769 protein-coding genes, 2 tRNA genes and 16 pseudogenes (2 of these 787 cut by a window edge) are annotated in these 922,746 nt (G+C 70.7%); 352 read left to right on the top strand and 435 right to left on the bottom strand.

Features of this window, described 5'->3' with window-relative positions; translation table 11 throughout:
- Positions 1 to 613, top strand: partial view of a PucR family transcriptional regulator gene (locus tag OG598_RS05570; protein ID WP_328653345.1) — the 3' portion only. Its footprint begins 617 nt before the window's first position; only the last 613 of its 1,230 coding nucleotides appear in the window; its start codon lies off the left edge, out of view; the stop codon is at positions 611 to 613.
- 51 nt (positions 614 to 664) lie between these two features.
- Here OG598_RS05570 and OG598_RS05565 read toward each other — a convergent pair whose 3' ends face one another.
- Complete coding sequence (locus OG598_RS05565; RefSeq protein WP_328653344.1) at positions 665 to 1,750, bottom strand: branched-chain amino acid aminotransferase; 1,086 nt, start codon at positions 1,748 to 1,750, stop codon at positions 665 to 667.
- An 82-nt stretch (positions 1,751 to 1,832) separates the two neighbouring features.
- Here OG598_RS05565 and acpS point away from each other — a divergent pair, with 82 nt between their 5' ends.
- The 18 genes from acpS to OG598_RS05475 all read left to right on the top strand — a co-directional run bounded on the left by acpS (position 1,833) and on the right by OG598_RS05475 (position 23,990).
- On the top strand, positions 1,833 to 2,348 hold the full coding sequence (gene acpS, locus OG598_RS05560; RefSeq protein ID WP_328653343.1) for a holo-ACP synthase: 516 nt from the start codon (positions 1,833 to 1,835) through the stop codon (positions 2,346 to 2,348).
- A gap of 349 nt (positions 2,349 to 2,697) precedes the next feature.
- Positions 2,698 to 3,903, top strand: coding sequence for a DUF6421 family protein (locus OG598_RS05555; protein ID WP_328653342.1), 1,206 nt, complete (start codon positions 2,698 to 2,700; stop codon positions 3,901 to 3,903).
- Positions 3,896 to 5,014: a branched-chain amino acid aminotransferase gene (locus tag OG598_RS05550; RefSeq protein ID WP_328653341.1), complete on the top strand. Its 1,119-nt coding sequence runs from the start codon at positions 3,896 to 3,898 to the stop codon at positions 5,012 to 5,014. Before OG598_RS05555 ends, OG598_RS05550 begins: the two co-directional genes overlap by 8 nt.
- 12 nt (positions 5,015 to 5,026) lie before the next feature.
- Positions 5,027 to 5,602, top strand: coding sequence for a hypothetical protein (locus OG598_RS05545; RefSeq protein WP_328653340.1), 576 nt, complete (start codon positions 5,027 to 5,029; stop codon positions 5,600 to 5,602).
- Positions 5,596 to 6,819, top strand: a complete 1,224-nt coding sequence (locus tag OG598_RS05540) for an ATP-grasp domain-containing protein (RefSeq protein WP_328653339.1) — start codon at positions 5,596 to 5,598, stop codon at positions 6,817 to 6,819. Before OG598_RS05545 ends, OG598_RS05540 begins: the two co-directional genes overlap by 7 nt.
- A complete protein-coding gene (locus OG598_RS05535; RefSeq protein WP_328653338.1) occupies positions 6,816 to 7,910 on the top strand; it encodes an aminotransferase class IV in 1,095 nt (364 codons plus the stop codon). The genes OG598_RS05540 and OG598_RS05535 overlap by 4 nt, the downstream gene beginning before the upstream one ends.
- A gap of 33 nt (positions 7,911 to 7,943) precedes the next feature.
- Complete coding sequence (locus OG598_RS05530; RefSeq protein ID WP_328653337.1) at positions 7,944 to 8,234, top strand: 4Fe-4S dicluster domain-containing protein; 291 nt, start codon at positions 7,944 to 7,946, stop codon at positions 8,232 to 8,234.
- 18 nt (positions 8,235 to 8,252) lie between these two features.
- Positions 8,253 to 9,773, top strand: coding sequence for a coproporphyrinogen-III oxidase family protein (locus tag OG598_RS05525; RefSeq protein WP_328653336.1), 1,521 nt, complete (start codon positions 8,253 to 8,255; stop codon positions 9,771 to 9,773).
- A 1-nt stretch (position 9,774) separates the two neighbouring features.
- The gene (locus OG598_RS05520; protein WP_091404973.1) at positions 9,775 to 10,059 is read left to right on the top strand and encodes an acyl carrier protein; all 285 of its coding nucleotides are present in this window, start codon (positions 9,775 to 9,777) and stop codon (positions 10,057 to 10,059) included.
- Positions 10,052 to 10,624: an RBBP9/YdeN family alpha/beta hydrolase gene (locus tag OG598_RS05515; RefSeq protein ID WP_091404969.1), complete on the top strand. Its 573-nt coding sequence runs from the start codon at positions 10,052 to 10,054 to the stop codon at positions 10,622 to 10,624. Before OG598_RS05520 ends, OG598_RS05515 begins: the two co-directional genes overlap by 8 nt.
- Complete coding sequence (locus OG598_RS05510) at positions 10,621 to 12,162, top strand: amino acid adenylation domain-containing protein (protein WP_328653335.1); 1,542 nt, start codon at positions 10,621 to 10,623, stop codon at positions 12,160 to 12,162. The genes OG598_RS05515 and OG598_RS05510 overlap by 4 nt, the downstream gene beginning before the upstream one ends.
- A complete protein-coding gene (locus OG598_RS05505; protein ID WP_328653334.1) occupies positions 12,152 to 13,576 on the top strand; it encodes a S8 family serine peptidase in 1,425 nt (474 codons plus the stop codon). Before OG598_RS05510 ends, OG598_RS05505 begins: the two co-directional genes overlap by 11 nt.
- A 62-nt stretch (positions 13,577 to 13,638) precedes the next feature.
- A complete protein-coding gene (locus OG598_RS05500) occupies positions 13,639 to 14,856 on the top strand; it encodes an MFS transporter (protein WP_328653333.1) in 1,218 nt (405 codons plus the stop codon).
- Positions 14,822 to 16,045 carry an ATP-grasp domain-containing protein gene (locus OG598_RS05495; protein WP_328653332.1) on the top strand — a complete coding sequence of 408 codons (1,224 nt, stop codon included), beginning with the start codon at positions 14,822 to 14,824 and terminating at the stop codon, positions 16,043 to 16,045. The genes OG598_RS05500 and OG598_RS05495 overlap by 35 nt, the downstream gene beginning before the upstream one ends.
- On the top strand, positions 16,038 to 17,225 hold the full coding sequence (locus OG598_RS05490) for an ATP-grasp domain-containing protein (protein WP_328653331.1): 1,188 nt from the start codon (positions 16,038 to 16,040) through the stop codon (positions 17,223 to 17,225). Before OG598_RS05495 ends, OG598_RS05490 begins: the two co-directional genes overlap by 8 nt.
- A 249-nt stretch (positions 17,226 to 17,474) precedes the next feature.
- Positions 17,475 to 18,455, top strand: coding sequence for a helix-turn-helix transcriptional regulator (locus OG598_RS05485; protein ID WP_328653330.1), 981 nt, complete (start codon positions 17,475 to 17,477; stop codon positions 18,453 to 18,455).
- 283 nt (positions 18,456 to 18,738) lie between these two features.
- Entirely contained in the window at positions 18,739 to 22,653 is a 3,915-nt protein-coding gene (locus OG598_RS05480) for a Pls/PosA family non-ribosomal peptide synthetase (RefSeq protein ID WP_328653329.1), read from the top strand.
- Positions 22,650 to 23,990, top strand: coding sequence for a M1 family metallopeptidase (locus tag OG598_RS05475; RefSeq protein WP_328655280.1), 1,341 nt, complete (start codon positions 22,650 to 22,652; stop codon positions 23,988 to 23,990). The genes OG598_RS05480 and OG598_RS05475 overlap by 4 nt, the downstream gene beginning before the upstream one ends.
- 102 nt (positions 23,991 to 24,092) lie before the next feature.
- Here OG598_RS05475 and OG598_RS05470 read toward each other — a convergent pair whose 3' ends face one another.
- From OG598_RS05470 to OG598_RS05460, 3 genes are all read right to left on the bottom strand, one after another.
- Positions 24,093 to 25,364 (bottom strand): CehA/McbA family metallohydrolase, encoded by a 1,272-nt coding sequence (locus OG598_RS05470; RefSeq protein ID WP_328653328.1) that lies wholly within the window; start codon positions 25,362 to 25,364, stop codon positions 24,093 to 24,095.
- A gap of 82 nt (positions 25,365 to 25,446) precedes the next feature.
- On the bottom strand, positions 25,447 to 25,911 hold the full coding sequence (locus tag OG598_RS05465; RefSeq protein WP_328653327.1) for a response regulator transcription factor: 465 nt from the start codon (positions 25,909 to 25,911) through the stop codon (positions 25,447 to 25,449).
- A gap of 92 nt (positions 25,912 to 26,003) precedes the next feature.
- Positions 26,004 to 28,961: an AfsR/SARP family transcriptional regulator gene (locus OG598_RS05460; protein WP_328653326.1), complete on the bottom strand. Its 2,958-nt coding sequence runs from the start codon at positions 28,959 to 28,961 to the stop codon at positions 26,004 to 26,006.
- Positions 28,962 to 29,086: 125 nt separating this feature from the next.
- Between OG598_RS05460 and OG598_RS05455 the strand changes: the two genes are divergently transcribed.
- Complete coding sequence (locus OG598_RS05455) at positions 29,087 to 29,920, top strand: alpha/beta fold hydrolase (RefSeq protein ID WP_328653325.1); 834 nt, start codon at positions 29,087 to 29,089, stop codon at positions 29,918 to 29,920.
- Positions 29,921 to 29,936: 16 nt separating this feature from the next.
- Positions 29,937 to 30,788, top strand: coding sequence for an alpha/beta fold hydrolase (locus OG598_RS05450; RefSeq protein ID WP_328653324.1), 852 nt, complete (start codon positions 29,937 to 29,939; stop codon positions 30,786 to 30,788).
- A gap of 81 nt (positions 30,789 to 30,869) precedes the next feature.
- On the opposite strand, the gene OG598_RS05445 is transcribed toward OG598_RS05450, so the two are convergent.
- Positions 30,870 to 31,736: an alpha/beta fold hydrolase gene (locus OG598_RS05445; protein WP_238680893.1), complete on the bottom strand. Its 867-nt coding sequence runs from the start codon at positions 31,734 to 31,736 to the stop codon at positions 30,870 to 30,872.
- 435 nt (positions 31,737 to 32,171) lie between these two features.
- On the opposite strand from OG598_RS05445, the gene OG598_RS05440 reads away from it, so the two are divergent.
- From OG598_RS05440 to OG598_RS05410, 7 genes are all read left to right on the top strand, one after another.
- On the top strand, positions 32,172 to 33,512 hold the full coding sequence (locus OG598_RS05440; RefSeq protein ID WP_328653323.1) for a carbohydrate-binding protein: 1,341 nt from the start codon (positions 32,172 to 32,174) through the stop codon (positions 33,510 to 33,512).
- Positions 33,513 to 33,676: 164 nt separating this feature from the next.
- Positions 33,677 to 34,219: an RNA polymerase sigma factor gene (locus tag OG598_RS05435; protein ID WP_238680895.1), complete on the top strand. Its 543-nt coding sequence runs from the start codon at positions 33,677 to 33,679 to the stop codon at positions 34,217 to 34,219.
- Entirely contained in the window at positions 34,216 to 35,043 is an 828-nt protein-coding gene (locus OG598_RS05430; RefSeq protein WP_328653322.1) for a hypothetical protein, read from the top strand. The genes OG598_RS05435 and OG598_RS05430 overlap by 4 nt, the downstream gene beginning before the upstream one ends.
- Complete coding sequence (locus OG598_RS05425; protein WP_328653321.1) at positions 35,040 to 35,912, top strand: ABC transporter ATP-binding protein; 873 nt, start codon at positions 35,040 to 35,042, stop codon at positions 35,910 to 35,912. The genes OG598_RS05430 and OG598_RS05425 overlap by 4 nt, the downstream gene beginning before the upstream one ends.
- Positions 35,909 to 37,519 (top strand): hypothetical protein, encoded by a 1,611-nt coding sequence (locus tag OG598_RS05420; RefSeq protein WP_328653320.1) that lies wholly within the window; start codon positions 35,909 to 35,911, stop codon positions 37,517 to 37,519. The genes OG598_RS05425 and OG598_RS05420 overlap by 4 nt, the downstream gene beginning before the upstream one ends.
- Positions 37,516 to 38,220 carry a hypothetical protein gene (locus OG598_RS05415; RefSeq protein WP_328653319.1) on the top strand — a complete coding sequence of 235 codons (705 nt, stop codon included), beginning with the start codon at positions 37,516 to 37,518 and terminating at the stop codon, positions 38,218 to 38,220. The genes OG598_RS05420 and OG598_RS05415 overlap by 4 nt, the downstream gene beginning before the upstream one ends.
- 139 nt (positions 38,221 to 38,359) lie before the next feature.
- A complete protein-coding gene (locus OG598_RS05410; protein WP_328653318.1) occupies positions 38,360 to 39,571 on the top strand; it encodes an esterase-like activity of phytase family protein in 1,212 nt (403 codons plus the stop codon).
- A 50-nt stretch (positions 39,572 to 39,621) separates the two neighbouring features.
- Here the strand turns inward: OG598_RS05410 and OG598_RS05405 are convergent, their stop codons facing one another.
- Complete coding sequence (locus OG598_RS05405) at positions 39,622 to 39,891, bottom strand: hypothetical protein (protein WP_112734824.1); 270 nt, start codon at positions 39,889 to 39,891, stop codon at positions 39,622 to 39,624.
- Positions 39,892 to 39,924: 33 nt separating this feature from the next.
- Between OG598_RS05405 and OG598_RS05400 the strand changes: the two genes are divergently transcribed.
- Both OG598_RS05400 and OG598_RS05395 read left to right on the top strand, forming a co-directional pair.
- Positions 39,925 to 40,428 (top strand): GNAT family N-acetyltransferase, encoded by a 504-nt coding sequence (locus OG598_RS05400; protein WP_328653317.1) that lies wholly within the window; start codon positions 39,925 to 39,927, stop codon positions 40,426 to 40,428.
- Between the two features lie 361 nt (positions 40,429 to 40,789).
- Entirely contained in the window at positions 40,790 to 41,917 is a 1,128-nt protein-coding gene (locus OG598_RS05395; RefSeq protein ID WP_328653316.1) for a hypothetical protein, read from the top strand.
- 23 nt (positions 41,918 to 41,940) lie between these two features.
- Here the strand turns inward: OG598_RS05395 and OG598_RS05390 are convergent, their stop codons facing one another.
- Together OG598_RS05390 and OG598_RS05385 are read right to left on the bottom strand one after the other, a co-directional pair.
- A complete protein-coding gene (locus OG598_RS05390; protein ID WP_328653315.1) occupies positions 41,941 to 42,951 on the bottom strand; it encodes a mechanosensitive ion channel family protein in 1,011 nt (336 codons plus the stop codon).
- A gap of 245 nt (positions 42,952 to 43,196) precedes the next feature.
- Positions 43,197 to 44,114, bottom strand: coding sequence for an NADP-dependent oxidoreductase (locus tag OG598_RS05385; RefSeq protein ID WP_328653314.1), 918 nt, complete (start codon positions 44,112 to 44,114; stop codon positions 43,197 to 43,199).
- Between the two features lie 384 nt (positions 44,115 to 44,498).
- Here OG598_RS05385 and msrA point away from each other — a divergent pair, with 384 nt between their 5' ends.
- Together msrA and OG598_RS05375 are read left to right on the top strand one after the other, a co-directional pair.
- Positions 44,499 to 45,005, top strand: coding sequence for a peptide-methionine (S)-S-oxide reductase MsrA (gene msrA, locus OG598_RS05380; protein WP_328653313.1), 507 nt, complete (start codon positions 44,499 to 44,501; stop codon positions 45,003 to 45,005).
- A 221-nt stretch (positions 45,006 to 45,226) separates the two neighbouring features.
- Entirely contained in the window at positions 45,227 to 45,883 is a 657-nt protein-coding gene (locus OG598_RS05375) for a TetR/AcrR family transcriptional regulator (protein ID WP_328653312.1), read from the top strand.
- A 62-nt stretch (positions 45,884 to 45,945) separates the two neighbouring features.
- On the opposite strand, the gene OG598_RS05370 is transcribed toward OG598_RS05375, so the two are convergent.
- Together OG598_RS05370 and OG598_RS05365 are read right to left on the bottom strand one after the other, a co-directional pair.
- On the bottom strand, positions 45,946 to 49,131 hold the full coding sequence (locus OG598_RS05370) for a penicillin acylase family protein (protein WP_328653311.1): 3,186 nt from the start codon (positions 49,129 to 49,131) through the stop codon (positions 45,946 to 45,948).
- Between the two features lie 272 nt (positions 49,132 to 49,403).
- Positions 49,404 to 50,108 carry a hypothetical protein gene (locus OG598_RS05365; RefSeq protein ID WP_328653310.1) on the bottom strand — a complete coding sequence of 235 codons (705 nt, stop codon included), beginning with the start codon at positions 50,106 to 50,108 and terminating at the stop codon, positions 49,404 to 49,406.
- Positions 50,109 to 50,565: 457 nt separating this feature from the next.
- Between OG598_RS05365 and OG598_RS05360 the strand changes: the two genes are divergently transcribed.
- From OG598_RS05360 to OG598_RS05350, 3 genes are read left to right on the top strand one after another with little or no spacing between them, the layout of a single operon-like run.
- Entirely contained in the window at positions 50,566 to 51,714 is a 1,149-nt protein-coding gene (locus OG598_RS05360) for an amidase domain-containing protein (protein ID WP_328653309.1), read from the top strand.
- Positions 51,711 to 52,130: a hypothetical protein gene (locus tag OG598_RS05355; RefSeq protein ID WP_328653308.1), complete on the top strand. Its 420-nt coding sequence runs from the start codon at positions 51,711 to 51,713 to the stop codon at positions 52,128 to 52,130. Before OG598_RS05360 ends, OG598_RS05355 begins: the two co-directional genes overlap by 4 nt.
- A gap of 20 nt (positions 52,131 to 52,150) precedes the next feature.
- Entirely contained in the window at positions 52,151 to 52,693 is a 543-nt protein-coding gene (locus OG598_RS05350) for a hypothetical protein (protein WP_328653307.1), read from the top strand.
- A gap of 167 nt (positions 52,694 to 52,860) precedes the next feature.
- Here the strand turns inward: OG598_RS05350 and OG598_RS05345 are convergent, their stop codons facing one another.
- On the bottom strand, positions 52,861 to 53,352 hold the full coding sequence (locus OG598_RS05345; protein WP_328653306.1) for a MarR family transcriptional regulator: 492 nt from the start codon (positions 53,350 to 53,352) through the stop codon (positions 52,861 to 52,863).
- A gap of 8 nt (positions 53,353 to 53,360) precedes the next feature.
- Positions 53,361 to 54,608, bottom strand: coding sequence for an FAD-dependent oxidoreductase (locus tag OG598_RS05340; protein WP_328653305.1), 1,248 nt, complete (start codon positions 54,606 to 54,608; stop codon positions 53,361 to 53,363).
- 90 nt (positions 54,609 to 54,698) lie between these two features.
- On the opposite strand from OG598_RS05340, the gene OG598_RS05335 reads away from it, so the two are divergent.
- From OG598_RS05335 to OG598_RS05325, 3 genes are all read left to right on the top strand, one after another.
- Positions 54,699 to 55,358 (top strand): MSMEG_1061 family FMN-dependent PPOX-type flavoprotein, encoded by a 660-nt coding sequence (locus tag OG598_RS05335; RefSeq protein WP_328653304.1) that lies wholly within the window; start codon positions 54,699 to 54,701, stop codon positions 55,356 to 55,358.
- A gap of 212 nt (positions 55,359 to 55,570) precedes the next feature.
- Positions 55,571 to 56,725, top strand: a complete 1,155-nt coding sequence (locus OG598_RS05330; protein WP_328653303.1) for a serpin family protein — start codon at positions 55,571 to 55,573, stop codon at positions 56,723 to 56,725.
- Between the two features lie 182 nt (positions 56,726 to 56,907).
- Entirely contained in the window at positions 56,908 to 57,423 is a 516-nt protein-coding gene (locus OG598_RS05325) for a hypothetical protein (protein WP_328653302.1), read from the top strand.
- A 68-nt stretch (positions 57,424 to 57,491) separates the two neighbouring features.
- Here OG598_RS05325 and OG598_RS05320 read toward each other — a convergent pair whose 3' ends face one another.
- On the bottom strand, positions 57,492 to 57,887 hold the full coding sequence (locus OG598_RS05320) for a VOC family protein (RefSeq protein WP_328653301.1): 396 nt from the start codon (positions 57,885 to 57,887) through the stop codon (positions 57,492 to 57,494).
- A gap of 97 nt (positions 57,888 to 57,984) precedes the next feature.
- On the opposite strand from OG598_RS05320, the gene OG598_RS05315 reads away from it, so the two are divergent.
- Together OG598_RS05315 and OG598_RS05310 are read left to right on the top strand one after the other, a co-directional pair.
- The gene (locus OG598_RS05315; RefSeq protein WP_328653300.1) at positions 57,985 to 58,236 is read left to right on the top strand and encodes a DUF7003 family protein; all 252 of its coding nucleotides are present in this window, start codon (positions 57,985 to 57,987) and stop codon (positions 58,234 to 58,236) included.
- Between the two features lie 305 nt (positions 58,237 to 58,541).
- The gene (locus OG598_RS05310; RefSeq protein WP_328653299.1) at positions 58,542 to 59,024 is read left to right on the top strand and encodes a GNAT family N-acetyltransferase; all 483 of its coding nucleotides are present in this window, start codon (positions 58,542 to 58,544) and stop codon (positions 59,022 to 59,024) included.
- A gap of 99 nt (positions 59,025 to 59,123) precedes the next feature.
- Here the strand turns inward: OG598_RS05310 and OG598_RS05305 are convergent, their stop codons facing one another.
- The 7 genes from OG598_RS05305 to OG598_RS05275 all read right to left on the bottom strand — a co-directional run bounded on the left by OG598_RS05305 (position 59,124) and on the right by OG598_RS05275 (position 80,482).
- Complete coding sequence (locus OG598_RS05305) at positions 59,124 to 59,705, bottom strand: dihydrofolate reductase family protein (protein ID WP_328653298.1); 582 nt, start codon at positions 59,703 to 59,705, stop codon at positions 59,124 to 59,126.
- Positions 59,706 to 59,772: 67 nt separating this feature from the next.
- Complete coding sequence (locus tag OG598_RS05300; protein WP_328653297.1) at positions 59,773 to 60,612, bottom strand: helix-turn-helix domain-containing protein; 840 nt, start codon at positions 60,610 to 60,612, stop codon at positions 59,773 to 59,775.
- 38 nt (positions 60,613 to 60,650) lie between these two features.
- Positions 60,651 to 68,309 carry a SpvB/TcaC N-terminal domain-containing protein gene (locus tag OG598_RS05295; protein WP_328653296.1) on the bottom strand — a complete coding sequence of 2,553 codons (7,659 nt, stop codon included), beginning with the start codon at positions 68,307 to 68,309 and terminating at the stop codon, positions 60,651 to 60,653.
- Positions 68,310 to 68,318: 9 nt separating this feature from the next.
- The gene (locus tag OG598_RS05290; protein WP_328653295.1) at positions 68,319 to 77,723 is read right to left on the bottom strand and encodes a neuraminidase-like domain-containing protein; all 9,405 of its coding nucleotides are present in this window, start codon (positions 77,721 to 77,723) and stop codon (positions 68,319 to 68,321) included.
- A 303-nt stretch (positions 77,724 to 78,026) separates the two neighbouring features.
- Positions 78,027 to 78,254, bottom strand: a complete 228-nt coding sequence (locus OG598_RS05285; RefSeq protein ID WP_328653294.1) for a ferredoxin — start codon at positions 78,252 to 78,254, stop codon at positions 78,027 to 78,029.
- Positions 78,251 to 79,480 carry a cytochrome P450 gene (locus OG598_RS05280; RefSeq protein ID WP_328653293.1) on the bottom strand — a complete coding sequence of 410 codons (1,230 nt, stop codon included), beginning with the start codon at positions 79,478 to 79,480 and terminating at the stop codon, positions 78,251 to 78,253. The genes OG598_RS05285 and OG598_RS05280 overlap by 4 nt, the downstream gene beginning before the upstream one ends.
- A gap of 228 nt (positions 79,481 to 79,708) precedes the next feature.
- Complete coding sequence (locus OG598_RS05275) at positions 79,709 to 80,482, bottom strand: hypothetical protein (protein ID WP_328653292.1); 774 nt, start codon at positions 80,480 to 80,482, stop codon at positions 79,709 to 79,711.
- 303 nt (positions 80,483 to 80,785) lie between these two features.
- Between OG598_RS05275 and OG598_RS05270 the strand changes: the two genes are divergently transcribed.
- On the top strand, positions 80,786 to 83,056 hold the full coding sequence (locus OG598_RS05270) for a glycoside hydrolase family 44 protein (protein WP_328653291.1): 2,271 nt from the start codon (positions 80,786 to 80,788) through the stop codon (positions 83,054 to 83,056).
- 106 nt (positions 83,057 to 83,162) lie between these two features.
- On the opposite strand, the gene OG598_RS05265 is transcribed toward OG598_RS05270, so the two are convergent.
- Positions 83,163 to 83,507: a DUF1801 domain-containing protein gene (locus OG598_RS05265; RefSeq protein ID WP_328653290.1), complete on the bottom strand. Its 345-nt coding sequence runs from the start codon at positions 83,505 to 83,507 to the stop codon at positions 83,163 to 83,165.
- Between the two features lie 246 nt (positions 83,508 to 83,753).
- Here OG598_RS05265 and OG598_RS05260 point away from each other — a divergent pair, with 246 nt between their 5' ends.
- Entirely contained in the window at positions 83,754 to 86,516 is a 2,763-nt protein-coding gene (locus OG598_RS05260) for an ATP-binding protein (protein ID WP_328653289.1), read from the top strand.
- A 74-nt stretch (positions 86,517 to 86,590) separates the two neighbouring features.
- On the opposite strand, the gene OG598_RS05255 is transcribed toward OG598_RS05260, so the two are convergent.
- Both OG598_RS05255 and pdxR read right to left on the bottom strand, forming a co-directional pair.
- Entirely contained in the window at positions 86,591 to 87,238 is a 648-nt protein-coding gene (locus OG598_RS05255; protein ID WP_328653288.1) for a hypothetical protein, read from the bottom strand.
- A gap of 62 nt (positions 87,239 to 87,300) precedes the next feature.
- Entirely contained in the window at positions 87,301 to 88,725 is a 1,425-nt protein-coding gene (gene pdxR, locus OG598_RS05250; RefSeq protein WP_328653287.1) for a MocR-like pyridoxine biosynthesis transcription factor PdxR, read from the bottom strand.
- Between the two features lie 47 nt (positions 88,726 to 88,772).
- On the opposite strand from pdxR, the gene OG598_RS05245 reads away from it, so the two are divergent.
- A complete protein-coding gene (locus tag OG598_RS05245) occupies positions 88,773 to 90,125 on the top strand; it encodes an FAD-binding oxidoreductase (protein ID WP_328653286.1) in 1,353 nt (450 codons plus the stop codon).
- 90 nt (positions 90,126 to 90,215) lie between these two features.
- Here the strand turns inward: OG598_RS05245 and OG598_RS05240 are convergent, their stop codons facing one another.
- Positions 90,216 to 90,731 (bottom strand): LURP-one-related/scramblase family protein, encoded by a 516-nt coding sequence (locus OG598_RS05240; RefSeq protein WP_328653285.1) that lies wholly within the window; start codon positions 90,729 to 90,731, stop codon positions 90,216 to 90,218.
- 223 nt (positions 90,732 to 90,954) lie between these two features.
- On the opposite strand from OG598_RS05240, the gene OG598_RS05235 reads away from it, so the two are divergent.
- Complete coding sequence (locus tag OG598_RS05235; RefSeq protein WP_328655279.1) at positions 90,955 to 92,454, top strand: serine/threonine-protein kinase; 1,500 nt, start codon at positions 90,955 to 90,957, stop codon at positions 92,452 to 92,454.
- A 22-nt stretch (positions 92,455 to 92,476) separates the two neighbouring features.
- On the opposite strand, the gene OG598_RS05230 is transcribed toward OG598_RS05235, so the two are convergent.
- From OG598_RS05230 to OG598_RS05220, 3 genes are all read right to left on the bottom strand, one after another.
- Complete coding sequence (locus tag OG598_RS05230; RefSeq protein WP_328653284.1) at positions 92,477 to 92,974, bottom strand: hypothetical protein; 498 nt, start codon at positions 92,972 to 92,974, stop codon at positions 92,477 to 92,479.
- Positions 92,974 to 93,492, bottom strand: a complete 519-nt coding sequence (locus OG598_RS05225) for a SigE family RNA polymerase sigma factor (protein WP_328653283.1) — start codon at positions 93,490 to 93,492, stop codon at positions 92,974 to 92,976. The genes OG598_RS05230 and OG598_RS05225 overlap by 1 nt, the downstream gene beginning before the upstream one ends.
- A gap of 122 nt (positions 93,493 to 93,614) precedes the next feature.
- Positions 93,615 to 94,157 (bottom strand): hypothetical protein, encoded by a 543-nt coding sequence (locus tag OG598_RS05220; protein ID WP_328653282.1) that lies wholly within the window; start codon positions 94,155 to 94,157, stop codon positions 93,615 to 93,617.
- A gap of 464 nt (positions 94,158 to 94,621) precedes the next feature.
- On the opposite strand from OG598_RS05220, the gene OG598_RS05215 reads away from it, so the two are divergent.
- The 9 genes from OG598_RS05215 (at position 94,622) to OG598_RS05175 (ending at position 102,850) form a co-directional block, all read left to right on the top strand.
- On the top strand, positions 94,622 to 95,869 hold the full coding sequence (locus OG598_RS05215; protein WP_328653281.1) for a S1 family peptidase: 1,248 nt from the start codon (positions 94,622 to 94,624) through the stop codon (positions 95,867 to 95,869).
- Positions 95,870 to 95,897: 28 nt separating this feature from the next.
- Positions 95,898 to 96,458 (top strand): hypothetical protein, encoded by a 561-nt coding sequence (locus tag OG598_RS05210; protein WP_328653280.1) that lies wholly within the window; start codon positions 95,898 to 95,900, stop codon positions 96,456 to 96,458.
- 354 nt (positions 96,459 to 96,812) lie between these two features.
- Positions 96,813 to 97,016 carry a transcription antiterminator/RNA stability regulator CspE gene (gene cspE, locus OG598_RS05205; protein WP_013283833.1) on the top strand — a complete coding sequence of 68 codons (204 nt, stop codon included), beginning with the start codon at positions 96,813 to 96,815 and terminating at the stop codon, positions 97,014 to 97,016.
- A gap of 390 nt (positions 97,017 to 97,406) precedes the next feature.
- The gene (locus tag OG598_RS05200) at positions 97,407 to 98,243 is read left to right on the top strand and encodes a CPBP family intramembrane glutamic endopeptidase (protein WP_328653279.1); all 837 of its coding nucleotides are present in this window, start codon (positions 97,407 to 97,409) and stop codon (positions 98,241 to 98,243) included.
- Positions 98,240 to 99,400, top strand: a complete 1,161-nt coding sequence (locus OG598_RS05195) for a sensor histidine kinase (RefSeq protein WP_328653278.1) — start codon at positions 98,240 to 98,242, stop codon at positions 99,398 to 99,400. Before OG598_RS05200 ends, OG598_RS05195 begins: the two co-directional genes overlap by 4 nt.
- Positions 99,397 to 100,056 (top strand): response regulator transcription factor, encoded by a 660-nt coding sequence (locus tag OG598_RS05190; protein ID WP_328653277.1) that lies wholly within the window; start codon positions 99,397 to 99,399, stop codon positions 100,054 to 100,056. The genes OG598_RS05195 and OG598_RS05190 overlap by 4 nt, the downstream gene beginning before the upstream one ends.
- A 59-nt stretch (positions 100,057 to 100,115) precedes the next feature.
- Positions 100,116 to 100,472 (top strand): PadR family transcriptional regulator, encoded by a 357-nt coding sequence (locus OG598_RS05185; RefSeq protein ID WP_328653276.1) that lies wholly within the window; start codon positions 100,116 to 100,118, stop codon positions 100,470 to 100,472.
- Positions 100,469 to 101,413: a hypothetical protein gene (locus tag OG598_RS05180; protein ID WP_328653275.1), complete on the top strand. Its 945-nt coding sequence runs from the start codon at positions 100,469 to 100,471 to the stop codon at positions 101,411 to 101,413. The genes OG598_RS05185 and OG598_RS05180 overlap by 4 nt, the downstream gene beginning before the upstream one ends.
- Before the next feature lie 393 nt (positions 101,414 to 101,806).
- A complete protein-coding gene (locus OG598_RS05175) occupies positions 101,807 to 102,850 on the top strand; it encodes an NAD(P)-dependent alcohol dehydrogenase (RefSeq protein WP_328655278.1) in 1,044 nt (347 codons plus the stop codon).
- Between the two features lie 183 nt (positions 102,851 to 103,033).
- Here OG598_RS05175 and OG598_RS05170 read toward each other — a convergent pair whose 3' ends face one another.
- Positions 103,034 to 104,266 carry a trypsin-like serine peptidase gene (locus OG598_RS05170; RefSeq protein ID WP_328653274.1) on the bottom strand — a complete coding sequence of 411 codons (1,233 nt, stop codon included), beginning with the start codon at positions 104,264 to 104,266 and terminating at the stop codon, positions 103,034 to 103,036.
- A 204-nt stretch (positions 104,267 to 104,470) separates the two neighbouring features.
- Between OG598_RS05170 and OG598_RS05165 the strand changes: the two genes are divergently transcribed.
- The 4 genes from OG598_RS05165 (at position 104,471) to OG598_RS05150 (ending at position 110,413) form a co-directional block, all read left to right on the top strand.
- Positions 104,471 to 105,064, top strand: coding sequence for a DUF4240 domain-containing protein (locus OG598_RS05165; protein ID WP_328653273.1), 594 nt, complete (start codon positions 104,471 to 104,473; stop codon positions 105,062 to 105,064).
- Between the two features lie 156 nt (positions 105,065 to 105,220).
- The gene (locus OG598_RS05160) at positions 105,221 to 108,319 is read left to right on the top strand and encodes a hypothetical protein (protein WP_328653272.1); all 3,099 of its coding nucleotides are present in this window, start codon (positions 105,221 to 105,223) and stop codon (positions 108,317 to 108,319) included.
- 105 nt (positions 108,320 to 108,424) lie between these two features.
- On the top strand, positions 108,425 to 109,144 hold the full coding sequence (locus tag OG598_RS05155) for a VOC family protein (protein ID WP_328653271.1): 720 nt from the start codon (positions 108,425 to 108,427) through the stop codon (positions 109,142 to 109,144).
- A gap of 387 nt (positions 109,145 to 109,531) precedes the next feature.
- Entirely contained in the window at positions 109,532 to 110,413 is an 882-nt protein-coding gene (locus OG598_RS05150; RefSeq protein WP_328653270.1) for a hypothetical protein, read from the top strand.
- 226 nt (positions 110,414 to 110,639) lie between these two features.
- Here OG598_RS05150 and OG598_RS05145 read toward each other — a convergent pair whose 3' ends face one another.
- The gene (locus OG598_RS05145; RefSeq protein ID WP_328653269.1) at positions 110,640 to 111,290 is read right to left on the bottom strand and encodes a TetR/AcrR family transcriptional regulator; all 651 of its coding nucleotides are present in this window, start codon (positions 111,288 to 111,290) and stop codon (positions 110,640 to 110,642) included.
- Positions 111,291 to 111,379: 89 nt separating this feature from the next.
- Between OG598_RS05145 and OG598_RS05140 the strand changes: the two genes are divergently transcribed.
- Entirely contained in the window at positions 111,380 to 112,270 is an 891-nt protein-coding gene (locus tag OG598_RS05140) for an alpha/beta fold hydrolase (RefSeq protein ID WP_328653268.1), read from the top strand.
- Between the two features lie 236 nt (positions 112,271 to 112,506).
- On the opposite strand, the gene OG598_RS05135 is transcribed toward OG598_RS05140, so the two are convergent.
- From OG598_RS05135 to OG598_RS05125, 3 genes are all read right to left on the bottom strand, one after another.
- Positions 112,507 to 113,019, bottom strand: a complete 513-nt coding sequence (locus OG598_RS05135; protein ID WP_328653267.1) for a hypothetical protein — start codon at positions 113,017 to 113,019, stop codon at positions 112,507 to 112,509.
- A complete protein-coding gene (locus OG598_RS05130) occupies positions 113,009 to 114,808 on the bottom strand; it encodes a RyR domain-containing protein (RefSeq protein WP_328653266.1) in 1,800 nt (599 codons plus the stop codon). The genes OG598_RS05135 and OG598_RS05130 overlap by 11 nt, the downstream gene beginning before the upstream one ends.
- 76 nt (positions 114,809 to 114,884) lie before the next feature.
- A complete protein-coding gene (locus OG598_RS05125; protein ID WP_328653265.1) occupies positions 114,885 to 119,099 on the bottom strand; it encodes a HEAT repeat domain-containing protein in 4,215 nt (1,404 codons plus the stop codon).
- Between the two features lie 297 nt (positions 119,100 to 119,396).
- Between OG598_RS05125 and OG598_RS05120 the strand changes: the two genes are divergently transcribed.
- A complete protein-coding gene (locus OG598_RS05120; RefSeq protein ID WP_328653264.1) occupies positions 119,397 to 120,353 on the top strand; it encodes an SCO2521 family protein in 957 nt (318 codons plus the stop codon).
- A gap of 6 nt (positions 120,354 to 120,359) precedes the next feature.
- Here the strand turns inward: OG598_RS05120 and OG598_RS05115 are convergent, their stop codons facing one another.
- The 4 genes from OG598_RS05115 to OG598_RS05100 form a co-directional block, all read right to left on the bottom strand.
- Positions 120,360 to 121,316, bottom strand: a complete 957-nt coding sequence (locus OG598_RS05115) for an SCO2522 family protein (protein WP_328655277.1) — start codon at positions 121,314 to 121,316, stop codon at positions 120,360 to 120,362.
- Positions 121,317 to 121,321: 5 nt separating this feature from the next.
- Positions 121,322 to 122,251: an SCO2523 family variant P-loop protein gene (locus OG598_RS05110; RefSeq protein WP_328653263.1), complete on the bottom strand. Its 930-nt coding sequence runs from the start codon at positions 122,249 to 122,251 to the stop codon at positions 121,322 to 121,324.
- Positions 122,252 to 124,093 carry an SCO2524 family protein gene (locus tag OG598_RS05105; protein WP_328653262.1) on the bottom strand — a complete coding sequence of 614 codons (1,842 nt, stop codon included), beginning with the start codon at positions 124,091 to 124,093 and terminating at the stop codon, positions 122,252 to 122,254.
- Positions 124,094 to 124,256: 163 nt separating this feature from the next.
- Positions 124,257 to 125,048 carry an SCO2525 family SAM-dependent methyltransferase gene (locus tag OG598_RS05100; protein ID WP_328653261.1) on the bottom strand — a complete coding sequence of 264 codons (792 nt, stop codon included), beginning with the start codon at positions 125,046 to 125,048 and terminating at the stop codon, positions 124,257 to 124,259.
- 326 nt (positions 125,049 to 125,374) lie between these two features.
- Here OG598_RS05100 and OG598_RS05095 point away from each other — a divergent pair, with 326 nt between their 5' ends.
- Together OG598_RS05095 and OG598_RS05090 are read left to right on the top strand one after the other, a co-directional pair.
- Positions 125,375 to 125,866, top strand: a complete 492-nt coding sequence (locus OG598_RS05095) for a hypothetical protein (protein ID WP_328653260.1) — start codon at positions 125,375 to 125,377, stop codon at positions 125,864 to 125,866.
- A gap of 191 nt (positions 125,867 to 126,057) precedes the next feature.
- Positions 126,058 to 126,780, top strand: a complete 723-nt coding sequence (locus OG598_RS05090) for an ElyC/SanA/YdcF family protein (RefSeq protein WP_328653259.1) — start codon at positions 126,058 to 126,060, stop codon at positions 126,778 to 126,780.
- Positions 126,781 to 126,873: 93 nt separating this feature from the next.
- On the opposite strand, the gene OG598_RS05085 is transcribed toward OG598_RS05090, so the two are convergent.
- The 12 genes from OG598_RS05085 to OG598_RS05030 form a co-directional block, all read right to left on the bottom strand.
- The gene (locus OG598_RS05085) at positions 126,874 to 127,524 is read right to left on the bottom strand and encodes a CGNR zinc finger domain-containing protein (RefSeq protein WP_328653258.1); all 651 of its coding nucleotides are present in this window, start codon (positions 127,522 to 127,524) and stop codon (positions 126,874 to 126,876) included.
- 73 nt (positions 127,525 to 127,597) lie between these two features.
- On the bottom strand, positions 127,598 to 128,605 hold the full coding sequence (locus OG598_RS05080) for an aldo/keto reductase (RefSeq protein WP_328653257.1): 1,008 nt from the start codon (positions 128,603 to 128,605) through the stop codon (positions 127,598 to 127,600).
- Between the two features lie 397 nt (positions 128,606 to 129,002).
- A complete protein-coding gene (locus OG598_RS05075; RefSeq protein WP_328653256.1) occupies positions 129,003 to 130,328 on the bottom strand; it encodes a UDP-glucose dehydrogenase family protein in 1,326 nt (441 codons plus the stop codon).
- A gap of 8 nt (positions 130,329 to 130,336) precedes the next feature.
- Complete coding sequence (locus tag OG598_RS05070) at positions 130,337 to 131,296, bottom strand: GDP-mannose 4,6-dehydratase (protein ID WP_328653255.1); 960 nt, start codon at positions 131,294 to 131,296, stop codon at positions 130,337 to 130,339.
- A 160-nt stretch (positions 131,297 to 131,456) separates the two neighbouring features.
- Positions 131,457 to 134,435, bottom strand: a complete 2,979-nt coding sequence (locus OG598_RS05065; protein WP_328653254.1) for an AfsR/SARP family transcriptional regulator — start codon at positions 134,433 to 134,435, stop codon at positions 131,457 to 131,459.
- A gap of 744 nt (positions 134,436 to 135,179) precedes the next feature.
- A complete protein-coding gene (locus OG598_RS05060; protein WP_328653253.1) occupies positions 135,180 to 135,512 on the bottom strand; it encodes a hydroxyisourate hydrolase in 333 nt (110 codons plus the stop codon).
- A 315-nt stretch (positions 135,513 to 135,827) separates the two neighbouring features.
- Complete coding sequence (locus OG598_RS05055) at positions 135,828 to 136,175, bottom strand: type II toxin-antitoxin system RatA family toxin (RefSeq protein WP_328653252.1); 348 nt, start codon at positions 136,173 to 136,175, stop codon at positions 135,828 to 135,830.
- Positions 136,172 to 137,725, bottom strand: coding sequence for an aldehyde dehydrogenase family protein (locus OG598_RS05050; protein WP_328653251.1), 1,554 nt, complete (start codon positions 137,723 to 137,725; stop codon positions 136,172 to 136,174). The genes OG598_RS05055 and OG598_RS05050 overlap by 4 nt, the downstream gene beginning before the upstream one ends.
- Positions 137,722 to 138,873 (bottom strand): acyl-CoA dehydrogenase family protein, encoded by a 1,152-nt coding sequence (locus OG598_RS05045; protein ID WP_328653250.1) that lies wholly within the window; start codon positions 138,871 to 138,873, stop codon positions 137,722 to 137,724. Before OG598_RS05045 ends, OG598_RS05050 begins: the two co-directional genes overlap by 4 nt.
- A complete protein-coding gene (locus OG598_RS05040) occupies positions 138,873 to 140,507 on the bottom strand; it encodes an AMP-binding protein (RefSeq protein WP_328653249.1) in 1,635 nt (544 codons plus the stop codon). The genes OG598_RS05045 and OG598_RS05040 overlap by 1 nt, the downstream gene beginning before the upstream one ends.
- A gap of 21 nt (positions 140,508 to 140,528) precedes the next feature.
- Positions 140,529 to 141,728: a glycosyltransferase gene (locus OG598_RS05035; protein ID WP_328653248.1), complete on the bottom strand. Its 1,200-nt coding sequence runs from the start codon at positions 141,726 to 141,728 to the stop codon at positions 140,529 to 140,531.
- 117 nt (positions 141,729 to 141,845) lie between these two features.
- The gene (locus OG598_RS05030) at positions 141,846 to 142,154 is read right to left on the bottom strand and encodes a hypothetical protein (protein ID WP_328655515.1); all 309 of its coding nucleotides are present in this window, start codon (positions 142,152 to 142,154) and stop codon (positions 141,846 to 141,848) included.
- On the opposite strand from OG598_RS05030, the gene OG598_RS05025 reads away from it, so the two are divergent.
- Positions 142,050 to 144,602 carry a LuxR C-terminal-related transcriptional regulator gene (locus OG598_RS05025; RefSeq protein ID WP_328653247.1) on the top strand — a complete coding sequence of 851 codons (2,553 nt, stop codon included), beginning with the start codon at positions 142,050 to 142,052 and terminating at the stop codon, positions 144,600 to 144,602. The two genes, OG598_RS05030 and OG598_RS05025, sit on opposite strands and share 105 nt — an antisense overlap.
- Before the next feature lie 104 nt (positions 144,603 to 144,706).
- Here the strand turns inward: OG598_RS05025 and OG598_RS05020 are convergent, their stop codons facing one another.
- The 12 genes from OG598_RS05020 to OG598_RS04965 are packed head-to-tail and all read right to left on the bottom strand — an operon-like array spanning position 144,707 to position 155,719.
- Positions 144,707 to 145,948 carry a sulfate adenylyltransferase subunit 1 gene (locus tag OG598_RS05020; protein WP_328653246.1) on the bottom strand — a complete coding sequence of 414 codons (1,242 nt, stop codon included), beginning with the start codon at positions 145,946 to 145,948 and terminating at the stop codon, positions 144,707 to 144,709.
- 2 nt (positions 145,949 to 145,950) lie between these two features.
- Positions 145,951 to 146,841, bottom strand: coding sequence for a sulfate adenylyltransferase subunit CysD (cysD, locus tag OG598_RS05015; RefSeq protein ID WP_328653245.1), 891 nt, complete (start codon positions 146,839 to 146,841; stop codon positions 145,951 to 145,953).
- A complete protein-coding gene (locus OG598_RS05010) occupies positions 146,838 to 147,620 on the bottom strand; it encodes an SDR family oxidoreductase (protein ID WP_328653244.1) in 783 nt (260 codons plus the stop codon). The genes cysD and OG598_RS05010 overlap by 4 nt, the downstream gene beginning before the upstream one ends.
- A complete protein-coding gene (locus tag OG598_RS05005) occupies positions 147,620 to 148,522 on the bottom strand; it encodes a sulfotransferase (RefSeq protein ID WP_328653243.1) in 903 nt (300 codons plus the stop codon). The genes OG598_RS05010 and OG598_RS05005 overlap by 1 nt, the downstream gene beginning before the upstream one ends.
- Positions 148,519 to 149,400: a family 3 encapsulin nanocompartment shell protein gene (locus OG598_RS05000; RefSeq protein WP_328653242.1), complete on the bottom strand. Its 882-nt coding sequence runs from the start codon at positions 149,398 to 149,400 to the stop codon at positions 148,519 to 148,521. The genes OG598_RS05005 and OG598_RS05000 overlap by 4 nt, the downstream gene beginning before the upstream one ends.
- The gene (locus OG598_RS04995) at positions 149,397 to 150,305 is read right to left on the bottom strand and encodes a transketolase (protein WP_328653241.1); all 909 of its coding nucleotides are present in this window, start codon (positions 150,303 to 150,305) and stop codon (positions 149,397 to 149,399) included. Before OG598_RS04995 ends, OG598_RS05000 begins: the two co-directional genes overlap by 4 nt.
- Entirely contained in the window at positions 150,305 to 151,078 is a 774-nt protein-coding gene (locus OG598_RS04990) for a 1-deoxy-D-xylulose-5-phosphate synthase N-terminal domain-containing protein (RefSeq protein ID WP_328653240.1), read from the bottom strand. Before OG598_RS04990 ends, OG598_RS04995 begins: the two co-directional genes overlap by 1 nt.
- The gene (locus tag OG598_RS04985; protein ID WP_328653239.1) at positions 151,078 to 152,925 is read right to left on the bottom strand and encodes a M20/M25/M40 family metallo-hydrolase; all 1,848 of its coding nucleotides are present in this window, start codon (positions 152,923 to 152,925) and stop codon (positions 151,078 to 151,080) included. The genes OG598_RS04990 and OG598_RS04985 overlap by 1 nt, the downstream gene beginning before the upstream one ends.
- On the bottom strand, positions 152,916 to 153,944 hold the full coding sequence (gene argC, locus OG598_RS04980; protein WP_328653238.1) for an N-acetyl-gamma-glutamyl-phosphate reductase: 1,029 nt from the start codon (positions 153,942 to 153,944) through the stop codon (positions 152,916 to 152,918). The genes OG598_RS04985 and argC overlap by 10 nt, the downstream gene beginning before the upstream one ends.
- On the bottom strand, positions 153,941 to 154,819 hold the full coding sequence (locus OG598_RS04975) for an ATP-grasp domain-containing protein (protein ID WP_328653237.1): 879 nt from the start codon (positions 154,817 to 154,819) through the stop codon (positions 153,941 to 153,943). The genes argC and OG598_RS04975 overlap by 4 nt, the downstream gene beginning before the upstream one ends.
- Entirely contained in the window at positions 154,812 to 154,997 is a 186-nt protein-coding gene (locus OG598_RS04970; protein WP_328653236.1) for a lysine biosynthesis protein LysW, read from the bottom strand. Before OG598_RS04970 ends, OG598_RS04975 begins: the two co-directional genes overlap by 8 nt.
- Positions 154,998 to 155,014: 17 nt before the next feature.
- The gene (locus tag OG598_RS04965; protein ID WP_328653235.1) at positions 155,015 to 155,719 is read right to left on the bottom strand and encodes a 2OG-Fe dioxygenase family protein; all 705 of its coding nucleotides are present in this window, start codon (positions 155,717 to 155,719) and stop codon (positions 155,015 to 155,017) included.
- A gap of 666 nt (positions 155,720 to 156,385) precedes the next feature.
- On the opposite strand from OG598_RS04965, the gene OG598_RS04960 reads away from it, so the two are divergent.
- From OG598_RS04960 to OG598_RS04940, 5 genes are all read left to right on the top strand, one after another.
- The gene (locus OG598_RS04960; RefSeq protein WP_328653234.1) at positions 156,386 to 157,606 is read left to right on the top strand and encodes an MFS transporter; all 1,221 of its coding nucleotides are present in this window, start codon (positions 156,386 to 156,388) and stop codon (positions 157,604 to 157,606) included.
- A complete protein-coding gene (locus OG598_RS04955; protein ID WP_328653233.1) occupies positions 157,545 to 158,408 on the top strand; it encodes a glycosyltransferase in 864 nt (287 codons plus the stop codon). The genes OG598_RS04960 and OG598_RS04955 overlap by 62 nt, the downstream gene beginning before the upstream one ends.
- Positions 158,409 to 159,406: 998 nt before the next feature.
- Positions 159,407 to 160,666, top strand: a complete 1,260-nt coding sequence (locus OG598_RS04950) for a nucleotide sugar dehydrogenase (RefSeq protein ID WP_328653232.1) — start codon at positions 159,407 to 159,409, stop codon at positions 160,664 to 160,666.
- A gap of 49 nt (positions 160,667 to 160,715) precedes the next feature.
- A complete protein-coding gene (locus OG598_RS04945) occupies positions 160,716 to 161,429 on the top strand; it encodes a PIG-L deacetylase family protein (RefSeq protein WP_328653231.1) in 714 nt (237 codons plus the stop codon).
- Between the two features lie 56 nt (positions 161,430 to 161,485).
- Complete coding sequence (locus OG598_RS04940; protein WP_328653230.1) at positions 161,486 to 162,475, top strand: NAD-dependent epimerase/dehydratase family protein; 990 nt, start codon at positions 161,486 to 161,488, stop codon at positions 162,473 to 162,475.
- A 225-nt stretch (positions 162,476 to 162,700) separates the two neighbouring features.
- On the opposite strand, the gene OG598_RS04935 is transcribed toward OG598_RS04940, so the two are convergent.
- Positions 162,701 to 163,084, bottom strand: coding sequence for a VOC family protein (locus tag OG598_RS04935; RefSeq protein ID WP_328653229.1), 384 nt, complete (start codon positions 163,082 to 163,084; stop codon positions 162,701 to 162,703).
- Positions 163,085 to 164,016: 932 nt separating this feature from the next.
- On the opposite strand from OG598_RS04935, the gene OG598_RS04930 reads away from it, so the two are divergent.
- The 7 genes from OG598_RS04930 to OG598_RS04900 are packed head-to-tail and all read left to right on the top strand — an operon-like array spanning position 164,017 to position 171,826.
- Entirely contained in the window at positions 164,017 to 165,366 is a 1,350-nt protein-coding gene (locus tag OG598_RS04930) for an aminotransferase class I/II-fold pyridoxal phosphate-dependent enzyme (protein ID WP_328653228.1), read from the top strand.
- Positions 165,363 to 166,349, top strand: coding sequence for a UbiA prenyltransferase family protein (locus OG598_RS04925; RefSeq protein WP_328653227.1), 987 nt, complete (start codon positions 165,363 to 165,365; stop codon positions 166,347 to 166,349). Before OG598_RS04930 ends, OG598_RS04925 begins: the two co-directional genes overlap by 4 nt.
- Before the next feature lie 58 nt (positions 166,350 to 166,407).
- Positions 166,408 to 167,400, top strand: coding sequence for a thiamine-phosphate kinase (locus tag OG598_RS04920; protein ID WP_328653226.1), 993 nt, complete (start codon positions 166,408 to 166,410; stop codon positions 167,398 to 167,400).
- Positions 167,400 to 168,395 (top strand): NAD-dependent epimerase/dehydratase family protein, encoded by a 996-nt coding sequence (locus OG598_RS04915; RefSeq protein WP_328653225.1) that lies wholly within the window; start codon positions 167,400 to 167,402, stop codon positions 168,393 to 168,395. The genes OG598_RS04920 and OG598_RS04915 overlap by 1 nt, the downstream gene beginning before the upstream one ends.
- Entirely contained in the window at positions 168,382 to 169,302 is a 921-nt protein-coding gene (locus OG598_RS04910) for a diacylglycerol/lipid kinase family protein (protein ID WP_328653224.1), read from the top strand. Before OG598_RS04915 ends, OG598_RS04910 begins: the two co-directional genes overlap by 14 nt.
- Positions 169,303 to 169,322: 20 nt before the next feature.
- Positions 169,323 to 170,639, top strand: coding sequence for a glycosyltransferase (locus OG598_RS04905; protein ID WP_328653223.1), 1,317 nt, complete (start codon positions 169,323 to 169,325; stop codon positions 170,637 to 170,639).
- Positions 170,636 to 171,826, top strand: coding sequence for an acyltransferase family protein (locus tag OG598_RS04900; RefSeq protein WP_328653222.1), 1,191 nt, complete (start codon positions 170,636 to 170,638; stop codon positions 171,824 to 171,826). The genes OG598_RS04905 and OG598_RS04900 overlap by 4 nt, the downstream gene beginning before the upstream one ends.
- Before the next feature lie 68 nt (positions 171,827 to 171,894).
- Here OG598_RS04900 and OG598_RS04895 read toward each other — a convergent pair whose 3' ends face one another.
- The 4 genes from OG598_RS04895 to OG598_RS04880 form a co-directional block, all read right to left on the bottom strand.
- On the bottom strand, positions 171,895 to 173,235 hold the full coding sequence (locus OG598_RS04895; RefSeq protein WP_328653221.1) for a cytochrome P450: 1,341 nt from the start codon (positions 173,233 to 173,235) through the stop codon (positions 171,895 to 171,897).
- A gap of 253 nt (positions 173,236 to 173,488) precedes the next feature.
- A complete protein-coding gene (locus OG598_RS04890; RefSeq protein WP_328653220.1) occupies positions 173,489 to 175,144 on the bottom strand; it encodes a glycoside hydrolase family 43 protein in 1,656 nt (551 codons plus the stop codon).
- Between the two features lie 480 nt (positions 175,145 to 175,624).
- Entirely contained in the window at positions 175,625 to 176,824 is a 1,200-nt protein-coding gene (locus tag OG598_RS04885; RefSeq protein ID WP_328653219.1) for a low temperature requirement protein A, read from the bottom strand.
- Between the two features lie 305 nt (positions 176,825 to 177,129).
- A complete protein-coding gene (locus tag OG598_RS04880) occupies positions 177,130 to 178,047 on the bottom strand; it encodes an NAD(P)-dependent oxidoreductase (protein ID WP_328653218.1) in 918 nt (305 codons plus the stop codon).
- A gap of 84 nt (positions 178,048 to 178,131) precedes the next feature.
- Between OG598_RS04880 and OG598_RS04875 the strand changes: the two genes are divergently transcribed.
- From OG598_RS04875 to OG598_RS04855, 5 genes are all read left to right on the top strand, one after another.
- Complete coding sequence (locus OG598_RS04875; RefSeq protein WP_328653217.1) at positions 178,132 to 178,512, top strand: winged helix-turn-helix transcriptional regulator; 381 nt, start codon at positions 178,132 to 178,134, stop codon at positions 178,510 to 178,512.
- 97 nt (positions 178,513 to 178,609) lie between these two features.
- Positions 178,610 to 179,533, top strand: coding sequence for an AEC family transporter (locus tag OG598_RS04870; protein ID WP_328653216.1), 924 nt, complete (start codon positions 178,610 to 178,612; stop codon positions 179,531 to 179,533).
- Between the two features lie 166 nt (positions 179,534 to 179,699).
- Positions 179,700 to 180,614 (top strand): NADP-dependent oxidoreductase, encoded by a 915-nt coding sequence (locus OG598_RS04865; protein WP_328653215.1) that lies wholly within the window; start codon positions 179,700 to 179,702, stop codon positions 180,612 to 180,614.
- Positions 180,615 to 180,619: 5 nt separating this feature from the next.
- Complete coding sequence (locus OG598_RS04860; protein WP_328653214.1) at positions 180,620 to 180,910, top strand: DsbA family protein; 291 nt, start codon at positions 180,620 to 180,622, stop codon at positions 180,908 to 180,910.
- Positions 180,911 to 180,993: 83 nt separating this feature from the next.
- Positions 180,994 to 181,536, top strand: coding sequence for a hypothetical protein (locus OG598_RS04855; protein ID WP_328653213.1), 543 nt, complete (start codon positions 180,994 to 180,996; stop codon positions 181,534 to 181,536).
- 293 nt (positions 181,537 to 181,829) lie between these two features.
- On the opposite strand, the gene OG598_RS04850 is transcribed toward OG598_RS04855, so the two are convergent.
- The 3 genes from OG598_RS04850 to OG598_RS04840 all read right to left on the bottom strand — a co-directional run bounded on the left by OG598_RS04850 (position 181,830) and on the right by OG598_RS04840 (position 184,843).
- The gene (locus OG598_RS04850; RefSeq protein WP_328653212.1) at positions 181,830 to 182,693 is read right to left on the bottom strand and encodes an alpha/beta fold hydrolase; all 864 of its coding nucleotides are present in this window, start codon (positions 182,691 to 182,693) and stop codon (positions 181,830 to 181,832) included.
- Between the two features lie 532 nt (positions 182,694 to 183,225).
- Positions 183,226 to 183,588 (bottom strand): hypothetical protein, encoded by a 363-nt coding sequence (locus tag OG598_RS04845; RefSeq protein ID WP_328653211.1) that lies wholly within the window; start codon positions 183,586 to 183,588, stop codon positions 183,226 to 183,228.
- Between the two features lie 616 nt (positions 183,589 to 184,204).
- Positions 184,205 to 184,843, bottom strand: a complete 639-nt coding sequence (locus tag OG598_RS04840; RefSeq protein WP_328653210.1) for a TetR/AcrR family transcriptional regulator — start codon at positions 184,841 to 184,843, stop codon at positions 184,205 to 184,207.
- 22 nt (positions 184,844 to 184,865) lie between these two features.
- Here OG598_RS04840 and OG598_RS04835 point away from each other — a divergent pair, with 22 nt between their 5' ends.
- The 3 genes from OG598_RS04835 to OG598_RS04825 all read left to right on the top strand — a co-directional run bounded on the left by OG598_RS04835 (position 184,866) and on the right by OG598_RS04825 (position 188,095).
- Positions 184,866 to 185,573, top strand: a complete 708-nt coding sequence (locus OG598_RS04835) for a class I SAM-dependent methyltransferase (RefSeq protein WP_328653209.1) — start codon at positions 184,866 to 184,868, stop codon at positions 185,571 to 185,573.
- 192 nt (positions 185,574 to 185,765) lie between these two features.
- Positions 185,766 to 187,139, top strand: coding sequence for a serine hydrolase domain-containing protein (locus OG598_RS04830; protein WP_328653208.1), 1,374 nt, complete (start codon positions 185,766 to 185,768; stop codon positions 187,137 to 187,139).
- Between the two features lie 128 nt (positions 187,140 to 187,267).
- On the top strand, positions 187,268 to 188,095 hold the full coding sequence (locus tag OG598_RS04825; RefSeq protein ID WP_328653207.1) for a phosphotransferase family protein: 828 nt from the start codon (positions 187,268 to 187,270) through the stop codon (positions 188,093 to 188,095).
- 219 nt (positions 188,096 to 188,314) lie between these two features.
- On the opposite strand, the gene OG598_RS04820 is transcribed toward OG598_RS04825, so the two are convergent.
- A complete protein-coding gene (locus tag OG598_RS04820; protein WP_328653206.1) occupies positions 188,315 to 188,893 on the bottom strand; it encodes a TetR/AcrR family transcriptional regulator in 579 nt (192 codons plus the stop codon).
- Between the two features lie 105 nt (positions 188,894 to 188,998).
- On the opposite strand from OG598_RS04820, the gene OG598_RS04815 reads away from it, so the two are divergent.
- The 9 genes and pseudogenes from OG598_RS04815 to OG598_RS04775 all read left to right on the top strand — a co-directional run bounded on the left by OG598_RS04815 (position 188,999) and on the right by OG598_RS04775 (position 201,116).
- Positions 188,999 to 189,631, top strand: a complete 633-nt coding sequence (locus OG598_RS04815; RefSeq protein ID WP_442931457.1) for a CatB-related O-acetyltransferase — start codon at positions 188,999 to 189,001, stop codon at positions 189,629 to 189,631.
- On the top strand, positions 189,628 to 189,888 hold the full coding sequence (locus tag OG598_RS04810; protein WP_328653205.1) for an FAD-dependent monooxygenase: 261 nt from the start codon (positions 189,628 to 189,630) through the stop codon (positions 189,886 to 189,888). Before OG598_RS04815 ends, OG598_RS04810 begins: the two co-directional genes overlap by 4 nt.
- Positions 189,878 to 190,501 (top strand): FAD-dependent monooxygenase, encoded by a 624-nt coding sequence (locus OG598_RS04805; protein WP_328653204.1) that lies wholly within the window; start codon positions 189,878 to 189,880, stop codon positions 190,499 to 190,501. Before OG598_RS04810 ends, OG598_RS04805 begins: the two co-directional genes overlap by 11 nt.
- Before the next feature lie 790 nt (positions 190,502 to 191,291).
- Positions 191,292 to 194,177 carry a glycosyl hydrolase family 95 catalytic domain-containing protein gene (locus OG598_RS04800; RefSeq protein WP_328653203.1) on the top strand — a complete coding sequence of 962 codons (2,886 nt, stop codon included), beginning with the start codon at positions 191,292 to 191,294 and terminating at the stop codon, positions 194,175 to 194,177.
- Between the two features lie 492 nt (positions 194,178 to 194,669).
- Positions 194,670 to 197,528 (top strand): glycosyl hydrolase family 95 catalytic domain-containing protein, encoded by a 2,859-nt coding sequence (locus OG598_RS04795; RefSeq protein WP_328653202.1) that lies wholly within the window; start codon positions 194,670 to 194,672, stop codon positions 197,526 to 197,528.
- Between the two features lie 615 nt (positions 197,529 to 198,143).
- Positions 198,144 to 198,632, top strand: coding sequence for a hypothetical protein (locus OG598_RS04790; protein ID WP_328653201.1), 489 nt, complete (start codon positions 198,144 to 198,146; stop codon positions 198,630 to 198,632).
- Positions 198,633 to 199,132: 500 nt separating this feature from the next.
- The gene (locus OG598_RS04785) at positions 199,133 to 199,579 is read left to right on the top strand and encodes a PH domain-containing protein (RefSeq protein ID WP_328653200.1); all 447 of its coding nucleotides are present in this window, start codon (positions 199,133 to 199,135) and stop codon (positions 199,577 to 199,579) included.
- A gap of 99 nt (positions 199,580 to 199,678) precedes the next feature.
- A pseudogene (locus OG598_RS04780) lies at positions 199,679 to 200,401 on the top strand (hypothetical protein); the annotation flags it as partial.
- A gap of 193 nt (positions 200,402 to 200,594) precedes the next feature.
- Positions 200,595 to 201,116 (top strand): GNAT family N-acetyltransferase, encoded by a 522-nt coding sequence (locus OG598_RS04775; protein ID WP_328653199.1) that lies wholly within the window; start codon positions 200,595 to 200,597, stop codon positions 201,114 to 201,116.
- Positions 201,117 to 201,386: 270 nt separating this feature from the next.
- On the opposite strand, the gene OG598_RS04770 is transcribed toward OG598_RS04775, so the two are convergent.
- The 3 genes from OG598_RS04770 to OG598_RS04760 form a co-directional block, all read right to left on the bottom strand.
- On the bottom strand, positions 201,387 to 202,097 hold the full coding sequence (locus tag OG598_RS04770; protein WP_328653198.1) for an SDR family oxidoreductase: 711 nt from the start codon (positions 202,095 to 202,097) through the stop codon (positions 201,387 to 201,389).
- Positions 202,098 to 202,255: 158 nt separating this feature from the next.
- On the bottom strand, positions 202,256 to 202,429 hold the full coding sequence (locus tag OG598_RS04765; protein WP_167457586.1) for a hypothetical protein: 174 nt from the start codon (positions 202,427 to 202,429) through the stop codon (positions 202,256 to 202,258).
- Positions 202,430 to 202,494: 65 nt separating this feature from the next.
- Positions 202,495 to 203,715, bottom strand: coding sequence for an MFS transporter (locus OG598_RS04760; protein ID WP_328653197.1), 1,221 nt, complete (start codon positions 203,713 to 203,715; stop codon positions 202,495 to 202,497).
- An 18-nt stretch (positions 203,716 to 203,733) separates the two neighbouring features.
- Between OG598_RS04760 and OG598_RS04755 the strand changes: the two genes are divergently transcribed.
- The 4 genes from OG598_RS04755 to OG598_RS04740 all read left to right on the top strand — a co-directional run bounded on the left by OG598_RS04755 (position 203,734) and on the right by OG598_RS04740 (position 206,387).
- Complete coding sequence (locus OG598_RS04755) at positions 203,734 to 203,919, top strand: multicopper oxidase domain-containing protein (protein WP_328655275.1); 186 nt, start codon at positions 203,734 to 203,736, stop codon at positions 203,917 to 203,919.
- Positions 203,920 to 204,000: 81 nt separating this feature from the next.
- Positions 204,001 to 204,447, top strand: a complete 447-nt coding sequence (locus OG598_RS04750; protein WP_328653196.1) for a class I SAM-dependent methyltransferase — start codon at positions 204,001 to 204,003, stop codon at positions 204,445 to 204,447.
- A 213-nt stretch (positions 204,448 to 204,660) separates the two neighbouring features.
- Entirely contained in the window at positions 204,661 to 205,185 is a 525-nt protein-coding gene (locus OG598_RS04745) for a SigE family RNA polymerase sigma factor (RefSeq protein ID WP_328653195.1), read from the top strand.
- Positions 205,182 to 206,387: a WD40 repeat domain-containing protein gene (locus OG598_RS04740; protein ID WP_328653194.1), complete on the top strand. Its 1,206-nt coding sequence runs from the start codon at positions 205,182 to 205,184 to the stop codon at positions 206,385 to 206,387. The genes OG598_RS04745 and OG598_RS04740 overlap by 4 nt, the downstream gene beginning before the upstream one ends.
- 462 nt (positions 206,388 to 206,849) lie before the next feature.
- On the opposite strand, the gene OG598_RS04735 is transcribed toward OG598_RS04740, so the two are convergent.
- Both OG598_RS04735 and OG598_RS04730 read right to left on the bottom strand, forming a co-directional pair.
- Positions 206,850 to 207,296 carry a GNAT family N-acetyltransferase gene (locus OG598_RS04735; RefSeq protein WP_328653193.1) on the bottom strand — a complete coding sequence of 149 codons (447 nt, stop codon included), beginning with the start codon at positions 207,294 to 207,296 and terminating at the stop codon, positions 206,850 to 206,852.
- 233 nt (positions 207,297 to 207,529) lie between these two features.
- Positions 207,530 to 208,504 (bottom strand): right-handed parallel beta-helix repeat-containing protein, encoded by a 975-nt coding sequence (locus OG598_RS04730; protein ID WP_328653192.1) that lies wholly within the window; start codon positions 208,502 to 208,504, stop codon positions 207,530 to 207,532.
- Positions 208,505 to 208,883: 379 nt separating this feature from the next.
- Here OG598_RS04730 and OG598_RS04725 point away from each other — a divergent pair, with 379 nt between their 5' ends.
- Together OG598_RS04725 and OG598_RS04720 are read left to right on the top strand one after the other, a co-directional pair.
- Positions 208,884 to 209,615 (top strand): response regulator transcription factor, encoded by a 732-nt coding sequence (locus OG598_RS04725; RefSeq protein WP_442931456.1) that lies wholly within the window; start codon positions 208,884 to 208,886, stop codon positions 209,613 to 209,615.
- The gene (locus tag OG598_RS04720; protein WP_328653190.1) at positions 209,612 to 211,063 is read left to right on the top strand and encodes a HAMP domain-containing sensor histidine kinase; all 1,452 of its coding nucleotides are present in this window, start codon (positions 209,612 to 209,614) and stop codon (positions 211,061 to 211,063) included. Before OG598_RS04725 ends, OG598_RS04720 begins: the two co-directional genes overlap by 4 nt.
- Positions 211,064 to 211,225: 162 nt before the next feature.
- On the opposite strand, the gene OG598_RS04715 is transcribed toward OG598_RS04720, so the two are convergent.
- The 6 genes and pseudogenes from OG598_RS04715 to OG598_RS04690 form a co-directional block, all read right to left on the bottom strand.
- A complete protein-coding gene (locus OG598_RS04715; RefSeq protein ID WP_328653189.1) occupies positions 211,226 to 213,298 on the bottom strand; it encodes an MMPL family transporter in 2,073 nt (690 codons plus the stop codon).
- 459 nt (positions 213,299 to 213,757) lie between these two features.
- Positions 213,758 to 214,090: pseudogene (locus tag OG598_RS33525) on the bottom strand (transposase); the annotation flags it as partial.
- Between the two features lie 24 nt (positions 214,091 to 214,114).
- A complete protein-coding gene (locus OG598_RS04705) occupies positions 214,115 to 215,455 on the bottom strand; it encodes an OmpA family protein (RefSeq protein ID WP_328653188.1) in 1,341 nt (446 codons plus the stop codon).
- A gap of 429 nt (positions 215,456 to 215,884) precedes the next feature.
- The gene (locus tag OG598_RS04700) at positions 215,885 to 217,054 is read right to left on the bottom strand and encodes a hypothetical protein (protein WP_328653187.1); all 1,170 of its coding nucleotides are present in this window, start codon (positions 217,052 to 217,054) and stop codon (positions 215,885 to 215,887) included.
- 251 nt (positions 217,055 to 217,305) lie between these two features.
- Positions 217,306 to 218,109: a CPBP family intramembrane glutamic endopeptidase gene (locus OG598_RS04695; protein WP_328653186.1), complete on the bottom strand. Its 804-nt coding sequence runs from the start codon at positions 218,107 to 218,109 to the stop codon at positions 217,306 to 217,308.
- A gap of 250 nt (positions 218,110 to 218,359) precedes the next feature.
- Positions 218,360 to 219,322, bottom strand: coding sequence for a GntR family transcriptional regulator (locus OG598_RS04690; protein ID WP_328653185.1), 963 nt, complete (start codon positions 219,320 to 219,322; stop codon positions 218,360 to 218,362).
- Between the two features lie 136 nt (positions 219,323 to 219,458).
- On the opposite strand from OG598_RS04690, the gene OG598_RS04685 reads away from it, so the two are divergent.
- The 3 genes from OG598_RS04685 to OG598_RS04675 all read left to right on the top strand — a co-directional run bounded on the left by OG598_RS04685 (position 219,459) and on the right by OG598_RS04675 (position 222,775).
- Positions 219,459 to 220,067: a GNAT family N-acetyltransferase gene (locus tag OG598_RS04685; protein ID WP_328653184.1), complete on the top strand. Its 609-nt coding sequence runs from the start codon at positions 219,459 to 219,461 to the stop codon at positions 220,065 to 220,067.
- A gap of 41 nt (positions 220,068 to 220,108) precedes the next feature.
- Entirely contained in the window at positions 220,109 to 220,987 is an 879-nt protein-coding gene (locus OG598_RS04680; RefSeq protein WP_328653183.1) for an alpha/beta fold hydrolase, read from the top strand.
- Between the two features lie 150 nt (positions 220,988 to 221,137).
- Positions 221,138 to 222,775 (top strand): MFS transporter, encoded by a 1,638-nt coding sequence (locus OG598_RS04675; protein WP_328653182.1) that lies wholly within the window; start codon positions 221,138 to 221,140, stop codon positions 222,773 to 222,775.
- A 75-nt stretch (positions 222,776 to 222,850) separates the two neighbouring features.
- Here the strand turns inward: OG598_RS04675 and OG598_RS04670 are convergent, their stop codons facing one another.
- The 8 genes from OG598_RS04670 to OG598_RS04635 all read right to left on the bottom strand — a co-directional run bounded on the left by OG598_RS04670 (position 222,851) and on the right by OG598_RS04635 (position 233,951).
- Positions 222,851 to 223,021 (bottom strand): DUF7002 family protein, encoded by a 171-nt coding sequence (locus OG598_RS04670; protein WP_328653181.1) that lies wholly within the window; start codon positions 223,019 to 223,021, stop codon positions 222,851 to 222,853.
- A gap of 296 nt (positions 223,022 to 223,317) precedes the next feature.
- Positions 223,318 to 224,472 (bottom strand): hypothetical protein, encoded by a 1,155-nt coding sequence (locus OG598_RS04665; RefSeq protein ID WP_328653180.1) that lies wholly within the window; start codon positions 224,470 to 224,472, stop codon positions 223,318 to 223,320.
- Between the two features lie 288 nt (positions 224,473 to 224,760).
- Positions 224,761 to 225,870: a hypothetical protein gene (locus tag OG598_RS04660; protein ID WP_328653179.1), complete on the bottom strand. Its 1,110-nt coding sequence runs from the start codon at positions 225,868 to 225,870 to the stop codon at positions 224,761 to 224,763.
- Positions 225,871 to 227,026: 1,156 nt separating this feature from the next.
- A complete protein-coding gene (locus tag OG598_RS04655) occupies positions 227,027 to 230,068 on the bottom strand; it encodes an AfsR/SARP family transcriptional regulator (RefSeq protein ID WP_328653178.1) in 3,042 nt (1,013 codons plus the stop codon).
- A 165-nt stretch (positions 230,069 to 230,233) separates the two neighbouring features.
- Positions 230,234 to 230,653 (bottom strand): DoxX family protein, encoded by a 420-nt coding sequence (locus OG598_RS04650; RefSeq protein WP_328653177.1) that lies wholly within the window; start codon positions 230,651 to 230,653, stop codon positions 230,234 to 230,236.
- 75 nt (positions 230,654 to 230,728) lie between these two features.
- Positions 230,729 to 232,393, bottom strand: coding sequence for an FAD-dependent oxidoreductase (locus OG598_RS04645; protein ID WP_328653176.1), 1,665 nt, complete (start codon positions 232,391 to 232,393; stop codon positions 230,729 to 230,731).
- Positions 232,394 to 232,507: 114 nt separating this feature from the next.
- Positions 232,508 to 233,047, bottom strand: a complete 540-nt coding sequence (locus OG598_RS04640; protein WP_328653175.1) for a TetR/AcrR family transcriptional regulator — start codon at positions 233,045 to 233,047, stop codon at positions 232,508 to 232,510.
- Entirely contained in the window at positions 233,034 to 233,951 is a 918-nt protein-coding gene (locus OG598_RS04635) for a sigma-70 family RNA polymerase sigma factor (RefSeq protein WP_328653174.1), read from the bottom strand. Before OG598_RS04635 ends, OG598_RS04640 begins: the two co-directional genes overlap by 14 nt.
- Positions 233,952 to 234,071: 120 nt before the next feature.
- On the opposite strand from OG598_RS04635, the gene OG598_RS04630 reads away from it, so the two are divergent.
- Complete coding sequence (locus OG598_RS04630) at positions 234,072 to 234,440, top strand: DoxX family protein (protein WP_328653173.1); 369 nt, start codon at positions 234,072 to 234,074, stop codon at positions 234,438 to 234,440.
- 280 nt (positions 234,441 to 234,720) lie between these two features.
- Here OG598_RS04630 and OG598_RS04625 read toward each other — a convergent pair whose 3' ends face one another.
- Positions 234,721 to 235,782, bottom strand: coding sequence for an amidohydrolase family protein (locus OG598_RS04625; RefSeq protein ID WP_328653172.1), 1,062 nt, complete (start codon positions 235,780 to 235,782; stop codon positions 234,721 to 234,723).
- An 80-nt stretch (positions 235,783 to 235,862) separates the two neighbouring features.
- Positions 235,863 to 236,510 carry a TetR/AcrR family transcriptional regulator gene (locus OG598_RS04620; RefSeq protein WP_328653171.1) on the bottom strand — a complete coding sequence of 216 codons (648 nt, stop codon included), beginning with the start codon at positions 236,508 to 236,510 and terminating at the stop codon, positions 235,863 to 235,865.
- A gap of 197 nt (positions 236,511 to 236,707) precedes the next feature.
- Between OG598_RS04620 and OG598_RS04615 the strand changes: the two genes are divergently transcribed.
- A complete protein-coding gene (locus OG598_RS04615) occupies positions 236,708 to 238,252 on the top strand; it encodes an OmpA family protein (protein ID WP_328653170.1) in 1,545 nt (514 codons plus the stop codon).
- 151 nt (positions 238,253 to 238,403) lie between these two features.
- Here the strand turns inward: OG598_RS04615 and OG598_RS04610 are convergent, their stop codons facing one another.
- Both OG598_RS04610 and OG598_RS04605 read right to left on the bottom strand, forming a co-directional pair.
- Positions 238,404 to 239,525 (bottom strand): NAD(P)/FAD-dependent oxidoreductase, encoded by a 1,122-nt coding sequence (locus tag OG598_RS04610; RefSeq protein WP_328653169.1) that lies wholly within the window; start codon positions 239,523 to 239,525, stop codon positions 238,404 to 238,406.
- Between the two features lie 207 nt (positions 239,526 to 239,732).
- Entirely contained in the window at positions 239,733 to 240,395 is a 663-nt protein-coding gene (locus OG598_RS04605) for a DoxX family protein (RefSeq protein WP_328653168.1), read from the bottom strand.
- 329 nt (positions 240,396 to 240,724) lie between these two features.
- Here OG598_RS04605 and sigJ point away from each other — a divergent pair, with 329 nt between their 5' ends.
- A complete protein-coding gene (sigJ, locus tag OG598_RS04600; RefSeq protein WP_328653167.1) occupies positions 240,725 to 241,666 on the top strand; it encodes an RNA polymerase sigma factor SigJ in 942 nt (313 codons plus the stop codon).
- 104 nt (positions 241,667 to 241,770) lie between these two features.
- The gene (locus OG598_RS04595; protein WP_328653166.1) at positions 241,771 to 243,852 is read left to right on the top strand and encodes an MMPL family transporter; all 2,082 of its coding nucleotides are present in this window, start codon (positions 241,771 to 241,773) and stop codon (positions 243,850 to 243,852) included.
- Positions 243,853 to 243,962: 110 nt separating this feature from the next.
- On the opposite strand, the gene OG598_RS04590 is transcribed toward OG598_RS04595, so the two are convergent.
- Both OG598_RS04590 and OG598_RS04585 read right to left on the bottom strand, forming a co-directional pair.
- A complete protein-coding gene (locus OG598_RS04590; protein WP_328653165.1) occupies positions 243,963 to 246,515 on the bottom strand; it encodes an excinuclease ABC subunit UvrA in 2,553 nt (850 codons plus the stop codon).
- A 201-nt stretch (positions 246,516 to 246,716) separates the two neighbouring features.
- Complete coding sequence (locus tag OG598_RS04585; RefSeq protein ID WP_328653164.1) at positions 246,717 to 247,142, bottom strand: pyridoxamine 5'-phosphate oxidase family protein; 426 nt, start codon at positions 247,140 to 247,142, stop codon at positions 246,717 to 246,719.
- On the opposite strand from OG598_RS04585, the gene OG598_RS04580 reads away from it, so the two are divergent.
- Together OG598_RS04580 and OG598_RS04575 are read left to right on the top strand one after the other, a co-directional pair.
- Positions 247,119 to 247,385: a hypothetical protein gene (locus OG598_RS04580; protein ID WP_328653163.1), complete on the top strand. Its 267-nt coding sequence runs from the start codon at positions 247,119 to 247,121 to the stop codon at positions 247,383 to 247,385. The genes OG598_RS04585 and OG598_RS04580 overlap by 24 nt on opposite strands.
- A 490-nt stretch (positions 247,386 to 247,875) precedes the next feature.
- Complete coding sequence (locus tag OG598_RS04575; RefSeq protein ID WP_328653162.1) at positions 247,876 to 248,331, top strand: hypothetical protein; 456 nt, start codon at positions 247,876 to 247,878, stop codon at positions 248,329 to 248,331.
- 134 nt (positions 248,332 to 248,465) lie between these two features.
- Here OG598_RS04575 and OG598_RS04570 read toward each other — a convergent pair whose 3' ends face one another.
- A complete protein-coding gene (locus OG598_RS04570) occupies positions 248,466 to 248,924 on the bottom strand; it encodes a hypothetical protein (RefSeq protein WP_328653161.1) in 459 nt (152 codons plus the stop codon).
- A 566-nt stretch (positions 248,925 to 249,490) separates the two neighbouring features.
- On the opposite strand from OG598_RS04570, the gene OG598_RS04565 reads away from it, so the two are divergent.
- Both OG598_RS04565 and OG598_RS04560 read left to right on the top strand, forming a co-directional pair.
- Entirely contained in the window at positions 249,491 to 250,987 is a 1,497-nt protein-coding gene (locus tag OG598_RS04565; protein ID WP_328653160.1) for a sulfatase family protein, read from the top strand.
- A gap of 513 nt (positions 250,988 to 251,500) precedes the next feature.
- Entirely contained in the window at positions 251,501 to 252,217 is a 717-nt protein-coding gene (locus OG598_RS04560; RefSeq protein ID WP_328653159.1) for a DedA family protein, read from the top strand.
- Positions 252,218 to 253,074: 857 nt separating this feature from the next.
- Here the strand turns inward: OG598_RS04560 and OG598_RS04555 are convergent.
- Positions 253,075 to 253,959 (bottom strand): hypothetical protein, encoded by an 885-nt coding sequence (locus OG598_RS04555; RefSeq protein WP_328653158.1) that lies wholly within the window; start codon positions 253,957 to 253,959, stop codon positions 253,075 to 253,077.
- Between the two features lie 760 nt (positions 253,960 to 254,719).
- Complete coding sequence (locus OG598_RS04550; RefSeq protein WP_328653157.1) at positions 254,720 to 256,825, bottom strand: hypothetical protein; 2,106 nt, start codon at positions 256,823 to 256,825, stop codon at positions 254,720 to 254,722.
- Between the two features lie 1,078 nt (positions 256,826 to 257,903).
- Between OG598_RS04550 and OG598_RS04545 the strand changes: the two genes are divergently transcribed.
- The 5 genes from OG598_RS04545 to OG598_RS04525 all read left to right on the top strand — a co-directional run bounded on the left by OG598_RS04545 (position 257,904) and on the right by OG598_RS04525 (position 261,891).
- The gene (locus tag OG598_RS04545; RefSeq protein ID WP_328653156.1) at positions 257,904 to 258,104 is read left to right on the top strand and encodes a hypothetical protein; all 201 of its coding nucleotides are present in this window, start codon (positions 257,904 to 257,906) and stop codon (positions 258,102 to 258,104) included.
- A gap of 86 nt (positions 258,105 to 258,190) precedes the next feature.
- A complete protein-coding gene (locus OG598_RS04540; protein WP_328653155.1) occupies positions 258,191 to 258,757 on the top strand; it encodes a MauE/DoxX family redox-associated membrane protein in 567 nt (188 codons plus the stop codon).
- Between the two features lie 16 nt (positions 258,758 to 258,773).
- A complete protein-coding gene (locus OG598_RS04535) occupies positions 258,774 to 259,319 on the top strand; it encodes a hypothetical protein (RefSeq protein WP_328653154.1) in 546 nt (181 codons plus the stop codon).
- A gap of 47 nt (positions 259,320 to 259,366) precedes the next feature.
- Positions 259,367 to 261,283, top strand: coding sequence for an ABC transporter ATP-binding protein (locus OG598_RS04530; RefSeq protein WP_328653153.1), 1,917 nt, complete (start codon positions 259,367 to 259,369; stop codon positions 261,281 to 261,283).
- Between the two features lie 80 nt (positions 261,284 to 261,363).
- Positions 261,364 to 261,891 (top strand): S26 family signal peptidase, encoded by a 528-nt coding sequence (locus tag OG598_RS04525; RefSeq protein WP_328653152.1) that lies wholly within the window; start codon positions 261,364 to 261,366, stop codon positions 261,889 to 261,891.
- 136 nt (positions 261,892 to 262,027) lie between these two features.
- Here the strand turns inward: OG598_RS04525 and OG598_RS04520 are convergent.
- Positions 262,028 to 262,190, bottom strand: a pseudogene (locus tag OG598_RS04520) (IS3 family transposase); the annotation flags it as partial.
- Positions 262,191 to 262,472: 282 nt separating this feature from the next.
- Positions 262,473 to 262,946: a MarR family winged helix-turn-helix transcriptional regulator gene (locus tag OG598_RS04515; protein ID WP_328653151.1), complete on the bottom strand. Its 474-nt coding sequence runs from the start codon at positions 262,944 to 262,946 to the stop codon at positions 262,473 to 262,475.
- 222 nt (positions 262,947 to 263,168) lie between these two features.
- Here OG598_RS04515 and OG598_RS04510 point away from each other — a divergent pair, with 222 nt between their 5' ends.
- From OG598_RS04510 to OG598_RS04500, 3 genes are all read left to right on the top strand, one after another.
- Positions 263,169 to 264,101: an NADP-dependent oxidoreductase gene (locus OG598_RS04510; protein ID WP_328653150.1), complete on the top strand. Its 933-nt coding sequence runs from the start codon at positions 263,169 to 263,171 to the stop codon at positions 264,099 to 264,101.
- Between the two features lie 530 nt (positions 264,102 to 264,631).
- Positions 264,632 to 265,369: a carboxymuconolactone decarboxylase family protein gene (locus tag OG598_RS04505; protein WP_442931455.1), complete on the top strand. Its 738-nt coding sequence runs from the start codon at positions 264,632 to 264,634 to the stop codon at positions 265,367 to 265,369.
- A 180-nt stretch (positions 265,370 to 265,549) separates the two neighbouring features.
- Positions 265,550 to 266,305 carry a hypothetical protein gene (locus tag OG598_RS04500; RefSeq protein ID WP_328653149.1) on the top strand — a complete coding sequence of 252 codons (756 nt, stop codon included), beginning with the start codon at positions 265,550 to 265,552 and terminating at the stop codon, positions 266,303 to 266,305.
- A gap of 690 nt (positions 266,306 to 266,995) precedes the next feature.
- Here the strand turns inward: OG598_RS04500 and OG598_RS04495 are convergent.
- The 12 genes and pseudogenes from OG598_RS04495 to OG598_RS04445 form a co-directional block, all read right to left on the bottom strand.
- Positions 266,996 to 267,772, bottom strand: a complete 777-nt coding sequence (locus OG598_RS04495; RefSeq protein WP_442931493.1) for a substrate-binding domain-containing protein — start codon at positions 267,770 to 267,772, stop codon at positions 266,996 to 266,998.
- A 189-nt stretch (positions 267,773 to 267,961) separates the two neighbouring features.
- Positions 267,962 to 268,036: pseudogene (locus OG598_RS33520) on the bottom strand (LacI family DNA-binding transcriptional regulator); the annotation flags it as partial.
- A gap of 260 nt (positions 268,037 to 268,296) precedes the next feature.
- On the bottom strand, positions 268,297 to 269,619 hold the full coding sequence (locus OG598_RS04490; RefSeq protein ID WP_328653148.1) for an RICIN domain-containing protein: 1,323 nt from the start codon (positions 269,617 to 269,619) through the stop codon (positions 268,297 to 268,299).
- Between the two features lie 93 nt (positions 269,620 to 269,712).
- Entirely contained in the window at positions 269,713 to 271,293 is a 1,581-nt protein-coding gene (locus OG598_RS04485) for a ricin-type beta-trefoil lectin domain protein (protein WP_328653147.1), read from the bottom strand.
- A 187-nt stretch (positions 271,294 to 271,480) separates the two neighbouring features.
- A complete protein-coding gene (locus OG598_RS04480) occupies positions 271,481 to 272,950 on the bottom strand; it encodes a family 43 glycosylhydrolase (RefSeq protein ID WP_328653146.1) in 1,470 nt (489 codons plus the stop codon).
- 19 nt (positions 272,951 to 272,969) lie between these two features.
- Positions 272,970 to 274,025: an arabinan endo-1,5-alpha-L-arabinosidase gene (locus OG598_RS04475; RefSeq protein ID WP_328653145.1), complete on the bottom strand. Its 1,056-nt coding sequence runs from the start codon at positions 274,023 to 274,025 to the stop codon at positions 272,970 to 272,972.
- 165 nt (positions 274,026 to 274,190) lie between these two features.
- Entirely contained in the window at positions 274,191 to 275,819 is a 1,629-nt protein-coding gene (locus OG598_RS04470; protein WP_328653144.1) for a glycoside hydrolase family 27 protein, read from the bottom strand.
- A 32-nt stretch (positions 275,820 to 275,851) separates the two neighbouring features.
- The gene (locus OG598_RS04465) at positions 275,852 to 277,243 is read right to left on the bottom strand and encodes a glycoside hydrolase family 43 protein (RefSeq protein WP_328653143.1); all 1,392 of its coding nucleotides are present in this window, start codon (positions 277,241 to 277,243) and stop codon (positions 275,852 to 275,854) included.
- Positions 277,244 to 277,451: 208 nt separating this feature from the next.
- A complete protein-coding gene (arfA, locus tag OG598_RS04460; protein ID WP_328653142.1) occupies positions 277,452 to 278,981 on the bottom strand; it encodes an arabinosylfuranosidase ArfA in 1,530 nt (509 codons plus the stop codon).
- Between the two features lie 23 nt (positions 278,982 to 279,004).
- On the bottom strand, positions 279,005 to 279,865 hold the full coding sequence (locus OG598_RS04455) for a carbohydrate ABC transporter permease (RefSeq protein WP_328653141.1): 861 nt from the start codon (positions 279,863 to 279,865) through the stop codon (positions 279,005 to 279,007).
- Positions 279,862 to 280,821, bottom strand: coding sequence for a carbohydrate ABC transporter permease (locus tag OG598_RS04450; RefSeq protein WP_328653140.1), 960 nt, complete (start codon positions 280,819 to 280,821; stop codon positions 279,862 to 279,864). Before OG598_RS04450 ends, OG598_RS04455 begins: the two co-directional genes overlap by 4 nt.
- A gap of 70 nt (positions 280,822 to 280,891) precedes the next feature.
- Positions 280,892 to 282,253, bottom strand: a complete 1,362-nt coding sequence (locus OG598_RS04445; RefSeq protein WP_328653139.1) for an ABC transporter substrate-binding protein — start codon at positions 282,251 to 282,253, stop codon at positions 280,892 to 280,894.
- Between the two features lie 294 nt (positions 282,254 to 282,547).
- On the opposite strand from OG598_RS04445, the gene OG598_RS04440 reads away from it, so the two are divergent.
- Positions 282,548 to 283,579 (top strand): LacI family DNA-binding transcriptional regulator, encoded by a 1,032-nt coding sequence (locus OG598_RS04440; RefSeq protein WP_328653138.1) that lies wholly within the window; start codon positions 282,548 to 282,550, stop codon positions 283,577 to 283,579.
- On the opposite strand, the gene OG598_RS04435 is transcribed toward OG598_RS04440, so the two are convergent.
- Positions 283,569 to 285,773 (bottom strand): alpha-galactosidase, encoded by a 2,205-nt coding sequence (locus OG598_RS04435; protein ID WP_328653137.1) that lies wholly within the window; start codon positions 285,771 to 285,773, stop codon positions 283,569 to 283,571. The genes OG598_RS04440 and OG598_RS04435 overlap by 11 nt on opposite strands.
- Positions 285,774 to 285,903: 130 nt before the next feature.
- Here OG598_RS04435 and OG598_RS04430 point away from each other — a divergent pair, with 130 nt between their 5' ends.
- From OG598_RS04430 to OG598_RS04405, 6 genes are all read left to right on the top strand, one after another.
- Entirely contained in the window at positions 285,904 to 287,010 is a 1,107-nt protein-coding gene (locus OG598_RS04430; protein ID WP_328653136.1) for an ROK family transcriptional regulator, read from the top strand.
- Between the two features lie 548 nt (positions 287,011 to 287,558).
- Positions 287,559 to 288,938 carry a glycosyl hydrolase gene (locus OG598_RS04425; RefSeq protein WP_328653135.1) on the top strand — a complete coding sequence of 460 codons (1,380 nt, stop codon included), beginning with the start codon at positions 287,559 to 287,561 and terminating at the stop codon, positions 288,936 to 288,938.
- 50 nt (positions 288,939 to 288,988) lie between these two features.
- Complete coding sequence (locus tag OG598_RS04420; RefSeq protein WP_328653134.1) at positions 288,989 to 290,458, top strand: lectin; 1,470 nt, start codon at positions 288,989 to 288,991, stop codon at positions 290,456 to 290,458.
- A gap of 516 nt (positions 290,459 to 290,974) precedes the next feature.
- The gene (locus OG598_RS04415; RefSeq protein ID WP_328653133.1) at positions 290,975 to 292,207 is read left to right on the top strand and encodes a poly(ethylene terephthalate) hydrolase family protein; all 1,233 of its coding nucleotides are present in this window, start codon (positions 290,975 to 290,977) and stop codon (positions 292,205 to 292,207) included.
- 95 nt (positions 292,208 to 292,302) lie between these two features.
- Positions 292,303 to 293,421, top strand: a complete 1,119-nt coding sequence (locus OG598_RS04410) for a ricin-type beta-trefoil lectin domain protein (protein WP_328653132.1) — start codon at positions 292,303 to 292,305, stop codon at positions 293,419 to 293,421.
- Between the two features lie 24 nt (positions 293,422 to 293,445).
- Complete coding sequence (locus OG598_RS04405; protein WP_328653131.1) at positions 293,446 to 294,897, top strand: ricin-type beta-trefoil lectin domain protein; 1,452 nt, start codon at positions 293,446 to 293,448, stop codon at positions 294,895 to 294,897.
- A gap of 153 nt (positions 294,898 to 295,050) precedes the next feature.
- Here OG598_RS04405 and OG598_RS04400 read toward each other — a convergent pair whose 3' ends face one another.
- Both OG598_RS04400 and OG598_RS04395 read right to left on the bottom strand, forming a co-directional pair.
- On the bottom strand, positions 295,051 to 297,132 hold the full coding sequence (locus OG598_RS04400; protein WP_328653130.1) for a beta-galactosidase: 2,082 nt from the start codon (positions 297,130 to 297,132) through the stop codon (positions 295,051 to 295,053).
- Positions 297,133 to 297,306: 174 nt separating this feature from the next.
- Positions 297,307 to 298,794 carry a cellulase family glycosylhydrolase gene (locus OG598_RS04395; protein WP_328653129.1) on the bottom strand — a complete coding sequence of 496 codons (1,488 nt, stop codon included), beginning with the start codon at positions 298,792 to 298,794 and terminating at the stop codon, positions 297,307 to 297,309.
- A 180-nt stretch (positions 298,795 to 298,974) separates the two neighbouring features.
- Between OG598_RS04395 and OG598_RS04390 the strand changes: the two genes are divergently transcribed.
- Positions 298,975 to 300,234, top strand: a complete 1,260-nt coding sequence (locus tag OG598_RS04390) for an ROK family transcriptional regulator (RefSeq protein WP_328653128.1) — start codon at positions 298,975 to 298,977, stop codon at positions 300,232 to 300,234.
- Between the two features lie 129 nt (positions 300,235 to 300,363).
- Positions 300,364 to 302,826 (top strand): glycoside hydrolase family 2 protein, encoded by a 2,463-nt coding sequence (locus tag OG598_RS04385; protein ID WP_328653127.1) that lies wholly within the window; start codon positions 300,364 to 300,366, stop codon positions 302,824 to 302,826.
- Position 302,827: 1 nt separating this feature from the next.
- On the opposite strand, the gene OG598_RS04380 is transcribed toward OG598_RS04385, so the two are convergent.
- From OG598_RS04380 to OG598_RS04345, 8 genes are read right to left on the bottom strand one after another with little or no spacing between them, the layout of a single operon-like run.
- Positions 302,828 to 304,969 carry an alpha-galactosidase gene (locus OG598_RS04380; protein WP_328653126.1) on the bottom strand — a complete coding sequence of 714 codons (2,142 nt, stop codon included), beginning with the start codon at positions 304,967 to 304,969 and terminating at the stop codon, positions 302,828 to 302,830.
- A 40-nt stretch (positions 304,970 to 305,009) separates the two neighbouring features.
- Complete coding sequence (locus tag OG598_RS04375; RefSeq protein WP_328653125.1) at positions 305,010 to 306,332, bottom strand: AGE family epimerase/isomerase; 1,323 nt, start codon at positions 306,330 to 306,332, stop codon at positions 305,010 to 305,012.
- Positions 306,329 to 308,911 carry a glycoside hydrolase family 2 protein gene (locus tag OG598_RS04370; RefSeq protein ID WP_328653124.1) on the bottom strand — a complete coding sequence of 861 codons (2,583 nt, stop codon included), beginning with the start codon at positions 308,909 to 308,911 and terminating at the stop codon, positions 306,329 to 306,331. The genes OG598_RS04375 and OG598_RS04370 overlap by 4 nt, the downstream gene beginning before the upstream one ends.
- Positions 308,912 to 308,968: 57 nt before the next feature.
- Complete coding sequence (locus OG598_RS04365) at positions 308,969 to 309,880, bottom strand: ABC transporter ATP-binding protein (RefSeq protein WP_328653123.1); 912 nt, start codon at positions 309,878 to 309,880, stop codon at positions 308,969 to 308,971.
- Positions 309,877 to 310,797, bottom strand: a complete 921-nt coding sequence (locus OG598_RS04360) for an ABC transporter ATP-binding protein (RefSeq protein ID WP_328653122.1) — start codon at positions 310,795 to 310,797, stop codon at positions 309,877 to 309,879. The genes OG598_RS04365 and OG598_RS04360 overlap by 4 nt, the downstream gene beginning before the upstream one ends.
- A complete protein-coding gene (locus OG598_RS04355; protein ID WP_328653121.1) occupies positions 310,794 to 311,840 on the bottom strand; it encodes an ABC transporter permease in 1,047 nt (348 codons plus the stop codon). Before OG598_RS04355 ends, OG598_RS04360 begins: the two co-directional genes overlap by 4 nt.
- Positions 311,841 to 311,853: 13 nt before the next feature.
- Entirely contained in the window at positions 311,854 to 312,843 is a 990-nt protein-coding gene (locus tag OG598_RS04350; protein WP_328653120.1) for an ABC transporter permease, read from the bottom strand.
- Between the two features lie 37 nt (positions 312,844 to 312,880).
- Positions 312,881 to 314,557, bottom strand: coding sequence for an ABC transporter substrate-binding protein (locus OG598_RS04345; protein ID WP_328653119.1), 1,677 nt, complete (start codon positions 314,555 to 314,557; stop codon positions 312,881 to 312,883).
- Between the two features lie 453 nt (positions 314,558 to 315,010).
- On the opposite strand from OG598_RS04345, the gene OG598_RS04340 reads away from it, so the two are divergent.
- The 3 genes from OG598_RS04340 to OG598_RS04330 are packed head-to-tail and all read left to right on the top strand — an operon-like array spanning position 315,011 to position 319,271.
- Positions 315,011 to 316,222: an ROK family transcriptional regulator gene (locus OG598_RS04340; RefSeq protein ID WP_328653118.1), complete on the top strand. Its 1,212-nt coding sequence runs from the start codon at positions 315,011 to 315,013 to the stop codon at positions 316,220 to 316,222.
- 53 nt (positions 316,223 to 316,275) lie between these two features.
- Positions 316,276 to 318,432 (top strand): alpha-galactosidase, encoded by a 2,157-nt coding sequence (locus tag OG598_RS04335; protein WP_328653117.1) that lies wholly within the window; start codon positions 316,276 to 316,278, stop codon positions 318,430 to 318,432.
- A gap of 14 nt (positions 318,433 to 318,446) precedes the next feature.
- Positions 318,447 to 319,271, top strand: a complete 825-nt coding sequence (locus tag OG598_RS04330) for a class I SAM-dependent methyltransferase (protein ID WP_328653116.1) — start codon at positions 318,447 to 318,449, stop codon at positions 319,269 to 319,271.
- A 3-nt stretch (positions 319,272 to 319,274) separates the two neighbouring features.
- On the opposite strand, the gene OG598_RS04325 is transcribed toward OG598_RS04330, so the two are convergent.
- Positions 319,275 to 320,162, bottom strand: a complete 888-nt coding sequence (locus OG598_RS04325) for a lantibiotic dehydratase (RefSeq protein WP_328653115.1) — start codon at positions 320,160 to 320,162, stop codon at positions 319,275 to 319,277.
- A gap of 851 nt (positions 320,163 to 321,013) precedes the next feature.
- Here OG598_RS04325 and OG598_RS04320 point away from each other — a divergent pair.
- The 3 genes from OG598_RS04320 to OG598_RS04310 all read left to right on the top strand — a co-directional run bounded on the left by OG598_RS04320 (position 321,014) and on the right by OG598_RS04310 (position 323,412).
- Positions 321,014 to 322,000, top strand: coding sequence for a serine hydrolase domain-containing protein (locus OG598_RS04320; protein ID WP_328653114.1), 987 nt, complete (start codon positions 321,014 to 321,016; stop codon positions 321,998 to 322,000).
- Between the two features lie 195 nt (positions 322,001 to 322,195).
- Positions 322,196 to 322,603: a hypothetical protein gene (locus OG598_RS04315; RefSeq protein ID WP_328653113.1), complete on the top strand. Its 408-nt coding sequence runs from the start codon at positions 322,196 to 322,198 to the stop codon at positions 322,601 to 322,603.
- A gap of 110 nt (positions 322,604 to 322,713) precedes the next feature.
- Positions 322,714 to 323,412 (top strand): hypothetical protein, encoded by a 699-nt coding sequence (locus OG598_RS04310; protein ID WP_328653112.1) that lies wholly within the window; start codon positions 322,714 to 322,716, stop codon positions 323,410 to 323,412.
- A 491-nt stretch (positions 323,413 to 323,903) separates the two neighbouring features.
- Here the strand turns inward: OG598_RS04310 and chrA are convergent, their stop codons facing one another.
- The 5 genes from chrA to OG598_RS04285 are packed head-to-tail and all read right to left on the bottom strand — an operon-like array spanning position 323,904 to position 328,022.
- Complete coding sequence (gene chrA / locus OG598_RS04305) at positions 323,904 to 325,079, bottom strand: chromate efflux transporter (protein ID WP_328653111.1); 1,176 nt, start codon at positions 325,077 to 325,079, stop codon at positions 323,904 to 323,906.
- Positions 325,080 to 325,472, bottom strand: a complete 393-nt coding sequence (locus OG598_RS04300) for a VOC family protein (RefSeq protein ID WP_328653110.1) — start codon at positions 325,470 to 325,472, stop codon at positions 325,080 to 325,082.
- Positions 325,469 to 326,218 carry a metalloregulator ArsR/SmtB family transcription factor gene (locus OG598_RS04295; RefSeq protein WP_328653109.1) on the bottom strand — a complete coding sequence of 250 codons (750 nt, stop codon included), beginning with the start codon at positions 326,216 to 326,218 and terminating at the stop codon, positions 325,469 to 325,471. Before OG598_RS04295 ends, OG598_RS04300 begins: the two co-directional genes overlap by 4 nt.
- A gap of 20 nt (positions 326,219 to 326,238) precedes the next feature.
- Positions 326,239 to 326,913 carry a response regulator transcription factor gene (locus OG598_RS04290; RefSeq protein ID WP_328653108.1) on the bottom strand — a complete coding sequence of 225 codons (675 nt, stop codon included), beginning with the start codon at positions 326,911 to 326,913 and terminating at the stop codon, positions 326,239 to 326,241.
- Complete coding sequence (locus tag OG598_RS04285; protein ID WP_328653107.1) at positions 326,910 to 328,022, bottom strand: sensor histidine kinase; 1,113 nt, start codon at positions 328,020 to 328,022, stop codon at positions 326,910 to 326,912. The genes OG598_RS04290 and OG598_RS04285 overlap by 4 nt, the downstream gene beginning before the upstream one ends.
- Before the next feature lie 218 nt (positions 328,023 to 328,240).
- On the opposite strand from OG598_RS04285, the gene OG598_RS04280 reads away from it, so the two are divergent.
- Positions 328,241 to 328,582: a DUF6223 family protein gene (locus OG598_RS04280; protein WP_328653106.1), complete on the top strand. Its 342-nt coding sequence runs from the start codon at positions 328,241 to 328,243 to the stop codon at positions 328,580 to 328,582.
- Between the two features lie 174 nt (positions 328,583 to 328,756).
- On the opposite strand, the gene OG598_RS04275 is transcribed toward OG598_RS04280, so the two are convergent.
- From OG598_RS04275 to OG598_RS04235, 9 genes are all read right to left on the bottom strand, one after another.
- Positions 328,757 to 329,464 carry a DedA family protein gene (locus OG598_RS04275; protein ID WP_328653105.1) on the bottom strand — a complete coding sequence of 236 codons (708 nt, stop codon included), beginning with the start codon at positions 329,462 to 329,464 and terminating at the stop codon, positions 328,757 to 328,759.
- A 58-nt stretch (positions 329,465 to 329,522) separates the two neighbouring features.
- Positions 329,523 to 330,077: a phosphatase PAP2 family protein gene (locus OG598_RS04270; RefSeq protein WP_328653104.1), complete on the bottom strand. Its 555-nt coding sequence runs from the start codon at positions 330,075 to 330,077 to the stop codon at positions 329,523 to 329,525.
- 119 nt (positions 330,078 to 330,196) lie between these two features.
- Positions 330,197 to 331,612, bottom strand: a complete 1,416-nt coding sequence (locus tag OG598_RS04265; protein WP_328653103.1) for a sensor histidine kinase — start codon at positions 331,610 to 331,612, stop codon at positions 330,197 to 330,199.
- An 81-nt stretch (positions 331,613 to 331,693) separates the two neighbouring features.
- The gene (locus OG598_RS04260; protein ID WP_328653102.1) at positions 331,694 to 332,371 is read right to left on the bottom strand and encodes a hypothetical protein; all 678 of its coding nucleotides are present in this window, start codon (positions 332,369 to 332,371) and stop codon (positions 331,694 to 331,696) included.
- Positions 332,368 to 333,825, bottom strand: a complete 1,458-nt coding sequence (locus OG598_RS04255; protein ID WP_328653101.1) for a hypothetical protein — start codon at positions 333,823 to 333,825, stop codon at positions 332,368 to 332,370. The genes OG598_RS04260 and OG598_RS04255 overlap by 4 nt, the downstream gene beginning before the upstream one ends.
- Positions 333,822 to 334,568, bottom strand: coding sequence for an ATP-binding cassette domain-containing protein (locus OG598_RS04250; RefSeq protein ID WP_328653100.1), 747 nt, complete (start codon positions 334,566 to 334,568; stop codon positions 333,822 to 333,824). Before OG598_RS04250 ends, OG598_RS04255 begins: the two co-directional genes overlap by 4 nt.
- Positions 334,565 to 335,302 (bottom strand): hypothetical protein, encoded by a 738-nt coding sequence (locus OG598_RS04245; RefSeq protein ID WP_328653099.1) that lies wholly within the window; start codon positions 335,300 to 335,302, stop codon positions 334,565 to 334,567. Before OG598_RS04245 ends, OG598_RS04250 begins: the two co-directional genes overlap by 4 nt.
- Complete coding sequence (locus OG598_RS04240) at positions 335,299 to 335,853, bottom strand: RNA polymerase sigma factor (RefSeq protein ID WP_328653098.1); 555 nt, start codon at positions 335,851 to 335,853, stop codon at positions 335,299 to 335,301. The genes OG598_RS04245 and OG598_RS04240 overlap by 4 nt, the downstream gene beginning before the upstream one ends.
- 88 nt (positions 335,854 to 335,941) lie before the next feature.
- Positions 335,942 to 336,619, bottom strand: a complete 678-nt coding sequence (locus OG598_RS04235; RefSeq protein WP_328653097.1) for a response regulator transcription factor — start codon at positions 336,617 to 336,619, stop codon at positions 335,942 to 335,944.
- Between the two features lie 158 nt (positions 336,620 to 336,777).
- On the opposite strand from OG598_RS04235, the gene OG598_RS04230 reads away from it, so the two are divergent.
- Complete coding sequence (locus OG598_RS04230; protein WP_328653096.1) at positions 336,778 to 336,996, top strand: hypothetical protein; 219 nt, start codon at positions 336,778 to 336,780, stop codon at positions 336,994 to 336,996.
- Here OG598_RS04230 and OG598_RS04225 read toward each other — a convergent pair.
- The 3 genes from OG598_RS04225 to OG598_RS04215 form a co-directional block, all read right to left on the bottom strand.
- Entirely contained in the window at positions 336,964 to 337,305 is a 342-nt protein-coding gene (locus tag OG598_RS04225; protein ID WP_328653095.1) for a hypothetical protein, read from the bottom strand. The genes OG598_RS04230 and OG598_RS04225 overlap by 33 nt on opposite strands.
- Before the next feature lie 204 nt (positions 337,306 to 337,509).
- Positions 337,510 to 338,280 carry an ABC transporter permease gene (locus OG598_RS04220; RefSeq protein ID WP_328653094.1) on the bottom strand — a complete coding sequence of 257 codons (771 nt, stop codon included), beginning with the start codon at positions 338,278 to 338,280 and terminating at the stop codon, positions 337,510 to 337,512.
- 240 nt (positions 338,281 to 338,520) lie between these two features.
- Positions 338,521 to 338,991 (bottom strand): energy-coupling factor ABC transporter ATP-binding protein, encoded by a 471-nt coding sequence (locus OG598_RS04215; RefSeq protein WP_328653093.1) that lies wholly within the window; start codon positions 338,989 to 338,991, stop codon positions 338,521 to 338,523.
- Positions 338,992 to 339,235: 244 nt separating this feature from the next.
- Here OG598_RS04215 and OG598_RS04210 point away from each other — a divergent pair, with 244 nt between their 5' ends.
- Positions 339,236 to 339,904 (top strand): ABC transporter ATP-binding protein, encoded by a 669-nt coding sequence (locus OG598_RS04210; RefSeq protein ID WP_328653092.1) that lies wholly within the window; start codon positions 339,236 to 339,238, stop codon positions 339,902 to 339,904.
- Positions 339,905 to 340,098: 194 nt separating this feature from the next.
- On the opposite strand, the gene OG598_RS04205 is transcribed toward OG598_RS04210, so the two are convergent.
- Positions 340,099 to 340,359, bottom strand: a complete 261-nt coding sequence (locus OG598_RS04205) for a superoxide dismutase (RefSeq protein WP_328653091.1) — start codon at positions 340,357 to 340,359, stop codon at positions 340,099 to 340,101.
- A gap of 6 nt (positions 340,360 to 340,365) precedes the next feature.
- Positions 340,366 to 340,671 (bottom strand): annotated as a pseudogene (locus OG598_RS04200) (superoxide dismutase); the annotation flags it as partial.
- A gap of 38 nt (positions 340,672 to 340,709) precedes the next feature.
- Between OG598_RS04200 and OG598_RS04195 the strand changes: the two are divergent.
- A pseudogene (locus OG598_RS04195) lies at positions 340,710 to 340,829 on the top strand (transposase); the annotation flags it as partial.
- A gap of 134 nt (positions 340,830 to 340,963) precedes the next feature.
- Here OG598_RS04195 and OG598_RS04190 read toward each other — a convergent pair.
- Positions 340,964 to 342,211 (bottom strand): hypothetical protein, encoded by a 1,248-nt coding sequence (locus OG598_RS04190; RefSeq protein ID WP_328653090.1) that lies wholly within the window; start codon positions 342,209 to 342,211, stop codon positions 340,964 to 340,966.
- Between the two features lie 904 nt (positions 342,212 to 343,115).
- Here OG598_RS04190 and OG598_RS04185 point away from each other — a divergent pair.
- Both OG598_RS04185 and OG598_RS04180 read left to right on the top strand, forming a co-directional pair.
- Positions 343,116 to 343,601, top strand: a complete 486-nt coding sequence (locus tag OG598_RS04185) for an SRPBCC family protein (RefSeq protein WP_328653089.1) — start codon at positions 343,116 to 343,118, stop codon at positions 343,599 to 343,601.
- Entirely contained in the window at positions 343,598 to 344,233 is a 636-nt protein-coding gene (locus OG598_RS04180) for an SRPBCC family protein (protein ID WP_328653088.1), read from the top strand. Before OG598_RS04185 ends, OG598_RS04180 begins: the two co-directional genes overlap by 4 nt.
- A gap of 67 nt (positions 344,234 to 344,300) precedes the next feature.
- Here the strand turns inward: OG598_RS04180 and OG598_RS04175 are convergent, their stop codons facing one another.
- Both OG598_RS04175 and OG598_RS04170 read right to left on the bottom strand, forming a co-directional pair.
- The gene (locus OG598_RS04175; protein ID WP_328653087.1) at positions 344,301 to 346,997 is read right to left on the bottom strand and encodes an AAA family ATPase; all 2,697 of its coding nucleotides are present in this window, start codon (positions 346,995 to 346,997) and stop codon (positions 344,301 to 344,303) included.
- Between the two features lie 154 nt (positions 346,998 to 347,151).
- Positions 347,152 to 347,628, bottom strand: a complete 477-nt coding sequence (locus tag OG598_RS04170; RefSeq protein ID WP_328653086.1) for a VOC family protein — start codon at positions 347,626 to 347,628, stop codon at positions 347,152 to 347,154.
- Positions 347,629 to 347,713: 85 nt separating this feature from the next.
- On the opposite strand from OG598_RS04170, the gene OG598_RS04165 reads away from it, so the two are divergent.
- Together OG598_RS04165 and OG598_RS04160 are read left to right on the top strand one after the other, a co-directional pair.
- Entirely contained in the window at positions 347,714 to 348,514 is an 801-nt protein-coding gene (locus tag OG598_RS04165; RefSeq protein WP_328653085.1) for a helix-turn-helix transcriptional regulator, read from the top strand.
- 18 nt (positions 348,515 to 348,532) lie between these two features.
- Entirely contained in the window at positions 348,533 to 348,931 is a 399-nt protein-coding gene (locus OG598_RS04160) for a Fic family protein (protein WP_328655272.1), read from the top strand.
- Between the two features lie 78 nt (positions 348,932 to 349,009).
- Here the strand turns inward: OG598_RS04160 and OG598_RS04155 are convergent, their stop codons facing one another.
- Both OG598_RS04155 and OG598_RS04150 read right to left on the bottom strand, forming a co-directional pair.
- Entirely contained in the window at positions 349,010 to 350,356 is a 1,347-nt protein-coding gene (locus OG598_RS04155; RefSeq protein WP_328653084.1) for a PP2C family protein-serine/threonine phosphatase, read from the bottom strand.
- A complete protein-coding gene (locus OG598_RS04150; protein ID WP_328653083.1) occupies positions 350,353 to 350,685 on the bottom strand; it encodes a type II toxin-antitoxin system Phd/YefM family antitoxin in 333 nt (110 codons plus the stop codon). The genes OG598_RS04155 and OG598_RS04150 overlap by 4 nt, the downstream gene beginning before the upstream one ends.
- A 238-nt stretch (positions 350,686 to 350,923) precedes the next feature.
- Between OG598_RS04150 and OG598_RS04145 the strand changes: the two genes are divergently transcribed.
- On the top strand, positions 350,924 to 351,736 hold the full coding sequence (locus OG598_RS04145; RefSeq protein ID WP_442931454.1) for a SigB/SigF/SigG family RNA polymerase sigma factor: 813 nt from the start codon (positions 350,924 to 350,926) through the stop codon (positions 351,734 to 351,736).
- 379 nt (positions 351,737 to 352,115) lie between these two features.
- On the opposite strand, the gene OG598_RS04140 is transcribed toward OG598_RS04145, so the two are convergent.
- The 3 genes and pseudogenes from OG598_RS04140 to OG598_RS04130 form a co-directional block, all read right to left on the bottom strand.
- Complete coding sequence (locus OG598_RS04140; protein ID WP_328653082.1) at positions 352,116 to 352,808, bottom strand: class I SAM-dependent methyltransferase; 693 nt, start codon at positions 352,806 to 352,808, stop codon at positions 352,116 to 352,118.
- Between the two features lie 161 nt (positions 352,809 to 352,969).
- Positions 352,970 to 353,617, bottom strand: a pseudogene (locus OG598_RS04135) (TIGR04282 family arsenosugar biosynthesis glycosyltransferase); the annotation flags it as partial.
- The gene (locus OG598_RS04130) at positions 353,614 to 354,288 is read right to left on the bottom strand and encodes a glycosyltransferase family 2 protein (protein WP_328653081.1); all 675 of its coding nucleotides are present in this window, start codon (positions 354,286 to 354,288) and stop codon (positions 353,614 to 353,616) included. The gene OG598_RS04130 and the pseudogene OG598_RS04135, both read right to left, overlap by 4 nt.
- Positions 354,289 to 354,433: 145 nt before the next feature.
- On the opposite strand from OG598_RS04130, the gene OG598_RS04125 reads away from it, so the two are divergent.
- Positions 354,434 to 355,846, top strand: coding sequence for a hypothetical protein (locus tag OG598_RS04125; RefSeq protein ID WP_328653080.1), 1,413 nt, complete (start codon positions 354,434 to 354,436; stop codon positions 355,844 to 355,846).
- A 25-nt stretch (positions 355,847 to 355,871) separates the two neighbouring features.
- On the opposite strand, the gene OG598_RS04120 is transcribed toward OG598_RS04125, so the two are convergent.
- A complete protein-coding gene (locus OG598_RS04120) occupies positions 355,872 to 356,933 on the bottom strand; it encodes an NAD-dependent epimerase/dehydratase family protein (protein WP_328653079.1) in 1,062 nt (353 codons plus the stop codon).
- 115 nt (positions 356,934 to 357,048) lie between these two features.
- On the opposite strand from OG598_RS04120, the gene OG598_RS04115 reads away from it, so the two are divergent.
- The 3 genes from OG598_RS04115 to OG598_RS04105 are packed head-to-tail and all read left to right on the top strand — an operon-like array spanning position 357,049 to position 359,816.
- Positions 357,049 to 358,416: a molybdopterin-dependent oxidoreductase gene (locus OG598_RS04115; RefSeq protein WP_328653078.1), complete on the top strand. Its 1,368-nt coding sequence runs from the start codon at positions 357,049 to 357,051 to the stop codon at positions 358,414 to 358,416.
- Entirely contained in the window at positions 358,409 to 358,957 is a 549-nt protein-coding gene (locus OG598_RS04110) for a hypothetical protein (protein WP_328653077.1), read from the top strand. The genes OG598_RS04115 and OG598_RS04110 overlap by 8 nt, the downstream gene beginning before the upstream one ends.
- Before the next feature lie 40 nt (positions 358,958 to 358,997).
- Positions 358,998 to 359,816, top strand: a complete 819-nt coding sequence (locus OG598_RS04105) for an S-methyl-5'-thioadenosine phosphorylase (RefSeq protein ID WP_328653076.1) — start codon at positions 358,998 to 359,000, stop codon at positions 359,814 to 359,816.
- Positions 359,817 to 360,240: 424 nt separating this feature from the next.
- Here OG598_RS04105 and OG598_RS04100 read toward each other — a convergent pair whose 3' ends face one another.
- The 4 genes from OG598_RS04100 to OG598_RS04085 form a co-directional block, all read right to left on the bottom strand.
- Positions 360,241 to 361,398, bottom strand: coding sequence for a cellulose binding domain-containing protein (locus tag OG598_RS04100; protein WP_328653075.1), 1,158 nt, complete (start codon positions 361,396 to 361,398; stop codon positions 360,241 to 360,243).
- A 627-nt stretch (positions 361,399 to 362,025) separates the two neighbouring features.
- Positions 362,026 to 365,964: a Z1 domain-containing protein gene (locus tag OG598_RS04095; protein ID WP_328653074.1), complete on the bottom strand. Its 3,939-nt coding sequence runs from the start codon at positions 365,962 to 365,964 to the stop codon at positions 362,026 to 362,028.
- 558 nt (positions 365,965 to 366,522) lie between these two features.
- On the bottom strand, positions 366,523 to 370,092 hold the full coding sequence (locus OG598_RS04090; protein ID WP_328653073.1) for an nSTAND1 domain-containing NTPase: 3,570 nt from the start codon (positions 370,090 to 370,092) through the stop codon (positions 366,523 to 366,525).
- A gap of 203 nt (positions 370,093 to 370,295) precedes the next feature.
- Positions 370,296 to 371,366, bottom strand: coding sequence for a hypothetical protein (locus tag OG598_RS04085; RefSeq protein ID WP_328653072.1), 1,071 nt, complete (start codon positions 371,364 to 371,366; stop codon positions 370,296 to 370,298).
- Positions 371,367 to 372,252: 886 nt separating this feature from the next.
- Between OG598_RS04085 and OG598_RS04080 the strand changes: the two genes are divergently transcribed.
- Positions 372,253 to 373,200 carry a recombinase family protein gene (locus OG598_RS04080; RefSeq protein ID WP_328653071.1) on the top strand — a complete coding sequence of 316 codons (948 nt, stop codon included), beginning with the start codon at positions 372,253 to 372,255 and terminating at the stop codon, positions 373,198 to 373,200.
- On the opposite strand, the gene OG598_RS04075 is transcribed toward OG598_RS04080, so the two are convergent.
- Positions 373,182 to 373,265, bottom strand: a tRNA-Leu gene (locus tag OG598_RS04075). The two genes, OG598_RS04080 and OG598_RS04075, sit on opposite strands and share 19 nt — an antisense overlap.
- Before the next feature lie 232 nt (positions 373,266 to 373,497).
- Between OG598_RS04075 and OG598_RS33515 the strand changes: the two are divergent.
- The 7 genes and pseudogenes from OG598_RS33515 to OG598_RS04045 form a co-directional block, all read left to right on the top strand.
- Positions 373,498 to 373,671, top strand: a pseudogene (locus tag OG598_RS33515) (hypothetical protein); the annotation flags it as partial.
- Between the two features lie 2,085 nt (positions 373,672 to 375,756).
- Positions 375,757 to 376,272: pseudogene (locus OG598_RS33510) on the top strand (fibronectin type III domain-containing protein); the annotation flags it as partial.
- 194 nt (positions 376,273 to 376,466) lie between these two features.
- Positions 376,467 to 379,091: a fibronectin type III domain-containing protein gene (locus OG598_RS04065; protein ID WP_328653069.1), complete on the top strand. Its 2,625-nt coding sequence runs from the start codon at positions 376,467 to 376,469 to the stop codon at positions 379,089 to 379,091.
- A 28-nt stretch (positions 379,092 to 379,119) separates the two neighbouring features.
- The gene (locus OG598_RS04060) at positions 379,120 to 380,115 is read left to right on the top strand and encodes an AAA family ATPase (RefSeq protein WP_328653068.1); all 996 of its coding nucleotides are present in this window, start codon (positions 379,120 to 379,122) and stop codon (positions 380,113 to 380,115) included.
- Positions 380,116 to 380,129: 14 nt separating this feature from the next.
- Positions 380,130 to 381,329, top strand: coding sequence for a DUF58 domain-containing protein (locus tag OG598_RS04055; RefSeq protein WP_328653067.1), 1,200 nt, complete (start codon positions 380,130 to 380,132; stop codon positions 381,327 to 381,329).
- Positions 381,323 to 383,680, top strand: a complete 2,358-nt coding sequence (locus tag OG598_RS04050) for a transglutaminaseTgpA domain-containing protein (protein WP_328653066.1) — start codon at positions 381,323 to 381,325, stop codon at positions 383,678 to 383,680. Before OG598_RS04055 ends, OG598_RS04050 begins: the two co-directional genes overlap by 7 nt.
- 162 nt (positions 383,681 to 383,842) lie before the next feature.
- Positions 383,843 to 384,646 carry a class I SAM-dependent methyltransferase gene (locus tag OG598_RS04045; protein WP_328653065.1) on the top strand — a complete coding sequence of 268 codons (804 nt, stop codon included), beginning with the start codon at positions 383,843 to 383,845 and terminating at the stop codon, positions 384,644 to 384,646.
- A 4-nt stretch (positions 384,647 to 384,650) separates the two neighbouring features.
- Here OG598_RS04045 and OG598_RS04040 read toward each other — a convergent pair whose 3' ends face one another.
- On the bottom strand, positions 384,651 to 385,442 hold the full coding sequence (locus OG598_RS04040; RefSeq protein WP_328653064.1) for an SDR family oxidoreductase: 792 nt from the start codon (positions 385,440 to 385,442) through the stop codon (positions 384,651 to 384,653).
- A complete protein-coding gene (locus tag OG598_RS04035) occupies positions 385,439 to 386,422 on the bottom strand; it encodes an LLM class F420-dependent oxidoreductase (RefSeq protein WP_328655270.1) in 984 nt (327 codons plus the stop codon). The genes OG598_RS04040 and OG598_RS04035 overlap by 4 nt, the downstream gene beginning before the upstream one ends.
- A 154-nt stretch (positions 386,423 to 386,576) precedes the next feature.
- Here OG598_RS04035 and OG598_RS04030 point away from each other — a divergent pair, with 154 nt between their 5' ends.
- Positions 386,577 to 387,797, top strand: coding sequence for a low temperature requirement protein A (locus OG598_RS04030; protein ID WP_328653063.1), 1,221 nt, complete (start codon positions 386,577 to 386,579; stop codon positions 387,795 to 387,797).
- Positions 387,798 to 387,844: 47 nt separating this feature from the next.
- Complete coding sequence (locus tag OG598_RS04025) at positions 387,845 to 388,708, top strand: DUF1028 domain-containing protein (RefSeq protein ID WP_328653062.1); 864 nt, start codon at positions 387,845 to 387,847, stop codon at positions 388,706 to 388,708.
- 39 nt (positions 388,709 to 388,747) lie between these two features.
- Here OG598_RS04025 and OG598_RS04020 read toward each other — a convergent pair whose 3' ends face one another.
- The gene (locus OG598_RS04020; RefSeq protein ID WP_328653061.1) at positions 388,748 to 389,635 is read right to left on the bottom strand and encodes a phosphatase PAP2 family protein; all 888 of its coding nucleotides are present in this window, start codon (positions 389,633 to 389,635) and stop codon (positions 388,748 to 388,750) included.
- Positions 389,636 to 389,805: 170 nt separating this feature from the next.
- Between OG598_RS04020 and OG598_RS04015 the strand changes: the two genes are divergently transcribed.
- Positions 389,806 to 390,474, top strand: a complete 669-nt coding sequence (locus OG598_RS04015) for a DUF3159 domain-containing protein (protein WP_328655269.1) — start codon at positions 389,806 to 389,808, stop codon at positions 390,472 to 390,474.
- Between the two features lie 363 nt (positions 390,475 to 390,837).
- Here OG598_RS04015 and OG598_RS04010 read toward each other — a convergent pair whose 3' ends face one another.
- Positions 390,838 to 393,744, bottom strand: a complete 2,907-nt coding sequence (locus tag OG598_RS04010) for a glycoside hydrolase family 48 protein (RefSeq protein WP_328653060.1) — start codon at positions 393,742 to 393,744, stop codon at positions 390,838 to 390,840.
- A gap of 847 nt (positions 393,745 to 394,591) precedes the next feature.
- Between OG598_RS04010 and OG598_RS04005 the strand changes: the two genes are divergently transcribed.
- Positions 394,592 to 395,935, top strand: a complete 1,344-nt coding sequence (locus tag OG598_RS04005; RefSeq protein WP_328653059.1) for a GH1 family beta-glucosidase — start codon at positions 394,592 to 394,594, stop codon at positions 395,933 to 395,935.
- A 79-nt stretch (positions 395,936 to 396,014) separates the two neighbouring features.
- Here the strand turns inward: OG598_RS04005 and OG598_RS04000 are convergent, their stop codons facing one another.
- The 3 genes from OG598_RS04000 to OG598_RS03990 all read right to left on the bottom strand — a co-directional run bounded on the left by OG598_RS04000 (position 396,015) and on the right by OG598_RS03990 (position 400,483).
- Positions 396,015 to 396,437, bottom strand: coding sequence for a roadblock/LC7 domain-containing protein (locus OG598_RS04000; protein WP_088988684.1), 423 nt, complete (start codon positions 396,435 to 396,437; stop codon positions 396,015 to 396,017).
- Positions 396,434 to 398,971 (bottom strand): sensor histidine kinase, encoded by a 2,538-nt coding sequence (locus OG598_RS03995; protein WP_328653058.1) that lies wholly within the window; start codon positions 398,969 to 398,971, stop codon positions 396,434 to 396,436. Before OG598_RS03995 ends, OG598_RS04000 begins: the two co-directional genes overlap by 4 nt.
- A 99-nt stretch (positions 398,972 to 399,070) precedes the next feature.
- Complete coding sequence (locus tag OG598_RS03990) at positions 399,071 to 400,483, bottom strand: FGGY family carbohydrate kinase (RefSeq protein ID WP_328653057.1); 1,413 nt, start codon at positions 400,481 to 400,483, stop codon at positions 399,071 to 399,073.
- A 205-nt stretch (positions 400,484 to 400,688) separates the two neighbouring features.
- Here OG598_RS03990 and OG598_RS03985 point away from each other — a divergent pair, with 205 nt between their 5' ends.
- Positions 400,689 to 402,611: an anthranilate synthase family protein gene (locus OG598_RS03985; protein WP_328653056.1), complete on the top strand. Its 1,923-nt coding sequence runs from the start codon at positions 400,689 to 400,691 to the stop codon at positions 402,609 to 402,611.
- Positions 402,612 to 402,698: 87 nt separating this feature from the next.
- On the opposite strand, the gene wrbA is transcribed toward OG598_RS03985, so the two are convergent.
- The 4 genes from wrbA to OG598_RS03965 all read right to left on the bottom strand — a co-directional run bounded on the left by wrbA (position 402,699) and on the right by OG598_RS03965 (position 405,188).
- The gene (gene wrbA / locus OG598_RS03980) at positions 402,699 to 403,316 is read right to left on the bottom strand and encodes an NAD(P)H:quinone oxidoreductase (protein WP_238686701.1); all 618 of its coding nucleotides are present in this window, start codon (positions 403,314 to 403,316) and stop codon (positions 402,699 to 402,701) included.
- Positions 403,317 to 403,607: 291 nt separating this feature from the next.
- Positions 403,608 to 403,976: a DUF3037 domain-containing protein gene (locus OG598_RS03975; RefSeq protein ID WP_130402437.1), complete on the bottom strand. Its 369-nt coding sequence runs from the start codon at positions 403,974 to 403,976 to the stop codon at positions 403,608 to 403,610.
- On the bottom strand, positions 403,973 to 404,731 hold the full coding sequence (locus OG598_RS03970; protein WP_328653055.1) for a HipA family kinase: 759 nt from the start codon (positions 404,729 to 404,731) through the stop codon (positions 403,973 to 403,975). The genes OG598_RS03975 and OG598_RS03970 overlap by 4 nt, the downstream gene beginning before the upstream one ends.
- 64 nt (positions 404,732 to 404,795) lie before the next feature.
- The gene (locus OG598_RS03965) at positions 404,796 to 405,188 is read right to left on the bottom strand and encodes a hypothetical protein (protein WP_328653054.1); all 393 of its coding nucleotides are present in this window, start codon (positions 405,186 to 405,188) and stop codon (positions 404,796 to 404,798) included.
- Between the two features lie 138 nt (positions 405,189 to 405,326).
- Here OG598_RS03965 and OG598_RS03960 point away from each other — a divergent pair, with 138 nt between their 5' ends.
- Positions 405,327 to 406,436, top strand: coding sequence for a winged helix DNA-binding domain-containing protein (locus tag OG598_RS03960; RefSeq protein WP_328653053.1), 1,110 nt, complete (start codon positions 405,327 to 405,329; stop codon positions 406,434 to 406,436).
- Between the two features lie 11 nt (positions 406,437 to 406,447).
- On the opposite strand, the gene malQ is transcribed toward OG598_RS03960, so the two are convergent.
- The 5 genes from malQ to OG598_RS03935 all read right to left on the bottom strand — a co-directional run bounded on the left by malQ (position 406,448) and on the right by OG598_RS03935 (position 412,997).
- Positions 406,448 to 408,448 carry a 4-alpha-glucanotransferase gene (malQ, locus tag OG598_RS03955; RefSeq protein ID WP_328653052.1) on the bottom strand — a complete coding sequence of 667 codons (2,001 nt, stop codon included), beginning with the start codon at positions 408,446 to 408,448 and terminating at the stop codon, positions 406,448 to 406,450.
- 225 nt (positions 408,449 to 408,673) lie between these two features.
- Positions 408,674 to 409,882 (bottom strand): ABC transporter ATP-binding protein, encoded by a 1,209-nt coding sequence (locus tag OG598_RS03950; protein ID WP_124858596.1) that lies wholly within the window; start codon positions 409,880 to 409,882, stop codon positions 408,674 to 408,676.
- Positions 409,883 to 409,892: 10 nt separating this feature from the next.
- Positions 409,893 to 410,729, bottom strand: a complete 837-nt coding sequence (locus OG598_RS03945) for a carbohydrate ABC transporter permease (RefSeq protein ID WP_124816208.1) — start codon at positions 410,727 to 410,729, stop codon at positions 409,893 to 409,895.
- Position 410,730: 1 nt separating this feature from the next.
- On the bottom strand, positions 410,731 to 411,714 hold the full coding sequence (locus OG598_RS03940; RefSeq protein WP_328653051.1) for a carbohydrate ABC transporter permease: 984 nt from the start codon (positions 411,712 to 411,714) through the stop codon (positions 410,731 to 410,733).
- The gene (locus OG598_RS03935; RefSeq protein ID WP_328653050.1) at positions 411,711 to 412,997 is read right to left on the bottom strand and encodes an ABC transporter substrate-binding protein; all 1,287 of its coding nucleotides are present in this window, start codon (positions 412,995 to 412,997) and stop codon (positions 411,711 to 411,713) included. Before OG598_RS03935 ends, OG598_RS03940 begins: the two co-directional genes overlap by 4 nt.
- A 213-nt stretch (positions 412,998 to 413,210) precedes the next feature.
- On the opposite strand from OG598_RS03935, the gene OG598_RS03930 reads away from it, so the two are divergent.
- The 4 genes from OG598_RS03930 to OG598_RS03915 all read left to right on the top strand — a co-directional run bounded on the left by OG598_RS03930 (position 413,211) and on the right by OG598_RS03915 (position 415,054).
- Positions 413,211 to 413,588, top strand: a complete 378-nt coding sequence (locus tag OG598_RS03930; RefSeq protein WP_328653049.1) for a PadR family transcriptional regulator — start codon at positions 413,211 to 413,213, stop codon at positions 413,586 to 413,588.
- Between the two features lie 3 nt (positions 413,589 to 413,591).
- Positions 413,592 to 414,287 (top strand): hypothetical protein, encoded by a 696-nt coding sequence (locus tag OG598_RS03925; RefSeq protein ID WP_328653048.1) that lies wholly within the window; start codon positions 413,592 to 413,594, stop codon positions 414,285 to 414,287.
- Positions 414,288 to 414,335: 48 nt separating this feature from the next.
- Entirely contained in the window at positions 414,336 to 414,659 is a 324-nt protein-coding gene (locus OG598_RS03920; RefSeq protein ID WP_328653047.1) for a hypothetical protein, read from the top strand.
- Positions 414,660 to 414,796: 137 nt separating this feature from the next.
- A complete protein-coding gene (locus OG598_RS03915) occupies positions 414,797 to 415,054 on the top strand; it encodes a hypothetical protein (protein WP_328653046.1) in 258 nt (85 codons plus the stop codon).
- Between the two features lie 18 nt (positions 415,055 to 415,072).
- Here the strand turns inward: OG598_RS03915 and OG598_RS03910 are convergent, their stop codons facing one another.
- A complete protein-coding gene (locus tag OG598_RS03910) occupies positions 415,073 to 415,327 on the bottom strand; it encodes a flavin reductase (RefSeq protein ID WP_328653045.1) in 255 nt (84 codons plus the stop codon).
- Positions 415,328 to 415,607: 280 nt separating this feature from the next.
- Between OG598_RS03910 and OG598_RS03905 the strand changes: the two genes are divergently transcribed.
- Both OG598_RS03905 and OG598_RS03900 read left to right on the top strand, forming a co-directional pair.
- Positions 415,608 to 416,408: a helix-turn-helix domain-containing protein gene (locus OG598_RS03905; RefSeq protein ID WP_328653044.1), complete on the top strand. Its 801-nt coding sequence runs from the start codon at positions 415,608 to 415,610 to the stop codon at positions 416,406 to 416,408.
- Positions 416,402 to 416,584, top strand: coding sequence for a DUF397 domain-containing protein (locus OG598_RS03900; RefSeq protein ID WP_112583309.1), 183 nt, complete (start codon positions 416,402 to 416,404; stop codon positions 416,582 to 416,584). Before OG598_RS03905 ends, OG598_RS03900 begins: the two co-directional genes overlap by 7 nt.
- A 158-nt stretch (positions 416,585 to 416,742) precedes the next feature.
- Here OG598_RS03900 and OG598_RS03895 read toward each other — a convergent pair whose 3' ends face one another.
- Both OG598_RS03895 and OG598_RS03890 read right to left on the bottom strand, forming a co-directional pair.
- The gene (locus OG598_RS03895) at positions 416,743 to 417,816 is read right to left on the bottom strand and encodes a hypothetical protein (RefSeq protein WP_328653043.1); all 1,074 of its coding nucleotides are present in this window, start codon (positions 417,814 to 417,816) and stop codon (positions 416,743 to 416,745) included.
- Positions 417,813 to 418,154 carry a PadR family transcriptional regulator gene (locus tag OG598_RS03890; RefSeq protein WP_328653042.1) on the bottom strand — a complete coding sequence of 114 codons (342 nt, stop codon included), beginning with the start codon at positions 418,152 to 418,154 and terminating at the stop codon, positions 417,813 to 417,815. Before OG598_RS03890 ends, OG598_RS03895 begins: the two co-directional genes overlap by 4 nt.
- Before the next feature lie 110 nt (positions 418,155 to 418,264).
- Here OG598_RS03890 and OG598_RS03885 point away from each other — a divergent pair, with 110 nt between their 5' ends.
- The 3 genes from OG598_RS03885 to OG598_RS03875 all read left to right on the top strand — a co-directional run bounded on the left by OG598_RS03885 (position 418,265) and on the right by OG598_RS03875 (position 419,909).
- Positions 418,265 to 418,969, top strand: coding sequence for a VOC family protein (locus OG598_RS03885; RefSeq protein WP_328653041.1), 705 nt, complete (start codon positions 418,265 to 418,267; stop codon positions 418,967 to 418,969).
- Between the two features lie 185 nt (positions 418,970 to 419,154).
- Entirely contained in the window at positions 419,155 to 419,586 is a 432-nt protein-coding gene (locus OG598_RS03880) for a hypothetical protein (protein ID WP_124816226.1), read from the top strand.
- 47 nt (positions 419,587 to 419,633) lie between these two features.
- Positions 419,634 to 419,909, top strand: a complete 276-nt coding sequence (locus OG598_RS03875; RefSeq protein WP_112674526.1) for a hypothetical protein — start codon at positions 419,634 to 419,636, stop codon at positions 419,907 to 419,909.
- A 13-nt stretch (positions 419,910 to 419,922) separates the two neighbouring features.
- Here the strand turns inward: OG598_RS03875 and OG598_RS03870 are convergent, their stop codons facing one another.
- Together OG598_RS03870 and OG598_RS03865 are read right to left on the bottom strand one after the other, a co-directional pair.
- Positions 419,923 to 420,708, bottom strand: coding sequence for a L,D-transpeptidase family protein (locus tag OG598_RS03870; RefSeq protein ID WP_328653040.1), 786 nt, complete (start codon positions 420,706 to 420,708; stop codon positions 419,923 to 419,925).
- A 409-nt stretch (positions 420,709 to 421,117) separates the two neighbouring features.
- The gene (locus OG598_RS03865) at positions 421,118 to 421,828 is read right to left on the bottom strand and encodes an HAD family hydrolase (RefSeq protein ID WP_328653039.1); all 711 of its coding nucleotides are present in this window, start codon (positions 421,826 to 421,828) and stop codon (positions 421,118 to 421,120) included.
- Positions 421,829 to 421,999: 171 nt separating this feature from the next.
- Between OG598_RS03865 and OG598_RS03860 the strand changes: the two genes are divergently transcribed.
- A complete protein-coding gene (locus tag OG598_RS03860; protein WP_328653038.1) occupies positions 422,000 to 422,644 on the top strand; it encodes a hypothetical protein in 645 nt (214 codons plus the stop codon).
- 29 nt (positions 422,645 to 422,673) lie between these two features.
- On the opposite strand, the gene OG598_RS03855 is transcribed toward OG598_RS03860, so the two are convergent.
- Complete coding sequence (locus OG598_RS03855) at positions 422,674 to 423,252, bottom strand: TetR/AcrR family transcriptional regulator (RefSeq protein WP_112602341.1); 579 nt, start codon at positions 423,250 to 423,252, stop codon at positions 422,674 to 422,676.
- A gap of 178 nt (positions 423,253 to 423,430) precedes the next feature.
- Here OG598_RS03855 and OG598_RS03850 point away from each other — a divergent pair, with 178 nt between their 5' ends.
- Positions 423,431 to 424,633: a low temperature requirement protein A gene (locus OG598_RS03850; protein ID WP_328653037.1), complete on the top strand. Its 1,203-nt coding sequence runs from the start codon at positions 423,431 to 423,433 to the stop codon at positions 424,631 to 424,633.
- 20 nt (positions 424,634 to 424,653) lie between these two features.
- Here OG598_RS03850 and OG598_RS03845 read toward each other — a convergent pair whose 3' ends face one another.
- Positions 424,654 to 425,772 carry a serine hydrolase domain-containing protein gene (locus tag OG598_RS03845; protein WP_328653036.1) on the bottom strand — a complete coding sequence of 373 codons (1,119 nt, stop codon included), beginning with the start codon at positions 425,770 to 425,772 and terminating at the stop codon, positions 424,654 to 424,656.
- Between the two features lie 105 nt (positions 425,773 to 425,877).
- Positions 425,878 to 426,792, bottom strand: coding sequence for an RNA polymerase sigma-70 factor (locus OG598_RS03840; RefSeq protein ID WP_328653035.1), 915 nt, complete (start codon positions 426,790 to 426,792; stop codon positions 425,878 to 425,880).
- Positions 426,793 to 426,950: 158 nt separating this feature from the next.
- Here OG598_RS03840 and OG598_RS03835 point away from each other — a divergent pair, with 158 nt between their 5' ends.
- Both OG598_RS03835 and OG598_RS03830 read left to right on the top strand, forming a co-directional pair.
- Positions 426,951 to 427,334 carry a DoxX family protein gene (locus OG598_RS03835; RefSeq protein ID WP_328653034.1) on the top strand — a complete coding sequence of 128 codons (384 nt, stop codon included), beginning with the start codon at positions 426,951 to 426,953 and terminating at the stop codon, positions 427,332 to 427,334.
- 53 nt (positions 427,335 to 427,387) lie between these two features.
- Positions 427,388 to 427,777 (top strand): hypothetical protein, encoded by a 390-nt coding sequence (locus OG598_RS03830; protein ID WP_328653033.1) that lies wholly within the window; start codon positions 427,388 to 427,390, stop codon positions 427,775 to 427,777.
- A gap of 58 nt (positions 427,778 to 427,835) precedes the next feature.
- On the opposite strand, the gene OG598_RS03825 is transcribed toward OG598_RS03830, so the two are convergent.
- Positions 427,836 to 428,435, bottom strand: coding sequence for a TetR/AcrR family transcriptional regulator (locus OG598_RS03825; RefSeq protein WP_328653032.1), 600 nt, complete (start codon positions 428,433 to 428,435; stop codon positions 427,836 to 427,838).
- 103 nt (positions 428,436 to 428,538) lie between these two features.
- On the opposite strand from OG598_RS03825, the gene OG598_RS03820 reads away from it, so the two are divergent.
- Positions 428,539 to 429,696 carry an FAD-dependent oxidoreductase gene (locus OG598_RS03820; RefSeq protein WP_328653031.1) on the top strand — a complete coding sequence of 386 codons (1,158 nt, stop codon included), beginning with the start codon at positions 428,539 to 428,541 and terminating at the stop codon, positions 429,694 to 429,696.
- A gap of 192 nt (positions 429,697 to 429,888) precedes the next feature.
- Here the strand turns inward: OG598_RS03820 and OG598_RS03815 are convergent, their stop codons facing one another.
- Both OG598_RS03815 and OG598_RS03810 read right to left on the bottom strand, forming a co-directional pair.
- Positions 429,889 to 430,359, bottom strand: coding sequence for a hypothetical protein (locus OG598_RS03815; RefSeq protein ID WP_328653030.1), 471 nt, complete (start codon positions 430,357 to 430,359; stop codon positions 429,889 to 429,891).
- Positions 430,360 to 430,507: 148 nt separating this feature from the next.
- Positions 430,508 to 433,216: an MGH1-like glycoside hydrolase domain-containing protein gene (locus OG598_RS03810; RefSeq protein WP_328653029.1), complete on the bottom strand. Its 2,709-nt coding sequence runs from the start codon at positions 433,214 to 433,216 to the stop codon at positions 430,508 to 430,510.
- 42 nt (positions 433,217 to 433,258) lie between these two features.
- Between OG598_RS03810 and OG598_RS03805 the strand changes: the two genes are divergently transcribed.
- From OG598_RS03805 to OG598_RS03750, 12 genes are all read left to right on the top strand, one after another.
- Complete coding sequence (locus OG598_RS03805) at positions 433,259 to 435,202, top strand: amylo-alpha-1,6-glucosidase (protein ID WP_328653028.1); 1,944 nt, start codon at positions 433,259 to 433,261, stop codon at positions 435,200 to 435,202.
- A 136-nt stretch (positions 435,203 to 435,338) separates the two neighbouring features.
- A complete protein-coding gene (locus OG598_RS03800; RefSeq protein WP_328653027.1) occupies positions 435,339 to 436,676 on the top strand; it encodes a glycosyltransferase family 4 protein in 1,338 nt (445 codons plus the stop codon).
- Between the two features lie 83 nt (positions 436,677 to 436,759).
- On the top strand, positions 436,760 to 438,460 hold the full coding sequence (locus tag OG598_RS03795; protein ID WP_328653026.1) for a serine/threonine-protein kinase: 1,701 nt from the start codon (positions 436,760 to 436,762) through the stop codon (positions 438,458 to 438,460).
- 99 nt (positions 438,461 to 438,559) lie between these two features.
- On the top strand, positions 438,560 to 440,212 hold the full coding sequence (locus tag OG598_RS03790) for a serine/threonine-protein kinase (RefSeq protein WP_328653025.1): 1,653 nt from the start codon (positions 438,560 to 438,562) through the stop codon (positions 440,210 to 440,212).
- Between the two features lie 103 nt (positions 440,213 to 440,315).
- Positions 440,316 to 441,125, top strand: a complete 810-nt coding sequence (locus OG598_RS03785) for a metal-dependent hydrolase (RefSeq protein WP_328653024.1) — start codon at positions 440,316 to 440,318, stop codon at positions 441,123 to 441,125.
- The gene (locus tag OG598_RS03780; protein ID WP_328653023.1) at positions 441,122 to 442,030 is read left to right on the top strand and encodes an amidohydrolase family protein; all 909 of its coding nucleotides are present in this window, start codon (positions 441,122 to 441,124) and stop codon (positions 442,028 to 442,030) included. Before OG598_RS03785 ends, OG598_RS03780 begins: the two co-directional genes overlap by 4 nt.
- 275 nt (positions 442,031 to 442,305) lie before the next feature.
- Positions 442,306 to 443,346 carry a LacI family DNA-binding transcriptional regulator gene (locus OG598_RS03775; RefSeq protein WP_328653022.1) on the top strand — a complete coding sequence of 347 codons (1,041 nt, stop codon included), beginning with the start codon at positions 442,306 to 442,308 and terminating at the stop codon, positions 443,344 to 443,346.
- Between the two features lie 76 nt (positions 443,347 to 443,422).
- Entirely contained in the window at positions 443,423 to 444,727 is a 1,305-nt protein-coding gene (locus OG598_RS03770) for an ABC transporter substrate-binding protein (protein WP_328653021.1), read from the top strand.
- A 67-nt stretch (positions 444,728 to 444,794) separates the two neighbouring features.
- Entirely contained in the window at positions 444,795 to 445,763 is a 969-nt protein-coding gene (locus OG598_RS03765) for a carbohydrate ABC transporter permease (RefSeq protein WP_112583000.1), read from the top strand.
- 1 nt (position 445,764) lies between these two features.
- The gene (locus OG598_RS03760) at positions 445,765 to 446,652 is read left to right on the top strand and encodes a carbohydrate ABC transporter permease (RefSeq protein ID WP_328653020.1); all 888 of its coding nucleotides are present in this window, start codon (positions 445,765 to 445,767) and stop codon (positions 446,650 to 446,652) included.
- Positions 446,649 to 448,880 (top strand): alpha-xylosidase, encoded by a 2,232-nt coding sequence (yicI, locus tag OG598_RS03755; RefSeq protein WP_328653019.1) that lies wholly within the window; start codon positions 446,649 to 446,651, stop codon positions 448,878 to 448,880. Before OG598_RS03760 ends, yicI begins: the two co-directional genes overlap by 4 nt.
- A complete protein-coding gene (locus tag OG598_RS03750) occupies positions 448,877 to 450,286 on the top strand; it encodes a GH1 family beta-glucosidase (protein ID WP_328653018.1) in 1,410 nt (469 codons plus the stop codon). Before yicI ends, OG598_RS03750 begins: the two co-directional genes overlap by 4 nt.
- Positions 450,287 to 450,419: 133 nt before the next feature.
- Here the strand turns inward: OG598_RS03750 and OG598_RS03745 are convergent, their stop codons facing one another.
- Positions 450,420 to 451,013 (bottom strand): nucleotidyltransferase family protein, encoded by a 594-nt coding sequence (locus tag OG598_RS03745; RefSeq protein WP_238687087.1) that lies wholly within the window; start codon positions 451,011 to 451,013, stop codon positions 450,420 to 450,422.
- A 171-nt stretch (positions 451,014 to 451,184) separates the two neighbouring features.
- Positions 451,185 to 452,864: a bifunctional 3'-5' exonuclease/DNA polymerase gene (locus OG598_RS03740; RefSeq protein ID WP_442931453.1), complete on the bottom strand. Its 1,680-nt coding sequence runs from the start codon at positions 452,862 to 452,864 to the stop codon at positions 451,185 to 451,187.
- A 150-nt stretch (positions 452,865 to 453,014) separates the two neighbouring features.
- On the opposite strand from OG598_RS03740, the gene OG598_RS03735 reads away from it, so the two are divergent.
- Both OG598_RS03735 and OG598_RS03730 read left to right on the top strand, forming a co-directional pair.
- The gene (locus OG598_RS03735) at positions 453,015 to 454,721 is read left to right on the top strand and encodes an ABC transporter ATP-binding protein (RefSeq protein WP_328655267.1); all 1,707 of its coding nucleotides are present in this window, start codon (positions 453,015 to 453,017) and stop codon (positions 454,719 to 454,721) included.
- A 50-nt stretch (positions 454,722 to 454,771) separates the two neighbouring features.
- On the top strand, positions 454,772 to 456,463 hold the full coding sequence (locus OG598_RS03730; RefSeq protein ID WP_328655266.1) for an ABC transporter ATP-binding protein: 1,692 nt from the start codon (positions 454,772 to 454,774) through the stop codon (positions 456,461 to 456,463).
- A 6-nt stretch (positions 456,464 to 456,469) separates the two neighbouring features.
- Here the strand turns inward: OG598_RS03730 and OG598_RS03725 are convergent, their stop codons facing one another.
- Genes OG598_RS03725 through OG598_RS03705 form a run of 5 tightly spaced genes read right to left on the bottom strand, consistent with a single transcriptional unit; the run spans position 456,470 to position 461,488 of the window.
- Positions 456,470 to 457,399 (bottom strand): carbohydrate ABC transporter permease, encoded by a 930-nt coding sequence (locus OG598_RS03725; protein WP_328653017.1) that lies wholly within the window; start codon positions 457,397 to 457,399, stop codon positions 456,470 to 456,472.
- A complete protein-coding gene (locus OG598_RS03720) occupies positions 457,399 to 458,307 on the bottom strand; it encodes a carbohydrate ABC transporter permease (protein WP_124858631.1) in 909 nt (302 codons plus the stop codon). The genes OG598_RS03725 and OG598_RS03720 overlap by 1 nt, the downstream gene beginning before the upstream one ends.
- 18 nt (positions 458,308 to 458,325) lie before the next feature.
- A complete protein-coding gene (gene ngcE, locus OG598_RS03715) occupies positions 458,326 to 459,762 on the bottom strand; it encodes an N-acetylglucosamine/diacetylchitobiose ABC transporter substrate-binding protein (RefSeq protein ID WP_328653016.1) in 1,437 nt (478 codons plus the stop codon).
- Positions 459,763 to 459,788: 26 nt separating this feature from the next.
- On the bottom strand, positions 459,789 to 460,538 hold the full coding sequence (locus tag OG598_RS03710; RefSeq protein WP_091403970.1) for a sugar isomerase domain-containing protein: 750 nt from the start codon (positions 460,536 to 460,538) through the stop codon (positions 459,789 to 459,791).
- On the bottom strand, positions 460,535 to 461,488 hold the full coding sequence (locus OG598_RS03705) for a MurR/RpiR family transcriptional regulator (RefSeq protein WP_328653015.1): 954 nt from the start codon (positions 461,486 to 461,488) through the stop codon (positions 460,535 to 460,537). The genes OG598_RS03710 and OG598_RS03705 overlap by 4 nt, the downstream gene beginning before the upstream one ends.
- A gap of 206 nt (positions 461,489 to 461,694) precedes the next feature.
- On the opposite strand from OG598_RS03705, the gene OG598_RS03700 reads away from it, so the two are divergent.
- Positions 461,695 to 462,681: an N-acetylglucosamine kinase gene (locus OG598_RS03700; RefSeq protein WP_328653014.1), complete on the top strand. Its 987-nt coding sequence runs from the start codon at positions 461,695 to 461,697 to the stop codon at positions 462,679 to 462,681.
- Positions 462,682 to 463,148: 467 nt separating this feature from the next.
- On the opposite strand, the gene OG598_RS03695 is transcribed toward OG598_RS03700, so the two are convergent.
- From OG598_RS03695 to ngcE (OG598_RS03685), 3 genes are all read right to left on the bottom strand, one after another.
- On the bottom strand, positions 463,149 to 464,048 hold the full coding sequence (locus tag OG598_RS03695) for a carbohydrate ABC transporter permease (RefSeq protein ID WP_238687074.1): 900 nt from the start codon (positions 464,046 to 464,048) through the stop codon (positions 463,149 to 463,151).
- Positions 464,045 to 464,953, bottom strand: coding sequence for a carbohydrate ABC transporter permease (locus OG598_RS03690; RefSeq protein WP_124858478.1), 909 nt, complete (start codon positions 464,951 to 464,953; stop codon positions 464,045 to 464,047). Before OG598_RS03690 ends, OG598_RS03695 begins: the two co-directional genes overlap by 4 nt.
- Before the next feature lie 64 nt (positions 464,954 to 465,017).
- A complete protein-coding gene (gene ngcE, locus OG598_RS03685) occupies positions 465,018 to 466,433 on the bottom strand; it encodes an N-acetylglucosamine/diacetylchitobiose ABC transporter substrate-binding protein (RefSeq protein WP_328653013.1) in 1,416 nt (471 codons plus the stop codon).
- A gap of 193 nt (positions 466,434 to 466,626) precedes the next feature.
- Here ngcE (OG598_RS03685) and OG598_RS03680 point away from each other — a divergent pair.
- Positions 466,627 to 466,940, top strand: a pseudogene (locus OG598_RS03680) (acyltransferase family protein); the annotation flags it as partial.
- 98 nt (positions 466,941 to 467,038) lie between these two features.
- Here the strand turns inward: OG598_RS03680 and OG598_RS03675 are convergent.
- Both OG598_RS03675 and OG598_RS03670 read right to left on the bottom strand, forming a co-directional pair.
- Positions 467,039 to 468,526, bottom strand: coding sequence for a CoA-acylating methylmalonate-semialdehyde dehydrogenase (locus OG598_RS03675; protein ID WP_328653012.1), 1,488 nt, complete (start codon positions 468,524 to 468,526; stop codon positions 467,039 to 467,041).
- Entirely contained in the window at positions 468,523 to 469,821 is a 1,299-nt protein-coding gene (locus OG598_RS03670; RefSeq protein ID WP_328653011.1) for an aspartate aminotransferase family protein, read from the bottom strand. The genes OG598_RS03675 and OG598_RS03670 overlap by 4 nt, the downstream gene beginning before the upstream one ends.
- A 239-nt stretch (positions 469,822 to 470,060) precedes the next feature.
- Between OG598_RS03670 and OG598_RS03665 the strand changes: the two genes are divergently transcribed.
- Entirely contained in the window at positions 470,061 to 470,957 is an 897-nt protein-coding gene (locus OG598_RS03665; protein ID WP_328653010.1) for a glutamate cyclase domain-containing protein, read from the top strand.
- Here OG598_RS03665 and OG598_RS03660 read toward each other — a convergent pair.
- The gene (locus tag OG598_RS03660) at positions 470,941 to 471,765 is read right to left on the bottom strand and encodes a hypothetical protein (RefSeq protein ID WP_328653009.1); all 825 of its coding nucleotides are present in this window, start codon (positions 471,763 to 471,765) and stop codon (positions 470,941 to 470,943) included. The two genes, OG598_RS03665 and OG598_RS03660, sit on opposite strands and share 17 nt — an antisense overlap.
- A 31-nt stretch (positions 471,766 to 471,796) precedes the next feature.
- The gene (locus tag OG598_RS03655) at positions 471,797 to 472,669 is read right to left on the bottom strand and encodes a hypothetical protein (protein WP_210781998.1); all 873 of its coding nucleotides are present in this window, start codon (positions 472,667 to 472,669) and stop codon (positions 471,797 to 471,799) included.
- Between the two features lie 86 nt (positions 472,670 to 472,755).
- On the opposite strand from OG598_RS03655, the gene OG598_RS03650 reads away from it, so the two are divergent.
- Positions 472,756 to 473,724: a hypothetical protein gene (locus OG598_RS03650; RefSeq protein WP_328653008.1), complete on the top strand. Its 969-nt coding sequence runs from the start codon at positions 472,756 to 472,758 to the stop codon at positions 473,722 to 473,724.
- A gap of 60 nt (positions 473,725 to 473,784) precedes the next feature.
- On the opposite strand, the gene murD is transcribed toward OG598_RS03650, so the two are convergent.
- The gene (gene murD / locus OG598_RS03645; protein WP_328653007.1) at positions 473,785 to 475,131 is read right to left on the bottom strand and encodes a UDP-N-acetylmuramoyl-L-alanine--D-glutamate ligase; all 1,347 of its coding nucleotides are present in this window, start codon (positions 475,129 to 475,131) and stop codon (positions 473,785 to 473,787) included.
- Positions 475,132 to 475,213: 82 nt separating this feature from the next.
- Between murD and OG598_RS03640 the strand changes: the two genes are divergently transcribed.
- Positions 475,214 to 476,563: a hypothetical protein gene (locus OG598_RS03640; protein ID WP_328653006.1), complete on the top strand. Its 1,350-nt coding sequence runs from the start codon at positions 475,214 to 475,216 to the stop codon at positions 476,561 to 476,563.
- Between the two features lie 482 nt (positions 476,564 to 477,045).
- On the opposite strand, the gene OG598_RS03635 is transcribed toward OG598_RS03640, so the two are convergent.
- From OG598_RS03635 to OG598_RS03625, 3 genes are read right to left on the bottom strand one after another with little or no spacing between them, the layout of a single operon-like run.
- Positions 477,046 to 478,917, bottom strand: a complete 1,872-nt coding sequence (locus OG598_RS03635; protein ID WP_328653005.1) for a PucR family transcriptional regulator — start codon at positions 478,915 to 478,917, stop codon at positions 477,046 to 477,048.
- 56 nt (positions 478,918 to 478,973) lie between these two features.
- Positions 478,974 to 480,425 (bottom strand): argininosuccinate synthase, encoded by a 1,452-nt coding sequence (gene argG, locus OG598_RS03630; protein WP_328653004.1) that lies wholly within the window; start codon positions 480,423 to 480,425, stop codon positions 478,974 to 478,976.
- A 47-nt stretch (positions 480,426 to 480,472) separates the two neighbouring features.
- Positions 480,473 to 481,321, bottom strand: coding sequence for a TrmH family RNA methyltransferase (locus tag OG598_RS03625; RefSeq protein WP_328655265.1), 849 nt, complete (start codon positions 481,319 to 481,321; stop codon positions 480,473 to 480,475).
- A gap of 63 nt (positions 481,322 to 481,384) precedes the next feature.
- Between OG598_RS03625 and OG598_RS03620 the strand changes: the two genes are divergently transcribed.
- Positions 481,385 to 483,259 (top strand): thiamine pyrophosphate-requiring protein, encoded by a 1,875-nt coding sequence (locus OG598_RS03620; protein WP_442931452.1) that lies wholly within the window; start codon positions 481,385 to 481,387, stop codon positions 483,257 to 483,259.
- A gap of 5 nt (positions 483,260 to 483,264) precedes the next feature.
- Here OG598_RS03620 and OG598_RS03615 read toward each other — a convergent pair whose 3' ends face one another.
- From OG598_RS03615 to OG598_RS03600, 4 genes are all read right to left on the bottom strand, one after another.
- Entirely contained in the window at positions 483,265 to 485,466 is a 2,202-nt protein-coding gene (locus OG598_RS03615) for a transglycosylase domain-containing protein (RefSeq protein WP_328653002.1), read from the bottom strand.
- A 288-nt stretch (positions 485,467 to 485,754) separates the two neighbouring features.
- Positions 485,755 to 486,522 carry a hypothetical protein gene (locus OG598_RS03610; protein WP_328653001.1) on the bottom strand — a complete coding sequence of 256 codons (768 nt, stop codon included), beginning with the start codon at positions 486,520 to 486,522 and terminating at the stop codon, positions 485,755 to 485,757.
- 156 nt (positions 486,523 to 486,678) lie between these two features.
- A complete protein-coding gene (locus OG598_RS03605) occupies positions 486,679 to 487,785 on the bottom strand; it encodes an SPFH domain-containing protein (protein WP_328653000.1) in 1,107 nt (368 codons plus the stop codon).
- A gap of 5 nt (positions 487,786 to 487,790) precedes the next feature.
- Complete coding sequence (locus OG598_RS03600; protein ID WP_328652999.1) at positions 487,791 to 488,264, bottom strand: NfeD family protein; 474 nt, start codon at positions 488,262 to 488,264, stop codon at positions 487,791 to 487,793.
- Between the two features lie 121 nt (positions 488,265 to 488,385).
- On the opposite strand from OG598_RS03600, the gene OG598_RS03595 reads away from it, so the two are divergent.
- Positions 488,386 to 489,687, top strand: coding sequence for a serine hydrolase domain-containing protein (locus OG598_RS03595; RefSeq protein ID WP_328652998.1), 1,302 nt, complete (start codon positions 488,386 to 488,388; stop codon positions 489,685 to 489,687).
- A 32-nt stretch (positions 489,688 to 489,719) separates the two neighbouring features.
- Here the strand turns inward: OG598_RS03595 and OG598_RS03590 are convergent, their stop codons facing one another.
- Positions 489,720 to 490,532: a DUF3097 domain-containing protein gene (locus OG598_RS03590; protein ID WP_328652997.1), complete on the bottom strand. Its 813-nt coding sequence runs from the start codon at positions 490,530 to 490,532 to the stop codon at positions 489,720 to 489,722.
- A 173-nt stretch (positions 490,533 to 490,705) separates the two neighbouring features.
- On the opposite strand from OG598_RS03590, the gene OG598_RS03585 reads away from it, so the two are divergent.
- On the top strand, positions 490,706 to 491,500 hold the full coding sequence (locus tag OG598_RS03585) for a hypothetical protein (RefSeq protein WP_238682150.1): 795 nt from the start codon (positions 490,706 to 490,708) through the stop codon (positions 491,498 to 491,500).
- A 31-nt stretch (positions 491,501 to 491,531) separates the two neighbouring features.
- Here OG598_RS03585 and OG598_RS03580 read toward each other — a convergent pair whose 3' ends face one another.
- From OG598_RS03580 to fabG, 4 genes are all read right to left on the bottom strand, one after another.
- Positions 491,532 to 492,311: an HAD-IIA family hydrolase gene (locus OG598_RS03580; protein WP_091403868.1), complete on the bottom strand. Its 780-nt coding sequence runs from the start codon at positions 492,309 to 492,311 to the stop codon at positions 491,532 to 491,534.
- A gap of 15 nt (positions 492,312 to 492,326) precedes the next feature.
- A complete protein-coding gene (locus tag OG598_RS03575; protein ID WP_328652996.1) occupies positions 492,327 to 493,355 on the bottom strand; it encodes a ferrochelatase in 1,029 nt (342 codons plus the stop codon).
- A 100-nt stretch (positions 493,356 to 493,455) separates the two neighbouring features.
- Positions 493,456 to 494,223 (bottom strand): enoyl-ACP reductase FabI, encoded by a 768-nt coding sequence (fabI, locus tag OG598_RS03570; protein ID WP_124770855.1) that lies wholly within the window; start codon positions 494,221 to 494,223, stop codon positions 493,456 to 493,458.
- A gap of 27 nt (positions 494,224 to 494,250) precedes the next feature.
- Positions 494,251 to 494,955 carry a 3-oxoacyl-ACP reductase FabG gene (gene fabG, locus OG598_RS03565; protein WP_091403857.1) on the bottom strand — a complete coding sequence of 235 codons (705 nt, stop codon included), beginning with the start codon at positions 494,953 to 494,955 and terminating at the stop codon, positions 494,251 to 494,253.
- A 155-nt stretch (positions 494,956 to 495,110) separates the two neighbouring features.
- Between fabG and OG598_RS03560 the strand changes: the two genes are divergently transcribed.
- The 5 genes from OG598_RS03560 (at position 495,111) to OG598_RS03540 (ending at position 499,544) form a co-directional block, all read left to right on the top strand.
- Positions 495,111 to 496,340 carry a sensor histidine kinase gene (locus tag OG598_RS03560; protein WP_328652995.1) on the top strand — a complete coding sequence of 410 codons (1,230 nt, stop codon included), beginning with the start codon at positions 495,111 to 495,113 and terminating at the stop codon, positions 496,338 to 496,340.
- Complete coding sequence (locus tag OG598_RS03555) at positions 496,337 to 496,999, top strand: response regulator (RefSeq protein ID WP_091403852.1); 663 nt, start codon at positions 496,337 to 496,339, stop codon at positions 496,997 to 496,999. Before OG598_RS03560 ends, OG598_RS03555 begins: the two co-directional genes overlap by 4 nt.
- A gap of 99 nt (positions 497,000 to 497,098) precedes the next feature.
- A complete protein-coding gene (locus OG598_RS03550; protein WP_328652994.1) occupies positions 497,099 to 498,004 on the top strand; it encodes an alpha/beta hydrolase in 906 nt (301 codons plus the stop codon).
- A complete protein-coding gene (locus OG598_RS03545) occupies positions 498,001 to 499,266 on the top strand; it encodes an acyltransferase family protein (RefSeq protein ID WP_328652993.1) in 1,266 nt (421 codons plus the stop codon). Before OG598_RS03550 ends, OG598_RS03545 begins: the two co-directional genes overlap by 4 nt.
- A 62-nt stretch (positions 499,267 to 499,328) precedes the next feature.
- Positions 499,329 to 499,544 carry a hypothetical protein gene (locus tag OG598_RS03540; RefSeq protein WP_196925116.1) on the top strand — a complete coding sequence of 72 codons (216 nt, stop codon included), beginning with the start codon at positions 499,329 to 499,331 and terminating at the stop codon, positions 499,542 to 499,544.
- Positions 499,545 to 499,618: 74 nt separating this feature from the next.
- On the opposite strand, the gene OG598_RS03535 is transcribed toward OG598_RS03540, so the two are convergent.
- The 3 genes from OG598_RS03535 to OG598_RS03525 are packed head-to-tail and all read right to left on the bottom strand — an operon-like array spanning position 499,619 to position 502,643.
- Positions 499,619 to 500,569, bottom strand: coding sequence for a VWA domain-containing protein (locus tag OG598_RS03535; RefSeq protein WP_328652992.1), 951 nt, complete (start codon positions 500,567 to 500,569; stop codon positions 499,619 to 499,621).
- Positions 500,566 to 501,567, bottom strand: coding sequence for a DUF58 domain-containing protein (locus OG598_RS03530; protein ID WP_328655264.1), 1,002 nt, complete (start codon positions 501,565 to 501,567; stop codon positions 500,566 to 500,568). The genes OG598_RS03535 and OG598_RS03530 overlap by 4 nt, the downstream gene beginning before the upstream one ends.
- Positions 501,546 to 502,643: an AAA family ATPase gene (locus OG598_RS03525; protein WP_196924350.1), complete on the bottom strand. Its 1,098-nt coding sequence runs from the start codon at positions 502,641 to 502,643 to the stop codon at positions 501,546 to 501,548. Before OG598_RS03525 ends, OG598_RS03530 begins: the two co-directional genes overlap by 22 nt.
- Positions 502,644 to 502,884: 241 nt before the next feature.
- On the opposite strand from OG598_RS03525, the gene OG598_RS03520 reads away from it, so the two are divergent.
- From OG598_RS03520 to OG598_RS03510, 3 genes are all read left to right on the top strand, one after another.
- Positions 502,885 to 503,115 (top strand): hypothetical protein, encoded by a 231-nt coding sequence (locus OG598_RS03520; protein WP_328652991.1) that lies wholly within the window; start codon positions 502,885 to 502,887, stop codon positions 503,113 to 503,115.
- Between the two features lie 242 nt (positions 503,116 to 503,357).
- Positions 503,358 to 503,891 carry a PH domain-containing protein gene (locus OG598_RS03515; protein WP_328655263.1) on the top strand — a complete coding sequence of 178 codons (534 nt, stop codon included), beginning with the start codon at positions 503,358 to 503,360 and terminating at the stop codon, positions 503,889 to 503,891.
- Between the two features lie 43 nt (positions 503,892 to 503,934).
- Positions 503,935 to 505,416 (top strand): PH domain-containing protein, encoded by a 1,482-nt coding sequence (locus OG598_RS03510; RefSeq protein ID WP_442931451.1) that lies wholly within the window; start codon positions 503,935 to 503,937, stop codon positions 505,414 to 505,416.
- Positions 505,417 to 505,563: 147 nt separating this feature from the next.
- Here the strand turns inward: OG598_RS03510 and OG598_RS03505 are convergent, their stop codons facing one another.
- Complete coding sequence (locus tag OG598_RS03505) at positions 505,564 to 506,649, bottom strand: phosphatase PAP2 family protein (RefSeq protein ID WP_328652990.1); 1,086 nt, start codon at positions 506,647 to 506,649, stop codon at positions 505,564 to 505,566.
- Between the two features lie 127 nt (positions 506,650 to 506,776).
- Here OG598_RS03505 and OG598_RS03500 point away from each other — a divergent pair, with 127 nt between their 5' ends.
- Together OG598_RS03500 and OG598_RS03495 are read left to right on the top strand one after the other, a co-directional pair.
- Positions 506,777 to 507,181, top strand: a complete 405-nt coding sequence (locus OG598_RS03500; RefSeq protein ID WP_328652989.1) for a thioesterase family protein — start codon at positions 506,777 to 506,779, stop codon at positions 507,179 to 507,181.
- On the top strand, positions 507,178 to 508,008 hold the full coding sequence (locus OG598_RS03495; protein ID WP_328652988.1) for an MBL fold metallo-hydrolase: 831 nt from the start codon (positions 507,178 to 507,180) through the stop codon (positions 508,006 to 508,008). The genes OG598_RS03500 and OG598_RS03495 overlap by 4 nt, the downstream gene beginning before the upstream one ends.
- Positions 508,009 to 508,022: 14 nt before the next feature.
- Here OG598_RS03495 and OG598_RS03490 read toward each other — a convergent pair whose 3' ends face one another.
- From OG598_RS03490 to OG598_RS03480, 3 genes are all read right to left on the bottom strand, one after another.
- Entirely contained in the window at positions 508,023 to 509,849 is a 1,827-nt protein-coding gene (locus OG598_RS03490) for an alpha-galactosidase (RefSeq protein ID WP_328652987.1), read from the bottom strand.
- Between the two features lie 227 nt (positions 509,850 to 510,076).
- Positions 510,077 to 511,012: a carbohydrate kinase family protein gene (locus tag OG598_RS03485; protein WP_328652986.1), complete on the bottom strand. Its 936-nt coding sequence runs from the start codon at positions 511,010 to 511,012 to the stop codon at positions 510,077 to 510,079.
- Between the two features lie 114 nt (positions 511,013 to 511,126).
- Positions 511,127 to 512,296, bottom strand: a complete 1,170-nt coding sequence (locus tag OG598_RS03480) for an XdhC family protein (protein ID WP_328652985.1) — start codon at positions 512,294 to 512,296, stop codon at positions 511,127 to 511,129.
- A gap of 368 nt (positions 512,297 to 512,664) precedes the next feature.
- Here OG598_RS03480 and OG598_RS03475 point away from each other — a divergent pair, with 368 nt between their 5' ends.
- Complete coding sequence (locus tag OG598_RS03475; RefSeq protein ID WP_328655261.1) at positions 512,665 to 513,753, top strand: lytic polysaccharide monooxygenase; 1,089 nt, start codon at positions 512,665 to 512,667, stop codon at positions 513,751 to 513,753.
- Positions 513,754 to 513,851: 98 nt separating this feature from the next.
- On the opposite strand, the gene asnB is transcribed toward OG598_RS03475, so the two are convergent.
- Positions 513,852 to 515,813: an asparagine synthase (glutamine-hydrolyzing) gene (gene asnB, locus OG598_RS03470; protein ID WP_091405235.1), complete on the bottom strand. Its 1,962-nt coding sequence runs from the start codon at positions 515,811 to 515,813 to the stop codon at positions 513,852 to 513,854.
- A gap of 132 nt (positions 515,814 to 515,945) precedes the next feature.
- Between asnB and OG598_RS03465 the strand changes: the two genes are divergently transcribed.
- The 3 genes from OG598_RS03465 to OG598_RS03455 all read left to right on the top strand — a co-directional run bounded on the left by OG598_RS03465 (position 515,946) and on the right by OG598_RS03455 (position 521,525).
- Entirely contained in the window at positions 515,946 to 517,427 is a 1,482-nt protein-coding gene (locus OG598_RS03465) for an aminopeptidase P family protein (RefSeq protein ID WP_328652984.1), read from the top strand.
- A gap of 339 nt (positions 517,428 to 517,766) precedes the next feature.
- The gene (locus OG598_RS03460; protein WP_328652983.1) at positions 517,767 to 519,569 is read left to right on the top strand and encodes a right-handed parallel beta-helix repeat-containing protein; all 1,803 of its coding nucleotides are present in this window, start codon (positions 517,767 to 517,769) and stop codon (positions 519,567 to 519,569) included.
- A gap of 294 nt (positions 519,570 to 519,863) precedes the next feature.
- Positions 519,864 to 521,525, top strand: coding sequence for a hypothetical protein (locus OG598_RS03455; protein WP_328652982.1), 1,662 nt, complete (start codon positions 519,864 to 519,866; stop codon positions 521,523 to 521,525).
- Between the two features lie 109 nt (positions 521,526 to 521,634).
- Here the strand turns inward: OG598_RS03455 and pulA are convergent, their stop codons facing one another.
- From pulA to OG598_RS03430, 5 genes are all read right to left on the bottom strand, one after another.
- Positions 521,635 to 527,130 carry a pullulanase-type alpha-1,6-glucosidase gene (pulA, locus tag OG598_RS03450; protein ID WP_328652981.1) on the bottom strand — a complete coding sequence of 1,832 codons (5,496 nt, stop codon included), beginning with the start codon at positions 527,128 to 527,130 and terminating at the stop codon, positions 521,635 to 521,637.
- A gap of 110 nt (positions 527,131 to 527,240) precedes the next feature.
- Complete coding sequence (locus tag OG598_RS03445) at positions 527,241 to 527,933, bottom strand: cellulose binding domain-containing protein (protein WP_328652980.1); 693 nt, start codon at positions 527,931 to 527,933, stop codon at positions 527,241 to 527,243.
- A gap of 215 nt (positions 527,934 to 528,148) precedes the next feature.
- Positions 528,149 to 528,823: a hypothetical protein gene (locus OG598_RS03440; protein WP_328652979.1), complete on the bottom strand. Its 675-nt coding sequence runs from the start codon at positions 528,821 to 528,823 to the stop codon at positions 528,149 to 528,151.
- A gap of 97 nt (positions 528,824 to 528,920) precedes the next feature.
- A complete protein-coding gene (locus tag OG598_RS03435; RefSeq protein WP_112675108.1) occupies positions 528,921 to 529,310 on the bottom strand; it encodes a hypothetical protein in 390 nt (129 codons plus the stop codon).
- A gap of 37 nt (positions 529,311 to 529,347) precedes the next feature.
- Positions 529,348 to 530,172, bottom strand: a complete 825-nt coding sequence (locus tag OG598_RS03430) for a hypothetical protein (protein ID WP_328652978.1) — start codon at positions 530,170 to 530,172, stop codon at positions 529,348 to 529,350.
- 19 nt (positions 530,173 to 530,191) lie between these two features.
- Between OG598_RS03430 and OG598_RS03425 the strand changes: the two genes are divergently transcribed.
- The 3 genes from OG598_RS03425 to OG598_RS03415 all read left to right on the top strand — a co-directional run bounded on the left by OG598_RS03425 (position 530,192) and on the right by OG598_RS03415 (position 533,103).
- Entirely contained in the window at positions 530,192 to 530,380 is a 189-nt protein-coding gene (locus tag OG598_RS03425) for a hypothetical protein (RefSeq protein ID WP_238671532.1), read from the top strand.
- Between the two features lie 65 nt (positions 530,381 to 530,445).
- Positions 530,446 to 531,168 (top strand): alpha/beta hydrolase, encoded by a 723-nt coding sequence (locus OG598_RS03420; protein WP_328652977.1) that lies wholly within the window; start codon positions 530,446 to 530,448, stop codon positions 531,166 to 531,168.
- Positions 531,169 to 532,440: 1,272 nt separating this feature from the next.
- Positions 532,441 to 533,103: a C39 family peptidase gene (locus OG598_RS03415; RefSeq protein WP_328652976.1), complete on the top strand. Its 663-nt coding sequence runs from the start codon at positions 532,441 to 532,443 to the stop codon at positions 533,101 to 533,103.
- Between the two features lie 73 nt (positions 533,104 to 533,176).
- Here the strand turns inward: OG598_RS03415 and OG598_RS03410 are convergent, their stop codons facing one another.
- The gene (locus OG598_RS03410) at positions 533,177 to 533,938 is read right to left on the bottom strand and encodes a DedA family protein (protein WP_328652975.1); all 762 of its coding nucleotides are present in this window, start codon (positions 533,936 to 533,938) and stop codon (positions 533,177 to 533,179) included.
- A 213-nt stretch (positions 533,939 to 534,151) separates the two neighbouring features.
- On the opposite strand from OG598_RS03410, the gene OG598_RS03405 reads away from it, so the two are divergent.
- A complete protein-coding gene (locus OG598_RS03405; RefSeq protein ID WP_328652974.1) occupies positions 534,152 to 537,004 on the top strand; it encodes an aconitate hydratase in 2,853 nt (950 codons plus the stop codon).
- A 74-nt stretch (positions 537,005 to 537,078) separates the two neighbouring features.
- Here the strand turns inward: OG598_RS03405 and OG598_RS03400 are convergent, their stop codons facing one another.
- Entirely contained in the window at positions 537,079 to 537,552 is a 474-nt protein-coding gene (locus OG598_RS03400) for a hypothetical protein (protein WP_328652973.1), read from the bottom strand.
- A gap of 397 nt (positions 537,553 to 537,949) precedes the next feature.
- Here OG598_RS03400 and OG598_RS03395 point away from each other — a divergent pair, with 397 nt between their 5' ends.
- On the top strand, positions 537,950 to 538,147 hold the full coding sequence (locus OG598_RS03395; RefSeq protein ID WP_328652972.1) for a DUF397 domain-containing protein: 198 nt from the start codon (positions 537,950 to 537,952) through the stop codon (positions 538,145 to 538,147).
- A gap of 184 nt (positions 538,148 to 538,331) precedes the next feature.
- Here OG598_RS03395 and OG598_RS03390 read toward each other — a convergent pair whose 3' ends face one another.
- From OG598_RS03390 to OG598_RS03350, 9 genes are all read right to left on the bottom strand, one after another.
- Entirely contained in the window at positions 538,332 to 539,591 is a 1,260-nt protein-coding gene (locus tag OG598_RS03390) for an RNA polymerase sigma factor (RefSeq protein WP_328652971.1), read from the bottom strand.
- Positions 539,592 to 539,596: 5 nt separating this feature from the next.
- Entirely contained in the window at positions 539,597 to 539,923 is a 327-nt protein-coding gene (locus tag OG598_RS03385; RefSeq protein WP_442931491.1) for a YciI family protein, read from the bottom strand.
- Between the two features lie 94 nt (positions 539,924 to 540,017).
- Entirely contained in the window at positions 540,018 to 540,629 is a 612-nt protein-coding gene (locus tag OG598_RS03380; RefSeq protein ID WP_030491535.1) for a GTP-binding protein, read from the bottom strand.
- Entirely contained in the window at positions 540,610 to 540,996 is a 387-nt protein-coding gene (locus tag OG598_RS03375) for a DUF742 domain-containing protein (RefSeq protein ID WP_030337267.1), read from the bottom strand. Before OG598_RS03375 ends, OG598_RS03380 begins: the two co-directional genes overlap by 20 nt.
- Before the next feature lie 5 nt (positions 540,997 to 541,001).
- Positions 541,002 to 541,424 carry a roadblock/LC7 domain-containing protein gene (locus tag OG598_RS03370; RefSeq protein WP_091403761.1) on the bottom strand — a complete coding sequence of 141 codons (423 nt, stop codon included), beginning with the start codon at positions 541,422 to 541,424 and terminating at the stop codon, positions 541,002 to 541,004.
- A 91-nt stretch (positions 541,425 to 541,515) separates the two neighbouring features.
- Positions 541,516 to 544,068: a sensor histidine kinase gene (locus OG598_RS03365; protein ID WP_328652969.1), complete on the bottom strand. Its 2,553-nt coding sequence runs from the start codon at positions 544,066 to 544,068 to the stop codon at positions 541,516 to 541,518.
- Between the two features lie 124 nt (positions 544,069 to 544,192).
- Positions 544,193 to 545,827 (bottom strand): prenyltransferase/squalene oxidase repeat-containing protein, encoded by a 1,635-nt coding sequence (locus OG598_RS03360; RefSeq protein ID WP_328652968.1) that lies wholly within the window; start codon positions 545,825 to 545,827, stop codon positions 544,193 to 544,195.
- Positions 545,820 to 546,734 carry a terpene synthase family protein gene (locus OG598_RS03355; protein ID WP_328652967.1) on the bottom strand — a complete coding sequence of 305 codons (915 nt, stop codon included), beginning with the start codon at positions 546,732 to 546,734 and terminating at the stop codon, positions 545,820 to 545,822. Before OG598_RS03355 ends, OG598_RS03360 begins: the two co-directional genes overlap by 8 nt.
- Entirely contained in the window at positions 546,734 to 548,071 is a 1,338-nt protein-coding gene (locus tag OG598_RS03350; protein ID WP_328655260.1) for a cytochrome P450, read from the bottom strand. Before OG598_RS03350 ends, OG598_RS03355 begins: the two co-directional genes overlap by 1 nt.
- 445 nt (positions 548,072 to 548,516) lie before the next feature.
- Between OG598_RS03350 and OG598_RS03345 the strand changes: the two genes are divergently transcribed.
- Complete coding sequence (locus OG598_RS03345; protein ID WP_124821979.1) at positions 548,517 to 548,765, top strand: DUF2630 family protein; 249 nt, start codon at positions 548,517 to 548,519, stop codon at positions 548,763 to 548,765.
- A 44-nt stretch (positions 548,766 to 548,809) separates the two neighbouring features.
- Here OG598_RS03345 and OG598_RS03340 read toward each other — a convergent pair whose 3' ends face one another.
- The 3 genes from OG598_RS03340 to OG598_RS03330 form a co-directional block, all read right to left on the bottom strand.
- Complete coding sequence (locus OG598_RS03340; RefSeq protein WP_328652966.1) at positions 548,810 to 549,739, bottom strand: serine protein kinase RIO; 930 nt, start codon at positions 549,737 to 549,739, stop codon at positions 548,810 to 548,812.
- A gap of 211 nt (positions 549,740 to 549,950) precedes the next feature.
- The gene (locus OG598_RS03335) at positions 549,951 to 550,595 is read right to left on the bottom strand and encodes an HAD family hydrolase (protein ID WP_091403736.1); all 645 of its coding nucleotides are present in this window, start codon (positions 550,593 to 550,595) and stop codon (positions 549,951 to 549,953) included.
- A gap of 65 nt (positions 550,596 to 550,660) precedes the next feature.
- Positions 550,661 to 551,521, bottom strand: a complete 861-nt coding sequence (locus OG598_RS03330; RefSeq protein WP_328652965.1) for a carbon-nitrogen hydrolase family protein — start codon at positions 551,519 to 551,521, stop codon at positions 550,661 to 550,663.
- 77 nt (positions 551,522 to 551,598) lie between these two features.
- On the opposite strand from OG598_RS03330, the gene OG598_RS03325 reads away from it, so the two are divergent.
- From OG598_RS03325 to mug, 6 genes are all read left to right on the top strand, one after another.
- Positions 551,599 to 552,171: a TetR/AcrR family transcriptional regulator gene (locus OG598_RS03325; RefSeq protein WP_091403732.1), complete on the top strand. Its 573-nt coding sequence runs from the start codon at positions 551,599 to 551,601 to the stop codon at positions 552,169 to 552,171.
- Between the two features lie 81 nt (positions 552,172 to 552,252).
- Complete coding sequence (locus OG598_RS03320) at positions 552,253 to 553,185, top strand: TIGR04222 domain-containing membrane protein (RefSeq protein WP_328652964.1); 933 nt, start codon at positions 552,253 to 552,255, stop codon at positions 553,183 to 553,185.
- Positions 553,182 to 554,000 carry a DUF692 domain-containing protein gene (locus OG598_RS03315; protein WP_328652963.1) on the top strand — a complete coding sequence of 273 codons (819 nt, stop codon included), beginning with the start codon at positions 553,182 to 553,184 and terminating at the stop codon, positions 553,998 to 554,000. The genes OG598_RS03320 and OG598_RS03315 overlap by 4 nt, the downstream gene beginning before the upstream one ends.
- A complete protein-coding gene (locus OG598_RS03310; protein WP_328652962.1) occupies positions 553,997 to 554,542 on the top strand; it encodes a hypothetical protein in 546 nt (181 codons plus the stop codon). Before OG598_RS03315 ends, OG598_RS03310 begins: the two co-directional genes overlap by 4 nt.
- Positions 554,527 to 555,288, top strand: a complete 762-nt coding sequence (locus OG598_RS03305) for an SDR family oxidoreductase (protein ID WP_328652961.1) — start codon at positions 554,527 to 554,529, stop codon at positions 555,286 to 555,288. Before OG598_RS03310 ends, OG598_RS03305 begins: the two co-directional genes overlap by 16 nt.
- Before the next feature lie 158 nt (positions 555,289 to 555,446).
- Positions 555,447 to 556,073, top strand: a complete 627-nt coding sequence (gene mug / locus OG598_RS03300; RefSeq protein WP_328655259.1) for a G/U mismatch-specific DNA glycosylase — start codon at positions 555,447 to 555,449, stop codon at positions 556,071 to 556,073.
- Positions 556,074 to 556,161: 88 nt separating this feature from the next.
- Here mug and OG598_RS03295 read toward each other — a convergent pair whose 3' ends face one another.
- From OG598_RS03295 to OG598_RS03285, 3 genes are all read right to left on the bottom strand, one after another.
- Positions 556,162 to 558,138 carry an ABC transporter ATP-binding protein gene (locus tag OG598_RS03295; protein ID WP_328655258.1) on the bottom strand — a complete coding sequence of 659 codons (1,977 nt, stop codon included), beginning with the start codon at positions 558,136 to 558,138 and terminating at the stop codon, positions 556,162 to 556,164.
- A 113-nt stretch (positions 558,139 to 558,251) separates the two neighbouring features.
- A complete protein-coding gene (locus OG598_RS03290; protein ID WP_328652960.1) occupies positions 558,252 to 559,019 on the bottom strand; it encodes an enoyl-CoA hydratase/isomerase family protein in 768 nt (255 codons plus the stop codon).
- Positions 559,020 to 559,065: 46 nt separating this feature from the next.
- On the bottom strand, positions 559,066 to 559,293 hold the full coding sequence (locus OG598_RS03285) for a helix-turn-helix domain-containing protein (RefSeq protein ID WP_007462679.1): 228 nt from the start codon (positions 559,291 to 559,293) through the stop codon (positions 559,066 to 559,068).
- A gap of 216 nt (positions 559,294 to 559,509) precedes the next feature.
- Here OG598_RS03285 and OG598_RS03280 point away from each other — a divergent pair, with 216 nt between their 5' ends.
- Positions 559,510 to 560,109 carry a cadmium resistance transporter gene (locus OG598_RS03280; protein WP_328652959.1) on the top strand — a complete coding sequence of 200 codons (600 nt, stop codon included), beginning with the start codon at positions 559,510 to 559,512 and terminating at the stop codon, positions 560,107 to 560,109.
- Between the two features lie 17 nt (positions 560,110 to 560,126).
- On the opposite strand, the gene OG598_RS03275 is transcribed toward OG598_RS03280, so the two are convergent.
- Positions 560,127 to 561,731, bottom strand: coding sequence for an ABC-F family ATP-binding cassette domain-containing protein (locus OG598_RS03275; protein WP_238642940.1), 1,605 nt, complete (start codon positions 561,729 to 561,731; stop codon positions 560,127 to 560,129).
- A gap of 263 nt (positions 561,732 to 561,994) precedes the next feature.
- Here OG598_RS03275 and ypfJ point away from each other — a divergent pair, with 263 nt between their 5' ends.
- The gene (ypfJ, locus tag OG598_RS03270) at positions 561,995 to 562,918 is read left to right on the top strand and encodes a KPN_02809 family neutral zinc metallopeptidase (protein ID WP_328652958.1); all 924 of its coding nucleotides are present in this window, start codon (positions 561,995 to 561,997) and stop codon (positions 562,916 to 562,918) included.
- A 70-nt stretch (positions 562,919 to 562,988) separates the two neighbouring features.
- Here ypfJ and OG598_RS03265 read toward each other — a convergent pair whose 3' ends face one another.
- From OG598_RS03265 to OG598_RS03205, 13 genes are all read right to left on the bottom strand, one after another.
- Positions 562,989 to 563,348: a YybH family protein gene (locus OG598_RS03265; protein ID WP_328652957.1), complete on the bottom strand. Its 360-nt coding sequence runs from the start codon at positions 563,346 to 563,348 to the stop codon at positions 562,989 to 562,991.
- A gap of 65 nt (positions 563,349 to 563,413) precedes the next feature.
- Entirely contained in the window at positions 563,414 to 563,713 is a 300-nt protein-coding gene (locus tag OG598_RS03260; RefSeq protein WP_091405207.1) for a muconolactone Delta-isomerase family protein, read from the bottom strand.
- Positions 563,714 to 563,820: 107 nt separating this feature from the next.
- Complete coding sequence (locus OG598_RS03255) at positions 563,821 to 564,468, bottom strand: acVLRF1 family peptidyl-tRNA hydrolase (RefSeq protein ID WP_328652956.1); 648 nt, start codon at positions 564,466 to 564,468, stop codon at positions 563,821 to 563,823.
- 78 nt (positions 564,469 to 564,546) lie between these two features.
- Complete coding sequence (locus OG598_RS03250; RefSeq protein WP_328652955.1) at positions 564,547 to 565,179, bottom strand: LysE family transporter; 633 nt, start codon at positions 565,177 to 565,179, stop codon at positions 564,547 to 564,549.
- A 424-nt stretch (positions 565,180 to 565,603) separates the two neighbouring features.
- Positions 565,604 to 566,194 carry a TIGR03086 family metal-binding protein gene (locus OG598_RS03245; RefSeq protein WP_328652954.1) on the bottom strand — a complete coding sequence of 197 codons (591 nt, stop codon included), beginning with the start codon at positions 566,192 to 566,194 and terminating at the stop codon, positions 565,604 to 565,606.
- 185 nt (positions 566,195 to 566,379) lie between these two features.
- Positions 566,380 to 566,826: a metal-sulfur cluster assembly factor gene (locus OG598_RS03240; RefSeq protein ID WP_328652953.1), complete on the bottom strand. Its 447-nt coding sequence runs from the start codon at positions 566,824 to 566,826 to the stop codon at positions 566,380 to 566,382.
- A 147-nt stretch (positions 566,827 to 566,973) separates the two neighbouring features.
- Positions 566,974 to 567,447 carry a Fe-S cluster assembly sulfur transfer protein SufU gene (gene sufU / locus OG598_RS03235; protein WP_328652952.1) on the bottom strand — a complete coding sequence of 158 codons (474 nt, stop codon included), beginning with the start codon at positions 567,445 to 567,447 and terminating at the stop codon, positions 566,974 to 566,976.
- Positions 567,447 to 568,751, bottom strand: a complete 1,305-nt coding sequence (locus OG598_RS03230; RefSeq protein WP_238680024.1) for a cysteine desulfurase — start codon at positions 568,749 to 568,751, stop codon at positions 567,447 to 567,449. Before OG598_RS03230 ends, sufU begins: the two co-directional genes overlap by 1 nt.
- Before the next feature lie 20 nt (positions 568,752 to 568,771).
- Positions 568,772 to 569,545, bottom strand: a complete 774-nt coding sequence (gene sufC / locus OG598_RS03225; RefSeq protein ID WP_112639149.1) for a Fe-S cluster assembly ATPase SufC — start codon at positions 569,543 to 569,545, stop codon at positions 568,772 to 568,774.
- Complete coding sequence (locus tag OG598_RS03220) at positions 569,545 to 569,871, bottom strand: non-heme iron oxygenase ferredoxin subunit (RefSeq protein ID WP_091403693.1); 327 nt, start codon at positions 569,869 to 569,871, stop codon at positions 569,545 to 569,547. The genes sufC and OG598_RS03220 overlap by 1 nt, the downstream gene beginning before the upstream one ends.
- On the bottom strand, positions 569,871 to 571,016 hold the full coding sequence (gene sufD, locus OG598_RS03215) for a Fe-S cluster assembly protein SufD (protein ID WP_328652951.1): 1,146 nt from the start codon (positions 571,014 to 571,016) through the stop codon (positions 569,871 to 569,873). Before sufD ends, OG598_RS03220 begins: the two co-directional genes overlap by 1 nt.
- Positions 571,017 to 571,073: 57 nt before the next feature.
- Positions 571,074 to 572,504 carry a Fe-S cluster assembly protein SufB gene (gene sufB / locus OG598_RS03210; RefSeq protein WP_091403689.1) on the bottom strand — a complete coding sequence of 477 codons (1,431 nt, stop codon included), beginning with the start codon at positions 572,502 to 572,504 and terminating at the stop codon, positions 571,074 to 571,076.
- A complete protein-coding gene (locus tag OG598_RS03205) occupies positions 572,501 to 573,301 on the bottom strand; it encodes a helix-turn-helix transcriptional regulator (RefSeq protein WP_442931450.1) in 801 nt (266 codons plus the stop codon). The genes sufB and OG598_RS03205 overlap by 4 nt, the downstream gene beginning before the upstream one ends.
- A gap of 98 nt (positions 573,302 to 573,399) precedes the next feature.
- Between OG598_RS03205 and OG598_RS03200 the strand changes: the two genes are divergently transcribed.
- The gene (locus OG598_RS03200; RefSeq protein WP_328652950.1) at positions 573,400 to 574,365 is read left to right on the top strand and encodes a COX15/CtaA family protein; all 966 of its coding nucleotides are present in this window, start codon (positions 573,400 to 573,402) and stop codon (positions 574,363 to 574,365) included.
- A gap of 575 nt (positions 574,366 to 574,940) precedes the next feature.
- Here OG598_RS03200 and OG598_RS03195 read toward each other — a convergent pair.
- The 3 genes from OG598_RS03195 to OG598_RS03185 all read right to left on the bottom strand — a co-directional run bounded on the left by OG598_RS03195 (position 574,941) and on the right by OG598_RS03185 (position 577,584).
- A complete protein-coding gene (locus OG598_RS03195) occupies positions 574,941 to 575,861 on the bottom strand; it encodes an ATP-grasp domain-containing protein (protein WP_328652949.1) in 921 nt (306 codons plus the stop codon).
- A gap of 14 nt (positions 575,862 to 575,875) precedes the next feature.
- The gene (locus OG598_RS03190; protein ID WP_091403682.1) at positions 575,876 to 576,211 is read right to left on the bottom strand and encodes a hypothetical protein; all 336 of its coding nucleotides are present in this window, start codon (positions 576,209 to 576,211) and stop codon (positions 575,876 to 575,878) included.
- Between the two features lie 419 nt (positions 576,212 to 576,630).
- Positions 576,631 to 577,584 (bottom strand): heme o synthase, encoded by a 954-nt coding sequence (locus tag OG598_RS03185; protein ID WP_328652948.1) that lies wholly within the window; start codon positions 577,582 to 577,584, stop codon positions 576,631 to 576,633.
- Positions 577,585 to 577,850: 266 nt separating this feature from the next.
- On the opposite strand from OG598_RS03185, the gene tkt reads away from it, so the two are divergent.
- The 6 genes from tkt (at position 577,851) to pgl (ending at position 586,309) form a co-directional block, all read left to right on the top strand.
- Positions 577,851 to 579,989, top strand: a complete 2,139-nt coding sequence (gene tkt / locus OG598_RS03180) for a transketolase (protein WP_328652947.1) — start codon at positions 577,851 to 577,853, stop codon at positions 579,987 to 579,989.
- A 15-nt stretch (positions 579,990 to 580,004) separates the two neighbouring features.
- Positions 580,005 to 581,180: a transaldolase gene (gene tal, locus OG598_RS03175; protein ID WP_328652946.1), complete on the top strand. Its 1,176-nt coding sequence runs from the start codon at positions 580,005 to 580,007 to the stop codon at positions 581,178 to 581,180.
- A complete protein-coding gene (locus OG598_RS03170) occupies positions 581,177 to 582,826 on the top strand; it encodes a glucose-6-phosphate isomerase (protein WP_328652945.1) in 1,650 nt (549 codons plus the stop codon). The genes tal and OG598_RS03170 overlap by 4 nt, the downstream gene beginning before the upstream one ends.
- Before the next feature lie 2 nt (positions 582,827 to 582,828).
- Positions 582,829 to 584,382 (top strand): glucose-6-phosphate dehydrogenase, encoded by a 1,554-nt coding sequence (zwf, locus tag OG598_RS03165; RefSeq protein ID WP_196924420.1) that lies wholly within the window; start codon positions 582,829 to 582,831, stop codon positions 584,380 to 584,382.
- The gene (locus tag OG598_RS03160; RefSeq protein WP_328652944.1) at positions 584,379 to 585,395 is read left to right on the top strand and encodes a glucose-6-phosphate dehydrogenase assembly protein OpcA; all 1,017 of its coding nucleotides are present in this window, start codon (positions 584,379 to 584,381) and stop codon (positions 585,393 to 585,395) included. Before zwf ends, OG598_RS03160 begins: the two co-directional genes overlap by 4 nt.
- 143 nt (positions 585,396 to 585,538) lie before the next feature.
- A complete protein-coding gene (gene pgl / locus OG598_RS03155) occupies positions 585,539 to 586,309 on the top strand; it encodes a 6-phosphogluconolactonase (protein WP_328652943.1) in 771 nt (256 codons plus the stop codon).
- Between the two features lie 17 nt (positions 586,310 to 586,326).
- Here the strand turns inward: pgl and OG598_RS03150 are convergent, their stop codons facing one another.
- The 8 genes from OG598_RS03150 to rapZ form a co-directional block, all read right to left on the bottom strand.
- The gene (locus OG598_RS03150; protein ID WP_196924423.1) at positions 586,327 to 586,668 is read right to left on the bottom strand and encodes an RNA polymerase-binding protein RbpA; all 342 of its coding nucleotides are present in this window, start codon (positions 586,666 to 586,668) and stop codon (positions 586,327 to 586,329) included.
- A gap of 140 nt (positions 586,669 to 586,808) precedes the next feature.
- Positions 586,809 to 587,069, bottom strand: coding sequence for a preprotein translocase subunit SecG (gene secG, locus OG598_RS03145; RefSeq protein WP_121653040.1), 261 nt, complete (start codon positions 587,067 to 587,069; stop codon positions 586,809 to 586,811).
- A gap of 96 nt (positions 587,070 to 587,165) precedes the next feature.
- Positions 587,166 to 587,957 (bottom strand): triose-phosphate isomerase, encoded by a 792-nt coding sequence (gene tpiA / locus OG598_RS03140; protein ID WP_328652942.1) that lies wholly within the window; start codon positions 587,955 to 587,957, stop codon positions 587,166 to 587,168.
- On the bottom strand, positions 587,958 to 589,157 hold the full coding sequence (locus OG598_RS03135) for a phosphoglycerate kinase (protein WP_328652941.1): 1,200 nt from the start codon (positions 589,155 to 589,157) through the stop codon (positions 587,958 to 587,960).
- Positions 589,154 to 590,158 (bottom strand): type I glyceraldehyde-3-phosphate dehydrogenase, encoded by a 1,005-nt coding sequence (gap, locus tag OG598_RS03130; protein WP_238649250.1) that lies wholly within the window; start codon positions 590,156 to 590,158, stop codon positions 589,154 to 589,156. The genes OG598_RS03135 and gap overlap by 4 nt, the downstream gene beginning before the upstream one ends.
- Before the next feature lie 267 nt (positions 590,159 to 590,425).
- Positions 590,426 to 591,406: a DNA-binding protein WhiA gene (gene whiA, locus OG598_RS03125; protein WP_210785006.1), complete on the bottom strand. Its 981-nt coding sequence runs from the start codon at positions 591,404 to 591,406 to the stop codon at positions 590,426 to 590,428.
- A gap of 54 nt (positions 591,407 to 591,460) precedes the next feature.
- Positions 591,461 to 592,528 carry a gluconeogenesis factor YvcK family protein gene (locus OG598_RS03120; RefSeq protein WP_328652940.1) on the bottom strand — a complete coding sequence of 356 codons (1,068 nt, stop codon included), beginning with the start codon at positions 592,526 to 592,528 and terminating at the stop codon, positions 591,461 to 591,463.
- Positions 592,525 to 593,397, bottom strand: a complete 873-nt coding sequence (gene rapZ, locus OG598_RS03115; RefSeq protein ID WP_328655256.1) for an RNase adapter RapZ — start codon at positions 593,395 to 593,397, stop codon at positions 592,525 to 592,527. The genes OG598_RS03120 and rapZ overlap by 4 nt, the downstream gene beginning before the upstream one ends.
- A 282-nt stretch (positions 593,398 to 593,679) precedes the next feature.
- On the opposite strand from rapZ, the gene OG598_RS03110 reads away from it, so the two are divergent.
- A complete protein-coding gene (locus OG598_RS03110; RefSeq protein ID WP_091403656.1) occupies positions 593,680 to 594,024 on the top strand; it encodes a hypothetical protein in 345 nt (114 codons plus the stop codon).
- 76 nt (positions 594,025 to 594,100) lie between these two features.
- Positions 594,101 to 595,945, top strand: a complete 1,845-nt coding sequence (recQ, locus tag OG598_RS03105) for a DNA helicase RecQ (RefSeq protein WP_328652939.1) — start codon at positions 594,101 to 594,103, stop codon at positions 595,943 to 595,945.
- Positions 595,946 to 596,017: 72 nt separating this feature from the next.
- Here the strand turns inward: recQ and OG598_RS03100 are convergent, their stop codons facing one another.
- From OG598_RS03100 to rsgA, 5 genes are all read right to left on the bottom strand, one after another.
- Positions 596,018 to 596,680: a C39 family peptidase gene (locus OG598_RS03100; RefSeq protein WP_328652938.1), complete on the bottom strand. Its 663-nt coding sequence runs from the start codon at positions 596,678 to 596,680 to the stop codon at positions 596,018 to 596,020.
- A 1,052-nt stretch (positions 596,681 to 597,732) separates the two neighbouring features.
- Positions 597,733 to 599,733, bottom strand: a complete 2,001-nt coding sequence (uvrC, locus tag OG598_RS03095) for an excinuclease ABC subunit UvrC (protein WP_328652937.1) — start codon at positions 599,731 to 599,733, stop codon at positions 597,733 to 597,735.
- Positions 599,734 to 599,916: 183 nt separating this feature from the next.
- A complete protein-coding gene (locus OG598_RS03090) occupies positions 599,917 to 600,402 on the bottom strand; it encodes a Rieske (2Fe-2S) protein (protein WP_328652936.1) in 486 nt (161 codons plus the stop codon).
- A gap of 161 nt (positions 600,403 to 600,563) precedes the next feature.
- On the bottom strand, positions 600,564 to 603,509 hold the full coding sequence (uvrA, locus tag OG598_RS03085; protein ID WP_328652935.1) for an excinuclease ABC subunit UvrA: 2,946 nt from the start codon (positions 603,507 to 603,509) through the stop codon (positions 600,564 to 600,566).
- Between the two features lie 231 nt (positions 603,510 to 603,740).
- On the bottom strand, positions 603,741 to 604,811 hold the full coding sequence (rsgA, locus tag OG598_RS03080; protein WP_328652934.1) for a ribosome small subunit-dependent GTPase A: 1,071 nt from the start codon (positions 604,809 to 604,811) through the stop codon (positions 603,741 to 603,743).
- 178 nt (positions 604,812 to 604,989) lie between these two features.
- On the opposite strand from rsgA, the gene OG598_RS03075 reads away from it, so the two are divergent.
- Both OG598_RS03075 and OG598_RS03070 read left to right on the top strand, forming a co-directional pair.
- The gene (locus OG598_RS03075; RefSeq protein ID WP_328652933.1) at positions 604,990 to 605,706 is read left to right on the top strand and encodes a maleylpyruvate isomerase family mycothiol-dependent enzyme; all 717 of its coding nucleotides are present in this window, start codon (positions 604,990 to 604,992) and stop codon (positions 605,704 to 605,706) included.
- A 7-nt stretch (positions 605,707 to 605,713) separates the two neighbouring features.
- Positions 605,714 to 606,367 carry an MBL fold metallo-hydrolase gene (locus OG598_RS03070; protein WP_328652932.1) on the top strand — a complete coding sequence of 218 codons (654 nt, stop codon included), beginning with the start codon at positions 605,714 to 605,716 and terminating at the stop codon, positions 606,365 to 606,367.
- Between the two features lie 291 nt (positions 606,368 to 606,658).
- Here the strand turns inward: OG598_RS03070 and OG598_RS03065 are convergent, their stop codons facing one another.
- Positions 606,659 to 607,267 carry a DedA family protein gene (locus OG598_RS03065; protein ID WP_328652931.1) on the bottom strand — a complete coding sequence of 203 codons (609 nt, stop codon included), beginning with the start codon at positions 607,265 to 607,267 and terminating at the stop codon, positions 606,659 to 606,661.
- Positions 607,268 to 607,367: 100 nt separating this feature from the next.
- Entirely contained in the window at positions 607,368 to 608,051 is a 684-nt protein-coding gene (locus OG598_RS03060) for a class I SAM-dependent methyltransferase (protein ID WP_328652930.1), read from the bottom strand.
- Between the two features lie 193 nt (positions 608,052 to 608,244).
- On the opposite strand from OG598_RS03060, the gene OG598_RS03055 reads away from it, so the two are divergent.
- Positions 608,245 to 608,448 (top strand): cold-shock protein, encoded by a 204-nt coding sequence (locus OG598_RS03055; RefSeq protein WP_007462771.1) that lies wholly within the window; start codon positions 608,245 to 608,247, stop codon positions 608,446 to 608,448.
- Between the two features lie 48 nt (positions 608,449 to 608,496).
- On the opposite strand, the gene OG598_RS03050 is transcribed toward OG598_RS03055, so the two are convergent.
- The 5 genes from OG598_RS03050 to OG598_RS03030 all read right to left on the bottom strand — a co-directional run bounded on the left by OG598_RS03050 (position 608,497) and on the right by OG598_RS03030 (position 613,685).
- Positions 608,497 to 609,777, bottom strand: coding sequence for an MFS transporter (locus OG598_RS03050; protein ID WP_328652929.1), 1,281 nt, complete (start codon positions 609,775 to 609,777; stop codon positions 608,497 to 608,499).
- Complete coding sequence (locus OG598_RS03045; protein ID WP_328652928.1) at positions 609,774 to 610,349, bottom strand: ArsR/SmtB family transcription factor; 576 nt, start codon at positions 610,347 to 610,349, stop codon at positions 609,774 to 609,776. The genes OG598_RS03050 and OG598_RS03045 overlap by 4 nt, the downstream gene beginning before the upstream one ends.
- A gap of 106 nt (positions 610,350 to 610,455) precedes the next feature.
- Positions 610,456 to 611,331 (bottom strand): hypothetical protein, encoded by an 876-nt coding sequence (locus tag OG598_RS03040; RefSeq protein ID WP_328652927.1) that lies wholly within the window; start codon positions 611,329 to 611,331, stop codon positions 610,456 to 610,458.
- Between the two features lie 158 nt (positions 611,332 to 611,489).
- Complete coding sequence (locus tag OG598_RS03035; RefSeq protein ID WP_328652926.1) at positions 611,490 to 613,166, bottom strand: CocE/NonD family hydrolase; 1,677 nt, start codon at positions 613,164 to 613,166, stop codon at positions 611,490 to 611,492.
- A gap of 3 nt (positions 613,167 to 613,169) precedes the next feature.
- Positions 613,170 to 613,685, bottom strand: coding sequence for a MarR family winged helix-turn-helix transcriptional regulator (locus OG598_RS03030; protein ID WP_091407987.1), 516 nt, complete (start codon positions 613,683 to 613,685; stop codon positions 613,170 to 613,172).
- A gap of 123 nt (positions 613,686 to 613,808) precedes the next feature.
- On the opposite strand from OG598_RS03030, the gene OG598_RS03025 reads away from it, so the two are divergent.
- The gene (locus tag OG598_RS03025) at positions 613,809 to 615,935 is read left to right on the top strand and encodes an MMPL family transporter (RefSeq protein ID WP_328652925.1); all 2,127 of its coding nucleotides are present in this window, start codon (positions 613,809 to 613,811) and stop codon (positions 615,933 to 615,935) included.
- Positions 615,936 to 615,982: 47 nt separating this feature from the next.
- Here the strand turns inward: OG598_RS03025 and OG598_RS03020 are convergent, their stop codons facing one another.
- Together OG598_RS03020 and OG598_RS03015 are read right to left on the bottom strand one after the other, a co-directional pair.
- Positions 615,983 to 616,858, bottom strand: coding sequence for a lytic transglycosylase domain-containing protein (locus tag OG598_RS03020; RefSeq protein ID WP_328652924.1), 876 nt, complete (start codon positions 616,856 to 616,858; stop codon positions 615,983 to 615,985).
- A gap of 34 nt (positions 616,859 to 616,892) precedes the next feature.
- Positions 616,893 to 618,314 carry a DedA family protein gene (locus OG598_RS03015; protein WP_328652923.1) on the bottom strand — a complete coding sequence of 474 codons (1,422 nt, stop codon included), beginning with the start codon at positions 618,312 to 618,314 and terminating at the stop codon, positions 616,893 to 616,895.
- A gap of 133 nt (positions 618,315 to 618,447) precedes the next feature.
- Between OG598_RS03015 and typA the strand changes: the two genes are divergently transcribed.
- From typA to OG598_RS03000, 3 genes are all read left to right on the top strand, one after another.
- Positions 618,448 to 620,316: a translational GTPase TypA gene (gene typA / locus OG598_RS03010; RefSeq protein ID WP_091407975.1), complete on the top strand. Its 1,869-nt coding sequence runs from the start codon at positions 618,448 to 618,450 to the stop codon at positions 620,314 to 620,316.
- A 112-nt stretch (positions 620,317 to 620,428) separates the two neighbouring features.
- Positions 620,429 to 621,280, top strand: coding sequence for a serine hydrolase (locus tag OG598_RS03005; RefSeq protein WP_328652922.1), 852 nt, complete (start codon positions 620,429 to 620,431; stop codon positions 621,278 to 621,280).
- A 75-nt stretch (positions 621,281 to 621,355) separates the two neighbouring features.
- Positions 621,356 to 622,057, top strand: a complete 702-nt coding sequence (locus OG598_RS03000; RefSeq protein ID WP_328652921.1) for a lysoplasmalogenase — start codon at positions 621,356 to 621,358, stop codon at positions 622,055 to 622,057.
- On the opposite strand, the gene OG598_RS02995 is transcribed toward OG598_RS03000, so the two are convergent.
- On the bottom strand, positions 622,026 to 622,823 hold the full coding sequence (locus tag OG598_RS02995; RefSeq protein ID WP_328652920.1) for a tyrosine-protein phosphatase: 798 nt from the start codon (positions 622,821 to 622,823) through the stop codon (positions 622,026 to 622,028). The two genes, OG598_RS03000 and OG598_RS02995, sit on opposite strands and share 32 nt — an antisense overlap.
- A gap of 44 nt (positions 622,824 to 622,867) precedes the next feature.
- Between OG598_RS02995 and OG598_RS02990 the strand changes: the two genes are divergently transcribed.
- Both OG598_RS02990 and OG598_RS02985 read left to right on the top strand, forming a co-directional pair.
- Positions 622,868 to 623,965, top strand: a complete 1,098-nt coding sequence (locus tag OG598_RS02990; protein ID WP_328652919.1) for a mandelate racemase/muconate lactonizing enzyme family protein — start codon at positions 622,868 to 622,870, stop codon at positions 623,963 to 623,965.
- Positions 623,965 to 624,948, top strand: a complete 984-nt coding sequence (locus tag OG598_RS02985; RefSeq protein WP_328652918.1) for a C40 family peptidase — start codon at positions 623,965 to 623,967, stop codon at positions 624,946 to 624,948. Before OG598_RS02990 ends, OG598_RS02985 begins: the two co-directional genes overlap by 1 nt.
- A 44-nt stretch (positions 624,949 to 624,992) precedes the next feature.
- Here the strand turns inward: OG598_RS02985 and OG598_RS02980 are convergent, their stop codons facing one another.
- The 3 genes from OG598_RS02980 to pnuC form a co-directional block, all read right to left on the bottom strand.
- Positions 624,993 to 625,991 (bottom strand): TerC family protein, encoded by a 999-nt coding sequence (locus OG598_RS02980; RefSeq protein WP_328652917.1) that lies wholly within the window; start codon positions 625,989 to 625,991, stop codon positions 624,993 to 624,995.
- 312 nt (positions 625,992 to 626,303) lie between these two features.
- Positions 626,304 to 627,428 carry an AAA family ATPase gene (locus tag OG598_RS02975; RefSeq protein ID WP_328652916.1) on the bottom strand — a complete coding sequence of 375 codons (1,125 nt, stop codon included), beginning with the start codon at positions 627,426 to 627,428 and terminating at the stop codon, positions 626,304 to 626,306.
- On the bottom strand, positions 627,425 to 628,081 hold the full coding sequence (pnuC, locus tag OG598_RS02970) for a nicotinamide riboside transporter PnuC (protein WP_328652915.1): 657 nt from the start codon (positions 628,079 to 628,081) through the stop codon (positions 627,425 to 627,427). The genes OG598_RS02975 and pnuC overlap by 4 nt, the downstream gene beginning before the upstream one ends.
- A gap of 117 nt (positions 628,082 to 628,198) precedes the next feature.
- Here pnuC and OG598_RS02965 point away from each other — a divergent pair, with 117 nt between their 5' ends.
- The gene (locus OG598_RS02965) at positions 628,199 to 628,492 is read left to right on the top strand and encodes an antibiotic biosynthesis monooxygenase family protein (RefSeq protein ID WP_328652914.1); all 294 of its coding nucleotides are present in this window, start codon (positions 628,199 to 628,201) and stop codon (positions 628,490 to 628,492) included.
- A gap of 122 nt (positions 628,493 to 628,614) precedes the next feature.
- Here OG598_RS02965 and OG598_RS02960 read toward each other — a convergent pair whose 3' ends face one another.
- The 4 genes from OG598_RS02960 to uvrB all read right to left on the bottom strand — a co-directional run bounded on the left by OG598_RS02960 (position 628,615) and on the right by uvrB (position 633,126).
- Positions 628,615 to 629,472: a helix-turn-helix domain-containing protein gene (locus OG598_RS02960; protein ID WP_328652913.1), complete on the bottom strand. Its 858-nt coding sequence runs from the start codon at positions 629,470 to 629,472 to the stop codon at positions 628,615 to 628,617.
- Positions 629,473 to 629,667: 195 nt separating this feature from the next.
- Positions 629,668 to 630,036, bottom strand: coding sequence for a VOC family protein (locus OG598_RS02955; RefSeq protein WP_328652912.1), 369 nt, complete (start codon positions 630,034 to 630,036; stop codon positions 629,668 to 629,670).
- A gap of 89 nt (positions 630,037 to 630,125) precedes the next feature.
- A complete protein-coding gene (locus OG598_RS02950) occupies positions 630,126 to 630,935 on the bottom strand; it encodes a helix-turn-helix domain-containing protein (RefSeq protein WP_328655255.1) in 810 nt (269 codons plus the stop codon).
- Between the two features lie 82 nt (positions 630,936 to 631,017).
- Entirely contained in the window at positions 631,018 to 633,126 is a 2,109-nt protein-coding gene (gene uvrB / locus OG598_RS02945) for an excinuclease ABC subunit UvrB (protein WP_210785907.1), read from the bottom strand.
- Between the two features lie 206 nt (positions 633,127 to 633,332).
- Between uvrB and OG598_RS02940 the strand changes: the two genes are divergently transcribed.
- Positions 633,333 to 635,381 carry a hypothetical protein gene (locus tag OG598_RS02940; protein WP_328652911.1) on the top strand — a complete coding sequence of 683 codons (2,049 nt, stop codon included), beginning with the start codon at positions 633,333 to 633,335 and terminating at the stop codon, positions 635,379 to 635,381.
- 8 nt (positions 635,382 to 635,389) lie between these two features.
- On the opposite strand, the gene coaE is transcribed toward OG598_RS02940, so the two are convergent.
- Both coaE and rpsA read right to left on the bottom strand, forming a co-directional pair.
- Positions 635,390 to 636,571, bottom strand: coding sequence for a dephospho-CoA kinase (gene coaE / locus OG598_RS02935; protein ID WP_328652910.1), 1,182 nt, complete (start codon positions 636,569 to 636,571; stop codon positions 635,390 to 635,392).
- A 373-nt stretch (positions 636,572 to 636,944) separates the two neighbouring features.
- Positions 636,945 to 638,456 (bottom strand): 30S ribosomal protein S1, encoded by a 1,512-nt coding sequence (gene rpsA / locus OG598_RS02930; RefSeq protein WP_091407939.1) that lies wholly within the window; start codon positions 638,454 to 638,456, stop codon positions 636,945 to 636,947.
- A gap of 476 nt (positions 638,457 to 638,932) precedes the next feature.
- Between rpsA and OG598_RS02925 the strand changes: the two genes are divergently transcribed.
- From OG598_RS02925 to OG598_RS02910, 4 genes and pseudogenes are all read left to right on the top strand, one after another.
- The gene (locus OG598_RS02925; RefSeq protein WP_328652909.1) at positions 638,933 to 639,739 is read left to right on the top strand and encodes a class I SAM-dependent methyltransferase; all 807 of its coding nucleotides are present in this window, start codon (positions 638,933 to 638,935) and stop codon (positions 639,737 to 639,739) included.
- Between the two features lie 57 nt (positions 639,740 to 639,796).
- Positions 639,797 to 640,399, top strand: a complete 603-nt coding sequence (locus OG598_RS02920; protein ID WP_328652908.1) for a Uma2 family endonuclease — start codon at positions 639,797 to 639,799, stop codon at positions 640,397 to 640,399.
- 36 nt (positions 640,400 to 640,435) lie between these two features.
- The gene (locus OG598_RS02915; RefSeq protein ID WP_328652907.1) at positions 640,436 to 640,654 is read left to right on the top strand and encodes a DUF2945 domain-containing protein; all 219 of its coding nucleotides are present in this window, start codon (positions 640,436 to 640,438) and stop codon (positions 640,652 to 640,654) included.
- Positions 640,641 to 640,985 (top strand): annotated as a pseudogene (locus tag OG598_RS02910) (DUF3140 domain-containing protein); the annotation flags it as partial. The gene OG598_RS02915 and the pseudogene OG598_RS02910, both read left to right, overlap by 14 nt.
- Positions 640,986 to 641,160: 175 nt before the next feature.
- Here the strand turns inward: OG598_RS02910 and polA are convergent.
- The 11 genes from polA to OG598_RS02855 all read right to left on the bottom strand — a co-directional run bounded on the left by polA (position 641,161) and on the right by OG598_RS02855 (position 653,610).
- Positions 641,161 to 643,860 (bottom strand): DNA polymerase I, encoded by a 2,700-nt coding sequence (gene polA / locus OG598_RS02905; protein WP_328652905.1) that lies wholly within the window; start codon positions 643,858 to 643,860, stop codon positions 641,161 to 641,163.
- An 88-nt stretch (positions 643,861 to 643,948) separates the two neighbouring features.
- Complete coding sequence (locus OG598_RS02900; RefSeq protein WP_328652904.1) at positions 643,949 to 644,755, bottom strand: amino acid ABC transporter ATP-binding protein; 807 nt, start codon at positions 644,753 to 644,755, stop codon at positions 643,949 to 643,951.
- Complete coding sequence (locus tag OG598_RS02895; RefSeq protein WP_328652903.1) at positions 644,755 to 645,732, bottom strand: amino acid ABC transporter permease; 978 nt, start codon at positions 645,730 to 645,732, stop codon at positions 644,755 to 644,757. The genes OG598_RS02900 and OG598_RS02895 overlap by 1 nt, the downstream gene beginning before the upstream one ends.
- A gap of 3 nt (positions 645,733 to 645,735) precedes the next feature.
- Complete coding sequence (locus OG598_RS02890; RefSeq protein ID WP_328652902.1) at positions 645,736 to 646,647, bottom strand: ABC transporter substrate-binding protein; 912 nt, start codon at positions 646,645 to 646,647, stop codon at positions 645,736 to 645,738.
- A gap of 37 nt (positions 646,648 to 646,684) precedes the next feature.
- Positions 646,685 to 647,395 (bottom strand): ABC transporter ATP-binding protein, encoded by a 711-nt coding sequence (locus OG598_RS02885; protein WP_238686059.1) that lies wholly within the window; start codon positions 647,393 to 647,395, stop codon positions 646,685 to 646,687.
- On the bottom strand, positions 647,385 to 648,176 hold the full coding sequence (locus tag OG598_RS02880; protein WP_167493670.1) for an ABC transporter ATP-binding protein: 792 nt from the start codon (positions 648,174 to 648,176) through the stop codon (positions 647,385 to 647,387). Before OG598_RS02880 ends, OG598_RS02885 begins: the two co-directional genes overlap by 11 nt.
- A 46-nt stretch (positions 648,177 to 648,222) precedes the next feature.
- Positions 648,223 to 649,332: a branched-chain amino acid ABC transporter permease gene (locus OG598_RS02875; protein WP_091407909.1), complete on the bottom strand. Its 1,110-nt coding sequence runs from the start codon at positions 649,330 to 649,332 to the stop codon at positions 648,223 to 648,225.
- Positions 649,329 to 650,279, bottom strand: a complete 951-nt coding sequence (locus OG598_RS02870) for a branched-chain amino acid ABC transporter permease (RefSeq protein ID WP_124853572.1) — start codon at positions 650,277 to 650,279, stop codon at positions 649,329 to 649,331. The genes OG598_RS02875 and OG598_RS02870 overlap by 4 nt, the downstream gene beginning before the upstream one ends.
- A gap of 109 nt (positions 650,280 to 650,388) precedes the next feature.
- Entirely contained in the window at positions 650,389 to 651,549 is a 1,161-nt protein-coding gene (locus OG598_RS02865) for a branched-chain amino acid ABC transporter substrate-binding protein (RefSeq protein WP_328652901.1), read from the bottom strand.
- Positions 651,550 to 651,806: 257 nt separating this feature from the next.
- Positions 651,807 to 652,976 carry a hypothetical protein gene (locus OG598_RS02860; RefSeq protein ID WP_328652900.1) on the bottom strand — a complete coding sequence of 390 codons (1,170 nt, stop codon included), beginning with the start codon at positions 652,974 to 652,976 and terminating at the stop codon, positions 651,807 to 651,809.
- 13 nt (positions 652,977 to 652,989) lie between these two features.
- Entirely contained in the window at positions 652,990 to 653,610 is a 621-nt protein-coding gene (locus OG598_RS02855; RefSeq protein ID WP_091408093.1) for an ANTAR domain-containing response regulator, read from the bottom strand.
- Positions 653,611 to 653,715: 105 nt separating this feature from the next.
- Here OG598_RS02855 and OG598_RS02850 point away from each other — a divergent pair.
- A tRNA-Leu gene (locus OG598_RS02850) sits at positions 653,716 to 653,792 on the top strand.
- A 518-nt stretch (positions 653,793 to 654,310) separates the two neighbouring features.
- Complete coding sequence (locus tag OG598_RS02845) at positions 654,311 to 654,574, top strand: hypothetical protein (protein WP_328652899.1); 264 nt, start codon at positions 654,311 to 654,313, stop codon at positions 654,572 to 654,574.
- Between the two features lie 8 nt (positions 654,575 to 654,582).
- Here the strand turns inward: OG598_RS02845 and OG598_RS02840 are convergent, their stop codons facing one another.
- Positions 654,583 to 655,434, bottom strand: a complete 852-nt coding sequence (locus OG598_RS02840; RefSeq protein WP_328652898.1) for an alpha/beta fold hydrolase — start codon at positions 655,432 to 655,434, stop codon at positions 654,583 to 654,585.
- 125 nt (positions 655,435 to 655,559) lie between these two features.
- Here OG598_RS02840 and OG598_RS02835 point away from each other — a divergent pair, with 125 nt between their 5' ends.
- Positions 655,560 to 656,210, top strand: coding sequence for an NAD-dependent epimerase/dehydratase family protein (locus OG598_RS02835; RefSeq protein ID WP_328652897.1), 651 nt, complete (start codon positions 655,560 to 655,562; stop codon positions 656,208 to 656,210).
- Positions 656,211 to 656,213: 3 nt separating this feature from the next.
- Here OG598_RS02835 and OG598_RS02830 read toward each other — a convergent pair whose 3' ends face one another.
- Positions 656,214 to 657,392 (bottom strand): trans-sulfuration enzyme family protein, encoded by a 1,179-nt coding sequence (locus OG598_RS02830; protein ID WP_328652896.1) that lies wholly within the window; start codon positions 657,390 to 657,392, stop codon positions 656,214 to 656,216.
- Between the two features lie 83 nt (positions 657,393 to 657,475).
- On the opposite strand from OG598_RS02830, the gene OG598_RS02825 reads away from it, so the two are divergent.
- Both OG598_RS02825 and OG598_RS02820 read left to right on the top strand, forming a co-directional pair.
- Positions 657,476 to 657,955 carry an Lrp/AsnC family transcriptional regulator gene (locus OG598_RS02825; protein ID WP_238686052.1) on the top strand — a complete coding sequence of 160 codons (480 nt, stop codon included), beginning with the start codon at positions 657,476 to 657,478 and terminating at the stop codon, positions 657,953 to 657,955.
- Positions 657,956 to 658,042: 87 nt separating this feature from the next.
- Positions 658,043 to 659,038 (top strand): LLM class flavin-dependent oxidoreductase, encoded by a 996-nt coding sequence (locus OG598_RS02820; RefSeq protein WP_328652895.1) that lies wholly within the window; start codon positions 658,043 to 658,045, stop codon positions 659,036 to 659,038.
- A 200-nt stretch (positions 659,039 to 659,238) separates the two neighbouring features.
- On the opposite strand, the gene OG598_RS02815 is transcribed toward OG598_RS02820, so the two are convergent.
- Positions 659,239 to 661,500, bottom strand: a complete 2,262-nt coding sequence (locus OG598_RS02815; RefSeq protein WP_328652894.1) for a rhamnogalacturonan lyase family protein — start codon at positions 661,498 to 661,500, stop codon at positions 659,239 to 659,241.
- Between the two features lie 269 nt (positions 661,501 to 661,769).
- Here OG598_RS02815 and OG598_RS02810 point away from each other — a divergent pair, with 269 nt between their 5' ends.
- Positions 661,770 to 663,209 (top strand): pyridoxal-dependent decarboxylase, encoded by a 1,440-nt coding sequence (locus tag OG598_RS02810; protein WP_328652893.1) that lies wholly within the window; start codon positions 661,770 to 661,772, stop codon positions 663,207 to 663,209.
- A 363-nt stretch (positions 663,210 to 663,572) separates the two neighbouring features.
- Here OG598_RS02810 and OG598_RS02805 read toward each other — a convergent pair whose 3' ends face one another.
- Both OG598_RS02805 and OG598_RS02800 read right to left on the bottom strand, forming a co-directional pair.
- The gene (locus OG598_RS02805; protein ID WP_328655254.1) at positions 663,573 to 664,559 is read right to left on the bottom strand and encodes a sulfite exporter TauE/SafE family protein; all 987 of its coding nucleotides are present in this window, start codon (positions 664,557 to 664,559) and stop codon (positions 663,573 to 663,575) included.
- Between the two features lie 213 nt (positions 664,560 to 664,772).
- The gene (locus tag OG598_RS02800) at positions 664,773 to 665,237 is read right to left on the bottom strand and encodes an RrF2 family transcriptional regulator (protein ID WP_091407884.1); all 465 of its coding nucleotides are present in this window, start codon (positions 665,235 to 665,237) and stop codon (positions 664,773 to 664,775) included.
- Positions 665,238 to 665,515: 278 nt separating this feature from the next.
- On the opposite strand from OG598_RS02800, the gene OG598_RS02795 reads away from it, so the two are divergent.
- Positions 665,516 to 666,184, top strand: a complete 669-nt coding sequence (locus OG598_RS02795; protein WP_328652892.1) for a YceI family protein — start codon at positions 665,516 to 665,518, stop codon at positions 666,182 to 666,184.
- 93 nt (positions 666,185 to 666,277) lie between these two features.
- Here OG598_RS02795 and OG598_RS02790 read toward each other — a convergent pair whose 3' ends face one another.
- The 4 genes from OG598_RS02790 to OG598_RS02775 form a co-directional block, all read right to left on the bottom strand.
- Positions 666,278 to 667,162 carry an acyl-CoA thioesterase gene (locus tag OG598_RS02790; RefSeq protein WP_091407879.1) on the bottom strand — a complete coding sequence of 295 codons (885 nt, stop codon included), beginning with the start codon at positions 667,160 to 667,162 and terminating at the stop codon, positions 666,278 to 666,280.
- Positions 667,159 to 668,607, bottom strand: a complete 1,449-nt coding sequence (pyk, locus tag OG598_RS02785; protein WP_238680212.1) for a pyruvate kinase — start codon at positions 668,605 to 668,607, stop codon at positions 667,159 to 667,161. The genes OG598_RS02790 and pyk overlap by 4 nt, the downstream gene beginning before the upstream one ends.
- A 234-nt stretch (positions 668,608 to 668,841) precedes the next feature.
- Positions 668,842 to 670,224, bottom strand: coding sequence for an FAD-binding oxidoreductase (locus OG598_RS02780; protein ID WP_328652891.1), 1,383 nt, complete (start codon positions 670,222 to 670,224; stop codon positions 668,842 to 668,844).
- Positions 670,225 to 670,356: 132 nt separating this feature from the next.
- The gene (locus OG598_RS02775) at positions 670,357 to 670,719 is read right to left on the bottom strand and encodes a YciI family protein (protein ID WP_328652890.1); all 363 of its coding nucleotides are present in this window, start codon (positions 670,717 to 670,719) and stop codon (positions 670,357 to 670,359) included.
- Between the two features lie 242 nt (positions 670,720 to 670,961).
- On the opposite strand from OG598_RS02775, the gene OG598_RS02770 reads away from it, so the two are divergent.
- Positions 670,962 to 671,834, top strand: coding sequence for an aldo/keto reductase (locus OG598_RS02770; protein ID WP_328652889.1), 873 nt, complete (start codon positions 670,962 to 670,964; stop codon positions 671,832 to 671,834).
- Positions 671,835 to 671,857: 23 nt separating this feature from the next.
- On the opposite strand, the gene OG598_RS02765 is transcribed toward OG598_RS02770, so the two are convergent.
- From OG598_RS02765 to OG598_RS02755, 3 genes are all read right to left on the bottom strand, one after another.
- Entirely contained in the window at positions 671,858 to 672,274 is a 417-nt protein-coding gene (locus tag OG598_RS02765) for an effector-associated constant component EACC1 (RefSeq protein ID WP_328652888.1), read from the bottom strand.
- Positions 672,275 to 672,288: 14 nt separating this feature from the next.
- Positions 672,289 to 674,493 (bottom strand): M48 family metalloprotease, encoded by a 2,205-nt coding sequence (locus OG598_RS02760; protein WP_328652887.1) that lies wholly within the window; start codon positions 674,491 to 674,493, stop codon positions 672,289 to 672,291.
- A 174-nt stretch (positions 674,494 to 674,667) separates the two neighbouring features.
- Complete coding sequence (locus OG598_RS02755; RefSeq protein ID WP_328652886.1) at positions 674,668 to 675,465, bottom strand: esterase/lipase family protein; 798 nt, start codon at positions 675,463 to 675,465, stop codon at positions 674,668 to 674,670.
- Positions 675,466 to 675,669: 204 nt separating this feature from the next.
- On the opposite strand from OG598_RS02755, the gene OG598_RS02750 reads away from it, so the two are divergent.
- Positions 675,670 to 677,028, top strand: a complete 1,359-nt coding sequence (locus OG598_RS02750; protein WP_328652885.1) for a pentapeptide repeat-containing protein — start codon at positions 675,670 to 675,672, stop codon at positions 677,026 to 677,028.
- Between the two features lie 13 nt (positions 677,029 to 677,041).
- On the opposite strand, the gene OG598_RS02745 is transcribed toward OG598_RS02750, so the two are convergent.
- A complete protein-coding gene (locus tag OG598_RS02745; protein WP_328655253.1) occupies positions 677,042 to 677,623 on the bottom strand; it encodes a TetR/AcrR family transcriptional regulator in 582 nt (193 codons plus the stop codon).
- Between the two features lie 220 nt (positions 677,624 to 677,843).
- On the opposite strand from OG598_RS02745, the gene OG598_RS02740 reads away from it, so the two are divergent.
- From OG598_RS02740 to OG598_RS02725, 4 genes are all read left to right on the top strand, one after another.
- Positions 677,844 to 679,310, top strand: a complete 1,467-nt coding sequence (locus tag OG598_RS02740; protein WP_328652884.1) for an MFS transporter — start codon at positions 677,844 to 677,846, stop codon at positions 679,308 to 679,310.
- A gap of 106 nt (positions 679,311 to 679,416) precedes the next feature.
- Positions 679,417 to 680,403, top strand: a complete 987-nt coding sequence (locus tag OG598_RS02735) for an SEC-C domain-containing protein (RefSeq protein WP_328652883.1) — start codon at positions 679,417 to 679,419, stop codon at positions 680,401 to 680,403.
- Between the two features lie 218 nt (positions 680,404 to 680,621).
- Positions 680,622 to 681,065, top strand: coding sequence for a nitroreductase family deazaflavin-dependent oxidoreductase (locus tag OG598_RS02730; protein ID WP_328652882.1), 444 nt, complete (start codon positions 680,622 to 680,624; stop codon positions 681,063 to 681,065).
- Between the two features lie 69 nt (positions 681,066 to 681,134).
- The gene (locus OG598_RS02725; protein ID WP_328652881.1) at positions 681,135 to 681,542 is read left to right on the top strand and encodes a hypothetical protein; all 408 of its coding nucleotides are present in this window, start codon (positions 681,135 to 681,137) and stop codon (positions 681,540 to 681,542) included.
- 64 nt (positions 681,543 to 681,606) lie between these two features.
- On the opposite strand, the gene OG598_RS02720 is transcribed toward OG598_RS02725, so the two are convergent.
- Positions 681,607 to 681,924, bottom strand: a complete 318-nt coding sequence (locus tag OG598_RS02720; RefSeq protein WP_328652880.1) for a DUF6244 family protein — start codon at positions 681,922 to 681,924, stop codon at positions 681,607 to 681,609.
- 387 nt (positions 681,925 to 682,311) lie between these two features.
- The gene (locus OG598_RS02715; RefSeq protein WP_328652879.1) at positions 682,312 to 682,956 is read right to left on the bottom strand and encodes a hypothetical protein; all 645 of its coding nucleotides are present in this window, start codon (positions 682,954 to 682,956) and stop codon (positions 682,312 to 682,314) included.
- Between the two features lie 305 nt (positions 682,957 to 683,261).
- Between OG598_RS02715 and OG598_RS02710 the strand changes: the two genes are divergently transcribed.
- Positions 683,262 to 683,819 (top strand): hypothetical protein, encoded by a 558-nt coding sequence (locus OG598_RS02710; protein ID WP_328652878.1) that lies wholly within the window; start codon positions 683,262 to 683,264, stop codon positions 683,817 to 683,819.
- Between the two features lie 31 nt (positions 683,820 to 683,850).
- Here OG598_RS02710 and OG598_RS02705 read toward each other — a convergent pair whose 3' ends face one another.
- The 3 genes from OG598_RS02705 to OG598_RS02695 form a co-directional block, all read right to left on the bottom strand.
- Positions 683,851 to 684,768, bottom strand: a complete 918-nt coding sequence (locus OG598_RS02705) for a hypothetical protein (protein ID WP_328652877.1) — start codon at positions 684,766 to 684,768, stop codon at positions 683,851 to 683,853.
- On the bottom strand, positions 684,765 to 687,311 hold the full coding sequence (locus OG598_RS02700) for an FtsK/SpoIIIE domain-containing protein (RefSeq protein ID WP_328652876.1): 2,547 nt from the start codon (positions 687,309 to 687,311) through the stop codon (positions 684,765 to 684,767). The genes OG598_RS02705 and OG598_RS02700 overlap by 4 nt, the downstream gene beginning before the upstream one ends.
- Positions 687,312 to 687,408: 97 nt before the next feature.
- Complete coding sequence (locus tag OG598_RS02695; protein ID WP_328652875.1) at positions 687,409 to 690,105, bottom strand: hypothetical protein; 2,697 nt, start codon at positions 690,103 to 690,105, stop codon at positions 687,409 to 687,411.
- Between the two features lie 144 nt (positions 690,106 to 690,249).
- Between OG598_RS02695 and OG598_RS02690 the strand changes: the two genes are divergently transcribed.
- Positions 690,250 to 691,782: a M1 family metallopeptidase gene (locus OG598_RS02690; RefSeq protein WP_328652874.1), complete on the top strand. Its 1,533-nt coding sequence runs from the start codon at positions 690,250 to 690,252 to the stop codon at positions 691,780 to 691,782.
- A gap of 105 nt (positions 691,783 to 691,887) precedes the next feature.
- Here the strand turns inward: OG598_RS02690 and OG598_RS02685 are convergent, their stop codons facing one another.
- The 4 genes from OG598_RS02685 to gltB form a co-directional block, all read right to left on the bottom strand.
- Positions 691,888 to 692,382 carry a hypothetical protein gene (locus OG598_RS02685; RefSeq protein ID WP_328652873.1) on the bottom strand — a complete coding sequence of 165 codons (495 nt, stop codon included), beginning with the start codon at positions 692,380 to 692,382 and terminating at the stop codon, positions 691,888 to 691,890.
- 69 nt (positions 692,383 to 692,451) lie between these two features.
- Complete coding sequence (locus tag OG598_RS02680; RefSeq protein ID WP_328652872.1) at positions 692,452 to 693,849, bottom strand: MFS transporter; 1,398 nt, start codon at positions 693,847 to 693,849, stop codon at positions 692,452 to 692,454.
- 174 nt (positions 693,850 to 694,023) lie between these two features.
- Positions 694,024 to 695,559 carry a glutamate synthase subunit beta gene (locus OG598_RS02675; protein ID WP_328652871.1) on the bottom strand — a complete coding sequence of 512 codons (1,536 nt, stop codon included), beginning with the start codon at positions 695,557 to 695,559 and terminating at the stop codon, positions 694,024 to 694,026.
- On the bottom strand, positions 695,552 to 700,264 hold the full coding sequence (gltB, locus tag OG598_RS02670; protein WP_328652870.1) for a glutamate synthase large subunit: 4,713 nt from the start codon (positions 700,262 to 700,264) through the stop codon (positions 695,552 to 695,554). Before gltB ends, OG598_RS02675 begins: the two co-directional genes overlap by 8 nt.
- Positions 700,265 to 700,408: 144 nt before the next feature.
- On the opposite strand from gltB, the gene OG598_RS02665 reads away from it, so the two are divergent.
- Positions 700,409 to 701,254 carry a GNAT family N-acetyltransferase gene (locus OG598_RS02665; RefSeq protein ID WP_328652869.1) on the top strand — a complete coding sequence of 282 codons (846 nt, stop codon included), beginning with the start codon at positions 700,409 to 700,411 and terminating at the stop codon, positions 701,252 to 701,254.
- Positions 701,255 to 701,290: 36 nt separating this feature from the next.
- Here OG598_RS02665 and OG598_RS02660 read toward each other — a convergent pair whose 3' ends face one another.
- Both OG598_RS02660 and lgt read right to left on the bottom strand, forming a co-directional pair.
- Positions 701,291 to 702,478 carry an FAD-dependent oxidoreductase gene (locus tag OG598_RS02660; RefSeq protein WP_328652868.1) on the bottom strand — a complete coding sequence of 396 codons (1,188 nt, stop codon included), beginning with the start codon at positions 702,476 to 702,478 and terminating at the stop codon, positions 701,291 to 701,293.
- Positions 702,479 to 702,487: 9 nt separating this feature from the next.
- Positions 702,488 to 703,669: a prolipoprotein diacylglyceryl transferase gene (gene lgt, locus OG598_RS02655; RefSeq protein WP_328652867.1), complete on the bottom strand. Its 1,182-nt coding sequence runs from the start codon at positions 703,667 to 703,669 to the stop codon at positions 702,488 to 702,490.
- A gap of 102 nt (positions 703,670 to 703,771) precedes the next feature.
- Between lgt and OG598_RS02650 the strand changes: the two genes are divergently transcribed.
- Positions 703,772 to 704,302, top strand: a complete 531-nt coding sequence (locus tag OG598_RS02650) for an NUDIX hydrolase (RefSeq protein ID WP_328652866.1) — start codon at positions 703,772 to 703,774, stop codon at positions 704,300 to 704,302.
- A 205-nt stretch (positions 704,303 to 704,507) separates the two neighbouring features.
- On the opposite strand, the gene trpA is transcribed toward OG598_RS02650, so the two are convergent.
- The 3 genes from trpA to trpC are packed head-to-tail and all read right to left on the bottom strand — an operon-like array spanning position 704,508 to position 707,393.
- Positions 704,508 to 705,311 (bottom strand): tryptophan synthase subunit alpha, encoded by an 804-nt coding sequence (trpA, locus tag OG598_RS02645; protein WP_091407799.1) that lies wholly within the window; start codon positions 705,309 to 705,311, stop codon positions 704,508 to 704,510.
- A gap of 1 nt (position 705,312) precedes the next feature.
- Positions 705,313 to 706,551: a tryptophan synthase subunit beta gene (gene trpB, locus OG598_RS02640; protein WP_210786627.1), complete on the bottom strand. Its 1,239-nt coding sequence runs from the start codon at positions 706,549 to 706,551 to the stop codon at positions 705,313 to 705,315.
- Positions 706,552 to 706,589: 38 nt separating this feature from the next.
- Positions 706,590 to 707,393, bottom strand: coding sequence for an indole-3-glycerol phosphate synthase TrpC (trpC, locus tag OG598_RS02635; RefSeq protein WP_030334428.1), 804 nt, complete (start codon positions 707,391 to 707,393; stop codon positions 706,590 to 706,592).
- 487 nt (positions 707,394 to 707,880) lie between these two features.
- On the opposite strand from trpC, the gene OG598_RS02630 reads away from it, so the two are divergent.
- Entirely contained in the window at positions 707,881 to 708,150 is a 270-nt protein-coding gene (locus OG598_RS02630) for a hypothetical protein (protein ID WP_238667484.1), read from the top strand.
- A gap of 76 nt (positions 708,151 to 708,226) precedes the next feature.
- Here the strand turns inward: OG598_RS02630 and OG598_RS02625 are convergent, their stop codons facing one another.
- The 4 genes and pseudogenes from OG598_RS02625 to OG598_RS02610 all read right to left on the bottom strand — a co-directional run.
- On the bottom strand, positions 708,227 to 708,817 hold the full coding sequence (locus OG598_RS02625; RefSeq protein ID WP_328652865.1) for a Trp biosynthesis-associated membrane protein: 591 nt from the start codon (positions 708,815 to 708,817) through the stop codon (positions 708,227 to 708,229).
- A gap of 114 nt (positions 708,818 to 708,931) precedes the next feature.
- Positions 708,932 to 710,485 (bottom strand): anthranilate synthase component I, encoded by a 1,554-nt coding sequence (locus tag OG598_RS02620; protein WP_328652864.1) that lies wholly within the window; start codon positions 710,483 to 710,485, stop codon positions 708,932 to 708,934.
- 58 nt (positions 710,486 to 710,543) lie between these two features.
- Positions 710,544 to 710,975, bottom strand: a complete 432-nt coding sequence (gene hisI, locus OG598_RS02615) for a phosphoribosyl-AMP cyclohydrolase (protein WP_328655252.1) — start codon at positions 710,973 to 710,975, stop codon at positions 710,544 to 710,546.
- A gap of 261 nt (positions 710,976 to 711,236) precedes the next feature.
- Positions 711,237 to 711,521: pseudogene (locus tag OG598_RS02610) on the bottom strand (phosphoribosyl-AMP cyclohydrolase); the annotation flags it as partial.
- Between the two features lie 597 nt (positions 711,522 to 712,118).
- Here OG598_RS02610 and OG598_RS02605 point away from each other — a divergent pair.
- The 3 genes from OG598_RS02605 (at position 712,119) to OG598_RS02595 (ending at position 714,319) form a co-directional block, all read left to right on the top strand.
- Complete coding sequence (locus OG598_RS02605) at positions 712,119 to 712,874, top strand: ABC transporter ATP-binding protein (protein ID WP_328652863.1); 756 nt, start codon at positions 712,119 to 712,121, stop codon at positions 712,872 to 712,874.
- The gene (locus tag OG598_RS02600) at positions 712,871 to 713,626 is read left to right on the top strand and encodes an ABC transporter permease (protein ID WP_238686021.1); all 756 of its coding nucleotides are present in this window, start codon (positions 712,871 to 712,873) and stop codon (positions 713,624 to 713,626) included. The genes OG598_RS02605 and OG598_RS02600 overlap by 4 nt, the downstream gene beginning before the upstream one ends.
- A 96-nt stretch (positions 713,627 to 713,722) precedes the next feature.
- A complete protein-coding gene (locus OG598_RS02595; RefSeq protein WP_238686020.1) occupies positions 713,723 to 714,319 on the top strand; it encodes a TetR/AcrR family transcriptional regulator in 597 nt (198 codons plus the stop codon).
- A 19-nt stretch (positions 714,320 to 714,338) separates the two neighbouring features.
- Here OG598_RS02595 and OG598_RS02590 read toward each other — a convergent pair whose 3' ends face one another.
- The 3 genes from OG598_RS02590 to OG598_RS02580 all read right to left on the bottom strand — a co-directional run bounded on the left by OG598_RS02590 (position 714,339) and on the right by OG598_RS02580 (position 718,843).
- Positions 714,339 to 715,088: a DUF2470 domain-containing protein gene (locus OG598_RS02590; protein ID WP_328652862.1), complete on the bottom strand. Its 750-nt coding sequence runs from the start codon at positions 715,086 to 715,088 to the stop codon at positions 714,339 to 714,341.
- An 84-nt stretch (positions 715,089 to 715,172) separates the two neighbouring features.
- On the bottom strand, positions 715,173 to 716,963 hold the full coding sequence (locus OG598_RS02585; protein ID WP_328652861.1) for an ABC transporter ATP-binding protein: 1,791 nt from the start codon (positions 716,961 to 716,963) through the stop codon (positions 715,173 to 715,175).
- The gene (locus OG598_RS02580; protein WP_328652860.1) at positions 716,960 to 718,843 is read right to left on the bottom strand and encodes an ABC transporter ATP-binding protein; all 1,884 of its coding nucleotides are present in this window, start codon (positions 718,841 to 718,843) and stop codon (positions 716,960 to 716,962) included. The genes OG598_RS02585 and OG598_RS02580 overlap by 4 nt, the downstream gene beginning before the upstream one ends.
- Before the next feature lie 172 nt (positions 718,844 to 719,015).
- On the opposite strand from OG598_RS02580, the gene OG598_RS02575 reads away from it, so the two are divergent.
- From OG598_RS02575 to OG598_RS02565, 3 genes are all read left to right on the top strand, one after another.
- Positions 719,016 to 719,645, top strand: coding sequence for a TIGR03085 family metal-binding protein (locus tag OG598_RS02575; protein ID WP_328652859.1), 630 nt, complete (start codon positions 719,016 to 719,018; stop codon positions 719,643 to 719,645).
- A 127-nt stretch (positions 719,646 to 719,772) separates the two neighbouring features.
- A complete protein-coding gene (locus OG598_RS02570; protein WP_328652858.1) occupies positions 719,773 to 720,720 on the top strand; it encodes a terpene synthase family protein in 948 nt (315 codons plus the stop codon).
- 137 nt (positions 720,721 to 720,857) lie between these two features.
- The gene (locus tag OG598_RS02565) at positions 720,858 to 722,684 is read left to right on the top strand and encodes an AMP-dependent synthetase/ligase (RefSeq protein ID WP_328652857.1); all 1,827 of its coding nucleotides are present in this window, start codon (positions 720,858 to 720,860) and stop codon (positions 722,682 to 722,684) included.
- Positions 722,685 to 722,729: 45 nt separating this feature from the next.
- Here the strand turns inward: OG598_RS02565 and OG598_RS02560 are convergent, their stop codons facing one another.
- Both OG598_RS02560 and yczR read right to left on the bottom strand, forming a co-directional pair.
- Entirely contained in the window at positions 722,730 to 724,034 is a 1,305-nt protein-coding gene (locus OG598_RS02560) for a low temperature requirement protein A (RefSeq protein WP_328652856.1), read from the bottom strand.
- Between the two features lie 88 nt (positions 724,035 to 724,122).
- The gene (yczR, locus tag OG598_RS02555; protein ID WP_328652855.1) at positions 724,123 to 725,577 is read right to left on the bottom strand and encodes a MocR-like transcription factor YczR; all 1,455 of its coding nucleotides are present in this window, start codon (positions 725,575 to 725,577) and stop codon (positions 724,123 to 724,125) included.
- 59 nt (positions 725,578 to 725,636) lie between these two features.
- On the opposite strand from yczR, the gene yczE reads away from it, so the two are divergent.
- Positions 725,637 to 726,308: a membrane protein YczE gene (gene yczE / locus OG598_RS02550; protein ID WP_328652854.1), complete on the top strand. Its 672-nt coding sequence runs from the start codon at positions 725,637 to 725,639 to the stop codon at positions 726,306 to 726,308.
- 101 nt (positions 726,309 to 726,409) lie between these two features.
- Entirely contained in the window at positions 726,410 to 726,871 is a 462-nt protein-coding gene (locus tag OG598_RS02545; protein ID WP_196924558.1) for a hypothetical protein, read from the top strand.
- Between the two features lie 5 nt (positions 726,872 to 726,876).
- On the opposite strand, the gene hisF is transcribed toward OG598_RS02545, so the two are convergent.
- From hisF to hisD, 12 genes are all read right to left on the bottom strand, one after another.
- The gene (gene hisF / locus OG598_RS02540) at positions 726,877 to 727,644 is read right to left on the bottom strand and encodes an imidazole glycerol phosphate synthase subunit HisF (RefSeq protein WP_210786192.1); all 768 of its coding nucleotides are present in this window, start codon (positions 727,642 to 727,644) and stop codon (positions 726,877 to 726,879) included.
- Positions 727,645 to 727,717: 73 nt separating this feature from the next.
- Complete coding sequence (locus tag OG598_RS02535; protein WP_328652853.1) at positions 727,718 to 728,713, bottom strand: NADP-dependent oxidoreductase; 996 nt, start codon at positions 728,711 to 728,713, stop codon at positions 727,718 to 727,720.
- A gap of 47 nt (positions 728,714 to 728,760) precedes the next feature.
- Positions 728,761 to 729,192, bottom strand: a complete 432-nt coding sequence (locus OG598_RS02530) for an organic hydroperoxide resistance protein (protein ID WP_328655251.1) — start codon at positions 729,190 to 729,192, stop codon at positions 728,761 to 728,763.
- A gap of 5 nt (positions 729,193 to 729,197) precedes the next feature.
- Positions 729,198 to 729,644, bottom strand: coding sequence for a MarR family winged helix-turn-helix transcriptional regulator (locus OG598_RS02525; protein WP_328652852.1), 447 nt, complete (start codon positions 729,642 to 729,644; stop codon positions 729,198 to 729,200).
- A gap of 81 nt (positions 729,645 to 729,725) precedes the next feature.
- Entirely contained in the window at positions 729,726 to 730,115 is a 390-nt protein-coding gene (locus OG598_RS02520; protein ID WP_328652851.1) for a RidA family protein, read from the bottom strand.
- Positions 730,112 to 730,837 carry a bifunctional 1-(5-phosphoribosyl)-5-((5-phosphoribosylamino)methylideneamino)imidazole-4-carboxamide isomerase/phosphoribosylanthranilate isomerase PriA gene (gene priA, locus OG598_RS02515; protein ID WP_091407754.1) on the bottom strand — a complete coding sequence of 242 codons (726 nt, stop codon included), beginning with the start codon at positions 730,835 to 730,837 and terminating at the stop codon, positions 730,112 to 730,114. The genes OG598_RS02520 and priA overlap by 4 nt, the downstream gene beginning before the upstream one ends.
- A gap of 14 nt (positions 730,838 to 730,851) precedes the next feature.
- Positions 730,852 to 731,175 carry a hypothetical protein gene (locus OG598_RS02510; RefSeq protein WP_328652850.1) on the bottom strand — a complete coding sequence of 108 codons (324 nt, stop codon included), beginning with the start codon at positions 731,173 to 731,175 and terminating at the stop codon, positions 730,852 to 730,854.
- 36 nt (positions 731,176 to 731,211) lie between these two features.
- Positions 731,212 to 731,844 (bottom strand): imidazole glycerol phosphate synthase subunit HisH, encoded by a 633-nt coding sequence (gene hisH / locus OG598_RS02505; protein ID WP_328652849.1) that lies wholly within the window; start codon positions 731,842 to 731,844, stop codon positions 731,212 to 731,214.
- A gap of 13 nt (positions 731,845 to 731,857) precedes the next feature.
- A complete protein-coding gene (locus OG598_RS02500) occupies positions 731,858 to 732,028 on the bottom strand; it encodes a hypothetical protein (protein ID WP_198041444.1) in 171 nt (56 codons plus the stop codon).
- Positions 732,029 to 732,086: 58 nt separating this feature from the next.
- Complete coding sequence (gene hisB, locus OG598_RS02495) at positions 732,087 to 732,698, bottom strand: imidazoleglycerol-phosphate dehydratase HisB (RefSeq protein ID WP_328652848.1); 612 nt, start codon at positions 732,696 to 732,698, stop codon at positions 732,087 to 732,089.
- Positions 732,695 to 733,768 (bottom strand): histidinol-phosphate transaminase, encoded by a 1,074-nt coding sequence (locus OG598_RS02490; protein WP_328652847.1) that lies wholly within the window; start codon positions 733,766 to 733,768, stop codon positions 732,695 to 732,697. The genes hisB and OG598_RS02490 overlap by 4 nt, the downstream gene beginning before the upstream one ends.
- Positions 733,765 to 735,090, bottom strand: a complete 1,326-nt coding sequence (gene hisD, locus OG598_RS02485) for a histidinol dehydrogenase (protein ID WP_328652846.1) — start codon at positions 735,088 to 735,090, stop codon at positions 733,765 to 733,767. Before hisD ends, OG598_RS02490 begins: the two co-directional genes overlap by 4 nt.
- A gap of 106 nt (positions 735,091 to 735,196) precedes the next feature.
- Here hisD and OG598_RS02480 point away from each other — a divergent pair, with 106 nt between their 5' ends.
- Positions 735,197 to 735,904, top strand: a complete 708-nt coding sequence (locus OG598_RS02480) for an LON peptidase substrate-binding domain-containing protein (protein ID WP_328652845.1) — start codon at positions 735,197 to 735,199, stop codon at positions 735,902 to 735,904.
- Here OG598_RS02480 and OG598_RS02475 read toward each other — a convergent pair.
- From OG598_RS02475 to mraZ, 25 genes and pseudogenes are all read right to left on the bottom strand, one after another.
- Positions 735,819 to 736,649, bottom strand: coding sequence for a DUF2567 domain-containing protein (locus OG598_RS02475; RefSeq protein ID WP_328652844.1), 831 nt, complete (start codon positions 736,647 to 736,649; stop codon positions 735,819 to 735,821). The genes OG598_RS02480 and OG598_RS02475 overlap by 86 nt on opposite strands.
- 56 nt (positions 736,650 to 736,705) lie before the next feature.
- Complete coding sequence (locus OG598_RS02470; RefSeq protein WP_442931449.1) at positions 736,706 to 738,397, bottom strand: AAA family ATPase; 1,692 nt, start codon at positions 738,395 to 738,397, stop codon at positions 736,706 to 736,708.
- A gap of 95 nt (positions 738,398 to 738,492) precedes the next feature.
- Positions 738,493 to 739,524: a hypothetical protein gene (locus OG598_RS02465; RefSeq protein ID WP_328652842.1), complete on the bottom strand. Its 1,032-nt coding sequence runs from the start codon at positions 739,522 to 739,524 to the stop codon at positions 738,493 to 738,495.
- A gap of 42 nt (positions 739,525 to 739,566) precedes the next feature.
- Positions 739,567 to 740,511 (bottom strand): RluA family pseudouridine synthase, encoded by a 945-nt coding sequence (locus OG598_RS02460; RefSeq protein WP_328652841.1) that lies wholly within the window; start codon positions 740,509 to 740,511, stop codon positions 739,567 to 739,569.
- Positions 740,508 to 741,125, bottom strand: coding sequence for a signal peptidase II (lspA, locus tag OG598_RS02455; RefSeq protein WP_238667374.1), 618 nt, complete (start codon positions 741,123 to 741,125; stop codon positions 740,508 to 740,510). The genes OG598_RS02460 and lspA overlap by 4 nt, the downstream gene beginning before the upstream one ends.
- Before the next feature lie 64 nt (positions 741,126 to 741,189).
- Positions 741,190 to 741,609 (bottom strand): TraR/DksA family transcriptional regulator, encoded by a 420-nt coding sequence (locus tag OG598_RS02450; RefSeq protein WP_124854350.1) that lies wholly within the window; start codon positions 741,607 to 741,609, stop codon positions 741,190 to 741,192.
- A gap of 224 nt (positions 741,610 to 741,833) precedes the next feature.
- Positions 741,834 to 743,333: a potassium/proton antiporter gene (locus tag OG598_RS02445; protein ID WP_328652840.1), complete on the bottom strand. Its 1,500-nt coding sequence runs from the start codon at positions 743,331 to 743,333 to the stop codon at positions 741,834 to 741,836.
- A 22-nt stretch (positions 743,334 to 743,355) separates the two neighbouring features.
- Positions 743,356 to 743,667 carry a DUF167 domain-containing protein gene (locus OG598_RS02440; protein WP_442931448.1) on the bottom strand — a complete coding sequence of 104 codons (312 nt, stop codon included), beginning with the start codon at positions 743,665 to 743,667 and terminating at the stop codon, positions 743,356 to 743,358.
- A gap of 4 nt (positions 743,668 to 743,671) precedes the next feature.
- Positions 743,672 to 744,376, bottom strand: coding sequence for a hypothetical protein (locus tag OG598_RS02435; RefSeq protein WP_442931490.1), 705 nt, complete (start codon positions 744,374 to 744,376; stop codon positions 743,672 to 743,674).
- 125 nt (positions 744,377 to 744,501) lie between these two features.
- On the bottom strand, positions 744,502 to 745,311 hold the full coding sequence (locus tag OG598_RS02430; protein WP_145795168.1) for a DivIVA domain-containing protein: 810 nt from the start codon (positions 745,309 to 745,311) through the stop codon (positions 744,502 to 744,504).
- 44 nt (positions 745,312 to 745,355) lie between these two features.
- On the bottom strand, positions 745,356 to 745,661 hold the full coding sequence (locus OG598_RS02425; protein ID WP_030334503.1) for a YggT family protein: 306 nt from the start codon (positions 745,659 to 745,661) through the stop codon (positions 745,356 to 745,358).
- Between the two features lie 30 nt (positions 745,662 to 745,691).
- The gene (locus OG598_RS02420) at positions 745,692 to 746,384 is read right to left on the bottom strand and encodes a cell division protein SepF (RefSeq protein ID WP_327034639.1); all 693 of its coding nucleotides are present in this window, start codon (positions 746,382 to 746,384) and stop codon (positions 745,692 to 745,694) included.
- Between the two features lie 192 nt (positions 746,385 to 746,576).
- The gene (locus tag OG598_RS02415) at positions 746,577 to 747,320 is read right to left on the bottom strand and encodes a YggS family pyridoxal phosphate-dependent enzyme (RefSeq protein WP_328652837.1); all 744 of its coding nucleotides are present in this window, start codon (positions 747,318 to 747,320) and stop codon (positions 746,577 to 746,579) included.
- 9 nt (positions 747,321 to 747,329) lie between these two features.
- Positions 747,330 to 748,445: a cell division protein FtsZ gene (ftsZ, locus tag OG598_RS02410; RefSeq protein ID WP_238685996.1), complete on the bottom strand. Its 1,116-nt coding sequence runs from the start codon at positions 748,443 to 748,445 to the stop codon at positions 747,330 to 747,332.
- A gap of 245 nt (positions 748,446 to 748,690) precedes the next feature.
- The gene (locus OG598_RS02405; RefSeq protein WP_328652836.1) at positions 748,691 to 749,509 is read right to left on the bottom strand and encodes a cell division protein FtsQ/DivIB; all 819 of its coding nucleotides are present in this window, start codon (positions 749,507 to 749,509) and stop codon (positions 748,691 to 748,693) included.
- Complete coding sequence (gene murC, locus OG598_RS02400; RefSeq protein ID WP_328652835.1) at positions 749,506 to 751,071, bottom strand: UDP-N-acetylmuramate--L-alanine ligase; 1,566 nt, start codon at positions 751,069 to 751,071, stop codon at positions 749,506 to 749,508. The genes OG598_RS02405 and murC overlap by 4 nt, the downstream gene beginning before the upstream one ends.
- Positions 751,068 to 752,174, bottom strand: coding sequence for an undecaprenyldiphospho-muramoylpentapeptide beta-N-acetylglucosaminyltransferase (murG, locus tag OG598_RS02395; RefSeq protein WP_328652834.1), 1,107 nt, complete (start codon positions 752,172 to 752,174; stop codon positions 751,068 to 751,070). Before murG ends, murC begins: the two co-directional genes overlap by 4 nt.
- Entirely contained in the window at positions 752,174 to 753,628 is a 1,455-nt protein-coding gene (locus OG598_RS02390) for an FtsW/RodA/SpoVE family cell cycle protein (protein WP_328655250.1), read from the bottom strand. Before OG598_RS02390 ends, murG begins: the two co-directional genes overlap by 1 nt.
- Before the next feature lie 247 nt (positions 753,629 to 753,875).
- Positions 753,876 to 755,000 carry a phospho-N-acetylmuramoyl-pentapeptide-transferase gene (mraY, locus tag OG598_RS02385; RefSeq protein ID WP_030334519.1) on the bottom strand — a complete coding sequence of 375 codons (1,125 nt, stop codon included), beginning with the start codon at positions 754,998 to 755,000 and terminating at the stop codon, positions 753,876 to 753,878.
- A complete protein-coding gene (locus OG598_RS02380; RefSeq protein WP_328652833.1) occupies positions 754,997 to 756,394 on the bottom strand; it encodes a UDP-N-acetylmuramoyl-tripeptide--D-alanyl-D-alanine ligase in 1,398 nt (465 codons plus the stop codon). The genes mraY and OG598_RS02380 overlap by 4 nt, the downstream gene beginning before the upstream one ends.
- The gene (locus tag OG598_RS02375) at positions 756,391 to 757,953 is read right to left on the bottom strand and encodes a UDP-N-acetylmuramoyl-L-alanyl-D-glutamate--2,6-diaminopimelate ligase (RefSeq protein ID WP_328652832.1); all 1,563 of its coding nucleotides are present in this window, start codon (positions 757,951 to 757,953) and stop codon (positions 756,391 to 756,393) included. Before OG598_RS02375 ends, OG598_RS02380 begins: the two co-directional genes overlap by 4 nt.
- Before the next feature lie 52 nt (positions 757,954 to 758,005).
- Positions 758,006 to 760,213, bottom strand: a complete 2,208-nt coding sequence (locus OG598_RS02370) for a peptidoglycan D,D-transpeptidase FtsI family protein (RefSeq protein WP_328652831.1) — start codon at positions 760,211 to 760,213, stop codon at positions 758,006 to 758,008.
- A gap of 3 nt (positions 760,214 to 760,216) precedes the next feature.
- Complete coding sequence (locus OG598_RS02365) at positions 760,217 to 760,822, bottom strand: hypothetical protein (protein ID WP_328652830.1); 606 nt, start codon at positions 760,820 to 760,822, stop codon at positions 760,217 to 760,219.
- A gap of 63 nt (positions 760,823 to 760,885) precedes the next feature.
- Positions 760,886 to 761,923 (bottom strand): annotated as a pseudogene (rsmH, locus tag OG598_RS02360) (16S rRNA (cytosine(1402)-N(4))-methyltransferase RsmH); the annotation flags it as partial.
- 206 nt (positions 761,924 to 762,129) lie between these two features.
- Positions 762,130 to 762,561: a division/cell wall cluster transcriptional repressor MraZ gene (gene mraZ, locus OG598_RS02355; protein ID WP_030488958.1), complete on the bottom strand. Its 432-nt coding sequence runs from the start codon at positions 762,559 to 762,561 to the stop codon at positions 762,130 to 762,132.
- Between the two features lie 355 nt (positions 762,562 to 762,916).
- Between mraZ and OG598_RS02350 the strand changes: the two genes are divergently transcribed.
- From OG598_RS02350 to OG598_RS02335, 4 genes are all read left to right on the top strand, one after another.
- A complete protein-coding gene (locus OG598_RS02350) occupies positions 762,917 to 764,164 on the top strand; it encodes a MurT ligase domain-containing protein (RefSeq protein ID WP_091407686.1) in 1,248 nt (415 codons plus the stop codon).
- Entirely contained in the window at positions 764,154 to 764,873 is a 720-nt protein-coding gene (locus tag OG598_RS02345) for a type 1 glutamine amidotransferase (protein ID WP_091407683.1), read from the top strand. The genes OG598_RS02350 and OG598_RS02345 overlap by 11 nt, the downstream gene beginning before the upstream one ends.
- Complete coding sequence (locus OG598_RS02340) at positions 764,870 to 765,553, top strand: TVP38/TMEM64 family protein (RefSeq protein WP_238682867.1); 684 nt, start codon at positions 764,870 to 764,872, stop codon at positions 765,551 to 765,553. Before OG598_RS02345 ends, OG598_RS02340 begins: the two co-directional genes overlap by 4 nt.
- Before the next feature lie 125 nt (positions 765,554 to 765,678).
- On the top strand, positions 765,679 to 766,893 hold the full coding sequence (locus OG598_RS02335) for a hypothetical protein (RefSeq protein ID WP_328652829.1): 1,215 nt from the start codon (positions 765,679 to 765,681) through the stop codon (positions 766,891 to 766,893).
- A 185-nt stretch (positions 766,894 to 767,078) separates the two neighbouring features.
- On the opposite strand, the gene leuS is transcribed toward OG598_RS02335, so the two are convergent.
- The gene (gene leuS, locus OG598_RS02330) at positions 767,079 to 769,919 is read right to left on the bottom strand and encodes a leucine--tRNA ligase (RefSeq protein WP_328652828.1); all 2,841 of its coding nucleotides are present in this window, start codon (positions 769,917 to 769,919) and stop codon (positions 767,079 to 767,081) included.
- A gap of 403 nt (positions 769,920 to 770,322) precedes the next feature.
- Here leuS and OG598_RS02325 point away from each other — a divergent pair, with 403 nt between their 5' ends.
- Genes OG598_RS02325 through OG598_RS02315 form a run of 3 tightly spaced genes read left to right on the top strand, consistent with a single transcriptional unit; the run spans position 770,323 to position 775,166 of the window.
- Positions 770,323 to 771,378 (top strand): AAA family ATPase, encoded by a 1,056-nt coding sequence (locus tag OG598_RS02325; protein ID WP_091407670.1) that lies wholly within the window; start codon positions 770,323 to 770,325, stop codon positions 771,376 to 771,378.
- 1 nt (position 771,379) lies between these two features.
- A complete protein-coding gene (locus OG598_RS02320) occupies positions 771,380 to 772,678 on the top strand; it encodes a DUF58 domain-containing protein (protein WP_210785716.1) in 1,299 nt (432 codons plus the stop codon).
- Between the two features lie 16 nt (positions 772,679 to 772,694).
- Positions 772,695 to 775,166 carry a transglutaminase TgpA family protein gene (locus tag OG598_RS02315; RefSeq protein WP_328652827.1) on the top strand — a complete coding sequence of 824 codons (2,472 nt, stop codon included), beginning with the start codon at positions 772,695 to 772,697 and terminating at the stop codon, positions 775,164 to 775,166.
- Positions 775,167 to 775,470: 304 nt separating this feature from the next.
- Here OG598_RS02315 and OG598_RS02310 read toward each other — a convergent pair whose 3' ends face one another.
- From OG598_RS02310 to OG598_RS02270, 9 genes are all read right to left on the bottom strand, one after another.
- Positions 775,471 to 775,869, bottom strand: a complete 399-nt coding sequence (locus OG598_RS02310; RefSeq protein ID WP_030334542.1) for a DUF3040 domain-containing protein — start codon at positions 775,867 to 775,869, stop codon at positions 775,471 to 775,473.
- A gap of 116 nt (positions 775,870 to 775,985) precedes the next feature.
- Positions 775,986 to 777,245: a DNA polymerase IV gene (locus OG598_RS02305; RefSeq protein WP_328652826.1), complete on the bottom strand. Its 1,260-nt coding sequence runs from the start codon at positions 777,243 to 777,245 to the stop codon at positions 775,986 to 775,988.
- 63 nt (positions 777,246 to 777,308) lie between these two features.
- The gene (locus OG598_RS02300; RefSeq protein ID WP_328652825.1) at positions 777,309 to 778,481 is read right to left on the bottom strand and encodes an alkaline phosphatase family protein; all 1,173 of its coding nucleotides are present in this window, start codon (positions 778,479 to 778,481) and stop codon (positions 777,309 to 777,311) included.
- Positions 778,478 to 779,245: a methyltransferase domain-containing protein gene (locus OG598_RS02295; RefSeq protein ID WP_328652824.1), complete on the bottom strand. Its 768-nt coding sequence runs from the start codon at positions 779,243 to 779,245 to the stop codon at positions 778,478 to 778,480. The genes OG598_RS02300 and OG598_RS02295 overlap by 4 nt, the downstream gene beginning before the upstream one ends.
- Before the next feature lie 74 nt (positions 779,246 to 779,319).
- On the bottom strand, positions 779,320 to 779,496 hold the full coding sequence (locus OG598_RS02290) for a hypothetical protein (protein ID WP_167492956.1): 177 nt from the start codon (positions 779,494 to 779,496) through the stop codon (positions 779,320 to 779,322).
- 93 nt (positions 779,497 to 779,589) lie between these two features.
- Positions 779,590 to 782,976, bottom strand: coding sequence for an error-prone DNA polymerase (locus tag OG598_RS02285; protein WP_328652823.1), 3,387 nt, complete (start codon positions 782,974 to 782,976; stop codon positions 779,590 to 779,592).
- 33 nt (positions 782,977 to 783,009) lie between these two features.
- Positions 783,010 to 784,623, bottom strand: coding sequence for a DNA polymerase Y family protein (locus OG598_RS02280; RefSeq protein ID WP_328652822.1), 1,614 nt, complete (start codon positions 784,621 to 784,623; stop codon positions 783,010 to 783,012).
- On the bottom strand, positions 784,620 to 785,345 hold the full coding sequence (locus tag OG598_RS02275) for a hypothetical protein (protein ID WP_328652821.1): 726 nt from the start codon (positions 785,343 to 785,345) through the stop codon (positions 784,620 to 784,622). The genes OG598_RS02280 and OG598_RS02275 overlap by 4 nt, the downstream gene beginning before the upstream one ends.
- 102 nt (positions 785,346 to 785,447) lie before the next feature.
- The gene (locus OG598_RS02270) at positions 785,448 to 785,897 is read right to left on the bottom strand and encodes an SAV_6107 family HEPN domain-containing protein (RefSeq protein ID WP_007463070.1); all 450 of its coding nucleotides are present in this window, start codon (positions 785,895 to 785,897) and stop codon (positions 785,448 to 785,450) included.
- A 444-nt stretch (positions 785,898 to 786,341) separates the two neighbouring features.
- Between OG598_RS02270 and OG598_RS02265 the strand changes: the two genes are divergently transcribed.
- From OG598_RS02265 to OG598_RS02240, 6 genes are read left to right on the top strand one after another with little or no spacing between them, the layout of a single operon-like run.
- Positions 786,342 to 786,830: a YbaK/EbsC family protein gene (locus tag OG598_RS02265; protein WP_328652820.1), complete on the top strand. Its 489-nt coding sequence runs from the start codon at positions 786,342 to 786,344 to the stop codon at positions 786,828 to 786,830.
- Positions 786,827 to 787,597, top strand: a complete 771-nt coding sequence (locus tag OG598_RS02260) for a monooxygenase (RefSeq protein ID WP_328652819.1) — start codon at positions 786,827 to 786,829, stop codon at positions 787,595 to 787,597. The genes OG598_RS02265 and OG598_RS02260 overlap by 4 nt, the downstream gene beginning before the upstream one ends.
- Entirely contained in the window at positions 787,594 to 788,145 is a 552-nt protein-coding gene (locus tag OG598_RS02255; protein ID WP_091407634.1) for a GNAT family N-acetyltransferase, read from the top strand. The genes OG598_RS02260 and OG598_RS02255 overlap by 4 nt, the downstream gene beginning before the upstream one ends.
- Entirely contained in the window at positions 788,142 to 789,020 is an 879-nt protein-coding gene (locus tag OG598_RS02250; protein WP_328652818.1) for a carotenoid biosynthesis protein, read from the top strand. Before OG598_RS02255 ends, OG598_RS02250 begins: the two co-directional genes overlap by 4 nt.
- Positions 789,017 to 790,144 carry a glycosyltransferase gene (locus OG598_RS02245; RefSeq protein ID WP_328652817.1) on the top strand — a complete coding sequence of 376 codons (1,128 nt, stop codon included), beginning with the start codon at positions 789,017 to 789,019 and terminating at the stop codon, positions 790,142 to 790,144. Before OG598_RS02250 ends, OG598_RS02245 begins: the two co-directional genes overlap by 4 nt.
- Before the next feature lie 11 nt (positions 790,145 to 790,155).
- Positions 790,156 to 791,643 carry a phytoene desaturase family protein gene (locus OG598_RS02240; protein WP_328652816.1) on the top strand — a complete coding sequence of 496 codons (1,488 nt, stop codon included), beginning with the start codon at positions 790,156 to 790,158 and terminating at the stop codon, positions 791,641 to 791,643.
- Positions 791,644 to 791,743: 100 nt separating this feature from the next.
- On the opposite strand, the gene OG598_RS02235 is transcribed toward OG598_RS02240, so the two are convergent.
- Positions 791,744 to 792,433, bottom strand: a complete 690-nt coding sequence (locus OG598_RS02235) for a CDP-alcohol phosphatidyltransferase family protein (RefSeq protein WP_112582773.1) — start codon at positions 792,431 to 792,433, stop codon at positions 791,744 to 791,746.
- A gap of 44 nt (positions 792,434 to 792,477) precedes the next feature.
- The gene (gene metF, locus OG598_RS02230; protein ID WP_328652815.1) at positions 792,478 to 793,395 is read right to left on the bottom strand and encodes a methylenetetrahydrofolate reductase [NAD(P)H]; all 918 of its coding nucleotides are present in this window, start codon (positions 793,393 to 793,395) and stop codon (positions 792,478 to 792,480) included.
- A gap of 396 nt (positions 793,396 to 793,791) precedes the next feature.
- Here metF and OG598_RS02225 point away from each other — a divergent pair, with 396 nt between their 5' ends.
- Both OG598_RS02225 and OG598_RS02220 read left to right on the top strand, forming a co-directional pair.
- Positions 793,792 to 794,181, top strand: a complete 390-nt coding sequence (locus OG598_RS02225) for a helix-turn-helix domain-containing protein (RefSeq protein ID WP_328652814.1) — start codon at positions 793,792 to 793,794, stop codon at positions 794,179 to 794,181.
- Positions 794,182 to 794,190: 9 nt separating this feature from the next.
- Entirely contained in the window at positions 794,191 to 795,273 is a 1,083-nt protein-coding gene (locus OG598_RS02220; protein WP_328652813.1) for a polyprenyl synthetase family protein, read from the top strand.
- Positions 795,274 to 795,391: 118 nt separating this feature from the next.
- Here OG598_RS02220 and OG598_RS02215 read toward each other — a convergent pair whose 3' ends face one another.
- Entirely contained in the window at positions 795,392 to 795,781 is a 390-nt protein-coding gene (locus OG598_RS02215; RefSeq protein ID WP_328652812.1) for an Rv2175c family DNA-binding protein, read from the bottom strand.
- Between the two features lie 187 nt (positions 795,782 to 795,968).
- On the opposite strand from OG598_RS02215, the gene pknB reads away from it, so the two are divergent.
- Both pknB and OG598_RS02205 read left to right on the top strand, forming a co-directional pair.
- Entirely contained in the window at positions 795,969 to 797,957 is a 1,989-nt protein-coding gene (pknB, locus tag OG598_RS02210) for a Stk1 family PASTA domain-containing Ser/Thr kinase (protein ID WP_328652811.1), read from the top strand.
- Positions 797,957 to 798,826 (top strand): deoxyribonuclease IV, encoded by an 870-nt coding sequence (locus tag OG598_RS02205; protein ID WP_328652810.1) that lies wholly within the window; start codon positions 797,957 to 797,959, stop codon positions 798,824 to 798,826. The genes pknB and OG598_RS02205 overlap by 1 nt, the downstream gene beginning before the upstream one ends.
- Before the next feature lie 86 nt (positions 798,827 to 798,912).
- On the opposite strand, the gene OG598_RS02200 is transcribed toward OG598_RS02205, so the two are convergent.
- From OG598_RS02200 to OG598_RS02185, 4 genes are all read right to left on the bottom strand, one after another.
- Positions 798,913 to 799,953, bottom strand: a complete 1,041-nt coding sequence (locus tag OG598_RS02200) for a threonine aldolase family protein (protein ID WP_442931447.1) — start codon at positions 799,951 to 799,953, stop codon at positions 798,913 to 798,915.
- 89 nt (positions 799,954 to 800,042) lie between these two features.
- Positions 800,043 to 801,449: a class II 3-deoxy-7-phosphoheptulonate synthase gene (locus OG598_RS02195; protein ID WP_091407607.1), complete on the bottom strand. Its 1,407-nt coding sequence runs from the start codon at positions 801,447 to 801,449 to the stop codon at positions 800,043 to 800,045.
- A gap of 68 nt (positions 801,450 to 801,517) precedes the next feature.
- On the bottom strand, positions 801,518 to 802,054 hold the full coding sequence (locus OG598_RS02190; protein ID WP_328652808.1) for a hypothetical protein: 537 nt from the start codon (positions 802,052 to 802,054) through the stop codon (positions 801,518 to 801,520).
- Between the two features lie 181 nt (positions 802,055 to 802,235).
- A complete protein-coding gene (locus tag OG598_RS02185; protein WP_328652807.1) occupies positions 802,236 to 803,861 on the bottom strand; it encodes a glycosyl hydrolase family 18 protein in 1,626 nt (541 codons plus the stop codon).
- A 167-nt stretch (positions 803,862 to 804,028) separates the two neighbouring features.
- On the opposite strand from OG598_RS02185, the gene OG598_RS02180 reads away from it, so the two are divergent.
- On the top strand, positions 804,029 to 804,520 hold the full coding sequence (locus tag OG598_RS02180) for a glutathione peroxidase (RefSeq protein ID WP_328652806.1): 492 nt from the start codon (positions 804,029 to 804,031) through the stop codon (positions 804,518 to 804,520).
- A gap of 397 nt (positions 804,521 to 804,917) precedes the next feature.
- On the top strand, positions 804,918 to 805,592 hold the full coding sequence (locus OG598_RS02175; protein WP_328652805.1) for an NADPH-dependent F420 reductase: 675 nt from the start codon (positions 804,918 to 804,920) through the stop codon (positions 805,590 to 805,592).
- A 32-nt stretch (positions 805,593 to 805,624) separates the two neighbouring features.
- Here the strand turns inward: OG598_RS02175 and OG598_RS02170 are convergent, their stop codons facing one another.
- Together OG598_RS02170 and OG598_RS02165 are read right to left on the bottom strand one after the other, a co-directional pair.
- Positions 805,625 to 807,226 (bottom strand): glycosyltransferase 87 family protein, encoded by a 1,602-nt coding sequence (locus tag OG598_RS02170; protein WP_328652804.1) that lies wholly within the window; start codon positions 807,224 to 807,226, stop codon positions 805,625 to 805,627.
- Between the two features lie 69 nt (positions 807,227 to 807,295).
- A complete protein-coding gene (locus OG598_RS02165) occupies positions 807,296 to 807,841 on the bottom strand; it encodes a hypothetical protein (protein ID WP_328652803.1) in 546 nt (181 codons plus the stop codon).
- A 113-nt stretch (positions 807,842 to 807,954) separates the two neighbouring features.
- Between OG598_RS02165 and OG598_RS02160 the strand changes: the two are divergent.
- From OG598_RS02160 to OG598_RS02150, 3 genes and pseudogenes are all read left to right on the top strand, one after another.
- Positions 807,955 to 808,299 (top strand): annotated as a pseudogene (locus OG598_RS02160) (class I SAM-dependent methyltransferase); the annotation flags it as partial.
- 439 nt (positions 808,300 to 808,738) lie between these two features.
- Positions 808,739 to 809,608 (top strand): DUF4397 domain-containing protein, encoded by an 870-nt coding sequence (locus tag OG598_RS02155; RefSeq protein WP_328652802.1) that lies wholly within the window; start codon positions 808,739 to 808,741, stop codon positions 809,606 to 809,608.
- Positions 809,605 to 810,282 (top strand): class F sortase, encoded by a 678-nt coding sequence (locus OG598_RS02150; RefSeq protein ID WP_328655249.1) that lies wholly within the window; start codon positions 809,605 to 809,607, stop codon positions 810,280 to 810,282. Before OG598_RS02155 ends, OG598_RS02150 begins: the two co-directional genes overlap by 4 nt.
- 182 nt (positions 810,283 to 810,464) lie before the next feature.
- On the opposite strand, the gene OG598_RS02145 is transcribed toward OG598_RS02150, so the two are convergent.
- The 5 genes from OG598_RS02145 to OG598_RS02125 form a co-directional block, all read right to left on the bottom strand.
- Complete coding sequence (locus tag OG598_RS02145; protein ID WP_036412622.1) at positions 810,465 to 810,815, bottom strand: DUF2203 domain-containing protein; 351 nt, start codon at positions 810,813 to 810,815, stop codon at positions 810,465 to 810,467.
- A gap of 46 nt (positions 810,816 to 810,861) precedes the next feature.
- Positions 810,862 to 811,680: a pyrroline-5-carboxylate reductase gene (gene proC / locus OG598_RS02140; protein ID WP_328652801.1), complete on the bottom strand. Its 819-nt coding sequence runs from the start codon at positions 811,678 to 811,680 to the stop codon at positions 810,862 to 810,864.
- A gap of 72 nt (positions 811,681 to 811,752) precedes the next feature.
- Positions 811,753 to 812,781, bottom strand: coding sequence for a 6-phosphofructokinase (locus tag OG598_RS02135; protein WP_091408060.1), 1,029 nt, complete (start codon positions 812,779 to 812,781; stop codon positions 811,753 to 811,755).
- A 162-nt stretch (positions 812,782 to 812,943) separates the two neighbouring features.
- Positions 812,944 to 813,447 carry a pyridoxamine 5'-phosphate oxidase family protein gene (locus OG598_RS02130; protein WP_328652800.1) on the bottom strand — a complete coding sequence of 168 codons (504 nt, stop codon included), beginning with the start codon at positions 813,445 to 813,447 and terminating at the stop codon, positions 812,944 to 812,946.
- Between the two features lie 78 nt (positions 813,448 to 813,525).
- Entirely contained in the window at positions 813,526 to 814,023 is a 498-nt protein-coding gene (locus OG598_RS02125; protein ID WP_091407578.1) for a polyadenylate-specific 3'-exoribonuclease AS, read from the bottom strand.
- 270 nt (positions 814,024 to 814,293) lie between these two features.
- Here OG598_RS02125 and OG598_RS02120 point away from each other — a divergent pair, with 270 nt between their 5' ends.
- Positions 814,294 to 814,986 (top strand): Crp/Fnr family transcriptional regulator, encoded by a 693-nt coding sequence (locus OG598_RS02120; protein WP_091407574.1) that lies wholly within the window; start codon positions 814,294 to 814,296, stop codon positions 814,984 to 814,986.
- Between the two features lie 151 nt (positions 814,987 to 815,137).
- Here the strand turns inward: OG598_RS02120 and OG598_RS02115 are convergent, their stop codons facing one another.
- Positions 815,138 to 815,287, bottom strand: a complete 150-nt coding sequence (locus OG598_RS02115; RefSeq protein ID WP_328652799.1) for a hypothetical protein — start codon at positions 815,285 to 815,287, stop codon at positions 815,138 to 815,140.
- Positions 815,288 to 815,499: 212 nt separating this feature from the next.
- Between OG598_RS02115 and OG598_RS02110 the strand changes: the two genes are divergently transcribed.
- Positions 815,500 to 816,720, top strand: a complete 1,221-nt coding sequence (locus tag OG598_RS02110) for an MFS transporter (protein ID WP_328652798.1) — start codon at positions 815,500 to 815,502, stop codon at positions 816,718 to 816,720.
- Between the two features lie 56 nt (positions 816,721 to 816,776).
- Here OG598_RS02110 and OG598_RS02105 read toward each other — a convergent pair whose 3' ends face one another.
- Complete coding sequence (locus tag OG598_RS02105; protein WP_196918950.1) at positions 816,777 to 817,034, bottom strand: hypothetical protein; 258 nt, start codon at positions 817,032 to 817,034, stop codon at positions 816,777 to 816,779.
- 131 nt (positions 817,035 to 817,165) lie between these two features.
- Here OG598_RS02105 and OG598_RS02100 point away from each other — a divergent pair, with 131 nt between their 5' ends.
- Positions 817,166 to 820,663 carry an adenylate/guanylate cyclase domain-containing protein gene (locus OG598_RS02100; protein WP_328655248.1) on the top strand — a complete coding sequence of 1,166 codons (3,498 nt, stop codon included), beginning with the start codon at positions 817,166 to 817,168 and terminating at the stop codon, positions 820,661 to 820,663.
- 28 nt (positions 820,664 to 820,691) lie between these two features.
- On the opposite strand, the gene OG598_RS02095 is transcribed toward OG598_RS02100, so the two are convergent.
- Positions 820,692 to 821,384, bottom strand: coding sequence for a lysophospholipid acyltransferase family protein (locus tag OG598_RS02095; protein WP_112582788.1), 693 nt, complete (start codon positions 821,382 to 821,384; stop codon positions 820,692 to 820,694).
- A 322-nt stretch (positions 821,385 to 821,706) separates the two neighbouring features.
- Between OG598_RS02095 and OG598_RS02090 the strand changes: the two genes are divergently transcribed.
- Together OG598_RS02090 and OG598_RS02085 are read left to right on the top strand one after the other, a co-directional pair.
- On the top strand, positions 821,707 to 822,558 hold the full coding sequence (locus tag OG598_RS02090) for a DUF308 domain-containing protein (RefSeq protein WP_328652797.1): 852 nt from the start codon (positions 821,707 to 821,709) through the stop codon (positions 822,556 to 822,558).
- A 159-nt stretch (positions 822,559 to 822,717) separates the two neighbouring features.
- On the top strand, positions 822,718 to 824,214 hold the full coding sequence (locus OG598_RS02085) for an alpha,alpha-trehalose-phosphate synthase (UDP-forming) (protein ID WP_328655247.1): 1,497 nt from the start codon (positions 822,718 to 822,720) through the stop codon (positions 824,212 to 824,214).
- A gap of 19 nt (positions 824,215 to 824,233) precedes the next feature.
- Here the strand turns inward: OG598_RS02085 and OG598_RS02080 are convergent, their stop codons facing one another.
- The 6 genes from OG598_RS02080 to OG598_RS02055 form a co-directional block, all read right to left on the bottom strand.
- Positions 824,234 to 825,028: an alpha/beta hydrolase gene (locus tag OG598_RS02080; protein WP_328655246.1), complete on the bottom strand. Its 795-nt coding sequence runs from the start codon at positions 825,026 to 825,028 to the stop codon at positions 824,234 to 824,236.
- A gap of 79 nt (positions 825,029 to 825,107) precedes the next feature.
- The gene (locus tag OG598_RS02075; RefSeq protein ID WP_328652796.1) at positions 825,108 to 826,514 is read right to left on the bottom strand and encodes a flavin-containing monooxygenase; all 1,407 of its coding nucleotides are present in this window, start codon (positions 826,512 to 826,514) and stop codon (positions 825,108 to 825,110) included.
- A 115-nt stretch (positions 826,515 to 826,629) separates the two neighbouring features.
- Complete coding sequence (locus tag OG598_RS02070; RefSeq protein ID WP_328652795.1) at positions 826,630 to 827,322, bottom strand: endonuclease/exonuclease/phosphatase family protein; 693 nt, start codon at positions 827,320 to 827,322, stop codon at positions 826,630 to 826,632.
- A gap of 12 nt (positions 827,323 to 827,334) precedes the next feature.
- Positions 827,335 to 828,282 carry an ROK family glucokinase gene (locus OG598_RS02065; protein ID WP_091407561.1) on the bottom strand — a complete coding sequence of 316 codons (948 nt, stop codon included), beginning with the start codon at positions 828,280 to 828,282 and terminating at the stop codon, positions 827,335 to 827,337.
- Between the two features lie 76 nt (positions 828,283 to 828,358).
- Positions 828,359 to 829,063 (bottom strand): hypothetical protein, encoded by a 705-nt coding sequence (locus OG598_RS02060; RefSeq protein ID WP_328652794.1) that lies wholly within the window; start codon positions 829,061 to 829,063, stop codon positions 828,359 to 828,361.
- A gap of 31 nt (positions 829,064 to 829,094) precedes the next feature.
- Entirely contained in the window at positions 829,095 to 829,550 is a 456-nt protein-coding gene (locus OG598_RS02055) for an SRPBCC family protein (RefSeq protein WP_328652793.1), read from the bottom strand.
- Between the two features lie 118 nt (positions 829,551 to 829,668).
- Here OG598_RS02055 and OG598_RS02050 point away from each other — a divergent pair, with 118 nt between their 5' ends.
- The 7 genes from OG598_RS02050 (at position 829,669) to OG598_RS02020 (ending at position 838,171) form a co-directional block, all read left to right on the top strand.
- The gene (locus tag OG598_RS02050) at positions 829,669 to 831,483 is read left to right on the top strand and encodes an AMP-dependent synthetase/ligase (protein WP_328652792.1); all 1,815 of its coding nucleotides are present in this window, start codon (positions 829,669 to 829,671) and stop codon (positions 831,481 to 831,483) included.
- 14 nt (positions 831,484 to 831,497) lie between these two features.
- On the top strand, positions 831,498 to 833,189 hold the full coding sequence (locus tag OG598_RS02045; protein WP_328652791.1) for a sensor histidine kinase: 1,692 nt from the start codon (positions 831,498 to 831,500) through the stop codon (positions 833,187 to 833,189).
- Between the two features lie 7 nt (positions 833,190 to 833,196).
- Positions 833,197 to 833,865, top strand: a complete 669-nt coding sequence (locus tag OG598_RS02040; protein ID WP_030337723.1) for a response regulator transcription factor — start codon at positions 833,197 to 833,199, stop codon at positions 833,863 to 833,865.
- A gap of 188 nt (positions 833,866 to 834,053) precedes the next feature.
- Positions 834,054 to 834,863, top strand: a complete 810-nt coding sequence (locus OG598_RS02035; RefSeq protein WP_091407552.1) for an SAM-dependent methyltransferase — start codon at positions 834,054 to 834,056, stop codon at positions 834,861 to 834,863.
- 79 nt (positions 834,864 to 834,942) lie between these two features.
- Entirely contained in the window at positions 834,943 to 836,601 is a 1,659-nt protein-coding gene (locus OG598_RS02030) for a putative bifunctional diguanylate cyclase/phosphodiesterase (RefSeq protein WP_328655245.1), read from the top strand.
- A gap of 302 nt (positions 836,602 to 836,903) precedes the next feature.
- Positions 836,904 to 837,488, top strand: coding sequence for a TetR/AcrR family transcriptional regulator (locus OG598_RS02025; RefSeq protein WP_328652790.1), 585 nt, complete (start codon positions 836,904 to 836,906; stop codon positions 837,486 to 837,488).
- Positions 837,489 to 837,508: 20 nt separating this feature from the next.
- Positions 837,509 to 838,171, top strand: a complete 663-nt coding sequence (locus OG598_RS02020; RefSeq protein ID WP_328652789.1) for a lysophospholipid acyltransferase family protein — start codon at positions 837,509 to 837,511, stop codon at positions 838,169 to 838,171.
- Positions 838,172 to 838,185: 14 nt separating this feature from the next.
- Here OG598_RS02020 and OG598_RS02015 read toward each other — a convergent pair whose 3' ends face one another.
- The 3 genes from OG598_RS02015 to OG598_RS02005 all read right to left on the bottom strand — a co-directional run bounded on the left by OG598_RS02015 (position 838,186) and on the right by OG598_RS02005 (position 840,887).
- Positions 838,186 to 839,310, bottom strand: a complete 1,125-nt coding sequence (locus OG598_RS02015; RefSeq protein WP_328652788.1) for a glycosyltransferase family 4 protein — start codon at positions 839,308 to 839,310, stop codon at positions 838,186 to 838,188.
- Entirely contained in the window at positions 839,307 to 840,566 is a 1,260-nt protein-coding gene (locus OG598_RS02010) for a M48 family metalloprotease (RefSeq protein WP_328652787.1), read from the bottom strand. Before OG598_RS02010 ends, OG598_RS02015 begins: the two co-directional genes overlap by 4 nt.
- A gap of 102 nt (positions 840,567 to 840,668) precedes the next feature.
- The gene (locus tag OG598_RS02005) at positions 840,669 to 840,887 is read right to left on the bottom strand and encodes a hypothetical protein (protein WP_196918964.1); all 219 of its coding nucleotides are present in this window, start codon (positions 840,885 to 840,887) and stop codon (positions 840,669 to 840,671) included.
- Between the two features lie 316 nt (positions 840,888 to 841,203).
- Here OG598_RS02005 and OG598_RS02000 point away from each other — a divergent pair, with 316 nt between their 5' ends.
- Positions 841,204 to 841,638: a hypothetical protein gene (locus tag OG598_RS02000; RefSeq protein WP_328652786.1), complete on the top strand. Its 435-nt coding sequence runs from the start codon at positions 841,204 to 841,206 to the stop codon at positions 841,636 to 841,638.
- A gap of 75 nt (positions 841,639 to 841,713) precedes the next feature.
- Here OG598_RS02000 and OG598_RS01995 read toward each other — a convergent pair whose 3' ends face one another.
- Positions 841,714 to 842,433, bottom strand: a complete 720-nt coding sequence (locus OG598_RS01995; RefSeq protein WP_328652785.1) for a DinB family protein — start codon at positions 842,431 to 842,433, stop codon at positions 841,714 to 841,716.
- Between the two features lie 142 nt (positions 842,434 to 842,575).
- Entirely contained in the window at positions 842,576 to 844,027 is a 1,452-nt protein-coding gene (locus OG598_RS01990; RefSeq protein ID WP_328652784.1) for an NYN domain-containing protein, read from the bottom strand.
- Positions 844,028 to 844,154: 127 nt separating this feature from the next.
- Between OG598_RS01990 and OG598_RS01985 the strand changes: the two genes are divergently transcribed.
- The 5 genes from OG598_RS01985 (at position 844,155) to OG598_RS01965 (ending at position 849,658) form a co-directional block, all read left to right on the top strand.
- The gene (locus tag OG598_RS01985; protein WP_328652783.1) at positions 844,155 to 845,909 is read left to right on the top strand and encodes a DEDD exonuclease domain-containing protein; all 1,755 of its coding nucleotides are present in this window, start codon (positions 844,155 to 844,157) and stop codon (positions 845,907 to 845,909) included.
- Positions 845,910 to 846,035: 126 nt separating this feature from the next.
- Positions 846,036 to 847,829 carry a RelA/SpoT family protein gene (locus OG598_RS01980; RefSeq protein ID WP_328655244.1) on the top strand — a complete coding sequence of 598 codons (1,794 nt, stop codon included), beginning with the start codon at positions 846,036 to 846,038 and terminating at the stop codon, positions 847,827 to 847,829.
- A gap of 53 nt (positions 847,830 to 847,882) precedes the next feature.
- Positions 847,883 to 848,425, top strand: a complete 543-nt coding sequence (locus OG598_RS01975; RefSeq protein WP_238682819.1) for an NUDIX hydrolase — start codon at positions 847,883 to 847,885, stop codon at positions 848,423 to 848,425.
- Entirely contained in the window at positions 848,422 to 849,291 is an 870-nt protein-coding gene (locus OG598_RS01970) for a nucleotidyltransferase family protein (RefSeq protein WP_328652782.1), read from the top strand. The genes OG598_RS01975 and OG598_RS01970 overlap by 4 nt, the downstream gene beginning before the upstream one ends.
- 79 nt (positions 849,292 to 849,370) lie before the next feature.
- Positions 849,371 to 849,658 carry an Lrp/AsnC family transcriptional regulator gene (locus tag OG598_RS01965; protein WP_328652781.1) on the top strand — a complete coding sequence of 96 codons (288 nt, stop codon included), beginning with the start codon at positions 849,371 to 849,373 and terminating at the stop codon, positions 849,656 to 849,658.
- A gap of 106 nt (positions 849,659 to 849,764) precedes the next feature.
- Here the strand turns inward: OG598_RS01965 and OG598_RS01960 are convergent, their stop codons facing one another.
- The 5 genes from OG598_RS01960 to ctaE all read right to left on the bottom strand — a co-directional run bounded on the left by OG598_RS01960 (position 849,765) and on the right by ctaE (position 854,938).
- A complete protein-coding gene (locus OG598_RS01960) occupies positions 849,765 to 850,457 on the bottom strand; it encodes a DUF4142 domain-containing protein (RefSeq protein WP_238680080.1) in 693 nt (230 codons plus the stop codon).
- 193 nt (positions 850,458 to 850,650) lie between these two features.
- The gene (gene qcrB, locus OG598_RS01955; protein ID WP_328652780.1) at positions 850,651 to 852,282 is read right to left on the bottom strand and encodes a cytochrome bc1 complex cytochrome b subunit; all 1,632 of its coding nucleotides are present in this window, start codon (positions 852,280 to 852,282) and stop codon (positions 850,651 to 850,653) included.
- Entirely contained in the window at positions 852,279 to 853,367 is a 1,089-nt protein-coding gene (gene qcrA, locus OG598_RS01950; protein ID WP_328652779.1) for a cytochrome bc1 complex Rieske iron-sulfur subunit, read from the bottom strand. The genes qcrB and qcrA overlap by 4 nt, the downstream gene beginning before the upstream one ends.
- A gap of 64 nt (positions 853,368 to 853,431) precedes the next feature.
- Positions 853,432 to 854,268 carry a cytochrome bc1 complex diheme cytochrome c subunit gene (gene qcrC / locus OG598_RS01945; protein ID WP_238680077.1) on the bottom strand — a complete coding sequence of 279 codons (837 nt, stop codon included), beginning with the start codon at positions 854,266 to 854,268 and terminating at the stop codon, positions 853,432 to 853,434.
- Between the two features lie 70 nt (positions 854,269 to 854,338).
- A complete protein-coding gene (gene ctaE, locus OG598_RS01940) occupies positions 854,339 to 854,938 on the bottom strand; it encodes an aa3-type cytochrome oxidase subunit III (protein ID WP_091408043.1) in 600 nt (199 codons plus the stop codon).
- Positions 854,939 to 855,046: 108 nt separating this feature from the next.
- On the opposite strand from ctaE, the gene OG598_RS01935 reads away from it, so the two are divergent.
- From OG598_RS01935 to OG598_RS01920, 4 genes are all read left to right on the top strand, one after another.
- Positions 855,047 to 855,967: a cytochrome c oxidase assembly protein gene (locus OG598_RS01935; protein WP_442931446.1), complete on the top strand. Its 921-nt coding sequence runs from the start codon at positions 855,047 to 855,049 to the stop codon at positions 855,965 to 855,967.
- A gap of 103 nt (positions 855,968 to 856,070) precedes the next feature.
- Positions 856,071 to 856,466, top strand: coding sequence for a hypothetical protein (locus tag OG598_RS01930; protein WP_091407513.1), 396 nt, complete (start codon positions 856,071 to 856,073; stop codon positions 856,464 to 856,466).
- Positions 856,467 to 856,557: 91 nt separating this feature from the next.
- Positions 856,558 to 857,604 carry an anthranilate phosphoribosyltransferase gene (gene trpD / locus OG598_RS01925; protein ID WP_328652778.1) on the top strand — a complete coding sequence of 349 codons (1,047 nt, stop codon included), beginning with the start codon at positions 856,558 to 856,560 and terminating at the stop codon, positions 857,602 to 857,604.
- 294 nt (positions 857,605 to 857,898) lie between these two features.
- Positions 857,899 to 858,099: a hypothetical protein gene (locus tag OG598_RS01920; protein ID WP_328652777.1), complete on the top strand. Its 201-nt coding sequence runs from the start codon at positions 857,899 to 857,901 to the stop codon at positions 858,097 to 858,099.
- Between the two features lie 113 nt (positions 858,100 to 858,212).
- Here OG598_RS01920 and OG598_RS01915 read toward each other — a convergent pair whose 3' ends face one another.
- Positions 858,213 to 858,638: a cytochrome c oxidase subunit 4 gene (locus OG598_RS01915; RefSeq protein ID WP_196918976.1), complete on the bottom strand. Its 426-nt coding sequence runs from the start codon at positions 858,636 to 858,638 to the stop codon at positions 858,213 to 858,215.
- Between the two features lie 9 nt (positions 858,639 to 858,647).
- The gene (gene ctaC / locus OG598_RS01910; protein WP_328652776.1) at positions 858,648 to 859,619 is read right to left on the bottom strand and encodes an aa3-type cytochrome oxidase subunit II; all 972 of its coding nucleotides are present in this window, start codon (positions 859,617 to 859,619) and stop codon (positions 858,648 to 858,650) included.
- A 171-nt stretch (positions 859,620 to 859,790) separates the two neighbouring features.
- Between ctaC and OG598_RS01905 the strand changes: the two genes are divergently transcribed.
- Entirely contained in the window at positions 859,791 to 860,942 is a 1,152-nt protein-coding gene (locus tag OG598_RS01905; RefSeq protein ID WP_328652775.1) for a cysteine desulfurase family protein, read from the top strand.
- Positions 860,939 to 861,172 (top strand): sulfurtransferase TusA family protein, encoded by a 234-nt coding sequence (locus OG598_RS01900; RefSeq protein ID WP_328652774.1) that lies wholly within the window; start codon positions 860,939 to 860,941, stop codon positions 861,170 to 861,172. Before OG598_RS01905 ends, OG598_RS01900 begins: the two co-directional genes overlap by 4 nt.
- Before the next feature lie 102 nt (positions 861,173 to 861,274).
- Here the strand turns inward: OG598_RS01900 and OG598_RS01895 are convergent, their stop codons facing one another.
- The 3 genes from OG598_RS01895 to OG598_RS01885 all read right to left on the bottom strand — a co-directional run bounded on the left by OG598_RS01895 (position 861,275) and on the right by OG598_RS01885 (position 864,142).
- Complete coding sequence (locus OG598_RS01895; RefSeq protein WP_328652773.1) at positions 861,275 to 862,255, bottom strand: carbohydrate kinase family protein; 981 nt, start codon at positions 862,253 to 862,255, stop codon at positions 861,275 to 861,277.
- A gap of 198 nt (positions 862,256 to 862,453) precedes the next feature.
- On the bottom strand, positions 862,454 to 862,822 hold the full coding sequence (gene erpA, locus OG598_RS01890) for an iron-sulfur cluster insertion protein ErpA (protein WP_091407494.1): 369 nt from the start codon (positions 862,820 to 862,822) through the stop codon (positions 862,454 to 862,456).
- A 180-nt stretch (positions 862,823 to 863,002) separates the two neighbouring features.
- Positions 863,003 to 864,142: a glycerate kinase family protein gene (locus OG598_RS01885; RefSeq protein ID WP_328655242.1), complete on the bottom strand. Its 1,140-nt coding sequence runs from the start codon at positions 864,140 to 864,142 to the stop codon at positions 863,003 to 863,005.
- Positions 864,143 to 864,210: 68 nt separating this feature from the next.
- Here OG598_RS01885 and nadA point away from each other — a divergent pair, with 68 nt between their 5' ends.
- From nadA to OG598_RS01855, 6 genes are all read left to right on the top strand, one after another.
- Complete coding sequence (nadA, locus tag OG598_RS01880) at positions 864,211 to 865,410, top strand: quinolinate synthase NadA (RefSeq protein ID WP_328652772.1); 1,200 nt, start codon at positions 864,211 to 864,213, stop codon at positions 865,408 to 865,410.
- A 200-nt stretch (positions 865,411 to 865,610) separates the two neighbouring features.
- Positions 865,611 to 866,978: a UDP-N-acetylglucosamine 1-carboxyvinyltransferase gene (gene murA, locus OG598_RS01875; RefSeq protein WP_247669761.1), complete on the top strand. Its 1,368-nt coding sequence runs from the start codon at positions 865,611 to 865,613 to the stop codon at positions 866,976 to 866,978.
- A 113-nt stretch (positions 866,979 to 867,091) separates the two neighbouring features.
- Positions 867,092 to 867,685: a DUF3043 domain-containing protein gene (locus OG598_RS01870; protein ID WP_112676699.1), complete on the top strand. Its 594-nt coding sequence runs from the start codon at positions 867,092 to 867,094 to the stop codon at positions 867,683 to 867,685.
- Positions 867,686 to 867,859: 174 nt separating this feature from the next.
- Positions 867,860 to 868,420 (top strand): helix-turn-helix domain-containing protein, encoded by a 561-nt coding sequence (locus OG598_RS01865; protein WP_328652771.1) that lies wholly within the window; start codon positions 867,860 to 867,862, stop codon positions 868,418 to 868,420.
- A 383-nt stretch (positions 868,421 to 868,803) separates the two neighbouring features.
- Entirely contained in the window at positions 868,804 to 873,777 is a 4,974-nt protein-coding gene (locus OG598_RS01860; protein ID WP_328652770.1) for a WG repeat-containing protein, read from the top strand.
- Positions 873,778 to 873,821: 44 nt separating this feature from the next.
- Entirely contained in the window at positions 873,822 to 874,820 is a 999-nt protein-coding gene (locus tag OG598_RS01855; RefSeq protein ID WP_328652769.1) for an aldo/keto reductase family protein, read from the top strand.
- Between the two features lie 129 nt (positions 874,821 to 874,949).
- Here OG598_RS01855 and OG598_RS01850 read toward each other — a convergent pair whose 3' ends face one another.
- Both OG598_RS01850 and OG598_RS01845 read right to left on the bottom strand, forming a co-directional pair.
- The gene (locus OG598_RS01850) at positions 874,950 to 875,744 is read right to left on the bottom strand and encodes a site-2 protease family protein (RefSeq protein WP_328652768.1); all 795 of its coding nucleotides are present in this window, start codon (positions 875,742 to 875,744) and stop codon (positions 874,950 to 874,952) included.
- Positions 875,744 to 875,944, bottom strand: coding sequence for a hypothetical protein (locus OG598_RS01845; RefSeq protein WP_030337978.1), 201 nt, complete (start codon positions 875,942 to 875,944; stop codon positions 875,744 to 875,746). The genes OG598_RS01850 and OG598_RS01845 overlap by 1 nt, the downstream gene beginning before the upstream one ends.
- Positions 875,945 to 876,088: 144 nt before the next feature.
- Between OG598_RS01845 and OG598_RS01840 the strand changes: the two genes are divergently transcribed.
- The 4 genes from OG598_RS01840 to OG598_RS01825 all read left to right on the top strand — a co-directional run bounded on the left by OG598_RS01840 (position 876,089) and on the right by OG598_RS01825 (position 882,019).
- A complete protein-coding gene (locus tag OG598_RS01840) occupies positions 876,089 to 877,915 on the top strand; it encodes a serine/threonine-protein kinase (RefSeq protein WP_328652767.1) in 1,827 nt (608 codons plus the stop codon).
- Between the two features lie 49 nt (positions 877,916 to 877,964).
- Positions 877,965 to 879,893 carry a bifunctional adenosylcobinamide kinase/adenosylcobinamide-phosphate guanylyltransferase gene (cobU, locus tag OG598_RS01835; RefSeq protein ID WP_328652766.1) on the top strand — a complete coding sequence of 643 codons (1,929 nt, stop codon included), beginning with the start codon at positions 877,965 to 877,967 and terminating at the stop codon, positions 879,891 to 879,893.
- Entirely contained in the window at positions 879,883 to 880,656 is a 774-nt protein-coding gene (locus OG598_RS01830; protein WP_328652765.1) for an adenosylcobinamide-GDP ribazoletransferase, read from the top strand. Before cobU ends, OG598_RS01830 begins: the two co-directional genes overlap by 11 nt.
- 67 nt (positions 880,657 to 880,723) lie before the next feature.
- A complete protein-coding gene (locus OG598_RS01825) occupies positions 880,724 to 882,019 on the top strand; it encodes a DUF2314 domain-containing protein (protein ID WP_328652764.1) in 1,296 nt (431 codons plus the stop codon).
- A gap of 130 nt (positions 882,020 to 882,149) precedes the next feature.
- Here the strand turns inward: OG598_RS01825 and gcvT are convergent, their stop codons facing one another.
- Positions 882,150 to 883,280 carry a glycine cleavage system aminomethyltransferase GcvT gene (gene gcvT / locus OG598_RS01820; protein ID WP_328652763.1) on the bottom strand — a complete coding sequence of 377 codons (1,131 nt, stop codon included), beginning with the start codon at positions 883,278 to 883,280 and terminating at the stop codon, positions 882,150 to 882,152.
- A 162-nt stretch (positions 883,281 to 883,442) separates the two neighbouring features.
- On the opposite strand from gcvT, the gene OG598_RS01815 reads away from it, so the two are divergent.
- Positions 883,443 to 885,017 (top strand): leucyl aminopeptidase, encoded by a 1,575-nt coding sequence (locus OG598_RS01815; RefSeq protein WP_328652762.1) that lies wholly within the window; start codon positions 883,443 to 883,445, stop codon positions 885,015 to 885,017.
- Positions 885,018 to 885,065: 48 nt separating this feature from the next.
- Here OG598_RS01815 and OG598_RS01810 read toward each other — a convergent pair whose 3' ends face one another.
- On the bottom strand, positions 885,066 to 885,395 hold the full coding sequence (locus OG598_RS01810) for a hypothetical protein (RefSeq protein ID WP_328652761.1): 330 nt from the start codon (positions 885,393 to 885,395) through the stop codon (positions 885,066 to 885,068).
- Between the two features lie 178 nt (positions 885,396 to 885,573).
- Here OG598_RS01810 and lpdA point away from each other — a divergent pair, with 178 nt between their 5' ends.
- Together lpdA and sucB are read left to right on the top strand one after the other, a co-directional pair.
- Positions 885,574 to 886,965, top strand: coding sequence for a dihydrolipoyl dehydrogenase (gene lpdA / locus OG598_RS01805; RefSeq protein WP_328652760.1), 1,392 nt, complete (start codon positions 885,574 to 885,576; stop codon positions 886,963 to 886,965).
- A 67-nt stretch (positions 886,966 to 887,032) separates the two neighbouring features.
- Positions 887,033 to 888,871 (top strand): 2-oxoglutarate dehydrogenase, E2 component, dihydrolipoamide succinyltransferase, encoded by a 1,839-nt coding sequence (gene sucB / locus OG598_RS01800; protein WP_328652759.1) that lies wholly within the window; start codon positions 887,033 to 887,035, stop codon positions 888,869 to 888,871.
- Between the two features lie 63 nt (positions 888,872 to 888,934).
- On the opposite strand, the gene OG598_RS01795 is transcribed toward sucB, so the two are convergent.
- Positions 888,935 to 889,819: an SDR family NAD(P)-dependent oxidoreductase gene (locus OG598_RS01795; RefSeq protein WP_442931488.1), complete on the bottom strand. Its 885-nt coding sequence runs from the start codon at positions 889,817 to 889,819 to the stop codon at positions 888,935 to 888,937.
- Positions 889,820 to 890,021: 202 nt separating this feature from the next.
- Here OG598_RS01795 and OG598_RS01790 point away from each other — a divergent pair, with 202 nt between their 5' ends.
- On the top strand, positions 890,022 to 891,359 hold the full coding sequence (locus OG598_RS01790) for a low temperature requirement protein A (RefSeq protein ID WP_328652757.1): 1,338 nt from the start codon (positions 890,022 to 890,024) through the stop codon (positions 891,357 to 891,359).
- An 80-nt stretch (positions 891,360 to 891,439) separates the two neighbouring features.
- Positions 891,440 to 891,934: a hemerythrin domain-containing protein gene (locus OG598_RS01785; protein WP_328652756.1), complete on the top strand. Its 495-nt coding sequence runs from the start codon at positions 891,440 to 891,442 to the stop codon at positions 891,932 to 891,934.
- On the opposite strand, the gene OG598_RS01780 is transcribed toward OG598_RS01785, so the two are convergent.
- Entirely contained in the window at positions 891,931 to 892,317 is a 387-nt protein-coding gene (locus OG598_RS01780; protein ID WP_328652755.1) for a MerR family transcriptional regulator, read from the bottom strand. The two genes, OG598_RS01785 and OG598_RS01780, sit on opposite strands and share 4 nt — an antisense overlap.
- A gap of 56 nt (positions 892,318 to 892,373) precedes the next feature.
- On the opposite strand from OG598_RS01780, the gene OG598_RS01775 reads away from it, so the two are divergent.
- Positions 892,374 to 893,372 carry an aldo/keto reductase gene (locus OG598_RS01775; RefSeq protein WP_328652754.1) on the top strand — a complete coding sequence of 333 codons (999 nt, stop codon included), beginning with the start codon at positions 892,374 to 892,376 and terminating at the stop codon, positions 893,370 to 893,372.
- A gap of 30 nt (positions 893,373 to 893,402) precedes the next feature.
- Here the strand turns inward: OG598_RS01775 and OG598_RS01770 are convergent, their stop codons facing one another.
- Positions 893,403 to 894,254 (bottom strand): NmrA family NAD(P)-binding protein, encoded by an 852-nt coding sequence (locus tag OG598_RS01770; RefSeq protein WP_328652753.1) that lies wholly within the window; start codon positions 894,252 to 894,254, stop codon positions 893,403 to 893,405.
- 311 nt (positions 894,255 to 894,565) lie between these two features.
- Here OG598_RS01770 and OG598_RS01765 point away from each other — a divergent pair, with 311 nt between their 5' ends.
- Together OG598_RS01765 and OG598_RS01760 are read left to right on the top strand one after the other, a co-directional pair.
- Positions 894,566 to 895,468 (top strand): TIGR01777 family oxidoreductase, encoded by a 903-nt coding sequence (locus OG598_RS01765; RefSeq protein ID WP_328652752.1) that lies wholly within the window; start codon positions 894,566 to 894,568, stop codon positions 895,466 to 895,468.
- Between the two features lie 98 nt (positions 895,469 to 895,566).
- Positions 895,567 to 896,481 (top strand): LLM class flavin-dependent oxidoreductase, encoded by a 915-nt coding sequence (locus OG598_RS01760; protein ID WP_328652751.1) that lies wholly within the window; start codon positions 895,567 to 895,569, stop codon positions 896,479 to 896,481.
- Between the two features lie 99 nt (positions 896,482 to 896,580).
- On the opposite strand, the gene OG598_RS01755 is transcribed toward OG598_RS01760, so the two are convergent.
- A complete protein-coding gene (locus OG598_RS01755) occupies positions 896,581 to 897,804 on the bottom strand; it encodes an extracellular catalytic domain type 1 short-chain-length polyhydroxyalkanoate depolymerase (RefSeq protein ID WP_328652750.1) in 1,224 nt (407 codons plus the stop codon).
- A gap of 217 nt (positions 897,805 to 898,021) precedes the next feature.
- Between OG598_RS01755 and OG598_RS01750 the strand changes: the two genes are divergently transcribed.
- The 6 genes from OG598_RS01750 to OG598_RS01725 all read left to right on the top strand — a co-directional run bounded on the left by OG598_RS01750 (position 898,022) and on the right by OG598_RS01725 (position 904,905).
- Entirely contained in the window at positions 898,022 to 899,854 is a 1,833-nt protein-coding gene (locus OG598_RS01750) for a DUF2079 domain-containing protein (protein ID WP_328652749.1), read from the top strand.
- A 57-nt stretch (positions 899,855 to 899,911) separates the two neighbouring features.
- The gene (locus OG598_RS01745; RefSeq protein WP_328652748.1) at positions 899,912 to 901,198 is read left to right on the top strand and encodes a hypothetical protein; all 1,287 of its coding nucleotides are present in this window, start codon (positions 899,912 to 899,914) and stop codon (positions 901,196 to 901,198) included.
- A 97-nt stretch (positions 901,199 to 901,295) separates the two neighbouring features.
- Positions 901,296 to 901,937, top strand: coding sequence for a lipoyl(octanoyl) transferase LipB (gene lipB / locus OG598_RS01740; RefSeq protein WP_328652747.1), 642 nt, complete (start codon positions 901,296 to 901,298; stop codon positions 901,935 to 901,937).
- 58 nt (positions 901,938 to 901,995) lie between these two features.
- Complete coding sequence (locus OG598_RS01735; protein WP_328652746.1) at positions 901,996 to 903,102, top strand: threonine synthase; 1,107 nt, start codon at positions 901,996 to 901,998, stop codon at positions 903,100 to 903,102.
- A 200-nt stretch (positions 903,103 to 903,302) separates the two neighbouring features.
- Positions 903,303 to 903,647 (top strand): YciI family protein, encoded by a 345-nt coding sequence (locus OG598_RS01730; RefSeq protein ID WP_328652745.1) that lies wholly within the window; start codon positions 903,303 to 903,305, stop codon positions 903,645 to 903,647.
- A gap of 4 nt (positions 903,648 to 903,651) precedes the next feature.
- Entirely contained in the window at positions 903,652 to 904,905 is a 1,254-nt protein-coding gene (locus OG598_RS01725; RefSeq protein WP_328652744.1) for an RNA polymerase sigma factor, read from the top strand.
- Here the strand turns inward: OG598_RS01725 and aspS are convergent.
- A complete protein-coding gene (aspS, locus tag OG598_RS01720) occupies positions 904,895 to 906,181 on the bottom strand; it encodes an aspartate--tRNA(Asn) ligase (protein ID WP_328652743.1) in 1,287 nt (428 codons plus the stop codon). The genes OG598_RS01725 and aspS overlap by 11 nt on opposite strands.
- Positions 906,182 to 906,634: 453 nt before the next feature.
- Here aspS and lipA point away from each other — a divergent pair, with 453 nt between their 5' ends.
- Positions 906,635 to 907,630, top strand: a complete 996-nt coding sequence (gene lipA / locus OG598_RS01715) for a lipoyl synthase (RefSeq protein ID WP_112589194.1) — start codon at positions 906,635 to 906,637, stop codon at positions 907,628 to 907,630.
- Positions 907,631 to 907,683: 53 nt separating this feature from the next.
- A complete protein-coding gene (locus OG598_RS01710; protein ID WP_328652742.1) occupies positions 907,684 to 909,402 on the top strand; it encodes a hypothetical protein in 1,719 nt (572 codons plus the stop codon).
- Between the two features lie 93 nt (positions 909,403 to 909,495).
- Here the strand turns inward: OG598_RS01710 and OG598_RS01705 are convergent, their stop codons facing one another.
- Complete coding sequence (locus OG598_RS01705) at positions 909,496 to 912,387, bottom strand: helix-turn-helix transcriptional regulator (protein WP_328652741.1); 2,892 nt, start codon at positions 912,385 to 912,387, stop codon at positions 909,496 to 909,498.
- A 203-nt stretch (positions 912,388 to 912,590) separates the two neighbouring features.
- Positions 912,591 to 912,761 carry a hypothetical protein gene (locus tag OG598_RS01700; RefSeq protein WP_167362519.1) on the bottom strand — a complete coding sequence of 57 codons (171 nt, stop codon included), beginning with the start codon at positions 912,759 to 912,761 and terminating at the stop codon, positions 912,591 to 912,593.
- 207 nt (positions 912,762 to 912,968) lie between these two features.
- On the opposite strand from OG598_RS01700, the gene OG598_RS01695 reads away from it, so the two are divergent.
- Positions 912,969 to 913,655, top strand: a complete 687-nt coding sequence (locus OG598_RS01695; protein WP_091407420.1) for a DUF4191 domain-containing protein — start codon at positions 912,969 to 912,971, stop codon at positions 913,653 to 913,655.
- Between the two features lie 158 nt (positions 913,656 to 913,813).
- Here the strand turns inward: OG598_RS01695 and OG598_RS01690 are convergent, their stop codons facing one another.
- On the bottom strand, positions 913,814 to 914,212 hold the full coding sequence (locus OG598_RS01690; protein ID WP_328652740.1) for an RDD family protein: 399 nt from the start codon (positions 914,210 to 914,212) through the stop codon (positions 913,814 to 913,816).
- Between the two features lie 262 nt (positions 914,213 to 914,474).
- On the opposite strand from OG598_RS01690, the gene glnA reads away from it, so the two are divergent.
- From glnA to OG598_RS01675, 3 genes are all read left to right on the top strand, one after another.
- Positions 914,475 to 915,899, top strand: coding sequence for a type I glutamate--ammonia ligase (glnA, locus tag OG598_RS01685; RefSeq protein ID WP_124822537.1), 1,425 nt, complete (start codon positions 914,475 to 914,477; stop codon positions 915,897 to 915,899).
- A 128-nt stretch (positions 915,900 to 916,027) separates the two neighbouring features.
- On the top strand, positions 916,028 to 916,393 hold the full coding sequence (locus OG598_RS01680) for a PadR family transcriptional regulator (RefSeq protein ID WP_328652739.1): 366 nt from the start codon (positions 916,028 to 916,030) through the stop codon (positions 916,391 to 916,393).
- Positions 916,390 to 917,373, top strand: coding sequence for a hypothetical protein (locus OG598_RS01675; protein ID WP_328652738.1), 984 nt, complete (start codon positions 916,390 to 916,392; stop codon positions 917,371 to 917,373). Before OG598_RS01680 ends, OG598_RS01675 begins: the two co-directional genes overlap by 4 nt.
- Positions 917,374 to 917,579: 206 nt before the next feature.
- On the opposite strand, the gene mptB (OG598_RS01670) is transcribed toward OG598_RS01675, so the two are convergent.
- Both mptB (OG598_RS01670) and mptB (OG598_RS01665) read right to left on the bottom strand, forming a co-directional pair.
- The gene (gene mptB / locus OG598_RS01670) at positions 917,580 to 919,196 is read right to left on the bottom strand and encodes a polyprenol phosphomannose-dependent alpha 1,6 mannosyltransferase MptB (protein ID WP_328652737.1); all 1,617 of its coding nucleotides are present in this window, start codon (positions 919,194 to 919,196) and stop codon (positions 917,580 to 917,582) included.
- A 14-nt stretch (positions 919,197 to 919,210) separates the two neighbouring features.
- Positions 919,211 to 920,611, bottom strand: coding sequence for a polyprenol phosphomannose-dependent alpha 1,6 mannosyltransferase MptB (gene mptB / locus OG598_RS01665; RefSeq protein ID WP_328652736.1), 1,401 nt, complete (start codon positions 920,609 to 920,611; stop codon positions 919,211 to 919,213).
- 44 nt (positions 920,612 to 920,655) lie between these two features.
- On the opposite strand from mptB (OG598_RS01665), the pseudogene OG598_RS33505 reads away from it, so the two are divergent.
- From OG598_RS33505 to OG598_RS01655, 3 genes and pseudogenes are all read left to right on the top strand, one after another.
- Positions 920,656 to 921,520 (top strand): annotated as a pseudogene (locus OG598_RS33505) (hypothetical protein); the annotation flags it as partial.
- A gap of 101 nt (positions 921,521 to 921,621) precedes the next feature.
- Positions 921,622 to 922,296: pseudogene (locus OG598_RS33500) on the top strand (hypothetical protein); the annotation flags it as partial.
- Positions 922,297 to 922,730: 434 nt separating this feature from the next.
- Positions 922,731 to 922,746, top strand: the 5' end (the start) of a protein-coding gene (locus OG598_RS01655; protein WP_328652734.1) for a peptidase inhibitor family I36 protein. The gene runs 371 nt beyond the window's last position; only the first 16 of its 387 coding nucleotides appear in the window; its start codon is at positions 922,731 to 922,733; its stop codon lies off the right edge, out of view.

The following is a 922,746-nucleotide window of genomic DNA, read 5'->3' as shown; positions in this document are numbered from 1 at the left end:
CCGTCGGTGGATCGGCGTGCGGGAGACGCTGCACCTGGTCTGGCACGACCACGGCGTGCTGCTGGTCTGCGGCGACCGGGTCGCCGGCCGTCCCTCGCCGGAAGTCTCCGCCGGGCACCTCAACGAGGCGCTGGGCACCGCGACCCGCGGCCTGGCCTCGGTGGGTCGGACGGTGACCGGAATCGGCCAGCCTCGGGGAGGGCTGTCCAGCGCCGTGGAGTCCTACCAGGAGGCCGCGCAGGCCGCCCGGGTCGGCATGCAACTGCCCGCGCTGGGCGGGGTGGTCTCCTGGGCCGGCCTGGGCATCTACCGGGTGTTGTCTCAACTGGACAGCCAGCAGCTCGACGTCGCGGGCGTCCATCCCGGGCTGGAGCGGCTGCTGCGCGACGATGCCCACCAGGTGCTGCTGGAGACCCTGGAGGCCTACCTTGACCTGGCGGGCAACGCGCACGCGACCGCCGAGAAGCTCCGACTGCACCGGACGACCCTCTACTACCGGCTGCAACGGGTGGAACAGCTCGCCGGGACCGACCTCAAGGACGGCAACGAACGGCTGTGCCTGCACCTGGCCATGAAGCTCGGTCGGCTCACCGGCCATTACCGCACGCCGTGACGCCGCCCGCCCGCCCCTGGTGTTACCGGGGACGGTCCCGGGCGGTCCTCGTCAGACGAGGCGGGTCATCCAGCCGTACGGGTCGGCGGCCCGGCCGTACTGGATGTCGAGCAGGTGGCGGCGCAGCCGCATGGTCACCGAGTCCTCGGCGCCGGCCTTCGGGGCCGTCACCTCGCCGCCCTCCCAGACCAGGCGCCCGACCGGCGTGACCACGGCGCCGGTGCCACACGCGAAGACCTCGGTGATCGCGCCGGAGGCCACGCCCTCCTGCCATTCCCTGATCTCCACCGGGCGCTCCTCGACCTCCAGGCCCAGGTCCTTGGCAAGGATGAGGATCGACCCCCTGGTGACGCCCTCGAGGATCGTGCCGAGTTCCGGGGTGATGATCCGGCCGTCGGACGTGATGAAGTAGAGGTTCATGCCGCCGAGCTCCTCCACGTAGCGGCCCTCGGCGGCGTCCAGGAAACAGACCTGCTCACAGCCGTGCTCGGCGGCCTCGACCATCGGCGCCAGGCTGGAGGCGTAGTTGCCGCCGCACTTCGCCTCGCCCGTGCCGCCCCGCGCCGCCCGGGTGTACTCGGTGGAGAGCCAGATGGAGACCGGCTTGACGCCACCGGAGAAGTACGCGCCGACCGGGCAGGCGATCACCATGTAGGTGATCTCCTTCGCCGGGCGAACACCCAGGAACGGCTCGGAGGCGAACATGAACGGCCGCAGGTAGACGCTGTATTCGTTCTCGTCCGGCACCCACACCTGATCGGCACGGACCAGGCCCTCGACCGAGGCCATGAAGTCCGGCACCGGCAGTTCGGGCAGGGCCAGCCGCCGGGCTGACCGGGCGAAGCGCTCGCCGTTGGCTTGCGGCCGGAACGACCAGATCGAGCCGTCACGGTGCCGGTACGCCTTCATCCCCTCGAAGATCTCCTGGGCGTAGTGCAGTACGGCGGCCGCCGGGTGCATGAGGATCGGACCGAAGGGGATGATCTCGGAGTCCTGCCAGCCGCCGTCCGGCCTCCACACCGCCCGTGCCATGTGGTCGGTGAAGTACGTGCCGAACCCCGGATTCGCCATGATCTCGGCTCGCCGCTGCGCGCTCGCCGGGCTCGGATTCTGGTGCAAAGGGAACGACAGGCTCATCGCCGGGTCCTCTCAATGGCCGTCTCCCTGGGCGCTCAGGTCACCGAGGACGAACACGCAGGGGAAGATTGTCGGATGACAGGTGCAGAATACCGACCGTATTGTCGCCGATCGTAGACAGACCGCGGCGACTCGGAGGGGCGGTGCGGCGGTGAGTCGGGGTGACGAATGGATAGCCGCGGCCGCCGACAGCGTCGCCGGCCAGGTGGTGGGCCGGGTGGTCGTTTGTGCGGGCACCGACCTCGTCGACGTCGATGACATCCGGGCTCTGCTGGCCCGGCAGCCCCGGTTCGCGGATCGGCATTTCACACCGGGAGAGCGCGCCTACTGCCTGCTCGAACGCGACCCGGCGGAGCGCTTCGCCGTCCGTTTCGCCGCCAAGGAGGCGGTGTTGAAGGCCCTCGGGACCGGCCTGACCGGTGTGGCCCTGCGGGAGATCGAGGTGGTCCGCCGTCACTCCGGTCAACCGGCACTGGCCCTGGCCGGGCGTGCGGCGGCGCTCGCCGCGGCGGCCGGTGTCCATTCGTGGATGATCACCCTGACGCATAGCCGACATTTGGCTTATGCCTTCGTCGCGGGTGTCGGTCAACCATCCTGAGCGCCATCCCATTTATCCGACGATCCAAGGTGGACATACAGCTCATATCATTTGATTGACGGTCCGATGCCGCATTGTTGGCTTTTAGCGGAGCGGCGTCGGGATTCGGCGCTGAGCGTCAGCAGATATTTGCAGCACAATCGGACAAAACCAGGGGCAAGGAAGATCATCGATTCCACCTAGGCACTGGCGTCTATATCCCAAATAGCGAGAGCTGTTTGACGGAGCCGGAGCAGCGCCGCAGGATTCCGATCAAGGGGTTCCTCGGGGGATGGGCTACTTTCGTGCATACTTCGAGGTGCATCAGGGGTGGGATGCCGAACGGCGTCGATGCTGCCGAGAGGATAATGTGGAGCCACGCACGCTCTCTCAGGTCCTGGAATTCGAGCGTCGTATAGTGCCGGTCGCCGGCCTGATCCGCGCGGCCCAGATCCGCGGCGACGGCGACCAGGCGACAGCGCAGCTCGACCGGCTCTGCCGCGACGTCGAGCAGCTCGACCCGCTGATGCCAGCGAGCCAGATCGAGGCCACCGTTCACGACTTGCGGGCCTGGTCAGATGCCGGATTCCTGGAGAAGCCCGCCTTCGACGCGACCCGTGACACCGTCCCCGCACCGGAGGACGGAGAGGCCGCCGCCTTCGTCGGACCGGTCACCCTTCCGAACGGCGACGGCTCCCGCGGCGCCTTCCTCGAGGCCTTCACCGTCGTTCGCCAGGACCCGGACTGCACCGCCGAGTTGCAGTCCCGTTATCCGCACGACAAAGCGGTGTTTCAGTCGACGCGGCTCCTCTCCGCCTCTCCTGGATTACGCGACGGGAACTGCGTCGTCTTCTTCCCGGAAAACATTCCGACAGCTACACCGACAGTGAACCAGTCTTTTGCCTGGTTCTTCTTCAACCGGCATACGACCATCTACGCGCACACGCTGGAAATCGCGGCTCGGCTCTGTGGCGTCGGCTCTCCGTTCGCCGACACGACAGTGCTGGCGTCCGCCGAGGTCGACCCGGAAGACGTCTATCAGGCTCGCTGCGTCTGGGGCTACCTGCACGACTACTACCACCACACGGGGCCCCGCCCACTGGATCAGCACCTGGCACTGAAGACGAAATGGCGCACCGGCCTCTCCGAGGAGCTCAAGGTCGACCTGAAGTCGGCGATCGCCTGCTACGAGGAATCCGTGCCGTACGGCGACGTCATCTTCGAGTACATCATCCTGGAACGGCTCTTCCGCTACCCGGCCGAGCCGCGCCCGTTGCGCAACTTCGACTCCGGCACCGGCTTCGCCCTCGGCACGTGGCTTGCCGAGCACGGCCTGTTCACGATCGGCGACGACGGCCGGCGCAGGCTTGCCAGCAAGGCGGAGATCGTGGCGTCGGCCAAGGAACTCGTCCGGACGATCGAGGAATTCGAGGCGATCACCGACGACGAGACCTATCGCGAGAAGATCACCGATTTCCTGTACGAGAGATTGCTCCTGGAGCCCGAAAGCAAGACGGACAGGTACGGCGGCCCCCGGGCATCCCTGAGCCTCTGGGGCAGTGAGGTCCATGTCTGACGGAACCCTGACCATCACCGACCGTGCCGCTGCCCTTCGCGATCCCGGTTTCTGCCGTTTCCACACCGACAACACGGCCGTCGTCGAATGGTCGGCCGACCACGGCTGGTCCGACTGTTCGCTCGAGGCGTACGCCCCGATGACCATGGACCCCGGCACCCTCGTGCTGCATTACGGACAGAGCGTTTTCGAGGGGCTGAAGGCGTTCCGCCAGCCCGACGGCTCGGCTGCGTTGTTCCGCCCCGCGGCCCACGCCCGCAGGCTGGCCCGATCGGCACGACGGCTGGCGATGGCCGAGATGCCAGTCTCCCTGTTCCTGGACGCCTGCGCCGACCTCGTCTCCGCCGACGACAGCTGGATTCCCGAGGAGCCCGGCCAGGGTCTCTATCTGCGCCCGTTGATGATCGCGACCGAGTCCGCGCTCGGGCTGCGCGACTCCCGGCGCTACCGGTGCACCTTCCTGGCGTATCCGGCCGACCCGTGTTTCGGCCGGGCTTTCACACCGATCTCCGTGCTGACCTCCGCAGACACGGTACGCGCGGTGCGCGGCGGCATGGGCGAGGCGAAGTGTTCCGGCAACTACGCCGCCAGCCTGTTGACCCGCAAGCAGGCCCACGCGCGCGGCTACGACGAGGTGCTGTGGCTCGACGGCCTCGAGTTTCGCTGGGTCGAGGAGCTCAGCGGCATGAACGTGTTCTTCGTCTGGCGCGACGACGACGAGCGTCACGGCGTGCGGCTGACCACCCCACCGTGCCAGGGAACGATCATGCGGGGCGTGACCCGCGACTGCGTCATCACCCTGGCCGGTGATCTCGGTATTCCGGTCGCTGAGGAGCCGACCTCGATCGACGCCGTCATGACCGGCGCCCGGTCCGGACGTCTCGTCGAGATGTTCGCGTGCGGGACGGCCGCCGTGGTCGTGCCGGTCGGCCGGATCGCCGACGGCGACGACGACACGGTGATCGGCGACGGACAGGAAGGCGCGGTGACCGCCCGGGTGCGGCACACGCTCATGGAGATCCAGCACGGCACCCGTCCAGACACCCATGGATGGCTGCGGAGCGTACGCAAAGACCTTGCATCCGTTCACAGCTCGACCGACCGACAGTAAGGGAGATGGCGGATGCCTGACGCCACCGGCCGTTCCACAGCAGGTTCCGGCACCACCGCACTGCCGCACGTCACCACCATCCACACGCTCGGCCCGACCGGAACGAACCTGGAGAAGGCCGCTCACCGCTGGTTCGCCGACCGACAGCGCCCGGGCCGGGTGGTCCTGCACGCCGAGGTCGAGGATGGGCTCGACGCCATGACGTTCGACGGCACCGAGGCGATTCTCGCCTGTGCCGTCTACCCGCGCCTGCACGACCTGGTGTTCGGCAACCTGCATCGGCTCACGATGGCCGACAGCTTCATCCTGGACACGTACGACATGGTGCTCGCCGCACGTCCGGGCCAGGAGTCCGTCAGCACCATCGTCACCCATCCCGCCCCCAGCTGCCTGGTCACGAATCGGGGCACGATCTCGTACGCCAGCAGCAACTCCGTGGCCGCCGCCGTCTGCGCCGCCGGGGACTACGACGCCTGCGTGACCACCGACCGGGCGGCGCGGGCCGAAGGGCTGCGGACGCTCGAGAACTTCGGTCCGGTGCCGATGGTGTTCACCCTGCACGTGGGGAAGGCCGGCCCCGCGTGTTGATAATCGTCCAGCCGCTGTCGGCCGGGATCGCGCTGGCGAGCCGGCTGGTGGCCGCCGGCGTCCCGTGCCTGATCCCGACGCAGTTCCCCGACCTGCTGCCGGCGGAGGTCCACTCCGGTGCGCGCGTCGTCGACTGGCATCCGGACCACGGCGTGCCCGCTCTGCTGAACCTCGTCGACCGCCTGGGGGTGACACCGACCGGTGTCATCGCCGGCTTCGAGTACGCCGTCGGCGCGGCGGCCGAGCTGGCCCGTGCCCTCGGGTTGCCGGCGCTGAGCCAGGACACGGCCGAGGCCGTCCGGCAGAAGGACGTGATGCGGGAACGCTGCGTCAAGCATGGCATCGCCGTCCCGGCATCGATCACGGTCCCGGCCGACGAGGTGGGCGAATGCCCCTTCGCGTTCCCGGCGGTCGTCAAGCCGGCCGACTGGGGCGGAAGCCTGGGGGTGCGCCTCGTCCGGGACGCCGACGAGTACCAGCGCGCCTGCGCGGAGATCCACCGGTACGGCGAGGTCAAGTTCCACCACGATCCGCGGCGGGTCGCCCTGGTGGAGGAGTACGTCGAGGGCCCCGAGTTCTCCCTCGAGGGCTGGGTGGACACGGCCGGGCTGCACATCGTCAGCATCACCACGAAACTCCTCAGCGCGCCGCCGCAGTTCTTCGAGATGGGCCACGTCGCCACACCGCCGCAGCGCTCGCCGCACGGACGGCTGCTGCACGACTTCGCCGCGCAGGTGGTCGCCGCCTTCGACATCACCGTCGGGCCGTTCCACATCGAGACCCGCATCGCCGCGGACGGCCACCCGGTGCTGATCGAGGTGGGCGCCCGGCTGGCCGGCGACTGCATTCCCGAACTGGTCATGGCGGGGCCCGGGGTGGACCTCTACCTGGCGGCGGCCGAGGCGGCTCGCGGCGGCCGTCACGTGGACCAGCCCGTGTCGTCGGTGAGCGCCGGGCTGGCCTTCGTCACCACCGATCGGCCGGGCGTCTTCGCCGGCAGCCTGTCGGGCATCGAGCCGTTCCTCGATGCCGACGAGTTCGTCCGGATCGTCGTCGAGGCCGAGCGCGGCGCGGCGCTCGATCCCGACGACATCTTCCACAACCGGGTGGCCCAGGTCCATTTCGTCGGCGATCCGGGCCGGGTCGAGGACCTGGTCGGCGCCGTGCTCCGCGACGTGCGGGTTGATGTATCCGACAAGGAAGGCAATCGATCGTGAGCAAGGACAACGATCTGGTCGTCGAGGCGACGACAGCACCTCGCTCCAAGCCGGAGGCCGACGCGCCGACGCGCCCGGGCAGCGCCCTCACCGATCACGCGTACTCGATGCGGTGGAGCAAGCGGCGGTCCTGGCAGGGCATGACCATTGCCGACCGCGACGCACTGCCGTCGGTGCGGCCCACGTCCTCGGCGCTGAACTACGGGCAGGCGGTGTTCGACGACCTCGCGGCCTACCGGATGACCGACGGGTCGGTCGCGGTGTACCGCCCGGACAGCCACGTCAAGCGGTTCAACAACGGGGCCCGGCGGATGGCACTCCCGCAACTCGACTTCGATCGCGTCTGGCTCGCGATCCGCCGGCTCGTGGATCTGGACTCGGCGTGGATCCCGGCGGAGCCCGGGTCGGCGCTGCTGCTGCACTCCGTCCTGGCCGGCAACGGCCCGACGCTCGAGGTCGCCCCTGCCGAGGAGTGCCTCTTCACGATCGTCGCGAGCCCGCTGGCGCGGCCGGCTCCCGCCGAGCTGCCGGTACGGGCGATGGTGGTGAACGACTACGTCCGGGCGTGGCCGGGCGGCACCGGCGACATCAACGCCGTCGGGAACTACGGGCCGGGGCTGGTCCCACGGGAGATCGCCGCCAACTACGACTACCACCACGTGCTGTGGGTCGGCGGGGATCCGGAGCGAAGGGTCCAGCAGGTCGGCGCGATGAACGCGTTCTTCGTCATCGACGGCGTCCTGACCACGCCGTCCCTGGACGGCACCGTACGGCCCGGGATCACCCGCGACTCGATCATCAAGCTGGCGCGTGACGCGGGGACCACTGTCGACGAACGTCCGGTTCCGTTGGCGGAGGTGCTGCGGGGCATCGCCGACGGCCGGATCACCGAGTGCTTCGGCACCGGCACTGTCGAGGGCGTCGTCTCCATCAACGGCCTCGGCTACCAGGGGGAGGAATACCGGCTGCCCGGCGCCGTCGCCGTGGCGTCGCACCTCCGGGAGGTGCTCGAGGGCATCCACCGCGGCGACGTGATCGACCGGTTCGGCTGGATGCGACGGCTCACCGAAGTTTCGACAGTCCACGCCTGACCACGGCAGCCAACCCATCAGGAGATCCAGATCATGGCCTACGTCGTCACCGATGCTTGCATCGGCTGCAAGTACACCGACTGCGTGGACGTCTGCCCCGTCAGTTGCTTCCACGAGGGCCCGGAGATGCTCTACATCAATCCGGAGGAGTGCATCGACTGCAACGCCTGCGTTGCCGAATGCCCGCCGGAGGCGATCTGGGCCGACGTCGAACTGCCCGAGGACAAGTTCGAGTGGATCCAGATCAACGGTGAGATGAGCCAGCAGTACCCGGTCATCTACCAGAGCGACGCCAATTCCGTCAGCAAGAAGTCCGCCTCATAAGGGATGGGATCGACAGACATGACCACCACCGAGAACTCGTTCATGCTCGGTCTCGACTCGAACTTCTACCTCAAGGACGACTTCGAGAGCCCGGAGAAGCGCACCAACGTCACCTGGTTCTACCCGAAGATCTGCGGCTTCCAGGACGCGCTGCGCACCGAGCAGGAGAAGGCGGAGTACTTCTCCTTCCTGGACCGTCAGACGCACCCTCAGCAGACGGACATCCTGCTGTACTTCCACATCCCCTTCTGCGAGGCGTTCTGCAACTTCTGTGCCTGCTTCAAGGAGTCCTCGGCGAGGTACCAGGGCGAGCAGCGGGTGCGGTTCGTCAAGGCCATGGTGAAGGAGATCGAGCGCAACGCCCGCTCGGCGTACTTCCAGGGCACGAAGATCAAGTACGTCCAGTTCGGCGGGGGCACGCCGTCGGCGCTCGACCAGGAGTCGATGGCGACCATCATCCAGGCCGTGCACCGCGAGTTCGACCTGAGCGAGGTCGACGGGATCTCGCTGGAGGGCAGCCCGCTCGGCCTGTCCACTGACGGCTACATCGAGATGCTCAAGTCCCTGGGTATCACCCGCATCTCGTTCGGCGTGCAGACGCTCAACGAGGAGATCCGGCGCAAGCTGACGATCAAGGCCACCGTCGAGCAGGTGTACCAGACGGCGGAGAACATCCGCAAAGCCGGGATCAGGACGTTCGCCCTGGACCTCATGTACAACCTCGCCGGTCAGACCGACGAGATCCTCGCCTCCGACATCCACGGCATCTGCGCCGAACTGCGCCCCAGCTTCGTGCAGACGTACCGGTTCAACCAGTGGGAGGGCACCCGGCTCGACAAGCAGATCCGGGCCGGCAAGGTGAGCGACGTGCTGCCGTCCGGCAGCATCGAGCGGGTGCAGTACCGCCAGATCAAGGAGAGCCTTGCCGACTACGGGTACGACAAGCAACTCCTGATCAACTTCTTCACCCACCTCGACGAGACCGGCCCGATCGGGCTGGACCACGCCTGCGGAGGCAACGGATACCGGGCCAGTTACACACTGGGCATCGGTCCGGCCGCCGAGAACTACATGGGTGAGCGGAGCTACCGCAACCACACAAACGTGGACCGCTGGATCAAGGATGTCGAGGACGGCATCATCCCCATCGAGCAGGGCCGGATCTGCAGTGAGGACGAGGTCGAGAACCGCGTCATGGTGTTCTTCCCGGTCTTCGGCACCGTCCGCAAGGCCGATGTCGCCAACCTGGAGAAGTACCGCCGGGAAATCGACTGGATGGTCGACAGCGGGTACGCGATCGAGACCGACGAGGACATCACCCTCACCGAGGTCGGCCGGGAGAACGCCGGCAACATCGCCTTCCTGTTCTACTCCGACGAGGAGAAGGCGCGGGCGCGTCGCACCATGTACCTCTCGCTGAAGAACAAGCGCAACCCGTTCCACCAGGACGAGATGAACATCCCCCGGACCCCGGTCTTCCTGCAGTCCAAGCTGGCGACCCGCCCGGCCGACTCCAGCACCGGGCCGAAGGCGGGCTGACGTGACGAGCGCCGACCGGAAGACCCGCGCCGACATCGAGGATGACCTGCGGAAGATCGCGGCCGAGGTCTTCCCGAACCACGACGTCGAGCTGACCTCGAACACACCCCTGTTCAACGGCGGGCTCTCCCTGAACTCCACCCAGATGATCGAGCTGACGCTGGCCTTCGAGTCGTACTACGACATCGAACTCGAACCGGAGCTGCTGACGGTGGAGCACTTCGCCACCCTCGGCTCGCTCGCGACGATGCTCGAGGACCAGCTCAACGACGACTCCTATGTCTGATGCGGTCCGGGTCGTCCTGGTGCACGGCAACGCCGGCGCAACCATCGACGGCATCTGGTTCCCGTACCTCAAACGGGAGCTGGAGGCTCGTGGCCACAACGTGGTGGCACAGACCTTCCCCGACCCGATCAAGGGCCGGATGCGGTACTGGCTGCCCTACCTGACCGACGTCATCCGGCCGGACGACCAGACGGTCATCGTCGGGCATTCGTCAGGGGCCCTGACCGCACTGCGGTACGCGGAGTCGGCGCCGCTGCTGGGCACCTTCGTGGTGGCCGGGCACCACACCGACTGCGGCTTCGAACTCGAACGGCGCAGTGGGTTCTTCGACAGACCATGGGACTGGGCGGCGATCAAGCGGAATCAGCGCTTCATCGTCCAGTTCCACTCGACGGACGATCCGTGGGTCCCGGTCGATGTGGCCCGGGAGCTGCATCGGCTGACCGGCAGCCGCCTGACCCTGATGGAGGGGATGGGCCACTTCGGGTCCTACGACCAGAAGTTGGATACCTTCCCGGAACTGCTGGAGGCGGTGTGCCAGCAACTCGCGACTGTCGACCGGTGACCGGTGGGCCGCTCCGCTTCGCCGACGAGGTCCTCGATCGCCGCCACGACGACGACGCCGTGGCGGTGGTCGACCTGGCCACCGACGAACAGGTGTCCTATCGGACGCTGGCCCGGCGCATCCAGGCGCTGACCGACCTGCTGGCTCCTCTCGTCGGGCGGCACGACACCGTCGCCATGGTGATGGACAAGTCGATCGACTCCGTGGTCTGCATGGTGGCGGCGCTCCGGCTCGGCACGCGGTACGTCCCCGTCGACGAGTCGTTGCCGCCGGCCCGGACGGCAGTGCTGTTCGCCAGGTGCCGCCCGACGGTGACGGTGGCGCACCCGCAGCATCTCGGGCTGGTCGCCGAGGCGGCGACCGGCACCCTGGTGGTCACGGGTGACTCCTGGGACGTGCGGGCCGAGGCCGACTACCGGCCGTCGGCGTACGGGGACAGGACGCCGGACGACCAGGCGTACGTCATCTTCACGTCGGGATCGACCGGCGGCCCGAAGGGCGTCATGATCAGCCACCGCAGCCTGTGCGCGCTCCTCGAAGGCGTACAGGAGGTGGTCGGTTTCCCGGAACGGATGCGATACCTCAACGTGGCGCCGTTGTTCTTCGACGCGTCGGTGGTCGATCTGTACTCCACCTTCCTGGTCGGCGGCAGCGTGCACCTGCTCCCCCGGCTGTCGATGGCCGGCCAGGTCACGCAGGCGTGCGAGCGGTGGCGTATCACCGACGTGTTGCTGGTGCCCTCGGTCATCCGGATGCTCCTCGGACGGTTCAGCGACATCGACCGCCGCGACCTGAGTTCGTTGCGGCGCCTGTGGTTCGGCGGCGAGTCGTGCCCGACCTCGCTTCTGCGGGCTTTGGACAAGAAGCTTCCGGGTCTGACCTATGTGCATGGTTACGGTCCGACCGAGACCACGCACAGCGCCACCCTCTACCTGACCGACGACATCGCCGGCCACGACGACGAGTATCTGCCGATCGGGACCCCGCTGCCCGCCGTCGACGTCCTGATCGTCGACGACGACCTGCGACCGGTGCCCGACGGCGATACGGGTGAGCTGCTCATCGGCGGCCCGCAGGTCATGCTGGGCTACTGCGAGGAGCCGGCGAAGACCGAGCAGGTGCTCATCACCCGGGGCTCCCCGGAGATCCGGTACTACCGGTCGGGGGACTTCGTTCGGCGTGACGGGGACGGTCAGCTCGTCTTCGTCGGCCGCCGCGACGATGCTGTGAAGATCGCCGGGAACCTCGTGCACACCTCCGAGGTCGAAGCCGCCGCGCTCGCCGTGGACTGGGTGGTCGACTGTTGCGCTGTGGTGACCCAGCACCGCGTCGCCGGCCGTGCCATCACCCTCTTCGTCCTCGGCGCCGACCGGGCCGGCGCCGAGACGGAACTGGGCAGCGTGCTCGCCCGGGTGTTGCCGCCGTACATGGTCCCGGCCGAGATCGTCCTGATCGACGAGGGCGACGTCGGCCTGACGCCGACCGGAAAACTCGACAGGGGCCGCCTGCGCGAACTGGTGGCGTCCGATGATCGATGACGAGATCGCGGCGTTCACTCGGCGGGGTGTGCTGACAGTGGTCCCACGGGCGGCGTCCGGGCGCACCCTCGCCGACGACCCCGCCGAGCTGCTCCGCCACAGTGTCGAGGAGTTCCTTCCCGCGCCGGCCACCGTCGACCGGGTCGCCGAGGCGCTCACCCGGGAGGGTCTGGCGATCGAGGCGCGCACCGACGTGGGCCTGACGGTCAGTGGTGAGCAGAGCCTGCTCCGGGACGTCTTCGGCAGCGGCGTCGACGTGGTACGCAACAAGTACATCCGCGATTCCCCACGGTACGAACTCGTGGCGCAGGGCCCGCTCCGCTCCCGGGTGTGCACCGACCTCATCGGTGCCGTCTCGGCGCCACGATCCGGATTCGAGCTGACCGCTACCGCGTCGCCGCCGGCGGTGCGCGGAACCGGGCACCACCTCAGCCTTCCCCGCGACGCGGTCCGAGTGGCCGCAGCCGAAGAACTCCACGCCGCCGGCGTCCGCGGTGACGGCGTCCGGGTCGTCATGGTCGACACCGGCCTCTACGACCATCCGCACCACCGGCAGCACGGCTACCGGACCTCGGTCGTCGCCGCGCTGCCGCAGCTCGACCCCGCTGTCGACGAACGCGGTCACGGCACCGCGATGTCGGCGTTGCTCCTGGCGGTGGCGCCCGACGTGTCCCTCACGATGGTCAAGATGGCCACCGAGGGCTTCTCGTTTCCGGTCGCCGCGTTCCAGCGCGCGGTGCAGCTGGAACCTGACGTCATCTCCTGCAGCTGGGGCACCCTGCGCTCGGAACCCCATCTGCATCTCGAGGTCGCCAACGCGATCCGGCGGGGCTGCACGGTGCTGTTCGCCGCGGGTAACGGCTCGACCGACCGGCCGACAGCGATGTTCCAGTCCGTCGCCACCCCGGGCGCCATCACCGTCGGCGGGGTGTACATCGACGCCGACGGCGCGCTGTGGGCCGCCGATCTCGCCTCCAGCTACCGGTCGGCGGTCTTCCCCGGCCGGGCCGTGCCGGACGTGTCCGGCCCGTGCGGCATGTTGCCCAACGGCAACTACATAGTGTTCCCGACCCAGCCCGGTTGCCTGTTCGACCGCCGCAACAGCAAATACGACGGCACGGGGGCGGACGACGGCTGGCTCGTTTCGAGCGGCACGTCGGGTGCTACTGCATACGCCGCCGGAGTGGTGGCATTGGCGATTCAGCAGGGCCGGGCGAGCACCGCGGAATCGCTTGCCGGTGACTGTGTGCCGGTCACGCAGGGCCGTTCCATCACCGGGGACGAGTGCGGCGGAGCGAGCCCGAACCCGGCCACCGGCCACGGTCTGCTCACCGCGCACCGATTGGACGGGGCTGTCGCCGCTGATCGCCCGCTGTTACGCTCCTCGATGGACAGACGGGGGATCTCTGCGTGAATGGACCATTGCGTGCCGCAGCCAGAGAGCCCCAGACAGCAGACATCCGGCCGCATCAGATAGTGCGCTTCGTCGGTGGCCGCGGGGTCGCGGCGCTGGCCGACCAGTTCCTGTTGTTCGCCATCCCGCTGCTGGTCTTCAAGACCACCGGCAGTGTCGCCGCGAGCGGGCTCGTCTTCCTGGTCGAGTGGCTTCCGCGGGTCATCTTCGTCCCCGTCGCCGGGGTGCTCGCCGACCGGGTCGACGGCTACCGGCTCTACCTGATCGCCGACAGCGTCCGGGCGCTCCTCGCCGCAGCCGCCTTCGTCGCCGTTCTGGCCTGGCCGGACGCGACTGTGGTGACGCTGAGCGTTCTTGCCGCATCCATGTCCCTGGCCAGTGCCCAGGCGTACATCGCGATGGAGACCACCCTCCCCCGGTTCGTGCCCGCCGAGCACATGGTGCGGGCCCAGTCCGTCATTCAGGGCACCGAGCAGGCGAGCACTGTGCTCGGGCCGGCCCTCGCGGTCCTGCTGGCCACCCTGTTGGGGACGACCGATCTCCTGCTGGTGACCGGTGCGCTGTTCGCGCTCACCGCACTCAACGTCCTGACGCTGCGCGGCAGCCTGAGCAGCGCGGTCACCAACGACGAGCCCACGACGGTACGCGGCGTGCTGGCCTCGGTGGCCGAGGGCGCGCGGACCCTGTTCAAGCTCCCCCCGATGGTGGGCCTGGTCGGGCTGACGATGATGGTGAACCTCATGGTCGGTGTCGGCATGGCGACCAGCGCCGCCATCACCACCGGCACCTTCGGCAAGCCCGACCGCTACTTCGGCGTTCTGTCCTTCGCCGAAGGCGTGCTCTCCCTGTTGATCTTCTTCATCATCCCGCGGCTGTCCCGGCGTATCAGCCCTCTGGTCGCCATCCTGGGCACGTTCGTGATCATCTGCCTGGGCGGGCTCGCGATCAGCCAAGCGACCACGTTCACCCAGTTCGCCATCGGTTACACGATGCTGATCGGCACTGTCGGCATCCTGAACGTCTTCATCCGCGCCGAACGGGTCCGCCGCATTCCCCGCGAACACCTCGGCAAGACGATCGGTCTCATCGTCCTGTTGAACCAGGTCTCCCTGCCGATCTCGGGTTTCGTCGTCGCCGTCTTCGCCACCGCGCACGGCGCGCAGGCAGTGCTACTCGGCGCGGTGCTCGGCTCCGTTCTCATCGCCGTTCTGTTGCTCCCACTGGTCCTTCAACTGAGGTATCCCCATGCGCATCCTGATCCTGCACCGAATCACCGATGACATCATCCGCTACGCGGAGGGCCTCGACTTCGATGCCCACGAGGTGACGTTCATCGGTACCGCCGAGCGCATGGCGACACTGCCCGCACGGTTGCCCGGCACACGGATCGAACGGCCCGGGACCGGCGCCACGGAGACCGAGGTGGTGACGGCGCTCGCCGGCCAACCGCGACCCGACCTGGTCATCGCCCAGTCCGAGTTCGACCTGATCGCCGCGGCGCGCATCCGGGAGGCGCTGGGCGTGCCCGGCCCCCGCGAGGCCGACGTGCTTCCGGTACGCGACAAGGTCATGATGAAGGCCGCCGCTTCCCGAGCGGGTCTGCGGGTGCCGCGCTACCTCCCGCTGATCTCGGCCCTCGCCGGAGCCGCCATCGGGTGGTCGGGCAGGACGGTCCTGAAGCCGCTCGACGGCGCTTCCAGCCAGGACGTACGCGTATTCGACACCGCCGAAGCAGCCCTCGAGGCGGTGCGCCGCGACGGCCTGCCCTCCGACGCGGACCCGAGCGGCTTCGAGATCGAGGAGTTCGTCGACGGCCCGATCATCCACGTCGACGGGCTGGCCGTCGACGGCACACCTGTCACACTCCAGGCCAGCCGCTACGTCGGCACCTGCCTCGGGTACGCCGAGGGCAGCCCGCTCGGCTCGGTGCAGACTGACACCCCGCCTGCCGTCGTGGAGTGGACCACCGCCTGCCTACGGGCCGTCGGCATCACCACGAGCCTGTTCCACCTCGAAGGCATCGAAACGCCCGACGGTCTGGTCTTCCTCGAGGTGGCCAGCAGGTTTGGCGGGGCCGGGGTGGCCGACACCTTCGAACTGGCGACCGCCGTGCACATGCCGTCGGTGCAACTGCGGGCCCTCTCGACGCCCGGCGCCTCCGCCCCCGAGGCTCGCGACGCCGGCCCGGACGCCCGGTACGGCTGGTTCATCTTCCCCGGTCACACGGTGGGTGCGACGTTCTGCACGATCACGGGCGCCGACGAGTTCCGGCACAGCCCGCTGACCTGGCGCTGGGTGCAGCGCACCGAGGACGAGCCGGTCAGCCAGGCCCTCAGCTACGCCGAGTACGACGTACCCATCGCCGGTATCGTCGGCCCGGCACCCACAGCCGTGCTCGAACAGTTCCTGCGGGACATGTTCGCCTCCATCAAGGTCACCGCCGCCGACAAGGCGGACAGCCATGTCTGAGCTGCTGCTGGTCGGCGTCGGATTCATGGGCAGGCCCTACCTCACCGCCGCGCGACGGCTGGGTCTGCGGGTGGCAGCCGTGGAGGGCGCGGCCCGGGCCGCCGACACGGCAGGGCTCGTCGACCACATCCGGGTGGCCCCCGGCAACCACGACGAGCAGTGGGCCCAGGGAACCTGGGCCGCCGCGGCTGACCGCAAGCCGGCGGGAGTGGTGGCGTTCACCGAGAACAACGTGCTCGGTGCGGCCCTGTTGCAGGACCGGCTCGGTCTTCCCGGCCCGTCCCTGCACGCCGCGACCCTCTCCCGCAACAAGGCCCTGCAGAGGGGCCTGTTCGCGGCGGCGGGCATCCGCCAACCCGAGTACCTGATGACCGACGATCTGGAATCGGCGCGCGACTGGGCCAGGGCCCGTCTGCCGGTTGTCGTGAAGCCACTGTCCTCCGCGGGAAGCGAGGGAGTGGAACTGGTGAAGGACCTGGACGCCTTCCAGGACGCCGTGGCACGCCGGAACGACGATGGCCCGCTCCTGGTGGAGACGGCTGTGGACGGCCCGGAATACAGCTGGGAGGCCCTGCTCAGCGACGGGAAGGTGTGGTTGGCCAACCTCACCGCCAAAGAGACCGCCGAGCCGCCCCACTTCGTCGAGATCGCGCATCGCACCGGCATCCACCTCGACCACGAGGCCGCCGCCGAGGTGACGGAATTCTGCACCGCTGTGGTGGCCGCGCTCGGCATGCGCACCGGCATCGTGCACCTCGAGTTCCGGCTCGCCGCCGACGGGCCGACCCTGATGGAGATCGCCGTCCGGACCCCCGGCGACTACCTCATGGACCTGCTCAGCCTCACCTACGGGCTGGACTGGTTCGAGATGGTCGTCCGGCTCGCCATGGCGATGCCCCTGCCCGAACCACCGCCGCGCCCTGTCGCGTACGCGGCGAGCTACCTCCCCATCGCGCCGCCCGGCATCCTTGTCGAGATGCGGGGCATGGCCGAGATCGAAGCACACCCGGCCTTCGTCAGGTGCGGCTGGTGGAAGAACCCCGGCGACGTCGTGTCGGCGACCACCTGGAGCGCGCAACGCGCCGGCTACCTCATCGTCTCGGCCGAAACTCCGGCGCTCCGCGACGAAGCACTGGAATTCGTTCGCAAGACGCTGACCATCGTCACTCGTCCCGCCTGATTCGCTGAGGCGCCGGACCCGAGGCCGTGACCACCTCGACTGGTGGGACACGGCTGCCCTTGCCCGACTGCTTGACCGAGGGCACCCGCCGGATCACCCTGGCAACGGCCCGAGCGGCGATCTACCTGCTGTCTATCCGCGGCCACGGCCCTACCGCCAGCGGGACGGACGGAGCGCTACGCCTGGCGCGAAGTCGGTGCGTATCGTGGATGAACGGTCGCCCGGTTCCTGGGCAGGAGGGGTGGAGGAATGCTGGACGGCACCGTCTACTCCGGCTCGCACTGGCAGCGCTACGCCACCGCCGAGACCGACGAGGCGCACGACTACATCCGGCGAGCCTTCTTCGACGTCAAGGTGCGATTCGCCGGCGAGAGCCGCGACGGAGCCGGCCTGCGCACCATCACCACCAGGCTCGCCGACATCGACCTGACCCGGCTGCACTACTCGGCGCGCACCCAGCTCCAGACCGCACCGGACGGGGACCTGAACATCACCCACATGATGAGTGGCCGCTTCACCATCGCCAGGAACAAGGACGAGTACCGCTTACGGCACGGCGACGTGGCGCTGATGCTGCCGGATCAGTCCCAGGAGGCCGATTTCGACGACATCGACGCGTTCATCACCCGCCTTCCCCGCGCCCTGCTGGAGGAGGTCGCCCATCAGCAGACCGGCATCAGCGGCGCGGATCTGCGCTTCGACAGCTCCCGGCCGATCTCGGCGGCGCTGGGTCGCCACTGGACCCAGACCGTCTCCCACCTGACCCGCAGCGTGCTGTTCGACCCCGCGCTCATGGCCAACCCGCTGGTCGCCGGGAACACCCGCCACCTGCTCGCGGCGACGGCCCTTGCCGTGTTCCCCAACACCGCCCACGACCGGGCCCTGCGGGCCACCGGCGAGGTCACCCCGCAGGCGTTACGCCGAGCCGTGACCTACGTCGACGACCACGCGGACCAACCGATCACGCTCGACCAGATCGCCGCCGCGGCCGGCGTACGCCCCCGCGCTCTGCAACTCGCGTTCCGCCGTCACCACGACACCACCCCGATGCGGTACGTCCGCCAGGTCCGCCTGGAACGGGCGCACCGCGACCTGCGCGCCGCCAGCCCGACCAACGGTGTCACCGTCGGCATGATCGCCACGCGTTGGGGCTTCACCCACCTCGGACGCTTCAGCACCGACTACCGCGCCGCCTACGGCTGCAGCCCCAGCCACACTCTGCGCATCTGACGTCCGCCTCATCGTGATGAACTGGGTACAAGCGGGCGTGCGCCGGCTCCCGCTCCGATTCGCTGACTGCGACACGTATCGGCAGAACGACTGCTGCACGGGGTTCTGTCGGTCGGCGAGGGCTGCCGGCGAGGAAATGCATCGGTGTGGTGGTGGACACGAAGCCGATGCTTCGCCGTCATCGTCGGCCGGTGCGACGTAGCGTTGAGGGCTGCCCGGGGCGGGTTCGCTTGCCGCACGCCTGGTCGACGCTGATCCGCGAGCTGAAGATGGTGAACGCCCGGTGCCCGTAACGAGTGATCCTCAGGTGGTCGCGCTACCGCCGACAGCTGCCGCACCGGTGAACCCGGCGGTGTTCCGATCCTCCACGGCCCCGGCCCGCCGCACGCTTGTCGACATTCTCGACGACTCCGTGCGCAAGCATCCCGAAGCTCTTGCTCTCGACAACGGTGCTACGGCGCTGACGTACCGCGACCTGGCCGATGAGGTCGAGGCCGTACGGAGGTCGCTCTCCGGGCACGGAATCGGTGTCGGCGATCGGGTGGGCGTCCGGATCTCCTCCGGTACGGCGGAGCTGTACCTGGCGATCCTCGGCGTTCTCGCGGCGGGTGCGGCCTACGTGCCGGTCGACGCGGACGATCCCGAGGAACGCGCCGAGCTCGTCCTCGCCGAGGCGGGGGTCGTGGCGGTCCTCGGTGACGGGCTGGCGGTGTCGCTGCGGCGTACCCCCGCGGGTCGGACCGGCCGGCCCGGCCCGGACCACGACGCCTGGATCATCTTCACCTCCGGTTCGACGGGCACCCCGAAGGGTGTGGCGGTCAGCCACGGCGCGGCGGCGGCTTTCGTCGACGCCGAGGCGCAGTTGTTCCTCGCCGAGGAGGCCAGTGAGCCGGTCGGTCCGCAGGATCGGGTCCTGGCCGGGCTGTCGGTGGCGTTCGACGCGTCCTGCGAGGAGATGTGGCTGGCGTGGCGGAACGGCGCGTGTCTCGTGCCGGCCGCGCGGTCACTCGTCCGCAGTGGCGTCGACCTTGGTCCGTGGTTGGCCGAACAGCGCATCTCGGTGGTGTCGACGGTGCCGACGCTCGCCGCGCTGTGGCCGGTCGAGGCGCTGGAGGAGGTCCGGCTGCTGATCTTCGGTGGGGAGGCCTGCCCGCCGGAGCTGGCGCAGCGGCTGGCCGTCGAGGGTCGCGAGGTCTGGAACACCTACGGACCGACCGAGGCGACCGTGGTCGCCTGCGCCGCGCGGATGACCGGCGAGGGACCGGTACGCATCGGGCTGCCGCTGGCCGGCTGGGAGCTCGCCGTGGTCGACGGCTTCGGTGTTCCGGTCGAGATGGGTGAGACCGGTGAGCTGGTGATCGGCGGGGTGGGCCTCGCCCGCTACCTGGACGAGGGCAAGGACGCCGAGAAGTTCGCGACGCTGCCCGCGCTCGGCTGGCAGCGGGCGTACCGCAGTGGGGACATCGTCCGGGCGGAGCCCGAGGGTCTCCTGTTCGTCGGTCGCGGTGACGAGCAGGTGAAGCTCGGCGGACGTCGGATCGAGCTGGGTGAGATCGACGCCGCACTGCAGGCGCTGCCCACCGTCGCCGGTGCGGCAGCGGCGGTGCAGCGCACCGCCGCGGGCAATCAACTGCTGGTGGGGTACGTCGTTCCGCACGACGGCGTCGCCTTCGATGCCGCGACGGCGGCGCTGCGGATCCGTGAGCAGCTGCCGGCCGCGCTGGTGCCGCTGCTGGCCGTGGTGGACGCGCTGCCGACCCGGACCTCCGGCAAGGTGGATCGGGCCGCACTGCCCTGGCCGCTGGCCACCCCGGCCGACACGCTGGCTGAGCTGACCGCGACGGAGCAATGGCTCGCCGGCGGTTGGGCGGAGATCCTGGGCGTACGCCCCACCGAGGCGGACGCGGACTTCTTCACCCATGGCGGCGGCAGCCTGAACGCGGCGCAACTGGTGGCGTGGATCCGGCACCGGCACCCGCGCGTCTCGGTGGCCGACATCTACCTTCACCCGAAACTGTCGCGGCTCGCGGCCGTGCTCGACGCGCTCGACAGCTCGGCGGTGACGCGCCGGGAGGTCCGGCCGGTGCCGAGGCGCGCCGGGCTGATCCAGGCCGCGATGATGGTGCCGATGCTCGCGCTGGTCGGGTTTCGCTGGCTGACCGTTCTGGCCGCCCTCGGCAACGTCCTCGCACTGTTCGCTCCCGCACCGTGGGCGCCGGCCGTCTCCTGGTGGTGGGTGGCGCTGGGCTGGCTGGTGCTGTTCAGCCCGCCGGGTCGGATAGTCCTGGCCGCCGCGGGAGCGCGACTGCTGCTTCGTAAGGTCCGCCCCGGCAGCTATCCACGCGGCGGCGGTGTGCACCTGCGGCTGTGGGCCGCCGAACGCCTCGCCGAGCTGAGCGGCGCCACCAGCGTCGCCGGAGCATCCTGGATGATCACTTACGCCAGGGCCCTCGGCGCGCAGATCGGGGCCGACGTGGACCTGCACTCCGCGCCGCCGGTGACCGGCCTGCTGAAGCTCGGCCGGGGCGCGGCGATCGAGCCGGAGGTCGACCTGTCCGGCCACTGGGTCGACGGGGATGTCGTCCGCATCGGCAGGGTTCGCGTCGGTGCCGACGCACGGGTCGGATCCCGCAGCACCCTGATGCCGGGCGCTCGGGTCGGCAAGGGTGCCCGGGTCGCCGCGGGCTCGACGGTGGCCGGCGCCGTACCGGCGAACCACCATTGGGCCGGCTCACCGGCAGCCGCCGCCGGCAAGGATTCGAACGGGTGGCCCGGGCGGCGTCCCCCTCGATCGCGGATGGGTGCACGCCTCTGGCCGCTCGCGTACGGGATGACCGCCCAGGTGCTGGGCCTTGTTCCGGTAGTGGCCGCCCTGCCGGCGCTCGCCCTGCTCGGCTGGACGCTCGCCGTCCGACCGACGGTCGGCGCCGTGCTGGGCGCCGTCGCGGTGGCGACCGTCGCCTACGTCGTGGGCTACGCGCTACTGGTGCTCGGGGCCGTCCGGGCGCTCAGCATCGGCCTGCGCGCCGGGTATCACCGGGTGCAGGGGCGGGTGGCGTGGCAGGTCTGGACGACCGAGCGGCTGATGGGGATGGCCCGGGTCGGGCTGTTTCCGCTCTACGCCAGCCTTTTCACACCGGTGTGGTTGCGGCTGCTGGGCGCGAAGGTGGGGCGCGGGGTGGAGGCATCCACAGTGCTCGCGCTGCCGGCGATGACCACGGTCGCCGACGGGGCCTTCCTAGCCGACGACACGATGGTCGCGACCTACGAGCTGAGCCACGGGTGGTTGCGGGTGGCTCCGGCCCGCATCGGTAAGCAGGCGTTCCTCGGCAATTCAGGAATGGCGGCGCCGGGGCGTTCGGTGCCCAAGCGTGGGCTTGTCGGCGTGTTGTCGTCGGCGCCGTTCAAGGCGAAGAAGGGCTCGTCGTGGCTCGGCGCACCGCCGATGCCGCTGCGCCGGACGGTGGAGGCGGCCGACACCAGCCGCACCTTCGACCCGCCGGTCCGGTTGAAGCTGGCCCGGGCTGCGATCGAGCTGTGCCGGATCGTTCCGGTGATGTGCGCCGGCGCTCTGGCGATCGGCGTGCTGGCCGTACTCGCGCTCGTGTGGCGCGCTGCCGGGTGGTGGGCGGCCGCGCTCGCGGCCGGGCCGGTGCTGCTGGGTGCGGCGATCGTCGCCGCCGCCATCGCGACGGCCGCGAAGTGGTTGCTGGTCGGGCGTTTCCGGGTGGCCGAGCGTGCGCTGTGGACCTCCTTCGTGTGGCGCAACGAGCTCGCCGACACGTTCGTCGAGGTTCTCGCCGCGCCGTGGTTGGTCCGCTTCGCGACCGGCACGCCACTGCTCGCGGCGTGGCTGCGCACGCTCGGTGCGAAGATCGGCCGGGGTGTCTGGCTGGAAACCTACTGGCTGCCCGAGTACGACCTGGTGCGGCTGGGCGACGGCGCGACGGTGAACCGCGGTTGTGTGGTGCAGACCCACCTGTTCCATGATCGTGTGATGAGCATGGACGAGGTGACACTGGGCGCGGGAGCCGCGCTGGGCCCACACGGCATCGTCCTGCCGGGCGCGAGCATCGGGGCGCGGAGCACCGTCGGGCCCGGTTCGCTGGTGACCCGCGGTGACGCCGTGCCGAGCGACAGCCGGTGGTTGGGCAACCCGATCACCACCTGGTCGGCGCCAGCGGCACGGTCGGCATGAGCCCGAAGGCGTCGGCGTCGAGCGGCGCAACGCCCGGCGCCGGTCGCTCCGGCGACTCCTACCTGCCCGAGCACGGCAACGGCGGCTACCGGGTGCTGCACTACGACCTCGACCTCGACTACCGGGTCGTGTCGAACCGGCTCGGCGGCCGGGCGGACATCAGCGCGGTGGCCGAGCAGTCGTTGTCGCGGTTCACTCTCGATCTCGGTCGGCTCCGCGTCCAGGACGTCCGGGTGGACGGGCGCCCGGCGAAGTACCTGCACCGGCCGGACAAACTGCAGATCAAACCCGAGCGGCCGATCGGCGCCGGGGACACCTTCCGGGTGGACGTCCGGTACGCGGGAAAGCCGGTGCCCATCTCCGGCCGGTGGGGCGAGCTCGGGTGGGAGGAGCTCACCGACGGGGCGCTCGTGGCCAGCCAGCCGAACGGATCACCGTCCTGGTTTCCGTGTGACGACCAGCCGGGCGCCAAGGCCACCTTCCGGGTGGCGGTCACGACCTCCTCCGCGTACACGGTGCTGGTGACCGGTGATCCGGTGCTCCAACGCCGGGGCGCGGGCAGCACGACCTGGGTGTACGAGCGGCGCGAGCCCACCTCGCCGTACCTGATGAGCGTGCAGATCGGACGCTACGAGGTGGTGGACCTGACAGTGGGCGAGGTGGTGCAGCGTGCCGCGATCCCGCCGGCGCTGCGCAGGAACGTCGCCCACGACTTCGGCCGGCACGGCGAGATCATGTCGGCGCTGCAGCGGCTCTTCGGGCCTTACCCGTTCCGCGAGTACGTCGTCGTGGTCGCCGACGACGACCTCGACGATCCCGTCGAGGCGCAGGGCATGGCCGTCTTCGGACGCAACCACGTCGACGGGCGGCGCACACACGAGCGGCTTCTGGTGCATGAGCTGGCCCACCAGTGGTTCGGCAACAGTCTGACGGTGGCGGACTGGCGGCACATCTGGCTCAACGAGGGCTTCGCCACGTACGCCGAGTGGTTGTGGTCCGGGGTCTGCGGCGACCTGTCCACTGACGCCTTGGCCGCACGGTGGTACGGGTGGGTAGCGGATCGTCCGCGGGAGGTCGTCGTCGCGGATCCCGGTGTCGACCGGATGTTCGACCCGCTGGTCTACAAGCGTGGCGCGCTCGCGGTGCACGCTCTGCGGAAGAGGGTCGGTGACGACTCGTTCTTCGCGCTCCTGCGAGCCTGGGTCGACGAGCATCAGCACGCGACGGTGACGACAGCGCAATTCCGGCTGCACGCCCAGCGCTTCGCCCGCGAGCCGCTGGGCGATCTGTTCGCCGCCTGGCTCGACAGCCCGACGCTGCCACCGTTTCCTCGCTGACCACGCCGAGACGCGACCACCTCGCGAAGCCGGATGCCGGTCCCGGAAGGCCGACGCAGCCGCGCGCGGCTGGCCGGCATGCCGGGACCGGCACCTCGACGGTCACTGCCGGAGCCACCAGGGGCTGGTGTAGGCCACGCCGAAGTCGTTACACGGGTGGCCGGCTGGGCCGGGGGTGCCGTTGGGCACTGACGGGTCGGAGATCCGGAGCACCACCCAGTCGCCGTCGGTGACGTCGAGCGGCACTGTGAAGTCGGTGACCTGACCGTTGACGGTGTCGATGACGTCGACGACGGTCGGCGCCGAGGTGCCGGGGCGGAGGACCTGGATCCGCAAGGGCTTGCCGTCCCAGGCCGTGCCGCGATCCAGGTCCAGCAGGAACCGGATGTCGCCGGAGGTCACGTTCAGCACGCCACCCATGCGTACGCCGTTGGCGGTGGCGTCCACCCGTAGGCCCGAGACGCGGGTGGCGAAGGAGCGGCGGGCGGCCATCGCCTCGAACACCGCCGCGCGGGTGTTCTCGGCGACCCACAGACCGCTGCGGCCCTTGCCCTCGTGGAAGCCCCACGTGGAGCCGTGCTCGTCGGTGACACCGGTCAGAGCGGGCCGCCAACCGGCGTTCAGGCAGGCCACCAGCGGCGACGCCACACCCGACGACCAGCCCTCGAAGAGGAAGTCGTCGGTCCGGTTGAACATCTCCAGCCCCACGAGCTGATCGCGGACCGAGGCGTTGAAGGAGAAGTTGTTGAACCGACCCGCCTCCCGGCCGGGGTGGTTGAAGCTCGCCAGACCCCCGGGTCGTCCGGCCAGCCAGTTGTACAGGCTGCCGGGGCTGCCGGCCCGCAACAGGTCGGCGAAGTCGGAGGTGTTCCAGACGTTGATGTGCCCCTGCAACGGATGCGACCACTCGAACCCGCGGATCGCTGTGAACCGGCCCGGGTCGTTGGCCGCGTTGGCCAGGTCACCGGTGGTCCGCCACTCGGACGAGCTGAGCCCGTCGATGGCGAAGAGGGTGGCGTGATCGGTCAGCGCGGCGACGTCCAGACCGGCCTCGCGCATCGAGGCGAACGCGGCCTCGGCGCTGCCGTCACCATCCGACATGACAGTGTGGTTGTGCATGTCGGCGTGGACCAGCATCGTGCCCTGGGTGATCCGGGATGACCGGCCGGCGCCGACCGCTGCGGTCGGGGCGCCGGCCGTCGTCGTGTTGGCCGCCCTGGCGGCGGTCGGTAGCGCGGCCAGCATCAGCGTTCCGCCGGCACCGGCCAGCAGCGCCCGTCGGCCGAGGCCCGCGGGGATCTCCACCTGGCCGTACGGCACGTCGTCGTCGGATCCGTGGTCGTGATGGCAGTGGTGTGGGTGATGTGCGGTCATGGCTATATGGATGTGGATAGATCTGACCGAGACGTCAAGCCGAGTCGTCGGTCAGGCGAACACTGCGGTACGCCTGGTGTTGCTAGCTGAGGGCTGGTCGCCGGACCAGGTCGGGCGCGGCACGTGCGTCCCGCCTCGCCAGTTCTCTGCGCGAGGTGATGCCGAGCTTGCGGAAGATCTTGCGTAGGTGATAGTCCACAGTGCTCGGACTGATGAACAGCTGTGCCGCCACCTCGCGGTTGGAGGCGCCGTTCGAGACCCGCCGCGCGATGTCCCGCTCCTGACTGGTCAGGCAGCAGCTCTGGGCGAAGTGGTTGGTCGTGTCGTGGCCGGCCAGCCTGCTGCGCAGTTCGCGGCGGGATGCGACGCCCAGCCGGTGGAACACTCCGCGGAGGTGATGTTTGACGGTGTGGGTGCTGATGACCAGGTTCGTCGCGACCTCGACGTTTGTGGAGCCGGCCGCCACCAGCAGGGCGATCTGTTCCTGCCGTGGGGTCAGTACCGCACGGGGAAGGGCTCGGGCAGGCTCGGCTACGACGCAGCGCATGGTGCTCCTCGGGCGAGGGTTCGGGGTCTCGACGACCATCCGATCGCACCGTGGTGCACGACGAGTGCAGACTGAGTGCTCGCCCTATCCGCTCACGACGCGCCCCTCATCAAGCTCAAGCGGGCCCGCACATACGCGACCATTGTCCGGTATGTCTCGGCCTGCTCCATGCCGGAGAACTCGATCAGGTCCCGGAAGCCGTTGTCGGCGATCAGGCTCTCGAACTGCTGGCACCCCCGTTCCGCGCGCACCAAATCGCCCAGATCGAAGGCGGCCCGCGCGAGGATCGCCGCGACGGCACACCGGGGACCGTCCGACTCACAGACGCCTTCGGTCAATCCCCACTCCGACACCTTCACCGCTCGTTCGAGCCGGCCGAGTTTCCAGGAGGACTCGGCGATGAGCTGCGCGTAGTAGATCTTCAGGTGATCGAGGTGCTGCGCCACGGCAATGGCGAGCCCTTCGTCCGCGAACCGTGTGCCGGTCTCGAACCGATCGGAGGCCAGGAGCGCTCTCGTGAGTGTCAGCAGCGAAACGGCGAGCAGTTCCTGGTGCCCCGTCTGCCGGGCGAGACCCACCGAGCGCTCGCCGTACGCGTTGGCGGCGTCGTGGTCTCCACGCGACAACGACAGCACGGCGAGGTTTCGCAGGACGTTCGCCTGTCCGGCCAGCTCACCGGCGCCTTCGAAGATGGACAGGGCTCGACGGAGATGGTCGTCGGCCTGCGGCAGCGGGGCGAAGACCTCACCGACGGTACGCAGAAGTTCGGCCTCCATCAGCGGCTCGCCGAGCACGCCGACCAGATCGAGGATCGCGAGGACCGTCCGGGTCCGGCCCGGGGGTATGGAGTTGCTGCCCGGCGCCGAGGCGGCGAGGACCATGGCCGCCGCGTCCCGCCCCAGGCCATGCGCGAGGGCCAGATCGATTGTCGCCCACAGCGCGGCCCGTTCCCGTGCGTACCAGGCGGCAGCCTGTGGCACGGTGCCGAACGATTCAGGCGTCACCTCTGACGGCGGTTCGCTAACGGCGCCGACCGGCTGCCGGTGGTGCCTCGCGTACGCGGCGCGGGCCGAGTGCAGGTAATGCATGATGAGACGCCGCTCGTACTCCGGTCGTTCTTGATCCTCGTCGAGGAGCTCGCCCGCGTAGGCCCGCAACAGGTCGTGCAACACGTACCGCCCTGCCTGCGACTCGTCGAGCAGATTCGCTGTCACCAGTTCCATCAGCAGTGCGCGCGCCTGTGCGCGACCGACTCCGGCGACACTGGCCGCCGACTCCAGCGGGATGCCTGGCCCCGGGTGGACGGCGAGGGTACGAAACGCCTGCGCCGTTGCTGGATGGAGAGCCTGGTACGACCACGAGAACACCGATCGGACGTCGTCGGTCGAGTCCGCGCTGGACAACGCGTCGAGTCTGGCGGACGGCGCCGAGACGTCGCTGACGGCAGCGCTCAACGGCAGGGCCGGATTGAGAGCCACGCGTGCCGCGACGATCGCCAGTGCGAGCGGCAGCCCGGCGCAGAGCGTGATGACGTTGTCCAACGCCTCCGGGTTCGCTGTGGCGCGACGGGCACCGAGGCGGTTGATCAGAAGCTGGCGGGACTCGGCCCCGGTCAGCCGATCGACGTGCAGGTAACGTGCGCCCTCCCGGGTGACCAGGCTCGTCATCCGGTTGCGGCTCGTCACGATGACCAGACAGCCCCGGGAGGCTGGCAGCAGCGGGCGGATCTGCTCGGAGTCGCGCGCGTTGTCCAGGAGGATCAGCAGTCGACGACCGAAGAGGCGACTGCGGTAACGAGCGGCCTGCGCGTCGACGGTCTCCTGCGGTGACGAGACCGCCGGCTCGCCCAGTGACGCGAGCAACGTGGCGAGCGCCTCCTCCGGTGACATGACGCGTCCGTCCGGATCGAGACCCCTGAGGTTCAGGAACAACTGGCCATCGGGGAACTCGCTGGCGATCTGGTGGGCCCAGTGCACGGCGAGCGCGGTCTTGCCGATGCCACCCATGCCGCCGAGCACGGTGATCACGATGGTGCCATCGCTGAAGGCGTCAGACAGTTGGTCGTCGAGCACGGCGGCCACGTCGTTTCGGCGGACGAAGCCCGCGACCTGCGGCGGCAGCTGTGCGGGCCGGGGTGCCTCCGGCGGGCGCAGTTCCTCCTGCAGGGTCCAGCCGCTGGCGAGCAGTTCCCGATACGCCTCACGCAGCTCCGGCCCCGGGTCCACCCCCAGTTCCTCGGCGAGGCGTTGACGGGTCCGCTCGAAGACCCGCACCCCTTCCGCCCGGTGACCGGTGGCCACGTACGCGCGCATCAGGCACGCCTGTAGCGCCTCGTCCAACGGCACCGCGGCGGCCACGCTCAGCAGTGGGGTCAACACGGTGTCGGCCATGCCGTGGGCGATCGCTACCTCGCTGGCCGCGAGCGCCACCGCGACGCGCTCCCGTTCGATGGCGACGAACTCCGGCGAACTCAACGCACTCGTTGGAAGGTCTGTGAACGCGGGGCTGCGGCCAAGCTCCAGAGCAGTCAGGTACGCCCGAACACCGGCCATGACGTCCCCGCCGGCGAGCGCCTCGCGGGCCCGCCGCACCAACTCGCGATACATGGCCAGATCGGAGGCCTCGGTCGCGAGGACCAGCCGGTAGCCCGTACCGGCCGGTAGGAGGTACCGGCCGGTTTCGCGAACGTCCAGGTCCGGTTCGAGGATCCGCCGGAGGTTCCCGACGTGGCGGTGGATCTGGTTGGCGGCGCTGGCCGGCGGTTGTTCGTCCCACAGGCTGTCGATGATTGTGTCGAGGCCTACCGCGTCACCACCGGCGGCAAGGAGCTTGGCCAGGATGATCCGCTGGCGCACCGGGCCAAGGTCGACGTCCGAGCCGTCCCGCCGGCAGCCGAGACCGCCGAAGACCTTGAACTCGCAGTGGGACAGCGGCCCGTCCGGCAGCCTGCGGTCGGGCGTCGTCACGATTGACATCCTAGGGATGGAAGGGCAGCGGCTTCGCTTTTCGGCCCAGCCTGCGGTTTGCTCCGGGTCCCCCGCATCGCCCACTTCTCGTTGTCCGTCGGGTCGGTCGCCAATAACGGGGACTACGTGGTTCGGGTGATTCGCGAAAGGGTGTCATCTCCGTACCTTCGGCATGGTTCCACCGCGGAACGCAAGCCCAAGGAGTGCGCATGCCCCATGTCACAGTTGGCTCAGAGGGAGCCGACCCGATCGAGATCTATTACGAGGACCACGGCACCGGTACGCCTGTGGTACTCAGCCACGGCTACCCGCTGAGCGGGCAGGCCTGGGAAAAGCAGGTCTCCGCACTGCTCGCAGCCGGTTACCGGGTCATCACGTATGACCGGCGGGGTTGGGGCAATTCCAGCCAGCCCGACAGTGGATACGACTTCGACACGTTCGCCGACGACGTGAACGTGCTGCTCACGAAACTGGACGTACGCGACGCCATCCTCGTGGGTCACTCGATGGGAACCGGCGACGTTGCCCGGTACCTGGGCCGTTACGGCACCGAGCGGGTCGCGAAGGCCGTGCTGATGTCGCCGATCCCGCCGTTCCTCCTGCGGACTGACGACAACCCCGAGGGCGCACCGCAGTCGTTGTTCGACGGGTTCATCCAGGCCGCGCGGGCGGACCGGAACGGGTGGTTCAAGCAGTTCCTGGAGAACTTCTACAACGTAGACGTCTACGGCGGCTCGCTGGTCAGCGACGAGGCGTTCCAGGCAAGTGTGAACGTGGCAGTGGCCGGTTCTCCCGTCGCCGCGGTGGCCTGTATCCCGACCTGGCTCACCGACTTCCGTGCCGACCTGTCCACGATTGACGTGCCGGTACTCGTGATTCAGGGCGACCAGGACCGAGTCCTACCCATCGGGGTTACCGGCCAACGGCTGGCCGCCTTCATCGGGGATTCACGCTTCCTCGTCATCGAGGGCGGACCGCACGCCATTGCCTGGACCCACAGCGATCAGGTCAACGCCGCCCTGCTCGACTTCTTTGCGAATTGACATGAAAGGAAACACAGTGACATTGTCCTTCCGGCGGCGCCTCATCTCCGTAGGCGTGGTCATCGGTGCCCTCACCCTGGGTGGTGCCGGTATCGGCACCGCGCAGGCCTCGACGAGTCACACCCAGCTTTCGCGTCCCGCAACCGCCAAGCCGACAGTCGTGCTCGTGCACGGGGCGTGGGCGGACGGGTCGAGCTGGGACAAGGTGGCGGCCAAGCTCCAGCACGACGGCTACCGGGTGGTCACGCCGCCGAATCTGCTGTCCGGCGTGAAGAACGACGCCGACAATCTGCGCGCGTACCTGGACACCATCACCGGACCGATCGTCCTCGTCGGGCACTCGTACGGCGGCATGGTCATCACGAACGCCGCTCTGGGCGACAAGCAGGTCAAGGCCCTGGTGTACGTCGACGCGTACCTCCCGGACCAGCACGACACAGTGCTGTCGCTGACCTCGGCCATGCCGGGCTCGGTCTTCGCGGCCGAAGCGTCAACCGTCTTCGACCAGGTCGCGATCCCCGGTGACGACCCGCACAACGTCAACCTCTACGTGAAGCCGTCGATCTTCGGCACGGCGTTCGCCGACAAGAGCATTCCGGCCAAGGACGTGGCGGTGCTGGCGGCCCGGCAGCGTCCGCTGGCCTTCAACGCCCTGGTCGAGGAGTCCGGCGAGCCGGCCTGGCGCACCATTCCCTCATGGTCGGTGATCGGCAAGCAGGACGCCGTCATCCCTGCCGCCCAGCAGATCGCCATGTCCAAGAGGGCCAAGGCACACACGATCGAGATCAACGCGCCCCACCTGTCCATGGTCACCGACGCGGGCGCGGTCACCAACCAGATCGAGGCCGCTGCCAAGGCGACCGACTGACACGACGACCGGCCGTGGCATCGCTCACCGCGATGCCACGGCCGGCCTCTTCGCCGTTGCTGCAAGAGGGTCAGGCGACCGTCAGGCGGTCGTCCGGGCCGCCTCCAGGATGACCTCGGTGACCTCACCGGGATGCGAGATCAGGCCCAGGTGACCGGCGTCGATCCGGGTGATGTCGGCCCCCGCCCGCTTCATCATTTCCTCCTGGCGGGCCGGCGGGATGACCCGGTCCTCGGTGCCGATCACCGCCCATACGGGGATCGTCTTCCAGGCCGGCTCGGTGGCCGGCTCACCCAGGGCGTTCGTGGCCAGGGCGCTCTGGGACACGGCGAGCACCTCCGCCTGCCGCCGAGGCAGGCCGTTGGCGAAGCCGGTGATGAAGATCTTCGGCAGGACGTACGCGTCGACAGCGCCTTCCGGGGCGCCAGGGAACGGCACGAGCTTGAAGACGCTCGCGGGGTCGGTCAGGGCCGGCTCGAGCACCGAGCCGGAGCCGGCGGTGAGCTCCTCCACTGTCTCCCCCTTGTCCGGGGCGAAGGCGTCGACGAACACGAGTGCCTTGACGTTCTTGTTGCCGGTCAAGGCGTCGCTCGCCACGAAACCGCCATAGGAGTGGGCCGCGACCACGATGGGACCCTCGATGGTGGACAGGAAGTCCTTCAGGTAGCCGCTGTCGATCGACGGCCCCCGGTTGGGTTGCGGCGCGACCTGGACATCGAAACCGCGTGCCTGGAGTCTGCGGACCTCCCCACTCCAGCTCGAGCCGTCGGCCCAGGCGCCATGCACCAGGACGATCGTTGGTTTGGTGCGATGCCCCTCGTCCGGCGTTGGTCGCCCACCGCCGTCCGCGGACACGCCTGGGGCGGCTGAGCCGAGCACAGTCACCAGCGTTGCGGCGGCGAGCGTTGCGGCGATGGTCTTCGGCCGACGTAGCGAGATACCGAGCATGTCTCTTCTCCCTCGTTGGTCAGTGGTTTCCGAACGCGGGCAGATGCACACGGCCGCCAACGCGAGCGGGCCCACGCCGCGACCGGTCGGCAGCACCGCCGAGCAGCGCGCGTACCGATGGCGGCCGGCCTCCGCTGCCGCGATGACGTGCCTGATCGCCCGACCTCACCGTATTCGCGCCGAGCGCTAATCCGGGACAGAAGAGGAAAATAACTCAAGTTTCACCTTGCAGGATGACACGCCACGAACGGGTCACTCGACGGACCGGTGGACGCGACGCGCGGGCCGCGGCGGGAGTTCGCCGCAGGCAGCTTCGTGGCCACGAGGGTCGGCCGCTCCCCCGACTTCCCGTTATCTGTAAACAACCCTTGATATTAACTCTCGCGAACGTCAATATGTGGAGGTCGCGGGTCATCGAAGCCTGGGGAGTGAGCCATGAGAAGCCGTCGAATATTCGCAGTGGTAGCCGGGGCGGCGATGACCGTCACGGCCGCCGTCGCCTTCGTCCCCAGCAGCATGGCGGCCGTGCCCTCGGCCAACGCCGTCCCGATGGTCGCCTGCACCGCCCCCACCTGGGCCGAAGGCCCCACCTACCAGGCGGGCGCCCAGGTCACCTACGGCGGCCGGCTCTACCAGGCGCTGGTCACCCACACCGCGCACCCCGGCGCCGGCTGGAACCCCGCCTCGACCCCATCGCTCTGGCGTGACCTCGGCGCGTGCACGGGGACCACCCCGCCGCCCACCACGCCACCACCGACGACCCCGCCACCCACCACACCGCCACCCACCACACCTCCCCCCACTACACCGCCGCCGACCGGTGGGACCTGCGCGGTGAAGTCGCGGCCCACCGGCAAGGTGTTGCAGGGCTACTGGGAGAACTGGGACGGGGCCTCGAACGGCGTACACCCCGGCCTCGGCTGGATCCCGATCACCGACAGCCGGCTCAACCAGCACGGCTACAACGTGATCAACGCGGCGTTCCCGGTGATCCGCTCGGACGGCACGGTTCTCTGGGAGAACGGCATGGACGCCGGCGTGAAGGTGGCCACCCCGACCGAGATGTGCCAGGCCAAAGCGGCCGGCGCCACCATCCTGATGTCGATCGGTGGAGCCGCAGCGGGCATCGACCTGAGCTCCGCCGCCGTCGCCGACCGGTTCATCGCGACGATCGTGCCGATCCTGACCACCTACCACTTCGACGGCATCGACATCGACATCGAGACCGGCCTGACCGGCAGCGGCAACATCAACGCCCTGTCCACGTCGCAGGCCAACCTGATCCGGATCATCGACGGCGTGCTGGCCCGGATGCCGTCGAACTTCGGCCTGACCATGGCACCGGAGACGGCCTACGTCACCGGCGGCAGCGTGGTCTACGGCTCGATCTGGGGCTCGTACCTGCCGATCATCAAGAAGTACGTGGACAACGGCCGGCTCTGGTGGCTGAACATGCAGTACTACAACGGCAGCATGTACGGCTGCGCCGGCGACTCGTACCCGGCGGGCACCGTGCAGGGCTTCACAGTGCAGACGCAGTGCCTGAACAACGGGCTCACGATCCAGGGCACCACCATCCGGGTGCCGTACGACAAGCAGGTCCCGGGCCTGCCGGCGCAGACCGGTGCGGGCGGCGGCTACCTGTCGACGTCGCTTGTCACGCAGGCCTGGAACTCCGTGCCCGGCCTGAAGGGCCTGATGACCTGGTCGGCGAACTGGGACGGGTCGAAGGGCTGGACCTTCGGCGACAACGTGAAGCGCCTGCAGGGCCGCTGACGGGTGACGGCGCCGGGCCCACCGCCAGCCGGTCCTTCCGGCGGGCGGTAGGCCCGGCGCTTCGCATGGCTGACACCGCACTCGGTCGTCCGACGTGCCGACCGGGGACGAGAAGTCGTGCCACCATTGCGAACCAACGTTCGGTCCCGCTGCGATAGGTAGGCATGACCGTCCAGGACGACGTCGGCCTCCTGGCCCTGATCGCAGGCGGCGACCGGAACGCGTTCGAGGCGTTCTACCGTCGGCACGCGCCGTGGCTACGCCTGCGCCTGTGCTACCGGTGCGCCGACGACGCCCTCATCGACGACGTCGTGCAGGAGACCTTCCTCGCCGTGTGGACCGGCGCCGCGGCCTCGTTCCGGCCCCGCGACACCGACGCCGCTGCCTGGCTGTGGCGAATCGGGTCGCGCCGGCTCATCGACGCGCTGCGTCGCCGCACGTCCCGCGACCGGCTCGGCCGACTGCTGGCCCGCCTGCGCGGCCGCGACGAGTCGTCCGCCGAGGAGCAGGTACTGATCGGTCTCGAGCACGGCGACCTCGGCGGCGCCCTCGCCCGCCTCTCCCCGGAGCTACGCGCGGTCATCCGCGCCACCGTCCTCGACGGCCTCTCCACCGCCGAGGCCGCCGTCCTGCTCGGCATCCCCGCCGGCACCGTCAAGACCCGGGCGATGCGCGCCCGCCGGCAGCTGCGAGAGGAGTTGACATGACCTGGCATCTGCTCGACGAGGACCTACGCGCCTACGCCACCCGTACCCTCACCGCCCCTGGTCTGTGGTCCATGGAGGCGCACCTGGCCGCGTGCGGTGAGTGCCGCGAACGCCTCGCCGCCGCCGCGACCGACGACCTCCGGTGGGCGATCGACGCAGGCTGGGCCCGCCTCGACGCCGCCCTGGACGCGCCGCGCCCGGGGCCTGTCGAACGGTTGATGATTGCGGTGGGCGTGCCCGACCACACCGCGCGGCTGCTCGCGGCGACGCCGGCGCTGCGGCTGTCGTGGCTGGTGGCGATCGCGGTCACGGCCACGTTGACGGCGACGGTCGCCGTGTTCACCGACCCGGTCGTGTTCCTCGCGGTAGCCCCGCTGTTGCCGCTGGTCGCTGTCGCGATGTCCTTCGCGCCCGGCATCGACCCCACCTACGAGATCGCGGTGGTCGCTCCGATCCGCTCGTTCCGGTTACTGCTGCTGCGGTGCCTCGCGGTCCTGTCCGCGACCACCGCGCTGTCCGCCGTGGCCAGCCTCTTCATCTCCGAGTACGGGCTGCGCGCGACCGGTTGGTTCCTGCCGTCGCTCGCCCTGACAGTGCTGTCGCTGCTGCTCTCGCCTCGGCTCGGCGCGGGGCCGGCCGCGGTCGTCGTCGGCGTCGGCTGGGCGGCAGTGGTCGCCGCCACCTTCGGCGACCGGCTCGTCTTCACAGTGGCCGGGCAGGTCGGCGTCGTGATCGTCGGCGGGATCGCCGCGGTGGCGCTGTCCCGTCAGCGCGGCACCTACGACCGCTACCACGTCCCCGACCTGATGAGGAGGGTTTGGTGACTGCCGTTCAGGCAACCGGTCTGGCGCTGCGGTACGGGCGCACCACAGCGCTCGCGGACGTGTCGTTCACGTTGCGCACCGGGGTGACCGGCTTGCTCGGCCCGAACGGCGCGGGCAAGACGACGCTGCTGCGGATCGTCGCGACCGCCCTGCCGGCCGACGGCGGAACGCTGCGGGTCTTCGGCCACGACCCGAGCACACCACCCGGGCGGCTCGCCGTCCGACGTCTGCTGGGCTACCTCCCGCAGGACCCGGGCTTCCACCCGTCGTTCACCGTGTTCGAGTTCGTCGACTACGTCGCGATTCTCAAGGAACTCACCCACCGGACGACGCGGCACACCGAGGTCGCCCGGGTGCTCTCCGCCGTCGGCCTCGACGACCGACGGCGATCCCGGATCCGGACCCTGTCCGGCGGCATGAAGCAACGGCTCGCGCTGGCGGCCGCCCTGGTCGGCGACCCGGACCTGGTCATCCTCGACGAACCGACGGTCGGCCTCGACCCGGAGCAGCGGCTGCGGTTCCGGGAGCTGATCGCGGACCTCGGCGAGCGCAAGACGGTGCTGCTGTCCACCCATCAGACCGAGGACGTCATGTCGCTGTGCCAGGAGGTCGTGGTCCTCGACCGGGGCCGAGTGCGGTTCGATGGCAGCCCGGCAGAGCTGGCCGGGCTGGCCGCCGGCCGGGTGTGGACGAGCGCGGCGCGGCAGGCGGGGGCGTTGGCGTCGTGGCGGACGGGCACGGGGCTGCACCGCCACGTCGGCGACCCGCCACCCGGGGCCGCGCTGGTGCAGCCGTCGATCGAAGACGGTTACCTGACGCTGGTCGGCGCCGCCACCGAGGCGTCGGCGGTCGCGGGCGGCGCGCGATGACCGCGACCCTGACGGTGGCCGCGTCGGCCCGTCCCACGCCGTCGTCCACGCACGGGCGTCGGCGAGCGCTGCTCGCACTCGCCCGGTTCGAGTCGGTCCGGATGCTGCGACACCCGCTCACCATCGCGGCCGCGCTGCTGTTCCTCGGCCCGTGGCTGTGGGGCTCGTTGTCCGGCTCGGCCAACCGATATCCGGTGCTCCCCGACGAGCTGATCACCATCCAGCTGCTCGCATTGCCGATCCTCGGCGGGTCGGCGCTGATCGTGGCGAACCTCGTCACGCTACGGGCGCACCGACACCACGTCGACGCGTCCTACGACGTGCTGGTGCTGCCGCCAGCCTGGCGGGTCGGCGGGTTCCTCCTGGCACTGCTACCGCTGGCCGGCCTCAGCCTCCTGCTCGTCGGCGTCCGGGTCGGGGTCTCCGCGGCGCTGCCGGGCGCTGCCGGGTCGGTCGACGTCGCCGCGATGCTGACCCCGTCGGCGTTGACGCTGCTCCTCGGCGCCGTCGGGGTGCTCGCCGGGGTGCTGATCCGCTCCGTGCTGGTCGCCCCCCTGCTCGTCCTGCTCGTCCTCGTGCTGGAGTACGCGGCGATCATGGTGACCACACTGATGCTCATCGGGACCGGCTGGCGCTTCCTGTTTCCGGTCTACATCAGTGAGTTCCCGGCTCCGGTGCCCGCCGGTGTCTCCGACCGGCCCGCGGCCCGGCACCTGGTCTACCTGGTCGGGATCACCGTGCTGCTCGTCGCGGCCGCCGTGGCTCGGGCCCACGCACGGCGGTCGGTCGTCGCGGCCGGGCTCGCCGTCGGGCTGATCCTCACCGTCGGCGGCGGCCTGGCCCAGTCGCGACCCGACCCCGACATCGCGGTGGCCCGCGCGACCGTCAAGGACCGGCCGGCGAGCATCCAGTCGTGCGTCCCGCGAGGCGACGTCACCTACTGCTACTTCGAAGGGTTCGACGGGTTCGTTCCCGGGTGGGAGTCGGTGGTCACCGCCGTACGCGCGGTCGTGCCGGACAGCGCCGCCTCGTCCGGGCCACCGCTCGCGGTGCGGCAGCGGGCCCTCGCCGAGGAGATCTCGGCCGGGGGTTCCGGGTCCGTCGCCGAGGCCATGCAGGCGGTGGCCGCTTGGAAGGTCGAGGACGCGGCGGCGGGCACCCCGGAGGCGGTCCGGGTCGACACCGCGTGGGGCGACGATCGGGCAGCCGCCGCCCTGGCCGCCGAGGTTGCCTACCGGCTGATGGCCGCGAAGGCGTTCGACGGGGGGAACTTCCTGTGCGGGGCGCGGGCGGCGCTCCTGGTGTGGCTGGTCGGGCGGGCGTCGCCGACCACCCTGGCCGGGATGCGTTCGCTGGACGAGACGAGCACCGGTGCGCTCGTCTTCAGCGACGTATCGGGCTTGTACGGCATCTTGGCACCCGACCGTGCGGCGGCACCGGCGTTGGAGTTGCTGGAACGGCAGTCCGACGAGGTGCCACCACTCGTCGAGCGGCACTGGGCCGAGCTGACCGCGCCGGACACACCGCTGGAGCGTTTCGGCGCCATCTTCGGGGTGCCGATCCAGCCGCTCGCGCCGGACGCCGACGCGCCGCCGTGCGTCCCGTGAGCGACGTGCCCGCCGTCGGCGCGTCGGGGCAGGCCGCTGGCGGGCCCGTGCCGAGGCGGGGTGGGCGACTGCGGACGGTGACGGCGCTGCTCTGGCCAACGTCGCGGGCGACGCGGATCTTGCCGCTGCTGGCGGCCGGGGTCGTCGGTGTGGCGATCGTGACCCCACCGGCCGTGACCGGGTCGTTCCTGCCTCCGGACGAGCACATCACGTTGCTGCGGTTGGTGATGGCCTGCGTCGGCCTCGGCGTCACGTTCGCGCTCGACGACCCCGCGAAGCCGACCGCGGAGACCCTGCCGGTTCCGGCCTGGCTCGGCGCGCTGGTACGAGCAGCCCTCGCCACTGTCGTCGGCGGTGCGTGCTGGGCGGCGGCGCTGATGGTGACACGGTCCGGGCCGGAGACCGCGTCGCTGCCGTACGCGGACCTGACCCGTGAGGCCGCGACCGTCGCGGCGGTCGCGTTCCTCGCGTCGACAGTCGGCTGGCGACGTTCGCCGCGCGGGATCGGCAGTCCGCTCGCCGCACCGATGCTGCTGCTCGGGATGGCTGTGGTGGCGCTGCTGCCGACCCCGGTGGCGCTGCTCGTCGGCGTGGATGACGGCTGGGGCGCGGCTCACGACCGCTGGACGTACCTGTTGGCCGGGACGCTGTTGGCGACCGCCGGGGTGCTCGCCGTCCGCCGGTGCCCCCGGCACGGCTGACAGCCGTGCGGCATCCGCCGGCAATGTGACAGCACGGTTTGGGCGTGCATTCCCCTGTGGCCAGTTCGAGTTCATCGTGTCGCTCTACGGTGCCAGCGGACCGAGAACGCCCTGCTCGTACCTGGAGAGATGAGGATTGATGGCAGTAAGCAAGCGGGTGGGCCTGACTGCTGCGGTGGTCGCCCTGACCCTGACGCTGCCGGGCGCCGCGACAGCGGCCGCGGCCGAGCGGAACACGTGGGGCCAGGCCGAGTTGTTGACGTTCGCCGCGCTGCCAGCAGGGACCTTCGTTCCCGGCAGCGAACCGTCCGGCTCGTCGCTCGGCAGTGCCCCCATCAACGGGTTCATCCCGCCGTTCGCCGACCAACCGATCCAGGGGTTCAGCGGCGTCCTGCGCAACACCGACGGCACCTTCGACGTGCTGTCCGACAACGGCTTCGGCAACAAGGCAAACAGTGCCGACTTCGTGCTGCGTGTTCAGCGGGTCGCGCCCGACTTCGGCAGCGGCGCCGTGGACGTGCTCGGTGGCATCAACCTGACCGACCCGCATGGCAAGGTGCCATTCCCGCTCACTCGTGCCGACCGCGTGCTCACCGGAGCCGACTTCGACGTCGAGTCGATCACCCGGACGGCGGACGGCACGTACTGGGTCGGTGACGAGTTCGGTCCGTACCTGCTGCACTTCGACCGGGCGGGCCGCTTGCTACAGGCGCCGGTGCCACTGCCGGGGGTGTTCGCCCCCGAGAACCCGGGCCGCGGCGCGACCCCGGCCAATCTCGCCAGCAGCAAGGGCTTCGAGGGCATGGCCCAGTCGCCAGACGGTCGCACGCTCTACCCGCTGATCGAGGGCACGACCACTGGGGACCCGGCCGGCACCCTTCGGCTGAACGAGTTCGACACCCGGACCAATACCTACACCGGCCGGCGCTGGGCCTACGCGCTCGACTCTCCCGCTCACGCGATCGGTGACGCCATCATGGTCGACCGCGACCGCTTCCTGATCATCGAGCGGGACAACGGCCAGGGCGACACGGCAAAGGTCAAGAAGATCTATCTCGCCGACAAGCGTGACCGGAACCGCGACGGCCTGCTCGACAAGACGCTGGTCGCCGACCTGATGGCAATCGCCAACCCTCGGCACGTCGGCGGGTTCGGTGACCCGTTCACGTTCCCGTTCCAGACGATCGAGGACGTGGTGATCCTCGACGACCGCACGCTCGCCGTCCTCAACGACAACAACTTCCCGTCATCGGCGGGCCGGACGGCCGGCCAGGCGGACAACAACGAGTTCATCGTGATCAAACTCGACCGCCACCTGGACGCGGACAAGCGCATCCTGCGTCGCTACTGACCCGATGCCAGGGGTGGGCAGACCGACCGGCTGCCCACCCCTGCCGTGGGTCATCCCTCGGCAGTGGGTCGGCTGTGCACCACCAACTCGTCGATCTCCAACCGGCCGACGCGCAACTCCCGCACCACCGCCCGACGGATCGCCAGACGCCCGATGACCAGCGCCCCGACGGCCACAGCCCCGATCGCCAGCGCCCCCACGGCGAGGGCGCCGATCGACGCCGCCCCCGCGGCCCGCGCCCCGGTAGCCGCCGCGCCCGTCGCCACCGCGCCGTTGGCGCGCGTACCGGTCAACCGCATCAGGCTCACGTCTCGCTTCATCGCCCCATTGTCCGGGTACCGCTGGCCGCCGCGATGGCGGCGGTCGACAATCCACCCATGAACCCGAGCACGCTGACCATCACGTCGATTACCACCGCGGAGGAGGCCCAGGCTTTCCGGACGCTGAACGAGGAATGGATCTCCCACTTCTTCGCCATCGAAGAATCGGACCGCAAAACCCTGGGCGACCCGTTCGCGGCCATCGTCGACCCGGGCGGCGACGTGCTGATCGTCCGTGACGATGGGAAGATCGTCGGGTGTGTCGCCTTGGTCCGCAGCTCGGACGACGTCTTCGAACTGTCGAAGATGGCAGTGACCCCGACGGTCCGTGGCAAGGGCATCGGCCGGCAGCTGATTCAGGCGGCGATCGACCGGGCCCGCAGGCTCGGCGCGACCACCCTGTTCCTGGGTAGCAGCACCAAGCTCCCGAACGCGGTACGCCTCTACGAATCCGCCGGCTTCACGCATGTCAGCCCGGAACAGATTCCACTGCCGCCGTACGCCCGCGCCAACGTCTTCATGCGGATGGCGCTCTGACCGCTCGCACGTGTGGGGGTCTCCCAAGGACTACTGGTCTCCCCCGCCGGCCTCAGGCCGCGGGTGGCCCATGGCCTTGGCCAGGCGCATCAGTTCGGCGAGTGAGGCGGGTGGTGGTGGCGGCGGGCTCCTTCCACTGAATCCGCTGCACCGATCGGGGTGGTCTCTTAGGCTGCGTGGGCGGGGCGCCCGGTTCGACGAGTGTGGTTCGCGGTGGCGCTGTACGGGCTGGTCGGGGTGCTCCTCTCGGCGGCCTGGCTGTACCGCTACCTCAATCGGCACGGGAGCTGCCGCACCGGCGCCTGAGGCCCCGGTTTGTTCGCCGTCGGCGGCCGAGCCCGGCTACCGGTGAGGAGCACCGATGACGCAGAGTGAACAGGACCGCCCGGAGATCGTCGTCGGACTGGTGGCAACCCCGCCGGACCACCCGGCTCGGGTGGCCGCGCGGCTCACCGCCGAGCTGACCAGCGGGCTCGCCGAGCGGGTGAACGCCGACGTGCGGTGGATCGTCCGCGAAGGTTGGGGCGACGTGGCGCCGCGCCGCGACGGCGGCGTTGAGGCGCTACTCGATGATCTCGCCCAACGGCGTGCCGACGACCAGTGGGACGTCGCCATCTGCCTGACCGATCTGCCGCTGCATGCCGATCGGGTGCCGCTGGTCGCGCAGACCTCCGCTCGGCGTCGAGTCGCTGTCGTGTCCCTGCCCGCGCTGGGACTGCACCAGCTGCGAGCGACCCGCGCAGCCGTTCCGGATCTGGTGAACCGGCTACTGAACGAGGCTTCCGACCAGCGGTTGCCGCCGGCCGGCCGGGCACCGGCCGAAATGGCAAACCGGGTTCCCGCCGTCCACCGGGTGGTCGCCGAGGCCGACCCCGGTGAGCGGCGCTACGTCGCCTCGCGGTTGATCGGCCGGTTACGGCTGTTGATCGGCATGGTTCGCGCCAACCGTCCGGGGCGTACCCTGCTGGGCCTGTCGAAGCTGTTGGTCGGCGCGTTCGGCACTGCCGCGTTCGCGCTCACCACGGACACCATCTGGCAGATGGGTGCTGCGCTCGGCGGACTCCGGCTCACCGTGATCATGCTGCTCGGGCTGACGGCGTTGGTGGCCTGGTTGATCGTCGCGCACGACCTGTGGGAGAAACCGAGCCCCGAGACGCCGACCGAGCTGGCACGGCTGTTCAACCTGGGTACGATCCTCACCCTCACTCTGGCCACGGCGCTGTCCTACGTGGTGTTGTTCGTGGGAACGGTGCTCGTCGCGGCGCTGCTGATCGACACCTCAGTGCTGGAACAGACCTTGCAGCGGCCGGTCGACTTCACCGACTATCTGACGCTCGCTTGGATCACCAGCTCGCTGGCCACCGTCGGCGGCGCGATCGGCTCCGGGCTGGAAAACGAGGAAACGGTACGGGCAGCCGCTTACGGCTACCATCCCCGACCCGATGGCTGGCGGGACGAGAAGAGCGGGCAGTCCCACAGCGGGAGGTAGGCGGGCCGTCGGGCCCGCCCGATTCAAGGCTGATACTGACTGCGGGTGCGGGGCAACCACTGCGGATGATGGTCGCGCAGGTAGCGAACCAGTCCCTCGCGCAGGTCGCAGCGCAGGTCCCAGGCGCTGGCGCCGTCGGCGGCCGAGGCCTGCACCTGGATGACCGCTGTCTGGGGAGTGGAGTCGACCATCTGGAGCACCCACTGGTGGCGATCCCACAGCGGTGAGGACTCGACCAGCCGGCGCGTTTCCCGGCGTAGGTCGTCCAGGTCGGCCGTGTGGTCGACATGAATCTGGATCTTGCCGACCACCCGAGATTCGTTCCGGGTCCAGTTCTGAAACGGCCGCTCGGTGAAGTAGGTGGTCGGCAGGATGAGCATCCGCTCGTCCCAGAGCCGGATCACCACGTTGGTCAGCTTCACCTCCTCAACTCGGCCCCATTCGCCGTCCACCACCAGCACGTCGCCGACGTGCAGGCCGTCGGCGAAGGCGACCTGGACACCTGCGAATGCGTTGCCGAGCGCGGTACGGGCCGACAGGCCGATCAACGCGCCGACCACCCCCGCCGACGTCAACACGGAGACGCCGAAGAGGCGTACCGGCCGGAAGGTGATCAGGATCAGGCCGATCGCGACGATGGTGATCACGGCGACGGTGAGCCGCCGCACGGGGCGAATCTGCGTCCGGGCCCGCCGGACCCGCCGGCTGGCGACCGCGTCACCAGGCAGTCGACTGAACGCGACCACCTCGGCCACGTGCAACGCCTTGTTCACCAACCATGCCCCGGATATCACCAACGCCACCCAGGCGACGTGCCGCAGATGAGGCTGCCACTCGGCCGGACCCAACGGCAGCGCGTAGTACAGCGCCCCGGCCAGCAGCAGCGCCGCCGCCGGGCGGCGGCAGGCATGCCGCAGCGGCTCCAGCAGCCACCGGTAACGGCCACGGGCTACGCGCCGAACGACCATGCCAGAGATCAGGTCCACGACCACCGCCGTCGCCAGCGCGGCCACGACGATCAACGCGGTACGCATCAGAGGCCGCTCACCGTAGTCCCGATGCCAGCTTCCCCCGGCTCACTGCCCAGTCCACGTGCTCAGGGTGCCACCCCGACCAGTGGCAGGCGGCCAACACCGGCGAACAACCGCTGACCACACCTGCGTCAGCCGCCCGACTGTCGCTTCCCCGGAGCAGTTGCACTCGTACGGCCGGGGGGCCCGCTCGCCAGGCAAGCGGAGTGGTGGCGAGGCGCTGACCGCGACTGTCGCTGTCCTTGAACCTAGGAGCGAGCGCGGATGATCGTCTTTCCGGTGATCCGCTCGGTCGGGTTGAGAGCGGCGACGGCGTCGTCGAGGTCTGCGACGTTGCCGATGTTCGTCCGTAGTCGCCCGTCCCGTACCCGCTGGACGATTTCACCCAGTTGGGTGCGATCAGGCATCACGACGAAATCTATCGCGAGGCCGTCCGCGGGCCGCGCCTCGGACGGCCCGACAACGGACACCAGTGTGCCTCCGGCTCGAATGAGGCCTGCCGACCGCTTTCCGATGTCACCGCCGATGACGTCGAAAACCAGATCGACTCCGCCGACGTCTTCCACTGCCTCGTTGCCGAGGTCGACGAACTCGTGTGCGCCGAAGTCGAGCGCCCTTCGACGGTCGGCAGCGCGCCCGGTGCCGATGACATGAGCGCCGAACTCTTTTGCGAGCTGCGTCACCATCGACCCGACTGCGCCGGCCGCGCCGTGCACGAGGACGCTCTGCCCCGCCTGAAGGCGGCCGTGCTCGAACAGCCCCTGCCAGGCGGTCAGGCCAGAGATCGGCAGGCTCGCGCCCACAGTGAAGTCGACGTCGCCGGGCAGCGGCGCGAGGTTACGCGCCTCGACGGCCACGTACTCCGCCAGAGTGCCGTCGCGGGTCCAGTCCGTGAGGCCGAACACCCGCTGTCCCACCGACAGTCCCGTCGTGCCATACCCGAGGGCGCTGACCACTCCGGCCAGCTCGTGCCCGGGTATCGACGGAGTCCGGTCACGGCCGAGGCGATCGGTCCAGGTCGAGGGCCACGCCATCTCGGTCGGGACGAACCCCGACGCATGAATCTGAACGACGACGTCGTTGAGGGCCGGTTCCGGCTCAGGCCGCTCCACCAGCGTCATCCCGGCCGTTCCCGCAGCCTGGTCCGTCACCACGATCGCCTTCATCAGATATCTCCTTGTGTCCAGCCCTCGTCTGTACTGGCACGAGGAGCGCACTTGCGTTTCCCCGCATTGACGGCGCCAAGCCTCGGCGCCGACGGGCAAGTCGGGCGTCTCGTCGCTACCGGAGCCACCCCGTCGGACGTGCCGAACCTAGCTACGGTAAAACTGGTCTGTCAAGTCCAGTATTGGGTCACGTGGTTACTGCTGTGACTGGAAGGAAGTGCAAGCTCAGCCGCATTATCGACGCAGCCGTTGCCTCGGCCAGCCGCGCAGCACCTGGACCCTGAAGTCCATGTAAGGTGGGGGCTGCGGGAATACAGCCGACCCGGAGAGTGTCTGTACTTGCGTGTCCAGGTGGGCTGGCACGACGACAGGCAAGGAGACGACGTGAACACCGAAAAGGCAATCCTCGCCGGCGGCTGCTTCTGGGGCATGGAGGAGTTGTTCCGCCGCCAGCCCGGCATCGTGTCCACGCGCGTCGGCTACAGCGGCGGCGACGTCCCGAACGCCACCTACCGCAACCACGGCACCCACGCGGAGTCCATCGAGGTCGTCTACGACACCGACAAGACCGACTTCCGCGCGCTGCTCGAGTTCTTCTTCCAGATCCACGACCCGTCGACGAAGAACCGCCAAGGTAACGACATCGGCATGAGCTACCGCTCGGCGATCTTCTACACCAGCGACGAGCAGAAGCGGGTCGCCGAGGACACCATCGCCGACGTCGACGCCTCGGGTCTGTGGCCCGGCACTGTCGTCACCGAGGTCACCGCGGCCGGCGACTTCTGGGAAGCCGAGCCTGAGCACCAGAACTACCTGCAGACCTACCCCAACGGATACACCTGCCACTTCCCCCGGCCCGGGTGGAAGCTTCCGAAGCGGGCGACGGCCTGACACCTCCGGCGCGCGGACCCCGGGTCCGCGCGCCGGTCCGGGCCGAGGTGGCCCCTCCGAGCAATCTTTTGCGGACCAGATTTTGCGGACCAGATCGTCCAGGAAAACTCGTGCCACGACGATCCAGCAATAATGGGTACGCCGTCCACCTAGCCGTCGGGACATGGACTCCGGGGTCCTATTCTCTCTAGATCATCTGGCCCGCTGGATACACTTGGCAGATGAGCGACGAGCAGGTGGCTGCGCCGACGAATAGGCGGCGGATCAGTCAACGGGGCATCGCGACGCGAGAGCGGATCCTCGAGGCAGCGAACCGGCTGATGCTCGTGCGCGGAGTGAACGCGACGACCCTTGACGACGTCCGCGAGGCAAGCCAGACGAGCAAGTCTCAGCTCTACCACCACTTCGCCGACAAGCAGGAACTCGTGCGCGCCTTGGTCAAGTACCGAGGCGCGCTCGTGCTTCAGCGTGAACGCGCAGGGCTCGAACGACTCAGATCGTTCTCCGGGTTGGTCCGGTGGCGTAACGCGCTGATCCAGGCCAACTCGCTGAACAACGGCAAATACGGGTGTGGCCTCGGGTCGATGACCCTCGAGCTGTCCGATCAAGATGAGCAGGCTCGATCGTCGCTGTCGGAGACGTTCGCGGCATGGGAAAGACTGATCAGTGATGGTCTGCACCGGATGCGCGACAGCGGCCTCCTGCGCCAGGACGCCGACCCGGAGAAGTTGGCCACGGGATTGATGGCCGCGTTGCAGGGCGGCTACCTGTTGGCGAACGCCGCGCACGACGTCGCACCCATGGAAGTCGCTCTGGACATGGCACTGGAACACATCAGATCGTTCCTCGTGCAGCCGTCCGGAGAGCCGACCCGTTAATTGGCCCCCGCTGTGCACCGGAGGGGCTGGCGAGTGATTCCCGCCGACCCCTCCGGGCACTGTCACTTCCCGTACAGCTCGAATTCGTAGAGCGAGAACCCGTACGAGGTGGCCCGCTGGACCCCGTACACCCGCACGTAACGGGCGGTGACCGGGGCGAAGGTGGCGTTGTCGACGCCGCCGTTGCCGGCGGTGGTGGCGAACACCGGCGTCCAGGAGTTGCCGTCGCCGGAGACCTCGATCCGGTACGAGGTGGCGTGAGCGGACTCCCACCGCAGCACCGCCCGGCTGACGCTGCGGGCCGCGCCGAGGTCGACCCGGAGCCACTGGTTGTCGTTGTAGCTGCTGGCCCACCGGCTGCCGAGGCTGCCGTCGACCGCCTTGGCCGGCGTGTGGCCGGTCAGGAACTGAGTGCTCGACGCGGTGGCCGGGCGGCCCTGCGCCAGGTTGGTGACGTCGTCGCCCCGGCGCGCCGGGAACGAGACGACCTGCTGGTAGGTGGGGCGGTTCTGCCAGGCGATCACCGGGTGGGTGATGCCGCCGAGCCCGGACTGGGCGATCGAGTCGGCGCACCACTGGTCGCCGGCACCGCAGGACTTGTCACCCGGGTAGACAGTGGTGGCCGGCACCACGGCGGCCTGGCCGAGCGCGTCGAGCAGTGCCTGCCGGCATGCGCCGAGGTTGCCGTTGCCGCAGTACGCGCGGCCCAGCCCACCGGCCACCGGGTCGCCGAGCACGGCGCGCAGGTCCTTGTCGACGTAGCCCCACCAGCCGTGCTGGAACGACGAGCCCTTGTGCGCCTGGCCCTGCAACGCCCAGCTCGCGGCACCGTCGCGTCCCCCGTTCTGGCCGCCCGACGGCGCCTCGTTAACCTCGATGGTGTCGACCAGCGCGGCGTAGACATCCGGCCCCAGGCCGGGGCGGAACTGCGCCGAGGCCAGCAGCGGCCACCAGGCGTCGAAGATCCGGATGGCGTCGGCGTGCTGGTAGACCTTCGAGCCGGGAGACGTCTCCACCCGGCGGGCCCCGGCCTGCTGCCAGGCGCGCAGCTTGCCCACCGCGTCGGCCAGCGCCGGATCGGTGACGGGTGTGCTGTCCAGCACCCGCAGCAGGTCCCCGAGGACCTGCTGGCCGCGCAGGTCGGTCACCGCCGCGTCCGCCATGATCTTCACGACGTCGGCGCGGCCGAGCTTGCGCTGGGCGATCGCCGCGCGCACCGGGCCGTCGAGCAACTGCGCCCGGTGTACCGAGCCGAAGCTGAAGTTGCCGTCCGCCGCCCCGAAGTCCCGCGCCTGCTTGTTGTTCCAGCTGACGTAGTAGTCCTGGTCGACCGACTGCGGATGCGCCGACGCCGGGGTGTAGGTGGCGTCGTTGGTGTCCGGGTTCCAGCCGGCCCACTCGTACGCCGGTTCGGCCCTGGTGGGCAGGTTCGGGTCGGCGGTGGCCGGACGGACCGGGTTCGAGCCTGAGTTGTAGTACGCCGCCTCGGTCGAGTTGACGTAGAACCAGTTGAACGCGTACCCGACATCGGCCGCGGACGCCTGGAAGGCCGCCGCGCTGCCCATCGCCGACGGGTCGTTGAAGGCCTGGAAGCCGATCGCCGAGTCAGCCTCGTGCCGGTAGGTCGAGCGCAGTTTGGTGAACGCCGTCGGCTGCCCGTTCACCAGGCCCCGGTGGGCCACCAGCCCGTACCTGGTGCGCAGCGCGCGCAGTGTGTACGAGCCGGCCGGGGTGGAGTCGGCAAGCGTCGGGGACCAGGAGTTGCGCTGCTCCAGCGCCTCCATGGCGAGGCACTGCCCGTGGTAGAGGTAGCGGTTGGTGCGCAGCGTCGGGGCGCTGCCGTCGGTGGTGCACAGCGGCACCGCGTACGTGTCGGTGAGGTCCTGGGAGGCGGAGGTCGCGCTCCACGCGTAGTCCTGGCCCCGGCCGAGCAGCACGTAGAGGTTGAGCCCGGCGAACGCGGCGCCGCGAGCACTGATGCCGGGCCCCTGCAACTCCTGGAGCATCAGCAACTGCGGCGCGAAGTAGCCGGTCTGCGGCCCGAACACGGCCACCGGGTTTCCGGTGGTGGTGTGCCGCCCGGAGACCACTACCGCGTTGGACATGCCGTGCGCGCGCAGGTTGGCCAGGCCGCCGAGCAGTTCCTTGGTGGCGGTGCTGGCGCCGGTGCGGGCGGCGGCCCCGCCGGTGGCGTCGTAGGCAAGGGGTTCCGCGACCACCGAGCCGGCGTCGGGGAGCACCGCGCTGGTCGCGCCCGGCGGCGTCGCCCCGTACGGGAAGCTCTGCCCGTCGTGCAGGGTGAGCACGGTCTCCGGGTCGTTCTGCGAGCGGAACGCCGCCCACACCCGGTCGCCCTCGGTCGCGCCGTACTTGGCGCGGGCGGCCACCCGGACCAGCGCAGACTGGATCTCGCTGCCGCCGCCCCCGCCGAAGAGTCCGCCGATCACGCCGGCGGTGGCGATCAGATCGGTCATGGTGAAGTGCTTCGGCTTGCCGGCGCCGGCGAGCACGTACTCACCCGGGTAGTTGTCCTCGGCGATCGACCTGTCGATGTAGGCGTTGATGCCGGCGATGTAGTCGACCACGTCGGTGTAGAGCTGCTGGCCCCGGGGGCCCTTGGTGCGCAGCGCGTCCACCTGGGCCTGGAGGTCCGCCTCGGTGTACGGCGAGTTGGCCCAGACGCTCTGCTCCAGCTCCCGGTTGCCGGGCGCGCCGCCGGCGAACGAGGTGACGTTGCCGCGGCCGACGTGCCGCAGCAGGTCCATCACCCAGAGCCGGTCCTGGGCCCCGGCGTAGCCGGCGCCGAACATGGTGCCGGCGCGGGTGGTGCCGGTGACGTGCGGGACGCCGGTGGCCTTGTCCCGCACGATGGTGACGTCCGCGCGCGGCGAGACCGTGCTCTCGACCTGCGCGGCCGGGACGCCGAACGAGGCGTCGTTGTAGAAGTGGGCGATCTGCTCGTCGGTCAGCCCGGCGTAGTTGTAGACCAGGTTCGCGTACTCGTCGAGCTGGTCGCTGGAGTGCGCCGGGCGGGTGCCGAGCGCCTGGTGCGCCAGGATGGCGACCAGCGTGGCGTTGCCGTTCTGCCCGGGGGGCAGGATGTCGGCGCACTGGCCGAGGCAGTAGTCGTTGGCAGCGAACGTCGTGGCGGCGAGCGCCGGTGACGGCGGGGTCACCGTCAGGACGCTCGCGGTCAGGACGGCGGCGGTGAACGCCGCGAGCCGATTACGGAGAACGGGACGGGGCATGGCGATCCTCCGGGGACGCGGAGTCGGGCCGTTCGGTCACGCCCGGCTTCCGGTGCCGACGTCTCGTCCTCCGCGCCCGGGCGTTCCGCCAGGAGGTGAGAGTGACTCATATCTATCCTCGGGCAATGATCGACGTAGGACCGCCACCCGGGATACCCGTCGTTCACCACGCGCCAATGCCGACGTTTCACCGCCTTTCGCCAGCGGCAACGGGTCGGGAGCCTGCGGCGGGTCGCGTGCAGGACCTTGACGGCATCAGAGCCGGTGGTGGGTCAGCGTGCGCGCCTGTTCCTGCCCAGGGATTCCGTACGGCTCATCGGCGCAGCCTGCACCGGCCGACCGCCGACCCGCTGTGACACCAGGTCAGGCTGGACGGGGTCGACCGATCCTCGGGACCAACGACTGTCGTACGAGCCGGGCGTCACCATGCCGCCTGCGGTGGCGGCCGCCACGATGGCCTCCTTCTTCCAGCCCTGCCCGCGCTTGTAAGTTGGGACATCGCCCCTGCCGACCCGCAACTTCGTGACGAGGTAGTCGACCTGCGCGTCGACCGCTCGCGGGGTGAGCGGCATGTCGAGGCGTGTCAGACGCCGGGCGACCTCGGACGACGTCGGTAGCGGGACGTTATGTCCGTACCGCAGGCGTGGCTCGCAGAGGGCGAGCAGCACGGCAAAGTAGACGGTGCTGGTCACCATCGGCCGCATGTCGGTGGTCCAATGCGGGCAGGCGAGAGACTCCCATGACCTGACCGGTCGTGGCCCGGAGACGGCGAATAAGGGCCCGCGGTCGGCGTCGGTCGCGATGTCAGCCAGCTCGAACTCGATGACGGCCCGGACCTGACCTGGCCGGACGACGACGAGGTCAGCGGGTGAACCCCGATCAGACACGATCAAGGTGCAGTTGTCGCTCAGGTTGCCGAGTCGCCAATGATCGTCATACGCCTCCACCCTCCCGACGACCGGAACCTTCGAATTCATGATCCGGATGTCGAAGGGACATTCTTCGCATAGACAGTGGCCGAAGACAGCAGCGTGGTTCGGCTCTAGTCCGATTCGACCGGTCTGTAGGTGAATCTGGACGTGTGTATCTCCCCCATGCATCTCAGTCAACCCCCCGTATGGCTCGGTTCACCGTAGGCGAATCGAGGCAGTAGTAACATCGTCCCTTCGTACGAACGAGCATTCGCTATGACGTGTTTGCGACACAGCTAGTGAGGGCCGGCCTGACGGAAGGCCACGTCGCTCATATCGACCAGAACCACTCGCCGAGAACGATCAACGCATTACCTTGGTGCATATCAGGGAAATATTCCTGACGCAACCCTGCGACGTCTCGGATTGCCCTTCGCTTGTTTGTCCGCGACCTTCTATCAAGAAGTTCGGCAGGCGAGTTGCGGCCTGCCGATCCGTCCAGCTATCGGGGGAGCGCGTGTCGATGAAACGTAGATCTGTATTGGGCGCCGGAGCGCTGGGAGCGGTCGGGCTGGTCCTGCCGGGCGCGGCAGCCGCGGTCGCGGCGCCGGCCGGGGCGGCAGCGGTGAGCGGGGAGATCGAAGCCGTTCTTCAGGCGTACTTTGGCGAACGCGCCTCCTGGGTGACGGCGGCGCCGGCGAAGAGCGCCGGGCGGACGGCGATCGGCGCGCTGCGACAGTCGGCCGAGGCGACCGCCGACCGGCTCGCCGGTGTCCGCGCCCGGCTCGATTCGCTGCACGGCGGATACCGGCGCGCCACCGCAGCTGTCCACGTCTCCGACCTGGTCGTAGAGGGCGGTCGAGCGACGGCGACGGTGACCGAGCAGACCGACCTGGTGTTCAACGTGCCGGGGAGCTCCGACCGCCAGACCTACTGGGCGGACCATCGGGTGGAACTGCACACGTCGGGTGGCCAGTGGTACGTCGCGGAGGCGGCCTACCAGTGGAGGAACGTCTTCTCCGTGCCGGTCACCCAGTTCGAGGACGAGCTCGATCTGGCGTTCCAGACGGAGAAGGCGAGGTATGCCGAAAAGGCTGCCCGGGGAGGCTCGCCCGCCGCAAACCGCCAACCTTCGTCGACCGCCGTCACGTCGACGTTGCCGCGCGAGCGCTCGTCGGACGCCGTCGCGCTGGCCTACAACTACACCGCGATGGTCAACTACGCCAGGAGTTGGGCGCAGGGCCGCAACCCTGCCTATCCCAGCTATTCCGACGACTGCACGAGCTTCATCTCGCAGTCCATGAAGGCGGGCGGTTGGGCGACGGTCGGTTCGTACCCGCTGAGCAGCCGGAGCAGCAATTCGAACTGGTGGAACGGATCGTATTCCAGCACCTCCAGCTACACCTGGGGAGGAGCCGAAAACTGGTACTGGTTCGCGCGGAATTCCGGCCGCGCCAGGAGCATCGGCGTCTATCAGATGCTGGGCGGCGATGTCCTCCAGTACGATTTCGACTTCGACAACAACATCAGTCATACGCAGATCTGCACCGGCACAAATTCCGCTGGCCCGCTCATGACGCAGCACGGGTCCGACTACCGAGACAAGCCGTTGAATGAAATTCTTTCCAATCCGACCAACGCCAACGCCTGGAAGTATGCTCATCGGACATGAGACGGAAAACGTGGATCATTGTGGGTGGCGTCGTCGCGGCATGCCTCGTGATCGGGACGGTTCTACTCCTTGGTCTCGCCGCTCCGGGTGGCGCAGCCTCGCCTGAGGCGGCCGTGGCTGACTACGTCACCGCACTCCACGACCGCAATCGCGAAAAGCTCGCCGACATCGCCGATCCTGATACTGACTCGTCCGCTGAAATCAGCCGGCGGATCACCGAACTCGGTGGCGGTCGTCTCGTCGTGTCGGACCGCCGGTTCGACACGACGGCGTCCGATGCCGAGGTTCGCGCGACCCTCTCAGGACAGTTGAACGGGTCGCCGTACTCCGACGTCATCTGGCTGCGTCGCATCGACGATGCCTGGTTCGTCGCACTGGGACCCCACCAGAACTCGACTCCGAAAGGCGCGTCATGAGAGGGATAAAGTGTGCACTCGTGGCCGGGACGATGGTCGCATGGCTGCTCGCAGTGCCCGGGCTGGCCCAGGCGGCCCCCGTTGACGAACCCGCGGCACCGGCCCTGACTGTGGAACAGACTCCGGTCACGGTCCGGACCGTGGTTTCCACACCAGAATCGATCACGGTTGAGGAGTTCCTGAAGCGCCGAGCCGCCTCGGCGCGGGCGCTTCCGATCGCGGACCCACTCGCCCTGGCCGCATCGAGCTGCAGCAGTTACAGCGTCACCCGGCTAGCCGAAAACGCGTTCGGCGGTGACCTCTACAAGCTCACGCTACGGGTCGACTGGTGCTACAACGGTTCCTCGGTCTGGGGAGCCAGCGGTGGCTGGAGCTACGCCACCGGTTACGGCTGGTCGTTTGACAAGTGGACCAACTCCCCCAATACCTACTATGTCGGCAACACCGAGGCGCACACGGTGGGTCAAGCGAAGTTCTGTATCAGTTGGTGCGCCGGCACCGGCCACCTCGGTCACGATGTCTACGGTAACCGGAGCGGAGGCACCGGCTACCGCAACATTTGAGTTCAGGCCCTGATCCCCCCGGGACACGAGTTCCGGGGGGACGGCCGTTTGCAGCCGCCGCCCGCTGCCAACGCCGAGCCGACCCCCTCGCACCAGGGTCGGTGTCGGACGCGATTGACGACAACCTGGACGAGGTCTCTTTGTCAGACAGCGGACCGGGAGCGCTGTCAGTCACGCGAGGCGGCTTCCGACAGACCACTGCGGAGGCTTTCCAACTCGGCGAGGTACATCGCCTGCATGCGGTCGTAGTGCCGGACCAGCAGCGTGACCTCCTCGACGCTGTAGCCCTCGATGAGTTGCTCCGCCCGCTCGGCGAACCGCTCGTACGGTCGCTCCAGCTCGGCCGTCCGCTCCGGCCGCAGGGCGACGATCAACCGCCGCCGGTCCGCCGGATCGCGCTCGGCCGTCACGTAGCCCGCCTGCTGGAGCCGGCGGAGCATGCTGGTCACCGCCCCGGTGGTGAGGTTGGTCCGCTCGGCGACCTGCCCCGCGCTGGCGGACCCGACGTCCGCCAGGTAGTCCAGGCACTCCAGGTCGCTCACTGTGAGACCCAGCCGCTCCGCGATGGCGTACCGGAACACCATGGACAGCCGCGACGTCTCCCGTCCGGCGCGCATGAGGTCGTCGATCGCTGACGCACGGGCCGGCTGGTGGGACATGCCCGCAATCATCCCTCCGGGACGGTGACCCGGTGCAACCGAGGTAGCACGCGGGTCAGCACCCAGTGGGGTGCGGCCGCTCCCCCGGTGAGGCGGCGCATCAGCCTGGCGGCGGTGTCGACGGCGCGGAAGGCGTAGGGCACCATCTCGTCCTGGTAGCTGGCGATCGCCTCCTCCACCGGCGTGCCGCTGGCCCGGGCCTCGACCAGCCTGTGGCCGAGCAGGGCAGCGTCGCGCAGCGCGGTGTTGCCGCCGTGAGCGCCGAACGGCGGCATGACGTGCACGGCGTCACCCATCATCGTCGCCCGGGGCACCGCCCACCGGCGCGGACGCCGGCCGGTGGCGAAGAGGTTGAGCACCGTCGCGTCCAACTCGGCCGTGCCGACCAGCCGCCGGATGACCGGGTGGAAGTCCATGCTCATCCCGGAGGCCAGTCTCCACAGCGCCAGCAGGTCGCCCCGGATGCCCATGGGCACCTCCTCCTGCCGAAGCAGCAGTCCCCACATGACGTAGTCCTCACCGGTGGGCGCATAACTGCCCGGGGCCAGGCGCGCGAACGCCTCCGGCGGGCTCTCGCCGAACCGCATGGAGGTGAAGAAGAAGGCGCGGCCCGGCCGGTCGGCGATGGCCAGGACCCCGCTGGTGCGCAGCGCGTCCGGAATGACACTTTCGCCGTTGCGCCGCAGGGGTGACCGGCCGTAGATGCCCGCCATCGGGGTGTTCGCCGGGTCCGCGTCCGGCATGATCTGCGCGCGCAGCGCCGAGCCGACGCCGTCCGCGCCCACGACGACGGTTGCCGCGGCGACCCCGCCGTCGGAGAACCGCAGCCGCGGCCGTGTCGGGTCGCCGCTGTCCACCGCGACGGCGTGCTTGCCGTAGTGGATGCGCCCGTTCAGCCCGGACTGAAGGATCGACCGCAGGGTCAGCCGGTCGACCTGGCGGGTCGCGTGCGGCTCGTCCTTGAAGGTGATGGCGAACGCGTCCCGCAGCCGGCTGTCGGTGAAGCGTAGGTGCCCACCGGGTTCGTCGCCGGTGGTCAGCGCCAGGTTGTACAGCGAGCGCGGCAGGCTCTCGCGCAGCGCCTCGATGCCGTACCGGTCGAGAATGATCCGGTAGCCCTGCCGCCGGACGAAGGGGCCCGGGTCCCGCTCGTAGACGTGCACGTCGATGCCGGCGCGCGTCAGGTACTGGGCGAGGCAGAGACCGGAGAGACCGGCGCCGGCGATCGCCACCGAGAAGTCCATCGATGTGTCCACGGGATTATCTTAATGACTAAGATGATTTGGGCAAGACCGCCAGCCGTGACGATGGCTGAACCGGCCAGGTTGGTCGATTAGTGTCGATGCATGACGCCAGTCCTTGCCGCCAGCGCCTTCGACTCGCTGCGCCTCGACGCCGTGCCCGACCAGGAGGCGCTGCGCCGGGCCTACGAACTCCCCAGCGACGCGGCCGTGCGGAAGCAGATGACCGAACTCACCGAGCAGACCCGGCGGTTGATCGGCTGTTCGTCGCTGGTCCTGGTCGCCACAGTGGACGCCACTGGCAACTGCGACGTCTCCCCGCGCGGCGGCCCGGCCGGCTTCGTCGCCGTCCTGGACGCACGAACGGTGGCAATACCGGACGCCACCGGCAACAAGCGTCTGGACAGCCTGCAGAACGTCGTCGCCACCGGGCGGGCCGGGCTGCTGTTCATCGTCCCAGGGCGTACCACGACGCTCAGGGTGAACGGCCGGGCCTGCGTCTCCACTCGCCCCGAGCTGCTGTCGCAGCTGACCGCCGTGGGCAAGCCACCGGCCAGTGCCCTGGTGCTGGGAATCGATGAGGTCTACCCGCACTGCCCCAAGGCGCTGCTGCGCAGCGGTGCCTGGAAGCCCGAGCAGTGGCTGCCGGCGGACGCCCAGCCGACCTCGGCCGAGGTGACGCTGGCCCAGCTACGAATGCCCGAGCTGACGATCGCCGACATCGAGAAGGCCGAGGCAGATTCGCTGAAGTACCGATACGAGTGACAGACATTGCTGAGTTTCGATGAGTTTGGGTCTGTGTCTGGTGGGTTTCCGTGGGACTGCTCTAACCTCAGGACATGGTCTCGCGTCGATCTCTTTTGCGGGCGGTCCCGCTTGCGGCCGCTGCCCTCACCGCCGCCCCAGGTGATCTCCGTTGGCCCGGCACGCCGTCCACCGCGACGAATGCGACCCGCGTACCAGCCGACCCGGCCACGATGCAGGCCGCCGCTACCGCCGTTAGCAGCTTCACGGCCGACCTCTACCGCACGGTGGCGGCGACCCGGGCAGGCGGCAATGTGGTGTGCGCGCCGTACTCGGTCGGGCTCGCTCTCGCGATGACCAGGGCGGGCGCCGGCTCGACCACGGCGGACGAGATGGACACGGTGCTCCACGCGCCGCATCCGCGCCCCCGCGCGCTGGACAGCGGGCTCAACACCGTCGAGCAGACGCTCGCCGGCCGGTACCAGGACGGCGACGGGGTCAAGCGGCCTCGGCTGACCACTGCCAACGCGCTGTGGACACGACTCGATCTGTGTCTGCGACCCCGGTTCCGGCACGTCCTGGCGGGCTACTACGGCGCCACGCCGCGACCTGTCGACTTCCGCGGCGCGCCGGAGGCGGCCCGTCAGGAGATCAACACCTGGGTGTCCGATCGGACCAACGCGAAGATCCCGGAGCTGTTGCAGTCCGACGCCGTGAGCCCCGCCACCAGCCTGATTCTGACCAACGCGATCTACCTCAAGGCGGCCTGGAAGTACCCGTTCACCCTGGCGGCCACGACGGTGGGACCGTTCACAAGGGATGACGGGACCGTTGTCGACGTCCCGATCATGCGCGGACCGTTCGACAGGATGGGCTACCTCGAGGGCGACGGTTGGCGCGCCGTCGACGTGCCGTACGCGGGCGACGGGCTCGCCATGGCCATCGTCATGCCCACCCGGGACGATCTCGCCGCGGTCGAGGCGAGCCTCGATGCGGCCTGGCTGGGCGCGTTGCTGACCGGGTTCCAGATCACCGATGTCGAACTGCGTCTGCCCCGGTGGACGTTCCGCCTGCCGGCCGAGCTGGGTGCCGCGCTGAGCAGCCTCGGCATGCCCACGGCGTTCACGTCACAGGCCGACTTCGCCGGCATGAGCACCGAACCGGTCCTGTGTATCGACGACGTGGTGCACGAGACGTTCATCGCCGTGGACGAGAAGGGCACCGAGGCCGCAGCCGCGTCGGCCGTCATCGTCCGACCGCCGTCGATCCCGCAAGGGCCGCAATTCTTCGTCAACCGGCCATTCCTGTACGTCATCCATGACCGGCTCACCGGGGTACCGCTGTTCCTCGGCCGGGTCCACGACCCGCTGGTCACCGGCCCAGCCTGACCGGACGGGACCAGGCGACAGCATCGGCCGATTCGGACCACGAGCCGGGTATGAGCGTGCCCGCTCGACGACAGCCGACGCCCCAGATTCGGAGTACGTCAGGATGCAGGTCCAGCGCTGCATGGCGGGGACGTCCACCTGAACGGCGGACGGTTGGGGTTCCGGGTGGGGAGACTGGACCAGTGGGTATTGCGTGGCGTGAGTCGCCGGAGAAACTGGCCGGGCTGCTACGCCGTCACGGCCTGGCTCCGGATCGGGTGGACAACGTCGACGCGGCGTGGAAGGCGTTCCGCGAGTTTCTTGCCCAGCCGGTCGACGGTCTGGAGCCAGGGCTCGACAGCGACGCCGACGGCTTCATCGTCGAGTGGGGCCGGTACAGCTGGCACGACCGCCTTCCCAGCCTGAGCTTCACCCGACAGTTCGCCGTCGACGTGCGGGGGACCTGGGCCCAGACCGACTGGTACCAACCGGAAATCTGGCAGGTGAGCCTGGACCTGGTCTTCCCGAACGCACCCGCGCTCGCCGATCTCGACCGGCTCAACGTCCAGGGCACCGGGTTCGACTTCAGTCCGCCGGGACCGGAGCGAGACCACGCGATCGGCGAAGCGGAGTGGAAGGTGCGGCACCACCCCACATTGCAGGCACTGTGGGCGAGCATCCCCACGCACAGCGCCCTCACGCTGGACCGCGCCGACTGAGCACCCGAACACCCCAGAGGCACCCGGACAACGGGCGCGGGTGGAACACAGCTGACAGGTGCGCGACGTCAAGTGGCCCCGAGCAAGTCCCACCGGTTGCCGGCGATGTCGAGGAAGACCGCGACCCGGCCATAGGGCTCGGTCCGCGGCTCCCGGACGAAGGTGACATCGGACTCGACCATCCGTCGATAAGCGGCGTCGAAGTCATCGACGCGGAAGAAGAAGCCGACTCGGCCGGCTACCTGGTCGCCGATTGCGGCGCGTTGGTGTTCCCCGTCGGCGCGAGCGAGCAGGATCCCGGTCTGGGCGCCCGGCGGCCGAACAACCACCCACCGCTTGACTCGACCATCGTTGGTCAGTGATGGGGAGTCCTCGATGAGGTCGAAACCGAGTACGTCGGTGAAGAACGCGATCGCGGGGTCGTACTCGTCGACAATCAGGGCAACTAAGTCGATCTGCACCACGGCAGCGTACCGGGGACCGGGTCCTGCTGGCCTACTCCCCGGTCCTGGGTCCGCACCGTTCCACCTTCGGATCGTCGGCTACTCCATCAACGCCCGCTTGAAGGCAGCCGGGCCTTGGCCGATCACGGTCGCCGCTGAGCGCGGCGAGGAACTGGTCGACGTGCTTCGCCGGCTCGTCCCGGACCACCGGGAGTTGCTGCTGGCCGACGAAGTCGAGCTACGGCGGCGCATCCCGGCCGACATTCCGGAGATCATTCGCCTGGATCAGTGGCCTGCCGGTCGCAACCACCCCACTCCCCGCCGGGTACGACCGATGGGCCGATCTGAGGGCCGTCGGGAGCACTGCTGATTCCGACGGCCTCTGGTGGCCCCGCCGCGACGGCCCATTGTGGCCCGACCGCGGGCGCATTCAGTTCCGTGCCAGGTCGCGCAATGTGAGGGCGGCTGCCCTCTGAGATCTCGTCCCCGCAGCCTTGGCGGACGCTCTGTGTCACGAATGCGGTTGCAGCCCCCCGTAAGATTCCGCTCATGAGTTGCTTCGCCGCTTGGCGTACCCGCCACTGAGGGTCGGCTCGCCGCCGTTCCGGCCGCCGGCTGGCCATCTGATGCCCGATGTGTTGGCTGTCAGAACCTCAGCTCGAGAGGCACACTCACATGCGTATCCGCTCGTTTCTTCAGCATGACCTGGCCCCGCTCACCGAACTGACCATCGAGACGTTCGGACCGTTCTACGAAGACTCCTTCCGCCCTCTCGTGGGCGAGGTCGTCTTCGCCAACCAGCACGGCAGGTGGCGCGACGACTACGTCAAGCAGGTTGCCGAACTCCACGATCCCGCCGAGCACCGGTACGTCGCGGTCGCCGAGATCAATGGCGCCATCGCCGGCTACGTGGCCTGGGTAGTAGAACCCGAGCACCGAAATGCCAGCGTCACCATCCTCGCCGTGTCCGCGGAGCACCGCCGGCTCGGCGCGGGCACCGTGCTGTGCGAGCATGCGTTCGCCGCGATGCGGGAACTCGGTGCCGAGGTCGTCACGATCGGCACGGGCGGGGACGGATTCCACGCGCCCGCCCGAGCCCTGTACGAAGCACTGGGCTGTACGCCGCTGCCGGTCGCCGTCTACTACCGGCAACTCTGATCAGATCCGGGGCGGGCTGCGGCGACGCAGCCCGCCCCGGTCACAGCGTCTTCCATTCGGACAGCGCCTGCCCAACACCGGCCAGCCCGCCCAGATCGGTCAACGCCGCACCCGATAGCGCAGGTGAAGCACCCGGTTGCCCTGAACCACCACGTCAGGATCCTCCAACAGGTGCTGCGCGTGCACCGACCCGAAGTAGCGCTTGCCGGACCCGAACACCACGGGTACGACGTCCATGCGCACCTCGTCGACCAGGCCCGCGGCAAGCACCTGGCCGCCGACGTCGCCAGCGGCGACCTCGACGATGCGGTCACCAGCGAGTTCCTGCGCCTTGGCCACTGCTGCCTTGACGCCGTCGACGAAGTGAAACGGCGCCTCGGGGTCCCAGCCCTCGGGCTTCGGCCGGTGCGTCACGACGACCACGTGGTCGATCCCGCTCGGCGGCTTCCCGTCCCAGCCGTCCGTCAGGTCGAAGACGCGGCGGCCGGCGATCGTCACCCCGATCTGGTCCCAGTACGGCCGGGTGTGGTCGTAGGACGCTTGTGACACCTTCAACACGCCACTGTCGTCCAGCGGGACGTCACCGCTGGTCAACCAGTCGAACAGCGGGCCGGGCTGGTCGTTCTCGTCCGCGATGAAGCCGTCCAGCGACACCGAGCCGTACAGGACTACTTCGCCCATGGGCGCGCTCCTCTGCTTGGGGATGCCCTCAGGTTAGAGTTTCGCGGGCTGTCGCTCTTGTAAGGAATCAATCGGTCGGTAGCGGCCAGCCGTCCAGCACGTGGCCGGGGTGTTCGCGCAGGAACCGCCGCCTGACCTCGACGTACCGGGTCGGTGTGAGCCCGGTGAAGGCCCGGAACTCGTGGCCGAAGTGGGCCTGGTCGAAGTAGCCGGCACCACCGGCGAGGTCGGCCCAGTCGATCGGTTCGGCCGGGTTGATCGAGAGCACGGTGGCGGCGAAGCGGTAGGTGCGGGCAAACCGCTTCGGCGTGACGCCGATGAGTTCCTTGAACCGCTGTGCCAGGTGGGTGCTGCTGACACCGGCGGAAACCCTCAGGTCGTCGATCGCCACCGCCCCGCTGGTGGCGGCGATGATGCGGCTCGTGTGGCGGACCAACCCCAGGCCAGCCGCCTCGCCCAGCCGTCGCGTCAGCTCCTCCTCGAGCAGCGTCAGCATCTCGTGAGGTCCCTCGGCCGTGGCCAGCCGGTCTCGCAGCTCAGCAGTGGCGGGCCGGCCCCACACCTGCTCAATCGTCGCCGGCCGGTCACACAGCTCCGCTGCGGGCATCGGCAGGAACGGTGCCATCCCCCACGGCTTGAAGTGCACGCCCACGGACCGGGTCCGGAGTGGGTAGCCGAACTCGAACGCGCGGGTGGGCGTGGTGACCACGCAGCCGTCGACGAACTCGGCCGTCTCGATGTCGGAGCCGGCACGAATGCGAAACGGTGCCCCGAGGTTGACGACGAGGAACGCCGCCGGACTTGCCGGCAGCGTCAGCCGGGCGTACGGCGGCGCACCCTCCAGGTAGTAAAGGTCGTCGATCAGCCCGTCCAGCGGCGGTCGCGGCAGTCTGGACACGTACTCCACGCCGACAGTATCGCCGACGTGCCCCCGGGAAACCTGGGTCACCACCAGTCGAAGTAGCGGCCTGCGTGGAAGATCCCCACGCCGATGGCGGCGACGATGCCGACCACGAGCACGACCGGAGCGATCACCACGCTGCCGGCCGCGATGCCGATGGCACCCGCGGCGATGGCCAGACCTGCCCCGATGCCGACGCCGCCGGCCACCACCCCGGGCGTGTCGCCGGCCTCGGCGGCCCGGTTCATGCTGACGTACGAGACGGCGGCCAGACCGATGCCACCGATCACCAGTCCGGCGGTCATCGCGCTGACGGTGGCGACAGTGGCACCGGGCACGGCGATGGCGTACAGCTCGAGGCCACCGCCGACCGCGCCGAGCGCGTCACCGACGCCCATCTCCCAGTCGCCGTGCTGGTAGTCGCCCCACAGGGCGAACGCCGACAGGCCGAAGCCGGCGATACCGAGCCCCTTGCCGAGCATGCCGGTCCGGCCGGGTAGTCCGCGCACGTGCTCCGGCGCCGTGGCACTGGCCGGAATGTCCCGCCCGCGTCCCGGGTTGGTCGCCGTGCGGATCGCGTTTCCGGCGCTGGCCGGCGCGTCGGTCTCGGTGATGATGACGGCCTGGGATCGCTTGCCGGCCATGGTGCCGGTCGGGTTGGCCTGGATCGCGGCGTCGGCGTCCCGGGTCGCCTCCCGGGCGATGTCACCGGCCTTGCCGTACCGGTCGGTCGTCTTGATCTGCTTGACCGTGGTGCTGGTTTCCAGGTCGTACTTCGCTGTGTTGTCGCGCCACGGCATGCCGTACAGCCATTCGAGGATGTTGCCGCGGAACGTTCCCCGGCCGCCCTTGAACTTGAAGTTCCAGATGAACTTCTCGGCGGCGGGCGCGGTGTGCGCGGCGGCCCCGCCGACGGCGCCGGGTGCGGCCGGCGCCTTGCCGGCGGAGTCGGCCGGCGGCGCGGCTGGCGGCGGTTCGGGTGGCGGGGCCGGCGCGGGTGGCGGCGGCTCGGCCGGTGGCGGCTCCGGTGGCGGCGGAGGCGGCGCCGGTTTCGGCTTGGGTGGTGCCGGAGGCGGCAGTACGGCGTGCAGCACCCAGGTGCCGCCCGGGTGCTCGGACCAGTTGCCTCCCTCCAGGTTGAGGGTGACGTTGGCCTGGTAGTAGATGACCGAGTTCTTGTTGTTGATCCGTGGGTCGAGTGTCGCGCCGTGGCTGCTGAGATAGCGGCGGAAGTCCTCCACCGTGGGGTTCTCGGACCCGGTGAAGTGGGACTCCGTGATGGAGATGTCGTGGGTTTCCGGCCCCTTGACGGTGGTGGGCTTGAACCCGGACGGGTCGACCATTCCCACCGGATTGTTGCGGCAGTACCGGAACAGGTTGCCCCCGTCGGCGAAGCCGCCCGGGTCGCTGCTCGCCCACCTGCCCAGCCACGGCACGTAGTACCGGGCCCCGGCGTAGCAGAAGCCGGTCTCGTCGTCCACCTCGTGGCCGCCGAAGCGGTACCGCTTCAGGCTGAGGTCGGCGCCCGGCCGGCCGTACCGGTACGCGGTAGTGCCGTACGGGTGGTACTCCTCGTAGGAGATCAGCACCCCGGTCGCGTCGGTCTCCAGCATGGCCGAGCCGACGTGGTTGGTGAGCTGGTAACGGATCAGCGGAACGCCGAGCGGGTTGGCCGGGTCGAAGCCGCCGACGTCGACGGTCTTGACGTCCACCTGGGCGACCGGGCCGGTGTCGTCGGCGATCGTGGTGCTCCACCGTTCGTGCTGGAGGGTGCCGGTGACCCGGTTGCGCCGCCGGAACACGGTGACCGCGCCCAGGAAGATCCATTCAAGTTGGACGCTGCCCGGCCGGTCCACGACCTTGCGCAGCCGCTGCCCGCTCGCGGCGTAGACGAATCGGGCTTCGCCACCGCCGCCGAGGTCGACCCGGCGGAGTTGGTCGTGGACGTTCCACTCCAGGGTCGGCAGGTGCGGCATGACGGTCAGGTTGCCGACGGCGTCGTGCGCGTACAGGGCCGAGTAGGGGCCGCCGTCGGCGTCGCCGGGAAGGCTCGTGGCGGCCAGCCGGTTCGTGGCGTCGGCCGGGTCGTCCTGGTACGCGTACCGGTGGTGCCGGGTCCAGCCGGCACCCACCCCGGCCTGCGTCCGGAACCGGTGCCGGAGCACTGTGAGGTTGCCCAGCGGGTCGTACTCGTACTCCTCGGTGTAGGCACGTACCGCGCCGGGATCGGTGAGGCTTCCGGCCGGCGGCACGTCGGTCCGGTCGCGGATCGCGTCGTTCGGCGCCCCGGCCAGTTCCCGCCCACTCGCCCGGACCAACTGGTAGAGCGGGTCGTACGCGTAGTCGCTGGCGGCCGGCACCGCCGCGTTGCCGAAGAAGGTGGGCGCGCCCGGCTCGGCCACCCGGGTGAGGTTGCCCACCGGGTCGTAGGTGTAGCGCAGGTCGCGCACCCCGGCGGTGAGCAGACGTTCCAACCGGAACGTCGTCGGGTCGTAGAAGTACTCGGTGACCAGCCCGTTGCCGTGCCGGGCGAACCGCCGCCGGCCCAGCGCGTCGTAGTCCTGCTCGGACAGGAACTCCACCTCAGCGCCCTGGCCGCGCAGCCGGGCGGTGAGCCGGCCCAGCATGCCGCCCTCGAGGTAGGTCGGTCGTAGCTCGGTGGCGTCGGGCAGGGTGACCACTGTCGGGCGGTTCACCGCGTCGTACTCGGCGGCGGTGCCGAAGACCTCGCTCTCCAGCAGTGGCGCCGCGGCGGCCAGCAGCGCCGCGTGGTCGGGCGCGGCGGCCACCGGCGACCAGTCCGGGCCGTCGACGTGGTCGGTGGCGAGTCTCCGTTCGGCGCGGCGCGGGTTGCCCTTGAAGTCCACCTCGGGCACCCGCACCTGGCCCGCCGGGTCGAACACCAGGTACGGCACGCCGTGCAGGCCCAGCGTCGCCGCGTCCGGATGGCGGTCGCCGAAGACCACGTACTGCACGCAGCGCTCCGCGCCGGCGGACTCGCTGACGTAGAGGCCGACGGGCCGGTGCAGGGCGTCGTACGTGGTGCGGAAGGTTCGGCCGTGTTCGTCCCAGATCCGGCGCACCCCGCCGAGAACGTCCTGGAACACCCACCGCTCGCCCTTCTCCGCGCTCCACGAGCGCACCCCCGCGCCGTGCATGGCGGTGGTCGCGTTGGCGATGTGCCGGCCCAGCGCGTCGTACCCGTCCGAGGACCGGCCGGTGAGGTCTCCCCTGGTGCGTACACCGAACCGCTGGCCGGCGCCCCGGTCGGCCACCGTGTAGACGGCCCGGCCGAGGCTGTCGAAGTGGATCACGGAGGGCGTGTCGGCGTGCGTGGCGGCGAGCCACGCGGCGCGGGTGGCCGGGTCGGCCGGTTCCGGATCGGACACGGCAGGGCTGCCCCGCTCGGCGTACCACTGGCTGTCGAGCACCGTGTCGTTGGCGTCGAACAACCGGTGCGACCAGGCAGTGGACTCGACCCGACTGAGGGTGCCGTCCGGATACCGGGTCAGCACGGCCCGGCCCAGCGGGTCGTAGTACCGAATCGCGGTGGCGCCGATCTCGCGCAGCGCCGCCGCGTCCTCGTACTCGTGGGTGGTGCTGAAGTAGGGCTGGTACCGCTTCACCGGGTTGCCCTTGTTGTTGACCACCGTGCGCCCGGTGCCGACCCAGCGCGGGTCGGCGTCGACCTCGACGGCCACCCCGTCCTCACCCACCTCCAGGGCCCTGCCCGGATGCACCCGCGACTTGGTGATCGCCACACCACCGGTGCCGGTGCTGTACTCGTAGCTCTCCAGCCAGCGCGTGTTGGTCGGGCCGTGCCGTTCCCGGTGCCGGCCCCGGCTGTACGCGGGCTGGCCGTTGACCACCCAGTTGAACGGGTCGTAGGTGAACGTCAACGTCGGATCGTCGAGCGTGTCGCCGTCCCCGGCGCCGGGCCGGCCGAGCAGCGCCGAGGCCACCACCCTGCCCAACTCGTCGTAACGCACCGCGCGGCGCTGCCCGTTCGGGTCGGTGACGAGGCTCGGGCCGAGCACCCGGTAGTCGTTGACCGCCGTGGTGACCGACCAGGCCGCCTGGTCGATGGTCACCCGCTCGGTGAGCAGGTGGTAGTCGTCGAAGGTGACCGCCGTCGCCATCCCCAGCGCGTCCCGGGCCCCGTTGGACACGTAGAAGTGGGCGGCCGGATCGGCTGGATAGCGCAGCTCGCCGGAGGGGATCCACCAGTCCGGGCCGCCGTCGAGGTGCACGTAGCCGGCGGCGGCCAGGTCCGCGTCGGTCACCGCAGTGCCGTAGCCGGCGGCCAACACGGCCGGGGTGAAGGCAAGGTGGTACGTCTGGTGCCCCAGCCCCAGGCTGTCCCACTGACCGGCCGGCAGCGGCGTCAGCGCGTTGTCCCGGAACCGCACCTGCGACCGGGACAGCAACCGCCGCTGCGCGCTGACCTCGTCGGCCACCACCTCGTACCCGATCGGGGTGGCCGCGGCGAACCCGGCGAGCAGTTCGGCGCGGGTGAACAGCGGGCCGGCCGGGGCCAGCCCGGTCAGTTCGTGCCCGAGGGCCTCGTACGCGGCGCGGATCCGGTACGCCGGCACCGGCAGCGTCTCGTCGATGTCCGGGGTGTACCACTGCTCGCCGTACGTGACGTGACGGCGCCGCTGTTCGGCGGTCACCTCGGCGGGCAGCTCCGGATCGGGTGTGGTGCGGCCGTAGACCACCGCGGCGGCCTGGACGACGGTGCCGTACGGGCCGAGGACCAGGTTGAGCCGGTGGCTGATCCGGGGCTCGTCCGGCTGCCGGTCGTAGGAGAGGCTGACCGCCTCCCGCTCGACGGCGACGAACACCCGCGCGTCCAGCCGCTGCACCTGGTACGTCTGCTCGACCACCCCGTACGGGTGCTCCTGCGCGGCGCTGCCGTCGTACGAGTACACCTCCTGCCGAAGCGGCAGGCCGCGCAACGCCCGCCGGCTCTCTCGCAGCTCGGTGGCGGAGACTCCGGCCGGCAGCTCCGCGGTGGGCAGGTGCCGGCCGGCGTACCACTCGGCGGAAAGGTCGACAGGCGCGCCGGTGTGGTACCAGGTCTTCGTGGTGACCGGTGGCTGGAACAGCTCGGGCGAGGTGTCCTGGTTCCCGTCGACCGCCTCGACGCCCAACACGTGGTCCACGAACGACTCGCCGTCGATCTGCTCGACCATGCCGAAACCGGCGAACTCCCGCTCGACGCCGTCGTAGTGCCCGTGGTGGTAGCGGTAGCCGGTGACCAGCCGGGTCCCGGTGATCCGGTCCACCTGTTCCACCCGCTCGACGACCTGCACCGGAAACGGCAGCCCGGTAGCCCACGGCTGGCCGGCTCGCCGGTCGGCGAGCTGGAAGGCGGTGGAAGCGGCGTACCGGATGGTGGTCTCGCCGCCCAGGTTGTTCACCACCCGGGTGAGCAGGTGCGGCTTGCCGTCGGCGGCCAGGTTCAGGTAGCGCACCGGGCCGGCGGCGTCGCCGGGCAGCGGCGACGACCACACCAGGCAGCCGGTGCCCGTGCCCAGCAGGTCGGTCACTGTCACAGTCGAATCGGGTGTGACATGCGGCAGGTCGGGCAGCTCGGCGGGGGCCGACCAGCCGTTGCCGGACTGGTTGTACCAGAGCCGGATCTCGCGCCGGCCCAGGTAGCACAGGTCCATCGCCCCGGTGCCGTCCACGTCGGTGAGGAGCACCCGGGCCGGGTCGAACTCGTCCAGCCCGGTGAACCACGGCGCGTCGTCCATCTCGACAGTGGCGCCGAATCGTCCGTAGCCGACGTTGGGCCAGTAGCAGACGGAACCGTCGCGGACCCGGACCAGGTCGGTGAGCCCGTCGCCGGACATGTCGGCGAGGAAGATGCTCTGCCGGTCGTCGGAGCGCAGCAGCCGCGGCCCACGGTCCTCGTCGGCGGGCCAGAGCACGGGCCGCGCCGGGCCGTACCCCGCCTCGGCCAGCGACTCGTGCCAGGCCAGCACTGTGTCACCGGCGATCAGCAGGTCGGCACGGCCGTCTCCGGTGAGGTCCAGCAGCAGCAGGTCGGGGCTGGCCCAGTCGAGGGCGGGCAGCTCGCTGAACGGCTGGAAGCCGGACCAGCCGCCGTCGTCGGTGCGGCGGACGAAACCGGCCGGTACGGTGCCGAGCTGGACCAGCTCGATCCGCCCGTCACCGTTCACGTCGACCAGTTGTTGGCGTCCGCCGGCCAGGTCGGTCAGGGACGGCACTGTGGGCAGCGCGGCGACCGGGCCGATCCGGCCGGCACCGAGGTTCGGCCGGTAGTAGAGGGCACCCTCGTGCCCGGTCAGCACCCCGGCGAGCCCTTCCCCGTCCAGGTCCACCCACAGCTCGGTCCGCCCGTCCACGCCGGCCGGCAGGTTCTCCAGGCTGCCGCGCTCCAGTTCCCGGGTCGTCGCTGCGATGGTTGCCGGTGTGTATTCGAAGGTCACCGGGGGCAGTGCGGCGCTGGTGTGCCCGCCGCCGGCGGCCGGGGCGTAGCCGCGCTGGGTCGCCTCGACCAGTGTCGACAGCACCGGCCCGGTGGCGTATTCCAGCTCCACCGCGCGAACCAGGCAGTTCGCGCCCACCTCCGGCTCGTCCGGGAAGTGATGGAACATCAGGATCCGGCGGCACAGCCGGTACGTGCGGACCTCGAATCCCGCGCGGTAGGTGGAGAACGGGTCCGGCCGGCAGGTCCAGTCTCCGGTGTCAACAGGAAGCGGGGTGTCCGGGTGGTGCTCGCCGTAGTCGAGCACCACCTCGAACAGCCAGCCGGCGTCGGCGATCTGGGTCGGCGTCAGGTCCACCGGGCGTCGGCCGTCGGGGTCGAGCAGCGGCACCGTGTTGCCGTACCGCACCGACTTCAGGTAGCGGTTGACGTTCCGGTCGGCGCGGTGCCGCTCGTGCGGCCGGTCCAGGTCCAGGCCGGCGGTGTCCTCGGCCTTGTACGTGTAGCTGACCGCGTTGCCCCGATCGTCGCGGGTCTCGCAGAGCAGCCAGGTGTGCACCCGCCCGCCCAGCCCGATGCGGGAGCCGCCGTCGCGGCCATACACGGCCAGCAGGTTCGACCCGGACAGGGTGCGCCAATGCACGTCACCATCGGAGTCCCGGGTCCACCGCTCGATGCGGGCGAACGCCCCCTCGGTCCGTGGCCGGAACCGCTGCACCGTGTGCCCGGCGACCGGAGTGCCGCCAGGCACCGGGATCAGGTCGTCCTCCCCGGACAGCAGGAAGGTGTCGGTGTCGTCGTAGCGGGGCAGACCGCGGTCGGTGCGCCGGCTGATCGCCGGCACGGGCATCTGCCAGCCGAGGCCGAACGGGCCGTTCCCGGCACCCGAGTCGTAGCTGAGTGTCAGGTCGGGTTGGAACCCGGACCGGCCGCCGCTGACCGGGATGGGAACGGACATGCCGCCGGTCCCGGTGACCGGGTGGGCGGCGAACGTCTCGCCGATGGCCCGGATCGCGCCGCCGCCGGTGGGCAGGCTGATCGCCGGTCCGCCGAGTCCCGGCCCGGTCGCGCCCCGACCGGCCGGCGGCGAACCGGCGCCGGTCGCGTCGGTCGGCGGCCCGCCCGGTCCGAATGCCCCACCCGCTCCCCCGGAAGCGCCGGCGCCGGTCGGATCGGCGGAGCCGCGCCACCGGGAGCCGGGCGCCGGCCCCCACGATCCGCCGCCGACCGGGTAGCTGGTCGTCACCGCGCCCCCTCAGCCGTCGAGCCGGTAGTGCAGCAGGACGACCAGGTCGGTCAGGCCGTCCGGGTCGGCCGCCAGCGTGACCGGGGTGCCGAGAACAAGCGGATCGGACTGCCCCACGCACTGCCGCAGGTCGGCGTCCCGGTTCAACGTCACCGGATCACCGGCCACCGTGAGGTCGTACGTCCCGGGATCACCGTCCACCCGGGCGTACCAGGTCACCTGGTCCACCACCGGCTGGTGGTCACGGGCGAGGTACGGCAGGTGCTCCGGGCCGATGGTCAGCGCGGTGCTCTGCTGCTGGGTGAGCTGCCACCACTCGTCCGGGAAGTGGTGGCGCAGGCTGTATGCCTGGTACAACCCCGTCCGGCCGGCGTCGACAAGCATCTCGTTGAGCGCCTCCCGCAGGGAGTCCTCGACCAGGCCGCGCAGCGTCGAGCCGCCGTCGCGGGCCGTGTACCGCAGGTGCAGGATGATGTCGCTGATGCTGTCGTAGTCGAACTGGCGGACTGCCGTCGGCAGTTCCAGGCGCCAGGTGCCGATCGCGCCCTTGCCCTCGAACGGCAGGTAGCGGTCGTCGGCGAAGTTCAGCTCGAACATGCCGCTGTCACTGAGGCCGCTGCTGGTCGCTATCGACTCGATCCCGCCCACGTTGTACGCGAACCGCTCGTCGCCGGGCACCTCGGTGTACTTGTCCTTGGCGCTGGTGGCGCCCTGCCGGGCCGCGGTGGCGGTCCGGTACCGGTTGCCGATCAGGGAGAGCTTCGCGGTGACCGGCGTGTACGGGCCGGCCACGCACGGGATGGACAGGCTGACAGTGCGCAGCCGGCGGAAGTAGTGCCCGGGGTGGTCCAGGTCGAACAGCGCCTCCGGCACGTTGACCACGCAACTGCCGGTGGCCCGCAGCTCGATCAACGCCGCCGGGTCGAGCTGTGCCAGCGAGACGTGCCGGGTCAGCTCGCGCTCGCGGCTGTGCCGGTCGAGGTAGGCCACCTCCATCCGCTTCAGGTCGTGGCGCAGCGCGTCGGCCACCGTCAGCCCCTTGCGCAGGCTGTCCCAGTAGCCGGGTTGCAGGAACGTGGCCTCGCTGCCCAGCTCGTGGGCGAAGCACCGCTCGGCCTTCTTCGCCACGTCGAAGGCGAGCTGGTACGCACCGAAGTAGACGGAGCTGGCCCGGCTCACCATCCACTGGTACAGCTCGGTGTTCGTGTACTTGCCGCGCAGGTACTCCTCGGTGGCCCGGGCGTTGTCGGCTTCCCGGTCGTGCGCCGCCAGCTCGTCGGTGAGCATGGCCACGTGCAGCCGCCCGGTGAGGAGTTGCTGGTCGAGCTGGGTCAGTTCGAGACCGGCCAGCGCCGCCTGGTGCTCCCAGTCGTCCATCCGGCGGCGGTAGCCGCCCTGGTTGGCGGCCATCCCGGCGGCCTTGTCCAGGGCCCGGGCGATCGCCTCCAGGGTCATCACCGCCGAGTCGGCGGCGGCACCGACCTTGTCCCCGCCGAGGGTGAGGGTCACAGTGGGTGAGCCACCGAAGCCGGCCCCGCCGGCGGTGAAGTTGGGAATCAGCTTCAGCCCCCCGGACAGGATGTAGCCCACCATGATCGCGGTCTCGCCGAGCAGCGACACCCCGGACAACGCGGTGGCGGTGATCTCCCAGGCGTTCATGTACGGCCGGCCGGCGTAGTAGCGTTGCCGCTCCTCCACCACCTTGCGGCTCAGTTCCAGCGCCGCGACGTTGCCCTCGGCCTCCGCGATGGTGGCGAGCTTGACCGCCCGTACCGCGTCGAGCAGGGCGATCTCCTGGCCGGCGCGCAGCCGGACGAGGTGCTCGGCGTCCCGCTTCTCCATGGCCGCGAGCAGCCCGCCGCCCAGCTCACCGACGTACCCGACGAGTTCGGTGGCCTTCTGGGCCAGCACCCGGAACCGGTAGTTCGGCAGCGGTGCGCCGAGCCCGGCCAGGAACGACGAGACGGACATGCCGGCGGCGGCGGCCCGGACCAGCGCCCCCGGGTCGATCGGCGGCGAGAACAGGGCGAGCATGCTCTCCACCCCGTCGATGTTCTGGCAGTTTCGGATCTTGAACAGCCGGTCGGCGATCAGGTCCCACAGCCGGAGCATCTCCTCGTTGGGCGGTATGCAGAAGTACAGCGCCGAGTAGCTCAGCGGGCTGGGCAGTTCCGCCCCGCCGTGCGGCAGCAGGTCCAGGTCGGGAATCAGGTTCTCCAGGTCCAGCAGCGCGTTGCCGAACAGGTCGACCTTGGCCTGGAGCTGGTTGACGGTGGCCGGAGCCGGGCTCACCAGCGGCGGCACCACGCTCGGCTTCGGCCCGAGCAGTTTGTCGGCCAGGATGTAGAGCTGGGTGGCCTGGGTGACGGACTCCCGGGTGAACTGCCGGAACAACTGGTCACCCCAGTCGACCAGGTTCTTGATGTAGCTGACCACCACGGCGAGCTGGTAGGCGACCGGCCGGCTGCGGGCCACCACGTGCGGGTTGAACGGCTTCCCCCGCCACTGCTCCACAGCGAACTTCAGGTCGGTGATGCTGGCCCCCGACGGGTCGGCTGCGATCGCCGTGAGGATGTCGCCGATCCGCTGGTCGAGCAGCTCGGGCACTCCGGTCTGGAAGAACGGCTTGGTGACCCAGTACTTCTGCGGGGCGGCGGCGCCGTCGGCGGTGCCGACCGGGTTGAAGATGTGGTGGAACCAGTTCCGTGCCTCGGCGAACCGCTGGTCCCGGTTGAGTCGCAGCGCGATGTCGAACGGGAGATGGTAGAACAGCTCCCAGTTGTAGCCCGCGTACGCGCCGTCGGAGGCGAAGTCCAGGTCCTCCACCGGGTACGGCGACACGACCACCGGCTCCGGCTGATAGGTGGCAGCGAAGTCGAAGCCCGTGTTGGTGAGCTGGGTGGTCCGACTCAGCATCGCCGGCACGCCCGACCGGTAGACGGTGGCCCGTAGGAAACACAGCAGCGGGTGGTAGAAGTTCGCGAACCTCACCCCGTACGACAGGGTGCCGTAGACCTCGAACTCGGCGATCAGCCGGTGGTACTCCGCGTCCTCGGTCATCGCCTGCACGGCGGCCGCGAGGTCGTGCGCCGGGTCCTCGGCGTATCGGCGCAGGTACTCGGTGAGCAGCGCCAACACGTCGCTGGCGAACTCGTCCACGTCGCTGTACGTCTTCTCGATCCGGTCCGCCGGGTCCTCGGCACGCCGGTCGTAGAAGCCCGGGATGATCACGTAACCACGGTCGTAATCGCCGTAGAAGTACGGCATCAGGGTGCCCAGTGGCAGTACCGGCCGGCGGTCGTGGGTGCCTCGGACGCTCTGCGCCATCCCCAGCAGCATGATGATCCAGTCGAGCAAGGACATCTGCATGGGGTACGTCACCCGGAACCGGCCGGGCGTCTGCGCCACCAGCGTCTGGAACGCGCCCATCAGCGGGGTGCTGATCGCCAGGTCGTTCTGTTCCCGGAAGACCAGTTCGGTGAACCGTTCGGCCAGCAGCTCGGTGTCCTTGAACACCGGCGACAGCAGCAGGTTGCCGGAACCGCCGCCCGGCACCGGCTCCGGATAGCCTCGGCAGCCGGTCAACGCGAACGAGCCGACGAACTCGGTGCCGGTGAGCACGCTGATCGCCTGGCCGGCCGCTCCGGCCGCGTACGCGAAACAGGTGAACTCGTCCGCCGCGGGGAGGTCCTCCCGGTAGCCGCTGGCCGGGTAGTACAGCGCGTCCTTGGAGATCTTCTTCGGCTGCCAACGGTCCTGCGTCCGCTCGCCGATGGCCAGCTGGATCCGCCACCGCCGGCGCGGCCGCTCCGTCTCCGTGCCGCCCGGCGGGATGCCGTCCGGGTCCGGAATCTGTGAGGTCTGCGCCGTGTCCGTCTCCTGCGTGAAGACCGGCCAGGCCAGTGTGAGCCGGCTGTTGCGGTCGAAGGCGAGCAGGTGGTCACCCGCGATGTCCAGCGGCACCCGCCGCCACGGCGTCCAGTACCGCTCCCGCTCGAACTGTCGGTGGTAGTACACCGTCGGGTCGCCGCCCCGGGTGCGGGCGAACACGTGCATGAGATACCTGTCGTGCTGGTAGTAGCAGGCCATGACGTCCAGGTGCGCCAGGTCGTCCAGCTTCTCCAGGTACGCGATGGTGGCGTTCTCCACCGCCAGGTCGGTCAGCTCGTCCTGCTGCAACTGGTCGTCCAGCTCGGTGAAGAGCTCCGACTTGTCGTCCCGCAACTCCGGCAGGATCCAGTTCTCCGGATACAGGAAAATCTTCCGGTTGGCCTCCCACACCCGGTAGTTGGCCATCCAGTTCCACTGGTCCCAACCCGGATCCTCGGTGACCGCCGCGACGCTGTCCGGCTCCAGGCCCAGCAGGCAGCGCTGCACGAACAACTGAACTGTGGCGTGGGCCTGCACGATGCGCGACGTCGCCATGCAGGCGCCCATCTCGACATCGATGAGGAAGTGGTCGTACAGGTCGTTGGTGTCGCGCAGCCCCGGGTTCTCGGCCAACAGGTACGCGACCAGCGCGTCCCGTTTGGCCACCCGCAGCCGGTCCTGCACCCCTTGGAGCACCCCGAACCACTCGGCCTCGGCGTAGCGCGCCTTCAGGGCCTGCCGCATGGTGGCCGCCCCCGCCGCCGTGGTGACGGGCTGGCCCAGCGGCACCGCCGCCGCCACCGGTAGGCCCAGCCGGCGCAGCACTGTGAGCGCCTGGGCCAGCCGCTGGATCGTCGCCGGCGACCGGTACGCAGTGAGGTTCACCGCCGACAGTTCGAGGTGAGCGTCCAAGTCAGCTAGCACTGTGGCGTCCCAGCCGCCGAGCTGCGCCAAATGGGTGTGGACCTGCGCGGCGGTGGTGCCGGCCGCCAGGACCAGGTCGAACAGCCCGTACACCGTCCACGGCGCGGTCGCGTCCAGCGGGTTCGCCACCGGCGGGTAGGTGCGGGCCAGCTCGACCCCGGCGGCCAACCGGATCCAGTCGGCCAACGGGACCGGCGGCCGGCCGGTCTGGTAGGGCACCTGGTCCGGGGCCAGCCAGCCGAGCGACCCGGCGTTCGTCAGCAGCCAGCCGAGGTCCGCGTCGGGCACCGTCAGGTGCTCGACGAGCCGGCTCAGCACGTGCAGCAGGCGCAGTGCCCGGTACTGCTCGTCGAACCCGGCCGGGGTGACCGCCGGCGGCGCGGGCGGCTCGTTCGCCAGGTCCACCAGCGCGTCGTCGGTGAGCACCGCGAGCAGCGGCCGGGTCAGCTCCGCGCCGGCCAGCACTGTCGCTGCGGCGTCCGCCGAGAACCCGAAGGTGTCGGCCACCGCCGCCACCGCCAACTCCCGCTTGGTACGGGTGTACGCGTAGCTGGACAGGGCAGTGGTGATGGCCAGCAGCAGCGTGGTCTGCTGGGCCTCGGTGGGGTTGGCCACGATCGCCGCTGTTATCGGTGTGGTGTCCACCAGGGCGGCGAGCTTCGCGTCGACGAACTGCGCCGGGGTGGTCACCGCATCGGTCCAACCACCGTCCATGATCGAGGCGAAGCCGGCCAGGTCCGCCTCGGTCATCCCGGGCACTGTGGCCAACAGGGCACGCATGCCCGGCAGGTTCTCCTCGGGGGGCGCCGCCGGGTCGACAGCGGGTCGGGTCGCCGCGTACCCGCTCTGGTAGCCGGCCTGCAATCCGGTGAGCACCGCGGTCAGCGTCTCGTCCGGCAGGTCCCGCGCGGCCAGGTCGTCGGCAACGTGTCGGAGCAGGTAGCGCAGGTCCGCCGGGCGGATGCCGGTGCCGGCCCGGGCGGCGTCGAACAGTTCGACGAAGTCCAGCGCGGCGGCCGGTGCGGTGAGCGGATCCGACCCGATCAGATCCTTCATGATCAGGTACTCGGTGGTGGTGAGCCCGAGCGCCCGGGCCAGCAGCGTCCCGGCGTACACCGCGTGCAGGCCGACGTTGCTGACGATCGCCGGGGCCGGAAGGTCGGCCACCAGCAGCGCGGTGTCCGCCGTCGTGGCACCCAGGCAGGTCGCCAGGTACGCCTCGTGCGCCGACAGCGGAGCGCCCGAGCCGGGTGTGGTCAGCTCCGCCTGCTCGTTGGCGAGCACGTTGGCCGGCTCGAACGCTTCGAGGACCGGGCCGTTCGCCGTGTTGCGGAACACCTCGGCGTACCGCGCCTCGTCCAGCGGCGCGAACAGGTCGACCACCTCGGGCAACGGCAGCCCGAGCCGCGCCGCCAGCCGGTGCAGCGCCGCCACCGCGACCAGGAGGTCGTCGTCCAGGGCACCCCCGCCCAGCGCGTCGGCCCGGATCGCCCGGTCCAACAGCGGCGGCGTCCACCCGGTGCAGGCCGGCGCGCGCAGCAGGCGCAGGAACCGGTGGATCCGGTCCAGGCGCGCGTCGGTGAGCTGCTGGATCCGCTTCGCGCTGAGGTCGGACCCGGTGTCCAGGTGCTTGACGAACATGGCGTTCCCGGGATTGACCCAGGCCAGCGCCAACAGCTCGGTCAACTCCCGATAGTCCAGGCGCGCCCGAGCGAGGAAGTTGTCCACCCGGGCGATGCCGCCCAGCGCGCCGAGTGGCGCCGTGTTCCAGATGTCGTCCTGAGCGGCCGGGTCGGCGGTGACCACCAACTGCCGCTGCGCGTCGCTGATCCCCAGCTCCTCGGCCGCGATGGCCTCGTCGCTCGGGCCCGCCGACCGGCGCAGCGCCCGCATCACGTCGGCCCGGGCGATGTCGAACTGGGCGAAGTAGCTGCGGGTCTCCTCGTGCGCCAGGTCGAACGGCAGGGCGAACGCGTACCGGCTGCCCGCCAACAGGGCGTAGGCGGCGGCATTCACGTACTGCGGCGCGGCCGCCAACTCCAGCGCGGTGCCGGTGGTCTGACGCAGTCGGCGCACGAACCACCCGCCGGCCCCGTCCGGGGTCGCCTTGGCCACCACGCCGACGTCCCGTACGACGCGGGCCCCGGCCAGGTCCGGCTCGTACACGAGCGATCGGTCGGTGAACGGCCATCCCTGGCCCTGCAACAGGCTCAGCAACCCGGCCGACGGCGCCTCCACCGGATCGACGCCACCGCTCAGCGGACCCCCGAACGCCAGGCCCGCGTCCGGCGCCACCGCCTCCTCCAGCAGCTCGCACACCAGATCCAGGTAGGGCAACGGAAGGTCGGTGTTCTCGCAGCTCAGATCCAGGTCGCCGAGGTCCGGCCGGCGACCGTACAGGACGTCCCGGGCGACCTTGGTGGCCGGACCGGGCGTGTCGGCGTCGGTGACCAGCCGGTTGCCGAGGAACTGAAGAACGTCCACCAGGTACGCGGCGGCGCTGTGCACGCTGCGGCACGGCTCGCAGTAGCTCGAGTCGGCGAGCTGGAACAGGCTGCTCAGGTTGGGAAAGTCGGCGCTGACAGGGGTGAGGTCCGGGGCCGCCGAGCCGCCCAGGGCCCGGACCGGCAGCGCCCGCGCCGCGCTCTGGAGTTCGCCGGCCAGCAACCCGCTCGCCACGTGCACGTCCACGGCCCGGCGATACACCGACCGGGCCTGCTCGTCGGTGAACCGGCCGGTGTTCACGGCGGTGGCCACGAACCGCGTCTCGCCGAGGGCGTGGATCCGGGCCGCCGACGGCACTTCGGCCGCCAGCAACGCCGTCGTCTGCCGATAGGTCGGCGCCAGCTTGAAGATCCGCTGCGCGGCCTTGAGCGCCGGCCGCCCGGTCCGCAGCCGCTCCGGGTGGTCCCGCAGCAGCCGCTCCACGTTGCCCGTCGCGAGGTCGAAGTCCGGATTCGCGGTGAGCAGTTCGAGCACCGCGTCCCGGTGCCCACCGAAGGCGCGCTCGGCGGCGCTGGCCCGCTCGTCGGTGCCGGGCTGTTCGGTCTTGCCGGCCTGCTCGTCGGGGTCGGCCCGTCGACCGGGCCCCGGCCGATCGCCGCTGCCGTCGGATCGTTCGGCGTCGTCTGCGTCTGCGTCTGCGGTGCCGACCACGGTGCCCGCGTCGCGTTCGAGCTGCGCGGTGAAGGCCGTGGTGGGATAGCGCCTCTCCAGCTTGCGGGCCAACGCGCCGGCGTGCAGGTCGATCAGCTCCGGCCGGACCGGCTGACCGGCGACCCGGACATCAGTGGTGCTGTCCCGCAACACCCGCCGCCAGTCCGCCGGGGCCAGCCGGGCCAGCCGGCGTACGTCGGCCGCCCCCTCGATCCCCTCGTGGTCGCGGACCCGGTCGACAATCGTCTCGTCGTAGCCCAGCACGTCGGCCAGCACGCTCGCCGCGCCGGCCGCCTCGGCGGCCGACCGGTCGGGAAACGCCGCAGCCTCGGCCAGCCGGGCGATCAGCCCGGGCAGGTCACCGGCGGCGTCGGCGGCGAGGAGACTCTGCACCCGCTCGTGCGCGCCGTCGGCGAGGAACCGCTCCACCCGCCCGTACAACACCTTCGGTCGTTCCTGCGCCACGTACTCCTTGGCCTCCGGCCGTACCCGGGCCAGCATGGCGAGGATCCGGTCCAGCTCGCCGAGCAGGTCCTCGGGAACGAACCGATGGCGCACGGCGTCGGCGACGGCGTTCCGGACGGTGTGCTCGTCGAGCAGGGCGATGTCGTAGTACAGCGGCCGCAGCTCGGTGTTCAGATCGACGTCGAACCGCGCGAGTGCGGCGCCGGTGCGGCTCGTGGTCAACAGCGTCCGCTCGGCGAACAGCGCGTAGCCGAACACCGCCGGCAGCTTGTAGGACGCGGCCAGTTTCTGCGCCACACCGAAGTGCGCCAGCGCCGTCGCGGGCAGTCCGGTCTCGGCGGCCAGGAACGTCACGTCCTCGGCCTCGTCGTCCTGCCGCAGCTCGTACAGCGGGACCTGGCCGAGCAGCGGAACGATCGTGGCGAGGATCCGCTCGTACTCACTGCGTTCCCGGTCCCCGCCACCGGACAGATCCACTGTGAGCACGGCCAGCTCGGGGGCGTTGAACAGCACCGCGCTCAGCGGCGGATCGGACAGGAGGCGATCACCAGCGGACACCCTGACGAACAGGTCAGCGGACTGCTTCTCCGAGCGGGTGAACCGGTCCCGCGAATAGTCGACGCGATACAGCCCGTCGTCCCCCGTGGTCGCCTCGCCGAGCTGCTCGGCGTCTCGCAGGTCCCGGTCGAACGCGCCGACCGTCAGAGCGTTCGCCGGCTGCCCGTCGACCCAACGCACCCGACCCACCACGACGAACCGGGACGGCGGCTCGGCAAGCACCATCTGCACCGCGTCCCGGGTCGCCCCGTCCACAGTGCCGGTCACCGGCAGCTTGTGCGCCCGTTGGAACTCAGCCACCCCACGCCGGGTGGTCGGCCCGTACCGGGCGTCGACCAGTTCGTCGGTGGCGATGTCGACGGGCATCCGCAGCAGCGCGGTGTGCAGCCGCCGGACGTCGTCGCTGGGGCGGTGCCGGCGCGAGCCCATCGGGGTGGTCATGAGCATCTCCGATCGTCCAACAGCCGGCGACGGCGGCTGTCTGACGCCGGTGCGACCGGGAGCTACCTGGCATCCTGCGGATCGGAGGTGCCCGCCAGCATCGCACTGTCCAAGATCCGCCTTCCCGTCTGGCTGATCGGCAGCGGGCACTGCCGGTACGGCCGGTGGCGGAGCCGCCGGGGCGCAACGGCCGGTACGCGGTGATGGTCTGCCTCAGTGGCAGAGCGAGCGCCCCGTCGCTGATCTGCCGAACTTCCACACCTGCCCAGCTCGTGGGCGCAGACGGCCGGGCTGGATCTCGGGTTACTCCTGCGGCGCGATCAGCCGGTCGTCGGTGACGTCGTGGACCGTGATCGCCTCCACCGGGCACGAGTCGGCGGCGTCGAGGACGACGTCGGCCGGGGCGACGACGTCGGCCAGCGGCGCGGACAGACCGTCGACCAGGCGGAAGTGCTCGGGCGCGGTACCGGCGCAGATGCTCGTGCCGATGCACCGGCTCGAGTCCACCCCGATTCGCCAGGCGGTGCTCACCAGGCCACCGGCATGCCGAGCAGGCCCCGCACCAACATGCCCCGCTTCCACTCCAGCTCGGCTTCCGGTACGGCGAGACGCAATCCGGGCAGGCGTGTCACGAGGGTGGAGACGGCGACCTGCAACTCCATGCGGGCCAGCTGCGCGCCGACGCAGTGGTGGACGCCGTGCCCGAAGCCCAGGTGTGGGTTCTGCTCACGCTCGAAATCCAGCCGGTCCGGGTCGGCGAAGACGGTAGCGTCGCGGTTCGCCGATGACAGTGAGCCGAGAACCGGCTCACCTGCCCGGACCAGCACCCCGCCGACCTCGACGTCCTCCTTGGCGTACCGGGCGAAGGATGAGCCGACGCCGAGCGGCACGTACCGCAACAGTTCCTCGACCGCGGCCGGCACCAGCGACGGGTCGGCCCGCAGCCGAGCGAGCTGCTCCGGGTTGTGCAGCAGGACGTAGACGAAGTTGGGGATCTGGGTCACAGTGGTCTCGTGGCCGGCCGCGAGCAGCCCTCCAGCCAGCTCCACCAGCTCGGTTTCGCTGAGCCGATCCTGATTTTCGTCGCGGGCCCGCACCAACGCGCCGAGCAGGTCGTCGATTCCCGGCTCGCGGCGGCGCTCGGCGACCAGATCACCGATGTAGCCCCAGAGGTTGTTCAGGTACTCCTGGATCGTTTCCATGGGCAGGGAAGTGGTCGAGACGATCGTCTCGGACCAGATGTGGAAGCGGTCGCGGTCGGCGTACGGGACCCCGAGCAGCTCGCAGATCACCTGGATCGGCAGCGGCGTGGCGACGTGCTCCACCAGGTCGGCCGGAGGACCGAGCCGGACCATGTCGTCGACCAGTGCGTTGGCGATCTCCTGGGTTCGGGGTCGCAGCGCCTCTACCCGACGTGCCGTGAACGCCTTCGCCACCAGGCGGCGCAGCCGGGTGTGATCGGGCGGGTCCAGGGTCAGCATGCCGCTGTACTGCTGGCGCGGGGTGAGCCGGGGCTCGTCGCGCTGGACGGCCGGGGCGCGGCCGAACCGCACGTCGCCGAGGACAGTGCGGACGTCCTCGTACCGGGTGGCGAGCCACGCCTCCTCGCCGTAGGGGAGCTTCACCCGGGTCATCGGCTCGTTCTCGCGCAGCTCGCCGTAGGTCGGGTCGACGACGAGGCGGTCGGGCACACTGAACGGGTACGACCGGGCCGGCGGAACGGTTCGGCTATCGGTGGTCTGCGCGCTCTCCGTCATCCGGGTTCCCTTCGTCGAGACGGCGTGATCCTCGGGCCGGCACCAGGTTCGTGCGGCGCCGGACTGCCAACGTCCAGGACGTGCGGACAGCGCACATCGACGCTCAGTAGTCTGTCGATGTCGGATCGTAGCGGCAGATATCGATGATCGCCATGGAGGCCGGCCCCCGCCGGGGTGCGGCAACAAAGCCACACCCCGGCGGTGACGTTCATCGGGACTGGTCCCGGATCAGCAGCCGAGCCGCTTGCTCGAAAGGGCGATGTCGTCGATCCAGAGGTCGAACTCGCCCGGCGTCGTGCCGCCCTGGTAGAGCTGCCAGCCGATCTTCACCGTGTCGACGGTCGGCAGGACGAAGGGAACATCGTTGCCACCGTGGTCGCTCGTGGAGGCTGTCAGCTCCGGGTTCGCCACGCCGTCGATCCACACCGCGACGCGGTTGTCCGCCGCGTCGAACTTCCACTCGAAGCACTGCCAGGTGTCCTCGACGACCGGGGCGGACTCCCGCCAGTTGGTCCAGTCACCGGTCGGACCCCCGTCGGCGCCGACTCCCCAGAAGGTTCCGGGGACCGTGGGCGCGTACTGCCCGCCGACCGGGCGGACGACCTCAGCGCTGCCGGTGCCGGTCGCCTCCACCAGCGTGAAGTGCGCCCAGTCCGGGGCCGTGGGGAAGGCGTCGACGCGCAGACGCATCCGGCCGTAGAAGCGGTTGCCCGGGGCGGTGAAGTCGTCGACGCGCAGGAAGGCGCGTCCGTTGTCGACGGTCTGGATGTGCAACACCTGGTTGCCACGACGGGCACGTTCGACGGTGAGCGTGCCGTGGCGGGTGTCGACGCCCCAGTTCAACGTGCTCGGCCCTCCGAGAGGCAGTCGCTCGAAGTCCTCACAGAAGAGCAGGCCACGGGGGCACGAGGGCGGGGAGGCCCCCGCTGCGCCGGCCGGAACGCTGCCGACCGCGGTGCCGAGGATCAAGGCGGCGCTGAACACCGCCAGAAAACTGCGCATTGTCATCCTCCAAGATGGCTGGTCCCCGACCACAGGGGCCGGGCCAGCAGGAACTGTCCGGCCGTGCGACGCTGGGTGCTCCCGCCTGCCCCGTTGCGGCGCGGTTGCCTCCGCGCTGCGGCGATCCGAGCTATTCCGGCACGCCGCATCAGCTACAGCCACATTGATGGACGTCATCATATGTGAAGGGCCTGGCTTCGGTCGGCCGGCAGTGGACCGCCCTGTGGCGTTGACTCCGAGGCAGGAAAGCGTAACGCTGTGGAAGCGCTCCCATCGTCGAGCTCCTATGCGAAAGGAATGCTCGTGCGTCCCACCACCGCTCTACTCCCGGTCGTGCTCGCCACGGCCCTCGGCGGTCTGGCCCTGCCGGAGCCCGCCCTGGCCGCGGCCGGCCCGGCGCTGGCCGTGAACACCACCGCCGCCCGGCACCAGATCAGCCCGTACGTCTACGGCATGAACTTCGCCGACCAGGCCCTCGCCCGCGACCTGCGGCTGCCGGTGCACCGCTACGGCGGCAACGCCACCACCCGCTACAACTTCCGTGTCGACACCACCAACCGCGCGTCGGACTGGTACTTCGAGAACATCCCCAACGACAACCCGAGCCCGGCCGACCTCCCGAAGGGCTCCGAGAGCGACCGGTTCGTGCAGCAGAACAAAGCCACCGGAGCCGCCACTGTCATGACGATGCCGATGCTCGGCTGGGTCGCCAAGGACCGGTCGCGGGCGTGTGGCTTCAGCGTCGCCAAGTACGGCCCGCAGGAGTCCACCGACACGTGGGCACCGGACTGCGGCAACGGCAAGAAGCCGGACGGCTCACCGGTCACCGGCAACGATCCGGAGGACACCAGCGTCGCCGTCGGTCCGGAGTACGCCACCGACTTCGTCAACCACCTCAAGGGGCAGTTCGGCGCCGCCGCCGACGGCGGGGTCCAGTTCTACAACCTGGACAACGAGCCGGACCTGTGGCACTCCACCCACCGTGACGTCCGTCCGACCGGGCTGGGCTACGACGAGCTGCGCGACCGCACCTACGAGTACGCCGCGGCGATCAAGGCAGCCGACCCCGGCGCGAAGACGCTCGGTCCCGTCGGCTGGGGCCTGAACTCGATCCTCTATTCGGGCCTCGACCAGGACACCTGCTCGCGCACCGGCTGCTGGTCGAACCCGCCGGACAAGGCCGCGCACGGCGGCCAGGACCTCGGCCCGTGGTATCTGGACCGGATGCGCGAGTACGAGCAGCAGCACGGCACACGCATCCTGGACTACTTCGACGTCCACCTCTACCCGCAGCAGTCCGGCGTACTGGGCGAGGCGGCCGGCGACGCCGACACCCAGGCGCTGCGACTGCGCTCGACCCGCCAACTCTGGGACCCGACCTACGTGGACGAGAGCTGGATCAACAGTCCGGTCCGGTACATCCCGCGCCTACGCGAGCTGGTCGACCAGCACTACCCGGGCACGAAGATCGCAATGACCGAGTACAACTGGGGCGCCCACGGGTCGCTCAACGGCGCGCTCGCCCAGGCCGACGTCCTCGGCATCTTCGGCCGCGAAGGGCTCGACCTGGCCGCCCTCTGGACCGCACCCACGGCCGACCAGCCGGTGGCCAACGCCTTCCGCGTCTTCCGCAACTACGACGGCAAGGGCGGCGCGTTCGGCGAAACCTCCGTCCAGGCGACAAGCGCCGACCAGGGCAAGCTCGCCGTGTACGCCGCCGAGCGCAGCGCCGACAAGGCTCTCACAGTGGTCGTGGTCAACAAGACCGGCGACGACCTGACCAGTCCGGTCGCCCTCACCGGCGCCTCCGCCAGCACCGCTCAGGTCTACCGCTACAGCGGGGCGAACCTCGCCGGCGTCGTCCGGGAGGCCGACCAGCCGGTGACCGCAGGCGGCCTCACGACCACCTTCCCGGCCAACTCGATCACCCACCTGGTGCTGCCGCGCGCCACCACGCCCGCCGACACCCAGGCGCCGACCGCCCCGGGCAAGCCGACCGCCGGCACGATCACCGGCGACAGCGTCACGCTGGCCTGGACGCCGTCCACCGACGACACCGCTGTCACCGGCTACGACGTGCACCGGGTCGACACCACCGGCACGGTGAAGGTGGGCAACGCCACCGGCACCACGTACACAGTGACCGGCCTGACGCCGGACACCCCGTACACCTTCGTGGTGACCGCCCGCGACGCGGCGGGCAACGTCTCGGCGGCCTCGCCCGGCCTGACCGTGCGGACCGCGCCCACCGCCCCGACCGCCGCCTGCACGGTCGGCTACACGGCCAACAGTTGGCCGGGCGGCTTCACCGCGACCGTGACGATCAAGAACACCGGCACCACCGCGATCGACGGTTGGAAACTCGCCTTCGACTTCCCCACCACCGGCCAGAAGGTCGGCCAGGGCTGGTCGGCCACCTGGAAACAGAACGGGGCGAGCGTCACCGCGGACAGCATGAGTTGGAACGGCACACTCGCCCCCGGCGCGTCCACCAGCGCTGGCTTCAACGGCACGTGGAGCGGCACCAATCCGGCGCCAACCGCCTTCACCCTCAACGGTCAACGCTGCGGGTGATCTGAGAAACCCCTACTCCGTACCGACGACGTAGGCCGGAGGGGTCCGGGGCGCAGCGGCACCCGGCCCCCTCGCTTCCGAGCGAGGGGGCCGGGCCATGCTGCGCCTACAAGGCCCCCGTGGTCTTGCTCAGGAAACTGGCGAGTTGGCCATAGTCGACGTCTTGCCCTTCCGTGATGTCGACGGTCTTGCGTTCACCGTTTCCCATCGACCGCAGGAATCCCTTCACCTCGGGGATGTCCGTCGCGTTGAAGACCATGAACGAGACCTTGGACTTGGCTACCGCGATGACGGCAGCGTGATGGCCGTTCTTGAAGTAGTGCGGCTTGCCGTACTGAAGCCGCTCCTCGACCCCTGGAACAGTCTCGTCGATCATCGCACGCAGTTTTTCGCATACGTCGATCTGCCACGGCTGGGTCTTGTTGATGTACTCGGTGACGTCGTCGTTCACGGTCATCCCCTTCGTGGCGCTCATTGAATGTCGCGTGTGTGGTGGACGAGGGTGCGGCGCCGCTGCGCTCTCATCCTTCACCGCTTGGGACCCCGGGCTCCTGCCCCCACCCGGCGAGCTCCTCCCCGGCCGGAGCGTAGGGATTGAGCCTGTTGCACGGGAGACGGGCGGGCATCGGTGGCGACCACGCATTCCACCACTCACCGGACCACACAGCACTGACGCAGCGTCGGCCATGATGGTGCGATGGCCGTCACGCATCACGCCCGAGCGTCGAAGCGCGAACTCGAGGTGCTGGTCATGCTCGGCGCGCACCGGTCAAACGCCGACATCGCCGCCATGTTGCACATCTCCGTACGGACCGTGGAGAACCATGTCTCCTCGCTGCTGCGAAAGTACGGCGTGGCCGACCGAAGGGCGCTCGGTGAGCTCGCCGTCCAGGTGCAGGCGGGGGCGCCGGCACCTGGGAGGCTGGCCGGTCTGCCACCGGCGCTCACCACCTTCGTCGGCAGGAGCGCCGAGCGCGAGCACCTGGTGGAGACGCTGCGCGACGCCCGACTCGTGACCCTCGTCGGACCCGGCGGGATGGGGAAGACCCGGCTGGTGGGCCAGATCGCCGAGGCGGCGGGACCCTTCTTCCCCTCCGGCGGCGCTTTCGTGGAACTCGCCGCGGCCCGTGACGGGTACGTCGCACAAGCAGTGGCCGCCGCGCTCGGCGTGACTGAGCGACCCCAACAGGCGCTCGAGGACGCTGTGGTTGAGCGGCTCGGAGAGAGTCGATCGCTGCTGGTGCTCGACAACTGCGAGCACGTGATCGACGCCGTGGCGCGGTTCGCCGAGCGGGTGCTGGCCGGCTGTCCAGGCACCCACATCCTGTCCACCAGCAGGGAACGCCTCGGCATATCAGGGGAACGTGCCGTGCCGCTGGGCCCGCTGCCGCTGGAGTCCGACGCCGAGCGACTCTTCATCGACCGCGCCACCGCCGCGGACCCCGGGTTCGCGGCCGACCCCGCAGTGATCGCCAAGCTCTGCGCGCGACTGGACGGCATGCCGCTGGCGATCGAGTTGGCAGCCGCGCGCAGTGCCAGCCTGGGTGAGACCGGGTTGCTGGCGGCGCTCGACGACCACCTGCGGCTGGTGGCCGGCGGCAGGGGCAGAAACGAGCGGCACCGCTCGCTGCGCGCGGTCATCGGCTGGAGCCACGATCTGCTCGATGACGAGGAACAGGCACTGTTCAGACGGCTCGCCGTCTTCGCCGGCGCGTTCAACCTCGACGCCGCCGCCGCGGTGAGCTCCGTCGGGAACCCCTGCGGCGCCATCGCCGACGTGCTGGGCAGGCTGGCGGACAAAAGCCTGGTCACTGTGCACCACCGAGGCGCCGCAGCTCGGTGGCGAATGCTGCAGACGGTGCGCGCGTTCGCCATCGATCGGCTGGACGCGTCGGGAGAGCGGCCGGAGATCCAGGCCCGGCACCTGCGCTGGGCGGCGGGCATAGCCACCGAGCTCGAGACGAAGCTGGACGGCGACGACTGGTACGAAGAGTTCGACCGCCTCGCCGACGATCTGAGAGAGGCCCTCGCCGTCGCCCCCGAAGGCCCGGGTGAGCTGCCCCACCAACTGGCCCGGGCACTGGCACATCTCGCCTACACACGACGGTTCTTGATGGAATCGCTCGGCCACTACCGCACCGCCGCCGAACGGGCACCCGCCCCGGGCGAAGCCGCAGCAGACCTGCACGCGGCCGCCGCCGTCACCCATGCCATCGGTGACGACGGTCAGCGGCCCTTCGACCTGCTGATCGCCGCAGCGAACCTGGCCCAGTCCGCCGGAGACCGTGGAGCCACGGCGACCGCGCTGGCGCAGGCGGTCACCACTGCGAAGCGGCACCCGGCGGGGTTCGCCGCCGAGGTCCCGCACGAGCGCCTGTGTGAACTCCTCGACGCGGCGAGGTCGGCAGCCGACGGGTCGGGCAACGCCGTGGTGGCAGCCCGCCTCGCCGAGGCAACGGCCTGGGCCGCGGCCTCCTCGCGATCCATCGGTGCGACCTCTGGCCGACACCAGGCCGACCCGACACTCGCCGAGGCGGCCGTGGCGGCCGCCCGGGCCACCGGTGATCCGGTGCTGATCAGCGCGGCTCTGGACGCGGTGGCCACCGCCGACCTCGTGGCCGGGCGGACCGCTGACCTTCGCCGGATCATGGACGAACGGTTGACTCTGCTGCCCGCGATGCCCCGGCACGACCCGAGCGCCGCACAGGAAATCATCGACACCTACCGGATGGCCCACCTGGCCGCCCTCGGCGGCGGCGACCTGCCGGCCGCTCTGTCCATCGGCCAGCAGACCATGGACGACGACCTCGCCGGCAGTTCCTATCATTCGGCCGCGCTCCTGCTCACGCCGCTGGTGCTCAGCGGACGCTTCGACGAGGCACTACGGATGGCGGGCACCGCGTGGGAAGGCTGGCGGCGGGCCAGCCGGCCACGCACCGGCACGATGTCGCCGCCGATGGCCGCTGTCGCCCTCGTCCACGGGCTGCGTGGCGACGACGAGGGGTACGCGCTGTGGCGCTCCCGAGCGATCGACGTCATCGGCGAGCTACCCCCGCACCCCACGTTCCTGACGATGGTCGACGCACGGCTCGCCCTGCACGCCGGCCGCCTCGAGGACGCCGCCGCGCTCGTTCGTCTGGCATTCAACGGCACCCGCAGCTGGTCTCCGCCCTACGCACAGGCGGTTGGCGCCGAACTGGCCGTCGTCGCCGGGCTTTCGGACGCTCGAGCCCTGCTGTCAGCCGCCGAGCGGCACGACAACGCGTGGGTCTCCGCCTGCACCGCACGGGCCCGAGGCCGCCTTGACGGCGACGCCACAGCTCTCGCCGACGCCGTCGCGGGGTGGGAGCGCATCGGTGCCAGGTTCGAGCGAGCCTGCACGCTCCTGTTGTTGCCCGATCGTTTCGCCGAGGGCCAGCGAGACCTCGCCGCCCTGGGTGTCAGGGTTCCGGTTCACTGAGGCGGGATGCTGGCTCGCGACCCTCGACACTCCGGCCGGCCGCTGTCCGACCAACCGGGCGCGCGTCCAGAAGATCAGGAACGATTGTTCTTGACTGGTCGTTCCCGAGCGAGTGCCCCTGCGTCGGATGTCCGACGAGCGATCAGCACGGCGGCGACCGCAGCCGCGGCCCAGACACTCAACCGCACCGGCCAGGCCATCGCGCTCTCCGGCGGCGGGGGCAACAGCACCATCTGCAGCGCCGCACCGGCGGGAACAAGTAGGACAGCGAGCGTTCCGACCGGACCAGAACGCCGGATCAGCGCCCCGACAGCCCCGAGCAGAGGGCCGAGACACACGCTGGCGATCAGCCAGTACCGGGTCGCTGTGTCCCACCATGTGTCGCCGTCGAAAATCACGTCCACGCCGTAGTACGCAATGGTGGCGGAGATCAGCGTGCATCCGCCCGCCAAGGCGCCGCGCAGCACCCCCGCCGCCAGTCGTACGGTCCGACTCACCAGCCAGCCCACCAGCACGGCCACCGCCGCCCAGGCCCATCCGGCGTCGAGGATGAGACTGGCGAACTCCGCGGCCTGTGACCAGCCGCCCCGCTCAGCACGCGCGGTGCCGACCTCGCCCAGCAGCACCGGCACGTGATTGACGATCGAGTCGACGGCACCCAGCACCACACCGGCCGCCGGACCGACCACCACCCACCACAGCCCACCACGCCACGAGATCATCGCAGTCATTGTGCCGGGACCAACCCTTCTCGTCGGCCCGACCACAGTTCGCCCGGGCACCATCAGCGGCAGACTTGCGCGCGGGCCTCTGCGACAGCGTCGGCAAGGGCTTGCACCCCGTCGGTGAGGGAGCGTTCGGTGAGGGTCGCGTAGCCGAAGATCAGCCCGCCGGGTTCGGCAGGGGTCAGTCGGTACCGGGAGACGCCTTGCACGACCAGTCCGCGCCTGGCGGCGGCAGCTACGACCAGGGCCTCGTCGAGGTCCTGCGGGAGCCAGGTGACGACGTGTTGGCCCGCCGCGACACCGACCGGTTCCAGTTCGGGCAGGCGTGCGCGCAGCGCGGCCAGGAGTGCGTCGCGGCGGCGGCGGTAGACCGGGCGCATGCGCCGTAGGTGCCTGTCGAATTCGCCACGGGTGAGGAAGTCGGCGAAGGTCAGTTGGTCGATGACGGGCGAACCGCGATCGGCCCGTACCTTGGCCGCCGTGATGTCGTCGACCAGGTGTGACGGCGCAAGCAGCCACCCTAGACGCAGCCCTGGCGCCAAGGTCTTGCTCGCCGTGCCGCAGTAGACGACGGAGTCGGGTGCCAGCCCCTGCATGGCGCCGATGGGCGAGCGGTCGTAGCGGTACTCCGCGTCGTAGTCGTCCTCGATCACCACGGCGCCGCGACGCTGCGCCCAGCCGATGACCCGGGCCCGTGCGGTGGCCGACAGGACGCCGCCGGTGGGCCACTGGTGCGAGGGCGTCAGCACGACGACGTCCGCGTCGGTCCGTTCGAGCTTCTCGACGAGAATGCCGTCCGGCCCGACCGGGACGCCGATCACGTCCAGGCCGAGGGCGGCCGCGACGAGGCGGGCGTCGTCGTCCGCGGAGGGGTCCTCGACGGCCACCCTGCGGGCGCCGCGCGCCGCGAGCACCTGGAGTGTCAGCGCGACGCCTTGACCGTAGCCACTGCAGATCACGACGTTTTCCGGGCGTGCCGATGTGCCGCGAACCCGGCTGAGGTAGTCGATCAGGGCTGCGTGCAGTTCGGGTACGCCACGCCCGTCGAGGTAGGCGAAGCGTTCGTTCGGCGTGGTGGTGAGGACCGTTCGCACCGAACGCAGCCAGGCGGCCCGGGGGAACGACGCCACGTCGGTGCGGCCGTACCCGAAGTCGATCCGGGCCGCCGGCCGATCCCCGCCGCGCCGACCCGACGACGGCGGAACCGGCTCGACCGCGACCTGGGTGTAGCCGCCCGCCCGACTGGTGAGGTAGCCCTCGGCGACGAGTTGCTGGTAGGCCTCGACCACGACGCCGCGTGAGACTCCCAGATCGGCTGCGATGGTGCGGGTGGGCGGCAGGGACGTCCCGAGACGCAAGCGGCCGGCCCGGATGCCGCCCCGGATCGCGGCGGCTATCTGCCGGTGCAGCGGTTCGGCCGCGGACCGGTCGACGTGGATGAGCAGGTCCTCCGCCGTGCTCGAATTGGTCCTGATACGGCCCATGGAATCGGACCTTACCGGCTGTACCGATTTCGGTCAGGCTCAGACGTATGCCGACAACGACCAGTCCCCGCTTCGACGGCCGCCTCCTCACCCCGGGTGATCCGGGTTACGACGCGGCCCGCACCGTCTGGAACGCCATGATCGACCGGCGCCCGCGGATGATCGTGCAGGCCGCGAGCGTCGCCGACGTGGTGGCCGCGGTACGCCTGGCCCGCGAACTCGACCTGGAGATCGGGGTGCGCTGCGGCGGGCACAACGTGGCCGGCCTCGCCGTCCCCGCGAACGGCCTGATGATCGACCTGACCCGGTTGAGCGGCGTTCGGGTCGACCCGATCCGGCGACGCGCCCGCGTCCAGGGCGGCGCGCTGCTCGGCGCACTCGACCGGGCGTCGCAGCCATACGGCCTCGCCACGACCGCCGGCAACGTCTCGCACACCGGGGTCGCCGGCTTGACCCTCGGCGGCGGCATGGGCTGGCTCGCCCGCCAACACGGGTTGGCCTGCGACAACGTCGTCTCCTACACGATGGTCACCGCGGACGGGGAGGTGGTGACCGCGAGCCGAACCGAGAACCCCGACCTCTACTGGGGCCTGCGCGGCGGGGGCGGCAACTTCGGCATCGTCACCGACTTCGAATTCCACCTGCACCACACCGGAACGCGGACCCTGGTCGCCGAGTTCGACTTCCGCGCCGAGGACGCCGTACCGGTGCTCGAAGGCTGGCGGGACCTCAACGCCGCCGCGCCGCGGCAGGCGACCTTCACCGCCGACGTCCATAGCACGGCCAGGGGCCCTGTCGCCACCGTCGGCTTCGTGTGGGTCGGCGACCCGGCACAGGGTCACCGGTTGCTGCCGGCGCTGCGCGCGCTCGGCCGCCCGGTCGCCGAGCGGGTCACCACCCCTTCATACCTGGAACTGCAGCAACGCGACGACAGCGTCGGCGGCCACGCCTACCGCCGGTACTCCAGCGCGCACTACCTGCGGCAGTTTCCCACCGCCGCGATCGAGGCGTTCCTGCTGCGCGGCGCGTCGGACCTGCACAGCGAAGCCCACCTCGCCAACGTCGGCCTGCAGGCGCACGGCGGTGCCATCGCCGACGTCGCGGACGCCGAGGCGGCGTTCAGCCACCGCGGCACCGCGTTCGAGTACGGTGCCGGCTCGCGCTGGACCGCGCCATCCGAAGACGACATCCGAATGGCAGCGGCTCGCGGTGCCGCAGCCGCGCTCGACCCGTACGCCGACGGCGTCTACGTCAACTCGCTCGCCGCCGACGAGGGGCAACGCGGGGTACGCCGCGCATACCCGGCCGACAAGCTCGCCAGGCTCACCGCACTCAAGACGATCTGGGACCCGCACAACGTGTTCCACCTCAACCACAACATCCGGCCTCACAACCAGTGACACAGCCGGCTGCTCCTGACCAGCCTGGTTACGGGCTGCGTCAGAGCGTCCCGGCCACGAGCCCGAGCGTTGCCACTGCCGCCCAGGCGGTCAGTCGTCGTCGTCCTTCTTCTTGTCGCGGTTCATGGCCAGGTCGAGGGCGAGGACGCTGCCGATGATGAGCAGAGGGTCGACGCCGGCGGTGACCTGCACGGCGTAGGTGTCCCGGATCGTCAGCCACCGCTTGGAGACCGAGGCCACCTCGGTGCCGCCGCGTTCGATCACGTACTCGTGGTCGAGCAGGTCACCCTTCATCTCCAGGTCGTCGGGCCCCGGCACGTCGATGGTGAACTTGTCGCGGAACGGCGTGAGCAGCTTCTTGCGGACCTCTGCGGCCTTCTCGCCGCCGATCCGGATCTCGTACGTGGGACGCAGCGCCACCAGATGCCGGTGCAGCGTGGCGACCTCGTGGCCGGAAGCGTCCTCGATGACGACCTTGTTGCGGACGCTGAGCACCTTGCCGTCGACATGGAAGACCTTGGTGCCGTGCTCGTCGAGCACGTCGAAGTCGTCGCCGATCGAGAAGAACCGCTCCTTGATGACAAACATGATTCGATTCTCCCCCACCGCGCACGGAAGTGCCGGCCGAGCACGGCCGGGCCTTCCCGCCACTCCAGCCGCTGCCGCCGCAGTTGCAGCCCGGCCGGCGGGCCATGACGAGAGGGCTGGTGACGCGGTCAGTCAGGTGCGCTGGGCGATGACGCGGGTAAAGCCGAGGGGACGGCCGCTGACCAGCGTCGGATGAGATCGTCATGCCGCCGGGAGTCCACTCTGGCAAGCTGTCCCAGTGATGGTCGGTGATCTATTGGACGACAGGTATCAGGTCGAGAGCCGTCTCGGCACTGGTGGCATGTCGGCCGTCTGGCGGGCGTGGGACCGCGTCCTCGAACGCGCGGTGGCCGTCAAGGTCCTGGCCGGCGCGCAGGCTACCGCTCGAGGCGCACGACAACGCATCCAGGCAGAGGCCAGGGCCGCAGCGGGCCTCTGGCACCCGCACGTGACGAGTGTGTACGACTTTGGCGAGCACACCGATGCCGCCGGCCGCCAGGTCTCGTACGTGGTGATGGAACTGCTGCCCGGCCAGACCCTGTCCCAGCGACTTGCCGCCGGTCCGCTGCCGCCGGCCGTCGCGATGCGGACGTGCGCGCAGGTCGCCGAAGCGCTCGCCGCCGCGCACGAACGTAAGCTGGTGCACCGGGACATCAAGCCGTCCAACGTGATGCTGACACCGGCCGGTGTGAAGGTGGTCGATTTCGGTATCGCCACCACCGTCGGTCGGCCGGAGCTGGAGGCGGACGGACGGCTGTTGGGCACCGCCGCCTACCTCGCGCCCGAACGGCTCGCCGCTGGCACTGTTCTGCCTGCCTCCGACGTCTACGCGCTCGGACTGTTGCTGTACCGAACGCTGACCAATGAGCTGCCCTGGTCGGCGGAGACCCCCACGCAGATGTTGACCGCTCACGTGTACGTCGATCCGGCACCGCTGCCCGATATCGAGGGAGTGTCACCGGAGGTTCACCGCCTCCTCGACCGTTGCCTCGCCAGGGATCCGGCGGATCGGCCGGACGCCGCGGAGGTGGCCGAGGCCCTGCACGATCTGACCGATGACGCCGAACGGCGGGCGAAACAGGCGGCGCAGCCGGCATCCGTCTCGCCCGTGTCGGCTCCGACCACCGCCGGTCCCCCTCCCGGTCGGCGTCGCCGCATCCCCAACGCCGTGTTGATCCCCGTTCTCGTGGTGACGGCAGGGACCATTTCGCTCCTGCTCCCCCAGTTCATACCCGCCGATGGCAGATCGGGCGGGGTCGCCACCCGTGACGGTGCCACCCCGCCTGACGCCGCCTTCGACGTGTCCGCCACGGAGGCACCTGCTCCCCGGCAGACGTCCCCGGAGCCCGCACCGGTCTCACGACCAAGCCGCACGGCGACCGCTCCGGTTGGGCCGGCTGAACCGACCGCCAGAGCCGGTTCCACGGCCGGCCCTGGCCCTACGACGTCACCCAGTGCCGGACAGCTGACGGGGCCGCCCAGTGTCGCGCCGGCGCCGGCCTCCCCGAAGCCAGGTACACCCATTCGGGCACTCGGTGGCGTGGTGACTGTGCTCTGCACCGGCGATCAGGCTCGCGTCGTCGACGTCGCTCCTGCCCCCGGCTACCGCCTCAAGGATTACAACGCCGGGCCCGTCAAGGAGATCCAGGTGGTGTTGCTGTCCGCTGGCAACAGGAGCGAGATCAAGGCGCGGTGCGAGGGCGGCACACCGTTGCCGAAGGTGAAGGAGAGCCGTCAGTGAGCGGGATTTCCCAGGCAGGCGGTCAGGACGTACAGAACGACGCCGGCGCGGTCAGGCCGAGGTCCTTGCAGTCCCATCCGGTGCCCTGATCCTGGAATCGCCAGCCCGTGCCGGCCGTGTAATGGAACAGGTAGATGACGCCGCCGCCATCGGGACGCTGCACGTCGGCCGCCGCCCAGGTCTCGACGCACTCCACTCCCCTGGAAGCGAAAGACCAGCCCGTCGGCAGCTCGACCAGGGTCCCGAGGGTCTGCGTCGACGGACAGGTGGGATTTTGGAGTCCGTCGCTGGTGGGGGTGGATGCGGGTGGCGTCGGAGGGTCGGGCCGGTGGCGGGTGGCGAAGGCGACCGTACCGCCGATGGCGAACACCACCGCCGCGGCCGCGGCGCCGGTGGTGAGTGCTGTCCGCCGTTGTGACTGCCGCGATCTGCGCAGGGCGCGCTCGTACATGTCGGCGGTGCCGCCGTGCTCGCTGAGATCGGACATGGCCTGACGCAGGGGCCCGAGGTTGTCGGTCATCAGGCCTCCTCCATCACTGCCGAGAGCAGCTCGGGCGCTATCTCCCGCATGCGGGCCAGCGCCTTGCTGGTCTGACTCTTGATCGTGCCCACCGAGCATTGCAGCAGATCCGCGGTCTCGGCCTCGCTGCGGTCCTCGAAGAACCGTGCCACCAGCACGGCCCGTTGCCGCTGGGTGAGTTGGGCGAGAGCCTGGTGCAGGGCAAGCTTGAGATCGGTACGGCGAGCATGGTCGCTGCCGGGCTGAACCACGTCGGCCAGTTCGCCGGGTAGGGACTCGGCCACCTTGCGGCGCCGCCACCAGCTCACATGCTGGTGGTACATGGCGGTGCGGGTGTACGCCTCGAAGTGCCCGGGATCAGTGAGCCGGCGCCGGCCCCGATGCGTGCGGGCCAGCGCATCCTGCACCAGGTCCTCGGCGAGGTGCCGGTCGCCGGTCAGCAGGAACGCCGTCCGCAGCAACGCCGGGGAGCGGGTCCGTACGAACTCACAGAAAAGATCGTCTATGGAGTCCGCCATGCCGCGCTCGTCCCCCCACGTACCCCAAAGTCCTTCAGGCAGCGGCGGCGTCGATGCGGCCGGTTGACTGTGGCGCACACCATAGCTGGTGTGCGCCACAGCAAGTGACAGCGGTCAACCCGTCAGGAGATGCAGAACGGCGCCGGCTCGGTGAGGCCGAGGTCCTTGCAGTCATATCCGCTGCCGTCGCCGTAGTACTTCCAGCCCGTGCCGGTCACGAAGTGGAACAGGTAGACGCCGTCACCGGCCTTCGGGCCCTGCGGATCAGCTCCAGCCCAGTCCTTGACGCACTCGACACCGCCGAACGTCCAGCCCTTCGGAAGCTCGACAAGGGCCTCCAGAGTCTTCGCCGAGGGGCACTTGGCACTCGTGGCGGCGCTGTTCACCGGCGTGGTCGTCGTCACCGGGTCCGAGATGCAGAACGGCGCCGACTCGGTGAGGCCGAGATCCTTGCAGTCCCATCCGCTGCCCTGGTCGTAGTACTTCCAACCCGTGCCGGTCACGAAGCGGAACAGGTAGACGCCGTCACCGGCGGTCGGGCCCTGCGGATCGGCCGCCGCCCAGTCCTTGAAGCACTTCACCGTGGCAAGAGACGAGCCCTTCGGCAGCTCGACCAGCGTCTGGAGGGTCGTCGCCGTGGGACAGTCGGCCGCCGTGGTAGCCACAGCGGGCGACGCACTGGGGGCGCCAGTGGCCGCAGCCGACGTCGGTGCAGATGCGGTTGGGCTAGGACCAGCTGCCGGCGTGGAGCTACAGGCGGACAGTGACATTCCGAGAAGGACGGTGGCAACGGGCAGCAGCAGGAGAGGACGTGCAGACATTTCCGGGCCCCTATGGATCGTGGCGATCGTCGCTTACATCCGGGTACATGCGATCCACCGCCCGCAGGTTGCCGTCAACCAGAAAGAATTTCCCTCGGCTACGCCGCCGACGGCCTCGTCGAGATCTCGCTGGAGCGCCACGATTCCTAGCCGCCGCCAGGCGGACCGATCGGAGCCAGGTGTCCAGCCGTGTCCAGCCGTGTCCAACATTCCACTCGCGGCCCCCTCCCGATTGCGAGGATTGCCGTCCGGTCCGGGCCGTCCGGCTCCTGACCTGGCCGACCAGTCCCTCGTGATGGGAGCGGTGAATGTCAGAACCTGTTGTCAGCCACCCGCGTACGAAAAGACCGAGCCGTAGGTCCCTGCTCGCGATGGCGCTCGCCGTCGTGGCGTCGGTGGCCTTCGTCCCGACGGCCGCAGCGGCTGGGCCGGTCGACCGACCGGCCCAACCCGGGGGCGCGGCGGATCCGGTCCGCACCGATGGCCGGGCAGCGTTGGCTTCCGTCGGCGGCGTGGCCAGGGACCGGGCGGGCGGGGCGGCGGACACGGCCGAGGCGATCGCCGCGCAGCGGGGCATCAGCCGCGATGCCGCCGAGAAGCTGCTCAGCGCCGAGAACGCCAACGTGCGACTCGCCAACCAGTTGACCACCGAGCTGGGTGCCAGCTCGGGCGGCGCGTACCTGGCCGATGGCGACCTCGTCGTCACGGTCACCGACGCCGGGGCTGCCGCGAAGGTGACCGCCGCTGGCGCGAAGGCGCGCCTCGTCGCTCGTGGCGAACGGCAACTCCAGACCATCCAGCGGGCACTGGAGGCCGCGGCGAGTGAGCCGAACACGACCTGGGGGGTGGATCCGGCGACCAACCAGGTGGTGGTGAGCCTGCCGGCGTCGGGGGCGAAGAACGCCGTGCAACGCTCGATGGCGCGCAAGTTCGGCGCGGCGGTGCGGTTCGAGACCAGCGCCGGCCAGATCCAGCCGAACGTCGGGATCTCCAGCGGGGACTCGTTGGGCGGCTGCTCCGTCGGCTTCACCGCCACCGACTACACCTTCAACTACATCATCACGGCCGGCCACTGCACTCAGGGCTACCCGCACTGGACACTGCCCAACGGGCAGGACGTCGGGCCGTCGCTGGAGAGCAACTATCCGGAGAACGACTACGGCCTCATCTGGATGAACGGTTCATCGGTCTGGGCGACCGGCGTCATCAACCTGTGGAACAACACAAGCCGCAGCATCCACGGTTGGGCGACGGCCGTGAGCGGGCTGTCGGTCTGCAACTCGGGCAAAACCACCGGATTCAGGTGTGGCTCCGTGCTCAAGACCAACGTGACGGTCAACGGCGCGGGCGGCACCGTACGGCAGATGGTCGAGACCAACATCTGCACCCTCGGCGGCGACAGCGGTGGGCCGCTATTCGCCAACAACACCGCGTACGGGCTGAACTCGCACGCCAACCGGAACGGCAGCCAGTGCAACTCCACGCCGCGCACCTGGCATCAGCCGGTGGGAGAGGCGATCAACGCGTACCAGGTCGTCATCTACGGCGCGCCGTGACGAGCGGCGACGAGCGAAGGAGACAGGGATGAGAACCGCATTCACCAGAGCCGTACGCCTCACCGCCGCCGCGGTCACGGCGACGGCGGTGGCCCTGACCGTGGCCGTCGGCCCCGCCCAGGCGGACCTCTGGCAGCACACCGACGGGTTCGAGGGGAATCCGGCAGCGGTGTGGGAGTTCCATCGCTCCGGGGCCGGGAGCGGAGCCTTCGAACTGGGCACGGGAACGGCCCGGTCCGGTTCGAACAACGCCATTCTCACGACCTCGACCGGTGGCTGGTCCGGGGTGGGCAAGCTGCTCACGGTGGGGCCGCGTACCGCCGGGCACTCCACCACCTGCGGCGGCGGGTTCTTCGTCCGGGCGGTTAGCGGGCCGGCGGTGCTCAACGTCGAGGTGATCGATCCGGCGAGCTGGACCTATCTTGCGCTGCGCACCGTCCGGATCACCGACACCACGTGGCGGCGGCATGACGTGGCCAGCTACGCGAACGGTCCAAACCAGGTGTTCGTCCGGGTCTCCCTGCTCGGTGGCAGCGGTGCCGTGCGGGTGGACGACTTCGCCTTCCAGTGCACCTTCTTCCGCTCCTGAACAGGTAGACCACGGCGGGGCCGGCGCTCTTGGCGTCGGCCCCGCAACGCCCGCCCGCCGGACCGTCGTCGTGCCCGCGACGGCCGGTCGACGTTCGCTTCACGGGTGTGCCAGGGCGGCAACGATGATGCAGACACGTGAGCAGGTCCCGCCACCCAAACTGGATGGACGACGGATCTTCTGCTACGGTAGCCGCGTTGCAGTTTTGATTTCCGTAGACGTTTTTCAGCGCCTGATGGGTCATCTGAACCCACCAGGCGCTTTTTCGTTTTCGTGTCGTTTCGACGCGGGTGATCAACGCGGCGGCGTAAGGGTCCGCACAGTGCGGTCTCTAACAGCCTGCGAGGAGCAGACATGACTACAGGTACCGTGAAGTGGTTCAACGCCGACAAGGGCTTCGGCTTCATCAGCCCGGACGACGGCGGCGCCGACGTCTTCGCCCACTTCTCCGCGATCTCGGCGAGCGGCTTCCGCAGCCTCGACGAGAACCAGAAGGTGGAGTTCGACATCACCCAGGGCCAGAAGGGCCCGCAGGCGGAGAACATCCGCCCGCTCTGATCCACACTTTTCGAACGGCGGCCCGACTGATTCAGCGGGCCGCCGTTCGGCGTTTCATGCGCTCACCACGGCCTCGCCGGACGGCGATGGTGACGAGCGCATCGGGTGCGGTCGGCCGCTACCCGATCCGTCTCGCCGGATGAACGGCAACCCGGTTGACCCCTGCCGGTCTCTTCTTCACTGAGGCCGGCCCGCACTCTGCGCCCCACCCGGCAGCGTCGGCGAGGTCCCACCAGCTCAACGACGCCATGATGTCTGGACTCCGCAGGCCCTTGTCCCCCGTGCGAGCTACCCGCAAGTGTCCACCGCACGGTGACGATTACAGGGGCGGAAAACCATAGGTTTCTCCGTGTCCGCTGCGCTCCGGCTGCGGTCTACAAAGGAGTCGCTATGCGATTCGTCAAACAGCTTCTCGCCGTCGCCGTCGTCGCCCTCGTCGGCTCGCAGAGCGTCGCCGCCGTCGAGGGCAGCTTCTTCCTCACCCTGGTGATCGGCGCTTTGGCGGCAGTGCTGGGCGTGGTCGTCTACCGGTGGGTCGTGCGACGCACCGAGCGCCGTGAGCCGACCGAGCTCGGCCTGGACGGCCGGGGCGGGAAACTGGGCCGCGGGACGCTCATCGGCTTCGCCATGTTCGCGGCCGTCATCGCCACCATCGCATTCCTCGGCGGTTACGACGTCGAGGGCTGGGGTTCGCCGACGGGAGCGCTGGGGCTGTTCGGGTTCATGGCGGCCGCCGCCGTCGCCGAGGAGCTGCTGTTCCGGGGGGTGCTGTTCCGCATCATCGAGGAGCGTACGGGCACCTGGATCGCTCTCGCCCTGACCGGCGTGGTGTTCGGCGCGATCCACCTGGCGAACCCGGACGCCACAGTGTGGGGGGCGACCGCCATCGCCATCGAGGCCGGGTTCATGCTGGCCGCCTGCTACGCCGCCACCCGGAACCTGTGGGTCCCGATCGGCCTGCACTTCGGCTGGAACTTCGCCGCCGGCGGCATCTTCAGCGTCGTGGTCTCGGGCAACGGCGAGCCGAAGGGGCTGATCGAGGCCTCGACGTCGGGGCCGGTCGCGCTGAGCGGTGGCGCCTTCGGGCCGGAGGGCAGCCTGTACGCGGTGCTGGCCGGCGTGGTGCTGACCGTGGTGTTCCTGTGGCTGGCCAAGCGCCGCGGGCACATCGTCCCGCGCCGCCACCGCACGGCGCAGACCCCGGCAACCGCTACAGTCACCCGGTGATCGAGCTCCGGAGGCTTCCGGATCTGTGGCGGCAGTGGCCGATCACGGTCCGGGATCTCCCGATCGCCCTGGCCCTCGCCCTCGCGACGGTGGTCCCGGCCCTGGATCGGCAGGGTACGCAGCTCGGCGACCTCCCGAACCGCCCGTACGACGCGCTGACCATCGGTGTCGTCGCCCTGGAATGCCTGCCGCTGGCCGTGCGGCGTCGGTGGCCGGCCGTCTGCCTCACGCTGGTGTCGCTCGGCTTCGCGATCGACCAGCTCCGCGGCTACCACACCATCGCGGGTACGGGACTGGCCATCGCGCTCATCAGCGCTGGCGCCCACCTGGAACGGCGTCGCTGGGCCGTCGCGGGTCTCGCCTCGACGGCGTACGTGCCCCTGGCGGTCTCCCTCGACCGGCTCGGCTCCGGTGAGGGCGTCGCGGGGTTCACCACCTTCTACCTGCTGCTGGCGCTCGCCTGGGGCATCGGGGCGTGGCTGCGCCAGAACCGCGCCACCGAGGCGGAACGCCGCCGCCATGTCGAGGAGGCCACCCGTACTGCGGAGCGCACGCGTATCGCGCGGGAGCTGCACGACGTCGTCACCCACCACGTGACGGCGATGGTCGTGCAGGCCGAGGCGGCGCGCTACCTGACGGGCGCCCCGGACAAGCTGGACCAGACCCTGACCGCGATCACCGGGACCGGCCGCCGGGCCGTCGGCGACCTGCGGCAGCTGCTCGACCTGCTCAACCCGGATCACACCAGCACAGGCGATCCGCGTACGCCCTCCGTCGGCGACCTGGACGCCCTCGTCGACCATTCCCGGCAGGCCGGGCAGCCGGTCGAGTTCGTCCGGGAGGGCACGCCGGCGGTGGCCACCGGCGGCGCTGAGGTGGCGGCGTACCGGGTGGTGCAGGAGGCGCTGACGAACGCGCTGAAGTACGCGCACGGCAGCCGGACCAGGGTTCGCGTTCACCACGGGGATGGGGAGACGACCGTGGAGATCAGCACCGACGGCTCCGGATGTGACAGCGCGTCCACGGGCGGCAGCGGACGCGGCCTCGCCGGGCTCCGCGAGCGGGTCACCGTCCTCGGTGGCGACTTCAGCGCGGGTGCGCAGGCCGACGGCGGCTTCCTCGTGCGGGCCTGGATCCCGACTGGGAACCCGTCGTGACCGCGCCGGTCCGGGTGCTCGTCTGCGACGATCAGGAGCTGATCCGCGCCGGATTCGCGACGATCATCGACGCCCAGCCCGATATGGAGATCGTCGGCGAGTGCGGCGACGGGCGCGCGGCAGTCGACCTGGCCCTTCAGCTCCGGCCGGACGTGGTGGTGATGGACATCCGGATGCCGGTGCTCGACGGCATCGAGGCGACCCGCCTGTTGGCCGGCGCCGGGGTCCCCGTGCCGGTGAAGGTCCTCGTGGTGACGACGTTCAACCTCGACGAGTACGTCTACGAGGCGCTGCGTGCGGGTGCCAGCGGCTTCCTGCTCAAGGACGCCCCACCGGCGCAGCTGCTCCACGGCATCCGCACGGTAGCGACAGGCGTCGCGCTGCTGGCCCCGGAGGTGACCCGGCAGCTGGTGGGCAGGTATGCGGCCCGCATCCGCCCGGCCGAGGGTGACCCGGGCGGCGGCGCGCTGACCCCGCGCGAGCTGGAGGTGCTCCGGCTCATGGCGGAGGGCCTTTCCAACAGCGAGATCGCCGCGGCCCTGGTGATCAGCCAGGAGACGGTCAAGACGTACGTGTCCCGCATCCTCACCAAGCTCGACCTGCGCGATCGAGTGCAGGCCGTGGTGTACGCGTACCGCCGGGGCCTGGTGACCTGAGCGGCCCGTGGAGGATTCGGGCTTGACCTATAGGTTGTTGATCTGCTTATGTTGATGACATGCCTAAGCCCTCCGCGTCGATGCGTGAACCCACCTACTTCATCCTCGCCGCGTTGCAGGACGAACCGTTGCACGGCTACGCCATCGTCAAGCGCGTGCAGGACCTGTCCGACGGGCGGGTGCGGTTGACGACTGGCACGCTGTACGCCGCGTTGGACCGGCTCACCGGCGAGGAGATGGTGCGACTTTGCGAGGAGACGGTGGTAAACGGCCGTGCCCGCCGCACCTATGAGCTGACCGAGCACGGGTTGTCCTCACTACAGGAGGAGGCGGCGCGGTTGGCCGCTGCGGCTCGGATCGTTCAAGACCGTTCCGCGCCATCGACGGCTGCCACGGTGCGGACGGTGCCGGCATGACCGGGCTGGAGCGCCGCTACCGGTGGCTGCTGCGCGCCTACCCTCGTGCCTACCGCCAGTACCGCGCCGACGAGATGATGGAAACGCTGCTGGGCGGAGGTGAGGTGGACCGGAGGCACCTGAGCCTTCGGGAGTCCGTGGCACTCGTGGTGGCAGGTCTGCGGGTCCGTACCGGCGTGGACCGGCTCGGCTCCCGGTCCGCATTGCTGCACTCCGCGCTGCGATTGACCGCGCTATCTCTGCTCGTGTGTGCCATCGCTCTTGCGGCCAAGCCCGCCGTGGTGCAGTTGTTGCTGCCTGGGATCCCTTTCGACTTATCCGCCTTCGCAGGAAGCCTGGCGACACCTGGCTTATTGCTCCTCGCGTTGGCCGCTGCGGCATGGGCTCGCTACCGACTCGCGTTCGCCATGACCGTCGGCGCCCTCGGTGCGAAAGTTTGGCATTCCGGGTGGTACGCAACAGAGCTGGAGTTGGGGCGCGAGGCACACCCGTTGGGGCTCCAGGCAGTTCTCCACCTGGCCGTGCAACTTCCGACGTGGGCATGCTTGTTGGCCGTGCTGACGATGGTGCCGCTGCTTCGAGCGCGCCAACCACGGGGCACGCGACCATGGACCTGTCTTGTCGGCGCGGCGATGATCGCGGCGATCATGACGCCTAATCCGTTCAACGGATGGGAGGACCCGTTCACGCTGCCGGTCATCGTGACCGGCGGGCTGGTGGCGGCCCTCGTGGGCGCGGCGTTGGATGTGCGGATGTCGATAGCGGCCAGCGTGCTTCTCCTCGTGCCAATCCTGGCTACGCTGCCCTACCAACCAGCGGACTGGCAGCGCGAGTATTGGGAACTGAGCCCCCGAACCGTCCTCCTGGGAGCCTTGGCCGGGATCTTCGTCATCAACGTCACGATCAGCAGGATGGCCGCCCGCCAGCAAGTCGCCCTCTAGGCGGCGTGGTCGACCCACCTAGATCTCTGACGAAGCAGAGCAGGGCGACCTGTTGCCAGGACTTCTCAGCGGCCCTGCGCGTTCTCTGCGTGCGGGCAGGGGTCACCGTCACGTCGACGGTGCGGCGCGCGGCGGTGAGGTGGGATGTACTGCTGGCACACCCATGGTCAGGGACCTTTCGGGCGCGGCGTGCGAGATGTGCTTCATGCATGACCGACCTGCCAGCAGGTGTTGCCCGAATAGTGGGCGCAGCGAAGAAGTAGCCTGGTCGGCCGGAGCGACACTCGGCGCTCCCGAGGGGTACTAGCAGTAGGCGCCTTGACAGAGACTCGCAGCGCCGCCACGGCTGTGGTGACCTGCAGGCAGGTCAGCGTCACGTCACCGGAGGACATCATCTTCACCGTCAACGCCATCGCCGCGCCTTCCGCCACCGAACCGCTCGTGCGTACCACGATCGAGCGGCGGGGCCTGGGCCCGCACGATGTTCTCATCGAAATCCGCTACGCCGGCATCTGCCACTCCGACATCCACACCGTGCGCGGCGACTGGGGCAGCGTTCCCTACCCGCTCACCGTTGGCCACGAGATCGTCGGCCGGATCACCGAGGTCGGCGCCGACGTCACCCGCCACGCGGTCGGCGACCGCGCTGGTGTTGGTTGCATGGTCAACTCGTGTCGCGAGTGCGAGAACTGCCGCACCGGGAACGAGCAGTACTGCCTCGAGGGCAACACCCAGACGTACGCGAGCGTCGACCGGGACGGCACCGTGACCCAGGGCGGGTACTCGACCCACGTCGTCGTGAACGAGGACTTCGTGCTGCGGGTGCCGGAAAGCATCCCGTACGAGGCGGCCGCGCCGATGCTGTGCGCGGGCATCACCACGTACTCGCCGTTGGCGCACTGGAACGCCGGTCCGGGCAAGAAGGTCGCCGTGGTGGGCCTGGGCGGTCTGGGCCACATGGCTGTCAAGATCGCCGCGGCGATGGGCGCCGAGGTGACAGTGCTGTCACAGACGCTGGGCAAGAAGGACGACGGCCTGCACTTCGGAGCCGAGCACTACTACGCCACCAAGGACCCGGCGACGTTCGAGGCGCTCAAGAACAGCTTCGACCTGATCATCAACACGGTCAGCGCACCGATCGACATGGCCAGCTACCTCGGTCTGCTGCGTCTGGACGGCACGCTCGTCAGCGTGGGTGCCCCGCCGGAGCCGCTGCCGGTGCCCGTCTTCGCGTTGTTCGGCAATCGGCGTTCGTTCGCCGGCTCCAGCATCGGCAGCATCGCCGAGACGCAGGAGATGCTGGACTTCTGCGCCGAGCGCGGCATCGCTCCCGAGGTCGAAGTCATCGGCGCCGACGCGGTCAACGACGCGTACGAGCGGGTGCTCGCCTCGGACGTGCGGTACCGGTTCGTCATCGACATCGACACCCTGCGCTGACCTTCTCCCCGGTGCCAGGGTCCGCCGAACGGCGGGCCCTGGCGCACAGCCGGGCCGGAGCGACCGGTGGCCCACGGTGATCCGCGCGGCTCGTCCGGCGACGCCGTCGCCGTCGCCGAGGTCGAGCGGCGAGGATGCCGATGGGCCGCCGAGGCGCAGAGCGCGCATCGGCGGCCCACCCTCTCAGCCGTTGTTGTCGATCAGGCTGGCGATCTCGTTGTAGATCAGGTGCGCCTTCGCGCCCTGGTTCGACGGACAACCGCCGAGGTGGTGCAGGGCGATCACACGGTGGCTGGCGTTCAGCACTGGTGAACCCGAGTTGCCGCCGGAGGTGTCACAGCTGTAACTGATGTTCCAGGTGTTGTAGTTCGCGTTCCGGACGGCGCAGGTCGCGCCGTTCTGGGTGTCCTCGTAGATCGACAGCCGCTTCGCGGTGCCGTCGCCGTGCCCGGGGACATAGATCCGGGTGCCGTTGCTGGTGGCGGTAGTTGCCAGGTACAGCGTGCCGAATCCCTGGATGGCGGCGAAGTTGTTGACCGAGAACAGTGTGTAGTCCAGCTGGTTGGAGCCGCCGCTGCTCACCCGGTAGAGGGTGGCACCGCTGACCTTGGTGCCGGCGCCGGGATTCGCGCCGCCGCAGGTCGCGCACTGGTAGTTGAACTGCATCTCGCTGCCGCTCACGGCGGACTGCGTCGAGAAGCAGTGCTTGTTCGTCAACATCCGGTTGGTGTTGCCGACCCGCCAGGTGGTGCACAGTCCACCGCCGCTGATCAGCAGCCGCGCCACCGCCCTGCCGCGGGCGTACTCGGTGGGGTGGCTGTTCTGGTAGCAGACCACGTCCCGGCGGGCGTCGGTGCTGCACACGGACTGGGTGGAGAAGTTGTGCGCGGCGATTTCCGTGCGGTCGTATCCGCGCCAGAACCGGTCAATGGTTGCGGTGCTGCCACGTGACGGGCGGCTGCGGTGCAGTGTCACCACTGCGGTGTCGCCCTCCACCGACATCGCCCAGAAACCCGGCTGTCCGTCGGTGGTGTAGTCCGAACCGGTCGCCCGGTTCAGGTGGCGGTCGTACCGGTAGCTCTCCTTGCCGTCGCGGTTCGCCACTGTGACGTAGTCGCCTTGGGCCAGTCGCAGCGAGCTGAAGTGCACCTTGACGTAGGTGGCACCGGGGTGCTGAATGATCTGTGTCCCGCCGTTGGGGGCATGGGACACAGAACTGTCGACGGTGCGGAGTTCGCCGATCGTGGTCACACCCTCTGCCGAGAACTGGTTCGATTCCGGTGCCCGCTCGGATTGCGGCGCGAGAGGGGCAACCGAGTACGCCTCGGCGGCGGGTACCGACAGTAGGCTCAGCCCAAGTGAGCAGGCAGCGAGCGCGACCGCCCCCGTTCGTAGGCGGCGCAGGGCTTGTTTCATCTGTCGCTCCTTCTCAGGAATCAGCACCGAGACGTGCCTTCGGCCTTCATACCTGAGTTCACGCTAGACATGTAATCCCATCTATGTCATAACTGCCTGCCGCCTCACCTCACTGCCCCTCGCCGCGCCGGAAACCTTTGAGCGGCTGGTGTTTGGGTCGACAGGCATGAGTGGTGTCGGTGGGCCGTGGGAGACTCTCGCGCCGTGGACGTTGACGAGTTTTGGGCGGTAGTGGAGTCGGCCGGGGCGAGTCTCGACGGGCGGACCGGCGACGACGGTGAGGCAGTTGCCGCGGCGCTGGTGACGCGTCTGGCCGCAACATCACCGCAGGGCATCCTCGAGTTCCAGGAGTTGTTCGATCAGCTCCATGTCGCCCTCTATCGCTGGGACGTGTGGGCGGCTGCGTACCTGATCGGCGGGGGATGCTCGGACGACAGCTTCATCGATTTCCGGGCGGGGGTCATCGCGCTCGGACGCGAGTGGTACGAACGTGTCCTGGCCTCGCCCGACGGACTGGCCGACCATCCCGTGGTACGACAGGCGGCGACCGAGGCAGACGACGGCACGCTGTTCGCCGAGTCGGTGAACTACGTGGCCGGCGAGGCCTACGAGCAGGTCACGGGTGGTGACGACGATGCCTTCTACGAGGCGATGAAGGCCCGCCAGCACGTTGCGGTCGGCGTCGACGGGGCCCGCGAGCCCGACATGGGTGAGGACTTCGACTTCGACGACGATGACGAGATGCGGCGTCGCCTGCCCCGGCTGGCCGAGCTGTTCCTCGATCCCGGCGAGGCTTGATCTCGGCGACTGGGGCCCTGACGCTTGGCGACGGCGCGGCCGAGCCAGGACACGATCCTTCGTGAGCAGCCGTCGGAGTTCCCGGTAGCCGATGGCGCTCGCTGCCTGCTTCCGCACGTCGAGGACGGGGGCCGGTGCGCCCATTACCATGCGAGCGTGGCTCACGTTGCCCAGGTCCGCAGGCCGTACCCGCTGCTCGTCGCCGCGGCGGTGCTGTTGGCGCTCGGCGCGGCCACGGCCTGGGGAGTCGGCGACACGCTGGGGCTGAGCCACTCCCCCGCCGCCGTGCCGCGCGAGGACGCTGTCGCCGCGCCGGCGCGGACGCCCGCACCGGTCCCGCCGTTGACATCCCTCGTCGTGCCCGACCAGCCGCGCGTCAGGAAGGCGGCAGCCGCCGTCGCCGACGCGGTCGTCTTCCGCGGCCTGCCCCGGCCGGTGCTCGTCCCGGGCGCGTCGAGCCCGGCCAGGTCCGCGACGGCCGCACCGGGCACCGGCACGGCGCGCCCCTCGGCTCCGGACCTGTCGGCGGTGAGCACGTTACGGGCGGGCGTGCTGACCACCCTCAGTGGGACGCCCGAGTCGTACCGGCTCGACGTGCGCGGCACCGAGCTGGCCGTCGAGGGCGGCGACGTCGCGGGCGTGGCAGCCGGGATGTACCGGCTGGCCGACCGGATCCGCTCCGGCGCCGAGGCGCTCCCCACCGCAGACGCGGGTCGGGTGGTCCTCCCCCGGCTCGGCCTGCGGCTGACCGACGCGGGCTCGGTGGGGCGCGAGCCCGACCCGGCCGCCTTCGCCGCCGGCGACGACTATGGCCTGAACACCGACGTGGTCGGGTCGGCGGTGCTACCTCGCGCGCCGTGGGTGGACGCTGGCGCGGTGGCCCGCATCGACGCACAGTTCCGGCAGTTCGTCGACCATTCGGTGGCACAGGGATTCAACGGAGTCGTCGTGCCCGGCTTCCTCGAGTACGTCACGTTCGCGAAGGTCGGCGACGGGCGCGCGGTCTACCCGCCCGGCGACCCGCACGTCGACCGCGCGCGGGCGATGGTCGCGGCGTTCGGCCCCGTCTTCCGGTACGCCGAGGACATGGGCGTGCGGGTCTTCCTGCTGACCGACATGCTCGCGGTGTCGCCCCCGCTGGAGGCATACCTGACGCGGACCGTCGGCGGCCTCGACGTGGCCGACCCTCGGCTGTGGGCGGTTTACCAGGCCGGTCTGGCCGAGCTGTTCGAGAGCATGCCGTTCGTCGACGGCCTGATGGTCCGCGTCGGCGAGGGCGGCGAGGTGTACGCCGGAACCGGCTGGGACTACTCGTCACGGCTCGCGGTCACCACGGGAACGTCGGTGCGCGCGATGCTGCGGGCGCTGCTGGACACCGCAGGCCCGGCCGGGAAGGAGATCATCTTCCGCACGTGGACCGTGGGCGTCGGCGCCGTCGGCGACCTGCACACCAACCCGGCGTCGTACGCGCAGGTCCTCGGAGGGCTCGACGATCCGCATCTGATCGTGTCCACCAAGTACACCCTTGGCGATTTCTACAGCCACCTACCGCTGAACACCACGGTGCTGGGCGGCGGGCACCGCCGCATCGTGGAGTTCCAGGCCCGGCGCGAGTTCGAGGCGTTCGGCTCGCTGCCCAACGACCTCGGCCCGCTGCACCGCCAGGCGCTGCGCGCATTCCTTGCCGCCAACCCGAACGTCGAGGGTGTCTGGAACTGGACCCAGGACGGCGGTCCGTTGCGCGCCGGGCCCATGTCGCTGTACCTGCGCGCCGGGTTCTGGCAGCTCTACGACCTCAACACGTACGCCGTCGGCCGCCTGGCCTGGGATCCGCACACCGACCCGGCGCAGGTCACAGCGGACTGGGCGTACCGCACGTTCTCCGGTGACCCGGGCACCGTCGCCGCGATCGGGCGGGCCATGGCGCTGTCCCGGCAGGCGGTCACCAAAGGCCTCTACATCGGTCCGTACGCCGACCGGTCGGTGCGGGCGCTCGGGCTGGAACCGCCGCCCATGATGTGGATCTTCGAGTGGGACATCCCGACCGGCGACTCCGCCGCCCTGGACAGCATCTACGCGGTGACCGGCGGCCGCGTCGACGAGGCGATCGAAGAGGGCACGCAGGCCGTCGTACTGGCCCGGCGCATGCGCGACCTGATCGCTGCGACCGAACCGGCGACCTGGCGGGACGCCGAACTGCGCGGGCGCTTCACAGCGACTCTCGACTATCAGGTCGACCTGTTCGAGACGCTGAGCGCGTACCGGACGATGGTGCTGCGGCACGCGCAGTGGCTGGACACGGGTGCCCCAGCCGCCCGCCATGACTGGCGGCTGGCCGCGGCGGCGTACCAGGAGGCGCGCGACGCGCACCGGCAGCGCTACGGCGCCGACCTGGACCTGCCCGCGTACAACTTCACCGCCGCCGACCTCGGGGCGCGGCGCGCCGACCGGGACCCGGCGATGGCCTGGGCGGCCCGGACGATGCTCGGGTCGATCCTGCTGGTGGTGCTGCTCGGCCGGTACGGGCGCGGGTTCGGCGCAGCCGCCGCGCGCGGGTTGCTGCTCGGCGCGCTCCGCCCGTGGCGGGTCGCCGCGCTGCCGACGCCCGTGACGCGGGCGGACCGGGTGTTGGTGTGGCTGGTCCCGGCCGTGGTGCTGGTGGCGAGCCGGCTCGTGATGACCTGGTTCGCCGCGCCGGCGCACCTGCTGGTCACCCTCGGTGGGTGGGCGCTGTTCGCCCTCGTCGTACGCCTCGTCGTCGGTCGCCGGGACCCGTTCCACCTGTGGGCCGTGGTCGGCGGCGTCGCGCTGCTGCGCAGCGTGCTGCTGCTGGCGGCGCTCGCCGTGCGCGGACCGGGCGGTTACTGGTTCGCCTTCTGGACCGCGCCGACTCTGCGCGCGGCGTACGTCACCGTCGCGTTCGCGGCGTTCTGCTGGCCGTTCGTGGTCGTCGCCGTGGTCCTGCGGGACCGGTACGGCCTGCGCCGCCGAAGCGCCGTTGGGCTGACCCTCACCGCCGCAGGTGTGCCCCTCGGCGTGCTGTCCGCCCTGGTCTCGGCAGTGGGCCTGGAACGTGCGCTGACGGTGTGGAACGACCAGCTCGCGCTGCTGCCCTGGGGCCTGTCCCGCATCCTCGGCATCACCGTCCACCTCGGCGTCCCCGCCGAACTCCCCGCATACACCGCCGCCGCTGGAATCGCCGTGGCCGCCGCCGGCCTGCTCCTGTCGCTCGGTCGCCACCGGCAATCCGCCTGACCGCCCAACCCCGACGCTTTGGGTCATCAGCCGAACGGATGACCAACGGCGATGATCGGCTATTTCCATGTGCGACGGGCACCCTGCGACGCCTAGGAAGGAGGCATGACCAACGAGCGGACCGTTCCCCTGCTGCCGTGCGCATCCATCGACGACATCGAAACCTTCTACTGGGTTCTCGGTTTTCGCACCACGTACAAGCAACGCAAGCCGAACGCATGTGTGGGGGTGCAGCGGGAGGACCTGCATCTGCAGTTCTTCGAGATCGCCGGATTCGACCCGGAGCAGTCCTACGGCTCCTGTCTCGTCATCACCGAGGACATCGAGGGACTGCATCGGGCATTCGCGGCCGGCATGCGCGCCGCGTACGGCAAGGTACTGGTGTCCGGAACGCCACGGATGACCCGACCCAGGGCGCGGAAGAACGCCGACGGGCTGGGCGGATTCAGCGTCATCGACCCGGGCGGCAACTGGATCCGCATCTTCCGGGACGCCGCCACCGCGCCCATGCCGGCCGCCACGCCCGCCGGGCGGCTGGCCAAGGCCCTGGCGAATGCTGTCGTGCAGGCCGACTCCAGGGGAAGCGTCGGGCAGGCCGTTCGGATCCTCGACAGCGCGTTGGCCCGCCCGCAAGCCGACGACGACCCTGTCGAGCAGGTAGAGGTCCTGGTCTACCGCGCCGAACTCGCGCTGGTGCTGCACGATCCACAGACTGCGGCCGAGATGCTGGCCCGCGCCCGGTCCGTCACGCTGGCGGAAGACGAATCCGTTAGGGCGGCACCCGCGTTCGACAACGCCGCCGAACTCACCGCGGCACTGCGGTGACTCACCATACGAGCGCCTCCCTCATCTCGGCAGATTCGCCCACACTCGCCGGCAGGAGGGCGTCGAGCCAGCGGGTGGAACCGCAGACCACTCCGCGGCGAAACAGGACGCTCCACCGACTCTGACCTGCGGCAAGGTGGGAGCCGCAGACAGGGGCGGGTGCAGTTGAGGACCGTTCGACGCCGTGGACACAGTTCAAGGCCGTTCAGGACGTCCTGCTGCTCCCAATCTGCTCCCCCGGTCTGGCCCTCGGCACCGGCCGTTGATGGGCCACAGGCAGCACCAGGTACAGATCCTCCTTGCTGCGCGGCTGGCGACCGCGTCCCATGGCCGAGGTCGCCCGTCAACCAATCCCGAGGTAAATCGCCCGGGGTTATCGTGTCCGACGTGAACCTCGCGGACCTGGTGACCGACGCGGCCAACAAGGGCTTCAGTGGCTTGGACGCATCTCTGCTGCCGGAGTTACGCGCGATCCGCCGCGAGGGTCCCGCGCGGGCCCGGCGGCCCGCGCTGCTCGCTTTGCTGCACCTCGGCGGCGAAAGGGCGCTCGACCCCGCTGACCTGGCCGTGCTGCGGCGGCTCATCGAGATGAGGCTTCCCTACGACCGGCCCCACACGATTGATGGCTGCTTCAACGCGTGGCTAACTGTGCGTGGCGGTGATCAGCGGGAGATCATGCAGGTGCTTGGGTTGACCAGGTCCGCGCCCGCCACATACGGCCTCGGCGAGGCGCTCGTCGCTCACCTCGGCCACGGCGGGCCCGATGGTTCGCGTACGTGGCGGCACGTATTCATCTCACCGTGGCTCAACGGGTGGACCGTGGTTTCCGGCCCGAGTTGCGATCCCAACGACGAGCCCCGAGTCGAAGAGTGGGTCCGAGAGCTGAGTTCCCGGTACGGCGACGCGCAGGCCTACTTCTACGGCAGCCAGGGCGACGGCGACGCGTGGCTGGTCGGCTCGCGCGGGCAGATCGTCCGCCGCTTCAGCAGTGAGAAGCCGGAAACGTCGGCGGGTGAGCCACTGCCAATCGAGCAGCGCACCTTGGCGCGTCTCGGTCTCACCAGTCCGCCGGAATGGCTTGACGGCGGCGAGCTGTGGGACTTTGTCGGCGAATGCGGGGCGCCGCAGGTCGCGGCCAATATGAGCATCGACCCGGTATCCACCGGCTGGCCCGATGACCTCCACATTCACGGTCAGCCGCTGGTCGCCTGGCCCGAGTCAGACGACGACGTCAGCATCCTCCGTGACTGCTACGTCTTCCGCATCTGATTGGTCAGCGATGCTCTGCACAGGTAGCAGCGGCAGCGCGACCAGAACGTCGAAAGCGCCGCCGACTGATCATGACCGAAGACCTGAATTCGGCACAGAGCATCCAGCGGCCATCTTCCGGACGCCATGAAGGCGGCGAGGATGTATGGGGGTGCCGGTCGAAATTCTTGCGGGCTCGGTCGTAGCGCATGGTGGTACGACGGGCATCCTGCGTGCCTCCGGCTGATCACTCCGTCAGCAAGCCGACGAGAACCCGCGACATCATGTCGTCGAAACGTGGCGCGGGCACCAGCGGACCATCGGTCAGCGCCGCCGTCAGGTGGGCGTGCCGGCCCGCCGCGATCACGTGGGCCAGGTACGCACCCTGCCTCTGCCGAGCGCTAGAGCTCCCGTTGAGTTCGTTGAGGACGAACGCAGCGGTGAGAGTGTTCATCACGGCGAACGCCTCCAGCTTGCGGCCGACATCCGCCGGGTGCCCGGCGAGGACCGCCAGCACGTGCTCCAGCAGATCGGCACCGTGCGGGCCGAGCGCCGAACGCGTGAGCAACAGTTCCGGTAGCCAGCCGTGCCGCCGCATCAGCTCGCGTCCCTGCCGGCACACCTCCAGCAGGCCCGGCAGCCAGGGACCACCCGGCGCCGGCAGCTGATACGCGGCCGCCACCTCGTCGGTCATCAGGTCGAGCAGGTCGTCCCGGCTGTCGACATAGCGGTAGAGCGACGCCGCCCCGGTGCCCAACTCGGCGGCGATGCGGCGCATCGAGACCGCGGCCAGCCCTTGTCGGTCGGCCAGCGCGATCGCCGCAGCGGTCACCTCCGTCCGGGACCGCTCGGCGGGCCGGCCCACTCCCGCGCGCCGTTCCCGAAGCCATATCGGCATCGCCTCCATGCCACCCCTCTCGATTGCGTCCATCCTACCTATTGGCGTACGATGTTCGCGAACGCCGTTCCCGAATAAGTGAGGCAGAGATGACCACGACCCCGTACATCGCGCGCAATGGCGACGTGCGCCTCGCGGCCGACGACCTCGGCGGCGCTGGCGGCGAGCCGCTGCTGCTGCTCATGGGACTCGGCGTGTCCCGTTTCTACTGGCCCGACGGGCTGGTCGCCGCGCTGATCGACGCCGGCTTCCACGTGGCCTCGTTCGACGGCCGCGACTCCGGCGGCTCCACCCACTTCGACGACACACCGTTTGGTAACCCGCTGACCGCGTTGTTCCGCCGGCGGCCGCCCGCCTACACCGCCGAGGACATGGCCGACGACGCCGTCGCCGTGCTCGACGCGCTCGGATGGCGGCACGCCCACTTCTTCGGCATCTCCCAGGGCGGCCTGGTCGCTCAGCGCACTGCGCTACGCCACCCGGAGCGGGTGCGCACCGTGACCTCCTTCGCCGCCGTACCCAGCGACATTCGTGGTGCCGCCGTCCTGCGCTATGTGCGCCTGCCGTTCCTGGCGCGCCTGGCGCGCATGCGCCAGCCCGTCGGCCGCGACGGCGACGTGGCGGCAGGCCTGGCCCTGTTGCGGGCGGTCGCCTCTCCCGGCTACCCGTTCGACGAGCATGACGCTCGCCTCCGCGTGGAGCGCGAACTCGACGCCGGGCTGCCCAGCAGTGTCCGGGACAGCGGTGCCCAGGCCCGGCAGACCAGCGCCACCTGGCACGGCCCGCGCCTGCGCGAGCTCCGCGTGCCCACCCTGGTGTTACACGGCGAGCAGGACCCACTGATCCGCCCCGCCGCCGGCCGCCGCATTGCCGCGTCGGTGCCAGATGCCCGCTACGTCGAACTGCGCGGCACCGGTCACGACCTGCCCCAGGAAATCTGGCCCACCGTGGTCCACGAGATCCGCACCCGGGTCACCTGAGGCGCACCGTCAGCGCATGTGTCGGGCTCCCGAGGCTGGTACGGGTCGGTTCGTGCGGCCAGCCTCGGCCCAGTTGATCAACATGTCGTGAACTGTGGTCGTGCGCGACTGACCTCGCGCTGACGATGCGCGGTTGACCTGGCCGGACTGCTCCCGCCGAACGAGGGAATCAGCCGACCGACGACGCCATCAGGCGCCTTGGCCGGTGCTTCGCCGCCAACAGCAGGACCGGCCCGTCAGCCCTCGGTGGGCGTTCGGCGGGCACCGACGGGCCAGAGGATCGTGGTCGGGACGCCGTGGTGCCGTGCCCAGTCGATGGTCTGGTCCGTCGACGCGGAGTGACGGCCAGGTTTGCCGTCCCACACCGCCACGAGTCGCTGCACCCGTCGGACCAGCTCCCGGTTGGCAGCCACGTAGGCGGCGGTGTCCGAGCGGTCGTAGCCGGTGTGGACGACAGCTGCCGCCCGGTCGAGCAGCTCGTCGAAGGCCGGACGATTCTCCGGGCTGATCACCGCGACCCGGTAGTCGCGGGCCGGCAGGATCACCTCGTAGGTGCCGCCCAGATCGAGGATCGTGCGCGCGAAGACCTGATCCGCGCCGGCCGCCAGACAGGTCACGCCGTGCACGGGTCGGTCGCTGATCCGGCCCAACTCGACGCGGAGAGCGTCGGCGACGAGCAGCTCGGTGTCGCGGGTCAGGTTGATGTGCCCGGTCACGCCGACGCGGACCGGGCCGAGGTCAGGCGGCATCCCTCGGGCCTCTCCGCTGCGCGGGCACCGGGGGTGCCAGCCGGATCAACTCGAACCCGCTGTCGGACAGCACGTCGGGCAGTGCCCGGATCCCCTCGCGATTCTGCTCCTGCACGTCGGACGGCAGCTCCTCCCACGGCCGCAGGGCGGGGTGCCGCCGCTGGACGTCATCACGTGGGTCGCCGTACGTCCAGCCGTCCCCGCGCCGTTCCCGGCACCACCGGTCGTGCTCCAGGTGGGCGAGTTCCTCGATCCGGTCGTCGATGGCCTGCCCGGCCGCCGAGGCGTCACCGGTGCCACCGTGGCGGGGCGCCACGACGCAACCGAGATCCAACAGCTTGGCAGCGATGTCCTGCACGTGGGCCCGGTTGGCCCGCCGCAACGACTCGGGTAGTCGTGACCAGTCCACCATCGCCGGGGCATCGCCGAGTCGCACCCCGGCGCGCTGCTGGGCCTGGACGTACCGCTCGTGGATCAACCGCGCCAGCCGCTCGGTGAGGTCCTCGGCGATCAGCCCGGCGTCGCAGGCGTGGGTGAGCACCGGATAGAGACGGAGCTTGCCGTGCACCTCGTCGAGCAGGTCGTGACGGGAGTCGCCGTGGAAGGCCGCAGCGAGCGCCGCCTGCCGGTAGACCGGCACGAACACGGCACTCTCGGCGCCCTGCCACAGGGCGGGCGTGTCCAGCACGAACTGCAGGCCGCTGATCTCGTCCGGTGCGCAGACGTAGATGCGGTCGTAACGGTAGCGGCCGAGACCGACGACACCGTCGAGATCCAGGTCGTACGCGGTCAACTGGCAGACGGTGGCCAGGAACGGGTAACGCGACGACGCCAGAGCGATCTCGGTGCCGGCATCCGGTGCCACGACGTCCACCCGCAGGGGTGGCACGGCGTTGCCCCCGGGGGTGTCGGCTCGCGATGCGCGCCAGTGCCGGGCGGTCTCCACCAGGAGAGCCCGGCGGAAGGTGCCGGTGCCCGCGATGAGGATCCTGGTTGGTCGGTCTCCCCCGCTGGGCAGCGGGTGGTGCCGGTGCAGTGCACGCGCGGCGACGTCGTCGACGTGGAAGTAGTCCAGCCGCAGCCGGCTGGACCCGGCGGCACCGAGTCGTCGGGCCTGCAGGGACAGACACATCTCCGAGTCGTGAACCAGGATGTAGACCCGCGGTGGTTGCCGTCGGTCCTGGATGAGCCGGTTGGCGGTGTTGGCGATCGCGTGGTTGCGGTCGTCGTCCTCGCTGCACGCGTAGATGGTGTGGGCTCTGGGCAGGCCGGCGCCGCGCAACACCTCGGGGCTGGTCGGGTCGCCGACCACACCGAGGTACCGGCGCCACCGGTACTCCAGCGGCCCGAACGGTTCGGAGCGCACCACCACCACACGTTCACCGTCGGCGAAGAGCCGGTCGGCGAGCATGTGGGCGAACTGGGAGTCGCCGCAGACCAGGACGTGACCACGTGCCCGCCGGGCGCGCAGGCGACGAGTCTCGGCGGCCAGCAGCAGCCGGCTGGCCTCGGCCACGGCGAGGAGCGTGAACAGCGGGGCGGCGAACCGGGCGACCTGCAACTGCCACGGGTAGGGGCCGGCGTCCTGGAAGGGTTCGGCGCCGAAGACGAAGAGTTGCAGGTCGTAGTAGAGCACGTCGTACGGATCGTGGGCGACGTCCGGCCGGGACTGGAGCAGGCGGTCGAAGCCGACATAGCCGAGGACGAGAGCGGTCAGCCCGATCACTCCGAAGAGGACTCGCAGACTCCAGCCGGCCGGGCGGGACGAGCCGGCGACCGGATCCGTCATGAGCTCATGGTATTTGACGAGGTCGATCGGATCGTCGCTCGACGCGCACGCGCATGCACCTACGGCTCCCGATCGATCACGGAAAGTCGTCGGGTCGGGTGTCGGGCAGCGTGGCCAGCAGTTGCCCGGCCAGTCGCCGCACCGCGCCGTCATCCTCCTGATGCGCGAGCCGCACGAGCACCCCCCGGGTCCAGGTGTCCCTGTCGTAGTGACGGGTCAACGCGAGCAGCGCGGTCCGGCGGATCTCCCAGTCATCGTCGTCAGCCAGCCGTAGCAGCAGGTCCCGTACCCCCGTTCGTCCGGCCAGGCTGGCGCCGAGCTGCTCCACGGCCCGGCGGCGAACCTCCAGGGCCGGATCGTCGCGGACCAGCCCGACCAGCAGCACCTGAACCTCCGGGTCGGCGCCGAAGTGCTCGCCGAGCGCGGCGGCGATGCGGGCGCGGATCGCCGGGTCCTGGTCCGACAGGCGGCGCATGAGCCGCAGCGTCACCGCCATGGACGCCGCGCCCTGCTCGGTGAGACAGCGCACGGCCGCATCGAACACTGTCGGGTCGGTGTCGGACTCGACGCATTCCAGCAGCACGTCGGTCACCAGTTCCGGGCTCCCGTAGGCGCAGAGGGTCTGTACGGCGGCCAACCGGATGCCGACGTAGCTGTCTCGGCGGGCCCGCCGACACAGTGTCTCCATCAGGCCGGGGGCCTCGCCGTGGCGGGCGAGCGCCTGGGCGGCGGCGCACAGCACGTTCGGGTCGGGGTCCCGACTGACCTGCTCGGCAAGGCACTCCCGCACCTCTTGGTCCGGTGGGTCGGCGAGACGGGCCAGGCTACGGGTGACCCGCAGCCGGACGATCGGGTCCCGTTCCTGGGAGGCGCGGCTGATGAGCAGATCTCGGGTCGCGTGGCCGAACAGCGGTCGCCCGGTGAGCAGGTCGACAGCGGCGAGCCGGACGCTCGCGGTCGGATCGCGTCGAGCGCTCTCCAGCAGCAGTTCCCCGGTGCGATGGTCGGGGTAGGCCTCGGCCAGCGCGCGCACTGCGGCGAGGCGTACCGTCGCGTCCTCGTCGACGTGAGCCGCGCGGGCCACCACTGTCCACCCGGTGTCGTCGGCGCGGTCCCGGTCGATCAGAGCGGTGACCGCGGCGGCCCGTACGGAGGACTCCTCGTCCTGCTCGATCTGATCGATCAGCCGGGCCCGGCAGCGCCCTTCCGGGTCGGGTACGAGCGCCAACCGCTGCACGGCGACCGCGCGGACCCGTGCGGACGTGTCCGAGCAGGCCAGCTTCAGCAACAGCTCGGTGCTCTCCGGGCTGGATCGTTCGGGCAGCAGCTCGATCAGAATGCAGCGTCGGACCTCGTCCGGGGAGTCGCCGGTGACCCGCTGCAACGCCGTCGTTCGGGCGGTCTCGGCGTACTCCGGCAGAACCAGCAGACCCTTCAGCACGCACTGCACCACACCGGGGTCGGTGTCGGTGGCCAGCAGTCGCTGCATCGTCTCGGGTGCGTCCGGCAGGTCGGCGCAACGCGCGGTGAGCACTCCGGCGGCGGCCCGCCGCACCGCGACGGCGGTGTCCCCGGTTGCCCTGGCCAACACCTGACGGACGTCGTCGGAGAGTTCGGACCGGGTGCCGAGGGACTGCACGGCCAGCGCCCGCACCGCGAGATCCGGGGAGTTGGCGAGGTCGCGCAGCACGTCCACGAGGTCGAGGTCGGCGCCGAAGTGGGCGACCAGTGCGCGTACGGCGGCCTGCCGCACCGCGGTGGAGACCTCGGCCTGCGCCTGGGCGAGCAGGATGTCCCGGCATCGGCGACTGCTGCCGCCGGTGGCCTGGAGGCGGCCGGCAGCCTCGGCCAGCCCGGCGACCAGGGTGAGGTGGGCCTGCCGCTCGCGGCCCTGCCCCAGCTCCCGGACGAGCAGGTCCTCCATCTGCTCCTCGGCGGTGGACAGCACCGCCGCGATCCGGGTGGCGAAGGGAGAGCCGGATCGCCAACTGGTCCGGACCCCACGGCGGCGGTACCAGTGCAGGAAAACCTCCCGGCCGGGCCAACTCGGGCCGAGCGCCCGGATCGAGGACAGCAACTCCTGCTCGGTGAGATCCACCAGGTTCGGGTCGTCGGCGGAGATGCCATGCTCGATGAGCCGCACGACCTGGCGCAGCACGGCGTCGCCCGCGCCGGCCAGCTCGGCGGGCTGCGGCGCCTCGGCCACACACTGCGCCGCCAGCACCAGGTTCCACGGCGGCCCGGTCAGGTTCAGCGGCGGCCACGGTTGAGTGGCCTCGGTGGCGAGCAGGGTGACCAGCTCGTCGACGGTCTGGGCGGGCAGGGCGCTGGCGACCAGTCGAAGCACCTCCCGCCACGACGGATCGGCCCAGTGCTCGCGAAACAGCGAACGCAGACGATCGAGGCCCCAGGTGGTCGGATCGTGCTCGCATCTGTCCACGATTTCCTCGGCACAGAAGAACTCCAGGAACGCGCGGTGCACGAACCCGAACAGTCGCAGTCCGTACCGTTCCAGGATGAAGCTCCGCTGCCGCAATTTATCGATCATCGAGTAGGCCATGGCGAGTGCCCGCTCATTCTCAAAACCGTAGAACGCGACGAGGTGGTCCCGGAAGATGCGCGCGAGTTCGTCGGACTCAATGTAGTTTCCGGCGGGGCCGGACTCGCGGAACTGCATCCAATACGCCAGGTGACGCAGCAGTCGACGCTTCGCCTGCAGGTCCAGCGACGGCACGTCGCCGTGGCTCTCGCGCAGTTGCTTGGTCACATCCCACTCGGAGATCAGCACGTCGGTCACGTGCGCGTAGAGCCGGCGTCGGTTGCGGGGCAGCGGGTGACCCCGGCCGACGATCGCCATGAGCATCAGCAGCAGGGGGTTGCCGGCGATCTCGCGCATCGCTCGAGAACTGCCCACCACGTCGAGGATCTGCCGCCGCTGCCGCTCCGCCTCCGCAGCCGGCGTGGGCATCACGTAGCGGTACCAGTTGCCGAGGAACCTCGCGATCTGCTCGTCGTCGAGATCCTCCAGTGTGAAGTGGTCGAAGCCTGCGTTGGCAAAGGTGTGCCGCTGGTAGCCGGCCGCCCGCGAGGTGACCACGGTCAGCACCCCCGGGTACTCGTTGGCGAACGTGGCGATCTGCGCGGCCACCTCTTCCCGCTGCGCCGGGTCGAACACCTCGTCCAAGCCGTCGAACAGGAACAACGCCTGGCCGCCCTGGCGCAGGTACGCCTCCAGCACGTTCTGGTCGATACCGGCCAGCCCCTGCTGGTGGCGGTGGCCGACGTAGTCGAGCAAGCCGTCGCACCGGCCGTCCCCGTGATGGGTGGCGTAGGAGCGCAGCTCGATCAGGACGGGTAGGTACCGGTCCAGCGCACTCAGTCGAGGCTCGACGCAGATCTCGGCCAGCGTCAGCGCCAGGTACCGCGCGGCCGCGGACTTGCCGGAGCCGGGGTCGCCGAGCAACACGATCGTACGCCGGCCCGGGTCGGACACCACGTCGAACAACGACAGTTCGTCCTTGGCCGCGTACTCCTCCCAGAGCCGCTCCACCTCCTCCGGGTTGACCACCCCGGGCAGCCCGCCGACGTCGTCGCCCGGCGTGGACCCGGCCCAACGCCACCACGCCAGCGGCATCTCCGGTCGCGCGTCCTCGTGCACGCGGGGCTCCACGAACACCTTGGGCAGCCCGACGGTGAGGTAGCCGATGGTGGGACGCGGTGAGACCGCGTCCACCGAGACGGCCTGGTATCTCAGCGACAACTGCTTGTAGTACTGGTTGCGGACGGCCGTCGGCAGGTGGGTGTCCGGGTCGGCGGGCTCACGCGCCGGGGACCTGCCACTGCGGACGTCGGCCAGTGCGGCGGTCACCTTGGCGGTGAGGTCGTCCACGCCGGAGAAGAAGGCGCAGAGGTGGCGCTCCTTGAGCTCACGGCGCAACGCGACGATCTGCTGCCAGTCGGCATCCCGGTCGATCATGTCGACCGGCCAGGGCGTGTCCTCCGCGAGCAGGAAGACCAGGCAGGGCTTTCCCGCCGCGAGCGCTTCCCGGTATTCCAACTCGGTGATGGAGGACTCCTGGCCGGGCGGCCGGAACCCGTACCGCCAGGCGAACAGCCCCACGTAGAGGTCGCACCGGCGCACGTCGGCGAGGCAGCGTTCCAGCGGCGGCCGGATGTCGGCGCCGTACGCCTCCATGGCCACGTCGTCGATCTCGAGACGGCGAGCCACGGCGTGCACGGCAGCGCGGTATTCCAGCAGGTCCTTTTGTGTGGCCGAAATGTAGACCTTCATGAACGGCAAACTCCAGGGGGTGGCTGGCGACCGCACCATTGAAAATATCAGCCGTTGTCACGTCCGTCCGACCCGCGAACACTCCGAACGCCCGCCGTACATGGGATTCCCGCCCACCCCGGGCCTATGATGGCCATCAACAGATACGGATCCGGGCGGTCGAATCTCGTACACGTGGAGTTTCGGTTGTCCGACGCGGATCCGTGTCAGTGCCGGTCGCGAGGGGTGTACGTCAATCAGCATGAGCCGCATACCGCGCGATGAGCGCGGGTCGGTGGCAGCGTTGCGGAGGAAGCCATGCTCACTGTCGGTGAGGTGCACACCAGCCTTCTGCAGCACGGCACGGCGTTGGCCCAGGAGCAGAGCGCCGAAGTGCTCAGCCTGATCGAGGGTGAGGCCGTGCTGACCTCCCGGCGTCCATCGCTGTACGCGGTGTCACCCGATGTCCGCACCGGTGTCGACTGCTGGCTCCCGAGCGCCAGAAAGCGCCAGCTACGTGGCGTGGGAGCCGTCGTCACCCGGGCCATCATCACCGGCGGCCGGATCGTGCAGGCCTCCTCGGTCATCCACGTCGTCGCCGGCGAGCGCCGCCAGCCGTGGTCGCACTATCTGGCCAACCCCGGCGTCCTGGAGACGGTCGGCAAGCTGGACGTCGCCGACCTGAGCGCGGGCTTCCTGCACGGCAACGACGCCGACGTGCTGAACCTGGAGGCGATCACCGGCAGGGTGCTCGACGGTGTGCAGATGTCCGACCTGCTGGACCGGCGCCCGCCACTGCGCACCGCCCGCACACGGCTGCGCTGGACCGCGCAGGCCGACGAGCGTCCGAATCGGGAAGTCTCGGCGGTGGTCACCGTGGACTCGCCCACCCTGCGTACTGTCGAACTCGTGCTCGACCCGCAGGACGTGCCGGCCGCCGTGGCCGGGCTCTGCGAAGATCTCGCGCTGCACGACTGGCTGCTGACCATGCTGTCCTCGCTGGTGGAGTCCGCGGTCACCCGATCGGCCTCCGGGCAGGAGCACGTCGAGCGGCTGCGGCCGGTGCTGGAGCACCTGCTGCACCTGTGGCTGCCCGGCGCGCGGGTGCACCCGCGGCTGCGGCCGATCTGGGACCAGCTGGAGCAGGTACCCGGGTTCAGCCGTCAGTGGAACTCGTCGGTCAACTGGATCCGGGATCAGATCAGCGTGAGCAACATGGCTCTGCTGCGCGACCTGGCCGGCCGGGTGGCCGTCGACGAGCCGTGCGGGCGCTGAGCACGCTCAGTCGCTGATGAACACGTAGCTCAGCCGGTCGACCAGTTCGCTGGGCAGGTGCAGGCCCTCGCCGCCGGCCCGTTTGGCGACCTGCTGCGCGACCGCCGGCGGCACCGCCACCTGGCCGAGGATGGTCCGCACGGCCAGCTCCACCGGCAGGTACTGGGTGCCCATCAGGGTCAGCGTGCGATACGCGCAGAACGGCGCGGCCGCCGGGTTCAGCTGGACGATCGCCGGCAACTCGTCCCAGTCCGTCGGCAGCTCGCCGGCGAGCCGGCACGGCTGCGTCATCGTCTCGCCCCGGTGCCGTAGCACGCCGAGTCGGGTCATCTGCCAGACCGAGGCGAGCAGGGCGCAGGCCCACACCCGGGCGTCCGGCTCGTCGGACCACAGCTCGATGTCGACGAAGATGGAGTGCCGGGGATCGCCTGACTGCAACGGCGGAGACCACGGACGTGGCAGGGTCATCGCCGGCGCGTCGACGTGCCCCGGAGACCGCTTACCGTTGGACAGCCAGCCCGACTCGCTCAACGGTGGACGGCTCCCTGTGGTGTGTCGAGGTGGTTCCACCACCAGTGTGTCGACCACCAACCGGGCCAGCTCGGCGCCGTCGTGGCGGGCGAAGCTGGACTCCCGGGCCACGTAGTCCAGGATCAGGCCGTGCTCCGCCGCGGCGCTCTGCACCTGCGGGATCACCTCGCGGGGTGTGCCGAAGCGGTGGAAGTAGTCGTCCAACATGAAGCAGGTGCTGATCCGCGGCTCCCGCTGTGCGGGTAGTCCTCGTCGGGCCAGAACCGGGATCGCGGCCGACCAGTCCGCGATCCGCTCGAACTTGCGCCTCAGCTCCTCACACCCGTCGCCGAAGTCCTCCGCGTAGAAGTGCCCCAGCTCCACGGACAGGTGCGAGTACGCCACGCTCTCTGTACGACGCACCGCAGCTGCCTCCTGGAACCTGACATCCATGCCGATCACGCGGTGTCCCATGCCGTCTCGTCGAAAAGCTTCTCGGTCAGGTCAACGAAGGCGTCCACCGTCTTGACGTTGGCAATTTTGGATTGCACGTCGTGATCGGAGATCAGCTGCTCCCGCCACTGCAGCAGAGGATCCAGCGGCACCACGCCGAGCAGCGTCGTACGCCCGACACCTCGTCGTCGGGCCAGCTCCGCCAGCTCCGCGTCGCACTTGCGCAGGAATGCCTGCTGGGCGAGGCCGAGGTGACCGACCTCCGGGCCACGTGAGTCGATCACCGCAGTACGGATGAAGCGCAGCGACTCGCGTAGCCGGTCCGGCTCGTGGCCGTACTCCTTGCCCATGGCCACGATCCCGCCCGCCTCGAAGGCCAGGTCCGCCGCGGCGGTGACGTGCTGGGGAGTCCACCGGTGGAAGACCAACCAGCGCACGGCGACCTTGCGCAGGGTCGAGGTCGCGGTGGCGGCCAGCGCGATCTGACTGGCGTACGACCGGCCGGCGCTGAGGTCCACCAGGGTCAGGTCGAACTCCTCCTCCAGCCGGAGGAAGAGCTCGGCGCAGCGCTTGGCGATGTCGTTGGTGAAACCGAACTCGCTACCGTTGCGTTGCCCCGGCAGGAGCACCAGCGGACCGGACCCGATGGGCCTCTGACGCAGGCTGGCACGTTCGGAGGTGCCCCACACGTCCAACTGCTCCGGAGACGGGATCTCCCCGCGCAGGTATCGGTGCAGGCCGCCACCGTTGGGTCCGGCGCCCTCCACGCCGTTGACGGCCTGCGGAATCTGGAACGTGATGCCGGCGGTCGGCGAGCCGAAGTCGTAATCCAGGTAGCAGGTGGGGCGACCGGACAACGCGCTGCGGTAGGCGATGTTCGCCGCGGTCACCGACCGCCCGGTGCCGCCCTTGTGCGACGTGACGAAGACCAGCATTCAGATCCCCTCGCTGGCCTTCTGCTGCCCGGTCGCGACGTCGTTGAGCTGCAACAACAGAGTGTTCACCAGAGCGGCCGCCGTGCCGGGACGCTCGTCGACCAGCAGCTGTGCCCGGCCCAGGCTGGCTCGGATGCTGCGCATGCTGCGCTGCATCGCCTCACCGTCGAAGGTGCCGCGCATCAACTCACGGTCGAACAGATATTCAGCCTCGTCGATGAGATCCTGCGCGTAGCCGGCCAGCCGGCCGGCTCGTGGGAACGGCCGCTCCCACAGCAGCTGACCGGAGGTGACCAGAGCCTGCACCACCCGCTCGGTGAGATACCAGGAGGGTGCGTCCGGTTTCGGCGCCAGGCCGGGAAAAGCACCACCGGCGTGGTCCCACAGCCCCTGGTGCCGGCCGTCCGGGATGCGCCGCAGCAGCAGGTGGTCCCACACCTCGTCGGCCAGCTCGAGCAGTTCACTGCGCCGTCGGGCGTTGCTCAGCAGACCGGCGACGGTGGTCGCCCGCTGTAGCAGCACAGTGGAGAACTCGTTCACGTTCCACGTCATGATCGGCTTTGACGTGTCGTCGTTCAGGGTCACCCGCTTGCCTGGGGCGTGCACGAACAGCGCCGGCTCGCCGGGTGACGCCCGCCGGGTGATCCGCGACCGCTGCGCCAGCTCCACCAGCACCGAGGCGATCCGCCCGAGCTCCTCGTCGCCACCGCGCCCGACGGCGATCAGGCCCTTCACCGCCAGCGACGTGGCCTGGAGGGTGTAGTAGTCGGTCCGGTCGCCGTCGGTCGTCCGCCAGGGGATGTCCTCGATGGGCCACCGCCGTCGGTTGCCGAAGGTCGCCACAGTCGCCCAGTACGTCCGGGTGAGCTCCCAGCGCAGTTGCAGCGCCCGGGACAGCCGCTGCTGCTCCTCGTTGAGCAACCCGAGCAGCCGGGTGCGTTCGGAGTTCAGGTCCTCGATGGCGTCCATCGCGATAACCGTGAAGTAGAGGTAGGGGGCGTTCTCCGCGGAGCCCTCACGCTGCCGGCCGATCGGCTCGGTGGTCGGAACATCCTCGGCCCCGGAGATGATCCCCCACGACCAGCCGCACTCGAACAGCATCTCGCTGTTGTCCAGGTCCTCGGTCACCCGACCCGACCCGATGATCACGCTACGCAGGCTCGCCATCGTGTCCCGCAACTGCTCGCGCAGCGCCGCCACCAGCTCGCGGCGCGGCAGCTCGTCCTGGTTGACCATGTCGCACAGACGAGTGCCGTACTCGTCGGTGGAGGTGAAGACGAAGGTGCTGAAGCTGCGGAGCAGGCCGACCATCGCCGCCGTGAGGCGCGCGCCCGCCATCGCGTCCAGTTCGTCCAGTTGCGCCAACAGGTCGCGCCGTTGGGTGGAGCCCCGGTAGACCTTGACGAAACCGATCGTCGCCAGCGTGAGTGTGACCGACACCGCGAACGAGTCCACGATGTCCAGGGAACGCTGCTCGTCGGTGAGCTCCGGACCGCCCTCCAGCGGGGTGAGGTAACTGCCCCCGCCGAAGATCGGAGTGCCGGCGTCGTCGGTGTACCGCCGGAAATAGTCGATCATCACGCTGACGAGCCGGCGGGGAATCTCGATCGCGCCGCCGAGCGGGCTGAGCGCCTCGATCACCTCTTCGTCGGCGCGGTCCGGGTCGTCCAGTGACAACACGGGGACCTTGGCCGCGGGGAGCAACAGGGTCAGCAGTTGTTCTGCGTCGCTGATCGAGTTGCTACCACTTCGGCTACCCCAGTGCCATTCGCCGTTCGCCCAGCAACTGCGAACCGTAGCCCGCCAGATGTCGAGGATCTCCTGGCGCGGCTGCATGCGCATGATCCACCGCCGTCTGTTGTAGTCGTCGACTCGAAACCTCTGATATTGCCGTGCCCACGATTGTCCACGATGACGTACAGCGTCATGGTAGCGGGCCAGTCGAGTGCCAGTTGAAAGGCTTCGATGGCCGCGTGTCGGCGCATCCCACAGGCACGCATCGGCGCTATCCGCGGGTACGGCCGGTGGTCAGCAGCATGCTCGAATACCCGTCCCGCAGCGGCGGCTTGGGCCGCACCTCGTGGACGTCCAGGTCGTACGCGCCCGCCCCGATGCTGGCCACCACGTCGGCGCGCTGCAGTGCCACCGCCGGGAACATCTGCCGACCGACGCTGTAGCCGAGGGACCCGAGCATGACCGACACGGCGAAGGGCGACCCGGGCCGCAGCGCGTCCAGAAACCGACCGATCGCGTGCTCGGCCTCGGCCCGGTCGGCCGAGATGGAGCAGGCCACGAAGAACATCGTGCCGGCGCTCCAGGCGTGCCTCGGCAGTGTGAAAACGCTGGCCCGCGCCACCCGGCCCACCTGCGCCAGGCGCCGGCGCGGGTCCGCCAGTGCCGCGTACGCCGGGTGCTCCGCGCACACCTGCCAGTACGGGTCCCAGAGTTCGTCGTAGCTGTCGACCTGCGTGCGCAGCCAGTTCACGTTCGCCGTCGACCATTCACACAGGTCGACGGCCTTCGCGAACGGCAGAAGCGACAGCGCCGGGTACAGATTCGCTCCCGACCCCACGTCGACGCACCGCGCGTCGGAGAGCTTCGCCTCCGCGAAGAAGTCTCGGATGCGGCAGAGGATCTCCCGATCGTCGGACCGCAGATCCGCGTAGTTGTGCCGGACATATGCCTGCGGGTCGAAGCTGTCCCACTCGACGTCGGAATTGACCGGCCTCGGCGACTGAATCGGCGAGCGTGGCGTCGACTCGCCGCAACCGCCCCCAGTCGCCGGGGTCAACGCCATGGACGGGCCTCCATCGGTCGGCGGATCACATTGGTCGCTGAAGCGGCGCTCAGTGCACTGCCCATTATGTATCGGAGGTGGTGTGGGCTCACAAGTGTAGGAACTTCACCAACCGCCGGGAATGACGACGACAGGACGGTGGCCGGGGGTCGACAACGCGTCCGGCTGAGCACCCGCAAACCGTACGTCTTCCGCGGCCTGGTCTGCTGCGCCGCCTGCCAGCGACGGATGCAGGGCAAAAACCGCGCGGATGACCCGACGATGCGGCCGCGGTGCGGCGACGCCAAAGGATCACCCCGACACGCAGCACGAACGAGGAGGACGGCATGAAGGTAAGCAAGATCCGGAAGCATCGCCTGGCGCGGACGCTGATCGCCCTGGTGGCGTTCATGGGACTCGGCGTGGTCACCGCGGCAGTACCGGCGTCGTCGGCGATGGCCGCGTGTTCGGGCACCGGCTGTCACAACGTCAATCCCGACGGCCAGTGCAGCGGCACCCGGTACGGCTGGACCGGCGGCGGCTACGACAGCGGACTCGGCATCGTCGTCGTGAAATCGTCCGGCTGCAGATCGGCCTGGGCACGCCTACAGAACGACCAGCACGTCCGCTACAACGGTGGGACGTTCACAGTGCGCATCGAACGCAGGGTGTGGTCGTCCTACGGCTACTGGTACGCCGGCAGCCTCAGCAAGCAGTTCCCCTCCACCAACGGCGGGGTGTGGACCAACATGCTCGAGGATCTCGACTCCTGGGACGAGCACCAGGCCTGCTTCAACTTCATGGGCGGCGCCTGGACCTGTACCCCCTGGATCAGCTGAGCGGCAGGCGGGCGTCAGGGTCCCCGGCGGCGCGGGGGCCCTGTTTCCCAGCCCAGGACACCTGAGATGAGCGCATCCGGGAGGCGACCAGCGCGGTACCGCCGGCCATTCCGACCGACGTGCTGAGATGGACCTACTCAGTCCCGAGTAGAGTCCGTGGCGCGAACTACAGGATGAGGCCGAAGGATTTGATGAGCCGGAGCAGCGTGACTCCTCGGATCGCGAGGGACGATGACCTCGCGGGCTTCACAGCCGGCCAGTTTCTGGCCGTGACGAAAGCCCTCACGATGATATTGGCCCTCCCACCGTCGGCCGCCGACCACGTCGATGCGCTCGTCATCGCCAGCGGCCAGGGCGAAGAGTGGCGTTTCACCCATGCGATCCGCAGTTGGGAGGCGAATCTGGATCTCCGTTACCTCTTGGTGGCCAATGGCAATCCGACCGAGAAGACCTACGTCGAGATCACGCTCGATTACCTGCGCAGCCTCGGTCTGCGCCGCATCGACGGAGTCCACCTCCAAGCCGAGCCGGCACCCAACACGGCCCTGCAGGCCAAGTGGATCGTCAGCCAGGTCAGAGACCACGGCATCACGAGCCTCGCACTCGCCGTCTCTCCCTATCACCTGCCCCGCGCCTACCTGACGCTCCTCAAAGCGTTCAACGAGGTGGGCGTTCGTCTTCCCATCATTCCGGTTCCGGTGGCCGTTGCCCCGGACAGACTGATCCCAGAAACCGGAGCCACCGCCTACGACCTCGTACCCGGGGAGGTGAAGCGCATGCTCACCTACACGGACGAGGGATGGATCGCGACACTCGAGGAACTGCAGCAATACCTACAGTGGCTGTGGAGTCACCACGAGCCCCTTCTCAAAGCGTCTTCGCGACGGTTTCTGGAGCATGGCGTGACGGCATGACATCCATCAACCGGGCGGGCAGGATGCGGCAGGGCCCGGGGCCGCACCCGAGGGCGGGGAAAACCGGCTCCCAGGGCGACTCTCGTCGACTGACTACGAGCCGGAGGGCCGGGCGGCGCGGCGACGCTCTGTGAGCCGTCGCGCCTTCACCACGTTGCCGCAGTCCGCCATGCGACACCAGCGGCGGGAGCCGTTGCGGCTCCGATCGAGGAACAGCCAACCACAGCCACCTTCGAGCACCGGGCAGCGGCGCACCCGGGTCAGATCGGCCGTCAGCATGACATCGTAAGCGGCCTCGGCGATCCGGTCGGGCACCAACATCGCCGGCACCGTGTCGTAGGCCAGCCGCACCCGCGACGACTCGAGCACGAATCGTGCTCGGGCGGCCGCGCCAGACCAGCGCTGATGTAATGCGACAAGCGCGGCGCCGGCCTCGACACTGTCACCCGCCGTACCACCGTCCGCGTCGATGATCGCCGCAAGCAGCACGAGATTCAGTCCTTCACGGATGTCCCGCACGGCGGCCAGTCCCGCGTGTGCCGCCGCCGGCTCGTCGCGCCACGCCCGGCCAACCTGCTCGGCCTCCACGTCGTTGATCGTGCCCGCCAGGACCGACCAGCGCAGCAAAGCGGAAGGGTCGGACAGGAAGTCGTGCGGCGAGGTGGCCCCTCGCTCGAGTGTGTTGACCAGATCGAGTGCAGGGTGCCCGCCGACCAACGGTAGCTGGCAAACGTCGGGTGGCATGCCGACAAGGCTACCACCTAACCCGTCAATGGGGGTTGTGCTGCGGTCACGATCACGTAGGCCTGTGCCCTGGTCAGGAGGCAGGGGCACTGGCGGCGTCGAGTCGCTCGACGTGTGCGGCGTCGAGCTTGACGTCGAGCGCCGACATGGCGGCCGCGTACTGGTCGAGGGTTCGCGGCCCGATCAGCGGCACGCTACGCGGCGACGTCTGATGCAGCAGCCACGCGAGCACCAGTTGGTTCGGTGTGACACCCAACTCGGCGGCGAGCACTGTGAGCGCCGCGAGGCGCGCCTCGGCATCCGGACCCTCGTACGGAGCCATGATGTCGTGGCCTCGTCGCTTCTCCGGATCGTCGTAGACCCCTTTGAGGATCGGCGAGTACGCGACCAGCGTCAGATCATCGTGCGTCCGCAGGTAGTCGAGCTGCTCGTCGTCAACGATGGAATGGCTACTGAGCCCGGCACGACGACGGAGGTAACTGTGTTGTTGCTGTAGCGCGACCGGCGCCGGCCAGCCATGCCGGTCACAGAGCTGCCGGATGCGCTCCAGGCGCCAGGTGCGCACGTTGCTCCAGCCGACGTACCGTGCCTTGCCGGCGCGCACGATCTCCGCCAGGACGGACAGCGTCTCTGCCAGCGGCGTCGACCGGTCGTCGACGTGCACGTAGTACAGGTCGACGTGGTCGGTGCCGAGCCGCCGCAGGCTGTCGTCGATGCCCCGGCGCACCGTGTCGCCGCTCGCACCCTCGAAACGAGCCTGGACCTCCTCCCACGTCTTGCCGCGTGCTTCTTGAGAATCGGGTATCCGCGCACCGCACTTGGTAGCCAGAAAGACCTTGTCGCGCCGACCACCATGGGCGAGCCAGCGGCCTATCAGTTCCTCACTCTCGTCACCGGTGTTGTCGGGGGACGGCCACCACGCATAGCAGTTGGCGGTATCAACAAAGTTGCCGCCGGCGTCGAGGTAGCGGTCCAGCATTTGGAACGACGACGCCTCGTCGGTCAATGTACCCATCAACATGCACCCGAGAGCGATCTGGCTGACCTGCTCACCCGTGCGCCCCAATTCGACAGTCCTCATGGACGAAAAGCTATCCGTCCGAGTGCGCTCGGCGTCAACCCGTTGGGCTACTCGAAAGCCACTTCGGTGGTACGTCTCCATGAAACAGCGAACAGGGCGAGTCGCACCGCTATTGGAGCATGGTGGTTGGCCGGCGGCGCGTAACTCGACGCCGTCCGGCCCTCCGCGACGCGGCACCGATCCCAGTCCCCGATCCAGAACTCCGGCGGATGCGGATGGCGGCCGCCAATGGTCCGTCGGGGCGACGTAGGCGAGAAGCCTACCGATCTCGTGGCTTCTCTCTCCGTCCGCTGGGACCGGTGCACTGCTGCGGGTGCGCCGCCAGGCGCACGAGTACTTCTTCCGACAACTCGGCCAGGTGCTCCGCACGTACGACGGCAGCCTCTTGCGCAAACACTCAGCTCTGCAGCGCAGGGCGCCCCGGCGCGAAGTACTGCCATCCGGCCCGCTGCCACTCCTCGGCGTTGAGCTGGTGCCGTGCGTCCACGACGTTCCGGCTCCTGACTTCCTTGCCCAGGACCCGTGGATCGAGAGTGGAGAACTCCTCCCAGTCGGTCAACAGGGCCACGGCGTCGGCACCTCGTGCCGCGTCCAGCGGGCTGGTCGCGTAGGTCAGGTGAGGGAACGCGCGCCGCGCGTTCCCCATCGCCCGCGGGTCGTAGACGGCAGCCACACCGTCCTCACGGCTGATCAGCTCGGCGACGTGCAGCGCGGGCGAGTCGCGGATGTCGTCGGTATTGGGCTTGAAGGCGGCGCCGAGCACTGCCACTCGCCGCCCGGCGAACCCTCCGCCGCACTGCTTACGGAGCAGCTCCACCACCCGATCGCGGCAACGCAGGTTCACCGCATCGACCTCGGCCAGGAAGGACAAGGCGTGGCCGACGCCGAGGTCGTGAGCGCGGGCCTGGAAGGCCCGGATGTCCTTGGAGATGCAGCCACCGCCGAAGCCGAGCCCAGCCCTGAGGAACTGCTCGCCGATGCGAGGGTCGCGTCCGAGCGCCTCGGCGACGACAGTGACGTCGGCACCGCTCGCGTCGCAGAACTCCGCGATCGCGTTGATAAAGGAAATCTTCGTGGCCATGAAGGAATTGGCCGCCGTTTTGATCACTTCGGCGGTGGGGAGGTCGGCCACCACCACCGGCACGCCCGCCTCGATCAGCGGCGCATAGACCTCGCGGAGCACCTTCTCGGCGGACGTGTCGGACACGCCGAGCACGAGACGATCCGGGCGCAGGGTGTCGGCCACGGCCGTACCCTCGCGCAGGAACTCCGGGTTCCAGGCGACCGAGACCTTGTCGCCGTCGGGCGCGAGATCGCGGAGCAGTTCCGCCAGGTGCGCCGCGGTGCCGACCGGCACTGTGGACTTGCCGACGACGAGGCACTCCTGCACGAGCGACGGCGCCAGCGCTTCGATGGCCGCGTGCAGGTGGCTGAGATCGGCTGCGCCAGCGTCGCTGCGCTGCGGGGTGCCGACGCAGAGGAAGTGCACGTCGGCCTTCGCGGCGTCCTCGTACGACGTGGTGAACCGCAGTCGCCCCGCGGAGAGATTGCGGCTGATCAGCTCGTCCAGCCCAGGCTCGAAGAAGGGCACCCGACCGTCTGCCAGCGCGGAGATCTTTTCGGGATCGATGTCGACCCCGATGACCTGGTGGCCCAACTCGGCCATACCCGCGGCGTGCGTGACACCGAGATACCCGCAGCCCAGCACGGAGATCGTAAGCACTGTGCCTCCTATTTCCAGTCCGGTGATTGCTTGCTGGCGGCCGCTACCGTCCGCCGTAGGCCCTCCTCGAGGGCAACCTGTGGCCGCCAGCCCAGTTCGCGTTCCGCCCGACTGATGTCGGGGCAGCGCTGCCGGGGGTCGTCGAAGTCGGCCTCAATGAACTTCAGTGGTGACCGGCTCCCCGTCACGTCGAGGATCATCTGAGCCAGGTCGCGAATGGTGACTTCCTGGGTGTTGCCGATGTTGACCGGCAGCCCATAGTCGCTCTCGGCGATTGCCAGGAGGCCCCGCGCGGTGTCCTCGACGTAGCAGGGCGATCGCGTCTGGTTGCCGTCGCCGTGGATCTCCAGGGGGACGCCGTCGAGGGCCTGGGCGACGAAACCGCAGATCACCCGACCGTCCGGCCGCATGCGCGGCCCGTAGCTGTTGAAGATGCGCGCGATACCCACGCTCACCCCGTGCTGCTTGCCGTACGCCGTCGTGAGGGCCTCGGCGTACCTCTTCGCCTCGTCGTAGACCGAGCGCGCACCGATCGGGTTGACGTTGCCCCAGTACTCTTCGTCCTGCGGATGCTTCAGTGGATCGCCGTAGATCTCCGATGTGGAGGCCAGCACAAAACGGGCCCCGAGCCGGTGTGCGATGCGCAACGCGTTATATGTGCCGTGGCTGCCGACGAGCATGGTCTCGATCGGCAATCGATAGAATTCGGGGATCGAGGCAGGCGACGCCAAGTGCATCACGAGATCAACCGATCCCGTGAATTGGAATTCCTCGGTGACGTCCGCCTCCACGAGCGTGAAGCCCGAATGGCCCATCAGGTGCTCGATATAGCTGCGGTGCCCGGTGGAGAAGTTGTCGACGCTGATCACCTCCACCCCGGAGGAGAGGAGCTGCTCGCAGACGTACGAGCCGAGAAATCCTCCACCGCCAGTGACCAAGGCCCGTCGGAATCTGCTGGTTTTCGGCACGGAAACCTCCTATCCGGGGCGAAAGTAGGTTCGACCTCGGCTGCGCAAAGCCTTATCGCGTCAACGCTGCGACGGCTGAGCCCACTCTCCGGTGGAATGAACGTACTGTCGGCCGAGTACTCTGCACGCGGCTCGACCGGCACTCAATGGGCCCTTATGCCTACGGCTGAAACGGACGGGCACTACTTCGGACAGCCGGCGGAAGGGCAGCTTGTTCGCGCAGGCCATGCCGTCCAGCTGCCTCATCGCGGATCTGCCCGAGTAGCTCGTCGGCCTCCAGGCGACCCAGCAGCGCGTGGAACTGGTCGAAGATCTCGAGGGCCTGGGATGCCCACTCCAGCGCAGAAGGATAGTCCCGTCGAGCCCGGTGCAGCCTCGCCAGTGCCAGGCAGAATCGCGCGGTGGCGAGCCGGTCACCGTTGCGACGGGCGATCGCGTACCCGTGGTTCAGCGTCACCGCCGCCTGGTGGTGCTGGTGCTGCCGCAGCTTCACGAGACCGAGCCCGTGCAGCACGTGCGCCTCGCCTGCCCGATCGCGGCCTCCGCGTACCAATTTCAGGGCCTTGGTCAGCTCTTCCTCGGCCTGGATAAGGTCGCCGTCCTCGAAGTGCAGTTCGCCCAGGCGGTGTAGCACCATCGCCTGGACACGCGTGCTGTTGACCTCGGTCACCTTCCGCAGCGCCTCGGCCAGCAGTTCGGCGGCGGAGCCGCGTTCGCTCCATTCCAGCTTGATGCGCGCCATCCCGCTGAGGATATGAGCGGCGCCCGCTGCGTCCCCGAGCGGACGCAGCGCGGCAAGCGCCTCGCTGTAGCGCGCCCAGGCTAGATCGAGGTCACCATGCACCCGGTCGAGGAAGGCCAGGTGCCGCAGGGCAAGCGCGCGACCGCGGGCCTCACCGATCTCGTCGAACACCTCAAGCGCCTGGGTCAGCCTGACGCGAGCGTCGTCGAAGCGCTGCTCGGCGATATTCACTGCGCCCAGCGAATACAGCATCGCGGCCGTGCCGAGTCGATCGTCGGCCTCCCGCGCGCTGAGCAAGGCGATCTCGTGAGTGGCACGCCAGTCGTCGAGATAGCTACCGGTCTCGAAGAGCGCCACCAGGGTGATCGCAAGGTCCCAGCAGAAGTCCGGTGCGCCGGCCTGGGATGCCTGGCCCACCGCGGCCACCGCAGCGGCGCGCTCGGTCTCGAACCACATCAGCGGATCGCGCAACAGGTCGTGAACGAGATGTCCAGGCAACTCCCAACGCTGCGCCCCGCTATGGATGACTGTGTAGTCGCCGCCGTAGAGGACGCGGTGCGCCTCGTCGGCAAGGAACAGCCACGCGCCGAGGAGACGCCGGGCGGCCTCGAGCCGGGCCGGCGCGGTCTCCTCGGCCGCGAGCCGCTCACGGGCGTAGACCCGCACCAGGTCGTGCAGCCGGTAGCGGGTGTCGACGCCGAATCCACCCACGACTTCCAGCAGCTGTGAGTCCACCAGCGCATCGAGCGTGTCCGAGGCCGTGGCCACGTCGATGTCGAGCAGCGGCGCTGCCGTCCAGCTCGGGAAGTCATGCGTCTCGAGCAGGCCGAGCCGCCGCAACAGCCGCTGCGCCTGCTCGTCAAGGCCCTCGTAACTGACCGCTATGTTGGTCCGCACGTCCAGGCCGCCGTGCGCCAACTCGTCCAGACGCCGGCCCTCATCCTCGAGTCGCTCGGTCAGCTGAGCCATCCGCCAATGCGGACGAGCGATCAGCCTCGCCGCCGCGATCCGCAGCGCCAGCGGTAACCGGCCGCACAGCTCGACCAGGCGTAGGGCCTCGCGCGGTTCGGCGGAGGCTCGCTCCGAGCCGACCATCCGCGTCAGCAGTTCAACGGCATCACGCTGTTCGAGCGCACTCACCTCGACCAGCCGGGAGCCGGGAATGCCGGCCAGGCGGCGCCGGCTGGTCACGATCACACCGCAACTGGGGCTGCCCGGCAGGAGGGAGTACACCTGCCGCTCGTCGACGACGTCGTCCAGGACGATCAGCACCCGGGATGCGGCGATCTGACTTCGAAAGGTCGCCGCGCGAGCTTCCAGCCCTTCGGGTATCGAGGACCCGGGCATGCCCAGCGCGCGGAGAAAGCCGTCGAGGATCTGGGAGAGACCGCCGCTGTGCGACCGCTCCGGGCCCAACCGGCTGAACAGCTGCCCGTGCGGAAATTCGGCGGCCAGCTCATGGGCCAGATGCACGGCGAGCGTCGTCTTTCCGGCGCCGCCGCGGCCGGTGATCGCCAGGACCGGCACGGAGTCACGGTCGGAGCGCCCGCCGCCGTAGCGCAAGAAGTCCCGCAACTCGCTGACGAGCTCGCCGTATCCAGTGAAATCCGGAATGTCAGCGGGCGCCATGCGGGGCACCGAGGGAGCCGGCTCGATCGGATTCGGCCATTCCAGCTCCACGGCCGGGCCGGGCTCGAGGTGCCCGTTCAGGATGGCGCGCTCGAGCAACCGTAGCGGCTCACTCGGCTCCAATCCGAGGTCGTCGATCGACGCTTGCCGCGCCGAGCGGTACGCCGCCAGTGCCTCGGCTTGCCGACCGGCCCGGTACAGCGCGGTAATCAGCTGTTGCCACAGCCGTTCCCTCAACGGGTGCTCGGTAACGAGGGCCATCAGTTCATCGATGGTCTCCCGATGCCGACCGAGGTGCAGCTCCAACTCGAGGCAGTCTTCCACGACAGCGAGCCGTCGTTCGGCGATCCGAGTCGCCGCCGCCTCGACCAGCCGGCTGTCCACGCCGCTGAGCGGAGCACCGCGGTACAGCGCCAGGGCCTGCCGAAAAGCCGATGCAGCGTCCTCCAGCCGTTGCTCGCGCAGCGCCGCGCGGGCTTCGGTGAGAAGTTCGTTGAAGGTGTGCAGGTCCAGCTCACCCTCGGCGACTCTGATCTGATAGCCGGCCGGGTGGGTGACGATCCGATTATCGAGGCCGGTGTCTCGTAGCGCACGTCGTACCGCCGATATGCAGATCTGAATCTGGCTTTTGGCCGTCGATGGCGGGGTGTCCTCCCATACCGCATCGATAAGCCGGCCCAGCGGAACCACATTGTTGGCCTCTAGCAGCAGCATGGCGAGCACTATCTGCTGTCGCGAGGCGGTGATGGTGGCGTTCAGAACGTGCAAGGACCCCAGGATGCGGAAAACCTGCAAACTTCCCCCCGTCAACAACGACACTTCGAGCAGCCCCCCGCTGCCCCCCCGGAGCAGGCCGGCATGATCGTTTGACGCCCCGTATGGAGAACGTTTTTCATCGTAGCGAAGCATACCGGCGGGCACCAGGCGAGATTCGGGATGGCCGATGTTTCAGAGTTGTTTCAGACGAAGCGTCGTCACGTTCAGGTGAACGTGCGACGGGCGGGTTGTTCGCTCGTGATTCGGCAGGTCATGCGGGTGATGGCTCCGGGAAGCACTCCGGCGCCCGTAGCTCCGGGTGAGCCGACGACAGAGCGTCTACCAGGCCAGGGTCCGCTCACGATGCACAGACACTGGTGGCCAGCAAAGCGCACTGGCCGGTTGACCTCCGGCGGTTGATCTTCTTCCGGGCGTCCGGGCCAGGGCTGTCCCGACCGACGGGGACTCCACGCTCTGAAAGTGAACGATTGCCACCCACGGATGCGCTTGACCGGCCCCTGCCGCGCCCACGCCGCGACCCCGGCGTGGCCAGGAATTCCTCCGTCACTCCGACTTCTCGCAACGGGTGAAGTGACCAGCGCGCCGGAAACAGCGCCTCGACCAGCCCACTGGGCATCGGTCGCGCCCTCAGGGGTAGCCACGACGAGCAGACACGGTGCCCCCCTGTCCATCCCGTCCGACGGATGGCCACACCCCGTCCACAACCGACCGCTCAGACACGCTCTCCGCCGGTGCCTATCCACGTTCTCCGTAGACGGCGAAACCCGCCGCGTTGAGGTAGACAGCCACCCGTAGATCGAGCTCGATCTCGCGCACCTGGATATGCACTGTGAACTCACGGTACTCGGCGACAGCGCCGAGTCCGGCGAAGTAGCTTGAGGGATCGAACGTGAGCTGATGCGCGCCGCGCCTCACCTGAAGTTCCTCCAGCGCCGGCAGCCGACCGTCATTGACGGTGAACCCGGACATCAGTGGTGCCCAGCCTCGATCGTCGCGGCTGTCCAGCCGCACCAGCACGCCGGGGACAGGTCGGCCCGACGCGCCGTCAATGATGCGAACACCAATCATTTTATATCCACATCCCTCCATTTTGGTCAATGCTTCGCGTGAACGTACGCCTGGCCGCTGTCATCCCGCTATCGATCTGGCAAACGCCTTCTTTAGCTTGAAGTAAGCGCAACGACGACGGATCGACAGCCAAGGGATATCAGGTTGACAGCGGTCGCTGGTGAACTCGGTCCGTGGTCGAGATCGAAGGGGGAACGAGATTATGAGCCGTGACACCAACTGGGGCTAGCGATCAGGCCGAGCGCAACGACAAAGGTGGTCCCTCGAGTCAGAAAGACGACTCGAGGGACCACCTTCAGGTTGTGCGCAAAACGCCTAGAAGCCAGATATTGCCGACCGGGCAGCCCTCGTCAACACCCGCTCGATCAACGGATCCAGAATCCGGTCGTATATCGGCACCCCGACGTCGTACGTCACCTCGAGCACCACCTCGCAGCCCTCGGACGCGGGAATTGTCCGCCAAACGCCGGACAGACTCCGGAAATCGCCAACGGTCTGGGTGAACGAGATACGACGCTCGCTCGGTGCCGGTTCACTCCGCTGCCGCCAATGAATTGACCTACCCCGGAACGGCACCGTCCACTCGTCTTCGAACTGCCTGATCCGATCGAACGCGGCGTCCGCCGACAGCGCCGTCCGGGCCTCTACTCGAATCGTCCTCATGAGCTGCCCCTCAGTGAGACCGCCTGCAGATGCGTCGTCCGGATCATCATGTAGCTGGCTTCACCGAACACTCCCCCCGTAAGGCCGGTGCCGCCGTGAGAAGGCAGGTAAGGGAAGAAGCCGGAGTGCGATTCGTCGTTCACCTTGACGACGCCGCCGTTGGTCACGGCACCCACGAAGCGCTCCACGACCGTTTCGTCCTCCGACCAGAACGAGTTGCGGAGGCCGTACGCATTGGTGTTGACGAAGTCGAGCACGTCTTCGAGCAGCGCGTCGTCGCTGCGGCCCGACTCGGGAACCACCACCGGTAGCAGCGGGAAGAAGGTCTCCGCGCGGACCGCCGCCAGCTCGCGGCTGCGCGCCAGGCCGTCGATGCGTAGCACTGTCGGTTCCAGGAAGTAGCCGGTGTCGGACGGTGACCCGTCCACCTCCAGCTGGCGTCCGCCACACACCATCTGGGCCCCCCCGGCCAGCGCCTCGTGGAGCACCGCGAAGAAGCTCTCCCGGGCGAGGACCGGGGTGAGCTCCACGCCGTCATCGTCGGGGTAGCCGGGCCGGATGCGCCCGGCGGCGATCCGTAGCCGATCGAGCAGTTCGTCGGCGATAGCGGGATGCGCCACCACCTGGTTGGGAACGTTGCAGATCTGCCCGGAGGCGTTGAACGCCTCGGTCAGCGCTCGGACCGCCACGTCGAGGTCGGCATCCCGCCACACCACGGCGCAGTCGTTGCCGGCAAGCTCCAGAATGGGCTTCTTGCCCGCGGCGATGCAATCGTTCTGGAAGATCAGCCCTTTGTCGCTGCCCCCAAAGTAGATGATGTCGTTGACGTGCGGGCTGGCCAGCCAGTCATCGAGCATCGGGGGTCCACACACGACGTTGACGGTGCCCGGTGGTGCACCCACCTCGTCGAGGGCGGGCGCGATGATCTCCCGGATCGCGTACATCACGCCCAACGGAAGACTGCGCGGCGCCCGGATCACGACGGCGTTGCCGGAGAGCAGCGCGGCCGCCCCGTAGATCGCGTTGGAGTGCGGCGCGTTCTGTGGCGGCGCCACGCAGACGACACCGTCCGGACGACGGCGCAGGACGATCCGCCTGCCGTCGTGCGAGAACTCGCGGTGCAACAGCTCCCCACACCAGGACAGGGTCTGCTCGCTGAAGATGTGCAGCAACCCGTCGATCTCGGCGTGCGACGCGGTGCGCGGCCGCCCCTCGGCGACCATGAGCTCCACGAACTCGTCGCGGGTCGCGACCAGCCGCCGGCGGATCGCCTCGCCCAGGCGCAGTCGGGTACGCAGGGGCGTTCTGCCCCACTCCGGCTGGGCGGCGGCTGCCGCGGTCAGCGCCTGCTGGACAGTCTGCGGGTCGGCCAACGCGGCCCGTCCGACAACGCGCGGGTCGTCCTCCTCACCGAGCTCACCGGACTCCAGCCGGCGCTTCAGGCTCAGCGCGCCGAAGGTGTCCTCCAGCGCCGCGCGTGCCGAGATGCCGTAGACATGCCGGGCGGATTCGACGTCCTTGCCGGCGACATAAGACAGAAAGCTTCTCATGGTGCGTACTCCCGCCCGAGCAGTTCACGTGCCACGACCAGCTTGGTGGCGTTGGCGGTGCCATCGGCGAGTTGAGTGCCGATCAGGTCACGGAGCCGCTGCGCGATCGGCTGCTCCTCGCTGTAGCCGAAGTGACCAAGCGTCAACAGCGCCTGGTGCGCCGCATCCACGGCCGCCTTCGGCGCCCACCACTTCGCCATGTTCGCTGCCAGACGGTGCTCCAGCCCGGCGTCGTTGCGCCACAGCGCCTCGTACGCGAGGAGTCGGGCCGCATGCAGATAGGTGGCGCACTCCGCGAGCGGAAAGGCGATCCCCTGAAAGTGGCCCAGTGGCTTGTCGAACGCCCGCCGGTGCCGAGCGTGCGAAAGAGCGTCGTCCAGCGCCGCCTGTGCCGCGCTGACGGCCATGAGCGCGATGAGCGCCCGCGAGTAGTCGAAGCCGCGCATGCCCTGGGCGAAGCCGAGTCCGGTTTCGCCCACCACGTCGGACACCCGGACCGGCAAGCCGTCGAAGACCAGAGTCGATCGGCCACCGGACCGGCTGCCGAGGTCACGCAGGGGCGAGCGCACCACGTACTGGTCGTCCAGCCGGGCGTAGAAGGCGGTGACCCCACGGGCACGTGGCGCATCGCTGGTGCGGGCAAAGATCATGCCGTGGGTGGCGTACGCGCCCAGCATGATCGACGTCTTCTCGCCGACGAGCCGCCAGTCGTGCGGACCACTCGGTTCGGCGCGAAGCTTCACGGCGGCTGCATCGGTCCCGTGGCCCGGCTCGGTCATGCAGAACGCCACCACCGCATCCCCGCGAGCGATCGCCGGCAGCCATTGCGCGCGTTGCTCCGCAGTGCCGTTGGCGGTGATGATGCCGGCAACCAGGGCGGCGTTCAGCACTGGATAGCACGCGGTGAGATCGCCCCGGGCCAGTTCCTCCAGGGCAACGCCGGTGCTGACCGCATCCAAGCCCAGCCCGCCGTACTCGACCGGGACGCGCAGCGCGAACAGGCCCTCGGCGGCCAACTCGCGCAGCAGCTCGGGGCGGAACTGTCCCTGCCGATCGCTGTCCTGATAGAACGGCACGATTCGGTGTTCGGTGAAGGCGCGTACCTTGTCGGCCAGCGCATGCTGCTCAGCAGTATGAGAGAAATCCATCACGCAACTCTCAATCGTTCCCGCAGAACGAACTTCTGGACCTTTCCCGACGGCGTCTTCGGCAACTCGTCAACGGCACTGATCCGCTCCGGCCAATACGGCTTGGCCATGCCCAGATCGGTGAGATGCGCACGCAGTTCGTCGAGGGAAGGCGCCTCGCCATCCGGCACGATCACCGCGCACGCCCGTTCGCCGAGCCGCGGGTCCGGATACCCGACGACGGCCACCTCCCGGATCGCCGGATGGCGCAGCAGTGCTGCCTCCACCTCGACCGCGGGCACCTTCTCGGCTCCACGGACGATGACGTCCTTCACACGGCCGACCATGCGGACGCCGCCGTATCCGTCGTCCCGCGCCAGGTCGCCGGTGTCGAACCAGCCGTCGGACGTCAGCGACTGGCGATACAGCTCCGGACGGTGGTAGTAGCCCAGGCACTGGTTGTCACCCCGTACCTGGAGACGCCCGACGGCGCCCTTTTCGACCAGGTTGCCGGTCTTCTCGTCGACGATGCGAATCTCCATGCCGGGTACCGGTGTGCCGTCGCTCTCCGCCGCCCGCATCAGCGGGTCTTCCGGGCGGGTGACGGTGACGCAGCCGTTCTCCGTCATGCCCCACACCGCGTAGACCCGGCAACCAAGGACCTCGTGCGCCTCCTCCACGAGGACCGGTGGCACCGGCGCGCTCCCCGTGCCGAACGTCCTGAGGGCGCCGACGTCCCGCCGACGGCGCCGCTGCTCGTGGATCAGGTCGCTGAGAACCGTTGGCGCCCCGTAGAAGAACGTCACCCGCTCCGCCTCGACGATCCGCAGCATCAGCGCCGGGTCCCACGAATCCACCTGCACCGCGGTCGCGCCCAAAATCAGCGGCATGACGAAGTTCCAGGTGTATCCACCTTGCAGGGTGGTCGGCGATCCCATCGCCGTGATCTCGTCGCCGGTCAGCCCCAGCACCTCGATCTGCCGCCGGTTGATGGCGTAGAGCGTCCGGTGGCTGTGCATCACGCCCTTCGGCTCACCGGTGGTGCCGGACGTGAAGATGACCTGGGCCAGGTCGTCGGGGCCGGCTTCGCGGCCGTCCAACTCACCGCGAGGCACCTCGTCCTCCCAGGCCCGATCGAGCAGGTCGGCGTCGAAGTCGAGCGCCCCCGTCGTGCTCGGCTGACCGATGAGGATGCGATGACCAAGGGAGGGCACCGCGGCGGCCACCTCGGCGCTCATCTCGTCGTACGAGAACCCACGATGGGACGTCGCCCCCACGTACACCGGGCTCTTCGTGAGTCGGGTCATGAATTCCAGCTCGCGTCGGCGCATGACCGGCGCCACCGGCCCGGCGACGGCCCCGATCCGCGCGCAGGCGAGGGCGAGCGCGACGAGCTGCCACGAGTTGGGCAGTTGCAGCGTCACCACCTCACCCCGCTGGACGCCGAGCCGGGCCAGCCCGGCGGCCAGCCGCTCAACCGTCGCGCCCAACTGGGAGTAGGTCAGCCGATCGGTCGGCCGGCCGTCGGCGTGCCAGCAGATCACCGCCGCCCGCTGCGGATGCCGGACCACTGCCTCCCGGAGGTGGTCGAGCATGGTCCTGTCGTCGTGCGGTCCGGCGGGTTCGAGCCGCCGGACCGCCGTACTCGCGTCCATGGTCACGCCGTCCTCCGAACGCTAGACGCCGGCCGGGGCGAACTGGTCGAGCTGCCCAATCGGCCGGGTCGGCTGCCAACTCCCCGGCACGAGGTGTGCGTTGATCAGCTTGCCGTCGCCGCGAAGCTCGGAGTAGGACGGGTGCCGCATGTGCAGCAGCGGCTCGTCGTAGGCGTCGTACGCCGCGTCGAATCCGAAGCGGTAGTTGAACTCGATGTCCTCGCCGCCCCAGCCCTGGTAGCGCTCGTCCATGCCGCCGGTGCGGTAGTACAACTCGGCGCGGGCGAAGAAGCACAGACCCGGCCCACGACGCAGGGTGAAGGCGCGCAAGCGACGCGGGTCGGGCGCTGCCGCACCGCCGTGCAACCGTTCGCGGATGGCCCGCCAGGTGGCGGGGTAGTCCATCGCCACCATGTCCCGGTACGGCAGGTGCCCCATCGTGCCCGGTTCGCGCATGCGGTCCACATTGCGCGCGAGGAAGTCACGGTCGGCCAGCACGTCGGCGTCCATGTGGCAGATGATCTCGGTGGGCCCGGGCGTGTTGGCGACGCCGACGTTCATCGCCCAGGACTTGTTGAACACGCCATCCTTGGGGGCGAAGATGTAGTTGTCGGCGAACCGGCTGATCACATCGCGCCAGCGGGACTGCTCGTCGCTCTCCACGACCGTCACCTGATACTGCTCGCGCGGCAACGACTGGTCACGCAACGACCGCAGACACGCCAGGAGGTTGCGCAGCCTCTCGCCGCCGCCCTCGAGCCGGCTGTGGAACGGGATCACGACGAGGACCTCCGGGGCGGCGCCCTCGGGCAGCCGCAGCCCCGGGTCGAACGCGGCCATCTCCTCGACGGTCACGGGAACGGCATCACTGGTGTAGTCCTCGTTCAGCACGTGGCCGAGGCGCGAGTTGCACTCCGCCCGCCAGCCAAGGTGCAGGAGCTCGTCGACTGCGGAGTCGTGGCCGTGCCGCTGTACCAGCGCCGCGTGCAGAGCCCAGTACCGCAGGTGATCCGTCGGGTCGGCCAGCAGGCTCTCACCCAGCGTACGGATCGTCTCGGCCGCGCACGTCCGCACCGCGTCGACGACCTTGTCCCGCCAAGGCCGGGAAATCTCCCAGTAGTAGAGACCCGAGGCGGGCGCATCGGGATCGGCCGCGACGACGAGGTTGTCAGCGACGGCCTTCGCCAGTACGGCAGGATCGGTCGGCTTCAGATACGACATTATCGCCCCAATTCATGAGAGCTGATTCTGGTCGGGCTTGCCGGCAGTGGCGACGATACTGTGAACCCGCTGCGGGAAAGGATTGCTCTTCGCTACCGGGTTACCAGGACGAAGTACTCAACCCATCCGCCTTTCCGATACGCAGGGACCGCGTTCGATACTCAGGACCGCGCCGGCTTCGGGCACCGACGGCGCGCCTTTCGCGTGATGGCTGGACGACAGCCGATCGATAGCGGCCAATAAGACAGTTGGCCGGTGGAATCCGCCGAGATAACCATCAGGGATCGCGTCCGAGATGTATTCGCTGGCAGGCACACAGAGTTGCGGCGCATCGCCGCGGCGACCGACCGGCGCGGGTCCGCCGGCATTGCATTGATCGGCGCGGAAGGCGTGGGCAAGAGCCGCCTGCAGACCGAGGCTGCCCATCGGGCCGATCCGGCACGACACCACGTCATCCGGGCCGTCACCACAGTGGCGACCGCCAACGTAGCGTTCGGCGCACTCGCCGAACATCTGCCGTCCGGGCTGCTCCGCTCACCGTTCACGGGCGACGCGCTCCGTACCGCGGCCGAGGCGTTGCTCAAGCCGGCCGGCAAGCGCCGCCTGACGCTCGTCGTGGACGACGCCCACCTACTGGACGAGGCGTCCGCCGCGCTGGCGGTTCAACTCGCCCGACGAGGCGAACTCTTCCTCCTCACCGCGGTGCGTCCCGACCGGCGGCTGCCGCGCCCGATCGCGGACCTGTGGACCGATGGGCTGGCCGAGTGGATGGAGATCGGCCCGCTCAGCCGCGCCGACGTCCACCAGATCCTCGGGGAGGCGCTGTGCGGTCAAGTGGAAGGCGCTCTGGTTCAGCGGTTCTGGGAGGCCACCGCGGGCAACGCGTTGCTGGTGCGCGAGCTGCTGACCGCACAGTTGGAGGCGAACCGGCTGGTATCCGAGGACGGCAGGTGGATGCTCCGTGGCCCGTTCGCCATCCCGACCTGGCTCGCCGGGCTGGTCAACGAGCGGCTCGCGGCAGCGCCGCCGGAGTGTCGTTCCGCCATGGAGCTGCTCGCCGTCACCGAGCCGATCGGCCCGAATGTGCTCGGCGAGCTGGTACCCGCTGACGTGCTCGAAGCAGCGGAAGCGCACGGTTTCATCAGGATCGAGCGAAGCGGCGGCCAGGACCTCGCGCGCCTGGCGTACCCGATATATGGCGATGTCCTGCGCGCCGTCACGCCACGGCTGCGGGCGCGGCGTTGGCTCAGCCAGTGCGCCAGCCTCATCCAGGCGACCAGCCACGATCCGGTCGACCTCGCGCGGGCCGTGCGGTGGCAGCTGGCCTGTGGCGAGCGACCGTCACCGGAAAACATGGCTGTCGCCGCTCGGACCGCCCAATCCGCAATGGACTTCGAGCTCGCCGGGCAGCTCGCCGGACGCGAGCTGGCCGCCGGTCGGGGGGCGGCGGTGATTGAGTCGCTCGGATACGGTCTGCTGTTCGCCGGCCGGCCGGCGGAAGCCGAAGCCGCACTGTCCGGTCTCGGCCGGTTGGACGGCGACCTCGACCGCGCCCGGGTCGCCCTGGTGCGCGCATTCAACCTCTACTTCGGCCTCGACCGACAGGCACCCGCCGAGCTTCTGCTGGCCGCGGCCGTCGACGAGACCGTCGACCCGGTTGCCCGTCGACGCCTGATCGCGCGGCAGGCGTTGCTGCGTGCTCTCTCCGACGCACCGAAGGAGGCGCTGGAACTCGCCGCCGGGGCCCCGGACGAGCCGGAGGCCCAGGTGGCCACCGGCCTGGCCATGGTCTTCTCCGGCCGCCCGCACGAAGGACTCGACCTGCTGGCCGGCGAGTGGCCTGCCGAGGCACCGTGGCTCTCGGTCTTCGCGGACCTCGGCACGGTCCACGGTCTGTTGTGGACAGCGCAGCTCGCCGAGGCGGAGGAGCGGGCCCGTACCGGCTACGACCGGGCGCTCGCCAACCGGTGGCAGTTCGCGACCATCGTGTCGTGCCTGCTGCGCGGCCTGGTCGCCCGGATGCGCGGTCAGCTGCGCGACCAGGCATCCTGGTGCCGTGAGGGCATTTCGATCGCCCGTGAGCAGGGTTCGAACAATGTGCTGGCCATCCTGCTGGGGCAGCTCGCGCACGGCTACGCGCTGACTGGCGAAGCCGACGCGGCGGTCCGCGCGTTGGACGAAGCCGACCGGTTGGGCGGAATATCCCTGCGGCTACTGAGCCCGTGGACGGAGCTCGCCCGCGCCTGGGTCATCAGCGCACGGCACGGAGACGCCGCTGCCCACGCACAGTGGACCGCGCGGCTGGCCCGCGACCGAGGTGCGGCAGGCTTCGAGACGCTCGCCCTGCACGACGCGGCGCGCCTCGGCGCCCCGAAACACGCCGCCGACCGGCTGCGGGCGCTCTCGGGCCAGTCCCGTCGACTCCTCGGGAATTCGTACGCCCTACACGCCCGAGCGATGGCGGAGGGTGACGCGGCGGCACTCGCGGAGGTGTCCGCCGACTTCGCCGAAATGGGTAGCCCGCTGCTGGCTGCGGAGGCCGCCGCCGAGGAGTCCGAGCGGCATCGGTCGCACGGCCGCCTGGCCATGGCGTCCACGGCCGCCGCGCGAGCCCTCATGTTCATGGGCCACTGCGAGGAGATCCCCCGCTCGCCCGCGCTGTCCGCGCTGGCGCCGCCGCGCCTCACCCGCAGGGAGGGCGAGATCGCCGAGCTTGCCGCCGGAGGGCTGTCCAGCCGCGAGATCGCCCGCAACCTCGTGCTGTCGGTGCGGACGGTGGAGAACCACCTGCATCGTGTCTACCGCAAGCTCGGCATCAACAACCGTGGGGAACTCAACGCCCTGAGCGTCCTGCTCACCAGGCCGCAGAGCTGAGCCTCCACCCGAGTGACCGGAGCTGTTCGCGGTCCGAGCCCGCAGCCGATCCCACCGGAATCCCCCGGTGGGAACGGCTGCGGGCTCGGACGCTGTGCGGGACGTCAGTTGATGACGCCGGCGCCAACGGTGTGGTTCGTCTCCTCGTCGATGAGGATGAAGGAGCCGGTGAGCCGATTGCGCGAGTACGGGTCACACAACAGCGGCTGGGTCACTCGCAACTCGAGCCGACTGATCTCATTGCATCGCAACTCCGTGGCACTCAAGTCACGACGCAGCGTGTTGACGTCGAGCCGGTAACGCAATTCCCGGACGACCGCACGAACGGTTCGGGTCGTGTGTTTGAGCAACAGCCGAGCCGGCGGTCGGAGCGGACGCTCACTCATCCAGACGACCATGGCGTCGATGTCCTGGGCCACGGCCGGCGCGTTGTGTGGCCGGCAGATCATGTCCCCCCGGGACACGTCGAGGTCGTCGGCGAGCCGCAGCACCACCGACATCGGCGGCCTGGCCTCATCGACCGGCCCGTCCGGACCATCGATGGCGGCGACCCGGGTGGTCAGCCCGGACGGCAGATGCATGACCTCGTCACCAGGGCGCAGCACGCCACCGGCGACCTGGCCGGCGTAGCCGCGGTAGTCGGGGAACGCGGTTGACTGCGGACGAATCACGTACTGCACCGGGAACCGGACGTCCACCAGATTGCGGTCCGAGGCGATGTGCACGTTCTCCAGGTGATGCAGCAGCGAGGCGCCCTCGTACCAGGGCATCTCGGGCGAGCGACTGACGACGTTGTCCCCGCGCAGCGCGCTGATCGGCACGAAGGTGACGTCCCGAGTGGCGATCCTCGTGGTGAACGCCGAGAACTCCGCCCGGACCCGATCGAACACGCCCTGGTCGTACCCGACCAGATCCATCTTGTTGACGCAGACCACCAGGTGCGGCACACCCAGCAGACCGAGCAGGAACGTATGCCGCCGGCTCTGCTCGAGCATGCCCTTGGTCGCGTCCACCAGGACAATGGCCAGGTCCGCCGTGGAGGCGCCGGTCACCATGTTCCGGGTGTACTGGGCGTGGCCGGGAGTGTCGGCGAGAATGAACGTGCGCTTGGGCGTGGCGAAGTAGCCGTACGCCACGTCGATGGTGATGCCCTGCTCACGCTCCGCCCGCAGGCCGTCCATCAACAGTGCCAGGTTGGTGTACTCGTCGCCGCGCCGGCGGCTGGCGTCCTCGACCGCGGCGAGCCGATCGGTGAAGGTGGACTTGGAGTCGTAGAGCAACCGTCCGATCAGCGTGCTCTTGCCGTCGTCCACCGACCCGGCGGTGGCGAAGCGGAGAATGTCCATGATCAGAAATACCCTTCCCGCTTGCGGTCCTCCATGGCGGCCTCGCTGGTCCGGTCGTCCGCCCGGGTGGCGCCGCGCTCGGTAACCCTGGTGGTCGCCACCTCCTGGATGATGTCGGCGACCGTCTGCGCACCGGAGAGGACCGCTCCGGTGCAGGTCATGTCGCCCACCGTCCGGTACCGCACTGTCGCCTCGGACACCACTTCCGTCGGGTCCGGCGACTGGTACGGGTTTTCGGCCAGCAGCATGCCGTCTCGCTCGAACACGCGCCGCCGGTGAGCGAAATAGATCGGCGGCACGTCGAGCTCATCCCGGCCGATGTACCGCCAGACGTCGAGCTCCGTCCAGTTGGACAGTGGAAAGACCCGGATGTGCTCGCCCGGCCGGATGCGGGTGTTGAACAGGTTCCACAACTCCGGGCGCTGATTTCTGGGGTCCCACTGGCCGATCTCGTCCCGGAACGAGAAGATCCGTTCCTTGGCCCGGGCCTTCTCCTCGTCGCGCCGGGCACCGCCGAACGCCACGTCGAAGCGATGCTCGGCGATGACATCCAGCAGCGTCGTCGTTTGCAGCCGGTTGCGGCTGGCCCGTCGCCCGGTCTGCTCGATCACCCGCCCGGTGTCGATCGAGTCCTGCACCGAGGCCACGATCAGCCGTGCGCCCAGCTCGGCGACGCGCTTGTCGCGGTATTCAAGGACCTCCGGGAAGTTGTGCCCGGTGTCGACGTGCACCAGCGCAAATGGCATCGGCGCCGGCCGGAACGCCTTCTCCGCCAGGCGAAGCATGACGATCGAGTCCTTGCCACCGGAGAACAGCAGCGCGGGCCGTTCGAACTCGGAGGCCACCTCGCGGATGATGTGGATCGACTCTGCTTCCAGCATTTCCAGACTCATGACACACCCCGCGTATTTCCGCCATCCACCAACAGCACAGTGCCGGTCACGAAGCCCGCCTGCTCGCTGGCGAGGAAGGCAGCGATCGCGCCGAAGTCCGCCGGTCGTCCAACCCGGCCGAGCGGCACCTCGGCGACGATCTCCTTCAGCGCGGTCTCGCCGTCCAGCGCGGGCCGCGCCGCCACGAAGCTGTCGAAAGCCGGCGTCTGATGAACGCCGGGGGCCAGCACGTTCACGGTGATGCCGCTGGCGCCGAGGGCGTGAACCACGCCCTTGGCGAAGCCGAGCACGCCCAACCGGGCGGTCGCGGACATCGCGGTGCCCGGGAGCGGCTGGCGTACGGCCTCCGAGGTGATCAGCAGGACCCGACCCCAACCGGCCCGCCGCAGGTGCGGCAACGCGGCCATCGTGATCGAGATGTGGGGCAGCATCGACCCCTCCACGGCTTGCCGATAGTCGTCCACGCTGAACGCATCGGCCTTGCCATGCGGCACGCCGGGAGAGTTGGTGACCACGACGTGCAGGGCACCGAACTCTTCCGCCGTCTGGTTCACCCAGCGCGTCACGCCCGCGTCGTCACGGACGTCCACCTCGACAGACAACACCCGCCCGGGACCGGCCTCATCGATCTGCTTGTGCGCCGCGGCCAGTCGCTGCGGGTCGCGGGCCGCGATGGACACGTTTGCGCCCTCGGCCGCCAGCGCGCGAGCGACGGCCAGACCGAGGCCGCTGCTGGCGGCGGCGACCAACGCCGTCCGTCCGGACAGTCCGAGATCCATCAGGCCACCTTTCCCGCCAGCATCGGATACCCGTAGCGGCGCAGCAGGGGCAGTGCGAGCGCCGTCGTCGTGGCAGTCGGCAGTAGCGGCAACTCGGTGCGCCAACGCTCGTCCGGCCGGATCAACACAGTGCCCTGGCCGAGCCGATCCGGGTTGCCGGTGACCGTGTGGTTGATGCCGAGAGTCACCTTGCCCTCCTCGGTCACCGGTGGCTCGTCGTCGAGTCCCGCGAAGCGCAGCACCTCCTCCACGACCTCACGGGGCCGCCGGGTCAGGTCCTCGTGCCGGATTCGGAGGTAACGGCCGTCCGCGGCGCCACCGACGTACTCGGAGGCCACGTTGAAGCCGACCCAGTTCGCGGTGCTCTGTGCCGGGCTCATCGGCTCGATGTACCGCTTGCCGCGTTGGTACGAGTAGGTGGTGGCGCGCGGATCCCGGACGATGTGCAGCACCCGCACATCCACGTCGGAGCGCCGGAGCAGGGCAGCCGCCTCGGCCGGGTACTTGGAGCTGTCCACGACCGCCCGCTCCGCGCCGCGCTGCGTCAGTTCTCGATACACGGCGACGGTGCGGTCCAGCACCGCTGTGACGTGGTCGGGCGTGCTGGCGAGGCGGGCGCGGGTGTGCCGGGTCCGGAGGCCGGCCTGCTGCCACGACATCATCTGGCGCGCGAGCCGGGTGGGCTCGTCGTCGCCGAACGTGGCGATCACCGACGACCACAGCGCGCACTGCCGGATCTGCTCGCCGCATCCGCACAGCGAGTTCGTGCCGCTGTCCAGCAGACCGTTCTTCCACAGGTAGTGCAGTTCGCCGGCGTGCATTACGCCGGGCAGTTCGTTGAGCACGTTGCCGAGAATGGTGCTGCCGCTGCGCAGCCAGCCGGTGATGTAGATGACTTTCATCGCACACCGTCCGTCAGCAGGAGGAAGTGCTGAGGCAGGTGAACGGCGAGACCCACGGAGGTGCGTGCCTCCACGACGTCGCCATGCAGCGTCAGCGCCGACCGGCTGGGATCGAGCAGCGTCACAGCGGCCCGGAAATCCCCGAGCAGCGCCTGGCCGCGGGGCATCATCCGGGTGCGCGAGACCTTGATACCGGCCTCGGCGAGGCGGCCGAGCAGCCCGTCGCGGACCATCTCCCAGTAGTGAACGGGGTGCACGACGACACCGTCGCAGGAGCCACCGGTCTCCTCGACCGTCCCCGCCGCGATGGTCAACGCCGCGCCGAGGTCGCCGGAAATGGTCGACCTGCGCATCTCGGGCAGCTTCAGCAGCCCTGGTATGCGACCGTCGGCGGTGCCGTGCAGCAGGGCCTGGTTCTCCACCACGCCCATCCGAACGAGCACCCGGTAGTCGACGAACGCGGCGAGCAACGCGGGCTCGTGCCGCAGGTCGGGCGGGACCGGCACCGACACGCTCAGCTCGGTCAGCTCGGCATACTCCACGGTGGGCTCGAAGGTGGCCTCCGGGGTGCTGGCGTACGCCGTACCGGCGGATTCGTACTCGCTCTTCGGCGCCTCGCGCACGTAGGCGAGCGTCTGGTCGGAGACCGAGGCAACCTTCAACAGGTGCCGCACCGTGTACCGCGGTCGGCTCTTGAAGAGCGGGAACGACGCGGTCAGGTGCGCCCGGATCGGCACCACCACGTCGGTGCCGTTCTGCGCCCGGGCAACCGACATGGCGAATTCCTCACCAGGGCTGCGCAGGGTCAGCGTCGGGTCGGCGAACGTCTGCCGGGTCACTTCCAGCGCGCTGGCGCTGGGTTGCATCGTGGTGGTCATTTCTTCCCCTCCAGGACGGCGCTGAGAACCGCGGATGTCGTGAGCCCCAGCGCGGCGAGTGTTTCGTCGTGGCTGCCGCCCTCGGTCGGCCAGTCGGTGCCGGCGTTCACACCCCGTACCTCGCGGTCGGGGAGCAGCAGCGCGAGGGTGGACGCCACGCTGCCGGCCGGGCGATGCTCCTCGACGACGATCAGCCGCCGCGCGCCGGCCAGGTGCGGAATGGCGAGCGCCAGGCTCTCCGCGTCCACCCAACACAGGTGCGCGTGGCCGAGGTCCGGCTGGCTCTCGGTGACGGTCTGGCACAGCGCGGTCGGCTTCTCCCCGATGGATACGAGGCAGGTGTCGTCGCTCATCGGGTTCAGCCAGGTGACCGCGCCCCGGCCGGCCGGCGCGAACGAGGCGTCGAACACCTCGTTGCGTCCCAGCCGCACGTAGCACGGCCGGTCGCCGGCGGCCGCGACCCGGATCGCCTCGCGGGTCTCGGCCTCCCCCGCGGGTACGGCGATCCGCACGCCCGGCAGGCTCTGCATCACGGCGAGGTCCTCCAGGCAATGGTGAGTCGGCCCGAACCACGCACCGGACACCCCGCCATACGGGCTGACCAGGACCACGGGGGCCGCGAGGTATCCGAGCCCGAGCTTGACACTCTCCGCCGCGCGGAACGCCGCGAACGTGGCGAACGTGCTGACGAATGGCCGCAGCCCGGCGGAGGCGAGCCCGACCGCGATGTCCACCGCGGAAGCCTCGGCGATACCGAGGTTGAGGAACCGGTCGGGAAACCGATCCTTGAAGCAGTGCGAGGCGCCGCCGAGGTCCGCCTCCAGGCACACGATGCGCGGGTCGTGTGCGGCGAGCTCGGTCAGCTCGACCCGGTACGCCTCCCGTGCCGACACCGTAGCCGTCATCACCGGATCGCCGCCTTCCACTGCCGTGCCCGAGCCGGACTGATCTTCACGTAGTGCGAGGCGGCCTTTCCCTCGGTCGCCGGCACGCCCTTGCCCTTGACGGTGGTGGCCAGCACCGCGAGCGGCCGGTCGGTCGGCACGATCGTCGCCAACAACTTCTCGATGTCGTGGCCGTCCACCTCCGCGACATCGAAGCCGAACGCGGCCAGCCGGGCCGGCAGGTCGGTCATCGGCGAGATGTCCGAGACGTAGCCGTCGTTCTGGCCACCGTTGAGGTCCACCACCACTGTGAGCCCGCCGATTCGCTTGGCCTGGGCCACCTGCAGCGCCTCCCAGACCAGGCCCTCCTGCAACTCGCCGTCACCAACCACGGCGATGGCACCGCCGGGTTGGTTCAGCAACCGCCGGGAGAGGGCCCACCCGACCGCGTACGCGAGCCCGTGCCCGAGGCTGCCCGTGGGGAACCGGACGCCGGGCACCTTCGGGCCGGGGTGTCCGGTGTAGGGCGAACCAGCACGGCCGTACCGGGGTGCCGGGTTCTCCTCGATGACGCCGACCTCATGCAGCACCGCGTAGAGCGCCGCGGCCGCATGGCCCTTGCTCAGTACGACCTCAGTGCCCGGCCGGGAGCGGGCGACGGCGAACGCGGCGACCAGAATGTCCACCACCGAAAGGCTGCCGCCGAGATGGCAGCCAACCTCGCTGGCAGCCATGTCGACCACCAGCCGGCGGGCCCGGCTGGCCTGATCCCGAAGCAGATCGATCTCGTCCATCACCGCACACACCAATCCCGTACGGCCGCGGACAGCACCGCCCGCGCCCGCCGGTACTCGTCGGCTGACAGCCGCTCGTCCGGCGTGTGGTCCAGGTGTGCATCTCCCGGTCCGTACGCCACCATCGGAACGCCCCGCCATCTGGTGGCGAGCGTGTTCATGTCGCTGCTTCCCTTCTTCGCCAGCAGCCGTGGAGCCCCTCCGGTCACCGCACGCAGGGCTCGGGTGAACGCCCGCACCAGCGGATCGGCCCGTGGTGTGCTCACCGGGGGCGTGGCGAGCAGCAGCTGACCGTCCTCGAAGGCGGACAGCACGTTGTCCACCTCGGTTCCTGGCGGCACCCGTACATCCAGCACCGCCGAGGCGGTCTGGGTGCCGCCGGAGCCGCCGGCGGCCAGGTCCAGCACCGCGAACAGCGCCTCCGGGCTGCGCTTGCCGACCTCGGCCTCGACCTCGCCGATGAGGTCGACCAGGCGGCTGGCGGCCGTCCGCCGATCCTTGCCCGCGGTGTGACCGGTGGCCTGGGCCACGTTCATCCGCACCTTGCACACGCCGTGGTAGCCGATGGTCACCGCGCCGGCGCCACTGGGCTCGCCGATGATGACCGCGTCCGCCGGGTAGTGGTCACGCGCGTAGAGCGCGCCGGACGCGGTCCGCTCCTCCTCCACGGTGCCGACCACCCGAACCGTGACACCATCGGGTGGTTCGAACTCCACCAGCGTCTGCAGGAACGCGGCCAGGCTGGCCTTTGCGTCCACGCAGCCACGGCCGCTGAGCACACCACCGTCCCAGGCGACAGGCCAGCGGTAGGGGACGGTGTCGAGATGGCCGAGCATCAGCAGCCGGCGTGGCCCACTGCCGCGCGTGGCGACCAGGTTGCCGGCCGGATCGATCACCGCCTGCACGCCTCTCTCGGTCAGCCACTTCAGCAGGAACAGCGCCAGTTCGCGCTCGCCGCCGGAGACCGAGGAGATCTCCACCATGCGGGTCAGCAGATCCAGACCCGGCTCCGGCGCGGCGGCACGCCAGAAGCGGGTACCGCCGTGGGCGTTGACGGTGTGAGGACCGGTGATGGCGACGTCCGCGGTTCCACTCAGGGCAAGCTCCGCCGCCCGGACCTTCTGCCGCATCCGCCCGCCGGCATACGCCATTCCCTCGCCTCGGCCCACGTGCGGCAGGGTGCTGCCGCGGTCGGACGGATCGGCGAGCAGGCCCGGGGTGCCGGTCACCAGGCGTAGGTGGTCGGCGTCGAGCGCGTTGGCCAATTCGGCGGCGAGCACGTCGGCGTCCACGTTGATCGGCGCCCCGCCGTCGTCCGCGGTCACCGGCGGTGACACGCAGACCACGTCGAAGGTGTCCAGAAGGGCGCGCAGCCGTGCCACGTTGACCGCGGAGACCACGCCGGCCCGGTGGTCGCGAACCAACCGCTGCCGGTCGCCCTCCACCACCCGGAGCGGACGGTTCGGGGTACCCGTGACCAGCCCCTCCGACGCGCCCGTCGCCGCGAATACCGTCATCCCGCGCTGGACCAGGTTCTCTCGTATTCGAGGGAGGGTCAGCCGCTCGTAGGCGGCGACGATGTGCGGCATCTCCTCGGGCGGGCAGTACCGCACCTCATCGCCGGAGGCCAGCCGCAGCATCCGCATCGGGCGCTCGGTGCTGGCGTAGTGATCAGCGATGTCGGCCGCGCCGCCGGCGACCAGCAACAGGCGGGCACCGCACGCGTTCAGCGCGGCCAGGTCGTCGTAGGCGGACTGGTGACGCAGGCTGGAACTGCCCACCTTCACCACGTACAGCGGCGCGTAGGGGGAGACCTCCGCCAACGCCTCGTTGTCCATCATGGCCATCCCCCGGCCTCCGGAAGTCCCAGCCGTTCGTCCATGCCGTAGATCCGGTTGAGCGCCTGCACCGCTTGGCCGGCGCCACCCTTGATGAGGTTGTCCAGGGCGGACACCACCACCCAGCGGTCGCCAGCCACCGACACTCCGACCTCGGCGACGTTGGAACCCACCACCGTCTTGAGCATCGGCATCCCCATCGGGGATCGGCCGCCCGCCACCCGCACGAACGGCGCGTCGGCGTACGCCCGGGCGAACGCCCGGCGCACGTCGCCGCCCTCGGCGCCCGGCTTCAGCCGCCCGTACGCCGAGACCATGACGCCGCGCGCGACGGGCAGGCTGAACGTGGAGAACTGCAGATCCGGCGCACGCCCGGTCAGGTCGGTGAGCGCCTGCTGGACCTCGGGAGCGTGCCGGTGGCCGTGGAGCCGGTGCACCCGTACGTTTCCGTCGCGCACCGCCGGATGCTCCACACTGCCGGTGCCGCTGCCGCTCGACCCCGTCTTCGCGTCCACCACCACGTCCGCCGCCGCCACGTCGGCCTGGAACAGCGGGTAGAGCGCGTAGATGGTCGCCGCCGCCATGCAGCCCGGCAGGTTGAGCACCGATTCCGTCGGCTTGGGCGCGAACTCCGGAACGTAGTAGGGAATCGGCTGCCGCCAACCGCCGGCCGACGCGGGATAGTGGCGCTCGATCTGGTCCGACTGGCGCAGGCGGTAATCGCCGGCCAAATTGATCACGACGCTCGCGCGGCCGGCCACGTCGTCGAGCACTGACGGAAGTACGCCGTTGGGCAGGCAGGCGAACGCGACGTCGACGTTGGGCATCTCGTCGAGCTTGCGCATGTGGTGTCGGCCCATCGACGAGTTCCGTAACCCCGGCACCACCTGCCCGACGGGCTGACCGGCGTGTCTGGCCGAGGACACGAACGTCGGCACCACCTGGGGGTGGGCGGCCAGCAGCCGGATCAGCTCGGCGCCGATGAACCCGCTGCCGCCGAGGACGGCGGCGCTGATGCGCTCGCTCATGCCGCCACCTCCGCCCCGGCGAACACCGCGTCGCGCACGTACGCGGCGACGTGGCCGGCGATGTCAACGCCGTGAATCTTGGAGGATTGGGCGAAGTCCGGGTTGGTGTTGACCTCCAGCACGTACATCTCGCCGGTCTCCCTGGACTCGGCCAGGTCGACGCCGTAGAAGCCGGGGCCGAAACACGCCACGACCCGGGCGCACAGTTCGCGAGCGCGGTCCGAGATCGGGATGGGCTCCACGGCACCGCCCTGATGGGTGTTGGTGCGCAGACCGGAGCCCACCTGACGGTAGGCCACGATCGGGCGGTCCCCCACCACGTGCACCCGCTCGTTGTAACCGGGCTTGGGCACGTACTCCTGCACCACGACGGGGAACTCCTTACCCGCCGGGTCCAACGCCTCCCGACCGCCGACCCAGGCATCGAACTGCGCCTGCTCGGCGATGCGGACGATTCCGCGCCCCCACGAGCCGCTGATCGGCTTGACGACCGCGTCCCCGCCGAGCGCCTCGACGTACATCTGGACCTGCTCGACGGTGAACGCGATGTGCGTCGTCGGGTGCGGAACGTCGTGGTTGGCGTAGGCGATCGCCTGAAGGTCCTTGGCGAGGCACAGGCGCACCGCGTGCGGGGTGTTCAGCGTCTCGATGCCGGCGTGCTCGAACCGGGCCGCCATCGCGGCCAACTCCCGATGGGACACGTTGCGCAGCAGCACCATGCGGGGCCGCGGCGCGGCGTTGTTGAGCACGGCGGCTGTGTGCCGGGGCATCGCCGACTGCGCGGTCAGCCCGGTCGCCCGGAGGGCCCCCAGGAGCAGGCGTTCCTCCGGGCGCACCATGGTCACGGAGACCAGCACATCGGCCGTCTCACTCACCCCAGTCCTCCTCGATCTCGGGTGCGCGGTCGAGCCGGATCGCGGGGGTAACCTCGACTACCTCGTGTTCCTGGCCGCAGCCTCGGCACGACAGAATGTCGCCCAGCTCCGGCTCGGTCGATACCGCGACCTCGGTGTCGCACTCCAGGCAAACAGTTGCGGTGGTCACATTGGACATGGGATCCCTCCGGAAGACTAGGCTCGATCGAAATCGATGATCATCATGTCGCGGGTCGCGATGCCCGCGCCCACGGGTCCGATCGGGGAAACTTCGTGCTCCATCGCGCGGTCATCGAGCACAATTGTTTCCATCGGGTTCACCATCGTGTGCTCGAACAGCGGCTCGTTCTCACCCTTGCGGAAGACGCGGCTGACCCCGCCGGTGCAGTTCTGACGGCCGACCAGATGAATGGCCACGTAGTCGTGACCGTCGCTGTGGCGGCCTTCCGGCGCCGGTGCCGAGGTGCTGTCACCGTCGGCCGCCACGCGAATCATGTGGACGGTTATCACCCAGTCACCGTCGATTCCGCTCGCGCGGCTGATAAAGCCCAGGTCGTGCGCGATGGCGGCTCGGAGGTTCGCATTCCCGTGCATCTCCGGGGTAATCGGCGCGAACTGCCTGACCTGCCCGCCGTAGACCCGGTTCACGTCCTCGGCCTGGTAGAACGGCTCGGCGGGCAGGGTTTCCAGGCCACCTCGGGAGCGCCCCAGCAGCCGCCCCAATCGACGGTATCGGCGCGTCCGATGGCTCGGTTGGACGTAGGGGTCGATTGGAAGATCGTCCCAGAATTTCGCGAATTCGTCCCACCCGCTACCTACGGAAACGTGTAGTTGCTCATGGGCCCATCCGTTCTTCACGATGTCCTGTGGACGGAGCAGGACGAAATCTTTGATAGGCATTCCGTGCCTCCCTTCTTATCCAGGAATGAACGTACTGGCGGGGCAGTACTCTGCACCCGGCCGAGCTCCACTCAACACCTCGAAAAAGGGCACCCAGAACCGGATTTGGTCCTCACCCATGTGATGCGGATCGGCCTGATGGGTGGCAACGCCGGCACTGACGTCAGCACTGACGAAGTGCGCGACCCCGCGTAAGGCCCGGCATGCCGGCGGACTGCTCGGCGCCGAACGCGCGGGCCGGCAGAGGCCGAGTCGGTGGCGGCACCTGATGACCGGTCTCGACAGCTTCGCCCTCCAGCTGCGGCTCGTCCGCATCGATCGCTGGCGCCTGCTCCCGTGCCCACACCGGACGTCTCCAACCGATACGTGATCGGATTCCGCGACGCCCGCCCAGCTCCCTGTCAGACTGCCTTCGGCAGTAGCTTTCCTGGCCGGCTTCACCTCCGCCGCGCCGCGCCGCACCGCACCGAGGTGCGAAAACAGTCTCTAGTGTGGACACGGCCGGGGATGTCGGATCGTCTATGCTACCGTCAAAACGCAATTAGCCGGGTTCACGCAAGCTGATCTGCGATTGAGTAGCGCCATCGGGATGATCGAGTGTCCGCGGCGCACCGCTTGCGTGGCGGCTTCTTGCTACACCTTGTCCAGGATTTTGGGAGGTAGCCAATGGTGCAGCAACGACGCGCGGTCTATGCCCTCGCCGCGTTGTCCGCAGCCACTTTCTGTTACGTCACCACCGAGGTGCTTCCGATCGGGTTGCTCACCCTGATCGCGCCGGACCTGGGACGCACCAGGTCGGAGGCCGGTCTGCTGGTGACCGGGTACGCCGTGGTGGTCATGATTGTGGCGCTCCCGCTGACCCGGGTCACTCGGCGTGTGCCCCGGCGCCCGCTGCTCGCCGGTGCCCTCGGTGTGTTCGCCGCGGCGACGGCGGTGTCAGCCTTCGCCACCTCCTACGAGGTGTTGCTCGCCGCGCGGCTGGTGTCCGCCACCACGAACGGCATCTTCTGGGCGGTGGTGTTCCCGGTGGCGATCTCGATGTTCCCGGCGAACATCCGAGGCCGCATCGTGGCTCGCCTGTCGATCGGCAACGCGCTCGGCCCGGTCCTCGGCGTGCCACTGGGTACCTGGTTGGGCGGGCAGGCCGGGTGGCGGGCCGCCTTCATCGCGATGGCCATCTTCGGCTTCGTCACCTGCATCGCGGTCGCCCTGCTCCTGCCGAGCGTCACGCCGCAAGAGAGCGCCGGTGAAACCGGGCCCATGCCGGACCGGCATCGCTTCGTCGTCCTCCTCGTCGCCACCATCCTCGCGGTCACCGGCGCCATGGGCGCGTTCACCTACATGACCGTCTTCCTCCTCGACGTCAGCGGGTTCGCCGCAGCATCACTCGGCCTGCTGCTCTTCGTTCAAGGCTCGTTCGGCGTCGCCGGCACCTGGGCGGTCGGCAGGGTCCTGGACCGATTTCCGCTCGGTGTCGTGCTGGGTCTACTCGGGCTCATCACCACCGCGATGCTCGGCCTCTACGCGGGTGGCTCGAGCAAGGTACTGACGATCCCCCTGCTCGCCGTGGCGGGGATGTCCTTCAGCTCGCTGATCGCCGGAATCCAGCACCGCATCATGCAGGTCGCCCCGTCGACCACCGACATGGCGTCAGCAAGCCTCAGTGTCGCGTTCAACTTCGGCCTCGCCGCCGGCTCGTTCATCGGCGCGGGCCTGCTGGCGACGGCCGGTGTGCGCGTCATCCCATTGTTCGGTGGCCTGCTGACAGCTGCGGCGTTCGCGTTGCTCGCCGGCCACGAAATGTCCCGCAAGAGAAGGAGAGACGATGAAACTGTCCGTCGTAATCCCGACCTACAACCGGTCGGACATTCTGCAGCTCACACTTGAGTCACTCGTCCATCAGGATCTCGATCACGATGACTACGAGGTGCTGGTAGTCGACGACGGATCGTCCGACGACACCGCGGATGTCGTGAAGAAGTACACGGACCAGATGAACCTGCGCTACTTCTTCCAAGAGGACGAGGGCTACCGGGCCGCCGGGGCCCGTAACCTCGGCATCACCCATGCGCAGGGCGAGGTCACCGTCTTCATGGACGCGGGTGTGATGGCGCACTCCAGCCTCCTGCGCGTTCACCTCGCCCACCACGAGGCTTCAACCGAGCCGATCGCCGTATGCGGATACGTGTTCGGCTACAGCCTCAACAACGAGAACGCCGACGAGGTCCTTGCCGACCTCGACGTCAACAATGTGGACGGGACGATCGAGCAGTGGCGCGAGAAGGGCCTGCACCCTGACATCAGGGAGGACTTCTTCATCCGGGAAGGTGACGACTTCTCGGCCGCGCCCGCGCCCTGGCTCATGTACTGGACGTTCAACGCCTCGGTGCGGACGGAACAGCTGCGGCGTGTCGGCATGTTCGACGACGCGTTCCGCGCATGGGGTGGCGAGGACGTCGACCTCGGCTACCGGCTGCACCGCGACGGAGCCCGAATGTTCCTGGACCGGAACGCGATGTCGCTGCACTGGCCGCACGAGCGGGACGGCGAAGGCGCCGACGCAGTCGCCAACTATCGGTACATGGCCCGGAAGTACGACACGCCGATTACGCGTCTGCTGGACATCGTCCCGACCATCAACTTCTTCGTCATCAACGATGTCATCCGGGGCCGGAAGCTGACCCACTGACCGGACCGCAGCTGGTACGTGGGCCCACGCACCACATATCAGCGCGGCGCGCCCCGCGCGCCGGCCGCCGTCGATGCGACCCAGGCCGGCGCGCTGCGCGTGGTCAACGACTCTGCGCAGTCTGCACTCGAGGCGATTCCGCGAACACCACGCGTCGATGATGTCGCCCCGACACTGAGCATCGCCTTTTGCGCCACGCTCACCGACGGACGGCCTGCCGACCAGGACTACGTGCGACCGGCCGTGGTCGGGCGGCCCGCCGCCGCGTCTCGGCGCAGCACGGCGTCTGCACGCCGGCAGCTGCGGCCACTGGCACGTCGACCATGCCGCGACAGGCAATCACTGAATGCCAACTCCCAAGACGGAATTCTGTCGCAAAGACCCGTCCATCGATGGTCCACGCCTGTCCCGAGCAATACCCGAACTGACCGGACACGACCCGGGTGGACCACATTGCACCGGCGACTCTGGTCGAGCTCACCTCAGTAGTAAATCCCCGTCCTGATGAGCAGTTCCATGATTGTATTGAGTAACCGGGAGAACACTAATGCGGTACCGCCGCGGGAGTACGTTGCTGCTACCAATATAAAGGAACTGCGAAAGGACGGATCGCATTCAGCCTACCGGGAGAGCGGACACGAATCGTGCGCTCTCCCGTCGCTGGTTTCAACAAGTCGAGTAGCAGGCGCGTAAGAGATGGTCCGAGGCCCACCAGGGGCTGGCACCGGCAATCGGCCAACAGAAGGTCGACCCCTTGGCCGCGGGACTCTCCATAGGCAGGCCTGGCGCACCGCAAGGAGCCCGGGCGCGGCCGGCGCGCGGCCCGGTCGCGGGTACGCGGACCGACGGACAGTAAGAAGTCTGGTCGAAATGAGGCGGTCATGGGACAGAAGTCGGTTACCTCCATGATATTGGACGATGCTCGGTCGCATCTGTCTTTCGAGAAGGACTACTCACCTACCCCCGTAGAGGACGGATCAACAGGGGAGAGTCCTCGCGTGTCGTATGACTTGGCGGTGATTGGTCTTGGCTATGTTGGTCTACCTCTGCTGAAAGAGGCGGCCGCTGCCGGACTGCGTGTCATCGGCGTGGATATCGACGCCAATCGCGTAGATATGCTGAACAGCGGAAAATCCTATGTCGACGACATCTCCAAAGACGATCTCGGTGAGATGCTCGCCGCCGGCTTCCGGGCCACGACCGACCCGGCGTCGCTTGCCGAAAGCGCCGTCATCACGGTCTGCGTGCCGACGCCACTCAGCGACGATCATGGGCCGGACCTGTCGGCCGTGCGAAGTGCGGCACGCATGATCGCCGCCTGCCTGATGCCGGGCACACTGGTCGTCCTGGAGTCCACTACCTATCCCGGAACAACCGAGGAAGTCGTCCGGCCGCTCCTGGAGGAATCGGGCCTCACGGCGGGACGCGACTTCAGCCTGGCGTACTCGCCGGAGCGCATCGATCCCGGGAACGGCCAATTCGGACTGCGGAACACGCCAAAGGTCGTCGGTGGTTTGACCGAGAGCTGTCGTGACCACGCCGCCACCTTCTACGGCAAGCTGGTTTCCCGCGTGGTGCCCACCTCGGGCCTACGGGAGGCCGAGATGGCGAAGCTGTTGGAGAACACGTATCGCAACGTGAACATCGCCCTGGTCAACGAAATGGCGATCTTCTGCGAGGAGCTGGGCATCGATCTGTGGGAGACCATCGAGGCCGCCGCCACCAAGCCTTTCGGCTTCCACAAGTTCCTCCCCGGCCCGGGAGTGGGCGGACATTGCATCCCCATCGACCCCTCCTACCTGTCGCACACCGTCCGCAAGCTCGGCTACAGCTTCCGGTTGGCCGAAACAGCGGACGAGATCAATGGACGGATGCCGAAATACGTCGCCAGCCGCCTACAGCGGGCGCTCAACCGGGAGCGGAAGTCCGTCAACGGCGCGCGCGTGATGCTGCTGGGTGTGACGTACAAGCCGGATATCGCCGACGACCGCGAGACCCCGGCACTGCCACTGGCCCGCGAGCTGCTCAGCCTTGGCGCCGAATTGTGTTTCGCCGATCCTTACATCCGGCACTGGTCCGTCGACGGGGTGAGCATCCCTGCGGTGGAGGCCCCCCTCTACGCGGTCCACGATTGCGACGCCGTCGTACTGCTCCAGGCGCACTCGGCGTTCGACCTCGCGGCCATTGTCCGGCGTTCCCGGCTGGTGCTCGACACGAGCGGCCGCGTGGGACGTCACGAAAACGTCGAGCGCCTCTGAGCCGCGCTTCAGGAGACCTTCGGACGACTCACGGAAACGGAAATCCACAATGACTTTCAACTGGGCGCAACAGCGCATCCTCATCCTGTCGCCGCATCCCGATGACGAAATCCTCGGCTGCGGCGGATTGATCCACAAAGCGAAGTCCGCCGGCGCCGAGGTCTTCGTCCAGTTCCTCACCGTCGGCCACACCACCGACCAGTCCTCGTCCGTCTTCTCCAGCCCCACCGAGCGTAACGACGAAATCAAGCGGGTCGCGGATTACCAACAATGGGACGGCTGGCACATGGCTTTCCCGGGCGACGAGTATCACCTCCGACTCGACCAGATTCCCCGACTCGAACTCACCAACATGGTGGAGCAGGAAAGCCCGCTGGCCATCGCCAAGCTGCGGCCTACGATGTTGATCGCTCCGCACCGTTCCAGCTACAACCAGGACCACCAGGCCGTGGCTGAGGCGGCTCACACCGCGACTCGACCATCCAACACCCGGCTACGCCATCACCCGGATCTCGTGCTGGCCTACGAAGAGGCTGCGGACCAGTGGCGCACCGATGCGGTCCCCATGCCCAACCTTCTGGTCGAGCTCGCCGAGGACGACCTCGGCAGCAAACTCGAAGGGATGCGGCAGTACGCCACCCAGATACACGAGCATCCACATACGCGCTCCGAACAAACCCTCCGCAGCCTCGCGGTACTGCGTGGCATGCAGGCCGGCGTACCGCTGGCCGAGGCGTTCCACATCATGCGATGCCTGGCCTGACGGGCCACGTCTGACCGTCCCGCCTCATCCCACCTGCTGCCGAAAGGAAGCCAGCTATGCGAGTTCTTGTCACCGGGGGCGCCGGATTCATCGGCTCCCACCTCTGTGAATTCCTGGTTGAGCAACACCATGACGTCACCGTGCTCGACGAGCTTTCCACTGGTTCGGTGGCAAACATCTCCGGTTGTCTCGACGCCGGCAGCGTACGCCTCGTGGAGGGGTCGATCCTCGACCGTGACCTGGTGAACGAGTGCGTCCGCGGCCAGGATGCGGTCTTTCATCTCGCCGCCGCCGTCGGCGTTCGAACGATCGTCGACAGCCCTCTCCAGTCACTGCGCGTCAACTTGCACGGAACGGAAAACGTCGTCGAGGCAGCGGCGACGCAGGGCGTGCCATTCGGCGTCACGTCGACCAGCGAGGTGTACGGCAAGAACGACGCCGACGGGCTCCGCGAGGACGCCGACCGGATCCTTGGGTCCCCGCTGCTCAGCCGGTGGTCATACGCGGCGGCCAAGGGTCTCGACGAGTTGGTGGCACACGTCCGCGCCTCCGAGACGGGCACCCCCTGCGTGAGTTATCGCCTGTTCAACGTCGTCGGACCGCGGCAAACGGGTCGGTACGGCATGGTCCTGCCCCGGTTCGTCGCGCAGGCGCTCAGCCACGAACCGATCACGGTGTACGGCGACGGCACGCAACGCCGGTGCTTCGGGTCGGTCTACGACGTGGTACCCGCGATGGTCCAACTGCTGCAGACCCCTGCGGCGCACGGTAGAGCGGTGAACCTCGGCGGGCGCGAGGAGATCTCCATCCGCGGACTCGCCGAGAAAGTCAAGGACTTCACCCGCTCGACCAGTGACATCCATACGGTGCCCTACGACGTCGCCTACGGTAGCGGCTTCGAGGACATGGCTCGCCGTATGCCAGATCTGTCGCTGGCCCACGAACTCATCAACTACACCGTCCGCTACGGCCTTGACGACATCGTGCAATCCGTCGTCGACGCACAGCGCGCGGACGAACGTGATCCGCTGCTGACCGCTCCGTAATCAGAACGGACGCAGCTTTGGATCTTGCGCCTGTCTCGCTGTTCTGAAGATCTCAGCCGGGCCGCGCCCAGAGCGGCAGCGGCCCGGCCGGTGAGCCGAGCACGGCTACGACTCGTCGGCGATCGGACGGAGCTGGTTCCATCAGTCCACTATCGGCCGACCAGGCGCAGGTCGCGAGGACCTCGCCGGCCATGCGGCACCGCGATCAAACCTTGATCCGCGCATCTACTCCCACGCCTGGGACAGAGGCTCAAAGGTCTCCGGATCGGTGTGGCACGGGATGACGCACAAGAGGTGACCGCCCGGGGCCCGTAAGGTTATGCACTCCAGCCAGCGGCCGACCTCGACGGCGCCGAGGGCGATCAGTCTGCGAGCTTCTGCCTCGACGTCGTCGGTCTCGATGTCGACGTGGTATCGAGCCTGGTCATCGACGGCTTGTACCGCCAGAACCAGCCCGGGCAGCGCGCCGTGTAGAGAGGTGAACTGCTGCTCATCGGGAACTGTACGTGCCGGCACACCGAGGGCTTTCGACCAGAAGGCGGTAGCTGCAGGCGCCTCGCCGCGTGGTACGTCGATCAGGATCGTCGAGAGTCTGCTGCGATGGGCCACGATCGACCATTATCCACATCACCCGGAGACTCGGCGACCACATCCATGGCCGCCAAATGGGACAAAGAGGAGCCCTCACGTGGATTCCGCCAGGTCACCCGGCTGGCGATCCACCACGACATCGCCCATCCAGGATTCGGCGAGCCCAGCGCCCGGCTGCCACCACCGACCACCCGTAGGCACAGCCGATCCGCGGCGGCACTGTCGTGAGGGCGACGCCGCCGGCGAGAGACGGCTTTCACTGACGTCTATTCGTCGATCTTGTTCAACGGACTGATCTCGCCCTCTGGCTTGCCACCTGGAGCGAAGTACCTGCAAGGCGGTCCGGGCGCGGTGTTCGGGAGAATCTACCGACCAAAGTGGACTGGACTCGCGCTGCGAATCCGGCGTAGCATCCTGCCCCAGAGAGATCGTCAAGCGATTGCCGCTGGTGAATGTAGGCAGCGGAACGGGGGGATCATGATCTATGCGCTGACGTCGCAACGCCACTTTTCTTGCGCTGCCATAGCGCCGCATCCTTGGGTTCTTGCCATGGATCCCGGGGAACGCTGCGGCACAAGCCGACAAGACAAGAGTCGATCTTAACGAGCCTATTGGCCTGATGTCGGCTGGCGCGCGTCAGCCTTGGAACCGAACCGCAGGTCGCGGTGGCCCGACCTGCGTCCTCACCTCCAGAGTGATCAGACAACGATGCCAGCAACGCCGCCGGCATCGCACCCGGCCGCGTGTCCCCACTGCCGGGAGCCGCGTCGACGCCCTCGCTCGTCGGGCGGGACGGCCGGGCCGGGCGCATCAATAGCATCTCCCGCCGTCCTCTGCGACCGAGCCGCCACCACTTCGCCGGGGACGAGGAACGCCCTCGCGCTGCGGTTCACCGAGTCGAGCCGCGCCGTCCCGTGCTGGCTCAACCTGCGAGCTGGCTGCGCCGGCGGGTGGGAGAGACGACCACCCACCCCCTCCGCACGGCGGCTACGTGCCGGGCGATCCCGATCGCCGGTCCACCACTGTCCAGAGCGGTTCTGCCGACTACTGAAGCAGCAGGTCCCCTGAACGGCCCGATGCACACGAAGCACCAGATGAGAGGGGTTTCGCGAACCGTGGTGACAGTGGATATCTTCGGTCGCTGCCAGTCATACACAGTGAGCCAGGAGGCTCGCGCCGCCGGGCTCTACCCGTACTTCATTCCCTTCGAGGGGCACGATGCGACCGTCGCGCAGACGATCGACGGCGACATCCTCATGTGCGGCTCGAACAACTACCTCGGGCTGACCTCTGACCCGCGCGTGAAAGCGGCGGCGCAGGCGGCGATCGCGGAGTACGGCACGTCGCGCACGGGGTCGCGGCTACTCAACGGCAATACGCCACTACACGACGAGCTGGAGCGCGAGCTGGCCGACTTTCTCGGCATGCCGGCCGCACTGGTGTTTCCGACCGGCTACCAGGCGAACGTCGGCGCGATCGCTTCGCTGCTGTCGCGTCACGACGTGGTCATCCTCGACCGCGAAGCGCACGCCTCGGTCTACGACGGCTGCGGCATGAGCCGGGCCAAGATTCGACGGTTCGCCCACAACGACATGGACGACCTGGAGCGACAGTTGGCAGCCAGCCCCTCGGACGCCGGCCGGTTGGTCGTCGTGGACGGGGTGTACTCGATGGCCGGCGATCTGTGCCCGCTGACCGAGGTGGTCCGGCTGTGCCGGCAGTACGGTGCCCGCCTGCTCGTCGATGACGCCCACGGCATCGGCGTGCTGGCCGATGGCCGGGGCACCAGCGCGCACTTCGGCGTCACCGATCAGGTCGACCTTGTCACTGTCACCTTCAGCAAGTCGCTGGCGTCGATCGGCGGTGCGGTGCTGGGCCCGGAGAATGTCATCGAGTACCTGCGCCACCACGCGCGAAGCCTCATCTTCAGCGCGGCTGCCCCACCGGCCAGCCTGGCCGCCGCGTACGCCGCATTGCGCATCCTGCGGGCGGAGCCGTGGCTGTGCCGGCAGGCGGTAGAGAACGCGTCGTACGTGCGTCGCGAGCTCATGGCCCTGGGCTACGACCCGATCCCGAACGAGACGCCGATCGTGTCCGTACGTCTCGACGGCGTGCAGGAGACCCTGCTCGCGTGGCGCAACCTGCTGGACCGCGGCGTCTATGTCAATGCGGTTATTCCCCCGGCGGCTTCGCCTCGGCTGCGAGCGAGCTTCTCCACCACGCACACACCGGAGCAGCTCAAGCGTGTCGTCGCCGCGTTCGCCGAGGTCGGCGACCTGATACTCCTGGAGGACCAATGACCGTCAACCAACTCGAACCCGCAGTCAGGACCCGGGATCTGGTGGTTGCCTGGGCGCGGATGTGGCGGTTCCACTTCGTGCCCTTCTCGTTGTCGGCAGGTCTGGTCGGCATGACAGCGCCGCCGCTCGGGGCCAGCGTCGCGAGTGTCGTGATCGGGCTGCTGTTCTGCATCCTGGGATACGGCGTCGGTGTGGTCATCAACGACTGGTTCGACCGCGAGGCCGACGCGGTCAATGCTCCGGACCGCCCGTTCGTCACGGGGCTGATCAACCCGCACATCGGCCTGGCGCTGACGCTCGCGATGTCCGCAGCCCTGATGGTGGTGGCCGTCGTGGTCGCACCGACGCTGGCGCTGTGGAGTGTGATCGCGATCGGTGGGCACCTGGTCTACTCCTGGACCAAGCGCATCCCCATGCTGGGCAATCTCGTCAATGGCGTCGACATGGCGCTGTTCACGGTGCTCGGCGCCGTGGCTGTCCGGCCCGACGCAGGGTGGCTCGACATCCCGGCGGTGACCTGGTTCCAGACGGCGCTCGTCGCTGTCGTGTTCAGTGGTTTCTGCCTCGTCGGGTACTTCAAGGACATCGAGGGCGACCGGGTCGCGGGCTACCGCACGCTGCCGGTTGCCATCGGGACCAGGGCCTCCAGCCGGATTGCCGTGGTATTTCCGGTTGTGGCGGTGATAGCGGCAGGTGCGGCCGCCGTGGCGGACGCCGGTCGTGCGGGTGTCTACGCCGAGGTCGTCTTCTGGGTGCTGCTCGTCGCGTCCGCGCTCGGGTTCACGCAAAGCCTCGTGACACTGAACCGGGCGCCGGAGACCCGGGCGTACGAGGCGCTGGTCTGGTTCATCCGGGCTACCACACTGTTCTTCCTGTCGCTCGGCGCGCTGCACCGACCGACGCTCTTCCTCGTCGTCGCCGTCCCGATGATGGTCTTCCTGGAGCTGACGCTGCGTGCCACCCAGTCCTCCCGGCAGGCGTGACATGACTTCTACCGCCTGGAACCGGCTGTCCCTGGACGCGGCCGAGGGCAGCCTGATCATGGCGATGCGCGAATGCATGGCCCGGTCGCCGCGGCAACTGAACAACGCCTTCGAGGCCGATGCCGAACTCCTCGATCTGGGCACCGCCGGGCTCCTGGCGGTCACCGTCGACACGTTGAACGACGGAGCCGAACTGGCTACCGCCACCACGCCGTACGCGAAAGGGTGGTTGACCACCACCGTCAGCGTGAGCGACCTCGCCGCGGTGGCTGCCGATCCTTTGGCAGTGCTGGTCTCCTGCTCGCTGCGCCGGGACGGTTGGACCCTCGAGGATGCCCGCGAATTCGGGCGCGGCGCATCCGAGGCCGCCGAACGCTACGGCTGCCACATCGTGGGCGGTGACACCAACTGGGCCAACGAGGAGAGCTTCACCTCGTGCGCCCTGGGGACCGTCCCACGCGAATCCGTCCTGAGCCGGATAGGTGCTCGGCCCGGCGACGCGCTGTATGTGACCGGCCCGATCGGAGCCGGCAACGCGGTCGGGTTCCGTGCCCTGGCACTGGGCGGTACGGGGGCAGGCCAGCCGTGGCTGCCTGAGGCGCGGGTGGCCGCGTCCGAGCCACTGCGCCGCTACGCCCGGGCGTGCATCGATACCAGCGACGGTCTGTTGAGCGCGGCGGTCAGCCTCGCCGAGCTCAACGGCCTGGGGGCCGAGGTGGTGCTGCGCGACGAGGTGTACGCGCCGATCGTCTCCGCCGTCGCCGACTCGTCGGGCCTGCCTCGGTGGTGTTCGGCTGCCGCCGAGTGGGGCGAATTCGAGCTTCTGTACGCGATCGATCCAGCGGACGCGGAGCCGTGTTCCCGGGCGCTGTCGCAACGCGGACTGGTTGCCCTCCACGTTGGACACCTCGTCCCGGGCCCGGAGCTGCTGCTGATCGACGAATCAGGCAAGCGCCAGGAGATGCGGAACCTGCTGATGCGCATGCGGGCACTCGACCCGGCCGGGTCGCTGCTCGCCGACCTGCGTGCCCTGCTGGCAGGAGGTTCGTGATGGGGTCGCGTCTCGCGCTGGTGACCGGTGTCACTGGTTGCGTCGGCCGCGCGGTCGCCGCCGCCCTGCGCGAAGAGGGCTGGTCGGTACGTGGCCTGGTGCGGGCACCCGCGCCGGACGACGCGACGTACGCGACGCACCTCGGTGACCTGACCGACCCGGAGTCGCTGCGCGGCTCCTGCGCGGACGTCGACCTCGTGGTGCACGCGGCCGCCGATCTGACCGACTGGCGACCTGGCCCCCGCATCTGGCAGGTGAACCGGGACGGCACCCGGGCGGTGCTGGAGGAGGCGCGGCGCTGCGGCGTCTCCCGATTCGTCTATCTGAGCACCGTCGACGTCTTCGGTTTCAACGCCACGAAGGTCATCGACGAGGCGTCGACGCGGCGGGTGCCGCGATACCCATACCCACTGTCGAAGGCCGCCGGTGAGGACCTGGCGTGGTCGTACCACGGGAACGGTCTTGATGTCACTGTGGTGTACCCCGCCTGGGTCTTCGGCCCCGGCGACCGCAACTTCCTGCCCGAGCTCGTGCGCGGGCTGCGAGACGGCAAGCTCGTCCAGTTCGACCGCGGCGTACCCCCGATCGAGGTGACGTACAGCGGGAACCTGGCCGACGCGATCGTGCTGGCCGCCACCACTCCCGGCTGCGCAGGTGGTCGGTTCATCGTCGGTGACTCGTACGGCCTGACCCTGGGGCAGTTGTTCGCCGCGGTGGCCGAGCGGATCGGGGCAAGGCCGCCGACTGCGTCGGTCCCCTTCAGCGCCGCCCTGGCCGCGGGGGCCCTGTCCGAACTGGCCGGGATGGCCGGCATCGGCATCAGATCCGGCCGACCGCTGCTCACCCGCTACGCGGTTCGGTCCGTCGCAGGGGGAATGCGGTACGACGTCGGCCGGATCCGGTCGATCGGCTATTCACCCCGGTACGGCTTCGCGGAGGCGCTGAGCCACGCCATGGCCGATCTGGAGATGGAGCAGGCGCATGGCAGCCGATGAGAACGACCGCGTCGTCTGCATCATCAACCCCGCGTCCGGGGTCCAGCGCAGGCGCACGATCGTGCAGCGCATCGCCGCGGAACTACCCGAGGCGGAGTGCTGGTCCACCCGCTATCCCGGGCACGGCATCGCCCTCGGGCGGCAGGCGGTGGAGGACGGATACGGCACCGTGGTGGCGGTCGGCGGCGATGGCACGTTGTCCGAGGTTGCCAACGGGCTGCTGGAGGGGGGCGGGGAGAAGGTACGGCTGGCGTACGTGCCGGCCGGTACCTGCAACGACTTCGCTCGCGGCCTGCGGCCGGTCACCCACCTCGGTGGCCTGCTCGACCGTACCCGCGACCGGGAGACCGACGTCGGTACGGTGACCTTCACCCGACCTGACGGCACGCGTGACCAGCGGTACTTCCTCGTCAGCTGCACGGTCGGGCTGATCAGCGTGATCGGCCAGCGGTTCACCGAGAAGACCCCTGTCAACCGGGTGCTCAAGCGGCTCAACCTCCAACTCGCCGAGACGACGTCGAGCATCCGGACGCTGGCCCGCTGGCGGCCCGTCGCGGTGCGGTTGGAACTCGACGGCGAAGCGTCCAGCCAGACCATTACCAATCTCGCCGTGCTCAAGGTGCCGTACTTCGCCGGTGGGCTGACCTTCGGCGGCACACAGCCCCCGCGGGCGGGACACCTGGACGCGGTACGGGTGGCGGGTGTCGGCCGCGTCGACGTGGCCGGGCTGATGTGGCAGGTGTTCCGCGGTGCCGCTGCGGGCCACCCGGCGATCCACCGACAGGAAGTCCGCACCGTGAGCGTCGACGCGGACAGCCCGCTGCCGGTGGAGGTCGACGGCGAGATCGTCGGATACACCCCGGCCGAGTTTTCGATACATCCGTCGTGCCTGACGACGGTGGTATGAGCCCAGCAAGGGAGCGACAGGTGCCTGCCCCGAACACGTTCCACATCGGACTCGTGGTTCCCGACTACACCGGCCAACTCAGCCCCATGGCAACGCTCGGCAGAGAACTGCTTCGGCGGGGCCACCGGGTCACGCTGGTTTCCCTGCCAGACGCCGGAACGAAGTCGTTCACGGCCAGGTTCGCCTTCGCGCCGATCGGTGAGCGCGAGTTTCCGGTCGGCTCACTGGCCCGCTTCTCCGAGGAGCAGGGCCAGTTGACCGGCCTGGCCGCCATACGCTTCATCGTCCGTGGGTACGTGCGCGAGGTCGAGGTTCTCCTGCGGGATCTGCCGGTTCTGGTGAAGAAGCACGGCATCGACGCGCTGCTGGTGGACCAGGTCTACGGCGCTGGCAACACCGTCGCCGAACACCTCGACATTCCGGTCGTGAACGTGTGCAACGCGCTGGCGCTGAACACCGAGCCCGGTGTGCCGCCGTTCATGACCGCGTGGCCGTACCATCCGTCGCTGCTCGCGCGGGTGCGCAACATGGTGGGCGACCAGGTGATCGCCCGGGTCATCCGGCCGGTGCTGCAACGGATCAACGAGAGTCGCGCCGCGTGGGGCCTGCCGCTCATCAACAGTGTGAACGACGGCTCGGATCTCGCCCAGATCACCCAGCAACCGCCGTTCTTCGACTTCCCCCGCACCCGCCTGCCGGACTCGTTCCACTACACCGGGCCGTTCCACGACGAGGACAGCACCGAGCCGGTGCCGTTCCCGTGGGAGCAGCTCGACGACCGTCCGTTGATCTACGCGTCGATGGGCACCCTCCAGAACCGCCTCCCGCACATATTCGAGGCGATCGCCACGGCCTGTGCCGGACTCGACGCGCAACTGGTCATCTCCCTCGGCAGCACGGACGTCGAGCCGCCGACGGGCCTTGCCGGAAACCCGATAGTGGTCCGGTACGCGCCACAGCTCGATCTGCTGGCGCGGACGTCTCTCGTCATCACGCACGCCGGAATCAACACCACACTGGAAGCGCTCGCCCATGGCGTGCCGATGGTCGCGCTGCCCGTGGGGAACGACCAACCAGGCGTGGCCGCCCGGCTCAAGTACCTCGGCGCTGGCGAGTTCATCCCGGTGCACAAGGTGACACCGGCGCGGCTGCGGGCAGCCATCGACAAGGTGAGCGGCGACCCCGCCTACCGCGCGAAGGCGCAGCACTACAAACACCGGATCGCGGAGTTGGACGGCGTGCGACGCGCGGCGGACATCGCGGAGAAGGCGTTCCGCACACGCCGACCGGTACGCAGACAGGAGATGTCCGAAACGACGGAAGGTGGCCGCCGATGACGCAGCAGGCGGGACGTATGGCCCGGCAACTGCCGACACTCAACGGTCTGCGAGGGATCGCCGCGGTCACTGTCTTCTTCTCGCACACGACGTTGTTCGGCTTCTTCGCCGACGAGCGGATCGACGACTGGTGGTACATCGCCCTCAGCCGTACCGGATCTGCTGCGCTCGGCTTCTTCTTCATCCTCAGCGGTTTCGTCCTGACCTGGTCGGCTCCCGACCACGAGCCGAATCGCCGGTTCTGGCGCCGCCGGGCCGCCCGGATCCTGCCGAATCACCTGGTCGTCTGTGCCGTGTTCATCGTCCTCCTGATCCTGGTACGAGGGGGCGCGCCGCTGTGGCCGACGGTGGCGAACCTCGCGCTGGTGCAGAGCTGGATCCCGAATGAGTTCATCTTCAACGGAGTCAATCCGCCGAGTTGGTCGCTGAGTTGTGAGATCTTCTTCTACGCGTCGTTCCCGTGGGTGCTCGCCGGCATCCGAAGGCTCAACGCTGCCTGGCTCTGGTCGCTCGCGGGTGGCATCGTCGCCGCGATGCTCGTCGCACCCGCCTTCTCCATGGCCTTCCTTCCGGCCGAGCCGACCTACACCTACGCGGACGCGGCATTTCCGCAGTTCTGGTTCGTCCAACAGTTCCCGTTGATCCGGATGCTGGACTTCGTCCTTGGGATCGTCATCGCCCAGCTCGTCATGCGGGGACTGTGGATCAGGCTGAGCCTGCCCGCCGCCGCACTTGTCACGCTGGCCTTCTACGGCGTCTCCGAGGTCGTCCCGCTGCTCTACTCGGTCGTCGCGGCGATGGTCATCCCGCTCGCGTTGTTGGTGGCCGCCGCGGCGCGGGCGGACGTCGAGGGGCACCGCTCACCGCTGCGCGGGCGGGTCACCGGCTGGCTGGGTGACACGTCCTTCGCCTTCTACCTCCTCCACATCCTGGTGTTGTACGGCGCCGGCAACATGTCTCCGAACGGCTTCGGCGTCGCCGCCGCGCTCGCCGTGATGGTCGGCGCCTACCTGGTGACCCTCGGCTTGGCATCGCTGCTTCACATCGGCGTGGAACGGCCGATGATGCGCCGGTTCGCCAAGGCCCGGAAACCAGCCGCCGCCCCTCAGCCCGCCGCAGCGGCTGCCGCTTCGCCCGCCCTGGAACCGATGCCCGCCGCGACGGGTGACGGCACGCGAGTCACATAGCGGCGGCCGGACGCCGGCAACCGAACGATGCCCTGGCTGATCCGCGCCGGATCAGCCAGGGCACCAGTTCACCTGACGGTCAGCGTGGCCCGGACCGCGCCAGCGGGACGCAGAGTGACCATCGGTACGACCTCCAACCGCTCGTCGGGCGTGGCGACACGGTAACGGGCGAGCAACGCGCTCAGCAGCACTGTCATCTCCAGCAGCGCGAAGTGTTCCCCGATGCAACTGCGCGGGCCACCACCGAAGGGGAAGTAGGCGTAGCGCGGTCGATCCTGCTGCCCGAGGAACCGGTCGGGCTCGAAGCGCTCCGGGTCGGGCCAGAACTCCGGATGCCGGTGCGTGACCCAGGGAGCGACCACCACCTTGGTGTTGGCCGGAATGCGGTGTCCGGAGACGACCACGTCGGACTCGGCCATTCGCTCCATGCTGTACACGGGCGGGTACAGCCGCATGCCTTCCATGACCGCGGCTCGCACCAGCTCCTGATCGCCAGTGCCGATCCCGGCCACGACCCGCTCCTGCACCTCCGGATGCCGACCCAGCAGATGCATGGTGAAGGCCAGCCCAGCCGAGGTCGTCTCATGCCCGGCGAGCAGGAACACGAGCATCTGATCCCGGATCTCCTCCATGGACAGCGTCTGCCCGGTCTCCGGATCCTTGGCCTCGAACAGCCGGCTGAGCATGTCCTCGTTCGCCTCGCCGCCGGTCCGCTGACGGGCGGCGATGATCCGGTCGATGATGTCGTACTGGGTCGCGCGGACCTGCGTGATCCGGCGCGACCGCGGAGTCGGCCAGCTCAACGGCAGCTTGACAACCTGTAGGGCGCGCGCCAGCGCGAGGTCCCCCAGAATGGGCATGAGCTCCTGTAGACGGGGGACGACCTCGTCGATGTCGTCGCCGAACAGTGCCCGGCCGACCACCCGCATCGTGTAACGCTGCATGACCTGGTACAGGTCCACGACGGACCCCGCGGTGACCGCCATGTCGTTGACGACGCGGGCCGCTTCCTCGGCCATCAGCTCGGTGTAGCGGGCCACCCGGCGCGGCGTGAACAGCGGTTGCAGCGTCCGCCGCTGATGCAGCCAGCGGTCTCCGTCGCTGGTCAACAGGCCCTCACCGATGAACTCCCGAAGGATTTCGTACGCGCTCGCGCGGCGGCTGAAGACCTGGGGCGTGGTGAGGACCTGATGGATGCCGTCGGGGTGGTGCACGTTCACCACGTCGACGCTGACGGCGCGTGGCCCCCGAGGGAGGCCGACGTGGTAGGCCACCACGTCGCCGTACGTGTGGAATCCGTCGAGGATCGATCCCAGCAGGTCGTGGCGGAGCTCCGGCAGCATGCCGAGGAGCGGATGCCCGGTCGGGCCCGGTAGTACGGCGGCGGCCTTGGACAACTGTGTCGTCACGGTGATCCCCGTTCAGTAGATCGACGTTCGTCGACTATATTTCCACGCGCCGTACCCCTTTTCAGTCCTTCAGCCCTCGCAATTCGCAGCGATGGTCATCGTTGTCGGTCTTGCCGCAGCCACGAGGTCGGCACCAGTCGGCGCCCCGGTGGTCGGTGAAGGAACGACAGCCGGGCGTGGCACCGCTGGACGGCGCGCACGCCCGGCTGTGCGGGCAGGCAGGCGCGGCTGCTGCGCTCGCGCCGGAGGTTGTTCACCAGTGGCGGTACGACGCCCAGTCGACGTCCGCGTGGACGCCCTCGGCGCCCAGGTCCTGAACCCACAGGCCGACGAACGCGCCGGTGAAGCCCCAGCCCTCAGGCTCACCATCCACAAGGGTCGCGGCGTATTCGTCAGACAGGATGGTGGCGTCGAGCTCTGCCGGCAGGTCGACCCAGCGCGCCTCACCGGCCAGTTGGTAGGCGAACGTGAGACGCGGACCGTCGAAGGTGGCCCGCAGCGTGATGTCGCCCGCGCTCGGCAGATCGACGTGGCACGCCTCGTGCATCACACGCCGACCGTTGTCGGACGACATCACCTCGAGTACCGGCTGACCGTCGTCGTCGGCGGTCACATAGGCGTAGTGCCAGTTGCGGGTGTTGTAGTAGGCGGTGACGCCGGCGAGCTGGCGGTAGTTGGCCGGCTCGAAGTGCATGGAGGCGGTCAGCTCGCACTGCTTCGAGGTCACGCGACGCGCGACCAGGCTCGGACGCTGTCGGCCGACCGGCGACTGGCCGCCGTGAATCCGCAGGAACGAGGGCCGCGACGCGAGGTCCACCCAGTCCGCGGTGGCGGGACGGCGCAGCGTCGACCACTCGGGGCCGAGCACCGGCTCGGTGAAGTCGTCCCGCTCCTCGACCAGATCCTCGGCCGGCTCAGCTTCACCTGGCACGGGTACGAGCATCGCCGGTATCCCGTCCTCGATGCGCGGCCACTCCCCCTCCGGCCAATCCACCTCCTGGATTGCCGTCTCCCGGCCGAGCACGCACCGGCCGAGGGGCGTGTACGGCCGGGCCGTCAGGTGCGCCAGGTACCAACGCCCGTCCGGCGTGGACACGAGGCTGCCGTGGCCGGACTTCTGCAGCTCCAGCTCGGGACGACCGTTCGAGGTGAGCAGCGGGCCGGCCGGATGGGCCTCGTACGGGCCGAACAGGCTGCGAGATCGGGCAATCGTCGCCTGGTGCGTCCAGGAGGTGCCGCCCTCTGCGGTCAGCAGGTAGTACCAGCCGTCCTTCTGGTAGACGTGCGGAGCCTCGGTGACGCCGGCGGTGGTTCCCTGGAAAATTGTCCGCTCGGTGCCGACGAGGCGGCGAGCCTTGCGGTCGTACTGCTGGATCTGAATGCCCGCGAAGCGATCACGGCCCGGCCGCCAGTCGGCGAGCATCGACAGCATCCAGGTTGTGCCGTCTTCGTCGTGGAACAGCGACGGGTCGAACCCACGCCCGTGCAGTACCACCGGGTCCGACCAGGGCCCGGCGAGGTCGGGCGCGGTCACCAGATAGTTCTGCGGATCCCAGTATCCGCTGGCGAAGCTTGCCACGTCGGCATACAGGAGATAGAACTCGTCGTCCACATAGGACAGATCGGGCGCCCACACACCATTGGAGTCGCCCGCTCCGCTGAGGTCGAGAAGCCGCTGCTCGGTGATGACGCCACCGAGCGGTCGCCAGTGCACCAGGTCGGTCGAGTGGTGCAGCCGGACCCCCGGGTACCACTCGAAGGTTGACGTGGCGATGTAGTAATCAGTGCCGACGCGCAAGATCGACGGGTCGGGGTTGAAGCCGGGAAGGACCGGGTTCCGGATCAGTCGGCCAGGCACCTCGCCGCCGTGGGGCCCGGCTGCTGCCGGACTCTTTGTTGCGGTCGTCATTCGCTTCTCCGTAACGGTAGCCTCGTCGAAAGTTTCGACGATGTTCGATCGCCCGATCGGCACAGACTAGCCGCTATTACACCTTAGTGACAATGGCGTTGGCCTGTACAGCTACGTCATCTCCAACGTCGCTTGCTTCCGGAAGTTGCTCCGATATTTCACACTCACAACCTCTTGGTGGTCCCGCGATGAGGGCCTGACCTCCGGGTCCGGTACGGCTGCTCCCGAGCGTCCCCGCGTCTGCATGTCTCCGTTCACGAAATCGATCGGAGACGGCGCACAGTCGGATCCGCGCAGGCGGCCGGCCGGTGGCCCGCCGGTGGCCATGCCGGTACACGTCGGCGCCCCGGTCAACACTCCTCGACGTACAGGGCGCCCGTCCGAGGAGAACCCCAACCGCGTCCCCAGACGACCTTGAGGGCAGGACGATCTGAATGTCCCCGGCGAATCGACTTTGTTTGGTGGGATGCCGGGTAGACGTCAGCGGGGCGGCGAGGCCTCCTCCAGTGGACGGCCGTGGGCTCGGGTCGTGTCAGTGACGGCAACGCCGAGCAGGACCGCGACTGCTGCCGCAGCGACCCAGAGGGGTGGTAGGCCGACCATGATCGGTGCCATCGTCGCAAGGACGAGGATTCCGATCGGCCGCGGCCAGGACACCCGGGCGAAGGCCACGTACTCGAATACTGAGCGTCCGGCGAGGTAGAGCGCAGGCCCTCCGAGGATGGCTCCGACCCAGGCGGGCTTGGCGTCTCCGGATGGATCTATGAGGACGAGTTCGGAGCCGGCTGAGCTGGCGATGATGCCGGACACCATGAGCAGGTGTGCGAACTCGGCCAACCGACCGAGCCGGCCGGGGTCGGCGGATGCCGCGATGGCCTCGCCCAGGATTTGCCCGGCCCGATAGAAGTAGATCCGCCACAGCAACACCGTGGTGAGGAACGACAAGGTAAGGGCCATCATTCGTTCAGCCACGATCGGACCGCGGAGAAGACTCGATCCGGAGGTCAGGATCGTCTCGCCAAGCGCGACGATGACCAGCTGCCAGTAGCGTTCGGCCAAGTGCTCGCCCGCGACGGCCCACGGGGACACCCGCGAGCGACCCAGCCCCGGTACCGGCCAGCCGAGTCTGGCCCCCAGGTAGTCGATTGCCAGGGCCACGGTCCACAGCGAATTGCGGATCACCTCAGGAGCAAAGGCTCCGGCGAGCCACGGTACGGCCGACGCGCCGAACCAGATGAGCGCCAACATATTGACGCGGCGAAGATTATGGCCGCGCACGATGCCTACGAAGAAGAGGGTGCGGCCCACCTGAATCGCGACATAGGTGCTCGCGAAGAGCAGGCCAGTCTCGGCAAGAGCCCCCGAAATCGCGACCGCCAGGAGCAGGCTCCCGTACATCGTCGCAACGACAACGAACTGGATCGGCGGCTGGAACGGATCGAATCTGCTGGTCACCCATGCCGTCTGGGTCCAGATCCACCAAAGGGCCAACAGCAGCAGCAGAGTCTCGCCGTTCTCCGCAAGGGAGGTGGTCAACCGCTCCGCGACGTGACCCCTGGTGTAGTCCAACACCAACTCGTGCACAATCCGGGTGAGCGCGAAGACGTAGACGAGATCGAAGAAAAGTTCCAGGAAGGTAGGCCGCTGCGGACTCTCGCGCCTGCGCAGCAGATTGGCCACTCTATTCCTCGTCACCCGGCCCGCCCGCTCCGTCGGCTAATCGCTGAAGCAGTCGTACCACGTTGCCGCGTCACCCACGGATAAGACGCACTCGCGATGACTAATAGCCTGACGGCCGACGAGTGCCGGCACCGCGCCCAGCACCGTCCTCTCCCGAAAGCCGACGGCTGGCTGACCGACGTGCTACGCGGCTTCCATCAGCCCTTCAGATAGCTGGTGAGGTGCTGGGCGAGGATCGCCGGATCCCGACGTCGCCGCCGCCCGCCCCGCGTACGACGAACGACGGCAAGGCCCGGTCCCGCAGGTCAGCTGATGAGACGACTCGGCTTGTCCCGTGGCTCCCGGATGCTGTCGATGATGCGGGTCCAGTTGTCGCCGCCGTACCCGTTCTCGATCGCATGCCGATAATGTGCTCGCACGGCCAGGGGAAGCGCGAGGTCGAGGCCCAGTGTCGTGCTGGTCTCGACGATGTGGTCGGCGGTCGCGCCCATCATGGTGACCGTGCTGAGATCGCCGGGGTGTTCTCCAGCGTCCAGCGCGGCGCCGGGGGTCTCCTCGCCGGCGCGGAGAATGGCGCCGATCGACTCGGCCGAGGCGAGCAGCTCCGGCATTGCCTCCGTGGCCGTCATTCCCGTTGCACCCAGCATCGCGGTGGCGTGCATCAACGCGGACAGAGTGCCGAGGAATACGGCGAGCTGGGCTTGATACATCATCTGGGCGAGACCCGGGTCCTCGCCCAGGTGGTTCGGCGCGCCGAGCTGGGCCAGCGCCTCTCGGCTGCCGTCCAGCACCTCGCCGGGGCCGCTGTAGTAGACGTAGGCCGCGTCGGTGCCGACCATCGGCGCTGGGACCATGACGCCGCCGGTGAGGAAGGCCGCGTCGTGGGCCGCCGCCCAGGATGCCGCCTCGCGGCTGCGGTCGGGGGTGTCGGAGCTCAGGTTGACCAACGTCCGGCCGGCGAGAGACGCGGTAGCCGGGCCGAGGATGTCGTACATCGCTTGGTAGTCGGTAAGGCTGAGGATGACGAGGTTGCTCGCCTCGACCGCCTCGGCGGGTATCGCCGCGAGCGTCGCGCCGTCGGCGACGACGCCCTCGGCCCGGCCGGTGGTGCGGTTCCAGACCGTGACGGGGTGGCCGGCGGCGAGGAGGGTGCGGGTGATCGCCTGGCCCATCGGGCCGAGCCCGATCACGGTGACGGCGCTGTTGTGCTGTTGGTTGTTCACCTCTCCATGCTCGGCGACGCGTCACTATTCTCGTAAGTACCCACTAAGTTCTGCGGTACTTACCTTTCAGTAAGGGGGTCAGAAATGGCCAAGTCATCCCGACGCGGGCCTTACATCTGCGGCATCGACGCGGCGCTCGACGTGGTGAGCGGCAAGTGGAAGGGCCTGATCCTCTGGGAACTCGAGGCCCATGGCGTACGCCGTTTCGCGCAGCTGCGTCGGGGTCTGCCCGGAGTGAGCGAGAAGATGCTGACTCAGCATTTGCGCGAGCTCGAGGAGGACGGCCTGGTGCACCGGAAGGTCCACGCCGAGGTGCCGCCGCGGGTGGAATACTCTTTGACCGAGCACGGGCGCACGCTCAACCAGGCGCTCGGGCCGCTCGGCGCCTGGGGGAGCGAGCGGATCCGTCGCGAGACCGCCGAGATGGTCGACGCGGCTTCCGAAGACCGCGCGGCCCTGCGCTGACCAGGGGGTCCGATCTGCGGGCGTTGAGCAAGGGCAGCAGCCTTCGCGATAACAGGCAGCATCTCGCCGTCAGACGCCGCCCACCGGTGACGCCCGTATGAGCCTGGTGTCGGCGTTCGCACCGATCTGGATCCTTACCGCGGTCGGCTACGCGGCCTGTCGTTGGGGCGTGTTGGGCGACGCGGTGGCGTCCGTGCTCGGCAGGTTCGTGTTCCATCTTGCGATGCCGTCCGCCCTGTTCCTAGCCCTGTCCCGGACGCCGCTCTCCGGGTTCGCCGGCCGCTCGCTGCTCGCCTTTGGGGTGAGCACGGCCGCGGTCGTCGGGTTCGGGTGGGTCGGTGCGAGCTGGCTGTTCGGTCGCGAGCCCGGCGAACGGCCGATCTGGGGCATGGCCGCCGGGTACGTAAACTCGGCGAACCTCGGTATCCCGATCGCAACGCAGGTTCTCGGCAACGTGTCGTTCCTGGCGGAGGTGGTGCTGCTGCAGGTGCTGGTGGTGACGCCCGTGATCCTGGTCGCCCTGGACCGGCACAGCGACCCGGCCGGGCGGGTACGGGTCCGCCGTATCGCCTCCCTGCCGGTACGCAACCCTGTGATCCTGGCGTCGCTGCTCGGTGTCGCGTGCTCGGCTGCCGGCCTGCAACTGCCGTCGACGGTCGGCGCGTCGCTCACCCTGCTGTCGGGCGCCGCGGTTCCGGCCGCCCTGGTCGCGCTAGGCGCGTCGATGCACCGCACGGCGCCGTCGCGGGCCGAGCCGGCCGTGCTGGCCGAGCTGGCCGTGATCACCGCGCTGAAGCTCGTCGCACAGCCGGTCATCGCGTACGCGGCCGGGCTGGCCTTGCACCTGTCCGCGCCGCAGTTGCTCGCCGTGGTGGTGTGCGCAGGCCTGCCGACAGCGCAGAACACGTTCATCTACAGCCAGGAGTACGGCGTCGGCGAGGCGGTGGCCAACCGGGCGGTGGTAGCGACAACGACACTGTCGCTGGCCACCCTGGCCGCGGCGGCGGCGCTGCTCGGGTAGGTAGGACGGCGAGCTGCTCAACCGGTCCGGTCGAGCACGACTGTCTGCCGTGACCCGGTCGTCCCGTGGGGAGCTTGACCTCAACCGCGCTTGAGCTTGCAGGCTGGGCACTGACGTTCCCGGCCAGGTGGGGGCCGGCGCTGGAATGCCACGCGAGAGGAGATCCATGAGGGCAGCGGCGTTCCATACCTTCGGTGGGCCGGAAGTCCTGGAGGTTATCGAGGTGGCCACGCCCGTGGCTGGGCCGGGAGAGGTTCGGGTCCGAGTCGAGGCCGCAGGCGTGCAGGCGTACGACTCGGCGGTACGGTCCGGCTGGACGCCGCCGGGTCAGACTGTGGGGTTCCCGCAGATCGTCGGCAACGACTTCGCCGGTGTCGTCGACCAGACCGGCACCGGCGTCACCGACTTCCGGACAGGCGACGACGTGCTCGGCTGGGCCCTGCTCGCCAGCTGCGCCGAGTACGTCGTCGTCCCCACCGGGCAGGTCGTGGCCAAGCCGGCTGGAATGTCCTGGCCGCAGGCGGGCACCCTGTCGGCGTCGGCGCAGACCGCGCACACCGCGCTGGAAGAGCTGAAGGTCAGCGCCGGCGACACCCTGCTGATCCATGGCGCCGCCGGCGGCGTCGGAACCGTCGCGGTGCAACTGGCCCTGGCTGCGGGTGCGACGGTGATCGGCACGGCCAGCCCGGCGAACCAGGACTACCTGCGATCGCTGGGCGCCACACCGACCAGCTATGGCGACGGAGTGATCGACCGGGTGCGAGCCTTGGCACCGGGCGGTGTCGACGTGGCCCTGGACGCTGCCGGCGGCGCGGCCTTGGACGCCTGCCTCGAGCTGGTCGCCGACCGGGACCGGATCGGCACACTCGTGGACTTCGCCCGGGCGGACAAGCTCGGCGTACGCCCGCTGCGCAGCCAGCGCTCAGCCCAGCGGCTACAGGCGATCACCGGCCTGTACCGCACAGGCCAACTGACACTGACCGTGTCGGAGACCTTCCCGCTGAACCGGATCGCCGACGCACACCGCCGGATCGACACCGGCCACGCCCGCGGCAAGACCGCCGTCCTGCTCCGGGGGTGAGCGGCGTGTTGATCGAAGTCTTCTACGACGTGCTGTGCCCGTGGTGCTACATCGGCAAGCACCGGTTACAGCGGGTCCTGGCGGATTTTCCCGGCCGGGACGAGGTTCAGCTGCGGTGGCGCAGCTATCAGCTGTCACCGGACGAGGGGCGGAGCCCTGGTCCGACCGCCGCCGAGGCGATGGCCTCATGGACCTCGCCGGACCAGTTGCCCGGGCGGCTGGCCCTGATCGGGCGGCTCGGCAGCGACCTGCGCGTCAATGGCCGTCCACCAGCATCGCGCATTCCGCTTCGCTAACGGCTTCCGCTCACCGGCACGAGCGGGATGCCGCGTGCACTGCAATACGGTGTGCCTCGGCGCCGACCGGGTATTTTTCAGGCGTGACCGAGTACGCCGCTCTGCTGCACGCCTACGGCCTCGCCGTGGACACCCCCGGCCACCTGGCAGCGCTCGCCGGCGACGACCCGTCGGCCCGCGCGAAGGCGATCGAGCATCTGTGGTCGGCGATCATCCATCAGGGAACGCCGTGGACGGCGACCCCGCCGGCCGCCCTCGATGTGGCCGCGCTGCTCGCCGACCCGCGGGTGACCGATCCGGGCCTGCGTGCCGAACTGCTCAACTTCCTGGCCGCGGTGGCCGAGGCGGGCAGCATCACGGACAGGGACCTGTCCGTACCGGACTTCGACGTGGACGCCGCTCTGGCCCAGGTGCTCCGCGATGGCGACGAGGAGGGAATCTGGGAGGACGAGCGGCTGCAGAGCGCCCTCTACGTCCGAGCCGTACTCGGCTGCCGGCACATCGTGCCGGCGTTGCTGGCCACGGCCACCGCAGCGTTGTCCGATCCGTCCCCGCAGGTCCAGGCCGCTGCCGCGCACACGATCGGTGCCTGCGGTGGGATTGCGCCCCTCGCCTGGAGGAGCTGACCCGGGCGGCCGGGCCGGACGAGTGGGCCGTCTTGGTCCTGAGCATCGACCCACGGAAGCTAGAAGACGCCCTGGTCCCTGGGCATCCGTGGATCGCAGCGGCGCAATCACGATAGCCAGAGACCAAGCAACCAACCGTCGAGGCCACGGCCAGGGGCGCGCTCGTGCGCGACGCCCTGCCGGCAGCCTGGCGCAATGTCGAGGTCGACACCTGGACCGCTTCTCGACCAGCTCGACACCGCGGGAAGTGTGCCCTGGAGAAGGCTCGGGTGGTGCCGTGTGGGGCGGGAGGCTCAGGACAAGAAGTAGTGCAGGGCTGCGGTCAGGTCGTCGGGGTTCTCCTCGGCGACGTGGTGGCCGGACTCGATCGGGTGCCCGCGTAGATCGGGGGCCCACGGGCGCCAGACGGCTAGCGGGTCGCCGTACAGGTCTTCCATGTCGTCCCGGGTCGACCACAGCACGAGAGTTGGGCAGCGAACAGTACGACCGTCACGCCGGTCGGCTTCCTCGTGCGCTCGGTCAACGCCGAGGCCCGCCCGGTAGTCCTCCAGCATGGCCCGGACGGTGGCCGCGTCGTGGATGGCCTGCCGGAACTCCTGGTAATTCGCGGCTCCCATGCTCTCGGGCCGGGCCTTACTGGCGTACCAAGCATCGGGGTCGGCGGCGATGGCTCGCTCTGGCTTGTCCGGCTGAGCAAAGAAGAACCAGTGGTACCAGTCATGGGCGAACTTCGCATCGCACCTGGCAAGAGCCTCACTGATGGGAACACCGTCGATGACCACTAGATGACCGACCGCGTCGGGATGATCAAGCGCCAGGCGCAACGCCACGTACGACCCACGGTCATGTCCGACCGTCGCGAACGTCGGGTGGCCCAGTTTCTCCATCAGCTGGACCAGGTCCGCCGCAACCACCCGCTTGGACTGCTGCGAGTGATCCGGGAGGATCTGCGCCTTGCCGGACTGCCCATAGCCGCGCATGTCGGGACAGACGACGGTGAACCCGCGATCAACCAGCTGCGGCGCGACGCGATGCCACGTCGACCCCGTACGCGGATGTCCGTGGATGAGGAGGACCGGAGGCCCGTGCCCCGCATACCGGACCCGGAGCTCCACCTCCCCGACATCGACCCGCTCGTCCTCGAAACCGTCAAACATGCGCCGAAAGTATCCAGGCCCCGCCAAGAAAAACATCTACTCATCGGCATGTGCGGCGTCGCACTACTGCCTCCGCCGGGGTGCCAACGCTGACGCCTTCGGATTCGCCGAAGAGTTCACCAGCTTGAAGTGCCTGGTCAGGGCGGGGTTGCTCTGACGGTGGCGCACCCCACCGACGTCGAAGGGGTGCATGCGGCGGTAGGGGTGCGGCGAAGGCCGTCGGACTGCTACCGGAGGAAGCACCCACCCCATCGGCCGACACCTGACACGGAGTCACGAGCGACCAGGAGCCAAGGGCTGGCCCGTCGCTGACAGCATGGCACTGGGGCAGATGACGTGAGCACGTCTCCGGCCCGCGCCCGCCTGACCCTGGGCCGTTCGCGGGACGGACGACGACCCGCCGACCTAACGAAGCACTATGTGCGGCGAGAACCTACCGGGCCGCGAAGATCGGACCCACGCCGAATCGTCGATCGACCGGAACTAGGTCGTTCGTCGCGAGTGCGAGCCCTGGTCACGGCCGATCGGCCGATCAGCAGTTCTCGGTGGTGTACTGGACCCACGGGTTGAGGTACGCCCCGCTGATGAAGCCGGACCCACCGGTGCTGAAGCGCACGTGCCACCAGACGGCGATGCCGTTGACCGTGTCGCCGCGCGTGGCGCAGTCCAGGTATGCCGTCACGCCGCGATTCACCTGGCCATAGGCGGTGCAGGACGTGTGCGGCCCGGTACGGTAGCGGACGCCGTTCGCCGTCACCACGGCTGTGCGGCTACTCCGGTCCGACCAGCCCTGCCCACAGGCCGCCGACGCCGGTGTCGCCGGCACAACGTAGGTCACCGCCGCCGCGAGCAGCGCGACACCTGCCAGCCGAGCACTCATTCGTCGCGTGGTCATCGGTATCCCTCCACAAAGGTGACTCCCAGTCCAACACATATCGATAGATGCGCTCTACCCCTACTTCTCGTAGGCATCGGGCCGCGACGGACAGCGCCGGTCCCACCGTCATCAACATCGAGATCTGCGCGCCGGCCGCGAGTGACGATGACCGAGGCGGCCCGAGGCGCCGAACGTCCCCGCCCACCGTGATCGCGGCCCGGGTGACGGCGAAGAGCCGCGCGCAGCGCAGGCCAGTCTGAACCTGTCCGGCTGAGGCAGCACGAGGTGTTATCGGCTGCCTAAGCCTGTAGCGGGCGCCCCACCAAACAGACCGACGGGTATGGGATGGGACCGAGGACCCGTCGAACACACCCGCCCGCTCCCCCACCAACGCCATCGCCCACACCTGGACCAACGCAGCCCTTACCACCGAACCAGCCGACCACGAGCGCGCCGAAGCCCGTACACCGCCTACCGCGCCGTCTGTCAACGACGCGTGCAAGGCCAGTACAACCACGGCGCCGCCTAGCTGCGCCGCAACGGCCACAGCAGGCGCCGCGTGCACATGATCACGGCGACGCCGACGAGGCAGATCACCGCGCCGGGCTGGATGACGATCGTGATGTCCGTCCCGCTAGCCGGGGTCGGCGCAGAGTTGAGAGGTCAAGGCGGTGCGGGCCCATTCTTCCCACGTGTCCGGTGACCACTCGCGGTCGCGGACGAAGATCAGGTAGAGCTGCGGGCTGAGCAGGCCGAACAGCAGGTCCGCCGCCATCTCGGTGGAGAGGCCGGGACGGATGTCGGGCTTGCCGGCCAAGGCTTCGGCCGCTGCGTACTGCACCGTGTAGCGCGGATCTGGGCCGTCCGGCCACTGTGCGGCGATCTCAGGGTCGGTGGCTGCGGCAGCCGCGATCAGCGGCATGATCGGGGCGACCCGGCCCAGGATCTCGCGGGTGCCGTGGACGTGCCCGCGCAATTGCCCGGCCGCGGTGGGCTCGGCGCACGCGGCGCGGAACCATTCACGATCCATGGTGGCAACCGGCTCAGTATCCCCGGCGATGGACGTGTCGACGACGTCCTTGAACAGCGTGCGCTTGTTGCGAAAGACGAAGTAGACCGTCTGGACGGCTACGCCCGCACGGTCCGCGACCTCCTGCAGGCTCGTCGCCCCGTAACCCTGCGCTACGAACAGCTCTCGTGCCGCCTCGATGACCTTTTCGCGGGTGCGGCGTGAACGCTCGGCTCGCTTGTCCGGCCGCTTGACCTTGTCCATATTGCGAGCCTATCTTTAGAGCATGTCACTAGAGTCAAACTCTAAATTCTTGGAGGAGACCGTGGACCAGCCCATCGCCACCCAGAAGCCGCAACCGGACCTGGCCTCGACGCAGCGAGACCCGGAGGAGGAGTCCGTCCAGCGCGCACTGGAGGGCTACTACCGCACCGGCAAGCCGCCGTGGGACACCGGCGTGACGCCGCCCGAGCTGGTCGACCTGGTAGAGGGGCACGGCGCACTGCCGCCCGGCCGCGCCCTCGAACTCGGCTGCGGCACGGGGACCAACGCCACCTACCTCGCACGGCACGGCTGGGAGGTGGCGGCCGTCGACCTGATCGATCGCGCCGTCGACCAGGCCAGGGAGAAGGCCGCGGCGGCGGGAGTGGCGGTACGGCTGCTGCACGGAGACGCCACCCGCCTCGACGAACTGGACCTGCCGGGCCCCTTCGACCTGTTCTTCGACCTGAGCTGCTACTGCGGGATCCCGCTACACCGCCGCGACGCCTACGCCGCCGGGCTCACCCACCGCGCCGCTCCCGGAGCACGGTTGCTGATGTTCGGGTACGGCCCCGAGCCGCTCGGCAATCCGATCCCCGAAGTCACGTCGTGGGCGGCGGGCGTCACCGCCGACGAGCTCCGCGCCAGGTTCCCCGGCTGGGCACTCATCGACGTCACACCGGGCACCAACTCGGTGCCGACCTTCTGGTTCACGCTGCGCCGCGACGCCTAGCGATCTCCGGTCGCGGGTTCTGCAGTTGCTGGTCCCAGCAGCCTCGGCTCACGCCGACGCCCGGCGTGCCCGGCCTGCTCCCACGGCCCCGGCCATCACTGGCCGCCCTCAGGGACGTCACGCATTATCAGCGGCAGATCCAGACGCGTCAGATCGTTACCGGGAAGTGCGGGCACCGGTAGGTTTGCCCGCATGTCACCGATCCCGACGCAGCTGCTACCCGAGACCCGACGTGCGCTGGTCCACCGGCTGGCCACTGGTCAGGTAGCGGGTCGGGCGCCTTCGGTCGTCGCTGCCGTGGTGCGCGATGGCCGTCCTGTGTGGATGGACGGATGGGGCGAGGTGGATGGCAGGGTGCCGGATGGCAACCTCCAATACCGGATCGGCTCGATCACCAAGACCTTCCTGGCGGTGCTGGTGCTGCGCCTGCGCGACGAGGGGCGGCTCGCGCTCACCGACCCGCTGGCAGACCACCTTCCCGACACAGCGGCGGGCCAGGCCACGGTGGGTGCGCTGCTGACGCACACCGCCGGGCTGATCGCTGAGGCGCCCGGCCCATGGTGGGAACGAACCCCGGGCACGCTGCGACCTGACCTGGCCGACGTGCTGGGCGGCGATCCGCAGGTGCATCCGCCCGGACAGCGCCACCACTACTCCAACCCCGGCTATGCGCTGCTCGGCGCGCTGGTGCAGCGGGTTCGGGGCCAGGCGTGGGGCGAGGTGCTACGGCGCGAGGTGCTGGAGCCGCTCGCGATGACCCGCACCACCCTGCTGCCGGTCGCGCCGCATGCCACGGGCTGGGCGGTGCATCCCTGGGCCGATGTACTCCTTGCGGAGCCCGCCGTGGACAGCGGCCTGATGGCGCCTGCCGGACAGCTGTGGTCGACCGCAACGGACCTGGCCAGGTTCGCCGCGTTCCTCATCGACGGCGACGACCGGGTGCTCCATCCGGACACCGTCGCCCAGATGCGCAACCCGACGAGCCCACCGGAGGCGACGGACTCAGACAGCGGTTACGGGCTCGGCATGCAGCTGCTGCGCCGCGACGGCCGGCTGTTGTCCGGGCACACCGGCTCGATGCCGGGCTTCGTCGCGACCGTGTGGGTCAGCCCCGATGACGCTCTGGGCGCGATCGTTATGGGAAACGCGACCGCCGGCCTGTCCGCCGGTACTCTCGCCGCTGATCTACTACAGACGGTCGCCGAGCGGGAGCCGCGGATCCCTGCGCCGTGGCGACCGCTGCCCTCAGTGGATTCACAGCTACTGGATCTCGCCGGCCCGTGGTACTGGGGGCCGGCCCCTTATGTGCTGCGCCCACAGGCTGATGGCTTCGTGGAGTTGACCCCGCTCTCCGGCGGGCGCGGCACCCGGCTGCGCCCCACCGGCGACGGCGGCTGGGAGGGGATCAACGGCTACTTCGCCGGCGAACGGCTGCGGGTGCAACGCGACGCGGCTGGCGCCGTCAGCCACCTCGATCTTGGCACCTTCATCTTCACCCGGCAGCCCTACGATCCTGCGGCGCCAGTGCCCGGCGGTATCGACCCGGCCGGTTGGCGGGCCGGCTGACCTCACGAACGCACTGATCTCGCCATGCGGGTACATGAGGTCCTCGCCGGAGGCGTACGGAGAGTCTCCTGGCGCGAGGCAGACGAAATGCGGCTGCTGCGCCACGAGCGCCGAGCTACGGTGCTGCGATGCAGGAGTACGAGGCTCGGCGGGCAACGCAGGCAGCCATGTCGAGCGCCTCATTGTTTGGCCTGACCGCCCATGACGCCATGGTCCTGCACAACTCGAACAAGCTCACCCTGCGTCTGCAGCCCTGCGACGTGCTGGCCCGGGTGGCGCCGATGGCGAGCCAGTGCGCCCAGTTTGAAGTAGATGTCGCTCAGCGGTTGGCCGAGGTCGGAAGTCCGGTGGCCGCGCTGCAAGCGCCCGAGGTGTTTGTCCGGGGCGACTACGCGGTCACCCTGTGGGCCTACTACGAACCAATCACTTCTCAACCGATCCCCAACGCCGACTACGCTGGCGCGCTCGAATGTCTGCACGCCGGAATGCGCAGGGTCGACCTGCCCTCCCCGCACTTTACGGACCGGGTCGCTGAGGCCCGGACGCTAGTGGCCGACCACGCCCGAACGCCGAAACTGGCTGACGCGGAGCGGGTCTTCCTCGCCGGCACGTTGGACCGCATGCGCCGAGCGGTCAGCGAGAGCGGCCGGCCCGAGCAGCTCCTGCACGGCGAACCCCATCCGGGCAACCTGCTCTCGACCCGGACCGGCCCCCTTTTCATCGACTTCGAGACGTGCTGCCGCGGGCCGATCGAGTTCGACCTGGCTTACGCACCCGACGAGGTCGCAGACCACTACCCGGGCATCGATCACCAGCTGCTGCGAGACTGCCGGACCCTCATGCTGGCGATGATCACCGTGTGGCGCTGGGATCGCGATGATCAGCTCCCCAACGGCCACCGGCTCGGGATCGAGTGGCTGAGCGAACTCCGAAAGGCAACGGCTCAGTCTGGCTAGGTTCGCCGACTCACGTTATCGACAGGACATCCGGCTATCCCGTCCCGCTCAGCTGTCATAGCAGTTGCCGCTCGGCGTGCTGGCCGGGACACCGGGGACGAGGCCGGGGCGCGGATGCTGGCGCGCGAGATCGCCCGCAGCGCCGGGACGATCGGCGCCACCGCCCATACACGCAGGCCACCGCCCTCAACGGCGACCCGACCGCCTGACCAGCGCGGATCAGGAAGGCCGCAGCCCGGCGAAGAGTGCGCCGAGGACCCGGTCCACATACTCGTGGGTCAGCGGTTCCTGAGTGATCAGCAGCTGGAAGTACAGCGGCCCAGACAGGATCGCCATCGCCAGTTCCAGGTCGAAGTCGGGTGCCACCTGACCCTGATCGCGGGCCGCCTTGAGCCGGGCGACGGTCTTGTCCGCCTGCGGGGCGATAAAGCGCTCGTTCAGCGTGACGGCGATCTGGCGATCATGCTGGGCCTCACCTACCAAGGCCTGGAACAGCGGCCCGAAGGGCGGCCCACCGAGCAGGTCCACGGCCGCGTAGATCTGCGCCCGCAGGTCAGCGGCGATGTCGCCGGTGTCGGGATAGTCCAGGCTGGGCTCATTCAGCGACAGCAGCGAGTCGAGCAGCAAGGCTCCCTTGGATGGCCAGCGGCGGTAGATCGTGTGCTTTCCGACGCCGGCGCGGGCCGCTACCGCTTCGATGCTCAGCCTGGCGTAGCCGATCTCCCGGCCCAGCTCCAGCGTGGCCAGCATGATGGCATCGGTTCGCTCGGCGCCACGGCGGCGGGGTCCGTCGGTCATTCCGACATCTTAACGGTACGGCACGTGCCGTACTTGACTCGGAGAGGCCTCCCCGGCATGATCTTATCGGCACGGCCCGTGCCGATCCCGCGAGGAGAGACTGCGATGCCCGTTCCCGCCGACCCCACCGTGCTGCACCCGATGCCGGACCAACCGCGGGTGGTGCTGCTGAAACCGCTGATCACCTCGCCACTGATCGAAGCCGGAGAGTTCTCCTACTACGACGACCCGGATGATCCGACCGCGTTCGAGACTCGCAACGTGCTCTACCACTACGGGCCCGAGAAGCTCGTCATCGGGAAGTTCTGTGCACTGGGCGAAGGCGTGCGGTTCATAATGAACGGCGCAAACCACCGCCTCGACGGCCCCTCGACGTTCCCCTTTCCGATCATGGGTGGTTCCTGGGCCGAGCACTTCGACCTCATCACCGGTCTGCCGGGGCGAGGCGACACCGTCGTGGGCAACGACGTCTGGCTGGGCTACCGAGCCATGGTGATGCCGGGTGTCCATATCGGCCACGGAGCAATCATCGCGTCGGGCGCCGTCGTGGTCGACGACGTCCCCGACTACGGCATCGTCGGCGGCAACCCGGCCCGGCTGCTACGCCGCCGCTACAGCGACGCCGACATCGACCGGCTCCTCGCCGTGGCCTGGTGGGACTGGCCGCTCGAACGCATCACCGAACACGTCCGCACGATCATGTCCGGCAGCATCGACGACCTGGACAGGTGCGCATGAAGCACACCGAAGTGATCATTGTGGGTGCCGGCCCGACCGGTCTCCTGCTGGCCGCCGAGCTGCGCCTTGCCGGTGTCCGGCCGCTGGTCCTGGAACGGCAACCAGGGCGACGGGACACCCCGAAGGCCGGCGGTCTCGGCGGGCAGATCCTGGAGTTGCTGCGCTACCGAGGGCTGCTCGACCGCTTCGAGGCAGCCTGCACCGGCCCGGCCCCGGCTCCCCGCTTCCCGCTTCCCGTTCGGAGGGGTGCATCGTGACTTCACCCGGCTGACCGATCCGCCGCTGCACGCCCTGCCGCTTCCACAGCAGCAACTCGAAAAGCTGCTCGACGAACACGCCTGTGAGCTCGGAGCCGACATCCGCCGCGGGCACCAGGTGATCGGGTTGAGCCAGGACGATGCCGCGGTGACCGTGTCCGAACTGCAGAACAGCGTCCACCGCGTGCTCGGGGTGCGGCTACCGGTACGCGAGGCGACACGGCTGTCCCGGTTCACCTTCAAGGCCCGACAGGCCGACAGCTACCGGCAGGGGCGGATCCTGCTGGCCGGTGACGCGGCCCACCTGTTTCCCGCCGCCGGGGTGGCGCTCAACGCCGGCCTGCTCGACGCCGTCAATCTGGCCTGGAAGCTGGCCGCCGATCTGCACGGCGGGGCACCGGCCGGCCTGCTGGACACCTACCACGGCGAACGCCACCTCGCCGGCGCCCGCACCATGCTGCACACCCGGGCTCAGGTGGCGCTGCGGCGCGGGCACGACGAGGCCGCCGAAGCACTGCGGCAGCTCTTCCAGGAACTGCTCGCCGACGAGGAGCCGTTGCGCCGGATGGGTGCGCTCGTCGCCGGTGCCGGCATTCGTCGAGCGGCTGATTGATCCTTAGCAGACAGCCGACCCGCCGATCGGCGGCCACGTCACGCCGGTTACGACCGTCTTGGTGGAGCTGACGAACTCCGTCGCAACCAGGCAGGCAGGCTGCCGGGGTAATGAGGCAGGTCGCGAGACTCATGGTGGCCAGCGCGACCACGCCTCACCATCGTCGTGTCACCAGGCCTCCTGTCAGCAGCACCCCGTCGACGTCCAGGCAATCGTCGTCTCCGAGCCATACCGCGGCGATGCTCCATCCGCTTCGATGATCTCTGCCGTTATCCCGGTCCGCTTTACGGCGGCTCGTTCGAGGTCAGCCGACCAAGAGATTTTCTGCAGGGTCAACCGTGATACCGACGGGGCCTTTCATCCTACCTTTACTGCGGCTTTTGTCGAGATTGATAGAATTTTAAGCTTCGGTGAAAGATAGATGGGCCCAAATCCTTGACTCGGCGCCCGTGTTGCCGGTTAATCACATCTACGTGTCGGCCGTGTTCACCCTCCCGGGTGGCCGACGACGCTGACCGACCGTCGAATCGATTCGCCTACCGTAAGCGACCAGGGACGGCGCGCAGGTCGTGCAGTGGACCGCCAACAGCGGAACCGACCAACAGTGGCAACTCGTGCCTGCCTGACCAGCGCCAGAGGTGGTCGACAAGTCGACCGCCGGTGACCGCCTGCTTCTTGCCGAATCGATTCGAAGATGCAGAACCGCTGTCCGTAGCCCAGACCCGACGGGCTGCGGGCGCCGGACGATCTGACGCACAACCTTCAGCCTCGGTGTCGAGAGGAACTTCTGATGACGGACCTACCCGTGAGCCGTAGGCGCCTGCTCGCCACCGCCGCGCTGACCGCCGGCTCGGCGGCCCTGATCCCGGCCGTGGGCGCCGGACGGGCCGCCGCCGTTGCGCCTCAGGTCACGCTGCCCGAGCGCGGGATCTACGACGCGACGGCGGCGACAACCTGGACGGACGGCTTCCTCATCGGCAACGGCGAGTACGGCGCCGTCCTGTACGGAACGCCGACCCTCGAGAAGGTGATCTTCAATCACCACCGCTTCGTGATGCCCAACGGCAGCCGGGGCGTGACCCCGCCAGCAATCTCAGGGCGGCTGGCCGGCGTACGAGACAAGGCGCTGGCCGGGAACTACGCCGGAGCCAACACGGACTTCGCGGCCGGCTGGAGCCTGCGCTGGACCCAGACCTACCACCCCGGCTTCGAGTTGCAGATCAGCACGCCCGGCATGACCACCGCCAACGGGTACGCCCGCATCACCGACTTCCGGACCGGGGAGGTCACCTCCACCTGGACCGACAGCAACGGCACCTGGACCCGCCGCGCCTTCGCCTCCCGAGCCGACAACGTCGTCGTACACGAACTGACCCCGGCATCCGGCCGATCGATCGACGCGACGCTGAGCGCCAACACTTCCCTCGCCGGTGTCCCAGGTTCGGTCCGTTTCACCACCCTGGCCAGCGTCATTGACGGTTCCGGCTACCTGAACCTGCGAGGCACCTACCCGTCCGGGCAGGGCGCGTTCGGCTTCGAGGGCGTCACCCGGGTCGTCGCCACCGGTGGCACGGTAGCCGCGAACGGGTCGAGCATCGTCGTCACCGCGGCAACCAGGCTCCTCCTGCTGACCAAACTCGATCGATACGAGTCACCGACGGCCTGGGACAGCAGGCCGTTGCACGCGGCGCTGGCCGCGGTGCGCGCCGACTATGCCGAGCTGCGGACCCGGCATGTGGCCCTGCACTCGGCGATGTACGACCGCTCCCGCCTGGACCTGAACGTCTCCGCCGTCGACCGGCAGCTGTCGACCACCGAACTGATCGCCCGGCAGAACGCCAACCGCAACACCATCGATGTGGCCCTGCTGGAACGGCTCTACGACAGCGGCCGTTACCTGTTCATCAGCTCCAGCGGCGTACTGCCGCCGCGGTTGACCGGAATCTGGGCCGGCACTTGGAATGGCGCCTGGGCCGACGATTTCACCACCGATGCCAACATCAACCTGCAGGTCGCCGGCGGCAACATTCTCGACCTCACGGATGCCATGCAGGGCTATTTCAACCTGATCCTCGGCCAGCTCGCGCACTGGCGCACCAACGCCCGCAACCTGTACGGCGCCCGCGGCTTCCTGGCCCCGTCGCGAACCGACGGCGAGTACGGGTACATGCTGCACTTCGACCCCGGCTTCCCCGGCCAGTGCTGGACCGGTGGCGCGGACTGGTTGCTCTACCCGCTGCTGGAGTACTACCAGGTCACCGGGGACCGGACGTTCCTGGCTGAGAAGCTGGGACCGGCACTGATGGAGCTAGCGCTGTTCTACGAGGACTTCCTGACCCGCACCGACTCGGCCGGCCGTGCGGTGTTCGTGCCGTCGTTCTCGATGGAGAACTCGCCGGCCAGCACGAACGTTCTGCTGGCGATCAACGCCACCGGCGACATCCAGGCCGGCAGACACGCCCTGCGGGCGGCCGTCGAGGCTGCCAACGCGCTCGGTGTCGAGCAGGGCGCCGGCCAAGGGGTCGCACGCTGGACGGCCCTGCTGGCGAAGCTCCCGCCCTACACGGTCAACGGCAGCGGCGCCCTCGCCGAATGGTCCTGGCCGGGACTCACGGATCGCTACAACCATCGGCACGTCCATCACCTGTACGGCGCGTGGCCCCTGCACGAGATCAATCCCGAGGAGGCACCCGGTCTGGTCACCGCCGCGCTCAGGGCCCTGGCGCTGCGCGGTGACGAGAACACCTCGGCGCACGGCAGCCTGCATCGAGCCCTCGCATCCGCCCGGCTGAAGGACGCCGCCGGCGTCTACAGCAACCTCCGGAAGATCATCGGCAACAACATGATCTTTCGGTCGCTGATGACGGCACACAACCCGAATCTGGAGACCTACAACGCCGATGCGGCCCACACGCTGCCGGCAGTGCTCAGCGAAGCGCTTGTGTACACCAGGCCCGGCGTCATCGAGCTGCTGCCCGCCGTGCCCGGCCAGCTCGCCAGGGGCACCATCACCGGCGTCCGCGGACGCAACCAGGTCCGCATTCACAGCCTCTCCTGGGATCTTCCTGGTCGCTCGGTAACCGTGGCACTCACCTCGACGATCACCCAGGCGATCACCCTCCTCAGCCGGCGCGGGATCGCATCCATCACCACGTCCGCGACAGTCACCCCCTCGCCGCTCGGCCCGCATGCCCGGGTGATCTCGTTGACGGCCGGGCAACAGATACAGGTTGTCGTAGCTCTGCCGGCCACCGGCGGCGTCGTTCGACTGGTCAACCGGCGCAGCGCCAAGGTGCTGGACGTCAACGGCGGCTCCACCACGGACGGGGCAACTGTCGTCCAGTGGCCGTGGACTGGCGCGGCCAACCAGCAGTGGCGGCTGCTGCCCAACACCGATGGCTCATTCCGGGTGGCCGGTGTCAAAAGCGGGAAGGTCCTGGACAGTCCAGGTGGCTCGGGCCAGGGCGCGGCACTCGTTCAATGGGCCGACAACGGCGGACGTAACCAGTGGTGGAAGCTCGTCCCCGCGACGACCAGCGGGTACTACCGGTTCGTCAACGTGAGTAATGGCTGGTGTGTCGGGGTCGAAGGCGGCTCCACCGCAGACGGCGCCAGGGCGGTCCAGCAAGCGGTCAGCGGCGAGATCAGCCAGGAGTGGCAGATCCTTGATGCCTGAGACAGGAGGTCAGAGGCACCGGTCGCAGCGGCTCCGGGCGATGGCCGCCAGTACCTGTGCCACGCCAGGCGCCGCCACGCCGGTTGGGCCTCGGTCACCGGCGTGCGTGGTGCCGGGTACGGCGGCAGCGTCGGGCTGGCTGCGGGACCGGCCCGACCCAGAGGCTACGTCTGACCTTTAGGGGAGTACCCGTCAGTCGATCGCCTCTTGCGCACCGACTCCGCAGGGGCGATGGCGCGAACGGTGCGGGCTGGGTTTGTGAGCCCTGGACGGTCGGGACGACAGCATCGGGTGTGGTCCCGTGGTTACGCATTGACCATCTCTGATTTCAGTAGTTAACATGTGACGTCTGATGAATGTTGGACCGCGGAGACACCCTCGAAGGACTCAGGCGACGTCTTCGTCAACGTTCCGCTTCTTCCGCCCTGCGATCGTCACCATCCGGGCGGCTGGGGCCGCCGCTGCGCCGCCCGGCTGCACGAAGGAGACAAGATGTCCGAAGTGACACGACGGAAACTTCTCGGAGCCGGGGCGGCTGGGGCTGGTGTCATGCTGCTGCCGACGGGTTGGACCGCAGCCGCTCGAGCCGGGTCGACTGCACCCCCACAGGTGCTGGCAGCCAACGACATGGCGTTGTGGTACGACGAGCCGGCGGGTACGGATTGGTTACGGGCTCTGCCGATTGGTAACGGCCGGCTGGGCGCGATGGTGTTCGGGAATGTCGACACCGATCGGATGCAGCTGAACGAGGACACCGTGTGGGCCGGTGGCCCGTATGACTCGGCCAACACCCGCGGCGCGGCCAACCTGGCGGAGATTCGGCGGCGGGTCTTCGCGGATCAATGGACACAGGCGCAGGATCTGATCAACCAGACCATGCTGGGCAGTCCGGTCGGGCAGTTGGCCTACCAGCCGGTCGGCGACCTGCGGCTCGCTTTTGGCAGCGCCAGCGGGGCGTCGCAGTACCAACGGACCCTCGATCTGACCACGGCCACTACTACCACCAGCTACGTGCTCAACGGGGTGCGGTTTCAGCGTGAGATGTTCGCCAGCGCACCGGACCAGGTGATCGTGATCCGGTTGACCGCTGACCGGGCAAACGCGATCACGTTCACCGCCACGTTCGGCAGCCCGCAACGGACGACCGTGTCCAGCCCGGACGCCGCCACGATCGGCCTCGACGGTGTTTCCGGCAACATGGAGGGCATCAACGGGCAGGTCCGGTTCCTTGTTCTGGCCAATGCCGCCGTGAGCGGCGGTACTGTCAGCAGCTCCGGCGGCACGCTGCGGGTCTCCGGCGCAACCAGCGTCACCCTGTTGGTGTCGATCGGTTCCAGTTACGTCAACTACCGGACCGTCAACGGCGATTACCAGGGCATCGCGCGGCGGCACCTCGACGCGGCCCGCACCATCGGCTTCGACCAGTTGCGCGGCCGACATGTGGCCGACTATCAGGCGCTGTTCAACCGGGTGTCGATCGATCTGGGACGCACGACGGCGGCCGACCAGACCACCGACGTGCGGATCGCGCAGCACGCGAGCGTAAACGATCCGCAGTTCTCCGCGCTGCTGTTCCAGTACGGTCGCTACCTGCTGATCTCCTCCTCACGGCCGGGCAGCCAGCCGGCGAACTTGCAGGGAATCTGGAATGACCAGATGGCCCCGTCCTGGGACTCGAAATACACCATCAACGCGAACCTGCCGATGAACTACTGGCCGGCCGACACCACCAACCTGGCCGAGTGCTACCTGCCGGTCTTCGACATGATCCGAGATCTGACGGTGACCGGCGCCCGCACTGCTCAGGTGCAGTACGGCGCAGGGGGTTGGGTCACCCACCACAACACCGACGCGTGGCGCGGCTCATCAGTGGTCGACGAAGCCCTGTGGGGCATGTGGCAAACCGGCGGCGCCTGGCTTGCCACCATGATTTGGGACCACTACCAGTTCACCGGAGACATCGAGTTCCTGCGCGCCAACTACCCGGCCATGAAAGGCGCTGCCCAGTTCTTCCTCGACACGCTGGTTAGCCACCCGACGCTCGGCTACCTCGTCACCAATCCGTCAAGCTCGCCCGAGCTGCGTCATCACACGAACGCCAGCGTGTGCGCGGGGCCGACAATGGACAACCAGATCCTGCGTGACCTGTTCAATGGCGTCGCACGAGCCGCCGAAGTCCTCAACGTGGATGCCAACTACCGCGTCCAGATACTGACCGCCCGGGACCGGCTACCCCCGACGCGGGTCGGGTCCCGCGGCAACGTACAGGAATGGCTCGCCGACTGGGTGGAGACCGAGCGGACTCACCGGCACGTCTCCCACCTGTACGGGCTGCACCCCAGCAACCAGATCACCAAACGCGGCACACCACAACTGCACCAGGCCGCACGACAGACCCTGGAACTGCGCGGCGACGACGGCACCGGCTGGTCACTCGCCTGGAAGATCAACTATTGGGCTCGACTGGAAGACGCCACCCGCGCCCACAAGCTCCTCGGCGACCTCGTACGCACCGACCGGCTCGCACCGAACATGTTCGACCTGCACCCGCCCTTCCAGATCGACGGCAACTTCGGCGCCACCTCCGGCATCGCCGAAATGCTGCTACACAGCCACACCGGCGAACTACATCTCCTGCCCGCACTACCACCGGCCTGGCCAACCGGGCAGGTCACCGGGCTCCGGGGCCGCGGCGGATACACAGTCGGCGCCACTTGGAGCAGCAGCCGGATCGAGCTCGTCGTCACTCCCGACCGTGCCGGACCCATCCGCGTTCGCAACCGGATCTTCGCCGGCACCTTCGAACTGAAGGACGAGACGAGCGGCAGCGCCATCCAGCCGACGCGGATCGACGCCGATCTCGTCGAGTTCACCGGCCAGGCCGGCCACACCTACCGCGCGTCAGGTGCCAACTCGGGGCCGGTCGAGCCTGGTGCGTACTACCGTCTCGTGGCCCAGCACAGCGGCAAGGCCGCGGATATCAACGGTGCGTCCACCGCCGCTGGCGCGTCGCTGCTCCAGTGGCAGAGCACCAGCGGACAGAACCAGCAGTTCGAGTTCCTGCCGGCGGACGGGGGCCACTTCCGAATCAGGGCGCGGCACAGCGGCCTGTTCCTGCAGGTCGCCAGCAACAGCACTGGCGCCGACATCACCCAGCAACCCGAGACACCCAACGCCGCCAGCCAGCAGTGGCGGGTCGACGACCAGGGCGGCGGGGTGGTCAGACTCATCAACCGGCAAAGCGGTCTGGCAATGGACGTTTGGCAGGCTTCGACCGCCGACGGTGCCCGCATCTCACAGTGGACACCCGGCACCGGTGCCAACCAGCGATTCAAACTTCAACGAACCTAGGGGCTCGGAAACCTACGGGCCGGTGAACTTCGACAACCCGCGGCAGGTGGTGTTGCTGACCCTGCTCGGCGTGCACTCCCGGCGGGAGGTGTCCCGAGCCCGGCATCGCACGACCGCGGCCATGCGCGCTCAGGCAGAGTTGCAGGGCCGACATCCTGGCGGCCGGCCACCCTACGGCTACCGGCTCGCCGACGCCGGCCCTCATTCGAACCGCGCCCACGCAGGAACGTCGCACGGATCTCAGCGTTCGACCACACCTTCGCTCGGGAACCGACGACCCTGCACACCATCGTGGACCGCCGGTGGACACCCTTCCTCGACCGCGATCGGAACTAGCCGTCGGTCGCCTTGACCCGCACTCCATGGGTGCGACTGCACCTCGGCTACCTCTGCCCGGAACCGGTCCGGTCGGGGAGGTTCTCGACGCGGACAAATCTTCGCCGCCCGCGGGCCGGTACCTGCGAGCACTGCACGGCACCCGTCGTCCACGCTCACGACGCGCCTGCACCCAACTCCACACCTAGGACTCGGTGCTCGTCGGCTCAATAACTGATCCCACCCGTTCGACCGGGGCTGGTAGCGTGCGCCGAACATCAAGATCATGGGGGAACATCAATGAACCGAACTCGACTCGTCCTGACTGGCTTGGCCGTTGCGGCGGCGATCGCGATGTCCGGCTGCGATCCGCAGCCCGAATCCGAGGGCACCGCAACCTCGCCGTCCCCGACGGCCTCGATCGCCGCCCCGACCGGCGGCGCGGCCACCACCGCGACCAGCACCGCAGCCAACGACGCGGCCACAATGAAGGCCTGCGCCGACATCAAGAAGGACGTCAAGGACAACGCGGCCAAGGTCACCGAGGCCGAGAAGATAGGCCCGCCAGCCGGGCACTTCGCGGTCAGTGCCCAGTGGGCCGCCGGCTCGGTCGCGATCCTGGCGCACTCGATCGGCGCCAACGAGGCAGTCACCGCCGCCTCCGAACAGATCCAGAACGAGATGATGGGCCTGAGCGACGCGTACAACAAGTCCGCCAACGCCAAGCCCAGCAAGAAGGCCCTGGAAGCCGCCATCAAGAAGCTGGACACCGCCTGCTCGGCCGCCTGACCGGTTCGACCACGCAATCGGCGGTGACCCTCAGCCGGACGGTCACCGCCGATTCGCATGTCCGTGCGGGCTGCGGCACCCGGGTCAGCGGCCTCTGAGCAGCCCACGGCCAGCCTGCTCGACGCCCAACGAGCTACCGCGAAGAGCGGCGCGCTGTTCCCGTACGGCTACTGCTGACGGAACCGATTCCGTACATCGGTGACCTCTTCCGGAAACGATCCGTCGTCGTCCATGGGTGTCCGAGGGGCGGGGACCTCAGTCGTCACCTCGTTTGTCAATCGCCATGGCCGCAGCCTCTCAGCGGGTCTACGGCCAATCTCACGCCGGGCAAGCCCTCATGGTTGATCTGCTACCGATGACGCTGATGCACACGCCTCCACGACCAGCGGCAGATCCGTGCGCCCGACGTCGACAGGGATTTGTGGTTCCGACGGCAACGCCGCAGTTGGACTGGACGACGCGCCGTTGGCGGGACGGGCTCCTCCGTAGCATGTTCCGCCATGCACCGCATCGTCATCAGGCCACGCATCCAGATTCCGGTCCTGGTCGTGATCTTCGCTGTATGGACTCTGCTGGGCGTCACGTACTTCAGCTCCGATGACGTACTGGCAGAGCGCGACTGGTTCGGCATCGTGCTGGGATGCCTACTCGTCACGAGCGGCATGGCCGGGATCTGGCGTGCTCTTCGACTCGGCGTGGTAATCGGCGGCGAGGGTGTCCGTGTCCGCGGCTTCGACAGCCGTGACCAGGTCACACCGTGGAGCGCGATCCAGTCGGTCGACTGCGAGCAGATCGACGTACGGGGAGGCTTGCCGCTCTACGCTCCCGTCCTCCATCTCGGTGACGACGCCATGCCTCTCTCAGCGCTCGGCTCGTACTCACGCCAGGACGCCGAACGCAAGGCCGAACAGCTGCGGAGCCTCAAGGCCAGCGCCCCGCGTTCCTGACCGAGACGCAAAGGCGGGCACCCGACCCGCGGCAGATGCGCTGCCAGATCAGACGAGTACGCCTCAAACGGCCGCAGCTGTAGACGTCCTCCCGCTCACCAGGGTTTCGGGGCTTGCGTGTCTGGTGACGTGCTGCGCTTGTTCATGTACTGGCGCCAGGCAAGTCGTCGTACCGACTACGACCTGTCGGTGCTGCTGCTCGATGACGAGTTCCATGGTGCAGGCCAAGTGTCGTGGACGAACTACCGGCACAACGGTGTGGTTCATTCCGGCGACGTCACCGACGCGACGAATGGTGCAACGGAGTTCATCGACATGCCCATGACGACCGGTGGGCGCTATGTCGTTCCGCAGGTCCACATCTATACGGGTGAGTCGTTCGACGAGGTCGCCGAGTCGATGTTCGGCTACCAGACCCGCACACAGGGCCAGCTCGGTGCCCCATTTGATGCACGGACGGTCCGGGCGCGTTCGCACCTGCGCGGCCAGGGCCGGGTCGCGCTGCCGATGGTGTTCGCCAGGAGCGAGGACGGCTGGCAGGCCGTCTGGCTTCACCTGTACCTGCGGGGTACGCCGTCATTCAACCGGGTGGAGGACAACACGTTCACCACTGCCGACCGAGTACGAGCACTGATGGAGCGGCGCTACCTCACCGTCGCCTACCTTGTCGACCGTTGGCGCACAAAGGCGGAGGTGATGACGTGGGACGGTCGGCTGCCGGACGAGCCGGTCACGTTCATCGGCATTCAGGCGCCTGAGGACCTGCCAGACGGGTCGGAGGCATATACACTGGCTCGGCTCAGTGAGCTGATCCCTGAGTGAGCCGCGACAGCCGAGGCCATGTAGGTGCTTCCTTCTATTCCCGTTCAACTCGGGAACCTCCGCGCAAGCGGAGGATGTGGCTATTCCAGCCCCTGCGCTTTCCTCGGCTCTCGCGGCGAGCCACAGGAATCCTGTGGCCTCGTCGACTGGTGTTGCAGAATCGTGGAGCACTCTGCGGAGGAGCAGGGACCGCATGCCCGAGTTGATTCTGCCGACTGTCCGCCTGCACGCCGCGTTCTTGGAATGCCGCGACGACTGGGGCCCTGGCCTCCACGAGGACGGCTTCGGCCTAGGGGCCAACGACGACGTGGACTCGCCCGAAGGCTTCACCGCTTGGGTACACGAGCGGGCCCGACTGGCCCATCCAGCCGGCGACCCGTGCCCGGACGAACAGCACGGCTCACCCCGGTGGATCGTCGAGAACGGCCAGGTACTCGGGGGAATTGCCCTGCGGCACAAGCTCGACACCGAGATCGGCCAGATCGGCTACGGCGTCCGACCGTCCGCGCGCCGCCGAGGCCTGGCGAGTTGGGCACTTGGCGAGATGCTCACGGAGGCGCGCGTCGTCCTGGGCCTAGATCGCGTCCTCATCTCTTGTGTGGCCGACAACATCGCGTCGGCCCGGACGATCGAACGCAACGGCGGCGTCCTTGAGGGCATCCGCGACACCGAGCACGGTCCAGTGAGGCGCTACTGGATCGCCTTGGAGCGGTGATGGGTCACGCGATGCGCAGGGCTGCCACCGAGATGGCTCGGCCGGCCACTCGGTGCCCGCATTCCATGCGGGGCCGTCGCTCCGGTGCCCATCACCGCACCAGGTGCGAACGGCGAAGACCCCAACAGGTGATATCGCAATCCAGCTAGACGGGCCGCAGACGCCCATATCCCGACCATGCCGCAACTGCGGCTGCTATAGACCACCAGCGACCCAAACCCCTGAGCTACCTCTAGGCCTCTTTGGGCCCGCCGAAGAGGTCACGTGGTGTCAGCCGAAGAGGGCGGCGGGGATGTCGGCGTAGAAGAGGGCGGGATCGCGGGAGAGCGAGGCCTTGACGTTGGCGGTGGGACTGTCGGCGATCACTTCGAGCTTGCCCGCTTCCAGGCCGTCCAGTGCCATGGTGACCACCTCGTGGGGTGGGAGCTTAGGGATGTCATAGGCGGCCATCATGTCGGTGTCGGCTATGGCCAGGGCCAGGGCGGTGACCTGGGTCCTCTGGTCGGACAGCTCGAGTCTGATGCCGTTGGTGAGGGACCATTCCGCAGCTTTGGAGGCGGCGTAGCCGTTGCTGGCGGGGGCGAAGGCGTACCAGCTCAGCGCTGAGATGACGTTGAGAATGGCACCCCCGGCAAGCCTGGGGGCAAAGGCGCGGGTGACGTTCAGGGTGCCCCAGAAGTTGGTGTCGAATTCGCGGCGAACGTTTTCCGTAGAGGGCCCGAGCAGGGGCGCGTTTGTGGAGATGCCAGCATTGTTGATGAGAACATCAAGGTCGCCCACCTCGGCTGCCGCGGCGTCGACGGATGTCGGGTCGGTGATGTCCAGCTGGAGGGGGACGACGCCGGGGATGTTGATGCGGTCGGGGCGGCGGGCGGTGGCGTAGACGGTGGTGGCGCCGCGGGCGAGGAGAGCCTCGGCAAAGGCCTTGCCGAGACCACGGTTGGCGCCTGTTACGAGGGCTTTCTTGCCGTTGATCTGCATGCCGCTAGGTTAAAACCTCACGTTGGCGTCAGAGGCAAGTATTGCGAAGTACGTCACTGTGCGGATCGAGGACCCGGTAGGCGGCGCCCCGACGTCTTGAGCGCCGCCAGCGCTGGCATCGGCGGTCGGGCTGGTGTCGCGCTCGTTCGCGGGCGGATCTATGCCGGTTCGCGCACGCCGCCGGCGTTGCCACCGTCGTCTGGCATCGGTTCGGCCGGGGCTTCGGGCAGTTCGTCTGGCGCGCCAGGCAGAAGGACGCCCGCGTCGTCGGGCACCGGTTCACGCGGGTCGATGGGCGGATACTGCTCGGGGTCGAGATCCGGTCCAGTCATCAGGCGAGTATCCGTCGTCTTCCGGAATGCCGCTCGTCGAGCCCGCGAGCCAGGCAGCCGCACAGTCAGCCCGTGCTCTGGTCGTCGGTGCCTGCGTCATTCGGCTGGACGCGGGTGTTCGTCCAGACGATCAGCGACGCGATCAGCAGGAGGATCGAGCCCACCAGGAAGGCGCGGGTGACTCCTTCGGTGAAGGTCGCCTGCAACAGTGCCCGCCCCACGGCCTCGGGGTCGCCAGGAAGTGCTGTGGTGATCGGGCCGATCACCTGCTCGGTGCGCTGCCCGGCGAAGTGCAGGGACACGCTGCTGAGTACGGCGAGGCCGACTGATCCACCGAGTTGCTGGGCGGCGTTGAACAGGCCGGAGCCGACGCCGGTGTCCTGCGGTGCCAACCGGTGGAGCGAGGCCGGGGTGAGGCCGGCCAGCACCATTCCCATGCCCACGGCCATGATGATCAGGTACGGGAACACCTGGCCCCAGTAGCTGACGTTTCCGCCGACCGTGGTGCCGCCGGTGACGGCCAGCGCGGCGGCGGCCGGGCTGTCGTCCACCGAAAGCCGTGAGAACAACGCCATCGAGAAGGCGGCCAGCAGGGTGCCGATGCCGGCGATGGTCCGCGGCTGGATCCGCGTCATCGCCCTGCCCGCCACGGTCGCCGTCACCACGATCCCGAGCGCGAACGGCAGGAAGGCAATGCCGGTCCGCAGCGGCGAGTAGCCGAGGATCTGCTGAACGAACAGGGTCAGGAAGTAGAACATGGCGAACATCGAAGCCATGGCCAACGTCAGAGCCAGGTAGCCACCGGCCCGGACTTGGTTGCGGAAGATCCGCAGAGGCAGCAACGGATGGGCTGCGCGCCGCTCGATCAGCACGAAGATGACGAGCATGGCCACGCTGACGGCCAGGGTCGCGATCGTCGCCGGGTCGTCCCAGCCATGCCCCTCACCGGGCCTGGTGAGCCCGTAGACCAGACCGACGATGCCCAGCGAACCGGTGACGGTTCCCGGAACGTCGACGAGCCCGCGCCGGCGGGGCGACTCACGCAGCAGCTTCGGGGCCAGCACGGCGATTGCCAGCGCGATCGGGACGTTCAGCAGGAAGGTCAGGCGCCAACCGTCCAGCTCGATGCCGACGAAGCTGTCCATGCTGGTCAGCCAGCCGCCGATGATCAGGCCGATCCCGGCGCCGGCGCCGGACATCGCGGCGTAGACGCCGAAGGCGCGGTTGCGCGCCGCACCCAGCGGGAAGGTGGTGGTGACCAGGGCCAGAGCGGCGGGGGCGACCACCTCAGCCCCTTCCAAGTCCTGGCTCGGGGCAGCGGAGGCCCAGGCCCGTTCGACGCCGGCTGGAAAGACACCATCGATCTACGCCCCGGCGAACAAGCCAGAATCCTCATCCACTTCGACGGCTACCCAGGCAAATACGTCTTCCACTGCCACAACCTCGAACACGAGGACATGGCCATGATGGCCAACTTCGTCGTGAGTTGAGCCTTGTAACTGCTGCCCTTGTCGACCATGACGTGGTCCCGGGTGGATGCGAGGTCAGCCGGGACCTGATCGCCTGGGCGGATGGCTCCCGCAACCGCATCTGTCGACGTCGTGACCACTCGGTTGGTGCTTATCTACTCGGATCGCAAGGCCGCCGCCTTGGCGGAGTTCTTCCGGGTCCTGCGGCCGGGCGGACGGATTTCCCTGTTCGGGCCCATCAACCGCTTCGTGATGCGGCTTCGGCCCGATGATCTGTTCGGCGTGGGCTCCGCACCCGTGCACGACCTGATCACCAAGGTGCTCGATGTCTGCCGGGGCACCACCGAGGAAACCAGGCGACCGATGACGGACTTCGACGAGCGTGACATCGTCGACTGGGCGGTGACCGCCGGCTTCGAGGCGGTGGAACTGGACTACCGCGCCCAGATCGACGTGCCCGCCGACCCCATCGGGGACCGGGGAGCACTCAAGCGCGTCACGCCCAACCCTTGGTCCCAACGTACGGCGAAGCGATCGCCGCCGCCCTGACCGACGACGAACGCGAGCGTCTCGACACGTACATGACCGCCCTGGCCGCGGCCGGCACGCCAACGCGGCGCACGATGGCCACGGCCTTCCGTGGCGGGCCTGAGATCGTGCTCGTCCGAGGCCAGGCGGGGTCAGGCGGCAAATGTCCTGGCCGGCAGAGCAGCAGCCACCGCGGGCCCGGCGTTGTTATCGGTATGAGGGATAGGTACACCCATGGACGCTGACCTCGATCGGGAGTTCAGCGATTTCATCGCGGCCCGCTCGCACGCACTGTTCCGCACCGCGCTCGCCCTGACTGGGCACCGTCAGCAGGCCGAGGATCTACTCCAGACGGTACTGACCAAGGGCGCCCGACACTGGGGGCGGATCCGCACCGGAAACCCCGAGGCGTACCTGCGCACCGCGCTGTACCGCCAGCAGACGAGTTGGTGGCGCAGCCTCCGGCGGGGGCGCGAGGTGAGCGCTGAACAGTTGCCGGAGGTCGCGACGACGGTCGACGCCACCGCCACCGTCGACCTCAACCTGGCACTCAGACAGGCGTTGGCGCAGCTCGCGCCCAAACACCGGGCGGTGCTTGTGCTGCGTTACTTCGAAGACCGGCCGGACAGCGAGATCGCGGAGATTCTGGGCTGCACCCAATCCACGGTACGCAGCCAGGCCGCACGGGCTCTCGTCCGGCTGCGCGAACTCTGTCCCAGGCTCGACATCCTCGCCACGAAGGAGGCGGCAGACCGATGAACCCGCACCTCACCAGAGCGTTCCGGACCGCATTCGAGGAACTGGCCGAGACCGCGCCCACGCCGGTCGGGCTGGCCCAGGCCGCACTGGTCAGCGCCCGCCGGCAACGGGTCACCCGGCTGGCCGTCGGCGGTGGCTTCGCCGCGGCGATCTGCGCCGCGCTGATCGGCGTGGTCGCCGTCGTCGCCCCGATCAGCGGTACGGCCGGCGACCAGTTCGCCGATAACGGACTGAGGCCACTCGTGGTGACTGCGTACAGCGGCATCCGCGATCCGACAATCGATGATCCGAGCCCGCACTTTCAGTACTCGCTCCTACTGAACGCGAAGACCGGCCGGTACGACCGGGTGCCGTACCGGTATGCCATGCCGTCCCCGGACGGCAGCCAGGTGCTGGTCGCGACGGGTGACAACAGTCTGCGCTATCCAACCCGGGCGGGCGTACTGGACCGGGCCAGCGGGAACGTACGGTGGATCGCCGACTTCGGCAGCACCAGCGACGCCCACTTCCCCGGCTATTCGAGCGACGGGCGCTGGTCGCCGGACGGGCAGCGCATCCTCTTCACCCACATGCCGCGCACGGGTACGCCCGGCTTCGTGCTGGTGGATTCGGAGACGCTCACGACAACGTTCGTGCCACTGCCCGACCTGGCCGCGCAGAACGACCAGGTCACCGGCCTGATCTGGACGCCAGACAGTAACGGGCTCGCGCTGACGCTCTCCAAGTCTGTCGATGAGCCCACGGTGACCGGGATCCGCTTCTATGACCTGGCTGGCAGAGTGGTGCGTACCGTTCCCGCCAGCGGCGGCCCGCTGGACGACGTCAGCTTCTTCCCGGACGGCGGGCAACTGGCGCTAGCGCCGTACTCCGATGGGGTGCGGCAGACGTCGGTCACGGTGGTCGATCCGGTCACCGGGGCGGTCCAGCACAGCTTCAAGGTGCCCCTTTCCGGCGGCCTGATCGGCTGGACGGACGACCGGCACCTGCTGATCCGCGTCTTCCACGACCAGGGCGGGATACCGGCGTCGGACCAGCCCGCCCCAGTCCTCGGACCAGGTGATGACGAGTACGACCGCCTGCTCGTGGTCGACCTGACCGGTCGGGTGACCCACTCGATGCACCTACCGGCCGAGTACGCCGAACACCTCTTCATCGGTTTCTCGGCCGGCCTGCCGAGCAGCGCCGCGAAGATCACCTTCTAAGCCGTGATGCACCTCGCCATCGTCAACGAAGTCGGCCAGACCAGCTGACACCGGTACGGGGCGGGTCGGGTCGCCGCGGCGACCCGACCCGCCCCGTACCGCCCATCTGCAACACGTACCCCCTTGGCCCATCCCCCTGGAGCCCGCCTTCTTTGCGCCCTCGCGTGATCATGGTGTTCGCTGTCGCGGCGATCGTTTTCGGCGGGATCCTGCTGGACCGCGAGAGAGCGCAGCCGCACAACGGTGATCAGACGGATGGTCAGCCTGCGCCGGTTGACCAAAACGAGGCCGGGCACCATACCTGGCTACACGGACTGGTGGAGCATCACCGAGATGACCGTCCAAGACGCGGTACGAATGGGCGAGTGTGTCAAGAGCGGCAAAGCAGCAGGTCCCTAATGGAGCAACTGGTTGCTCAGGGAGATGCGCACTTGCATCTAGCTTCGGTGGCTACTGCTTCCGTCAGGGCAAATTGCGGCGCAGGATGTAGTTGAAGCCGAACTCTGTCTCGGTGGAGCGGACGTCGATGTAGCCGAGCCGATGGTAGAAGCCATGCCCTGTGATGCTCGCTCCGGTTTCCATGTGGTCGTAGCCGTCGACCACCGCCAGCGCCTCGATGTGGCGCATGAGGAGCCGTCCTATGCCGCGACCGGCGGCCCGTGGGTTCACGAACATGGTGTAGACCTTGTTGCCGTCGCGGGAGACGGTGCCGGCGATCCCGTTTGCCTCTGCGACGAACATCTCTCGTTGGATGGCGAGTTCCTTGATGCGTTGCTCGGTGAAGTGGTCACACATCCGCTCGATGACCTCCCCCGGATAGTCGCGACTGTTGACCTCGCGCAGGCAGCGTTCGATGAGGCCCGCCACGGCGGGGGCATCGGCGCTGTCGAACCGTCTTATCGTCGCCATCGATCTATCTTGCCTGTGATCGGCGTTAGGACGCCCGATGAAGCAGCGGTGACCCGCGCGATGCTCGAGTGTTCTGCTGTCCGCCAGCCCGGATGCCCCAAGTCCGCCCACCCGCTGATCAAGATGACCGATCACCACACCGCCCGCCGGGGTCGCTCGGTTTGAGCGCGACCCCGGCGGGCGGCGACGGTGGCTGCGCCGACGATCGACGCGGCCTTACTTATCCCCCGCTGCTACCAGGGCCTGGTCGACACGTACGAGTTGGTGCCACTGAAGGTGATCGGGTCACTTGAGCAGCCGTAGAGGTTGGCGTCGGTCGCGGCGTCATGCCCCCACAGGCGCACCCGGACGATGCTGATCGAGCCCTGGCCGTCCTCGTTCCATCTGTCGTTGTTGTACGTGGTGGTGCCGACCTTGTTCGCAGAGAAGATCCCGTTGGTGCTGCATCCCTCCGTGGTGTACCGCCAATCGCTGAAGATCGCGTACGAGCCGGTCTTCCAGAACATGTTGGCGTCCACGATCGTGTTGTTCGCCCGGTTGCGCGTCCGCACCGGGTCGCCCGAGATCAGCTCGAACTTGTTGCCGTAGATGGTGGTGTTGCTCCCGTAGTTGGCGACGTAGACGCCGTGTATCTCAGCGACGCCGGTGCCTGCGCTGTTCTCCAGGTTCTGGAACAGGTTGCCCTCGACCCATAGCCGGGTCGTGTAGGTCGCGTGTACGCCGCCGTATCCGTTGCCGGGCCCGGCCTGGTACTTGCTGCCGAGACGCCGGAACGTGTTGCCGCTGACGTTCAACGCGTCGAGCGGGTTGGCCGCTGTTCCGTTGGCCCGGATGCCACCGTTGCGGCAGTTCTGGTACGTCTGACCTGAGATGCGGACGTTGTCAGCGGAGACGATCACGCCGTACTCGGTGTTGGGGCTGTTGTCTTCGAACAAGCTGCAGTCGATCACGGCCGCGGCGCCGACCCCGGCGATCGTGAGCTGCCCACCCGGGGGTGACCAGTCCACCTTGATCGGCGCGGCCGGCTGGTAGAGGCCGTCCGCCAGGAGTACCTTCGCGTTCTTCACCTTCCGGGCGCGCAAGACCGCCTGCGCCTCCTCGATTGAGGAAACAGCGGTGTCGCTGGTGAGTCCAGCACGGCTACCCATCGCCTTGGCGCTGGCGGTGCCCGAAGGGCTCACGTACACGGTCAGCTGGTTGACTGGCACGGCACTCGCGGGCAGCGACGGGAGCGCGCCCGCGAGCGCGGCGCAGACCGCACCTGCTGCCAGGAAAGACCATCGACCGCCACCCGACCGTTGCCAACTTTTCCTCATTGCGCCCGCCGCTCTATTCATGGGCGACATTCGGTCCGCCGCCCCCGTGCCGATGAAATTAGATGCGAGACCTGCAACGGACCTTGAATCCTCAGATCAAGGCAGTTGCAATCGGACAGGGAACCCTGCAACAGGCCGCACCGGCGGTGCTTGTAACCGATCGGTGGCGACGCGGCCTGTGCGGGACTGAGCTCAGGCATCCGTGAGAGCACGGCCCGCGGGCACCACAGAGGCGACGGTTCTAATCCTGGCTTCAGGTTGATCGGGGAGGATGAGCGGCAAAGCATCGACTGGAAGGGGGCGGGCCGGCGTGCGGATCCTGATCGCGGATGATGACAGGGCCATCCGTGAGTCGCTGGAGCGGGTGCTCCAGGTCGAGGGTTACGACACCAGCACCGTCGCCAACGGTCTCGCCGTGCTCGACGGGGTCGGTGGGGCCGGCGGTGACACGCTGGATCTGCTGATCCTCGACGTGATGATGCCCCGCCTCGGCGGGTTGGAGACCTGCCGGCGGTTGCGGGCGGCGGGTCGAGATCTGCCGGTGCTGATGCTGACAGCTCGTGACCAGGTCTCGGACCGGGTCGCAGGACTGGACGCGGGCGCCGACGACTACCTGCCCAAGCCGTTCGCCACCGAGGAGTTGCTGGCCCGGGTGCGGGCCCTGCTGCGCCGGCGCACGCCGGCCGACGGGGAGTCGCAGGTCCTGTCGTTCGCCGACGTCCGGGTCGATCACGACAGGTTCGAGGCGTGGCGTGGCGGGCGTCCGCTGCGCTTGACCCGGACCGAGTTCTCCCTGCTGGAGGTTCTCGTGCGCAACGCGACCCGGGTCTTGACCCGCGACGCGCTGTTCGAGGCGATCTGGGGTTTCGACATGAGCGCCACCGCCAACAACCTTCAGGTGTACGTGAGCTACCTGCGCCGCAAGATGGAGGCCGAGGGTGAGCCGCGATTGATCTACACGCTGCGCGGCCTGGGATACACGCTGCGGGAGACTCCTCCGTGAGCAGGCCCGCCGGCCGGGAACCGCGCCGGCTGACCCGATGGTGGCGCCGGCGATCCCTGCGGACCAGGCTGACGGTGATCGCGGCGACGGCCATCGCGGTCAGCGTGTTCGTGGCCTTCCAGGTGGCCAGCGAGCTGCTGGACTGGGAGCTGCAGGACACCGCCGAGGATCAGCTGCGCGCCGACTCCCGCGTCCTGGCGACGGAGGCGGAGCACGCCGGTGTGGCGCAGGTCCAGCTACCGCCGTATCCCGGGTCCGGTCGGCTGGTACGGGTCATCCTGCCCGACGGCTCGACCCGGACGCCGGTCGGCCAACCTGCGCTGCCTCCGGTCAGCGGGAGCGCCGGCCGCGTGGCGCAGGGCGCGTCGGCCGACCTGATGGAGTCGAACGACAGCGACGAGGACGGCTACCGCATTTACACGCTGCGGGCGGGCGACGGCGCGGTCCAGGTGGCCCGCGTCGCCGACGACAGCCCGATCAACCGGTTCGGGTTCGGGATGTTGCTTATCGGGCTGCTCTGCGTGGTTGGCGGCGCCCTTGTCGGGCGGACCGTGGCGCGGGCCGGGCTGGCACCGATCGACCGGCTGACTGCCGCAGCGGTACGTGTCGCGCACACTCGGGTTCTCGACGCCGACATCCCGGATGAGGGCGGTGGGGAGATCCGGAGGCTGATCCAGTCGATCAACGAGATGCTCGCCGCGCTCCGGGACTCCCGGCGGGCCCAGCGGCTGCTCGCCGAAGACGCCGCCCACGAGCTCAAGACCCCGCTCACCAGCCTGCGCCTCAACGTCGAGCTGCTGATCCGGCTCGATCGGCGCGGCACCCTGGACAGCGCGCTGTCGGCGGAGAGCCGGACCCGGTTGCTCAACGATCTCGGCGCCCAGGTGGCCGAGTTGAGCACCCTCGCCGCCGAGCTGACCGAGGTGGCGCGTGGTGACGTCAGCGACGAGAGCACCGAGCTGCTCGACCTCGCCGACGTGGTGGTGGCCGCCGCGACCCGGGCGCGTTCCCGCGTGCCTGACATCGAGGTCGCGCTCGACGTGACCTCCGTGTGGGTGAGCGGACGTCCCGCTGCGCTCCAGCGGGCGGTGCTCAACCTCATCGACAACGCCGGCAAGTGGTCCCCCGCGCACCAGCCGATCCAGGTCCGGCTGCGTGCCGAGGGCGCGTCGGCGGTGCTCGAGGTCGACGACGCCGGGCCGGGCATCGACGCCGTCGACGTACCGCGGGTGTTCGACCGGTTCTACCGTGCCGACAGCGCCCGGGCGCTGCCGGGATCAGGTCTGGGCCTGTCGATCGTGCAGCGGGTCGTCGACGCCCATGCCGGCCGGGTCACCGTCGCCCGCTCCGCACGCGGTGGCGCGCTGCTGCGGATCATCCTTCCGGCCGCCGCCCCGCCCGCTCGGATCACGCGGCTCATCGCGGGGGTGGATACGGTGGCGCGCTGACCCGCTGCGGCACGGCACCGGGAGCGCCACGGCGCGCGGGGCCAGGACCCGCCGCAGCGGGCGGCGCAGGACAAGGGCGGCGGACGTGGTGACGCCGCCGGGCCATGACAAAGATCCGGGACGGGCAAGAGGCCGTCCCGGATCTCGACTGTGCCGCCGCGCTCACCGTTGCGGCGCGAGCCCCTCCACGAGCGGCCGTTGATCGTCCGGCAACTCCACCGGTCGGGACAACCGGCTCGGCCACCACATCCGCCGGCCGATCAGCAGGGTGAGGGCGGGCACCAGGACCGACCGCACCAGCAAGGCGTCGAGCAGCACGCCGAAGGCGACCAGGAACCCGACCTCGATCAGCATCACCAGCGGAAGTGAGGCGAGGACCGCGAACGTGGCCGCCAGGACCAGGCCTGCCGAGGTGATGACGCCACCGGTGGCGGAGAGGGCTTTGAGCATGCCCTCTCTGGTGCCGAGACGCACGGTCTCCTCCCGGGCACGGCTGGCCAGGAAGATGTTGTAGTCGATGCCGAGCGCCACCAGGAACAGGAACGCCAGCAGCGGCACCGAATAGTCGACGCCCTTGAACCCGAGGATCGTGTCGAAGACGAACACGCTGCCGCCGAAGGCCGCGGCGAATGAGACGATCACGGTCGCCATCAGGACCAGCGGGGCCACGATCGCTCGGAGCAGTAGCCCGAGGACGATCAGTACGACGGTGAGCACCAGCGGGATCACCAGCTTCTCGTCGCGGGTGGTGGTGACCTCGGTGTCGAGGTTCTCCGCGCTCGGCCCGCCGACGATCGCCTCCGCCCCGTTCACCGCGTGCACGGCGGTACGCACCCGATTGATCGTGTCATACTCCGCGGCGGTGTCCGGCGCGTCGGTCGGGAACACGGAGATGTCGGTCCAGCCTCCGCTGGTCTGCCCCGGGACGGCCAGGGCCACACCGCGAATGCCCTGGACGATGTCGAGCACCCGCTCCTGGTGCGCCGGCCGCGTGAAGACCGTCATCGGCTGGCCGCCGAGCTCCGGGAAGTGCTGGCGGAGGACGGTGAAGCCGGTGACCGACTCCGGCGCGGACAGGAACTGGTCCTGCTCCCGCAGGGCGCCGGTATTGCCCGCCAGCCCGAGGGCGAGCACGCCGAGGACTCCGAGCGAGCCGAGCGTCGCCACCCACCGGCGGCGACTGATGGCGGCGCCGAGCCGTCCCCACAGCCCCGGCTTGTCCTGGACGGCCGTGTTGAACCGCGGGATGGCCGGCCAGAAGATCCGCCTGCCGAGCACCACGAGCACCGCCGGGAACAGCGTCAGCATGGCCACCAGGGCGCACAGAATGCCGGCCGCCCCGATCGGGCCCAACCCGCTGGTGCTGTTCAGGTCGGCGACGAGCAGGCAGAGCAGGCCAGCGATCACGGTGGCCGCGGACGCGACGATGGCCGGCGCCGCTCCGCGTAGCGCGTGGACCATCGCGACCCGGACGTTCTCGTGGTGGTGCAGTGCCTCCCGGTAACGGGCGATGAGCAACAGCGCGTAGTCCGTGCCGACGCCGAACACCAGGATCGTCAGCAGCGCCGAGTTCTGGTCGTTGACCACGATGCCGAAGCCCTTGACGAGCAGGTAAACGGTCGCCATCGCAGTCAGTGCGGCCGCGCCCACAGCCATGAGCGGGATGAACCACAACACCGGGCTGCGGTAGGTGAGGATCAGCAGGAGCGTGACGACGACGACGGTGGTGAGGAAGACCTGCAGGTCGATGCCGTCGAAGACGGCGTCCATGTCGCCGTCGACCGCGGCGGGTCCGGTCACGTCGAGTTCCAGACCGGCGGGGCGGTCCTTCGCAGCCTCACGCAATGGGCCGACGATGGTCTCCGGTGCGCCGTAGGTCGTGCTCACGTCAAGGGTGAACATCATCGCCTTGCCGTCGGTGGAGGGTCTCGTCGGTGGGCCTTCGTCGTCCTCGCCGCCCGCCGCCGTCGCCTTCGGCGGGTACCGCTTGACAAGGGTGTCGTAGTGGCGCTCGGCCGTCGCGCGGTCGGCGTCGGTCATGCCGCCGGCGCGGTGGTACACGAAGACGAACGTGTTGTCCTCACCGCCGGGGAGGCTGTCCTCCAGCACCGCCACCTTGGTGGACTCGGCGCTGGCCGGCAGGGTATCCACGGCTCTGTCGGTGGTTACCGAGCTCAACTTCCCGCTCAGCGGCACCATTACCGCCGCCAGCGCCACCCACAACCCGATCACCATCCATGGCACCCACCGGCCTGCCCAGCGACCGGCCGGCGCTCCCCCGGGTGGCGCTGCCTTGACTGCCATCACTAGCTTCCTCCATACGGGTTATTTCGCTCATCTGATGCCGACTTCGTACCGAGCGAATCTGAGACGACCGTTAATGCGCCGCTCAGGCCGGGTGGCCGAACCAGGTGCCGAGCGCATGCACCAGCGCCGCGGTGTCCAGATCCTGCGCGGTGGGCAAGGCTCAGGCGACGCAGCCGTCGGGCCGGATCAGCTACGCGTCGACGTCCACCCGGTCCGTGCGGGCGGTGACGGTGTTGACCCGTCCGGTCCACGCGGCCGCGGCGTCGCGGACCTCCGCGCTGGTTCTCGTGCCCGATCGGGATGAGCGAACGGAGCCGCCTACCCTCTGACCGAAACCACGACCAGACAAGCGACCGGCCACACCCTCACCCACAGAAAACCTGACAGCCCCGCGGTGCCGGTGTATTCGCGGGCCACGCATGGTGAGGCGTTACCCGACTTCAACGCCCCGGGTATCGTCGAAAAGCCACGCTACCGGGTGATCGCCTCGTCCATCCGCCGCGCCAACCGGCGCCGTACTGGTGTCGGTTCCCACGGGCTGACCGTGACGAAATGATTGAGCGCCTGCTCGTGCACCCTCAGGCGGGCGGCCATCGGCTGGATCGACTTACGATTCCCATCCAGCATCAACCCACGCAGGTAACACTCACCCCGTTCACGCCAACCAGCCCGTGTCAGCGACGCGAACACGTCCTCGGTGAACTCCAACAGCCGCGACAAAGCACTACTAGCCGCTGGACGTCGTTACTGGACGGGAACGTCGAGCTCGCGGAACGGGCCAATCTTGACCTTGAGGGTACCGGGGGTCTCGGGCAGCGCGATTAGGTTGAAGAACTCGCGCGTCTGGCTTGGTGCGAACTTCTCGGTGTTGATACGGATGCCGGAGACGTCTGTGCAGGCGCAGTAAGAGTCAACGCCGTCGTCGGTGGGGACCTCCAGACGGCCGGGCAGGTACTGGCGGCCGGCGGCGACGTCGGTCACGCGGACGTTGCTCGCGGCCTGATACTTGTACGCCTCCCAGTCCTGAGCGTGGTGCAGCTCAGCGAACCGAGCCTCGGCCGATCCCTGATTGGTGATCTCGTAGGTGAGCAGGCCGAGGCCGCCGGGCAGTCGACGCAGGCCCGCAATCTCCATGGCGATGGGCTGTCCCTCGGCCTTGGAGGTACCGGTCAGGCCGGTCACGCTGGGAGGGGTCGTGGCCACCGGTTCCCGGGTAGCGGGCGCAGGTTTGGCGAAGGTCACCGTGACCCGGCGGTTGCGGCGTTTGCCCTCGTCGCTGTCGTTGCTGTACAGCGGACGACGAGAGCCGTACCCCTGGGTCTGGAAGCTGATCTCGCTCCTGGTCAGCAGCGCCGATAGGGCCCGCTCTACCGCTTGGGCGCGGCGCAGCGACAGCGGTTCGTTGATGGCGTCGTTGCCGGAGGAGTCCGCGTGGCCTGCCACCGTCACCGTCGTGCTGGCTGAGGCGTCGATGAGCCTGGCCGTACGAGCCATGATCGAATTGGCGCTGGCGGTCAGGTCGGCCTTGCCCACCGCGAATAGCACGTCGGAGGAGAGGTTCACCTGCAGGTCCTTGCCGTCGTCAGCGGTCTCCTCCGACTTGTCCAGGGCTTCGGCGGGAAGGATGAGGCGGCGGTTGACCAGGGTGACCGGCTCGGCATCGGGATCGGGGAAGTCACCAGCCGGAGCCTCGTCGCTGATGGGCACGTTGAGCATTGGCGGAGCCAACGGGGTGACCACGATGGCGGTGGCGGGGTTACCCGACGGCGCGGGCAGCACCGCGTACACGTTGATCGACTGGCCGGGGTTGATGAACTGGCCGAGACCGTCCCGTTCCCGGTCGCTGCACAGGCAGGGAGAGCCGGCAGGCTTGTACGGCAGGAGCCAGGTCCGGGCCTGCGCGTCGAGGACGCCGATACCGGAGGCCCATTTGATCTCGCCGAGCGGGCGGGTACGGTCAGCCATCTCGCCGGCCCAGGACAGGTGCTTCTCGGTGCCGGTGTTGGACAGCCGGATCTGGGCGACGAGGTGCTTGCCCTTGACCCGGTTGAGGCCGACGACCTCAACCTTCAGGTTCTCGGTCATGGTACTGCGGGTTTCGGCCAACGCCGTCCGGGTGCCCTGACCCGATGCAGTGGCGGTGGCGGGCGGCGAGGACGCGCCTTCCTTCTTCGGCGAAGCCCCGCACCCAGCCACCGCGAGCGTGACTACGACACTGAGGGACAGAGTCCGGCCAGGCGTGGAATTGATTGCGCGCTGTCCGAAACGACCGAGCTCGGTTATGGACCTCGGCTGCGGTTGATGAAGTCGGCCGCGAACGGGCCAGGGATGACGCAGCATTCTGCTCCTTTCCTCTTCCTCGTAATCCCCGTGCCACTGGAGCGCCGGCAGCACTTCGTGGACCGGGCGGTCAGCAACCGCCAGCCGCGTCATTGACTCCGAACAGGCGCGAAGCGGCTGGCGCCACTCCAGACCCGATCGACATCCGCACGGCGCGGGTCGCCAACCTCAACCTCATAGAGCCACAGAATGGTCTCGACTCGAAGGCCCGACCGGCACCTCGGATTCGTGCCAATCGTCGGCGGGGACCACCTCATTGCGGCGGGCGGCCAAGATGGCCAGAGTCGCCAGCAACACGGTCACGACCGCCGTTACGGCGAGCGCGGTCCAGGTAGCCGCATCGGGGTGGACCAGCGACTGGCCGCGCAATGCCTGCCAGGTCGTGATGATGAACAGCCCGGTGTAGCCCAGAATGACGACCCCGATCAGCTGGGTGCGTACGCGCTCGCTGCGCAGCCAGCTGATTCGGGCCGCGAGAGCGCTGAGGAGCACCACCGCGAGCACGAACACCTGAATGGAGTGCAAGCCGATGAAGTGCGGAACGCGCAGGTCACCGCCGACGGTGCTCCAGTTTGTGATCGCCATGCCGTCGCCGTCCGGTGCCCCGACCCCGTGCTGCCCCACCAGCCTGACCGGGTTCCCGTAGGCGTCCTCGGCCGTCCGTGGGTCAGGCCCGGCCTGCCCGCGGATGAAGGACGCAAGCGCCATGCCGATGACGGAAATCCCGACCCCGATGCGCAGGGACCAGGTGAGTGCTGGTTCACCGACCCGCTGGAACAGCAGCATGACAGCGATGAGCAGACTCGCCCCGAACAAACCGACCACGCCCGAGGAGAAGACCGCCTGCCCGATCTGGTTGAACGTGTCGGTGTTGACATTGAAATGGCTGTAGGTGCCGCGGGCGGCCTGCACCGCGATGAAACCGACGTCGATTATCCCGGTGACGGCGAAGACCGTGCCGAGGGTCCACATCGTGCGCCTTGCCCTGGCGAGCTTCGGCAATAGCCAGGCGAGCGTCGCGCCATAGATGACGAACGACATGCCGAACTTCAACGGCTTCGCCCAGACCGATGCCTGCATGAGCTCGCGACCGTCGACAACGAGACCGAAGCTCGCGACGACGACCAGTGCGGACATTGCCGCCACCATGATCATCAATGGTCGATGCCATGACCGCACCTCGGCGAGCGAGCCGGACAACTGGTTCATACGACCCCCCTTCCGGTGCCGCCCATCCCCGCCATTTGGATCGCTCAAGAACGCTTCGATGCGGACGTCCAGCACCCCATGCCCTGCTACTTCATCCACCTGCCGCACGGTTGCGTACGGCGCGTTTCGGCTCATGCGTACATCGTATTTCAGCTATCCGAAACTCCCGCCTATTGCTCCTTGTGAAGCCCAGAAAGTGAACTAGGGTTGGGGAAAATTGAACTAGTACACTTTGCCGGCGTACCGGGCGGGGACTCGTCGCACGAGTCGGTGAGCCGGCGCCCCACTGATGATCGCCGATACGGTTGCCGTACATCGATGATCTGCCTGCTCAGCGGATTGGCACCACTGAGCCGCGGCGGTCAACGATCGGAGGACGCCAGCCATCAGGGTAGGGCGGTTGCCAAGGCTGCGATCGCAAGACCGTGGGTCAGCACGGCCGGAGTAAGGCCGTGGCGTAGGCGCAGGAAGGCGCAGATGAGGCCTTCCCACGCGGTGAACACCAGCAGTGGCCAACCAAGGTCGGTGACGGTGGAAGCGAGGAAAATGTGGCAGGCCGCGAACAGCAGCCCAGACAGCAGTGCGGCACGGACGGGGCTCATTGCCTGGGCCAGGCGCGTTTGCAGTAGCCCACGGAAGAGCACCTCTTCGAAGAGGTTGCCCGCGAGGCAGAAGAACAGGATCACCGGCACTGCGGACAGCGCGACGGCGCCACCACGGGCCGCCGGTGGCCAATGGCTGGCAATGGCGATAACGGGACCCGCCGCCGCGGCGGCCCCGGCGATGCCGAGGCCGATCGCGGCGAGGTCAGGTCGTTGTCGGGGAATGAGGGCGCGTAGACGTTGGTCGCTGGCGAGCACCCACGCGGTGAGTACGAGGGTGGCGACGCCGAGGGCGGCCAGCAGGGTGGTGTCGGTGGTGAAACGCAGCCACGGGACCACACCTCCGACGGTGCCGAGGCGCCACAGCCCGAGGGGCGTCATGGCGTCGCGGATCAGAATGAATCCGAGGATAAGCACGACAATCGACAGCAGTGGGTCGCGTTGACGGCGTACCAGAAGCAAGCAGCCGGTGACGAGCGTCAGGCCGGGCGTTATCCGCAGGAGGTAGGTGAGCAGGTCGGTCAGCATCACGCCGAAACTGACCACCAGGGCCGCAAGAAAACCTTCCACAACGTCCTCCCGGGACATGTACACCGGGTAGAGGCACACGCGACGACCTCGACCCGGCACCAACTGCCAGAGTCGAAGGTCTCGCTCACCCCCGGGTATGCGGAGGTCGGATGGCCGGACCCGCTCAGCGGATCAGTGTGTCGACCATCGCGTTGGGAGCTACTCCCCTTCGAAAGGCGAAGACTACCGACCCGACCGGGACCAGAACGCGAAGGTGAGCAACAGCATAGGAAGCGGGCCGCTCAGACGACGGTCCGTCGAGCCCTCATCACCGCGCTCGGGCAGCATCCTTCACCAGGGTGGCGAAACCATCGAGATGGCGTGCGAGACCGTACTCGAACAGTCCATTGAGGTCCGACACCGTCTCGCTCGGGATCGTCGACAGCAGTGGGAATCTTCCACTGTCGAGCGTCTGGTCGACTCGCTTCTGCTGTGCCAGCCGCCACCCGTCGAGCGTGACGCCGGCTTCCTGCTCCAATTCGACCTCGGCCGCCAAGGACAGCGCGACGGTGGCGACCAGCCCGTGGAGCGTGAGCGCCTCGCGGAGCCGTGTCGTCATGGACAGCCCAAGTCCGTCGAGCGCGCGCAGGATCCACTCGGTGTGCGCCATCATGTTGGGCGCAAGCGCGGGACGGGTGAACGAGACGGCTCTGGGCAGCCAGAGGTGCCGCCGGCACAGTTCCCACTGTTGGTGGGCGACCAGTTCGAGCTTCGCCCGCCACCCGGGCGGTCCTGGGTCGGGTAGTTCGGATCCGCCGAAGACCTCGTCGGCCATCTGCGTCACCAACTCGTCCTTGTTTGCCAGGTGCCGGTAGAGCGACATCGGGCCGACGCCGAGGTCGACCGCGAGACGTCGCATCGACACCGCATCGAGTCCCTCGACGTCGGCGATCGCGATGGCGGCGCGGAGGACGTGCATCCGGCCCAGTGGCTGCTTGAGCGCACCGGCCTGCCGCGGCCACTGCGACGCGGCCGTGCCGACCGGGTGCTTGCGGCGGGCGTGGTTGCTGACCACCGTGCCGGAACCGACCGTCGCTTCGACCAGCCCGCTGTCGCGGAGAGTCGCCATCGCTCTGGTCGCGGTCGCGACCGCGACGCCCCATCGCTGCGCGATTTGCCGGACGGAGGGTACCCGGTCCCCCGGCCGCAGGTCGCCGGACAGGATTCGGCCGCGAAGCTCCTCCACGATGCGCCGGTACGGCGGATCCGGGCGCGGCGTCGGCGAAGGCATGGCTGCCCTCCGATCTACTGGTGTGGTTGTCGTCCGACTGCAATGTACTAGGTCACTCTTTCTCTGGCTAGTACACTCACTTGGCCTTCTAGGCGGCAAGGGCCCGATTTTGCCGAAGCGGCGATACGTTGTACGCATGACGAGAGATACACCGTACGCACTCGTGCGGCAGGCGAATGTCGCAGACCGGCAGGCGGTTTTGGACGTCCTCACCGAGGCGTTCATGGACGATCCGCTCGTCTGTTGGCTCTTTCCCGCATCGGGTGGACGCGGTCGTCTCCAGTCGTACTTCTACGGCCACCTCCTGGATCAGGGCGCCGCCGAGGCATACCTGGTCGGTCGCGGTGAGGGTGCCTCGGTGTGGCTGGCGTTGGCCGGAGGCCAGGCCCCCACGGAGGAACGTCCGGACGCGCCCAACGAGGACCAGAACTCGATCTTCGGCGAGAACGGCCCGCGGTTGCGGGCTCTCGGGCTGGCACTGGCCGAGCGGCATCCCCGTCGTGAACCGCACCTCTACCTCTCGTGCATGGGAGTGGTGGGCGGGCGACAGGGCGCCGGACTCGGCTCGGCGATGTTGCGCCACCGGTTGGCGCGAGCGGACGCCGACGGGCTCGCCGCGTACCTGGAGGCGAGTTCACCCCGGAGCCGCGCCCTCTACCTGCGGTACGGCTTCGAGGACCTCGGCGAACCGGTTCACGTGGCGGACGGCCCACCGCTGTGGCCGATGTGGCGCCAACCGCGCTGATGACCACCCCACCACTTCCACCACCACAAGGGAGAACCTCGATGACCACGAAAGACACCAACGGTGCCCGCCGCCCGCCGACGCTGGTCTTTGTACACGGCACCAATTCCTCGTCGCATCTCTGCTCGGCACTGATCACCGAACTCACCTTGCGGGGACACCGGTGTGTAGCCGTCGACCTTCCGGGACACGGCGCTGAAGGGTTCTTCCCCCGCTCGTACCAGGCCCCGCAGGACCTCAAGGGGCTGGCAACCGAGCCGTCACCGCTCGCCAAGATCACTATCGACGACTACGTCGCGCGCGTCGTGGACGTGGTGCGCCGCTCTCGCCGCCACGGGCCCGTGATCCTGGCCGGCGCCAGCCAGGGCGGCGTCACCATGAGCAGGGTCGGCAACGCCATCCCCGAGCTGCTCGATCGGGTCGTCTACATGGCGGCGTACTGCTGCATCGACCTCCCGAACGTGGCCGCGTATCTTGCCACGCCAGAGAACAGCGACAGTCTGCTCCCCCTGGTGACCCAGGCAATGGTCGCCGATCCGGCGATCCTCGGAGTGGCCCGGATCAACTGGCGCTCGGCCGACCCGGCGGTGTTCGACGGCATCAAGCAGTGCCTCGCCGGCGACTTCACCGACGAGGCGGTGAGTCGGCTGCTCAACACACTCGAGCCTGACGAGCCCGCCAGCATCCCGCTGGCCGACGCCCGCGGCGAAGCGGGCACCTGGGGCCGGATTCCCCGGACGTACGTGCGCTTCACCCACGACCGGCTGATCCCACTTGCGCTACAGGATCGGTTCATCACCGAGGCTGACCGTCTCACCCCGGACAACCCGACCGACGTACGAAGCGTCCCGGCACCCCACGTCGGCCCGTTCGACCGCCCCGAACTGGTGGCGATCCTCGCCGAACTCGCCCGCCGCTGACCAGACGCACAACGGCAGACCTTCGCCACCGAGCCAGTTGCCCGCGCCAACTGGCTCGGTGGCGTCGACCGTTGACCTCTACCGCGCTTCAACTTCTAACGTTGCCGACAAGCGGGTCAGCCGCCTGCGGCCCACGAGACAGGGGAAGTCATGCCTACTATCGCCGCGCCCCGCGCGGGCCGGAAAGAGTGGATCGGGCTGGCTGTGCTGTCCATGCCCACGCTGCTCATCGCGATGGACATGACCGTGCTGCACCTGGCGGTTCCCTCGCTCACCGCGGCCTTGAGGCCGAGTACCGCCCAGCTGCTGTGGATCATGGACATCTACGGGTTCCTGGTCGCCGGCCTACTCATCACAATGGGAACGCTCGGTGACCGGATCGGGCGGCGCAAGCTGCTGCTGACCGGTGCCGCCGCGTTCGGCGTCGCCTCGGTGCTCGCCGCGCTGTCCACCAGCGCCGAGATGCTGATCGTGACCCGGGCGCTGCTCGGCGTCGCGGGTGCGACGCTGATGCCTTCCACGCTGTCCCTGATCCGCACCATGTTCCATGACGCGGCACAGCGCACCGTCGCCATCAGTGTCTGGATGACCTGCTTCGCGGTAGGCGGCGCCCTCGGCCCGCTGCTCGGCGGATTCCTACTCAAGTACTTCTGGTGGGGCTCGGCGTTCCTGATCGGCGTCCCCGTCATGGTGGTCCTGCTCGTACTCGGCCCTGTGCTGCTGCCCGAGCACCGTGACGAGAAGGCGGGCAAGCTCGATCTGGGCAGCGCCGGGCTGTCCCTGGTCGCCGTACTGTCCGTGGTCTACGGCCTCAAGCTGGTCGCCGAGGACGGCTTCGGGTTGCCGCCGGTCACCTTCATGGCGTTGGGTCTGGCCGTCGGGGTCGCCTTCGTCCATCGGCAGCGGACGCACGCCGATCCGCTGCTCGACCTCAAGCTGTTCCGTGAGCGCACCTTCAGCGCCTCGGTGGTCCTGCTCACCCTGGGCATCCTGGTGATGGCCGGCTCGCAGCTCTTCACACTGCAGTACCTCCAACTCGTGCATGGACTCTCCCCGCTGGTCGCTGGCCTCTGGTCGCTGCCCAACGCGGCTGGTCTGATGGCCGGTGCCATGGCGGCCCCGGCCCTCGCCGCGAAAATCCGTTCAAGCTTCGTCATCGCGGGCGGCCTGGTCGTCGCGGCCATCGGACTGGGAATGCTCACGCTGGTCAACGCGACAGCGGGGCTGGGCATCCTGGTGACAGCGTCGGCGATCATGGGTGCGGGTCTGGGGCCGATGGCAGCCCTCAGTACCGATCTGATCGTCGGCGCGGCTCCGCCCGAGCGTGCCGGTGCGGCCTCGGCCATCTCCGAGACGGGCACCGAGCTGGGCGCCGGTCTGGGCATCGCGGTACTCGGCAGCATCGGCTTCGGCGTCTACCGCAGCCAGATCGGGGACACCATGCCGGCCGGCGTCGACTCCGAAGCGGCGCACGAGTCGCTCGGTGGCGCGGTGGCAGTGGCCCAGGAACTTCCCGGGAGGGCCGGTGACGAACTACTCATCGTCGCCCGTGAGGCGTTCACCCACGGGCTGCATGTCACGGCCGTCATCGGCGCCGGCGTCGCGCTCGTGCTGGCGCTGCTGGCAGCGGTGCTGCTGCGCGGCGTCAAGCCGGGCGTCAGCGGTCACGACGAGGCGGCGGAGGGCGCCCCGGGGGCCGGGACGCCCCCGGACGGCACGGCCACGACGGAGACTGCGGCGAACGCCGAAGCGGTGAAGACAGGGACCGCGCTCGGAAGCAACCTCTGACCCCCCGGACCGGCTCATCGGCTTCTGATCGCGGATTACGGCCGGCGGCCGGCCGGGCGCGCGCAGAACGCTGGACTACTTGCGAGGTGCACTGAGGAGTCGGTCACGCTCGCGAGTCTCAAGGCCGAACACATCGATCAGTTGCCGCGTGGACAGCAGGCCGTGCCGTTGCAGCGATGGCCAAGCGGTCGCCGACATCGTGTGGAAGACCTGCGGATGGCGCGCGATCAGTTCCTCGACGTCCATGCCGGCCATGATGCCGAACGTCCATCAGCACGGGCCATCAGCGTTCCGGTCGACCACCCCCATCACCCGGTCGACGGGTGGTCTGCGGCGCTGGTGGTCTGCGGCGCTGCCTGGCACCGGAGCTCCAGTAGCCGCCGCCCTGCCCGCGTGGGCCGTCCGGGTTCTCCGAGGTGCGACCGCCCAGCAACCCGTTGTTACACGCCTCGGTGATGGTGCCGGCGTAGGCCGCGAGCACCGCGCGGCCCCAAGGCACCGGTACGCGGGCGGCACGCTCGCCGCCCGCGTACCGGACCGGGTCAGTTGCCGCCGATCACCACGACGGCGTCCGTGGCCGCCTCGACGCGGTGGATGGGCGTGAAGTCCGCCCGGCTCGAACTGTCGCTACAGGTGATGATGCCCTCGGCGGTGAGGTCGTTCGTCGCCGAGGTGGCGGTGTTCCACCGCGTGACCGGCCCGCCCGAGTCGCCGCCGAGCACCGGACCGTCGCTCGGGTGCCCGGTGACCGTGTCGACGACAACCGTCGGCGTGCCGTTGCAGTCGGTGTTGTTGGTGTCCCGGACCAAGCCGTACACCAGACCACCGTTGGCACCGGACAGGTAGACCGCCGACCCGATGGCGGGCCATCCGGTCAACTTCGCCGTCACCGGGTGCGACGTGCTGGTGTCCCGTCCACCGAACCAGGAGTGCCGGCTGAAGTAAGCGCCGTTCTCCCCCGCCAGCATGGCGACGTCCGTGCCCAGGCTGTAGTAGTTCGAGCTGACCCGCAGGTTCCAGCCGCCGTGCCAGAAGTTGCGCTGGTTCGGGCCGCAGTGTCCGGCGGTGGTCACCCAGTTGCTGTTGGTCCCGCCGCGGGTCATCCGGAATCCGGTCGTGCACGACGCGTCCGCGGTACGGGCGTTTCCGGGAACGCTGTTGAACAGTGCCAGCCCACCGTAGTAGGGGACGCTGTCGACCCGGCGGCTCGCCTCGACGGTTCCGGTCTTCGATAGGGACACCCTCGGCGTCAGGGAGGTGGCCTTGACCGCCGCCGCGACGAGGGCCTCGGCGTCGCCGGAGGCGTCGATGACGATCTGCGGTGTCAAGCGGTCCAGCCATACCTGCTGCACGCTCCCGGCGCTGCCGCCGGCCCAGGCCCGGGAACTCTTCAACGCCTTCGTGGCGGTCTCCAGCCGCTGCATTGACACCGTCGTGGTCTCGAACCGGACCGGCACCTCGCCCGCCTGTCGCGAGCGTGCCGCCACCTCGGACCGCAGTCGCGCGCCGTCGGCGTTCGCCACCTGCCGGACAACCAGTTGCCCGGTCTTCTCGTCGAAGTACGTGCCGCCCGAGCCCTCCGGACTTCCGGCGGCAATGGCTTCCAGGTGGTGGAACTGCCGGTTCATCGCGTCGACGTCGACGGCCGGGGCGAAACCGGCGAGCGACGGTTGTGCGGCCGCTCGGTCCGAGGACACCTCTGCGTGGGCTGCGGACGTCGTGCCCGCGACCGCTACGAGTACACAACTCACAAACACCATGCGTCTACGCACGGAACCTCCTGTTGGGGGATGGGCTCGATGCCGCTACCTTCGCGCGGGATGCCCGCAGTCCGCTTGCAATCCGCCTGCAGTCCGCCTACCGCCGGATCGCGGTGGCCCCACCTCGGCCTGCGGAACGCACGAATGCGGCCCCTCCCGTGGAGGTCCCGCATCCTTTCCATGTCCTTCTTTGACGGCCGGTCGGGCGACCGGGACCGGCGACGGTCAGAAGATGTTCATGGCGATGCCGTTCGTCAATGAGGTCGTGCTCTGGACCCCGTCGATCTTGATCGGATTGCCGGAGACGTGTTTCACGAAGATCCGCATGATGAAGGTCCGGGTTCCGCAGGTCGGGTCGATCGGCACGCCGGTGAGGGCGAAGTTCGCGACGTAGTGGTGGGCGTCGTCGCGAATCGTCTTGCGCGAGGTTGCGGTGCTCGTCGTGCGGCAGGTGTGGGCGGTCGGGTCGAGTTGGATGAACTCGAAACGTACGTCGACCACCGCATTCGTCCCGCGCGGCTGCTCGTACGCGTCGATGGCGCTCTTGCATGACGCGGTGCCCGTGTAGCAGGTCGTCAGTTCCAGGGTCGCCAGCGCCTGAGCCGAGGTCGCATTGGCGGCGGCGTTCCATTTGTGCACGGGGGTGCCGTCGTCGTAGAACACCCAGGCCGTAGACGTACCGGCGCCGACGTAGGTGCAGGTGCTCGACGTACCGGTGCTGCTGCACGCCGGGTTCTGCCACCACCGCGCACCCACCTGGTTGGTGTCGCTCACCTCCAGCCAGGTGTCTGTCGCGACGGCGGTCAGGTAGTAGCCGTCGAGCGAGGTGGAGGCCGTGTACCCGTACATGCCGCAGGTGTAGGTGCCTGCCGATGGCGCGGTGAAGAGCAGGTCGGCGTAGATCGGCAGGTGCCCAGGCTTGGCGTAATAGGTGGTGTCCGAGCCCTCGTGGTTCCGCGAGGACGTTGATGTGGTGCCGACGACTGCGCCGGCTGGGTTCACACACTTCAGGGTGTTGTTCATCGACACGATCTGCTGCACGCTACTGGTCGCCTGGAGGCGTCCGCGTATGTGCCGGGATTCACCGGCTGCGAGGGTGACCGTCCTGCTCACCAGACGCTCCTCGACCCGCGAGTGGAAACTGTTCGCGCTGGTCAGCGTCACCCGGGTCACGGGCCCGTCGTCGGCATGCGCAACTGTCGCCGCGGACATGACGACTGACAGAACGGTCAAGACCAGGCTGAGGATCTTCCGCACGTATCGGCTCCTGCCAGTTGATGGGCGAGTCTGGCCACTGTCACGTGACGCGCTTGCAAAACCCATGCACTCGTCCACCTCGGCTCGCAAATCGACCTGAACCAGGGAGGACGGGCGACAGCGCAGCCGTGACGTAGTGAGCATCCCGACCCCTCTGAAGCGCTCCCCCGTCCCGAAGGTGCGCGGCCGAGCGGGAGAGGGATTCAAGGAAGGCCTGAAGCTCCATTGAGCTCTTCCAGGGTCCCGCGCAAGGAGCTCGTCATCTATCTGTCTGTCCACGGTGTCGGTCCACGCGGACATCAGGGTGACCATAGCGGGCAACCCGATGGGCCAGGTCGGGCCGAGACCTTGTTGAGAGCACCCAGCACCCAGCACCCAGCACCCAGCACCCAGCACCCAGCACCCAGCACCCAGCAGGCTGACAGCGCCGGAGCCTTCGCCAACCTGCCAGGCGCTACCGGTTAGGACGTAATGTATTCGATGCCAGGACTTGTTTAGGTCGAGTTCGGGGTCGGACGTTAGCGCTTGGACGTTGCGGGGGCGTTGGATCGCGCCTCCACCTCGCCAGCAGACAACCGACATCCAACTAGCACATGCTCAAGTCTCGGCCTTCCGCCAACGCGCGGAGTTCGGGTCTGATTATTGCGGCAGGCTATCGCCCGCTGACGACCACGGTCTGGCCGGATTCTGCTGCGTGTTCGGCATCGTCTGATCCTACGGCGACTGCGGACTGCGGTTTCTTGCCTGCGACGACGAGCTATTCCCGCTGTCGACGTCGCTGCGCCTCGCACCGGCCGACGTGTGTGCAGATGGTGGCAGCAACGGCAGCTGCACTGCTGTATCGGTGATTGCAGCCTCAATGCGCAGCCCGATCCCGGCCAGGACAAGGAGGCCCGCAATGACATACGTTTCGGCCTGCCCGGAGTCGCTCGCCATCGTGAGCACACAGGCCAGGAAACCTCCAGCTATTGCCATGGTTCCAAGTACACGCTTGCTGGCAGCTCGCCGAGATCGAAGGTCCACAGGGCGACCGTACCCGGAGACTTCGCTTCGAGGCGAGCTCAATTCGAAGCGGTCGGAGTGCCCTTGCGTGCCAGATGCAGCGTGCGCTATCACCTGCTGGCGCCGACTCCGCCACTCAATGAGTTAGGAGCTCTCAATGATGTTGGCCGTGTCCGGTCGACGTGAGGACCGTTCTACCTGAACGTCGGGTGACACCAGCAGCCCTGCCCGGCTACTCCTTCACCGACTTACGAAATGCCCCATCTAGCCTCGCCCGGATCTCGGCGAGGGCGTGCGATGCGCGGGCCTCGACGAGCCGGTACCCGGCCCGGTGAGCGAGGTCGATGGCGAGCGTGGCTCGGGCCTGGGCTTCGTCGAGGACGTCGAGGTTCAGAAGCGCCATGGCCGAGCCGCGCAACGCGTCAGCCTCACACCAGCGGAAGCTGGTCGAGCGCGCCACCTGCAGGGCACGGTTGTGATGGTCTGCGGCTTCGGCGGGCAGGCCCAACCGCAGACAGACATCACCGAGGGCGTTGAGCGCCCACGCTTCGGTACCGCGGTCACTGATCTTCCTGGTCAGTTCGACTGCCGACCGGGCGTCGTCGAGGGTTTGCTCCGATGGGCCGCTCTGGCAGTGCAGCAGCGCACGGCCGGACAGCGCGGTCGCTTCGCCGTAGTGATACCCGAGTTCACGGTTGGCGGCCAGCGCCCGGGCGTAGAACTCCTCGGCCGTGTCCGGGTTGCCGAGGTCACGGTGCACGTTCCCTAGATCCACGAGCAGGACGGCGACGCTGAAGCGGGCGCCCTGCTGTTCCCCCAGTTCCAGTGCCCGGCCGAAGTGCTCCAGCGCTTGGTCCAGCAGGCCCAACTGCCAATAGGCGAAGCCGAGATTCGCCAGTGTCATGGCGCTCCCGGCGCCATTCCCCAACGTGTGTTGAAGGTCCAGTGATTCCAGCCCGCAGTCGATCGACACGTGGGGGTTACCGAGGCGCTGGTGCACCGCACTGAGATTGTTCAGCACGGCGGCGCGGCCTTCGTGCCAGCCGTCGGCTGCGTTCCGCCGTAGTGCACTGTCGAGATGGTCTTGTGCCTCGACGTAGTGGCCCAGGTTGACGTAGGCGAGCGCGATGCTCTGGTGCATCGCAGCTTGCGCCCGTTCGTCGCCCTCGCCGTGCGCGGCTTCCAGCCCCAACGAGGCCATCTCCACCCATTCCGTCCGGTGACCGCGCTGGTGGAAATAGGCGCGGAGGGCGTCGGCGATGTGCCATGCCAGCGGTCGTGGACCTCGCGCCGCTGCCTGACCGACCGCGGCGGCGAGAGTCGGCCACTCGGCGTCGAGCCAGGCGAGCGCACTGTTGTTGTCCGGGAAGCTGATCCCGTTCTCCACCTTCCTCGGCAGCCGCAGAAAGTGAGGAATGAGCTGCCTGCTCGCCGCGTCAGCCGTGTGCAGGTAATGGTCCAGGACGAGTCCGCGAGCGTGTTCGAGCTCGACAGCGGTGTCTTCTACCAGCGCCCGGCCGACCGCATACCTTCGGAGCAGGTCGTGGAGCCGGAAGCGCCCGCGTGTGTATTGCTCGATCAGGTGTGCCGCGGCCAATGCCTTTATCAGTCGGTCAGTCCGAGCCGGGGGCAGCCCGGCCGCCACACTCGCTGGCAGCGCAGTGAACGTCGGTCCCGGCAGCAGCCCGAGGCGACGGAAGAGCAGGCGATGGTCCGCCGGAAGCGCCCAGTAGGACGAGGCGAACGCTCTCGTGACAGCACTTTCCTCGGCGCCGTCCACGGTGAACCCGGCCAACCGGTCGCCCTCGGAGAGTTCCTGCACCAACCCGGTGATCTCCGCCTTCGGGACGGCGACGATGTTGGCCACCGCGATCCGCAGTGCGAGCGGCAGGTGACCGCAGAGATCCGCCAGCTTCCCGGCTGCGGCTGCTTCGGTGGCGACCTGGTCGACGCCGAGCGCGGCCTCCAGCAGCCGGCGAGAGCCGGCGGCGGTGAGCACGGAAAGCGACAGTGTCTGCGCGCCGGTGCGGGCGATCAGCTCTCCGAGCCGCTGCCTACTGGTGAGGATGACCGTGCCCGCCGACGGGATCAGCGCGTTCACCTGGGCGGCGTCGCGCACGTTGTCCAGCACCAGCAGGACGCGTTCGCCGGCCAGCAGTGAGCGGAACAGGGCGGCCCGGCCCGCCGCATCCGCCGGGATCAGCCGGTGATCGACACCGAGGCCGCTGAGCAACTGGAGGAGTCCGGCGGACTCGCTGAGCGGGTCGTGCTCGGCGTCGAAGCCACGGAGGTCGAGGTAGAGCTGCCCACCCGGGAACCTCTCCCGGTGGCGGTGGGCCCAGTGGAGGGCGAGCGCCGTCTTGCCGACGCCGGCGGTGCCACTGATCACCCAGATATTCAGGCCCGACGCGGACTCCAAACCGGTGTCGAGCCGGGTGAGTTCTTCTGCGCGTCCGGCGAATCCGCAGGCGGCGGGCGGTAACTGCGCCGGTCGTACCGGCTCGGGTGGTGATGTGTCCATGGGTCTCGCGGCCGGATCCAGAGCCGGGTCCGCGCGCAGGATCGCGGATTCCAACCGCACCAGTTTGGGTGCCGGATCGAGGCCGAGGTCGCCGGCCAGTCGCTTCCGCAGCGTGCGATAGACGTCGAGCGCGGCGGCGGTGCGGCCGTCGCGGTGCAGGGCCAGCATGAGTTGGCCCACGAGCCGCTGCCGCAGCGGGTGGTCGGTGACGAGCCGTGTGAGCTCGGCGAGCAGCCGCCGGCCGTCGCCCAGCCGCAGTTGGGCGTCCAGGCGGTCTTCCAGGGCGGTCCATCGGGCTTCATCGAGGTGACCGCACAGGCGTTCGGCGACTTCGGTGGACGCCACGCCTGCGAGTGCCTCGCCGTGCCAGAGGGCGAGCGCCTGGTCGAACAGCTCGACCGCCCGCTCGTCGTCCGACGAGCGGGCCGCGAGAATCAGGTCCGTGAACCGATGCGCGTCGATCACGAGCGGATCCACGTGTATGACGTAGCCTGCTCCCCGGCCGACGATGGCGGGCCCGTCGCCGACCTGCCGAAGCGCCGCACGTAGCCGGGATACGAGCGTCTGGATCGAGGCTCGTGCGGACGCCGGCACATCCTCGCCCCAGACGAGGTCGACCAGCCGGTCCAGCGGCACCATTCGGTTGGGTTCCAGCAGCAGGACCGCGAGCACCAGACGCTGTTTGCGCGAACCGAGATCGACCTGTTTCCCGCCCGCCCATGCCTCGACTGTGCCCAGGATCCGAAACTCCACGATCCTAACCCCCCGATTGTTCGCCGTTATGCCCCAATCGATGGGATCGACCTGGCATTGAACGCGCTTCAGGTTGCGATCCGGCGCAGGCACTCCAACGTCCCACCCGCCGAATACGAAGCGTTACGCGCGATGACCAATCCCGCGCCGTCGTCGCGTGTTCGATCATGCGCTTTGGACGGTGAAGGCCAGCGTCGCCGAGCAGATGACCAACATGGCCGTCGCGTTCAGGAACAGGTTGCGGCCGAAATCGCTGGCGCGGACGTGCGCCGAGACCGCCACCGCGAAGTAGCAGACCAGCGCCGCAGACACGAGCACCGCCAATGGCGGAACCCAGATCCCGACGATGAGCCCAGCCGCTGCGGCAGCCTTGAGCGGGGGGAGGAACTTCCAGAAGCGTTCGGGAAACCGGACGTCGATCAAACATTTCCGAATGAAGGCGACCGGCTTTACGCATAGCACCGCATCGCAGAGCTGGATCACTGCCAACAAGGCCAGCGGCCACCAGGGTTGCACCATCTCGAAGGGCTCCTCAGGTGAATGAGTCACGATAAACCACACTGGATATGGATGGAGCATCACCATGTCGGCGAACGGTGGCCCGCCATCGTCTACGACCCATTCCCGACTTCTGCTGCCGTGCCAGTCAGCCACCCTGCCTCAGCGGAAAGGCTCAGCCCTCCTCCGTGTCTTGGCCTTCTCACGTGCCCGGCTATCGTCGGGGTGCGGCAGCGGGGGGCCCGCGCCGAGGACGTGCTTGGCCACCGCGTCGGCGCTGGGGGTGTGCGCGCGCCAGTGGAGGTAGCCGTCCGGGCGAATGAGCAACGCTGTGCCGGGCTTTGCTCGGTAGGCCCGACGAAACGTCCCGTCGCGGTCGATGACCACCCGGCCGGAGAACGACGTCGACCGCGCGGGCGTGATCAAACAGGTGCGCACCTCGTCGGGAAGAGCATCACAGTCGAGGCGGCCGGCGGAGGCGTCGCCGACGAGGAGCAGCGTCCATTGTGGCCCGCGGAGCAGGTCGAACAGCCGCAGCGGCTGCCCGGTTGCGGTATCGACGAGGTGGGCATCGGGGGCCCGATCGCCGGGTCGGACGCGGCCGCCGGACAACTCGTCGTCTGCCAGGGGCCCGTCGTGGTAGCCGATGTCGATCTGGGACACACGAGCGGTGAGCCTGCGGTTGATCGAGGGTCGGCTGAGTAGCGGCAGGAGCAATCGTTGCACGGCGAACCGGACGAGTGGGTTGCGGTTGGTGACCACGTCGAGGATGTTGGTGCTTTGCGCCAACGCACGACGGGCGACGGGAAGGCGTTCGGCCGGGTAGGTGTCGAGCAGGGTGTCGTCGTGGCCGTTGAGGCAGGCCGCCAGCTTCCATCCCAGGTTGTAGGCGTCCTGGATGCCGGTGTTCATTCCCTGCCCTCCGGTGGGCGGGTGCACGTGCGCGGCGTCGCCGGCGAGCAGGACTCGGCCGCGGCGGTAGTCCTCGACCATGCGGACGTTGACCCGGAAGTTCGACAACCAGGTCGCGTCGGACAGGCGGACCTGCGGGTGGCCGGTGCGTTCGTCCCATAGCCGCTGGAGGGCCTCCAGGGTGGGCTCGAGGTCGTCGCCGACAGTGATGCTCGCGCCGATCTGCCACTGCCCGGTTCCGGGCAGGCCAGCCAGACCGAGGAACGATCCGTCCGTGCCGAGCCATGCGTGTGAGCGAACGGCTCCGTCGACTTCGGGGTGCCAACCGGGAACTGTGATGTCACCGAGCAGGTAGCGCTGCGTCTCGTCCGACGATCCGGCGAACTCGAGGTCGAGTGTGCGGCGCACGATGCTGTGCGCGCCGTCGCAGCCGACGAGGTAGCGGACGATCAGATCCTCCCGGCCGCCGTCGGGTGTGGTAACCACGGCGCGCACCGCCTCGTTACCAGCGGTGAACGACTCAAGGCGGGTGTTGAACCGAATCGCGGAACCGAGTTCGTGCAGCCGCCGTGCGAGCAGCGCGGTGGTGCGCCACTGAGGAATCATCACGATGTTCGGGTACGGCAGATCCGCGCGCGGCTCGGTGAGGCCGGCGGGTATCCGCGCAAGGCGCCGGCCATCGCGGTACAGGGTGATGTCCTGGCGCGACTGGCCGTGTGCCAGAACCGCGTCGACAACACCGAGATCGTCAAGCACCTCCAGGCTTCGAGGTTGCAGGCCCTTGCCTCGGGACTGACGAGGCAGTGCGGGCGCGGCCTCGATCAGCACCGCACGAACTCCACGGCGGGCCAAATCGACAGCGAGGGTGAGCCCGGTCGGGCCGGCCCCGACGATCAACACATCGACGGCGGGCATCTGTCTCCTCCTTCTAGGCGATGAACCCCGGTAGCAGTCACGATGCCCGGCGCGAGCGCAACAGCGACGGCAATCACGGGGCCCGTCCGCAGGCGGGGGCGCCCGAACGGGACCTCAGACATGTGGAATCAGGTCTGGCAGCAGGTCGAACACCGCACGTCGACTGGCAGCGTCGAGCGGTGGGCGGATGGCGTTCGCTCCGACCAGGAGAAGATGCGGCAGCAGGGCGGCGGCATGCGCCCGGGTCGGGTCAGGCACAACGCGGTTCCAGAGGGTCTCAAGGAAGGTGAGCCGTGCACTGTCGACGCGTTCGACCACGCCACGTGCACCGTCGTTCCCAATCGCCCACGCCCGCAGCGCCCGATCCAGCTCGGCGTGGAACAGCTCGTCGAGCCGCGAGGGAAGGGCCCGCAGGGCGTCGACCGGATCGACGGTCGCGAGCTCGACTGACAGCCCATCCAACAGGGTGACCTGTCCATGCTCGATATGAGTCAGCAACGCCGCGTGGTAGTCGGCGGCCCCCGTGAAGTGGTGATGGAACGACCCCTTCGTCAGGCCGAGGCGGGCAGCCAGACGGTCGATCCGCAGACCCGCCGGTCCCTCGTCGGTCAATACCACGACGCCCTCGCCGAGCCAGAGATCACGTGTTCCCATCAATCGAGCATACCATACGGTATGGTATGCAGCCTCGAGTGGACTGAGCATCACGCACCGAGGCCGCCGGGAGGGACACGGTGCCGCGCTCGTAGGGGGTGATGTCGATGCTCGTGACGAGGCCGTCGTGGACGCCGATCCGGATCAATGCGAACGGGTGCCCACCAGGGGCGATCACCGCTCCCGGGCGACCCTCAACGAGGACCGGGGCGGCGGCGGCGATGCGGTCCACGAACGCCCTGGTCTCCTTCGCGACCGCCCAGGCGCCCCGGACGACAGGCGCGGTGCCGTTCGCGAGGAATCCGAGGTCGGCCGTGCGGACGACGTCAGGCGCCAGGAGCGTGACGAGCCGCGCGATGTCACCGCCACGCGCCGCGGCGAGGAACGCGTCGATGATCTCCATCTCGTGGGCGGACCCCGGCAGGTCCGCCGCACGAGCGTCCCTGAGCCGGATCCGCGCTCGACTCGCGAGCTTCTTCGCCGCGGCCACCGTCGTGTCGAGCACGGGCCCGATCTCGTCGAACGGCACGGCGAAGAGGTCATGCAGCACGTAGGCCACCCGCTGCGGGGGAGACAGTTCGTCGAGCACGACCAGCAGCGCCCGGGAGACGTCCTCACGACGGACGAACGCCTCGTCGGCCGCGAGCTGCTCGCCGGGGATGTCGTCAGCCGCGAGCGGGACCTCGCGCCGGCGATGGCGGGCGCGAAGCTGGTCGAGGCACAGGCGTGCCGTCACCGTGGTGAGCCAGCCCTCGGGGTTGAGCAGTTGCGCCGGGTCGGCCGACCGCGCGCGCAACCAGGCGGCCTGCACCACGTCTTCGGCATCGTTGTGCGAACCGACGATGCGATAGGCCAACGACATCAGTCGGGCCCTCGAAGCCTCGAAGTGTTCGACGAGTTCCACGTCTGGTCACCTTTCCTACGTGCCGGGCGTCAGAAGGGGCGAGAGACCACAGCCTGATGAACCCGCGCACGTGGAGGCACCCATGAGTTTACCGACTGCTCGATCGCGCTGGCGCGCGTCATGATCGCCGTACTGGAGGGCGTCCTGGTCGTCGCGACCATCCTTTGCGCCCTCGCCAACGCCATCGAGGTGACCGCCAAGGTGATCAGGGCCGACTTCGTGATGCGCAACTGCGCCGAGGTCGGGCTGTCCGCGCGGTGGATCCCCTACCTCGCGCTGGTCGAGGGTGCCGGCGTCGTCGGTCTGTTGCTCGGCCTTCTCGGCGTACGTCCCTTCGGATTGGCCGCAGCCGTCGGCCTCGTCCTGTTCTTCGTGGGCGCGATCCTGGCTCATGCCCGCGCGCGGGTGTTCCACAACATCGCGTTTCCCTCCGTTTTTCTCGTCCTCGCCGTCGCCGCCGTGGGGCATTTCGCGTCGACGAGCGCCTGATCGATCGCCGATCGGCCTCTGCGGTGCAAGGGCTGAGGGTCCGTGTGCCGGGGCCGCCGATCCGTACCGCCGAAGGAGATGAGGCGGCTGCGCACCCCTGCACGCGCCCGAAAGGGCGGAGTTCACGCCGATCCCGCGACCCCGACCACCCGGCCGGCGATCCGTCCACGGCCGGAGCTTGTCGGGATGGCGTACCCCCAGATGCGCGCTTGATCCGATCGCCGACGACCTCGAACGCGTACACCGATGACGCCGCCGAACAGACGGTCCACAGTGGCGTTCACGGGATCTGTTTCTCGCCGTTGCCGGATTGGACGAGTCGGAAGAAGAGCCGGGCGGCGCTCCGCTGCGCTGCCCGTTGCAGGCGCGCGGCCACCCGATGGTCGGGGTCTGGCGTGCCACCGGTGGCCAGGCGCGGGAAGAGGGCTTCGGCGTTGGTGCGGTTGACCGCTCGCAGTTGCCCGAGTTCGAGGCAGGTGTCGATTCCGTTGGCGAAGTACTGCCCGGCCGGGATGGGCGCGAAGGGCCAGTCACTGCCGAAAAGCACATGCCCGGGTCGGGCGAAGGCAAGCAGGGTGGGCAGGGCGGCCGGGCTCGAGGACAGAGCGGTGTCGAAGTAGAAGGCGCGGAAGTCGTCCAGGATGTCCAGCGGGCTGCGTGCGGTGTCGGCGGCGATGGCCAGGGCCATGCGGTGCGAGGCGTAGGGCAGAAAGCCTCCGGCGTGGCTGAGGACGAACCGGATTCTGGGGTATCGCCGGAGGACGCCGGTTCGGACGAGGAGGTAGGCCGCTCGGGTGGTGTCGAGCAGGAAGTCGGCGGCGAACGGTGGGATGCCGTCGATGGCTGGTCCGGGCAGGTCAGCGGGGTGGACGAAGACGACGGCGGCGCGCTCGTCCAGGGTCTGCCACAGCGCGTCCTGGTCGGGGCCACCAAGGTAGTCGCCGTTGCTGTTGGCGAGCAGAGTGACGCCGTCGGCGCGGAGTTCGTCGAGGACGCGACGGGCCTCGGTGGTGGCGGCCGTGACGTGGGGCATCGGCAGGGTGGCGAAGTACCCGAATCGGGTTGGATGCTCGGCGGCCAGCCCTGCCGCGTAGTCGTTGAGCTGCCGCGCAAGGTCGCCGGCTTCGGTCGGGCTGGTGAGGAAGCTGGTGCCGGGGGTCGAGACGGAGAGCAGGGCCACGGCGGTGCCGAGCAGTTCCATCTGGTCCAATGCGGACTCGGGTGTCCAGGTGGGCAGCGCCCGACCGCCGGCCGCCGCAATGCCAGCCTCAGCGAGCAGGGCGCGGTAGAAGGGCGGCAGGATGTGCTGATGGACGTCGATCCTGGTTGACTGGCCGGTCATGCTGTGGTTCCTCTCGACGCGCCAGACATTGCTGCTGCGGGACGGCCGTGAACTCCATCCCCCACCACCGCTGACCGCAGCTACGGCTTGGTGTGGTCGTGGGAAGCCCCTGGGGCCATCCGGAGGGCCGCCTCGTAGACCAGCCGCGCGTGCAGCTCGAACATCGCCGTGAGATCGACGGCATCGCCGTGGATCTCACGCTGCAGGAACAGTCCGTCGGCCCCGGCCAGGGCGTACGTCACGACGGTCCGCACGTCCGCCGGATCGAGGTCCGGCAGCAGTGTTTCGATCACCTCGGTGAACTTCTGTCGGGCGACCTCGCGGACCTGGAGAAACACGGCCCGCCCGCGGGGCTCCTCGGGCCGCCGCTCCAAGGCGAGCATGAGGCCCAGGCGCAGGAAGTCGGGGGCGGCGACGAGCGACGCGGCCACCGCCGCGCCGACGGCGACGACTCGCTGCAGCGGCGTACCGGTTTCCTCGCCGGGCAGGTCGACGGCCGCCAGCCAGGTTTCGAAGCTGCGCTCGATCACTGCGGCGAGCAGGTCGTCCTTGTCCTTGAAATGCCAGTAGATCGAGCTCGCGGGCAACCCGCAGCGCGCACTCACCGCCGCGATCGAGGTCCCCTCATACCCGCGTTCACTCGCGATCTGCACGGCGGCGTCGAGGATGCGTTGCCGCGACTCCACGCCGTTGGCGCGCTTCCTGCGCGTGGGCCGTGTCCCTGTCATTCCGCACACCTCTCGCCTCGCCGCGACCTTGACGATGCCGCCGCTACAAATCTACCGTAGCGATCGTTCTAGTTGTAGTGAGCACTACAGGACGCGCCGGCAATTTCCACCCCGGACAGTCCCGCCACGGGAGGTGGTCGTGCCGCGCCACTACCGGGTCCACTCGCAACCAACCGCATCGACCGAGAACGAGGATCATGACCAAGCTCCGTCATTTCCGATGGCAGGACGCCTCCCCCAGGTCTAGCCGAAGGCTGGCCCTGAGCGCCGTACTCACCCTGGCCATGGTCGGGTGCGAGGAACCGTCGAACAAGGACTCCGCGTCCCCGCCCGCTTCCAACACTGCGGCAGCCACCGGCAGCACCAGCACCGACGCGGCGTTGGCCGGAACCCGCAGTACCATGACCGAGAATCTCAAGGTCGAGGTCGTCGGCCTCAACCGCGTCAAGGGCAAACACCTCCTCGCCCGGATCCGCCTGTCCAACACCGGCACCGAGAAGCACCTGTCCTGGCCCGGCGAGATGGGCGACCACACCCGCCCGCTCGGCGAGATCAAATGGGCCTCCGGCATCGGCGTCCTCGACGCCCAGGCCCGGACCTGGCTCCTGCCCTACAAACCCGCCAACTCCCCCTGCCTGTGCAGCGCGGTGGACCGCGACGTCCCCAGCCGCTTCATTGACCCTGGTCAGTCGATCAGCGTCTTTGCGGTGCTGCCCGCACCGTCGGGCAACCCCGCGACAACAACAGTCGTCACCCCCGTGGGCCCACCGATGCTCGACGTGCCCATCAGCGACGACGCTCCGGCCGGCGATTTCCCCGACCCCGATGCCGAACCCGTCACCCCCGTCACCCGCCGCCTCATCCTCCCCTCCGAATCCCTGGACCAGTCCGAGGAAACCGCCGACGACGGCAAGGACCTACAGGTCAACCTCTCGGCCGACGTACTGTTCGCGGTGGACAAGGCCACCCTCACCCCCAAAGCCAGGTCGGTCATGGCCCGCACGGCGAAGCTCATCGACGCCTCGCCCGCCACGGTGGTGACGGTGGCGGGCCACGCCGACTCCTCCGGCACCGACGCCATCAACAACCCACTGTCGCTGCGCCGCGCCCAGGCCGTACAACACGCCCTGTCGGCCCTGCTGACCAGAGACGGGGTCCGCTTCCAGACCGAGGGGTACGGCTCACGCCGCCCGCTCTACAGCAACGACAGCGACGAGGGAAAACGCCGCAATCGCCGCGTCACGGTGACCTTCCCCAAACCGCAACCCGCCACCCAGAAACCAGCGGCCACCACCTCGCCCGGCGCCACCGGCCTGACCGGCACCACCAAAGCCGACGGCCAGCCCATCGCCTTGCAGGTCACCAGCCTGCGCCGACTGCCCGGCGGCCTCGGCCTGCTCACCTACACGATCACCAATCAGGGTTCGGCCGAGGCATGGTTCAGAAACCTCCACCACGCTCAGGACTGGGAGGCGTACAAATACCAGGCCGCAACGAACGTACGCATGACCGACGTCGCCGCCCGCCGCCAGTACCTGCCCGGCCGCCTCGAGGTCCCCACCGACGACGGCGTGGACTCCTACTGCGCATGCACAGCAGTCTCCGGCGTCCGCATCACCACCGAGAAGTTCGCACCAGGCCAGACCCGCGAGTTCTGGAACCTCTTCGCCCTACCGGACACCGCCGACACCCTCAACGTCAAGATCGGCCCGTTCCGCGACCTCAACGTCCCCATCCAGTAACGGCATCCCGCGCTGCCTGCCCACTTCAACGCATCAGGGCAGGCACCCTGTTGATCATCAGGACAGGCCCCGGATCGTCCTGCGCAGGCCAGTTCGTCCGTGCGCCACCACGCCACCTCCACGATGGCGACACCACTGCCGGGCCTTGCCCTCAGCGCACCGGGCCGGAGTGGCGCAGGCGGTACACCGTGCTGCGACTGATCGCCTCCTTGAAGCCGATGGCGGACCGGCCGGTGAGTACCGCACCGATCGGGGAGTCATCGGCTCGGGTGAACTGGGTGATCCCGTCCCGCCGACCGAGGCTGATGTTCTGCCAGACGTAACGGATCCGAAGCGGCCTCGGCGTCCGTCCGTTCAGAACGGCCGCGATCGCGTCCGCCGCGTACAGACCCATCGGAAGGCCGGTCTGGCAGGACATCCGGGTCTCGCCGCCGAGTGCGGGTGCCGCTGCGGCGTCACCGATCCCGTACACCTGCGGGTGCGACACCGATCGACAGGTCTCGTCAACGATCATCCGGCCACGGCCGTCGACGGCCAGACCGGCCCGGTCGGCCAGCGCGGACACCCGGAAACCGGCCGTCCAGACGACGACCTCCGCGTCGAGATCCCGCCCGTCGTCGAGGCGCAGGCCTGCCGCCGAGACCATGTCGACCCGCACACCCTGCTGGACGCCAATGCCCATCCTGTCGAACGCCCGGCCGAGGTGGCGCCGCGCGGGCGGAGACAGCCAACCACCAAGGTCGTCGCTCGTCACCAGTTCGATCCGTAGTCCCGGATATGCCTCGGCAAGCTCGGTGGCAGCCTCGATGCCGGTCAGGCCACCGCCGACGACGGCAACGACATCGCCGGCCGAGGCACCGAGCAGATGCGACCGTAACCGCTGCGCCTGAGCCGCCTCCGCGATCGTGAACGCGTGCTGCCGTACCCCCGGCACGCTGCCGACGTCCGCGCCACTGCCCAGCGCGTACACCAAGGTGTCGTAACCGGCCGTGTACGGCTCGGCGTCCATTCGGACGATGCTGGCGTCGACGTCGATGGCGGTGACCCGGGCCACGACGAGTTTCACGTCGGCACCGTCCAGCATGGTTCGCAGCGGCCGGTCTCGCAGGGTCTGCCCTGCGGCGAGCTGGTGCAACCGGATTCGTTCCACGAATCGGTCGGTGGCGTTGATCAGCGTCACCTCGACGTCGGTGCGGCGCAGCCGGCGGGCGGCGCGCCTGGCGGCGCCGAGGCCCGCGTACCCGGCGCCGAGTACCACCAGGCGGTGAGTCATGGTCATCTCCCTTCATATGCACTGGTTGACGGGTGACACGGCAGCTTCGTGACCGTCTTCCAGCGCAGGCGTGGTCTTCGACGGCACTGCGGGGTGCTGGGCGATCTACGAGCAGTGGCATCACCTAGCGCCCTGAACGGTTCCGACACGGGTGTCGTGCGCCCACGACAGGGCGAAGAAGCATCGCGCAACGTCGAGGCCTACTCGTCACCTGTCGATCCAGCCGAGCTCAACTGCCTGCTCACGCATGACGTCTTCCATCACGGGTAGCGTCAGGAACGAGACGGCATACAGAACAGCGATGAGTCCGATCGGGACGATCCAAGCGCGAGGACGGCTTGCCCGGGAGCGGGGGCGGATCTCCAACGACCCGAAGCCATCCGGTCCAGCGTCGGCAGGGCGGGCCCGACGGAGCCGCGTCTCCGGAAGCCGACGGTCGGCTGGCCTCAGCACCCACGAGGCGATCGCGCACGCACCGAACATCAGCGGCACCCCCCACGATTGAAGGCCGTCACCGACTGACAGGTGCGACGCCACAGCACCGGACCACAGGAAGAAGGCGCCCACGTACGCCCATTCCTTGAGCAGCGGGAGCCCGGGCGCGACGATCGCGACGGCTGCGCCGGCCTGCCACGCGCCGAGAATGTAGGCGAAGAAGTGCGGGTACCCCAGGTGGTGCAACTGCACTTCCACCCATTCGATCGTCAGCAGGTTCCACACCGATCCAGCAGCCAACTCGAGGGCGATTACAAACGTCGTGGCCCAGAAGGCGATGGGGCGGATCCGGCTCCAGTTCCAGCCGCTTCGTGTGACGGTAGCCGGCTTCTCGTCGGTCGCTTCCTGGGACTTTCTGGTCGCTTGAGTTCGCATCTCAGTCGCCTCGTCAAATCGGTCTGATGTGTCGGAAATTGCCGGATCGCGCAATGGAGGTAGACCGCCGGAGCCGGAAGCAGCTGTCCACGCTGGCGGTGCAATCGGTGCCGTCGGGACGGGCCAGGTTTCCGGTCAGTTGCGATCGTCAGGACGGAGGGAAGGGCCACTGTCGCACTGCGCTTTGGGCCGGCTGGGTGGCTGTTCGTCTCAGTGGTACGACAACAGGGCGCCTCGGAATGTGAGGCGACGCGCGAACCTCACAGTTCGGTGTGCTGTCTTGTCGAACCACGTGAGGGCAGACGCGACCAAGGGGAGTCGGCGACACCATGACCAGACCAACCGAGCCAGGACATGGCCGACCCGATCCGAGCCTGACCGCGGTCATGAACGAACGGCGTCAGCTGATCAATCTCGCCTACCGGCTCCTCGGCTCCCTGGCCGACGCCGAAGACGCCGTCCAGGAAACCTATGCCCGCTGGTACGCCATGTCCCACCAACAGCAGGAGGCGATCCGATCCCCCGGCGCCTGGTTGACCAAGGTCGCCAGCCGGATCTGCCTCAACCTGCTCTCCTCGGCGCGGGTCAGGCGGGAGACCTACGTGGGCGAATGGATCCCCGAGCCGCTACCCGAACCCACCGAGTGGATCAGCGGACGGTCCGACGCCACCACCATCGACCCGGCCGACCGCATCACCCTCGACGAGTCGATCAACATGGCCTTCCTCGTCGTACTCGAATCGATGACCCCGGCCGAGCGCGTCGCGTTCATCCTGCACGACGTCTTCCGCTACTCCTTCGCGGAAGTCGGCGACATCGTCGGTCGTACCCCTGCGGCGTGCCGCCAGTTGGCCTCCTCGGCCCGCCGACGCGTACGCGCAACACAGCCCCCCGTGACCTCGACAGCCCCACGCGCCGACATCGTCAGGGATTTCAAACAGGCCTGGGAAGCCAAGGACATCAACGCCCTCATCGGCCTCCTCGACCCCAACGCCACGGCAATCGCCGACGGCGGCGGCATTGTCGGCGCCGTGCTCCACCCGATCGAAGGCGCCGAACAGATCGTCCGCTCCCTGCTCCACCTCGAGGGCAGACTTCGAAACCTGACGATTCTGGAGCGTACGGTCAACGGCCAACCCGGCCTGATCGCCCAGCAGGACGGCGTCACCGTATCGGTGTACGCCTTCGACGTCGTAGGCGACCGGATCAAGCGCATCTGGGCGGTACGCCACCCCGACAAACTCCGGCCATGGACGGTGGGACGCCTGTAAGGGCTCCCCGCTTCGGCACGGCTTCGTCGACTGAGCACTGAGGAATCCCCATGTTGCGGAAAGTGATGACCTTGCCCAGTGGCAGGATTGCGAAATGGGCAATCGTGGCCATCTGGGTTGCCCTGATGGTGCCGGCCTTCCTGCTGGCCGCCAACCTGGGCGATGTTGAAAAGAACGACAGTTCGGCCTGGCTGCCCAGCAACGCGGAGGCGACAAGGGTCCTCGACCAGTCAAAGAAGTTCCAGCCCGCCGAGACCCTGCCCGCGATCGTGATCTATGACCGGCCCGAGGGCGTCACCTCTGCGGACATGGCCAAGGCCGAAGCTGACGCCGAAGCCTTCCAGGGCATCGAAAAGGTCGTGGGGCCGCCACAGGGGCCTTCGAAGTCCCAGGATGGCAAGGCCATCCTGACCGTGGTGCAGGTCGACGACGGCAGTGAGGGCTGGAACGGTGCCCACACGGTGGTCGGCGAATTGACCACGATAGGTCAACAGAGCGCCCACGGTCTCGGGTTCCACGTCACCGGGCCGGCCGGCTACGCATCCGACTCGATAACGGCCTTCAGTGGAGGAGGCGCCCTGGGGATGATCACGGCATTGGTAGTGGTGGTCATCCTGCTGTTCACCTACCGCAGTCCACTGCTGCCACTGCTGCCGCTCCTGACCGCGGGCGGCGCCCTGGTCACGGCAGAAGCGGTGATCTACCTGCTGGCAAAGAACGCCGGACTCGTCGTCAACACGCAGACCAGCCTCATCCTGACCGTACTGGTGTTCGGCGCCGCCACCGACTACGCGCTACTGCTCATCTCCCGGTACCGGGAGGAGTTGCGGCGACACGAGGACCGGCACGAGGCGATGGCGGAAGCCCTGTACCGCTCCAGTCCCGCGATCATCGCCAGCGCCGCGACCGTCGCTGTCAGCCTGCTGGTGCTGCTGCTGGCCACTCTCAACTCCACAAAAGGTCTCGGCCCGGCCTGTGCCATCGGTATCGTCGTCGGGCTACTTGCCATGCTCACCCTGATGCCGGCCCTCCTGGTCATCTGCGGCCGTTGGATCTTCTGGCCGGTGAAGCCGTCGTACGGCTCGGTCGGGACGGCCAAGGACAGCATCTGGACGCGGATCGGCACCGCCATCTCCCGCCGCCCGCGGATCGTGTGGGTCGCCACCTCGCTGGTCCTCGGCGTCATGGCGATCGGGATGACGGGGCTCAAGGCGGATGGGATCCCGAGCAAGGGTCAGTTCACCAACGAGCCGCAGGCGGTCGTCGGCGAGGAGATCCAGTCCAGGCACTTTCCGGCCGGGTCGGGTGACCCCATCTACGTCGTGGGCAAGGCCGCCTCGGCCGAGCAGGTCGTCACCGCACTGTCAGGCGTCCCAGGGATCGCCGACGTCGCGGCACCGGTGGTCAAGGATGGTGACGTCTTCGTTCTCGGGACGCTCGAGGACGCGCCCGGCAGCAAGGCCGCGATGCGCACCGTCGAGCAGGCCAGAGCCGCGGTCCACAAGGTCGAGGGTGCGGATGCGCGGGTCGGAGGCAGCACGGCGATCGCACTCGATACACAACAGTCGGCCGCCCGCGACGCCAAGGTGATCATCCCCGTCGTACTGATCGTGGTCTTCCTCATCCTCGCACTGCTGCTACGGGCGATCGTCGCACCGCTGCTGCTCATGGCGACGGTGGTGCTGTCGCTCGGAGCGTCCCTCGGCGTGAGCGCGCTGGTGTTCAATCACGTGTTCGACTTCGCCGGAGCAGACGCGAACTTCCCACTCCTAGTGTTCGTGTTCCTGGTCGCCCTCGGCATCGACTACAACATCTTTCTGGTCAGCCGGGTACGGGAGGAGGCACAGCTACACGGCACCCGACAGGGTGCCCGGGCTGGACTGTCCGCCACCGGCGGTGTGATCACCTCAGCGGGTCTGGTCCTGGCCGGTACCTTCGCGGCGCTGGGATCACTGCCCTTGGTGTTCGCGGCGCAACTGGGGTTCACTGTGGCGTTTGGCGTACTACTGGACACCATGATCGTCCGCTCGGTGCTGGTCACCGCACTAACAGCGGACGTTGATCGATGGATGTGGTGGCCCAGCAAACTCTTCACGCATCACGACGACCCCCAGCTGCCGGCAGGCACGCCGGAATCCGCTGTCCTGAAGGCCGGCCGGCGCGTACCGTCGCGCATTGGGCCGTAGACCACGCAGCCAACTTCGGCCGGCGGCGGGGCCAGCGATGAACGAACGACGCCGAACCCTTGGCCCTGCTGTGCGGCGGCGGCCGAAGGGCGCACGCTTCCGCACCGATATCAGGCAGGGACGCTCCTCCTCGACTGGTGCCTGGACAGGGGGGCAGCACCCGCCCCGCCCCCTGGGCAGCCCAGGTCTTCACGTATCTCCAGGAGCGGTAGGCCCGCCGCGTACCGCCGGAAGAAGCTGGCGGTCGGGGTGTCGGCTGTCGCGACGGCCTCCGGGGCGCCCGCCGCGACCACCGTGCCCCCATCCGGACCGGCTCCCGGCCCCAGGTCGATCACCCAGTCCGCGGACGCGGCGACGGGGATGTCGTGTTCGGCCACGACGACGGTGTTGCCCGAGTCCAGCAACACGTCGAGCGCGTCCACCACACGTTGAATGTCAGACGGGTGCAGGCCCGAGACGGGCTCGTCGAGAACGACGAGACCAGCCCTGCGGCTGGCAGCACCGCGTTGGATGGCGGACGCCAGCTTCAGCCGCTGCGCCTCGCCGCCGGACAACTCTGTGGCGCTCTGCCCGAGTTGGAGATAGCCGAGCCCGACCTGGTTCAGAGCTCCCAGGGTTTCTGCGAGCTGTCGGGGCTCGGAGAACTGCTCCACGGCCTCGGCGACGGTGAGCTCCAGCACCTGATCGATGGCCAATCCCCGGTACGTAACCTCCAACGCCTCCGGCTTGTAGCGCCGGCCCTCGCACCCGTCGCACACCACCCACACGTCCGGCAGGAAGTGCATGTCGACCAGTTTTCGGCCATAACCGGTGCAGGTTTCGCAGCGGCCACCGCCTGCGGTGTTGAAGCTGAACCAGGAGGCGTCGACCCCGCGCCCGCGCGCGATGTCGGTGTCGGCGAACAGCTTGCGGACGATGTCGAACGCCTTGCTGTACGTCGCCGGGTTGGATCGCGGCGTCCGTCCGAGCGGTTCCTGATCGACGACGGCGACCCAGCTGAACCCCTCGATGCCGGTCACCTCCCGCACCGCGTCGGTCGCCGTTCCGTCCAGGGCGGCCCCCACGCTCGCCCCGAGCGCGGCGAGGAGGCTGCTCTTGCCGCTGCCGCTCACTCCGGTCAGGCAGGTGAGCCGACCGGCGGGAAACCGCACCAGGCTCGCGGTCACGTTGTGCGCACGCAGGCCGTGCAGCTCCACCCAGTCGGTGTCGTCCCCGGCCGGGCGGCGGGTCCGGTGCAGCCGCGGCCCTTCGCCGGTCAGATAGCGCCCGGTCAGCGACGTGGGATGAGCGGCCACGTCGGCGGGAGGCCCGGACACGAGGATCTCACCGCCGAATCGGCCGGCGCCGGGCCCCATGTCGATCACCCAATCGGCTCGGGCGATCAGCTCCGGGTCGTGCTCGACGAGGAGTACGGTGTTGCCGGCCTCGCGCAGCTCCAGGGCGATGTCGAGCAGGTGTGCCTTGTCCGCCGGATGCAGCCCGGTGCCGGGCTCGTCCAGGACGAAGATGATGCCGCTCAGTTCGGTGCTGAGCTGCGCGGCGAGTCGGGTGCGCTGCAGCTCACCCCCGGACAGTGTCGCTGCGCTCCGGGACAGTTGGAGATGGGCCAGGCCGAGCCGGTCGAGGATTCCGAGCCTGCGGCCGAGGTCCTGCAGCAGCGGGTCGCCCACCTCACGCTGGCGGGCGTCCAGCTCATCCGCGACGCGTCTAGCCCAGTCGCGTACCTCCCGCACCTCCACCTCGAGCAGGTCGGGGTAGGTCAGTCCGCCGAGCTGCACGGACCGGGCTACCTGGTCGTATCCGCTGCCGCCGCAGGTGCCGCAGGGCTGTTTGCGCATGTACGGCAGGTAGCGCTGCTTGGCACTGGACGTCTGGGCGTTCACGAACACCCGCTCCACCTCGGCGAGCGCGCCCCGCAGCGGCTGGCTCGAGGTGTAGGTCACCAGGGCCGTCTCATTCTTGTTCGTCATGTCGACGGTCGCCTCGATCTTCTCGTCACCTGTGCCGTGGAGCACACAACGGCGGAACTCCTCGGGCAGCGACTGCCACGACCGGCCGAGGTCCACGCCCCGCTTCTCGGCAAGCGCCGGGACGAACACGTGTTCCCCCGACCGCCATTTCGCGTACCAGGGCGAGGCCCCCTCGAAGAGCGGAAGCTCCGGGTGGGTGATGACCAGGTCCTCCTGCGCCTGCCAGCGCCCGCCCACCCCGTGGCAGTCCGCACAGCTCCCTTCCGGCGTGTTGCGGTCGAAGTGAGCGGTCGTCAGATGCTCGTTTCCACTCTCCGCCATCGGGTCTGCGCCGATCCCTGGAAGGCGCGAGTAGAGCAGCCCCAGGTGCCCGTCGATGCCGGTGATCGTTGCGACGGTGGAACGGGGGTTACGGTTCAGCCGGCGTTGGTCGACCGCGAGCGTCGCGCCCAGGCCCAGAATGCGGTCGACCTTCGGCCGATTGCGCTGCGTTATGTACTGCCGTACGAACGGCGAAAGCCCCTCCAGATACCGCAGCTGGGCTTCGTTGTGCAGGGTGTCGATGGCCAGCGAGGTCTTGCCGCTGCCGCTCACTCCGGTGAAGGCGACGAGCTGTCCTTTGGGAATGCTGACGGACACGTCCCGCAGATTGTTGGTACGAGCCCCCACCACGTCGATGGTGTCGCGTCCCATCCTTGCGACGCCCGATCCGATTTCGGTCAACTTTCGTCCACCCTCTCGCCCATGAGGCAGGGGCATGGGCGTGCAGCCCCTGCCCCTGCCGAACAAACCGAACACGCGCTTCACCGCAGGTCGCCGTCCAGTGGGACCTGCGTGGATGCCTCACCGATCTCTCATGACATGGCTGGTCCCGATCCGGCCACTGCTGGAGGATCAGGGCTGGGACAGCGCAGTGAGCTTCGCGACGTCGGGCGCGTAGGCGGCCATCCAGTGCGGTTGCAGCCGGTAGTAGACGACGTCGTTGTCCCAGTCGAAGAGGTCCTCGCCGTAGAAGTCCTTGAGGTACGCGAGCAGGTCCGGCCAGTCCTCGGTCGGCTCGCCGTCGTGGGGGTTGAGGATCTCGGCCCTTCCGTGCGTGAACACGCCCAGGTCCTCACCGCGCATGTGCGCGGCGCTCACGGCGGGCCGCGCCGAGAGATGGCGCGCCTTGGCCGAGCCGAGCGCCGTGCCGAAGAGCCACTTGCCGTGCAGGAAATGCCCGTCGACACCGCTGATCCGCGGTTCTCCCTTCGCCGTCACGGTGGACAGGGCGAGGGTGCACATGCCACTGAGGACGTGGGTGAGCTGCTGCGCGGTCAAGGTGCGCTCGGTGCTGATGATCGAGCGGAGGTGCGAGGTGGAACGGGACAGGGAGGCATCAAGGAGGGCCTGAAGCTCTATGAGTTCTTCCGAAGTTTCGCGCACGAAGGTCCTTATCTGTTCGTATCTATCCGAGTTCCCGGGTTACGCCGCACCATCGGCGTCGACCAGCAACCCATGCTCGACCCAAAACCTGACACCTTGTGTCTTGATTTCTTCATCGGTTTCGCGCACACCACTTGAACGGAACACCCGGACTGACGACACTCGCAGGAAGCCCTGCCGGTCGGCCTACCCACGTCGGCAGACCCGAGGCCCCGACGACGGCTCGGCGAACCGAGACGCCGGCCGGCGCCAGCCATCCCGGGAGCAGCAACGCCTGACCACTCCGACCTCTACTGGGAGGTCACGCCGCACCGCACCGCCGCATCACCACAGGTCACAGCCATCGTCTATCTCCGGCGTCGGTGAGCACCTCGGGCGCGGAGACCACTTCGCCAACCTGCACCCAATCTGCTCCCAGTTGCAAGGCCAGGACAACCGGGCTCACACAGGACCGCCGGCCACCGACCGATCGTGAGCCGCCGGCCCAGTGCCTTGATTGGCACCAGCGCTGGCTCCCGCAGCCGCATCGGTCAATCGGGCAGCACGCCCGCGATCGCCGCGCCTTGTCAGCGGCATGAGAGTGCGCTTTGGGTCAGCCCTGTGGGCGCCGATCGCGTACCTTGCAGACATGCCAGTGGCATCCGCCGACGCGCTGCAAGCTGCGGTCGCTACCCCGCCACATCGTCGCCTCGCAACGATTGCGTTCTCCCTAGCGCTGGTCGCCGTAGGGCTGGTCGGCGGCTTCGGGGCGGCCAAGCTTGCCGACGATCCGCACACCGCCAAGCCGGAGCTGCTCGTCGGGACGGTCACCTGGTCGAACGACCAGACCAGGTCCATCGCCTTTGAGGAAGACGGGGCCCTACGGGGCCCTCTCGACGGCGACACGATCTACTCAGTAATCGCCGAAAGCTGGCAGGACGTGAGCGGGACACTGCACAACGACGGTACCTATCCAACCTGCCTGGCCGGCGAGAACGACGACCCCGTCTCAGAGGACCGGCACCGGGTCGAGCTTGAGGTCCTACACCGAGACACGGGCGGTCAGCCACAGCACATCGTCGTCCACGTCCACTGCCTCGATTGATGGCATGAGCCCGGGCCTGCGCTTCTGGCTCTACCTCGGCCACGAGACCGGCACAGAGTGATCGTTTAGTGACACGCCGAGCGACAGCAACTGAACCGCGCCGGATCTTGAAAAGACCTTGATTGGCCATCTGGTCAGGCTGGCGGATCATCTCGAAAGAGATGCCGTTTCACATCTGGTCCCCAGCGGGTTGCAACGAGTTCAGGACGAGGGCGGGTCGGCTTCGGGACCCAGCCGTGTTGTCTAGTGTCGGGCGCAGGGCTGTCCCAGTCGGCAACCAGCGAAAAAGGATCCGTATACCGGCCAGGCTCATCGTCACACAACTCCCGGACAACCATCGCGGGGAAGAAGCGCGTCTCCTGAGCCACACTGCAGTCATCCGTCCGCGACGCGACCACGACGCCACAGTCGTCGCAAGCCACGGACGGGTCCCAGCCCACCATCGACCAGCAGCCCGTGCGAACAAGGTCATGAATGAAGCGCGTCCCACGTACGTCGCCGGGTGAGAGGACAAAGGTGCCGACGACCTGATCACGGCCAAACACCGTCTCGTCGATTGCATAGGTGCCGGGGTCCAACAGCGGCGGGTTCACGTGATGACAATCCAAGAGTGACCAGTGCGGCCCCGCCGGCAGGTCCACCAAGCAGACCGGGACGCTCAGCGTGTTCCCACAGCTCGCACACCGAAAGCCCTCCACCGCCACAGTTTGACATTCGGGCCAGACGAAAGCATCCGAGGATGAGGGACCAAGGCGTTCGCCTGGACAAACCTCCTCGAGGTTCCCGCCACCCTGAACGCACTCACTCGACATGAGCAGCCGCCGCCCTACAGCCTCAGCAGGGCGCCAGCCCTGACGGCTTCGGATCCGCCGAAGAGGTCTCCAGCCTCAAGGGCCTGCTCGGGATGTTGCCCATGGCGACTGGTGCCGCGAGGTTCGGCAGGGCGAGCTGCCCATCGGACTCGCGGTAGATCCGGTCAAGCACCGCGCCGTCCGCCGGCCGCCTGTCACCTCGGGCGGTGCTCATCGGCGTCGGCCAGAGCCCACTCACCCCGATGACCATGGTGGCGTGGGCCGGGCCACTAGGCCGACCGAGGTGTTGATCGGATCATCACCACTTGTTGAATAGATGCTGACAAATCTTGGCCAGGCTTGGCGGCATGGCTATCACTTATCGACGCCTCCTCGCCGCCACTCTCGTGGCCGGGCTGACTCTGCTCACCGCGTGGACACCGGCGCGCGGCGCGAAACCCGCTCCCCCGGCGTCCACCGCGACCGCCCCCAACATCATCTTCGTACTCGTCGATGACCTCGCGTGGAACCTCGTGCAATACCTGCCGCAGGTGCAGCGACTACAGAGCGAGGGGGTCACCTTCACCAACTACACGGTGACCGACTCGCTGTGCTGCCCGTCCCGCTCGTCGATCCTCACCGGACAGTTCCCGCACGACACCGGCGTGTTCACCAATGGTGGAGCCGACGGCGGGTTCGCGGTCTTCAAGGGCCGGGGCAACGAGAACCGCACCTTCGCGACCGTTCTGCAGGGCAAGGGCTACCGGACCGGCTTCCTGGGCAAGTACCTCAACGGCTACCTGCCGGCGGACACGCAGGGTGGCTCGCTGCCGTACGTTCCACCCGGCTGGTCGGAGTGGTACGTGGCGGGTAACGGGTACTCCGAGTACAACTACGACCTCAACGAGAACCACACCGTCGTGCACTACGGCAACCAACCGGCCGACTACCTGACCAACGTGCTGTCGCGCAAGGGCAAAGACTTCATCCAGCGCTCGGCAGCGGCGAACACGCCCTTCCTGCTGGAGGTCTCGACCTTCGCCCCGCACAGCCCGTTCACCCCGGCCAACCAAGACCTCGGCGCCTTCCCCGGCCTCACCGCCCCGCGCACCGCCGCATACGACCGGCTGCCCACCAACCCGCCGTCCTGGCTGGCCGGCAACCAACCGCTGAGCGCGCAGGAGAGAAGCACCCTGGACACGAACTTTCGCAAGCGCGCCCAATCCGTGCAGGCGGTCGACCGACTGATCGGCAACCTGCGCGCCCAACTCACCACCAGCGGCATCGCCGACAACACCTACGTGGTGTTCAGCTCCGACAACGGCTTCCACATGGGCGAGTACCGGCTGACCGGAGGCAAGCAAACCGCCTTCGACACCGACGTGCGAGTCCCGCTCGTCGTCGCCGGGCCAGGCGTCGTCCCCGGATCGCAGCGCGCCGAGATCGTGCAGAACATCGACCTGGCACCAACCTTCCAACGCATCGGCGCCGCCGACGTCGGCACGCACGTCGACGGGCGCAACCTGCTCCCCCTCGCGCAGGGCGAACCGGCACCGAACTGGCGCACCGGGGCGCTGATCGAGCACCACGGCCCCAACCAAGCATCCAACGACCCCGACGCCCAGGACCGCCGCAACGGCAGCCCCGTCACCTACGAGGCCCTACGAACAGCGACCTACACCTACGTCGAGTACTCCAACGGCGAACGGGAGTACTACAACCGGACCACCGACCCCCACCAGCTCAACAACACCGCCGCCGAGCTCCCGCCAACGCGACTGGCGGCGCTGCACGACGCGCTCGCGGCGTACGTCGCCTGCCACAGCCACTCGGCGTGCTGGACGGCCGGTCACGTGCCGGCCTGACGGCGCATCAACCGCAACGGCCCTGACCTGCAGCCTCGCGCTGTTGCAGGCCAGGGCCGGTCGTGCCCTCGATCGACCAGCCGCGATTCGTGTGGTGACGGCGGCTGCAGTATCAGGCAGCCGCCGTTCATTAACCGAAGCGTCCCGACGGACATGTCGGCAGGCGTGCCCCGCCATGATGGCGAGTTACTCGATCCCGCTATTCGGCGTAGGCGTTGGCGACCTGAAACGAGTCCTCGTAGAGGCGAAACTTGGTGATCTTGTCGCCGCTGACCTGGAAATGCATGGCCACGGCCATCTCCATGCTTCGAGGGATCGGTTGTGCTGGCCGCCCGCATGGCGCAAGCCCGAACCTGCCACTACCGACGACACGGGCTACTCCTGACCAACTGCCGTTGCAGTACTAGGAGCGCCCCGCGTTTCGTTCGATGCTGCTCAAATTACCCATGACCGTACACTCGATCACGTGACGTGATGGTGTCGTGTCGGATTAATCAACCTGGAGGTCGGTCAATGTCCTGGATCACCGACATCCTAGACACGTTGTCCGACCTTCCGACGCCGGTGGTGCTCCTGGCCGCCGCCGCGTTCAGCATCGCCGAGTCGGGGCTGGGCGTCGGCATCGTCATCCCCGGGGAGACCGTCGTCCTGGTGCTCGGCGCCGCGATGGACAACCCGGTCGCCCTCGTCTCACTCTTCCTGATTGTGGGCTTGGCGAACTCCGCCGGCGACCACATCGGCTATTTCCTCGGCCGCCGGTACGGCCACCGCCTGCGCGATACCTATCCGGGCCGCCGGATCGGCGCCGCGAACTGGGACCGCGCCTTGCAGGCCTTACAACGCTACGGCGCATGGGCGGTCTTCCTGACCCGGCTGCTGCCCATCGTTCGCACCCTCACCCCGGCCACCGCCGGAATGGCGAAGGTGCCCTACCCGCACTTCCTTCCCGCGTCCCTGACCGGGGCCTACATGTGGTCGGCGTTGTACGTGTTCGCCGGCGCGCTGGCCGGCGCCTCGGTGGAACGGATCGAGACGGTGATCGGCAACACCGGCACGGTCATCCTGGTGGTCTTGGTCGTCCTCGTCTTGGTGGTGTTCGCGCTCCGACGCCGACGGGCCGGGGCGGTGCGATCAGCCGCGGCGCCGCTCGTTCGGCGGTCTACGGTATCCGTGGGCAGCGACGAAGCCGGCGCCGACGGCGAGCCCCAGGCCGGTGGCAAGCGAGGCTAGGACGATTCCGCCGGCGTCCCGGTCGAGCGCGAGGTGACGGGCGGCGTCCACGGCGTAGGTCACCGGGTTCATTGCGGGCGACCAGTTGCAGCCAGCACGGCAGCGTTTCCAGGGGGCGAACGTCTCAGCTTGCGGGATCCGTACCGGCGCCACCGCGACGACAACCAGAGCCGTGCATCAATTCACGCTGGCCTCGTGATCGGCGCCGGCAGGCCTCAATTCAATAGCCGGCACCAGCCAGTCGTGTGGCTGCAGACTTCACCTCTTCGGTATCCACTGGGAGGTCACACCGCACGGCTCGATCTTCATCATCGCAGGTCAAAGCCCATCGTCTCTGTCCGGCATCGGTGAGCACTTCGGTCGCGGTGACCACTTCGCCAACCTGCGCCCAATCTGCTCCCAGATGCAAGGCCAGGCCAACCAACGGCTCCTTACCGTCTTGACCTGCGCACACTCCCGCCAGGAGACATGGAGCGTTGTCGACTGCATCGCAAAACCGCGGAGCACTCCGGTGTGAAACAGGACGCCGCACCGACTCTGACCTGGGACAACGTGGGGCCGCAGGCAGGGGTGGGTGCAGTTGAGCGCCGTTCGATGCCGTTGGACGCAGTTCAGGGCCGTTCAGGGCACCCCGCTGCTCCCAACCTGCTCCCCCAAATGGGCTCGTGCCGGACCGTTGGCCGGTAATCGTCACCGCAAATGCACCGAGCATGCTCTCTATCAGGGTGCTATGCACGACTAGCCTACGGTTACTGGAGCCGCCTTCGTGACTGCCGGTGCTTAAGGGCCCCTCGGCGCATCCATGGCCTCCTCCGACCCGAGGAAGACACAGGACAGAAGCCGTGACGCCGGCTATTTCAACAGTTGATCCAGCGCGCTGGGCGCAGTCGGGAGCCGTTGATGGAGCCTACGACGAGGCCGTCGTCGGCGATTCCCCAGCCGAAGGGGTCTCGGACACCGGGGATGGCGCCGCCCAGGGCGACGAGCCGGTCGCCGTGGTCGACGGCTCGGTCGCCGAGCACTGCGCCTCGACTGTTGACGTCCTGCGTTGATACCAGCGCCGGGTTCACGGCGGACGCCACGCCAGTCCGCAGGTCCCAGCGCACCAGGGCGCTGTCCCCGCCCTCACTGCCGGTGCCGATGCTACCGACTGCCCAGGCCCCCCGGGCCGCGGCGATCCCCGACCACCGGGCCCCGGGGGCGGTGAGCCGGTCGGTCCTTGCGTCGGGATGGCGTACCCAACCGAAGCTGCCGGCGGTGCCGATGATGGTGCCGTCGTCGAGGATCTCCCTCGCGCTGGCGTAAAACGGGGCGTCGATCACCTCGACGGTGCCCGGCCGGTCGGCGGGCCAGAGCAGCGGCAGGGTCGACTCGGTCTCTTCAACGGCGCCCAGGCCAACGATGTCGCCGCGTGAGTTGAGCCCCAGCGCCAAGGTGTTGGAGACAGTCGGCAGGACGGGTAACCAATCCAGGCGCCCGTTGCGGTAGCGCCAGGGGCGGTAGACGTTGCCGTCGAAGACACTGCCGACGGCAACGCCGTACCGATTGATGTCCTCGACTTGCAGCGGCGCTCCTATGGTGACGACGGTGAGGCGGGGTTCGTCCCACACCCCCGGCCTGGGTCGGCGCGGCGTTCCGGCCCAGAGCAGCAGTAGCGGCTGCGAATCGGCGTCATCGGTTCGGTAGCCGATACCGGCGATGAACCGACCAGTCGGGTCGACCGTCAGAGCTCTACCGTTCATGTCCGCTGGTAAGGGCAGTGGTCGTAGCGCGCAGACCGGAACGGGCCGGCGCTTCGGCTCGGCCGTGGCAACGCCGGGCAGGCCCAGCGTTGCGGTGAGGGCAACAGCGGTCAGACTGACCAAGAAGCCGTTCCGAACAGTCCGGGCCATCTCTACTCCCAGTGACGTACGGTGGTGGTGTGCTTACCGAAGCACGTCGATGTCACCATCGGAAGAGCTGCCTACGGCTAGGCGGCGCTGATTCCCGACACCGCACAGCCGCGCCGTTGCGGAAGCCGCCCTTGCATCAGGCTGTTGGGGTGGTGAGTCCGCAGTGAGGGGATCGGCAGGCGCCCCCCGCCCTATCCGATCCTCGAGTAGCAGGACGTGTGCCCGCCCGAGTTGGCTGCGCCCCACGCTATCGGCGGCAGATCCGGATGCCGCAGCGCACGCGTCTGCGACGGCAGGCGGCTCATCCTCTGGCACGGCGAGGACGTGCCGCCCGGCGACGACCCGGCCGGGGCGATGACGTCGTCGCTGCGGATGGTGCCGCTCTCGACGGTCACCGAGGTCGGCTGCCGGATCTGAACGGGACAGCCTTCGCTCCTCGACCATGAGCGGACGCCCCCGTACAACATGCGGAGCCACACCCGAGATCGGCGCGAGCGCGTGGGCGGCCAACCACTCGCGGTCTTTCGCGGTGGCCGACCGCTTGCCGAACCGGTCCGCTCGGCCCGGCGGTCGTCCGCAGCGCGAACCCTGCACGCCGGGCTGTAAATCGCTATTCGGGGGCGGCTTGCATGGCGAGGCGGTCTTGCAGGCGTGCGTGCCGGAACTGGTATCGCGGGCCGACGGTGCGCAGGACATGTCTGGCCCGGGCGTCTTCGAGGAAGTGCATCATCCGCAGCGGACCATCGCCCTGAACGCGCAGCCAGACGAACACGAGGAGCGCCCGCCATACCCGAGACACCGTGACACCAAATCCCAGGCCGAACGCCAGATTGAAGGCGATTCCGCGCGCCGAGGGCACTCCGGCGGAGAGGACAAGGATGCCGCCCAGTCCGAGCACCGCACCGATCAGCAAGCCGCAGCCGAGATCACGCTTCCAACAGGTCCACGGATCTACGGTGCTCCGGTCGGTGCCGGTAGGCCAGGCTCCGGCATGAACAAGCATCAGTGCCAGGGCGAAGGCCACGCTAACCACCAGCGTGTGGATCGGACTGGGCGCGTCTTCTCCGGGCTCGGGAAAGTAGGTGAACCGCAGCCGTATGAGCGCGAACTCCGCACCGGCCAGCATCAACCACCCCAGGACAGCACTCGGGGCGGCCAGCGAGCGCAGCCGGTTGAAGGCCCACGCGCGAGGCTCGTCGGAGGTGCTACCGAACATCAGGTCGCCGCCCTGATGCGTGAGTAGCCCAGCAGGCATGCCAATGAGGAGCCCGAAGACGATGCCCGACGCGATGGGGGCGGTGGCTTCATCGCCGGTCACGAGGAGCAACCCCGAGACGATGGTGCCGATCACCCCTGAGACGGTGAACGTCATGACGAGCTGGACGAAGGAGGGTAGCCAACGGGAAACGCGCCACCAGGCCACGTCGCGATCGTCGGTCTCGTCGAGCCGCCAGGCGAGCCGGCCGAGCCAACGGCGTGCCTGGTCGACCGTGTAACGCGGCAGTGGGCCGTCGGTGTTGGGATGCTGGCCGTAGGCGTTGAGCAGAATGGTATCGAGCAGGTACTCCTCGGCCGCTTTGCGGCTACGCCGACGGCGTGGATTGAGCAGCTCGCCGAGCCGATCCTCGCGCCCCTGCAGGTCGCGAACCAGGCTGAGCATAAAGGGGTTCTCCAGTGCCTTGATGAAGCCGTCGCGAGATCCGCCGCGCAGGCGCCGAAGCAGGCGTCCCCAGGTGGGTGTCGGCGTGCCGGGGAAGCACTCCAGATAATCGGCGGCCTGCGCCGCCGTGGGAGGCATGAGCTCAAGGGTTGCCGCTCCGATCAACAGGCCCTGCCGAGCAGCGGCGTCGCCCATCTCGTCGCCGCGGCTGAGTAGCACCATGCGCTGCGCTGTCAGCGCGTTCAGCTTCTGCAGGACCGCTGGACGCAACCGCGGCGGTACCGCATCGAGGCTGTCAAGGACGAAGGAAACGCGGCCAGCGGCCAGCATCTCGCGGACGACGCCCGGCCCGAAGTCCGTTGATCGCAGGAAGGAATAGGTGTGCAGCAGCTGGGACGTGGCCCAGGAAAGGAAATCCAGCTGGCCCGGATTCCAGTCGTGGAGCTGCAGCATCACCGGCACGGGCGTGCGGGCCTGGTCGACCGGATCGAGCGAGCGGCGGTGGTTCAGTGCGCTGAGCACCAGCTGCAGCGCAGCGCTGGTCTTGCCCGCCCCGGCGTCGCCGAGCAACACCACCCGCCCGGACGCCACACCGCCGTACACCTGGATTAGATCCGCCAGACTTCCGCTGTCAATCTCACCCAGACCGATTGTGCTCATCCCCGGCAGCGAAGCCGCCCGATGTTCCGTCCACGTCGGATTGACGGCTGCGTCCCGCGATGCGCCAAGGTCGCGCTCGGACCACTCCCAGCGAAGCGGTATGGGTGGCAGGACACGCAACCCCCGCTGTTCCAGATCAGACTCGACTCCCCCACGGATTTGATCGGCCAACCGGTCGACGACGCGATCGATCAACTCTGGCGCAGGGTCCGGCCGGTGCACGAACCTGCGCCACAGCATGGGAATGGCCGTCACGGCTACCGTCAGCAGCGCCGTGAGGGTCTGGACGGGTCCGACATGCTCAGGATGCTCAGCCAACATGACATACCCGGCGGCGATGATGCCTGCTATCCCAAGGAAAACGATCAGCAGCAGACCCCTGCGGGCATTGATCACAGTGAGTAGACTACCCGGCTCCCGGCCTGACCGGGTCCCGGCCGGTCGCCGCGAAGTCGCGGTCTCACACCGCTCCTGCGATCCCGGCGCCCTGCGGTGAAACAGGACGCCTGACCCGCTTTGACCTGAAGCGGACGTGGAGCCGCGGGTAGGGGCGGGTGCCGTTGAGGAATGTTCGACACCGTTGGATGCGGTTCAAGGACGTTCAGTGCACCCTGCTTTCTCCAGCCGGCGCTCCCCCGGCCCCGCTCGCTGCTTGTGTGCTCGCGGTCGAACGCCATCCGCTCATCGGCATGAGCCAAGGTCATCCGGCTGGGTGACCGAAAGCGCCATGCCGATATCTTCGGGCACTCCGAAGAGGTCTCCAGACTGAAGGGCCTGGTCACGGCGCTGCCCGTGGGATCGGCGTCTCAGATAACGGAACCGTGGCGGACTCCAGCAGGTTCGCCTGCGACGCTCGCCGCGTGCGGTGCATTCGGAGCGCGTTCCCCCGACACCGCACGCGGCTACTAGGGTCTGTCTCGCTAACGGGGACCTCTCTGCTGCCGGCGGGTTGACAAGAGAGGTGTGCGCCACGGCCTGACCCACCTCGCCGCCAAAGGGCCGCCGCGCCGCCGAACTCCAGGCCAAGTCCCGCCACCGGCACCTCGCCACGCTTTGGCATCTACGTCCGGCTGGGCGAGGAGACCTGCGCCCGCATCACCGCCGAGAACGACGAGCACCACCGCCGACACCGGCGTTGATCTCGCACCCCACCTACCGGGATCACGGAAACGGCGAGGCAGCTCCCGGCGGCCCGCCGCCTTCAGTCAATCGCCCAGGTGCGGGCCTAGATCAACTGCTCAGCGTTATCTGGTCTGGAAACTACAACCGTCCATCGCGGACCGAGACCTCGTCCGGAGTAGGTCGGGCCCGCCGCAATCTCCTGATCCGCCCCAGACGCCGGCGGCAGCGGGCGCTCGCAGGTGCGGGTTGAGCAGGAGTTTCAAGGTTCTCTACAACTTTGCTGCGGGTCCGTCCGAGACGGTTGACCCGGTAGCGAGCCCATCGGGGCCGCCGAATTGAGAGGAGTCCTCCCTTGTACAAGAAGATCGAGTCTCTGGGCAGCAACCTGTTGGCCAGATTCGTTCCTCGGGTGGAAGCGGCTGCGGCGACGTGCTCGTCGGGCTACAGCGAGAAGTACTTCCCGAGCTGCTACCAGTGCCCCGGCGGGGCCGCGTGCATGGCGTGCTGCCGGACCGGCTCCGGCTGCAACAAGGTCACGGTCTGCTTCGTCTGACGCACGCTCGAGGCACCGGCCGGCGGAAGGGCAGCAGTGCCCTCCCGCCGGCCGGGCGGCACCACCGCAACGGGAGGGAGTTCGCAGTGCAGTACCTCGCCACCGGCATCCGCTGCCTGATGATGACCGTGTTCCTGGGCGCCGTCGTCGGCAAGGTGGCCACCCGCGCCAGCTTCAAACTGTTCGTGACGTCGGTACGCGAGATGCGGCTGCTGCCGGAAACCCTGGCCCGGCCGGCTGCCCTGCTGGTGGTCGCGACCGAGTCCGCCGTCTGTGCGCTGCTCGCGTTTCCGTTCCGGGCAGCGGTTTCGGTTGGATTCGCGGTGGCGACGGCGCTGTTGGCCGTCTTCACGGTGGGTGTCCTACTCGTCAGCCGTCGCCAGGTGCGTGTTTCGTGCCGATGCTTCGGCGCGTCCAGCACACCCCTGAGTGCACGTCACGTGTTCCGCAATGCGCTGCTGGTCGCCTTGGCGGCGGTGGCGGCGGTGGCGGTTGCGGCCGGCTGGGCCGACGGGCCAACCGACCCCGGTGGGTCCGTGCTGGCGGTCTGCGCCGGGACCCTGCTCGGCCTGTTGATCGTCAGCCTAGACAACATCGTCGACCTGTTCCGAACCGAACCGAAGACTCCCGGGGTCACCCGGGAGCGCAGATGAGACTGAGGAGACTTCGATGCTCTACCTGATGGCAGCCGTGATCATGGTCGGGATGGTGTGCGTACTCGATCTGGTGCTCACTCTTGGTGTCATCAAGCGGCTACGGGAGCACAGCGAGATACTCGCCGGTGGCGAAAGCCTGCCGCACGGGTTGAAGGCCGGCGACCAGGTCGGTGCATTCTCGACAGTGGACGTCGAGGGAGACAGGCTCGACGGCGACAATTTTCTCGCAGGCACCCTCGTCGGTTTCTTCTCTGTGGGGTGCCAGCCCTGCCGGACCATGCTGCCCCAGTTCGTCGAACGGGCCCGCACCATGCCCGGCGGAATGGACCGGGTGGTGGCGGTCGTGGCCGGAGCAGCCGCGGACGCGGCGGATTTCGTCGCCGCGCTTCGACCCGTGGCACGGGTGGTGCTCGAGGGTTACGACGGTGAGCTCAGCACGGCGTTCAAGGTGAAGGGGTACCCGTCCGTGCTGATGGTCGCCCCTGGGCCCGACGGCCGACTTCTGGTCACCGCCGACACGGTAGACCTGAATCAGGCTGTGCTGGCCGCGGCGGCATGAGCGGCCGGGCAGGAGATGCGGGCGGGGGTGGTACGGCCGATGCCGAGGTGTCCTTCCGCCTGCCGACCGGCATCGGGGCACAGACGAGACTGATCCTGGCCGCGGGCGTCCTCGCGGTTCGCGCGGCACCCCGGGCGCTCGCCTGCTATCTGGTCCTGACCGCGCTGGGTGCCCTGTTCCCGGTGGCGACCGCCTGGCTGATGAAGGTACTCCTGGACGACCTGGCCGGGCTGCGCGCAGGAGGCGGCACCGGCTCGGTGACGACGGCCGCGCTCGGCGTCGCGGTGACCGGGGTGGCGGTTAGCCTGCTTCCGCACGTCACCCAGTACCTGCGGGCGGAGATGGATCGGGCGGTGGGCCTGCTCGCCCAGGACCGGCTCTACGCCGCTGTGGAGCGTTTCGTGGGATTGGGCCGCTTCGAGGAGCCGCGCTTCCTGAACCGGCTTCGACTGGCACAGATGACTGCGGGGGCGATGCCGAACCAGGTCGTCGACGGACTGCTGGGCGTCATCCGAAGTGTGGTCATGATGTCAGGCTTTCTGGGCTCGCTGCTTCTCGTGGACCCGTCGCTCGCGCTGCTGGTGTTCGGCGCCGGCCTACCAGCCCTCGGCGCCGAGATAGCACTCTCCCGGATGCGGGCCAGAATGTTCTGGCAGATCGGCCCCGCGGAGCGCCGGGAGATGTTCTACAGCCAACTGCTCTCCAACGCGGCGGCCGCAAAGGAGGTCCGGCTCTTCGGCACCGGACCCTTCCTACGCGGACTCATGCTCGCCGAGCGGCGTGTCGCCAACTCGGCCAAGCGCGCGGTGGACCGCCGGGAGGCCATCGTCCAGTCGGCGCTCGGACTGACCGCGGGACTCGCCGCCGGGGCGGGAATGCTCTGGGCGGTCGACGCGGCCGTCCGCGGAGAGCTGTCGATCGGGGACATCACCCTGTTCGTCACCGCCATCGTCGGCGTGCAGGGCGCACTGGCGGCCCTCGCCGGTGAGTTGGCTCGTACGCATCAGGCCATGCTCATGTTCGAACATCACCGTGCGGTGGTCGACGCCCCTGCCGACCTCCCGGTCCTGCCGGCTGCCGCACCGGTGCCGCCGCTGACGGGCGCGATCGAGCTGCGTGACGTGTGGTTCCGCTACTCCGATGAGCACCCGTGGATCCTGCGCGGCGTCAGTCTGCGGATCCCGTACGGCCAGACGCTCGCGGTGGTCGGGCTCAACGGCGCGGGCAAGTCCACGATCGCCAAGTTATTGTGCCGGCTCTACGACCCCAACCGCGGCGCGGTGCTCTGGGACGGGATCGACATTCGCGACGTGGACGTGACCGCCTTGCGGCGGCGGATCGCCGCAGTATTCCAGGACTACATGGAGTACGACCTGTCGGCCGCGCAGAACATCGCGCTCGGCGACATCGACACCCTCCACGACCGGGCCCGCCTGGTGGCAGCCGCCCGGCGGGCCGGGATCCACGACCTGCTCGACACCCTGCCACGAGGCTACGACACCCTGCTCTCCCGGAGCTTCTTCGGTACGACCGACGACCGGGAGGACCCCACGGTGGGCGTTGTGCTCTCCGGCGGACAGTGGCAACGCCTCGCCCTGGCCCGGGCCCTGGTGCGCGACCAGTGCGACCTGATGATCCTCGACGAGCCGAGCGCCGGACTCGACGCCGAGGCCGAGGCCGAGCTGCACCGTTCGCTGCAGCGGTATCGCGCCGGACGGACGAGCCTGCTTGTGTCGCACCGGCTAGGCGCGGTGCGCGACGCCGACTGGATCGTCGTGTTGGCGGACGGGAAGCTGGTGGAGGACGGCGACCACAGCTCCCTGATGGCGGCTCGCGGTGCCTATGCCCGGCTCTTTTCCCTACAGGCGGCGGGATACCAGTTGCCAGCGGGCGGGCGCGAACAGTCCGACGATCATCAGGGTCCGCCGGCCGAACGTCTGCTGACCACGGTTCCCCTGCAATGAGCACGCCGATGCTCGGGCCCGCGTCGTTGTCCCGGTCTGTCCGCCGGACGGATCTTTTGAGGGCGCGCCGGATCCACCTGGTGACAGAGGTCGTGCTATGGACCGTGGGCACCGGGCTGCTCTGGGGTGTCGCACCGCCCAGGCAGACCGGTGCGGTGCTGGTGCTCGCGACTCTGGTCCGCGCGGCGGTGGAGATGTCCCGGTTTACCAGACGATTCGTCGCGGTGACGGTTCGTGGGCGGAGCATGGAACCGGCCTTCCGGGAGGGGGACCGGGTTCTGGTCCGCCGCGACAGTGGGCCCCGAGCCGGCGACGTGGTGGTGCTCCGGCACCCGCCGGCCGGCTCGGATGCCGCGACCACGCCCTCCTGGATTATCAAGCGGGTGGCGGCCACACCAGGCCAGCCCGTGCCACTCGCGACCGTACGGCCGGGTACCAGGGTGCCCGCCGGTCGGCTCGTCCTGCTGGGGGACAACCGAGGTGCCAGCACCGATTCGCGGCACGTCGGCTACTACCGCAGCGATGACCTGCTCGGCACCGTGGTCCGCCGCCTGAGCACCGCGAATCGCGCCGGTGAGCGGGTGGCACCAGAGATCACGCGCGACTGACCCCGTACCCTTCGCCAGCGCGATGCGCGGCTCACCATCGACACGGGCGGACTCCACCAGGGGTAGTAGTAGGTCTGCTTCGCGACGCTTACTCACGATCGAAGGCATATGAATCGCCCCGGGTTCTGTGGAGACCTCAGCTGTCGACTCCTACCACCTCGCGGGGCTGGGGTTGAGCGTAGAACATCGATTCGTATTCGGTGGGTGGGACGTGCCCGATGGGCGGAGTGCAGGCGCTGGTTGTTGTACCAGTCGACCCACTCGGCGGTTGCTAGTTCGACTTGGGCGAGACTGCGCCAAAGCTAGGCCCGCCATGCGAGGCAGCCCCCCAGCGTCGCCGATGGAATCCTCCGACAGAGCCCCAACGACATCGATCGCCGCAACGGCCGCCCCTGCTCCCGCTAGACCGGACGCCTGGGCACGCTTCCGAGCCTGCGGAAGTTCGGCGCGCAAAAATCGATCCAGATCAGGGGAATCGCCGCGACCGGCCAACTGGAGCAGGACCCAGCTGGGTGAGCCGTCGCTAAGACGGAACCCTGGGGACCCGGCTGAGGTATCGAGTTCAGTTCGGTGGGCGTCGTTCACCGGCCGTCGAGTTGCTCGCGTACCAGAGCGGCGATGCGGGAGAGCGCGGCGCCGAGGTGGCGTTGCTGTGCAGCGCTGAGTGGGTCGAACACCAGTTGCCTGACCCGCTCGACGTGAGCCGGGGCACTGTCCTCGACTTTATGCAGTCCGGCGTCAGTCAGGGTCGCGAGGGTGTACCGGCCGTTGTTTGGGTCAGGGCACCGCGTGACCCACCCCTGCTGCTCGAAACGGACCATCAGCTTGGACAGCCGTGGTTGCGTGCTGTCGCACTGCGCGGCCAGGTCGCTGAGCCGCATCGTGTGCGTCTCGGTCATGGACAGCCGAGCCATCACGCTGTACTCGAAGTTCGAGATGCCCTCGTCCCGCTGCAACTGGCGGTCTAGCAGCGTGGGCAGCGCGATGACGACGGTGCGCAAGTCCTGCCACAGCTTTTGCTGCTCGTCGTCGAGCCATTGGGGGGTGCCGGTCATTCGCGCAGCTTACTTGACTGGGCAACCCTGGCACCCGGATGCCTTTCTGCTCAGAGGCAGGAACTGACCCGGCCGGCCTCTGTGATGCCGCACACCTTGACTTGCCTAGGCAAGTCAAACACACTCGTTCACAGTTGCCCAGGCAAGTGCGGAGGCGCTGCGGCGTCCGGAGATTCCCCGTTCGCCACGGATCCGACACCCCGAAACCATGAGGAGAGTGCAGTGAAGGCTATTCGCTACCACGAGTTCGGCAGCACCGAGGTTCTGCGCCAGGAGGAGGTGGAGCGTCCGGTCCCCGGCGTCGGCCAAGTGCTGGTGAAGGTGGTGGCCACCTCGTTCAACCCCGTCGACGACCACATCCGGCTGGGTGTCCTCGCTGAGATGATCCCCACCCCGCTGCCGATCACCCCCGGCCTCGACGTCGCGGGCACCATTGCCGAGCTCGGCGACGGAGTCAGCGGACTGCAGATCGGCGACCCGATCATCGCCATGTTCCCGCTGCACGAGCACGGCGGAGCCGCCGAGTACGCGGTCGTGGCGGCCGACCTGGTGACCGCCGCGCCCCGCAGCATCCCCCTGACCGACGCTGCCGCACTACCCCTGACCGGGCTGGCCGCTCGCCAAGCAGCCGTCGAGCTCGCCGGGATCAAGACCGGCCAGACCATTCTCGTCAACGGGGCAGGCGGTGCGGTGGGAAGCATCGTGGTCCAGCTCGCCGTCGAAGCCGGCGCGAAGGTGACCGCCGTCGACGGCCCGCAGCATGCCGACCGCCTGAACGGCTACGGTGCGGAGAAGGTCGTCGACCCGCTGGACCTCGACGCAGGCCCGGCCCCTGTCGGTGGCCCCTTCGACGTGGTGGTGAACCACGTACGCCTGGCTCCCGAGGACCTCGCGAAGCTGACCCCCTACGTGGCCGACGGCGGCATCGTCGTCAGCTCCGCCGGCCCGGTGCCGGCCGACGAGGCACGCTCGGTACGCACGGCCGGTGTGTGGGTCGGCCCCGACGCCTCCCACCTGGCCGACCTCGTCTCCCGCATCGACATCGGCGTACTCAAGCTGCACATCGCCGACCGCCGGTCGCTGGAGGAACTGCCGACCATCCACCAGGATGCAAGCAACGGCAAGCTGCTCGGCAAAACAGTCATCGTCGTCTGAGGCCACGCCACGTCCAGGTCCACCCACGAAGCCCCTCCTCGGCGGTGGACGTGGACGTATACGGAGCAGCTCGGCCGGCCGGTCGGAGCCGCGGCCAGCGGGCAACGTGGAGGGGTCCGATCGAACGCTGGCGGCAGCTCGCCATGCCAGGGTTACAACGCAGGCGTCTCAAGTGACGGCGGCGGGATGCCCTAAAGCGCTTTCGACCAGCAGGGCAACATCCTCGTCAAGACGAGCTCTGATGGCGGCAATTGAGTGCATCGACCAGAGCGCGGCATCGGACCGGCGTCACCCCTGCTCAAGGAACAGGCGTAACAGCTCGCGGTGCCTGGAACTGCCGGCATCGCCCGTGCCAACCCTGCCCCAGCCGAGCGGGTGCAAGGTACAAGCGCCAGGCACCCAGCGCCCGGTCGACGGTGGCCAACCTGACCACTACGATCATCGATCGACGGCCCGGATCGACCCGTCACGAGCTACGGAGGGCCCGGAGGAAGGATCCGTCCGGTGGACCTGGCGAGAGCGTGATCGGCGTGACGACGGTGCCTCGGACCGGTGTTAACGGGGCTCGGGCGACGCTGCGCAGCAGCATCGGTCACGCCCCCGTTCTGGCCAGCGTGATCGGCAGAGGCAACGTCCGACTGGGCCGCGGCCCATGCCTGAAAGGCGAGAAGACCATGGCACACATCAATCTCGGCGTCGACGAGACCCGGTTCCCCGGCATCACCGGCCTCATGCGGTACCGCCCGGAAACGTCCAAGCCGCTCAGCGAGCTGGCCGAGGTACTGCTGCGCGCCCCGCATTCGCTCCCGGCCGGCGAGCGCGAACTGATCGCCGCATACGTATCCGGGCTCAACGAGTGCACCTTCTGCTGCGCGTCGCATTCGGCCTCCGCCGCAGTGCAGCTCGAGCAGGGTATGACCCTCGTCGACCAGGTGCGCGCCGACCTCGATACCGCCCCGGTCCCGGCCAAGCTACGCGCGCTGCTGCGCATCGCGGGCGCGGTACAGGTCGACGGCCGCAGCGTCACCGCCGAGATGGTCGAGAACGCTCGCGCGGAAGGCGCCACCGACCTGGAGATTCACGACAGCGTCCTGATCGCCGCCGCGTTCTGCATGTACAACCGTTACGTCGATGGCCTCGGCGTCTTCGCGCCCGACGGGCAGGAGGCCTACACCGACTCCGCACGCCGGATCGTCAGGTTCGGCTACCGCCCGACGGGCGACCCGAGCCAACCGGATCACCGGCTGCCTGAGCACACACAAGCGTGATCCCGGCATCGACTCCTGTTTCCGGTTTCGACACGTACAGCACCGCGGCCGGGACAGTCGATCTGCAGGAGCGTCCAGCACGTGGCCGGGAGGTCAACCAATCCGGCGCGGGTTTCTGGTCGGGTGAAGCGCCTGGCAGGATCCGGGCATGATCGAAAGAATCGAGTCCTCCGTCCGCCGGTGAGCGTGACACCCGAGCCTGGACTGCTCGGACCCCACTTGTCGATATTCGATCATGCGTTGCGGATGCATCGCGAGGATCCCGACGCGCCTCTTCTCCGTGGCGGTGAGCCGTATCCGGATGAGGGACAGCACCGAGGTCGGAAGTCCCGTCCTCGAGAGCCGGAGGATCGGCGCCGCGGCGGTGCTGATGTCGCCGACGGCCTCACCGACCCGCTCAACGAGTGGCTGGCATCCGCGTTCACCCCGGACCACCTCGACCAAACGATCACCGCCATGTGCGACGCCCAACCAACGGACCAACTGAGGCCACATACCGCCGCAGCACAGACCACGATCGCAGCCTGCGACGCAAAAATCGCCCAGTACCGGGCCGCCCTCGACGCCGGCGCAGACCCCGCACTAGTCACCGGCTGGATCACCCAAACCCAGGCCGAACGGACACAAGCCGAAGCCGATCTTCAAACGACCCAGCAGACACAGCCACGCCGGATGAGCCACTCCCAGATCGCCGACCTAGTCCGAGCGCTCGGCGACATCGTCGCCGTGCTGCGCGACGCCGACCCCGACGACACAGCCGAGGTCCACCGGCAACTCGGACTGCGACTCACCTACCAGACCGAAACGCAAACGGTGCGCGCTGCAATCGATCTCAGCGCACACCGTGGGCAAATCATTTGTGTCCGAGGGGCGACACGACCCATTGCCCCACCGCCGATGACGCTCAGCGCAACTCTGAAGCTCACGCAAGTCTAGCTGTGGTGGTGACCTCTTCGGCTCCGCCGAAGAGGTCACCACGCAAGAAGCCCTGGGCAGAAGGTTGCTGGTAACTTGAGTCGCGGCTTCCGGGATCCATACTGACAGCAGCACGGATGCCCAGGGTGGTACGTCGATGGGACCGGCTCTGTTCAGGGGCCTGAGGACTCTACAACGACAGCCGGCACCGGCCAGGCGGGGAACAACGAAGGCCGACCTCCTCGATCTTCTCCAGGAGCTCACGCCGGACGATATCCGGCCGATCACCTACCGTCGCTCCGCTACTGCCGTTTTCAGATATTCATCTAGCTGCTGATAGCCGTTACATGACGAGGCCTCCGGTAGAGGTTATTCGACCAAGAAGAACCTAAATGCCAGAACCTTGTGGGAACCGTAGCGGTGACGGAGTGGTTCGACGCGACCGAAGTTCAGTGGGCGGTGCAGGCGCCGCTGCTGCCTGTGGGCAAGCGGCCGGGCCGACGTCGCGGTGGAGCAAGCGGCAGCTCATCGACGGCATCCGGTGACGGGTGGGAGTCGGTGCGCCGTGGCGGGACGTTCCGATGTTTTACGGCTCCTGAGGGGCGGTGTGGGCGCTGTTTCGACGCTGACAGCGGGCCAGGTTCTGGTAACAGAGCCATCGACGACCGGTGGCACTCGTTCTCGGCAAGACAGCGCCGCCGGATCGGTCGGTCACGCTCGCTGGCCACGACGGGTCCAAGGTAGGTCGCCGGTGCGGCACGGGTCGGGAGATGGCGCCGTACTACGCCTAATCACCAGCTCAGGCACGAGCAGCTGGCGTCTCGACGTCGAGCTACCCCCGGGCTGCTCAAGTTGGGACAGCAGCAGCCCCAGGCTGAGCCGACCCAGCTCGGCGAAATCCTGGCACACGGTGGTCAGCGGCGGCAGGTAATGCGCGCCATCGAGCCCGCCGTCGAAACCCACCACGCTGACGTCCTCGGGGACCCGCCGACCGGCCTCGTGCAGGGCCCGCAACACGCCGAGAGCCAGCTGGTCACTGGCGCAGAAGACGGCCGTCACGCATGGATCGGCCGCCAGCCGCTGGCCCTGCTCGTACCCCGCCCGGGCGCTCCAGTCTCCGGACAGCACGGCGGGGATCGGCAGACCCGCCTCCTGCAACGCCTCACGCCAGCCACGCAACCGCTCGCTGGCCTCCGGCCAGTCGTCCGGACCGGCCACGTGGTGGACGGTACGGTGCCCCAGGTCGAGCAGGTACCGGGTGGCCAACCGAGCCCCGGCGACGTTGTCGATCCGCGCACTCGGCACCGCATCGATGCTGCCTCCGCCGACGGTCACGCAGGCGATCTCCGGCGACACCTCGGCCAACGCGCCAGCCATCGCCGACTTCGGGGCGATAGCGATGACCCCCTCCACCGACTGCTGGCACAACCAGTCGACCGCGTCGAGCACCGACCAGCGGTCCAGATGACGGACGCTGGCAACGCTCACGAAGTAACCCGCCGCCCGGGCCGCCCCCTCAATCGCGTACAACATCGACGTCGGCCCGAACAACGGGCTCTCGTAACCAATGATCCCCAACGTCCCCGAGCGCCGTGTGACCAACGCACGAGCAGCAGGGTTCCGGCGATAGTTCAACTTCCGCATCGCATCCAACACCCGTCGCCGAGTTGCGGCCGACACGTGTGGCTGCCGGTTGATCACCCGGGAGACCGTCTGTGAGGACACCCCCGCCAGCTTGGCGACATCACGCATGACGGGCCGCGCGAGCCACGTCGTACGGGTCGAGGCATCGTCCGGCCACCGGCCGCCCACCACCTCGGGGCTGTTCATCTCACCCACAACCCGCACCTCCCCCACTTTCAGTCATCCACGGTCCAGCTCCGGAGGATGGCCGCCGAGAAGGTCTCGGCAAGCTCGCCGCCGCCCCGGTTCCGGCGCAGGCCGGCACGCGGGGCGGCGGGTTCCACGCCACGGTCCTTTCAACAGAACCCACAGTCAGTGCAGGGACGCCGTCAGACGGGTCGGCGGGTGAAGCGCTGGTTGGGGTTGCCGGAGTAGGCGTACTGGGAGATGCGGGCGCCGTCGGCGGTCGAGCGCTCCCACACGTCCAAGGCAAGGCCGGACTGCCGATTGGTGAGGCTGACCACGCCGCCCTGGTCGGCGATGCGCCACTGCTGGCTGGCGGCGTTGGTGTCGGGCTGCTGAGTGATGTCGGCGCCGCTGGTGTTGTTGGCGACCTGGAGGACCAGGCCGCTGTGGCGGGCCCTGATGCGGACATAGCCGCCGCCGGCGTCGAGGAACGTGAACTGCTGGTGCTGGCCGCCGTTGCTCGACCACTGGGCGAGGCTGGCACCGACGGCCGTGGAGGCGCCGGTGATCTCGGCGACCTTGCCGCTGTGCTGGGCCACGAGGTTGTAGTAGGTCGTGGTTGGCGGCGGCTGGGTCGAGCCGGGGACGAACTCCCATCTCGTGGTGGATGACGTCGCGTCGGCGGTGAGGCGGTCGCGGGCGGTGGTGTCGGCGTACAGGCTCCACCGCATCCAGTCGACGGAGGTTCGCATTGACAGGGCGTTGCCGAAGAAGTTGCCGTGGTCGCCCCCGAGGAAGGTGAGGAATGCCTTGGTCGCGGGCAGCTCCGAATATGCCTGGCGCGCCGACGAGTACGGGCAGGTCGGGTCGCGGTCGCCGTGGATGAACAACACGTTGGCGCCGACGGCGCCGCTCGGGTTGCCCATGTCCACGCAGGACATCGGGATCGCGGCCTTGATCCGGGGGTCGGGGAACGCGGTGAGCATCGCGTGGGTGGTCATTCCGCCCATCGAGTGACCGGACATGCCGACGCCGACGGTGGTGTCGATGTGGCCGGCCAACGGGTCGTTGGCGGTGTTCAGGGCCAGGGTCCGGGTGATGGCTTCGGAGTTGTCCCTGGGCAGTTCGCCGTTGTAGGTGTCACCGATGCCGACGCCGGGCACGCTGACGGCGGGGACGATGAAGCCGGCCGCGGCCAGCGGGCGGATGACTGCCAGGGCGCCCTGCGGGGTGCCGCCGAGGCCGTGTTGATAGGCGCACAGGGGGAAGACACCCGGGGCGACGGGGGCGTTGTTGATGGGATTGCCGCCGGGGGTGCCGGCGGCGGGGTAATACACGAAGGTGGTGATCCGGCGGGCGCCCCGCGTCCAGTTGAACTGGCGCACGCCCACGGCGAACGGCGTGGTCGGCGCGGCCCGCAGCGGTCGGACTGGGTCGGCGTTTGCCGGCCAGGTACCGAAGATGGATCCCGCGCCCACGGTCGCCGCTCCGGCAACGCCCAGCCTGAGGAAATTGCGTCTCTGCATGAATATCGCTCCTTACGATGTGTTCGACCAGGTATGACGTCCCGTGGACCGAATGCCGCGCCGTTCGGCATCCGGTCCGGCATTGCCGGCGAGTTACTGCCGGGTCCACTTCTGGTTGCTGCCGCCGGCGCAGTCCCAGATCTGCACGCGCGTGCCGTTGGCCGTGGCGGCACCGTTGACGTCCAGGCACTTGTTGGCGCCCACCGCGGTCACCGTGGCGTCGGCGTTGAGCCGGAATTGCTGATTGGGCTGGCCGTTGCAGTCCCAGATCTCGACCGCCGTGCCGTTGGCCGTGCCTCGGTTGTACACATCGAGGCACTTGGTGCCGTTGTAGACCCGCAGCTCGCCCGCCGACGTCTGGGTGAATCGCTGGTTCGCGCCACCGTTGCAGTCCCAGATCTCGGCCAACGCACCGTTGACCTGCGACGCACCGGTGATGTCCAGACACCGGCCCGACCCCTGCCCCCGCAACCCGAAACTGGCGCCCGGGTTGGTGGTGCCGCCGCCGGTCACGATGTACATCGCGGCGCCGTGTGCCGGCACCGAGGTGCTGATGGTGCCGCTGGTGGTGGTGCTCGTGTGCGCCCATAGGTCGCGCACCGAGTAGCTCGACGCGGCGCCGAGCCCGATCTGGGAGGCGGAGGTGGAGATGGTGGCGGCGCTGGAGGCGCGGTTGAGCAACACGACGGCCATTGACCCGTTGGACATCGGCTTGGTCCAGATCTCGGAGTTGCCGTTGTCGACGATCCGGTTGCCCTGCCGGCCGCCCCAGTCCTGGTTGACGGCGATGACCTCGGTGTTGGTCAGGATCGACCGGGTGGTTGCGCTCATGGTGCGCAGGTCGTTGCCGGCGAGAAGTGGCGCGTTGAGCAGTGCCCAGAGGCTGAAGTGGGCGCGCGACTCCGTGTCGGACAGGCCGTTGCCGACCTCGAGCATGTCCGGGTCGTTCCAGGCACCTGGCTTCGATGCGCCGGCGTAGCCGGGCTGGGAGTCGAGGATTCCCATCACCGAATTCCAGTTGCCCTGGATGTCGCCGGTGGTGCGCCACGAGTTGCCGGTCGCGGCTCCCCACTGCGCGACGTTGTCCTGGCCCCAGTTGCACAGCGCGAACAGGATCGGCCGGCCCGAGCGGGCCAGCGCGTCACGCATGGCGGTGTAGCGCTGCTGTCCGCTCAGGCCGCCGTGGTCACCGCAGTTGTCGTACTTGAGGTAGTCGATCCCCCAGGACGCCCAGGTGTTGGCGTCGCGTTGCTCGTTGCCGAGGCTGGCGGGGTATCCGGCGCAGGTCGTGGTGCCGGCCGAGGAGTAGATGCCAAGCTTGAGGCCCTTGCCGTGGACGTAGTCGGCGAGGGCCTTCATCCCGTTGGGGAACTTGGTGCGGTCGGGCACCAGGTTGCCGTTGCCGTCGCGGCTGCGCTCGGACCAGCAGTCGTCGATGTTGACGTACGAATATCCCGCGGCGGCCATGCCGCTGGACACCATGACGTCGGCGGTCTGCCGGATCAGGCTGTCGGTGACGTTGCAGCCGAAGCTGTTCCAGTCGTTCCAACCCAGCTGCGGGGTGCGGGCGAGCCCGTTGTCCAAGGCCTGAGCCGGCGCGGCGAACGCCAGGACCACGGGCACGGCAGCGGCGACCAGTGCCGCGGTGAGCGCGATGCGGAACGGTTTGCGCACGTCGTTCTCCTTCGGGGGTAGGAGGGGTGAGAGTCGCGCTCTGGGCGTAGATGGCGGTGGTTCGGAGCCCGCCGCCGCCGACGGCGGGCTCCTCTCCTCCGCAGATGCCGGAGCATCTGAGCCGGGTGGCCGCTGCCCGCACCGAGTGAGATGCCGGGAGCGAACCGCGACTGGTCCTTGCGCGGTGCTATTCGCCGGATGGGGCGGTCAACGTCGTGCCCAACCGTGCCGGGGTTCCGAAGTTGGGTGTGCCGTCGGCGTTCCAGGTGAACTTCTGGGCGCGGGTGGAGCGGTTCATGTCGCACCCGCCGGAGGCGGAGTCGTTGGCGTGGTAGACGATCCAGTCCTCCGTGCCGTCTGGCGACTTGAAGAACCCGTTGTGGCCGGGCGCGAACACACCGTTTGAGTCGCTGCGCTGGAAGACCGGGGTGGACTTCTTCGTCCAGTGCGCCGGGTTCAACGGATCGGTGCCGGTCAGGGTGAGCAACCCGAGCTTGTAGTCCGGACCCCAGCACGCGGAGGCCGAGTAGACGACCATCACCTTGCCGTTGTGATACAGCGGTTCGGGTCCTTCGTTGACCGCCCCGCTCTGCCGTTCCCAGGACAGCGTCGGCGAGGAGAGCCTCGACCGTGAGCCCTGCAGGGTCCAGGGGTTGGACAGCCGCTGAATGGAGTTGCTCTGCCCGGCGCCATCGCCGCCGTAGGTTGCCATCAGATAGAGGCTGCTGCCGACCTTCAGCACGCTCGCGTCGAGGGACCAGTCGCCGCCGAGGTCGGCTTTGAAGGTGTACGGGCCCATCGGGTCGGTGCCGGCGGATTCGAGGACGTGCAGCCGTTGGGTGGGGTTGTAGTCGGGGACGTTCCGGCCGGCGGTGTAGTAGAAGTACCAGCGGTTGCCGTTCGGACCGTTGATCAGGTGGAACTCCGGCGCCCACATGTTGCAGCAGCCGTTGGCCCGCCCGGCCAGGTTGAAGATGACCTGGTCGGGTGCGCTGGCCAAGCCGCCCAGCGTCGTCGATCGGCGCATGGTGATGGTGGAGTTCCACGTCGTGGTGGCCAGGTAGTAGTACCCGTTGTGGTACTGCAGCCACGGGTCCGGGCCGTTGCGCTTGATCGGGTTGGTGAAGGTTCGGGTGCCACCACCGCCGAGGGCGACGAGCTGCCACTGCTGGTTCGCGCCGTCGAGGTCCTGGTACTGCGAAACTTTCGCCCCGTCGGCGGTGGACCACTCCCACACCTCGAGGGCCTTGCCGCTGTTGCGGTTGATCAGCCGCACCTGACCGCCGGCCGAGTCGGCGAGCCGGAACTGCTGCCGGGAGTCGTTGCGGTCGGCGTTCTGCACCAGCTGAACGCCGTCGGCGGTGGTCGGCAGGTCCAGCACTTTGCCGCTGTGCACGGACTGCAGCCGGTACCAACCGCTGCCGGAGTCAAGGAACCGCCACTGCTGCCAGGCGCCGTCGTTGCGGGTGTACTGGTTGATCGCTGCGCCGTCGGTGGTGGCCAGGTTGTAGACGTCGAGGGCCTTGCCGCTGTTGCGGTTGACCAGCACGTACGACACGTTCGGTTGCACCGTGGCAGCCTCGGCGGCTGGGGTGGCGATCGCCGTGCCCGCCGCGGCGAGCATCGTCACCACCCCGGTGACCAGGATTCTGCGCATCGTCGGATCTCCTTTCCGGTCAGTAGACGAACGGCCAACCTGCGGCGTCGTACCCGAGCAGGTTGATGCCCAGCAGCGAGGCGCCGTTGTTGGCGTAGTAGTGGTAGACGAGGACGTCGGCGTCGGTGTCGGTGAACACCGCCTGGTGACCGGGTCCGTGGATGTTTCCGTGCCCTGCCAGCACCTGGGTTCCACCGCCGGCGGTCATCGCCTTGCCGCTGCGGTCGAGATACGGTCCGGTGATCGAGGTCGACCGGCCCACCATGACCCGGTACGTGCTCGCGGCACCCTGGCAGCATCGGTCGAACGACACCCACAGGTAGTAGTAGTTGCCGTGCCGCGCGATCTCCGGGGCTTCGATCGCGCCCCCGTTGCGGCCGGCGATGCTGTGCACTGTCGCATCGGAGCGTTTCCCCGTGGACGGGTTCAGCGCCACCATCTTGATGCCGGACCAGAACGATCCGAAGCTGAGCCACCACTTGCCGGACGCGTCGACGACCAGGTTGGGGTCGATGGCGTTGAAGTTGTCGGACGTGCGCGACTCGATCACCAGGCCCTGGTTGGTCCAGCTGCCGGAGGTGCCGGTGGTGCTCGTGGCCAGGAAGATCGCGGACCGGTTGGAGCCGAACGTCGAGGCGGAGTAGTACAGCCAGTACCGGCCGTCACGGTAGGTCAGGTCCGGTGCCCACAGATTTCGGCTACCGCCGGTGTACGTCGTGGTCCACGACGCGCCGTTGGGGAACACCGCACCGGCGTTGCGGAAGGCGGTCCGATCAGTGGAGGTCTTCAGGGCGATGTTGTTGCCGGTGTGGGCCAGCAGGTAGCCGCCACCCGGGCGGGCCACGACCGTCGGGTCGTGCACACCGATGTCACCGGTGACCGTGCCCGGATTCGGGTAGGACGCGGGCGGCGTCGTGGGCGTTGCTGCCGCCTGCGGCGCCGCATCGAGCGTCGCGGCGGACGAGGGTTGCGTCGCCGCGGCCCCGCCGGCGGCCAGAGCAACGACGGACAGCGACAGCACCGCCAGACGGCGGAGGGTGGGTGTTTTCTGTACGGACGAAACCGAAGTTGTCACGACAGGTCCTTAGATCGGGCGCCGGGCAGCCCGATCGCGGGCAGTGTCGGCGCGGTGTGTCACACGCCAGTCGGCGCGGTTGTGGAACCCCATGAGCGTTCGTCGATGGGTGTGGTTCGATTTCCGGGATGGAGGTCGGCAGCGACCGCCGGCCACCTCTCTCCGTCAGACGCGGGTCCAGCGTTGGTTGGCCGCGCCGGAGCAGGTCCACAGGACCAGAGGGCTGTTGTTGGTTGTTGCGGCCTGATTGACGTCGATGCACTTGCCCGACTGTCCTCCTCGTATGGTGCCGTCGGCTTGGATCGTCCACTGCTGGTTGGCGCCCGCGCCGCAGGTCCAGAGGATGACCCTGGTGCCATTCGCGGTGCCGTTGCTCTCGGCGTCGAGGCACTTGCCGCCGATGCGGAGCTGACCCGACGCCGCGGTGACGACCTGCGTGATGCCGCCGTTGCAATCCCAGATGACCGCTTGGGCGCCGTCGGTCGGCGCACCGCCGAGCACGTCCAGGCAGCGACCGGATCCCGCACCGCGCAGGCTGAAGGAGGTCGTGGGTGTCGACGAACCGGTCCGGACCCGGTACATGACCACGCCGTGCGGCGGAACGGTCGCGCTGATCGCCGCAGAGGTGTTCCGGGACGCCTTCGTCCAGACGTCGGCCAGGGTATAGCTACCGGCCGTTGGCATGCCGATCTCGGCGGCGGAGGTGGACACCGTCGCGGTGTTGCCCGAGCGGTTCAACAGGGCGACCGCGCCGGAGCCGTCACTGAGGGTCTTGGCCCATACTTCGGTCTCGCCGAAGTCGCGGACCCGCTGGGCCTGGCGTCCGGCGCTGTCCTGGTTGATCGCCAACACGTCGGGGTTGGTCAGTACGTCACGGACATCGGCGGACATCGTGGTGATGTCGTTGCCGGCGATCAGCGGTGCGGCCATGATCGCCCACATGCTGAAGTGGGCACGGTTTTCGGTGGGCGTGAACGTGCCGCGAACACCGACCTCGAGCATGTCGGGGTCGTTCCAGTGCTGCGGGCCGGCCCAGGCAGCCAGGGGCGCCTGGACATCGAGGATCTCGGTGACGCCCATGAAGCAGTCGGCCCGACAGCCGGTGCTCCACCGATCGGTGATGTCCTCGGTGGTGCGCCACATGTCCGCCACCGGGCTCCAGTTGTAGGACGGACCGGTGTTGGAGTGCGCGCTGTTGGAGTTGATCGAGTAGACGATCGGCCGTCCCGTGGCGCGCAGAGCGTCGCGCATCTTCGTGAAGCCCGCGATTTGATCGTTCAGGCTGCCCCAGGGCGAGCACCAGTCGTACTTGAGAAAGTCGACGCCCCACGACGCGAACGTGTTGGCGTCCTGCTGCTCGTGATTCAGGGCGCCGGTGGCCCCACCGATGGCGTTGAAGTACTGGGCGCAGGTCTCCTCACGAGGCGCCTGATAGATGCCGAACTTGAGCCCCTTGGAGTGGATGTAGTCGCCGAGCGCCCTCATGCCGGACGGGAATCGCGCCGGATCGGAGCGCAGGTTGCCGGCCGCGTCCCTGGTCGTCGCCTGCCAGCAGTCGTCGACCACCACGTACTGGTAGCCGGCCGCGCGCATGCCGGAGTTGACCATGGCGTCCGCCGCGCCGCGTATCTTGGCTTCGTTGATGTTGCACCCGAAGGTGTTCCAGCTGTTCCACCCCAGAGGTGGGCGCACGGCCGGGCTGCCGGGCGCCGCGGAGGCGGGCGGGAGGGGGGCGAGCACGGCGCCCACCGCGACGGTGGCGGTAGCGGCCAGGACTGCCAGCGGCGTTCGCATTCGTGATCTCACAGGTGCCTCTGCCTTCGGGATCAGGAGACGCGGAACGTGGCGTCCTGGCGGTCACTGGCGCTGGAGCTCGAACTGAGGGGGTCGATGCGCAGCACGTAGTTGGTGTGGCGCAGATAGCGGTCCGGGAAGTTGTAGGACCGGAACGACGACCAGGTGGAGTCGGCCAGACCGGGAACCCGCTGGAAGGTCGCGTCGCCGCGGAAGGTCGCGGTGCCGTCGTTGGCGTCCAGCCGGATCGCGTAGTCGCGGTGCCGCAGGTAGCGCCCGGGAGAGTTGACCGACTCGAACGACACGCCCGCCGAATCGGCGAGGCCGGCGACCATGCGCCACAGCTGGTCCTGGTGGGGGTCGAACGGGTAGGCGTCGATCCGACCCACGTCGCCGGCGTGCCGCACGTAGTAGTCGGGGAAGTTGTACGACTTCAGCCGGACCCAGGCCGGTAGGCCCCAGCGGGACACGAGCCCGTCGTACTCGGCCGAGGTGATGCCGACGATCGAGCCGTGCTTGGCGTTCAGCGGTGGCGTGTAGTCGCGTTGGTTCAGCGGCGTCCAGGAGTTGCCCGCCACGTTGGAGGTGGACCAGGCGTAGTAGTCGTTGTTGACCGGGCTGAACGAGTCGCCCCACAACCGCCAGCCGCTGCCGGTGTTGTTCTTGATCAGCAGGGGCGCTTCGATGGCGTTGCCCTGCCGCAGGCCGCTGGTGTAGTTGGTGTAGCTGTTCGGCGCTCCGCTCGACGACCGGGCGCCGTAGATGAGGCCGTTGGACAGGTTCTTGTAGTACATGTAGTACGCCGAGCCGTCGGCCACGATGTCGGCGTCCAGCACCGGGTAGCCGGGGCTGAAGTAGACCTGGTTGGCGCTCACCGTCCGGAAGTCCGAGGTGTAGTTGACCATGAAAACATCGGCGCCGTTGTTCGCGGAGTAGACGATGGCGTACTGGTTGCGCGACGGCACCCAGAAGGCGGTCGGTGCCCAGGTGTGGGTAGCCAGGCCGTGCATGCGGATTCGGCGGTAGCCGGTGAAACTGCGCAGGTCGACTGAGTCCCAGACGTGCAGGTATTGGTTGTTCTGGTTGAAGATGCGCCCGCGCAGGTCGGTGGCCAGCACGACGAAGGTGCCGTCCTGCTTGCGCAGGATGAACGGGTCGCGCAGTCCGAGCGTGCCGGCGGTCGGGGTCGCCACGGGGTTGTTCTGGTTCAGTGGGCGCCAGTTCAGGCCGTCGGTGCTGACCGCCAGGTGCAGTGCGTAGCTGTCGCCGCTCTCGTTCGGCGTCTCTTTGAAATAGCCGAACACGTACGCGCTGTTGGCCGCCAGGGCGGCTGATGGCGTCGCCAGCGCGGCCGCTCCGCCGCCGACGGCGGTCAGCGTGCTCAACGCGGCAAGGCGGGTGAAGTCTCTTCGGGACAGTGGCACAGCGGTCTACCTCTCTGGGGCTTCGGTGGCCGGCTCGAGCGGGGATCTCAGCGTTCGCCGGCGCCACGGGCACCGCGTCGACGAAGCATTTCGAAGATGTTGAGATTGTGTTACGTCATAGTGTTAACGTTCACATCGATACATGTCAATACCAATGCTGCATGTACCTCTTGCAGTATCTGAAGACAGTCGAGCTCGGCAGTTAGCGTTAACAGTTTCGGTCTGGCATGCACAGCCGAATGGCAGTCCACGACACGGGCGGAAGCGTCGCGCGCAGCACTCCGTCAACCACCTCGGCGTCGTCCGCCGGCCGTGCGACCACCCGGTCCGGGTAGTCCGACGTGTTCACCGCCAGCAGGTCGTCGTCGGCGAGCGTCCAGGATTCCGCCACCCGCAAGGCGGCGCCGAAGCTCGTCACCGCAACGGCCAGTGTCACCGCCTGCGACTGATGCCGGTTGACCACGAAGACGGTCACGTCACCGGTGTCCGCGTCATGGGTGGCGACCGCGTCGAGTGCCGGCACCGCGCCGTAACGCGCGGTGTCGTACGTCGGGCAGCGTGGCTCCACCCGCAGCACCTCCCCCCGGGCCAGGCGGGAGGTGATGGCAAAGGGGTAGAAAATGGTCTGCCGCCAGGCCGCGCCGCCGGGTTCGGTGCGGATGGGTGCGATGACGTTGACGAGCTGGGCCTGACAGGCAACGGTCACCCGGTCGCTGTGCCGCAGTAGCGAGATCAACAGGCTGCCGACCACCACGGCGTCCGCGACGCTGTAGCAGTCCTCGATGACACGCGGCGCCACCTGCCACTCGGTGGATGCGCCGTCCTGTTGGGCCTGGAACTCCCGCAGGTACCAGACGTTCCACTCGTCGAAGGAGATGTTCAGGCGCTTGGTGCTCTTGAGCCGGGCACCGACGCTGTCAGCGGTGGAGACCACGCTGTGCACGAAGTGGTCCATGTCCACCGATGAGGCCAGGAAGCTGGCCATGTCGCCGTCGACCGGCTCGTAGTAGGCGTGCGCCGAGATGTAGTCCACCGCGTCGTACGCCATCTCCAGCACCTCCGCCTCCCAGGCGACGAAGGTCGGCATCGACGAGCTGGAACTGCCACAGACGACCAGTTCCAGCTCCGCTTCGGCCGAGCGCAGGGCGCGTGCCGTCTGCACGGCCAGCCGGCCGTACTCCCGGGCGGTTGTGTGTCCCGTCTGCCAGGGCCCGTCCATCTCATTGCCGAGACAGAACATCCGCACCCCGTACGGCTTCTCGGCGCCGTTGGCCCGGCGCAGCTCGGCCAGGCGGGTGCGGTCGGGGTGGTTCAGGTACTCGTGGACATCGAGCGCCTCCTGCACGCCGCGGGTGCCCAGGTTGAGCGCGTACATCACCTCGACGCCCGCCTTGCCCGCCCAGCGCAGGAACTCGTCGATCCCAACCTCGTTGGTCTCCAGGCTGTGCCAGGCCAGGTCGCGGCGCACCGGCCGGCCCTCGACCGGTCCGATGCCGTCCTCCCACCGGTACCCGGAGACGAAGTTGCCCCCGGGATAGCGCACGAGGGAGACCCCGAGTTCACGGACCAGGGCCAACACGTCCCCACGGAAGCCGTCGGCGTCAGCGGTCGGATGTCCTGGCTCGTAGATGCCGGTGTAGACACACCGGCCCATGTGCTCGACGAAGGATCCGAAGGTCCGCCGGGACACCGGCGCGACGACGAAGGACGGGTCGAGGTTGATCGAGGCGGCAAACACGGATCTCCCCGAGCTAGAGAGCGTCATTTGAGGCTGCCGACGGCCAGCCCGCCCTGCCAGTACCTCTGGAGAGTGAGGAAGGCGATGACCAGCGGGATGATCGACACCAGCGAACCCACGATGATCAGATTCCAGAGCGACTGGCCGCCGCCGTTGTTGGAGCTGGCCAGTTGTGACCACAGCCCGATCCCCACGGTCAGGGGATAGAGCTTGGAGCTGGAGAGCATGGTCAGCGGCAGGAAGTAGTTGTTCCAGGTGCCGACCACCGAGAGCAGCAGCACGGTGACGACGCCGGGGCGCATCAGCGGCAGCGACACCCGCAGGAACGTGCGCAGCTCGCCAGCGCCGTCGATGCGCGCCGCGTCCAGCAGCTCGTCCGGCACCGAGACGGCCGCGAAGACCCGCATGAGGTAGACCGCGAAGGGACTGAGCAGCGATGGCAGGATCACCGCCCAGATCGTGTCGGTGAGCCCGACGTTGCTCATCATGACGAAGGTCGGGATGACCAGCGCGGTGAGCGGCACCATGACCGAGCCCAGGACGAGCGCGAAAACGGCGCTGCGGCCACGGAAGTCGAACTTGGCGAAGCCGTAGCCGGCCAGGACCGACACGATCGTGCAGCCGACGCCGCCGGCGAACGCGTACAGCACCGAGTTGCCCAGCCAGCGCAGATACTCACCGTTGTTGAAGGTGAACAGGTCGCCCAGGTTGTCGAACAGGTGGAAACCCGAGAACCACAGGGCACCAGAGCCGGAGAACAGGCCCGGGGCGTCCTTGGTGCTGGCCACCACGAGCCACCAGACGGGCACGAGGAAGTAACACACCATCGCCAGCAGCAGCAGTTTCGCCCAGACGTGGCGGGGCCGGCGCCGCACGTCGCTCACGTGAAGATACTCCCCTTCTTGCGCGTGATGATCATGAAGATGGCGACCGCCACGAAGACCACGAAGCCCAGCGCGAAGGAGATCGCCGAGGCGTAGTTGAACTGGGCATAGCGGAACGCCAGATTGAACGCGTAGATGTTCGGGGTGAAGTCCGGGGTGATGGTTCCGTTGGCGATCGGGCCGAGGATCTGCGGCTCGGTGAAGAATTGCAGGGTGCCGATCAGCGAGAAGATCAGGATGAGGGTCAACGCCGAGGTCACCAGCGGCACCTTGATCCGGAACGCGATCTGGCGGGCGTTCGCGCCATCGATCCGGGCCGCCTCGTAGACCGATGAGTCGATACTGCGCAACGCCGCATAGATGATGATCATGTAGTAGCCGGCCCACTGCCAGGTGACGACGTTGAGCAGGCCGTAGAAGATGTTGCCCTGGCTGAGCAGGAACGGCGCCCGCACGTCGAACGCCGAGGCGATCTGCTCGATCGGACCGAAGCTGGGACTGTAAAGGAAGCCCCACATCAGCGCGCCGAGGACCGCGGGGATCGCGTACGGCAGGAAGATGACCAGCCGGGAGAAGCGCGCCAGGCGGCCGGTCACCTCGTCCAGTACCAGGGCCGCGACCAGCGCCACGATCATCTGCAGCGGGATGACCACGAGGCTGAACCGTAGGACGAACCAAAGACCCTTGCGGAACGACGGGTCGCCGAACGCGCGGGTGTAGTTGTCGAGCCCAGCGAACGTCGTGCCCGTCGCCAGCCCTTTGGTGTACAGGCTCAGGTAGCCCGCGTACGCCAACGGACCGATCAGGAAGACCACGAACACGACGAGGAACGGGAGGATGAACAGCCAGCCCAGGGCGCCACGCCGGGAGGACCGGCGGCGAATCCTTGGAGTGCCGCGCGGATCGGTTGCGGCGGCGCGGGGTGCGCTCGACCTGGTGTCGGTGATGCCGGCCACGCAGCGTCTCCCTTCCTGTCCGAGATGGGGGCCCGGGCGGTCGACGGGCACGGCGACCGCCCGGGGCGGATCAACGTACGGTGAAGCCCTGGGTCTTGGCGTACTTGACGATGTCGTTGTGCAGGTCGGTGGCGGCCTGCGCACCTGTCGTCTGACCCGCGTTGAGCTTCACGATCTGGGCCTGGAGCTGGGCGTAGTAGTAGACGGTGAACGGGCTGTAGACGGCACCCCGGTAGGCGTTCGCGGCCGGGATGTAGACGTCCTTGTTGGCGGTCTGGCCGTTGAAGAACTCGCTCTTGGCGTCGACGAACTCCTTGGAGGTCAGAACGCCGGTGTTGAGCGGGAAGATGGTTTGCGTCTTCCAGCCGTCGGTCAGTGACGGCTCGTCGGCGTACAGAGCCATCGCGACCTTGGCCGCGGCTGCCTTGTCACTCGCCTGGCTGGTGACCGCGAAGGTGGAGCCGCCCCAGTTCACCTCGACCGGGTTGGCCGGGTCCCACTGTGGCAGCGGAGCCACGGCCCAGGTGCCCTTCTCCTTGCCGCCACCGACGCCCGCACCGGTCAGGTAGCCAGGTGCCCACGCGGCCGAGACATAGGTGGCGTACTTGCCGCCGACCATGCCGGAGATGTAGTCAGTGGTGAACTGGTCCTCCTTGCCGACCAGACCGTTCTTGGCCAGGTCACCCCAGAAGGTGAGGACATCCTTGGTGGCCTGGTCGTCCAGCTTGATGGTGATGTTCTGCTTGTCGGACAGGTTGTAGGTGAACGGCTGAGCGCCCTTCTGCATCATCAGCGCGGTGGTCACGGCCGGCACGTTGCTGCCGAAGTCGCCGAAGACGGGGCCACCTGCCGCCTTCACCTTGGCCGCCGCCTCGGCGTACTCGGGCCAGGTCTTCGGCGGGACCGTGACGCCGTACTTCGCGAAGACGTCGGTGCGGTAGATCAGGGCCATCGGACCGCCGTCGACCGGGATGGCATAGACGGCCGCACCCTGCGAGACGTCCTTCCAGGCGCCCTCGCTGAAGTTCTTCTTCACCTCGCCGGCGCCGAACGGCGCGAGGTCGACAAGCGCGTCCTGGATCTCGAAGCCGACCAGTTGGTCGGATTCGAGCATCACGACGTCGGGGGCGCCCTTCTTCGCCGCGATAGCGGTCTGGAACTTTTCGTACTGCGGCTGCCCCTGGCCGGCATTGGTCCAGCAGACCTGTACGTCCGTGTGGGCGTTGTTGAAGTTGTCGACGACCTTTGCCATGTTCGGGTACCAGGCCCAGACCGAGACACGGTTCGCGTCCTCGTGAACGATCTTGTTGGTGCAGTTGGTGGGCTTCGCGCGGGGCGTGTCAGCACCGTCGTCACCGCCACTGCAGGCGGACAGGCCGACGACGACCGCTACTGCGGCGACGACTGCGGGCAGGTGTTTGCTGGTGCGCATTACGGCGAGCCTCCTGAAGGGACTTCGAACACCCGGATCGCGCTCCGGCCGCGCTCTCGGGCAGGACGACATGGCCGTACGTGGGGTACGGCTCAAGGCTGCGACGAGGCGCTAATCGGGAAGTTTGTTGGCAGAAGCGAGGTAACGGCGCATCGATGATGATGTGTCATGTAGGTTACATTGCAGCGCTGCAAAGGACTATGCACCGGGGCTCCGGCTCTGGCAAGAGGCAACATGACGGAAATACGATCGTCACTGCGGGAGACCCTTCACCCGCCCAGCGGGGAGGCGCCCATGGGGGAGAGCACACTGCGGGACGTCGCCGAACTGGCCGGCGTCTCACCCCGCACGGTGTCCAACGTGGTCAATGGGTATGCGCGGGTCACCGACGCGACCAGGGACAAGGTCGAGCGCGCCATCGCCGTACTCGGCTACCGACCGAACGTCCTCGCCCGCAACCTGGCCACCGGCCGGTCCGGGCAGATCGTCGTCGTGGTGCCGTACCTTGACACCCCGTACTTCGCGGAACTACTCCAAGCGATCATCCCCGCAGCCCGCAAGGCCGGCTACAACGTGCTGATCGACCAGACCGACGGCGACCGCGACCACGAAGCCGAACTGATCGGACGGGGGCCACGGCGCTTCCTGTTCGACGGCATGATCATCAGCCCGCTGGGCCTGTCCCAGGCGGACCTCTCGCTCCGCGATCCGGCCCTACCCCTGGTGGTCCTCGGCGAACGCCCTTCCGACGGCACCTTCGATCACGTCGGCATCGACGATGTGGCCGCCTCCACCGAAGCCGTCCGCCACCTCATCAGCATCGGACGGCGCCGGATTGCGGCGATCGGCGACCAGCCCTACCCCACCGGCGAGGCCGCCCAGCTACGCACCAGAGGCTTCCGGGCCGCCCACGCGGCCGCGGGTCTGCCGGTCGACGAATCCTTGATCATCAGCACCACCCGCTTCAACCGGGTCGACGGCGCCACCGCCATGACCGCCCTACTGGACCGGCCAGACCCGCCGGACGGGGTGTTCTGCTACAGCGACCTGGTCGCCTCCGGTGCCATCCACACCGCACTCCAGCGCGGGCTGCGCGTCCCCGAGGACATCGCCGTGATCGGCTATGACGACATCGAGGACGGACGGTATGGGCGACCCACGATCAGCACCATCTCGCCCGACAAGAAGGCCATCGCCCAACTCGCCGTCGCCCGGCTCATGATGCGGATCGGCAGCACCGAGCCGGTGCCCGGCGTCGAACTCCGCGCAGCCCACCGGCTCATCCCCCGGCAGAGCACGCTAACCGACGTCACCCCTACCTCCTGATCCGCAGCACGATCAGGTCGCTGCGGTGGTCAGCGCCGATCGGTTCCCAGGCGGTGGGGCGGATGCCGACGGCCATGAGTGTGCTGCCCTGCCAGCGCGAATTGGCGGCCAGCCGTCCGGGTACGCCGTCGGTATCGCCTCCAACGGCCACCTCGTAGACCGCGTCCGGATCCAGGGCGGTCAGCCGCAACCACCGGGGGCCACTCTTGGCGTTTCCATGCGGGTTGTAGACGAGCACCACGACCTGGTCGTCGAGCACGTACTGCAGAGCGGATCGTTCGGCGCCGGGCCGTCCGCCGAGCCGGTACTGCCGGCCGTGTTGGATGGTGCGGCGTACCGCCTTGTACTGCTCGACCAGCGCGCCGGCCTCGTCCAGCTCGGCGGCGGACCATCGAGTCAGGTCCACCCCGATACCGAGTACGCCGGCCATGGCGACGTGGAAGCGGTAGCGCAACGGCGTGGACCGACCGACGTTCCCGTTCGGTGATTCGGTGACCCACGCGGACATCACGTTGGCCGGGTAGAGCTGGGAGACGCCGTGCTGCGCGGTCTGCCGGTCGACGGGATCGGTGTTGTCCGACGGCCATACCTGGTCGATGTGGTGCAGGATGCCAAGGTCGAGCCTGCCGCCCCCACCGGCGCACGACTCGATCCGCAATCCCGGATGACAGGCGCGCAGATGGGCCATGACCTGGTAGACGTTCCGGGTGTGTCCGATCCAGACACGGTCGTGCCCTTGGCGCTGGTCGGGCCAGCCCGCCTGGGTGAACGGCCGGTTCATGTCCCACTTGAGGTAGTCGAGGCGTAGGTCGGTGACGAGCCGGTCGAGCCATTCCAGGGCCCAGTCACGCACGTCGGTACGGGCGAAGTTGAGCACGAGTTGGTGGCGTTTGCGGTCGCGGCGGCGGTTCTCGAGGTGCAGCGTCCAGTCCGGATGCGCCCGGTAGAGGTCGCTGTCCGGGCTGACGCCCTCGGGTTCCACCCACAGCCCGGCCTTCATGCCCAGCGCGCGGACGCCGTCGAACAGGCTCCGCAGCCCGTTGGGAAACCGTTCCCGGTGCGGCCACCAGTCCCCGAGCGAGCTGTGCTCGTCGTCGCGCCGGCCGAACCATCCGTCGTCGACGACGAACAACTCGACACCAAGGTCGGCCGCAGACCGGGCGAGCGAGAGCTGTTCCGGTTCGGTGACCGTGAAGCCGGTCGCTTCCCACGAGTTGTAGAGCACCGGGCGGTCCTCGTCGCCGGCGGGCAGGACGTGCCGGCGTATGTGGTCGTGCCAGCCGCGGCTGGTGCCGCCGAACCCGTTGGCGCTGTACAGCCCGAGGATCGGCGGGGAGACGAGCTCGGCCCCGGCCGGCAGCGACCACCGCACCCCGTCGTGACCGAATCCGGCGGTCACCGCGGTCCCGCCCTCCGGCCGGCGGGTCGTGGTCATCCGCCAACTGCCGCTCCAGGCCAGGGCGACACTCCAGACCTCACCGTGCTCCTCGCCGGCGCCGCCGGCATCGATCATGATCCAGGGATTGGCGTGATGGCCGGTGATGCCCTGCCGGCTGGTGAAGGTCAACTCGCCCACCGGCAGCCGGCCCTGCTGGAGTTGGCTCTCCTCGGCCCAGGCCCCGGACGCCGCCCGGTACCGGTAGTCCTCGGCGTCCGGGATGAACCAGTTGCCGGAGTCCAGGCGGCTGACCTCCACGGCCGCGTCGCCGCCGGCACGGTGCCGTACGGTCACCCACCGTGCGATGGTGTCCGAGTCGGCGTACACCCGAGCATGCAGCACCACGTCGATCGGGAAGATGCGGTCCTCCAGGGCGATGTCGAGCTGCTCCGCCTCACCCTCGGAGACCATGCTGGCACTGACGAATCGCAGTTCCAGCGACCGCACCTGGTCCACCGCGACCTGGAGGGTCGGTAGGCCCCACCGCAGGCCGCCGTCGACCGGCAGCAGTTCCTCGATCTCTCCCGGGCGGGAGAAGCTGGTCACGTGCCGTCCAGCGCCCGACGGACTGCCGGGCCCGGCCACCATGGCGGCGGCTTCCCGGGCAGCCTGCGGCGGTAGGATCGGTCCCCAGTACTTCTGCAGCACCAGCGCATCGCCGGTCGCATGGTCGAGCTCGACGGCGACCACGTAGGTGCAGTCGCGGGTGTTGAGCGCCCACAACCGGCCGAGCTGATCGAGGGACACCAGCGACACTACGTCCTCCGTGAACTAAATCCGGCAGAACACCTGCGGACCAGCGAGCAGGCCGCGCTCATTCCTTGACATCATCAACAAATGTGTCCAAGATGTCCAGGTGTTGTCCGATGCGCATTTGACCGAGGGCATGCGATCGGTTTTCGTGGAGTTGCTGGTGCACGGGCCACTGTCCCGGGCAGAGGCCGCACGCCGGCTGGACCTGTCGCCGTCCGCCGTGACAAAGCTGACCAAACCGTTGCTGCAGAACGGCTACCTGCTCCACCAGCCGCTCGGCGATCACAGTTCGATGGGTCGTCCCTCCCAGCCGCTGGCGGTCGATCCGGCCCGTGCGGCGTTGATCGGGGTCAAGCTGACCGAAGACGAGCTGTTCGCGGTCCGCACCGACCTTCGCGCCGAGATCCAGCGTGAGCTACGCCGCCCGCTGATCAGCCATGACGTCGACGACGTGGTGGCCGGTATCGGCGAGGCCGTGCGTGAGCTGACCGGATCGGGGCAGCCGCCCGCAGCCGTCGGGATAAGCCTGGCGGGCACGGCCTCCGGAGGAGACCCGGTCGTGCCCACCTCTCCGTTTCTCGGCTGGCGGAACGTTCCCCTGGGCGACCTCGTCGCGGCGGCCACGGGCCTGCCGGCAGTGGTGGAAAACGACGTACGGGCGTTGACCGCCGCCCAGCAGTGGTTCGGCGCCGGTGTGGGTCGCGACTCGTTCGCGCTGATCACGGTAGGTGCCGGTCTCGGTTGTGGACTGGTGATCGGCGACCGCCTCGTCAGTGGCGCCGGCCGGGGTACCGGCCTGGTCGGCCACCTGTCGATCCATGACAACGGTCCGCTCTGCGAGATGGGCCACCGCGGCTGCGCCCGGGCGTACGCCAGCTCGGCGGCGATCCGCCGCGCCGTCGCGACCACCCTCGACCGTTCGGACCTGACCTTCGAGGCGTGCCTGGCCCTGGCGCGGCAAGGCCAGCCGGTGGCCCGACGCATCTTCGAGGAAGCCGGCCACGCCCTCGGGCAGGTGGTCGCCACGGTTGCCAACATCACCGGCGTGCAGCTGGTCATCCTGTCCGGCGAGGCGGTGGCGATGTACGACGTGTGCGCCGAGGCGTTCGACGCGGCGCTCACCGCCCACACCCACTGGACCTCGACGCCCGTCGACGTAGTGGTCAAGCCCTTCACCTTCAGCGAATGGGCCCGCGGCGCCGCCGTCATCGCCCTCCAGCACCGCATCCTGGCCCGCTGACCACCGCCTTCCCCGCATCCAGGGCGTGACCTGGCCAACGTTTGTTGATGCAGTCAACCAAAGCCGTCACTCTTCGGGCGTTTGCTACACCTCAATGCATCGACATACTTGACAGCGTGCACGAACTAAGAACATGATTCCGGCATGTTAACGACGGCCTCGCCGTCGCAGCCCGGCGAACGGAGCCGGGGCACCGCGACGGCTCGCTGGCGCCGGAACGACCCACCTCCCGCGCTGGTCTTCACACTTCCGGCCACAAACGGGTTCGCCGCGACCTACCCGCGGTCGGCGATCCGCAGGTGCCATGTCAGCCATACGGACCGCTTGCCGCCCGCCGTGACAGCGTTGTCAACGCCGGTGTCGGCACGGTCGACCCGGCCAACGACAGGATGAACAGCCTCCTCCGGTAACTCGTAGCGAGTTACCCGCACCTATCTGCACTGCTGCACGGGCTGGACCACCGGGCGCGTCTGGCTCTTTGGTTTGCGACGTCACAACCCGATGAGTCGGACGGGATGGACGCCCCCGAAACCCACGAGGAGAACGTCATGAGATGGAGAATCATGCTCGCCACGGCCCTGGTGGCCGCGAGCGGTGGCGCGGTGCTGCTGGGTGCGGGCACCGCCTCGGCCGCAGTCGGCAGCCCGCTGGTCAGTGCCGCGTCAGGGCGCTGCCTCGACGTGTCGGGCAACAACCCTGCGGCCGGCACCCCGGTCGCGATCTGGGACTGCAACGGGCAGCAGAATCAGGGCTGGGTCTTCACCATCCAGGGTGAACTGCGCACCTTCAACGAAACCAGATGCCTGGACCTGCCCAGCGCCACAGCCGGCACCCCCCTTGCCATCCAGAACTGCACCGGACAGACCAACCAGAGGTTCCGGTTGAACACCAACGGCAGCATCACGGCCACCCAGTCCGGCCTGTGCCTCGATGTCGAAGGCAACAACCTGGCCAACGGCACCCGGGTCGTGGCCTGGAGTTGCAACGACCAGGCCAACCAGCGCTGGACCCAGTCCGGCGGGCCAACCACCCCGCCGCCCACCTGCACCGTCGCCCCGGTCGACCCGCAGGCCACCACCCAGGCTCGCAAACTGCTGTGCTACCTCTACAGCCAGTACGGCAACCACATCCTGTCCGGCCAGCGGGAGACCAACGGCAGCGAGGCCGAGTTCAACCACATCCTGACCAACACCGGTAAGCAGCCGGCGATCCGTGGCCTCGACATGTGTGACCGCCCCGGCGCCGTTGACCGGGCCCTCGCCTGGTGGAACGCCGGCGGCATCCCGTTGATCGGCTGGCATGTCGGCGCACCGGCGACCAGCTCCTGCAACTACGGCGGCACCGCGTCCATCAACGCCACCCTCACGCCGGGCACGGCCGAGAACCGCTCCTATCTCTCCGAGCTCGACGCCGCCGCAGCCCAACTGCAGCGCCTCCAGTCCAACGGCGTCGCCGTCCTGTGGGCGCCTTACCACGAGGCCGGCGGCACCTGGTTCTGGTGGAGCAAGGAAGGCGGCAGCCAGTTCCAGCGTCTGTGGCGGTTCCAGTTCGACTACTTCACCCGGACCAAGGGCATCCACAACCTGGTCTGGCTGCACCCGTACAACGGCGAACCCGACGCCTCGTTCTACCCGGGCAAGCAGTACGTGGACGTCGGCGGTGCCGACACCTACGCCAACGACCACAACCCGTTGACGCCGCTGTTCAACCGCACCCGCGACATCGTCGGCAGCACCGTCCCGATCGCCCTGCACGAGAACGGCCCCATCCCCGATCCCGACCAGCTCCAGTCCACCGGCACCCGATGGGTGCTGTTCAGCACCTGGAACGGCACCTGGCTCACCGAGCGTAACGACGTCACGTTCCTGCGGCGCGTCTACAACCACAACTACGTGGTCACCCGTGACGAGGTCCCCAACCTTCGCTGATCCCCCGCCCCACGCCACCGCTCTCCATCCCGTCCCCTTGGAGTACTGACATGGCACTCGCTCCACCTCCCACCCCGCCGAGGCGGCGACGCCGCACCCGGTGGATGAGCCTGCTGATCGCCGTGTTGACCACGGCCGGCGTCAGTCTGTCCGCGGTCTGGTTGACCGCCGGCAATGCCGCTGCCGCGTCGACCGGGCGGCTGGTCAGCGCCGCGTCCGGGCGCTGCCTCGACGTCGTCGGCAACGCCGCGACCACCGGCACGCGCGTGCAGATCTGGGACTGCAACGGCCAGGCCAACCAGACCTGGACGTTCACCGACGCCGGTGAGCTGCGCGTCTTCAACAACAGCCTGTGCCTGGACGCCGAAGCCGGCCAGACCAGCGCGGGCACCGCGGCGATCATCTGGTCCTGCACCGGGGCTGCCAACCAACAGTGGCGGCTGAGCTCCAACGGCAGTATCACCGGCGTGCAGTCCGGGCTGTGCCTCGACGTCTCCGGCGCCGCCACCGCCGCAGGCACCCTGGTCGCCCTCTGGAACTGCAACGGACAGGCCAACCAGCGCTGGTCCCAGGGCGGTGGCAACCCGACCACGCCGCCACCCACCCCCGGCGGCTGCAACGTCGCGCCCGTCGACCCGAACGCCACCGCCTCCGCGCGCCGGCTGCTGTGCTACGTCTACAGCCAGTCCGGCAACCACATCCTCTCCGGCCAGCAGGAGTCGACCTGGGTCAGCGGCCCGGAGTACGAGATGAACATCATCCGCAACGCCTCCGGCAAGTACCCGGCGGTCCGCGGCCAGGACATGGGTGACGCTCCTGACTTCGGCGCCCGCGGGCTGGCCTGGTGGAATGCCGGGGGCATTCCGATGGTCGGCTACCACATGGGCTCACCCGCGCAGAACACCGACGGCTACGACGGCTCCCGCATGCCGGCGAACATCAACGCGGCACTCACCTCGGGCACGGCCGACAACGGCCGGCTCAACCAGCGGCTCACCGCTTGGGCCAACCAGTTGAAGATCATTCAGAACGGCGGTGGCGCGGTCCTGTTCCGCCCCTGGCACGAGGCCAGCGGCACCTGGTTCTGGTGGAGCATGGAGGGGGCTGGCCAGTACAACCGGCTGTGGGCCTACACCTACAACTTCATGCGCGCCCAGGGGGTGCACAACCTGGTCTACCTGCACCCGTTCAACGGCTCCCCCAGCTCTGCCTGGTACCCGGGCAAGCAGTACGTCGACATCGGTGGCGCCGACACGTACGCCGGCGATCACGGGCCGCTGACGTCGATGTTCAACGCCGCCCGCAACGTGTACGGCGGCTCGATTCCGATCGCGCTGCACGAGAACGGCCGCATCCCCGACCCGGCGCAGTTGCAGTCCTCCGGCACCCGGTGGGTGCTGTTCAACACCTGGCACACGAGCTTCATCAGCGACAGCAGCATCAACTCGCCATCGTTCATCAACACCGTCTACAACAGCTCCTACGTGGTCACCCGCGACGAGGTACCGAACCTGAGGTAGACGCGACCTTCCGGGCCATGCGTGTTCGGCATGGCCCGGAAGGACCGCCCCCTCGCCACGCCTGCAGTTCAGGAGTGTGGCAATGGTTGATAGGCCCCGACCGTCGATTTCCTTAGCGGGGCGAGACCCGTATCGCCGAATGTGCGCGAGAACCGGCAGTTGCCCGTTGCCGCAACCATTCTTCTCATGGCTGTCGGGACGGCCGGTTCCGCATGTCCAGAACAGCGCACGGACCGACATGAAAACGGCCGCCACAATGGCAAACACATTTACATCTGCTCATATCACCACGCAAACGGGCGCAACAACCGCGACTCACGGCGAGACGCGGCGCCCATTCGATCGGAGGACGGCGTGAACATGCCTGACGAAAGATCACAGGATCAACCAGTGTCGAGTGACGATCCACAGTCCAGGGTGCCGAGTGGTGGCGGGGCTGGGCAGGATGCCCGATCCTCGCCTCGGCGGGGCTGGCGCATCGTGGCGGGCACGGCCGCGGCCGTGCTGGGCGTAGCCATGGCCGGGTCCGCGGTGCTGGGCGGCTCCCCCTCGGCGTCCGCTGCCTCGTACCAACGGGGGCCGAATCCCACGGTGCAGAGCGTCGCCGCCAACCGCGGCACGTTCGCCACCGCTGAGATCACCGTGCCGCGTGGCTTCGGCTTCAACGGCGGCAAGATCTACTACCCGACCGACACGAGTCAGGGGACCTGGGGCGCAATCGCGGCCGTGCCGGGTTACACCGCCTCCTGGGCAGCCGAGGGCGCCTGGATGGGGCCCTGGTTGGCGTCCTTCGGCTTCGTGGTGATCGGCATCGACACCAACAGCCCCACCGACTTCGACACCGCCCGGGGCACCCAGTTGCTGGCCGCGCTGGACTACCTCACCGGGCAGAGCGCGGTTCGCGACCGGGTCGACCCGAACCGGCTCGCCGTGCTCGGTCACTCCATGGGCGGCGGCGGTGCCATCAGCGCGGCCATGCGGCGTCCCTCGCTCAAAGCGGCCATCCCCCTGGCGCCGGCCTCGTTCTCGCAGAACCTGTCCACCGTACGGGTACCCACGCTGATCATGGGTGCGCGGAACGACGGCACGGTCACCCCGTCCTCGATCAACAGCCTGTGGGCCACCAAGCCGGCCACCACGAAGGGCGCCTACGTCGAGCTCACCGGCGGCGGCCACGCGTTCCCCACCTGGGGCAACTCCGAGGTGACCCGGCGGGAGATCCCCTGGCTGAAGATCTTCCTCGACAACGACACCCGCTACGCGCAGTTCCTGTGCCCGTCACTCGCTGACTCCACGGGCGTCTCGCGGTACCTCAGCGAATGCCCGTACGGATCCACCGGCCAGCCGACGCCTCCGCCGGTCACGGGCGGTCCGGTGCGCGCCGTCGGCGCGGGCAGGTGCCTGGACGTCCCCAACGCCTCCCAGACCAACGACACCCAACTCGCGATCTGGGACTGCAACGGCGGCACCAACCAACGCTTCACCCACACCCCGGGCAAACAACTCACCGTCTACGGCAACAAATGCCTCGACGCCGCCGGCCAAGGCACCACCAACGGCACCCGAGTCATCATCTGGGACTGCACCGGCACCGCCAACCAACAATGGAACGTCAACACCAACGGCACCATCACCGGCGCCCAATCCGGCCTCTGCCTCGACGTCAACGGCGGCTCCACCGCCAACGGCGCCCTCGCCCAACTCTGGGCCTGCACCAACGGCAGCAACCAACAATGGCGCCTCGGATAGGCGACGCCCCGCAACCGCCAAGAGGAAGGGCAGGGCGTCGCGGACGCCCGGCCGAACAGCTCAGATCCCTCCCGTGACGTGCGAGGAGTTATCCCATGCTTCGTAGGTTCCCCCTCTATCTCCACGGTCTTCTTGCCGTGCTGTTGTTGGCCACCGCGCTTGTCGCGGTCCGGCCAGCCCAAGCCGCCGCACCGGTACGGGTCATGCCGCTGGGCGACTCGATCACCGGCTCCCCGGGCTGCTGGCGTGCTCTGCTCTGGAACCAGTTGCAGAACGCCAACTACAGGGACGTCGACTTCGTTGGCACACTCCCCGCGCAGGGTTGCGGCGTCGCGTACGACGGCGACAACGAAGGCCACGGCGGCTATCTCGCCACCAACATCGCCAATCAGAACCAGTTGCCCGGCTGGCTGTCCAGCACCCGACCCGACATCGTCGTCATGCACCTGGGCACCAACGACGTCTGGAGCAACATCGCCCCGGCCACCATCCTGAGCGCCTTCAGCCGGTTGGTGGACCAGATGAGGGCCAGCAACCCCAGCATGAAGATCCTCGTCGCGAAGATCCTCCCGATGAACCCGAGCAACTGCTCGCAATGCGGTCAGCGCGTGGTCACCTTCAACAACGCGATCCCCGCCTGGGCCGCCTCGAAGACGACAGCGGCCTCGCCGATCACGGTGGTCGACCAGTGGACCGGCTTCAACACCGCCGCCGACACCGGCGACGGGGTCCACCCGAACAACTCCGGCAACCAGAAGATCGCCGCCAAGTGGTTCGGCCCACTGACCTCGGCGCTCAACGGTGTCACCCCCACGCCCCCGCCGGTCACGGGCGCTCCGGTCCGCGCGGTCGGCGCGGGCAGGTGCCTGGACGTCCCCAACGCCTCCCAGACCAACGACACCCAACTCGCGATCTGGGACTGCAACGGCGGCACCAACCAACGCTTCACCCACACCCCGGGCAAACAACTCAGCGTCTACGGCAACAAATGCCTCGACGCCGCCGGCCAAGGCACCACCAACGGCACCCGAGTCATCATCTGGGACTGCACCGGCACCGCCAACCAACAATGGAACGTCAACACCAACGGCACCATCACCGGCGCCCAATCCGGCCTCTGCCTCGACGTCAACGGCGGCTCCACCGCCAACGGCGCCCTCGCCCAACTCTGGGCCTGCACCAACGGCAGCAACCAACAATGGCGCCTCGGATAACCGGCACCTGACATGGAGGATGTCATGACTGTACGTAGACGCCTGTGGCGTCTTGCTTCGATTGGCGCTGTCGCCACAGTGCTGCTGGGATCACTCGGCCTGTATGTGGCGCCCAGCGCACCCGCGCAGGCCGCCACCAGCCAGTTCCGGGGAGTGAACTGGGCGGATACCAGGGACAACTTCCTGTACGACGAGAACGTACCGATCGGGCTGTCCAAGTCGGACAGTTACGCCACGACCTACACCAAGGCCACCGCGATCCTCCGGGGATTCCAGAGCTTCGGCTCCAACACGGTCCGGTTCGGGATCAACCCGCAGACCACGGCGTCGCCGTGGTGGGGCAGCCTGACAGCGGCGTACGACGCGGCCAATGCGATGGGCATGAACGTGATGATCGCGCCCTGGCCTCCGACCGGCGGCCGGATCAGCGACATGAACGCGTTCTACACGATGTGGGACACGGTCATCGCCAAGTACGGCAGCAACAGCCGGTTCTACTTCAACATCGTGAACGAACCGTGGGGGTACAGCGCAACCGAGTTGACCAACCTCGCGGCCGCGTTCCTCCAGCGCTACTCGAGCATCCCGCGCGGGCGGATCGTGGTTCCGGGGCTCTGGTCAGACATCGACCTGTGCGCCGTGGGCGCCGACTCCCGACTGAACGGAACCCTGCTGTCGATCCACATGTACACGCTGGGCGGCGAAACCCACCCGACCGAAGCAGAGTGGATCAACAGCTTCAAGGCCCGCCTCTGCGGGTACGCCGATCGAGCGATACTCACCGAGTTCGGCGTGCCGATGAATACCGGCGTCAACTACAACGGGCCCCGCGACGGCAACAACAACGTGTCGTACTTCTACGCGCTCACCGACACAGTACGAGAGTTGGGCATGGGCTCGCTGCTCTGGACCGGCGTCAAAGAAGCCAACCAGACCCAGGGCCCCGGCCCCTGCTTCAACGCCTCCTGCGCCATCACGTCCCTGACCGGCAGCGGCACCAACCTGTCGTTGACCGTCACGAACCAGTCCGGGCTCGACCGGCTCCGGCACGGCTGGGGACTCGACGGCCCGACGACGCCGCCGACCGGCTCCGGTAACGTGCTGCGGGGTGTCGGCTCCAACCGGTGCCTCGACGTACCCTCGGCCAGTACCGCCAACGGCACGCAGGTGGCGATCTGGGACTGCAACGGCGGAAGCAACCAGCGTTGGGTCGCGCAGCCCAACGGCGCCCTGCAGGTCTACGGCAACAAATGCCTCGATGTCCCCGGTCACTCCACCACCGCGGGCGCCAGGGTGCAGATCTGGGACTGCAACGGCGGCGCCAATCAGCAATGGACCCTCAACGGTGACGGATCGGTCGTCGGCCGCGAGTCTGGGCTGTGCCTGGACGTGACCAGCGCGGGCACCGCAAACGGCAGCACCGTGCAGACCTGGAACTGCACCGGCGGCAACAACCAGAAGTGGACCCGGCAGTAACGCACCGGTGACGCTGGACCGGGTGCCGTCGGCGCGGCACCCGGTCCGCGGTCGTCACCCGCCGGACCGTCCCACCACACGTGTAGCTGCTGAATCGCCCCGGGTCTGGTGGGGAGAAACCACCGACCCGGGGCGAAACAGTCCGCAGGAATGTCAGTCCTCGACGAGGACGCGCACGTCCCAGGGCCCCAACCGCAGGTCGTCTCCGGGGGCGTACCGAGTGTCGTCGAGCACGTCGGTGACCGCGACCGGGATCCGGACGTCCACCGGTGTGAACGACCAGTTGTGCAGGAAACGCAGCCGCTGTCCGGTGCGCGCGGTCGCACCGGTGCTGGTCACCGAGTCGGGCATGACGCACCACTGGGGTGATCGTGCGGCGTCGAGCCAGCGCATGATGGCGCGGGCAAGGTCGAGGTTGGGCAGCGCTCCGACGCAGGTGACTCGGCCGCGTCCGGCCACCCTTGTGGTGACGGCCGCCCATTGGCCGAAGTGTGGGTGGTCGTAGCCGGCCACCACTGTCGCGTCCTCGGGAATCAGACACTCCAGCCAGCGGGTCGCGGCCGGTTGCCCGTCCACTGTCAGCCCGGCGTCCCGTGCGACCACCGGCACGTCGGTCAGCAGGTTGGAGAACTCCTCGTACCACGCTCCGGCGGCGTCGGCGAGGCGCCCGGGCTGCGCGTCGATGCGCGCCCGCGTCTCGCCGTCGCTGTAGCCGGTGCGCGGGCCGACGACGAGGTGCCCCCCGGCGTGCGCGTACGCCTTCAGCCAGTCCAGGAGGGCGTCCTCGGCGACGTAGAGACCCGGCACCACAAGCACTGGGTGGTCCTCGACAGCCTGCTCGACGGTTTGAGCCGTCAGCTGGCTGGCGTGGACGATGCGGGTCTGCAGCCCGGCGTCGAACGCGCCGCGGTGGAAGACGTCGAAGAACGCGTGGTAGGAATCGCGGTCGCCACTGCCGTCCTGCCGGGCCAGCGGCGGGTGTTCCTGCATCAGCCACCTGGTGGGCGAGGAGTGGAGCAGGGTCACGTCGGCGTCGGGGATCAGCCCGGCGACGAGTTCGCCGGCGGTGGCGAGTTCCTGACCGATGCGGGCGGTCTCCCGGTAGGCACGTCCGGACCGCCCGCTGTGCGGAAGGATCCCGCCCCAGCTGGTCTCCGCACCGGCGTGGATCGTGTGCCAGTGCCAGTATTCGATCATCTGCGCACCACGGCTGACGAGGGCCCAGGCGGCCTGTCGCCACTGCCCGTCGTAGGCCGGGCGACTGTGCGGGGAGATCCGGTGGTTGGCGTTCGTCTCGGTGACCAGGAACGGCTCCTGGCGTGAGCTCCACATGCGGTCGGCGCGCTGGGAGATCGTCCAGGCCCCCTCCTCCAACCTGTCCTTCGGCGTTCGGGTGTCGGGAAGCGCCAGCGCGTCCTGCACCTCGTAGTAGGCGTTGCCCGCCGTCACGTCGAGCCGACCGGCAAGCTCCTCGTCCTCGACAGCCGGCCGCCCGTAGTCGATGCACGTGGTGACGAACTGTCCCGGGCGGGCGTACTCGCGCACGATGCCCGCCTGCCAGGCGATGAACTCCGTGGTCAGCCGCGCCTGGAAGCGCCGCCACGCCAGTGAGTACTGCGGGTGGGTGTTGCCCTCCGGCCGCCACAGGTCCTCCCAGGTCGACAGCCGGTTCGACCAAAAGACCAGACCCCACTCCCGGTTCAGGTTGTCGACGCTGTGGTAGGTGCGGCGTAGCTCGTCGACGAACCGTTGGAAGACGCCGTGGTTGCGGAACAGCCACAGGCCGGGTTCGTTGTCGACCTGAAACCCGATGATGGCCGGATGGTCGGCGTACCGGGCGGTGACCGCGCGAACCACCCGCTCGGCGTGAAACAGGAAGGCGGGGTGGGTGTAGTCGGCCTCCTGCCGGCCGCCCCATCCCATCCGCTCACCAGTGCGTAGCTCCCCGGCGATCTCGGGGTAGCGGCGAGCCAGCCACGGGGGCACCGAGTACGTGGGTGTGCCGAGGACCACGCTGATTCCACGTTCATGGGCGCCGTCGAGGACCGGCTGAAGCCAGTCGAGGTCGAATCGGCCGTCCTCGGGTTCCCAGGTTGACCAGACCGACTCACCGACCCGGATGACGGTGAAGCCGGCCGCGGCCATCATGTCGAGGTCTGTCGTGAGCCGGTCGTACGGCTGGTACTCGTGGTAGTACGCCGCCCCGAACAGCACACGCCGTGGGAGGTCAGACATCGCCGACCTCCACCGTCGGCAGCGTCGAGCGCCGCACGCCGGACACCGGCCGTGCGGTGCCCGCTACCACGGGAAACACCAGTTGAAATTCCTTACGCATGCCATCCCCTCGGATCCGGGTGGGTGGGCCGTCGGTCGGCCAGCGTTCGCGCGCTGGCCGACCGCGGAGATTCCTTACAGATAGGGGCTCTGGGTCAGCAGGTGGGCCTTGTAGCCCTCGCCGACGCCGGGTTCCGGTGTGCCGGCCCAGTCCTTGATGAGCACGGCACCGCTGGTGCAGCCCCAGGGGTTCCAGGTCCAGGCGAGGTAGGACAGGTCGTGCGCGTCGGCCCAGGTCACCAGGCGCTGCATGTAGTCGAAGCCGCAGTTGTCCTGGCCGAACTCGCCGAGCACGATCGGCACCTGCTGCGCCAGCGGGGCGATCTGGCTGTCCCAGCAGGATTCGCTGGCGCAGGCGTTGAAGCTGTACGCGTGCCACGACGCGGCCAGGTTGTTCAGCGGGTCGTTGGGTCGGTAGGTCAGCCACTCCCGCACGTCGTTGGTCCATTCCAGGCCGCCGACCATGAGCAGGTTGGTGGCGCCGGTGGCGCGGACGGTGTCGACGAGGTCCTGCATGCCGGCCACCTCGTAGGGCAGGCCGGGGCAGGTGCCGCCGTCACGTAGGCACTGCCAGCCGAGGGTCTTGTTCCACTCGGCGGGCATGTCCGGGTACGGCTCGTTGAACAGGTCGAAGATGACAGCGTCGTTGCCCTTGAACGCGTTGGCGACGCCGGTCCAGAACTGGGGGGCGTACCGCGCGTCCGGCATCGGCTTCTGGCAGGTGGCGTGCTCGTCCTTGCAGTGCCAGTCCGGACTGTCGGGGTAGGCGCCCCAGGTCCAGTGCAGGTCGAGGATGACGTTGATGCCGTTGGCGACGAGCAGGTTCACGTACTCCTTGACGCCCTGTTGGTAGGCGGCGCCGCTGGGTGAGCCGTTGAGGCCCAGCCAGCATTCCTCGTTCAGCGGCACGCGCAGGGCGTGAATGTTCCAGGTCTTCATCGCGTCGACCGACGCCTGGTCGACCGGGCCGGAGTCCCACAGGCCCTTGCCCTGCACGCAGGCGAACTCCCCGCCGGAGCGGCTCACACCCAGCAGCCGGTACGGTTTGCCGTCCGCGGTGACGATCTGGTTGCCGGATGCATGCAGTTTTGGCGCCGCTCCGTTGGGCGGCGGGCTGGTGGTGGTCGGGCTCGGCGTCGGTGTGGTCACCGACCCGGTGCAGGTGGTCCCGTTGAGCGCGAACGACGCGGGCACGGGGTTCGCGCCGCTCCACGAGCCGTTGAACCCGATCGAGGTCGAGGCGTTGGTGCGCAGCGATCCGTTCCAACTCAGGCTGGCGGCCGACACTCGGGGGCCGGCCTGGGTCCAGGTGGCGCCCCAGCCCTGGGTGACCTTCTGGCTCGCGTTGGGGAAGTCGAATGTCAACGTCCAACTCGACAGCGCGTCGCCGAGGTTGGTGACGTTGGCGTTGGCGGTGAACCCGCCCGGCCACTGACTCTGCACGGTGTAGGTGACCGAGCAGCCGGTGGAGGCCGCTGCGGCCGGGAGGCTGGCCGTTGCCATGCCAGCCAGCGCCAGCACGCCGGCTGCGCCAGCGGCCAGCAGTGTACGTCGATGTTTCATCTGATCTCCTCAGGGAGTGAGAGATCGATGGGAGCGCTGCGAAACATCCTTTATTAGGTTGGTTACGAAAGTCAACACACCGCCTTCGCGGCGCTCACGGCACGGGTGGGCGGTCGCGGATGACGACTGACGTCTTAAGTGACGTAGCCTGGCGAAGCGGGCGAACAACGGGGAGGCACCATGGCGAGCAGCCCGATCTGGGCCAGCCGGCCGAAGACTCGCGGCCTGGTGCTGGACCTGATCAGGGCGGCACGCAGCATCAGCCGGGTGGAGCTCGCGGCGGCGACGGGTCTGACGGGCGCGACGATCTCGGCGGTCGTGCGTGAGCTGATGGGCGACGGCCTGGTGGTCGAGGCTGGCCGGGGTGGGCCGACGGGTGGCAAGCCACGCACCATGGTGCAGCTCAATCCACTGGCCCGCTACAGCGTCGGGGTGCAACTCGAGCGCAACACGTGCGTGATCGTGGTCGTCGACCTGGCGGGCCGGCAGGTGGCCCGGACATCGTTTCAGGGCGTGGCGTCGATGCCGCCGGAGCGGGCGCTACCCCTGGTGGCCTCGCAGGTGGACGCGCTGCTGGCCACAGCGGCCGTGGACCGCGACAGGGTGTTGGGGGTCGGCCTGGTCAGCTACGGGCCGCAGGATCGGCGCGCGGGTGTGCTGTTGACGCCGCAGCCGACAGATGACTGGCTCGACTACCCGGTCGCGCGGCTGCTGGCGAAGACTCTTGGGCTGCCGGTCCTGCTCGACAATGACGCGGCAGCGGCCGCGATCGGCGAGTACTGGATGGGTGCGGTGGACCCGCGCAGCACCTATGGCTGCATCTACATGGCCACCGGAATCGGCGGCGGAGTTGTGGTCGCCGGTGAGGTGTACCGGGGAAGTTCCTCGAACAGCGTGGAGATCGGCCACATCTCGATGGACATCAACGGCGACGAGTGCCCCTGTGGCAACGTCGGCTGCCTGGAGAACTACGCGGGCCCGTCGGCCATGGTCCGGCAGGCCATGGCGACACCCGGGCTTGCCCAGCGACTGGCCCTGGACTCGACCGCCGCCGACTTCCTCACCGAGTTCGCGCGGATCGCCGCCGCGGCGAACGCCGGTGATGCCGGCGCACGGGGCATCGTCGAGCAGTCGGCCCGCTATCTCGGTGGCGCGGCCGTCACCATGGCCTGCCTGTTCGATCTGGACACGATCGTCCTGGCCGGGCCGAGCTTCGCGGTGGCCGGCTCGATCTACCAGACCCTGATCCAGCAGGAGGTGGATCGTCGCATGTTCGCGCGACGGGCGCATCCGGTGCGGATCGTGCCGTCGGTCAACGGGTCGGACGCAGCGGCAATCGGCGGAGCCGTCCTCGTCCTGCAGAGCGAGTTGACCCTGCGCCATCCCCGCCCGGACGACGAGGCACGGCCGGTGCCCGCCGGGACGACCGAGATCCACTGAGAGTTCCTGTCGGCCCGCGCACAGTAGGCGATGACCGTCCCGCTGGCCCTACTCGTTGACTTACTTCGGCTACTTGCGTAAGGATCTTTCGCGACTCTGGTCCCTGCCGCCGACGACGAAGAGGGCCCCATGACGCGCTCGACCCTGCACGAGGGCTGGCGTCTGCGCGCCGTCGGCGGCACCGTGCCGGGCAACCTCGGCGAGCGGGACATTCCCGCCCAGGTGCCCGGCAGCACCCACCTCGACCTGATGGCCGCCGGCCTCATCGCCGACCCGTACCTGGACCGCAACGAGGCGGACCTGACCTGGATGCACCGCGTCGACTGGCAGTACACGACGGTGTTCCAGGCCGCCGGGCCCCGCGTGGGCGAACGGGTGGAGCTGGTCTTCGACGGCATCGACACGATCGCCACCATCGCGCTCAACGGTCATCTGCTCGGCAAGACCGCCAACATGCACCGCGGGTACCGCTTCGATGTCCGCGAGTCGCTGCGGGAGGGCAGCAACGAGCTGACCGTGACGCTGTGGTCCGCGCTCACCCACGCCGAACAGATGGAGGCCCTGCTCGGCTGGCGCCAGCGCGCCTACCCGCACCCGTACAACGCGATCCGCAAGATGGCCTGTTCCTTTGGCTGGGACTGGGGACCGGACCTGCAGACCGCCGGCATCTGGAAGCCCGTACGGCTGGAACGCTGGGACACCGCCCGGCTGGCCCGGGTACGCCCGCTGGTCACCGTCGACGCCGACGGCACCGGCCGTGTCGACGTACACCTCGACGTGGATCGCGCCGCGGACCGCGACTACACCGCGGTGGTGACCGTCGGCGACCGCGAGGAACGGGTGACAGTCTCCGGCGACGCCGCCCACGTCACCGCCCTCGTGCCGGACGCCCGGCTGTGGTGGCCGGTCGGCTACGGCGAGCAGCCGCTCTACGAGTTGACCGTCACGCTCCTGGCCGACGGCGAGCCGGTGGACACCGACCGGCGTCGGATCGGCTTCCGGACCGTCGCCGTGGACACCGAGCCGGACGAGACCGGCACGCCGTTCACCTTTGTCGTCAACGGCACCCGAGTCTTCGCGAAGGGCGCCAACTGGATCCCCGACGACCACCTCCTCACCCGGGTCACCCCCGCGCGGCTCGCCCGCCGCGTCGACCAGGCCGTCGGGGCGAACATGAACATGCTGCGGATCTGGGGCGGCGGCATCTACGAGACCGACGACTTCTACGACGCCTGCGACGAGCGGGGCGTGCTGGTATGGCAGGACTTCCCCTTCGCCTGTGCCTTTTACGCCGAGGAAGAGCCGCTGCGCAGCGAGGTCGAGGCCGAGGCGCGGGAGAACGTCACCCGGCTGGTCGCCCGCCCGTCGCTCGTGCTGTGGAACGGCAACAACGAGAACCTGCCCGCCTACACCGACTGGGAGGGCTGGCAGGAGGCCCTCGACGGACGCAGTTGGGGGCTCGGCTACTACACCGAACTGCTGCCCGACCTCGTCACCGAACTGGACCCCACCCGCCCGTACGCGCCCGGAAGCCCCTACAGCCCCGGTGACCTTCCGCCCAACGAGGCGCGCTACGGCACCCGCCACGAGTGGGACGTCTGGAACAAGCTCGACTACACCCACTACCGCGACCACATCCCGCGGTTCTGCGCGGAGTTCGGCTTTCAGGGTCCACCCACCTGGGCGACCCTCACCCGCTGGATCCACGACCAGCCGCTGACGCCCTCCTCGCCCGCGTTTCTGCTCCACCAGAAGGCCGGGGACGGCAACGACAAGCTGGACCGGGGCCTCGCACCGCACCTGCCGGTCCCGGATGACTTCGAGCAGTGGCACTGGGCGACACAGCTCAACCAGGCGCGGGCGGTGGCGTTCGGCGTCGAGCACTTCCGCTCGTGGTGGCCGCGGACGGCTGGAGCCCTCGTCTGGCAGCTCAACGACTGCTGGCCGGTCACCTCGTGGGCCGCCGTGGATGGCGACGAACGGCCCAAGCCCCTCTACTACGCGCTCAAGCACGCGTTCGCGCCACGGCTGCTGACCGTACAGCCCCGTCAGGGAAGACCCACACTGGTCGCGGTCAACGATCACGACCAACCGTGGACGGGTGCGATCCGCGCGGCGCGGCAGACCCTCACCGGCGACATCTTGGCGACCGCCGAGCTGCCGCTCGATGTCGCGCCCCGGTCGGTCGCCGTGGTCGACCTGACCGACGACCTGCTCACGCCGGTCGATTCGAGAACCGAGGTCCTGGTCGCCGCCGTCGGCGGTGTCCGCGTCCACCACCAGTTCGCCGAGGACCGCGACCTCGCCTACGACCCGGCGCCCTACACCACCGAGGTCACGCCCGTGGTCGGCGGCTACCGGGTGGACGTGCGGGCCACCTCGTACGTCCGGGACCTCGCACTGCTCGCCGACAAGGTGATCGACGACGCGGTCGTGGACGACATGCTGATCTCGCTGCTCGCGGGCGAGACCCACGCCTTCACCGTGCGCACCGCGGCGTTCCTGGCCGAGCCGTCCGCTCTGGTGCATCCGCGCGTGCTGCGCTCTGCCAACACGGCAGCCCGAGCCGATGAAAAGCCCACGAACCGATAGTTCACCTTCGCCGATGCAGCCGCACGAGCCGGGCGGCGGGCGACGCGGGAAGCTCGATGGTCAGCTTGCCCCGGGCGTCGTCCCAGGCGAGGTGCGTGGGTAACGTGACCGGGAAAATCACCTCGGCCGAGCAGAGCTGACCGGACAGGTGCCTCAGCGGAAGCACCGCGGTCCGTTCGCCGGCACGTCGCGCGACGAGCACGTATGTCTCATCGGCGGTCCGGAGCGCGAGCGACACCCAGTCGTCGTTCCACCCAGGCAGACCGAGAGGCCAGAGCGGTACAGCGTCGGGCAGGCGGCCGCGCAGCGCCCGGTACACGGCCAGCCCTTCGCCGACGAGGGCTGTCTGCTCCGGTGAGAGCAGGTCGACCCGACCGCTGAGGTGTACGCGGCTCAACAGCGATACAGCGACAGTGAAGGCGTTGTCCTCGGCAGAGAAGTGGGGCTGTGGATAAGCCCAGACGGCCCCTTGCTCGGGCGTGACGGCGGTGGGCGCCGCAGCGGCGATCGCGGCATTCTTCAGATGGTCACGCTGATCGGTCGTGGACTGCACCGGGTGCAGCGCCAGCGTCGCGTAGTCCATGCGCAGCCCGCCGCTCCCGCAGTTCTCGATGACGAGGCCCGGGTGGCGGTCCATGACTCCGGCGACCCACCTCAGGTACGCGCGGTTGTGCCCGAGGAGCCCGGCGCCGGGACTGTCGCAACCGATGTCGGTCCCGTGGCCGGCGTCGATGTTGTAGTCGAACTTGAAGTAGCCCAGGCCGTAGTCTGCGACCAACCGGTCCACCACGCGATCGAGGCGTGACACGACCGCCGGGTGGCGAAAATCCAGCTGGTAGCGGCCGGTGACCTCCAGCCGGGTGCCGTCGCGGCAGAACAACATGTCGTCGGTCAGCTCGCCCACCAGCGGGGACCGCACGCCTACGACCTCCGGCTCGAGCCAGAGTCCGGGGACCATCCCGCGGCCGCGTACTTCGTTGAGCAGTTCCCGTAGGCCCCGCGGGAACCGGGCGCGGGATTCCTCCCACGCGCCGACACTGTCCCACCAATTCCCGTCCTCGGCGTACCACCCCGCGTCGACGACAAAGTACTCCGCACCGAGCTCGGCGGCGCTGTGGATGAGTGGCAGGATTTTGTCCTGGGAGGGGTCGCCCTCGAGGCAGTTCATGTAGTCGTTGAAAATCACCGGTAGTGTCGCGTTGTCCGCGTGCGGTCGGCGGACGGCGCGGCGGTACCGGGTCATTTCGGCCATCGACGTGTCGAGCAGGTCACCGTCGCCACCTGCGGCAATGACGGCCGTTGCCACAGCGACGGAGACGAACTGCTCCCCCGGCTCGAGGATTTCGCGCCACTCGTGGTCCGCGCCCGTGGGTCCGCTGGCCAACAGGTACACGCCGCCGTTCCAATCGGCGACCTCCCAGCACCAGGCTCCGTTGTGCTCGATCTGCCAGAGCAGGCCAAGCCCGCGCCCAGTGTCGTGCAGCAACCCCATCGGCAGGTGATCGGACGTCGACCACGACCCCGCATTGGAGACGAGGAGGCTGTGGCGGGAACCGATGGGCTCGCGCTGGTGTGACGGGTAGGTGCGGTAGATGCCGTGCTGCACGAGACTCGCCTCACGCCACTGGCACTCGCCGCCCCACACGTTGTGGGGGACGGACAACCGGATCTGTTCGTCCCACGCACCGTCGGCGTCCGTGACGAGGGTACCGACGACCAGCGAGCTGACCTGCGTCAGGAGAAGTGGCGCAGTTCCTGCGTTCGTCACCCCGGACCATGTCCGGACGACGGCTGAGCCGTCGAGCAGTGCGGCGAATGATTCGACGCGAAGACCAGTGTCGGGGTCGGCAAGCACGACGCGTAGTTGCTGGGCTGGCGCGGCACCGGGACCAAGGCGGACCCGTGTCGTCTCGGCCGACTGAAATTGCAGCCCTCTGGTCGCGTTTCGTTCGCTGTGCCGACGGCCGCCGGGTCCTACATGACTCGTGGACACCTCGACCAACGGCATGGCAGATGGCGGCTTGTCTGCGCCGGCCCAATGCGAAGGGACGAGTTCAGCGAGCCGGGCGATCCCGTCGACGACCGTGACCCGCAGCCGAACACGGCCGTTGTCCAGCACGATGTCGTCCGCGGCGGCGTTCATCGCGCCTCCCGTGGCCAGCGGTTCAGTGCCACGCGCTCGCTCATGCCGTCCGCCGTCCACCGTCGGCGTCCTCCGGCCACGGGACGAGCAGCCTCGACCGCAGCGCCCGGGCGAGCGTGGGCGCGAGTGGCAGGCGCGGCAGCAGCGTGGCCTGCAGCGCGTGGTAGATGTCGGGTTTGCCGGGCCACACGGTCGTGGCGGGCATGTTGTGCGGGTCGAGCTCGTGCCACCACGAGCCGCCCGTGCGGTCGAGCAGATGACGCTCGGCGTAGTCCCACCAGGCGGCGTAGCTGTCGGCGTACCGCCGCTCGCCGGTGCGCCGGTGCAGCGCCGCGGCGGCGGCGATCGCCTCGGCCACCACCCAGTGCATCCGCTGGCGCACCACCGGTGTGCCGTCCCAGTCGGTGGTGTAGACGAAGCCCTGCGCGCCGTCGGCGTCCCAGCCGTCGTCGACGGCCCGGTCGAACAGCCGCACCGCCGCTGCGGCGAGGGCGTCGTCGGCGCCGACCGCGGCCTCGACGTTCAACAGCAGCCGTGACCACTCCAGGCCATGTCCGGGTGTGGCGCCGTACGGCTTGAAGGGGTCTTCCGGTTGGCTGCGGTTGAAGCCGAGATCGGGGGCCCAGTCCGGCCCGAAATGTTCCGGCAGGCGCCCGTCGTGGGCGACAGCAAGCTCGACGACGAATCGTGCCGCCCGCACGGCCCGGTCCCGCCAGGCGGCCGCTCCCCCGCCGACGGCGGGCCCGTCCGGGTCCTCGAGCACCTCGACGGCGTCGGCCACGGCGAGCATCGCCTCGACGGAGTGCATCGTGGCGTTGAGGCCGCGGTAGTCGTCGGTCCGCGTGAAGTCGGCGTCCCAGGTGTCCAGCGGCCGGCCGGCGTCGTCGTCCCAGAACCGCGTGAGGTAGACGTCGGCGGCGTCGGCGAGCAGCGTGGTGCCGCCGGGCCGGCGGGCGAGCGCCGCTGACGACGCGGCGAGCAGCACGAAGGCATGGTTGTAGCAGGACTTGCCGGCGGCGAGGTCGGGGGCGCCGTCCGGTCCGAGCGCGTGGAACCACCCACCGTGCTCAGCGTCGCGTAGTCGGCCGGTCAGGGCTGCCAGCGCGGCGTCGGCGACGGCGGCGCTGCCGGGCACGCCGAGCAGCACGCCGAGCGAGTACGCGTGCGTGGTGCGGGCGGTGATCCAGGTGAGCACGCCCTGCGTGGGATCCGGCTCGCCACTGGTGTCCAGGTAGGCGGCGCCGCCGTCGGGTAGCGCGGACCGCGCGCCGAAGGCGAGTAGCCGGCGGCACTCGGTATCCAGCCACGCCTGGTGGGCGGGCCGGGCGAGCAGGTTCACGGGGACGGCCGGGGTGGCGGTCACGGGAGGGTCCTCTCCGACGCGTCCAGGAGGGTGTTGGCGCAGCGGACGGCGGCGGCGAAGGCCTGCGGGTCGCCGGACGGCGACGTCACGCGGAAGGTGACCGACCGGCCGGCCCGAAGGTTCACCATGCCGTCGTTCACGCTGGCGGCGGGGTCGACCACGTCGGCGGGGCAGAACACGTCGCGGGCGTAGGAGGTGGCGCTTACGCGCAGCAGGCAACCGTCATCCGTGTGAACGGCCTCGACCTGCAGCGGCTGGGGGTCGAGGCGCTGGTCGAGCACCTCGGCGCCGTGCCAGAACGCTGACGTGAACCCGGTCGTCCCATCGTCGGGCTCGGCCACGATGACCTCGGTGGTGGGGTCCCCGAACGCGGCGACCTCGTCCGGAACCGTGACGGTCACCGCGCCGCGCGCGGGCACCGATGCCTCGAGCGTGGCCTTTGCCAGTAGCGTGCCGTCGAACGTCTCCCGCGTCACAGTGAAGGTGCCGCGGAACGCCTGGGCGCTGTCGTTGACGAGCACGAGCGCGAGGGTGTCCGGGTTCGGATCGAGTCCTTCCCACGCGGCAGCGCACGCCTCGTCGGACGCGCGCGGCTGCAGTGTGGCCAGGCGTGGGGCGTACGCGGCCCGCAGGGCGTACCAGAGGGGCTTGCGGTGCTCGGCGAAGTCGACAGCGGCCCAGGACACCACCGGCCAGTTGTCGTTGAGCTGCCACAGGATCGTCCCGGTGTTGTGGGGCGTCAGGGAGCGGAAGTGTTCGACGCCGAACCGGATGGCGTGCGCCTGGTTGAGTTGGGTGGTCCAGTGCCAGCCTTCGATGGTGGCAGGGTCGGGCAGGTGGCCCTTCCACCCGCGCTCCAGCTTCGCGTTGCCGAGGTTGGCCTTCTGGTGCACCAGCATCTGCGGGCCGAACGGGTTGAGTGGCTCGTCGTGCACCACCGCGGTGAGGCTGGACCAGGCGGGCGGTGCCTGGAAGCCGAACTCGGCGACGAAGCGGGGCTTGTACCGGGCATAGACGGTGTAGTCCGCCCGGTTCCACACGTCCCAAATGTGCATGCTGCCGTAGCGCTCGTCGTTCGGGTGCCGGTAGTCGCCGAACGAGTACGGGCTCGCCGGCGAGTACGGGCGGGTGGGGTCGAGTTCGGCGAGCACGCGCGGCAGCAGGTCGTTGTAGTAGAGGTCGCCCCAGCCTCGGCCGTTCAGACGGCCGGGCCACCCCCAGTCCACCGAGCCCCAGGTGTTCTCGTTGTTGCCGTTCCACAGGACGAGGGACGGGTGTGGGCTGAGCCGTGTCACGTTCTCGCGGGCCTCGGCGTCGATCTCCGTCCGCATCGGTGCGTCCTCGCTGTACGCGGCGCAGGCGAAGGGGAAGTCCTGCCACATCAGCAGGCCGTGCTCGTCGGCGAGGTCGTACAGGTCGTCGGACTCGTAGATGCCGCCGCCCCAGACGCGCAGCAGGTTGATGTTGGCCTCCAGCGCGTCGGCCACGCGTCGGGCGTACCGATCGCGGTCGATCACGGTGAGGAACGCGTGATCCGGGATCCAGTTGGCGCCCCGCACGAGCACCCGCTCGCCGTTGACCCGGAGCAGGAACGGCGCCCCGGCCTCGTCGGGCGTGGTGTCGAGCTCGACGGTGCGGAAGCCGACGCGCCCGCGCCAGAACGCGGCGTCGCTGGCGGCCTGTGCCTCGACCTGCACGTCGTACAGCGGCTGGTCGCCGTATCCGACGGGCCACCAACGCCGCACCTCGGGCACCGTGACCAGGACGACGGTGGACGTCTCGCCAGCGGACACTGTGCCGCTGGCGGTCAGCGTCGCACCGTCGGGGTCGGTGACGGTGACGACGAGCGGGACGTCCTCATCGGAGCGGACGCCGTCGCGCTCCACCTCCACGTGCACCCTCAGCAGGCCGTCATCGGCACCGTCGCTCCCTGTGCTCGGCACCACGTCCACCAGCGGTCGTACCGAGGCGATGCGGACCCCGGACCACGAGTCGAGCCCGATCGGCTTCCAGATGCCGGCGCCGGCGACGTCGATGCCCCAGTCCCAGCCGAACGAGCACGCCATCTTGCGCAGCTGGTTGTACTCGTGGTGGTTGACGTGCGGCAGGGCGCCGTCACGCTGGGCCCGCGCCGCCGCCTCGGGCACCGGGCCGGCGAACGTCACCGTGAGGGTGTTCTCCCCCGGGCGCAGTGACCCCCGCACGTTCCAGCGGTAGGAACGGTGCATGTTCTGTGTCCGCCCGATCACGTCGCCGTTGAGCTCCACGGTGGCCACGGTGTCCAGCCCGTGAGCCACGAGGTCGTGGCGTGTCGAGGCGTCGTCGGACCACGTGAACGTCGTCGAGAAGCGCCACGTCGTGTCGCCGATCCACTGCTGGGCGGCCTCGTTGGCACCGTCGAACGGGTCGTCGATCAGGCCGGCGCACCGCAGGTCCAAGTGCGCCTCGCCGGGCACGATGGCGGGTACGCCGTCGGCGAGAGCCGCGGCGACGGTCGCGGGGACGTCGTCGGGGAGCACGGGGGCGGTGAGGGTCCAACCGTGGTGCAGGGCGCGGAAGGTGGAGGGGAGGTGAGCCATGCGGGGTCCTCAGGTTCGAAAACGAATACGGGAAATGCGGCAGCGGGGCCTGCCAGATCAGCCCACGGGCAGGTCAGGCGCCGTGGCCGACGGCACCCCGGCCTGCTCCCACCGACTGGTGCGGTGGTCGTAGCAGACGCTGTTGTCGATGGCGTCGCGGTCCACCGTCACCGCGGCCGTGACCCGTTCGAGGCGCTCGGGATCCGGTGCCGAGCTCGCCAACAGCTTGGTGTAGTCGTGGTGCGGGTCGAGGATCACCGCGTCGGACGGCCCGCGCTCCACGATGCGCCCGCGGTAGAGCACGAGGATCTCGTCGGAGAAGTGCCGCGCGGTGGCCAGGTCGTGGGTGATGTACAGGACGGCGAGCCGGTCTTCCCGCTGTAGGCGGCCCAGCAGGTTGAGCACCCCGAGGCGAATCGAGACGTCCAGCATCGACACCGGCTCGTCTGCGATGAGCACCTGCGCCCCCGGCGCCAACGCCCGCGCGATCGCGACGCGTTGCCGCTGGCCGCCGGAGAGCTCGTGCGGCCGGCGCGGCGCGATGGTGTCGGCAGGTGTGAGGTTGACCCGTTCGAGCATCTCCAGCACGCGCTCGTGTGTCTCGGCGGCGGTACGGGTGCGCTGGTGGATGCGCAGCGGTCGGGCGATGTGGTGCTCGATCGAATGGAAGGGGTTGAGGGAGGCGAAAGGGTCCTGGAAGACCATCTGCACCTGCCGCCGGTACAGCGACCCGTGCACCGGGGTGCCGTCGTCGAGACGCACGTCGACTCTGCCGGACGTGGGCTTCTCCATGCGCGTGAGGATCTTGGCGATGGTTGACTTCCCCGACCCCGACTCTCCCACCAGGGCGACGGTGCGCCCGGGGATCAGGTCGAAGCTGACGTGGTCGACGGCGCGCAGCCGGGTGCGGCGCAGGCCCGTGCGGATCCGGTAGTCCTTGACGAGGTCGGTCACGTGGACGAGGGTCATGCTCGCTCCTCGATGGTGCCGTCGGCCGCGGTCTCGTCGACCCCGGACCTGATGAACGCGCCGCGCGCTCCGGACAGGCTCGGGAACGAGCCGAGGAGCTTGCGGGTGTACGGATGCTGCGCGTGGCGGTACAGCAGGTCTGCCGCACCAAGCTCGACGATCTCGCCGGCCAGCATGACGGCGATGCGGTCGCTGATCTCCAGCAGCAGCGGCAGGTCGTGCGTGATGAAGATGACGGCGAAGTTCAGCTCGTCGCGCAGCCGCATGATCTCGCTCAGGATCTCGCGTTGGACGACGACGTCCAGAGCCGTGGTGGGCTCATCCATGATCATGACCTGTGGCTGGAGCAGCATCGCCATGGCGATCATGACTCGTTGGCGCATGCCCCCCGACAGCTCGTGCGGGTAGGAGCCCAGTCGCCGGGGGTCGACGCCGACGCGTCGCAGCACCTCTTCGGATCGCTCGCGCACCTGCGCCCGGGACAGGCCGGGTCGGTGGGCCAACAGGGTGTCGCGCAGCTGCGCCCGCACTGTGGTGACGGGGTTGAGGGCGTTCATCGCCCCCTGGAACACCATGGAGAGTTTCTCCCAGCGGAACGCGCGCAGCTCGGTGTCGGTCAGCGCGAGTACGTCGACGTCGTCGTCGCCGCCGTCGTGGAACGTCACCCGGCCGGACGCGATCCTGGCCGGCGGGCGGTGCAGGCGGTTGATCGCGTACGCCAGGGTGGTCTTGCCGCAGCCGGACTCGCCGGCCAGGCCGAGGACCTCCCCCCGGTGCAGAGTCAGGCTCGCGTCCCGCACGGCCGTGACCGGCGCGTCCGCCTCGTACACGACGGTGAGGTTCTCGACCGTCAGGACGGCGTCGGCCCTCGGTCCGCCGGTAGCGGGGGTGTTGTCGTTCAGCAGCGTCGTGTTCATCGCGGGGGCACCTCCGAGACGGTCGAGCGGGCGGTCGGGGTGGCCGGGCCGCGTCGGGCCAGTTGCCGCTCCATACGCGCGGCCCGCCGCGCGCGCCTGCGGTACAGGCGGAGGTTTTTGAGCTTGGGGTTGATGGTCTCGTCGATCGAGAAGTTCACCAGGGACAGGCCCATGCCGAAGAGCGCGATGATCAGGCCCGGCGGCACGAACCACCACCAGGCGCCGAGCGACAGCGCGTACCCGTTCTGCGCGTAGAAGAGCATCGTGCCGAGCGTTGCGGAGTTCGACGCGCCGAGGCCGATGAAGGCCAGACCGGCCTCGCCGAGGACCGCGGCGATGATCGCGAACACGAACTGGGACGCGAGGACGGGCAGGAGGTTCGGCAGGATCTCCACGGCGATGACCCGCCAGGGTTTCTCGCCGGCGACCCTCGACGCGGCGACGTAGTCGCGGTTTCGCACCGAGAGCGTCTGGGCGCGCAGCACCCGCGCCGACGCGGCCCAACTCGTCAGGGCGAGCACCACGACGATGGTCCACACCCCACGGCTCTCGCGCGGCACGAAGCCGGAGATCACGATGACCAGGGGCAGGCCGGGGATCACGAGGAAGACGTTCGACAGCAGGGAGAACGCCTCGTCGACGATGCCGCCGCGGTAGGCGCCGTAGATGCCGAAGAACGCCGACAGGACGGTGGCGAGGATGCCGACGAGCACGCCGATCTGTAGCGAGCCCCGGGTGGCGTAGGCGAGTTGCGCGAGGACGTCCTGTCCGGTCTGGGTGGTGCCGAGCAGGAACTGCGCCGACGGCGGCGTGAGCCCTTGGTCCCGGATCTGCTTGGGGTCGCCCACGACATAGACCGCGAGAATTCCGAAGAGCGTGATGCCGACGACCAGGGCGAGTCCGATCGCCAGCCAGGGCGTCATCGAGGGCAGGAGCATGCGCCAGCCCGCTCGGGCGGGGCGGCCCGTCGGGCCGGTCGTCTGGCTGAGCGTGTCGGCGGCGTCCGCCACCGTCGGCGCGCTGGCGGGGCTGAGATTCGTCATCGTGGTGTCCCCGTCAGTGCCGGGCGCGGGTGCGCGGGTCGATCAGGCCGTAGAGCAGGTCGACGATCAGGTTGGCGCCGAGCACGGCGAGCGTGATGAAGAGGAAGACCCCCTGCATGAGCGCGTAGTCGTTGTTCGTCACGGCGCCGAGCAGACGCCCGCCGATCCCGGGATAGGAGAAGACCTGCTCCGTGATGACCGAGCCGGAGACCACGAACCCGAGGGAGATGGCGAACCCGGCCACGGAGGGGAGGACGGCGTTGCGCGCCGCGTAGGAGCGACGGATCTTTCTCGGCGACAGGCCCTTCGCCTCCGCGGTCAGGACGTAGTCCTCCGAGAGGGTGGAGACCATCATGTTCCGCATGCCGAGCAGCCACCCGCCGATCGACGCCAGCACGATGGTCAGGGCGGGCAGGATCGCGTACTGCACCGCCGAGAGGATGAACGGCCCGTTCCAGCCGGGTGTGAGCGCGACGTCGTAGCCGCCCTGCAACGGCAACCAGCCGAGCACCCGGGCCAGCAGGTAGGTGAGGATCAGGGCGAGCCAGAAGTACGGGATGGCGGCCAGCAGCGTCGTGGCCGGGATCAACGAGTCGAGCCACGTACCGGGACGCCACCCCACGATCGCGCCGAGCAGCACCCCGAACAGCGCGGCGAGGACGGTGGCGACCCCGACGAGCACCACGGTCCAGGGCAGCGACGTCAGGATCACATCGGAGACCTTGGCCGGGTAGTAGCTCACCGACACCCCGAGGTCGCCGTTTGCGAGGTTCTTGAGGTAGTTGACGTATTGGCTCCACAGGGAACCCGTGTCGTCGCCCCCGAGGAGGAGCGTGTACGCCTTGCGCGTCTCCGGGCTGACCGAGCCGCCCCGCTGCTGGAGCTTGGCCAGCAGGATGTCGACAGGGTTGCCGGGCAGGAGGCGCGGGATGGCGAAGTTGAGGGTCAGGGCGGCCCACAGGGCCACCGCGTAGAAACCCAGCTTGCGAAGGAAGTAACTCACAGCAGCGCTCTCTCCTCGGGGGCGACGTCTCGGGCGGTCAGCTCTGGGGCTTGAGCCGCTTGAAGATCTCCGCGGCGTCGAGGGATGACCACACCGCGGGGAAGGCGTACAGGTCCTGGTCCGAGGGCCAGCCGCTGAACTTCGCGGTGCTCCACACGCTGGTCGTCCCACCGGTCAGGACCGGGACGTAGGGCATGTCCCGCACGACCGCCTGCTGGATGGTGTCGAAGTACGGCTGCCGGGCCGCCTGGTCGTCGAGTGGGAGCGCGGCCAGCTTGTCGAGTGCCGCGTCGATCTCCGGGTTGTTGTAGCGGGAGAAGTTGTTTCCGGCGGACTTACCCACCTTGGCTCCGGTGTTGGAGTCGAAGAAGTAGGTGTAGAGGTAGAACGGGTCTGGCGCGGGGCCCTGCCCGAGCGAGTCGATGGCCAGCTGGAAGTTGCCGGATCCCTTCTTCTCCGTCCACTCGTTCCAGGAGGACTGGGCGGCTTGCAACTCGATCCCGGCGGCCTTGGCCTGCGAGGCCATCGTGTCGATCGCGGTGATGTAGTCCGTCCAGCCGGTGACCACCTCGACCGTCAGAGACAGCCGCTTGCCGCCCTTGGCGTAGATGCCGTCGGACCCCTTGACCCAGCCGGCTTGCTCCAAGCTCTGTGCGGTCTTCTGCGGTTCGGCGCCCATGGGCGCCACCTTCTCTGCGAGGGCGGCGGAGGCGAACTGGTCCTGGCTGGGGGTGAGTGTGAAGGCGGGGGAGATCGCGCTGGCGGTGTCCTGGAACGCCAGTTTGTTGAGCTGGGTCCGGTTGAGGGCGGAGTAGAGGGCGTGCCGGACGGCGGGGTCGGTCTGCGGGCCCTTGCAGCCCATCTGCACGCTGGAGCAGGTGCCGAGCACCATCTGGTTCTGCCACTGGGTGTACGCGTCGTACTTCGGGAAGTTCTTCTTGGTGTTCTTGATGTCGGGGATCGGTCCGGTGAACCAGTCGACAGTGCCGGCCGCGATGCCGTCGGCGCCGGCCTGGTTGCCGGACAGCGCGACGAAGCGGATCTTCTTGACCTTCGGTTCGCCGCCCCAGTACTTGGGGTTGGCCCCGTAGGTGAAGGCCTGCGGCTTGAACTCGCTAATCAGGTAGGCGCCGGTGCCGATGGGCTTCTCGACGACGTCCTCGGTGGGGCTGATGGTCTTCCACAGGTGCTCGGGAACGATCGGCACGGTACCCAGCACGTCGGGGCCCTTGACGAAGGCCGGCGCCTTGAACGTGAAGGTGACGTGGGTGTCGTCCACAGCGGTGGCGGTGCCGTCGAAACCGATGTTGTTGATGGCCGCGTTGTTCTTCAACAGGCCGAAGGTGAACGCGACGTCCTTCGCGGTGAAGGGCTGACCGTCGCTCCACGTCACCCCGTCGCGCAGGGTCACCGAGAGGACGGTCCCGTCCTTGTTCCAGGACTGCTGCGTGCCGAGCAGCGGCACGAGGTCGGACACCTTGGCCTTGTTGACGAAGAACAGCGTCTCGTAGGTTGCGCCGAGACCCCCGATCCGCGATGGCGAGAACGGGTTGAAGTTGATCTGGTAGTCGCCCGACTGCCCCGTGTAGGCCACGAGCGTGGCCTCCGAGCTGGTGGACGAGGTCGCGCCGGAGCAGCTGCTCAACACGAGACCGAGCGCGGCTGCGCCCGCGAGCGCCGCAGCGCGGCGCGGTATGCCGGTGAGAAGAGACATCGTGGTCCTTTCACGCGCGGGGGCGATGCTCGCCCGCCATGGCCCAGGAAGGGCTCGGCATGTATTCTTAAGCGACTAAATTTACTCAGTCAATGCGTGGGGCCAATTGATCTCGCTAAGTTTCGGATCTGTTACACGCATGGTGGACCCCCAGCTGGGCGGCTCCACCCCCGACCCGAAGCCGGACGGCCACCTCGCCGAAGGGTCGTTTCGTCAGTCGAATAGACCATGAGCAGCCGATATACCGAGCACAGCTCTGTCGTCCGCCTACTGTGGACGCGGGCTACTGGGATGTCGTCGACGTCCAGACCGACCACCTGACCATCATCGGCTTCGCCGAGGCCGGCGCAGTCGCCGCCGCCGCCACAGTGATTTAGTTGATTGACTAAACATATGAGCCGGGGCGATCATTCGAAGCTCCAGCTCCGGGACGGGTCGAGGAGGGCTCGCGGCATGCTCCGCAACGACGATGGGCGCGTCACCACGGCTGGGCGGATGCTCGATCTCCTGCGCACGCGCGGCACGCTCAGTCGGGTAGAGCTCGCCGAGCTCTCCGGCCTCACACAGGCCAGGATCACGCACGTGGTCCGCCGCCTGATCGACGGTGGCCTCGTGCACGAGGTGGGCCGTGAGCAGCAGGGCCGGGGCCAGCCCCGACGTCTGCTGGAGCTGGACGCCGATGCCTGGTACGCCGTCGGAGTCCAGGTCGACCGCACCACGACGACCATCGTCGTGATCGACTTCGCCGGCCGGCGGGTAGCGACCGCCCGCCTCCGCGGCACCGGGACCAGTGGGCCGGGTGCGGCCGTCTCCACACTGGCCGGTCACATCGACGACCTGTTGCACAGCACCGGCGTGCTGCGAGAGCGGGTCATCGGTGTCGGCCTGGTCACCCACGGACCCCAGGACCGCGAGCGCGGGATGCTCCTCATGGCCCACCCAACGCCCGACTGGCTCCAGTACCCCCTGACATCGACGTTGTCGGACCGGCTCGGCCTGCCCGTCCTGCTGGAGAACGACGCGACGGCGGCGGCCACTGGCGAACAGTGGTCCGGCACGGTGCCGACCGACACGTTCGGTCTCATCTACGTGAGTTCCGGTCTGGGCGGCGGCATCGTGGCGGACGGCAACGCCTATCGCGGCCGCGCCTCGAACGCAGGCGAAATCGGGCACGTGGGGCTCATGGGCGCCAGCGCTCCCTGCGTCTGCGGCAACCGGGGCTGCGCCGAAGCCGAGGCAGGCCCACGCACCGTCGTCGCGCAGGTGCTCGCTCATCCCACCCTCGCCAAGCGCCTCGGCATCACCGCTCACGAGGAGGACACCCTCGCCGACTTCGAGCGCGTCGTGCGCGCGTGGCAGGCAGGCAACCCGGACGCCACCACGATCCTCCAGCAATCCGCCCGGTGGATCGGCCGCACTGCGGTGACCATGGTGAATCTCTTCGATCTCGACACCGTCGTGCTGGCCGGACCCGCCCTCATCAGCGCCGGCCCGCTCTACCAGCAGTTCGTCGAGGCGGAGCTGACCCGCTACGCGCTCAGCCGGGCGCTCAGCCGGCCTCGTGTCCTGCTGTCCGCCAACGTGGACACCGCCGCCGCCATCGGTGGCGCCCTGCACGTCCTGCGCAGCGTCGCCATGGAGCACATAGCCAGGACGCCCGCCTGACGCGACCCATCCACCCGCCCCAGTCCCGCTCGACGACGAGAACCAGGAGAGAGATGTCGTCCTCACGCACCCCCGTACCGCACGCCGCCTGGACAGTCCTGCGCCGCGACGGCGTCGCCATCGTCCTCGCCCACCCCGCCGCCGGCCTGCCCGCCGTCCTGCACTGGGGCGCCGACCTCGGCCCGCTGGAGGCCGGCGACCTCGATGCCCTGGACCGCACCACCAGCCGTCAGACCGCACCCGGCACGCTGGACGCCGCCTGGCGCCTACCGATCGTGCCCGAGGAGGCCAACGGCTGGTCCGGCCGTCCCGGCCTGCTCGCCACCCGCGGCGGCCGTCCCCTCTACCCGCGCTGGACGCCGCAGGTCGAGCACGAGGACAGCGCGAGCGTGCACGTCACCGCGACCGACGCCAACGCCGGGCTGTCCCTTCGAATCCACGTGGAGCTCGGTGCCGGCGGTCTGGCGCTCCTGCACCACGAGCTGATCAACGATGGTGTCGGGGATGTGGAGGTGGAATGGCTGGAGGCGACGCTCCCGGTGCCGAAGACCGCCGACCACCACACCGCCTTCTCCGGTCGTTGGACCCGGGAGAAGGCACCGCTCACCACGACCATGCCCCGGGGTACGACCACGCGCGAGTCGCGCCGCGGCCGGGGCGGGCACGACGCCCCCTGGGCGACACTCGCGTCGATCGGAGCGCCGCGGAACCGCAGCGGTGAGGTGTGGGCGGTCCACCTCGGGTGGAGCGCCGACGTCCGCCACCGGACCGACCGGGTCACGGAACATGTCACGCTGCTCGGCGCTGGCGAACTGTTGCGCCGTGGGGAGGTTCGGCTGGCGCCCGGCGAGTCGTACCGCACTCCCACGGCGTACTTCGCGTGGTCGGCCGCGGGTCTCGACGGTGTCGCGGACCGCTTCCACACCTGGGCCCGCTCGCGGCCTCACCACCCCCGCACGCCCCGGCCGCTCGTGCTCAACACGTGGGAGGCGGTCTACTTCCAGCACGACCCCGCGCGTCTGGAGCGGCTCGCACGCCGGGCCGCCGACGTGGGCGTCGAGCGTTTCGTGCTCGACGACGGCTGGTTCCTCGGCCGCCGGGATGACACCTCAGGACTCGGTGACTGGCAGGTCGACCCGACGGTGTGGCCGCAGGGCCTCGACCCCTTGGCGGACCTCGTCCACTCACTCGGCATGCAGTTCGGTCTGTGGTTCGAACCCGAGATGGTCAACCTCGACTCGGAGGTGGCCCGCGCCCACCCGGACTGGCTGCTCGTCAACCCGGAGTCGGTGCCGTCGCCCACCGGGCTGTCCTTCCGCACCCAGTACGTGCTCGACCTGGCCCACCCCGAAGCCTGGGAGCATGTGCGGGCGCACATGTCCGCGCTGATCGGCCGGCTCGGCATCGACTTCATCAAGTGGGACCACAATCGGGACCTGGTCGAGGCGGTGCACGACGGGGCGCCCGGCACGCACGCGCAGACGCTCGCCGCGTACCGGCTGATCGAGCGCCTCAAGGCCGACCACCAGGGCCTCGAAATCGAGTCGTGCTCCTCCGGCGGGGCGCGCGCCGACCTCGGCATCCTCGAGTACACCGACCGGGTGTGGGCGTCGGACTCCAACGACCCCGTCGAGCGGCAGGACATCCAACGCTGGACGGAACTCCTGCTGCCGCCGGAGCTTGTCGGCGCTCATGTGGGCCCCTCGCCCACGCACTCGTCCGGCCGCGCCACCACACTGTCCTACCGCATGGCCACCGCCCTGCAGGGCTCGGCAGGGTTCGAGTGGGACATCCTGGGCTGCGCCGAAGATGAGGTCGACGCGATCGTCGCGTTCGGCGATCTCTACAAGGAGCTCCGGGAGCTGTTGCACACCGGGACCGTGGTGCACCCGGACGTATTCGACCCAGCGCTGCGGGTGCGCGGCGTAGTCGCCCCCGACCGCGGCGAGGCAGTGTTCACGGTGTGCACGGTCAGCTCGTTCGAGGAGGCGTTGGTCGAGCGGCTGCGGCTGGATGGTCTGGACCCGCAGCGCCGATACTCGGTGCACCTTCGGGACGAAATCGGCTCGGCGCAGTGGGGATGGGCAACCCCGGCATGGATGGGCAAGACGCCTGTCGTCGTCCCGGGCCGGGTGCTCACCGAGGTCGGCCTGCAACTGCCCACCCTCTGGCCGGTCCAAGCGCTCATTCTGCACCTCACCGCAGTGTGACGACCGTGGCGACGATGCGGCTTGTGGTGGGCTCTGCCGCATCGCCGTTCACCTCGCTTGCCGAGATTCTTGACGAGGAGGATGCCATGATGGACGAATCGACCACTCTTGCTAACAGGGTGGCCTGGGAAACCGCGTCCCAGAAGCATGTCCGCGAGTACGACGACCTGTTTGCCCAAGCGGCGACAGGTGACTCACTCATCGAAGTCGAGCGGGCCCTGCTGCGGGACGTCCTGGCCCGCACGCCTGAGGTGATTCACCTGCAGAGCGGCAACGGGTTGGACGATCCCGCACTCGTGAACGCCGGGGCCATATCTGTCGTCGGCGTCGACTACAGCGAGGTAGCCGTCAATGCCGCGCAGCGGCGGGCCGACGAACTCGGCGTCGCGTGCCGATACATCGTTGCCACAGTGCCGCAGGTGCCCCTGCCCGACTCCAGCGCCGACCTGGTCTACACCGGAAAAGGCGCCCTGATCTGGATGTCCGACCTGGACGCGTGGGCTCGCGAAGTTGTCAGGCTTCTGCGGCCCACCGGGCACCTGTTCATCTACGAGGCGCACCCGGCGGTACCGCTGTGGACCTGGGACGAGGACTACCCCCGAATCCGCACCGACCGCAGCTACTTCGCCACCAGCCACGTCAACGACACCTTCCCCGGCAACGGCGCGGTCGAGTGGCAATGGAACCTCGGTCAGATCATCACCGCGGTAGTGAGCGCTGGTATGGAGATCCTGCACGTCGGTGAGTACGCCGAGCCGTTCTGGCGTATGGGCGGCGTCACCGCCGCCGCCTGGGATGGCCGACTGCCGAACTCCTTCTCCCTCCTCGCTCGTCGCTGAGCTTCACCACCGGGCGGGCTGCGACTCGGCCTGTCCGAGTGCCGCTCGCTGCGGCGCCAGCGTGGCGGGCGCGCTGACGACCGTGAGCGTGAAGTCGCCACGGTCGAGGTCCCGTAGCGTAACCGCAGCAAGGGTGAACTGAGGTTCGGTGTGCGGGACCGGAGGCCGATCGTCATCACCGCGCAATTGATCAATCAGCTCGGCGTCAAGCACGAGCTCGGCGCAGTTCTGCAGGGCCGCGCGCTGGGCGAGTTCCGCGAGGAGGACGTCGCGTCTAGTCAGCTCCGTCGGGCCGCGGCGCAGCGAGCCGCGGTAACCGGCGGGGAAGCCCAGAACGCGTAGGACGTCGCGCAGCGGTACGGCCGCGCCCGGTCCCCAGCGTTCGATGAACGCCGAGTGGTAGGCAGCCCAGCCCTGCAGGCGCGGTGCCACGCTGACAAGTACTGCTGCGGCCTCGCACGCCTCGCGGACCACGGCCGGTGGCAGCGTTACAGCGCAATCGACGCGTAGGTCAACCTGGACACGCTCGCCGGGGTCAGGCAGGTCGATGTGCTGACTGAGGTAGGCGACTGGGTCGGTCACCGTTACTGGTGGGCGAATCTCGGACACGAGGACGCCTGCAGCAACGAGTGCGGCAAGGAGCCGCTCGGCGCCGTCTGGCAGGTTCGTGTTGGTCCGCTCGACCACTCGGGCCGTCAAGTCGGCGAACGCGATCGGTGAGTTGGCGAGTTGCAACGCCAGTCGTATCGGGCCGGTGAGGTCGATCTCCACATCGCTGATCCGGTCACCGTCGCTGTGGCCGCAGGGCACCACCCAGGTACCGCCGCGCGGATACCCGATCGGGTTCGTGACGACCCGTATTCGAGCCGCTACGGCTCGCGGCGGCTTCATGCATGCAACCAACAACCGGCGCGGCACCACTTCGAGCCAGTCGCGCTCTCGACCGCGGCCGGGAGGTGACATCGACGGCGCCCTCCGCAGAACCTGCGAAGAATCACGAATCCGAGGTCATCACTCCGTGCGCTCAGACTCCTCGAGCGCGCAGCGGCTGGGAATGCCGACTTGCGGTCCGACCTTGTGTGCCGACCTTCGGTCCGACTTGACGCTGAGCTGCACGCCCGGTCGGGCGCGAGAGCTTTCCTAATCGTCGTGGTGCCACGCCGAAAGCAGATGCGTACACGCCGGGAGCAGTTGGTGTGCAGCGTGCCGGTGCGGGTTGTTTGACGCCGATCTCGCCTGCATGCCGGGCGCAGCCGCAGGCACCGCAAAGTTGGATCTACGACGTCCAGGCCGTCGGATCGCCCTGGCTTCTCGCGTTGGCCCCACCAGGACGGCTTGACCTTGTCCCCGAGGCCGTGCTGGCCACCGCCATACGACGTAGCGCCGCGCTGTTTCCGTCGCGACTGACTGACCGCTGCATCGCCGACGCGCAGCGCGCTCCGCGGCAGATGCGGATGCGCGGCCACAGCTCCCGCTGGGTGTGGCGCGTTGTGCTGCTCGTGCTCGGCACCACCCCGCGCACCGTCGACAGCGATCTCATCAAATGGGCCGGCACGTCCTGGACGTCGACGTCGAGGCTCTGCGCCAGCGTGTGGCCGTCTCTCACGACTGAATCATGGCTGCAGCGGGCAGCTGCGGCGGGCCGGGCTGGGCCTCCTCCCAACCGGGTCGCTCCAGAAGCGAAAATTCCGCTATAACGAGCATGCTGTTCCGCTGGCCGACATCGCCCCCTCGGAGTGCCCATGACGACGCAGTTGCGTGACCGTCTCGACCAAATACTCCAAGCTGGCCAGGTCGGCGGTCTGCACGCCGTCGCGGCGGTTCGCGGTGGTCAAACCGTGCTGGAGTACTACAGGGCCGGCGAAGATTTCGCCTGGGGCGACTCGCTGGGCCTCGTCGAGTTCGGGCCCGGGGTCCTGCACGACATCCGGTCCGTCACCAAGAGCGTGACCGTCCTGTTGTACGGCATCGCGCTCGGCGCAGGGCTGGTCCCGCCGCCAGCTGAGCCGCTCCTGCAGCGGTTCCCGCAGTACCCCGACCTGGCGGCCGACCCCCACCGTGCCCGGCTCACCGTCGAGCACGCCCTGACGATGTCGTTGGGGGTGGAATGGCGTGAAGATCTCCCGTACAACAGCCCGGCCAACGCCGAGATCGCGATGGAGCTGGCGCCGGATCGATACCGGTACATCCTGGAGCGGCCGATCCTCGAGCCGCCCGGCGCCCGATGGACCTACTGCGGCGGGGCCACGGCTCTGCTCGGCCGCCTGATCGCCGAGGGCACCGGGCAGTCGCTGCCGCAGTACGGGAAGGCCGTCCTGTTCGCACCGCTGGGCATCGACAGCTTCGAGTGGATGACCGGCGCGGACGGAGTGGCCTCCGCCGCGTCCGGGCTGCGACTCGCGCCCCGCGACCTGGCCAGGATCGGTGAGCTGATGCTGGCCGAGGGCGACTGGGACGGTCAGCGGATCGTCCCCGCCGACTGGATCCGCACGATGCTCCAGCCACGCCTGCAGACCAGCTGGGGCGCGCAGTACGGCTACCAGTGGTACATCGAATCCATCGAGGACCATCGGCTGCTGGCCGGCATGGGCAACGGCGGCCAGCGCCTGTTCGTCCTGCCCGACCTGGACCTCACCGTGGCGGTCACCGCCGGCAACTACGACGACCCCGACCAGTGGCGGACCCCGCTCACGGTTCTGGAACGGGTCATCCTTCCCGCGATGGCTTGATGCACCGCGCCCGCCGGTCAGCCCATCGGCAGGGCGCACATCTGGGCCGGACGTCAGCTCACGCGTGCGGTTGGTACAGCTTCTGCGTTCGCCAGAAAGGCACCCGCGTCACGGCACCCGATCGACATCCGGTCATCGGCAGATGAGGATGGGTTCGCACGGGCGCGTCCTGGCCGGGACAGGCTGGAGCGTCGCGTGCAACGGCTGCTTGCCTTCGAGGAGTTCACCGCCGCGCTACAACTCTTGGGCTGGGGGGAACCGGAGGAGCGCCCCTCCCGCGAAGGGCTGCTGATCCTGCCCGAGCGGGAGATGACGCGTGCCTTGACGGCTGTTCCAGCCGGGAACGACCGCCGGCTGGTGCACGACGCGCTCCAGGTCGGCGCGAACGTCTTCTTGACGCGCGACGTCGGGATCCTCAAAGCCACGGACGCGGTGCGGCCGTTTGGTCTGCTCATCGCGACGCCCGCTGACCTGCTCGAGGAACTGTTCGCCTGCGGGGCTTTCCATTGCTCCCTCGGTCCGCGCTACCTGTACTGGCCGGCACCCGACCAGCAAAGGATCGGACATCTCATCCACGCCCTCGATCCCGACAAACGGCCGTAGCGCGACCGCATCAGCGTCGACAGCCCCACCCGGGTCTGCTGCTGTTTGGCAGGATGCCGCCGTTACCGTACGTCGGTCCGATACACCTCCTGATGTGAGGGGATGCTGTCATGCCTGAAGGGCTACGCAGACCGAACGTCATCACGGCCGGGACGTCGCAGCTCCTCCTCGCCGTGGTCAGTGGAGGCGAGGCCGTTCACCTCGTACGCCGCAACAACCCGCCTGAAGCAGGCCGCGGTGCTTTGTCCGACGCACACTTCTACCAGGCGGACAGCGACCGGGAATTGGTCAAGCGACGATACGACCTCGCGGCGCTGGAGGAACCGGTCTGGGCGCAGACGACGATTTGCGGTCGGGCCTGGTTGGTGATGGCCGGCGGTGATGGCGGACCCGTCAGCCGGTACCGGGAGCCGGCGTTTGCGCCAACGTGTCGACGGTGTCTGGCGTTGATGGACCGTCTGTTCCCGGCTCCTGCGGTCGACGAGCGGGTGCCGGTCGTGGCGCAACTGGTCGTCGACCTGGTGCGGCAGCACGGGTACGCAGAGGTGCGGCGGGTGCCCGGCGACCAACTTTCCGCACTGCGCAAAGCCATTCGATTGCTGATCAAGCAGCAAATAGGCCAGCCGTGTCGGACCTTTGTACACGACGATCTGCTGATGGTGGCGTGCGAGTCGCTCGGCGACCACGAGGCTGAACAGCGGGCAGCCGTCGAAGCTGTCGAAGCAGTGCTCCTGGGGCGAGAACAACTGCCCGCAGTCCGGCCGGTACGGGAATGGGTTGTCTCGTGGAGCGCCTGGAAGCAAGGGTAAGGCAGTCGCTGGGCACCCTCTGCTCTCCCTTGTTCCTGTGCCCGGCTTGCCCATGCTTCTCATCGTGAGCACCGAGGCGCGAAGGAAGGTGACCGATATTGGCGTTCAGGTCCTCAGTTTCTGATGAGTCAGGCGAGCGGCCGTCTAGATGGGTAGCGGTCCCGCAGGCGACGCGCCCTTAATTTGGCTTGGTCGGCAGAGCCATTGGCCACTAGATATCGGCTTGGCCCGGCCATTCGCTGTCGTGGATCTTTGCCCCTTCCGGGGCCGCTCCACACCACGATGTACGGGCAGAAGATGGGGGCGTTCACAGGGCGGGCGGTGAGCTCGACCCACCGTCGCGCCAGGCCGCGGACCGGCGCTGCGTCGGCCTGTCGCGCCGATGCTCGCGGCGCCGGTCGATGTCGTGGCCCGGAGCTCCGGTCTGGCAAACGATCCGCAGTGTGACGGGCCCGGTGGGGTGGCGAAGCGGATTGGTCGACCAGGCTGAGTCAGTGTGGGAGAGACGCGCCGGCGAGGACGGTGATGACGCCGATGGCGGCGGCGGTGGTGAGTGTCAGTACGGGGCCGCGGCGCAGTGCGAGCATGAGGACCGCGGCGCCGGCGAGGATGGCGTACTGCCAGGGTTGGGTGAGGGCCTGGGTGAGGGGGACGGCCGAGCCGAGGATGGCGCCGATGGCGGCCGGGCCGGCGCCGTCGAGGAAGGCTCGCACGTGGGGGTTTCCGCGGAGCCGGTCGAAGCGGTGGGCGCCGAGCAGGATGAACGCGAAGGATGGGCTGAACGCTACGGCGGAGGCCAGTAGTCCGCCGCCGAGTCCTGCGGCGGCGTAACCGACGACCGCGACGGTATGGACGACGGGGCCGGGGGTGACCTGGCCGAGGGCGACCGCGTTGAGGAACTGCCCGGAGGTCATCCAGTGGTGGTGATCGACGGCGTCGGCCTGCATGAGCGGGACGATGACGAAGCCGCCGCCGTAGGAGAGGGCGCCGACTTTGAGCGCGACCCAGGCGATCGACACCAGTACCCCGCCGCCGAACCCGGCCGCTGCCAGCACCGGAACCGCCGGGGCCGGGCCGCGACGCCGTGGCGTCGGCAGGCGTTGCGCGATCCGCTCGACGATGCCGCAGGCGATGAGCAGGAGCACGAGCCAGGGGCCGATCGTGACGGCGGCGACCGCGCCGAGCAGGAGGTAGAGCGTCCAGCGGTGTCGGCTGCTGTGTTGCGTCGCTCGTTGCCAACTGGCGGGGACGAGGCTGGTCCCGGCGTGCACGGCGACGGCGGCGACGGCAGCTCCGGCTCCGGCTCCGGCCGCCTTGACCCATAGCGGCGGATTGCCGAGGAACAGCACCGCGAGGGCGAGGATGAGGATCAGGCCGGGGACGATGAACGCGGCTCCGCCAACGAGGGCGCCAGTTCGTCCTCGCACCCGCCAGGCGCAGAAGATCGCGAGCTGGGTGGAGGCCGGACCGGGCAGCAGGTTGCAGGCGACGACGGCGTCTTCGAATTCCTGCGCGTCCAGCCATTTGCGGTCCTCGACGCAGAGTTTGCGCAGCAGCGCGATGTGCGCGGGCGGTCCGCCGAAGCCGATGCAGCCGATCCGCCCCCACTCCTTGAGCACGGTGCTGAGCCGGGCCGGTGGTGGTGCGGTGATGGTGTCGCGGGTCATTCAGGCGGCTGCCGGCTGGAAGAGTTCGACGGGGTTGCCGGCCGGGTCGTCCAGGACGATCTGCTGGCCACCGGGTCCTTTGACGACGTCGCTGCGGAACTTGACTCCGGCGGCCCGGAGCCTCGCGACTTCGGCGGTGATGTCGTCGACGAGGAGATGGATGCGGTTCCAGCCGCCGGGGTGCGGGGTGCTCCCGTCTGGCATCGGCCGTCCGGCGGAGCTGGCCGGTCCGGACAACAGCAGGCGAAGGTTGCCGCGACGCACGTCGGCGAACGCGGGCAGGAAGGCGGTGTTGCGGATGAAGCCGAGGTGGGTGGTGTAGAAGTCGAGGGCGGCCTGGACGTCGTCGACGAGGTAGCGGACGTGGACGGTGCTGTCGGCCGAGCTGCTCATGATGCCTCCGATGCTTGGTGGGCGGCGATGCGGTGCAGCAGGAACCCGATGCGCTCATCAAGTTCGGTGGCGGTGCGTACGAAGGCGGGCAGACCCTCCGGGTCGCGGGCCGGGTCCGGCATGCTCCAATGCGTGGCCTGCGGGTGGCCCGGAAGCTCGGGGCAGATCTCTCGGACCCGATCGCACAGGGTGATGACGTAATCGAAGTGTTGGCCGGTGTATTCGTCGAGATGCTTCGGGCGGGCGTCTCCAAGTTCGGGGAACAGCTCTATCGCGGACGGATGCACAGCTTTGGGGTGGCTGCCGGCGCTGCGGGCCTCGACGGTGCTGCCGGCGGCGCGCCGCAGCAGTGTCTCGGCCATCTGGGAACGGGAGCTGTTGCCGGTGCACAGGAACAGCACGCTCGCCCGCAGATGGGGTGGTGGCAGCGGCCGGGTCATCCGCAGCGCGGGGTGCAGCGCCGCGCCAGTCGCGGTGAGCATGTTGCCGCAGCGTACGAGGTCGAGACGGTAGTAGATGTCGCGACCGTCGGCGGTGCTGCGCCGCGTGCTGACCAGTTCCGCCTTGCGCAGCAGTCCCAGGTGGTAGGAGACGAGGTTCTGTGGCTGATTGAGCAGTGCGGTCAACTCCTGCACCTGCCGGTCGCTGGTGGCGAGTTCGCTCAACAGTTGCCAGCGGACCGGATGACCGGCGGCGTGCAGGAACGCTGTCGGGTCTACCGCGTCGCGGTGCTGGTGACGGGCCACCCCCGCAGAATACATCAAATTCATTTGATGGTGTTCCGGGTGTTCCTGGGGATCACCAGCCCGGACTCGTAGGCGAGCACAACCAGTTGGGCGCGGTCGCGGGCGTGCATTTTGGTCATGGCGCGGTTGATGTGGGTCTTGGCGGTCACCGGGCTGATTCCCATCCGTTCCGCGATCTCGTCGTTGGACAGGCCGTGCGCGGCCAAGGCGACGGCTTCACGTTCGCGGGTGGTCAGGTGTGCCAGCGCGGCGTTGTTGGAGGGTGGCGGCTGGGTGACGTACCGATCGATCAGTTTGCGGGTGATCGAGGGTGCGAGCAGGGCGTCGCCGCGTGCGGCGACGCGGATGGCCGGCAGGAAGTCTTCCGGCAGGATGTCCTTGACGAGGAAGCCGGCCGCGCCGGCCCGCAGGGCGTTGAAGACATATTCGTCCAGGCCATAGTTGGTCAGGATGACGACGTGGACGGCGGCCAGGGCCGGGTCCGCCGCGATCCGGCGGGTCACCTCGATCCCGTCGAGGATGGGCATCTGGACGTCGATGAGCGCGACGTCGGGCAGGTGCTCTCTGGCCAGCGCCACCCCCTCACGGCCGTCGGCGGCCTCGGCCACCACCGTGATGTCGTCCTCGGCGTCGAGCAGGGCGCGGAACCCGCTGCGGATGAGCGGCTGGTCGTCGACCAGCAGGACCCGGATCACGACGCCCGCTCCACGGGTAGTTCGGCGTGCACCCTGAAGCCGCCCTCGCTGCGCGCTCCGGCGCGGAGCCGTCCGCCCAGAGCGGTCACCCGCTCCCGCATCCCGAGCAGCCCGACCCCGGGCGCCAGCCCGGACTCCGGCGTGGCCGTGCCGTCGTCATCGACCTGGACGACGACCGCGTCGGGGCGATACTCGACACGGACCGACGCGGTGACGGCCGCGGCGTGCCGGGTGATGTTGGTCAGTGACTCCTGCACGATCCGGTACGCAGTCCGGTCCACGCTGACCGGGACACCGCTGCGGCGGCCCTCGATCGTCAACGACGCGGCCAGACCTGTCGTACGGGCCCGCTGCACCAGGTCCGAGATCTGGTCGAGCCCGTGCGGCGCGGTGCTGCCGTCCTCGCGCAGCGCTTCCAGGGTCGCGCGTAGTTCCCGGGACGCCTCACGACCGGCGTCCCGGATCGCCAGCAGCGCGTCCGGCACCGATTCGCCCCGCTTCTGGGCCAGGTGCACGACGGTTTCGGCCTGCACCTTGATCACCGAGATCTGGTGGGTGAGGGTGTCGTGCAGCTCCCGCGCGATGTGCAGCCGCTCTTCGTCGGCGCGGCGCAGCGCGATCTCCTCGCGGGTGCGTTCGGCCTCGTCCGCCCGTCGCTCGGCTTGGCGCAGCGCCTCGCCCGCCGCACCCGCGGCGATCAGCCAGGCCAGCTCAAGAACACCCCTGGCCTGTGCGAACGCCTCGCCCGCGGGCAGACCCGAGGTCATCGCCGCCACGGGGAGAGCGGCCAGCATGAGCACGCTCGTCACCACGGTCACGGTCCGGTGCCCGGCCCGCACCGCCGCGTAGACCGCGACCAGATACGCGACCGCGAACACGTCGAACCCGGCCGCCTGATAGCCCGTCGCGCACACCCCGGCCACGACCAGGACAACGACTGGAGCCCGCCGCCGCGCGACCAGCGCCAGACCGCCGGCGCCCAGCAGGACGACGCCGAGCGGGTCGAGGCCGGTGGCGGAGCGCTCCCCGGACAGCCCGCTGATCAGCAGGATCGCCGCTACCCCGGCCGCAATCAGCCAGTCCCGGACACCGATCCGTGCGCTGCTCATGCGCGCACCCTAGCCGGACACCCGCCCGGGGTGAGTCGTGCGAGCGAAGGACCCTCCCCTACCGCGTACGCAGTACCTTCCCGGCTCGCGCCCGCATCCGCAGCAGCCGGGGCCCACGACCGCAGCAGCATGACATGACCACGCCGGCACGACGCCAGACGGCGAACCGCCGGACAGGATCAGGCGACAGGAGTTCACGCCAGACGAAGGAGCACCTCATGCCCATCAGCGACCTGCTCGCCGCGTCCACAGTCGACGCATCCACCCTAACCAGCGACCGCATCGTGGCCACCGCAGCCGCCATGGTGGCGCTGGCCGGCACGATCATCGGCGGACTGGCGCTGGGCCGCCCCACCAGCCGCAGCGGGAAGCGGAGATCAGCCGTGGCCCTGATCGCGGGAGTGACCGGCGTGCTCGTCGGCGGGCTGGTGGTGGCTACCGCCGACGGAGGACCCGGCACCGGCAACGGCATCGTCGGCGGCTACGCAGCCCTGGTCCTCGGCCTGCTCGCCGCACTGCTCGGCGGACTCGCCTTCGCCCGGATCCGCCGCACCGCCTGAAACCAAACCACTGGCCCTTGGGACGAAGAGCCGCCCAGTTTGATGGAAGAGAGCCCTGGGCAGGTTGACCGCGCGTATTCACGCACGGGCCGGGGGTGGCGCGCGCCGAATCGAGGTGGAGGCAACGCGCTCGCCTCCGAGCTACCGCCGCGCGCCTGTCCTCGGCGCGGGAAATCACTTGTTGCGAGGAGTTGGGGTTTGCGGTGGAGCCGACGCGCCGGGGTTCGTCGCCGCGGCGGGGTTCCGGGTGGCGGCCCGGCGGGATCGGAGGAGTTGGATTCCGATCGGTAGGACGGAGACCACGACGATGCTGATCAGGATGATCTCGATGTTGGCCTTGACGAACGCGATCTGGCCGAGGAAGTAGCCCAGGACGGTGACGCCGACGCCCCAGAGGGTCCCGCCGATGATGTTGTAGATCAGGAACGTCCGGTAGTGCATCCGGCTGACGCCGGCGATGATCGGGGTGAACGTCCGCACGATCGGCACGAACCGGGCCAGCACCACGGAACGGGCTCCGTGGCGGTCGAAGAAGTCGTTGGCTCGGTGCACGTTCTCCTGTTTGAACAGGCGGGAGTTGGGTCGGCGGAACAGGCTCGGGCCGATTCGCTTGCCGAACAGGTAGCCCACCTGGTCCCCGGCGATCGCGGCGACGGCCACCAGCAGGCAGAGCAGCCAGAGCGCTTGGTGCAGGTAGTGGCCGTCGGCGACGAGTAGCCCGGCGGTGAACAGCAGCGAGTCACCGGGCAGGAAGAAGCCGATGAGCAGCCCTGACTCGGCGAAGATGATCGCGAGGATGCCGATCAGCCCGAAGGTGGAGATCAACCACTCCGGGTCGAGGAAGCTGGGACCCGCAGCCGCCGAGGCGAGGGACGGTGACACAGAAGACCTCCGGGAGGGGTGTGGTGAGTAGTCGGGCGGGGCGGGCGGGCGAGGGTGCTCAGTGGTTGCTGGCGGCGGCCCGTGGACGCTGGTGGTGGGCGCGCTGATCGCGGACGCGTGCGGCAAGCGCGATGGTCAGGACAGCTGCCCCGCCGATGACCGCGCCGGCGAGGATGTCGGCTGGGTAGTGCACGCCCGCCCAGACTCGGGCGAATCCGATGACGGTGGCCAGCACCGAGAGCAGTAGTCCCCAGCGCCGGGACAGGAACACTCCGACGGCGAAGGCCACCGCGAAAGCCGCGGTGGCGTGGTCGCTGGGCAGCGATCCTCCTGGGTCGTGTGGGATCAGCTGATGCACGGGATGGGTCTGAAACGGGCGGACCTCGGTGTTGGCAAGTGCGAGCAGCTGACCGGTGGCGAATGCCAGGGCCAGCGACGCCGCGACGCGGACGAGTAGCGGCCAACCATGCGAGCTCAGGCCGAGCAGCAGCGCGACCGTCGCCAGGGCGCCGAGGAGGTAGATCAGCCAGACGGCGCACCACTCCAGCACGTCGTCGAGCGGATCATGGTGTCCGGCAGCTGCGTTGATGAGGTGAAACAGGTGGTAGTTCATCGGGCGTCCGATCCCGTGGCCGACCCGGCTCCCTTCGACCGGCTGAGCCCAGCCAATCTGTTCGCGACTGAGAGGACCCTGAAAGGCGAGGCCACCGGTAGTCGCGCACGCCCTGGGGGTCAGTCGCTCGGGTCGCTGTCCCCGGTCAACGGCAGTCGGATCTGGATCGTCATTCCGGGGCCAGGCAGCACCCGCACGGTCCCGCCGTGCGCCGCGACGATCTCGCGGGTGATCGGCAGGCCCAAGCCGCTTCCGCCGTCGGCGCGCGTTCTGCTTTCGTCGAGCCGGACGAACCGTTCGAAGATTCGTTCCCGCTGGGCGGCGGGCACGCCCGGCCCGTCGTCGGTGACCTCCAGGCAACCCCACCCGTCCTCGGCCCGGACCCGTAGGAGCACCTCGTGGCGTGCGTGGTGGGCGGCGTTGTCAGCGAGGTTGCGCAGCGCCCGCCCGAGGTCGTGGGCGTCGCCGGTCACCCGCACTGGGGTGAGCTGGGTGCGGACGGTCAGGTCCGGTCGGCGGGCGCAGAGGTGCTCCCGCTCGGTGTAGGCCAGGTCGTCGAGGTCGACGTCCTCACAGCTCAGGGCGAGGCCGTGTTCGTCGATGCGGGCGAGGAGCAGCAGATCGGCGATCAGCCGACCCAGTCGCTGCGACTCGCGGCGCATCAGCCGGACGAGGTTGTCGTTCGCGCCGGGCAGGGGTGTCATGGTGAGGCGGTCGAGGCCGGCCTGCAGGGTTGCCAGAGGGCTGCGCAGTTCGTGGCTGGCGTCGGCGACGAACCGCCGTTGGCTGGTCGCCGCCGTCTGCAGTCGGTCGAGCATGCTGTTCATCGTCTGCGCGAGTGCCGCCACCTCGTCGTGGGCTTGGGGCACCGGCACCCGGGCGTGCAGGTCGCGGGCGGTGATGCCCGCTACCCGACGGCGGATCGCCTCCACCGGGCGCAGCGACCGGCCGATGAACAGGAACACGGCCGCGCCGATCAGCAGCAGCATCGCCGGCAACCCGATGACCAGGATCGCGGCGATCACCTCGGTGCTCTCGTGGACTGGTCGCAACGACTGGGCCACCAGCACCGTCCGGGTGCCCGAGCTGGTGCCGACACCAATCGCGACCACCCGATAGGCGTCATCGTCTGCGAAGGGCAACGTCCGCTGTTCCCGGAGCGTCTGACCGGCGGCCGGGCGCAGCCGGGACAGGGGCACGGCACCGTCGAGCGTCGGCGACGCTGCCTGCACCGCGCCCGAGGGCGCCAGTACCTGCACCAGGCTCTGCTCCCCCGGGCTGGGCTTCAACGTCTGGGCGATGGCCTCGGAGTCGCCGCCAGCTACCGCTGTGGCCACCTCGGCGGCGCGTTGGCGGGCAGCCGCGTCTACGGTGCGGACCAGGTTGGCGCGGGCCAGGTAGATGAAGACGGCCGCGCCGATCCCGAAGACCACCGCCACCACCGTGGTGGCGGCCAGCGCCGAACGCAGCCGCACGCCCAGGTGGCGGCGTGCCCACCGGGTGGGGGCCCGCAACGAGGTGAGCGGGGTGGCCATATCCGCAGCCTAGGGTCCTCGGGGCTGAGAAGGCGCTGAGAGACGGCCGGGGTGGTGCGACTGTACCGCCGCCGGTCTCGATCATCCGCTGCGTGCGGTCTCCGGACCGGTGTCACGGGCTCCCCGGACCGCGATGAGCACCATCCCGGCGACGAACACCGCGCCGGCGCAGAGTGCGCCGCCGAGGTCGTGCGGCGGTCGAGCGGGCCACAGCCACGGCGTGGTCAGCGCCGGCCCGTGCCACTGCGTGTACAGCGCGTAGAGGGCGATCATGAGGTAGGTGGTAGGGCCGGCCCATGCCTGCGCGCCGCCGAACAGGGCAGCGCACAGCAAGCCGATGCCGACCAGCCCGACCGTGTTGCGCAGCACCCCTACCGTGCCGCCGGCCAGGTGTGCACCGGCTCCAGCGGCGGCCAGGGCACTGACGGCGGCGACGGTCAGCGCCAGCGTGGTGGTCAGCCGCAACCACGGTAACCAGCGGCCGGTGACGCGTTCCGGCTCGCCGAGCAGACTGGTGGCGGTGACAGCGATGGCCACGGCGCACCCGGTCTCGAAGATCAGCGGCAACTGCAGCGCCCCGTATGCCTCCCACTGCCACCGCAGGGCGACCCGCAGTCCGATGGCGCAGGCCGCCACTGCCGCCAGGGCCGCGGGGACGCGGCGGCTGGCCAGGTGCAGGCGAGCCAGCCGCAGCGCGGCGCGGATGGGCACGCCCGGTGCGACCGGGTGCGGGCGCTGACGGGTTTGGGCCCCGGTCATGGCAGCTGCTCCAGGGTGAGCTGGCCCGCTCGCAGCGCCGCGACGTGCTCCATCAGCCAGGCGTGCCGGGCAGCAGCCGGCAGCGCGGCCAGCCGCTGCGCCGCGGCGGCGGTGGGACTACCGGGCGGAAGGGTGGAGGTGCCCAGGATGGCCTCCGTGACCGCCTGCTGTGCGGGGCTCGCGTTGCGGCCGCCGCCGACGACGCTGTTCACGATGCTGTGGGTGGCGTCCACGCGTAGCTCGGCAACAAGTTCGTCGGTGGCCGTCTGCTGGGGCAGGAGCAGGTGGAACACCGGTGATGTGCCGCTCGTAGGAGGGCCAGCCCGACTGATGCTGACGCGATTGTCGGGCCCCTGTTCATATCTGGCGGCGGCCTGGCTGATCCGCGCTGGCGCGCCGGGCAGGCCCGCCAGTTCGGTGAGCACCGGTTCGAGGGCTTGCGTCACGGCGGGTAGGTAGCCGGTGTAGGCGGGGTGCAGGCAGACCGGGATCGGGGTGTGGCTGCAGACCGGCGTGTAGCGCACCGGCCGGTCGTTGCCCGCGTTGTGCAGTAGCGGGATGGCGATCATGCCGTGGGCGTCGAGGCGGCCGGTGCCGGCCAGCGCAACCGCGGTTGCCGCCGTCAGTAGTCCGGCCGCGGTGATGGCTGCCGCGCACCGACGTAGCTGCCGTCCGCCGGCGTCGGTGGGCAGGCCGAGGGGGCCTAGCAGCGCTGCGGTCAGGCCGGCGAGGAACAGCACCTGCGCGATCGGAAGGTCGGGCAGGTAGCGGTAGAAGGTCGCCACACCCGGGTTAGGCCCGATCTCCCAGGGGCCGGCCACCAACGGCGAGATCTGCCAGTACGAGTCGTCGCCGTGAATGAACTGCAGGCTGATCTGCAGCGCGAGGAACACGCCGATCGCGACCAACGGGGCGGTGAACCGGCTGGGGCGGAGCACCCCGGCTGTGAACCCGAGCGCGGCGAACGCCGGCATGCTCACGACGCCCACCACGGCCGGCCACCACAACGGCCCACCCCAGGCACCCTGCCACCCGGTCACCCCGTACAGGACACCCACGCATCCCAGGTAGGCGACGATCGCCCAGCAGGTGGTCGCGGCCCAGGTCGCGAGCTGGCGCGCCCACCGCGGCCGGGCCGTGCCGATCACCATGTCGGCCATGCCGTGACGGCGCTCCCGCCAGCCCAGCCACGCGGCGGCGCCGACCACCGTCGGTGCGAAGACCGTCAGGGCGGTCGTCTGCATGGCCATGGCCCGGACGTTCCACAACGGCGGGGCGCCCATGCTCGGCCGGTAGGTGATGAACCAGAACAACGTTGCGAGCAGCGGCAGCATCCACAGCATCGCGCTGCGGCGCATCTCCAGCCGCAGCAGCCCACCCGTCACGGTGAGCGCCGGGCGCGTACGACGGGCCGGTTCGTCAGACGCCGGCACTAGTACTGACGCGGCGCTCACGTGCGCGCCTGCGCCAGCACCGCGCTGTAACCGCGCTCCAGCGGAGCATCGCCGGCTGCGGCGGTCCCCTCCGCGCGCGCGGTCAACTCCTCCGGCGTCCCCTGGAAGACGATCTTTCCCCGGTCCATCAGGGCGACCTGGCCGCAGGCGGCACCGACATCCTCGACGAGGTGCGTGCTGACCATGACGGTCGCGCGCTGCCCAAGATCACGCAGCAGAGCCCGGAACGCCACCCGCTGCTCGGGATCCAACCCTGCGGTCGGCTCGTCCAGCAGGAGCAGTTCGGGGTCGTTGACGATGGCCTGCGCGATCCCTACCCGGCGCAGCATCCCACCGGAGAGCGTGCGGAGCTTCGCCGTCGCCTTGTCGCCCAAACCCACGCGCTCAACCGCGGCCGCGACCGCGTGGTGCACACGCGCCGGCGGCATCTCCTTGAGCAGCGCGAAATACTCGACGAACTCCACGACGGTGAACCGCGGGTAGTAGCCGAGTTGCTGCGGCACGTAGCCGAGGCGGCGCCGGATCTGCCGGCGCTGCCCGTACTGGCCGGGGTCGCGGCCGAGCAGCCGGATCCGACCCGAGGTCGGTGCGATCACCGTGGCCATCATCCGCAACAGCGATGTCTTTCCCGCCCCGTTCGGTCCCAACAGACCGAACACTCCCGGGCCGGTCTGCATCGTCACCCCGGCCACCGCCTCGGCGCGGCCGAATCGCCGGGTGAGATCGCTGATCTCGACGTTCATGACGTTCCTCTCGGGGTCCGGGTCGAGTAGACGACGACCGCCGCGCAGCAGGAGGCGAACGTCAGGTAGGCGGGCCATAGCGTGGTGTCGGTGACCGCGGCGGTGAGTCGACCGGCGGCCACCTGCCCGGACAGGACGGTGATCGTCCAGCCGAGCAGCCCTGCGGCCACGCCCACGTTCGCCGAGCGGGCGACGGTCGCGGCGGCGAGGGCCAGCGCGCACAGCGCGGTCATCGGGACCAGCCAGCCAAGCGTGACCGCCGTGGCTGATCCCGAGGCGGCCGAAGCGGCCAGCCCGAGCGCGGCGTTCACGCCGAACACCGCCAGCGCCCGGACCAGCAGCACCAGGCGGTCGCTGACCGCCATGCTGCACGACAGCTCCCACGCGGGGTCGATCCCCGGGCCGTAGGCGAAGGCGATGCCCACGGCGGCGACCGCGGGCGCGAGGAGAGCCACGTACGGGGTTCCGGTGCTCAGCGTGGCGAGCAGCCCGGCGAGCAGCACCACCGCGGTGGCGATGACCCACCCGAGCAGCAGCGACGGCGTCGTCACCAACGCCCGGGCCAGGCCCGGCGAGTGCAGCAGGTGCCTCGCCAGCCGCTCCACCGCCCCGGGATGGCGACGCCACACCTGCGCGGCCACCCCGACCCAGACCCGACCAAGATCGACGTCGTCTGGCCCCGGGCTCCGTTCCTGGGGCTCGTGGGCCTGGGGCGTTCCGTCACCGCTGGTCATTGCCCACCTCCGTCGCGCGCCGGTTCGTGGCGCCGCAGAGCAGCGCGCATCAACCGGCGAATCTGGTACGCGCGGCTCTTCACCGTCCCCGCGGGAACACCCATCAGCTCCGCCACCTCAGCCACGGATTTGTCCTCGACGTACATCAGCCGCCAGGTTTCGCGGTGCAGGCTGCCCTCCGGCCCCAACACCTTCACCGCGTCGGCAAGCTCGGCCCTGGACAGCGCCGCGTCAGCCGGGTCTGCGACGTGCCGGTCATCGGTGTCGGCCAGGGCGGAGAGCAGGAGTGCGGGTTGCCCGCGTCGGCGCAGCCACAGCGCGGCCTGGCGGCGGGCTATCCCCCACAGCCAACCGCCGGCACCCTCACGTCGGTACGCCGCAGCTCCCCGCCAAGCGGCCAGGAAGGTTTCCTGCAGGACGTCCTCCACGTCGGGGGGCGGCAGCGCCGCGCGCAGCCGAACAGCCAGCCACGGGGCGTGCCGCGAGAACAGTTCCCGCAGCGCGCTCTCGTCACCGCCAGCCATCGCAGCGATCAGATCCTCGTTGTCCATCGCCACTACTGTTGCGTTCCAGAGCGGATCGGTTCACTGCTCACACTCGCTATGTGAAACTGAGGCCCGACACCGCCCGGGGGCACTGTCACCCGCCGTCGGCGGCCAGCCGGTAGCCCATGCCCCGTTCCGTCTGGATCGCCCGCCGACCGAACGGCTGATCGATCTTGCGGCGCAGGTAGCCGACGTACACCTCGACGATGTTCGGGTCGCCGTCGAAGTGGGCGTCCCAGACGTTGTCGATGACCTGCCGCTTGGACACCACGTCGCCGCGATGGCGCATGAGGAACTCCAGCAGCGCGAACTCCCGGGCGGTCACCCGGATCGGCTGCCCAGCGCGGGTCACCTGCCGCCGGGCCGGATCCACTGCCAGGTCACCGGCGGTCAGGATCACCGGTCGGGCGGGAGCGCCGCGGCGGATCAGGGCCCGCAGGCGGGCCACCAGCACCACGAACGAGAACGGTTTGGTCAGGTAGTCGTCGGCGCCGAGGTCGAACGCGTCGGCCTGGTCGTACTCGCCGTCCTTGGCGGTCAGCATCAGCACCGGAGTCCACACGTCCCGCGAGCGCAGCTGGCGGCACACTTCGTAGCCGTTGAGGCCGGGCAGCATGATGTCGAGCACCACCGCGTCGTACGAGTTCTCGGTGGCCGCCCACAGCCCGTCGGTCCCGTTGTGCTGCACATCGACAGCGAATCCCTCGTCGGTCAGGCCGGTGCGGATCACCTCCGCCAGGGCGGTCTCGTCCTCGACGACCAGCACGCGCACGGCGCTTGTCCCTTCCCGCCCCTTGTCCCCGGCGGGCCCGGCCGGGCCCCGTCACCATCAATCATCGCGTCCGAAGGGGCGGGGCATGCCGGCTACCCCGATAGTGAGGTGCTGCCACCGGAGCAGGCCACGGAATCTCGGTCCGACACGTCCCGTTGGTGACGCTCGACCTGCGCGGCCACGAGGCGACCATCGAGCAGCTGTGCATCGACCGTCAGTTCCTGGAAGCCATGGCCAGCGGCACCGACCCATCGCACCTAGCCCTGGTCTTCGGCATCAGCCCCAGCACCGCCATCCCTACGCCAGCCCTCTTCTCAGCGACCATTAAAGTTTCCGCCGGACGGCTAACCGCAGAACCCCCGGAACGCGACCGGTGAGAGGTCATCGTCCAGCGTTACGAACGCGACGATCTCATCGAGGCACGGTCGATAGCTGTCGGTGGCGTCCACTTCAAGCTCGGACACGTCGAATCGGACTCGGTCGAAGCTGTCGTGGCCAGCCGTATGCACGTGCTGGTCGACGGGGTAGGCGTCGGTGTGTGCGCGCCCGTCGAGGGCTCTTCTTCTGCCGCTGCTGGATGCGGTCCCATGCCGTCTCGGCCGCGATCTGGCAATCAATGACTCGGATGTCGGCGAGTCTGCCCAAGGGGTGTGCGGTACGAGGTTGTCCTCGTCGTCGATCGTCATGCCGCGGAAACTCGCATCGCCTTCCTGACGCCAGGGTGAAGCGTCACCGCGCTGGCGCCCCCACTTAGCCCGGCCCAGCAGGTAGGCGCCGTCGGTGTCGGTGTGTCGAGCGGCCCGCCACCGCCCTCGGCCCAGCGACAGACCCCATTGCGCATCGTTCCGCATGACGCGCACGTGACTGGCCGGGTACCCGTTGTTCAGAAGTTACCGACGGCTCTTCCGGGGTTTCGACCTCGTGGGTTGGAGACGGCCGCGGGCCACCAGTTCGACGGTGAGGACGACGGCGACGGCCTCCACGGCGAGGAGCCCGACGAGGACGACCAACTGCGTCACCCCTGCGGCGAGGGGGCTCGCCCCACCGAGCAGCACGCCGACGAACGCGCCGGGTAGGGTCACCAGGCCCACCGTCCGGGTCTGGTCGAGCGCCGGGATCAATGCCTGTCCCGCCGCCGGACGGCACACCAGCAGCACGGCGTCGCGGGGCAGCAGGCCCACGGCCAGGCCGGCCTCCACCTCACCCCGCCGGCTCGTTAACTCGTCGAGGGCGCGGCGCCCGGCCAGCGACGTCGCGGTCATCGCCCCGCCGATGAGGATCCCCGCGACCGGGATGACCGCAATGCCGCGCATCGGCACCAGGCCCGCCAGCAGCAGCCCGGCCACCACCAGCATGCTTCCTCCGACGATCGGCGCGCCTGCCCACCACCCTCGGCTGCCGCCCGTGATGCGCCGACCGGACGTGACCGTCGCTACCACGCACATCAGGACGACGAACGCGGCCGTGGCCCACAGCGACACCACGATGGCCGCGATCAGCAGCGACACGGCGCCCAGTTGGATCGCGGCACGGACGGCGGCGACGATGACCTGCCGACCATGGCCCAGTTTTCCGAGGGTCACGACGGCCGCCGCCACAAGGGTCAGGACAACCAGCGCAACACCGAGCTTCGGACCAACCACGAGCATCGTCGAGGGCATGCCAACAGTTTCCGCCACGCCCGGCCAAGGGAGGACGGGCCGCTGGTCGCGGCGGTGTTGACGGACATGCTGGAAGGTGGTCCGGGGAGTCGGAAGCCAACGGGCTGTTGGTCAGCCTCATTGGGCCGCGCCGATCAGCTGGACAAGGTCGTCGATCGCCTTACCGGATCAGACCAGCGATGCCGGTGTCGACAGCGCGCGTCAACGTGTTCGCTGTGAGCCCGCGGGTTCCGCAGGCACTTATCTCCTGGCACGACTGCCGTGGTGGATGAGGTTGGCCTGCAGCAGGAGGTCGCGGTCGGCGAGGACATCGGTGGGGCTTGCGCTGCGGGCAATGGTGTGGTCTTCGGCGAAGACGAGGCAGCGGCCGGCGATGGTGTCGAGGCCGTCCAGGTCGTGGGTGGCCAGGACGATGGTCTTGCCGGCGGCACCGAGTTCGACGATCAGGTCGATGAGCCATTGCTGGGTGCGGGGGTCCAGGGCTGCGGTGGGTTCGTCGAAGAGCAACACGTCGGGGTTCATCACCAAGACCGAGGCGATCGCGACCCGTTTCTTCTGCCCGCCGGAGAGTTGGAAGGGTGCCCGGTCGGCGAGATCGGTGATGTCGAGCATGCGCAGTACGTCCTCGACCCTGGTGCGCGTTTCGTCCTCGGAGAGACCCAGTTGCAGGCAGCCGAACGTGCGCTGGCGCGCCCACGGCTGCCGAGACACCCTCTGGTGGGCGGGAGGTGCGGCCATCGGCTGCGGTGACCGGCACGCCGACCATGCGCGGCGGGTGGACCTCATGCGCGGTCGACGCGCCGGTCGGGGACGACGGCCGCCCGCCCGACGCCCTCGCCCTGCTCCGCCTGGGCACCGACTTCACGGTCTCCTGCGCCACCCAGCCGCCGCTAGCACCTACCGGGAACGGCGCGAGCGTGGCCTGCCACCACCCGATCCCCGCCGGAGCAGACACGTGACCACCCCGCAGTTGCTCGCCGACGAGGTGACCGTCCGGTACGGCCGCCACGTCGTGCTCAACCGCGTCACCCTGCGCATCGACCGAGGCGAAACGGTCGGTCTCCGTGGGCCGTCCGGCTGCGGCAAGTCCACCCTGGCACGAGTCCTCGCCCTCCTGCACCGCCCCGACCACGGCCAGGTAAGCATCGACGCCACCCCGGTCACCGCCGTGCGCTACGCCGTACCGGTCGACCTGCGGACCCGCGTCGCCGTCCTCTTCCAGAGCCCCCGCGCCGCCGCCGATCCCCGACTGAGCCTCACCGACCTGATCGCCGAACCGTTGCGCGCCACACGCACGCCCGAGGCGACAGTCCGCGAGCGGGTCGCCGAACTCGCCGACCTCGTCGGCCTCACCCCGGACCTGCGCACCCGACGGCCACACGCGGTGTCCGACGGGCAACTGCAACGCGCCTGCCTCGCCCGGGCCCTCGTGCACCGCCCCGACTACCTGCTCTGCGACGAAGCCACCGCGATGCTCGACGCCTCCACCCAAGCCCACGTCGCCGCCATCATCAGCGACTACCAGCGGGCACAGCACGCCGGTGTCCTGGTCATCACCCACGACCAGACCCTGATGGACCGCTGGGCCGACCGGATCGTCGACCTCGACCCCGCCACCGTCTAGGTGGGAGCTTGATCGAGGTTGGGGCACCGGAGCTGCCCCGTTGGCGACATCTGTGGAGCAACTCGAAGTGGGGGATCTGAGTCTCCCGCCGCTGTTGTTTGTCCGGGGGCGCGGCGAGAAGACCCTCCCGATGGGCGATGCGCAAGCTGACCCCGTCCGTCGGGTCCCGCGTGGTCCGCGGGACCCGACAGACCTCAGGCCGGTGGTGTCTGGGCGGTGTCGGCCAGGAGCAGGGACAACTCCCGGACCAGGTCGTCCATCGTCTGGCCGCTCTGCGCCTTCACCAGGCCGAGCGCGAGATCGGCCAACAGGTAGAAGCCGAGAGTACGGGCCTGCTCGGAGCTGAACGCCGACATCAGCGCCTCGGCGCCGACGAGGTCACCGCGGTGTTTGGCCGCGATGACTCCGGCGGCGCGCTGCACGATCTCGGCCGCTTCGGGGGTGTACCCGCTCACGCCGGGTCAGATCTTCGGGGTCGCGGCGCGGGCGGCGTCGAGGCGGGCGGTGACGTCGGTCCAGTTGACCAGGTTCCACAGCCGGTCCACGTAGTCCGGGCGCACGTTGCGGTACTGCAGGTAGTAGGCGTGCTCCCAGGCGTCGAAGACCAGGACCGGGATGGAACCCTGGCCCACGTTGCCGTGGTGGTCGTAGACCTGCTCCACGATCAGCCGTTGGCTCAGCGGCTCCCAGGCCAGCACACCCCAGCCGGAGCCCTGCACGCCCTTCGTCGCCGCCGACAACTGCCCGGCGAAGCCGTCGAAGGAGCCGAAGTGCTCGTGGAAGAGGTCACCGTCGCAGCGGGTGGTTCCGCGACCGGCCTCTCGATGCCGCCTACCCGTTCGTGCGAATGGACGCGTTGACGATAAAGGTCCGCGAGCACGAGCGGAGGGTCAACGTCCATGCGCTCGTCGCGGTCGGCGTCGATGAACCGCAACCTGCCGCCTTCGTCTGGGGTGGCCTTCTTCCCAACCGGCTTTAGCCTGGCGATAAGGCGGTCACCTTGCATAAGCGCCCCGGTGGGCCGTCCGGATTCCGACGGCCCACCGGGGGTACGACGGGTCAGAGGCGGCCGGCCGGTTCCGGGTGCGCGTCTGGCTTGATCAGCGCCGGGAGCTTGCGCTCGAAGCGGTTGAAGAGATTCATCGACGGCAGGATGGGGCGGATGCCCGTGGCCTGCTGGGCGATCTGGGCGCCCCAGACCGAGGCCCGCAGGCGCTGGTTCGGGGTGCCGTGGTGGCTGGGGTCGTCGAAGAAGCAGTCGCCGACCTCGTAGAACGTCTGTTGCGCCTGGTGGATTTGGACGCCGTTGAAGTTGAGCCCGCGCGGGTGGGTGACGAAGTAGGTGCCGAAGCCGTCGGCCATCAGTTCGGTGCGGCGGGTCGCCTCGGCGCCGGTCAGCGGGCTGTCGAACAGGCCCTGTTCGAATTGAACGTGGTGGGCCATCTCGTGGGCGAGGATCGCGCGCGCGCCGGCTGTTCCCAGGCCGAGTGCGCCGATCGCGGCGAGCATGCCCTCGCCGAAGACGACCTTGTCCGGGACGTCACGCAGCAACGGGTCGACCTCACCCTCGGCGGTGAAGGCGAAGGCATTCAGGGTGAAGATCGGGTTGCGTCCTCCGTCGAGCGCGGGGACGGAGCCGATGATCGCCATGATCTCGGCGGCGGCTGCTGCCGCCTGATCCTCGTCCAGTCCCCAGATGAAGGCGACCATCCGAGCTACTCGCGTGGGATCCTGCAGCATGTCGTTCTGCATGGCCATGAGCTTGACGTCGAACAGGTTGACGTCCCAGAACTGCTGTGCGTCCTTGAAGGTCCGCTTCAACGTGCTCTTGTGGCTGGCGGGCAGGCCGTAGTCCGCCTCGTTGTTGGGCTGGCCGTAAATGAGCGCGTCGTAGGCCGCGTAATCCAGGACGCCAAAGATGAGCAGGACCAGCAGGGTGTCCAGGTCGACGCCTTCGAGCAGGCCCAGTGTGTACGTGGTGAACTGGGTGTCCTGGCACTGGTAGAGCGACGGGTCGATCGCGTCCGCGACCAACTGTTGCGCGAGGGACGGTTTCAGGCCCATCCTCTCCCGCTTGTCGGCAAGCATGGCCTGCCAGTTTTCCGGTAGCAGCGCGGCGATGGCGGCGATGCGTGCCTGGGTCTCCGGGTCCGCGGCGGCGCGGGCGGTCGCGAAGTCGAACCGCGGCGGGGCGACGATGCCCCCGCCTGCGCTGACGCTCGCGGGGGGCGCCGCGTGGACGGGCCCCGGGGTCAGTCCCAGGCCGAGGACGATTGCCGCCAGCAGTGCGGGTATCCGTCGCCTCATGCACTCTCCTCGTTGTCCTGCGAGCCTCAGGTGTTGAGGCCACGATCAGCTATCCGGTAGCGGCATTGAAGCACATGGGTGTGTAGTTACACACCCTCCGAGATCAGGTCGCCCCGCAGTCGATGCCCATGCCACCCGGGACGCCGTCAGCTGGCCCCCGCTTTCCCAACCCAGGGACCGTCGAAAGAACTGCCGATCATCGGTGTCTCGCCGAATCCCCTGGCGCCGAGGCCGGCGCTGCCCGGGTCGGGCTTGTCGACGAAGAGCGCTTCGATGCCCGTGGGCGTTGGCATCGCCCGGGACGAACAACCTCGAATGGTCGCGGTCGGCGGCCCGCCGCCGCGTCGCCAGACAGGACGGGCCGAGCGGAGTGATCCGCTGGAGCAGGTATCGGGGGGACCTCCGTGTCGGCGATGTCAGCGCAGCGGTCAGATACGCGAACGTGGTGGTGCAGCCGTCGAGTCGCGTCATGACGGATTCGAGGCGGACTCGCAGAAGGATGCGTACACAGATATGCCTCCGCTGCGCCTGCACGTCCACTGCTCGGCCATGCTCCCGTCCCCCTCACGAGGGTGGACGGAACGGCGTCGCGACGGCGGAGTGCGCGAGAGGCACCGCGAAGACAACCCAGGTGCCATTCGTACCGAAGCCGAGCATCGGCAAGGAGTCCCGAGACGGTCCCTAGCGGCACCGCTGCGACTCGACGAGAACCTGTCGGGCTGAGCCCTTAGCAGGCACGGAGGTAAGGATCTTCACCGTGGCCGGCGCACGTACCGCGAACTAGGTAATTCTTGCCGATGTGCAGCGGTTGCCGTCTTGGCACGATCGCGTCTACCGGGTGTGGATCCAGCGGCTCGCTCATGCCCGGCGATCCGATGGTCAGTGACCGCAGAGAGGCTTCACGATGGAGAACATTACGGACACCGACGAGGCCGGCATTGACGTGTCGGCCCCGGTGGTCAGCCGCCACAGCGTCACGGTGACCGCGTCCGCGGAAGCCGTGTGGCGGATCCTCACCGACATCGACGCATGGACGACCTGGCTGCCAGAAATCCCGTACGCACGGGTGGAAACACCCGGTCCGCTCGGCCCGGGCTCCGTGTTCCGCTGGTCGGCCGCGGGCATGGAGATCGAGTCGACGATCGTTCAGGTACGGCCGCGGGAACGCCTCGTGTGGCGGGGATACGGTGACGGACCGGACGGGGTCCTCGGTGTCCACGTCTGGGCGCTCACTCCGGCCGGCGACGGTGTGGAGGTGTCGACCGAGGAGTCCTTCGCGGGCCCGCCTGTCGATGCCGACCCCGCGCCGTTCCAGGAGGGCCTCGACACGACCCTCGCCAGGTGGCTGCAACGACTCAAGGGTGCCGCCGAGGCGGTGACCGCGTCGTGAAGAATCGTGTGTTTGCCGTCGCGACGGCAGTGGTTGTGGCCGGCCTCGTGGGCGCCGCAGGTGCGCCGGCTCGGGCCGAGGTCGGGCGTGATGTCGGCTCCGACCGCGCGACGGTGCGCTGTGCGGGACGGACCGTCGACACCGAGGCCAAGATTCGCTATCGGACGGAGACGACGATCGACGCTCCGCTACGGACCGTCTGGAAGTTGCAGACCGACGTGGAACGCTGGCCGTCGTGGCAGACACCCGTTTCATCCAGCAAGCGGCTCGATCGTGGCCCACTGCGTCCCGGTTCGTCGTTCCGATGGACGACACCGGTCCTCGAGACCGCGCTGAATCCCGCCACGACCCTCGTCGTCACGTCCACCGTCCGGCAGCTTCAGCACCAGAGGTGTCTTCGGTGGGACGGCCCGGCGATCGGTGCGGGGCTGCGCATCGACGAGGGGGTGCACGTGTGGACGTTCACCGAGATCGGCGGCCGGGTTCTCGTGCGTACCGAGGAGACATGGCGCGGTGACCAGGTGGAGCAGGACGTCGATTTCTCCACCGTGGCTCTCGGGGCGGGCCTGGAGACGTGGTTGACGGAGCTGAAGACGCGTGCCGAACGGGAGTGTGATCGGGCCCGACGCTGACGTGACCAAGGGCCCCGCGGGTCTCGTACCGGCGGGGCCCTTTCGTCGCTCGGTGGGCCCGGCGCCGTCAGCGGAGTAGTTCTCGCAGCTGCCGGCGTGAGGTGATGCCCAGCTTGCGGTAGAGGTTGCGCAGGTGGGCGTCGATCGTTCGCGGGCTGACGAACAGCAGTGCGGCGACCTCCTTGGTGCCCGCGCCGGAGGCGACCTTGCGGGCGACGAGTAGTTCGCGGGCGGTCAGCCCCGCGAGCGGATCGGCGTCGTCGGCCAGGGTCGGCTCGCCGATGGCCTCCAGTTCGCGGGCGGCGCGGCCGGCGAACCCGCGCGCGCCGATGGTGGAGAGCAGTTCGTGCGCGGCGCGCAGTTCCACCCGCGCCTCGGCGCGACGGCCGACCCGTCGCAGCCACTGTCCGTAGAGCAGTCGGGCACGCGCGTAGTGGACCCGCATCCTGCTCCCGGCGAACCGGCTGATCGCGGCGCGGTAGTGGTCCTGCGCGCCGAGCCCCGGGTCGAGCAGCGCGCACGCCAGCAGATGCGCGCCCGTCGTCCACGCGTTCGGGTTGACCCGTGCGACATCCCCGATCCAGTCAGCCGATTCCTTGGCTTCTTCGGGACGTCCGAGGTACGCGGCTGCCTCGACCAGCTCGTTGTGGAAGGCGGTGACGGCGTACGCGCCGCGCCGGTGCTGGTCCCGCACGAGCAGCAACGCGTCGAGCGCGGCCTGATGGTCGCCGCTGCCGTTGCACAGCACGCTCTCCGCGTAGTGCAGCGCGGTGAAATTCACCCCCACCCAGCCGCGCAGCTTCTCCCGGATCTCGCGGAACCGGTCGACATCCCCGCTCCATGCGGCAAGCATCAGGTCGGACCCGACGAGGTTGGACGTCCCGGCGGCCTCGTCGACCGCACGGGCCTCGATGATGCAGACGTGCGCGTCGGCGAAGCGGCCCACGATCGTCCGGGCTGCCGCCTGGAAGCGCAACGCATGGGGAAGGATCGCGTAGGCGCCCTGTGTCCGGGCGAGATCCACCTGACGGTCGGCGATCTCCTCCATGGCGTCGCTGTCACCAAGGTCGACGCTCAGCACGCAGGCGCGTTCCATCCACCACGGATCCGCGTCGGACGTACGGGCGTGGTCCCGGAAGGCGTCGACCGTGCGGCGCATCAGGGGCATCGCCTCGTCCACCGGGCGGAGGTTCTGCTCGACCAACGCCTGCAGCAGCAGGTCGACCGGGCGTGGCGGCTGACGCTGGGGCACCCGTTCCCGGATGTGCAGGGCGAGCCGCCGCAACCTCCCCGGCTCGTCGACGCTGAACATGAGCGATGCGAACGCCTCCAGATAGGTCTCGCGGACCTCGTCGGGCCCCACGCCGTCGGCCGCCTCGATGAGCGCGATCGTCGCCGGGATACTGCGCGCCACGTGATAGTCGATCGTCGCGCGCAGCAGTCGCGCGGCGCGGCGGTCGACGAGGTCCGGCTGGAGACGCTCGGCCTCGTCCACCAACTCCCGGGCGGCAGAAGCCGCCCCCGAACCCAACCGCGCCCGGGCTGCGGCCAACAGCCGGCGGGCCTGCCGCGACCGGCCGGGTGTCAGTCGAGCCGCGCGCTCGAGGAACGCGGCCACGGCCGCGAATCCACCGCGGCGCTGTGCCCGCCCGGCCGAACGCTCCAGCTCGGCCGCGGTCTCCTCATCCGGGCCGGTGATCGCGTTCGCCTGGTGCCAGGCGCGACGGTCGGGATCCACGTCGACGTCGGTACCGGCGGCGAGCGCCGCGTGTGCCTGCCGTCGCACCCCGGCGCCAGTCGACCGGTACACCGCGGAACGCGCCAACGGATGCCGGAAGTGCACCCGGGGCCCGGTCACCAACAGGCCGCTGTCCTCGGCCGCGGTCAGGTCCACCGCGTCCAACCCCTGGATCGCCATCGCACGCCGCAGCAGAACGAGGTCACCCGTCGGCTCCGCCGCGGCCAGCGCCAGAACCGAGCGCGTGAGTGCCGGCAGCCGCAGGAACCGACTCACGAACCGGTGCTCCACGGCGCGGTGCCCGGCGTCCCTGGGTAGCCCGAACGGTCCGGCGTCGCGGGCGAACTCCACCAGGGCAAGAGGGTTGCCGGCTGCTTCGGCGAGGATCCGTTGCACGATCGCTGCCTCGTGGCCGAAGGGTGCCCGATACCGCAGCAGGGTGAGGGCTTCCGAATCGGAGAGCCCGGTGAGAGTGAGGGCGGGTAGGCGACCGAGCTCCGACACCGAGTCGGCGTCGCGGGCAGCGAACACCATGGCGACCCGCTCCACCGCCACGCGTGCCGCGACGAAGGCCAGTACCAGCCGCGAGCCGGCGTCGATCCACTGCACGTCGTCGACCGCGCAGAACACCGGCCTGCGCCGGCCTACGGCACTCAGCAGGCCCAGGACGGCCAGCCCGACAAGCATCGGGGTCGGCCTGACCCCGGCGTGCAGCCCGAACACCGCGTCGAGCGCGCTCCGCTGCGGTACGGGGAGCCCAGCGCTGTGGTCGAGCACGGGCGCGCACAACTGGTGCAGGGCCGAGTAGGGCAGTTCGCTCTCGAACTCGACACCACCGGCCCGCAGCACCTGCCATCCGTCGAGCCGCGAAGCGGTCTCACCGATGAGCGTCGACTTGCCGATCCCCGCGTCACCGAGAACGAGCATCGCCCCGCCACGGCCCCGCGCCGTGGCTGCCGTCACCGAGGCAATCTCGCCCAGCTCCGCCTCTCGAGCGACGAAAGATCCGGAAGCGTTGTCTGTCATCAACTTCTGCATGTCACACCGGACGAATGGTGGTGGGGGTCGGTGCGGTGCCCACGGTGGTGTCGGTAGCGGCCCGAACGATGGTATCCACAGCAGTGCACCGATCGGGTCGACAGCCCACCGGGTGCGGCCGCCGGGTGCGGAGTTGGCTCTCCTACGAGGGCAACTCGAACAGTTCCAGCTGAATGCCGTCGGGGTCACGTAGGTAGAGGATCTTCGTCCCGGCCAGCGCCCCCGCTTCGACGCCATCGCCGTCCTGAAGCACGACCGGATCGGCGTTGACGTGCACGCCCCGCTCCACCAGGTCGCGGTGCGCCGCGTCGAGGTCGTCGACCTCAAAACACAGGTGCATCACCCCAACGTCACAGTTGCGCCCGGTGAAGGGCCTCGGCTGCGGGCTGTCGTACTGGATGAGTTCCAAAAGGACGTTGTCACCGGCCAGCGCGAACGATGCCCGCATCGACGCGTTCTCGACCTCGACAACCGCACCGATCGCCGGGTTCGTCGCCGCGATCGTCACGCCGTTCGGCGCGATGCCGAGGACGTCCTCGTACCACCTCACCGACCGCGCCAAATCGCTGACCGGCACTCCGATGTGATTCATCCTGGTCACTCTGCTCATGATCCCCATCCTGAAGGGCCGAGCCACCACTGTGGAAGACACAGATCTTCCGCGTACCGCTGGTACCACCCAGCGATGGCGGATCATGGGGTTCATGAATGACCTCGGAGCCGCACTGCGGGCCTGGCGGGATCGCACGGACCCGGCCGCTGTCGGTCTCACGAACGCATCACCTCGCCGCGTCGCCGGGCTACGGCGCGGTGAGTTGGCAGCACTGGCCGGCATCTCCCCCGAATACGTGGCACGCCTCGAGCAGGGCCGGGCCGCCACACCATCGGCGCAGGTGTGCACCTCCCTGGCCCGCGCGCTACGACTCTCCGACGACGAGGAGGCGCACCTGATGCGCCTTGCCGGCTTCGCCGCGGCCCCGGACCGGATACCCCACCTGATCCCCACCAGCCTGCACCGCGTCATCGACCACCTCGACGACACCCCGGTAGCCGTCTACGACGCCGTGTGGCGGCTGCTGCACTGGAACCGGCTGTTCGCAGCCGTCTTCGGCGACCCCGCCGGCGCCCTCCCCGACGATCGCAACGCCTTGATCGTCCAGTTCGAATCCCGAAACCCCCGAGTCCGCCAGACCGACACCGAGCGCGTCTACTTCGAGCAGTCGTTGGTGGCCGACCTGCGCGCCACCAGCGCCCGCTATCCAAACGACCCCGACGTGGCGGCACTGATCTCGCGGATGGCCGGGAACGACAGGTTCTGCCACCTCTGGGCCCTCCGCGCGGTGGCCCATCACGAGAGCGCGCACAAGACCGCCGTACACCCGGACGTGGGCGCCATCCCGCTGGACGCCAACGTCCTGACCACCCAAAACACCGACCTGCGCCTCGTGGTCCTCACGCCTCGGCCCGACACTGCCGCTCGAGAGAAGCTGGATCGACTGGGTTGACGCTACCGTCCAGGAGACATCCATATCGACGAGGCGCACACCGGCCGTAGCGTCTACACCGGACGCCGACGACGTCCCGCCCTTGACCGCCGACTGATCGACTGGCTGGCCGACGGCGAACCAGAAACACCACTGCTCGTCCGAACCTCAATGGCTCACCTGAACCTGGTCAAGATCCACTCCTGGCGGGACGGAAACGGCCGAATGTCGCGCTGCCTGCACACCCTCGTACTCGCCCGCGACGGCGTCCTCGCCCCGGAGTTCTCCTCCAATGAAGAGTGGCTCGGCGTCGGCCGGAACACCTACGCCTACTACGACGCGCTCGGCGAGGTAGGCGGCCCAACCTGGCAGTCCGACAACGACACCGCTACCCACGATGGCGGTAGGGACCGCCGGCACAGCTGGCCGCGTTCATGAACTAGATGAGCGACCACAGCCTGCGTCCGTTGTGGGCAGTAGGCGCCTCAGCGTCCGAGCGGCCGGGGTACGGAGTTCCTATCTGGTGGCGGGTAGGTGGATGACGAGGATGACGGTGTCGTCGTGAACGTGACCGGCGGTGAAGGTGGTGACGGCGTTGTCGATCGCGTCGACGAGCTGACCGGCGGAGGTCGCCTTGTGGTGAGCGAGGAGTTCGTATAGTCGCTCGACGCCGAACAGGTCGCGGCTGTCCGCGCGGCGGCCTTCGGTGACACCGTCGGTGTAGAGGATGAGGCTGTCACCGGGGCGTAACACGGTGCGTTTGTCCCGTAGGACGGGGTGGTCGATGAGGCCGATGGCCACGCCGTGATGGCCGAAGGGTTCCACGCGGCCGTCGGCGCGGCGGATCAGGGCGGGTTCGTGTCCGGCGCAGCTGATCTGGGCGCTGATGCCCTCGGGGTGCAGGCGCAGGGTGGCATAGGCGGCGGTGAGGAAACGAGGATCCTTGGTCTGCCAGGCACGAAGGGTGGTGTTGAGGGTGGCGAGGTTGCGGCTCGGGGTGATGAAGCGACCCGCTGTCGCGCGCAGGGTGTAGCGGGCCAGTGCGGTGGTCTTGGCCGCTTGTGGACCCTTGCCGCACACGTCGCCCACGACGACGGCCCAGGTGTCGCGTGCCGATGGGAAGACGTCGTAGAAGTCACCGAGGACTTCGGCGGTGCCGCCGGCGCCGCGTCGATAGCGGACGGCGATCTCGACGCCGGGCACCTGTGGCAGGTGTGGGGGCAGCAGGCTTTCCTGCAGCGTGTCGGCCAGTTGTTGCGCCTGGTTGGCGGCGGCGCGCGCGTCGGCGGTCGCTTCGTTGGCCCGGGTCGTGGCGGCCTGCGCCTGGATGGTCGCCGTTTCGGCGTCCTCGACGGCCTCTCGCAGTGCGATCTCGCCGGCTGCCGCCAGCGCAAGCGTCTTGAGGACCTCAATGTCGTGGGGAGTCCAGTGCCGTGTCGAGGTGTCGACGGCGCAGAACGTGCCCAGCACGTGACCGTCCGGCGAGCGCACCGGGAAGCCCGCCCACGCGGCGACGCCCATCAGCTCGATGGAAGGGTTGTCCGCGGTCCGCGGATCCACGCGGGCGTCGTCGACGATCAGCTCGGCGTCGGCCTCGATGACGTATCGGCAGAACGACTGCTGCACGGTGTTCTGCCGGTCGGCGAGGTCGGTGCTGCTGACGCCGATGCAGCTCTTCCAGAAAGACCGGGTCTCGTCGACCAACGTCACGAACGCGAATGGGGTGCCCAGCAGCGTGGCCGCCAGACCCGTCAGCCGGTCGAACGCCACATCCGGCCCAGTGTCCAGCAGCCCGGTGCGATACACCGCGGAGATGCGGGCCGGATCGAGGATGTGGGTACGGTCCTGCGTCGACTGGGTCACCGGCCTGCCTGATTCACCGCGGCGACGGGACTGACCAACGGTGCGGACAACGGACGGTCGCGCCGCTGTCGTGAGCGGACATCATCGACGTGCGGGTCCTCCCCTGGTGGGCTGAGCCGATCCAGCAGGGCCCACAGCTCGGCCAACAACGCCTGATGGCCGCCGACGTGAGTAGGAGCGATCACTGCCGCCGGCCGGCCGTGCTTGGTCAGCACCGTGACTTCACCCAGAAGGTCGGCGCGGGCAACGAGTTCCGAAAAGCTGGCCTTCGCCTCACGCAGCGGCACGTGCGGCACCCACGCCACGTCGGCATGATCAGCTTCCGGCATGGGGTCATTGTGACCACACCGCCGCCGCTGGTGGAAGCGGCCGATCGGCTCTGCCGGTGAGCGGTCCGTCACCGGTGTCGTCGGGAGTTGCCTGACCTGGCTCGGGAGTAGACCGAGCGACTGAGCTGTGCCACCTCAACCTTTCGGCTAGGTTTCTGGTGACCTTTCGTCTAGCCTCTGCTCAGACGGTTGGCGCCGGACAGGCGGAGCGCGGCCGGTGCGATGCGGAGGAACCAGCATGACCATCACCACTGACCGGCCCGCGCCGACGAGCACCCGCACCGACGAGGCCTCGACCGACTCGACCGCCACGACGTTGCTCCTCGCGATGGCGGCGATGCCCGCCGGTCACCCGTCACGGGCCGCGCTGCGGGACCGCGCGATCGAGGCGTGGCTGCCGCTGGCCAACCACCTCGCCCGACGCTACACCGGGCGCGGCGAACCCACCGGAGACCTGACGCAGACCGCGGCGATGGGCCTGATCAAGGCAGTGGACAAGTTCGACCCCTCCCGTGGGGTCGACTTCGCCGGCTACGCGATCCCCACCATCGTCGGGGAAATCAAGCGCCACTTCCGGGACCGCACCTGGGACATCCGCGTGCCCCGCCGCCTGCAGGAATTGCGCCTGGCCATCTCCGACGCCAACAGCGCCCTGCTGCAAACGCTGGGCCGTTCGCCGACGGTCGCCGACATCGCCGCGCACCTCAAGCTCACCGAGGAAGAAGTCCTCGAAGGCCTCGAAGGCGCACGCGCGTACAACGCCGTGTCGCTGTCCACCCCTGTCGGCGACGGCGAACGCGGCACCGAACTGGGCGAGATGCTGGGCGGCGAAGACGCCGAGTTCGCCCACGCCGAGCTGCGAGTGGCCCTCGGCCCCGCGCTGGCCACACTCGACGAGCGCGAGCAGAAGATCCTCACCCTGCGCTTCTACGGCAACCAGACCCAGAGCGAGATCGCCGACCAGATCGGCGTCTCGCAGATGCACGTCTCGCGCCTGCTGGCCCGCGCGCTCGTCAAGCTACGCGCGCACCTGGCCGACGTCACCTACTGATCGCCCGACCTACTGCGAAGTCCAGCCGCACGTTCGCGGCAGGAGGCACGCAGCCCGTCATGAGGCCAGTTCCCAGGGCCGAGTTTGCTCCTACTGACAGCACCCGGACTCCACAGGCGCGTACCGGGTCGACCTCCTCACCGGCGCAGCCCAGACGACAGGCGTCTTCAACGGGCACGTGGTCCACGATCTCGCCCTGCTCCTAGGGCAGTAGCCAGGCCGGGTGGGCATGGTGCTCCGCGGGCCGCAGTGATCACTGGCCGAGGCTTTGCTGAGTCACATCCTTCCCACCCGGTCTGCAGGCCCACCCCACCACTACTGGGCCTGCCTTTCACACCCGACCAACGGACCCCCGAGCAGATGTTCGCTGGCACCGACCCTACTTCGTCGGGTTGACCACACCGGAGCTGTCCGTGTCCAACTCGCCGAACCAGCGACGATCGCGGCGGAACACCTCGCGGACAGTGAGCCCGGCGGCAGCGGCCACCCCGGTGACCGCCATGGTGTCGAGCCGGGCCCACCGAAACGGCGGCCCGAGGCGCGAACTACCGCCGGCGGCATGGATGGCCAGTTGGGCCTGACCGCGCCACAATCCCGGACCTGGTGCTTCGAGTTCGACGAGCACGGTGCCGCCGGGGCGCAGCAGGTCGTGGCACCGGCCGAGCAGGGTGGTGGGGTCACCGCCGATGCCGATGTTTCCGTCGATCAGTAGCACGTGCGCCCAGCGTCCCTCTGCGGGCAGCGGGGCGAAGACGTCCCGCTGGAGGGCGATCGCGCCTCGGGCCCGGGTCAGGCGGACCGCTTGCGCGGAGATGTCGACGCCGACCGCCGTCAGCCCGGCGCGGGTGAGGGCCAGTGTGAGCCGGCCTGGACCGCAGCCCAGGTCGAGGGTCGGGCCGGTGCACCGGGCGACGAGTGCGGCAACCGCCGGTTCGGCGGGGCCGTGCCACCGGCGGACCGGCAGGCGGCTGCGCCAACCGTTGTCGCCGTGCACCAGCCAGTGGTCGTCGGTGCGGCGCCGCAGCGCGCTGCCGAAGGCCTCGGTCGGTCTGTCCCGTAGGCTACGGCTCATCGTGGGATCCCGGGCGTCAGGCTGCGCTGGACCGCCGCGACCTGGCGCGCGAAGCGGCTGCCGGTACCGTGCCGCGCCGGGCGGGCCTCCGGGTGGGCCGCGTCTTCGCCCCCGGACTGCCCTGGCATGACTGCTGCGGCCCGCCCAGGACGACCGTCGGCAATCACGTCGATCGACCACGACGACGCATCGCCGGGAGTCGACGCGGCCACCGCCAGCGCGTCGGCCCACTCGTCGACGTCCTGAAGTAGGGGTAGGGGTTCGACGCGCAAGCCCCGCTCGCGTAAGGCCGCGATGGTGTGGTGTCCGGTCAGTGCGGTGGACATCGGCACGGCCGTAAGGACGGCGGCGTGTCGGGGGTTGTGCAGACCCAGCGCCCACCATCCGCCGTCGATGGCGGGGCCGAGCACGGCGTCGGTCAGGGTGAGACGGTGGACGGCCGCGTCGAGTTGCGCGGGGGTCAGCTGTGGCGTGTCCATGCCGATCTGGAGTACCGGCCGACCCGGGTAGGCGTCCGCCACGTCGGCGTGGGCGTTGGCGAGACGGTTGCCGAGGTCGGTGCCGCGCTGCGGGAGGATCTGCCAGCCGTCGATCGCGGTGGTCAGCTCGGTGGCTTCTTCGGCGTCGGCCAGTCGACCGTGCAGGGCGAGGACGGGTGTGACGCCGGGTGTGGCGCGTACGGTGTCCAGACTGTCCAGCAGTGCCGCGGCGGCGATCCGGGCCGCCTGAATGTGGCTGGCCGGTGGGCAGAGACGGGTCTTGACCGCCCCTGGCACGGGTGCCTTCGCCATCACCAGCAGGACGGTCACCGCGTTCGCTCCACCGTCCGCAGGACTCCGGCGAAGTCGCGGGTCGCGCGGAGCGTGCCGCGTACCGAGCCGGAGACCTTCGACCGGGTGCCGGCGGCGCGGTGCGAGTACCGCACGTCGAGTTCCTGGATCCGCCAGCCCTCGGCCGCGGCGCGGATGAGCAGCTCCAACGGGTATCCGAAGGCGCGGTCGGTGACTCCGAGGCCGAGCAGCGCTTCACGGCGGGCCACCCGGATCGGGCTGAGGTCGCGCAGCGGTATGCCCCGGTGCCGCAGCAGCGCCGCGACCAGCGCGGTGCCGGCTCGGGCATGCCACGGCCAGACGCCGGCGGCGACGGGCCGACGACGACCGACCACCAGATCGGCCGACCCGCTGGCCACCGGGGCGACAAGAGCCGGGAGTTCGGTGGGATCGAAGGAGCCGTCGGCGTCGAGCACGCAGACCAGTGCGGTCTCGGCCGCCTCCAGACCGGTGTGTACGGCCGCGCCGTAGCCCTGGCGCGCTTCGTGGACGACCCGGGCGCCGTGCCGGGCCGCGACCTCCGGTGAGCCGTCCCGGGAGCCGTTGTCCACCACGATCGCCCGGTAACCGGGTGGCAGGGCGGTCAGTACGCCGGGTAGTGCCGCGGCTTCGTCGAGACACGGCAGTACCACGTCGATCGGTGATGGCATACCGGAAACGCTAGGACGCCAAGCCACCCGAGATAGACGAAATCGGACCATCAGCATCCTTGTCAGCGTCGCTCCCTTATCGAACGGTGATGTCCTGCCCGTTCCCGCATCATCGGGCCGGCGATGGCCGTACCGTCCGGTCGTCATGAGAGTGCTCGCGCCCCTGCGCCGGGGACCGAACCTGCCCGCCCGGCGCACCGACGCCGACCTGGTGGTGCCCGGCGTCGAGATGGCGTTGCTCGCCGCTGCGGTGGCGGTGGGCCTGCTGCTCAACGCGCGCGGTGTCGGTCTGCACGCCGACGCCGCGCCGCTCTACGCCACCTGGCATCCGCACCTGGGTTGGGGTACCCCGGCCGCGCTGCTGGTCGCCGCCGGGGTGCTGTGCTGGGGCGTCCGGTGGGCCCGCACCGCCGGGTGGGGTCGGCTGCTGGTCGCGGCCTACCTTGCGGGAGTCGCGTGGACGATGTCGTTGGCGCTGGTGGACGGCTGGTCGGCCGGTTTCACCCGGCGACTCACTACGCAGGCCGAATACCTGCACGAGGTGCCCCGGGTCACCGACGTCAGGGCCATGCTGGCCGGCTTCAGCGCACGGATCCTCGACTTCCAGCCGGACTCGTGGTCCACCCACACCGCCGGCCATCCACCGGGGGCGCTGCTGGTATTCGTCGGGTTGGACCGGATCGGCCTCGGCGGCCCCACCGCCGCCGCAGTGGCCTGCGTGCTTGTCGGGGCGACGGCGACCGTGTCGGTGCCGGTGACGCTGCGGGCACTCGGTGCGGAGGAAGCAGCCCGCCGCGTGTTGCCGTTCCTGGTGCTGCTGCCCGGCGCGATCTGGGTGGGAGTCTCGGCCGACGGCATCTTCACCGGGGTGGTCGCGGCGGGTCTGGCCCTGCTGGCGGTTCGTGGACTGGTTTCCGCCGCCATCGGGGGCCTGTTGCTCGGCTTCGCCCTCTACCTGTCGTACGGCTTCGTGCTGGTCGGCGTCCTGGCCCTGGCAGTGGTGGCGCTGCGGCCGCGGGACCGACGGCCGGTATTGCTCGCGGCACTGGCCGGGGTCGGCACGGTGGTGGCCGCGTTCACAGTGGCCGGTTTCTGGTGGCTGGACGGCTACCACCTGGTGGTGGAGCGGTATCACCAGGGTTGGGCGGCGGATCGCCCGTACGGCTACTGGGTGTGGGCGAACGCGGCGGCGCTTCTGCTCTCTGCGGGCCCGGTGCTCGGGCCCGCGCTACGCCGGACCGCGCTCGGGGCGGCCCGTCCGGCGCGGACCGTTGCGATGCGATGGCGCGGGCCTGACCGACCTCCGGTGACCGCCTGGCTTGACGCCCTGCGGGGAGCTGGGCCCACGGTGCTGCTGCCACTGGCCGCCGCGCTGGCGGTCGGCGCGGCTGACCTGTCCGGACTGAGCAAGGCCGAGGTGGAACGGATCTGGCTACCATTCGTGGTCTGGCTGCTGGTGGCCGCCGCCCACCTGCCACCGCCCGCCCAACGGCTCTGGCTGGCCGGGCAGGTGGTCACCGCCCTCGCGGTCAGCCACCTGCTCTGGACGGTGTCCTGATCCGCCGGCGGGCAGGGCGACGGCCTCAGGCGGCGAGGGCGGCCGGTTCCCGGAGCGGATCCGTGGCGAAGGCGGCCACGCCCTCGGCGAACCCGACCCGGGCGGTGTAGCCGAGCAGCTCCGCCGCCCGCCGGGGGTCGGCGACCACGTGTCGGACGTCGGCCGTCCGGCCGCCGCCGGCGATCAGCGGCGCCGGCCCGGCCATCGCCTCGGCGAGGGCGACGGCCAGCTCACCGACCGTGTGCGGCTCGCCGGAGCAGACGTTGACCGGCACGAGGCCCCGCGGTGGCGAGGCGGTCAACGCCAGCAGGTTGGCCCGGGCGACGTCGGTGACGTGGACGAAGTCGCGGCGCTGCCGGCCGTCCTCCAGCACCCTCGGCGGCAGGCCCGCCGCCAGTGCGGACCGAAAAATCGACGCCACGCCCGCGTACGGGGTGTCCCGGGGCATCCGGGGACCGTAGACGTTGTGGTAGCGCAGCGCCCAGACACGTCCTCCGGTCTGCCGCGCCCACGCGGCGGCCAGGTGTTCCTGGGCAAGCTTGGTGGCCGCGTACGTGCTTCGCGGCTCGAGCAACGCGTCCTCGGACACCAGAGCTGGTGAGAGGGTGCCCCCGCAGTCCGGGCAGGTTGGCTCGTACCGGCCGGCGGCCAGGTCGGCGACGCTGCGGGAGGCGGGCCGCACGGCGCCGTGCGCCGCGCAGACGTATCGACCCTCGCCATAGACAACCATCGAGCTGGCCAGCACCAACCGGGTCACACCGGCCCGGTGCATCGCGGCGAGCAGCACCGCTGTGCCGTAGTCGTTGTGGCTGACGTAGTCGGGGGCGTCGGACGGATCCAGCCCATGCCCCACCATTGCCGCCTGGTGACACACCGCGTCCACACCGGCCAGAAGCCGGTCCAGCAGGCGGGCGTCCCGGACGTCACCGACCACCGGGTCGTGCCGCCGGGACCACTCCGGGAGTTCCCCGCCGTGCGCCTGAGGCAGCAGCGCGTCGAGCGCCACCAGCTCGTGGCTCTCGGCGACGAGCAGGTCGGCGATCTGCGATCCGATGAAACCGGCCGCGCCGGTGAGCAGTACCCGCATCCCGGTGACCGTAGACCGCACTCCGCCGGGGCGGGGCCGGTTCGCCCGCCTGCCAGGCGATCGGTATCCCGGTATCCACCAAATTGCGGACCCGTCGCGTCTAGCGTCCCGGGGTATGGGTGTGACGGACCGGCAGACGGGTTTCCCCCAGCGGTGGTGGCGTGCCCTGGAACGGCACCCCCCACCGATCCCCGGCCTGGCCGGCGACCGGTGGCGCAGCCCGCTGCGCGGTCCGTGGCTCACCGCCGTCTACGGCGCCGTGCTCCTCGCCGGGCTGCCCCTGGTGATCATCACCGGGCTGCTCGACTACGCCGCCTACGGCCCCCAGTTCGACCAGGCCCTACCCCGCGAGGTGGGCTGGTTACGGCTACCGCCGTTCGACTGGCCGACACGGCCGTCCTGGCTGTTCCGGGTCACCCAGGGGCTGCACGTGACGCTCGGCATCATCCTGATCCCCGTGGTGCTGGCGAAGCTCTGGTCGGTGATCCCGAAACTCTTCAGCTGGCCGCCAGCCCGCTCCCTGGCCCAGGTGCTCGAGCGGCTGTCCCTGCTGCTGCTGGTCGGCGGCATCCTCTTCGAGATCGCGACCGGCCTGCTCAACATCCAGTACGCGTACCTGTTCGGCTTCGACTTCTACACCGCGCACTACTTCGGAGCCTGGGTATTCATCGCCGCGTTCGTGGCACACGTGACGCTGAAACTGCCGCGGATGATCAGCGCACTCCGATCCCGGCCGGCCCTGCGGGACCGACGTCGACCAGGGCAGATCGCGCCGCTGCGAGCCGAGCTGCGTACCCCGCTGGCCGCGACCCGGCCCGAGCCACCCGACCCGGATGACCTGGTGGCCACCGCACCGGGCGCGCCGACGATGAGCCGGCGCGGCGCGATAGCCCTGGTCGGTGGCTTGTCCCTGCTGCTCGGCGCCCTCACGATCGGGCAGACCCTCGACGGTGGCTGGCGTCGCACCGCCCTGCTGCTGCCCCGCGGACGTCAGCCCGGCACCGGACCGAACGGCTTCCCCATCAACCGCACCGCCGCCGCGGCAGGCATCCAAGCGGACGAGACCGGGCAACGGTGGCGCTTGACCGTGCGGGGCGGCGGCCGCCTCGTCACCCTCGATCGTCCCCGCCTGCTGGCCATGGGCCAGCACACCGCCCGCCTGCCGATCGCCTGCGTGGAGGGGTGGTCGACCCGACAAACCTGGTCCGGCGTACGACTGCGCGACCTCGCCGCCCTGGTCGGAATGAACGACCCGGCGTCGGCGCAGGTGAAGTCACTGGAGAAGGCCGGGTTGTTCAACCAGGCGATCCTCCAGGCCAACCAGGTGCTCGACGCCGACTCCCTGCTCGCGCTGCGGGTCAACGGTGCCGACCTCTCGACCGACCACGGCTTCCCCGCCCGGGTGATCGTCCCCGCCCTGCCCGGCGTGCACTGCACGAAATGGGTCACCGAGATCACCTTCCGGACCGGCACCGATGGCTGATCCCCTCCCCCGATTCCGAGCGGCCTACGGATCGTCCCCACAGCACCTGCTCGTCATGATCGCCTGCTTCACCCTCGCTGGTTGGGTCGCGCTCCGCATCGCCGACGAGGCCACGGCTGGCCGAATGCTGCTCTGGTTCGTCGGGGCGGTCGTCGCCCACGACCTCATCCTCTTTCCGATCTACGCGTCGGCCGACCGGGTGCTGCGCGGCGCACTCGGGCGCCCCGGCCGCGCTGGTACGCATGGCCAGTCGCCCGCTGCACGCCACTCGATGCGGGGCCGCGCCGGGCAGGCGCCATCGCGGCCCTCACCCCTGAACCACATCCGGGTGCCGGGCCTCGCCACCGGGCTGCTGTTCCTGGTGTACCTCCCCGGCATCCTGCGGCAGGGCCGGGAGACGTATCTCGCCGCCACCGGCCAGAACCAGCATCCGTACCTGGCCCGCTGGCTGGCAATCAGCGCCACGCTGTTCCTGGTCGGTGGCGTTTGGTATCTCGTGCGACGAATCCGGTGGCGACGGGTCGACGGGTCCGCGCGTTGAACGGGTGACTGTCCGTCGCTGTCCCCAGGAAGGCACGAGCATGACGAGGTCCGCGCAACTGCCCCCGGCCGACGTGGGGGTGATCGGTGGCAGTGGCCTCTACCAATTGGTGGACGGTGGCACGACGATCGAGGTCTCCACACCGTACGGCCACCCGTCCGACCCGGTCACCGTCGGACACGTCGATGGCCGCACTGTCGCGTTCCTGCCGCGGCACGGCTCCGACCACCGGTTCCCCCCGCACCGCATCAACTACCGGGCCAACCTCTGGGCACTGCGTGCGCTCGGGGTACGCCAGATCCTCGCACCCTGCGCCGTCGGATCCCTCACCACGGAACTGGCCCCCGGGACGCTCGTCCTCCCCGACCAGATGGTCGACCGGACCAACGGACGAGCCTGCACCTACTTCGACGACGGTGCGGTCCACACGTCGTTTGCCGATCCGTACTGCCCGAACGGGCGCGCCACGGTCGCCGCCGCCGCCCGCGAGATCGGGGTCGAACCCGTCGTCGGCGCCACGATGGTGGTCGTGGAAGGACCGCGCTTTTCCACCCGTGCGGAGTCACGGTGGTACGCACGCCAGGGCTGGCAGCTGATCAACATGACCGGGCACCCAGAAGCGATCCTCGCCCGTGAACTCGAGCTGTGCTACACCCCAATCGCCCTGGTCACCGACCTCGACGCCGGAGTCGACGCGGCCAATGCGGTCAGCCACGCAGAGGTGCTGCGCATCTTCGCCGCGAACGTCGAGCGACTACGCGAGGTGCTCTACCAGGCGGTTCCAGCGCTGCCCGACCCGTCCACCTGCGCCTGCGGGCGGGGCCACGAGGACGTGCCGCTCCCGATCACGCTGCCCTGACACACTGTGGAGATGGTCGGGATCAGCTCCGTTCGAACGGACCTGCTGCGCGGCCGGTGCGGATGCGGTCGTGGCACGCCAACAACACTGTGATGAGGGGCGGATCGTCAACAAGGTAGACAGTCATGGCGACGCCATATGCCACGACGAACAGACTCCTCCGTGGAGGGTTGGCTGGTTCTGCGCCGCGCGTGTGGGCGAGGTCGATGAGGTCGGCGAGCAGCCGAGCGCCAGCGTGACCGACCACGCCCCGCCCGTCCCCGGTTACCCTGATCTTCGGACGCGTTGCGGTGGTCATCACCGAGCAAATGCCTTTCGTGACGGGTTGCATAGGTCTCTCGACAAGCCCCATCTACCCTGATCAGAAGGCACTTCTTCTTTCCGGTCCACTCCTTGGTCAGCCCTTAACCGGAGGGCCGAGGCGCTAACGGATGGTGAAGGTCAGCGGGTTCGAGATGCCGAGGCCGCCGTGGGAGTCGTGGACCCGCACGGTGAAGGTGGACGACGTGCCGGCCGACAGGGCCGTCTGGAACTGGTAGCGCTGTCCGCTGTTGGTCGGCGTAACGGCCAGCCGGGTTGCGCCGAGGTAAAGCTCCACCCGGGTGACGAGGTCCCCGGGATCGGTGTCGGCGACGTCGGCGACCAGCGTGACGGTCGTCGGTTCGAGGAAGTAGGTCTGCCCGCCGGGGGTGCTCAACGCCACCGCCGGCGGGTGGTTGGTGCCGGTGGACGCCGGCGTCACTACCGTGACCAGCAGCGGCGGCGCAGCGCCGGACAGCGACTGGTCGGTGCCGGCCGAGACGTACAGCACGAAGGTGGTGCTGGTGCCGGGCTCCCCGATCGGTGGTGTCCACAGCGCTTCGTACCGGTCACCGGTCGTCCTCACCCCCCGGGCCGCCGTGACGCCGTCCACCCGGAACGACACCGAGGTGATGCTGTGTCCGCCTCCCACGGTCGCGGTCGCCGCCAGCGGGACGGTTCCCGGCGTGGTGTACACCGCGCCGGCGGTCGGGCTGAGCCAGGTGACGATCGCCGGGTAGTCAGCGACCGGCGGTGTGGTCGTCCGGGTTGGCGTCACGCTGGGCAGGACGCCGCCGGTGCACGTGACGCCGTTGAGCGTGAACGACGCCGGTATGGGGTTGCTGCCCGACCAGGCGCCAACGAAGCCGATGTTCGCGGAGCCATTGGTTCCCAGGGTCGCGTTCCAGCCCAGATTGGTCGCGCTGACCTGCTGGCCCGCCTGGGCCCAGGTGGCGCTCCAGGTTTGCGTGAGGCGCTGGTCGACTGCAGGGAACGCGAACCGCAGCGTCCACCCGTTGACTAGGTCACCCAAGTTGGTGACCGCGATGTCGGCGTGGAAGCCACCGGTCCACTGGCTGGTGACGACGTAGTTCACCCGACACCCGGCCGCCGCGTTCGCCGCACTGGCGTGTGAGATCGCGGCCATCATCGCGACCATGGCAACAGCGATGGCGGCCACAGCAGTCAGCGACTTCCGCATGGCACACCTCGCCGTAGATAGTTGAACGTCAATGAATACGTCGACTGTCCTGCTGCTCCGCCTTCCTGTCAAGGCACGCACGGCAGTCCTGCCGCCGGCAGGACAACGGACAGCCCGCCCATGGCTGATCGGTAGCGGCCACAGCGCCGAGCAGGCAGAAGAGTGGATAGCGCAGCTTCCCGCCTGGACCGCGACTGACCGTCAAGTCTTGGACGACTTCGCGTCAAAGAACGCAACGAAGTGGGCGGCCAAGTCCCGGCAGAACACCGAGCGCTGGGTACGCGACCTCGCAATGTGGACCGGCGAGTGGGCGGATCACCGGACCGACGGCCATCAGTCAGCCCGTGAGCCATAGCGCGGGGGCACCCTCTCGTGAGGTGGGCGCCAGTAGCGGTAGGACTAGCTCCTCAACCAGCCAGCAGGCCCGTTCGGGACCGCGAATCAGGTCATTCAGCCGGGCGGGTCCATGGGCCGTCCGAGCCGGGAACCGGCCGCGCTGCTCCCAATCTGCTCCCAATGTAAGCCGCACATACGGCAAAGCCCGTTACCGATGACTCCGGCAACGGGCTTCTGACCTGCAGGAACTGAGAGTGGGCGATGCTGGTATCGAACCAGCGACCTCTTCGGTGTGAACGAAGCGCTCTCCAACCGCTACCAGGGCATATTTCGAATCTTGAGCGGGCTGCGTACCCGACCGAAAATGGACCGTCACGCGCCCTCGGTCGTCACCGCCGAGGGGTTGCTGGGTGATCGGACATCCCATGCGCTGAGCGCGCCGTCGGCTGGCGCGGTGCTCATCGGGGTGACCATGTGGAAGGCCAGGGTGGTGGTCTTCTCGTCGGCGGGTCCGCCAGCCACGCCGGCGGGTGCGCTCTCCGCCACGGCGTAGACCAGGAGGCAGCCGGTGGCCGGCCCGCCGAGCCCGTCGGCGGCCTCGTCGGCAATCGGCGATGAGAGGCCGGCGATCCGGCGCGCGGCCGCCCGGTGCGTCGCGCTGGACAGGACCCGGAAGGGGCCAGGCTCGGTACGCCGGCGGACCGAGATCGTGAACGGTCCGCCGCCTAGGATCGTCCGGGCGCTGTCCGGACTTGGACGCTGCGGAAACACGATCACCCACCGCGCGAGCTGCCCGTCGGTCAGGCTTCGCAACCAGGTCAGGTGGGGCCGGAAGACGTCCTCCGCCAGCCAGGTAAGCCCGCCCAGCACGGACATCAGCATCTGATGGTCGACGACCGAGACTAGGGCGGAAAACTCGCCGTCCAGAATCCCGGTGCGGAAATGCTGCCTGGTTCGCGGGGTCCACAGCACCGGCTCCCAGGCCCGGAGATTTCGGCGGACCGCCACGCCATCGACCGGATAAGCCACTGGCTCGATCGTGCGTCCCGGGGATCGCCGCTCGACCAGGTACGCATTCCAGTCCCGAGTCCGACGCTGGACACGGACATCGGGGCGCAGCGTGACCAGGGCCTGCGGCAACCGGCGGGGCGGGAGAGGGCCGAACGTCGCAAGCCCGTACCGAGCGGCAAATTCCGCTCGAAAGGCTGCCAACATGGGACGGTGCAGTTCCGGCGTCGTCACGAAGCGGATCAGATCTCGGTAGGCCGCGCGAAACCCCAGCGACTGTCCCGCCTGGGACATCCGGTCCAGTGAAGCCGAGTTGTACCACGCGTGCGTGATCACGTTACCGCTCGACACGGTGGCCCGGCTGGCGCCGGAGAGCACCAGAACACACCATCCCGAACGCCGGTCCGTCGGCTCGTGATGGGTGCCCAAGTCGACCAGTACCGGCTGCTCACCGATCAGCCGGAGAGCGGTGGCCAGATCGGCCTGCAGACCCTCGAAGTCCGGCGGCATCGGCAGCTCCGGAGCCATCGACCGGCTGACCGGAAGGATGTCGGTCTCGTACCGGTGCCGCAGCCTTGCCGTCCGGTCGCCGTCGTCCTCGCGCCAAAGCGCATCGATGCGCTCCGCGAACAACCGGCGCTCGTTGATCCGGCGCGGGCCATGAACGAGCAGGACGTGATCCCTGACCGGGTCGGCCCCCGATCGCTCGCGATACCGCCGGACGGCTCCGGTGAGGAGCCACAGTTCCAGAGCGGCCCGCAGCGACTCGTCCCGCTCGTCCCCATCAAAGAGCCGAACGTGGGACGGCCGTTCCGAGACAACCGCCGGATCGGCGGACGTCAGCGATTTTGGGTCGAGGTCCCGCAGAATCTCGGGCCCGACGTAGCCGGCCGGCGGCGGAAGACACATCACGAAGTCCCGGGGGAACAGTCCCCCGGGATGATCCGGATCCACCAGCGCGTTCGTGAACAGGGTCTTGCCGAACCCGACGTACGCTGCCCGAGGTAGTTGCTGCGTCAGCAGCCGATGCAGCAGCCTTGCGATCGAGCCCTCGGCCCGCGCGGTGTACTCCCAATCCAGGCGAGGCATCGCGGAGACGGTCGCCTCGTCACTCGCGTCGTCGATGACCAGGGCCGGCCATCCGGACACCGCCTCGCTCTCAAGCTCGACGAGCAGTCGTCGCAGCGCCGCCGCATTCTTCTTCACGACGAGGATTCGGACCGAGCCCGATCCGTCCTTGACGCCGAGGGCCCGATCGATCCGGTGCCGCGTCTGCTGTTCCTGGGCATTCAGAGGGCCGGTCAGCACGATGATGAGGCGGTAGCCCTGGTCCAGCGCCATCGCGATGGTGGCGATCAGCCAGGCCGACATGCCTGCGCCCACGTGGCCGACCACCAGGCCCCGGAACGGCATTGACGGTCCCGCCGGAGGCATCCGGCCGATCAGCTCCGCCGACTGCGCCTCGACGGCGGACACCGTGGCGTGGGGGAACCCGACGCCGACGATCAAATGGTTTCGGCACTGCCGCCACGCGGGTCCGGGCTCGATTCGGGTCGGCGCTGTCGACTCGTCGTCCACGAAGGTCACCGCCTCGGACACGAGTTCGGCGGATACGGCCTCAGTCTCGGCCAGATCGTGCAGCTGCTCGGCGGCCAGCAGATGACCCTGGTCGGAGGCACGCTGGTACCAGAATCGAGCGTACTCGGGCTCCTGCCGCTCCTCCATCAGCAGGCCCAGGTTGTACATCGCGTCGGTATCCCCGGCCGCTACAGCCTGCCGGTACCAGTAGGCCGCGCCGGCGTGGTCACCGCCGATCTTCCGGATCACACCCAGGTTCGTCATCGCCGCCTCGTGTCCCTGATCGGCGGCCCGCCGGTACCACTGCTCCGCCTCGACGTCGTCGCCGGACTCCCGAAGCATCATCCCGAGGTTGACCATTGCAGCGATGTGGCCGGCGTCCGCAGCGCGCCGGTACCAGTCCATCGCCTCGTTCCAGGCCGTCCGGCGGCTGATCAGGACTGCCAGGTTGAACATTGCGAGCGGATCCCCGGAGTCGGCCAGCGGGCGCATCGCGGCCTCCGCGACGTCGTGCTGGCCCCGGGTGTACGCGGCGGCGCCGATCAGGAAGCGGGCCTCGGATCCGGCCCGCTCAAGCAGCGCGTCCCAGACAATCTGCGGGACCATGGCCTTAGCAAGCCGGCCCTCCCCATCGTCGGTGCGGTCCACGAGATAATCGGCGACCTGGTATCCGTCGCCGGCCCGGGGCCAGAGGCAGGAGCTCGCGCCGAGAAGCGGCTCACTCGCCCAGGCCAGTCCCACCGCAGGCGGCGGCAGGTCACCGCGCTCCCGCAAGGCCGGTGGCAGGTACAGCCGGAAGACCGCGCTCAGCAGGTCCTCGGGGATCGGCGCGGACCATCCGGCGCGGCGGCAGTCCACCGCCGCGCTGATCAGAGCCTGGCCCAGGTCCGCTCGCCGGTCACCCTCGGCCATCCAGCGCTGCATCAGCTGCGGGCCGGCGGCCAGGTACTCCGCGAAGCCGGCGTCCGCCCTCGCCGCCGCCACGATCCGGTCGTCGTCACTGCGCTGGGCAATCAGCTGCTCTGCCAGGCTCAAATATTGATCGATACGTACGCGCCGGTCCTCCGGGATGCGTTCGAGCACCCCGACACCAGTCCAGAACTCCTCGGCGGCCGGCGCGCTGTCAGAGTCGGCCGGTCGCCGGTGCAGCCGGTCGAGCTCCTCGCCCCGCATCGTGGCGAGGACGACGACATCGGAGCGACCCGGCGGACACAGCCGCTCCAGCACCCTGCGGTCGAGCCCCTGGGGCGTCAGATAACGCTCGAGGTCGTCGAGCCAGACGACGACGTTTCGCAGTTCCTCCCCGGAGTCGGCCAACTCCCGGAGCGCCCGGCCGGACTCCGGTACGAGCAGCCCATGCCCGGGCCGCAGGCGATTAATCGCCTCATAGGCGGTGCGGGTCTTTCCCGCTGCGGCGCGCCCATACACCAGCACCACGCCGCCACCGGCCACCAGCCAATCCAATTCCTGGTCCGCCCCGCGCCCAAGGTAAGGGAGGGCGTTCCGGGCGGCCGGCCCGGTGGAACCGATAGCCGCCTTTACCCCAAGATGCGCCGGACGCACGTCGCAGACACGGGGCAGGTCTCCCTCGGACAAGTGAAGCGCGCACCGCCGCAGGACCTCGCGCTGGACCTTCCGTTGCGGTCGGCTGCGCGCCTGCACGACGAGTTGTCCGATCAGCACAGCCGTGCCGACGACCCCGGCCAAGCCACCGAGGATGCTCATCCATTCGTCCGCCTGGCTACGGCCCTGCCGGGTAAGGAAGAGGACGAGCAGAAGGACTCCGGACGCCCCGATCCCGGGGAGCCACCAACGCACCCACCCATCCTGGTGGTTACGGCGTGCCTGGGCAACCGGCTGCGGCTCTGACCGATTGCGACAGGCCCTCTCCCCGCGCACGCGGGGGTGATCCGCAGGGCATGGCGTCAGACTCCAGCGCGGCCTTCTGGCTCGCGCAGTAAGGAGGAGCAACGTCTACCACGAGCTACGGTCACCCTCACCTACAACCTCGGTTAAGCAAAATCAGCCTCAAGGCTAAGCTCAACGCTGATCACTGTGGGATAACTGTAAGTGTCCGAGGGGGATTCGAACTACGAAAAGCAGCATGTGCGCACCAACTGGGTGTGCATACGCATATATTACGGCACGGTTAGGGCTGGTTCAAGCCTGACCGCCATAACCTTGCGTAAGTGTGCAGCCGTCAAGCTGGATGGCGTCCGCCACCGCCGCTCTATCGGACATCGGCGGGTGCCACGAGAGCCGCTCTGCACGTTGGTGAACTTTTCAGCTGGTCAGCGTAGGCGGCAAGCCGTATCGTTCGCGTTCTTCAGCGCTCAGTGCACGAGGCTCACTGCCTTCAGCCGAAACCTGCGCGGGGCTATTGCAGACGTCCCAGCTCATGATCGTGCCGTCGTCGTACGTGACGATGAGGGCGTCTTGCCACGACAGACTGCGCACTACTCCGCGAGGTAGGTCAAGTACGCCGAGAGGCCGTCCCTCTTGAGCGCGCCAGATGTAGAGCATGCGGTCATCGCTGATGGTCGCGAGGCGGTGCCCGTCGGTTCCCCAGGTGAGGTGTTTGACGTTGCCCGTGTGGCCAAGACAGCGTGAGGTGACTTGCTTCTGCGCTACGGCCCAGATCTCGACGTGGTTGCCGACGGCGGCGGCGAGTCTTGTGGAGTCATCCGACCAGGCCAGAGCTGCTATCTCGTCGGGCCCTTCGGTTCGCCATTGGCGGACGAGGGTGTAGTCGTCTCCTCGCCATATGCTCACGTTGTGTTCGCGGGCGACTGCAGCTATGAGGCTTGAGTCCGGGGACCAGGCAATCGTCCCGGTGCTGTCTTCGCCTCCATCGAGAACTGCTAGGCGCTGCGGTTTGGCCACGTTCCAGACCGAGAGGGTGGGTGCGGTTCTATCGAAGAAGCAATGTGTATGGACAGCCAGCCGTGAGCCGTCGCCGGACCAGGCGAGTCCGTAAACCCATGGAAGCGGCGTCGATGTCGGTTTGCGTTTCGGGATTCGTCGCGGGTGAGCGCCCCACTGCACCCGGAGCCTACCGGATCGCGCGTCCCACAGGGTGACCTGTTCCTGTCTGGCGGTTGCGACCAGGTCGCCTAGTGGTGAGAACGCAATTGACAGGCAATCGTCGTCTCCGAGTCGCAGCGGCGGTGCCATCTTGTCCGCTTCGATGATCTCCGGCGTCCTCCCGATCCTTTTTACAGCGGCTTGTCTGAGGTCTGGAGACCAGGAGATTCTCTGCAGGCTTCCGGTAGGCAGGCGACGGAAGCTTCGGCCGGTAACGTCCCAAATCTCGACGTCGTGAAGTGAGGTTCCTAAGCCTATTCGTTTGCCATCGGAGGACCATGCGATCACGCTGATTTGGTGGGGACGTGCCCGCCGCTCAACTGTGCGGCCGGTGCCGACGTCGATCAGCGCCACGCGGTCACGGTGGCGTGTTCGACGCACGGAGCAAGCAATGACGTCCTCGACGGGTGACCATGCCATGGTTTCGGTCATGCCGGGTGGTGCGCTTTCGGCGGCTTGGCCGGTGTCGGTGTCGTAGATCCACAGCGTGCGGGCCTTCGGGGCGAGGAAGTCGGTGCGACGCATTGTGAATGCCGGATCGGCTGAGACGGCGAGCCGGATTCCGTCAGGTGCCCAGCACAACACCGGGCGCGCCCACGCTACCTGTTGTCGCAGGACCTCGGGCGTGTGCTCGCCGATGCTGACGACGAGCAGCAGGTCGTTGGATGCGATGGCCAGCCGGTCACCCTGGGGAGACCATGCTGTGGCGCGAACGTGTGTGGCCGCGATGCTGGTGACAAACTGCGGGACGTCATCGTTCAAGCGGTAGACGTCGACGGTTCGGTAATCGAACTGTCCTGCAAAGCAGACATCGCCGTGCCACGAGAATGAGTCAAACGATGCTGGAGGACTCCCCCTCCGGGTGCCCAGGTTGCGGCCGTCTGCGACGCGCCACAGCATGGCGCCTCGATCGTGCTCGGTGAGGGCGAGGGCCCCGCTGGCACTCAAAATGGTTTGCCCCCTCCCTCCCGGTTCAGCGGCAAAGGCAACCTCGGCAAGGCGACCGGCGTCGTCCCAGGTGCAGACGCGCCCCATCTTGTCGGCGGTGCGCAGGCCCTGGCGGTCGGGCAACCAGACTGCGGAGGTGATGCCGGTGGTGTGCCCGACGGTGAGGTGCCGTGTTCGCGAGGTGGCAGTCAGGGCCCAGCGCGTCATCGTCGCTGCCGGGGTGGGTGGCAACTCGTGTAGCGCGGTGTGGGCCAGTGCCACGGCCAGTTCAGGGTCCTGCCGGCGCACCTGTTGTGCCAACTCGGCGATCCGCTCGGACTGTCGGATGCGGTCCTGGTGATCGAACTCTTGGGAGGAGTCGAGCAGGCGTCGGGCTGCAGTGGAGAGGGGTGCCTCGGCTGCGAGCGCGAGGGCATCGGCGAGCGTTCGGCCGCGCAAGAGGTCGTCTGTGTGTGGGTCCGCTTGCCATGCTGCCGCGCGGTGCTCGAGCCTGGTGATGCGGTGCAGTCGCTCCTCGTTGGCGCTGATCAGTGAGGCGAGTCGTCGCCACTGGCGGAACAGGGCGTCGTGGGTCAATTCAAGGCAGGTGCCGTCCTCGACATCGGTGATCAGACGGGCTGCCCTGAACTCCTCAAGAATGCGAGCTGCGGTGGTGTCGAGGTCAGATCGTCGGATCGTCCTTCGTACGGTTTCCTTACCTTCCATAGCGATGCCGCGCAGCAGAGCAGAGTCGACGGCGTGCTGGGGGTACCGCTGGGTGAGGTTGTCGTAAATCTGCTCGGCGTGAGCTGCGATGGCACCACCCACCTCCCCCGCCTGTTCGTACTGGGCCACCGTGATGTGTTGGCGATCGGACTGCAGGTGCAGACGTTGCAGCAGGTGGCTGAGCAGGGGAAGCGCATCACCGACCGTGGCGTCGGCGGTCATGCGGTCGATGAGGTCGTCCTCGAACGTGAGTCCGGCAGCCCGGGCAGGCCCCACGATGGCCTGTCGGATGCGGGCCGGATCCAGCAGACCGATGGCCACAGGTCGGGTGATGAAGCCGGCCTGCTGATCGGTGAGCCGGCGGCGGAACTCGGGCCGGATCGCCATCAGCAGGCGCAGTTCCGGCAGCACGGTCAGCGTTCGGGTCAGCAGGCTCCACCATTGGGCCCGGTCGTGCTCGCCGGTCATCGTGTACAGGTCTTCGGCTTGATCGACAACGAGCAGTACAGGGCCGTGTGCGGCGGCGAGGAAGCTTGGCACAACCTGGAGTGGGGCTTCCGGGGAGACGGCTTCTTCGCGCAGCAGTCGCGCCGTCTCCAGCACAGCCTTTGGGCCATCCGCTAGAGCCGCTGTGAGGCTCATAAACGGGTCGGCGGCCGGACGTAGCGGACCCACCACGGTCCAACGCCGTGGTAGTCGAGCGAGGACACCCGCGCGGATCAGCGAGGACTTGCCCACTCCCGACGGGCCGACGATGGTAACGATCCGGGTTGCCGGCGCCGGCCCGGAGCGCTCTAGTCGGTTCAGTACGTCCCTTGCTTCGCGGTCGCGGCCATAAAAGACACTCGAACGCTCCACCGTGAACGGGGCGAGGCCAGGGTATGGGCTTTCCGCGCCGCGCCACGTGACCGCGGTGCGGCGATGGACGAAGAAACGCCAGCTGAGCCACAGGACGACGCAGAGTGGGAGCCACAGGTAGGCGTAGTCAAGGACAAACCGCCACGGCCCACGCCAGCTGTCCGTTCGCGCCGTGACGATGTTGATAGCCAGACCGACGGCAATCGTGCCCAGCAGGGCACCGGACTCGCGACGGTACTCCCTTAGTGCCCGCCCCACATGGTCATCGCACTACGAGAAGGCACTGCTCGCCAGCGCGTGGCGGATAGCCGACAGAGACACCAACCATGGACGGGACTGGACTCACACCCTTGACGTAGCTAAGCCCGGATCTCGATCAGTGGCACCGCGAAACCGATGGATTGCACTGCGACGTGCTGCTCTCCCTGTGGCTGACCGAGACACCCACCGTCGCAGCCTCCTCATGTCGTGAAGAGGTGCCATGGCTTGCCGAGGGCAACGCGACGGAAGGCGTCGATCTCGCGTAGGTGGGCGTCGTGCACGTACGGGACGAGAGCGGTCTCGGCGGCGTGCAGGCAGGCGCGGTAGCCGATCTCGCGCAGCGGGTGTCCGTCGGGCGGTGCGGGGCTCTCGGGGTCCCAGCCGACGATGGCGCAGATGCTCTGTGCGGTGCGCCGGGCGTGGGGACGGGCGATGGCCCAGGCCGGCTCGGGGTACATACCGCGCAGGCTCCACAGGTCGCTGCGGTCAGGGATGGTGGGAATCTGCTCGTGGTCGGTGGTGGTTCCGGCCAGCTTGTCGAGCCGGTTGCGTAGGCTCTCGCGGCGCCCGGCGATCGCGATGTTGTCCGTCAGGGCCGACTCGGTGAGCCACGAGACCGCGTCATTGTGCTCGGACGGGCCGAGCCCGGCGGCGGCGACGGCCTGCGCCGCGGCGGCGTCGAAGTCCTGCCAGAACTCGTGCGAGCCGACGCCACACGGCCACCAGTCGAGGTAACTGTCCTGGTCGGTGATCGGCTGCCGCCCACTGATGAGCGCGGCTACTTCAGGGAAGCCGGTCGAGGTGTACCAGTCGGCCAGCTCGACGCGGCCAAGCCAGTCAGTCAATCGCCACCACGCGTCCCGCTTTGGGCGGGCGCACGCCGCCGCGAGGGTCAGCTGCAGCACCACGGGACGCAAATCGTCTGCGACCGTGTCGTACAGGTCCGCACCCCAAGCCTCGAGGACCGGCGAGTGGTGCAGGTCGCCGGAGTGCACGCCGACGGGCAGGCTCAGCGCCTCGGCGTAGGCGGCCACGAAAGGATGGGCATCACCGAGTGTCTCGTCGTCGTCGAGCACGACCAGCCGGCCGGTGAGAGTGCGATGGATCGGCACGTTGAGCTTGCCGTTCTTCGCCCAGTTGTAGGCGGTACGGCGCGGCACGCCGTTCTGGTCGGCCCATTGGGACAGCGGGATCGGAGTCATGAACTGACAATGGCACAGATGGCACAGTGCCATCCAGGAAAGCCGTGCCATTTGTGCCATCCGCAGCAATGGGCAAATCCGACAGCCAACGCCGCAGGTGCGGTTCCCGGCGGCGCCCGCCAGCGACGCGGGGTCGCCGACGCGGCCAACCTCATCCCTGGTGTACGTCTTGCCGCCTTCGCGTCACCACCGCGACCGCCTTCGACGGCATCTGGACCGCAGCCGAGAACATGGCCGGTCGGGCGCCCCCGGGGCGTGCCGGCCTTCGGACCGTCCTCACCACCGGCACCAAGGTCTGGGCAATCTAGCCGCGGTCGTCCATTCCCTCACCCCGCTCCGGGTGGACCCGGATGACCATCGACCTGACGCTGCCGCTGGCTACCGCCGCGCTCCCGGTAGGAGCCTGATCGAACTCGCCCAGCCCGATCCTGACGGCTACAGGCGCCTGCGCTTGCCCGAGCACGACGACGCGTCGCGCCTATCCGGGTAGCGGCATGACCAGCACTTGCAGAGTGAGCGTGTCGGCGGGGAACCGCGCCAACCAACGGCTCCTTACCGCCTTGACCTGAGCACACTCCCCTGCCAGGTGACATAGAACCTTGTCGACCGCAGCGCAGAACCGCGGAGCACTCCGCGGTGAACAGAGTGGTCTCCAGGAGGCGTCCGAGTCCACGCAGTACCCACAACCAAGCCGCGCCGCCCAGCAGCGCTAGCCGGCCTGAAGGCCCTGAGGGGCATGGCCGACGCATAGATGTCACGCCTGTCCCTGCTCAACAAGCGGCCGATGCCTGACGGTGTCGGCCGCTTCTTCATGCCGGCCGGAGCAACCGGCACACGAATCAACTTCGGAGGACCTCCCCATGGCAACCCACCCATCCAACACAGCGAGCGCCTCTAACACGAGGCCCTGCCACCGACGGATGTCGCCGCCGGGTCAGCCACCGGACGGAGGCGAATGACTCTGCCGTCCAAGAGCGCCGTCCGCGTCATCCTCACCAACCCCCGCTACACAGGGCGGCAGGTGTGGAACAAGCAACGCACCGACGAGGTGCTACTCGACGTCGACGACGTGGCAATGGGCCACACCGGCGTCATGCGCTGGAACGCCCGCGACAAGTGGGTGGTTTCCAAGGACATCACCCATGAGCCACTCATCGACGACGCGACCTTCGAGCAGGCCCAAGCGATACTGCAACGACGCGGACGGGGAACCGGCGGACAACACGTCCGGCAGCGCACCCGCAACCCGTACGTCTTCCGGGGCATGATCTACTGCGCCGCCTGCGACCGACGCATGCAGGGCCAGTACAACCACGGCGACGCCTACTACCGCTGCCGCTTCCCGCAGGAGTACGCCCTCGCCAACCAAGTTGAGCATCCCAGCAACGTGTACCTGCGCGAGGACGCCCTCACCGACCCGATCGACACCTGGCTGGCCTCCGCCTTCGCACCCCACCACATCGAAACAACGATCACCGCGATGACCGAAGCCCAGCCCTTAGATCATTCGCCCACAGCGGGCACAGCAGCTCAGACGATCATCACCGAGTGCGACGCCAAGCTGGAGCGCTATCGGGCCGCCCTCGACGCTGGAGCCGACCCGGCGGTGGTCACCGGCTGGATCGCGCAGACCCAGGCCGAACGCGCCCGTGCGGAGGCAGACCTCCCCGCGAACACGGGCACCCCCGCGCGCAGGATGAGCCGAGCAGAAATCACCACCCTGGTGGATGCGCTCGGCGACATCACCGCCGTGCTCCGCGACGCCGATCCCGCCGACAAAGCCGAGGTCTACCGGCAACTCGGTCTCCGGCTGAACTACCAGCCCGAAACGCAAACGGTGCGCGCTGCAATCGATCTCAGCGCGCACCGTGGGGTAATGGTTCGTGTCCGAGGGGGGACTTGAACCCCCACACCCTATACGGGTACTAGCACCTCAAGCTAGCGCGTCTGCCATTCCGCCACCCGGACCTACTCGTTCAGCCTACCTCGCCGACCAGATGATCTTTCATCCGGTGGTCAGCACAGCGGGCCGCACGGGGAGTTACTGTACACGCCGCTCGTGGATCATGCACATCGCCTTCCGGCGCCTCTCCCCTAGCGCTTCCGCCGCTGCTCAAGCCGCCTCAAAACGCCCGCATCGACACACCGTCGGGGTGTGTCCGGGTAGCGTCCGGCGGCCCTGTGACGGCAGCATTGCCACGTGTCCCATCCCTCCCCCCTGGCAGCCGCCCAGCACCGAGCCCTCGCCCTGCGCGCCACGGGCGACCTCAGCGCCGCCCGGCAACTGCTCGCGGAGGCCGTCGAATCCGCTCCCCCGCCGTACGGTGACGACCATCCCGAGGTGCTGCACACCGCGCACCTGCTGGCACGACTGCACCGGGAGGGGGACGACCCGCTCGCCGCCCGCCGGGTGTTGGAGGAGGCGTTCGCGGCGGGCGAGCGGCGCTGGGAGCACTCCGACCCGCTGATGCTCGCCCTCGCCTTCGAACTCGCCGAGGTGGCGGAGGAACTCGGCAACCGGCACGAGGCCCGCCGCAACTACACCCGCGTCGCCACTGCCGGGCCCGCCGCGCTGGGGGAGAACCACCCGGCGGTACGCGCAGCCCGCGACTACCTCCGCCCACCCCCGTCATCGCCGGGCGGGCAGCACCCAACGCCATCGCCCGGCCCGGCCCTGGTCGGCCCGGTGACCGAGTCGGGTGCCCGGTCGGCGCTTGCCGGCCCGACCCTGTCGCTGGCGACCCTCGCCGCGATGCGGCCCTCCGCCAGTGGTCCGCCGCCCGCCGTCTCACAGTGGGCGCCGCAACCGCCGGCCGCACCCCAACAAACCCCTCCAGCGGTACGCGCACCCGTCACACCCACGTCGCCCCGCGACGCGCCGGCACCGGCCCCGGCCCCTCGGACGACGCCCGTCCAGTCGGCAGCTTCCTCGATCGCACCGGCGCAGCCCGGCCCGCCGACGGCCGCGCCTAGACCTGCGACGCCGCCCCGCCCGCGCGCCGAGGCGCCATCGCCGGCGAATGCGATGCCACCCCGTCAACGCCTCGACGAGCAAGCGTCCGGACCATCCCGGCCGGCGGTGCGTCCGATGCCCCGGCCGGGGGCTGAAGGCCCGCCGACGACGCCGAGCGGGCGGCGGTCACCAGACCGACCGCCGTCCGGGCCGGCCGTGGCACCACGTCAGCGGGTCGGTGGCCACGCCACCCCGCCGGTGGTCGACGTGCCGCCGCCACCGTCGACCCCAACCGCCCCGGCGTCGACCGCCCCGCCGGCGACACCGGCAGTGCCGGCACCTCGTTGGGACAACCCCACGATCCAGGTACGGCAGATCGAGCCGCTGCTCGCCGAGGAGGCCGCCCGAGCCGCCGCCCGGCCAACCGCGCCGAGCGAATCGCACAATGTGTCCGGCACCGAGGCGACATCATCGGGCAGGCCCTCACCGACCGTTGGCCACCCGGGGCCCGCGTACCCGGTAAGCGGGCCGCCGGCCCAGCCCATCAGCGCACCGCCGGTGACCCCGCCTCCGATCTCCGCGCCACCCGGGCACACCTACCCGGTCTCCGCACCCCCCAGCTACGCCCAACCCGTGTCCGCCCCACCCGGGCACAGCTACCCCGTGTCCGCACCGCCCGGCTACGGCCAACCTGTGTCCGCACCACCCGGGCACACCTACCCGGTGTCCGCGCCACCCGGCTACGGCCAACCCGTGTCCGCACCACCCGGGCACACCTACCCGGTGTCCGCGCCGCCCGGTTTCGGGCCGCCTGTCTCCGGGCCGCCCTACGGACCACCCGTCTCCGCGCCTCCGGTGAGCGCGCCACCCGTACCGCCCTGGGGGTTGACCGCACCGCCCTGGAGCAGCAGCGCCCCACCGCAGCCCCTGCCACCTCCGGGTGCCGACTCCCCCACCCAGACCACGACGCCGACCACCACGGCTACGCAGCCGACCACCACCGCCGGGCAGGCCCTGGCGGCTGGGCAGACCACGATGGACGCGGGTGGTACCGGCGCGGACAGCGACTCTGGTCTGGGCATCCTCGACGCCCCGGTGGTGCCGACTCAACGGGCGACGGGCGCGCTGTCCGACCAGACCGTGGTGTTGCCGTCCGTACCGGCGCAGGGCGGTCCCGCCGAGCCCAGCCTGGGCTGGCCCGCCTCCGCGCTGGCGAACCCCACCGCCGCACAGACGAACCCCACCGCCGCGCAGGCAAGCCCCACCGCCGCGCAAACGCACCTCGCGGCCGCCCAGGCGAACCCGAACATCGCTCAGGCAGGCCCCATTGCCGGGCAGCCGAACCCCGCTGCGCAGCCGGCCTGGCCCCCGTCCGTCAGCGCCGACCCGGCGCTGGCGCCGCCAGCCGCACCGCCACCGGCCCAGCAGTACCACCACCAGCCGGCCCAGGCGTCGTACCCGACCCAGGACCAGCACCAGGCGCCGTACCCGGGTCAGCAGTATCACCCGGCGCCGGACGCGTACCGGCCGGCGTACGCCGATGACGGTGGGTCGACGGGCCGCAACCGGGCGGCGCTGATCGGCGCGGTCGTGGCGGCCGGGGTGGCAGTCGTGGCGGTGGCGGGCCTGGGTGCGGTGATGCTGACCCGCGACGACCCGCCGCCGCCCGTGACCGCGCCGACGGTGGCGGCACCGACGGCTGCCGGGCTTCCGCCGGGTGACCTGAAGTTGCGCGACGATTCGGCCACGATCACGTTGACCTGGACGGACCCGACCGGCGGCGCGGTGCCGTTCATGGTTGCCGCGGGCAGGGCCGGGCAGGCTCTGGGCGTGATCGCCACCGTGGACCCGGGCCGGACCAGTTACACGGTCAACGGGTTGAACTCCCGAGTGGATCATTGTTTCACCGTGTTGGCTGTCTACTCCACTGACAGCTTTGCGACTTCCGGGCAGGTTTGCACCGCGCGGGAGCGCGAAACCCCGTCGAGTGGGGAGCCCTCCGGCCGGGCGTCGCCGCGCTGAGAGCCGAGCCGAACCGCGCGGAGTCGAGCGGGAACCGGGCTGAGCTGGACGTCCACAACGCACACTCTCGGTATCCACAGGGGTGACGGTGCGGGTTCCCCCGCCACCACCAGCGCCATATGATGGCACCCGGCTCAGGGGAGGGGTCGCCGGAAGGCGCTCCACCTGCCACGACTCAGGGGAGGCAGCCGGCTGTGGCCAGCATCGACGACGCCGTACAGACCGAGGCCCCCCGCTCCCGGTCCCGGCTGCGCGGCGGGCTGGTGACCGTCGGCACGGTGGCCGCGCTGTTGGCGGCCATGGGGTTGACCGTCCTCGGGTTGGGCGCGGCGGACAACGCGGTGGCCAACTACGACGCGAGTTCCTGGCTGTGGAGCGCGGCGCGCAGCGAGCTGGCCCGGGTCAACGGGGTCACCGCCCGGGTGGACACCCGCACCGAGATCCCCGGGGCCCGGCAGCATCCGATGCAGATCACCCAGACCGACCGGCTGCTGATCCTGCGGGACCTGCAGACCGGGCAGGTCAGCTCCCTGGATCTGGCCACCCTCCAGCTCAGCGCGACCACCCGGACGACCCCCGGCCTGGGCGTCAGTGTCGCCCTGCACGAGGACGCGGCGTTCGTCGTCGACGCCGTGCAGGGCATCGTCCGGCAGCTCGACCCGCGTTCGCTGACCCCGGTCGGCGAACCGGTGCGCTATCCGCCGGGCATCACCGGCGGCACCTTCGACGGCAAGGGTCGACTTTGGATCGCGGTGCCCAGCCAGGGCACCGTCTCTGCGATCACCGCCGCCAAGCTGCCGTCCGCGCCGGCGTCGGCCGCGCCCGCGGGCGCTGGGCTCAGCCCGCAGCGGGTCGAGTCGTACGACGTCGCCGACGCCAGCCACGAGCTGGTCGTCTCCACCCTAGACGACGGGGTGGCCGTGCTCGACCGGACGGCCGGAAAACTGGTGCGGGTGCAGCACGGCGAGGTGCACCCGACGGCGCTGACCCTGTCCGGCCCGGCGGCGCTGCCCGCGCGCACCAGCGGCCCCCGGGTGCCGGTCACGGTGACCGCCGACCGGCGGGTGCTGCTGGTGGGTGACGGTGGGCAGGAGAGCGGGTTCACCGTGCCGGGTGAGGGGGACCGGCTCAGCCCGGCGGTGGCCTGGGCGAACCGGTTCTACTGCGCCGACGAGGCCACCGGCACCATCTACTCCTTCGACGCGGCGGGTCAACTGGTCGAGACCATCCGCGGGCGCGCCAACGGGCCGCTGGAGCTGGAGGTCCGGGAGAACCACCTGTTCATCAACTCCCCCGACTCGGCGACCGCCCGGGTGGTGGACGACAAGCACCAGGTGCGCGAGGTCAACAAGTACGCCAACGACGTGCTCGGCGGCGACCCGCCGCCGGTTCCCCCGCCGCCGCCTCCGCCGAAGAAGCCGCGGGTGGGCAAGCCGAGCGCGCCGCGCAGCGTCACCGCCGCCGCCGGTAACGCCCAGGCGCGGGTGAGTTGGCGCCCGGCCGCCGCCAACGGCGCCGAGATCATCAAGTACGTGGTGCAGGGCGCCGGGCAGCGCCTGGAGGTGGGCGCGAACCAGCGTGCGGTGGAGGTCAAGGGTCTGACCAACGGCGAGACGTACCGGTTCGCGGTGCATGCCGTCAACGCCAAGGGCGACGGCCCGCCGCGCAACAGCAACCCGGTGACCCCGACCGCCGCGGTGCCCGACCCGCCGGCGAGCGTCACCGCGCAGGAACGGCCGGACGGCACGGTCCTCGTGAAGTGGCCGGCGGCGAACGGGCAGGGCAACACCATCGCGAGGTACGCGGTGACGGCCAGCTCGGCGGGCACGAACGCGCCGGCCGGCGAGTCGACAAAGACGGAGCTGGTGGTGCCCGCCGGTGAGCTGGAGTTCGGCACCCAGTACGCGTTCACGGTGGTGGCGGTCAACAGCAAGGGCGCCGGGTCGGCGGCGTCCCCGGTCAGCAACACCGTGGTGCCCTTCGCGGCGCCCGGTCGGCCGCTCAACCTGCGCGCCGGCACTGTCGCCAACCAGCCGGGCGCGGTGACGGTGCAGTGGGCGCCGGCCGAGGCCAACGGTCGGCCGGTCACGAAGTACCTGGTGGACGTCGGTGGGCGGGTCAGCGAGGTGACCGACACCCGTACGACCGTCACCGGGCTGGGCAACGGCCAGAACGTCACGGTGAAGGTGAAGGCGGTCAACGAGGCGGGGCCGGGCCCGGAGGCCACCGCCACCGCCCGCACGGTGGCCGAGCCACGGGTCACTGTGACCGGCTCGTCGTCGACGGCCACCGGGGCGACTGTCACGTTCACAGTGGACGCCGGTGGTGGTCAGGCCACCTGCACGCTGACCACGACGGGTGAGCCGGCGAAGGCTGGGGCGTGCTCCAGCATCACGATGACGGGTCTGACGCCGGGCACCAACTACACGTTCACGGTGACGGCGAGCAACGCCGCCGGCAAGGGCACCGCGAAGAAGACGCAGGCAACCCAGGCGCAGTACGGGATCGCGACCTGCCGCAACGGCGCGTCCGGGCCCGAGTCGACCTACTGTGACCGGGACAGGGAAGGCCGCAACGGCAACGAGATCTTCTCGGTCGCCCGGCAGGACAACGACAAGCAGGTGGGTTGGGCAAAGCCTGGCAACCGGCTGCAGGCGTACTGCAAGAAGTCGGGCGAAGAGGTCTACGCCTACATCTACAACAACGAGAAGCGCAGCACCTGGTGGGTGCAGGTCAACTATGAGGGGAAGAACTACATCCCCTGGGCCTGGCTCAACCTGGAGGGCGGCGACAACATCAACGTCCTGCCCACCTGCTGAGGACACCAGGCGAGGAGCACCACCGACCGTGAACACCCACGAGCCGCTCACCCAGCCGGAGGTGCAGGGCTTCGCCGCCCTGGCCGCCCGGCTGGCCGAGAACGTCAACGCGGTGGTGCTCGGCAAGCCGCAGGTGGTGCGGCTGGCACTGACCGCGCTCTTCGCCCAGGGTCACGTGCTGCTGGAGGACGTGCCCGGGGTCGGTAAGACGACCCTGGCGCGGGCCATCGCCGCCACGGTGAAGGGTGAGTGGCGGCGCATCCAGTTCACGCCCGACCTGCTCCCCTCCGACGTGTCCGGGGTGACGATCTTCAACCAGGCGACCCGGGAATTCGAGTTTCATCCGGGGCCCGTCTTCGCCAACATCGTCATCGCCGACGAGATCAACCGGGCGTCGCCGAAGACCCAGTCGGCGCTGCTGGAGGTGATGGAGGAACGGACTGTCACTGTGGACGGGGTCCGGCACCCGGTGCCGTCGCCGTTCCTGGTGGTCGCCACCCAGAACCCGGTGGAGATGGACGGCACCTACCGTCTGCCCGAGGCGCAGTTGGACCGCTTCCTGGTGAAGCTCTCCGTCGGGTACCCGGACGAGGCAGTCGAGGTCGAGGTGCTGCGCGGCGCGACAGTGCGGTCCCCCGAGGCGCTCGCCCCGGTCACCGACACCGCCACGGTCGGCGAGATGGTCCGGATGGCCCGCCGGGTGCACATCGCCGAGCCGCTCTACGCGTACGCGGTCCGGTTGGCCGCGGCCACCCGCACCCACCCGCAGGTGCGCGTCGGGGTCAGCCCCCGGGGCGTGATCGCGTTGACCCGCGCGGCGTGCTCGTACGCGCTGATCGACGGGCGGGGCTGGATCATGCCGGAGGATCTGAAGGCGCTCGTCGAGGCGGTGTTCGCGCACCGGCTGCTGCTCACCCCGGACGCCCAGGTGCGCGGGATGACCCCCGCGGAGGTGCTGCGCCAGGCCGTCGCCTCGGTGCCGGTGCCGCTGCCGTCGGGGCAACCCGCTCCGGTGCAGGGCTGACCGGCAGCAGCGCGATGGGGATCACCGCCCGTGGGGTCGGGCTGCTCGTCGCCGCCGTGGTGCTGCTGGGGGTGGGTTTCCGGTTCGCGTACCCCGAGTTGACGTTGCTCGGCGCGGCGGCCGGCGCGGCCGTCGGCTACGCCGCGCTGGTCGCGGCCTGGCGGCCCCGGCTGACGGTGACCCGCCGCGCGGACCCGGACCGGGTGGCGCGCGGCGAGCCGGCGAGCATGACGTTGACGGTGCGCAACACCGGGCGGCTGCGTTCGGCGAACCTGCTGGCCGAGGACCGGTGCGGGCAGCGGACCGTGCCGGTGCCGGTGCTGCGCCTGCGACCCGGCCGGGACACCGAGGTCCGCTACGACGTGCCGACCGACCGTCGTGGGGTGGTGCCGGTCGGTCCGCTGCGGGTGACCCGACGCGACCCGCTGGGGTTGGTGGCGCTGGCCCGCCCGTACGGTGCGGCGGTGCCGGTCTGGGTGCACCCCCGCATCCATCCGCTGACGGCGGTGCCCAGAGGCGCGGGGCGCAGCCTCGACGGCCGGGTGGACGGGGTCCCACACGGGTCGATCACGTTCGACTCGCTGCGGGAGTACGTGGTCGGCGACGAGCTGCGCCGGGTGCACTGGCGCACCAGCGCCCGGGTGGGTGAGCTGATGGTGCGGGAGAACGTGGACACCAGCCTGCCGCGCCTGGTCGTCCTGCTGGACAACCGTGCCGCCGCGCACCCGGAGCGGGTCGGCGGGGTGGCGGAGTCGTTCGAGTCGGCCTGTGAGGCGGCGGCGTCGGTCGTCACCGCCGCCCACCGCGCCGACCTGCCGGTGCTGTTGCTGGTGGCCGCCGCGGAACCGGCGGAGCCGACTAAGCCGGCGCAGCCGGCGAAGGTCACGACGCCCGACGGCGAGGCCGACGGCCCTCTCGGGCCGCTGGACCGGCTCGCCGCCGTCGACCTGTCCGACGACGGTGACGCGGTGCGGGCGGCCACCACCCGGCTGCGGCAGGACCGGCTCGGCGACACGTTGATCTTCCTGACCGGGCCGGGTGGCCGGGAAGAGTTGGGGCACGTCGGAGCGCTGCGCGGGGCGTACCCGTCGGTGATGGTCGGGGTGTTCGGCGCGGCCGAGCCGACGCCGCCGGGCACCGCCGGCCTGGTGATCGTCGACGCGGCCGACGGCGCGCAGTTCGCCGCCGAGTGGGACGGGGTCCGCCGGTGGTGACGGTCACCGTGCGGGTGCTGCGAGCGGCGGTAGTGCCGCTGGCGCTGATCGGGCTGACGGCGCTCGCCGGTGTGGTGCTCGGCCGGGTGTACGCCGGTGGCCTGCTCACCTGGCTGGTCGTCGGCGCGGCGGCGGGTTCGGTCCTGGTCAGCGTTGCCGCCCGGCGGCTGCCGTCCTGGCTGGTGGCGCCGGTGTCGGTGGCCGCGATGGCCGGCTGGACACTGTGGTCGCTGCGGCTGGCCGCCACCCGCGCCGAGTTGCCGGGCGATCTGCTGGAGGTCACCGCGGACGCCGCCCGCAACGGCATCCCCCGGCTGCTCACCGCGATGATCCCGGTGGAACCCACCCCGGACACGGTGCTGGTGCCGGTCGTCGCGGCCTGGCTGGCCGGGCTGACCGGCGCGGAGGTGGCGCTGCGCACCGGCCGGGTGCTGCTGGGTTACCTGCCGGCGGCGGGGCTCTACGCCGCCGCCCTCTACGTGGTCGGCCCGAACGCCGAACCGGCAGTGGGGTCGACAGTGGCGTTCGTCGCGGTCGCGGCCCTCGGCCTGGCCACCCCCACCCGGACCGCGCCCGGCGGCGGCGACCCGACCGCCGAGCTGACCCCCCGGGCACGCGCGGCGGTGCGACTGCGGCTGGCCACCAGCGCGGCGCTCGGGGTGGCAGTGGTGGTCGGCCTCGTCGCGTTGCTCGGCCCGGTCGTCGCGGAACAGGTCGACGGCCGGCCGGTGGACCCACGCCGGTACGTGGAGCCGCCGCAGGTGCAGACGCTCGACGAGAACCCGTTGATCCGGATCTCCGGCTGGGCGCTGCACCCGGAGCAGAAGCTCCTCGACGTGAGCACGCAACGCCTCGACGCACCGCCCGCCGCCGTACCGCCCGAGGCTGACCCGGCGGCGGACACCGCGCGCAGTGTGCGGATCCGGTTGGCGGTGCTCAGCGACTACGACGGGGTGACCTGGCGTGTCGGCGCGACGTACCGCAACGCCGGGCGGATCCTGCCGGCCGCCACCGCGGCCCGGGACAGCACGGTGCAGACGGTCCGGCAGCAGATCAGCGTGGCCGAGTTGAGCGGCCGGCTGCTGCCCGCCGTGGCGACGCCCCGGGAGGTCAGTGGGGCGCGCGTGGCGTACGACCCGGCGAGCGGGACGCTGATCCGGCCGGAAGGGCTGACGCCGGGGCTGCGGTACTCGGTGACCTCCGCCGAGGAACGCCCCGACTCGAACCTGTTGGCCAGCGCGAACGTGCCCGCCGGCGACGAGGTGGCCCGGGTGCTGCGGGTAGCGGACGGGGTGCCCGACCCGATGCGCCGGCTGGCCACCCAACTCGCCGAGGAGAACGGCGCGCCGTTCGCACGGGCGTCGGCGATCGAGCAGTTCCTGGCCGAGCACTACCGGGTGGTGGCGGACGCCCCGAGCGGGCACGCGTACCCGAATCTGGGTTTCTTCCTGTTCGGGCCCCGCAACGGCGGCGGGCAGGAGGGCACCTCGGAGCAGTTCGCGGCGGCCTTCGCGGTCCTCGGTCGGCTCTCCGGGCTGCCCACGCGAGTGGTGGTGGGCTTCCGGACCAGCGGGCAGGGGCCGGTGCTGGCCGGTGACGCGTACGCCTGGCCGGAGGTGCTCTTCGACGGGCTGGGATGGGTGGCGTTCGACCCGCTGCCTCGCCCCAACGACGAGCCGAGACCGGTGGAGGAGGATTTCCGCCCGACGCCGGAGGACCCGCCGCCGTCGGAGGCGCCGGCACCGACCGCGGAGCCGAGCGCCTCGCCGGAACCGGCGACCGCCGTCGACGCCCCGCCCGGCTCGGACGGGGTCTCCACACCGGTGCTGGTCGCCGGGGGCAGCGGCGGCCTGCTGCTGGTGGTGGGGGCGCTCCTGCTCACCCTGCTGGCGATGCGCCGCTCCCTCACCCGCAGCCGGCTCGTGCGCGGCGACCCCGGCCAGCGCATCGCCGGCGCCTGGCGGGAGGTCACCGACGCGCTCCGGCTGGCCGGGAGACCGGTCGGAGACGACCTGGCCGCCACCGAGATCGCCGGGCACGCCCGCCGGACCCTCGCCGACGCTCGGGCGGGCACGACCGGCGACGACACGACCGCCGTCCCGGACGCCGTCGCGCCCACCGGCGGCACGGCGGCGGCGGACGCGTCCGGCCCGGCGGTCGACGAGTTGGCGGCCCTGCTCAATCAGGTGGGCTTCGCCCCCGGCGCCGCGACGCCCGACCAGGCGGCTCGCGCCGCCGAGGTGGCCACCGCCTACGTGACCACCCTGCGCTCGGCCCGCCCCTGGTGGCGCCGCCTGCTCTGGTCCGTGCACCCCACTCCCCTGCGCCGCGCCCGCCGCCCCCCGCGCTGATCAAGGGCTTTGCGTCGCCTGCGGGTCCACTTCTGACGCAAACTTCTTGATCACGACGGCAGGGTCGGCGGCGGCAGGGTCACGGGCGGCAGGGTCGGCGGCGGCTGGCCCCGGGGGCGAAACACGCTGGCGGTTGGTGTGCGCGACGACGAGCATCAGAGCGTGGATCAGCATTCGAGCGACATCGTCGACTACTACACGCAGCGCTACCGCGAGGACCAGCGGCTCACCGCCCGCCCGCAGGCGCGACTGGAGTGGATCCGCACGACGCAGCTCCTGCGGGATCTCCTGCCCGGTCCGGGCGCCCGGGTGCTGGACATCGGTGGGGGCACCGGCGAGTACGCCCGCGCCCTCGTCGCCGCCGGCTACCAGGTCCGCCTCGTCGACCTGGTGCCCAGCCACGTCGCGCAGGCCCGCGACGGGCACCCTCCGGTCGCGGCGCAGGTGGGCGACGCGCGTGCGCTACCCGACGCCGCCGGCGGGTATGACGCCGCGCTGCTGCTGGGCCCGCTCTACCACCTGGTACGCCGCGCCGACCGCCTCCAGGCCCTCCGCGAGGCGGCCCGGGTCACCCGCCCCGGCGGTCTTGTCGTGGCCGCCGTCATCTCCCGCTTCGCCGGCCCGTTGGACTTCGCGGCCACCGGACGACTCGACGAGAGGCTGCTCGACGAGGCCAGGGCGCTGCTGAGCGACGGCGTCAACGATCCGCGGATCGGCTTCACCCACGCCTACTTCCACCGGGTCGAGGAGATCACCGACGAGTGCGCGGCCGCGGGGCTGACCGATGTCGTCGTACACGGCGTGGAGGGACCGGCCTGGACGGCGGCGGAGGCCGCGGCGAACGGGCCGGCGCCCGACGCGGTCTTCGCCGCGGCGTTGGACCTCGCCCGGCTCTACAGCAGCGAGCCGGCGCTGATCAGCTCCAGCGCCCATCTCCTGGCCGTCGGGCGCGTTCCGGAGCGGTAGCGGGTCAGGCGGTCAGCCGGCGGATGAGTTTGCGCATCCCGGCCTGCCAACCGTCCGGGTCCTCAGCGCGGCGGCGCGCGTAGTCGGCGACCTCGGGGTGCGGCAGGATCAGGAAGCGTTCCTCGGCCAGCCCGGCGATGGCCGCGTCGGCGACCTGGTCCGGGGTGAGCACCGCACCGGACGCGGCGACCACCCGGGCGCCCAGGTGACCGTCGGCGAGCCCGTCGGCGAGCATCGGGGTGTCCACCCCCTGCGGGCAGAGCGCGCTGACCCGGATGCCCCGGTCCCGGTAGGTGATGGCCAACCACTCGGCGAACCCCACCGAGGCGTGCTTCGTCGCGGTGTACGCGGCGTCGCCCACAGCGGTCAGCACACCGGCCGCGGAGCAGGTGTGCAGCAGGTGCCCGCCGCCCCGGGCGAGCATTCCGGGCAGCACCGCGCGGGCCGAGTAGACGTGGGCCAGCACGTTGACCCGCCAGGAGCGGTCCCAGCCGGCGTCGTCGACCTCCACTCCCCCGCCGGTGGTCACCCCCGCGTTGGCGCAGAACAGGTCGATCCGGCCGTACCGCTGCTCGGTCTCGGCGACCAGCGCGCGGACCTGCTCCTCGTCGGTGACGTCGAGCGCGCGGGCGTGCGCGACCGGGCCGATGCCCTCGGCCACCGCGCGGGCCGCGTCGGCGTCCAGGTCGGCGACCACCACGGCGGCGGCCCCCTCGGCGGCGAACCGGCGCGACAGCGCCGCGCCGATGCCGCCGGCTCCGCCGGTGACCACCACGATCCGGTCGGTGAGGTTCACGCGGACGCTCCTAGGGAGTCGGCGCCCAACTGGGCGATGAGGCTGAGCCACGCGGCCGCGCCGCCGGCGGCGAGCTCCGGGGTGGGCAGCAGCGCCATGATCGGTACGTCCACACCGGCGTCGGCGTAGCGGCGCACCTCGGCGCTGCACCGCTCCGGTGAGCCGTGCAGCACCAGCGCGTCGACCACGTCGTCGGGCACCGCCGCGCTGGCACCGCGCCGGTCACCGGCGGCCCAGGCCGCCCACATGGGCGCGAGCGTCTGGTCGCGGCCGAGCCAACGGTGGAACTCGGCGTACGCCGGGACTGTGAGGTAGCTGGTGATGAGCCGCCGGCCCAGCGCCCGGGCGTCCGTGGCGTCCTCGGTGGGGCAGACGAAGATTCGGGCGGCGACCTCGAAGCCGGTGCGGCGCTCGCCCAGCTCGGCGAGGGCGCGCGGCACGTCGTCGGCGCTGAGCCAGTTGAGGATGACCCCGTCGGCTTCCGCGCCGGCCAGCCGGAGCATCCCCGGGCGCAGCGCGGCGAGCAGGATCGGCGGCGGCACCTCGGGCGGCCGTTCCAGCGTGAACCGGCGGACGGTGAACGTGTCGTAGGCCTCGTCGACGGTCTCGCCGGCCAGCGCGGCGCGCAGGAAGCGCAGCACGTCGCGGGTGCGGCGGAACGGCTCCTCGAACGGCACCGCGTTCCAGTCCCGTACGAGCACTGGTGAGGACGCGCCGATGCCGAGCGAGAACCGGCCCGGCGCGGCCTCGGCCAGCGCCGCCGCGCTCATCGCCAGCAGCCCGGGGCCTCGGGTGAAGACCGGTGTGATCGCGGTGCCGAGCCGCAACCCCGGCTGCCAGGCGGCGGCGAGCGCCAGCGGGGTGAACGCGTCGGTCCCGGCGACCTCGGACGACCAGACGTCGGTGAACCCGGCCCGGTCGAGGGCCGCGTAGGCGGCGTCGTGCTGCGCCAGCGCGATTCCGCCCAGCGGCACCGTCATGCCCCATCGATTCGTCACCGGTCGATCGTGCCCGTTGACGCGGGCCCGAGCAAGATCCCCGGGTTGGGCAGAATCGCCGGTTTCCGGCCGTGCGCGCCGGTGGGAAGTGCTACCACTTCGAGGTGGACCGTACCGACGGCGCAGGCCGCTGACCATGGGTTCCAGGGCGGCGGGACACCTGGAGCCGGTCCCGGCGGCGGTCACGCCCGGCCGGGCGACGTTCCTGGAACTCTTCTTCGACCTGGTGTACGTCTTCGCGCTCACTCGGATCTCGGCGCGCGCGTTCGAGGATCTGACCCAGGAACCGGGCCGGGAGCACGGTTGGGGGACGGTCACCGGCGGCGGCAAGACGCTGCTGTTGCTGCTGGCGCTCTGGGCGGTCTGGCAGGGCACCGCGTGGACGACCAGCCGCTACGACCCGTACCGGGTGCCGTTGCAGACGGTGGTGCTCACCGCGTTGGTGGGCAGCATGGTGATGGGGGTGGCGGTCCCCCGGGCGTTCAGCGAGACCGCGCTGATGTTCGCGGTGGCGTACGTCGTCGCGCAGCTGACCCGGCCATTGATCCTGTCGATGGCGCTGGGGGCGCACCCGTACCGCCGGTTGAAGGTGCGCATGGCGGTGATCTACGCCGTCAGCGGGGTGCTCTGGATCGGCGGCGCGATGCTGCCCACCAACGCGCAGGTGGTGCTCTGGTCGGCGGCGTTGGCCTTCGAGTACCTGGCCGCCCGCTGCGGCTGGCCGGTGCCCGGCCTGGGTCGTTCGACGGTCTCCAAGTGGGAGATCGCCGGGGAACATCTGGCCGAGCGGTACCAGCAGTTCTTCCTCGTCGCGCTGGGCGAGACGATCCTGGTGGCGGGTTTCTCGTACAGCGCGGGCCCCTACGAGGCGGGGCACGTGTGGGCGTTCGCGCTGGCGCTGGCCACCTCGATCATGCTGTGGCGCATCTACGTGCAGCGGGCCGGGCGGATCCTGGGCGAGGCGGTGATGAAGGCCCGCCACCCCGCCACCATCGGCCGGTCGGCGGCCGACACACACCTGCTGATGGTGATCGGTCTCGCCGCCACCGCGATCGGCTACGAGCTGATCATCAATCATCCGCTGGACCGCATCCCCGGGCCGTGGCTGGCCATGGTGCTCGGTGGACCGGCCCTGTTCCTGGCCGGCCGGGCCCGCCTGGAGTACGAGGTGTTCGGGCGGGTCTCCCCGTCCCGGTGGATCGCCCTCGCGGTGCTGGTGGCGTCGTCGTTGCCGCTGCTGTACCTGCCCGGTGTGATCGCGACCGCGGTCGGGGCGCTGGTGCTGGCCGCTGTCGCGGTGGTCGACGCCCGTCGCGCCCACGGCGCCCCACTGGAGGCTGCCGCGCCACCGTTCTGAGCCTCGCGCGTCGATGTCGCGTCGGCGTGGACGGTTACTCTCGGCCGGTGACCTTCTCGCTCGTCGCCCGCTCCGCCGACGGCCGCCTGCACGGCGTGGCCGTCGCCAGCAAGTTCCTCGCCGCCGGGGCGCTGGTGCCGGCCGCCGCCGCCGAGGTGGGCGCGCTGGCCACCCAGGCGCACGTCAACCTCGCCTACCGCCCGCAGGGCCTCACCCTGCTGCGCACCGGGGTGGCCGCCGCCGACGTGGTGGCCGGGCTGATCGCCGCCGACCCCGAGCGGGAGCACCGCCAGCTCGGCGTCGTGGGGGCCACCGGCGCGGGCGCCAGTTGGACCGGGCCGGCCTGCCACCCGTGGGCCGGCGGGCGGACCGGCGACGGCTGGGCCGCGCAGGGCAACGTGCTCACCGGCCCGGAGGTCGTCGACGCCCTCGGCGAGGCCTGGCTGGCGGGGACGGCGCTGCCCTTCGCCGAGCGGCTGGTCGCCGCGCTGCGGGCCGGCGACGAGGCCGGCGGCGACCGGCGTGGCCGGCAGAGCGCCGGCCTGCTCGTGGTCGAGCGCGGCGGCGGGTACGGCGGCACCAGCGACGTAATGGTGGACCTGCGCGTGGACGACCACCCGAACCCGGTCGCCGAGCTGGGTCGCCTGCTCACCGTGCACACCATGCTGTTCGGCCGGCCGGACCCGGCCACACTGCTCGACCTGAGCGGCGCGGTCGCCGCCGAGGTGGCGGCGTTGCTCGGCGCGCTGGGCCATCCGGTGCACGAGGACGGCACGGAAGCGGCGTTGATCTCCTGGGCCGGGTTGGAGAACCTGGAGGAGCGGCTGGTGCCGGGGCGGATCGACCCGGTGGTGCTGACGCACCTGCGCGGTGTCGCCCCGCACGTCCCCGCACCCCGCGCCGCGAGCTGACCCCGGCCGCCGCCACGCGAGGCGGCTACACCGGCTGGCTCAGCCCTTGACCCGGGGCACCAGCCGGTGCACGACGGTGAGCGCCAACGCCATCACCACCGCCATCGTGCCGGCGATCCCGGCGGCGCTGCCCGCGTACCCGACGAACAGGGGGCGGCGGGCCAGCTCCTCCGGCCCGGTGTCGCGCAGGTCGAGCAGCCAGGCCAGGGACAGCCCACAGGCCACCAGGGCCAGCACACCACCGAGCCCGAGCACCAGCGCCGCGACCCGGTGTGCGTCGCCGGGGGCGATCTCGGCCTGCTCCCGCTGGGTTACCAGCAGCAGCAACCCGGCCAACGCCGCCCACACACCCACCACCAGGTACGCGGCGACGGCGTCGCTGGGCCGGTGCCAGCCGGCGGAAAGGGTGGCCACTCCGGCGACGGCGGCGTAGCCGGCGCCGATGAAGGCGCCGACGGCCCGCACCTTGCGTGGCAGCACGAGCATCAACGCGACAGCCACCGATGCGGCCACAGTGGCGTGCCCGCTCGGGAGGCTGTTGCCCACAGCGGCGCGTTCCGGGTCGACACCGAAGTCGGGCCGGTTCAGCCCGTACTTGAGAAGTTGGGTGGTGACGTTGGCTCCGGCGATCAGCAGGGTCGCGGTGATCGCCAGGGCGATCCGCCCGCGGATCAGCGCGATGAACCCGATCGTCGCGGTGGCGGCCAGCAGCGAGACCACCGACATCGCGTTGAGGATCTTATCGACCGGACCGTCGATGGTGTCCTGCCCGATCCGGTTGCCGGTGAGGGCGACAGTGTCCACCCACTGACCGATCTCGGAGTGCACGGCCACCCGCCACACGGCGAGGAAGGCGGCCGCCTGGACGAGGGCCAGTACGACCAACCAGACCGCGGTCCAACCCCGTGCCGTCGCGCGCATCCGCACACCGTAGCGGCAGGTGTCGGCGGTCCGACCGGTGGCCCGCCGCCAATGGCCGGTTAGGTTGTGCCGGAGGCGAGGAGGCGGTGGTGAGCGGAACACCGGAGCGCGACAGCGGCCGGGCCGAACCCGGTCCGGAGCAGCGTGAAGGCGACAATCCGGGGTCGGCAGGGCCGGTGCCGACGGGCGCCGACGCCGGTCCGGGTGGGCCGGCGCGGGCCGAGTCGCTGGCGGATCTGCTGGGCGGGCGGCGCGGCGCCATCGACGCGACCCTGCCGCCGCTGGCGTTCGCTGTGGGCTGGTTGCTGGGCGGCGAGTCGCTGTGGGGCGGGGTCGGGGCGGCGCTGGCCGTGGGCGCGGTCGTGGCCGGCGTACGGCTGCGTCGGGGTGACCGGCCGCGCTCGGTGCTGATCGGGCTGCTGGCCGTCTGCGTCGCGGCGTTGATCGCGGTGCGCACCGGCCGGGCCGAGAACTTCTTTCTGATCCAGGTGCTGTCGAACGCCGCGAGCGCTCTGGCGTGGACGGTCAGCATCGTGGTGCGGTGGCCACTGCTCGGTGTGCTGGTCGGCGCGGTGCTGGGCCAGCGGGCCGGGTGGCGGCGCGACCCGGCGCTGCTGCGCGGGTACGGCCGGGCCAGTTGGGTGTGGACGGCGACCTACCTGCTGCGGCTCGCCGTGTTCGTGCCGCTGTACCTGGGTGGGCAGGTGCTCGCGCTGGTGGTGGCCCGGGTGGCGCTGACCTGGCCGCTGGTCGCCGCGGCGCTGGCGCTGAGCTGGGTGGTGCTGCGGCGCTCGCTGCCGGCCGGGCACCCGGGGCTGCGTCACCCGGTCGCGCCGCCTCGCTGAAACCGGCCCCGCCCGGCCGGACCCGGGGCAGCGAAACGGCCGGACCCGGGGCAGGGGCACGGCCGGAGTTGGGGCAAAAAAGTGGAGAGGCCGCCACGGGGGGAGCGGCCTCTCCGGTGACGTACGTTACTCCGTCACGGACCTCGGTGTGGTCCCGCGACGGCCCGAATTTCTGGGCTTTTTCGCGGTTGGCTTCAGTCCGGGCGGTGGGGTGGGCCAGCCGATCCGCTGCGTCGGCCAGATGGCCGGCCCACCCCGGCCTGACCGTGGGTGTCAGGCCGTCCCGCCAGCCCCGGTCCGTCGTTCCCCGGACCCGGGCCGGATCCCGGGGTGGGCGGTCCACGCCACCCACCCCGGGTCGTCTCAGCCGTTCGGGAACATGCTGCCGTAGTCGGCGTACGCCATGGCGATGTCAGCCTGTGCCCAGAACCGGTGGTAGTTGAAGCTCGGCTCCGCACCACCGTCCAGGTACGCCTGCACCTTGGGCCAGTCCGGGTCGTTCTTGTAGAAGGACCGGATGTCGAGGAAGCTCTTGCCGGCGGCGATGGTGTCGCCGTTCGGCATCTTCCCGGTCCAGCCCGACGGGACGTAGAGGCCCTGCCCGGTGGACGCGTTGTAGACGTCGTCGAAGCGCCGGTAGTCGCCACGCTTCTCGGTGGTGGAGACGCCCTTGGCGTCGCTGGCGGCCGACAGCGCGTCGAGCAGCCCCTTGGCGGTGTTCTTGGCCGCCACGTTGCCCGACTTGGCCGCGTACGCGATCAGGATCCGGGCGTAGGAGGCGGTGACACCGACGTCCTGACCCTTGCTGATGACCTCGACGTGCAGGCCGGTGTTGGGCTGCGGGTTGGACGGGTTCCAGGTGGTCGGCTGACCGGTCCACGCCATGTCCGACGGGATCGACCAGTTGGTGCCGAGGGTGGTGTTGGCGATCGCCCAGGGCACCCACTTGTCCAGCAGCGCCTTGGCCTTCGCGTTGCCGGTCTGCTGGTACAGCTCGGCGATGCGCTGCATCGACCATGCCTGCATTCCGAACCACTGGTTCGACGGCGGGTCGTTGTAGACCGGGTCGACGTCGTAGAACATGCCGTAGAAGGTGCTGGTGCCGGCCGGCGGCTGGGCGTAGCTACCGTCCCAGCTGTTGGTGGCGCCACCGGCGATGCCGCCCTCGGCGGACTGCAACCAGGTGTAGAACTCCAGCTGCCGCTCGAAGCTCTTGGTCCAGTCGGCGACCGCCGTCGACGACTGCGGCTTGAGCTCCGGGGTGTTGGTCAGCGCCCAGGCCGCGAACGGGTTCTGGTAGCCGAAGTGGTTGTGGCTGGAGCCGATCCGCCAGGACCAGTTCTGGCTGGCGTCGTACGCGCCGCCCCAGGCGTAGTACCAGGACAGCAGGTAGTGCGCCGAGTCCTTGCCGCTGCCGGCGGGGCAGGTGCTGGCCCCGACGCAGTTGCCGATCTTCTTGAAGTACTTGTCGAACATCGCGTACCGCAGGTAGTCGCCCATCTTCGCGGCCTTGGCGATGGTGGCCGCGACGTCGGCCTGTTTGTTCTGCGCCTTGGACCAGGTCAGCGCCCAGTACGCGGCCTGCACGGCGCGGGCGTCGGCGTCCGGGGCGTTGGTGTACTTCCACTGCTTGGCGGGGGCGCCGGTGTCCTTGACGAACAGGTCGAGGTAGCCGTACTGGCCGCCGTGCTTGAAGGTGTCGCAGGAGGGCTGCGGAACGGTCTCCCACACCGACTCCTGGGTGCCCCGCTGGAAGGTGTTGATGTAGGCGGGCTTGGTGGTGCCGTCACCGCAGCGGCCGAAGCCGTAGGTGTTGTCGACGTCCATCAGCCAGTGCATGCCGTAGATGTCGCCGGTGCCGTAGGTGGACTGCAACTCCGAGCGGAGCGGGTCCTGGCCGACCGAGATGTTCGGGTTCAGCGCCGACGGGTACTGGCTGGGCAGGTTGTACTCCGCGGCGTACTGCGGGGTGCCCGCGGAGCCGGCGGTCGGCTGGTCGGCGTGCGTGGGGATGATGTATTTCTCCATCACCGTCCAGGCGTTGTTGAACGGCGCCCAGTTCTGGGTGACCTTGCCGTAGTAGGCCTCCAGCCAGAGCCAGAAGCTGAACGCCTCCGAGGTGGTCTCGTGGCCGTGGTCGGGCGCCTCGACGATCAGCGTCTCCACCGAGTGGTACGGCACGCCCTCGGGGCTGAAGTAGCCCGAGTTCTTGATCTTGCCGTACTGCTCGAGGAACTTCGCGGTGTAGGCGTTGTCGCCGCCGGGGGTGTCGTTGTCGATCTCGGTGGCGCTGACCGCCAGCGAGGCGAGACCGGTGGCGGAGGCGGTGATGGTGGCGGCGCCGCCGACGGTGTCGGTGTCCTCTGCCGCGGCGACAGTGACGGTGACCCCGGTGTTCCAGTTGCTCGGGGTCAGCGTGGCGGTGGCCGGCGAGACCGTGACGTCGGTGTCACCGGTGCGGGTGAGGGTGACCGGCACGTTGGCCGTCGGGGCGGCGCTGAGCTTCAGGTTGAAGGTGGCGCTGGCGCCCTCGGTGACGCTCACGGCGGACGGGGTGGCGACCAGTGTCGGGCCGGTGGCGGCCCCGACGGTGAACGCCTTCTCGTCGACCCCGATGCCGTTGGCGTTGTCGTACGCCTTGGCCTGGACGGTGTAGCTGCCGGCCGGCAGGTCCTCCTGCGTGTACGCGTACGGGGCGGAGGTGTCGGTGTTGATCAGCAGGCCGTTGCGGTAGAACTCGACCTTGCTGATCGTCCCGTCCGGGTCGCTGGCGGTGGCCGTGAGCGGCACGTCGGCCGGCGCGGTGAACGGCCCGGTCGGCAGGCCGAGGGAGACCGTCGGCGGCTGGTTGGCCGGGGTGCCGTTGCAGGGGGTGCCGTTGACAGTGAACGAGGTGGGCTTCGGGTTGCTGCCCGAGTGGGCGCCGTTGAAGCCGATGGTGGTGGAGGCCCCGGTGGCAAGGTTGCCGTTGTACGACTCGTTGGTCGCGGTGACCTCGCTGCCGGTCTGGCTGAATTTGGCCGACCAGCCCTGGGTGACCCGCTGACCGCTGGTCGGGAAGGTCCACTTGAGCGTCCAGTTGCTCACCGGGTCACCCAGGTTCTTGATGGTGACGTTCGCGGTGAAGCCGGTGTTCCAGTCGTTTGTCGCGTAGACCACGTCGCAGGCGGGTGCGGCCTGTGCGGCGCCGGCCGGCAGGGTCACCCCGCCGATGGCGAGCAGCGCGGCGGCGGCGAGTGCCACGCGCCGGCGTATTGCCAGTTGTCTCATGTGCGCGGTGTCTCCTCGGACCAGGCCGGGATGGTCCCCGGCGAGGCGCCTGCCCGCGAGGGTGGTGGTGGTCCGCGGGGATGTCGAGGCGCCGGGAAGGTTGTCTTCCCCGGGCCCGGCCGGGGTAGGGCGTGCGGCCCGCGCGGGAGGGGGTCCCGCCGGCTGCGCTCGGGTGACCGTGACCGGAGCTGGTGCTGCCGGTTGCCCTCGGTGGACCCGCACTTCACGCGATGTGGCTCCTGTCGCGTCGAATCGACAGTGTGCCATGGAAGCGCTCCCACAACAAGCGCACGGAGCGCCGGATCAGCTCCTTGTTTCGATCTCGTTTTGGGTCTTTCACAAAGGCGTGACGGGCGTTACAGTCGCAACATCGGTCGATGGGAGCGCTTCCATCGACAAGGTTCCAACAAGAAGATCGCTGGGGTCGTTTCTGACGAGCCCAGGGAACCCGACCGAGGGCCGACGACGGGCCAGCCCGGACGCCGTCGTCAGCCATCGTCCCGCCACAGGGAGGGAGGTGGAACCAGAGCCACTCGCGTGGCCCGGCTCCCGCGCGACACGCACGGCAGGACCCAAATTCCGCCCGTGTGTGTGCAGTTACGGTGGGGACGGGGGTTGCCCTCCCCCGTCCCCACACTAAACCCCCGTACACGATAGGAAAAGAGGCCGACGGGACAGGCGCGCCGCGCCGCCCGGACGGCCTCGTTCGCTGCTCGGGGCCACACCCGTCTCCCACCCGCCAGCGCCGGCCGTTCTGACGGCCGGCTGACCGGCCGGCAGCGCCTGCCCTATCATGGGAGCGCTCCCGAATCTTTCGGCGGTGGCCCCGTATCCATGAGGAGAATCCATGTCGATACCTATCGGGCCCGCCGGCCCGCTGCGCTTCCCGGACAACTTCGGCTGGGGCGCGGCCACCTCCGCCTACCAGATCGAGGGCGCCGCCAAGGAGGACGGGCGCGGCGAATCGGTCTGGGACACCTTCAGCCGCGTCCCAGGGCGCACCCGCAACGGCGACACCGGCGACGTGGCCATCGACCACTACCACCGCTACGCCGAGGACCTCGACCTCATGCGCGACCTCGGGTTGCGCAGCTACCGCTTCTCCATCTCCTGGCCCCGCATCCAGCCCGACGGCACCGGCACGCCCAACCAACGCGGCCTCGACTTCTACCGCCGCCTGCTCGACGGTCTGCACGAGCGCGGCATCACCCCGATGGCCACCCTGTTCCACTGGGACCTCCCGCAGGCGCTCCAGGACGCCGGCGGCTGGGAGTCACGCGACACCGCCCACCGCTTCGCCGACTACGCCGACGTGGTCTTCCGCGCCCTCGGCGACCGGGTGCCGGCCTGGCTCACCATCAACGAACCCAAGACCGTGGTGCAGAACGGCTACCTCACCGGCCACCACGCCCCCGGGCGGCAGGACCCGGACGCCGCCTACCTGGTCGCCCACCACCTGCAACTCGCCCACGGGTACGCCGTCGCCGCGCTGCGGGCCACCGGCAGCGACAGCCGCATCGGCCCCGCGCTCAACCTGCACCCCTGCTACCCCGCCGACGACTCCCCGCAGGCTGCCGCGGCCGCCCACCTCTACGACGCCTACGAGAACCGCCTCTACCTCGACTCCCTGCTCAAGGGCAGCTACCCGGAGGACCTGCTGGCCGACCTGGGCCCGCAGAGCCGGATGGTCCAGGGCATCCGCGACGGCGACCTGAAGACCATCTCCGCGCCGGTCGACCTGCTGGCCGTGCAGTACTACACCCCGATCTACGTCACCGGCGACGGCGGCACCGCGCACCGCTGGGCGACCTCCGAGGCCGAATGGCAGCAGATCTACCCCGAGGGGATGTACGACCTGCTGACCCGAATCACCCGCGAGTACGGGCCGATCCCGCTCACCATCACCGAGAACGGGCTGCCCACACCGGACACCCTGGGCGCGGACGACACCGTCCAGGACACCGGCCGCATCAGCTTCCTCCGCGACCACCTCACCGCCGCGCACCGGGCCATCGCCGACGGAGTGCCGCTGGAGAGCTTCCACGTCTGGTCACTGCTGGACAACTTCGAGTGGGACCAGGGCTACGACCAACGGTGGGGCCTGGTCTACGTCGACTACGCCACCCAGCGTCGGGTGCTCAAGAACTCCGCCACCTGGTACCGCTCGGTCATCGCCGACGGCGGCTTCTGACCGCGCCGCCACCCGGACGGCCGGGCCCGGACGGCTCGGCTCGGGTGAGCCGTGACCGTCCGGGCCTCGGCCGGCTCACTCAGCGGGGCAGCGCCTGCTGCAACTCCGCCCGCAGGGCCGGGGTGAGCATCTCCCCCGCCTGCTTGGCCAACCGGGCCATCTCGTAGCCCACCACGCCGATGTCCGCGTCACCGGCGGCCAGCGTGGCCAGAATCGAACCGTCGCGGATCTGCATCACCAGGAAGTACCCACGGCCCATCTCGACCACCGTCTGCTTGACGACATCGCCGTCGAACATCGAGGCCGCGCCCGCTGTGATACTCATCAGCCCGGACGTCACCGCGGCGAGCTTGTCCGCGTTGTCGCGCGGCAGGTGATCGGAGATCGCCACCAGCAGCCCGTCAGAGGAGACCACCACCGCGTGCGCCACACCCGGCACCCGCTCCGCGAACGCGCTCACCAGCCAGCTCAGGTCACGCGCCTCCTGGCTCAACGTCGTCACTGTCGTCGTCCCCCTTCGTCGTGCCCCCCGGACGGTGGCACGGGTATCTCGGTGGTGTCCTCAGCCTCGGCGCGCCGTACTCCGCTGTAGAGCCGCGAGAGCATGCCGCCGACCGCCTCCGGGTCCGGGTCGGTGCGGGTCGGTGCCGTCATCGGTTGTGCCGAACGGGTGACGGCGCTCAACTGCGCCATGGGCACCCGCACCGGCAATCCCCGCTCATTGGTGCCGGCGGTCACCGGGATCGTCGGTGGCGCCGCCGCGGCGGGCACCACCGGCACGGTCGGGCCCTGCCGCGAATACCAGCCCCCGCCGGCACCGCGAGCAGCGGCGGGGGTCAACACGTCCTCGGCGCGTACCGGAACCGGGCGGCCCTGACGCGGCACGCCGACGCCCGGCGGGCGGCCGGCCACCGGCAGGTCCCGCACCGCGCCGTTCGGCATCGGACCAGGGGCCTGCCGGACGGCACCGGACTGCGGAACCAGCCCCCGCGCCGCGCTCGCCGCCAGCATCCGCGCCGACGGGGGCGCATCCAGCTCCACACTGCCCGCCGGCGCCAGCAACACCGCGGGCAGGGCGAGCCGGGCGACCAGGCCGTCCTCGCCGCCCTCCAACCGCACGCGGACGCCCAACCGGGCCGCGAGGTGACTGACCACGAAGAGCCCCATCCGCTCCACGGCGGCGACGTCCGCGGCCGGAGGGCTGGCCAGCACCTCGTTCGCCTGCACCAGCGCGGTCGGGCTCATACCCAGACCCCGGTCGACGATCTCGATCAGCGCACCCCCCGCCTCGACCCGGGCGGTCACCACCACGACGGTGTCCGGGCGGGAGAAGGCGGTGGCGTTCTCCAGCAGCTCGGCCAGCAGGTGCACCAACTCGCCGACGGCGTGCCCGACCATGTGCACATCGGCCACCGACTCGATCCGGACCCGCTGGTACTGCTCGATCTCCGCGGCGGCGGCCAGCAGCACCGCACCGAGCCCGACCGGCCGGTTCCACCGGCGGGTCGAGTCGGTGCCGGCGAGCACCAGCAGGCTCTCGTCGTTACGGCGCATCCGGGCGGCCAGGTGATCGAGCTTGAACAGGTTCTCCAACTGGTCCGGGTCGCTCTCCTCGCGCTCCAGGTCGTCCAGCAGCTCCAGCTGACGCTCCACCAGCACCTGACTACGGCGGGCCAGGTTGACGAACATCGCGTTGACGTTGCGCCGCATCAGCGCCTGCTCGACGGCGACCGTGACCGCGCTGCGGTGCACCGCCACGAACGCCTCGGCCAGCTCGCCGATCTCGTCGAGTGAACGGACCACCGCCGGCGCGACATCGATGCGCGGCACCCCACCGGTGACGGTCTTCAGCCGGTCCAGGGTGTCCGGCAACTCGACCTGGGCGATCCGCAGCGCCTGGCTGCGCAGCATCCGCATCGACCGGGCGACCGACCGCCCGATGAGCAACGAGATCAGCAGGGCGGCCAGCAGGACCGTGACCACACCGCCGACGACCAGCAGGGTCGTCCGCAGCTGATCGTCGCTGGCCTCCTCGGCCTGCCGTACGGCGTCGTCGAGCACACCCGCCTCGAGCTGACGCAGCAGCTCCTGACGCTGCTGGCTGGCCGACCACCACTGCTCCGACGGCAGCACCTGCGGCGACGCGCCGCCGGAGGACAGGCTGCGCTCCTCCAACCCGGTGGCGACCAGGAAATTCGGCGACACCGAGGTCTCGTCGTAGCGGCGGATCTGCTCACTGGTCGCGGCCACCCGGAACGCGCCGAGCGCGGTGAGTTGCTGACCGCGCAGGTCGGCGAGGATCACCCGGTCCTCGGTGCCGTACGCACCGACGCGGGCAGCGGCGTAGAGCTGGGCCCGCACCCGGGAGGAGAGTTCCTTGACCCGGGCCAACTGGACGTAGCGCAGCACCGCGTCGTTCAACGCCGGCTGGTTCTGCCCCGGCGTCGGTTCGGCGAGCAGGTCGAGCAACGCCCCGACGGCCCGGTGGTAGTTGCTCAGGATGGTCTCGGTGCTGAGGACCGCCGGCGGAATCGCCGCGCGGATGTCGACCACCTGGTCGTACGTCTCCAGCGCCTCGGAGAAGGCCACCCGCCAGGACGCGTCCGCGTCGGCCAGGGGCTCGGCGGCCCGGCTGAGGTCCACGATGGCCTTGTCGGTGGCCGCCTGCAACGGCTTCAGGTCGTTCGCGGCGGCCTGCCGGTCACCACCCTTACGCAGCTCACCCAGCTCCCCCGCCGAACGGTCACGCTCCTGCTGGAGCTGGTGCACCGCCGCGGTGATCTGCCGGCCGATGCCGACCTGACTGGAGAAGTCGTTCAACGCCGTCGTCCGCCCCACCAGGGTGCTGGTCTGCACCCCGGCGAGCAGGAGGAACGCCATCGACGGCACCAGCAGCACGGTGGCGAGCTTCGTGCTCATCCGCCAGTCGCGCAGTCGGAACGGCGACCGCCGTCGATGCGGAACGACTCGGACATCGAAGCGGCGTCGGCGATGGTTCGACACCGCGCCGTTCGCCGGGTCGGGACCTGCCGCCACCCTGCCTCCTCCGTCCTACCGCGTCCACCGCGGTCGGGGGAGCGCAGTCCATCCAACCAGGCTCGGTACCGCTGTCAACGGCCCGGGCGAGGCCGAGGTTCAGGAAGGATACTGCGGGTGGGAACGTCCTGCCGTGGTCGGTAAAACCAGCTCGTCCGTCCGGCCGATGTCGGCGAGCTCGATCGCGTCACCGAAGCGCCCCAGCGCCACCAACGCGGCACCGGTGGCGCCGATCTCGGGGTTGCGTTGATGCGACACCGGTCGCGGTGCGAGCGCTGTCGCGAAGGCCTGCCGCCACCACACCGAGGCGGCCACCGCACCGCCGCCCAGCACCACGCCGACCGGTTTGTCGATGGTGGACTCCAGCACCCCGAGATCCTCGGCGACCAGCTCACACAGCCCCTGCATCAGCCCGGCCAGGATGTCGACCGAGGTGGTGCTGAAACTCAGACCGCGCAGCTCACCGCTGCCCGCCGGCGCCAGCCCGGGCGCCCGGTCGCCACCGAAGCGGGGATCCGACGGCCGGCCGCCGCCCGCCGGCACCAACGCCAGCGCCGCGTCCAGCTCAGCACCCCGAGGCAACCGCAGCTCCCGGTCCGCCCAGGCGAAGAGGTTGCCGCCGTTGGCGTACGCGGCCCCGGTCACCACGTGGTCGTGGTCGACCCGGTACCGCCACAACCGTTCGGGCAGGCGCGGCATCGGCTCGCCCGCCGGGATCCGCTGCATCAGCCGTACGGCCGCGGAGGTGCCCACCGTGACGGCGGCCCGGCTCGGGTCGACGCAGCCCGAGCCGACGTTCGACGCCCCACCGTCGCCCACCGGCGGTGACCACCGGGCCTGCGCCAACTGCGGCCACCGACGAGCCAGGTCGACCCGGAGCCGGCCGTGCCAGTCCAGCTCGCCCAGCGGCGGCAGCTCCTCCTGTCGCGCCTCGGCCAGCGTCAGCGCCTCCTCGTCCCAGCGCAGGGTGCGCAGGTCCAGCAGACCGGTCCCGGAGGCCTGGGAGATCGACATGGGCGCCGAGTCGAGCAGCTCGCCCAGCACGTACTCGGGCAGACCCACGAACCGGGCGATCGGGGTGCCGGACTGCTCACGCAGCCAGGGCAACCGCATCGACCAGTACGAACGGTGCCACCAGCAGCCGGTGCGCTGGTGGAAGCCGTCCGGGTCGGCCGGCCCGGCGGTGCGTCCGACCGGGGCGGGCCGGGTGTCCAGCCAGGTGACCACCGGGCCCATGGGAGCGCCGTCGCGGTCCAGTGGGAGCACCGAGTGCCACTGGGCGGAGACCGCCACCAGGCCGACGTCGTGCAGGTGCCCCGAGTCGGCCAGCTCGTCCAGGCACTCGACCAGGCTCGCCAGATAGTCCCGACCGGACAGCGTGCCGGTGCCGTCGTCGCCGATGGCGAGGTCGACCTTGCGGCGGGCCAGAGCGCCGGGCAGCGGCTGGGTGTCCGCGTCCAGCACCAGCCCGCGTACCGAGGAGGTGCCCAGGTCGAGCGCGAGAATGTTCATCGCCGGTCAAGTTACCCCGTGCCAGCCGGCCGACGGGCGCGTAGGGTGGATCACATGCTCGCGCAGTTGACCAGTTGGTGGCCCGCCGACCCGGCGGCCATCTCCCGCGCGTAGCTCCATCCACGCGGCCGCCATCGAGGCGGTCGCCGGATCTCCCGGCTCCAGGGGCCGCCCGACGGCGGCACCCAGCCCGACGGAGACTCCGATGACCCACCTGACCGACCTGCTCGCCGCCGTCGCGCGCGGCGTCGACCCCGGCCCCTTCGCGCTGCTGCGCCGCGAGGGCGCGGACGACCTGGACCTGTTCACCGGCCCGGTCGACACCGTCGAAGAGCTCACCGACCTCCCGCTGCCGGCAGGCCCGCCCGGGGCACGGACGCTGGCCCTGGTGCCGTACCGGCAGATCACCGAGCGCGGCTTCGCCTGCGTCGACGACGGTGCCCCGCTGGAGTTCCTCCAGGTCCGCGAGCACCAACGGATCACGCTGACCGACGCCCTCGCCGCGCTTCCCGACGAACCGGTGCACACCACCGATGCCGGCTTCGACATCAGCGACGAGGAGTACGCGCGGACCGTGCAGCGGGTGCTGTCCGAGGAGATCGGCCGCGGCGAGGGCGCGAACTTCGTCATCCACCGCGCCCTGCACGCCACGGTGCAGGGCCCGCCGCTGGGGGCCGCGCTGGCCGCGCTGCGCCGGCTGCTGATCGCCGAACGGGGCGCGTACTGGACGTTCGTGGTGCACACCGGCACCCGCACGCTGGTCGGCGCCAGCCCGGAGCGCCACGTCAGCGTCGACGACGGACTGGTGATGATGAACCCGATCAGCGGCACCTTCCGCTGCCCCGGTGGCGTCGCGGACCGGGCGGCCCTGCTGCGTTTCCTCGCCGATGAGAAGGAGACCGAAGAGCTGTACATGGTGCTCGACGAGGAGCTGAAGATGATGGCCACCGTCGCCGAGCACGGTGGGCAGGTGATCGGGCCGTACCTGAAGGAGATGTCGCACCTGGCGCACACCGAGTACCTGCTCGCCGGGCGGGGCACCCGTGACGTGCGGGAGGTACTGCGCGAGACGATGTTCGCCCCCACCGTCACCGGCAGCCCGATCGAGAACGCCTGCCGGGTGATCGCCCGGCACGAACGCCGGGGCCGGGGCTACTACGGGGGCGTGCTGGCGCTGCTCGGCCACGACGAGGCCGGCCGGCAGACGCTCGACGCCCCGATCCTGATCAGGACCGCCGAGATCTCCCCCACCGGCCGGCTGCGGGTGCCGGTCGGCGCGACCCTGGTCCGGCACTCGACGGCGGCCGGCGAGGTGGCCGAGACGCACGCCAAGGCCGCCGGGGTGCTGGCCGCGCTCGGCCTCGGGCCGGCGGCGTCCGTCGGCGACCGCGGGCCGGTCGCGCGGCTGGCCGACGACCCGGCGGTACGCGACGCGCTGGCCGCCCGCAACGCGCCGCTGGCGCGGTTCTGGCTCGACCAGCGCTCACCGGACGCGCCCGGACTGCCCGGACTGGTCGGCCGCCGGGCGTTGATCGTGGACGCCGAGGACACCTTCACCGGAATGCTGGCCCACCAACTGAGCGCGTTGGGACTCGCGGTGACCACCCGCCCCTGGCACGCCAGCGGCCCGGTCGACGACTACGACCTGGTGGTCGCCGGTCCCGGACCGGGCGACCCGGGCAGCGCGGACGAGCCGAAGATGCTGGCGCTGCGCACGCTGCTGACCGGGCTGCTGACCACCGGCCGTCCCACCCTCGCGGTCTGCCTCGGCCATCAGGTGCTGGCCGGGCTGCTGGGGTTGACGCTGCACCGCCGGGACGCGCCCTACCAGGGGTTGCAGCGGGAGGTGTCGCTGTTCGGCCGGACCCGCCGGGTCGGGTTCTACTCGACGTTCACCGCCCGCTCCGAGGCCGACCGGCTGGCCACCGCGTACGGGCCGGTGGAGCTGGCCCGCGACCCGGACGACGGCGCCGTGCACGCCCTTCGCGGGCGCGGCTTCGCCGGGGTGCAGTTCCACGCGGAGTCGGTGCTCAGCCCGGACGGGCTGGCCGTGCTCAGCGACCTGTTGACCGAACTGCTGCCCGCGTCGCGCCCCGACGAGCTGTCCGCGACGCGCCCAGGCGCATAGTCGCCCCGGCCCGGGGGTAGGGCTGGATGGACCGGCGGCGCGGACGGGCCGAGAGCCCCCGCCCGCGCCGCCGGTCGCCCTCGTCTGTCAGCCGGCCAGGCCCGCCTTCAGAGCCGCGCCGAGCTGCACCGCGCGCCGGGCGGTGAGCGCGCAGGCCCCGAGCGCCACGGCGTCCGGGGCGATCTCCCCGTTGTTGCTCGTGTGCGAGGCGCCGTACGGGTTGCCGGCGATGAACTGGCTGGTGTCGGTGTAACCGGGGGTGACCACCACACCGCCCCAGTGGTAGAAGACGTTGAAGAGCGAGGTCAGCGTGGTCTCCTGACCCCCGTGCGAGGTGCCCGTCGAGGTGAAGGCGGAGTAGACCTTGTTGACCAGCCCGCCCTGGCTCCAGAGCGGGCCGGTGGTGTCGATGAACTGCTTCAACTGGGCGGCGATCATGCCGTACCGGGTCGGCGCACCGAAGATCGCCACGTCGGCCCAGGTGAGGTCGTCGAGCATCGCCTCCGGCACGTCCTGGGTCTCCAGGTGGTGCGCCTGCCACCCGGAGTTGGAGCGGATCGCCTCGTCCGGCGCCAACTCGCGCACCTTGCGCAGGCGCACGTCGGCGCCGGCGTCCCCGGCGGCCTCACACACGGCCTGCGCCATCTGGTAGGTGGTGCCGGTGGCGCTGTAGTAGATCACCGCTACCTTGGTCTGGGCAGCCATCAGAGTGTCCCCTTCTCGTCTCGGATCAGCTCCCGCGACTACCCGTTGCGGACGCGCTCTAACGACAGCCTCCGGCGCTGCCGGCTACCGGTCCGCCGGCTCAAGTTTTCCGCAACTTCCCGGTCGTTCCGGCCCGACGTCGCGCGCGGACGACGATCCTGGTGCCATCGGTGCCGGCGGGATCGAGCCGCCGCCCCGCACCGGGCACCTGAACGGGGGATCGCGCTCCGCCGGCAACGGCGCTGGCGTAGCGCGATCAGGGGACGATCCGCTCCCGCGCCCCGCTCCGGCTCAGCGGACCAGGGCCGCCATCAGCCGGTCCAGCTCGGCCGCCGGGTCGACGGTGAGACCGGTGTGCACCGGCCCCGTCTGGATCATCGTGCTGCGCGGCGCGGCCAACCAGTGGAACCGCTCACCGAGGCGCATCCGGGTCGCCGGCCCGTCACCGGAGCAGGTCCGGTCCCAGGAGTCGAGCACCGCGGCCACCGCCGGCAGGTCGACGTCGGGCGCCAGCGCCCGGACCCGGTCGGCGTCCAGGTGCGTCCGCGCGGCCAGGAAGTCGCGCTGCTGGCAGTAGAGCAACACCCCGACGTTGATCTGCTCACCGCGCTCAATGCGGGGCACGAGCCGGATCAGCGCGTACTCGAAGGGTTGCCTCATGCCCCGCTCCCCGATGGCAGCCAGTCGGCCGTGCGGGCGACCCGGCGGGACAGGTGGTCCAGGTACGCGCCGCGCGCCGCGTCGGCCGTCTCGAAGTCGGCGGCGGTCAACCACTCCCCCGGCACCAGGGCCAGCACCTCGGTGAGCAGCTCCGGGGTGACCTGGGGGGCCAGCTCGGCGTCGGCCTCGGCCAGCCGCGACGCGTACGGCCCCAGCACGTGGTCCTCCGCGCGGTAGGCCCGGTGCACGGCGGCCTCGGCGCGCGGCCAGTTGTGGTGGAAGTACAGGGAGGCACCGTGGTCGATCAGCCACAGCTCCCGGTGCCAGACGAGCAGGTTCGGGTTGCGCCAGCTCCGGTCGACGTTCTCCACGTACGCGTCGAACCAGAGCACCCGGGAGGCCAGCGCCGGGTCGACGGGGTGCGCCACCGGGTCGAAGCCCAGCGCCCCGGGCAGGAAGTCCATCCCGAGGTTGGCGCCGCCGCTGTTGCGCAGCAGCTCCTGCACCTCCTGGTCGGGCTCGGCCCGCCCGATCACCGGGTCGATGTCGAGGACCACCAGCGGCGGCACCCGCAACCCCAGCCGACGCGCCAACTCACCGCAGATCACCTCGGCGATCAGCGCCTTGGGCCCCTGCCCGGCGCCTCGGAACTTCGCCACGTAGGTGCCCAGGTCGTCGGCCTCCACCACGCCCGGCAGCGACCCACCCTCGCGCAGCGGGGTGACGTAACGGATCGCGGTGACCTGGCGGAGCACGCCGCCCACCCTACTGTGGCCGGCCGGCACGGGTGGCGGGCCGGCCCAGACCGGCACGCGCGGGTCAGTCGAGCTTGTCGCGCAGCTTGTCGACCTGGGTCTGCAGGCGGTCCACCGCGTTCTCGTTGTTGACGAACGTGGTGATGCCCGCGGCCAGACCGAGCCCGATCAGCACGGCCAGGATGCTGAGCACCAGGCCGCCGATCGACACGCCACGACCGGTGACCCCGGGTCGGCGCGCCATCTTGAGGCCGACGATGCCGAGGATGATCCCGATGATGCCGAGCACCAACCCCAGCCAGGCGAGGATCGCCGTCAACACGCTGAACAGGGCAGCCACTCCGAACACCAGGGCGAAGGTCGCCGCGGCGCTCGTCTTCGCGCGGGTGTCCCCCCGATGGCCGCGGGATCCGGCCGTTACGCCGGCGCCCCGCGCCGGCTCGCTTGCGGCAGTCATGAGATTCCCTTCCGTACGCGCGGCGCGCGCACTTCCGGCGAGCCGCATTCCCCCGACGACCGCCGTTACGCCTCCCACCAGCAGAAGTGTCGGTGGTCGGCCCTAGGCTGGCCGCCCGGCCACGAAAAGGAGCGCCAGATGCCTGTCGACCTCAGCGCGGCCGACGCGTTGGCGCTGCGGATGACCAGCCTGCTGCTGCGCCCACACCCCAGCGCCCGACCCGGCACCGTCGCCGAGGTGGTCGAGTGGTTCGGCGCGATGCAGGCACAGGATCTGGCCAGCGGGCTGTGGTCGCTGGGCGCCCGGCTACCCGGTCGCGGCGTGGCCGACGTGCAGGCGGCGTTGGAGCGGCGTGAGGCGCTGCGCACCTGGCCGATGCGGGGCACCGTGCACCTCGTCCCGCCCGCCGACGCCCGCTGGATGCTGGAGCTGACCGGCGTACGATCCCTGGCCGGCGTGGCGACCCGGCGCGCGCAGCTCGGGCTCACCGATGCCGACGCGGACCGGGCGGTGGACGTCCTCGGCGCCGCGTTGGCCGGCGGCGGTCGACTCACCCGCGCGCAGTGCCTGGCCACCCTGCGGGCAGCCGGCCTGGGCACCGACGGGCAGCGTGGCTACCACCTGCTGTGGTACGCGAGCGTTCGCGGCGTGACCTGTGTGGCGCCGAACGTCGGCACCGAGCAGACCTTCGCCCTGCTCGACGAGTGGGCACCCACGTCCCACCGGCTGGAGCGGGACGAGGCGCTGGCAGTGCTCGCCCACCGCTACGTTCGCGGGCACGGCCCGGTCACCGACCGCGAGTTCGCCGGGTGGAGCGGCCTCACCCTGACCGACGCCCGGCGCGGCCTGGCCGCCGCCGACGACGCGCTGAGCACGGTACGCGTCGACGGCACTCCGATGTACGTCGACGCGGCAGTGGCCGCCGCGCCACGCGCCGCGCCGGACGACGTGTTGGCGCTGCCCGGCTTCGACGAGTATCTGCTCGGCTTCCGGGACCGCACGTTGATGCTCGACCCCGCCCACCAGGCGGCCGTCGTGCCGGGCAACAACGGCATCTTCCAGGCCACGGTGGTCCGCGCCGGTCGGGTGGTGGGCGTGTGGAAGCGCAAGGTCGGGCGTAGCGCGGTCACCGTGACGATCCAGCCGCTCACGACGCTCGACGTCGCCGCGCGGGCCCGGGTGGAGCAGGCGCTCGGGCGTTACGCCGACTTCCTCGGGCTGCCGCCCCGCTTCGACTGGCTGACCTGACCCGGCGGCGGTTACCGCTGCGGGGGCGCCGGGTCGGCCGGTCGTGGGCGGGCGGCGCTGAGCAGGTCGACGATCCGGGCCACCCGGGGGTCCGCGCGGATCTGCGCCACGTTGGCCGGCAGCGGCAGTCGCCAGTTCGGATACTCGTCCACGGTGCCCGGCATGTTGGGTTGGCGCACCTCGCCCAGCACGTCGTAGAGGGAGACGCCGACCAGCCGGGTCGGGCTGGCCGCGAGAGCGGCGTGCATCGCCACCACCACCTCGCCGTCGTCGGGCGTCGTCGCCGGTTCAGCCGACTCAGGCCCCGGCGTCGGCGCGGGCAGCAGGTTCTCGGCAGCCAACATCGTGAGCAGTCGGTCCCGATCGGCGGCGGCGCGAGCCCGCTCCACCGCCACGTCGGTGCCGAGCAGTTTCAACTCGTCGCGCACCCGCACGTGCTCACCGGTCAGGAAGCCCGGGGCGGTGGGCAGGTCGTGGGTGGAGATGGTGGCGAGGGCGTTGCGCGGCCACCGGGCCGGCGGGACGAAGTCACCGGCCTCGTCGCGGGCGAACCACAGCACTGTCGAGCCGAGCATGTTGCGCCCCCGCAACCCTCGGGTCACCGCCGGTTGGACAGTGCCGAGATCCTCACCGACCACCACCGCGCCGGCCCGGTGCGCCTCCAACGCGAGGATGCCGAGCATCGCCTCGGCGTCGTAGCGCACGTAGGTGCCCTCGGCCGCACCGCCGCCCGGCGGCACCCACCACAGTCGCCACAGACCGGCGACGTGGTCGACCCGCAGGCCACCGGCGTGCCGCAGGACGCGGCGCAGCATGTCCCGGTACGCGGCGTACCCGGTGGCGGCGAGCCGGTCCGGGCGCCACGCCGCGAGCCCCCAGTCCTGGCCGAGCTGGTTGAAGTCGTCCGGTGGCGCGCCGACCCGCACGCCCTGGGCCAGCACGTCGGCGAGCTGCCACCCGTCCGCGCCGCCCGGGTCGATGCCGACGGCCAGGTCGTGCACGACACCGACCGGCATCCCCGCCGAGCGGGCCGCCGCCGTGACGGCGTCGAGCTGCTCGTCGCAGAGGTGTTGCAGCCAGGCGTGGAAGCTGACCCGGTCGGCGAGGCGCCGACGCTGCTCGGCGACCGCCGGAGCGTCCGGGTGGTGCAGCTCCGCCGGCCAGGCCCGCCAGTCGTTGCCGTGCCGCTCGGCGAGCGCGCACCAGGTGGCGAAGCTGGTCAGCGCCGGGTCCGCGGCAAGGTCCACCGGCTGGGCGTACGGGTGCAGCAGCTCCAGGGCGCGTCGCTTGGCGGCCCACACCTCGTCATAGTCGATCAGGGCCCCCCGGTCGGGACGCAACGCGTCGACCACCGCACGGGTGGCCGGGTCGGCCGCCCGGTATGCGGCGGTGTCGCTGACCCGCAGGTAGAGCGGATTGACGAAGCGTCGGCTGGCCGGCGAATACGGTGAGGTGGCCACCGGGTGCGCCGGCCCGACGGCGTGCAGCGGGTTGAGCAGCACCAGCCCCGCACCGGTGTCACCGGCCCACCCGGTGAACTCGGCGAGGTCACCGAGGTCGCCCATGCCCCAGGAACGCTCCGAGGTGAGCGCGTATAGCTGGAGCATCCACCCCCAGCTCGACGGTGGCACCGGCAGTCGGCGCGGCACCACCACCAGTGTCACCTCGCGGTCGGCGCAGGCCAGCCGGTGCCAACCCAGCGGCAGGTCCGCCGGCAGCTCACCGTCGACAGCGCGGCGGCCACCGTCCTCCAGGGTCACCACCCCGGGGCCGGGCAGCGCCCGGCTGCGCCCGTGGGTGAGCACGACCGTCTCCGGCAGGGCGTTCCGGTCGACAGCGCGGGCGGCGGCGAGCGCGTCGGCGATCGCCGACGGGCTGGTGGCGTCCACGCCGAGCAGCCCCAGCACTCCCACCACGGTCTCCGGTGCGACAGCGACGCGGCGGTGCCGCCAATCCTCGTACCAGGTGGAAACACCGTGCGCGTTGGCCAGCGCGGCCAATCGTCGGTTCATCCGTTCCCCCGCTTCACGACGCGACCTGCGACCACCTTGCCATGCCCACCCGAACACCGCAGGACACAGCCGCGCCGTGCCCCGCGCGCCGTGCCCCGCGCGCCGTGCCCCGCGCGCCCCGCCCCGCCCCCCGCCCTCGTCGATCTTGCACTTCCTGTCCCGACACAACTGGCAATCCATCCCATGTCGACAACCGAAAGTGCAAGATCGGCGCGAAATGGGCCGTCAGTCGGCGAGCGCGCCGGCGGCTCGACCCTCGTGCAGGGTCAGGTTGCGGCCGTTGGCCGGGTCGAACAGGTGGATCTTCTCCAGGTTGAACCAGACCCGCCGCGTCTGCCCCTCGGCGACCGGGGACTCGGCGGACAACCGGGTCACCAGGTTGCCGCCGGCGCCGGCGAAGTCGGCGGCGCCGGCGTCGGCGGCCAACTCCTCCAACTCAGCGGCGCTGGCCTTCTCCCCCTCGACGGTGAAGTAGACGTACTTGTCCGAGCCCATCGACTCGACGATGTCCACCGGCGCCTCGAACTCCATGCCCCGCCGACGGGTGTCGTCGTCGACCAGTTCGGCGTCCTCGAAGTGCTCGGGTCGGATGCCGAGGATCAGCTCACGGGGCGCGTCGGCCGCCTCCAGCTCCCGGCGGACCCGATCACCGATCGGCACCGTGCCCAGGGCGGTGTGCAGCTCGCCGTCCTGCACGGCGGCGTGCAGGAAGTTCATCGACGGCGAGCCGATGAACCCGGCCACGAAGAGGTTCTTCGGGTGGTCGTACAGCTCCTGTGGCGGTCCGACCTGTTGCACCGCGCCCCCGCGCATGATCACCACGCGGTCGCCGAGGGTCATCGCCTCCGTCTGGTCGTGGGTGACGTAGACGGTGGTGGTGCCGAGCTGCTTCTGCAGACGGGACACCACTGTGCGCATCTGCACCCGCAGCTTGGCGTCGAGGTTGGACAACGGCTCGTCCATCAGGAACGCCTTCGGCTGGCGGACGATCGCCCGGCCCATCGCCACCCGCTGACGCTGGCCACCGGAGAGGTTGGCCGGCTTGCGGTCCAGCAGCGAGGTCAGCTCCAGCACCTTCGCCGCCTCGTCGACCTTGCGGTCGATGGTCTCCTTGTCGAGCTTCGCCAGCCGCAGCGGGAACGCCATGTTCTCCCGCACCGTCATGTTCGGGTACAGCGCGTACGACTGGAACACCATGGCGATGTCCCGGTCCCGGGGGGCCTTGTCGTTGACCCGCTGCCCGGCGATGCGCAGCTCACCGGAGCTGATGTCCTCCAGCCCGGCGATCATGTTGAGGGTGGTGGACTTTCCGCAGCCCGAGGGCCCGACCAGGATCACGAACTCGCCGTCGGCGATCTCCAGGTCGACGTCCTGCACGGCGACGGTCCCGTCCGGGAAGCTCTTGCTCACCTTGTCCAGCACGATGTCAGCCATGACTACCCACCTATCCCTTTACCGCGCCGGAGGTCAGACCGGACACGATGCGACGCTGGAAGAAGAGAACGAACAGAATGATCGGCACGGTGATCACCACGGCGGCGGCGCAGATCGCCCCGGTCGGGTCCTCGAACTGCGACGCGCCGGTGAAGAACGACAACGCGGCCGGCACCGTGCGGGACCGCTCGGTCGAGGTCAGCGAGATGGCGAACAGGAAGTCGTTCCAGCAGAAGATGAAGACCAGGATCGCCGTGGTGAACAGCCCGGGCGCGGCCAGTGGCGCGATCACCCGCCGGAACGCCTGCCCCTGGGTGGCACCGTCCATCTTCGCGGCCTTCTCCAGATCCCACGGGATCTGCTTGAAGAACGCCGACAGCGTGTAGATCGCCAACGGCAGCGCGAAGGTGATGTACGGCAGGATCAGCCCCAGCCAGGTGTCGAAGATCTTGAGCTGACGCTCGATCTCGAACAGCGGCGACACCAGTGACACCTGCGGGAACATCGCGATCAGCAGGGAGACGCCGACCAGCAGCTTCTTACCGGGGAAGTCCAGTCGGCTGATCGCGTACGCGGCCATCGCGCCGAGCACCACAGCGACCAGCGTGGCGATCAGCGCGACGCCGATCGAGTTGACCAGCGCCCGGACGAACTGGTCGGTGTCGAAGATGGTCCGGTAGTTGTCCAGCGTCCATTCCCGGGGGATGAAGTTCCCGTCGGTGAGGGTGGCCGGCGTCTTGAACGACAGCGACGCGATCCACAGCACCGGGACCAGCGCGAAGACGACCACGAGGACGTCGAGCAGACCCCAGCGCAGCTTTGCCCTGGTAGTGGTTTCGACAGCCATGTCAGCGCCTCTCTCCGTCGTCGCTGCCCGGGGCAGCGGTGCCGAACACCTTCACGAAGACGAAGGCGATGATCGCCACGGTGATGAAGATCAGCACCGACATCGTCGAACCGATGCCGAGGTTGAGACCCCGGATCAGGTTGTTGTAGGCGAGCATCGACACCGACGACGTCTCGTTGCCTCCGGCGGTCAACACGAAAATGTTGTCGAAGACCCGGAACGCGTCCAGGGTGCGGAACAGCAACGCGACAAGGATCGCCGGCTTCATCACCGGCAGCATCACCTTGGTGAACTTCTGCCAGGCGGTCGCGCCGTCGGTGGAGGCCGCCTTGAGCAGGTCCTCGGGGACCAGCGCCAGGCCGGCCATCAGCAGCAGCGCCATGAACGGGGTGGTCTTCCAGATCTCCGCCAGCATGATGATCGCCAGGGAGCTGGCCCGTTCGGTGAGCGGCGCGCCGTCGCTGAACAGGTCGGCCAGGTAGCCGGTGCCGGGCGTCCAGGCGTACCGCCAGGAGAACGCGGCGACCACTGTGACGATCCCGTACGGGATCAGCGCCGAGGTCCGGACCAGGCCGCGGCCGATGATGGTGCGGTGCATGATGATCGCCAGGCCCATGCCGAGCACCAGCTCGACGGCGACGGTGACCACCGTGATCAGCATGGTCACCCCGAACGCGGTCCACCAGAACTCGTTGGTGAGCACCGTGACGTAGTTCTCCAGCCCGATGAACTCACGCTGGTCGGGGAAGCGCAGGTCGAAGCGCTGCAACGACAGCCAGACCGAGTAGATGATCGGGTACGCGGTCACCGCGATCATGACCAGCGCGGCCGGCGCGCAGAGCAGCAGACCGAGTCGGCGTTCGGCCTTCTTGTTCTCGCTCAACGGGGGCTTGCGACGGCCACCACGTTGCTTCGGTACGGCGGCGGGCCGGCGGGTCTCCTCGGCGGCGACGTCAGCACCGGTCGGCGTGGCGTTGATACTCACGGCAGGACCCCCTTGGACTGGAGGGCATCGGCGATGGCGCCGCGCAGCTCGTCGGCGGTCTGCTGCGCGCGGATCCCGGACGGCGGCGACAGGATCGCCGACATCACTGTGGAGATGCTCTGGTAGGCGGGGGTCAGCGGACGCGTCGCCGGCTCCTTCAACTCCTCCAGGATGGTGTCCTTCATCGGGTACGCCTCGGTCATCTCCGGGTCGTCGAAGACCGCCTCGATGGTCGGCGGCACACCGTCGTTGATGGCGGAGAACTTCTGGTGCTCGGCGCTGCGGATGCACCGGGCCGCCTCGAAGGACTGCTCCGGGTGCTTGGAGTAGGAGCTGACCGCCAGGTTGACCCCACCGATGGTGACCTTGCTGGGGGTGCCCTCGTCGATGCCCGGAATCCGAGCCCAGCCGACCTGCTTGGCCAACTCCGGGTTCGCCTCCTGAAGAGCCGGGTAGACGAACGGCCAGTTCACCTGGAACGCGCCCGCGCCGGACTGGAACTCCAGCCGGACCGGGTCCTCGGTGGCGTTGCTGAATGACGGCGAGGTCACGCCCGACGTGGCGAACTTCTTCAGCTGCTCCAACGCCCGGACCGTGCCCTCGTCCATCACGGCCTTCGTACCGTCGTCGTTGAGGATCTTCCCGCCGGCGCTTTCGGCCAGGGTGTTGTAGAGGACGACCAGACCCTCGTACTGCGCGCCCATGGTGAGCACCTGGTACGGCTTGCCCTGGTCCTTGAGCTGCTGGGCCGCGCTGATCATCTGGTCCCAGGTGGTCGGCGGCTGCGGCACCAGGTCCTTGCGGTACCAGAGCAACTGGACGTTGGTGTTCTTCGGCGCCGCGTACAACTTGTCCTCGTACCGGGCGGTGTCCAACGGCCCGGCGAGGGTGCCCTGCTCGACCTCGGCCTTGTCCTGGCCGGTCCACTCGCGGATCCAGTCGGCGCTGGCGAACTCCTGGGTCCAGGTGACGTCCAGCCCGAGCAGATCCATCCCGCTGTCCTCGGCGGCCAGCCGGCGCACCATCTGCACCCGCTGGTCGTCGGCCTGCCGGGGCAGCACCCGGTAGGCGATCTCGTACCGTCCCTGGGCCTGCGCGTTGCAGTCGTCGACGACCTTCTGCAGGTTCTGCTCGGGCGGGTAGTACAGGTTGATCGTCGGTGGGCCACCAGCGTCGTCCGCGCCGCACGCGGCCAGCGGCGCCACGAGTGCCAACGCGGCAGCCGCCGCGCCCAGCCGAACAACCGGCCGGCGTCGGTGTCGAGCCGTTTCGGGGTCCGTCATCGCCCTCCCCCTCTCCTCGGCGAAAGACCGGGGAGGGCATCCGTGCCCCGGCGCACGGCGAGCCGATTCCGAGTCGGCAAGCTGCGGAAACTCCGGCCCGGATGCTCTGTAGCGGCTACTCTGCCCCACCCGTGAAGTCACGAAACCTGGCTGTCACAGCGGAAGTCCACGCCGGTATATCGTGACGCCGAATAGCGCGGTAATATGTGTCGCATGGTAGCGGCGGAGAGCCAGTCCATCGACGACAACGACCGGCAGACCCAACTCCTGCGGGGCGCGCTGGACATGTGCCTGCTGGCGCTGCTGGCACGCGAGCCCGCGCACGGCTACGAGCTGGTTCGGCGGATGGAGACGGCCGGCTTCGGCGCCATCAGCTACGGCACCATCTATCCCCTGCTGACCCGCATGCGCCGACTTGGCCTTGTCGCTCACGAACAGCAGGTCAGCCCGACCGGCCCGCCCCGAAAGGTCTACGCGCTGACCGGGCCCGGTCGAATCCACCTGGATGCCTGGCAGAAACAGTGGAACCGCTTCACCGACACCGTCGACGCCGTTCTCCGCCCGCTCGACCACAACCCCACGAGGAGTTGACCCATGGACACCATCGACCGCCTTCTGGGCGAAGCCGACCAGGCGTGGCGCGGGTACGGGGTCGGCTCGGCCGATCGGGCGACGCTCGCCGCGGACCTGCGCCTCGACCTGCGGGCCGCGGCTGCCGACGGGGGCGATCCCGCGCAGTTGATCGGCGATGACGTGGCCGGCTTCGCGCGCCGGCTCGCCGACGAGGCTGGCGTTCAACGGGTGCGCGGCGACTACGGCCGCATTCTCGGCACCGCGCTGATCGGCGCGCTGCTCGGTGTCGTGCTCGGCTACGGCCTCCTGATGGCGGCCTACCCGGCCTTCGTCCGCATGGTCGACATCCCCCGCTCGATCGACGTACCGGTCCAGCTCGCCGTCGCCGTCTACTACGGCATACCGGCCGTCGTCGTCGTCACGGGAGCGGTCATCGCGGTGCGGACCCGGCTCCGCGACCTGCCCAGGATCCGGCGGACGGCCCGGTTGATGAGCGTCCTCATGCCGGTGGCCGGCATCGTCATCACGCCGATCACCGTCGCCTTCGCCTGGGCCACCGACTACAGCTTGGCCCCGTCAGTGGTGGTCACGGAGATGGCCATGGTCCTGGCCGCGCTCGCGGGCGCCACTGTGCTGGCGCGTCGCTTGTCACTGCGCGAGCGCCGGACCGCCGCCGACAGCCCGCATCCGGATGCGACCAGAGTCAAACCCGCCTGACGGTACGAGCAGCGCCAGCCTGGAGTATGACAGGTGTAAGCTGCCCGTATGACAGAGCCTCAGCGCCGCTTCACGATCTCCGTTCCTCCCGACGTGAGTCAGATCCTGGAGAGCCAGGGCAATCGCATGGCCAGTGCCTACGTCACGGAGTCGGTGCGTCGGCGCAAGCGGGTGGAGCAGCACAAGGAATTGTTGCTCGCCGCCGGCATTCACGTCAGCGAGCAGGGTGTGGCCGAGGCTCGGGCCCGCCGCCTGGGCGTGGAGGCTGAGTGGTCTGCGGAGCGGTTCGAGGCGGAGCGCGCCAAGATCCGCGCCGCCATGGAGGCCGAGATGAACGGTGACGACACCACGCCCCGCGCCGACGCCGCATGACCTCGGAGTCAACACCACCAGTTCGGCTCATCCTGGACCGGTCGGCCCTGCTGGGATACGCCGTCCTCCGGACGGTGCACGTAGGCGAGCCCGTCCACGAGGTGATTGAGGACGGGGTGCGGTTCGGGGTGCCGGTCGTGGCAGCGACCGAAGCGTTGACCATGGCGACCGGCAAGGACCTGGCCCTGCTGCACAAGCTGCTGGCCTTGACTTCCTGCGCGCTGCTGCCCGAGCAGGCGGAGGATCTTCCGGAGCTGACCTTCTGGCAGCGCAGGACCCGCCGTTTCGACCTGGCCGCAGCCGCCGTGGCGGGCCTGACCCACGACGCCGCGGTGTTGACCAGTGAGGGCCCGGGATACGCCGACGGGGTGCCACTGATCCACTTTCCGGGATGAACGACGGCGGGCCGAGCGTCAACCCCCGGCCCTGACCCAGGAGAGGAAGCGCTCGGTCATCCTGGTCGGTGGATGATCCGGGTGGAGTTGGGTGAGCTGGTTCGTCGCCTCGTGCATCAGAGTGCCGAGGTAGATCAGCAGCGCGGTCCGGCTGGTCCGGTACTCCGTCAGCAGGGCGAGCTTGGCCGGCTGGCAGGGCCACTCGATGCCACAGTTCCGGCACCGCCATAGCGGGCGCATGGCGACGTGCGGGACGGGCGGCCGGACCACCATCACCGCCACCGCGCCGAGGGCTGCTGGGCTGTCGGGGTGAGCACATCGACCTCCTCGGGGACAGGGAAGGGGCCGCTCCCGCAAGGGGGAAACGGGAGCGACCCCGGAGGGCAGGGCCCACCGCCGCCATTCCGGCCACCAGCGGACCCGCCACTGATGACAGTCTGGTGATGACGCGACTACCGTCGATACGTGCTCGCGCCATTTGTGCAGCTCAGCGCTCCAGGTGAGCACCCATGACGGACGCGCCGAGCCAGACTGAGCGAAGGTTGGGGAATCGATGGGGACCGTCACCGACTACGTGCTGGAGGAACTGCGTCTGTTCCGGACGGGGTCCGGGCTCAGTCAGGACGACTTCGGCAGGGGCATCGGCTATTCGGGTTCGCACGTCAGCTCGGTGGAGACCGGCGGGCGACCGCCCACGAAGGAGTACATGAGGGCGGTCGACACCCACCACCAGACCGGCGGACGCTTCCTCCGCATGCTGGACGGGTTGGCCCGGCTCGACGCCGAGCCGGCCTGGCTGCGCGAGTGGATCGAGTTCGAGCGGGAGGCGACCACGCTGCGCTGGTTCGAGTTGGCCTACGTGCCGGGCCTGCTCCAGACCGAGCGGTACGCCCGCGCGACGCTGGCCGGTGGCCGGTTCGACGCCGAGGACGTGGACCGCATCGTCGCCTCCCGGTTGGAGCGGCAGGCGATCCTGCACCGCCCGCGCCCGCCGCAGCTCATCGCCGTGCTGGACGAGGCGGTGCTGCGCCGGCCGGTGCTCGACCAGCCGGGCCTGATGGTCGAGCAGTGCGAGCACCTGGTCCAGTTGGCGACGGCGGAGCATATCCAGGTGCACATCGTGCCGACAGATGCTGGGATGTACCTGGGGCTGGCCGGTCAGTTCATCATCGCCGAGATGCCGGACGGTGAGCGGGTGGCTCACGCCGACAACCAGCTCACCGCGCAGTTCGTCGATGCACCGACCGACGTCGCTAAGCTGGCGAAGACGTGGGAGATCGTGCGGAACGAAGCGCTCCCCCGCCGGCAGTCAACCGAGCTGATCAAGGAAGTGGCGAAGTCATGGGCATGCTGACCCCACAGTGGCGGAAGTCGACCCGGTCCGGCGGCAACGGCGGATCCTGTGTCGAGGTCGCCGACAACCTGCCGAGCGTGGTGCTGGTGCGCGACACCAAGGACCGCGACGGCGGCACCCTGCACGTCGACCCGACGGCCTGGAAGGCGTTCGTCGCGTACGCCAAGCAACACTGAACGTAAGCTCGGAGAAGATCCCTCTGCCTAAGGCATTCTCCGGCGAAGCTGGAGATCTTGGACAGTTTCCGTTCTGTCAGAACGGAAACTGTCCAAGGTCTACCCTGAAAAGTCACGCGACCGCCGGGCACTACCGTCGACAGCAGCGGTCGAAAGCTTCAGCTTGCTATCGCAGCTCCCCGCGTCTCCGGCTGCGCGCCCGGACGGGCGAGCCGGATCGCGGCACCCGCGAGCACAGCACCGGCGATGGTCAGGGCGAGAATCTGCCAGGCCGGCCCCAATGGGTAATAGGGGCCGGGTGTGAATGCGCTGTGCACTGTAAAAACCGGACCGACGTCGCCGTAATCTCGGAATGCCCGCAGCACGTTGCCGTACAGGGCTACTGCCGGCAGAGCGAGCGCGACCAGCGCGACGGCCCAGAGCCCGGCGGAGGCGCGCCGCCGTTCGGCCGACGCCTCCACGATCCGATAGGCGAGGGCCGCTGCGAACAGCCACCCGAGGACGAGTCCGATCAGGATTCCCGTCACGATCAGAGGTAGGAACATGGGCTTGCTCTGCGCCCAGCCGTCGAGGTGGACAGAGCCGTGGTCGGCGGTGAGGTAGCCCCGCACCTGAAGTGTCAGCCCGTTCGACGTGGCGCTGAACGTCGAGTTGCGCATCGGCAGGTCGACGAAGGACTTGGTGTCGGGATCGAACGCGACCGCTTTGCCGCCGAGCGGCGTGATGCCGGCGACCGACCAGCCATCAGCCGCGAACCGCTGCCGGGCCTTCTCAGCGTCCCAGGCGCCATCGACTTCGGTAGTCGTCGAGATCGACTCCTCCAGCCACGGTGACGCCACATGCAGCTGGATGGAATCGCTGGCGGCACCGCTGGCCCGCTCGGCCAGGCTGGCGATCGCGGCGTCGTCGGGCAGGTCCGCGAACGTCTGGGAACCTGCCCACGAGCCGGCGGCCCCACCGAACGCGCCCATTGTCAGGGCGAGGAGGATCGCCGCGACCACCGCGAGCGGCCGGCGTGCGGGGAGCCGGAGCCGGTGGCGCACACCGCTGGCGAGCAGGTGCAGGGCCTCCCCGGGCCGTGGGCGGCGCTGCCCGGGGGCCGCCATCTCGAGGAGCGTCGTGATCATCTCGGTGCCGTACCGCTGCCGGTGGCGGCCCGGGTACGCCAGCAGCAGCTTGCGGTAGTGGCGTTCGAGACTGTTGTCGTCGGTCGACCAGGTGGCGGCGGTCATGCGATCACCGTCCCGAGGCCCGGGGCACCACCGAGGCGCTTGCTCAGCTGGGTGTCGGCCACCGTCGCATGCCGACGCAACCGCTCGGCCTGGGTTTGCAGGGCGGCCGCTCCCGCCTCGTTGAGCCGGTAGTAGCGACGCAGCCTTCCGTCGACGGCCTCCTCCCGGTCAACCTCGATCAGGTCTTGCTCGACCAGGCGGTCGAGTGCGCCGTAGAGGGTGCCAGGCCGCAGCTTGACGTCACCCGCGGACAATTCCTCCACCGCCTGTACTACCCCATAGCCATGCAACGGCTGCGCGGCCAGAGCAGTGAGGATGAGGAAGGTAGATTCATGCATGAGCGCATAGTACGTGCGGCGTTATATAACGGCAAGGATTCTATTTGGAATCGCTCCGGCCCACTCCCTTCTGCCCGGACATGTTCGCCCGGACCAGGCATGCTGGAACGATGATCGCGCGCTTCAAGGACCTGTGCCTGGACGCCGCCGACCCGCTCGCGCTCGGCGCCTTCTGGGCCCGGATGCTCGACGGTGACGTGGCCGATGCCGGTGACGACGACACCCGGGTGGACCCGCGCTCGGCGCGATCCGACGCGGAGTCGATCTGGGTGAACAAGGTGCCCGAGCCTCGGGTCGGCACTACCCGCGTACACCTGGATCTGCGGTTGGCCGACGCGGACCCGGCGGCGCTGCTCGCGGACGGCGCCCGACTGGTTCGCGAACCGGCCGGCGACGCGTCCTGGTGGGTGTTGAACGACCCGGAGGGCAACGAGTTCTGCGCGTTCCCGGCCCGCGACGGCACCCGACCGGGCCCGTTCGAGCTGGTCGTGGACTCGGCCGACCCGGCGGCGCAGGCGACCTGGTGGGCCGGGGTGGTCGGCGGCACCGTCGAGCACGAGCCGAGCACCTCGTCGGTGGTCGGCGCGGCCGGGTTCCCCTGGGACTACTGGGTGTTCGTCGGGGTTCCCGAGCCCAAGACGGTCAAGAACCGGCTGCACTGGGACGTCGACCTGGTCGACCCGGAGCCGATGGCGCTGATCGCGGCGGGCGCGACCCTGCTGCGGGAGCCGTTCGACGAGGCGCACTGGTGGTGGGTGCTGGCCGACCCTGAGGGCAACGAGTTCTGCGCCTTCGCCCCACGCCCTACCGGGTGAACGACCGACTACCGAGCGCGGGCGTCGTCGGCTAGCGTTTTCCTAGCGCCGTAGCCGGCGCGTTCGCCGCCGCCGTCGACACGCCTCCGGCCGACCCATGCCTGCCCGATCGGTTGGTAATCGCGGGAACGTCCCACCGCCGCTCCCCCGGTTCGGCAGGATCGTCCCAACGAGGAGGTGCCGTCGTGCAGGACACCCGCGCTCTCGCCCTGACGTTCGAGGTGAGCGGCCTGCCACCGGTCAAGACCGAAGCGTTGTCCATCTTCGCCGCCGGGCACCGGCAGGCGACGAGGGTCCGCACCCTGCTCCAGGCCGCCCTCGCCGCGGCCCAGCGCACCGGCTGGACGCCGTTGCCCGGGCCGATCGAGGTGGACCTGGTGTTGCGCTGCCCGCCCGGGCACCGTACGTCCGACGCCAGCACCCTTCTCGGCGGCGTCTGCGCGGTGTTGCAGGACAAGAAGCGGGTGTCGACCATCGGCCTCGCCCACCTCGGCGTCCTGGTGGACGTCGCCCTGTACGACGACGACCGGCAGATCCGCCGGTTGTCGTACCACGAGGAACCGGCCGAGGAATTCTCGTACCAGGTGCGGGTCGCCGCCGTACCGACAGGGGTTTGACCGACGTCCGCGGTGGGGTATCGCGGACGCCGACGAAGGGAGCACCGATGTCGGAGCCACATGTCACGCTCGACCCCCGCGGGCTCGATCCTGTGCAGCAGAAGCTGCGCGGCCCGCTGGAGGAGCAGCTGACCTCGGCGCTTCAGGCGGCCACCGACCGGGTCCGCTCCGGCTACGCCGGCGAGCCGGTCGAGCAGGTCTGCCAGCGGCTGTTGGAGGAGACCCGCTCCGGGTTGCATCCCGACATCGCTGCCGGGTTCAACCCGGACATGGACGAGTTCTGCCGGGTGGCGGTGTCGATCGTCCGGCGCGAGGCCGGCTGAGCCGCAGCGGCTCTCAGTATCGGCTGAGCTGGGCGTACGGGCTGAGCACGATGCGTGGCGACAGCGCCGGGTCCAGCCAGTTGAGCACGTCGACCAGGTGAGGGTTGGCGAGGGAGACACAACCAGCGGTGGCGTTGCCGGCGCTGGTGCTGAACTGGTGCAGGAAGATCCCGCTGCCCGCGTTCGGCACCGGCTTCGGCACGTTCGGCGGCATGTTGTAGGTGATCACCGCGAAGTGCGTGTACGCGGGGACCTCCTTCCACAGTGCTTCGCTGGCCCCGCCCGGGTTGGTCGCACTCTGCTGGAAGGTGTTGTAGAGCGCGGACGACGGGTTCTCGTTCCACCAGTCACCGCTGACCAGCCGGTGGTAGGGGAATCGCACGCCCGGGTTGGCGGCGATGCCGTACATGGTGGGGCCGATCGAGTAGACGCCGGTCGGCGTGGTCGGCACACCCTCCACGTGGTTGTCGCTGAAGCCCTTCGAGCCGATCCGGGCGGGCAACGACGCCGAGGCCGGCTGCCAGGTGCTCCGGACCCGCACGAACGCCTCCAGCGTGGCGTAGGTGGTGGTGTAGCTGCTGGCCCCGACGATGATCACCTGCTTCGTCTCCGCCGGCAGCGTGGTCAACGCGCTGGCGCGGTTCTGGGGCTGCCACTTCGGCAAGGGTCGCTGCACCGCGGCCGTGCCCCAGCCCGGCCGCAGCGGCCGGTCCGCCGCGAGTGCGGGCGCGGGCGGGGTGAGCACGGCCGGGGCGACCAGACCGGCCGCCGCGCCGAGGAGGAGAGATCTGCGCTTCATGCCGCCATCCTGACAGTCGAACCGGCGCACGGTCTGCCCCGCTCGCAACGGTGGAACGATTCGCGGGCCGGGTCAGGACCGGGTCCGCAACTACCCGGCCCTGACCCTCGGCCGTCCGGCAGGGAAGCGGACAGCTCCGGCACCCCGCCGCGCGGGCGTGGCACGACGCCACGCGCCAGAACGGGGTGAGCCAGCCACTTCGCACTCAGCTCCACGGTGCTCACCCGCCGAACGCCGACGCGCCCCGACACACCCCGAAGGGCCGTGAGCGCCGGACCAGGTTAGGCGCGCTCCGACCGGCCGGACAAGCCGCGTCGGACGACCGGCGGCAGGACTGATCCCACGCTCAAAATCGGGCAGGTCGGCGTAACGCGATCATGATCGCCGACGCTGTTCGGCTTCGGTACGGTCAGAAGTGGCGCAGCAGGTCCCGGAACGCGGCGAGCCGCAGCACCCCGTCGTCGGTCGGGTCCAGCTCGTCGTCCTCCAGCACCCAGGTGTTCGCGTTCGGAATGAACACCGCGTTCAACCCGGCGGCACGCGCCGGCAGGATGTCGGACTTCGGGGAGTTGCCGATCATCCACGCGCCGTCCGGCGCGAAGCCGTGCTCCCGAGTGAGCCACCGGTACGTGTCGACGTTCTTCTCGGCGACGATGTGCGCGGCGCCGAAGTGGTGCAGCAGACCGCAGGCGTCCAGCTTGCGCTGCTGCTCCTCCTGGTCGCCCTTGGTGAGCAGCAGCAACTCGTGCCGGCCGGCCAGCTCGTCGAGTGCGTCGGCCACCCCGGGCATCAGCTCCACCTGGTGCTCGACGAGGGCCACCGCCAGCCGGTCGATCTCCTGACGTTCGGTGTCGGTGGCCGGTCGCTCGCGCAGCCGCTCCAGGCACTCCGCCAGGCTGCGCAGGAAGACCTTGCTGCCGTACCCGTGCGCCACCGCGTTGGCCCGCTCGATGTCGTCGAGGACGGCCCGCAGCGCGGCCCGGTCCAGGGTGGGATGGTCCAGCCACCCCAGGAAGTCGTCGATCACCCGCTCGAAGACGACGTTGTTCTCCCACAACGTGTCGTCCGCATCGAAGATCAACACCTGTGCCTGTCGTCGCGCCGCCACGCCGACCGTCATGCCGTGCCCTCCCCGTGCCACCGCCCCCAAGGCCGAGAGACAGGATAGGCGGAAGATCGATGTGAGATCTTCCGGATTTTCGTGAACCGTTCCGGCGCGGCCGTCGTCATGCGGAGGCGACATCCATGATGATTCCCGCCCAGGTTCGGGACGGCTCTTGAGGAGTACGCCATGTTCACCACGAAGTGGGTCACCGGCGCGGCGATGCTGGCCTGCACCGGCGCGCTGATGGCGTGCCAGGGCGGTGCGGACGAGGCGGCCGCCGCCGGGGCGGGCACGCCGACCCCGTCGAGCGCCGTGACCGGCGCGCCGACGCCGACGGCGGCGGCGCCGTCCACGTCATCGGCAGCGGCGACCGACCCACTGCTGTCCGGCAAGCGCGAGGTCACGATCACCCGCGTGCAGGGTTCGGGGAAGCCGTTGGAGATCAGCGGGCGACTCGAGGAGGGCGGCGACACCGGCGGCCGCATCCTGTTCGTCCCGACACCGATCGGCGGCGACCGGTACGTGATCAGGGCATTCGGCACGAAGGACGACCACCCCGCCAACGACGACCCGTCCTGCTGGCAGGTGAACGGCCTGGACATCGAGCCCGAACTGACCATCGGGGCCGTCGTCTGCGACCAGGACGACCCGATCCAGCGGTTCACCATCATCGCCAAGGGCGACGGCACGTACGCGATCGGCAGCGAGACCCGATTTCTCCAGCACCTCCCCGGCAACGGCCTCGTCCTCAAGGAGTTGGGCAACGCCAAGCTCACCACCACGTTCCGGTTCACCGACAAGGGCCCGGCCGACCGCCAGCCCATCAACTGACCACCATCGGGGCGTCGGCGGCGGCCTGGTCAGGGCCACCGCAGCAACCGTTGCGCGATCAACGCTTCGCGGTCCTCCTGCCCCTCGGGTCGCAGCCGGCCACCGCGGGTGAGCATCACCACGCCGTGCAGCAGGCTCCAGCCCACCTCGGCCAGGGTGTCCGGGTCCCGCCCCTCGGCCAGCGGGGTCAGGGCCGCCCGCAGCTCGGCGAAGACCGCCCGCGGTGCGGCCGGCACGCCATCCACGCCGAGGGCCAGGTCGGGGGTCAGCGCGAGCATCGCGTCATAGACCTCCGGATTCGTGTACGCGAAGTCGAGGTACGCGGTCGCGACCGCCGGCCAGACCCCCTCCGGGCTGCCGGCGGTCTCCGCGTGCGCCTCGGCGAGGTCGGCGGCCAGATCGGCGAAGGCGCACACCGCGACGGCGGCGATCAGCGCCTCCAGATCGGCGAAGTGCCGATAGATGTCGCCCATGTCGATCTCGGTGCGTTCGGCGAGCCGTCGGGTGGTCACACCCGCCCAGCCCTCCGTCTCGGCCAGCTCTCGCGCGACAGTGACGATGAGGTCACGCCGGTCCTGTTCGGTGGCCTTCTCGGCAGGTCCGGGCACGCCCACGAGCGTAGAGGCGTACACCTGCCGTAGCGGTCGGGTGACGGATTGGTGACTGTTGTGGGTCGCCGGCCCCTTCGCTCCACGTGCCACAGCCGCCCCCTGGCTCGTTAGGCGAGGAGATCACCGCGACGGGAGGGCCCGTGATCGTTCGGCGACACCGGCGCGTGGCGGGCCGATGAGCGAGAACCACGGCGGACGGCTGGTGCGTAGCGAGGCCAGCTTCCAGCGGGCGACCTTTCTGGAGCTCTTCCTCGACCTGGTCTTCGTCTTCGCCCTCACCCGGATCTCGGCGCGGGTGATCGTCGACTTCACCGACGGCCAACGCGGCGTGTACGCGGGGCTCGGCCAGGCCCTGCTGCTGTTCCTGGCCCTGTGGGCGGTCTGGTCGCTGACCGTCTGGTCCACCAGTTGGCTGGACCCGGAAGCGCCGATCGTCCAGACCGTCATCGTCATAACCATGATCGGGGCCATGACGATGGCCGTCGCGGTACCCGACGGCTTCGGCATGCGGGCCGGTCTCTTCGCCATCACCTACGTCAGCCTCCAGATCGGCCGGGTGGTCTACTTCCATATCGCCGGGCACGGCAAACCCGACCCTCGGCAAACCTCCCGGGTGCTGGTCTGGCTCGGGCTGAGCGCGCCACTCTGGATCGTCGGCGGTCTGGTCAGCACGGGCACGGTCCGCGGGGTGCTCTGGACCCTCGCCGTGCTGATCGACTACACCGGGCTGTTCCTCGGCTGGCCGACCCCGCGCATCGGCGCGCAGCGCATCGGTGGCCAAGTGATCGCGGCCGAGCACCTGGCCGAGCGGTACCAACAGTTCTTCCTCATCGCGATCGGTGAGGCGGTCTTCGTCATCGGGCTGGCGTACAGCGGTAGTGGGTTTCATGCCGACCAGACGGGCGGCTTCCTCCTTGCCCTGACGACCACGGTCCTGCTCTGGCGGGTCTACTTTCACATCGCCGGAAAAGTGCTGGACGCGGCGATCGGCCGCGCCCGCGACGCCGCCCGACTCGCGACCGACATGGCGTTCGCCCACATGGTCATGATCGCGGCAATCGTGCTCACCGGCGTCGGCTTCGAGCTGTTCATCACCGAGCCGCTCGGGCACCTCCCGGCAACCTGGCTCATCGCCATCTTCGGCGGCCCGGTGCTCTTCCTCGCCGGACGATCGGCGCTCGAATACCAGGTCTTCGGTCGGGTCTCCCGGTCCCGGCTGAGCGGCCTGCTGGCCTTCGGCCTACTGATGCCGGCGGCGCTGCACCTCCAGCCGCTCACCGCCGGCGCGGTCGCCGCCGTGGTGCTGCTCGGCGTCGCCGCAGCGGACACGCGACGCTCCCGCCACCGGTCGCCGGAGACGCCCACGCCCCCGTACTAGGGTCTGTGTCGAAGGGCTGGTCAGCCGCAGAGAGCCGTGTTCAGGAACGCGTCGACAGCGTCGTCCGGGTCACCGTCGAAGTCGGGCGTGAGCGCGATCGTGACCTGGCGGCGCCGGTCTTCGGTCAGGTACGACCAGGACTGGTACGCCAGGGCGTCGCCGTCGTTGCCGTACACCCGGATTCCGCACGAGGTGTCCCGCCACCAGGCCAGCCCCAGCCCGTACCTGCCGCCCTCGACACCCGGTGTCTTCATCTCTTCGAGCAGGTGATCCGGCAGGAGACGCCCACCCAGCAGTACGGCGAAGAACCGGTTGAGGTCGCTCGTCGTGGAGATCATCTCGCCACCTGCGCCCATCACCGACGGGTTCATCCTCGTGTAGTCGACGAGGCTCGTCTCGTTGTTCTGCCGTATCCGCACGTAGCCGTGCGGATGCGGGCCGGCGATTCGCGTAGACGCCCCCGGCACCGAGGTGTCGCGCAGCCGCAACGGTGTGATGACTCGGCGCTTGATCTCCTCGCCGTACGAATGGCCGGTGGCCTGCTCGACGATCTGGCCGAGCAGGAGGTAAGCAGTGTTCGAGTAGGCGAAAGCCCAACCCGGCGGGTCGAAGACCGGCGGGTTGACCAACGCCCGCTGAACGAGCTCGGCCGGGCTCCAGGTCCGCCACCTGTTGTTCAGGAACTCCGGTTCCGGCGGCAGCGGCAGCGTACGCAGATAGTCGTACAGGCCGCTGGTGTGGTTGAGCAGTTGGCGCACTGTGACGCGGTGACCGTCCGGAACGACCCCGGGCAGCCATCGGTCGACAGTGTCGTCCAGCCGTAACCACCCCTCGTCGACGAGTTGCAGGACGACTGTGGCGAGGAACGTCTTCGTGATGCTGCCGACCCGGAATCGGCCCGCCACCGGCACGGGCCGTGGCTCGCCCAGTTCGGCGACACCGCTGACGCCTCGCCAGGTGCCATGCTCGTCACGCACTTCCGCCAACGCGCCCACCGCCCCGGCGGCCACGACGTCGTCCAGTCGCTTCTGGAGCGCACCGCGATTCGCATCCCTCGACGCGGCGCTGGCGACGGCCGGCACCCCGATCACCGCCAGAGCCGTGGTCACAGCGACCAACGCCCGATGCACTCGCTTCATCCCGACCCCCTGGGAACAGTTCGTCGAGGTTGAGCCTGAACCCGTCGGCGCGACGGACATATCCGGGAACACCCGGGGCTACCCCTGAGAGCGGATCCCTGACGGTCAGCGACGCAGGACCGCTTCGCTCCGCATGTGCGACAACTTCTCGGGGTTACGCACCGCGTAGACCCCGCTGATGAGACCGCCGTCGATACGCAGCGCGAGGACCGTGTCGAGCTCGCCGTCGAGCCGCAGAACCAGCGCCGGGTGACCGTTGACCTGGGCAGGGTGCAGCGACATGGTCGCGACCCTGGCGTGTGTGCTGCACAGCAGGCGGGCCACCTTGTCGGCCCCGGCGACAGGCCGCAGCACGGCCTGCTTGATCCCGCCGCCATCGCCGAGGAGCACGACATCCGGCGCGAGGACGTCGAGCAGGCCCTGGACGTCGCCGGTCTCGACCGCCAGCCGGAACGCCGTGAGCGCCCGCCGGGTGTCCGCCGGGGAGACCATCTCGCGCGGCCGCCGCGCGGCTACATGCGCCCGCGCACGGTGGGCGATCTGACGGACCGCTGCCGAACTCTTGTCGACCGCCTCGGCGATCTCGTCGTATCCGATGTCGAAGACCTCACGGAGGACGAACACCGCCCGCTCGGTCGGCCCCAGCGTCTCCAGCACCAGCAGCATCGCCATCGAGACGCTCTCGGCGAGTTCGACGTCGTCGGCGACGTCGGGCGCTGTCAACAGCGGCTCGGGCAACCACGACCCGACGTAGGACTCCCTACGCCGACCGACGGCACGCAACCGGTTGAGCGACAGCCGGGTGGTGATCCGGACCAGGTACGCGCGCTGGTCCCGCACCGTCGAGAGATCCGCGTCCGCCCACCGCAGCCAGGTCTCCTGGAGTACGTCCTCCGCGTCGGCGGCCGAGCCGAGCATCTCGTACGCCACTGTGAAGAGCAGGTTCCGGTGGCTGACGAACGCGTCGACGCCGCAGTCCCCCCGGCCGTCCGCACCCACGATTCCGCCTCCCGCATCCATGCGTCCTCCAGTCTCGCCGAACTCGACCGCGTCGCCCACCAGACACCGGCCTCCCGACTTCTGTGACAACGGGCGTCGGTGCTCCTCGTCACGTCACGAGCTGTCACAGCGCACCGGCCGGCGGTGTCTCCTGTGCGACCCGATACGGAGGGAAGCTCATGAACCTGGCACTGTGGATCGTGGCCGGCCTGTTGGCCACAATTGCCCTGGCCGGCGGCATCACCAAGACGTTCGTACCCAAGCAGAAGTTGTCCGCTGCCAACGGCGGCGGGTGGACCGGCGACGCCAGCGTGGCCTTCGTCAAGACCCTCGGGGTCCTCGAGATCCTGGCCGCTGTCGGCCTGATCCTGCCCGGCGTGCTCGACATCGCACCGGTGCTGGTGCCGGTGACCGCCGTCTGCTGGATCCTGCTGATGGTCGGCGCGATGATCACCCACCTGCGCTACGGCGAGGCACGGTTCATCGTGCTCAATCTGGCCTACCTCGCGATGGCCGCGTTCGTGGCCTGGGGCCGCCTCGGACCCGAGCCCTTCACCGGCTGACCTGAGTCCACTCCTACCCCGGCTGGCCGACGGTGCCCCGCTACCCTCGTGCGATGACGTCGCGGACCGCGCTGCGGAGGCGCACCAAGCGCACTCTCGTGGCCGTGTCCGTCACGCTGGGCCTGCTGTCGTGCCTGTGGGGCCTGTCGTTCCTGTGGTTGCAGATGTCCAAGACCGAGGGCGCGTTGCCACCGGAGTCACGGACGCCGCAGGTGCCGTCCGGAGCGACGGTCGCCGACGAGAGCATGGAGTGCGCCTCCGGTGGGTGCTGGCGGACGATCACGCTGGTGCCGGCGGCGGGGCAGTCTCCGGAGGACCTGGCACACGAGATGGGTCTCTCCGAGGGCCTGCGCCTGCCGCCGACAGTGCTCGACCCGGCGACCGTCTACGTGGGGGCCCGCCCCGAGGAGGGCAAGCTGATCGTCCACGTCGGTTATCAGTGAACCCTTCCGGGCCTGGGCAGCGCCGGTGGGTGGGCGAGTCCGCCCCACGGCGCGGCGCTCAGGAGGGTGCGTCGGCGGGGAAACCGTCGGTGAGCGCGCCGATCACCCGCTGGAGCCGGTGGTCCGCCGTCGGGTCGGTGGGGCCGGTCAACGCGACGTGGTGCAGCACGCCGACCACCGCCAGGGCCAGTGCCTCGGTGTCGACGCCGGCCGGCACGCGCCCACGGCTCTGCTCGGCGGCCAGATAGTCGGCGACCGCGCGTTCGATCCCCCCCAGCCCCGACATCCCGCCGCCCAGGACCGCTTCGACGTTCGCCGTCAACTCCGGGCGGAAGGCGGTCAGCCGGGTCAACGCCGTCAGCGTGCCCAACGGCGTCGCCAGGACGGCCTGGCGCAGGTTGTCGGCGACAGTGCCGGACCCGGCGCGCTCCGGCAGGTTGGCCACCTCGCCGGTGATGTGGAAGACGCGGTCGACCGCGAACCCGGTCAGGAAGTCGTCGAAGTTCGCGAAGTGGGCGTAGAGCAGGCCGGTCGCGACGCCGGCCTCGCGCGTCACGGCCCGGCCGGTGAGCCGGCTCGGCCCCTCTTCCACGATCAACCGCTCGACGGCAGCGAAGAGCTGCTGTCTGAGCGCTGGGATGGCGACTCCGCGCGGCATGGCTGAAGTCTAGGCGGTTCCGTCGCCGCTGTTTGCGCCAGTATGAACACGCGCTCATACTGGTTTGAACAGATGCTCATTCCAGGTGTGCGGAGGGTGCAGGATGAAGCGTGCGGTGATCGTGGGTGCGGGGATAGCCGGGCTGGCCACGGCTCTCCGACTCCACCAGGACGGGTGGCAGGTCCTCGTGGCCGAACGGGCTCCGGCCCGGCGCAGCAGCGGCTACATGGTGAACCTGATCGGGTCGGGCTACGACGCCGCCGAACGCCTCGGCCTGCTCCCCGCGCTGACCGCCGCCGACCTCGGGCTGTTCACCACAGTGCTGGTCCACGCCGACGGACGCCCCAAGTTCACAGTGCCGTCCGCCATCGCCGAGGCCGCACTCGGCAAGCGGGCCCTCTCGGTGTTCCGCGGCGACCTGGAAGCCAGCCTCTTCGAAGCGGTGCAGCACCGGGTCGACATCCGCTTCGGCACCACCGCCACGTCCGTCGAACAGGACACCGATCACGTACGCGTGGAGTTGAGCGACGGCACCATCGAGCAGGCCGACCTGCTGGTGGGTGCCGACGGGGTGCACTCGGCCACCCGAACCGCCGTGTTCGGCCCCAACTTCCGGGTGGACCTCCCGTACCTCGTGGCTGCCTTCCCGCTGCCCCACCCGGTGCCCGGCGTGCCCGAGTCGTCCGCCACCACGTACATCGGTCCCGGGCGCACCGCGGCGATGGTCAACCTGGGCCCGGAGCGGTCGTCGGCGTTCTTCACCTACCGCAGCGCGGAGCCCGCCGCCGACCTGGGACGCGGGCCGGTCGACGCGCTGCGGGCCGCGTTCGGCGACCTGTCGGGCGGCGTACCCGACGCGCTCGACCATCTTGCGAAGGACCCCGCCAGCGCCTACTTCGACGCGGTCAGCCAGGTGGTCATGCCACGCTGGAGCGCCGGCCGCATCGTGCTGCTCGGAGACGCGGCGTGGTGCGTGACGCTCTTCGCCGGACACGGCGCGGCCCTCGCCCTGGCCGGCGCCGACCACCTCGGCGCCGCCCTGCGACGGCACGCCGACGACCTCCCGGCCGCACTCGCCGAGTGGGAGACCGGACTCCGCCCGGAGGTCAGCAAACGACAGGCACTCGCCCGCCGGGGAATGGCCCAGTACGCGCCACCCAGCCGATTCCACGTCTGGATGAGCGATCTGACCATCCGGGCGATCACCCTTCCCGGCGTCAGCGGCCTCGTCCGACGAGGTATCGAACGGGCAAATCGCTGAGTGGTGCCCCGTGTCAGCCCGTAGCCCGCATGATCGTGCTCGATCCTGGATCGAGTGGCCTCCCGACGCCGGGACACCACTACAACAAGGATCGAGCGCGATCATGCCGAGGTCGGCGGGAGGGACAGGGTCTGAAGGAGCCGGTGCGGGCCGTAGATCGACCGTCGGTGATCAGGCCGCCTCATCGACCGCTCACTGATCGAACAATCCCTTGATGCCATGGGCCTTCAGCAGCTCGGGAAGGGGATCCGCGGAGCGTCGACGGCCCGGACGCCAGATGCGCCCCACGTTGGTGGACGCATTGGGCCCCGGTACGTCGTAGGGACCGCCCCGGGGGTAGACCGCGAGGGAACTCCCCCACATCAACCCCGCATCAACCCAGCCCATGCGCTCGATCTCATCCCAGGCGTACGAACGCCGCAAGCCTGAGCGATCGCGGATCAGTAGCCCCAGGTCGTCGGCGAACACCGCGTTTCGCAGGCGTGCGACGGCGACGATGATCGAGGCGGCACCAAACGCCAGTACGGTCCAGTTGAGCAGGTCGAAGACCACCTCGACAACGATCATCACGGCCAGGATCACGCCCGGTATCGCGATGGCGGGCCAGGCCCGCGACTGACCGAGGACGTGCACCTCGCCCACCGGTTTCACCGACTCCGCCACGGCCGATCACGATAGTGAATGGTGCCCACAATCGCGCCCCGCAGCCGCAGCCCGCAGCACTTTCCCCGATGTTGCTGCCTCCGACGGTCCCGAGACAGCAACATCGGGGAAGTTGCGCGGATCTTGGGCGGGGCGAGGGCGGGCCGGGTCAGCGGCGGAGGGTGAGGATCAGGTCGGCTACCAGGGCCGTCCAGCCGGTCTGGTGCCAGGCCCCCAGGCCGGCCCCGTTGTCGCCGTGGAAGTACTCGGGGAAGGCGATCAGGTCGCGCCAGTCCGGGTGGGTCTGGAACATCTGAGCGGCGCCGTAGATCGGCCGTCGACCCCAGTCGTCCTGGGTGAAGAGCGAGATCAGCCGGGCGGAGAGGTCGTCGGCGATCTCGTCCAGGGTGTGCTTCACCCCGGAGCGGGTCGGATACTCCACCTGGAGGTCGTCGCCGAAGAACGCCGCGTAGTCGCGCAGCGCGCTGATCAGCAGGAAGTTCGTCGGCATCCAGATCGGACCCCGCCAGTTCGAGTTGCCACCGAACAGCCCACTTGTCGACTCGGCCGGTTCGTAGCCGACGGAGAACTCCTGCCCGCCGAGGGTGACCGAGAACGGTTTGTCCAGGTGCGCGCGGGACAGCGTACGGAGGCCGAAGTCGGAGAGGAACTCGTCGGGGTCGAGCATCCGGGCGAGCAGGCGGACCACCTGCTCCGGGCCGACCATGGACAGCAGCCGCTGCTGCCGGCCGTCGGGGCCGAGGCGACGCGTGCCGATCACCTGGGCGTACTCCGGGCGGTTGGTGAGGAACCAGCGCAGCCGTGCGCCCAGCTCCGGCAGGTGGTGCAGGGTCCGGGCGGTGAGCCGGGTGGTGGCGGCCAACGGCAGCAGCCCGACGACGGAGCGGACCTTCAGCGGCACCTTCGTGCCGTCGGCGAGGCGCAGCACGTCGTAGAAGAAGGCGTCCTCCTCGTCCCACAAACCCTGCTCGTACGCGGCGGCGGCGATGTAGGCGAAGTGCTCGAAGAACTTGGTGGCGGTGTCCACCCAGGTCCGGTCGTGTTCGGCGAGCACGATCGCCATGTCCAGCAGGTTGAGCGCGTACATGCCCATCCAGCCGGTGCCGTCGGACTGCTCCAGCACACCGGCGACCGGCAGCGCCGCCGAGCGATCGAACGGCCCGACGTTGTCCAGCCCGAGGAAACCGCCCTCGAAGACGTTGTTGCCGCCGGTGTCCTTGCGGTTGACCCACCAGGTGAAGTTGAGCAGCAGCTTGTGCATCACCCGGGCCAGGAACTCGTAGTCCCGGCCGCCGTCGATCTCGAACACCTTCAGTGCCGCCCACGCGTGCACCGGCGGGTTCACGTCGCCGAACGCCCACTCGTACGCCGGGATCTGCCCGTTGGGGTGCAGGTACCACTCGCGGAGCAGGAGCAGGATCTGCTCCTTGGCGAAGCCCGGGTCGACCCGGGCGATGCTCACGCAGTGGAAGGCCAGGTCCCAGGCCGCGTACCAGGGGTACTCCCACGGGTCGGGCATGGAGATGACGTCGAAGCTGGTCATGTGCCACCAGGCGCTGTTGCGCCCGTGCCGACGCCCGGCCGGCGGCGGTGTCGAACCCGGGTCGCCTTCGAGCCAGCGTTTGACGTCGAAGTGGTAGAACTGCTTGCCCCACATCAGCCCGGCGATGGCCTGCCGGGCGACCAGCGCCTCGTCGGGTGTGGCGGCCGGCGGGATCACTCCGGCGAAGAACCGGTTCGCCTCGGCCCGCCGCGCCCACACCACTGCCTCGAAGCCGTCGCTGAGATCGGCCGGGGGCGGCGGCGCGGCGGCCGGCGGCGACGCGGTGCGGGTCAGCCGCAGCCGGATCTGGCGCTGCCCGCCGGCCGGCACGTCGAGCACGTAGTGCAGCGCGCCCTTGGTGCCCTCCCGGGCCGGGTTGACGGTGGCCGCGCCGTTGACGACGTGGTCGTTGATGCCGTCCTTCGGGTACGGGGAGCGGCCGGGCAGGCCCCAGAGCCGTTCGGCGTTGGTGTCGTTGTCGCAGAGCAGCGGTACCGGGCCGCCGTCGCCTTCCAGCAGCAGTTGGCCGAACACGCGGTGCTCGCCGACGAGCCGGGTGCCCTGGCCGGTCAGCCGGGGGATCCGGTCGCCGCCGGGCAGGCCCCAGGACCAGGTGTTACGGAACCACAGGGTGGGCAGGACGTGCAGGGTGGCCGCCTGGTCGCCTCGGTTGGCGACGGTCACGACCATGCAGAGGTCGGTCGGGGACGCCTTGGCGTAGTCGACTGTCACCGCCCAGTACCTGTCGTCGTCGAAGATCCCGGTGTCGACCAGCTCGTACTCGGTGTCGTCGCGGCCGCGCAACGCGTTCACCGCGACGAGTTCGTCGTACGGGAAGGCTGCCTGCGGGTAGTGGTAGCGCCAGCGCATCCAGGAGTGGGTGGGCGTGGAGTCCTCGTACCACCAGTACTCCTTGACGTCCTCGCCGTGGTTGCCGCCGTCGCCGCCGAGGCCGAACATCCGCTCCTTGAGGATCGGGTCCTTGCCGTTCCAGAGGGCCAGGGCGAACGCGAAGGTCTGTCGTTCGTCGCAGACGCCGGCCATCCCGTCTTCATTCCACCGGTAGGCTCTGGACCGCGCGTGGTCATGCGGGAAGTAGTCCCAGGCCGTACCGTGCTCGCTGTAGTCCTCACGTACCGTCCCCCACGCCCGTTCGGACAGATAGGGACCCCATGCACGCCAGTCCTGCTCCCCCGAGTCAGCCTGGGCGAGCCGGAGCCGCTCAGCGTCGGGTGGCGAGGCGTCGGAGGACGATCGGTCAGTGATCACGTGCACATCTTTGACGTCGCCGCGGTACTTGACCACAGCGGCCATTCTCGTCGTGGCGTGTTACACCCCGCCGCCGGTGGAGGAAAGTTGATCGACATTCACTTCGGCCCGCAGATCTGCGGCGACCTGACCAGCGCGGCCAGCCGGGAGTGGCTGGTTCCCGACGGCCTCGGCGGCTATGCGATGGGCACTGTCGGCGGGCTGCGGACACGTCGCTACCACGGTTTGTTGGTGGTTCCCGGCGAAACGCCGGCGTCCCGCCAGGTGGGACTGGTCAGCCTCGATCCGGCGGTCACACTGCCGTCCGGCGCGCGGGTGCGTCTCGGCGCGCACGAGTGGGCCTCCGGCGACGTGGACCCGCGCGGCTTCGAGCTGTTGGAGCGCTTCGACCTGGTCGACGGGCTACCCCGGTGGCGGTGGCGGATCGGCGCTGTGGTGATCGAACGGGAGCTGGCCATGCTGCCTGGCCGCTCCTGCGTCGCCGTGGTGCACCGGCTGGTCGCCGGTGGTCCGGTCCGGCTGGAGCTGTCGGCCGCCTGCACCTGGCGGGACGCGCACGGCGAACGGCGGGCCGACGGCCCGATCCCGCAGGTCGAGGCGGTGGCCGACGGCGCTGTGGTCGAGGGCGCGTACCGGCTCGCCGGCCCGGGCTGGGCGCCCGAGGGGCAGTGGTGGCTGGGCGTGCACCACCGCGAGGAGGCCAACCGTGGCCTCAACGCGGACGAGGACCTCTGGTACGCGGGCCGCTTCTCCGGTGAGCTGGAACGCCCCGGCGACACGGTGTCGGTGCGGGCCTGGGCCGGTCGACTCGACGAGGAGCCGCCGCCGGCGGAGGAGATCGTGGCGACCGCGAGGCGACGCAACCGGCACGTGGTGGCGACGGCGAAGCCGGCCGACGACGTGGACGCCACGCTGGCGCTGGCCGCCGACGCGTTCGTGGTGCGCACCAACCAGGCGGCGGTGGACGTGGTGGCCGGCTACCCGTGGTTCGGGGCCTGGTCGCGGGACACGATGATCTCGTACGAGGGGTTGTTCCTCTGCACGGGTCGCGCCGACGAGGGTCGGGAGCTGCTGCGGGCGTACGCGGCGACGCTGTCCGAGGGGATGCTCGCCAACACGGCCGACACCGGCCGGGTGGAGTACAACACTGTCGACGGCACGCTGTGGTTCCTGCACGCGGTGAGCCGGCACGTCACAGTCACCGGCGACACCGACCTCGGCGACGAGCTGCTGCCGGCGCTGCGCGCCGTGATCGACGCCCACACCGCCGGCACCCGGTACGGGATCCGGGTCGACCCGGCCGACGGGCTGCTCACCCAGGGCGCCGCCGGCACCGCGCTGACCTGGATGGACGCCCGGGTGTACGGGGTGCCGGTCACCCCGCGGACCGGCAAGCCGGTCGAGGTCAACGCGTTGTGGATCAACGGGCTGGCCGGGCTCGCGGAGCTGACCGAGCTGGCCGGGCAGGACGCCGACGAGCTGTGGCGACACCACCGGCAGGCCACCGCCTCGTTCCGGGAGCGGTTCCCGGCCCCGACCGGCTGGCTGCACGACGTGCTGGACGCGCCCGCGCCGGCGTACCCGTTGGGTGGCGCCGCCCTGCACGACGACGACGCGTTGCGCCCCAACCAGTTGCTGGCCTGGTCGCTGCCGTACGCGCCGTTGGAGCCGGACGAGGCGACGCTGCGGCGGGTTGGGGGCGGGCTGCTCACCCCGCTCGGGCCGCGCAGTCTGGCGCCGGATTCCGCTGAGTTCGTGGGCCGGCACCGGGGCGGCCCGGCCGACCGGGACGGGGGCTACCACCAGGGCACGGTCTGGCCGTGGTTGCTCGGCCCGTACGTGGACGCCGCGCGCCGGGGAAAGATGTCCGTCGATGACGCATTCGTCGGCATTGAGTCCCATTTGATGGAATATGGGTTAGGCTCGGTGAGCGAGACGGCCGATGGCCTCGCGCCGCACACCGCTACCGGGTGCCCGTTCCAGGCATGGTCGGTGGCCGAGCTGCTGCGGGTGCGGCGAAAGAGCCAGTAGCGCTTTACACGACCGCAACGGTGGTGTCGCCGCTGGTTATCGCGATCCCGGCAGGATTGGCCCCGATCCAGACGCGACGGCGACATCCATTCGGTGTCGGTCGGCGCGCGCCCGGGGACAACTCAAAGGGGGCCGCATGTCACTCGATGCCCACGTGATCGACATCAACCCCGCCCGACAGCTGCGGGTGCTGATGCTCTCCTGGGAGTACCCGCCGGTGCTCGTCGGCGGTCTCGGTCGACACGTGCACGCCCTCTCCGTCGCCCTCGCCGCCGCCGGCCACGAGGTCACCGTCGTCACCCGCCACTCCGAGGGCGCACCCCTCGAGGAATACGCCGACGGCGTACGCATCCTGCGCGCCCCCGAGGACCCGGTCACCTTCCCCCTCGCCACCGGCTCGCTGCTGGCCTGGACCATGGCCTTCAACCACACCCTCACCCGCACCGCGCTGCGCGCCACCCAGGCCGGCTCCTACGACGTCATCCACGCCCACGACTGGCTCGTCGCCCACACGGCCGTCACCCTCGCCGAGCACCTGGACCTCCCCCTGGTCACCACCATGCACGCCACCGAGGCCGGCCGGCACCAGGGCTGGCTGCCGGAGGAGATGAACCGCACCATCCACGGCGTCGAACACTGGCTCAGCGGCTCATCCATCCGGGTGATCACCTGCTCCGGCTACATGCGCGACCAGGTGACCGCGCTGTTCGACGTACCGGCCACCCAGGTCGACGTGGTGCCCAACGGAGTCGACGACAGGGCCTGGCGGGCACGCCCCCGAGCTGTCGCGTCGGCCCGGGCACGGTTCGCCGGGGACGGCCCGTTGGTCGGGTACGCCGGACGGCTGGTCTACGAGAAGGGCGTCCAGCACCTGGTGCACGCCGTCCCCCGGCTGCGCGAACGACACCCGGGGCTGCGCGTGGTGATCGCCGGCGACGGCCCGTACCGCACCGAGTTGGAGGCGCAGGCCCGGCGACTGGCGCTCAGCTCGACCGTCCGGTTCACCGGGTTCCTCGACTCCACCCAACTACCGGCGATGCTCGGCGCCACCGACGCGACAGTGGTGCCCAGCCTCTACGAGCCGTTCGGCATGGTGGCGCTGGAGGCGGCGGCCGCCGGAGCGCCCCTCGCGGTGGCCCGTACCGGCGGCCTCGCCGAGATCGTCGAACCCGGCGTGACCGGGGTGACGTTTCCGCACAGCGACCCGGACGCGCTCGCCGGCGCGGTCGGCCAACTGCTCGGCGACGAGGTCTTCGCCCGACGGCTGGCCCGGCGGGCCCGCACGATGGTCGGCGAGCGGTACGGCTGGGCCACCATCGCGGCCCGCACCGCCGCCAGCTACGCCACCGCTCGTCGCGAACACGGCCCCGTGCAGGCCCGACGCGCCGCCGCCCGGCTGAGCGGCGGGCGGACCCGGATCGCCATCCCGGAAGGGAACCTGCTCGCCGCCGCCGCCGACCACGCCGCCTGCTGAGCCGAGTCGGACGACCGATAGGTGAACTCCGATCCGCTGGTTAGGGTGTAGCCCGGACAGCGGCTGAGGAGGAGCGTGCACAGGTGCTGATCGCCGGTCGGTACCGACTGCTCGACCTGGTGGGCCGCGGAGGCATGGGGCGGGTGTGGCGCGCCCGCGACGAGATGCTGCACCGCGAGGTAGCGGTCAAGGAGATCGTTCCACCGAGTTGGTTGGCCGATCATGATCGGGCCGAGGTGCGCTCACGCACCATGCGGGAGGCGCGCGCCGCGGCCCGACTCAACCACCCCGCCGTGGTCCGGCTCTACGACGTCGTAGCGGTCGAGGGCAGCCCATGGATCGTCATGGAGTACGTCCCGTCCCGCACCCTCCAGGACGTCGTGGACGCCGAAGGGCCGCTGGAGCCGGCCCGCGCGGCCCGGATCGGGCTGGCCGTGCTCGACGCGCTTCAGGCCGCGCACACCGCCGGGGTGCTGCACCGCGACATCAAACCGCAGAACGTGCTCGTGGCACACGACGGGCGGGTGATGCTCACCGACTTCGGGTTGGCCACCTTCGACGGCGGCGACGGCGCGATGACCCGCCCCGGCATGGTCTTCGGCTCCCCGCAGTACGTGGCCCCCGAACGGGCCTCCGAGGGAGTGTCCACGGTGGCCGCCGATCTGTGGTCGCTCGGGGCGACCCTGCACGCCGCCGTGGAGGGACAGTCCCCGTACGCCCGCAGCACCGCGATGGCCACCCTGAGCGCGCTGGCCGCCGGCCCGCCGGACCCTGCCCCGCACGCCGGGACGCTCGCGCCGGTGCTTGACGGGTTGCTGCGCCGCGACCCGGGCGAGCGCCTCGACCACGAGACGGCCCGTCGGTTGCTCAGGACCGCCGCGACCGGCCGCGCCGACCCGCTGTCGGCGACCGACCGGCCCTCGGCCGACCGGCCGGTGCCGGGGCTGGTTGGCTACCCCGCCACGGCGGACGACCCCGACGACCAGGACCCCACCGTTCCGCTGCCCGACCCGGGCGCCCCGGCCCCAGCCGATGGCGCCTCCCCCACGCCAACCCCGGATCCGGCGGCCGTCGGACGTACCGCGCGTCGGGTGGCGGTGGTCGCCGTCGCGCTGCTGGTCGCCGTCGTTGCCGGCGTCGTCACCGCGCTGACCGTCGCCGACGACAAACCCAGCGACCCCACCGGCTGGTCCTCGCCGCCGCCGAACCGCCCGCCCAACGGCGGGCCGTTCGGCCCCGGCCCGCCGCCCGGCCCGCCACCGAACGGGCGCAACGTCCCCCCGCCCCCCTTCGCCTGTGTCCGCCCGGACGTCGGCGGCACACCCGTGCGGGCCGGCACGCCGACATCGGGCGAAAAGCTCCAGCCGCCGCCCGGCTGGGTCTGGCACGCCGACACCGCCGGCTTCCGGGTGTCCGTACCGGCGACGTGGCTGACCTCCCGCGACGGCACTGTGGCGTGCTTCCAGGACCCGGCGACCGGCCGGGCCTTCAGCGTCGCCGAAGGCGGCGCCGTCGATCCCCTGGCGCTCCTGCGGACCGCCCGCGACGCGGCCGCCGGGGAGGGCGCCCTGCCGGGGTACGACGAGATCCGGCTCGCCGCGGGCGACGGCGGGGCCGAGTGGGAGCTCCGCTGGCAGACGCCGCACGGCCCGTGGCTGCATGCCCGACAGCAGGTCCTAGGCGCCGACCGCTGGACGCTGGGTTGGATCACCCGGGACGAGGACTGGGCCGGGGCCGCAGCGGACTGGGAACTGGTGCGAGAGAGTTTCCGACCACCCCGCTGACCTGCACCGTATGGCCATGATCCGGACCACCGTCCGTCGTGGATCGAGGCCGCTCAGTGGATGAGAAAGCCGGCACTGCTGGCTATCGTTGATCCCGGGGTGACCGAGGGGGAAGCGACAGTGCATCAGTTGCTGATCGCGGGTAGATACCGGCTGCTCGACCTGGTCGGCACCGGCGGAATGGGCCGGGTCTGGCTTGCTCGCGACGAGATGTTGCATCGCGACGTGGCGGTGAAGGAGATCGTGCCGCCGTCTTGGCTGGCCGAGACCGAGCGCGAGGAGTTGCGGCTCCGAACCCTGCGTGAGGCACGCACCGCCGCCCGGCTCAACCATCCCAACGTGGTCCGCCTCTACGACGTGGTCCACGACCGGGAGAGCCCCTGGATCGTGATGGAGTACGTGCCCTCGCGATCGGTGCAGCAGATCATCAGCGCCGAGGGGCCGCTGAGCCCGCAGCGCACCGCCCGGATCGGGCTGGCGGTGCTCGCCGCGTTGCGGGCCGCGCACGCCGCCGGGGTGCTGCACCGCGACGTGAAGCCGCACAACGTGCTGGTGGCCGACGACGGTCGGGTGGTGCTCACCGACTTCGGGCTGGCCACCTTCGACGGCGGCGAGGGCACGATGACCGGGCCCGGCACGGTGCTCGGCTCGCCGCAGTTCGTCGCCCCCGAACGGGCTCGCGAAGGGGTGTCCGACGCCCGCACCGACATGTGGTCGCTGGGCGCGACGCTCTACGCGACGGTCGAGGGAAAGTCACCGTACGCACGGTCGAGCGCGATGGCGACGCTCAGCGCGCTGGCCACCGAACCACCGGACCCGATGCGCCGGGCCGGCCCGTTGGGCCCCGCCCTCACCGGCCTGTTGCAGCGCGACCCCTGGCGGCGGTTGACCGCCGCCGAGGCGGAGCCGCTGTTGCGCAGCGCCGCGGCGAGCGACGACGAGCCCGCCGGGTCGGCCCGCTCCTCGGCGGTCGCGGCGATCCGCAGCGCCGGACGGGCCATCGCGCCGATCCCCGTCGAACCGGTGGCCCCGTCGGGCGAGCCGGCCACGCCGACCCCGCGCCCGCGCCCGCGGCGCCCACCCGGCCGGCGAGGGCGCCTGATCGCCCTGGGTGGTGTGGCCATCGCCGTGCTCGTCGCGGGTGGCGTCACGCTGACGCTGGTCAACCAACACGACGATCGGACCCCACCGTCCGGCTCGGGCGGCGGCGCGCCGACCCCCCGGCCGGCGGCGTTCGCCTGCACGTCGTCCCCGCCACCGTCGGCGACCCCGGTGGTGGCGGTGTCACCTCCACCCGACGTGAAGTACGGGCTGCGCGAGGGCTGGACCTGGTACGACGACCCGACCGGGTTCCGGATCGCCGCGCCGGTCGGGTGGGCGCGCTGGACCGAGGGCTCGGTGACCTGCTTCCGGAAATCCGGCGGGTCCCGGGTACTCAGCGTCGAGGCGGGGCCGGCCCGCCCGGATCCGGTGGCGCACTGGAAGGCCGAGGAGGCTCGGCTGACAACGACTGCCGCGCTGCCGGACTATCGCAAGGTGGACATCTCCGCGATGGACATCTTCGAGGGTGGTGCGGTGTGGGAGTGCGGCTGGCAGAACGCCCTCGGCGTTCCGGTGCACAGCTTCCGGCTGTTGGCCAACACCTCGGCAAACCGCTCCTACACCGTCTCGTGGTTGACAGAAGAGTTCGACTGGCAGGTCAACGCGGCATACTTGCCGATGATCCGGCAGAGCTTCACCCCCACCCTGTGACACGGTCCGATGTGGACCTTCTGGGTGATGCCCCTGCGGCGCCGACGCTGACTACAGTGGCGTAGTTTTGGGCGCTCAAGATCCCTGGGGAGGGTGAGCCGAGATGATGGGACCGCAACACGCGCTGTCCGGCGCGGCGGTATGGCTGGCTGGCTCCTGGGCACTGGAGCAGTTCGCCGACTACCACCAGTCGCCGCTCGCGTTGGCGGTGGGCACCGCGGTGTGCGCCGGTGGCGCGCTCTTTCCCGACCTCGACATGTCGGGCAAGGTGACCAAGAACCAGGGTGGGGCCACGGTGGCCCGTACCTTCGGAGTCTTCTCGCTCTTCGCCGCCGAGGTGATGGAGAAGGTCTCTCTCGGGGTCTACTACGCCACCAAGCTCAGCAGGGACCCCCGCCGCAACAACGGGCACCGGACGCTGACCCACACGCTGCCGTTCACACTGCTGGTCGGCTGGGGCACCACAGCACTCTGCGCCGCGTACGGCAAGTGGGCGGTCATCACCATCCTGTTCTTCATGTTCGGCCTGGCGCTGCGCGGGCTGTTCGACGAGTGGGCCGAGCGGGCCGGGTGGGTGATCATCACTCTCGCGTCGGCCGGGGCAGCCTGGTTCACCTTCGCCAACCTGCCGGGCGGACGCGGCTATCCGCTGATCGGCACCGCGCTGGGCGTGGGCTGCTTCGTGCACATCCTCGGCGACATGATCACCAGAGCGGGCGTGCCCATTCTCTGGCCGATCCCCATCAAGCGGCGCATGTGGATGATGATCGGCCTGCCGAACAGCATCGCCCTGCGCGTCGGCAGCAAGGCCGAAGTGGTCGGGATGCGCATCGCACTGACAGTCGTCTCCGCGCTCGCCACCGTCGGCCTGATCGCGCCCTCGGTGCTGAGCCGTTTCGACATCGACATATGACCGATCCGACGCCGGCGATCCCACCGGCCGAGGACGACCGCGTACCGGAGTTCTGCCGCGCCCTGGGGTTGCCCGGCCTCGCCGACGTGCACGTGCACTTCCTGCCGCCGCGCCTGCTGCGTCGGGTGTGGGCCTATTTCGACGCCGCCGGGCCGCTGGTCGGCACCGAATGGCCGATCCGCTACCGGTGGAGCGACGCCGACCGGGTCGCGCACCTGCGCCGACTCGGGGTGCTGGCGTTCAGCGCCCTGGCGTACGCGCACCGACCGGGCATGGCAGCGGAACTCAACCGCTGGACGCTGGACTTCGCCCGCGACACCCCCGGGTGCCTGGCCTCGGCCACGTTCTACCCCGAGCCGGACGCCCCCGGGTACGTCGAGGCGGCCCTCGCCGAAGGCGCCCGGGTGTTCAAGCTGCACCTTCAGGTGGGCGGCTTCGCGCCGACCGATCCGGCACTGGACCCGGTGTGGGGGATGCTGTCCGACGCGGGTGTGCCGGTGGTGGTGCACGCCGGGCACGCCCCGGTGGGAACCACCCACACCGGCCCGGACCCGTTCGCCGCCCTGCTCGCCCGCCACCCTCGGCTGACCGCCGTGGTGGCGCACCTGGGCGCCCCGGACTACCGGGCCTTCCTCGACCTCGCCGAGACGTACGAGCGGGTCCGACTGGACACGACAATGGCCTTCACGCCCTTCTTCGACCAGTTCGTTCCCTTCCCCACCGAGGAGTTGCCCCGGTTGCGCGAGTTGGGGCTGGCCGGCAAGGTGCTGCTGGGCAGCGACTTCCCGAACATCCCGTACCCGTACGCCGACCAGGTGACCGGGCTGGCCCGACTGGACCTGGGCGACGACTGGCTACGCGCGGTCTGCTGGGACAGCGCCGCCACCCTCTTCAACCTGCCCTGACCCGCGCCCACCCACCGCGCCCCACCCCTCGGCTCCACGATCTTGCACTTTATGTCCCGACAAAAGGTCCAGATCCATCCATGTCGGCAACAGGAACTGCAAGATCGGCGAGGTCCGGCTCATTGCGCAGGCATGCCGCGCGACCGCTGAATTCTTTTCGACATCGGCTATTGACGTCGCCGTAACAGGTGGCCTAGCGTCCTGTCGAACCGCTTCGTCGAAACGCTTCGACGAAGTTCGGGAGCGGTCCCACCCCAGGCCGGAGGAGGTGCGCGATGGCCACCATGCACGACGTCGCCCGCCTCGCACAGGTCTCGGTCAGCACCGTCTCGTACGTGCTCACCGGCACCCGGCCGATCTCGCAGGCCACCCGCAACAAGGTGCTCGCCGCGATGGCGCAGCTCGACTACCAGCCCAACGCGATGGCCCGTGGGCTGGCCAGTCGCCGTAGCCGAATCCTCGGCCTGCTGATGCCGATGGACGAACGCGGCCTCGGCGCCACCGAGACCGCCTTCGTCACCGGTGCCGCCGCCGCGGCCAGCGTCGCCGGTTACCACCTGGTGCTCTCGCCGGTCGGCGGCGGCGACCTCGACGACCTGCGTCGGCTGGCCAGTCAGCGGATGCTCGACGGGGTCGTGCTGATGGAGGTCCAGTTGGCCGACGAGCGGGTCACGGTGCTCCAGGAGGCGGGGGTGCCGCTGGTGCTGATCGGCCGCACCGGCGACACCAGCACGCTCTCCTACGTCGACATCGACTTCGACCAGACCGTCCGGGAGGCCGTCGCGCACCTGGTCGGCCTCGGGCACCGGCGGATCGTCTACGTCAACCACTCGGCCGCCACGTTGGCCAGCGGTTACGGGCCTGCGTTGCGTACCCGTGACGCCTTCACCGCGGCGATGACCGGGCACGGCCTGGAGCCGGTGATGATCGCGGCCGAGGACAGCGCCGCCGGCGGGCGGGCCGCCCTGGCCGCCGCGTTCGCGCGGGCCCCGGAGCTGACAGCGGTGTTGGCCATGAACGAGACGGCGATCTTCGGCATCCTCGGCGAGCTGACCGGCCGCGGGTTGTCCGTGCCCGACGACGTCTCCGTCGTCTCGATGGTCACCTCACCGCAGGTCGCCGAACTGGCCACCCCGGCGCTGACCGCCATGACGTCACCCGGTTCGGCGCTCGGCCGGATCGCGATCGAGGCGCTGACGCGCCACCTGGACGGCCCCGCCGACCTTCGTCACCAGCAACTGCTGCCGTGCGCGTTGGAGATCCGGGGGTCGACCACCGCACCTCGAAGCCGCCAACCAATGGGGGCCGAAAAGTAAATGGCCCGCCGCCGCGCTGCAACGCGACGACGGGCCTCGTGAAGTACCGGCTAGATACTCAACGAGGAGGATGCTAATGCAGCGATTCCGCCGGCTCGTCGCCGCGATCGCCCTGGCGGCGACAGCGACGACCACCGTGGCCGCCTGCGGCGGTGGTGACAGCGGGGACAGCAGCGACGCCAAGGTTCTCAAGCTCTGGCACTACGAGAGCGAGAACAGCGCCATGGGGGTCGGCTGGAACCGGGCGATCGAGATCTTCAAGTCCGAGCACCCGGGCGTCGAGGTGCGCTTCGAGCGCAAGGCGTTCGAGCAGATCCAGCAGAACGCGGGCATGATCATCAACTCGTCCGAGGGCCCGGACATCATGGAGTACAACAAGGGCAACGCGACCGCCGGGCTGCTCTCCTCCCAGGGCCTGCTGGCCGACCTGAGCAGCGAGGCCGACAAGCGCGGCTGGGCCGGCAAGCTCAGCCCCAGCCTGCAGACCACCGCCCGCTACAGCGACAAGGGCGTGATGGGCTCCGGCAAGTGGTTCGGTGTGCCGAACTACGGCGAGTACGTCACTGTCTACTACAACAAGGACCTGTTCCAGCAAAACGGCGTCAAGGTCCCGACCACGATGGCCGAGATGACCGCCGCGATGGACACCTTCGTCGGCAAGGGCGTCACCCCGCTGGGCATGGCCGGCGCCGAGTACCCGGCCGGGCAGCTCTTCTACCAGCTCGCCCTCTCCAAGGGCGACCGGCAGTTCGTCGACAACTACCAGCTCTACAAGAACCCTGTCGACTTCAAGGCCGACCCGCTCAAGTACGGCGCGGAAACCTTCGCCCAATGGGTGCAGAAGGGCTACGTCGCGAAGAACTCGGCCAGCCTCAAGGCCGAGGACATGGGCACCGCCTTCATCGGCGGCAAGGTTCCGATGATCGTCTCGGGTAGCTGGTGGTACGGCCGCTTCAAGACCGAGATGAAGGCCAACTGGGACACCTTCCTCTTCCCCGGCAACACCCTTCAGGCCGGCTCCTCCGGCAACCTCTGGGTGGTCCCGGAGAACAGCAAGGCCAAGAGCCTGGCGTACGACTTCATCGACATCACCCTGCGTCCGGAGATCCAGGACCTGATCGGCAACAACGGTGGTGTTCCGGTCGCCGCTGACGCGTCGAAGATCAGCGACCCGAAGGACCGCAAGCTGATCGAGGACTTCAACACGGTCAGCAAGTCCGACGGGCTCGCCTTCTACCCGGACTGGCCGGTCCCCGGCTACTACGACGTGCTGGTCTCCGGCTTCCAGGGCCTGATCAACGGCTCGAAGTCGCCCGACCAGGTTCTCGACACGATCGCCAAGCCGTACGCCGATGGCGTCAAGGAGATCACCGGCAAGTGACACGGCGAGCGGCGGGCGCGACCGGCACGACCGGCGCGCCCGCCCGCCCCGCCGGGAAGGATCCTCCATGGCTGTCTCCGAGACGGTCGCCGCCACACCGCCGGCCGCGACCCCCACCCCGCCCGCGCCCAGCCGCAGACGCCGCGGCCGCAACGCGGCGTACTGGCTCTACCTGCTCCCCGGGGCGGTGCTCTTTCTCCTGGTCATCGGCGCGCCGCTGGTCGGCACCCTCTACCTGTCGCTGACCAAGTGGTCCGGCATCGGCGACCCCCGGTGGGTCGGCCTGGACAACTACCAGCAGTTGCTGCAGGACGACGTGTTCTGGGCGTCGTTCCGCAACACCGTCTGGATGCTCGTCGCGATGGTGGTGGTGCCCACGGTGCTCGGGCTGCTGCTCGCCGCTGTGCTCTTCGACGTCATCGGCCGCCGGTTCAAGCCCCGCACGGCCGCCGCGCTGCGGGCCGCGTTCTACCTCCCGCAGGTGCTGCCCGTCGTGGTGGCCGGCATCGTCTGGGGCTGGATCCTGCGTCCTGACGGCGCGTTCAACAGCCTCCTCGACGCTGTCGGTCTCGGCGCGTTACGCCATGACTGGCTCGGCGACCCGGGCACCGCCCTGCCGGCCGTGATGGCAGTGATGATCTGGGTGCAGATCGGCTATCCGGTGGTCGTCTTCATGGCGGCGTTGCAGCGGGTCGACCCCGAGCTGTACGAGGCGGCCGAGGTCGACGGCGCGAACTGGCTGCACCGGTTCCGGGCGATCACCCTTCCGCAGATCCGCCCGGAGACCTTCGTGGTGGCCCTGACCTGCACCATCGCCGCCTTGAAGGTGTTCGGGCCGATCTTCGCCCTGACCCGGGGCGGCCCGGACAATGCCACGAACGTCCCGTCGTACTTCGCCTACTACACGTTCTTCAAGAAGCTGCAGGTCGGCTACGGCTCCGCGATCTCCATGGTGCTGACACTGATCATCGTGGTGGTGGCCGGGATCTTCATCTGGATGCAGGCCCGCAGCGAGCGCCGGGACCGGGGGTTCTGACATGGCCGTCACGCTCACACCGAGCACCGCGCCGGTGACGCCGGCCCGGCCCGTACGCGATCGACACCACCGCGGCGTCAGCCGCTGGGTGGTGCTCGCCCTGGTCACCCTCGGCGCGCTCGTCATGCTGGTGCCGTTCGCGTTCATGCTGCTCAACGCGTTCAAGTCGCCCGGCGACTACTCCTCGGGCGGCCCGCTGAGCTGGCCGACGGAGTTCTACGGCAAGGGCCTGCGCACGTACTGGACTGAAGTGAACTTCCCGCTGAAGTTCTGGAACTCGGCCGTCATCGCCGGCTCGGTGGCAGTGCTCGGCGTCGCCGTGTCACTGCTCAACGCGTACGCGCTGGGCATCGGCCGGGTCCGGGGCCGGCTGTGGATCGTCGGTCTCTTCCTGCTGGCCAACATGCTGCCGCAGGAGGCGCTGATCTACCCGCTGTACTACGTGGCGAAGCAGGTCGGCCTCTACAACACCCAGCTCTCGGTGATCATCATCTTCACCGTGATCCAGAGCGCGTTCGGCACGTACCTGCTCGCCTCGGTGATGGGCACGTTCCCGCGCTCGCTGCTGGAGGCCGCCGCTCTGGACGGCGCCGGCAAGTGGACGGTGCTGTGGCGGGTGGTCTTCCCCAACCTGCGGCCCACCCTCGCGGTGCTGCTCATCTTCTTCTTCATCTGGACGTGGAACGAGTTCCTCATCCCACTCGTCATGCTGATCGACAACCAGACACAGACCATTCCGGTCGCGCTCGCGTCCCTGCAGGGCGACCGGCTGATGGACGCGCCGACCACCAACGCCGGCGCGCTGATCAGCCTCGTGCCGGCCATCCTCTTCTTCCTCATCTTCCAGCGCACCCTGGCGCGCGGCATCACGGCAGGAGCCGAGAAGTGAAGTTCACCGACGGGTACTGGCAGCTGCGCCCCGGCGTCAGCGTCCTGCGGCCCGGCACCGTCGAGTCGGTCGAGCCGGACGAGCGCGGCTTCACCGTCTTCGCGCCGACCGGTCAGATCACCGGCCGCGGCGACACCCTCAACCGCCCCCTGGTCACCGTCCGGTTCTTCTCCCCCGCCGCCGGCGTCATCGGAGTGACAATCGCCCACCACACCGGAGGGCTGCCCCGCGAGCCGCACTTCGGGCTGAGCACCGACGGGACGCACCCGGTCACCGTCGACGTCACCGGGCTCAGCGCGACGCTGACCACCGGCGAGCTGACCGCGCGGGTCGCGCTCATCGACGGGTGGCGGGTCGACTTCCTGCACGGCGACCGGCTGGTCACCGCGTCCACCGCCCGCAGCATCGGCGTCGTCACCGACGCCGAGGGCCGCCGGCACGTACACGAACGGCTCGCCCTCGGTGTCGGCGAGACGGTGTACGGGTTGGGCGAGCGCTTCGGCCCGTTCGTCAAGAACGGGCAGACCGTCGACATCTGGAACGCCGACGGCGGCACCGCCAGCGAGCAGGCGTACAAGAACGTGCCGTTCTACCTCAGCAGCGCCGGCTACGGGGTCTTCGTGGACCACCCGGAGCACGTGTCGTTCGAGGTCGGCTCCGAGGTCGTCACCCAGACCCAGTTCAGCGTCGAGGGCCAGTCGCTCACCTACTACGTCATCGACGGGCCCCAACCCAAGGACGTGCTGCGCCGGTACACCGCCCTCACCGGCCGTCCGGCCCGGATCCCCGCCTGGTCGTACGGCCTCTGGTTGTCCACCTCGTTCACCACCTCGTACGACGAGAAGACGGTGACCGAGTTCGTCGACGGGATGGCCGAGCGCGGGCTGCCGCTGTCGGTGTTCCACTTCGACTGTTTCTGGATGCGTCAGTTCCACTGGGTCGACTTCGTCTGGGACCCGGCGACCTTCCCCGACCCGGAGGGGATGCTGCGCCGGCTGCACGAGCGCGACCTGAAGGTGTGCGTCTGGATCAACCCGTACATCGCACAGCGCTCGTACCTCTTCGAGGAGGGCCGCGAGGCCGGTTACCTGGTGCGCAACCCGGACGGTTCGGTCTGGCAGTGGGACAAGTGGCAGGCCGGCATGGCGCTCGTCGACTTCACCAACCCGGACGCGGTCCGCTGGTTCACCGGCAAGCTCAAGGCCCTGCTGGACATGGGCGTCGACTGCTTCAAGACCGACTTCGGTGAGCGCATCCCGACCGACGTGGTGTGGCACGACGGCTCGGACCCGCAGCGGATGCACAACTACTACTCGTACCTCTACAACAAGGCGGTCTTCGAGCTGCTGGAGACCGAGCGCGGCGAGGGCGAGGCGGTGCTGTTCGCCAGATCGGCCACCGCCGGCGGGCAGCAGTTCCCGGTGCACTGGGGCGGCGACTGCGAGTCGACGTTCGTCGCGATGGCCGAGTCGCTACGCGGCGGGTTGTCCCTGGCGGCGTCCGGCTTCGGCTACTGGAGCCACGACATCGGCGGCTTCGAGGGCACCCCCGACCCGGCGGTGTTCAAGAGGTGGGTCGCCTTCGGGCTGCTCTCCTCGCACTCCCGGCTGCACGGGTCCGGCTCGTACCGGGTGCCGTGGGCGTACGACGAGGAGGCCGTGGACGTGCTGCGGCACTTCACCCACCTCAAGCTCGGCCTGATGCCGTACCTGGCGGCCGCCGCGCAGGAGGCACACCGCGACGGGACGCCGGTGATGCGGCCGATGTTCCTGGAGTTCCCGGACGACCCGGCGACGGCGCACCTGGACCGGCAGTACATGCTCGGCCCGGACGTGCTTGTCGCCCCGGTGCTCAGCGCCGACGGCGACGTCACGTACTACGTACCCGCTGGCACCTGGACGCACCTGGTCACCGGCGCGCAGGTCACCGGCCCGGCCTGGTTGACCGAGAAGCACGACTTCGACAGCCTGCCGGTGCTGGCCCGACCGGGCGCTGTCATCCCGTTCGGCTCGCGCACCGACCGACCGGACTACGAGTGGGCCGACGATGTGCGGCTGCGGGTGTACGCACCGACCGAGGGGCAGCGGACCCGGGTACGGGTACCGTCACCCGGCAACGGGCCGGGCGCCGAGTTCGACGTGCGCTACGAGGGCGGGACGGCCAGCGCCGAACTGGTAGCCGGCACCTCGACGGGCTACATCTGCGAGATCCAGGGGACGGAACGATGACGCAACACCACTTCCCGGAGAACTTCGTCTGGGGCTCGGCGACCGCCGCGTACCAGATCGAGGGCGCGGCGACCGAGGACGGGCGCGGACCGTCCATCTGGGACACCTACAGCCACACACCGGGTCGGACCCTCAACGGAGACACCGGTGACGTGGCCGCCGACCACTACCACCGGTGGGCCGACGACCTCGGCCACATCGCCGACCTGGGGCTCGGCGCGTACCGGTTCTCCATCTCCTGGCCCCGGGTGCAGCCGGGCGGCTCGGGCCGGTTCAACCAGGCCGGCATCGACTTCTACTCGCGGCTGGTGGACGGGCTGTTGGAGCGGGGCGTCCGCCCGGTGGCCACCATGTACCACTGGGACCTGCCGCAGGAGCTGGAGGACGCCGGCGGGTGGGCGGCGCGGGAGACCGCGCTGCGCTTCCAGGAGTACGCGGCGGGCATCGTCGGCGCGTTGGGCGACCGGGTGCACACCTGGACGACGCTCAACGAGCCGTGGTGCTCCGCGTACCTGGGCTACGCCTCCGGCGTGCACGCGCCGGGTCGGACCGAGCCGGCGGCGGCGCTGGCCGCGGTGCACCACCTCAACCTCGCGCACGGCCTGGCCGGTCGGGTGGTCCGGGAGCTTGCCCCGTCCGCCGAGCTGTCGGTGACGCTGAACCTGCACGTCATCCGTGGCGCGTCCGACTCGGCCGCCGACCAGGACGCGGTCCGGCGGATCGACGCCCTGGCCAACCGGGCGTTCCTCGGCCCGATGCTGGACGGGGAGTACCCGGCCGACCTGCTGGCCGACACCGCCTCCGTCACCGACTGGTCGTTCGTCCGCGAGGGCGACGAGAAGCTGATCGCGGTGCCGCTGGACGTGCTCGGGGTCAACTACTACTCCAGCACCCTGGTCCGGGCCTGGGATGGGGTGTCGGCTCGCTCCGACGCCGACGGGCACGGCGCGTCGACGTCGACGCCGTGGGTCGCCGCGGAGAACGTCGACTTCCTGCCGCAGCCCGGCCCGTACACGGCGATGGGTTGGAACATCGACCCGCCGGCGCTGACCGAGCTGCTGCTGCGCCTCCAGCGCGAATACCCCAACCAGCCCATGATGATCACCGAGAACGGCGCGGCGTTCGACGATGTGGTGTCTGCCGACGGCCGGATCCACGACGAGCGGCGGATCGACTACCTGCGTCGGCACATCGGCGCGATGGCCGATGCCCGCGCCCAGGGCGCTGACGTGCGCGGCTACTTCGTCTGGTCGCTGCTGGACAACTTCGAGTGGGGCTACGGCTACGACCGTCGCTTCGGCATCATCCGGGTCGACTTCGACACCCAGGTACGCACCTGGAAGGACAGCGCCCACTGGTACCAGCGCCTCGCCGCCACCGGTGAGCTGGACCAGGCGGCAAAGTAGGCGCACCGCCGGGCGGCCTCGGTAACGGGGCTGCCCGGCGCACACCCTCCCGCGATCTTGCACTTACTGCCCCGACATTCAGGGCATGCCACACGTATCGGCGACAGAAACTGCAAGATCGCGCGGAGCGGTGCTACACGCCTACGCGCTGGGGCGGGACGGTTAGCCCGTACATCTCCATCAGCTCCGGAGTGTCGACCCGGCTGCCGTCGGCCACCGAGTCGCAGGCGATGTCGACGATCTGGTCCTTGTGCGCCAACAGGTACGGCCGGGCCCCCACGTCGGCGCTGGCCAGAGTGGCGATGCCGGGCCAGTGCCGGCGGCCGAACAGCATCGGGTAGCCGCGCAACCCATCGTAGGTGGCGCAGACCAGCACGTCCGGGTACGGCAGCGCGGCCACCCGGCTGACCGCCTCGGCGGTCAGGCCCGGCATGTCGACCGGGACCACCACCACCGCCTCGATCCCCTCGTCGTCCATGGCGGCCAGGCCGGCCCGGATGGACGAGCCGACTCCGGTGCCCCACGCCTTGTTGATCACAACGGTCGCCTTGCCCAGGTCGGCGGTTTCCTGGACCTGCTCGGCGGCAGCGCCCAGGACGACCACGATCTGCTCGCAGCCCGCCTCGGTCATCGTGTCGATCATCTGATTCACCAGGGGCTTGTCGCCCTGGTGCAGCAGCGCCTCGGGACCACCGATCCGTCGTCCCCCGCCTGCGGCGATGATCATTCCTGCGATCCGGTTCAGCTGCGCCCCCTCCAGCACGGGACGGACCGTGACCGTTCCGTCCCCTCCTACGGACACTGCAACGAGGACGGCCAGCCGGGGGTGGCGGGGCGAAAAGGAGAAATAGCACAACCGTTACACGACCGGCATCCGCCGACACGGACGCTCCGACGGTCAGGCCGCGTCGGCGTAGCAGTCGACGATGGACAGGTCCAGTGGGAACCGGACCGGCGTCGCACCGAAGAGCAGCGCGGAGGCGCGCTCGCCCGACCGGTTGACAGCCTCGGCGACCGCATCCGCCTGATCGGCGGGCACGTGCACGACCACCTCGTCGTGCTGAAAGAAGACCAGCTCGGCGTCGGTGCCGGACAACTCCGTCCGAAGCGTGGCCAGCAACGTGGAGGCCCACTCCGCCGCCGTGGCCTGGATGACGAAGTTGCGGGTGAAACGCCCCCGGGACCGGGCGGCACGCGCCCGAGGACTGTGCGGATCACCCGCCCCCTCCGGATCGGAGGGCTCGTCGTCGAGATCACCGAACCCGGCCGAGCCGGGCGGACACGTCCGCCCCAGCCACGACCGCACCAGCCCGCCGTTCTCACCGGTACGCGCCGCCGCCTCGACGTAACCGAACGCCGTCGGGTAGCTGCGCTTCAGCACCGCCAACGCGGGCACCGCGGCCCCGCCGGTCTGCCCGTACATCGCGCCGAGCAGCGCCACCTTTGCCTTGGCCCGGTCACCGCCGAACGAGTCCCGGGCCAGGGCCGCGTAGAGGTCACCGGCACCGCCCGCCGCCGCCAACCGCGCGTCGCCGGAGACCGCGGCCAGCACCCGGGGCTCCAACTGGCCGGCGTCGGCGACCACGAACCGCCAGCCCGGATCGGCCACCACCGCCCGCCGGATCACCTTGGGGATCTGCAACGCGCCACCACCCCGGGTGGCCCACCGGCCGGAGACGACACCAGCCGGCACGTACTCCGGTTGGAACCGGCCGCCCCGCGCCCACTGATCGAGCCACGACCAGCCGTGCGCCGTCCAGATCCGGTAGAGCTCCTTGTATTCCAGCACCAGCGGCACCGCCGGATGGTCCACCCCGCGCAGCACCCAGGCCCGGGTGTTGGGCAGCTCCACCCCGGCCCGCGCGAACGCCTTCAGCAGCTCCGCCGGGGAGTCGGTGTGCAGGCCGCGTACGCCGAGAGCGTCGGCGATCCGGGCGGCCAGCTCGGCGAGTCGGCGTGGCGGACCACCGACCGGGGACGCCTCGCCGAGCAACTCGTGCAGGATCTCGTTGTGCACGTCGGCACGCCAGGGCAGCCCGACGACGCCCATCTCCGCCGCGATCAGCGCGCCGGCCGACTCGGCGGCCACCAGCAACCGGAACCGGCCGGGGTGCTCGGTCGCCGCGACGCGGGTGAGCTGGTCCGCGTACACCTGGGTCAGTGCCTCGATGCCCGGGCCCGGCGGACCGGGCACCGTGTCGAAGAGCGCCCCCTGCCCGTGCCCGGGCGGCGCGGCGGCGCGCGGCGGCGGGTCGGGCGGCACCGCAGCGCCGTTCAGCCGGGCCCAGGCGGCGGCCAGCGAGCGGGGCTCACCCCAACGGCCCACGTGCCCGAGCAGCAACGCCTCGGTCAACTCCACGTCGTGACACCGATCGACCCGGACGCCGGCGCGCAGCAGCGTCGGGTAGACCGCCGTGGCGGTCGACCAGACCCAGCGCGGGTGCTCGGCGGCCTCGCGGGCGGCGACCGCGGCGACCAGATCGGTGACGACCTCGGGCGGGCCGGTCGGCCGGCCGGTGGCGTCCAGCGGGCACAGCACTCCCCCACCCCGCTCGTCGGACACCACCGCCACCAGCACGAACGTGATTCTGCCTCTCCCGTCCGACAGAAACGGAGGCGCACCTCACCATAATCGGGTCGGTGGGGTGTCAGGGCCGGTCGGTAGCGTGATCGGGTGCCTCCGCAGATCCCGCATCCCGATCCTGGCACCCCCGACGCCCGCGGTCCGATGCGCTACCTCTGGTGGCTGGCCCGCTGCCAACCCTGGCGGGTGCTGCGCGGCAGCCTGATCGGCACGGCCTGGATGATCGGGCTCTCGGTGCGGCCCTACCTGATCGCCCGCGCCGTCGACGACGGGCTGCGCGCGCGCGACACCCAGGCCCTGGTGCTCTGGGTCGCGGCGATCGTCGTCGCCGGCGTGGCCCTGTCCTACCTGGGCATCATGCGGCACCGCACGATGACCTTCCTCCGGGAGGACGCCAAGGCCCGCTCGGCGGAGGTCCTGCTGCGCCACCTGTCCCGCATCGGCGCGGTGCTGCCCCGCCGGGTCGGGGCGGGCGAGGTGTCCACCATCGGCGGCTCCGACATCGACTGGACGGCGCAGGTGCTGACGCTGACCGGGCCGGGCGTCGGCGCTGTCATCGCGTACGGGGTGATCGCCGTGGTGCTCTGGTCGATCTCCCCGATGCTCGCGCTCTGCGTGCTGGTGGGGGTGCCGGCCGTCGGTCTGATCGTGGGGCCGCTGCTGCGCCGCCTGGAGCAGGTCGAATCGGTCTACCGCCGGCGACAGGGCGCGCTCACCGCCCGATCCGGTGACATCGTGGCCGGGCTGCGGGTGCTCGCCGGAGTGGGCGGCCGGGACCTGTTCGCCCGGCGGTACGCGGCCCGGTCCCAGGAGCTACGCGCCGAGGGCTACCGGGTCGGCGCTGTCAACAGCTGGATCGACGCGGCGACGGTCGCCATCCCCGGGCTGTTCCTGGCGGCGGTGGTGTGGCTGACGGCCCGGATGGCGGTGACCGGCGACGTCACCATCGGCGAGTTGGTCGCCGTCTACGGGTACGTGGCGACCCTGATCGTGCCGGTCTGGTTTCTGCTGGAGGGCAGTTACCAGCTCATCCGCGGTCGGGTCGCCGCCCGACGGATCACCGACCTGCTCAACGTGACACCCGACGACGTCGGTGGCCCGGGCCGCCGGTGGCCGGGCGCCGTGCCCGAGGCACGCCGGCCGGACGACCCGACCGCGCCGGACGGCCCGGCCGACCTGCACGACCCGGTTACCGGCCTGACCGTGCGCGCCGGCCAGCTGACCGCTGTGGCGGCAGACGACCCGGCGGCGGCCGTGGCCTTGGCCGACCGGCTCGGCCGTTACGCCGCCAGCGACGTCACCTGGGGCGGCGTGCCGCTGCGCGAGGTCGCCCTGGACGAGGTCCGCACGCGGATCCTCGTCGCCGACCACGACTCCTACCTCTTCGCCGGCACGCTGCGCGACATCCTGCGCGCCGGGGCCGACGGCGACGACGAACGGATCGGGGCGGCAGTGCGGACCGCCTCGGCGCAGGACGTCGTCGACGCCCTGCCCGCCGGGCTGGACACCCCGATCGACGCCCGAGGCCGCACGCTGTCCGGCGGTCAGCGCCAACGGCTGCGCCTGGCCCGGGCGCTGCACAGCGAGCCGGAGGTGCTGATCCTCGTCGACCCGACGTCGGCGGTGGACGCGCACACCGAGGCGCGGATCGCCGAGCGGCTGCGGGCCGCGCGGGCCGGGCGGACCACAGTGGTGATCGCCACGTCGCCGCTGCTGCTCGGCCGGGCCGACCTGGTCGCGCTCCTGAGCGCCGGCCGGATCACCGCCACCGGCAGCCACGCCGACCTGATCGACGACGACCCTGCCTACCGGCACCTGGTGGCCCGCGGCAGCGAGGAGGCGTACCGGTGAGCCGGCTGCCGGTCGCCGACCGCGGCACCGTGCGCCGGGCTCTGCGGGACATGATCAGCCGGCATCGACGGGCCGTCGGGGTCGTGCTGGCGCTGCACGGCGCCGCCGCGGTCGCCGGGCTAGCCCCGCCGTGGCTGCTGGGCACCATCGTCGACCGGGTCACCGCGGGCGCGAGCGTGGCCACCGTGGACCGGCTGGCACTGGCCATCGCCGGCTGCGTCCTGGTCAGCGCCCTGCTCTCCCGGTACGCCCAGTACGCCGGCCACCGCTTCGGCGAACGGGCCGTCGCCGAGCTGCGCGAGGAGTTCGTCTCCCGGACTCTCGGGCTGCCCGTCTCGGTCGTCGAGCGTGCCGGCTCCGGGGACCTGGCCACCCGCAGCTCGGTCGACGTGTCGACGGTCGGCACCACCGTCCGGGACGTGGTGCCCACCATCGTCATCGCCGGGGTGCAGTTGACGTTGCTGTTCGGGGCCATCTTCCTGCTGCACCCGCTGCTCGGGTTCGCCGCGCTGGCCGGGCTCCCGTCGATCGTGGCGGTGACCCGCTGGTACCTGCGCCGGGCCAGCTCCGCCTACCTCACCGAGGGCGCGGCGGCGGCCGAGCTGACCGAGACGCTGACCACCACCGCCGAGGGCGCGCGCACCGTGGAGGCGCTGCGGCTGGCCGACGACCGGATCCAGCACGGCACCCTCCGCGTCACGCTGGTGTGGCGGGCCCGTCGGGCGACTCTCGCGCTGCGTACCGTGTTCTTCTCGGTCGTCGAGGCCAGCTATCCGCTGCCGGTCGCCATGGTCCTGCTCGTCGGGGGCTACCTGCTCTCCCGGGACATGGTGTCGCTCGGCGCGGTGGTCGCCGCCGCGCTCTACCTGCAACAGGCGATCGACCCGTTGGACCGGCTGTTGCAGTGGACCGAGCAGGCGCAACGCGGCTTCGCGTCGTACGCGCGGCTGCTCGGCGTCGGCATGGTCCCGCCGGAAGCACCCGGCACTACCGCCTCGTCACGGGGCGAGCGGCTCGTCGTCAGTGGCGCCCGGTTCTCCTACTCCGACGGGCCGGACGTGCTGCACGGCATCGACCTGGAGGTGCAGCCCGGTGAGCGGCTGGCCGTCGTCGGCCCGTCCGGCGCCGGCAAGTCCACCCTGGCCCGGCTGCTGGCCGGGATCGACGCGCCGCGCCAGGGCGTCGTCAGCATCGGCGGCTGCCCGGTCACCGACCTCGACCCGGCCGAGCGACGCCGCCGGATCGCCCTGGTCACCCAGGAGCACCACGTCTTCATCGGCTCGGTACGCGACAACCTCTCCTTCGCCGCGCCCGACGCCTCCGACGACCAGATGCGCGCCGCGCTGCTCACAGTGGGCGCCGAGTGGTTCGCCGAACTGCCCGACGACCTGGACACCCAGCTCGGCGACGGAGCCCGTCAACTCGGTGCGGCCGAGGCCCAACAGCTCGCGCTGGCCCGTTTGGTGCTCGCCGACCCGCACACGCTGATCCTGGACGAGGCGACCGCCGCGCTCGACCCGTCCACCGCCCGCCGGACCGAACGCGCGCTGGCCGCCGTGCTGGTCGGGCGGACCGTCATCGCGATCGCGCACCGGCTCAACACCGCGCACGACGCCGACCGGGTCGCCGTGCTCGCCGACGGTCGGATCACCGAGATCGGCAGCCACGACGAGCTGGTCGCGGCCGGCGGGGCGTACGCGGCACTGTGGCGCTCCTGGCACACCCGCGTCGACGAGCGCTGAGGCGTCCTACTTCACCGCGCCGGAGGTGAGGCCGGCCTGGATCTGACGCTGGAAGACCGCGTACACGATGATCATCGGGAGGATGGCGATGGTCAGCGCGGCGAACAACCCGGACCAGTCCGCCTCGTAGCCGGCGTTGACCGAGATGTCGGCGATGCCCTGGGTGAGCACCCACTTGTCCTTGGCGTTGGAGAGCAGCACCAACGGGAGCTGGTACTGCGCCCACTGGCCGATGATGTTGAAGATCGTCACGCTGATCAGACCCGGCTTGGCCATCGGCATCATCACCTGGAAGAACAGCCGGCTGTGCCCACAGCCGTCGATCATCCCCGCCTCGGCCACCGACGACGGCAGCGTCTTGAAGAACGCGGCCAGGAAGAAAACGGTGAACGGCAACGAGTACGCGCTGTAGACCAGCACCACGCCGGTGTGGGTGTCCAGCAGACCGAGGTTCTTCACCACGAAGAAGAGCGGCACCAGTGCCAGGAAGACCGGGAAGGCCAGCCCCGAGACGAAGAGGAAGTAGACCGCCCGGTTGCCCCAGAACTTGTAGCGGGCCAGCACGTACGCGGCCATCGAGCCGAGCAGCATGGTGAGGAACGTGCTGCACGACACCACGATCACGCTGTTGAGGAAGTACCGCCCGACGTGTGCCTTGGTCCAGGCCCGCCCGAAGTTCTCCCAGCGCAGCTCGGCCGGCAGCGTCCACGGGCTGCTGAAGATCTCGCTGGTGTTCTTGAACGCGGCGAGGAAGGTCCAGAGGATCGGCACGATCACGATCACCGCCCACACGGCGAGCGCGACGTGCCCCAGGCCGGCGAAGAGCCGTACCTCCGAGCGGGGGCCCTTGTGCCCCGACCCGATGGGGGCGGACGGGTCACCGGTCTTCGGCGGCAGCGCCGCCGGCGTCGGCGGCAGCGTCGACTGCGGATTCATCAGTACTCCACGCTTTCCCGCTTGGTGAGCCGCAGCGTCAGCGCCGCGAACGTGAGGGTGAGGAAGAACAGCGCCACGCCCATCGCCGAGGCGTAGCCGTACTTCGAGTAGACGAACGCGTTGCGGTAGATCTCCATGGCGAGAACCGTGGTGGCGCCGTCCGGGCCGCCACCGTCCACCGAGAGCACCGCCACGATGGCGAACGCGTCGAACGCCGCGATCCCGAGGTACACCCAGGCCACCTGGAGGGTGTCCCACAGCAGCGGCAGGGTGACCCGGAAGAACAGGGTCACCTTCGTCGCCCCGTCCATCTCGGCGGCCTCGTAGATCTCACCGGGGATGGAGGCCATCCCGGCCGAGAAGAGCACCACGTAGAAGCCGACCGCCTGCCAGACCAGCACCGCGATGATCGACCAGAGGGCCAGGTTCGGCTTGACCAGGAAGAGGATCGGCTCGAGGCCGAACTTCATCAACACGCCGTTGATCAGGCCGGACTCGTTCGGCCGGTACACCATCTGGAACAACACAGCGATGATGGCCACCGCCAGGACCTGGGGGAAGAAGAACACCACCCGGTAGAACTTCGCCCCCCAGACCCCCTGGCGTTGACCACCGCTGCTCTTGCCGCCCACGTTGAGCAGGAAGGCGAAGAACAGGGCGATGGCAATGGTGATCAGCGGCAGGGCAAGCAGCAGTACGCCGTGGTGCTGGACCGCTTTCCAGAAGGCCCCGTCGTCGAGCAACCTCCGGTAGTTGTCGAAGCCCACCCACTGCGGGGCCGACAGCCCTCGCCAGTTGGTCATCGAGATCTGGAACGCCTGCGCGTACGGCCAGATCACGAATGTCACGTACAGCGCGACCGGGGCGAACAGGAACCCGATCACGAATGGATACTTGCCGTGCCGCATGACCCTAGCTCCGATCGATCAGCGCTTGAACTTGGTGACGGAGCTGTCCTTCTTGATGGCGTCGGCGCGCTTCTGGATCCGCTCCACGAAGGCGTCCGCGTTGATCCGGCCGAACATCAGCTCGTTGGTGGCGGTACGCGCCTCCGTGTCGAGCTCCTTGTACCAACCGTCGAAGTACAGGTTGAACACGTCCTGACCGGCCGCCTTGAGCGCGGCCTGCGAGCTGGCCACACCGGGCGGGAAGGCGAAGCCCTCCGAGCCGGCGGTGACCACGGTCGGGGCCTTGACCACCTCGGTGAAGCCCTTCGCGCCCGCCGTCGAGAGCATCTGACGCATGTACTCCAGCCCGCCCTTGGGGTTCTTGCTCTTTGCCGAGACAAAGTAGCCCTCACCGGCGGTGGCGCGCAGCGCGGTGGCCGGCAGCTTGTCCGAGGCGGACAGGCTCGGCACCGGCATGAGCTGGTATTCGAAGCCGGCCGGCGTGTCCTTCTTCTGCTCGCCCTCCAGCCAGTCACCGCTGGGGTACATGGCCACCTTGTACTGGTTCTGCCGCAGCTGCACGTCGGTGTGCTTGAGGCCCTCGAAGCTCTTGTCGCTGAACTTCGCCCCGACCTCGGCCCACGCCGCGGCAGCCTGCTTGACGGCGTCCTGCTTCCAGGCACCGTCCTCCAGGTTGTCGATGTTCTTCAGCACGTCCGTGCCGCCGATCTTGGCGGCCTGGGTGAGGATCACGTTCCACTGGTAGTAGGCGGCGTTCGCCCCGGCGTAGCCGTACGGGGTGATGCCCTTGGCCTTGATCTTCGTGAGCAGGGCGATGAACTCGTCCCAGTTCTTCGCCGGCGCCCAGCCGTTGTCCTTGAACAGCTTGCCCGAGTACCAGATGCCGAAGACGGTGGAGACGTAGTACAGGACGAACGGCTTGCCGTTGAACGAACCGGCCTCGATGGTGCCCGGCACCACTGTGTCGCGGACCTTCTTGGACGGGTCGTCGACCGACGGCGCGTCCCACAGCTCGGTGAGGTCCTGGAGCTGACCGTCGGCCACGAGCGCGCCGAAGTCCATCAGCTTCTCGCCCGAGTTGTTCACGAACTCCGGCGGGTTGCCGGAGGCGAACCGCGGCTGGAGCACCGTGGAGACGGCCTGGGTGGCCTGGTGCTTGACCTCGGCCTTGGGGAACGCCTTCTTGTACAGCGGCTCGTGCACGTCGGTGGCGTACTTCTCGCCGTAGCCACCGTTGAAGATGACCACCTCGATCGCGGCGTCCTCCTTGACGCCCAGCGGGTTCTTCTCGCTCTTGGTGCCGCCGGCGACCTGCTCGTTGTCACCGTCGCTGCCGCTGGTGGCGCAGGCGCCGAGCAGGCCGATGGCCGGAGTGGCGAGCATGCCCACGGCGGCGGCGCGACGCAGCACCGTGCGACGGTCGAGTGCGGCCGGGTGTTCGGGGGTAATCGACATCGTCGTGTCTCCTTGTGGAATTCGGGTCATGCGGTACGCCGGAGACGTCCGGCGTACCGCGACTCGAGGGCGAGGTTGTGCTCGTCCCCGCCGGGGACGTTGGCGGAGAGGTAGATAGGGGGTACCTCCCCGGCCTGGTGGAACCGTCGTACGACCTCCGCGGTCAGCAACTGCGCCAGCAGCGCCGTGGTGACCGAGGAGACCGCACAGACCGCGCCGCCGCCCTCGAGCGGCAGCAGTGCATCGCCGTACGGCGCGCCGTTGTCCAGCACGACGTCGGCGAGGTCGGCGAGCCGGTGCCCGGACGGGTGCCGTGGGGCGACCCGCGCGGTGTGCTCGACCGAGGTGACCGCGATCAACGGGTGACCGCGCTCGGTGACCAGCGCCGCCAGCTCGACCACCGAGCCGTTGATGCCGGATTGGGACGCCACCACGAACACGTCGCGCGGCTGGGGCGCCGCGAGCGCGTAGATCTGGTGGGCGATGGAGGGATCACGTTCCAGCTTGGGGTCGGCGAGCACGTCACGCGGGGCGTCGCCGTGCATCACCAGGTCCCGTACCGAGAGCCGGTTGGTGGGGACCAACCCGCCGGCCCGGGCGACCAGCTCGGCGGCGAACGCCTCCGAGTGCCCGGCGCCGAACGCCTGGAGCACGCCGCCGTCGCGCAGGCTGTCGGCGATCAGGTCGGCGGCCCGGGTGATCCCGTCGGCCTCCGAGTCGAGCAGCCGGTCGAGCACCGGGCGGACGGCGTCCGCGTACCCCTGGGCGCTGATCATGAGTGAGCTCCCTTCGCTGCCTTGTGCCCGTCGACGGCCTGCGCTGTTCGCCGGAAGGCCGCGTGCGCGCGGTCGTGCGTGCGTTGGGCGACGGCGATGTAGAGCAGGTCGAGCACCACCAGTTGGGGGTGCCGGGCGGAGAGCGCGTCCGGCCGGAAGGTGGTCGCCTGGCTGGCCGTGAGCAGCACGATGTCGGCCAGCTCGGCCAACGGGGAGCGGGGGAAGCCGGTGAGCGCGAGCGTGGTGGCGCCCCGGCTGCCCGCCTCGGCGAGCATCTCGATCGTCTCGCGGGTCTGCCCGGTGTGCGAGATGCCGAGCGCCACGTCCCCCGATCGCAGCAACGCGGCGCTGGCCAACCCCTCGTGCACGTCGTTCCACGCCCACGCCGCCACACCGATGCGGTGCAGGCTGAACTGCATCTCCTCACCGACCAGGGCGCTGCCGCTGGCACCGAAGATGTTCACCCTGCTGGCGCCGGCGATCGCCACTGCGGCCCGCTCCACCTCGCCGAGGTCGAGCAGGGTGGCGGTGTCGTGCATGGCCCGGGTGTCGGCGGCCATGATCTGGTCGAGCACCCGCGCGAGTGGGTCGCTCGGCTGGATCTCCCGTCCGATGTCCACGGTCCAACCGGCCGAGCGCGCCCGGCCGGTCTCGGAGGCGATGCCCAGCCGCAGGTCGGCGTACCCCTCGAAGCCCATCGCCCGGCAGAAGCGGGTGATGGTCGCCGGTGAGGTGCCGCTCCGCTCGGCCAACTCGACGATTGTCGCGCGGGCGGCGGCCTCGGGGTCGCTGAGCACGTGCTCGGCTACCCGGCGCAGGGCTCCGGTCAACTCGCCGAGCCCGTTGCGGACGCGGGCCAGCACCCCGTCGGAGGCCGAGGTCCGGCGCTCGATCACGTTGGCGTCGACCACCGCGGTCCCCGCGGCGGTGTCCACCTCGTGATCAACCATGAGACGCCTCAGCTTTCCGAAAAGACTGTTAACTGTTAGTGGTAAAAGTTCTTACTGAACGACCCTCTGTGTCAAGACTGTGGGCGAAGTTTTCAAACTGTTACCTGGCGCACAGACCTCCACGGCTGCGACAACTTGCCCCGCACGACCCCGCCGACCAGCATGAACAAGCCAGATCGCCGTTCCGCGCAAGGAGCCTCGTGCCGATGTCCGACAGCGTCGTGGTGGGTCTCGATATCGGCGGTACGTCCACCCGGGCGACCGTCCTCACCCTCACCGGGCACCGCGTCGGCACCGGCCGCGCCGGCGGCGGCAACCCCACCAGTCACGGCGCCGAGCGCGCCGCCGCCGAACTGCTGACCGCGCTCCGCGAGGCGCTCACCGACGTCGACCCGACGCGGGCGGCCGCCGGCACCATCGGGCTCGCCGGAGCTGGCCGACTGCTCGCCGACCCGGCCGGGCGGGCCGCCTTCGACCAGGCCTGGCACGACGCCGGCCTGCGCTGCCCGTACGAGGTGCACGGCGACGCCCTGGTCGCGTACGCCTCCGGCACCGCCGCCCCGGACGGAACCATCCTCATCGCCGGCACCGGCGCGATCACCGCCCAGGTCCACGAGCTGCGGCTCGACCGGATCGCCGACGGCCACGGCTGGCTGCTCGGCGACGCCGGCTCGGGCTTCTGGCTCGGTCGGGAAGCCGTGCGCCGGCTGCTCGCCGACCTCGACGCCGGCCGTGGGCTTGGCGCGCTGACCACGACCGTGCTCACCGAGATTCTGGGCAGCGCGGACATCGCCGCCCGCCCCCGGGACACCGTCGACGCCACCATCCAGACGGTGACCCGTCGACCCCCCATCGAGCTGGCCCGGCTCGCGCCGCTGGTCGTCGACGCCGCCACCCACGGCGACCCGGTCGCCACCGCGCTGATCACCGAAGCCGCCGGGCACCTCACCGAGAGCGTGAGCCGCATCCGCCCCGCCGCGGCGGTGACGCCGATCGTGCTCGGCGGCGGCCTGCTCACCGCTGACACCCCGCTCGCCGCCGCCGTCCGGGCCGAGATCGCGCGACACTGGCCGGACGCGCCACTGCGCACCGCCGGAGACGGGGCCGCCGCCGCAGCCTGGCTCGCCGCCCGTGGCCTACCCGAGGTGACCGACCCAGCCGCCCTGCACGCTCACCTCTTCCCCACCCCCTGACCCGCCAGCCCGCACTCGCCGGGCCCGACCCGCCTGGCCGCGCCGCGCCACCCCGCCTTGTTGCAGCCCGCCCTGCCGCCCCGCGCGGGCCACGCCGCTGTGCGCCCACTCATGATCGTGCTCTAACCAGGATGTAGTGGCCTCATGCCGCGAGGAGGGGACTACATCCAGGTTCGAGCACGATCATGGCCCTGGCCGCCGCTCGACACCCGCCCCGACCCGCTCCGACGCGCCCCTCAACCCCGTGCCCCATCTCGGCATGGCCAAGATCCGCGCACTTTCGGTGAAACTGCTGTCTCACGACGTGCCGAGGCAGCAGTTTCACCGAAGTTGCGCGGATCTTGGGGGTGGATCGGGGTGGGGCGGGAGCGGCTGGCCGGATCAGGGCGGGTCGGACCGCAGTCGGGGGGAAAGACCGATCAGACCGCTGAGAGCCGTGATCGGGATCGGACATCGCTGAGTGAGTCCTACTTGAGCTGCCCTGCGGTGAGGCCCGACTGCACCTGCCGCTGGAAGGCCACGTAGACAGCGAGCACCGGGAGCACCGCGATACTCAGCCCGGCGAAGAGCCGGGCGTAGTCGCCGGCGTAGCCCTGGCTGACCGACAGCGCGAACAGCCCCTGCGCCAGCATCCACTTGGACTCGTCGCCCTGCAACAGCACCTGCGGTAGGAGGAACTGGTTCCAGTGGCTGAGGAAGTTGAAGATCGCCACGCTGATCAGTCCCGGACGTGCCATGGGCAGCATCACCCGGAAGAAGAGCCGAAAGTGACCGCAGCCGTCGACCAGTGCGGCCTCCGCCACCGAGGTCGGCAGGGTCCGGAAGAACGCGGTCAGGAAGAACACGGTGAACGGCAGCGAGTAGGCCGCGTACACGAGGATCAGCCCGAGCCAGGTGTTGAAGAGACCGGCGTTGCGGACCACGAAGAACAGCGGCACCAGGGCGAGGAACACCGGGAACATCAGGCCGCCGACGAACAGGTAGTAGACGACCTGACGGCCGCGGAACTCGTACCGGGCGAAGACGTACGCGGCGGTGGCGCCCATCAGCATGGTGAGACTGACCGAGCCGGCCACCACCACCAGGCTGTTGATGAAGTACCGGCCGATGTGGGCGCCGGTCCAGGCCCGCGCCCAGTTGTCCAGGTGCAGCGCGCCGGGGAGCCCCCACGGGTCGGCGAGGATCTCACCGTTGGTCTTGAACGAGCTGATGAACATCCACAGCAGCGGCAGTACGGTGAGCAGGCCCCAGAGCAGCAGGAAGCCGTGCGAGAGGGCGTTGGCCACGCCGAGTTCCCGGCGTACCGGGCGGTCCCCGCTGGTGACCGGTGTCGGGGCGGTCGCGGTGGGCTGATCCAGAGTGGTCACGAGTACTCGATCCGTTCGCGCCGGCCGACCCGCAGCGACAGCACCGCCACCGAGAGGGTCAGGAAGAACATCACCACGCCGATCGCCGAGGCGTAGCCGAACTTGGTCTCGCTGCCGAAGGCGGTGTCGTACATGCGTACGCCGATCACGTCGGTGGAGAAGTTCGGACCGCCGTTGGTCATCAGCTGCACCAGGATGAACCCGTCCAGGGCGAAGATGGCCAGGTAGACCCAGGCGACCTGGACGGTGTCCCAGAGCAGCGGCAGGGTGACCCGGCGCAGGGTGGTGAACCGGGACGCGCCGTCGAGCAGGACGGCCTCGTAGATCTCCTTCGGTACGGCCGACATCGCCGCGCCGAACAGCACCACATAGAAGCCGACGTTGCTCCAGACCATCACCGCCAGCACGCACCAGAAGGCGGTCGCCGGGTCGCCGAGCCAGGTCGGCGCGGGCAGGCCGAGGCCGTGCAGAGCGGTGGTGAGCAGCCCCTTGTTCGGGTGGTACACCTCCTTCCACAGCAGCGCGATGATCACCACGGAGAGCACCTGCGGGAAGAAGTAGACAGTGCGGTAGAGCGCGCCGCCGCGTACCCCGGTGACGCCGGCGCTGCCCTTGCGCCCGCCCATGGCGAGCATGGTGGCGAAGAAGAGCCCGAGCACGATGGTGAGCACCGGCACCAGTCCCAGCAGGATCGCGTTGTTCTTCAGCGCGTTCCACACGTAGTCGTCGTGCCAGAGGGTCTTGAAGTTGGCCAGGCCGACCGAGTTGGCGTCGGCGGAGTAGCCGAGCCAGTCGGTGGTGGAGATCTGGAACGCCTGGAGGTACGGCGAGACGACGAAGAACACGTACAGCAGCACCGGCGGCACCAGGAACGTGACGATCAGCGGCCACTTGCCATGTTTCACGAGAGGGACCTTTCCGTTGGGGTACGGCCGGTGGGGGCGGACGTCTCCCCCACCGGCCGGGCGGTCAGGCCGCTCGCTTGTACTTCTTGATCGAGCTGTCCTGGGCGATCGAGTCGGCGCCCTTCTGGCACTGTTCGAGGAACTCGGCGGGGCCGATCCGGCCGCTGAAGAACTCCCCGCACGCGGCGTCGACGAGGTTGCGCTCCAACTTGCGGTAGAAGCTGTTGTAGACCCAGTTGAAGCCGTTGGCGCCGGACGCGTCGAGGGCCTTGACCACGGTGCTCAGCCCGTACGGCAGCTCGACGCCCTCGGTGGCGCCGGCGACCACTGTGAGGCTGGCGACCTTCTTCGTGAAATCCTGGGCACCCTTCTTGGAGAGCATGGTCCGGAAGTACTCCAGGCCACCGGCGACGTTGCGGGCCTTGGCGGGCACCATGAACGGCTCCCCGGCGGTGCCCCGGATCGCCTCGAACGGCAGCTTGTCACCGCCGCCCAGGCTCGGCGTCGGCGCGATGGTCATGTTGAACCCGGCCGGGGTGACGTCCTTCTGCTCGCTCTCCAGCCAGGAGCCGCAGGAGATGAAGGCGGCCTTGCCCTGACACCAGGCGGTCTGCGACTGCTTGTGGTCCAGGCCGGGCGAGCCTTCCAGGATGTACTTGTCCTTGACGATCTGGTGCCAGGCGTCGGCGGCGGCGCGCATCGAGTCGGACTTCCAGGCGTTCGGCTCCAGGTTGTCGATGGCTGTCGCCACCGACGGGCCGCCGAACTTGATCGCCGTGGAGATCAGCGGCCAGCTCATGTAGCGCGGGTGCAGGCCGGCGTACGTCCAGGGGGCGATGCCGGCGGCCTTGATCTGCTTGCAGAGCGCGATGTGCTCGTCCCAGGTCTTCGCGTACGACCAGCCGCGGTCGGCGAAGAGTTTGGCGGAGTGCCAGATGCCGTAGGCGGTGTAGGTGTAGTTGAGCACCAGGAACTTGCCGTCGTAGGAGCCCACCTCGACCGCGCCCGGCAGCAGGGTGTCCTTGACCGTCTTGCCGGGGATGTCGAGGCTCGGGGCGGCCAGCAGTTCGTCGAGGCCGGCGAGGGCGTTCTGGCTGACCAGGCCGTTGAAGTCGATCTGGCTGGAGCCGGAGTTGTTGACCACGTCCGGCGGGGTGCCGTCGACGAAGCGCGGCTGGAGGGTCTTGCTGATCTCCTGGGTGGAGGAGTGCTTGATCTTCGCTTTCGGGTACTTCTCGGTGTACATGGCCTCGTGGGCCTTGGCGTACTCCTCACCGAACCCGCCGCTGAAGATCACCACCTCGAGTGGGGCGTCCTCCTTCACGCCGAGTGGGTTCTGCGCGCTCTTGGTGCCCTGGTAGGTCTCGGCATCGTTCTTGTCACCGCCACCGCTGGTGGCGCAGCCGGACAGCAGGCCGGCGGCGGGGGTGGCCAGGAGGCCGGCGGCGGCGCTGCGCCGCAGGATGTCACGCCTGTTCATGGGTTCTCCTCGGGTCGGGTCGGGCGGATCGCCGGTCTGTGGGGGGAGGCGTCCGCCGCGCGAGGGGCGGTAGTTCTCTTCAGTTCATGCTCTGTTGCTGAAGAATTTCTACGACAGCCGGGCTCGGACTTCAAGTCCTGACTGCCGAACCGTTATCACCACCAGCCGCCGGCGGGCCGCCTAGCCTGAGGCGATGCGCCGTCTGCGCCAGCTGAACGAGCGCACCCCGGCTGGGCGGAAGCGGTACGTCGACCTGCTCCGCGCGCTCGCCATCACCATGGTCATTTTCGGACATTGGAGCGTCACTGTGATCGGCTGCGACCCCGGCGGGCAGGCCACCGGGCACTGACCCGACTCTGTGCCCGCGGCGGCGATGCCGCCGGCTGGCTGATCGACCGCAGTGCCCGCCTGGTCCGCCCCACCAGCACGCTGCTGCTGGTGCTCACCGCAGCCGCGGCGGTCGCCCGGCTGCGCGGCGCCGACCCGACCCGGATTCGCGAGGTGTTCTAATTCTCCACCATTCCGCTCTCTGATCCTGCTGCTGCGCGGCACGCCCGTCCCGGCGCCGGTGGCGTACCTGGCCGGGGCGGGCGTGCTGCGACTGCTCAGGTCTGGGTGGGGAACCCGAGGTTGACCCCGCCGTGGCGCGGATCCAACCAGCGGCTGGTGACGACCTTGCCCCGGGTGAAGAAGCGCACGCCGTCCTCGCCGTGCGCGTGCAGGTCGCCGAAGAGCGACGACTTCCAGCCGCCGAACGAGTGGTACGCCATCGGCACCGGGATGGGCACGTTGATCCCGACCATGCCCACCTCCACCTCGTGCTGGTAGCGCCGGGCCGCCCCGCCGTCGTTGGTGAAGATCGCCGTTCCGTTGCCGTACGGGCTGGCGTTGACCAGGTCCACCGCCTCGTCGTACGAGCCGACCCGGACCACGCTCAGCACCGGACCGAAGATCTCATCGGTATAGATCGACATGTCAGGGGTCACCCGGTCGAACAGCGTCGGGCCGAGCCAGAAACCGTCCGGGTCGCCGTCCGGCGTCACGTCCCGACCGTCCACCACCGGCACCGCGCCGGCGGCGACACCGGCGTCCACGTAGGAACGCACCTTCGCCGCGTGCGCGGCGGTCACCAACGGGCCCATGTCGCAGCCCCGTCGGCCGTCGCCAGTGCGTAGGCCGGTCACCCGCGCGGCGATCCGCTCGACCAGCGCGTCCGCCACCGGCTCCACCGCCACCAGCACCGAGATGGCCATGCACCGCTCCCCCGCCGAGCCGAACCCGGCGTTGACCGCCGCGTCGGCGGCCAGGTCCAGATCGGCGTCCGGGAGCACCACCATGTGGTTCTTCGCCCCACCGAGCGCCTGCACCCGCTTGCCGGCGGCAGTGCCGCGCTGGTAGACGTACCTGGCGATCGGGGTGGAGCCGACGAACGACACCGCCCGCACCTCCGGGTGCTCCAGCAACGCGTCGACCGCCGCCTTGTCGCCGTTGACCACGTTGAGCACCCCGTCGGGCAGGCCCGCCTCGGCGAACCACTCGGCCAGCAGCAGCGCCGCGCTCGGGTCCTTCTCGCTCGGCTTGAGCACCACCGCGTTGCCGCAGGCCACCGCCACCGGCACGAACCACAGCGGCACCATCACCGGGAAGTTGAACGGCGAGATGACCGCGACCACGCCCAGCGGCTGCCGGATCGTGTACGAGTCGACCTCGGTGGACACGTTCTCGCTGAACGCGCCGCGCAACGCCGACGGCAGCCCGCACGCGTACTCGATGACCTCCAGACCGCGCTGCACCTCGCCGGCGGCGTCGGCGAGCACCTTGCCGTGCTCGGCGGTGACCACCTCCGCGAGCCGGTCCCGCCGGGCGTGCACCAATTCCCGGAAGGCGAACAGCACAGCGGACCGTCGGGCCAACGACGCGTCCCGCCAGGCTCGCGCCGCGCGGGCGGCGGCCTGCACCGCCACGTCGACGTCCGCTGTCGAGGCCAGCTCGACCTCAGCGGTACGCCTGCCGGTCGCCGGATCGAACACGTCGCCGCGCCGCTCCGACGTGCCGCCGACCCGCTTGCCGTCGATGAAGTGACCGATGCTCATGCCGCCACCCCCGCAGCCGTTCGGATCGCGTCGACGAGGATCGCCAGGCCCTCACGAGCCTCCTCCTCGGTCAACGTCAATGGTGGACCCATCCGCAGCACGTTGCCGTGCAGGCCGCCCTTACCGCTCAGCAGGCCACCGTCCCGGGCGGCTTCGAACACCCGGTTGGTCAGCGCCGGATCCGGCTCACTGCCGCCCGGCCGGACGAACTCGACGCCGAGCATCAGCCCCTTTCCGCGTACCTCGGCGACGCAGTCGAGCCCGCCCACAGCGGACCGCAGGCCGTCGGCGAGGATCGCGCCGACGCGGGCCGCGTTCGCCTGGAGGTCGTGCGCGATCAGGTAGTCGAGCACCGCGTTGCCGGCCGCCGTGGAGATCGGGTTGCCGCCGAAGGTGGAGAAGCTGATGGCCGGCACCGACTCCAGCACCTCGGCCCGGCCGACCACCCCGGCCAGGGCGAACCCGTTGCCGATGCCCTTGGCGAAGGTGAGCAGGTCCGGGGTGACACCGTGCGCCTGGTAACCCCAGAAGTGCTCCCCGGTACGCCCCCAACCGGTCTGCACCTCGTCGGCGATGAACAGGATGCCGTGCTCGTCGAGGACCTTCTTCCAACCGGCGAAGAGCCCGTCCGGCGGGTGCACGAAACCGCCCACGCCCTGGATCGGCTCGGCGATCAGCGCGGCCACGTCACCGGCGGTCTGCGTGGCCAACACCTCGCGCAGGTCCTCCACCGCGGCGTCGACCTGCTCGTCGGCGCTGAGCCGGGCCAGCAGACCGCGCACCCGGTCACCGGAGTGCAGCCAGGCCACCTGGAGCGGGTTGAGGCCGCTGGCCGACCAGTTGCGGTTGCCGGTGACGCCCATCGCCGCGTACGACCGGCCGTGGTAACTGTTGCGCACGGCCAGGATCTGGTGCGAGCGGCGATGGTTGGTGGCGACCAGCAGCGCCGCCTCGTTCGCCTCGGTGCCGGAGTTGGTGAAGAACACCCGGGCGTCCGGGATGCCGGAGCGCTGGGCGATCTTCTCGGCCAGCTCCACCTGTTGACGGATCAGGTAGAGCGTCGAGGTGTGCGCGATGCCGGTGGCGAGCTGCCGCTCGACGGCCTCCCGGATCTCCGGGATGTCATACCCGATCATGTTGGTCAGCACGCCGCCGAAGAAGTCCAGGTAGCTGCGACCCTGCGCGTCGGTGACCCGGCGGCCCGAGCCGGAGACCAGCTCGAGCGGCTCGGCGTAGTACAACGGCATCCAGGACGGGAGCACGGCCCGGTGCCGGGCCAGCAGGTCGTCGGTCATCGTGGCAACCCTTCAGCGGCGTTCGTGGATACCGCACGCTCCCACCGCCGAACGATGCGAACAACTGTCAGCCTGTAGCGCATGGCCGTCCCGACCTGACAGCACGTCAACGGTTTCCACGGCAAGGGTTGGCCTTGACCCATGATTTCCGCAGCACTCATGGGGAAAAACCACTCGATCCGCAGCCTGGCTGCCCGCCGCTACCCTGGGTCGGTCCACTGTCGCCGAGGAGGCACGCGGTGCGCATCGAAGAGACGATCGCCGAACTGGAGCGCGTCGCCGCGCGCGAGGTGGGCCGGGGCAGCGAGGCGCTGGCCGCGCCCGCGGCGGGTGGACTGCTGGCCGCCGCCCGGTCGCTCGCCGCCGCCGGGGCGCCCGACGCCGCGGTGTTCACCGGGTTCTTCATCCCCGGCGCCGAGCCACCCGCCGCGGAGACCGACGGCCCGCTCGGCGCGGTCCAGATCGCCGCCGCGCTACGCCTGCTCGGTGGCCGGTGCCGGCTCGTCACCGACGAGCCCTGCGCCCCGGTGGTCGAGGCGGCCGTCGCCGCCGCCGCGCCGGGCCTGCCGGTCGACGTCGCGCCGCTGCGGGCATACGAGGAGTGGGCCGCCGCCCTCCGCCCCGAGTACGGCCGGCTGACCCACCTCATCGCCTGCGAACGGGTCGGACCCGGGATGGACGGTCGGCCCCGCAACATGCGCGGCGAGGACATCGGCGCGCACACGGCACCCCTGGAAGAGCTCTACACCTCCGGGTCGGCGTACCGGATCGGCATCGGCGACGGTGGCAACGAACTCGGCATGGGCCGCCTACCGGCGGACCTGATCGGCCGGGTGGTCGCCTCGGGCGAACGGATCCGGTGCGTGGTGGGCGCGGACGCGCTGCTCGTCGGCGGCACGTCCAACTGGGCCGCCGCCGCCCTCGTCGGCGCGCTGTCGCTGCTCCGCCCCGAGGTGCCCGAACTTCGGACGCTGCTGGAGCCCGCCTGGTCGTACGACCTGCTGACCGCGATCGTGCGCGCGGGCGCTGTGGACGGCGTACGCCGCCGCCCCACGCTCAGCGTCGACGGTCTCGACTGGCCCGCGTACGCCGAACCGCTCGCCCGGATCGCCGAGCTGGTCAGGGAAGCCCGGTAGGAGTCTGTGGCTCGGTGGCCGGCCGCAATGCCCTCGGCGCACGGCTCGCCGCCCGCGCGTGCGCAACCTGGCGGGGGCGCAACGGCAGGTGCAGGACGGCGGCGACCACCGCGAAGGCCGCCCACCCGGCGCCCAGCGCCGCAGCCGACGAGACGTCCTGAAGATAGTGGTACGCGGTGAGGAAACCGACCAGCGCGAGGCTGTTGCGGGCGAAGTGCCGACTGAACTCGGCCAACTGCCGGCGGGCCTCGACGGCGACCAGCACCCCCGAGTACGGGAACGTCACCACCATGCCGCGCAGCACCGCGCCGAGCAGTTGGGTGAGGACCGCCCCAACGAAGATCACCACCAGCTTGAGCAACGCCGGCAACCCGTCCGGGCGGGTCTCCGCGACGGCTACCGCCTCCTCGGCGGGAACGCCGCGCGGGCCGGCGCGACGACGGGCGCGACCGCGCAGCCACAGGATGGCCGCCAGCCAGAGCACCAGCGTGACGGCCAGGGCCACCTCGAACGGAATGTCGACGGCCAACAGGCCGGCGCTCAGCGCCACGTAGACGGCGATCCCCGCGACGTCGGCGAGCAGGATCGGCCAACGCCACCGCTGGTGGGTCACCGCCACGGTGACGAAGAAGAGGTTGAGCCCGAGCACGCCGAGCACCTGCGCGCCGTCCACCCGATACTCGGTGGTGACCAGGGCGAGCGTCATCGGCAGCGGCAGGCTGTAGACCAGCGCGCGGAGCCGGACGGAGCGGATCACGCTGACCGCCCAGACCACGGCCGTCACCAGCAGGACCGCGCTCCACGTCATGGCTCACCCGTTCCCGCCCCGGTGGGGGCCGTCAGTCCTGGAAGGTCGCGGCGTTCGCGCAGAGGTCGAACACGCGGGTGAGCCGAGCGACGTCCGTCCGGTTGACCGAGAACTGATTCTCGCCGATCTCGCCGTGCGCGGTCATGTGGGCCTCCCAACAGCTCGACCCGTCCCAGAGTGTCAAGTTCACGTGCAGGTGCGGACTCACCACCCCGAGAGGCAGCAGACCCACCCGCGCCCCGGCCGCGCGCTGCTTCTCCACCAGGGCGGACAGATCGTCGGTCAGCGTGGCGTAGACGAAGACCCGGGTGATCTGGACACCCCGTTGCAGGGCCTCCACGTTGGCCTCCCAGTAGCGCCGGCCGATCTCACTGCGCCACCAGCTCAACTCCCCACTCACCCGGGGCATCACGTTGGTCAACCCGTCGAGCCGACGTACGCAGGCGCGGGTCGCGCCGACCAGATCCTCGTCCTCGTCACCGCGCCGGATGATCCGACCGTCCGCGAGCTGCTCGGCCTCCAACCGGAACTGCTCGTAGCGCCGCTGCGCCTCCACCGCGACCCGGGTGCCCGCGTGCTGCTCGGCCGCCTCCCGCATGGCCCCGGCCAGCTCCGTTGTGGTGCGGACCAGCCAGGGCGGACCGTCCAACAGGGTGCGCAGGTGGAAGCGGCGCTCCGCGCGGGCCAGTGAGTCGACCAGCAGCGAGATGGTGATGCCCATCAGGCCGGCCAACAGCGACTCCACCCCGGAGGCGGCGTTGCTGAGGTCGAGCACGACGCTGAGGGTGATCGACAGCGTGATGCCGACCAACGCCACCGGATCGGTGTGCGCCACCAGCCGGACGAAGCCGGCGGTGGAGCCGCCGCCCTCCCGTAGCCGCTGACGGGCCACGTCACGGGTCATCGAGATCCCCCAATCAGCCGCTCCCGCCAGCGTAGACAGCAACCACAACCATCGGCCCCTCCGCAACGGGCCGGTAGCATCCGGCTGTGCACAGAGCGGACGCGGCGCCGTCGACCGGAACGGACGACGAGCGGATCAGGGCGGAGATCCACACCTGGGTCTGGTCCACCCCGCTCCGCGGCCTCGTCGCCCACTTCGGCGGCACCTGGCCCGACGGCGACCTCACCGACGTGCTCCGCTTCCTCGACGACTTCTCCGCCCGCCACTGGGACTTCCGGGGCGGCCGGGAACGGCCCGACGCCCGGGAGCCCGACCTCGACCCGGCCACCGCGACACTGGTGCTCGATGCCGCCGCCGCGCTCGGGCTGATCCACCCGGTGCCACCGGCCCGGTCGGCGTACGCCCACGTGGTGGTGCTCGGCGGCCTGGCGCACGCCTGCGTACGCCGCGTCGGCTACGCCGCGCACCTGCTCCGCGCCGGCCTGCCGGTGAGCGGCGAGGTCGCCGTCCTGGGCAGCTTCCGGCCCCTGTCGGACTGGGAACGCCGCACGCTCGCCGAGGCGGGCCTGCCGGCCGACGAGACCGAGGTGGACGTGCTGGACACGGCCGTCCGCCGGGTGTTCGAGGTGGCCGCCCCGGCCGAACAGGACGGCGTCGACGCCGGCCACCCGCACCACTCCTGGTCGTCGCGGACCTACCGACCGGACGGACTGCCGCCGATCCGGGTACTGGCCGCGCCGTCCAGCGAACCCGACCAGCGGCGGGCCCACACCGCCGACACCCAGCGGTTCTGGGCCGGCCACGTCCGGCTCGCGCCGGGCGACAAGGTCCTGATGGTCACCGCGCCGATCTACGTGCCGTTCCAGCACTGCGACGCGCTGCGCACACTGGCTGTGCCGTACGGGTGCGCCATCGACACGGTCGGGGTGGACCCGACGCTCGCCGACCTGGCGGTGCTGCCCGAGCAGACGCTCACGCCGGGGCGCTACCTCCAGGAGATCCGCTCGGCGATCCGTTCGATGCGCGCCCTGCACGCCGGGCTTCACCCGCGCTGACGTGGAAGGCCCGGCCCGCCGCTGAGCTGGTCCCAGCGGACGGCATCGGGTGAGCCGGGCTCAGCGGGCGGTGTCGGCGACGGCCTGGGCGAAGACCTCGGAGCGGTGCTCGAAGTTGCGGAACCGGCCGTAGCTGGGCGCGGCCGGGGACAGCAGCACCACCCCGCCGGCCGGGGTCACCTCGCGGGACAGCCGGACCGCGTCCACCAGGTCGTCGACCAGTTCGGTACGCACCTTCGGCAGGCCGGCGAGCACCTCGACGATGCGGGTGCCGCTGTCCGGAATCCCGATCACCGTCAGCTCCCGCTCGGCCAGGTGCTCGGCCAACGGCGTGTAGTCCAGACCCCGGTCGTTGCCTCCGACGATCACCGTCAACGGCCGCCCGTCGTACGCGTCGATGGCGTGCATGGCCGCGTACGGGCTGGTGGCCAGGGTGTCGTCGACGAACGTCAGCCCGGACGGGTCGGTGATCTCGGTGAGCCGGTGAGCCAGCCCCTGGAATTCGGCGACCGCGACGGCGAGGTGGTCCTTACCGGCCACCACGTCCACGCCGAGCGCGTCGAGCACGGCGAGCGCGACACAGAGGTTGCCCTCGTTGTGCCGGCCGACCAGCGGCAGCACCGCACGAGGGAAGAGCGGCTGGTCACCGACGTGGAACCACTGCGTGCCGTCGGCGCCGGTGGCGACGTGGGTGGTGTCGGGGCGACCGGCGCGGACCGCCGGCAGCTCACCCAGCTCCGCGGTGAGCCGGGGGTCGCCACCGTTGACCACTATCGTCTGCGGGTCGTGGGCGAGCAGGTTGAGCTTGTCCCGGTAGTACTCCCGTTCCCCACCGTGCGCGTCCAGGTGCTCGGGGAAGAGCGAGGTGACCACCGCCACCCGGGGCGAGTCGGTGAGGTCGCTGCACTGGTAGCTGGACAGCTCCAACACGTACAGCTCCGCGTCCGGCAGGTCCAGGGTCGGCACCCCGATGTTGCCGCCGAAGACGTTCGGCCGCCCCATCGCGGTGAGCAGGTGACTGATCAGGCTGGAGGTGGTGCTCTTGCCCTTGCTGCCGGTGACCCCGACGGTGCGCGCGGCGTGGTCGGCCATCCACAGCGCGGTGCCCTGGGTCACCAGGATCCCGCGGCGGCGCAGCTCGATCAGCCACGGGTGGGTCTGGGGCACGCCCGGGGAGCGGACCACCACGTCGGCGGCGGCCAGCCGCTCGAAGCCCGCCTCGCCGGTGACCAGCGGCGCCGCCTCGGCCAGGGGGCCGTCCCAGGGCAGCGACAGGAAGTTCGAACTGTCGTCGACGGCGACCAGCTCGGCCGGGCCGTGCGCGGCGATGGCGGTCACAGCGGCCCGGCCCTCCCGACCGGTGCCCCAGACGGCGACGGTACGTCCGCGCAGGTCAGAAAGGCGCACGGGGCTCTCCTCGTGGGTCACGGCGGCGGCAGGGCGGGCCCGGTCCGGACACGGCCGGACGAACCAGGGCCTAGTATGGCGTGTGCCCAACGAGCAGCTCCGGCGGATGGACGCCTTCACCTTCCCGTCCTACTCGATCGACTTCGCCACCGGCGAGGTGTTGTTCGACTACGCCCTGACCGGCCCAGCCGGTGAGCAGCGGTTCACCGAGGTGATCACGCTTCCGCTGCCGGCGGAACCGCCGTCCGACGAGACGGTGGCGACCCTCGACCGGGTGCTGGAGGTGCTGCACCTCGTCGCCGGGGTCAGCTACTACAAGGCCGCCGCGCCGCCCCGACTCGTGCTGCCGGCGCCGCTGGGCGCGGCCACCGTCGACTACGTCACGGCCGTCTACACCAAGGGCCTCGCGGAGTACGCGTACCGCAACCAACTGCCGCACGTGCTCGAGCTGCGCCCGGAGGTGCCGGCCGGCACGCCCGATTCGCCCCGGGTGTACGACGACTCGGACCGTCGCCCGCTCTCGGCGGTCGGCGGCGGTAAGGACTCGATCGTCAGCCTGGAGGCGCTGCGCCGCGCCGAGCTGGACCCGGTGCCGTTCTCGGTCAACCCGAACCACGTGATCGTCGCCGTCAACGAGGCGTCCGGGCTGGTCCCGCTGGCCGCCCGGCGGCGCATCGACCCGGTGTTGTTCGACCTGAACGCGGCCGGCGCGCTGAACGGGCACATCCCGGTCACCGCCATCAACTCCCTGATCGCGGTGGCCACCGCCGTCCTGCACGGGCTGGGCCCGGTGGTGATGTCCAACGAGCGTTCGGCGTCCGACCCGAACCTGGCCTGGAACGGCCACGAGATCAACCACCAGTGGTCCAAGGGTGTCGAGGCGGAGGGGCTGCTGCGGGCGTCGCTGGCCGAGCACGCCGGCCTGACCGACCCGTACTTCTCCCTGCTGCGCTCGCTGTCCGAGCTGCACATCGCCCGGCTGTTCGCCGAGTTCAGCCGGTACGACGACGTGGTGACAAGCTGCAACCAGGCGTTCAAGCTGCGCGACGCCAGTGAGCGCTGGTGCCGTGACTGCCCGAAGTGCCGTTTCGTCTTCCTGGCCATGGCGCCGTTCATGCCGCGGGAGCGGGTGGTGGGCATCTTCGGGGGTGACCTGCTGGCCGACGAGTCGCAGATCCCCGGCTACCGCGAGTTGCTGGGTGTGGATGGGCACAAGCCGTTCGAGTGTGTGGGCGAGGTCGAGGAGTCGGTGGTGGCGCTCGGCCTGCTCGCCGAGCAGGACCAGTGGCGCGACGCCCCGGTGATCCAGGCCCTGGTCGACGCCGTCCCGGAGACGGCCTGGTCCGCAGTGGCCAACTCGGACGTCTTCACTCCCGGCGGCCCCAACCACATCCCACCCACCTACGCAAAAGCCCTAAATTCCCTCACCTGACTGGGCAGTGGACCCGCTTTCCCCGCCCCGCCCCGCCCCGCCCCGCCCCGCCCCGCCCCGCCCCGGGGAGTGTGCCCCCGCTCCTTTGGAGCTGATGTCGTAAACGAATCAGGGCACGGTTGACCGACCCGACCCGAGCCGACCCGGGCCCAGCCGACCCGGGCCCAGCCGACCCGAGCCCAGCCAACCCGAGCCCAGCCGACCCGAGCCCAGCCGACCCGAGCCCAGCCGACCCGAGCCCAGCCGAGCCGAGCGATTCGTTCACGACATCAGCTCGATAGCGTGCCAGCCCTCCATGCCCACCCCCACGCCAGGCCGCCCCGCCCCGGCCCCCGTCGATCATGGCGTTGTGGTGGGCGCAATAGACGTTTTCGCGACTTCTGTCCCCCACCACAAGTCCTTGATCGACGCGGGCGGGATCCCTACGCGGGCGGACCGTACGCGGGCGGGACCGAGGACGGGCGGGGCGGGCGGGGGCGGGGTTAGGGGGTGCGGACTGCTTCCAGGGCCAGTAGGGCTACGTGTAGGGAGAGGCTGGCCTCTACCGAGTCCAGGTCCACGTCGAGGATGCGGGCGATCCGGGCCAGGCGTTCGTAGAAGGCCGGCCGGGACAGGTGGGCGGCGGCGGCACCGGCGGACTTGTTGCGCCCCTGCTCCAGATAGGCGCGCAGGGTGTCCAGCAGCCGTTCGCGGGGGTGCCGGGCGTCGTACTCCAGCAGCGCGCCGAGTTCGCGCTCAACGAACGTCTGGAGGCGGGGCTCGTCGCGCAGCAGGTGCAGCAGCCCGGCCAGACCGACGTGCGGCAGCCGGAAGATCGGCAGGTCACGCCGGTCCCGCCGGGCCGCCTCGGCGATCTGCCGCGCCTCGACCAGCGACCGTCGGGCCTCCCGCAGGGTGCCCACCCCGGAGCCGGCGGCCACGATCACGGCACCCGGGCCAGCGCCCCGGAACGGGTCGACACCGACCCCCGACCGAGTGGCCTCGACACCGAACGCCGCGCGGGACGCGTCTACGCCGAAGCCCGTACGGGCCGGATCGGCGCCGACCGCCACACGGGAAGCCTCGGATGCGGGACGGGACACGTCGACGCCGGAGGCGGCCCGCACCGGTTCGACACCGGGTGCCGGCCGGCCGGTGCCGGCGTCGAGGCGTACCCGACGAAGGGCGCTGGCGAACGCGGACAGCGCGCGGTCCTCGGCGGCCGGGTCCGACAGGGCCAGCAGCGCGCCCACCGAATGGTCGTCGACGGCGCTGGTCAGCGCGGTCAGCTTCGCCTCCCGCAGGGCCTGGCCGACCGCCTCGGAGAGATCGCGTAGCCGGGCCTGGCCGGCCTCGGGGCCGATTTCCCCGGCGGGGTCGTCGGCGCGGTGCCGGACCATCACCCCGACCAGGTGCCGCCGGTCGAGCACCACGCCGAGCGCCTTGGCCCGCAGCCCCACCTCGTCCACCGGGCGGGAGTGGTCGAGCAGCGCGGTGAGCAGGGTGCGGTGGATCTGCCGTTCCAGGCCCTCGGCGTCACGGCGGATCAGCCGGCCCAACGCGAGGGTGGACGCGGCCCGCTCGATCAGGATGGTGAGCCGGGTGGGCGGGCCCGCTGTCGGTTCGACGGACTGGGCGCTGGGCACGTCGCCGCTGGCCGGCCAGCGCAGCAACAACCGACCCCAGTCCTGCCCCCGGGCGCCGACGGTGGTCACCAGCCAGCCGCTGTCCGGGTCGTACGCGGTCCGCCCGGCCGGGCGGATCCGCCGGGAGTGCTGCTCCCAGCCGTCCAGCAGCAGCTCGGCGCTCTCCCCCGCCGGGTCGTACCCGAGCACCTGCCGGGACAGGTTCTCCAGCACCACCGGGCAACCGGACAGCTCGGCGGCCTGCCGGATCACCTCGGCGGCGTCGGCGCCCTCGACGGACAGGTCGTTGAACCGCTGGTGGATCTCCTCGGTGGCGCGCAGCTCGGTGAGCTGCGCGTCGACGATCAGCGCGTGCACCGCCTCGGTGATCCGGACGAACGGGGTGGCCCGACGCAGCTCCACCAGGGGCAGCCCACGCCGCTCGGCGGCGGCGGCCATCACCCGGGGTACACCGCTGACGTACCGGCGGCCCAGCTCGACGACGAGCCCGGAGACCCCGACGTCGGCGAGATCACCGATGAACGCGCGTAGCCCGGCGTCGTCCCCGGGCAGACCGATGCCGGTGGTGAGCACCAGTTCGCCACCGCCGAGCAGGGTGGCGATGTCCGGCACCTCGGCGACGTGCACCCAGCGGACGGGTCGGTCCAGCCCCTCGTCACCGGCGACCACGCGGGGCGCGCCGTGGCGGACCGGGTCCAGGGCGAGGACCTCACGGACGGTAGGGAACACGGCCGACACGCTACCGTCCGTGACGCCGGAACTCGACTTGCCACCGGCGCGAGGGGTCAGTCGACGCCGAACTCCATCGCGGCGCGGTCGAGCATCTCGTCCTCCGGCGAGGCGACGCCACGGGACGCGATGGCTTCCGCGCCGCCCTCGGGCATCGCGCCGATCAACCCGGTGGAGGCGGCCTGCGCGGCCCCGATCATCCGCTGCGGGTTGCCGCCGCCGACCAGGCCGAGGGAGGCGTACTGCTCCAGCTTCGACCGCGAGTCGGCGATGTCCAGGTTGCGCATGGTGAGCTGGCCGATCCGGTCCGACGGGCCGAAGGCCGAGTCCTCGGTGCGTTCCATGGACAGCTTGTCCGGGTGGTAGCTGAACGACGGGCCGGTGGTGTCCAGGATCGAGTAGTCCTCGCCCCGGCGCAGCCGCAACGTCACCTCGCCGGTGACCGCCGTGCCGACCCACCGCTGCAACGACTCGCGCAGCATGAGCGCCTGCGGGTCCAGCCAGCGGCCCTCGTACATCAGCCGACCGAGGCGGCGACCCTCGTTGTGGTAGTTCGCCAGGGTGTCCTCGTTGTGGATGGCGTTGACCAGCCGCTCGTACGCGTAGTGCAGCAGCGCCATCCCGGGCGCCTCGTAGATGCCGCGGCTCTTGGCCTCGATGATCCGGTTCTCGATCTGGTCCGACATGCCCAGGCCGTGCCGGCCGCCGATGGCGTTGGCCTCCAGCACCAGGTCGACGGCGCTGCCGAACTCCTTGCCGTTGATCGTGACCGGGCGGCCCTGGTCGAAGCCGATGGTGACGTCCTCGGTCGGGATCTCCACCGACGGGTCCCAGAACCGGACGCCCATGATCGGGTTGACAGTCTCGATGCCGGTGTCGAGGTGCTCCAGGGTCTTCGCCTCGTGCGTGGCGCCCCAGATGTTGGCGTCGGTCGAGTACGCCTTCTCGGTGCTGTCCCGGTAGGGCAGGCCGCGTTCGAGCAGCCACTCGGACATCTCCTTGCGCCCACCCAGCTCGGTGACGAAGGCGGTGTCGAGCCACGGCTTGTAGATGCGCAGCATCGGGTTGGCCAGCAGGCCGTACCGGTAGAACCGCTCGATGTCGTTGCCCTTGAAGGTCGAGCCGTCGCCCCAGATCTGGACGTCGTCGGCGACCATCGCCCGCACCAGCAGGGTGCCGGTCACCGCGCGGCCCAGCGGGGTGGTGTTGAAGTACGCCCGCCCGCCGGTGCGGATGTGGAAGGCGCCGCAGGTCAACGCGGCCAGGCCCTCCTCGACCAGGGCGGCGCGGCAGTCGACCAGGCGGGCGACCTCGGCGCCGTAGCTGAGCGCACGGCCGGGCACCGAGGCGATGTCGGGCTCGTCGTACTGGCCGATGTCGGCGGTGTAGGCGCAGGGAATGGCGCCCTTGTCGCGCATCCACGCGACCGCGACCGAGGTGTCGAGGCCGCCGGAGAAGGCGATGCCGACACGTTCGCCGGTGGGCAGGGAGGTGAGAACCTTGGACACGGGGAAAATTATGCAATAGAACGCATGGCCATGCAAGCCGATGCGGTCTACTCGCCGCCGAACGGCGGATCCTCGCGGCCCAGCTCCCAGAACGCCACCGCCGCCGCGGCGGCCACGTTCAACGAATCCACGCCGCGCCGCATCGGAAGGACCACCCGCACGTCGCTGGCGGCCTGGGCCGCCGCGGTGAGCCCGGGCCCCTCGGCGCCGAGCAGCAGCGCCGCCCGCTCGCGCTGCGCCGGGGTCAACCGCTGGATCGGTACGGCGTCCGGCGCGGGCGTCATGGCGAGCACGGTGAAGCCGGCCTCCCGTACCTGGTCCAGGCCCTCGGGCCAGCGGTCGAGCTTGGCGTACGGCATCGCGAAGACCTCACCCATGCTGACCCGGACACTGCGTCGGTACAGCGGGTCGGCGCAGGACGGCGACAGCAGCACCGCGTCGATGCCGAGCGCTGCGGCACCCCGGAAGACCGCCCCGAGGTTGGTGTGGTTGTTCACGTCCTCCAGGAGCACGATCCGGCGCGCGGCGGCGAGCACCTCGGCCGCCGTCGGCAGCGGCCGGCGGTGGAACGACGCCAGCACCCCTCGGTGTACGTGGAAGCCGGTGGCCCGTTGCAGCACGTCCTGTGTCGCGGCGTACACCGGCGCATCGCCGGTGTCCAGGTCGGCGAGCTGGTCGACCCGCTTGGCGTCGACCAGGTACGACCGGGCCGGGTAGCCCGCGCGCAACGCCCGGCGCAGCACCAGCTCCCCCTCGGCGATGAACAGGCCGTGCGGTGGTTCCCAGCGGGTGCGCAGCTCGACGTCGGTGAGCGCCCGGTAGTCGGCGATCCGGTCGTCGTCGGGGTCGGTGATCTGGTGGACGGGCACCCGACGATTCTGCCGGACGCGGAGCAGCGCGCTTCGACGCCCGTCGGGCGGGGCGTTTTGTCCGAAGAAGAAGGGGAATGACCGGCGGGCATGGACGCGACGGGAAGGACCAGCCAGGTGAGCGCAGACGACACCACGCCGGGCGAAGCGGGCACCCTGCCCCGCCGTCCGACAGTCGCCGACCACATCGTGTCGCGACTGTTCAGCTGGGGCGTACACCGCTACTTCGGCTATCCCGGCGACGGCATCAACGGCCTCACCTCCGCGCTGCAACGCACCAACGGCCGCGCCCAGTTCATCCAGGTCCGCCACGAGGAGACCGCCGGCTTCGCCGCCTCCGCGCACGTCAAGTACGGCGGCGGGCCGCTGGGCTGCGCGATGGTCACCAGCGGACCGGGCGCCATCCACCTGCTCAACGGCCTGTACGACGCCAAGCTCGACCACCAACCGGTGATCGCCCTGGTCGGGCACACGGCGACCACCGCCGAGGGCGGCGGCTACTACCAGGAGGTCGACCTGCTCGCCCTCTACAAGGACGTGGCAGCGGCGTTCCTGGCCCAGCTCGACCACCCGACGCAGGTACGCCACCTGGTCGACCGGGCGTGCCGGACGGCGCTGGCCCGGCGCACCGTCACCGCCCTGATCCTGCCCCTGGACCTGCAGGACGAGCCGGCCGTACCGAACCCGCCGCACGCCCACGGCTACTACCACACCAGCAACGCGCCGAGCAGCACGCCGACAGTGCCTCCGGAGGCGGACGTACGCCGGGCGGCCGAGGTGCTGCGCGGCGGGCAGCGGGTGGCCATGCTTGTCGGCCAGGGCGCCCTCGGCGCGCGCGACGAGGTCCGCGAGATCGCCGACCGGCTCGGGGCCGGCGTGGCCACCGCACTGCTCGGCTTCACCGCCGTCGACCACCGCGAACCGTGGGTGACCGGCGCGATCGGGCTGCTCGGCACCCGACCGAGCTGGCAGCTGATGAGCGGCTGCGACCGGCTGCTGATCGTCGGCAGCAACATGCCGTACTCGGAGTTCTACCCGCCGCCCGGCCAGGCCCGCGCGGTGCAGATCGACCTGGACGGCACCCAACTCGGGCTGCGCTACCCGACCGAGGTGAACCTGACCGGCGACGCCCGCCCCACGCTGCGGGCGTTGCTGAACGAGCTGGGCCCCGGCCCCGGGCCGACCGCCTGGCGGGCGGAGGTCGCCGAGGCCACCTCGGCGTGGCGCCGGGTGCAACACGACCTGGCCGAGCAGGCCGCCGACCCGGTCAACCCGCAGTTGCTCTTCCACACCCTGAACGAGCGGCTGCCCGACGACGTGCTGCTCGCTGTCGACTGCGGCACCACCACCGCCTGGTACGCCCGACACATCCAGGTACGCCCGAGCATGCTGGCCAGCCTCTCCGGCACCCTGCTGTCCATGGGCGGCGCCATGCCGTACGCGCTGAGCGCCAAGTTCGCCCACCCGGACCGGCCGCTGGTGGCGCTGATCGGCGACGGCGCCATGCAGATGAACGGCGTCAACGAGCTGATCACCGTGGCGAAGTACTGGCGCAGCTGGGCCGACCCGCGCTTCGTGGTGCTGGTGCTCAACAACCGGGATCTGGCGTTCGTCAGTTGGGAACAGCGCTCCACCGAGGGGACGCCGATGTTCCCGGACAGCCAGCAGTTGCCGGACATCGCCTACCACCAGTGGGCGGAGGTGCTCGGGCTGCACGGCGAGTTGATCGACTCACCGGATCAGGTGCGCGACGTCTGGGACCGAGCGCTCACCGCCGACCGACCGGTCGTGATCAACGCCCTGGTCGACCCGGCGGAGCTGATGCTGCCACCGCACTTCACCGTCGAGCAGGCCCGCAAAACCGCCGCGGCGGTGCTGCGCGGCGACACCGACTGGGCCGGAATCATCCGCCGCGGCCTGCCGGCCACCCTGGCCAGCTACCGCCCCCGCCGCCGAGACCGCTGAGACCGTCAGCCTCGGCGGTCCAACCAGCGTTGGAGGGCTGAGCGGGGGTCGTCGGTGGTGGGGTCCTGCCGGCGTTCCGGGACCGCTGGACGCTCCACCGGGCGGTGCGGGTCGCCGGCCAGCTCGTGGCTCGGTGCGGCGAACGTCTTCTCCGGCTGACCCTTCAGGGCGGTGGCGATGACCCGGGCGACCGCGTCGATCACCTTCGTCTGCACCGCCGAGCCCACCGAGTCGGCCGGGTCGTCCGGGTTGGCGGCGATACCGGCCACCGCGACCTGCGGGGTGAAGCCGACGAACGTCTCGGTGGAGTTCTCCTCCGAGCTACCCGTCTTACCAGCCACCGGTCGGCCGTCGAGGATGTCGTTCACACCGGTGGCGGTGCCGCCGTTGCACTGCCCGAACGCCGACTGCTGACCCACCGGGCAGCGCGCCGCGTCCGTTGCGGCACGGGCGACGTCGGCGTCGAGCACCCGCTTGCAGGAGGGCTGCCCCACCGGCACCTTCGTGCCGTCCGCGGCGGTCACCGAGACCACCGGCACCGGCGTGCAGTAGGTGCCCTCGGCGGCCACAGTGGCGTACGCGTTGGCCAGGTCCAGCGGGGTCGTGGCCGCCACGCCGAGAGTGAACGAACCCCAGTTCGCGGCGTTGTTCTTGGCGAAGGCGGCGTCCGAGTCGGCGCGGAACGTGATGCCGAGCCGCTGCGCCATCTGGACCACCTTGTCCTGGCCGACCTGCTCGGCCAGCCAGACGAAGTAGGTGTTCACCGAGCGGCCGAAGCCGTCCCACATCATCCGGTACCCGTCCATCCAGTCCGGGTTGGCGTTCGCCGGGCACCAGTGGCCGTCACAGCTGCCCGGCCCCTCGGCGGCGTACCGGGTGGGCAGCTTGGCGGGCGCGTCGAAACCGGTGGAGAGGGTACGGCCCGACTCCAGCGCGGCGAGCATCGTGAACAGCTTGAACGTGGAACCCGCCTGGTACCCGTCGACGCTGGCTCCACCGGAGATCAACGGGTTGACGGTGTTCGGGTAGTTCGCCTGCCCGGCCGGGTTGTCGGCGAGGCTGTAGTGCCGGTTGACAGCCATCGCCAACACCCGCCCGGTGCCCGGCTGGACCGCCGCGATCGGCAGGGCGCGCTTGTTGTCGTAGGAGTAGACCTTGGTGGCCTGCTGCTGCGCGGTGGCCTGGATCTTCGGGTCCAGCGAGGTGACCACCGTGTAGCCGCCCGAACGCAGTGCCTGCTCGCGCTCCGCGACGGTCGCCCCGAAGGCCGGCTGGGTCAGCCACCACTGGCGCAGGTAGTCGCAGAAGAAGCCCCAGTCGTCGTGACCCTGGGAGACGGCGGTGCAGCCGTTGGGTTGGGCAGTGGCGTGCAGGGCCAGCGGCTCGGCCTTGGCCTGGGCGGCCTGCGCGGCGGTGATCGCGTTGGTGGCGACCATCGAGTCCAGCACGTACGACCGGCGGGTCAGCGCCTCGTCCTTGTCGCCGCTGATCGGGCTGTACGCGTCCGGGGACTGCACCAGACCGGCCAGCAGTGCCGACTCGGCGAGGGTCAACTGCGCTGGAGGCTTGCCGAAGTACCGCTGGCTGGCCGCCGCGATCCCGTACGCGCCGGAGCCGAAGTAGGCGATGTTCAGGTACCGGTCGAGGATCTCGTCCTTGCCGAGGCTCTTGTCCAGCGCGCTCGCGTACCGGATCTCCTGGATCTTGCGCCCGACGGTGGGGTCGGTGGCGGCGGCGCGCTCCTCGGCGGTGCGGGTGGGGTCGGTCTTGAGCACGTTACGGACGTACTGCATGGTCAGCGTCGAGCCGCCCTGCTCGGTGCCGCCACCCTTGACGTTCGCCACCAGCGCCCGGGCCAGGCCGCGCAGGTCCGCGCCACCGTGGTCGTAGAAGCGCCGGTCCTCTGCCGCCACGATCGCCTGCCGCATGACCGGGGCGATCTCCGACAGGGGGACGTCGGTGCGGTTCACGTCGTAGAACGTGGTGATCAGCGTCTTGCCGTCGTTGGCGTAGAGGTACGAACGCTGCGGCGTGGCCGGGGTCTTCAGCGCGGCCGGCAACGCGGCGTACGACCCGAGCGCGGAGCGGGCGGTGAGCCCGAGCAGCAGGTTGCCCGGCAGCGCGGCGACTGCCAGGACGAGCCCGGCCAACACGCCGGCGAGCAGCACGGTGAACAGCCGCGACAGCGGCGAGCGGGGGGCGGCCATGCTCCCCAGGATTGCCATGAAAGCCGCCAACCGACCACCCTCACCCCGCGATTGTCAGCAACTTCACGCCCACCCACCAGCCAACTCCCACCCCCACCCCCCCCCCCCCCCCCCCCCGCGCCTCCCCCGCCCCCGCCCCGCACCGCCCTGCCCCGCCCCGCCCCGCCCCGCCCCGCCCCGATGATCATGGGGTTAGCGGGAGGTTTGATCACGAGATCGCCCGTCAACCTCATGATCACCGGAGCTGGGCGAGGGGTGGGTGGGGGTAGGTGGGTGGGAGGGGGTGGGTTAGGGGTTGGGGGTGCTTAGGCTGGCGGTGGCGGCGTCTCTGGCGGTTTCGCGGGGCATCAGGCGACCGGAGCGGTAGCCGATGCCGATGCCGGCGATCAGCACGAAGATCGCGCCGAAGGTCTGCAACGAGCCGATCAGGGCACCGCCGAGGCCGAGCAGCGGCGCGGCGATGATCAGCATGACGCCGTCGCCGAGGCTGAAGGTGCCCGAGCGGGCCACCGCCCACCCGGTCAGGAACCAGCCCACGCTGTAGAACGTCGCGCCGAGCAGGACCAGCGACCGCGCGGTGGCTCCGAAGACCGGCGTCTGCTCCTCGAACCCGGCGAACGGCAGCATCAGCACGGTGCCGGCGATGCTGACCAGCAGCCCGGCGGCGGCCACCCGGCGGCTGCGGGTCGCGGCCAGCAGCCCGGTGAGGGCCAGCAGCGCGAGCAGGCCGAGCCAGACCGCTGCCACCCAACCGATCAGGTACACCGCCCGGCCGTCGGCCGGATAGGGGTCGTTGCCCACCCCTCCGTCGCTGGCCATCGCCACCGCCCCGTAGAGGATGGCGTACGCGGGCAGCAGCCAGACCGCCGCCCGTGCGAACCGACGTACCGAGAAGGCCCAACTGGCGTTCGTGGCGGGGGCGCCCGGGGTCGGCTCGCCGACGAAGGGCAGTACGCCGAACCCGCCACCGCTGCGCCGGGAGCCCAGCGGGGCGACCGGGTCGTGTGCGCCGGGCACCGGGGCCGAGGACCACATCCGATTCGCCGGATCCTTCATGCGTCACCCACCTCGCTCGTTGTCGAGCGGTGCACCGACGCGCCGGGGCGCCCCGATTGCCTGGTCACCACCCGTCCTAGGACCGATCGTGGCAGGCGTCGGAGCGCCCCATGAGTCTTTCTCGTATTTAGCCGACCGGGCGGCCGGCGTACGGAATCAGCCGCGCTCGCGCTGGTCGGCCGGGTCCTCGGTCAGGCTGGCCGCAGACACCGGCTCCGGCGCGGGCAGCCCCTGCGGCTTGTTGCCGCCGGTGGCCTGCGCCTCGGCGACGCGTACCTCGTCGTGGATCTGCTGGGCGGCGTCGGCCGCGGCCTGCGCCGCCTCCGCGGCCTCGCGCTCGACCTGGCTCGCGTGTTCGGCGGCCTCCGGCGCGGGAAGGTCCCCCACCATCTGGCTGAGCCCACCGAGCGCGCCACCCATCCCCTCCAGAGCCTTGGTCAGCTCGGCCGGGATGATCCAGACCTTGTTGGCGCTGCCCTGGGCGATCTGCGGCAGAGCCTGCAGGTACTGGTAGGCGAGCACCTTCTGGCTCGGGTTGGCCTGGTGGATCGCGTCGAAGACCGTACGGATGGCCTTCGCCTGACCCTCGGCCTGCAGGATCCGGGCCTGCCGGTCACCGTCGGCCCGCAGCACCGCCGACTGCTTGTCGCCCTCGGCGGTGAGGATCACCGACTGCTTGTGCCCCTCGGCGGTCAGGATCGCCGCGCGGCGGTCCCGCTCGGCGCGCATCTGCTTCTCCATCGAGTCGCGGATGCTGGCCGGCGGCTCGATCGCCTTGATCTCGACCCGGGTCACCTTGATGCCCCAGCGGCCGGTGGTCTCGTCCAGCACACCCGAGAGGTGTCGGTTGATCTCGTCCCGGCTGGTCAGCGCCCGCTCCAGGTCGAGCGAGCCGATCACGTTACGCAAGGTGGTGACGGTCAGCTGCTCGATGGCCTGGAGGAAACTGGAGATCTCGTAGGTCGCCCGGACCGAGTCGACCACCTTGAAGTAGAGGACCGTGTCGATCGAGACCACCAGGTTGTCCGAGGTGATCACCGGCTGCGGCGGGAAGCTGACCACCTGCTCCCGCATGTCGACCTTGGTACGGACCGCGTCGATGAACGGCACCAGCAGGTTGAGGCCAGGGCTGAGGGTGCGCTTGTACTTGCCGAGCCGTTCCACCACGTCCTGGCGTTGCTGCGGCACGATCCGCACCGCCTTGGCCAGCGTTATCACGGCGATCAACGCCACCGCGATCACCACCACCCCGATTAAGGTCATCCCGTTCACCCTCTCGATTCCGGCAGCTCGCCGGCGGAAGAAACATCGTCCTGCCACACCAGGGCGGTCGCGCCCCGGACCTTTATCACCCGAACCCGTTGACCGGGGTCGTAAGTCTGCGTCGTGTCGTACGACCGGGCGCTCCACAACTCGCCGTCGATCTTGACGAGACCCTGCTCGGCGTCCACCCGTTCCAGCACCAGCGCCGTGGAGCCCTCGATCGCCTCCACGCCGAACGGCTGCTCGCCGCTCTCCAGCGCGGAGCGGCTGTGCCGCCGGATGACCGGTCGGACCACCACCAGGCTCAACGCCGACACCACAGCGAAGACCAGCGCCTGGACGGCTACCGGCGCGCCCAGGGCGGCCGCACCGGCGGCGGCGAACGCACCGGCCCCGAACATGATCAGAAATAGCGTCGTCGTGAAAATCTCGGCGACGGCCAGCAGCACACCCAAAACGATCCACACCACGGCGTCCACCACCCAATCGTGACACGCAAATGCACGCGCAGCCTCCCCGCGAAGATCAGTAGGCTCGGCGAGGCCCCTTCCGGCCCGTCAGAAACACCACGAATCGACGGCCCGACCCGAGGAGATCCCGTTGACGCTGCTACCCGAGACCGCCCGACAGATCGACACCCGGGTCGCCCAGGCGCAGGCCGACGGTCACACCCCGTCGCTGGTGCTGGGCGTGGTCCGCGACGGCACGCTGGCGCACGTGGCAGCCGCCGGCGAAAACCCCCGCCCGGATGTCGACCTGCAGTACAGGGTGGGCTCGATCAGCAAGACGATGACCGCCACCCTGATCATGCAGGTGCGCGACGCCGGCCGACTGGCCCTGGACGACCGGCTGGAGCAGCACCTGCCGGGCACCGGTGTGGGTGCGCTCACGGTGCGCCAACTGCTCGGCCATGCCAGCGGCATCCAACGCGAACCCGCTGGCGACTGGTGGGAGCGGGCGGCGGGCGTCGACCTCACCACACTGCTCGCCGACGTCGACGCCGACAAGATCGCTTACCCGCCGCACCGCGCGTACCACTACTCCAACCTGGCGTACGGACTGCTCGGCGGGTTGCTCGAACGGCTCACCGGGGCACGGTGGGCCGACCTGCTCGACGAACGGATCCTCAGCCCGCTGGGTCTGCGCCGCACCACCTACGCGGCCACCGAGCCGTACGCCCGCGGCTACGTCGTCCACCCCTGGCACGGCACGCTGCGCGAGGAACCCCGCACCGACACCGGCGCCATGGCCCCCGCCGGGCAGCTCTGGTCGACGATCGAGGACCTGGGCCGCTGGGCCGCGTTCCTGGCCGACCCCGACCCGTCGGTGCTGGCCGCCGAGACGCTGACCGAGATGTGTGCCCCCGTGGTGATCAGCGACCTCGACTCCTGGACCGGCGGGCACGGCCTGGGGCTGGAGCTCTACCGCGACGGCGAGCGCGTGTACGTCGGGCACGGCGGCTCGATGCCCGGGTACGTGGCCGCCCTCCTGGTGCACCGGCCCACCCGCACCGCGGTGGTCGGCTTCGCCAACTCGTACGGCTTCCCGATCACCGGGCTCGGCCGCCAACTGTTGACCACGGTGCTGGACGCCGAGCCGGCATTCGCGCAGCCGTGGCGGCCGGCCACCGCCGCGCCGGGCGCCGAGTTGGCCGAGCTGACCGGCCGCTGGTGGTGGATGGGCACGTCGCTGGACCTGAGCTGGGACGCGGGTGACCTGGTGGCCCACGTACGCGGTGAGAGGGTGAGCCGGTTCACCGCCGAGGGGACGGACCGCTGGCGGGGCCGCTCCGGCCCGGAGAACGGCGAGATCCTGTCGGTGCTGCGCGACGACAGCGGACGGGCGCGGGCGGTCGACATCGCCACGTTCGTCTTCACGCGCAGCCCGGACGAGGTTCCCTGACCCACCGCTGGGCGGACCGGAGGACCAGGTAATCAGGCCGGCTCGGTGACGAAGTCGATGAGGCGTTCCATGGAGTTGATCAGAGGGGTCTCCACGTCGGCGAAACTGTTCACCCGGGACAGGATGTGCCGCCACATGTCGGCCGGCTCGGCCACCCCGAGAGCCGCGCAGACCCCCTCCTTCCACGGCCGCCCCGGCGGCACCACCGGCCAGGCCGCGATGCCCAGCGCGGCCGGCTTGACCGCCTGCCACACGTCCACGTACGGGTGCCCGGTCACCAGCACGTGCGGCGAGTTCACCCGGGCGACGATCCGGCTCTCCTTGCTGCCCGGCACCAGGTGGTCGACGAGCACGCCGAGTCGTCGGGTCGGGCCGGGGCCGAAGTCGCGTACCTCGGCGTCGAGGGCGTCGATGCCGTCCAACGGCTCGACGACCACGCCCTCGATCCGTAGGTCGTCGCCCCAGATCCGCTCGACCAGCGCGGCGTCGTGGATGCCCTCCACCCAGATGCGGCTGGCCTTCGCCACCTGAGCCCGGACGTTGTCCACGGCGACCGAACCGGACGCGGTCCGCCGACGGGCCGCCGGCACCGCGGCGCGGGTCGGTCGACGCAACGTCACCGGGCTGCCGTCGAGCAGGAACGCCGCCGGCAGCAGCGGGAAGTTCCGCCGTTTACCGTGCCGGTCCTCCAACACCACAGCGCCGGCCTCGAATCCCACCACCGCTCCGCAGAACCCGGAGTCGGCATCCTCGACCACGAGATCCGGTTCGGCGTCCACCTCGGGGGTGACCTTGCGCCGTCGCCAGTCGCCCGCCAACACGTCCTCGCCGTATCGCCCCGCCATGTCGATCACGCTAAACCCAGCCCGCGCCCACCCCGGCCCCCGACACACCGCTCGGCCCTCTGACCGCCGACCACGGAGGGCGGGGATTGGGGCGAACAGGGCAGTTGGGGGCAGGCCGGGCGACCGGAGCGGCAGCCGAGACAGGGCCGGTCGTGACCACGTACCCTTTCGGCATGTCCACCCCCGCAACGGGCGCGGTCACACTCGCGCCGCGCCGGTCCAGCCGGTTCGTTGCCTGGGTGCGCGCGTGGCGCGCCGGGTTGGTGCCCTACGACGAGGTCGCCGACGCCATCGCCGGCGACGAGGAACATCTCGTTGCGGACGCCCCGGGCACCTGGACCGACGTCCCGCTGGGTGCCGCGCTGCCCACCCTGGCCAAGCTCTCCCCGGACGAGATCCGCCTGGTGCTGCCCGCGCCGGGCGACCCGAGGGGTTTGCCCGGCCCCGGCGACTTCGCCGGTGCGGCGCTGGTCACGGGTGAGGCGGTGGTCGCCGGCGGGCTCGGGTTGATCCCCCAGGTGCGGCTGCACACCTCCGGCTCCGGGGACTGTTTCGAGACGGTGCTCTGGCGGGTCTACCCGCTGCCGGCCAACGCCGCCGCCGCGTCACTCTCGTTGCCCGGCGCCGCCGAGGCGGAGGCCGAGTTGGCCGCCGCGCTGGCCGAGACGACCGCCGTGCTGACCCGCCTCGACGTCGCCCAGTGGCGGCCCGAGCTGGCCGGTGCGCTGGCCGCGCTCCGCCGCCCGGACGGCACCACCGACCTCCCACCGGGCTTCGACCCGCGGGCCCGCCGGCTCTTCGCCCGGGCCGCGGTGCTCGACCGGGTGCTGGCGTTGGCCGGGCACGCCGCCCCGGGCGGTGCGATCAACAACTACGAGGCGCAGCAACGGGACGCGGCACTTCGCCCCCTGACCGCTGCCTGCCGGCAGGCGCTGGTGGCCGCCTGCAACGCCCCCCTGCGCCCCTGACCGGACCCGCGCCCCAGCACCGCCAGGAGCATCAGATCTCGTCGAGCAGGTCCGCTACCGAGTTGATGATCCGCGACGGACGGTACGGGTAGCGCTCGGCCTCGGTGCGGCTGCTGATCCCGGTGAGCACCAGGATCGTCTCCAGCCCAGCCTCCAGGCCGCACAGGATGTCCGTGTCCATCCGGTCACCGATCATCGCGGTGCTCTCCGAGTGCGCGTTGATGGTGTTCAGCGCCGAGCGCATCATCATCGGGTTGGGCTTGCCGACGAAGTACGGCTCGACCCCTGTCGCCTTGGAGATCATGGCGGCGACCGAGCCGGCGGCGGGTAGCGCGCCCTCCACGGACGGGCCGGTCACGTCGGGGTTGGTGCAGATGAACCGGGCGCCGTCGTTGATCAGGCGGACGGCCTTGGTGATCGCCTCGAAGCTGTAGGTGCGGGTCTCGCCGAGCACCACGTAGTCGGGGGCGAAGTCGGTCAGCACGTAGCCGACGGCGTGCAGCGCCGTGGTCAGCCCGGCCTCACCGATGACGTACGCGGTGCCGCCCGGCCGCTGGTCGGCGAGGAACTGGCCGGTGGCCAGGGCGGAAGACCAGATCGACTCCTCCGGCACGTCCAGGCCCATCCGGCTGAGCCGTGCCGTCAGGTCCCGCGGGGTGTAGATCGAGTTGTTGGTCAGCACCAGGAACGGCTTGCCGGAGGCGCGCATCCGGTTGATGAACTCCGGCGCGCCGGGCACCGGCTGGCCCTCGTGCACCAGCACGCCGTCCATGTCGGTCAGCCAACTCTGCACGGGCTTACGGTCATGCATGATGATCCTCAGAGGTCAGGGGCGACGGGTCGGCACGCAACAGACGGTGGGGCAGGTGTCCCACATGGGCAGCTCGCCCAGGCGGCGGCGCAGCTGCGCGCCGTCCGGGTCGGTCCGCTCGGTGACCAGCTCACGCACCATTGTCACGAAACGTGGGTCGGTGCCCGGCGTGCCGGCCCGGACGAAGTCCAGGCCGAGCTGCTTCGCCGTCTCCAGCGCTTCGGTGTCCAGGTCCCACACGACCTCCAGGTGATCGGAGACGAACCCGATCGGGCTGACCACCACACCGGTGGTGCCGCCCTGCGCGAGGGCGGCCAGGTGGTCGTTGATATCCGGTTCCAGCCACGGCACCTGCGGCGGGCCGGAGCGGCTCTGCCAGACCAGGTCGTACCCAAGGTCGGGTGCGGCGGCAGCGGCGACGAGCCGGGCGGTCTCGTGCAGCTGCGCCTCGTACCGGCCGCCGTGCGGGCCGGCGTTCGCCGCCATCGAGCTGGGGATGGAGTGGGCGGTGAAGACCAGCCGGGTGGTGTCCCGCAACGCCTGGTCGAGCTGGCCCAGCGCCGCCCGGACCGCGTCGACGTGCGGCTCGACGAAGCCGGGGTGGTCCCAGAACTGACGCAGCTTCTCGATCACCGGGGCGTCCGCGCCGACGGCGGCACGGGCGGCGGCGATGTCCTCCTGGTACTGCCGGCAGGACGAGTAGCCGCCGTACGCGCTGGTGACGAAGGCCAACGCCCGGGTCACCCCGTCGTCGCGCATCCGGGTCACGGTGTCGGCGAGCATCGGGTCCCAGTTGCGGTTGCCCCAGTAGACGGGCAGGTCGACACCGTGCGCGGCGAAGTCGGCGCGGACGGCGGCCAGCAGGTCCCGACACTGCTGGTTGATCGGGGACACCCCACCGAAGTGCTGGTAGTGCTCGGCGACCTCGACCAGTCGTTCGGGAGGCACACCCCGGCCTCGGGTCACGTTCTGCAGGAACGGCATCACGTCCTCGGGCCGTTCAGGCCCGCCGAAGGACACCAGCACCACCGCGTCGTACGACATGGGGTCATTCTTGCCCCTCGGCCGGGACGTCCCGGCGACGCCCCCTGGTCCGGACGCGTAGATCACGCGGACGGTGACCAGGGAGCGTCAATGCGCAGCGTCAGGAGCCGATGGCGTGGTAGCCGCCGTCGACGTGGACGATCTCGCCGGTGGTGGCCGGGAACCAGTCGGAGAGCAGCGCCAGGCAGGCCCGCGCGGCGGGCTCCTGGTCGGTGAGGCTCCAGCCCAGCGGGGCACGCCCGGCCCAGGCTTCCTCGAACTGGTCGAAGCCGGGGATCGACTTCGCGGCGATGGTGCGCAGTGGCCCGGCGGCGACCAGGTTGCTGCGGATGCCCTGCTTGCCCAGGTGCAGCGCCAGGTAGCGGGACGCGGACTCCAGGCCGGCCTTGGCCACGCCCATCCAGTCGTAGACCGGCCACGCCTTCGTCGCGTCGAAGGTCAGGCCGACCACCGCGCCGCCGGGTGACATCAGCGGCAGCGCCGCCATGGCCAGCGACTTGTACGAGAAAGTGGACACGTGCAGCGCGGTCGCCACGTCCTCCCAGGGCGCGTCGAGGAAGCCGCCGCCCAGGCAGCTCTGCGGGGCGAAGCCGATCGAGTGCACGACACCGTCGAGGCCGTCGACGTGCTCGCGTACCCGGTCGGCGAGGCCGGCCAGGTGCTCGGTGTTGGTGACGTCCACCTCGATGACCGGCGCCGGCTCGGGCAGCCGCTTGGCGATCCGCTCGACCAGGGAGAGCCGGCCGTAGCCGGTGAGCACGACCTGCGCGCCATTTTCCTGAGCGAGCTTCGCCACCGAGAAGGCGATCGAGGCGTCGGTGATGACACCGGTGACGAGCAGTCGCTTACCGGCGAGCAGTCCGGACATCGCTGATTTCCTCCGTAGTCAAAAGGGTTAGTGGCCCATGCCGAGGCCGCCGTCGACCGGGATGACGGCGCCGGAGACGTACCCGGCGCTGTCCGAGGCCAGCCAGGTGACCACGGCGGCGACCTCGTCCGGGCTGGCCATCCGGCCGGCCGGGATGGACTTGAGGATCTCCGCCTTGCGGTCGCCGGAGAGGCCGGCGGTCATGTCGGTGTCGATGAAGCCGGGCGCCACCACGTTCGCGGTGATGTTGCGGCTGCCCAGCTCCCGGGTGATCGAGCGGGCGACGCCGACGAGGCCGGCCTTGCTGGCGGCGTAGTTGACCTGCCCGGCGCCGCCGGCGAGGCCGACCACCGAGGAGATGAAGATCATGCGGCCCCACTTGGCGCGGAGCATCTTGCCGGAGGCCCGCTTCGCCACCCGGAACGCGCCCGTGAGGTTGGTGTCCACCACGTCGGTGAACTGCTCCTCGGACATCCGCAGCAGCAGCGTGTCGGCGGTCATGCCGGCGTTGGCGACCAGCACCTCGACCGGCCCCAGCTCGGCCTCGACGGCGGCGAACGCGGCGTCGATCGAGGCTGCGTCGGTGACGTCGGCGCGGACGCCGAACAGCCCGTCGGGTGCCTCGCCGCTGCGGTGGGTGACCGCCACCCGGTCGCCCTGCTTGGCGAAGGCCTGCGCGATGGCCAGGCCGATTCCCCGGTTGCCCCCGGTCACCAGCACGGTACGGGCCACTGTTCCCCCTTGCGAATGGTCAGCACGGACGCGTCGGAGCCTAGGCGTTACCGGCAGGTAAGCGCTAACGGGAGTCGCGTCACACTGGGGTACGACACGGGGATCAACCCCTGGTGGCACGCCTCGTGGCGGGGTCGGCCCGTAGCCTCCGGGTGGTGAACCGGCATCCGATCGCGGTGGCCCTGCGGGCCCTGCGGCAGACAGTGCTCGGCCCGGACGCCCGGCCCGAACGGCCGCTGCTGGCCCGTTGGCCCGGGCCGGCCCGCTACGCCGCGCCGGTCGGTCTGCTCGCCGCCCTCGGCCTCTTCCTGATCACGTTGACGGTGGAGAGCGACTGGGGCCTGCCGCCGCCGATCGCGTTGCTGTTCGCGGCGATGACCGTGGCGCCGCTGCTGGCGCTGCCCCGGCGTCCGCTGCTGGCCTGGCGGTTGACGGTGCTGGCCCTGCTGATCTGCACGTTCAACGCCCCGGACGACCAGGCCTGGCCGTGGACCCCGCCGCTGGCGCTCGGGTCGATAGCGGTGCTGGCGGTGGTCGTCGCGCGGGTCGACCGGCCGGTGCTGGTCTGGGTGGTGGCGATCAGCACGGTGCCGGTGCTCACCCTGGTCCATCCCGACAACCGGGTTCCCGTCCTGCTGCTGGTCGGCGGGCTGGCGATCGTCGGCGACCTGATCCGCCGCAACCGGCTGTCCCGGCACGCGCTGGCGGCGCAGGCCGAGCTGAGCGAACGGGAGCAGGAGCGCCGCGCGGTGCTGGAGGAACGCACCCGGATCGCCCGGGAGCTGCACGACGTGGTGGCCCACCACATGTCACTGATCGCGGTGCAGGCGGAGACCGCCCCGTACCGGCTGACGGACGTGCCGGCCCCGGCAGCCGCGGAGTTCGTCGCCATCGCCGCGTCGGCCCGCGACGCGCTCACCGACATGCGGCGGCTGTTGGGGGTCCTGCGCAGCGAGACGACCGGGCCGCAGACCGCGCCGCAGCCGGACCTGAGCGACCTGGGCGCGATGGTGGACGCGGCACGCCGGGCCGGGCTGCCGGTCACTCTGGACGCCGACCCGGTGGACGACGACCGGGTGCCCGCGCCGGTCGGGCTGGCCGCGTACCGCATCGTGCAGGAGGGCCTGGCCAACGCGGCCCGCCACGCGGCCGGCGCCGCGGTGCGGGTCACCGTCCGCGTCGGCCAGCATGGTCTGGGGGTACGCGTCGACAACTCCCCGGCCGACGTCCGACCGACCGCCGACGGCGGCTCCGGGCACGGGCTGACCGGCATGCGGGAACGGGCCACCTCGCTGGGCGGTACGTTCACCGCCGGGCCGCTGCCCGACGGGGGTTACGCGGTGGCGGCCGAGTTGCCGTACGACGCGGAGGGCGGGGACCGATGATCCGGGTGCTGATCGCCGACGACCAGGCGATGGTTCGGCAGGGTTTCGGCGCGCTGCTCGCCGCCCAACCGGATCTGCTGGTGGTGGGGGACGCCGCCGACGGCGCGCAGGCGGTGGCCGCCGCCCGCCACCTCGACCCGGACGTGGTGCTGATGGACGTGCGGATGCCGGTCATGGACGGGCTGGAGGCCACCCGCAAGCTGCTCGGTGACCGGTCGACGCAGCGACCCCGGGTGCTCATCCTCACCACCTTCGACCTGGACGACTACGTGTACGAGGCGCTGCGCGCCGGAGCCAGCGGGTTCCTGCTCAAGGACGCCCCGGCGGCCGACCTGGTGCAGGCGGTACGGGTGGTGGCGGCCGGGGACGCGCTGCTCGCCCCGGGGGTCACCCGTCGGCTGATCGCCGAGTTCGCGGCCCGTCCGGACCGCCGCCGCCCGCGCCCCACCGACCTGGCCGGGCTCACCCCCCGCGAGACCGAGGTGCTGCGGTTGATCGCCCGGGGCCGCAACAATGCGGAGATCGCGGGTGACCTGGTGGTGGCCGAGCAGACGGTGAAGACGCACGTCGGGCGGATCCTGGCCAAGCTGGGGCTGCGCGACCGGGCCCAGGCCGTGGTGCTGGCGTACGAGACGGGTCTGGTGGCCGCCGGCGAGTAGCCCCGTGGAGCCAGCCCGGGAACGGCTCTGCGGGACGACGACCGGGCCCCGCCCCTGGGCGCACTCTCCCTCCGGACGACATTCCGGAGGGAGAACGTGATGCGACGACGAGGTGCCAGCCGGGTGGCGATGGCCGCGCTGCTCGGCGTGAACCTGGTCCTGCCGACCCGACCCGAGCCGGCCACAGCGGCGGGGTTCGTCGAGGCGTACCCCGTGACGGCGGCGGCGATGCGCGCGGCCGGCCCCCCGTACGCGGACTGGGCAGCCGACGGACGCCGGTTCCTGCTGTTCGACGAGCGCGGTGACGGCCGCGCGGTCGAGGTGTTCGGCGACCTCGCCGACGCGGACCGGATCGCGGTGCTGGTGCCGGGGGTCGGCAGCACCCTCGCCGACTTCGACAGGGGGTTGGGCGGGGTGGCCCGGCGGGCGCCGGCGGTGCAGGCCGGGCAGCTCTACCGGGAGCTGCTGACAACCGATCCGGCGGCGCGGGTCGCGGTGCTGGCCTGGCTCGGCTACGACCCGCCCGACGGGGTGTTGACAGCCGCCGGCGGCGTCAGCGCGCGGCGCGGCGCGGCCGGGCTGGCCACGCTGCTCAGGGAGCTGGCCGGGCGGCGTCCGGCGGCGACGATCACGCTGGTCGGGCACAGCTACGGGTCACTGGTGGTGTCGCTGGCGGCGGCGGAGGCCCCGAACCAGGTCACCGACGTGGTCAGCCTCGGCGGCGTCGGCGCCGGGGTGCAGCGCGCCGACGACCTGCCCGGCGAACGCCGGTTCTGGGCGGCCGAGGCGCCGACCGACTGGATCCGTCGGGTACCGCAGGTGCGGCTGCCCGGCCTGGGTTTCGGCCGGCGACCCGGCGATCCGGCGTTCGGCGCCCGACCCCTGCCGGTGGGTGGGGTGGCGGGGCACGACGGCTACCTCGCGCCGGGCAGCGCCGCGCTGGTAGCGGTGGCGGCGGTCGTGCTGGGCGGCGTCGACACCGACCGGATCGGGGACGCCCGATGAGCCGGGACCGTGCCGTCGACGCGCTGCGGGCGTACGCCATCGGCGGGGTGGTGCTGGGGCACTGGCTGGTCACCGGGTTGGTGCTGGCCGGCGACGGCGGGCTGCACCAGGCCAGTCCGCTGACCTCCCTGCCCGACCTGGCCCCGGTGACCTGGGTGTTGCAGACGCTCGGGTTGTTCTTCTTCACCGCCGGGTTCGGTTCGACCCGGTCGCTGGCCCGCTACCCGGGCGGCGCGGGCGGTTGGCTGACCGGTCGGCTGCGCCGGCTGCTGCTGCCCACAGTGGCGCTGCTCGGAGTGGGGGCCGCAGTGCTGCTCACCGCCACCGTCGTCGGCACCTCGGACGACACGCTCGCCGTCGCGCTGCGGCTGGCGGTCAGCCCGCTGTGGTTCCTGCTGCCGCTGGTGATCCTGGTCGCGCTGACCGGCCCGCTGCGCGTCGCCGTACGCCGGTGGGGGGTGGCGCGGTGCGGGGCGCCGGCGGTGGTCGTGGTGGCCGCTGTCGACCTGGCCGTCCGGCTGCTGCCGGCCGGCACCGACCTGCCCCCGGTCACCGTGCTGGCGGCCTGGTCGGTGCCGTACCTGCTGGGTGTGGCGCACGCCGACGGGCGGTTGGACGGCCGGCGGGCTGGCGGCACGTTGGCGGCCGGTGGGGCGATCGCGCTGGCGGCGCTGCTGGCGCTGGGCTACCCGGTGAGCGCGGTCGGCGTGCCCGGGGCCGGGGTGTCCAACCTGAACCCGCCGTCGCTGCTGGTCGTGGCGCTGGCGGTGACCCAGGTCGGGCTGGGGCTGCTCGCCCGCCCGGCACTGCACCGGCTGCTGACCCGGCCGCTGTCGGGCCGAGCGGTGACCGATGTGAACCGGTCCGCCGTCCGGATCTACCTGTGGCACCAGCCGGTACTGGTGGCGGTGACCGCGCTGACCGCCCGCAGCGGGCTGGCCCTACCCGGTCTGCACACCGCCCCGGACGGCCCGGGGTGGGTGCTGGCGCGCTGCTGCTGGCTGCCGCTGCTCGCCGTGGTGCTTGTCACCGTGGTGCGGGTGGGGCAGCCAAGCTCGTTCCGCCGAGGCGTACGCGCTGGTGGCGAGCGGCGTCGCCGACCGGGCGGTGGAGGGGTCGCCAGCCGGTCGGCCGAGTGCGTTCCGCCGGCGCCGCAGGTGTACGATCATCGACGTTCCGGCCCGCCCGACTTGCAGGAGGTGATCGCTGTGCGAGATAGCGATCCTCCCAGTCGTGGCCGGGCCGATGGTCAGTCCCGCTGAGCCACGACTCAGTCTGGTGAGCTGACCCCGCTCCGCTCCCCACCACGTCGGCACCTGCCGAGGTGAGTGTGCCGCGCCGCCCGATCCCGGGCGGTCGCCGGGAGCCGCCCGGTCACGACTTCGTGTGCGCGTCCCCACCCCCTGCGGTCCGCCCCCGCACGCGGACCGTCCAGCCGCCACCCGGAGCCGTCATGAGCCGCTACGTCGCCCCGCTGGGCTTCACCCTCGCCGCCGTCTGGGTGGCCATCGTCTTCGTGCTCGCCGGTGGCGGTCACTGACCGCTCCGGGCTGGTGGCTGTCGCCGCCTCCTGCCGGTGCCGGCGGCGGTCCCCGACCGCCGCCGGCGCACCGGCTACAGCATCCGGGACGACCAGAGCAGACTGAACGCTCCCGCGCAGAGCGCCAGCAGCAACGCCAACCCGGCGTACCACTGGGTCACCTCACGCGGCTCGGTGCGGAACCCGATCGAGCTGCCCATGTCCTGATAGACCTGCTTCAACTCGCTCACCGAGGCCGCCTCGTAGAAGTAACCCTCGGTGGTCTCGGCCAGCTCGGCGAGGGCCATCCGGTCCACCGGCACCCGCTGCAACTGCCCGCCGATGTCGACCTGACCCGTGTCGGTGCCGAAGGCGATGGTGGAGACCGGGACGTTGGCGGCCTGCGCGGCCGCCGCCGCCTCCTCCACCGCCCGACCGGAGGTCCGGAAGCCGTCGGAGAGCAGCACGATCCGTGCCGGCGGGATGCCCGCCGCGCCGTCGGTCGGCACCGACCGGATCGCCTCCAGGCAGGTGAACACCGCCTCGCCGGTCGCTGTCGCCTCGGCCAGCACCAGCCCGTCGATGGCACTGGTCACCGCGTCCCGGTCCTTGCCCGGCGGCACCAGCACGTTGGCCGCCTTGGCGAACGACACGAGACCCAGGTTGTAGCTCTCCGGCAGCTCGTTGACGAACTGCTTGGCCGCCTCCTGGGCCGCCTCCAGCCGATTCGGCGCCACGTCGTCGGCCTGCATCGACAACGACACGTCGATGGCGAGCATCACAGTGGCCCGCTCCAGCGGCTCCTTGGTGTCCACTGCGGGACGGGCCAGCGCGGTGGCCAGCACCAGCAGGCAGAGCAGGAACGCGGTCGCCGGGACGTGCCGACGCCAGCCCAGACCCTTCGGCGCGACGGTACGCAGCAGGTCCACATTGGTGAACCGCATCGCGTACGCCCGGCGGTGCAGCTGCCGCCAGACGTAGAACGCGGCGAGGGCGAAGACCGGCAGCACGGCCAGCAGCCACCACGGTTGCAGAAAACGGATCATCGTGTCGTCCCCCTGGTACGCGCGTGCCGCTGCGCGGCCACGAATCGCACCATGTCCAGCAGCCAGTCTCGGTCGGTACGCAGACGCAGGTGGGCCGCGCCGGCGCCGCGCAGGGCGGCGGCGATCGTGGCCCGTTGGGCCGCCGCTGCCTCGGCGTAGCGCTGCCGCAGCCGCGGGTCGGCGGTCTGCACCTCGTGCAGTTCGCCGCTCTCCGGGTCGACCACCGGCAACACGCCCACGTCGGGCAGCTCCAGCTCACGCGGGTCGACCACCTCGATCGCCAACACGTCGTGGCGGACGCGCAGCTTGCGCATCGGCCGCGCCCACTGCTCGGCGGGCGCGAGGAAGTCCGAGACCACCACTGCCACCCCGCGACGGCGCGGCGGACGGTTGAGCATCTCGATCAGGGCCCCCAGATCACCACGACCGGGCTGGATGGCGGTGCCGGCGACGGCACGCAGCAGGCCCTGCGCCTCCTTGCGCCCGGAGCGGGCCGGCAGCCGGGTGAGCACCCCGGGCCCGGCCGGCGGTGGTCCGCCCCGCCACCGTCGGGCCGGGGCGGACACCCCGCCGCCGGTGCCGATCACGGCGCCGATCCGGTTACCCCCGCGCACCGTCAGGTGGGTGATGGCGGCCGCGGCGGCCACCACGACCTCCCGTTTGAGCCACTGCCCGGTCCCGAAGTCCAGGCTGGCGGAGAGGTCCAGCGCGAGCCAGGTCTCCAGCTCCCGGTCGGCGACCGTACGCCGCACGTGCGGTGTGGTGGTCCGGGCCGTGACCGGCCAGTCCATCCGGCGCACGTCGTCGCCGGGGCGGTACTCCCGGGACTCTCCCGCCTCACTGCCCGGTCCGGGCAGCAGGCCGGCGTAGTCGCCCTGGAGCAGACCGTCGAGCTTGCGGGTGACGAGCAGCTGAAGCCGGGACAGCACGGCCTCGCTACGGTCGGCGAGGGGGGCCGGACGAGGGGTGGGTGAGGTCACGGGCGCTGCCCGGGCCAGCCAGCACCGGGCGGCGGCGCGATCGACGGCGGGGTGGCCTGCTGCCGGGGAGCGACCGCCGGGAGCGGGATCGTCGACATCACCCGCTGCACGATGTGGTCGGCGGGTACGTCGTCGGCGAGCGCGTCGTAGCTGAGCACCAACCGGTGCCGCAGGATGTCCGGCGCGATGTCCTGCACGTCCTGCGGCAGCGCGTAGTCACGCCCGCGCAGCAGCGCCAGGGCACGGGTGGCCCGGACCAGACCCAGCGAGGCGCGCGGGCTGGCCCCGTACTGGATCAGTTGCGCGACGTCGGGCATGCCGTGCTCGGCCGGGGCCCGGGTGGCCAGCACCAACCGGACCGCGTAGTCGACCAGGGCGTTGTGGACGAAGACCTGGTCCGCCTTGCGTTGCAGGGCGATCAGCTCCGGGGTGTCGAAGACCGCTGTCGGCTCGGGCGCGGCCACGCCCATCCGGTAGACGATCTCCCGTTCCTCAGCGTCGGTCGGGTAGCCCACCACGATCTTCATGAGGAACCGGTCCCGCTGCGCCTCCGGCAGCGGGTAGACACCCTCCTGCTCGATCGGGTTCTGGGTGGCCATCACCAGGAACGGGTCCGGCACCCGGTGGCTCTCCCCACCGATGGACACCTGCCGCTCGCTCATGACCTCCAGCAGCGCGGACTGCACCTTCGCCGGCGCCCGGTTGATCTCATCGGCGAGCAGGAAGTTGACGAAGACCGGGCCCAACTCGACGTCGAACTTCTCGCTCGACTGCCGGTAGATCCGGGTGCCCATGATGTCGGCGGGCACCAGGTCCGGGGTGAACTGGACCCGGGCGAAGGATCCACCGACGACCTTGGCGAGGGTCTCCACCGCCAGGGTCTTGGCCACCCCGGGCACGCCTTCGAGCAAACAGTGACCGCGAGCGAGCAGCGCGACGAACATCCGCTCCACCATCCGGTCCTGCCCGACGATCACACGTTTGATCTCGAACAGGCCCTTCTCCAGCAGGGTGGCGTCCTGCGCGGGTGTGGTCACCGGGGCAGGTGCCGCTCCGTTCGGCGTCGGGGCGTCGGGCATGGTCGGCTGGGCCACCGGTCCTCCACAGCGTTTGTCGGTCGTCGCGGCTCGTGCGGTATCAAGACTCGCACGCCTTGCTGAGTGTCGAGGTGGGGAGAAGCCGATTTTGACCGCGCCGTCCCCACCGGCCGAATCTCGCATCGCGGGTGTGCACGGACCGGCCCGCCGCGTGTACGATTCACCCCGTCGCCGGGCGGCTCCCCCCGTGGTCGCCCGGCGCTCAACCTCTCCGTCCCGCCGCCCTAGACTGGCCGGGATGAGCATCCCCTCCCCCGCCGACGAGGCCATGGTCTGTTCGGCCCGAGGCTGCCGGTCCGCCGCCGTCTGGGCGCTGGAGTGGAACAATCCCCGTCTGCACGACGCCGATCGGCGCAAGACCTGGCTGTCCTGTGCCGAGCACCGGGGCAGCCTCGGTGACTTCCTCGACGCTCGGGGCTTCCTGCGTGCCGTCACTCCGGTGCCCGGATCGCCTACGCTCGACCTGTGAGCGGCGACCCTCCGGCTTCCCCCGGCCCCACCTCCCCGTCCTGGCCGCCCACCCCGGCCACCGCACCGCCCGGCGTCGACCCGCCGCCCGGCGCGTTCCCGGCACCCGGCACGCTCGGCCCGGAGCCCACCGCGCCGGATGCCTCGACGCCCGCCCCGCTGCCACCGGGCGCGCTGCCGCCCGGTCACCGGCCGGCACCCGCCGCCGACCAGCGCGCGCCCGACCTGCCGCCCCCCGGCCTCCTGCCGCCCGAGCCCGGCGCGCTGCTGACGGCTGCGCCGGGTGGCCGGGGTCCGCTGGAGCCCTGGCCGGACACTGTCAACTGGCAGCCGATCTCCACCGACCTGATCTGGGTGGAGCTGATCCGGCTGGCGATCGTGGTCGCCATCGGGCTGGCGGTGACCGCTGTCGGCTGGGCGCTCAGCGGTCACTGGTTGTTCGGGCTCGCCGTGGCCGTCGTGCTGGTGCTCGGCGCGTGGCGGGCCGTCGCGATCGTCCGCGCGGTCCGGGCCTGGGGGTACGCCGAGCGGGAGAACGACCTGCTGGTCCGGCACGGGCTGCTGGTCCGTCGACTTTCCATCGTGCCGTACTCGCGGATGCAGTTCGTCGACGTGAGCGCCGGGCCGTTGGAGCGCGCCTTCGACCTGGCCACAGTGCAGTTGCACACCGCGGCGGCCGCGAGCGACGCCCGGGTGCCCGGGCTGCGTCCGGCGGAGGCGTCCCGGCTGCGCGATCGCCTCACCGCGCTCGGCGAGGACCGGGCGGAGGGGCTGTGAGCACCCGCGTGGGCAGCCGCCGACCGCGCCGAGGGCCGCTCCGATGAGCGACGGGCCCGCCGAGCCGAGCACCGTGCCACCCACCGGTCCGACGCCGCCGGGGCCGATGCTGCCCGCTGGCGCGGCACCCGCTGGCGCGGCGCCGCCTGGGCCGGTGCCGTCCGGCACGCCCGCGCCGTGGCCGGCACCACCGGGCGGCGGCGAGGGCGAACCCCGGCAGCGACTGCACCCGCTCAGCCCGGTGCTGCACGGCGCCAAGTCCCTGGTCGTGGTGATCGCCGGGCTGTCCTGGTCGACGCTGTCCCGGGTGGGCTTCGGCTGGTTCGCCGCCATGGTGGCGGTGCTGGCGCTCGGCGCGACAGTGCTGTCGGTGATCAGTTGGTACAACACCGGCTACCACGTCGTCGGCCGGGAACTACGGGTGTACGAGGGGCTGCTCTGGCGGCGCACCCGGGCCATCCCGTTGGAACGGTTGCAGGCAGTGGAGGTGGTCCGACCGCTGCTCGCCCAGCTCACCGGCCTGGCCGAGCTGCGCCTGGAAGTGGTCGGCGGAGGCAAGACCGAGGCGCCACTGGCGTACCTCGGGGTGGCCGACGCGGCAGTGCTGCGCGAGCGTCTGCTGGCACTGGCCGGGCGGGTGGCGCAGCAGCCCGCGCCGGGCGACGCGGCGGCCCCGGTGGCCCCGGGTGCGACGGCGCCACCGGCGGCCGTGCCGGGCCGGCCACTGCACGCGGTACGCAACCAGAACCTGCTGATCAGCCAACTGCTCACCCCGCAGGCGTTCCTGCTCCCGTTCGGTGTGGCCTTCGTCGTGGTGCAGTTCCTCACCGCCGGTTCGTGGTCGTTCGTCGCGGTGGCGAGCACCCTGACCGCGATGGCGGGTGTGCTGCTGCAACCGATCCGCCGGGTCCTCGACGACTGGAACTTCCGGCTGGCCCGCGACGGCGGCACGCTGCGGGTGCACAACGGCCTGTTGGAGACGCGGGCGCAGACCGTGCCGCTGGAGCGGGTGCAGACCGTGCGGGCCACCTGGCCGTTGTTGTGGCGGATGAAGGGCTGGCTGCGGCTGCGGCTGGAGGTGGCCGGTTACTCCGTCGCGGAGGCCGACGACCGCAACCGGCCCGACCGGCTGCTGCCGGTCGGCGACCTGCCGACGGCGACGATGATCGTCGCCGAGGTGCTTCCCGGGGTACGCCTCGACGCGCTCACGCTGAGCCCGCCGCCGCGCCGGACCCGTTGGCTGCACCCGCTGGGCCGTGCCGCGTTCGGCGCGGGGCTGTTCGAGCGGGTGTTCGCCACCCGGTCCGGGCGGCTCACCCGACAGTTGGTGATCGTGCCGTACGCCCGGATCCAGAGCGTGCGAGTGGTCCAGGGGCCCATCCAGCGCCGTCTCGGGTTGGCCACCGTCCACGCGGACACCGCGGGCGGCTCCGGCGCCACCGCCCAGGACCGCGACCTGGCAGAGGCCTGGGCCCTGGCAGCCGACCTGACCTCGAGGGCACACCAAGCCCGCACCCAATCCTGACCCCACCCCCACCCCCTGCCGGGCCTCCCTGCCCCTCCCCGCGTTGATCATGAAGTTTTTGCCCCGACGCGACGCGCGGAAGGGCAACAACCTCATGATCAACGGGCCGGGATCCCCGGAGGCCGGACCGAGAGGGGCCGGGTGGGGTTAGTGGTCGGCCGGGACTGCGGGGTGGGTGGTGGTGTCCGATTCCCGTGGTGTGGGGGGCTCGGATTGGCCGGGCGGGGGGTCGGTGGGCGTCGGTGGAAGTTCCGTGGCCGGTCCCGCCTTGGCGCTCGGGTGGCGGACCCGCCAGGCCGCCCAGCCGCGCTCCGCCAGACCGACCACCAGGAAGGTCAGCCCCACGTACGCCCAGCCGACGAGCACGTCGATCACGTAGTGCTCACCCGAGTAGACCAGGGTGAAGGTCATCGCCAGCGGGTACGCGAGCAGCAGCGGCCACCAGCGACGACGGGTCGCGGTCAGGAAGAACAACACCACGAACAACGCCCACGCGGTGTGCAGCGACGGCATCGCGGCGACCGGGTTGGAGGCGATCTGACCGGCGTTGAGGACGTTTCCGGCGCCGTGCATGCCGAACGCCTTCCAACCCCGGGTGGAGATCCGGGCGACCTCGGTGAGCAGGCCGTTCTGCGCCGCCCACCAGGGCGGGGCGGCCGGGTAGATGAAGTAGGTGACCAGGCCGGCCGCGCAGAGGAAACCCCAGCGCCTCATGTACGCGGCCCAGCGGTGCCGGTCACGCAGCCAGAGCACCGCGGCGGCGGCCAGCGCCACCACGAAGTGGGAGAAGTACACCCAGCTCGCGGCGACATCCCACCAGTGCACCTGCGGGTGGTAGAGGTGCTGCTGCAACCAGACGGTGGGCACCTCACCGCCGGTGGCCCAGCCGAACATGAACCGGTCGGCGACGATCAACTCCATCGCGTGCGGCGTGGCCCCGTTGTCGGCGAACCCGCGCGAGAGGTTGTAGATCACGAACAGCAGCACCACCGGCACCCAGTCCCGGGCGAAGCGCAGGTGGCTACGCCACGGCCGTTCGCTGTTCCAGGCGATGGTCGCCAGCCAGATCCAGACGAAGGCGTACGCCGGGTCGGTGGGCAGCCCGATGGCCAGCCACGCGGCGACGAAGGCGACCGCCCAGACGGTCATGGCGACGACGCGCCGACGACCCCCGTCCGGGGACGCGGGCGGGTCGGTCCGGGCGGGGGGCTGGGGGTCAGTCACGACGGCCATCGGGGTCAAGGTTAACGACGGGTACGGCATCGACCGACGGGGACCACCCGTTGCACGTCGGGGGTGGTCGCGCCCGGATCGTCGGGCGCGTGCTCGACGCGTCCGGCGAGCACCTAGGCTGACGACCATGCAGGAGCAGCCCGAGCCGGCCTTCGCGCCGGGTCTGACCGCCCAGGTCGAGTTGACCGTCACGGACGCGGACACCGCCCAGGCGGTCGGTTCCGGGGACGTACCGGTGCTGGGCACTCCCCGGGTGCTGGCGCTCGCCGAGGCGGCCACCGTCGCGGCGACGGCGACCGGGATGCCGCCCGGTTCGACGACAGTGGGCACCCGGGTCGAGTTGGAGCACCTGGCGCCGACAGTGGTCGGCCGGACGGTCCGCGCGCAGGCGCTGCTGGCGTCCGTCGACGGTCGCCGGCTGTCGTTCGAGGTCACTGTCAGCGAAGGCGACCAGACGGTGGCCCGGGGCCGGGTGGACCGGATCCTGGTCGACCGAGGACGCTTCGTCGAGCGGGCCGGGCGGGCGTCGTGAACGCCGGCTTCGTCGAGGTCGCCGACCGGGTGCACGTGCTGGCCGAACCACTGCTGCGGGTCAACGTCACACTGGTCGTCGGTGACGACGAGGCGCTACTGGTGGACACGCTCTCCTCGGCCGCCCAGGCCACCGAGCTGGCCGCGGCCGTCCGGGCGGTCACCGACCGTCCGTTGACGCTGGTCAACACCCACCACCACTACGACCACTGCTTCGGCAACGCCGTCCTGGCCGGCGACCCACCCCGTCCGGTGTACGCGCACGAACTGGCCGCCGCCGCCCTGCGCGAGGAGCCGGAGCGGCTGCGCCGGGAGGCGTACGAGGAGTTGCGCACTGAGCACCCGGCGCTCGCCGCCGAGCTGGCCGACACCCCGCTGCTCGCCCCCACGCACACGGTGCACGTCGAGACGGTCCTCGACCTGGGCGGTCGACGGGTGCTGCTGCGCCACCCGGGGCGGGGGCACACCGAGGCCGACCTGGTGGTGCACGTGCCGGACGCCGACGTGGTGGTGGCCGGGGACCTGGTGGAGCAGAGCGGCCCGCCCGCCTTCGAGGACTCGTACCCGTTGCAGTGGCCGGACGCGGTAGCGGACCTGCTGCGACTGACCACCGCGCGCACCGTGGTGATCCCGGGCCACGGCGACCCGGTGGACGTCGACTTCGTCCGCGCCCAGCACGCGGAGCTGGCGAAGCTGGCCTGGTTGATCCGGGCCGCGCACACCGGCAGCGCCCCGCCGGAGCGGGTGGCCGCCGAGGCCCCTTTCGGGGCCCGCCCGGCCCTGGTCGCCGCCCACCGCGGCTACCTGGAACTGACCGGCACGGCCTGACCCACCCGGCGCAGTCACACCTGGGTACGCCGCCACTGCTGGTGGGTGCCGGTGCCACACGTCCACTGCGCGAGGCGGGCACCGTCGGTGGTGGCGGCGTTGAGCACCTCCAGGCACTTGCCGCTGTGCCTGGCGACGAGCTGCACGTACCCCGAGCCGACATCCTGTACGCGCCACTGCTGATTGGTGCCGCCGTTGCAGCTCCACTGGATCACGCGGACCCCGTCGGCGGTAGCGGTCGCGCCGCCGTTGACGTCGAGGCACTTGCCGCTGTGCACGCTGACCACCGTCTGGTAGCCGCCACCCGCGTCCTGGAAGCGCCACCGCTGGTTGGGCTGACCGTTGGCGGCCCACTGCACCATCTCCGCGCCGTCGGTGGTCGCGTTGTCGTAGACGTCCAGCAGCTTGCCGCTGTGTCGCGCGGTGAGGGTGTACGTGGTCGGCACCGGCACCGTGGTGTCCGGGGTCAGCCGGTACAGCCCGGACCCGTGGGCCGGGAGCGACCGGGTGAGGGTGCCGGTCACCGTGCCAAGGGCCGCGCCGGACCACAGGTCGGTCACGGCGGCCGCTCCGATCCCCAGGTCGGCGAGGTTCACCGACACCTGCGCCGCGCTGCTGTTGCGGTTGAAGAGGGCGACGTACCGATCGTTGCTGCCCGGCACGTCGGCGGCCCACACCTGCTGGCTGCCGCCGTAGAGCTGACGGTTGTTGGCGCTGTTCTGGTTGACCCCGATGACCGCGGCGTTTGTCATCAGGGCCAGTTCAGCGGCGCGGTTCTCGACCAGGTTGCCGCCCCACATCAGCGGCGCCCGGTTGATCGCCCAGAGTGACATCAGGGTGCGCTGCTCGTCGGCGGTCAGGTTGGAGTATCGCGGCGAGCCGACCGGCCCGTACTTGGAGAGCCGGCCGATCGGAATCATGTCGGCGTCGGGCCAGGCGCCGGTGGTGCGGTACGGGGTCCAGTTGCGCAGTTGGTCGAAGAGCGCGTCCACCGACGACCAGTTGTCCCACAGGTCGTTGACGATCCGCCACATGTGCGCGTTGGCCTGGACGTGGGCGCCGTTGGCCACCGAGGTCGGGCCGGGTGACAGGCTGAGCACCATCGGGCGGCCGCTGCGCTGGATGGCCAGTCGGTATCCCTCGACCTCCGACTGCCGGTACGTCGGGGCGGCGATGTCGTCCACCTTCACGTAGTCGACCCCCCAGGACGCCAGCAACTGGAACATCGAGTCCAGGTAGGTCTGCGCGCAGGGGTTGGACATGTTCAGGCCCCACATCAGGTTGAGCCAGTTCGCTGTGGTGGTGTTGTTGATCTGGTTGGCGCGGCAGGTGGTGCCGAGGATCGGGACGTTGTCGGCGACGGCCTGACGGGGAATGCCGCGCATCAGGTGGACGCCGAACTTCAGCCCCTTCGCGTGGACGTAGTCGGCGAGCGGCTTGAATCCGTTCTCGCCGGCGGCGGAGGGGAAGCGGGTGGTGTCCGGCAGCAGCCGTCCGTTGGCGTCCATCCGGAGCCGGGGTTGCAGGTTCGCGTCCTGGTTGGGGCTGTTGTTGTGCCGACCGGGGTAGTACCAGGCCCAGTCGATCACCACGTACTCCCAGCCGAACTGCCGCAGGTTGGTGCCCATGTAGTCGGCGTTGGCCCGGACGTCGGCCTCGGTGACGCTCCAGTTGAACGAGTCGTAGCTGTTCCACCCCATCGGCGGCGTGTCGGCTACCCCGTTGTCCCACGCGACCGCCCGCTCCGGCGGGTCGGCGACGACCATTCCGGCAGCCACGAGAAGCATGACCAGTAGGACCGCGACCCGGCGGAATGCCAGAGGTACCAGAACCACCCGCATCAGAGCCTCCCCGACGACGCCCACGTTTCCATCGCAGTTCGTCAATGTTAACGCTCACAAAACCCCCAGGTCAACCCACGCTCACCCCCTGCCCTGCCCCCACCCCCACTGCTGCCGCGATCTTGCACTTTCTGCGGTGCCAAAGGTGAGCAAAGCGGACCAATCGGCAACCGAAACTGCAAGATCGGCGCGGAGGCGGGGTGGGTTGGGTTGGGTTCGGCGCGGGGTCAGGTGTGGAAGCGGTTTTCTACCGCGGTGCGGGTGGGCATGGCGGTGGCGCCGCCCGGGGATTCGCAGACCAGGCCGGCGACCCGCAGCGCGAAGGCGACGCGGTCGGCCCAGCCCGACGGGCCCTCCGGCTCGCCGTCGACGAGCAGGTCGGCGATCAGCGCGGCCATCACGGAGTCACCCGCGCCGGTGGCGTCGATCGCGTCGACCTTGGGGGCCGGCACCCGGACCGGGTCGGCGTCGGCGGCGGCCAACACCGCACCGGCCGCGCCGAGCGTCACCACCACGGTTGCCGCCCCCAACTCACGCAGGTACACCGCCACCCCCTCTACCGGCTCACCGGGATAGAGCAGCACCGCGTCGGCGGCGCTCAGCTTGACCAGGTGCGCGCCGGCGGCGAACTCGGCCACCACCTCGCGCAGTCCTTCCAGCGCGGCCGGCCCGTTCAGCAGCCGGGGGCGTACGTTCGGGTCGAAGACCCGCAGACCGGCGGCGAGCGACCAGGCACGGCGGGCGGCGGCCAGCGTGTCGGGTCGGAGCAGCACTATCGAGCCGCAGTAGAGCACGTCGGCGCCCTCCAGCAGCGCCAGGTCCAGATCGTCGGGGCCGAGCAGTCCGTAGGAGGCCGGCTCGCCGTAGAAACGGAAGTCCGGCTCCGGCCCGGCGTACGTGACCACAGCGAGCGTGGTCGGCGCGGGGACCGTGATCGCGCCGGCCACCCCGACGTCGGCAGCGGTGAGGAAGGCGCGGATCCGGCCGCCCAGCGCGTCGTCACCGAGCGAGCCGACGAACTGTGCCGCACCGCCGAGTCGGGCCACCCCGACGGCGACGTTCAGCGGCCCGCCACCGATGGCCTGCCGATAGACCCGCTCCCCGTCGAGCTCGCTGTCGAGCAAATCGACGAGCGCCTCGCCGAGCACCACCGCGTATCCCATGCCGATCCTCTCGTCGTCGCCACCGGCCGCCGATCGCCGAGCCGACCTCCGTGGGACCAGGCTGGCACAGCGGACGGCCCGATGGGCGCCGAAGGCCACGCACCGACGTGCGCGCTACCCCGGCTGGTGGATCGGCCCGTCGAGCACCGCGAGGGGGCGACCGGTGCCGCCCCACCGGGCCGCGACGATCTGCGCGGCCACACTCACGGCGGTCTCCTCGGGGGTACGACCACCGAGATCCAGCCCGATCGGGGAGGCGAGCCGGGCGAGTTGCGCCGGGCTGAGCCCCGCCTCGCTCAGCAGCTTGTGTCGCTCGTCGTGGGTGCGTCGTGAGCCCATCGCGCCGACGTACGCCAGCGGGTGGCGCAGCGCCAGCTCCAGCAACGGCACGTCGAACCTGGGGTCGTGGGTGAGCACGCACAGCACCGTCCGCTCGTCGAGCCGATCGGCCGCCAACTCGGTACGCAGGTAGCGGTGCGGCCACTGCACCACCACCTCGTCCGCCTCGGGAAAGCGCCGCGCGGTGGCGAAGACGGGCCGGGCGTCGCAGACGGTGACCCGGTAGCCGAGGAACGCGCCGATCCGGGCCACCGCGGCGGCGAAGTCGATCGCCCCGAAGACGATCATGCGGGGCGGGGTGGCGTACGCGGTCACGAAGAGGCTGACGCCGCCGCCTCGGCGCTGCCCGTGGTACCCGTACCGGAGCATGCCGCTGCGTCCGGCGGCGAGCAGCCCGAGGGCGTCGGCGCGGGCGGCGTCGTCGATCCGGTCGTCGCCGAGCGAGCCGACGGACCGCTGGCCGGTCAGCACCAGCCGACGGCCGAGCCGCCGGGCCGGGTCGGTCGGTCCGGCACCCGGAGAACTGCCGGCGGGTGGATCGTCGTTGACGTCGGCGGCCACGCAGGTGACGATCGCCGCCGGGTGGCCGCCGCGGCGGGCGGCGGCGACCGCGTCCAGCGCCGGCAGGGCGCTCGCGTCGACGCGCTCCACGAACACGTCGAGGATGCCGCCGCAGGTCAGGCCCACTGTATACGCGTCGTCGTCGCTGATCCCGTAGCGGCACAGCTCGGGTTGGCCGGTGTCGAGCACCTGGCGGGCCCGTTCGTAGAGATCGGCCTCGACGCAGCCGCCGGAGACGCTGCCGATGACAGTGCCGTCGGTCGCGACCACCATGGCGGCGCCGGGTGGCTGCGGGGCGGAGTGCCAGGTGGCCACCACTGTGGCCAGCGCGACCGGCTCGCCGTCGCGGCACCGGCGGTGCACCTCGTCGAACACGTCCGGCACCGGCTGCCGCCTCTCCGTTCCCGCTCCCCGTACGCAGGATATGGCGTTCAACGGCGACCGGCGGGTCTTCTCATGCATCGAGGAACGACTATTGCGCTCGGCCGCCGCGGCGTGGTGGGATGACGCGTACCGGGCGGTGCGAGGGCTGCGGCGCCGCCGGTTGCCGGGTTGGTTAGACGCGAGGGCACCGGTCCAGGACAGGACCGTCGACGGCGCACGTCCACTGGCTGTTTTCCGCCGGGGCACGTCGCCGTGATCGTCGCACCGCTCACGACAGCGGGGCGATCACGCCACATCCCACCCGATTGCGGCGGGGCGGCTCAGCCAGCGCCCCTCGCGAGTCAGGAGAACCCGTGAACCGTTCCCGTATGGCCGCACTGCTCACCGCGGCCATGACCCTCGCGCTGGGCGTTGTCGCCCTGGCGTCCAATCCTCAGCCGGCCGCCGCGCACGGCGCGGCGATGACGCCGGGCAGCCGCACCTACCTGTGCTGGCAGGACGGCCGCAGCCAGACCGGTGAGATCAGGCCGAACAACCCCGCGTGCTCCGCGGCCGTGGCGCAGAGCGGGGCGAACTCGCTGTACAACTGGTTCAGCGTGCTGCGCTCCGACGCCGGCGGCCGGACCACCGGCTTCATCCCGGACGGGCAGCTGTGCAGCGGCGGCGCGACCGGCTTCCGCGGCTACGACCTGCCCCGCACCGACTGGCCGCTGACCCACCTGACCGCCGGGGCGCGGTTGGACTTCAAGTACAGCAACTGGGCGCACCACCCGGGCACGTTCTACTTCTACGTCACGAAGAACAGCTGGAGCCCGACCCGGGCGCTGGCCTGGAGTGACCTGGAGGAGCCGTTCCTGACGGTGACCAACCCGCCGCAGCGCGGCTCGGTCGGCAGCAACGACGGGCACTACTACTTCAGCGGCAACCTGCCGTCGGGTAAGAGTGGCCGGCACATCATCTACTCCCGCTGGGTCCGCTCGGACTCGCAGGAGAACTTCTTCGGCTGCTCCGACGTGACCTTCGACGGCGGCAGCGGCCAGGTCACCGGCGTGGGCCCGGGCGGTACGCCGACCGATCCGCCGACCGACCCGACCGATCCGCCGACCGACCCGACGGATCCGCCGACCGACCCGACCACCCCGCCGCCGTCCGGCGGTGACTGCATGGCCACCTACAAGGTGTCCAGCACCTGGCAGGGCGGCTTCCAGGGCGAGGTCACGATCATGAACCACGGCAGTACGCCGTTCGCCGGTTGGACAGCGAGCTGGACCTGGCCCAACGGGCAGGCGATCAGTCAGATCTGGGGTGCCACCCAGACATCTTCCGGCTCGTCGGTGACGGCGACGAACGTCGGTTACAACGGCACGGTCGCACCGAATGGCACCACGACGTTCGGCTTCCTGGCGAGTTCCACAGGAACCAACGGGCTCCCCACGGTCACCTGCGCCCGCCGCTAACCCCCACCCCACCACCACCCCTGAAATGATCAAGAGGTTTGCGTCACCGGAACCGCTCCGGATGACGCAAACCTCTTGATCAACAGGGTGGGGCAGGGTCAGCGGACCATGGAGCCGACCACGGGCTTCGTGAGCAGGGCGGACTGGTTGCGCTGGATACCCGGGTCGAGGGTCTTGGCCACGAAGATCGCGTGCCAGATGCAGAAGATCAGCACCGTCCACACCTTGCGGGAGTGGTCGGCCTCCTCCCGCTTGTGCTCGTCGAGCAGGCGCAGCGCGTACGACAGGTCGAGCAGGTCACCCGCGCCCGAGGTGCTGAGCACGTGCCGGGCCCACTCGTACATCTCGCCGCGCAGCCAGACCCGGGTGGGGGTCGGGAAGCCCAACTTCTTGCGGTTGACGATGGCCGGCGGCACGACACCCTGCAACGCCTGACGCATCGCGTACTTGGTGGCGTCGGAGCGCGGCGGCAACTTCAGGTCGACCGGAATCTTCGCCGCGACGTCGAAGACCTCCCGGTCGAGGAACGGCACCCGCACCTCCAGCGAGTGCGACATCGAGATCCGGTCGGCCTTGACCAGGATGTCGCCGCGCAGCCAGGTGTAGAGGTCGACGTACTGCATCTTGGTGACGTCGTCGAGCTCCGTGCACTCGGCGTAGATCGGGGCGGTGACGTCCGTGTAGCGCACCGAGGGGTCGTAGCGGCGCATCAGGTGCTGCTTCTCCTCCTCGGTGAACATCCGGGCGTTGCCGTAGTAACGCTCCTCGATCGGGGTGGTGCCACGCTCCAGGAAGCTCTTGCCCTTGACCCCCTGCGGGATCGCCTTGGAGACCGCGCGCAGCCCCTTCTGCACACCGCCGGGCAGACCGTTGACGGTGCCCAGCGACAGCGGCTCCCGGTAGATCGTGTAACCGCCGAAGAACTCGTCAGCGCCCTCGCCGGAGAGCACCACTGTGACGTGCTCGGCGGCCTTCTTCGCCACGAAGTAGAGCGGCACCAGCGCCGGGTCGGCCACCGGGTCGTCCAGGTGCCAGACGATCTTCGGCAACGCGTCGATCATGTCCTGCGGACCGATCTTGGTGGGGATCGTGGTGACGTCGAGGTGCCGGGCCGAGTCCTGGGCGACGTCGATCTCCGAGTAACCCGGCACGTCGTAGCCGACAGTGAAGGTAAGGATGTTCGGGTTGAACTCCCGCGCCAGCGCCACCACCGCTGTGGAGTCGATGCCACTGGACAGGAACGAGCCGACCGGCACGTCGGAGCGCATGTGCATGCGCACGCTCTCCCGCAGCGTCTCGCGGATCTCGTGGTACAGCTTCTGCTCGTCGTCGACCGGCGCCGGCCGGAACACCGGCCGGTACCACCGACGTACGTCGATCCGGCCGCCCGGGGTCCAGTTCAGGTACTCCCCGGAGCCGATCCGGCTGATGCCCTTGTGCAGGGTGCCGGGCTCGGGAACGTACTGAAGGGTCAGGTAGTGGCTCAGGTTCGCCGTGTCGACGCCCGCGTCGCCCTGGTAGTTGCTGTGCGCGAACGGCAGCAGCGCCTTCTTCTCCGAGGCCAGGTAGAGGCCGTCGGCGGTCTCCAGGTAGTGCATCGGCTTGATGCCGAAGTAGTCGCGGGCACCGAACGCCCGGCGTTCCTGCCGGTCCCAGATGACGAAGGCGAACATGCCCCGCAGCCGGGTGAGCACCTGCTCACCCCAGAAGTGGTAGCCCGCGACGATCACCTCGCCGTCACCGGCGGTGGCGAACTGGGCACCGAAGTTTCTGATCAACTCCTCGCGAAGCTCGATGTAGTTGTAGATCTCGCCGTTGAAGGTCAGCAGGTAACGGCCGTTCGCGTAGGGCAGTGGCTCGTGGCTCGACGCGACGTCGATGATGGCCAGCCGCTTGTGGGCGAACACGCCGTCCGCGTACCGGCCGGAGGCGTCGCCGACCACCTCGACCCCGGTCTCGTCAGGGCCGCGGTGATGCAGGCATTCCAACGCTCCGGCGATGTGGTCGCGATGCGCGGCGGCGTTGCCGTTCGCGCTGAAGAAGGCCAGAAGTCCGCACATGGTGGCCATCTTTCCACGCGCGCTGTCGGCCCTTGCAGCCGTCCGTCGATCCACCCGACTCCCAGGGGGCGTTACCGCCAACCGGACGCGCGGTACCGTCGGGACCAGCAACGAAGCGGAGGGAGCGGCGCAATGACCGAGGGACAGACCGACGGTACGCCGACGGACGGTACGGAATCGCACGATCCGGACTTCCCGGAGGCGTTCCTGTCCTTCATGCGGCAGGGCTGGAGCGACACCGCGCTCCCCGTGACGCCCCGCCCGGAGACGCCCAACTACGCCAAGCGGCGGGCGGCCATCTCGGCGGCCTTCCCCGGCGAGACGCTGGTGATCCCCACCGGCACCGAGAAGGTCCGGGCCAACGACACCGACTACCCGTTCCGGCCGGGCAGCGACTTCGCCTACCTGACCGGCGACCACGACGCCGACAGCGTCCTGGTGCTGCGCCCGAACGGCTCGGGGCACGACGCGACGCTGTACATGCGGCCCCGGTCCTCCCGGGAGACCGACGAGTTCTTCCGCAGCCGCAACGGCGAGCTGTGGGTGGGCCGGCGGCACACCCTCGGCGAGAAGTCGACCGAGCTGGGCCTACCCACCGCTGACCTGACCGGCCTGGAGGCGACGCTCGCCGACCTGGCTCCGGGGCGTACCCGGGTGTTGCGCGGTTTCGACGCCCAGGTGGACGCGGCCGTCCGCTCCTACGACGGTCCCCGCACCGAGGGCCAGCCGGCCCGGGACCGTGAGCTGGCCATCGCCATCTCGGAGATGAAGCTGGTCAAGGACGAGTGGGAGATCGGCCAACTCCAGGACGCGATCGACGCCACCGTGCGCGGCTTCGAGGATGTCGCCCGGATCCTGCCGGCCGACCGGGCGGTCTCCGAGCGGCTGCTGGAGGGCGTCTTCGCGCTGCGGGCCCGCCACGACGGCAACGACGTCGGGTACAGCTCGATCGTCGGTGCCGGCGAGCACGCCACGATCCTGCACTGGGTGCACAACCACGGCGCCACCCGACCGGGTGACCTGCTGCTGATGGACATGGGTGTCGAGGGCCGCAACCTCTACACCGCCGACGTCACCCGGGTCCTGCCGGTGAGCGGCCGGTTCACCGCGCTTCAGCGCCAGGTCTACGACATCGTGTACGCCTCGCAGCAGGCCGGCATCGAGGCCATCCGCCCCGGGGTGAAGTTCAAGGACGTCCACCTGACCTGCATGCGGGTGCTCGCCGAGGGCCTGTCCGAGCTGGGTCTGCTGCCGGTGAGCGTGGACGAGGCGATGGACGAGAAGTCGACCGTCTACCGGCGGTGGACGCTGCACGGCTTCGGCCACATGCTGGGCATCGACGTGCACGACTGCTCCAACGCCCGCAAGGAGACGTACCGCGACGGCGCGCTGGGCGAGGGCTACGTGCTCACCGTCGAGCCCGGTCTGTACTTCCAGCCGGAGGACGAGCTGGTCCCCGCCGAGCTGCGCGGTGTGGGCATTCGGATCGAGGACGACGTGCTGGTCACCGCGACCGGCGCGGTCAACCTGTCGGCCGGGCTGCCCCGCACCTCCGACGAGGTGGAGACCTGGCTGGCCGAGCAGCGCGAAGCCGGCCCCCGCCTGCCCGGCTAGCCTGCCTGCCCGCCTGGGGCTGGCGGATCAAGCCCGCCCCTGGCCCGCCCACCCCTGGCCGCCGCCCCTTCTTGAGGGCTGGCGGCCAGGGGTTTCTTTCGTGATCACCCCAGCCCCAGCAACGTTCGGTGTTGCGCTGCTCGGGACCTTTCCACCGGCCCGGACCGGTTGGCCTCCCTCACCTGACCTGCGCCGAATGCGTGGTTGTCTCGGATAAGTCCGCATCGCGAAGATGGTTCTCATACGGTGTGGATCAGAGGCTACAACCCATTTGTAGCTGGTCGTGGCGCCTCGGGCGGTGCGATCCCGTCTGGTAGCAGGAAAGGGCGGAAGGCTCTGATGTCCAACGACGTAACGAGTACCGACGGCGGGGCCTCGACAGCTCCGCCAACACGGCGAAGGCGGGCGCTCTGGGTCGCCGGCGTGGCCGGGCTGACCGGCGTGGTTGGCCTGGCGGCCCTCGGCGGCGTCGCCGCGCGGGACGACAAGCCGAAGTCCGACCAGGTGTCGGACGCGCAGCCGTCGACCAACCGGCAGACCGTCAGCGACGACGGCGGCGCGAACAAGGACGGCGCCAAGGACGACGGCGGTCAGGACGACGAGTGGAGCGGCGACGGCTGGAGCGGCTTCGACGACCGGTCCGGCAAGGATGGCAAGGACCGCGAGAACGGCAAGGACGGCAAGCACGACGAGAAGGACCGCACCAAGCAGGTCCCGTGCGACTCCGACAAGCTGATTCAGGCGATCACGTTCGCCAACAACGAGGACGGCGGCGTGCTGGAGCTGGCCAAGGGCTGCACCTACACCCTGACTCGCAACCAGGACGGCAACGGCCTCCCGGTGATCACCGAAAACATCACCCTCAAGGGTGAGCACACCACCATCGGCCGCGAAGCCACTGCCGACTACTTCCGCATCCTCAACGTCGGCGCCGGCGGGTACCTCACTCTCAAGGGCCTGAGCATCAGGGGTGGCCAGACCCTTCAGTCCCCGATAACCGTCGACCCGGCGACGGTCTGGGCGCCGTACTCGGCCCAGGTCCGCTCGACAGTGGCCGAGCCACCGGCCGCGGCGGCGCCCGCCGCCAAGCCGGCCGCGAAGGCCGCGGCCAAGGCCGCGCCCGCAAAGCCGGCCGCGAAGGCAGCGCCGGCAAAGCCCGCAGCGGCAGCAACCAAGGCCGCCCCGACTGCCACCAAGGCCGCCACGGCCAAGCCGGTAGCCGCGGCGGCGAAGCCGGTGGGTGCCGGTACGGCGGTGGTTCCGCTGGTTGAGCAGCCTGGGTTCACCGACGGCGCCGGGGTGCTGGTGCAGCCCGGTGGTCGCGCGGAGATCCTGGACAGCGAGTTGCTCTACAACCAGTCCGGCGGCAACGGCGGCGGGTTGGCCAACTTCGGCAGCACCAGGCTCAGCAAGACGACTGTCGCGCACAACACCGCCTTCTTCTTCGGCGGCGGCATCTTCAACGCCGGCGTACTCCAGGTCGACGAGTCGAAGATCAAGGACAACACCGGGATCATCGGCGGCGGTGGCATCTCCAACGGTGCGGCGCGGATCTTCACGGAGGACGTCGACGGCGGCTCGGTCTGGGTCTACAAGAGCGAGATCACCGACAACGAGACGCTCGGCTTCGGCGGCGGCGTCCTGGATGTCGAGGGCACCACGACGCTGCACCAGACGACGGTCAGTGACAACACCGCGCTCCTCGCCGGTGGCGGCGTCGCGGTGGCCGACAGCCAGCTCACCCTCAAGGACGCCACGGTGGTCAAGAACAGCACCGCTGGCGTGGGTGGCGGCCTGGCCGTGACCTTCGACAGCGTCGCGACGATCGAGAGCAGCAGGATCAGTGACAACACCGCCGGCTTCTTCGGTGCCGGCCTCTACAACGAGGACAGCGTCACCACGCTGCGCGAGAGCGAGGTGACGGGCAACCGGGCCGTCGGTCCGTTCGGTAGCGGCGGTGGCATCTACAACACCGACGGTGGCGAGGTCAGCCTCCACCGGACGAAGGTGACGCACAACTTCGCCACGCTGCCGCCCGGCGGGATCTCCAACGGCCTCTTCAGCTTCGTGCGGCTGGACGACGAGTCCGTGGTGTCCGCCAACCGCCCCACCAACTGCCTGAACGTTCCCGGGTGCTTCTGACCGGAACGGGTGGCTGAACCACATAGAGGGCGCGCCCCTTCGAGCCGTGACCGGCTCGGAGGGGCGTACCCATTTGGGCAGGTCAGGCGCGTGCAGACCGGCTTGGGCGGGCGCGTGTCGGTCCGGGCCCTACTGGGGGCAACATGAACCGAATGTGGGCTTCTCTCGGATAAGCCCGCGAGGCGAGGAACCTTCTCATACGGTGGTTTTGGGAGCTACAACCGATTTGTAGCAGGGGACACCCGTCTGACGGCGGCGACCCTGTCTGGTACGAGGAGAGGGCAGAGAGCTCCGATGTCCAACTACCTAACGAACAAAGAAGCCTCCGGGCGGGCGACGGCCAAGAGCCGCCGCAAGCTCTGGCTCGCCAGTGGCGTGGCCGGTTTGACGGGCGTGATCAGTCTCGCGGCGGTGGGCGTCGCGGGCAGCGCCGGAGCGGTCGGCCTCAACTGGAACACCGCGCAGGTCAGCAAGGACGGCGACCAGCGAGGTGACGAGGCGCGCGACTGGGACAAGGGCGAGGACAAGAACCGGGACGACAAGAACCGGGACAAGGACAAGGACAAGGACCACGAGCGCGGGAAGGAGGTGCCCTGCGACACCGACAAGCTGATTCAGGCGATCGTGTTCGCCAACAACAAGCACGGCGGTGTGCTGGAACTGGCCAAGGGCTGCACCTACAACCTGACCCGCAACGACTACCAGGGCAACGGCCTGCCGGTCATCACCGAGCGGATCACGCTCAAGGGCGAGCACACCACGATCTCTCGGGAAGCCACTGCGGACTACTTCCGCATCCTCAACGTCGGCGCCGGTGGTCACCTCACAATCAAGGGCCTGACCATCAAGGGTGGCCAGACCCTGGAGCTGTACAACAGCGTCGAGCCGGCGGCCGTCTGGGCGTCGTACTCGGACTCCGAGGCGATCGCGGCGCAGGTGAAGGCGGGCGTCCCGCTGAACCAGGCGCTCACCGCCCGTCAGGCCAACCCGAAGGCGGGCCTGACGGCGACGCCGAAGGTGACGCCCAAGGCCGCGCCGACCGCGAAGGCGGGCGTCGTCACGCCGCTCGTGGAGTACCCGGAGGCCACCGACGGCGCCGGAATCCTGGTTCAGCCGGGTGGCACCGCCGAGATCCTGGAGTCCGAGGTCGTCCTGAACCAGTCGGGCGGCAACGGTGGTGGTGTGGCCAACTTCGGCACCACGAAGATCTGGCACAGCACCGTCACCCGTAACACCGCCTTCTTCTTCGGTGGCGGCGTCTTCAACGCCGGCCTGCTCAAGGTCGAGGAGTCGAAGATCACGGACAACACGGCCATCATCGGTGGTGGCGGTATCTCCAACGGGGCCGCGCGGATCTTCAGCGACGACGTCGACGGCGGAACGGTCGAGCTCAAGAAGGCCGAGATCACCGACAACGAGACGCTGGGCTTCGGTGGTGGCTACCTCGACATCGAGGGCAACACCACGGCGTACGAGACCAAGTTCGTCTCGAACACCGCGGTTCTCGCCGGTGGCGGTCTCGCTGCGGCGGACAGCCAGCTGAACCTGCACAACGCCACGATCGAGAAGAACAGCACCGCCGGTGTCGGTGGCGGTGTGGCCATCGCCTTCGACAGCGCGGTCACGTTCGAGAAGAGCAGCATCAAGGACAACACCGCCGGCTTCTTCGGCGGCGGGCTCTTCAACGTCGGCAGCGTCACCACGCTGCGCGACAGCGAGGTTGTCGGCAACCGGGCCATCGGCCCGATCGGGGTCGGCGGCGGCATCTTCAACATCTTCGGCCAGGTCAACCTGTCGAAGACGAAGGTCGCCCACAACTTCTCCACCTTCGAGCCGGGCGGTGTCTTCAGCTTCTTCGGAGACGTGAACGTGGACGACAAGTCCGCCATCACCGCGAACCGTCCGACCAACTGCCTGGCCATCCCGGGCGGCACGATCGAGAACTGCTTCGCCTGATCGATCGCCCTCGGGTGACGACGACTCAGCACCCTCGGGTGACGACGGCGTAGCGCCAGCACAACGGACCGGCCCCCTTCCGCGAGACGCGGAAGGGGGCCGGTTCACGTCACTTCTGGACGAAGACCGCCACGCTGCGCGCCGGTACGGTGAACGTGCCGGCCGCCCTGTCGAACGAGGCGGTACGCAGCACCGGGTCGGCCGAGTCGACAAGCACCGGGTGCAGTGCCACGTCCGCTCCACGCAGTCCGGTCAGCGTCTGGTCCGTCGCCGACGGGGTGCTGTTGAAGACGACTGTCAGCGACTTCCACTGCCCGCCCAGCCCACTGGCGTCCAGGGTCATGGTCAGCACACCCGGCGTCTCCTGCGCGCCGGACAGCGGGAACGCCACCCGCCGCTGCACCTGCTCGGCGGTGGCCAGCCCGAACACCGGCGACGACGCCCGGATGCGCAGCAACTCGGCGTACCGGGCGTCGGTCGTGTTGATCGCCGCGCAGTCCGGCACCAGTGCCGGATCGGCCAGCAGCGGCTTCGCGTACGACCACTTGTCCTCGTTGTCGGGCGCGGGCGGCAGACCGGCACCGAACCCGTTGCCCTGTTCACAGCCCCAGCGGATCTGGTTGAACCAGTCACCGGAGTTGTACGAGTTGCGGTCCAACGACTTCGACCGCAGCCGTTCGGTGCCGGAGGTGACGAACCCGGTGCCCTGTCCCAGCACCACGGTGCCCAGCGCCAGCACCTGCATCCGTGAGCGGTCCGCCGCCGTCGTGGCCTGCGGCAGTTTGTACGCCAACGCGTCGTACAGGATCTCGTTGTCGTGCGCGTCGGCGTAGGTGACGGCCTCCCCGGGCGCGGCGGTGTAGCCGGCCGGGGAGCCGTTGTAGTCCACCTGCGCCCCGGTGACCTCACGCCCGGCGGTGTCGGTGAACCGGTACCCGCGCAGGTTGCCGGTGAGCCCCACCTTGATCAGGTCGTGGGCGTGCAGCAGCCGGGCCTTCTGCTCGGCCGGTGACCCGTTGACCGCGTCGCCGTTCGGGTCGGTGTAGAGCCCGGAGGCGAAACCCTGCACCCGGGGATTGGCGTCGAACGGCCCGCCGCCGCGCACCGCGTCGCGCAGCCGGTCGTTGAAGGTGCCGATGCCGGTGCCGGCCATGTTGGCCTGGGTGGCCTGGACGAAACGAGCGTCGTTGGCGACCTCGCCGAAGTTCCAGCCCTCGCCGTAGAGCATGATCGCCTTGCCGTCCACGCCGTCGCGGGCGACGGTGAGCCGGTCCAGTGCCGCCCGGACGGCCAGGATGTTCGCCTTCGGGTGGTGGCCCATCAGGTCGAAGCGGAAGCCGTCCACCTTGTACTGCCGGGCCCAGGTGACCAGCGAGTCGACCACCAGCCTGCCCATCATGGCGTGCTCGGGGGCGGTGTTGGCGCAGCAGGTGGAGTTGGCCACAGTGCCGTCCTCCAGCAGCCGGTGGTAGTAGCCGGGCACGATCTGGTCGAGCACCGACTTCGCGTCGGTGCCGGCCGCCGACGTGTGGTTGTAGACCACGTCCATGACGACCCGCAGCCCGGCGTCGTTCACCCCGGCGACCATCCGCCGGAACTCGGTGGTCCGCGCCGCGCCGAGCGGGTCGACGGCGTAGCCGCCCTCGGGCACCGTGTAGTGCAGCGGGTCGTACCCCCAGTTGTAGCCGTCGGTTTCGGCGACTGCCGCCACGCACTTCTGCTGCTCGGCCGAGTCCGGCGGCAGCGCCGCCAGGTCGCAGGCCGGCTCGCGCTGGTCGGCCCGCTTCTCGGGGATCGTCGCGAAGTCGAACGCCGGCAGCAGGTGCAGGTGGGTGACCCCGGCGTCGCCGAGCGCCCGCAGGTGGGTCATGCCGGCGGTCTTCCGGTCGGTGAACGCGAGGAAGGTCCCCCGCCGCTCGGCCGCCACTGTGTCGTCGGCGATGGAGAAGTCCCGCACGGACAGCTCGGTGATCTGCGCCTTCGCGGCCGGCACCGGTGCCGGTTTGTGCAGCGTGCGCCACCCTGGGGGTGCCAGCGCCGGATCGTTCAGGTCGACGAGTTGGCTGTGCGTGGAGTCGGCGGCGAGGGCCACCGAGTACGGGTCGGTCACCGACGCGGTGACCATCCGCTGCGCCGCCGGCTGCCACGCCCGCACCTCGTACCGGTAGAACGTGCCGGTCCAGGTGTGGTCGCCGCGCACCGACCAGACGCCGGTGCGGTCGTCGCGGCGCATCGGCACCGTCTTCGGCGCGGCGGTGGGCGAGTCGAACAGGTGCAGGCGCACGCTCTGGGCGGTCGGCGCCCACAGCGCGAGGCTCGGCGTCCGGCCCGCGAACGTGGGCCCGAGGGTGGCGTCGGTCGCCCGGGAGTAGACGTCGTCGAGCACGCCCGGGATCTGCACGCCGGTCGCGGAGAGCAGCGCGCCCTCGGCGTCGCGTTCGGTGACCAGCAGCTGCCCCCGCAGCGCCGCCGGGACCTTGGCCAGGTCCGCCCGGTCCAGGGCGAAGCTACGGTACGACCACAGGTGCGGGAACCTGTCGCGTTGGGCCTCGGTGAGCCCGTTGCGCTGCGCCCGCAGAGGCAACGTCGTGTACGTGCCGGTCAGCTCGCCGTCGACCACGCTGACCCCGCCGGTGGGCGCGGTGACCAGCGCGTACGTCTTGCCGTCGGTCGGCGGGGTCTGCCACGCCACTGTGGACCTGTCGATCCAGTGCGCCTTCTGCTTGCCGATGTCGGTGTCTCCGCTGGCGGTGGTGGCCGTCGACGGCAGCAGGCGGCCCGGCGTGGCGGCGAGCAGCCACACCTCCCGGCCGGCGCTGGCGAAGTCGAGCCGCTGGTCGTCGGGCAGGTCCTTGGTGTCGCCCTGGTGGATGATGTAGTTCAGGCCGGTGGCACCGGCCGCCAGCGGCACTCGGAACACCGCCCCGAACGCGTCGACGGAGGTCGGCCGCAGCGGGGCGGACCACTCGGTCGGGTTGGCCGCGCCGTCCCACAGGTGCAGGCCCCAGCCGTCGTAGTTGCCGTCGGCCCGCCGATAGTGGAGCACGGCGGTGCCCTCCTCGACCGGCGGCTCCGGTTCACCGGCAGCCGCCTGCCTGCTCGGGTAGATCGCCGGGTCGCCCTGCTTGAGCCAGATCTCGCCGGTCCGGGTGACGTCGATGCTGCGGTCCTGGGCGACGTCCTTCGTACCAGCCTTGTCGACAACCAGGAAGTTCACCGACGTCGCGCCCGGCTTGAGTTTCACCCAGGCGAACCGGCCGTAGGAGTCCTCCCCGGCGAACGGCTGCCCCTTCGGCCACTCGGTGACGTACGCCGGGTCGACGTCCCCCCAGGCGTACAGCCCCCAGTCGTCGTACCCCCCGGCCGGACGCTGGTAGTGCACCACCGCCCACTCCCGGGAGCTGCCCTGCGCCGGAGTCCCCACCACGGCGGTGGACCGGGCGGTGGCGGTACGACCCCGGCCGTCGCGGACCACCGCCTTGTACTCGACACGGGTGCCGCCGGCCAGGCCGGTCAGGTCGTGCTGCACGGTGTACGGGGCGTGGTCGGCGCTGCCCAGCAGCGTCCACCGGCCGCCGGCCACCCGCGCCGCGACGGTGACGGTGGCCAGTGGGTCGCCGGTCACCCGCGCGGTGACCGCCGCCCGGGTGGCTACCGCCGCGTCCGGGACCGGGCTGGTGATGGTGATGGTCGGCTTGTCGGCCGCCGGTGCGATGGGGCTGCCGGCCCGGTACACCGCCGCCGACAGCGGCGGCACGGTGAGGGTCAGTTCGCCGTTGTCGTTTGCCTCTTTGCTGTCCGAGCCGCCGTAGATGCCGGTGAAGGTGGCGCCGGCCGACCAGGTGTCCACAGTGACAGTCTGCGCGGAGTCGGCGTTGTTCACGGCCACCACGTACTCGGTGCGGTCGGCCGGGGCGATCCGGGAGGCGGCGAAGACGCCCGGCCCGTCGTCCGCGTAGCGGGTGACCTGCACGCCGTCGCGCAACGCCGGGTGGGCCTGGCGCAGCCGGCCCAGGTCGGCGATGGTCCGGTACAGCGGGTGGGTCGTGTCGAACTGGTCGCTGGCGTGCGTACGGTCGGTGCCGAGCAGGTCGTCGTCGAGGTAGTCGGGAACCGTCGACGCGAACATGTCCTGGCGGGCGTCCTTGTCCCCGCCCGGGCCGGTGAAGCCCTGTTCGTCGCCGGAGTAGACCACCGGCTGGCCACGGGTCAGGAACATCAACTGGTGCGCGAGCTGGTCACGACGCAGGTGACTCGCCGGGTCGCTGCCACCACCGGCGATGAACGATCCGATCCGGCCCATGTCGTGGTTGCCGAGGAAGGTGGTCAACCGGCCCGCGTCGGTGTCCCGGGCGGCGTAGAGGTCGTCGCGGGCGTACACGTCGGCGAGCGCCTTCGCGGAGCCGGCGCCGGCGGTGAAGCCCCGCGCGGCCTCCTGGAAGGCGAAGTCGAGGGTGGCCGGCAGGCCACCCTGGCGGACGTAGCTGGAGCTGATCTCCGGGTCGGCGCTGTACACCTCGCCGAACATGAAGAAGTCCTTCTTGCCGGCCTTCTCCGCAGCCCGCTCGATGCCCTGGCTGAACTGCGGCCAGAAGTCCATGTTGACGTGCTTGACGGTGTCCAGTCGGAAGCCGTCGACGCCTGTCGCGCCGATCCAGTCCCCGTACGCCTTGGTCAGGCCCCGGACCACCTCGGGACGCTCGGTCCACAGGTCGTCGAGGCCGAAGAAGTCGCCGTACTCGCTGTTCTCGCCGGCGAAGGTGGAGTCACCCCGGTTGTGGTACATGGTGGCGTCGTTCAGCCAGGCCGGGACCTTGACGCTCGCGTCCTTCGGTTCGGCGAACGTCGGCGTGTACGGGAAGGACTCCTTGTCGACCGGCGGGAACGCCCGGGAGCCGTCGGCGTAGTTGCGGTCCTCGAACGCCCGGCCCTGCGCGTCGGTGTACGGCGCTGTCGCCTTGTCCACGTACGCGTACTTGTCCTCGGCGTACTTGATCACGTCGGCGGTGTGGTTGACGATCACGTCAAGATAGATCTTGAGGCCGCGCTGGTGGGCGAGCTTGACCAGCCGCTTCATCTCTTCCATGGTGCCGAAGTGCGGGTCCACCTGGGTAAAGTCGGTGATCCAGTAACCGTGGTAGCCGGCCGAGACGTCGTTGCCGGCACCCTGCACCGGCCGGTTCTTGAAGATCGGGGCGAGCCAGATGGCAGTGGTGCCCATCCCCTGGATGTAGTCCAACTTGTCGATGACGCCCTTGAGGTCGCCGCCGTGGTAGAAGCCCTTGTCGGTCGGGTCGAGGCCGGTCCGCAGCCGGTCGCCCGTGAGGCCGCCCCGGTCGTTGCGGGGGTCGCCGTTGGCGAACCGGTCCGGCAGGACGAAGTAGAACTGCTCGGCCCGGGCGGAGTTGCCGCCGGCCTTCAGCAGCGCCTCGGCGGTGGGTTCGGCACGCCACTGGGTCGCGCCGCCGATCGCGAGTGGGGCGCCGTCGGACGGGCGGGGGCCCGCGGCGGCGGGGTGCACGGCGACCGGAGCGCCGACGAGCGTGACGGTGAGCAGGGAGACAAGGGCCAGCAGGGCGGTGCGCGGTATCGGCGGGGGTTTCATCGACGCCTTCCTCTGGTCGCTGATTGGCCGCACGCTAACCCTTGCCGAAACATTCTGCAATACCTTGCAAACACGGTCGCAACAAAGCAGCATCCTTGCGGAAGCGCCGCTCAGAGCCCGCTGCAGCGACCTCCATCCACAGTGCACTCCCGCGGAGTGCTGGGCGCCCGCTCCATGTGGAACCGCAACGACACCGAACCACCGGGCGACACGTCGACCCCGCTGACGTACGTGAAGCCGTCGTCGAACTGGCGAACCGTCCCCTGTGGGACGCCCTCCACCCAGGCGGTCACCAGCCGTCCACCGGAGAACTCCAACCGCACCGTCCAACCGCGGCTCCGGGTGGACGTGTTGACCATCGCCACCTCGCCGATGAAACCGCCGTCGAAGCTCTGCACCACCCGGTACCGCCCCGTCATCGCCGGCTGCTCGGGCGCAGCCCGGCTCGGGGCCCGCGTCGCCGGCGGCTTCTCGATCGGACCGACAGTCGGGTCGGCCGATGGTGACCCGGACCCGGCCGCGCCGCTCGGCGGCAGCCCACTCGCACGGCCGGATATCCCCGGCAGCACCGGCGCCGGAGACGGCACCGAGGTGGGCACGCTCGGTGCCACCACCGCGGACGGCACCGGCAGCGCCGGCGGTTGCGCGCCGTCCGGCGCGGGGCTACGTCCCCGGTACGCGCCCAGGGCCACGATGAGCAGGACCACCATCACGACGACACCGGCGCCGACCACGATCCAGGGCGACGTGGCGATCGCCACCGGACCGTGTGGCGGGCGCGGAACACGGCGCATGCCGGACATGTACCTCCTTCAGCGGACCGTCCGCGCAGCGTAGCGATCGGCGGCCCGGCCCGGAAAGCCTTGGCGGCGCGGCGGCCCAGCGGTGCGGCGGTCCAGCGGTGCAACGGTTTAGCTGTGCGGCGGTGTGGCGGTGCGGCGGTGTGGCGGTGCGGCGGTGTGGCGGTTTAGCGGTGTGGCGGTGCGGCGGTGTGGCGGTTTAGCGGTGCGGGGCTGGCTCAGCCGATCCGGCAGTCGACGCCGTTGACAGTGCACTTGACCGGTCGCTGCGCCGAGTCACCCCAGCCGACGCGCAGCCGCAGCGTCCGAGAGTCACCCGCATCCAGCGAACGGGTGCCGCGCAACACGAACTCCCCGTGCCCGCGCCCCCGCACCGAGACGCCCGAGTCATCACTCACTCGCAGAGTCCAGGTGTCGTCGTCGAACACCAACTCCACCTGCCAGTCCATCGACCGACTCGACTCGTTGGCGATCGCCAACACCGCCGCGTCACCGTCCCAGCCGTTCGAACCGACCTCGTAGCGGGCGCTGACCGTGTCGTCCGCCGACGGCGCCATCAGGACGCTCGTCCGCCCCGGAGTCGGCGAGCCGGTCACGGTGGCCCGCGGTGACGGCGTCCGACTGCTGCGCGACGGTCGCGGCGACACCGAGCGCCGCTCGACAGCGGCCGGAGTCGGCCCACCGGTTGCCGAGGCGGCGGCAGGCACGGTCGGCAGGAACGCCGGAGGCGCGGCCTGCGGCGGCGTGTCCCGCTCCCTCGTCCGAAACGACAACAGCGCGATCACCAGGAGCACCACCAGCGCGCACACACCGAGCAGCACCACGATCCACGGCACCGACGCCAACACCCGCGCCGCCCGTGAATCTGCCGCACCGTCCGGCCGCACCGCCATCAGGTCTCCCCTCGTCCCCACCGACGCGACAGCGTAGCCAGCGCCGCACGGACCGGAAACCGGGCGGGTACGGATCGGACCGACCGGCCCCCGTCGGTCAGCCCGTCCGGACGACAGTGCAGATCAGTGGTCCGTCATCCGAGATACGCAGCAGGTACCGGTACCGCTCCCCCGGCACCGCCTGCCCCCGGCTGTCCAGGAACTCCCACTCCACCGCCACCATCGTCAACAGCGCGGACACCGGCTGCACGTCCTCGATCCGGGCGTGGGCCGCTACCAACTCCCGATCCTGGTAGTCGGGTGCGGCGCCCACGAAGGACAGCGCCACCGCCGCCGCGGACGTGAACGAGAAGCTGTAGGTGTCGGCCACCACCAGCCCCGGCAGGGCGTAGCAGCCGGCGATGGCCGGCAGGTCGCCTGAGGTCAACGCCACGCCGTACCGGTCGAAGAAGTCGGCCAACGTGTCAAGATCCGTGGAGGCGTTCACGGTCACAGCAATTGCCGGTCACCGCACGGGTCAAACCTCAGCGCGGCGGTACCTGAACCTCGATCTCGGAACCCAACCGGGCGTCGGCGGCCAGACCCAGGTCGTCCCCACTCCAGAACCGCCCCGGGTCATACCAGTTCGGACGCCGACCCGCCGGCAGCAACCCCATTGCCTCGTAGGTCACCGCCACCACCTCGGCGCAGTACGCCGTCTCCAGCGCCCGGTCCCGCTCCCCCGCCGATCGGGCCGAGCTGATCGAGCCGGAGGGGTTGGCGCGGTCGGCCGGGCTGGGGCGGTTGGCGCGGTCGGCCGGGGTGGCACGGTCGGTCGGGTTGGCACGGTCGGCCGGGGTGGGGCGAGGTGCCGGCTGGCCGAGGCGTGACAGCGCCGACAGCCCACCGAGGTGCGGCAGCGCGGGAAGCCGGCCGGGGCGCGGCAGCGCCGGCACCCGACCCCGCACCCAGCGCCACGCCAACTGGGCGGTCGACGGGAACGGCGTGCCGTCCAACCGCGCGATCGTCCGCAGCACCGCCCGCTCCATCTCCGCGTCGGCCGGCGGGTCGAGCTGCCGCAGCCAGGCGCGTTGGCCGTACCGGTTGGCCCAGACGCAGACCGCGTCCCGCAGGTCGTGCAGCTGGACGCCGCGTTGGTGGCCGCCCGACCACAGGTCCGGCAAGGACCTGCCCAACTCCGCGTGCCACATCAGCGGCGGCATGTCGTCCAGCACCACAGCCATCCCGACGTGGTTCACCGGGCTGTTGGTGGTGAACTGGATCGCCCGGTCGGGCACGCTGCGACCCCGGAACACCCACACGTCACCGGTGCGGGTCAACTCGACGGCCTCATCCAGGCTGATGCTCATGAGGGTCTAGCCTAGGCCGATGCGGCAACGAATGCGGTGGTGGAAGGTTCTCGGGCTGGCCGGGCTCGCCGGAGTCGCGGCCTCCGGTGTGGTCATCGCGCGGGCCGAACGGCGTCGGCGCGCGTACACCCCCGAGGAGATCCGGCAGCGACTGCTGGAGCGGCATGCCCAGGCCAGCGACGCCGCGAAACCCGGCGACCCGACCTGATCCACCGTCCTCTGTAGATCATCGTTGGGGCAGCCGGGCAGGTCGATGATCGATACGATGAGGTCATGACGACGCCCGTCGCACAGCGGCCCTTCGTCCTGTCCATCCCGGCCGCGCCGGTCGAACGCCACGGCAACGTCGACCTGCACCTGCCCACCCACACCGGTCCCGCGCCCGCTGTCGTGGTGGTGCACGGCGCTCCGCTGCCACCGGACGCGCCCGACCCCCGCGACTGGTTGCTCTACCGCGGCTACGGCGCGCTGCTCGCCGCGAGCGGCGTGGTCACCGCGCTGGTCAGCTACCAGGTGTCCGACCTGTCTGCGCTGCCCGCCGCAGCCGACGACATCGCCGCGATGGTCGAGCAGGTCCGCGCCGATCCACGGGTCGACCCCGAGCGGGTGGTGCTGTGGTTCTTCTCCGGCGGCGGCCTCTTCGCGGCCGACTGGCTACGCGTCCCACCGCCATGGCTACGCGGGATCGCACTGACGTACCCGCTGCTCATCCCTTTCCCCGGCTGGGAGGTCGACGCTCGGTTCCTGCCGGTCGAGGCACTCAGCTCCGGCACAGGCGTGCCACTGGTGCTGACACGCGCCGGCCAGGACATCCCGCCGGTCCTGGCCGGCATCGACGCGTTCCTCCCCGCAGCGACCGCCCAGGACTGGCCGATGCAGGTGATCGAGGTACCGGACGGCCAGCACTCCTTCGAAATCCTCAACCACGGCCCGCAGTCCGAGGCAGCCGTCCTGGCCGCCCGCGACGCGGTCCTGAAGCTCCTCGACGCAACCTGACCACCCTCGCCCGCCCTCCCACCCCGCATGCTTGTGTTCGATCCCTGGATGCATCGGCCCCGGGCTCGGCCCGGCTCGGCTCGGCCCGGCTCGGCCCGGCTCGGCCCGGCTCGGCCCGGCTCGGCCCGGACCGCCCCCGGATGATCGTGCTCGATCCTGGATGTAGTGGCGTCGTGGCGTAACGGGGGGCCTCCTTCCTGGTTCGAGCGCGATCATCCGGGCCGCGAGGTTCCGTACGGCCCCTTGTCACCTGGCCGGGCCAGTCCGCACGGCACCCTGCCCCGGTCAGCACGGTCAGAGCCGCGCGAACGGCGCAGACCAACATGATCGACTCGCCTTTCATGAAGTCGGGGCATCCCGGGCTCCCGGACCCCGCGATTTTCAGGAACCCGAGTCGATCATTCCGCCGTGGCCGCCATGCCGGGTTTGCGTGCAGCGCTGACCCCGGCTTTCGGCTCGATCCCGGGCGGTCCTGCGCCGAGTCGGGCCGGTCCGCACCGCGCACGAACCTCAGACCGAGCCGATCCGCGCTGTACTGACCCAGAGTCGGCCCCGGTTGGGCGCGCGAAGGGCGCAGACGGGCGTGATCCACTCGGGTTTCATGAAGTCGGGGGATCCCCGACGCCGGGACACCGCGACTTTCAGGAACCCGAGTCGATCACCCCGCTGCGGCCGCCGGGTCCGTATCGTCGGGCGGGCGCGGTGGGTGGGTTGTCTGGTTTGACCGTTGGTGTCGGGTGGTCGGGGCCACCCCGACGGCGGAATCGGCGGCCGGGCCGGGTCGTTATACCTGGCAGAGCACCGCAACAGGCCGGGTCACGGTGCGCCGACCCCGCCGGGAACCGCCGCCAGGCCCTCCCGCCGCGAACAGCCGCCGGGAACACCCGGCAAGCCGCTCCGGTTACACCCCCCCGCGCCGCCGAGCACCACAACGGCCCGGCACGGCAGCCGCCGGGAACACCCGCCAGGCCGCCCCGGTTACACCCCCCGCGCCGCCGAGCACCACCTGCCCGAGCGTTACAACGGCCGGGCATCGCCGCCGCTGGGAACACCCGGCCGGCCGCCCCGGTTACACCCCCCGAACGGCCGAGCACCACAACGGCCGACGGGTAGGCGGAATGACCTGCCACCGGCACCCGTTACACCCTGTCCCGACGCCGACCCCCTGTCGTGGGTCGCCGGGCAGAACCCCCTTGAACTTCCCCCCGCACGGTCGCAGTACCCCCGTTGAGTGCCGTGCGGGATACCCCCGATGCAGAGGAGCACGCCATCATGCGTACCGATCTGATCCGTAAGACCGCCCTCACCGCCGCCGGCCTCGCCTTCACCGGAGGCGCCATCGCCGGCCCCGTCACCACCGCCTTCGCCGCACCCACCACCACCAAGGCGGCCACCCAAACCCAGACCGACCGCAAGAGCCACGGCGAGCGCGAGCTCGGCGTGCGCTACGAGGCGCAACCGAACTTCTACTACTGCGGACCCGCCGCCACCCGAAACGCCCTGTCCGTGCAGGGCAAGAACATCAACGTCGACGACATGGCCAAGGAAATGGGCACCACCGAAGCCGGCACCAACTCCATCAACGACATCACCCCCGTGCTGAACAAGGAAACCGGCAAGACCAACGCCTACCGGTCCGTGGAAATCAGCACCCCCGACGCCGATGCCAAGCAGACCGACACCCTGCGCGCCGACATCGTCAAGACCGTCGACGACGGCCGCGCCGTAGTCGCCAACATCGCCGGCACCAGCACCGACACCAACGGCAACACCCACTCCTACGAGGGCGGGCACTACATCAGCGTCGTCGGCTACCGCGACAACGGTGACTCGGTGAAGATCGCCGACTCCGCCGACCCGAACACCGCCTCCTACTGGATCAGCGTCGAACACCTCGCCGACTGGATCGCCACCCGCGGCTACGCCACCAGCTGACCCCACACACACCCACAGCACATGACCGAAGGGCCGGACCCCCACGAGGGTCCGGCCCTTCGACATGCCTAGGTCAGTCCTCGCCCGTGCGGATCGGCTCGACGCCGGGGGCCACCACAGCCGCCTGACCGCCGGATGGCGCCGCAACAGACTGACCGCCCGAAGCCGCCCCAGCCGACTGACCGCCGGAAGGCACCTCGCCCATCGTCATGTCAGAGGCGCCGTCGGCCGACGTGACGCGGTGGGCGCGGCGGCGCAGCCACCAGGTGCTGCCGAGCCCGGCGAGCACCGCGAGGACCAACCCGGCCCAGGAGATGTCCTTCAGCCAGTGTTCGGCCGCCCGGCCGACGGAGTACAGCAGGTACGTCGTGCCGAAGGCCCAGACCAACCCGCCGGCCGCGTTGGCCACCAGGAAGCGGCGGTACGGCACGTGCAGCGCCCCGGCGAGCGGCCCGGCCAGAATCCGCAGCAGTGCCACGAACCGGCCGAAGAAGACCGCCCAGACGCCGTGCCGCGCGAAGCTCTGTTCGGCACGGGCGAGCTGCGCCGGGCCGAGGTGCTTGGGGAACCGTCTGCCCAGCCGGGCGAGCAGCGGACGACCGCCGCGTCGGCCGACGGCGTACCCGACGGAGTCGCCGACGATGGCGCCGAACGCCGCGGCGCTGGCCACCCACTCCGGCTCGACCACTCCGGTGGCGGCGAGCAGTGCGGAGCTGACCAGGACGATCTCGCCGGGCAACGGGACGCCCATGCTCTCCACGCCGATCACGCCGGCGACGAGCAGGTAGACCACGCCCGGAGGCAGCGCCGAGAGCCAGTGCTGAACGTCGATCACTCGGCACCCCTTCCGAATCGGCCCCGACCCTACCCCGCCGACCCGACGGCGCGGCGCGGTCGTGGGTCATCCGACCCGTGACGCCGGGTTGCGCAGATAGCAAGACGGACGTACGGTTTTGTTGGAAGCGGAATCGGGCGGTAAGTGTCACCTAACCTCGGCGGCACCCCGACCGGTGCGACAGACTGCTCAGGACTACTCACGGTCGCTGGTGTGAAGGAGTACGACGTGGCGAGCCTCGACACCTTCGGTGCGAAGACCCAGCTACGCGTCGGAGACGCGAGCTACGAGATTTTCAAGATCGACAAGGTGGACGGCCACGCGCGGTTGCCGTACAGCCTGAAGATCCTGCTGGAGAACCTGCTGCGGACCGAGGACGGCGCGAACATCACCGCCGACCACATCCGCCAGCTCGGCGGGTGGGACTCCACCGCCGCCCCGAGCGTGGAGATCCAGTTCACCCCGGCGCGGGTCCTGATGCAGGACTTCACCGGCGTGCCCTGCGTGGTCGACCTGGCCACCATGCGCGAGGCCGTCCGTGACCTGGGCGGCGACGCCAGCAAGGTCAACCCCCTCGCCCCAGCCGAGCTGGTCATCGACCACTCGGTCATCGCCGACCTGTTCGGCCGCGAGGACGCGTTTGCGCGCAACGTCGAGCTGGAGTACGAGCGCAACAAGGAGCGCTACCAGTTCCTGCGCTGGGGTCAGACCGCGTTCAACGAGTTCAAGGTCGTCCCGCCGGGCACCGGCATCGTGCACCAGGTCAACATCGAGTACCTGGCCCGCACCATCATGGAGCGGGGCGGCCAGGCGTACCCGGACACCGTGGTCGGCACCGACTCGCACACCACCATGGTCAACGGCCTGGGCGTGCTGGGCTGGGGCGTCGGCGGCATCGAGGCCGAGGCCGCGATGCTCGGCCAGCCGGTCAGCATGCTGATCCCCCGGGTGGTGGGCTTCAAGCTCTCCGGTGAGATGCCGGCCGGCACCACCGCCACCGACCTGGTGCTGACCATCACCGAGAAGCTGCGCAAGCACGGTGTGGTCGGCAAGTTCGTCGAGTTCTACGGCCCCGGCGTGGGCGCCGTGCCGCTGGCCAACCGGGCCACCATCGGCAACATGTCCCCGGAGTACGGCTCCACCGTGGCGATCTTCCCGATCGACGCGGAGACGATCCGCTACCTGGAGCTGACCGGCCGCGACGCGGCGCAGGTCGCGCTCGTCGAGGCGTACGCCAAGGAGCAGGGCCTCTGGCACGACCCGGACGCCGAGCCGGACTACTCCGAGCGCCTGGAGCTGGACCTCGGCTCCATCGAGCCGTCGCTAGCCGGCCCGAAGCGCCCGCAGGACCGGGTGCCGCTGGGTGCTGCGAAGACGCTGTTCCGCTCCGCGTTGACCGACTACGTGGCCGACGACTCCGTCGGTGAGCGTGACCTCAAGCCGGGTGTCCCCCGCGAGGAGCTGCCGCGCGGCGCCAACGGCCCGGCCGACGAGGCCAGCGCCGAGTCCTTCCCGGCCAGCGACCCGCCGGCCAACGAGTTCAGCGACCCGGCCGACGAGCCGCGTGACCTGGAGACCGCTGCGGTGGGCGCGGGCGGCCGGGCCAGCAACCCGGTCCGGGTCACCGGCGCCGACGGCGTCGAGTACGAGCTGGACCACGGCGCCGTGGTGATCGCCGCGATCACCTCCTGCACCAACACGTCCAACCCGCAGGTGATGATCGGTGCCGCGCTGCTGGCCCGCAACGCCGTGGAGAAGGGCCTGACCCGCAAGCCATGGGTGAAGACCACCCTGGCGCCCGGGTCGAAGGTCGTCATGGACTACTACGAGCGGGCCGGCCTCACCCCGTACCTGGACAAGCTCGGCTTCAACCTGGTCGGCTACGGCTGCACCACCTGCATCGGCAACTCGGGCCCGCTGCCCGAGGAGGTGTCCGCCGCGGTCAACGAGCACGACCTGTCGGTGGTCTCGGTGCTCTCGGGCAACCGGAACTTCGAGGGCCGGATCAACCCGGACGTCAAGATGAACTACCTGGCGTCGCCGCCGCTGGTGGTCGCCTACGCCCTGGCCGGCACGATGGACATCGACCTGGCCAACGAGCCGATTGGTGAGGACTCCGAGGGCAACCCGGTCTACCTGCGCGAGATCTGGCCGAACAGCGCCGAGATCCAGGACGTCATCGCCCAGGCGATCGGCGCCACCGGTTTCAGCGCCGCGTACGCCGATGTCTTCGCCGGCGACGAGCGGTGGCAGTCGCTGCCGACCCCGACCGGCGACACGTTCGCCTGGGAGAACGACTCCACCTACGTGCGTAAGCCCCCGTACTTCGAGGGCATGCAGCAGGAGCCGAGCCCGGTCGTCGACATCTCCGCCGCCCGGGTGCTGGCCAAGCTGGGTGACTCGGTGACCACCGACCACATCTCGCCGGCCGGCGCGATCAAGGCGGACTCCCCGGCCGGCTCGTACCTGGCCGAGCACGGCGTGCCGCGCCACGAGTTCAACTCGTACGGTTCCCGCCGGGGTAACCACGAGGTGATGATCCGGGGCACCTTCGCCAACATCCGGCTGCGCAACCAGCTGGTCCCGGGGGTGGAGGGCGGCTTCACCGTCAACCACCTCACCGGCGAGAAGACCTCGATCTACGACGCCTCGGTGGCCTACCAGGAGGCCGGCATCCCGCTGGTCGTGCTGGCCGGCAAGGAGTACGGCTCGGGCTCGTCGCGGGACTGGGCGGCCAAGGGCACGATGCTGCTGGGCGTCCGGGCGGTCATCGCCGAGTCGTACGAGCGGATCCACCGCTCCAACCTGATCGGGATGGGCGTGCTGCCGCTCCAGTTCCCGGTGGACGTCACCGCCGAGTCGCTCGGCCTGACCGGCACCGAGACGTTCACCATCACCGGGGTGACCGCCCTGAACGACGGTGAGACCCCGCGCACCGTGCTGGTCAGCACCGACACCGGCGTGGAGTTCGACGCCGTGGTGCGGATCGACACCCCCGGTGAGGCGGACTACTACCGGCACGGCGGCATCCTGCAGTACGTGCTGCGCCGCATGATCGCCAACTGACGTACGGCTGGTCGAGGGCCGCTCCCGCTTCGGCGGGGGCGGCCTTCGCCGTTCATGCCGAGGAGGGCTTGCGGTCAGAGCGCCCGGAGTCGCTCGTCTATCGCCGCATCTACCTGCTGGACCTCGTAGCCACGTAACCGCCGTCGCAGGCTGACCGCCCGCAGCACGTCTCGCGCGGCAGCCCGTGACGCAGCGCTGTCAGTAGCCAGAGCCCCATCGACCTCGGCGAAGAGACTTTCGACCTGACGCATGTCGTAACCGCGCAGAGCAACCACGAACGACAACGGCGTGATGGCAGGTGGTCGTACCGCGCCGCTCCGGGGTGCCGGGAGCGCGAGTGCAGCCAGCCGTTGGGCTATCGCCGCATCCACGTCCCGGGGAGCGTAACCCCGTAACCGCCGCCGCAGGGTGGTCGCCCGAAGCGCGTCTCGCGCGGCAGCCCGTGACACAGCGCTGTCAGTAGCCAGAGCCCCATCGACCTCGGCGAAGAGGGTCTCGACCTGACCCATGTCATAACCGCGCAGAGTCACCACGAACGGCAACGGCATGTGGCCACCATATCGGTCGCCGGTAGCCCCGACCGGGGTGCGCGACTGGGGTGAACGCTCAGCGAAGCCGCAGCGCGACCGCGCGGGCCTCCTCGTCGGTGAGCGGCAGGAACCAGAGGAGACGGCGGACGATGGCGACCGGGTCGGGGCCGCCCGGCTGGCCGCGCAGGTCGCGGATCGCCCGGCGGGTGATCCGGGAGAACTCGGGGATGAGGGTCGCCCGGCGGGCAGCGTCCGTCGGGGTCGCTCGCAGCGCCGGGCAGGGCCAGTCCCGACCGCAGGCGTCGCACGTCCACAGCGGGCCGTCGGCGGTGTGCGCGACCGGCGGGCCGCACCGGGACCGCCAAGGTGATTCGGGTACGACGTTCCCCGCGCGACCGAGACCAGGGTACGGAGGGTGCCGTGGCCCGGTTGGGCCGGCGGCGACTGCGTCGAGGTGGCCGACAACCTCGCGGGCGTCATCGGCGTACGTGACGCGAAGGACCCGGCCGGCCCGGCGCTCGCCTTCGACAGGGCGGCCTGGACCCGGTTCGTGGCAATGGCCAAGTCGAGCGAGAAGATCGCGCCGATCTTGCAGTTTCGGTCGTCGACATGAGCGGGTATGCCCCTTGTGTCGGGACAGAAAATGCAAGATCGCGGGGCGGGGACAGACTCGGTCCGTCGATCATGGAGTTGTGGTGCCTGGTTTGGCAGTTCACGGGGGCTTTGTCGTCCAGCACAGGCGGCGGTGCCGGCCCAGATGACCGACGTACCGCTCCTGGTGGCGTGCGGCCGCTCCGCTACCGGTCGAGTTCGTCGGCCCGGTCGAGCAGCGCACGGCGCTCGGCGGTTGAGCCCACCGCTGCCGCCGCCTCCCGGAACAGCCCTGCCGCGCGTCTCCGGTCGCCCTGCCGAGCCACCAGATCGGCCTGCACCGCCACGGCGAGCGGATAGCCGTCCAGCCCGCCGTCGGCGCGCGCCGCGTCGAGCAGGTCCAACCCGGCGGCCGGTCCGTACGCGTAGCCGTGCGCGACCGCACGGTTGAGTGCGATCACCGGTGAGGGGCGGAGGTCGGCGAGCGCGTCGTAGGCCCGCGCGATCGTCGGCCAGTCGGTCTCGTCGGCCGAGGCGGCGGTGGCGTGGCAGGCGGCGATCCGGGCCTGCCACGCGTACGGTCCGTCGTGGCGTACCCGATCGAGGGCGGCCAGGCCCTCGGCGATGGCGGCACGGTCCCACCGGTCGCGGTCCTGCCGCTGCAGGGTGAGCAGGTTGCCGGCAGCGTCGCGGCGGGCGTCGGCACGGGAGTGTTGGAACAGCACCAGCGCGAGTAGCGCGGCGACCTCGGACTGGTCGGGCATCAGCCGGTCGAGCAGCCGGGCCAGCCGGACCGCCTCCTCGGCGAAGGCCGGCTCGCCGTCGGCGACGTAGCCCCGGGTGAACAGCAGGTACAGCACGGCGAGGACGCCGGGCAGCCGCTCGATCAGCGCCGGCCCACTCGGCACCCGGTACGGGATGCCGGCCTGGGCGATGCGGGTGCGCGCCCGGGTCAACCGGCGGGTCATCGTCGACTCGCTGACCAGCAGCAGGCGCGCGATGTCAGCGGTCGGTACGCCGCAGACGGTTCGCAGCGTCAACGCCACCCGGGCCTCGATCGCGAGCGCCGGATGGCAGCAGGTGAAGATGAGACGCAGCCGGTCGTCCACGACATCCTGCCCCATTTCGGGCTCGGGTTGCGCCTCGTCTGGCGTGAGCAACGCCAGGTCGTGCAGCTTGCGCCGCTCCACCGTGGCCCGGCGCAGCACGTCGATCGCCCGGTTGCGCGCCACAGTCATGAGCCAGCCGCCCGGGTTGGCCGGCACACCGTCGGTGGGCCAACGTTCCAGCGCGACGGTCAACGACTCCTGGGCGCAGTCCTCGGCCAACGCCCAGTCCCCGGTCACCCGGATCAGGGTCGCGACGATCCGGGGGTACGCCTCGACGCTGGCGCCCGCGACGGCCTCTGCCGCCGCCGCGTCGGCCGGTGCCGGGGTGCGCACCGGCCGGCGCTGCGAGGTGGACAACCTGGTCAGTCGGACAGGTCAGCGAACGGGCGCAGTTCCAGTCGCCCTTCGCGGGCCATCGGGTGGGTGCGGGCCACCTCGATCGCCTCGTCCAGGTCTGCGCAGTCGAGCAGGTCGAAGCCCACGATCACCTCGGCGGTCTCCGCGAACGGCCCTTCGGAGACGAGCAGCTCACCGTCGCGAACACGGACGGTGGTGGCCGCGCTGGTCGGCCCCAGCACGTTGCCACTCAGGCGGCGGCCACGGGAGTCGTTCTCCGCCACCCACTTGTGGATGTCGGGAAGCTCGGTGGGGTCGGTGTCCGGCGCGGTGTCGCTGCAAACGAACATCATGTACTTCATCTGGTCGCTCCCTGGTTTCTCGGGGTATCGCCAGCATGACGAACGGCCGGCAGCGTTCCGGACACCCTCCCCCGAAAAACTTCGGTCAGTCTCCGCTGGCGGCGCGGCGGCGGGCCTCGCGGGTCTTCATGGCGTGCTCCATCAGCGTGACGAGCACCTCCTTGCTCGACTCACGCTGCCGGGCGTCGCAGAGCAGCACCGGCACACCCGGGTCCAGGTTCAGCGCGGCCTGCACCTCGTCGAGCCGGTACTGCCGGGCGTCCTGGAAGCAGTTCACCGCCACCACGAAGGGCGTGCCCCGACCCTCGAAGTAGTCGATCGAGGGGAAGCAGTCGGCGAGCCGGCGGGTGTCGGCCAGCACCACAGCGCCGATCGCCCCCAACGCCAACTCGTCCCAGACGAACCAGAACCGGTCCTGCCCCGGCGTGCCGAACAGGTACAGCACCAGGTCGTCGCTGATGGTGATCCGGCCGAAGTCCATGGCCACGGTGGTGGTGGTCTTACCCTCCACCCCGGACAGGTCGTCGATGCCGACCCCCGTCTCCGTCAGCACCTCCTCGGTGCGCAACGGCCGGGTTTCGCTGACTGCGCCAACCATTGTCGTTTTGCCCACGCCGAAGCCGCCCGCGACCAGGATCTTGATCGCGGTGGGCAGTGGCGTCGCTCCCGCCGGCCGGTCAGAGTGCCCGTAGTCCATTGATTACCGCCTCGAAGATGCTGTTGTCGGGAAGACCGGCCGTGGTCTGCGGCTCGCGGACCTGCACCAGGCTGCGGGCCGCCAGATCACCGAGGAGCACCCGGATGGTGCCCACCGGCAGGTCGAGATGGGCGGCGATCTCGGCGACGGACTGTATGCGTTGGCACAGCCCGACGATCGCCAAATGCTCGGGACCGAGACCGACCTCGGGCGTGACCTCGGCTCGGGTCGCCGTGACCAGGGAGATCAGGTCGAATGTGCCGGTGACCGGGCGGGCCCGACCACGCGTCACCGCGTACGGACGCACCACCGGACCCGCGTGGTCATCCACCCACTGATGGTCTGCGGACTCCCCCTGGACCGTCATCGCCGCTACCTCTCGCCGACCTGCTGATCGGTGCCGCGCGACGGCGATGCGACGTACTTGCCGACGCGGGTGACCAGCATCGCCATCTCGTAGGCGATCAGGCCGACGTCGGCGTCCTCGCTGGCCAGTACCGCCAGGCAGGCGTTGCGGCCGGCCGCGGTGACGAACAGGAACGACGACTGCATCTCGATGATGGTCTGCTGCACCTGCCCACCACCGAAACGCTTGCCGGCGCCTCGGGCGAGGCTCTGGATGCCGGCCGCCATCGCTGCGAGGTGCTCGCCGTCGTCCCGGCTCAACCCCTGGGAGGAGGCCATCAAGAGGCCGTCGGTGGAGAGCGCGACCGCGTGTTCGGCCTGCTTCACCCGGCCCACCAGGTCATCCAGCAACCACGTCAGGTCGGCGCTCGAAGCCGTCTTCTGGGTCACTTCGTCGTCCTCTTCTCGCCCGGCTGTGCGCCGTTGTTCGTCTGGGGCTCGACCGTCACACCGCGCGGAAACCCGCGTCGGCGGTGCTCGGTCAGGTCGCTTGTGGATCCTCGTCGGTCGGCTCGGACGGCGTCGCCGCCGGGGCGCCGGAGGCGCCGCCGAGCAGCCGAGCCGCGTCGGTCCGCCCACGCCGGGTGCCGGTCTGGTAGGAGCTCATCATCCGGCGAACCTGCTCCGGTGGGCGCACCACATCCTCGTCGTCGGTTTCGGACACCGCCGGGTCGTCTCGCAACTCGGGAACGATGTTCGCCTGTCGGACCCGGACGGGCAGACCGGAGTCGGTCCGCTCCGCCTCGGCGCGGGCGGGTGCCGGGCCACCGTCGCCGGCCAGGGCCTGCGCTGCGTCGGGGGTCTCCGGGCGGGTGCTGTCGACGGCGGGCAGGCCGGTGGGCACGGTCGGGGCTTCCAGGGCTGGTTGAGTGCGCCGGGCGCGGGTGGGCAGGTCGGGGGTGCCGGTTGCCGGGGTGGTCCGCTGTCGGGTGGGGAGGACGGTGTCCGCCTCGGTCTCCTCCCCCGTCGTCGGCGCGGTGGTGTCGGTCGCCGTCGGCGCCGCCGAGGTCACCGCCACCTCCGACGCGGTGGTCGTCGGTGCGGCGAGCGCGACCGGTGCGAGGGACGCCGGACGGCCGCTGTCCGTGGCGGGCGCCGGCGGCATCGGGATGGCCGAGCCGGTCCGGAACGAGCCGGAGTCCTCCGGCGAGCCGCCGGCCTCGGTGACCAGCTCCAGCGGGATCAGCACGACAGCTGTGGTGCCGCCGTACGCGGACTCCTTGAGCCGTACCCGCACGCCGTGCCGTTCGGTCAGCCGGCTCACCACGTAGAGCCCGAGTCGGGCGGCGTTGGCGAGGTTCAGCTCGGACTGGTCGACGATCCGGTGGTTCGCCGCGGCCAGGTCCTCCTCGCTCATGCCGAGGCCCCGGTCCTCGATCTCGATGGCGAACCCGTTGGAGACCAGTTGACCGCGGACCTCGACTGTCGTGTGTGGCGGGGAGAACGACAGGCCGTTCTCGATCAGCTCGGCAAGCAGGTGGATGACGTCGCCGACCGCGCGGCCGGCGAGCGAGACCGGCCCGAGCGGCAGCACGTTGACCCGGGTGTAGTCCTCGACCTCGGCCACGGCGCCACGCACCACGTCGACCATCGGGACGTTGCGCCGCCAGGCCCGACCAGGGGTGGAGCCGGAGAGCACGATCAGGTTTTCCGCGTTGCGCCGCATCCGGGTGGCCAGGTGGTCGACCCGGAACAGGTCCTCCAGCTCCTCCGCGTCGTGCTCGCGACGCTCCATCGCGTCGAGCAGGGTGAGCTGGCGGTGGACCAGTGCCTGTGTGCGTCGGGCCAAGCTCAGGAAGACCTCGCGGACATTGCGACGCAGGTCTGCCTGCTCGACGGCGGTGCGCAGGGCGGTCTCCTGGACCGCGTTGAACGCCTTGCCGACCTGGCCGATCTCGTCGGTGCCGAACTCCAACGGGGGCGCCTCGGTGGCCACGTCGACCTCCTCGCCCCGGCCGAGCCGCTCGACCACGCGGGGCAGCCGCTCGTCGGCGAGCTGCCAGGCGGCCTGCCGCAGCCGTTCGAGCTGGCGCAGGAGGGTCCGGGCCGTGGTGATGGAGACGACGACCGAGGCGATGACGGCGAGCAGGCCGAGGCCGGTGGCGAGCACCAGCCGGACGACGACCATCACGGCGACGCCGGTGGCCCGGTCCACGATGCCCTCGCCGCCGGTGGTCACCGTGTCGTTCACCTCGGCCAGCGCCGGCTCGACGGTGCCCCGCCACTGCTCGGCGCCGACCGGCAGTTGGGTCGACGGCCGGCCCTCCCGGAGGATGCTGTCCTGCACGGCGCGCAGTCGGCTGAACGCCTCACCCTCGACGAGCTGCTGGTAACGGCGCTGGTCGGCGTCGGCGAGGCGGACCCGGACCTCCTCGCCGAGGAACCGCTCCGAGGCGACCAGGCTGGTGTAACGGACGTACTCCGGCCCACTCATCCGGCCGTTGCCGAAGAGGCCGCTGAGCAGCGCGTCCTCCTGGGAGATCAGCTCCTTCATCCGGTTGAGCTGGATCAGGGCCCTGGCCTCGCCGGCGATCTGCTTGTCGTCCAGGCTGCCCGTCACGTCGTAGATCTGGAAGATCGACTCGATCGCGTCGGTGTACGACTCAGCGGCGGCGATCCGGTCGATCTTGCGGTCCAGCACCTCCGCGCGGGTCCGCTCCAGGGTGTTGACCTGGGCGATCGTCATACCGAGCTGCGTGTCCAGTGCGGAGCTGCCGGCGACCTCGACCTGCCAGTTGCGCACCGAGTCGGCGAAGTCGGCGGCCAGCTCGGTGGTCTTGCGGTGTTCGGCCTCGAGAGCCGTCCGCTGCGCCGCCTCGGGATTGCTCAGGTACGACTGGGTCAACCGCCGCTCCACCTGGAGCTCCTGCAACAGCGGCTCGCTCGGTGTGTAGACCTTGCTGTTGATCAGCTGGACGCCGAGCAGGTTGAAGCCGTCGCGCAGGGTCACCCACGCCGCGAACATCCAGAGCGCGACCAGGGAGAGCAGCAGGGCGACAACCTTGGTGCGGATACTCGTACCGCGAGAACGCATTGAACCGTCCCAGGCCGGGCGTTGACTCAGCTCATCAACGAATGATCAGAGGGGGCGACGTCCCACCACAGCGGGGCATCCGGGGCTGAGGCTCTGCGTACGCTAGCAGTGTCCACACAACCCCTCAAGTTGCTGTTTTTGTTGACCGGTAACCGCAATCCACCACCGATCGGTCCACGCCGGAAGCACGGATGCTGGCCAGTCGACAGGCGGCGAGCACCGCGGCGCTAACGATGACTGTCGGACAGTACAGCTCCTTGCCGTACCACAGTGGAGGGTGCTCCCCGGCGGCGGATTCGTGCAGGTAGGCGTGTCCACGCGCCACGGCGTCGTCGACCCGCGGCACCGTCGTCGGCACCGTCAGCAGCACCTGGAGGGCGTACGCGGTCTCCTCGGCGGTGCCGTCCCACCGCCCCCACGAACCGTCCGGGCGCTGACTGTTCAACACCCAGCCGGCCGCCCGATCCACCGCCTCGGCGGCGGCCGCACCCCGCCCGAACTCGGCCAGTGCCAGCACACAGCAGGCGGTGGCGTAGTACGGCGAGGCGTGCCACCGGTCCTGCCAGGCGCCGTCCGCGCGCTGGTGCCCGGTCAGCACCGCACTCAGTCGGTCGACCGCCCGGTGATAGCGCTCCCCCGCGTCCGGGTGCCGGGTCAGGCGCTGACCGAAGGCGTCCAGCACGTGGGCGTTGGTGGTGACCGAGAAGCCGTCCTCCCCCGGCCAGGTGCAGAAACCGTCAGCCGTCTCGTACGCCCACAGGCTGGCCGGGTCCGCCGGACGGCCGAGCCGGGCCAACGCGACGAGGCTCACCGCTGTGGTGTCGGCGTCGGTCGGCAGGCCGTCGCCGGTGGCGATTCCCTGGCCGGCGGTGGCAGCGGTCAGGCTCTCCAGGACGGAGGCCGGTGGGTTGATCGTGATCCCGGCCCGGTGCAGGCCGCTCAGCACCCAGGCCCGCTCGAAGACGGTGATCGGCGCCGGGCAGGGCACCGGGCCGCCTCCGTCCTGGATCAACGCCCGCAGGAAGGCGTGCGCGGTGGGGCCGGCGGCCGGGCCGGCCGCTGTCAGCCAGGCCGCGGTCGCGGCGGGTGACGCGCCGACCGCTGTGAGCGTGGGGCCGGCGTCGGTGGGTACCGCGTCCAGGATCTCGTAGAAGTGGGCCAGCTTCGGTGGCAGCGTCATTCCGGCGGCCACCGCGGACCGCACCGCGCGCAGCCGGTCCCGGGTGAGCCCGGTGGGCAGCGGCAACGGCGGGCGGGGCAGTCGGGCGGCGGTGGCCCGCTCCAGCCCGGCGAGCCGGTCGTTGATCGTGTCGACCAGCGCCGGGACGATGAGGTCCAGCGCGGGGGTGTCCGGCAGAGTCCGGGCGTCGTTGGGGAGCAGCGTCCCGACGAGCGCGCCGAGCCCGCGGGCCACCGGAGCGAGCAGCTCCGTCCCGGCCCTGCCGTCGGCCAGTGCCGCGAGCAGCGCGTCGGTGGCGCTCAGCGTCGGTACCAGGGCGTACCCCTCGGGTGGGCCCCACGCCCCGTCCGGGCGCTGACTGCGCAGCAGGAACGCGATCCGCTGGTGGTGCCCGGTCAGCCAGGGAGCGACGGCGACCAGCCGCCCGGTCTCGTACACCGACGCGGCGACCTGCCCCCACGGCCGCAGGCCAAGGCCGGCGATCAACTCGCGGGCGGCGTCGGCGACCGGGGCGGTGGTGGCGACCGCGGCGGCGCTGGTCGCGGCGTCGGCGAGCACCCGGGTGGCGCAGTCACTCATCGCGCTCCCCCCAGAAGTCCGACAGTTGGTAGAAGCCGCCGGTGAAGGAGATCTGGCGGTTGAGGTAGTCCGCCTGGCGGGGGCACCGCTCGGCGAGGGCGGCCAGGTCCCCCCGGGACCGGGCGGTCAGCTCGGCCAGCCGGTCGTGCACCTGCGCCGGGTCGTCCACCAGCGAGAGGGCGTTCAGGTCACCCCACTCGGCGTCGCGCTTCTGCGTGGCGAGGTCGTTGACCAGCCGCAGCACCCGCTGCACGCCACGTCCGGCGTCCAGCAGGTCGGTCAACTGGGCGAGGGTCTTCTCGTCACCCGTGGCTATCCAGTGGGTGACGTTGACGAAGGAGCTGCCGGAGTTGTCGGCGTTCTCCAGGTAGCGGTCCAGGTCCGGCAGGCGTCGCCCGGTGGTCGGGTCGGTCGGCAGGTTCTTCCAGTCCCACTCCCGAGCCCCGGCGGCGAGCATCCGGGCCAGCTCGTCGCGCCAGATCGGACGCAACCGGGCGAACGCGGGCACGGTGGCCAGTTCGTCGCGCAGGTCGGCCAGCAGCCGGGCCAGGTGTCGCCCCGGTGGGGGCGCCGCGCCGTCGGCCACCGCCAGGCAGTCGTTCACCACCTGCCGGACGTCGTCCACGGACCGGGCGAGGTAGTCGACCTGCCAGTCGGCGGCGAAGACCCAGAGCACGGTACGGGTGGTGATCCGCAGTTCGGCGGCGGTGTGCCAGGGTGCGATGAAGGCGACCACTGTGGCCACCGAGCTGAGCAGCGCCGGGTCGAACGGCGCGGCGTCGAACAGCTCAGGGTGGGCGGCGGTGACGTCCTGGAGGTCGCGTACGCCGCGCACGGCGAGCGCGCACACCCGGCCCTGCTCGGCGACCGCGTCCTGACCGGCCCGAGCCGGAGGCGGGGTCTCCATCACGATGCGGCCGGACGCTCGACCGGGGTGAGGATGACCTCGGCGCGCTGCTTGGGTTGCAGCGAGGCGCCCATCCGAGGCGTGAGGTCGGCCGGTTCGCGCAACCGGAAGCGGTAGCGGCTCAGCACGGTGCTGACGATGAGCTGCGCCTCCAGCAGGAACAGGTACTGCCCGAGGCACTGGTGCGGGCCCCCGCCGAACGGGAAGTAGGAGTAGCGGTAGCGCCGCCGGGGCAACTCCGGCGCGAACCGCTCCGGGTCGAAGAGCGCCGGGTCGGTCCAGAACGTCGACATCCGCTGGGTGACGTACGGGCTGACCAGCACGGTGCCCCCGGCCTTGATCCGCACCCCGCCCAGCACGTCGTCAGCGACAGCGGTGCGCGGGATCATCCAGCCGGCCGGGTAGAGCCGCAGCATCTCGTCGAGCACCATCCGGCCGTAGCGCAGTTGGGGCAGGTGTTCGCGGCCGACCCGTTCGGCGCCGACCACCCGTTCGATCTCGTCGGTCATCAGCTCGGCCACGTCGGGCCGGGACGCCAGGACCGGCCAGAGCCAGGAGAGCAGGGCGATGGTGGTCTCGGTGGCGGTGGAGAACATCGCGACCACGTCGCCGCGGATCGCGTACTCGTCGGGTTCGCTGCCGTCGGCGCGTGGCCGGCAGAGCGTGGAGATGATGTCGTCGCCGTCGGTGGGATGGGCCCGGGCATCCCGGATGATGGGCAGCACCACCTCGTCGATGGCGCGCACCGCGTCGCGGAAGCGCCGGTCGCCGGGGATCGGCACCGCGTACGGCACGGCGGGCATCAGCAGCCGGGGAAGCATCGCTGTGGTGAGGGTGTTCAGCGCGGCGCTGATCCGTAGGGCATCGGGGACCGAGATCCGGTCGGCGAAGAGCACCCGCATGGTCGTGCGAAGGACGATCCGGGTCAGCTCGGCGCCGCCGTCGATCGGGCGACCCGCGAGGGCCGGTTCGAGCCACTCGTCGACCGCCTCGTTGATCGCCTCGGCCATCTTGTCGACGAGCGTCTCGGCCCGCTTGGCGGTGAACAACGGTTGCAGCGCGCCCCGGCTGGACTCCCAGATCTCACCCTCGGCGACCAGGATGGCGTCACCGACGATTCGGCGCACGGGTCGCCAGAGCAACCCGTCGCCGTCCCGGGTGTAGTTGGCAACGTTGTCCCGCAGAACGCGTTGCAGGTGCTCAGGATGGCTGACCAGATAGGGCCGGAACGAGCCGAGGTTGAGCCGGACGACGTCGCCGTCGGCGTCCTGCGCGAAGTCGACAAGCGCGCCCAGTGGATCGCGAACCAGTGCCGGCAGAGCGCGTCGTAACGGGATCGTCCGGGGCTCGGTGCTGACGGTGACGGGGCGCGCCTCGGACACCTGTGCCATCGAACCACGTCTCCTCGTCGTCCCGGCGACCGCAGCGGTCCACTTCGGTCGCGCAGGTTGATGAAACTTTCACCTTCTGGGCCGCCGGAAGCATCTCACCAAACGAGGGGCACCTCCAGACTTGCGGACGGCGCAATTTCCATCTAGGCGCACGCACACTCGTCGATGTTTAACTCTTCTTGAATCCTGAATGGATACTCAGGAACGACACCACGCCCGGTGCGCCGACCACCCAGGCGCCATGGGCGAATCGGCCGCGTGCCGCCGACCTGGCTGCGGCATCGGCACCGGATTGGCGGCCTCGGGCTGGCCGGTGCGGGCCGGTGACCCAGGACGCACCGGTACCCCCGAATCCGGGCGACGCCCGGCACCCTGTGCCAGGCTCTGTGACATGGACGACAAGACCATCCTGAACCGGATCTCCGAACTGGTCGACGAGGAACACAAGCTGCGTGCCGACGCCCAGGCCCACGAGTCGGGCACCGAGGGCGACGCCAGCGAGCGACTGCGCGCCCTGGAGGAGTCCCTCGACCAGTGCTGGGACCTGCTGCGCCGCCGACGGGCCGCCCGGGAGACCCACGGCGACCCGGACGCCCAGGGCGAACGCCCCAAGCCCGAGGTGGAGCGCTACCTGCAATAGCCGACATGGCGGGTCGGGCGGTGTGGCCGCCCGACCCGCTCCGATCAGCGCAGGCCCGCCTCGTGCAGCAGCTCTCCGGTCAACAGGCCGGGGTCCACCTGCTCGGCGGGGAGGCCCCGGGCCGCGAACCAGGCGCCGACCACCCGCACATCGCGGGCCAGGAACTCCGGCCCCTGTGGGTTCGCCACCACGTCGACCACCTGCGGCAGGTCGATCACGACCAGCCGACCCTGGTGCACGAGCAGGTTGTACGGCGACAGGTCGCCATGCGCGTAACCGGCCCGCGCCAGCACCCGCAGCGCCTCCACCAGTTGGGCCCACAGGTCACGCAGCTCGGTCGGGTCGGGCCGCAGCTGGGCCAGCCGGGGTGCCGCCTCCCCCGACTCGGCGTCACCGACGAACTCCAGCATCAGCTCGGTGCCCCGCACCTGCACCGGGTACGGCACGGCGATCCGGTCGTGCCCGGCGCCGATCTCCCAGAGCCGGCTGAGCGCGGCGAACTCGGCCGCCGCCCACTGCCCGGCGATCATCTGCCGGCCGAAGGCCGTCCGGCCGGCCATCGCCCGGTTCTCCCGGGACCGACGCACCCGACGGCCCTCCAGGTAGCCGGCATCGCGGTGGAACAACCGGTGCTCGGGATCGCGGTAGCGTTTCACAGCGAGCAGGCAGGACCGGTCGGTGTCCGGCACGGCCCGACGGACCAGGTGGACGTCCGCCTCCTTGCCGGTCTTCAGCACACCCAGCTCGGTGTCCTTGGCGGCCAACTCGGTGACCAGCCAGGCGGGGTGCGGCTGTGGCCCGTGCACGGCGTCGTCCCAGGACGACCAGCGCTCGCCGGTGTCCGGGTCGGGCTCGCTGTCCGGGTCTGCGAGCGGCTCGGTGGGCCGCCCGCGCTTCAGAAACTGCGGTTCGTCGTCGTCGAAGCGGCTCTTGCCGCGGCGGCGCTCGAGCGCCGGAAGGTCATGATTGCGCACTGTGGTGAAATTCCCTTGGTCGAGGCTGAGATAGGCAGCTGGAAGCGACCTGCAAAGACGGCCATGACCGACCCCCTGTCCTCGACCGGGCACACACCCGGGTTGCACCATGCGCGGACAATGCTCGTACCACCACGTCCGCCGGTCAACCGAATTACCGAGCCGCCACCCGAACGGCCGCTCCGACGCCGAATCGCCAGTGCGGAAACCCTCAGCGGGCCAGGACGGTGGCGACCGCGGCGATCAACCCGTCCACCGTGCGGCTCGGCGCGAACCGGACGTCCGACCAGGTACGCCCCCGGTGCAGCCAGACGCTGGGCAGCCCGACGGCGGCGGCGCCACCGATGTCCGCCTCCGGGCTGTCACCGATCACCCACGCCCCCCGCAGCGGCATCCGGACCCGCTGGGCGGCGAGCGCGAAGATTCTCGGGTTGGGTTTGCTGACGCCAGCCTCCTCGGAGATCACCCAGTCCGCGACGTACTGGTCCAGCCCGGTCTGGCGAATCTTGGCGTCCTCGACGCGTACGGTGCCGTTGCAGACCACCACCGGCACCCAGCCGGCGTCGTCGGCGATCCGCAGCGCGCAGGCGGTCAGCGGGTCGAGCCGGGTCTGCGCCACCACCCCGTCGTGCAGCTCCTCGACCAGGTCGATCGAGGGAATGCGCAGCTCGTAACGGTCCCGGATGGCGTCGGCGAGGTCCCAGCGGTCGGTCAGACCGTCGGCGTCGATCGAGATCAGCCAGTCGATGTCGGTGTGGGGCGCGCCGATGCTGTCCAGGAAGCGCTCACCCCAGCGGCGGAACGGCCCGGCCCGATCCAGCAGGGTGTTGTCCAGGTCCAGCAGGAGCAGTGGCACTCGGGCACCCTACGGGACCGACGTGTCCGCCAACAGGTGCGGCGGGTATCGAGCTGACGAAGGGCTCAGCCAGGCATCGACAGCCGCGGGCCGCCCTGGTCCGACAGCCGATCGACGAGCATCGAGTGGGCCGTCCGGGTGGCCGCGAGCACGACGGGATCCAGCGCCGCCACGAGCACCGCCGTGCCGTCGTCCGCCCCGCGGGCCAGCACCCGCCCCTCGGGGTCGTAGATGGCCGCACCGCCGTTGAACCGCCACGGGTCGACACCGCCGACCGCGTTGGCGAAGACCACGAACATCGTGTTGTCCAGGGCACGTGCGGCGTAGTAGAGATCCCGGCGGTGCTCGGAGCCGGCCAGGTATCCGCTGGGGCACAGGTAGGCGTGTGCGCCGTCGAGGGCGGCGGCCCGGCCGTGCTCGGGGAAACAGCCGTCGTAGCAGATGCCCAGCCCGAGCCGCCAGTCGTCGACGAGCAGCGTGGCACCCCGATCGCCGGGGGTGAACAACTCCCGTTCGTCGCCCCACAACTGCTGCTTGTCGTACCCGACCCGCACCTCGCCGCTGCGGTCCACCACCAGCGCCGCGATGGTCCGCCGGCCGTCCGGGTGCCGGACGGCCGCGCCGACCAGCGCGGTGACGCCGGCCTCGCGCGCCGCGACGCGCAGCGGGTCGAGCCGGGGATCCGCGACCATCCCGGCCGGATCGGCCGCGACGTCGGTGCCGGCCGGGTCGGCGGTGAGAACCGGCGGGTGGTACGCGCAGAGGAACAGCTCCGGCAGGACGGCCACCCGGGCACCCCGCTCGCCGGCTCGCCGGACCAGGTCGGCGGCGATGACAGCGTTGCCGGCGACGTCGCCCGGGGTGGGGGTGGCCTGGACGGTGGCCACTGTCAGCGGGGAGCTGGGCACGGTGCGGGGCTGGGTCACCGGGAGATGGTAATCGGCGTCGTCCCAAGCCGTACGTACGGTTTGCATGCCCCGGGGTGACCTGCAACGATCGACGTGTGCCCAGAGTAAGCCAGGACCAGCTCGACGCTCGCCGGCAGGAGATCCTCGCCGCGGCCCGGGCGTGTTTCGCCCGGCTCGGCTACGAGGGGGCGACAGTACGCCGCCTCGAGGAGGCCACCGGCCTGTCCCGTGGCGCGATCTTCCACCACTTCCGCGACAAGGACTCGCTCTTCCTCGCCGTCGCCGAGGACGACGCCGCGGCCATGGTCGAGACGGTGGCCCGCAACGGCCTGGTGCAGGTGATGCGCGATCTGCTCGCCCGCGCCGTCTCACCGGACACCACCGGCTGGCTGGGCAGCCAACTGGAGGTCTCCCGGCGGCTGCGCACCGACCCGGCGTTCGCCCGACGGTGGGCGGAGCGGTCCGCCGCGATCGCGGAGGCGACCCGGGACCGGCTGGCCCGCCAGCGCGACGCCGGGGTGCTGCGCGAGGACGTACCGATCGACGTGCTGGCCCAGTTCCTGGAGCTGGCCTACGACGGCCTGGTGCTGCACCTGGCCATGGGCCGACCGGCCGGTGACCTGGGCCCTGTGCTCGACCTCGTCGAGGAGGCGGTCCGCCGCCACTGACCGCGCGCACACCGGTCGGAGGCCCGTGGCGAGGCTGCTCCACAATGAGGCCGCCGATCCCTCCGGTGACAGGAGCAGTCGATGATCGTCCACGCCGCGTCCGGCGACACCTGGGGCATCTCCGGCCCCACCTTCCTCCGGTACTACATCGCGGCGGCCATCCTGGTGGTGGCGACAGCGGCGTACTACCGGATCCGCCTGCTGACCGCCCCGGCGCACCCCACAGTCGACCCACTCGGTGCACAGCAGGTCGCGTACCTCAACGGCGGCCCTCAGCTCGCTGTGCACGCATCGCTGGGCGGGCTGCGCGGCAGCGGCGCGGTCGGCGTACGACCGGACCGTCGGCTGACCACCGGCGGCGCCCCGCCGGCCGGGCTCACCCCACTGGATCAGGCCATCCACTGGGCAGCCCACCAGCACTCCCGGGTCCGGGACCTGCCGCAGGACGAGCGCGTACGCACCGCGCTGGACCAGATCCGCAACGGCCTGGAGCAGCGCGGGCTGCTGACGAACGACACGCAACGCGCCCGCGCCCGCCTCTGGGGCCAGTTTTTGTGGGCCCTGCTGGGCCTCGGCGTGCTCCGGTTGTTCTCCGGCCTGTTCAGCGGTCGCCCGGTGGGTTACCTGCTGCTCACCCTGGCGGCCCTCCTGTGCGCGGCCCTGCTGCTGCGTCGGGCACCCGTCCGCACCCGGGCCGGTCGTGCCGCCCTTCGTTCCGTCCGCAGCGAGCACACCCACCTCGCGCCGGCCTCGGCGCCCGCCTACGCCACCTACGGGGCGGCCGGCGCGGCGATGGGCGTGGCCCTGTACGGCACCGCCTCGCTCTGGGCTCTCGACCCGGGCTTCGCGGAGCAGGCCGAGATTCAGCGCCAGGCCCTCTCCGGCAACGGCGGCTGGACGGGCGGGTCCGACGGATCGTCCGGTGGCGGAGGCGACAGCTCCGGTGGGGACGGCGGCAGCTCCTGCGGCGGTGGAGGCGGCGGGTGCGGGGGCGGCGGCGGGTGCGGCGGATGACCGGCCCGTCCGGGGTCGGCATCGGCTGGCGTCCGGAGATCGCCGGCTTCGTGGCCGAGCTGCCCGGCCTGCGCTTCGTCGAGGTGGTGGCCGAGGGGGTGCCCGCCTCCGGACCACTCCCGCCCGGCCTGACCCAGCTACGGGACCGCGCGGTGACAGTCGTACCGCACGGGGTGCGGCTCTCCCTCGGCGGCGCCGAGCCGGTCGACAGGGCCCGGGTCGCCCACCTGGCCGCGGTGGCGCAACGCCTGGACGCCCCGCTGGTCAGCGAGCACATCGCGTTCGTCCGGGCCGGCGGCCTGGAGGCGGGCCATCTGCTGCCGCTGCCGCGCAGCCGGGAGGCCGTCGACGCGGTCTGCGCCAACGTGGCGCGGGCACAGGCCGAGCTTCCGGTGCCGATCGCGCTGGAGCCGATCGCCGCGCTTGTCGACTGGCCCGACGACGAGTTGACCGAGGCGGACTTCCTCACCGAGATCCTCGACCGGACCGGGGCACTGCTGCTGCTGGACGTCGCGAACGTGCACGCCAACGCCCGCAACCGGGGCGCCGACCCGCTGGCGTTGCTGGACCGCCTGCCGCTGGAGCGGGTCGCGTACGCCCACGTGGCCGGCGGCGCCGAACACGGCGGGTTCTACCACGACACCCACACCGACCCGGTGCCGACAGCGGTGTTGGAGCTGGTCGACGCGCTCTGCGCCCGACGGCGACCGCCGGCACTGCTGCTGGAGCGCGACGGCCACTACCCGCCGGCCGCCGACCTCCGCGCCGAACTGGACGCCCTGGCCTCCGCCGCGGGCTTCCCGGCCGTGACATGACGGGCGCACCCGACGACGAATCCGCGCCCACGCCCCGCGCCGGGCTCGCCGAACGGCAGGCCGAACTGGTCGCGGCGCTGGTCGCCGGTGGGCCACCCCCGCCGGGGTTCGCGCCGGGACCGCTGGCCGCCACCCGCGCCGCCCTGCTGCGTAAGCGGGCCGGTGAGGTGGCCCGGCACTGGCCACTGCTCGCCGCCGGCCTCGGTGCCAGGTGGTCGACCACCTTCGCCGAGTGGGCCGCCCGCCGACCCACCGCCGGATCGCTGCGCGACGGTTGGGACCTGGCCCGGGCGCTACACGCCCAGCACGCGCTTCCGCCGGCCGCCGCCGAGGAGTTGGCCGTCCGGGAGGCACGCCTGCGCTACGACGGGCTTCGGGCGCCGCGTTCGCGCCGGGCGCCTTCGGTGGGCCGCGCCGGCGGCGCCGTCGCGGTGCAGATCGCCGGCCGGGTACGCCTGCTGCGCCCCGCCCCACGGGTATCCACCCAGGCTGGCGACGGGGTACCGGATGCGGCAGGATCGAAGTTATGGATCTCGGACTGACCGACCGCGTGTACGTCCTCACCGGCGCCTCCCGCGGTCTGGGCTACGCGACCGCACAGAGCCTGGTCGCCGACGGTGCGCGGGTGGTGCTCTCGGCCCGCGACCCGGACGCGGTGGCCGCCGCCGCGCAGCAGCTCGGTGGCCCGGAGCACGCCATCGGACTGACCGCGGACCTGACCGACCCGGAGACCCCGGGGCAGCTCGTCGCCGCCGCCCAGGAACACTTCGGCCGGCTCGACGGCGCGCTGATCTCGGTCGGTGGGCCACCGCCAGGCAACGCCGCAGCGGTCACCGACGAGCAGTGGCGGCTCTCCTTCGAGACCGTCTTCCTGGGCACCATCCGCGCCGTACGCACTGTCGCGAACGCCCTGCCCGAGGGCGGCGCGATCGGGCTGGTGCTCTCCACCTCGGCGCGTGGCCCGGTGCCCGGTCTCGGCATCTCCAACGGTCTGCGGCCCGGCCTGGTCGGGGCCGCCAAGGACATCGCCGACGACTACGGCCCGCGTGGGGTCCGGGTGGTCGGCCTGTTGCCCGGCCGGATCATGACCGATCGCAACCGGGAGCTGTTCGGAGCGACCGGCGACCCGGAGCGGGCCCGCGCCGAGGCGGAGGCCGGCATCCCGCTGCGCCGCGTCGGCGATCCCGCCGAGTTCGGCCGGGTGGCCGCGTTCGTGCTCTCCCCCGCCGCGAGCTACCTCACCGGCATCACAGTGCCGGTCGACGGCGGCGCGCTGCGCGGCCTGTGACCCCCGACGGGGCCGGACCTGCTCATGCCGTGACGCCGCCCGAGGAGTCTCTGTCCGACCACCCGGCCGTTGATCGACTCGGGTTCCAGGAAACCGGGCGGTCGCAGGGACCAGGACACCCCGACTTCCAGGAACCCGAGTCGATCACCCGGACGGACCTGGCCGCCTCGACGACCCGGCCCACCCGGACGGACCTGGCGGCCCGGACGACCCGGCCCACCCGGGCGGAGCTGGCGGCGGCTGCGGACCGGACCATGCCCGACGTGCTCGCGCCGGGGCTGGCGGTGCTCTTCGTCGGCATCAACCCGGGCCTGTGGTCGGCGGCGACGGGCTGGCACTTCGCCCGACCCGGCAACCGGTTCTGGCCCGCCCTGCACCGGGGCGGGTTCACCCCCCGACTGCTGCACCCCAGCGAACAGGACGAACTGCCAGCGCTCGGGCTCGGCATCACCAACATGGCCGCCCGGGCCAGCGCCCGCGCGGACGAGCTGAGCACCGAGGAACTCCTCGACGGCGCGGCGATCCTGACCGACAAGGTGGCCCGGTACCGGCCGCGCTGGGTGGCAGTGGTGGGGGTGACCGCGTACCGGATCGGTTTTCAGCGGCCGAAGGCCACCTTCGGGCCGCAGCCGGAGTCGCTGGCCAGCGCCCGACTGTGGGTGCTGCCCAACCCCAGCGGCCTGAACGCGCACTTCACCCCGGTCACCCTGGGCCTGGCCTTCGCCGAGTTGCGGGCGGCGACCGAGCTACCGGACCGTCGGCCCGCCGGACCAACCGACCGTTGATCGACTCGGTTTCACGGAAACCGGGCGGTCAATGCGGCCAGGACACCCCGACTTCCAGGAACCCGAGGTGATCAGCGCGGCGCGGACGTCAGTTGGCGGCGGCTGGCGGCAGCACCTCGTCGGCGCGGTAGGTGCCCAGCGGCATGACCACCGGCTCGGGACCGGTCGCGTCGACGAACGGGGTGGGCGAGTCGGCGACCGCGAACTGGGTCCGGTACAGCTCGGCGTAGAGCCCACCGACCGCTACCAACTCCTCGTGCCGACCCCGCTCGACGATCCGACCCCCGTCCAGGACCAGGATCTGGTCGGCGTCGCGCACTGTGGAGAGCCGGTGTGCGATCACCAGGGCGGTACGCCCGGCCAGCGCCACCGACAGCGCGCGCTGCACCGCCGCCTCGCTCTCCGAATCCAGGTGTGCTGTCGCCTCGTCGAGGATCACGATCGACGGGGCCTTGAGCAGCAGTCGCGCAATCGCGATGCGCTGCTTCTCGCCGCCGGAGAACCGGTAGCCCCGCTCCCCCACAGTGGTGTCCAGACCGTCGGGCAGCGCCCGGACCAGATCGGCCACCTGCGCACCGGCCAGTGCGGCCCAGATCTCGTCGTCGGTGGCGTCCGGCTTGGCGTAGCGAAGATTCTCGGCGATCGTCTCGTGGAACAGGTGCGAATCCTGAGTGACCACACCGATCTCGTCGCGCAGGGAGGCGAGCGTCGCGTCGCGCACGTCCACCCCGCCGACGAGCACCTGCCCGTCGCTGACGTCGTAGATCCGGGAGATGAGCATCGACAGTGTCGACTTGCCCGCTCCGGACGGGCCGACCAGCGCCACCATCTGCCCCGGCTCGACGCTGAACGAGACCCCCTTGAGCACCGGTTCGTTGACGGTCCGGTCGAGCGTGGCGACCTCCTCCAGGGAGGCGAGGGAGATCTCGGCGGCGCTCGGGTAGCGGAAACGCACGTCGCGGAAGTCGACCCGACCGGCGCCAAGGGGCACCGGCACCGCGTCGGGCTTCTCCACGATGCCCGGCTTGAGGTCGAGCACCTCGAAGACCCGGTCGAAGGAGACCAGCGCGCTCATCACGTCCACCCGCACGTTGGAGAGCGCGGTGAGCGGCCCGTACAGGCGGGTGAGCAGCAGCGCGAGCGTCACCACGGTGCCGGCGCTGACGCCGCCGGTCACCGCGAGCCAGCCGCCGAGACCGTAGGTCAGCGCCTGCGCCAGTGAGGCGACCAACAGCATCGCCACGAAGAATGTGCGGGAATACATGGCGGACTGGATGCCGATGTCGCGGACCCGCTCCGCCCGGTCGCCGAACCGGCGGGCCTCGATCTCGGGCTGGCCGAAGAGCTTCACCAGCAGCGCGCCGGCCACCCCGAACCGCTCGGTCATTGTCGCGTTCATCTTGGCGTCGAGGTTGTACGCCTCGCGGGTGATGTCCGCCAGCCGTCGACCGACCCGGCGGGCCGGAATGATGAAGATCGGCAGCAGCACCAGTGACAGCGCGGTGATCTGCCAGGAGAGGGTGAACATCACCGCCGCGGTGAGCACCAGCTGGATGACGTTGCTGACCACACCGGACAGGGTGGAGGTGAACGCCCGCTGGGCGCCGAGCACGTCGTTGTTGAGCCTGCTGACCAGGGCGCCGGTCTGGGTGCGGGTGAAGAACTGCAACGGCATCCGCTGCACGTGGTCGTAGACCCGGGTGCGCAGGGTGAAGATGATGCCCTCGCCGATGCGGGCGGAATACCACCGTTGGGCCAGCGACAGCAGCGCGTCGGCGACCGCCAGCCCGGCGATGAACAGGGCCAGCCGCACCACGAGCCGCCCGGCCTCGGTGCCACCCCGGTTGATCGCGTTGATCACGTCACCGGCGAGCACCGGAGTGGCCACGCCGATGATGGCGGCCAACACCACGGTGGCCAGGAAGACGATGATGTCGCGCCGGTAGGGGTGGGCGAAGGCGACGATGCGGCGGGCCACGCCGCGCTTGAGCCGGTGGGTGGAGACCTCGTCGCGGTTGCGCATCGACCGGAGCATGCTCCACCCGGCCATGCCACCGCCGGACATCGGGTTGGACATCGCTCACCTCCGGGTTGCCGGGCAGACCGCACCGTCAGGTCAATTCTCCCGACGAGTGTGACAACCTCGGTCGTAACCCGGATCTTCCCGTGCGGTCCTTACTATTCTCCAGTGCCGGCGAGGTCACGCAGCCGACGGGTCTGCGCCTCCCGCTCAGCGCGCTGCTGGTCGGCGTGCGACCGCCCGGCGGCACCGGCGAGCAACGCCTTGATCTCCACCACCGCGTCACGGGCCCCGGAGAGCAGGCCGGCGGTCAGGTCCCGCACCGCGCCGTCCAGCTCGGCCGGGGGCACGACAAGGGTGGCCAGCCCGATCCGGTCCGCCTCGGCGGCGTCCAACCGGCGGCCTGTCGCACAGATCTCCAACGTCCGCGAATAGCCGACCAACTCGACGAGGCGTTTCGTGCCGGCCAGGTCGGGCACCAGACCGAGGGTCACCTCGGCCATCGACAGCTTCGCGTCCGCGGACAGCACTCGCAGATCACAGGCGAGCGCGAGCTGGAAGCCGGCACCGATCGCGTGGCCCTGCACAGCCGCGACAGAGACGACATCCGGCCGGTGCAGCCAGGTGAAACCGGCCTGGAACTCCGCGATGCGCTCGGCGCACTCCTGCTCGGGCAGCGTGGCCAGCTCAGCGAACGACCCCGGGCCGGAGGCGCCCGCCACCGCGAGATCGAGGCCGGCCGAGAACGCGCGACCCTCGCCGCGGACCACCACCACCCGCACGTCGCCGGGCAGGTCGCGGGAGAAGTCGCTCATCGCCTGCCACATCGCGGGCGTCTGGGCATTGAGCACGTCGGGCCGGCACAACGTCACCGTGGCGACCGGCCCGTCGCAGGTCAGCCGAACCCCGGTCGCCTCGGCGGTCACCGGACGTCCCGGGGCGCGGCGCTGGTGCACGACGCTGAGGGGCGGGTCACGCCTTCTTGCGGCGTCGGGCGCCACCGCGCTGACGCAGCTGCACGCCGGACTCGGTGAGCACTCGGTGGATGAACCCGTAGGAACGGCCGGTCGAGGCCGCCAACGCGCGGATGCTCTCCCCCGAGGTGTACCGCTTTACCAGGTCCTTGGCGAGCGTCTGACGCTCGGCTCCGACGATCCGGCGACCCTTCTCAGTGCTGGTGGCTGTGCCAGTGGCTGCCATGCTGTGTCCTCACGTCCCAGACTGTGCGGTTCGGATACGGTCCCACCTATTAGACCGCCTCGGACGATCATGCGCCAGATATCAACTCTTCGCCAACCGACACGCTATGCAATGTCAGCTTCCCGATAGAGTGATCCTGGCGATCCGGGCCGCCGCGGCATCCACGCGTACCACCGCCGGGAGCTGGCGGCTGTTGACGGCCCGTAGCCTTCGGTCGTGATCGACCTGTTGAGCACCGCCGGCGCAGCGGCCGTGGTCTTCGCCGCCACCGATATCGACGACATCGTCATTTTGACGCTGTTCTTCGTCGCGGCCCGCACCACCGGCCAACCCCGCACCTGGGAGATTGTCGCCGGACAATACCTCGGCATCGGCGCGCTCGCGTTGGCAAGCGCGGTGATCGCGGGTGGACTCCTGGTGGTCCCCGACCCGTGGACGGGGCTGCTCGGCCTGCTGCCGATCGCGCTCGGCGTACGCGCGCTGCGGAGTTCGGGCGACGACGAGCCACCGGCGGTCGTCACCGGAGCGCTCGGCGTGGCCGGAGTGACGATCGCGAACGGCGCCGACAACGTCGCGGTCTACGTACCCGTCTTCCGGGCCCTCGGTGTGGCCGACAGCGCTGTGTTCCTGCTGGTCTTCGTGCTACTGATCGCGCTCTGGTGCGTGGCCGGGGCCTGGCTGGGCGGGCACCGGAGGGTGGTCCGGCTGGTCGAGCGCGCCGGTGCCTGGCTGGTGCCGACGATCTTCATCGCCATCGGGCTGGTGATCCTGGTCAGCTCCGGCGTGCTCGGCCGACTGGTCGACCTGCTCGGCTGAGAATCGAGCTTCCTCGGTCAGGCCAGCTCGACCAGTTCGAGCAGGTCGTCGCTCCACGCGTCCTCGTCGCCGTCGGGCAGCAGGATGGCCCGGTCCGGCTTGAGCGCCAGCACCGCACCCGGGTCGTGGGTGACCAGGACGATCGCGCCGGGGTAGTTGGCGATGGCGTCGAGCACCTGCTCCCGGCTGACCGGGTCGAGGTTGTTCGTCGGCTCGTCGAGCAACAGCACGTTGGCGCCGGAACAGACCAGAGTGGACAGGGCCAGCCGGGTCTTCTCGCCGCCGGACAGCACGCCGGCCGGCTTGTTCACGTCGTCACCGGAGAACAGGAACGCGCCAAGGATCTTGCGCAGGTCGGTGTCGGACTGCTCGACGGCGGCGGCGCGCATGTTCTCCAGGACCGTCCGCTCCACGTCCAGCGTCTCGTGCTCCTGGGCGTAGTAGCCCAGCCGCAGGCCGTGCCCCGCGTGCACCTCGCCGGTGTCCGGGCTGAGCAGCCCGCCGAGCATCCGCAGCAGGGTCGTCTTACCGGCGCCGTTGAGCCCGAGGATGGCCACTCGGGAGCCCCGGTCCACCGCCACGTTGACGTCGGTGAAGATCTCCAGCGATCCGTACGACTTGGAGAGGCCGGTCGCCGTGAGCGGGGTCTTGCCGCACGGCGCGGGACTGGGGAAACGCACCTTGGCCACCCGGTCGGAGACCCGCACCTCCTCCAGGCCGGAGATCAGCTTCTCGGCGCGGCGGGCCATGTTCTGCGCGGCAACGGTCTTGGTGGCCTTGGCCCGCATCTTGTCGGCCTGCGCCATCAGCGCGCCGGCCTTCTTCTCCGCGTTGGCCCGCTCCCGGCGGCGGCGTCGCTCGTCGGTCTCGCGCGCCTCCAGGTACGCCTTCCAGCCCAGGTTGTACACGTCGATGACGGACCGTGTGGCGTCGAGGAACCAGACCTTGTTGACCACCGACTCCAGCAGCGCGCCGTCGTGGGAGATCACGATCAGGCCGCCCTTGTGGTTGGCGAGGAAGCCCCGCAACCAGGTGATCGAGTCGGCGTCGAGGTGGTTGGTGGGCTCGTCGAGCAGCAGGATGCCGCCGCCGTTCTCGCCCGCGTCGCGGAACAGGATCCGGGCCAGCTCGATGCGGCGACGCTGACCACCGGAGAGGGTGCCGATGGTCTGCGCGAGCGCCCGGTCCGGTAGGCCGAGGTTGGCGCAGATCCGCGCGGCCTCAGCCTCGGCCGCGTACCCGCCGAGGGCGGCGAACTGGTCCTCCAGCGCGCCGTAGCGACGGACCAGCTTGTCGGTGGCGTCCTCGGCGAGGCGGGCCTCGACCTCCTGCATCTGCGACATCAGCACGTCCAGGCCCCGCGCGGAGAGCACCCGGTCGCGGCCGGTGACCTCCAGGTCACCCGTGCGCGGGTCCTGCGGCAGATAGCCGATGGCACTGCGCTGGTCGATCTGGCCGCCGTACGGTTGCCCCTCGCCGGCGAGCACCTTCAGCGTGGTGGTCTTGCCGGCGCCGTTGCGGCCGACCAGGCCGATCCGATCACCGGGCTGCACGCGCAGGGTGGTGTCGGACAGCAGGATCCGGGAACCGGCACGCAGTTCCAGGCCGGTGACAGTGATCATGTTTGCGGGCTCGCTCTCGGGGTTCGGAAGGCTGACTCGGGGCACGCGAAACGGCCGGCGGGCTCAAGGGGCCCGACGGCGCGGGGCGGTTCAGCCTTCGCAGCGCAGCACCTGACAAGTGTACCGGGCGCCGTCGGACGCCCCGCCCGGATTACCGATCAAGATCATCGGGTATCGGAACGCCTGTCCGGACCCCGTCCGGCACTCGATGGACGAAACGACACACAAAAGACACTCACCGACATACGGCGATCGGGGTCACCATGGAACTCAACGAGCGGGCCGAAATCGACACCTCCCAGGTCAACGACGTGGGCCGTGGTGGCGGATCCGGCGGCGGCTTCGGCATCCCGATCCCCGGTGGCGGCGGTCGAGGCGGCATCATCGGCATCGTGGTGGCGGTGCTCGTCGCGCTGCTCGGCGGCGGCTTCGGCCTCAACGCCATGACCAACGGCGACGAGGGCGGCGGTCAGGCCGGCGGCACCGACCTGGAGCAGTTGTGCTCCCGCGACAACCCCGACCGTCTCGACGACGCGCGCTGCCGCAACGCGCTCTACGTCAACAGCATCCAGGCCTACTGGCAGAAGGCGTACCCGGAGTTGGGCAACGGAAAGTACGAGGCGACCGACACCAACTTCTTCCAGGCCGCTGTGAACACCGGCTGCGGGCAGGCCGACTCGGGCGTCGGCCCGTTCTACTGCCCCGCCGACAAGCAGGTGTACATCGACCTGAGCTTCTACGACGAGCTGGCCTCCCGGTTCGGGGCAAAGGGCGAGTTCGCCCAGCCGTACGTGCTCGCCCACGAGTACGGACACCACATCCAGAACCTGCTCGGCACCAACGCGAAGGCCGGCCAGGGCGACCAGAGCGGCCCCCGCTCCGCCTCCGTACGGCTGGAGTTGCAGGCCGACTGCTACGCCGGCGCCTGGGCCAAGCACGCCACCGAGAGCAAGGACAAGACCGGCCAGGAACCGCTGTTCAAATCCATCACCCAGACCGACATCAGCGAGGCCGTGCAGGCCGCCGAGGCGATCGGCGACGACAGCATCCAGGAGCGCTCCGGCGGGCAGGTCAACCCCGACCAGTTCACCCACGGCACGTCCGAGCAGCGCAAGCGCTGGTTCACCCAGGGCTACGACCGCGGCGACCCGAAGACCTGCGACACCTTCGGCACCGACCAGCTCTGACATCCGCTCCGAGATCGTGGCAGGCCCTTCGGGGCCTGCCACGATCGTCGTTCCTGCCGAAGCTCCCGGGTCAGGTGAGCCGCGAGACCTGGTAGTGGCCGATGAGCCAGTCGTCGTCGACCCGCCGCACGAGCACGCCCAGGTTGACGGTCAGGGCCGGCCGGTCGGTGAAGCCGAACTCCACCTCCAGGTAGCCGAGGACCACGTCGTCGGCGAGACGACGGATCTCCCGGATGTCGTACGCGGCGGTCAGGCCGAGCGGCTGTCCGGCGTAGTACGCGGCGACGCCGGCACGACCCACCGTGTACGGCTGCAACCCCTGAAAGATCGCGTCGTCGGTGAAGCACGCCGCGACCCGATCGGGCTCGTGGGCGTCGACTGCCGATTTCCACCGGTCGAGGACGGTACGCAGAATCTGCGCCTCGGACATGATGATCTCCCTGCTGACGGACGTGTCCCATGGCGTGCCTGTCGAGCCGGCGTGCCCTCGCAGGGTCAGCGAGGCGGCTGACCCGGGTCGTTCGGGTGCGGCGTCAACGGCGTCACGGTCTCGCGCCGCCAGGCGCGCAGCGGCATCGACGCGAGGACGGCTTCCAACTCGTCCGCGTCGGCGGCCTGGAAGAGCCCCCACGTACGCCACTCCCCCGGCGCCAGCGGCGGCCGCCACAGCCGCAGGAGACTGCCCTGGGCCGTCAGCTCGGCCGAACGCGCCGCCTCTCGCGCGCGCATGTCGGCGACCCCGTCCTCCGACGTTCCCTGCGGCACCGTCGTCACCATGTCAACCAGAAACTCCACGCGCCCATCCTCCGGCGGCCGGCCGGGCAGGACGTCGCGAACCCCGTTTTGCGTGGCGATCGTCTCCCCACCGACGGCGACGGCGACGGCGCCAGTGAAGGCCGAGGTCAGTCGGGGTCGCGCACCAGGATCCGTACCGCCCGGGCCGCACCCACCGCCGCGACCAACACCGCGTGCCGGGGCTCCGGCACGTCGAGCAGCCGCTCCGCCCGCAACGGCACGAGCGGGGCCAACCGCCGGTCGGCCAGCACCCCGTCCACCGCCCGCCGGTCACCGCCGCAGACCAGCGCGGCGAGCGTCGCCACCTCCGGCAACAGCAGCCGTACGGCCAGGTCCGCCGCGTCACCCAGCGCAGCCTTCGCCTGATTGTCACGCCGACGGGCGAACCGGTGCTGCGACCATCCCCCCGCAGCGGTGCGCCCCTGCACGTACCGGGTGTCCACCTTGGAGACGACGAGGTCGCCGCCCTCGGCCACCCCGAGCGCCACAGCGCCCTTGCGGGCCAACAGCAGGCCGATCCGGCGGGGCATCACGGCGGAGGCCACGAACCCGGCCACATCCACGCCGGCCGGCGCACCCGGTGGGGCGTACAGCTCGGCGGTTGCCCCGTCCGGGGCGGCGAGCAGCAGGCCGTACCCCTGGGCGCTGGTGGTGGGCGGGCCGTGCCGGTCGGCGAAGCCCTCGACCCAGCGGCCGACGCGGGCCGGGTCGACCTCGACCCACCGGCCTCCGCCGGCTGCCGGTCGACTGGTCATCGCCCGACCGTACGGCACAGCGAACCCGCGCGGACCCCCGGGCGGCACGCGGACCCGGCGCGCTCCGGCGGGCCCGCTCTAGCTTGGAAGCAGCGCGGCCACCGCCAGCGCGGCGATGAGCGCGCTGGAGACCAGGCCGGTGACCAGCCGCCCCCGCGGCCCGGTCAGCGCTCGGCCGACCACTGTGCCACCGCCGGCGATGACCAGCTGCCAGCTCGCCGACGCCAGGAACACCCCGGCCACGAAGAGCGCCACGGCGAGCACCCCCGAGTCGGCCGTATCCCGGCGGCCGAGGACCAGCGCCGTGAAGTAGAGGACCGTCATCGGGTTCAGCAGTGTCAACCCGAGCAGCGCCGCGTAGGCACGGCCCGGAGTGTCCATGCCCCGACCGGGCCGTGCCGCCGGCGTCACCCGCGAGCGGTGGGCGGCCCAGGTCCGCCACAGGCCGTGCCCGGCGAGCCCCAGCAGGACCACTGCGGCGACCACCCGCAGCGGCCCGGCGACCGGCGCGATGAACCCGGCCAGGCCAGCGCCGCCGAGCACGGCCACCGCCGCGTAGAGCCCGTCGGCCGTCGCCACGGCGAGCGCCGCGGCCGCACCAACCCGAAACGAGGTACGGGCGCTGAGCCCCAGAATGAGAATCGCGATCGCGCCGACGGGAATGGCGACGCCGTAGCCGGCCACCAGGCCGGCGAGGAACGCGCCGCTCACGACCGTCGGCGCCGGATCGAGGCCCGCCCCGGTACCGGCCGCTGTCGACGCACGGCAGTCGCCGCACGGACAGGAACCTGCATCGGGTACGCCTCGATCACACGCGCATCCTCCGCGCCGGACCCGCGCCCCCGCCACCGATTTTCCCCGCGTCCGCCGCCCGCCGTCCGTGCCCCGGTGCCCCGGCGCCCCGCGCCCAGATCTGCGCAACTTCCCCGATGTTGCTGCCTCCGACACACGGGAGACAGCAACATCCCTGATGTTGCGCGGATCTTGACGCCCCACAGCGCCGCCGAGACCGGGAAGGGCTTGGGACGCACCCTCGAACCAGGATGTAGTGGCCCCGGCGCTGCACCGAGGCCACTACATCAATGATCGAGCGCGATCTTGAACGGTTCAGGGTCGATCAGTGACGCACTCCGGGTCAGCGGGGGTTGCGACCGAGGTAGGAGAGCAAAGCGGCGACCTCGTCGGCCTCCGGAGCGGGATCGATCGCCGGGGCGTACGCGCCGTAGGCCCGCAGCGGCTCGACGATCTGCCGGGCCACCACCAGCAGGGGGCGGGCCAGTTCGGCGCTGAGCGGGGACGGTTGGTCGGTGGCCACCGCGATGTCCCAGGCGTGCACTGCCGCATCCAGGGCGCACGCCACGGCGCCGACCTCGGCCGGCAGCTTCCCCTGGGGCAGCGGCGTGGGCACCGCAGGGTCGTCGTCGGCGACGCCGTTCCAGGCCCGGGCGGACGCGTCGAGGGCGGCGCGCAGGCCGGCGAGCTTGTCACCGTCGACCCGACCGGAGGGAGCGAACGGGTCCTCCGCCGGCCCGGGCCCGCCGTCGATCGCCGCCGCGAAGGCGAGCTGGTCGCCGACCGCGTGCTGAAGCACCTGGGTGACGTTCCATCGCTCGCACGGGGTGGGCCGCTCCCAGGCGTCGGCCGGGACCCCTTCGACTGCCGTCCGAAGCGCCTCGTGCGCCTCCTTCAGCACGATCCGCCACTGCGCCGCTGCCGTCTCGTTCATCGTCCTGCCCTCTCTGCCGGCCTCCAGCGGGCCACCTCACCCGCCTCCGGAGCGGAATGTTCCGCTCCGTTTGCTGAGTTCAGCTTAGCAGACCGGAACGATCCGTTCCACTACTTTCTGACTGGCCCGGAAACGCGTCGAGCGCGGTACCCGGACGGGTACCGCGCTCGACGAAGTGGATCGGATCAGACGTTGAAGCCGAGGGAGCGGAGCTGGTCCCGACCCTCGTCAGTGATCTTGTCCGGGCCCCACGGCGGGAGCCACACCCAGTTGATCCGGATGTCGTTGACCAGGCCGCCGCCGGGGCCGGTGGTCAGCGCCTGCCGGGTCTGGTCCTCGATGACGTCGGTCAGCGGGCAGGCCGCCGAGGTGAGCGTCATGTCCAGAGTGGCGACGTTCTCGTCGTCGACGTGGACGCCGTACACGAGGCCCAGGTCGACAACGTTGATGCCGAGCTCCGGGTCGACGACGTCCTTCATCGCCTCCTCGATGTCGGCGATCATCGCCTTGCTGACGCCGCCCGCGGGAGCGGCGGCGTCACCGGTGCCATCGGTCGTCGCGGCGTCGGTCTGCGGCACCACGTTGGTGTCACCGGCCTCCGGCGTCGCCTCGGTAGCGGTGTTCTCGCTCATGCCGTCCCTCCGCTTCGCTCCGTGACGCCCTGAGGCACCAACGCGCTGAACCACTGATTCGCTCGCTGACGCTCGCTCATGCCGTCCCTCCGCATCGCTGCGTGATGCCACAAGGCACCACTGACTCATTCGCTCGCTGACGCTCGCTCACGCCTTCACCTCCGGGCTGACACCCACACCGGCGCGTGCCGCGGCGTCCTTGAACGCCATCCACGGCAGCAGCGCGCACTTGACCCGGGCGGGGTAACGGGCCACACCCGCGAAAGCAACCCCGTCACCGAGCACGTCCTCGTCCGGCGTGACCTGGCCACGCCCGGACATCAACTCCACGAACGCCTCGTGCACCTCGAATGCTTCCCCGGTGCCGCGACCACGCAGCAACTCGTGCAGCACACTCGCCGACGCCTGGCTGATCGAGCAGCCCATCCCGTCGTACGAGATGTCGTGCAGCACCGTGCCGTCGGTGGCCACCCGGACGGTGACCTCGTCACCGCAGGTGGGGTTGACGTGGTGCGCCTCCGCGACCTGGTCACCCGGGTCGTCGGCGTCGCGCAGGCCACGCCCGTGCGGGCGCTTGTAGTGGTCCAGGATGATCTCCTGGTAGAGCTGGTCGAGCTGCATCAGTCGAACACCTTCCGCACCTGCTCCAGACCGGCCACCAGAGCGTCGATCTCCTCGGTGGTGGTGTAGAGGTAGAACGAGGCCCGGGTCATGGCCGGGACGCCGAACCGGCTGCACACCGGCTTGGCACAGTGGTGGCCCACCCGCACCTGCACGCCGAGCGAGTCGAGCACCTGACCCACGTCGTGCGGGTGCACGTCGCCGAGTGCGAACGAGATGGTGCCGCCCCGGCCCACCGGCACTGTCGGACCGAAGATCCGCAGGTCCGGCACCGAGCCGAGAGCGTCCAGCGCGTACGCCGTCAGCTCCTTCTCGTGCCACTGGATGGCCTGCATCCCGATGCCGGTCAGGTAGTCGACCGCCGCACCGAGCGCGACCGCCTCGGCGATCGGCGGGGTGCCCGCCTCGAAGCGGGCCGGCGGCGCGGCGAACGTCGAGCGGGCCATGGTGACCGTCTCGATCATCGAGCCGCCACCGAAGACCGGCGGCATGGCCGCCAGCAGCTCACCCCGACCCCAGAGCACACCGATGCCGGTCGGACCGCACATCTTGTGGCCGGTGAAGACGATGTAGTCGGCGTCCAGGTCGACCACGTCGATGGGCAGGTGCGGCACCGACTGCGAGCAGTCCAGCAGCAGCAGCGCACCCACCTCGCGGACCCGCGCGGTGATCCGGGAGGTCGCGTTGACAGTGCCGAGGATGTTGGACATGTGCACCAGCGAGACGATCTTCGTCCGTTCGGTGACCAGATCCTCCAGGCCCGACTCGTCCAGCCGCCCCTGGTCGGTGACCGGGAACCAGCGCAGGGTCGCGCCGGTCCGCTCACAGAGCAACTGCCACGGGACGATGTTCGAGTGGTGCTCCATCTCGGAGATCACCACCTCGTCGCCGGGGCCGAGCCGGAACCGGGGGTCCGCATCCGGGCGCAGCGAGGCGTTCGAGAAGGCGTACGCCACGATGTTGATCGCCTCGGTGGAGTTCTTCGTGAACACCACCTCGTCGGTGCTCGGCGCGTTGATGAACGCGGCGATCTTCGCCCGCGCGCCCTCGTACGCCTCGGTGGCCTCGGTGCCCAGGGTGTGCACCGAGCGCGACACGTTGGCGTTGTGCCGCGCGTAGTGCTCGTCGAGCACGTCGAGCACCTGGCGGGGTTTGTGCGAGGTGTTGGCGCTGTCGAGGTAGACCAGCGGGTGCCCGTTGATGTCCCGACCGAGGATCGGGAAGTCGGCGCGCACCCGGGCCACGTCGAAACGCGGCACGTCGTCGTACTGCGGCATCCCCGAGGGGATCGCGATGCTGGTCATCTCGGCAGCGCCTCTCCCGCTCAGGCCTTGGCCGTGCCGGCCCCGGCGGCGTACCGCTCGTAGCCCTCGGCCTCGAGCTTGTCGGCCAGCTCCGGGCCGCCCTGCTCGACGATCCGGCCGGCGATGAACACGTGCACGAAGTCCGGCTTGATGTAGCGCAGGATCCGCGTGTAGTGGGTAATCAGCAGCACGCCGGTGTCACCGTTGTCGCGGACCCGGTTGACGCCCTCGCTGACCACGCGCAGCGCGTCCACGTCGAGACCGGAGTCGGTCTCGTCGAGGATCGCGATCTTCGGCTTGAGCAGCTCCAGCTGGACGATCTCGTGCCGCTTCTTCTCACCACCGGAGAAGCCCTCGTTGACGTTGCGCTGGGCGAACGCCGGGTCCATCTGGAGACGCTCCATCGCGCCGCGCAGCTCGCCGCCCCAGGTACGGAGCTTCGGCGCCTCGCCGTCGATGGCGGTCTTCGCGGTCCGCAGGAAGTTCGCCACCGAGACGCCGGGCACCTCGACCGGGTACTGCATGGCCAGGAAGAGGCCGGCGCGGGCACGCTCGTCGACCGTCATGGCCAGCACGTCCTCGCCGTCGAGGGTCACCGTGCCGCCGGTGATCTCGTACTTGGGGTGGCCGGCGATCGAGTACGCCAGGGTGGACTTGCCGGAACCGTTCGGGCCCATGATCGCGTGGGTCTCGCCCGACTTCACGGTCAGGTCGACGCCGGCCAGGATCGGCTTGAGCTCACCCTCGGGCAGCTTGACCGACACCTTCAGGTCGCGGATCTCCAGGGTGCTCATTATCGGGTCACTCCATTACTCGGCGTCAGGCTGAGGTAGATGTCGCCGTCGCGGACTTCGACGGGGTAGACGGGGACGGGTTCGGTGGCGGGCAGGCCGGTCGGCTCACCGGTGCGCAGGTCGAAGCGCGAGCCGTGCAGCCAACACTCGAGCGTGCAGCCATCGACCTCACCCTCGGAGAGCGCGACCGAGGCGTGCGAGCACTCGTCGTACGCGGCGTAGAAGCCGCCGTCCTCGCCGTGCACCAGGGCGATCGGCGTGCCGTCGACGTCCGCGCTGATCGCGGTGCCCTTCGGCACGTCCTCGGTGGAGCAGATGCGGATCATCAAGCGCCCGCCTTGGTCAGCCGGGCCTCGATCGCATCGCCGAGGCTCTCACGCAGCGACTCCACCGGGATCTTGTTGATCAGCTCGGCGAAGAAGCCACGCACGACCAGCCGGCGGGCCTCGTTCTCCGGAATGCCCCGGGCCATCAGGTAGAACAACTGCTCGTCATCGAAGCGGCCGGTCGCGCTGGCGTGGCCGGCGCCGGAGATCTCGCCGGTCTCGATCTCCAGATTGGGTACGGAGTCCGCCCGTGCGCCGTCGGTGAGCAGCAGGTTCCGGTTGATCTCGTACGTGTCGGTGCCGGTCGCCTCGGCCCGGATGAGCACGTCGCCCACCCAGACGGTGTGCGCGCTCTCGCCCTGCAGAGCGCCCCGGTAGCCGACGTAGCTGCGGCAGTCCGGGACGCTGTGGTCGACCAGCTGCCGGTGCTCCAGGTGCTGGCCGGAGTCGGCGAAGTAGACGCCGTACAGCTCGGCCTCGCCGCCGCGTCCGGTGTACTCCACGCTGGTGAACTGCCGGACCAGGTCGCCACCCAGGGACACCTGGATGTGGATGACCTTGGCGTCCCGGCCCAGCTTGATCTTGAGGTGCTGGGCCTGGACCGCGTCGTCGGCCCAGTCGGCGACAGTGACCAGCGTCAGCTTCGCGCCGTCGGCCACGGCGACCTCGACGTTGTCGGCCAGGGTGGCCGACCCGACGTGCTCCAGAACCACTGTCGCCTCGGCGAACCGGCCCACCTCGACGAAGGTGTGACCGAACGCCGGCTGCTCGACGCCCTCGCCGACCACCCGCAGCCGCACCGCCTCACCCAGAACCACGTCGGGGGCGACCCGCAGCAGCAGGGCGTCGGCGGCGGCACCGTAGGCCAGCGCGCTGACCCGGTCGACCGGGGTCAGCACGCTGCCGACCCGCTCGTCGTCACGGCCGACACGGGTGATGGCGACGCCCTCGGGCAGGTCACCGTACTCGTGTCGGACCGCGCCGGTCGCGGCCGGCGCCTCAGTGGTCAGGCCGCGGAGGCGCTTGAGCGGGGTGAAGCGCCACTCCTCCTCCAGGCCGGTGAGGGCCGGGAAGTCGGCGACGTCGTACGAGCGCAGCGCCTGCGACTTGGTGCTGGGCGGCGGCGCGGAAGCCTGGGTAGTCATTTCTTCCTTGGTCTGTTCTACGACGACGGTGTCAGGTGCTCGGTGGGGCGGGCGGCGTCAGCCGACCGCGCCCTCCATCTGAAGCTCGATCAGACGGTTGAGCTCCAGGGCGTACTCCATCGGGAGCTCCTTGGCGATCGGCTCGATGAAGCCGCGCACGATCATGGCCATTGCCTCGTCCTCGCTCAGGCCCCGGCTCATCAGGTAGAAGAGCTGGTCGTCGCTGATCTTGGAGACGGTCGCCTCGTGCCCCATCGACACGTCGTCCTCACGGATGTCGACGTACGGGTAGGTGTCCGAGCGGGAGATGGTGTCGACCAGCAGCGCGTCGCACTTGACGGTGCTCCGGCTGTGGTGCGAACCCTCCAGCACCTGCACCAGACCCCGGTACGAGGTGCGGCCGCCGCCACGGGCGATCGACTTCGACACGATGGTCGAGGAGGTGTGCGGCGCGGCGTGCACCATCTTCGCGCCGGCGTCCTGGTGCTGACCCTCGCCGGCCATCGCCACCGAGAGCACCTCGCCCTTGGCGTGCTCGCCGGTCATGTAGACCGCCGGGTACTTCATGGTCACCTTGGAGCCGATGTTGCCGTCGACCCACTCCATGGTCGCGCCCTCGTGGCAGACGGCGCGCTTGGTGACCAGGTTGTAGACGTTGTTCGACCAGTTCTGGATGGTCGTGTAGCGGCAACGCGCGTTCTTCTTGACGATGATCTCCACGACCGCGCTGTGCAGCGAGTCGGAGGAGTAGAGCGGCGCGGTGCAGCCCTCGACGTAGTGCACGTACGCACCCTCGTCGACGATGATCAGCGTCCGCTCGAACTGGCCCATGTTCTCCGTGTTGATCCGGAAGTAGGCCTGCAGCGGGATCTCGACCTGCACGCCCTTCGGCACGTAGATGAACGAGCCACCGGACCACACCGAGGTGTTCAGGGCGGCGAACTTGTTGTCGCCGACCGGGATCACCGTGCCGAAGTACTCCTTGAAGACGTCCTCGTGCTCACGCAGCGCCGTGTCGGTGTCCAGGAAGAGGACGCCCTGCTCCTCAAGGTCCTCACGGATCTTGTGGTAGACGACCTCCGACTCGTACTGCGCCGCGACACCGGCGACCAGCCGCTGCTTCTCGGCCTCCGGGATGCCCAGCCGGTCGTAGGTGTTCTTGATGTCCTCGGGCAGGTCCTCCCAGCTGGTGGCCTGCTTCTCGGTCGACCGCACGAAGTACTTGATGTTGTCGAAGTCGATCCCGGTGAGGTCCGCGCCCCAGGCCGGCATCGGCTTACGGCCGAACAGCCGCAGGCCCTTCAGCCGCAGGTCGAGCATCCACGCGGGCTCGTTCTTCTTGGCCGAGATGTCCCGCACCACCGCCTCGTTGATGCCGCGCTGGGCAACCGCCCCGGCGGCGTCCGGGTCGGACCAGCCGTACTCGTACCGGCCCAGGGCGGCGAGCTGCTCTTCCTGGGTCAGGGGCTGGACGATCTGCTCGGTCATCTATCTGTCCTCACAGTGGTTACGGGATTACCGGATTGAGCGCGGCCCGGCTGGGTCGGGATGTGCGTGGTGCACACCCCGTCGCCGTGCGCGATGGTGGCCAGACGCTGCACGTGGGTGCCGACCAGACGGGAGATGACCGCGGTCTCGGCCTCGCACAGCTGAGGAAACTCGGCGGCCACGTGCGCCACCGGGCAGTGGTGCTGACAGAGCTGGCCGCCAGAGGCGATCGTGGTCGCATTGGCAGCGTAACCCTCGCCGGTGAGCGCTGCGGCGAGTGCCTCGGCTCGGGCGAGAGGGTCGTCGCCGGCGTCCTCCATGGCCGTGCGGCAACGGGACTCGAGAGCCGACACCTGCTCGGTGGCGAACGCCTCGACCGCGTCCGAACCGCCGCTGCGGGCGATCCAGCGCAGCGCGGCGGTGGCCATGTTGTCGTAGTGGTGTGTGCCACAGCGGACCCGGGCGGCCTCGGTCAGCAGGAACACCTTGGCCGGGCGCCCCCGACCGCGACTGCCCTGCACGGGCTGCTCGCGGGCGTACACGTCACCTTCCGCAAGCATCGCGTCGAGGTGCCGGCGGATCGCCGCCGGGCTGAGCCCGAGCGCCGCGCCAAGCTGCGCGGCGGTGGTGGCACCCTGCTCCAGCAGCAACTGGGTGACCCGATCCCGGGTGGAGACCTCGGCCGCCGCCGGCCCGGCGAGGCTGGTCGACGTGGTCACGGCAGGCGCGGAGGCGGGCGCACCGAGGGCCGGTACGGCCGTCGGTTGGTGCCCGGAGAGCGCCGCCGCGTTTTTCACAACGCCAACGTTACGTAATTACCCGGAGGGTCGCAAACCCGGGCCCCGGTGATCCCAACCACCGAGCCGACGGAGTCGGACGAACCTCGATCACTACGGTGCGTAGGATTTGCGCCGTGAACCGAATCGTCCGTCCGGTCTCCGGCATCCTGCTGCGCCGCCTCGCGCTCGCCTCGATCATCGCGAACGTGGGCATCGTCGTCACCGGCGGGGCCGTCCGATTGACCGCCTCGGGCCTCGGCTGCCCCACCTGGCCCCGGTGCACCGACGATTCCTACGTCACGACGCCGGAGATGGGCGTGTACGGGGTGATCGAGTTCAGCAACCGCATGCTGACCTTCGCGGTGGGTCTCATCGCGCTGGCCACCGTGCTGGCCGTACTGCTGCACCGGCCCCGCCGACCCGGGCTCCTCGCACTGGCCGTGGCGGTCTTCCTGGGCATCCCCGCCCAGGCGGTGATCGGCGGCATCACAGTGCTGACCAACCTCAACCCGTGGGTGGTCGGGCTGCACTTCCTCGCCTCGATGGCCGTGATCGCCGCCGCGTACGCCCTCTGGCGACGCGTCGGCGACCCTGACGGCCCGACAGTGGCCGCGGTGCCCGCACCGCTGCGCGCGCTGGCCCGGGTCACCACCGGCGTCACCGTCGCCGTGCTGGTCGTCGGCACCTGGGTCACCGGCAGCGGCCCGCACGCCGGCGACCACGGAGCGGCCCGCAACGGGCTCGACCCGGAGACGATCTCGCAGGTGCACGCGGACGGGGTCTTCCTGCTGATCGGTCTCTCGGTGGCGCTGATCTTCGCGTTCCGCGCCGTCGGTGCGCAGCGAGCCACCCGCGCCGCGATCATCCTGGTCGCCGTGGAGTTGGGTCAGGGCCTGATCGGCTTCGTGCAGTACTTCACCCACGTGCCGGCACTCCTGGTCGGCGCACACATGCTCGGCTCCTGCCTGGTGCTGCTGGCCGCCCTGTCGGTGCAGTGGTCCACCCGGGAACGCCGCCCGGTCGCGCCGGCCCCCCAGGCCACCCCGACCGACGCCGCCACCCCGGTACCAGTCACCGCCTGACCGCCCCGCGCCCCGCGCCCCGCGCCCCGCGCCCCGCGCCCCGCGCCCCGCGCCCCGCGCCCCGCGCCCCGCGCCCCGCGCCCCGCGCCCCGCGCCCCGCGCCCCGCGCCCCGCGCCCCGCGCCCCGCGCCCCGCGCCCCGCGCCCCGCGCCCCGCGCCCCGCGCCCCGCGCCAAGATCTGCGCAACTTCCCCGATGGTGCTGCCTCCGACACGCGGGAGACAGCAACATCCCTGATATTGCGCGGATCTTGACGACGAACCCCGCCGTGAGGAGACCCGGACCCGCGTTTGGCCGCCCAGAGCCACCAAGATCGCACTGGAACCAGGATGTAGTGGCCACGGAACCCCTGGAAGCCACTACAACCAGGATGTTGCGCGATCTTGCCGTCGGGGGCACGGACGCGCGGTGGCGCAGGCACGGCAGCACGGACGCGCGGGCGCACCGTGGCGCGGGCGCACGGTGGCACGGACGCGCGGACGCAGGGCAGCACGGACGCGCAGGCGCACGGACGCGCAGAGCCGCAGGCGCACGGACGCACGGGCGGCCGCCGGGGGTTGCTTGTTGCGTGGGGGGTTAGGCGGTGCGGGCCAGGTGGGTGGTGATCGCGGTGGCGAGGCGGTCGGGGGCGCCGTCCGCGTACCCGATGAAGAGCGACGGCTCGGTCAGCTCCAGCTCGACCAGGACCGGCTCGCCGTCTGGGCCGGGAATCAGGTCGACCCGGGCGTAGAGCAGCTGTCGGGTGCCGCCGGGAATCGTCGCGAGGGTCTGCTCGGCCACCGCCAACTGCTCGGGGCGGGCGGTGCGGGCGGTGATCTCCTCGGCCTTGTACAGCCCGTCCGGGCCGAAGTCAGGCCCGGACAGCATCGGACCCTTGCGGATCGCGTGGCTGAACGCGAGCCCCTCGGGGCCGGCCAGGAAGAGCAGGGCGGTCTCGCCCTCGGTGTCGACGGCCCGCAGGTACGGCTGGACCATGGTGACCCGGCCGGCCTCGGAGAGCCGGCGGACGTGTGCGGAGGCCAGGTCCCGGTGTTCCGGGTCGGCCAGGTCGTACCGGCCGGTGTCCTGGCTGCCGGCGCTGACCGCGGGCTTGAGCACGTACTCGCCGGTCTCGGCGGGCAACTGCCAGCTCTCCCCCGGCTCGATCCATGACGTCGGCACGGTTGGCACCCCGGCGGCGTTCAGCTCGGCGAGGTAGCGCTTGTCGGTGTTCCAGCGGACCACGTCCGCCGGGTTGACCAGCGTCGGCACGGTGGCCGCCCAGGACACGAACTCGTCGCGGCGGAGCGCGTAGTCCCAGGGTGAGCGGAGCACGACCAGGTCGTAGGACGACCAGTCGACGTCGGGGTCGTCCCAGATGACGGTCTGGACGGCGACGCCGCGGGCGGCGAGCGGGGCCAGGACCAGCCGGTCGTCCGGGTCGAGGTCGGCCAGGTCGGAGCAGGTGACGAGAGCGACCCGGGGTTCCCCCCGGGTCGACTGGTGATATGTGGTCAATTCAGCTGTCTATTTCAGCGGGCCATCGTGCGCCGGGCCATCGACCGCCAGAGGTCGTTGCTCGGACGCATCTGGTCCATGAGTTCACGCTCCCAGGCGTTCTCGACGGTGACTCCCGCCTTGGCGCACGCCTCCCGAGCGGTGACGGTGTCGTCGGCGAACTGGTCGCCCCACTCGCCGTCGGAACCCACCAGGACGATCCGTGCGCCACGCTTGCCGACGTACTCGATGACCGCCTTCGCGCCGCCGTGTCCGGCCGCGAACGCCTTGAGGCCCGCGACCAGGCCCTGGGGCGCCTGCTCGCCGGCGGTCTGCTCGGCCGTCAGCGTCGTATCGGAACCATCTGCCATGACGCGAAGCCTAAGCAGAGTTGCACCCCGTCGTGCGAGAACCATGAACCTTTTGTGATGCCAATTACCTACAGGTTTAAGGACGACCACAGGTTGCCTGTCCGTTTATTTACCGACTTTTGCGCTCAAAGCACGCCGGGAAATCGCCCCCGAACCACCCCAGGTTGAGCCGATCTGACTCATGCTGAAAGTTACTCTGATGTGACGTTAAACCCGGACAACTCATCCACGTCCATGATTAGTCAGTAGATCATCGGCACCATTCGCCGCCAGGCAGGGCTTGCGGCGCGACAACTGACGGACGGCGCGAGGGCCGACGAGCCGCGGAGCGCGAGGCAACGAGGAACAGCCACCGAAACCGACACGCGGAGGCCACTGCCGTGGACGTGAAGGGGCAGAACCGCGTCGAGCGCGACGGGTCAGATCAGCGCGTCGAGCGCGACGGCCACGAAGACGATCGTCAGGTACGTCGTCGACCAGTGGAACAGCCGCATCGGCTTGACCGCCTCGCCGCGCGTGGCGCGCCGGCAGAGCCGGTGTGCCTCGACCACGAAGATGGCACCCACCACCAGGGTCGGCACCCCGTAGATCGCGCTGAGCCCCAACGGCCAGACGGCCAGGGACGTGAGCACTGTGAGCCACGCGAAGATCAGGATCTCGGCGTTCACCCGGCGGATCGAGGCCACCACCGGCAGCATCGGGATGCCGGCCCGGGCGTAGTCGTCCTTGTACTTCATGGCGAGCGGGTAGAAGTGCGGCATCTGCCAGAAGAAGACCACAGCGAAGAGGCCCCAGGCGGCCGGCGCCAGCGAGCCGGTCACCGCAGCCCACCCGATCAGCACCGGCGCCGCCCCGCAGGCGCCGCCCCAGAAGGTGTTCGTCGGGGTGGAACGCTTGAGCCACAGGGTGTAGACGAGGTCGTAGTAGGCGATCGCGGCGAGGGTCAGCCCGGCGGCCAGCAGGTTGGTGAACGCCGCCATCAGGGCCACCGACACCACCGCCAGCACCAGACCGAAGATCAGCGCGCTTCGCGGCGACACGGTGTGCGCCGGCAGCGGCCGACGCTTGGTACGCCGCATCAGCTGGTCGATGTCGCGGTCGATGTAGCAGTTGAGGACGCTGGCCGCGCCGGCGGCGAGCGAGCCGCCGATCAGCACGATGGCCATCAGCCACAGCGACGGCAGCCCGCCCTCGGCGAGCATCATCGCCGGGATGGTGGTGACCAGCAGCAACTCGACGATCCGCGGCTTGGTGAGCGCCACGTACGCCGAGAGGACCGCGCGTACGTCCCGCCGGGCCACCGGGCCCTCGGCCGCCCGCGCCGGGTGTGGCCCGGCCGGGTTGCTCGCGGGGCGCTCGGTGATCATGCTCACGGATTGCCACCTTCCGGCATCGGGCACGGGGAGATCGGATCGGTCGGGACCGCTCGGGTCCGCATACCGCCCCACACACTACGCGTCGTCGTTTTGGCTGCCCGGCCGACCCGACAACGGTGCGGGCCGTCACACCACCGGGTTCAACCGAGCATCCGGATGGTCACGTAGCGCACACCATGCGCAGATCCCCGGGCGCACGTTTAGGGACGCTCGATAAGGTCATCGGTGAGGGTTCCGCCCATCTGCCGAGGAGCACAACCATCGTGGCTGTTAAACGACCCGAGCACTCCGCACTGAACTGGTCCGACCTCGATCGCCGGGCCGTAGACACCGTCCGCGTGCTGGCCATGGACGCCGTAGAGAAATCCGGCAACGGCCACCCGGGCACCGCGATGAGCCTCGCGCCCGCGGCTTACCTCCTCTTCAACCGCGTCATGCGGCACAACCCGGCCGACCCGAACTGGCCCGGCCGCGACCGGTTCGTTCTCTCCGCCGGACACTCCAGCCTGACGCTCTACATCCAGCTGTTCCTCTCCGGTTACCCGCTGAGCCTGGACGACCTCAAGTCGCTGCGGCAGTGGGGCTCGCAGACGCCTGGGCACCCCGAGCACGGGCACACCCCGGGTGTGGAGACCACCACCGGCCCGCTCGGGCAGGGTCTGGGCAACGCGGTCGGCATGGCCATGGCGGCCCGCCGCGAGCGCGGCCTGTTCGACCCCGAGGCTGAGCTCGGCGCGTCCGTCTTCGACCACGACGTCTGGTGCATCGTCTCCGACGGTGACATCGAGGAGGGCATCAGCCACGAGGCCAGCGCCCTCGCCGGGCACCAGCAGCTGGGCAACCTCACGGTGATCTACGACGACAACGAGATCTCCATCGAGGACGACACCCGGATCGCCAAGAGCGAGGACGTGGCCGCCCGCTACGAGGCGTACGGCTGGCACGTGCAGACCGTCGACTGGCGCAGCGGCGACGCCGACCAGGGCGACTACCACGAGGACGCCGAGGCGCTGTACGCGGCGCTGGTGGCCGCCAAGGCGGAGACCGGCCGCCCCTCCTTCATCGCGCTGCGCACCATCATCGGCTGGCCCGCGCCCAACAAGCAGAACACCGGCAAGATCCACGGCTCGGCGCTCGGCGCCGACGAGGTGAAGGCCACCAAGCGGATCCTCGGCTTCGACCCGGAGCAGACCTTCCAGGTCGACGAGGAGGTGCTCAGCCACGCCCGCACGGTGATGGGCCGCGGCTCCGACGCCCAGCAGGAGTGGACCACCGCGTTCGACGCCTGGAAGAAGGCCAACCCGGAGCGCACCGCGCTCTACGAGCGGCTGGCTGGTCACGTACTCCCCGACGGCTGGACCGACGCGTTGCCGGTCTTCCCCGCGGACGCCAAGGGGGTGGCCACCCGGGCCGCCTCCGGCAAGGTGCTGGAGGCGCTCGCGCCGGTGCTCCCGGAGCTGTGGGGTGGCTCGGCCGACCTGGCCGAGAGCAACAACACCACGATGAAGGGCGAGCCGTCGTTCATCCCGGCCGCGCACGCCACCAAGGACTTCCCCGGCCACGAGTACGGCCGCACGCTGCACTTCGGCATCCGTGAGCACGCCATGGGCGCGATCCTCAACGGCATCGCCCTGCACGGTGGCACCCGCCCGTACGGCGGCACGTTCCTGGTCTTCAGCGACTACATGCGTCCGTCGGTGCGGCTGGCCGCGTTGATGAAGCTGCCGGTGACCTACGTCTGGACGCACGACTCAATCGGCCTCGGCGAGGACGGCCCGACCCACCAGCCGGTGGAGCACCTGACCGCGCTGCGCGCCATCCCGGGCCTGGACGTGGTCCGTCCGGCGGACGCCAACGAGACCGCCTGGGCCTGGCGGCAGGCGCTGGAGCACACCGACCGGCCGACCGCGCTGGCGCTGAGCCGGCAACCGCTGCCGACCATGGACCGCGACGTCCTGGGCAGCGCGGAGGGCGTGGCCAAGGGCGGGTACGTGCTGGCCGAGGCGTCCAACGGCAAGCCTCAGGTGATCATCGTCGGCACCGGTTCCGAGGTGCAGCTCTGCCTGACCGCCCGGGAGCGGCTGGAGGCCGACGGCACCCCGACCCGGGTCGTCTCGATGCCCTGCCAGGAGTGGTTCTACGAGCAGGACGAGGCGTACCGGGAGTCGGTGCTCCCACGCGGGGTAAAGGCACGGGTGAGCGTGGAAGCGGGCATCGCGATGTCCTGGCGTGGCGTCGTCGGTGACCTGGGCGAGAGCGTGAGCCTGGAGCACTACGGAGCGAGCGCCCCGCACACCGTGCTCTTCGAGCAGTTCGGGTTCACCCCCGACCGGATCGTGGCGGCAGCACACGCCTCGCTGGCCCGGGTGGGCGACATCACCGGTTTCACGACCGGCAACTGAGGGAGCGTGGATGGCATGACGGACAAGCTGAATGAGCTCACCGCCGCGGGCGTGGCGGTCTGGCTCGACGATCTTTCCCGGGTGCGTTTGAGCTCCGGCGGGCTGGACCAGCTGCGCCGCGAGAAGCACGTGGCCGGCGTCACCACCAACCCGACGATCTTCGCCAAGGCGCTGAGCGACGCCGACGAGTACAACTGGCAGCTGCACGACCTCGCCACCCGTGGCGTCGAGGTCGAGGAGTCGGTGCGCATGCTCACCACGTACGACGTGCGGTGGGCCTGCGACGTGATGCGCCCGTCGTACGACGGCAGCGACGGTGTCGACGGCCGGGTCTCCATCGAGGTGGACCCCCGGCTGGCGCACGACAGCGACAAGACCGTGGCCGAGGCCAAGGCGCTGTGGTGGCTGGTGGACCGGCCCAACCTCTACATCAAGATCCCGGCTACCGAGGCCGGCCTCCCGGCGATCACCGCCACCCTGGCCGAGGGGATCAGCGTCAACGTCACGCTGATCTTCGGTCTGGACCGCTACTCGGCGGTCATGGAGGCGTTCCTCGCCGGTCTGGAGCAGGCCAAGGCGAACGGCCACGACCTGTCCAAGATCGGCTCGGTGGCGTCGTTCTTCGTCTCCCGGGTCGACTCCGAGGTCGACAAGAGGCTGGAGAAGGTCGGCTCCGACCAGGCGAAGGCCCTCAAGGGCAAGGCCGCGGTCGCGAACGCCCAGCTGGCGTACGAGCGCTACACCGAGGTCTTCTCCTCCGATCGCTGGAAAGCGCTCGCCGCAGCCGGCGCGCACCCGCAGCGGCCGCTGTGGGCGTCCACCTCGACGAAGAACCCGGACTACCGGGACGTCATCTACGTCGAGGAGCTGATCGCGCCCGGCACTGTCAACACCATGCCGGAGTCGGTCATCCACGCGTACGCCGATCACGGCGAGACCCGCGGCGACACCATCACCGGCTCCTACGACTCGGCGCGGAAGGTCTTCGCCGACCTGGAGTCGGTCGGGGTGGACATGGACGACGTGATCGCCACCCTGGAGCGCGAGGGCGTGGAGAAGTTCGAGGCCAGCTGGCAGGAGCTGCTCGACGGCGTCCGCAAGTCGCTGGAGGCGGCGGCGAAGGGCAAGGGCGCGCCGAACAAGGCGGCCAAGGGCAACGCCAAGGGCGCCGAGAAGGCCGGTGGCGCATGAGCGATCTACTTTCAGGGCCGGTGGAGGCAGCCGCCGGGCTCTCCGTCTACGGCGCGGACGCGGTCGACAAGTCCGCGCCCGCCTCGACGCGGGACGCGCTGGTCAAGGCCGGCGTCCCGGGCAAGCTGGCGGGCAAGGACGCGAGCCTGTGGGGTCCGGACGCCGAGGCCGAGGCGAAGGTCCGGCTGGGCTGGGTGGACACCCACCAGCGCAGCCGGGAGCTGCTGGTGCAGCTGGCCGAGCTGACCGCTGAGCTGGCCGACCTGGATCACGTGGTGCTCGCCGGCATGGGCGGCTCGTCGCTGGCCCCCGAGGTGATCACCCGGACGCTGGGTCGCCCGTTGACAGTGCTGGACACCACCGACCCGGGCCAGGTCCGGGCGGCGCTCGGTGACCGGCTGGAGCGCACAGTCGTGGTGGTGGCCAGCAAGTCCGGCTCGACGGTGGAGACCGACAGCCACCGGCGCGCGTACTGGCAGGCGTTCCTGGACGCCGGGATGACCGAGGCGGAGGCCGGCCGGCACTTCGTCATCGTCACCGACCCGGGTTCGCCGCTGGAGGCCACCGCGGCCGAGATGGGCGCGTTCACAGTGCTCGCCGACCCGAACGTCGGCGGCCGGTACTCGGCGTTGACCGCGTTCGGCCTGGTGCCCTCGGCGCTGGCCGGCGTCGAGGTCGCCGAACTGCTCGACCAGGCTGACGAGTTGGCCAGGTCGCTCGGCGCGGACCGGAACAACCCGGCGCTGGCGCTCGGGGCGGCCTTGGGCGCCGCGGCGACGCTGGCCCGGGACAAGGTCGCCCTGGTCTCCGACGGCACCGGCATCGACGGGCTCGGCGACTGGGCCGAGCAGCTGATCGCCGAGTCGACGGGCAAGGCCGGGGTCGGCATCCTCCCGGTGGTCGTGGAGTCTCCGCAGAGCCCCGGCGCCACCGGCGCGGACGTGTTGACAGTCAGCTACGGCGGCGCGCTGGCCCCCGGTGACATGCCGGGCGGCGGGGCCAACCCGGACGTGGCAGTCAACGGCCCGCTGGGTGCGCAGTTCCTGGCCTGGGAGTACGCCACCGCGGTGGCCGGTGTGGTACTCGGCATCGACCCGTTCAACCAGCCGAACGTCACCGAGTCCAAGGAGAACACCAACAAGATCCTGGCCTCGGGTCTGCCGGCGGAGACGCCGTCGTTCACCGAGGGCGCGATCGAGGTGTACGCCCCGCAGGGCGCCCCCGGGGACCTTGCCGGTGTGCTGCGTTGGCTGCTCGACGGGCTGGGCGACGACGGTTACCTCGCGGTGATGGCGTACCTCGACCGGTTCGCCGACGCCGACGCGGCTCGGCTGCGGTCGCTGCTGGCGCAGGCGGGTGGCCGGCCGGTCACCTTCGGCTGGGGGCCGCGGTTCCTGCACTCGACCGGCCAGTACCACAAGGGCGGCCCGCAGGTGGGCAGCTACCTCCAGGTGACCGGCGCGGTCGCCGAGGACCTGGAGGTGCCGGGCAAGCCGTACACCTTCGGTGAGTTGCAGGCGGCGCAGGCCGCCGGTGACCGGCAGGCTCTCGCCGGTCGGGAGCGGCCGGTGCTGCGGTTGCACCTGACCGACCGGGCCGCCGGTGTCGCCCAGCTACTGGACGCGGCCGGTGATCTGCGGGCGTGAGGATGGACGACGTGACTGAAGCGGAGCGAGGAGGCGGTTCGGTGAACCCGCTGCGCGACCCGCAGGACCGCCGGTTGCCCCGGATCCCGGAGCCCTGTGCTCTGGTGATCTTCGGGGTGACCGGCGACCTGGCCCGCAAGAAGCTGCTCCCCGCGGTCTACGACCTGGCCAACCGGGGGCTGTTGCCGCCGGGCTTCGTGGTGCTCGGTTTCGCGCGCCGCGACTGGGGTGACGGCGACTTCGAGACGTTGGCCTGCGAGGCTGCCCGCAAGCACGCCCGCACCCCGTGGCGGGACGAGGTGTGGGCGCGGCTGGCCGGCAACATCAAGTTCGTCGGCGGGTCGTTCGACGACGACGCCGCCTTCGACCAGCTCGCCTCGACGCTTGACGATCTGCGTCAGACCCACGGCATCGCCGGCAATGCGGCATTCTACTTCTCCATCCCGCCGGCCGCGTTCCCCGTCGTGCTCAAGCAGCTGGCCCGCACCGGGATGGCCGACAACGACAAGTCCGGCGGTTGGCGCCGGGTCGTGGTGGAGAAGCCGTTCGGCAACGACCTGCCCTCGGCGAAGGCGCTCAACGACCTCGTCGACGACGTGTTCACCCGGCAGGACGTCTTCCGGATCGACCACTACCTGGGCAAGGAGACGGTTCAGAACATCCTCGCCCTGCGGTTCGCCAACAACCTGTTCGAGCCGCTGTGGAACTCCAAGTACGTCGACTCGGTGCAGATCACCATGGCGGAGGACGTCGGCATCGGCACCCGCGCCGGCTTCTACGACACCGTCGGCACCGCCCGCGACGTGCTGCAGAACCACCTTCTCCAACTCCTCGCCCTGGTGGCGATGGAGGAGCCGACCAGCTTCGACGCCGACGAGATCCGGGCCGAGAAGCTGAAGGTGCTCAAGGCCATCACCCTGCCCAAGGACGTCGCCCGGGACACCGTCCGCGGTCAGTACCTGCCGGGCTGGGTCGGCGGCGAACGCGCTGTCGGTTACCTGGACGAGCGGGACGTCCCCGCCGGCTCCACCACGGAGACGTACGTGGCGGTGCGGTTGGGCATCCAGAACCGCCGCTGGGCGGAGGTGCCGTTCTACATCCGGGCCGGCAAGCGGCTGCCCCGGCGGGTCACCGAGGTCGCCATCATGTTCAAGAAGGCGCCGCACCTGCCGTTCAACGACGCCGACATGGAGTCGCTGGGCAACAACCAGCTGGTCATCCGGGTGCAGCCGGACGAGGGCGTGGTGCTCAAGTTCGGGTCGAAGGTGCCGGGTACGACGATGGAGGTCCGCGACATCGCGATGGACTTCCAGTACGGCGAGGCGTTCACCGAGTCCAGCCCCGAGGCGTACGAGCGTCTGGTGCTGGACGTGCTGATCGGCGACCGCACCCTGTTCCCGGACGCCGCCGAGGTCGAGCAGAGCTGGCAGGTGATCGACCCCCTGGAGCACGCCTGGGAGGGCACCACACCGGAGCCGTACCGGGCCGGCGAGTGGGGCCCCCGGGCCTCCGACGAGATGCTGGCCCGCGAGGGCCGCGCCTGGAGACGAGCATGATCGGGCTGTGGGACACCACCGGCAACGAGGTGGTCAAGGCGCTCGCCGCCGAGCGGCGCAGCGCCGGCGGGGTGGCCAGCGGCATGGCGCTCACCCTCATCGTGGTCGTGGACGAGAAGCGGGTCCGGGAGGCGGAGGCCGCGGCGACGATCGCCGCCGCCGCGCACCCGTGCCGCCTCCTGGTGGTGGTCCGCTCGGAGATCGAGCGGGACCGCAACCGACTGGACGCGGAGATCGTGGTCGGTGGCCGGCTCGGCCCGTGCGAGGCGGTGGTCACCCGGATGTACGGCCGGTTGTCCCTGCACGCCGAGTCGGTGGTGATGCCGCTGCTCGTTCCCGACGTACCGGTTGTCACCTGGTGGCACGGCGAGCCACCGGCGGAGATCGCGACCGACTTCCTCGGGGTGGTGGCCGACCGGAGGATCACCGACTCCGCGCAGGCCGCCGACCCGGTGGAGGCGCTGCGGCAGCGTGCCCGGGACTACGCCCCGGGCGACACCGACCTGGCGTGGACCCGGATCACCCCGTGGCGCACCCTGGTCGCCGGGGCGTTCGACACCACCAGCGAGCGGGTCACCGAGGCGACCATCGTCGCGCCTCGCACCGACCCGACGGCGGCGCTGATGGCCGGTTGGCTGTCCAGCCGGCTCGGCATCACCCCACGCCGGGTGGACAGCGACGAGTTCCCCCGGATGCGGGAGGTGCAGCTCAGCTGCGCCAACGGCGACCAGCTGACGCTGACCCGCGAGGACAGCATGGCCGTGTTCCGGCGGACGGGCCAGGACGACCGGGCCCTGCCGCTGGTGCGCCGCCCGCTCGGCGACGAGCTGGCCGAGGAGCTGCGCCGGCTGGACGCCGACCAGGTGTACGCGGAGGCGCTGGGCGCGACGGTCGGGCTGCGAGGGCTGGAGCAGCGCCCCCCGCAGCGGGTCCACGTCTGGAAGGATCCGGCCACCGCGCAGCGCGCCGAGGCCGGGGTCACCGCGCACGTCGGCACGAGCGGCGAGGGCTGAGCCCGGCCGGGGCACCACGTCGGGCAGGGCCGGTACGCACCGGCCCTGCCCCGCAATCTCCGGGGTTTTCGCCCCACCACCTCGGGCACACCGCCCCGGGCACGACAGCGACCGCCTCGCGGTCCGGAAACGAAGGCGCAACCATGAGTGAGGCGAGTGTCGCCGTCCACGCCGACGCCGACCTGCTGGCACAGGCCGTGGCGGCCCGGTTGCTGGTGAAGCTGCTCGACGCCCAGGCCGACCGGGGCGAAGCCTCGGTGGTGCTCACCGGAGGTCGGGTCGCCGCGGCCGTGTACCGGGCGGTGGCGACGCTGCCGGCCCGCGACGCGGTGGACTGGTCCCGGGTCGACGTGTGGTGGGGCGACGAACGGTTCCTGCCCGCCGGTGATCCGGACCGCAACGAGACGCAGGCCCGGGCCGCCCTGCTGGACGTGGTGCCACTGAATCCGGCCCGGGTGCACGCCATGCCGGCCTCGGACGGCCCGGCCGGCAACGACCCCGAGGCGGCCGCTGCCGCGTACGCGGAGGAGCTGGTCCGCGCCGCCCGGCCCGGGCACGCCACCCTGCCGCACTTCGACGTGCTGATGCTGGGCGTCGGCGAGGACGGCCACGTGGCCTCGGTCTTCCCCGAGCACCCGGTGGGTTACGAGACCCGGCCGGTGAGCGCGGTGCGGGGCAGCCCCAAGCCGCCGCCGACGCGGACCACCCTCACCCTGGCGGCGATCAACACCGCCGAGGAGGTCTGGCTGGTGGCCGCCGGCGCCGACAAGGCTCGCGCGGTGGGTATGGCGTTGGCCGGCGCCGGCCCGGTGCAGTTGCCGGCGGCCGGCGTGCACGGCGTGAACCGCACCCGCTGGCTGCTGGACCGGGCGGCCGCAGCCGACGTGCCCGTCCGACTGCGCAGCCTGCGCTGAGCGCGGGGAGGAGCCCGCTACTCGCCGCGTCGACGCCGTAGTGCGGCGAGCGCCTCGGCGAGCAGGGCCTCCCCTTCCTCGGCGGTGCGCCGCTCCTTCACGTACGCCAGGTGGCTCTTGTACGGTTCGGCGCGGACCCGGCCCGGCGGGTTCTGGGCGTCCCGACCGGCGGGTAGGCCACAGCGGGGGCAGTCCCACAGGGCCGGCGGTTCGACGTCCGCGGCGATCCGGATGTCGACCCGGTGGTCGTTACGGCACCAGTAGCTGACGTCCTGTCGGGGGGCGGGTTGGTGCCGCTCGTCCGGGCGCATCGGTGCGGAACCGACCCGGGCTCCCCGGATAACGTTGCCATTCGGCACGGCTGCTCGCTCCTGTCGTCGGAGGGGACCCGCCGTCTTCGGGGGTGGAGCGGCGGGCGACGCGGTGCAGCGGAGAAAAGCCTGCGCGCGGCCCGTCGAGTGACGAACCGCGCGCAGATTGTACGACTTACTGAGCCTGCTCAGGCGCCGCTGTTCATTTGGAGGCGCAGCCAGAGCCCGAGCCCGATGATCGCGGCGAACCAGACGACGCTCACCAGAACGGTGTAACGGTCCAGGTTTTTCTCCGCGACCGAGGAGCCGGCGAGGCTGGAGCTGACGCCACCGCCGAACATGCTCGACAGACCACCGCCCTTGCCGCGGTGCAGCAGGATCAGCAGGGTGAGCAGAATGCTCGTGATGACCAGCAACACGATCAACGTGTATGCGAACCAGATCGGCATGGCTGGGGTCAGTTCCTCTCGTAGCGATCCTCGCCCGGTCTGATCGGGCACGGCGGCACCGACCGGCGGACGGGCGGTGTCAAGGATACCGAGCGATCAGCGGGCGAGGTGCTCCGGGAACCGGCAGATCTGAGCGAATTCCTCCGCGTCCAGGCTGGCGCCCCCCACCAGGCCCCCGTCCACGTCCGGTTGGGCCATGATCGAGGCGACGTTGGACGCCTTGACCGAACCGCCGTAGAGAACCCGGACCTGGTCGGCGGTCTCCTGGTCGAAGCGTTCCGCCAGTCGCTGGCGCACCGCCCCGCAGACCTCCTGGGCGTCGTCCGGGGTCGCGGTCTTGCCCGTGCCGATCGCCCAGACCGGCTCGTACGCGATCACGACCTGCCGCACCTGCTCGGGGGTGAGCCCGGCGAGGCCCCCGTCGAGCTGGTCGGAGCAGTGCGCCACGTGGGTGCCCTGCTCGCGGACGTCCAGCCCCTCCCCCACGCACAGGATCGGCGTGAGGCCGTGCGTCAGCGCCGCCTTGACCTTGGCGTTGACCAGCGCGTCGTCCTCGTTGTGGTAGGCCCGCCGCTCCGAGTGCCCGACCACCACGTACGTGCAGCCGAGCTTGGCCAGCATCGTCCCGGAGATGTCCCCGGTGTACGCGCCGGACGCGTGCGGGGAGAGGTCCTGCCCGCCGTAGCCGATGAGCAGCTTGTCCCCGTCCACAGCGGTCTGCACGGTGCGCAGGTCGGTGAAGGGCGGCAGCACCACCGTCTCGACGGCGGTGAGCTGCTTCTCGGTGAGGCTCGCCGCCAGCTTCTGCACCAGCAGGTTGGCCTCGAGGTGGTTGAGGTTCATCTTCCAGTTGCCGGCCATCAGCGGCCGGCGGGTGGTGCTCGACATTCAGTTCTCCAGGGCCGCGATGCCGGGGAGGGTCTTGCCCTCGAGGTATTCCAGGGAGGCGCCACCACCGGTGGAGATGTGCCCGAAGGACGACTCGTCCAGCCCCAGGGCACGGACCGCCGCCGCCGAGTCACCGCCGCCGACGACGCTGAACGCGTCGGCCTTGGTGATCGCCTCGGCGATCCCCCGGGTGCCCGCCGCGAAGGCCGGCATCTCGAACACGCCCATCGGGCCGTTCCAGAAGATCGTCTTCGCCTGGGACAGCGCGGCGCTGAAGCCGGCCACCGTCTCCGGGCCGACATCCAGGCCGAGCCGGTGGCTCGGGATGCCGTCGACCCGGACCGTGTCGTGCGCCGCGTCCGGAGCGAACGCGTCCGCGACCACCACGTCGACCGGCAGCATGATCTTGCCGCCGGACCGCTCCAGCAGGTTGCGGCAGGTGTCGACCATGTCCTTCTCCAGCAGCGAGGTGCCCACCTCCAGGCCCTGGGCCTTGAGGAAGGTGAAGCACATCCCGCCACCGATGAGCAGCCGGTCGACAGTGGGCAGCAGCGCCTCGATCACGGCGAGCTTGTCGGACACCTTCGACCCACCGAGCACCACCACGTACGGACGCTCGGGCTCACCGGTGAGCTTGGAGAGCACCTCGACCTCACGCAGCACCAGCCGGCCCGCGACGTGCGGCAACCGGGCCGGCACGTCGAAGACACTGGCGTGCTTGCGGTGCACGGCACCGAACGCGTCGTCCACGTACGCGTCGCCGAACGCGGCGAGCTGGTCGGCGAAGGCGCCCCGCTCGGCCTCGTCCTTGCTGGTCTCACCGGCGTTGAAACGCAGGTTCTCCAGAAGGGCGACCTGGCCGTCGGCCAGGTCGGCGACTGTGGAACGGGCGGAATCACCGACGGTGTCGGTGGCGAAGTGCACCGGCGCGCCGAGCAGCTCACCGAGCCGCCCGGCGACCGGGCCCAGGCTGAACTGCGGGTCCGGAGCGCCCTTCGGGCGGCCCAGGTGCGAGCAGACGACCACCTTCGCGCCGGCCTCGACCAGCGCGCCGAGAGTCGGCAGCACCGCGCGGATCCGCCCGTCATCGGTGATGGCACCGGTCTGCTTGTCGAGCGGGACGTTCAGGTCGGCGCGCACCAGCACGCGCCGACCCGACACCCCCTCGGCGAGCAGGTCGTCGAGGGTCCGGATGCTCACAGCGACGAACCGACCAGCTTGACGAGGTCGACGAGCCGGTTGGAGTAGCCCCACTCGTTGTCGTACCAGCCGACGACCTTGACCTGGTTGCCGACGACCTTGGTCAGCGGCGCGTCGAAGATGCACGACGCCGGGTCGGTCACGATGTCGCTGGAGACGATCGGGTCCTCGTTGTAGACCAGGATGCCCTTGAGCGGGCCGTCCGCGGCGGCCTTCAGCGCGGCGTTGACCTCGTCCACGGTGGTCTCGCGACCCACGTTGACGGTGAGGTCGGTGACCGAGCCCGTCGGGATCGGCACCCGCAGGGCGTACCCGTCGAGCTTGCCCTTGAGGTCCGGCAGGACCAGGCCGATCGCCTTGGCGGCGCCGGTCGAGGTCGGCACGATGTTCAGTGCGGCGGCCCGGGCGCGACGCAGATCCGAGTGCGGCGCGTCCTGGAGGTTCTGGTCCTGGGTGTACGCGTGGATCGTCGTCATCAGACCGTGCTGGATGCCGAACGTGTCGTGCAGGACCTTCGCCATCGGGGCGAGGCAGTTGGTGGTGCACGAAGCGTTGGAGATGATGGTGTGCTTCGCCGGGTCGTAGGTGTCGTGGTTGACACCCATGACGACGGTGACGTCCTCGTTCTTCGCCGGGGCGGAGATGATGACCTTCTTGGCCCCGCCGTCGACGTGCGCCTTGGCCTTGGTGGCGTCGGTGAAGAAGCCGGTCGACTCGATGACGACGTCGGCGCCCACCTCGCCCCACGGCAGCTTCGACGGGTCCTTCTCGGCGTACGCCTTGATCGTCTTGCCACCGACGGTGATCTCGTCGGCGGTGGCCTTGACCTCGTACGGCAGGCGACCGAGGATGCTGTCGTACTTGAGCAGGTGGGCGAGCGTGGCGTTGTCGGTCAGGTCGTTCACCGCCACGACCTCGATGTCGGCGTCAGACGCCAGCACTGCCCGGAAGAAGTTACGGCCGATTCGGCCGAAGCCGTTGATGCCAACCCGGATGGTCACAGGTCCCATCTCCTCGCGTTCTGGTCCGCCGGCTTCAGACAACGGGCCGGCGGGAATGGTGTGCGCCGACCGTTGGAGCCGGCCGTCGACGGTTCATCTCGGCCACCCCGCCGCGCGGTCTGAGGACCTGACCGCCCGAGGCGGTGGGGCACGACGAGGAGTGCCGGTGTCGGCCCCCTTGCCGTACGCAGCGACCCTATCCGAGCGTGCGAGACCACGCTGCGCCGGGTCGTGCTCCCGGGCGCACCGTGCGGCCCCACCGTCCTATCAGACCACGAGCATGTCTGGCGTGACGGCTGCTTCCGTATCCGGGATGCCAAGGTCGCGGGCCCGCTTGTCGGCCAGCGCCAGGAGCCGGCGGATCCGCCCCGCGATGGCGTCCTTGGTCAGCGGGGGGTCGGCCAGGGCCCCCAACTCCTCCAGCGACGCCTGCCGGTGCTCCAGACGCAGCCGACCGGCGTCGGTCAGGTGGTTGGGCGCCTCGTCGGCGAGGATCTCCAGCGCACGGGTGACCCGGGCGGCCGCGGCGACCGCCGCTCGCGCCGAGCGGCGCAGGTTGGCGTCGTCGAAGTTGGCGAGCCGGTTGGCGGTGGCCCGCACCTCTCGGCGTACCCGGCGCTCCTCCCAGGCCAGCACGCTGGAGTGCGCGCCGATCCGGGTGAGCAGCGCGGCGATCGCGTCACCGTCCTTGACGACCACCCGGTCCACCCCGCGTACCTCGCGGTTCTTCGCGGTGATGCCGATGCGGCGGGCCGCGCCGACCAGCGCCAGCGCCGACTCCGGCCCCGGGCAGGTGATCTCCAGCGCGCTGGAGCGGCCCGGCTCGGTGAGCGAGCCGTGAGCCATGAACGCGCCCCGCCACGCGGAGACCGCGCAGCAGACGTTTGCCGCCACCACGTGCGGAGGCAGCCCACGCACCGGGCGACCCCGCACGTCGAGCAGGCCGGTCTGCCGCGCCAGGGCCTCGCCGTCCTTGACCACCCGCACGATGAAGTGGCTGCCCTTGCGCAGCCCACCGGAGGCCAGCACGTGGATCTCGCTGGGGTAGCCGTAGACCTCGGCGACCTCCCGGCGCAGCCGCCGGGCGACCGCCCCGGTGTCCAGTTCAGCCTCCACCACCACACGGCCGGAGACGATGTGCAGCCCGCCAGCGAAGCGCAGCAGCGCGGCCATCTCCGCCCGCCGACAGCAGGGTTTGGGCACGTCGACCCGACTCAGCTCGTCCTTGACCGCGGCCGTCATCGCCATTGTGCGTCCCCTCACGGACCTGTTCCGGCGTGTCGCCGGAGATTACGTACGTGTCTAACGATCGGCGCCCAGTACAGGCACCAGCGCGGCGCCCAGGGCAGCCGGATCATGGCGGGGAGTCCCGTCGACAACGGCGACGGGGGCGAGGACCAGGCGGGCACCCAGCGATTCTGCCGCACGTTCGACCGGTTCGGGGTCACCCACCGCCTTGGCATCGGCGAGCACAAGATCGACCTTGAGTTCGGGCAGGTACCAGTGCAGCGCCGCGAGATGATCGGCGACGGAGAGCCCGAGGGTCTCCTTCTCCGCGGCGAGGTTCAGCGTGACCAGCCGCCGGGCCGAGGTGGACACGATCGCGTCGGCCAACTGCGGCACCAGCAGGTGCGGAAGCACACTCGTGTACCAGCTGCCCGGCCCGAAGATCAACCAATCGGCCGCCCGGATCGCCTCGATGGCCTCGGCGCACGCCGGTGGGGCGCTCGGGGTGAGGCGCAACGACTCGACCCGCCCGGTGGTCACTGCCACCTGGTGCTGGCCACTGACCGTGCACACCTCGTCCGGGGCGGCCGGGTCGGCACCGCGTACCCGCGCCTCGATGCCGACCGGTTGACGCGACATCGGCAACACCCGGCCCACCGCGCCGAGCATCGCGCCGGCGTGCTCCAGCGCGGCCACCGGGTCGCCGAGCAGCTCCATGAGGCCGCAGAGCACCAGGTTGCCCACGGCGTGCCCGGTCAGACCATCGGTGCCGGCCGACGCCCCGTCGGTGCCCCGCCGGGCCGCGCCGCCCCGGTCCGGGTCGTCGCCCGCCGCCGGGCCCGTGTCCGTCGCCCCAGATTCGGGTACGCCCACCGGCACCGCGGCGAAGCGGTGCTGGAACAGCCCGGCGCTGCGCCGGGTGGCCGGGTGGTCACCGGCCAACGCCACCAGCGCCTGGCGCAGATCTCCCGGCGGCAGGCCGCCCCGCTCGGCTCGCAGCCGACCACTGGAGCCACCGTCGTCACCCACAGTGACCACCGCGGTGATGTCGAGGTCGAGTTCGGGAGCGCAGTGGCGCAGCGCACGCAACGAGGCGGACAGGCCGTGCCCGCCGCCGAACGCCACCACCCGCCGGGCCGTCATTCCCGCCCCAGGTCGCGGTGCTGGGCGTTCGCCGCCAACCCGGAGTGACGTAGTCGGCTGGCCAGCTCCTCGGCGATGGCCACGCTGCGGTGCTTGCCGCCGGTGCAGCCCACGGCGACCGTGAGGTACCGCTTGCCCTCCCGCTCGAAGCCGCTCGTGGTGGCGTTGACCAGGTCGGCGTACGAGGCGACGAAGGCGTCGGCGCCCTCCTGGCCCAGCACGTACGCGCTGACCGCCTCCTCCCGCCCGGTGTGCTCACGCAGCTCCGGCACCCAGTACGGGTTGGGCAGGAAGCGGGCGTCCAACACGAAATCGGCGTCCGGTGGCAGGCCGTACTTGAAGCCGAACGACAACACAGTGAGCCGCAGCCGGCGGGCGTCCTCGCCGCCGAACAGCTCCTCGATGCGGCGGCGGAGCTGGTTGACGTTCAGGTGGCTGGTGTCGATGATCACGTCGGCCTGGTCACGGGCCTCCTCCAGCAGGCCGCGCTCCACGGCGATGCCGTCGGCCAGCCGGCCGTCACCCTGCAACGGATGCGAACGCCGAACGCTCTCGAACCGCCGGATCAACACCTCGTCGTCGGCGTCGACGAAGACCACCCGGGGCGAGAACCCGCGCTCCTTGAGCTCCCGGATCGCCCCGACCAGGTCGGTCGAGAAGGCCCGGGACCGCACGTCCAGCACCATCGCCGTACGCCGGGCCGCGCCGCCCGCCTTGAACGCCAGCTCGGCCATGTCCAGCATCAGGGCCTGCGGCAGGTTGTCCACGACGTAGTAGCCGACGTTCTCCAACGCCCGAGCCACAGTGCTGCGGCCACCCCCGGAAAGGCCGGTGACCACCACCAGTGTGGTCTCCGACTCAGCCGCCATCTGCTCGTCATCGGCATCCGGGCCGTCGATCCGGTCACCGGTTGTGCGCGCCTCGCTCACCCGTACCCCCAAGCCGTGGCGCCGCGGCCGCCCTCGGCCGCGATTGGTCAATCAGCGACTCTATCCCGCCGCCGGGTCGCCGCCCGGCACCCGTGGCCGGGCGGCGGCCGCGGACCATGTCGAGGGTCGCCCTCCCGACAGCCCGCACGCTTGATGACGATCAGTAGTTGTCAATACGCTCAACGTGATCGTCGCAGGTCAGACCGACATCTGGAGGGTGCGATGCACGACCTGGCGGACAAGAACAAGTACGTCGGCTTCCTGTTCATGCGAATCAGCCCCGAGTACTTCGCCCTCGGCCGCGAGGGCATCCACGAGATCTCCGCCGAACACGCCCGCGACCTGGGCCGCTTCGCCAAGCAGCTCACCCACGTCGTCTGCACCGGGGTGAACGGCAAGTACGACCAGGTCACCATGGTCGAGGCCGACACTCTCGAGGAGATCAACGCGGCGGCCACCGCCTTCCGCATGGGCAACAAGGCCCGCTACATCGAGATCGTCGACATCGTGGTCGGAATGAAGGCCCCGCCGCGCGGCCTGGCCAACCGGTCCAGCCAGCCCGGCTGACCGCGCCGCCCGTCCGGACCACCCGACCCGGGTGCGCCGGACGGGCGCTGTCGGCGTCGGCTCGTAGACTCCCCGGATGGCTTCTCCCACCGACCTGCGTACCGCCTCCGACGCCCTGGACGTGCTGGGCCGGGTCTTCGGCTACGACGCGTTCCGTGGTTTCCAGCAGGACGTGATCGACCATGTGGTCGCCGGCGGCGACGCGCTGGTGTTGATGCCCACCGGTGGCGGCAAGTCCCTGTGCTACCAGATCCCGGCCCTGGTCCGCGACGGGGTCGCCGTCGTCGTGTCCCCACTGATCGCGCTCATGCAGGATCAGGTGGATGCCCTCACCGCGGTCGGCGTCCGCGCCGGGTTCCTCAACTCGACCCAGACCCTGGACGCCCGGCGGCGGGTGGAGGCCGCCTTCGTCGCCGGCGAACTGGACCTGCTCTACCTGGCCCCGGAGGCGCTCGGCGTCCGATCCACCCTCGCCCTGCTCGACCGGGGCCGCATCTCCCTGTTCGCGATCGACGAGGCGCACTGCGTGTCCCAGTGGGGGCACGACTTCCGCCCCGACTACCTCGCGCTGTCGATGCTGCACGAACGCTGGCCACAGGTTCCCCGCATCGCCCTGACCGCCACCGCGACCAGCGCCACCCGCACCGAGATCGCGACCCGGCTCAAACTCGACGACGCCCGGCACTTCGTGGCCAGCTTCGACCGGCCCAACATCCAGTACCGGATCGTGCCCAAGCGGGAGCCCCGCAAGCAGTTGCTGACCCTGCTGCGCGACGAGCACCCCGGCGACGCCGGCATCGTCTACTGCCTGTCCCGGGCCTCCGTCGACAAGACGGCGGAGTTCCTCACCGCCAACGGGGTCGCTGCGCTGCCGTACCACGCGGGGCTGGACGCGGGCACCCGCGCTCGCAACCAGCAGCGCTTCCTGCGGGAAGACGGCCTGGTCATGGTGGCCACCATCGCCTTCGGCATGGGCATCGACAAGCCCGACGTGCGGTTCGTCGCCCACCTCGACCTGCCCAAGTCCGTCGAGGGCTACTACCAGGAGACCGGGCGCGCCGGCCGTGACGGCCTGCCGTCCACCGCCTGGCTGGCGTACGGGCTTCAGGACGTGGTCCAGCAGCGCAAGATGATCGAGACGTCCGACGGCGACCTCGGCCACCGCCGCAACCTGGCATCGCACCTGGACGCGATGCTCGCCCTCTGCGAGACGGTGCGCTGCCGGCGGGTCCAACTGCTCGAATACTTCGGCGAGACCACGACGGCCGCCTGCGGCAACTGCGACACCTGCCTCACCCCACCGGAGTCCTGGGACGGCACAGTCGCCGCCCAGAAGTTGCTCTCCGCCGTCTTCCGCCTCGACCGCGAACGCAACCAACGCTTTGGCGCCGGGCAGTGCATCGACATCCTGCTCGGCAAGCAGACCGACAAGATCAGCCAGTACGGTCACGACTCGCTGACCGTCTTCGGCATCGGCTCGGAGCTCAGCGAGGCCGAGTGGCGGGGCGTGGTCCGGCAACTGCTCGCCGAAGGGCTCCTCGCCGTGGAGGGCGACTACGGCACGCTGGCGCTGACCGAGGCGAGCGCCGACGTCCTCGCTCGCCGCCGCACGGTCACCATGCGCCGCGAGCCGGAGAAGCCGGCATCGAGCCGCTCGTCGAAGCCGCGCGGCGCGTCCACAGTCGTGGCCGAGCTGACCCCGGCCGCCGCATCGCTGTTCGAGCGGCTGCGTGCCTGGCGCGCGACCACCGCCAAGGAGCAGGGCGTCCCGGCGTACGTCATCTTCCACGACGCGACGCTGCGACAGATCGCCAGCGACGCGCCCAGCACACTGGCCGACCTGTCCCAGGTCAGCGGGGTCGGCGAGAACAAACTCGCCAAGTACGGCGAGCAGATCCTGACCGTCCTCGCCACCGACTGAGCTCACGCCGAAGGGCCGGACCCCGTGGTGGGGGTCCGGCCCTTCGGTCATGTGCTGCGGGTGTGTGCGGGGTCAGCTGGTGGCGTAGCCGCGGGTGGCGATCCAGTCCGCGAGGTGCTCGACGCTGATCTGGTAGGCGGCCTGGTTGGGGTCGGCGGAGTCGGCGATGGTGACGCTGTTGCCGTTGTCGCGGTAGCCGACGACGCTGATGTAGTGCCCGCCCTCGTAGGAGTGGGTGGTGCCGTTGGTGTCGGTGCTGGTGCCGGCGATGTTGGCGACTACGGCGCGGCCGTCGTCGACGGTCTTGACGATGTCAGCCCGGAGGGTGTCGGTCTGCTTCGCGTCAGCGTCGGGGGTGCTGATTTCGACGGACCGGTAGGCGTTGGTCTTGCCGGTTTCCTTGTTCAGCACGGGGGTGATGTCGTTGATGGAGTTGGTGCCGGCTTCGGTGGTGCCCATTTCCTTGGCCATGTCGTCGACGTTGATGTTCTTGCCCTGCACGGACAGGGCGTTTCGGGTGGCGGCGGGTCCGCAGTAGTAGAAGTTCGGCTGCGCCTCGTAGCGCACACCCAACTCCCGCTCGCCGTGGCCCTTGCGGTCGGTCTGCGTCTGCGTGGCCGCCTTGGTGGTGGTGGGTGCGGCGAAGGCGGTGGTGACGGGGCCGGCGATGGCGCCTCCGGTGAAGGCGAGACCGGCGGCGGTGAGGGCGGTCTTACGGATCAGATCGGTACGCATGATGGCGTGCTCCTCTGCATCGGGGGTATCCCGCACGGCACTCGACGGGGGTACTGCGACCGTGCGGGGGGAAGTTCAAGGGGGTTCTGCCCGGCGACCCACGACAGGGGGTCGGCGTCGGGACAGGGTGTAACGGGTGCTGGTGGCAGGTCATTCCGCCTACCCGCAGGGGGTCGGCCTGTTGTGGTGCTCGGCCGTGTGGGGGGTGTAACCGGGGCGGCCGGCCGGGTGTTCCCGGCGGCGGCCGCGCCCCACGACCCGAGAGTCGCGGTGGCATGCCAGGTATAACGACCCGGCCCGGCCGCCGATTCCGCCGTCGGGGTGGCCTCGACCACCCGACACCAACGGTCAAACCAGACAACTCACGCAGCCTGCCCGACCGACGACACGGACACGGCGGACGAGGCGGGATGATCGACTCGGGTTCCTGAAAGTCGCGGTGTCCCGGCGCCGGGGATCCCCCGACATCAAGGAACCCGAGTCGATCACGGCGTCTGTGCCGGTCGCGCGCCTCGGGACCGGCCCAGCGCAGGGCCGGCGTGCCGTGCGAACTCGCCACGGCGGACGAGGCGGGATGATCGACTCGGGTTCCTGAAAGTCGCCGTGTCCGGGAGCCGGGGATCCCCCGACTTCATGAAACCCGATGGATCATGCCCGTCTGCGCTCTTCGCGCGCCCGAACCGGGCCGACGCGGGGTCAGAACAGCGCGGATGGACCCGGTCTGAGGTTGGTGCGCGGTGCGGACCGGCCCGACTCGGCGCACGGCCGCCGGGATCGACCCGATGCCGGGTCAGCGCTGCACGCAAACCCGGCATGGCGGCCGCAGCGGGGTGATCGACTCGGGTTCCTGAAAATCGCGGTGTCCGGGAGCCCGGGATGCCCCGACATCATGAAACCCGAGTCGATCATGCCCGTGTGCCCGGTTCGTGCGCCCGGAACTGCCCGGTCCGGGACGAGCGCGATCACGGGGCACGACCGCCCATCGAGGGGCGAGCGAGGTCAGCCAACGTGCGCTGGTGACCGCCTCCGGCCGGGCGAGCGACGACGGGTGCTCAGGGGCTGGGCTTCGCCTCGGCGCCGTCGCCGGCCTTTGTGTCCTTGTCCAGGGCGGCCAGGATCGCCTCGGCGGTGCGCCGCCCCACCCCGGGCACCTCGGTGATCTCTTCGACCGTCGCGGCCGAGAGTCGCTTGAGCGAGCCGAAGTGCCGCAGCAGCGCCTTGCGACGCACCTCGCCCAGGCCGGGTACGTGGTCCAGCGCCGACTCCGTCATCCGCTTGGAGCGGCGCTGCCGGTGGAAGGTGATGGCGAACCGGTGGGCCTCGTCACGCACCCGTTGCAGCAGGTAGAGCCCTTCCGAGGTGCGCGGGAGGATGACCGGGAACTCGTCGTCCGGGAGCCACACCTCCTCCAGTCGCTTGGCCAGCCCGCACAGGGCCACGTCGTCGATGCCCAGGTCGGCGAGGGCCTGCGCGGCGGCCGCGACCTGTGGGGCGCCGCCGTCGACGACCACCAACTGCGGGGGGTACGCGAACTTCCGCGGTCGGCCGGTGGTCGGATCGATCAGGACACCGACCTGTGGTTCGACGGCATCTGCCGGGGCGGCCGGGTCGCCGGCCAGGTCATCGGCAGACTCGACCCCCACCTCACCCGTCTCGGCCCTCGCGTCCAGGTAGCGGGCGAAGCGGCGACGGAGCACCTCGGACATCGCGGAGAGGTCGTCGGTGGCGCCCCGGACGATGAACCGCCGGTACTCGCTCTTGCGGGGCAACCCGTCCTCGAAGACCACCATGCTGGCGACCACGTCGGTGCCCTGGATCTGGGAGATGTCGAAACACTCGATGCGCAGCGGCGAGGTGCTCATGCCCAGCGCCTCGCTGATCTCGTCGAGTGCCTTGCCCCGGGTGGTCAGGTCACCGGAACGCTTGAGCTTGTGCCGGGCCAGCGCGTCCTTGGCGTTGCGCTCCACCGTCTCCATCAGTGAACGTTTGTCGCCGCGCTGCGGCACCCGCAGCGACACCCGACTGCCCCGGTGGTTGGAGAGCCACTCGGCCAGCGCGTCGGCGTCCGCTGGCAGCTCGGGGACCAGTAGTTCCCGAGGCACGTCGGCCTCGCCGTGCTCGCCGCCGTACACCTGGGTGCAGAAGTGGTGCACCAGGTCCCCGGTGGTCAGATCCTCGGTCTTCTCCACCACCCAACCGCGCTGGCCACGGACCCGGCCGTCGCGGACGTGGAAGACCTGCACGGCCGCCTCGAGCGGGTCGTCGGCGAACGCGACCACGTCCGCGTCGGTGCCGTCGCCGAGCACCACTGTCTGCTTCTCCATGGCCCGGCGCAGCGCGGCCACGTCGTCACGAAGTTTGGCGGCCCGCTCGAACTCCAGTTGCTCGCTCGCGTCGGTCATCTCGCGTTCGATCTTGCGGACCATGGTGTCGGTGCGCCCGGCCATGAAGTCGCAGAACCCGTCGACGATGGCCCGGTGCTCCTCGGCGGAGACGGTCCCGACGCACGGCGCCGAGCACTTGCCGATGTAGCCCAACAGACAGGGACGACCGACCTGGCCGGCCCGCTTGAACACCCCGGCGGAGCACGTCCGCGCGGGGAAGACCCGCAGCAGCAGGTCGAGGGTCTCCCGGATGGCCCAGGCATGCGAATAGGGACCGAAGTACCGCACGCCCTTGCGCTTGGCGCCGCGCATCACCTGCAGCCGGGGGTATTCCTCGTCGAGGGTGACAGCGAGATAGGGGTACGACTTGTCGTCGCGGTAGCGGACGTTGAACCGCGGGTCGTACTGCTTGATCCAGGTGAATTCCTGCTGGAGCGCCTCGACCTCGGTGCCGACGGTGATCCAGTCCACCGACTCGGCGGTGGTGACCATCTGCCGGGTGCGCTCGTGCAGGTTCCAGACGTCGCCGAAGTAGGAGTTGAGTCGGCTGCGCAGATTTCGCGCCTTGCCGACGTAGATCACCCGGCCGGTGCCGTCGCGAAAGCGGTAGACCCCCGGTAGCTCCGGGATGGTGCCGGGTGCGGGGCGGTAGGTCGAGGGGTCAGCCACGCCGACAAGCCTAGTCCGCAGCACCGACACCCCACCGCAAGCGTGATCCACTCGGCGTCCCGCAAGCCGGGGTGTCGGCATACCGCTGACACCCTGGCTTGCCGAAACGCGAGCGACCCTGCGACGCCGGGGCGACCGGCCGGTCAGCGTGCGGCCGGGCCAGCCCGCCGGCCCGGCGTCGGATCAGGCCAGCGAGATCTGGTCGCCGGTGACCTTGATGTCCTTGGGCGGCAGCGGCTTGGTGGCCGGGCCGGCCTTCACCGAGCCGTCCTCGATCGAGAACTTGCTGCCGTGGCAGGTGCAGTTGATGGTGCCGCCGTCGACGTTCGTCACCGGGCAGTTCTGGTGCGTACAGATCGGGCTGAAGCCCTTGAACTGGCCCGCCGTGGGCTGGGTGATGACCACACCGTCGGTGGCGAGGACCTTGCCGCCTCCGACCGGGATGTCGGCGGTGGTGGCCAGCGACTGAGAGCCCTGCCGGTCGCCGCCGCCGGCGTCGCCGGTGCTGGGCACGGCGGGGCCACCACTGGTGGGTGCGTCACTGCCGCTGCCGCCGTCGCCGCTGCCGCAGGCAGCCAGCACGACGGCCGCGCCGACCGCCCCGACGCCGGTGAGCAGGGTACGACGTGTCTGCGTACCCGGACCGGTCAGCGCCTGATCGTCACTCATGCCTCGCCTCTCTCTAGCCCGCTGCCGGTCGAAAGCCGGCCACACTTCTCCACACGGGCAACTGTGCCGGATGGTTCATCGCGGTACTCGTCCGACCCGGCAAATGAGGCGGGGCGGGTCGTCAACCGACCCGCCCCGCCCCGCGAACACGCACACATTGGTCAACGCGCGGCGGCCGGCACCTTACGGCTGGCCCGCGCCTTGGTCACGCCGTTGGCCTTGGCGGCCCGGGTGGTGGCGGCAGCCGCACCCTTGGCCTTGCCGTCGAGCTTGAGCACCTGGCGCAGGAACTCGCCGGTGTGGCTCTCGGCCACCTCGGCGACCTCCTCGGGGGTGCCGGTGGCGAGCACGGTGCCGCCGCGGTGGCCACCCTCGGGACCCATGTCGATCAGCCAGTCCGCCGTCTTGATCACGTCGAGGTTGTGCTCGATGGTGATCACCGTGTTGCCCTTGTCGACAAGCCCTTCCAGCACCATCAGCAGCTTGCGGATGTCCTCGAAGTGCAGACCGGTGGTCGGCTCGTCGAGCACGTAGACCGTCCGCCCGGTGGAGCGCTTCTGCAGCTCGGAGGCGAGCTTGACCCGCTGCGCCTCACCACCGGAGAGGGTCGGCGCGGGCTGGCCGAGGCGGACGTAGCCCAGGCCGACGTCGACAAGGGTCTTCAGGTGCCGGTGGATGGCCGGGATGGCGGAGAAGAACTCGGCGGCCTCCTCGATCGGCATCTCCAGCACGTCCGAGACGGTCTTGCCCTTGTAGTGCACCTCAAGGGTCTCCCGGTTGTACCGGGCGCCCTTGCAGACCTCGCAGGGGACGTACACGTCGGGGAGGAAGTTCATCTCGATCTTGATGGTGCCGTCACCCGAGCACGCCTCGCAGCGCCCGCCCTTGACGTTGAAGGAGAACCGACCCGGGCCGTACCCGCGCACCTTCGCCTCGGTGGTCTCGGCGAAGAGCTTACGGACGTGGTCCCAGACGCCGGTGTACGTGGCCGGGTTGGAGCGCGGCGTGCGGCCGATCGGCGACTGGTCCACGCCGACGACCTTGTCCACGTGCTCCAGCCCGGAAACCCGGGTGTGTCGGCCGGGCACCAGCCGGGCGCCGTTGATCTGGTTGGCCAGCACCGCGTACAGGATGTCGTTGACCAGCGTCGACTTGCCCGAGCCGCTGACCCCGGTGACCGCGATCAACTGGCCCAGCGGGAACGAGACGGTCAGGTTGCGCAGGTTGTGCTCCCGCGCGCCGTGCACCACAAGCTCGCGGGCCGGGTCCTGCGGGCGGCGGGCCGGCGGCGTCGGGATCGACCGCCGACCGGACAGGTACGCCCCGGTGATCGACTCCTTGTTCTTCAGCAACGCCGGCACCGAGCCGCTGTGCACGATCTTGCCGCCGTGCTCACCCGCGCCGGGCCCGATGTCGACGATCCAGTCGGCGGTGCGGATGGTGTCCTCGTCGTGCTCCACCACGATCAGCGTGTTGCCGAGCCCACGCAGCCGGATCAAGGTCTCGATCAGCCGGTGGTTGTCGCGCTGGTGCAGCCCGATCGACGGCTCGTCGAGCACGTAGAGCACGCCCACCAGGCCGGAGCCGATCTGGGTGGCCAGCCGGATGCGCTGTGCCTCACCGCCGGAGAGCGTGCCGGCCGGGCGGTCCAGGGAGAGGTAGTCCAGGCCGACGTCGAGCAGGAACCGCAGCCGGGCGTTGATCTCCTTGAGGACCCGCTCGGCGATCATCTTCTGCCGGTCGGTCAGCTCGATGCCGGCGAGCAGGTCGGCGCACTCCCCCACTGACAGGTTGCAGACCTCGGCGATGCTCTTGCCGGCCAGCGTGACCGCGAGCACCTCGGGCTTGAGCCGGGCACCGCCGCACGCCGCGCACGGCACGTCGCGCATGTAGCCCTCGTACTTGTCGCGGGACCACTCGGACTCGGTGTCGGAGTGCCGGCGCTCGATCCACTGCACCACGCCCTCGAAGCCGGTGTAGTAGGAGCGCTCACGCCCGTACTTGTTGCGGTAGCGCACGTGCACCTGGTCGTCGGAGCCGTGCAGGATCGTCTTCTGCGCCCGCGCCGGCAACGCCCGCCACGGGGTGTCGATGTCGAAGTGCTGGGCCTCGCCGAGCGCCTCCAGCAGGCGCAGGAAGTATTCCAGGTTGTGCCCGGTGGACCAGGGCTGGATGGCGCCCTCACGCAGGCTGCGCTCCGGATCGGGGACCAGCAGCTCCGGGTCGACCTCCTTCTTGGTGCCCAGGCCGGTGCACTCCGGGCAGGCGCCGTAGGGCGCGTTGAAGGAGAAGACCCGAGGCTCGAGGTCCTCGATGGCGAGCGGGTGGTCGTTCGGGCAGGCCAGGTGCTCGGAGTAGCGGCGCTCGCGGTCCGGGTCGTCCTCGGGAAGGTCGACGAAGTCGAGCAGGACCAGGCCGCTGGACAGGCCCAGGGCGGCCTCGACCGAGTCGGTGAGCCGCTGCTTGGCGCTCGGCTTGACGGTGAGCCGGTCGATCACCACCTCGATGGTGTGCTTCTCCTGCTTCTTGAGCTTCGGCGGCTCGGTCAGCGGGTGCACCACGCCGTCGACCCGGGCCCGGGCGTAGCCCTTGGCCTGGAGCTCGGCGAAGAGGTCGACATATTCGCCCTTGCGGCCACGGATCACCGGGGCGAGCACCATGAACTTGGTGCCCTCGGCCATGGCGAGGACCCGGTCGACGATCTGCTGCGGGCTCTGCCGGGAGATGCGCTCACCACAGACCGGGCAGTGCGGCTCGCCGATGCGGGCGTAGAGCAGACGCAGGTAGTCGTAGACCTCGGTGATGGTGCCGACGGTCGAGCGCGGGTTACGCGAGGTGGATTTCTGGTCGATCGAGACGGCCGGGCTCAGGCCCTCGATGAAGTCGACGTCTGGCTTGTCCATCTGGCCGAGGAACTGCCGGGCGTACGACGAGAGCGACTCGACGTAGCGGCGCTGCCCCTCGGCGAAGATCGTGTCGAAGGCCAGGCTCGACTTGCCCGACCCGGACAGCCCGGTGAACACGATGAGTGCGTCCCGGGGCAGGTCGAGACTGACGTCACGCAGGTTGTGCTCGCGCGCGCCACGGATGATCAGTCGGTCGGCCACTGTGCGTGTACTCCCGGGAGAAGATGAAGCGAAGGATCTGTCCCGCTCTGGGTGGTCTTGAGCGGTCGTGCGGGCGCGGAAAACACGCCTCGGCAACTCTAGCCCCGAGGTATGACAGTTTCCCTCGCCCGCACATTTCCCCCAGCTCAGCCCGGTCGGCCGCGCCGCCCGCAAGCCCGCTCGGCCGCGCCGCCCGCAAGCCCGGGCGCCCGCGCGTCGGCGGGCGCCCGGTCAGTAGCCGCCGGGCGTCGGCGGACGCGCGGCCCGACGCCGGGCCGAACGCCACCCGCCGCGTCGCTCCGCCGCCACCCGGGCCTCCCGCCGTCGGCTCTCGTGGGCCACCTCACCCTGTAGCCGCCGCCAGCTCTCCCACCGACGGGTGGAGAGCTGGCCGGTGTGCAGTGCCTCCCGGACCGCGCAGGCCGGCTCGCCGTCGTGGCCGCAGTCGGCGTACCGGCAACCCTCGGCCAGCCCGGCGATGTCGGCGAACGCCCGGTCGAGCCCGGTTGCGCCGTCCAGCAGGCCGACCGCCCGGACACCGGGCGTGTCGATCACCGCACCGCCACCGGGGATGGGTACGAGGGCCCGCCAGGTGGTGGTGTGCCGACCCTTGCCGTCCACCCGCCGGATCGCCTGGGTGGGCATCATCACCGCCCCGACGAGGGCGTTGACCAGGCTCGACTTGCCCGCACCGGACGGGCCGAGCAGGCCGAGCGTGCGGCCGGGCGTCACCTCGGCGCGCAGCGGTTCCAGCCCGAGGCCACGTTCGGCGCTGACCGGGAGCACCGGCACCCCGGGGGCGACGGCGGCCAGCTGGCGGGCCAGCGCGGCCGGGTCGGCCGCGAGGTCCGCCTTTGTCAGTACGACGAGTGGCCGGGCACCGGACTCGTGGGCCAGGGAGAGCAGCCGCTCGATCCGGCCCACGTCCGGCTCGGGGTGCACCGGCTCCACCACGGCGGCGGCGTCGAGGTTGGCGGCCAGCACCTGACCGCTGGCGTCCTTGCCGGCGGTACGCCGGATCAGCGCGCCTCGCCGCGGCAGCACCGCCTCCACTGTGACGCGGCGGTCCGGCCAGTGGGTGAGCAGCACCCAGTCCCCTGCGCAGGGCAGCGCGGACGGGTCCCGTGCGGCGACGGTCAGCACCGCCCCACCCAGGCTGGCCCGGACCGGGCCGACTGCGGTGAGCACCGTGCAGACCCCCCGGTCCACCCGGGCCACCCGACCCGGCTGGTGCTCGCCGCGGCGCGCGGCGTACGCCGTCCGCTCGGCGTCCCAGCCGAGGGCGGTCAGATCGATCGTCATGGCATCCTCATCGGTGTCGAAGCTGGTGATGGCGGAACACGCGTGCCACGTCCGGCATGATCACCACCTCCGTCCGATGTCCCGGTGCCGCGTCTGCCGCTGACGGTAGGTCGCGCGCCGACGCGCCGAAAGCGATTTCCGCGGCGACGGCGCGACGGCGGACCGCTAGGGTCGACGGGTGACCACGGATCCGCTGTTGCTGATGGGCGAGGTGGACGCGGCCACCAGCCGACTACTGCGTACCGCCGCCTCTTTCGACACCGCGGACCTGGCCGCCGCGTCGCTGCTGCCGGGCTGGACGCGCGGCCACGTGCTGGCGCATCTGGCGCGCAACGCCGACGGTTTCGTCAACCTGCTCACCGCGGCCCGCACCGGGGCGGCGCTGCCGATGTACGCCTCGCTGGAGGCCCGCACCGCGGACATCGAAGCCGGGTCGAGCCGGCCACCGGCCGCGCACCTGGACGACCTGCGACGCACCGCTGACCTGTTCTCCGAGGCGGTCGCGGCGATGCCGGCCGACGCCTGGGCGGCGACGGTGCAGGCGCGTAAGGGCCCGTGGCCGGCGGCGCTGCTGGTCTGGGGCCGGCTGCGGGAGATCGAGGTGCACCACCTCGATCTGGCCGCCGACTACCGGGCCGCGGACTGGTCGGAGACGTTCGCCCACCGCCTGCTGCGGGAGGCGGCCAGTCATCACGCCACGGGGCCGACGCCGCCGTCGATGGTGCTGCGCCTCGACGGCAGCGAGCATGAGGTGGTGATCGGGGAGCGCGTGGACGCTCCGGTCGTCGCCGGCCCCGCCTCCGACCTCGCCGCCTGGCTGATCGGCCGCGCCGACGGCGCACTGCTCTCCGTCACCCCTGACGGTCCCCTGCCTACTCCACCGGAATGGATATAGAAACGTCATGACATACAGCGGAGACGTCACGCACGGCGGCGCACCGGCGGTCCGGGAGCTGGACGGGCTGACCATCAGCAAGCTGTCGGTGGGTCCGATGGACAACAACGCCTACCTGCTGCGCTGCACGGGCACCGGTGATCAAGTGCTGATCGACGCCGCCAACGAGGCGCCCCGGCTGCTCGAACTGATCGGTGACGGTGGGCTCACCGCCGTGGTGACGACCCACCAGCACATGGATCACTGGGTGGCGCTGGAGGAGGTCGTCGCCAAGACCGGCGCCCGGGCGTTGGTGCACGCCGATGACGCGTCGGGGTTGCCGATCGAGGCGGAGCGGCTGGCCGACGGCGACACCGTGGCGGTCGGCGACTGCGCGCTGGAGGTCATCCACATCAAGGGGCACACCCCGGGTTCGATCGCGCTGCTCTACCGCGACCCGACCGGCACCCCGCACCTCTTCACGGGCGACAGTCTTTTCCCTGGTGGGGTGGGTAACACGGACAGGGACCCGGAGCGCTTCGCGGCGCTGATCGGCGACGTCGAGCACAAGCTGTTCGACCAACTCCCGGACGACACCTGGTTCTACCCGGGTCACGGCAAGGACAGCACCCTGGGCGCCGAGCGCCCCGCCCTCCCCCAGTGGAAAGCCAGAGGCTGGTAACCCCCACCCCACCACCAACCAAAAGACCCAACGTCGACCAAGAACCACCAAGATCAACACCCGCCGGCGCAGGCGGCACCCCCGCACAATCCGGAACCACTACGGGGGCGGGGGCCCGCCGTGCCCGGCGCAGGGATCAAGCCTGACCGCCCGGAGCCGGGCACGGCGGGCCCCCGCCCCACCCACCGCAACCCGGCCCCAGAGTCGGGCACGGCGGGCCCCCGGCCCCCACCCACCGCAACCCGGCTCCAAGCGCCCCCACACCCCCGTGCCCCCCGGCACGAAGACAACTCAGCCGACGACGGAGAACAACCGCCGCCGCGCCCCCAGCAACGCGACGGACGCCAGCACCAGCCCGACCCCCATCGTGACCAGCAGCGGGCTGGGGTCGCCCGGCAGCAGCCCGGCCACCGACCGCGACGCGGTGCCCAGGGCGAGGTAGAGACCGGCCCAGGCGGCCGCGCCGATCGTCGCGCAGCCGAGAAATCGGCGGTACGACATCCGCAGCCCGCCGGCGGCCAGTGGCAGCAGCGCGTTGAAGACCGGCAGGAATGGCGCGACCACCATCATCCGGCCGCCGCCGCGACGCAGGATTCCTTCGGCCGCCGTCCAGCGGGCCTCGCCGATCCAGCCGCCGACGCGGCTGTCGCGCAGTCGGTCGGAGTAGCGACGGCCGATCAGGAAGCTCAGCGACCAGCCGGCCAGGCAGCCGATCAGCACCGCGGTGAAGGTGGCCAGCCCGGTGCTCGGGCGGCCGACGCCGACGGCGGCGAGGATCGCGACGTCGCCGGGGACCAGGACACCCAGCAGGGGTACGGCGTCGAAGAGCATGACGAGCCCGAGCGCACCCATCAGCAGCAGAATCGGTAGTTCTCCGATCTGGGCCAGCCATTGCGTCATGCGTCGACGCTATGGCCGTGGCACCACTTCGGACATCGGGTCGTAGCCCCCAGTGACCCCTGGTATCCGCCTCGGGGTCGCCCCTGAGTCTCCGTCCGCCTCAGGCGGGGCGCAGCACCTGCACGTGGCGTAGCGACGAGTCCACCGACGGTTCGGTGGTGGGTACCGGGTAGTCGGCCAGCACGGTCAGGCGGTCCGTCGGTAGGTGTCCGCGGCCGGGGTCGCCGACCAGCACGTCGGCACCTGCGGCGGCGGCCCGCTGCAGGAAGGGCAGCATCCGGTCGGCCATCGCGCGGTCGTAGAAGACGTCTCCGGCGACGACCAGGTCGACCTTCGCCTCGGTGCTGTCGAGCAGGTCGTCCCCGGTGGCGTCGACGGCGACGTGGTTGGCCCGCGCGTTGAGGGTGACGGCGGCGACGGCGTACGGGTCGATGTCGTTGGCGATCACCTCCGCGGCGCCGGCGAGCGCGGCGGCGATGGCGACCAGCCCGGACCCGGCAGCGAGGTCGAGCACCCGGCGGCCGGCGGCCAGCTCCGGGTGGTCCAGGAGGTGGCGGGCCAGGGCCTGTCCTCCGGCCCAGGCGGACGCCCAGTACGGCGCCGGCAGCGCGTGTCCGGCTGCTGCCTCCATCCGGGCCCACCAGACGATCGCGTCCTCGGCCAGGTGCAGCCGCACCTCGGGGACGAACGGGGTGGGCATCAACCGGAGCCGGTCCAGACCGGCGCCGGGCGCGTGGATCTCGCGTTCCAGCTCGGTCAGCGCGTCGGTTGCGGCATCCTTCATCGGCGCAAGCATGCCCCAGCGGCGGTTGGTCGGGGCGGGTTTCGCATGCCGCCGCGCAGAGTTCACCCGAGTTCAGTCAAATACCTACGGCACTTCGGCCAGCGGATCGGGGTTTTGCCCGTTACTGTCGAACAGGTACGGGCGATCATCGGCCAGAGGCCGAGGGTCAGCCGCTTTGAACAGGGAGAGATGCATGGCAACCGGCACGGTTAAGTGGTTCAACTCGGAAAAGGGCTTCGGCTTCATCGAGCAGGACGGTGGAGGGCCGGACGTGTTCGTCCACTACTCCGCCATCGCTTCGAGCGGCTACCGGGAGCTCAACGAGGGCCAGAAGGTCGAGTTCGAGGTGACCCAGGGGCAGAAGGGTCCGCAGGCGGACAACGTCCGCCCGATGTAGCTCCGTGCCGGTGACGGCGGCCGGTCTCCGGCCGCCGTCGCAGCGCACTCAAGACGCCGCCGGGGCGGCGGGCAGGTCCCGCCGCCTCCGGATTGGCCCGACGAACAAAATCAACGGGGTGAGCGCCAGCCAGGCGGTCATCACGACAATTGCCGTCTCGACGCCGTAGCGTGCGCCGATGGCACCGGCCAGCACGGCCGCCAGCGGGATCGTGCCGTAGTTGAGCAGATGCATGCTCACCGTCACCCGGCCCAGCAGGTGGTGCGGCGTGTAGGTCTGCCGGAAGGCGCCCTTGACCACGTTGCCGATGGCCACCCCGAGACCGATCAGCAGGCCGCCGAGGGCTGGCCAGGCCAGCCCGACGCCGGGTGCGGCGAGCGGGATGAGCAGCGCGGGCGGGCCGGTGAGCGCCGCCGCGATCAGCAGCGCCCGTGCGGTGCCGTAGCGCCGGGCCACAGTGGTGGCGAGCAGCGCGCCGATGATCCCGCCGGCGCTCATCACCCCGACGAGCCCACCCACCAGGCCCGGCTCGAGACGCAGTTCACGGACCAGGAAGACCACCAGGACGGCCTGGTAGCCGGTCAGCCCGATGTTGCTGGCCGCGCCGAAGAGCGTGAGCACCCGCAGGTACGGGTCCCTGATGACGAAGCGCAGCCCCTCGGTGATGTCCCGGCGCAACGATCTGGACCGCTCCGAGGGGCGTACGCGTGGTTCGCGGGTGCGGATGCGCAGGAGGAACACCGCGGAGAGCAGGGATGTGAGCGCGTCCAGCAGCAGCGCGGCGACGGCGCCGATGAGCTGGGCGATCAGACCGGCGAGGCCGGGTCCGACGACGTAGCTCACGGTCTGGGTCGCCTGGAGCTTGGCGTTGCCCTCCGGCAGTTGCCCGGGTCGCAGCAGCACCGGCAGGTAGACCTGGTCGGCGGTTTCGAAGAACACCCGCGCGGCGCCAGCGCTGAGGGCGACCACCAGCAGTTGTGCGACGGTGAGCCGGTCCACCAGGGCGGCCAGCGGCACGCTGAGGAAGGCCACCGCGCAGAGCAGGTCGCAGATCACCATCACCGGTCGGCGGGGCAGCCGGTCGACCCACGCGCCGGCCGGCAGGCCGATCAGCAGCCAGGGCAGCCAGGCCGCGGCGGTGAGCACCGCCACCTGGAAGGTGCCGGCGTCGAGGACGGCGACCGCGACCAGGGGCAGCGCGACGGTGGTGACGTTGCTGCCGACGCTGCTGACCGCCTGACCGGCCCAGAGCAGTCGGAAGTCGCGGTGCCGCAGCAGCCCTCCGGTCGGGCGGACGTCGGTGGTGTCGCCGCGGGTGGCGGTGGTCACGGTCGGGCCGGTACGCCGTGGACGAACACGAAGACCGGCCTGCGGTCGGCGTCGTCGTCGGGTGGCTCCCGGTCGGCCCAGCGCGCGAGGACGTCGATCATCTCGTGGCTCAGCTCGGCCAGTTCCTCGGGCGTGAGGTGTAGCCAGTGGTCGGTGGAGAACGGCGCGTCGTTCCAGGTGGCCTGGGTGCTCTCGTCGACGGCGTGCCAGGCCCGGGCCAGGGCGACGTGCCGGTCCAGGTTCAGCGAGGTGGCGGCGTCGGCGACCGCTCGGGAGGCGGGGTCGGCGTCGAAGTCGGCGTTGGACCAGCGCAGCCCCCGGGTGACCAGGCGCCACCACCGCTCGCGCCGGTCGCGGGCCAACTCGGGCGCCTCGGTGACCAGGTCGGCGGCGGCGAGGACCTTGAGGTGGTGGCTGACGTTCGCGGGGGCCTGGTCGGTGCGCTCGGCGAGCAGCCCGACGGTGGAGGGCCCGTGGACCTTGAACACGTCCATCAGCCGGCGGCGCAGCGGGTGGGACATGGCGGCCAGCACCCGGGAGTCGGTGATCTGGCGTACGTCGGAGCTGTCCATGCCGACAGGATGGCATCCGCAACGACCATTGCGCAATGTTCATTGCTCAATAGTCGTTGCGGATGCGCCAAGAGGGGCGGCCCGGCGGCCTCGGGCCGCCCCTCGCTCAGGCGACCAGCCGGCGGGCCAGCTCGTCGGCGACCTGCTTGGCCAAGGTGGGCGGGATGGCTGCGGCGATCTTCTCCGGCGTCAGCGAGGCCAGGACGCCCTGGACGATCGCCGGCTCGTCGGTGAAGTCCCTGTTGGACAGCGCGGTCAGCGCCGCCTCCAACGCGCTCACCTGGGCGGCGAGCGACGTCAGCGTCGGGTGTGCCGAGACGAAGTTCGGGACTGTGGCATCCTCACCCATCGCCATCCGGGTGTAGATCTGCCCGATCGGGTTACGGCCGTCCAGCACTGTGAGGTTCTTGTGGACGGTGGCCAGCCAGTTGTGTTCTTCGGGGGTCATGTCGTCGTCCTCCAGGAGTCCGATGGAGCTGAGGTAGCGGCGGAACAGGGGCCGCTGGTCGCGGCCCGCCTTGATGGCGTCGCGGAAGAAGCTGAAGTGGGTGTGCCAGCGGTGGGAGCTGTCGCCGCTGGTGCGCTTGCCGAGGCGATCCCACCGCTTGACCGTGGTGCCGTCGGGGCTGTAGATGATCTCCCGGATGTCCCGGGTGTCGGCCGCGTTCGCGGCGCACTGCGCGACGCACCAGACCGAGAAGCTGGGCAGCGTGTTCGCACGACCACCGGAGCGGACATCGAACGGGCCGACGTCCAGCGCCGCCGCGTCGAGGGTCAGCCCGGCCCGGTCGCGGGGCGACTCGACCACGGAGTAGTCGTTGGGAACGACCCGGTCCGATCCGCAGTGGTAGCCACCCCGGTGGGCCGGGTCGCCGACGATGCCGACCTCGCCCGGGTCCAGGTCGTCCGGCCCAGGGGCGTTGTCGAGGTGAGTGAGGAGCAGGCTTCGGACGGCCAGAAGATTAGCCGGGGCCCGGGTCATGGGGTCCCCCTTTCCGAGAGGCGGGGACCGGGCACGACGTCACACCGCGTACGCGGTGCTGGGCTTCGGGCGAGCCCGGCCTACTGGTGCACGGCGCCGGGCGTTGACTCAACCATAGCCCGCAGTTTCGGCAAACGCCCAGCTCAGGAGGGGTCTGTTCAGATTGGAGGTTGCGGCGGGGCAGAGTGGACGATTGGCAGCAGCAGCGCCGAGGGGTGCGCCGGGTCGTGCAGGACCTGCCGCCAACCGGCACGCAGCGTCACCGCCGTGCCGAGCGGCTCCCCGGTGCCGGGGTTGCGGGCCCACCGTGGATGGGCGCCGCCGGAGACCTGCACCCGCAGTCGGTGCCCGGCGGCGAAGCGGTACGCGGTCGGCCAGAGCGGCACCGGAATCCGCAGCGCCCCGGACGGGTCGGGCGGGAAGCGCTCGGGTGTGACCCGCACCAGGCCGTCGCACACGTTCCACGAGCGACCCCGGCGGTCCACGTCGCACAGACGAACGAAGACGTCCAGGTACGGCAGATCGCTGCGGAGGTGGATCTCGGCGCGGACCGGGCCGATCACCTCGACCGGCGCGGTCAGCGGGGCGCTGGTGTAGGTCAGCACGTCGGAGCGGGCCTCGACACGCCGGTTGTCGACCGGGCCGGCCCGTTGGGCGACGAGCAGTGGACCGCCCGTCGACGGGGTGGGATCGGCCGGGTCGTAGCGGAACGCGTCCGGTGTCGACGCGACAGGTGGGCGTGGCGCCAGCTCGCCGCCGGGTTGCAGGTGCCAGGCGGTCTCGACCGCCGGGGGCGGCCAGTCCGGCAGGTCCCGCCAGCCGCCACCGGCGCCGCTGACGTGGATGCGCACGGGCGGCCGGGCCGGTCCCGCCGGGACGGGCGATCGAGGCGCGGCCGGCAGGTGCTCGTCGAGCCAGGCCAACCCCTCGCGCAGCGCTGCCACGAACAGTCCAGGGCTGCCGTGCGTCCACGGACCGATCACCAGGCGCGGCGGTGTGCCGGCGGCACGCAGAACGGCGTGGTCGTCGAGCTGGGCGGGCAGGAAGATGTCGTGCCAACCGGTGACCATGACCACCGGCGCCCGCACCTTCGCGACCTGGTCGGCGAAGACCCGGGTCCGCCAGTACGCGGCCTGCGGTGTGTGGTGGCGCAGCCACTCCTGGAAGAACGGGATGGTCACGCCGGTGGCCACCCGGTCGGCGTCGGCCAGGGGGAGGTGCTCCAGCGCGGCGGCCAGCCGAGGTTGCCCGCGCTTGAGTTCCCACTGCCGGGCCAGCCACGGCACGGTCTGCGCGTGCAGCAGCTCCGCCCAGGTCAGCACGGTGTCCAGGGCGAAGGACTCCCCCGCGTACGTCGAGTCGCGGGTTGCCGAGGCGGTCACCACGGCGACCATCGCGCGCAGTTCGGTGTCGGCGTCGGCGGCAAGGGCCCACTGGGCGAAGCCCTGGTAGCTGACCCCGAACATGCCGAGTCGCCCGGACCACCAGGGCTGGCGGCGCAGCCAGTCCAGCGTGTCCGCGCCGTCGTCGCGCTCGTGCACCAGCGGGGCGAACGTTCCGCCGGAGCCGCCGGTGCCCCGGCACGACTGGATCACCGCGTGTCGACCCCTGGCGGCGAGCAGCCGACCGAGCAGCCGCAGCGGTCCACCCCGCCCGTAGGGGGTGCGGATCAGCACTGTCGGCGCGCCGCGGACGGCCGGGGCGTAGTGGTCGGTGCGCAGCACCACACCGTCGCGGGCCCGCACCGGGAGGTCACGGCTGACCCGCACCGGGCCGGGGCGGGTCGGTGGCAGGCGCAGCGCGGCGCTGGCGAGGCGGGTGACGGGGTCCGGCAACGGTCAGCCCGTCGGGCGGCGGGGTGACTCCGGCCGGGCGGCGCGCACCGCGTCGCGGTGCCCGCGCAGCGACTCGCTCATCTCCGCCATGAACCGGTGCACCACCTCCAGCTCGTCCTCGCTGAAGCGGGCCATCACGGTGTCGGTCCGGGCGCCCAGCGGCCGGAAGAACTCCATGGCCAGGGCGGCGCCCTGGTCGGCGTAGTGCAGCAGCACCTTGCGCCGGTCGACGGTGTCCCGGTCGCGGCGGATGTGCCCGGCTCGTTCCAGCCGGTCGATCAGGGCCGTGACCGAGCCGGAGGAGAGGTTCAGCTGCTCGCCGAGACGGCCGGGGGTGATCGGGTCACCGAGCAGTTCGGCGTCCATCACCGCGATCAACGCCTGCAGGTCGGTCGGGTTGAGGCCGTGCAGGTTGGCGAAGGCGTGGCCGACCTGCTGGGCGTCCACCGCGTACCGCCGGAGGTTGTTGGTGATCTCGGCGACCAGCTGCTCGCGGCGCGTGTCGCGCCGTCGGTACATGCCGTGAGTCGCCACCTCGCGCCGCTCTTCCCGTCGTCGGTCCCCCGGGTTGCAGCATAGAACAGCCCCGGATAATCTCGGCTATCAAGATACTTGCCTTTCGAAAGACCGTGAGGTCACCTGATGTCTGTGTTCACCAGAGTCGCTCGTGGCCGGCTGGCCGCCTGGCTCACAGTGGCCGCCGCGATCGTCGTGGGCGCTGCCGTCTTCGGGACACCCCAGCCGGACAACCCGGCGCCGGTCTCCGCCACCGGCCTGTCCGTGCAGTGGCAGTCGACCCAGGTGCAACGTCTCCAGGACCAGCTGCCGTCGCGCGACGTGCAGCCGGCCATCGTGGTGATCAGTCGTGGTGACGGCGGCGCGCTGAGCGCGACCGACCGGGCGACCGTCGGCGCTCGCGTCGACGACCTGCGCCGCTTCGCGGTGGGTGGGCAGGTCAGCCCCGCCCAGGTCTCCCCGGACGGCGCGGTGGCCCTGGTCGCCGTGCCGCTGGACACCGCAGGCGGGCAGGAGGTCGTCACCGACGCGGTGACCCAGCTGCGCGCCACCCTCGCGGACCTGCCCGACGGGCTCACCGCCGAGGTGACCGGCGCCCCGGCGTTCACCGCCGACCTCTCCTCGGTGTTCGACGGCGCCGACGTCACACTGCTCGTGGTGACCGCCGCCGTGGTCGCGCTGCTCCTGCTGATCACCTACCGCAGCCCGTTCCTGTGGATCGTGCCGCTGGTCGTGGTCGCCGCCACCGAGCAGCTCACCCTGCGCGCTGTGGACGTCATCGTGCCGGGCGTCGGCATCAACCTCCAGCAGGGCCAGGTCACCGGCATCGCCAGCGTGCTGGTCTTCGGCGCCGCCACCGACTACGCGCTGCTGCTCATCGCCCGCTACCGGGAGGAGTTGCACCGCGAGGAGGACCGGTTCGCGGCGATGCGCGCCGCGCTGCGCCGCACCGCGGAGCCGATCCTCGCCAGCGGCGGCACCGTCGTGCTCGGCGTCCTCACCCTGCTGCTCAGTGAGCAGGAGACCAACCGGGCGCTGGCCGTGGCGTGCGCCACCGGTGTGGTCTTCGCCATGCTCTCGGCCCTGTTCGTGCTCCCCGCCGTGCTGGTGCTCTTCGGTCGCGGCCTGTTCTGGCCGTTCGTACCCCGGGTCGGCGGCCCGGTACGCGAGGGCCGGCTCTGGGGTCGACTCGGCGCCGCAGTGCAACGCCGGCCGGTGGTGGTCGCGACGCTGGCCACAGTGTTGCTCGGCGGCCTGGCACTGGGTGGGCTCGGCATCCGTACCGGCCTGTCCGAGACCGAACAGTTCCGGGCCGAGCCCGAGGCGGTGACCGGGGCACAGACCCTGGCCAGGGCCTTCCCCGCCGGCAGCACCCAACCCGTCGCCGTGATCACCACCCCGGCGGCGGTGCGGGCGGTCACCGACGCCGCCACCGCGGTACCCGGTGTCGCCTCGGCGCGCCCCGGCGACGCCGGCACGGCCGTCGCCCAGGTCGACGTGGTTCTCGACGCCGAACCCGGCACCACCGCCTCGGACCGCGCGATCGAGGCGCTACGGGCGGCGGTCGCCGCCGTTCCCGACTCCGCGCCGCCGGCCGCCGCGGGCGCCGACGCCCCGTCCGGGGCGATCGTCGGTGGCTCCGTGGCCGCCACGTACGACTCCGACGAGGCCAACGACCGCGATCTGCGACTCATCCTGCCGATCATCCTGCTGCTGGTCGGCGCCGTGCTCGTGCTGCTGCTACGCGGTCTGCTCGCGCCGCTGCTGTTGGTGCTCACCGTGATCGCGTCGTACTTCGCCAGCCTCGGCGCGGCCTGGCTGCTCTTCGACCACGTGCTGGGCTTCCCGGCCCTGGACAGCGGTGTGCTGCTGCTCGCCTTCGTGTTCCTGGTGGCGCTCGGGGTGGACTACAACATCTTCCTCGTCACCCGTGCCCGGGAGGACGCCCGCAGCGCCGGCACCCGCGCCGGGATGCTCTCCGCCCTGCGGGTCACCGGCGGTGTGATCACCAGCGCCGGAGTGCTGCTCGCCGCGGTCTTCGCCGTGCTCGGTGTGCTCCCGCTGATCACCCTGACCCAGATCGGGATCATCGTCTGCATCGGTGTCCTGCTCGACACCCTGCTGGTCCGTACGGTCCTGGTGCCGGCGCTGGCGTTCCTGCTCGGAGACCGCTTCTGGTGGCCCGGCCGCATCACGCGCGACCCGGCGCAGGCCACCCCGCGCTCGCCCGAGCCGGTCGCCGCGCACGACTGACGGACTCGGCGGGGGCCGTGGCGAATCCGCCACGGCCCCCGCCGGGGTCAGTACGCCAGGCAGACGCACTCGCTCATCAGCGCCCGTACGTTGCGCACGTACGACGGGTTGGGGATGGCCAGCGGCTTCCCCTCCTGCGCCACCGCACCGTGCCCGAAGTTGTACGCGGCGATGACGGCGTTGAGCAGGCAGGAGTTCAGCTCGCTGGTGCACAGTGCCGGGTCGAGCCGGAAGTCGGACTCGAAGTACATGTCGCCGATGTACTTCGTCGCCCAGGCCAGATAGGTGGCGCCGAGGTAGGCGTTGTCCTGGTAGGCGTCGATCTTGTAGCTCTTCTCGAACCGCTGGTTCATCCAGGTAGCGGTGTCCGGCATCACCTGCAACAGCCCGACCCCACCGTCGCAGGCGTAGATGTTGGACTGCCAGCCGCTCTCCTGCCACGCGGTGGCCTTCAGCAGGTCGAGCGGGATCTTGATGTCCGGTGCCGAGACCGGCCAGTAGGTGCGGTTGGCCGCATCGGTCAGCGCCGCCTTCACCTCGGACCGGCTCGCCTGGGTGCCCTTGTAGGTCGGCTTGCAGGAGCTCGGCGCCGGCTTCGGCGGCGCCGGCGGAACCTCGGTCTCGGTGGGCGGCTTCGGCACCGAGCGCGGCTTCGGCGCCGCCCGGGTCGGCTTCTTCGTCGTCTTCGGCTTCGGGGTCGCGCTACGACTCGGCGCGGAACCCATCGATTCCACAGCGCTCACCGACGGGCTCGGCTCCCCGTCGACCTCGTCGGACGGGGCATCGGTCGGCCCGTCGGTGACGGCGACCGGCGCGGCCAGGCCCGATGGGCTCTCCCCCTTGGCGGCGCAGCCGACCAGCGCGCTCGCCAGCAGAAGCCCGGCGAGCACTGCGGCGCCCAGCCGATCGGTGCGTCGAACCATGCCGTTGCCTCCCCCGTGTGATTGTCGCCGCACCCTAACAAGGTTCGACCGGGCGGCGTTGCCCCTGCGACGGCCGCCGGGGGGCCTGGTCCACAGGGGGCTGACCGTTGCCCACCGCCCGGTCCCGGGTCGCCCAGGCGACCATGAACACCACAGTCCAGAGCACCCCGAGCAGCACCGCCGCGGCCGTCCCGCTCGCCGTGTCCAGTCCGAGGTAGAGCCGCGCGCCGCCGATCCCGAGCACCCCCGCCGCCGCGGCGGTCCAGGCGGCCACCGCCACCGGCCAGTGGGCGCTGCGCGACACCAGCCACGCCAGGGTGCAGAAGCTCGCCGCGACCACGGCGTTCTGGGTGGAGAGCGGAGCCACCTCGCCGCCGCCCGGGGCGGTCCCGTTGGTGCCGGTCAGTTCGGCCACCAGGGCCAGCACCACCAGCGGCACGAACGCGCCCACAGTGCCGACCACGCTGAGCAGGTCCGTCCGCCAGGGTCGGTTGCGCCACGCCAGCACCGCCGCCACCAGCGCCACCAACAGGATCAGCACCGACCCGCGTACCACCGACACCACTACCAGTGTGGCGTCGGCGGCGTCCGGGGTACGCCGAGCGGCGAACCACCCCGCGATGGCGCCGTCCAGCGCGGCCAGCCCACTGTTGCGGACCGCCACCGCGAGCAGACCGGCGATGGCGAGCCCGGCGGCGAACAACAGCAGCAGCCCGGCGGCCAGATTGAGCAGCAGCGTCCAGGCCGGGCCGATCCGCATGGCCACCAGGAAGAACAGCACCCCGTAGCGGGCGGTGAGCCACCGCACCGGGGGCAGAGCGCCGGCCCGGGACAGCAGCGCCCGCACCGGGTCGGGGTTACGGCCCAGCCACCGACCCACGAGCACCACACCCACCAGGCCGGCCAGCAGCAGGAACGCCACCCCGGTGGCCCGACCGAGAAGCCGGGAGACAGTGTCGTACGACTCACCGGCGAGGTGACCGAGCAGCACCGAGCCGCCCACCCAGGTCACTACTCCGGCCAGGTTCCACAGGGCGAACCGCCGGTACGGCATACCGGCCGCACCGGCCAGCCGGGGCACCAGGGTCCGGGCGAAAGCCACCCATCGGGCGGCGAACACCCCCCGCCCACCGAGGCGGGCGAGCATGGCGTCGGCGCGGGCCCACCGCTGCGGCCCGACCCGGTGCCCCAGCCCGGCACGCAGTCGGGAGCCGTACCGCCGTCCGGCGCGAAAGGCCAGCCCATCGCCGAGGACCGCCGCGACGATCATCGCGAGCAACGCCGGCCCGAGCCGCAAGGTACCGTTGTAGGTGAGGAAGCCGACGAGCAGCAGGGTAGCCTCACCCGGCACGAGCAGGCCGAAGATCACCGCGGTCTCGCCCGCCACGATCAGCGCGGCGACCAGGTAGATCCACAGGGTGGGCAGACCCTGCACCCAGGTCAGCAGGTCGTGCACTCAGGCCCCCGGGACACGGGTGCCAGCATGCCAGCCGGGAGAACCACCGGCACAGCGGTTTCACCATAGATCAGGGGCACCTGGGGGTGACCCCGACGCAGCCTGCGCGAGCGCAGGCGGAAGGATAGAGGGTATGCAGCTTCGCACCGACCTCCGCAACGTCGCCATCATCGCTCACGTCGACCACGGCAAGACCACCCTGGTCGACGCCATGTTGCGGCAGGCCGGCGCGTACGGCGCACGCGGCGAGAACACCGAGCGGGTGATGGACTCCGGTGACCTGGAGCGGGAAAAGGGCATCACGATCCTGGCCAAGAACACCGGCGTGCGTTACCTGCCGGCGGACGGCTCCGACCCGGTCACCATCAACATCATCGACACTCCCGGCCACGCCGACTTCGGTGGCGAGGTCGAGCGCGGCCTGACCATGGTCGACGGCGTGGTGCTGCTCGTCGACGCCAGCGAGGGCCCGCTGCCGCAGACCCGCTTCGTGCTGCGTAAGGCGCTGCGGGCCCGGATGCCGATCATCCTGGTGATCAACAAGGTGGACCGTCCGGACGCCCGGATCAAGGAGGTCGTGGACGACACCTACGAGCTCTTCCTCGACCTGGACGCCGACGAGGAGCAGATCGACTTCCCGATCGTCTACGCCTGCGCCCGCGACGGCATCGCCTCGCTGACCCAGCCCGCCGACGGCTCGGTGCCCGACGACAGCACCTCCCTGGAGCCGCTGTTCCGCACCCTGCTGGACACCATCCCGGCACCCTCGTACGAGGAGGGCGCGCCGTTGCAGGCCCACGTCACCAACCTGGACGCCTCGCCGTTCCTCGGCCGGCTCGCGCTGTGCCGGGTCCGCCAGGGCACCATCAACAAGGGTCAGACGGTGGCCTGGTGCCGCACCGACGGCAGCACCCAGCGGGTCCGCATCTCCGAGATGCTGATGACCGAGGGCCTGGAGCGCACGTCGGCCGAGACCGCCGGCCCGGGCGACATCATCGCCGTCGCCGGCATCCCCGAGATCATGATCGGTGAGACCCTCGCCGACGTCGAGAACCCCGTCGCGTTGCCGCTGATCACCGTCGACGAGCCGGCCATCTCGATGACCATCGGCACCAACACCTCGCCGCTTGTCGGCCGGCTCAAGGGCTCCAAGGTCACCGCGCGGATGGTCAAGGACCGGCTCGACAAGGAGCTGATCGGCAACGTGTCGCTGCGGGTCCTGCCCACCGAGCGGCCGGACGCCTGGGAGGTGCAGGGCCGCGGCGAGCTGGCGCTGGCCATCCTGGTCGAGCAGATGCGCCGGGAGAGCTACGAGCTGACCGTCGGCAAGCCGCAGGTGGTCACCCGGGTAATCGACGGCAAGACCTGCGAGCCGGTCGAGCGGCTGACCATCGACGCCCCGGAGGAATACCTGGGCGCGATCACCCAGCTCCTCGCCACCCGCAAGGGCCGGATGGAGCAGCTGGTCAACCACGGCACCGGCTGGATCCGGATGGAGTGGCTGGTGCCGGCGCGCGGCCTGATCGGCTTCCGCACCGAGTTCCTCACCGACACCCGGGGCACCGGCATCCTGCACCACGTCTTCGAGTCGTACGAGCCGTGGTTCGGCGAGCTGCGCACCCGTAACAACGGCTCGCTCGTCGCCGACCGGGCCGGCGCGGTCACCGCCTTCGCGATGACCAACCTTCAAGAGCGCGGTCAGCTCTTCGTCGAGCCCACCACCGAGGTGTACGAGGGCATGATCGTCGGAGAGAACTCCCGCTCCGACGACATGGACGTCAACATCACCAAGGAGAAGAAGCTCACCAACATGCGGCAGTCGACCTCCGACGAGACCGAGAAGCTGGTCCCGCCGCGCAAGCTCACCCTGGAGCAGGCGCTGGAGTTCTGCCGCGAGGACGAGTGCGTCGAGGTCACCCCGGCCACGGTGCGCATCCGCAAGGTGGTGCTCGACCAGCAGCTGCGGGGCCGGGCCACCGCCCGCCGCAAGCACGCCGGCTGACCCACCAGCACCCGACACCGGGCGCGTCGGCCGCTTGCGGCCGACGCGCCCGTCGTCTTTCCCCCGACGGGTACGCGAGCCCACCCCCGCTTGATCCGCTACGGTCACCGGCATGACCTGGGATGATCTCGACGCCCACCTGGAACGGGTGCCCGGCACCGTCTCCGCGTACGTGGGGCGGCTCGACGCGCCGCCGACCTGGACCCGACACGCGGACGCCGGCCACTACGCCGCGAGCACCATGAAGGTGGCGGTGCTCGCCGCGCTGCACCGCGCCGCCGAGGCCGGCACCCTGGACCTGGACGCCCCGGTCCCGGTCGTCAACGACTTCGACTCCGCCCAGCCCGGCGCACCCCGCTTCGCCAACGCGCAGCCCTACGACAACGACGACGCGGTCTGGGACCGCGTCGGCGGCACCGCGTCGCTGCGCTGGCTGGCCGACCGCATGATCGTGCGCTCCAGCAACCTCGCCACCAACCTCGTCCTCGGCCACGTCGGGCTGCCCGCGGTCGCCGAGGTCTGGGCGCTCGCCGGCGCCCGCAACAGCGTCACCGGCCGCGGCATCGAGGACTTCGCCGCCCGCGAGGCCGGCATCACCAACACGGTCACCGCCGCCGACCTGGCCGCCCTGCTCGGCACACTGGCCACCGGGACCGACACCCCCGGCCCACTCGCCTCACCGGCCGCCTGCGCCAGCATGCTGGACGTCCTGCTCGCCCAGGAACACCGCGAGGACCTCGCCGCCGGCCTGCCCGAGGGCACCCGCATCGCGCACAAGAACGGTTGGGTACGCGGCGTCCGCCACGGCGCCGGCCTGGTGCTGCCCGACGACGCCCCGCCGTACCTGATCGCCGTCTGCACCACCACGGACCTGGCCGGGGGCGACGACCAGGTCGAGGACGACGCCTGCCTGCTGCTCGCGCACGTCTCGGCACAGGTCTGGGCCGCCCGCCACCAACTCTGACCCGACAGCCTCGGCGGCGAGGACAGCACCACCGACTGCGGCTACGCTGCTCGCACCCCCACCCCGGAGCCGCCGATGCCCCGCAGTCGCACAGTGCTGATCGCCTTCCTCGTCGTGACGGCCGCGAACCTGCTGGCCAACGCCACCGGCGGCGGCCTGGCCTTCCTGCTCACCAAGCCGCTGCTGATGCCGCTGCTGGCCGCGTACCTCTGGCGGGTCAGCACCGAACACGCGGCCCGACCGGACCGGCTGTTGCTCGCCGCGCTGGCCTTCGCCACCGGCGGCGACATCGCCCTGATGATCGACGGCACCGGCTGGTTCCTCGCCGGCATGGCCTGCTTCCTCGGCACGCACCTCTGCTACCTCGCGGCCTTCACCCGACACGGCGCCACGACCGCGCTGCGCCGCACGCCACTGGTCGCCGTCCCCCTGGGGTACGCGGCGCTGACCGTCGTCGCGCTGACCTGGATGTGGGCGGGGCTGACCGACGTCGGGCTGGCCGTACCGGTGGCCGGCTACGCGATCGCGCTGGCCGCCATGGCCAGCACCGCCGCCACCCAGGGCTGGCGGGTCGGTCTCGGCGCCGCGCTCTTCCTCGGCTCCGACCTGCTGATCGCCGCCGGGGTGGCCGAGGTGGCCCAGCCACCCGGCGCGCCGGTGCTGGTCATGGCGACCTACGCCGCCGGCCAGGCACTGATCGTCACCGGCCGCGCCGCCCGCACCGACACACCCACCGACGCACCGGTCACTCCAGCAACTGCGCCCGCAACGCCCTGAGGTCGGCGTCGGTCAGCCCCAACCCGTTACGCAGGTACGCGTCGAACGAGCCGTGCACCCGACGCACCTCGGCGTAACCGGCGTCGAGATACTCGCCGCGAACCTCCAGCACCGGCACCACCGCGTCGACGTCCAACTCGGGATTCCGCCGACGCATCGCCTCGACTATCACCGCCCGCAGACTGTCGGTCAGCTCGTTGTTGCGCAGGTAGTCGGCACGAATGGCCGCCTCGTCCACCCCGAGCGCCGTCAACAGGATGACTGTCAGCCAACCGGTGCGGTCCTTGCCGGCGGAGCAGTGGTACAGCAGCGGCAGATTCTCCGGCCGGGACGCCAGCCGCACCGCCTCGGCGAAACCGACCCGCGCCGACTCACCGGTCACGAACCAACGGTAGATCGCCGCCATCGCACCCGCCGTGCCCTGCCGGGCCAGCTCCGCGTACGCGTCCAGGTCGTGACCGAGCAGCACCGCCGACACGTACGTGAAGACCGGGTGCTCCGCGTCGTGCACCGGCAGGCGCACCACCCGTGGCTCACCGGCGAACCGGTCCTCCGGCGCGACCGCGATCTCCGAGGCGTCGCGCAGATCCACCACGCACGCCGGCCCCAGCTTCGCCAGCACCGGTAGGTCCTCGTCGGTCAGCCGACCCAGCGCCGGAGTGCGGATCAACTGGCCGACCCGGACCCGCCGCCCGTCCGCGCCGACGAGCCCGCCCAGGTCGCGCGCGTTCGGTGCACCCACCAGCTCCCAGCCCTGCCCGGTCATCCGGTCTCCCCTCCCGCGGTGAACCTTTGTATAGGGTGCCCCATATGACGATCTCGGCGGTACGCACCCACCGGGTTTCCGCCCCCTTACACACCCCGTTCGTGACCGCGCTGCGCCGTACCACCACAGTGGACACCCTGGTCGTCGAACTCGTCGACAGCGACGGCCGGTCCGGCTTCGGTGAGGCGCCGCAGGTCTGGCAGGTCACCGGCGCGTCGGTCGCCGGCGCGCAGTCATGCGTCCGCGAGTTACTCGGCCCACAACTGATCGGCCGTGACCCGGACGACCTGGTGACCCGCTGCGCCGAGGTGCAGCGCGCCGTGGTCGGCAACGAAGCCGCGAAGGCGGCGATGGACGTCGCCCTGCACGACCTCGCCGCGCGACGGCTGGGCGTACCCCTGGTGCGGTTGCTCGGGGGCACCACCCTGCGGGTCCCGACGGACGTCACCCTCGCCGCGGGCGACGCGGTGGACCTGGCGACCGCGGCACGGCAGCGGCAGGCCGACGGCTTCGGCGTGCTCAAGTTGAAGGTCGGCACCGACGCGGCCGGCGACCTGGACCGGGTACGCGCGGTACGGGCGGCAGTCGGCCCCGGCACCCGGATCCGGTTGGACGCCAACCAGGGCTGGACGCCCCGGGAGGCGGTCCGGGTGATCCGCGGCATCGAGGACGCCGGGCTCGACGTGGAGCTGGTCGAGCAGCCGGTGGCCCGCTGGGACCTGGACGGGCTGGCCTGGGTCAGCGACCGGGTGGCAGTGCCGATCCTGGCCGACGAGGCGGTCTTCGGGGTCCGTGACCTGGTGGAGGTGATCCGCCGCCGGGCCGCCGACCTGGTCAACGTCAAACTGGCCAAGTGCGGTGGGCTGCATCCGGCCCGTACCCTCCTCGACCTGGCCACCGCGCACGGGCTCGGCACTGTGGTCGGCTCGATGATGGAGAGCCAGGTCGGCATCGGGGCGGCGGCGAGCCTGGTCGCCGCATACGGCACCACAGCGGTCCCCGACCTGGACGCCGCCTGGTGGCTGGCCTGGTCACCGGTGCAGGGTGGCATCCGGTACGACGGGGCGACAGTGGTACTGCCGGACGTCCCTGGCCTGGGCATCTCCGGCATCGCTGAAGCAAAAGTGCAGGCTCATGGTTGATGACCGTCGGTTTCTTTCATAGGGTTCGCCTCAACAGCCGACACGATCTGGGGGTTGACGTGGAGCTGCAACCGGGCCGCGAGGCCGTCGTCCGGGTCGCCGTGGCGACGCTGTGGACCTCCCCCGAGGCAGTCCGCCCGGTCGACCGTCCGGCGCTGACCGCCGGCGCCGACATCCCGACCTGGGTCTCGGGCATGGACACCGACCAGCAGGTCGGCGACTGCGTGCTGAGCCAACTCCTGCTCGGCGAACGGGTCCTCGTCAGCGAGCTACGCCCGGACGGCTGGGCCCGGGTCGTCGCCGTCGAACAACCGGCCGCCAAGCTGGACCCCCGCGGCTACCCGGGCTGGCTCCCCGCCGAGCAGTTGGCCGTTCTCGACCCGGCACACACCGGCGCCGACGACCCGCTGGTGGTGGACGCCACTGTCACCGGGCTGCACGCCGGCCCGAACGGGCCGGTGGTGCTGCCCGGCGTCGTCGTCGGCACCCGGCTCGTCCCGGCCGGCCCCGCGCTCGACGACTGGCGGCCGGTACACGTCCCCGGCCGGGCCACCCCGCTCTGGCTGCCCGACCGCCACCTGGTGCCGTCCTCGGCCGCGTCGCCGGCCGCAGCGCAGGCGCTCGCGGTGGCACAGCGCCTGCTGGACGTGGTCTACATCTGGGGCGGTCTCTCCGCGCACGGCATCGACTGCTCGGGGCTGGTGCATCTGGCCTGGCGGCGGTTCGGGGTGCTGCTGCCCCGCGACGCCGACGATCAGGCCGTGGCCACCACCCCGCTGTCGTTGGGCGCAGAACGCCCCGGCGATCTCTACTTCTTCGCCCGACCCGGCCGCAAGATCCACCACATCGGCATCGTCACCGCCGTCCCCGGCGACGGCGGCCAGCGCCGGATGCTGCACGCCTGCTACCGGCGGCGGCGGGTCATCGAAGAGGAACTGCCGGCAGACCGGACCGCCACGCTGGTGGGCGCGCACCGGGTCTGACCGGCTACCGGCCGGGCGCGTGTGCGCACCCGGCCGGTGACGGGTCAGTGTCGGGCGTCGGCCAACTCGCGACGCTTGTCCCGGGAGGACTTGATCAGGCTGGCGGCGGTGGCGACGCCCAGGGTGCCGATGATGACCAGCAGCGACAACCAGATCGGGATGTGCGGCGCCCAGCCGACGTGCTCGCCACCGTTGATGAACGGCAGGTTGTTGTCGGCCAGCGCCTCCAGCACCAGCTTGACCCCGATGAAGCCGAGCACGACGGCCAGGCCGTAGCTCAGGTAGATCAGCCGGTCCAGCAGGCCACCGAGCAGGAAGTAGAGCTGCCGCAGGCCCATCAGCGCGAAGACGTTCGCGGTGAAGACCAGGTACGGCTCCTGGGTGATGCCGAAGATCGCCGGGATCGAGTCCAACGCGAAGATCAGGTCGGTGGTGCCGATCGCGATCATCACGATCAGCATCGGGGTGAACAGCCGCTTGCCGGCCACGTGGGTGGTGAGCTTCGCGCCGTCGTAGTCCTTCGAGATCGGCAGCGCCTTACGGCTCCACCGGATCAGCAGGTTCTCGGAGAACTCGTCCTCGTCCGGCTCACCCTGCCGGGCCAGGTTCACCGCGGTGTAGATCAGGAACGCGCCGAAGATGTAGAAGACCCAGGAGAACTGCGTGATCAGCGCCGCACCCGCGGCGATGAACCCGCCGCGCATCACCAGCGCCAGCACGATGCCGACGAGCAGCACCTTCTGCTGGTACTGCCGAGGCACCCCGAAGCGGGCCATGATGATCACGAAGACGAAGAGGTTGTCCACCGAGAGGCTGTACTCGGTGAGCCAGCCGGTGTAGAACTGGCCGGCCGCGCTGGCCCCGGAGGTCAGCCAGACACCCGCGCCGAAGAGCAGGGCGAGACCGACGTAGAAGGCGACCCAGAGGCTCGACTCGCGCACACTCGGCTCGTGCGGGCGCCGACCAATGATCAACAGGTCGACGAGCAGGACCGCAGTCAGTGCGACAAGCGTTCCCGCCCACACCAATCCGGACACGTCCAACGTTCATTCCTCCGGCAGACACGCGGCGTCGGGCACACCGTACGCCCCTGCGGGAGCCGGCGTGCCGCTGTCGCTCACTCTGGTGACTGTCGGAGGTCTCTTCCGCCGTCGCCCCGGAAAGGGGCGGCGACCTACGGGGCCGGGTCGGGCGCCGTGGTTCCGGCGATCGACCGTGCTGACGACTCCGTTGCGGGGGAATACTCCCCTCCTCGGTGACCATTGTTGCCCACCACGCCCCGTGATCACACCCCGGGCACCCGGTGGCGCCGGACACCGCGTGGTGCGTCACATCCCCTACGGCTTCCTAGGAGGCTAGTGCACGTCTGGTGCGGCAATCGGGTCCGCGAGCGACCAGCCGGCAGCGAGCAGGTCGTCGCAGGCGCGCACCGCTCGGGCCAACCGATCGGCGTGCGACCCGGCCAACTCCACCACCGGCACCCCGCACCCGGCCAACTCGGCCCGGAAGCGCTCGGTCATCCACGCCCGCAGGTGCTCACCGTCGCGCAGGCCGTCATCGGTGAACGGCACCCCCCGGTGATCCGTCAGCAGATACAGCGCCGGCCGACGCGCCGCCGCCCGTACCTCCTCGGACGCGCTGCCCAGGTAGCGCTCCTCCCACACCGCCGTCGCCCGCGCGTCGGTGTCACAGACCAGCAGCGGCCCGCTCGCCCGGGCCGCCGCGTCCTCGGCCGCCTGCTGCTCGCGGACCACCGCGCGGAAGTCGTCAGGGTCCCAGGCGACGTCGAACACGGTCGCCGCCGGCGTTCGTTCCCGCAACCGGGCCAGCTTGCGAGCTGTCAACTCCCGGCCATACTCCGGCACCCAGGACGTGCCGTAGTGCCCGGCGAGCGCCGCCGCCATCGTCGTGGTCCCTGTCGACTCGGCCCCGACCACCACCACCCGCCGGACGAACCACTCCCGCACCGGCGGGCTCAGCCACCGCCAGTGACCCGCCGGGTCCGCGCGCACCGCCGTCCCGGACACCGGCACGGTCCGCCGGTCCGGATCCACCGCCACGGGTACGGCGTCGAAGCGACGCGCCAGCTCGGCGCCGTACGCCTCGGAGGAGAAGACCGCGTCCACCGACCTCGACCCGACCGCCTCACGGAACACGGCGCAGTGCGCGTCCCACACCGCCGGATCGGCGTAGTCCACCGGGTGGTCGTCGTACCGGCCGACGAAACGGACCCACGGCGTGTCCGCGTGCACCTCGCGCAGCCAGTCGAGGCGCAGCGGGAGCGGAATGGACTCCCGACGCGAGGGCGCCACGACGACTGTCACCTCGGCGCAGCGGGCGGCGGCGGCCCGGATCAGCGCGTGGTGCCCGGCGTGCGGTGGATAGAACTTGCCCACCACCATCCCGTGCCCGAACTCCGCGGCGGCCGGACGCGCCGGCGCGCGTGGCGCCGGCGCACGGCCGGATGACTCGGCGTTCACGCGGTGACCGGGGCCGGGCCGGGCGGAACCGCGCTCGGCCGGTCGGCCCGACGCAGATCAGCGCGCCAGGCCCGCAACCCGAGCACGCACAGGGCCAGGAAGACCAGGTAGAGCACGGCCGTCAGGTGCAGCCCCTTGTACGCGTACAACGGAATGTAGATCAGGTCGGCGGCGATCCAGAGCCACCAACTCTCCACCCGCTTGCGGGTCTGCCCGTACGTGGCCAACAGGGACAGCGCCGTTGTCAACGCGTCCGGCAGCGGCACTGTCGAGTCGGTGGTCCGGTCCAGCAGCACCCAGAGCGCGCCGGTGAGCAGCAGCCCGGCGGCGGCCAGCGCCAGCCACTCCCGCCGTCCCGTCCGGCTGACCGTGAGTCGGGTGCGCCGCTCGCCCCCGAACAGCCAGTGCCACCAGCCGTAGCAGCCGAGCGCGACGTAGACGACCTGGAGCCCGGCGTCGGCGTACAGCCCGGCGGTCCAGAACAGCACCATGAGCAGCAGCACGTTGGCGATGCCGATCGGCCAGTTGGCGATCTTCTGACGGGCCACCAGCCACACGTTGAGCACACCGGTCACGAACCCCAGCAGCTCCGCCCAGGTGGTGCCCGTACCGGCCACCCGAAACGCGGTGCCGGTGAGCCAATCGATGATCACCAGGCCACCCTAGGGTCCGTGTCAACGTCCTCGATCGAGCCGAGGCGGAGCCCAGGCAGTGGTCCGGCACAGACCCGCGACACCCACTGCCCCGACCGCCGTGGGAGGCTGTCCGACATGGTGCTTGAAGTCGCGCTGATCGACGTACTACCCGGACACGAGGACGCGTTCGCCGCCGCGTACGCCGAGGGTCACCCGGTGCTCGCCGGGGCGACCGGCTGCCGGTCCGTGCGGATGACCCGAGGAATCGAGTCACCGACCCGCTTCGTGCTGCTCGTCGAATGGGACTCGGTCGAGGCGCACGAGAACAACTTCCGGGCCACCGAACGGTTCGACGCGTGGCGGGCGCTGATCGGGCCGCACTTCGCGGGACCGCCAGTTGTCGAACACTTCCTCGACGTACCGGCCTGAGCCGAGCTGTCGTACCCCGCGGTTATCGTGCCGGGCGCACGCGCCGGCCGCCGGTCCCGACGGGCTCGGGGGCGCCGGGCCCGGTGGCCGCGCGGCGCGTCACCGTCGGCACCGGTCAACCGTCACTCGCCGACGCGGCGGGCCAGCACTGTGACCGTCTCCTCCGGTGACAGCGCCGCGGCCAGCAGCGCCGCGGTCATCCGCTCGTAGCGGTCGACGTCGAGCACTGTGGCCAGCCGGACGTCGGTGGTCAACGCCTCCAGCATGACGGTGCGCGGGTCCGCCGGGTCGGGAAAGGCGTAGCAGGAATACGGTGTGAGCGGATGCAGCCCGCCACCGGCGGCTCCGCGTGGCAGCAGCCGCACAGTGACGTGGGACAGGCCGGTCACCGCGACCAGATGACGCAGCTGTTCACGCCAGACCGCGACCGGCAGGTCACCGGGGTCGCAGACGGCCTCGGCGAGCACCGCCGTGTAGCGCGGGGGGTAGGCCCGCCGAAGCACCTCCTGCCGCAGTGCCCTTGCGCGCACCTCGGCCTCCACATCGACCTCCGGCGTGAGCTGGGCGCCGGCGGTGACCAACACCCGGGCGTACGCGGGCGTCTGGAGCAGCCCCGGCACCACCGACGGCTGGTACTCGACGATGTCGGCGGCGCCGGCTTCCAACTCGGCGTAGGTGCGCTGCCGTTCGCTCATCTCGCCCAGCGTCTTCCACCAGCCTCGACTGGTCGCCGCGTCCCGGGCGATGACGATCAGCGCCTCCCGGGCGGGCGTGGGCACCTTGTAGACATCCAGCAGATCGAGCACGTCGGCGAGGTCCGGGCGACTCTGACCCAGCTCGATGCGGGACAGCTTCGACGTCGAGGCCCAGCCCAGCCGGTCGCAGACCTGTTCCAGGGTCAGCGACTCGCGCCGACGGAGTTGGCGCAGCTCTGCGCCGAGACGTGCACGTCGAATGACAGGACTTGTTGGCAGCGGCATCCCGGCCTCCCCACCGAGGGAGACTACGCAGGACGATCACCCAGTGCAATAGCTCGCTCGCGCACCGCAATCAGGGCATTCGACGCCGTCGGCCGGCCGGACCAGCGCGACCACACCGTTTCCGCAGGTCATTGCGGTTTCCGGCCGCAGAGGCTGGTCCCGGCGGGCCGCCCGTCCCCGTCGGCGTGGCCGGGCTCAGGGTCGGTAGGTGCCGAAGGACCAGACGTTGCCGGCGAGATCGCGGGCTGCGTAGTCACGGGAGCCGTAGTCGGTGTCGAACGGCTCGCGGATGATCTCGGCGCCGGCCGCGCGGGCCTGCGCGCAGTGGGCGTCGACGTCCGGTACGGCCACGTAGACCGACCAGTCGTCGTCGGCCGGCCGGGGCGGGGCGTCGGCCCGACCACCCAGCATGATCATGCCGGTGTCGAGGACCAGCTCGGCGTGAGCGACAGTGCCGTCCGGCGCCTCGTGCACGGCGTGCGCCCGGAAACCGAAGGCGGCACCGAGCCAGTCGATCGCGGCGCGCGGATCGGGATAACGGAAGATCGGATAGATGGTTCGCATGACCCGATTGTGCGGCCGGCGGCGCGGCTCCGGATTGGACGAATGTGACCTCGGCGGGTCGCCGACCCGGCTCCGGCGACCGGCGGCCGTCAGCGGGCGGAGAGCAGCGCGGCCGGCGTGGCCCCGGCGAACTCGTGGAAGTCCCGGATCAGGTGGGACTGGTCGTAGTAGCCGCAGCTCGCCGCCACGGCGGCCCAGTCGACCCTCCTCCCGACCCCGCCGGCCTGGGTCGACGCGGCATGAGCCTGCTGGAAACGCAACAGCCGGGCGGCCATCTTGGGCGGCAGCCCGACCTCCTGCCGGAACCGGGACGCGAGGTGCCGGCGGCTCCAGCCCACCTCGTCGGCGAGCAAACCGACGCTCCCCCGCCCACCGCTGGCGGTCAGCCACCGCCACGCCCATTCCAGCCGCGGGTCCACCGGCGGGGACGCCGCCAGCCGGGCGGCGAGCACCCGGTCGAGCAGGTCGAACCGCTCCGACCAGCTGGGGGCCTCGGCGAGCCGGCCGCGCAGCCGATCCAGCCAACGGCCCGGGAGCTGCCCGACGCCGACGGCCCGGTTGGTCAGCTCACCCAGAGGCAGACCGAGAAGCCGGCGGGCGGTGAGGGGGGCGAGCAGCAACTCGACGCCCTCCCCGACGCCCACGGTGCGCGTGGTGCACCAACTGTCGAAGGTGCCGGCCACGAACGAGTCGACAGCGGTGACGCCACGCTGCGCGTTACGCGGGTCGGTCACGTCCAGCGGAGCGCCCCAGCCCAGGATCAGCACCACGAAGACGCCCGCCGACTCCCGGCGGACCAGTGGCACGTCCGCCCGTTCCCGGTAGCCCACGTACCTGTCGACGAACGGACGCAGGCTGGCGTCGGGCAGCCCGAGGACCATCTCGCCGATCGGCGCCACCGCCGTCAACAGTGCCCGCCCTTCGCGTGCCCCGGTCGACCGGGCCCGAGCGGTGCGCTGGGCGGGGCCGAGCGGGTGGCCGTCACTTCACGCCGGCGGCGTCCATGCCGCGCAGCTCCTTCTTCAGGTCGGAGACCTCGTCGCGGATCCGGGCCGCCAACTCGAACTGAAGCTCGCGGGCGGCGGCCAGCATCTGGTCGTTGAGCTCCTGGATGAGCTGGGCGAGGTCGGCGCGGGCCATCCCCTCCCGTGAGGTGGTGGTCGCGGCGGACCGGCTCCGGCTGCGGGTCTCCTTGACCGGCGCCTTGCCTCGGGAAAGCTGACGCACCGCGCCGCCGACCCGGGAGTTTTCGGTGTCCTCAGCCTCGCGGTAGATGTCGTCCAGGATGTCGTGGATCTTCTTACGCAGCGGCTCCGGGCTGATGCCGTGCGCCTCGTTGTGCGCGATCTGCTTGGCCCGACGCCGATCGGTCTCGTCGATCGCCGCCGCCATCGACGGGGTGATCTTGTCGGCGTACATGTGCACCTGGCCGGACACGTTACGGGCGGCCCGCCCGATGGTCTGGATCAGCGAGCGGCCGCTGCGCAGGAAGCCCTCCTTGTCGGCGTCGAGAATCGCCACCAGCGACACCTCGGGCAGGTCCAGACCTTCGCGGAGCAGGTTGATGCCGACGAGCACGTCGTAGTCGCCCTTGCGCAGCTCGCGCAGCAGCTCCACCCGGCGCAACGTGTCGACCTCCGAGTGCAGGTAGCGCACCCGGATGCCGTTCTCCAGGAGGTAGTCGGACAGGTCCTCGGCCATCTTCTTGGTCAGCGTGGTGACCAGCACCCGCTCGTCCCGGTCGGTGCGCAGCTTGATCTCGTGCATGAGGTCGTCGATCTGGCCCTTGGTCGGCTTGATCACGACCTCCGGGTCGACCAGACCGGTGGGTCGGATCACCTGCTCGACGAACTCGCCCTGGGCCTGCTCCATCTCCCAGGTGCCGGGGGTCGCGGAGAGGTAGACCATCTGGCCGACCCGCTCCAGGAACTCGTCGAAGCGCAGCGGCCGGTTGTCGGCCGCGCTGGGCAGCCGGAAGCCGTGGTCGATGAGCATCCGCTTCCGGGACGCGTCGCCCTCGTACATGCCGCCGATCTGCGGGATGGTCACGTGCGACTCGTCGACCACTGTGAGGAAGTCGTCGGGGAAGTAGTCGAGCAGGGCGTGCGGCGGGCTGCCGGGCAGCCGCCCGTCCATGTGCATCGAATAGTTCTCGATGCCGGAGCAGAAGCCCACCTGCCGCATCATCTCGATGTCGTAGGTGGTGCGCATCCGCAGCCGCTGCGCCTCCAGCAGCTTGCCCTGCCGCTCCAGCTCGGCGAGACGCTCGGCCAGCTCCACCTCGATGTCACGGATCGCCCGTTCCATCCGCTCCGGACCGGCCGCGTAGTGGGTGGCCGGGAAGATCACCAGCTGGTCGACCTCGCGGACCACGTCACCGGTCAACGGGTTGAGGTAGTAGAGCTTCTCCACCTCGTCACCGAACAGCTCGATCCGGATCGCCAGCTCCTCGTACGCCGGGATGATCTCCAGCGTGTCGCCGCGGACCCGGAAGGTGCCCCGCTGGAAGGCCATGTCGTTGCGGGTGTACTGGATGTCGACCAGCCGGCGCAGCAACTGGTCGCGGTCGAGCTCCTGCCCGATCTGCACCTTCACCGCCCGGTTGAGGTACTCCTCCGGGGTGCCCAGGCCGTAGATCGCCGAGACGGTCGCCACCACGATCACGTCGCGGCGGGTGAGCAGCGACATCGTCGCCGAGTGCCGCAGCCGCTCCACCTCCTCGTTGATCGAGGAGTCCTTCTCGATGTAGGTGTCGGTCTGCGGGATGTAGGCCTCGGGCTGGTAGTAGTCGTAGTACGAGACGAAGTATTCGACAGCGTTGTGCGGCAGCAGCTCGCTGAACTCCTTGGCCAGCTGCGCGCAGAGCGTCTTGTTCGGGGCGAGCACCAGGGTGGGGCGTTGCAGCCGCTCGATCAGCCACGCCGTGGTGGCGCTCTTGCCGGTGCCGGTCGCGCCGAGCAGAACCGTGTTGCGATCGCCGCGCCGAACCCGACGCTCAAGGTCATCGATGGCCGCCGGTTGGTCGCCGGCCGGCTGAAAGTCACTGACGACCTGGAAGCGGCTGTCCAGCCGGGGAATGTCGAGCGCCATGCCGTCAACGGTACGCCGGAGGTCCGACAGGAACGGCCGTCACGCCAGGTACGTGATCAGCTTCAATATTCCCATTGTGTGGCCCATGTCACCGGGACTACCCTCTTCATGTAGGCCGCTCGCGGCGGCCGACCGGGCCGGTGGCCAGGCCAACATCACGGCCGGTCGCCCCCGGCACTGCGGTCGCTGCACCCGGCTCGTCCGGCGTGCGCACCCGTGTGGTCGCGCTCGAGGCGCAGACCGGCCGCCGCGAGCGCCCCTGCTCGTCACCCCGGTGCCTCCCCGCCCGTTTCATCTCCGTGGACACCTCTCCGACCCCGACGCCCGACACCGCCCGCACCGCGACGCCCCGACCAGAGGCCGGGAGCCCCGGCAGCGACCCCGACAGCGGCAGCGGCCGGGCCAGCGGCAGCGACCCGGCCAGAGGCAGCGACCCAGCCAGCGGCAGCGGGCGGCACCGCACCGGCTCGGCCGGCGGCGCCTCGGCGGCCGGCCGAACCAACGACACCAGGAACACGTCCAAGGCCGGCCGAACCAAGGACACCAAGAACACGTCCAAGGCCGGCCGAACCAAGGACACCGGAAGCAGGTCCACGACCAGCCGAACCAACGACACCGGGAACAGGTCCACAGCCGGCCGGTCCGCCGGCGGCGCGCGCCGAGCCACCGCCGGCCGCAAGAGCGACGACACGCGGCGGGCCGCCGCCGAGCGAAGCCTCGCGGAGAACCGCGAGACCACAGGCCGCGACGACACCCCGGACACCGCCGACACCACCGAGGCCGCCGACACCAGCGGGCCGCCCCCGGCCGGCCGTCGTCGACGTACGGTGCTGCTCTTGCTCGGTCTGACGGCGGTGACGTCCGCGACGGCGTTGGTGCTCGGGCTGTTGAGCTGGGCGCCCGACCCGCCCGAGCCGGCCCGGCCGCTGACCCTGGCCGAGGGCGACCGGCTGGCCGCGGTGCGGGTCACCAACCTGCGCGACCTTCGCGCCGGCGTACGGGTCACGGCCGGCACCGGAGCCGCCCGCATCGAACTGGTGGGCTGGGTGGACTGGTCCCGGTCACTGCTCTACCTCGACGTGGGCGGGCCGGGAGCGGGTGCCGAACGCGGGCTGGTGCAGAAGAGCGGTCCGGTGCTGGTGATCCGGCCCGATCCGGCGGCGGTGCCCACTCCCGCCGCCCCACCGCTGATGCCTCCGACGGACCGGTGGCGGCTGCACCGACTGGCACCCGGGGCGCACCTGGCACCGGTGCTCGACCTGCTCCTGGATCTCGCCGCCGACCGCCCCGACACCACGACCCGGACGGCACCGCCCGACGGGGCGCGTTGGATCGCCCGGGAGACCGTCCCGGCCGGCCCACTGGACGTCATACAGGCACCACTGCCCACCGGCGCGCCAGCCGCCAGCACGGCCATCGGCACCCCCAGCGCCGCGACGCCCGCACCGGACAGGCAGACCCGGTACTGGCTCGATCAGGACGCCCGGCTGCACAAGCTGGTGACCCTGCTGCCCGGCGCCGGTCCGGTCACGATGATCTTCAACCGCGCGGACCGGCCGACACTACGGCCGGTGGACGCACTCGGCGGCCGCCCCGGTCTGCCCCGCGCGCTGACCGACGCCGAGCAACGTCGGCTCGACCGGCTGCCGGCCCGGCTCCGCGCCCACGGCGGTGCCACTGTGACGCTGACCGCGCCGATGGGCACTGACACGAACCTGCGGGGCGCCGGCTGGCTGAGCTGGACCGCGCGTACCGCGTACCTCGCGGTCGCCGACCTGGGCGTACCGGACCGCCGGACCCTGCTGCGCCGCGACGCCGCCGGTCTGGCCCGGGCAGACCTGCCGGCGGCCGATGCCGGCGGCGGCACCGCAGAGGCGCCGGCCCGGCCGCCGCTACCACCCCCGGCCGGAGGATGGCGGGTCTCCCGGCCCGGCCGGGACGACCTGAGCGCGCTGGTCGACGCCGCAGTAGCCGCCGGGTCGGTCGGGCAGCGCGGCGCGGCCGTGCGGGTACGCGAGGACGTCGCCGCCGGACGGACCGTGGACGTCATCGAGTCAGGTCCGGCCGACGCGCGGCTGCGTTACTGGCTCGACCGGGACGGGTCGCTCCGCCGGCTCGAGTTGCAGACCGACGCCGGCGCCTGGGCACACCTGGATCTCCAGCCCGCCGTCGTGCCCCGACTGGCTGCCAACCCTCGGCCCGCCGCCCCTCGACCTACTGCCCCTCGGTCTCCGACCCGGCCCCGTGCCCGCTGACCGATGCCTCAGGGGTGCCAGCCGGTCTGCGCGGCCCACTGCTCGGCCCGCAGGTACTCCTCGTCGAACCACGGGTTGCGGGCCGTGCCGGAGGCGCCGGCCTCCGGTGCCGCGTCGACCAGATCACGCTTGAGCAGCAGGTACGTGGCACGCTGATCCGGGTCGGCACGCAGGTGATCACGCATCAGCAACGCGTACCGCCAACCCGGAGAATCCACCACCCGCACGTGCAGACGAACCGGACGGGCCGGATCCGCACTGCCGTGCAACCGCTTCTCCCACCGGCCCCTGCCGGCCGGGCGCGGGTCGTCCCACCACTGCCCCGGCACCCGCGGAAACCCGGCGCTCGCCAGCCGATCGGCCAACGGCCCGTCGGCGTCGGCAAGGCTGGCGACCGCCACCTGCACGTCGATGACGTTCTGGGCGGCCAGGCCGGGCACCGCCGTCGAACCGATGTGATCGATCCGCAGGGCATCCGAGCCGAGCGCGTGCTGGATCCGGGCGGCCAGCCGCGCGTACTGCTCCGGCCAACTCGCGTCGGCCCCGGCCAGCTCGGCCGCGTCCGGCGAGACCACCCGCCGCTGACGCAGGTTGTCCTCGTAGGACACCAGCCGCTGCTTCCAGAGCCTGTCGACGGCGTCGTGCAGCGCCGTCAGGCTCCCGTCGTTCGTCAGCACCACGTCCGCCGCCGCCCGGCGGCGGACGTCGTCGGCCTGGGCGGCGATCCTCCGCTCCGCCTCCGCACGACCCATCCCCCGGTCGCGCGCCAGCCGCTCCAGTCGGGTCGACACGGCCGTCTGCACCACGACCACCAGGTGGTACGTCGGCGCAAGACCCACCTCGACCAGCAGCGGTACGTCGTTGACGACTATCGCGTCGGGTGCCGCCGCGGCGGCCAGCTCCGCGGTGCGGGCCCGGACCCGGGGGTGGGTGATCGCCTCCAGCCGACGGCGGGCGGTCTCGTCGGCGAACACCACCGCTCCCAGTGCGGCACGGTCCAGTGCGCCGTCGGCGTCCACCACCGCGTCGGAGAAGGCGGCGACGATCTCGGCCAGCCCGTCAGTACCCGGCGCCACCACCTCCCGGGCCACCCGGTCGGCGTCGATCAGCACCGCGCCCCGCTCGACGAGCCGCGCGGCCACCGCGCTCTTGCCTGACCCGATCCCGCCGGTCAACCCCACCCTCAGCACCCGAACAGTCAACCGGATCGACAAGCCCGCCGCCAAACCCACCCACGGCCCGGCGGCCTCCCCACCACCCCGCCCCGACCAGGACCCGCTCGCGCCCCGCGCCCCGCGCCCCGCGCCCCGCGCCCCGCGCCCCGCGCCCCGCGCCCAAGATCGTGCTCGAACCACGTTGTAGTGGTGTGCGGCGCTCGGGAGGCCCCTACATCATGGATCGAGCAGGATCTTGACGGTCCGCACCAGCCGCAGGGCCCACCGCGCCCACTACAGCGCCCCGGCCGTCGGCGCGCCGCGCCCGCGACTCGCCCGGGGTACGGCGAGGGCCCCGCCCCCAGCGATCCGGAGATCGCGGGGACGGGGCCCGTCGTCGTTCAGCGGGTCACTTACCGCCGGCGAGCTTCTCCCGCAGTGCGGCGAGCGCCTCGTCGGTGGCCAGCGTGCCGGCCGGCTCCTCGGCCTGCCGGCTCGGGGCCGGGCTGGACGAGGAGGTGGTGCCACCGCCACCGCCGCCGGCCGCGGCCGGAACGGCCGGAGTCGGGTTGGCGGCAGCCTCGGCGTCGGCGGCCCGAGAGGTCTGCACCTGCTTGGTGTGGGCCTCCCAGCGCAGACGAGCCTCGGCGTACTGGTTCTCCCAGGTCTCGCGCTGCTTGTCGTACCCCTCGAGCCACTCGCCCGTCTCCGGGTCGAAGCCCTCGGGGTAGATGTAGTTGCCCTCGGTGTCGTACGTCGCGGCCATGCCGTAGAGGGTCGGGTCGAAGTGCTCCTCGCCCTCGACGAAGCCCTCGTTGGCCTGCTTGAGCGACAGCGAGATCCGGCGGCGCTCCAGGTCGATGTCGATGACCTTGACCATGACCTCGGAGCCAACCTGGACGACCTGCTCCGGGATCTCCACGTGGCGCTCGGCCAGCTCGGAGATGTGGACCAGGCCCTCGATGCCGTCGTCCACGCGGACGAACGCACCGAACGGAACCAGCTTGGTGACCTTACCCGGCACGATCTGCTGGATCGCGTGGGTGCGGGCGAACTGCCGCCACGGGTCTTCCTGGGTCGCCTTCAGCGACAGCGAGACCCGCTCGCGGTCCAGGTCGACGTCCAGGACCTCGACCTCGACCTCCTGGCCCACCTCGACGACCTCGGACGGGTGGTCGATGTGCTTCCAGGACAGCTCGGAGACGTGCACCAGACCGTCGACGCCGCCCAGGTCCACGAAGGCGCCGAAGTTGACGATCGAGGACACGACGCCCTTGCGGACCTGGCCCTTCTGCAGCTTGTTGAGGAACTCGGTGCGCACCTCGGACTGCGTCTGCTCGAGCCAGGCCCGGCGGGACAGGACCACGTTGTTGCGGTTCTTGTCCAGCTCGATGATCTTGGCCTCGAGCTCCCGCCCGACGTACGGCTGCAGGTCGCGCACACGACGCATCTCGACCAGGGACGCGGGCAGGAAGCCGCGCAGCCCGATGTCGAGGATGAGGCCGCCCTTGACCACCTCGATGACCGAACCGCGGACGACGCCGTCCTCGTCCTTGATCTTCTCGATCGTGCCCCAGGCCCGCTCGTACTGTGCCCGCTTCTTGGAGAGGATCAGACGACCCTCCTTGTCCTCCTTCTGGAGGACCAGGGCCTCGATGTGGTCGCCAACCGTCACAACCTCGGCGGGGTCCACGTCGTGCTTGATCGACAACTCCCGAGAGGGAATGACACCCTCGGTCTTGTAGCCGATGTCGAGCAGGACCTCGTCCCGATCGACCTTGACGACGGTGCCTTCGACAATGTCGCCGTCGTTGAAGTACTTGATGGTCTCGTCGATCGCGGCGAGGAATGCCTCCTCGGAACCGAGATCGTCGTGGGTGACCCGGGTGGCGCTCGAGGGGGCCTCGATGCTGCTCGTCATGTGGGCGGTTGCTCCGGTCGGTGGGTTGTCACAGCAGGCTGGTGTGTCGCAGTGACCTGTTCGCGCCAGCGGATCCGTCGCCGGGCACACCGAACGATCGCCTAGTGAGATCATGATGTGGCTCCGTCGACCGCGCACCTGCTCCCTGCCGAGGCAACGCGATCCGCGAGCGCATCGTCTAGCCTACCGTGCGCATTACCACAGCGTGCAAGCCCTCCCGGGTTCTCTTCGTGCGATGACCTGCGAAAGCCGAACAATCGCCCGGAAAAGGCCCCTGCTGTCTCGTGCGTCACAGCAGCCCCTCCCGCCCCGCCGACGCGCGCCAGAGGGGCCGCGCTTGATCGACCTGGCTTCCGCCGGCTCGATGGGCGCGACGTCACCGACGACGAGTCGATCACGCCGGCCGCGCGAGGAGCCGCGCAGATCGCGGACGCGCCGCCGTACCCAATGGGGTGGGTGGGGCCTAGCGTGAGCGCGTGGATGACGACAGCCGGGTTACCCGGCGCCGGGTGGGTGACGCCGAGGCCCGGCGCGCCAACCGCGGCTGGTGGGACACCGACGCCGACGACTACCAGGCCGAACACGGCGCGTTCCTCGGCGACGTGGACTTCGTGTGGTGCCCCGAGGGCCTGCGCGAGGCCGACGCCCGGCTGCTCGGCGACGTGTCGGGGCGGCGGGTGCTGGAGGTGGGCGCCGGCGCTGCGGCCGGGGCCCGCTGGCTCGCCACCCAGGGCGCCCGGCCGGTCGCCTTCGACCTGTCCGCCGGCATGTTGCGGCACGCCGCCGAGGCCGCCGAGCGCACCGGGGTACGCGTACCGCTGGTGCAGGCCGACGCGCTCGCCCTGCCGTTCGCCGACCGGTCGTTCGACGTCGCCTGCACCGCGTTCGGCGCGATCCCGTTCGTGGACGACTCGGCGGCGCTGCTCGCCGAGGTGCACCGGGTGCTGCGCCCGGGCGGCCGGTGGGTGTTCTCGGTGACCCACCCGATGCGGTGGATCTTCCTCGACGACCCCGGCGAGGGCGGCCTGACGGCAGTGCACTCGTACTTCGACCGCTCCCCCTACGTGGAGCAGGACGAGACCGGCGTGGCCACCTACGTCGAGCAGCACCGCACACTCGGCGACCGGATCCGCGAGCTGGTCGGCGCCGGGTTCCGGTTGTTGGACCTGGTGGAGCCGGAATGGCCGGAGGGACACGAGGGGATCTGGGGGCAGTGGAGCCCGCTGCGCGGACGACTCTTCCCCGGCACCGCCATCTTCGTCACCGAGAAGCCCGCCGGGTGAGCGCGCCGCACGCGTTGTCCGACGTGCGAGCCATCGATCGCCGGTAGGCTCGTGTCCATGAGCGCCGAGCCCATCCCGACATCACCTGGCCCCTGGTGTCCGGATCCGATGCGGCAGCAGCGTGCCGACTACACGCTGGAGGACCTGCTCACCCTGCCGGACGACGCCCCCCGCGTCGAACTCGTCGACGGAGTTATCCAGGTGACACCCTCCCCCACCCTGGGCCATCAAGACATCTCGCTGTTGCTAGCGCACTGGCTGCTGCAACACGTGCCGGCCGACCTTCGGGTCGTCCAGGCCGTCGGAGTCGGGCTGAGTCCCAACACCAGCCGACAGCCGGACGTGCTCCTACGGCGGGCCGGCGTGGCTCCCTCCCGCTCCACTCTGCGACCGGAGGATGTCGTGCTCGCCGTGGAGATCGTTTCGCCGGGCACGCGACGGATCGACCGGTTCGCGAAACCAGGTGAGTACGCGGCCGCCGGCATCCCGTTCTACTGGCGGATCGAGCAGGACCCGGTGCACGTGTACGCGTACCGGATCGGCGACCGGGTGGGCCCGGGCGGTGAGCGGCAGTACGAGCTGGTCGCCGACGGTGCCGACGTGATCGAGCTGACCGAGCCGTTCGAGATCAAGCTGCCGGTCGCCCAGATCACCCCGTAGTCGTTTCGCAATGGCCGCCCCGGGTAGCCGAGGACCATGGCCGAACAGAGATTCCACAAGGGCGACCACGTCTCCTGGTCGGCCCACGGCAGCCGCGCGTACGGCGTGGTGCGGGGGACGATCACCGAGCGGACGCGGATCCGAGGGCGGGCCGTGAACGCGGACCCCGACGACCCGCAGTACCGGGTCCACAGTGACGGCACGGGCCGCGACGTGGCCCACCGCCCCGAGGCGCTGCGCCATGAGCAGAAGTGACGACGGCCGGGACACCTACCGGGAGTTCACCGAAGCGGTGAACATGAAGCCCGGTGAGCTGTCCACGTGGCTGGAGACCGACGAGTCGAAGCAGGTCGGCTGGCACAAGGGCGGTCGTGCTGGTGGTGGCGAGTCCGTCGGGCACGAATCCGGGCGGAAGATCATCAACCTGCTGCGTCGCAAACGTGGTGACCTGTCCGACAGCGACTACAAGCACATGCGCAAGGTCGTCGGCTACGTACGCCGGCACATGGCGCAGCGCCCCTCCGGCAACGTCCGCGACACCAAGTGGCGCTGGTCGCTCATGAACTGGGGCCACGACCCCCTGAAGTAACCGGAGCAGCCCGACGACCCTTGATCCACGACGCCGACGGCCGCGACCAGGGCGACCCGGTCAGGGGTTCCGGGGCAGCCCGACCCACGCAGGGATCAAGCCTGACCGCCCGGAGTGGGTCGGGCTGCCCCGGAACCCCCACACCGCAACCATCAAAGACGCAACCAAACGATCAGTGATCGGCGCTGTTCCAGTCCCGGCCCAGACCGACCGACACCTCCAGCGGCACCGACAACGGGTAAGCCCCGCCCATCTCCCGCCGGACCAGCGCCTCCAGCGACTCCCGCTCACCCGGGGCGACCTCGAAGACCAACTCGTCGTGCACCTGCAACAGCATCCGTGAGCGCAGCCCAGCGTCGCGCAGCGCGGTGTCGACGTGCAGCATCGCCACCTTGATGATGTCGGCGGCGGAGCCCTGGATGGGGGCGTTGAGCGCCATCCGCTCCGCTATGTCACGGCGCTGCCGGTTGTCGCTGACCAGGTCGGGCAGGTAGCGGCGTCGGCCGAGGATGGTGGAGGTGTAGCCGTCCTGGCGGGCCCGGGCGACAACCTGCTGGAGGTAGTCGCGCACCCCACCGAACCCGGCGAAGTAGTTCTCCATCAGCCCGCGCGCCTCTTCGGTGCTGATGCTGAGCTGTTGGGACAGGCCGAAGGCGCTCAGGCCGTACGCCAGGCCGTAGTTCATGGCCTTGATCTTGCGGCGCTGGTCGGGGGTGACCGCGTCGAGCGGCACCCCGAAGACCGACGAGGCGGTGGCGGCGTGGAAGTCGGCGCCGGAGTTGAACGCGTCGATCAGCGCGTCGTCCGAGCTGAGGTGCGCCATGATGCGCATCTCGATCTGGCTGTAGTCGGCGGTCAGCAGACACTCGTAGCCGTCCCCCACCACGAAGGCCCGACGGATCCGACGGCCCTCCTCGGTGCGGATCGGGATGTTCTGCAGGTTGGGCTCGGTGGAGGAGAGCCGACCGGTGGCCGCCACTGTCTGGTTGAAGGTGGTGTGGATCCGGCCGTCGTCGGAGACCGACTTCAGCAGCCCGTCGACTGTCGACTTGAGCTTTGCCACGTCCCGGTGACGCAGCAGGTGGGCCAGCACCGGGTGCGGCTGCTGCGCGTAGAGCCACTGCAGGGCGTCGGCGTCGGTGGTGTAGCCCGTCTTGATCTTCTTGGTCTTCGGCAGACCCAGCTCGGTGAAGAGGATCTCCTGCAACTGCTTGGGCGAGCCGAGGTTGAACTCCCGACCCACCGCCTCGTACGCGCCCTGCGCGGCGGCCTTCACCTCGGCGGCGAAGTGGGCCTCCAGCTCGGAGAGATAGTGGGTGTCGGCGGCGATGCCGGTGCTCTCCATAGTGGCCAGCACCCGCATCAGTGGCAGCTCCACGCCGGCCATCAGCCGGGCGGACTGCTCGCCGTCGCGGGACAGCTCGGCGTCGATCGCGTCAGCCAGGTCGAGGGTGGCACGGGCCTGGAGCATCAGGTTCTGCTCGACCACCCCTTCGTCGCCGAGGCCGTCGAGGGTGAGCTGACCGGACTCCGGGACGTCCACCCGCAGCTCCCGGTGCAGGTAGCGCAGCGCCAGGTCGGTCAGGTCGTAGGACCGCTGGTCGGGGCGGGCCAGGTACGCGGCGATCTGGGTGTCCCGGACGATGCCGGCGAGCTGCCAGCCGTGCGCGGCGCAGGCCAGCACGGCGGGCTTGCTGTCGTGCAGCACCTTGGGGCGCTGCTCGTCGGCCAACCAGCCGGCCAGGGCGCCCTCGTCGGTCGGGTCGAGCGTTGCCGGGTCGACCCAGGCCGCCGCACCGCCGGCGGTGGCCAGCGCGAGACCGGTGATCGAGGCGGTGTGCCGGCGGTTGGGGCCGGTGTCGGGTTTGACCGCCAACCCGACCGGGGTGCCGGTCGGAACGTGCGTGGTCAGCCACCCGGCCAGCGCGCCGGGCTCGGTGAGCACCTCGCCGGTGAGGTCGAAGCCGGACTCGGCCTCCGGCTCGACCGCCTCCAGGTACTGGTAGAGACGGTCGCGCAGGATGCGGAACTCCAGGGTGTCGAAGACCTGGTGCACCGCCTCCCGGTCCCAACCCGTCCAGCGGCTGTCCTCCGGGCGCAGCGGCAGCTCCAGGTCGGAGACGAGGCAGTTGATCTCGTAGTTGCGGATCACGTCGGCGAGCCGCTCGCGCAGGCTGTCGCCGGCCTTGCCCTTGATCTCGTCGGCCCGGGCGATCACGCCCTCCACCCCGCCGTACGTGGTGATCCACTTGGCAGCGGTCTTCGGGCCGACGCCCGGGATGCCGGGCAGGTTGTCGCTGGTCTCTCCGACCAGCGCGGCGAGGTCCCGGTACTGCTGCGGCGGAACGCCGTACTTCGCCTCGATCGCCGCCGGGTCCATCCGGGCCAGGTCGGAGACGCCCTTACGCGGGTAGAGGACGGTGATCTGATCGTCGACCAGCTGGAACGCGTCGCGGTCACCGCTGCTGATCAGCACCGACATGCCCTGGTCACGGGCCTGGCAGGCGAGCGTGGCGATGACGTCGTCGGCCTCGAAGCCCTCTTTCTCCACCACCGGGATCTGCAGCGCGGCCAGGACTTCCTTGACCAGGCTGACCTGGCCCTTGAAGTCGGTAGGGGTCTCGCTGCGGCCGGCCTTGTACTCCGCGTACTTGTCGGTGCGGAAGGAGTGGCGGGAGACGTCGAAGGCCACCACGATGTGGGTGGGCTGCTCGTCGCGCAGCACGTTGATCAACATCGAGGTGAAGCCGTACACCGCGTTGGTCGGCTGCCCCGTCGTGGTGGAGAAGTTTTCCACTGGCAGGGCGAAGAACGCCCGGTATGCCATGGAATGTCCGTCAACGAGAAGCAGGCGCGGTGTCGTAGCTGTCACGGCAGCGACTCTAGCCCGCCGCTACGACAGGACGGGACACCGGCACGACGCCCGGCGCGGCCGTCGGACGGCCGCGCCGGGTACCGGCTCAGAGCACCTTGGCCAGGAACGCCTTCGTCCGGTCGTGCCGGGGGTTGGCGATCACCTCGCGCGGCGCGCCGGACTCCACCACGACACCGTCGTCCATGAAGACCAGCGAGTCGCCGACCTCCCGGGCGAAGCCGATCTCATGGGTCACCACGATCATCGTCATGCCGTCGCGGGCCAGGTCCTTCATCACGTCGAGCACCTCGCCGACCAGCTCCGGGTCCAGCGCGCTGGTGGGCTCGTCGAAGAGCATCAGCTTCGGCTGCATCGCCAACGCCCGGGCGATGGCCACGCGCTGCTGCTGCCCGCCGGAGAGCTGCCCAGGGTAGTTGCCCAGCTTGTCGCCGAGCCCGACCCGCTCGAGCAGCGCGGCGGCCCTTTCCCGGGCGGCGGCCTTGCGCTCCCGGCCCAACAGCACCGGCGCCTCGGCGACGTTCTGCAGGGCGGTCATGTGCGGAAAGAGATTGAACCGCTGGAACACCATGCCGATCGCGCGCCGCTGGGCGGCGATCTCCTTCTCCCGCATCTCGTGCAGCTTGCCGCCGCGCTCCCGGTAGCCGATCAGGTCGCCGTCCACCCGGATCCGGCCGGCGTTGATCTTCTCCAGGTGGTTGATGCAGCGCAGGAACGTCGACTTGCCCGAGCCGGAGGGCCCGAGCAGACAGCAGACCTCACCGCTGCGGACCTCCAGGTCGATGCCCTTGAGCACCTCCACGGCCCCGAACGACTTGTGCACCTGCTCGGCGCGGACCATCACGCCGTCGCCGGCCGTTCCCGCGGCCTCCGCCGGTGTCGTCACCTGCGTCATCACCGACCCGCCTCGCTCGCGCTACCGCCGGCCTCAGCGGTGATCCCGCGCAGTCTGATCTTCGCTTGGGCGCTCTTGCCGAACCCCTTGGAGAAGTGCCGCTCCAGGTAGTACTGCCCGACGAGCAGCACGCTGGTCAGCAGCAGGTACCACAGGCAGGCCGCCACGTACATCGGGAAGACCTGGAAGGTCCGGTTACCCACGGCCTTGAGCTGGAAGAACAGCTCGGTGGAGACCGGCACGAAGGCCACCAGCGAGGTGTCCTTGAGCATCGCGATGGTCTCGTTGCCGGTCGGCGGGATGATCACCCGCATCGCCTGCGGCAGCACGATGCGGCGCAGGATCTGGGTACGGCTCAGGCCCAGCGCCTGCGCGGCCTCGGTCTGCCCCTCGTCCACCGACTGGATCCCGGCCCGAACAATCTCGGCCATGTACGCCGCCTCGGATAGCCCGAGCGCCAGCATGCCCGCGACGAATCCGGTGAGGATCTCCAACGCGGAGAAGCCGAACAGACGTGCCTCGAAGTCGTCGACGCCGAAGAGCGCGCCGATCTGCCGATCGAACGGGAGCCCGAACTCGATCCGGGCCCACAGGATGCCGAGGTTGCCGAAGAGGATCGCCAGCACCAGCCGGGGCACCGCCCGGAAGAACCAGGTGTACGCCCAGGAGACGCCCCGCAGGATCGGGTTCTCCGACAACCGCATGATGGCGACGACGACGCCCAGACTGACGCCGATCAGCATCGCGAGCACTGTCAGCGCGAGCGTGCCGCGCAGACCCTCCATGATCGGCGGCCGGAACATCTCGTCGACCATGAACGCCCAGTTGAACGCCTTGTTCGTCACCAGCAGGTGGACGAACATGGCCACCAGCACCCCGATCACGGCGACCGCTACCCAACGCCCGGGATGCCGGACGGGCACGGCCTGGATGGGTTCCGGCCGTGCCCGTTCGGTTGTGTCCGTTTCCGAAGACATGCGTCAGCTGGCGGGGTTCAGCGCCGAGGAGGTGATGGCGCCGCCCTCGACGCCCCACTTCTTCAACGCGGTCTGGTACGAGCCGTCAGCGATGACCGCCTGGACGGCCTCCTTGAGCACCTCGGCGAAGGCGGTCTGGTCCTTCTTGACGGCGTAGCCGTACGGGGCGGACTCGTAGATCTCGCCGACCAGCTCCAGCGAGCCGTTGCTCTGCTTCACCGCGTACGCCCCGACCGGCGAGTCGGCCAGCATGGCGTCGTTCTTGCCGCTGAACACGGCGGCGGTGGCGTCGCTCTGCGCCTGGTACTGGTCGATGGTGATCGCCGGCTTGCCGCCGGTGGTGCACTTCTTCGACCGGGCGGTGATGTCGTCGAACTGCACGGTGCCGGTCTGCACGGCGATTTTCTTGCCGCAGGCGTTCTCAATGTCGACCTTGGCCGCGTTGCCGGCCTTGGTCACCCACTGGGTGCCGGCGGAGAAGTAGCTCACCATGTTGACGCTCTTGAGCCGCTCGGCGTTGATCGTGAACGACGACACGCCGATCTCGTACTTGGCGGAGTCGACACCGGGCAGGATCGCGTCGAAGGGCGCCGACTCGTACTCGGCTTTCAGACCGAGCTTCTGCGCCACCGCGTTGAACAGCTCGACGTCGAAGCCGACCACCGTCTTGCCGTCGGCGTCGAGGAACTCCGCCGGGGCGTACGTCGAGTCGGTGCCGACCTTGATCACACCGTCGGCCTTGATGGCGTCGGGCACCTTCCCGGCCAGCGCCGAGTCGGCCGCCGCCGTGACGGTCGGACCGGCACCGGGCGAGCCGCTGTTCTCCTTCTCCCCACACGCCGTCAGCGAGAGGGCGATCAGCGCCGCACTGGCGGCACCGAGCGCCGCCCGGCGGGCACTGTTGGTATTGAACATGTCTCTGCACTCCTTGCGTGAGGGGTGTGACGGCCGCTCAGGCCACGCCGAGGTATGCCTCTTTGACCGCCGGGTCGTGCAGCAGCTCGGCGCCGGTTCCGGTCTTGACGATCTTGCCGGTCTCGAGCACGTAGGCCCGGTGCGCTCGGGCCAGCGCCTGCTGGGCGTTCTGCTCCACCAGCAGGACCGTGGTGCCCTGCTCGTTGATCTCCTTGATGATGTCGAAGATCTGCTGGATCAGCATTGGCGCCAACCCCATCGAGGGCTCGTCGAGCAACAGCAGCTTGGGCCGGCTCATCAACGCCCTACCGACCGCCAGCATCTGCTGCTCGCCGCCGGAAAGGGTACCTCCGGCCTGCTTACGTCGCTCTGCCAGCCTGGGGAAGAGGTCGAGCACCCGGGCCAGGTCCTGGGCGATCCCGGCGCGGTCACGCCGGGTGTACGCCCCCATGTCCAGATTCTCGAGCACCGACATGCCGGGGAAGATCCCCCGGCCCTCGGGCGCCTGGCAGAGCCCCCGCCGGACCCGCAGGTCCGCCCGGAGCTTGGAGATGTCCTCACCCTCGAAGCGGATGCTGCCGGTGGCGATCGGCCGAATCCCGGAGATCGCTCGCATGGTGGTCGACTTCCCGGCGCCGTTGGCGCCGATCAGCGCGACGATCTCACCCTCGGCCACGGTCAGGCTGATGCCGTGCAACGCCTGGATCCGCCCGTAGAGCAGGCTCACATCCTCGATCTCAAGCAACATCGTCCGGCACCCCCAGGTACGCCGCGACCACCTTCGGGTTGTCCCGCACCTCGGCGGGCAGCCCTTCGGCGATCTTCTTTCCGAACTCCAGCACGACGATCCGGTCAGTGACGCCCATGACCAGGCGCATGTCGTGCTCGATCAGCAGCACGGTCACGCCGGTGTCCCGGACCTGCCGGATGAGCTGGAGCAGCTCCTCCTTCTCCGCCGGGTTGAAGCCGGCGGCCGGCTCGTCCAGGCAGAGCAGCACCGGATCGGTGGCCAGCGCCCGGGCGATCTCCAACCGCCGCTGCTCCCCGTAGGAGAGGTTGCGGGCGAACTCGTGCAGCCGGTGCCGGATGCCGACGAACTCCAGCAGCCGCTCGGCCTTCTCCCGTCCCTCACGCTCCTCGCGCCGGTGCCGAGGCAACCGGAACAGAGCGGAGAGCACGCTGGTCTTGTGGTGCGCGTCCGCGCCGACCTGGACGTTCTCCAGGGCGGTCATCTCCGGGAACAGGCGGATGTTCTGGAACGTCCGGGCCATACCCATCTGGGTGATCTGGTGGCGCTTCTTCCCGCTGATCTTGCCGCCACGGAACCGGATCTCACCCTTGGTGGGCTGGTAGATGCCGGTCATCGCGTTGAAGCAGGTGGTCTTGCCAGCGCCGTTCGGGCCGATCAGCCCGAGGATCTCCCCCTTGTAGAGGGTGAAGTTGACGTTGTCGAGCGCGACCACGCCGCCGAAGCGCAACGTGACGTCGTCGACCTCCAGCAGCGGCTCCCGGCTGGGGACCGCCTCCATCGCCGGCGCGCCGGCCTGCGCCGGAACAGCCGGCGTCTGATCGGTGTCACTCACCGACGATCACCTCCTTGCGACGGTCTTTGAACTCCGCCGCCCGTCGTCGGTTCGGAATCAGGCCCTCCGGCCGGAAGATCATCATCACCACGAGGACCAGACCGAAGATCAGGAACCGGTACTCGTACAGCTCCACGCCGAACAGCTCGATGCCGCGGAACCGCTCGATCATGTACGCCACCAGGCCACCACCGACGATCGCGCCGACGATGTTGCCCGAACCACCGAAGATCACCGCCGCCAGGATGATGATCGAGTTGAGCAGCTCGAAGTTCTGCGAGTTGACGAAGTTCTGCTTACCCGCGAAGAGCGCGCCGGCCAGACCGGCGATCGCGGCACCCGAGGCGAACGCCCAGAGCTTGAACTTGAACGTCGGCACACCCATCAGCTGCGCGGCGTCCTCGTCCTCCCGGATCGAGATCCAGGCCCGACCGACCCGACTGTGCGTCAGGTTCCGCACACCGATCACCACCAGGATGATCAGCGTGAGCACCAGCCAGTAGTACGGCCGGGCGTCCAGCACGCCGAAGAACGGCTTGCCGTCGGCGTACTTGCCGGGCGGGTGCGGGATCTGGTTGAAACCCCGCTGGCCCTTGAGGAACTCCGAGCTGACAGCGGCGATCCGGATCATCTCGGCGAAGCCGAGCGTCACGATCGCCAGGTAGTCACCGCGCAGACGCAGCGTCGGCGTACCGAGCATCACACCCGAGAGCATGGTCAACCCGATCGCCAGCGGCACCACGAGCAGCCACGGCCAGAGCGTCTTGAGGTTGCTGCTCGGCGAGGTCAGCACCGCGACGGTGTACGCGCCGACGGCGAAGAAGCCGAAGTAGCCGAGGTCGAGCAGGCCGGCGAAACCGACCACGATGTTCAACCCGACGGCCAGCAGCACGTAGATCGAGACGGTGAACAGCACCTGCGTGAAGTTCGCACCAGGGGTCGGGATCGGCCCGAGATACTGGTAGAACTCCCTGTTCGGCAGCGCGTAGAAGAACGCGATCACCGCGACCAGCAGCGCCCAACGCACCCAGCGCGGCGCGCCGCGCCACCGTTCTCCGGCCGCCTCGCGACCCGAGCGCACCCTCTCCAGGACGGTCGTCATGCCCGTGCCCTCCCCAGCGATTCGCCCAGCAGACCGGTAGGCCGGAACATCAGCAGCACCACCAACACCGCGAAGGCAGCGAAGTCCTTCCACTGACTGCCGAACAGACCGGCGGCGTAGTTCTCCACCACGCCCAACAGCAGGCCACCGATCAGCGCGCCGCGCAGGTTGCCGATACCACCCAGCACCGCGGCGGTGAAGGCCTTGAGCCCCAGCAGGAAGCCGACGCTGTAGGTCAGGGTCTGGATCCGCACGTCGTAGAGCAGACCGGCCACACCGGCCATGGAACCACCGGTGATGAAGACCATCAGGATGATCCGGTCCTTGTTCACGCCCATCAGCGCGGCGGTGTTGGCGTCCTGGGCCACGGCCCGGATGCCCCGGCCGGTACGGCTGCGGTTGATGAAGAGGTCCAGCAGGACCATCATCAGCAGCGCCGCGCCAATCGTCAGCAGCTGCACCGAGTCGATCGGCACGCCGAAGAGGTGGAACAGCGGCTTGCTGCTCACCAGGCTGGGCGCGCCCTCCGGCAGTCGGCGGGTCCAGATGCCGAAGGCCTCGGAGATCGCGATCGAGGCGCCGATCGCGGTGATCAGGAAGGCCAGCGGCGGGGCGTTGCGCTTACGCAACGGCCGGTACGCCACCCGCTCGATCACCGTCGCGGTGCCCGCCGAAGCGATGGCGGCGACGATCATCGCCACCAGCAGGTAGAACAGGATCGATCCAACCCCGCTGACCTGTGAGTTCTGGTCGAGTCCAAAGCCGTTCCAGGTCCAGATCGCCGCGAACGCGCCGGCGATGAAAACCTCGGAGTGAGCGAAGTTGATGAGTCTCAGCACGCCGTAGACCAGCGTGTAGCCGAGCGCGACCAGGGCGTAGATCGCGCCCTGGGTCAGGCCGGTAGTGGTGAGTTCCCCGAAGTTGGAGAACAGTCCATTGAAGTCCAAGGGAGGGACGCTCCATCACGTCTGGAGAGAAAATTGGGGTGCGGCCGGGAGCGAGCAGCTCCCGGCCGCACCCGCGATCACAACTCAATCGCCGAAGCAGCGACCAACATCAGGACTTCGGGATCTCCTGGTCCGGGACAACCTTGCCGCCGGTGACCTTGAAGGCCCAGACCTTGACCTGAGCCGGGTCCAGCTCGCCGGTCTCGGTGAACTTGTAGCTCGCCGCGACACCCTCGCCGCTGTAGCCCTTCACGAACTCCAGCAGGCCCTCACGGGTGGTCTTGCCAGCCTTGATACCGGCCAGCAGGATGTTCGCCGCGTCGTAGGCGGTGTCACTGTAGGTGCCCGGGTCGGTGCCGGTGAGCGCCTTGAACTCCTGCACGAAGGTGCCACGGGCCTCAGCGGCCGGCTGGCACGGGCAGGTGAGGATGGTGCCCTCGGCCGCCGCCTGACCAGCGGAGGTGATGTACGCACCGTCGTTGACGCCGTCGCCGGCGACCAGCGGCGCGGTGACCCCGGCAGCGGTGAGCTGCTTACGGATCAGGCCGGCCTCCTGGTAGTAACCGCCGTAGAAGATCGCCTTCACGTTGGCGGCCTTGACCTTGGTGACCACGCCGGAGAACTCGGTCTGCTTGCCCTCGCCCTGGACCTTGTCCGAGCCAACGACCGCCGAGCCGAGCACCTTCTTGACCTCGTCGGCCAAGCCGGCGCCGTACGCGGACTGGTCGTCGATGACGTAGACCTTGTCGGCCTTCATCACGTTCTTCATGTAGTTGCCGGCCGCCGGGCCCTGGCTGAAGTCGTTGCCGACCGCGCGGAAGAAGGTCTTCCACTTCTGGTCGGCCAGGCTCGGCCGGGTCGCGGACGGGGTGATGGTCACCAGGCCGGCCTCGTTGAACAGCGGGCCGGCGGCCTCGGACTCACCCGAGTAGGCCGGGCCGACGACGCCAAGGATCTTGGTGTCGTCGATCGCCTTCTGGGCCAGACCGGGCGCCTGGTCGGGGCTGCCCTGCGAGTCCAGGGAGGCCAGCTCGACCTTGCAGTCGGCGTTTTCCTTGTTGTACTTGTCGACGGCGAGCTTGACACCGTTGTTCTCGTTGATGCCGAGCGCGGCCGAGCTGCCGGTCAGCGCGCCGAAGAATGCGATCTTGCTGCCGCAGGCGTCACCGCCCCCGCCTGCCGCATCGTCGCCACTGGAGCATGCGGTTCCGCCGGCGACGAGCGCCACCATGGCGACCCCACCGATAACGCGCGCGAGCTTTTGCCTCAAGGCCCGAACCCTCCTCGTCCCATGGTCCGAACCACCCGCTGGCTATTGGCCCTTGCGGGGGCGGACGAACCAGACCGTCGTCGCCGGTCTGGGGCCGGACGTTATCCCACCGTGGAGCTGTGACGTAAGCCCCAAGCCAGCGGGTTGACCGAACCGTTACACGCCGTGGCGGATTCGAAACGATCCCTGTAAGAACCTTCGGTCGTGAAGCACTTTCACCTTTGTTTCGTCGGCACCGGCCAACGGGCTTCCGTCAGCTACCGATCGAGGTCTGACACCCCCGCCCACCAGGCACGCGACGCTTCCCCATCGTCGGTCACCAACAGCAGTCGATCTCCCGTCGAGGTCACCGCGACAGCAGTGTCTCCGCTGTCCGGCACCGGCCGCGGCATGATCATCGGTCGCCATGACTCGCCCGCATCGACCGAGAGCCACAGTGCGTGACGGCTCCCGTCCCTCGTCACCGCCACCAACCCCTGCCCGACGGCCACCAGCCCGGCCGCCGACGCCACACCCGGTCCGGCCGCCCCGAAGCCGCCCACCGAGCGCCAGCCCCGCGCGGTCAGCCGCCAACTGCCGAACCCGGCCCGCACCGGCCCGACCGCCACCGGCACGTCACCAAGCACCGCCACCCGTTGCGCCTGCCCCCGCCCGTCCACCACCGGCAGAACGGCCCGCCGCCAGCTCCGGCCGTCCGCCGACGACCAGGCCAGCGGCACCAGCGCGGTACCCCCGGGCGGCAACAGCGCACCCACCACCAGCCAGCCCGACGGCACGGCGACCGCGTCGTACGCCGCCGTCCGCCCCCGCTCGTCACCGGCCAACTCCGGTGCACCCTCCACCAGCGCGAACCCAGCCGCGTCCGGGGAGATCCAGACCGCCGCACCGTCGATCCGACTACCGGCGATCAACCAGCCCCGCGGCCCCGCCGCCAACCGGGCCACGTTGACAGCGCGCGGCCCGGCGTACCGCTCGAAGGGCGCATCCACCTCCTGCAGCGTGCCGTCCGACGCCTGCCTCCAGGTGCCGGTGCGGGGATTGCCGTGCGCGCCCCCGTTCTTCGCCCCGACCGCCGCCAGCCGTCCGTCCCGGCAGGCCGCCGCGGAGAGCACGTGCTGCCGGCCGTAGAACGTCACCGGCGCCGTCGGCACCGGCACCCAGGAATTGGCGTCCGGGCTGCTCCACGCGGCCGGATGCGTCTCCCCGGCCGGATCGACCACGCCGCCGACCACGTACCACCGGCCAGCACAGGCAGTGGCGTCGCGCAGCACCGGTCGACCCGGCACACCCGGCGTGTCCGGCAGGACCACCGACTGCCAGGCCGGCCGGACCGGTAGCGGCTCCGCGCAGTCGGTACAGGCCGAGGACTCACAGGCGGCCACCAGCACGGCGAGAACGCCGAGCACCGCCCCCATCCGCCTCGACACGGGTCGATGCCGATCAGGGCGCCGGCAGGGTCACCTCGCCGCCGGCGGTCTCCGCGAGGATCCGCTCGGCAACCTCTTTCATTGTCATCCGGTGGTCCATCGCCGTGCGCTGGATCCACTTGAACGCCTGCGGCTCGGTCATCCCGTACGTGGTCATCAGCGCGCCCTTGGCGCGCTCCACCGACTTACGGATCTCCAGGCGGTCGGTCAGGCTCGCGACCTCCGCCTCCAGGGCCGCGACCTCCGAGTACCGCGACAGCGCGATCTCCACCGCCGGGACCAGGTCGCTCTTCTGGAAGGGCTTCACCAGGTACGCCATCGCGCCCGCCGCCCGCGCCCGCTCCACCAGATCACGCTGGCTGAACGCGGTCAGAATGATCACCGGGGCGATCCGGGCACCGGCGATGCGCTCGGCGGCGGCCAGCCCGTCCATGATCGGCATCTTGATGTCGAGGATGACGAGGTCGGGCTTCAACTCCTCGGCGAGGCGAACGGCTGTCTCGCCGTCGCCGGCCTCCCCCACCACCTCGTAACCCTCTTCGACCAGCATCTCGGCGAGGTCCAGCCGGATCAGCGCCTCGTCCTCGGCGATCAGCACGCGCCTACGCTCGGCATCCGTCGGCGTCTCAGCCACCAGCCCTACCCCCACCAGTCATAAGCCGACACCAACCCGACCGGGTGTCGCCGCCCTCAGCGTAGTAGGTAACCTATGGGAGGCCACCAGAGCATTCGGCCGAGCGTCCCCGTATTCCAACCGGCAGAGAAGCGGAGCTCAAACCTCCGACAGTGTGGGTTCGAATCCCACCGGGGGCACCACAATTGTCGTACGGCTGTTCCAAAATCGTGCTGTGCATCCACCTGAACTGCGCCTACGAGCACGGCGGCAGCACCTCGCCGGCAGCACGGTCGCTGAAGTCGCCCGACGACTGAGACTTCCCTATCCAACCGTTCGCGGCTGGTGCAAGGGGCAGGCTGAGCCACAACAGCAGGGCACCGAGTCCCGCTGCTTCCGCTGCCGACCCAACGTCAACATTCAGACAGATCCGTCGTCATACCTATACCTGCTTGGCCTTTACCTGGGCGACGGTCATCTCGTCACGTCCACCCGGGTCCCGGTGCTTCGTATCGCCTGCAGCGACAGCTGGCCAGGCCTGATCGAAGCCTGTGACGCCGCTATGCGAGCAGTGCTCGCCACCAGAGTGCAGCGCGTCCAGCAGGTCGGCTGCGTCAGCGTGCAAAGTTCCGGCAAGCACTGGCCGTGCCTGCTCCCTCAGCATGGCCCTGGCAAAAAACACGAACGCCCGATCATCTTGACCGACTGGCAGCGCGATCTCGTGACGGCACACCCGGGCGACTTCCTGCGTGGACTGTTCCACTCCGACGGCTGCCGGTTCGCCAACCGGGTGACGGTGCGCGGCAAGGCGTACGTCTACCCGCGCTACATGTTCGTCAACGAGTCGGCCGACATCATGGCGCTCTGCCAGTGGGGCCTCGACCTGCTCGGCGTCGCCTGGCGGATGAACCGACGCAACTCGCTGTCGGTGGCGCGACGCGACGCCGTCGCCACACTGGACCGGCACGTCGGCCCCAAGTCCTGACCTGGCGCTCAGGCGCGGGCCATGGCTGGCGCGCCGATGAAGTCCATGATCGCCTTGTTGACCTCGTCGGCGTGCGTCCACGGGATGCCGTGCGGGGCGCCCTTGAGGGTGACGAGCTTGCCGTTGGGCAGCATCGGGGCGAGCCGCTGGCCGGTGACCGGGTAGGGCAGCACCGCGTCCTGGTCGCCCTGGACGATGAGAATCGGCACGTCGATGCGGGGCACGTCGGCCCGGAAGTCGGTGGTGATGGCGTCGATGCACTGGTACGCGGCACTGGCGGAGGCGAGCCGCCCGATGGCCCAGTGCGCCTGGAACGCTTCCTCGCTGACCTGCTTGCCCTTGGTCTGGTCGTAGTTGAAGAAGCTGGTGCAGAAGGCGGTGAGGTAGGCGAACCGGTCTGCCACGATGGCCTGCTTGAAGCCGTCGAAGACGCTTCCGTCGACCCCCTCGGGGTTGTCGGAGGTCTTGCGCAGGAACGGCGCCAGTGGGCTGAGCAGTACGCCTCGGCTGACCCGCTCGGAGCCATACCTGCTGAGGTAGCGGGTCACCTCACCGGTGCCCATGGAGTGACCGGCGAGGATGGTGTCGCGCAGGTCCAACTCCGTCATGAGGGTGTCGAGGTCGGCGGCCAAGGTGTCGTAGTCGTATCCGGTGTCCGGTTGGCTGGAGGCGCCGAATCCCCGGCGATCGTAGGTGATCACCCGGTAGCCGGCGTTCAGCAGTGGGTTGGCCAGCTTCTCCATGGTGGCGCCGTTGAACGGGAAGCCGTGGATGAGAACGACCGGCTGGCCGGAGCCGTGGTCCTCGTAGTAGATGTCGATGGCGGTGTTGTTCTCGGTGCCCACGGTGATGAACGGCACGTTCGTCTCCCCCTGTCGGTTTGGTGGTGTCGGTCGGCGGGGCTTTCCCCAGCCGTCGGCGGTCATGCCGATCGTGAGAGCCTGCGAGGACGCGGGTGGCGAGGTCGACGACAGGGGTGGATCTGATGCGGGTGGTTGTCTTCGGTGCGACCGGGATGGTCGGTCAGGGCGTGTTGCGCGAGTGCCTGCTCGCCGATGACGTGCGGGAGGTGCTGACTGTCGGTCGGCGGCCGACTGGTGTGCGGGATCCGAAGCTGCGGGAGCTGACGGTCGCGGACGTGGGCGAGTTGGACGCGGTGCGGGCCGAGTTGACCGGTGTGGACGCGTGTTTCTACTGCCTGGGGGTGTCCTCGTTGGGTCTGGATGAGGCCGCGTACACGCGGGTCAGCTACGACTACCCGATGGCGGCGGCGCGGTTGTTCGCGCAGGTGAGCCCGCAGGTCGCCTTCGTCTACGTCTCGGGTCAGGGTACCGACTCGTCGGGTCGGGGTCGGGTGATGTGGGCGCGGGTCAAGGGGCGTGCCGAGAACGCGATCATGGATTTGCTGCCCAACGGTTACGCGGCGCGGCCGGGGTTCATCCAGCCGACGTACGGGGCGGTGTCGAAGACGCGGTGGTACCGGTTCGGGTACGCGGTCACCCGTCCGCTGTTTCCGGTGCTGCGTCGGTTGCTGCCGAATCAGGTCACCACTACCGACGGGATCGGTCGGGCGATGTTGCGGGTGGCTCGGCAGGGTTCGCCGGTGCGGGTGTTGGGCAACCGCGAGCTGCGCTGAGGGTCAGGCGATCGTGTCGAGGGCGTGGGCGAGGTCGGCGCGGAGGTCTTCGGGGTCTTCGAGGCCGACCGAGAGGCGCAGCAGGGCGGCTGCGGGTTTGGCGTCGCCTTCGACCGGCCGGTGGGTGAGTGAGGCGGGGTGCTGGATGAGGGTGTCGACGCCGCCGAGGGACACGGCGTGGGTGATGAGGCGGCAGGCGCCGGCGACGGTGGCCGCGGCGGGCGCGCCGCCGTGTACCTCGAAGGCGAGCAGGCTGCCGGGTCCGGACATCTGCCGTCCGACCAGCGCCGCCGGGTCGTGCACCGAGGGGTGGTGCACCCGGTGTACGGCGGGGTGGTCGGCGAGCCAGCCGGCGAGTTTCTCGGCGGTGGCCTGTTGGGCGCGGACGCGCAGCGGCAGGGTTTGCAGGCCGCGGTGCAGCAGGTAGCCGCCGAGGGGGTGCAGGATCGCGCCGGTGACCGCGCGGACCTGGCGTAGGCGTATCGCCCAGGTCTCGTCGCAGGCGACGACGCCGGCGAGGACGTCGCCGTGTCCGCCGATGCTCTTGGTGGCGCTGTGCAGGACGAGGGTGGCGCCGTGGCGGGCGGGTTGTTGCAGTACGGGGGTGGCGACGGTGTTGTCGACCAGCAGTGGGATGTCGCCGGTCGCGGCGGCGAGGGCGGCGATGTCGACCAGGTCGAGTGTGGGGTTGGCGGGTGTCTCGACGATGACGAGTGCGGTGTCGGGGCGGATGGCGGCGGCGACCTCGTCGGGGCGCGTCCAGGTGACTGTGGTGCCGAGCAGGCCGGTGGCGAGGACGTGGTCGGTGCCGCCGTAGAGGGGTCGGACGGCGACGACGTGTCGGCGGTCGTCGCGGGCGGCGGCGAGCAGTGTGGCGGTGAGGGCGGCCATTCCGCTGGCGAAGGCGACGGCTTGGGCGGTGCCTTCCAGTTCGGCGAGGGCGGTTTCGAAGCGGGCGACGGTGGGGTTCCAGAGCCGTTGGTAGACGGCGCTGCCGTCGGCGGGGAGCGTGCCGCCGGTGGCGAGTTGCTCGTACGCGGCGCCGCCGTCGTCGACGGAGGGCAGCGGGTTGGTGGTCGACAGGTCGATGGGTGGTACGTGCACGCCGAGGGTGCGCAGGTCGTCGCGGCCGGCGTGGACGGCCCGGGTGTCCATCGTTGTCATGGCGGTAGAGTCGAACATCTGGCGGCTGGTGGGCAACGGTTCGGCAGATGATTCTGCGAATCGGGTTTGTTTCCGTGCTGGGTTCGGGCGAGGATGGCGTAATGCCCCCTGAGCCGAATGATCTGCGGCCGTATTCGGCCCTGGACGAGGTGGATCGCGCGATCCTGACCGAGCTGGCGGCGGACGGCCGGCTGCCGAACAACGCCCTCGCCGAGCGGGTGGGTGTGGCGCCGTCGACGTGCCTGACGCGTACCCGGGCGCTGCGCGAGCGGGGTGCGATCCGTGGTTTTCACGCCGAGGTGGATCCGGCGGCGCTCGGTCTGCCGTTGCAGGCGTTGGTGTCGGTGCGGTTGACAGCGCACGAGCGGGCGGCTGTGGACGCGTTCCGGGCCCGGTCGGTGCGGCTGCCGGGGGTGGTGTCGGTGTTCCACGTGGCCGGCGCGGAGGACTACGTGCTGCATGTGCGGGCGGCGTCCGGCGACGCGTTGCGGGACTTCGTGCTGGACCACCTGGCGGTGGATCCGGTGGTGCAGCACACGCAGACCAGTCTGATCTTCGAGCAGGCGCGCGGGATGGGCTGAGCGGCGGGTGAGGTGGCCGACGAAAACCCGCATGCTGGAACAAATCCGGTCGGTGACGGGTTGGCTGAGCGTGTGATCACCGTACCGATGTCTGTTCTTGATCTTGCCCCGGTCGCCAAGGGCACCACCGCTGGCGCGGCGTTGCAGGCCACCACCGAGTTGGCTCGCCGCACCGAGGAGTTGGGCTATCACCGGTTCTGGGTGGCCGAGCACCACAACATGCCGGCGATCGCCAGCTCCGCCCCCGCGGTGCTGCTGGCGCACCTGGCGGCGAACACCTCGACGATCCGGCTGGGGTCGGGCGGGGTGATGCTGCCCAACCACGCGCCGCTGGTGGTGGCCGAGCAGTTCGGCACCCTGGAGGCGCTGCACCCCGGTCGGATCGACCTGGGCATCGGGCGGGCGCCGGGCACCGACCAGGTGACCGCGCTGGCGTTGCGGCGCACCATGGAGGGCCTGTCGGCGGAGGGTTTTCCGCGCGAGCTGACGGACCTGATGAACTACTTCAGCGGGGAGAAGCCGGGGCAGATCACCGCCACGCCGGGTCGCGGTGAGCAGCCGGCCGTGTGGCTGTTGGGCTCCAGCGGTTTCAGCGCCCAGCTCGCCGGCCTGCTCGGTCTGCCGTTCTCCTTCGCGCACCACTTCAGCTCGCAGAACACCCTGCCGGCGTTGGCGCTGTACCGGCAGAACTTCCGCCCGTCGCAGTGGCTGGACAAGCCGTACGCGATGGTGGCGGTCAACGCGGTGTGCGCGGAGACCGACGAGCGGGCCGAATGGTTGGCCGGGCCGAGCGCCCTGTCGTTTTTGAAGTTGCGCTCCGGACGGCCGGAGCCGCTGTCCACGCCCGACGAGGCGGCGGCCTACCCGTACTCGGAGATCGAGCGGGAGTTCATCCTGGCGCGCCGTGACGGGCAGGCGATGGGCTCGCCGGAGACGGTGCGTCGGCAGCTGACCGACCTGGTGGAGCGCACCGGCGCGGACGAGCTGATGCTGACCACGCTGGTGTACGACGTGCAGGACCGGGTGCGGTCGTACGAATTGATCGCCGAGCAGGTGGTGGGCGGTCTACGCCGGAGCGCGTGAAACACGATCTTCACGTCAGCGTCACCCTGCCGACCCGGACGGTGCCTAATGTTGGTGCCGGTGGTGGTACGGCATTCCCGGTCGGGACGGGTTGGGAATGCCGCGGTGTGGCGCACCGGGCCGGAGCTGAGCGGATTCCGCGGCTGCGGCCCGGTGCCTGCCACCCTAGGCGACCCCGCTCGGGACCGCCAGGGTTTGCATCAACGTAGGTGGATGTCTGGCGTCGGTGGGGTGCCCATTCCGTTGCCGATGAAGAACCCCGGGTGCGGCGGTTGGTTGTAGGCGGTGTTCTGCCACGCGATCGCCACCCGATACTGCGGGTCGTGCATCAGGGTGTAGATCCGGGTGCTGGTCGGCGTGGGTGTGCTGTAGATGCGCAGCGCCCGGCTGTCGGTGGTCCGCCAGATGACCTCCTCGCGCCAGTCGCCCAGGATGTCGCCGGAGAGCGCCGGGGTGGACTTGGTGCCGTTGTTGGACGCCACCTGACTGCCGTCGAGCAGCCGGGTCTCACCGCCGGTGCCGTACTTGTCGATCTTCGTGCCGTCGAGCAGTTCCCGCACCGGGTCGCCGTCCCACCAGGCGAGGAAGTTGGCCGAGGACGGCTTGCGGCCGACGTTCTGCCCCCTGGTGTTGGACAGTCCGGCGACCGCTGACGACCACGACTCCGCGCCGGGGCTGCCCGCCCAGATGTCCGCGGAGACGCCCCGGCCGTTGTCGCCGGACGCGGGCGTGGACCAGAGGACCTGACCGGTACGGGCGTCGGCGAAGTAGGAGCTGGGCTTGCTGGCGTCCTCGTCGACCTTGAACACCTCCAGGCCGGCGCGGCCCGGGTCCAGGTCCCCCACGTGCATGGCGTCGCCGTGGCCGTTGCCGGTCGAGTGGAGCAGCCGGCCGTTGTCGTCGATGGTGGCGGCCCCGTAGACGATCTCCTGGCGACCGTCGGCGTCGACGTCGGCCACCGAGAGCTGGTGGTTGCCCTGACCGGCGGCGGCGCCGTTGCCGGAGGAGTTCGAGTCGAACGTCCAGCGTTTGGTGAGCGTGCCGTTGCGGAAGTCCCAGGCGGCGATCACCGCGCGGGTGTAGTAACCCCGGGCCATGATCAGCGAGGGGCGCTGCCCGTCCAGGTACGCGGTGCCGGCGAGGAAACGGTCCACCCGGTTGCCGTACGAGTCGCCCCAGGACGACACGGTGCCGCGCGGCGGGTCGTAGTTGACCGTGGAGGCGATCGCGCCGGTCTGCCCGTTGAACATGGTCAGGTACTCCGGGCCGGCGAGCACGTAGCCGCTGGAGTTGCGGTGGTCCGCCGACGACGAACCGATGAGCTGACCGGTGCCCGAGCGGGTGCCGTCGGCGGTCTTCATGGCCACCTCGGCGCGGCCGTCGCCGTCGTAGTCGTACACCTGGAACTGGGTGTAGTGGGCGCCGGCCCGGATGTTGCGGCCCAGGTCGACCCGCCACAACCGGGTGCCGGTGAGTGTGTACGCGTCGACGTAGACGTTGCCGGTGTAGCCGGACTGGGAGTTGTCCTTGGCGTTCGACGGTTCCCACTTGAGCACGATCTCGTAGGTGCCGTCGCCGTTGAGGTCACCGACCGAGGCGTCGCTGGCGCTGTACGAGTAGCTCTCGCCGCTGGGGGTGCTGCCCCCGGCCGGGACCTGCAACGGCACGTCCAGGTAGCCCGCGCCGAACTGCAACGCCGGCGCCGACGCCGCCTGCTCGGCGCCGCCCACCACGGCCCGCACCGTGTACGCCGAGCCGGCCGCCGCGCCGCTGTCGAGGTGGTTGGTGGCGCCGGTGATCGGGCTGGCGTTGACCCTTGTGGATCCCCGGTAGAGGTTGAACGCCACCCCGGAGGTCTCGGTGCCGAGCAGGCGCCAGGAGACCAGGTTGCCGTTGCCGGAGCGGACGCTGACCAGCCCTCGGTCCAGCTTTTCCATCTGCACCACCCCGGCCGACGGCGGTGGCGTGGTCGGAGGTGGGGTGGTGGGTGGAGGGGTGGTGGGTGGAGGGGTTGTGGGTGGCGGGGTGGTCGGCTCGTCGGTGGGTGGTGCTCCGGTGCAGGTGGTGCCGTTGAGCGCGAAGCTGCCCGGCACCGGATTGCTGCCGGTCCACGAACCGTTGAAGCCGAACGAGGCGCTGCCGTTCGTGGCGATGGCGGTGTTGTGGTCGACGTTGCGCGCTGTCACCTGGGCGCCGGACTGGGTGACGGCGGCGTTCCACGCCTGGGTGACCTGCTGGCCCGCGGTGTACGACCAGGTGACGGCCCACCCGTTCACCGGGTCGCCGAGGTTGGTGACTGTGACGTTGGCGCCGAAGCCGCCCTGCCACTGGTTGGTGATCTGATAGTCGACCCGGCAGCCGACGGCGGCGGCCGAGGCGACGACCGTACCGAGGGTGCCGGCCACGACGGTGGCTGCCGTCGTGGCGGCGAGCAGGATCAGCCGATGTCTGGACGGGTGCATGCACTGCCTCCGGGGATCCGGTGATGATCGCTACGACCCACCGGCAGTGCCCGGGAAGCACGGTGGACCGAACCCACCGCGACGGCGGCGGACGGCGATCTGATCGGGGTGGAACGCCCTGGAACTCACGGATCCGACTCACCGCGCATCGTAAGGCAAGCGCTTTCCGCCACGCAACATCGATCACCGTCGCTTGCTCGCGAGTCTCGCTCCTGCCTCGGTGGCGTCTCGCTCTTGCCTCGGTGATCGATGCCTGATCAACTCGTCAGGTGAGCGCTCACCACATGGACCCTGACGAGTTCCGTCGCGCCGGCCACGCCGTCGTCGACTGGATCGCCGACTACTGGGCGACAGTGGAGCAACGACCGGTCGCCCCGGCCGACCCCCCGGGCACGGTGGCCGCCGCCCTGCCCACCGAGCCGCCCACCACCGGCGGCGAACCGGTCGAGGCGATCCTCGCCGACCTGGACTCGATCGTCGTACCGGGGCTGACCCACTGGCAGCACCCGGGCTTCTTCGGCTACTTCCCCGGCAACACCTCCGGCCCGAGCGTGCTCGGCGACCTGGTCAGCTCCGGGCTCGGCGTCCAGGGCATGCTCTGGGCCTCCGGCCCGGCCTGCACCGAGCTGGAGACGGTGATGATGGACTGGCTGGCCCAACTGCTGGACCTGCCACAGCGGTTCCGCTCCACCGGCACCGGCGGTGGGGTCATCCAGGACTCGGCCTCCTCGGCGACGCTCGTGGCCACCCTGACCGCACTGCACCGGGCCAGCGGCGGCCGCTGGCGGCAGACCGGCATCGACAGGCGATACCGCGCCTACACCTCCATGCATGGGCACTCGTCCATCGAGAAGGCGGTACGGATCGCCGGACTGGGCAGCGACGGAACCCGGTCGATCGAGGTGGACCCGGACACCCAGGCGATGCTGCCGGGCGCGCTGCGGGCCGCCATCGAAGCCGACCTGGCCGCCGGTGACGTGCCGGCCATCGTGGTGGCGACCATCGGCACCACCTCCACCACCGCCGTCGACCCGCTGCCCGAGATCGGGGCCATCTGCGCCGAGTACGGGATCTGGCTGCACGTGGACGCCGCGTACGCGGGCTCTGCCGCCGTCTGCCCCGAACTGCGATGGACGCACGCCGGCCTGGAGTACGCCGATTCCTACTGCTTCGACCCGCACAAGTGGCTGCTCACCGGCTTCGACTGCGACGCGTTCTGGGTGGCCGACCGGGCCGAACTGATCGAGGCGCTGACCGTACTGCCGGAGTTCCTGCGCAACGCGGCCTCCGAATCCGGTGCGGTGATCGACTACCGGGACTGGCAGGTGCCGCTGGGCCGGCGGTTCCGGTCCCTCAAGCTGTGGTTCGTGCTGCGCTGGTACGGCGCCGAAGGACTACGGGCGCACATCCGCTCCGGGGTGACGCTGGCCGAACGGTTCGCCGAGCGGGTCCGCGCCGACGACCGGTTCGAGTTGGCCGCTGCGCACCCGTTCTCACTGGTCTGCTTCCGACTGCACGCCGACGACGACACCAACGCGGCGTTGCTGGCCTCGGTGAACGCCACCGGGCGGGTGCACCTCACGCACACCCGGGTCGCCGGCCGGTACACGCTGCGGCTGGCGGTCGGCTCACCCCAGACCACCGAAGCGCACATCGACGAAGCCTGGACCCTGCTCTCCGAGGCGGCCAACACCCTGCTCACCCCGTAACCCACCCTCGCCACCCGCTCCCCCGCACCCCGCGCCCCGCCGCGCCGCGCCGCGCCCCGCCGCGCCAGGCCGCGCCGCGCGCCAAGATCTGCGCAACTTCCCGGATGTTGCTGCCTCCGACGCGCGAGAGACAGCACCATCCCTGATGTTGCGCGGATCTTGACCACCAACACCGTGCCCGACCGACCGGGGGCAGCGTTCACGGCGCCCACCGCCGTCAAGATCACGCTCGAACCTGGATGTAGTGGCCACGAGACGCCGGGAAGCCACTACATCCAGGATGGTGCGCGATCTTGGTGACTCAACCTGGGCGATGACGGCGTTTGACCCGGCATCGGTAAGTGGGTGGGCGCAACGGTGGGGTCAGCGCGGGGCGGGCGTACCCGTTGTGGCCAGATCGGCAGGGACCTCGCCGGCGGATGCAGTGTCGGATGCCTCGGCGGGCACACCGGCAGCGGTGGCGGGAGCAGCGTTGGCGGCCTCGGCGCGGGCCCGGCGGGTACGGCGTAGGGCGCGTACGGCCAACACCAGCGCGGCCAGCCAGCCGGCGGCGAGCAGGGCGTACAGGGCGGGGCGGGCCGGACCGTCCAGTTCGGCGGAGCGCATCAGGGTGCGGGCGTTGGTCAGCACGATCACGCCGCCGACTGCCGCGCCGAGCAGTTGGGCGGGCACGATTCGCACCAGCCAGGCGGCCAGTGGGGCGGCGATGAGCCCGCCGATGAGCAGTGCGGCGACGGTGGGGAGCAGGAATCCCTCCGAGCCCAGCCCGATCAGGAAGCCGATGCTGGCCGCGCCGGCCACGACGAACTCGGAGGTGTCCACGGAGCCGATCACCTTGCGGGGTTCCATGCGGCCGGAGACCAGCAGCGCGGGGGTGGCCACCGGGCCCCATCCGCCGCCGCCGGTCGCGTCGACGAAGCCGGCGACCAGGCCCAGGGGGCCGAGGAAACGACCGCGGAGCCGTCCGCCGAGCCGGTCGGTGCGCAGCGGTCGGGCGAAGCGGATCAGGAGGTACGCGCCGAGCGTGAAGAGGATGCCGGCCATCCACGGTGCGGCGGCCTCGGTGGAGATCGAGCTGAGCACTGTGGCACCGGCGAAGGCGCCGACAGCGCCGGGGAGGGCGATGCGGCTCACCACCCGCCAGTCGACGTTGCCGAACCGCCAGTGCGCGACCCCGGCGGCGAGCGTGGTGCCGATCTCGGCCAGGTGCACCGAGGCCGAGGCGGCGGCCGGGGCGACTCCGGCGACCAGCAGCAGAGTGGACGATGTCAAGCCGTATGCCATGCCGAGCGAACCATCGATCAGTTGCGCGACGAGCCCGACCAGAGCGAGGACCAACAGCTTGCGCACGAGCGCCCCCAGACTTTTCGGCATCTCCTATCGACTTGGTCGACAATGCGGGATGGGGCAGCCGGGGTCAAGCCCCCGATCGGTGGATGGGACGCGACCGGGCGGCGCGCCGGGTCAGCTGCCCGTGGCGCAAGGGCCGGGAACCGAACGGCGGCAATCCAGGCGCGCAGGGCCGATGGCCAGGTGACGTGATGCCGGGAGGCGAGCCGGCGCTCAGATCCAGGCGCGTGGGTCGGCGGCCAGCTCGGTGACCCGCGCGGGCAGGGTGCCGGCGGCCACGTCGGCGACGCTGACCAGCTCCAGGATCTCCCGCTCGCTCGCCCGTAGCGCGATCCAGACCTCCTGGAGGGCGTGCGCCGGGCCGTGGTAGCCGAGCTGCTCGGGGCGTTGCCCGCGTACGTGGGCGAGGGGCCCGTCGATCACCCGGATGACCTCGGCGAGGGAGATCTCCTCGGCGGGGCGGGCCAGCCAGTAGCCGCCCTCCGGGCCACGCTGGGCGTGCACGATGCCGCCCCGGCGCAGCTGGAGAAGGATGCTCTCCAGGAACTTCGGCGGGATCTCCTGCGCGCGGGCGATCTGGTCGGCCGTCACCGGCCGGCCGCGCCCGGGACCGCTGGCCGTCGCGGCAAGCTCGGCGGCCGCGCGGAGGGCATAGTCGACCCGAGCGGAGAGGCGCATGTCGGCAAGGTTAGTCCCTGGTCAACCGGGCGGGCGGGCGACCCTCGGCCGATCGGCCCCGCATCGATGGGAAGTAGCGCCGCCGCCGCCGCCCGGGACCGATGAACGGCCGCCGGTAGGGGCCGGTGAAGTACGTCATGATCCACCGCACGATGGCGGACGAAATGCCGGTCCGGAGCGTCCCTATGCTGGGCGTGAGTACGAATGTCTGGCCGTTTACTCGGCCGCCAGCAACATATTGATAAACACCCGGGTGTGCTCGGGGGGAAGGCATCACGATGACCGATATCGCCACACGCACCTGGGACGGCATGACCATCCCGGTGGCCGGCTCCTATCTTCTCGATCAGGCGCACAAGCGGATCGGTTTCCTGTCCCGGCACATGATGGTGAGCCCGGTGCGCGGCGAGTTCGCCGAGGCCAGAGCGGAGATCTTCGTGGCAGAGGACCCGCTGCTGTCCTCGGTGACGGCCACCATCATGTCGGCCAGCATCACCACCGGAAGTGTCGACCGGGACACGCATCTGAAGAGTGCCGACTTCCTCGACGTGGAGCGTTTTCCCACCCTCGAATATCGAAGCACCGGCATTAAGTGGCAGGGCAACGAGGACCCCATCTTCCAGTGGGCGCGCCTGCGTAACCATCGGTTGGGCGGACGAGGCCGAAGTCACATTGTTCCGCCGCAGTCCGACGGTATTCCCGGACGATTCGTCCTCACCGGTGAGTTGACAGTGAAGGGGATCACCCGGGCCGTCGACCTGGAGGTGAATTTTGGTGGTGCTCGTCAGGATCCGTACGGGCAGAACATCTTCGGATTCAGCGCGACGGCCGAGATGAACCGTGAGGACTACGGCCTGCTCTGGAATGTCGCCTTGGAGAGCGGCGGGGTGCTGGTCGGCAAGACGGTGCAGATCGAGATCGCCGGCGAAGCCATCCACCAGGCCTGAACCACGTCATCCCCGCCAGCTGCCTGGCGGGGACGAGCGACACCTGGCTGGCGGGGACGAGCGACGACTCATCAGCGGCGTTGAGCCGGAGCGTCAGGCGCCGACGCGGCGCAACAGACCCTCCTGGACGGCGCTGGCGATCTGCCGGCCGTCAGTGGTGAACATCCGGCCGGTGGCCAGCCCACGCGCGCCGGACGCCGAAGGGCTCAGACAGTCGTAGAGGAACCACTCGTCGGCCCGGAACGGCCGGTGGAACCACAGCGCGTGGTCCAGGCTCGCGCCGACCAACCCGCCCGGCCCCCACACCTCGCCGTGCGCGGAGAGCACCGAGTCCAGCAGGGTGAGGTCCGAGGCGTAGGTGAGCGCGCAGGCGTGCAGCAGAGGATCGTCGGGCAGTTTGCCGTCGATGCGCATCCAGACGCGCTGGTGCGGGTCGGCGGGCCGGTCGCCGGGGCGGACCCAGCCGGGCTCACCCACGTAGCGCACGTCGATCGGTCGCGGGATCTGGCCCCAGATGCCCAACCGCTCCGGGTAGCGGGAGAGCCGGTCGGTCATCGTCGGCACCTCCTGCGGAGGAGGTACGTCCAGCGGGGCCGGGGCCTGGTGGTCCAGCCCCTCCTCGGCCCGCTGGAACGACGCCGACATGAAGAAGATCGGCTTGCCGTGCTGGAGGGCGACCGCGCGGCGGACCGAGAAGGACCGGCCGTCGCGGATGTTCTCCACCTCGTACGCGATCGGTTCGACCGGGTCGCCGGGGCGGACGAAGTAGCCGTGCAGCGAGTGCACGAACCGCTCCGGGTCGACGGTGCGGCCGGCGGCGACCAGGGCCTGACCGGCGACCTGGCCGCCGTACACCCGTTGTGGGCCGACCGGGGGGCTCATCCCCCGGAAGGTCATCTCGCCGGTCGGGTCGAGGTCCAGCACCTCCAGCAGCTGGTCCACCGCCGCCTGGCCGACCGCGACCCGACCGTCGCTCACTGCAGGGCCCGCGCCGACGCGGCGTCGACCAGCGAACCGAGCTGGTGGACGCGCAGCGTGTTGGTCGAGCCGGGGGTGCCGGGCGGGCTACCCGCCACGATCACCACGTAGTCACCCGGGTTGGCCCGGTCGAGGCCGAGCAGCGCCTGGTCGACCTGGCGGAACATGTCGTCGGTGTGCTGCACGAACGGCATCAGGAAGGTCTCCACGCCCCAGGTGAGGGCGAGCTGGTCGCGCACCTCGGGGACCGGCGTGAAGGCCAGCAGCGGCAGGTCGCAGTGCAGGCGGGACAGCCGTCGCACGGTGTCGCCGGTCTGCGAGAAGGCGACGAGGGCCTTGGCGTTGATGGCCCGGGCGATCGACGAGGCGGCGACGGTGAGGGCGCCACCGTGGGTACGCGGGTCGTGCTGCAACCGCGGCACCCCGATGGAACCGGCCTCGGTGGTCGTCACGATCTTGGCCATGGTGCTGACGGTGAGCACCGGATACTTGCCGACGCTGGTCTCGCCGGAGAGCATCACCGCGTCCGCGCCGTCGAGCACCGCGTTGGCGACGTCGGAGGCCTCCGCCCGGGTGGGGCGGGAGTTCTCGATCATGGAGTCGAGCATCTGGGTGGCCACGATGACGGGCTTGGCGTTCTCCCGGCACAGCTGCACGGCGCGCTTCTGCACCAGCGGGACCTCGTCCAGCGGCATCTCGACACCGAGGTCACCTCGGGCGACCATGACGCCGTCGAAGGCCAGCACGATGGCCTCCAGGTGCTCCACCGCCTCCGGCTTCTCGACCTTGGCGAGCACCGGCCGGAAGACGCCCTCCTCGGCCATGATGTTGTGGACGAGCTTGATGTCCTCGGCGGAGCGGACGAAGGAGAGCGCGACCAGGTCGACGCCGAGACCCAGGGAGAAGCGCAGGTCCTCGGCGTCCTTGTCCGACATGGCGGGCACGCTGACCGCCACGTTGGGCAGCGACACGCCCTTGTTGTTGGAGACCGGGCCACCCTCGGTGACGAGGCAGCGGATGTCGTTGCCGGTGACATCGGTGACCTCGACGGCGACCCGGCCGTCGTCGATCAGCAGCCGGTCGCCGGGCTTCACCTCGTGGGGCAGCTTCGTGTAGGTGCAGGAGACCCGCTCCTTGGTGCCGATCACGTCGTCGCCGGTGATCACGACCGAGTCACCGGTGCGCCACTCGTGCGGGCCGTCGGCGAACCGACCGAGCCGGATCTTGGGGCCTTGCAGGTCGGCGAGGACGGCGACCGGCTTACCCGTTGCCTCCGACGCCTCCCGGACCAGTCGGTAGACCGCCTCGTGGTCGGCGTGACTGCCGTGGCTGAAGTTGAGCCTCGCCACGTTCATGCCGGCCTCGACAAGACCCCGGATGCGCTCCGGGGACGAGGTGGCGGGACCCAGAGTGCAGACGATCTTTACGCGGCGTGTCACGCCCATCAGGCTAGTCTCTCCTTCAGGTCGGACTCGGGGCCGACCCCTTGCAGGCAGCGGAACAGTTGTCCAACGACGCGCGGCGCGCGTCGGGCCGGCGGGCGGAACCACACCGGGAACGTTGTGGCGACGGGCATCAGCGACCGCGCGCCGGGAATCGTACGCCTCCGGTGGCGTGCGCTGTCGGGGTGCTCCCGACGGCGGCTCACTTCAGGTGCTCCGGGGGCGGCAGGCGGCGGCTCACTTCGGGTGCTCCGGGGGTGGCAGGGTGGGCACCGCGTGCAGCAGGTTGCGGGGGTCGTAGCGGCGCTTGGCCCGGCGCAGCCGCTCCCAGTTCGCGCCGTAGGCGAGCCGGACCCGGTCGGTCTCCTCCGGGGCGAGCAGGTTGGGGTACCCACCGGGCAGGGCCTGCGGGGCGAGCGCAGCCGAGGTCCGCTCGGCCCACTCGCGGTGCGGACCGGCCTGGTCGCCGGGCGCCCACACCGCGATGATCTCGGCCATCAGGTGATCGGTGCGCAGCCCGAACGCCGTGTCGGCGGGTCGGACCCGGGTGGCCGCGCCGTGGAAGTGGTGTACGGCCAGCGCGGAGAACGGCGAGGTGACCTGCCGGGCCGCGTCGACGAGCGTGTCCACCGTGTCGTCGGTGAGCGCTGGCAACCACCGGGTCCGCAGCAGGTAGTGGTTGCCGTCGACCATCCCACCGTCGAACATCCGCAGCGCGTCCGCGTACGGCATCGGGCCGATCTGGTCGACCAGCGGGGTGCCCAGCGCGCGCAGCCGGTCCATCCACGGCGCCCCGGCGTCCAGGTCGGGGCCGCTGTAGAACGGGCAGACGAAGATCATCGGCTCGCCGGCCGGGCCGGGCAGGAAGCCGGCCATCACTGTCAGCTCGTCCGGAGCCTCGGCGACCAGCGCGCCGTAGCCGCGCAGCACGGCCGGCGCCTCGGAGAGCGCGAACATGATCATGCCGGCCAGCACGCCGGGCAGCCGGTGCGCGCGGAAGCGCAGCTCGGTGACGATGCCGAGGTTCCCACCGCCGCCGCGCAACGCCCAGTACAGCTCGGCGTCATGCCGGGGGTCGGCGGTGACCCGGCGGCCGTCGGCGAGAACCACCTCCGCGCCGAGCAGGCTGTCCACTGCCAGACCGAACCGGCCGCACAGCGGGCCGTACCCGCCGGCGAGGGTGAGCCCGGCCATCCCCACGGCGCCGACCACGCCGGTGGGGACCACGAGGTCGTACGGGCGGGCGGCGGCGAGCACCTCGGCCGCCGTGGCGCCGCCGCCGATGGTCACCGTTGCCGCGTCCGGGTCGACCCGAACGGAGCGCAGCCCGGTCAGATCGAGCGCCAGAGCGCCGTCGCGCAGCGCCCGGCCGGCCCAGTCGTGCCCTCCGGAGCGGACCGAGAGGGGCAGGTGGCACCGGGTGGCGATGCGGACCGCCTCGGCCACCTCGTCGGAGCCCTGGCACGTGGCGACCAGCGCGGGCGTGCGCGTCACAGCGCCGTTCCAGAGCCGGGTGGTGGCGGCGTAACCGGGATCGCCCGGCTCGTGCAGCCGGTCGCCGAGCAGGGCACGCAGTCGGGCGGCGGCCGACGCGACATCGGGGGTGGCGGCGGAGATCATGGCGACTCCTCGACCGGGGCCGACCCACGACACCGGGTACGCCCCGGCGGCGGCCCGCGCTGGGCGCGACCGTAGCACCGGCAGGCGGGCGAGCGCCGTCACCATCACGACAGCCACCGATGGAGCCGCGGTTCAGCTTTCCGTCTTGACCAGCGGGAACTCCAGGGAACCGGCCGGACAGAGGAAGGTCAGCACCTCCACCCGGTAGAGCCCGGCCTGTACCGCCGGGTCGGCCTCCAGGACGCTGCGGACATCGTCGACGCTGCCGGTGCGGGCCAGCCCGAAGCCGATCGGCGGATCCGGCTCGCGCGCCGGCCCGTCCACTGAGCCGGCGACCAGGACGATGCCGCGTCGCTGCAACGCCTGCATGTGTTCGGCGTGCTCGGCCTGCAACCGCTGCACGGTCTCCGCGGGCAGGGCCCGCCCGGCCGCGCCGGGATAGATCACGATGCACTCGTACGTGTCGAGCGCGAAGTTGACCTGCGGCACTGCCATGGGTGCTCCCTCCGCCGTCGCGCCGGAACGCACCGGCTCCGGCCAGCGTCGCACGGACACCCCGGTCGTACCGGGCGCTTCCCGGCAACTCGGTTCGGCGCGCTGACGGCGTGTCAGCGCCCACACTCGGCCGACCGGGGGCATGGCGGCGCGGTTCCGGGGGATGATCCATCGGTGGTGGGTGGGCTCTTCACGCCCGCGCTGTCCACGCCCGCCACGACGAGACGATTGGGGATCGGGCAATGGCGACAAATATCAGTGAGCAGCCCGCGAAGGCGTCCGGCACGTACCGGATCGGTGGCGATGTCACGGTCAACCGGCTCGGCTACGGGGCCATGCAGATCACCGGCCCGGGTGTCTGGGGTGACCCGAAGGACCCGGCCGAGGCGGTTCGCGTGCTGCGCCGCGCGGTCGAACTGGGCGTGACGTTCATCGACACGGCCGACTCGTACGGGCCGTTCGTGTCGGAGTTGCTGATCCGGGAGGCGCTGCACCCGTACGCCGACGACCTGGTGATCGCGACCAAGGCCGGGCTGACCCGCTCCGGCCCGGGCGACTGGCGTCCGGTGGGCCGCCCGGAGTACCTGCGCCAGCAGTGCGAACTGAGCCTGCGTCACCTCGGCCTGGACAGCATCCCGCTGTACCAGCTGCACCGGATCGACCCGAAGGTGCCGCTCGCCGACCAGCTCGGTGAGCTGGCCCTGCTGCGGGAGGAAGGCAAGATCCAGCACATCGGGCTGTCCGAGGTGAGCGTCGCGCAGATCGAGGAGTCCCGGGCGATCACCACGATCGCGTCGGTGCAGAACCTGTACAACCTCGCCAACCGCAGCGCCGAGGACGTGCTGGAGTTCTGCGAGCGCAACGACCTCGCGTTCATCCCGTGGTTCCCGATCGCCACCGGTGAGCTGGCCCGCCCGGGCGGCCCGCTGGACGCCATCTCCAACGCGCACGGCGCGTCGCCCGCGCAGCTCGCGCTGGCCTGGCTGCTGCGTCGCTCGCCGGTGATGCTGCCGATCCCCGGCACGTCCTCGGTGGCGCACCTGGAGGAGAACGTGGCCGCGGCCGACGTGCGGCTCACCGACGACGAGTTCGAGGCGCTCGCCAAGGCGAGCTGACCCACCGCTCCGGACGCCGTCGGTCAGCCGGCGGCGTCCGGGCCGGGCTCTCGGGGGCCGTCCGGACCGGGCTCTCGGGCGGCGCGTAGCGCCTCGGTCGCCTGGGCCAGCAGGCGAGCGGAGTCGGTCCGCCCGCTGACCTGCAACTCCACCTCGGTGTCGCCGGTCTGGATCCGGATGCTGGCCTCGGTGCGCTGCTGGTCCACCCAGGACTGCAACAGGTTGAACAGCCCTGGAAGCAGCCCCTGGGCCAGCACCGCGATGATCACCGCGTCGCTGAAGCCCGGCCGGCCACCGCCGCCGCCGGCCGGTCGGACTCCCGGCCGGTACTCGGGACGGCGGTGGATCCAGGTCAGCAGGTCGACCGACGGAGGCTGCCGCTGCCGGGGGTTGATGGTCAGCCGGACGGGCAGCCGGGCTGCGGTGTCGCTGTCGGTCACGGTCTGTCTCCCGGTCAGTCGGCGGCGGGTAGGAAGGTCACGTTGTCCCCGTCGGCGGTGGCGACGCCCGTGACGGTGAACGCATTGTCGTCCTTGAACGGTGAGGTGCCGCCGAAGTAGGTGGTCGTGCCACTGGCCTCCACCCTGCCCTGCGTCTCGGTCGGGGTGGAGACCTGGGCGCTGGCCGGGCCGGTGAGTTCGACGGCGAGCTTCGGGTACTCCAGGATCTTCCAGGTGATCTTCTGGGTGGAGCCGCCGTAGTAGCGGAACGGGCAGCCCGGCGGGGCGGCCACGGTCTGCTTGGCGCACTGGTCCAACCAGGCGCGTACCTGCGCCTCGACGGCCTCGGTCGCCGCCGGTTTGAGCACCGGCGCCAGTTGCAGGACGGCCGCGGTCTCCCCCGGGCCGACCAGCATGGTCGTGCTCGGCGTCTCGCTGAGCGCACTGGACGGGCCGGTCGCTGTGTAGCCGCCGGGCAACAGCACCAGCGGGGCGCCCTCGGTGGCCACCGGCAGCTCCACCCCGTTGAGCCGTACCCCGGGGTCGGCGATCGCGGCGTTGAGCGGGGTCGGCCCGCCGCTCAACCGCCAGCCGTGGAACAGCCCGGCGGTGGTCTCGTCCTCGCGACGCAGGGTGAGGGTGGTGGTCTCCCGCGCTTCACCCAGCCGGTACGCCACTGTGGCGGTGGCGCTGTCGCCGTCGCGCTCCAGCGAGCTGATCTCGACGTCGGTCGGTGGTTGGTAGCCCTTGCCGCGCAGCAGTTGAGAGAGCAGCTTGGTGTCGGTGTCGCTGCCCTGGTCGGTCAGGTAGCCGAGCGCGGCGTCGCTGTCCCGGTCGGCGAGCGCATCGAAGTAGCCGTCGATCGCCGCCTGGGGCCGGAAGAACGCCCACTGCACCACGCCGAGTCCGCTGGTGCCGAGGCAGGCGACCAGCGTGAGGGCACCGACCAGCAGCCAGGTGCGGCGGGTGCCGACCGGGCGGGCGGAGTTGAACAGCCCGTCGACGGTGACGGGCTGGCCCGCACCGGCGGGCGCACCGGCCAGCGACGCCCGCTCCAACGCGTCGAGCCGCAGCTCGTGCGGCGGGTGGGTGGCGCAGACCGCCTCGTCCCAGCCGCTGCGGCCGGTCTCGAAGGACAGCCGCCGTTCCAGGATGCGCCGCAACCCGTCGACGTGCCCGGTGAGCACGGCGCCGAGGTCGGCCCGGTACTCGGCCGCCCGCACGTCCCGGGCGTGCAGTGGCAGCACCACGTACCGCATGGTGAGCAGCACCGGCCAGAAGAACACGAAGACCACGAAGTTGGTGCCCGGGTGTGGGAACGTCCGCATCAGCCAGGTCGGCAGGGCGTGCGCGAGGGTCAGCGGCAGGCCGACACCACGGACGAAGGCGCTGGTGACCTCGTCCCCGGTGCGCCAGTGCACCAGCTCGTGGCTGAGCAGCGCGGCCACCTCGTCGTCCGGTTCGGTCAGCACGGCGGTGGTGACGACCACGTGTCGGGCGTACGTGCGGGCGTTGCTCAGGACCGGGTCGTCCTCCATGAGCAGCCGGGGCACGCTGGGCAGGCCGAGCCGTCGGGCGCAGTCGTCGAGGATGGGGCGCAGCCGTGCGTACTCGCGGCGGCTGGGCTGGCGCGCGCCCGAGACGACCAGCAGGCGGGGTTCGAGCAGCACCCGGTAGAGCGTGTAGAGGACCCCGATCAGCGCCGCCGCGACGACAGTGCCGATCAGGCCGGTGAGCAGCGCGAAGGGCTCGTCGGCGACGCCCATCCAGGGCAGGGCCAGCACGGCGAGGAAGCCGACCAGGAAGCCGATGGCGAAGCCGGCGACGCCGCCGAGCATCCCGCCGGAGCGGGTCAGGAACGCCTCGACCAGGGAGCCGATCAGCGGGGCGTCGCGCAGCACCTGGGGCACCTGGTCGTCGGCGCCGGTCCCGACGGCGAAGAGCCCGACGATGCCGAACGTGAGACCGCCCCAGAACGCCAGGAGCAGCGCGACCGGCAGGTAGAACCAGGTGGCGACGAACGCGCCGAGCACGCCGCGCCAGTCCCGCAGGATCCCGGCGCGCAGCCAGACCAGCGCGCTGGGGTAGCCCGGAGGGCGGTCGGCGAACCCACCGGTGGGTGGCGGGGTGTCGGCCGACGGCGGTTGGGCGGCCCGGACGTCGAGCTGCGGCACGGTCGGCGGGGTGTTCTCCGGCGGCACTGTGGGCGGCTCGGTCATGAGCGCTGCTCCTTCTCGGAGGATGGCGTCCACTGTCGGGAATGGACAGCCGGAGCAGGCTATCGAGGACATCTGATGTCTGCCACACCGTTTGGGGTGATCGTCGCGCACCCGACACTCACCGTCGCGGATCCGGTGCGGCGGCCCCCTCCGGGACCGCCGCACCGGAGCGGGTCAGAGCGCGAGGCAGTTGGGTCGCACCGGGCCGTCGACCAGGGCACCGCGCACGATGGTGTACGCCGTGCCGTCGAGCACCAGACCGAGGTGCCCCACCACCCGCAGCGGGCAGTACGCCTGGACCAGCACGTTCGTCGCCCCGTCGTTGACGGCGGCGTTTCCGGTCGGCCGGACCAACTCGTCCTGCACGGTGCGGATGGTGGTGTAGCGCACCGCGCCCGGAGTGTCGTCGCCGGCGTTGAGGTCGGCGAGGAACGCCGAGCCGATGGTCATCTGTTGGCAGGCCACGACGCCGGCGCAGCTGCCCAGACCCAGGAACGCCACGATGTTGGCGACGTACGTGCCGTACTGCGGTGTGCCCAGGCTGACGTAGCGACCGACGGTGGCGGTGCCGCCGAGCCGCTTGAGGTAGTACCGGCTGACCAGGCCCCCTTCGGAGTGGGCGACGACGTCCACGCTCGCCGCGCCGGTGCTGGCGCGTACCTGGTTGACGTAGCTGGCGAACGCGCGGGCCGAGGTGGGGATGTCACCGAGGCCCAGCCCGGGCAGCTGGTAGATGAAGGTGCGGTAGCCGTCGGCGCGTAGGCGGGCGGCGATCGGCTCGTACGCGACGGCGACGCCGCTGAGCCCGCCGACCACGATGACGGGGTTGGCCGCCGCGGCGGCGAAGGGCGTCGTGGGGGCGGCAGCGGTGGTCGGGGCGGGGGCGGCGGGGGCGGCGGTCGCCGTGGCGGTGGACGCGAGCAGTGCGGCGGTGGCGAGGGCCAGGACGAGGGCGGTCTTTCGGAGCAGCATCGCTGCACCTCCGGGGGGAGGCACCCGGCGAACCGGGCAGGTGGGTGGGGGTGTCCGGTCGACCGTGCGACGATCATGCCCGTAACAATTCAGAAACGTCAATGACTTGTTACGCGCCGGTAACCCGTTGTTCCGACGGAGGCGTAAACGGTCATACCGTCACGCTCCATATCGGACGCCATTCGTGACTGGCATGCTGTGGCCGTGGCTGTCGACGAACCCACCCAGCGCGAGCTGCGGGTGATGCCGTGGTGGCTGGTCCTGGTCGGCCTGCTGGTCGCCATCGCCCTGGGCTGGCTGGTGCTGGACCTGCTGCTCACCGAGGCCAACCGGGCCAGCCAACCGGACACCCGCGCCACACTGCGCATCGACGCGATCCGCACCGGCCTGACCGTCGTCGCCGGCACCGGCGGAGGCCTCGCGCTGCTGCTCGCCGCCCGCCGCCAGTGGATCGCCGAACGCGCGCAGCGGCACCAGGAGAGCGTCGCCGCACGCGACCAGATGCACCGGGACCGGGTGCAGGCGCACGCCGAGGCGGTGGCCGCGGCCGCGCAGCACCACCAGGACCGGCAGTCCGGGGCCGCCGAGCACGACGCGGCGGAGCGTCGACTGACCGAGCTCTACACCCGGGCGGTCGAGCTGCTCGGCAACGACAGTGCTGCGGTACGCCTCGGCGGCCTGCACGCGCTGGAGCGCCTCGGTCAGGACAACCCGGGGCAGCGCCCGACGATCGCGGCGGTGTTCTGCGCGTACCTGCGGATGCCGGCGCCCGACGGCGAGCCGCGCGAGATGGAGGTCCGGCGCAGCGCCCAGCGCGTGCTGACCCGGCACCTGCGCGCGGACGACGCGGCGCACTGGCCGGAGCTGAGGCTCGACCTGGCCGGCGCCGCGCTCGTCGACTTCGACGCCGCCGGCTGCACGCTCGTCGACGCGAACTTCACCGAGGCGGTGTTCACCGGTACGACCACCTTCGCGGGCGCGACGGCGCGGGGGCGTCTCCTGCTCGGGGCGGCGACAGTCGACGAGGTGGTCTTCGAAGGGCTCGCGGCCGACGGCGAGGTCATCCTCGACGACGTTCGCGTCGGCGCTGGGGCCAGCTTCGACGGCGCCGCGTTTCCCGGCGGCCTGTCCTGCCGGCGAGCCAACTTCACCGGCCCGGTCTCGTTCCGCCGGGTGACCTTCGGCCAGCCGACCAGCTTCGACGCCACTCGCTTCGAGGACGCCGCCACGTTCCGGGAGGCCGTCTTCGACGGCGCCCTGTCGATGGAGCACACCGAGTTCGGCCGGTCGGCCACCTTCCACTCGGTCCGTTTCACGAACATGGCGCTGTTCCGTTGGACGGTGTTCGGCGCGGAGGCGCTGTTCGACAAGGCCCGCTTCGTCGACGCGGCGAACTTCGGCCGGGCCCGGTTCCACAGCATGGTCAGCTTCCGCGACACACAGTTCAGCCGCCCACCGCAGGTCGAGCAGGCCCGGGCGGTGGCCGACAGTGGTCACCGCTGGCCGGCGGGCACGACAGTCGAACGGCTCGACGACGAGTGGCTGCTGCTGGTCGACCGCTGACCCGGACGGGGCGTCAGCGCGAAGCGGCCGGCGGGCGCAGGCCGTCCAGGGCCACGCCGAGGACCCGGTCACGCTGCTCGGGCGACGGGAACTGGGCCATCGTGAGACCACTGATCAGCCGCACCACGTCGTCGAAGCCGATGTCGTCACGGACCACACCGGCGGCCTGCGCGCGACGCATCAGCGGCTCACCGGCGGAGAAGATCTCCGCTCGGCAGCTGGTGAAGATCTCGGAGTCGTGCAGCAGTTGCTCGGCGAGCGCCCGCTTGGTGGCGACGTACGCGACGAAGCGGTGCAGCCAGGCGACGAGCGCGTCCCAGGGTGGCAGCTCGGCCAGACCCTCGGCGGAGTGGCACAGCGCCCGGACCTCCTCGACGTAGACGGCCTCGAACAGGTGCCGGCGGGTCGGAAAGTTGCGGTAGAGCGTGCCAATGCCCACGCCGGCCCGGCGGGCCACGTCCTCCAGGGAGGCGGCGGCGCCGTTCTCGGCGAACGCCTCGCGTGCCGCCGCGATCAGGGCGTCGTAGTTACGCCGCGCGTCGGCCCGCTTGGGCCGCTGGGCGAAGACCTCGGGCGCCTGCCCCGCGCTGGTCATGACGTGCGTCACCTCACTCTGCTTGCATCCGGAGGACGCCCTCCGCTAGCTTAGCGGAGGCACCCCTCCGGAATCCCGGAGGCCTGCCTCCGGTTACTTTACCTCGGGACCCGCCCGATCGCCGCCTGGCCACCCGATCGCCCGGACCCGACAGACCACCCCGTCACGGACGACGGGCGACAAGCCTTCATTCCCGTACGTAATCAGGGAGTTTTCTCTCGTGGCAGTGACCTCCCGACGCAGCTCGCGTCGGCTCACCTTCACCGTGCTCGCGGCCGGCGCCGGGTTCTTCGCGATGCTCCAGTCGCTGATCACCCCGGTGCTGCCGACCATCCAGCAGGACCTGCACACCTCCCAGAACACAGTGACCTGGGTCCTGACCGCCTACCTGCTCAGCGCGTCGATCTTCACGCCGATCCTCGGACGCGTCGGCGACATGGTCGGCAAGGAGCGGATGCTCGTCGTCTCGCTCGCCGCCCTCGCCCTCGGCTGCCTGCTGGCCGCCATCGCGCCGAACATCGGCATCCTCATCCTCGCCCGGGTCGTGCAGGGCATCGGCGGAGCGGTCTTCCCGCTGTCGTTCGGCATCATCCGCGACGAGTTCCCGGCCGCACGGGTCTCCACCGCGGTGGCCGCCATCTCGGCCATCGTCGCCGTCGGCGGCGGCCTGGGCATCGTGCTGGCCGGCCCGATCGTCAGCACGCTGGACTACCGCTGGCTGTTCTGGATCCCGATGGTCGTGGTCGGGCTGACCGCCGTGGCCGCGCACCTGTTCGTGCCCGAGTCACCGGTCCGTACCCCCGGTCGCATCGACTGGCGCGCCACACTGCTGCTCTCCGGCTGGCTTGTCGCGTTGCTGCTGCCGATCAGCCAGGGCGCCACCTGGGGCTGGACCTCCACCCGGGTGCTCGGTCTGCTGGCGCTGGCGGTGGTGCTGCTGGTCGGCTGGCTGGTCACCGAGCTGCGTTCCCGCAACCCACTGATCGACATGCGGATGATGCGCCTGCCCGGCGTCTGGACCACCAACCTGGTCGCCCTGCTCTACGGCGCGTCGATGTTCTCCATGTACGCGTTCCTCCCGCAGTTCCTGCAGACCCCGACCGCCGCCGGTTACGGCTTCGGGGCGAGCATCAGCCAGGCCGGTCTGCTCATGCTCCCGATGGTCAGCGCGATGTTCGTCGCCGGCGTCATCGCCGGGCGACTCCAGGCCGTCTTCAGCGCCAAGGCGCAGCTCGCCACCGGTGCCACCTTCAACGTGGCCGCCTCCGCGATGCTCGCCACCGCGCACGACACCCGCTGGGAGGTCGCCATCGCCGGTGGCCTGATCGGCCTCGGCATCGGCCTGGCCTTCGCGTCGATGGCCAACCTGATCGTCGCCAGCGTGCCCGCCAGCCAGACCGGCGTGGCGACCGGCATGAACGCCAACATCCGCACCATCGGCGGCGCGATCGGCGCGGCAGTGGTCAGCGGCGTGATCACCGCGAACCCGCAGGCCAACGGCCTGCCCCGGGAGGCCGGCTTCACGATGGGGTTTCTCGTCCTCACGGCGATCGCCCTGGCCGCCGCGCTCGCGGCCCTCGCCGTCCCGTCCGCCCGGCGGACGTCGGCCGGTCGCCGGCCGTCCGCCGCGACGATCGTCGAGTCGGAGCTAGCCGGCGAGTTCGCCACCATGCCAGCGACCCGCTGAGGGAACGTGTCGCAGCCCGGGCGGTTCGCCGCCCGGGCTGCTCCATGTCCAGGAGTACGCTGGCCGCTTCCCCCACCCACCGACAGTCGTCTTTCAGGATGCGCCCATGTCCGAGTTGCTGACCGCCGACCGCATCGACGAGATCGGCTCCCTGGGCCTCAAGAGCCCCGACCCGGCCGCGCTCGTCGCCGAACTGGTGGGCGCCGTCGACGAGGGGCGTGTCGCGGACCCCGCTGACACCGGGTACGCCCTGCTGGTCGCCGTGGACATCCTGAAGCAGGCCGGTGACCTGGCCGACGCGCTCGCCCTGGCCACCCGCGCCATCGCCGAGCAGCCGGACGACAACGCGTACGCCCGCGCGGTGCGCGGCGGTCTGCTGCTGCGCCTCGGGCGTACCGACGAGGGCATGGCCGAGCTGACCGCCCTGCGTCCGCTGCTGGAGACCGATCCCGCGGCCACGTACCTGGTCGACGAACTGGCCGAGTCCGACCGCAGCGACACGGCGCTGGAATGGCTCACCGGGGCACTGGACGCCATCCTGGAACGGTCCCGTACCCAGCAGCACGAATCCGAGGACGCCCAGGACGAGGCCGCCGCCATGATCTACGGCCTGGCCCAGCGGCGGCACGACCTGCGCGAACAGTTGGGCCTACCCCACGACGAGTACGACAACCTCGCCGACCGGCTGCGCGCCGCGAGCACCCACGCGCTCGACGCCCTCGACGACGGCCCGGCGACGCTGCTGTTCTGGCCGCAGGCGGAGTTCACCGCGCTGCTGCTGCGCTGGCCCACTCTGGTCGACAGCTACCCCGCCACCTGGGACGAGCACCGCGCCCAGATCGAACGCGCCCTCGTCGACGCTTCCGGGATGGGCGGCGCCGACCTGGGCGTGGTCGTCGGCAGTGTCGCCGACCTGGCGGCCTTCGCCGAACGCACCGGCAGCGACCCCACCAGCGAGGAAACCCTCGACGAGTACGCCGACAGCCTCGACGAGTCAGGCGTGACAGCCTGGCCGCCCGGCCGCAACGACACCTGCTGGTGCGGGTCCGGCGCCAAGTACAAGAAGTGCTGCCTGCCGCGCTCGCGCGCCTGACCCTCCCCCGCCGGCTCGGTCCCTGCGGCCCCGGGAGCCTGCGGCCCCGGGAGGCCATGTCCCTGGAGAGCCTGATGCCTGTGAGTCATCAAGATGATTCACAGGCATCACATTCGACCACAACCGCCGGCACCCTCTTGAGCGCCGGCCACCGCATAAGCCCCGCGTATGATCGACACCCCGTTCGACCGTCCGGGCTCGACGATGGAGGCGATGGCGTGACCACACACGAGCAGCACGAGACGGTCGAGGACAGCCCGGTCGGCTGGGTCGCCAGCCACATCCGGCGCTACGTGCAAACCGACGGCGCGGACGGGGGCACCTTCCACGGCGTACCCTCGCTGCTACTCACCACCCGCGGACGCCGATCGGGCACGCTGCGCCGCACGGCACTGATGTACGGGCGCGACGGCGACAACTATGTGCTGGTGGCGTCCAACGGCGGCGCGGCCACGCACCCCGCCTGGTACCTGAACCTGAGCGCCGACCCGGCGGTGGAGATCCAGGTCGGCGCGGAACGGATCGTCGGCCGGGCCCGGACCGCGACCGGCGAGGAGCGCGTCCGGCTGTGGCCGGTGATGACGAAGGTCTTCCCGACGTACGCCCGCTACGCGAAGGAGACCGACCGCGAGATCCCGGTCGTCGTCATCGAACACGATTGATGTCCCTCAGCGCCGGCGAGGACTAGGGTGACGGAAGGTAAGCACCCCACTCCGGCAAGGGGGACCGTCGTGCGCCGCATCATCACCACCATCGCACTGCTCGGGCTGTCACTATCCGTCATGCTGGCGCCGACGCCGGCCAGCGCGGCGAGCAGCGTCGACGTCACCTCCGCGACCCTCGTCGCACGAGGCGTCGCAGTCGACCTCACCCTTACCGTGACCTGCCAGGCCGGCATGTCCGGCGCGTCGGAGCTGGTCCTTCGGCAGCGGTCGGGCGACCACGTGGCGTACGGGACGGGCTGGGCGCCGCTGCGCTGCTCGGGCGAGCCCCAGGTCGTGACGGGGCGGGTGTTCGCAGAGGCCGGCGGCTACGCCTTCAATCGGGGCGTGGCCCTGGCTAGCGGCCACTTCGAACTGTGCGAGCAGGAGTACTGCGACTATCTGGACTTCAACAACACGGTCCGCGTCACCCGCTGAACAGCGGCCCAACCGTCGCCGGCTGCCGCGGGTGGTTGGTGGATTGCGCTGCCACCACCCGTGGTCAGTTTCCCAGCGCTCGAACCTTGGCGATCGTCTCCTGCACATGCTGCTTGGCCGGGTCGCCACCCTGGGACGCCTGCGCGAGCGCCTGACGGTACGAATCGATCATGCCGACCAGCGGACCGGCGGCCACGCCTTCCAGCGCACCGGCGACGAGTGCCCGCGCCTCGGCCGCGTCCTGTGCTGCCGCTGCGGTCTTGGCCTTCGCCTCGTCCAGCTTCTGCGACGCCGCCGCCAACCTCGCGATGATCTGTGCTGCGCTCACGCGCACCTCCCCGTGTTCGACCATCGCCTCCACCACCGCACCGGCAGAGACCACATGGGAGCGTACGAGATCCGCCCACCGAGCGCGACCGGTCGCTCGCTCCCCCGTCATTGTGTGGGCAGTGGTCGCCCCACACGAGCAGCTCCGACGGAGTTGCCGAGCCCGCGTGACAACCCAGATCTTGGACAGTTCCCGTCAGCTCGTAACGGAAACTGTCCAAGATCTCGAGCGACGCGGGACCGACAGGCGTCGGGGGCGGTGCGGAGTTCCCGCGTTGACCGACAGTGAGCGCAACGGGGCCGAAGATCGACACGAGATAGCTGAAGTCGGGGTATCCCGCTGGTGCGGAGACCCCGACTTCAATGAAACCGAGTGGATCAAGACCGCCGACGAGCCAGGACAGGCCGCCGACGAGCCAGGACAGGCGGGCCAGGCAGCGCCTTATGGCGACGGCGGGCCGTTCTGCGCCCGGGTGATCAGATCGTGCAACGGCTTGGTGCCGCTGCCGACCATCACACCGGTCACGACGGCGTCCACCCAGACTGCCACTCCGTTCCAGCCGGCGCCGGCGACCGCGTGCAGCACGTAGAACCCGCCGGCGCTGGACGCCACGGTGGCCAATCCGCTGGCGAGACCCCACGCGACGATGGTGCGGTTCGCCTTCGTACGCGCGACCTTGGCGGTGGCCACGGCGACCGCCTCGCGGTCGGCCTCGGTGGGGCCGCCGACCCGGCTGTTCACATCGGTCACCGTCCGGGACAACGCGGCCTCGGCGGCGCGTCCTGGCAGCCACCGCGAGAACGGCTCCAGGATCCGCTCGACCGCTGCGGCGAAGACCAGCAGGGTGAGGAAGACGCCAGTGGTGTCCTCGGGCTGGATCTTCGCCGCGGAGGCGCCGCTGCGCCAGAGCAGCCAACCGCCGGCCGCGCCGACGGCGATCAGCCCGAAACCCGCAACCACCGCGCCCGCGCCGGCCTGCTGCGACGCGGCGACGACCGACAGCCCTGACTCGGAGCGAGGCGTCGCCGTTCCTGCGGCAGGATCGGCGCTGACCGGCGAAACGGCAGGCCCGCCCCCCGCCGGCATCGGCTCAACCTGGGTGGACGTGTATCCCTGCAATTCCCTGACCAACCTTTCGACCTACCGCTTGCGAGACATCGAGGCATGACGGTCCAGACCCTCGGCAAGCGCACTGCGCACCGACTGCGCACGGGGCGCGAGACTACGGCACCGACATAAACACGGTGGACCGCCGGGAGGTGTGGCGCTCCGAGGGCGTGTGGATCACAGTGGAGCGGCCGACCGGCAGGCCGCGATGCCCGGCTCGGGGACCACGCCCGAGCGCGATGCCTCCTAGACTCGATGGGAGCCGGCTGAGGGAGTGACGTGGCTTGACGGTTCAGAAGACAGACACGACACCGGCCGGACGCGGTCGCCGGGCTCACGTCATTGGGCTCTCCGGCGGTGTCATCGGGCTTCTCGCGCTCCTGCTCGTCGTCTCCGTCGCTACCGGTGACGGGCAGAGCATCCTCAGCAGCCTCCAGTCATCGTCGTCGGCGCCGGGAGCGCCCAGTCCGACCCCGGAATCTCGGGCACCGTTCTACCGGGCCTGCATCGCCAAGACCAAGGGCCAGGATGCGGTGGCGTACTTCCAACGCGACATTCCCGTGGGCCGGTGGGGCGATCCGTTGCGGGGCACTGCCTCGACGACCAGTGAGCCTTACGTGCTGTGGCTCTTCGACGCTCAGTGTGAACCGCACCGGGCGATCGAGGTGCCGGCGCGAACCAGTCGCACGTTCAAGGCCCAGCTGGGTCAGGTCTGGTACTACGCCGAGGCGTCAGCGGGGCGGCCCGTCGACGGCTGCGCCTGCCGCGTCTTCAGCCCTTCGAACAGCGGCGCCGAGCAGAGGTTCAGCGACGCCGGCAGCATCACCTACCACCTGGACTAGTCGCTCGGCCCCGAGCCAACCAGCCGCACGGTCAGCGCAGGCCGCGGACCATCAGCAGGTACGCGCAGTAGGCCATCGGCACCACCAGGAAACAGATCAGGAACCCGAGCGGCAGGTATCGCGGCGGGGTGCCGGCGACCATGGCCGGTCGCCCCCAGCGGCCCAGCACCAGGTAGCCGCCGAAGAACGCCACCGCCGGCAACCCCGCGCAGATCCACGCGCCGAGGGTGAACCCGTCCACCAGACCGACCCCGGAGGCGAGCACCAGCATCAGCACGAGCACCCCGGCCGCCGCGCCGCACCCGGCGTAGACGGCGACCGCCCGCGCCAGCGGCGACCACGTCGGCAGCAGCGCCGGTCGCTGGGCCAGCAACTCCGCCTGCTGCCCGTGCCGGTCGGCCTCGTCGGCCATCCGCCGGGCCAACTCCAACTCCACCGCCGGGTCGGCCGCCGCAGCGCGCTGCACGGGCACCCCGCCGCCCGCCGGGCTCACCGCCGTCGGCAGCGCCAGCCGCGCCTCCCCCGCCGGCAGCTGGGGGTACGCCCCGACCCCCGTCCGCCCCGGCGCGCCGGCTGCGCCGGCGGGTTCCCCGTCCCCGGAGCTGGGCGCGGTGGGAGCGCCGGCAGCGAAGGGCGGGCCGGAGCTGGGCGCGGTGGGAGCGGTGGGCGCCCCGGCGCCGGACGGCGGGCCGGGCCAGGCGGCGGTCTCGCCCGGCGTCTCCGGGCCAGGGGCAGGGGCAGGGGCAGCGGGTGGTTGGTCGACGCCGATGGCTCGGCCGAGCTGGTCGAGGCGCTGGCCCTGGGCGGCCAGCCGCTGCTGGAGGTAGTCGACGGCGGCGTGCAGGTCGCGGCGGCGGGCGGACTCGGCGGCGGCGTGCTGTTCCCCGGCGCGGTGCTGGGCGGAGAGTTGCCGGGCCAGCGCCGCGTACTCCTCGAAGGACACTGTCACCGCTCCCCGTCGGGGTCGTGCCCGTCGCCGACGAACGGCACGATCAGCCGGGTGCGCTGGTCGTGCCGGTCGATCAGCAGCGCCCGGTCGGGGCGGGGCGTGTAGGTCAGGTCGTGCGTTCCGAGGTGCAGGGCCAGTTCGGCGCCGGGCACGTTGAGCGCGACGAGGCAGGCGACGTCGTCGCGGTTCTGGGTGCCGCCGAGGTCGTCGGCGAGTCGGCGCAGCCCCCGCCACCAGCCGAGCAGGTGCACCCCGTGGCCGGGGCCCTGCCGCAGGACGGTACGCAGGTCGTCCAGGCCGGAGCGGAACGTGGCGGGGTCGGTGGCCCCGAGGACGGGCGCGGCGGCGTCCATGCCGAACACCACAAGGTATTCGCGGCCGGTGGGCTCGGCGGCCAGCACGGCGATCCGGTCGCGCAGCCCTGCCGCGTCGAGGCGCTGCACCGGGTGCCCGGCGGCCCGCAGCAGCGTCTCGGTGTCGTCGGCGACCGGGTCGGCGGCGGTGACCAGGCAGGCCAGGTGGAAGCGGGCGTCGCCGGGGGTGTGCTGGCGGGCCAGGCTGAGCGTCGCGGCCCGCAGCACGTCCGCGCCGGTCGGTGCGGTGCCAACCACGGCGAGGTGCCGGCCGGGGGTGGTGTCCATCAGGAACAGTGCTGTGGTGCCGTGCACGTCGACGGTCCGGCCGACCAGGGCCATCGGGCGTCGACCACCGGGGCGCAACCCGGCGAACGTGCTGTCGTCCTCGATCCGTGCGGCTTCGTACCCCTTGAAGACCGCTGGGGCCCGCGAGCCTGGCGGGCGGGCCTGCCACAGGTCGTGGCGTAACGCGGCGAGGTCCGCCGCGGCGGCGTGCGCGTCGGGGAAGCGCAGCACGGTGTCGGCGCCGACCGCGCCGGCGGCGGTGTTGACCACGGCGGAGCCGACCGGCAGGGCCGCGGCGGCGTCGTTGAGCTGGTCGAGCACCCCACCACCGCCGGGCAGCGCCACCCGCAACGCGAACTGCCCGAAGATGGCCTCGGCCCGCCCGTAGAGGGCTTCGATGCCGGTCATGCTCTGGCTGGCGAGCACCAGGTGGATGCCGTACGAGCGGCCCTTGCGGGCCAACTCCTCCAGCAGGTCGACCGACTCGCGGGCCAGCGCGTCGTTGCCGGCGAGCAGCACGTGGAACTCGTCGACGACCGTCACGATGCGCGGCAGCGGATTGTCAGGGGGCAGGTCGGCGAGCTTGGTGACACCGTGCCGTTTGAGGGCGGTGGCCCGGCGCTGCGCCTCCCGGCGCAGCTCGCGCAGCACGGCGAGACCGTACTCGCGGTCGGACTCGATGCCGACGGCGCGGGCGTGCGGCAGCCAGGACGGGTCCCGGTCGGTGGGCACGAACTCGGTGAAGCTCACGCCCTCCTTGAAGTCGAGCAGGTAGAGCTGCAACTCGGCCGGCGAGTAGCGGGCGGCCAACCCGTAGAGGACGTCGAGGAGGAAGACGGTCTTGCCGGCGCCGGTGCGCCCGCCGACCAGCCAGTGCGGGGTGGCGTCGTCGAAGGCGAGCGTCAGCGCGGTGTCGAAGGCGGCGCCGCCGCCGGCCCGGCCGATCACCGTACGCAGGCCGTTGCCGGCGGACTCGGCCCAGCGCCGTTCGGGCAGCAGGTCGGTGAAGGGCAACGCGTCGGCGCGGCGGGTGGCGGTGCCGAGGTGCTCGGCGAGCGCGCGTACCGAGGCCGGCGGCGGGTCACCGTCGAGCAGGACGGGTGCGGCGAGCCCGCTGCCGTCGGCGCTGAACGGGGCGCCGGGTGGGTCGCCGACGTGCGCGTACCCCTGGTGGAGCCGCACCGCTGTGGTGCCGCCCAGCGGCGGCGCGGTCTCGCCGGGCAGCCGGGACGGGTGGCCGGCGAGCAGCACGCACACGGCGGCGGCCGGGCCGGCGTGGGTGAGCGCGGCGAGCCGGGCCAGCTCGCGGGGCGGCGGCGCGGCGGTGGCGACCACCACCAACAGGCGACGGGCGGCGGGCTGACCGTGCTGCGCGGCGCGGGCGTGCTGCTCGGCGGCGTCCAGCAGCGCTGCCACCTCGGCCTCACCGGTGGCCGGGGGGTCGAGCACCCCGGCGTCGAGCAGTGGTCGCAGCGGGCCGAAGGTGGCGCCGAGCGCGGCGGTGTCGATGCCGGCGACGCGGACCTGGCCGGGCGGCGCGGTGGCGACCAGCCGCAGCACCAGCGCCCGCAGCAGCCCGGCGACCTGCGGGTCCCGGGCGTCGGCGTCGAGGGCGAGGTGGTGGCCGCCGCCGAGCGGGACCAGCACCGGGAAGGAGCCGTCCGCTGTGGACGCCTCGCCGATCCGCACCGCGGCCGGCTCGTCGGTCAGCGGGGTGACGCCCGGGGCGGGGGTGGCCAGGGCGCCGCCGAGGCGGGCGAGGCGGGTCACCAGGTCGTCCCCGCCGGCCGGCGCGACGGCGGTCGGCGCCGCCCCCAGGGCGCTGCGGGCGGTGTCCAGATGGGCGCGAGCCGCCCGGTGGGAGTTGACCGCCTGCCCGTACGCCGACGCGAGCCTGCCCACCCTCTGCCCCCAACGCCACGTCCGCCTGGTCCCAGGAACCCTAACGGACACCGACGGCACCCGGACAGTCCTGCGAGGACGTGTCACGCCGGACCGGTCAGGCGGGGCCGCACGCCGCCGGGCCGGACGCGTCGGCCGCCCCGCAGCGGAACACCTCCACCGGCGCTCTCGCCACGTCGGGCACCTGCTCCACCCGCATCAGGGCCAGTCGCTTGTCGACCGGCTCGCCCGAGTCGGGCGTGAACCGGATCAGCCCGGCCACCCCCGGGTAGCCCTGCCCGGCGTTCTGCCGGAGCACCTCCGCGTGCACGCCCACCGGGTTGACCGAATCCGGTTCCCAGCGTTGCCGGGGATCGCCGTGGTGCAGCCGGGCGGCGAGGCTCTCCACCGCCCGGACCAGCATCATCGACGCGTCGTAGGCGAGACTGACCCGCTCGCCGACCTGCTCCTCCTCGGCACCCGGCCGGCAGCGCGGCGGGTCGAGCAGGTCGTCGGCCTGGATCCAGGACAGGAAGCTGGCCCGGGCGTCGTCGCGCCGGTCCTGGGCGGCCCGCAGCGCCGCGCAGGTGGCCAGGGCCGCCTTGGAGACGTACGTGACGGGCAGGTTGCCGGGCGCGGCGGCGCGCAGCCCGGGGTTGGCCATGTACCGGTTGGCCGAGTCGTCGGCGACGAGGTGTCGGGGCGGGTTGCCGCCGCACTCGCGCAGCGCCCGCAGGAAACCGTCGAACTCCGACCATCGGCCCGCGTAGAAGAGCAGCCCGGCGTAGCCGCACTCGTCGGTCAGCCGCTGCCCGGTGCGCCACTCGTCGAGGCGGGTGATCCGGGGGCCGAACTGTTGTCGGAGCCCGTCGACGAGGGTGCCCACGTAGAGGTCCTCGGTGAGCGAACTGCCCTCCAGTGTGGTGTAGAAGACGTGCGCCTCGTTGACCTTCAGCACCTGCCTGGCGTACGCGTCGACCAGCTTCACCTGGTCCTTGTTCGGTGCGGAGATCTGGAGGTAGAGGCGGGAGTTGGCGTCCATCTTGTCGGCGGAGAGGGTGGGCGCCAGCACCGGCAACCCGACCTGGTTCAGTTCGCGCAGCGCGCGGGCGGTGCTGGTGCGGCTCTCCACCAGCCCCACCACCCCGAGCACCGTGGGGTCGTCCCGGGCCAGCTCGGCCAGCATCGCCACGGCCCGGTCGGCGTAGATCATCTGGCGGCCACCGTTGGCCACCACGATCCGCAGCAGCGCAGCGCCGCCGGCGCCGGCCGACTCCTTCAGCAACGCGTACTGGGCGGTGGCCATCCCTTCGAGCTCCTCGCGCTCGGAGACGTACGACTCCTCGTCCGCGCGGGTCAGGTTGCCGGTGAGGGTGCCGAGGTAGACCAGGGTGAGGAAGGGCCGTCGTCGGTCGCTGCGCTGCCAGACCTCCTCGGCGGCGCGGTTCTGCGCGAAGATGCGCTCCTGAACGGTGCGCAGCCGGTCCTGGCCGGGGTCGTTGTTGAACACCTGGGCGGCGCTGTCGCTGTAGCCGACACACTCGCCTTTGCCGACCACCTCGACCGAGACCTGGCCGGTGAGCGAGGGGTGACAGCCCGGCCCCCACCGGCTGGCCACCCACAGGCCGAGCACCGCCACCAGCACCAGGCAGAGCGCCGTCGGCAGGAAGCGCCGCGACCACCACGGCGGGTCGGGCGCGGAGAAGGGGCGCACCCCGGCACGGGAGGGCGGGCTGGTGTCGGTGTCGTCGGGGCGCAGCGCCACGAGCCAGGCGGCCGGGCGGCGCAGGCGGCGCATCTCCGGCAGCGCCTCGACCCACTCGTCGAACGCCTCGTCGGCCTCGGTCAACGGGTGCGGCTCGGGCAGTTCCGGCGGCGGCTGCCCACCGGACGCGATGACGAGCAGCGGGTCGTTGCGGCCGGTCTCGGTGCGGACGTCGCCGATCAGGCGGACCAGTTCGCCGCCGACGTTGCCCGGAGCGACGTGGTCGACCAGCAGCGCCGGGTACGCGGTGCGCCGCCAGTCCGACGGGCGCCACGGCCGGCGCCGGTACGCCTGCCGCAGGTCCTCCAGGAACGCGTGCAGCAGCAGCTTGTTGACCTGGTCGGGTTGCTCCCCGTCGCGCCAGCCCGCGGTGAGGCGCTCGGCGAAGCCGAGGAAGGTGACCGACTGCCGGGGCGCCAGATACTGCTGGCGCATGAACCAGTTGTAGTGCCGCCCGAGCGCCGGCACCCGACCGGAGACGGCGGCCCGGAAGACCACCCCCGGCACGGCGCGACGGACCAGCCAGAGCAGCACCTGCGAGACGATGCTGACCGCGTCGCCGCCGGAGGGCAACGCCTCCGGCGTGCGCGGGCCCCTGCGGTCGCGCAGCCGGCGGACCAGGGCCGCGCGGCTGTCGTCGGCGTCGATGCCCAGGTTGAGGCTCTGCTGCATCAGCCAGTCGGCGAGCGGATAGTGCCGGAAGCGCAGTCGGGCGGCGCCGAAGGCCTCCAGGGAGAGCTGCCGGTGCAGCTCGCGCAGCAGCGCCGGCACGTCCCCGGCGCCGGGCGGCGCGTCGGCGTCCAGCACGGCGTGCGGAACCCGCCGCCGGGGCCCCTGGCCGAGGAAGCGGCGCAGCGGCACCATCAGATCCGCGGTGTCGGAGCGGACCAGCCACAGCAGCGGCAGCCGACGGTCGCCGCGGCGGGGTCGCCGCAGCAGCCGGGCGAGCAGCGCGAACAACTCCAACCCACCGGCCGGCAGCCGCTCCCGGCCCGCTGTCGACTGCCGTTGGCCGATGAACTCCCGATTGGGTAACTCCGAGCGCCGCACGTGTCACCTCCGATCAACACAGTGTGACCTTGCGGTGCAAGGCACGCCAGAGGGCGACGACCAACGATGGGTGTGGCGGGCGGCGACGTTCACAGTTGTCGATTAGGTTGGCCTGGCGAACACCCGATGGAGGGAGTCCACCCCGTGCGACGAGTCCTCACGGCGGCCACCACCGCCCTGACCCTCACCACCGCCGGCACCATGCTCGCCGGCACCCCCGGCCAGGCCGCCCCGAGCGGCTGGGGCCGTCCGGTCGTCTCCGCAGCGCCGCAACCCGGCGCGCCCGGACTCGGCGACAGCTACTTCCCCGACTACGGCAACGGCGGCTACGACGTCGAGCACTACGACGTCCGGCTGCGCTACGAACCGGCCACCGACCTGCTCACCGGCACCACCACCATCCTCGCCACCGCCACGCAGGACCTCTCGACGTTCAATCTGGACTTCCTGCTCGACGTCGAGTCGGTCCGGGTCAACGGCTGGGCGGCGAGCACCAGCACCGCTGGGGCGCACGAGTTGGTGGTCACCCCGGCCCGCACGGTGACCCGGGGCCAGCAGCTCACCATCGTCGTGCGCTACTCCGGCGTCCCGTCGGAGGCCCTGGTCAACGGCTACACCGGTTGGACGCGTACCGACGACGGCGCCCTCGCCGTCAACGAGCCCGAGTCGGCGTGGTGGTGGTTCCCGAGCAACGACCACCCGCTGGACAAGGCCACCTACGACATCTCGGTGTCGGTGCCCACCGGCGTCGAGGTGATCAGCAACGGCGTGCAGCCGAGGCCGCCGCTGGCCGAGGCCGGCAACCGCACCCGGTGGATCTGGCGGACCACCTCCCCCACCGCCAGCTACCTGGCCTTCATGGCCATCGGCCAGTACGACATCGTTACCGACACCGCCCCGAGCGGGCAGCCGGTGATCAACGCGTACAGCACCTCGCTGGGTGCCCTCGGGCCGGCCGCGCGGGCCAGCATCGAGCGGACCGCCGAGATCGTCGACTGGGAGAGCGGGATCTTCGGCCCGTACCCGTTCGAGGCGCAGGGCGGCGTGGCCGGGCCGATCGACGGCATCGGCTTCGCGCTGGAGACGCAGACCCGCCCGGTGTACGGGCCGGGCTTCTGGCGACGCGGCGCCAACACCTACGTGGTGACGCACGAGCTGGCCCACCAGTGGTTCGGCGACTCGGTCTCGGTGGCCGACTGGCGCAACATCTGGCTCAACGAGGGCTTCGCCTCGTACGCCGAGTGGCTCTGGTCGGAGGAGCAGGGCGAGGGCACCGCCCAGGAGGTCTTCGACTTCACCTACGCGAGTTACCCCGCCGACGACGGTTTCTGGCAGGTGCTGCCCGGCGACCCGGGTGCCGCTCGGGTCTTCGACAACGCCGTCTACGACAGGGGCGCGATGACCCTGCACCAGCTGCGGCTGGCCGTCGGCGACGACGCGTTCTTCGAGATCCTGCCGACCTGGACCGCCGAGCGCCGGTACGGCAACGGCACCATCGAGCAGTTCCAGGCCCTGGCGGAGCGGATCTCCGGACTGGACCTGGACGACCTGTTCACCACCTGGCTGTTCACCGCCGGCCGGCCCGAGGTGGCCAGCGCCGCCCGTAAGGCCGCCCCGCCGACGGAGCCCAAGTCCTGGGCGAAGATCCGGGAGTCGCACCACCTGATGTCGCACTAGGAGTCTCGACCGGCTGAAGATCCGCGCAACTTCAGGGATGTAGGTGCCTCCGCAGCACCCGAGGCACCACTTTCCCTGTTGTTGCGCGGATCTTTGGCTGAGAACTCAGGAAGGCGCCGTGCTCGCCTCGACGGCGCGGATGTGCCGGTACGCGAACCAGAGCGGCGGGAACGCCCCGACCGCGAAGGACAGGTCGACGACGGTCCAGAACCAGGGAATGTCGCGGATCGGGCCGCAGATCAGCGCCAGCGGAACGATGCCGGCGCAGGCGATCATGCCGACCTGCACCACCCAGACGTTGCGCACCGGGTCGCGCAGCGGCCCCCAGAAGGCCACCGCCAGCACCAGGTGAGCGAAGGCCAGCCAGTCGGTGCCGTAGAGCAGGAACGGGTAGTCCTCTCCGGCCGTCACGAGCCCGGTGTGCACCCGCTCGATCCAGGTGACCAGCGCGGGCAGTTGGCCGGCGAGCGGATCCAGTACGCGCAGCAGCCAGCGCACCTCGATCTCCAGCGGAAAGGCGGTGACACCACTCAGGAAGAGCCCGATCAGCACGATCCACAGCCATCGGCGGGTTCGCCGTAGCCGCTCCTCAACGTCCATGATCGCAGCGTAACGATGATCTTCAGGTTGCCCTGTCCCGGAAACGGGCCGCCGAGGGTGACAGCTGTCTCAGCGGTTGGCCACCGGCCCGGCGGTGGCCAACTCCCGGAGCCGGACCCCGCCCCACCGCACCGCACCGGCTTCGGCGGGCGCGATGACGCAGACCGCGCCGGTGGGCCGGACGATGCGGGCGGCCCGGAACGCCGCTCGTCGTACCGGATGGCGGGGCCGCGGAACGACGAGCGCGAGGGTCGCCGCCCGGCCGTGCTGCCGGTCCAGGGCGACGCCCGCCGCCGTCGTGGCGATCGCCGCTGCGGCTCCGGCGAGGACGAGCGTCTGCCGGGGCCCTACGTGTTCGGCGAGCCAGCCGAGCAGCGGGGCGCCGACCGCGGCGGAGACGGAGCCGGTGACCGCCAGGGCGGCGAGCACCCGGCCCCGCATCGCGCCGTCGGTGTCGAGTTGGGCGCGGGTGCCGACGGTGGTGTCGATGACCACCGCGGCGGCGGCGATCGGCAGGATCACCGCTGCGAAGCTCCAGGTGCCCGGTGCGAGGCCGGCGACGATCTGCAACCCGCTGGCGAACAGGCCCGCGACGACGAGCGTCCGGTAGCCCAGGGAACGCCGTCGGGCCGCGACGAGCGCGCCCACCACCGTCCCGACCGCGAACACCGTCGACAGCAGGCCGTACCCCGAGGCGCCGGCGTCCAGCGGCCCGTCGCTCATCGCGGCCATCGTCACCTGGTAGTTGCGGCCCAGGCTGCCGAGCACGAACGACAGGGCGAGCGCGAGGAGCAGCACCGGCTGCCCGCGCAGGTAGGCGAACCCGGCGCGGACACCACCTCGGGCCCGACCGGCGTCCGGGACCGGAAGGCCGGGCACGGCTCCCAGGCGTACGGCGAACAGCGCCACCACCACGGCGGCGAAGCTGGCCGCGTTGATGCCGAACAGCAGGGCGGGTCCGACGGCGGCCACCACCACGGCGCCGAGGCTCATGCCGAGGATGCGGCCGGCGGAGTTGGTGAGCGAGCCGAGCGCCAGGGCGTTGCCCAGCGTCTCCCGGTCGACGAGGCTGGCGGCCCAGCGCCCCATCACCGGCCCTTCGATCGCCGAGACGGCACCGGTGGCCAGCGAGATGGCGAAGATCAGCGGCAGGCCGCCGACCCCGGTCAGGGCGACCGCCGCCAGTCCGGCGGCGAGCACCGCGTGGGCACCCTGGGCGGCGATCAGCAACGGACGGGCGGGCAGCCGGTCGGCCAACACGCCACCCCAGACGCTGAGCAGCAGCGTGGGCGCCGCCTGGAGCAGCACGGCGAAGCCCATGGACGTCGCCGAGCCGGTTTCCTTCAGGACGTACCAGTTGACCCCGAGGACCTGCATCCAGGTGCCGATGACGGAGACGAAGCCGGCGAGCGCCCAGATCCGGTAGTTGCGGTGGCGCAACGCGGCGAAGGTGGCACCTCTGGCCACGACGAACCTCCAGCGATCGGCAGCATGATCATTCACACCGATCGCGGCGCGGTTCGGCAGCCGGCAAGTCTTGCCGGGCTAAACCTATTTGCCCACATTTGTGAGCTGCTTCACCAGCGGGAATGTCCGGTCGGTACGGCGGCGGACGTGCCGCACCGACCGGACGCCCGCACCTCAACGAGCGGCGAGAGCCTGCGTGGCCGGGCCCACCGGGGCCGGCAGCGCACCGGCACCGCCCAGATAGCCGTGGATGGCGGCGGCGACCGCCCGCCCCTCGGCGATGGCCCAGACGATCAACGAGGCGCCCCGGTGCATGTCACCGGCCACGAACACCCCGTCGGCGTCGGTCTGCCAGTCGTCGCCGGCGTCGATGGCGCCCCGAGGGTTGCGGGCCACGCCGAACTGCGCCAGCAGCGGCTGCTGCTCGGTGCCCTCGAAACCGATCGCCAGCAGCACCAGATCGGCAGGCAACTCCCGCTCGGAGCCCGGCACCACTGTGACGACCCGCCGGCCGTCGCGCTTCTCCACCGTCACCTCGGCGATCCGCACCGCCCGCACCTGACCGGTGCCGTCGTCAACGAACTCCTGCACCGCCACGGCGAAGACCCGCTCGCCACCCTCCTCGTGCGCCGGGTAGCTGCGCAGCACCCACGGCCAGGTCGGCCACGGGTCCCGTGCCTCGTCGCGCTCCTGCGGCGGCTGCGGGTACAGGTCGAGCTGGTGCACGCCCGCGGCGCCCTGGCGGTGCGCGACACCGAGACAGTCGGCCGCCGTGTCACCGCCACCGATGATCACCACGTGCTTGCCGGCCGCGTCGATCGGCGTGCCGTCCGGCAACACCGCCCGCGCCAGCCGACGCTCGGCGGTGGCCACCACGCCGGCCTGGTCGGTGGCCGCCGTGGCGACCGCGCGATTCGCCGCGACCAGGTGCGCCATCGCCTGGTGTACGCCCCGAAGCGCCCGCCCCGGGGTCTCCGGCGTGTCCCGGCCCTGCAACGCCCCACAGGCCAGCAGCACCGCGTCGTGCTCGGCGCGCAACTGCTCGGCGGTCACGTCCACCCCGACGTTCACGCCGGTGCGGAAGCGCACCCCCTCGGCGGCGAGCTGGGCCAGTCGGGCGTCGATGTGCCGCTTCTCCAACTTGAAGTCGGGGATGCCGTACCGGAGCAGGCCACCGATCGCGTCGTCGCGTTCGTACACCGTCACCGCGTGGCCGGCGCGGGCCAACTGCTGGGCGGCGGCGAGGCCGGCGGGCCCGGAACCGACGACGGCGACCGACCGGCCCGACGGCGCCGGCACCGGACGAGGGGTGAACCCGCGCGCCGCGGCGGCGTCGGCGATCTCCACCTCGACCTGCTTGATGGTCACCGGTTGACCGCCGGAGATGCCGAGCACGCAGGCCGCCTCGCAGGGCGCCGGGCAGAGCCGGCCGGTGAACTCCGGGAAGTTGTTCGTGGCGTGCAGCGACTCCACAGCGGCGTCCCAGTTGCCGGTACGCACCAGGTCGTTCCAGTCCGGGATGCGATTGCCCAGCGGGCAGCCGTCGTGGCAGAACGGGATGCCGCAGTCCATGCAGCGGGTGGCCTGCTCACGGACCAACTCCTCACCGGCCGGCGGGTACACCTCCCGCCAGTCGCTGATCCGCACCGGCACCGGGCGGCGTGCCGGCAACCGCCGGTCGTAGCGCAGGAAACCGTTCGGGTCAGGCACGTGCCACCTCCTGGGCAGCCACCCGCGGGGCGGGCGGCACCGGCATCGCCGGCACAGCGGGCGCGGTCAGCTCTTTCATGACCGCGTCGTCGACGTCGCGGCCGGCTGCTTCGGCGGCCCGCATGATCTCCAGCACCCGGCGGTAGTCGCGGGGTACCACGGCGGTGAACTCGGCCACCGCCTCCGGCCACCGCTTGAGCAGCTCCTCGGCGACCGCCGACCCGGTCTCGGCCACGTGCCGTTGGATCAGCTCGTGCAGCAGCGACTGCTCCTGCTCGCCCAGCGGCAACAGGTCGACCAGCTCCGCGTTGACCCGGGCCCGATCCAGATGGTGCACGAACGCCGTGCCGCCGGACATGCCCGCCGCGAAGTTCCGGCCGGTCGCGCCCAGCACCACCACGGTGCCGCCGGTCATGTACTCGCAGCCATGGTCGCCGACGCCCTCGACCACGGCGATCGCGCCGGAGTTGCGCACCGCGAACCGCTCCCCCACCCGGCCACGCAGGAAGACCTCGCCCGCCGTGGCCCCGTACAGGATGGTGTTCCCGGCGATGATCTGATCCTCGGCCCGCTGCCCCGGCTCGGCGTCCGGGTCGAGGAACGGCGCGGCGGCATCCGGACGGACGATGAGCCGACCCCCGGAGAGGCCCTTGCCCACGTAGTCGTTGGCGTCGCCGTGCAGGCGCAGGGTCACCCCGCGCGGCAGGAACGCGCCGAACGACTGCCCAGCCGTGCCGTGCAGCACGAACTCGATGGTGTCCTCGGGAAGGCCGGCGCCGCCGAAGCGACGGGTCACCTCACCCCCGAGCATCGCGCCGACGCTGCGGTGCTCGTTGCGTACCGCCACCTCGACCCGCACCGGCGCCCCGTCCGTCAGAGCCGGACGGGCCAGCGCGATCAGCTCGTTGTCGAGCGCGTGCTCCAGGCCGTGATCCTGCGCGCGGACCCCGCGTCGGGCCGCACCGGCGGGCAACTCCGGCAGGTGCAGGACGGGCGCCAGGTCCAACCCGTGCGCCTTCCAGTGCGTCAGCGCCGGGGCCACGTCGAGCACCTCGGACTGCCCGATGGCCTCCTCGATCGACCGGAAACCCAGCTCGGCCAGGTACCCCCGGACCTCCTCGGCGAGGAAGAGGAAGAAGTTCTCCACGAACTCCGGCTTGCCGGTGAAGCGCTCCCGCAGCACCGGATTCTGGGTGGCGATGCCGACCGGGCAGGTGTCCAGGTGGCAGACCCGCATCATCACGCAACCCTCGACGATCAGCGGCGCGGTCGCGAAGCCGAACTCCTCCGCGCCGAGCAGCGCCGCGATCAGCACGTCCCGGCCGGTCTTGAGCTGGCCGTCGACCTGCACCGTGACCCGGTCGCGCAGCTTGTTGAGCAACAACGTCTGCTGCGCCTCGGCCAACCCCAGCTCCCACGGGGTGCCGGCGTGCTTGAGCGAGTTCATCGGGGAGGCGCCCGTGCCGCCGTCGTGGCCGGAGATCAGGATGACGTCCGCCTTGAGCTTCGCCACCCCAGCGGCGACGGTGCCGACCCCGACCTCGCTGACCAGCTTGACGTGCACCCGGGCCGCCGGGTTGACGCACTTCAGATCGTGCACCAACTGGGCGAGGTCCTCGATGGAGTAGATGTCGTGGTGCGGCGGCGGGGAGATCAGACCCACGCCGGGGGTGGCGTGCCGGGTCCGGGCGATCCACGGCCACACCTTGTTGCCGGGCAGCTGACCGCCCTCGCCCGGCTTGGCGCCCTGGGCCATCTTGATCTGGAGGTCGTCGGCGTTGACCAGGTATTCGCTGGTCACACCGAAACGGCCGCTGGCGATCTGCTTGACCGCCGAACGCCGGGCCGGGTCGTGCAGCCGCTCGACGTCCTCGCCGCCCTCACCGGTGTTGGACTTGCCGCCGAGCCGGTTCATGGCGATGGCGAGCGTCTCGTGCGCCTCCGCCGAGATCGACCCGTACGACATGGCGCCGGTGGCGAACCGCTTGACGATCTCGGTGGCCGGCTCGACCTCCTCGATCGGTACCGCCGGACGGACGTCGGTGCGCAGGATGAACAACCCGCGCAGCGAGCCGGCCTGCGCGGCGAGCGCGTCGACCTTGGCGGTGTACTGCCGGAAGACGTCGTACTGCCGGCTGCGGGTGGCGTGTTGCAGCAGGAAGACCGTCTCCGGGTTGAACAGGTGCAGCTCACCCTCGCGGCGCCACTGGTACTCGCCACCGACCTCCAACCGGTCGGAGGTGGCGGTGCCGGGCGGCGGCCAGGCCAGCGCGTGCCGGGCGGCCACCTCGGTGTGCACGCCCGCGAGACCCACCCCGCCGATGCGGCTCGGGGTGCCCCGGAAGTAGCGCTCGACCAGCCGGGTGTCCAGGCCGACCGCCTCGAAGACCTGCGCACCGCAGTACGAGGAGACCGTCGAGATGCCCATCTTGGACATGATCTTCAGGACGCCCTTGCCGAGCGCCTTCGCGTAGTTGCGCACCGCGGCGGCGGGCTCCACCCCGGCCAACGTGCCGGTGGCGATCATGTCCTCGACCGACTCGAACGCCAGGTACGGGTTGACCGCCGCCGCGCCGTAGCCGATCAGCACCGCCGCGTGGTGCACCTCCCGGCAGTCCCCGGACTCGACGATCAGCGCCGCCCGCGTACGGGTCTGCTCGCGGACCAGGTGCTGGTGCACGGCGGCGGTGAGCAGCAGCGACGGGATGGGCGCCAGGTCGGCGTTGGAGTCCCGGTCGGAGAGCACCAGGATGCGCACGCCGTCCTCGATCGCCTCGGAGACGTGCCGGCAGATCTCGGTCAGCCGCGCCTTGATCCCGGCGGCGCCCTCCCGGATCCGGTACAGCCCGGAGACCCGGACCGCCTTGAAGCCGGGCAGGTCGCCGTCCTCGTCGATGGAGAGGATCTTCGCCAGCTCGTCGTTGTCGATGATCGGGTGCGGGAGCACGATCTGTCGGCAGCTCGCGGCGCCCGGGTCGAGCAGGTTGCCCTCCGGCCCGATCGTCGACGCCAGGCTGGTCACCAACTCCTCGCGGATGGCGTCCAGCGGCGGGTTGGTGACCTGGGCGAAGAGTTGGTGGAAGTAGTCGTAGAGCAGCCGCGGCCGAGTGGACAGCGGCGCGATCGGGGTGTCGGTACCCATCGAACCGAGCGGCTCGGCACCGGTGCGGGCCATCGGCCCGAGCAGGATCTTCAGCTCTTCCACGGTGTAGCCGAAGGTCTGCTGCCGGCGGCGCACCGAGTCGTGCGTGTAGACGGTGTGCTCGCGGGCCGGCAGGTCGTTCAGCTCGATCAGCCCGGCGTGCAGCCACTCGCCGTACGGCTGGGCGGCGGCCAACTCGGACTTGATCTCCTCGTCGTGCACGATCCGCCCGGCCACGGTGTCGACCAGGAACATCCGGCCCGGCTGGAGTCGCCCCTTGGCGACCACGTGGGCCGGGTCGAGGTCGAGGACGCCCGCCTCGGAGCCGAGCACCACGAGCCCGTCGTCGGTCTGCCACCAGCGCCCCGGACGCAGCCCGTTGCGGTCCAGCACTGCGCCGACGATCTCGCCGTCGGTGAAGGCCACCGACGCCGGGCCGTCCCACGGCTCCATCAGGCTGGCGTGGAAGCGGTAGAAGGCACGCTTGGCCGGGTCCATCCCCGGGTCGTTCTCCCAGGCCTCGGGGATCATCATGAGCACCGCGTGCGGCAGGCTCCGCCCGGCCAGGTGCAGCAGCTCCAGGACCTCGTCGAAGTTCGCCGAGTCGGAGGCGGCGGGGGTGCAGACCGGGAAGACCCGCCGGATGTTGCCCGGCACGTTCGGCGAGCGCAGGAGCGCCTCGCGGGCCTGCATCCAGTTGCGGTTGCCCCGGATCGTGTTGATCTCGCCGTTGTGGGCGATGAACCGGTACGGGTGCGCCAACGGCCAGGACGGGAAGGTGTTCGTGGAGAAGCGGGAGTGCACCAGCGCGATGGCGCTGTCCACCCGCTCGTCGCGCAGGTCCGGGTAGAACGCCGGCAACTGGTCGGGCGTGAGCATGCCCTTGTAGACCATGGTGCGGCTGGACAGCGACGGGAAGTACGCCGGAACGCCGCGCTCGGCGGTCTCCCGTTCGGCCTGCTTGCGCAGGCAGAACGCCACCCGGTCCAGCTCGAGGCCGCGCAGCGGTGAGCCGGCCGGCCCGTCGGGCGTGTCGGTGAGGCGGTGCGCGGCCAGGAAGAGCTGCCGGACCCGGGGCATCGCCGCCAGGGCGGTCTCTCCCAGGTCACTCGGGTCGATCGGCACGTCCCGCCAGCCGAGCAGGTCGGCGCCCTCGACCAACGCGTACTTCTCGACCACCCGGCGGGCGCGCGCCTCGGCGGCATCGTCGTCGGGAAGGAAGACCAGCCCCGTGGCGTACTCGCCCGCCGGGGGAAGCGCGACGTCGGCCACCGCGCGCAGGAACGCGTCGGGCACCTGGATCATGATGCCGGCGCCGTCGCCGGTGTTCGGCTCCGCGCCACGGGCGCCCCGGTGGTCCAGCCGACAGAGCGCGCCGAGCCCGTTGGCGACGACCGAGTGTGAACGCCGGCCGCGCAGGTCCGCCACGAAGGCCACGCCGCAGGCATCGTGCTCCTGCGCTGGGTCGTAGAGGCCCTGGGCGGACGGACGGGGGTGGGGCGTCGGGGACGCCTGCGGGCTGTGCGGGTGCGGCTGTTCTGTGTCCGCGTACGGCTGAGCCACCGGGCCTCCTGTCGTCACTCAGGTTGGATCATGGTGGGGACGACGTCGGCCCGTGGGTCTATTGAGTCTACGTTAGGGCCGGGGTCGCACGGCCACCCGAGATTGATCACACCGTCCACTGGCTGGGACGTGTAGTCTCGCGCGGTGGATCCGCGACACAAGAACGTCTTCGACCGGTTGGAACGCTTCTACGACGCGGTGCCCCGCGACGTCGCCGGTGCGGAGGATCATGGCGGCCTGGTGCTGTTCGTCCGCGAAGGCGCCGGCTGGCCGTTCTACGCCCGCCCCCGGATCGACGCCACCGAACCACCGTCGCTGGCCGACGTGACCTCGGTTCGCGAGCGCCAGCGCAAGCTTGGCCTGCCAGAAGCCTTCGAGTGGGTGCACGAGACGGCCCCGGAGCTGCTGGCGGTGGCCCGCTCGGCGGGGCTCAGCGTGCTGGAGGCACCGCTGATGGTGCTCGACCCGAGCGCGCTGCCCGACCCGGCGACGCTCTCCGACGCGGCGGTGCGGGTGCTGGCGGCGGACTCCCCCGGCTTCGCCGCCGACGTCGCCGCCCGGCGTGCGGTCGCAGCGGTGGCGTTCGCCGCCGCCGGCACCGCCCCCGGCGAGGCGGGCCCGGCCGAACGCGACGCCGCCGTCACCGAACTCGAACTGGCCGCGCTCGACGAGGAACGCGTCCGGATCGCCGACGGGCGACGGATCTCCGCGCTGGCCGGCACGCCGACCGAGGGCGCGCTGGCCAGCGGCATGGCGATGCGGGTGGACGACGTCGCGGAGATCGCCGGAGTGGCCACCCTGCCGTCCGCCCGACGACGCGGGCTGGGCGCCGCGCTCACCGCCACCCTGGCCCGGGAACTGCTGGCAGCCGGCACCGAGCTGGTCTTCCTCTCCGCGGGCAGCGAGGAGATCGCGCGGGTCTACCTGCGGGTCGGCTTCCGCCGAATCGGCACCGCGTGCATCGCCGAACCCGCCGCCCTCATCCCCTGACCCGCCCCACTGCGCTGACCTGCCTCGCGGCCGAGGTCAGGTCGGTGGACGCCACTGGGCGGCGGAGGCGGCGGCGCTGGAGAGCAGCCGGGAGTTGATCGTGCCGAGCACGGCGTCCCGGGCGCGCAGCGCCAACCGGCCCCGGGTCTGGAGCACCGCCGACATCCGTCGGGTCTGCCGGACCACTGTCGCGGCCCGGGGGCGACGCACCCGGTCGTACGCCTGGACGGCGTCGGGCAGCCGGGCCTCCCGCAGCAGCGACGCGAGCGTGGCGGCGTCCTCGAACGCGAGGCAGGCGCCCTGCCCGAGGTGCGGCGGCATGGCGTGCGCCGCGTCGCCGAGCAGCACCACCCCACCGGGCCCGACCGGGAAGCCGTACGCCCGGGGCAACGGGCGCAGCTCGCGAACCTCCTGTTGGACCAGGTCGGCCGGGTCGGTGGCGTCGAGCAGCGCGCCGACCGGCGCGGGCCACCCCGCGTACCAGCGGCGCAGCAGGGCGAGCTGGGTCTCCGGTGGTTCCGGGCGGGGTGCGCCGGCGGCGGTGGCCACCCAGTAGATGCCACCCCGGGTGGACCCGCCCGAGGAACCGCGCTCGCCCAGCGACGCGGCCACGAACCGGTAACCCGCGCCGAGGATCTCACCGGCCAACGGCTGATCGTCGGGAAGCCGAGGTGCCTGGTACCAGGGGATGACCGCCCGCCAGGCCGCGCACCCGGAGCTGACCACCCGGGACTCGGGCGCGAGTTGGCGGCGGATGCCGCTGTCCGTGCCGTCGGCGGCCACCACCAGATCCGCCTCGATGGTGTGCCGCCCGTCGCTGACTCCCGGTCGCTCGCCCGGTTCGACGCGGACGTGGCGCACTGTCACCCCGGTCCGCAACTCGACCCGCTCACCGAGGCCGGCGATCAGCGCGTCGTGCAGATCCTCCCGGTGCACCACCACCGGCATCCGGTCGGCCGGAATGGGCCGGGGCTGCACGAGCCAGTGCCCGTCCGGGCGACGGACCCCGCCGTCGGGCAACGGGGTGGCGATGGCGGCCAGGCCGGCACCGAGGCCGAGGGCCTGGAGGGCGCGGACGCCGTTGGGCCACAGCACCACCGCGGTCGGCTCGGGGCGGACCCGTTCGGCGCGTTCCAACACTGTGACCTGCCAGCCGGAACGGGCCAGCGCGCCGGCCACCGCGAGGCCACCGACCCCTGCGCCGACCACCACCGCGCTTCGCATCGGTGCCGCTCAGCTGTCCCGGTCGGCGGGACGCGCGCCCGTGGCGTCGGCCCGGTCGGCGCGAGCGGCGGACGGATCGTCTACCAGCTCGTCGTCGCTCGGCGTGAGGTCGGCGGCTGCCGTGTCCTCGGACGGCTGGCCGTCATCCGGCCCGGAGTCGTCGTCGTTCGCCGGCGGTACGACGCCGGTGTCCTGCCAGGCGGCGTACTGCTCCTCGCTCACCACCCGGTAGCCCTCCGGCGCGGCGGCCCGCGTGGGGGTCTCCCGCTCGGAGAGGTCGACCTGCGACAGGTCGGACGTGGGGGGCGGGGTCGTCGTCGCTGCCGGGCCGATCGGGATCAGGTAGTCCCGAGGGCCACGCACCCGTACGAAGTAGATGAGGGCGCCGAGGAAGACCAGGGCGGCGGTCCAGACGTTGAGCCGGACGCCGAGGATCTGGTTGGCCTCGTCGGTGCGCATCAACTCGATCCAGAACCGGCCGACGGTGTAACCCATCACGTAGAGCGCGAACGCACGGCCCCGGCCCAGCTTCAGCCGGCGGTCGAGGACGAGGACCAGAGCCACGACGCCGAGGTTCCACAGCGCCTCGTAGAGGAAGGTCGGCTGGTAGAAACCCGGTTCGAGGATCGGCTGCCCGGCGTCGTCGCGCAGCGCGTGCCCGGGGTTGTCCGGGTCCATCCGGTGGATCTCCAGACCCCACGGCAGCGTCGTCCGGCCACCGAAGAGCTCGTTGTTGAACCAGTTGCCGATCCGGCCGACGGCCTGGGCCAGCGGCAGCCCGGGGGCCAGCGCGTCAGCCACCACGCCGAACGGAATGCCGAGTTGTCGGGCCGCGATCCAGGCGCCGAGCGCGCCACCGGCGACCGCGCCCCAGATGCCGAGACCGCCCTCCCAGATGGCGAACGCCTTCATCGGGTCGCCACCGGCCCCGAAGTACTTCTCGGGGGAGGTGACCACGTGGTAGATCCGGGCGCCGATGATGCCGGCGGGCACCGCCCAGACGGCGATGTCGAGCACCGCGCCGGGCGCGACGCCGCGCTGCCGCAGCCGGCGCTCCGTCACCCAGCAGGCCAGCACGATGCCGGCGATGATGCAGAGCGCGTAGGCCCGGATCGGCACCGGCCCGAGCTGCCAGACCGCGGTGCTGGGGCTGGGCAGGGCCGCCTGGGGGGAGAGCGAGGCGAGGGTCACGGGTGCACACGCTACCGCTGCACACCCCCGCAGCGGCACCCCGGGCCGCTGGAGGGCGCATCCCGGTGACTTCTGGTTTGCGCCGCCGTAGGCTCTTTGTCCATGAGCGCGCTCACCTGGGCGGTCGCCGCGGTCGTCACCGACGACACCGGTCGGGTGCTGCTCTGCCAACAGGGTCGGGGCGCCCGCCGTTACGCGTTGCCCGGCGGGCGGCTGCGCCCGGCCGAGGGCCCGGTGCGGGCGGCGTTACGGGACATTCGCACGGAGACCGGCTGGGACATCGAGCTCATCGACCTGGTCGGCATCTACCACGTGAGCGGCCCTTCGAGGGAGGCCGCGGCCGGACGCGCCGGCCCGCTGCCGGACGTCCTCGTACACGTGTTCCGGGCCCGCGCGGCCGGGGTCCGGCCCGCCACCGACCCACCACCGGGCTGCCGACTGTCCTGGCACTCCCCCGAGGCGCTGCCCGAGGTGGTCACCCCGCTCACCCGAGCTGCCGTCGCCGACGCGACCGCCGGCTGCTCCGGCGTGCTCCGCGACGTCGGCTGGGTGCCCGGCGCCGTCGCCTCCGCGCCGCTGCCGGCGGCCCGCCCGGCCGAGGACGGCCAGTCGGCACGGTCCCTGCACCCCTGACGAGCCACAACCGTCCCGAGGTTCGCCGCGCGGTTGGACACAGCCTCGCCTGCCAGGCCACATTCCGATTGAGCGTGATGCCTGTGAGTCATCAATATGACCCACAGGCATCACGCTCAACAGACAAGACATGCCCCCGCGCTGCGCGGTCCGGCCGGACTCAGCGAGGGCCGGCGCAGCGAGGGCCGGCTCAGCGAGGGCCGGCTCAGCGGGTGGGGTTACGGACGCCCTCGGCGAGTTCGGCGCTGAGCGTGCGCAGGGCGGCCAGCCCGTCGGCCTCGGTGGGCGCGTCGAGCACACACCGGACCAGCGCGCTGCCCACGATCACCCCGTCGGCGTAACCGGCGACGGTGCCGGCCTGCGCGCCGGTACCCACACCCAGCCCCACACCAATCGGCAGGTCGGTGACCGCGCGAGCCCGGGAGACCAGCGTCGGGGCGGCGTCGGAGGTGCGCGCCCGCGCGCCGGTCACCCCCATCACGGCGGTCGCGTAGACGAAGCCACGGCAGTGCTGCACGGTCATCGCCAGCCGAGCGTCGGTGGACGACGGCGAGACCAGGAACGTGCGGTCCAACCCGTGCGCGTCCGATGCGGCCAGCCACTCGTCGGCCTCGTCAGGGATGAGGTCCGGGGTGATCAGGCCGGTGCCGCCGGCGGAGGCGAGGTCCCGGGCGAAGACGTCCACCCCGTACCGCTCGACCGGGTTCCAGTAGGTCATGGTGACCACGGGAGCGCCGGTGGCCGCCACCGCCTCGATGATGCGCATCGTGTCCGCGGTGCGTACGCCCCCGGCCAGCGCGATGTCACTGGCCCGCTGGATCACCGGCCCGTCCATCACCGGGTCGGAGTAGGGGATCTCCACCTCGATCACGTCGACGCCGGCCTCGACCATGGCGGTCATCGCGGCGATGCTGCCCTCGACGGTGGGGAAACCGGCCGGCATGCAGCCGACCAGCAGTGCCCGTCCGTCGGCGCGGGCCTTGTCGAAGGCCACCCCGATCCGGCTCATCTCACCGCTCCTTGTCGAGGATGCCGAAGTAGTCGCCGGCGGTGTGCACGTCCTTGTCGCCCCGCCCGGACAGGTTGACCACGATGGTGGGCTCCCGGCCCAGCTCCGCGGCGAGCTTCGGAGCCAGCGCGACGGTGCCGGCGAGCGCATGTGCGCTCTCGATCGCCGGGATGATGCCCTCGGTACGGCAGAGCAGCTCGAACGCGGCCATCGCCTCGTCGTCGGTGACCGGCAGGTAGTTCGCCCGGCCGGTGTCGTGCAGCCACGCGTGTTCGGGCCCGACGCCCGGATAGTCCAGGCCGGCGGAGATCGAGTGCGACTCCAGGGTCTGCCCGTCAGCGTCCTGGAGGACGAAGGTGCGGGTGCCGTGCAGCACCCCGGCCGATCCGCCGGTGATGCTCGCCGCATGCCGGCCGGTGGCCACCCCGTCGCCACCGGCTTCGAAGCCGTACAGCCGCACTGCCTCGTCGCCCACGAACGCGTGGAAGATGCCCAGCGCGTTGGAGCCGCCGCCGACGCAGGCGGTGACGGCGTCCGGCAACCCACCGGTGAGGTCCAGGCACTGCTGACGGGCCTCGTCACCGATGCCCCTGACGAAGTCGCGCACCATCGCCGGGAACGGGTGCGGGCCTGCGGCGGTGCCGATCAGGTAGTGCGTCTCGTCGACGTTGGCCACCCAGTCGCGCATCGCCTCGTTCATCGCGTCCTTGAGGGTGCGCGAGCCGTTGGTGACCGGGACGACGGTTGCTCCGAGCATCCGCATCCGGGCCACGTTGAGCGCCTGCCGCTCGGTGTCGACCTGGCCCATGTAGACCACGCACTCCAGGTCGAACAGGGCTGCGGCGGTCGCGGTGGCGACACCGTGCTGGCCGGCGCCGGTCTCCGCGATCACCCGGGTCTTGCCCATCCGCTTGGTGAGCAGCGCCTGGCCGAGCACGTTGCGCACCTTGTGCGCGCCCGTGTGGTTGAGGTCCTCGCGCTTGAGCAGCACCCGCGCGCCGACCTTCGCGGAGAACCGCCGGGCCTCGTAGAGCAGCGACGGCGTGCCCGCGTAGTCGCGCAACAACGCGCCGAACTCCGCCCGGAAGGACTCGTCCGCCACCGCCGTACGCCACGCTCCGTCGAGCTCGTCCAGCGCGGCCACCAGGGCCTCGGGAACGAACCGACCGCCGAAGCGGCCGAAGTGGCCGGCGGAGTCGGGCTGCGGGCCGGCCACCGGGGCCAGCGCGTCGGCGCTCATCGGGAATCCTCTCGGTGGGACGTCAGACCGGCGCGGCGTCAGCGCACCGGCCGGGGCGTTGCCGGGTGGTTGCCGGCGTTGACCAACTCGGCGACCGCCTCGCGGGGGCTCTTCTGGGTGACCAGGCCCTCGCCCACGAGGACCGCGTCGGCGCCCGCGGAGGCGTACCGGATCAGGTCGTGCGGGCCACGAACGCCGGATTCGGCGATCTTGACGACGCTGCTGGGAAGGCCCGGCGCGATCCGCTCGAACACCGACCGGTCGACCTCCAGGGTACGCAGGTCACGGGCGTTGACCCCGATCACCTGCGCGCCGGCCTCCAACGCGCGGTCGGCCTCTTCCTCGTCGTGAACCTCGACCAGGGCGGTCATGCCCAGCGACTCGATCCGCTCCAGCAGGCCCATCAGGACGTTCTGCTCGAGGGCGGCGACGATCAGCAGAACAAGGTCGGCGCCGTGCGCGCGGGCCTCGTGGATCTGATAGCTGGAGACCACGAAGTCCTTACGCAGCACCGGCACGGTGACCGCCGCACGGACGGCCGCCAGGTCGTCCAGCGAACCGCCGAACCAGCGCCCCTCGGTCAGCACGCTGATCGCACGCGCCCCACCCGCCGCGTAGTCGACAGCGAGGTCGGCTGGATCGGCGATCTCGGCCAGCCGCCCCTTGGACGGCGACGAACGCTTCACCTCGGCGATCACGGCCACGCCGGGCTTGCGCAGCGCCGCGTACGCGTCCATGGGCGGCGGCGCCGCCGCTGCCAGTTCACGGATCCGCTCCAGCGGAACCTGCTCCTGGCGTCGGGCGACGTCTTCACGCACGCCGGCCAGAATCTCGTCGAGCACGCTTACGGACGCTGCCTGGCCGGCCTCGTCCCCCTCCGCGTGCGCATGCTCAGCAGTCACGAACGGACTCCCCTCTCCGGGCGTCATGGGCCGATGCTAGGGGCAGCCGACCGACGCCGAATGCCGGGGGTATGGCGCTGCTCACGAAAAGGGCTGCGGCATAATGGCCGACTTGCCGTGAAGGGGTTGTCACGCAGCGCCACCTCCGGTATCGACCACCGTCACGCGGTATGGAGCCTGGCGGCCGCAGTCAGACCGGGCCGATCCATCGATCATGCCACCAGTTTCCTCCCGCCGCCTGACCGCAGCGATGCCAATCGATGCTGTGAGCAAGCTCAAGGCCGAACGGACGGTGCCTGGTCACGCCCGAGGCGAGACAGTTGACCGGGCGGTCACCGCGGCGAAACGTCGACGGGCGAGCATCGTCCTCGGGCAGACTCGATGACGCGCCTGCCCCGACCGCAGCAACTCCTCGTGCGAGGTGACCATGAGCATTTCCGAGCCGAACCCGACCATCGGACTGACCACCATCTCGCGGACTGTGGCATCGCTCGCCGTCGGAGTGGTGCACACCGTGGAACGGGCCGTGGTGGGCGAGGGACGGATGCGGACGGCACGGGGCAACGCCTGGGAGGCGGTCTGCGCCGACCGGGCCCGCGCCGACCAACGGGCCGAGCTGAACCGCCTGGTCGCCGAGCTGACCGCCGCCCGCGCCGCCAGTAGCCGCGCCCAGTGGGAGCGTCAGCCGGTCGGCTGAGCCGCCCGCCAGCCCCCCGCGTCAACCGGCCACCGCGTCAACCGGCCATCGCGGCCACGCGTCAGCCCGGATCGCGTCAGTCGGCCGTCGGGTCCTCACCCCGGTCCAGCGCGTCCCACGCCTCGGTGGTCCGCCGCCCCGCCAACGGCGTCGGCGGCACGGCCGGGTCACTCTGCGCCGGCGCGGCCAGCGGCGCGGTCCGCGCCGGACGTTCGTACCGGGCGCCCATCGCCGGCCAGTCACCGCCACGCATCGCCGTCCACCAGCCGCCCCCGGCGGCCAGCAGGCCGCCGAGCAGGCAGAGCGCCGGCCACTGCCGGCTCACCGCGCCGTCCACGTCGGCTACCAGCCCGTACCCGCCGCCGGCCGCCACGGCCAGACCGAGCACACCGAGCAGCGCCCCGAGCACCCGACGCAGGCGGCCCCGGGTGGCCAGCACCGCGCCACCCCCGGCCAAGGTCACCAGGGCCAACGCCGGCAGCCAGGGCAGCAGGCTCGCACCGCTGCGGGTGTCACGCACCGGCGGCAGCGGCGCCGGCCGCACCGTCAGCTCGACCGACCAGCTACGCGTCGCGGCCCACAGCGCCAGGCCCGCGCCGGCCAGGCAGAGCAGCACGGCGTACGTCAGCGCGCGCCGACCCACGACGGACCGCTCCCCGCCACTCACGAGCTCATCCCATCGTTCGCGACTGCGGGGCTCCGCTTCGCTGCACTCCTCGCGCTCACCGAACTGGCCCTTCGTTCGCGACTGCGGGGCTCCGCTTCGCTGCACTCCTCGCGCTCACCGTGCCGGCCGGAGGGTTTCGGCGGCAGCGATCGCGGCCAGCACGGCCGCGGCCTTGTTCCGCGTCTCCTGGTCCTCGGCGGCCGGGTCCGAGTCGGCGACCACCCCCGCCCCGGCCTGGACGTAGGCGCGGCCGTCGCGGATGAGCGCGGTCCGGATGGCGATCGCCATGTCCAGGTCGCCGCCGAAGCCGAAGTAGCCGACGGTGCCGCCGTAGAGGCCACGACGGACCGGCTCCAACTCCTCGATGATCTCCATGGCGCGCACCTTGGGTGCCCCGGAGAGCGTGCCGGCCGGGAAGGTCGCGGCCAGCGCGTCGAAGGCGCTCTGGTCGTCACGCAGCGTGCCGGTGACTGTGGAAACGATGTGCATGACGTGGCTGTACCGCTCGATGGTGGCGAACTCGGGCACCTCCACGCTGCCGGGCTGACAGACCCGACCCAGATCGTTGCGGCCGAGGTCGACCAGCATCACGTGCTCGGCTCGTTCCTTGGGGTCGGCGAGCAGCTCGGCGGCGAGCGCGGCGTCGGCGGCGGGGGTGGCGCCCCGCGGCCGGGTGCCGGCGATCGGGTGCAGCAACGCCCGGCGCCGCCCGTCCGCGGCCCCGGTGACCTTCAGGTGCGCCTCCGGGGACGAGCCGACGATGTCGAACCCGTCGAAGCGCAGCAGGTACATGTACGGGCTGGGGTTGCTGGTGCGCAGCACCCGGTAGACGTCCAGCGGGTCGGCGTGGGTCGTCCGTTCGAAGCGCTGGGAGAGCACGATCTGGAAGCACTCACCGGCCCTGATCGCCTCCTTGGCCGCCTCCACCGCCTTCGGGTAGCCGCCGTCGGGCGTACGGCAGAGCACCTCGCCGGGCGGCGGACGCTCGACCGTGGAGATCATCGGCGGGATGGGCCGGGACAGCGCCGTGGTCATCGCGTCCAACCGGCCCACCGCGTGGTGGTAGGCGGCGGCGACCTGCGGGGCGCGGTCCGGGGCGTCCAACGGCGGCAGCACCGCGTTGGCGACCAGGATCGCGGAGCCGTCGTAGTGGTCGAGCACCACCAGGTCGGTGGCGAGCATCATGCCCAGCTCCGGGACACCCAGGTCGTCCTCGGTCAGCTCGGGCAAGCGCTCGAAGCGCCGGATCAGGTCGTAGCCGAGGTAGCCGACCATGCCCCCGGTCAACGGCGGCAGACCGTCGGACGGGTCCCCGACCGGGCCGGCCAGCGCCGCCACCGTCTCCCGCAGCATCCGCACCGGGTCACCCTCGGTGCTCAGCCCGGCCGGCGGCTGGCCGAGCCAGGTCGCCACGCCGTCGCGCTCGATCAGGGTCGCGCTGCTGCGTACCCCGATGAACGAGTACCGCGACCAGGCCATGCCGGCCGAACCGACGCCCTGCTCGGCCGATTCCAACAGGAACGTGCCCGGTCCACCGGCCAGCTTCCGGTAGACCCCGACCGGGGTCTCCGCGTCGGCCAGCAGCCGCCGGGTGACCGGCACCACCCGCCAGTCGGCGGCCAGCGCGGTGAAGGTGGCCAGGTCGGGGCTGAGGGTGCCGTCGGTCATCAGCCGACCCGCCTTTCGGTAGCGACTGCGATGTTTCGCCGCGCTGCACTCCGCGTGCTCACGGCGCCTCCGCCCCGGTGACGGGCAGCTCGGTGAAGAAGCAGGTCCGGTGCCCGGTGTGGCAGGCCGCGCCGACCTGGTCCACGCTGACCAGCAGCGCGTCCCCGTCGCAGTCCAGGGCGACCGACCGCACGTACTGGTGGTGCCCGGAGGTGGCGCCCTTGACCCAGTATTCGCGGCGGCTGCGCGACCAGTAGGTGGCCCGGCCGGTGGTGAGGGTGCGGTGCAACGCCTCGTCGTCCATCCAGGCGACCATCAGCACCTCACCGGAGTCGTGCGCACGCACCACGGCGGCGACCAGACCGTCGGCGGTGCGGCGCAGTTGGGCCGCGATGGCCGGGTCGAGCCGGGACGGGCGCGCCGGCGCGGGCGCGGCCAGCTCGTTCGGATCGCTGGGGACGCCGGTCACCGGCGCGTCAGGTACGGGCACAGTCACCAATTCTCCCGCACGCGGCGCGGGCACCGCCGACCGCTCCCGCCAGGGCTGCGGCGGAGGCCCGGAGAGCCAGGGCTGCGACGAGGGCCCGGACTGCGACAAGGGCCCGGACTGCGACAAGGGCCCGGACTGCGACGAGGGCCCGGCCGGCCGGGCCAACTGGGCGACGTAGCGGTCCAGCCGGCCGTCGACCAGGGCGGCGGCCAGGTCCGCACCGGCCGTGTCGGCGATCTCCTCGGCGTACGGCCGGATCAACGGCAGCGTGCCGGCGACCAGCCGTACGGCGGCGGCCCAGAGCTGCCCGGTGGCACCCGGGCGCAGCCCGAGGCAGAGCAGCATGTCAGTCCGGTAGCCGGGTGGTGCCACAGGTAGTTCCAGGGCCGCCGCGAAGGCCGCCCGGCGGGAGTGGACCCGCACGGACGGGTTGGCCGGTCGCAGCACCGAGGGGCAGAGCCGCGCCAGGTCGGCGACGGCGAGCCGCACCCCGAGGCGGTCGCTGGCCGCGCGGGCGGCGGCAGCCTTACCCAGCGTGGCGATCATCTCTTCCAGTCGGGGTGGCTCGGCGGGCTGGCAGAGCACCGGCAGGTCGATCCGGGGCCGCCAGTGCGGGTCGGCCCAGAGCAGCCGCGCCGGCGCGGTGACCGGCAGCCCGAACGCCCAGTCGGCCGGTTCGCCCAGTCGGTGCACCCAGGACCGGATGTCCCGGGCGGCCACCGAGACGTGAGTGACCTGGCCTGCGGACTCGTCCAGGTAGGCCCGACGGGCCGCGTACGGGGCGCCGCCGACCAACACGTCGAGGTCCACGTCGCTGTGCGCGGTGGCGGCGCGGCGGGCGTGGCTGCCGCGCAACAGGATGCCGACCACCGGCCGCTCGGCGGCCTGCCGCAACCGCGCGGCCCAATCCTCAAGAAAACCGCTATCCGGTAACGGAGCGTGACCCACCGCGCCATCGTGCCGTACGTCCGATCGGCGCGCAATGCCCGTTGGCGGACTTCGTGTCCGGTCCGGAGCCTACTGCCCGTTCTCGCGCTCCGCGCGACGGTCGGCCAGCCGGACACGGGCGCGGGCGTTGCGCCCGGCGCGGTATTTCATCTAGCGTTGAGTTCAACAGGTGATGAGTTTCTGTGGAGGTGTGTGATGGACGATGCGATAGCCGTCCGAGACCTGGTCGTGGACCGGGGTGGGCGGCGGGTGCTGGACGGCATCAGCTGCCGGGTCCCGCGCGGCGCGGTCACCGGGCTTCTCGGCCCCAGCGGCAGTGGCAAGACCACGTTCATGCGCGCGGTGGTCGGGGTGCAGGTGGTCAGCGGCGGGACGGTCACCGTGCTCGGTCAACCGGCGGGCACCCCCGCGCTGCGGCACCGGGTGGGCTACCTGACCCAGGCGCCGAGCGTCTACGCCGACCTGACCGTTCGGGAGAACGCCCGCTACTTCGCGGCCCTGTACGGGCGTGGCCGCGCCGAGGCCGACCGGGCGATCAGCGATGTCGGGCTGGCCGAGGCCGCCGGTCAACTGGTCGGCACCCTCTCCGGCGGTCAACGCAGCCGAGCCTCGCTGGCGTGTGCCCTGGTCGGGGAGCCGGAGCTGGTCATCCTCGACGAGCCGACAGTCGGCCAGGACCCGGTGCTGCGGGCCGACCTGTGGGCCCGGTTCCACGCGATGGCCGCCGCCGGCACCACACTGCTGGTGTCCAGCCACGTGATGGACGAGGCGGCGCGCTGCGACCAACTGCTGCTGATTCGCCAGGGGCGGTTGATCGCCGACGACAGCCCCGCCGCGATCCGCGCCGCCGCCGGGGTGGACGACCTCGACGAGGCGTTCCTGCGGCTCATCCGGGCCGGCGAGGCCGCCTCCACCAGCACCGACGCGACAGCCGCACGGGAGACAGCATGAACGCGCGAATTCTCGCCGCCACCACCGGGCGCATCCTGCGTCAGCTCCGGCACGACCGGCGGACCATCGCGCTGCTCGTGGTGGTGCCGGCCGTCCTGCTCACCCTTGTCTACTTCATGTACGCCGACCAACCGACCCCGCCCGGCCAGCCGACCACCTTCGACCGGATCGCGCTGGTGATGCTCGGCATCTTCCCCTTCGTGATCATGTTTCTGGTGACCAGCATCGCCATGCTGCGGGAACGCACCTCGGGCACGCTGGAGCGGCTGCTCACCACCCCGCTGGGCAAGCTCGATCTGCTCTTCGGGTACGGCATCGCGTTCGGGCTGGCCGCCGCCGTGCAGGCAGCCGTCGCCGCCGCCGTGGCGTACTGGATCTTCGATCTGGAGACCGCCGGCAGCATCGGGTTGGTGCTCGGGATCGCCGTGCTCGACGCCGTGCTCGGCGTCGCCCTCGGGCTGCTGTGCAGTGCCTTCGCGCGCACCGAGTTCCAGGCAGTACAGTTCCTGCCAGTCGTGGTGGTCCCCCAACTGCTGCTCTGCGGGCTGTTCGTGGCTCGCGACCAGATGGCCGGCTGGCTCCAGGCGCTCAGTGACGCCTTCCCCCTGTCGTACGCCATCGAGGCGTTGCAGGAGGTCGGCGCCCACGCCGAACCGACCGGCCGGATGTGGCGCGACGTCGCTGTGGTGTTCGGCGCTGTGGTGCTGGCGCTGGTGCTCGCGGCGGCCACCCTGCGCCGGCGCAGCGGCTGACCGCCGACGCCGGGGGCGGCGGCCAGCGCGGCAGCCGACCCCGGCGTGCGCCGGGCCGGCCCACGACGGGTCGAGGCGGACGAACGAAGGGCGGCGATGACGCGGCGGACCGGCCGGCGACCCGGCAACCCGGGCACCCGGGAAGCGATTCTCGACGCGGCGCGGACGGCGTTCGCCGAACGTGGATACGACGCCGCCTCGATCCGGGGCATCGCCGGCACGGCGCAGGTCGACCCGGCGCTCGTGCACCACTACTTCGGCAGCAAGGACCAGCTCTTCCTTGCCGCGATGAACTTTCCGGTCGACCCCGGTCAACTGGTGCCGAAGGTGCTCGCCGGCGACCGGGACGGCGTCGGCGAGCGGATGGTGCGCATCTTCCTCGGCGTCTGGGACTCCCCGACCGGCAGCGCCGCACAGGCACTGCTGCGCTCCGCGGTGAGCAACGAGTGGACCGCTCGACTGCTGCGGGAGTTCGTCACCACCCAGGTGCTGCGCCGGGTGCTGGAAAACCTCGACGTCGACCCGGTCGAGCTACCGCTGCGAGGCTCCCTGGTGGCCACCCAGATGATCGGCCTGGCCATGATGCGGCACGTGGTGCGCCTTGAGCCGGTCGCCTCGGCGGACCCGGAAACCCTGGTGGCCGCGATCGGCCCCACGATCCAGCGTTACCTGACCGGCCCACTGCCAAGCTGACCCGACAGCGCCCGACCGGTCAGCGCGGGGGGCGGGCGTCGGCTGTCAGTCGCAGCGGCGGCAGCAGCTGGGGCAGCTCGGCCGGGTCGGCCACCGGGCCCGGGAAGGCGAGCCGGACCCGACGCCTCGCACCAGGTTGGCCGAGGGCCACCACCAGCCCGTAGCGGTCGATGCGCACCACCCGGGGCGGCCCGCCGGGGGTCTGCTCGGTCAACCCGAGCTGCCGGCGCAGGTACTCCGTCACCTGGGCGCCGTGGCACTCGGCGAGGTCGGCGAGCAGTCGGGCCTCGACCGGGTGCACCGGGTCCGGCTCGGCCTCGACGTACTCCACCGGGTCGATCCGGTGCACGACGCCGGCCAACTCCCAGCGGACCTCGACCACCTCGAAGCGGAACAGCCGGAACCGGGTGCCCAGGTCGAGCAGGTCGCCGGTCGGCTCCACAGCGGCGAACTCGACCGCCGCGTGGCGGGCCTCGTCGCCGCGCAGCTCGGCCGCCCAGCCGGACACCCAGGCGCGACCCAGGCCGGGCGCGCCGGCGGCGGGCGGCAGGTCGAGCACGTCGAGCACCACAGCGACGTCGCTGCCCCCGGCGGCCGGTTGCAGGGCGGCGGCCAGGTGGCTGGCCACCGGCACCAGCAGCAGCACCCGCCCGTCCGAGTCGGTGACGTGCCGGGCGTGGTGCGGGCCCGGCCGGTGGGCCAGGTGCACCAGGCCGGGCAGGCGGCCGGCGACGAGGGTACGGACGATCTCGGCGGAGTTGGGCCGCATGGGCGCGACCTCCTTCAGAGGTTAGGCTTACCTAACCCGGAGCCTAGAGCACCCGCCCGTCGGCGTCCACCACACCGCCGCACCTCACCGGGTCTGCTCCAGCCACGAGGCGTAGAGCAGGCCGTACACCGAGTCGGCGTCGCGGACCAGCTCGTCGTGCGGGCCGCGCTGCACCACCCGACCCCGGTCCACCACGATCACCTCGTCGGCGGCCTGTGCCGTGGAGAGCCGGTGCGCGATGGCGAGGGTGGTCCGACCCCGGGTGACAGCGTCCAGCGTGCGTTGCAACCGCACCTCCGTCGCCGGGTCCACAGCGCTGGTCGCCTCGTCGAGCACCAGCAGGTCCGGGTCGGCCACGTACGCGCGGGCCAACGCGACGAGCTGCCGCTCTCCGACGCTGAGCGCCTCGCCGCGCTCCCCGACCGGAGTGTCCAGGCCCGCCGGCAGACCCTCCAGCCAGTCCGACAGGCCCAGCTCGGTGAAGGCGGCGCTCAACTGCTCGTCGGTCAACTCCGGCCGAGCGAACCGGACGTTGTCCCCCACCGTCGCGTCGAAGAGGAACCCGTCCTGCGGCACCATCACCACGCGGGAACGCAGCGAGTCGAACCGGACGTCGGTCAGCGGCACCCCGGACAGCAGCACCGCCCCCGCCGACGGGTCCATCAGTCGGGTCAGCAACTTGGCGAACGTGGTCTTGCCGCTGCCGGTCTCACCGACCACCGCCACCCGGCTCTTCGCCGGGATCTCCAGGTCGATGTCGTGCAGCACCGGCGGACCACCCGGATAGGCGAACCGCACACCGGAGAACCGGATGTCCAGCGGCCCGCCCGGCAACTCCCGCCCCTGCTCCCCCGGGTCGGCCACGTCCGGGGCGACGTCCAGCACGTCCAGCACCCGACGCCAGCCGGCGATCGCGTTCTGCGCCTCGTTGAGCACCTCGGTGGCGATCTGCACCGGCTGGATGAAGAGCGTCACCAGGAAGAGGAACGCGGTCAGCTGGCCGATCGACAGCGTGCCGTCCACCCCCAACAGCACGCCGAGCACCACCACGCCGGCCAGCGCCAGCCCCGCCGCCAACTCACCGACCGAGCTGCCGACGATGCTGATCCGGATCGCCCGCTGCTGCGCCAGCCGCTGCCTGTCGATCGCCTCGTCCAGCCGCCGCTCGGTGCGCCCGGCGATCCCGTACGCCCGGATCACCGGCGCGCCCACCACGCTCTCGCCGATCGCGCCGAGCAACGTCCCGGTGCGTTGGCGCACCGTCGCGTACGCGCTGCCGAGGCGACGTTGCAACTGCCTGATGACGAACACCGCCGGCAGGAACGCGGCCAGCACCACAAGTGTCAACTGCCAGGAGTACGCCAGCATGACGGCGGTGGTGACCACCAGCTGACCGAGGTTGACCAGCAGGATCACCCCGCCCCACTGGAGGAACTGGGTGATCTGGTCTACGTCGCTGGTGACCCGCGAGACGAGCGAACCGCGCCGCTCCGACTGCTGGTGCAACATCGAGAGGTCGTGCACGTGGCGGAACGCGCGCGTCCGGACGTTGGCCAGCGCCGTCTCGCTGACAGTGAACAGCCGACGCATCATCAGGTAGCCGCAGATCGTGGTGATCGTCAGGATCGCCGTGGTGATCGCCACCACCGTCCAGACCACGTTCAGATTCAGACCACCGACGAGACCCCGGTCGATGCCCTGCTGCACGGCGACCGGCACGGCGACCCGACCGACCATGTAGACCAACGCCAGGGCCAACGTGCCGGCCAGACCGATCCGTAGCTCCGGCGAGAGCGCCAGGCCCCGACGCAGGGTCTGCCAGGTCGTCTCCTGCCGGGCCTCCTGCTCGTCAGTCCCGGTAGTCGTCGTACTCACCGATCCACCTCGATCTCCAGGCCCGACGGCAGCGGCGCCACGTCGTCGCCGTAGGAACTTTCCTGTGCCCGCTCCACCTCGGCCTGCTCGTAGGCGGTGACCAGATCGACGTAGCCGGGCACGGTGGCCAACAACTCGCTGTGGGTGCCCCGGGCGACCACCCGTCCCTGCTCCACGTAGATGACCTCGTCGGCGAGCGCGATGGTGGCCCGGCGGTACGCCACCACCAGGATCGACGCGGCCGGAACTCCCGCCTGCGTGGTCGACGACCGCAGCCCCGCCAGGATGGCCGCCTCCACTCGAGGATCGACAGCGCTCGTCGCGTCGTCGAGCACCAGCAGGCGCGGTCGACCGGCCAGCGCGCGGGCCAGGGTGAGCCGCTGCCGTTGACCACCGGAGAGCGAGGTGCCCCGCTCGCCGACCATGGTGTCCAGACCATCGGGCAGCGCGGCGACGAAACCGTCCGCCTCGGCGAGCCGCAGCGCCGCCCAGACCACCTCGTCGTCGACACCGGGCCGGTCGAGGGCGATGTTGGCGCGGACCGTGTCGTCGAAGATGAAGGGCACCTGGGCGACCAGGGCCACGGTGCCGGCCAACGACGCGGAGGTCAGCTCGCGCACGTCCACGCCGTCCACGCTCACAGTGCCGGAGTCCGGGTCGACGAGACGCACCGCCAGCGAGGCGATGGTGGACTTGCCGGCGCCGGTCGGCCCCACCAGGGCCACCGTCCGACCGGCGGGCACCGTGAAGCCGACCTCGCCGAGGACCTGCGCGCCGGGCGGGTGGGCTTCGGCCGGCGGGTAGGAGTAGTGCACGTCGTCGAAGGTGAGGGTGGCCGGGCCGGCACCGGCCGGGTCGAGCACCCGCTGCCCGTACGGCATCTCGCCGGTGGCGTCGAGCACCCGGCGCACCCGGTCCCAGCCGGCGACGCTGCGCGGCAGCTCGGCCAGCACCCAGCCGATGGCCCGCACCGGGAAGGCCAGCACTGTGAAGAGGAAGGCCACACTGACCAGCTCGGTCACGCTGATCGCGCCCTGGCGCAGTCTGAACGCCCCGACCACCAGCACGGCCAGGGTGCCGAGGCTGGGCAGCGTCTCCAGCAGCGGGTCGAATATGCCGCGCAGCCGGCCGACAGCGATCAGCGAGTCGCGCAGCTCACCGGCGCGGCCCGCGAACCGGGCGGTCTCCTGGGCCTCGCGGCCCATCGTCTTGACCACCAGGGCGCCGTCGAAGCTCTCGTGGGCGATGCCGCTGACCTCGGCGCGCAGGCGTTGCGCCCGGGCCTGCCGGGGTGCCATCCGGCGGGAGTAGACGACGTTGAGCGCGAACAGCGCGGGGAAGACCGCGAGCCCGACCAGGGCGAGCGCCCAGTCGGTGGCGAAGAGCGACACGATCGCGCCGACCAGCATCACCAACGTGCCGACGGCGAACGGCAGCGGCGCGATCGGGTACCAGGCCGCCTCCACGTCGGAGTTGGCGTTGGACAGCAGGGTGCCGGTGGAGTTGCGGTGGTGCCAGGACAGCGGCAGCTCCAGGTACCGACGGGTCACCCTGCGGCGGTAGGAGGCCTGGAGGCGGTACTGCATGTAGCCGGCGCCGAGCCGGCGGCCGAAGATGCCCGCCACCCGCAGCACGCTGATCCCGAACAACGCGGCCGCGGCCAGCGCCAGGGTGCCGGCGCCCACCTCGCCGCGTTCGATGGCCGGAAGCGCCACCTCACCGATGACCGACCCGACCACCCGGGCACTGACAATGATCATCCCGCCGAAGAGCACGCTGCCGACGACCGCCACCGAGAAGATCCGTGGCTGCTCACGGATCGCCTGCCGCAGGACGCCCAGCCCTCGACTGAGAACGTCCCGACTTGTCTTGCTCGCCACGCTCTCCCCCGCCGTAAGCCGCAATTATCTCCCTCATCCTTACCGGTCGGGGCCAGTGCCGCCGACCCTGACTGGATATGTCGACCATCACGTACCGGACGGCGGCGTGCCGCAGGCGCCGACCGACGTCCGCCGTCGCGCGCCGGCGGGCCGCCGGGCCTACGATCGGGCCATGCCCCGGTACGCCCGAGCCGAGCGCGAGGCGCTGGCCGATCTTCTCCTGGCCCTCGGGCCGGACGCCCCGACCATCAACGAGGGCTGGGCGACCCGTGACCTCGCCGCGCATCTGGTGCTGCGGGAGCGCCGTCCGGACGCGGCGGGTGGGATCGTGCTGCCGCCGCTGCGCGGCTACGCCGAACGGGTCCGTCGGCGACTCGCCGCAGGGCCCTACCCCGAGCTGGTGGCACAGGTGCGCCGACCGCCGGTGTGGAGCCCGGTCAGCAACCCGCTGACCGACGAGTTGGCCAACACGATGGAGTTCTTCATCCATCACGAGGACGTCCGGCGGGCCGGCTCCGGGTGGCAGCCGCGCGATCTGCCCACCGGCCTGCAGAGTGCGCTCTGGAAACGCGCGGCCCCGATGGCCCGGCTGGCGCTGCGGCGCTTTCCGGCGGACCTCTACGTGCAGGCGCCCGGCCACGGCGAGGTCTCCCTCGGTCGCGGTGGTGAGCCACTGCGCCTGGTCGGGGCCCCGGCCGAGCTGGTGCTGTTCTTCTCCGGCCGGCAACGGGTGGCCCGGGTCCAACTGAACGGCTCGGCGGAGGCGGCTCGGCGGCTACGCGCCGCCAACCTGGGCATGTGACCGAATGTACGTAAACGGTCACCAAACGACTGTGGAATTTCCCACACCCAGCGAAACACGCTGATACCTCCTCCCGTACGCTTCACCGCGCCGCTCCGCGCCGAGCGGCACGGAGTGGGGGCACACTGTGCGGGACTTCGCGATTTCGGCGCTGCGGGAACCCCCGTTTCCCACCGGGCGCCACGGGGCCACGAACCAGGTGGCGGGTGAGAGCATCGAGTGGGCGCGCACGTTCGGGCTGGTCGATTCCAGCCAACGCGTGCATCGCCTGGAGCGGGCCGACGCCGCCGGACTGGCCGGCCGCGCCTGCCTGGACGGCTCGGTCGAGGGCCTGCGGCTGCTCACCGACCTGATCAGCTGGCTCTTCGTGATGGACGACGCCTGCGACGAGGACGGCCTCGGCGCCGACCCGGTCCGACTGGGCCCGGCGATCAGCACCCTGCTCGACGTGCTGGACCGGTGCGGCGACCCGTACGTCGTACCGCCCGCCGTCGGGCCGCTGGGTGACGCGCTGCACGATCTCTGCCGCCGGACCCGCCTGCACGATCACGCCGGACTGCTGCTGCGGTTCGTCAGCCAGATGCGCGAGTACCTGTTGGCGCTGCTCTGGGAGGCGGGTAACCGGGAACGTCGGCGCGTGCCCGAGGTGGCCGAGTACGTGCAGCTACGCCGGCACATCGGCGGCGTGCACCCCTGCCTCACCCTGACCGACCTGGCGTCGACGCGGCCCTCCGGGCCAACCCAGCGCGCCAACCCGGGGCTGGTCGCCCTGGACCTGCTGGCGGTGGACCTGGTCTGCTGGTGCAACGACCTCTTCTCCTACGGCAAGGAGAGCCAGGCCGACCCGGACGCGCACAACCTCGTCACGGTGCTCGCCCAGGACGGCGACGCGGACGAGGTGACAGCGCTGCGGAGTGCGGCCCACCGGTTCAACCAGGGGTTGGCGACGTACCTGGACGCGGAGGAGGCGCTGCGCGCCGTCGGCGACGACGGGATCCGCGACGCCCTGGTCACCCGTCGCAACTGGGTCCGGGCCACCTACGACTGGTCAGTGGGGGCTGCCCGGTACGCCTGATCGGCCGTACCGGTTGGTGGGATGGGCCGGCCGGACGATCACCAGGGCTAGCCGATGCACGGCAACAGGCAATACTCTTCGGTAACCATCATGACGTGACGACCGTCACGCCACCACCCCCGAAGGCGGCTACAGCGATGGCTCTCGATGTACCGTACCGCTCCATCCCGGACATGTTCCTCAAGCGCGTGGCGGCCACCCCCGACCGGAACGCGTTCGCGTCCCCGAACTCCGACGACTCGGGGCCGGTCTGGCTGACCTGGGCACAGGTCGGCCAGCGCGCCAAGGCGGTCGCCGCCGGCCTGCACGGCCTGGGCGTCGGCCAGGAGGACCCGGTCGCGATCCTCGCCAACACCCGGCTGGAATGGGTGATCGCCGACCTCGGCATCATGTGCGCCGGCGGCGCGACCACCACCGTCTACCCGACCACCGAGCCGGCCGACGCGACGTACATCATCGCCGACTCCGGGTCGAAGGTGCTGTTCGCGGAGAACCCGGCCCAGGCGGCGAAGATCGCCGGGGCGTCCCTGCCCGCGCTCACCCACGTGGTGCTCCTCGACGGCGCCGTCGACCCGAACGCCGCGATCGCGCAGTTGACGCTCGCCGACCTGGAGGAGCGCGGCACCCAGGCGCTGGCCGCCGAGCCGGAGCTGATCGACATGCTGGTGGCCGGCATCGGCCCGGACCACCTGGCCACCCTGATCTACACCTCCGGCACCACCGGCCAGCCCAAGGGCGTCGAGCTGCTGCACGGCGGCTGGTGCTGGGAGGCAGTGGCGCAGGCGGACGTCGGGCTGCTGCGCGACGACGACCTGCAGTACCTGTGGCTGCCGCTGGCCCACTCGTTCGGCAAGACCCTGCTCTGCGGCGCCATCCACGTCGGCCTGCCCACCTACGTCGACGGGCGGGTGGACAAGCTGGTCGACCTGCTCTCGGTCATCCGTCCGACGCTGATGTGCGGCGCTCCCCGGGTCTTCGAGAAGGTCTACAACAAGGCCGTGACCACCGCGCAGGGCGCCGGCGGCGCGAAGGCGAAGATCTTCGGCTGGGCCGTCGGCGTCGGCAAGGAGAAGATCGCCCTGGAGCAGGCCGGCAGGCCGGTGCCGGCCGGGCTGAAGCTGCGCTACGGGCTGGCCGAGAAGCTGGTGTTCAGCAAGCTCCAGGCCCGCCTGGGCGGCCGGATGCGGGTACTGGTGTCCGGCGCCGCGCCGCTCAGCCCGGAGATCGCCACCTTCTTCGCCGCCGCGAACCTGCCGATCTCCGAGGGCTACGGCCTGACCGAGACCAGTGCCGGCAACTTCGTCAACCCGCCGGCCGGGCTGCGCATCGGCACCGTGGGCCGGGCGATGGGCGACCTGGAGTGCAAGATCGACACCGACGGGGAGATCCTGGTGCGGGGTCGGCCGGTCATGCGCGGCTACCACAACCTGCCGGAGGAGACCGCCGCGTCGTTCACCGAGGACGGCTTCTTCCGTACCGGTGACATCGGCACGCTCGACGAGCAGGGCTACCTCCGCATCACCGACCGCAAGAAGGACCTGGTCAAGACCTCGGGCGGCAAGTACATCGCGCCGTCGCACATCGAGGGCATGTTCAAGGCCATCTGCCCGTACACCTCGCAGGCTGTCGTCGTCGGTCAGGCCCGCAACTTCTGCACGATGCTGGTCACCCTGGACCCGGACGCCATCCGGGGCTGGGTCGCCGGGGGCCCCCTCGAAGGGCGCAGCTACACCGAGATCGTCGCGTCGGCCGAGGCCCAGACGATGGTCGAGGAGTACGTCGCCCAGCTCAACGGCAAGCTCAACCGCTGGGAGACGATCAAGAAGGTGGCCATCCTGCCGCGCGACCTGACGATCGAGGACGGCGAGATCACCCCGTCGTTGAAGATCAAGCGGCGTGGGGTGGAGAGCAACTTCGCCGCCGAGATCGACAAGATGTACGCGGGCACGCTCGCCGAGCTGTGAGCTGACCGAGGGTCCCGTGTCGGCGAGAGAGCCGGCACGGGGCCCTCACAGGTGGTGGCCCCGCCACCTCGTGTGTTCCTCTTCCGCGGCAAGCTGCTCCTCGAGCGCCATCTGCCGGACCCCGGCCCGGCGCCGCGAGTCGACGACCGTCTGCGCGGCCACGGCCAGCGTCGTGGCCAGGGCCAACATGCCCAACGCGATCAGCTCGGGCAGCGACCCGGCAATCGGCACCAACGCGAACAGCAGCAGGATCCCGCCGATGGTGGGCCAGCGGGGGGCGCCGAGCGTCCGCCGGCCGAGCACGATGAGCGCGAGCAGGTAGAGCGCGACCCCACCGTAGAGCGCCAGCAGGTCGAAGCTCGGCAGCGGTATGCCCCAGCTCGGTGTGGTGGGATCGGCGCCTTCGTGGATCAACCCCTTGAGTCCGAGCGCGAACAGGATGATGCCGGCGATGACCGGCAGGTGCAGGTAGCTGTAGGCGTTCCGGGCCAGGATGGCACGGGCGTCCGGGTCGCGGGTGCGGTGCAGGGTCTGTTCCATGCCGAGCGCCAGGGTGTCGAAGTACGCCCACCACATCGCGGCGGCCACCGCGATGCCGAGCACCGCCGCGAACAGCACCGGCCAGGTCAGCGGCAGACCGGCGGTCTCGCCGGGACTGAACCCGAGCGCGATGATCGCCTCGCCGAGGGCGATCAGGACGATCTGACCGTGCCGCTCCGCCCAGTGCCCGGCGGAGAGCACTGTCCACCCGGTGCCCCGCAGCGCCAGTCCGGCCCCGTACTCCACGCCGAGGGCCGCGAGCCAGCACAGCAGGCGGGCCACCGACTCGGCTGTTCCGTCGAAGAGCCGCTGCGGCAGCAACCCGGCGACCACGATGAGGCTCGTGGCCACGAACGCCGGCAGGGCGAGCAGTTGCCAGCGTCGACGCACGTCGCGGTTCCGGCGGCCGATCCACAGGAAGATCACACTCTCGCTCACCCGGACCACGAAGTAGCAGGTCGCGAAGACCAGCGGACCGAACAGCCCACCGGGACGGTCGACGAACGCCTTCGGGAGACTCAGCGCCAGCACGAAGGCGGCGGCGATGGTGACGAAGCCGATCGCCGGGACGATGCCCTGGTCGGTGCGGATCAGGTTGCCCAGCACGGCGAACCCGGACCAGCACCACCAGAGCAGGGCGAGCAGCACCAGGCACTGGACCAGGCCACGGGCGGTCGGATTGCCGGCGGTCGCCGTGGTGACGTGCAAGAAGGCGAAGACGAAGACCAGGTCGTAGAAGAGTTCGAGCGGCGTCGCCCGTGAGCCCGGCGCACTCCGGCGGACCCTGCGTGTCCCGCCACCCTGGTCCACCAGGAGAGTCTGGCAGCCGAACCAGGGCGAATGACATATTCCCGGCATAATGGTGCCGACGGATGCCGATGGTTGGCTGGGCGCCGGCTCAGGCGATGACGGCCGGCTCGCGCCACCGCTGGCGGCCGGCGCGGTCCAGGTCGTAGCGGATCGCCGCGATCCGCCCGACGGCCTCCACGAGGTCCGCCGCGGGAAGGGTGAAGGGCAGCCGCAGGAAGCGCTCCAGGGTGCCGTCCAGGCCGAACCGGGGGCCGGGGGCCAGCCGTACGCCGACCTCCTCCGCGGCCCGGGCCAGCGCGCTCGAGACCGGGCCGTCCAACTCGGCCCAGAGTGTCACTCCACCCCGTGGCACTGTGACCCGCCACTCCGGCAGTTGGTGCGCCAGCGCACCGAGCAGGGCGTCCCGTTGGACGGCCAACTGGACGCGGCGGTCGGCGACGATGGCCTCGGCGTCGGCGAGCAGGTGCACCGCGACCAGTTGGTCCAGCACCGGGCTGGCCATGTCGACCCCGACCCGCACGGCGGCCAGCCGCTGCACCTGCGGCGCGGACGCGCGCACCCAGCCGATCCGCAGGCCACCCCAGTAGGGCTTGCTCATCCCGCCGATGCTGACCACCCGGCTGTGCCGGTCGTAGGTGGCGACCGGGGGTGGCACCTCGGTGCCGTCCATCGACAGGTCCACGAAGGACTCGTCGATGATCAGATCGGTGCCGACCGCGTGCGCGGTGGCCACCACACGCTCGCGCAGTGCGGCGGGCATCAGGTGCCCCGTCGGGTTCTGGAACTCGGGGATCAGGTAGGCCAGCTTGGGTCGGGTCTGTCGGAGACTGCCCAGCAGCAGGTCGGGCTCCCAGCCGGCGTCGGCGGCCAGCCCGTGGGTGCTGATCCGGGCCCGCCGGCCGGCCAGCGCGGCGAGGGCGTTGGGGTAGGTCGGGGACTCGACCAGCACGGTGCCGCCCGGGGCCAGGGCGAGCCGCAGCACCAGATCCAGTGCATGCTGGGTGCCGCTGGTGACCATGATCTGGTCGGCCGAGGTGGGCAGACCCCGGGCGGTGTACGCGTCGGCCACCGCCTCGCGCAGCTCGATGATGCCGGTCGGGTGGTAACCGGCCCCGCTCAGGTAGCGGGGCAGGTCCTCGGCGGCGGCCCGCGCGGCCGACAGCAGTTGCGGCGGTGCGGCCAGCGCGGCGACGCCGAGGTCGAGCATCTCCCGGTCGTCCAGCGGGGTCCACAGGCCGGTGCTGGCCACCCGGTGGTTGCCGGGCAGCATCGTCCAGCTACCGGCGCCCCGCCGGCTGGCCAGGTGCCCGGTCTCGCGTAGCTGCCGGTAGGCGGCGGTGACAGTGGTCCGGCTGATCCGCAGCGCCTCGGCCAGCTCCCGTTCGGCCGGGAGGCGGACGCCCAGCGGCAGCCGGCCGTCGGCGAGCAGCCCGCGCACCGAGCCGGCCAGCGCGGCGTAGTCGGGGCTGCGGCGGCGGCCCGGGAGTGCATGCCACTGCCCGAGCAGACGGGCCAATTGGACGCCACGCACCTGCCCGGTCATAGCCACTCCTCGGATATTGGCTTCTTCCTCGACGAGGATTGGCACCTAGGGTGGCATGCATGGCACTGCTTGGCAATCTGCGGCACCGGCCGGTTCGACGGTTGGTCCAGCTCTACCTCGGGCTCACCGTCTACGGCGTCAGCATGGCCCTGATGATCCGCTCCGATCTGGGCCTCGACCCGTGGGACGTGTTCCACCAGGGGCTCTCCGAGTTGACCGGGCTCTCCTTCGGCACCGTCACCATCGCCGTCGGCGCGCTGGTCCTGCTGCTCTGGATCCCGCTGCGGCAGCGGCCCGGCCTCGGCACGGTCAGCAACGTCGTGGTGATCGGCCTGGTCGTGGACGCCACACTGGCCCTGCTACCCGCGGGTGGCCCGTTCAGCGTCCGGATCGCGATGCTGATCACCGGGATCGTCGCCAACGGCGCCGCCACCGCCCTCTACCTCGGCGCCCGGTTGGGGCCCGGCCCCCGTGACGGTCTGATGACCGGGTACGTGGCCCGCCGGCCCGGCCGGTCGATCCGACTGGTGCGCACCGTCATCGAGGTCACAGTGCTGGCGCTGGGCGCGCTGCTCGGCGGCACCGTCGGCGTGGGAACCGTCGCGTACGCGCTGGCCATCGGCCCGTTGGCGCAGTTCTTCATCCCGCTGTTCGCCGTGCCGGAGGGCACCGCGCCGGACAGCGCCGCGCCCCCGCCGGGCGACCCCGCGCCGGCCACCCCGGCCGGCTGAACCCTCACCGACCGTCCGCGAACCGGTACGTGGCGGTGGTGCCGCGCACCGGTTGGCGGGTGGGTGTTCCCTTCCGCGACGCGCGCCGTCATCATCTCTGCATGGGGGAGAACGGTTGGCGCTGGAACGACGCCTGGATCTTCGTGTCGCTCGTCATCGCGAGCGGGGCCGGACGGCACCGTCGGTCGGCGACAAGCCGGCGGCCGGAGGGCGTCCGCCTGACCGACGTGCTCTCCACAGCCGACCACCTCAACCACGCGATTCCGCAGCGACACGAGGTGGAGGCCGCGGTCCAGCGGCTGGTCGGCGCAGGGCTGGTCAGCGTCGCCGACGGCTGGTTCCGGATCACCGCCGAGGGTGAGCAGCTGTGGCGTACCCGCCCGCGCGCGGGTGTGGCGACCATGGTGGACACCGTGCAGGGTGTGTTGACCCGCCGGCACGCGCCCGGCAGCGCGGACTGGATCCTGGACGAGGCCGACCACGCGGCTGCCGTTCAGGAATACGCGGTCCGTTCGATTCCCAGCCCGCGTCGGTCACCGGAGGGGCACTCCGGCGAGCGCTGAGCTGCTCAGCGCACCGGATGGCCGCCGAGGCGCAGTGCGTCCTTGACCTCGGCGACGGTCAGCTCGCCGAAGTGGAAGACGCTGGCGGCGAGCACCGCGTCCGCGCCGGCGCCGATCGCTGGCGGAAAGTGGGCCACCTCGCCGGCGCCTCCACTGGCCACCACCGGCACGTCCACCACCGCGCGCACCGCGGCGATCAGTTCCAGGTCGAAGCCCGCCTTGGTGCCGTCGGCGTCCATCGAGTTGAGCAGGATCTCCCCCGCGCCCAACTCGGCGCCCCGGTGCGCCCACCACACGGCGTCGATGCCGGTGCCACGCCGACCCCCGTGGGTGGTGACCTCGAACCCGCTGGGGGTGATGTCGGTCGGGGCCCGGCGCACGTCGAGGGAGAGCACGAGCACCTGCCGGCCGAACCGGTCGGCGATCTCGGCGATCAGCTCCGGACGGGCGATGGCGGCGGTGTTCACGCCGACCTTGTCCGCGCCGGCGCGCAGCAGCGTGTCCACGTCGGCGACCTGCCGGACCCCACCGCCGACGGTCAGCGGGATGAACACCGACTCGGCGGTGCGGCGCACCACGTCGAGCATGGTGCCCCGGTCGCTGGACGACGCCGTGACGTCGAGGAAGGTCAACTCGTCAGCGCCGGCCCGGTCGTACGCGGCGGCCAGCTCCACCGGGTCGCCGGCGTCACGCAGGTCGAGGAAGTTGACCCCCTTGACCACCCGCCCGGCGTCCACGTCCAGACAGGGGATCACCCGTACCGCCACCGTCATGCCGCGAGCCTATCCTCCACACACGGCGCGGCGGTCGACCCGATCGGGTCGACCGCCGCGAGAGAGCTCTGCGTCACACCTTGACGAGCATCTTGCCGAGGTTGTCGCCGCGCAGTACGCCGATGAACGCCTCCGGTGCGTTCTCGATGCCGTCCACGATCGTCTCGTCGTAGGACAGCGTGCCGTCGCGCAACCAGCCCGAGACGTCGCGCACGAACGCCGCCCGCACGTCGTTGTGGTCGTTGACCAGGAAGCCGCGCAGGGTGAGCCGCTTGCCGATGACCAGCGCCAGGTTGCGCGGGGCGGCCGGCGGCTCGGTGGCGTTGTACTGCGAGATCATGCCGCAGATGGCGGCCCGGCCGTGCAGGTTCATGGCCGAGATCGCGGCCTCCAGGTGGTCACCGCCGACGTTGTCGAAGTAGACGTCGACGCCGTCCGGGGCGGCCGCCCGCAGCGACTCGCGGACCCCGTCGTGGTAGTCGAAGGCGGCGTCGAAGCCCAGCGCCCGCAGCCGCTCGACCTTGGCCGGCGAGCCGGCACTGCCGATCACCCGGCCGGCGCCCTTGAGCTTGGCGATCTGGCCGACCAGGCTGCCCACCGCGCCGGCCGCGGCGGAGACGAAGACCGTCTCGCCGGGCTTCATCGCGGCCACCTCCAGCAGACCGGCGTACGCGGTCAACCCGGTCATGCCGAGCACGCTCAGGTACGCGCTGACCGGGGCGATGCTCGGGTCGACGGGGCGGGCCGCGGCGGCGTCGAGCAGCGCGTACTCCCGCCAGCCCAGCCCATGCAGGACTGTGGTCCCGACGGCGACGTCCGCCGCCTCGCTGGCCACCACCTCACCGATCGCGGCGCCGTCGAGCGGCGCGTCGAGCGCGAACGGCGGCACGTACGACTTGACGTCGTTCATCCGTCCGCGCATGTACGGGTCGACGGACATGTACTGGTTGCGGACCACGATCTGGCCCGGCCCGGGCGTCGGAACCTCGGTCTCGACGAGCCGGAAGGTGTCTTCGGTGGGCCAGCCCTGCGGGCGGCTGGCCAGGTGGATCTCGCGGTTGCTGGTCACGGGGTGGTCGTCCTCTCGTCCGCGGATGGGGGCCTGGGGGCGGGAGGTCACGCGGACAGGGTCTCGCGGACGGTCAGGGTGACGTCGACGTTGCCACGGGTGGCGTTGGAGTACGGGCAGACCTGGTGGGCCTGCTCGACGATCTGCTCGGCGACCTCGCGGGGCGCGGCGGGCAGGTCGACGACGAGCTGCACGGTGAGCCCGAAGCCGCCGCTGCCGTTCGGGCCGATGCCCACCTCGGCGTCGACCACGGAACCGGTCACGTCGGCCTTGGCCCGGCGGGCCACCAGCCGCAGCGCGCTGTGGAAGCAGGCCGCGTAACCGGCGGCGAAGAGCTGCTCGGGGTTGGCCGCGCCACCGGCGCCGCCCATCTCCTTCGGCACGGCCAGATCGAGTGCGAACGTGCCGTCGGAGGTCTCGACGTGACCGTCCCGGCCGTCGCCGGTGGCGGTCGCGGACGCGGTGTAGACAACCTGCATGGTGGTCACTGCTCCTTCTGTCGGTGGATGGTGTCGGTGACCCGGGTGAGGGTGTCGCGCAGCGCGACGAGCTCGTCGAAGCCCAGCCCGGTGGCCTGCGCGATCCGCATCGGGACGTCGCAGACCCGCTCGCGCAACGCCCGGCCCTGCTCGGTGAGGCCCACCTCGACCCGCCGCTCGTCGCGGGCCGACCGCCGCCGCACCACCAGGCCCGCCCCCTCCAGCCGCTTGAGCAGCGGGGAGAGCGTGCCGGAGTCCAGCCGCAGCTCGGCGCCCAACTCGGACACCGTGGGGGCGTCGTCGGGACGCTCCCAGAGCACCAGCAGCGCCAGGTACTGCGGGTAGGTCAACCCGACCTCGTCGAGGATCGGCCGGTAGACGTCGGTCAGTGCGCGCGACGCGGCGTAGAGCGCGAAGCACACCTGCCGGCGCAGCACCAGGTCATCGGTCACCGCTGAACCGTAGCCCACAATTAAGTTGTGCACAACTTATCGGGCCGCAGGACAGGCCGGCAGGCCGCCCGGGCACGTACCTCAGCGATCGCCGAGGTACGCCTCCAACTCCACCTCGACCAGGTGCTCCGGGTCCAACAGACCGGCCACCACCACCAGGGTCGCCGCCGGCCGGACCGCGCCGAAAACCACGTTGTGCGCCCGGCCCACCTCGTCGGCGTGCAGCCGGTCCGTCACGTACATCCTGGTCCGGACCACGTCGCCCGGCTCCGCACCCACCTCGGCGAGCGCGGCCAACCCGATCCGCAGCGCCTGCGCGGTCTGCGCGGCCGCGTCACCGACGTGCACCACCCGGCCGTCCACAGTCGCCGTGCAACCAGCCGTCCAGGCCCACTCACCGGCCCGGACCACCCGGGAGTACCCGTAGCGCTGCTCCCACGGGCCGCCCGACCCCAGCCGGGTCGTCGTCACGCCTCGGCCAGCGTCCGCAGCGCCTCGGCCACGGTGAACGCACCCGCGTAGAGCGCCTTGCCAGCGATCACGCCCTCCACCCCGGCCGACTCCAGAGTCGCCAACGCTCGCAGGTCGTCCAGGGTGGACACCCCACCCGAGGCGATCACCGGCCGGTCCGTACGGGCACACACCTCGCGCAGCAGATCCAGGTTCGGCCCGCGCATCGTCCCGTCCTTGGTGATGTCGGTGACCACGTACCGACTCGCGCCCGCCTTGTCCAGCCGCTCCAGCACCTCGTACAGGTCGCCACCGTCGCGGGTCCAACCCCGCGCCGACAGGGTGTGACCCCGCACGTCCAGCCCGATGGCCACCCGGTCGCCGTACTCCGCGACCACCCGGTCACACCAGACCGGGTCCTCCAGAGCGGCGGTCCCGATGTTCACCCGGGCCGCACCGGTACCCAGCGCCGCGCGCAGCGACTCGTCGTCACGGATGCCACCGGAGAGCTCCACCTTCACGTCCAACTGCCGCACCACCTCCGCGAGCAGGTGCGCGTTGGTGCCCCGACCGAACGCCGCGTCCAGGTCGACCAGGTGGATCCACTCCGCGCCGTCCTGCTGCCAGGCCAGCGCCGCGTCCAACGGGTCGCCGTAGATGCTCTCGCTTCCGACGGCGCCCTGCACGAGCCGGACGGCCCGGCCGTCAGCGACGTCCACGGCGGGTAACAGGGTGAGGCTCAAGGTCTTCTCCTCGATCAGGTACGACGGTCCAGGGCGATCACCACGATCGCCGGCAGTACGAGCAGCAAGAGCACGATCAGCGCGATACGCAACGCCAGGTTGTCGACGAACGTCCAGATCAGGAGTACCGCCGCGCCGGTGAGCAGCACTATCGCGGCCCGCTCACCCCGAGTGTGCCGGGCCAGCCGCCCGGAGCGACCCCGCCGCAGCCGCGGCGTCAAGGTGCGGACCACCGCGCGACGACGTTGCCGCCGGGCGACCTGGCGCTGCCGGACCGCCCGTTCCCGGGCCTGCTCCGCCTCCCGCTCCGCCCGCCGGCGGGCGCGCTCCCGGCTCACCGCGACGCCCGCCGCTCGGACACCGCGCGACGGCGCTCAGTCACCGCTGGGCAACGTGGCGAGCCAGTTGCGCAGCAGCGCGGCACCGGTGTCGGCGGACTTCTCCGGGTGGAACTGGGCCGCCGACAACGAGCCACGCTCCACCGCCGCGACGAAATCCGTGTCGTGGTGGGCGGTGGTCACGGTGGCACCGGCAGCGGCCAGCGCCGCCGGGTCGCCCATCGCGTACGAGTGGACGAAGTAGAACCGGCTCTGCTCCGTCAACCCCGCGAACAGCACCGACTCCCGCGGAGCCCGGACCGTGTTCCAGCCCATGTGCGGCAACCGGGTGGCGGCCAGCCGGGTCACCCCGCCGGGCAGCAACCCCAGCCCCTTGGTCACCACGCCGTGCTCGTCACCGTGCTCGAAGAGCACCTGCATGCCCACACAGATGCCGAGCACCGGCCGGCCGGCAGCCACCCGCTCGGCGATCACCGGACCGGCGCCCAGCGCCTCGATCCCCGCCATGCACGCCGCGTACGCGCCCACACCCGGCACCACCAGACCATCTGCGGCAGCCGCCGCGGCCAGGTCGTCGGTCACCCGGACGTCCGCTCCAGCGGCGGCCAGCGCCCGCTCCGCCGAACGCAGGTTGCCCGAGCCGTAGTCGAGCACCACCACGCCACTCATGTCGTCACCCCGATCACCCGTTCTCCGGCAGCAGCCGCAGCACCCCGGCGACAGTGGCGAGCACCGCGAGCCCCGCGGTGATCAGCACGGCGGCCTTCGGCGCGCCCTGCCGGTAGAGCGACCAGGTGCCGCCCACCAGCACCCCGGCCAGGATCAGCAGCAACGTCGGCAACGCGGCACCCATCAGAGCTGCCTTCCATTCGCGGCTGCGGGGCTCCGCTGCGCTGCACTCCTCGCGCTCATCAGAGCGCGCCCTTCGTGCTCGGGATCGCCCCGGCGGAACGCGGGTCGATCGCTGTGGCCTCGCGCAACGCGCGGGAGACCGCCTTGAACTGCGCCTCCACCACGTGGTGCGCGTCCGGGTGACCACCCGGCCGAGCCGCCCGCAGCACGTCGACGTGCAGCGTGACCCGGGCCGCCTGACCGAAGGACTCCCAGATGTGCCGGGTCATGCTTGTCGCGTACACCGGCCCGATGTACGGGGCGAGCACCGGCTCGTCGTGCACCACGTACGGCCGACCGGAGAGGTCCACCGCGGCCCGGACCAGCACCTCGTCCATCGGCACCGTCGCCGAGCCGTACCGCCGGATGCCGGCCTTGTCGCCCAGCGCCTGGTCGAACGCCGCACCCAGGGCGAGCGCGGTGTCCTCGATCGTGTGGTGCGCGTCGATCTCCAGGTCGCCCACAGTGCGCACGGTCAGGTCGAAGCCGCCGTGCCGGGCGATCTGGTGCAGCATGTGGTCGTAGAAGCCGACGCCGGTGCTGATCTCGGCGGCACCGGTGCCGTCGAGATCGATCTCGACGAGGACCTTGGTCTCCTTGGTGATCCGTTCCACCCGGGCGGTCCGACTCATTGCGAAGTCTCCATTGCAGAAAGAAAGGCGTCGGTCTCGGCGGCGGTGCCGGCGGTCACCCGCAGCCAGCCGGGCAGGCCGACGTCACGGACCAGCACCCCCTGCGCCAGCAGGGCGTTCCAGACGATGGTCTGGTCGCCGCCCACCTCGAAGAGCACGAAGTTGGCGTCGCTGTCGGCGACCCGCAACCCCCGCTCGCGCAGCGTCGCCACGATCCGGTCCCGCTGCGCCATGATCGCGCTCACCGTACCGAGAAGGGCGTCGCGGTGGGCCACCGCCGCGCGTGCGGCGGCCTGGGTGAGCGCGGAGAGATGGTACGGCAAACGGACGAGCTGCACCGCCCGCACGACCGCCGGGTCGGCGGCCAGGTAACCCAGCCGGCCACCGGCGAAGCCGAACGCCTTGCTCATCGTCCGGGTGACCACCAGCCGCGGGTGGCCGGGCAGCACCGCGAGGGCGCTGATCGTCCCGGGCCGGGCGAACTCGGCGTACGCCTCGTCCACGACCACCATGCCCGGCGCGACGTCGAGCACCGCGGCGATCACCGCCGGGTCCAGTGCCGTGCCGGTGGGGTTGTTCGGCGAGCAGAGGAACACCACGTCCGGCCGGTGCTCGCGGACCTGGGCGACCGCGTCCTCGGCGGTCAACCCGAAGTCGACGCCGCGCGCGGCGGGCACCCACCGGGTGCTGGTGCCGAGGGCCAGCAGCGGGTGCATCGAGTACGCCGGAACGAAACCGAGCGCGGTGCGCCCCGGCCCGCCGAACGCCTGGAGCAGCTGCTGCTGGATCTCGTTGGAGCCGTTGGCCGCCCACACCTGGTCGACGGTGAGCCCGTGCCCGAGATATTCGGCCAGGTCGGCACGGAGCGCCACCGCGTCCCGGTCCGGGTAGCGGTTCAGCTCGCGCAACTCGGCCGCGAGCGCCTTGCCGATCGCCTCGACCACCGGCTCCGGCACCGGGTGGGAATTCTCGTTGGTGTTGAGCCGCACCGGCACGTCCAACTGCGGCGCCCCGTACGGCGACAGCCCCCGCAGGTCGGCCCGGATCGGCAGATCGTCCAGGCTGGTCACGCCGGTCCTCCACCCGGGAAGCGGGCCTGGACAGCCTGGCCGTGCGCGGGCAGGTCCTCCACGTTGGCCAGGGTGACCACGTGCGGGGCCACGTCGCGCAGCGCGGCCTCGGTGTATTCGATCAGGTGCACACCGCGCAGGAACGACTGCACGGACAGGCCGGAGGAGTGCCGGGCGCAGCCGCCGGTGGGCAGCACGTGGTTGGAGCCGGCGCAGTAGTCGCCGAGCGACACCGGCGACCAGGCGCCCACGAAGATCGCTCCGGCGTTGCGGACCCGCAGCGCCCACTCCCGAGCGTCGACCGTCTGGATCTCCAGGTGCTCGGCCGCGTACGCGTCGACCACCCGCAGCCCCGCCTCGAGGTCGTCGACCAGGACCACGCCGCTCTGCTCACCGGTCAGCGCCGTGGTGACCCGCTCGGTGTGCTTGGTCGCCGCCACCTGCCGGGCCAACTCCGCCTCGACGGCCTCGACCAGCGCCACCGACGGGGTGACCAGCACGCTCGCGGCGAGCGGGTCGTGCTCGGCCTGACTGATCAGGTCTGCGGCCACGTGCGCCGGGTCGGCGGTGTCGTCGGCCAGGATGGCGATCTCGGTCGGCCCGGCCTCGGCGTCGATGCCGACCACGCCGCGCAGCAGCCGCTTGGCGGCGGTCACCCAGATGTTGCCGGGGCCGGTGATCAGGTCGACGGGGTCGCACCGCAGCTCACCCGCCGGGTCCACCGCCGCGCCGTACGCCAGCATCGCCACCGCGTGAGCCCCGCCCACCGCGTACACCTCGTCGACGCCGAGCAGCGCGCACGCGGCGAGCACCCGGGCATCGGGCAGGCCGCCGTTGTCCTTCTGCGGCGGGCTGACCACCACCAGCGAGCGCACCCCGGCCGCCTGGGCGGGCACCACGTTCATCACCACTGTCGACGGGTACATCGCCAGGCCACCGGGCACGTAGAGGCCGACCCGGTCGACCGGCAGCCACCGCTCGGTGACGGTGCCGCCGGGCACCACCTTCGTGATGTGGTCGGTGCGCCGCTGGTCGGCGTGCACCCGACGGGCCCGGGCGATGGACTCCAGCAGCGCGGCACGCACCGCCGGGTCGAGCACCCCCTCCGCCTCGGTGATCGCCTCGACCGGCACCCGCAGCACCTCCGGGGAGATGCCGTCGAACCGCTCGCTCGCCTCCCGGATCGCTGGGTACCCATGCTCACGGACCGCCTCCACCAGCGGCCGGATGCGCTCGACGGCGACGGACACGTCGAGCTGGGCACGGGGCAGCAGGCGGCGCGGGTCACCGAGACCGTCGCGCAGGTCGATCCGATTCAGCACCCTTGCGAGTCTAGGCGGCCGGCCCGACGTCCACCCGAGCCGCCCGTCCGCCGGGACGGTGAGCCGGGCCACGCCCCCGGTGCCGAGATTGGTTAGGCTCGACCATGTGACCGCACGGCTGCCGGTTTTCCCGCTCGCAACGGTGCTCTTTCCCGGGTTGGTGCTGCCGCTGCACATCTTCGAGGAGCGCTACCGGGCGCTGGTCCGGCACCTGGTCAGCCTGCCCGACGGCGCCCCGCGCGAGTTCGGCGTGGTGGCCATCCAGGCCGGCTGGGAGGTCGCGCCCGCCGGTCCCGCCGGCGCCCCGGCCTCATCGAACGCCGGCGAGGTGACGCTGCACGAGGTGGGTTGCACCGCCGAGCTGCGCCAGGTGACCGAATTGGCCGACGGTGGTTTCGACATCGTCACCGTCGGCCGCCGCCGGTTCCGCATCGCCGAGGTCGACGACAGCGCCGAGCCCTACCTGACCGCCGACGTCGAGTGGCTGCCCGACCCGGGCGGCCCGGACGAGGTGGCCGACCTGCTGGCCGCCCGGGTGATCGCGGTCTTCCGGCAGTACCTCGGCCTGATCCGCTCCGACCCGGAGGAGATCTCCGAGCAGTTGCCGGAGGACCCGACAGTGCTCTCGCACCTGGTGGCGGCGACCGCGGCGCTCACCGTCGACGACCGCCAACGGCTGCTGGCCATCGACGACACCGCCTCCCGGCTCCGCGCCGAGCTGCGGTTGCTCAACCGCGAGGCGGCTCTGCTGCGTCAGGTGCGGGCGGTTCCGGTGCCGCTGTCGGAGCTGGCGTCCCCGCCGACACCCAACTGAACTCCCCCGGCTCGGGCTCCGGGCGTAGCCCCGGCCACCGCGACCAACCGGCCAGCAGGGTGTACATGACAGCGGCACCGAACGCCGGCAGCAGCAGGTTGCCGTGCGGCACCGGCAGCACGCCGAGCAGCCAGTCCACCCCACCGGCCCGCAGGTCGGCGGGTTTGCTGAAGGCCTGCCCGGCCGGGGCGGTCGCCAGCAGCCGGTCGAAGGTGGCCAGACCGATCCGCCGACCCACCTGCCAGGCCACCGGCGCGGCGACCAGGGTGCCGAGCACCGCGGCGAGCAACCCGACCGGGCCGCGCCGCCGACGCAGCACGAACCACAGGACGAGCGCCACGAGCAGCCCGAAGGCGAGCCCGAGCAGGCTGAACCAACCGTCGGCGGCGATCGGCTGCTCCGGTTGCGGCTCGGCGTAGATCGCCCCCTCGGCGGTCTTGAGCACCGGGGTGTCCGGCGCGAGCACTGCCCAGAGCAGGCCGAGGGGAACACCCAGCGCGGCCAGCGCGAGCACGACGCCCAGCACCGTCGCCAGGGCACGCAGCGGACGACGCGGTTCGTCGAACCGAAGCTCCAGCGAGCTCTGGTACGCCGCCGAGGCCGGCAGGTGGCCCGGACCGAACTCGCCCGGCGCCGTCCCGGCCGACGGGTCCACCTCCGGCGGTTTCGCGTCCGGCGTACGGGGTGGCGCGGGTTGGTCGGGCTCGTCGACGGGCCGCTCACGGTCGGGGTTGTCCGGGCTCACCCGATGATCCTCTCAGGCCCGGTGCGCGTTCGGGGTTCCGGTGGCGGCAGACCAGCTCACCGGGCGAACGGCTCCACCATCATCGCCGCGGCCCGCAGCCACGCCTGCCGGGTCTCCGGCTGGAGCTGGTGGTACTCGATCGACGACCCGGTCTCCAGAGCCGGGTCGTACGGCACGACGGCCACGCCCCGGGTACGGGTGGCGAAGTGCCGCTCCAGGTCGTCCTGGAGCGTCGAGCGTCCCGGGGTCGGGCAGGAGATGAGGGTGATCGCGTTGTCCGCCAACTCACCCATGCCCTCCTCGTGCAGCAGGTCGAGCATCCAGTCCGCGCTGAACGCCGCGTCCTCCCGGGGCACAGTGGTCACCACCAGTTGGTCGGCGGCCTGCATCACGGTGCGCCAGTTGGGGCTCTCCACGTTGTTGCCGGTGTCCACGCAGACCACGTCGTGGGTGCGCCGCAGCAGCTCCAGCACCCGTCGGACGGTGAACTGGTCCAGGCGCTGGGCGAAGCGCGGGCTCTCCTCGCCGGCCAGCACGTCGTACGAGCCGTCGGAGGCGTGCCGCAGGTAGTCGTCCAGTCGGTCCAGCAGGGTCGCGCCCTCCAGGATCTCGATCTGGGCCAGGTCGCTGATCAGGTGCCGGATCGTCCGGGCGTGCCGGGCGCTGCCGGCGCGCAGGCCGAGGGTGCCGCGCAGCTCGTTGTCGTCCCAGGCCAGCACGCCCTTGCCGCGGACGCTGCCGACCGTCGCCGCGGCGAGCACCGTGGCGGTCGTCTTGTGCACCCCGCCCTTGGGGTTGGCGAAGGCGAACACCCGGGGCGTGCCCAGGTCCCGTTGGAGCACCCCGTTGGCGCGCTCCTGCTCCTGGTCGACGGCCGGTGGGCGCCATTCGATCCGGGGCGGGTAGGCACGTTCGGCGACCGCCGAGCCGACCGCCGGGGCGGGTGGCGGCGGGACGGGCGGCGCGACTGGCAGGGCGACCGGGGGCGCGGGCGGCGGGGCGACCGGCGCGGGCGGTGGCGGTGCGGCCGGGTAGCCGGTCTCCGGCTGGTAGCCGGTCTCCAGCAGGGCGTACCGCGACTCCACCGGCGGGTCGCCCGGTCGGTAGCCGTTGTCCAGCAACGCGTAGCGCGACGGGACCGGGTCGGGGCCGCGTGCCGGCGGCTCGGGCTCGGCCCGGTACGTCGGCTCGGGCTCGGCCCGGTACGTCGGCTCAGCACGGTAGTCCGGCTCGGCCCGATAAGTCGGCTCGGCCCGGTAGTCCGGCTCGGCCCGGTAGCCGGGCGTGGCGAGGTAGTCCGGCTCGGCGCGGTAGCCCGGCTCGGCCCGGTAGCCGGGCTCAGCGCGGTAGTCCGGCTGCTCGGTCCGGTACGCCGGCTCCGCTCGATAGTCCGGCTCGGCCCGATAACCCGGCTCGGTCCGGTACGCGGGCTCCGCCCGATAGTCCGGCTCGGCCCGGTACGCGGGGTCGGCCCGGTACGCGGGGTCGACGCGGTAGGTCGCCTCGGCCCGGTAACCGGGCTCCGCGCCGTACGACAGGTCGGCCGGATGCCCGATGGCGGGTGCTCGCCCGGCGTAGCCGTTGGGGGCCGCACGCCGTGGCAGCGGGTCCGGCGGCGGTTCCTCGCCGCGCCGCTCCGGCTCGGTCTGCTCCGCGCCGCGACCGCCCAGCCGGGCACGGTCCAACAGCGCGCGCCACCGCGGCGCTGGTTCGGCCGGCCGGCCCCAGCCGGTCTCACTGCCCTCCACGGCCCGCCCTCCCAGCGCCATCGATCTCTGTCTGACAGGCTACGAACCCAACCCTATTCGGACCACACCTCAGAGCGCACACCAGCCGGCGCAGATCACGACGACGGCGATGGCGGCGACGGCTCGGCGAGGGTGGCGTCCGGCGAGGTGGTGACACTCGGCGGCGCCGACTCGGTGGGCTCCGGCTTCGACGGTTCGGGTGACGGAATCGTCACGACTGGTGCGGGTTCCGACGATTCGCCCACGGGGGCCGACGGCGCCGATGCGCTGATCATCGGCGCTGGCCGCTCGGACCGGGTCGGTGCGGGGCTCGGCCCGGTGTCGGCCGGCGGGCGCACCACGTCACGCTGCTCGGGCAGCGGCGGCGTGAAGACCGTCCGGTCCAGCCGGTACACCTCGGGGGCGGGGTCGACCGCCCGTACATCCGGCCGGGCCGCGACACCGCGCAGCGCCACCGGCGTCGCGCGGACCACCGCCGCGTAGACGCAGGCGCAGCCGGTGCGGTACGCGACCGCCTCGGCGGCGGCCACCTCGGCGCCGCTGGCGTACTGCTCCCGTAACTCCCGCTCGCCCACCCCGTCGCCGTCGACAGCGGCGGCCCTGGTCCGGTAGTCGGCGGCCTCGGTCTCCTTGCGGGCCGCGACCTGTTCCATCCCGGCGACCACGTCGTCCGGCACCCGCAGCGCGGGGATCTTGACGATCTCGGTCTGCCGGCCGGGCAGCGGAACCCGCCCGAAGACGGTCGAGACCCCGACGTCGCCGAGCACCGTCGCCAGCCGCTGCGGAGGCAGGTACGCGTCGAGCGTGACCAACGCGTACGTCCCGCCCTCGGCGGCCGGGGCGGACGCGGGCAGCGCGGCCAGGTCGGCCGCGGCGGACCGCAGGTAGCCGGGAACGGAGTCGCCGTCGGCAACGCCGACCCGGGTCACCTCGCCGACCGTCCGGTCACCGACCGGAGTGTCGTCGACGGCCCAGACGGCGGTGCCCAACACCGCCGCCGCGGAGAGCACCGCGGCCCAACTGAGCACGCCGGAGCGCGCCGACCGGTCGCCCAGCCGGGCCACGGCCCGGGTCAGCGGCGGCAGCAACCGCTGGTCCAGCTGCCGCAGCAGGTTGCCGGCGCGCACGGGCGGGATCCCCTCTGTGGAACGGTGTCGGGCGGTCGCCGCTCAGTCACGCAGGATCTGAAGCGCACGGTCCAGGTCGTCAGGGTAGTCGCTGACGAACCGGACCTCGTCCCCCGTTCGGGGGTGCACAAAGCTCAGTTCGCGGGCGTGCAGCCACTGTCGGGCCAGGCCGAGACGGGCCGAGAGGGTGGGATCGGCGCCGTAGGTGAGGTCACCCACACAGGGGTGCCGCATCGTGGAGAAGTGCACCCGGATCTGGTGGGTCCGGCCGGTCTCCAGCCGGACGTCGACCAGACTCGCCGCCGGGAACGCCTCCAGGGTGTCGTAGTGGGTGATGCTCGGCTTGCCGCCGGACACCACCGCCCAGCGGTAGTCGTGGGTGGGGTGCCTGTCGATCGGCGCGTCGACGGTGCCCCGCAGCGGGTCCAGGTGACCCTGCACCACCGCGTGGTAGCCCTTGTCGACCTCGCGGTACTTGAAGGCCCGCTTCAACGCCGTGTACGCCTGCTCGCTCTTGGCCACCACCATGATCCCGGTGGTGCCCACGTCGAGCCGGTGCACCACGCCCTGACGCTCGGCGGCGCCGCTGGTGGAGATGCGGTGCCCGATCGCGGCGAGCGCGCCGATCACCGTCGGCCCGGTCCACCCGGGGCTCGGGTGCGCGGCCACCCCGACCGGCTTGTCGACCACGACGATGTCGTCGTCGGCGTAGACGACCCGCAGGCCGGGCACCGCCTGCGGCACCACTGTCGGCGGTGCGACCGGGGCGGGCAGCGTGACGTCCAGCCAGGAGCCGGCCTTGACCTTGTGCGAGTTGGCCCGGGCGGAGCCGTCGACCAGCGCGTCCCCGGCGTCGACCAGGGCCGCGGCAGCGGTGCGGGAGAGCCCGAACAGGCGGGACACGGCCTGGTCCAGGCGCATGCCGTCGAGGCCGTCCGGAACGGGAAGGGAACGGTGGTCGCCGCCAGCGGCGAACGCGGAGGTCATGCCCGCTCCCGCTGCTCGGCGCCCGACGCGGCGGCGTCCGTCGTGGCCGGGTCGCCGTCGCGCCCCGCCCGCCGGCCGTCACGCTGGCGACCGGTCAGCTCCAACAGGACGGCCAGCAGCACGCCGCAGACCAGCGAACTGTCGGCCAGGTTGAACACCGGCCAGACCTGACCGTACGGGTCGAAGAGGCTGATCATGTCGACCACGTGCCCGTGGAACGGGGACGGCGCCCGGAAGATCCGGTCGACGAGGTTGCCCAACGCGCCACCGAGCACCAGGCCGAGCGAGACCGCCCAGGGCAGCGAGCGCAGCCGCAGCGCCATCCAGACGATCCAGCCGACCACACCGATGGTGATCAGTGGGAAGACCCAGGTGTGGTCCGCGCCGATGCTCCAGGCCGCGCCGCTGTTGCGGGTCAGGCTCAGGTAGACGAACCCGCCGAGCAGCCGGACCGGCTCCCGGTCGGTCAGCGCGGCCAGCGCGAGGTGCTTGGTGACCAGGTCGGCCAGCAGGGCCACCAGGGCGACTCCGGCGAGAATGGCGACGGCCCGGGGCCGGCGGGTGCCGCCGCCCGGATCGGTGCGGCCGGGTTCGGCGGACGGTACTGCGGTCATGCGCTCCCCATCGACAGTCTTGGCGGTGATCGCTCACCGTCTCATCGCCGCCGGGGAACGGACCTCAGCGCCGCTCCTCCAGCTGCTTGCACGTCACACACAGGGTGGCCGACGGGAAGGCGGCGAGGCGCTCGACCGGGATCGGGTTGCCGCACCGCTCGCACCAGCCGTAACCACCCTCGTCGAGGCGCTCCAGAGCGCGCTCCACCTGCGTGATCCGTTCCAGAATGCTGTTGGCGAGAGAGATCTCCTGCTCCCGCTCGAGCGTCTTGGTGCCCGTGTCGGCCTGGTCGTCCCCGGCCGAGTCGGTCAGCCGGTCGCGCTGCAGCTCGGTGATCTCACTCAGCGTCTGATCGTACTCGGCACGAAGCTCGTCCCGCCGCGCCGCCAGGGCCGCCCGGATCTTCTCGGTCTCCGCCGTGCTGCGGGTGGCCTTCGCCGCCGGCTTGCGCCCGGCGGTCCTGGTGTCGGATGGCTTCGCCATGGGTCGCTCCCTCGGCCGGGGAACCGCGCGGTCCGCGGCGCCTGTCAGGGGGCGCCAACCAGGGCGTCCCCTATGTACGAAAAGGGGCGCACGGCGACGATGGCCGCGCACTCCGGAGGTTGGCAAGAATACGGAACGTACAGGCGTCCGACAACGTGCCGCACCGTCGCACCGTTTAACAGCCCCTAGCCCTGCCTAACTGGGGCAAAGGGAACGCTAGCAGATCAACTGGGCACCTCATCCCCGTACTCACCAAACCATCGGGCCAGACGACCCCGCCGACTGACCGCCCGCAACCGCCGTTCCGCCGCGTCCCGCACCCCGGCGGTCGCCACGATCAGCAGACTGTCGCCGGTCTTGAACCGGGTGTCCGGTGCGGGCACGAAGCCCACGCCGTCGCGCAGCACCAGGGTCACCGACGCGCCCAACGGAAGGCGTAACTCGTCGACGTGCACGCCGGCCAGTCGCGAGCCCGGTGGCACCTCCACCTGGAGCAGGTCCGCCCGCATTCGCTCCAGCGGCGCGGTCTCCACGTGGATCTCGGCGGCCTCGGCCGGCGCGGTCACCCGCAACCGACGGGCGAACGGCCCCAGCGTCCCGGTCTGCACCAACGTGAAGATCACCACCAGCACGAAGACCACGTCGAAGAGCCGCTCCGCGCCGGGCACCCGCTCGGAGAGCGGAATGGTGGCCAGCACGATCGGCACGGCCCCGCGCAGCCCGGCCCAGGACAGGAACGCCTGTTCTCGAAGGCCGACCCGGAACGGCAACGCCGAGACGGCCACCGACAACGGCCGGGCCAGGAGCACCAGAGCCAACCCGGCGACCACAGCGGGCAGCACCGCCGCGTCCAGCCGGCCCGGTGAGGCCAGCAACCCGAGCAGCACGAACAACCCGATCTGCGCGAGCCAGGCCAGCCCGTCCGCGAAACCGAGAATCGCCTGCCGGTGCGACAGTCGGGCATTGCCCAGCAGCACCCCTGCCACATAGACGGCGAGGAAGCCCGAGGCGTGCAGAACGGCCCCCGCGGCGTACGCCAGCACTGTGATGCCCACAGCGGCGATCGGGTAGAGCCCGGCCGAGGGCAGCGCCGCCCGGCGCAGCGCCCAGGTGCCGGCGACGCCGGCGGCCACACCCACCGCCGCGCCGACGCCCAGCTCGTAACAGACCAGGGCGACCTCGTACCACCATGGGTGCGCGAAACCCTGGTGAGACAGCAGCACCACCAGCAGCACCACCGGGGCGTCGTTCATCCCCGACTCGGCCTCCAGGGTCGCCACCAGCCGGGGCGGCAACCGCAGTCGGCGCAGGGTGGCGAAGACGGCCGCCGCGTCGGTGGACGAGAGCACCGCGCCGTAGAGCAGCGCCAACCGCCAGTCCAGTCCCAGCAGCAGGTGCACGGCCACGCCGACCACCACGATGCTGACGATCACGCCGACAGTGGAGAGCGCGGAGGCCAGCCCGAGCACCGGGCGCAGCGTGGTCCACCGGGCGGTGAGGCCGCCCTCCGCGATGATCACGATCAGCGCACAGAAGCCGAGGGTCCGGGTCAGCTCGACGTCGTCGAAACGGATGCCCAACCCGCTCTCGCCGATCGCCACACCCAGAGCCAGGTAGACCAGGAGGCTGGGCACACCGAGCCGGGTGGAGAGTCGCACCGCGCCGACAGCTACCAGCAGCACTGCCGCACCGAGCAGCAGCGCGATGTCCAACCCTGGCGTCACGGCTGCCTTGCCTGGGCTGTCCTCACTCGGCGGATCCGTCGCGCAGGCGGCGCAGCACCTCGGGCAACTCCGGGCCGGGCCGATCGACGAGGAAGAGCTTGTCCCGGCTGGCCGCGCCGGCACGCAGTGACACGGCGGCCGGTCGGAGGCCCAACGCGCCGGCCAACGCCCGGCGGGCGGCCTCGGTGGCCCGACCGTCGACGGCCGGGTCGTGGACCGCGATCACGAGGGCGGGCCCGTGTGGGCCGTCGAAACGGCCACCCACCCGGTCCCGGGAGGCGCCGGGCTTCACCCGTACCGCCACCGTGAGCGTGTCCTGCGCGGGCACCGGCACCGCTTCAGATCGGCCGGGCGTCGGCGAGGAGAGCGGTCGCCGGCGCGCAGTGCGCGCACGGAGTGAAGCCGAGGTCCACGGCCTCGGCGACCGGCAACGTCTCGGGCTGCCAGCCGATCAGGTGGGGGCAGCCGTCCAGGTGGTAACGGGGGCGGCCGTCGACGACCTCGACGGCGTCGAGCAGTCGGGCCACCCGGGCCGCCTCGGCGGCCGTGATCTGCTGGGCGGCCGGCTCGTCGACCGCCGCGACCGCCGGGTCGAACACGTCGTCGGTCGACGCCGCGAACGGCGACGCCGGGCTGACCGGTCGGGCCCGCGCGGGCGCCTCGTCCGCCGCACTCACCAACGGCGACGCGTCATCGACGTGCGGAGGGTCGACCGGCGACGCCTCGTCGATCGGGGGCGCATGGTCGACCGGCGGCTCGGGTGGTTGCCGCCACCCGGTGCCGCCGGTACCAAACGTCGTGGGCACGTGCTGGACCGGCACCTCCGGCTCGACCAGCGGCGGCCCGTACGCGACACCCGGTGTGGCCTGGCTGGCCGTGCGGGGCGCGTCGGGGTGCCGTCGGTCGGTCCGGCCGGGATCCGCCATGGCGCGGTTGGCGGCTGCCTGGCGGGCGCCCACCACCAACGCCACGGCGGCCAGCAGACTGGCCGCGATGGAGATGACCAACAAGAAGCTGGAGCCACCGGCCAGGCCGAGCACCAGTAGCACCACCGCGACGAGGATGAGCAGAAGACTTGCGACTATCACGGCTCACCCCCGCCGCGTCGAACCGTCCAGGCTGGGCCGGCGACCGTCACCATTGGCGGACAGCGATCGCCGGCCGGTGCTCAGCGTCCGGCTTCGAGGGCGCCGGAGCGCCCGCCGCCGCCGTACGAACCAGCGAGACCTGCTGCGGCCAGCCCGTTGCCGCCAGCGACCCGGCCGGCTTCGGAGCGGGTCATCTCGGCCTCGAGGCCCTGGCCACGACCGTCGAGGTCACGCAGCTGGCTCTCCAGGTACGCCTTGAGCCGGGTGCGGTACTCGCGCTCGAACTGCTTGAGCTCCTCGATGTGCTTCTGCAGCGCCGTGCGCTTGGCGTCCAGGCCGCCCATGGCCTCCTGGTGCCGCTGGCGGGCGTCCCGCTCAAGGGCGTCAGCCTTGGCGCGCGCCTCCCGGGTCACCTCCTCGGCCTTGCTGCGAGCCTCGGACAACAGCGAGTCGGCCTCGCGGCGAGCGTCGGACACGTGGTCGTCGGCGGTGCGCTGGGCCATCATCAGCACGCGCAGGGCCTGCTGCTCACCGTCACCGGTGACGCCGCCGGCCGGGCCGCCGGTCGCGCGGACCTGCTCCAGCTCGGCCTGCATCGCGCGGGCAGCCTGCTCGGCCGCCGACTTGTCGCGCTGCACCCGGTCCAGTTGGGCCTTGACATCGTTGAGCTCCGCCGCCAGTCGGGCGTCGCCGCCGGGGCCGGCGGGGGCACCGCCACGGCCGCCGCGCTCCACCTGGGCGCGCAGCTCGTTGTTCTCCTCGATGAGACGGGCGAGCTCGCGCTCGACCTCATCAAGGAAGGCGTCGACCTCCTCCTCGTCATACCCCCGTTTGCCGATCGGCGGCTTTTTGAAGGCGACGTTGTGGACGTCGGCCGGGGTCAGCGGCATCGAAACTCCTCGGGTCAGTTGCGGCCGCGAAAGCGCGTCGGTCATCAGGCAGATGCCCTGATCGACGGCCCTAACACGAACTCCATCAGCACGAACAGGATAACCAGGAGCACAAGGGAGGCCAGGTCGATGCTCACGGTACCAATTCGCAGCGGAGGGATCACACGCCTCAACGCGTTGAGAGGGGGATCAGTGACGCTCCACACGGATTCCAATCCTGCCGATGCTCCACGCCCCGGTTGCCAGCGACGGCCGTACTGCAGGACGGCGCTCAACACGAACCGGGACAGAAGAAGGAGCAGGAAGACATAAAGGATCAGGTACAACACTTGCAGTAAGATCGACAACACGGTCAGCGACGTCCCTCGGGTCGGGCGGGATCAACTCAGACTGAAAAAGCCGCCCTCAGCGATCTTGGCTTTGTCCTCTGCGGTGACCTGGACGTTAGCCGGTGAGAGCAGGAACACCCGATTGGTCACGCGCTCGATCGTACCGCGCAGGCCGAACGCCAGTCCGGCGGCGAAGTCCACCAGACGGCGGGCATCGGCCTCATCCATCTCGGTGAGATTGATGATCACCGGGACACCGTCGCGGAAGTGCTCGCCGATGGTGCGCGCCTCCCGATAGGTGGTGGGGTGCAGCGTGGTGATCTGGTAACGCTGCTCCTCCTCCGGCAGGGCCCGCTCGCGCGACGTGACCTGCGGCGCGAGGGCAAGGTTGTCCCGAGTGTGGTAGGTCAGCGCACCGGAGGTCTCCCCCGCCGACGACCGGGTGATCGACCGGACGCTGGACCGCTCGACCCGCTCGGGCCGCTCACCGTCACCGCGTTCGGACTCGCTCAACCGCCCGCTCGACCGCTCGGAGAGCCGACCCCGCCCACTGTCGCGCGGCCGGGGAGCCGGCGGCTCCTCGGTGTCGTCCTCGTCGTCGTCGGCGAACTCCTCGGCGTACCGGCTCTGCCGGTAACGCGAGTCGCGGTAGCCACCCTTTTCGTAGCCACCGTCGTCGTAGGCCCGCTCGTCGTCTTCTTCGACCAGACCGAGCCAGACCCCCGCCTTGCGCAGTGCACCCATCCCGCGCCCTTCCGTCCGCCGTGCGGCACGCGCCCCCGTGCCATGTCGCCCGTCGCGAGTGGACAACCATGCCCATCGGACCGGAACGGCAATCCCCCCGGCGCGCGATTCGCGTCGCGCGCCACGACCCCCGACTAGGAGACGCCCGCCCCTGAAACAACACTGATGTAATTTGCTTGTCTCGCGGTCAGGCTACCGCAGCGTGGGACGCATTCCGAGCAACGCGCTACCGACGCGGACATGTGTCGCGCCGTAACGGATCGCGATTTCGAAATCTCCGCTCATACCGGCGGACAGCGCCGTGGCTCCCGGATGGACAGCCCGAAACGCGTCGGCGACCTCCGCGAGCCGGGCGAACGCCCGCTCCGGCTCCCACCCCAGAGGAGCGACCGCCATGAGACCGACCAGACGCAACCCCGGCGCGTCGGCCACCGCCTCGGCCACCGGCTCCAGACCGGCGGCCGGATCCGCCGAGCCGGGCAGGGCTCCGCCCCGGGCCGCGTCGCCGTCGATGCTCACCTGGAGCAGAGCGTCGAGCGGCTCCACCCGGTCGGCGGTCGCGGTGGCCAACGCCCGGGCCAGCCGGACACTGTCGACGGAGTGCACCACGTCGGCGTAGCGGACCACCGAACGGGCCTTGTTGCGCTGCAACTGGCCGATGAAGTGCCAGCGGGGACGCACCCCGGCGGCAGCCACCTCGGCGGCCTTGCCGGCTGCCTCCTGGTCGCGGTTCTCCCCCATGTCGGTCACCCCGAGCCCGGCCAGCGCCAACACGTCGCTGGCCGGGTAGGTCTTCGTCACCGCGATCATGGTCACCTCGGCACGGTCCCGGCCGGCCTGCGCGCAGGCGTCGTCGACCCGGGACCGAACCTGGGCCAGACCGGCCGCGAGTTCGGCGTGCCGATCCGGACGTACCGTGGCTGAGCTGTCGGTCATCGGCGGTGCTCAGGACCCGTTCTTGAGGAAGTCGGGAACGTCCACGTCGTCGAAGAGCACGCGACGCGGCGACTGGGCCGGAGTCGGGTTGGTGGCCGGCGTCGGCGCCGGGGTGCTCTGCGGTGCCGGCTGGTTGGTGTTGGACTTGCGCGTCGGCTCGGCCGCCTTGTACGCGGGCGTGCCGCCGTCGAAGCCCGCCGCGATGACAGTCACCCGCACCTCGTCACCGAGCGCGTCGTCGATGACCGCGCCGAAGATGATGTTGGCGTCCGGGTGGGCCGCGTCGGTGACCAGCTGAGCGGCGTCATTGATCTCGAACAGACCCAGGTCGGAGCCACCGGCGATGGAGAGCAGCACACCCCGCGCGCCGTCCATGCTCTGCTCCAGCAGCGGGCTGGAGATGGCCGCCTCGGCCGCCTCGACCGCGCGGTTCTCGCCACGGGCGCTGCCGATGCCCATCAACGCGCTGCCGGCGCCGCTCATCACGCTCTTGACGTCGGCGAAGTCCAGGTTGATCAGACCCGGGGTGGTGATCAGGTCGGTGATGCCCTGCACACCCGAGAGCAGCACCTGGTCGGCAGTGCGGAACGCGTCCATCATGCTGATGTTGCGGTCGCCCAGGGCCAGCAGCCGGTCGTTCGGGATGACGATCAGCGTGTCGCACTGGTTGCGGAGTTCGTCTATCCCCGTCTCGGCCTGCACCTGGCGGCGCTTGCCCTCGAAGGAGAACGGCCGGGTCACCACGCCGATGGTCAGCGCGCCCAGCTTGCGGGCGATGTTGGCCACCACGGGCGCGCCGCCGGTGCCGGTGCCGCCGCCCTCGCCGCAGGTCACGAAGACCATGTCGGCGCCCTTGAGCACCTCTTCGATCTCGTCGCGGTGGTCCTCGGCGGCGTTCTTCCCGACGTCCGGGTTGGCCCCGGCCCCCAGGCCACGGGTCAGCTCCCGGCCGACGTCGAGCTTGACGTCGGCGTCGCTCATCAGCAGCGCCTGCGCATCGGTGTTGATCGCGATGAACTCGACGCCCTTGAGCCCAACCTCGATCATCCGGTTGACGGCGTTGACGCCGCCACCCCCGATGCCGACGACCTTGATGACCGCCAGGTAGTTGTGCGGAGGTGTCATCTCCGGTCCTTTCCTTCGAGATTGGCTTCGGCCGACCGGTTACGGCGTGGCCAGACCAGCGGCCGACGACAGCTGTCACCAACGAGGATCAGGGGTAAACCCTAACCCTCTACTAGAGGCTTACAGTTATGTCAACCACTGAAGCTCTTCGAGGCAACGTAAGCGCCACCGCGCGATGAGCCAAGGACCCGGGCGGCGTGTCGCCGCGCGGAGCGCCACGGGTCACGTCCGCGCACGCTCACCGGTCAACGAAAGGTCACCACATCCGGCGCGCTCACGTCGATCCGGTCGGTGTCCTCGTCGAGCAGCGCGGTGGCCACCCGAGCCTTGTCCGTACCCCGGCTCGCGTCGCCCCAGACCACCGTCCGGTCGCCGCGCAACCGCAGGCTGATCCGGGCCAGCCCCGCCACGTTCACGTCCACCAGCTCCGCGCGCAGCTGCGGCGTCAGCGCGACGAGCACCTCCAGCGCGGCCCGGGTGCCCGGGTCGTCGGCGGCCGGCCGGGCCACAGTCACCTGTGGCAGGTCGGCGGGGCGCCGCTCCACCGTCCGGAACGCCACCCCAATCCGGTCGATCAGGGCGAACGCCTCGCCCTGCGGCACCACCGCCACAGCGGTCCGCTCGGTCACCCGCACCACCAGCGCGCCGGGCCAGTCCCGGGAGACAGTGGCCCGCTCCACCGCCGGCAGCGCACCGACCCGACGGGCGGCGGCGCTCAGGTCCACCCGGGCCAGCGGCACCCCGTCCGGCACCCCGACCGCATCGTGCACCTGCACCGGGCTTACCAGGTCGGCACCCTCCACGCGCACCTCCCGCACACCGAACAGCCCGGTGCCGAGCACCGTCCAGGCGACCAGCCCGGCCAGGGCGAGCACCCCGGCGGCCACCGCCCACGGCAGCGCCGCACGCATGCGACGCTGCCGGGCACGGGCCATGAACCGGCGGGTCGAGGGCGGTACCGCGTCGCGGCCCGCCCGGACCAACTGCCACCGCCGGGCCGGACCGCGACGCGGGGCGCCACCGTCGGCGGCGCTGGTCCGCCCTCGGGCCGGGCCGGGACTCATCCGGCCGCGGGCGCCGAGCCGCCGGGCACGGCGGTGCCATTGAGAGCCGCGCCGTCGCCGCCGGACGTCGCCCCACCCGGCACCGGATCACCGATCGCCGGGGTGGTGGCCACCGGGTCGACTGTCGCTGTCGGTGCCGAGCCGCCGTTACGCTCACCCAGGGCGGCCAGCAGCTCGTCGCCCATCAGCGAGATCGGCGGAGCGCCCATGGTGACCACCACGTCCCCGGGGCGGGCGCGACGGGCCACCTCGACCGGGGCCTGCTCCCACGACTCCACGAAGACCTTGCGGTCGGCGGGCAGATCCACCGCCGCGATCAGCGCCGCCGAGCCCTCGCCGGGCTGACGCAACTCACCCGGCCCGAAGACCTCCAGGAGCACCACCTCGTCGGCGATGGCCAGCGCCTCGGCGATCTCCGCCTGGTTGTCGCGGGTGCGGTACAGCCGGTACGGCTGGAAGACGACGATCAGCCGGCCGTCCCCGGCGACCTCGCGCAACGTCTGGTTGGCCAGGGTCATCGAGGTCGGGTGGTAGGCGTACTCGTCGTAGACCAGCACACCGTCCGCGACACCCTTGCGCTCGAAGCGCCGTCGCACCCCGGGAAAGACCGCCAGCGCGGCCTCCGCCGCCTCCAGCGGCAGTTCCAGCAGGTACGCGGCCAGCACCGCGGCGGCGCTGTTCAGCCCCATGTGCCGCCCCGGCACCGGCAGCCGGAACTCGCCCAGCGACCGGCCGTCGATCGCGGCCAGATAGCGCACCCCACGCGCGGAGGAGACCACCTCGGTCAACCGCAGGTCGGCGTCGGCGGCCTCGCCGTAGGTGAACACCCGTCGTCCCTCGGACCGCAGGCTCTCGGCCAACCGCCGACCGCCCGGGTCGTCGGCGCAGGTGATGATGAACCCGTCCGGGTCGGTGAGGCGGGCGAACTCCACGAACGCCGCCTCCAGCGTCGCGTAGTCGCCGTAGGTGTTCAGGTGGTCCGCCTCGACGTTCGTGATGATCGAGACGTACGGGCGGTAGATGAGGAACGAGCGGTCGCTCTCGTCCGCCTCGACCACGAAGTGCTCGCCGGTGCCGTGGTGGGCGCCCGAACCGACCTCGGAGATCTCCCCACCGATCACGAAGGACGGGTCCACACCGGCCTGCTGGAGCACCATCGTCACCATCGAGGTGGTGGTGGTCTTGCCGTGCGTGCCGGCGACGGCCACCGCCCGACGGCCGGTCATCGCCGCGGCGAGCGCCTCCGAGCGGTGCAGCACCCGCAGGCCGCGCCGACGTGCCTCGACCAACTCCAGATGGTCCTGGGGAATGGCCGACGAGTAGACGACGGTGTCCACGCCGTCCAGGTTGGTCACCTCGTGGGTGAGGTGGATGGTGCCGCCGAGCGCCCGCAGGCCGGCCAGTGAAGGCCACTCCCGCAGGTCGCTGCCGGAGACCCGGATGCCGCGGGTGAGCAGCAGCCGGGCCACTCCGAGCATGCCGACCCCGCCCACTCCGATCAGGTGGACGGCGCCCAGGTCCTCGGCGGTGAGCGTGCCGGCCGGGGTGAACTGCGCGGTCATCGGGCCACCGCCGCCAGCACGAAGGAACGCAGCGCCTCGTCGCCGTCGCGCCGACCGTACGACCCGGCGGCGGCACCCATGTTGTAGAGCCGCTGTGGGTCGCGGATGAGGGGGATGACGGTGCGCTCCAGCCAGTCCGGGGTGAGCTCCGCGTCGTCGACCAGCAGCCCACCGCCTGCCTCCACCACTGGCAGCGCGTTGCGCCGCTGCTCCTGGTTGCTGTGCGGGTACGGCACGTAGATCGTGGGCAGCCCGATAGCGGCCACCTCGGCGACGGTCATCGCCCCGCCCCGGGCCAGCATCAGGTCGGCGGCGGCGTAGCCCAGCTCCATCTCGGACAGGTACGGCAGCGTCACGTACGGCACCGGCAGGTCGGTGGGGATCGGCACCGGCTCGTTGCGGGCGCCCATCACGTGCAGCACCTGCACGCCGTTGCGGGCCAGCTCCTTGGCCGCCCCGGAGACCGCCAGGTTGATCGAGCGGGCGCCGGACGAGCCGCCGGACACGAAGAGCACCGGCAGGTCCGGGCGGAGCCCGAAGTGGGCGCGGGCGGCGTTGCGCAGCGCGTACCGGTCCAGACCGGCGATGCTGCGGCGCAGCGGCACACCGACGACTGTGGCGTCCCGCAGCGACTCGGCCTGGCTCGGCTGGTTCGGGAAGCCGACGGCAACGTTCTTGGTGAACTTCATGCCCAGCTTGTTGGCCACGCCCGGTGGCACGTTCACCTCGTGGATCACCATGGGCAGCTCGCGGCGCCACGCGGCCAGGTAGGCCGGCACCGAGACGTACCCGCCGAAGCCGACGACCACGTCGGCGCGCACCTCGTCGATCACCTTGCCCGCGGCGCGCGCCGCGGTCCACATCCGGCCCGGTGTGCGGACCAGGTTCATGTTGACCGACCGGGGCAGCTGGTACGCCGGAATCTGCCGCAGGTCGTAGCCCTGCGGCGGGATCAGGTCGTTCTCCATGCCCCGGGGTGTGCCGAGACAGGTGATCCGGACGCCCGGGTCGTGTCGGCGCAGGCAGTCGGCGAAGGCGAGCAGCGGGTAGACGTGCCCCCCGGTGCCACCTCCCGCGAGCACCACCGAACGCAGCGGACCCATCAGCGTCTCCTCTCGCTCGCCGTACCACCGCGGCTCCGGTCCTGTCGGACCCCGCGCGGCGCGGCCTGATCGTCATGGCGCCGCTCGCGGGACCGGGGCACGGACCCTCGGCCAGCGGGCGGCGTCGCCGGTCGGCGACGCCGGCCGGGAAGCGGCGGCAACGGGGCCCAGAGTAGTCGGACCCACCGGGCCGGCGGACGGGCATGCAGTGCTCTGGCCGCATCGGGTTCGGCGCGGGCGAAGGACGCCAGCATGCCGATGCCGGCCAACGTCACCACCAGGGCACTTCCGCCGTCGGAGATGAACGGCAACGGCAGACCGGTGATCGGCAGCAGCCCCACCACCCCACCGATGTTGATCACGGCCTGGCTGACCAGCCAGGTGGTCACCGCGGTGGCGGCGAGCCGGCGGAACGGGTCGTCGACACGCCGGGCGATCCGGAAACCGGTGTACGCGAGGACCGCGAAGAGGCTGAGCACCACGACGCACCCGATCACGCCCAGCTCCTCGGCGATGATCGCGAAGATGAAGTCGTTGTGCGCCTCGGGCAGCCAGTCCCACTTCAGGCTGCCCTTGCCCAGCCCGACACCGAACCAGCCACCGTGCTCGATGGCCAGCCGCCCCTGGTAGAACTGGAGGCAGTCGTTGAGTTTGCAGGTCTCCGGGTCCGGTGGATTGAAGAACATGTCCAGCCGGGCGAGGCGGTAGTTGTCCGCGCCGCGCTCGCCGGAGCCGGCGCCCAGTGAGGCCACCGCCACGAGCAGGCCGATCCCGATCAGCCCGGCGGTGGCCAGGGCGCCGAAGACCCGCATCCGCACCCCGGCGGCCCAGAGCAGACCCACGACCAGGGCCAGCAGACAGAGCATCGTGCCGGTGTCGTTGTAGCCGACCAGGACGAAGAGCAGGCCGATCACCGGGAAGAGCGGGGTGGCCAGCTCACGCCACCAACCCAGCGCGGCGCCCTTGCGGGCGACGATGTGCGCACCCCAGAGCACCATCGCGAACTTGGCCAGCTCGGAGGGTTGTAGCTGGATGCCGCCGACGAACAGCCAGTTCAGCCGCGCCTCGACCGGGCCGATCTGCCCTGAGTCCTGGTCGGTCAGCCGGGCGTAGGCGAGCAGCAGGTTGAGCAGCAGCAAAAGCCCGATCGAGGTGAACAGCAGCGGCCGGCCCAGCGACCGGTAGGTGCTGGCGGGAAGGCGCTGGCAGACCCAGAACGCGCCGATGCCGATCACCGCGAAGATGGCCTGCTTGGTCACCGAGGCCGAGGCGTTGCCGTCCTCGGCGTAGTCCTTCACGCTGGTCGCCGAGAAGACCATGGTCAGCCCGATCAGCAGCAGCAGGCCGGCGCAGGACAGCAGCAGGTAGTAGGAGGTCAGCGGCCGGTCCAGGATGCCGCGCAGCGCGGCGAGCCCGCCGGCCGCGTCGATGCCCCGCGGCGGGGTCGCCGCCACGGCCTCCGGCTCGCGTCCCGCCGGCCCGGGCTCCCGCGCCCCCGGCCCGGATTCGCGGGCCGCCGCGCCGGGCTCCGGGCCGCGCGCGCCCGCAGCCAACGGTGTACGCCCCGACGCGCCCGGCGACCGCCGCGCCCGCCCGCCTGTCCTGCCCTCAGTGCCGATGTCCTCCCCCACCCCGACATCATCACCGCTAAACACGCCCGACACCCCCAGAACGCCCCCTCGGGCGTGTCGGCCCCACGGATCAGGTCATGTTGGCGAGGAACTCGCTGTAGAACAGGCCGAGGGCGATGGCCACGCCGATGCCGGCGATGATCCAGAAGCGCACCACGATGTTGACCTCGCTCCAGCCGGCCAACTCGAAGTGGTGCTGGAGCGGAGACATTCGGAACACCCGTTTACCGGTGGTCTTGAAGGAGATGATCTGGATCACCACGGACATCGTGATGATCACGAAGAGCCCACCGATGATCGGCAGCAGCAGGATGGTGCGGGTGGACATCGCCATGCCGGCGATCAGACCGCCCAGCCCCAGCGCTCCGGTGTCGCCCATGAAGATCCGCGCCGGGGAGGTGTTCCACCAGAGGAAGCCCACACAGGCCCCCGCCGCCGCCCCGGCGATCAGCGCGATCTCCAACGGGTCGCGAACCTCGTAGCAGTACGGCTGGGTGTAGTTCGGGTCGGCGCACCAGTGCCGGTACTGCCAGAACGCGATCAACGCGTACGCGGCGAGCACCATGACCGACGCGCCGGTGGCCAGACCGTCCAGGCCGTCGGTGAGGTTGACGCCGTTCGTCGCGGCCATCACCACGAAGATGAAGATGATCACCGCGCCGACCTTGCTGACCTCCAGGAAGTCGATGTCCCGGATGAAGCTCAGCGTGGTGCTGCCGACCGTCTCGGTGTTGGTCGCCAGGCCCGAACCGTTTGTCATCGTGCTCGGGAACCACAACGCGATCACCCCGAAGACCGCACCGACCAGGATCTGCCCGAGCAACTTGCCGCGCTTGTTCAGCCCGGCGCTGTTGCGCTTGCGCACCTTGAGGAAGTCGTCGAGGAAACCCACAGCGCCGGAGAACACCATCAGCCCCAGCAGCACCAGCGCCGTGATGGTCGGTTCCACCTGGGCGATCTGCTGGTCCGGCAGGGTGGTCAGGGCGAGGTGCCCGGCCACGTACGCGATCACCGTGGCCAGGATGAAGACCACGCCACCCATGGTGGGCGTGCCCTTCTTGCCCTGGTGCATGGCGGGGCCGTCGGACCGGATCGGCTGACCGGCCTTGAGCCGGGTGAACACCTTGATCGCGATCGGGGTGCAGAAGAGCGAGACGAGGAAGGCCACCCCGATGGCGACGATGACAGCCCTCATCGGGTCGACTCCCCACCGGCGTCGGCGCGCAGGGCGTCGGCCACCTCCCAGGTCCGGTACCGGGAGCCCTTGACCAGGACGACGTCACCCGGTCGTAGCTCGCTCCGCAGCACCTCGACGGCCGCCGCCTGATCGGTGAGCAGCACCGACTCTCCTCCCCAGTTTGCTACAGCTGTCGCGCCTTCGTGGATCGGCGCGGCCGGCTCACCCACCACGAGCAGCCGGTCGACACCCAGCTCGGCCGCGAGTTGGCCGACCTCGGCGTGGCCGTCGTACTCGAACGGGCCCAGCTCGGCCATGTAACCAAGCACCGCGACGGTACGCCGCCCCTGACCCATGCTGGCCAGCGCCCGTACCGCGACCGCCATCGAGGCCGGGTTGGCGTTGTACGAGTCGTCGATCACCGTCACCCCGTCGGGGCGGTCGAAGACGTCCATCCGTCGGGTCGAGACCAGCCGCAGCTCGCCGAGGGCCGTGGCCAGCTCGGCCAGCGGCATGCCCAGCTCCCGGGCGACCGCCGCCGCCGCGAGCGTGTTCCCGACCTGGTGGCGGCCGGCCAGTCGGAGCCGCACCGGCGCGCGTCCCTCCGGGGTGACCAGGGTGTACGACGCGTGACCCCGCTCGTCGAGCGTGACGTCCTCGGCGCGCACGTCGGCATCCGGCGCCTCGCCGTAGCGGACCACCCGGGCCTGTGTGCGGCTCGCCATCGCGTCCACCCGGGGGTCGTCGGCGTTCAGCACGGCCAGCCCGTCCGGCGGCAGCGCCTCGACCAGCTCGCCCTTGGCCACGGCGATGGCGTCCTGCGAGCCGAACTCGCCGATGTGCGACGTGCCGACGTTGAGCACCACGGAGATCCGGGGCGGCACCAGCTCGCACAGGTACCGAACGTGCCCGACTCCCCGCGCGCCCTTCTCCATCACCAGGTAGCGGGTGTCCGGGTCGGCCCGCAGGGCGGTGTACGGGTGCCCCAGCTCGTTGTTGAACGAGCCGGGTGGTGCCACGGTGGCCCCGAGTCGGGCGGTGAGCTGACCGATCAGGTCCTTCGTGGTGGTCTTGCCGGACGAGCCGGTCACGCCGATCACGGTCAGCCCGGTCAGCCGGTCCACCGCCGCGCGGGCCAGTCGCCCCATCGCGGTCAGGGCGTCGTCGACAAGCACCATCGGCACCCCGGGCACCTCTCGGCTGCCGAGCACCGCCACCGCGCCGGCCTGGATCGCCGTCGCCGCGTAGTCGTGTCCGTCGACCTTCTCCCCCGGGAAGGCCACGAAGAGTGAACCGGGCCCCACCTTGCGCGAGTCGAACTCCACCGATCCGGTGACGGTGGAGGCCGGGTCGGCCGCCACCAGTCGCCCGTCGACCGCCGCGGCCACCTCGGCCAGGCTCAGCGTGATCACCGCTGACCCGCCAGGTCCCCGAAGCGGGCCCGCAGCGCCTCGGCCAACTCGATGCTGTCGTCGAACGGAAGCACCTGACCCGCCACCTCCTGGCCGCGCTCGTGGCCCTTGCCGAGCAGCGCGATCACGTCGCCCGGCTCGGCCAGCCGCACGGCCTCGTCGATGGCGGCGCGGCGGCCCGCCACCTCGATGATCCGAGCGGCAGTGCCGGCCCGGTACGCCCCGGCGAGCACCTCGGCGCGAATCTCCCCCGGGTCCTCGGTGCGCGGGTTGTCGTCGGTCACCAGCACCACGTCGGCTCCCTCCGCCGCGGCGGCGCCCATCACCGGCCGCTTGCCCCGGTCCCGGTCCCCACCGGCGCCGATGACACAGATCAGTCGGCCGGCGCTCAACTCGCGCAGCGCGGCAAGCGCTGCCACTATCGCGTCCGACTTGTGGGCGTAGTCGACCACCCCGCGCACCGGCGCGGCCACGTCGACCAGTTCCAGCCGGCCCGGGACGCCCCCGCAGGCGGCCACACCGGTCGCTGCGGTCACCGGGTCCACCCCGGCGCCGACCAGCGCGGCGATGGCCAGCAGCGCGTTGGCCACGTTGTGCCGGCCGGGCAGCGCGACACCGGCGGACACTGCCACGCCGTTCGGGCCGTGCGCGGTGAACCGCTGCGCGTACCCCTCGCCGCCCACACCGTCGGCCCACCAGGTCGCGCCCTGCTCACCGGCCGCCGAGTAGGTGACAGTCGTGGGTTTGAGCAGCGGCTTCAACGCCGGGTCGTCGTGGTTGAGCACCTCGACCGCGCAGCGCCCGTCGAAGAGCTGGGCCTTCGCGGCGAAGTAGTCGTCGCTGTCGGCGTGGAAGTCCAGGTGGTCGGAGCCGAAGTTGGTGTAACCACCGACGGCGAACCGCACACCGCCCACCCGGCCCATGGCCAGCGCGTGGCTGGAGACCTCCATGACCACTGCGGTGACCCCACGCTCGCGGGCGGTGGCCAACATGGCGTGCAGATCGGTCGCCTCGGGGGTGGTGCGGACACTGTCGATCACCAGATCGCCGAGCCGGGTCTCCACGGTCCCGACCAGCCCGGTGGTGTGCCCGGCGGCCCGCAGCCCCGACTCGATCAGGTACGCGGTGGACGTCTTCCCCGCGGTGCCGGTCACCCCGATCACCGTGAGATCGGCGGTCGGGTCGCCGTACACGGCCGAGGCCAGCTCGCCGAGCACGGCGCGCGGGTCGGACACCACCAGGGCGGGCAGACCGGTTCCCGCCGCCAACTCCGCACCGGCCCGGTCGGTCAACAGCGCCACGGCGCCCGCCTCGACGGCGCCGGCGGCGAACTCCGCGCCGTGCCGACGGGCACCGGGCAGCGCCGCGTACAGGTCGCCGGGGCGAACCTCCTGGCTGGCGTGGGTGACCCCGGAGACGACCACCGCGGCGGCGTCCGCCGGAAGGTCGACGGCGAGCCGGACGGCGAGATCACCGAGCCGGACTCCGGTCACGGTACGTGGACGTGGATTGCCGGGCACGGCGTCAGACCCTACCCGGTCGTCCGGTTCCGGCCGCACAGCCGCCCCGGTGGTTCGTCGGCACTCACCGATGATGTCCCGCCGTTGCTGCTCAGCGCGGATAGACCACGAACTTGGGCGCGGATCCGCCGGTGGAGGGCGGCACCCGGTAGTGACGCAGAGTGAACTGCATCATGTCCCGGAACGCCGGATTGGCGATCGCCGAGCCCCCGCCGTTGGGCGCGTAGACGAAGACGGCGATCACGTAGCGGGGGTTCTCGGCGGGAGCCATGCCGATGAAGGAGGACACCTTGTCGGTCTCTATCTTGCCGTTGACCAGCCGCGATCCGGTGCCGGTCTTGCCGGCGACCCGGTAGCCGGGGACCGCGGCGGTGACGCCGGTGGCGCCGTCGACGGTGGTGACCGCCTCCAGCATGGTGCGCAGGGCCGCCGCGTTCTGCGGGCTGAGCACCGACCGGGTCAGCGGGGCCGGCGCGGGGGTGCGCTTGCCGTCCGGGCCGATCACCTCCTTGACCAGGTGCGGCTGCACGTACGTGCCGTTGTTGGCGATGGCGGCGTACGCGGCGGCCATCTGCAGCGGCGTGGCGTCGACGCTGTGCCCGATCGGCACCGACCCACGCGACGATTCGCTCCACTCGTCGGCCGGGAGCAGTCGCCCGCTGGCTTCCCCGGGCATCCCCTCGCCGGTCGGCTTACCCAGCCCGAACCGCTTCTGGTAGTCGATCAACCGGTCCCGGCCGAGCTTCTCGGCGATCGTGATGGTGCCGACGTTCGACGAGTAGGCGAGCATCCCCGGCACGCTCATCCGCCTGCCGTTTGCCGGATGGGTGTCGGAGAACCAGGTGTCGCCCATCTTGATGTTGTTGGCGATCGGCAACGTGGTGTCCGGCGTGATCACCCCCTCCTGCAACGCCGCGCCGTACGTGATCGCCTTGTGCACCGAGCCTGGGTCGACCACGAAGCTGGTCGCGGCGTCCTCCCGGGCGACCGGGTCGCTGGGCACCGGCTTCGCCGCGTCGTAGGTGGGGTTGCTGGCCTGGGCCAGCACCGCGCCGGTGGGAATCTCCATGACCACTGCGGCGCCGGTGCCGCCCGGCGCCTGGGCCATGCCCGCGCTGAGGATCTGCTGCGTCCGGAACTGCAGGTCGCGGTTGAGGGTGAGGGCGAGCGAACTACCCGGCTTGGCGGGAGTGGTCCGGCTGTAGCCACCTGGGATGGGCGCGGCGAGGTCGCCGAGGCCGGCCTCGTACACGCGCTTGCCGTCCTGACCGGCGAGCACGTCGTCGTAGCGGGCCTCCAGCCCCTCCAACCCGACCATGTCCTGGCTGGTGAAGCCGATCAGGTTGGCCGCCAGGTCACCGCCGGGCACCTCGCGGCGCTCGTCGCGGTGCACCCCGATGCCGAGGAGCTCGAGCGCCTGCACCCGCTTGGCGGTGGAGATCTCCACTCCTCGCGCCAGGTAGACGAATCGGGACGCCTTACCGTCCTCCAGCTTGCGGGGCTTCATCAGCTCGACGAGCTTCGACACCGCGATGCCGAGCAGTGGGGAGAGCGCCTTGGCGACGCCGGCCGGGTCCTTCACCTCGGTCGGGTCGGCGTACACGTACCGCGCCTCGACACTGCGGGCCAGCGGCGCGCCGGTGCTGTCGTAGATCGCGCCCCGCGGCGCCGGCAGCTCGACAGTGCGGAGGCGGTCGCTGATACCACCCCCGGCGTACGCCGGAGCGTCGACCGTCTGGAGGAAGATCAACCGGATCCCGATGCTGGCGAAGAGTGTCAGGGCGAGCACGGTGCCCAGCCGCAGCCGCAGCCGCGAGTCGGCCAGCTTCGGTGGGCGTCGTGGCTTGCGGAGCGGGCGCCGGGCCGTCGGCCGTTCGGCGCGGCGCGGCGCGCGTGGCGTGGTCCGGCGACGCGGCGGCGGCTCGTCCACACCCGGGCCACGGGGGGTACGCGGCGCGACGGTGCGCACCACCCCACCGCGTCCGGCGGCCGGCGCGTCGCGTCGGCCGGCCCGGGCTGCGGCCCGGCCGCCGTCGAGCACCTGCAACGCCGGCCGGAACGGGTCACCCGACCGGGTGCTGCGTGGCGTACGCCGCTGCTCGGCGCCCTGGCTGCGCGCCGGCGTGCCGCGCTCCTCGCGGACGGTCCGACCCCTCGGGGTGTACGCCCGGGCGCCGGAGATGCCCCCGATGCCCGGCTCGCCGGTGCGCGGCTCGCCGTCGGCGGGCCCGCCATCACGTGCAGAACCGCGCCGGGACCCCGTAGGGTCCCGGCGCGGCTCGTCCGATCTTGGTGGCACCGGTCAGCCTCCCGCACCCTGGCTGGTCACCGACGGCTGGCCGTTCGCCGGCTGCGGCACACCGATGGTCTTGCCGTCCGGCAGCCGGATGTAGCCCGGCTCGCCGGCGTCGACCAGGCCCAGCCGCTTCGCCTCGGCGGTCAGGTTGCCCGGCGCCTCGGCGTCGGCGATCTGCTTGTCCAGTTGCTGCTTCTCCAGGTCCAGTCGAGCCTGCTGCTGCTGCAACCGCTCCAGCCGGAACGCGTTCTCATTGATCTTGGTGTTGACCGCCAGGATGCCCAGCACCCCGCCGACCACCAGCACCACGATCAGCGCCGCGAACGGCGCACGCGGCACCGAGATCGGCGGCGGCGGCGCCACCCGCAGTCGCGGCGGCCGGGCGCTGGTGGCGCTGGCGGCCTTCTCGACCGGTCGCAGCGCAGCGCTGCCCTGAGTCGGGAACTCGCGCGCCCCCCGGGCGCGAGTCTCCCCCTGCCGATTCGTTCGATCGATGCGTGGCGTACCGTTTCCGAGGCGCGGAGCCCGCTCCGCCGCGGTCCGGCCCCCCGACCGCGGTGCGCGCTGCCCGCCGCCGGTGACGTCCCGGCGGTCGCGCTTGTCAATGCTCATGTCCCCTCCCCCTCAACGTCCGTCCCTCTAGCCGTCCCGGTGCCCCTGACCCCCCACGGATCAGGCGGACCCCGTGCCCGGTTGGTGCATTCCCTTCACCCTGCGGCGAGACCGTTCGCGGTCGGTCCGCCCCTGCTCTGTCGCGTTCGGGTCGAGTCGCTCCGCGGCCCGCAACCGCACCGAGGCGGCCCGCGGGTTCGCGGCGACCTCCGCCTCCCCCGGCAGTTCGGCGCCCCGGCTGAGCAGCCGGAACGTCGGACCGGACCCGGGAAGCTCGACCGGGAGGTCAATCGGGCCCTTACTGCGGACCCGGTCCGTGAGGGCCGCCTTGGTGAGCCTGTCCTCCAGCGAGTGGTAGGACAGGACCACCATGCGACCGCCCACGGTCAGTGCGTCGAGTGCGGATGGCAACGCTGTCTCCAGCGCTGCCAGCTCTCTGTTTACCTCGATCCGTAAAGCCTGAAACGTTCTCTTTGCCGGGTGCCCACCCGTTCGTCGGGCTGGCGCCGGAATGGAGTCCCGAACCAGCTCCGCCAGCAGCGCGGACGAGGTGATCCGCTCCCGCTCCCGCTGCCGGATGATGGCCGAGGCGATCCGACCGGCGAACTTCTCCTCGCCGTAGACCCGCAGCACCCGGGCCAGGTCCGGATGCGCGTACGTGTTGACCACCTCTTCGGCGGTCACCCCCCGGGTCTGGTCCATCCGCATGTCCAACGGCGCGTCCTGGGCGTACGCGAACCCGCGATCGGGCGCGTCCAACTGCAACGACGAGACACCCAGGTCGAACAGGATGCCGTCGATGGCCGGATAGCCCAGCCGGTCCAGCACGTCCGGCAACTCGTCGTAGACGGCGTGCTCCAAGTGCACCCGATCGGCGAACCGGGCCAGCCGGACCCGCGCGTGAGCGAGCGCCTCGGTGTCCCGGTCGAGCCCGATCAGGACCGTCTCCGGATGCGCCTCGAGCACCGCCTCCGCATGCCCGGCGAGACCGAGCGTCGCGTCGACGTGGACCGTCCGGCCGCCTCGACCCAGCGCGGGGGCCAGCAGCTCGAGACACCGCTCGAGCAGCACCGGCACGTGCGTGCCGCGCAACTCCCCCATGATGACCCCCACTGGTTGAAACGTCCGTTCTCTTCGTGCGCCTGTCGTCGGACGGCGCTGCCGTCGTACCGCCAGATCCCCATCCGCTCCCGCCTGACACCGGACCGTCGCCCAATGACTGGATCGTGCGCCTGGCACCGGGGAAGTGATGCCAGGAACTCGAAAGCGGCTGGAGATCTCGCAGTACGTCGGGCGCCGTTACCGCCCTACAGACCGCCGGGCAGCACCCCCTCCTCGATGTCGGCGAAGTCGTCTTCGCTCTCGGCGAGGTAGGTCTCCCAGGCGACCTTGTCCCAGATCTCCACCCGCGTGCTCGCGCCGATCACCACCAACTCGCGGTCCAGCGCGGCATAGGCCCGCAGGTGAGCCGGAATGGTCACCCGACCCTGCTTGTCCGGAACCTCGTCGTGCGCGCTGGCGAAGAAGACCCGGCTGTAGGCCCGGGCCGCCTTGTGGGTCATCGGCTGTGCGCGCAACTGCTCCGCGATCCGCTGGAACTCAGGGGTCGGGAAGACGTAGAGGCAGCGCTCCTGCCCTTTGGTGACCACGACACCCCCCGCCAGCTCATCCCGGAACTTGGCCGGAAGGATCAACCGGCCCTTTTCGTCCAGGCGCGGAGTGTGGGTGCCGAGAAACATCGGCCCAACCCCCTCGCCCCTGAGCGGCGTTCGCGGCGCCGCTGACCCCCCGGGCCGGTGAGCCCTCCCGGCCTCACCATTGGTCCCCACTCTACTCCACTTCCCTCCACCCGCAACCAAATTCGCCCGCGTGGCGCGCCTGACCCGGTGACAAAACCGCACGTCACAAGGGGTGGAGCGCAGTGGAGGGCTCCGGCCGCCCCTCGGCGTGGTCCGCTTTCCGACATAGATCGACTCCGTCCGGGGGACGCCGACCCGGCCGCCCGCGCAGCCACCACGGCCGAACGGTTCACCGTCGGCGGCGATCTGGTGGGGCCGGCGGTCCGGTAACCTCGCTCGCGTGACGGACGCGAAAATGCCCCTACGGGCCAAGGTGGCCAGCTCCGTGTCACGGACCGCCGCGGCGCTCTCCCGGGCGGCCGGCCGTGGCGACGGTTCAGTGATCGGCGGGTGGATCGGCCTGAAGATCGACCCGGACCTGCTGGCTCACCTGTCGGCCGGGCGCGCGATCGCGCTCGTCTCCGGCACCAACGGCAAGACCACCACCACCCGATTGACCTCCGCCGCGGTCGGCGTGCTCGGCCGGGTCGCCACCAACTCGTTCGGCGCCAACATGCCCAGCGGGCACACCTCGGCGCTGGCCAAGGCCGGCAGCACCCCGTACGCGGTGCTGGAGGTCGACGAGCACTACCTGGCGCAGGTGCTGGAGGCCACCGAGCCGCACGTGGTCGCGCTGCTGAACCTCTCCCGCGACCAGCTCGACCGCGCCAAGGAGGTCGCCATGATGGCGCAGCTCTGGCGCGCGGCGCTGGTCCGGCACACCGACGTACGGGTGGTGGCCAACGCCGACGACCCGCTGGTGGTGTGGGCCGCCACCCCACCGGGCGACCCCGCCCGGGGCATCAACCCGCCGCACGTGACGTGGTTCAGTGCCGGCCAACGCTGGCACGACGACTCCTGGGTCTGCCCGGAGTGCGGCTCCACCATCCAGCGCTCCGGCGAGCAGTGGTGGTGCACCGGCTGCCCGCTGCGCCGACCGGAGCCGCACTGGGTCGTCGAGGACGAGGGCGTGCTCGACCCCACCGGCGCCTGGCACAAGGTCTCCCTCCAACTGCCCGGCAAGGTCAACCTCGGCAACGCGGCGACCGCGCTGGCGGTGGCCGCCGAGTTCGGCGTACGCCCGGTCGACGCGGTGTCCCGCCTCGGCATCGTCACCTCGGTTGCCGGCCGCTACGCGCAGGTCGACAAGGACGGGCGCAACATCCGGCTGCTGCTGGCCAAGAACCCGGCCAGTTGGCTGGAGGCGTTCGACATGGCCGACGACGCGCCGACACTGCTCTCCATCAACGCGCGCGATCCCGACGGTCTGGACACCTCCTGGCTCTACGACGTCGACTTCGCCCCGCTCCGCGGCCGGCAGGTGTTGATCACCGGCGACCGGGCATACGACCTGGCGGTTCGACTGGACGTCAACGACGTGCCGTTCCAGCACGTCCGCACGTTCGACGACGCACTCCGGTCGGTCCCGCCCGGGCGGCTGGAGGTCATCGCGAACTACACCGCGTTCCAGGACATCCGAGCGGAGTTGGACCGTGTCATCTGAGAGTCTGCGCATCGTCTGGATCTACCCCGACCTGCTCTCCACCTACGGAGACCGGGGCAACGCCCTGATCCTCGCCCGACGGGCCCGTCAGCGTGGGATGCCGGTCGAGGTGCTGGAGGTCCGCTCCGACGAGCGGCTGCCCGCCACCGCCGACATCTACCTGGTCGGTGGCGGCGAGGACGGCCCGCAGGCGCTCGGCGCCCAGCGGCTGCTGGCCGACGGCGGCCTGCACCGCGCCGTCGCGCAGGGCTCGGTGGTGTTCGGCGTCTGCGCCGGCTACCAGCTGCTCGGCACCTCGTTCTTCGCCAAGGGTGTGCAGTGCCGCGGGCTGGAGCTGCTCGACCTGCGGTCCGACCGGGGCGAGAGCCGGGCCGTGGGCGAGCTGGCCGGCGAGATCGACCCCCGGCTGGGCCTGCCCCCGCTGACCGGTTTCGAGAACCACGGCGGCCGCACCCACCTCGGTCCGGAGGTCTCCCCGTTGGCCCGGGTCACCGCCGGGGTTGGCAACGACGGCGCCACCGAGGGCGCGTGGCGCGGCAAGCTGCTGGGCACCTACTCGCACGGGCCGGCGCTGGCTCGCAACCCGGCCCTGGCCGACCTGCTGCTGCGCTGGGCCACCGGGGCACACCAGCTCCCGCCGTTGGACGACACCTGGTCGGACCGGCTCCGCAACGAGCGCCGCTCCGCGGTGGCCGCCGCCCGGGCATGATCCGTGCCGTCCGGCGGCTGCTCCGGCAGCCGTCGGCCGCCCGGTTCGCCCTGCTCGTGCTGCTGATCGGCGGGTGCGGGTTACTGCTGCTGCTGGTGCCCCGGCCGGATCCGGCACAGTTGCCGCTGGTCGCCGACCGGCTGGGCGACCTCGCCCCGGTGGCGGCGATCCTCGGTGGTGCGCTGCTGCTGGTCGCGCTGGTGCCCCGGACCTTCATCACGCTCGCCGCAGGTGCCATCTTCGGCCCGCTGGAGGGCGCCGCATACGCCCTGGGCGCCGCGCTGGTGGCGGCGGCGATCGGGTTCACCGTCGGCCGGTTGCTCGGTCGGGAGTTCGTGGCCGAACGGGTCCGCGGTCGCCTGGCCCGCCTCGACGGCTGGTTCGCACGGCAGAGCGTGCTCGGTGTGGTCACCGTCCGGCTGCTGCCGATCGCCGGCTTCGGCCTGGTCAGCTACGGCTACGGCACTACCGGCGCCCGAGTGCTGCCGTTCCTGGCCGGCAGCGTGATCGCGTCCGCGCCGACCGCCTTCGGCTACGCGGCGATCGGCGCGGCGGTCAGCTCCCCCGGCCACGTCAACTGGTACGCCGCCGCCCCGGCCAGCCTCGGCCTGATCGCCAGTCTGGTGCTCATCCACCAGTGGTGGCGCGCCGAACGCCGCCGCCGCTCCATGCCGGTCTGACCCGCGGCCGAAAACCCTGCGCACGTCGATGACAGGATCCTGTCGGTTCGGCGGTGGTAACGGCCGGACGACGATCCCGCCGGCAGGGCATCGGGCAGCGTCGGCGCGATCTAGCGTCTGCGGCCATGAAGCCCTTGCCCCGAGCCAGGATCGGTTCCCGAGCCGTCGCCCTCGTTGCGGCCCTCGCGGCGGCGCTGCTCGCGGCGTGCACCCCGGGTGATCCACCGGCCGCGTCGTCGCCGCCCGCCACTGCCGAGGCACCGCCCGCGACGCGGGTGACCGCCCCACCGCTCGCCGACTTCTGTCCGGTCGCCATGCCACCGAGCTGGCAGGACGCGATCCGTGACAGTCGCCTTCCGCAGGAGCCCGGGGAGAAGTGGGCGGTGCTCACCCCGGCGCCGGATGGCCGCTCCGCGTTCGCCACAGTGCAGCGCGGCGGCTCGATGACGCTGGTCTGGCAGGAGGAGGACGGCCGACGGAGGGAGGTGGCCACCATGCCGGACATGTTCACCTTCCCACTGTGGGGCGTCTTCGACGGACGCTGGCTGGTGTACGCGCGCAGCAGCCTCATGCGAGCAGCACCCCACGGCGGCGGCGGCTCCGAACTCTTCGCCTGGGACGCGGAGTCGGGGACCGCACCACGGCAGGTGCTGGGCACCGCGGACTTCCTCTTCCGGCCCCCGTTGCGCGACGGGAAACTCGCCGTCACCAGGATTATCGGCGAGGACCGGAACGAGCTGACAGTGCACGACCTGGCTGCCGGGACGGTCCGCACCGTGGCCACCGGTCCGGTGGGCGGTGTCGGGTTCCACGGCGCCGACCTGCTCTGGTTCGATCGGGCCACGGGTCGCCTGAACGCTGTCGGTCCGGACGGTAGGGCTGGGTCCGCGCCGCAGCCGAGCCCGGGACCGGGCACCACTGTCGACGTGACCACCGACGGCCGGACCACGGCCTGGGTGTCCCGCGACGAGCGGACCCTTACCGTCTGGCGACCGGACTGGGCGGCACCGGTCCGCGTGTTCCGGGTGACCCCTCCGCCCGCCAAGGCCGCCGCCACCTCGTTGCCACCGGGCACCAGGCCCCCGACCGTCGACCCCTTCCACACGGTCGCCACGCCCACTGCCGTCGGGGACCTGGTGATCTTCCGGTACCACCTGGGTTGGTACGTGGCCGACCTGCGAACCGGGTCGTACGTGCGGCTGACCGCGGATCACGCCCACGCTGTCGTCTCGGGCGAGGCGCTGCTGGTGGACCCGGACAACAACTCGGACCCCGCACAGCAGCACGCGTACTCGCTGCTGCGCCCGGACCGGCTGCCGCCACTGCCGGCCTGCCCGTGAACACCGGAGCGCAACCACCGGGCGGCTGGTCGAGCTGAGCCGGCGACTGCACGAGCCGGTGGTGCCGCGACCGGACGTTGATGCGCCGGAGAGCGTGATGACTCAGAGGCATCAATATGCCTCTGAGTCATCACGCTCAACGCGGTGTCCGCCTCCGTGGACGTCACGGTGCGTATCAATCGCCGTCAGGCGACGACCGAGACCATCCGGCCCTTGACCACGATGACCTTGCGCGGTTCCTTGCCGTTCAGGCTCGCCGCCACCGCGTCCAGGGCCGCCGCGCGGACGACCTCCTCGGAGGCGTCGGCGGGGACCTCGATGCGACCACGGACCTTGCCGTTGACCTGCACCGGGTAGGTCACCGTGTCGGCCACCAGCAGCGCCGGGTCGGCGGTCGGGAAGTCCGCGTACGTCAGCGAGGACTCGTGGCCCAGCTTGCGCCACAACTCCTCGGCCAGGTGCGGGGCGAACGGCGCCACCATCAGCACCAGCGGCTCGGCCACCTCGCGCGGCGTCGCCGACAGTCGGGTCAGCCCGTTGGTCAGCTCGATCAGCTTGGCGATAGCGGTGTTGAACCGGATGCCGTCCATGTCGCCACGGACCCCGTCGATCACCTTGTGCAGCAGCCGGCGGGTCGCCTCGTCGGCCGGGTCCTCGGTGATCCGCAGGGCGCCGGTCTGCTCGTCGACGACGGCCCGCCACACCCGCTGCAGGAACCGGTACGAGCCGACCACCGCCCGGGTCTCCCAGGGGCGGGAGACCTCCAGCGGGCCCATCGACATCTCGTACACCCGGAAGGTGTCCGCGCCGTAGGCGGCGCACATGTCGTCGGGCGTCACCACGTTCTTCAGCGACTTGCCCATCTTGCCGTACTCGCGGTTGACCGCCAGGTCACCCAGGTAGTAGGCGCCGTCGCGCTCGAAGACCTCCTCGGCCTGCACGTAGCTGCCGCGCGAGTCGGTGTACGCGTACGCCTGGATCATGCCCTGGTTGAACAGCTTGCGGAACGGCTCGAACGACGACACGTGCCCCAGGTCGAACAGCACCTTGTGCCAGAACCGCGCGTACAGCAGGTGCAGCACCGCGTGCTCGGCGCCACCGACGTACAGGTCGGTGCCCCCGCAGTCACCGTCGGCGCGCGGGCCCATCCAGTACCGCTCGTTCTCGGCGTCGACGAACCGCTCGCTGTTCGTCGGGTCCAGGTAGCGCAGCTCGTACCAGCAGGAGCCGGCCCACTGCGGCATCACGTTGGTTTCCCGGGTGTAGCGCTTCGGCCCGTCCCCCAGGTCCAGTTCGACCTCGACCCAGTCGCGCCGCCGTGACAGCGGGGTCTCCGGGTTGCTGTTGGCGTCGTCGGCCTCGAAGGTCTTCGGGGAGAAGTCGTCCACCTCCGGCAGCTCGACCGGCAGCATCTCCTCAGGCAGGGCGATGGCCGCGCCGGTCTCGTCGTAGACGATCGGGAACGGTTCGCCCCAGTAACGCTGCCGGGAGAACAGCCAGTCGCGCAGCCGGTAGGTCACCGCGCCGCTGCCGTGCCCGTTCGCCTCCAGCCAGGCGATGATCGCCGCCTTGGCGTCGGCGACCCCCAGGCCGTTCAGGTCCAGGCCACGCTCGGGCGCGGCGCTGTTGATCGCCGGGCCGTCCCCGGTGTACGCCTTGCCGTCGAAGCCCTCCGCCGGCTGCACGGTACGGACGATGGGCAGCTCGAAGACCTCGGCGAACGCCCAGTCCCGCTCGTCCTGCGCCGGCACCGCCATGATCGCGCCGGTGCCGTAGCCGGCCAGCACGTAGTCGGCGATGAAGATCGGGATCTGCCCACCGGTGACCGGGTTGGTGGCGTACGCGCCGATGAAGACGCCGGTCTTCTCCTTGCTGTCGGACTGCCGCTCGACGTCGGTCTTGGCAGCCGCCGCCTTGCGGTACGCCTCGACGGCCTCCCGGGGGCTGGCGTGCCCGCCGGTCCACGCGTCCCTCGTACCGTCCGGCCAGCTGGCCGGCGCCAGCGTGTCGACCAGCTCGTGCTCGGGTGCCAGCACCATGTAGGTGGCGCCGAAGACGGTGTCCGGTCGGGTCGTGAACACCCGCACCGGCGCCGCGCTGGTCGGGAAGTCGATGTGGGCGCCGGTGGAGCGGCCGATCCAGTTGCGCTGCATCAGCTTGATCGGCTCGGGCCAGTCCAGGCTGTCCAGGTCGTCCAGCAGCCGGTCACCGTACGCGGTGATCCGCATCATCCACTGCTTCAGGTTGCGCTTGAAGACCGGGAAGTTGCCCCGCTCGGAACGGCCGTCGGCGGTGACCTCCTCGTTGGCCAGCACGGTGCCCAGCCCCGGGCACCAGTTCACCGGCGCCTGCGAGACGTACGCCAGGCGGTGGTCGTCGACGACCTGGCGGCGCTCGGCGACGCTCAGCTCGGCCCAGGCGCGGCCGTCCGGGGTGGGCCGGTTAGCGCCCTCGAACTCGGCGATCAGCTCGGCGATCGGACGGGCCCGGTTGGCGTCGCTGTCGTACCAGGAGTTGAAGATCTGCAGGAAGATCCACTGGGTCCAGCGGTAGAAGTCGGTGTCGATGGTGGCCACCGAGCGACGCTCGTCGTGCGCCAGCCCCAGCCGGCGCAGCTGCGCCTTGTACCGCTCGATGTTCGCGACGGTGGTGGTCCGGGGGTGGGTGCCGGTCTGCACCGCGTACTGCTCGGCGGGCAGGCCGAACGCGTCGAAGCCCATCGCGTGCAGCACGTTGCGGCCGGCCATCCGCTGGTAGCGGGCGTAGCAGTCGGTGCCGATGTAGCCCAGCGGGTGGCCGACGTGCAGGCCCGCTCCGGAGGGGTACGGGAACATGTCCAGCACGTACAGCTTCTCCGCGCCGGCGCGTGGGTGGGTCGGATCGGCCAGCGGGCCGGTCGGGTTCGGTGCGTGGAAGGTGCCCTCGCGCGCCCAGATGTCCTGCCAACGAATCTCGATCTCGTCGGCCAGGGCCGCGGTGTACCGGAACGGGGGAATGTCGCCCGCCGGTGCGGCTGCCTCACTCATCGTCTCTCCTCGCTTCGCTTCGCTTCGTCTCGGCACCACCGGGCCGGGCCGGCGGCGGGCACAAAAAAGCCCCTCGCGCAGGAGGGGCCGCCGTGCTGTCGCTGGGTTCAGCGCATCAGCACGGCCCGGTAAGAAGCAGGAAGACTCCGGCCATGCCCCGCAGTGTACCTCTTCCACGGTTCGCCCTGCCGGCCCCCGGGCGGTGTCGAACCCGTTCCCCCGAGCTGGCGAATATCGGTGCGTAACCGACGGACTACCTGCGGGGGTCGGCGATAACGACAAACATGGTTAGCCTGAGAGACTAGTGAGATTCCTGCGGCAAACGAGGCTCGACGTCGCGAACCCAACGGCGGGTCCAGGTGCTCTCTAGAGAGCTGCCGTGACGGCGACGAGGAGGAGGCCCGTGACACAACAGACCTGGGACGAGGTGGGCGGCCTGTTGCCGCACGACGAGTTCCGCGCCGCCAGCGAGGCCATCGTGGCCAACATCGAGCAGGTCATCGAGGGTAAGACCGCCACAGTGCGGCTCGCCCTGGCCGTCCTGCTCGCCGAGGGTCACCTCCTGATCGAAGACGTCCCGGGTGTCGGCAAGACCAAGCTTGCCAAGGCCCTCGCGCGGTCCATCGACTGCACGGTGCGACGGATCCAGTTCACCCCCGACCTGCTGCCCAGCGACGTCACCGGGGTCAGCGTCTACAACCAGGAGACGCACGACTTCGAGTTCCGCCCCGGCGCCGTGTTCGCCAACCTGGTGGTCGGCGACGAGATCAACCGCGCCTCGCCGAAGACCCAGTCGGCGTTGCTGGAGTGCATGGAAGAACGGCAGGTCACCGTCGACGGGGTGACGTACCAGCTCCAGACCCCGTTCATGGTGATCGCCACCCAGAACCCGATCGAGATGGAGGGGACCTACCCGCTGCCGGAGGCGCAGCGCGACCGGTTCACCGCCCGCATCGCGATGGGTTACCCGGACTCCAACGCCGAGCTGGCCATGCTCGACGGGCACGGCGCCACCGACCCGCTGCACGAGCTGCGTGCGGTCTCCGACGCGGCCATCGTCCGGCAGTTGATCGCCACCGTCCGGCAGGTGCACGTGGCGGACGCGGTCAAGCAGTACGCTATCGACCTGGTCACCGCCACCCGTGAGGCCCCCGACCTGCGGCTCGGCGCGTCCCCCCGGGCGACCCTGCAACTGTTGCGCACCGCCCGGGCGGTCGCCGCCCTGGAGGGCCGCGACTACGTCCTTCCCGACGATCTTCAGGCCCTGGCGGTGCCGGTGCTCGCCCACCGGATCATCCCGACCGCCGACGCGCAGCTCGCCCGGCGCACCACCGACGCGATCGTCTCCGAGCTGGTGCACCGTCTGCCGCTGCCACACGACCGGCAGCGCAACCCGTACGACACCCGGCCTCCCGCCACCGGCAACGGTCGCGCACCCTACGAGCCGCGGAGGCCATGACGTGCGTGCCGGGCTACGCGGGCTGACCACCCGCGGGCGCTCCTTCCTCGCCGCCGCGGTCGCGGCGGCGATCTCGGCCGGCATCCTCGGCGAGAAGGACCTGCTCCGGGTGGCTGTGCTGTTGGCCATCCTGCCGTTGCTGGCCGCCGCCTACGTCGGGCGGAGCCGCTACAAGCTGGCCTGCAACCGTTCCCTGGACCCGCACCGGGTTCCGGTCGGCGCCAACTCCCGGGTGGTGCTGCGCCTACAGAACCTCTCCCGGCTGCCGACCGGCACGCTGCTCCTGGAGGACCGGCTGCCCTACGCGCTGGGCAGCAGGCCCCGGGTGGTGTTGGAGCGGCTCGGCGCGCACCAGGCAAGCTCCGTGGCGTACACGGTGCGGGCCGACGTGCGGGGCCGCTACGACGTGGGCCCGCTGGTCGTCCGGATGACCGACCCGTTCGGCCTGTGTGAGCTCACCCGCTCCTTCCCCAGCACCGACCACCTGACGGTCATCCCGCAGGTCACCCCGCTGCCGTCGGTCCGGCTCCCCGGGGAGTACGCGGGCAGCGGCGACAGCCGGGCCCGCTCGGTGGCGGTGCACGGCGAGGACGACGCCGCGACCCGGGAGTACCGGCGCGGCGACGACCTGCGCCGGGTGCACTGGAAGTCCACCGCCCGCACCGGTGAGCTGATGGTGCGCCGCGAGGAGCAACCGTGGGAGAGCCGGGCCACCGTCGTCCTGGACACCCGTGCGTACGGCCACCGGGGCGAGGGGCCGACTGCCAGTTTCGAGTGGTCGGTCTCGGCCGCCGCGAGCATCGCCGTCCACCTGCGACAGGCCGGTTACAAGTTGCGCCTGGTCACCGGCTCGGGGGCAGATGTGGACGCCTCGGAGGCCGGCGGGGACGGCGCGCTGCTCGACCACCTCGCGGAGGTCCGACTGGATCAGCGCGCCGAGGTCACCGGCCTCGTGCAGCGGGTCCGCCAACGCGCCGACGGCGGTCTGATCATCGGCCTTTTCGGCACGGTGAGCGTCGCCGAGGCGGAGCTGCTGGCGGGGCTGCGGGGCAACGGCGCCACCTGTGTCGGCTTCCTCCTGAACAGCTCCACCTGGCTGAGCCTGCCGGAGAAGGCGCGGGCCGAGGCGGAGCACGCCCACGCCGCCGCCGTCCTGGCCATGTTGCAGAGCGGCTGGCGGGTGGTCGGCGTCGACCACGGCGGCCGGCTGCCGGCGCTGTGGCCGCAGGTCGGTCGGGGCGCCCAGGGGTTCGCCCTGCGGGCCGCGCTGGCCGAGACGGTCGCCGGCGGCGTGCGATGAACGGAAGGCTCTCCTCATGATCAGCAGTCGGAACATCGGCTTGGTGGCGGCCGCTGCCACGCTGCTGGCCGCCGCGCCGTTGTCGGCCATCTTCCAGGGCTGGACGTGGTTGATCGAGTCCATCATCGCGGTCGCCGTGGTGGCCGGTGTGGCCGCGCTGACCCGCCTCGCCCGGGCACCTCTGTGGGGTCAGGTGCTGGGCATGCTGGCCGGCCTGATGCTCGCCCTGACCTGGTTGTTCCCCAGCGGCCAGGAGCTGTTCGCGATCCTGCCCACCCCGGGCACGCTCGCGTACTTCGGCGACCTGCTCGCCGGCTCCATGCAGGACATGCGCTCGTACGGGGTCGAGGTCCCGGACACCGACCCGCTGCTGTTCATCGCCGTGCTCGGCGTCGGCGGGGTCGCCGTGCTGGTGGACGTACTGGTCGTGGGGCTGCGCCGGCCGGCGCTGGCGGGGCTGCCGATGCTCGCCATCTACTCGGTGCCGGTCGCCGTCTACGTGGACAGCGTCCCCGCGGTGCCGTTCGTGGTGGGCGCCGCCGGTTACCTCTGGCTGCTGGTCACCGACAACGTCGACCGGGTGCGCCGTTTCGGCCGCCGGTTCACCGGCGACGGCCGCGACGTCGACGTGTGGGAGGCCTCTCCGCTGGCGTCCGCCGGCCGTCGGCTCGCGGCGGTCGGGGTGGCCCTGGCGGTGGTGCTGCCGCTGGCGGTGCCCGGCATGACCGGCGGGCTGCTCGACTCGCTCAGCCGGGGGCCGGGCAACGGCACCGGCAACGGGTCCGGCTCGGGCGGCACGTCGGGTCGGATCGACCTGTTCGCCTCGCTCGCCGGCCAGCTCAACCAGTCCCAGGTGGCCGACCTGGTGAAGGTGAAGACGTCCGAGCAGAACCCGTTCTACCTGCGCTACGCGGTCGCCGACGAGCTGCGCCCCGCTGGTTTCCAGGCGCGCAACCCCAGCGGCCGATCGGTCAACCGGGACCTCCCGAACCCGGCCGACCGGGCTGGTCCAGGCGTGCAGCAGACCACTTACCAGGCGACCGTCGAGGTCACCAAGAGCCTGAGCATGTCGCTGATGCCGGTGTACGCCGAACCGACCAGCGCCGACGACCTCAGCGACAACTGGCTCTACGACGCCAACCAGCAGGTCGTCTTCTCCAACCGGGAGAACTCCCGCGGTCGGAAGTACTCCTTCGACTACGTCCGCTCGACCTTCAGGCCGGAGGCGTTGCGGAGCGCGAAGCCGCTGCCGACCGAACACCCGGTACGCCGACAGATGACCGCCACCCCCGGGCCGGTGCCCGAGGTCGAGGAGCTGGTCAAGGGGCTGATCCAGGGCAAGCGCACGGACTACGACAAGGTGCTGTCGATCTACCAGCACTTCTCGGCGGACAACGGGTTCAGCTACCGGTTGAGCACCGAGAGCGGCAGCAGCGGTCAGGACATCGTCAACTTCCTGACCAACAAGGTCGGCTATTGCCAGCAGTACGCCGCCGCGATGGCCTGGCTGGTCCGCTCGGCCGGCATTCCGGCCCGGGTGGCGTTCGGGTTCACCAACGGCAGCAAGCGCGACGGTGACACCTTCACGCTGACCAACCTCAACCTGCACGCCTGGACCGAGGTCTACTTCGACGGGGCTGGTTGGGTGCCGTTCGACGCCACCCCGGCGTACGGGGTGCCCGGCTCCACCCGGTCGGCCTGGGCACCGGACACTGACGCGCCGGAGGCGCCCAGCCCAAGCTCCGGCTCCACGAGCGCCCCGACGGACCCGGGCACCTCGGCGGAGCCGACCGGCCCGGACAACGCCGACCGGGACACCGACGACGGGCTCGCTCTCGGCGGGACGACGCCGAACGAGCAGCCACCGGTCTGGCCCTGGTGGGCGGCGGGCCTGGTGGCCCTGCTGGTGCTGCTCGCGGTGCCCGCGCTGCGCCGGATGGCTCTACGCCGTCGACGCAGTGGCAGCGCGGCGAGCGGGGCGATGGCCTCCGCCCGGGTCGACGGCGACAGCGAGCCGGAGGCACGTCCGGTGGTGGTCAGCGCGGACGCCAACCGGGCTCGCGCGGACGCCCACGCCGCCTGGGCGGAGCTGCTCGACACGCTTGTGGACTTCCGGGTCCCGGTCGATCCGACCGAGACGCCCAGGGCGACAGCGGACCGGCTCGTCCGGGACGCCCTCGACGATGACGACGCGATCGGGTCGGCGCGGCTGCTCGGCCGGGCGGAGGAGCGGGCCCGCTACGCGCGGGATCCGCTGACCGGTGAGCGGTTGCTGCCGGCGCTACGCGCGGTCCGTGCGGCGCTCGCCACGCGGGCGGACCGACGGACCCGCCTGCTCGCCGCCGTGCTGCCGCCCTCGGTGCTGCTGCGCTGGCGTACCGCCATGGCCGACAGGTCCAGCCGGATGGTGGCGCTCACCGGGCAGGCCCGGTACCGACTGCTGCGGTGGAACCCTCGACGGCTGCTGGCCGACCGGGCCGCTCGCTGATCGACGGTTCCAGATCCGGGGCGGCGGCCACCACCGCCGCCCCACCCGCCTGAGCTGCCGCCACCCGAGATCGTGCTCGATCCAGGAAGTAGTCCCTTCCCTGGCGCACGATGCCACTACATCCAGGATCGAGCACGACCATGCGGAGAGCGGTCACTCCTCGGTGGGGTGCTTCTGCGGGTCGGGGGAACCTGCGGAGAGTGGGCAGCGGTAGAGGGCGCGCGGATACGACGGAGGTCGCCGGGGGCTCGTGCCCGGCGACCGCTCGTCGCGGCGTACGGCCCGCCTCAGCGGCGGGACCGGCTCAGCGGTGCCCCTCCGGGCGCTGCCGCCACCTGTCCTCCATGCGGTCCAGGATTGACGACCGGCGACCGGATCGGCCACCGCGGGGACGACGACGACTCGTCGTGCCGCCCACCACGTGCAGGTCGGGTGACTGCGCCCGCCGGTGCGACTGCACCGCGAACGCGGCCGACGCCAGCATGACGACGAAGCCCGCCACCGCCAGTGGTGGAGTCTTGATCACCGCGCCATAGACCAGTAGAGCCAAGCCAGCGATGATGACGCCGGCGGCGACGAGCAGGCGACGCCGCGCATGGAAGCGCGGATCGCTGGCGCGCACGGCCGAGGCGAATTTGGGGTCCTCGGCAAGCGACCGCTCGATCTGCTCGAACAGCCGCTGCTCGTGCTCCGAGAGCGGCACGGCACTCCTCCCCGGTCACGTTGGTCGGGCCCACTCGGGCCGACAGACCGTGGCAGCCAACCGGCTGCTTACCCGCAAGTCTACGAGGGGGGTCGCGCGTCGGAAAGCGGGACGACCTATGGGCGGGGTGGATTTTCGTTTCGACGGGGATCACGGTCGCCCATCAGACTGGCCGGACCTATGACGGACCGCCCGAAACGGGCAGCGGCGGCGTCCGCGGCAGCTTCCGCTTCGCGCCAGCCACGCTCGGGCGCGCCGAGGGTGAGTTGCCGGTGAGCGCCCTGCGCCGGGGCGAGCCCTTCCACCCGGACACCGACGAGTCGGATCCGCTCGGCCGGGTCCAATGCGGTGTAGAGCGCCCAGACCGTGTCGAACATCTCGCGGGCGGTGTCGGTGGGAACGTCGAGGGTGCGAGATCGGCTGACGGTGCGGAAGTCGGCCAGTCGGACCTTGAGGGAGACGGTGCGCCCGACCTGCTCGGAGCCACGCAACCGGACACCGACCTTCGCGCTGAGCGCGAGCAACGCACGGCGGATCTCCAACGGGTCGGCCACGTCGACGTCGAAGGTCACCTCGGCGCCGATCGACTTGTCGACGTGCTCGGGGCTGACCCCGCGCGGGTCGCGGCCCCAGGCCAACTCGTGCAGGTGCGACGCCGAGGCGGCACCGACGGCCCGGCGGAGCATGCCCACCGGGGCCTCGGCGAGGTCGCCGACGGTGGTCAGGCCGAGCCGGCGTAGCGCCTCGGCAGCGCGCTCCCCCACCCCCCACAGGGCGTCCACCGGCAGCGGGTGCAGGAAGTCGAGCACCTGCCCCGGTGGCACGACCAGCAGGCCGTCCGGCTTGGCCCGGGTGGAACCCAGCTTGGCCACGAACTTGGTCGGCGCCACCCCGACCGAGCAGGTCAGCGCCTGCTCTTCGGCGACCCGGCGACGGATCAGCCGGGCGATGGTGGCCGGGGAGCCGAAAAGCCGACGGGCGCCTGTCACGTCGAGGAACGCCTCGTCGAGGGAGAGCGGCTCGACCAGCGGCGTCACGTCCCGGAAGATCTGCATGACGGCTCGGGAGGCGGCCGTGTAGGCGGAAAAATCCGGTGGCAGGTAGACCGCGTGGGGGCAGCGGGCCCGGGCCTGACTGGTCGGCATCGCGCTGCGGACGCCGTACCGGCGGGCCTCGTAGCTGGCCGAGCTGACCACCCCGCGCGGGCCGACACCGCCGACGACCACCGGCCGGCCGCGCAGCTCGGGTCGACGGCGCACCTCGACGGCGGCGAAGAAGGCGTCCATGTCGACGTGCAGGATCGGGCTGGCGGAGTCGTCGGCGTCCGGCCCGAAGCGCGGATCGTCGCCCCGGGGCAACGACTGGCTGCGGCCCATCCCGGCAGGTTAACCCGGGGGTACGACACCACCATCGGCCGGCGGGCCGAACCGTCCCCCGGATCAGCCCCGGACGACCAGCAGCGGCACTGTCAGCTCCACGGCGGTGTCCGACCCGTGGTAGGCCACCAACTTCGACGCCATCGGCCGTTCGGTGCGACTGGCCATGACCGCGTACGTGTCGTTGCAGATCACCACCACGTCGCCGATCCGGCCCAGGTGCTCCTCGGGCACCGCCCCGAACCAGCCGGTGGACACCACCTCGTCGCGGATGCGTACCCGGGCCGTGGCGCCCAGCACCTCCGACCAGGCGGCCCGCACGTCGTCGACCGCGCCCGGCTCGACGTGCAGGTAACGCACCCGGGCCTCGCCGGCCACCAGCCGCACGCCGGCGCGCAGTCGCGGATCGGTGTCCAGGTCGAAGCGGTGCGCGGCAGGGATGTCGAGCTGCCCGTGGTCGGCGGTCACCAGCAGCGCCGCGTCCGGCGGCAGCCCGTCGACCAGTCGGGCGACCAGGGCGTCCACCTCGGTGGCGGCGACCTGCCAGGGCGCCGAGTCGACGCCGCTGAGGTGGCCGTGCCGGTCCAGGTCGGCGTGGTAGCCGGAGACCAGAGTGGGCCCGGCCCCGGCGGACAGCGCGGCCAGCATGGCGGTGGCCACCGCGTCCCCGCCGGCGGCGCCCCGGAAGTCGCCACCCCGGTTGGCGGCCACCGTCAACCCACTGCCGCCGAACTCCGGACGGCTCACCACGCTCGTCGTCACCCCGGCCTCGCGGGCCCGCTCCAACTGGGTGGGCACCGGCTGCCAGCGCAGCGGCGACGGATCCGCGGCCCAGTCGGTGTGGGTGAGCACCCGATCGGTGCCGGGCACCCGCACCGTGAAGCCGAGCACCCCGTGTGCGCCCGGCGCGACACCGGTGCCCAGCGACACCAGGCTGGTCGGGGTGGTGGACGGGAAACCGGCGATGAGCGGCCGGGCCACCGTCGCGGCGAGCCCGGCGAGGGTCGGCGCGTACGGCGCCGCGGTCGGCAGCTGGTACCAGCCGAGCCCGTCGACGAGCAGCACGGCGATCCGGCGTACCCCGGCCAGCGCGGGCACCAGCCCGAGCGGGTCGGTCGAACCGGGCACCCCGAGCACTGCCAGCGCGCTGGGCAGCACGTCGGCGAGGCGGCCACCGCCGTGCTCCGGCCCGAGGATCTCCAGCGGCGCCGGCCGGCCACCGGCCTCGGCGATCATGCCGGCCGGCGGGCGAACAGGTGCAGTTGGGCGGCCAGGTCCCGGTACGGCGGTTGGGCGGCCAGCGCACGTTCCAACTCGACCACCGCGGCGGACTGACCGTCGGCGACCGCGGCCGGCAGCAGGTCGGCCAGCACGCGTACCCCGTGGATCTCCTCGACCACCAGCCCGGCGGCGCCGAGCAGCGCGGCGGCGCCCGGGGCGTCGTAGCGTCGGCGCAGCGTGTCCCGCGGCCCGGCGGTGCCGGCCGGATCGGCGGCCAGGGTGGTCGCGACGTCCAGGTGCCCGTTCATCGCGCGGCCCAGCACGGCGGCGGCCCGACCGGCCACCAGCACACTGGCCGCGCCACCCGGGCGCAGCGCGGTGGCCAGCGCGGCCACCACCGGCGTCGGGTCGTCCACCACCTCCAGGACGGCGTGGCAGAGCACCAGGTCGACGCCGGCCGGCTCGACCAGCCCCGCGAGGGCGTCACCGTCGCCCTGCACGGCGGCGATCCGGTCGGCCACCCCGGCCTCGGCGGCGCGGCGGGTGAGCGCGGCGAGCGCGTCGGGGCTGGCGTCGACGACGGTGACCCGATGCCCGGCGCGGGCCAGCGGAACGGCGAAACCGCCGGTGCCACCGCCCACGTCCAGCACTGTGAGCTCGGCGTCGCCGCGCCGGTCCAGCTCGGCGCGGAGCACCGACCAGATCACGGCGGTACGGGGTGTCAGCGGCGGCTCGGCGAACCGGCCTCGGGTCTGCTCCACCCGGTCGAGCCTAGTCACCCGGCCCGGTGGCGGTACGGGCGTGTGGCGGGGGCGCCCACCACACGCCGATCGGTGCGTGGTGCGGCGGCCGGTCAGGCCTCGGTGCCCTCGGCCTCGTCCTCCGCCCGGGACCGGCGCTCGTTGGCCACCGGACCGTTTGTCACCTCGTACTCGCGGGGGTCGGCGAGGTGCGACGGCACCCAGCCGGTGCCCAGTCGGGTCCGCCGGGCGTTGGCGATTCCACCGGTGTACGCGTGATTTCCCGTCACTGTCGTTCCCCCTCACGGATCACGGGCCGCTCTGCCCGCTCGGAACGAGTCTCCCGCTCGACGGCCCGGGAAACCGTAATGTGGATCACTGAATCAGCGGAAGTCACGGGAGGCCGGACTCACCGGTGGCTCGATGGCGTCCAGCCGGTCGGCGACCAGGTTGGTCACCCCCTCGTGCCGCTGCAACCGCCCCCGGACCACCAGCGCGGCGCTGGTCCGCGCCACCCGCCGGTAGCGCTGCCACAGCCCCGGTGAACAGGTGACGTTGAGCATCCCCGTCTCGTCCTCCAGGTTGAGGAAGGTGACCCCGCCCGCGGTCGCCGGGCGTTGCCGGTGGGTGACGATGCCACCGACCCGGATCCGCTGCCCCGGCTCCACCCGGCCGAGCCGGGCGATCGGCACCGCGCCGAGCACGTCGAGCTGACCCCGGATGAACCGGGCGGGGTGACTCTCCGGCGACAACCCGGTGGCCCACACGTCGGCGATCAGCCGGTCCACCGCCTCCATCCCGGGCAGCGTGGGCGCCGCCGCGCCGGTCACCGTGCCGGGCAGCCGACCCGGCCGGTCCTGGGCCGCCGCGCCGGCGGCCCACAGCGCCTGCCGCCGGGTCAGCCCGAAACAGGCGAAGGCGTCCGCGGTGGCCAACGCCTCCAACTGCGCGGCGGTGAGACCGAGCCGCCGGGCCACATCCGGCATGTCCCGGTACGGCCCACCGGCGACCCGTTCGGCCTCGATCCGTTCGGCCACGTCGGCGCCGAGGGTCCGTACGCTGGACAGGCCGAGCCGGACCGCGGGACCGTCCAGCCCCCAGGCGTGCGGCGGCTCCCCCGGCCCGCTGCCCCACCGGGTCTCCGGGGTGGAATCCAGCACCGCCAGAGCCCCGCTGGCGTTGATGTCCGGACGACGGACCTCCACCCCGTGCCGGCGGGCGTCGTCGACCAGGGTCTGCGGCGAGTAGAAACCCATCGGCTGGGCGTTGAGCAGCGCGGCCAGGAACGGCGCCGGGTGGTAACGCTTGAGCCAGGAGCTGGCGTAGACCAGGTAGGCGAAGCTCATCGCGTGGCTCTCCGGGAAGCCGTAGCTGGCGAACGCGGTGAGCTTGCGGTAGACGTCGTCGGCCAGCTCACCGGTGATGCCCCGCTCGGCCATCCCGGCGTAGAGCCGGTCGGCGATCCGGGTCATCCGCTCGACCGACCGTTTGGCACCCATCGCCCGGCGCAACTGGTCGGCCTCGGCCGCGTCGAAGCCGGCCAGGTCGATGGCGAGCTGCATCAGCTGCTCCTGGAACAACGGCACACCCAGGGTCTTCTCCAGGGCGTTGCGCATCAGCGGGTGCGCGAAGGTCACCGGCTCCTGGCCGTTCTTGCGGCGGATGAACGGGTGCACCGAACCGCCCTGGATCGGGCCGGGGCGGATCAGCGCCACCTCGACCACCAGGTCGTAGAACTCGCGGGGCTTGAGTCGGGGCAGGGTGGCCATCTGGGCCCGGCTCTCCACCTGGAACACCCCGACCGAGTCGGCCCGGCAGAGCATGTCGTAGACCTCCGGGTCGTCCAGGGTCATGTCGCCCAGGTCGAGCCGGGACCCGATCATGTCGTAGCCGTAGTGCAGGGCGGAGAGCATGCCCAGGCCGAGCAGGTCGAACTTGACCAGGCCCACAGCGGCGCAGTCGTCCTTGTCCCACTGGAGGACGCTGCGCCCGGGCATCCGCCCCCACTCCACCGGGCAGACCTCGATCACCGGCCGGTCACAGATCACCATGCCGCCGGAGTGGATGCCCAGGTGCCGCGGGAACGTCTGCAACTCGTTGGCGTACTCCACCACCTGCTCGGGGATGTTCTCGACATCGACGGTGGCGACCGAGCCCCACCTGTCGATCTGCTTGCTCCAGGCGTCCTGCTGCCCCGGCGAGTAGCCGAACGCCTTGGCCACGTCCCGCACTGCCGACCGGGGCCGGTAGGAGATGACGTTGGCGACCTGGGCGGCGTGCTCCCGGCCGTAACGGGTGTAGACGTGCTGGATCACCTCCTCCCGACGGTCGGACTCGATGTCCACGTCGATGTCGGGTGGACCGTCCCGTTCCGGGGCGAGGAACCGCTCGAAGAGCAGTTGGTGCCGGACCGCGTCCACATTGGTGATCCGCAACGCGTAGCAGACCGCCGAGTTGGCCGCCGACCCCCGACCCTGGCAGTAGATGTCCTGGTCACGGCAGAACGTGACGATGTCGTAGACCACCAGGAAGTAGCCCGGGAAACCCAGCTCCTCGATCATGTTCAGTTCGTGGTCGAGTTGCGCGTACGCCGTCGGGTGCGCCTGCGGCGGCCCGTAGCGCTCGTGCGCCCCGTCAGCTGTCAGCTTTCGCAACCAGCTCATCTCCGTGTGCCCCGGCGGCACCGGGTACGCCGGTAGCTGCGGCGCGACGAGCTGGAGGTCGAAGGCCAACTCGGCGCCGAACTCGGCGGCCCGCGCCACCGCACCCGGGTACGCGGCGAACCGGGCCGCCATCTCCGCGCCGCTGCGCAGGTGGGCGGTGGCCGCCGCGGGCAACCAGCCGTCGATCTCGTCCAGGCTGCGGCGGGCCCGGACCGCGGCGACGGTGGTGGCCAGCCGATGCCGGCCGGGGCTGGCGTAGTGCACGTTGTTGCTGGCCACCGTCGGCAACCCGGCCGCGGCGGCCAGCTCGGCGAGCGCGTCGTTACGGTCGGCGTCGATGGGATGGCCGTGGTCGGTCAGCTCCACTGCCACCGTCTCCGCGCCGAAGAGCGCGGTCAGCCGGTCCAACTCGCGGGCCGCCGCGTCCACCCCCTCGGTGAGCAGCGCCCCCGGCACATGCCCCTTGCGGCAGCCGGTCAGCACCAGCACATGGTCACGCAGCTCGGCGGCGACCTCCTCCAGGTCCCCGTAGTCCGGGCGGCCCTTCTCCCCGCCGCGCAGCTGGGCACGGGCGATGGTGGTGGCCAGCCGGGCGTACCCCTCGTGGCCGTGCGCGAGCACCAGCAGGTGCGCGCCGTGCGGGTCGGGTTCGCCGTTCTGCGGACCGGGCAGGCCGAGGGACAGCTCCGCACCGAAGATGGTCGGCAGGCCCAGCGTACGAGCCGCCTCGGCGAAGCGGACCACCCCGTAGAAGCCGTCGTGGTCGGTGACGGCGAGCGCGGTGAGCCCCAGCCGGGCCGCCTCCTCGGCCAGCTCCTCCGGGTGGCTGGCGCCGTCGAGGAAGCTGAAGTTGGTGTGCGCGTGCAGCTCCGCGTAGGGCACCACGCCGTCGGGGCGGGTCAGCTCCGGTGGCTGGTACTGCTCGCGGCGGCGGCTCCAGGCCGGGGAGTCGCCACCATCGGCGTCCACGGCGAGCGGATCCACCACGTGCAGGTGCCGATCCTCGCGCGACCGCCCGCCGCCCGACCGGCCGGAGCCGCCGCCGGCCCGCCCGGAGAGCACCCGCTCCAGCTCCGACCAGGGCATCTTCGGGTTGTGGAAGCTCATCGGGCATCCGCCTCCGACCTGGGTCGCACCGGCTCAGTCATAGATCGCCTCCACCAACCACTGCCCGGCCTCCACGGCCAGCAGCAGGGCGGCACCGTCGGCAAGGCTGACCTGGAACCGGGCCCGGCGGCGGGCCTCGACCGGCGCCCACCACCGCTCGTCCACCGGCCACGGGCCGGCCCAGCCCACGATCTCCGCCGGCTGGCCGGTGCCGACCGCCAGCCGAGCGGGTGGGGCGCTCACCGCCAACCGCGCGCTGATCACCACCGGCTCGCCGGCGGCGTCGTGCACCGTCGCCGCGAGCGGGTTGGGCAGCACCACCGCCGGCGCGGGCGCCGGCAGCCGGCCCGGCCACGGTGGAGCCCCGGCTGCACCCCGGCCGGTGGCCGGGTCGGCGCCGGCATCGGCTGGCGGGCCAGGACGGGCGGGGACGCGTTCGTCGCCCCACGGCACCAGTCGCACCTGGTCGGCCGGGGAGCGCCCACCACCGAGCACCGCGGTGACCACCGCTTCCGGACCGAGGATGCCCTGCACCCGGCTCAACGCCCGGTGCGCGCGTTCCCGCTCCTCGCCGGTCTCCCCCCAGAGGCCGGCCTGCAGACCGGCCTGGGCGATCACCCCGTCCGGGATCAGTCGCAGCCGGATGATGCCGGCCGTCGGTCGGGCCGGCCGGGCACCGGCGCGGCCGTTGCTGCCGGAGAGCCACCCGTCGAGCTGCCAGCGCACCCGGTCGGCGATGGCCGCTGCGGTGAGCAGGCCATCGTGCCGCCACACCCGGTGCAGCTCCTGCCCGTGCTCGGTGACCGCCTCGATGCCGAGCCGGGTGCAGGCCAGCCCGTGCCCGGCCAGCCGTTCGTGCAGCCGCTCGGCCAACGCCCGGGCCACGAACGCCGCCGCGTCGACCCGGTCGATCGGCTCGTCGTGCTCGGCGGTCACCGTCAGGTCGGCCGGCGGCTGCCGGACGGCGAGTGGGCGGTGGTCCCGCCCGGCGGCCAGCCGGTGGGCCAGCGCACCGTCGAACCCGAACCGGGCCAGCACGTCGCCGGCCGGCAGGGCGGCGAAGTCGCCGAGGGTGCGTACCCCCAGCCGACGCAGCAGGTCGGCCAGCGCCGACCGGCCGAGCGCCTCGACCGGCAACCCGGCCAGAAACTCCGGTGTCCCACCCGGTGCCACCACTCGGCCAGCGCGAGCGGCCAACCCGGCCGCGAACACCCCGTCGGCGATGCCTACCTGGCTCTCCACCAGGCACGACTGCGCCACGTGCTCGATGATCCGCTCAGCGGCCGCCTCCTCGCCGCCGAGGTAGCGACCCGGCCCCCGGGCGGCCACCGCACAGGCGCCCGGACGGACCACCTCGACGCCGGCGACCAACTCCTCCACCGCGGCGACCACCGGCTCGAACGCCCGGGCGTCCCGGCCGGGGTCGTACTCCACGACGGTGAGCTGCGGGCAGCGCCCCTGCGCCTCCCGCTTGCGCAGCCCTCGACGCACCCCCTCGGCGCGGGCCCGCTCGGAGCAGGCGACCACCCGATTGGCGTGCAGCACGGCGACCGGGCCGGTCGCCGGCACCCCGTCGACGATCTCGGCGGCGAGCACCGGCCAGTCCGGGCACCACAGCAGCAGGGTGCGTGCCGGCGCGCCGGTCACCCCCGACCGACCAGCGCGAGTGGCGCGGCCGATCGGCCCACGGGCGACGGCAGCGTACGAGGGATCACCCGGGTCAGCTCGTCACCCGGGAGCCAGACCTTGATCTCCTTGGGTCGGGCGGCCGCCCCGCGCCCGCGCGCCGAGACGGTGATCTCCCGGCGGCGCAACCGCCCCCGGCCCAGCCCGAGCCCCTCCCAGACTCCCCGGACCACCTGCAGCGTCACGTCCGCGCCGTCCCACCGGCCGTACGGGACGAGCACGCTGCCGCGCTGCCGGGCCCGGGCTGCCAACCGGGTGGCGACCGAGGCGGAGACCGAGGCCGGCACCGTGGTGACCACGACGTCCACCCCGTCGATCAGCGCGGCGACCACCGTGGCCCACTCGGGGCCGGGGTTCGGCACCAGGGCCAGCCGGTCCAGGGCGATACCCAGCTCAGCCGCCGCGCCCGCGCCGAACGTCGGCACCCCGACCACGGCGCACCACGAGCCGGCCCGGGACGCCTCGGCGAGCAGGGCCAGCATCAGCGAGGTGCCACCGCTGCGGCGGGGCTGGCCGGCGGCGACCGCTATGGTGCTGCCCCGGCGCAGGCCCCGGTTGGGCAGCAGACCGGTCAGCTCGGACACCACCGGCAACACCCGGTGGCCACCGACCGGGTCGGGCGCGCTCGCCGGGCGCACCAGATCGGCCAGCGCAGCGGAACCGACCACCATCCGGCCCGCCATTGGACCAACTCCCCCGTCGTTGCTGTGGATCAGATCAGGACCGGCACGCCGTGCCACCGGCCGCCCGGCTCCCCCCACGGGGCGGCCGGTGGCACGGCGGGATCAGGCGGCGAGGCCGTCCAGGGCCGGTTGGTGGGCCACGCCGAGCGCGGTTTCCACAACCGTGACGAACTGTTCGGCAGCGCGGAGCAGATCGTCGGCCTCCCGGGCGCTGACCACCCGGGGGATGCCGGCCTCGGCGGCGGCGCGCTTGCTGGCCCCCGCGGCGAAGAACCGGGACCACTCGTCGAGCTCCGGGGCGACGGCGCAGAGGAGGACCCAGACGCTGGTGATCCGGTTGCGTCGACTCGGCGCGGGTCGGGCCCGGGCGGCGAGCAGGGCGGCCGCCGCGCGCAGGGCGGCCAGGTGGGCAGCCGCGTAGCGCAGACCGTCAGGTCGGGTCTGGCCGGCCTCGACCAGCCCACGGCGGGCCAACGTGAGGAGTTGGGCGGGGGTGCGGTGCGGCAGCACGTGCGCCGGCACCGTCGGTGCCTGAGCCGGGTTGGTCGGCATGGATGTCTCTCCTCCACGTGGCCGAGACGTCACTACGGCGGCTGATGCCGCCGACGAGACGCCGAGGTCGGGTGGTGCGGAGGAAGACGCACCGGGTGTGGCCGGCCGGGTGTGGATGCTTCCCCACACCACACCCGGCCGGCGGACCGGCGGGTGCGTCGCCCGCCGCCCGGGGGTCGTGGGCGGCGGGCAACGCTCCTGCCTGTTGGGACCAGGCTCGCGACTGCCCGGAAACCCAGGTGCGGCCCGCGGAGCCGCACCGCCCGGAGGTGGCGCCGCGAAACGCCGCGCTCCGGCTGGTTGGAACGGGCGTTCGAGGCAATCGAACACTCGTTCTAACTGCTGCTGACAGTACACCTCCCCTCCGACGAAAATGCAACGTGTGACGCGCCGAGCGCGCCGGCCGGCTGAACCGGCCACCAGCGGACCGGGAAGAATGGCGGGATGCAGCCACACCCGAACGTACGGGCGGTGCAGGACGCGCTCACCGCCGCCGGCACGCTCGACGGTGCCGGTGAGCCCAGCACGGTCCGTCTGCTGCCCGACGCGGTGCACACCGCCGCGGCGGCCGCCGAGGCGCTCGACGTCGAGGTCGGCCAGATCGCCAACTCACTGATCTTCGACGCGGACGACACGCCGCTGCTCGTCCTCACCTCCGGCGCACACCGGGTCGACACCGCCGGCCTGGCGGCATCGATCGGCGTCACCCGACTGCGCCGGGCCACCCCGGAGTTCGTCCGGGCCCACACCGGGCAGCCGATCGGCGGGGTCGCCCCAATCGGGCACCCGCACCCGCTGCGCACCCTGGTGGACACGGCGCTGGCGGCGTACCCGGAGATCTGGGCCGCGGGTGGCGTACCCCAGGCGGTCTTCCCGACCACCTACCCCGAGCTGTTGCGGGTCACCGCCGGCACCCCGGCCGAGGTGGCGTGAGCGAGCGCACCAGCAGGCCCAGCGGCGACGCCAGCGCGGCTCCGGAGCTGGTCACGCTGCACGTGTGGCGGACCTCCCCCGGCACGCTGCCCCGGGCGCTGACCCGGATGGCGGTGGACCCCCGCCGGTTGCGGGCCCTCCCCGGCGTTCGGTTCGGCAAGCTGCTGGGCACCGGGACCGGCACCGACTTCGGGCCACGGGACGCCGACCTGACCCGGTGGGCGGCGCTGACCGCCTGGGACTCTCCCGCCGCGGCGGCCGGCTTCGACGACTCGCCGGTCGGGCGGGCCTGGGCGCGCATCGCCCACGCCCAGGCGCGCATCGACCTGCGCCCGCTGACCAGCCGGGGCGAGTGGTCCGGCCAGCGGCCGTTCGGCGACCCGTCGGGCGGCCGGGTCACCGGCCCGGTGCTGGCACTGACCCGGGCCCGGCTGCGGGCCCGCCGGGCGGCCACCTTCTGGCGGGCGATCCCGCCGGTGGCCGCCGCCCTGCGCGACGCGCCCGGGCTGCTGGCCCGGTTCGGGGTCGGAGAGGCCCCGTTGGGTTGGCAGGGCACGGTGAGCGTGTGGCGCGACCCGACGGACCTGGTGGCGTTCGCGTACCGTCACCCGGAGCATCGGGCGGCGATCATGCGAACCCCCACCGCGGGCTGGTACGCCGAGGAGCTGTTCGCCCGGTTCGAGGTGCGCGACGTGGTCGGCGACCGGTCGGTGCTCGGATGGGTCGCCGACGGCGGCCCGGAAACGGTGAAGGGTGGACGGGCATGAGGTTGGTGCGCTGGACGCCGGACGATCTCGTCCGGCGGCTGGACGACGTGGTGGCCGTCTACGGCGAGGCGATGGGATACCGCACCGACCTGCTGGAGGCCCGGCGCGGTTACATCGCCACCCACGTACGCCGGCCGGGTTTCCGGGCGGTCGCCAGCCTCACCAGTGAGGGTCACCTCGCCGGCTTCGGCTACGGCTACCTGGGCGCCTCCGGTCAGTGGTGGCACGACCAGGTGCACCGCGCGCTGGACGCCCCGACCCGCACGCGCTGGCTCACCCACTGCTTCGAGGTGGTCGAGCTGCACGTCCGGCCACCGGCGCAGGGGCACGGCCTGGGCGCCGGTCAGCTGCGCGCGCTGCTCGGCATGGCGGAGGGCGACACAGTGCTGCTGTCCACCCCGGAGGCCGACGAGCAGACCTCGCGGGCCTGGCGGTTGTACCGACGGTTCGGCTTCGTCGACGTGCTGCGTGACTTCCACTTCCCCGGCGACGAGCGACCGTTCGGCGTACTCGGTCGGGATCTGCCGCTCGAGCCACCGGCATCATGACCCGGCGGATCTCCTGGACGCTGCTCGCCGTCCTGGTGCTCGCCCAGATCTGCTACCCGCTCACCACCGGCGCCACCCGGGCCGGGCTCACAGTGGCCACCGTCGTCCTCGGTTGGCTGCTCTCGGTCGGCCACGCGCTGCTCAGCCGGGGCCCACGGGTGGCGGCGGCGCTGGTCGCGGTGGCCACCGGCGGCGGGTTCGCGATCGAGGCGGTCGGGGTGGCCACCGGTGTGCCGTTCGGCAGCTACGACTACTCCGGAGAGCTGGGCCCCAAGCTGGCCGGCGTGCCACTGATCATTCCGTTGGCCTGGACCTGGATGGCCTGGCCGGCCTGGCTGGCAGCGGTCCGACTGACCGGCGGCACTGCCGCAACGGCCGACGGCGGCGGGTCGACAGCCGGCGGCAGCGGGTCGACGGTGGGGCAATGGGTGGGGCGGATCGCGCTGGCCACAGTGGGGCTGGCCGCCTGGGACCTCTTCCTCGACCCGCAGATGGTGGCCGAGGGCTACTGGGTCTGGCGCGACGCCACCCCGGCCCTGCCCGGCCTGGCCGGCATCCCGGTCAGCAACTACCTGGGCTGGCTGCTCTTCGCGGTGCTGATGATGAGCGCGCTGCGCCCGCTGGCCGGGCCGGCCGCCGAGCACACCGATCGGCGGGACCACCCGATGCTCGCGCTCTACCTGTGGACGTACTTCTCCAGCATCCTGGCCCACGCCGTCTTCCTCGACCTGCCCGCCTCGGCGCTCTGGGGCGCCGCCGGCATGTCGGTGACCGCCGTCCCCCTGGCAGTGACCCTCCTGCGGGCCCGCCGGGGCGGTGACTCCGGGCGGGAGGCCCACCAGCCACACCGCCCCGGCGTCGACGCGACCCGATGATCGCCCTGCTCGCCCTGCTCGTCGCCGTCGCCGCGTTGACCGGGCACACCTGGCTCAACGCCACCCGGTGGCTGCGCCGACCCACCGACCGGCCCGACGACGTCGACGAGCCGGTCACCGTGCTGCTGCCGCTGCGCGACGAGGCCACCCGGGTCACACCCTGCCTGCGCGCCCTGCTGGCCCAGCGCGGCGTACCCGGGCTGCGCGTCGTGGTCCTCGACGACGGGTCCACCGACGGCACCGCCGACGTGGTCCGCGCGGTGGCCGGCGACGACCCCCGGGTCACGCTGCTCACCGGGGTCGCCCCACCGCCGGGCTGGCTGGGCAAGCCGCACGCCTGCTGGCAGTTGGCCACCCGGGCCGACCCGGACGCCACCGCGCTGGTCTTCGTCGACGCCGACGTGGTGCTCGCCCCGCACGCCGTGGCCACTGCCGTCACCGAGTTGCGCGCCGCCCGGGCGACCCTGCTGTCGCCGTACCCCCGGATCGTGGTGGCGACGGCCGGCGACCGGTTGGTGCAGCCGCTGTTGCAGTGGCTCTGGCTGACCTTCCTGCCGCTGCGCGCGATGGAGCGCTCGTCGCGGCCGTCGCTGGCCGCGGCGGGCGGGCAGTTCCTGGTGGTGGACCGGGCCGGCTACACCGCCGCCGGCGGGCACGCCGCGGTCGCCGACAAGATCCTGGAGGACGTCGAGCTGGCCCGGGCGGTCAAGCGGGCCGGTGGGCGGATCGCCCTGGCCGACGGCTCCCGGCTGGCCACCTGCCGGATGTACGACGACTGGCCGCAACTGCGCGACGGGTACTCGAAGTCGCTCTGGGCGTCGTTCGGGCACCCGAGCGCGGCGGCGGCCGTGGTGGCGGCGCTGCTGCTGCTCTACACCGCCCCACCGCTGATCGCGCTGACGGGTGCGGCGGCCGGCGCGCCGAGGGTGGCCGCCGTGGGCCTGGCCGCGTACGTGCTCGGGGTGGCCGGACGGGTGCTCACCGCCCGCGCGACCGGTGGCCGGTGGTGGCCCGACGCGCTCGCACACCCCGTGTCGGTCGTGGTCCTCGGTTGGCTGACCCTGCGGTCGTACCATCTGCGAAAGCGACGCCGCCTGACCTGGCGGGGCCGCCCGGTCAGCTAGGGAGGCGCGGCATGGCGCGGATCGTGGTCGTCGGCGCCGGGGTGGGTGGCCTCGCCACCGCCGCCCGGCTGGCCGCTACCGGGCACCAGGTGACCGTCTTCGAGCGGTCCGACACGGTCGGCGGCAAGCTCGGCCGGTACACGCACGACACCCCTGCCGGGTCCTTCCACTTCGACACCGGGCCGAGCCTGCTCACCCTGCCCGAGGTCTTCCACGACCTGTTCGAGGCGACCGGGGCGAAGCTCGACGAATACCTGGACCTGGTTCCGCTGGACCCGATCGTCCGACACGTCTTTCCCGACGGTGGCCCGACCCTGGACTCGTGCGCCGACCCGGCGGAGTTCACCGCCCGGATCGGGGCCGCGTTCGGTGACCGGGCGGCAGCCGACTGGCAGCGGCTGTGGCGGCGGGCGGCGCGGGTGTGGCAGGCCTCCTCACGGGACATCCTGCGTCGTACCGTGGACTCTCCCCGCGACCTCGCGTCGCTGGCCTGGCGGGTCGGCGACCTGGCCGCCATCGCCCCGGGTCGCAGTCTGCGTGGCCTGGGCCGTCGGCACCTGTCCGACCCGCGGCTGCGGATGATGCTGGACCGGTACGCCACCTACACCGGCGCCGACCCACGTCGGGCACCGGCCGCGCTGGTAGCGGTCCCCTACGCCGAGCTGGCCTTCGGCGGCTGGTACCTGCGCGGTGGGCTGGGCACGCTCGCCGACGCGCTGCTGACCCGCTGCCTGGACCTCGGCGTGGTCGTGCAGACCGACGCCACCGTCACCCGGATCGACGCCACCGGCGGCCGGGTGCACGGGGTACGCCTCGCCGGCGTCACCACCCCGGTGCCCGCCGACGTGGTGGTGGCCAACGTGGACGCGCTCACCGTCTACCGTGACCTGCTGCCGCACCCGCGTCGACTGGCCGCGCTGACCGACCGCAGCCTCGCCGGCTTCGTGCTGCTGCTCGGCGTCTCCGGCAGCACCGGGCTGGCCCACCACAACGTCTTCTTCCCGGACGACTACGACGCCGAGTTCGACGCGGTCTTCGGTGACCCCGGGCGCGGTGTACGGGCCCGGCCGGCGGCCGACCCGGCGGTGTTCGTCACCGTGGCCGACGATCCGATGGTCCGCCCAGCCGGACACGAGGCGTGGTTCGTGCTGGTCAACGCCGCCCGGCAGGGCACCGCGGCCGGCGCTGTCGACTGGCGACGCCCGGGGCTGGCCGACGCGTACGCCGACCGGATCCTGGACGTGCTGGCGCGGCGCGGCGTGGACGTGCGCGATCGGCTGCTGTTCCGCGAGATCCGCACCCCGGCCGACCTGGACGTGGCGACCGGCGCGCCAGGTGGCTCGATCTACGGCACCGCCGGTGGGCTGCTCCGCCCGGCCAACCGGGGCCCGGCGAACGGGCTGTGGCTGGTGGGTGGCTCCACCCACCCGGGCGGCGGGTTGCCGATGGTGACCCTCTCCGCGCAGATCGTCGCCGACGAGATCGGCCCCGCCTGGTAGAACCGGCCTGCTCCAGCCGGCGTCTGTCCCGGTCGGCGTCTGTTCCGGTCGACGTCTGTTCCGGTCGACGTCTGTTCCGGTCGACGTCGGGCTGGCCCGCTCAGTCGGCGTCGAGCAGGGCGCGGCGGATGCTGGAGAGCAGTTGCCCCAGGCCGAAACCGGCCAGCAGCACCCAGACCGCTGTCGCCATGGTGATGGTGCCAGCGGCCAGGTCCGGCTCGATCAGCCCGGCCAGCCCGGCGACCAGCAAGCCGGCCAGCGCCACCGAGACCCGGGTGGGACGTTCGCCCACTGTCACTGCGCCGATCTCCCGCATGCCGGCGGCGACCGCCCGCGCCCGGACGTACTCGTGCAACCAGGACAGCGCGCCGCCCGCGACGACCAGCCCACCCGGCGCGCCCACCAGCCAGAACGCCAGCAGCCACGCCACCTCACCGAGCCGGTCGGCGACCGAGTCGTAGACGTAGCCGAGCCGGGTGGTGCGGCCGGTGGCGACCGCCACCGCACCGTCCACGCTGTCCGCCACGGCGGCGAGCAGCACGAACAGCGCGCCGAGGAACGGCCCGTCGCCCGGCCGGCCCACCAGCAACGGTACGCAGAAGCAGAGCAGCACCCCGGCCACGGTGACCGCGGTGGGGCTGACCCGCAGCCGACCCAGCACATATCCGACGTGGTACGCGAATCGCAGCCAGGCGCGCACCACCGGCGCGGCGACCCGAGGGTCGAACCCGCCGTGCAGCCGCGCCCACGCCGTGGCGTACTGATCCCAGTTCAGCTGTGTGCCCACCACGGATCAACCGTCGTGCCGGGCAACAGGTGTCGCAGGCGCATCGTTCACACGCGGGCGCCGACCTTCAGGTTCTGCCAGACCTCGCGAGTCGCGGTGGACCTGTTGAGGGTGATGAAGTGGATTCCCGGCACGCCCTCGTCCAGCAGTCGGCGGCACATCTCGCTGGCCTGCTCGATGCCGAGCCGGCGGACGGCGTCCGGGTCGTCGGAGACGCGTTCGAAGCGGGCCGCCAACGCCGGTGGGAACGGCGCTCCGGACAGCTGCACGGACCGCTCGATGGTGCTGAACTGGGTCACCGGCATCACGCCCGCCAGGATCGGGGTGTCACAGCCGGCAGCGGCCACCCGGTCACGTAGCCGCAGGTAGTCGTCGGCGTCGAAGAACATCTGGGTGACCGCGAACTCCGCGCCGGCCCGACACTTGCGGACGAACTGGGCGGTGTCGCTGGCCACGTCGGGCGAGCGGGGGTGCTTGTACGGGAAGGCAGCCACGCCGACGCTGAAATCGCCGGCGTCGCGCACCAGCCGGACCAGGTCCTCGGCGTAGTCCACGCCCTCGGGGTGACGGATCCACTCACCGCCCGGGTTGCCCGGGGGGTCACCACGAACGGCAAGCACGTTGCGCACCCCCACCCCGGCGAGCCGGCCGACCACGTGCCGCAGCTCGGCGACGGAGTGGTTGACAGCGGTGAGGTGGGCCATCGGCAGCAGGGTGGTCTCGGTGGCGATCCGCTCGGTCACCGCCACTGTGGTGTCCCTGGTCGAGCCGCCGGCGCCGTACGTGATCGACACGAACGACGGCCGCAGGGACTCCAACTCGCGGATGGCCTGCCAGAGCAGCTGCTCCCCCGCCTCGGTCTTGGGCGGGAAGAACTCGAACGAGAAGGTCGGCTGGCGCTCACGGATGAGCTCCCCGATCGCCGGCTGCGGATTGGGGAGTGTCGAGGGAAGACCGAGCGCCACGACCCGACTCTAGCGGTCGATGGCACCAGGACCCAGGCCCTTCCCATCCAGCGGCAGGTGCCGCCCGGTCCGGTGGGTGGCTTCGCCCAGGTCTGCCGTGAGCCGGCGGGCGGTGTCGCCCAGCCTGCCGTGAGCCCGCGGACGGTGTCGCCCGGTCTGCCGTGAGCCGGCGGACGGTGTCGCCCGGCCTGCCGTGAGCCGGCGGGCGCTGCCGCACCGCGCCCCCCCGACCCGGCGACGGAAAGGCGTCGTACCTCCGAGGTAGGAAGGGACGGTGCGGGAGGGGCGGCGGGGGTGGCCCGGGCCCGCGCGGGGGTCAGCAACCGAGCGGTGACGCCGGTCTCGTCCGGTCGGGCGGGTGGGTCGTCACCGCACCGACGCCCGCCAGGAGGACAGATGATCTCGCCCGCATCGCCGCGCCCCGCGCAGCTCGGGCCGCTGCTGGCCCGATGCCGACTGGACCGGGGCTTGAGCCAGCAGCGAGCCGCCGCCGAGTTGTGCGCCGCCGCCGGGGTGCCGACGTTGAGTCGGCACGAGATTTCCCGGTGGGAACGACAGCGTCGCGTGCCGGGCGGGTTCTGGCTCGGCTGGCTCGCCGTCGTCCTGGACGTGCCGCTGGTGGTGCTCGCGGAGGCCGCCGCGACCACCCGTCGGGCCGGCTCGACGCGGGCCACCGGGCCGGGCCGCGTCGCGGCGGCCGGCGCGCGACCGGCCGGGCGGACGGGTCCCGGCCGCACCGGCGGGAGTACGCGTGGCGGTGGAGCACGAGCACTGACGACCGGCTAGCGTCGGGGCGTGACCCACGCTGCTCCCGTGTCCCCCGTCGACCGCGCCGGCCTGCGGCAGCGGGTCGACAAGGCTCTCACCGAGTTCCTGGCCGGTCAACGGGTCCGGCTCGCCGCCGTGGACGACGCGCTGGGTCCGGTGGCCGAGGCGATCGAGGCGTTCGTGCTCGGCGGCGGCAAGCGGCTGCGTCCCGCATTCGCGTACTGGGGGTTCCGGGGGGCCGGCGGGCTGGACGGCGACCAGGTGCTGACCGCCCTGGCCGCACTGGAGTTCGTCCAGGCCAGCGCCCTGATCCACGACGACCTGATGGACCGTTCCGACACCCGTCGCGGCGAGCCTGCTGTGCACCGACGGTTCGCCGCCCGGCACCGGGAGGCCGGCTGGGGCGGCGACCCGGACGGTTTCGGCGACGCCGCGGCCATCCTGCTCGGTGACCTGTGCCTGGTCTGGTCCGACGAGCTGCTGCACTCCGCCGGCCTGGACCTGTGGTCGTTGGCCCGGGCCCGGCCGGTCTTCGACGAGATGCGCACCGAGGTCACCGTCGGGCAGTACCTCGACGTGCTCACACAGGTCACCGGGGACACCTCGGTGGAGCGGGCCAGCAAGGTCGCCCGGTACAAGTCCGCGAAGTACACCGTCGAGCGTCCGATGCTGCTCGGCGCCGCGCTGGCCGACGCGCCGGAGGACGTGCGGACGGCCTACTCGGCGTACGGGCTGCCGCTGGGCGAGGCGTTCCAGCTCCGCGACGACGTGCTGGGGGTGTTCGGCGACCCGGCGCTGACCGGCAAACCGGCCGGGGACGATCTGCGCGAGGGCAAGCGCACCTACCTGGTGGCGGCGGCCGTGGAGGCCACCGACGACGCGGGCCGCGAGCTGCTGCTCGGCCGGCTCGGCGACCCGGAGCTGGACGAGCACGGGGTGGCCCGGCTCCGCGAGGTGATCTCGGGGAGCGGGGCGCTGGCCCGTACCGAACAGCGGATCGTCACACTCACCGACGCCGCCCTGGCCGCCCTGACCGCCGTCGATCTCGACACCGAGGCCCGTCAAGCCCTGGTAGACCTGGCCATAGCCGCAACCCGCCGCTCCGACTAACCCCCGCCCTGCCCCACCCCGCCCCGCACCCGGGTTGATCATGGGGTTGGCGACCTTCGCCTCGGCGTGTCACGCCGCCAACCTCATGATCAACTCGGGGGAAGCGGGGGTTGGAGGGTTAGAAGCCTTGGGCCTGGGCTCGACGTTTCACCTCGCGGGCCTGGTCGCCCGAGAGGGCGGCGGCCGGGGTGGCGCCGGGGAGGGTGTCGTCCGGCTCGTAGAGCCAGCGCAGGACGGCCTCGTCGTCGTAGCCGTTGTCGGCGAGCAGATTGAGCACGCCGGGCAGGTGCTTGAGCACGGTCTGGTTGGCAACCAGGTCCGCGGGGATCCGGCGGATGCCGTCGCGGCGGACCGCCAACAGCTCCCGGTCACGGATCATCTGGTGCACCTTGCTGATCGACACGTCGAGGCGTTCGGCGACGTCGGGCAGGGTCAACCAGTCGGCCGGGTCGGTGGGGCCGGCGAGTTCCAGGCCGGGCGCGGCCTGGTCGGGTACGGGTTCGGTCACCCGACCACCCTGCCACGCCGCCGCCGCGACGAGCCACCGGCACCCCGGGCGGCCCATCTGCGCCCTTTCCCTGATCGCCGCTGACCAGCGGACAAGGGGTGGGGAACGCGGTGGGACGGACCGGTTCGGCATACGGCTGTAGCATCCTGTTCATCCCTCACCCTCTGGACACATAGACTGCCTGCCGATGGACACTCAGGTCGCCGACACGTTGCTGGGCTCGCTGATCGACGGGCGCTACCGCATTCGCGGTCGCGTGGCCCGTGGTGGCATGGCGACCGTGTACACCGCCACCGACGAACGCCTTGAGCGCACCGTCGCTGTCAAGATCATTCACCCGACCCAGGCCAGCGAGGCACGGGCCCGGATCGCCAACTTCGTGGCCCGGTTCACCGACGAGGCGAAGACCATCGCCCGGCTGACCCACCCGAACGTGGTGGCGGTCTACGACCAGGGCACGCACGCCGGCCTGCCGTACCTGGTGATGGAGTACGTCCGTGGCCGCACGCTGCGTGACGTGCTGGCCGAGCGACGCCGGCTCAACCCGGACGAGGCGCTGGCCATCGCCGAGCAGATGCTCGCCGCGATCGCCGCCGCGCATCGGGCCGGTCTCGTGCACCGCGACGTCAAACCGGAGAACGTGCTGGTCGCGGAGGCGCCAACCGGTGGCGTCGCCAACCTGGTCGACAGCGTCGTGAAGGTGGCCGACTTCGGGCTGGCCCGGGCGGTGGAGGCGAGCGCCGACGAGGAACAGGGCAACCAGCTGATGGCCACCGTGGCGTACGTCGCCCCGGAGCTGGTCACCGAGGGCCGCGCCGATCCGCGCACCGACGTCTACTCGGCCGGCATCGTGCTGTTCGAGATGCTCACCGGCCGGGTGCCGTACGACGGGGACCGCCCGGTGGACGTCGCCTGGCAGCACGTCGACCGGGACGTGCCGGCGCCCTCGACGCTGGTGCCGGGTCTGCCGTCGGTCCTCGACGACCTGGTGCAGCGGGCCACCCGCCGCGATCCGGGAGCGCGGCCCGCGGACGCCGGCGCGTTGTTGGCCGAGGTGCAGGTGGCCCGGGACCGTCTGGGCGACTCCAACAGCCACACCGCCGTACTCCGCCCGATCAGTGACGCGCCGTCGCTCTCCCAGCCGACCATGATGGTCGCGACGGTCCAGCCGCCCAACCGCCCGTCGTGGGCACGACTGCCAGAGGGCGCCAGCAGCCAGGGGCCGGGGCGGCGTCGGGCCGCCCCGGAGCCTGCGGAGGGCCTGGGCGCCCGGCTCGCCGCGCTGCGCAGCACGGTGCTGAGCAACCCCCGTGGCCGGCTGGCCGTCGCGGCAGTGGTCGTGACGCTGGGCCTGGTGGCCGCGCTCGGGGGTTGGTGGTTCGGCGTCGGCCGTTACACGGACGCTCCGCAGCTGGTGAGCCTGAACAAGGCCGAGGCGCAGGCGCGGGCCGACCGCAGCGGGCTTCTCGTCACGTACGCTGAGCCGCGCTTCGACGAGAAGGCCCCGAAGGACAGCGTGCTGGAGCAGAGCCCGGCGTCCGCTGCCAAGATCGTCAAGGGTGGCACGATCACCCTGACCCTCTCCCTCGGCCCGGAGCGTTTCCCCGTACCGGATGTGATCGGCAAGGAGTTCGAGCTCGCCGAGGCGGACCTGGTCAACGTGAAGCTGGTGGTGGCCAGGGGCACCGCCCGTTACGACGACAGCCTGCCGGCCGGGGTCGTGGTGGACAGCTCCCCCAAGGTGGGCACCGAGGTCAAACCCGGCGCGAAGGTCACCCTCATCCTGAGCCGGGGCAGGGCGCCGGTGACGGTGCCGAACCTGGTTGGCAAGAGCCTGACCGACGCCCGGACGGCCCTGGCCCAGCTCAACCTGGTGCTGAAGGAGACCTACAAGGACTCCGACAAGCCGAGGGACGAGATCCTCGGCCAGAGCCCGGCCGATGGCGCCGGCGTGGAGAAGGGCACCGAGGTCAAGCTGGACGTGAGCAAGGGGCCACCGCTGGTCGCCATGCCGCGGGTGATCGACCTGCCGTGCCAGCAGGCCAAGCAGGCGTTGGAGGGTCAGGGCTTCCCGGTGACGATGGCGATCAACCCGAACGCCGTGGTCCGGATCCAGATCCCGGGCGAAAATTCGCAGGTGGCACCCGGCACCCCGGTCACCCTGACGTGCTTCTGATGCCGACGATCTCCGCGCGGCCGGTGGGCACGCACACTCCGACCTCGGGTGGGCTGGCGAAGGCTGCCCTGCCGTACGCCGACGCGACCGGTGCGCAGGTGGTGCAGGTCTACGTCTCCAACTCGCGAGGCTGGGCACTGCCCAACGGCGACCCGGTGCAGGACGCGCTGTTCCGCGACGGTTGCGCCGAGCGGGGCATCCCCGCGTTCATCCACGCCGCGCTGCTGGTCAACCTCGGCTCACCCACCCCGGCCACCGTCGAGAAGTCGGGCGAGACGCTGGCGCACGCGCTGCGTCGGGGCGTGGCGATCGGCGCGCGCGGGGTGGTGTTCCACGCGGGCAGTTCGGTGGACGAGGGGCACGCCGAGGCGGCGATGCGACAGGTCCGCGAGGTGTTGCTGCCGCTGCTCGACTGGGCTGCCGACGCTGGCGGGCCGATGCTGCTGGTCGAGCCGAGCGCCGGTGGCGGCCGGTCACTGGCCTCCCGGGTGGAGCAGCTCGGGCCCTACCTGGACGCGGTGGACCGGCACCCCATGCTCGGGGTCTGCTTCGACACCTGCCACGCCTGGGCGGCCGGCCACGACCTGGCGGCCGAGGGCGGCATGACGGCGACCCTGGACACCCTGGTGGCCACCGTCGGCGCGGACCGGCTGCGGCTGGTCCACGCCAACGACTCGAAGGACCTGTGCGGCTCCACCCGGGACCGGCACGAGAACATCGGCAAGGGCAGCATCGGCGAGCCCGCCTTCGCCGAGCTGATGGCGCACCCGGCGACCGCTGGCGTACCGACCGTCGTGGAAACCCCCAGCGAGAAGCAGGTGGGCCACGCCGCCGACATCGCCACCCTCACCCGCCTGTCCCACCCCTGACCCCAACCTTGTTGATCAAGAAGTTCGCGTCACCCGGCGACCGGGATCTGACGCGAACCTCTTGATCAACAAGGTGAACAGGGCGTTTAGGCGGCGGCGAGGATTCGGGGTAGGGCTGCCAGGGCGCGGTCGATGTCCGCGTCGCTGAGGCCCAGGTGGGTGACCAGGCGGGCGGTACGGGGGCCGAGCACCGAGATCAGTACGCCCTCGGCCCGCGCCGCGGCGGCCAGGGCCCGCGCGTCCAGTGTGTGCTTGGTGAGGTCCAGCGCGACGAGGTTCGTACGGACATTGGTGGCCAGCACACCGAACGGCGCGACCGCCTCGGCGAGCCGGGCCGCCTTCGCGTGGTCGTCGGCCAACCGGTCGATGTGCTGCGCGAGCGCGTACCGACCGGCGGCGGCGAGAATGCCGGCCTGGCGCATGCCCCCGCCCATCCGCTTGCGGATCAGCCGGGCACGTTCGATCTTCTCAGCGCTGCCCACCACCAGCGAACCGACCGGCGCGCCGAGGCCCTTGGAGAGGCACACCGACAGCGTGTCGAAGAGCCGGCCGTACTCGATCAGCGGCACCTGGTCGGCGACGTGGGCGTGCCAGATCCGGGCGCCGTCACAGTGCAGCGCGACGCCCGCCTCGTCGGCGACCCCGCGCAGATCCCGCAGGGTCGCCAGCGGAATCACCCCGCCGCCGCCGCGGTTGTGGGTCTGCTCGACGGCGATCGCGCGGGTGGGGACGGCGAAGTAACCGTCCGGCCGGATCATCCCGGCCACCACCTCCGGGTCGATGTCCGCGCCCACGGCGGGCCAGGTCCGCGAGGTGATCCCGCCGTACGCGGCCGCGGCGCCGATCTCGTACGTGACCACGTGCGCGTCGGCGTCACAGAGCAACTCGTCGCCGGGCGACACCAGCAGTTGCAGGGCGATCTGGTTCGCCATCGAACCACTCGGGGCGAACAGCGCCGCCTCGTGCCCGAACAACGCGGCGACCTCGGCCTCCAGCGCGTTGACGCTCGGGTCCTCGCCGTAGACGTCGTCACCGACCTCGGCGGCGGCCATCGCCTCCCGCATCCCGGCGGTGGGTCGGGTCACCGTGTCGGACCGGAGGTCCACGAACAGATCAGGCACTGTCATCCTTTCAACTGCCGACCGCGGGCTCGTGAGCTCACTCCTCGCGTCAGCCATGGTCATCCTCTGCTGTGCCGGCTGCGGGCCCCGCAAGATCAGCCGCGCAGCATCTCCGCCACGAGGAAGGCCAACTCCAACGACTGCTGGGTGTTCAGTCGCGGGTCGCAGGCCGTCTCGTACCGGTCGGGCAGGTCGAGATCCTCGATCCCCTGGGCGCCGCCGAGGCACTCGGTGACGTCCTCGCCGGTCAACTCGACGTGCAGGCCGCCGGGGTGGGTGTCCAGCCCCCGGTGCACCTCGAAGTAGCCGAGCACCTCGTCGACGATGCGGTCGAAGTGCCGGGTCTTGTAGCCGTTCGACGACTCGTGCGTGTTGCCGTGCATCGGGTCGCACTGCCAGACCACCTTGGCCCCGGCGGCGGTGACCTTGGCGACGATCGGCGGCAGCGCGTCGCGTACCCGGTGGTTGCCCATCCGGCTGATCAGGGTGAGCCGGCCGGGGATGTTGTCCGGGTTGAGCTTCTCGCACAACTCGATCGCCTCGTCCGGGGAGGTCGTCGGGCCGAGCTTGACCCCGATCGGGTTGGCGATCCGGGAGATGAAGTCGATGTGCGCCCCGCTGATCTGCCGGGTGCGCTCGCCGATCCACAGGAAGTGCCCGGAGAGCCCGTACGCCCGACGGTCGGAGACCCGGGTGAGCGCCCTGTCGTACTCCAGGGCCAGGGCCTCGTGGGAGCAGTAGAGCGTGACGGTGCGCAGCGCCTCGTCGTCGGTCATGCCGCAGGCCCGGATGAAGGCCAGCGCCCGGTCGATCTCCCGAGCGATCGCCTCGTAACGCTCCCCCGCCGGGGAGTTCTTCACGAAGCCCTTGTTCCAGTCGTGCACGGCGTGCAGGTCGGCCAGCCCACCGGCGAGGTACGCCCGGAGCATGTTCATCGCCGCCGCCGAGTTCGCGTACGCGCGGATCATGCGCTGCGGGTCGGCGACCCGGGCGGCCGGGTCGGCCTCCAGCGAGTTGATCATGTCGCCGCGGTACGCGGGCAGGCCACGGGCGTCGGTCGGCAGCGAGCGGGGCTTCGTGTACTGCCCGGCGACCCGGGCGACCTTGACCACCGGCAGCGACGCGCCGTAGGTGAGCACGATCGCCATCTGGAGCAGGGTGCGGGCGTTGGCCAGCAGGTGGCTCTCGGTGTTGTCCACGAACGTCTCGGCGCAGTCACCACCCTGCAACAGGAACGCCTTGCCCTCGCAGACCAGGGCGAGCTTCTGCCGGAGCTGGTCCACCTCGTAGGGCGCGACGACCGACGGCACGGTGTCGAGGACCTTGCAGACCGCGGCCACGGCAGCCGGGTCGGACCACGGCGGAACCTGCTCGCGGGGCAGCTCCCGCCATCGGTCCAGACCCAACGCGGCGTCCTCGGCGGAGTCGATGGTCGGTCGGCTGGTCTGCAGGCCCGGGCTGCCCACCGCGGGATGGCTCAGCTGATGCCACTCATGGCGCATGACAGAAAGCGTACGGCGACGGTCGGGGTGACCGGGCGGCGAGGGGGACGGTTCCGGCAGATGGGAGATCAAACCCCCGGGCTCGACGCAGGAATCGGTGGGGGCGACCCCTCCGGACGCGGCGGGGGCGACGACGGAGTGGCCGACCTGCCCGGCGCTTCCCCGGCGATGCACCAGTCGCTGCCGTCCCGGGTGACGGTGAACACCAGCGGCCGGGCGACGGTGCGTTTGCCGACGGTGACCGAGACCGAGACGCTGACCTCCTGCCCCTGGGGACCGGACCGGATGCCGGTGATGGCCGCCTCGGGCACCTGGAAGTGGTCGGCGAAGTCACCGTTGGGGCCGGTGGCGCCCAGGTCGAAGCCGTCGTGCAGCAGAGCGCAGAGCTGGCTGCGGCCGGCGGCGACGTCCTTGGCCGCCATCGCGTCGAGGTACGCCTGCACGCGCTCGCGGGAGCGGGCGGTGGCCTCCTCGGCGGGGGCTCGGGCCGGCTTGGCGGCGGACTTCTCCTCGTCCTCGTCGCCGATCCCGCAGCCGACCAGGGCAACCGGCAGCAGCATCAGCCCGGCGGCGGTCGCCGCCAGCCTGCGGTGTGTCGGGCGCATGATCACCTCCGTCGGCGGTGAGATCGAGACGTGCCGAGCCGCGAGTCTGCCACATCCGGCTGACCGAGCCCAACGGCGGCGGCCCGGTCGACGCTGGGCGTCGACCGGGCCGCTGTGTCACGGGCGGGAAGGGACGGTGCGGGCCCCTTCCCGCCGTGTGGGTGGTGCGTCGGCCCTCGGCTCAGCCGAGACCGCCCTTGATGGCGCCGATGAGCTCGCCGTTGCTCGTGTCACCGGAGAGCTCCCAGAAGAACGCGCCACCGAGGCCCTGGTTGTTCGCGTACGTCATCTTGCCGTTGATGGTCGACGGGGTGTCGTAGCTCCACCAGTTGCTGCCGCACTTGGCGTACGCGGTGCCGGCGATCGTGCCGGTGGCCGGACAGGTGTTCTTGAGGACCTTGTAGTCCTCGATGCCGGCCTCGTAGGTGCCCGGCGCCGCGCCGGTGGCGCTGCCACCCGGAGCGGCCTGGGTGACACCGGTCCAGCCCCGACCGTAGAAGCCGATGCCGAGCAGCAGCTTGTTGGCCGGGACGCCCTTGCTCTTGAGCTTCTGGATCGCCGCGTCGGAGTTGAAGCCCTGCTGCGGGATGCCGGTGTACGAGGTGAGCGGTGAGTGCGGTGCCGTCGGACCCTGAGCGGCGAAGGCGCCGAAGTAGTCGTAGGTCATCGGCATCAGCCAGTTGAGGTTGCCGATGGCGCCGGCGTAGTCGGTGGCATCGATCTTGCCGCCGTTGCTGCCGTCCGCGGTGATGGCCGCGGTGACCAGGGCGCTGGACCCGAACTTCGACCGCAACGCGCTGATCACGTTCTTGAACGCGTTCGGGCCGCTGCTGTCACAGCTCAGACCGCAGGCGTTGGGGTACTCCCAGTCGACGTCGATGCCGTCGAAGACGTCCGCCCAACGCGGGTCCTCGACCAGGTTGTAGCAGCTCTCGGCGAACGCGGCCGGGTTCTGCGCGGCCTGGGTGAAGCCACCGGACCAGGTCCAGCCACCGAACGACCAGATCACCTTGAGGTGCGGGTTCAGCTGCTTGAGCTTGCGCAGCTGGTTGAAGCTGCCGCGCAGCGGCTGGTCCCACGTGTCGGCGACGCCGTCCACGCTCTCCGCCGCGGTGTACGCCTTCTCGTAGTCGGCGTAGCTGTCACCGATGGCGCAACGGCCGCCGGTGGTGTTGCCGAAGGCGTACAGGATGTGGGTCAGCTTGGCGGCCGAGCCGCTGGTCTGGATGTTCTTGACGTGGTAGTTGCGCCCGTAGACGCCCCACTCGGCGAAGTAACCGACGACCTTCTTGCCGCCCGGGTTCGGCGGGTTGGTGGTCGGCGGTGGCGTGGTGGGCGGAGGGGTGGTGGGTGGGGTCGTCGTCGGTGGGGTGGTGGTCGGCGGAGTGGTGGTCGGCGGGGTCGTCCCGCCGCCGCACGCGGCACCGTTGATGGTGCAGTTCAGCGGCGCCTTGTAGGCGCCGCTGCCGTTGTAGCCCCAGCTGAACGAGGCGCCGGGGGCGATGCCGCCGGCCCAGCTCTTCTTGACCGCGACGTAGTGGTTGCCGCTGCTGGTGACGTCGGCGTCCCACGCGCTGCTGATGGTGGTGCCCGACGGCAGGTCGAACTCGATGCGCCAGGTGGTGACAGTGGCGCTGGAGCCGTTGGTGACGGTCACCCTCGTCTCGTGACCGGTCCCCCAGTCCTGCGCCTTGGTGAAGGTGGTGGTGACCGTGCCGGCGCCGAACGCGGTGGTCACCGGCACCGCTGCGACGGTCACAGCGACCACGGCACCGGCCCAGAGGGCCCGGCGGAGCGATCTTTTCATGAGGCGTCTCCCGAACTGTTAGGAAACTTTCCAAAAGAGATGGTGAGACGGTACTCACGGCGTCATCAGTTCGTCAAGATGTGCATGTTTCGATTTCTCCTGGTGCACGGAGTGCTTACGCTGCGCCCAACCCGGGTCGACACCCGGCCGGCGCGTAACCTCGGCCCATGACCGTCTTCGACATCCCGATCGACGCCCTCAACGGCGGCCCCGCCGACCTGGCCCGCCACCGCGGCAAGGCGTTGCTGGTCGTCAACGTGGCCTCCCGCTGCGGCCTCACCCCGCAGTACGCCGGCCTCCAGACGCTCGCCGACTCCTACGCCGACCAGGGCCTCGTGGTGCTCGGCGTGCCCTGCAACCAGTTCGCCGGACAGGAGCCGGGCAGCGCCGCCGAGATCAGCGACTTCTGCCAGGTCAACTACGGGGTCACCTTCCCGCTGACCGAGAAGGTCGACGTCAACGGCCCCGACCGGCACCCGCTCTACGCCGCGCTCGTGGGCACCCCGGACGCCGACGGGCACACCGGTGACGTGCGGTGGAACTTCGAGAAGTTCCTGGTGGCCCCGGACGGCTCGGTCGCCGCCCGCTTCGCCCCCACTGTCGAGCCCGACTCCGACGACCTGCGCGCGGCCATCGAAAAGACCCTCCCCACCCCCTGACGCCCCGGGGCACCCCACGGCGCCGCCTTCTGACACCCGGGGCGCTGCACGGCGCCGCCTTGATCACGCTCGACCATGGATGTAGTGGCCTCCCGCCTCTCGGATGCCACTACAACCAGGATCCAGCCTGATCTTGCCGGGTCGAGGCTGCGGGACGACCGGCGGTCCGCCGGCCGCACGAACCGCTCCTCACCGGAGAGTGGCACCTCCCGGGAGAGCCGGTCGGCGACCAGCGTGAGCAGTACGTTGTGCAGGACGGGCTCGCGGCGCCACCCAGGCACCGGCCGGGACGGCGGAGGTCGCGAGCAGCCTGAGCACTCGCCCGGCGGCGGACAAACCGAATAACCCACCAGCTCGGTCGGGAATGCGTCGCGGGTGGACGGAGTTGGGAACGAGCATGACAACTGTGGGACTGATCGGCAGTGGCAACATCGGCGGCACCGTGGCCCGGCTGGCCGTCGACGCCGGCTACGACGTGGTACTGAGCAACTCGCGGGGCCCGGAGACCCTCACCGACCTGGTGGAGACCCTGGGCGAGCACGCCAGCGCCGGCACCACGCAGGACGCGGCGCAGGTCGGTGACCTGGTCGTGGTCAGCGTGCCGCTGAAGGCGTACCGCGCGGTGCCCGTGGAACCGCTGGCCGGCAAGGTCGTCATCGACACCAACAACTACTACCCGCAGCGTGACGGCACCTTCCCGGAGCTGGACTCCGACGAGACCACCAGCAGCGAGTTGCTCCAGCGACACCTGCCGGACTCGCGGGTGGTCAAGGTCTTCAACAACATCTACTTCAAGGGCCTGGCCGCGCTCCCCCGGCCGGCCGGGGCGGCCGACCGCAGCGCCCTCGCGATCGCCGGTGACGACGCCGCCGCGAAGGCCGAGGTGACCGACTTCCTCGACCGGATCGGCTACGACGCTGTGGACGTCGGCCCGCTGGCCGAGGGGTGGCGCTACCAGCCGGACACCCCGGCGTACGGCACGCTCTACTCCGCGAGCCCGACCGACTGGGAGCACCCGGCCCCGGGCGACGCCGCGAAGCTGCGCGCCGCCCTGGCCGACGCCACCCGCTGAGCAACGCCAGCCGCCGCCCTGCCCGCGACCGCCTACCGGGTGGTCGTGCGGAGGGCGGCGGCGAGCTCGTCGTCGTAGCTGGCGATCGGCTGGCCATCCGCTGCGTACGCGACGAGCCGACCGTGAGCCATCGTCGCCGAACGGAACGAGAAGGTACGCGAACCCGGGTACGCGGCGAGCAGCGGAATGGCCCGGGGCGCTCCACCCGGCGCGGAGTAGTACTCCAGGCGGGTGACCTGCGGGGAGACCACGCCGTTGACCCGGACCTTGGTCTTCTCGGCTCGGGTGCCGAAGGTGACCGGCACGTCGGTGGCGTAGGCGGCACATTCCGCCGGACCACGGCAGACGAAGAAGTACCGCGGGTTGACCACGTCGTCGAGGGTGTACGCCTTGAAGGTGGGATCGGCTCCGGCCGGCAGCGGCTGCACGGCGAAGAACGCGACCGCCACAGTCGCCGTGACGCCCGCCCGCAGCCAGGCACGGCCGGCGGCGGGGCGTCTGCTCGTGCGCTGGGCGGCGACGGCGACACCGCCGAAGCCGACGAGGCACAGGACGCACACCCCGACGGCACGGGCGTTCTCGAAGAGGAACTGCACCCCCGGCCGCGTCGAGATCGGGCTGAGCACCGCGCCCAACGAGACGACCATGGCGGCGAGCAGCGCCGCGCCGGCGACCCGCTGGCTGACGCCGGACGCGCCGATCAGCAGCATCGCGGCGAGCACCGGCCACACCTGATGGTGGGTCCAGGAAACCGGGGACGCGGCCACTGTGGCGCAGCCAACGAGCACGGCGGCGTGCCCGGGACAGCCCTGCCGCGTCAACTGCCGGGCCCGGAGCAGCGCCGCAACGCAGATCAGTGCCACCATGGCGGCCCAGAGCACTGGCAGCGTCGTCTCGTCGACGCCGACGCGCAGCAACATTCCGTGCAGGGACTGGTTGCCCAACGAGGACAGATTGCCGATGCGCGAGGTCTGCCGCACGGTCTCGGTCCAGTAGGACCAACTCTCCCGGGGCAGCACGATCGCGGCGAGCCCCGCGCAGGCCACGAACGCGGCCGCCGACCGGCCGGCGTCACGGTAGCGCCCGACGGCGAGGAAGTAGACCACGAACAGCAGCGGGGTGAGCTTGATCGCCGCGGCCACCCCGACCAGCGTCCCGCGCAGTCGGGATGGGACGAGGCCCAGCCCGTCGAGCACTGCCATCAATACGATGAAGATGCTGACCTGCCCGAAGCGTAGATTGCTCTGCACCGGCGCGGAGAGCATCAGCACGGTGGCCGCCAGCGCCACGACGAGCGGGCGCCGGGAACGTCGGGTGGTCAGCGCGACACCCACCGACCCGGCGATGGCGACGACCGCCGCGCACGTCGCCACCAGCCAGATCCCCTGGAGTACGCCCTCGCTGACGGCGGTGATCGGCCACAACACGAGAGCGGCGAACGGCGGATAGGTGAACGGACCGCCGTTCTCCGCCACATACCCGTACAGCGGCTTGCCGGCGCGCAGGTCGGACAGCGCACCGTGGTAGATATGCAGGTCGGAGAGGCGATCCGGACGGCGCAGAACGAACACACAGGACACCAGCGCGACGACGACGAAGGCCGCCCACGCCAGCGCGACCCGGCGATCCCGCATCGCCCGAGGATAGGCGACCGTCCTGATCCATGTGGGCCCCGCAACGGCAGACGCGGGGCTTCGGCCGATTCAGGTCGTGGGGTCGGGTGACGGCTCGTCGGCGACCCGGGCCACCCGGTGCGCCAGTTCGGTGCGCAGTCGGTGGACGTTCGGCGTGATGGCGACCACCGACACGTGGATCTCTTGCGGGCTCCGCCTGCGGGCCCTGGTCCAGAGGCCCACCCGGCCCCATTCCCAACGGTTCAACACCGGCCGGGTCCGATCCCGATCGGCGATGTCCACGACCAGGGTCGGGCTGATCCGGCCCAGTACCTCGGCTCGGGTCAGGTCGGGCCAGTCGACCTGGACCGTCCCGCCGCCAGGCACTGTCAGTTCGAGAAAGTCGCGGGTCGTCCGGAGCGGCAGCCCACCCTGACGCCCTAGTTGCACGGGGAAGCGGACCGCCGCCAGCAGAAGTACCGGCCCGTGCGGAAGCGGGGAGTACCAGGGGTTACCGAACGCGACGCTGAGCAACGCGAAGGCCGGCAGGACCACAAGTGCCGCGCAGGCCACCCGAGCCAGCACCCGCCTGCGGGACCGCCGGAACCGGATGCCCTCTGCATCGACCTCCGTCACCATTGCAGCCCATTAGCCACTCGTGAGCGAACGCAAACGCCCCGGGCCAGCTCCACGTCTGCCCTCGGAAGAACGGGCGTCGCGGGTTGGGTGTCGATTCGTAGCCTCAGCGAATGGGAACGGCGAGCAGCCCCGCGTACGACGCCCACGCGGACTGGTATGAGGGATTCATCTCCGGCGGTGGCGACTATCTGCGGCGGGTGCACGCTACGGTGGCGGACCTGCTCGGCGCGGGCGATGGTCCCTGCCTCGACATCTGCTGCGGCACCGGAGCGCACGCCTCGGTGCCGGCGGGTCTGGGTTGGACGCCGGTGGGCGTGGACCTGTCCGGCGGGCAGTTGCGGCACGCGCGAGGGCGGTTGCCGGTGGTCAGGGGCGACGCGGGCGCCCTGCCGGTCGCCGACGCGTCGCTGCCGGCCGCGACGTGCGTGCTGGCCAGCACCGACCTGCCCGACTACCCGGCCGTGTTGCGCGAGGTCGCCCGGGTGCTGCGTCCCGGCGGACGTTTCGTGCACGTGGGCGTGCACCCGTGTTTCGTGGGCGCGTTCGCCGACTGGGGTCAGCATCCGCGTGTCGTCGTCGACGCACGGTACGCCGACCGGTCCCGCAGCTTCGACAGTTGGAACGCCAGCGGCGTGCGGGTACGGGTGGGTGCCTGGCACCTCCCCCTCGCCGACCTGGTCAACGCGACGGTGGCCGTCGGTCTTCGGCTGTTCCGGGTCGTCGCGTCGAGGCGGGCCCTGGCGGAGTCCCCGACCTGTTCGGCCTTGTCGCCCTCCGCGACCGGTAGCGACAGCCGACAAAAACATCGCTGTGGCAACTTGCGCCACAGTCCTGTTCACGGGACCCTGTTCTCTGGGTTGCCGCCCGCTCACCGAACGTGCCCCCGGAGGCGACATGCACACGCTCCGTACCGTGCCCCGCCGGCTGCTGGCCGGCTCCGGCGCGCTCCTGCTCGGCACCGCTCTCGCCACCGCCGCCATTCCGGTTCCGGCGAACGCCGCGACCGGCGCGGACACCGTCGGATACGTCCGGCTCGCGCACCTCTCCCCGGACACCCCGGCGGTGGACGTCTACCTTGCCGCGCCCGGCGCGGCGAAGCCGCAGGTCTTCCCCGGGGTCGGTTACGGCGTGGTCTCCGACTACCTCGAACTCGCGCCGGGCCGGTACGCGGTGGCCATGCGCGAGGCCGGCGCCCCCGCCAGCGATCCCCCGGTGCTCACCACCGAGGTCGCGGTGACCAGCGGGAACGCCTTCACGGTGGCCGGTGTCGGCCGGCACGCCGACCTCGGCCTGCGGGTGCTCAACGACGATCTCAGCGCCCCCACCGACGGCCGCGCCAAGGTGCGGGTCGTGCAGGCGTCGGTGCGGACCCCGGTGCTCGACGTGGCCGCCGCCGACGGTCCGATGATCGCCGACGGGGTGCAGTTCGCCACCACTACCGACTACCAGCAGGTCGAGCCGGGCAACTGGCGGCTGAAGCTGACGGGTGCTGGCGGGCCGAGCACCGACGCCGAGGTGCGGCTCACCGGCGGCGCGGTCTACTCGCTGCTGGTGCTCGACGCGAAACAGGGCGGGCTCACCGCCGAGCTGCGGCGCGACGCCGAGGGCGGCACCGTCGTCCCGGCCGGCGGGGTGGACACCGGCGCCGGTGGCACCGCCGGGGCCGGGCTCGACGCGTACCCACTGGTGGCCGGCGGTCTGGCCGCGGCGGCCGGCGCGGTGGCAGTGCTGCTCTGGCGTCGGCGGCGGCGCACCACCTGGTGAGCGCCGGGCCGGACCCGTCGATCCGGCGGCACCGTGAGCGCCGGATACCGCTGGCCGCGCTGGTCGCGGCCGGCGCGGCGGTCTGCCTGGCCGCCGGCACCGGGGTCGGGCTGGCCACCACCGGCTCGCCACCGCCGGTGGCGAGCTGGCACCCCGGCTGCGGCGACGACTGCCCGTCGGTGGCCGCCGCGCCCACGCCACACGGTCCACCCACGCGGGTACGCGTACCGCGCATCGACGTCGACTCACCGCTCGCCGTGCTGGGTCTGGACCGCGCCGGCGTGCTGATTCCGCCCACCGACTTCCACACCCCTGGCTGGTACGGCGGCGGCCCGGCCCCGGGCGACACCGGCCCGGCCGTACTCGCCGGGCACCTGGACTCACGGCGCGGCCCGGCGGTCTTCGCCCGGCTCGGCGAGCTGCGGCCCGGCGACCTGGTGGAGGTGTGGCGCGGTGGACAGCGGTTGCCGTTCCGGGTGACCGGGTCGCTGCGTACCCGCAAGGACCAGTTTCCGACTGCCGTGGTCTACGGCCCGACGCCCGGAGCGGAGCTGCGCCTGGTCACCTGCGGGGGCGACTTCGACCGGCGGCGGGGCCACTACGTCGACAACGTGGTGGTGTTCGCGGTTTCCGAGGCCCGCGACCCGGTCCTGCCGACGTCCGCCGCAGGCTGAGCGGCAGGCTGAGTCGCGCACCTTGATCCACTCGGGGTCCCGGAAGTCGGGGCGTCAGCCACGCTCTGATGCCGCGATTTTCGTGAACCCGAGTGGTTCAAGCGGGTGGAGGCGCGAGAAGGCGCGGGGCCCGGTCTGCGGGAGCGCCGGACGCGGGCGCGGCGCGCCGAGGCGCGTGGGGGTCAGAGGGGGCGGCGGCCGGCGAAGCCGCACTCGGCCCGGTGGTACCAGCGCACGTCGGAGTCGCCCTCCAGCCAGCACCAGAGCACGGCGCGGCCGGCCCGCTCGCCGGGGAAGTCGAGCAGCACCGGGGCGATGCCCTTGACCTGGATGTCGTGCTGGTGCAGCTCGTCGACGACGGCGTGCAGCCGAGCTTCCAGCGCCTTGACCTCGGCCAGCCCACCGAGCGCGCTCACGCCGTGGTCGGCCAGGTCGGCGCGCAACTCGGCCAGGTCGGCCCGGACGCGGATCAACTCGTCGACGCGCGGTTGCAGGGTGGCCACCAGGTGCCGGGCCTGGGCAAGTGTGAACACGGGGCCAGTATGCGGCACGCACGGCCCCGCGACGCGCCCCGACCGCTCAGTCGGCCTGTGCCGCCAGCTCGCGGGCGCGATCGCGGGCGGCCTCCAGCGCGGCGAGCATTGCCGCGCGTACGCCGTGCTTCTCCAGCTCACGAATCGCGGAGATGGTGGTGCCGGCCGGCGAGGTGACCGCCTCGCGCAGCTTGACCGGGTGCTCGCCGGAGTCGCGCAGCATCACCGCCGACCCGATCGCGGTCTGCACGATCAACTCGTGCGCCACCTGACGGGGCAGCCCGAGCAGGATCCCCGCGTCGATCATGGCTTCGACCAGCAGGTAGAAGTACGCCGGGCCGGAGCCGGAGAGCGCGGTGACCGCGTCCTGCTGCGACTCGGGGACCCGGATCGTCTGGCCGAGCGGCTTGAACATCTCCTCGGCAAGCGTGAGGTGCGCCCCGGTGGCGTGCGCGCCGGCGGAGATCGCGGTCATCGCCTCGTCGACCAGCGCCGGGGTGTTGGTCATCACCCGCACCACCGGGGTGCCCTCGGGCAACCGGCGGCTGAAGAAGCTGGTGGGCAGACCTGCGCAGAGCGAGATGACGAGCTTGTCGGCCGGCACCTTGGGGCCGATCTCGTCGAGAAGAGCGGCGGCGTCCTGCGGCTTGACCGAGACCGCGAGCACCGCAGCCTCGTCCACAGCAGTCAGGTTGTCGACCACCCGTACGCCGTACCGGGCGGTCAACTCCTCCGCGCGAGCGGGTCGGCGGGCGGTGGCCAGCAGCCGGTCCACCGGCCATCCCGAGCGCAGCAGCCCGGAGAGCATCAGCTCACCGATCTTGCCCGCGCCGATCACCGCGACCGTGTGCACTCCGGCTGACATGTCGGCCCGTACCCCCTCGCATTGGGTCGCGGCGCGGCGGACCCGCAGGCCCGCCGCGCCGCCGACGATCGATCAGCTGCCGAAGAAGACCTCGGCCTCGGCGTACCGCTCCAGCGGCACGGTCTTCAGCTCGCGGGTGGCCTCGGCGAGGGGCACCCGGACGATGTCGGTGCTCTGCATCGCGACCATCTTGCCCCAGTCGCCGTCGTTGACGGCGTCGATGGCCTGCAGGCCCAGGCGGGTGGCGAGCACCCGGTCGAAGGCGGTCGGGGTGCCACCGCGCTGGATGTGGCCCAGCACCACGGTGCGGGCCTCCTTGCCGGTCTTGGCCTCCAGCTGCTCGGCGAGCCACTGGCCGATGCCGCCGAGGCGGACGTGGCCGAACGAGTCGAGCTCCTGGTTGGCGAGGACCATCTGGCCGTCGAGCGGCTGGGCGCCCTCGGCGACCACGACGATCGGGGCGTACTGGTGCTGGAAGCGCTTCTCGACGTAGCCGGCCACCTGGTCGACGTCGAACTGACGCTCGGGCAGCAGGATCACGTTGGCGCCGCCGGCCAGGCCGGCGTGCAGGGCGATCCAGCCGGCGTGCCGGCCCATCACCTCGACGACCAGGGTGCGGTGGTGGCTCTCCGCCGTGGTGTGCAGCCGGTCGATGGCCTCCATCGCGATGTTGACAGCGGTGTCGAAGCCGAAGGTGTAGTCGGTGGCGCCGAGGTCGTTGTCGATCGTCTTCGGCACGCCGACGACGTGCACGCCCAGCTCGTAGAGCTTGGTGGCAACGCCGAGGGTGTCCTCGCCGCCGATCGCGATCAGCGCGTCCACGCCCTGGGCGGCGAGGTTGTCCTTGATCCGCTCGACGCCGTTCTCGATCTTGAACGGGTTGGTCCGGGACGAGCCGAGGATGGTGCCGCCGCGGGGCAGGATGCCGCGAACGTCGGCGATGTCCAGCGGGCGGGACAGACCCTCGAGCGGGCCCTTCCAGCCGTCCCGGAAGCCTACGAACTCGTGACCGTAAGTGGCGACGCCCTTGCGGACCACCGCCCGGATGACCGCGTTGAGACCGGGGCAGTCGCCGCCGCCGGTGAGCACGCCGATACGCATGATCCGCTCATCCTCCTGGAGCATCAGGTAAAGCCCGATATGCCCCAGGGTATGTGTCAGGTCAGACCATCGGCGCCGTTGCCGGCCCGGGGCGGGCCGTCACTGCGAACTGTAGTCGGCCCGCCAGTACGACGACAGCGCGCCCCGGGCACCCACCCCCGGTCAGTAGGTCACCTCGTGGTTCTCGCCGGCCTTCGGGGGCCGGCCGGTGACCGCGGCCCTCGCGTAGTCGAGCAGGTTCACCACCGTGCTGTTCGGCGAGTCCCAGTACTCGGCCGAGCTGGCGTGCACCTTGATCAGCGTGAGACCGGAGGTGTCCAGCCCGTCGGGGAACCACGCCTTGAGCAGCGGGTTCCACAGCCGCTCGGCCCGGGCCCGGTCGAACCCCTCGGTGGCGGTGCCGGAGATCGACACCCACGCGTTGTGCTTCTGGTCGGAGAAGGCGACGTTGACCTCCGGGTTCACCCGGATCTGGCGCACCTTTGCCGAGTCGGCGTAGGCGAAGAACCACAGCTCGCCGTCGAACTCGGCCTCCTGGAGCCCCATCGGTCGACTCACCTGCCGCCCGTCCAGAGCGGTGGTGGTGAGCATGCAGATCCGCGCGGCCCGGGCCAGGCCGGTGACCCGGGCGCGTGCCTCCGCGGCGCTGCTCGGCTGGTCGCTCATGGCAATCTCCCTCGGCTCGGCTGGTCGAACCGTTGCCCGGGACAGAACCGGTCAAACCTACGGCGGCGCGGCCACCACTCAACGGGCGGTCATCGCCCGCCAGCGGGCCAGATTGTGCCGGGCGTCGACCAGAGCGTCGTGCCGTGCCGCGTCCGCGTCCGGCAGGGGCGGCCGGCCCCGGTCGTCCCAGAGCTGCCGCAGCTCCTTGGTGTAGCGGGGAATCTCCCGGGGCAGCGCCGGCATCGCACCCCAGAGCTGGGCCAGCACCACGTGGTCGTACGCGGCGAACCAGGCCCACAGCTCCAGCTGCTCCCCCGGCCGGTCCCGGATCGGCTCCATCAGGAAGTCGTACAGGTCGTCGCGGATGCGCTCACGCGAGCGCCAGGCCCGGTCCGCCGGGGAGGGCAGCTTGTCCAGCACGTTGCGTCGAACCCAGGGCACGGCGCGGGAGTCGTCGAACTCGGTGGAGACCGCGTAGAACTCGCGGCCGTACTCGTCGACGACACCGATCGAGACGAGGTCGACGGTCGTGCCGTCCTCGATGAACTCGCAGTCGTAGAAATAGCGGTAGACCATTCCGGGCATCCTCGCCCACCGCCGCACGGCCGCGCCCGGCGGGGCCCGTCCGGGGGTCGACCGAGCTCCGGCGACGCCTCGTGAACGGCACGTCGCAGCTCGTGACGGTCACGGAAGTGCTTCGAGGGGTGTACAGCAAGCGACCGGACCGTCATGATCTGATGTGTACCGCTACCGGACGCCGAATCGGTGTCAGTTCACCTTGTCGGGGCCCATCAGGTTCGCCCGGTGAGCGAGTTTGTGGTCCATGACCGGGGGAGGGGTTGGGCCGTGGAGGTTCGCCTGCCGGAGCCGGGTGACGCGCTCACGGGTGTCGAGATGTTCGCCGGGCTGGAGCCCGAGGTTCGGCAGCGTGTCATCGCCGCCGCCGTTCCGCGCACCTATCGCAAGGGCCAACTGCTCTTCGTGGAGAACGACCCCGGCGAGTCCCTGATCGTGCTGCGCCGCGGCGCGGTGGCGGTCTTTCGCACCGCACCCACCGGCGAGCGGGCCGTGCTGTCGGTTATCCGTCCACCGGATGTGCTCGGTGAGGTCTCCCTGCTCGACGCGTCCACCCGCTCCGCCTCGGCGGAGGCCATCGAGGACTGCGCGGCGCTCGCGCTCTCGCGGGGCGCGTTCATGGAGTTGGTGCACTCCAACCCTCGCATCCTGGACGCGGTGATGCGCTCACTGGGCGGGCTGATCCGCCGGCTCACCGAGCAGAACGCCGACCACGTCTTCCTCGACCTACCCGGTCGGGTGGCGAAGACGCTGGTACGGCTGGCCGGCGAGAGCCAGGCACCGATGATCACGATCGAGCTCAACCAGAGCCAACTGGCCGAGATGGCCGGTGGTTCCCGGCAGAGCGTCAACCAGGCGATCGGCTCGTTCGCCAGTCGTGGCTGGCTGCGCACCGAGGGCCGCCGGATCGTGGTGACCGACGTGGCCGCGCTGCGCCGCCGCGCCGGCATGGCCGACCGCTGACCGACCGGCCCGCCCCGGTTTCGTCGACTGTCGAGCGTCCGATCTGGACGGCCGTCACCCGTCGCCAGCCAGGTCCCCCACCCGTACGCACGGCTGCGCCGGCTGCCAGTGGCAGCCGGCGTCACCGTGCTCGCGGTTCAGCGCGCGGGGCTCAACGGGTCGGGCCGACCCAGCGGGTCGCACCCGGCCAGCGGGCCGCGGTCGACTGGTAGCCCGGTCCGGCCCAGAAACCCGGTCCGGCCCAGATGCCCGGTCCGGCCCAGCCGCTCGCGGTGGTGGTGGTCGTCGTCGTGGTCGCCATGTCGTCCCCCTGGTCGGTTGTGTGGTGCCCGTCGTGCCTGTCTTGCCGAGGACGCTACGGCGTAGAACGATGGGACGAAATAGGACAAATCGACATGAATCACTGGCTGAAGAGCGGTTGTTGGCCTCCACACCGCGCTGACAAGGTTGCCGCGCCCGCCCCTGTTCCAGGGCCCGTGCCGACATACCCGCAGCAGTGAGGAGCCACCGGTCATGTCATTACTCCGCGGCAATGTCGCATTTCGTCGGTACTGGTCGGCGCGCCTGGTGTCGTACACCGGTGACCAGCTGGCCCGGACGGCGCTGCTGATCGCCGTCTACGACCGGCACGGCGGCGGCGCGGTCGCCCTGCTGCTGCTGGCGTCGACGGTGCCCCGGCTGCTCGGACCGTTGCTCGGCGCCCTGGCCGACCGGTTCGACCAGCGCCGGCTGATGATCGGTTGCGACACCGCCCAGGCGTTGACGTACCTCGCCGTCGCGCTGCTCGCGCCGCCCCTGCCCGTCCTGTTGGCGCTGATCACCGCGGCTACCACGGCCGCCACCGCGTTCACTCCCGCGGGACGCAGCCTGCTCCCCCGCCTCGTCGAACGCGAGCAACTGCCGGCGGCGAACGCGCAACTCGCGACGGGCGTCAACATCGGGCTCGCTGCCGGGCCAGCCGTCGGCGGCCTCCTGCTGGCGACCCTCGGGCTGACCGCAACGCTGCTCGTGGACGCGGCGACGTTCGTTCTCTCCGCGTTGCTGATCGGCGGAGTTCGGACGCTCTCGACGACCGGCGCGACCCGCCGGCCCGAGCCACTGCACACGGTGCTGCGCGAAGGGCTGCGGGTGGTCCGAGGGCACAGCGTCGTCCGTGCGGTCTCGGTCGGGTTCCTGGTGATGGTGATGTTCGCCGCGCTGGACAACCTCGCCATCGTCCCCCTCGGACGCGCCGAACTGGGCGCCACCGAGGTCACTATCGGTTTGCTGGGCACCGCCTACGGCGTCGGCATGGTGCTCGGTCCCATGTGCCTGGCGAGAACCGGCGTACGCATCCGGATGGACCTGGTCCTCTACGGCGCGTTACTGGCGCTCGGCGCCGGAACGCTGGTCACCGGTCTGAGCCCGGTGATCGCGCTCGCCATAGCCGGTCAGGCGGTGGCCGGTGTCGGCGCGGGCTGGCACAACGTCGCCGCCGACACCCTCATCCAGCAGAACGTGCCGGCGGAACGGCTCGGCGTGGTGTTCGGCACCGTCTACATGTTCCCGTACGCGGCGGAGGCACTGGCCTACGCCGTCGGCGCACCGCTGTTGGCGGTGGTCGGGCCACGATGGGTGCTGGTCATCTCGGGGTTGGGTGTGCTGGCCACCCTGGGGCTGATCGCTCCCCTGCTCACCCGGGCCCTGGGGCTACGCCTACCGACGCCGGACAGGTTCGCGGCGGCCAACGGGTGAGACGGACAGACAGGTGCGGCCGGTGGACCAATGGCCCGCCGACCGCACCCGGACGATCAGTTCTCCTTGCCGTCGGCCGGCGGCGCACCCGGCCCCGGACCGATCTTCTTCGGATCGGTCGGCTTACCAGCCGTGGACGTGCTCGACGAGGTGGTCGTGGTCTCCCCCGACCCGCCCGACTGACCCTCAGGCTCTTCCACCATGCCCTGCTCCTCCAGTTCGGCGAGAGTGACCGCATCGACGTCGATCGTGTCGCCCGGCGCCCACTGCGTGCCACCCGGATCGGTCCACGAGGCGGACAGTCGTACCTGCACGGCACTCTCCCTGACATGAAACTTCCTGGTACGGAACACTAACCCCGACCGATCGACGCCGTTGCCCGTCCGCACGTCGGGTACCCGACTGGGCCGACCGGCCGCGATACTGACCTCTTTCGCCCACGGAGCTGAACATCGACCTCAAGTGTGGACACTGCGCACGCGCGGCCGGGCCGGACGACCGCTTCTGCGGCGGGTGTGGCCAGCCGCTCGGGGTCAACTGTGCGCACTGCGGGCACGCCAACAGCACCGAGGTCAACTTCTGCACCAGCTGTGGTCAGCCGCTGCGGGACCACGCCGTCACGGTGCAGGAGGACCGGCGTCAGGTCAGCGTGCTCTTCGTCGACATCGTGGACTTCACCAGCTACGCGGAGCGGGCCGACCCGGAGCAGGCCCGCAGTCTGCAACAGACCTACTTCGCCACCGTGCGCCGGATCGTGCACCAGTACGGCGGGGTGGTCGAGAAGTACATCGGCGACGCGGCGATGGCGCTGTTCGGCGCGCCGGTGGCCACCGACAACGACGCGTTGCGGTGCGTCCGCGCCGGCCTGGAGCTGCAACGGAACCTGGCCCGCCAGCCCGCCGGTCCGCAGCCGCCGCTGAGCTTCCGGGTCGGCATCGCGACCGGCGAGGCCCTGGTCGACCTCTCCGCCACCCGCGACGGTGGGCAGGCTTTCGTGACCGGAGACGTGGTCAACACCGCCTCCCGCCTGCAGGGTTTCGCCCCGCCGGGTGGTGTCGTCGTCGACGAGAGCACCTGGTCGGCCACCCGACACGAGATGGAGTACGCCGACCAACCACCTGTCACCCTGCGCGGCCGGTCCGCGGTGAGCCGGATCTGGCTGGCCGTCCAGGTGCGACCTCACCGGGACCCGCGCGGCGCCGAGCTGACCCCGATGGTGGACCGGGAACACGAGCGCGGTCTGCTGGTCAACGCGCTGCACCGGATGGTGACCGAGCGGACCTCCCAGTTGGTGACGGTGTTCGGCCCGGCCGGTGTGGGCAAGAGCCGGCTGCTGCGCGAGCTGGCCCGGCACGCCGGCAGCCTTCCCGGCCCGCCGATCACCTGGCTCGTCGGGCAGTGCCCGCCGTTCGGCGAGAACGTCACCTGGGCCGCCCTGTCGGACATCGTGAAGACCTGGGTGGGCGTGCCGGAGGTCGACGACCCGGCCGCGCTGCGCGAACGGCTGCGGTCCCGGCTGGGGCAACTCGCCGACCCGCACGCGATCCGGCTGGCCGAGGCGCTCGGGCCGCTGATCGGCGTACCCGGCGAACGACTCACCCCCGGCGAGACCGAGGCCGCGTGGCGGCGGTTCCTGCTCGCCCTGGCGACCACCGGCCCGACGGTGCTGGTCTTCGAGGACATGCACTGGGCCGACCAGGCGATGCTCGCCTTCGTCGAGCAGTTGGGCGCGTCGGCGCGCGGCGTACCGCTGCTGGTCGTCGCGACCGCCCGGCCGGAGCTGCGGGAACGGAACCCCGCCTGGACCGGCACGATCAGTGGCGCGATGTCCATCTCGGTGCCGCCGATGCACGACACCGACATCGACACGCTCTACTCGCTGCTCCTCGGGCAGGCGACGCTGCCCTCCAGCTCGCGTACGCCGCTGATCGAGTTCGCCGACGGCAACCCGCTCTACGCCCAGGAGTACGCCCGGATGCTGCTGGACGGCGGCCTGCTCGACGCGGTCGGTCCGACCCCCCGCCTCGACCTCGACGGTGGCGCGGAGATGCCCCGCACCGTGCAGGCGGTCATCGCCAACCGGCTCGACCTGCTGGACCCGGCCGACCGGGCGGTGCTCCAGGCCGCCGCCGTGGTGGGCGTGGTGTTCTGGGCCCCGCCGGTGGCGATGGCGTTGGGGCGGCCGGTGGAGTGGGTGGAGCGTGCGCTGGACCGCCTGCAACGTCGCGACCTGGTGTACGAGCAGAGCACGTCGACGATGCCCGGCCAGCCCGAGTACCGGTTCCGGCACATCCTGGTGCGCGACGTCTGCTACCAGCGGCTGCCCAGGGCCGAGCGGGTGCTGCGCCACCAACGCACCGCCGACTGGATGGCACAGCTCACCGACGGCCGGCAGTACGACCTGGCCGAGGTGCTGGCCAACCATCGCTGGGCGGCACACGAGATCGCCCGGACCGTCGGGTTGGACACCGCCCCCTACGCCCCGCCGGCGCGGGCCGCGCTGCACCGGGCGGCCCGCCGGGCGTACGAGCTGCACGCGCTGGACACCGCCGCCGCGCTGGTCGGCCGGGCGCTGGCCCTGGACGTCGGGCCGGACCCGGCGCTGGAGCTGTTCGACGCCGAGCTGGCGTTCTATCGGGACGGGGACGCCTTCCTGGTGGCCGGGGGCACGGACACCCTGACCGGGCTGGCCGAGCGGCTCACCACCAGCGGCGACCGGACGGGGGCGGCGCGCGCCTGGACGCTGCTCGCCACCGCCGCCTGGAGTCGGGCCGACCGCTCGACGACACTGCACTTCCTGGACCAGGCGATCGGCATCTACGACGACCTACCGGACAGTCAGGAGAAGGCGGGCGCCCTGCTGGAGCTGGCCCGGGTGCACATGCTCAACGCGGAGACCGAGCCGGCGTGCACCGCGGCGCGGGCGGCGGAGTCCCTCGCCGAGCGGCTCCAGCTGCGGGAGGTCCAGGCCAACGCGCGGATCACACTGGCCGTGGCGCGCTACCTGGCCGGCTCGGCCGAGGCGTTCCCGGAGCTGGCGGAGGTGACCGAGCACTGCCGGGTGGAGCGGCTGACCAGTCGGCGCCGGGCGGTGCAGAACCTGGCCTGGGCGTTGCAGGAGGAGGGCGACCTGGCCGGCTCGGCCCGGTTGGTCGACGAGCAGCTCACCCTCGACCTCGGCGGCGAACACAGCCTGGCCACCAGCTTCGCCGACCAGTGGGCGCGGTCGTACTACGCGGGTGACTGGACGGCGGCGCTGGCGATGGCGGCGGAGTCGACCCGACGGCCGACCGCGGAGTGGGATCTGCACATCGTGGCGGTCTCGGGCTGGATGCGCGGGCTGGCCGGAGCCGAGCTGGTCGGCCCCGACGGGCCCGATGAGACTGCGGGGCCGGCCGCAACGGGTGGGGATCTGGTCGAGCAGGCGCTGGTCGCGGCGCGGCGCACCGGTTTCCACCGGGTGCTGCGCTCCACCCTGGCGCACGCCGCCCTCTGCCGGGCGGTGCAGGGCCGCCGTGACGAGGCGATGGCGCTGCTCACCGAGCTGGACGAGGACTGGCAACGGACCCGGATGATTCCGTTCGCGGAGTGGGTGCCGGCCGTCGGGCACGTCGCCGGGGTGCTCGGCGCGGACGCGGCCCGGCTGGTTCGGCAGTTGCTCGACCGGGCGCCCCGGATGACCCCGTGGGCTCACGCGGCCGGTCAGGTCGCCGACGCCACGTTGGCCCGGCACGCCGGGGACGCCTCGACCGCGGCGAGCCTGCTGCGCTCGGCGGCGGCGAGCTACGCCCGGATGACCGACGTGACCGACGAGATCATCACGCTGGGGCTGGCCATCGGCCCGCTGGCCGAGACCGACCCGCCCGCCGCCGCGGCGACCCGCGCCCGCCTGCACGACTTCGCCGGCCGTCACCACGCCCCCGCCCTGCTCCACCTGCCCTGACCGCCGACCGGGCCGCCCCGGCGGTGGTTCAGGCGGCCAGCGGCGTCGGGACGGGCTGCTTGAGCTTCTGGGCGTAGACGTCCACGTACTCCCGACCGGAGAGCTCCATCAACTCGTACATGATCTCGTCGGTGACCGCGCGCTCGACGAACCGGTCGCCGGCCAGCCCGGCGTAGCGGGAGAAGTCCAGCGGCGCCCCGAACCGGATCTTCACCCGGTCGATCTTGGGGATGAGCTTGCCCGGCGGCTGGATCTCGTCGGCGTTGAGCATCGCCACCGGCACCACCACCGCGCCGCTCTCCAGGGCGAGCCGGGCCACCCCGGTCTTGCCCCGGTAGAGCCGCCCGTCCGGGGAGCGGGTGCCCTCGGGGTAGATGCCTGCCACTCCCCCGGCCCGCAGCACCTGCAACTGGGTGTCCAGGGCGGCGCGCGCGGCCCGGCCACCGGAGCGGTCCACCGGAATCGTGCCGGTGCCGACGAAGAACATCTTGGTCAGCCAGCCCTTGATCCCCTTGCCGGTGAAGTACTCGGCCTTGGCGACGAAGGTGACCTTCCGGGCGGTGATCAACGGCGTGAAGATCGAGTCGGAGAAGGAGAGGTGGTTGCTCGCCAGGATCACCGGACCGGTCGCCGGCACGTTGCGCAGGCCCTCCACCTGCGGGCGGAAGATCAGCTTGAGCAGCGGACCGAGGATGACGTACTTCAGCAGCCAGTAGAGCACCGGCGTCCTTTCCCGTGGTGTGCCCGCGACAGCGCCAGCCGTCGTCGCCGCCGAGCCTACGAAGCGAGCGCTCTCACCACAACGGACGAAAACCCTGTCGAGGCATCGGGCCGCCCGCGATCACCGAGATCGCACTTGTCGCGCAAGAACGGACAAAGAAGCCCCGCCGCGACCTGCGGAAGCAGCCGTGACTTTGGAAGACGCGACACAACGCACTCCCGGAACCATGCCCTGACGTGTCACGATTCAGAGCACGGCGTGCGGACTGGCGCCGAAGGGCAGCGGTGGCCGCGCCGGAAGGCGCGTTAAGGGGGATGTCCGGGTGTCAGCGGGTGGGGCCCGCCGGGGACGGCGGGACAACGGGCTCGACGCGAACGAGTACGCCGTCGTCGGCGACGTCGATCCGCGCGTCGGTGAGCACCTGCTCGACGTGCTGGCCGCCGGCGGGATCGCCGCCTACCTCCAGCCCTCCGCCGACCTCAACCCGGTCACCCGCACCACCACAGTGCCGGCCCGGCCGGTCGACCGGCTCTACGTCGACCGCTCGCACCTGACCACCGCACGGGACTACCTGACCCAGCTCGCCGACGAGACCGCTCCGGAGCAGCCTCCGGCTCGCGACGAACCGGACATCGACGCCGAGTGGGCACGGATCGTGGCGGGCTTCCACACGACCTCCACGCCTGGTGACCACCCGTGGCCGGCCTCGGAGGACGTGGACGAGCGGGACAACCGGGACGAGCCGACCTCCGGGCCACTGACCCGCTCGGGCACCGACGAACCCGGTCCGACCGCCACCGACGTTCGCCGGCTGCCGTCCGCGACGGACATCTCCGGGATCTCCGTGGGGCGCGGCACCCGACCGGACGAGCCGTCGCTGCTGGACGGGTTGGACACCTTCGGCGCCGACCTGCCCGACGACGAGGACGACGAGGGCTACCACCCGCCGCCACCGCCGCCGCTGCCCCGGGTCAGCAAGTACGCGGTGATCGGCGTGCTCGGGGTGGTCGTCGGGTTCGTGCTGTTCCTCTTTCCGTGGCTGCTCCCGATCGACCGCTCCGCGGTCACGCTGTTCGGGTTCACCGGCATCCTGGCCGGTTTCGTCACGCTGATCTGGCGGCTGCGTCCCGGCGACGAGGACGAGGACGACCCGGACAACGGCGCCGTCGTCTGAGGGTCGGCCCGCATCCCGGGACAGCAGCGCCCCGCCGGGGGCGTAACAGTGGTGTAACTTACTGTCAGTAGGAATACCGCTGTACGTCACTTCCCCCGCTGACTGACCGGTTTTTCCTTGCTCGCGGCGGTCAGTCCTCTGCTGATCGGAATGCCCGAGATGCGACAGAGTTCTCTCGTGGTGGTGGCCAACCGCCTCCCCATCGACGACAATCAGGCCCCCGACGGGGCCTGCGAGTGGCGGCGCAGCCCGGGCGGGTTGGTCAGCGCGCTGCTCCCGCTCCTACGGCACACCCCGGCGACCTGGGTCGGCTGGGCCGGTGGCACCGGGCCGGCCCCCGCCCTGCCGGACGTGGACGGCGTGCGGATGCACACCGTCGCCCTCAGCCCGGAAGACCTGCGCGACCACTACGAGGGGTTCGCCAACGCCACCCTCTGGCCGCTCTACCACGACTCCGTGGAGCAGCCGCAACACCACCGCCGGTGGTGGGAGGCGTACCAGCGGGTCAACCAGCGCTTCGCCGAGGCGACAGCGGAGGTGGCCGAGCCGGGCGGGGTGGTCTGGGTGCAGGATTACCACCTGCAACTGGTCCCCGGTCTGCTGCGCGCGCTCCGCCCGGATCTGCGCATCGGGTTCTTCCTGCACGTGCCGTTCCCGCCGCCGGAGCTGTTCATGCAACTGCCCCGCCGGGCCGAACTGCTGCGCGGCATGCTCGGCGCCGACCTGGTCGGCTTCCAGCGGGTGCAGGCCGCACACAACTTCGCCCAGTTGGTGACCCGGGTGCTGGAGCTGCCGGCCACCGACCGGCGGATCGGCATCGACGACCGGGTCGTCCGCATCGGCGCGTTCCCGGTCTCCATCGACACCGCCGAGATGGCAGCGCTCGCCGACCGTCCGGACGTGGCCGCCCGGGCCCACCGGCTCCGTCAGGACCTCGGCGATCCCCGGCAGGTAGTCCTCAGCGTGGACCGGATGGACTACACCAAGGGCATCGAGCAGCGCCTCAAGGCGTACAGCGAGTTGCTCGCCAGCGGCGACGTCAAGGTCCGCGACACGGTGCTGGTGCAGGTCGCCATGCCGAGCCGGGAACGCGTCGGCCAGTACCAGATCCTGCGCGAGCGCATCGAACGCGAAGTAGGCCGGATCAACGGCGAGTTCGGCCGGGTCGGTGAGCCGGCGATCCACTACCTCACCCAGCCCTTCGACCGGGCCGAGCTGGCCGCGCTCTACCGGGTCGCCGACGTGATGGCGGTGACCCCGTTGCGCGACGGAATGAACCTGGTCGCCAAGGAGTACGTGGCCGCGCGGGTCGACGACACTGGCGCACTGCTGCTCAGCGAGTTCGCCGGCACCGCCGCCGAGCTGTCCCAGGCGTACCTGGTCAACCCGCACGACCTGGAAGGGCTCAAGCAGGGCCTGCGCGCGGCGCTGCGGGCCGACCCGGCCGACACCACCCAGCGGATGCGGGCCATGCGCGCCCACCTGCACCAGCACGACATCCGGGCCTGGGCCCGCTCCTACCTGCACGCCCTGGACGAGGGCGGCGGCCTGATCAGCCGCCTGACCAGCACCGACACCGGCTCCGACGGCGCCGCTCGGGTGCCCCGGCCAGCCACCCCGGCCGGCAGCCCGGCCGTCCACCAGGCCGGCGGCTGACCGCCGGCGGCCTCGCTGCTCAGTGCGCCGCCGGCTCCTTCTCCAGCCAGTCCAGGATCGCGTCGATCGGCTCCGCCCACCGCGCGTCCAGCATCAGGTCGTGGCCCATCCCGGGAAAGAGCAGCGGGGCCGACCCGTACCGGCGGGCCACCCGGGTCAACGTCGACGCCGGCACCACCCGGTCGTCCGGGCTGCCCAGCACCAACACCGGGGGCGCGCCCACGGCCGGCTCGGCCTCCGGCTCACCCAGCAGCGCCCACTGGGCCCGCCGACCCGCCCGACCGAGGCGTCCGACATACCGCCGGGCCTCCTCGTCGGGCAACTCGCGGCTGAACAACTGCCCCCGGTTGAGCCGCAACGGCCCGCCGAACACCGCCGGCAACGTGCCCGCGGGGTTGCGGCGCAAGGCCGCGCCCAGCACCCCCCAGCCGCCGAAGACCGGCGCCACCAGCACCGCGCCCCGCGCCGGGTAGCGGGCCAACGCGTGTGCCACCACCAGGGCCCCGGCGCCGTGCCCCACCAGCACCGCCTGCCGCGGCAGGCTTGCGGCCACCTGGACCACGTCGTGGGCGTACGCCCGCAGCGTCGCCTCCGGCGCCGGCTCGCTGCCACCGTGCCCGCGCAGGCTCACCGCGTACGCAGGGAACCCCCGCGACGCCACGTGACCCAACCAGTGCTCGGCGAACGCCCACGCGCCGTGCCCGAACCCGGGTACGAACAGCAGCGGCGGACGCCCCTCCTCCAGCTCGGGGACCGCGCTGAGCACCTCCCGCCGGGCCGGCCGGACCGGCCGCGACCACTCCCGACCCCGCATGATCCGCAGCTCACTACTCGCGCTCACCGTGCCAGCCTTTCGTTCGCGACTGCGGGGCTCGCAAGCTCACTCCTCGCGCTCACTTGCCCTCCAGCTCGACCAGGGCGCGTTGGATGGCGCGCAGGTAGTCGGCGTGCCCGACCTCGAACCAGTGCCGGCTGCTGTCCTTGACCGGCCCGGAGTACCGCTCCCCCGCCCGGTCCCGCACCCGAGACGCGAACGCGGTGGCCCGTTCCGGCCGGTCCCGACGGGCCTGTAGCAGCCGGGCGAAGAGCACCGTCTGCCAGTGCGACAGGGTGAACAGCCCGGAGTCCGGTTGCAGCAGGCCGGCGACGGCCAGGGTCGGATGCCCCGGGGTGAACGCGTTGAGCCACAGCGTGGGTCGGCCCGCGCCAGCGCTGTCGCCGAACACCGACGCGTCGAGGAACTCGAAGCGCGGCAGGTAACCGGTGGCGAAGACGACCACCTCGGGGTCGATCTCGCGGCCGTCGGCCAACTCCACCGCGTACGGGTGGAACCGGGCGACGTCCGGCACGGGGCCGATCCCGCCGTGGCCCACGTAGTACACGAGCTGACTGTTCGCGATCGGGTGCGTCTCGTACACCCGGTGGTCGGGCTTGGGCAGGCCGAAGCGGGTCAGGTCGCCGACGGTCAGCCGCAGCGTCCAGTGGTAGAGCCACTGCCGCACCCGCAGCGGCACCCGCAGCGCCAACAGGCTGTCGTTGACCTGGTCGGCGGGGCGACCGAGCACGTACTTCGGCGCGTACCAGTAGCCCCGGCGGGTGGAGTGCCAGCAACGCGACGCCTGCTGGGCGGCCTCGACGGCGATGTCGCAACCGGTGTTGCCGGCGCCGACCACCAGCACCCGCTTGCCGCGCAGCTGCGCCGGGTCCTTGTAGGACGACGCGTGCATGATCTCGCCGCGGAACTGTTCGAGGCCCTCGTAGCGGGGCAGCTTCGGCGACCAGTTGTGGCCGTTGGCGATCACCACGGCGGCGTACCGGGCGGTGCGCTCGGGGCCGTACCCGCCGGTGGAGCGGGTGGTCACGTCCCACCGGTCGCCCTCGACGGGCTCGACCCGGATCACCTCCGTGCCGAACCAGATGTGTGAACGCAGGTCGAAGTGGTCGGCGTACCGCTCGAAGTAGGACAGCAGCTGACCGTGATGGGGGTAGTCCGGCCAGGAGTCCGGCATCGGGAAGTCAGGGAACTGGGTGAACGGCTTCGACGAGATCAGGTGGGTGCTGGCGTACACCGGGCTGCGGTCGTGCCGCCAGTTCCAGGCGCCGCCGACGCCCGTCTCCCGCTCGTAGCAGTCCACGCCGAACCCGTGCTCACGCAGGTTCTTGATGGCCGTCAGGCCGCTGGCCCCGGCCCCGATGACGCAGACCGTGTCGCCCCGGTCGGAGACCGGGCGGCCGTCGCTGTTCGCCGCGGGCGAGGTCGCCTCCGGGTCGGGCCGGCCGTGGTCGGTGGAGGTGGACACCGGGGACATCTCCTTTGGTACGGCAGGCGTGCCGGTCGCCGCGAAATCCTCTCCACAACCGGGCCGGATGTCCAGTCCTGAGCCTGACGCGACGACGGGCGAGCCGGGTCGGGGGTCAGCCGGCGGCGGGCAGCAGCAGGTCGACCAGGAGCGGGAAGTGGTCGCTGGCCCGGCGGGTCTGCGGGGTGTCCACCACGTCGTAGTCGACAACTGTGATCCGCGGGTCGACGAAGAGCGCGTCGATCCGTCGGCGCGGGTCGGCGCAGGAGTAGGTGAGCCGCTCGGCCCGGTCGGCCGCCACCGCCGCGTCGGTCAACCCGCGCGACACGGTGGCCCAGGCGGGCCCGTCCGGACCCTCGTTGAGGTCCGCCCCGGCCAGCACCGGGCTGGTCGCCGCGTCCAGGCCACGCTTGAACTCGGTGGCCTGGGAGGGCCGCTCGGCCGGATCGGTGGACAGGTGCGAGCCGGCGAGGGTGAACCGGGCGTCACCGACCCGGCAGTCGGCGTACGCGGCGCCGCGCAGGTGCCGACCGGGGGTCAGCGGAAAGCGCTGGCAGCGGGTGCCCAGCACCTGGACCCGCAGGCTGGTCAGGAGCAGGTTGCCCAGGGCGGGCAGCCCACCGGCGGCCACCACCAGACCGAACGACTCGGCCAACGTGGCGGACTTCTGTCGCCATCGGAACCGGCGCGGCCCCTCCTGCACGATCACCACGTCCGGCGTCGCGGCCCGGACCACCGCAGCCAGCGCGGCGGTGTCGTCGCGCTGGCTGTGGATGTTGTACGACACCACGCGCAGCGGCACGCCCATCGGTGGACCGCCTCAGATCCGGCGGGCCAGGTCAGCGGCGCCGATCACCCCGGCGCTGTTGCCCAGCTCCGCCGGGAGCACCTCGGCCACCGGCAGGCGACCGCGCTGGGCGAGCGCGTCGAGGTACGAGCGGCGGGTGGGACCGAGCAGCAGGTCACCGGCGTCGATCACGCCGCCGCCGACCACCAGGGTCTGCGGGTCGAGGATCTGCGCCATGTCGGCGAGGCTGGTGCCCAGCCACCGGCCGATCTGGGCGAACGCCTCGGCGGAGACCGGGTCGCCGCCCTGCGCGGCGGCGGTCACCATCGGGCCGGTGATCGCCTCGGCCTCACCGCCGGCCAGCTTCAGCAGGGCGGTGGCCCGGTTGGGCTCCTGCCGGGCGCCGGCCCGGGCGAACCGCACCAGGGCGCTACCGCTGGCGTACTGCTCGATGCAGCCCAGCCGGCCGCAGCCGCACTGGTGCCCGTCCGGAACGGCAAGCATGTGGCCCAACTCCGCGGCGATGCCGTGCGCGCCGCGCATCAGGTCGCCGCCGAGGACGATGCCGCCACCCACACCGGTGCCGATGGTGAACATGATCATCGAGTCGTCGGCGTCGCGGGCCGCGCCGTAGCGGAACTCGGCCCACGCGGCGACGTTCCCGTCGTTCTCCACGATCACGGGCAGCCCGACGGCCTCGCTGACGTACTCGCGCAGCGGTTCGTCACGCCAGGCCAGGTTGGGAGCGAAGAGCACAGTCGAACGGCTGGCGTCGATCCAACCGGCCGCGCCGATGCCGACGGCCTCGATGGTCCGCCCGGCAGCCAGCTCGCCGACCAACTCGATGATGACGTCGCGGGTCTTGGCCACGTCATCGGCGGGAGTGTCCCGTCGGGTCTGCACGAGGACCGTGCCGGTGTCGTCCACGACACCGCCGGCCACCTTCGTGCCACCGACGTCGACTCCGATGGTCAGCGTCACCGCTACCGCCCCCCTCTGCTGTGCTGTCCGGCCCAGGTGCCGGCCCAGTGCCGGTCCGGGTCGGAAGGTCCCGCGCTCAGGCGCCGTCGCCCGATGCTTCCGCGTCGGCGTCATCGGGCACCCGCGAGGCGGGCACCACGGGACGGGTGGTCGGTGCCGGTACGGTCGCCGTCCCGGCCTCGTCGACGGGTGGTACGGCGGCCGGGGCGAGTGGGTCCGCCGTCCGGGTGGCGACCGACCAGACATCCCGCTCCGGCGCCGGCTGAGAATCATGCCCGGTGCGGGTGGCATCGCGCCACACGTGGTCGTCGGCGGTCGCGGTGGGCGGGGCGCTCGGGGGTGGCTCTGGGGACACGTCGTCGGTGCTCGCGGCGGGTGCCGGCGGACGCGGGGCGGTCGGCTCGGCGGCCGGGTCGGCCGGGCTCGGCGCGGACGGTTCCGCCGGGGAGAACGCGCGGAGCAGGCTGGCGACGCCCGCGGCGAGGTCACCGGCGCCGGTCGCGAGCCGCTCGGCGAATTCCGGACTCGGGTCCCGCAACGCGGCGATGCCCCGACAGACCGGGCAGACGCAGCATTCGGCCGAACCGGTGGCGAAAGCACCACCGGAGCCGGAGCGGGCGTCCGGGCCCGCGCTGTGACCGAGGACACCGGACAGCATCCCGCCCAACGAGCCGAACGCGCCGCCCGCCGAGCCGGCGGAGGCCAGTCGCGCCCCCGCCAACAGGGTGGCGACCAGTCGCTCCGCCTCTTCCCGGGCCGAACCCGGATCCGTTCCGCCCATCGTCGGCTCCTCTACCGTGCCACCGGACACGTCACTGCGCCGCACCGGTTGCTTCTACCCGGCGCTTGAGCTGCTTCAACGCGGTGTCCATGATCATCTTCTCGGCTTTGCGCCGAAACATCCCGAGCATGCCGACCGACAGGTCGACCTCCAGCGTGTAGGTCACCGTGGTGCTGCCGTCCGGGTTACCCGCCAGGTCGTACGAACCACGCTGGGCCTTCTGCATCTTCGAGGGGGCGACCAGGTGCCACTCGATCCGGGACAGGTCCTCGGCGTACTCGTAGGCGAGCACGTACTCGTCGGCCATCACCCCGGCGTCGATGGTGAAACGCACCTGACTGGCGTAGCCGTCCTCGTACTCCTCGACGACCTCGGCGCGACGCACCGCGTCGGTCCACTCCGGGTAGCGCGCGAAGTCGCAGATGACCGCCGTCACCCGATCCGGTGCGGCGCCGATGATGATCGACTGGGTGGAGGAGTCCGCCATGGGGGGAGGCTACCCGCCTCCTGGTTGTCTCACCCCGACCGCCCGCCGGGTAGGTTTCGACACATGCCGACGCCACGGCGGCGGCAGGTCCAGCCAGTGCGAGCACGAAGGAGTGCAGGTGCGCGAGTTCTCCGTCCCGCCGATCGTCACCGTTGGCGACGCGGCCAACCTCACCGATCCGGTCTGGGACAACGCCGAAGTCGCGCCCGACACCGTCCAGTTCGCCCGCCCCACCCCGCGCACCGACGGCACCGTCACCGAATGGACCGAGGTGACCTGCCTCCAGTTCCGCGACGAGGTGGCCGCCGTGGCCCGCGGGCTGATCGCCGCCGGCATCGAGCCCGGTGTCCGGGTCGGGCTGATGAGCCGCACCCGCTACGAGTGGACGCTGCTGGACTACGCCATCTGGACTGTCGGCGCGGTGACAGTGCCGATCTACGAGACGTCCAGCGCCGAGCAGGCCGCGTGGATCCTCGAGGACTCCAACGCCGTCGCCGTCGTGGTGGAGAGCGAGGCGCACGCCGCCCTGATCGCCGGTGTCCGGCACCGGCTGCCCGAGCTGGGCCAGGTCTGGCAGATCGACAGCGGCGGGGTCGACGAGCTGGTCACCACCGGCGCCACCGTCGAGCTGGCCGAGGTCGAGCGGCGGCGCAAGGCCGTCCGCGCCGGCGACCTGGCCACGATCATCTACACCAGCGGCACCACCGGCCGACCCAAGGGCTGCGTGCTCACCCACCGCAACATGTACGCCGACATCGCCAACGCGGTGCCGGTGCTGCCGAACCTGTTCAACGCCGGCGCGAGCACCCTGCTCTTCCTCCCGCTGGCGCACGCCTTCGCCCGACTCATCCAGATCGGCGTCGTGCAGGCGCGCGCCACGATGGCGCACTGCGCCGACACCAAGAACCTGGTCGCCGAGCTACAGGCGTTCCGGCCGACCTTCGTGCTCTCCGTACCCCGGGTGTTCGAGAAGGTCTACAACGCCGCCAAGCAGAAGGCCGAGGCGGACGGCAAGGGCGGCATCTTCGCCCGCGCCGAGCAGGTCGCCATCGCGTACAGCGAGGCGCTGGAGACTCCGGGCGGCCCTGGCCTGGCGCTTCGCGCCCAGCACGTGGTCTTCGACCGACTGGTCTACCGCAAGCTGCGCGCCGCGCTCGGCGGACGGTGCCGGGACGCGATCTCCGGCGGCGCGCCACTCGGCGCCCGGCTCGGCCACTTCTTCCGGGGCGTCGGCGTGACGGTCCTGGAGGGCTACGGCCTCACCGAGACCTCCCCCGCCGCCGCCGCGAACCTGCCCAGCGGCACCCGGATGGGCAGCGTCGGCCGTCCGCTGCCCGGCGTGACAGTGCGGATCGAGGACGACGGCGAGATCCTGATCTCCGGCGAGCTGGTCTTCCAGGGTTACTGGCGCAACGAGACCGCGACGGCCGAGACGATCAGCGCCGACGGCTGGTTCCGCACCGGCGACCTGGGCCAGCTCGACGCCGACGGCTACCTGAGCATCACCGGCCGCAAGAAGGAGCTGATCGTCACCGCCGGCGGCAAGAACGTCGCCCCGGCGGTGCTCGAGGACCTGGTCCGGGCGCACCCGTTGATCAGCCAGTGTGTCGTGGTCGGTGACCGGAAGCCGTTCATCGCGGCACTGGTCACCGTCGACGAGGAGGCGCTGCCGACCTGGTTGGAGAACGCCGGGATGCCCCTCGACACCCCAGTCGAGCAGTTGCGTGAGCACGAGGGCTTCCGCAAGGAGATCCAGGCCGCTGTCGACGCCGCGAACCAGGCCGTGTCGAAGGCCGAGGCGATCAAGGTGTTCCGGGTCCTGCCCCACGACTTCACCGAGGCGACCGGCGAGCTGACCCCGTCGCTCAAGGTCAAGCGCCAGGTTGTCCACAAGACGTACGCGGCGGAGATCGCCGATATCTACCGAGGCTGACTACCATCCGTCACGTGCCCGCATCCACAGCCACCGCCCCGCACCCGCATCCCCTCGCCGCGGCCGCCCGCGTGGTGATGCTGGCGCTGATCGCCATCCTGACCCTGTTCGCCACCCGCGACGTGACCCAGCTGTGGTGGATCGCGCTGCTGGCGGTGGCCGGGCTGCCGTCGCTGCTGGCACCGCAGCACCGGCTGGTCGGCCCGCTGAGCCGGGTGGCCGAGGTGGTGGTGCTGGGGCTGGCCGCGAGCCACGTCGCCGCTGTGGCGTCCATCGGCGGCACCGTCGACGGCCTGGGCGCGTCGGCGGTGCTGCCCTACCTGGCGGTCCCGGTGACCGTCACCGCGCTGCGCCGCCGCTTCCCGGAGGGCGCCGCGCTGCTCGTGGTCACCGCCGCCACACTGCTGCTCAGTGGCGCGCTGACCCAGGTCGACGGTGGTCTCCAGCTCGGCCAGCTGGGTTATCTCGCGGTCTGCGCGCAGTGGCTGATCCTGGCGGCGCTCGGGCTCTACGCCGCCGGCACGCTGCACCGGGTGATGGCGGTCCGCGGTGAGGGCAAACCCCAGCCGTACGCCGAGGCCACCCGGCTGCTGACCCAGCTGCGGACGGTGGCCCGGCAGCTGCCCGGGGCGACCCTGGACCCGGGCGGCATCTCCGAGCACCTGCTGGAGGAGCTGCGCACCGTGGCCCGCGCGGACCGAGGCGCGGTGCTGTCGGCCAGCGGCGGAGGTCGCCTCGTGGTGCTCGCCCAGGCCGGTGTCGACCGGGTGGACTGGGAGACGACGCTGGACGCGGACTCGGCGATCGCCGACGCCTGGGCCACCCAGCAGGCCACCACGGCCGCCCGGTCGCAGTCCCGCTCGCACCGCGGCGGCGACGTGTCCGCGCTGATCATTCCGCTGGTCGCCGGGGTGCGCACGGTGGGGCTGGTGGTGTTGGAGGCCGACGCCGCGCACGCGTACCCGCCGCCGGTGGTGTCCCGGGTGACCGCGCTGACCCGCCCGGCCGCGCTGCGACTGGAGGCGGCGCTGCTCTTCGACGAGGTGCGCTCGCTGGCCACCAACGAGGAGCGGCAGCGGCTGGCCCGGGAGATCCACGACGGGGTGGCCCAGGAGCTGGTGATGGTCGGCTACGGCATCGACAACGCCCTGGCCACCGTCTTCGACGACGCCGACGAGACCGCCGAGGCCCTGCGTACGCTGCGCGGCGAGGTGACCCGGGTGATCCAGGAGCTGCGGCTGAGCCTCTTCGAGCTGCGCAGCGAGGTGGACCGGCAGGGTGGGTTGGCCGCGGCGATCGCCGAGTACGCGCGCACCGTGGGCGCGTCCGGCGGGCTGCGGGTGCACCTCTCGCTGGACGAGTCCACCGCCCGGCTGCCGGCCGCCACCGAAGCAGAGTTGCTGCGCATCGCGCAGGAGGCGGTGACCAACGCGCGCAAGCACGCCGGGGCGTCGAATTTGTGGGTCACGTGTGAGGTCGACCCCCCGTACGCGCAAATAGAAGTGTCGGATGACGGTCAGGGGATGGCTGACCAGCGCCCGGACGGGCGGTACGGTCTTGCGATCATGGCCGAGAGGGCGGAACGTATCCGGGGCCGGTTGGAGATCAGGCCGCGGCAACCCAGCGGCACGACTGTGGCGGTGGTTCTCGGCACCTCGGCCCGGCGCGATAACGTGCGCGGCAGCGCAGCACCAGAAGGGGAGTAACCCGAGGATGACCACAAGTCCGATACCGGCCACCCGTACCAAGGTCCTCCTTGTCGACGATCATGACCTGATTCGCAAGGGTTTGCGGCACGCCTTCGAGCGCGACCGCCAGTTCGAGGTCGTCGGTGAGGCGGCCACGGCGGCGGAGGGAGTACGCCAGGCCGGCGCCTTGCAGCCGGACGTGGTGATCATGGATCTGCGGCTGCCCGACGGCAGCGGCCTGGAGGCCACCCGCGCACTGCGTAAGTCCAGCGCGTCGATGGGAATCGTCGTGCTGACCATGTACGCCGGCGACGACCAGCTCTTCGGCGCCCTGGAGGCCGGCGCGAGCGCCTTCGTGCCGAAGACCGCCCCGGCCGACGAGGTGGTGGCCGCCGCACGGCACGCCGCATCCTCCCCCAGCGCGTTCACCGCGGCCGACCTGGCCGAGGCGATGAAGCGCCGGCTCGCCCCGTCCGGCCCGCAGTTGTCTCCCCGGGAGGGGCAGGTGCTGCGGCTGCTCGCCGACGGAATGAGCGTGGCGGGCATCGCCAAGCAGTTGTTCGTCAGCGAGTCCACGGCGAAGACGCACATCTCGAAGCTCTACGAGAAGCTCGGCGCGGCCAACCGGGCTCAGGCCCTGATGACCGCGCTCCGGCTGGGCCTGCTCGAGGCACCGGACGCGCCGAAGTTCTGACCTGCCCCCGCTCGTCGAGCGGGACGACGCGACCGACGGTCCGCGCCAGCTTCGGCCGGCGCGGACCGTCGCGCATCGACCGACGTCGGCGGGCAACCTTCGGCGCGCTATGGTCTGGCGTGCGTGGCGGGTGCACAATACCCGCGCGGGCGACGATGCTCGCGTCGCGGATTCGAGGGGTGAAACGCATGCAGCGGCCGGACTGGGCACCCGACACCATCGACATCGAGCGCCCGAGCGTCGCGCGGATGTACGACTACTACCTCGGCGGCTCGCACAACTTCGCCGCCGACCGGGCCGCGGCGCAGGCGATGGTCGCCGCGGTGCCCGAGGCGCCGTTGATGGCCCAGGCCAACCGGGCGTTCCTGCGCCGCGCCGTGCATCACCTCGCCGACGCCGGGATCCGGCAGTTCCTGGACATCGGTTCGGGCATCCCGACCGTCGGCAACGTGCACGAGATCGCCCAGCAGCTCGACCCGCAGTCGCGAGTGGTCTATGTGGACGTCGACCCGGTGGCGGTGGCGCACAGCCGCGAGATCCTCGCCGGCAACGAGCAGGCCGCGGTCGTGCAGGAGGACCTGCGCAACCCGGAGGCGATCCTGGCCCATCCGGACGTCCGCAAGCTGCTCGACCTGAGCCAACCGGTGGCCGTGATGGTCGTGGCCGTCCTGCACTTCGTCTCCGACGACGACCGGCCTGCGGAGCTGCTGCGGACGCTGCGGGACGCGTTGGCGCCCGGCAGCTACCTGGTGCTGTCGCAGGCCAGCGACGACGGGCGCAGCGAGGACGAGCGCGCCGAGGCGGAGCGGGTCTACCGGCGGACCGACAACCCGCTGTGGGTACGCAGCCGCGCCGAGCTGACCGCGCTCTTCGACGGTTTCGAGCTGCTCGACCCCGGCGTGGTCTGGGTTCCCGAGTGGCGACCTGACACTCCGGAGAGCGCGGAGGACGCCGAGCGCGCGGTCTTCATGGGCGGCGTCGGGCGCCTCGGTGACTGAGTCGCCCGGGGCGACCCCCTACCCGGGGACGTTCGCCCGGGCGTGGGCGAAGGCGGTCTCCGGCACCAGCTACCTACCGATGACCCAGGCCCAGTTGGAGTCCCTGCTGGACCGGCTCACCGGGCAACTGGCCGGGGCGTTGCTCACCGAGCCGTTCGACCTGCGTGCCGGGCACCGGGTCGGCGCCGAGTTGGTCGCCGCGCACATCGCCTCCGCCGAAGGGCTCGGTCGTACGGTCGAGGTCATCCAGCTCCGCCTGGTGCGCGACCTGGGCCTGGTGGCCGAGGAGGTCGAGGACCGGATGGCCCGGCTGCTGGCGGCCGTGGCGACCGGCTACGCCCGCGCGCTGCGCGACCGGACGCTCGACGAGCAGGAGTCGATCCGCCGCGCCGCCATGCGGGCCCGCACCCAGGCCGAGCGGGCGCTGCGGGCCAGCGAGGCCCGGTTCCGGCATCAGGCCACCCACGACCCGCTCACCGGCCTGCCCAACCGGACGCTGTTCACCGAGCGGCTCGCCGCCGCGCTCAACGAGCCGGGCCGGGGCGCGCAGCGGGTCGGGGTGTGCTTCCTGGACCTGGACCGCTTCAAGGTGGTCAACGACACGCTGGGGCACCAGATCGGTGACCTGCTGCTGGCCACTGTGGCCGAGCGGCTGCGCAAGGCCATGGGTGAGCACCTGGTGGCCCGGCTCGGCGGCGACGAGTTCGTCATCCTGGTGGAACGCACCGCCGGCACCGACGACATGGTGGCGGTGGCCGAGACCGCGCTCGCCGCGGTACGCACACCGGCCCTGGTCGACGGGCACGAGCTGCAGATCTCGGCGAGCATCGGCATCGTCGAGCGCCAGGTGGCCGGGGCCAACCCCACGGACCTGATGCGGGCCGCCGACAGCACCCTGCACTGGGCGAAGTCCGCCGGTGGGGCGCGCTGGGCGCTCTACGACGCCGAGCGCAACCAACGTGAACTGGCCCGCTACGCGCTCTCCGCTGCCATCCCGGCGGCGTTGGAGCGGGGCGAGTTCTACCTCGACTACCAGCCGCTGACCTCACTGCGCGACGGCAGCCTGGTCGGCGTGGAGGCGCTGGTCCGCTGGCGGCACCCCGAGTTGGGGGTGCTGCGTCCGGACAGCTTCATCGGCTTGGCCGAGGAGACCGGCCTGATCGTCCAACTGGGCGGTTGGGTGTTGGCCGAGGCGTGCCGTGAGGCCGAGGCGTGGTCGGCCGGGGGTGCCGCCGCGCCCTTCGTCAGCGTCAACCTGGCGGTACGACAGGTGCACCGGCCCGGGTTGGTGCAGGAGGTCCGCGCGCTGCTGCGGCAGACCGGCCTGCCACCGGAGCGGCTCCAACTGGAGATCACCGAGAGCACGATGATGAGCACCGCCGAGGAGCCGGTGCGCGCCCTGCGGGTCCTTGCCGACCTCGGGGTACGCATCGCCATCGACGACTTCGGCACCGGCTACAGCAACCTGGCGTACCTGCGGGACCTGCCGGTGACGGAACTGAAGGTGGCCGGGGAGTTCGTGGCCGGTCTGCGTTCGCCCTCCGTCGGCCGCACCGACGAGCGGATCCTCGCCTCCCTGGTTTCGCTGGCGCACGCGCTGGACCTGACCGTCACTGCCGAAGGGGTGGAGACCGCCGGGCAGGCCGAGCGGCTACGCGCGATCGGCTGCGACGCCGCCCAGGGCTGGCACTTCGGTCGCCCGGCCCCCGCCGATCGCATCCTGGCCCGCATGCGCTGACCCTCGGGCCCGCCCACGCCCCAACCCGTTCCCGCCCACTCCCCCACGCTGCGGCTCACCCGTCACCCGCAGCTCGCCGGGCTCACCAGTTGGGAGCAGAGGAGCATGGTCGTCGAGCGGACGACGCGAGCGGACAGCGCGGGGCCGGATATTCCGTTGAGCCTGATGCCTGTGAGTCATCTTGATGACTCACAGGCATCACACTGATCCCGACAAGGCACGGCGGGCCGCGGAGACACGCCTGCTTGAGCAAACCCAACGCCGAGGTAGACGGCGTCTACGGCGGCTGGTAGACAGTGTCTATGGACGCGGACGAGACAGGGCTGCGAGCGCGGTTGGTGGCCGCCGGGGTGGACCTGGTGCTGCGCGAGGGCCAGTCGGCGGTGTCGCTGCGGGAGATCGCTCGGCGTGCCGGGGTCTCGCACGGCGCACCGCGCCGCTACTTCCCCACCCACGTCGACCTGCTCTCCGCCATCGCCCGGGAGGGCTTCGCCGACCTCACCGCCCAGGTCGAGCACACGTTGCGCGACGTCGATCCGGACCCCCGTACCCGATTGACCGCGTTGGCCCGGACGTACCTGGACTTCGCGGCGGCCCACCGCGGCATGTTCGAGCTGATGTTCCGCCACGACCTGCTGGACAGCGGCCGGCTGCGGCTGCGCGAGACGAGCCTGCCGCTGTTCGCCGTGCTGGCCGATCTGGTGGCGCAGGCGCGCCGGCCCACCGACGCGCCCGCTGCGGTGCTGGCCGGCGCGCTGTGGGCGAACCTGCACGGCATCGCCCAACTCTGGGCCTGGGGCAGCCTGCCGCTGGCCACCGGCGCCACCGACGACGATGCCCTGCTGCGCGCCACGTTGGACGCCCACCTCGGCCCGGCGCCCGCCTGAAACCCGACCTCGGAGGACACGTGCCCCTGCTGTACGACGTCACCAAGCTGACCGTCGGCGCCGCGCTGCGGTTTGGCTGGCAGCCCCGGGTGGAAGGGCTGGAGCATCTGCCCCGACACGGCGGCGCGATCCTCGCCGGCAATCACCTGTCCGTCGCCGACGAGTTGTTCCTCGTCACCTCGACGCCCCGACACGTCACCTTCTGGGCGAAGGTCGAGTACTTCAACGGCCGGGGTCCGGGCGGCTGGCTCAACCGGCGGATCGTCGCCGGCATGGGCGCCATCCCGGTCGACCGCGCCGACGGCCGGGCCGCCCTGCGCGCCCTCGACGCCGCCATCCCGGTGCTGCGCGCCGGCGGCCTGGTCGCCGTCTACCCGGAGGGCACCCGCTCCCCGGACGGGCGGCTCTACCGGGGCCGGGTCGGGATGACCCGGCTGGCCCGCGACGCCGGGGTGCCGATCATCCCGGTCGGCGTGCTCGGCACCGCCGAGGTGCTGCCGGTCGACGCGCGGCTGCCCCGTCGACACCCGATCACCCTGCGGTTCGGCCCGCCGATCCCGGTCGCCGAGCGGATCCACGGGCCGCGTGACATCCGCACTGTCACCGACGAGGTGATGGCGGCGATCCAGCAGCTCACCGGCCAGGAGTACGTGCCGCACTACGCGCCCGCCCGGGAGAGCTGAAACGCGGGCGGCGATCAGCCGGCGAGCAGTGCCGCCATGCGTTCGGCCTGTGCCTCCCAGCGCCACTCCCGTTCCACCCACGCCCGGCCGGCCGCGCCCAGCTGACGGGCCAGGTCCCGGTCGGCGAGCAGCCGGGCGACCCGGTCGGCGAGCTGGGCGACGTCCCGACCGCGGACCACGTAGCCGGTTTCCCCCTCGCGGACCGCGTCCGGTGCGCCCCCGGAGTCACCGGCCACCACCGGCAGGCCGGTCGCGGATGCCTCCAGGTAGACGATGCCCAGCCCTTCGACGTCGAGGCCACGGTTGCGGGTGCGGCACGGCATCGCGTAGACGTCGCCGGCCGCGTAGTGCGCCGGCAACTCGACCGACGGCACAGTGCCGGTGAACACCACATCCCGTTCCACACCGGTCTGGCGGGCCAGCTTCTCCAGGGTCGCCCGGTACGGCCCGCCACCGACGATCAGCAGCGCCGCGTCGGGAACCCGGCGGCGGATCTCCGGCAGGGCCCGGATCAGGGTGTCCTGACCCTTGCGCGGCACCAGCCGGGACACACAGACGACCACCGGCCGGTCGGTCAACCCGAGCCGGGCCCGGACCTGTTCACCGTCCACGCTCGGGTGGTAGGTGTCCACGTCGACCCCGGGCGCGAGGCGACGCAGCTCGGTCACCCCGTCCAGCACCCGGGCCAACCGGCTGCGGGTGTACTCGCCGAGATAGGTGGTCACGTCCACACCTCGACCGATGCGCCGCAGCGCCGGCCGGGCCGCCGGCACCGCCGCCCAACCGATCTCGTGGCCATGGGTCTGCGCCACCACCCGGCGGATGCCGGCCCGCCGCCGCAGGCCGGCCGCGAGAAGGCCCAACGGAGCCGCCGCGCCGAACCACACGGTGTCGCAGTCGTACGCGCGCGCCAACCGGGCCGCCCTGCGGGCGATCAACGGGGTGGGCAACAACACCCGGGTACGCTCCCGGATCACCTCGAACGGCTGGTCGGCGTCGAACTTCGCGGACCCGCGCCAGCTCGACGCGTAGACGACCACCGAACCGGCCGGTTGACGGACCGCGAGGTTGTGCACGAACGACTGGATCCCACCCGGGCGGGGCGGAAAGTCATTGGTGATCAGCAGGGTGCGGTTCATCGGCCGGCCTCCCGGGCGTACGCGCGGGCGGCGGCCATCCGCTCCACTGTGGACGGGTGTGAGGCCGAATAGAGGTATTCCCAGCGGGGCGGGTCGGGGTCGCCGAGGTTGACCGAGCCGAGCCGGCGCTGCATCGACTCGAAGGACTCCGGGTCGTTGGTGAGCGCGAGCGCGTGCGCGTCGGCCCGCGCCTCCACCCGTCGGGACATCATCGCCTGCACCGGAGCGGCAACCAGCCCGGCCACCGTGACAAGGGCGACCAGCAGCGGGAACGCGCGCGGTTGGGCCACCGAGTCGACACCGGCCAGCCGCAGCAGTGGCCCCCACGAGCCGAGCAGGTAGAGCGCCACCACGGCGGCCGCCGCACCCAGCGCCCCGGTCAGCGTGCCGGCCGCCACGTCGGAATCCTTCGCGTGCCCCAACTCGTGCGCCACGACGGCTGTCACCTCGGCCGGGGTCGCCTCGCGCAGCAGCGTGTCGTAGACAACCACCCGTCGGGTCGGCCCGAGACCGGAGACGTACGCATTGACCGCCCTGGTGCGTCGGGAGGCATCGGCGACCAGCACGTCCCGCACCGGCACCCCGTCGCGGGCGGCCATGCTCATCAGCTCGGTGCGCAACGGGCCCTGCTCCATCGGGGTGAACCGGTTGAACACCGGCTCCACCAGCACCGGCAGCACGAACGACAGCAGCACCACGAGCACCGCGGCGCCGGCCGCACCGAACGCCCACCACCAGCGTGGCGCGAGCCGGATGACCGCGTAGAAGCCGAACAGCGCCACCGCGCCGATCACCGCGCTGACGGCGTACGACTTGAGCAGGTCGACGGCCCAGCCGCTCCAGCCGTTGGTGCTCAACCCGTAGCGGGTGAGCACGCTCTGCCGCCAGGCGGCGAACGGGAGCGTCACCAGGTCGGCGACGAGCACCACCGCAAGCCCGCCCAGCACAGCCTGCGCTGCCCAGTGCCCACCGAACGGCCGGCCCACCAGCTCGACCAGGCGACTGCCCAGCGGGGTCAACCCGAGCGCGAGGGCGATCAGCAGCCCGACGGCGAGCGCGGCATAGCCACCGGGACGCAGCGCGGCCCGGAACTCCCGCCCCTTTGCCACCTGCTCGGCCGGCAGGTCGCCCAGCGCGGCGAGCTGGTCGGCCCGGGGTGCCGGCGGGCGGTGCCACGGGATGAGCAGCGCGGCCAGCACGACCAGCGCGAGGGTCAGCCCGGCCAGGGTCAGCAGCGCCCAGCCGCGCGGGGTCACCGCGTCACCACCCGTTGTTCCCCGTTCATCGCGCCGCTCCTCCCGCCGTGACCGCTCATCCTATGGCCCGCGAAAAGCCCGCTTCCGGGCGCGGTGTCGCGCTCAGGCGACGCGGCGGGTGGCACGACGGCGAGCTGCCTCCGGGCGCGCGGGCGCGGCCAGCACCTCCACGTCGAAGCCGGCCCGGGCGAACACCTCGATGGCCTCGACCTCGGCGGCGACCAACCCGGCCGCCGGGGACGTCTCGTCGAACAGGGCGGTCAGCGGGCAGCCGGAACAACCGTCGGCCCGCTTCGCGCACCCGTCGCAGTCGATGAGCATCACGCCTCCTGATCGGCTCGCGGCGCTCGGGCGACTCCTGCCGTCGCCGACCGAGCACCGTCGGTGACATCGACACTAACCACCGGGTACGACAGGAACCCCGCCCGACCGCCCGTTTCAGGGCTAGATCCACTCCAGATCAGCGATATCGGGGTATCCCACCCGGCCGGAACCCCCGACATCAAGGAACCCGTGTCGATCAAGCGGGGGGCATCGTTTGACCGACCGGCCACCCGGGCACTGGGCGACGGTGGCCGACCTCGATGCTTCGTCCGTCGTGGACTTCCGGTACTCCCCGCGCCGACACCGCCGCGCCATGGTCCTCGTTGTGCTGGGCGCTGTGGCTCTCCTGGCCGCCTACGCGGCGCTGTTCGACGAGCCCTGGTGGCAGGCACCGCTGCGGTCTGGCTTGATCGGCGTCGTCGTCGCGCTGGTCCTCAACTGGCAACTGCGCCGTCAGCCACGTCTGCCGCTGCGGTTGACCGACGAGGCGCTGCACCTGACCGGACCGAAGGGAACCGGGCTCAGCATCGACTGGGTCAACATGGCCGGCGCCCAGGTCCGAGGCCGCCTGGATCCGCGGCTGGTGGTCAGGCCACTCGACCCGGAGCAGACGCGGCCCCCCATGCGACCCGGGCAGTGGTCGACCCCCGGACGCGGCCCCTACGAGCTGGTCGTCCGGCTCACCTGGATGACGCCGGGCCCCGACGCACTGCGTCGTGAGCTGGCCCGGCGACTACCGACCACCTGACCGGCGACCGCCCGAGCGCCGGCCCAGCCGAGCGGCCGAACGCCGGAGCGCCGGAGCGGCCGTTGGGGCGAGGTCTCAGCCCTGCGCGTCGAGGTCACGCAGGGCGAAGCGGAGGTGCTGCCACTCCTCGTCGAAGATGACGTGAAGGCAGTGCAGGACGGACACCTGCTTGTCGGGCCACCAGGCGGCCGGCCGAGTCTCGGCGAGCAGGTCCGGCGTGACGGTCGCCAGAAAGTCGCGCACCATCGCCTGCCGCTCGGCCCGCAGTTCCAGGGTCTCGGCGAACGTCGGCGGCTCGACGGCGAAGATCGACATGTCGAAGCCCTCCGTCTCGTACTCGGCGTGTGGTTGCCCGAGCGGGTGGAAGGGCTGCGGCAGTCGCAGGATCGCCTTGCCCAACCAGGTGTCGGCGGCGAACGCGAGGTGGCGCAGTGTCTGCGCGAACGACCACTCGCCGTCGATCGCTACGTCGACCGCACCCTCGGGCATGGACACAGCCCGGTCGACAGCCGCCGCCCAGGCCCGTTCGAGTGCCGCCCACGCCACCCGGAGGTCGTCCGGATTCTTGGCCTGCCGGAGGTCGCGCCCGGGAAATCGCCTGTTGAGCTCGGCTTCGACCAGGGGCACGACATCGACGCCGTTGATCAGGAGCGTGCCCTCGGCCAGCCACGGCGCGTCGATGTCCAGAGCATCCACGTCGACGCCGCGCATCACCGCACCGGCCAGCGTCGACCTGTTGAACCGGGCACCCCGCAGGTCCCGGTCGACGAAGACCTTGACGTCGTCCTGTGCCATGGCGACTCCCATCCCTCGGCGGTCGCGGCGATGTTAGCGCCGGGGTGGGACAGGTTCAGACACAGTGCGACGTGTGGCACGCCGGCCGGGCTCGCCCCACCAGCGCCGGGAGCCGGCCCATCGAGGTGTCGGCCCGCTGCGGTCAGGAGCGGGCGAGCCGCCGTAGCAGCGAGTCCGCGCCCAGCGGGTAGGCGCCGTGCCGGCGTACCCCGTCGGCGACCTCGCGGTCCGACGAGACCACTACCACCGGCCGGCCCGCCGGCTCGGCGCGGACCAGACGCCGGATCAGCTCGTCGGCGGTCTCACCCTTGCGGGAGAACAGCACCCGTACGCCGCGCGGCGCGGGCGGCAGCCCGTGCATCCGCTCAGCGCCGTCGAAGACCACTGTGACCTCGTCGCCGGTCTGCGCGGCGATCCCGCCCAGCCCGGTGATCAGGCGTTTGCGCTGCTGCTCCAGGGACATCTCGCCGAAGCCACGCTTGGTGACGTTGTAGCCGTCCACCACGAGGTGCGCTCGGGGCAGGGCGAGCAACTGGTCGAGCCGGGCCGGGTCGTCGGTGTCGCGGGCGCGGGCGGCGGGGCCGGCCGGGGCGGTGCCCGGCTGCTCGGCGAACGCGTCGGCGACGAAGTCGGCGGGGAGTTTGTCCACCGGGTCGAGCGCCAACTCCCGGCGCAGCCCGACGGCGGCCTGGCCGATGGTCTCCAGGAGCAGCCAGAGCCGGGCGTCGTCGACCGACCGCGCCTCCTTGGCGCTGGCCCGGGCCACCCCGGCGGCGGCCTCGGCCTCGGCCAGCCGGGCCCGGGCGCGGCGGAGTTCGGCGTCCACGTCGGCGCTGGCGCGGGCGGCCCGGCCGCGCTCGGTGGCCAGCAGTTCGGTGGCCTTCCGCTCGCGGGCCTGGGTCTCCCGCAGGGTGCGGGCCACCTGTCGGGACTCCTCGCGGAGCTGACCCAGCTCCTCGCGGACGCGGGCCAACTCGTCGCGGAGCTTCTCGGCCTCGACCCGGGCCACCGCGCGGTCGTGCTCGGCCCGGGTGGCCCGCTGCTCGGCCTCGCGGACCAACTCGGCGACGACGGCGCTGTCCGCCTCGGCGCGCACTGCCGCACCGCTGGCGTCGATCAGCTCCCGCCAGCCACGGGGTCGGGCCAGGTAGGCCAGCGCGGCCACCTCGACCGGGTCGGCGGCGGCCGGCGCGGTGCCCTCGACCACTGCGGCACCGAGGTCACCGGCGTCGGCCAGGACCCGCGCGGTGACCCGTTGCCGGAACAGCGGGTCGGCGGTGAGCTGGGCGGCGATGACCGGCGCGCCGAGCCGGGCGCGTCTGTTGGGGGCGAACTTGGCCACCCGGCGCAACGGCACCGGGACCTCGTCGGTGGGGAGGGTGGGCAGCACTGCGGCGGTCAGCGTCACGATCCGCTGCCGGACCGGCTCGGGCAGGCTCGGTTCCGGCTCGGCGGCGGGGCCGTCGCCCGCTGTCGGGTCCGATGCGCCTGATGTGTCGTTGACTACGTTGTCGTCCGGGTTGCCCAGAGCACCGTCGAGCGCGACCGGATCCTCCTGCGGGAGGTGGTCGTCGTACGGCTCGGTGAGGGGCATGTGGCAAGTCTCCCACCGCGACCGGGCCCACCGCCCGGTGAGTGAGCCGATCTCTCATCCTAGCCCCATGGTGACGGATGGGACGGCTGCGACGGGAGTGTCGGACCGGCGCGCTAGCGTGCCGCCGATGGCACAGGCGGAGTACGTCCAGGAGTCACTGGCCGGTCTCGACCCGGCGGTGGGCGGGGTGGACCCGGCGCTGCCGCTCTACGCGACGACGTTCGTGGTGGTCGACCTGGAGACCACCGGCGGCGCGCCGGACGGCGGCGGCATCACCGAGATCGGCGCGGTCAAGGTGCGCGGTGGCGAGCAGTTGGGGGTGCTGGCGACCCTGGTCAACCCGGGCCAGCCGATTCCGCCGTTCATCACGGTGCTGACCGGCATCACCCAGGCCATGCTGGTGCCGGCGCCACCGATCGAGCAGGTGCTGCCGAGCTTCCTGGAGTTCATCGACGACGCGGTGCTGGTGGCCCACAACGCCCCGTACGACGTGGGTTTCCTCAAGGCCGCCTGCGCCAAGCACGGCTACCGCTGGCCCAACCCCCGGGTCCTGGACACGGCGGCGCTGGCCCGCCGGGTGCTGACCCGCGACGAGGTGCCCAACCGCAAGCTGGGCACCCTGGCCGCCTACTTCCGCACCGCCACCCAGCCCACCCACCGGGCGTTGGACGACGCGAAGGCCACCGTCGACGTGCTGCACGGGCTGATCGGTCGGCTCGGCGGGCACCGGGTGGACACTGTCGGCGACGCCATCGAGTTCGCCCGCGCGGTCACCCCGACCCAGCGCCGCAAACGGCACCTGGCCGAGGGGCTGCCCAAGGTCTCGGGGGTCTACATCTTCCGGGCCGCCGACGACCGGCCGCTCTACGTGGGCACCTCGGTCGACATCGCCACCCGGGTGCGCAGCTACTTCACCGCCGGCGAGAAGCGTGCCCGGATCTCCGAGATGCTGGGCGCGGCCGAGCGGGTCGAGGCGGTGGAGTGCGCCCACTCGTTGGAGGCGGAGGTCCGTGAGCTGCGGTTGATCGCCGCGCACGCCCCGCCGTACAACCGCCGGTCCAAATACCCGGAACGCATGGTGTGGCTCAAGCTGACCGACGGTCCGTACCCTCGGCTGTCGATCGTCCGCGACCTCTCCCCCACCGACACCGCGTACCTCGGGCCGTTCACCTCCCGGCGGGCCGCCGAGCTGGCCGCCGCCGGTTTCCACGACGCGGTGCCGCTGCGCCAGTGCACGCACCGGCTCTCGCTGCGCACCGTCACGCCGGCCTGCGCGCTGGCCGAGCTGGGTCGCTGCCCGGCACCCTGCGAACACAAGATCACCCCCGAGGAGTACGACGACAGCGCCGCCGCGCCCTTCCGTACCGCGACGTCCAGCGACCCTCAGCCGGTGGTGGACGCGCTGCTCGCGCGGATCGACGTGCTCTCGCGCGACCAGCGCTACGAGGAGGCCGCAGTGGTGCGGTCCCGGCTGGCCGCCGTGCTGCGGGCCACAGTGCGGATGCAGCGGCTGGCCGCGCTGACCGGGATCGTCGAGTTGGCCGCGGCCCGGCCGGCCGCCCGGGGCGGCTGGGAGTTGGCACTGGTCCGGCACGGCCGACTGGCCGGCGCGGGGGTGTCCCCGCCGGGCGTGCACCCGCGTCCCACGTTGACCACGATCCGGGCCACCGCCGAGACGGTGTCGGGCGGGCACGGTCCGGTGCCGGCCGCCACCGCCGAGGAGTCGGAGCGGATCCTGTCCTGGTTGGAGCGACCGGAGACCCGACTCGTCGAGATGTCCTCCGGTTGGTCCTCTCCGGCGAGTGGCGCGGGCCGGTTCCGTGACCTGCTGGCGAAGGCCGAGAGCGGCGCGTCCCACCAACTCTCGACCGAACGCTCATGACCAACTGACCGATCGGACTACGTCGACTCGCTTAGGCTGTTAGAGAAGTGCAGTCCTGCCCGATTCGTGGGCCTGCTCCCTCGCCGGGTTCCGGCGATGAGGAGCCGGGGTGAGGAGGTGTCCCTCGTGGACGTCGACGCCGGACACGGCGCCGCCCTGGGGGGCGCCCTGCCGACACAGCCGGGTGAGCTGCCGCTCGCCCGCCGGCTGCGGTCGCTGCTCAGCTGGCCGACCACCGACTCGGACCCGGTCACCCAACTGGTCCGCACCCACCGGGGCATCCATGCCGGCACCGACCCCGCGGTGCTGCGCCGTGCCTACACCATCGCGGAGAACATGCACCGCGGGCAGTTCCGCAAGAGCGGGGAACCGTACATCACCCATCCCCTCGCGGTGGCGCAGATCTGCGCCGAGCTGGGGATGGACACCACCACCCTGGTCGCGGCGCTGCTGCACGACACCGTGGAGGACACCCGCTACACACTCCAGGCGCTCTCGGAGGACTTCGGCGGCGAGGTGGCCCACCTGGTCGACGGGGTGACCAAGTTCGACAAGGCGTTCTACGGCAAGGCCGCCGAGGCGGAGACGGTCCGCAAGATGATCGTCGCGGCCGCCAAGGACGTCCGGGTGCTGATCATCAAGCTGGCCGACCGGCTGCACAACATGCGGACGCTCGGGGTGCGCTCCGCGTCGTCGCGGGAACGGATCGCCCGCAAGACCCAGGAGGTGCTGGTCCCGCTCTGTGACCGGCTGGGCATCCAGACCCTCAAACGCGAGCTGGACGACGTGGTGCTGCTGCACCTCGAGCCCGACGAGCACGCCCGGCTGGCCCGGCACGTGCACGATCGGCCGGGTTGGGATTCCTACCTCGACTCGGTGGTCACCCGGGCCCGGGTGGCGCTGCGCCGCAGCCGGGTCGACGCCGAGGTGAGCCCCCGTCCCCGGCACCTCTACTCGATCTGGAAGGACACCATCGCCGGCGGCCACACCGCCCCGTACGACCTTCCCCGCATCGTGGTGGTGGTCGACGGCCCGGCCACCGACTGTTACGCCGCGCTGGGCGCGATCCACGGCACCTGGCGACCGGTGCCGGGCCGTTTCAAGGACTTCATCGCCTCACCGAAGAACAACCTCTACCGTTCGCTGCACACCAGTGTCTGCGGCCCCCAGGACCGCACCGTGGAGGTGCTGATCCGCACCGAGGAGATGCACCGCTCGGCCGAGTACGGCATCGCCGCCGACTTCCGTTTCCCCCACTCCGGCAGCAGCACCACCGCGGCCCGTGCCGAACAGTTGGACTGGCTGCGCCGGGTGCTCGACTGGGAGCCGGACGCCGCCGACCCGGCACAGTTCTACGAGTCGCTGCGCTGCGACCTGGCCGAGGGGCAGATCCAGGTCTTCGCCGACGGACGGCAGGTAGTGCTGCCGGCCGGTGCCACGCCTGTCGACCTCGCGTACGAGCTGGGCAACGACCGGGGCGACCACTGCCTCGCCGCACGCATCAACGGTCGGCTGGCCCCGCTCAGTTCGGAACTCGACGAGGGCGACGTGGTGGAGATCTTCACCGAGAACGACGGCGACAACGGCTTCGAGGCCGGTGTGGCGCCGCGCGGCCCCCGGCGGGAGTGGCTGACCTTCGTCAAGTCGCCGAACGCGCAGATGCAGATCAACAGGTGGTTCGCCGAGCACACCGAGCCGGGCATCACGATCAGCGACAAGGTGCGCCTCGGTCGGGCCACCATCGGGCTCGCCCTGCGCCAGCACAACCGTGGCCTCGCCAGTGACCTGCCACTGCTGCGCCTCTCCGAGGAGTTGGGCTACCCCGACCTGGAAACCCTGTTGGTAGCGGTCTTCGACCGGGTGATCGAACCGGACACCGTGGTCCGCCAGCTCATCGACCTGGTCGACCATCGACAGTGACCCGGCGGGCCCCAGCGCGACCGAAGGACATTCGTGACCACTAGCCTGGAGTCATGATCCCCCGCTCCCGCGCCACCGGTCGGGCCCTCTTCTACCAGGCTTTCTACCGGCTGCCGCTGCCGGTGCGTCGGCAGCTGGTCCGGCTGGCCGTGCCCAAGTACATCGTCGGCGCGGTGACCCTGGTCCGGGACACGGAGGCGACGGGTGCGGGTCGGTTGCTCATGCTGCGCCAGCCGCCCGGCAAGGGTTGGTCACTCCCCGCCGGCCTGCTCAACAGGGGTGAGGCCCCGGTGGTGGGCGCGGCCCGTGAGCTGTTCGAGGAGTCCGGCGTCCGGCTCCCACCGTCCCGGCTGCGCCCGGCGGTGCCGAACGCGATAGTGCACGCCAAGGGCTGGGTGGACATGGTCTTCGAGGCCGAGGTGCCGGCGTCCAGCACCGAGCTGACAGTCGACGGCGGGGAGGTGTTCGAGGCCGCCTGGCACCCCCTGGACGACCTGCCCAAGCTGACCTGGCCGACGGCCCGGCTGCTCGCCTACTACGACATCGGGCCGTTGGCCGGGCAGTTCCCGCCTCCGGTGCCCGACGACACCCCGTGACCGGCGCGGCCGGTGTGCCGGCGGAGCTGTGCGCGGTGGTGCTGGCCGCCGGCGAGGGCACGCGGCTGCGCCCGCTCACCGAACGGCTGCCCAAGGCGCTCTGCCCGGTGGGCAACGTGCCCCTGCTGGATCGGGCGTTGGCGCGGCTGGCCGGCCTGGGCCTGACCGGACCCGACCGGGTCGCGGTGAACGCCTGCTACCTCGGCGACCAGGTGGTGGCGCACGTCGGCGACCGCGCACACCTGTCGGTGGAGCCGGGCGACCCGCTGGGCACCGCGGGCGGGGTGGCCAACCTGCGGAACTGGATCGACGGGCGGCCGGTGCTGGTCGGCAACGCCGACGCGTACCTCGCCGACCCGGCTGCTCCCCCGGGCCCGGACGTCGCCGCCCTGTTGGACGGCTGGGACGGGCGCACCGTACGCCTGCTCGGCCAGCCCGCTGCGGACCCGGCGGCGCCGGGCACCTTCGCCGGGCACTGCTTCACCGGCTTCTCGCTGCTGCCCTGGCGGCTGGTCCGGGATCTGCCGGTCGTCTTCTCGGACCTGGTTCGCGCCGTGTGGCGTCCGGCCGAGGCGGCGGGTGCGCTGGCGGTGGTGCCCTACCCGGGCACCTTCTTCGACACCGGCACCCCGGCCGACTACCTGGCGGCCAACCTGCACGCCGCGGCCGGCGGCGTTCTCGTCGAGGAGTCCGCGACGGTGACCGGCCACTGCGTGGAGTCGGTCGTCGGCGCGGGCGCGCGGGTGGACGGTGACGTGTCCCGCACCGTGGTGTGGCCGGGCGCGACCGTACGGGCCGGCGAGCGGCTGCGAAACGTGATCCGGGCCGGCAGCGACCTGACAGTGCCCTGCCCCGCCCAGGGCTGAGCCCCGACGGCTCCCGCCTCCGGTCTCGGACCGGAACATCTAGCATGGGCGACGACGCCGACGAACGGAGAAATGCCCCGTGATCACCGCGATCGTGCTGATCGACTGCGCCACCGATGCGATTCCCGAGGTGGCGGAGAACCTGGCCAACCTTCCCGGTGTCAGCGAGGTCTACTCGGTGGCCGGGCACGTCGACCTCATCGCCATCGTCCGGGTCCGCGAGTTCGACCAGATCGCCCAGGTCATCGCGGGCAGCATCTCCAAGGTCCCGGGCGTGCTGAACACCGAGTCGCACATCGCCTTCCGCGCGTACTCCCAGCTCGACCTGGAGGAGGCGTTCGCGATCGGTCTGGCCAGCGCCGACTGACCCGCTCGCCGTTTCGGGGCCGGTGCCGGCCGCACGGCGGCGCGTGAGCGCGCACAGGGCGGCCGGCCCACCGCGAAGGGTGGACCGGCCGTCTGCTGTGGCTACGTCAGCTCTCGCTGGGAGCCGGTACCTCGGTGCTGCCGCCGCCCGGAGCCGGCGACTCGGTGCCGGTGCCACCCGGAGCCGGCGACTCGGTGACAGTGCCGCCCGGAGCCGGCGACTCAGTGCCGGTGCCGCCCGGGCTGGGCGTACCGCTGGCGCTGGTCTGCGGAACCGGGATGCCCAGCTTGTTGGCGAGCGCCACCAACTCGTCGTAGTGCGTCTGCAGCGTCGGAAGCGCCGTCTGCGCCAACTGGACCACCGACTGCTCGGAGCCCTGCGAGATCTCCGTCTGGGTGGCCTGGATGGCCTGGACGTGACCGGCCAGCTCACTGGTCACCCAGAGCCGGTCGAACTCCGCGCCGCTGGCGTTGTTCAGCTTGTCGATGACCGCCTGCTGATCGGCACTGGGCTCGTTCGGCAGTTCCACCCCGAGCTGCGACGCGGTCTGCTGCACCGTCTGGTCCAGCTGGGTGTGGTCGGTCTTCAGCATCGCGCCCAGGTCCTTGACCCCCTGGTCCTGACCCTTCTGCTGAGCCAGGTCACCAGCGGTGATCTCGAACAGGTTGACCTGGTGTACCGCCTGCAGGTACTGGGTGTCCTGCGTTGACGGCTGTGCCGCGGCCTGCGCGGCCGCAGCCGGCGCGACACCGACAAGTACCAGCGCGGCCAACAGGCCGAGGCGTTTGATACCCAACATGCTTCCCCCCCTTGAGACGTTGGACCGCACGGATACCCGGCTCACCGGGGTTATTCCTGCGATCGCCCGTCGCGCGGGGTCGACCTGTCCCGTCAGGGGCGTCCGACTCCTGGTCGGATGGGTCGGGGGGTGTGAATACGACGGAGCGCCCGCCGGAATCCGGCGGGCGCCCCGTAACGGTGCGATTGGGTGGTCAGCGGCGGCTCTCGCCGCTGCCGATCTCCTCGCGCTCCGGTCGGGCCTCGACCGGCGGGTGCCCCGGCGAGACCGGTGCCTCGACCGGCTTCTCGATCGGGTAGAAGAAGCCCCGGATGGCCGGGCCGAGGGCCCCCAGCCGGTTCATCTTCTTGGGCACGACCCAGCCGACGTAGTCGAGCTGGCCGTGACCGTCCGCGTGCCCGTTGGACGCGCTGAGCGGCTGGTGCACCTCGACGAACCGGCCGTCCGGCAGGCGCCGGATGATGCCGGTCTCCACGCCGTGCGCGAGCACCTCCCGGTCGTGCTGCTGCAGACCCAGGCAGAGCCGGTAGGTGACGTAGTACGCCAGCGGCGGAACCACCAGCAGGCCGATGCGGCCCGCCCAGGTCATCGCGTTCAGGCTGATCTGGAACTTGTCCGCGATCACGTCGTTGGCGCCGGAGAGCGTCAGCACGACGTAGAACGAGACGGCCATGGCGCCGACGGCGGTCCGGGCCGGAGCGTCCCGGGGACGCTCGAGCAGGTTGTGGCTCTTGCGGTCCTTGAGGTGCCGGGCTTCCAGGAACGGGTACATCGTCGACAGGCCCACCAGGATGCCGGGCAGCACGACCGTCGGCCAGAACAGCGGCGGGATGACGTACCCGTCGCCGAGCGGGATGTTGATTTCCCAGGCCGGCATGAGTCGGGTCGACCCGTCGAGGAACATGACGTACCAGTCGGGCTGGCTGGCGGCCGAGACCACCCACGCCTCGTACGGGCCGAACAGCCAGATCGGGTTGATCTGGAACAGACCGCCCATCAGCGCGATGACGCCGAAGACGACCATGAAGAAGCCGCCCTGCTTCAGCGCGTACCGCGGGAACATCCGCTCGCCGACCACATTGTTGTTGGTCCGGCCGGGGCCGGGCCACTGCGTGTGCTTCTGCTTGAAGACCAGACCCAGGTGGACGCTGATCAGCGCGACCAGCAGACCCGGGATGAGCAGCACGTGGGCGATGAAGAACCGGCTGATGATGATCGTGCCCGGGAACTCGCCGCCGAAGACCGACGAGGTGACCCAGGAGCCGATCACCGGGATGGACAGCATGATCGCCGAGGCGATCCGCAGGCCGGTGCCGGACAGGCCGTCGTCCGGCAGCGAGTAGCCGGTGAAGCCGGCCAGGAAGCCGACCCAGAACAGCAGCGAACCGATGATCCAGTTGGTCTCGCGCGGCTTGCGGAAGGCGCCGGTGAAGAACACCCGCAGCATGTGCACGACGATCGCGGCCATGAACAGCAGCGCCGCCCAGTGGTGCATCTGCCGCATCACCAGACCGCCGCGGACGTCGAACGAGATGTCCAGGCTGGAGGCGTACGCGGCGGACATCGGGGTGCCCTGCAACGGCGCGTAGCTGCCGTCGTAGACCACCTCGGTCATCGCCGGCTCGAAGAAGAAGGTGAGGAACACACCGGTCAGCAGCAGCACGACGAACGAGAACAGCGCGATCTCGCCGAGCAGGAAGGACCAGTGGTCCGGGAAGACCTTGTTCAGCAGCTTGCGCAGCGGGGTGGCCACCGCGAAGCGGTCGTCCACTCCCACCGCGGCCTTGCCCGGCGTCGCCGCAAGGTCAAACTTTCGACGCTTCATGGCCGCTCCCAGAAATCAGGCCCGACGGTCTCGGTGTAGTCGGACTTCGCCACGAAGAAGCCCTCGGCGTCCACCTCGATCGGCAGCTGCGGCAGCCGCCGGCTGGCGGGGCCGAAGACTGGCCGGGCGTTGTCGGTGATCAGGAACTGGGACTGGTGGCACGGGCAGAGCAGCCGGTTGGTCTGCTGCTCGTACAGGCTGGCCGGGCATCCCGCGTGCGTGCAGATCTTGGAGAACGCCGCGTAGTTGCCCCACATGTAGTCGCCGTGGCCGATCTTCTCGTTGGCCCGGCGCGATTCCTGTGCGTCCGAGTCGCGGAGGTGGATCAGCAGCGTCGGCGAGTCGGCGTGCCTGTTGCTCACACCGTGGTCGACGCCGGGGAAGACGGTGATCTGCCCACCGGTGCTGATGTCCGCCGGACGGACCGGACGGCCGTCCTCGCGGACCAGGCGGATCCGCTCGCCGCCCTCGGCGGTGGCGAACCCGGTGGTGAACATCTGGTTGTTCTTGTGCGGCTGCGAGATCAGGCCGCCGACCAGCGGCGCCGCGGCGACCGCAGCGACCGGTGCGAGACCGGCCAGCAGCGAGATGCCGAGCAGGGGGCGACGCTTCACGCCCAGCTCGTCCGCCATGTAGAGCATGGTCTGGCCGGTGATGGTGCGGCCTTCGGAGTCCACCTGGCCCTCGTGCCGGTCCTGGATCGAGACCTCCTTGGGCAGCAACTTCTTGCCCCAGGTCAGGATGCCGAAGCCGACGGCGAGCAGCGCCACGCCGAGGGTCAAGCCGAGCAGCGGGGTGTAGAACTTGTCGCCGCCCCGGCCCGCCTCGTACTTCCACGGCCACCAGATGTAGATGGCCAGGAAGGCGGTCGCGGCCAGGCCGGTGATCAGGAAGAAGCCGGCGACCACCCGGGTCAGCCGACGCTCCGCCTTGGTGCCCGGCAGCACCTGCGGCTCGTAGTGGACGATCTCGATGTCGTCCCGGCGCGCGCCCTCACGAACGATGTCGAAACGGGTCAGCTTGGGGTCGTTCACGTCGAGCGGCTCCGGGCCCTGTGGGGCCTGGTGCTCGGTGTGGGTGCTCATGCCGTCACCTCGCTACGGGTGGCGCCGAGCGGCACCACAGCACTGAATCGGATGGCCTGCTCGATCACGACTTACCCGCAATCCACAGGCTAGCGAAGACGAGCGCCACGATGCCAACCAGGAAGATCGCCAGGCCCTCGGTGGACGGGCCGTACCGTCCGAGGTTGAACCCACCCGGGTCCTGGTCGTGCTTCAGCGTCTCCTGGATGTAGGCGATGATGTCGGCCTTCTGCTCCGGCCGGAGCTGGTTGTCGCCGAACACCGGCATGTTCTGCGGGCCGCTCAACATCGCCGCGTAGATCTGGCGGTCGGTGGCGGGGTGCAGGCTCGGGGCGAACTTGCCCGACGAGAGCGCACCACCGCCGCCACCGAAGGCGTGGCACTGCGAGCAGTTGATCCGGAACAGCTCACCGCCGGAGGCGATGTTGCCGTCCTCGCGGAGGTCGTCGCCCTCGGGCACGACCGGGCCGCCGCCAAGCTCCTGGATGTACTGGGCCAGCTGACGGGTCTGCTCGTCGGTGAAGACCGGGGGCTTGCGGTGCGCCTGGGCCTCCTGGCGGGCCAGCGGCATCCGCCCGGAGCTGACCTGGAACTCGACCGATGCCGCGCCGACGCCGATCAGGCTCGGTCCGCGGCCCTCGACGCCCTGGGCGTTGCGGCCGTGGCAGGTCACGCAGCTCACGTCGAACAGCGCCTTGCCCTCGGCGGCGGCGCCGGTCAGCTGCGGGTTGTCCTGCGCCTGGGCGCCCGGGGCGAAGACGGTGTACGCGCCACCGGCGAGCATCAGCGCGGCGATCAGCCGGACCGCGGCGCCCAGCCGGCGGCGGCCCCTGCTGCGCGCGGCGGGCCGCTCACGCAACCGCGCGAGCAGACCGCGTCGGCGGTCGTTGTCAGAAGTCATGAGCGGTGTCCTTAACCGGTTGGACCTGTCTCAGGGGACGGAGCAGCAGCGCGGAATGTGACGCGCAAGATCACTGGAGCCAGTAGATCATGGCGTACAGCCCGATCCACACGACGTCGACGAAGTGCCAGTAGTACGACACGACGATCGCCGACGTCGCCTGCGCCGGAGTGAACCGGCCCATGGTCGTACGGACCATGAAGATGATGAAGGCGATCAGACCACCGGTCACGTGCAGGCCGTGGAAGCCGGTGGTCAGGTAGAACACCGACCCGTACCCGTCTCCGTTGATCTTGATGCCGTCGGCGACCAGGTGCCGGTACTCGTTCAGCTGGCCGAGGACGAAGATCAGGCCCATCACGAAGGTGACGGTGAACCAGCGCCGCAGCGCGTGCACGTCACCCTTCTCCGCCGCGAAGACGCCGAGCTGGCACGTCACCGAGGACAGCACCAGGATCACCGTGAAGGTGGTCGCGTACGGAATGTTCAGCGCCTCGGTGTGCTTCTCCCATTGCTCCGGCGCAGCCGCGCGGATGGAGAAGTACATCGCGAACAGCGCCGCGAAGAACATGAGTTCGCTGGAGAGCCACACGATCGTCCCGACGCTGACCATGTTTGGTCGGGTCAGAGAGTGGATCCGGCTCTTGTCAATGGCTGGGGCCGCAGTCACGCCGTCATTATTGCCCCTGACCGGGGCCGCCGATCAGCGGGGTGGCAAACCTGCGCCTTCCGTGGCCCGAGCGTCAGGGTCCGGTTCGCCTGGCCTAGCCTGAAAAGCGTGCTGCACGTCGATCCGATCTTCGCCGCCACCTCGGCCCCGCCGCCGTTCACCGTCGGCGCGGTGCTGACCGAGACCCGGCTGGACAGCTGGCTGGCCCTCGGCCTGGTGCTCGCCGCCGGCCTGTACCTCTACGGGGTGTACCGGCTGCGCCTGCGGGGCGACCGCTGGCCGGTCGCCCGTACCGTGTTCTTCCTCGGCCCCGGCCTGGGCGGCATCGCGCTCGTCACGGTCAGCGGGCTGCACGCGTACGACACCGCGCTGCTGTCCGTGCACATGATCCAGCACATGGTGCTCTCCATGGTGGCGCCGATCTTCCTGGCGCTGGGCGCGCCGATGACCCTGGCCCTGCGGACCCTGCCGGTCGGGCCGCGCAAGCGCCTGCTCGCGATCGTGCACAGCCGCGTCGCCCGGGTCTACAGCTTCCCGTTGGTGGCGTTCGCCATCTTCGTGGTCAACCCGTTCGTGCTGTACTTCAGTGATCTGTACCGCTACACCCTCGAACACGCCTGGGCGCACGAGCTGGTGCACGCGCACTTCATCATGACCGGCTGCGTGTTCTTCTGGCCGCTGCTCGGCCTGGACCCGCTGCCAGGCCGCTGGCCGTACCCGGCGCGTGCGCTGCTGATGCTGCTCTCCGTGCCGTTCCACACAGTGCTCGGCCTCACCATCATGCAGAGCAGCACGCTCTTCGGCGGCGACTGGTACCCGTCGCTCAACCTCGGTTGGGTCGACCCGTGGCAGGACCAGGTGGTTGCCGGCGGCATTCTCTGGGCCGGTGGCGAGTTCGTCAGTGTGACCATGCTCGCGGTGCTGGTGGTGCAGTGGGTCAAGCAGTCCGAGCGGGAGGCCCGCCGGGTCGACCGCGAGCTGGACCGCCAGGAGGCCCGCGAACGCGCCGCCGACGCCGCGCCCGCCTGAGCTGCCCGGACGGTACGCCCCGACGCGCGACGCCGGGCGGGATGTCGGCTACGTCACGCCGACCGGTACGATCTGCGGGCAGCTACGAGGTGGGAGTTCCGGCATGACCGATCGTCTTTGCACCGTGTTGCTCTACAGCGACGACCCGCAGGTCCGTGATCGGATGCGGATGGCTGTCGGCACCCGTCCCGCGCCCGGTCTGCAGATCGAGTTCGTCGAGGCGTCGACCTACGCGGAGACGATCCGGCTGGTCGACGACTACGAGATCGACCTGCTGCTGCTCGACGGTGAGGCGAGCCCTGGCGGTGGCATCGGCATCGCGCGTCAGGTCAAGGACGACCGGGACGACGCTCCCCCGACCTGCCTGGTGATCGCCCGCGCCGCCGACCGATGGCTCGCCGCGTACGCCGAGGTCGACGCGACGCTGGTGCACCCGCTCGACCCGGTGACCACCGGCGGCACGGTGGCCGAGCTGCTGCGGACGCACGCACCCGCCTGACGTCCCACGCTCCTCCGGCACCCCCACGGCGCCGGATCTCCTCGGCGCCGGTTCCAGCCCACCCGCACTTCGCATGCTCGGGAGGCCCGCCATGGGCGATCGGACCTGGCCGCACCTGCTCAACGCGCTGCTGCGCGGTGACGAACTCTCCACCGCCGACACCGCCTGGGCGATGGACGAGATCATGACCGGCTCGGCGAGCGCGGCGCAGATCGCCGCCTTCGCCGTGGCGCTGCGGGCCAAGGGTGAGACCCCAGCGGAGCTGGCCGGCCTGGTGGAGGCGATGCTCGGTCGCGCGGTCCCGGTGGCGCTCCCCGAGGAGCTGCGCCGTACCGCGCTCGACGTGGTCGGCACCGGCGGTGACCTCGCCCACACGGTGAACATCTCCACGATGACGGCGCTGGTGGTAGCCGGCACGGGCGTCCGTGTGGTGAAGCACGGCAACCGGGCCGCCTCCTCCCTGTGCGGCACCGCCGACCTGCTGGAGTTCCTCGGCATCCCGCTGGATCTCGGCCCGGAGCAGGTTGCCCGCTGTGTCGAGGAGGCCGGCATCGGGTTCTGCTTCGCGGCCCGCTTCCACCCCGGGATGCGGCACGCCGGCCCGGTCCGCCGCGAGGTGGGCGTGCCCACCTTCTTCAACTTCCTCGGCCCGCTGACCAACCCGGCCCGCCCTCGGGCCGGCGCGGTCGGCTGCTTCGACCTGCGGATGGCCCCGGTGATGGCCAGCGTGTTCGCGGCCCGTGGCGACTCGGCGATCGTGATGCGCGGCGAGGACGGGCTGGACGAGTTCACCACTGCCGCGCCGACCAGGATCTGGGCGGCCCAGGGCGGCACCGTACGCGAGGCCGTGCTGGACGCGACCGACCTGGGGGTACCCCGGTCCACCCTCGCCGACCTGCGCGGCGGTGACGCCGCGTACAACGCGGGCGTGGCCCGTCGCCTGCTGGCCGGCGAGACGGGCCCGGTCCGGGACGCGGTGCTGGTCAACGCGGCGGCGGCGCTGGCCACCCAGGGCCCGCTGGACGGCGACCTGACCGAGGCGCTCCGCGCCGGCCTGGCCCGTGCGGCCGAGTCGATCGACTCCGGCGCGGCCGCCGCGACCCTGGACCGCTGGATCGAGACCGCCACCGCCGCCTGACCTCACCGCCGCCCGACCTCACCACCACCCGGCCCGCCGGCCAGCGTCCGCGGGCGGCGGCGTCTCGGGCGGTGATCGACTCGGGTTTTGTGAATCCGTGGTGTCCGGGCAGCTCGAATGCCCCGACTTCACTGACGTCGAGTGGATCACGCGCGGATGCCGACCAGCGGGCGACCGTGCGCGGAGATTTGTCGGACCCGTCTGGGAAACTACAGCTGAGTAGTTCTCTGCTGCCGTCGGTGCGTCACTGTCGCATCCGGGGGCGGTCCGCCTGGTATCCGAGAGGAGACGCCCGTGTCGCATCGCGAGCTCTACTGCGACGTCTGCGAGGGCGTGGCGCTGTTCGAGGCGCCGCCCTGCGTCGACAGCCACGGCACCGACTGTCCTGAGCTGGTCTGCACCGACTGCGGCGCAGCCGTGATGGTCGGCACGTTCGCCTTCCCGGTCACCCGGCTGGCCGCCCGCCGACGCGAGCCCGCCCGCCGCGCCGCCTAACCCCTGGCCGCCGGACCACCCGAGGCGGGGTGGCGCATGACCGAAGGCCCGCTCCCCCACTCGGGGAACGGGCCTTCGTCGTGCCGGGTCGGTCGCGACGGCGACCGGGTGGGTCAGTGCTCGGCGGTACGCCGGGTGCCGCTGTAGTACTCGAACAGGAGCCCACAGGCGGAGAAGACGACGGCCAGCAGGCCGGCACCGATCAGCCAGTACTGCCAGAACACCATGCCGAGCGCGGCGATCGCGGCGGCCAGCGCCAGACCGAACGGCCAGTAGCTGCCCGGGCTGAAGAAGCCGACCTCACCGGCGCCGTCGGCGATCTCGGCGTCCGGGCGGTCCTCCGGGCGCAGGTCGATGCGGCGGGACACGAACCAGAAGAAGCCACCGCACATCGAGCAGAGCAGGAACGACAACAGCAGGGCGACGGTGCCGACCCACTCGACGCCGCCCGACTCCCCGTGCGTCCAGGCGCCGTAGAGGATGGTGGCACCGAAGAGGAACCCGGCGATGATCAGGAAGATACGCCACTCGGTCTTCATGCGGCTGCCTCAGCTTCCCGTGCGGGCCGGAACGTCGTCCGGGTTGAAGTTGTCCTGCGTCCGCCGCGTGTCGAACGGCTGCGTGGTCGACGCGTACGGCTGCTCACCGATCGCGGACAGCGCATCCTGGGTGGACTTGCCGCTCTGCTTGGCCGCGAGGAACTGGTCGTACTTCTCCGGCGAGACCACCCGCAGCTCGAAGTTCATGAACGCGTGGTAGCTGCCGCACAGTTCGGCGCAGCGCCCGACGTAGGCACCCTCGGCGTCCAGGCTCGAAACCTCGAACACGTTGCGGATCTTGCCCGGCATGACGTCGCGCTTGAAGAGCAGCTCCGGCACCCAGAACGAGTGGATGACGTCGCGGCTGGTCTCCTCGAACCGGATGGACCGGTTGGTCGGCAGCACCAGCACCGGGATGACCTCACTGGTGCCGAGCGTCGACGCGGTGGTGCGGGCTTCCGTGCCCTGGCCGTCCCGGTAGTTGAACTGCCAGTTCCACTTGAACGCGACGACCTCGACAGTGACGTCCGGGTTCTTCGACAACTTGTCGACGTCGGTCTGCACGATCGCCGTGTAGTAGAAGAGCACGGAGACGATCAGGATCGGCGCGATGGTGTAGAGGAACTCCATCGGCATGTTGTAGCGGGTCTGCACCGGCAGCGCGTTGCCACGCTTGCGGTAGCGCACGACGCACCAGAAGATCAGGCCCCACACGAAGACGCCGACCGCGAGCGCGGCGATGCAGGAGGCGATCCACAGGTCGTACATCCGCTTGGACTCCGGCGAGATGCCGCCCTGCGGCCAGCCGAAGCCGTGGAACGTCTGACCCACGTCACAGCCCGTGAGCAGAACCAGCAACGCCACGCCACCGAGACCGAGCCCGGCCAGGCGACCAGCACCACGCCCCCGGCGTCCACCAACCCCTGGGGAAGCGCTGTGCCGTACGGCCGACGGCCGTACCTCCGAACTCCTTGCGACCACCTGGTCCTGCCTCCCTAGCGCGCCGCGGTGCGTCGTTCCTCAGCACCCGCGGCAAAGGCGTCACCGACGGTCGCAGATTACTCGACCATGACGGACTCGGCCGTGGTGGGGTCACTGTCCGACCCCCATCGGGGGGATCCTAGGCATACCGCCGCGATAGCGTCTTGGTCTGTGAGCGCATCCCCGGTCTACCTGGACGCGGCGACCGCCGCGCCGATGCATCCGGTCGCGCGGCAGGCTCTGCTGGCCGCGCTCGACGACGGCTGGGCCGACCCGGGCAAGCTGTACACGCAGGCCCGCAGGGCCCGGCAACTGCTCGACGCGGCCCGCGAGGCCACCGCGCTGACGCTCGGTGTCCGCGCCGACGAGGTCTCCTTCACCCCCAGTGGTACGGCCGCGGCCCACGGCGCGGTGCTCGGCGGTCTGGCGGGGCGGCGCCGGGTCGGGTCGACGCTGGTGCACTCGGCGATCGAGCACTCGGCGGTGCTGCACGCGGCGGAACGGCACGTCGGCGCGGGCGGGACGGCCGTCGCGGTGCCGGTCGACCGGTTGGGCCGGCTGGACCTGACCGCGTGGTCGAGTGCCGTTCGGGCCCCGGGGGTCGCGCTTGCCGCGTTGATCACCGCCAGTCACGAGGTGGGGACGGTGCAGCCGGTCGCCGAGGCGGCGGCGGCCTGCGCCGACGTGGGTGTGCCCCTGTACGTGGACGCGGCGCAGTCGGTGGGCCGGGTGCCCCTGCCGGCCGGCTGGTCGGTGCTCACGGCGAGCGCCCACAAGTGGGGTGGGCCACCCGGCGTGGGGGTGCTGGCGGTCCGGAAGGGCACTCGCTGGGAGTCACCCTGGCCGGCCGACGAGCGGGAGAGCGGACGTACCCCCGGGGTGGTGAACCTGCCCGCGGTCGTGGCGGCGGCGGCGAGCCTGCGGGCGGCGGCGGCCGACGCGGCGGCCGAGGCGACACGGTTGGCCGACCTGGTGGACCGGGTCCGGGAGCGGGTAGCGGCGGAGGTGCCCGACGTGGAGGTGGTCGGCGACCCGGTGCTCCGGCTCCCCCACCTGGTCACCTTCTCCTGCCTGTACGTCGACGGAGAGGCGTTGCTGCACGCCCTGGACCGGCGGGGCTTCGCCGTGTCGTCCGGCTCGTCCTGCACCTCGTCCACGTTGCGTCCGTCGCACGTGCTGGAGGCGATGGGGGTGCTCTCGCACGGCAACGTGCGGGTCAGCCTGCACCGCGAGACGACCGAGGCGGACGTGGAGCGGTTCCTGACCGAGCTGCCGGGGATCGTCGCCGGGCTGCGTGCCGAAGCCGGGGTGGTGGGGCTGTGACGATGCCGGACGAGGTGATCGACTGCCGGGGGCAACGCTGCCCGCTGCCGGTGATCGCGGCGGCGCGACGGATGCCCGAGGTGCCGGTCGGCACCGTGGTCCGGGTGCTGGCCGACGACCCGGCGGCGGCGGTCGACATCCCCGCCTGGTGTCGGATGCGCGGCCAGGAGTTCCTAGGGTCCGTCAACGGCCCGGACGGCCCCGCCCACGACATCCGCCGCACCCACTAACCCCGATCACCCCGGCGATCTTGCAGCTTCTGCGTGGACAAAAGGGTGCAGAAGCCGCGATGCGGCGACAGAAAGTGCAAGATCGCCGGCGTGGGGACGGGGCTACGCCGGGAGGAGGTGCGGGCGGACCTCTTCCGCTGCGGTGTCGCCGTAGGACTCGGCGAGCCGCTTGACGAACAGGTCGCGGCGGACGTCGTACTCCTGGGTGCCGACGGTCTCCAGGACCAGCGTGGCCAGCAGCGAGCCGACCTGGGCGGCGCGTTCCAGGCCGAGACCCCAGGAGAGCGCGGTGAAGAAGCCGGCCCGGAAGCCGTCGCCGACGCCGGTCGGGTCGACCGCGCGGATCTCCCGCGCGATCGGTACGTGGATCGGGTCGATGTCGCGCCCGGCGATCTCGACACCGTGCTTGCCCAGCGTGGTGACCCGCACCTTGACCAGGTCCAGCAGTTGGTCGTCGCTGAGCTGCGCCTTGCTCTGCAGCAGCGACTTCTCGTAGTCGTTTGTCATCAGGTACTCGGCGCCTTCGATCAGCGCCACCACGTCCTCGCCGGGCATCCGGGCGAGCTGCTGGGACGGGTCGGCGGCGAAGGCGTACCCGCGGGTGCGGCACTCGGCCGAGTGGCGCAGCATCGCCTCGGGGTCGTTCGCGCCGACCAGCACCAGGTCCAGACCGCCCAGCCGGTCGGCGACCGGGGCCAGCTCGATGTTGCGGGCTTCGCTCATCGCACCGGCGTAGAACGACGCGATCTGGCACATGTCGGTGTCGGTGGTGCAGACGAAGCGGGCGGTGTGCGCCACCTCGCTGATGTGCACCGAGTCGCAGTCCACGCCGTGGCGCTCCAGCCAGGAGCGGTAGTCGGCGAAGTCGGCGCCGACCGCGCCGAGCAGCACCGGGCGCAGGCCGAGCTGACCCATCCCGAAGGAGATGTTCGCCGCCACGCCGCCGCGGCGGAGCACCAGGTCGTCCACCAGGAAGGAGAGGGAAACCTTGTGCAGTTGATCGGCGATGAGCTGGTCGGCGAAGCGACCGGGGAAGCTCATCAGGTGATCGGTGGCGATCGAGCCGGTGACGGCGATCTTCATGTCAACCCTCGGGGTCGGGAGCAGGGCGCGGTCAGCCTACCGGGACGGCAACGCGATGGTCACCGCTCGGTCGGACAACGGCAACCGGCCCGCCACCGCCCTCTTCGGGACCGCTCCCATACCGGTGCGACAGCCGACCGGTACGGCGATGGGGCCGTCCCGAAGAACGGCCCCATCGTCGCTGGTGTGTGGTGTGACTCAGTTGAACGAGTCACCGCAGGCGCAGGAGCTGCCCGCGTTGGGGTTGTCGATGGTGAAGCCCTGGGCGTCGATCCGGTCGGCGAAGTCGATCGTCGCGCCGGAAAGGTACGGGGCGCTCATCCGGTCGACGACGACCTCGACACCACCGAAGTCGGTCACGACGTCACCGTCGAGCGAACGCTCGTCGAAGAAGAGCTGGTACCGCAGGCCGGAGCAGCCGCCCGGCTGCACGGCGACGCGGAGCCGCAGGTCGTCGCGGCCTTCCTGCTCGATCAGGGCCTTGACCTTCTGCGCCGCGACGTCGGTGAGGACGACGGAAGTAGGGGCCTTGGCCTCGGTCGACTCGGTCTGCGCTGGCGTGGTCACGTGGAAGTCTCCCTGCGCGGTTTGGGTCCGGACGCACTGGCCAACGTCGCGCGCCGTCCAGTGATTCCCGGTTGTGGTCCTCAACCGATCGTACGCCGCCTTGGCCGTGCTCACCCGCGTGGCGTGACCCCCGCCGCAGGTAGGCCCTCGCTCGGGGCGGGCGCACGGCGCTCGGGACGCTCAGCGGCTCCACTGCCGGGCCAGCCGGGCACCCAGTTCGCGCAACCCCTCCGCGGGCCGGCTCAGCGCCGCGTCGAGCCCGCCGCCCTCCTCGCCGCCGAAGTGCTCCACCAGGCTGTACGCGTCGGTCACCCCGGCCGAGGCGGCCTCCCGCCGGCCGGTGCTCACCTGCCCGGCCACCACCACGCAGGGCACTCCCCGGTCGCGGGCGGCGCCGGCCACCCCGGCGACGACCTTGCCGCGCAGCGACTGGTGGTCGAACGACCCCTCTCCGGTGATCACCAGGTCGGCGGTGTCCAGCGCGGTGTCGAGTCGGGTGGCCCGGGTGACCAGGCCGATCCCCGACTCGCAGTCGCCGCCCAGGGCGAGGAGCGCCGCGCCGAGGCCGCCGGCGGCCCCGCCCCCGGGCAGCGCGCCGAGCCCCGCCGGGCAGCCGGCCAGGTCCCGTTCCAGCACCGCCGCGAAACGCTCCAGGGCCGCGTCGAGCAGCAACACGTCGGCGCGGTCGGCGCCCTTCTGCGGGCCGAACACGTTGCTGGCGCCGTGCAGGCCGAGCAGGGGGTTGTCCACGTCGGTGGCCGCGACCAGCCGGACGCCGCGCAGCCGGGGCGCGCCGTCCAGCGCGTCGATCGCGGCGAGCGCCGCCCCGCCGTACGGCAGAGCGGCGCCGCCCTGGTCGAGGGGGGTCACGCCCAGCGCGGCGAGCATGCCGGCGCCGGCGTCGTTGGTGCCGGAGCCGCCGAGCCCGATCACCACGGTGCGGGCACCGCTCTCCACCGCGGCGGCCACCAGCAGCCCCAGCCCGTACGAGGTGGTGGTCTTCGGGTCGCGCTCGGCCGCGGAGAGCAGGTGCAGGCCACACGCCTGCGCGCTCTCCAGGTAGGCGGTCGAGCCGTCGGCGGTGAGCAGGATCTCACCGGCCGCCGGCCGGCCCAGCGGATCGACAGTCGGCACTGGCACCCGCCGGCCGCCGAGGGCCTCGGCGAGCACCTCCACGAAGCCCGGGCCGCCGTCGGCGAGCGGTCGGATCAGCAGATCGTCTCCGTCGGTGACGGTGTGCCAACCGGCGGCGACGGCGGCGGCCACCTCCGGTGCGGACAGGGTGCCGGCGAACTTGTCCGGGCAGAGCAGCACGCGCATGCCGAGCAGTGTGGCAGCCCACACCGAGCGAGGCTGCGTCGCGCTCGCGCTGTGGGACCATGGGCTACGTGACTTCGACCTGGGTGGAACCCTCCAACACGGCGACGGCTCTGCTGCTGCTCGGCCGGGGCAGCGACCCCGACACCGAGCGCGGCGTCGAGTGTCCGGGCGACCTGCCGGCGCCCAGCGATCCGGATCTGGTGGCCCGTGCCACCGCCGCGAAGGCGAAGCTGGGCAGCAAGGTCTTCGTGCTGGGGCACCACTACCAGCGCGACGAGGTGATCCAGTTCGCCGACGTGACGGGCGACTCGTTCAAGTTGGCCCGGGAGGCCGCGGCCCGCCCGGACGCGGAGTACATCGTCTTCTGCGGCGTGCACTTCATGGCCGAGAGCGCCGACATCCTCACCACCGACACCCAGCGGGTGATCCTGCCCGACCTCGCGGCGGGTTGCTCGATGGCGGACATGGCCGTGCTGGGCCAGGTGGAGGCCGCGTGGGACACGCTGACCGAGCTGGGCATCGCCGGCGACACGGTGCCGGTGACGTACATGAACTCCTCGGCCGACATCAAGGGTTTCGTGGGCCGCAACGGCGGCGTGGTCTGCACCTCGTCCAACGCCAAGCGCGCCCTGGACTGGGCCTTCGAGCACGGGTCGAAGGTGCTCTTCCTGCCGGACCAGCACCTGGGCCGTAACACCGCGGTGCTGGAGATGGGCCTGTCGCTGGACGACTGCGTGCTCTACGACCCGCACAAGCCCGGTGGCGGGCTCACCCCGGAGCAGCTGCGCGACGCGAAGATGATCCTGTGGCGGGGGCACTGCTCGGTGCACGGCCGGTTCACGCTGGAGAGCGTCAACGACGTACGGGAGCGGGTGCCCGGTGTCAACGTCCTGGTCCACCCGGAGTGCCGGCACGAGGTGGTCACGGCGTCCGACCACGTCGGGTCCACCGAATACATCATCAAGACCATCGAGGCGGCTCCGGCCGACTCGGCGTGGGCGCTCGGCACCGAGCTGAACCTGGTCCGCCGGCTCGCGCTGGCGCACCCGGACAAGCAGATCATGTTCCTGGACAAGGCAGTCTGCTATTGCTCGACGATGAACCGGATCGATCTGCCGCACCTGGTCTGGGCCCTGGAGGAGCTGGTCGCGGGCCGGGTCGTCAACCAGATCACGGTGGACGCCGACACCGCGCACCACGCCCGGGTGGCGCTTGATCAGATGCTCGCGCTGCCCGGCGCGGACACTCCGCCGCCGACGGCGTCCTGATCACGATCCGTAGCGCTCTTGGTACGCAAAAGTGCCGGATCACCGATTAATGCCACACACGCCGATGTGACCGAGTCCTTTTTCGTCACCGAGGGCTATGCTGCCCAAGCGACGACACACGCGGGCCGTTTCGACATGGCCGCATCCGGGGTAGCGATGACGTTCAGGCACCCCACCATCAACACGGCAGCACCGACGCGCTGGAGGTTGCGTTGACCGACGACGTCCTGGTTGTGCACGGAGGCACTCCGCTCGAAGGGCGGATCCGCGTGCGCGGCGCGAAGAACCTGGTATCGAAGGCGATGGTCGCCGCGTTGCTCGGCGACAGCCCGAGCCGGCTGTTCGACGTGCCCAAGATCCGCGATGTCGAGGTGGTGCGAGGTCTGCTCGGCCTGCACGGCGTCAAGGTCACCGACGGCACCGAGGACGGCGAGCTCGTCTTCGACCCGGCGAACGTGGAGAGCGCCAGCACCGACCAGATCAACGTGCACGCCGGTTCCAGCCGGATCCCGATCCTGTTCTGCGGCCCGCTGCTGCACCGCCTCGGGCACGCGTTCATCCCGGATCTGGGTGGCTGCCACATCGGCCCGCGCCCGATCGACTTCCACCTCCAGGCGCTGCGCGAGTTCGGCGCCACTGTCGAGAAGCGGCCCGAGGGGTTGCACCTGTCCGCGCCGAACGGGCTGCACGGCACCAAGTTCGCCCTGCCGTACCCGAGCGTCGGCGCCACCGAGCAGGTGCTGCTGACCGCCGTGATGGCCGAGGGCGTCACCGAGCTGCGCAACGCCGCTGTGGAGCCGGAGATCATCGACCTGATCTGCATCCTGCAGAAGATGGGCGCGATCATCAAGGTCCACACCGACCGGGTGATCGAGATCCAGGGCGTGCCCAAGCTGCACGGCTACACCCACCGGCCGATCCCGGACCGGATCGAGGCGGCGAGCTGGGCGGCCGCCGCCCTGGCGACCCGTGGTCACGTCGAGGTGCTGGGCGCACAGCAGGCCGACATGATGACCTTCCTGAACATCTTCCGCTCGGTCGGCGGCGAGTACGAGGTCACCGACGCCCGCGCGCCGAAGCTGGGCGACCCCGGCCAGGAGGGCGGCATCCGCTTCTGGCACCCGGGTGGCGAGCTGAACGCTGTGGCGTTGGAGACCGACGTGCACCCCGGCTTCATGACCGACTGGCAGCAGCCGCTGGTCGTGGCGCTGACCCAGGCCCGGGGCCTGTCGATCGTCCACGAGACGGTCTACGAGCAGCGGCTGGGCTACACCGAGGCCCTCAACTCGATGGGCGCCAACATCCAGGTCTACCGGGACTGCCTCGGCGGCACCCCGTGCCGCTTCGGCCGGCGTAACTTCAAGCACTCCGCGGTGATCGCCGGGCCGAGCAAGCTGCACGCCGCCGACCTGGTCATCCCGGACTTGCGGGCCGGGTTCAGCCACCTGATCGCGGCGCTCGCGGCCGAGGGCACCTCCCGGGTGTACGGCGTCGACCTGATCAACCGGGGCTACGAGGACTTCGAGGCGAAGCTCGCCGACCTGGGAGCGCACGCCGAGCGTCCGTAACCTCGGTCACCTCTCGTTCGGATACGACGGCTCCAGGTCGCGCTGCGACCTGGAGCCGTCGGCCGTTGTACCGCGATGTGCACCGGGCGCGGACCGTTGGCTACCCTTGCCGCGTGCCGTCGCTCTTTCGCCGCAAGTCCACCGACCTCGTCGACGAGGCCGTCACCTCGGTGACCCCCGAGGAGACCGCTGAGCGTTCCCGGGGTTACACCCCGGCCAAGGGTCGGGAGACGCCCAAGCGGCCGACCGCCGGCCGTCGCCCGGCCGGCCCCACGCGTCCCCTCACCAAGGAGGAGGAGCGGGAGCGTCGCCGTCAACTGCGCGCCGAGGCGGCGTCGGAGTTCCGCCGCGAGGGTGGCCCCCGCGACCGTGGCCCGGAGCGGCTGCTGGCCCGTAACGTGGTCGACTCCCGGCGTACCGTCGGCACCTGGTTCTTCGGCGGCGCGCTGATCGTGCTGGTCGGGTCGAACGCGGCAATGCCGCCGCTGGTCCGACTGATCTCCAACGTGCTCTGGGGCGCGCTGGCGCTGGGTGTGGTCGTCGACTCGGTGCTGATCTGCCGCAAGATCAGCAAGCTGGTCCGGGAGCGCTTCCCGAAGACCGACCAGCGGATGGGCTCGCTCTTCCTCTACGCGGTCATGCGGTCGATCACCTTCCGGCGGATGCGCGCTCCGGCGCCCCAGGTCAAGCTGGGCGACAAGGTCTGACCCCCGGGCTCCCGCTCCCGCACCTCCAAGATCCGCGCAACATCAGCGAAACTGCTGCCTCAGGCATCTCAGAGGCAGCAGTTTCGCCGTAACTGCGCGGATCTTGTCGTGCGTTCCTCATGCTGAACGGGTCGTTGTTCGACAGACCGAACGTGTGACCAATGGAGCGAAGGCATGCCTTCGGAACCGGCTGCCCCCCTGGCCACCATCGCCGCCGCCCTGCGCCGGGAGCGGGAACGGGTCGGCATCTCGCTGACCGAGCTGGCCCGCCGGGCGGGGGTGGCGAAGTCCACCCTGTCCCAACTGGAGTCGGGCACGGGAAACCCGAGCGTGGAGACGCTCTGGGCGCTGGGCGTCGCACTCGGTGTGCCGTTCAGTCGGCTGGTGGAGCCCGTCGACGACGGCGTGCAGGTCATCCGGGCCGGAGACGGGCCGCACGTCCGCTCGGAGCAGGCCGACTTCAGCGGAACTCTGCTCAGCGCCGGTGCGGCGCACCTGCGCCGGGACGTCTACCTGATCAGGCTGGAGCCGGGCGCGATCCGAGCCGGGCAGGGACACACCCCGCGCAGTATCGAGCACGTGGTGGTCGCTGCCGGCCGGCTGCGGGTGGGGCCCGAGGCGGCACCTGTCGAACTCGAACCCGGCGACTACGCCACGTTCCCCGGCGACGCCCCGCACCGTTACGAGGCGCTCGCTCCCGGTACGTTCGCCGTCCTCATCATGGAACATCCCTGAACGAGGACGGCGATCCCGCCGCGGCCGGGTGGTCTTCGAGTGCGGTATGGTCGGAGGTCAGATTCGCTTATAGGACCAAATGTCCGAAACCAATGGGATAACGTTTGCGCCGGTGGGCGGCACCACAGTGGCGGTGAGCGAGCCCACGCCGTTACCCTCCATCCGCAGCCACGGCCTGCCGGAGCAGCGATCTGACCGGCACGTGCGGCCCCAGCGCGACAATTTGCAACGAGGTGACAACGCGTGAGCGAGCGGACGCGAGCCGGCCACCGGGGCGTGGCAGGCGGCGACCGGACGCCCAGCGGTCACCCGACGGCGGCTGCGGACAGCTCACCCCCGGCGAGAATCGGCCCAGCGGCCGGGTGTGGCGACGGGCTCGACGGATGAACGGCCGCTACACCGACCGGTGGTCAGACCCGAACGAACCGTCCTGGGTGGTCGAGCCGACCACCGAGTGGCACCCCCAGTTCCCCGGCCAGCGTTACGCGGGCGACATCGGCATGCCGCATCAGCCGCCACCGCGCGGCCGCGCGACGGTGTCCGGTCGCGCCGAGGTACCGCCGCTGGCGCCCACCCGCCCGGACGGCACCTACCTCGGCCGGTCCTGGTCCGACGAACCACCTGCGGAACAGGCATCCCACGGCCGTTCCTGGGTGGACGACGAGCCGGGCGAGGCATCGGCCTACGGCCGACTCCGCGACGACGAGCGCTCGGCCGACACCTCCGCCTACGGCCGGCCCGACAACGCCGACTCCCGCCACTACGACCACGAGCCGTACCGTCGTCCGCTGCCCGAGCCACCCCGCCGCGACGACCGCCGCTCGCCCGAGTCGGACCGACGTACCGCCTGGTCCGACCGACGCCCCGCCGACGAGCGGGGGCCCGCGCGGGAAGCCGCCTGGCACCGGGACCAGCCCAACCCCGAGCGGTACGACAGCCGCCGTCCCCGGCAGGAGCCCACCGAGCGGGATCGGGGTTACCGGGGCTCTCCGCCGGTCTCCCCCGCGCCCCGACCCGAACCCGGCTGGGTGCCCGAGCCGGACGACACACCACGTCGGCGCGGCACACCGGAACGACCGGCCGCTGGCCACGAACGGCACCCGGGCGACGGGTACGGCGTCCGCCCCACCCGCGACAGTGACGGCCGCATGGCCGACGCGGTCGACCCGTGGGCACCAGTGGACGGCCGCACGCGATACCGCGCCGACGGGTACCCGGACCGGGCCGCCGACGACCTGCGCCGCCCGGAGCCGCGCTACCGCGCGGACGAGGGGATCGGCGCGGCGCCCTCACCCAACGGTGGACGGCGGCGTCGCCCCGAGCCGGACCTGCCCGATCAGCCGCGCCTCGACGACGACCGGCGGCGGCCCGACACCGACCCGCACCGGCAGCAGCCCCGTGAGGCGGCGGCCCGCGCCGAGGCGTACCCGGACCGGCGACCCCGCGAGCAGGCCCGCCCGGACACCTACCGCGACAACGGGTACCGCGAGGACGCGCCTCGTGAGGACGCGTACCGCGAGCCCCGGCCACAGCCGGGCCAACGGTCGGATGGCAGTCTGCCCTGGCCAGCACCGGGTCCGGTGCGCCAGGACCGCACCCGGGAGCCCGGCCACCGCACCGACCCACACGGCAGCCCCGACCCGCACCGCACCGCGGACCCGCACCGCGGCCCCGATCCGCACCGCGGCCCCGACCCGTACCGCAGCGCCGAGCCGGGCATCGCGTCGCGGCCGGCCGCCCGGCCCGACCGGCCGGCGGCCACGCCGTCCCGGCCTGACGAGCGCCCGGCGGCTTCTCCGGCGCGGTACGACGAGCGACAGGTACGCCCGGCCGCGACGGCACCGCCCGCCTCCGGCCGTGCCATGCCGGTCTCCCCGGAGCGACCGGTGTCGCCAGCACCCGTCTCGCCCGCTTGGGACCGACCGGTATCAGCCGCCCCGGCCGCCCCGGAACGACCGGTGTCGCCAGCACCCGTCTCGCCCGCTTGGGACCGACCGGTGTCGGCCGCCCCGGCCTCCCCGGAACGACCGGTGTCGCCAGCACCCGACTCCCCCGCCAGCCGCGGCTGGGACCGACCGGTGTCGGCCGTCCCCGTCTCCCCCGCCGCGACCGGTCGGGACCGCCCGGTGTCGGCCGTTCCGGTCTCTCCCGCCTCCGACCGGCCCGTCTCGGGGCCACCCGCCGCGCGCCTGCGGTTGGAGTACCTGCCCGCGCCGGTGGACCCTCCCGGCGCCGACGAGCGTTCGGATGCCCCGCCAGCATCGGGACGCCGGCCGCTGGCCGAACCGCCGCCGGCATCCGGCGCGCATCCCGCCCCGCCGCCGCGTTACCCCGGCCCGGACACCAGGGACCGTCCGGCGGACCAGCGGCGCGGCGAGGAGCCGGGCTCGGACCGCCGTCAGGTCGGCGACCCGCTCGCCGGCACCCCACCGACCGAACGCCGCCCGACCTCCCCGGACCGCTCGCCCACGGCGGAGCGGCCGCACCCCGCCGATCGCCCGGCCGCGCCCGAGCGACCGGCCGCGCAGCGCCCGTACCCGCCGGAGCGACTGGCCCCGACGGCGGACACACGCCCGTCGATGGCCCCGCCACCCACCTGGCAGGCACCGCCGCCACCGGCGACCCGCCCCGACCCGACCCCGGCCGACCCGACGCCCGCGGTTCCGGCTCCGGCTCCGACTCTGGCGGCCTCGCAGCCACCGGCGGCGGAGGTCGCGCCGGTGCTTCCGCCAGCCCCCGGTACGCCGCGCCGCTACGTACCCCCGCCGCCCTCGGAAGAGCCGGTGGCGCCCGTTCACGAGCCGGACGACGTCCCGGGCACCCGCGGGCCGGAAGCGTGGTTCAGCCCCGCTCAGCCCGCCGAATCCGACCAGGTCGAGCCGGAGACGGATCAAGGGTCGTTCGACCCGGTCGACGACGAGTCGGCGGCCGACGACCGCGACCTCTCCGCGACACCGGTCGCACCGGACGCGCAGACGTCGGCCGGCACCCACCTCGACGTGGCCGACGAGCACGCCAGTGGGTCGACATCAGACGACGCATTCGACCCGGTCTCTGCGCCGCCCGCCCACCCGGTCTCCGGTGCCCCGCCGCTCTGGGCGGACGACCTGGACGACGACCCTCAGCCCGCTTTCGACACGGGAGCGCTGGACGGCGACCAGCCCGTCTCCGGCGCACCCGTCGCCGCGACGCCCCACCAGCGGACCGAAGCCGACCTCGACGCCGAGGGCGAGGCCGACCAGAAGCCCTTCGCCGCTTCGCCCAGCGAGGACACCGATCCGGTCGAGCACTACCCGACGGACGAACTCGCGCCACCCGACGAGCCGACGGACGCGACCGACGATCCGAGCGCCAGCCCGGCGGATGGGCAGCGAGTCGACGAGTGGCGAAGCGACGCGGCGCAGCACGTCACGGCTGCGGACGAAGCGAGCACGCCGGTCTCCGCACCGCCCGCCTGGGTCACGCCGGTCTCCGCACCGCCCGTGTCGGTCACGCCGGTCTCCGCTCCTCCGGCACCGCCGGTCTCCGCTCCTCCGGCACCGCCGGTATCGGCTCCGCCCGCGGCACCCGTGTCCGCGCCACCAGCGTCCGCGACAGCGCCCATCTCGGCGCCACCAGCACCCACCGCGCCACCCGTGTCCGCGCCACCAGCACCCACCGCAGCCCCCGTCTCCGCGGCACCCGTATCCACCGCAGCACCCGCCTCAGCGCCGCCAGCGCCGACCGCAGCCCCGGTGTCCGCACCACCCGCCTCGGCGCAGCCGTACTCCGTAGCGCCCGTCTCCGCGCCGGCGCAGCCGTACTCCGGAGCACCGGTCTCCGCGCCGCCGGCGCCCGCAGCAGCGCCCGTCTCCGCGCCGCCAGCCGCCGCGCCCATGACCGCGCCACCGGCCTCGACACCACCGCCCGCCGCGACGCCCGTCTCCGGGCCGCCGGCGTCGGTGGTGCCGACGTCCGGGCCCCCCGCCGTACCCGGCCCGAGGAGCGGCTCGGACAGGGAGAACGAGCCGGTGTCCGCGCCACCCGACGACGCACCGCCGGTGGTGACCCGCCCGTCGCTGGCCGACCCGGGCGACCCGGAGCAGGTGTTGGCCGCGTACCGGTGGCGGTTGGACCCGGTCACCCTGCGCGAGGAACTGACGGAGCCGGACGACCTGCGGGCCATCCGGCGGCGGCTGACCGAGAAGTTGGGCTCGGCGGTCGACAACCGTGCCCGGGCCCGGCTGCTCAGCCTGCGCGCGGTGGCCTCGCGGATTCTCGGCGACCTGGACGACGCCCTGGCCGACGGTCGGCTCGCCCTCACCTACGCCGAAGCCACCGGCGAGCTGCGCCGGACGTCGCTGGCCCAGGCCCGGCTGGCCCACGTGCTGCGGTGGCGCGGTGACTTCGCCGAGGCCGACCAGCTCTTCGCCCAGGCCAACTCGGTCGAGTTGCCCGACCGGCTGCGGGCCGCGCTGCACGAGCACGCCGGGCGGTCGTGTTACGACCAGGGGCGACTCATGGAGGCCTGCGAACACTTCGAGAAGGCGCTCGACCTGCGCGGCGCGGGCGACGCCGAACTGCTGGAGCGGGTCCGGGTCGCCCTCGACGCGGTCACCGTCCGGGCCGAGGCGGACGGCTTCGGGGCGTACCCCCGGAGTCGGGACGAGGTGCTCGACCGGGACCGACCCCCGTTGCCGGACCGGGACGGGCAGCTGTGGGGTTACACCAGCCAGGACGGCGACATGGTCGTGCCCGCCCGGTACGCCGAGGCGCAGCCCTTCCACGACGGGTTGGCCTGGGTCCGCCGGCCGGACACCGACCGCTGGTCGCTGATCAACCTGCTCGGTACGACGGTGATCCCTCCGTCCTTCCGGGCCGCGCAGCCGTTCAGCGACGGCCTGGCCTGGGTGGTCGGCGAGGGTGGTTGGACGGCGATCGACGCGACCGGGGCGGTGCAGGTCGCGCCCAACTTCGCCGAGGTACGACCGTTCCGGCGTGGGCTGGCCGCGGTGCGGCGCGAGGGGTGGGGGGCTGTCGACCGGACCGGTCGGGTCATCGTGCCCACCCGCTACCACGGCTTCGTCACCGAGTTGGCCGACGGCCGGCAGATCGACGGTTTCACCGACGAGGGGCTCGCCGTGGTCGACGTCGCGGGACGGCGGGGCGTGGTGGACCGCACCGGCACGGTGCTGGTCCCGCCGGCGCACCCGATGCTGGTCATCCACCCGGTGGCGTTCCTGGTCGAGAGCGACAACGGGCGGTGGGGCGCGCTGGACCGGCGCGGCGTGCCGCTCATCGATCCGGTGCACCGCGATCGCGCCGAGGTGCTGGAGGAGATCGACCGGCTACTCACCGACGCCAACCCGGTGCTCTGAGTCGCCGGTCGTCAGTGTTGATCCACTGGAGCTAGGGTCGGTACATGGAATTCCGACACCTGGGCCGTTCCGGCCTGATGGTCAGCGAGATCTCGTACGGCAACTGGATCACCCACGGTTCGCAGGTCGAGGAGGACGCGGCGTTCGCCTGCGTCCGGGCCGCCCTCGACGCAGGCATCACGACCTTCGACACCGCCGACGCGTACGCCGGCACCCAGGCCGAGGACGTGCTCGGCCGGGCGCTGCAGAACGAGCGCCGCGAGGGCCTGGAGATCTTCACCAAGGTCTACTGGCCGACCGGGCCCACCCGCAACAACCGTGGCCTGTCCCGCAAGCACATCATGGAGTCGATCAACGGCTCGCTGCGCCGACTGCGCACCGACTACGTGGACCTCTACCAGGCCCACCGCTACGACCACAGCACCCCGCTGGAAGAGACGATGGAGGCGTTCGCCGACGTCGTGCACTCCGGCAAGGCGCACTACATCGGCGTCTCCGAGTGGACCGCCGCCGAGCTGCGCGCCGCCCACCCGCTCGCCCGGGAGCTGCACATCCCGCTGATCTCCAACCAGCCGCAGTACTCGCTGCTCTGGCGGGTCATCGAGACCGAGGTCGTGCCGGCCAGCGAGGAACTGGGCATCGGGCAGATCGTCTGGTCGCCGATGGCGCAGGGCGTGCTCTCCGGCAAGTACCTGCCGGGTCAGCCGCCACCGGCCGGTTCCCGCGCCACCGACGAGAAGTCGGGTAAGGGCTACATCTCCCGGTTCATGAACGACGACGTGCTGACCCGGGTCCAGCAGCTCAAGCCCCTCGCCGAGCAGGCCGGGCTCAGCATGGCCCAGCTCGCCGTGGCGTGGGTGCTGCAGAACCCGAACGTCTCGTCGGCGATCATCGGCGCGTCCCGCCCCGAGCAGGTGCACGACAACGTGAAGGCGGCCGGGGTGAAGCTCGACGCCGATCTGCTCAAGGCGATCGACGACATCGTCGAGCCGATCGTCGAGCGGGACCCGGCGAAGACCGAGTCCCCCGCGCAGCGTCCCTGACGCCGTTCCGGCCCGGCCGACGCGAAACCCTCGCGCCGACCGGGCCGGGTCAGGTCAGCACCGCCCGGTCGCCGGGTCAGATCGACTCCGCCCGGTCGCCGGGTCAGATCGACTCCGCCCGGTCGCCGGTCACCGCCAGAAGCGGATCAGCTCCAGGCCGGTGGCGTAGAGCCACGACGGCAGACCGAGCAGGTCACCGACAGCGAAGACCCCGTCGAAGAACCAGCCGCCGATGCGCGGGTTCCACAGCAGCGCGAAGAGCAGGATGAAGCCGTACGGCGCGAACAGGTCGTACATCTTGCGCCACTGCGGGTTGAGCCACGGCTGGATCATGTTGCCGCCGTCCAGGCCGGGCACCGGTAGCAGGTTCAGCACACTGGCGGTGAGCTGGAGGAAGGCGAGCAGCGCCACCCCGGCCCAGAACTCCACCGGACCATCCGACTGGGTGCCGAGCCGCACCGCCGCCACCAACACCAGCGTGAACAGCACGTTTGTCGCCGGGCCGGCGAGGCTGACCAGGGTGTGCCGCAGTCGACCCGGGATGGCGTGCCGGTCCACCCAGACCGCGCCACCCGGCAGGCCGATGCCGCCGAGCAGCACCACCACCACCGGCAGCACTATCGACAGCAACGGGTGTGTGTATTTCAACGGGTTGAGCGTCAGGTAACCACGATGGGCGATGTCCCGGTCGCCGGCCCGGTAGGCCACCACCGCGTGGGCGTACTCGTGCAGGCAGAGCGACACCAGCCAGCCGGACACCACGAAGAGGAACACGTTGAACCGGACACTGCCGTACCCGTTCCAGGTCAGCACCCCACTGACCGCGAAGAGCGCGACCAGGCCGAGGAAGACCGGGCTGGGCCGGAACGCCGCCTTGGGCACGCCGAGGACCAGCCCGTCACCGCCCGGGCGGTCGTAGGCCATCACTCGGCCGTGGGCAGCAGGCTCATCCGGTACTCCACCCGGTCGTCCTCCACGAGCGCGACCGAGGTGACGCCGGACGCCGCGAGCTCCCGCCAGGTCTGACCGATCCAGGATTCGGCGTCGGCCTGGCTGCCGAACGACTCCGCCGGTCCCTCGACCGTCTGGCCGTCCGTGCCCTCGTACCGCCAGCTCCACGCCATGCCGCGTCTCCCCTCGCCGCTGAAGTCCCCGTGGGACGAACCCTCGCCAGCGTAGTCGGCCCGGCGCGCAACGGCCGCTCGCTCGCCCCGGCGGGGCCCACGGGGTGGATCAATCCGATCGACGCCGGCCGGTACGGTGGCTCGGTGCTGACACGGGGAGTGCTGCTCGGCGACCGATACCGGCTGGGCGAGCGGGTGGCGACGGGCGGGATGGGCGCGGTCTGGCGCGGCACTGACGTGCTGCTGGAACGCGAGGTCGCCGTAAAGGTGCTGCTGCCGTCGCTGGTCGCCGATCCGGAGTTCACCGCCCGCTTCCGGGCCGAGGCGCGAATGCTGGCCGCGCTGCGACACCCCGGCGTGGTCCCGGTGCACGACGTGGGGCAGGCCGCGCTCGACGACGGCAGCCAGGTCGACTACCTGGTGATGGAGTACGTCGACGGCGAGCCGCTGTCCGCCCGGGTACGCGCGGTGGGGCGGCTGGATCCGGCCACCACCATGTCGGTGCTGGCCCAGGCCGCCGACGCGCTGCACACCGCCCACCTCGCCGGCATCGTGCACCGGGACGTGAAGCCGGGCAACCTGCTGGTCAAGGCCGACGGCAGTGTGGTGCTCGTCGACTTCGGCATCGCCCGGTCCCGCAACATGGCGGGGCTCACCGCCGCGAACATGGTGCTCGGCACCGCCTCGTACATGTCTCCCGAGCAGGCCACCGGGCAGCCGGTCTCGGCCGCCACCGACATCTACGCGCTCGGCGCGGTGGCGTACTTCTGCCTTGCCGGGCAGCCGCCCTTCCACGGTGACAACCCCCTCGCGGTGGCGCTGCGGCACGCCCAGGAGGACCCGGCGGCCCTGCCGGCGAACACCCCACCGGCGGTCGCCGCCGTGGTGAGCCGCGCGCTGGCCAAGCGTCCGGAGGACCGGTTCGGCAGCGCCGCCGAGTTGGCCGCTGCCGCCGCCGACGCCCGCGACGCGACACTGGCGAGCATTCCGGTCTCGGCCCGCCCACCGTGGGCTCTGGCCGCTCCCACCTCCGGGACGCCCTCGGCCGTGCCGGTCGCCCCGGCCGCCACGCCGCCCGTCGCGAGCCCCGCGGCGCCGGCGGCACCGACGCCCTCGGGCGCACCGATGCCGTCGGCCGGGCCGACGCCGACCGGGCCACCCACGCCGGTCCGGGCCGCTGCTGTGCCCACGCCGGCGGGCTTCGCGGCCTCGCCGGTGACCGGGCCGGGCTCGACCCGGGAGGAGGTGTTCCGGAAGGGTTCCGGCCGGCGCCGGCAACTGCTGGTCGGGGTCGGCGCGGTCGCTCTCGTGGCGCTGATCGCCGTGGCCGTGGCGGCCCTACGACCCGACGGGGAGCCGGATGGGGCGGACAGTCCACCCGCGTTGGCCGGCGAGTCGGCGGCGGCCCCGGACGGCGGCGCGCTCCTCGACGGAAAAGCGAGCACCTCGGGCCCCACCCCCAGCGGCACCACGGGCGCCAGCCGCAGCGCGTCCGCCGCACCGACCGTCTCCGGCGGGCAGACCGACGCGCCGACCAACGCGCCGGACCCGAGCACCACGACGCCGGGCAGCACACCGACCGGTACGGCCAGCAGCCGACCGACGCCCAGCCGCACCCCGTCCAGCCGGCCCAACCCGTACACGGCCGCACAGGCGTGCGGCAGCGGCTACCAGGTGATCGACTCGGCGACGCTGACCGGCGGGGACGGGCAGCGCAAGGGCCGGGTCTTCCTGCTGTACCACTCGGGCACCGGCACCAACTGCGTGGTGACCCTCAAGGACACCGCGGTCGGCGCGAAGTCGGCCGCCTCGGCGTACCTGGAGGTGCAGGGGCGGGCACGCAGCACCGACAGCGGGTCCTTCGACTACTACGCCGGACCGGTGCGGGCCACCGCCGCCGGGACGTGCGTCAAGTGGGGCGGCTCGACCGGCGGGGTCAGCTACGGCAGCGGGTTCGAGCACTGCGACTGAACGACGGGCCGGCAGGCACCGCAACCCCGGGCGGCCTTAAGGTACGGGCATGTCCGTAGACGGGTGGAACACGGTCCTGGTGCTCGGCGGTATCCGGTCCGGCAAGTCCGAGTTCGCCGAGTCCCTGGTCACCGACGCGCCGGTGGTCCGCTACGTCGCCACCGCGCCCGAGGGCGACCCGGAGGACACCGAGTGGGCGACCCGGTTGGCGGCGCACCGCGCCCGACGGCCGGGCAGCTGGACCACCGAGGAGACCACCGAGGACCCGCGCCGGCTGGCCGACGTGCTCGAGTCCGCCGCGCCCAACGAGATGGTGCTGGTCGACGACCTGGGCGGCTGGGTGACGGTGCTGCTCGACCCGGACCACCAGCCCGCCGACGACGTGGCGACCATCGCCGAGCTGGCCGAGGCGATCCGCGGGTGTGCCGCCCGCGTGGTGCTGGTGAGCCCCGAGGTGGGGCTGTCACTGGTGCCGACCACCCCGCTGGGCCGGGCGTTCACCGACGCGTTGGGCGCGGCCAACCGCGCGGTCGCCGACGCCTGCGACGCGGTCGTACTGGTCGTCGCCGGTCAGCCGGTCTGGCTCAAGTCGGTCGGCACCGCGACCGTACCGTCCGTTCCCGCCACCGCGACCGCGCCGACGGCTGCCGCCGCCGCACCGGTCGTGGCGAGCCTGGCCGACACCGAGCCCACCCCCGAGGTGCAGCTGCCCGACGTGCTGACCCCCACGCCGCCGGCCGCTCCGACCACGGATTCTGGCAACCCGTGGGCCGCGCCGACGATGGCGCTGCCGATGGTGTCCACCGGGCTGGTCATCCAGCCCGGCATGGAGCTGCCGATGCCCGACGAGTACGCCGGCCCGCAGGCGGTCGACCGGCTGGCCACGCTGGACGTACCGGGTGCCGGTCTGGGCGTGCTGGACCGGGTGGTGGGCTTCGCCGCCACCACCCAGGGCACCCCGACCCCCGCCGCCTGGGGCTCGGTGCGGGTGCTGCTGCTGCACGGCGACCACGCCGGCGGGGCGGCGGCCGGCACCGTCGCCGGTGAGTCGGCGCGCCGCGCCGCGCAGGCCCGCGCCGGTCAGGGCGCGTTGGCACGGCTGGCCGCCGAGAGCGGCGCGAGTCTCCAGGTGGTGGACGCTCCGGCCTCCGCGCCGATCGAGGACCAGCCGGCCCTCGCGCCGGAGCAGGTGGAGTCCGCGCTGCGCTACGGCTGGCGGTTGGCCGAGCAGGCCGCCGACGCCGGCGTACAGCTGCTGGTGCTCGGGGCGTGCGGCGCCGGCACCGAGGCGGCGGCCGCGGCGGTGCTCGCGGCGACAGCGGGCGCGGAGCCGCCCGCCGTGCTCGGCCGGGTGATCACCAACTCCGGCGAGATCGACGACGCGGCGTGGATGATCCGCTGCGCGGCGGTACGCGACGCGCTGCACCGCACCCGACGCTCGTCGCGCGGCGCCAAGGACATCCTCGCCGAGCTGGGCGGCGGCGACGTGGCGGTGGCCACCGGCGTGCTGCTCGGCGCCACCGCCCGCCGGGTGCCGGTGCTGCTCGACGGGCCGGTCGGGTTGGCCGCCGGCATGGTGAGCCGTGACCTGGCCGGGCAGGCCCGGCACTGGTGCCTGCTGGCCGACCACGGCGGGCACCCGGCCGTGCGGCTCGCCGCCGACGTGCTGGGCCTCACCCCGCTGCTCGACCTGCGGATGGATCTCGGCGAGGGCGCGAACGCGCTGGTCGCGCTGCCGCTGCTGCGCTCGGTGCTGGGTTTGTCCGCCGCGCTGCCGGTGCACCCGTCGCTGGCCGGCACCGACGACACCGACCCGGCCGCCGACGAGCCGGAGTCCACCGACCCGAGCTACGCCGACCCGGATCTCACCGAGCCCGACTCGACCGAGCCCGACTTCGCCGAGCCGGAGCCGGCCGGGCCGGGCCCGGCCAGCACCGGGGCGGACGAGCAGCCGGCGTCGGGCTGGCGTGCCGGCTGAGTCACGGCTCCTCGCGGGAGCCCGGCTGGCGGTCACCACGTTCACCACGCTGCCGGTGCGGGCCGGGCGCATCGACCGCCCGGTCGCCGGCACGGCGATGGCCCTCGCCCCGGTGGTCGGCGCGCTGCTCGGCGCCCTGCTGGCCGGTGTGCTGCTGCTGACCGGGGCGCTCGCCCCACCGCTGGTGGCGGCCGGTGTGACAGTCGGCGTCGGCGCGCTGCTCACCCGGGGCCTGCACCTGGACGGGCTGGCCGACACCGTGGACGCGCTCGGCTCGTACCGGCGAGGCGCGGCCGCCCTGGAGATCATGAAGAAGCCGGACGTCGGCCCGTTCGGGGTGGTCGCCCTGGTGGTCGTACTCCTGGTGCAGGCGGCGGCGCTCGCCGACCTCGCCGGTCGGTCCTGGCCGGCGTGCCTCGCGGCGGTGGTCGCGGCGACAGCGGCCGGGCGGCTCGGTGTCACAGTGGCCTGCCGGCGGGGCGTGCCGGCGGCCCGGCCCGACGGGCTGGGCGCGCTGGTCGCCGGCACTGTCGGCCCGGTGGCAGTTGCCGCCGGCGCGGTCGCCGTCGTGCTGCTGGCGGTGCCCGCGGTGCCGGGCCGTCCGTGGCAGGGGCCGCTGGCCGTCGTCGCCGCGATCGCCGTCGCGCTACCGCTGCTCAACCACGTGGTACGCCGCCTCGGCGGGATCACCGGCGACGTCCTCGGCGCGACCGTCGAGGTGGTCACCACGCTGGTCTACCTGGGTCTGGTGCTGTCCGGCTGAACCGGGCCCGGCGGGCCGGGTAGCGTTCGGCTCGACAACACCGGCGCGGCCACCGGGGGATCCCACAATGCTCATCACGGACGACTTCCTGCCCGTCCCGGTGCCGGAGTCGCTCAGCGCGACCTACCTGGTGCCGATGGCGGGGCTACCGAAGGTCAGTGCCAAGACCGCGGTGGCGGCCCTGACCGGCCGGCTGGCCGAGCCGGTGCACGGGCTGGCCCGGCAGATGCTCGACAGCCCGCTGATGAGCGTCGACACCCGGCCGATCGCCGAGTTCCCCGAGCTGCCACCGGACCTGCTCACCGCGTTCGGTGCCACCAAGGAGCAACTGGACCGGCTGGCGGCGGCGACGCACCTGGTGGTCGTACAGGCCGAGTACCGGCCCGGTTGGCCACCCGCGCACGAGTGGGCCGCCCGGGCGGTCGCGGCCGCCGTGGCGGAATCCGTCGACAGCGACGTGGTGGACGTCTTCGGCCTCCAGTTCCTCGACCCGGCGACCGCGCTGCGCTCCCTCCCCGACGAGCAGGGCCGCATCCGACTTGTCGACTGGGTGCTGGTGCCGTACTCCTCGGACACCGAGGGCCTGTGGTTCACCACCAAGGGGCTGCGCCGCTTCGGTCTGCTGGAGTTGCAGACCCAGGGGGTGCCCGACCACCTCACCCGCGCCTGGGGTGCGGTGATGACCGGGGCGGCCCGCCGACTGCTGCGGGACTGGACCGACGGGCTCACCGGCGAGGAGGTGCCGGCGTTCGTGCAGCTCCCGGTCCTGGCCACTGTCACCGGGCACGACATCGCGGTGGCGTACGGCAACCCGGAGCAGCACGGCGCCACCGCCCCGGTGCTGCTCCGCCTCGAACTGGACCCGGCGACCGACCCGGAGGCGGACTCGTTCCTCAGCCTGCGCCCGCCGGCCGGGCACCCCGGCCCGGACGGGCGCTACTACGCCGCCGCCTGCGCGACCCTGTTCTCCGGGATCCAGCCGGACGTGCGCTACGCCCGCTCCGGTGACGCGATGAGCCGTGCGGTCGCCACCGCCCGGGCCGCGCTGGACGACGCGCGGGCCCGGTTCGTCGCCGGCCAGTTCCCCACCGAGTCGCAACTGGTGGTGAAGTACGGCCTGCCCGGAGACGACGGCCCGGAGTACGTCTGGGCGGGCGTCACCTCGTGGGAGACCGCGGAACGCATCGTCGGCGTGAGCGCCAGCGACGCCAACACCGACCAGAGCGTGCGCATCGGCGCCCCCGTGGTCGTGGAGGCGTCCGACGTGGTCGACTGGGCCGTCCTGGACGCCACAGGCGTCATTGAGGGCGGCTGGACCCAAGCAGTCCTGGACTCGGGCGAACCCCCAACCCCCTCGCGCTAACCCCACCCCCCGCTCCCCACCCCAACCCCAACCCCCGGTTGATCATGGGTTTAGCGGGGGATTGGATCTCTCAACGGCCCGTCAACCTCATGATCAACGCTGGGTAGGTCGGGGGTGGGTGGGGGTGGGGTTACTTCACCGAGGGGGTTACGAAGGGGGGTTTGGTCAGCTTCAGGGGGGCGCGGCGGCCTCGGATGTCGATCTCGACCTCGTCGCCGTCGGTCAGGTTGGCGTCGGCGCTCACGAGGGCCAGCGCGATGCCCTGCTTGCGGGTCGGGGAGAAGGTGCCGCTGGTCACCTCACCCACCTGGGTGTCGCCGACGTGCAGGGTCATGCCGGGGCGGGGAATGGCCCGGTCGACGGCCACCAGGCCGCGCAGCGTACGCCGGGGGCCGGCGGCCTTCTCGGCGAGCAGCGCGTCGCGGCCCCAGAAGGCCGGCTTGTCCCAGCCGACCGCCCAGCCGGAGCGGGCCTGCACCGGGCTGATGTCCAGGGAGAGGTCCTGCCCGTGCAGCGGGTAGCCCATCTCGGTGCGCAGCGTGTCCCGGGCGGCCAGCCCGCAGGCGCGCAGCTCGAACGCCGCGTCGGCGGCGAAGAGCGCATCCCAGACGGCGACCGCGTGCTCCGCCGGCACCACCAGCTCGTAGCCCAGCTCACCGGTGTAGCCGGTACGGCAGACGGTCAGCTCCACCCCGGCCAGGCTCGCGGCGGAGAAGCTCATGTAGCCGTGTTCGGTGGGCAGGTCCAGGGCGGCCAGCAACTCGGCCGAGCGGGGGCCCTGCACGGCCAGCACCGCGTACGCCTCGTGCTCGTCGGTGACTGTCACCTGCGCGGGAGCGGCGGCGCGCAACCGGCGCACCACCTCGGCGGTGTTCGCCGCGTTCGGGATGAGGAAGACGTGGTCGTCGGCGTAGAGGTAGGCGATGATGTCGTCCACCACGCCGCCGGTGGCGTCGTCGCAGCAGAGCGTGTACTGCGCCCGGCCCGGGCCGATCCGGCCGAGGTCGTTGCTGAGGCAGGAGTTGACGAAGTCGGCCGCGCCGGGACCGCTCACCCGGGCCTTGCCCAGGTGTGACACGTCGAAGACCCCGACCGCCGTACGCACCGCGGTGTGCTCCTTGAGCACTCCGCCGCCGGCGTACTCCAGGGGCATCTCCCAGCCCCCGAAGGGGGCGAACTTGGCTCCGGCGGCGGTGTGCCGCTCGTGCAGCGGGGAACGGCGCAGCCGGGTCGCGGCGGCGTCGGAGGTCACGTCGGTCATGGGTGGCAACTTACCGGGGGCAACGTCGCTGGTTAGCATCGGCGGGAGCCCGCTGGCGCTGTCGGCGGGACAGCCATGACGTCCGGCGGGTAGGTTCCGCCGGAGACCTTCACCGCCGGTACGCGACGCCGCGACCGGCCCGGCCCGCCCGGAGTAGCTTCAGTGACTTCACCCCGCACCACCAACCTGAGTCTGGTCGACACCGACCCGGCCGAGCTCGCCGTCGACGCGATCGTGATCGGCGTGCACAGCCAGACCGGAGAGCAGGGCGCCACCAGCGGCCTCGCCGGCACCCTGCTGCTCGCCAGCGGCGCCGAGAGCATCGCGGCCGCGTTCGACGGCAAGCTGACCGAGACCCTCGCGCTGCTCGGCGCGACGGGTGGGCCGGGTGAGGTCATCAAGCTGGCCACGCTGGGCACCGTGACCGCCCCGCTGGTCACCGCGGTCGGGCTCGGCCCGGAGCCGTCGGGTGCCGCCCCGGCCCCGGAGACGCTGCGCCGGGCCGCCGGTACGGCGATCCGGGCCCTGGCGGGCGCACCCCGGGTCGCGCTGGCCCTGCCGCTGCCGGACGACGCGGACGCGTCGGCCGAGCTGCGCGCGGTCGCCGAGGGCGCGCTGCTCGGCGGGTACCGGTTCGCCGGTTACAAGACGCGCCCCCAGCCGACCCGGCGGGAGCCGGTGGCCGAGGTGCTCATCGCGGTGCCGGACGCCGGCGACGCGGGCGCCCAGGCGGAGGTCGCCCGGGCGCAGGCGGTGGCGGGCGCGGTCCGGCTCAGCCGGGACTGGGTGAACACCGCGCCGAACGAGCTGCGTCCGCCGTCGTTCGCCGACGCGGTCGCCAGCGCGGCGCGCGAGGCGGGCCTGGGCGTCGAGGTGCTCGACGAGGCGGCGCTGGCCGCCGGCGGGTACGGCGGCATCGTCGCGGTCGGGCAGGGCTCGGAGGCCCCGCCGCGGCTGGTGAAGCTGACCTACACGCCGCAGGACGGCGGCAACGGCAAGCGGGTCGCGCTGGTCGGCAAGGGCATCACCTTCGACACCGGCGGCATCTCGATCAAGCCGGCGCAGGGCATGTGGGAGATGAAGTCCGACATGGCGGGCGCCGCCGCTGTGGGCGCGGCCATGCTGGCGATCGCCGCGCTGAAGCCGACGGTGGCGGTCAGCGCGTACCTGCCGATGGCGGAGAACATGCCGTCGGGCACCAGCTACCGGCCGGGTGACGTGATCACCATGTTCAACGGCAAGCGGGTCGAGGTGCTCAACACCGACGCCGAGGGCCGGATGATCCTGGGCGACGCCATGGCCCGCGCCTGCGCGGACGGCACCGACTACCTGTTCGAGACCTCCACCCTGACCGGCGGCCAGGTCATCTCGCTGGGCAAGCGGATGGCCGGCGTGATGGGCACCCCGCAGCTGTGCGACCGGGTGAAGGTGGCCGGCGACGCCGTCGGCGAGCCGGCCTGGCCGATGCCGCTGCCCGACGACGTCCGTAAGGGCATGGAGTCGGATGTGGCGGACATCTCGCAGGTCAACGCCGGAATGGACCGGGCCGGTCACATGCTGCAGGGCGGCGTGTTCCTGCGCGAGTTCGTGACCGACGACGTGGCCTGGGCGCACATCGACATCGCCGGGCCGGGCTACCACTCGGGCGAGCCGACCGGCTACTGGACCAAGGGCGGCACCGGCGTTCCGGTCCGCACGCTGGTGCAGCTCGTCGAGGATGTCGCCGCCAACGGCTGACGGACATGCGAAAGGGGCCCCCTGCTCAGGGGGCCCCTTTCGCGTTGCTCAGTGTCGCTCGGGGCGACGTTTGCGGCGCTCGTTGAAGTCGCGCATCCGCTGTGGGTAGCCCATCAGCCGGACGTCGTACACCGGGATGCCCATCCGGTGCGCGAAGCGCCGGGCCCCGTCCGGGCCGTCGATGCGGCGACGGGTCCACTCCCCGTCGTCGGCGATCAGGATGACGGTGGTCTCCGTCACCGTCGTACGGGGTTCGATGTACGCCTCGACGCCGCGCCGACTCCGGATGAAGTTCTCCAAATGGTCCAGATCGCCGCGACTGGCGGCACGGTCATGGCTCGGCACAGCCGCCTGTTTGCGGCGCCGGAACAAGCCCACCGGATCTCTCCCCCACGTTGCGTCATCGACGACGGTGCCAAGGGTACGTGTCGATGACGTGTCGTTGGGCACCTCGGTACGCACCCTGTGCCCAGTGGTGACAAGATGACCGAGGTGGGGTGTGTCCGTGTTACACCTCTGTGACCCCCGATGCAGCGACGCGACCTGGGAGTTGGACGTGAGCGAGCCGAACGAAGCGACCTTCGACATTGTCATTCTCGGAGGTGGCAGCGGCGGCTACGCGACCGCGCTGCGCGCCGTCCAGCTGGGCCTGAAGGTCGCGCTGGTCGAGAAGGGCAAACTCGGCGGCACCTGCCTGCACAACGGCTGCATTCCGACGAAGGCCCTGCTGCACGCCGCCGAGATCGCCGACCAGGCCCGCGAGTCGGAGCAGTTCGGCGTGAAGGCCGAGCTGATCGGCATCGACATGGCCGGGGTCAACTCGTACAAGGACGGCGTGATCGCCCGCCTGTACAAGGGCCTGCAGGGCATGTTGAAGGGCAACAAGGGCATCACGATCGTCGAGGGCGCCGGCAAGCTGGTCGGCAAGAACGTGGTCGAGGTGGACGGCAAGCGTTACACCGGCCGCAACATCGTCCTGGCCTCCGGCTCGTACGCGAAGAGCCTGCCCGGCCTGGAGGTCGACGGCGAGCGGATCATCACGAGCGACCACGCCCTCACGATGGACCGGGTGCCGTCGTCGGTGATCGTGCTCGGTGGCGGCGTGATCGGCGTCGAGTTCGCCAGCGTGTGGAAGTCCTTCGGCGTGGACGTGACGATCGTCGAGGCGCTGCCCCGGCTGGTCGCCGCCGAGGACGAGGAGTCGTCCAAGGCGCTGGAGCGGGCGTTCCGCAAGCGGAAGATCAACTTCAAGGTCGGCAAGCCGTTCGAGAAGGTCGAGAAGACCGAGAGCGGCGTCAAGCTCACGATCTCCGGCGGCGAGACCGTCGAGGCGGAGCTGCTGCTCGTCGCCGTCGGTCGCGGCCCGAACACCGCCAACCTCGGGTACGAGGAGCAGGGCGTCAAGATGGACCGCGGCTACGTGCTGACCGACGAGCGGCTGCGCACCAGCGTGCCGAACGTCTACGCGGTCGGCGACATCGTGCCCGGCCTCCAGCTCGCGCACCGCGGCTTCCAGCAGGGCATCTTCGTGGCCGAGGAGATCGCCGGGCAGACCCCGGCCGTGATCGACGAGGTCGGCATCCCGCGCGTCACCTACTGTGACCCGGAGCTGGCGTCGGTGGGTCTCACCGAGGCCAAGGCCAAGGAGCAGTACGGCGCCGACAAGGTCAAGACGTACAACTACAACCTGGGTGGCAACGGAAAGAGCCAGATCCTCAAGACCACCGGCTTCGTGAAGCTGGTCCGGGTCGAGGACGGCCCGGTGGTCGGCGTACACATGATCGGCGCCCGGGTGGGTGAGCTGATCGGTGAGGCGCAGCTCATCTACAACTGGGAGGCCTACCCGGCGGAGGTCGCCCAGCTCGTGCACGCCCACCCGACCCAGAACGAGGCCCTGGGCGAGGCGCACCTGGCCCTCGCCGGCAAGCCGCTGCACGCGCACGCCTGATCATCCAAAACCGCGGCGTCCGGCGACGGGCGAAGATCCCACCAGGGGAATGAAGGAGTCTCAGAAAATGCCGGTATCGGTCACCATGCCCCGGCTCGGCGAGAGCGTCACCGAGGGCACCGTCACTCGCTGGCTCAAGCAGGAGGGCGACACGGTCGAGGTCGACGAGCCCCTGCTCGAGGTCTCCACCGACAAGGTCGACACCGAGATCCCGTCACCCGCCGCCGGCGTGCTGAGCCGGATCGTGGTCGGCGAGGACGAGACCGCCGAGGTCGGCAGCGAGCTGGCCGTCATCGCCGGTGAGGGCGAGTCGACCGGCGGTGGCGAGGCCGCCCCGCAGGAGCAGGCCCCGGCCGAGTCGGTCGAGCCGGCCGCCGAGCCGACGGCCGCCGCCGAGGGCAGCGCCGACGAGGTGGCCCAGGACGAGGCCCCGGCCGAGGCGCCGGCTCCGGCCGCCGCCTCGTCGGGCGAGGGCACCGCGGTGAAGATGCCCGCCCTGGGCGAGAGCGTCACCGAGGGTACTGTCACGCGCTGGCTGAAGCAGGTCGGCGAGACCATCGAGGTCGACGAGCCGCTGCTGGAGGTCTCCACCGACAAGGTGGACACCGAGATCCCGTCGCCGGTCGCCGGCACCGTACTGGAGATCAAGGTCGCCGAGGACGAGACCGCCGCGGTCGGCGCCGACCTGGCGATCATCGGCGTTGCCGGCGGGGCCCCCGCCCAGGCGCAGCCCGAGCCGAAGCCCGAGCCGAAGGCGGAGGCCAAGCCGGCGCCGAAGGCCGAGCCGAAGCCGGAGCCGAAGGTCGAGGAGCCGACCCCCGGCATGTCGTACAACGAGCCCGCCGCGGAGACCGAGAGCTCGGCGCAGCCGGCGAAGACCGAGCAGGCCGCGCAGCCCGCCGCGTCGACCTCGGCGCCGGCACGCCCGTCCGCTCCGGCGCCGGGTGCCGGCGAGGAGGCCGCCGGGTACGTGACCCCGCTGGTGCGCAAGCTGGCCAGTGAGCACGGCGTCGACCTTGCCGCGCTCAACGGCACCGGCGTGGGTGGTCGGATCCGCAAGCAGGACGTGCTGGAGGCCGCCGAGAAGGCGAAGGCCGCCAAGGCCGCTCCGGCTCCGGCTGCCGCTCCCGCCGCCGCCGCGCCCCAGGCCAAGCCGGCCGCGAAGCCGCAGCCGAGTGGCAAGCGGGGCACCACCGAGAAGCTCCCCCGGATCCGCAAGGCCATCGCCAAGCGGATGCACGAGTCGCTGCACGAAATGGCGCAGCTCACCACGGTGGTCGAGGTGGACGTCACCCGGATCGCCAAGCTCCGGGCGCAGGCGAAGGACTCCTTCGTGCAGCGGCACGGTGTGAAGCTCTCCTTCCTGCCGTTCTTTGCCCTCGCGGCCGTCGAGGCGCTGCAGACGTACCCGATCGTCAACGCCCAGCTGGACCTTGACGGCGGCACGATCACCTACCCGGCTGCGGAGCACCTCGGCATCGCCGTGGACACCGAGCGGGGCCTCGTGGTGCCGGTCATCCACAACGCCGGTGACCTCAACCTCGGTGGCATCGCCAAGCGGGTCGCCGACCTCGCCGAGCGGACCCGGACCAACAAGATCAGCCCGGACGAGCTGGCCGGGGCGACCTTCACGCTGACCAATACGGGCAGCCGGGGCGCGCTCTTCGACACTCCGATCGTGCCGACGCCGCAGTCGGCGATGCTCGGCACGGGCGCCGTGGTGAAGCGGCCGGTCGTGGTCAACGACCCGGACCTGGGCGAGGTCGTCGCGGTCCGGTCGATGGTCTACCTGGCCATGTCCTATGACCACCGCCTGATCGACGGCGCCGACGCCGCTCGCTTCCTGAGCGCGGTCAAGGAGCGGCTGGAGGCCGGCAACTTCGATTCGGAGCTGGGTCTGGCCTGATCCACCCGCAACGCCGAGAGGGCGCCCCGGTCGTCGACCGGGGCGCCCTCTCGTTTGCGTTCCTCAGCTCTTGAGCAGCGCGGTCGACACCTGCCAGAGCCGCTCGGCGGCCTCCGGGTCCAGCGCGTAGTCGGCGACACCCGTCCGCCCACCGGGCTGGGCGGGGGCGGCCTGCTGACAGTCCTCGAAGTAGCGCCCGCCCACGCCGTCGAGCAGCGGCGAGGCGGCGACCAGCACGGAGGTGGCGGCACCCTGCTCGACGGTCTTCCAGGCCGCCGCGTTGCCCGTACGCAGCCGGGCCAGGTCCTCCTCGCTCACGTAACGCTGGAGGTTGGTCCGGATCGCGCCGGGCATCAGTGAGTTGGTGAGGATGCCGTCGTCGGCCCAGCGGCGGGTGGCCTCCACGGCGAACAGCACGTTGGCCGTCTTGGACTGCCCGTACGCCTGCCACGGCTCGTACTCCCGCTTGTCGTACTGGATGTCCTCGAAGACCACAGGCGAGCGCAGGTGGGCGGCGGAGCTGACCGAGACGATCCTGGCCCCTTCGGCGGCGGCGAGTGCCGGGCGCAGCCCGGTGGCGAGCGCGAAGTGCCCCAGGTGGTTGGTGGCGAACTGCATCTCCCAGCCCTGCGGGGTGCGGGACAGGGGTGCGGCCATGATGCCGGCGTTGTTGACCAGGATGTGCAGCGGGCCGTCCCAGTTGGCCACGAAGTCGGCGACCGAACCCTGGTCGGCGAGGTCGAGCGGGGCGACCAGGACGCGGTCGTTGCCGGTGGTGGCGGTGATGTCGTTGGCGGCCTGCTGGCCCGCGTCCGGGTTGCGGACGGCCAGTGTGATTTCCGCGCCGGCGCTGGCCAGGGCGCGGGCGGTCTCGACGCCGATCCCGGAGGAGCCGCCGGTGACGATCGCCCGCCGCCCGACGAGGTCCACGCCCCGGATCACGTCCATGGCGGTGGAGTGATGGGCGAACGAAGTGGTGATCGGGTTGTTGGTCGTCATTGTCCATCCTTGTCCGGGGTGGGCTGACCGACCGGCCCGCTGCGGGAGGCCGTGGCCCCGGTGTTTCCCCGACCGGGCCGGAGGTAACGCCGGACCCCGTCGCCATCGCCGTTCGGCCTCCGACCAGCCCGGACGCTGCCAGAGTGGGATCGTGGGCGGCTACCGGCGGGGTGGACAGCTGGGACCGGCCGTCCCGATCGCCCCGGGCGCCCGGGTGGACAAGTTCGAGGTCTTCTTCGACCTGGTCTTCGTCTTCTCGTTCTTCATCATCACCCGGGCCACCGCCGCGAACATCTCCGGCCGGCAGCTGCTGCACGCCGGCCTGGTGCTCGCCGTGCTCTGGTGGATCTGGGTGGTGCACAGCCTGGTCGCCACCCGTGTCCGGCTCGGCGAGGGCTACGTCCCGGTGCTCATGGTGATCGCGATGGTCGCCCTGTTCGCGTTCGCGTTGGCGCTGCCTCAGGCGTTCAACGACCCGAAGGGGAGCGCCGCCGGCCCGATGCTGGTGGCCATCAGCTATGTCGTGGTCCGGGCCGTCCACATGATCCTCTATCAGCATGTGGTGAAGGACAGCCCGCAGGAGCGGCGGCAACTGCGGCGGTTCGCGCCGGAGCTGGCGGTGAGCATCGTGCTGCTGCTGGCCGCCGCGCTCATCCCGCCGCAGATCGCCGACCCCGACCGGGCTGCCCTGGTCCGCGACGGGCTGTGGATCACAGTGGTGGTGGTGCAGTACGCCACCGGCTTCATCGTGGGGACCTGGGGCTGGGGGGTGACAAGCGCCGAGCACTGGACGGAGCGCTACGACCTCATCCTGATCATCGCGCTGGGTGAGTCGATCATCTCGACGGGCGTCGGCGGCAACCTGCTGGGCAAGCCGGTCACCTGGCCGGCGGTGGCCGCCGCCGCGCTCGGCATCGTGGTCACCGCCGCCCTCTGGTGGGCGCACTTCGACTTCATCGGGCCGGCCGCCCGGATCGCCCTGCACGCGGCGGAGGGCGCCCCACGGGTGGCGATGGCTCGCGACGCGTACGCGTACCTCTACCTGCCGATGATCGCCGGGGTGATCCTGTTCTCGATCGGCAACGAGGAGGTCCTGCACAAGATCACCGACCCGGCCGGCGGGATCACCGAGACTGTCGAGGGGCCGGCGGTGCCGATGCTCTTCGGCGGGTTGATCTGCTATTTCGCCGTCAATCTGCTCTTCCAGTTACGCACCCTGCGCACCGTCAGCTGGACCCGCGTCGGCGTCATCGTGGTGCTCACGGCGGCCCTTCCGGTCGGCCAGCACCTGCCGGCGCTGGGCGCGCTCACCCTCGCGACAGTGATCTGCGTGGCGCTGGTGGCCGTGGAGGTGATGGTGATGTCGCAATCCCGGCACGCCCTGCGGGCCGCCGTCTTTCAGGAGCGCACCTCCCACGAGGCCCACGAGGCCGCCTGGCGGGCGCGCTGGCACGACGTCCGGGAGACCGACGAGCCGACCACGCCGTGACCGGTTCGAGATAGGCTCCGCGCAGCGTCGCAGTGCACCCGGCCCGAAGGCCGCCGTGGGCATGGAGGCGCGGGGACAGCATGGGACGAAACGTGCACCCAACCGGTTCACCGGCCGGCCGGCTCGCCGCCGTCGGCAATCAGATGATCGAGATCCACCTCTGGCTCAGCGCGGAGTTGGCCCGGTTACAGGCAAGCCTCGACACCCCGTCCCGGGACCTGCGGGCGCACTGCCTCACCTTCTGCGCCGCGCTCGGTCGACACCACACCGGTGAGGACGCGGGCGCGTTCCGGCTGCTGGCCGAGGAGGCCCCCGAGCTACGCCCGGTCATCGACAACCTGATCACCGATCACGAGGTGGTGGCGGGGATCCTGGAACGGGTCGAGGCACTGCTGGGCGGCGACGCGGCGGTGCCCGTCGCCCAGGTGCGCGCCGAGCTGGGCGGGTTGGCCGCCCTGCTGGAGTCGCACTTCCGCTACGAGGAGAAGCGGCTGGTCACCGCCCTGAACGCGCTCACCGGTCGAACCGGAACGACCGAGGAGCTGCTCGGCCTGACCGCGCCCGGATCCCTCTAGCCGGCCTCCGACCCCGATGCGGTGCCGGATGGTCGCTCGTAGAAGCGGATCTTCTCCCGGAGGTGGTCGTACTGGCGCTGGAGCAGGCGCATCTGCTCCTCGACCTGCGCCGCGTGGTGGCACAGCAACTCGTGCCGCTCGTCGGTGGTGTGCTCGCCGTCGCGGGCCAGTTGCGCGTAGCGGCGCATCTGCGCGATCGGCATCCCGGTGTCGCGCAGGCAGCGGAACAGCACCAGCCAGCCGAGGTCGTCGTCGGTGAAGACCCGCTGCCCGCCCGCCGTGCGCTCCACGTCCGCGAGCAGGCCGATCTTCTCGTAGTACCGCAGTGTGTCCAGACTGAAGCCGCTGCGGCGGGCGGCCTCCGAGGGGGCGTAACCGCTCATGTCGCGAGATGGTAGTGCTTGACCTGGAGCGCGCTCCAGGTTGGAGGCTGGTGACCATGACGACGACACGGACGCTGGGACGCAGCGGCATCACGGTGAGCGCGATCGGAATGGGGTGCTGGGCCATCGGCGGCCCGCTCTGGGGCGACGACGGGCAGCCGTTCGGCTGGGGTGAGGTGGACGACGACGAATCGATCCGCACCATCCACCGGGCGCTCGATCTCGGGGTGACCCTGTTCGACACCGCCAGCAACTACGGCGCCGGGCACAGCGAGCGGATCCTCGGTCAGGCGGTGGCCGGGCGACGGGACAGCGTGGTGATCGCCACCAAGTTCGGCAACGTCAGCGAGGAGAGCACCCGGCGGGCGCTCGGCACCGACGCCAGCCCGGCGTTCGCGGTGCGCAGCCTGGAAGACTCGCTCCGCCGGCTCGGCACCGACTACGTCGACCTCTACCAACTGCACATCAACGCACTGCCGGTGCCCGCCGCGCTCGACCTGGTCGACACCCTGGAGGCCCTGGTCGACCAGGGCAAGATCCGGGCGTACGGCTGGAGCACCGACGACCCGGCCTCGGCGGAGGCGTTCGCGGCCGCCGGCCCGCACTGCGCCGCGATCCAGCACGACGAGTCGGTGCTGCGTGACAACGCGGCGGTGCTGGCGGTCTGCGACGAGCACGACCTGGCCAGCCTCAACCGTGGGCCACTGGCGATGGGGCTGCTCACCGGGTCGACCCGGGCGGTCGGGGCGGACGACGTGCGCGGACGGGCACCGGAGTGGCTGGAATGGTTCACCGACGGCCGGCCGACGCCACGCTGGGCGGCCCGGGTCGACCAGGTCCGCGCGGCGCTCACCGCCGACGGGCGCACCCTCGCACAGAGCGCGCTCGGCTGGCTGCTGGCGCGCAGCCCCCGTACCGTGCCGATCCCCGGCCTGCGCACCGTGGCCCAGGCCGACGAGAACCTGGCCACCCTGACGCTCGGCCCACTGAGTGCCGAGTCGTACGCCGAGGTGGAGCGACTGCTCGCCGACCTGCGCCCGGCCCACGCGGCCTGACCGCCGGGCCGGCTCACGCCCCGGGCGCCGTCACCGGAAGTCGTCCGCGTGCTCGGCGGCCCACTGCCGGAACGTGCGCCCGGGGCGGCCGGTCACCTGCTCGACGTCCGGGGCGACCCAGGCGTTGCCGTCGAGATACCGGCCCATCTCCAGGAACCACTCGATCACCTCGGCGGGATAGTGGTCCTTCCAGTACTCGCGGGCCTGCTCCGGGGTCAGTTCGTCGAAGCGCACCGGACGGCCGATCGCCTCGCCGATCATCCGGACCGCGTCCCGGCGACGGACCGGCTCCGGCCCGGTCGGTTGGTACACCCGGCCGGCGTGGCCGTCCTCGGTCAGCGCGGCCACGATGACCGCGGCGATGTCCGCCTCGTGGACCAGCGCGCTGTTCCAGTCCCCGAACGGCGCTCGCACCACCCCCTCGGCGCGGATGGCGGGCACCCAGTCCCGGGTGTTCGCCATGAACTCGCCAGGAAACACGTGTGTCCACTCCAGACCCGAGTTCTCGATCGCCCGGTGCAGCGGCCGGTGCGGGGCCTCGACCGGGTCGTCGTCCGCCCGGCTCGGATCGTTGTGACCGAGGTGGGTGACCCGGCGGACGCCGGCCTGACGGGCCAGCTCCAGGATCTCCGCACCGGTGCTCAGCGGCCCGTACCCGTCCATCGCGACCAGGTGCATCCGCGTCACGCCGCGCAGCGCCGCGACCAGCGTGTGGGGCCTGGCGAAGTCGCCCGCCACCACCTCCACCCGGCCGGGTAGCGCGGTGGCGGTCGGCGACGCGGGATCGCGGGTCAGCGCGCGAACGTCGTGGCCGGCGACCACCAGTTGCCGGACCACGCTGCCTCCGACGGTCCCGGTCGCTCCGGTCACCAGGATCGGCATGGTTCCTCCTCAGGGATTGCCCGACGGCGGGCACGGCGAGCCGACCCCGCATTCCGGGGGCGCTCTCGGATGACTCATGGTCAGCCAGATCGATGCCGCAAGCAATCGCGAACACCGCATTCACGTTCGCTCTGACCTGCGGAAACGTGCTGACAGTCGACAACGCGCGGCAGCCGTTTTCGGCCCCGGGAACATTCGTTGACCTGCGCTTTCGCGCCGCACAGGTGTTCCGCGCACATTCGTTCGCCGAAACGCCCCACCTTCGGCGGCCCCACGCATCCACCGGCGGCGTTCTGGACGAAGATGGGGGTATGCGGATCCTTCTGGCCGGCGCGTCCGGCTTCCTTGGCACCCGACTGGCCGACCTGCTCGTCCGCGAGGGGCACGAGGTCACCCGGTTGGTCCGTCGAGCGCCGGGCGGGCCGCAGGAGCGGCGGTGGGACCCGGCCGCCGGGCAGCTCGACCCGGTCGTGGTCGCCGAGGCCGACGCCGTGGTCAACCTTGCCGGCGCGGGCGTCGGCGACAAACGCTGGAACGACGACTACCGGCGGTTGATCCGCACCAGCCGGGTGGACAGCACCACAACGCTGGCGACCACCATCGCCGGGCTCCCCGCCGCGGACCGACCCCGGGTGCTGCTCAACTCATCGGCCGTCGGCTGGTACGGCAACACGGGCGACCGGGCGGTCGAGGAGGACGCGCCGGCCGGCGAAGGCTTCCTGGCCGACGTCTGCCGGGTGTGGGAGGCCGCGACCCGGCCGGCCGAGGACGCCGGGGTACGCGTGGTCCGGCTACGTACCGGTCTGCCGCTGCACCGCGAGGGCGGGCTGCTCAAGCCGCAGTTGCTGCCGTTCAAGCTGGGCATCGCCGGCCGGCTGGGCAGTGGCCGGCAGTGGCTGCCGTGGATCTCGATGGCCGACTGGCTGGACGCGACCCGCTTCCTGCTCGACCGCGACGACATCGCCGGCCCGGTCAACGTGGTGGGGCCGAACCCGGTCACCAACGCCGAGTTCACCCGCGAGCTGGCCCGGCAACTGCACCGCCCGGCGATCATCCCGATCCCCGCGCTGGCGCTCAAGGTGGTCCTCGGCGGCTTCTCCCACGAGGCCCTCACCAGCACCAGAGTCCTCCCCGGAGTCCTGGCCCGAGCCGCCTACCCCTACCAGCACCCCACCCTCCCCCAAGCCCTCCAAGCAGCCCTGACAACCTCCTGACCCCCGCCCACCTCCCTGCCCATCCCTGTTGTTCGGCCCTTGGCAGAATCGGCGGTCAGCGGGTCGTCGGTGGGCCAGCGTGGGCCGATGCTGGACCGATGGCGACCTTCTCCCTCCAGGCCACCCCGACCGACGCGACGAGCTGGGCCGAGCTGGCCCGTCGGGCCGAGAGCGTCGGCTTCGACGCTCTGCTCGCCGCGGACCACCCCGGCGACGTGACGTCACCGTTCGTGGCGCTGGCCGCCGCCGCCCCGGTCACCTCGACGATCGGGCTCGGCTCGTACGTGTCGAACCTCGGCGTACGGGAACCGATGCTGCTCGCGGCCGACGTGGCCACCCTCGATCTGATCTCCGGCGGTCGGGCCCGGCTCGGTGTCGGCGCCGGTCACACTCCGGCGGAGTGGCGCGCGGTGGGCCGGGAACGCCCCGACGTTGCCGGCCGGGTCCGCCGTTGCGTGGCCGTCGCCGAGGCGGTCCGCGCCCTGCTCGACGGCGCCTCGGTCACCGTCGACTCGGCCGAGCTGACGATGCGCGAGGCGGTGCTGCGCGAACCCCGGCCGGTGCAGGACCGGATCCCGCTGACGATGGGTACGGCGAACTCGACGCTGCTGCGCTGGGCCGGCGCGCACGCCGACGTGGTCGGGCTGACCGGGTTCGGACGTACCCTCGCCGACGGCCACCAGCATGAGGCGCGCTGGCGGGCCGACCAGATCGAGGCGCAGCTGGCCTGCGTGGCCGCCGGCGCGGCCGGCCGAAGCGACCTGCCGGCGCTGGAGGCGCTGGTGCAGACGGTGCTGGTCACCGACGACGCGGAGGCTGCCGCCGCGCAACAGGCCCGGCGCAACGGCATGACGCCCGCCGAACTGCTGGCCACCCCGTTCGTGCTGATCGGCACGGTGGACGAGATCGTCACGGCGGTCGCCGAGCACGAACGGCGCTGGGGGGTGACCCGGTTCGTGGTCCGTGCCGACGCGCTGAACCCGCTCACACCGGTCCTGGCCCGCCTGACCTGAGCCCCCGCCGACAGCCCCGTTGATCAAGAGGTTTGCGTCAGATTCCGGCTACCGGATGACGCAAGCCTCTTGATCAACATGGGCAAAGGGGTTGAGGGGTCAGCAGCCGACTACCCAGTGGTTGGGGGCGGTTTGCTTGAGGGCGCTCGTGTAGAAGGTGTTGTAGAGGCCCATGCGCTGGTTGGAGCCGTTGGCGTAGGCGTAGCCGCCGGACTGGTACGCCCGACCGGCCGCCACGTGCGCGTAGTTGCTGGCCGTCACGCAGGTCGGCGGCGTGGTCGGGGTGGCCGTCGGGGTCGGCGTCGGGGTGGGGGTGGCCGTCGGGGTCGGGGTCGGGCTGGTCCCGCCGCCGTTCAGACCGAAGAAGAGCGCGTCCCGGTACGTCGAGCAGATGGTGTCCAGGAAGTACGCGCCCGCGGTGCCACACTGCTCGGCCGCCGAGCCCGGGTCGACCGGGGTACCGTGGCCCATCCCGGAGATCCGGTAGAGGCGCACGTCGTCGTTGCCGTACACCTCGAGGCTGGTGTTGCCGGGCAGCGACGAGGTGCTGGTCGGGGTCTGCGAAACGCCCCGCACGTTGGTCCACTGGTCGCGGGACTCGGTGCCGTTGAGCGGGGTGACTGTGGTGTCCGAGGTGCCGTGCCAGATGGCCACCCGGGGGCGTGGGCCGGTGTAGCCGGAGTACGCGCCACGCACCAGGTCGCCCCAGGCGGCCGGGGTCTTGTCCGCGCCCGGGTTCATGCAGCTGAACGCGTTGACCATGCTGGTGGCACAGCGGTACGGGATCCCCGCGATGATCGATCCGGCGGCGAAGACGTCCGGGTAGGTGGCCAGCATGACCGCGCTCATCGCCCCGCCCGCGGAGAGCCCGCTGACGTAGACCCGGGAACCGTTCACCCCGTAGTTCGTCTTGGCGTGGTCGACCATCTGCTTGATCGACAGCGCCTCGCCCTGACCTCGGGTGGTGTCCCCCGCCTCGAAGAAGTTGAAGCAGGAGTTGGCGTTGTTGCCGGAGGGCTGCTGGGCGACGATCAGGGCGAACTTCCACTGGTCGGCGTACTTCTGCCAGCCGGAGTTGACGAAGTAGCCGGAGGCGTTCTGCGTACACCCGTGCAGCAGGACGACGGCCGGGGAGTTGGCCGGCAGGCCGTCCGGCCGGTAGGCGTACATGGCGAGGTTGCCGGGGTTGGAGCCGAACCCTGTGACCTGGGTGAGGGTGGCGGCCTGCGCGGGTGCGGCGACGACGACCGCGCCCGCGACGGCGAGGGCGAGCCCGGCGACCGCACCGAGCAGGCGGGTGAGGGTGGATGAGGAGCGGCGCACGGCGGCCTCCTGAGGGGCAGACTGTGAACTGGGTCACTGTCGAGTTGCCGTGACGTTACGACGACGTGTCGTCGCTATGACATGGCGCACACTCACACATTTACGACGGACGCTGTGTACGCCAGACCGTCGACGTGGCGGGCCTAATCCGTCCCCAACGGTCCCGTCCTTGCAGGTCTGACCGGCCCGTCCAGGTCCGGTTGGTAACGTCCGCTGCGTGCCGTCCTCCCCGTCGCTGGCCACCGGGCCCGCACCCGTGTCACCGCCGCGCACCGTCCGGGACCGCCGGGCCGACCTGATCGTCGTGCTGGTGGCGCTCGCGCTCGCCGTCTGGGTGACCAGTGGGCTGTGGCGGGACCCGAACGTCCGCACCATCACCGTCAACTCCAGCGACCAGGCGCTGTTCGAATGGCTGCTGGCCTTCGGTGGGCACGCGGTCACCCACGGGGACAACCCGCTCTTCACCTACCTGATCAACGTCCCGGACGGCGTGAACCTCGCGGTCAACACCTCGATCACTGTGTACGCGGTGGTCTTCGCCCCCCTCACGTACCTGATCGGGCCGCCGGCGACGTTCCTGGTGATCCTCACCCTGAACCTGCTCGCCACCGCGCTGGTCTGGTACTGGCTGCTCTCCCGGCACCTGGTCCGCAGCCGGCTGGCCGCCGCTGTCGGCGCCCTGTTCATCGCCTACTCCCCCGGCATGGTCTCGCACGCCAACGCCCACCTGAACTGGACCGCCGGTTGGCTGGTGCCGCTGCTGATCTGGCGGCTGTTCGCGCTACGCCGGGCCGGGCACTGGCTTCGGGACGGGGTGATCCTCGGCGTGTTGGTGGCGGTGGCCTTCTCGATCGCCGCCGAAGGGCTGTTCTTCACCGCGCTGGCGCTGGGGGTGTTCGTCGCCATCTGGGCGCTGCACCCGGCCAACCGGGTGGAGGCCCGCGCCGCGCTGCCCACCTTCCTGCGCGGGCTCGGGGTGACCGCCGTGGTCGCCGGTGTGCTGCTGTCGTACCCCTTGTGGTTGCACTTCGCCGGGCCACAGCGGTTCCACGGCACCGGCTTCGACCCGGTGATCCACTCCGAGGACATCGCGGCGTTCGCCGCCTTCCCGCGCCGCTCGCTGGCCGGCGAGGCCGGGTTGGGCACCTCGCTGGCGCCGAACCCGACCGAGGAGAACTCGTTCTTCGGTATCCCGCTGCTGGTGCTCACCGTGATCTGCTTCGTCGTGCTCTGGCGGCGGGCCGACAGGCACCGCCGGGCCACCCTCTGGGCGCTGGGCGCCCTCGCTCTGATCTTCAGCGTGCTCTCCTTCGGGCCGGTCGCGAAGGTCGACGGCCGACGCACCGATCTGCCCATGCCGTTCGACCTGGTCGGGCAACTGCCGGTGGTGAACGCCGCGCTACCGGCCCGGCTGGCGCTGGTGGTCGCGCCAGTGGTCGGGCTGTTGCTGGCGTACGCCGTCGACCAGTTGCGCGCCGCGCCACCCCGGTACCGCCCCACGGAGTTGGCCTGGGTGCTGGGTTTCGCGGCGGCCCTGGTGCCGCTGCTGCCCACCCCGCTGCTGACCGACGAGCGGGAGCCGATCCCGCGCTTCATCACCTCCGGCACCTGGCGCGACTACGTGTCACCCGACGGGGTGCTGACCCCGGTGCCGCTGACAGTGGACATCTACCCGGACGGCCAGCGCTGGCAGGCGTACGCGTTGTCGCACCGGCAGGGCGAGTTCGAGATCCCCGGCGGCTTCTTCCTCGGTCCGGGCGGACCGGACGGGCGGGGCCGGATCGGTCCGGTGCCGCGCACGCTGAGCGCGTTGATGGACCAGGCCGGCCGCACCGGGCTGGTCCCCATCGTCACCGACGGAACGATCCGGGAGGTCCAGTCGGACCTGCGGCACTGGCGCATCGAGACGGTGGTGCTCGCCGACGAGGTGCACGGCGCGAAGTTCGAGGTCGACGAGAAGGCGCTGCTGCGCACCGGCACCGCCCTGTTCGGCGAGCCGCAACGGGTCGACGACGTCTGGCTCTGGCGCATCCCGCCTGCCGATCGGTAGACCGCGACGCGGCCGGCCGGGGCATCGGGACCGGCCGCCGTCGCGTCTAATGAGCCGATGGGACTGACCGGTGGGCGATTGCGGCGTGCCGCAGTGGTCGGGCTCGCGCTGGGGCTCGTCGCGCTCAGCGCGCCAGCCGCCACGGCCGCGAGCAGCACTGTCGCCGACAGCGCGGCCGGCGCGAGCACTGTCGCCGACAGCACGGCAGGTGTGGTGCCGACCCGGGTGCGCGATCCGTGGCTGTGGCAGGCCACGGTGGGGCAACGCCCGGCCGGTCCGGCCGCTCTGGTGTTCTTCACCGACCGCACCCGCTATTTCGAGTCGACCGGCGTGCTTGTCGCCCGGGACGGCGCCTACCGGCTCATCCCGATCGGCATCGCCGAGGGGCACGGGTTGCTTTCCCCGGACGGGCACCACTACCTGCGGCCGCAGTCCGGCGAGTTGCTGGACCTCACCACCGGCCGGCAGCGCCGCACAGTGAAACCCGGGCTGGACCCTTACGCCTGGTCACCGGATGGGCGACGCGTGCTCGGCTCCCGCAACAACGACGATCAAGTGATCAGCTACGGGCCTGACAACCAGCAGCTGAACGACCCGGAGAAGCCCGACGACCTGCTCGTCGTCGACCCGTACCAGGGCACCGAGCAGGTGGTCGCGGCCGGCACCTTCGCCGCCCACAACGGGGCGGCCTGGTCACCCGGAGGCGACCTGGTGGCGGTCACCGGCTCGCCGGATGTGCCTGCCCGGCTCGCCGAGCGCCAGCGACTGGTGGTCCTCGACCCGGCCGGCGGCGGTCCTCGCTGGCAGGTCGACCTGGGCGACCGGCGGATACTGGCCGGCCCGGCCGCCTGGCATCCCGACGGCCGGCGGCTCGCGCTGCTCGCCTTCGACGGCTGCGCCGGGCCCAGGTGCACGTCCGAGCAGGCGGCGGCGCGCACCTGGCGGATCGAGTTCCTGGACACGGCCACCGGCCAAGCCGTCGGCCCGGCCCTCCCGGCCGGCACCTCGGCCAGCGGGATCATCGGCTGGCGCGGCGACGACCCGATCCTGCGGTATCTCAGCGAAACGGAGGCGGACACGGACCGGCAAGCCGTTCTCGCCGCGCTGTCGCCCGACGGCGGTCGCGAGGTGCTGGTGACCACGCCGGTCGGGTCGACCGACCTGATGGTGCCGGGCGACCTGCTGACCCCTGCCGCGTTCGGTGGGCCGGAGCCCCGGCCGTCACCGTTCGCCGCCCCGCTCTGGGTCTACCTGACGCTGGGCGTGCCGACGCTGCTCGCGATCGCTCTCGTCGTTCGCCGGGTCCGTCGCCGCCGCGCTGCGACGGGCCCTGCTCCGGCGTGACAACGAGCCGCCGAGCGGCGCCGCGACCGGCACGACGAGGTCCTCGTGAGGCGGCTCACCAGGGATGATCGCCTCTGACGGGACTAGGCTGGTTGACGTGACGACGACGACCCCCGGCCTGACGGCCGTCCGTGCCGGCCTGCTCGACTACCAGGCCGCCTGGGACGAGCAGCGGCGCCTGCACGAGTCGGTGGTGGCTGGCGAGCGCGGCGACACGGTGCTGCTGCTGGAGCACCCGAGCGTCTACACCGCGGGCAAGCGCACCGAACCGTGGGACCGCCCCATGGACGGCACTCCGGTCGTCGACGTGGACCGTGGCGGCAAGATCACCTGGCATGGGCCGGGGCAGCTCGTCGGTTACCCGATCCTGCGCCTGCCCGACCCGGTGGACGTGGTCGCCTACGTGCGCCGAACCGAAGAGCTGCTCATCGACGTGTGCGCCGAGTTCGGGTTGACCGCCGGCCGGGTCGAGGGGCGCAGCGGGGTCTGGGTGCCCGAGGACGACCGGGGTCCGGCCCGCAAGGTGGCGGCGATCGGCATCCGGGTGGCCCGGGGGGTCACCCTGCACGGCTTCTCGATCAACTGCGACTGCGACCTGACGTACTTCGACCGGATCGTGCCGTGCGGCATCCGGGACGCGGGCGTCACCTCGCTCACCGCCGAACTGGGTCGCCCGATCAGCGTCGCCGACGTGCTGCCGGTGGTCGAGCGCCGACTCTCCACCCTCATCGCAGCCTGACTGCGGCACTGGCCGACGAAACCCCGATCTCCGCCCACAGCTACAGCTGGGACGTGACATGACGGACGCGGTACGACCAGCGACCGGTACCGCAGTCACGGGCCTCGAATGCATTCGGTGCGGTACCCGGCATCCGGTCGGCGACTACTCGCTCGGGTGCCCCTCCTGCGCCGCCGCCGGCCACGGCTCGAACCTGTTCTGCCGTTACCCCGCCGAGGCGGTCCGCCAGGACCAACTGGTGCCGTACCCGGTCGTTCCAGATCTGGGCCAGGGGCGCACACCGCTGTTCCCGCTGCCCTGGCTCGACGGGGTGCTCGTCAAGAACGAGGCGGCGAACCCGACCGGATCCCACAAGGACCGGTTCGCGGCGATGGCGGTGACCCACGCGAAGGCCTCGGGCTACGAGCGCGTCGTCGTCGGATCGTCCGGGAACGCTGGGCTGGCCACAGCCGCTTTCGCCGCCGCCGTCGGCCTCCGGGCCGTGGTGGCCGGCTTCACCTGGCTGCCCGAATCGCTCGCAACGCCGCTGCGCAGGCTCGGAGCGGACCTGCGCACCTTCGACACCGACGAGGAACGCATCCGGTACGTCAAGGAGGCGGCCGACCGTCACGACACGTTGGCCGTCTCCAACGTCGCCGACATCGTCATCGGAAGTAGCTGTTTCGGGATCGAGGGCTACAAGGCCATCGCCTGGGAGATAGCAGCAGACGTACCTGCCGGGGTGGACCACGTCGTGATCCCGTCGAGCCGAGGCGATCTGGCCTGGGGCATCCACCTCGGGTTCGCCCAGTGGTCCGCCCTGACGGGCAGGCCCCAGCCCCGCCTCCATCTGGTCGAACCTTTCCCCAGGTTGTCCGCCGTGCTTGCCGGCCAGGATGTCGCCACACGCTTCTCCGACAGCGCCGGAAGCCTCCACTCGATCGCCGGGGACAGCACGACCGTCCAGGCCCAGGCCGCGGTGACCCGTAGTGCGGGCAGCGTCGTCGTGGTGCGGGAAGACGTGGCAGCCAGCTGGTACGAGCGGGCAAGCCGACACGGGCACACCTGGGAGATCAGCAGTTGCACAGTGTTGGCTGCCTACGACGTCCTACGGCGACGCGACGTCATTCCCGCTGGCGATCGGACAGTCCTGATCACCACCTCCCACCTGTTCAAGGGGCTGTGACCGCCCTGGCGATGAGGGAAGCGCGCCACGGAACGAGGTCCGAGCGTCACGTCGACGGCCCAGGGTCGCCGACCAGAAATTCCGCACCGAGTGTCCCGTGGGGCGTCCGGCCGATCGTCCCTATGGTGGAGTCGGCGACCAGCGTCGGCTCGACACCTGAGGCCGGCGGCCACCGCCCGGCCCGGACGCGAGGAGCGGACATGCCCACCTACATCGCGCTGACCTACACCGCAGACGTCGACTGGAGCAGCCCCGAACAGGCTGACGAGATGGCGGAGTACCGGGAGTTCGGTGCTGCCGCCCGTGCAGTGATCAGGGGCGGCAGCGCGCTCTACCCGACGGCGACCGCGACCACGGTGCGGGTCTCCGGCGGCAAGGGCGGTGACGTGCTCACCACCGACGGCCCGTACGCCGAGACCAAGGAAGCCCTGACGGGCTTCTACCTGCTGGAGTGCGCGGACCTGGACGAGGCAGTGGCGACGGTCGCCAGGATGCCCGCGGCCTGGAACGGCGCGGTCGAGGTCCGTCCCGTCATTCCGCTGTGACCCGATGCTGACCGGTGACGCGGAGACCGCCGCCGACGCGGCGCAGCAGGTGGTCCGGGCCGAGCGGTCCCGGATCCTCGCCACGCTGATCCGCGTCACCGGCAGCGTCGACCTGGCCGAGGACGCCACCCAGGACGCGGTGCTGCGCGCCCTGCAGACCTGGCCGCGCGACGGCGTGCCGGACAACCCGCGCGGCTGGCTGCTGGTCGTGGCGCGGCGACGCGCTGTCGATCTGATCCGTCGGGAGGCCCGCCGAGCCGGGAAGGAGTCCGAAGCCGTGGCCCTGCTCGACCCCGCGTCGGACTCACCCGAGGCGGTTCGGGACGACCTGCTCCGGCTGGTCTTCACCTGCTGCCATCCGGCGCTGTCACTGGACGCGCAGGTGGCGCTGGCGCTGCGTACCATCGGCGGGCTGGCCACCGCCGAGGTGGCCCGCGCCCTGGTGGTGCCCGAGGCGACGATGGCCAAGCGACTCACCCGGGCCAAACAGAAGATCACCCAGGCGGGCATCCCCTACCGGATACCGCCGGCCGAGGAGTTGCCGGGCCGACTGGCCGGCGTCGCCGCCACCGTCTATTTGATCTTCAACGAGGGTTACGCGGCAGGCGTCGGCGACGACCTGATCCGGGTCGGGCTGGCCGACGAGGGCCTTCGGCTCGCCCGGCTGCTGGTCGAGCTGATGCCGGACGAACCGACGGTGCTCGGCCTGCTGGCCCTGCTGCTCTTGCAGGACTCCCGGCGGGCTGCGCGGGTCGGCGTCGACGGTCGGCCGCTGCTCCTGAGCGAGCAGGACCGCACGCGCTGGGACCGGACCGCGATCACCGCCGGGGTGGAGCTGGTCGGTCGAGGGCTGCGTCGCACCCCCGACCATCCCGACCGGTACGTCGTCCAGGCCGCCATCGCCGCCTGCCACGCCCTCGCCCCGTCGTACCAGGAGACTCCGTGGGACGCGGTGATCTCCTGGTACGACGTGCTGCTCACCGTGCAGGACACCCCGGTGGTACGACTGAACCGGGCGGCGGCCGTCGCCGAGCGCGACGGCCCCGCCGCCGGGCTGGCGTTTGTGGACGCGATCGGCGGACTGGCCGGCTACCCGTGGTTCCACGCCACCCGGGGCGAGTTGCTGTACCGCCTCGGCCGAGCCGACGAGGCCGCCACGGCGTACCGGGCGGCGCTCGCACTCGACCTCAACGACCCGCAGGCGGCCCGGCTACGCGACCGGCTCGCCGAGTGTGGGCCGGCCTCCGTCAGGGAGTGAGGCGGTGCAGGTCACGCGGGAACGCGGTGACCTCCCGGATGTTTGCCGCGCCGACCAACCGGGCCACGAACCGTTCCAGGCCGATCGCGAAACCACCGTGCGGTGGCATGCCGTGCCGGAACGCGTCCAGGTAACCGACGTACGGCTCGACCGGCTCACCCCGGGCCGCCAACGCCGCCAGGTAGTCGGCGTGCCGGTGCAGCCGTTGCCCGCCGGTGACCAGCTCCAGACCGCGAAAGAGCAGGTCAAAACCGTTCGAGTACGCGGGCCGCTCCGGGTCCGGGTGGGTGTAGAAGGGCCGCTTCGCCATCGGGTAGCCGGTGACGAAGAGGAAGTCCGACCCGTGTTCGCGCCGTGCCCACTCGCCCAGCGCCCGTTCGTGGGCGGGCGCGAGGTCCGGCTCGTCGGCGGGCGCCCCGGCGATCGTCAGCGCCTCGGTGAAGTGCACCGCCGGGATCTCCGCCGGCACCTGCGGCGGCGTGACACCGAGCGTTGCCAGGGCTCGGCCGGCCCGCCCGCTCACCGCGTCCAGCATCCCGGCCACCGTGTCGCGCAGCACCCGCATCACGTCCCGGTGGTCGGCGATGAAGCCCAGCTCCGCGTCGAGCGACGTGTACTGGGCGAGGTGCCGGACGGTGTCGTGCGGTTCGGCCCGGAAGACCGGCCCCACCTCGTAGACACGTTCGAAGACGCCGACCATCAGCTGCTTGTAGAACTGCGGCGACTGGGCCAGGTACGCGGGTCGGCCGAACCAGTCCAGCGCGAACACGTTCGCCCCGCTCTCGGTGCTGGAGCTGACCACCTTCGGCGTGTGGACCTCCACGAAGTCCTGGGCGTCGAGTGCGGTCCGGAACCCCGCCACCGCGGCCGCCGAGATCCGCAGCGCGGCCGAACGGGTGGAGTGCCGCAGCGCGGTGGGCGCGTTGTCGAGCTGGGTGGGCAGGTTCGCGGTGAGCGCCGGCCGGTACAGGTCGAACGGTGGCGGCACGGCGGGCGGCCCGAGGAGACGTACCGTCGGGTCGGTCAGCTCGACCCCGGCGGGCGCCGTGCCGTTCGCGGTGGCCGTCGCGGTGACCTCGACGACCGTCTCCTCGGTGAGTTTCTCCAGTTCGGCGCGGACGGCCGGGTCGGTGACGACCACCTGGGTCAGGCCGGTGCCGTCCCGCACGATCAGGAAGGCCACCGACTTGAGCAGTCGGCGGCGGTGCACCCAGCCGGCGATCCGCACTGTCGTGCCGATCCTGGCGGGCAGTTGCTGGGACACTGTTCGTTGCATGGCGTGCTGCTCCTCGGTCGATCGCCACGCCGTCGCCGCCCTGGGGTGGCGAAAGCGTCGCATCAGCCCCAGGGAGGTGTGGGCGAGCGGGAACCTCGCGGTGCCACCACACCTTCGCCCCCGCCGGAGCGGGGGCCTCGTTCGTCGCCTGTTGACCGGGGCCAACCGGGCGGGCTCTACTGGGCGCGGGGGGACCGCGGCCGTTCTTCCCGCAGCTCGGGAGGGTCTTCGCGCCCCGGTGCCAGACCGCCTCTCAGCACCGGCGGCTCTCTGCACTGGCGGGTCGGGGGCTACTCGGCTCCGTCGTCGCTGTTGCCGGCGACCGTAGCACCCGATTCCCCGGTCTGTGACGCCCTTTTCCGGCCGGCCGGTGTCCGGCGTCACAACGTTCGGGGCGTGACGCCGGTCGCCTGACGCACATAGACACCCGCCGTCCGGCGTAGGCTCATTTTCGTGACGATCGAGCACTCCGCGCCGACGACCGGCCAGGCAGCGCGCACCGCAACGGCGGCCCCCGAGGGGCGGCGCCTGCTGCGGATCGAGGCGCGTAACGCCGAGACGCCGATCGAGCGCAAACCGCCATGGATCAAGGTCAAGGCCAAGATGGGCCCGGAGTACACCCAGCTGCGCGGGCTCGTCTCGCGCGAAGGGCTGCACACCGTCTGTCAGGAGGCCGGCTGCCCCAACATCTACGAGTGTTGGGAAGACCGGGAGGCCACCTTCCTCATCGGTGGTGACCAGTGCACCCGGCGCTGCGACTTCTGCCAGATCGACACCGGCAAGCCGGCCGAGTTCGACGCCGACGAGCCGCGTCGCGTCGCCGAGTCGGTGGTCTCGATGGGGCTGCGGTACGCCACCATCACCGGTGTCGCCCGTGACGACCTGCCCGACGGGGGCGCCTGGCTGTACGCCGAGACCGTCCGGCAGATCCACGCCCTCCAGCCCGGCTGCGGCGTCGAGCTGCTGATCCCGGACTTCAACGCCGTCCCCGAGCAGTTGGCAGAGGTCTTCAGCTCCCGTCCCGAGGTGCTGGCCCACAACGTGGAGACCGTGCCGCGCATCTTCAAGCGCATCCGGCCGGCGTTCCGCTACGACCGCTCGCTGGACGTGATCCGACAGGCCCGCGCCGACGGCCTGGTCACCAAGAGCAACCTCATCCTGGGCATGGGCGAGGAGCGGGCCGAGGTCTCGCAGGCGCTGCGCGACCTGCACGAGGCCGGCTGCGAGCTGATCACCATCACCCAGTACCTGCGCCCCTCCCCCCGGCACCACCCGGTGACCCGCTGGGTCAAGCCGGAGGAGTTCGTGGAGCTGCGCGAGGAGGCCGAGGAGATCGGCTTCGCCGGGGTGATGAGCGGGCCGCTGGTGCGTTCGTCGTACCGGGCCGGCCGGCTCTACAAGCAGGCCATCGACGCCCGCGCCGCCGCCTCGGTCGCCACCGCCGGCTGACTCCGCCGGCAGCGCCGCACGGCCGTTCGGCGTCCGGATGTCATGATCCTGTGATGACCGTCGGCGTACGCGAGCAGCCGCGCGGCGCGGACCCGCCGCGCCCGCGACCCGGCACACGCCTCGGCCTGGTCGGTTGGCTCACCGGGTTGGCGGTGCTCGCCGGGGTGGGCTACCGGCTCTGGCTCCTGCTGCACCTCGCGCCGCCGACGAACAGCGACGAGGCCACCATGGGGCTGGCCGCGTTGCACATCGCCCGGGGTGAGGGCTTCCCGGTCTGGTTCTACGGCCAGCACTACATGGGCACGCTGGAGGCCTACCTGGCCGCGCCGGTCTTCGCCCTCGCCGGCGGGCCGTCGCTGCTCGGGCTGAGGTTGCCCACGCTGGCGCTGTACGCGCTGTTCCTGCTGCTGGCCTGGCGGTTGACGCTGCGGTTGACCGGGGACCGGTGGTTCGGGTTGCTGATGGTGGCGCTGCTGGCCCTCGGTTCCGACCGGATCGTCAAGAACCAGCTGATCGCCGGCGGCGGCTACCCCGAGTTGAACGCCGCCGGGGCGGCGCTCGCCCTGCTCGCCGTGGATCTGGCCACCGGCCGACCGGGGCGGCGATCGGCCGACGTTGGGCGACCCGACGGGCGGACGGCCGACACCGGGCGACCCGGCCGGCGGCTGGCGCGCTGGGCCGCGTGGGGGTTCCTGGCCGGGCTGATGCTCTGGGTCGATCCGCTCGTGCTGCCGTACGTCGCGGCGACCGGCGCGGTCCTCGTCGGGTTCTGCCGCCGGGAGCTGTGGGGCGCCGCCGGTGCGCTGCTCGGGGCGGCGGCGGTGCTGGGGGCGGCCCCACTGCTGCTGCACAGCCTGCTGACCGGGAGCAACCCGCTGCACGCCGTGCTCAAGGCCAGCGGTGCGAACGCCAGCGCGGGCTGGCCGGACCGGCTGCACGGCGGCCTGGTGCTCAGCCCCGCTCTGGGCATGGGCTTCTGCGCTCCCGGCCAGTGCGCCACCTGGCAACTGTGGTGGGCGCTCGCCCTGCCGCTGCTGCTGGCCATCACCGCCGGCACCGCCTGGCGGGTCCTGCGCACCTCCGACCCCGACCCTGCTGGATCTGCCACTGTCGGCCCCGACGCGGTGTCGCCCCGGGTCGCGGCGGCGGCACGGTTGGCGCTCGTGCTGGCCGCGGTGGCCACCCTCGGCGCGTACACGGTGAGCAGTTCGTCAGGGCTCACCCCCGTGGAGAGTTCTCGTTACCTGTCCTGCCTGCTCGTCTCCCTGCCGGCGCTGCTCTGGCCGGTGTGGACGGTGGCCCGGCACGGGCTGCGTCCGGCGGCGACCGGCCGACGCGGCGTCGGGTCGACACTCACCCGGTCGGTCGCGGTGGTGCTGCTCGCCGCCACGTTGGGCACCGCCGCCTACGCCACCTGGCGGGCAGCGGAGACCGTCCCGGCGACCCGGGCCGCCGAGGCCCGGCACACCGAGTTGGTGAACACCCTGCGTCAGCTCGGCGTACGGCACGTGCGCGGCGGTTACTGGACCTGCAACCGACTCACCTTCGCCAGCGCGGAGCAGGTGGTCTGCGCTGTCGTCGACGACACCCTGCGCCCCGGTTTCGACCGCTACCCCGCGTACCGGCGGGAGGTGGACAGCGCGTCGGCACCGGCCTGGGTCGCGCCGGCCGGCTCGCCCCTGGCGGAGGTGCTCGACGAGCGGCAGCGTGTCACGCCGGGCAGCCTCGACCTGGTCACCATCGAGGGCTGGCGCATCTACCTGCCGCGCTGACCTCGGCGGTCCACGTCAGCGCCTCGGTGCGCGTCAGCGCGTTGCGGCGGCTTCGGCGCGCGTCAGCGCGTTGCGGCGGCTTCGGCGCGCGCGTCAGCGCGTTGCGGCGGCCTCGGTGAGCAGGCCGAGGCGGTGGGCCAGGGCGGCGGCCTCCACCCGGTTGGTCACACCCAGCTTCGCGATGATCCGGGAGACGTGCACGCTTGCCGTCTTCGGGGAGATGAACAGCCGCTCGGCGATCCGACTGTTGCTGTGCCCCTCGGCGACCAGGCGCAGCACCTCCCGCTCCCGGGCGGTCAGCAGGTCCGCGCCGGCCCCGCCGCCGGCGCGCAGGCCGACCCGCCGCGCCAGGGTGGCGGCCGCCTCGACCAGCGGGGTCGCGCCCAGCCGCCGGCCGATCTCGGTGGCCTCGGTGACCGCCGCCGCCGTCTCGTCGCGTTCCCCGGCTGCGGCGGTGGCCTCGGCCAGCGCCAGCAGCGCCCTGCCCAACGGGTAGGGCTGCCCGTCGGCCCGCCACGCGTCGACCGCCGCACGCCACGCCGGCAGCGCCTGGTCGCCGACCGCGAGCAGCGCGCTGACCTGGGCGGCGTACGCACGGGCCGCCGGGTGCCGCGCCGGCAGCTCGGTGGCGAGCGCCGCAACCGCCACGGCCAACTCCCGGTCACCTACCCGCGCCGCGGTGCGCGCGGCGGCGCTGAGCACCGGCCAACCCTCCCGGGGCAGCTGCGGCAGGCTCTCGTCGGCCACCGCGACGCGGGCCGCCCGTACCGCCTCGACCTTGTCGTCCGCGGCCAGCGCCGCCTCGATCGCCAGCTCGTGCAGGGGCAGGCGGTGGTTCGGCCACAGGTACGGTCGATTGAGGAAGGTGAGCGCCCGGTCGACCAGCTCGTCGGCGCCCGGATGGGCGCGGGCCAGCCGCAGGCCGGCGCCCAGCTGGAGCCAGTGCAGTCCGGTGACACCGGACAGGTCGATCCGGGCGGCCTCCGCGCAGACCGCCTCGGCCTCGTCCCACCGACCCAGCGCGATGAGCGCCTCGGCCCGGTTGGAGAGCAGGTACGCCCCGGTGGAGCGGCTGATTCCCACCCGTCGCGCCTCGGCCACACCGGCCTCGGCGGCCTGCGCGGACTCGGCGTAACGGCCCAACTCGCAGAGCATGTCCGACTCGAACACCATGGCGAGCACCAGGGTCGGCGCGTCCCCCGCCGCACGGGCGGCGGCGGCCGCCCGGCCCAGCTCGGCCAACCCGCCGGTCAGGTCCCGCTCGCCGTGGCAGAGCAACGCGATTCGCGTCGACAGCAGGGCGACGTGTTCTCCGAGCGCCTCGGCGTCGGTGGCGGCCTCGGCCGCCACCCGGGCCGCCTTCTGCGGGTCGATCTTGACCAGGTGGGTGGCGATGTCGGCGAGCAGCCGGACCCGCTCCGCGCCGGGCGGGCCACCGGCCGCCAACCGGTACGCCTCATCCAGCTCGCGGCTGCCGTCGCTCTTGCCGAGCAGGGCCATCAGTCGACCACGCTGGTCCAGCAGGCGGGCGGCGCGCAGCGGCGCGGCGTCGGCGTCCACCTCGGCCAGCCCGGCACGGGTCAGGGTGATGGCCCGACTGAAGTCGCCTGCGGTGACCGCGGCGTCCAGGGTCTGCTCCAGCAACGCCAGGTGGTCCATGCCGAGCAGGTCGGCGGCGTCCGGCACCAGCTCCCACAACTCCAGCGCCCGCTCCAGCAGTCGGCGCTGCTCGGCGTACGCGTACCGGTCGGCGGCGGCGCACGCGGCGGCCCGTGCGGCGACGAGGGCGCGCGGGTGGTCGTGCGCGGCGTGCCAGTGGTGGGCGATCTCGGCCGGGGCCCGGCCGGCGGCGACCAGATGCGGCTGAGCCTCGATGGCGGCGGCGAAGCGGGCGTGCAGCCGGGCGTGCTCACCGGGCAACAACTCGTCGTGTACCGCCTCGCGGACCAACGCGTGTCGGAACTCGTAGTCGCCGTCCCGGTCGGCCACCACCAATTGGGCCGCGACGGCGGCGCGTAACGCGTCCTCCAGCTCGGTTTCGGGCAGCCCGGCGACCTCGGCGAGCAGGTCATGGGCGAAACGGGTGCCGCCGGCGGCCGCGATCCGCAACACCCGTTGCGCCGGCTCGGGGAGCCGGTCCACCCGGGCCAGCAGCAGGTCACGCAGCGTCTCGGGGAGCGCCGCGCAGCCGATCGGGTCACCAGCGACGGCCAACTCCTCGATGAAGAAGGGGTTGCCCTGGGTGCGGTCGTGGACATCGTCGACGGCGCGGGCGAGCGGCTCGGCGCCGAGCAGGTCGGCGAGGATCGCGGCGGTGCCGTCGCGGTCCAGGCGAGCCAGCTCGACCCGCTCCACACCCCGGGCCCGATCCAGCTCGGCGAGGAACGGGCGCAGCGGGTGCCCACGCTGCAACTCGTCGGTGCGGTAGGTGCAGACCAGCAGGAGCCGGCCCGGCCTCGCCGCCCGGACGAGGAAGCCGATCAGGTCGCGGGTGGAACGGTCGGCCCAGTGCAGGTCCTCGATGATCAGAACCAGCGGGCGAGCATCGGCCAGCCGCTGGAACAGCTCGGCGACCAGGTCGAACAGGTAGCCGCGCGGGGCGTCGCTGAGCGGGACGGCGCGCGGGGTGGTCAGCGCCGCGGAGGCGCGGCCCAGCTCCGGCAGGAGCGGAGCGAACTCCGCCTCGTAGCCGGCGAAGACCTCGGGGCCGTCGGCGCGGAGCACCGCCCGCAACGCGGCGGCGAACGGCGCGAACGGCAGGCCCGCCTCCCCCAACTCCAGGCACTGGCCGACGAGAACCCGCGCCGCGCCGTCGGTGGCCCAGCCCGCGAACTCCTCCAGCAGCCGGGTCTTACCCACACCCGCCTCGCCGCCGACCAGCACCGTGGTCGGCTCCCCGGCCCGCGCCCGGCCCAGCGCGTCTCGCAGCGCCACGGTCTCGCGGTGGCGCCCGACGAGGACTGAGCTGGCGGCGCGTACGGTCACGTGTTCGAGCATGCCATGGCGGCCCGTCCCGCCGGCCCCGCCGATCGGCCGGCGGCCGGGCGGCGGGGTCGGATCGGGTCGAGCGGCCGGCCCGACGGGTGCGGTGGATGTGGCGGCCACGCCGGGCGCGGTGGATGTGGCGGCCACGCCGAGCGCCGTGGTTGTGGCGGCCGCGCTGGACGTGACGGCCGCGCTGGGCGCGGTCACCGGCGGGCGTCGCCGGTGCGACCGGCCTGCCTGCGCCGACCCAACCACCCCCGGCTGACCGGACGGGACAGCGACCGGGCGAGCCGGTCCGCGGCCGCGTCGGCGCGCAGCTCGGCGGCGTGGGTACGGTGCAGGGTGAGCAGGAAATCTGCGTCGTTGCCGAACATGTCGGGCTCCTTCGTGGCGTCGTCGTCTTCTGCTGACGACTCTTCGCGCGAAGGCCCCACCCGGGCATGGGCACGATGCCTCATCTTCCCCGCCCACAGCCTCCTTACCCGGCCTCTCCGGGTGCGTACGGCGACGTAAGGTACTCAGCTGCCCCGGCACCCGGACGCGGATCAACCGGGCCGGCGGCGACCACTAGACTCTGCGGCATGGCAAAGCCCCAGGAGAAGGTCTCGTTCGGCCAGCGGCTGAAGCAGATCGGGATGGTGTTCCAGTTCACCGCCAAGCAGGACCGGTGGTTCGCGCCGCTGGTCGCCGCCGCGGTGCTCATCCCGCTCGCCCTCACCGTGGTCGCGGTCATCCTCTGGAGCTGGATCTGGCTGCCGATCGGCATCCTGTTCGTCCTGCTCGCGGTGCTGATCGTGCTCAACCTGCGGTCCAACAAGGCGATGATGAACGCCGCCGAGGGGCAGCCCGGCGCGGCGGCGCAGATCATGGAGAACATGCGCGGCGACTGGCGGGTGACCCCGGCGGTCAGCTCGACCACCCAGATGGACATGGTTCACCTGGTGATCGGCCGCCCGGGCGTGATCCTGTTGGCCGAGGGCAACCCGCAGCGGGTGCGCGGCCTGCTCGGCCAGGAGAAGCGGCGGCTGTCCAAGGTGATCGGCTCCGCTCCCCTGCACGACTACGTGATCGGGCAGGAGGAGGGCGAGCTGCCGATCCGCAAGCTGCGGACGACGCTGCTGCGCCTGCCCCGCGCCCTTTCCGGCAAGGACGTCAACTCGCTGGACAAGCGACTCAAGGCGCTCACCGCCCGGCCACAGATGCCCAAGGGCGCGATTCCGAAGAACATGCGGCCGCCAGGCGCCTTCCGCCAGTCGCGGGGCCGCTGACCCCTCAGGTGTACGCGTAAAGGAGCCGGACCCGCACGGGTCCGGCTCTTTCGCGCGCGGCGTCAGCGCCTCGTCGATCATGGAGTTGTGCTGGGTGACGAAGTGCCCGTACAGCACCAAAACGGGCACCACAACTCCATGATCGACCCAACTCAGACTCAGCCGCGGGGGGCGTCGACGATGACCGAGCCGGCGATTCGGTCGTGCAGGCCGCGCCGGTGCTCGTCCATGATCAGTGCGGGGACGACGAGGGCCAGCAACAGGCCACGGATCAGCCCCCGGAGCACGCCGATCCGGCCGCCGTCCTGCCAGTTCACACAGCGGATCTTGGTGATGTACATGCCCGGAGTCTGGGCGAACAGGCCGAGGAAGATGCCGTACTCCAGGACGAGCACCAGCACCGGCGCCCAGCCGTCGCGTACCGGGTCGGCGAAGAAGTTGGACACCAGCAGGCAGAGCACCCAGTCGATGATCAGCGCCCCGAACCGCCGACCGAGGCTCGGCGCGGTGAAGGTGGGGTCGGTGGCCGGCGCTGCCGGGAGGTGCGGATTGGTCACAGCGGTCAAGGGTATCCGCGCCGGGATGAGGGCTTGCCGGGTGCCGCCGACGCTGTGTGCCGATTCAGGCCAAAGGCATCAGATGTCATTACACTGGCACAGTCGGTACGGCGTTCCTGGCGGGCCGGAAGCGCGGCCGGGGCGTAGCTGACGCTCCGCGAGGGACGTAACACGGCAGAAACAACGGAGACACGGCCGGGCAACCCCCCGGCCCTAGCGTCGCCAGAAGCCTAGCCACCCCGTGGACGTGCCAGGAGGATGTGTGTTCGCCAATCCCGAGGAACTGCTGCGATACCTCAAGAACGAGGACGTGAAGTTCGTCGACGTTCGTTTCTGTGACCTGCCCGGCGTGATGCAGCACTTCAATCTGCCGGTCGAGTCCGTCAACGACGACCTCTTCACCGACGGCCTCGCGTTCGACGGTTCGTCGATCCGCGGTTTCCAGGCGATCCACGAGTCGGACATGCTCCTGCTCCCGGATGTCGCCACCGCGTTCATCGACCCGTTCCGCGCGCAGAAGACTCTCGCGCTCAACTTCTTCATCCACGACCCGTTCACCCGCGAGGCCTACAGCCGCGACCCGCGCAACGTGGCGAAGAAGGCCGAGGCGTACCTGGCGGCGAGCGGCATCGCCGACACCGCCTACTTCGGCGCCGAGGCGGAGTTCTACATCTTCGACTCGATCCGCCACGAGACCTCGGCGCACCAGTCGTTCTACTACATCGACTCGATCGAGGGCGCCTGGAACACCGGCCGCGAAGAGGCGGGCGGCAACCTCGGCTACAAGACCGCGTACAAGGGCGGCTACTTCCCCGTCCCGCCGGTCGACCACTACGCCGACCTGCGTGACTCGATCGTGCGCCGCCTGGTCGACACCGGCTTCAACGTGGAGCGTTCGCACCACGAGGTGGGCACCGCCGGCCAGTCCGAGATCAACTACCGGTTCTCCACCCTGCTGCACGCCGGTGACCAGCTCCAGCTCTTCAAGTACATCGTGAAGAACGAGGCGTGGGCCAACGGCAAGACCGCTACCTTCATGCCCAAGCCGCTCTTCGGCGACAACGGCTCCGGCATGCACACCCACCAGAGCCTCTGGCTCAACGGTGAGCCGCTGTTCTACGACGAGACCGGCTACGCCGGACTGTCCGACATGGCCCGCTGGTACATCGGTGGCCTGCTGCACCACGCGCCGTCGCTGCTGGCCTTCACCAACCCGACGGTCAACTCGTACCGTCGCCTGGTGCCGGGCTACGAGGCGCCGGTCAATCTGGTCTACTCGCAGCGCAACCGCTCCGCCTGCACCCGCATCCCGGTGACCGGCAGCAACGCCAAGGCCAAGCGCGTCGAGTTCCGCGTCCCGGACCCGTCGGCCAACGTCTACCTGGCCTTCTCGGCTATGATGATGGCCGGCCTCGACGGCATCAAGAGCAAGATGGAGCCGCCGACGCCGATCGACAAGGACCTCTACGACCTCCCGCCGGAGGAGTGGGGCGACGTCAAGCAGGTGCCGGGCTCGCTGCCGGCCGTGCTCGACTCGCTCGAGGCCGACCACGACTACCTGCTCGACGGTGGCGTCTTCACCCCCGACCTGATCTCCACCTGGGTCGACTGGAAGCGCGCCAACGAGGTCGACCCGGTGCGTCTGCGCCCGACCCCGCACGAGTTCGCCATGTACTACGACTGCTGAGCAGTCAGATGCACGACGACTGCTGAGCAGTCGCTGGAACACCGGCCGGGCCGGCTCCGCTCACCGCGGAGCCGGCCCGGCTCGCTGTGCGCCCCCCGGCATACCTTCGCGTCCGATATATTGCTCCGGTGGACACACCACTGCGCGAACCGACCTTCCTGATCCTCACCGCGCTGGCCGGCCAGCCGATGCACGGCTACGGGCTGATCGGTGAGGTCGCCGCCCTGTCCGACAACCGCGTGTCGCTACGCCCTGGGACGCTCTACGGGGCGCTCGACCGGCTGGTCGACGCCGGCCTCGTCGAGGTCGACCGGGAGGAGGTGGTGGACGGCCGCCTGCGCCGCTACTACCGCCTCTCCCCCCGCGGCGAGACCACGTTGAGCACCGAGACCGAGCGGCTGCGCCGCAACGTCGAAGCCGCCACCACCCGGCTGTCCAAGCGGACTCGCGCCGCCCTCCCGACCACCCCACGCACGGCCGGAGGCTTGGCATGAACGACCTGGAACGCCGCTACCTCCGGCTGCTGCGCGCGTACCCCGCCGACTACCGGCGCGCCCGCGGCGCCGAAATCGTCGGCACCTACCTCGACCTGGCCGCCCCTGACCAACGCTGGCCGACGCCGGCGGACGCCGCGGACCTGCTGCGCGGCGGCCTCCGTCAGCGGCTGCGGGCCGCTGGCGTCACCGACCTGATCCCGGGGGTACGCCTCGCGGCGCTGCTGGCCCTGGTCACCGCGAGCGCTCTCGCCGGCGTCTGGGGTACGGCAGAGCTGCATCCGCCGCCCGTGGAGTGGGGCGTCCCCCACGTCGGCCCGTTCGTCTCGCTCGGTGTCGTCACGTGGGCGGCATGGCTGCTGGCGGCGGTGGTGATCGCCGTCGCGCCGAGCCGGGTCGCCCGGTGGGCCATCACCCTCGCGCTCCTGCTCACGATTGCGCTGCCACCGGTGGCAGCGGCGCTCGACGTGCTCCGACCGCCTCTGATGGTGCTGCTGCCGCAGGTGGTCCTGGGCCTACTGGGGCTCGCCCTGCCCGACCGACCCTCCCGGGCGATCCGCCTCGCGCCGGCGCTGTCCGCGCTGTTGGCGGTGGTGGCGACGGAATTCCTGGGCGGCCTGGACCCGGTTTTCATCTACTACGGCGCCGCCATGGAAGTCTTCCTGCCGACCGTCGGCGGACTGTTGCTGGTCGTCGGGGCTCTGCTGGCCATGGGTCTGGCACTGGGCGGGGACGCCCGGGGCGGCTGGGCGCTCGTCACACTGCTCACCCCCGCCGGCTTCCTGGCGGTGCCCGCCCTGGCTGACAGCTTCGGCCCGGCATACGGCGCCATCACCTTCGCGGAACTGGCCGTGACCGCTGTCGCCGTCGCGCTCGCCGGCCCCGCCGCACTGTTCCTGGCCGTTGTGTTCCGCTCCCGCCGGGCCTCCATCCCCCAGCCCTCAGGCCAACCCTGCCCCACCTGCGGCGCGCGACCCTAACTCCCTGACCCCCTCCCCTGACCCCTGATCCCGCCCCGCCCCCGCCCCCGCCCCCGCCCCAAGATCGTGCTCGATCCTGGATGTAGCGGCCTCGATCGCGTCGGACACCACTACATCCACGTTCGAGCACGATCTTGGCGGCAGGACGACGATGACCATGGGGTTGGCGGGGCGTTCCGTCCAGAATGTCCCCGTCAACCTCATGATCAACGGCGACGGACGGCGCCGGCGGCGCGGACGGCGCGGACGAGCACGGTCAGGAGCAGGGCGGTCATCGCCAGGGCACCGGGGGCCTTCGTGACGCGGGCCAGGTTGGTGCCGTCGGGCAGAGCGAGGAAGGCTGCCGATGCGGCGGGCAGCATGAACCACGTCGTACGGGCGGCGGTGAGCGCGAGCAGCGCCAGGGGCCAGGTCGCGTACCAGGGGTGGAAGACCGGGGACAGTACGACGGTGGCGACCAGGGCCATTGCCGCGCCGTGCAACGCAACCCGGGAACGCGCCACCCGAGAACCCGCTCCCTCGGGACCCACCAGCTTGGGCCCCGCCAGTTCGGGACCCGCCAGCGCGAGACCCGCCAGTTCGGGACCCGCCAGTTCGGGACCCGCCTCCTCGGGCAACCGGCGCAGGGTCTGCCAGGCCCACCACCAGAGCACCACCAGCACCCCGACGAGCAGCAGCAGCGCGACCGCCCGGACTCCCGGCACCGCCTGCGGGTCGCGGCCGACCAGCGCGCCGGCGTAGTCGACCACGAAGCCCACGGCGGTGGGTGGTGACGTCCACTGCTCGGAGTCGCCGCTGTGGGTCAGCCCGCCCACCCAGCCGAAGCCGAGGCCGGACGCCGCCGAGGTGACCAGCAGCGCGGCGAGCAGCCCTGCGGCCAGCCAACTGCCGTGACGCAGCAATGCCCGTACCGTGTAGCGGTCAGGCATCCCGGCCAGCACGGCGAACGGCACCACCACCACGGCGGTGGCCTTCACCGTGACCGCCAGCCCGAGCAGCGCTCCGGCCAGCAGCAGGGCCGCCGGCCGACCTGGTCGACGGACCACTACCAGCAGTCCACACAGCAGCAGGCCCAGCATCAGGGCGTCGTTGTGTGCGCCGGCCACCAGGTGCACGCCGACCAGCGGACCGGCCAGCGCCAACCAGACCGCCCGCCGGGCCGGCACCCCCGCCGCCCAGCCGGCCGACACTCCCCGCCCCCGCCCGGCCGGCATCCCGGCGGCCCGCGCCAGAGCGGGCAGACAGAGCGCGGCCAGCAGCAGCCCCGCCACGGCGATCACGCGCAGCGCCACGATGGTCCCGGTGAGCCCGCCGCCGAGGCCGACGGCGAGGGCTGCGAGTAGGACGAACACCGGCCCGTACGGTGTCGGAGTGTCCCGCCAGATCGGCGCCACGGTGTCCACCCAGGGGCAGCCCGCCGCCGCGACCCCCACCGTGTACGGGTCGACGCCGTGCGCGTACGTCCAGCCCTGGCAGGCGTACGAGTAGACGTCCCGGCTGCCCAGCGGTGGTGCGACAAGCAGCGGTAGCGCCCACAGCCCGGCGGTGACGTACGCCCAACGGGTCGACGGCGCACCGTCGCGCAGCGACCACCATGCCCCGACCAGCAGCACGGTGCCGATCAGCCAGCAGGTCAGCGTGGCCGGGCCGTTCGGGGTTCGCCAGATCGACGCGGGTGTCACGCCCAGCGGGGCGTTGGGCAGCGCCCCGCCGAGGTATCCGGCAACGGCGAGCAGGACCGCGCCGACCAGGCCCGCGTACCGGGCACCCAGTGCCGTCAACGACACGGGCGACGGCGGAACAGGCGGGCCGGGAGCGGTCACCGGCGCACCTTCCCTCAATCGGTGGCGACCGGCTGACGGGCCGCCCGAGCCGACCGTACCAACCGGATGACCAGCACGATCACCAACAGCGTCATCAGTGGCGCACCGACCGTCTTGGTGTACCGGGGCAGCCCGGTGCCGTCGGGCAGCACCAGGAAGGACGCGACCACTGCGACCACGATGAACCATCTGGTGCGTTGGGCGGTGGCCGCCAGCACGAACAGCGGCCAGGTCCAGTACCAGGGGTGGAACAGCGGCGCGAGGGCGACCGTGGCGGCCAGCGCCAGGCCGGCGTGCCAGAGCGGGTCCCGGGTGCGGGCCCGCCACCAGAGCCAGACCAGCAGCAACGCCAGCACCGCTATGCCGATCCCCCGGGTCACCGGCAGCGCGTCGATGTGCCCACCGAAGGGCACCGCCAGGTAGCCGATGGTCTGCCCGACAGCGGTGGACGGTGAGGTCCAGGCGATCACGTCGCCGCCCCGTTCCAGCCCGCCGACCCAGCCGAAGTCCAGCCCGGCCGCGTAGGTGACCCCGACCACGACAGCGGCCGCGCCGCCGACCACCCACCGGCCGTGCCGGATCAACGCCCGGACCGAGTACCCGCCGACGATGGCGGCCAGCGCCGCGAACGGCACTACGACCAGCGCCGTCACCTTGATCGCGGCGGCCAGCCCGAGCAGCGCGCCACCGGCGAGCAGCGGACCGGGGCGGCCGGGCCGACAGGCGATCACCGCGAGCCCGGAGACCAGCAGTCCGACCATCAGAGCGTCGTTGTGCGCGCCGGAGACGAGGTGTACGGCGACCAGCGGGCAGCCCAGCGCCAGCCAGACCGCCCGGCCGGCGGATACGCCGGCTCGTCGGGCCAGCACCGGCAGGCTGACCGCGGTCAGCGCCACCCCCGCCACCGCGATCAGCCGGAACGCCACGATCGCGCCGGTGAGCGAGCCGGTGGCCTTGACGATCGCGCCGGAGAGCACCACGAACAGCGGCCCGTACGGTGCCGGGGTATCCCGCCAGATGTATGAGATGGTGTCCAGCCAGGGGCAGGGCAGCGCGGAGACGCCCTGCTCGTACGGGTTGATTCCCGCGGCGTAACTAGCTCCCTGACAGGCGTACGCGTAGACGTCGCGGCTCGCCAGCGGCGGCGCGATCAGCACCGGCAGCAGCCACAGCCCGACGGTGATCAGCGCCCAGCGGGTCGACGGCACCCTGTCCCGCAGCGACCACCACGCGTACGCCATCAGCCCGGTGCCGACCAGCCAGGCAGCGATGACCAGCGTTCCGTGTGGGCCCTGCCAGATGCTGACCGGGGTGGGGCGCAGGGGTGACCCGGGGAGTGCGCCGCCGACGAACGCGGCGACGGCGAGCAGCGCCGAGCCGACCAGTCCGGTCCAACGCGCGAGGTGGTGAGGCACGCCGGACATGCTGCCAGTACGGTGGTCGCGGTACGGAGGTGGGCATGCGGCGGAGTCGGGTGGTGGCGGTGGCCACCGGTTCCGCCATCGTGCTCAGCGTGGTCTGGCTGGCCCTGCCGCTGATGGGCTCGGACCTCGCCGCGCAGGTCGCCCGGGCGGACTTCTTCGCCGCCCACGGCATCACCCCGGTGGATCTGCGCTGGTACGGCGGGGTGCAGCAGTTCGGCTACAGCTTGCTGTCGCAGCCGGTGATGGCCGTGCTCGGTGTGCGGGTGACCGGCGCTCTGGCACTGGTGGCGTCGGCCGCCGCGTTGGCTGCGCTACTGGTTCGTGGCAGGGTGCCCCGGCCGCTGTTGGGCAGCCTGGTCGGGGTGGTCACGTTGACCGGCAACCTGGTCTCCGGCCGGGTCACGTACGCCCTGGGGGTGGCGTTCGGGCTGGCCGCACTGCTGGCGCTCACGCTCGGCCGCCCCGGCGCGCACACCGAGCAAGGGCGGACGGACGGACGGGCGCTGCTGCGGCTCGGGCTCGGCGCGGCTGGAGCGCTGCTGGCCTCCGCGACCAGCCCGGTGGCTGGCCTGTTCGTCGGTCTGGCCGGTGCCGCGCTGCTGCTCAGCCGCCGGTACGCCGACGGCCTGGCTCTCGGGATCGCGGCGGCCGTGCCACTGGCCGCGACGGCCCTGTTGTTCGGCGACGGCGGTTGGATGAACATCAGTCGGACCGACACGCTGCGCGCGGTGGTGACCAGTCTGGTGGTGGCAGCGCTGGTGACGTACCGACCGGTGCGGTTCGCGGCGCTCCTCTCCGCCGCTGGGGTGCTCGCCGCGGCGCTGGTGCACACGCCGGTGGGATTGAACGCGACCCGGCTGGTCACGATGTTCGCGCTGCCGGTGTTGGCCGCCGTGGCCTGCCCGCCGGCCTGGCTCACCACCCGGATGGCCCGCCGGTCCGCCGCTCTCGCCGCGCCGTCCGGCGGCACCCGTCGCGGCCGGCTGCTGGGCGGCGCCGGCTTGGTCGCGCTGCTGGTGGCGGTCTGCGTCTGGCAGCCGCCGGCGGTCCCCGCCGACCTGCGCAGCATCGGCGACCCGACGAGCGCGCCCGGCTACCACGCGCCGCTGCGCGCGTTCCTGGCCGGGCAGCGGCTCACCGGTCGGGTGGAGGTGCCGCCGACGCGCAACTACTGGGAGGCGGCCCGGCTGGGCGAAGTGCCGCTGGCCCGGGGCTGGCTGCGGCAGGCCGACATCGACCGTAACCCGCTGTTCTTCGCCACCGTGCCCGGTGCGGCCGGCACCGGCGTACCGCTGACCGAGGCCAACTACCGCGCCTGGCTGGCAGAGAACGCGGTGCAGTACGTGGCGCTGCCGGACGCCCCGCTGTCCTGGGTGGGGCGGGCCGAGGCGGAGCTGGTCGCGAGCGGGCTGCCTTACCTCACCCCGGTCTGGTCCGGCCCGCACTGGCGGGTCTGGGCGGTCACCGACCCGACGCCGCTGGTCGGCGCCCCCGCCGAACTGGCCCGCGCCGACGGGGCCTCGGTGACCTTCCGGAGCCCCCGCGCCGCGACGGTGGCGGTACGGATCCGGCACAGCCGCTGGCTGTCCGCCTCGGGCGGCGCCACGGTCGCCGCCGCCGGCGACTGGATCACGGTCACCGTTCCGCGCCCCGGCGAGTACACGATCGGTAGCTGACGCCCGCCGGGAGGACGCCCTACGCCTCCAGCATCCGCTCGGCGGTAACCCGGGACCGCCGGCCGACTTGCCGTCATGACCCGGGGTGAGACGACTCAGGCGGGCGCGTCAGGGCTGTGGCTCTACTCGTCCGGGGGCGGCGACCAGCGGCGTCGGAGCGGCTGCCGCCGAGAGCGGCGGCTGCCCGAACAGACATCGACGGGGTTGACACATAAATAGCTCCTCCCGTAAGGTCAAAAACACAAAAGCAGTTACGGGGGTAAATGCTTATCGCCTTCCTGGCGGGCCGCTGAAATATTTGCGATCCGGCATGGCGATCGCAGCTTACGCGCCCATGGCAGCACATCGAGTTGCTGCCCCGGGCGGGCTGGCCGCGCCGACTGTTGTCGGGCGCGCTCACCCCTGTCGCTGCGCTCCCCACAGGAAGGAAGACCATGCGACGGATCGGAA

Source organism: Micromonospora sp. NBC_00330 (assembly GCF_036136635.1).
Classification (GTDB): domain Bacteria; phylum Actinomycetota; class Actinomycetes; order Mycobacteriales; family Micromonosporaceae; genus Micromonospora; species Micromonospora salmantinae.
The sequence above is the reverse complement of the archived record's forward strand: the minus strand, read 5'-3'. Positions and strand labels throughout refer to the sequence as shown.

Bases quoted from the DNA above. Each gene is read 5' to 3' on its own strand.
- recQ (WP_328652939.1), top strand. From the start codon at position 594,101: ATGGCTTCTCCCACCGACCTGCGTACCGCCTCCGACGCCCTGGACGTG.
- OG598_RS05485 (WP_328653330.1), top strand. From the start codon at position 17,475: ATGCTGGACGGCACCGTCTACTCCGGCTCGCACTGGCAGCGCTACGCC.
- OG598_RS04675 (WP_328653182.1), top strand. From the start codon at position 221,138: ATGCCTACTATCGCCGCGCCCCGCGCGGGCCGGAAAGAGTGGATCGGG.
- OG598_RS04370 (WP_328653124.1), bottom strand. From the start codon at position 308,911: ATGGCTCACCTCCCCTCCACCTTCCGCGCCCTGCACCACGGTTGGACC.
- OG598_RS04765 (WP_167457586.1), bottom strand. From the start codon at position 202,429: ATGACTGGACCGGATCTCGACCCCGAGCAGTATCCGCCCATCGACCCG.
- OG598_RS05330 (WP_328653303.1), top strand. From the start codon at position 55,571: ATGCAGGCCGCCGCTACCGCCGTTAGCAGCTTCACGGCCGACCTCTAC.
- trpD (WP_328652778.1), top strand. From the start codon at position 856,558: ATGGGCGATCGGACCTGGCCGCACCTGCTCAACGCGCTGCTGCGCGGT.
- trpA (WP_091407799.1), bottom strand. From the start codon at position 705,311: ATGAGCCGGATCGGGGTGGCCTTCGACAAGGCCCGCGCCGACGGACGG.
- OG598_RS04890 (WP_328653220.1), bottom strand. From the start codon at position 175,144: ATGACGACCGCAACAAAGAGTCCGGCAGCAGCCGGGCCCCACGGCGGC.
- OG598_RS03870 (WP_328653040.1), bottom strand. From the start codon at position 420,708: ATGAAGCGCAGATCTCTCCTCCTCGGCGCGGCGGCCGGTCTGGTCGCC.
- OG598_RS03655 (WP_210781998.1), bottom strand. From the start codon at position 472,669: ATGACCCGTGACGTGGCCCGTCAGCGGCTACGGGAGGGCGGCGGCTCC.
- OG598_RS04105 (WP_328653076.1), top strand. From the start codon at position 358,998: ATGACGAGGTCCGCGCAACTGCCCCCGGCCGACGTGGGGGTGATCGGT.
- sufB (WP_091403689.1), bottom strand. From the start codon at position 572,504: ATGACCGAGCAGATCGTCCAGCCCCTGACCCAGGAAGAGCAGCTCGCC.
- OG598_RS04835 (WP_328653209.1), top strand. From the start codon at position 184,866: ATGTCACTAGAGTCAAACTCTAAATTCTTGGAGGAGACCGTGGACCAG.
- OG598_RS02340 (WP_238682867.1), top strand. From the start codon at position 764,870: ATGATCCGTGCCGTCCGGCGGCTGCTCCGGCAGCCGTCGGCCGCCCGG.
- OG598_RS05430 (WP_328653322.1), top strand. From the start codon at position 34,216: ATGACCTGGCATCTGCTCGACGAGGACCTACGCGCCTACGCCACCCGT.
- OG598_RS02530 (WP_328655251.1), bottom strand. From the start codon at position 729,192: ATGCAGGTTGTCTACACCGCGTCCGCGACCGCCACCGGCGACGGCCGG.
- OG598_RS03865 (WP_328653039.1), bottom strand. From the start codon at position 421,828: ATGACGGTCGGCGTGGCGGCGCGACGACAGGCACAGGTGTTGATCTTC.
- qcrA (WP_328652779.1), bottom strand. From the start codon at position 853,367: ATGAGCACCCACACCGAGCACCAGGCCCCACAGGGCCCGGAGCCGCTC.
- OG598_RS02800 (WP_091407884.1), bottom strand. From the start codon at position 665,237: ATGCGCCTCTCCGCTCGGGTCGACTATGCCCTCCGCGCGGCCGCCGAG.
- OG598_RS03985 (WP_328653056.1), top strand. From the start codon at position 400,689: ATGACCCACCTGACCGACCTGCTCGCCGCCGTCGCGCGCGGCGTCGAC.
- OG598_RS04170 (WP_328653086.1), bottom strand. From the start codon at position 347,628: ATGGGGATCATGAGCAGAGTGACCAGGATGAATCACATCGGAGTGCCG.
- OG598_RS04915 (WP_328653225.1), top strand. From the start codon at position 167,400: ATGGGGTCGCGTCTCGCGCTGGTGACCGGTGTCACTGGTTGCGTCGGC.
- OG598_RS03425 (WP_238671532.1), top strand. From the start codon at position 530,192: ATGCGGCAACGAATGCGGTGGTGGAAGGTTCTCGGGCTGGCCGGGCTC.
- OG598_RS05045 (WP_328653250.1), bottom strand. From the start codon at position 138,873: ATGGATTTCTCTCATACTGCTGAGCAGCATGCGCTGGCCGACAAGGTA.
- OG598_RS04830 (WP_328653208.1), top strand. From the start codon at position 185,766: ATGTCACCGATCCCGACGCAGCTGCTACCCGAGACCCGACGTGCGCTG.
- OG598_RS03960 (WP_328653053.1), top strand. From the start codon at position 405,327: ATGCCTGTCGACCTCAGCGCGGCCGACGCGTTGGCGCTGCGGATGACC.
- OG598_RS04970 (WP_328653236.1), bottom strand. From the start codon at position 154,997: ATGTCCAATGTGACCACCGCAACTGTTTGCCTGGAGTGCGACACCGAG.
- OG598_RS01760 (WP_328652751.1), top strand. From the start codon at position 895,567: ATGGCGACCTTCTCCCTCCAGGCCACCCCGACCGACGCGACGAGCTGG.
- OG598_RS03310 (WP_328652962.1), top strand. From the start codon at position 553,997: ATGACGGGCGCACCCGACGACGAATCCGCGCCCACGCCCCGCGCCGGG.
- ngcE (WP_328653013.1), bottom strand. From the start codon at position 466,433: ATGAACAGGCGTGACATCCTGCGGCGCAGCGCCGCCGCCGGCCTCCTG.
- OG598_RS01985 (WP_328652783.1), top strand. From the start codon at position 844,155: ATGGCACAGGCGGAGTACGTCCAGGAGTCACTGGCCGGTCTCGACCCG.
- OG598_RS04360 (WP_328653122.1), bottom strand. From the start codon at position 310,797: ATGAACACGACGCTGCTGAACGACAACACCCCCGCTACCGGCGGACCG.
- OG598_RS04740 (WP_328653194.1), top strand. From the start codon at position 205,182: ATGAACCCGCACCTCACCAGAGCGTTCCGGACCGCATTCGAGGAACTG.
- OG598_RS03415 (WP_328652976.1), top strand. From the start codon at position 532,441: ATGCGTACCGATCTGATCCGTAAGACCGCCCTCACCGCCGCCGGCCTC.
- OG598_RS04670 (WP_328653181.1), bottom strand. From the start codon at position 223,021: ATGGACGTCGAGGAACTGATCGCGCGCCATCCGCAGGTCTTCCACACG.
- OG598_RS02130 (WP_328652800.1), bottom strand. From the start codon at position 813,447: ATGAGCGACCAGCCGAGCAGCGCCGCGGAGGCACGCGCCCGGGTCACC.
- OG598_RS02285 (WP_328652823.1), bottom strand. From the start codon at position 782,976: ATGAGCTTCCACAACCCGAAGATGCCCTGGTCGGAGCTGGAGCGGGTG.
- proC (WP_328652801.1), bottom strand. From the start codon at position 811,680: ATGTCAGCCGGAGTGCACACGGTCGCGGTGATCGGCGCGGGCAAGATC.
- OG598_RS04990 (WP_328653240.1), bottom strand. From the start codon at position 151,078: ATGGACGAGATCGATCTGCTTCGGGATCAGGCCAGCCGGGCCCGCCGG.
- OG598_RS04800 (WP_328653203.1), top strand. From the start codon at position 191,292: ATGACGGACCTACCCGTGAGCCGTAGGCGCCTGCTCGCCACCGCCGCG.
- OG598_RS02815 (WP_328652894.1), bottom strand. From the start codon at position 661,500: ATGCACCCGTCCAGACATCGGCTGATCCTGCTCGCCGCCACGACGGCA.
- OG598_RS05370 (WP_328653311.1), bottom strand. From the start codon at position 49,131: ATGCCCCGTCCCGTTCTCCGTAATCGGCTCGCGGCGTTCACCGCCGCC.
- OG598_RS01675 (WP_328652738.1), top strand. From the start codon at position 916,390: ATGAACGACCTGGAACGCCGCTACCTCCGGCTGCTGCGCGCGTACCCC.
- OG598_RS02300 (WP_328652825.1), bottom strand. From the start codon at position 778,481: ATGATCGCCGAGGCCGGTGGCCGGCCGGCGCCGCTGGAGATCCTCGGG.
- OG598_RS05275 (WP_328653292.1), bottom strand. From the start codon at position 80,482: ATGCGCAGTTTTCTGGCGGTGTTCAGCGCCGCCTTGATCCTCGGCACC.
- OG598_RS02015 (WP_328652788.1), bottom strand. From the start codon at position 839,310: ATGAACCGCACCCTGCTGATCACCAATGACTTTCCGCCCCGCCCGGGT.
- rsgA (WP_328652934.1), bottom strand. From the start codon at position 604,811: ATGACGATCGATCTGACCGCCCTCGGCTGGGACGCCGAGCGGACGGCG.
- OG598_RS04850 (WP_328653212.1), bottom strand. From the start codon at position 182,693: ATGTTTGACGGTTTCGAGGACGAGCGGGTCGATGTCGGGGAGGTGGAG.
- OG598_RS04030 (WP_328653063.1), top strand. From the start codon at position 386,577: ATGGGTTCCAGGGCGGCGGGACACCTGGAGCCGGTCCCGGCGGCGGTC.
- OG598_RS04845 (WP_328653211.1), bottom strand. From the start codon at position 183,588: ATGACCACGCGACGAATGAGTGCTCGGCTGGCAGGTGTCGCGCTGCTC.
- OG598_RS03100 (WP_328652938.1), bottom strand. From the start codon at position 596,680: ATGCGTACCGATCTGATCCGTAAGACCGCCCTCACCGCCGCCGGTCTC.
- OG598_RS02115 (WP_328652799.1), bottom strand. From the start codon at position 815,287: ATGGCGACCACGACGACGACCACCACCACCGCGAGCGGCTGGGCCGGA.
- OG598_RS04310 (WP_328653112.1), top strand. From the start codon at position 322,714: ATGCCTGAAGGGCTACGCAGACCGAACGTCATCACGGCCGGGACGTCG.
- OG598_RS02715 (WP_328652879.1), bottom strand. From the start codon at position 682,956: ATGCCGGCGGGGGGCGGGCCTGCCGTTTCGCCGGTCAGCGCCGATCCT.
- tal (WP_328652946.1), top strand. From the start codon at position 580,005: ATGACGGACAAGCTGAATGAGCTCACCGCCGCGGGCGTGGCGGTCTGG.
- OG598_RS05255 (WP_328653288.1), bottom strand. From the start codon at position 87,238: ATGATCTCGTGGCGTGGTGGGCTGTGGTGGGTGGTGGTCGGTCCGGCG.
- OG598_RS02835 (WP_328652897.1), top strand. From the start codon at position 655,560: ATGCGGGTGGTTGTCTTCGGTGCGACCGGGATGGTCGGTCAGGGCGTG.
- OG598_RS02890 (WP_328652902.1), bottom strand. From the start codon at position 646,647: ATGTTCAATACCAACAGTGCCCGCCGGGCGGCGCTCGGTGCCGCCAGT.
- OG598_RS03365 (WP_328652969.1), bottom strand. From the start codon at position 544,068: ATGCGTTCTCGCGGTACGAGTATCCGCACCAAGGTTGTCGCCCTGCTG.
- sufU (WP_328652952.1), bottom strand. From the start codon at position 567,447: ATGCAGCTCGACCAGCTCTACCAGGAGATCATCCTGGACCACTACAAG.
- OG598_RS03830 (WP_328653033.1), top strand. From the start codon at position 427,388: ATGACGTCGCGGACCGCGCTGCGGAGGCGCACCAAGCGCACTCTCGTG.
- OG598_RS03925 (WP_328653048.1), top strand. From the start codon at position 413,592: ATGGACACCATCGACCGCCTTCTGGGCGAAGCCGACCAGGCGTGGCGC.
- OG598_RS04515 (WP_328653151.1), bottom strand. From the start codon at position 262,946: ATGACCGGCACCCCCCAATGGCTCGACGACGAGCAGCAAAAGCTGTGG.
- OG598_RS01865 (WP_328652771.1), top strand. From the start codon at position 867,860: ATGCCTTCGGAACCGGCTGCCCCCCTGGCCACCATCGCCGCCGCCCTG.
- OG598_RS04650 (WP_328653177.1), bottom strand. From the start codon at position 230,653: ATGGTGATGCTCCATCCATATCCAGTGTGGTTTATCGTGACTCATTCA.
- OG598_RS05395 (WP_328653316.1), top strand. From the start codon at position 40,790: ATGACGCAGAGTGAACAGGACCGCCCGGAGATCGTCGTCGGACTGGTG.
- OG598_RS02735 (WP_328652883.1), top strand. From the start codon at position 679,417: ATGTCCGAGTTGCTGACCGCCGACCGCATCGACGAGATCGGCTCCCTG.
- OG598_RS02170 (WP_328652804.1), bottom strand. From the start codon at position 807,226: ATGCGGGATCGCCGGGTCGCGCTGGCGTGGGCGGCCTTCGTCGTCGTC.
- OG598_RS04280 (WP_328653106.1), top strand. From the start codon at position 328,241: ATGCCCATCAGCGACCTGCTCGCCGCGTCCACAGTCGACGCATCCACC.
- OG598_RS04390 (WP_328653128.1), top strand. From the start codon at position 298,975: ATGGCGAGCAGCCCGATCTGGGCCAGCCGGCCGAAGACTCGCGGCCTG.
- rpsA (WP_091407939.1), bottom strand. From the start codon at position 638,456: ATGACGAGCAGCATCGAGGCCCCCTCGAGCGCCACCCGGGTCACCCAC.
- rapZ (WP_328655256.1), bottom strand. From the start codon at position 593,397: ATGGCGGCTGAGTCGGAGACCACACTGGTGGTGGTCACCGGCCTTTCC.
- OG598_RS02240 (WP_328652816.1), top strand. From the start codon at position 790,156: ATGGCGCGGATCGTGGTCGTCGGCGCCGGGGTGGGTGGCCTCGCCACC.
- OG598_RS05290 (WP_328653295.1), bottom strand. From the start codon at position 77,723: ATGACCACCCCGATGGGCTCGCGCCGGCACCGCCCCAGCGACGACGTC.
- OG598_RS03375 (WP_030337267.1), bottom strand. From the start codon at position 540,996: ATGACGGTCCAGGGGGAGTCCGCAGACCATCAGTGGGTGGATGACCAC.
- OG598_RS05010 (WP_328653244.1), bottom strand. From the start codon at position 147,620: ATGGATCTCGGACTGTCCGGACGGACGGCGTTGGTCGCCGCCGCCAGC.
- OG598_RS02880 (WP_167493670.1), bottom strand. From the start codon at position 648,176: ATGGAGGCGGTCCCCAGCCGGGAGCCGCTGCTGGAGGTCGACGACGTC.
- leuS (WP_328652828.1), bottom strand. From the start codon at position 769,919: ATGAGTGAGGCAGCCGCACCGGCGGGCGACATTCCCCCGTTCCGGTAC.
- OG598_RS05455 (WP_328653325.1), top strand. From the start codon at position 29,087: ATGCCCCATGTCACAGTTGGCTCAGAGGGAGCCGACCCGATCGAGATC.
- OG598_RS05115 (WP_328655277.1), bottom strand. From the start codon at position 121,316: ATGGATGTCAGGTTCCAGGAGGCAGCTGCGGTGCGTCGTACAGAGAGC.
- OG598_RS03315 (WP_328652963.1), top strand. From the start codon at position 553,182: ATGACCGGCCCGTCCGGGGTCGGCATCGGCTGGCGTCCGGAGATCGCC.
- OG598_RS03825 (WP_328653032.1), bottom strand. From the start codon at position 428,435: ATGCCGCGCGGAGTCGCCATCCCAGCGCTCAGACAGCAGCTCTTCGCT.
- OG598_RS02575 (WP_328652859.1), top strand. From the start codon at position 719,016: ATGCCCCGGTACGCCCGAGCCGAGCGCGAGGCGCTGGCCGATCTTCTC.
- OG598_RS03770 (WP_328653021.1), top strand. From the start codon at position 443,423: ATGCAGCGATTCCGCCGGCTCGTCGCCGCGATCGCCCTGGCGGCGACA.
- OG598_RS05410 (WP_328653318.1), top strand. From the start codon at position 38,360: ATGGCAGTAAGCAAGCGGGTGGGCCTGACTGCTGCGGTGGTCGCCCTG.
- OG598_RS02900 (WP_328652904.1), bottom strand. From the start codon at position 644,755: ATGACGCAGGTGACGACACCGGCGGAGGCCGCGGGAACGGCCGGCGAC.
- OG598_RS03730 (WP_328655266.1), top strand. From the start codon at position 454,772: ATGATCAGCCGGCATCGACGGGCCGTCGGGGTCGTGCTGGCGCTGCAC.
- OG598_RS02225 (WP_328652814.1), top strand. From the start codon at position 793,792: ATGATCTCGCCCGCATCGCCGCGCCCCGCGCAGCTCGGGCCGCTGCTG.
- OG598_RS03110 (WP_091403656.1), top strand. From the start codon at position 593,680: ATGCACGACCTGGCGGACAAGAACAAGTACGTCGGCTTCCTGTTCATG.
- OG598_RS03760 (WP_328653020.1), top strand. From the start codon at position 445,765: ATGGCCGTCACGCTCACACCGAGCACCGCGCCGGTGACGCCGGCCCGG.
- OG598_RS02365 (WP_328652830.1), bottom strand. From the start codon at position 760,822: ATGAGCATTGACAAGCGCGACCGCCGGGACGTCACCGGCGGCGGGCAG.
- OG598_RS04380 (WP_328653126.1), bottom strand. From the start codon at position 304,969: ATGAACGCCGCCGCGGACGACATCGTGCTGGACAACGGCCGTGTTCGG.
- OG598_RS04695 (WP_328653186.1), bottom strand. From the start codon at position 218,109: ATGTCCCGGGAGGACGTTGTGGAAGGTTTTCTTGCGGCCCTGGTGGTC.
- OG598_RS04035 (WP_328655270.1), bottom strand. From the start codon at position 386,422: ATGACGGTGCCGCTGGGCGGAATCGCGCTGGCGCAGCACGACGCCGCC.
- OG598_RS01695 (WP_091407420.1), top strand. From the start codon at position 912,969: ATGGCAAAGCCCCAGGAGAAGGTCTCGTTCGGCCAGCGGCTGAAGCAG.
- OG598_RS05345 (WP_328653306.1), bottom strand. From the start codon at position 53,352: ATGTCCCACCAGCCGGCCCGTGCGTCAGCGATCGACGACCTCATGCGC.
- OG598_RS04175 (WP_328653087.1), bottom strand. From the start codon at position 346,997: ATGACAGACAACGCTTCCGGATCTTTCGTCGCTCGAGAGGCGGAGCTG.
- OG598_RS05050 (WP_328653251.1), bottom strand. From the start codon at position 137,725: ATGAGAAGCTTTCTGTCTTATGTCGCCGGCAAGGACGTCGAATCCGCC.
- OG598_RS02875 (WP_091407909.1), bottom strand. From the start codon at position 649,332: ATGACGACCGTCCTGGAGAGGGTGCGCTCGGGTCGCGAGGCGGCCGGA.
- OG598_RS03965 (WP_328653054.1), bottom strand. From the start codon at position 405,188: ATGACTGCCGCAAGCGAGCCGGCGCGGGGCGCCGGCGTAACGGCCGGA.
- OG598_RS04330 (WP_328653116.1), top strand. From the start codon at position 318,447: ATGCGGCTTGTGGTGGGCTCTGCCGCATCGCCGTTCACCTCGCTTGCC.
- OG598_RS04790 (WP_328653201.1), top strand. From the start codon at position 198,144: ATGAACCGAACTCGACTCGTCCTGACTGGCTTGGCCGTTGCGGCGGCG.
- OG598_RS03605 (WP_328653000.1), bottom strand. From the start codon at position 487,785: ATGACCTTAATCGGGGTGGTGGTGATCGCGGTGGCGTTGATCGCCGTG.
- OG598_RS04425 (WP_328653135.1), top strand. From the start codon at position 287,559: ATGAGATGGAGAATCATGCTCGCCACGGCCCTGGTGGCCGCGAGCGGT.
- hisH (WP_328652849.1), bottom strand. From the start codon at position 731,844: ATGAGTGGCGTGGTGGTGCTCGACTACGGCTCGGGCAACCTGCGTTCG.
- OG598_RS05090 (WP_328653259.1), top strand. From the start codon at position 126,058: ATGAGCCGGAGCAGCGTGACTCCTCGGATCGCGAGGGACGATGACCTC.
- OG598_RS01735 (WP_328652746.1), top strand. From the start codon at position 901,996: ATGACGGACGCGGTACGACCAGCGACCGGTACCGCAGTCACGGGCCTC.
- OG598_RS01995 (WP_328652785.1), bottom strand. From the start codon at position 842,433: ATGGCACAGGACGACGTCAAGGTCTTCGTCGACCGGGACCTGCGGGGT.
- OG598_RS05035 (WP_328653248.1), bottom strand. From the start codon at position 141,728: ATGTCGTATCTGAAGCCGACCGATCCTGCCGTACTGGCGAAGGCCGTC.
- OG598_RS04785 (WP_328653200.1), top strand. From the start codon at position 199,133: ATGCACCGCATCGTCATCAGGCCACGCATCCAGATTCCGGTCCTGGTC.
- OG598_RS04715 (WP_328653189.1), bottom strand. From the start codon at position 213,298: ATGGTGATCGGGTTGTGGGTGGCGCTGGCGGCGGTAATGGTGCCGCTG.
- OG598_RS02745 (WP_328655253.1), bottom strand. From the start codon at position 677,623: ATGACCAGCGCGGGGCAGGCGCCCGAGGTCTTCGCCCAGCGGCCCAAG.
- OG598_RS04690 (WP_328653185.1), bottom strand. From the start codon at position 219,322: ATGCCTTCGCCGACGCCGCGCCCGGATCCGCCGTACCGGCGCATCGTG.
- OG598_RS05020 (WP_328653246.1), bottom strand. From the start codon at position 145,948: ATGGACATTCTCCGCTTCGCCACCGCCGGGTCGGTGGACGACGGCAAG.
- OG598_RS03000 (WP_328652921.1), top strand. From the start codon at position 621,356: ATGCCCCGCAGTCGCACAGTGCTGATCGCCTTCCTCGTCGTGACGGCC.
- OG598_RS02030 (WP_328655245.1), top strand. From the start codon at position 834,943: ATGACCCAGGCCCAGTTGGAGTCCCTGCTGGACCGGCTCACCGGGCAA.
- trpB (WP_210786627.1), bottom strand. From the start codon at position 706,551: ATGAGCGCCGACGCGCTGGCCCCGGTGGCCGGCCCGCAGCCCGACTCC.
- OG598_RS02035 (WP_091407552.1), top strand. From the start codon at position 834,054: ATGCAGCGGCCGGACTGGGCACCCGACACCATCGACATCGAGCGCCCG.
- OG598_RS02915 (WP_328652907.1), top strand. From the start codon at position 640,436: ATGGCCGAACAGAGATTCCACAAGGGCGACCACGTCTCCTGGTCGGCC.
- OG598_RS04240 (WP_328653098.1), bottom strand. From the start codon at position 335,853: ATGGACAACGAGGATCTGATCGCTGCGATGGCTGGCGGTGACGAGAGC.
- OG598_RS04900 (WP_328653222.1), top strand. From the start codon at position 170,636: ATGACGCAGCAGGCGGGACGTATGGCCCGGCAACTGCCGACACTCAAC.
- pgl (WP_328652943.1), top strand. From the start codon at position 585,539: ATGAGTGAGGCGAGTGTCGCCGTCCACGCCGACGCCGACCTGCTGGCA.
- OG598_RS03005 (WP_328652922.1), top strand. From the start codon at position 620,429: ATGACCTGGGATGATCTCGACGCCCACCTGGAACGGGTGCCCGGCACC.
- OG598_RS03875 (WP_112674526.1), top strand. From the start codon at position 419,634: ATGTCGGAGCCACATGTCACGCTCGACCCCCGCGGGCTCGATCCTGTG.
- qcrC (WP_238680077.1), bottom strand. From the start codon at position 854,268: ATGACTTCTGACAACGACCGCCGACGCGGTCTGCTCGCGCGGTTGCGT.
- OG598_RS03900 (WP_112583309.1), top strand. From the start codon at position 416,402: ATGCTGACCCCACAGTGGCGGAAGTCGACCCGGTCCGGCGGCAACGGC.
- OG598_RS04245 (WP_328653099.1), bottom strand. From the start codon at position 335,302: ATGACCAGCGGTGACGGAACGCCCCAGGCCCACGAGCCCCAGGAACGG.
- OG598_RS03800 (WP_328653027.1), top strand. From the start codon at position 435,339: ATGTCACTCGATGCCCACGTGATCGACATCAACCCCGCCCGACAGCTG.
- OG598_RS04410 (WP_328653132.1), top strand. From the start codon at position 292,303: ATGCTTCGTAGGTTCCCCCTCTATCTCCACGGTCTTCTTGCCGTGCTG.
- OG598_RS04250 (WP_328653100.1), bottom strand. From the start codon at position 334,568: ATGAACGTCGAGATCAGCGATCTCACCCGGCGATTCGGCCGCGCCGAG.
- OG598_RS05305 (WP_328653298.1), bottom strand. From the start codon at position 59,705: ATGGGCGAAGTAGTCCTGTACGGCTCGGTGTCGCTGGACGGCTTCATC.
- OG598_RS04220 (WP_328653094.1), bottom strand. From the start codon at position 338,280: ATGCCCTCGACGATGCTCGTGGTTGGTCCGAAGCTCGGTGTTGCGCTG.
- OG598_RS03785 (WP_328653024.1), top strand. From the start codon at position 440,316: ATGATGGGACCGCAACACGCGCTGTCCGGCGCGGCGGTATGGCTGGCT.
- OG598_RS05470 (WP_328653328.1), bottom strand. From the start codon at position 25,364: ATGACCGCACATCACCCACACCACTGCCATCACGACCACGGATCCGAC.
- OG598_RS05225 (WP_328653283.1), bottom strand. From the start codon at position 93,492: ATGGCGGACTCCATAGACGATCTTTTCTGTGAGTTCGTACGGACCCGC.
- OG598_RS04620 (WP_328653171.1), bottom strand. From the start codon at position 236,510: ATGACAGGGACACGGCCCACGCGCAGGAAGCGCGCCAACGGCGTGGAG.
- OG598_RS05125 (WP_328653265.1), bottom strand. From the start codon at position 119,099: ATGAAGGTCTACATTTCGGCCACACAAAAGGACCTGCTGGAATACCGC.
- OG598_RS03950 (WP_124858596.1), bottom strand. From the start codon at position 409,882: ATGGCTGACATCGTGCTGGACAAGGTGAGCAAGAGCTTCCCGGACGGG.
- OG598_RS02305 (WP_328652826.1), bottom strand. From the start codon at position 777,245: ATGGGCCGCAGCCAGTCGTTGCCCCGGGGCGACGATCCGCGCTTCGGG.
- OG598_RS05375 (WP_328653312.1), top strand. From the start codon at position 45,227: ATGAGCGACGAGCAGGTGGCTGCGCCGACGAATAGGCGGCGGATCAGT.
- OG598_RS03065 (WP_328652931.1), bottom strand. From the start codon at position 607,267: ATGACGCAATGGCTGGCCCAGATCGGAGAACTACCGATTCTGCTGCTG.
- OG598_RS03420 (WP_328652977.1), top strand. From the start codon at position 530,446: ATGACGACGCCCGTCGCACAGCGGCCCTTCGTCCTGTCCATCCCGGCC.
- OG598_RS05130 (WP_328653266.1), bottom strand. From the start codon at position 114,808: ATGACGGATCCGGTCGCCGGCTCGTCCCGCCCGGCCGGCTGGAGTCTG.
- OG598_RS03585 (WP_238682150.1), top strand. From the start codon at position 490,706: ATGTCCACCCCCGCAACGGGCGCGGTCACACTCGCGCCGCGCCGGTCC.
- OG598_RS02430 (WP_145795168.1), bottom strand. From the start codon at position 745,311: ATGCCGCTGACCCCGGCCGACGTCCACAACGTCGCCTTCAAAAAGCCG.
- OG598_RS03675 (WP_328653012.1), bottom strand. From the start codon at position 468,526: ATGAGCATCGGTCACTTCATCGACGGCAAGCGGGTCGGCGGCACGTCG.
- cysD (WP_328653245.1), bottom strand. From the start codon at position 146,841: ATGAGTCTGGAAATGCTGGAAGCAGAGTCGATCCACATCATCCGCGAG.
- OG598_RS04340 (WP_328653118.1), top strand. From the start codon at position 315,011: ATGCTCCGCAACGACGATGGGCGCGTCACCACGGCTGGGCGGATGCTC.
- OG598_RS05515 (WP_091404969.1), top strand. From the start codon at position 10,052: ATGTCTGATGCGGTCCGGGTCGTCCTGGTGCACGGCAACGCCGGCGCA.
- OG598_RS02995 (WP_328652920.1), bottom strand. From the start codon at position 622,823: ATGACCGGGCAGGGCTGGGAGCTGGTGGGTGCACCGAACGCGCGCGAC.
- chrA (WP_328653111.1), bottom strand. From the start codon at position 325,079: ATGACCCGCGACACCATCACCGCACCACCACCGGCCCGGCTCAGCACC.
- sigJ (WP_328653167.1), top strand. From the start codon at position 240,725: ATGACCAGACCAACCGAGCCAGGACATGGCCGACCCGATCCGAGCCTG.
- ngcE (WP_328653016.1), bottom strand. From the start codon at position 459,762: ATGTCGATTACCCCCGAACACCCGGCCGCACTCGACCGTCGCACGGTG.
- OG598_RS02795 (WP_328652892.1), top strand. From the start codon at position 665,516: ATGACCGATATCGCCACACGCACCTGGGACGGCATGACCATCCCGGTG.
- OG598_RS05420 (WP_328653320.1), top strand. From the start codon at position 35,909: ATGACCGCGACCCTGACGGTGGCCGCGTCGGCCCGTCCCACGCCGTCG.
- OG598_RS02185 (WP_328652807.1), bottom strand. From the start codon at position 803,861: ATGAAAAGATCGCTCCGCCGGGCCCTCTGGGCCGGTGCCGTGGTCGCT.
- OG598_RS02205 (WP_328652810.1), top strand. From the start codon at position 797,957: ATGCCGACGATCTCCGCGCGGCCGGTGGGCACGCACACTCCGACCTCG.
- OG598_RS04115 (WP_328653078.1), top strand. From the start codon at position 357,049: ATGGGTGTGACGGACCGGCAGACGGGTTTCCCCCAGCGGTGGTGGCGT.
- OG598_RS02620 (WP_328652864.1), bottom strand. From the start codon at position 710,485: ATGACCGACGGCACCCTCAGCCCCGACCTGGCCACCTTCACCGCGCTG.
- OG598_RS03905 (WP_328653044.1), top strand. From the start codon at position 415,608: ATGGGGACCGTCACCGACTACGTGCTGGAGGAACTGCGTCTGTTCCGG.
- OG598_RS05180 (WP_328653275.1), top strand. From the start codon at position 100,469: ATGACCGGGCTGGAGCGCCGCTACCGGTGGCTGCTGCGCGCCTACCCT.
- OG598_RS05530 (WP_328653337.1), top strand. From the start codon at position 7,944: ATGGCCTACGTCGTCACCGATGCTTGCATCGGCTGCAAGTACACCGAC.
- OG598_RS03320 (WP_328652964.1), top strand. From the start codon at position 552,253: ATGATCGTCCACGCCGCGTCCGGCGACACCTGGGGCATCTCCGGCCCC.
- OG598_RS02985 (WP_328652918.1), top strand. From the start codon at position 623,965: ATGACCGTCGGTTTCTTTCATAGGGTTCGCCTCAACAGCCGACACGAT.
- OG598_RS04605 (WP_328653168.1), bottom strand. From the start codon at position 240,395: ATGCGAACTCAAGCGACCAGAAAGTCCCAGGAAGCGACCGACGAGAAG.
- OG598_RS03490 (WP_328652987.1), bottom strand. From the start codon at position 509,849: ATGCGGGTGGTTCTGGTACCTCTGGCATTCCGCCGGGTCGCGGTCCTA.
- wrbA (WP_238686701.1), bottom strand. From the start codon at position 403,316: ATGGCTGCCCAGACCAAGGTAGCGGTGATCTACTACAGCGCCACCGGC.
- OG598_RS01885 (WP_328655242.1), bottom strand. From the start codon at position 864,142: ATGCGCGTGCTGCTCTGCCCGGACAAGTTCGCCGGCACCCTGTCCGCA.
- OG598_RS03380 (WP_030491535.1), bottom strand. From the start codon at position 540,629: ATGGACTACGGGCACTCTGACCGGCCGGCGGGAGCGACGCCACTGCCC.
- OG598_RS02415 (WP_328652837.1), bottom strand. From the start codon at position 747,320: ATGACCGACAGCTCAGCCACGGTACGTCCGGATCGGCACGCCGAACTC.
- OG598_RS03700 (WP_328653014.1), top strand. From the start codon at position 461,695: ATGTCCGACAGCGTCGTGGTGGGTCTCGATATCGGCGGTACGTCCACC.
- OG598_RS01895 (WP_328652773.1), bottom strand. From the start codon at position 862,255: ATGAAGATCGCCGTCACCGGCTCGATCGCCACCGATCACCTGATGAGC.
- OG598_RS01915 (WP_196918976.1), bottom strand. From the start codon at position 858,638: ATGAAGACCGAGTGGCGTATCTTCCTGATCATCGCCGGGTTCCTCTTC.
- OG598_RS05435 (WP_238680895.1), top strand. From the start codon at position 33,677: ATGACCGTCCAGGACGACGTCGGCCTCCTGGCCCTGATCGCAGGCGGC.
- OG598_RS05095 (WP_328653260.1), top strand. From the start codon at position 125,375: ATGAAGGTAAGCAAGATCCGGAAGCATCGCCTGGCGCGGACGCTGATC.
- OG598_RS04630 (WP_328653173.1), top strand. From the start codon at position 234,072: ATGATCGCCGTACTGGAGGGCGTCCTGGTCGTCGCGACCATCCTTTGC.
- OG598_RS03975 (WP_130402437.1), bottom strand. From the start codon at position 403,976: ATGAGGCAACCCTTCGAGTACGCGCTGATCCGGCTCGTGCCCCGCATT.
- OG598_RS05100 (WP_328653261.1), bottom strand. From the start codon at position 125,048: ATGGCGTTGACCCCGGCGACTGGGGGCGGTTGCGGCGAGTCGACGCCA.
- OG598_RS03030 (WP_091407987.1), bottom strand. From the start codon at position 613,685: ATGTACCGACGGCGCGACACGCGCCGCGAGCAGCTGGTCGCCGAGATC.
- OG598_RS04145 (WP_442931454.1), top strand. From the start codon at position 350,924: ATGACCATCACCACTGACCGGCCCGCGCCGACGAGCACCCGCACCGAC.
- OG598_RS03400 (WP_328652973.1), bottom strand. From the start codon at position 537,552: ATGCCGTTGCCGTTCGTGGTGACTCTGCGCGGTTATGACATGGGTCAG.
- OG598_RS04400 (WP_328653130.1), bottom strand. From the start codon at position 297,132: ATGTCTGACCTCCCACGGCGTGTGCTGTTCGGGGCGGCGTACTACCAC.
- yczE (WP_328652854.1), top strand. From the start codon at position 725,637: ATGGCACTGCTTGGCAATCTGCGGCACCGGCCGGTTCGACGGTTGGTC.
- OG598_RS04405 (WP_328653131.1), top strand. From the start codon at position 293,446: ATGACTGTACGTAGACGCCTGTGGCGTCTTGCTTCGATTGGCGCTGTC.
- OG598_RS03750 (WP_328653018.1), top strand. From the start codon at position 448,877: ATGACGCAACACCACTTCCCGGAGAACTTCGTCTGGGGCTCGGCGACC.
- OG598_RS04725 (WP_442931456.1), top strand. From the start codon at position 208,884: ATGAGCGGCAAAGCATCGACTGGAAGGGGGCGGGCCGGCGTGCGGATC.
- OG598_RS03445 (WP_328652980.1), bottom strand. From the start codon at position 527,933: ATGTCCGGCATGCGCCGTGTTCCGCGCCCGCCACACGGTCCGGTGGCG.
- OG598_RS05135 (WP_328653267.1), bottom strand. From the start codon at position 113,019: ATGCCGCCTGACCTCGGCCCGGTCCGCGTCGGCGTGACCGGGCACATC.
- mraY (WP_030334519.1), bottom strand. From the start codon at position 755,000: ATGAGGGCTGTCATCGTCGCCATCGGGGTGGCCTTCCTCGTCTCGCTC.
- OG598_RS03615 (WP_328653002.1), bottom strand. From the start codon at position 485,466: ATGGCCGCCCCCCGCTCGCCGCTGTCGCGGCTGTTCACCGTGCTGCTC.
- OG598_RS03275 (WP_238642940.1), bottom strand. From the start codon at position 561,731: ATGATCACTGTCACCGGCCTGGAACTGCGTGCCGGTTCCCGGATCCTG.
- OG598_RS04795 (WP_328653202.1), top strand. From the start codon at position 194,670: ATGTCCGAAGTGACACGACGGAAACTTCTCGGAGCCGGGGCGGCTGGG.
- OG598_RS01770 (WP_328652753.1), bottom strand. From the start codon at position 894,254: ATGCCGATCCTGGTGACCGGAGCGACCGGGACCGTCGGAGGCAGCGTG.
- OG598_RS03775 (WP_328653022.1), top strand. From the start codon at position 442,306: ATGGCCACCATGCACGACGTCGCCCGCCTCGCACAGGTCTCGGTCAGC.
- OG598_RS04355 (WP_328653121.1), bottom strand. From the start codon at position 311,840: ATGACGAATCTCAGCCCCGCCAGCGCGCCGACGGTGGCGGACGCCGCC.
- OG598_RS03910 (WP_328653045.1), bottom strand. From the start codon at position 415,327: ATGGTGGTCCGGCCGCCCGTCCCGCACGTCGCCATGCGCCCGCTATGG.
- OG598_RS02965 (WP_328652914.1), top strand. From the start codon at position 628,199: ATGGTGCTTGAAGTCGCGCTGATCGACGTACTACCCGGACACGAGGAC.
- OG598_RS03055 (WP_007462771.1), top strand. From the start codon at position 608,245: ATGGCAACCGGCACGGTTAAGTGGTTCAACTCGGAAAAGGGCTTCGGC.
- OG598_RS03045 (WP_328652928.1), bottom strand. From the start codon at position 610,349: ATGGACAGCTCCGACGTACGCCAGATCACCGACTCCCGGGTGCTGGCC.
- OG598_RS05030 (WP_328655515.1), bottom strand. From the start codon at position 142,154: ATGGGCAGCCTCGGTCTGCAGGCGGCTCTTGCCCACGCCTTCCGCGCC.
- OG598_RS04005 (WP_328653059.1), top strand. From the start codon at position 394,592: ATGTCGATACCTATCGGGCCCGCCGGCCCGCTGCGCTTCCCGGACAAC.
- OG598_RS05080 (WP_328653257.1), bottom strand. From the start codon at position 128,605: ATGAGGACTGTCGAATTGGGGCGCACGGGTGAGCAGGTCAGCCAGATC.
- mraZ (WP_030488958.1), bottom strand. From the start codon at position 762,561: ATGTTTCTCGGCACCCACACTCCGCGCCTGGACGAAAAGGGCCGGTTG.
- OG598_RS04345 (WP_328653119.1), bottom strand. From the start codon at position 314,557: ATGTCTCTTCTCACCGGCATACCGCGCCGCGCTGCGGCGCTCGCGGGC.
- OG598_RS03355 (WP_328652967.1), bottom strand. From the start codon at position 546,734: ATGGAGACCCCGCCTCCGGCTCGGGCCGGTCAGGACGCGGTCGCCGAG.
- OG598_RS04925 (WP_328653227.1), top strand. From the start codon at position 165,363: ATGACCGTCAACCAACTCGAACCCGCAGTCAGGACCCGGGATCTGGTG.
- OG598_RS05385 (WP_328653314.1), bottom strand. From the start codon at position 44,114: ATGAAGGCGATCGTGGTGACGGACCAGGCTGCGGGAACGGCCGGGATG.
- OG598_RS05120 (WP_328653264.1), top strand. From the start codon at position 119,397: ATGCTCACTGTCGGTGAGGTGCACACCAGCCTTCTGCAGCACGGCACG.
- OG598_RS05155 (WP_328653271.1), top strand. From the start codon at position 108,425: ATGACCAACGAGCGGACCGTTCCCCTGCTGCCGTGCGCATCCATCGAC.
- OG598_RS03845 (WP_328653036.1), bottom strand. From the start codon at position 425,772: ATGAAGCGAGTGCATCGGGCGTTGGTCGCTGTGACCACGGCTCTGGCG.
- OG598_RS04625 (WP_328653172.1), bottom strand. From the start codon at position 235,782: ATGACCGGCCAGTCAACCAGGATCGACGTCCATCAGCACATCCTGCCG.
- OG598_RS02180 (WP_328652806.1), top strand. From the start codon at position 804,029: ATGACCGTCTTCGACATCCCGATCGACGCCCTCAACGGCGGCCCCGCC.
- OG598_RS05390 (WP_328653315.1), bottom strand. From the start codon at position 42,951: ATGCGTACCGCGTTGATCGTCGTGGCCGCGCTGGCGACGGCGGTGGTC.
- OG598_RS04415 (WP_328653133.1), top strand. From the start codon at position 290,975: ATGGCCGGGTCCGCGGTGCTGGGCGGCTCCCCCTCGGCGTCCGCTGCC.
- OG598_RS04560 (WP_328653159.1), top strand. From the start codon at position 251,501: ATGTCCTGGATCACCGACATCCTAGACACGTTGTCCGACCTTCCGACG.
- OG598_RS02350 (WP_091407686.1), top strand. From the start codon at position 762,917: ATGCCCCTACGGGCCAAGGTGGCCAGCTCCGTGTCACGGACCGCCGCG.
- zwf (WP_196924420.1), top strand. From the start codon at position 582,829: ATGGACGACGTGACTGAAGCGGAGCGAGGAGGCGGTTCGGTGAACCCG.
- OG598_RS02630 (WP_238667484.1), top strand. From the start codon at position 707,881: ATGAGCATTTCCGAGCCGAACCCGACCATCGGACTGACCACCATCTCG.
- OG598_RS02175 (WP_328652805.1), top strand. From the start codon at position 804,918: ATGACAACTGTGGGACTGATCGGCAGTGGCAACATCGGCGGCACCGTG.
- OG598_RS05060 (WP_328653253.1), bottom strand. From the start codon at position 135,512: ATGATTGGTGTTCGCATCATTGACGGCGCGTCGGGCCGACCTGTCCCC.
- OG598_RS03990 (WP_328653057.1), bottom strand. From the start codon at position 400,483: ATGAACATTCTCGCGCTCGACCTGGGCACCTCCTCGGTACGCGGGCTG.
- OG598_RS02200 (WP_442931447.1), bottom strand. From the start codon at position 799,953: ATGACAGTGCCTGATCTGTTCGTGGACCTCCGGTCCGACACGGTGACC.
- OG598_RS03580 (WP_091403868.1), bottom strand. From the start codon at position 492,311: ATGCATGACCGTAAGCCCGTGCAGAGTTGGCTGACCGACATGGACGGC.
- OG598_RS05550 (WP_328653341.1), top strand. From the start codon at position 3,896: ATGTCTGACGGAACCCTGACCATCACCGACCGTGCCGCTGCCCTTCGC.
- OG598_RS03745 (WP_238687087.1), bottom strand. From the start codon at position 451,013: ATGATCATCGCCGCAGGCGGGGGACGACGGATCGGTGGTCCCGAGGCG.
- OG598_RS03930 (WP_328653049.1), top strand. From the start codon at position 413,211: ATGGTAGCGGCGGAGAGCCAGTCCATCGACGACAACGACCGGCAGACC.
- yczR (WP_328652855.1), bottom strand. From the start codon at position 725,577: ATGACCGGGCAGGTGCGTGGCGTCCAATTGGCCCGTCTGCTCGGGCAG.
- sufC (WP_112639149.1), bottom strand. From the start codon at position 569,545: ATGAGCACCCTGGAGATCCGCGACCTGAAGGTGTCGGTCAAGCTGCCC.
- OG598_RS04945 (WP_328653231.1), top strand. From the start codon at position 160,716: ATGACTTTCAACTGGGCGCAACAGCGCATCCTCATCCTGTCGCCGCAT.
- OG598_RS02000 (WP_328652786.1), top strand. From the start codon at position 841,204: ATGGTCCTCGTTGTGCTGGGCGCTGTGGCTCTCCTGGCCGCCTACGCG.
- OG598_RS04420 (WP_328653134.1), top strand. From the start codon at position 288,989: ATGGCACTCGCTCCACCTCCCACCCCGCCGAGGCGGCGACGCCGCACC.
- OG598_RS04430 (WP_328653136.1), top strand. From the start codon at position 285,904: ATGCGATCGGTTTTCGTGGAGTTGCTGGTGCACGGGCCACTGTCCCGG.
- OG598_RS05490 (WP_328653331.1), top strand. From the start codon at position 16,038: ATGTCTGAGCTGCTGCTGGTCGGCGTCGGATTCATGGGCAGGCCCTAC.
- OG598_RS05440 (WP_328653323.1), top strand. From the start codon at position 32,172: ATGAGAAGCCGTCGAATATTCGCAGTGGTAGCCGGGGCGGCGATGACC.
- OG598_RS05145 (WP_328653269.1), bottom strand. From the start codon at position 111,290: ATGCCGATATGGCTTCGGGAACGGCGCGCGGGAGTGGGCCGGCCCGCC.
- OG598_RS04820 (WP_328653206.1), bottom strand. From the start codon at position 188,893: ATGACCGACGGACCCCGCCGCCGTGGCGCCGAGCGAACCGATGCCATC.
- OG598_RS03780 (WP_328653023.1), top strand. From the start codon at position 441,122: ATGACCGATCCGACGCCGGCGATCCCACCGGCCGAGGACGACCGCGTA.
- OG598_RS02650 (WP_328652866.1), top strand. From the start codon at position 703,772: ATGAGCGCGCTCACCTGGGCGGTCGCCGCGGTCGTCACCGACGACACC.
- OG598_RS04385 (WP_328653127.1), top strand. From the start codon at position 300,364: ATGACGCGCTCGACCCTGCACGAGGGCTGGCGTCTGCGCGCCGTCGGC.
- OG598_RS01850 (WP_328652768.1), bottom strand. From the start codon at position 875,744: ATGGCCTACGACCGCCCGGGCGGTGACGGGCTGGTCCTCGGCGTGCCC.
- OG598_RS03360 (WP_328652968.1), bottom strand. From the start codon at position 545,827: ATGAGTGACTGCGCCACCCGGGTGCTCGCCGACGCCGCGACCAGCGCC.
- OG598_RS04300 (WP_328653110.1), bottom strand. From the start codon at position 325,472: ATGAGCAGCTCGGCCGACAGCACCGTCCACGTCCGCTACCTCGTCGAC.
- OG598_RS04955 (WP_328653233.1), top strand. From the start codon at position 157,545: ATGAAACTGTCCGTCGTAATCCCGACCTACAACCGGTCGGACATTCTG.
- OG598_RS04010 (WP_328653060.1), bottom strand. From the start codon at position 393,744: ATGAGACAACTGGCAATACGCCGGCGCGTGGCACTCGCCGCCGCCGCG.
- OG598_RS04735 (WP_328653193.1), bottom strand. From the start codon at position 207,296: ATGGCGACGATAAGACGGTTCGACAGCGCCGATGCCCCCGCCGTGGCG.
- OG598_RS05405 (WP_112734824.1), bottom strand. From the start codon at position 39,891: ATGAAGCGAGACGTGAGCCTGATGCGGTTGACCGGTACGCGCGCCAAC.
- OG598_RS02450 (WP_124854350.1), bottom strand. From the start codon at position 741,609: ATGGCGAAGCCATCCGACACCAGGACCGCCGGGCGCAAGCCGGCGGCG.
- OG598_RS02565 (WP_328652857.1), top strand. From the start codon at position 720,858: ATGGCTCTCGATGTACCGTACCGCTCCATCCCGGACATGTTCCTCAAG.
- OG598_RS04565 (WP_328653160.1), top strand. From the start codon at position 249,491: ATGGCTATCACTTATCGACGCCTCCTCGCCGCCACTCTCGTGGCCGGG.
- ypfJ (WP_328652958.1), top strand. From the start codon at position 561,995: ATGGAACTCAACGAGCGGGCCGAAATCGACACCTCCCAGGTCAACGAC.
- OG598_RS05185 (WP_328653276.1), top strand. From the start codon at position 100,116: ATGCCTAAGCCCTCCGCGTCGATGCGTGAACCCACCTACTTCATCCTC.
- OG598_RS04815 (WP_442931457.1), top strand. From the start codon at position 188,999: ATGCCCGTTCCCGCCGACCCCACCGTGCTGCACCCGATGCCGGACCAA.
- cobU (WP_328652766.1), top strand. From the start codon at position 877,965: ATGTCCGTAGACGGGTGGAACACGGTCCTGGTGCTCGGCGGTATCCGG.
- OG598_RS03850 (WP_328653037.1), top strand. From the start codon at position 423,431: ATGAGCGAGAACCACGGCGGACGGCTGGTGCGTAGCGAGGCCAGCTTC.
- OG598_RS03020 (WP_328652924.1), bottom strand. From the start codon at position 616,858: ATGGTTCGACGCACCGATCGGCTGGGCGCCGCAGTGCTCGCCGGGCTT.
- OG598_RS03240 (WP_328652953.1), bottom strand. From the start codon at position 566,826: ATGAGCGAGAACACCGCTACCGAGGCGACGCCGGAGGCCGGTGACACC.
- OG598_RS01845 (WP_030337978.1), bottom strand. From the start codon at position 875,944: ATGGCGTGGAGCTGGCGGTACGAGGGCACGGACGGCCAGACGGTCGAG.
- OG598_RS04055 (WP_328653067.1), top strand. From the start codon at position 380,130: ATGGGGATCACCGCCCGTGGGGTCGGGCTGCTCGTCGCCGCCGTGGTG.
- OG598_RS03295 (WP_328655258.1), bottom strand. From the start codon at position 558,138: ATGTCCGGCGGTGGCATGGCCGGGTGGAGCATGCTCCGGTCGATGCGC.
- OG598_RS01855 (WP_328652769.1), top strand. From the start codon at position 873,822: ATGGAATTCCGACACCTGGGCCGTTCCGGCCTGATGGTCAGCGAGATC.
- OG598_RS02885 (WP_238686059.1), bottom strand. From the start codon at position 647,395: ATGTTGCTTGAGATCGAGGATGTGAGCCTGCTCTACGGGCGGATCCAG.
- OG598_RS04365 (WP_328653123.1), bottom strand. From the start codon at position 309,880: ATGACCCTCGTCCACGTGACCGACCTCGTCAAGGACTACCGGATCCGC.
- OG598_RS05210 (WP_328653280.1), top strand. From the start codon at position 95,898: ATGAGAACCGCATTCACCAGAGCCGTACGCCTCACCGCCGCCGCGGTC.
- OG598_RS05245 (WP_328653286.1), top strand. From the start codon at position 88,773: ATGCCGACAACGACCAGTCCCCGCTTCGACGGCCGCCTCCTCACCCCG.
- pulA (WP_328652981.1), bottom strand. From the start codon at position 527,130: ATGAAACCCCCGCCGATACCGCGCACCGCCCTGCTGGCCCTTGTCTCC.
- OG598_RS04750 (WP_328653196.1), top strand. From the start codon at position 204,001: ATGGCTCCCGCAACCGCATCTGTCGACGTCGTGACCACTCGGTTGGTG.
- OG598_RS02335 (WP_328652829.1), top strand. From the start codon at position 765,679: ATGAAGCCCTTGCCCCGAGCCAGGATCGGTTCCCGAGCCGTCGCCCTC.
- OG598_RS04440 (WP_328653138.1), top strand. From the start codon at position 282,548: ATGGGGGAGAGCACACTGCGGGACGTCGCCGAACTGGCCGGCGTCTCA.
- OG598_RS03460 (WP_328652983.1), top strand. From the start codon at position 517,767: ATGTCCAACGACGTAACGAGTACCGACGGCGGGGCCTCGACAGCTCCG.
- OG598_RS03520 (WP_328652991.1), top strand. From the start codon at position 502,885: ATGAGCATCCCCTCCCCCGCCGACGAGGCCATGGTCTGTTCGGCCCGA.
- OG598_RS04615 (WP_328653170.1), top strand. From the start codon at position 236,708: ATGACCAAGCTCCGTCATTTCCGATGGCAGGACGCCTCCCCCAGGTCT.
- OG598_RS03305 (WP_328652961.1), top strand. From the start codon at position 554,527: ATGGATCTCGGACTGACCGACCGCGTGTACGTCCTCACCGGCGCCTCC.
- OG598_RS05495 (WP_328653332.1), top strand. From the start codon at position 14,822: ATGCGCATCCTGATCCTGCACCGAATCACCGATGACATCATCCGCTAC.
- OG598_RS03555 (WP_091403852.1), top strand. From the start codon at position 496,337: ATGATCCGGGTGCTGATCGCCGACGACCAGGCGATGGTTCGGCAGGGT.
- OG598_RS04325 (WP_328653115.1), bottom strand. From the start codon at position 320,162: ATGAAGCCGCCGCGAGCCGTAGCGGCTCGAATACGGGTCGTCACGAAC.
- OG598_RS05110 (WP_328653263.1), bottom strand. From the start codon at position 122,251: ATGCTGGTCTTCGTCACGTCGCACAAGGGCGGCACCGGGCGGTCGGTG.
- OG598_RS03285 (WP_007462679.1), bottom strand. From the start codon at position 559,293: ATGGCAGCCACTGGCACAGCCACCAGCACTGAGAAGGGTCGCCGGATC.
- OG598_RS03265 (WP_328652957.1), bottom strand. From the start codon at position 563,348: ATGTCCGAGGCGCAGATTCTGCGTACCGTCCTCGACCGGTGGAAATCG.
- OG598_RS03840 (WP_328653035.1), bottom strand. From the start codon at position 426,792: ATGGATGCGGGAGGCGGAATCGTGGGTGCGGACGGCCGGGGGGACTGC.
- OG598_RS05355 (WP_328653308.1), top strand. From the start codon at position 51,711: ATGAGACGGAAAACGTGGATCATTGTGGGTGGCGTCGTCGCGGCATGC.
- OG598_RS01765 (WP_328652752.1), top strand. From the start codon at position 894,566: ATGCGGATCCTTCTGGCCGGCGCGTCCGGCTTCCTTGGCACCCGACTG.
- OG598_RS05545 (WP_328653340.1), top strand. From the start codon at position 5,027: ATGCCTGACGCCACCGGCCGTTCCACAGCAGGTTCCGGCACCACCGCA.
- OG598_RS03345 (WP_124821979.1), top strand. From the start codon at position 548,517: ATGGACGACAAGACCATCCTGAACCGGATCTCCGAACTGGTCGACGAG.
- OG598_RS03500 (WP_328652989.1), top strand. From the start codon at position 506,777: ATGCAGGAGCAGCCCGAGCCGGCCTTCGCGCCGGGTCTGACCGCCCAG.
- ftsZ (WP_238685996.1), bottom strand. From the start codon at position 748,445: ATGACACCTCCGCACAACTACCTGGCGGTCATCAAGGTCGTCGGCATC.
- murG (WP_328652834.1), bottom strand. From the start codon at position 752,174: ATGGGTCCGCTGCGTTCGGTGGTGCTCGCGGGAGGTGGCACCGGGGGG.
- OG598_RS03620 (WP_442931452.1), top strand. From the start codon at position 481,385: ATGGACGCGACGGGAAGGACCAGCCAGGTGAGCGCAGACGACACCACG.
- OG598_RS04700 (WP_328653187.1), bottom strand. From the start codon at position 217,054: ATGAGCCGAAACGCGCCGTACGCAACCGTGCGGCAGGTGGATGAAGTA.
- OG598_RS04165 (WP_328653085.1), top strand. From the start codon at position 347,714: ATGAATGACCTCGGAGCCGCACTGCGGGCCTGGCGGGATCGCACGGAC.
- OG598_RS05400 (WP_328653317.1), top strand. From the start codon at position 39,925: ATGGCGGCGGTCGACAATCCACCCATGAACCCGAGCACGCTGACCATC.
- OG598_RS02830 (WP_328652896.1), bottom strand. From the start codon at position 657,392: ATGTTCGACTCTACCGCCATGACAACGATGGACACCCGGGCCGTCCAC.
- OG598_RS02315 (WP_328652827.1), top strand. From the start codon at position 772,695: ATGATCAGCAGTCGGAACATCGGCTTGGTGGCGGCCGCTGCCACGCTG.
- OG598_RS04640 (WP_328653175.1), bottom strand. From the start codon at position 233,047: ATGGGAACACGTGATCTCTGGCTCGGCGAGGGCGTCGTGGTATTGACC.
- OG598_RS02685 (WP_328652873.1), bottom strand. From the start codon at position 692,382: ATGGACGTTGAGGAGCGGCTACGGCGAACCCGCCGATGGCTGTGGATC.
- OG598_RS02190 (WP_328652808.1), bottom strand. From the start codon at position 802,054: ATGCGCCCGACACACCGCAGGCTGGCGGCGACCGCCGCCGGGCTGATG.
- secG (WP_121653040.1), bottom strand. From the start codon at position 587,069: ATGCCGATCTGGTTCGCATACACGTTGATCGTGTTGCTGGTCATCACG.
- hisB (WP_328652848.1), bottom strand. From the start codon at position 732,698: ATGAGTCGGACCGCCCGGGTGGAACGGATCACCAAGGAGACCAAGGTC.
- lspA (WP_238667374.1), bottom strand. From the start codon at position 741,125: ATGACCGCAGTACCGTCCGCCGAACCCGGCCGCACCGATCCGGGCGGC.
- OG598_RS05365 (WP_328653310.1), bottom strand. From the start codon at position 50,108: ATGAATTCGAAGGTTCCGGTCGTCGGGAGGGTGGAGGCGTATGACGAT.
- OG598_RS02920 (WP_328652908.1), top strand. From the start codon at position 639,797: ATGAGCGCCGAGCCCATCCCGACATCACCTGGCCCCTGGTGTCCGGAT.
- OG598_RS03430 (WP_328652978.1), bottom strand. From the start codon at position 530,172: ATGAGCATCAGCCTGGATGAGGCCGTCGAGTTGACCCGCACCGGTGAC.
- OG598_RS03735 (WP_328655267.1), top strand. From the start codon at position 453,015: ATGCGCTACCTCTGGTGGCTGGCCCGCTGCCAACCCTGGCGGGTGCTG.
- OG598_RS03810 (WP_328653029.1), bottom strand. From the start codon at position 433,216: ATGGCCGCTGTGGTCAAGTACCGCGGCGACGTCAAAGATGTGCACGTG.
- OG598_RS02070 (WP_328652795.1), bottom strand. From the start codon at position 827,322: ATGGGCGTGCCGCTGCGCGTGGTGTCGTACAACATCCACAGCCAGCGC.
- OG598_RS04910 (WP_328653224.1), top strand. From the start codon at position 168,382: ATGGCAGCCGATGAGAACGACCGCGTCGTCTGCATCATCAACCCCGCG.
- OG598_RS05525 (WP_328653336.1), top strand. From the start codon at position 8,253: ATGACCACCACCGAGAACTCGTTCATGCTCGGTCTCGACTCGAACTTC.
- OG598_RS05005 (WP_328653243.1), bottom strand. From the start codon at position 148,522: ATGAAAGTCATCTACATCACCGGCTGGCTGCGCAGCGGCAGCACCATT.
- OG598_RS04260 (WP_328653102.1), bottom strand. From the start codon at position 332,371: ATGACCGGGGCCCAAACCCGTCAGCGCCCGCACCCGGTCGCACCGGGC.
- OG598_RS03575 (WP_328652996.1), bottom strand. From the start codon at position 493,355: ATGTCGTACGACGCGGTGGTGCTGGTGTCCTTCGGCGGGCCTGAACGG.
- OG598_RS01975 (WP_238682819.1), top strand. From the start codon at position 847,883: ATGATCCCCCGCTCCCGCGCCACCGGTCGGGCCCTCTTCTACCAGGCT.
- OG598_RS03705 (WP_328653015.1), bottom strand. From the start codon at position 461,488: ATGGTTGATCACGAGGTGGACACCGCCGCGGGGACCGCGGTGGTCGAC.
- OG598_RS05105 (WP_328653262.1), bottom strand. From the start codon at position 124,093: ATGCGCATGCAGCCGCGCCAGGAGATCCTCGACATCTGGCGGGCTACG.
- OG598_RS04825 (WP_328653207.1), top strand. From the start codon at position 187,268: ATGCAGGAGTACGAGGCTCGGCGGGCAACGCAGGCAGCCATGTCGAGC.
- OG598_RS04335 (WP_328653117.1), top strand. From the start codon at position 316,276: ATGTCGTCCTCACGCACCCCCGTACCGCACGCCGCCTGGACAGTCCTG.
- OG598_RS03725 (WP_328653017.1), bottom strand. From the start codon at position 457,399: ATGAATCCGCAGTCGACGCTGCCGCCGACGCCGGCGGCGCTGCCGCCG.
- OG598_RS04995 (WP_328653241.1), bottom strand. From the start codon at position 150,305: ATGACGGCTACGGTGTCGGCACGGGAGGCGTACCGGGTCGAGCTGACC.
- OG598_RS01930 (WP_091407513.1), top strand. From the start codon at position 856,071: ATGACCGATCGTCTTTGCACCGTGTTGCTCTACAGCGACGACCCGCAG.
- OG598_RS03190 (WP_091403682.1), bottom strand. From the start codon at position 576,211: ATGGCAGATGGTTCCGATACGACGCTGACGGCCGAGCAGACCGCCGGC.
- OG598_RS02780 (WP_328652891.1), bottom strand. From the start codon at position 670,224: ATGATCTCCGCCGCCACCCCCGATGTCGCGTCGGCCGCCGCCCGACTG.
- OG598_RS03485 (WP_328652986.1), bottom strand. From the start codon at position 511,012: ATGGGATACGCGGTGGTGCTCGGCGAGGCGCTCGTCGATTTGCTCGAC.
- sucB (WP_328652759.1), top strand. From the start codon at position 887,033: ATGCCGGTATCGGTCACCATGCCCCGGCTCGGCGAGAGCGTCACCGAG.
- OG598_RS04130 (WP_328653081.1), bottom strand. From the start codon at position 354,288: ATGCCATCACCGATCGACGTGGTACTGCCGTGTCTCGACGAAGCCGCG.
- OG598_RS03505 (WP_328652990.1), bottom strand. From the start codon at position 506,649: ATGGCCGTCGTGACTGACCCCCAGCCCCCCGCCCGGACCGACCCGCCC.
- OG598_RS04810 (WP_328653205.1), top strand. From the start codon at position 189,628: ATGAAGCACACCGAAGTGATCATTGTGGGTGCCGGCCCGACCGGTCTC.
- OG598_RS02055 (WP_328652793.1), bottom strand. From the start codon at position 829,550: ATGGCGGACTCCTCCACCCAGTCGATCATCATCGGCGCCGCACCGGAT.
- OG598_RS03535 (WP_328652992.1), bottom strand. From the start codon at position 500,569: ATGATCCGTTTTCTGCAACCGTGGTGGCTGCTGGCCGTGCTGCCGGTC.
- OG598_RS01825 (WP_328652764.1), top strand. From the start codon at position 880,724: ATGCTCATCACGGACGACTTCCTGCCCGTCCCGGTGCCGGAGTCGCTC.
- OG598_RS04110 (WP_328653077.1), top strand. From the start codon at position 358,409: ATGGCTGATCCCCTCCCCCGATTCCGAGCGGCCTACGGATCGTCCCCA.
- OG598_RS05445 (WP_238680893.1), bottom strand. From the start codon at position 31,736: ATGCTCGGTATCTCGCTACGTCGGCCGAAGACCATCGCCGCAACGCTC.
- OG598_RS02600 (WP_238686021.1), top strand. From the start codon at position 712,871: ATGAACGCGCGAATTCTCGCCGCCACCACCGGGCGCATCCTGCGTCAG.
- OG598_RS04960 (WP_328653234.1), top strand. From the start codon at position 156,386: ATGGTGCAGCAACGACGCGCGGTCTATGCCCTCGCCGCGTTGTCCGCA.
- OG598_RS02825 (WP_238686052.1), top strand. From the start codon at position 657,476: ATGCCCCCTGAGCCGAATGATCTGCGGCCGTATTCGGCCCTGGACGAG.
- OG598_RS05215 (WP_328653281.1), top strand. From the start codon at position 94,622: ATGTCAGAACCTGTTGTCAGCCACCCGCGTACGAAAAGACCGAGCCGT.
- OG598_RS02605 (WP_328652863.1), top strand. From the start codon at position 712,119: ATGGACGATGCGATAGCCGTCCGAGACCTGGTCGTGGACCGGGGTGGG.
- OG598_RS04140 (WP_328653082.1), bottom strand. From the start codon at position 352,808: ATGAGCCGTAGCCTACGGGACAGACCGACCGAGGCCTTCGGCAGCGCG.
- pyk (WP_238680212.1), bottom strand. From the start codon at position 668,607: ATGGGCGTGACACGCCGCGTAAAGATCGTCTGCACTCTGGGTCCCGCC.
- OG598_RS02025 (WP_328652790.1), top strand. From the start codon at position 836,904: ATGGACGCGGACGAGACAGGGCTGCGAGCGCGGTTGGTGGCCGCCGGG.
- OG598_RS04840 (WP_328653210.1), bottom strand. From the start codon at position 184,843: ATGGACAAGGTCAAGCGGCCGGACAAGCGAGCCGAGCGTTCACGCCGC.
- hisF (WP_210786192.1), bottom strand. From the start codon at position 727,644: ATGACGGTGGCGGTACGGGTGATCCCCTGTCTGGACGTGGACGCCGGG.
- OG598_RS02955 (WP_328652912.1), bottom strand. From the start codon at position 630,036: ATGCGAACCATCTATCCGATCTTCCGTTATCCCGATCCGCGCGCCGCG.
- OG598_RS02040 (WP_030337723.1), top strand. From the start codon at position 833,197: ATGACCACAAGTCCGATACCGGCCACCCGTACCAAGGTCCTCCTTGTC.
- OG598_RS04610 (WP_328653169.1), bottom strand. From the start codon at position 239,525: ATGACTCACCGCCTGGTGGTACTCGGCGCCGGGTACGCGGGCCTCGGC.
- OG598_RS03510 (WP_442931451.1), top strand. From the start codon at position 503,935: ATGAGCGACGGGCCCGCCGAGCCGAGCACCGTGCCACCCACCGGTCCG.
- OG598_RS05235 (WP_328655279.1), top strand. From the start codon at position 90,955: ATGGTCGGTGATCTATTGGACGACAGGTATCAGGTCGAGAGCCGTCTC.
- OG598_RS02255 (WP_091407634.1), top strand. From the start codon at position 787,594: ATGAGGTTGGTGCGCTGGACGCCGGACGATCTCGTCCGGCGGCTGGAC.
- OG598_RS02270 (WP_007463070.1), bottom strand. From the start codon at position 785,897: ATGCCGACCAACCCGGCTCAGGCACCGACGGTGCCGGCGCACGTGCTG.
- OG598_RS04685 (WP_328653184.1), top strand. From the start codon at position 219,459: ATGACGAGAGATACACCGTACGCACTCGTGCGGCAGGCGAATGTCGCA.
- OG598_RS02595 (WP_238686020.1), top strand. From the start codon at position 713,723: ATGACGCGGCGGACCGGCCGGCGACCCGGCAACCCGGGCACCCGGGAA.
- OG598_RS03935 (WP_328653050.1), bottom strand. From the start codon at position 412,997: ATGACGGACCCCGAAACGGCTCGACACCGACGCCGGCCGGTTGTTCGG.
- OG598_RS02420 (WP_327034639.1), bottom strand. From the start codon at position 746,384: ATGGGTGCACTGCGCAAGGCGGGGGTCTGGCTCGGTCTGGTCGAAGAA.
- OG598_RS04150 (WP_328653083.1), bottom strand. From the start codon at position 350,685: ATGCCGGAAGCTGATCATGCCGACGTGGCGTGGGTGCCGCACGTGCCG.
- OG598_RS04395 (WP_328653129.1), bottom strand. From the start codon at position 298,794: ATGAAACATCGACGTACACTGCTGGCCGCTGGCGCAGCCGGCGTGCTG.
- OG598_RS02760 (WP_328652887.1), bottom strand. From the start codon at position 674,493: ATGACCGAGCCGCCCACAGTGCCGCCGGAGAACACCCCGCCGACCGTG.
- OG598_RS04985 (WP_328653239.1), bottom strand. From the start codon at position 152,925: ATGGCCATGATGGACAACGAGGCGTTGGCGGAGGTCTCCCCCTACGCG.
- OG598_RS02195 (WP_091407607.1), bottom strand. From the start codon at position 801,449: ATGCGCCATGAGTGGCATCAGCTGAGCCATCCCGCGGTGGGCAGCCCG.
- OG598_RS03385 (WP_442931491.1), bottom strand. From the start codon at position 539,923: ATGATGTTCGTTTGCAGCGACACCGCGCCGGACACCGACCCCACCGAG.
- OG598_RS03550 (WP_328652994.1), top strand. From the start codon at position 497,099: ATGCGACGACGAGGTGCCAGCCGGGTGGCGATGGCCGCGCTGCTCGGC.
- OG598_RS01860 (WP_328652770.1), top strand. From the start codon at position 868,804: ATGAACGGCCGCTACACCGACCGGTGGTCAGACCCGAACGAACCGTCC.
- OG598_RS04770 (WP_328653198.1), bottom strand. From the start codon at position 202,097: ATGCAGATCAACGGCAAGAAAGCCCTCGTAACAGGCGCCAACCGTGGT.
- OG598_RS04120 (WP_328653079.1), bottom strand. From the start codon at position 356,933: ATGCGGGTACTGCTCACCGGCGCGGCCGGTTTCATCGGATCGCAGATC.
- OG598_RS04270 (WP_328653104.1), bottom strand. From the start codon at position 330,077: ATGAACTACCACCTGTTTCACCTCATCAACGCAGCTGCCGGACACCAT.
- qcrB (WP_328652780.1), bottom strand. From the start codon at position 852,282: ATGAAGCGTCGAAAGTTTGACCTTGCGGCGACGCCGGGCAAGGCCGCG.
- OG598_RS01725 (WP_328652744.1), top strand. From the start codon at position 903,652: ATGCTGACCGGTGACGCGGAGACCGCCGCCGACGCGGCGCAGCAGGTG.
- OG598_RS01730 (WP_328652745.1), top strand. From the start codon at position 903,303: ATGCCCACCTACATCGCGCTGACCTACACCGCAGACGTCGACTGGAGC.
- OG598_RS02275 (WP_328652821.1), bottom strand. From the start codon at position 785,345: ATGGCGGGCCGGATGGTGGTCGGTTCCGCTGCGCTGGCCGATCTGGTG.
- OG598_RS05230 (WP_328653284.1), bottom strand. From the start codon at position 92,974: ATGACCGACAACCTCGGGCCCCTGCGTCAGGCCATGTCCGATCTCAGC.
- aspS (WP_328652743.1), bottom strand. From the start codon at position 906,181: ATGCAACGAACAGTGTCCCAGCAACTGCCCGCCAGGATCGGCACGACA.
- OG598_RS04320 (WP_328653114.1), top strand. From the start codon at position 321,014: ATGACGACGCAGTTGCGTGACCGTCTCGACCAAATACTCCAAGCTGGC.
- OG598_RS03245 (WP_328652954.1), bottom strand. From the start codon at position 566,194: ATGAACGAGACGGCAGCGGCGCAGTGGCGGATCGTGCTGAAGGAGGCG.
- OG598_RS04265 (WP_328653103.1), bottom strand. From the start codon at position 331,612: ATGGCCACCCCGCTCACCTCGTTGCGGGCCCCCACCCGGTGGGCACGC.
- OG598_RS03465 (WP_328652984.1), top strand. From the start codon at position 515,946: ATGACCGAGGGACAGACCGACGGTACGCCGACGGACGGTACGGAATCG.
- OG598_RS04095 (WP_328653074.1), bottom strand. From the start codon at position 365,964: ATGAGCATCCTCGGTGGCTTGGCCGGGGTCGTCGGCACGGCTGTGCTG.
- sufD (WP_328652951.1), bottom strand. From the start codon at position 571,016: ATGACTACCCAGGCTTCCGCGCCGCCGCCCAGCACCAAGTCGCAGGCG.
- OG598_RS02245 (WP_328652817.1), top strand. From the start codon at position 789,017: ATGATCGCCCTGCTCGCCCTGCTCGTCGCCGTCGCCGCGTTGACCGGG.
- murC (WP_328652835.1), bottom strand. From the start codon at position 751,071: ATGACCGCGCAGTTCACCCCGGCCGGCACGCTCACCGCCGAGGACCTG.
- OG598_RS04470 (WP_328653144.1), bottom strand. From the start codon at position 275,819: ATGCGAACGCCGCTGGCAGTCCTGGCCGCTACCGCCACCGTCGCGGTG.
- OG598_RS02080 (WP_328655246.1), bottom strand. From the start codon at position 825,028: ATGCGGGGTCGGGAGTGGTCGCGGCCGGTCCGGCCGGCCCGGCGGGAG.
- OG598_RS03025 (WP_328652925.1), top strand. From the start codon at position 613,809: ATGTCTGTGTTCACCAGAGTCGCTCGTGGCCGGCTGGCCGCCTGGCTC.
- OG598_RS04190 (WP_328653090.1), bottom strand. From the start codon at position 342,211: ATGAGGCGACGGATACCCGCACTGCTGGCGGCAATCGTCCTCGGCCTG.
- OG598_RS02960 (WP_328652913.1), bottom strand. From the start codon at position 629,472: ATGCCGCTGCCAACAAGTCCTGTCATTCGACGTGCACGTCTCGGCGCA.
- gcvT (WP_328652763.1), bottom strand. From the start codon at position 883,280: ATGACCGACGTGACCTCCGACGCCGCCGCGACCCGGCTGCGCCGTTCC.
- OG598_RS02060 (WP_328652794.1), bottom strand. From the start codon at position 829,063: ATGGGCGGAACGGATCCGGGTTCGGCCCGGGAAGAGGCGGAGCGACTG.
- OG598_RS03720 (WP_124858631.1), bottom strand. From the start codon at position 458,307: ATGCGGCACGGCAAGTATCCATTCGTGATCGGGTTCCTGTTCGCCCCG.
- OG598_RS04865 (WP_328653215.1), top strand. From the start codon at position 179,700: ATGAGGGCAGCGGCGTTCCATACCTTCGGTGGGCCGGAAGTCCTGGAG.
- OG598_RS03475 (WP_328655261.1), top strand. From the start codon at position 512,665: ATGGCCGCACTGCTCACCGCGGCCATGACCCTCGCGCTGGGCGTTGTC.
- OG598_RS03440 (WP_328652979.1), bottom strand. From the start codon at position 528,823: ATGGCGGTGCGGCCGGACGGTGCGGCAGATTCACGGGCGGCGCGGGTG.
- OG598_RS02110 (WP_328652798.1), top strand. From the start codon at position 815,500: ATGTCATTACTCCGCGGCAATGTCGCATTTCGTCGGTACTGGTCGGCG.
- OG598_RS02405 (WP_328652836.1), bottom strand. From the start codon at position 749,509: ATGAGTCCCGGCCCGGCCCGAGGGCGGACCAGCGCCGCCGACGGTGGC.
- OG598_RS04645 (WP_328653176.1), bottom strand. From the start codon at position 232,393: ATGCCCGCCGTCGATGTGTTGATCGTCGGGGCCGGCCCGACCGGGCTC.
- OG598_RS02775 (WP_328652890.1), bottom strand. From the start codon at position 670,719: ATGGCAGTGCCGCAGGTCAACTTCGCGCTCGACACGTACGAGTGCATC.
- OG598_RS03090 (WP_328652936.1), bottom strand. From the start codon at position 600,402: ATGAGTGACGATCAGGCGCTGACCGGTCCGGGTACGCAGACACGTCGT.
- OG598_RS04555 (WP_328653158.1), bottom strand. From the start codon at position 253,959: ATGAACGGTAGAGCTCTGACGGTCGACCCGACTGGTCGGTTCATCGCC.
- OG598_RS05505 (WP_328653334.1), top strand. From the start codon at position 12,152: ATGATCGATGACGAGATCGCGGCGTTCACTCGGCGGGGTGTGCTGACA.
- fabI (WP_124770855.1), bottom strand. From the start codon at position 494,223: ATGTCCGGACTGCTCGCCGGTAAGCGACTGCTCGTCACCGGTGTCATC.
- pknB (WP_328652811.1), top strand. From the start codon at position 795,969: ATGGACACTCAGGTCGCCGACACGTTGCTGGGCTCGCTGATCGACGGG.
- whiA (WP_210785006.1), bottom strand. From the start codon at position 591,406: ATGGCGATGACGGCCGCGGTCAAGGACGAGCTGAGTCGGGTCGACGTG.
- OG598_RS01990 (WP_328652784.1), bottom strand. From the start codon at position 844,027: ATGCCCCTCACCGAGCCGTACGACGACCACCTCCCGCAGGAGGATCCG.
- OG598_RS03670 (WP_328653011.1), bottom strand. From the start codon at position 469,821: ATGACCGACGACCTGCTGGCCCGGCACCGGGCCGTGCTCCCGTCCTGG.
- OG598_RS04680 (WP_328653183.1), top strand. From the start codon at position 220,109: ATGACCACGAAAGACACCAACGGTGCCCGCCGCCCGCCGACGCTGGTC.
- OG598_RS04480 (WP_328653146.1), bottom strand. From the start codon at position 272,950: ATGCGCAGAATCCTGGTCACCGGGGTGGTGACGATGCTCGCCGCGGCG.
- argC (WP_328653238.1), bottom strand. From the start codon at position 153,944: ATGAGCGAGCGCATCAGCGCCGCCGTCCTCGGCGGCAGCGGGTTCATC.
- OG598_RS04940 (WP_328653230.1), top strand. From the start codon at position 161,486: ATGCGAGTTCTTGTCACCGGGGGCGCCGGATTCATCGGCTCCCACCTC.
- OG598_RS04705 (WP_328653188.1), bottom strand. From the start codon at position 215,455: ATGACCGAGAACCTGAAGGTTGAGGTCGTCGGCCTCAACCGGGTCAAG.
- OG598_RS04125 (WP_328653080.1), top strand. From the start codon at position 354,434: ATGAGAGTGCTCGCGCCCCTGCGCCGGGGACCGAACCTGCCCGCCCGG.
- OG598_RS05565 (WP_328653344.1), bottom strand. From the start codon at position 1,750: ATGAGCCTGTCGTTCCCTTTGCACCAGAATCCGAGCCCGGCGAGCGCG.
- OG598_RS01780 (WP_328652755.1), bottom strand. From the start codon at position 892,317: ATGAGCGGTTACGCCCCCTCGGAGGCCGCCCGCCGCAGCGGCTTCAGT.
- asnB (WP_091405235.1), bottom strand. From the start codon at position 515,813: ATGTGCGGACTTCTGGCCTTCTTCAGCGCGAACGGCAACGCCGCCGCG.
- OG598_RS04745 (WP_328653195.1), top strand. From the start codon at position 204,661: ATGGACGCTGACCTCGATCGGGAGTTCAGCGATTTCATCGCGGCCCGC.
- OG598_RS05170 (WP_328653274.1), bottom strand. From the start codon at position 104,266: ATGAAACAAGCCCTGCGCCGCCTACGAACGGGGGCGGTCGCGCTCGCT.
- OG598_RS02500 (WP_198041444.1), bottom strand. From the start codon at position 732,028: ATGGGTGCCGCGTTGCCGACGTTGCTGCTGATCCTGGCCGGGGTGCTG.
- OG598_RS02820 (WP_328652895.1), top strand. From the start codon at position 658,043: ATGTCTGTTCTTGATCTTGCCCCGGTCGCCAAGGGCACCACCGCTGGC.
- OG598_RS03660 (WP_328653009.1), bottom strand. From the start codon at position 471,765: ATGACGTGGAGCGCGGTCCTGCTGGTGACGGCCGTGGTCTGGGCGGTC.
- OG598_RS01710 (WP_328652742.1), top strand. From the start codon at position 907,684: ATGACCGTCGGCGTACGCGAGCAGCCGCGCGGCGCGGACCCGCCGCGC.
- typA (WP_091407975.1), top strand. From the start codon at position 618,448: ATGCAGCTTCGCACCGACCTCCGCAACGTCGCCATCATCGCTCACGTC.
- OG598_RS05140 (WP_328653268.1), top strand. From the start codon at position 111,380: ATGACCACGACCCCGTACATCGCGCGCAATGGCGACGTGCGCCTCGCG.
- OG598_RS02895 (WP_328652903.1), bottom strand. From the start codon at position 645,732: ATGTCTTCGGAAACGGACACAACCGAACGGGCACGGCCGGAACCCATC.
- OG598_RS02660 (WP_328652868.1), bottom strand. From the start codon at position 702,478: ATGCGAAGCGCGGTGGTGGTCGGCGCAGGGGTCGGTGGCCTCGCGGTG.
- OG598_RS04920 (WP_328653226.1), top strand. From the start codon at position 166,408: ATGGCGATGCGCGAATGCATGGCCCGGTCGCCGCGGCAACTGAACAAC.
- OG598_RS03230 (WP_238680024.1), bottom strand. From the start codon at position 568,751: ATGACCAGCATCGCGATCCCCTCGGGGATGCCGCAGTACGACGACGTG.
- malQ (WP_328653052.1), bottom strand. From the start codon at position 408,448: ATGAACCGACGATTGGCCGCGCTGGCCAACGCGCACGGTGTTTCCACC.
- OG598_RS03710 (WP_091403970.1), bottom strand. From the start codon at position 460,538: ATGATCAGCGCCCAGGGGTACGCGGACGCCGTCCGCCCGGTGCTCGAC.
- OG598_RS04285 (WP_328653107.1), bottom strand. From the start codon at position 328,022: ATGAGCAGCGCACGGATCGGTGTCCGGGACTGGCTGATTGCGGCCGGG.
- OG598_RS03820 (WP_328653031.1), top strand. From the start codon at position 428,539: ATGAAGCGTGCGGTGATCGTGGGTGCGGGGATAGCCGGGCTGGCCACG.
- OG598_RS03160 (WP_328652944.1), top strand. From the start codon at position 584,379: ATGATCGGGCTGTGGGACACCACCGGCAACGAGGTGGTCAAGGCGCTC.
- OG598_RS04775 (WP_328653199.1), top strand. From the start codon at position 200,595: ATGCCCGAGTTGATTCTGCCGACTGTCCGCCTGCACGCCGCGTTCTTG.
- OG598_RS03895 (WP_328653043.1), bottom strand. From the start codon at position 417,816: ATGACCGCCGCCACCTGGTCGACCGACGACAACAGTCTCGAACGCCAC.
- uvrB (WP_210785907.1), bottom strand. From the start codon at position 633,126: ATGGCGCTCGACATTCCCCGGCTGGACAGCCGCTTCCAGGTCGTCAGT.
- pdxR (WP_328653287.1), bottom strand. From the start codon at position 88,725: ATGGGCCGTATCAGGACCAATTCGAGCACGGCGGAGGACCTGCTCATC.
- OG598_RS04185 (WP_328653089.1), top strand. From the start codon at position 343,116: ATGGAGAACATTACGGACACCGACGAGGCCGGCATTGACGTGTCGGCC.
- OG598_RS03255 (WP_328652956.1), bottom strand. From the start codon at position 564,468: ATGACCAGTCGACCGGCAGCCGGCGGAGGCCGGTGGGTCGAGGTCGAC.
- OG598_RS05000 (WP_328653242.1), bottom strand. From the start codon at position 149,400: ATGACCACCACGATGCAACCCAGCGCCAGCGCGCTGGAAGTGACCCGG.
- OG598_RS02005 (WP_196918964.1), bottom strand. From the start codon at position 840,887: ATGCTCATCGACTGCGACGGGTGCGCGAAGCGGGCCGACGGTTGTTCC.
- OG598_RS04535 (WP_328653154.1), top strand. From the start codon at position 258,774: ATGCTCTACCTGATGGCAGCCGTGATCATGGTCGGGATGGTGTGCGTA.
- OG598_RS01700 (WP_167362519.1), bottom strand. From the start codon at position 912,761: ATGTTCGGCAACGACGCAGATTTCCTGCTCACCCTGCACCGTACCCAC.
- OG598_RS03835 (WP_328653034.1), top strand. From the start codon at position 426,951: ATGAACCTGGCACTGTGGATCGTGGCCGGCCTGTTGGCCACAATTGCC.
- OG598_RS04590 (WP_328653165.1), bottom strand. From the start codon at position 246,515: ATGGGACGCGACACCATCGACGTGGTGGGGGCTCGTACCAACAATCTG.
- OG598_RS05335 (WP_328653304.1), top strand. From the start codon at position 54,699: ATGACGCCAGTCCTTGCCGCCAGCGCCTTCGACTCGCTGCGCCTCGAC.
- OG598_RS03920 (WP_328653047.1), top strand. From the start codon at position 414,336: ATGACAGAGCCTCAGCGCCGCTTCACGATCTCCGTTCCTCCCGACGTG.
- OG598_RS04575 (WP_328653162.1), top strand. From the start codon at position 247,876: ATGCCAGTGGCATCCGCCGACGCGCTGCAAGCTGCGGTCGCTACCCCG.
- OG598_RS02250 (WP_328652818.1), top strand. From the start codon at position 788,142: ATGACCCGGCGGATCTCCTGGACGCTGCTCGCCGTCCTGGTGCTCGCC.
- tpiA (WP_328652942.1), bottom strand. From the start codon at position 587,957: ATGTCGAGCACCACCCGCCGGCCGCTGATGGCCGGCAACTGGAAGATG.
- OG598_RS04490 (WP_328653148.1), bottom strand. From the start codon at position 269,619: ATGCAGAGACGCAATTTCCTCAGGCTGGGCGTTGCCGGAGCGGCGACC.
- OG598_RS05200 (WP_328653279.1), top strand. From the start codon at position 97,407: ATGCGATTCGTCAAACAGCTTCTCGCCGTCGCCGTCGTCGCCCTCGTC.
- OG598_RS05055 (WP_328653252.1), bottom strand. From the start codon at position 136,175: ATGAGGACGATTCGAGTAGAGGCCCGGACGGCGCTGTCGGCGGACGCC.
- OG598_RS02460 (WP_328652841.1), bottom strand. From the start codon at position 740,511: ATGACCTCCGCGTTCGCCGCTGGCGGCGACCACCGTTCCCTTCCCGTT.
- OG598_RS01775 (WP_328652754.1), top strand. From the start codon at position 892,374: ATGACGACGACACGGACGCTGGGACGCAGCGGCATCACGGTGAGCGCG.
- cspE (WP_013283833.1), top strand. From the start codon at position 96,813: ATGACTACAGGTACCGTGAAGTGGTTCAACGCCGACAAGGGCTTCGGC.
- OG598_RS04445 (WP_328653139.1), bottom strand. From the start codon at position 282,253: ATGCGCACCAGCAAACACCTGCCCGCAGTCGTCGCCGCAGTAGCGGTC.
- OG598_RS05475 (WP_328655280.1), top strand. From the start codon at position 22,650: ATGAGCCCGAAGGCGTCGGCGTCGAGCGGCGCAACGCCCGGCGCCGGT.
- OG598_RS02590 (WP_328652862.1), bottom strand. From the start codon at position 715,088: ATGCGGCCCAACTCCGCCGAGATCGTCCGTACCCTCGTCGCCGGCCGC.
- OG598_RS04080 (WP_328653071.1), top strand. From the start codon at position 372,253: ATGACTCTGCCGTCCAAGAGCGCCGTCCGCGTCATCCTCACCAACCCC.
- OG598_RS02125 (WP_091407578.1), bottom strand. From the start codon at position 814,023: ATGGTCTACCGCTATTTCTACGACTGCGAGTTCATCGAGGACGGCACG.
- OG598_RS05260 (WP_328653289.1), top strand. From the start codon at position 83,754: ATGGCCGTCACGCATCACGCCCGAGCGTCGAAGCGCGAACTCGAGGTG.
- OG598_RS02155 (WP_328652802.1), top strand. From the start codon at position 808,739: ATGCACACGCTCCGTACCGTGCCCCGCCGGCTGCTGGCCGGCTCCGGC.
- OG598_RS03545 (WP_328652993.1), top strand. From the start codon at position 498,001: ATGAGCCGGGACCGTGCCGTCGACGCGCTGCGGGCGTACGCCATCGGC.
- OG598_RS01785 (WP_328652756.1), top strand. From the start codon at position 891,440: ATGGGACGAAACGTGCACCCAACCGGTTCACCGGCCGGCCGGCTCGCC.
- OG598_RS05040 (WP_328653249.1), bottom strand. From the start codon at position 140,507: ATGGACGCGAGTACGGCGGTCCGGCGGCTCGAACCCGCCGGACCGCAC.
- OG598_RS03885 (WP_328653041.1), top strand. From the start codon at position 418,265: ATGATCGCGCGCTTCAAGGACCTGTGCCTGGACGCCGCCGACCCGCTC.
- OG598_RS03070 (WP_328652932.1), top strand. From the start codon at position 605,714: ATGACATACAGCGGAGACGTCACGCACGGCGGCGCACCGGCGGTCCGG.
- OG598_RS02265 (WP_328652820.1), top strand. From the start codon at position 786,342: ATGCAGCCACACCCGAACGTACGGGCGGTGCAGGACGCGCTCACCGCC.
- OG598_RS03860 (WP_328653038.1), top strand. From the start codon at position 422,000: ATGTTCACCACGAAGTGGGTCACCGGCGCGGCGATGCTGGCCTGCACC.
- OG598_RS03590 (WP_328652997.1), bottom strand. From the start codon at position 490,532: ATGGCGGGGCGATACGGCGAGGACGTGTTGGCGGGCGACTGGCGACGG.
- OG598_RS03060 (WP_328652930.1), bottom strand. From the start codon at position 608,051: ATGAAGGATGCCGCAACCGACGCGCTGACCGAGCTGGAACGCGAGATC.
- OG598_RS02545 (WP_196924558.1), top strand. From the start codon at position 726,410: ATGGGGGAGAACGGTTGGCGCTGGAACGACGCCTGGATCTTCGTGTCG.
- OG598_RS01795 (WP_442931488.1), bottom strand. From the start codon at position 889,819: ATGGACGTGATCCGGGGCGTGGACCTCGTCGGGCGGCGGGCGATCGTC.
- OG598_RS03945 (WP_124816208.1), bottom strand. From the start codon at position 410,729: ATGGCTGTCGAAACCACTACCAGGGCAAAGCTGCGCTGGGGTCTGCTC.
- OG598_RS05360 (WP_328653309.1), top strand. From the start codon at position 50,566: ATGAAACGTAGATCTGTATTGGGCGCCGGAGCGCTGGGAGCGGTCGGG.
- OG598_RS04965 (WP_328653235.1), bottom strand. From the start codon at position 155,719: ATGCCTATCAAAGATTTCGTCCTGCTCCGTCCACAGGACATCGTGAAG.
- OG598_RS01745 (WP_328652748.1), top strand. From the start codon at position 899,912: ATGGGACTGACCGGTGGGCGATTGCGGCGTGCCGCAGTGGTCGGGCTC.
- OG598_RS04875 (WP_328653217.1), top strand. From the start codon at position 178,132: ATGGCCAAGTCATCCCGACGCGGGCCTTACATCTGCGGCATCGACGCG.
- OG598_RS03170 (WP_328652945.1), top strand. From the start codon at position 581,177: ATGAGCGATCTACTTTCAGGGCCGGTGGAGGCAGCCGCCGGGCTCTCC.
- OG598_RS05280 (WP_328653293.1), bottom strand. From the start codon at position 79,480: ATGACGGAGAGCGCGCAGACCACCGATAGCCGAACCGTTCCGCCGGCC.
- OG598_RS04225 (WP_328653095.1), bottom strand. From the start codon at position 337,305: ATGACGATCGACGACGAGGACAACCTCGTACCGCACACCCCTTGGGCA.
- OG598_RS02755 (WP_328652886.1), bottom strand. From the start codon at position 675,465: ATGCTGCTCCGAAAGACCGCCCTCGTCCTGGCCCTCGCCACCGCCGCA.
- OG598_RS02990 (WP_328652919.1), top strand. From the start codon at position 622,868: ATGACGATCTCGGCGGTACGCACCCACCGGGTTTCCGCCCCCTTACAC.
- OG598_RS03455 (WP_328652982.1), top strand. From the start codon at position 519,864: ATGTCCAACTACCTAACGAACAAAGAAGCCTCCGGGCGGGCGACGGCC.
- OG598_RS03890 (WP_328653042.1), bottom strand. From the start codon at position 418,154: ATGCATGAATCTACCTTCCTCATCCTCACTGCTCTGGCCGCGCAGCCG.
- OG598_RS02135 (WP_091408060.1), bottom strand. From the start codon at position 812,781: ATGCGTATCGGCGTGCTCACCGGCGGCGGCGACTGCCCCGGTCTCAAC.
- OG598_RS03610 (WP_328653001.1), bottom strand. From the start codon at position 486,522: ATGAAGGATCCGGCGAATCGGATGTGGTCCTCGGCCCCGGTGCCCGGC.
- OG598_RS02770 (WP_328652889.1), top strand. From the start codon at position 670,962: ATGGCGACAAATATCAGTGAGCAGCCCGCGAAGGCGTCCGGCACGTAC.
- OG598_RS05310 (WP_328653299.1), top strand. From the start codon at position 58,542: ATGCGTATCCGCTCGTTTCTTCAGCATGACCTGGCCCCGCTCACCGAA.
- OG598_RS03040 (WP_328652927.1), bottom strand. From the start codon at position 611,331: ATGACCCGGGCCCCGGCTAATCTTCTGGCCGTCCGAAGCCTGCTCCTC.
- OG598_RS05085 (WP_328653258.1), bottom strand. From the start codon at position 127,524: ATGCCACCCGACGTTTGCCAGCTACCGTTGGTCGGCGGGCACCCTGCA.
- OG598_RS05465 (WP_328653327.1), bottom strand. From the start codon at position 25,911: ATGCGCTGCGTCGTAGCCGAGCCTGCCCGAGCCCTTCCCCGTGCGGTA.
- OG598_RS01960 (WP_238680080.1), bottom strand. From the start codon at position 850,457: ATGTTGGGTATCAAACGCCTCGGCCTGTTGGCCGCGCTGGTACTTGTC.
- OG598_RS02085 (WP_328655247.1), top strand. From the start codon at position 822,718: ATGCGACAGAGTTCTCTCGTGGTGGTGGCCAACCGCCTCCCCATCGAC.
- OG598_RS03120 (WP_328652940.1), bottom strand. From the start codon at position 592,528: ATGACGGCCCGGCGGGTGGTGGCGTTCGGCGGCGGGCACGGCCTGTCC.
- OG598_RS03220 (WP_091403693.1), bottom strand. From the start codon at position 569,871: ATGATCCGCATCTGCTCCACCGAGGACGTGCCGAAGGGCACCGCGATC.
- OG598_RS03765 (WP_112583000.1), top strand. From the start codon at position 444,795: ATGGCTGTCTCCGAGACGGTCGCCGCCACACCGCCGGCCGCGACCCCC.
- OG598_RS04870 (WP_328653216.1), top strand. From the start codon at position 178,610: ATGAGCCTGGTGTCGGCGTTCGCACCGATCTGGATCCTTACCGCGGTC.